Source organism: Massilia cellulosiltytica, assembly GCF_047325105.1.
Taxonomy (GTDB): domain Bacteria; phylum Pseudomonadota; class Gammaproteobacteria; order Burkholderiales; family Burkholderiaceae_D; genus Telluria; species Telluria orientalis.
The window spans coordinates 2,620,462-3,543,207 of the sequence record NZ_CP168562.1 but is presented as its reverse complement, the minus strand read 5'-3'; the positions used below and the strand labels follow the sequence as shown (position 1 = coordinate 3,543,207).

Annotated in this window: 779 protein-coding genes, 3 tRNA genes and 6 pseudogenes (2 of these 788 cut by a window edge); 355 read left to right on the top strand and 433 right to left on the bottom strand. The window is 67.6% G+C overall.

The features are described from left to right. Together ACEN9H_RS15495 and ACEN9H_RS15490 are read right to left on the bottom strand one after the other, a co-directional pair. Positions 1-2,497: the 5' portion of a PAS domain-containing protein gene (locus ACEN9H_RS15495; RefSeq protein WP_413675470.1), read on the bottom strand. The gene continues 215 nt to the left of window position 1, outside the view; only the first 2,497 of its 2,712 coding nucleotides appear in the window; it begins with the start codon at positions 2,495-2,497; its stop codon lies beyond the left edge, outside the window. A 76-nt stretch (positions 2,498-2,573) separates the two neighbouring features. Continuing rightward, a complete protein-coding gene (locus ACEN9H_RS15490) occupies positions 2,574-3,458 on the bottom strand; it encodes a LysR family transcriptional regulator (RefSeq protein ID WP_056132061.1) in 885 nt (294 codons plus the stop codon). Positions 3,459-3,617: 159 nt separating this feature from the next. Here ACEN9H_RS15490 and sdhC point away from each other — a divergent pair, with 159 nt between their 5' ends. From sdhC to ACEN9H_RS15470, 4 genes are read left to right on the top strand one after another with little or no spacing between them, the layout of a single operon-like run. Then, on the top strand, positions 3,618-4,040 hold the full coding sequence (gene sdhC, locus ACEN9H_RS15485; protein WP_413675469.1) for a succinate dehydrogenase, cytochrome b556 subunit: 423 nt from the start codon (positions 3,618-3,620) through the stop codon (positions 4,038-4,040). Positions 4,041-4,042: 2 nt separating this feature from the next. After that, the gene (gene sdhD, locus ACEN9H_RS15480; RefSeq protein ID WP_056132064.1) at positions 4,043-4,411 is read left to right on the top strand and encodes a succinate dehydrogenase, hydrophobic membrane anchor protein; all 369 of its coding nucleotides are present in this window, start codon (positions 4,043-4,045) and stop codon (positions 4,409-4,411) included. A gap of 2 nt (positions 4,412-4,413) precedes the next feature. Further along, complete coding sequence (gene sdhA / locus ACEN9H_RS15475) at positions 4,414-6,192, top strand: succinate dehydrogenase flavoprotein subunit (RefSeq protein ID WP_413674133.1); 1,779 nt, start codon at positions 4,414-4,416, stop codon at positions 6,190-6,192. A 13-nt stretch (positions 6,193-6,205) separates the two neighbouring features. After that, positions 6,206-6,916, top strand: coding sequence for a succinate dehydrogenase iron-sulfur subunit (locus ACEN9H_RS15470; RefSeq protein ID WP_413342144.1), 711 nt, complete (start codon positions 6,206-6,208; stop codon positions 6,914-6,916). Positions 6,917-7,316: 400 nt separating this feature from the next. On the opposite strand, the gene cphA is transcribed toward ACEN9H_RS15470, so the two are convergent. The 5 genes from cphA to ctaD (ACEN9H_RS15445) all read right to left on the bottom strand — a co-directional run bounded on the left by cphA (position 7,317) and on the right by ctaD (ACEN9H_RS15445) (position 14,031). Beyond that, a complete protein-coding gene (gene cphA, locus ACEN9H_RS15465; RefSeq protein ID WP_413675468.1) occupies positions 7,317-9,908 on the bottom strand; it encodes a cyanophycin synthetase in 2,592 nt (863 codons plus the stop codon). Continuing rightward, positions 9,905-10,822: a cyanophycinase gene (locus tag ACEN9H_RS15460; RefSeq protein WP_413675467.1), complete on the bottom strand. Its 918-nt coding sequence runs from the start codon at positions 10,820-10,822 to the stop codon at positions 9,905-9,907. Before ACEN9H_RS15460 ends, cphA begins: the two co-directional genes overlap by 4 nt. Continuing rightward, entirely contained in the window at positions 10,819-11,733 is a 915-nt protein-coding gene (locus tag ACEN9H_RS15455; RefSeq protein WP_413675466.1) for an isoaspartyl peptidase/L-asparaginase, read from the bottom strand. The genes ACEN9H_RS15460 and ACEN9H_RS15455 overlap by 4 nt, the downstream gene beginning before the upstream one ends. Before the next feature lie 230 nt (positions 11,734-11,963). Next, entirely contained in the window at positions 11,964-12,416 is a 453-nt protein-coding gene (locus ACEN9H_RS15450) for a DUF2244 domain-containing protein (protein WP_413675465.1), read from the bottom strand. A 16-nt stretch (positions 12,417-12,432) separates the two neighbouring features. Then, a complete protein-coding gene (ctaD, locus tag ACEN9H_RS15445; protein WP_413675464.1) occupies positions 12,433-14,031 on the bottom strand; it encodes a cytochrome c oxidase subunit I in 1,599 nt (532 codons plus the stop codon). Between the two features lie 100 nt (positions 14,032-14,131). On the opposite strand from ctaD (ACEN9H_RS15445), the gene ACEN9H_RS15440 reads away from it, so the two are divergent. From ACEN9H_RS15440 to ACEN9H_RS15425, 4 genes are all read left to right on the top strand, one after another. Further along, positions 14,132-15,382, top strand: coding sequence for an Hsp70 family protein (locus ACEN9H_RS15440; RefSeq protein ID WP_413675463.1), 1,251 nt, complete (start codon positions 14,132-14,134; stop codon positions 15,380-15,382). 28 nt (positions 15,383-15,410) lie between these two features. Next, positions 15,411-16,046, top strand: coding sequence for a PolC-type DNA polymerase III (locus tag ACEN9H_RS15435; RefSeq protein WP_413675462.1), 636 nt, complete (start codon positions 15,411-15,413; stop codon positions 16,044-16,046). 195 nt (positions 16,047-16,241) lie between these two features. After that, a complete protein-coding gene (locus tag ACEN9H_RS15430) occupies positions 16,242-17,657 on the top strand; it encodes a tetratricopeptide repeat protein (protein WP_413675461.1) in 1,416 nt (471 codons plus the stop codon). Positions 17,658-17,999: 342 nt separating this feature from the next. Beyond that, complete coding sequence (locus ACEN9H_RS15425) at positions 18,000-18,143, top strand: hypothetical protein (protein WP_156403778.1); 144 nt, start codon at positions 18,000-18,002, stop codon at positions 18,141-18,143. 70 nt (positions 18,144-18,213) lie between these two features. On the opposite strand, the gene ACEN9H_RS15420 is transcribed toward ACEN9H_RS15425, so the two are convergent. Next, positions 18,214-18,783, bottom strand: a complete 570-nt coding sequence (locus tag ACEN9H_RS15420; protein WP_056129496.1) for a helix-turn-helix domain-containing protein — start codon at positions 18,781-18,783, stop codon at positions 18,214-18,216. A 134-nt stretch (positions 18,784-18,917) separates the two neighbouring features. On the opposite strand from ACEN9H_RS15420, the gene kbl reads away from it, so the two are divergent. The 6 genes from kbl to moaD all read left to right on the top strand — a co-directional run bounded on the left by kbl (position 18,918) and on the right by moaD (position 25,722). After that, a complete protein-coding gene (kbl, locus tag ACEN9H_RS15415) occupies positions 18,918-20,123 on the top strand; it encodes a glycine C-acetyltransferase (protein ID WP_413675460.1) in 1,206 nt (401 codons plus the stop codon). Positions 20,124-20,222: 99 nt separating this feature from the next. Beyond that, on the top strand, positions 20,223-21,185 hold the full coding sequence (locus tag ACEN9H_RS15410; RefSeq protein WP_413675459.1) for an NAD-dependent epimerase/dehydratase family protein: 963 nt from the start codon (positions 20,223-20,225) through the stop codon (positions 21,183-21,185). Between the two features lie 34 nt (positions 21,186-21,219). Further along, positions 21,220-22,596: an L-serine ammonia-lyase gene (locus ACEN9H_RS15405; RefSeq protein ID WP_413675458.1), complete on the top strand. Its 1,377-nt coding sequence runs from the start codon at positions 21,220-21,222 to the stop codon at positions 22,594-22,596. Positions 22,597-22,742: 146 nt separating this feature from the next. Beyond that, positions 22,743-24,224: a threonine synthase gene (gene thrC, locus ACEN9H_RS15400; protein WP_413675457.1), complete on the top strand. Its 1,482-nt coding sequence runs from the start codon at positions 22,743-22,745 to the stop codon at positions 24,222-24,224. Positions 24,225-24,247: 23 nt separating this feature from the next. Next, on the top strand, positions 24,248-25,456 hold the full coding sequence (gene glp, locus ACEN9H_RS15395) for a gephyrin-like molybdotransferase Glp (RefSeq protein WP_413675586.1): 1,209 nt from the start codon (positions 24,248-24,250) through the stop codon (positions 25,454-25,456). 8 nt (positions 25,457-25,464) lie between these two features. Beyond that, positions 25,465-25,722 carry a molybdopterin converting factor subunit 1 gene (moaD, locus tag ACEN9H_RS15390; protein WP_056129482.1) on the top strand — a complete coding sequence of 86 codons (258 nt, stop codon included), beginning with the start codon at positions 25,465-25,467 and terminating at the stop codon, positions 25,720-25,722. 153 nt (positions 25,723-25,875) lie between these two features. On the opposite strand, the gene dctP is transcribed toward moaD, so the two are convergent. From dctP to ACEN9H_RS15360, 6 genes are all read right to left on the bottom strand, one after another. Beyond that, positions 25,876-26,895, bottom strand: a complete 1,020-nt coding sequence (dctP, locus tag ACEN9H_RS15385; protein ID WP_056129480.1) for a TRAP transporter substrate-binding protein DctP — start codon at positions 26,893-26,895, stop codon at positions 25,876-25,878. Positions 26,896-27,257: 362 nt separating this feature from the next. After that, positions 27,258-28,622, bottom strand: a complete 1,365-nt coding sequence (locus ACEN9H_RS15380; RefSeq protein WP_413675456.1) for a M28 family peptidase — start codon at positions 28,620-28,622, stop codon at positions 27,258-27,260. Between the two features lie 111 nt (positions 28,623-28,733). Further along, positions 28,734-29,201, bottom strand: a complete 468-nt coding sequence (locus ACEN9H_RS15375; RefSeq protein WP_056129476.1) for an MgtC/SapB family protein — start codon at positions 29,199-29,201, stop codon at positions 28,734-28,736. Between the two features lie 77 nt (positions 29,202-29,278). Continuing rightward, positions 29,279-30,229 (bottom strand): alpha/beta fold hydrolase, encoded by a 951-nt coding sequence (locus ACEN9H_RS15370; RefSeq protein WP_413675455.1) that lies wholly within the window; start codon positions 30,227-30,229, stop codon positions 29,279-29,281. Beyond that, positions 30,226-30,429, bottom strand: coding sequence for a helix-turn-helix transcriptional regulator (locus ACEN9H_RS15365; RefSeq protein ID WP_413675454.1), 204 nt, complete (start codon positions 30,427-30,429; stop codon positions 30,226-30,228). Before ACEN9H_RS15365 ends, ACEN9H_RS15370 begins: the two co-directional genes overlap by 4 nt. Then, a complete protein-coding gene (locus tag ACEN9H_RS15360; RefSeq protein WP_413675453.1) occupies positions 30,426-30,827 on the bottom strand; it encodes a hypothetical protein in 402 nt (133 codons plus the stop codon). Before ACEN9H_RS15360 ends, ACEN9H_RS15365 begins: the two co-directional genes overlap by 4 nt. 141 nt (positions 30,828-30,968) lie before the next feature. Between ACEN9H_RS15360 and ACEN9H_RS15355 the strand changes: the two genes are divergently transcribed. Then, on the top strand, positions 30,969-32,219 hold the full coding sequence (locus ACEN9H_RS15355) for a TIGR03862 family flavoprotein (RefSeq protein ID WP_413675452.1): 1,251 nt from the start codon (positions 30,969-30,971) through the stop codon (positions 32,217-32,219). On the opposite strand, the gene ACEN9H_RS15350 is transcribed toward ACEN9H_RS15355, so the two are convergent. From ACEN9H_RS15350 to hpnC, 6 genes are all read right to left on the bottom strand, one after another. Further along, complete coding sequence (locus ACEN9H_RS15350) at positions 32,194-33,012, bottom strand: head GIN domain-containing protein (protein WP_413675451.1); 819 nt, start codon at positions 33,010-33,012, stop codon at positions 32,194-32,196. The two genes, ACEN9H_RS15355 and ACEN9H_RS15350, sit on opposite strands and share 26 nt — an antisense overlap. A gap of 6 nt (positions 33,013-33,018) precedes the next feature. Beyond that, positions 33,019-33,846, bottom strand: coding sequence for a DUF1700 domain-containing protein (locus ACEN9H_RS15345; protein ID WP_413675450.1), 828 nt, complete (start codon positions 33,844-33,846; stop codon positions 33,019-33,021). A gap of 22 nt (positions 33,847-33,868) precedes the next feature. Beyond that, complete coding sequence (locus ACEN9H_RS15340; RefSeq protein ID WP_413675449.1) at positions 33,869-34,000, bottom strand: hypothetical protein; 132 nt, start codon at positions 33,998-34,000, stop codon at positions 33,869-33,871. Between the two features lie 258 nt (positions 34,001-34,258). Continuing rightward, positions 34,259-35,596, bottom strand: coding sequence for a hydroxysqualene dehydroxylase HpnE (hpnE, locus tag ACEN9H_RS15335; RefSeq protein WP_413675448.1), 1,338 nt, complete (start codon positions 35,594-35,596; stop codon positions 34,259-34,261). Further along, positions 35,583-36,416: a presqualene diphosphate synthase HpnD gene (gene hpnD, locus ACEN9H_RS15330; protein WP_413675447.1), complete on the bottom strand. Its 834-nt coding sequence runs from the start codon at positions 36,414-36,416 to the stop codon at positions 35,583-35,585. Before hpnD (ACEN9H_RS15330) ends, hpnE begins: the two co-directional genes overlap by 14 nt. Before the next feature lie 51 nt (positions 36,417-36,467). Then, positions 36,468-37,277, bottom strand: a complete 810-nt coding sequence (hpnC, locus tag ACEN9H_RS15325; protein ID WP_413675446.1) for a squalene synthase HpnC — start codon at positions 37,275-37,277, stop codon at positions 36,468-36,470. Between the two features lie 120 nt (positions 37,278-37,397). Here hpnC and ACEN9H_RS15320 point away from each other — a divergent pair, with 120 nt between their 5' ends. The 12 genes from ACEN9H_RS15320 (at position 37,398) to ACEN9H_RS15265 (ending at position 51,393) form a co-directional block, all read left to right on the top strand. Beyond that, the gene (locus tag ACEN9H_RS15320; protein WP_413675445.1) at positions 37,398-38,564 is read left to right on the top strand and encodes an efflux RND transporter periplasmic adaptor subunit; all 1,167 of its coding nucleotides are present in this window, start codon (positions 37,398-37,400) and stop codon (positions 38,562-38,564) included. Further along, positions 38,561-41,665, top strand: coding sequence for an efflux RND transporter permease subunit (locus ACEN9H_RS15315; RefSeq protein ID WP_413675444.1), 3,105 nt, complete (start codon positions 38,561-38,563; stop codon positions 41,663-41,665). The genes ACEN9H_RS15320 and ACEN9H_RS15315 overlap by 4 nt, the downstream gene beginning before the upstream one ends. Before the next feature lie 158 nt (positions 41,666-41,823). After that, positions 41,824-41,910 (top strand) — tRNA-Leu (locus ACEN9H_RS15310). Between the two features lie 31 nt (positions 41,911-41,941). Then, entirely contained in the window at positions 41,942-43,282 is a 1,341-nt protein-coding gene (tig, locus tag ACEN9H_RS15305; protein ID WP_056129435.1) for a trigger factor, read from the top strand. An 83-nt stretch (positions 43,283-43,365) separates the two neighbouring features. Continuing rightward, positions 43,366-43,983 (top strand): ATP-dependent Clp endopeptidase proteolytic subunit ClpP, encoded by a 618-nt coding sequence (clpP, locus tag ACEN9H_RS15300; RefSeq protein WP_166861694.1) that lies wholly within the window; start codon positions 43,366-43,368, stop codon positions 43,981-43,983. Between the two features lie 179 nt (positions 43,984-44,162). Further along, the gene (gene clpX / locus ACEN9H_RS15295; protein WP_056129433.1) at positions 44,163-45,431 is read left to right on the top strand and encodes an ATP-dependent Clp protease ATP-binding subunit ClpX; all 1,269 of its coding nucleotides are present in this window, start codon (positions 44,163-44,165) and stop codon (positions 45,429-45,431) included. A 278-nt stretch (positions 45,432-45,709) separates the two neighbouring features. Next, positions 45,710-48,127, top strand: coding sequence for an endopeptidase La (lon, locus tag ACEN9H_RS15290; RefSeq protein WP_413675443.1), 2,418 nt, complete (start codon positions 45,710-45,712; stop codon positions 48,125-48,127). Positions 48,128-48,258: 131 nt separating this feature from the next. Then, the gene (locus ACEN9H_RS15285) at positions 48,259-48,582 is read left to right on the top strand and encodes an HU family DNA-binding protein (protein ID WP_160410885.1); all 324 of its coding nucleotides are present in this window, start codon (positions 48,259-48,261) and stop codon (positions 48,580-48,582) included. A 72-nt stretch (positions 48,583-48,654) separates the two neighbouring features. After that, a tRNA-Asp gene (locus ACEN9H_RS15280) sits at positions 48,655-48,731 on the top strand. Positions 48,732-48,785: 54 nt separating this feature from the next. Further along, positions 48,786-48,862, top strand: a tRNA-Asp gene (locus ACEN9H_RS15275). An 83-nt stretch (positions 48,863-48,945) separates the two neighbouring features. Continuing rightward, positions 48,946-50,859, top strand: a complete 1,914-nt coding sequence (locus tag ACEN9H_RS15270; protein WP_413675442.1) for a SurA N-terminal domain-containing protein — start codon at positions 48,946-48,948, stop codon at positions 50,857-50,859. Positions 50,860-50,961: 102 nt separating this feature from the next. Continuing rightward, positions 50,962-51,393 (top strand): GNAT family N-acetyltransferase, encoded by a 432-nt coding sequence (locus tag ACEN9H_RS15265; protein ID WP_413675441.1) that lies wholly within the window; start codon positions 50,962-50,964, stop codon positions 51,391-51,393. A 1-nt stretch (position 51,394) separates the two neighbouring features. On the opposite strand, the gene cynS is transcribed toward ACEN9H_RS15265, so the two are convergent. The 3 genes from cynS to ACEN9H_RS15250 are packed head-to-tail and all read right to left on the bottom strand — an operon-like array spanning position 51,395 to position 53,529. Then, the gene (gene cynS, locus ACEN9H_RS15260) at positions 51,395-51,838 is read right to left on the bottom strand and encodes a cyanase (protein ID WP_413675440.1); all 444 of its coding nucleotides are present in this window, start codon (positions 51,836-51,838) and stop codon (positions 51,395-51,397) included. 57 nt (positions 51,839-51,895) lie between these two features. Continuing rightward, positions 51,896-52,948 (bottom strand): tRNA 2-selenouridine(34) synthase MnmH, encoded by a 1,053-nt coding sequence (mnmH, locus tag ACEN9H_RS15255; protein ID WP_413675439.1) that lies wholly within the window; start codon positions 52,946-52,948, stop codon positions 51,896-51,898. After that, positions 52,948-53,529: an arylesterase gene (locus ACEN9H_RS15250; protein WP_413675438.1), complete on the bottom strand. Its 582-nt coding sequence runs from the start codon at positions 53,527-53,529 to the stop codon at positions 52,948-52,950. The genes mnmH and ACEN9H_RS15250 overlap by 1 nt, the downstream gene beginning before the upstream one ends. Positions 53,530-53,578: 49 nt before the next feature. On the opposite strand from ACEN9H_RS15250, the gene ACEN9H_RS15245 reads away from it, so the two are divergent. Next, a complete protein-coding gene (locus tag ACEN9H_RS15245; protein ID WP_413343676.1) occupies positions 53,579-54,298 on the top strand; it encodes an ABC transporter ATP-binding protein in 720 nt (239 codons plus the stop codon). A 6-nt stretch (positions 54,299-54,304) separates the two neighbouring features. Here ACEN9H_RS15245 and ACEN9H_RS15240 read toward each other — a convergent pair whose 3' ends face one another. Then, positions 54,305-55,801, bottom strand: coding sequence for an NAD(P)H-hydrate dehydratase (locus ACEN9H_RS15240; RefSeq protein WP_413675437.1), 1,497 nt, complete (start codon positions 55,799-55,801; stop codon positions 54,305-54,307). Positions 55,802-55,902: 101 nt separating this feature from the next. On the opposite strand from ACEN9H_RS15240, the gene ACEN9H_RS15235 reads away from it, so the two are divergent. Continuing rightward, positions 55,903-59,532 (top strand): hydantoinase B/oxoprolinase family protein, encoded by a 3,630-nt coding sequence (locus ACEN9H_RS15235; protein WP_413675436.1) that lies wholly within the window; start codon positions 55,903-55,905, stop codon positions 59,530-59,532. A gap of 44 nt (positions 59,533-59,576) precedes the next feature. Then, positions 59,577-61,694 (top strand): hypothetical protein, encoded by a 2,118-nt coding sequence (locus ACEN9H_RS15230; RefSeq protein ID WP_413675435.1) that lies wholly within the window; start codon positions 59,577-59,579, stop codon positions 61,692-61,694. A 7-nt stretch (positions 61,695-61,701) separates the two neighbouring features. Here ACEN9H_RS15230 and ACEN9H_RS15225 read toward each other — a convergent pair whose 3' ends face one another. Then, positions 61,702-63,393, bottom strand: coding sequence for a response regulator (locus ACEN9H_RS15225; RefSeq protein ID WP_413675434.1), 1,692 nt, complete (start codon positions 63,391-63,393; stop codon positions 61,702-61,704). Between the two features lie 171 nt (positions 63,394-63,564). Between ACEN9H_RS15225 and purL the strand changes: the two genes are divergently transcribed. Beyond that, a complete protein-coding gene (gene purL, locus ACEN9H_RS15220) occupies positions 63,565-67,617 on the top strand; it encodes a phosphoribosylformylglycinamidine synthase (RefSeq protein ID WP_413675433.1) in 4,053 nt (1,350 codons plus the stop codon). A 45-nt stretch (positions 67,618-67,662) separates the two neighbouring features. On the opposite strand, the gene ACEN9H_RS15215 is transcribed toward purL, so the two are convergent. The 10 genes from ACEN9H_RS15215 to ACEN9H_RS15170 form a co-directional block, all read right to left on the bottom strand. Further along, positions 67,663-68,109, bottom strand: coding sequence for a GNAT family N-acetyltransferase (locus ACEN9H_RS15215; protein ID WP_413675432.1), 447 nt, complete (start codon positions 68,107-68,109; stop codon positions 67,663-67,665). Between the two features lie 16 nt (positions 68,110-68,125). Continuing rightward, positions 68,126-68,485: a DUF1304 domain-containing protein gene (locus ACEN9H_RS15210; protein WP_413675431.1), complete on the bottom strand. Its 360-nt coding sequence runs from the start codon at positions 68,483-68,485 to the stop codon at positions 68,126-68,128. 73 nt (positions 68,486-68,558) lie between these two features. Next, a complete protein-coding gene (locus tag ACEN9H_RS15205; RefSeq protein WP_413675430.1) occupies positions 68,559-69,470 on the bottom strand; it encodes a nucleoside hydrolase in 912 nt (303 codons plus the stop codon). Between the two features lie 134 nt (positions 69,471-69,604). Beyond that, entirely contained in the window at positions 69,605-70,897 is a 1,293-nt protein-coding gene (locus ACEN9H_RS15200; RefSeq protein ID WP_413675429.1) for a putative glycoside hydrolase, read from the bottom strand. An 85-nt stretch (positions 70,898-70,982) separates the two neighbouring features. Beyond that, the gene (locus tag ACEN9H_RS15195) at positions 70,983-71,762 is read right to left on the bottom strand and encodes a peptidylprolyl isomerase (RefSeq protein ID WP_056129624.1); all 780 of its coding nucleotides are present in this window, start codon (positions 71,760-71,762) and stop codon (positions 70,983-70,985) included. A 102-nt stretch (positions 71,763-71,864) separates the two neighbouring features. Next, positions 71,865-72,656, bottom strand: coding sequence for a peptidyl-prolyl cis-trans isomerase (locus ACEN9H_RS15190; RefSeq protein WP_056129627.1), 792 nt, complete (start codon positions 72,654-72,656; stop codon positions 71,865-71,867). A 113-nt stretch (positions 72,657-72,769) separates the two neighbouring features. Beyond that, positions 72,770-73,045, bottom strand: coding sequence for a BolA family protein (locus ACEN9H_RS15185; RefSeq protein ID WP_036229424.1), 276 nt, complete (start codon positions 73,043-73,045; stop codon positions 72,770-72,772). Further along, complete coding sequence (locus ACEN9H_RS15180; RefSeq protein WP_056129630.1) at positions 73,042-73,695, bottom strand: septation protein A; 654 nt, start codon at positions 73,693-73,695, stop codon at positions 73,042-73,044. The genes ACEN9H_RS15185 and ACEN9H_RS15180 overlap by 4 nt, the downstream gene beginning before the upstream one ends. Positions 73,696-73,713: 18 nt before the next feature. Further along, positions 73,714-74,109 (bottom strand): peptide-methionine (R)-S-oxide reductase MsrB, encoded by a 396-nt coding sequence (gene msrB / locus ACEN9H_RS15175; protein WP_371771736.1) that lies wholly within the window; start codon positions 74,107-74,109, stop codon positions 73,714-73,716. A 21-nt stretch (positions 74,110-74,130) separates the two neighbouring features. Further along, positions 74,131-75,525, bottom strand: coding sequence for a protein adenylyltransferase SelO (locus ACEN9H_RS15170; protein ID WP_413675428.1), 1,395 nt, complete (start codon positions 75,523-75,525; stop codon positions 74,131-74,133). Between the two features lie 286 nt (positions 75,526-75,811). Here ACEN9H_RS15170 and ACEN9H_RS15165 point away from each other — a divergent pair, with 286 nt between their 5' ends. Both ACEN9H_RS15165 and ACEN9H_RS15160 read left to right on the top strand, forming a co-directional pair. Next, the gene (locus tag ACEN9H_RS15165; protein WP_413675427.1) at positions 75,812-77,464 is read left to right on the top strand and encodes a 3-(methylthio)propionyl-CoA ligase; all 1,653 of its coding nucleotides are present in this window, start codon (positions 75,812-75,814) and stop codon (positions 77,462-77,464) included. 63 nt (positions 77,465-77,527) lie between these two features. Beyond that, positions 77,528-79,615: a 3-hydroxyacyl-CoA dehydrogenase NAD-binding domain-containing protein gene (locus ACEN9H_RS15160; protein ID WP_413675426.1), complete on the top strand. Its 2,088-nt coding sequence runs from the start codon at positions 77,528-77,530 to the stop codon at positions 79,613-79,615. Here ACEN9H_RS15160 and ACEN9H_RS15155 read toward each other — a convergent pair. Next, positions 79,605-80,273, bottom strand: a complete 669-nt coding sequence (locus ACEN9H_RS15155) for a hypothetical protein (protein ID WP_413675425.1) — start codon at positions 80,271-80,273, stop codon at positions 79,605-79,607. The genes ACEN9H_RS15160 and ACEN9H_RS15155 overlap by 11 nt on opposite strands. Before the next feature lie 139 nt (positions 80,274-80,412). Here ACEN9H_RS15155 and ACEN9H_RS15150 point away from each other — a divergent pair, with 139 nt between their 5' ends. The 3 genes from ACEN9H_RS15150 to ACEN9H_RS15140 are packed head-to-tail and all read left to right on the top strand — an operon-like array spanning position 80,413 to position 82,810. Continuing rightward, complete coding sequence (locus ACEN9H_RS15150; RefSeq protein WP_413675424.1) at positions 80,413-80,943, top strand: TetR/AcrR family transcriptional regulator; 531 nt, start codon at positions 80,413-80,415, stop codon at positions 80,941-80,943. 36 nt (positions 80,944-80,979) lie between these two features. Beyond that, a complete protein-coding gene (locus ACEN9H_RS15145; RefSeq protein ID WP_056129647.1) occupies positions 80,980-82,191 on the top strand; it encodes an MFS transporter in 1,212 nt (403 codons plus the stop codon). Positions 82,192-82,213: 22 nt separating this feature from the next. Continuing rightward, positions 82,214-82,810: an XAC2610-related protein gene (locus ACEN9H_RS15140; protein ID WP_413675423.1), complete on the top strand. Its 597-nt coding sequence runs from the start codon at positions 82,214-82,216 to the stop codon at positions 82,808-82,810. A gap of 18 nt (positions 82,811-82,828) precedes the next feature. Here the strand turns inward: ACEN9H_RS15140 and ACEN9H_RS15135 are convergent, their stop codons facing one another. The 3 genes from ACEN9H_RS15135 to ACEN9H_RS15125 all read right to left on the bottom strand — a co-directional run bounded on the left by ACEN9H_RS15135 (position 82,829) and on the right by ACEN9H_RS15125 (position 87,122). Beyond that, positions 82,829-83,878: a glycoside hydrolase family 5 protein gene (locus ACEN9H_RS15135; protein WP_413675422.1), complete on the bottom strand. Its 1,050-nt coding sequence runs from the start codon at positions 83,876-83,878 to the stop codon at positions 82,829-82,831. A gap of 379 nt (positions 83,879-84,257) precedes the next feature. Beyond that, on the bottom strand, positions 84,258-85,958 hold the full coding sequence (locus tag ACEN9H_RS15130) for an MFS transporter (RefSeq protein ID WP_413675421.1): 1,701 nt from the start codon (positions 85,956-85,958) through the stop codon (positions 84,258-84,260). 96 nt (positions 85,959-86,054) lie between these two features. Next, on the bottom strand, positions 86,055-87,122 hold the full coding sequence (locus ACEN9H_RS15125) for a tyrosine-type recombinase/integrase (RefSeq protein WP_413675420.1): 1,068 nt from the start codon (positions 87,120-87,122) through the stop codon (positions 86,055-86,057). A 124-nt stretch (positions 87,123-87,246) separates the two neighbouring features. Between ACEN9H_RS15125 and ACEN9H_RS15120 the strand changes: the two genes are divergently transcribed. From ACEN9H_RS15120 to ACEN9H_RS15110, 3 genes are all read left to right on the top strand, one after another. Continuing rightward, positions 87,247-87,447 (top strand): DUF1737 domain-containing protein, encoded by a 201-nt coding sequence (locus ACEN9H_RS15120; RefSeq protein ID WP_413675419.1) that lies wholly within the window; start codon positions 87,247-87,249, stop codon positions 87,445-87,447. A 208-nt stretch (positions 87,448-87,655) separates the two neighbouring features. Next, entirely contained in the window at positions 87,656-87,958 is a 303-nt protein-coding gene (locus ACEN9H_RS15115; protein ID WP_413675418.1) for a Dabb family protein, read from the top strand. A 31-nt stretch (positions 87,959-87,989) separates the two neighbouring features. Continuing rightward, complete coding sequence (locus ACEN9H_RS15110) at positions 87,990-88,910, top strand: SDR family oxidoreductase (protein ID WP_413675417.1); 921 nt, start codon at positions 87,990-87,992, stop codon at positions 88,908-88,910. On the opposite strand, the gene ACEN9H_RS15105 is transcribed toward ACEN9H_RS15110, so the two are convergent. From ACEN9H_RS15105 to ACEN9H_RS15085, 5 genes are all read right to left on the bottom strand, one after another. Continuing rightward, positions 88,889-89,857 carry an amidohydrolase family protein gene (locus ACEN9H_RS15105; RefSeq protein ID WP_413675416.1) on the bottom strand — a complete coding sequence of 323 codons (969 nt, stop codon included), beginning with the start codon at positions 89,855-89,857 and terminating at the stop codon, positions 88,889-88,891. The two genes, ACEN9H_RS15110 and ACEN9H_RS15105, sit on opposite strands and share 22 nt — an antisense overlap. Before the next feature lie 12 nt (positions 89,858-89,869). Then, a complete protein-coding gene (locus ACEN9H_RS15100) occupies positions 89,870-91,708 on the bottom strand; it encodes a cellulose binding domain-containing protein (RefSeq protein ID WP_413675415.1) in 1,839 nt (612 codons plus the stop codon). An 83-nt stretch (positions 91,709-91,791) separates the two neighbouring features. Next, positions 91,792-92,550 (bottom strand): NRDE family protein, encoded by a 759-nt coding sequence (locus ACEN9H_RS15095; RefSeq protein ID WP_413675414.1) that lies wholly within the window; start codon positions 92,548-92,550, stop codon positions 91,792-91,794. Beyond that, complete coding sequence (locus ACEN9H_RS15090; protein WP_413675413.1) at positions 92,541-92,819, bottom strand: DUF4936 family protein; 279 nt, start codon at positions 92,817-92,819, stop codon at positions 92,541-92,543. Before ACEN9H_RS15090 ends, ACEN9H_RS15095 begins: the two co-directional genes overlap by 10 nt. A gap of 5 nt (positions 92,820-92,824) precedes the next feature. Further along, positions 92,825-93,883 carry a YgfZ/GcvT domain-containing protein gene (locus ACEN9H_RS15085; protein WP_413675412.1) on the bottom strand — a complete coding sequence of 353 codons (1,059 nt, stop codon included), beginning with the start codon at positions 93,881-93,883 and terminating at the stop codon, positions 92,825-92,827. Between the two features lie 104 nt (positions 93,884-93,987). Here ACEN9H_RS15085 and mltG point away from each other — a divergent pair, with 104 nt between their 5' ends. The 7 genes from mltG (at position 93,988) to ACEN9H_RS15050 (ending at position 99,138) form a co-directional block, all read left to right on the top strand. Then, entirely contained in the window at positions 93,988-94,989 is a 1,002-nt protein-coding gene (mltG, locus tag ACEN9H_RS15080; RefSeq protein WP_413675411.1) for an endolytic transglycosylase MltG, read from the top strand. 15 nt (positions 94,990-95,004) lie between these two features. Further along, positions 95,005-95,631: a dTMP kinase gene (tmk, locus tag ACEN9H_RS15075; protein ID WP_056129675.1), complete on the top strand. Its 627-nt coding sequence runs from the start codon at positions 95,005-95,007 to the stop codon at positions 95,629-95,631. A gap of 2 nt (positions 95,632-95,633) precedes the next feature. Then, complete coding sequence (locus tag ACEN9H_RS15070) at positions 95,634-96,656, top strand: DNA polymerase III subunit delta' (RefSeq protein WP_413675410.1); 1,023 nt, start codon at positions 95,634-95,636, stop codon at positions 96,654-96,656. Positions 96,657-96,669: 13 nt separating this feature from the next. Then, the gene (locus ACEN9H_RS15065; protein ID WP_056129679.1) at positions 96,670-97,071 is read left to right on the top strand and encodes a PilZ domain-containing protein; all 402 of its coding nucleotides are present in this window, start codon (positions 96,670-96,672) and stop codon (positions 97,069-97,071) included. A gap of 14 nt (positions 97,072-97,085) precedes the next feature. After that, a complete protein-coding gene (locus ACEN9H_RS15060; RefSeq protein ID WP_371766981.1) occupies positions 97,086-97,604 on the top strand; it encodes a GNAT family N-acetyltransferase in 519 nt (172 codons plus the stop codon). A 98-nt stretch (positions 97,605-97,702) separates the two neighbouring features. Then, a complete protein-coding gene (locus ACEN9H_RS15055; protein ID WP_056129685.1) occupies positions 97,703-98,485 on the top strand; it encodes a TatD family hydrolase in 783 nt (260 codons plus the stop codon). A 2-nt stretch (positions 98,486-98,487) separates the two neighbouring features. Continuing rightward, entirely contained in the window at positions 98,488-99,138 is a 651-nt protein-coding gene (locus ACEN9H_RS15050) for an ankyrin repeat domain-containing protein (protein ID WP_413675409.1), read from the top strand. A 1-nt stretch (position 99,139) separates the two neighbouring features. Here ACEN9H_RS15050 and ACEN9H_RS15045 read toward each other — a convergent pair whose 3' ends face one another. Beyond that, on the bottom strand, positions 99,140-100,453 hold the full coding sequence (locus tag ACEN9H_RS15045) for a diguanylate cyclase domain-containing protein (protein ID WP_413675408.1): 1,314 nt from the start codon (positions 100,451-100,453) through the stop codon (positions 99,140-99,142). Positions 100,454-100,606: 153 nt separating this feature from the next. Between ACEN9H_RS15045 and ACEN9H_RS15040 the strand changes: the two genes are divergently transcribed. The 4 genes from ACEN9H_RS15040 to lpxO all read left to right on the top strand — a co-directional run bounded on the left by ACEN9H_RS15040 (position 100,607) and on the right by lpxO (position 103,293). Next, the gene (locus ACEN9H_RS15040) at positions 100,607-101,569 is read left to right on the top strand and encodes a methyltransferase domain-containing protein (RefSeq protein ID WP_413675407.1); all 963 of its coding nucleotides are present in this window, start codon (positions 100,607-100,609) and stop codon (positions 101,567-101,569) included. Between the two features lie 161 nt (positions 101,570-101,730). After that, entirely contained in the window at positions 101,731-101,931 is a 201-nt protein-coding gene (locus ACEN9H_RS15035) for a hypothetical protein (protein WP_056129694.1), read from the top strand. Between the two features lie 111 nt (positions 101,932-102,042). Next, on the top strand, positions 102,043-102,273 hold the full coding sequence (locus tag ACEN9H_RS15030; protein ID WP_056129697.1) for a DUF6139 family protein: 231 nt from the start codon (positions 102,043-102,045) through the stop codon (positions 102,271-102,273). 120 nt (positions 102,274-102,393) lie between these two features. Beyond that, entirely contained in the window at positions 102,394-103,293 is a 900-nt protein-coding gene (gene lpxO / locus ACEN9H_RS15025; RefSeq protein WP_056129698.1) for a lipid A hydroxylase LpxO, read from the top strand. 342 nt (positions 103,294-103,635) lie between these two features. Here the strand turns inward: lpxO and ACEN9H_RS15020 are convergent, their stop codons facing one another. The 16 genes from ACEN9H_RS15020 to ACEN9H_RS14945 all read right to left on the bottom strand — a co-directional run bounded on the left by ACEN9H_RS15020 (position 103,636) and on the right by ACEN9H_RS14945 (position 122,521). Then, positions 103,636-105,027, bottom strand: coding sequence for an acetate kinase (locus ACEN9H_RS15020; RefSeq protein ID WP_413675406.1), 1,392 nt, complete (start codon positions 105,025-105,027; stop codon positions 103,636-103,638). A 23-nt stretch (positions 105,028-105,050) separates the two neighbouring features. Further along, positions 105,051-105,554 (bottom strand): hypothetical protein, encoded by a 504-nt coding sequence (locus ACEN9H_RS15015; protein WP_413675405.1) that lies wholly within the window; start codon positions 105,552-105,554, stop codon positions 105,051-105,053. A gap of 11 nt (positions 105,555-105,565) precedes the next feature. Next, the gene (locus ACEN9H_RS15010) at positions 105,566-106,246 is read right to left on the bottom strand and encodes a C39 family peptidase (RefSeq protein ID WP_056132597.1); all 681 of its coding nucleotides are present in this window, start codon (positions 106,244-106,246) and stop codon (positions 105,566-105,568) included. After that, positions 106,243-106,683: a hypothetical protein gene (locus ACEN9H_RS15005; protein WP_413675404.1), complete on the bottom strand. Its 441-nt coding sequence runs from the start codon at positions 106,681-106,683 to the stop codon at positions 106,243-106,245. The genes ACEN9H_RS15010 and ACEN9H_RS15005 overlap by 4 nt, the downstream gene beginning before the upstream one ends. Before the next feature lie 59 nt (positions 106,684-106,742). After that, the gene (locus tag ACEN9H_RS15000; RefSeq protein ID WP_413675403.1) at positions 106,743-109,127 is read right to left on the bottom strand and encodes a hypothetical protein; all 2,385 of its coding nucleotides are present in this window, start codon (positions 109,125-109,127) and stop codon (positions 106,743-106,745) included. Positions 109,128-109,410: 283 nt separating this feature from the next. Next, positions 109,411-110,745 (bottom strand): sigma-54 dependent transcriptional regulator, encoded by a 1,335-nt coding sequence (locus tag ACEN9H_RS14995; RefSeq protein ID WP_056132605.1) that lies wholly within the window; start codon positions 110,743-110,745, stop codon positions 109,411-109,413. A gap of 336 nt (positions 110,746-111,081) precedes the next feature. Beyond that, entirely contained in the window at positions 111,082-112,251 is a 1,170-nt protein-coding gene (locus tag ACEN9H_RS14990; RefSeq protein ID WP_413675585.1) for a PspA/IM30 family protein, read from the bottom strand. A gap of 73 nt (positions 112,252-112,324) precedes the next feature. Then, the gene (locus tag ACEN9H_RS14985; protein ID WP_413675402.1) at positions 112,325-112,747 is read right to left on the bottom strand and encodes a hypothetical protein; all 423 of its coding nucleotides are present in this window, start codon (positions 112,745-112,747) and stop codon (positions 112,325-112,327) included. A 10-nt stretch (positions 112,748-112,757) separates the two neighbouring features. Beyond that, positions 112,758-113,420, bottom strand: a complete 663-nt coding sequence (locus ACEN9H_RS14980; RefSeq protein WP_413675401.1) for a C39 family peptidase — start codon at positions 113,418-113,420, stop codon at positions 112,758-112,760. Next, positions 113,417-113,788, bottom strand: coding sequence for a hypothetical protein (locus ACEN9H_RS14975; RefSeq protein ID WP_413675400.1), 372 nt, complete (start codon positions 113,786-113,788; stop codon positions 113,417-113,419). The genes ACEN9H_RS14980 and ACEN9H_RS14975 overlap by 4 nt, the downstream gene beginning before the upstream one ends. Before the next feature lie 68 nt (positions 113,789-113,856). Further along, the gene (locus ACEN9H_RS14970) at positions 113,857-115,173 is read right to left on the bottom strand and encodes a hypothetical protein (protein WP_413675399.1); all 1,317 of its coding nucleotides are present in this window, start codon (positions 115,171-115,173) and stop codon (positions 113,857-113,859) included. A 280-nt stretch (positions 115,174-115,453) separates the two neighbouring features. Further along, positions 115,454-116,767 carry a sigma 54-interacting transcriptional regulator gene (locus ACEN9H_RS14965; protein ID WP_413675398.1) on the bottom strand — a complete coding sequence of 438 codons (1,314 nt, stop codon included), beginning with the start codon at positions 116,765-116,767 and terminating at the stop codon, positions 115,454-115,456. Between the two features lie 237 nt (positions 116,768-117,004). Continuing rightward, entirely contained in the window at positions 117,005-117,433 is a 429-nt protein-coding gene (locus ACEN9H_RS14960) for a hypothetical protein (RefSeq protein WP_413675397.1), read from the bottom strand. A gap of 8 nt (positions 117,434-117,441) precedes the next feature. Beyond that, complete coding sequence (locus ACEN9H_RS14955) at positions 117,442-119,412, bottom strand: peptidase U32 family protein (RefSeq protein ID WP_413675396.1); 1,971 nt, start codon at positions 119,410-119,412, stop codon at positions 117,442-117,444. Positions 119,413-119,467: 55 nt separating this feature from the next. Beyond that, on the bottom strand, positions 119,468-120,094 hold the full coding sequence (locus ACEN9H_RS14950) for a response regulator (protein ID WP_413343478.1): 627 nt from the start codon (positions 120,092-120,094) through the stop codon (positions 119,468-119,470). Positions 120,095-120,205: 111 nt separating this feature from the next. After that, entirely contained in the window at positions 120,206-122,521 is a 2,316-nt protein-coding gene (locus ACEN9H_RS14945; RefSeq protein ID WP_413675395.1) for an FdhF/YdeP family oxidoreductase, read from the bottom strand. A 175-nt stretch (positions 122,522-122,696) separates the two neighbouring features. Between ACEN9H_RS14945 and ACEN9H_RS14940 the strand changes: the two genes are divergently transcribed. After that, complete coding sequence (locus ACEN9H_RS14940) at positions 122,697-123,800, top strand: catalase family protein (RefSeq protein WP_413675394.1); 1,104 nt, start codon at positions 122,697-122,699, stop codon at positions 123,798-123,800. 17 nt (positions 123,801-123,817) lie between these two features. Beyond that, entirely contained in the window at positions 123,818-124,657 is an 840-nt protein-coding gene (fdhD, locus tag ACEN9H_RS14935) for a formate dehydrogenase accessory sulfurtransferase FdhD (RefSeq protein WP_413675393.1), read from the top strand. 3 nt (positions 124,658-124,660) lie between these two features. Here fdhD and ACEN9H_RS14930 read toward each other — a convergent pair whose 3' ends face one another. Beyond that, the gene (locus ACEN9H_RS14930; protein WP_413675392.1) at positions 124,661-125,011 is read right to left on the bottom strand and encodes a hypothetical protein; all 351 of its coding nucleotides are present in this window, start codon (positions 125,009-125,011) and stop codon (positions 124,661-124,663) included. A 129-nt stretch (positions 125,012-125,140) separates the two neighbouring features. On the opposite strand from ACEN9H_RS14930, the gene ACEN9H_RS14925 reads away from it, so the two are divergent. The 3 genes from ACEN9H_RS14925 to ACEN9H_RS14915 all read left to right on the top strand — a co-directional run bounded on the left by ACEN9H_RS14925 (position 125,141) and on the right by ACEN9H_RS14915 (position 131,298). Next, positions 125,141-127,021 (top strand): hypothetical protein, encoded by a 1,881-nt coding sequence (locus ACEN9H_RS14925; RefSeq protein WP_413675391.1) that lies wholly within the window; start codon positions 125,141-125,143, stop codon positions 127,019-127,021. A gap of 81 nt (positions 127,022-127,102) precedes the next feature. Next, positions 127,103-128,899, top strand: a complete 1,797-nt coding sequence (locus ACEN9H_RS14920; RefSeq protein ID WP_413675390.1) for a hypothetical protein — start codon at positions 127,103-127,105, stop codon at positions 128,897-128,899. Positions 128,900-128,976: 77 nt separating this feature from the next. Then, positions 128,977-131,298 carry an outer membrane beta-barrel protein gene (locus tag ACEN9H_RS14915; protein ID WP_413675389.1) on the top strand — a complete coding sequence of 774 codons (2,322 nt, stop codon included), beginning with the start codon at positions 128,977-128,979 and terminating at the stop codon, positions 131,296-131,298. A gap of 10 nt (positions 131,299-131,308) precedes the next feature. Here ACEN9H_RS14915 and ACEN9H_RS14910 read toward each other — a convergent pair whose 3' ends face one another. From ACEN9H_RS14910 to ACEN9H_RS14900, 3 genes are all read right to left on the bottom strand, one after another. Continuing rightward, positions 131,309-132,145, bottom strand: coding sequence for a hypothetical protein (locus tag ACEN9H_RS14910; RefSeq protein ID WP_413675388.1), 837 nt, complete (start codon positions 132,143-132,145; stop codon positions 131,309-131,311). Between the two features lie 121 nt (positions 132,146-132,266). Beyond that, entirely contained in the window at positions 132,267-135,416 is a 3,150-nt protein-coding gene (locus ACEN9H_RS14905; RefSeq protein WP_413675387.1) for a di-heme oxidoredictase family protein, read from the bottom strand. A 202-nt stretch (positions 135,417-135,618) separates the two neighbouring features. Next, on the bottom strand, positions 135,619-136,014 hold the full coding sequence (locus tag ACEN9H_RS14900) for a RidA family protein (protein ID WP_413675386.1): 396 nt from the start codon (positions 136,012-136,014) through the stop codon (positions 135,619-135,621). Between the two features lie 116 nt (positions 136,015-136,130). Between ACEN9H_RS14900 and ACEN9H_RS14895 the strand changes: the two genes are divergently transcribed. Both ACEN9H_RS14895 and ACEN9H_RS14890 read left to right on the top strand, forming a co-directional pair. Next, positions 136,131-137,033, top strand: a complete 903-nt coding sequence (locus ACEN9H_RS14895) for a LysR family transcriptional regulator (protein WP_413675385.1) — start codon at positions 136,131-136,133, stop codon at positions 137,031-137,033. Next, positions 137,030-137,467 carry a VOC family protein gene (locus ACEN9H_RS14890; RefSeq protein WP_413675384.1) on the top strand — a complete coding sequence of 146 codons (438 nt, stop codon included), beginning with the start codon at positions 137,030-137,032 and terminating at the stop codon, positions 137,465-137,467. Before ACEN9H_RS14895 ends, ACEN9H_RS14890 begins: the two co-directional genes overlap by 4 nt. Before the next feature lie 628 nt (positions 137,468-138,095). On the opposite strand, the gene ACEN9H_RS14885 is transcribed toward ACEN9H_RS14890, so the two are convergent. Next, entirely contained in the window at positions 138,096-138,263 is a 168-nt protein-coding gene (locus ACEN9H_RS14885; protein ID WP_413675383.1) for an NIF family HAD-type phosphatase, read from the bottom strand. Positions 138,264-138,759: 496 nt separating this feature from the next. Continuing rightward, positions 138,760-139,161 (bottom strand): hypothetical protein, encoded by a 402-nt coding sequence (locus ACEN9H_RS14880; protein ID WP_413675382.1) that lies wholly within the window; start codon positions 139,159-139,161, stop codon positions 138,760-138,762. Between the two features lie 703 nt (positions 139,162-139,864). Between ACEN9H_RS14880 and ACEN9H_RS14875 the strand changes: the two genes are divergently transcribed. Beyond that, complete coding sequence (locus ACEN9H_RS14875) at positions 139,865-140,875, top strand: PA14 domain-containing protein (RefSeq protein WP_413675381.1); 1,011 nt, start codon at positions 139,865-139,867, stop codon at positions 140,873-140,875. Between the two features lie 107 nt (positions 140,876-140,982). After that, a complete protein-coding gene (locus ACEN9H_RS14870; protein WP_413675380.1) occupies positions 140,983-141,246 on the top strand; it encodes a hypothetical protein in 264 nt (87 codons plus the stop codon). A 202-nt stretch (positions 141,247-141,448) separates the two neighbouring features. Here ACEN9H_RS14870 and ACEN9H_RS14865 read toward each other — a convergent pair whose 3' ends face one another. The 4 genes and pseudogenes from ACEN9H_RS14865 to ACEN9H_RS14850 all read right to left on the bottom strand — a co-directional run. Next, positions 141,449-143,941 (bottom strand): TIM-barrel domain-containing protein, encoded by a 2,493-nt coding sequence (locus ACEN9H_RS14865; protein WP_413675379.1) that lies wholly within the window; start codon positions 143,939-143,941, stop codon positions 141,449-141,451. A gap of 11 nt (positions 143,942-143,952) precedes the next feature. Beyond that, positions 143,953-144,153 (bottom strand): hypothetical protein, encoded by a 201-nt coding sequence (locus tag ACEN9H_RS14860; protein ID WP_413675378.1) that lies wholly within the window; start codon positions 144,151-144,153, stop codon positions 143,953-143,955. 170 nt (positions 144,154-144,323) lie between these two features. After that, positions 144,324-146,315, bottom strand: coding sequence for a beta-L-arabinofuranosidase domain-containing protein (locus tag ACEN9H_RS14855; RefSeq protein WP_413675377.1), 1,992 nt, complete (start codon positions 146,313-146,315; stop codon positions 144,324-144,326). 259 nt (positions 146,316-146,574) lie between these two features. Then, positions 146,575-146,722, bottom strand: a pseudogene (locus ACEN9H_RS14850) (helix-turn-helix domain-containing protein); the annotation flags it as partial. Positions 146,723-147,055: 333 nt separating this feature from the next. Here ACEN9H_RS14850 and ACEN9H_RS14845 point away from each other — a divergent pair. After that, positions 147,056-148,555, top strand: a complete 1,500-nt coding sequence (locus ACEN9H_RS14845) for a hypothetical protein (protein ID WP_413675376.1) — start codon at positions 147,056-147,058, stop codon at positions 148,553-148,555. Here the strand turns inward: ACEN9H_RS14845 and ACEN9H_RS14840 are convergent, their stop codons facing one another. The 3 genes from ACEN9H_RS14840 to ACEN9H_RS14830 all read right to left on the bottom strand — a co-directional run bounded on the left by ACEN9H_RS14840 (position 148,556) and on the right by ACEN9H_RS14830 (position 150,710). After that, entirely contained in the window at positions 148,556-148,873 is a 318-nt protein-coding gene (locus ACEN9H_RS14840) for a carboxypeptidase-like regulatory domain-containing protein (protein ID WP_413675375.1), read from the bottom strand. It lies immediately after the preceding gene. Between the two features lie 39 nt (positions 148,874-148,912). Further along, positions 148,913-150,076 (bottom strand): tyrosine-type recombinase/integrase, encoded by a 1,164-nt coding sequence (locus tag ACEN9H_RS14835; protein ID WP_413675374.1) that lies wholly within the window; start codon positions 150,074-150,076, stop codon positions 148,913-148,915. Positions 150,077-150,149: 73 nt separating this feature from the next. Next, positions 150,150-150,710 carry a TetR/AcrR family transcriptional regulator gene (locus tag ACEN9H_RS14830; RefSeq protein WP_413675373.1) on the bottom strand — a complete coding sequence of 187 codons (561 nt, stop codon included), beginning with the start codon at positions 150,708-150,710 and terminating at the stop codon, positions 150,150-150,152. Positions 150,711-150,829: 119 nt separating this feature from the next. Between ACEN9H_RS14830 and ACEN9H_RS14825 the strand changes: the two genes are divergently transcribed. The 3 genes from ACEN9H_RS14825 (at position 150,830) to ACEN9H_RS14815 (ending at position 152,412) form a co-directional block, all read left to right on the top strand. Next, complete coding sequence (locus ACEN9H_RS14825; protein ID WP_413675372.1) at positions 150,830-151,630, top strand: SDR family NAD(P)-dependent oxidoreductase; 801 nt, start codon at positions 150,830-150,832, stop codon at positions 151,628-151,630. Positions 151,631-151,700: 70 nt separating this feature from the next. Continuing rightward, entirely contained in the window at positions 151,701-151,979 is a 279-nt protein-coding gene (locus ACEN9H_RS14820; RefSeq protein WP_413675371.1) for a hypothetical protein, read from the top strand. Positions 151,980-152,064: 85 nt separating this feature from the next. After that, positions 152,065-152,412, top strand: coding sequence for a hypothetical protein (locus ACEN9H_RS14815; RefSeq protein WP_413675370.1), 348 nt, complete (start codon positions 152,065-152,067; stop codon positions 152,410-152,412). A 4-nt stretch (positions 152,413-152,416) separates the two neighbouring features. Here ACEN9H_RS14815 and ACEN9H_RS14810 read toward each other — a convergent pair whose 3' ends face one another. The 4 genes from ACEN9H_RS14810 to ACEN9H_RS14795 form a co-directional block, all read right to left on the bottom strand. After that, positions 152,417-152,749 carry a four-helix bundle copper-binding protein gene (locus tag ACEN9H_RS14810; RefSeq protein ID WP_413675369.1) on the bottom strand — a complete coding sequence of 111 codons (333 nt, stop codon included), beginning with the start codon at positions 152,747-152,749 and terminating at the stop codon, positions 152,417-152,419. Positions 152,750-152,781: 32 nt separating this feature from the next. After that, a complete protein-coding gene (locus ACEN9H_RS14805) occupies positions 152,782-154,071 on the bottom strand; it encodes an amidohydrolase family protein (protein ID WP_413675368.1) in 1,290 nt (429 codons plus the stop codon). Then, positions 154,068-154,652 carry a nicotinamide riboside transporter PnuC gene (gene pnuC, locus ACEN9H_RS14800; RefSeq protein ID WP_413675584.1) on the bottom strand — a complete coding sequence of 195 codons (585 nt, stop codon included), beginning with the start codon at positions 154,650-154,652 and terminating at the stop codon, positions 154,068-154,070. The genes ACEN9H_RS14805 and pnuC overlap by 4 nt, the downstream gene beginning before the upstream one ends. Before the next feature lie 93 nt (positions 154,653-154,745). Then, positions 154,746-155,243 carry a pyridoxamine 5'-phosphate oxidase family protein gene (locus ACEN9H_RS14795; protein WP_413675367.1) on the bottom strand — a complete coding sequence of 166 codons (498 nt, stop codon included), beginning with the start codon at positions 155,241-155,243 and terminating at the stop codon, positions 154,746-154,748. A gap of 161 nt (positions 155,244-155,404) precedes the next feature. Between ACEN9H_RS14795 and ACEN9H_RS14790 the strand changes: the two genes are divergently transcribed. From ACEN9H_RS14790 to ACEN9H_RS14770, 5 genes are all read left to right on the top strand, one after another. Further along, a complete protein-coding gene (locus tag ACEN9H_RS14790) occupies positions 155,405-156,592 on the top strand; it encodes a glycosyltransferase (RefSeq protein ID WP_413675366.1) in 1,188 nt (395 codons plus the stop codon). 30 nt (positions 156,593-156,622) lie between these two features. Further along, positions 156,623-158,296 carry an L-aspartate oxidase gene (gene nadB / locus ACEN9H_RS14785; protein WP_267873873.1) on the top strand — a complete coding sequence of 558 codons (1,674 nt, stop codon included), beginning with the start codon at positions 156,623-156,625 and terminating at the stop codon, positions 158,294-158,296. Between the two features lie 9 nt (positions 158,297-158,305). Then, complete coding sequence (locus tag ACEN9H_RS14780) at positions 158,306-159,214, top strand: DMT family transporter (RefSeq protein WP_413675365.1); 909 nt, start codon at positions 158,306-158,308, stop codon at positions 159,212-159,214. A gap of 68 nt (positions 159,215-159,282) precedes the next feature. Then, entirely contained in the window at positions 159,283-160,185 is a 903-nt protein-coding gene (locus ACEN9H_RS14775; protein WP_413675364.1) for an NAD-dependent protein deacetylase, read from the top strand. After that, complete coding sequence (locus ACEN9H_RS14770) at positions 160,182-161,213, top strand: alpha/beta fold hydrolase (protein ID WP_413675363.1); 1,032 nt, start codon at positions 160,182-160,184, stop codon at positions 161,211-161,213. The genes ACEN9H_RS14775 and ACEN9H_RS14770 overlap by 4 nt, the downstream gene beginning before the upstream one ends. Positions 161,214-161,930: 717 nt before the next feature. Here ACEN9H_RS14770 and nadC read toward each other — a convergent pair. The 8 genes from nadC to queE all read right to left on the bottom strand — a co-directional run bounded on the left by nadC (position 161,931) and on the right by queE (position 169,110). Beyond that, the gene (gene nadC / locus ACEN9H_RS14765) at positions 161,931-162,806 is read right to left on the bottom strand and encodes a carboxylating nicotinate-nucleotide diphosphorylase (protein WP_413675362.1); all 876 of its coding nucleotides are present in this window, start codon (positions 162,804-162,806) and stop codon (positions 161,931-161,933) included. Continuing rightward, positions 162,803-163,945 (bottom strand): quinolinate synthase NadA, encoded by a 1,143-nt coding sequence (nadA, locus tag ACEN9H_RS14760; RefSeq protein ID WP_413675361.1) that lies wholly within the window; start codon positions 163,943-163,945, stop codon positions 162,803-162,805. Before nadA ends, nadC begins: the two co-directional genes overlap by 4 nt. A gap of 14 nt (positions 163,946-163,959) precedes the next feature. Beyond that, positions 163,960-165,561: an ABC-F family ATPase gene (locus ACEN9H_RS14755; RefSeq protein ID WP_082577083.1), complete on the bottom strand. Its 1,602-nt coding sequence runs from the start codon at positions 165,559-165,561 to the stop codon at positions 163,960-163,962. A 64-nt stretch (positions 165,562-165,625) separates the two neighbouring features. Further along, on the bottom strand, positions 165,626-166,543 hold the full coding sequence (ldcA, locus tag ACEN9H_RS14750; RefSeq protein ID WP_413675360.1) for a muramoyltetrapeptide carboxypeptidase: 918 nt from the start codon (positions 166,541-166,543) through the stop codon (positions 165,626-165,628). Then, complete coding sequence (locus tag ACEN9H_RS14745) at positions 166,540-167,466, bottom strand: alpha/beta fold hydrolase (protein ID WP_413675359.1); 927 nt, start codon at positions 167,464-167,466, stop codon at positions 166,540-166,542. Before ACEN9H_RS14745 ends, ldcA begins: the two co-directional genes overlap by 4 nt. A gap of 86 nt (positions 167,467-167,552) precedes the next feature. After that, entirely contained in the window at positions 167,553-168,029 is a 477-nt protein-coding gene (gene tadA, locus ACEN9H_RS14740) for a tRNA adenosine(34) deaminase TadA (protein WP_160410371.1), read from the bottom strand. Continuing rightward, positions 168,022-168,468, bottom strand: a complete 447-nt coding sequence (gene queD / locus ACEN9H_RS14735; RefSeq protein ID WP_056132724.1) for a 6-carboxytetrahydropterin synthase QueD — start codon at positions 168,466-168,468, stop codon at positions 168,022-168,024. Before queD ends, tadA begins: the two co-directional genes overlap by 8 nt. Positions 168,469-168,474: 6 nt before the next feature. Beyond that, positions 168,475-169,110, bottom strand: a complete 636-nt coding sequence (gene queE, locus ACEN9H_RS14730; protein WP_371765671.1) for a 7-carboxy-7-deazaguanine synthase — start codon at positions 169,108-169,110, stop codon at positions 168,475-168,477. A 201-nt stretch (positions 169,111-169,311) separates the two neighbouring features. Between queE and ACEN9H_RS14725 the strand changes: the two genes are divergently transcribed. Together ACEN9H_RS14725 and ACEN9H_RS14720 are read left to right on the top strand one after the other, a co-directional pair. Then, the gene (locus ACEN9H_RS14725) at positions 169,312-169,794 is read left to right on the top strand and encodes a hypothetical protein (protein ID WP_056132730.1); all 483 of its coding nucleotides are present in this window, start codon (positions 169,312-169,314) and stop codon (positions 169,792-169,794) included. Between the two features lie 134 nt (positions 169,795-169,928). After that, on the top strand, positions 169,929-170,882 hold the full coding sequence (locus ACEN9H_RS14720) for a diguanylate cyclase (protein WP_413675358.1): 954 nt from the start codon (positions 169,929-169,931) through the stop codon (positions 170,880-170,882). Between the two features lie 84 nt (positions 170,883-170,966). Here ACEN9H_RS14720 and ACEN9H_RS14715 read toward each other — a convergent pair whose 3' ends face one another. Then, the gene (locus ACEN9H_RS14715) at positions 170,967-173,177 is read right to left on the bottom strand and encodes a hypothetical protein (protein WP_413675357.1); all 2,211 of its coding nucleotides are present in this window, start codon (positions 173,175-173,177) and stop codon (positions 170,967-170,969) included. Here ACEN9H_RS14715 and ACEN9H_RS14710 point away from each other — a divergent pair. Continuing rightward, on the top strand, positions 173,176-173,367 hold the full coding sequence (locus ACEN9H_RS14710) for a hypothetical protein (RefSeq protein ID WP_413675356.1): 192 nt from the start codon (positions 173,176-173,178) through the stop codon (positions 173,365-173,367). The genes ACEN9H_RS14715 and ACEN9H_RS14710 overlap by 2 nt on opposite strands. A gap of 88 nt (positions 173,368-173,455) precedes the next feature. Here the strand turns inward: ACEN9H_RS14710 and ACEN9H_RS14705 are convergent, their stop codons facing one another. Further along, positions 173,456-173,704, bottom strand: a complete 249-nt coding sequence (locus tag ACEN9H_RS14705; protein WP_056132739.1) for a hypothetical protein — start codon at positions 173,702-173,704, stop codon at positions 173,456-173,458. Positions 173,705-173,718: 14 nt separating this feature from the next. Continuing rightward, the gene (locus tag ACEN9H_RS14700; protein ID WP_413675355.1) at positions 173,719-174,558 is read right to left on the bottom strand and encodes a DNA/RNA non-specific endonuclease; all 840 of its coding nucleotides are present in this window, start codon (positions 174,556-174,558) and stop codon (positions 173,719-173,721) included. Between the two features lie 173 nt (positions 174,559-174,731). Here ACEN9H_RS14700 and ACEN9H_RS14695 point away from each other — a divergent pair, with 173 nt between their 5' ends. The 4 genes from ACEN9H_RS14695 to ACEN9H_RS14680 all read left to right on the top strand — a co-directional run bounded on the left by ACEN9H_RS14695 (position 174,732) and on the right by ACEN9H_RS14680 (position 175,919). Continuing rightward, the gene (locus ACEN9H_RS14695; RefSeq protein WP_371765676.1) at positions 174,732-175,118 is read left to right on the top strand and encodes a hypothetical protein; all 387 of its coding nucleotides are present in this window, start codon (positions 174,732-174,734) and stop codon (positions 175,116-175,118) included. Next, on the top strand, positions 175,115-175,375 hold the full coding sequence (locus ACEN9H_RS14690; protein ID WP_229502146.1) for a DUF5985 family protein: 261 nt from the start codon (positions 175,115-175,117) through the stop codon (positions 175,373-175,375). Before ACEN9H_RS14695 ends, ACEN9H_RS14690 begins: the two co-directional genes overlap by 4 nt. 1 nt (position 175,376) lies before the next feature. Continuing rightward, positions 175,377-175,649, top strand: a complete 273-nt coding sequence (locus ACEN9H_RS14685) for a DUF5985 family protein (RefSeq protein ID WP_056132749.1) — start codon at positions 175,377-175,379, stop codon at positions 175,647-175,649. Positions 175,650-175,712: 63 nt separating this feature from the next. Then, on the top strand, positions 175,713-175,919 hold the full coding sequence (locus tag ACEN9H_RS14680; RefSeq protein ID WP_052170256.1) for a hypothetical protein: 207 nt from the start codon (positions 175,713-175,715) through the stop codon (positions 175,917-175,919). On the opposite strand, the gene ACEN9H_RS14675 is transcribed toward ACEN9H_RS14680, so the two are convergent. Beyond that, positions 175,909-176,742, bottom strand: a complete 834-nt coding sequence (locus ACEN9H_RS14675; RefSeq protein WP_413675354.1) for a phytanoyl-CoA dioxygenase family protein — start codon at positions 176,740-176,742, stop codon at positions 175,909-175,911. The genes ACEN9H_RS14680 and ACEN9H_RS14675 overlap by 11 nt on opposite strands. Positions 176,743-176,876: 134 nt before the next feature. On the opposite strand from ACEN9H_RS14675, the gene ACEN9H_RS14670 reads away from it, so the two are divergent. Beyond that, complete coding sequence (locus tag ACEN9H_RS14670; RefSeq protein WP_413675353.1) at positions 176,877-179,279, top strand: ATP-binding protein; 2,403 nt, start codon at positions 176,877-176,879, stop codon at positions 179,277-179,279. Here the strand turns inward: ACEN9H_RS14670 and ACEN9H_RS14665 are convergent. From ACEN9H_RS14665 to ACEN9H_RS14655, 3 genes are all read right to left on the bottom strand, one after another. Continuing rightward, positions 179,262-179,687, bottom strand: a complete 426-nt coding sequence (locus ACEN9H_RS14665; RefSeq protein WP_413675352.1) for an NUDIX hydrolase — start codon at positions 179,685-179,687, stop codon at positions 179,262-179,264. The genes ACEN9H_RS14670 and ACEN9H_RS14665 overlap by 18 nt on opposite strands. Then, a complete protein-coding gene (locus ACEN9H_RS14660) occupies positions 179,684-180,046 on the bottom strand; it encodes a response regulator (RefSeq protein ID WP_413675351.1) in 363 nt (120 codons plus the stop codon). Before ACEN9H_RS14660 ends, ACEN9H_RS14665 begins: the two co-directional genes overlap by 4 nt. A 63-nt stretch (positions 180,047-180,109) precedes the next feature. Next, complete coding sequence (locus ACEN9H_RS14655; RefSeq protein WP_413675350.1) at positions 180,110-183,367, bottom strand: PAS domain-containing protein; 3,258 nt, start codon at positions 183,365-183,367, stop codon at positions 180,110-180,112. Positions 183,368-183,497: 130 nt separating this feature from the next. Between ACEN9H_RS14655 and ACEN9H_RS14650 the strand changes: the two genes are divergently transcribed. The 3 genes from ACEN9H_RS14650 to glf all read left to right on the top strand — a co-directional run bounded on the left by ACEN9H_RS14650 (position 183,498) and on the right by glf (position 186,506). Beyond that, entirely contained in the window at positions 183,498-184,619 is a 1,122-nt protein-coding gene (locus ACEN9H_RS14650; protein ID WP_413675349.1) for a mechanosensitive ion channel family protein, read from the top strand. A 172-nt stretch (positions 184,620-184,791) separates the two neighbouring features. Then, on the top strand, positions 184,792-185,115 hold the full coding sequence (locus ACEN9H_RS14645; RefSeq protein WP_413675348.1) for a KGG domain-containing protein: 324 nt from the start codon (positions 184,792-184,794) through the stop codon (positions 185,113-185,115). Positions 185,116-185,351: 236 nt separating this feature from the next. Continuing rightward, positions 185,352-186,506: a UDP-galactopyranose mutase gene (glf, locus tag ACEN9H_RS14640; RefSeq protein ID WP_413675347.1), complete on the top strand. Its 1,155-nt coding sequence runs from the start codon at positions 185,352-185,354 to the stop codon at positions 186,504-186,506. On the opposite strand, the gene ACEN9H_RS14635 is transcribed toward glf, so the two are convergent. From ACEN9H_RS14635 to uxaC, 13 genes are all read right to left on the bottom strand, one after another. Further along, positions 186,507-188,426, bottom strand: a complete 1,920-nt coding sequence (locus ACEN9H_RS14635) for a glycoside hydrolase family 97 protein (RefSeq protein ID WP_413675346.1) — start codon at positions 188,424-188,426, stop codon at positions 186,507-186,509. It abuts the gene before it with no gap. Position 188,427: 1 nt separating this feature from the next. Next, positions 188,428-189,948 (bottom strand): alpha-L-fucosidase, encoded by a 1,521-nt coding sequence (locus ACEN9H_RS14630; protein ID WP_413675345.1) that lies wholly within the window; start codon positions 189,946-189,948, stop codon positions 188,428-188,430. Between the two features lie 74 nt (positions 189,949-190,022). Further along, the gene (locus tag ACEN9H_RS14625; RefSeq protein ID WP_413675344.1) at positions 190,023-192,134 is read right to left on the bottom strand and encodes an MGH1-like glycoside hydrolase domain-containing protein; all 2,112 of its coding nucleotides are present in this window, start codon (positions 192,132-192,134) and stop codon (positions 190,023-190,025) included. An 83-nt stretch (positions 192,135-192,217) separates the two neighbouring features. Further along, positions 192,218-193,456 carry a glycosyltransferase gene (locus tag ACEN9H_RS14620; protein WP_371770351.1) on the bottom strand — a complete coding sequence of 413 codons (1,239 nt, stop codon included), beginning with the start codon at positions 193,454-193,456 and terminating at the stop codon, positions 192,218-192,220. 323 nt (positions 193,457-193,779) lie between these two features. Then, entirely contained in the window at positions 193,780-194,520 is a 741-nt protein-coding gene (locus ACEN9H_RS14615; RefSeq protein ID WP_413675343.1) for a LytR/AlgR family response regulator transcription factor, read from the bottom strand. 1 nt (position 194,521) lies between these two features. Continuing rightward, positions 194,522-195,811 (bottom strand): sensor histidine kinase, encoded by a 1,290-nt coding sequence (locus ACEN9H_RS14610; protein ID WP_413675342.1) that lies wholly within the window; start codon positions 195,809-195,811, stop codon positions 194,522-194,524. Between the two features lie 132 nt (positions 195,812-195,943). After that, positions 195,944-197,206, bottom strand: coding sequence for a hypothetical protein (locus ACEN9H_RS14605; RefSeq protein WP_413675341.1), 1,263 nt, complete (start codon positions 197,204-197,206; stop codon positions 195,944-195,946). Between the two features lie 66 nt (positions 197,207-197,272). Next, positions 197,273-197,998, bottom strand: a complete 726-nt coding sequence (locus ACEN9H_RS14600) for a GntR family transcriptional regulator (protein WP_229411963.1) — start codon at positions 197,996-197,998, stop codon at positions 197,273-197,275. Beyond that, positions 197,995-198,942 (bottom strand): sugar kinase, encoded by a 948-nt coding sequence (locus ACEN9H_RS14595; protein ID WP_413675340.1) that lies wholly within the window; start codon positions 198,940-198,942, stop codon positions 197,995-197,997. The genes ACEN9H_RS14600 and ACEN9H_RS14595 overlap by 4 nt, the downstream gene beginning before the upstream one ends. Before the next feature lie 32 nt (positions 198,943-198,974). Then, positions 198,975-200,270 carry an MFS transporter gene (locus tag ACEN9H_RS14590; protein ID WP_413675339.1) on the bottom strand — a complete coding sequence of 432 codons (1,296 nt, stop codon included), beginning with the start codon at positions 200,268-200,270 and terminating at the stop codon, positions 198,975-198,977. 96 nt (positions 200,271-200,366) lie between these two features. After that, entirely contained in the window at positions 200,367-201,794 is a 1,428-nt protein-coding gene (locus ACEN9H_RS14585; protein WP_413675338.1) for a tagaturonate reductase, read from the bottom strand. A 10-nt stretch (positions 201,795-201,804) separates the two neighbouring features. Beyond that, positions 201,805-203,403: a UxaA family hydrolase gene (locus tag ACEN9H_RS14580; protein WP_413675337.1), complete on the bottom strand. Its 1,599-nt coding sequence runs from the start codon at positions 203,401-203,403 to the stop codon at positions 201,805-201,807. A 10-nt stretch (positions 203,404-203,413) separates the two neighbouring features. Beyond that, on the bottom strand, positions 203,414-204,808 hold the full coding sequence (gene uxaC / locus ACEN9H_RS14575) for a glucuronate isomerase (RefSeq protein WP_056132801.1): 1,395 nt from the start codon (positions 204,806-204,808) through the stop codon (positions 203,414-203,416). Between the two features lie 175 nt (positions 204,809-204,983). On the opposite strand from uxaC, the gene ACEN9H_RS14570 reads away from it, so the two are divergent. Continuing rightward, the gene (locus ACEN9H_RS14570; RefSeq protein ID WP_200948765.1) at positions 204,984-206,276 is read left to right on the top strand and encodes an NCS2 family permease; all 1,293 of its coding nucleotides are present in this window, start codon (positions 204,984-204,986) and stop codon (positions 206,274-206,276) included. Here ACEN9H_RS14570 and ACEN9H_RS14565 read toward each other — a convergent pair whose 3' ends face one another. Together ACEN9H_RS14565 and ACEN9H_RS14560 are read right to left on the bottom strand one after the other, a co-directional pair. After that, a complete protein-coding gene (locus ACEN9H_RS14565; RefSeq protein ID WP_413675336.1) occupies positions 206,277-208,925 on the bottom strand; it encodes an EAL domain-containing protein in 2,649 nt (882 codons plus the stop codon). Between the two features lie 310 nt (positions 208,926-209,235). Further along, complete coding sequence (locus ACEN9H_RS14560) at positions 209,236-209,883, bottom strand: response regulator transcription factor (RefSeq protein WP_160410385.1); 648 nt, start codon at positions 209,881-209,883, stop codon at positions 209,236-209,238. A gap of 277 nt (positions 209,884-210,160) precedes the next feature. On the opposite strand from ACEN9H_RS14560, the gene ACEN9H_RS14555 reads away from it, so the two are divergent. Then, complete coding sequence (locus ACEN9H_RS14555) at positions 210,161-210,952, top strand: YdiY family protein (protein ID WP_229411961.1); 792 nt, start codon at positions 210,161-210,163, stop codon at positions 210,950-210,952. A gap of 52 nt (positions 210,953-211,004) precedes the next feature. Here the strand turns inward: ACEN9H_RS14555 and ACEN9H_RS14550 are convergent, their stop codons facing one another. The 4 genes from ACEN9H_RS14550 to ACEN9H_RS14535 form a co-directional block, all read right to left on the bottom strand. Next, on the bottom strand, positions 211,005-211,499 hold the full coding sequence (locus tag ACEN9H_RS14550; protein WP_413675335.1) for a hypothetical protein: 495 nt from the start codon (positions 211,497-211,499) through the stop codon (positions 211,005-211,007). Positions 211,500-211,618: 119 nt separating this feature from the next. Further along, positions 211,619-212,029: a GFA family protein gene (locus tag ACEN9H_RS14545; protein ID WP_413675334.1), complete on the bottom strand. Its 411-nt coding sequence runs from the start codon at positions 212,027-212,029 to the stop codon at positions 211,619-211,621. Between the two features lie 20 nt (positions 212,030-212,049). After that, complete coding sequence (locus tag ACEN9H_RS14540; protein WP_413675333.1) at positions 212,050-213,348, bottom strand: MFS transporter; 1,299 nt, start codon at positions 213,346-213,348, stop codon at positions 212,050-212,052. Next, complete coding sequence (locus tag ACEN9H_RS14535) at positions 213,345-213,668, bottom strand: thioredoxin family protein (RefSeq protein ID WP_413675332.1); 324 nt, start codon at positions 213,666-213,668, stop codon at positions 213,345-213,347. Before ACEN9H_RS14535 ends, ACEN9H_RS14540 begins: the two co-directional genes overlap by 4 nt. 155 nt (positions 213,669-213,823) lie before the next feature. Here ACEN9H_RS14535 and ACEN9H_RS14530 point away from each other — a divergent pair, with 155 nt between their 5' ends. The 3 genes from ACEN9H_RS14530 to ACEN9H_RS14520 all read left to right on the top strand — a co-directional run bounded on the left by ACEN9H_RS14530 (position 213,824) and on the right by ACEN9H_RS14520 (position 216,160). Next, the gene (locus tag ACEN9H_RS14530; RefSeq protein WP_056132828.1) at positions 213,824-214,012 is read left to right on the top strand and encodes a DUF3606 domain-containing protein; all 189 of its coding nucleotides are present in this window, start codon (positions 213,824-213,826) and stop codon (positions 214,010-214,012) included. A gap of 99 nt (positions 214,013-214,111) precedes the next feature. Continuing rightward, complete coding sequence (locus tag ACEN9H_RS14525) at positions 214,112-215,239, top strand: mechanosensitive ion channel family protein (protein ID WP_413675331.1); 1,128 nt, start codon at positions 214,112-214,114, stop codon at positions 215,237-215,239. 75 nt (positions 215,240-215,314) lie between these two features. Continuing rightward, positions 215,315-216,160, top strand: coding sequence for an SDR family oxidoreductase (locus tag ACEN9H_RS14520; RefSeq protein WP_413675330.1), 846 nt, complete (start codon positions 215,315-215,317; stop codon positions 216,158-216,160). Here ACEN9H_RS14520 and ACEN9H_RS14515 read toward each other — a convergent pair whose 3' ends face one another. From ACEN9H_RS14515 to ACEN9H_RS14505, 3 genes are all read right to left on the bottom strand, one after another. Continuing rightward, positions 216,161-218,566 (bottom strand): penicillin-binding protein 1A, encoded by a 2,406-nt coding sequence (locus tag ACEN9H_RS14515; protein WP_413675329.1) that lies wholly within the window; start codon positions 218,564-218,566, stop codon positions 216,161-216,163. A 70-nt stretch (positions 218,567-218,636) separates the two neighbouring features. Beyond that, positions 218,637-221,471 carry an EAL domain-containing protein gene (locus ACEN9H_RS14510; protein WP_413675328.1) on the bottom strand — a complete coding sequence of 945 codons (2,835 nt, stop codon included), beginning with the start codon at positions 221,469-221,471 and terminating at the stop codon, positions 218,637-218,639. Between the two features lie 52 nt (positions 221,472-221,523). After that, on the bottom strand, positions 221,524-222,861 hold the full coding sequence (locus tag ACEN9H_RS14505; RefSeq protein ID WP_413675327.1) for a chloride channel protein: 1,338 nt from the start codon (positions 222,859-222,861) through the stop codon (positions 221,524-221,526). Between the two features lie 77 nt (positions 222,862-222,938). Here ACEN9H_RS14505 and ACEN9H_RS14500 point away from each other — a divergent pair, with 77 nt between their 5' ends. Continuing rightward, positions 222,939-223,439: a MarR family winged helix-turn-helix transcriptional regulator gene (locus ACEN9H_RS14500; RefSeq protein ID WP_413675326.1), complete on the top strand. Its 501-nt coding sequence runs from the start codon at positions 222,939-222,941 to the stop codon at positions 223,437-223,439. A gap of 145 nt (positions 223,440-223,584) precedes the next feature. Here ACEN9H_RS14500 and ACEN9H_RS14495 read toward each other — a convergent pair whose 3' ends face one another. Beyond that, the gene (locus tag ACEN9H_RS14495; RefSeq protein ID WP_413675325.1) at positions 223,585-224,976 is read right to left on the bottom strand and encodes a metallophosphoesterase family protein; all 1,392 of its coding nucleotides are present in this window, start codon (positions 224,974-224,976) and stop codon (positions 223,585-223,587) included. A gap of 115 nt (positions 224,977-225,091) precedes the next feature. Between ACEN9H_RS14495 and ACEN9H_RS14490 the strand changes: the two genes are divergently transcribed. Continuing rightward, positions 225,092-225,856, top strand: coding sequence for a ZIP family metal transporter (locus tag ACEN9H_RS14490; RefSeq protein WP_413675324.1), 765 nt, complete (start codon positions 225,092-225,094; stop codon positions 225,854-225,856). Between the two features lie 34 nt (positions 225,857-225,890). Here ACEN9H_RS14490 and ACEN9H_RS14485 read toward each other — a convergent pair whose 3' ends face one another. Together ACEN9H_RS14485 and ACEN9H_RS14480 are read right to left on the bottom strand one after the other, a co-directional pair. Next, positions 225,891-226,637 (bottom strand): class I SAM-dependent methyltransferase, encoded by a 747-nt coding sequence (locus ACEN9H_RS14485; RefSeq protein WP_413675323.1) that lies wholly within the window; start codon positions 226,635-226,637, stop codon positions 225,891-225,893. Next, positions 226,621-227,118, bottom strand: coding sequence for a MarR family winged helix-turn-helix transcriptional regulator (locus ACEN9H_RS14480; protein ID WP_413675322.1), 498 nt, complete (start codon positions 227,116-227,118; stop codon positions 226,621-226,623). The genes ACEN9H_RS14485 and ACEN9H_RS14480 overlap by 17 nt, the downstream gene beginning before the upstream one ends. A 111-nt stretch (positions 227,119-227,229) precedes the next feature. On the opposite strand from ACEN9H_RS14480, the gene ACEN9H_RS14475 reads away from it, so the two are divergent. Beyond that, positions 227,230-228,870, top strand: coding sequence for an alpha-L-fucosidase (locus ACEN9H_RS14475; protein ID WP_413675321.1), 1,641 nt, complete (start codon positions 227,230-227,232; stop codon positions 228,868-228,870). Here the strand turns inward: ACEN9H_RS14475 and ACEN9H_RS14470 are convergent. The 7 genes from ACEN9H_RS14470 to cyoA are packed head-to-tail and all read right to left on the bottom strand — an operon-like array spanning position 228,863 to position 235,600. After that, the gene (locus ACEN9H_RS14470; protein ID WP_056132867.1) at positions 228,863-229,417 is read right to left on the bottom strand and encodes a response regulator transcription factor; all 555 of its coding nucleotides are present in this window, start codon (positions 229,415-229,417) and stop codon (positions 228,863-228,865) included. The two genes, ACEN9H_RS14475 and ACEN9H_RS14470, sit on opposite strands and share 8 nt — an antisense overlap. Then, positions 229,407-230,720, bottom strand: a complete 1,314-nt coding sequence (locus tag ACEN9H_RS14465) for an ATP-binding protein (protein WP_413675583.1) — start codon at positions 230,718-230,720, stop codon at positions 229,407-229,409. The genes ACEN9H_RS14470 and ACEN9H_RS14465 overlap by 11 nt, the downstream gene beginning before the upstream one ends. A gap of 13 nt (positions 230,721-230,733) precedes the next feature. Continuing rightward, a complete protein-coding gene (locus ACEN9H_RS14460) occupies positions 230,734-231,537 on the bottom strand; it encodes an SURF1 family protein (RefSeq protein WP_413675320.1) in 804 nt (267 codons plus the stop codon). Then, complete coding sequence (gene cyoD / locus ACEN9H_RS14455) at positions 231,537-231,947, bottom strand: cytochrome o ubiquinol oxidase subunit IV (protein ID WP_056132873.1); 411 nt, start codon at positions 231,945-231,947, stop codon at positions 231,537-231,539. The genes ACEN9H_RS14460 and cyoD overlap by 1 nt, the downstream gene beginning before the upstream one ends. Next, positions 231,944-232,579: a cytochrome o ubiquinol oxidase subunit III gene (gene cyoC / locus ACEN9H_RS14450; RefSeq protein WP_056132877.1), complete on the bottom strand. Its 636-nt coding sequence runs from the start codon at positions 232,577-232,579 to the stop codon at positions 231,944-231,946. Before cyoC ends, cyoD begins: the two co-directional genes overlap by 4 nt. Further along, positions 232,572-234,575: a cytochrome o ubiquinol oxidase subunit I gene (gene cyoB / locus ACEN9H_RS14445; protein WP_413675319.1), complete on the bottom strand. Its 2,004-nt coding sequence runs from the start codon at positions 234,573-234,575 to the stop codon at positions 232,572-232,574. Before cyoB ends, cyoC begins: the two co-directional genes overlap by 8 nt. A gap of 2 nt (positions 234,576-234,577) precedes the next feature. Further along, a complete protein-coding gene (gene cyoA, locus ACEN9H_RS14440; RefSeq protein WP_413675318.1) occupies positions 234,578-235,600 on the bottom strand; it encodes a ubiquinol oxidase subunit II in 1,023 nt (340 codons plus the stop codon). Between the two features lie 149 nt (positions 235,601-235,749). On the opposite strand from cyoA, the gene ACEN9H_RS14435 reads away from it, so the two are divergent. Continuing rightward, complete coding sequence (locus ACEN9H_RS14435) at positions 235,750-237,096, top strand: MFS transporter (RefSeq protein ID WP_371765722.1); 1,347 nt, start codon at positions 235,750-235,752, stop codon at positions 237,094-237,096. Positions 237,097-237,458: 362 nt separating this feature from the next. Here ACEN9H_RS14435 and ACEN9H_RS14430 read toward each other — a convergent pair whose 3' ends face one another. The 3 genes from ACEN9H_RS14430 to ACEN9H_RS14420 all read right to left on the bottom strand — a co-directional run bounded on the left by ACEN9H_RS14430 (position 237,459) and on the right by ACEN9H_RS14420 (position 240,972). Further along, positions 237,459-238,826 (bottom strand): family 43 glycosylhydrolase, encoded by a 1,368-nt coding sequence (locus ACEN9H_RS14430; protein WP_413675317.1) that lies wholly within the window; start codon positions 238,824-238,826, stop codon positions 237,459-237,461. Between the two features lie 109 nt (positions 238,827-238,935). Continuing rightward, positions 238,936-239,850 (bottom strand): ZIP family metal transporter, encoded by a 915-nt coding sequence (locus ACEN9H_RS14425; protein WP_413675316.1) that lies wholly within the window; start codon positions 239,848-239,850, stop codon positions 238,936-238,938. Between the two features lie 180 nt (positions 239,851-240,030). Continuing rightward, entirely contained in the window at positions 240,031-240,972 is a 942-nt protein-coding gene (locus ACEN9H_RS14420) for a manganese catalase family protein (protein WP_413675315.1), read from the bottom strand. Positions 240,973-241,313: 341 nt separating this feature from the next. Between ACEN9H_RS14420 and ACEN9H_RS14415 the strand changes: the two genes are divergently transcribed. After that, positions 241,314-241,898 (top strand): hemerythrin domain-containing protein, encoded by a 585-nt coding sequence (locus ACEN9H_RS14415; protein WP_056132898.1) that lies wholly within the window; start codon positions 241,314-241,316, stop codon positions 241,896-241,898. Between the two features lie 102 nt (positions 241,899-242,000). On the opposite strand, the gene ACEN9H_RS14410 is transcribed toward ACEN9H_RS14415, so the two are convergent. From ACEN9H_RS14410 to ACEN9H_RS14380, 7 genes are all read right to left on the bottom strand, one after another. Beyond that, complete coding sequence (locus ACEN9H_RS14410) at positions 242,001-242,741, bottom strand: LrgB family protein (RefSeq protein WP_413675314.1); 741 nt, start codon at positions 242,739-242,741, stop codon at positions 242,001-242,003. Beyond that, positions 242,734-243,096 (bottom strand): CidA/LrgA family protein, encoded by a 363-nt coding sequence (locus ACEN9H_RS14405; RefSeq protein WP_413675313.1) that lies wholly within the window; start codon positions 243,094-243,096, stop codon positions 242,734-242,736. The genes ACEN9H_RS14410 and ACEN9H_RS14405 overlap by 8 nt, the downstream gene beginning before the upstream one ends. 43 nt (positions 243,097-243,139) lie before the next feature. Continuing rightward, positions 243,140-244,558: an SH3 domain-containing protein gene (locus ACEN9H_RS14400; RefSeq protein ID WP_413675312.1), complete on the bottom strand. Its 1,419-nt coding sequence runs from the start codon at positions 244,556-244,558 to the stop codon at positions 243,140-243,142. A gap of 48 nt (positions 244,559-244,606) precedes the next feature. Further along, positions 244,607-246,613, bottom strand: coding sequence for a methyl-accepting chemotaxis protein (locus ACEN9H_RS14395; RefSeq protein ID WP_413675311.1), 2,007 nt, complete (start codon positions 246,611-246,613; stop codon positions 244,607-244,609). Between the two features lie 15 nt (positions 246,614-246,628). Further along, positions 246,629-247,456 (bottom strand): TorF family putative porin, encoded by an 828-nt coding sequence (locus ACEN9H_RS14390; protein ID WP_413675310.1) that lies wholly within the window; start codon positions 247,454-247,456, stop codon positions 246,629-246,631. A 277-nt stretch (positions 247,457-247,733) separates the two neighbouring features. Further along, positions 247,734-248,813, bottom strand: coding sequence for a 4-hydroxyphenylpyruvate dioxygenase (gene hppD / locus ACEN9H_RS14385; RefSeq protein ID WP_413675309.1), 1,080 nt, complete (start codon positions 248,811-248,813; stop codon positions 247,734-247,736). A 58-nt stretch (positions 248,814-248,871) separates the two neighbouring features. Continuing rightward, the gene (locus ACEN9H_RS14380) at positions 248,872-249,777 is read right to left on the bottom strand and encodes a LysR family transcriptional regulator (protein WP_413675308.1); all 906 of its coding nucleotides are present in this window, start codon (positions 249,775-249,777) and stop codon (positions 248,872-248,874) included. A gap of 135 nt (positions 249,778-249,912) precedes the next feature. Here ACEN9H_RS14380 and hmgA point away from each other — a divergent pair, with 135 nt between their 5' ends. The 7 genes from hmgA to ACEN9H_RS14345 all read left to right on the top strand — a co-directional run bounded on the left by hmgA (position 249,913) and on the right by ACEN9H_RS14345 (position 255,508). After that, positions 249,913-251,193, top strand: coding sequence for a homogentisate 1,2-dioxygenase (gene hmgA / locus ACEN9H_RS14375; RefSeq protein WP_413675582.1), 1,281 nt, complete (start codon positions 249,913-249,915; stop codon positions 251,191-251,193). Positions 251,194-251,383: 190 nt separating this feature from the next. Beyond that, positions 251,384-252,700: a hemolysin family protein gene (locus ACEN9H_RS14370; RefSeq protein ID WP_413675307.1), complete on the top strand. Its 1,317-nt coding sequence runs from the start codon at positions 251,384-251,386 to the stop codon at positions 252,698-252,700. Positions 252,701-252,752: 52 nt separating this feature from the next. Beyond that, a complete protein-coding gene (locus tag ACEN9H_RS14365; protein WP_413675306.1) occupies positions 252,753-253,517 on the top strand; it encodes an OBAP family protein in 765 nt (254 codons plus the stop codon). Positions 253,518-253,556: 39 nt separating this feature from the next. Continuing rightward, positions 253,557-253,877: an ArsR/SmtB family transcription factor gene (locus ACEN9H_RS14360; RefSeq protein WP_056132926.1), complete on the top strand. Its 321-nt coding sequence runs from the start codon at positions 253,557-253,559 to the stop codon at positions 253,875-253,877. 2 nt (positions 253,878-253,879) lie between these two features. Beyond that, on the top strand, positions 253,880-254,314 hold the full coding sequence (locus ACEN9H_RS14355) for a YeeE/YedE family protein (protein ID WP_413675305.1): 435 nt from the start codon (positions 253,880-253,882) through the stop codon (positions 254,312-254,314). Positions 254,315-254,335: 21 nt separating this feature from the next. Continuing rightward, positions 254,336-254,806 carry a DUF6691 family protein gene (locus tag ACEN9H_RS14350; protein ID WP_371770321.1) on the top strand — a complete coding sequence of 157 codons (471 nt, stop codon included), beginning with the start codon at positions 254,336-254,338 and terminating at the stop codon, positions 254,804-254,806. Beyond that, a complete protein-coding gene (locus ACEN9H_RS14345) occupies positions 254,807-255,508 on the top strand; it encodes an MBL fold metallo-hydrolase (protein WP_413675304.1) in 702 nt (233 codons plus the stop codon). Between the two features lie 221 nt (positions 255,509-255,729). On the opposite strand, the gene ACEN9H_RS14340 is transcribed toward ACEN9H_RS14345, so the two are convergent. Then, complete coding sequence (locus ACEN9H_RS14340) at positions 255,730-258,330, bottom strand: EAL domain-containing protein (protein ID WP_413675303.1); 2,601 nt, start codon at positions 258,328-258,330, stop codon at positions 255,730-255,732. Positions 258,331-258,543: 213 nt separating this feature from the next. Here ACEN9H_RS14340 and ACEN9H_RS14335 point away from each other — a divergent pair, with 213 nt between their 5' ends. Together ACEN9H_RS14335 and ACEN9H_RS14330 are read left to right on the top strand one after the other, a co-directional pair. Then, positions 258,544-259,914 carry an amino acid permease gene (locus ACEN9H_RS14335; RefSeq protein ID WP_413675302.1) on the top strand — a complete coding sequence of 457 codons (1,371 nt, stop codon included), beginning with the start codon at positions 258,544-258,546 and terminating at the stop codon, positions 259,912-259,914. A 104-nt stretch (positions 259,915-260,018) separates the two neighbouring features. Then, positions 260,019-260,285, top strand: coding sequence for a cupin domain-containing protein (locus ACEN9H_RS14330; protein WP_413675301.1), 267 nt, complete (start codon positions 260,019-260,021; stop codon positions 260,283-260,285). Here the strand turns inward: ACEN9H_RS14330 and ACEN9H_RS14325 are convergent. Then, the gene (locus ACEN9H_RS14325) at positions 260,264-260,803 is read right to left on the bottom strand and encodes a hypothetical protein (protein WP_413675300.1); all 540 of its coding nucleotides are present in this window, start codon (positions 260,801-260,803) and stop codon (positions 260,264-260,266) included. The two genes, ACEN9H_RS14330 and ACEN9H_RS14325, sit on opposite strands and share 22 nt — an antisense overlap. Positions 260,804-260,826: 23 nt before the next feature. Beyond that, entirely contained in the window at positions 260,827-261,744 is a 918-nt protein-coding gene (locus tag ACEN9H_RS14320) for a PLP-dependent cysteine synthase family protein (protein WP_413675299.1), read from the bottom strand. A gap of 245 nt (positions 261,745-261,989) precedes the next feature. On the opposite strand from ACEN9H_RS14320, the gene ACEN9H_RS14315 reads away from it, so the two are divergent. Together ACEN9H_RS14315 and ACEN9H_RS14310 are read left to right on the top strand one after the other, a co-directional pair. Then, positions 261,990-264,824 carry a M16 family metallopeptidase gene (locus ACEN9H_RS14315; RefSeq protein WP_413675298.1) on the top strand — a complete coding sequence of 945 codons (2,835 nt, stop codon included), beginning with the start codon at positions 261,990-261,992 and terminating at the stop codon, positions 264,822-264,824. Positions 264,825-264,915: 91 nt separating this feature from the next. Further along, positions 264,916-265,290 (top strand): group III truncated hemoglobin, encoded by a 375-nt coding sequence (locus ACEN9H_RS14310; RefSeq protein ID WP_413675297.1) that lies wholly within the window; start codon positions 264,916-264,918, stop codon positions 265,288-265,290. Between the two features lie 9 nt (positions 265,291-265,299). Here ACEN9H_RS14310 and ACEN9H_RS14305 read toward each other — a convergent pair whose 3' ends face one another. Continuing rightward, positions 265,300-267,651 carry a PAS domain S-box protein gene (locus ACEN9H_RS14305; protein WP_413675296.1) on the bottom strand — a complete coding sequence of 784 codons (2,352 nt, stop codon included), beginning with the start codon at positions 267,649-267,651 and terminating at the stop codon, positions 265,300-265,302. A 147-nt stretch (positions 267,652-267,798) separates the two neighbouring features. Between ACEN9H_RS14305 and ACEN9H_RS14300 the strand changes: the two genes are divergently transcribed. Further along, positions 267,799-268,185 carry a cupin domain-containing protein gene (locus ACEN9H_RS14300; protein ID WP_413675295.1) on the top strand — a complete coding sequence of 129 codons (387 nt, stop codon included), beginning with the start codon at positions 267,799-267,801 and terminating at the stop codon, positions 268,183-268,185. A 12-nt stretch (positions 268,186-268,197) separates the two neighbouring features. Here the strand turns inward: ACEN9H_RS14300 and ACEN9H_RS14295 are convergent, their stop codons facing one another. Both ACEN9H_RS14295 and ACEN9H_RS14290 read right to left on the bottom strand, forming a co-directional pair. Then, positions 268,198-269,415: a hypothetical protein gene (locus ACEN9H_RS14295; protein WP_413675294.1), complete on the bottom strand. Its 1,218-nt coding sequence runs from the start codon at positions 269,413-269,415 to the stop codon at positions 268,198-268,200. Between the two features lie 73 nt (positions 269,416-269,488). Further along, positions 269,489-271,888, bottom strand: a complete 2,400-nt coding sequence (locus tag ACEN9H_RS14290) for a TIM-barrel domain-containing protein (RefSeq protein ID WP_413675293.1) — start codon at positions 271,886-271,888, stop codon at positions 269,489-269,491. 188 nt (positions 271,889-272,076) lie between these two features. On the opposite strand from ACEN9H_RS14290, the gene xth reads away from it, so the two are divergent. Further along, positions 272,077-272,862, top strand: a complete 786-nt coding sequence (xth, locus tag ACEN9H_RS14285) for an exodeoxyribonuclease III (RefSeq protein ID WP_413675581.1) — start codon at positions 272,077-272,079, stop codon at positions 272,860-272,862. Positions 272,863-272,997: 135 nt separating this feature from the next. Here the strand turns inward: xth and ACEN9H_RS14280 are convergent, their stop codons facing one another. Then, positions 272,998-273,636 (bottom strand): TetR/AcrR family transcriptional regulator, encoded by a 639-nt coding sequence (locus tag ACEN9H_RS14280; RefSeq protein WP_413675292.1) that lies wholly within the window; start codon positions 273,634-273,636, stop codon positions 272,998-273,000. An 84-nt stretch (positions 273,637-273,720) separates the two neighbouring features. Between ACEN9H_RS14280 and ACEN9H_RS14275 the strand changes: the two genes are divergently transcribed. Then, entirely contained in the window at positions 273,721-275,193 is a 1,473-nt protein-coding gene (locus ACEN9H_RS14275) for a flavin-containing monooxygenase (protein WP_413675291.1), read from the top strand. A gap of 70 nt (positions 275,194-275,263) precedes the next feature. After that, positions 275,264-276,253: an alpha/beta fold hydrolase gene (locus tag ACEN9H_RS14270; RefSeq protein ID WP_413675290.1), complete on the top strand. Its 990-nt coding sequence runs from the start codon at positions 275,264-275,266 to the stop codon at positions 276,251-276,253. Here the strand turns inward: ACEN9H_RS14270 and ACEN9H_RS14265 are convergent. Next, positions 276,205-279,420, bottom strand: coding sequence for a PAS domain S-box protein (locus tag ACEN9H_RS14265; RefSeq protein ID WP_413675289.1), 3,216 nt, complete (start codon positions 279,418-279,420; stop codon positions 276,205-276,207). The two genes, ACEN9H_RS14270 and ACEN9H_RS14265, sit on opposite strands and share 49 nt — an antisense overlap. Positions 279,421-279,696: 276 nt before the next feature. Here ACEN9H_RS14265 and ACEN9H_RS14260 point away from each other — a divergent pair, with 276 nt between their 5' ends. Genes ACEN9H_RS14260 through lpdA form a run of 4 tightly spaced genes read left to right on the top strand, consistent with a single transcriptional unit; the run spans position 279,697 to position 284,689 of the window. Beyond that, positions 279,697-280,929: a 3-methyl-2-oxobutanoate dehydrogenase (2-methylpropanoyl-transferring) subunit alpha gene (locus ACEN9H_RS14260; RefSeq protein WP_413675288.1), complete on the top strand. Its 1,233-nt coding sequence runs from the start codon at positions 279,697-279,699 to the stop codon at positions 280,927-280,929. Position 280,930: 1 nt separating this feature from the next. Next, complete coding sequence (locus tag ACEN9H_RS14255) at positions 280,931-281,974, top strand: alpha-ketoacid dehydrogenase subunit beta (protein WP_413675287.1); 1,044 nt, start codon at positions 280,931-280,933, stop codon at positions 281,972-281,974. After that, positions 281,974-283,281, top strand: a complete 1,308-nt coding sequence (locus ACEN9H_RS14250; RefSeq protein ID WP_413675286.1) for a dihydrolipoamide acetyltransferase family protein — start codon at positions 281,974-281,976, stop codon at positions 283,279-283,281. Before ACEN9H_RS14255 ends, ACEN9H_RS14250 begins: the two co-directional genes overlap by 1 nt. Before the next feature lie 4 nt (positions 283,282-283,285). After that, complete coding sequence (lpdA, locus tag ACEN9H_RS14245; protein ID WP_413675285.1) at positions 283,286-284,689, top strand: dihydrolipoyl dehydrogenase; 1,404 nt, start codon at positions 283,286-283,288, stop codon at positions 284,687-284,689. 96 nt (positions 284,690-284,785) lie between these two features. Here the strand turns inward: lpdA and ACEN9H_RS14240 are convergent, their stop codons facing one another. After that, on the bottom strand, positions 284,786-285,091 hold the full coding sequence (locus tag ACEN9H_RS14240; RefSeq protein WP_160410411.1) for a hypothetical protein: 306 nt from the start codon (positions 285,089-285,091) through the stop codon (positions 284,786-284,788). A gap of 157 nt (positions 285,092-285,248) precedes the next feature. Between ACEN9H_RS14240 and ACEN9H_RS14235 the strand changes: the two genes are divergently transcribed. Together ACEN9H_RS14235 and kefC are read left to right on the top strand one after the other, a co-directional pair. Beyond that, entirely contained in the window at positions 285,249-285,845 is a 597-nt protein-coding gene (locus ACEN9H_RS14235; RefSeq protein ID WP_413340419.1) for an NAD(P)H-dependent oxidoreductase, read from the top strand. Next, positions 285,835-287,643 carry a glutathione-regulated potassium-efflux system protein KefC gene (kefC, locus tag ACEN9H_RS14230; RefSeq protein ID WP_413340420.1) on the top strand — a complete coding sequence of 603 codons (1,809 nt, stop codon included), beginning with the start codon at positions 285,835-285,837 and terminating at the stop codon, positions 287,641-287,643. The genes ACEN9H_RS14235 and kefC overlap by 11 nt, the downstream gene beginning before the upstream one ends. Here the strand turns inward: kefC and ACEN9H_RS14225 are convergent. From ACEN9H_RS14225 to ACEN9H_RS14215, 3 genes are all read right to left on the bottom strand, one after another. Beyond that, positions 287,640-288,620: a glycoside hydrolase family 43 protein gene (locus ACEN9H_RS14225; protein WP_413340422.1), complete on the bottom strand. Its 981-nt coding sequence runs from the start codon at positions 288,618-288,620 to the stop codon at positions 287,640-287,642. The genes kefC and ACEN9H_RS14225 overlap by 4 nt on opposite strands. Positions 288,621-288,628: 8 nt before the next feature. After that, positions 288,629-291,370 (bottom strand): TonB-dependent receptor, encoded by a 2,742-nt coding sequence (locus ACEN9H_RS14220; RefSeq protein ID WP_413675284.1) that lies wholly within the window; start codon positions 291,368-291,370, stop codon positions 288,629-288,631. Between the two features lie 94 nt (positions 291,371-291,464). Continuing rightward, positions 291,465-292,469: a LacI family DNA-binding transcriptional regulator gene (locus ACEN9H_RS14215; RefSeq protein WP_413675283.1), complete on the bottom strand. Its 1,005-nt coding sequence runs from the start codon at positions 292,467-292,469 to the stop codon at positions 291,465-291,467. A 356-nt stretch (positions 292,470-292,825) separates the two neighbouring features. On the opposite strand from ACEN9H_RS14215, the gene ACEN9H_RS14210 reads away from it, so the two are divergent. Continuing rightward, positions 292,826-294,793 (top strand): BCCT family transporter, encoded by a 1,968-nt coding sequence (locus tag ACEN9H_RS14210; RefSeq protein ID WP_413675282.1) that lies wholly within the window; start codon positions 292,826-292,828, stop codon positions 294,791-294,793. On the opposite strand, the gene soxR is transcribed toward ACEN9H_RS14210, so the two are convergent. Further along, positions 294,738-295,241: a redox-sensitive transcriptional activator SoxR gene (gene soxR, locus ACEN9H_RS14205; protein ID WP_413675281.1), complete on the bottom strand. Its 504-nt coding sequence runs from the start codon at positions 295,239-295,241 to the stop codon at positions 294,738-294,740. The two genes, ACEN9H_RS14210 and soxR, sit on opposite strands and share 56 nt — an antisense overlap. Positions 295,242-295,317: 76 nt before the next feature. Between soxR and ACEN9H_RS14200 the strand changes: the two genes are divergently transcribed. Then, positions 295,318-295,770: an ester cyclase gene (locus ACEN9H_RS14200; protein ID WP_371770295.1), complete on the top strand. Its 453-nt coding sequence runs from the start codon at positions 295,318-295,320 to the stop codon at positions 295,768-295,770. Between the two features lie 129 nt (positions 295,771-295,899). Here the strand turns inward: ACEN9H_RS14200 and ACEN9H_RS14195 are convergent, their stop codons facing one another. The 6 genes from ACEN9H_RS14195 to ACEN9H_RS14170 form a co-directional block, all read right to left on the bottom strand. Then, on the bottom strand, positions 295,900-297,015 hold the full coding sequence (locus ACEN9H_RS14195) for an ABC transporter ATP-binding protein (protein ID WP_413675280.1): 1,116 nt from the start codon (positions 297,013-297,015) through the stop codon (positions 295,900-295,902). Positions 297,016-297,020: 5 nt separating this feature from the next. Beyond that, positions 297,021-297,845, bottom strand: coding sequence for a carbohydrate ABC transporter permease (locus tag ACEN9H_RS14190; protein ID WP_371766387.1), 825 nt, complete (start codon positions 297,843-297,845; stop codon positions 297,021-297,023). Continuing rightward, positions 297,842-298,729 carry a carbohydrate ABC transporter permease gene (locus ACEN9H_RS14185; RefSeq protein WP_413675279.1) on the bottom strand — a complete coding sequence of 296 codons (888 nt, stop codon included), beginning with the start codon at positions 298,727-298,729 and terminating at the stop codon, positions 297,842-297,844. The genes ACEN9H_RS14190 and ACEN9H_RS14185 overlap by 4 nt, the downstream gene beginning before the upstream one ends. 9 nt (positions 298,730-298,738) lie before the next feature. Next, complete coding sequence (locus ACEN9H_RS14180) at positions 298,739-300,046, bottom strand: extracellular solute-binding protein (RefSeq protein ID WP_413675278.1); 1,308 nt, start codon at positions 300,044-300,046, stop codon at positions 298,739-298,741. 59 nt (positions 300,047-300,105) lie between these two features. Continuing rightward, positions 300,106-302,115 carry a glycoside hydrolase family 2 protein gene (locus ACEN9H_RS14175; RefSeq protein ID WP_413675277.1) on the bottom strand — a complete coding sequence of 670 codons (2,010 nt, stop codon included), beginning with the start codon at positions 302,113-302,115 and terminating at the stop codon, positions 300,106-300,108. Positions 302,116-302,218: 103 nt separating this feature from the next. Beyond that, positions 302,219-304,015 (bottom strand): family 43 glycosylhydrolase, encoded by a 1,797-nt coding sequence (locus ACEN9H_RS14170; protein WP_413675276.1) that lies wholly within the window; start codon positions 304,013-304,015, stop codon positions 302,219-302,221. A 226-nt stretch (positions 304,016-304,241) separates the two neighbouring features. Here ACEN9H_RS14170 and ACEN9H_RS14165 point away from each other — a divergent pair, with 226 nt between their 5' ends. From ACEN9H_RS14165 to merP, 4 genes are read left to right on the top strand one after another with little or no spacing between them, the layout of a single operon-like run. After that, positions 304,242-304,763 carry a TlpA family protein disulfide reductase gene (locus ACEN9H_RS14165; RefSeq protein ID WP_413675275.1) on the top strand — a complete coding sequence of 174 codons (522 nt, stop codon included), beginning with the start codon at positions 304,242-304,244 and terminating at the stop codon, positions 304,761-304,763. 9 nt (positions 304,764-304,772) lie between these two features. Then, positions 304,773-305,891 (top strand): transglutaminase-like domain-containing protein, encoded by a 1,119-nt coding sequence (locus ACEN9H_RS14160; protein WP_371770288.1) that lies wholly within the window; start codon positions 304,773-304,775, stop codon positions 305,889-305,891. 5 nt (positions 305,892-305,896) lie between these two features. Further along, the gene (locus tag ACEN9H_RS14155; protein WP_413675274.1) at positions 305,897-306,271 is read left to right on the top strand and encodes a mercuric transporter MerT family protein; all 375 of its coding nucleotides are present in this window, start codon (positions 305,897-305,899) and stop codon (positions 306,269-306,271) included. Between the two features lie 10 nt (positions 306,272-306,281). Continuing rightward, complete coding sequence (merP, locus tag ACEN9H_RS14150; protein WP_413675273.1) at positions 306,282-306,566, top strand: mercury resistance system periplasmic binding protein MerP; 285 nt, start codon at positions 306,282-306,284, stop codon at positions 306,564-306,566. On the opposite strand, the gene ACEN9H_RS14145 is transcribed toward merP, so the two are convergent. From ACEN9H_RS14145 to ACEN9H_RS14130, 4 genes are all read right to left on the bottom strand, one after another. Beyond that, a complete protein-coding gene (locus ACEN9H_RS14145; RefSeq protein WP_413675272.1) occupies positions 306,550-307,800 on the bottom strand; it encodes an MFS transporter in 1,251 nt (416 codons plus the stop codon). The genes merP and ACEN9H_RS14145 overlap by 17 nt on opposite strands. A 57-nt stretch (positions 307,801-307,857) precedes the next feature. Beyond that, on the bottom strand, positions 307,858-308,319 hold the full coding sequence (locus tag ACEN9H_RS14140) for a hypothetical protein (protein WP_413675271.1): 462 nt from the start codon (positions 308,317-308,319) through the stop codon (positions 307,858-307,860). Next, positions 308,297-309,442 (bottom strand): serine hydrolase domain-containing protein, encoded by a 1,146-nt coding sequence (locus ACEN9H_RS14135; protein WP_413675270.1) that lies wholly within the window; start codon positions 309,440-309,442, stop codon positions 308,297-308,299. Before ACEN9H_RS14135 ends, ACEN9H_RS14140 begins: the two co-directional genes overlap by 23 nt. Before the next feature lie 91 nt (positions 309,443-309,533). Continuing rightward, entirely contained in the window at positions 309,534-310,337 is an 804-nt protein-coding gene (locus tag ACEN9H_RS14130) for a family 16 glycosylhydrolase (RefSeq protein WP_413675269.1), read from the bottom strand. Positions 310,338-310,595: 258 nt separating this feature from the next. Between ACEN9H_RS14130 and ACEN9H_RS14125 the strand changes: the two genes are divergently transcribed. The 6 genes from ACEN9H_RS14125 to ACEN9H_RS14100 all read left to right on the top strand — a co-directional run bounded on the left by ACEN9H_RS14125 (position 310,596) and on the right by ACEN9H_RS14100 (position 319,702). Beyond that, entirely contained in the window at positions 310,596-313,538 is a 2,943-nt protein-coding gene (locus ACEN9H_RS14125; RefSeq protein WP_413675268.1) for a TonB-dependent receptor, read from the top strand. 159 nt (positions 313,539-313,697) lie between these two features. Beyond that, positions 313,698-315,230, top strand: a complete 1,533-nt coding sequence (locus ACEN9H_RS14120; protein WP_413675267.1) for a tryptophan halogenase family protein — start codon at positions 313,698-313,700, stop codon at positions 315,228-315,230. Between the two features lie 44 nt (positions 315,231-315,274). Continuing rightward, positions 315,275-315,988 carry a SapC family protein gene (locus tag ACEN9H_RS14115; protein WP_413675266.1) on the top strand — a complete coding sequence of 238 codons (714 nt, stop codon included), beginning with the start codon at positions 315,275-315,277 and terminating at the stop codon, positions 315,986-315,988. After that, a complete protein-coding gene (locus ACEN9H_RS14110) occupies positions 315,972-316,982 on the top strand; it encodes a cupin-like domain-containing protein (RefSeq protein WP_413675265.1) in 1,011 nt (336 codons plus the stop codon). Before ACEN9H_RS14115 ends, ACEN9H_RS14110 begins: the two co-directional genes overlap by 17 nt. Before the next feature lie 57 nt (positions 316,983-317,039). Continuing rightward, complete coding sequence (locus ACEN9H_RS14105; protein ID WP_413675264.1) at positions 317,040-318,551, top strand: tryptophan halogenase family protein; 1,512 nt, start codon at positions 317,040-317,042, stop codon at positions 318,549-318,551. Next, positions 318,548-319,702, top strand: a complete 1,155-nt coding sequence (locus ACEN9H_RS14100) for an acyltransferase family protein (protein ID WP_413675263.1) — start codon at positions 318,548-318,550, stop codon at positions 319,700-319,702. Before ACEN9H_RS14105 ends, ACEN9H_RS14100 begins: the two co-directional genes overlap by 4 nt. On the opposite strand, the gene mntP is transcribed toward ACEN9H_RS14100, so the two are convergent. The 10 genes from mntP to ACEN9H_RS14050 form a co-directional block, all read right to left on the bottom strand. Then, positions 319,703-320,272 carry a manganese efflux pump MntP gene (gene mntP / locus ACEN9H_RS14095; RefSeq protein WP_160410427.1) on the bottom strand — a complete coding sequence of 190 codons (570 nt, stop codon included), beginning with the start codon at positions 320,270-320,272 and terminating at the stop codon, positions 319,703-319,705. 212 nt (positions 320,273-320,484) lie between these two features. Next, positions 320,485-321,744, bottom strand: a complete 1,260-nt coding sequence (locus ACEN9H_RS14090; RefSeq protein ID WP_413675262.1) for a sugar MFS transporter — start codon at positions 321,742-321,744, stop codon at positions 320,485-320,487. A gap of 151 nt (positions 321,745-321,895) precedes the next feature. Further along, positions 321,896-324,406 carry a glycoside hydrolase family 3 N-terminal domain-containing protein gene (locus tag ACEN9H_RS14085; RefSeq protein WP_413675261.1) on the bottom strand — a complete coding sequence of 837 codons (2,511 nt, stop codon included), beginning with the start codon at positions 324,404-324,406 and terminating at the stop codon, positions 321,896-321,898. Positions 324,407-324,517: 111 nt separating this feature from the next. Then, positions 324,518-325,897, bottom strand: a complete 1,380-nt coding sequence (locus ACEN9H_RS14080) for a GH1 family beta-glucosidase (protein WP_413675260.1) — start codon at positions 325,895-325,897, stop codon at positions 324,518-324,520. 90 nt (positions 325,898-325,987) lie between these two features. Continuing rightward, positions 325,988-327,016 (bottom strand): LacI family DNA-binding transcriptional regulator, encoded by a 1,029-nt coding sequence (locus ACEN9H_RS14075; protein ID WP_371766362.1) that lies wholly within the window; start codon positions 327,014-327,016, stop codon positions 325,988-325,990. Positions 327,017-327,098: 82 nt separating this feature from the next. Continuing rightward, the gene (locus ACEN9H_RS14070; protein ID WP_413675259.1) at positions 327,099-328,151 is read right to left on the bottom strand and encodes an ABC transporter ATP-binding protein; all 1,053 of its coding nucleotides are present in this window, start codon (positions 328,149-328,151) and stop codon (positions 327,099-327,101) included. A gap of 3 nt (positions 328,152-328,154) precedes the next feature. Next, positions 328,155-329,081, bottom strand: a complete 927-nt coding sequence (locus ACEN9H_RS14065; protein ID WP_413675580.1) for a carbohydrate ABC transporter permease — start codon at positions 329,079-329,081, stop codon at positions 328,155-328,157. Between the two features lie 2 nt (positions 329,082-329,083). Continuing rightward, the gene (locus tag ACEN9H_RS14060; RefSeq protein WP_413675258.1) at positions 329,084-329,971 is read right to left on the bottom strand and encodes a carbohydrate ABC transporter permease; all 888 of its coding nucleotides are present in this window, start codon (positions 329,969-329,971) and stop codon (positions 329,084-329,086) included. A gap of 1 nt (position 329,972) precedes the next feature. Further along, positions 329,973-331,214: an ABC transporter substrate-binding protein gene (locus ACEN9H_RS14055; RefSeq protein ID WP_413675257.1), complete on the bottom strand. Its 1,242-nt coding sequence runs from the start codon at positions 331,212-331,214 to the stop codon at positions 329,973-329,975. A 132-nt stretch (positions 331,215-331,346) separates the two neighbouring features. After that, positions 331,347-332,264: a LysR family transcriptional regulator gene (locus ACEN9H_RS14050; protein WP_413675256.1), complete on the bottom strand. Its 918-nt coding sequence runs from the start codon at positions 332,262-332,264 to the stop codon at positions 331,347-331,349. An 81-nt stretch (positions 332,265-332,345) separates the two neighbouring features. Between ACEN9H_RS14050 and ACEN9H_RS14045 the strand changes: the two genes are divergently transcribed. Then, positions 332,346-333,212 (top strand): DMT family transporter, encoded by an 867-nt coding sequence (locus tag ACEN9H_RS14045; RefSeq protein WP_413675255.1) that lies wholly within the window; start codon positions 332,346-332,348, stop codon positions 333,210-333,212. Here ACEN9H_RS14045 and ACEN9H_RS14040 read toward each other — a convergent pair. Continuing rightward, positions 333,206-334,108, bottom strand: a complete 903-nt coding sequence (locus tag ACEN9H_RS14040; protein WP_413675254.1) for a LysR substrate-binding domain-containing protein — start codon at positions 334,106-334,108, stop codon at positions 333,206-333,208. The genes ACEN9H_RS14045 and ACEN9H_RS14040 overlap by 7 nt on opposite strands. 107 nt (positions 334,109-334,215) lie before the next feature. Here ACEN9H_RS14040 and ACEN9H_RS14035 point away from each other — a divergent pair, with 107 nt between their 5' ends. From ACEN9H_RS14035 to ACEN9H_RS14025, 3 genes are read left to right on the top strand one after another with little or no spacing between them, the layout of a single operon-like run. After that, positions 334,216-335,265: a porin gene (locus ACEN9H_RS14035; RefSeq protein WP_413675253.1), complete on the top strand. Its 1,050-nt coding sequence runs from the start codon at positions 334,216-334,218 to the stop codon at positions 335,263-335,265. Between the two features lie 13 nt (positions 335,266-335,278). Then, entirely contained in the window at positions 335,279-336,049 is a 771-nt protein-coding gene (locus ACEN9H_RS14030) for a substrate-binding domain-containing protein (RefSeq protein WP_413675252.1), read from the top strand. A gap of 20 nt (positions 336,050-336,069) precedes the next feature. After that, positions 336,070-337,392, top strand: a complete 1,323-nt coding sequence (locus tag ACEN9H_RS14025) for an MFS transporter (protein WP_413675251.1) — start codon at positions 336,070-336,072, stop codon at positions 337,390-337,392. Here ACEN9H_RS14025 and ACEN9H_RS14020 read toward each other — a convergent pair. Beyond that, positions 337,385-337,792 carry a DoxX family protein gene (locus tag ACEN9H_RS14020; protein WP_413675250.1) on the bottom strand — a complete coding sequence of 136 codons (408 nt, stop codon included), beginning with the start codon at positions 337,790-337,792 and terminating at the stop codon, positions 337,385-337,387. The genes ACEN9H_RS14025 and ACEN9H_RS14020 overlap by 8 nt on opposite strands. 121 nt (positions 337,793-337,913) lie before the next feature. Here ACEN9H_RS14020 and ACEN9H_RS14015 point away from each other — a divergent pair, with 121 nt between their 5' ends. Further along, complete coding sequence (locus ACEN9H_RS14015) at positions 337,914-338,690, top strand: cupin-like domain-containing protein (protein WP_413675579.1); 777 nt, start codon at positions 337,914-337,916, stop codon at positions 338,688-338,690. A 7-nt stretch (positions 338,691-338,697) separates the two neighbouring features. Here the strand turns inward: ACEN9H_RS14015 and ACEN9H_RS14010 are convergent, their stop codons facing one another. The 4 genes from ACEN9H_RS14010 to wrbA all read right to left on the bottom strand — a co-directional run bounded on the left by ACEN9H_RS14010 (position 338,698) and on the right by wrbA (position 342,832). Continuing rightward, entirely contained in the window at positions 338,698-339,384 is a 687-nt protein-coding gene (locus ACEN9H_RS14010) for a choice-of-anchor E domain-containing protein (protein WP_413675249.1), read from the bottom strand. A gap of 114 nt (positions 339,385-339,498) precedes the next feature. Beyond that, on the bottom strand, positions 339,499-340,197 hold the full coding sequence (kdpE, locus tag ACEN9H_RS14005) for a two-component system response regulator KdpE (protein ID WP_413675248.1): 699 nt from the start codon (positions 340,195-340,197) through the stop codon (positions 339,499-339,501). Next, positions 340,187-342,160, bottom strand: coding sequence for an ATP-binding protein (locus ACEN9H_RS14000; protein ID WP_413675247.1), 1,974 nt, complete (start codon positions 342,158-342,160; stop codon positions 340,187-340,189). Before ACEN9H_RS14000 ends, kdpE begins: the two co-directional genes overlap by 11 nt. Before the next feature lie 72 nt (positions 342,161-342,232). Beyond that, positions 342,233-342,832, bottom strand: coding sequence for an NAD(P)H:quinone oxidoreductase (gene wrbA / locus ACEN9H_RS13995; RefSeq protein WP_056133123.1), 600 nt, complete (start codon positions 342,830-342,832; stop codon positions 342,233-342,235). A gap of 135 nt (positions 342,833-342,967) precedes the next feature. On the opposite strand from wrbA, the gene ACEN9H_RS13990 reads away from it, so the two are divergent. Continuing rightward, positions 342,968-344,806, top strand: a complete 1,839-nt coding sequence (locus tag ACEN9H_RS13990; protein WP_413675246.1) for an ATP-binding protein — start codon at positions 342,968-342,970, stop codon at positions 344,804-344,806. Positions 344,807-344,813: 7 nt separating this feature from the next. Here the strand turns inward: ACEN9H_RS13990 and ACEN9H_RS13985 are convergent, their stop codons facing one another. After that, entirely contained in the window at positions 344,814-346,916 is a 2,103-nt protein-coding gene (locus ACEN9H_RS13985) for a putative bifunctional diguanylate cyclase/phosphodiesterase (RefSeq protein WP_413675245.1), read from the bottom strand. Between the two features lie 162 nt (positions 346,917-347,078). Between ACEN9H_RS13985 and ACEN9H_RS13980 the strand changes: the two genes are divergently transcribed. The 3 genes from ACEN9H_RS13980 to ACEN9H_RS13970 all read left to right on the top strand — a co-directional run bounded on the left by ACEN9H_RS13980 (position 347,079) and on the right by ACEN9H_RS13970 (position 351,935). Beyond that, entirely contained in the window at positions 347,079-348,062 is a 984-nt protein-coding gene (locus ACEN9H_RS13980) for a Gfo/Idh/MocA family protein (RefSeq protein ID WP_371766345.1), read from the top strand. Positions 348,063-348,163: 101 nt separating this feature from the next. Next, positions 348,164-349,552: an MFS transporter gene (locus ACEN9H_RS13975; RefSeq protein WP_413675244.1), complete on the top strand. Its 1,389-nt coding sequence runs from the start codon at positions 348,164-348,166 to the stop codon at positions 349,550-349,552. Between the two features lie 31 nt (positions 349,553-349,583). After that, the gene (locus ACEN9H_RS13970; protein ID WP_413675243.1) at positions 349,584-351,935 is read left to right on the top strand and encodes a GH36-type glycosyl hydrolase domain-containing protein; all 2,352 of its coding nucleotides are present in this window, start codon (positions 349,584-349,586) and stop codon (positions 351,933-351,935) included. Positions 351,936-352,535: 600 nt separating this feature from the next. On the opposite strand, the gene ACEN9H_RS13965 is transcribed toward ACEN9H_RS13970, so the two are convergent. The 3 genes from ACEN9H_RS13965 to ACEN9H_RS13955 form a co-directional block, all read right to left on the bottom strand. Next, the gene (locus tag ACEN9H_RS13965) at positions 352,536-352,922 is read right to left on the bottom strand and encodes a hypothetical protein (protein WP_413675242.1); all 387 of its coding nucleotides are present in this window, start codon (positions 352,920-352,922) and stop codon (positions 352,536-352,538) included. A 789-nt stretch (positions 352,923-353,711) separates the two neighbouring features. Then, positions 353,712-354,167 carry a hypothetical protein gene (locus tag ACEN9H_RS13960; RefSeq protein ID WP_413675241.1) on the bottom strand — a complete coding sequence of 152 codons (456 nt, stop codon included), beginning with the start codon at positions 354,165-354,167 and terminating at the stop codon, positions 353,712-353,714. A gap of 793 nt (positions 354,168-354,960) precedes the next feature. Then, the gene (locus tag ACEN9H_RS13955; protein ID WP_056133144.1) at positions 354,961-355,989 is read right to left on the bottom strand and encodes a LacI family DNA-binding transcriptional regulator; all 1,029 of its coding nucleotides are present in this window, start codon (positions 355,987-355,989) and stop codon (positions 354,961-354,963) included. 227 nt (positions 355,990-356,216) lie between these two features. On the opposite strand from ACEN9H_RS13955, the gene ACEN9H_RS13950 reads away from it, so the two are divergent. Continuing rightward, complete coding sequence (locus ACEN9H_RS13950; RefSeq protein WP_413675240.1) at positions 356,217-356,534, top strand: hypothetical protein; 318 nt, start codon at positions 356,217-356,219, stop codon at positions 356,532-356,534. Between the two features lie 162 nt (positions 356,535-356,696). Next, entirely contained in the window at positions 356,697-359,453 is a 2,757-nt protein-coding gene (locus ACEN9H_RS13945) for an EAL domain-containing protein (protein ID WP_413675239.1), read from the top strand. On the opposite strand, the gene ACEN9H_RS13940 is transcribed toward ACEN9H_RS13945, so the two are convergent. Beyond that, positions 359,450-360,448 carry a diacylglycerol/lipid kinase family protein gene (locus ACEN9H_RS13940; protein WP_413675238.1) on the bottom strand — a complete coding sequence of 333 codons (999 nt, stop codon included), beginning with the start codon at positions 360,446-360,448 and terminating at the stop codon, positions 359,450-359,452. The genes ACEN9H_RS13945 and ACEN9H_RS13940 overlap by 4 nt on opposite strands. Before the next feature lie 275 nt (positions 360,449-360,723). Between ACEN9H_RS13940 and ACEN9H_RS13935 the strand changes: the two genes are divergently transcribed. Continuing rightward, positions 360,724-361,332 carry a TetR/AcrR family transcriptional regulator gene (locus ACEN9H_RS13935; RefSeq protein ID WP_056133157.1) on the top strand — a complete coding sequence of 203 codons (609 nt, stop codon included), beginning with the start codon at positions 360,724-360,726 and terminating at the stop codon, positions 361,330-361,332. Here the strand turns inward: ACEN9H_RS13935 and ACEN9H_RS13930 are convergent. Then, complete coding sequence (locus ACEN9H_RS13930; protein WP_056133160.1) at positions 361,322-362,449, bottom strand: branched-chain amino acid ABC transporter substrate-binding protein; 1,128 nt, start codon at positions 362,447-362,449, stop codon at positions 361,322-361,324. The genes ACEN9H_RS13935 and ACEN9H_RS13930 overlap by 11 nt on opposite strands. A 131-nt stretch (positions 362,450-362,580) precedes the next feature. On the opposite strand from ACEN9H_RS13930, the gene ACEN9H_RS13925 reads away from it, so the two are divergent. From ACEN9H_RS13925 to ACEN9H_RS13915, 3 genes are all read left to right on the top strand, one after another. Further along, a complete protein-coding gene (locus ACEN9H_RS13925; protein ID WP_056133163.1) occupies positions 362,581-363,411 on the top strand; it encodes a MaoC family dehydratase in 831 nt (276 codons plus the stop codon). A 72-nt stretch (positions 363,412-363,483) separates the two neighbouring features. Beyond that, on the top strand, positions 363,484-363,942 hold the full coding sequence (locus ACEN9H_RS13920) for a universal stress protein (protein WP_056133167.1): 459 nt from the start codon (positions 363,484-363,486) through the stop codon (positions 363,940-363,942). 2 nt (positions 363,943-363,944) lie between these two features. Then, positions 363,945-364,379, top strand: coding sequence for a universal stress protein (locus tag ACEN9H_RS13915; protein ID WP_413675237.1), 435 nt, complete (start codon positions 363,945-363,947; stop codon positions 364,377-364,379). On the opposite strand, the gene ACEN9H_RS13910 is transcribed toward ACEN9H_RS13915, so the two are convergent. From ACEN9H_RS13910 to ACEN9H_RS13895, 4 genes are all read right to left on the bottom strand, one after another. Next, the gene (locus ACEN9H_RS13910) at positions 364,376-365,314 is read right to left on the bottom strand and encodes a hypothetical protein (protein ID WP_413675236.1); all 939 of its coding nucleotides are present in this window, start codon (positions 365,312-365,314) and stop codon (positions 364,376-364,378) included. The genes ACEN9H_RS13915 and ACEN9H_RS13910 overlap by 4 nt on opposite strands. Then, complete coding sequence (locus ACEN9H_RS13905) at positions 365,311-367,686, bottom strand: LTA synthase family protein (RefSeq protein ID WP_413675235.1); 2,376 nt, start codon at positions 367,684-367,686, stop codon at positions 365,311-365,313. The genes ACEN9H_RS13910 and ACEN9H_RS13905 overlap by 4 nt, the downstream gene beginning before the upstream one ends. After that, positions 367,680-368,945 (bottom strand): YaiO family outer membrane beta-barrel protein, encoded by a 1,266-nt coding sequence (locus ACEN9H_RS13900; protein ID WP_413675234.1) that lies wholly within the window; start codon positions 368,943-368,945, stop codon positions 367,680-367,682. Before ACEN9H_RS13900 ends, ACEN9H_RS13905 begins: the two co-directional genes overlap by 7 nt. Positions 368,946-369,071: 126 nt before the next feature. Then, complete coding sequence (locus ACEN9H_RS13895; RefSeq protein WP_056133591.1) at positions 369,072-369,656, bottom strand: NAD(P)H-dependent oxidoreductase; 585 nt, start codon at positions 369,654-369,656, stop codon at positions 369,072-369,074. Between the two features lie 173 nt (positions 369,657-369,829). Between ACEN9H_RS13895 and ACEN9H_RS13890 the strand changes: the two genes are divergently transcribed. Further along, a complete protein-coding gene (locus ACEN9H_RS13890) occupies positions 369,830-370,285 on the top strand; it encodes a hypothetical protein (protein WP_413675233.1) in 456 nt (151 codons plus the stop codon). On the opposite strand, the gene ACEN9H_RS13885 is transcribed toward ACEN9H_RS13890, so the two are convergent. Together ACEN9H_RS13885 and bla are read right to left on the bottom strand one after the other, a co-directional pair. Then, entirely contained in the window at positions 370,277-370,759 is a 483-nt protein-coding gene (locus ACEN9H_RS13885; RefSeq protein ID WP_413675232.1) for a GNAT family N-acetyltransferase, read from the bottom strand. The genes ACEN9H_RS13890 and ACEN9H_RS13885 overlap by 9 nt on opposite strands. Continuing rightward, positions 370,759-371,625, bottom strand: a complete 867-nt coding sequence (bla, locus tag ACEN9H_RS13880; protein ID WP_413675231.1) for a class A beta-lactamase — start codon at positions 371,623-371,625, stop codon at positions 370,759-370,761. Before bla ends, ACEN9H_RS13885 begins: the two co-directional genes overlap by 1 nt. 110 nt (positions 371,626-371,735) lie before the next feature. On the opposite strand from bla, the gene ACEN9H_RS13875 reads away from it, so the two are divergent. Further along, the gene (locus ACEN9H_RS13875) at positions 371,736-374,048 is read left to right on the top strand and encodes a GH92 family glycosyl hydrolase (protein WP_413675230.1); all 2,313 of its coding nucleotides are present in this window, start codon (positions 371,736-371,738) and stop codon (positions 374,046-374,048) included. Here ACEN9H_RS13875 and ACEN9H_RS13870 read toward each other — a convergent pair. After that, on the bottom strand, positions 374,045-374,911 hold the full coding sequence (locus tag ACEN9H_RS13870; RefSeq protein ID WP_371766321.1) for a DMT family transporter: 867 nt from the start codon (positions 374,909-374,911) through the stop codon (positions 374,045-374,047). The genes ACEN9H_RS13875 and ACEN9H_RS13870 overlap by 4 nt on opposite strands. A 284-nt stretch (positions 374,912-375,195) precedes the next feature. Here ACEN9H_RS13870 and ACEN9H_RS13865 point away from each other — a divergent pair, with 284 nt between their 5' ends. Continuing rightward, the gene (locus ACEN9H_RS13865) at positions 375,196-375,663 is read left to right on the top strand and encodes an Lrp/AsnC family transcriptional regulator (protein WP_056133195.1); all 468 of its coding nucleotides are present in this window, start codon (positions 375,196-375,198) and stop codon (positions 375,661-375,663) included. A gap of 9 nt (positions 375,664-375,672) precedes the next feature. Here the strand turns inward: ACEN9H_RS13865 and ACEN9H_RS13860 are convergent, their stop codons facing one another. The 5 genes from ACEN9H_RS13860 to ACEN9H_RS13840 all read right to left on the bottom strand — a co-directional run bounded on the left by ACEN9H_RS13860 (position 375,673) and on the right by ACEN9H_RS13840 (position 381,643). Next, positions 375,673-376,401, bottom strand: a complete 729-nt coding sequence (locus ACEN9H_RS13860; protein ID WP_413675229.1) for a DNA-binding protein — start codon at positions 376,399-376,401, stop codon at positions 375,673-375,675. A gap of 136 nt (positions 376,402-376,537) precedes the next feature. Continuing rightward, positions 376,538-377,833: a diguanylate cyclase gene (locus tag ACEN9H_RS13855; RefSeq protein ID WP_413675228.1), complete on the bottom strand. Its 1,296-nt coding sequence runs from the start codon at positions 377,831-377,833 to the stop codon at positions 376,538-376,540. A 198-nt stretch (positions 377,834-378,031) separates the two neighbouring features. Further along, on the bottom strand, positions 378,032-378,922 hold the full coding sequence (gene sigJ, locus ACEN9H_RS13850) for an RNA polymerase sigma factor SigJ (protein ID WP_413675227.1): 891 nt from the start codon (positions 378,920-378,922) through the stop codon (positions 378,032-378,034). An 81-nt stretch (positions 378,923-379,003) separates the two neighbouring features. Beyond that, on the bottom strand, positions 379,004-379,393 hold the full coding sequence (locus tag ACEN9H_RS13845) for a hypothetical protein (RefSeq protein ID WP_371770241.1): 390 nt from the start codon (positions 379,391-379,393) through the stop codon (positions 379,004-379,006). An 81-nt stretch (positions 379,394-379,474) separates the two neighbouring features. Continuing rightward, positions 379,475-381,643 carry a TonB-dependent receptor plug domain-containing protein gene (locus ACEN9H_RS13840; protein ID WP_413675226.1) on the bottom strand — a complete coding sequence of 723 codons (2,169 nt, stop codon included), beginning with the start codon at positions 381,641-381,643 and terminating at the stop codon, positions 379,475-379,477. 249 nt (positions 381,644-381,892) lie between these two features. Here ACEN9H_RS13840 and ACEN9H_RS13835 point away from each other — a divergent pair, with 249 nt between their 5' ends. Genes ACEN9H_RS13835 through ACEN9H_RS13810 form a run of 6 tightly spaced genes read left to right on the top strand, consistent with a single transcriptional unit; the run spans position 381,893 to position 387,963 of the window. Further along, positions 381,893-384,844 (top strand): DUF6701 domain-containing protein, encoded by a 2,952-nt coding sequence (locus ACEN9H_RS13835; RefSeq protein WP_413675225.1) that lies wholly within the window; start codon positions 381,893-381,895, stop codon positions 384,842-384,844. Further along, positions 384,841-385,329, top strand: coding sequence for a prepilin-type N-terminal cleavage/methylation domain-containing protein (locus tag ACEN9H_RS13830; protein WP_413675224.1), 489 nt, complete (start codon positions 384,841-384,843; stop codon positions 385,327-385,329). Before ACEN9H_RS13835 ends, ACEN9H_RS13830 begins: the two co-directional genes overlap by 4 nt. After that, on the top strand, positions 385,319-385,780 hold the full coding sequence (locus tag ACEN9H_RS13825; protein ID WP_413675223.1) for a type IV pilus modification PilV family protein: 462 nt from the start codon (positions 385,319-385,321) through the stop codon (positions 385,778-385,780). The genes ACEN9H_RS13830 and ACEN9H_RS13825 overlap by 11 nt, the downstream gene beginning before the upstream one ends. After that, a complete protein-coding gene (locus ACEN9H_RS13820) occupies positions 385,777-386,631 on the top strand; it encodes a prepilin-type N-terminal cleavage/methylation domain-containing protein (protein ID WP_413675222.1) in 855 nt (284 codons plus the stop codon). The genes ACEN9H_RS13825 and ACEN9H_RS13820 overlap by 4 nt, the downstream gene beginning before the upstream one ends. Then, complete coding sequence (locus tag ACEN9H_RS13815) at positions 386,628-387,095, top strand: hypothetical protein (protein ID WP_413675221.1); 468 nt, start codon at positions 386,628-386,630, stop codon at positions 387,093-387,095. The genes ACEN9H_RS13820 and ACEN9H_RS13815 overlap by 4 nt, the downstream gene beginning before the upstream one ends. Before the next feature lie 4 nt (positions 387,096-387,099). Continuing rightward, a complete protein-coding gene (locus tag ACEN9H_RS13810; protein WP_413675220.1) occupies positions 387,100-387,963 on the top strand; it encodes a DUF817 domain-containing protein in 864 nt (287 codons plus the stop codon). On the opposite strand, the gene ACEN9H_RS13805 is transcribed toward ACEN9H_RS13810, so the two are convergent. The 3 genes from ACEN9H_RS13805 to ACEN9H_RS13795 form a co-directional block, all read right to left on the bottom strand. Beyond that, complete coding sequence (locus tag ACEN9H_RS13805) at positions 387,932-388,093, bottom strand: hypothetical protein (protein WP_156403668.1); 162 nt, start codon at positions 388,091-388,093, stop codon at positions 387,932-387,934. The two genes, ACEN9H_RS13810 and ACEN9H_RS13805, sit on opposite strands and share 32 nt — an antisense overlap. A gap of 231 nt (positions 388,094-388,324) precedes the next feature. Continuing rightward, the gene (locus ACEN9H_RS13800) at positions 388,325-388,720 is read right to left on the bottom strand and encodes a nuclear transport factor 2 family protein (RefSeq protein ID WP_056133226.1); all 396 of its coding nucleotides are present in this window, start codon (positions 388,718-388,720) and stop codon (positions 388,325-388,327) included. Positions 388,721-388,739: 19 nt separating this feature from the next. Further along, positions 388,740-389,603 carry a hypothetical protein gene (locus ACEN9H_RS13795; RefSeq protein ID WP_413675219.1) on the bottom strand — a complete coding sequence of 288 codons (864 nt, stop codon included), beginning with the start codon at positions 389,601-389,603 and terminating at the stop codon, positions 388,740-388,742. Between the two features lie 141 nt (positions 389,604-389,744). Between ACEN9H_RS13795 and ACEN9H_RS13790 the strand changes: the two genes are divergently transcribed. Continuing rightward, positions 389,745-390,080 (top strand): DUF805 domain-containing protein, encoded by a 336-nt coding sequence (locus tag ACEN9H_RS13790; RefSeq protein WP_371766308.1) that lies wholly within the window; start codon positions 389,745-389,747, stop codon positions 390,078-390,080. Positions 390,081-390,087: 7 nt separating this feature from the next. On the opposite strand, the gene ACEN9H_RS13785 is transcribed toward ACEN9H_RS13790, so the two are convergent. Beyond that, on the bottom strand, positions 390,088-391,026 hold the full coding sequence (locus ACEN9H_RS13785; RefSeq protein ID WP_371766307.1) for a LysR family transcriptional regulator: 939 nt from the start codon (positions 391,024-391,026) through the stop codon (positions 390,088-390,090). A 96-nt stretch (positions 391,027-391,122) separates the two neighbouring features. Between ACEN9H_RS13785 and metE the strand changes: the two genes are divergently transcribed. Continuing rightward, positions 391,123-393,453, top strand: a complete 2,331-nt coding sequence (metE, locus tag ACEN9H_RS13780; protein ID WP_413675218.1) for a 5-methyltetrahydropteroyltriglutamate--homocysteine S-methyltransferase — start codon at positions 391,123-391,125, stop codon at positions 393,451-393,453. 41 nt (positions 393,454-393,494) lie between these two features. Here metE and ACEN9H_RS13775 read toward each other — a convergent pair whose 3' ends face one another. Continuing rightward, positions 393,495-395,018: an FAD-dependent monooxygenase gene (locus tag ACEN9H_RS13775; RefSeq protein ID WP_413675217.1), complete on the bottom strand. Its 1,524-nt coding sequence runs from the start codon at positions 395,016-395,018 to the stop codon at positions 393,495-393,497. Positions 395,019-395,143: 125 nt separating this feature from the next. Here ACEN9H_RS13775 and ACEN9H_RS13770 point away from each other — a divergent pair, with 125 nt between their 5' ends. Next, a complete protein-coding gene (locus ACEN9H_RS13770) occupies positions 395,144-395,716 on the top strand; it encodes a hypothetical protein (RefSeq protein WP_413675216.1) in 573 nt (190 codons plus the stop codon). 91 nt (positions 395,717-395,807) lie between these two features. Here the strand turns inward: ACEN9H_RS13770 and prsT are convergent, their stop codons facing one another. Further along, complete coding sequence (prsT, locus tag ACEN9H_RS13765) at positions 395,808-398,597, bottom strand: XrtA/PEP-CTERM system TPR-repeat protein PrsT (RefSeq protein ID WP_413675215.1); 2,790 nt, start codon at positions 398,595-398,597, stop codon at positions 395,808-395,810. 219 nt (positions 398,598-398,816) lie between these two features. Between prsT and ACEN9H_RS13760 the strand changes: the two genes are divergently transcribed. Then, positions 398,817-399,650, top strand: coding sequence for a PEP-CTERM sorting domain-containing protein (locus ACEN9H_RS13760; RefSeq protein ID WP_413675214.1), 834 nt, complete (start codon positions 398,817-398,819; stop codon positions 399,648-399,650). A 6-nt stretch (positions 399,651-399,656) separates the two neighbouring features. On the opposite strand, the gene ACEN9H_RS13755 is transcribed toward ACEN9H_RS13760, so the two are convergent. Further along, entirely contained in the window at positions 399,657-400,598 is a 942-nt protein-coding gene (locus ACEN9H_RS13755) for a sensor domain-containing diguanylate cyclase (protein ID WP_056133256.1), read from the bottom strand. A 119-nt stretch (positions 400,599-400,717) separates the two neighbouring features. On the opposite strand from ACEN9H_RS13755, the gene ACEN9H_RS13750 reads away from it, so the two are divergent. From ACEN9H_RS13750 to ACEN9H_RS13735, 4 genes are all read left to right on the top strand, one after another. Next, the gene (locus ACEN9H_RS13750; protein WP_056133262.1) at positions 400,718-401,266 is read left to right on the top strand and encodes a Dps family protein; all 549 of its coding nucleotides are present in this window, start codon (positions 400,718-400,720) and stop codon (positions 401,264-401,266) included. 128 nt (positions 401,267-401,394) lie between these two features. After that, positions 401,395-402,177: a sensor histidine kinase gene (locus tag ACEN9H_RS13745; RefSeq protein WP_413675213.1), complete on the top strand. Its 783-nt coding sequence runs from the start codon at positions 401,395-401,397 to the stop codon at positions 402,175-402,177. Continuing rightward, positions 402,170-402,802: a response regulator gene (locus tag ACEN9H_RS13740; protein WP_056133267.1), complete on the top strand. Its 633-nt coding sequence runs from the start codon at positions 402,170-402,172 to the stop codon at positions 402,800-402,802. The genes ACEN9H_RS13745 and ACEN9H_RS13740 overlap by 8 nt, the downstream gene beginning before the upstream one ends. 9 nt (positions 402,803-402,811) lie before the next feature. Further along, on the top strand, positions 402,812-403,765 hold the full coding sequence (locus ACEN9H_RS13735; protein ID WP_413675212.1) for an MBL fold metallo-hydrolase: 954 nt from the start codon (positions 402,812-402,814) through the stop codon (positions 403,763-403,765). 3 nt (positions 403,766-403,768) lie between these two features. Here the strand turns inward: ACEN9H_RS13735 and ACEN9H_RS13730 are convergent, their stop codons facing one another. After that, complete coding sequence (locus ACEN9H_RS13730) at positions 403,769-404,065, bottom strand: hypothetical protein (RefSeq protein ID WP_413675211.1); 297 nt, start codon at positions 404,063-404,065, stop codon at positions 403,769-403,771. 202 nt (positions 404,066-404,267) lie between these two features. On the opposite strand from ACEN9H_RS13730, the gene ACEN9H_RS13725 reads away from it, so the two are divergent. Both ACEN9H_RS13725 and ACEN9H_RS13720 read left to right on the top strand, forming a co-directional pair. Then, the gene (locus ACEN9H_RS13725; RefSeq protein ID WP_056133278.1) at positions 404,268-404,903 is read left to right on the top strand and encodes a response regulator transcription factor; all 636 of its coding nucleotides are present in this window, start codon (positions 404,268-404,270) and stop codon (positions 404,901-404,903) included. An 11-nt stretch (positions 404,904-404,914) separates the two neighbouring features. After that, entirely contained in the window at positions 404,915-407,899 is a 2,985-nt protein-coding gene (locus tag ACEN9H_RS13720; RefSeq protein ID WP_413675210.1) for a triple tyrosine motif-containing protein, read from the top strand. Here ACEN9H_RS13720 and ACEN9H_RS13715 read toward each other — a convergent pair. Beyond that, positions 407,869-408,783 carry a LysR family transcriptional regulator gene (locus ACEN9H_RS13715; protein ID WP_413675209.1) on the bottom strand — a complete coding sequence of 305 codons (915 nt, stop codon included), beginning with the start codon at positions 408,781-408,783 and terminating at the stop codon, positions 407,869-407,871. The genes ACEN9H_RS13720 and ACEN9H_RS13715 overlap by 31 nt on opposite strands. Before the next feature lie 101 nt (positions 408,784-408,884). On the opposite strand from ACEN9H_RS13715, the gene ACEN9H_RS13710 reads away from it, so the two are divergent. Continuing rightward, positions 408,885-409,940, top strand: a complete 1,056-nt coding sequence (locus ACEN9H_RS13710; RefSeq protein ID WP_413675208.1) for an NAD-dependent epimerase/dehydratase family protein — start codon at positions 408,885-408,887, stop codon at positions 409,938-409,940. Here the strand turns inward: ACEN9H_RS13710 and ACEN9H_RS13705 are convergent. Next, positions 409,849-410,766, bottom strand: a complete 918-nt coding sequence (locus tag ACEN9H_RS13705; protein ID WP_413675207.1) for a LysR family transcriptional regulator — start codon at positions 410,764-410,766, stop codon at positions 409,849-409,851. The two genes, ACEN9H_RS13710 and ACEN9H_RS13705, sit on opposite strands and share 92 nt — an antisense overlap. A 126-nt stretch (positions 410,767-410,892) precedes the next feature. On the opposite strand from ACEN9H_RS13705, the gene mdcA reads away from it, so the two are divergent. From mdcA to mdcH, 9 genes are all read left to right on the top strand, one after another. Next, entirely contained in the window at positions 410,893-412,548 is a 1,656-nt protein-coding gene (gene mdcA, locus ACEN9H_RS13700; protein ID WP_413675206.1) for a malonate decarboxylase subunit alpha, read from the top strand. Continuing rightward, positions 412,548-413,414 carry a triphosphoribosyl-dephospho-CoA synthase gene (locus ACEN9H_RS13695; protein ID WP_371765982.1) on the top strand — a complete coding sequence of 289 codons (867 nt, stop codon included), beginning with the start codon at positions 412,548-412,550 and terminating at the stop codon, positions 413,412-413,414. Before mdcA ends, ACEN9H_RS13695 begins: the two co-directional genes overlap by 1 nt. Before the next feature lie 4 nt (positions 413,415-413,418). Next, positions 413,419-413,730 (top strand): malonate decarboxylase subunit delta, encoded by a 312-nt coding sequence (locus tag ACEN9H_RS13690; RefSeq protein ID WP_413675205.1) that lies wholly within the window; start codon positions 413,419-413,421, stop codon positions 413,728-413,730. Beyond that, positions 413,727-414,575, top strand: coding sequence for a biotin-independent malonate decarboxylase subunit beta (locus ACEN9H_RS13685; RefSeq protein WP_413675204.1), 849 nt, complete (start codon positions 413,727-413,729; stop codon positions 414,573-414,575). The genes ACEN9H_RS13690 and ACEN9H_RS13685 overlap by 4 nt, the downstream gene beginning before the upstream one ends. Continuing rightward, entirely contained in the window at positions 414,572-415,393 is an 822-nt protein-coding gene (mdcE, locus tag ACEN9H_RS13680) for a biotin-independent malonate decarboxylase subunit gamma (RefSeq protein WP_413675203.1), read from the top strand. The genes ACEN9H_RS13685 and mdcE overlap by 4 nt, the downstream gene beginning before the upstream one ends. A gap of 75 nt (positions 415,394-415,468) precedes the next feature. Further along, entirely contained in the window at positions 415,469-415,870 is a 402-nt protein-coding gene (gene madL, locus ACEN9H_RS13675) for a malonate transporter subunit MadL (protein WP_413675202.1), read from the top strand. A gap of 11 nt (positions 415,871-415,881) precedes the next feature. After that, on the top strand, positions 415,882-416,646 hold the full coding sequence (gene madM, locus ACEN9H_RS13670) for a malonate transporter subunit MadM (protein ID WP_056133307.1): 765 nt from the start codon (positions 415,882-415,884) through the stop codon (positions 416,644-416,646). A gap of 1 nt (position 416,647) precedes the next feature. Beyond that, on the top strand, positions 416,648-417,241 hold the full coding sequence (locus tag ACEN9H_RS13665; RefSeq protein ID WP_413675201.1) for a malonate decarboxylase holo-ACP synthase: 594 nt from the start codon (positions 416,648-416,650) through the stop codon (positions 417,239-417,241). Then, entirely contained in the window at positions 417,238-418,155 is a 918-nt protein-coding gene (gene mdcH, locus ACEN9H_RS13660; protein WP_413675200.1) for a malonate decarboxylase subunit epsilon, read from the top strand. Before ACEN9H_RS13665 ends, mdcH begins: the two co-directional genes overlap by 4 nt. Here mdcH and ACEN9H_RS13655 read toward each other — a convergent pair. Further along, complete coding sequence (locus ACEN9H_RS13655) at positions 418,149-419,147, bottom strand: alpha/beta fold hydrolase (protein ID WP_413675199.1); 999 nt, start codon at positions 419,145-419,147, stop codon at positions 418,149-418,151. The genes mdcH and ACEN9H_RS13655 overlap by 7 nt on opposite strands. Positions 419,148-419,290: 143 nt before the next feature. Here ACEN9H_RS13655 and ACEN9H_RS13650 point away from each other — a divergent pair, with 143 nt between their 5' ends. Then, complete coding sequence (locus ACEN9H_RS13650) at positions 419,291-421,009, top strand: MFS transporter (RefSeq protein WP_413675198.1); 1,719 nt, start codon at positions 419,291-419,293, stop codon at positions 421,007-421,009. A gap of 80 nt (positions 421,010-421,089) precedes the next feature. Here ACEN9H_RS13650 and ACEN9H_RS13645 read toward each other — a convergent pair whose 3' ends face one another. Genes ACEN9H_RS13645 through paoA form a run of 4 tightly spaced genes read right to left on the bottom strand, consistent with a single transcriptional unit; the run spans position 421,090 to position 427,731 of the window. Beyond that, positions 421,090-423,873 carry a PAS domain-containing protein gene (locus tag ACEN9H_RS13645; protein WP_413675197.1) on the bottom strand — a complete coding sequence of 928 codons (2,784 nt, stop codon included), beginning with the start codon at positions 423,871-423,873 and terminating at the stop codon, positions 421,090-421,092. A 33-nt stretch (positions 423,874-423,906) separates the two neighbouring features. Continuing rightward, on the bottom strand, positions 423,907-426,111 hold the full coding sequence (paoC, locus tag ACEN9H_RS13640) for an aldehyde oxidoreductase molybdenum-binding subunit PaoC (protein WP_413675196.1): 2,205 nt from the start codon (positions 426,109-426,111) through the stop codon (positions 423,907-423,909). A 10-nt stretch (positions 426,112-426,121) separates the two neighbouring features. Next, on the bottom strand, positions 426,122-427,075 hold the full coding sequence (locus tag ACEN9H_RS13635) for an FAD binding domain-containing protein (RefSeq protein ID WP_413675195.1): 954 nt from the start codon (positions 427,073-427,075) through the stop codon (positions 426,122-426,124). After that, positions 427,072-427,731: an aldehyde dehydrogenase iron-sulfur subunit PaoA gene (gene paoA / locus ACEN9H_RS13630; protein ID WP_413675194.1), complete on the bottom strand. Its 660-nt coding sequence runs from the start codon at positions 427,729-427,731 to the stop codon at positions 427,072-427,074. Before paoA ends, ACEN9H_RS13635 begins: the two co-directional genes overlap by 4 nt. Before the next feature lie 241 nt (positions 427,732-427,972). Here paoA and ACEN9H_RS13625 point away from each other — a divergent pair, with 241 nt between their 5' ends. From ACEN9H_RS13625 to ACEN9H_RS13580, 10 genes are all read left to right on the top strand, one after another. Continuing rightward, complete coding sequence (locus ACEN9H_RS13625) at positions 427,973-428,368, top strand: hypothetical protein (protein WP_413675193.1); 396 nt, start codon at positions 427,973-427,975, stop codon at positions 428,366-428,368. Continuing rightward, positions 428,352-429,149 (top strand): DUF2145 domain-containing protein, encoded by a 798-nt coding sequence (locus ACEN9H_RS13620; protein WP_413675192.1) that lies wholly within the window; start codon positions 428,352-428,354, stop codon positions 429,147-429,149. Before ACEN9H_RS13625 ends, ACEN9H_RS13620 begins: the two co-directional genes overlap by 17 nt. A gap of 99 nt (positions 429,150-429,248) precedes the next feature. Next, positions 429,249-429,503 carry a hypothetical protein gene (locus tag ACEN9H_RS13615; RefSeq protein ID WP_413675191.1) on the top strand — a complete coding sequence of 85 codons (255 nt, stop codon included), beginning with the start codon at positions 429,249-429,251 and terminating at the stop codon, positions 429,501-429,503. After that, positions 429,500-430,537 (top strand): HupE/UreJ family protein, encoded by a 1,038-nt coding sequence (locus ACEN9H_RS13610; protein ID WP_413675190.1) that lies wholly within the window; start codon positions 429,500-429,502, stop codon positions 430,535-430,537. The genes ACEN9H_RS13615 and ACEN9H_RS13610 overlap by 4 nt, the downstream gene beginning before the upstream one ends. A gap of 76 nt (positions 430,538-430,613) precedes the next feature. After that, positions 430,614-431,024, top strand: a complete 411-nt coding sequence (locus tag ACEN9H_RS13605; protein WP_413675189.1) for a GntR family transcriptional regulator — start codon at positions 430,614-430,616, stop codon at positions 431,022-431,024. Next, entirely contained in the window at positions 431,021-431,941 is a 921-nt protein-coding gene (locus ACEN9H_RS13600; RefSeq protein WP_413675188.1) for an ABC transporter ATP-binding protein, read from the top strand. Before ACEN9H_RS13605 ends, ACEN9H_RS13600 begins: the two co-directional genes overlap by 4 nt. 9 nt (positions 431,942-431,950) lie before the next feature. Then, positions 431,951-433,807 carry a hypothetical protein gene (locus ACEN9H_RS13595; protein ID WP_413675187.1) on the top strand — a complete coding sequence of 619 codons (1,857 nt, stop codon included), beginning with the start codon at positions 431,951-431,953 and terminating at the stop codon, positions 433,805-433,807. Then, on the top strand, positions 433,804-435,768 hold the full coding sequence (locus tag ACEN9H_RS13590; protein ID WP_413675186.1) for a CocE/NonD family hydrolase: 1,965 nt from the start codon (positions 433,804-433,806) through the stop codon (positions 435,766-435,768). Before ACEN9H_RS13595 ends, ACEN9H_RS13590 begins: the two co-directional genes overlap by 4 nt. A gap of 146 nt (positions 435,769-435,914) precedes the next feature. Next, on the top strand, positions 435,915-437,624 hold the full coding sequence (locus ACEN9H_RS13585) for a diguanylate cyclase (RefSeq protein ID WP_413675185.1): 1,710 nt from the start codon (positions 435,915-435,917) through the stop codon (positions 437,622-437,624). Between the two features lie 34 nt (positions 437,625-437,658). After that, on the top strand, positions 437,659-438,966 hold the full coding sequence (locus ACEN9H_RS13580) for an amidohydrolase (RefSeq protein ID WP_413675578.1): 1,308 nt from the start codon (positions 437,659-437,661) through the stop codon (positions 438,964-438,966). Here ACEN9H_RS13580 and ACEN9H_RS13575 read toward each other — a convergent pair. Continuing rightward, positions 438,963-439,265, bottom strand: a complete 303-nt coding sequence (locus ACEN9H_RS13575; protein WP_413675184.1) for a DUF5710 domain-containing protein — start codon at positions 439,263-439,265, stop codon at positions 438,963-438,965. The genes ACEN9H_RS13580 and ACEN9H_RS13575 overlap by 4 nt on opposite strands. 96 nt (positions 439,266-439,361) lie before the next feature. Between ACEN9H_RS13575 and ACEN9H_RS13570 the strand changes: the two genes are divergently transcribed. Continuing rightward, the gene (locus ACEN9H_RS13570; protein WP_160410468.1) at positions 439,362-439,859 is read left to right on the top strand and encodes a GNAT family N-acetyltransferase; all 498 of its coding nucleotides are present in this window, start codon (positions 439,362-439,364) and stop codon (positions 439,857-439,859) included. Positions 439,860-439,862: 3 nt separating this feature from the next. On the opposite strand, the gene ACEN9H_RS13565 is transcribed toward ACEN9H_RS13570, so the two are convergent. From ACEN9H_RS13565 to ACEN9H_RS13530, 8 genes are all read right to left on the bottom strand, one after another. Continuing rightward, positions 439,863-440,219, bottom strand: a complete 357-nt coding sequence (locus tag ACEN9H_RS13565; protein WP_056133366.1) for a DUF1622 domain-containing protein — start codon at positions 440,217-440,219, stop codon at positions 439,863-439,865. Positions 440,220-440,226: 7 nt separating this feature from the next. Beyond that, on the bottom strand, positions 440,227-440,592 hold the full coding sequence (locus tag ACEN9H_RS13560) for a c-type cytochrome (protein ID WP_413675183.1): 366 nt from the start codon (positions 440,590-440,592) through the stop codon (positions 440,227-440,229). Then, a complete protein-coding gene (locus ACEN9H_RS13555) occupies positions 440,589-441,491 on the bottom strand; it encodes a cytochrome c oxidase assembly protein (protein WP_413675182.1) in 903 nt (300 codons plus the stop codon). Before ACEN9H_RS13555 ends, ACEN9H_RS13560 begins: the two co-directional genes overlap by 4 nt. Continuing rightward, positions 441,479-441,814 (bottom strand): hypothetical protein, encoded by a 336-nt coding sequence (locus ACEN9H_RS13550; RefSeq protein WP_413675181.1) that lies wholly within the window; start codon positions 441,812-441,814, stop codon positions 441,479-441,481. The genes ACEN9H_RS13555 and ACEN9H_RS13550 overlap by 13 nt, the downstream gene beginning before the upstream one ends. 9 nt (positions 441,815-441,823) lie before the next feature. Continuing rightward, the gene (locus ACEN9H_RS13545; protein WP_413675180.1) at positions 441,824-442,465 is read right to left on the bottom strand and encodes a cytochrome c oxidase subunit 3; all 642 of its coding nucleotides are present in this window, start codon (positions 442,463-442,465) and stop codon (positions 441,824-441,826) included. Beyond that, positions 442,462-444,384 (bottom strand): cytochrome c oxidase subunit I, encoded by a 1,923-nt coding sequence (gene ctaD / locus ACEN9H_RS13540; RefSeq protein ID WP_413675179.1) that lies wholly within the window; start codon positions 444,382-444,384, stop codon positions 442,462-442,464. Before ctaD (ACEN9H_RS13540) ends, ACEN9H_RS13545 begins: the two co-directional genes overlap by 4 nt. Continuing rightward, the gene (locus ACEN9H_RS13535) at positions 444,381-445,370 is read right to left on the bottom strand and encodes a c-type cytochrome (protein WP_413675178.1); all 990 of its coding nucleotides are present in this window, start codon (positions 445,368-445,370) and stop codon (positions 444,381-444,383) included. The genes ctaD (ACEN9H_RS13540) and ACEN9H_RS13535 overlap by 4 nt, the downstream gene beginning before the upstream one ends. Before the next feature lie 117 nt (positions 445,371-445,487). Further along, complete coding sequence (locus tag ACEN9H_RS13530; protein WP_413675177.1) at positions 445,488-446,405, bottom strand: polysaccharide deacetylase family protein; 918 nt, start codon at positions 446,403-446,405, stop codon at positions 445,488-445,490. Positions 446,406-446,525: 120 nt separating this feature from the next. On the opposite strand from ACEN9H_RS13530, the gene ACEN9H_RS13525 reads away from it, so the two are divergent. The 3 genes from ACEN9H_RS13525 (at position 446,526) to ACEN9H_RS13515 (ending at position 450,444) form a co-directional block, all read left to right on the top strand. Next, positions 446,526-447,425: an alpha/beta hydrolase family protein gene (locus ACEN9H_RS13525; RefSeq protein WP_413675176.1), complete on the top strand. Its 900-nt coding sequence runs from the start codon at positions 446,526-446,528 to the stop codon at positions 447,423-447,425. 108 nt (positions 447,426-447,533) lie between these two features. Next, on the top strand, positions 447,534-449,261 hold the full coding sequence (locus ACEN9H_RS13520) for a glycoside hydrolase family 9 protein (protein ID WP_413675175.1): 1,728 nt from the start codon (positions 447,534-447,536) through the stop codon (positions 449,259-449,261). 7 nt (positions 449,262-449,268) lie between these two features. Then, the gene (locus tag ACEN9H_RS13515; RefSeq protein WP_413675174.1) at positions 449,269-450,444 is read left to right on the top strand and encodes a hypothetical protein; all 1,176 of its coding nucleotides are present in this window, start codon (positions 449,269-449,271) and stop codon (positions 450,442-450,444) included. Between the two features lie 250 nt (positions 450,445-450,694). Here the strand turns inward: ACEN9H_RS13515 and ACEN9H_RS13510 are convergent, their stop codons facing one another. The 8 genes from ACEN9H_RS13510 to ACEN9H_RS13475 all read right to left on the bottom strand — a co-directional run bounded on the left by ACEN9H_RS13510 (position 450,695) and on the right by ACEN9H_RS13475 (position 467,174). Next, positions 450,695-451,774, bottom strand: a complete 1,080-nt coding sequence (locus ACEN9H_RS13510; protein WP_413675173.1) for an SGNH/GDSL hydrolase family protein — start codon at positions 451,772-451,774, stop codon at positions 450,695-450,697. Next, on the bottom strand, positions 451,771-452,859 hold the full coding sequence (locus ACEN9H_RS13505) for a glycosyl hydrolase (protein ID WP_413675172.1): 1,089 nt from the start codon (positions 452,857-452,859) through the stop codon (positions 451,771-451,773). Before ACEN9H_RS13505 ends, ACEN9H_RS13510 begins: the two co-directional genes overlap by 4 nt. A 23-nt stretch (positions 452,860-452,882) precedes the next feature. After that, positions 452,883-455,759 (bottom strand): TIM-barrel domain-containing protein, encoded by a 2,877-nt coding sequence (locus ACEN9H_RS13500; RefSeq protein ID WP_413675171.1) that lies wholly within the window; start codon positions 455,757-455,759, stop codon positions 452,883-452,885. A gap of 149 nt (positions 455,760-455,908) precedes the next feature. After that, a complete protein-coding gene (locus tag ACEN9H_RS13495) occupies positions 455,909-457,570 on the bottom strand; it encodes a DUF5597 domain-containing protein (RefSeq protein WP_413675170.1) in 1,662 nt (553 codons plus the stop codon). Between the two features lie 73 nt (positions 457,571-457,643). Continuing rightward, positions 457,644-460,649 (bottom strand): TonB-dependent receptor, encoded by a 3,006-nt coding sequence (locus ACEN9H_RS13490; protein WP_413675169.1) that lies wholly within the window; start codon positions 460,647-460,649, stop codon positions 457,644-457,646. Between the two features lie 92 nt (positions 460,650-460,741). After that, positions 460,742-463,018, bottom strand: a complete 2,277-nt coding sequence (locus ACEN9H_RS13485; RefSeq protein ID WP_413675168.1) for a glycosyl hydrolase family 95 catalytic domain-containing protein — start codon at positions 463,016-463,018, stop codon at positions 460,742-460,744. A 55-nt stretch (positions 463,019-463,073) separates the two neighbouring features. Further along, a complete protein-coding gene (locus ACEN9H_RS13480) occupies positions 463,074-465,224 on the bottom strand; it encodes a WD40/YVTN/BNR-like repeat-containing protein (RefSeq protein WP_413675167.1) in 2,151 nt (716 codons plus the stop codon). 33 nt (positions 465,225-465,257) lie between these two features. Further along, positions 465,258-467,174, bottom strand: coding sequence for a hypothetical protein (locus ACEN9H_RS13475; RefSeq protein ID WP_413675166.1), 1,917 nt, complete (start codon positions 467,172-467,174; stop codon positions 465,258-465,260). Positions 467,175-467,755: 581 nt separating this feature from the next. Between ACEN9H_RS13475 and ACEN9H_RS13470 the strand changes: the two genes are divergently transcribed. After that, complete coding sequence (locus tag ACEN9H_RS13470) at positions 467,756-470,809, top strand: TonB-dependent receptor (RefSeq protein ID WP_413675165.1); 3,054 nt, start codon at positions 467,756-467,758, stop codon at positions 470,807-470,809. Between the two features lie 108 nt (positions 470,810-470,917). After that, on the top strand, positions 470,918-472,489 hold the full coding sequence (locus tag ACEN9H_RS13465; RefSeq protein WP_413675164.1) for an aldehyde dehydrogenase (NADP(+)): 1,572 nt from the start codon (positions 470,918-470,920) through the stop codon (positions 472,487-472,489). Here the strand turns inward: ACEN9H_RS13465 and ACEN9H_RS13460 are convergent, their stop codons facing one another. The 7 genes from ACEN9H_RS13460 to ACEN9H_RS13430 all read right to left on the bottom strand — a co-directional run bounded on the left by ACEN9H_RS13460 (position 472,490) and on the right by ACEN9H_RS13430 (position 483,009). After that, positions 472,490-474,481 (bottom strand): glycoside hydrolase family 2 TIM barrel-domain containing protein, encoded by a 1,992-nt coding sequence (locus ACEN9H_RS13460; RefSeq protein WP_413675163.1) that lies wholly within the window; start codon positions 474,479-474,481, stop codon positions 472,490-472,492. It lies immediately after the preceding gene. Between the two features lie 58 nt (positions 474,482-474,539). Next, positions 474,540-476,324 (bottom strand): IlvD/Edd family dehydratase, encoded by a 1,785-nt coding sequence (locus ACEN9H_RS13455; protein ID WP_056133424.1) that lies wholly within the window; start codon positions 476,322-476,324, stop codon positions 474,540-474,542. Between the two features lie 6 nt (positions 476,325-476,330). After that, positions 476,331-477,212: an SMP-30/gluconolactonase/LRE family protein gene (locus ACEN9H_RS13450; protein ID WP_413675162.1), complete on the bottom strand. Its 882-nt coding sequence runs from the start codon at positions 477,210-477,212 to the stop codon at positions 476,331-476,333. Beyond that, positions 477,209-477,997, bottom strand: a complete 789-nt coding sequence (locus ACEN9H_RS13445) for an SDR family NAD(P)-dependent oxidoreductase (RefSeq protein WP_056133428.1) — start codon at positions 477,995-477,997, stop codon at positions 477,209-477,211. The genes ACEN9H_RS13450 and ACEN9H_RS13445 overlap by 4 nt, the downstream gene beginning before the upstream one ends. Positions 477,998-478,007: 10 nt before the next feature. After that, entirely contained in the window at positions 478,008-479,186 is a 1,179-nt protein-coding gene (locus ACEN9H_RS13440) for a fumarylacetoacetate hydrolase family protein (RefSeq protein WP_056133433.1), read from the bottom strand. A gap of 16 nt (positions 479,187-479,202) precedes the next feature. Next, entirely contained in the window at positions 479,203-481,593 is a 2,391-nt protein-coding gene (locus ACEN9H_RS13435) for a glycoside hydrolase family 3 N-terminal domain-containing protein (RefSeq protein ID WP_413675161.1), read from the bottom strand. Positions 481,594-481,896: 303 nt separating this feature from the next. Beyond that, a complete protein-coding gene (locus ACEN9H_RS13430) occupies positions 481,897-483,009 on the bottom strand; it encodes a LacI family DNA-binding transcriptional regulator (RefSeq protein ID WP_413675160.1) in 1,113 nt (370 codons plus the stop codon). A 219-nt stretch (positions 483,010-483,228) separates the two neighbouring features. On the opposite strand from ACEN9H_RS13430, the gene ACEN9H_RS13425 reads away from it, so the two are divergent. The 4 genes from ACEN9H_RS13425 to ACEN9H_RS13410 all read left to right on the top strand — a co-directional run bounded on the left by ACEN9H_RS13425 (position 483,229) and on the right by ACEN9H_RS13410 (position 489,338). Continuing rightward, entirely contained in the window at positions 483,229-485,406 is a 2,178-nt protein-coding gene (locus tag ACEN9H_RS13425) for an alpha-glucuronidase family glycosyl hydrolase (protein ID WP_413675159.1), read from the top strand. Between the two features lie 43 nt (positions 485,407-485,449). Continuing rightward, positions 485,450-486,583 carry an endo-1,4-beta-xylanase gene (locus ACEN9H_RS13420; RefSeq protein ID WP_413675158.1) on the top strand — a complete coding sequence of 378 codons (1,134 nt, stop codon included), beginning with the start codon at positions 485,450-485,452 and terminating at the stop codon, positions 486,581-486,583. 105 nt (positions 486,584-486,688) lie between these two features. Beyond that, positions 486,689-488,056: a glycoside hydrolase family 27 protein gene (locus ACEN9H_RS13415; protein ID WP_413675157.1), complete on the top strand. Its 1,368-nt coding sequence runs from the start codon at positions 486,689-486,691 to the stop codon at positions 488,054-488,056. Positions 488,057-488,150: 94 nt separating this feature from the next. Continuing rightward, positions 488,151-489,338 (top strand): diguanylate cyclase, encoded by a 1,188-nt coding sequence (locus ACEN9H_RS13410; protein ID WP_413675156.1) that lies wholly within the window; start codon positions 488,151-488,153, stop codon positions 489,336-489,338. Here ACEN9H_RS13410 and arfB read toward each other — a convergent pair. Both arfB and ACEN9H_RS13400 read right to left on the bottom strand, forming a co-directional pair. Then, positions 489,335-489,739: an alternative ribosome rescue aminoacyl-tRNA hydrolase ArfB gene (gene arfB, locus ACEN9H_RS13405; protein ID WP_413675155.1), complete on the bottom strand. Its 405-nt coding sequence runs from the start codon at positions 489,737-489,739 to the stop codon at positions 489,335-489,337. The two genes, ACEN9H_RS13410 and arfB, sit on opposite strands and share 4 nt — an antisense overlap. Before the next feature lie 5 nt (positions 489,740-489,744). After that, positions 489,745-491,022: a cyanophycinase gene (locus tag ACEN9H_RS13400; protein ID WP_413675154.1), complete on the bottom strand. Its 1,278-nt coding sequence runs from the start codon at positions 491,020-491,022 to the stop codon at positions 489,745-489,747. Between the two features lie 180 nt (positions 491,023-491,202). Between ACEN9H_RS13400 and ACEN9H_RS13395 the strand changes: the two genes are divergently transcribed. Next, the gene (locus ACEN9H_RS13395) at positions 491,203-491,604 is read left to right on the top strand and encodes a hypothetical protein (RefSeq protein ID WP_413675153.1); all 402 of its coding nucleotides are present in this window, start codon (positions 491,203-491,205) and stop codon (positions 491,602-491,604) included. A 216-nt stretch (positions 491,605-491,820) separates the two neighbouring features. On the opposite strand, the gene ACEN9H_RS13390 is transcribed toward ACEN9H_RS13395, so the two are convergent. Together ACEN9H_RS13390 and ACEN9H_RS13385 are read right to left on the bottom strand one after the other, a co-directional pair. Next, positions 491,821-494,691, bottom strand: coding sequence for a glycosyl hydrolase 115 family protein (locus tag ACEN9H_RS13390; RefSeq protein ID WP_413675152.1), 2,871 nt, complete (start codon positions 494,689-494,691; stop codon positions 491,821-491,823). 28 nt (positions 494,692-494,719) lie between these two features. After that, entirely contained in the window at positions 494,720-495,976 is a 1,257-nt protein-coding gene (locus ACEN9H_RS13385; protein WP_413675151.1) for an SGNH/GDSL hydrolase family protein, read from the bottom strand. Positions 495,977-496,090: 114 nt separating this feature from the next. Between ACEN9H_RS13385 and ACEN9H_RS13380 the strand changes: the two genes are divergently transcribed. Next, positions 496,091-497,458 carry an enolase C-terminal domain-like protein gene (locus tag ACEN9H_RS13380; protein WP_413675150.1) on the top strand — a complete coding sequence of 456 codons (1,368 nt, stop codon included), beginning with the start codon at positions 496,091-496,093 and terminating at the stop codon, positions 497,456-497,458. A gap of 204 nt (positions 497,459-497,662) precedes the next feature. On the opposite strand, the gene ACEN9H_RS13375 is transcribed toward ACEN9H_RS13380, so the two are convergent. The 3 genes from ACEN9H_RS13375 to ACEN9H_RS13365 form a co-directional block, all read right to left on the bottom strand. Further along, positions 497,663-500,047, bottom strand: a complete 2,385-nt coding sequence (locus tag ACEN9H_RS13375; RefSeq protein ID WP_413675149.1) for a putative bifunctional diguanylate cyclase/phosphodiesterase — start codon at positions 500,045-500,047, stop codon at positions 497,663-497,665. 168 nt (positions 500,048-500,215) lie between these two features. Continuing rightward, positions 500,216-501,175 (bottom strand): chemotaxis protein, encoded by a 960-nt coding sequence (locus ACEN9H_RS13370; RefSeq protein WP_056133461.1) that lies wholly within the window; start codon positions 501,173-501,175, stop codon positions 500,216-500,218. A gap of 143 nt (positions 501,176-501,318) precedes the next feature. Then, the gene (locus ACEN9H_RS13365) at positions 501,319-502,278 is read right to left on the bottom strand and encodes an MYG1 family protein (protein ID WP_413675148.1); all 960 of its coding nucleotides are present in this window, start codon (positions 502,276-502,278) and stop codon (positions 501,319-501,321) included. 102 nt (positions 502,279-502,380) lie between these two features. On the opposite strand from ACEN9H_RS13365, the gene ACEN9H_RS13360 reads away from it, so the two are divergent. Further along, positions 502,381-503,613, top strand: a complete 1,233-nt coding sequence (locus ACEN9H_RS13360) for a cyanophycinase (protein WP_413675147.1) — start codon at positions 502,381-502,383, stop codon at positions 503,611-503,613. A gap of 165 nt (positions 503,614-503,778) precedes the next feature. Further along, positions 503,779-504,099, top strand: a complete 321-nt coding sequence (locus ACEN9H_RS13355; protein WP_413675146.1) for a hypothetical protein — start codon at positions 503,779-503,781, stop codon at positions 504,097-504,099. On the opposite strand, the gene ACEN9H_RS13350 is transcribed toward ACEN9H_RS13355, so the two are convergent. Continuing rightward, entirely contained in the window at positions 504,096-504,581 is a 486-nt protein-coding gene (locus ACEN9H_RS13350) for a winged helix-turn-helix transcriptional regulator (RefSeq protein ID WP_160410490.1), read from the bottom strand. The genes ACEN9H_RS13355 and ACEN9H_RS13350 overlap by 4 nt on opposite strands. Positions 504,582-504,687: 106 nt before the next feature. Here ACEN9H_RS13350 and ACEN9H_RS13345 point away from each other — a divergent pair, with 106 nt between their 5' ends. Together ACEN9H_RS13345 and alr are read left to right on the top strand one after the other, a co-directional pair. After that, positions 504,688-505,992 carry a D-amino acid dehydrogenase gene (locus ACEN9H_RS13345; RefSeq protein WP_413675145.1) on the top strand — a complete coding sequence of 435 codons (1,305 nt, stop codon included), beginning with the start codon at positions 504,688-504,690 and terminating at the stop codon, positions 505,990-505,992. Beyond that, complete coding sequence (alr, locus tag ACEN9H_RS13340; RefSeq protein WP_413675144.1) at positions 505,989-507,128, top strand: alanine racemase; 1,140 nt, start codon at positions 505,989-505,991, stop codon at positions 507,126-507,128. Before ACEN9H_RS13345 ends, alr begins: the two co-directional genes overlap by 4 nt. Before the next feature lie 13 nt (positions 507,129-507,141). Here alr and ACEN9H_RS13335 read toward each other — a convergent pair whose 3' ends face one another. Then, positions 507,142-508,185: a non-reducing end alpha-L-arabinofuranosidase family hydrolase gene (locus ACEN9H_RS13335; protein WP_413675143.1), complete on the bottom strand. Its 1,044-nt coding sequence runs from the start codon at positions 508,183-508,185 to the stop codon at positions 507,142-507,144. Positions 508,186-508,323: 138 nt separating this feature from the next. Here ACEN9H_RS13335 and ACEN9H_RS13330 point away from each other — a divergent pair, with 138 nt between their 5' ends. Then, positions 508,324-508,554, top strand: coding sequence for a DUF5808 domain-containing protein (locus ACEN9H_RS13330; protein ID WP_371771411.1), 231 nt, complete (start codon positions 508,324-508,326; stop codon positions 508,552-508,554). Here ACEN9H_RS13330 and ACEN9H_RS13325 read toward each other — a convergent pair. Next, complete coding sequence (locus ACEN9H_RS13325; protein WP_413675142.1) at positions 508,525-509,124, bottom strand: 2-hydroxychromene-2-carboxylate isomerase; 600 nt, start codon at positions 509,122-509,124, stop codon at positions 508,525-508,527. The genes ACEN9H_RS13330 and ACEN9H_RS13325 overlap by 30 nt on opposite strands. A 12-nt stretch (positions 509,125-509,136) precedes the next feature. Further along, positions 509,137-509,958 carry a CmcJ/NvfI family oxidoreductase gene (locus ACEN9H_RS13320; protein ID WP_413675141.1) on the bottom strand — a complete coding sequence of 274 codons (822 nt, stop codon included), beginning with the start codon at positions 509,956-509,958 and terminating at the stop codon, positions 509,137-509,139. A gap of 115 nt (positions 509,959-510,073) precedes the next feature. Here ACEN9H_RS13320 and ACEN9H_RS13315 point away from each other — a divergent pair, with 115 nt between their 5' ends. Then, positions 510,074-510,985, top strand: a complete 912-nt coding sequence (locus ACEN9H_RS13315) for a LysR substrate-binding domain-containing protein (protein WP_413675140.1) — start codon at positions 510,074-510,076, stop codon at positions 510,983-510,985. A 66-nt stretch (positions 510,986-511,051) separates the two neighbouring features. Further along, on the top strand, positions 511,052-511,282 hold the full coding sequence (locus ACEN9H_RS13310) for a hypothetical protein (protein WP_371771407.1): 231 nt from the start codon (positions 511,052-511,054) through the stop codon (positions 511,280-511,282). Here ACEN9H_RS13310 and nhaR read toward each other — a convergent pair. Beyond that, positions 511,272-512,174: a transcriptional activator NhaR gene (gene nhaR / locus ACEN9H_RS13305; protein WP_413675139.1), complete on the bottom strand. Its 903-nt coding sequence runs from the start codon at positions 512,172-512,174 to the stop codon at positions 511,272-511,274. The genes ACEN9H_RS13310 and nhaR overlap by 11 nt on opposite strands. 118 nt (positions 512,175-512,292) lie before the next feature. Between nhaR and ACEN9H_RS13300 the strand changes: the two genes are divergently transcribed. The 4 genes from ACEN9H_RS13300 (at position 512,293) to ACEN9H_RS13285 (ending at position 514,892) form a co-directional block, all read left to right on the top strand. Further along, complete coding sequence (locus ACEN9H_RS13300) at positions 512,293-513,258, top strand: TerC family protein (protein WP_413675577.1); 966 nt, start codon at positions 512,293-512,295, stop codon at positions 513,256-513,258. Positions 513,259-513,281: 23 nt separating this feature from the next. Further along, the gene (locus ACEN9H_RS13295; protein WP_413675138.1) at positions 513,282-513,680 is read left to right on the top strand and encodes a TerB family tellurite resistance protein; all 399 of its coding nucleotides are present in this window, start codon (positions 513,282-513,284) and stop codon (positions 513,678-513,680) included. Positions 513,681-513,757: 77 nt separating this feature from the next. Then, the gene (locus ACEN9H_RS13290) at positions 513,758-514,339 is read left to right on the top strand and encodes a DUF6058 family natural product biosynthesis protein (RefSeq protein ID WP_413675137.1); all 582 of its coding nucleotides are present in this window, start codon (positions 513,758-513,760) and stop codon (positions 514,337-514,339) included. Between the two features lie 88 nt (positions 514,340-514,427). Further along, complete coding sequence (locus ACEN9H_RS13285; RefSeq protein WP_413675136.1) at positions 514,428-514,892, top strand: carboxymuconolactone decarboxylase family protein; 465 nt, start codon at positions 514,428-514,430, stop codon at positions 514,890-514,892. Here ACEN9H_RS13285 and ACEN9H_RS13280 read toward each other — a convergent pair whose 3' ends face one another. Then, positions 514,893-515,258 carry a VOC family protein gene (locus ACEN9H_RS13280; protein ID WP_413675135.1) on the bottom strand — a complete coding sequence of 122 codons (366 nt, stop codon included), beginning with the start codon at positions 515,256-515,258 and terminating at the stop codon, positions 514,893-514,895. Positions 515,259-515,329: 71 nt separating this feature from the next. Further along, a complete protein-coding gene (locus ACEN9H_RS13275; RefSeq protein ID WP_413675134.1) occupies positions 515,330-516,187 on the bottom strand; it encodes a hypothetical protein in 858 nt (285 codons plus the stop codon). A gap of 99 nt (positions 516,188-516,286) precedes the next feature. Here ACEN9H_RS13275 and ACEN9H_RS13270 point away from each other — a divergent pair, with 99 nt between their 5' ends. The 3 genes from ACEN9H_RS13270 (at position 516,287) to ACEN9H_RS13260 (ending at position 517,506) form a co-directional block, all read left to right on the top strand. After that, positions 516,287-516,613 (top strand): hypothetical protein, encoded by a 327-nt coding sequence (locus tag ACEN9H_RS13270; protein WP_413675133.1) that lies wholly within the window; start codon positions 516,287-516,289, stop codon positions 516,611-516,613. Between the two features lie 82 nt (positions 516,614-516,695). Further along, positions 516,696-517,163 (top strand): SRPBCC family protein, encoded by a 468-nt coding sequence (locus tag ACEN9H_RS13265; RefSeq protein ID WP_413675132.1) that lies wholly within the window; start codon positions 516,696-516,698, stop codon positions 517,161-517,163. Beyond that, positions 517,150-517,506, top strand: coding sequence for an ArsR/SmtB family transcription factor (locus ACEN9H_RS13260; RefSeq protein WP_413675131.1), 357 nt, complete (start codon positions 517,150-517,152; stop codon positions 517,504-517,506). Before ACEN9H_RS13265 ends, ACEN9H_RS13260 begins: the two co-directional genes overlap by 14 nt. Positions 517,507-517,517: 11 nt before the next feature. Here the strand turns inward: ACEN9H_RS13260 and ACEN9H_RS13255 are convergent. The 8 genes and pseudogenes from ACEN9H_RS13255 to ACEN9H_RS13220 form a co-directional block, all read right to left on the bottom strand. Beyond that, positions 517,518-517,634: pseudogene (locus ACEN9H_RS13255) on the bottom strand (4-oxalocrotonate tautomerase); the annotation flags it as partial. A gap of 7 nt (positions 517,635-517,641) precedes the next feature. Beyond that, a pseudogene (locus tag ACEN9H_RS13250) lies at positions 517,642-517,848 on the bottom strand (transposase); the annotation flags it as partial. 1,697 nt (positions 517,849-519,545) lie between these two features. Then, the gene (locus tag ACEN9H_RS13245) at positions 519,546-520,004 is read right to left on the bottom strand and encodes a hypothetical protein (protein ID WP_413675130.1); all 459 of its coding nucleotides are present in this window, start codon (positions 520,002-520,004) and stop codon (positions 519,546-519,548) included. 791 nt (positions 520,005-520,795) lie between these two features. Beyond that, a complete protein-coding gene (locus ACEN9H_RS13240; RefSeq protein WP_413675129.1) occupies positions 520,796-521,215 on the bottom strand; it encodes a hypothetical protein in 420 nt (139 codons plus the stop codon). Between the two features lie 817 nt (positions 521,216-522,032). Further along, positions 522,033-522,935 (bottom strand): hypothetical protein, encoded by a 903-nt coding sequence (locus ACEN9H_RS13235; protein ID WP_413675128.1) that lies wholly within the window; start codon positions 522,933-522,935, stop codon positions 522,033-522,035. Between the two features lie 322 nt (positions 522,936-523,257). Further along, positions 523,258-524,151, bottom strand: coding sequence for an arginase family protein (locus tag ACEN9H_RS13230; RefSeq protein ID WP_413675127.1), 894 nt, complete (start codon positions 524,149-524,151; stop codon positions 523,258-523,260). Beyond that, positions 524,148-524,909, bottom strand: coding sequence for a DUF6597 domain-containing transcriptional factor (locus tag ACEN9H_RS13225; RefSeq protein WP_413675126.1), 762 nt, complete (start codon positions 524,907-524,909; stop codon positions 524,148-524,150). The genes ACEN9H_RS13230 and ACEN9H_RS13225 overlap by 4 nt, the downstream gene beginning before the upstream one ends. 7 nt (positions 524,910-524,916) lie before the next feature. Continuing rightward, on the bottom strand, positions 524,917-525,354 hold the full coding sequence (locus tag ACEN9H_RS13220; RefSeq protein ID WP_413675125.1) for a hypothetical protein: 438 nt from the start codon (positions 525,352-525,354) through the stop codon (positions 524,917-524,919). Between the two features lie 170 nt (positions 525,355-525,524). Here ACEN9H_RS13220 and ACEN9H_RS13215 point away from each other — a divergent pair, with 170 nt between their 5' ends. Beyond that, a complete protein-coding gene (locus ACEN9H_RS13215; protein WP_413675124.1) occupies positions 525,525-526,112 on the top strand; it encodes a hypothetical protein in 588 nt (195 codons plus the stop codon). 1 nt (position 526,113) lies between these two features. Here ACEN9H_RS13215 and ACEN9H_RS13210 read toward each other — a convergent pair whose 3' ends face one another. After that, a complete protein-coding gene (locus ACEN9H_RS13210) occupies positions 526,114-526,704 on the bottom strand; it encodes a protein-S-isoprenylcysteine O-methyltransferase (RefSeq protein WP_413675123.1) in 591 nt (196 codons plus the stop codon). A 118-nt stretch (positions 526,705-526,822) separates the two neighbouring features. On the opposite strand from ACEN9H_RS13210, the gene ACEN9H_RS13205 reads away from it, so the two are divergent. Next, positions 526,823-527,176, top strand: a complete 354-nt coding sequence (locus tag ACEN9H_RS13205) for a translation initiation factor Sui1 (protein WP_413675122.1) — start codon at positions 526,823-526,825, stop codon at positions 527,174-527,176. On the opposite strand, the gene ACEN9H_RS13200 is transcribed toward ACEN9H_RS13205, so the two are convergent. The 3 genes from ACEN9H_RS13200 to ACEN9H_RS13190 form a co-directional block, all read right to left on the bottom strand. Beyond that, positions 527,177-529,561, bottom strand: coding sequence for a DNA polymerase II (locus ACEN9H_RS13200; RefSeq protein WP_413675121.1), 2,385 nt, complete (start codon positions 529,559-529,561; stop codon positions 527,177-527,179). Next, positions 529,554-530,351, bottom strand: a complete 798-nt coding sequence (locus ACEN9H_RS13195; protein WP_413675120.1) for a ferritin-like domain-containing protein — start codon at positions 530,349-530,351, stop codon at positions 529,554-529,556. The genes ACEN9H_RS13200 and ACEN9H_RS13195 overlap by 8 nt, the downstream gene beginning before the upstream one ends. Before the next feature lie 63 nt (positions 530,352-530,414). After that, positions 530,415-530,969: a hypothetical protein gene (locus ACEN9H_RS13190; RefSeq protein WP_413675119.1), complete on the bottom strand. Its 555-nt coding sequence runs from the start codon at positions 530,967-530,969 to the stop codon at positions 530,415-530,417. A 274-nt stretch (positions 530,970-531,243) separates the two neighbouring features. Between ACEN9H_RS13190 and ACEN9H_RS13185 the strand changes: the two genes are divergently transcribed. The 5 genes from ACEN9H_RS13185 (at position 531,244) to ACEN9H_RS13165 (ending at position 539,996) form a co-directional block, all read left to right on the top strand. Continuing rightward, positions 531,244-532,248, top strand: a complete 1,005-nt coding sequence (locus ACEN9H_RS13185) for an arabinogalactan endo-beta-1,4-galactanase (RefSeq protein WP_413675118.1) — start codon at positions 531,244-531,246, stop codon at positions 532,246-532,248. A gap of 29 nt (positions 532,249-532,277) precedes the next feature. Beyond that, positions 532,278-533,945, top strand: coding sequence for a sodium:solute symporter family transporter (locus tag ACEN9H_RS13180; RefSeq protein WP_413675117.1), 1,668 nt, complete (start codon positions 532,278-532,280; stop codon positions 533,943-533,945). Positions 533,946-534,186: 241 nt separating this feature from the next. Continuing rightward, entirely contained in the window at positions 534,187-536,805 is a 2,619-nt protein-coding gene (locus tag ACEN9H_RS13175) for a TonB-dependent receptor (protein ID WP_413675116.1), read from the top strand. Next, on the top strand, positions 536,805-539,249 hold the full coding sequence (locus tag ACEN9H_RS13170) for a beta-galactosidase (protein ID WP_413675115.1): 2,445 nt from the start codon (positions 536,805-536,807) through the stop codon (positions 539,247-539,249). The genes ACEN9H_RS13175 and ACEN9H_RS13170 overlap by 1 nt, the downstream gene beginning before the upstream one ends. Positions 539,250-539,519: 270 nt before the next feature. Beyond that, positions 539,520-539,996: a hypothetical protein gene (locus ACEN9H_RS13165; protein ID WP_371769179.1), complete on the top strand. Its 477-nt coding sequence runs from the start codon at positions 539,520-539,522 to the stop codon at positions 539,994-539,996. Here ACEN9H_RS13165 and ACEN9H_RS13160 read toward each other — a convergent pair. After that, a complete protein-coding gene (locus ACEN9H_RS13160) occupies positions 539,965-541,557 on the bottom strand; it encodes a glycoside hydrolase family 28 protein (RefSeq protein ID WP_413675114.1) in 1,593 nt (530 codons plus the stop codon). The genes ACEN9H_RS13165 and ACEN9H_RS13160 overlap by 32 nt on opposite strands. Before the next feature lie 134 nt (positions 541,558-541,691). Here ACEN9H_RS13160 and ACEN9H_RS13155 point away from each other — a divergent pair, with 134 nt between their 5' ends. After that, positions 541,692-542,279, top strand: a complete 588-nt coding sequence (locus ACEN9H_RS13155; protein ID WP_413675113.1) for a LysE family translocator — start codon at positions 541,692-541,694, stop codon at positions 542,277-542,279. Between the two features lie 3 nt (positions 542,280-542,282). Here the strand turns inward: ACEN9H_RS13155 and ACEN9H_RS13150 are convergent, their stop codons facing one another. After that, the gene (locus tag ACEN9H_RS13150; protein ID WP_413675112.1) at positions 542,283-543,107 is read right to left on the bottom strand and encodes an AraC family transcriptional regulator; all 825 of its coding nucleotides are present in this window, start codon (positions 543,105-543,107) and stop codon (positions 542,283-542,285) included. Positions 543,108-543,236: 129 nt separating this feature from the next. Between ACEN9H_RS13150 and ACEN9H_RS13145 the strand changes: the two genes are divergently transcribed. From ACEN9H_RS13145 to ACEN9H_RS13135, 3 genes are all read left to right on the top strand, one after another. Continuing rightward, complete coding sequence (locus ACEN9H_RS13145) at positions 543,237-543,422, top strand: hypothetical protein (RefSeq protein ID WP_413675111.1); 186 nt, start codon at positions 543,237-543,239, stop codon at positions 543,420-543,422. A gap of 750 nt (positions 543,423-544,172) precedes the next feature. Then, entirely contained in the window at positions 544,173-545,507 is a 1,335-nt protein-coding gene (locus ACEN9H_RS13140; RefSeq protein ID WP_413672294.1) for an IS1182 family transposase, read from the top strand. A 231-nt stretch (positions 545,508-545,738) separates the two neighbouring features. Further along, positions 545,739-546,239 carry a hypothetical protein gene (locus ACEN9H_RS13135; protein WP_413675110.1) on the top strand — a complete coding sequence of 167 codons (501 nt, stop codon included), beginning with the start codon at positions 545,739-545,741 and terminating at the stop codon, positions 546,237-546,239. A 47-nt stretch (positions 546,240-546,286) separates the two neighbouring features. Here the strand turns inward: ACEN9H_RS13135 and ACEN9H_RS13130 are convergent, their stop codons facing one another. From ACEN9H_RS13130 to ACEN9H_RS13105, 6 genes are all read right to left on the bottom strand, one after another. Beyond that, the gene (locus tag ACEN9H_RS13130) at positions 546,287-546,889 is read right to left on the bottom strand and encodes a 2-dehydro-3-deoxy-6-phosphogalactonate aldolase (protein ID WP_413675109.1); all 603 of its coding nucleotides are present in this window, start codon (positions 546,887-546,889) and stop codon (positions 546,287-546,289) included. Then, positions 546,886-547,794 carry a 2-dehydro-3-deoxygalactonokinase gene (locus ACEN9H_RS13125; protein ID WP_413675108.1) on the bottom strand — a complete coding sequence of 303 codons (909 nt, stop codon included), beginning with the start codon at positions 547,792-547,794 and terminating at the stop codon, positions 546,886-546,888. Before ACEN9H_RS13125 ends, ACEN9H_RS13130 begins: the two co-directional genes overlap by 4 nt. 9 nt (positions 547,795-547,803) lie before the next feature. Then, positions 547,804-548,778: a LysR substrate-binding domain-containing protein gene (locus ACEN9H_RS13120; protein ID WP_056129803.1), complete on the bottom strand. Its 975-nt coding sequence runs from the start codon at positions 548,776-548,778 to the stop codon at positions 547,804-547,806. Positions 548,779-548,898: 120 nt separating this feature from the next. After that, a complete protein-coding gene (locus tag ACEN9H_RS13115) occupies positions 548,899-549,495 on the bottom strand; it encodes an NADPH-dependent F420 reductase (protein WP_413675107.1) in 597 nt (198 codons plus the stop codon). Between the two features lie 27 nt (positions 549,496-549,522). Continuing rightward, a complete protein-coding gene (locus ACEN9H_RS13110) occupies positions 549,523-550,290 on the bottom strand; it encodes an SDR family NAD(P)-dependent oxidoreductase (protein ID WP_413675106.1) in 768 nt (255 codons plus the stop codon). A 13-nt stretch (positions 550,291-550,303) separates the two neighbouring features. Beyond that, positions 550,304-551,038 carry an SDR family NAD(P)-dependent oxidoreductase gene (locus ACEN9H_RS13105; protein WP_413675105.1) on the bottom strand — a complete coding sequence of 245 codons (735 nt, stop codon included), beginning with the start codon at positions 551,036-551,038 and terminating at the stop codon, positions 550,304-550,306. Between the two features lie 124 nt (positions 551,039-551,162). Between ACEN9H_RS13105 and ACEN9H_RS13100 the strand changes: the two genes are divergently transcribed. Next, positions 551,163-551,708, top strand: a complete 546-nt coding sequence (locus tag ACEN9H_RS13100) for a TetR/AcrR family transcriptional regulator (protein WP_056129793.1) — start codon at positions 551,163-551,165, stop codon at positions 551,706-551,708. Between the two features lie 68 nt (positions 551,709-551,776). Here ACEN9H_RS13100 and ACEN9H_RS13095 read toward each other — a convergent pair whose 3' ends face one another. Next, a complete protein-coding gene (locus ACEN9H_RS13095) occupies positions 551,777-552,658 on the bottom strand; it encodes a LysR family transcriptional regulator (RefSeq protein ID WP_413675104.1) in 882 nt (293 codons plus the stop codon). A gap of 98 nt (positions 552,659-552,756) precedes the next feature. Between ACEN9H_RS13095 and ACEN9H_RS13090 the strand changes: the two genes are divergently transcribed. The 4 genes from ACEN9H_RS13090 to ACEN9H_RS13075 all read left to right on the top strand — a co-directional run bounded on the left by ACEN9H_RS13090 (position 552,757) and on the right by ACEN9H_RS13075 (position 555,566). After that, a complete protein-coding gene (locus ACEN9H_RS13090; protein ID WP_413675103.1) occupies positions 552,757-553,356 on the top strand; it encodes an NADPH-dependent F420 reductase in 600 nt (199 codons plus the stop codon). A 53-nt stretch (positions 553,357-553,409) separates the two neighbouring features. After that, on the top strand, positions 553,410-553,913 hold the full coding sequence (locus tag ACEN9H_RS13085; RefSeq protein ID WP_413675102.1) for an SRPBCC domain-containing protein: 504 nt from the start codon (positions 553,410-553,412) through the stop codon (positions 553,911-553,913). A 1-nt stretch (position 553,914) separates the two neighbouring features. Further along, a complete protein-coding gene (locus ACEN9H_RS13080; RefSeq protein WP_413675101.1) occupies positions 553,915-554,709 on the top strand; it encodes an SDR family NAD(P)-dependent oxidoreductase in 795 nt (264 codons plus the stop codon). Positions 554,710-554,789: 80 nt separating this feature from the next. Next, complete coding sequence (locus ACEN9H_RS13075) at positions 554,790-555,566, top strand: hypothetical protein (RefSeq protein WP_413675100.1); 777 nt, start codon at positions 554,790-554,792, stop codon at positions 555,564-555,566. Positions 555,567-555,890: 324 nt separating this feature from the next. Here the strand turns inward: ACEN9H_RS13075 and ACEN9H_RS13070 are convergent, their stop codons facing one another. Beyond that, positions 555,891-556,793 carry a LysR family transcriptional regulator gene (locus ACEN9H_RS13070; RefSeq protein WP_413675099.1) on the bottom strand — a complete coding sequence of 301 codons (903 nt, stop codon included), beginning with the start codon at positions 556,791-556,793 and terminating at the stop codon, positions 555,891-555,893. Between the two features lie 149 nt (positions 556,794-556,942). Here ACEN9H_RS13070 and ACEN9H_RS13065 point away from each other — a divergent pair, with 149 nt between their 5' ends. The 5 genes from ACEN9H_RS13065 (at position 556,943) to ACEN9H_RS13045 (ending at position 560,404) form a co-directional block, all read left to right on the top strand. Further along, positions 556,943-558,334 carry an amidohydrolase family protein gene (locus ACEN9H_RS13065; RefSeq protein WP_413675098.1) on the top strand — a complete coding sequence of 464 codons (1,392 nt, stop codon included), beginning with the start codon at positions 556,943-556,945 and terminating at the stop codon, positions 558,332-558,334. A gap of 10 nt (positions 558,335-558,344) precedes the next feature. Next, positions 558,345-558,818 (top strand): DMT family transporter, encoded by a 474-nt coding sequence (locus ACEN9H_RS13060; protein WP_413675097.1) that lies wholly within the window; start codon positions 558,345-558,347, stop codon positions 558,816-558,818. Continuing rightward, positions 558,815-559,075 carry a hypothetical protein gene (locus ACEN9H_RS13055; RefSeq protein ID WP_413675096.1) on the top strand — a complete coding sequence of 87 codons (261 nt, stop codon included), beginning with the start codon at positions 558,815-558,817 and terminating at the stop codon, positions 559,073-559,075. The genes ACEN9H_RS13060 and ACEN9H_RS13055 overlap by 4 nt, the downstream gene beginning before the upstream one ends. Beyond that, a complete protein-coding gene (locus tag ACEN9H_RS13050; RefSeq protein WP_413675095.1) occupies positions 559,050-559,292 on the top strand; it encodes a TolC family protein in 243 nt (80 codons plus the stop codon). Before ACEN9H_RS13055 ends, ACEN9H_RS13050 begins: the two co-directional genes overlap by 26 nt. 284 nt (positions 559,293-559,576) lie before the next feature. Continuing rightward, positions 559,577-560,404: an alpha/beta hydrolase gene (locus ACEN9H_RS13045; protein ID WP_413675094.1), complete on the top strand. Its 828-nt coding sequence runs from the start codon at positions 559,577-559,579 to the stop codon at positions 560,402-560,404. A gap of 91 nt (positions 560,405-560,495) precedes the next feature. Here the strand turns inward: ACEN9H_RS13045 and ACEN9H_RS13040 are convergent, their stop codons facing one another. The 3 genes from ACEN9H_RS13040 to ACEN9H_RS13030 form a co-directional block, all read right to left on the bottom strand. After that, positions 560,496-561,269 carry an SDR family oxidoreductase gene (locus ACEN9H_RS13040; protein ID WP_413675093.1) on the bottom strand — a complete coding sequence of 258 codons (774 nt, stop codon included), beginning with the start codon at positions 561,267-561,269 and terminating at the stop codon, positions 560,496-560,498. A 70-nt stretch (positions 561,270-561,339) separates the two neighbouring features. Next, positions 561,340-562,488: a galactonate dehydratase gene (gene dgoD, locus ACEN9H_RS13035; RefSeq protein ID WP_413675092.1), complete on the bottom strand. Its 1,149-nt coding sequence runs from the start codon at positions 562,486-562,488 to the stop codon at positions 561,340-561,342. A gap of 81 nt (positions 562,489-562,569) precedes the next feature. Next, positions 562,570-563,283 carry a substrate-binding periplasmic protein gene (locus ACEN9H_RS13030; protein WP_413675091.1) on the bottom strand — a complete coding sequence of 238 codons (714 nt, stop codon included), beginning with the start codon at positions 563,281-563,283 and terminating at the stop codon, positions 562,570-562,572. A gap of 94 nt (positions 563,284-563,377) precedes the next feature. On the opposite strand from ACEN9H_RS13030, the gene ACEN9H_RS13025 reads away from it, so the two are divergent. Next, positions 563,378-563,590, top strand: coding sequence for a hypothetical protein (locus ACEN9H_RS13025; RefSeq protein ID WP_413675090.1), 213 nt, complete (start codon positions 563,378-563,380; stop codon positions 563,588-563,590). Positions 563,591-563,674: 84 nt separating this feature from the next. After that, positions 563,675-564,856, top strand: a complete 1,182-nt coding sequence (locus tag ACEN9H_RS13020; protein WP_413675089.1) for a sterol desaturase family protein — start codon at positions 563,675-563,677, stop codon at positions 564,854-564,856. Positions 564,857-564,860: 4 nt separating this feature from the next. Here the strand turns inward: ACEN9H_RS13020 and ACEN9H_RS13015 are convergent, their stop codons facing one another. Further along, a complete protein-coding gene (locus ACEN9H_RS13015) occupies positions 564,861-565,982 on the bottom strand; it encodes a PepSY-associated TM helix domain-containing protein (protein ID WP_413675088.1) in 1,122 nt (373 codons plus the stop codon). A gap of 94 nt (positions 565,983-566,076) precedes the next feature. Here ACEN9H_RS13015 and ACEN9H_RS13010 point away from each other — a divergent pair, with 94 nt between their 5' ends. From ACEN9H_RS13010 to ACEN9H_RS12995, 4 genes are all read left to right on the top strand, one after another. After that, positions 566,077-568,095, top strand: coding sequence for a TonB-dependent receptor (locus ACEN9H_RS13010; RefSeq protein WP_413675087.1), 2,019 nt, complete (start codon positions 566,077-566,079; stop codon positions 568,093-568,095). A 121-nt stretch (positions 568,096-568,216) separates the two neighbouring features. Beyond that, positions 568,217-569,428, top strand: coding sequence for a hypothetical protein (locus tag ACEN9H_RS13005; protein ID WP_413675086.1), 1,212 nt, complete (start codon positions 568,217-568,219; stop codon positions 569,426-569,428). 24 nt (positions 569,429-569,452) lie between these two features. Beyond that, positions 569,453-570,547, top strand: a complete 1,095-nt coding sequence (locus ACEN9H_RS13000; protein ID WP_413675085.1) for an acyltransferase family protein — start codon at positions 569,453-569,455, stop codon at positions 570,545-570,547. 110 nt (positions 570,548-570,657) lie between these two features. Next, positions 570,658-571,875: a hypothetical protein gene (locus ACEN9H_RS12995; RefSeq protein WP_413675084.1), complete on the top strand. Its 1,218-nt coding sequence runs from the start codon at positions 570,658-570,660 to the stop codon at positions 571,873-571,875. Positions 571,876-571,879: 4 nt separating this feature from the next. Here the strand turns inward: ACEN9H_RS12995 and ACEN9H_RS12990 are convergent, their stop codons facing one another. Beyond that, positions 571,880-572,278 (bottom strand): VOC family protein, encoded by a 399-nt coding sequence (locus ACEN9H_RS12990; RefSeq protein WP_413675083.1) that lies wholly within the window; start codon positions 572,276-572,278, stop codon positions 571,880-571,882. A gap of 83 nt (positions 572,279-572,361) precedes the next feature. Between ACEN9H_RS12990 and ACEN9H_RS12985 the strand changes: the two genes are divergently transcribed. After that, entirely contained in the window at positions 572,362-573,315 is a 954-nt protein-coding gene (locus tag ACEN9H_RS12985; RefSeq protein ID WP_413675082.1) for an NAD-dependent epimerase/dehydratase family protein, read from the top strand. Here ACEN9H_RS12985 and ACEN9H_RS12980 read toward each other — a convergent pair. Then, positions 573,305-573,598: an H-NS family nucleoid-associated regulatory protein gene (locus tag ACEN9H_RS12980; protein ID WP_056125586.1), complete on the bottom strand. Its 294-nt coding sequence runs from the start codon at positions 573,596-573,598 to the stop codon at positions 573,305-573,307. The genes ACEN9H_RS12985 and ACEN9H_RS12980 overlap by 11 nt on opposite strands. A 225-nt stretch (positions 573,599-573,823) precedes the next feature. On the opposite strand from ACEN9H_RS12980, the gene ACEN9H_RS12975 reads away from it, so the two are divergent. Continuing rightward, positions 573,824-576,496: a PAS domain S-box protein gene (locus ACEN9H_RS12975; protein ID WP_413675081.1), complete on the top strand. Its 2,673-nt coding sequence runs from the start codon at positions 573,824-573,826 to the stop codon at positions 576,494-576,496. A gap of 10 nt (positions 576,497-576,506) precedes the next feature. Here the strand turns inward: ACEN9H_RS12975 and ACEN9H_RS12970 are convergent, their stop codons facing one another. The 5 genes from ACEN9H_RS12970 to ACEN9H_RS12950 form a co-directional block, all read right to left on the bottom strand. Further along, a complete protein-coding gene (locus tag ACEN9H_RS12970; RefSeq protein ID WP_413675080.1) occupies positions 576,507-576,794 on the bottom strand; it encodes a hypothetical protein in 288 nt (95 codons plus the stop codon). Between the two features lie 19 nt (positions 576,795-576,813). Then, positions 576,814-579,204: an EAL domain-containing protein gene (locus tag ACEN9H_RS12965; protein WP_413675079.1), complete on the bottom strand. Its 2,391-nt coding sequence runs from the start codon at positions 579,202-579,204 to the stop codon at positions 576,814-576,816. Between the two features lie 212 nt (positions 579,205-579,416). Beyond that, positions 579,417-581,015, bottom strand: coding sequence for an SDR family oxidoreductase (locus ACEN9H_RS12960; RefSeq protein ID WP_413675078.1), 1,599 nt, complete (start codon positions 581,013-581,015; stop codon positions 579,417-579,419). Between the two features lie 15 nt (positions 581,016-581,030). Continuing rightward, positions 581,031-582,038, bottom strand: a complete 1,008-nt coding sequence (locus tag ACEN9H_RS12955) for a DUF2156 domain-containing protein (protein ID WP_413675077.1) — start codon at positions 582,036-582,038, stop codon at positions 581,031-581,033. Positions 582,039-582,155: 117 nt separating this feature from the next. Beyond that, positions 582,156-582,806 carry a class I SAM-dependent methyltransferase gene (locus ACEN9H_RS12950; RefSeq protein ID WP_056125579.1) on the bottom strand — a complete coding sequence of 217 codons (651 nt, stop codon included), beginning with the start codon at positions 582,804-582,806 and terminating at the stop codon, positions 582,156-582,158. A 285-nt stretch (positions 582,807-583,091) separates the two neighbouring features. On the opposite strand from ACEN9H_RS12950, the gene ACEN9H_RS12945 reads away from it, so the two are divergent. The 7 genes from ACEN9H_RS12945 to ACEN9H_RS12915 all read left to right on the top strand — a co-directional run bounded on the left by ACEN9H_RS12945 (position 583,092) and on the right by ACEN9H_RS12915 (position 592,279). Continuing rightward, positions 583,092-584,306, top strand: coding sequence for a DUF4861 family protein (locus ACEN9H_RS12945; protein ID WP_413675076.1), 1,215 nt, complete (start codon positions 583,092-583,094; stop codon positions 584,304-584,306). Further along, entirely contained in the window at positions 584,306-586,993 is a 2,688-nt protein-coding gene (locus ACEN9H_RS12940) for a Tat pathway signal sequence domain protein (protein WP_413675075.1), read from the top strand. Before ACEN9H_RS12945 ends, ACEN9H_RS12940 begins: the two co-directional genes overlap by 1 nt. Position 586,994: 1 nt before the next feature. After that, positions 586,995-588,290 carry a right-handed parallel beta-helix repeat-containing protein gene (locus tag ACEN9H_RS12935; protein WP_413675074.1) on the top strand — a complete coding sequence of 432 codons (1,296 nt, stop codon included), beginning with the start codon at positions 586,995-586,997 and terminating at the stop codon, positions 588,288-588,290. Positions 588,291-588,309: 19 nt separating this feature from the next. Further along, positions 588,310-589,575: a rhamnogalacturonan acetylesterase gene (locus ACEN9H_RS12930; protein ID WP_413675073.1), complete on the top strand. Its 1,266-nt coding sequence runs from the start codon at positions 588,310-588,312 to the stop codon at positions 589,573-589,575. Then, a complete protein-coding gene (locus ACEN9H_RS12925; RefSeq protein WP_413675072.1) occupies positions 589,572-590,546 on the top strand; it encodes a family 43 glycosylhydrolase in 975 nt (324 codons plus the stop codon). The genes ACEN9H_RS12930 and ACEN9H_RS12925 overlap by 4 nt, the downstream gene beginning before the upstream one ends. 114 nt (positions 590,547-590,660) lie before the next feature. Beyond that, entirely contained in the window at positions 590,661-591,092 is a 432-nt protein-coding gene (locus ACEN9H_RS12920) for a YsnF/AvaK domain-containing protein (RefSeq protein WP_413675071.1), read from the top strand. 20 nt (positions 591,093-591,112) lie between these two features. Beyond that, positions 591,113-592,279: a DUF2382 domain-containing protein gene (locus ACEN9H_RS12915; protein WP_413675070.1), complete on the top strand. Its 1,167-nt coding sequence runs from the start codon at positions 591,113-591,115 to the stop codon at positions 592,277-592,279. Positions 592,280-592,310: 31 nt separating this feature from the next. Here ACEN9H_RS12915 and ACEN9H_RS12910 read toward each other — a convergent pair whose 3' ends face one another. Continuing rightward, positions 592,311-593,231, bottom strand: coding sequence for an NAD(P)/FAD-dependent oxidoreductase (locus ACEN9H_RS12910; protein ID WP_413675069.1), 921 nt, complete (start codon positions 593,229-593,231; stop codon positions 592,311-592,313). Next, positions 593,212-593,667: an Rrf2 family transcriptional regulator gene (locus ACEN9H_RS12905; protein ID WP_371769220.1), complete on the bottom strand. Its 456-nt coding sequence runs from the start codon at positions 593,665-593,667 to the stop codon at positions 593,212-593,214. Before ACEN9H_RS12905 ends, ACEN9H_RS12910 begins: the two co-directional genes overlap by 20 nt. Positions 593,668-593,716: 49 nt before the next feature. Here ACEN9H_RS12905 and ACEN9H_RS12900 point away from each other — a divergent pair, with 49 nt between their 5' ends. Next, positions 593,717-595,036 (top strand): GMC family oxidoreductase N-terminal domain-containing protein, encoded by a 1,320-nt coding sequence (locus tag ACEN9H_RS12900; RefSeq protein WP_413675068.1) that lies wholly within the window; start codon positions 593,717-593,719, stop codon positions 595,034-595,036. On the opposite strand, the gene ACEN9H_RS12895 is transcribed toward ACEN9H_RS12900, so the two are convergent. Then, positions 595,002-597,176, bottom strand: coding sequence for a glycoside hydrolase family 3 C-terminal domain-containing protein (locus ACEN9H_RS12895; protein WP_413675067.1), 2,175 nt, complete (start codon positions 597,174-597,176; stop codon positions 595,002-595,004). The genes ACEN9H_RS12900 and ACEN9H_RS12895 overlap by 35 nt on opposite strands. A 168-nt stretch (positions 597,177-597,344) precedes the next feature. Here ACEN9H_RS12895 and ACEN9H_RS12890 point away from each other — a divergent pair, with 168 nt between their 5' ends. Further along, entirely contained in the window at positions 597,345-598,820 is a 1,476-nt protein-coding gene (locus ACEN9H_RS12890; RefSeq protein ID WP_413675066.1) for a tryptophan halogenase family protein, read from the top strand. Between the two features lie 103 nt (positions 598,821-598,923). Here ACEN9H_RS12890 and ACEN9H_RS12885 read toward each other — a convergent pair whose 3' ends face one another. Continuing rightward, complete coding sequence (locus ACEN9H_RS12885; RefSeq protein ID WP_413675065.1) at positions 598,924-599,478, bottom strand: TetR family transcriptional regulator; 555 nt, start codon at positions 599,476-599,478, stop codon at positions 598,924-598,926. Positions 599,479-599,638: 160 nt separating this feature from the next. On the opposite strand from ACEN9H_RS12885, the gene ACEN9H_RS12880 reads away from it, so the two are divergent. The 4 genes from ACEN9H_RS12880 to ACEN9H_RS12865 all read left to right on the top strand — a co-directional run bounded on the left by ACEN9H_RS12880 (position 599,639) and on the right by ACEN9H_RS12865 (position 603,323). Continuing rightward, positions 599,639-600,301: an O-methyltransferase gene (locus ACEN9H_RS12880; RefSeq protein ID WP_413675064.1), complete on the top strand. Its 663-nt coding sequence runs from the start codon at positions 599,639-599,641 to the stop codon at positions 600,299-600,301. A gap of 168 nt (positions 600,302-600,469) precedes the next feature. Continuing rightward, complete coding sequence (locus tag ACEN9H_RS12875) at positions 600,470-601,858, top strand: NCS2 family permease (RefSeq protein WP_413675063.1); 1,389 nt, start codon at positions 600,470-600,472, stop codon at positions 601,856-601,858. A gap of 193 nt (positions 601,859-602,051) precedes the next feature. Beyond that, positions 602,052-602,459, top strand: coding sequence for a hypothetical protein (locus tag ACEN9H_RS12870; protein ID WP_371769226.1), 408 nt, complete (start codon positions 602,052-602,054; stop codon positions 602,457-602,459). A gap of 45 nt (positions 602,460-602,504) precedes the next feature. Then, the gene (locus tag ACEN9H_RS12865) at positions 602,505-603,323 is read left to right on the top strand and encodes a metallophosphoesterase (protein ID WP_413675062.1); all 819 of its coding nucleotides are present in this window, start codon (positions 602,505-602,507) and stop codon (positions 603,321-603,323) included. On the opposite strand, the gene ACEN9H_RS12860 is transcribed toward ACEN9H_RS12865, so the two are convergent. From ACEN9H_RS12860 to ACEN9H_RS12850, 3 genes are read right to left on the bottom strand one after another with little or no spacing between them, the layout of a single operon-like run. Further along, the gene (locus tag ACEN9H_RS12860; RefSeq protein WP_413675061.1) at positions 603,324-604,730 is read right to left on the bottom strand and encodes a glycoside hydrolase family 88/105 protein; all 1,407 of its coding nucleotides are present in this window, start codon (positions 604,728-604,730) and stop codon (positions 603,324-603,326) included. It abuts the gene before it with no gap. A gap of 12 nt (positions 604,731-604,742) precedes the next feature. Continuing rightward, the gene (locus ACEN9H_RS12855) at positions 604,743-605,426 is read right to left on the bottom strand and encodes a DUF6250 domain-containing protein (protein ID WP_413675060.1); all 684 of its coding nucleotides are present in this window, start codon (positions 605,424-605,426) and stop codon (positions 604,743-604,745) included. After that, positions 605,423-607,111, bottom strand: a complete 1,689-nt coding sequence (locus ACEN9H_RS12850) for a rhamnogalacturonan acetylesterase (RefSeq protein WP_413675059.1) — start codon at positions 607,109-607,111, stop codon at positions 605,423-605,425. Before ACEN9H_RS12850 ends, ACEN9H_RS12855 begins: the two co-directional genes overlap by 4 nt. Positions 607,112-607,270: 159 nt before the next feature. Here ACEN9H_RS12850 and ACEN9H_RS12845 point away from each other — a divergent pair, with 159 nt between their 5' ends. Then, on the top strand, positions 607,271-608,599 hold the full coding sequence (locus ACEN9H_RS12845) for a hypothetical protein (protein WP_413675058.1): 1,329 nt from the start codon (positions 607,271-607,273) through the stop codon (positions 608,597-608,599). Positions 608,600-608,604: 5 nt separating this feature from the next. Here ACEN9H_RS12845 and ACEN9H_RS12840 read toward each other — a convergent pair whose 3' ends face one another. Continuing rightward, entirely contained in the window at positions 608,605-609,237 is a 633-nt protein-coding gene (locus ACEN9H_RS12840; RefSeq protein WP_413675057.1) for a DUF1080 domain-containing protein, read from the bottom strand. 46 nt (positions 609,238-609,283) lie between these two features. On the opposite strand from ACEN9H_RS12840, the gene ACEN9H_RS12835 reads away from it, so the two are divergent. Next, entirely contained in the window at positions 609,284-610,204 is a 921-nt protein-coding gene (locus ACEN9H_RS12835) for an alpha/beta hydrolase (RefSeq protein ID WP_413675056.1), read from the top strand. A 366-nt stretch (positions 610,205-610,570) separates the two neighbouring features. On the opposite strand, the gene ACEN9H_RS12830 is transcribed toward ACEN9H_RS12835, so the two are convergent. The 5 genes from ACEN9H_RS12830 to ACEN9H_RS12810 all read right to left on the bottom strand — a co-directional run bounded on the left by ACEN9H_RS12830 (position 610,571) and on the right by ACEN9H_RS12810 (position 618,366). Continuing rightward, a complete protein-coding gene (locus tag ACEN9H_RS12830) occupies positions 610,571-610,888 on the bottom strand; it encodes an L-rhamnose mutarotase (RefSeq protein WP_413675055.1) in 318 nt (105 codons plus the stop codon). Further along, positions 610,885-612,087, bottom strand: coding sequence for a glycoside hydrolase family 88/105 protein (locus tag ACEN9H_RS12825; RefSeq protein WP_413675054.1), 1,203 nt, complete (start codon positions 612,085-612,087; stop codon positions 610,885-610,887). Before ACEN9H_RS12825 ends, ACEN9H_RS12830 begins: the two co-directional genes overlap by 4 nt. A 14-nt stretch (positions 612,088-612,101) precedes the next feature. After that, positions 612,102-614,783: a glycosyl hydrolase gene (locus tag ACEN9H_RS12820; protein ID WP_413675053.1), complete on the bottom strand. Its 2,682-nt coding sequence runs from the start codon at positions 614,781-614,783 to the stop codon at positions 612,102-612,104. A gap of 119 nt (positions 614,784-614,902) precedes the next feature. Then, a complete protein-coding gene (rhaI, locus tag ACEN9H_RS12815) occupies positions 614,903-616,198 on the bottom strand; it encodes an L-rhamnose catabolism isomerase (RefSeq protein ID WP_413675052.1) in 1,296 nt (431 codons plus the stop codon). 59 nt (positions 616,199-616,257) lie between these two features. Further along, positions 616,258-618,366, bottom strand: coding sequence for a bifunctional rhamnulose-1-phosphate aldolase/short-chain dehydrogenase (locus ACEN9H_RS12810; protein ID WP_413675051.1), 2,109 nt, complete (start codon positions 618,364-618,366; stop codon positions 616,258-616,260). Positions 618,367-618,686: 320 nt separating this feature from the next. Here ACEN9H_RS12810 and ACEN9H_RS12805 point away from each other — a divergent pair, with 320 nt between their 5' ends. The 6 genes from ACEN9H_RS12805 to ACEN9H_RS12780 all read left to right on the top strand — a co-directional run bounded on the left by ACEN9H_RS12805 (position 618,687) and on the right by ACEN9H_RS12780 (position 625,565). Next, positions 618,687-619,589, top strand: a complete 903-nt coding sequence (locus ACEN9H_RS12805; protein WP_056329878.1) for a DeoR/GlpR family DNA-binding transcription regulator — start codon at positions 618,687-618,689, stop codon at positions 619,587-619,589. Continuing rightward, positions 619,586-620,593, top strand: coding sequence for a rhamnose ABC transporter substrate-binding protein (rhaS, locus tag ACEN9H_RS12800; protein WP_056125520.1), 1,008 nt, complete (start codon positions 619,586-619,588; stop codon positions 620,591-620,593). Before ACEN9H_RS12805 ends, rhaS begins: the two co-directional genes overlap by 4 nt. Before the next feature lie 112 nt (positions 620,594-620,705). Further along, positions 620,706-622,217 (top strand): sugar ABC transporter ATP-binding protein, encoded by a 1,512-nt coding sequence (locus ACEN9H_RS12795; RefSeq protein ID WP_413675050.1) that lies wholly within the window; start codon positions 620,706-620,708, stop codon positions 622,215-622,217. Then, positions 622,214-623,212: an ABC transporter permease gene (locus ACEN9H_RS12790; RefSeq protein ID WP_413675049.1), complete on the top strand. Its 999-nt coding sequence runs from the start codon at positions 622,214-622,216 to the stop codon at positions 623,210-623,212. Before ACEN9H_RS12795 ends, ACEN9H_RS12790 begins: the two co-directional genes overlap by 4 nt. Then, positions 623,209-624,228: an ABC transporter permease gene (locus tag ACEN9H_RS12785; RefSeq protein WP_413675048.1), complete on the top strand. Its 1,020-nt coding sequence runs from the start codon at positions 623,209-623,211 to the stop codon at positions 624,226-624,228. The genes ACEN9H_RS12790 and ACEN9H_RS12785 overlap by 4 nt, the downstream gene beginning before the upstream one ends. After that, a complete protein-coding gene (locus ACEN9H_RS12780; protein WP_413675047.1) occupies positions 624,225-625,565 on the top strand; it encodes an FGGY-family carbohydrate kinase in 1,341 nt (446 codons plus the stop codon). The genes ACEN9H_RS12785 and ACEN9H_RS12780 overlap by 4 nt, the downstream gene beginning before the upstream one ends. A gap of 30 nt (positions 625,566-625,595) precedes the next feature. On the opposite strand, the gene ACEN9H_RS12775 is transcribed toward ACEN9H_RS12780, so the two are convergent. From ACEN9H_RS12775 to ACEN9H_RS12765, 3 genes are all read right to left on the bottom strand, one after another. After that, positions 625,596-627,881, bottom strand: a complete 2,286-nt coding sequence (locus ACEN9H_RS12775; RefSeq protein WP_413675046.1) for a putative bifunctional diguanylate cyclase/phosphodiesterase — start codon at positions 627,879-627,881, stop codon at positions 625,596-625,598. Between the two features lie 139 nt (positions 627,882-628,020). Continuing rightward, complete coding sequence (locus tag ACEN9H_RS12770; RefSeq protein WP_413675045.1) at positions 628,021-631,806, bottom strand: beta-galactosidase; 3,786 nt, start codon at positions 631,804-631,806, stop codon at positions 628,021-628,023. Continuing rightward, a complete protein-coding gene (locus ACEN9H_RS12765; protein ID WP_413675044.1) occupies positions 631,803-633,227 on the bottom strand; it encodes a glycoside hydrolase family 28 protein in 1,425 nt (474 codons plus the stop codon). Before ACEN9H_RS12765 ends, ACEN9H_RS12770 begins: the two co-directional genes overlap by 4 nt. Positions 633,228-633,516: 289 nt before the next feature. Here ACEN9H_RS12765 and ACEN9H_RS12760 point away from each other — a divergent pair, with 289 nt between their 5' ends. The 3 genes from ACEN9H_RS12760 (at position 633,517) to ACEN9H_RS12750 (ending at position 637,157) form a co-directional block, all read left to right on the top strand. Further along, positions 633,517-636,459 carry a TonB-dependent receptor gene (locus tag ACEN9H_RS12760; protein WP_413675043.1) on the top strand — a complete coding sequence of 981 codons (2,943 nt, stop codon included), beginning with the start codon at positions 633,517-633,519 and terminating at the stop codon, positions 636,457-636,459. An 80-nt stretch (positions 636,460-636,539) separates the two neighbouring features. After that, positions 636,540-636,752 (top strand): hypothetical protein, encoded by a 213-nt coding sequence (locus ACEN9H_RS12755; RefSeq protein ID WP_413675042.1) that lies wholly within the window; start codon positions 636,540-636,542, stop codon positions 636,750-636,752. A gap of 18 nt (positions 636,753-636,770) precedes the next feature. Then, positions 636,771-637,157 (top strand): glyoxalase superfamily protein, encoded by a 387-nt coding sequence (locus tag ACEN9H_RS12750; RefSeq protein WP_056125505.1) that lies wholly within the window; start codon positions 636,771-636,773, stop codon positions 637,155-637,157. A 65-nt stretch (positions 637,158-637,222) separates the two neighbouring features. Here ACEN9H_RS12750 and ACEN9H_RS12745 read toward each other — a convergent pair whose 3' ends face one another. From ACEN9H_RS12745 to ACEN9H_RS12720, 6 genes are all read right to left on the bottom strand, one after another. After that, positions 637,223-637,810 carry a LuxR C-terminal-related transcriptional regulator gene (locus tag ACEN9H_RS12745; RefSeq protein WP_413675041.1) on the bottom strand — a complete coding sequence of 196 codons (588 nt, stop codon included), beginning with the start codon at positions 637,808-637,810 and terminating at the stop codon, positions 637,223-637,225. A 5-nt stretch (positions 637,811-637,815) separates the two neighbouring features. After that, positions 637,816-638,535 (bottom strand): hypothetical protein, encoded by a 720-nt coding sequence (locus ACEN9H_RS12740; protein ID WP_413675040.1) that lies wholly within the window; start codon positions 638,533-638,535, stop codon positions 637,816-637,818. Between the two features lie 23 nt (positions 638,536-638,558). After that, positions 638,559-639,083, bottom strand: a complete 525-nt coding sequence (locus tag ACEN9H_RS12735) for a hypothetical protein (protein ID WP_413675039.1) — start codon at positions 639,081-639,083, stop codon at positions 638,559-638,561. Further along, the gene (locus ACEN9H_RS12730) at positions 639,076-639,531 is read right to left on the bottom strand and encodes a (2Fe-2S)-binding protein (protein ID WP_413675038.1); all 456 of its coding nucleotides are present in this window, start codon (positions 639,529-639,531) and stop codon (positions 639,076-639,078) included. The genes ACEN9H_RS12735 and ACEN9H_RS12730 overlap by 8 nt, the downstream gene beginning before the upstream one ends. A 13-nt stretch (positions 639,532-639,544) precedes the next feature. After that, positions 639,545-641,698: a molybdopterin cofactor-binding domain-containing protein gene (locus ACEN9H_RS12725; RefSeq protein WP_413675037.1), complete on the bottom strand. Its 2,154-nt coding sequence runs from the start codon at positions 641,696-641,698 to the stop codon at positions 639,545-639,547. Between the two features lie 108 nt (positions 641,699-641,806). Further along, positions 641,807-642,745, bottom strand: a complete 939-nt coding sequence (locus tag ACEN9H_RS12720; RefSeq protein ID WP_413675036.1) for a GlxA family transcriptional regulator — start codon at positions 642,743-642,745, stop codon at positions 641,807-641,809. Between the two features lie 253 nt (positions 642,746-642,998). Between ACEN9H_RS12720 and ACEN9H_RS12715 the strand changes: the two genes are divergently transcribed. The 3 genes from ACEN9H_RS12715 to ACEN9H_RS12705 all read left to right on the top strand — a co-directional run bounded on the left by ACEN9H_RS12715 (position 642,999) and on the right by ACEN9H_RS12705 (position 644,969). Next, a complete protein-coding gene (locus ACEN9H_RS12715) occupies positions 642,999-643,877 on the top strand; it encodes a PhzF family phenazine biosynthesis protein (RefSeq protein WP_413675035.1) in 879 nt (292 codons plus the stop codon). A gap of 64 nt (positions 643,878-643,941) precedes the next feature. After that, positions 643,942-644,292 (top strand): TfoX/Sxy family protein, encoded by a 351-nt coding sequence (locus ACEN9H_RS12710; protein WP_413675034.1) that lies wholly within the window; start codon positions 643,942-643,944, stop codon positions 644,290-644,292. 116 nt (positions 644,293-644,408) lie between these two features. Beyond that, complete coding sequence (locus tag ACEN9H_RS12705) at positions 644,409-644,969, top strand: hypothetical protein (RefSeq protein WP_413675033.1); 561 nt, start codon at positions 644,409-644,411, stop codon at positions 644,967-644,969. On the opposite strand, the gene ACEN9H_RS12700 is transcribed toward ACEN9H_RS12705, so the two are convergent. Then, positions 644,966-645,250 carry a hypothetical protein gene (locus ACEN9H_RS12700; RefSeq protein ID WP_413675032.1) on the bottom strand — a complete coding sequence of 95 codons (285 nt, stop codon included), beginning with the start codon at positions 645,248-645,250 and terminating at the stop codon, positions 644,966-644,968. The two genes, ACEN9H_RS12705 and ACEN9H_RS12700, sit on opposite strands and share 4 nt — an antisense overlap. Before the next feature lie 102 nt (positions 645,251-645,352). Continuing rightward, the gene (locus ACEN9H_RS12695; RefSeq protein WP_082577503.1) at positions 645,353-645,547 is read right to left on the bottom strand and encodes a DUF3079 domain-containing protein; all 195 of its coding nucleotides are present in this window, start codon (positions 645,545-645,547) and stop codon (positions 645,353-645,355) included. Positions 645,548-645,714: 167 nt separating this feature from the next. On the opposite strand from ACEN9H_RS12695, the gene ACEN9H_RS12690 reads away from it, so the two are divergent. After that, positions 645,715-646,089 carry a hypothetical protein gene (locus ACEN9H_RS12690; RefSeq protein WP_413675031.1) on the top strand — a complete coding sequence of 125 codons (375 nt, stop codon included), beginning with the start codon at positions 645,715-645,717 and terminating at the stop codon, positions 646,087-646,089. Positions 646,090-646,167: 78 nt separating this feature from the next. Then, positions 646,168-646,890, top strand: coding sequence for a hypothetical protein (locus ACEN9H_RS12685; RefSeq protein WP_413675030.1), 723 nt, complete (start codon positions 646,168-646,170; stop codon positions 646,888-646,890). Positions 646,891-646,912: 22 nt separating this feature from the next. On the opposite strand, the gene ACEN9H_RS12680 is transcribed toward ACEN9H_RS12685, so the two are convergent. Then, entirely contained in the window at positions 646,913-648,523 is a 1,611-nt protein-coding gene (locus tag ACEN9H_RS12680; RefSeq protein ID WP_413675029.1) for a hypothetical protein, read from the bottom strand. 109 nt (positions 648,524-648,632) lie between these two features. Here ACEN9H_RS12680 and ACEN9H_RS12675 point away from each other — a divergent pair, with 109 nt between their 5' ends. The 3 genes from ACEN9H_RS12675 to ACEN9H_RS12665 all read left to right on the top strand — a co-directional run bounded on the left by ACEN9H_RS12675 (position 648,633) and on the right by ACEN9H_RS12665 (position 651,462). Then, the gene (locus ACEN9H_RS12675) at positions 648,633-649,640 is read left to right on the top strand and encodes a S41 family peptidase (RefSeq protein ID WP_413675028.1); all 1,008 of its coding nucleotides are present in this window, start codon (positions 648,633-648,635) and stop codon (positions 649,638-649,640) included. A gap of 294 nt (positions 649,641-649,934) precedes the next feature. Continuing rightward, on the top strand, positions 649,935-650,420 hold the full coding sequence (gene lspA / locus ACEN9H_RS12670; protein ID WP_413675027.1) for a signal peptidase II: 486 nt from the start codon (positions 649,935-649,937) through the stop codon (positions 650,418-650,420). 70 nt (positions 650,421-650,490) lie between these two features. Further along, the gene (locus ACEN9H_RS12665) at positions 650,491-651,462 is read left to right on the top strand and encodes a family 43 glycosylhydrolase (RefSeq protein WP_413675026.1); all 972 of its coding nucleotides are present in this window, start codon (positions 650,491-650,493) and stop codon (positions 651,460-651,462) included. Positions 651,463-651,477: 15 nt separating this feature from the next. Here ACEN9H_RS12665 and ACEN9H_RS12660 read toward each other — a convergent pair whose 3' ends face one another. Genes ACEN9H_RS12660 through ACEN9H_RS12650 form a run of 3 tightly spaced genes read right to left on the bottom strand, consistent with a single transcriptional unit; the run spans position 651,478 to position 653,849 of the window. Continuing rightward, positions 651,478-652,242: a hypothetical protein gene (locus ACEN9H_RS12660; protein ID WP_371764607.1), complete on the bottom strand. Its 765-nt coding sequence runs from the start codon at positions 652,240-652,242 to the stop codon at positions 651,478-651,480. 39 nt (positions 652,243-652,281) lie between these two features. Continuing rightward, positions 652,282-653,082, bottom strand: a complete 801-nt coding sequence (locus ACEN9H_RS12655; RefSeq protein ID WP_413675025.1) for a DUF2491 family protein — start codon at positions 653,080-653,082, stop codon at positions 652,282-652,284. Between the two features lie 5 nt (positions 653,083-653,087). Then, positions 653,088-653,849, bottom strand: a complete 762-nt coding sequence (locus ACEN9H_RS12650) for a hypothetical protein (RefSeq protein ID WP_413675024.1) — start codon at positions 653,847-653,849, stop codon at positions 653,088-653,090. Positions 653,850-653,925: 76 nt separating this feature from the next. Here ACEN9H_RS12650 and ACEN9H_RS12645 point away from each other — a divergent pair, with 76 nt between their 5' ends. Beyond that, the gene (locus tag ACEN9H_RS12645) at positions 653,926-654,417 is read left to right on the top strand and encodes a phage regulatory CII family protein (protein ID WP_056125469.1); all 492 of its coding nucleotides are present in this window, start codon (positions 653,926-653,928) and stop codon (positions 654,415-654,417) included. Here the strand turns inward: ACEN9H_RS12645 and ACEN9H_RS12640 are convergent, their stop codons facing one another. The 4 genes from ACEN9H_RS12640 to ACEN9H_RS12625 form a co-directional block, all read right to left on the bottom strand. Next, positions 654,418-654,852, bottom strand: a complete 435-nt coding sequence (locus ACEN9H_RS12640; protein ID WP_371764603.1) for a hypothetical protein — start codon at positions 654,850-654,852, stop codon at positions 654,418-654,420. Between the two features lie 96 nt (positions 654,853-654,948). Then, positions 654,949-655,971 (bottom strand): family 43 glycosylhydrolase, encoded by a 1,023-nt coding sequence (locus ACEN9H_RS12635; RefSeq protein ID WP_413675023.1) that lies wholly within the window; start codon positions 655,969-655,971, stop codon positions 654,949-654,951. A gap of 98 nt (positions 655,972-656,069) precedes the next feature. Beyond that, positions 656,070-659,351 carry a discoidin domain-containing protein gene (locus tag ACEN9H_RS12630; protein WP_413675022.1) on the bottom strand — a complete coding sequence of 1,094 codons (3,282 nt, stop codon included), beginning with the start codon at positions 659,349-659,351 and terminating at the stop codon, positions 656,070-656,072. Positions 659,352-659,354: 3 nt separating this feature from the next. After that, complete coding sequence (locus ACEN9H_RS12625; RefSeq protein ID WP_413675021.1) at positions 659,355-663,068, bottom strand: TonB-dependent receptor; 3,714 nt, start codon at positions 663,066-663,068, stop codon at positions 659,355-659,357. Positions 663,069-663,385: 317 nt separating this feature from the next. On the opposite strand from ACEN9H_RS12625, the gene ACEN9H_RS12620 reads away from it, so the two are divergent. Continuing rightward, positions 663,386-664,657: a tetratricopeptide repeat protein gene (locus ACEN9H_RS12620; protein WP_413675020.1), complete on the top strand. Its 1,272-nt coding sequence runs from the start codon at positions 663,386-663,388 to the stop codon at positions 664,655-664,657. On the opposite strand, the gene ACEN9H_RS12615 is transcribed toward ACEN9H_RS12620, so the two are convergent. Continuing rightward, a complete protein-coding gene (locus tag ACEN9H_RS12615; RefSeq protein ID WP_056125456.1) occupies positions 664,642-665,352 on the bottom strand; it encodes a GntR family transcriptional regulator in 711 nt (236 codons plus the stop codon). The two genes, ACEN9H_RS12620 and ACEN9H_RS12615, sit on opposite strands and share 16 nt — an antisense overlap. A gap of 3 nt (positions 665,353-665,355) precedes the next feature. After that, on the bottom strand, positions 665,356-668,280 hold the full coding sequence (locus tag ACEN9H_RS12610; protein WP_413675019.1) for a glycoside hydrolase family 2 protein: 2,925 nt from the start codon (positions 668,278-668,280) through the stop codon (positions 665,356-665,358). 190 nt (positions 668,281-668,470) lie between these two features. Between ACEN9H_RS12610 and ACEN9H_RS12605 the strand changes: the two genes are divergently transcribed. Both ACEN9H_RS12605 and ACEN9H_RS12600 read left to right on the top strand, forming a co-directional pair. Continuing rightward, on the top strand, positions 668,471-669,280 hold the full coding sequence (locus tag ACEN9H_RS12605; protein ID WP_371769273.1) for an NAD-dependent epimerase/dehydratase family protein: 810 nt from the start codon (positions 668,471-668,473) through the stop codon (positions 669,278-669,280). A 217-nt stretch (positions 669,281-669,497) separates the two neighbouring features. Beyond that, the gene (locus ACEN9H_RS12600; RefSeq protein WP_056125448.1) at positions 669,498-670,247 is read left to right on the top strand and encodes a FadR/GntR family transcriptional regulator; all 750 of its coding nucleotides are present in this window, start codon (positions 669,498-669,500) and stop codon (positions 670,245-670,247) included. On the opposite strand, the gene ACEN9H_RS12595 is transcribed toward ACEN9H_RS12600, so the two are convergent. Further along, positions 670,248-671,993, bottom strand: a complete 1,746-nt coding sequence (locus ACEN9H_RS12595; protein ID WP_413675018.1) for a methyl-accepting chemotaxis protein — start codon at positions 671,991-671,993, stop codon at positions 670,248-670,250. 203 nt (positions 671,994-672,196) lie between these two features. Then, positions 672,197-675,139, bottom strand: a complete 2,943-nt coding sequence (locus ACEN9H_RS12590) for a TonB-dependent receptor plug domain-containing protein (RefSeq protein ID WP_413675017.1) — start codon at positions 675,137-675,139, stop codon at positions 672,197-672,199. A 326-nt stretch (positions 675,140-675,465) separates the two neighbouring features. Here ACEN9H_RS12590 and kdgD point away from each other — a divergent pair, with 326 nt between their 5' ends. The 8 genes from kdgD (at position 675,466) to ACEN9H_RS12550 (ending at position 685,414) form a co-directional block, all read left to right on the top strand. Further along, positions 675,466-676,377: a 5-dehydro-4-deoxyglucarate dehydratase gene (kdgD, locus tag ACEN9H_RS12585; RefSeq protein WP_413343899.1), complete on the top strand. Its 912-nt coding sequence runs from the start codon at positions 675,466-675,468 to the stop codon at positions 676,375-676,377. 33 nt (positions 676,378-676,410) lie between these two features. Further along, positions 676,411-677,991: an aldehyde dehydrogenase (NADP(+)) gene (locus tag ACEN9H_RS12580; RefSeq protein ID WP_413675016.1), complete on the top strand. Its 1,581-nt coding sequence runs from the start codon at positions 676,411-676,413 to the stop codon at positions 677,989-677,991. A gap of 117 nt (positions 677,992-678,108) precedes the next feature. Continuing rightward, the gene (locus ACEN9H_RS12575; RefSeq protein ID WP_056125440.1) at positions 678,109-679,518 is read left to right on the top strand and encodes an MFS transporter; all 1,410 of its coding nucleotides are present in this window, start codon (positions 678,109-678,111) and stop codon (positions 679,516-679,518) included. Beyond that, a complete protein-coding gene (locus ACEN9H_RS12570; protein WP_413675015.1) occupies positions 679,511-680,395 on the top strand; it encodes an SMP-30/gluconolactonase/LRE family protein in 885 nt (294 codons plus the stop codon). Before ACEN9H_RS12575 ends, ACEN9H_RS12570 begins: the two co-directional genes overlap by 8 nt. Before the next feature lie 124 nt (positions 680,396-680,519). Continuing rightward, positions 680,520-681,137, top strand: coding sequence for a flavin reductase family protein (locus tag ACEN9H_RS12565; protein ID WP_413675014.1), 618 nt, complete (start codon positions 680,520-680,522; stop codon positions 681,135-681,137). 272 nt (positions 681,138-681,409) lie between these two features. After that, on the top strand, positions 681,410-683,608 hold the full coding sequence (locus ACEN9H_RS12560; protein WP_413675013.1) for an NADP-dependent malic enzyme: 2,199 nt from the start codon (positions 681,410-681,412) through the stop codon (positions 683,606-683,608). A 4-nt stretch (positions 683,609-683,612) separates the two neighbouring features. Then, complete coding sequence (locus tag ACEN9H_RS12555) at positions 683,613-684,320, top strand: ABC transporter substrate-binding protein (protein ID WP_413675012.1); 708 nt, start codon at positions 683,613-683,615, stop codon at positions 684,318-684,320. A 53-nt stretch (positions 684,321-684,373) separates the two neighbouring features. Next, complete coding sequence (locus tag ACEN9H_RS12550; protein WP_413675011.1) at positions 684,374-685,414, top strand: DUF4380 domain-containing protein; 1,041 nt, start codon at positions 684,374-684,376, stop codon at positions 685,412-685,414. Between the two features lie 117 nt (positions 685,415-685,531). Here ACEN9H_RS12550 and ACEN9H_RS12545 read toward each other — a convergent pair whose 3' ends face one another. Continuing rightward, entirely contained in the window at positions 685,532-688,492 is a 2,961-nt protein-coding gene (locus ACEN9H_RS12545) for a TonB-dependent receptor (protein WP_413675010.1), read from the bottom strand. A 945-nt stretch (positions 688,493-689,437) separates the two neighbouring features. Here ACEN9H_RS12545 and ACEN9H_RS12540 point away from each other — a divergent pair. The 4 genes from ACEN9H_RS12540 (at position 689,438) to ACEN9H_RS12525 (ending at position 693,980) form a co-directional block, all read left to right on the top strand. Then, a complete protein-coding gene (locus ACEN9H_RS12540) occupies positions 689,438-690,481 on the top strand; it encodes a LacI family DNA-binding transcriptional regulator (RefSeq protein ID WP_056125430.1) in 1,044 nt (347 codons plus the stop codon). Positions 690,482-690,905: 424 nt separating this feature from the next. Further along, positions 690,906-691,160, top strand: coding sequence for a hypothetical protein (locus ACEN9H_RS12535; RefSeq protein WP_413675009.1), 255 nt, complete (start codon positions 690,906-690,908; stop codon positions 691,158-691,160). 50 nt (positions 691,161-691,210) lie between these two features. Next, a complete protein-coding gene (gene zwf, locus ACEN9H_RS12530; protein WP_413675008.1) occupies positions 691,211-692,680 on the top strand; it encodes a glucose-6-phosphate dehydrogenase in 1,470 nt (489 codons plus the stop codon). 190 nt (positions 692,681-692,870) lie between these two features. Continuing rightward, positions 692,871-693,980: an alpha/beta fold hydrolase gene (locus ACEN9H_RS12525; protein WP_413675007.1), complete on the top strand. Its 1,110-nt coding sequence runs from the start codon at positions 692,871-692,873 to the stop codon at positions 693,978-693,980. Positions 693,981-694,035: 55 nt separating this feature from the next. Here the strand turns inward: ACEN9H_RS12525 and ACEN9H_RS12520 are convergent, their stop codons facing one another. The 8 genes from ACEN9H_RS12520 to ACEN9H_RS12485 all read right to left on the bottom strand — a co-directional run bounded on the left by ACEN9H_RS12520 (position 694,036) and on the right by ACEN9H_RS12485 (position 706,058). Continuing rightward, positions 694,036-696,717: a TonB-dependent receptor plug domain-containing protein gene (locus ACEN9H_RS12520; RefSeq protein ID WP_413675006.1), complete on the bottom strand. Its 2,682-nt coding sequence runs from the start codon at positions 696,715-696,717 to the stop codon at positions 694,036-694,038. 183 nt (positions 696,718-696,900) lie between these two features. Then, complete coding sequence (locus ACEN9H_RS12515; protein WP_413675005.1) at positions 696,901-698,280, bottom strand: hypothetical protein; 1,380 nt, start codon at positions 698,278-698,280, stop codon at positions 696,901-696,903. Further along, positions 698,277-699,524, bottom strand: coding sequence for an MFS transporter (locus ACEN9H_RS12510; RefSeq protein WP_056125421.1), 1,248 nt, complete (start codon positions 699,522-699,524; stop codon positions 698,277-698,279). Before ACEN9H_RS12510 ends, ACEN9H_RS12515 begins: the two co-directional genes overlap by 4 nt. A 25-nt stretch (positions 699,525-699,549) precedes the next feature. Continuing rightward, positions 699,550-700,800 carry a CaiB/BaiF CoA transferase family protein gene (locus tag ACEN9H_RS12505; protein WP_413675004.1) on the bottom strand — a complete coding sequence of 417 codons (1,251 nt, stop codon included), beginning with the start codon at positions 700,798-700,800 and terminating at the stop codon, positions 699,550-699,552. Then, on the bottom strand, positions 700,797-702,107 hold the full coding sequence (locus ACEN9H_RS12500) for a 2-hydroxyacyl-CoA dehydratase (protein WP_413675003.1): 1,311 nt from the start codon (positions 702,105-702,107) through the stop codon (positions 700,797-700,799). Before ACEN9H_RS12500 ends, ACEN9H_RS12505 begins: the two co-directional genes overlap by 4 nt. Further along, on the bottom strand, positions 702,104-703,195 hold the full coding sequence (locus ACEN9H_RS12495) for a 2-hydroxyacyl-CoA dehydratase (RefSeq protein WP_413675002.1): 1,092 nt from the start codon (positions 703,193-703,195) through the stop codon (positions 702,104-702,106). The genes ACEN9H_RS12500 and ACEN9H_RS12495 overlap by 4 nt, the downstream gene beginning before the upstream one ends. Then, positions 703,192-704,346, bottom strand: coding sequence for a CapA family protein (locus ACEN9H_RS12490; protein ID WP_413675001.1), 1,155 nt, complete (start codon positions 704,344-704,346; stop codon positions 703,192-703,194). Before ACEN9H_RS12490 ends, ACEN9H_RS12495 begins: the two co-directional genes overlap by 4 nt. Further along, the gene (locus ACEN9H_RS12485) at positions 704,343-706,058 is read right to left on the bottom strand and encodes a CocE/NonD family hydrolase (RefSeq protein WP_413675000.1); all 1,716 of its coding nucleotides are present in this window, start codon (positions 706,056-706,058) and stop codon (positions 704,343-704,345) included. Before ACEN9H_RS12485 ends, ACEN9H_RS12490 begins: the two co-directional genes overlap by 4 nt. 143 nt (positions 706,059-706,201) lie before the next feature. Here ACEN9H_RS12485 and ACEN9H_RS12480 point away from each other — a divergent pair, with 143 nt between their 5' ends. After that, on the top strand, positions 706,202-707,164 hold the full coding sequence (locus ACEN9H_RS12480; protein ID WP_413674999.1) for a LysR family transcriptional regulator: 963 nt from the start codon (positions 706,202-706,204) through the stop codon (positions 707,162-707,164). Here the strand turns inward: ACEN9H_RS12480 and ACEN9H_RS12475 are convergent. The 4 genes from ACEN9H_RS12475 to ACEN9H_RS12460 are packed head-to-tail and all read right to left on the bottom strand — an operon-like array spanning position 707,112 to position 711,801. Further along, the gene (locus ACEN9H_RS12475; protein ID WP_413674998.1) at positions 707,112-707,876 is read right to left on the bottom strand and encodes an SDR family NAD(P)-dependent oxidoreductase; all 765 of its coding nucleotides are present in this window, start codon (positions 707,874-707,876) and stop codon (positions 707,112-707,114) included. The two genes, ACEN9H_RS12480 and ACEN9H_RS12475, sit on opposite strands and share 53 nt — an antisense overlap. Positions 707,877-707,886: 10 nt before the next feature. Continuing rightward, positions 707,887-709,131, bottom strand: a complete 1,245-nt coding sequence (locus ACEN9H_RS12470) for a thiolase family protein (RefSeq protein WP_413674997.1) — start codon at positions 709,129-709,131, stop codon at positions 707,887-707,889. After that, a complete protein-coding gene (locus tag ACEN9H_RS12465) occupies positions 709,128-710,984 on the bottom strand; it encodes a feruloyl-CoA synthase (RefSeq protein WP_413674996.1) in 1,857 nt (618 codons plus the stop codon). The genes ACEN9H_RS12470 and ACEN9H_RS12465 overlap by 4 nt, the downstream gene beginning before the upstream one ends. A 28-nt stretch (positions 710,985-711,012) precedes the next feature. Then, positions 711,013-711,801 (bottom strand): crotonase/enoyl-CoA hydratase family protein, encoded by a 789-nt coding sequence (locus ACEN9H_RS12460; protein WP_056125397.1) that lies wholly within the window; start codon positions 711,799-711,801, stop codon positions 711,013-711,015. 127 nt (positions 711,802-711,928) lie between these two features. Between ACEN9H_RS12460 and ACEN9H_RS12455 the strand changes: the two genes are divergently transcribed. Next, positions 711,929-713,488, top strand: a complete 1,560-nt coding sequence (locus tag ACEN9H_RS12455; RefSeq protein WP_413674995.1) for an acyl CoA:acetate/3-ketoacid CoA transferase — start codon at positions 711,929-711,931, stop codon at positions 713,486-713,488. 21 nt (positions 713,489-713,509) lie between these two features. Here the strand turns inward: ACEN9H_RS12455 and ACEN9H_RS12450 are convergent, their stop codons facing one another. The 3 genes from ACEN9H_RS12450 to ACEN9H_RS12440 form a co-directional block, all read right to left on the bottom strand. Continuing rightward, positions 713,510-714,013 carry a MarR family winged helix-turn-helix transcriptional regulator gene (locus tag ACEN9H_RS12450; protein ID WP_056125393.1) on the bottom strand — a complete coding sequence of 168 codons (504 nt, stop codon included), beginning with the start codon at positions 714,011-714,013 and terminating at the stop codon, positions 713,510-713,512. A gap of 74 nt (positions 714,014-714,087) precedes the next feature. After that, the gene (locus tag ACEN9H_RS12445; protein WP_413674994.1) at positions 714,088-715,035 is read right to left on the bottom strand and encodes a PDR/VanB family oxidoreductase; all 948 of its coding nucleotides are present in this window, start codon (positions 715,033-715,035) and stop codon (positions 714,088-714,090) included. Continuing rightward, positions 715,032-716,075 (bottom strand): Rieske 2Fe-2S domain-containing protein, encoded by a 1,044-nt coding sequence (locus ACEN9H_RS12440; protein ID WP_413674993.1) that lies wholly within the window; start codon positions 716,073-716,075, stop codon positions 715,032-715,034. The genes ACEN9H_RS12445 and ACEN9H_RS12440 overlap by 4 nt, the downstream gene beginning before the upstream one ends. Positions 716,076-716,213: 138 nt before the next feature. Here ACEN9H_RS12440 and ACEN9H_RS12435 point away from each other — a divergent pair, with 138 nt between their 5' ends. The 3 genes from ACEN9H_RS12435 to ACEN9H_RS12425 all read left to right on the top strand — a co-directional run bounded on the left by ACEN9H_RS12435 (position 716,214) and on the right by ACEN9H_RS12425 (position 720,703). Next, complete coding sequence (locus ACEN9H_RS12435; RefSeq protein ID WP_413674992.1) at positions 716,214-716,717, top strand: MarR family winged helix-turn-helix transcriptional regulator; 504 nt, start codon at positions 716,214-716,216, stop codon at positions 716,715-716,717. A 132-nt stretch (positions 716,718-716,849) separates the two neighbouring features. Continuing rightward, entirely contained in the window at positions 716,850-719,558 is a 2,709-nt protein-coding gene (locus ACEN9H_RS12430; RefSeq protein WP_413674991.1) for a TonB-dependent receptor plug domain-containing protein, read from the top strand. A gap of 17 nt (positions 719,559-719,575) precedes the next feature. Next, a complete protein-coding gene (locus ACEN9H_RS12425) occupies positions 719,576-720,703 on the top strand; it encodes an alpha/beta hydrolase (RefSeq protein ID WP_413674990.1) in 1,128 nt (375 codons plus the stop codon). A gap of 2 nt (positions 720,704-720,705) precedes the next feature. On the opposite strand, the gene pcaF is transcribed toward ACEN9H_RS12425, so the two are convergent. The 3 genes from pcaF to ACEN9H_RS12410 are packed head-to-tail and all read right to left on the bottom strand — an operon-like array spanning position 720,706 to position 723,231. After that, complete coding sequence (pcaF, locus tag ACEN9H_RS12420) at positions 720,706-721,908, bottom strand: 3-oxoadipyl-CoA thiolase (protein ID WP_413674989.1); 1,203 nt, start codon at positions 721,906-721,908, stop codon at positions 720,706-720,708. A 13-nt stretch (positions 721,909-721,921) separates the two neighbouring features. Beyond that, a complete protein-coding gene (locus ACEN9H_RS12415) occupies positions 721,922-722,569 on the bottom strand; it encodes a CoA transferase subunit B (RefSeq protein ID WP_413674988.1) in 648 nt (215 codons plus the stop codon). After that, a complete protein-coding gene (locus ACEN9H_RS12410) occupies positions 722,566-723,231 on the bottom strand; it encodes a 3-oxoacid CoA-transferase subunit A (protein WP_056329828.1) in 666 nt (221 codons plus the stop codon). Before ACEN9H_RS12410 ends, ACEN9H_RS12415 begins: the two co-directional genes overlap by 4 nt. 131 nt (positions 723,232-723,362) lie before the next feature. On the opposite strand from ACEN9H_RS12410, the gene ACEN9H_RS12405 reads away from it, so the two are divergent. Further along, complete coding sequence (locus tag ACEN9H_RS12405) at positions 723,363-724,178, top strand: IclR family transcriptional regulator C-terminal domain-containing protein (protein ID WP_413674987.1); 816 nt, start codon at positions 723,363-723,365, stop codon at positions 724,176-724,178. A gap of 6 nt (positions 724,179-724,184) precedes the next feature. Here ACEN9H_RS12405 and ACEN9H_RS12400 read toward each other — a convergent pair whose 3' ends face one another. The 11 genes from ACEN9H_RS12400 to ACEN9H_RS12350 all read right to left on the bottom strand — a co-directional run bounded on the left by ACEN9H_RS12400 (position 724,185) and on the right by ACEN9H_RS12350 (position 735,077). Then, on the bottom strand, positions 724,185-724,484 hold the full coding sequence (locus ACEN9H_RS12400; RefSeq protein ID WP_056125375.1) for an antibiotic biosynthesis monooxygenase family protein: 300 nt from the start codon (positions 724,482-724,484) through the stop codon (positions 724,185-724,187). A gap of 33 nt (positions 724,485-724,517) precedes the next feature. Next, positions 724,518-725,492, bottom strand: a complete 975-nt coding sequence (locus tag ACEN9H_RS12395; RefSeq protein WP_413674986.1) for a LysR family transcriptional regulator — start codon at positions 725,490-725,492, stop codon at positions 724,518-724,520. Between the two features lie 51 nt (positions 725,493-725,543). Then, positions 725,544-726,449, bottom strand: a complete 906-nt coding sequence (locus tag ACEN9H_RS12390) for an alpha/beta hydrolase (RefSeq protein ID WP_413674985.1) — start codon at positions 726,447-726,449, stop codon at positions 725,544-725,546. A gap of 9 nt (positions 726,450-726,458) precedes the next feature. Then, positions 726,459-727,700 (bottom strand): amidohydrolase family protein, encoded by a 1,242-nt coding sequence (locus tag ACEN9H_RS12385; RefSeq protein ID WP_413674984.1) that lies wholly within the window; start codon positions 727,698-727,700, stop codon positions 726,459-726,461. 94 nt (positions 727,701-727,794) lie between these two features. Beyond that, the gene (locus ACEN9H_RS12380; protein WP_413674983.1) at positions 727,795-729,132 is read right to left on the bottom strand and encodes a glycoside hydrolase family 1 protein; all 1,338 of its coding nucleotides are present in this window, start codon (positions 729,130-729,132) and stop codon (positions 727,795-727,797) included. Between the two features lie 20 nt (positions 729,133-729,152). Then, entirely contained in the window at positions 729,153-730,703 is a 1,551-nt protein-coding gene (locus ACEN9H_RS12375) for a bifunctional 3-(3-hydroxy-phenyl)propionate/3-hydroxycinnamic acid hydroxylase (protein WP_413674982.1), read from the bottom strand. Further along, on the bottom strand, positions 730,700-731,563 hold the full coding sequence (locus ACEN9H_RS12370) for a fumarylacetoacetate hydrolase family protein (protein WP_413674981.1): 864 nt from the start codon (positions 731,561-731,563) through the stop codon (positions 730,700-730,702). The genes ACEN9H_RS12375 and ACEN9H_RS12370 overlap by 4 nt, the downstream gene beginning before the upstream one ends. Before the next feature lie 9 nt (positions 731,564-731,572). Then, positions 731,573-732,466 (bottom strand): VOC family protein, encoded by an 894-nt coding sequence (locus tag ACEN9H_RS12365; protein WP_413674980.1) that lies wholly within the window; start codon positions 732,464-732,466, stop codon positions 731,573-731,575. A 9-nt stretch (positions 732,467-732,475) separates the two neighbouring features. Continuing rightward, positions 732,476-733,504 carry an amidohydrolase family protein gene (locus ACEN9H_RS12360; protein WP_413674979.1) on the bottom strand — a complete coding sequence of 343 codons (1,029 nt, stop codon included), beginning with the start codon at positions 733,502-733,504 and terminating at the stop codon, positions 732,476-732,478. Then, positions 733,501-733,935 carry a GlcG/HbpS family heme-binding protein gene (locus ACEN9H_RS12355; protein ID WP_413674978.1) on the bottom strand — a complete coding sequence of 145 codons (435 nt, stop codon included), beginning with the start codon at positions 733,933-733,935 and terminating at the stop codon, positions 733,501-733,503. Before ACEN9H_RS12355 ends, ACEN9H_RS12360 begins: the two co-directional genes overlap by 4 nt. Then, complete coding sequence (locus tag ACEN9H_RS12350) at positions 733,932-735,077, bottom strand: MFS transporter (RefSeq protein ID WP_413674977.1); 1,146 nt, start codon at positions 735,075-735,077, stop codon at positions 733,932-733,934. Before ACEN9H_RS12350 ends, ACEN9H_RS12355 begins: the two co-directional genes overlap by 4 nt. 238 nt (positions 735,078-735,315) lie before the next feature. Here ACEN9H_RS12350 and ACEN9H_RS12345 point away from each other — a divergent pair, with 238 nt between their 5' ends. From ACEN9H_RS12345 to ACEN9H_RS12325, 5 genes are all read left to right on the top strand, one after another. Beyond that, the gene (locus tag ACEN9H_RS12345; RefSeq protein ID WP_413674976.1) at positions 735,316-737,625 is read left to right on the top strand and encodes a TonB-dependent receptor; all 2,310 of its coding nucleotides are present in this window, start codon (positions 735,316-735,318) and stop codon (positions 737,623-737,625) included. 80 nt (positions 737,626-737,705) lie between these two features. Next, positions 737,706-741,053 (top strand): glycosyl hydrolase, encoded by a 3,348-nt coding sequence (locus tag ACEN9H_RS12340; RefSeq protein ID WP_413674975.1) that lies wholly within the window; start codon positions 737,706-737,708, stop codon positions 741,051-741,053. Then, the gene (locus ACEN9H_RS12335; RefSeq protein ID WP_413674974.1) at positions 741,050-741,931 is read left to right on the top strand and encodes a nucleoside hydrolase; all 882 of its coding nucleotides are present in this window, start codon (positions 741,050-741,052) and stop codon (positions 741,929-741,931) included. Before ACEN9H_RS12340 ends, ACEN9H_RS12335 begins: the two co-directional genes overlap by 4 nt. 21 nt (positions 741,932-741,952) lie before the next feature. Further along, complete coding sequence (locus tag ACEN9H_RS12330; protein ID WP_413674973.1) at positions 741,953-742,909, top strand: alpha/beta hydrolase; 957 nt, start codon at positions 741,953-741,955, stop codon at positions 742,907-742,909. Next, positions 742,906-745,638 (top strand): glycoside hydrolase family 2 TIM barrel-domain containing protein, encoded by a 2,733-nt coding sequence (locus ACEN9H_RS12325; RefSeq protein ID WP_413674972.1) that lies wholly within the window; start codon positions 742,906-742,908, stop codon positions 745,636-745,638. Before ACEN9H_RS12330 ends, ACEN9H_RS12325 begins: the two co-directional genes overlap by 4 nt. Before the next feature lie 13 nt (positions 745,639-745,651). On the opposite strand, the gene ACEN9H_RS12320 is transcribed toward ACEN9H_RS12325, so the two are convergent. After that, positions 745,652-746,818 carry a 4-hydroxybenzoate 3-monooxygenase gene (locus ACEN9H_RS12320; protein ID WP_413674971.1) on the bottom strand — a complete coding sequence of 389 codons (1,167 nt, stop codon included), beginning with the start codon at positions 746,816-746,818 and terminating at the stop codon, positions 745,652-745,654. 99 nt (positions 746,819-746,917) lie between these two features. Between ACEN9H_RS12320 and ACEN9H_RS12315 the strand changes: the two genes are divergently transcribed. Next, positions 746,918-747,778: a helix-turn-helix domain-containing protein gene (locus tag ACEN9H_RS12315; protein ID WP_413674970.1), complete on the top strand. Its 861-nt coding sequence runs from the start codon at positions 746,918-746,920 to the stop codon at positions 747,776-747,778. On the opposite strand, the gene ACEN9H_RS12310 is transcribed toward ACEN9H_RS12315, so the two are convergent. Beyond that, positions 747,775-748,539, bottom strand: coding sequence for an IclR family transcriptional regulator C-terminal domain-containing protein (locus ACEN9H_RS12310; RefSeq protein WP_413674969.1), 765 nt, complete (start codon positions 748,537-748,539; stop codon positions 747,775-747,777). The genes ACEN9H_RS12315 and ACEN9H_RS12310 overlap by 4 nt on opposite strands. Positions 748,540-748,681: 142 nt before the next feature. On the opposite strand from ACEN9H_RS12310, the gene pcaH reads away from it, so the two are divergent. The 6 genes from pcaH to ACEN9H_RS12280 all read left to right on the top strand — a co-directional run bounded on the left by pcaH (position 748,682) and on the right by ACEN9H_RS12280 (position 757,489). After that, positions 748,682-749,374, top strand: coding sequence for a protocatechuate 3,4-dioxygenase subunit beta (gene pcaH / locus ACEN9H_RS12305; RefSeq protein ID WP_056125351.1), 693 nt, complete (start codon positions 748,682-748,684; stop codon positions 749,372-749,374). An 11-nt stretch (positions 749,375-749,385) separates the two neighbouring features. Further along, complete coding sequence (locus tag ACEN9H_RS12300) at positions 749,386-749,904, top strand: protocatechuate 3,4-dioxygenase (protein ID WP_413674968.1); 519 nt, start codon at positions 749,386-749,388, stop codon at positions 749,902-749,904. Positions 749,905-750,227: 323 nt separating this feature from the next. Next, positions 750,228-751,589 carry a 3-carboxy-cis,cis-muconate cycloisomerase gene (pcaB, locus tag ACEN9H_RS12295; RefSeq protein ID WP_413674967.1) on the top strand — a complete coding sequence of 454 codons (1,362 nt, stop codon included), beginning with the start codon at positions 750,228-750,230 and terminating at the stop codon, positions 751,587-751,589. Further along, complete coding sequence (pcaD, locus tag ACEN9H_RS12290; protein WP_413674966.1) at positions 751,586-752,848, top strand: 3-oxoadipate enol-lactonase; 1,263 nt, start codon at positions 751,586-751,588, stop codon at positions 752,846-752,848. The genes pcaB and pcaD overlap by 4 nt, the downstream gene beginning before the upstream one ends. Positions 752,849-752,927: 79 nt before the next feature. Continuing rightward, the gene (locus ACEN9H_RS12285; protein WP_413674965.1) at positions 752,928-755,216 is read left to right on the top strand and encodes an ATP-binding protein; all 2,289 of its coding nucleotides are present in this window, start codon (positions 752,928-752,930) and stop codon (positions 755,214-755,216) included. Beyond that, positions 755,213-757,489 carry an ATP-binding protein gene (locus ACEN9H_RS12280; RefSeq protein ID WP_413674964.1) on the top strand — a complete coding sequence of 759 codons (2,277 nt, stop codon included), beginning with the start codon at positions 755,213-755,215 and terminating at the stop codon, positions 757,487-757,489. Before ACEN9H_RS12285 ends, ACEN9H_RS12280 begins: the two co-directional genes overlap by 4 nt. Before the next feature lie 19 nt (positions 757,490-757,508). Here ACEN9H_RS12280 and ACEN9H_RS12275 read toward each other — a convergent pair whose 3' ends face one another. The 24 genes from ACEN9H_RS12275 to ACEN9H_RS12160 all read right to left on the bottom strand — a co-directional run bounded on the left by ACEN9H_RS12275 (position 757,509) and on the right by ACEN9H_RS12160 (position 784,018). Then, positions 757,509-758,486, bottom strand: a complete 978-nt coding sequence (locus ACEN9H_RS12275) for a fumarylacetoacetate hydrolase family protein (RefSeq protein WP_413674963.1) — start codon at positions 758,484-758,486, stop codon at positions 757,509-757,511. Positions 758,487-758,496: 10 nt separating this feature from the next. After that, positions 758,497-759,309: a cyclase family protein gene (locus ACEN9H_RS12270; RefSeq protein WP_413674962.1), complete on the bottom strand. Its 813-nt coding sequence runs from the start codon at positions 759,307-759,309 to the stop codon at positions 758,497-758,499. A gap of 9 nt (positions 759,310-759,318) precedes the next feature. Further along, the gene (locus ACEN9H_RS12265; protein ID WP_413674961.1) at positions 759,319-760,449 is read right to left on the bottom strand and encodes an FAD-dependent oxidoreductase; all 1,131 of its coding nucleotides are present in this window, start codon (positions 760,447-760,449) and stop codon (positions 759,319-759,321) included. 1 nt (position 760,450) lies between these two features. Further along, positions 760,451-760,801, bottom strand: a complete 351-nt coding sequence (locus tag ACEN9H_RS12260) for a Rieske (2Fe-2S) protein (protein ID WP_413674960.1) — start codon at positions 760,799-760,801, stop codon at positions 760,451-760,453. Next, on the bottom strand, positions 760,782-761,726 hold the full coding sequence (locus ACEN9H_RS12255; protein ID WP_413674959.1) for a VOC family protein: 945 nt from the start codon (positions 761,724-761,726) through the stop codon (positions 760,782-760,784). The genes ACEN9H_RS12260 and ACEN9H_RS12255 overlap by 20 nt, the downstream gene beginning before the upstream one ends. A 25-nt stretch (positions 761,727-761,751) precedes the next feature. After that, the gene (locus tag ACEN9H_RS12250) at positions 761,752-762,912 is read right to left on the bottom strand and encodes an alpha/beta hydrolase family protein (protein ID WP_413674958.1); all 1,161 of its coding nucleotides are present in this window, start codon (positions 762,910-762,912) and stop codon (positions 761,752-761,754) included. A gap of 17 nt (positions 762,913-762,929) precedes the next feature. Then, entirely contained in the window at positions 762,930-765,164 is a 2,235-nt protein-coding gene (locus ACEN9H_RS12245; protein WP_413674957.1) for a TonB-dependent receptor, read from the bottom strand. Between the two features lie 240 nt (positions 765,165-765,404). Next, positions 765,405-766,541: a Gfo/Idh/MocA family protein gene (locus ACEN9H_RS12240; RefSeq protein WP_413674956.1), complete on the bottom strand. Its 1,137-nt coding sequence runs from the start codon at positions 766,539-766,541 to the stop codon at positions 765,405-765,407. Further along, entirely contained in the window at positions 766,538-767,608 is a 1,071-nt protein-coding gene (locus tag ACEN9H_RS12235) for a sugar phosphate isomerase/epimerase family protein (RefSeq protein WP_413674955.1), read from the bottom strand. Before ACEN9H_RS12235 ends, ACEN9H_RS12240 begins: the two co-directional genes overlap by 4 nt. Positions 767,609-767,617: 9 nt before the next feature. Then, positions 767,618-767,992, bottom strand: coding sequence for a DUF6379 domain-containing protein (locus tag ACEN9H_RS12230; protein ID WP_413674954.1), 375 nt, complete (start codon positions 767,990-767,992; stop codon positions 767,618-767,620). Between the two features lie 10 nt (positions 767,993-768,002). Beyond that, the gene (locus ACEN9H_RS12225; protein WP_413674953.1) at positions 768,003-768,992 is read right to left on the bottom strand and encodes a sugar phosphate isomerase/epimerase family protein; all 990 of its coding nucleotides are present in this window, start codon (positions 768,990-768,992) and stop codon (positions 768,003-768,005) included. A 37-nt stretch (positions 768,993-769,029) separates the two neighbouring features. Further along, positions 769,030-770,238 (bottom strand): MFS transporter, encoded by a 1,209-nt coding sequence (locus ACEN9H_RS12220; protein ID WP_413674952.1) that lies wholly within the window; start codon positions 770,236-770,238, stop codon positions 769,030-769,032. Between the two features lie 169 nt (positions 770,239-770,407). Next, positions 770,408-771,853, bottom strand: a complete 1,446-nt coding sequence (locus ACEN9H_RS12215; RefSeq protein ID WP_413674951.1) for an MFS transporter — start codon at positions 771,851-771,853, stop codon at positions 770,408-770,410. A gap of 19 nt (positions 771,854-771,872) precedes the next feature. Continuing rightward, positions 771,873-772,784, bottom strand: coding sequence for a LysR family transcriptional regulator (locus tag ACEN9H_RS12210; RefSeq protein WP_413674950.1), 912 nt, complete (start codon positions 772,782-772,784; stop codon positions 771,873-771,875). 19 nt (positions 772,785-772,803) lie between these two features. Further along, on the bottom strand, positions 772,804-773,574 hold the full coding sequence (locus tag ACEN9H_RS12205; RefSeq protein WP_413674949.1) for a TIM barrel protein: 771 nt from the start codon (positions 773,572-773,574) through the stop codon (positions 772,804-772,806). A gap of 17 nt (positions 773,575-773,591) precedes the next feature. Continuing rightward, positions 773,592-774,812, bottom strand: a complete 1,221-nt coding sequence (locus tag ACEN9H_RS12200) for an MFS transporter (protein WP_413674948.1) — start codon at positions 774,810-774,812, stop codon at positions 773,592-773,594. A 21-nt stretch (positions 774,813-774,833) separates the two neighbouring features. After that, on the bottom strand, positions 774,834-775,802 hold the full coding sequence (locus ACEN9H_RS12195) for a sugar phosphate isomerase/epimerase family protein (RefSeq protein ID WP_413674947.1): 969 nt from the start codon (positions 775,800-775,802) through the stop codon (positions 774,834-774,836). Positions 775,803-775,815: 13 nt separating this feature from the next. Continuing rightward, a complete protein-coding gene (locus ACEN9H_RS12190; protein ID WP_413674946.1) occupies positions 775,816-776,760 on the bottom strand; it encodes a sugar phosphate isomerase/epimerase family protein in 945 nt (314 codons plus the stop codon). A gap of 64 nt (positions 776,761-776,824) precedes the next feature. Continuing rightward, positions 776,825-777,472, bottom strand: coding sequence for a TetR/AcrR family transcriptional regulator (locus ACEN9H_RS12185; protein WP_056125304.1), 648 nt, complete (start codon positions 777,470-777,472; stop codon positions 776,825-776,827). Between the two features lie 49 nt (positions 777,473-777,521). Next, positions 777,522-779,216, bottom strand: coding sequence for a GMC oxidoreductase (locus tag ACEN9H_RS12180; RefSeq protein ID WP_413674945.1), 1,695 nt, complete (start codon positions 779,214-779,216; stop codon positions 777,522-777,524). Positions 779,217-779,235: 19 nt separating this feature from the next. After that, a complete protein-coding gene (locus ACEN9H_RS12175) occupies positions 779,236-779,862 on the bottom strand; it encodes a gluconate 2-dehydrogenase subunit 3 family protein (protein WP_413674944.1) in 627 nt (208 codons plus the stop codon). 46 nt (positions 779,863-779,908) lie between these two features. After that, complete coding sequence (locus ACEN9H_RS12170; protein WP_413674943.1) at positions 779,909-780,529, bottom strand: NADPH-dependent FMN reductase; 621 nt, start codon at positions 780,527-780,529, stop codon at positions 779,909-779,911. A 13-nt stretch (positions 780,530-780,542) separates the two neighbouring features. Next, on the bottom strand, positions 780,543-782,927 hold the full coding sequence (locus ACEN9H_RS12165) for a glycoside hydrolase family 3 protein (protein ID WP_413674942.1): 2,385 nt from the start codon (positions 782,925-782,927) through the stop codon (positions 780,543-780,545). Next, positions 782,924-784,018, bottom strand: a complete 1,095-nt coding sequence (locus tag ACEN9H_RS12160) for an LLM class flavin-dependent oxidoreductase (protein WP_371764533.1) — start codon at positions 784,016-784,018, stop codon at positions 782,924-782,926. Before ACEN9H_RS12160 ends, ACEN9H_RS12165 begins: the two co-directional genes overlap by 4 nt. Positions 784,019-784,260: 242 nt before the next feature. On the opposite strand from ACEN9H_RS12160, the gene ACEN9H_RS12155 reads away from it, so the two are divergent. The 3 genes from ACEN9H_RS12155 to ACEN9H_RS12145 all read left to right on the top strand — a co-directional run bounded on the left by ACEN9H_RS12155 (position 784,261) and on the right by ACEN9H_RS12145 (position 789,585). Continuing rightward, positions 784,261-785,688 carry an arylsulfotransferase family protein gene (locus ACEN9H_RS12155; RefSeq protein ID WP_413674941.1) on the top strand — a complete coding sequence of 476 codons (1,428 nt, stop codon included), beginning with the start codon at positions 784,261-784,263 and terminating at the stop codon, positions 785,686-785,688. A 92-nt stretch (positions 785,689-785,780) separates the two neighbouring features. After that, the gene (locus ACEN9H_RS12150) at positions 785,781-788,162 is read left to right on the top strand and encodes a TonB-dependent receptor (RefSeq protein ID WP_413674940.1); all 2,382 of its coding nucleotides are present in this window, start codon (positions 785,781-785,783) and stop codon (positions 788,160-788,162) included. Positions 788,163-788,175: 13 nt separating this feature from the next. After that, positions 788,176-789,585 (top strand): sulfatase, encoded by a 1,410-nt coding sequence (locus ACEN9H_RS12145; protein WP_413674939.1) that lies wholly within the window; start codon positions 788,176-788,178, stop codon positions 789,583-789,585. Positions 789,586-789,589: 4 nt separating this feature from the next. On the opposite strand, the gene ACEN9H_RS12140 is transcribed toward ACEN9H_RS12145, so the two are convergent. The 5 genes from ACEN9H_RS12140 to ACEN9H_RS12120 all read right to left on the bottom strand — a co-directional run bounded on the left by ACEN9H_RS12140 (position 789,590) and on the right by ACEN9H_RS12120 (position 795,362). Beyond that, positions 789,590-789,769 (bottom strand): hypothetical protein, encoded by a 180-nt coding sequence (locus tag ACEN9H_RS12140; protein ID WP_413674938.1) that lies wholly within the window; start codon positions 789,767-789,769, stop codon positions 789,590-789,592. Between the two features lie 87 nt (positions 789,770-789,856). Continuing rightward, positions 789,857-790,597, bottom strand: coding sequence for a sulfite exporter TauE/SafE family protein (locus ACEN9H_RS12135; protein WP_413675576.1), 741 nt, complete (start codon positions 790,595-790,597; stop codon positions 789,857-789,859). Positions 790,598-790,704: 107 nt separating this feature from the next. Next, positions 790,705-793,062, bottom strand: coding sequence for a DUF6600 domain-containing protein (locus ACEN9H_RS12130; RefSeq protein ID WP_413674937.1), 2,358 nt, complete (start codon positions 793,060-793,062; stop codon positions 790,705-790,707). A 98-nt stretch (positions 793,063-793,160) separates the two neighbouring features. Beyond that, positions 793,161-794,042, bottom strand: coding sequence for a CPBP family intramembrane glutamic endopeptidase (locus ACEN9H_RS12125; protein WP_413674936.1), 882 nt, complete (start codon positions 794,040-794,042; stop codon positions 793,161-793,163). Between the two features lie 3 nt (positions 794,043-794,045). Beyond that, positions 794,046-795,362: a DUF3422 family protein gene (locus ACEN9H_RS12120; protein WP_413674935.1), complete on the bottom strand. Its 1,317-nt coding sequence runs from the start codon at positions 795,360-795,362 to the stop codon at positions 794,046-794,048. A gap of 231 nt (positions 795,363-795,593) precedes the next feature. Here ACEN9H_RS12120 and ACEN9H_RS12115 point away from each other — a divergent pair, with 231 nt between their 5' ends. Then, positions 795,594-796,283 carry a FadR/GntR family transcriptional regulator gene (locus ACEN9H_RS12115; protein ID WP_229412217.1) on the top strand — a complete coding sequence of 230 codons (690 nt, stop codon included), beginning with the start codon at positions 795,594-795,596 and terminating at the stop codon, positions 796,281-796,283. 2 nt (positions 796,284-796,285) lie between these two features. Continuing rightward, complete coding sequence (locus tag ACEN9H_RS12110) at positions 796,286-796,741, top strand: YaiI/YqxD family protein (RefSeq protein ID WP_056125283.1); 456 nt, start codon at positions 796,286-796,288, stop codon at positions 796,739-796,741. 105 nt (positions 796,742-796,846) lie between these two features. On the opposite strand, the gene ACEN9H_RS12105 is transcribed toward ACEN9H_RS12110, so the two are convergent. Together ACEN9H_RS12105 and ACEN9H_RS12100 are read right to left on the bottom strand one after the other, a co-directional pair. After that, a complete protein-coding gene (locus tag ACEN9H_RS12105) occupies positions 796,847-797,578 on the bottom strand; it encodes a suppressor of fused domain protein (protein WP_413674934.1) in 732 nt (243 codons plus the stop codon). Positions 797,579-797,648: 70 nt separating this feature from the next. Further along, positions 797,649-798,998: a methyl-accepting chemotaxis protein gene (locus ACEN9H_RS12100; protein WP_413674933.1), complete on the bottom strand. Its 1,350-nt coding sequence runs from the start codon at positions 798,996-798,998 to the stop codon at positions 797,649-797,651. Positions 798,999-799,206: 208 nt separating this feature from the next. On the opposite strand from ACEN9H_RS12100, the gene ACEN9H_RS12095 reads away from it, so the two are divergent. After that, the gene (locus tag ACEN9H_RS12095; protein WP_413674932.1) at positions 799,207-800,139 is read left to right on the top strand and encodes a 4-hydroxyproline epimerase; all 933 of its coding nucleotides are present in this window, start codon (positions 799,207-799,209) and stop codon (positions 800,137-800,139) included. Here the strand turns inward: ACEN9H_RS12095 and ACEN9H_RS12090 are convergent. Next, positions 800,136-800,879 (bottom strand): AraC family transcriptional regulator, encoded by a 744-nt coding sequence (locus tag ACEN9H_RS12090; RefSeq protein ID WP_056125619.1) that lies wholly within the window; start codon positions 800,877-800,879, stop codon positions 800,136-800,138. The two genes, ACEN9H_RS12095 and ACEN9H_RS12090, sit on opposite strands and share 4 nt — an antisense overlap. A 158-nt stretch (positions 800,880-801,037) precedes the next feature. Between ACEN9H_RS12090 and ACEN9H_RS12085 the strand changes: the two genes are divergently transcribed. From ACEN9H_RS12085 to ACEN9H_RS12065, 5 genes are read left to right on the top strand one after another with little or no spacing between them, the layout of a single operon-like run. Next, positions 801,038-801,934: a dihydrodipicolinate synthase family protein gene (locus ACEN9H_RS12085; protein ID WP_413674931.1), complete on the top strand. Its 897-nt coding sequence runs from the start codon at positions 801,038-801,040 to the stop codon at positions 801,932-801,934. Continuing rightward, positions 801,931-803,061: an NAD(P)/FAD-dependent oxidoreductase gene (locus ACEN9H_RS12080; RefSeq protein WP_413674930.1), complete on the top strand. Its 1,131-nt coding sequence runs from the start codon at positions 801,931-801,933 to the stop codon at positions 803,059-803,061. Before ACEN9H_RS12085 ends, ACEN9H_RS12080 begins: the two co-directional genes overlap by 4 nt. Next, positions 803,048-803,311, top strand: coding sequence for a 2Fe-2S iron-sulfur cluster-binding protein (locus tag ACEN9H_RS12075; protein WP_413674929.1), 264 nt, complete (start codon positions 803,048-803,050; stop codon positions 803,309-803,311). Before ACEN9H_RS12080 ends, ACEN9H_RS12075 begins: the two co-directional genes overlap by 14 nt. Then, entirely contained in the window at positions 803,308-804,555 is a 1,248-nt protein-coding gene (locus tag ACEN9H_RS12070) for an FAD-dependent oxidoreductase (RefSeq protein ID WP_413674928.1), read from the top strand. The genes ACEN9H_RS12075 and ACEN9H_RS12070 overlap by 4 nt, the downstream gene beginning before the upstream one ends. A gap of 13 nt (positions 804,556-804,568) precedes the next feature. After that, positions 804,569-805,777, top strand: coding sequence for a M24 family metallopeptidase (locus ACEN9H_RS12065; RefSeq protein WP_413674927.1), 1,209 nt, complete (start codon positions 804,569-804,571; stop codon positions 805,775-805,777). Here ACEN9H_RS12065 and ACEN9H_RS12060 read toward each other — a convergent pair. Then, a complete protein-coding gene (locus ACEN9H_RS12060) occupies positions 805,731-806,714 on the bottom strand; it encodes an alpha/beta hydrolase fold domain-containing protein (RefSeq protein ID WP_413674926.1) in 984 nt (327 codons plus the stop codon). The two genes, ACEN9H_RS12065 and ACEN9H_RS12060, sit on opposite strands and share 47 nt — an antisense overlap. A gap of 177 nt (positions 806,715-806,891) precedes the next feature. Between ACEN9H_RS12060 and ACEN9H_RS12055 the strand changes: the two genes are divergently transcribed. From ACEN9H_RS12055 to ACEN9H_RS12010, 10 genes are all read left to right on the top strand, one after another. Next, entirely contained in the window at positions 806,892-808,295 is a 1,404-nt protein-coding gene (locus ACEN9H_RS12055; RefSeq protein WP_371769375.1) for a glycoside hydrolase family 105 protein, read from the top strand. 25 nt (positions 808,296-808,320) lie between these two features. Continuing rightward, entirely contained in the window at positions 808,321-809,538 is a 1,218-nt protein-coding gene (locus ACEN9H_RS12050; RefSeq protein ID WP_413674925.1) for a DUF4861 family protein, read from the top strand. Positions 809,539-809,757: 219 nt separating this feature from the next. After that, positions 809,758-812,472, top strand: a complete 2,715-nt coding sequence (locus ACEN9H_RS12045) for a TonB-dependent receptor plug domain-containing protein (protein ID WP_413674924.1) — start codon at positions 809,758-809,760, stop codon at positions 812,470-812,472. 5 nt (positions 812,473-812,477) lie between these two features. After that, positions 812,478-813,263: a rhamnogalacturonan acetylesterase gene (locus ACEN9H_RS12040; RefSeq protein WP_413342842.1), complete on the top strand. Its 786-nt coding sequence runs from the start codon at positions 812,478-812,480 to the stop codon at positions 813,261-813,263. Then, positions 813,260-815,866 carry a pectinesterase family protein gene (locus tag ACEN9H_RS12035; protein WP_413674923.1) on the top strand — a complete coding sequence of 869 codons (2,607 nt, stop codon included), beginning with the start codon at positions 813,260-813,262 and terminating at the stop codon, positions 815,864-815,866. The genes ACEN9H_RS12040 and ACEN9H_RS12035 overlap by 4 nt, the downstream gene beginning before the upstream one ends. 14 nt (positions 815,867-815,880) lie before the next feature. Continuing rightward, positions 815,881-817,731 carry a glycoside hydrolase family 28 protein gene (locus ACEN9H_RS12030; protein ID WP_413343652.1) on the top strand — a complete coding sequence of 617 codons (1,851 nt, stop codon included), beginning with the start codon at positions 815,881-815,883 and terminating at the stop codon, positions 817,729-817,731. 184 nt (positions 817,732-817,915) lie between these two features. Next, positions 817,916-818,926: a transporter gene (locus ACEN9H_RS12025; protein ID WP_413675575.1), complete on the top strand. Its 1,011-nt coding sequence runs from the start codon at positions 817,916-817,918 to the stop codon at positions 818,924-818,926. Positions 818,927-819,164: 238 nt separating this feature from the next. After that, complete coding sequence (locus ACEN9H_RS12020; RefSeq protein WP_413674922.1) at positions 819,165-820,223, top strand: UDP-glucose--hexose-1-phosphate uridylyltransferase; 1,059 nt, start codon at positions 819,165-819,167, stop codon at positions 820,221-820,223. A 1-nt stretch (position 820,224) separates the two neighbouring features. Next, entirely contained in the window at positions 820,225-821,388 is a 1,164-nt protein-coding gene (gene galK, locus ACEN9H_RS12015) for a galactokinase (protein WP_413674921.1), read from the top strand. Continuing rightward, positions 821,385-822,383, top strand: coding sequence for an aldo/keto reductase (locus ACEN9H_RS12010; RefSeq protein ID WP_056125260.1), 999 nt, complete (start codon positions 821,385-821,387; stop codon positions 822,381-822,383). The genes galK and ACEN9H_RS12010 overlap by 4 nt, the downstream gene beginning before the upstream one ends. 95 nt (positions 822,384-822,478) lie before the next feature. Here ACEN9H_RS12010 and ACEN9H_RS12005 read toward each other — a convergent pair whose 3' ends face one another. From ACEN9H_RS12005 to ACEN9H_RS11995, 3 genes are all read right to left on the bottom strand, one after another. Next, positions 822,479-823,261 (bottom strand): SDR family NAD(P)-dependent oxidoreductase, encoded by a 783-nt coding sequence (locus ACEN9H_RS12005; RefSeq protein WP_371769383.1) that lies wholly within the window; start codon positions 823,259-823,261, stop codon positions 822,479-822,481. 193 nt (positions 823,262-823,454) lie between these two features. Then, positions 823,455-824,702, bottom strand: a complete 1,248-nt coding sequence (locus ACEN9H_RS12000; protein WP_413674920.1) for a b-glycosidase — start codon at positions 824,700-824,702, stop codon at positions 823,455-823,457. A 78-nt stretch (positions 824,703-824,780) separates the two neighbouring features. Next, the gene (locus tag ACEN9H_RS11995; RefSeq protein WP_413674919.1) at positions 824,781-825,710 is read right to left on the bottom strand and encodes a bile acid:sodium symporter family protein; all 930 of its coding nucleotides are present in this window, start codon (positions 825,708-825,710) and stop codon (positions 824,781-824,783) included. Positions 825,711-825,810: 100 nt separating this feature from the next. Here ACEN9H_RS11995 and ACEN9H_RS11990 point away from each other — a divergent pair, with 100 nt between their 5' ends. Next, the gene (locus ACEN9H_RS11990; protein WP_413674918.1) at positions 825,811-826,428 is read left to right on the top strand and encodes a M17 family peptidase N-terminal domain-containing protein; all 618 of its coding nucleotides are present in this window, start codon (positions 825,811-825,813) and stop codon (positions 826,426-826,428) included. On the opposite strand, the gene ACEN9H_RS11985 is transcribed toward ACEN9H_RS11990, so the two are convergent. From ACEN9H_RS11985 to uraH, 11 genes are all read right to left on the bottom strand, one after another. Further along, positions 826,425-828,158 carry a protein kinase domain-containing protein gene (locus tag ACEN9H_RS11985; protein WP_413674917.1) on the bottom strand — a complete coding sequence of 578 codons (1,734 nt, stop codon included), beginning with the start codon at positions 828,156-828,158 and terminating at the stop codon, positions 826,425-826,427. The genes ACEN9H_RS11990 and ACEN9H_RS11985 overlap by 4 nt on opposite strands. Positions 828,159-828,192: 34 nt before the next feature. Continuing rightward, complete coding sequence (locus ACEN9H_RS11980) at positions 828,193-829,011, bottom strand: formate/nitrite transporter family protein (protein ID WP_056125252.1); 819 nt, start codon at positions 829,009-829,011, stop codon at positions 828,193-828,195. Positions 829,012-829,217: 206 nt separating this feature from the next. Next, positions 829,218-830,663: an FAD-dependent oxidoreductase gene (locus ACEN9H_RS11975; RefSeq protein ID WP_413674916.1), complete on the bottom strand. Its 1,446-nt coding sequence runs from the start codon at positions 830,661-830,663 to the stop codon at positions 829,218-829,220. 1,387 nt (positions 830,664-832,050) lie between these two features. Beyond that, the gene (locus ACEN9H_RS11970; protein WP_413674915.1) at positions 832,051-832,455 is read right to left on the bottom strand and encodes a hypothetical protein; all 405 of its coding nucleotides are present in this window, start codon (positions 832,453-832,455) and stop codon (positions 832,051-832,053) included. Between the two features lie 370 nt (positions 832,456-832,825). Beyond that, the gene (locus ACEN9H_RS11965; protein ID WP_413674914.1) at positions 832,826-833,245 is read right to left on the bottom strand and encodes a VOC family protein; all 420 of its coding nucleotides are present in this window, start codon (positions 833,243-833,245) and stop codon (positions 832,826-832,828) included. A gap of 73 nt (positions 833,246-833,318) precedes the next feature. Beyond that, the gene (locus ACEN9H_RS11960) at positions 833,319-834,158 is read right to left on the bottom strand and encodes an alpha/beta hydrolase (protein WP_413674913.1); all 840 of its coding nucleotides are present in this window, start codon (positions 834,156-834,158) and stop codon (positions 833,319-833,321) included. A gap of 327 nt (positions 834,159-834,485) precedes the next feature. Beyond that, positions 834,486-835,118 (bottom strand): hypothetical protein, encoded by a 633-nt coding sequence (locus ACEN9H_RS11955; protein WP_413674912.1) that lies wholly within the window; start codon positions 835,116-835,118, stop codon positions 834,486-834,488. Between the two features lie 427 nt (positions 835,119-835,545). Beyond that, positions 835,546-836,388 (bottom strand): hypothetical protein, encoded by an 843-nt coding sequence (locus tag ACEN9H_RS11950; protein ID WP_056125225.1) that lies wholly within the window; start codon positions 836,386-836,388, stop codon positions 835,546-835,548. Further along, a complete protein-coding gene (locus tag ACEN9H_RS11945) occupies positions 836,385-837,914 on the bottom strand; it encodes a nucleobase:cation symporter-2 family protein (protein WP_413674911.1) in 1,530 nt (509 codons plus the stop codon). Before ACEN9H_RS11945 ends, ACEN9H_RS11950 begins: the two co-directional genes overlap by 4 nt. Before the next feature lie 288 nt (positions 837,915-838,202). Next, positions 838,203-839,447, bottom strand: coding sequence for a urate hydroxylase PuuD (locus ACEN9H_RS11940; protein WP_413674910.1), 1,245 nt, complete (start codon positions 839,445-839,447; stop codon positions 838,203-838,205). Positions 839,448-839,651: 204 nt separating this feature from the next. After that, positions 839,652-840,011, bottom strand: coding sequence for a hydroxyisourate hydrolase (uraH, locus tag ACEN9H_RS11935; protein WP_160407986.1), 360 nt, complete (start codon positions 840,009-840,011; stop codon positions 839,652-839,654). A 116-nt stretch (positions 840,012-840,127) separates the two neighbouring features. On the opposite strand from uraH, the gene ACEN9H_RS11930 reads away from it, so the two are divergent. Genes ACEN9H_RS11930 through ACEN9H_RS11915 form a run of 4 tightly spaced genes read left to right on the top strand, consistent with a single transcriptional unit; the run spans position 840,128 to position 844,849 of the window. After that, positions 840,128-840,859 (top strand): GntR family transcriptional regulator, encoded by a 732-nt coding sequence (locus ACEN9H_RS11930; RefSeq protein ID WP_082577480.1) that lies wholly within the window; start codon positions 840,128-840,130, stop codon positions 840,857-840,859. Between the two features lie 15 nt (positions 840,860-840,874). Then, complete coding sequence (gene puuE / locus ACEN9H_RS11925) at positions 840,875-841,819, top strand: allantoinase PuuE (RefSeq protein WP_413674909.1); 945 nt, start codon at positions 840,875-840,877, stop codon at positions 841,817-841,819. Between the two features lie 5 nt (positions 841,820-841,824). Continuing rightward, positions 841,825-843,597 (top strand): 2-oxo-4-hydroxy-4-carboxy-5-ureidoimidazoline decarboxylase, encoded by a 1,773-nt coding sequence (uraD, locus tag ACEN9H_RS11920; RefSeq protein WP_413674908.1) that lies wholly within the window; start codon positions 841,825-841,827, stop codon positions 843,595-843,597. Between the two features lies 1 nt (position 843,598). Continuing rightward, positions 843,599-844,849 (top strand): M20 family metallopeptidase, encoded by a 1,251-nt coding sequence (locus ACEN9H_RS11915; RefSeq protein ID WP_056125211.1) that lies wholly within the window; start codon positions 843,599-843,601, stop codon positions 844,847-844,849. A 45-nt stretch (positions 844,850-844,894) separates the two neighbouring features. On the opposite strand, the gene ACEN9H_RS11910 is transcribed toward ACEN9H_RS11915, so the two are convergent. Together ACEN9H_RS11910 and ACEN9H_RS11905 are read right to left on the bottom strand one after the other, a co-directional pair. Further along, the gene (locus ACEN9H_RS11910) at positions 844,895-845,185 is read right to left on the bottom strand and encodes a hypothetical protein (protein ID WP_413674907.1); all 291 of its coding nucleotides are present in this window, start codon (positions 845,183-845,185) and stop codon (positions 844,895-844,897) included. A gap of 172 nt (positions 845,186-845,357) precedes the next feature. Next, a complete protein-coding gene (locus tag ACEN9H_RS11905; protein WP_413674906.1) occupies positions 845,358-846,773 on the bottom strand; it encodes a cytochrome P450 in 1,416 nt (471 codons plus the stop codon). 99 nt (positions 846,774-846,872) lie between these two features. On the opposite strand from ACEN9H_RS11905, the gene ACEN9H_RS11900 reads away from it, so the two are divergent. Together ACEN9H_RS11900 and ACEN9H_RS11895 are read left to right on the top strand one after the other, a co-directional pair. Beyond that, a complete protein-coding gene (locus ACEN9H_RS11900) occupies positions 846,873-849,821 on the top strand; it encodes a triple tyrosine motif-containing protein (RefSeq protein WP_413674905.1) in 2,949 nt (982 codons plus the stop codon). Between the two features lie 24 nt (positions 849,822-849,845). After that, a complete protein-coding gene (locus ACEN9H_RS11895) occupies positions 849,846-850,433 on the top strand; it encodes a DUF1349 domain-containing protein (protein ID WP_413674904.1) in 588 nt (195 codons plus the stop codon). Here ACEN9H_RS11895 and ACEN9H_RS11890 read toward each other — a convergent pair whose 3' ends face one another. Continuing rightward, positions 850,434-851,021, bottom strand: a complete 588-nt coding sequence (locus tag ACEN9H_RS11890) for a TetR/AcrR family transcriptional regulator (RefSeq protein WP_413674903.1) — start codon at positions 851,019-851,021, stop codon at positions 850,434-850,436. 79 nt (positions 851,022-851,100) lie between these two features. Here ACEN9H_RS11890 and ACEN9H_RS11885 point away from each other — a divergent pair, with 79 nt between their 5' ends. Beyond that, entirely contained in the window at positions 851,101-852,375 is a 1,275-nt protein-coding gene (locus tag ACEN9H_RS11885) for a YbfB/YjiJ family MFS transporter (RefSeq protein ID WP_413674902.1), read from the top strand. On the opposite strand, the gene ACEN9H_RS11880 is transcribed toward ACEN9H_RS11885, so the two are convergent. Together ACEN9H_RS11880 and ACEN9H_RS11875 are read right to left on the bottom strand one after the other, a co-directional pair. Next, positions 852,300-853,052, bottom strand: coding sequence for an EAL domain-containing protein (locus ACEN9H_RS11880; protein ID WP_413674901.1), 753 nt, complete (start codon positions 853,050-853,052; stop codon positions 852,300-852,302). The genes ACEN9H_RS11885 and ACEN9H_RS11880 overlap by 76 nt on opposite strands. Then, entirely contained in the window at positions 853,049-854,326 is a 1,278-nt protein-coding gene (locus tag ACEN9H_RS11875) for a diguanylate cyclase domain-containing protein (RefSeq protein WP_413674900.1), read from the bottom strand. Before ACEN9H_RS11875 ends, ACEN9H_RS11880 begins: the two co-directional genes overlap by 4 nt. Before the next feature lie 160 nt (positions 854,327-854,486). Here ACEN9H_RS11875 and ACEN9H_RS11870 point away from each other — a divergent pair, with 160 nt between their 5' ends. Further along, a complete protein-coding gene (locus tag ACEN9H_RS11870) occupies positions 854,487-855,959 on the top strand; it encodes a PLP-dependent aminotransferase family protein (RefSeq protein ID WP_413674899.1) in 1,473 nt (490 codons plus the stop codon). Then, positions 855,956-856,867 carry an AraC family transcriptional regulator gene (locus ACEN9H_RS11865; RefSeq protein ID WP_413674898.1) on the top strand — a complete coding sequence of 304 codons (912 nt, stop codon included), beginning with the start codon at positions 855,956-855,958 and terminating at the stop codon, positions 856,865-856,867. Before ACEN9H_RS11870 ends, ACEN9H_RS11865 begins: the two co-directional genes overlap by 4 nt. A 16-nt stretch (positions 856,868-856,883) precedes the next feature. Here ACEN9H_RS11865 and ACEN9H_RS11860 read toward each other — a convergent pair whose 3' ends face one another. Next, complete coding sequence (locus ACEN9H_RS11860; protein WP_413674897.1) at positions 856,884-859,097, bottom strand: TonB-dependent receptor; 2,214 nt, start codon at positions 859,095-859,097, stop codon at positions 856,884-856,886. A gap of 126 nt (positions 859,098-859,223) precedes the next feature. Between ACEN9H_RS11860 and ACEN9H_RS11855 the strand changes: the two genes are divergently transcribed. Both ACEN9H_RS11855 and ACEN9H_RS11850 read left to right on the top strand, forming a co-directional pair. Beyond that, positions 859,224-860,513: a sensor histidine kinase gene (locus tag ACEN9H_RS11855; RefSeq protein WP_413674896.1), complete on the top strand. Its 1,290-nt coding sequence runs from the start codon at positions 859,224-859,226 to the stop codon at positions 860,511-860,513. Beyond that, entirely contained in the window at positions 860,510-861,139 is a 630-nt protein-coding gene (locus ACEN9H_RS11850; protein ID WP_413674895.1) for a response regulator transcription factor, read from the top strand. The genes ACEN9H_RS11855 and ACEN9H_RS11850 overlap by 4 nt, the downstream gene beginning before the upstream one ends. A 138-nt stretch (positions 861,140-861,277) precedes the next feature. Here ACEN9H_RS11850 and ACEN9H_RS11845 read toward each other — a convergent pair whose 3' ends face one another. The 6 genes from ACEN9H_RS11845 to gcl form a co-directional block, all read right to left on the bottom strand. Beyond that, positions 861,278-862,102 (bottom strand): isocitrate lyase/PEP mutase family protein, encoded by an 825-nt coding sequence (locus tag ACEN9H_RS11845; protein WP_413674894.1) that lies wholly within the window; start codon positions 862,100-862,102, stop codon positions 861,278-861,280. A gap of 67 nt (positions 862,103-862,169) precedes the next feature. After that, the gene (gene pyk / locus ACEN9H_RS11840; RefSeq protein ID WP_413674893.1) at positions 862,170-863,600 is read right to left on the bottom strand and encodes a pyruvate kinase; all 1,431 of its coding nucleotides are present in this window, start codon (positions 863,598-863,600) and stop codon (positions 862,170-862,172) included. Positions 863,601-863,670: 70 nt separating this feature from the next. Further along, positions 863,671-864,936, bottom strand: a complete 1,266-nt coding sequence (locus tag ACEN9H_RS11835) for a glycerate kinase (protein WP_413674892.1) — start codon at positions 864,934-864,936, stop codon at positions 863,671-863,673. Positions 864,937-864,962: 26 nt separating this feature from the next. Beyond that, on the bottom strand, positions 864,963-865,856 hold the full coding sequence (locus tag ACEN9H_RS11830) for a 2-hydroxy-3-oxopropionate reductase (RefSeq protein ID WP_056124841.1): 894 nt from the start codon (positions 865,854-865,856) through the stop codon (positions 864,963-864,965). A 22-nt stretch (positions 865,857-865,878) separates the two neighbouring features. Next, positions 865,879-866,658 carry a hydroxypyruvate isomerase gene (hyi, locus tag ACEN9H_RS11825; protein WP_413674891.1) on the bottom strand — a complete coding sequence of 260 codons (780 nt, stop codon included), beginning with the start codon at positions 866,656-866,658 and terminating at the stop codon, positions 865,879-865,881. A 25-nt stretch (positions 866,659-866,683) separates the two neighbouring features. Continuing rightward, positions 866,684-868,453 (bottom strand): glyoxylate carboligase, encoded by a 1,770-nt coding sequence (gene gcl / locus ACEN9H_RS11820; RefSeq protein WP_413674890.1) that lies wholly within the window; start codon positions 868,451-868,453, stop codon positions 866,684-866,686. 124 nt (positions 868,454-868,577) lie between these two features. Between gcl and ACEN9H_RS11815 the strand changes: the two genes are divergently transcribed. Further along, complete coding sequence (locus ACEN9H_RS11815; RefSeq protein ID WP_413674889.1) at positions 868,578-869,483, top strand: LysR family transcriptional regulator; 906 nt, start codon at positions 868,578-868,580, stop codon at positions 869,481-869,483. 9 nt (positions 869,484-869,492) lie between these two features. On the opposite strand, the gene ACEN9H_RS11810 is transcribed toward ACEN9H_RS11815, so the two are convergent. The 3 genes from ACEN9H_RS11810 to ACEN9H_RS11800 all read right to left on the bottom strand — a co-directional run bounded on the left by ACEN9H_RS11810 (position 869,493) and on the right by ACEN9H_RS11800 (position 872,605). Beyond that, entirely contained in the window at positions 869,493-871,538 is a 2,046-nt protein-coding gene (locus ACEN9H_RS11810) for a diguanylate cyclase (RefSeq protein ID WP_413674888.1), read from the bottom strand. A 93-nt stretch (positions 871,539-871,631) separates the two neighbouring features. Continuing rightward, a complete protein-coding gene (gene map, locus ACEN9H_RS11805; protein ID WP_056124854.1) occupies positions 871,632-872,399 on the bottom strand; it encodes a type I methionyl aminopeptidase in 768 nt (255 codons plus the stop codon). After that, entirely contained in the window at positions 872,396-872,605 is a 210-nt protein-coding gene (locus tag ACEN9H_RS11800; protein WP_056124858.1) for a ParD-like family protein, read from the bottom strand. Before ACEN9H_RS11800 ends, map begins: the two co-directional genes overlap by 4 nt. 178 nt (positions 872,606-872,783) lie before the next feature. Here ACEN9H_RS11800 and ACEN9H_RS11795 point away from each other — a divergent pair, with 178 nt between their 5' ends. Then, positions 872,784-873,341 carry a PEP-CTERM sorting domain-containing protein gene (locus ACEN9H_RS11795; RefSeq protein WP_413674887.1) on the top strand — a complete coding sequence of 186 codons (558 nt, stop codon included), beginning with the start codon at positions 872,784-872,786 and terminating at the stop codon, positions 873,339-873,341. 31 nt (positions 873,342-873,372) lie between these two features. On the opposite strand, the gene ACEN9H_RS11790 is transcribed toward ACEN9H_RS11795, so the two are convergent. Next, on the bottom strand, positions 873,373-874,305 hold the full coding sequence (locus ACEN9H_RS11790; protein WP_056124866.1) for a LysR family transcriptional regulator: 933 nt from the start codon (positions 874,303-874,305) through the stop codon (positions 873,373-873,375). A 106-nt stretch (positions 874,306-874,411) separates the two neighbouring features. On the opposite strand from ACEN9H_RS11790, the gene ACEN9H_RS11785 reads away from it, so the two are divergent. After that, the gene (locus tag ACEN9H_RS11785; protein ID WP_371766766.1) at positions 874,412-874,813 is read left to right on the top strand and encodes a hypothetical protein; all 402 of its coding nucleotides are present in this window, start codon (positions 874,412-874,414) and stop codon (positions 874,811-874,813) included. A 109-nt stretch (positions 874,814-874,922) separates the two neighbouring features. Next, positions 874,923-876,221 carry an NAD(P)/FAD-dependent oxidoreductase gene (locus ACEN9H_RS11780; RefSeq protein WP_413674886.1) on the top strand — a complete coding sequence of 433 codons (1,299 nt, stop codon included), beginning with the start codon at positions 874,923-874,925 and terminating at the stop codon, positions 876,219-876,221. Positions 876,222-876,235: 14 nt separating this feature from the next. Here ACEN9H_RS11780 and ACEN9H_RS11775 read toward each other — a convergent pair whose 3' ends face one another. Next, positions 876,236-876,976 (bottom strand): SDR family NAD(P)-dependent oxidoreductase, encoded by a 741-nt coding sequence (locus tag ACEN9H_RS11775; protein WP_413674885.1) that lies wholly within the window; start codon positions 876,974-876,976, stop codon positions 876,236-876,238. A gap of 110 nt (positions 876,977-877,086) precedes the next feature. Here ACEN9H_RS11775 and ACEN9H_RS11770 point away from each other — a divergent pair, with 110 nt between their 5' ends. Continuing rightward, positions 877,087-877,971, top strand: a complete 885-nt coding sequence (locus tag ACEN9H_RS11770; RefSeq protein WP_413674884.1) for a LysR family transcriptional regulator — start codon at positions 877,087-877,089, stop codon at positions 877,969-877,971. Positions 877,972-878,070: 99 nt separating this feature from the next. After that, entirely contained in the window at positions 878,071-879,411 is a 1,341-nt protein-coding gene (gene gudD / locus ACEN9H_RS11765; RefSeq protein ID WP_413674883.1) for a glucarate dehydratase, read from the top strand. 19 nt (positions 879,412-879,430) lie between these two features. Here the strand turns inward: gudD and ACEN9H_RS11760 are convergent, their stop codons facing one another. Together ACEN9H_RS11760 and ACEN9H_RS11755 are read right to left on the bottom strand one after the other, a co-directional pair. Further along, positions 879,431-880,714, bottom strand: coding sequence for a glycoside hydrolase family 28 protein (locus ACEN9H_RS11760; protein ID WP_413674882.1), 1,284 nt, complete (start codon positions 880,712-880,714; stop codon positions 879,431-879,433). An 89-nt stretch (positions 880,715-880,803) separates the two neighbouring features. Further along, the gene (locus ACEN9H_RS11755) at positions 880,804-881,025 is read right to left on the bottom strand and encodes a hypothetical protein (RefSeq protein ID WP_413674881.1); all 222 of its coding nucleotides are present in this window, start codon (positions 881,023-881,025) and stop codon (positions 880,804-880,806) included. Between the two features lie 369 nt (positions 881,026-881,394). On the opposite strand from ACEN9H_RS11755, the gene ACEN9H_RS11750 reads away from it, so the two are divergent. Next, complete coding sequence (locus ACEN9H_RS11750; RefSeq protein WP_413674880.1) at positions 881,395-881,820, top strand: hypothetical protein; 426 nt, start codon at positions 881,395-881,397, stop codon at positions 881,818-881,820. A gap of 211 nt (positions 881,821-882,031) precedes the next feature. Next, on the top strand, positions 882,032-883,204 hold the full coding sequence (locus ACEN9H_RS11745; RefSeq protein ID WP_413674879.1) for a PEP-CTERM sorting domain-containing protein: 1,173 nt from the start codon (positions 882,032-882,034) through the stop codon (positions 883,202-883,204). A gap of 240 nt (positions 883,205-883,444) precedes the next feature. On the opposite strand, the pseudogene ACEN9H_RS11740 reads toward ACEN9H_RS11745, so the two are convergent. From ACEN9H_RS11740 to ACEN9H_RS11695, 10 genes and pseudogenes are all read right to left on the bottom strand, one after another. Then, positions 883,445-884,818 (bottom strand): annotated as a pseudogene (locus ACEN9H_RS11740) (methyl-accepting chemotaxis protein); the annotation flags it as partial. A 146-nt stretch (positions 884,819-884,964) separates the two neighbouring features. After that, positions 884,965-886,236, bottom strand: a complete 1,272-nt coding sequence (locus ACEN9H_RS11735; RefSeq protein WP_082577344.1) for a YncE family protein — start codon at positions 886,234-886,236, stop codon at positions 884,965-884,967. A gap of 9 nt (positions 886,237-886,245) precedes the next feature. Then, complete coding sequence (locus ACEN9H_RS11730) at positions 886,246-887,097, bottom strand: creatininase family protein (protein WP_413674878.1); 852 nt, start codon at positions 887,095-887,097, stop codon at positions 886,246-886,248. Positions 887,098-887,199: 102 nt separating this feature from the next. Next, the gene (locus ACEN9H_RS11725) at positions 887,200-887,421 is read right to left on the bottom strand and encodes a hypothetical protein (RefSeq protein WP_413674877.1); all 222 of its coding nucleotides are present in this window, start codon (positions 887,419-887,421) and stop codon (positions 887,200-887,202) included. A 95-nt stretch (positions 887,422-887,516) separates the two neighbouring features. Further along, positions 887,517-888,584: an AAA family ATPase gene (locus ACEN9H_RS11720; RefSeq protein WP_413674876.1), complete on the bottom strand. Its 1,068-nt coding sequence runs from the start codon at positions 888,582-888,584 to the stop codon at positions 887,517-887,519. After that, positions 888,577-889,893 (bottom strand): capsule biosynthesis protein CapK, encoded by a 1,317-nt coding sequence (locus tag ACEN9H_RS11715; protein ID WP_413674875.1) that lies wholly within the window; start codon positions 889,891-889,893, stop codon positions 888,577-888,579. Before ACEN9H_RS11715 ends, ACEN9H_RS11720 begins: the two co-directional genes overlap by 8 nt. After that, positions 889,890-890,471, bottom strand: coding sequence for a hypothetical protein (locus ACEN9H_RS11710; RefSeq protein WP_413674874.1), 582 nt, complete (start codon positions 890,469-890,471; stop codon positions 889,890-889,892). The genes ACEN9H_RS11715 and ACEN9H_RS11710 overlap by 4 nt, the downstream gene beginning before the upstream one ends. Next, positions 890,468-892,225 (bottom strand): VWA domain-containing protein, encoded by a 1,758-nt coding sequence (locus ACEN9H_RS11705; RefSeq protein ID WP_413674873.1) that lies wholly within the window; start codon positions 892,223-892,225, stop codon positions 890,468-890,470. The genes ACEN9H_RS11710 and ACEN9H_RS11705 overlap by 4 nt, the downstream gene beginning before the upstream one ends. 11 nt (positions 892,226-892,236) lie before the next feature. Beyond that, positions 892,237-893,214 carry a hypothetical protein gene (locus ACEN9H_RS11700; protein WP_413674872.1) on the bottom strand — a complete coding sequence of 326 codons (978 nt, stop codon included), beginning with the start codon at positions 893,212-893,214 and terminating at the stop codon, positions 892,237-892,239. Then, complete coding sequence (locus ACEN9H_RS11695) at positions 893,193-894,782, bottom strand: AAA family ATPase (protein WP_413674871.1); 1,590 nt, start codon at positions 894,780-894,782, stop codon at positions 893,193-893,195. Before ACEN9H_RS11695 ends, ACEN9H_RS11700 begins: the two co-directional genes overlap by 22 nt. Positions 894,783-894,948: 166 nt before the next feature. Here ACEN9H_RS11695 and ACEN9H_RS11690 point away from each other — a divergent pair, with 166 nt between their 5' ends. From ACEN9H_RS11690 to ACEN9H_RS11670, 5 genes are all read left to right on the top strand, one after another. After that, complete coding sequence (locus ACEN9H_RS11690) at positions 894,949-896,157, top strand: cation:proton antiporter (protein ID WP_413674870.1); 1,209 nt, start codon at positions 894,949-894,951, stop codon at positions 896,155-896,157. 26 nt (positions 896,158-896,183) lie between these two features. Beyond that, positions 896,184-896,729, top strand: a complete 546-nt coding sequence (locus tag ACEN9H_RS11685) for a DNA-binding protein (protein WP_413674869.1) — start codon at positions 896,184-896,186, stop codon at positions 896,727-896,729. 70 nt (positions 896,730-896,799) lie between these two features. Further along, positions 896,800-897,060: a hypothetical protein gene (locus tag ACEN9H_RS11680; protein ID WP_371757529.1), complete on the top strand. Its 261-nt coding sequence runs from the start codon at positions 896,800-896,802 to the stop codon at positions 897,058-897,060. Continuing rightward, the gene (locus tag ACEN9H_RS11675) at positions 897,048-897,668 is read left to right on the top strand and encodes an ATP-binding cassette domain-containing protein (protein WP_413674868.1); all 621 of its coding nucleotides are present in this window, start codon (positions 897,048-897,050) and stop codon (positions 897,666-897,668) included. Before ACEN9H_RS11680 ends, ACEN9H_RS11675 begins: the two co-directional genes overlap by 13 nt. Then, the gene (locus tag ACEN9H_RS11670; protein WP_413674867.1) at positions 897,665-898,459 is read left to right on the top strand and encodes an ABC transporter permease; all 795 of its coding nucleotides are present in this window, start codon (positions 897,665-897,667) and stop codon (positions 898,457-898,459) included. Before ACEN9H_RS11675 ends, ACEN9H_RS11670 begins: the two co-directional genes overlap by 4 nt. Here ACEN9H_RS11670 and ACEN9H_RS11665 read toward each other — a convergent pair. Continuing rightward, positions 898,456-899,217 (bottom strand): class I SAM-dependent methyltransferase, encoded by a 762-nt coding sequence (locus tag ACEN9H_RS11665; protein WP_413674866.1) that lies wholly within the window; start codon positions 899,215-899,217, stop codon positions 898,456-898,458. The two genes, ACEN9H_RS11670 and ACEN9H_RS11665, sit on opposite strands and share 4 nt — an antisense overlap. Positions 899,218-899,305: 88 nt before the next feature. On the opposite strand from ACEN9H_RS11665, the gene ACEN9H_RS11660 reads away from it, so the two are divergent. Then, the gene (locus ACEN9H_RS11660) at positions 899,306-900,088 is read left to right on the top strand and encodes a helix-turn-helix transcriptional regulator (protein WP_413674865.1); all 783 of its coding nucleotides are present in this window, start codon (positions 899,306-899,308) and stop codon (positions 900,086-900,088) included. Between the two features lie 42 nt (positions 900,089-900,130). Next, a complete protein-coding gene (locus tag ACEN9H_RS11655; RefSeq protein WP_413674864.1) occupies positions 900,131-901,126 on the top strand; it encodes a ferritin-like domain-containing protein in 996 nt (331 codons plus the stop codon). A 134-nt stretch (positions 901,127-901,260) separates the two neighbouring features. Here the strand turns inward: ACEN9H_RS11655 and hpnA are convergent, their stop codons facing one another. After that, positions 901,261-902,280 carry a hopanoid-associated sugar epimerase gene (gene hpnA, locus ACEN9H_RS11650; RefSeq protein WP_413674863.1) on the bottom strand — a complete coding sequence of 340 codons (1,020 nt, stop codon included), beginning with the start codon at positions 902,278-902,280 and terminating at the stop codon, positions 901,261-901,263. A gap of 143 nt (positions 902,281-902,423) precedes the next feature. On the opposite strand from hpnA, the gene ispH reads away from it, so the two are divergent. The 6 genes and pseudogenes from ispH to ACEN9H_RS11620 all read left to right on the top strand — a co-directional run bounded on the left by ispH (position 902,424) and on the right by ACEN9H_RS11620 (position 909,269). Next, positions 902,424-903,368, top strand: coding sequence for a 4-hydroxy-3-methylbut-2-enyl diphosphate reductase (ispH, locus tag ACEN9H_RS11645; protein WP_413674862.1), 945 nt, complete (start codon positions 902,424-902,426; stop codon positions 903,366-903,368). 16 nt (positions 903,369-903,384) lie between these two features. Beyond that, positions 903,385-904,527, top strand: coding sequence for an adenosyl-hopene transferase HpnH (hpnH, locus tag ACEN9H_RS11640; protein WP_413674861.1), 1,143 nt, complete (start codon positions 903,385-903,387; stop codon positions 904,525-904,527). Next, a complete protein-coding gene (hpnI, locus tag ACEN9H_RS11635; protein WP_413675574.1) occupies positions 904,527-905,699 on the top strand; it encodes a bacteriohopanetetrol glucosamine biosynthesis glycosyltransferase HpnI in 1,173 nt (390 codons plus the stop codon). Before hpnH ends, hpnI begins: the two co-directional genes overlap by 1 nt. A gap of 32 nt (positions 905,700-905,731) precedes the next feature. Then, positions 905,732-907,165 carry a hopanoid biosynthesis associated radical SAM protein HpnJ gene (hpnJ, locus tag ACEN9H_RS11630; protein ID WP_413675573.1) on the top strand — a complete coding sequence of 478 codons (1,434 nt, stop codon included), beginning with the start codon at positions 905,732-905,734 and terminating at the stop codon, positions 907,163-907,165. After that, positions 907,162-908,010: pseudogene (gene hpnK, locus ACEN9H_RS11625) on the top strand (hopanoid biosynthesis-associated protein HpnK); the annotation flags it as partial. The gene hpnJ and the pseudogene hpnK, both read left to right, overlap by 4 nt. Positions 908,011-908,243: 233 nt before the next feature. Continuing rightward, complete coding sequence (locus tag ACEN9H_RS11620; protein WP_413674860.1) at positions 908,244-909,269, top strand: lysylphosphatidylglycerol synthase domain-containing protein; 1,026 nt, start codon at positions 908,244-908,246, stop codon at positions 909,267-909,269. Here ACEN9H_RS11620 and ACEN9H_RS11615 read toward each other — a convergent pair. Further along, positions 909,251-909,865 (bottom strand): phospholipid-binding protein MlaC, encoded by a 615-nt coding sequence (locus ACEN9H_RS11615; protein ID WP_413674859.1) that lies wholly within the window; start codon positions 909,863-909,865, stop codon positions 909,251-909,253. The genes ACEN9H_RS11620 and ACEN9H_RS11615 overlap by 19 nt on opposite strands. A 113-nt stretch (positions 909,866-909,978) precedes the next feature. Between ACEN9H_RS11615 and ACEN9H_RS11610 the strand changes: the two genes are divergently transcribed. Together ACEN9H_RS11610 and ACEN9H_RS11605 are read left to right on the top strand one after the other, a co-directional pair. After that, positions 909,979-912,594 (top strand): MMPL family transporter, encoded by a 2,616-nt coding sequence (locus tag ACEN9H_RS11610; protein WP_413674858.1) that lies wholly within the window; start codon positions 909,979-909,981, stop codon positions 912,592-912,594. After that, the gene (locus ACEN9H_RS11605; RefSeq protein ID WP_413674857.1) at positions 912,591-913,325 is read left to right on the top strand and encodes a VacJ family lipoprotein; all 735 of its coding nucleotides are present in this window, start codon (positions 912,591-912,593) and stop codon (positions 913,323-913,325) included. Before ACEN9H_RS11610 ends, ACEN9H_RS11605 begins: the two co-directional genes overlap by 4 nt. Here ACEN9H_RS11605 and ACEN9H_RS11600 read toward each other — a convergent pair. The 8 genes and pseudogenes from ACEN9H_RS11600 to ACEN9H_RS11565 form a co-directional block, all read right to left on the bottom strand. Next, on the bottom strand, positions 913,295-913,984 hold the full coding sequence (locus ACEN9H_RS11600) for a squalene--hopene cyclase (protein WP_413674856.1): 690 nt from the start codon (positions 913,982-913,984) through the stop codon (positions 913,295-913,297). The genes ACEN9H_RS11605 and ACEN9H_RS11600 overlap by 31 nt on opposite strands. Before the next feature lie 3 nt (positions 913,985-913,987). Then, positions 913,988-916,000: pseudogene (gene shc / locus ACEN9H_RS11595) on the bottom strand (squalene--hopene cyclase). A gap of 14 nt (positions 916,001-916,014) precedes the next feature. Then, entirely contained in the window at positions 916,015-916,863 is an 849-nt protein-coding gene (hpnD, locus tag ACEN9H_RS11590; RefSeq protein WP_413674855.1) for a presqualene diphosphate synthase HpnD, read from the bottom strand. A gap of 13 nt (positions 916,864-916,876) precedes the next feature. Beyond that, positions 916,877-918,655 carry a 1-deoxy-D-xylulose-5-phosphate synthase gene (gene dxs, locus ACEN9H_RS11585; RefSeq protein WP_413674854.1) on the bottom strand — a complete coding sequence of 593 codons (1,779 nt, stop codon included), beginning with the start codon at positions 918,653-918,655 and terminating at the stop codon, positions 916,877-916,879. A 137-nt stretch (positions 918,656-918,792) separates the two neighbouring features. After that, positions 918,793-919,683 (bottom strand): LysR family transcriptional regulator, encoded by an 891-nt coding sequence (locus tag ACEN9H_RS11580; protein WP_413674853.1) that lies wholly within the window; start codon positions 919,681-919,683, stop codon positions 918,793-918,795. 15 nt (positions 919,684-919,698) lie between these two features. After that, entirely contained in the window at positions 919,699-920,889 is a 1,191-nt protein-coding gene (locus ACEN9H_RS11575) for an MFS transporter (RefSeq protein WP_413674852.1), read from the bottom strand. After that, entirely contained in the window at positions 920,889-921,938 is a 1,050-nt protein-coding gene (locus ACEN9H_RS11570) for an NAD(P)-dependent alcohol dehydrogenase (protein ID WP_413674851.1), read from the bottom strand. Before ACEN9H_RS11570 ends, ACEN9H_RS11575 begins: the two co-directional genes overlap by 1 nt. A gap of 141 nt (positions 921,939-922,079) precedes the next feature. Beyond that, complete coding sequence (locus ACEN9H_RS11565; protein ID WP_413674850.1) at positions 922,080-922,685, bottom strand: hypothetical protein; 606 nt, start codon at positions 922,683-922,685, stop codon at positions 922,080-922,082. A gap of 51 nt (positions 922,686-922,736) precedes the next feature. Between ACEN9H_RS11565 and ACEN9H_RS11560 the strand changes: the two genes are divergently transcribed. Next, a protein-coding gene (locus ACEN9H_RS11560) for a winged helix-turn-helix domain-containing protein (RefSeq protein WP_413674849.1) crosses the window boundary here: on the top strand, positions 922,737-922,746 show its beginning. The gene runs 350 nt beyond the window's last position; the window shows 10 of its 360 coding nt (coding positions 1-10); its start codon is at positions 922,737-922,739; its stop codon lies beyond the right edge, outside the window.

Sequence of the window (922,746 nt, the reverse complement as noted above, 5' to 3'; positions counted from 1 at the left end):
GCAGGCCGATGTCGAGGATCAGGGCATCCGGATGCGTCGTCCGGGCCGCGTCGAGCGCGCCGTGCGCGTCGTGCCGGATCGTGACCGTGTGGCCTTCCGTTTGCAGGAGCGCCGCCAGCGACGTCGCCGCGTCCGCGTTGTCGTCGGCGATCAGGATATGCAGAGGATGGGATTCCGGCGCGATCGCGAGGGAGCCGTCGCGCGCGGCGTGCCTGCGGTCGAGCAGCGGAAGCGACAGGGTGAATGTGCTGCCCTTGCCGGGGCCGTCGCTGCGGGCCGTCACGTTCCCGCCATGCTGGGTGGCGATGCTGCGGACCAGCGCCAGGCCGAGCCCGAGGCCGCCCTTGGACCGGTCCGGCGTCTGCTCGGCCTGCGAGAACAGGTCGAATACATGGGGCAGGAAGTGCGCGTCCATGCCGACGCCGTCGTCGGTCACGTGAATATGGACGCTGGATGTCACGACTTCGAGTTCGAGCCCGATACGCCCGCCCAGCGGCGTGTATTTCGCCGCATTGTTCAACAGGTTCGCGAGCACCTGCACGAGGCGCGTGCGGTCGCCGAGGACGAGCACGTGCTCCGGCACGAGGCGCACCGACAGCCGGTGGCGCCGGGCATCGATCAGGGGCCGGGATTGTTCGATCGCGGCGTCGATGGCGTCGCGGATATCGAGTTCCGCCCGGTCGATCGACACCAGGCCGCGCGTCACGCGGGACACGTCGAGCAGGTCGTCGACGAGCTCCGTCATGTGCCTGACCTGGCGCGTGATGATCCCGCTGTATTTCCTGACGGTGTCCGCGTCGGTCCCTGCCTTGCCGAGCAGCTGCGCGGCGGTGCCGATCGGCGCCAGCGGGTTGCGCAGTTCGTGCGCGACCAGCGCGAGGAATTCGTCCTTGCGCCGGTTGGCCTGTTCCAGCGCGATTTCGGCCTCGCGCTGCAGCGTGATGTCGGTATTCGTGCCGAACCAGCGCACGATCCTGCCGTTCCGGTCGCGGATCGGCACCGCCCGCGACAGGAACCAGCGATATTCGCCGTCCGCGCCGCGCAGCGGGAACAGGTCCTCCCACGCGACCTGCTGCCGGACGATCCGCTCGTAGTACTTCGCCTTGACCGCGTCCGCGAAGTCGGGGTGGTGGACTTTTTCCCATCCCCACCCCTGCATGTCGGCGAGCGTCGTGCCGGTGTACTCGAACCAGCGGTTGTTGAACCAGAAGATCGCGCCGTCGCTGTGCGCCATCCACGCCAGTTGCGGGATGTTTTCCGCCAGCGTGCGGAACTGGTTTTCGCTTTCCCTGAGTGCCGACTGGGCCTTTTTCGCCTCGCTGATGTCGAGCACGACCCCCAGCATCCGGGCCGGCTTGCCGTCGCGGTCGACTTCGATCCTGCCGCGCGCCTGCAGATGGCGGATGCCGCCGTCCGGGTAGCGCAGGCGGTACTGGTACTCGAAAGGCTTGCCGGTGGCGAGCGATTCGGCGGTGCAGGCGTCGACGGCCGGGCGGTCATCCGGATGGATCATGGCGAGATACACGGCTGACGGCCCGCCGTCGGCGTCCGCCTCGGAGACCTGGAACATGCGCGCGAAGTTGCGGTCCGCATGCACCCGGTCGGCCTGGATGTCCCAGGTCCACGTGCCGACTTCCGCCGCGGCGAGCGTGCCTTCCAGGCGCGCCTGGGCGTCCTGCAGCGCCGCCTGCAGGGCCTTCTGGTCGTCGATGTCGGTGCAGGTGCCCATCCACCGTTCGATGTCGCCGGCCTCGTTCCGGATCGGCAGCGCGCGCGCCAGCATCCAGTGGTAGTCGCCCGTGCAGTGGCGCAGCCGGTATTCGATTTCGTAGGGCGCGCCCGTGCGCAGGCTGTGTTTCCAGGCCCGCTCCGTGCGCGGCAGGTCGTCCGGATGGAGGATGACCCCCCAGTTGTCGCCGATGGTGGCGCTCGCCGGCACGCCGGCGAAGTCGTAATGGCGTCGGTTGTAGTAATCGTGATAGCCGTTCGGCAGCGCCGACCACACCATCTGCGGGATGGCATCGGCAATCTGGCGGAACCTGGCTTCGCCTGCCTCCGCCGCCTGCTGTTTCAAGACCTGTTCCGTGACGTCTTCCACGCAGTGGATGATGTAGACGACCTCGCCCGCGGCATCCAGTACCGGGGCGTTGACGGGCTTCCAGTAGCGCACCTCGAATCCGTTCGCGGCCGGTCCGCGCTTCGGGATATCGTATTTCTGGATCGGCATGGCGTCGGTTTCCCGGGTCCGCAGCACGCGGTCGAGCGAGGCGTGCAGGTTCGCGGCGCCGGTCGCGGTGGCATCCTCCGGGTTGTCCGGAAAAACGTCGAACACGTTGCGTCCCAGGATCTGCTCGCGCGTGGTCATCGTCGCAGAGAGGCGCGCCTCGTTGGCGGCGATCATGGTGAAATCGGGCGTCAGAACGAGCAACGGAATGGGTGTCGCGTCGAACAACAGCCGGAAATCGGGTGCAAGACCAGCGGGCAGCGGTGTAGCCATGTCGCAACTCCTTCGGGTACGGCCATACTAAGCCGAAGTCCGGAATGGTGTCGCGCTGAAAGACATGCGTGTCACATTAATGCGCCTGCCGTGCGATCTCGAGGAAATTGCCCACTTTGGTCGACGAATTCCCTTCGAGCGACGCCAGCGCCAGCTTCGAGCGGACTTTCGCATCCGCGATATCCACGTACGTCACCCCTTCGGCGTGGAACTGGCTGACGGACGCGGGCACGATCGACACGCCGAATTCCGCGGCGACGAGGCTGACGACGGTCGACAGCTGCGGCGCCTGCTGGCCCGGCATCGGTTCGAACCCCGCGTGGCGGCACGCCGAGACGATCTCGTCGTGGAGCATCGGGCTGGCCGCGCGGGGAATCAGCACGAACGGTTCCTGCGCCAGCGCGGACAGGGGGATCCGGGTGCGCCGCGCGAGCGGGTGCGTGACCGGCAGCACGGCCTTCATCGACTCGCTCGCGATGTCCTGCAGGACGACGCCGGCGAACGAGTGCACGCCCGGGCGCAGGAAGGCCAGGTCGATCCGGCCTTCCTCGAGTTGCGCCAGCAGGTGCGCCGTCGTGCCTTCGGTGAGCGTCAGGCCGACGCCGGGATAGGCATTGCGGAATTCGCGCACCAGCGCGCGCACGATCGGGTGGAACGCGGCGGACGCCGTGAAGCCGAGGTGCAAATGGCCCGTCTCGCCGCGTCCGGCCCGCTGCGCGTTCAGGGTGGCGTGCTCCACGTCGCCCAGCAGGCGCTTGGCGTCGACGAGCAGCGCCTTGCCGGCGTCGGTCGGCACCACGCCGTGGCCGGTGCGGTGGAACAGCTTCACGTCGAGCTCCCGTTCCAGCGCGTGGATCTGCTGGCTCAGCGGCGGCTGGCCGATGCCGAGCCGTTCCGCCGCGCGGGTGATATTGCCCTCCTCGGCGACGGCGACAAAGTAGCGTAAATGTCTGAGTTCCATGCGGTATCTGTGAAAAGTATGGATCCTAGATTATCCATATATTGGACAGTATAGTGAGATTTCGCGATAATACAGGTATCCCACGGACAAGTTTTTTGCGGCGAGAGCCGCATGGACGCGTTCCGGCGGGCCCATAAATCAACTTGGAAGAGTGCTGGAATGTCAGAAGCGATAAAAAAAGTGCAGGAGCGAAGGCAGCCGATCCGTAACGTGAACATTACGGACATCACGATGAACTACAAGCAGCCGCCGTCGGCCATCGTGTCGATCCTGCACCGTATCAGCGGCTTCGTGCTGTTCCTCTTCCTGCCGTTCCTGCTCTACCTGTTCGAGCAGAGCATCCGTTCCGAGATCTCGTTCGCGCACTTCGCCGGGATCGTCAGCCATCCGTTCACCAAGATCGTCATCCTGGGCCTGTCCTGGGGCTACCTGCACCACTTCTGCGCCGGTATCCGCCACCTGTTCATGGACAACCACATGGCCCTGGACAAGGACGCGGCGCAGCGCACTGCGCGCTACGTGCTGGTCGTCAGCCTGGTCCTGACCCTGCTGGTCGCCCTCAAACTGTTCGGAGTGATTTAATCATGGCTACCCCCAAGAATATCGGACAGCGCCGCCTCGTCGTCGGCGCGCACTACGGCATGCGCGACTGGCTCGCCCAGCGCGTCACCGCCATCGTGATGGTCGTCTTCACCGTCATCCTGCTGGTCTCGTTCCTGACCGGGCAAAACTTCACCTACGAAGGCTGGGCCGGCCTGTTCGCCCGCCAGTGGTTCAAGCTCTTCACGATGGTCACGTTCTTCGGCCTGTTCTACCACGTGTGGGTGGGCATCCGTGACATCTGGATGGACTACGTCAAACCGGTCGGCATCCGCCTGACCTTGCAGATCGCCACGGTGCTCTGGCTGCTCGCCTGCGCCGCCTGGACTGTGCAAATTCTCTGGAGCGTGTAATCGTGGCAGCAATCAACACCAACATCCCCGTCCGCCATTTCGACGTCGTCATCGTCGGCGCCGGCGGTTCCGGCCTGCGCGCGGCGCTGCAACTGTCCGAAGCGGGCCTGAACGTGGCCGTGCTGTCGAAAGTGTTCCCGACCCGTTCGCACACGGTCGCGGCCCAGGGCGGCATCGGCGCATCCCTCGGCAACATGAGCGAGGACGACTGGTACTGGCACATGTTCGACACCGTCAAGGGTTCGGACTACCTGGGCGACCAGGACGCCATCGAATTCATGTGCCGCGAAGCCCCGAAGGTCGTGTACGAGCTCGAACACTTCGGCATGCCGTTCGACCGCAACCCGGACGGCACGATCTATCAACGTCCGTTCGGCGGCCACACCGCGAACTTCGGCGAGAAGCCGGTGCAGCGCGCCTGCGCCGCCGCCGACCGTACCGGCCACGCGCTGCTGCACACGCTGTATCAACGTAACGTCCGCTCGCGCACGCACTTCTTCGTCGAATGGCAGGCGCTGGACCTGGTCCGTAACGCCGACGGCGACGTCCTCGGCGTCGTCGCGCTGGAAATGGAAACGGGCGACGTCATGATGCTGCAGGCGAAAACGACCGTGTTCGCCACGGGCGGCGCGGGCCGTATCTTCGCCGCGTCGACCAACGCCTTCATCAACACCGGCGACGGCCTGGGCATGGCGGCACGTGCCGGCATCCCGCTGCAGGACATGGAGTTCTGGCAGTTCCACCCGACCGGCGTGGCCGGCGCGGGCGTGCTGATCACGGAAGGCGTGCGCGGCGAGGGCGGTATCCTCATCAACAGCAACGGCGAACGCTTCATGGAGCGCTACGCGCCGACGCTGAAAGACCTGGCGCCGCGCGACTTCGTCTCGCGTTCGATGGACCAGGAGATCAAGGAAGGCCGCGGCGTGGGCCCGAACAAGGACCACGTGCTGCTGGACCTGCGCCACATCGGCGCCGACACGATCCGCAAGCGCCTGCCGTCGATTCTCGAAATCGGCCACAAGTTCGCCAACGTCGACGCGACGAAGGAACCGATCCCCGTCGTCCCGACCATCCACTACCAGATGGGCGGCATCCCGACCAACATCCACGGCCAGGTCGTCACGCCCGACGGCACCGGTGCGCAGAAGGTCGTCAATGGCCTGTACGCGATCGGCGAATGCTCGTGCGTGTCGGTGCACGGCGCGAACCGCCTGGGCACGAACTCGCTGCTGGACCTGGTGGTGTTCGGCCGCGCGGCCGGCAACCACATCGTCGCGCAGAACCTGAAGGAGCAGCGCAATCGCGCGCTGCCGAAGGATTTCGCCGACTACGCGCTGGGCCGTTTGAACCGCCTGGAAAACTCCACCGGCGGCGAGAAGGTGCAGGACGTGGCCAATGCGATCCGCGCGACGATGCAGAAGCACTGCGGCGTGTTCCGCACGCAGGCGCTGATGGACGAAGGCGTCAAGGAAATCATGGCCCTGGACGAGCGCCGCAAGCACGTCTCGTTCAAGGACAAGTCGAAGGTGTTCAACACGGCGCGCATCGAAGCGATCGAGCTGGACAACCTGATCGAAGTGGCCAAGGCGACCGTCGTGTCGGCCGCGGCGCGCAAGGAATCGCGCGGCGCCCACGCCCACAGCGACTACGAGCAGCGCGACGACGTGAACTGGATGAAGCACACCCTGTTCTACTCGGAAGGCAACCGCCTCGACTACAAACCGGTCGTGACCAAGCCGCTCACCGTCGACACGTTCAAACCGAAGCCCCGCACGTTCTAATTAGGTACCGATAATGGCACGCACAGTCCACCTGAAGATTTACCGCTACGATCCGGACAAGGATTCTAAGCCCTATATGCAAGACGTCACCGTCGAGCTGAAAGACACCGACAAGATGCTGCTGGATGCGCTGCAGCGCATCAAGGCCGACGTCGACGACTCGCTCGCCCTGCGCCGCTCGTGCCGCGAAGGCGTGTGCGGTTCGGACGCGATGAACATCAACGGCAAGAACGGCCTGGCCTGCACGACGAACCTGAACGAGTTGACGCAGCCGATCGTGCTGCGTCCGCTGCCGGGCCTGCCGGTCATCCGCGACCTGATCGTGGACATGACCAACTTCTTCAAGCAGTACCACTCGATCAAGCCGTACCTGATCAACGACTCGATCCCGCCGGAGAAAGAGCGTCTGCAGTCGCCGGAAGAGCGCGAAGAACTCGACGGCGTGTACGAGTGCATCCTGTGCGCGTGCTGCTCGACGTCGTGCCCGTCGTTCTGGTGGAATCCCGACAAGTTCGTCGGTCCGGCCGGTCTGCTGCAGGCGTACCGCTTCATCGCCGACTCGCGCGACGAAGCGACCAACGAGCGCCTGGACAACCTGGAAGACCCGTACCGCCTGTTCCGCTGCCACTCGATCATGAATTGCACGGACGTGTGCCCGAAGGGTTTGAACCCGAACAAGGCCATCGGCAAGATCAAGGAATTGCTGGTACGCCGCGCGATCTAAACCGTCGTCCCCGCAAAGGCGGGGATCCATACTGAGCCAATCTGAGTCGATCAGGACACTCGGTATGGGTTCCCGCCTGCGCGGGAACGACGGCTCCTATACCGCCTCTGCTTCGATCCTGCTCGCCGTCGCGGGCGATGTCGGCCGCACCGCGCGATCCAATCCGTCGTCCCCGCACAAGCGGGGATCCATACTGAACCAATTGGGACACTCGGTATGGGTTCCCGCCTGCGCGGGAACGACGGTTCCTGTACTGCCTCTGCTTCGATCCTGCTCGCTGTTGCGGGCGACGTCGGCCGCGCCGCGCGATCCAATCCGTCGTCCCCGCACCAGCGGGGATCCATACTGAGCCAATTGGGACACGCCGTTTGGGTTCCCGCCTGCGCGGGAGCGGCGGCACCTATACTGCCTCTGCCTCGATCCTGCTCGCCGTCGCGGGCGATGTCGGCCGGATCGCTTCCGTCAGCTCGGTGAGCGCCGAGCCGCAACCGAACACCAGTACGTCGCCCGGCTCGCAGCGCGCGAGGCCGGCGCGGATCGCCTCGTGCACGTTCAATTCCACCTGCAGGTGATCCGTCTCGTACTTGCCGAGGCGCGCGCCCTGCACGAGCAGCGCGGCCACCTCGCCGGCCGCGCGGCCGCGGTTCTCCGTCTCGTACACGACCAGCTCGTCGAAGCCGGCCGCGCATGTCTCGCCGATGGCGACGAGGTCTTCGTCGCGGCGGTCGCCCGGCGCCGCGACGACGCCGACGAGGCGGCCCGGCGTCAGCGCGCGTGCCGTCTCCGCGAGCGCGGCATAGGCGGCCGTATTGTGGGCGTAGTCGAAGATGACGGTCACGCCATCGACGTCGAACACGTTCGAGCGCAGCGGGTTATGCTTCCAGTCGGAGACGAACGTGCGCAGGCCGGCCGCGATCTCGATATTGCCGAAGCCCGTCGCGCTGAGCGCGGCGGCGGCGGCCAGCGCGTTGGCGATGTTGTAGCGCGCCGCGCCTTTCATGGTGCAGGGCATCGTGCGCACGTCCAGCAGCGCCTCGTGGCGCGTGCCGTTCGCCAGCACGATCGTGTTGTCTTCCAGGTAGACGCCGCGGCCGCCGTTCTCCAGGTGGCGCAGCAGGACAGGGTTGTCCGCGTCGAGCGAGAAGTACAGGATTTCCACGCCATGCGCCAGCTCGGACGACATCGCGACGCAATGGTCGTCTTCCGCGTTCAGCACGACGGCGCGGCGCGCCCGCTCGGCGATCACGAACTTCACGCGCGCGAGTTCCTCGACCGTATCGATGCCGTCCAGGCCCAGGTGGTCGGCCGATACGTTCAGCACGACGGCGACGTCGCAGCGGTCGAACGCGAGGCCGCGTTTCAGGATGCCGCCGCGCGCCGTCTCCAGCACGGCGAAGTCGACATCGGGCGACGCGAGGACGGTGCGCGCCGAGCGGTACCCGGTGCAATCGCCTTTCACGATCCGTTCGCCGTCGATGTACACGCCTTCCGTCGTCGTCACGCCCGTGCGCAGGCCCGCGAGGCGCGTCACGTGCGCGGTCAGGAGGCTGGTCGTCGTCTTGCCGTTCGTGCCCGTCACGGCGACGACGGGAATGCGGCCGTCGTCCTCGCCGAACAGCGCGTCGACGATGGCGGCGCCAGCGTCGCGCGGCGTGCCGCGGCTCGGGTACTGGTGCATGCGGATGCCCGGCGCCGCGTTGACTTCGATGATGCCGCCGTTCTGTTCGCGCAGCGGGCGCGCGATGTCCTGGCAGACGATGTCGATGCCTGCGACGTCCAGCCCGATCGTGCGCGCGGCGCGGATGCAGATGTCGCGGGTTTCTTCCGGCAGCAGGTCCGTCACGTCCTCCGCGGTGCCGCCGGTGGACAGGTTGGCGTTGCCGCGCAGGTCGACCACGCTGCCTTCCGCGGGGACCGAGTCCAGGTCATGGCCCTGGTTCGCCAGCACCTGCAGCGCGAGGTCGTCCAGCGGGATCTTGGTGAGGATGTTCGCATGGCCGTCACCGCGCGCGGGGTTGCGGTTTTCGTTCTCGACCAGTTCGCGCACCGTCGACACGCCGTCCCCGGTCACGTGCGGCGGCCGGCGCCACGACGCGGCGGCCACCTTGCGGCCCGTGACGAGCACGCGATAGTCGCGGCCCTGCAGGAATTCCTCGACGATGACGTGGCGCCCGTATTTGCAGGCGAATTCGAACGCGCGCGCGATCTCGTCCTGGGTCGCGCAGTTGACCGTCACGCCCTTGCCCTGGTTCGCGTCCAGCGGCTTCACCGTCACCGGTCCCTTGATGCGGCGCGCTTCGCGCAGCGCCTGTTCGAGCGTGGTGACCGTGGAACCCGCCGGCACGGGGACGCCGGCCTGGTCGAGCAGCGTCTTGGTCAGCTGCTTGTCGCTGGCGATGCCGACGGCGACGTGGTTGGTCGCGCCCGTGATCGTCGCCTGCAGGCGCTTCTGGCGGCTGCCCCAGCCCAGCTGGAACAGGTTCGCTTCCTCGATCAGGCGCAGGCTCGGGATGCCGCGCCGGTGCGCGGCCGCCAGCACGGCCGCGGTGCTCGTGCCGATGGCGTGGCGGTGCGCGGTGTCGCGCAGGTCGTCCAGCGCGGCGTCCAGGTCGAACGGCACATGGCCTGCGCATGCATCGATCAGCGCGGCCGCCGTGCGCAGCGCCTGGCCCGCGACCTGTTCCACCGTGTAGCCGCAGACGACGCGGGCCTGTGCCGGCCTGGCGGGATCGGTCTTCGTCATGCCGAAGGTGCCAGGCGCGCCGGCGAGGCGCTGCAATTCCATCACCACGGGTTCGAGCGCTTCGTGCGCGGCCTGGCAGTCCGACAGGCGCGCCGCCGCTTCGGCCGGCACCGCCGGCAGGAGGGCCAACAGGCGCGCGCCGAGGCCGGCCGCGTTCTGCTGGCCGGCGAGGTCGATCACGGCCAGCAGGCAGGGCGTCGCGGCATACAGGCTCGGGCCGCGCAGGAAGCGTTGTTCTACGATGTTCATGAGATCGGATTCCGTTTCGTGATGTTTTCCAAGAACCCGAGCAGGGGCTGCGGGATGCGTCTTGCGTCGTCGCCGTCATTGCCGGGTAGTGCGTATTTGCTGCCGGCTGGCAGCAGGTGGAGGCGGACGTCGATCAGTTCCGGCGTCTCGTGATTGGCGATCTCCGCCACGTTCGTCGACATCGTCCGGCCGTCGACGATGGTGACGGCGCCTTGGCCCACCACTTCGATGCCGACGCCGCGCTCGACGACGAGGGCCGTGTCCTCGTCGATCCCGATCCCCTGCAAATACGGGTTCTGGGCGACGACGGACAACAGCCGCGACAGCCGCTGGCGTTCGGAGAAATGCTGGTCGATGACGACCTTGTGCAGGAAACCGAGGCCCGCACCGAGGCTCACGGAGCCCTTTTCGGGATGCAGTTCCGCGCGGCCCTGCGCGAGCATGTGGCCGGACATGGCGGAGGCGCCGGCGCTCGTGCCGCCGATGCAGGCGCCGCGCAGCTTGAGTGCGGCGTGCATCGCGGTGTCCAGCGCCGTGCCGCCGATGACCGCGAGCAGGCGTTTCTGGTCGCCGCCCGTCATGAAGATGCCGTCGGCGTCGGCGACGTCGCGGATATGCCTGTCGTCGTTCGCGTCATGGCGGCTCTGCAGGTGCAGGTGCGAGTGGCGGGTGACGCCCAGGTCCGCGAACGCGCGCTCATACGTGTCCCACATGTTCACCGCGACGCTGCTCGCCGCCGTGATGACGACGATCTTCGCGCCCGGCCCGCCGGACAGCTCGACGAAGCGTTTCAGGATCGCCATGTCGTTCTGCTTGTCTTCGCCCCCGCCGATGATGACGAGGTGGCCATGGCTCTTGGCGACCTGTTCCGCCTGTTCCGCCTGGGCGATGGCGTTCTTGTCCTGTGCGGTCATGGTTGGACGATCCTTGCGTGGGGCATGTCCTGGTTGCTGTGCGCAGCGGCTTCGGTGCGCGTCACGGCAATCAGGCCGACGGGCACCTTCGGATCGAACAGGTCGACGCCGCGCTGGAGGGCTAGTTCGAGCGGCATGCCGTCCTCGATCCAGCCGTACACCGTGCGCGCCAGCAGGTGGCGCACGATCTGTTCGCCGATGCCCGTGGCCGCGACGGCGCCCTGGGGGCCGGCGTAGAAGCCGCTGCCGATGATCGGCGTGTCGCCCACGCGGCCCAGCAGCGACGGCGCCGAGCCGCCCGTGGACAGCGCGACGGCGAAGTGGCCGTCCGGTCCGCGCACGACGGCGCCGACGGTGTCGCATGCGGCGTGCGCGGGCAGGTCGAGCGGCGTCTGGTAATTCCAGAAGCGCAGGAAGGCTTTCGCTTCTTCCGAGATCCCGGGCATCGCGGGCACGCTGCCCGCCAGTTCGCGCACGACTTTCTCGTGCGCTTGGCGCTGGTGGTCGGAGATGGTGATGTGGGTCGGGTGGCCGATGGCGGCGGCGAAGCGGGCGGCGCCGTCGCCGGCCAGCAGCCAGTGCGGTGTATCGGCGACGGCCCGCGCCAGCAGCACGGGGTTCCTGACCCCCTGCACGCAGGCGACGGCGCCGAGGCGGCCGCGCGTGTCCATGATGGAGGCGTCCATCTCGACGGTCGCGCCGTCCAGGCACAGGACCGATCCGCTGCCGGCATTGAAGCGGCCGTCGTCTTCCATCGATACGACCGCCGCGATGGCGGCCTCGAGCGCGTCGGCGCTGATGGCCAGCTCCTCGACGGCCTGCTGCGCCGCGCGCTCGCAGCCGTCGTCGTACGCGCGCGGGCTGCCGGCGCCGCCGTGCACGACGATTGCATATCCTTGCGTAACGCTCATGTTGTTCTTCTCTCCTGGGAAACTTGCGCAATGGGCGCACCAACGCGGTGCGGCAAAGCAGATACCGCATTATGCAAAACATAAAAAAATAGAAACATCGGTCGCGTTGCCGTGTGGTTGTCGGACGCGGCTTACACGGATCAGCTCGACGAGAAAGCCGTCCGTAGGAGTGGGAATGCGGATATCCCAGCTCGCTTCGTTTCAGCCAGGAACGTATTGACAACGTTGCGCTAGCGCATCGCGGACACGCTGCGCAGCGCCTGGCGCAGTTCGCGCGCCACCTGGCGGCGCCGGGAATCGTTTACGAAGCGTCCAATCTCCACCTTGACCCCGCGCGATTCCAGCTGGATCAGCGTGCGGCGGCGTTCGTCCGGCACGACGACGCGGGTCCACAGGGGATCGAGCCGCACGAGTTCCCGGTGGTCGGCCTGGACGCAGGTGACGAGCAGGCCGGACTCGGACAGGGCGATGCGCTCGTGGTCCGTCGCGTGGCGCGCGTAGACGAGGAGGGCGAGCCCCACGAGTGCCAGCTCGATCAGGGAAAACGCGAGGACGAACCAGATGCCGTGGAGGAGAAAGCCGAGCGCGACGGCGAGCGAGCCGAGACACAGGACGGCATACGCGCGTGCGACCTGGCGCGGGGACAGGGAGCAATTGCGCCGCAATGTCCATTCGCGCGTCATGGAGGCACTCGCGGGTTCACTTGACGAGCGGCGGCGTCTCGAACGTGTGGAAGGGCGCCGGGCTGGGGACGGTCCATTCGAGGCCTTCCGCGCCTTCCCACGGCTTCGGCGGTGCAGGCGCGCCGCCGCGGATGTTCGGAATCACGATCCGGAACAGCCAGTACACCTGCGACAGGCTGAACAGCAGGGCGCCGACGGACGTGATGGCGTGGAAGTCCGTGAACTGGACGGGATAGTCGGCGTAGCGGCGCGGCATGCCCGCCAGCCCGAGGAAGTGCATCGGGAAAAAGGTCACGTTGACCCAGACGAGCGAATTCCAGAAGTGAAAACGCCCTCGTCGTTCGTCGATCATGTGTCCGGTCCATTTCGGCGCCCAGTAGTAATAGCCGGCGAACAGGGCGAACAGCGACCCGGCCACCAGCACGTAATGGAAGTGCGCGACCACGTAGTAAGTATCCTGCACCTGGACGTCGATCGGCGCCACGGAGAGGATGAGGCCCGTGAAGCCGCCGATCGTGAACACCCAGATGAAGCCGACGGCGAACAGCATCGGACTTTCGAAACTGAGCGACCCCTTCCACATCGTGGCGACCCAGTTGAACACCTTCACGCCCGTGGGGACGGCGACCAGCATCGTCGCATACATGAAGAACAGCTGGCCCGTGACGGGCATGCCGGTCGTGAACATGTGGTGCGCCCACACGATGAACGAGATGATGGCGATGGCGGCCGTCGCATAGACCATCGACGCGTAGCCGAACAGGGGCTTGCGCGAAAACGCCGGAATGACCTGCGAGATGATGCCGAAGCCGGGCAGGATCATGATGTAGACCTCGGGGTGGCCGAAGAACCAGAAGATGTGCTGGTACATGACGGGATCGCCGGCGCCGGCCGCGTTGAAGAACGTCGTGCCGAAATGGCGGTCGGTGAGGATCATCGTGACGGCCGTCGCCAGCACCGGCATCACGGCGATCAGCAGGTAGGCGGTGATCAGCCACGTCCAGCAGAACATCGGCATCTTCATCAGCGACATGCCGGGCGCGCGCAGGTTCAGGATCGTCGTGATGATGTTGATGGCGCCCATGATGGACGACACGCCCATCATGTGCACGGCGAAGATCGTCATGTCCATCCCCGGGCCCATCTGGACCGACAGGGGCGGGTACATGGTCCACCCGGCCGCGTTGGCGCCGCCGGCGACGAAGAACGAGCCCACGAGCAGGATCGCGGCGGGCGGCAGCAGCCAGAACGAGAAATTGTTCATGCGGGCGAACGCCATGTCGGCCGCGCCTACCTGCAGCGGCACCATCCAGTTCGCGAAGCCGACGAAGGCGGGCATGATGGCGCCGAAGATCATCACGAGGCCGTGCATCGTAACGAACTGGTTGTACAGCTCCGGCTGGAAGAATTGCAGGCCGGGCTGGAACAGTTCCAGCCGGATCAGCAGGGCCAGCACGCCGCCGACCATGAACATGGTGACGGAGAACCACAGGTACAGCGTGCCGATGTCCTTGTGGTTCGTCGCGAACAGCCAGCGCCGCCACCCGTGCGGGTGCGCGTGCGCGCCGGAATGGCCGCCGGGGGCGTAATCGGAACTGCCTGCCGTCGTCGTCATGTCTGCTCCGTTGGCGTCGTGTGCATGAGACAAGCCGGGCCGGCGTTGGTTCCGCGGCCGGAATCTGGTAACATCTCGCCCCTTTCATCGAGAGACTTCCATGGCCAACGCTTGCGGCGTCGATTTCGGCACGTCCAATTCCACCGTCGGCTGGGTGCGGCCCGGCCAACCCACGCTGCTGCCCCTCGAGGACGGCAAGGCGACCCTGCCGTCCGTCGTGTTCTTCAACGCGGACGACGAGCAGGTGCGCTATGGCCGCGCCGCCCTGGCCGACTACCTGGAGGGCTATGACGGGCGCCTGATGCGGTCGCTGAAGAGCCTGCTGGGCACCAGCCTGATGGATGGCCAGACGGAAGTCGCGGGGCGCGCGTTGCCGTTCCGTCAACTGCTCGGCCATTTCATCGGCGAGGTCAAGCGCCGCGCCGAGCGCGAGGCGGGCCGCGGCTTCGACCGCGCCGTGTTCGGCCGCCCCGTGTACTTCGTCGACGACGATCCGGAGGCGGACCGCCTCGCCGAGGACACGCTCGCCGACATCGCCCGTTCCGTCGGCTTTGCGGAGATCGGCTTCCAGTACGAACCCATCGCGGCCGCGTTCGACTACGAATCCCGCATCGAACGCGAGGAGCTGGTGCTGATCGCCGACATCGGCGGGGGCACGTCCGACTTCTCGCTCGTGCGCCTGGGGCCGGCGCGCGCGGACCGCCTGGACCGCCGCGACGACATCCTCGCCACCGGCGGCGTGCACATCGGCGGCACGGACTTCGACAAATACCTGAGCCTCGCGTCCGTCATGCCGCTGCTGGGTCATGGCAGCACGCTGCTGTCGGGAGCCTCGGTGCCGTCGAGCTATTATTTCAACCTGGCGACGTGGCACACGATCAACCAGGCCTATACGCGCAAGAGCGTCGCGCAGCTCGCGGACCTCGTGCGCGACGCGGCCGAGCCGGACAAGCTCAAGCGCCTGCAGCGCCTCATCGACGACCGCGCCGGCCACTGGCTCGCGATGCGCGTGGAAGAAGCGAAGATCGGCCTGTCGGACACGCCGGAAGTGGCGCTCGACCTCGACCGCCTCGAACCGCCCGAACTGCTGCGCATCCACCGCGACCTGTTCACGGGCGCGATCGCCGGCATGATCGACAGCGTCGGCGCGACCGTGCAGCGCCTGCTGGACGAAGCGGGCATCGGGCCCGAGCGCGTCGATACCGTGTTCTTCACGGGCGGCTCCAGCGGCGTGGCGAGCCTGCGCGAGCGGATCGCCGCCATCGTCCCGGACGCGCGCCGGGTCGAGGGCGACCTGTTCGGCAGCATCGGCGCCGGACTGGCGATCGACGCCGCCCGCAAGTTTGGTTAACGCGATCTGGTTGAAGAAAGGAAGTACCGTGTTCGAACGTCCCATCGTCATGCTCGACTTCGAGACCACCGGCCTGTCGCCCGGCGCCGGCGACCGCATCACCGAGGTCGCGGCCCTGCGCATCGCGGACGGCCGGATCGTCGAGCGCTACGTCTCGCTGGTGAACTGCGGCGTGCGCGTGCCGTCGTTCATCACCCAGCTGACGGGCATCACGCAGGCGATGGTCGATGGCGCGCCGCCGGCCACCGAGGTCGTGCCCGCGCTCATCGAGTTCATCGGCGACGACGTGCTGGCCGCGCACAATGCCAGCTTCGATGAGAAATTCCTCAAGGCCGAGGGCGCGCTGCTCGGACACGGTTGCCGGCATGCCGGGCTCGTGTGCTCGCTGAAGCTGTCGCGCCGCGTGTTCCCCGGCATGGCGAGCTACAAGCTGGGCCAGTTGTCGCGTGCGCTCGGCATCGTCTTCAAGGGCAACGCCCACCGGGCCGAGGCCGACGCCGAAGTGGCCGCCCAGCTGCTGCTGCATATCGGCCGCCACCTCGGCGACGCCTACGGGCTGGCGGGCGTCGATCCGGACCTGCTCGTCGCGCTGAACCGCGTGGCGGCGGCGAAGGTCGACGCGTTCATGGGCGTGTACGCGTCCGGGCGGCGCGCAACGGCCTGATCCGGCCTCTTATTTCCTGCACGCAGTAGGGCTTCGTCGCGTGGCACTGTCCTCGCCGGCCGAGCCGTCGCGCCGACGTCGTTTTTGCCGTCGTCCATCCCCTCCACGTTGGCGCACGTCAAATCCGTAATGCATCTCGTCATTACACTTTTGGCAATTCTTTGGCCTCAACGCGAGTCCGTCAGGAGCTACCGCATGCACAGTCACGAGTCCCTCCCGCGCGCCGGCCCGCTCGCCTGGTTCGCCCGCGCCGCCGCGTGTGGCGATGCCTTTGCGCAGTTCAACCTGGGCATGATGTACAAGGAAGGCGACGGTGCCCCGCAGGACGACGTCGCCGCCTGCCGGTGGCTGGAGCGGGCCGCGCGCCAGCGCCTCGCGTTCGCCCAGAACCACCTGGGCAGCATGTATTTCCTTGGGCGGGGCGTGGCGCAGTCCGACGACGAGGCGGCGTACTGGTTCGGCCGCGCCGCCGCCCAGGGCGACGCGTCGGCGCAGCAGAACCTGGGCGACCTGTACCGGGCCGGGCGGGGCGTCGTGCGCGATGCCGCCGAGGCGGTCGCCTGGTACTACAAGGCCGCCGAGCAGGACCTGCCCAGCGCCCAGCGGCTGCTCGGCACGTGCTACCGGGACGGCGAGGGCGTCGCGCGCAGCCTGCCGCTCGCGATGGCGTGGTTCCGCAAGGCCGCGCTGCTGGACGATGCCGAGGCCGCCGTCTGCCTCGGCCTGATGTACCGCGGCGGCGAGGGCGTGGCGCGCAGCGAGGCCGAGGCGCTGTACTGGTTCCGGCGTGCGGCCGCGCGCGGCCATGCGCCGGCGCAGCGCCTGCTGGGGCTCGCGTACCTGGTGGGGCATGGGTTGCCGTCCGACGCGCAGGGCGCGCGCGCCTGGCTCGAATGCGCCGCCGAGCAGGGCGACGCGGAAGCGCAGTTCAGCCTCGCGCAACTGCTGGGCGCGGCCGACGCGGAGGCGCTCGCGGGCGCGGGCGATGGGGCGCGCTGGAGCGGCTCCGCGCTGGCGTGGACGCTGGCCGCGGCCGAGCAGGGCCACGTGCTGGCCCAGGTGAACCTGGGCAACCGCTACGCGTTCGGACGCGGCGTCGCGCGCGATCCGGAGCAGGCGTTGTACTGGTACCGGCGCGCGGCCGAGCAGGGCGCCGCGAAGGCCCAGTTCACGCTCGGCGTGATGTACGCGAACGGCCAGGGCGTGCGCCGCGACGAGGCGCTGGCGGCGGCGTGGTACCGGCGCGCCGCCGAGCAGGGCGACGCGAGCGCCCAGAACAATCTCGGCGTCATGTATGCGAACGGCCAGGGCGTGGCGCAGGACGACGCGCAGGCCGTGCACTGGTACCGGCTGGCCGCCGAACAGGGCCACGCACTGGCCCAGTACAACCTGGGCGGCATGTACAACAGCGGCCGCGGCGTCGCGCGCGATACCGTGCGCTCGTACATGTGGATGCTGCTGGCGGCCGACGCCGGCGACCCGGCCGCCGGCGCGAACAAGGCGATCGTCGCGCGCCGCCTGTCGGAGGAACAGATCGCGAGCGCGGACGACATGCGGCGCCAGTGGCAGAGTGCCCGGTCGTACGTGGGACCGGAGCCGCGTGCCGCGTGAACCCGGCGGTGTTGTCGTCCTGACAGCTGAGTCGGGTTCTCGTGCTTAGCGGCATCCGCCGACAACCCATCGTCGCGCGGGCAAGCCGACGAGCAAGCAGATCGAAGAAGTGGCCGACCGTTGGGGCTTCCTGACGAAGGCGCTCGACGTGGAGGTGTCGCCCACCGCCGCGGGCGGCGCGGAGATATAAGCTTGCGTGATCCCCGCTGTCATCGCACGCAATATGGCAGCGGGGAGACATCACAAAAACATATCGCGGTGATCGGAAAAGGAAATTGGATTGATATCTGCCGGCGGCGTACACTGGATTCATCACTGAACGAAATGATGAATGGAGTTGCCATGAACGCCACGACCACGATCCCGACCTCGACCCGCCTGACCGCTGAGAGCAAGCTCGGCCGTCTGTTCCGCGCATTCTGCCAGGAAGCCCGCCGCGCCATCGAAACCGTCGGCGCGTCGTATCGCCATACGCCGCCGCTGTAAGCGCGAGCCGCAGGTATTACGGGCGCCCAGGCGCCAGGAATGAACCCCGCCGTGTGCGGGGTTTTTTCATTTACCGGTGCACAACCACCAGCAAGGCCTTCGCCTCCGTCTTGCCGGCATTCCGGATGGCATGATTCTGGTCGGCCGGATAACGCGCCGTCGCACCGTGCTTGATTTTCCGCTTCTCGGCCCCGACCTCCAATTCCACCGTCCCTGTTACCACGGTCAAATGCTCATTGGTACCAGGATCATGGGCCTGCGACGCCAGTTCGCCGCCCGGCTGCAATGTCAGTTCATACCATTCATACTTGCCGGCAAGGTCCATCGGTCCCAGGATGCGCAGCGAGTAGCCCGCGTGGCTGCCGGGCAAGGTGGGGATTTCATGGGCGTCGACGACACGGATCAGGTCGACGGCGCGCACTTCGGACGATAGTAATTCGCCGATCTGCACGCCGAGCGCATTGGCCAGGCGCCACGTGATGGCGATGGTGGGGTTGGCTTTTTCGCGTTCGATCTGCGACAGCATCGATTTGGAGACGCCGGCGATGCGCGACAGGTCTTCCAGGGTCAGGCCGCGCGCGAGTCGCAGCCGTTGCAGGGTGGCGCCGACTTCCGGCGGAGCGCTGGTATTGTTGTTCATGGAGCTTGCTTGCCAAGTTCAATGGCTGGGAGTAATATTCAATATATTGAATTTCTGTTCGAAATATAGAACAAGTTCCATACATCGAACGAATCCACACTATACCATTCGCCAACCGACAAGGACGAGGAAACATGAGCGATCAAGCATTCTATAGCGGCCTCCAGCAGAAACTCGACACGCTCAAGACCGAAGGCCTGTTCAAGCCCGAACGCGTGCTCGCCTCGCGCCAGGGCGCCGAAGTGGTCGCCGACGATGGCCGCACGCTGATCAATATGTGCGCCAACAACTACCTCGGCCTGTCGGGCGACCCGGAGACGCAGAAGGCGGCCGAAGCGGCGCTGCAGCGATACGGCTACGGGCTGTCGTCCGTGCGTTTCATCTGCGGCACGCAGACGGTGCACAAGGAGCTCGAGAAGAAGCTGTCGGACTTCCTCGGCACTGAAGACACGATCCTGTACGCGGCCGCCTTCGACGCCAACGGCGGCGTGTTCGAGCCGCTGTTCGACGAGAACGACGCGATCATCTCGGATGCGCTGAACCACGCGTCGATCATCGACGGCGTCCGGCTGTGCAAGGCCGCGCGCTACCGCTATGCCAACAATGACATGGCCGACCTGGAACAGCAGTTGCAGGCCGCGACGGACGCGGGCAAGCGCCACAAGATCATCGTCACGGACGGCGTGTTCTCGATGGACGGCACGATTGCGCAACTCGACAGGATCGTGGCGCTGGCCGAACGATATGGCGCGCTGACGATGATCGACGAGTCGCACGCGTCCGGCTTCATGGGCAAGACGGGGCGCGGCACGCACGAGCACTGCGGCGTGATCGGCAAGATCGACATCATCACGGGCACCCTGGGCAAGGCGCTGGGCGGCGCGATGGGCGGTTTTACCTCGGGCCGCAAGGAAGTCATCGAGACCTTGCGCCAGAAATCGCGTCCGTACCTGTTCTCGAACACGCTGGCGCCGATGATTGCCGGCGCGTCGCTCGCGGTGCTGGACCGCATCGGCAAGTCGACCGAGCTGCGCGACCGCCTGCACGAGAACACCGCCTATTTCCGCCGCGAGATCGAGCGCATCGGCTTCACCATCAAGCCGGGCACGCACCCGGTGGTGCCGGTGATGCTGTTCGACGCACCCGTCGCGCAGAAATTCGCGGCCCGCATGTTCGAACTGGGCGTGCTGCTGTCGGGCTTCTTCTACCCGGTGGTGCCGATGGGGCAGGCGCGCGTGCGCGTGCAACTGTCGGCCGCGCATACCCGCGAACAGCTGGACAAGGTGCTGGGCGCCTTCGAGCAGGCCGGCCGCGAACTGGGCATCATCAAGGCCGCCTGACCGCGCCGCCAGGACCATCGATCGACCGGATGCGCCGCCCACGAAGCGAAGCGCCGGGAACCGGCTCACGAAGCCGCACAAAGAGCAAGGAAAACAAGCATGGAACGCATCCTCATCATCGGCGCCAACGGCCAGATCGGCAGTGAACTGGTCACCGCCCTCGCGCAGCAGCACGGCGCGGCCAACGTGATCGCGGCGGACATCGGCACGGACAATATCTACGGCGCCGCGCGCTACGTCCGTGTCGACGTGCTCGACAAGGACGCGGTGGCCCGCCTGATCGTCGACGACGACATCACCCAGGTGTACCAGCTGGCGGCGCTGCTGTCGGCCACGGGCGAGAAGGCGCCGTTGAAGGCGTGGACGCTGAACATGGACGGCCTGCTGAACATCCTCGAGATCGCGCGCGAACGGGGCGAAGCCGGCAGGCCGCTGAAGGTCTTCTGGCCGTCGTCGATCGCCGCGTTCGGCCCGAACACGCCGAGCGAATCCACGCCGCAGTACACGATCATGGACCCGACGTCGATCTACGGCATCAGCAAGCTGGCCGGCGAGCGCCTGTGCGAGTACTACCATGCGAAGTATGGCGTAGACGTGCGCAGCATCCGCTACCCCGGCATCATCAGCTACAAGTCGCCCCCGGGCGGCGGCACGACGGACTACGCGATCGCGATCTTCCATGCGGCGCTGCGCGGCGAGACGTATGAATGCTTCCTCGGCCCGGAAACGACGCTGCCGATGATCTACATGCCGGACGCGATCCGCGCCACCATCGAGCTGATGGACGCGCCGGCGGAGCAGGTCGTCATCCGTTCCTCGTACAACGTGGCCGGCGTGTCGTTCAACCCGCGCGAACTGGCCGCCGCGATCCAGAAAAAACTGCCGGCGTTCCGTATCGCGTACCAGCCGGACAGCCGCCAGCAGATCGCCGATTCCTGGCCGAAGAACCTCGACGACAGCCGCGCGACGGCGGACTGGGGCTGGAAGGCGCGCGTCAAGGTCGACGAGATGGTCGACGACATGCTGGCCAATGTCGACGTGAACATGAGCAAAGCGGCCTGACCGCGCCACGACAAGAACAACAAGGAGACTGCTCATGGACATGAGTGTATTTGATCTATTCAAGATCGGCATCGGCCCATCCAGCTCGCACACCGTCGGCCCGATGGTGGCCGCGCGCCGCTTCCTCGTCGAATGCGGCCCGCTGGACGAGGCGGTCGGCATCGAAGCGCATCTGTATGGCTCACTGGCGCTGACGGGCGTCGGCCACGCCACCGACAAGGCCGTGATCCTCGGCCTGATGGGCGAGACGCCGCAGGACGTGGACCCGGACGCGGTCGAGGACAAGCTCGCGGAAGCGGAACTGGACGGCGTGCTGAACCTGCTCGGCACGCAGCCGGTGCCGTTCACCCGCGCCACAGGCCTCGTGTGGCACAAGCAGTCCACGCTGCCGGACCACCCGAACGGCATGCGCTTCGTCCTGAAGCTGGCGGACGGCAGCGTCATCGAACGCATCTATTATTCGGTCGGCGGCGGCTTCATCACGGCGCCGGGCGAAACGCAGACTGCGCGCGAGACGGTCGCGGTGCCGTTCCCGTTCTCGACGATGCGCGAGCTGCTGGAGCAGGGTAGCCGCGACGGCCTGACGATCCCCGCCATGCTGCGCGCGAACGAGTGCGCGCGCATGGCGAACGACGCGCTGGATGCGGGCCTGGACCGCATCTGGGCCGTGATGCGCGGCTGCATCGAACGCGGCCTCGTCATGGAAGGCGAGTTGCCGGGTGGCCTGAACGTCAAGCGCCGCGCGGCGAAGCTGTGGCGCCAGGAGCGGGCGGCGCGCAACGCGACGAACCACCTGCCGCACGACGCCGTCAACCAGGTCAGCCTGTACGCGATGGCCGTCAACGAAGAGAACGCGGCCGGCGGCCGGGTCGTGACGGCGCCGACGAACGGCGCGGCCGGCATCATCCCGGCCGTGCTGCGCTATTACGCCGAGGATTGTCGTCCGAGCGATGCGCGCCGCGGCATCCACGACTTCCTGCTGACGGCGGCCGCGATCGGCATGCTGTGCAAGAAGAACGCGTCCATCTCCGGCGCGGAGATCGGTTGCCAGGGCGAGGTGGGCGTCGCGTGCGCGATGGCGGCGGCGGGGCTCGTCGCGGCGCTGGGCGGCACCAACGGCCAGATCGAAAACGCGGCCGAGATCGGCATCGAACACCATCTGGGCATGACCTGCGACCCGATCGGCGGCCTCGTGCAGATCCCGTGCATCGAGCGCAACGGCATGGGCGCGATCAAGGCCATCACGGCGGCGTCGCTGGCGATGAAAGGCGACGGGACGCACTTCGTCAGCCTGGACGACGTCATCGAGACGATGCGCCAGACGGGATTCGACATGCAGGCCAAGTACAAGGAGACGTCGCTGGGCGGCCTGGCGATCCACGTGGTGACGGTGAATCACGCCGCGTGCTGATGCAAACGGTGGGCTTTCACGCCCGCCGCATTGCAGTGCATCATTTTCCAACGAAATAACAAAACAATATTCGGTAAAAAGACAATATTGCTCGTCCGGACTATAATAAATATCCAACGCCAGCCAACCCCGATCTTTTCTATCGTATGCAATATGTGTCCACCCGCGCAACGAGCGCGTCCGCAGCACGTAATCCCCAACAATTTTCCGACATCCTGCTGGGCGGCCTGGCGCCGGACGGCGGGCTGTATCTGCCCGAACAGTACCCTCAGGTCACCGGCGCCGAACTCGACGCCTGGCGCAAGCTGTCCTACGCGGAACTTGCGTACGAGATCCTGCGCAAGTTCGCGACCGACATTCCGGATGCGGACCTGAAAGCCCTCACGGCGAAGACGTACACTCCGGAGGTCTACAAGAACGCCCGCGCCGACGAGTCCGCCAGCCAGATCACGCCGCTGCGCGTGCTGGAACAGTCGCCGGAACGCACGCTGATCCTGCAAGGCCTGTCGAACGGCCCGACCCTGGCCTTCAAGGACATGGCGATGCAGCTGCTGGGCAATCTGTTCGAATATGCGCTGGCGAAGAACGGCGACGAGCTGAACATCTTCGGCGCCACGTCCGGCGACACGGGCAGCGCGGCCGAATACGCGATGCGCGGCAAGCGCGGCATCCGCGTGTTCATGCTGTCGCCGCACAAGAAGATGAGCGCGTTCCAGACCGCGCAGATGTTCAGCCTGCAGGACCCGAACATCCACAACATCGCCGTCGAAGGCGTGTTCGACGATTGCCAGGACATGGTCAAGGCCGTGTCGAACGACCTCGAATTCAAGGTCCGCCAGAAGATCGGCACCGTGAACTCGATCAACTGGGCGCGCGTCGTGGCGCAGGTCGTGTACTACTTCCGCGGCTACCTGAGCGCGACGACGTCGAACGACCAGAAAGTGTCGTTCACCGTCCCGTCGGGTAATTTCGGCAATATCTGCGCCGGCCACATCGCGCGCATGATGGGCCTGCCGATCGCGAAGCTGGTCGTCGCGACGAACGAGAACAACGTGCTGGACGAATTCTTCCGCACGGGCGTGTACCGCGTGCGTAAATCGTCCGAGACGTACCACACGTCGAGCCCGTCGATGGACATTTCGAAGGCATCGAACTTCGAGCGCTTCGTGTACGACCTCGTCGGCCGCGACGCGGACCGCACGCACGCGCTGTTCCGCAAGGTCGACACGCACGGCGGCTTCGACCTGTCCGGCGCGCCGGGCAGCGACGGCGACGAGTTCAAGCTGGTCGCGAACTATGGCTTCCAGTCGGGCTGCTCGACGCACGACGACCGCCTCGCGACGATCCGCGATGTGTTCGACGACTACGGCATCACCATCGATACGCACACGGCCGACGGCATCAAGGTCGCCCGCGAACACGTGGAACCGGGCGTGCCGATGATCGTGCTGGAGACGGCGCTCGCCGCCAAGTTCAACGAGACGATCCTGGAAGCGCTGGGCACCGATGCCGCCCGTCCGGCCGGCTTCGAGGACATCGAAACGCTGCCGCAGCGCTTCGTCGTCATGCAGCCGAACGTCGCCGAGATGAAGCAGTTCATCGCGGCGCATACGGGGCTCGATCAGTGAACCAGCCTGCGCGCAAGCCCCTGATGCCGGTGCGCGAGGCGCTGGACTTCCTGCTGGCGGCGGCGCGTGCCGTCGACGGCGTCGAGGACGTCGACACGCTTGCCGCCAACGGCCGCGTGCTCGCCTGCGACCAGGTGTCGGGCTTGAACGTGCCGTCCGCGGACAACACGCAGATGGATGGCTATGCCGTGCGCGCGGCCGATTGCGCAAGCGGATCGGCCACGTTGCGCATCGCCCAGCGCATGCCGGCCGGCACCGTCGGCCAGCCGCTGGAACCGGGTACCGCCGCGCGCATCTTCACGGGCGCGCTGATTCCGGAAGGCGCGGATGCCGTCGTGATGCAGGAACAGTGCGAGGCGAACGGCGACCAGGTGACGATCAAGCATGCGCCGCAGTCGGGCGAGTGGATCCGCCGCGCCGGCGAGGACATCGTCGCCGGGTCCGTGATCCTGCCGGCCGGTACGCGGCTGCGCAGCCAGGAGCTGGGACTGGCTGCGTCCGTCGGTCTCGCGCGCCTGCCCGTGCGCCGGCGCGTGCGCGTGGCCGTGTTCTTCACGGGCGACGAGCTGGCGATGCCGGGCGAGCCGCTGGCGCCGGGCGCCATCTACAACTCGAACCGTTTTACCTTGCGCGGCCTCCTCGAAAACCTCGGTTGCGAGATCAGCGACTACGGCATCGTGCCCGATTCGCTGCAGGCCACGCGCGACACCTTGCGTGCCGCGGCCGCGCAGCACGACCTGATCATCACGTCGGGCGGCGTCTCCGTCGGCGAGGAAGATCACATCAAGCCGGCCGTGGAAGCGGAAGGGCGCCTGGACATGTGGCAGATCGCCGTCAAGCCGGGCAAGCCGCTGGCGTTCGGCGAAGTGCATCGTGAAGGGTCGGGCTCCGCGTTCTTCCTGGGCCTCCCGGGCAATCCGGTGTCGAGCTTCATCACGTTCCTGCTGTTCGTGCGGCCGTTCCTGCTGCGCCTGCAGGGCGTCACGGGCGCCATGGCACCGAAGGCGATCCCGCTGCGCGCGGATTTCGACTGGACGAAGCCGGACCGCCGCAACGAATTCCTGCGTGCCCGCGTCAACGACGCCGGCGGGCTGGATCTGTTCCCGAACCAGGGCTCCGGCGTGCTGACGTCGACGGTATGGGCCGACGGCCTGATCGACAATCCGCCGGGCCAGGCGATCGCGAAGGGCGACATCGTGCGCTTCATTCCGTTCGCGTCGCTGCAGTACTGAGAGATGTCATGAAGATCAATCTGCGATTCTTTGCCAGCGTGCGTGAAGCGCTGGGCACGTCGGGCGAGTCGGTGGACCTGCCTGCGGACGTGGCGACCGTGGGCGCCGTGCGTGATTTCCTGATTGCGCGCGGCGGTGCGTGGGCCGACGCCCTCGCGCACGAGCGCGCGCTGCGCATGGCGTTCAACCATGTGATGTGCGAAGCGGGGACGCCGGTGCAGGAGGGCGGGGAAGTTGCGTTCTTCCCGCCAGTTACGGGCGGCTAAACGGCGCGGGTATGCGTCACCCCGCTGCCAATCAGCGTCACCCCCGCGCAGGCGGGGGCCCAATTTAGCTTGCAGTACTGCACGCTTGACGGTTACGCGACGAAATTGGGTTCCCGCCTTCGCGGGAACGACGGAGTCAGGTTGTGCGGCCGCTCAAACGATCGTCTTCTCCGCCAGCGCCAGCAGCTTCGCGCAATTCGCATTGCGCTCCCCATAGTCGCGCCACGCCGTCGCGCGTGCGAGCTCCTGCCATTTGCGCAGCGAGTCCTGGTTCAGGTCGACCGTGCGGCCGCCGGCACCCTGGAACAGCGCGGCCACGGCCGCATCGTCCTGCTGGGCCGATTTGCGCGCGAACGCTTCCAGGTCGGCACCCACCGCCAGCAGCACGGCCTGCTGGTCCTTCGGCAGGCGCTCGAAGGCGGCGCGCGACATCAGCAGCGGTTCCAGCATGAACCAGTAAGTGCCGCCGCGCGCGGTCGTCACGGATTTGCTCACTTCGTCGAGGCGGAACGAGATCAGCGACGACGACGACGTCATGGCCGCGTCGAGCTGACCCTTCTCCATCGCGCCCTTGATGTCGTTCGACGGCAGCGTGACGACCGTGGCGCCGGCTTCCTTTAGGATCATGTCCATTTCCGGCGAGCCGCCGCGCACCTTCAGGCCGGCCGCGTCTTCCGGGTCGACGATCGGCTTGCCGCGCGACGCCATGCCGCCGGCCTGCCAGATCCAGCTCAGCATGATCAGGCCCTTGTCGGCCAGCACGCGATTGAATTCCTTGCCGATCTCTTCGTTCTTCCACGCATAGCCCTGTTCGTACGAGGTGACGAGACCCGGCATCAGGCCGATGTTCACTTCGGGCAGGTCGGCGCCGGCGTACGACAGCGGCACCAGCGAGATGTCCAGCGCGCCCTTGGCGAGGGCGGGGATCTGCGCATCGCTCTTCATCAGGGTGGAGCGGGGGTAGATCGAGAATTTGACTTTGCCTTTGGTCCGGCGCTCCGTCTCGGCCGCGAACATGCGGCACAGGCGGTCGCGGAAATCACCTTCGGCGACACTGCCGCCGGGGAATTGATGGGAAATCTTGAGGTTCGTGGGCTGGGCCCATGCAGCGTGCAACAAGAGCGGACTGGCCGCAATTCCAACCAGCATTGTCCTACGGGTGATAACCGACATACACATCCTCCAAGATGATATTACGGACTACCTTACGAATCGTGGACGCCTCTTGACGACCGCCATGGGCGTACATCGTTCGAGCTTTTTACATTTTTTGTAGCCTATAAGAATAGGCTCAGCAGTGGCCTTGTCAAGAAAATATTGCGGCCAAAAAACCATGCGGCGCAGCATAAACACCGGCTGCATAAGGGCGCCGTCAAGGGCGCAGTATCGCGCCGCAGAGTCGAGGAGGTTTGCGCTGGATCTGAAGTGCGGCGTGCTGCGGCGCCGCGAATGTGACATCCGCCGCCAGGCGGTCGGCGGCGTTTTTTGACAGATCATGCAGGGTGGGACATGCGCCCTGCATGACCGGGGGAGGATCAGCGTGCGGGGAACGGATACGTCGCCGGGCTCACGTTGCCGTCCTTGTCGACGGCCTGCACGCCGAACAGCAGGTTGTCCTTGGACAGGTCGACGCGGTACGTCGTCACGTTGCCGACGAATTTCGATCCCTGCCACTGCGCTGCGGTCGTGTCGCGCCACACGATGCGGTAGCCGGCCAGGTCGGGCTCGGCGTTCGCCTTCCACACGAGGTCCGTGCCGTTGTCGAGGTTCGCCGTTTTCACCTTGACGTCCTGCGGCGCGGCCGGCGCCAGCGCCAGCGACGCGAGCGACGCCGCGTTGACGCGCGCGACCTGGGCCACGTACTCCGGATCGACGTATTCGACGAGGTCGCCGATCTTCCTGCCGTTCTCCGTGCGCAGGTCCTGGTGCTGGTGGTTGAAGTCCTCGTGCGGTTCCGTGAAGCGCACGGCCGCGTAGCCGGCGTCGAGGAACGGGCTGTGGTCGCCGCCGCGCAGGTAGCGGTCGCGCCGGTAGATGATGTTCACCTTGAAGTTCGGGACGTAGCGCTCGCCCGTTTCCTTCACGTGGCGCGCGAGCTGGCGCGTGATCGAGTCGTTCTCGCCGCCCGTCTGGAGCAGAGTGCGCAGCGCCGGCGTCGTCTCCTTCACGGGCGGGACGCCTTCCGCGAACAGGCGGACTTCCGCGTTATCCAGCTTGCCGCTCTCGTCGTGCGAGCTGCCGATGATGTCGTTGTTCAGCATGCCCGCGATGTTCATGCCGGCCGCTTTCGCCTTCGCCGCGTAGTCCCCGGAGCCGTACAGGCCTTGCTCTTCCGCCGCGACGGTCATGAACACGAGCGACGCGTCGAACTTGTGGCGCGACATTACGCACGCCATCTCGATGACGGCCGCGGTGCCCGAGGCGTCGTCGTTGGCGCCCGGCGCGTCGGCCGTGGCATTCATCACGTCCGTCACGCGCGAATCGTAATGGCCGCTGACGACGTAGTAGCGGTCCTTCGACGCCGGCTGCGTGCCGGGCAGCGTGGCGACCACGTTGACGATCTCGGTCGGGCGCGTGATGCGGTTGGCGACGGGATGGACGTGGCTCTGGAACTGTACCTCCAGCTTGCCGGCGCCGCAGCGTTCCAGCTCGGCCTTGATCCAGCGCCGGGCGGCGCCGATGCCGCGCGTGTCGGACGCCGTGTCGGACATCGTGTGGCGCGTGCCGAAGCTTACGAGTTTTTCGACGTAGGCGTGGATGCGCTGCGGCGAAATCTCGCGCACGATCGCGTCGACGTCGGCCTGGCGCGCGGGCAGCGTGGCGTCCGTGAGCGGCGCGGCGTGGGCGCCGGCGCCGAGCAGCAGCAGGATGGGGAGGGCGGTCTTGTGAACGGGATGCATGGGACTCCTTGGGCCGGTTGGGCTTTTTATGTGATGGACGACGTGCGGATGCGCGGGCGTCGCCGCCATGCACTGTACCCGACGGCGGCCAACCGGGAAATCTTTACACCGTCAGGTCTTGGACCAGCGCCGCAGGATGGCGAGAATGACGAGGGCGAACAAGGTCGACAGCAGCGCCGTCGCTTCGCGGCCCATGCCCGCCGCGACGCCGAGGGCGGCCGTCAGCCAGATGCTGGCCGCCGTCGTGAGGCCGCGTACGTCGTTGCGGTCGCGCTGCTTGAGGATCGCGCCGGCGCCGAGGAAGCCGATGCCGGCCGTGACGCCCTGCAGCACGCGCGACAGGTCTTCCATCTTCATGCCCGCCTGCAGCGGGATCAGGACGAACAGCGCGGAGCCCAGCGACACGAGCATGTGCGTGCGCAGGCCCGCGGGCGCGCCGACGGATTCGCGCTCCCAGCCCAGCACCCCGCCGAGGACCACCGCCACCAGCAGGCGCACGACGATGCGCACGATGCTCGCGCCGTCGCCGATGTCGGTGAATTCCTCGCGTACCGTGCCCCACACGTCGTCCCAGCTCATGTCATCTCCTTCCTGCCGTCTCCTCGATGGCGATGATGGTCATGATGCCAGCCCGGGCCGCCCGGCGGCGCACGCGCTTACAGCGTATCGAGGAAGGTGCGGATCGCGGCGGTGACGGCCTGCGGCTGGTCGAACATCGCGAAGTGGCGCGACGGCGCGATGGTCGCCACCTGCAGTTTCGGCGTGCCTTCCATCAGCGCGCGGTAGTAGTCGGCCTTGGCCGCGGGCGTGAGACCCTGCTGGCTGCTGTCCAGGTCCAGGTAGGGCACGATCGCCAGCACCGGCGCCTGGATCGCCTTGAGGCCGGGGCGCAGGTCCACGGTCACGACGTCGGCGGCCCACGTGCCGACGGACGCCGGATCGCTGCGCGCCGTCAGCTGGGCCAGTGCATCGGCCCTGGCCATGTCCATCACGCCGATCGTGCGCATATAACCCTGCTGCTGCTGCGCGAACCGCTCCGGCGGCTGGTTGCCCACCTGGGCGCGCATGCGCTCGGCGAATTGGGCGCGCTGCGGCGGCGTCATGTCTTCCGCGCCGGGCATCACGGGCAGGCCGTCGATGCTGACGATGCCGCCGACCAGCGCCGGCTTGTCCTCGCCGACCGCGAGCGCGAGGATGCCGCCCAGGCTGTGGCCCACGATGACGGGCTTGTCGAGCCGGCGGCTCGCGATCAGCTCCTCGACGGCGGCGCGCGCGGCCGCGAACGGCGCGGGGCCGGCCGGCGGGCGGCCGTCGAAGCCGGGCAGGGTCAGGACGTAGACGGCGTGGTCGGGCGCGAAGGCGCGGATCGTGTCCTGCCACACCCAGCTGCCGCTCGCCAGACCCGGGATCAGGATCAGCGGGCGTCCCTTGCCACCGTGTCGCTCGACCAATACGCCACCCACTTCGAAGCGTTCGGCCGGCGCGATGGTGGCGGCGTAGCGGTTGGTCGCCGGCGCGGCGTCGGCGGCGCGGCTGTGATGGGCGGTGCTCATGCACAGCGTGACGACGATGGCGGCGAACAGTGTTTTGTTGCGTAAGAGGTTCATGCGGTCTCCTGGTCGGGGAAGAAGATGGTTTCGATCGGTTGTCCGAACAGCCTGGCCAGCGCGAAGGCCAGCGGCAGGCTCGGGTCGTAGCGGCCCGTCTCGATGGCGATGACGGTCTGGCGCGAGACGTCCAGCAGCTCGGCCAGGTGCGCCTGGCTCCAGCCGTGCGCCGCGCGCAGGTCGCGGATGGCGTTCTTCATGATTCGACGGCCCGGCGGGCGCGCAGCGACAGGATGGTGCTCGCGACACCCCAGCTGACGCCCATCACCATCCACACGCTGAACATCGACAGCTTAGGGAAGCCCGCCGTCTCGAGGAAGCCGTAGCTGAACGTGACCGCGCCGGTGATCCCGAACGCGAGCGTCAGGCTTTCCAGGAGACGCATGCGCTGGTATTCGTCGATGCGGGCCACGTGGCGGGCGATGGCGCGGATCATCAGGCAGAAACCGATCATCGGCGACAGCAGGACGACAGTGCGCAGGACCCCGCCGTCCAGCGGGCGGCCGTACCGGATCGACGCGAGCAGCAGTACGACATACACGACGATGGCCGTCAACAATTCGCTGCGGTAGGCCCGGCCGACACGCTTCTCATGCATCGCACACCTCCTCATGTAAAGTATGCTTTACATCGTAGGTCGCGTGCAAGGCGATGTCAAGCTTCCTTTACATCCTTTTTTGGCGCCCGTTCGACTACAATGCTCGCCTCCGCGTTTTCTCGTTTCCCTCCCGCGATCGCCATGTCCCAGCCAATCGAAACCCATTCCCATCGCGCCATCGTCATCGGCGGCGGCCCCGCCGGCCTGATGGCGGCCGAGGTGCTGTCCGCGGGCGGCATCAGCGTCGACGTGTACGATGCGATGCCGTCCGTCGGCCGCAAGTTCCTCCTGGCCGGCAAGGGCGGCATGAACATCACGCATGCGGAACCCCATGACGCGTTCGTCGGCCGCTACGGCGCCCGCGCCGATGCGGTGAAGCCCTGGGTCGAAGCGTTCCCCCCGGCGCAGCTGCGCGAATGGATCCACGGCCTGGGCGTCGATACGTTCGTGGGGACGTCGGGCCGCGTATTCCCGACCGACATGAAGGCCGCGCCGCTGCTGCGCGCGTGGCTGCACCGGCTGCGCGAGGCGGGCGTCGTGTTCCACATGCGCCACCGCTGGACCGGCTGGCGCGACGGCGCCCTCGTATTCGATACGCCCGACGGAGAAGCGACCGTGGAGACGGCGGGCGCCGCGACCGTGCTGGCCCTTGGCGGCGCGAGCTGGGCGCGGCTTGGGTCCGACGGCGCGTGGGTGCCGTTGCTGGCCGCGTGCGGCGTGGACGTGGCGCCCCTCGTGCCGGCCAATTGCGGCTTCGACGCCGACTGGTCGGATCACTTCGCGGCGCGTCACGCCGGCGCGCCGCTGACGACGGTCGCGCTGGCGCTGGCCGGCGGCCCGTTCCGCAAGGGCCAGTTCGTCGTCACCGCGACCGGCATCGAGGGCAGCCTCGTGTACGCGCTGTCGGCGGGCATCCGCGACCGCATCGCACAGGACGGCCAGGCGACCGTGCTGCTGGACCTGTTGCCCGACCACGACCCGCAGCGCGTGCTGGACGAAGTGATGCGCCCGCGCGGCACGCGCTCGATGTCCAGCCATCTGCAGAGCCGCCTGGGCATCAAGGGCGTGAAATCGGGGCTGCTGCACGAGTGCCTGGGCAAGGCCGACTACGCGGACCCCGTGAAGCTGGCGCGGGCGCTGAAGGCGTTGCCGCTCGTGCTGAAACGTCCGCGCCCGATCGTCGAAGCGATCAGCAGCGCGGGCGGCGTGCGCTTCGAGGCGCTCGACGGCGCCATGCTGCGCGGCCTGCCGGGCGTGTTCGTGGCGGGCGAGATGGTCGACTGGGAAGCGCCGACGGGCGGCTACCTGTTGACGGCCTGCTTCGGCAGCGGCCGCGCGGCGGGACGCGCGGCGCTGGACTGGCTGCTCAATCGCGCTTGTCGTCGAAGCTGACCGTCGCGCTGCCTTTGCGGCTGACGGAGCGCTCGTCCGGATTGCCGAAGACGCGCGCCTCGCCGCTGCCGGTCAGGTCCGCATGCAGGCGCTTGCGGGCATACACCGCGCTGTCGCCCGAACCCTCCTGCGCCAGGTCGACCTCGTCGGCGCGCAAGTGGCGCGCATCCAGGTCGCCGGACCCGCGCAACTCCGCATGCAGCGCGCGCGTCGAGCCGACGAGCGTGAGGCGGCCGCTGCCGATGACGGCGGCATCCACCGTGTCGCTCGTGCCGCCCGTCAGCTCCATGTCGCCGCTGCCGTGGATCGCGGCCATGATCTCGCGGTAGCGGCCGTTGAAGCGCATGCTGCCGGAACCATCGAGCGCGACGTCGAGGTGGTCGCCGGCGAAGCCGCTGACGGTGTGCTCGCCGCTGCCGTTGATGCTGAGGGATTCCAGCGACGGCAACGTGACCGTCACTTCGATCGGCGTCCGGTGGCGCAGCAGGATACCGCGCGGGCCGATGTGCAGCATGTCGCCGTCGACGGTCGTGTCGATGTTGGCCAGCAGGCGCTGCTCGCCCCGGACTTCCAGCGCCGGCGTCGGGCCCTGGCGCAGGGTGAGATTGACGGGGCCGGACAGGTCGACCTTGGCAACCGGCTGGGCGAGCGTGCGGTGTTCGGTGGTGAGCAGGCGGCCGCCCGGGTTCGACGGGCCGTTCGTGCCGTGGGCGCGCAGCATGCTGTACGAGACGCCGATCAGCAGGAAGGCGATGAGGAGCAGGGTGAAGCCGACTTTGAGTAGCGCGCGCATGGTGGCTCAGCTCCCCTTGAGCAGGGAACGGTTCATCTGGAGGTAGCGTTTCAGGCCGACGAAGGTATAGCGCGTGATCACGAGGGACAGCAGGAACAGTGCGATCCCGCCCAGCACGAGGCCGAAGCCGAACAGGGTCTGCGTCGTGCGCGATTCCGCGTCCATCTCCGTGCTGATGCGCACCGTGCTGTCCGCGAGCGCCTCGGCGCCGCGCATGGCGCGCGAGCGCTCCAGGCGGCTGCTCCGGTCGGCCCCGGCGTCCGGATCGGCGGGCGGCAGCGGGTCCGCGATCTGCGGCCGCTCCTGGGTGACGTTGATGCCGTGGCTGCCGATCTCGATGCGCATCTGGCGCCCGCGCCCGTCGTCGTCGATGGTGACGAAGCGGCTCGGCCAGTCCAGTACGAGTTCGTTGGCGCCGGCCAGGCCGCTCGCCGTCGTCGCGATGCCGGCCAGGTAGAACGTCAGCGCGCACACGTACAGGGCGAACAGCAGCGCCGAGTAGACCATCGCCGGCACGATCATGAACAGGTTGAAGATGGCCAGGCCGACGGCGGATACGGCGACGCGCAGCACGTTGGCCGGGTTGCGCTTTTCGGCGAACTCGTTCGCCGGGTTCTTCTTCTCGGTGAACGCGTCCAGGTGGGCGCTTGCGCGCAGGGTCATGGCGATCCTGGTCGGATCGTCGAGCTCGCGCGCCACGTCCGGCTCGCCCCGTCCGGCAGCGACGCCGTCGACGAAGCGCTGCTCGTAATAGGCCAGTGTCTTGGCCTGTACGTCGGGTGGCAGGCCGAGCATGGCCCGCTTGAGCGCCTCGAGGTATTCCAGTTTGCCCATCGTTACTCCCGGCAGGGCGGTATTAATTTCGGCCCAGCAATAGCATGGCGTTCAGGGCCGGATCGGGCGCCCCGCCCGCGTGCACAAGGATGAGCGTCGCGGCCGCCACGACGGCCAGCAGGGCAAGGGTACGTACGCCGAGATGGATGTTCATTTGCATTTCCGCCAACACTCGTTTCGATGTTGACACTGTACGGATCCGGGGCGGCGAGTGCTACCGGTGTGCGACAGGCTGCGGATTTGACGGGGCAGGGCGCGCCAGGGCGGGATGACCGGCTGCCCCAGCCCGCTGTTCGCGCGGAGACAGGAATCCAATTTCTTCGGCTCCGGACGCAGAACTTGGAGGGCTGGTGCATCGCGCCTGCCCGCCTGCGCGGGGGCGACGGTTTTGCGGCTGCGGGCGACTGGCGGTTCATCGTCCGACGCCTGTAATGACACCCGCCGCGGCGACCCCGCTGCGCACCGCCGCCTCCAGCGTGGCGGGATAGTCGCACGCGGTGTAGTCGCCCGCCAGCGCGAGGCCCGGCAGGTCGGTGGCGTTGGCCGGCCGGTCGAGGGCGGGCGAACACGCGAACGTGGCGCGCTTTTCCGTGATCACGCGGCTCCACTCGGGAGACGCGAGGCCCGGCTGTCCGAATGCAGTGGCCAACTGGGCGGCGACGCTGGCCGCCAGCGTCTCCGGGCCGATGTCGCCGGCCGGATCCGCGCCGCTGATCACGACGGCCAATAACCCGTCCTGGCCCGGATCGAGCTGGCCGCGGTCGAACACGAACTGGCCCCAGCGGTTGTCGTGCGGGGCATCGGTCAACGCGCAGAACGGCAGCGGCAGGCGGACCCCGGCCGCGTATTGCAGGTACACGGTGGCGATCGGTTCATAGGCCAGCGCATCGAGCCGGGAGACGATGCCGGCGGTGCCGTCGAGAGGCCGCAGCAGCGCCGCCGCCTGCCATGGCGGGGCCGCCAGCACGACGGCGTCGAACGTCTGCACGTCGGCGCCCGCGCGCACGCGCCACGTGCCGCCGTCGGGGCCCAGCGCATCGATGCGGCGGCCCGGGTGCACGGCGGCGCCGCGGCTTTCCAGGTAGCGGCGGGCCGCTTGCGGGAACAGGGCGTCCAGCAGCACGCGCGGAATCAGCATGTCGGACGCGGCCCGTTTTGCGCCCAGGCTGTCGCGCAGCACGGCCAGGAAGACCTGCGCGGACGCGCGTTCCGGCGGCGTGTTCAGCGCGGCGAGGCACAGCGGGCGCCACATCAGGCGATTCAGGCGTTCGGTCTGGTCGTAGCGGACAAGCAGTTCCGCCACGCTGCAATCGTTGTGCAGCTGCCAGCCCATCCAGCGCGCGGTCGTCGTGAAGCGGGCGAGGGCCAGTTTGTCGGCGCGGTCCAGGCCACGGGCGCGCAGCAGGGCGACGAGCATGTGCAGCGGCGCGGGCAGGCGCGGGGCGACGAAGTCCATGCCGTCGGCGCCCGCCGGGTAGCGCATCTGCAGCGGCAGCCGCAACAGCGCCTGTTTCGGGTCGACCCCGACGCGGCGCATCAGGCGCAACGTATCCGCATAGGCGCCCAGCATGATGTGCTGGCCGTTGTCGAGCAGGCGCCCGTTCGTCTCGATCGCGCGGGCGCGGCCGCCCAGGGTGCGCGCCGCTTCGAACAGGGTGACGCCGCAGCCCGCGTCCAGCAGCGCGACGGCCGCCGCGCAGCCGGCCCAGCCGCCGCCGACGATGGCAACCCGCTTGTTATCCGCGGACATACGTCTTCCACGCGAGCCATAGCTTGCGCAGCGGCGTCAGGGAGATCTTCTGGGTGAGGACGTGGAAGCCGTCGCGCTCGATCTCGTCGAGCAAGGTGCGGTAGATGGCGGCCATCATGAGGCCGGGGCGCTGGGCGCGCCGGTCTTCCTTCGGCAGCAGCGCGAACGCGTCGTCGTACAGCTGTTGCGCGCGGGCGGCCTGGAATTTCATCAGCGCTTCGAACTTCTCGCTGTGGCGCGCGTTCAGGAGGTCGGCCGCGGTCACGTTGAACTGCTGGAGTTCGTCGATCGGCAGGTAGATGCGGCCCTTGCGCGCATCCTCGCCCACGTCGCGGATGATGTTCGTGAGCTGGAACGCGAGGCCCAGCGTTTCCGCGTATTTCAGGGTCTGCGGATTGGTCACGCCGAAGATGCTGGCCGACAGGATCCCGACGACGCCGGCCACGTGCCAGCAGTATTTCTTCAGGTTCGGGTAATCGAGGTAGCGCGACTGGTCGAGGTCCATCTCCATGCCGTCGATGATGGCCTGCAGGTGTTCCTGTTTCAGGTCGTACGGCTGGATGTGCGGCTTCAGCGCCAGCATCACCGGATGCGTGGGCGTGCCCGAGTACATCTGCGTGACCTCGTTGCGCCACCATGCGAGCTTGATGCGCGCGACCGACTGGTCGGTGGCGTCGTCGACCGTGTCGTCGACTTCCCGGCAGAACGCGTACAGCGCCGTGATCGCCCGGCGGCGCTCGGGCGGCAGGAACAGGAAGCTGTAGTAGAAGCTGGAGCCGCTTTGCGCGGTCTTTTGTTGGCAGTATTCGTCGGGGGACATAATTAGGTTGTTATTGCGCGGAGCAAGTCCGCTATCTTAGCCGATGAGGCGTCACATACGTAGTGCGCGCCAGCCTACCGTGAGCCAGTCGAGGCGTTTCAGGCGCGGACGGCGCCGGAACACGTCATAATCCACGCGTTCGATCGCTTCCAGGATGCGCAGGCCGCCCTGGACGACCATGCGCAACTCCCAGCCGATGCGGCCCGGCAGGCGCGTGGCCAGCGGCGCGCCTTCCAGCATCAGTGCGCGCGCCCGGTCCACCTCGAAGCGCATCAGTGCGCGCCAGGCGGGGCCCATGCGGCTCTCCTCGATGACGTCCTGGGTCACGCCGAAGCGAACCAGATCGTCCAGGGGCAGATAAATGCGCCCCTTGGCGATGTCGATCGCGACGTCCTGCCAGAAGTTGATCAACTGGAGCGACGTGCAGATGGCGTCGGACTGGCGCAGGCTCGTCGCATCGTCGACGCCGTACAGGCCCAGCATCAGGCGCCCGACCGGATCGGCGGAGCGTCGGCAGTAATCCAGCAGCTGCGGGAAATCCGGGTAGCGCGTCGTGACGACGTCCTGCTTGAAGGCCGAAAGCAGGTCGCGCAGCGGCTGCACGGGCAGCCTGTATTCCGCCAGCACGGCGGCGAGGCGCTGGAACATGGGCTCGGCCGGGGGCGTACCGGCCGCGATGCCGTCCAGCGCCGCCTCGTATGCCTGCAGGGCGGCCAGGCGTTCGGCCGGGCTGGCATCGCCCTCGTCGGCGAGGTCGTCGGCGCTGCGGGCGAACGCATAGATCGCCTCCACCGCAGGCACGAGGCGGCGGGGGAGGAGGATCGACGCGACAGGGAAGTTTTCGTAATGGTCGACGGCCATGCGGCTCTGTAGATTGCTGACTCTAAAGTCATTTACTGGCGATAATTGCATGATTATAATTGCTTGGTTAAATCCACGACAGTGCCTCGCCGTCCCGGCCGGGCCACCATGAGGAAACCAATGCGTGCCATTTCGTTCGCCCTTCCTTTGATCCTGGTCCTGGCCAGCGGCGCATTGACGCTCACCTTGACAGGCTGCTCCCGCAACGATACCCCCGCCGAAGACGTGCGCCCCGTGCGTGCCCTGACGCTCGCGACGGGCACGGTCGGCTCGTCGGCGGCGTTTTCCGGCGACGTCCGCCCCCGTTACGAATCCCGCCTCGGTTTCCGCGTCGGCGGCAAGATCAGCGCCCGCAAGGTGGACGTGGGCACGGTCGTCAAGCGCGGCCAGGTGCTGATGCAGCTCGATCCGCAAGACCTGCGCCTCGGCCAGGCCCAGGCCCAGGCGAACCTGCGCGCGGCGCAAACGACGTACGAGCTGGCGCGCGCCGACCTGAAGCGCTACCAGGACCTGCGCAGCCAGAACTTCGTCAGCCAGGCCGTGCTCGACCAGAAAGTGGCGGCCGCGCGCTCGGCGCAGGCGAACGTGGAGGCGGCCCGCGCCGCGTCGAGCGAGCAGGCCAACCAGACCGGTTACGCGAACCTCGTATCCGACACGGACGGCGTCGTGACGGGCATCGATGCGGAAGTGGGCCAGGTCGTGCAGGCCGGCACCCCCGTCGTGCGCGTGGCGCGGACGGACGAGAAGGAAGTGGTGATCGGCGTGCCGGAAGACCAGGTCGACGAATTGCGCAAGGTGAACGACGTGAAAGTCCGGCTGTGGGCGGATCCGGACCGCAGCATCCCGGGCAAGATCCGCGAAGTGGCGCCGGTGGCCGATCCCGCCACGCGCACGTACACCGTGAAAGTGGCGATCCCGGCGCAGGACGACATCCGCCTCGGCATGACGGCGGTCGTGCAGCTGGCGCACGCGGACACGGGCGCCGCGATCAAGGTGCCGCTGTCCGCGCTGTACCAGAACAAGGGTGCGACGTCGGTGTGGGTGATCGAGAACGGCGCCGTGCACCTCGTGCCCGTGCAGGTGGGCGGCGTGTCCGGCAACGAGGTGGTGCTGGCGGGCGGCGTGAAGGCGGGCCAGACGGTCGTCACGGCGGGCGTGCACCTGCTCAAGCCGGGCCAGAAAGTGAAAGTGCTGACGGCGGACGTCGCGCGCCGCGGCGATGCCGAGGCCGAAGCGGCCGGTGCCCGGGGGGCACCGGTCGGGGGCCCTCAAGAGGTTTCGAAATGAGAGGCTTCAACCTGTCGCGCTGGGCGCTGGAGCACATCCCGCTGACCCGCTACCTGATCGCCGCGCTGCTCATCGGCGGCATCATCAGCTACGGCAAACTGGGCCAGGACGAGGACCCGCCGTTCACCTTCCGCGTGATGGTCATGACCGCGTACTGGCCGGGCGCCACGTCGGTGCAGATGGCCCAGCAGGTGGCCGACAAGCTCGAACAGAAGCTGCAGGAGACGCCGCACATCGACAAGCTGCGCAGCTTTTCCAAGCCGGGCGAGACGACGCTCATCATCGAGTTGAAGGAATCCACGCCGCCGGCGGAGGTGCAGGGCGTCTGGTACCAGGTACGCAAGAAGGTCGGCGACATCGCGGGGACCCTGCCGCCCGGCGTGATCGGACCGTTCTTCAACGACGAATTCGGCGACACGTACGGCTCCATCTTCGCGCTGTCCGGCGACGGTTTTACCTATGCCGGGATGCGCGACTACGCCGACTTCGTGCGCCAGCAGCTGCTCGCCGTGCCGCTCGTGTCGAAGGTCGAGCAGTTCGGCGTGCAGCAGGAAAAGGTCAACATCCTGTTCTCGCAGCAGAAGTTCGCGCAGCTGGGCATACCGTTCGAGCAGATCGTGAACCAGATCGCCACGCAGAACGGCATCGAATCGGCCGGCGTGCTCGTGACGCCGCTGGAAAACCTGCAGGTGCGCGTGACCGGCGGCCTGAAGACCGCCAAGCAGCTCGAAGACCTGAGCCTGCGCGCCGGGAACACGACCTTCCGCCTCGGCGATTTCGCCAGGGTCGAGCGCGCGTACGAGGATCCGCCGCACGACAAGATGCGCTTCAACGGCAAGGACGTGATCGGCCTGGGCGTGTCGATGGAGAAGGGCGGCAATATCATCGAGTTGGGCAAGGGCCTGGAGCAGACGGTCGAGCGCATCCGCCGTCAACTCCCCGTCGGCATCGAACTGGAGCGCGTGTCGAACCAGCCTGCGGCCGTCACGGCGTCCGTCAGCGAATTCATGCACAGTCTCATCGAGGCCGTCGTCGTCGTGCTGGTCGTGTCGTTCGTCGCGCTGGGTTTGCATACCAGGCCGAAGCTGCGCCTGGACGTACGCCCCGGCCTCGTCGTCGCGCTGACGATTCCGCTGGTGCTGGCGATCACGTTCCTGTTCATGCGCGTGTTCGACATCTCGCTGCACAAGATCTCGCTGGGCGCGCTGATCATCGCCCTGGGCCTGCTCGTGGACGACGCGATCATCGCCGTGGAGATGATGGTGCGCAAGATGGAGGAGGGCATGTCGCGCTTCGACGCGGCCACGTTCGCGTACACGTCGACCGCGTTCCCCATGTTGACCGGCACGCTGATCACGGCGGCCGGCTTTCTGCCGATCGGCCTCGCCAAATCGGCGGCCGGCGAGTACACGTTCTCGATGTTTTCCGTGAACGCGATCGCGCTGCTCGTGTCGTGGGTCGTCGCCGTCACGTTCACGCCCTACATCGGTTTCATCCTCCTGCGGGTGAAGCCCCATGGCGACGGGCACCATGACGTGTTCGACACGCCGATGTACCAGCGCTTCCGCCGTCTCGTCGACCGCTGCGTGGAATGGCGCAAGACGACGATCGTGCTGTCGCTGGCCGTGTTCTTCCTCGGCGTGTTCGGCTTCAAGTTCATCGAGAAGCAGTTCTTCCCGGATTCCAGCCGTCCGGAACTGATGGTCGAGATGTGGGCGCCGGAAGGGACCAGCTTCGCCGTCAACGAGGCGCTGGCCAAGAAGTTCGAAGCCTTCGCCCGCGCGCAGCCGGAAACGGACAGCGTGACGTCGTACATCGGCACGGGCAGCCCGCGCTTCTACTTGCCGCTGGACCAGATCTTCCCGGCGTCGAACGTGTCGCAATTCGTCGTGCTGCCGAAGAACGTGCACCAGCGCGATGCCCTCAAGCGCAAGATCGAAGACAAGTTCAAGTCGGATTTCCCCGAAGTGCGGGGCCGCGTAAAACTGCTGCCGAACGGGCCGCCCGTGCCTTACCCCGTGCAGTTCCAGGTGATGGGGCCGGACATCGGCGTCGTGCGCAAGGTCGCCGACCAGGTCAAGGAGATCATGATCGCCAACCCGAACACGGTGGGCGTGAACGATAACTGGAACGAGTCCGTCAAGGTGCTGCGGCTGGAGCTGGACCAGGACAAGATGCGCGCGTTGGGCGTCACGTCGCAGACCGTGCGCCGCACGATCGCCACCCTCCTTTCCGGGACGACGGTGGGCCAGTTCCGCGAGAGCAACCGCCTGATCGACATCGTGGTGCGCCAGCCGCTGGACGAGCGCTCGAACATGTCCGTGCTCGCCAACACGAACGTGCCGACGCCCTCGGGCAGGGCCGTGCCGCTGTCGCAGCTGGCGCGCATCGAATTCGTGTGGGAGCCGGGTGTCGTGCAGCGCTACGGGCGCGAATGGGCGATCATGGTCCAGTCGGACGTCGTCGAAGGCGTGCAGGGGCCGACCGTGTCCGACCAGGTCAATGCGAAACTGGACGTCCTGCGGGCGAAGCTGCCGGCCGGCTACCGCATCAAGCTGGAAGGCGCGGCCGCGAACAGTTCGACCGCGGAGGAGTCCATCTCGGCGAACGTGCCGCTGGTGCTGTTCATCGTGTTCACGTTGCTGATGCTGCAGTTGCACAGCTTCTCGCGCGCCGTGATGGTGTTCCTGACCGGGCCGCTGGGCATCGCCGGTGCCGCGATGGGGCTGCTGGTGTTCAACGCGCCGTTCGGCTTCGTCGCGAACCTCGGCGTGATCGCGCTGTTCGGCATGGTGGTGCGCAATTCCGTCATCCTCGTCGACCAGATCGAAAAAGACATCGCGGCCGGGCATCCTGCCTGGGAAGCCATTGTGGAAAGCGCCGTGCGGCGGTGCCGACCGATCCTGCTGACGGCGGCCGCGGCGGCGCTGGCGATGATCCCGCTGTCCCGTTCCGTGTTCTGGGGCCCGATGGCGATCGCGATCATGGGCGGATTATTGGTCGCCACGGCGCTCACGCTGTTGTTCCTGCCGGCGCTGTATGCGGCATGGTTCCGGGTAAAGCGGCCCGTGCGCGCGCGGGAGGCGGCTCTAAATCCTTGAAATATCGGGCGATTTAATACGATTTAAAATCTGCCCAATGGTGTCAGAAAATCCAGTAAAATATCGGGTTGAAGTTGTAGCCCCTAGACATTGGATTCAGGGCGGCCGGTTTCATTGTCGGGCGCCCTTTGTTTTTGTGGCAAGATCAGCAATCCTGCGCGAGGATGGCGAAATTGGTAGACGCACCAGGTTTAGGTCCTGACGCCAGCAATGGTGTAGGGGTTCGAGTCCCCTTCCTCGCACCACGAACAATTATTTTTTTGGACGATTTTTACAATGGCAACTGCAGTCGAAAACCTGGGTAAACTCGAGCGTCGCTTGACTCTCTCTTTTCCGCTGAGCGACGTACGTACGGAAGTTGAAAAGCGCCTCAAGAAGCAGGCCAAGACCGCGCGTGCTCCGGGCTTCCGTCCGGGCAAGGTGCCGCTGAAGATGGTGGCGGCCCAGTACGGCTACCAGATCGAATCCGACGTGCTGAACGACAAAGTTGGCCAGGCATTCAACGACGCCGCCAACGAAGCCCAGCTGCGCGTTGCCGGCATGCCGAAAATCGAGCCGAAGCAGGACGCACCGGAAGGCATGCTGGCCTTCGACGCGACCTTCGAAATCTATCCGGAAGTGTCGCTGCCGGGCCTGGAGGGGATCGAGATCGAGACCGTCAAGACCGACGTGACCGACGCCGAGATCGACAAGACCATCGACATCCTGCGCAAGCAGCGCGTGCACTACCACACCAAGGGCGAAGCCGGTGAGCACGGTGACGGCGGCGAGCCGGTCGCAGCGAACGGCGACCGCGTGACCGTCGACTTCGTCGGCGTGATCGACGGCGTCGAATTCCCGGGCGGCAAAGCCGAAGACTATGCATTCGTGCTGGGCGAAGGCCGCATGCTGCCGGAATTCGAAGCCGCGACCGTCGGCCTGAAAGTGGGCGAGTCGAAGACCTTCCCGCTGGCATTCCCGGAAGACTACCATGGCAAGGACGTGGCCGGTAAAACCGCCGAGTTCACCATCACGCTGAAGAAGCTGGAATGGGCGCACCTGCCGGAAGTCGACGCCGAGTTCGCCAAGACGCTGGGCATCGAAGACGGCAGCATCGAGAAGATGCGCGAAGACATCAAGGTCAACCTGGAGCGTGAAGTCAACGCCCGCATCAAGGCCCGCAACAAGGAAGCCGTGATGGACGCCCTGGTCAAGCACACCGAAATGGACGTGCCGAAGGTCATGATCGAGCAGGATTCGCAGCGCCTGGCCGAGCAGACCCGCCAGGACATGGCCCAGCGCGGCATGGACGTGCAGAGCCTGCCGTTCCCGGCCGACCTGTTCGCCACCAAGGCCGAGCGCCGCGTGCGCCTGGGCCTGATCCTGTCGCAGCTGGTCTCGGAAAACAACCTGCAAGCGACGCAAGAGCAGGTGAAGGCCCAGATCGAAGACTTCTCGCAGAGCTACGAAGATCCGAAGGAAGTCCTGAAGTACTACTACAGCGACCGTCGCCGCCTGGGCGAAGTGGAAGCTCTTGTATTGGAAGAAAACGTCGTTAACTATGTGCTCGGCAAGGCAAAGGTGACGACCAAGGACATCGCCTTTGACGAACTGATGGGAAGCGCTGCTCAGGCTTAACTTCCTTGATGAAGCCGTACGACATTCTCCTGAGAAATCTGAGATAGTGCGGCTTCGTAACTTTTACAAAGGAATTGACAGGTATGAATCGTAATCCGGCATTGGATACCCAAGCCCTCGGCCTCGTGCCGATGGTGATCGAGCAGAGCGGCCGCGGCGAGCGTGCCTACGACATCTACTCGCGCCTGCTGAAGGAGCGCGTGATTTTCCTGGTCGGTCCTGTCAACGACCAGATGGCCAACCTCATCGTGGCCCAGCTGCTGTTCCTGGAAAGCGAGAATCCGGACAAGGACATCTCGCTGTACATCAACTCGCCGGGTGGTTCCGTGTCGGCCGGCCTCGCCATCTTCGACACGATGAACTTCATCAAACCCGACGTGTCGACCTTGTGCACCGGCCTGGCCGCCTCGATGGGCGCGTTCCTGCTGGCCGCCGGCGCCAAGGGCAAGCGCTTCTCGCTGCCGAACTCGCGTGTCATGATCCACCAGCCGTCCGGTGGCTCGCAAGGCATGGCGTCGGACATCGAGATCCAGGCCAAGGAAATCCTGTACCTGCGCGAACGCCTGGCCCGCATCATGGCGGACAACACCGGCCAGACGATCGAACAGATCCACAAGGATACCGATCGCGACCGTTTCATGTCGAGCGAAGAGGCCGTGGAATATGGCCTCATCGACAAGGTTCTGACGAACCGCGGCTGAGGTTAAACCGCGCGGTTTTCGAGATCGCGTGGTGCTCTCGACAACTGTTGCTCAAATACGCCCGGACGCGACAGCGCTTCGGGCGTTTTGTTTTCAAATCGGGTAGCATGGTGTCGTGCGCACTTGTTGCGCCCTCGTATTAGCGTTATATTCATAGCAATTCAACTGAAACCTGCCCCATGTCAGACAAAAAATCCTCTAGCGGCGAAAAACTCCTGTACTGCTCGTTCTGCGGCAAGAGCCAGCACGAGGTCAAGAAGCTCATCGCAGGACCTTCGGTCTTCATCTGCGACGAGTGCATCGACCTGTGCAATGACATCATCCGCGACGAGACCTCGAACGTCGAATCGGTGGCGGGCGCCAAGTCCGACCTGCCGACTCCGCACGAGATCGCCGAACTGCTCGATCAATATGTCATCGGCCAGCAGACGGCGAAGCGCATCCTGTCGGTGGCGGTCTACAACCATTACAAGCGCCTGAAGCACCTGGGCAAGAAGGACGACGTCGAGCTGGCCAAGAGCAATATCCTGCTGGTCGGCCCCACCGGTTCTGGCAAGACCCTGCTGGCCCAGACCCTGGCGCGCATGCTGAATGTCCCGTTCGTGATCGCCGACGCGACCACGCTGACGGAAGCCGGCTATGTCGGCGAGGACGTCGAGAACATCATCCAGAAGCTGCTGCAGAGCTGCAACTACGAAGTCGAGAAAGCCCAGCGCGGCATCGTCTACATCGACGAGATCGACAAGATTTCGCGCAAGTCCGACAACCCGTCCATCACCCGCGACGTGTCGGGCGAGGGCGTGCAGCAGGCGCTGCTGAAGCTGATCGAAGGCACGATGGCGTCGGTGCCCCCGCAGGGCGGCCGCAAGCATCCGAACCAGGATTTCGTGCAGATCGACACGACGAACATCATGTTCATCTGCGGCGGCGCATTCGACGGCCTGGACAAGATCATCCAGAACCGTTCGGAAAAGAGCGGCATCGGCTTCGCGGCCAGTGTCAAGAGCCAGACGCAGCGTTCCGTCAGCGACATCCTGCTGGAAGCGGAGCCGGAAGACCTGATCAAGTTTGGCCTGATTCCGGAACTTGTTGGCCGTCTGCCTGTCGTAGCTACCCTGAGCGAGCTCACGGAAGAGGCTTTGATCCAGATCCTGGTCGAGCCGAAAAACGCCCTCATCAAGCAGTATTCGAAACTGCTGGATATGGAAGGCGCCGAACTGGAAATCCGCCCGGCGGCCCTGCACGCGATTGCCAAGAAGGCATTGGCGCGCAAGACCGGCGCACGTGGCCTCCGTTCGATCCTGGAGCACGCTCTGCTCGACGTAATGTATGAATTGCCGAGCCAGCAAAATGTCGTGAAAGTCGTTATCGATGAAAATACGATCACGAATGGCGCGAAACCTTTGCTGATTTACAGCGAATCGCCGAAGGCTGCAGGCGAGAACTGAAAATTTGCTGAAAATTTCCGGGCGCAAACACAACAAAGGTATTGAATCGCTGAGTTGAGACGGTACAATCAATCTCAACAAAAGACGGCTTCAATCGAAAAGCCACTCGCGGCCGATGCTGTGAAGTGGCTTTTTTATTTGAATTCAGGACTTTTGTAGAAACGGCTAGTATTCGTATCAAGTTAAAGTTTTTTTACTTGTAGAAAATATTTCCGGGCCGGTATTGTGTTTCGACAGTGTGCTCCCACATCGTCTACACGCTTTCTATAAGGTATGCCATGACAACTTCCAAATTGACCGAGCAAATGACGCTGCCGCTGCTGCCCCTGCGCGACGTGGTGGTGTTCCCGCATATGGTGATACCGCTGTTCGTCGGCCGCCCGAAATCCATCAAGGCGCTCGAGGCCGCCATGGAACAGGGTAAGAGCATCATGCTCGCAGCCCAAAAGGCCGCTGCCAAGGACGAGCCTTCCGCCGCAGACATCTACGAGATCGGCTGCGTGGCCAATATTCTGCAAATGCTGAAGCTGCCGGACGGCACCGTGAAGGTGCTGGTAGAAGGCGCGCAGCGTGCCCGTATCAATCACATCAACGACGGTCCCAGCCATTTCATCGCTGACTTGACCCCGATCAATTCGGAAATCGGCGACGATTCCGAAGTCGAGGCGATGCGCCGTGCGATCGTCCAGCAGTTCGACCAGTACGTCAAACTGAACAAGAAAATCCCGCCCGAGATCCTGGCTTCGCTGGCCGGTATCGACGACGCCGGCCGCCTGGCTGATACCGTCGCCGCCCACCTGCCGCTGAAACTCGAGCAGAAACAGGTCATCCTGGAAATCTTCAACGTCGCGAAGCGCCTGGAGCATCTGCTCGGCCAACTGGAAGGCGAGCTCGACATCCTGCAGGTCGAAAAGCGCATCCGCGGCCGCGTCAAGCGCCAGATGGAGAAATCGCAGCGCGAGTACTACCTGAACGAACAGGTCAAGGCCATCCAGAAGGAACTGGGCGAGGGCGAAGAGGGCGCCGACATCGAGGAACTCGAGAAGAAAGTCATCGCCGCCAAGATGCCGAAGGAAGCCCTGGACAAGGCCCAGGCCGAGATCAAGAAGCTCAAGCTGATGTCGCCGATGTCGGCCGAAGCCACCGTCGTGCGCAACTATATCGACACGCTGGTGTCGCTGCCGTGGAAAAAGAAATCCAAGGTCACCATCGACCTGGAAAAGGCCCAGGAAGTCCTGGAAGCCGACCACTACGGCCTCGACAAGATCAAGGAACGCATCCTCGAATATCTCGCGGTGCAGCAGCGCGTCGACAAGCTGAAGGCCCCGATCCTGTGCTTCGTCGGTCCTCCGGGCGTCGGCAAGACGTCGCTGGGCGAATCGATCGCCCGCGCGACCAACCGCAAGTACGTCCGCATGGCGCTGGGCGGCGTGCGCGACGAAGCCGAGATCCGCGGCCACCGCCGTACCTATATCGGCTCGATGCCGGGCAAGGTGCTGCAGTCGCTGGCGAAGGTCGGCGTGCGCAACCCGCTGTTCCTGCTCGACGAGATCGACAAGATGGGCGCGGACTTCCGCGGCGACCCGTCGTCGGCCCTGCTCGAAGTGCTGGATCCGGCGCAGAACCACACGTTCTCTGACCATTACGTCGAGGTGGACTTCGACCTGTCGGACGTGATGTTCGTGGCGACGTCGAACTCGTTCAACATCCCGCCGGCCCTGCTGGACCGGATGGAAGTGATCCGCCTGTCGGGTTACACCGAGGACGAGAAGACGAGCATCGCGCAGCGCTACCTGCTGCCGAAGCAGATCAAGGCGAACGGCCTGAAGGATGAAGAGATCAAGGTCGACGAAGCCGCGATCCGCGACATCATCCGCTACTACACCCGCGAAGCCGGTGTGCGTTCGGTCGAGCGCGAAATCTCGAAGATCTGCCGCAAGGTCGTCAAGATGCTGCTGCTCAAGAAGGACAACAAGCGCGTGATCGTGTCGTCGAAGAACCTGGATAAATTCCTGGGTGTTCGCCGCTACGACTTCGGCGTGGCCGAGAAGGAAAACCAGATCGGCCAGGTGTCGGGCCTCGCCTGGACGGAAGTCGGCGGCGACCTGCTGACGATCGAAGCCGTGCAGGTGCCGGGTAAAGGTGCCGTCATCCGTACCGGTACGCTGGGCGACGTGATGAAGGAATCGATCGAAGCGGCCCGCACCGTGGTCCGCAGCCGTGCGGCGCGCCTGGGCATCAAGAACGAGGTGTTCGAGAAGACCGACATCCACGTTCACTTGCCGGAAGGCGCGACGCCGAAGGACGGTCCGTCCGCCGGCATCGGCCTGACGACGGCGCTGGTGTCGGTGTTCACCGGTATCCCGGTCCGTGCCGACGTGGCGATGACGGGCGAGATCACGTTGCGCGGCGAAGTCCTGCCGATCGGCGGCCTGAAGGAAAAGCTGCTGGCGGCCCAGCGCGGCGGCATCAAGACCGTCTTGATCCCCGAGCAGAACGTGAAGGATCTCGCGGACATTCCTGACAACGTCAAGAACAAGCTCGAGATCGTCCCGGTGCGCTGGATCGAGAAAGTGCTGGAAGTGGCACTGGAACGCCAGCCGGAACCGATCGTCGACGTGCCGGCGGTAGCGGCATCCTCGTCGTCGGTGACGACCGCCGCGAGCGACGGCCAGGGCGGCGTCGTCAAGCACTGAGCCTGCTGGGCAGCGTGAAATACGGCACCTTCGGGTGCCGTTTTTTTATGTCGTGCTGTTGCTCGTGCGTTACTTGACACAACGCATTGTCGGCTTGTTTAATACGCCCTTGCGGTTTTTGCCGACCGTCAATCCGACCCGGTCGCGCATGCCGTGTCCAGAACGCACAACGAGGGAAGAAAGTGAACAAAACTGAACTGATCGAAGAAATCGCGAAGTCCGCGGACCTGACCAAAGCTTCTGCGGCGCGCGCCCTCGATGCCATGATCGACGCTGTGACCAACACGCTGAAGAACAACGACAGCGTCACGCTGGTCGGTTTCGGCACGTTCACCGTCGGCGAGCGCGCCGCACGCACGGGCCGCGATCCGCGCACGAAGGAAGCCATCAAGATCAAGGCGGCCAAGGTCCCGAAATTTAAGGCTGGTAAAGCACTGAAAGATGCAGTAAACTAATGCCTCCGCTGCGCTGACACGCAGCAGGACGCTGCTGGATTCCAGTCAGTCGAGTAGCACCCAGTATTTCGTGGAGCGGTAGTTCAGTTGGTTAGAATACCGGCCTGTCACGCCGGGGGTCGCGGGTTCGAGCCCCGTCCGCTCCGCCACGAATCGTAAGCCTTGTCGGGCTTCGATTTTGCGGTTGCGAAATACAAGAATTCGGAGCGGTAGTTCAGTTGGTTAGAATACCGGCCTGTCACGCCGGGGGTCGCGGGTTCGAGCCCCGTCCGCTCCGCCAAGATACTGAAAAAGAGGCGAACCTAGGTTCGCCTTTTTTTTTAAGTTTTTCGATAACGCATTTTCAACCTTGATTGGCTGACCATGTTTGAATTTATCCGTACTCACCAGCGCCTGATGCAGTTCTTCCTGCTGCTGCTGATCGTTCCGTCGTTCGTTTTGGTGGGCGTCAGCAGCTACAACGAACGCGGCAGCAACGATGGTGTGGCGACCGTGGACGGGAAGAAGATCACCCAGCAGGAGTGGGAAGCCGCCCAGCGCCGCCAGCTGGACCAGGCCCGCCAGATGATGGGCGAGCAGTTCGACCAGAAACTGTTCGAGACGCCGGAAGCGAAGCAGGCCGTGCTCGACCAGCTCGTGGCCGAGCGCGCCATCAACGCCGAGATCATCCGCAACCACCTGACGGTGAGCGACGCCGCGCTGCAGAAGGCGATCCTCGGGATCCAGGCATTCCGCAAGGAAGACGGCACGTTCGACATGGACCGCTACAAGGCCGCACTGGCCGCGCAGGGCATGACGCCGGACATGTTCGACCAGCGCATGCGCCACGACCTGGCCGTGCAGCAGCTCGTCGGTTCCGTCCAGCAGACCGCGTTCGCGCCGCGTACCGTCGCCAACCGCCTGTCGGACATCAACGACGAAGAACGCGAAGTGCAGGAGCAGCTGTTCCCGGCCGCGAGCTACGTTGCGCAGGTCAAGGTCACGGATGATATGGTGAAGGCCTATTACGACAAGAACGCGGCGCTGTTCCAGGTGCCGGAATCCGTCAAGGCCGAGTACGTCGTGTTCGATGCGTCCGCCGTCGAGAAGCAGGTCAACGTGTCCGACGCCGACATCGCCGACGCGTACAACAAGAACAAGGCGCGCTTCACCACGCCGGAAAAGCGTACCGCCAGCCACATCCTGATCAACGTGAAGAAGGGCGCCTCGGCCGCCGAGGACGCCGCCGCGAAGGCCAAGGCGCAGGCTGTCCTGGATGAAGTCCGCAAGAACCCGAACGACTTCGCGAAGATCGCCAAGGCGCAATCGCAGGATCCGGGCTCGGCCGAGCTGGGCGGCGACCTGGGCGTCGTGCAGAAGGGCGTGTTCGTCAAGCCCGTCGAAGACGCGATCTACGGCCTGAAGGAAGGCGAAGTCAGCGGTCTCGTCCGTTCGGAATTCGGCTACCACATCATCAAGATCACGAAGATCGTGCCGGAAACCCAGAAGTCGCTGGAAGAGGCGAAGCCGGAAATTCTTGCCGAGCTGAAGAAGGCGAAGATGTCGGCGAAGTACACGGAACTGGCGGAAACTTTCCGCAACACCGTGTACGAGCAGGCGGACAGCCTGAAGCCGGTCGCCGACAAGCTGGGCCTGACGATCCAGACCGCCGAAGGCTTGACCCGTGCGCCGAACCCGGCCCTGGGCGCGTCGCCGGTCAACAATCCGAAATTCCTGGAAGCGATCTTCGGCAGCGACGCGATTAAGAACAAGCGCAACACGGACGCCGTCGAAGTGGCGCCGGGTACGCTGGTCGCAGGCCGCGTCGTGGAATTCAAGCCGGCGACCAAGCGTCCGCTGGCCGACGTCGAAGCCGCCATCCGCCAGCGCGTGACGCAGGAAGAAGCGGCCAAGCTGGCACGCCAGGCCGGCGAAGCGAAACTGGCTGCCGCCAGGGCATCGGGCGATACCGCCGGCTTCGGCGAAGCGAAGATCGTGGCGCGCACGAAGCAGCCGACGATCAACGAAACGGCCGCGGTCGCCGTGCTGAAGGCGGACGCGAGCAAGCTGCCGGCCTATGTCGGCGTCGACATCCCGGGCGTGGGCTATGGCGTGTACCGCATCAACAAGGTGAGCCAGCCGGCCCAGCCGGACGTGGCGCGCCGCAAGCAGGAAGCGGAACAGATCGGCCGCGCCGTCGGCAATGCCGAGACCTATGGCTTCGTCGAAGCGCTGAAACACAAGGCGAAGGCGAAGATCAACGTCAAGCCTGCCGATCTCGGCGCCAAGTCCGAGTAAATCCGGACGCGTCATCGACAGCCCGGCCGCGCGAGCGGACCGGGCTTTTTCTTCGCGGCACCGTTACAATCGCGGTTCGATCGCCAACGCAAGGACGACCCCATGACTGTCACCTGGACCGACACGCTCGACAACGTCGACTGGAACGAACTCTCCGAGCTGTATCGCAAGGCCCCGCTCGGCAACAAGTCGCCGGAACGCCTGAAGACGGTGTTCGGCAACAGCATGTTCCGCCGGTTCGGCTACGAGGACGGCGTGCTGGTCGCGGCCGGACGTGCGCTGGCCGACGGCCTCGACTGTTCCTACATCTGCGACGTGGCGATCCTGCCCAGCCACCAGGGACGCGGCCTGGGGGACGCGCTGATCGCATACCTCGTCGAGTGCTCGCGCGGGCACGCGAAGATCATCCTGTATTCGGTACCCGGCAAGGAGGGGTTCTATGCGCGCTACGGCTTCCGGCGCATGACGACGGCGATGGCCGTGTTCCAGGATCAGGACAAGGCCACCGCGCAGGGCTATCTCGCGCAGGACTGAGTCAATACTGCTTGTACGGCAGGAATTTGCCTGACAGGATCACGTTGACCCGGTCGCCTTTCGGATCGGGCGCGCGCACGATGTCCATGTGGAAGTCGATGGCACTCATGATGCCGTCGCCAAACTCTTCGTGGATCAGTTCCTTGACCGTCGTGCCGTAGACGTTGACGATCTCGTACCAGCGGTAGATCAGCGGATCGGTCGGGACGGCCGTCGGCAGCGAACCCTTGTACGGGACCACCTGCAGCCATTTGCACTCTTCGTCGGTCAGGCCGAAGATGTCGCCGAGGATGGTCGCCTGTTCGGCCGAGGCGGTCATCTGGCCCAGGCACAGCGCGGTCGTCCATTCCTTCGACTGGCCGACCCTGCCGGCCACGTCTTCCCACCTGATGCCTTTGGCTACCTTGGCGCTGACGATTTTCTCGGTGACTTCCATGCGGTTCATCGCGTTCCCCTCGTGTGCGGTTCAGGAGAGAGACACGCAGCAAGAGCCGTGCCAGTCCTAGCCGTGCAGATGCCGCGCGGCCGCGATGAAGTCGTCCTTCGAGATGCCCGGCAAGGTCAGCGTCTCGGCCTGCGGGTAGTGCACGAAATTCCGGTCGATCGAGCGCAGGTAGGCGGGGTCGTAGTGCTCGACGAGCAGCTGGTCCACGAGCGCCGGCATCTGCCCCGTATTGGCCATCTGCTGCCACGTTTCGATGCGCGCGCGGCCGTGCAGTTGCACCAGATGGTCCAGCTGCGCATTCAATGCGCCCGGGTCGGCGCAGAAGTGGTGGTAGTCCTCCATCAGCAGCTGCACCCGAAGGGGACGCTCCAGCTGCAGCGAAATGCAGGGCGCGGCGCGCATGCGTTCCATGACCACTTCCGGCACCCGCAGGTTGCCCACCTTCTTGCTCTCCGATTCCACGAACACGGGCCTGGAAGGATCGAAGCGGCGCAGCTTGTCCCAGATGCGCGTCTCGAACATCTTCTGGCTCGGCTGCGGCTCGCCCGGCAGGTGGCCGAGGACGGAGCCGCGGTGCGCGGCGAGGCGCTCCAGGTCGAGCACCTGCGCGCCGATGGATTCCAGCGTTTCGAGCAGGCGGCTCTTGCCGCTGCCCGTCGTGCCGCAAATGACCCGGAACTCCAGCGCCGGCGGGTTTTCCAGCGCGGCCGCGACGTAGGCGCGATACGCCTTGTAGCCGCCGTCGAGCTGCACGACGGGCCAGCCGATCTTGGCGAAGATCAGGGCCATCGAGCCACTGCGGTTGCCGCCGCGCCAGCAGTAGACGAGCGGCTTCCAGTCCTTCGGCTTGTCGGCGAACAGCGTCTCGATATAGCGCGCGATGTTCTGCGCGACGAGCGGGGCGCCGATCTTCTTCGCCTCGAAGGCGCCGACCTGCTTGTACGTGGTGCCCACGAGGACGCGCTGCGCGTCGTCCAGGGTCGGACAATTGATGGCGCCCGGGATGCGGTCGAGCGCGAACTCGGACTCGCTGCGCGCGTCGATGATGGTGTCGAACTGGTCGAGCATGGGCAGGACGTCGTCGACGCCGAGGACTGCGGGGTATTTCATTATCGTTTGACGAGAGGCGCGAATTGCGGCCAGATGTTGTTGAGGATGGTCGGATGGGCGGTCGCGAGCGGATGCATGCGGTCGGCCTGGAAGTTTGCCGCGTCCTGCGCGACGCCGTCCAGCATGAACGGCACCAGCGGCACTTTGTATGTACCGGCGAGGTCCTTGTACATGCCGGCGAAGCGTTCGGTGTAGGCGCGGCCGTAGTTGGGCGGCATGCGCATGCCGACGAGCAGGACCTTGGCCTTGTTCTGCTGCGCGAGCTGGATCATCGTGCGCAGGTTGTCCGTGGCGGCCGGCACGCTCAGGCCGCGCAGGCCGTCGTTCGCGCCCAGTTCCAGCACGACGACGTCCGGCTTGTGCTGCTGCAGCAGGACGGGCAGGCGGGTGCGGCCGCCGCTCGTCGTCTCGCCGCTGATGCTGGCGTTGACGATGTGCGCGTCGATCTTCTCGGCCTTCAGGCGCTGTTCCAGCAGGGCGACCCAGCCGGTGCCGCGCGCGAGGCCGTATTCGGCGGACAGGCTGTCGCCCACCACGAGCACGGTTTTTGGGGCAGAATAGGCGCTCCCCGCCGCGGTCATGCCAAGCACCGCGACGACAGCAATCGTCCATTTCCTGAGTAAAGCAAGCATGCGTGATATTCCCGAGGCGTCAAAAGGCAGTTCAAGTGTGAGCGGAACGGCAAGGCCGGCCATCGAGGTCCGCGGCCTGTCGAAGCGCGTAGCGGATGCCAGCGGCGAGCTCACGATCCTGCACGAGGTGGATTTTACCGTGCAACCGGCCGAGACGCTCGCCCTCGTCGGCGCTTCCGGCTCCGGCAAGTCCACCTTGCTCGGCCTGCTGGCCGGCCTCGATACGCCATCGTCGGGCCAGGTGCTGCTCGACGGTACGGATATCTTCGCCCTCGACGAGGATGGCCGCGCCGCGTTCCGCAAGGCGAAGCTGGGCTTCGTGTTCCAGTCGTTCCAACTGCTCGCGCACCTGAACGCGGTGGAAAACGTGATGCTGCCGCTGGAATTGCGGGGCGATGCGGACGCGCGCGCAAAAGCCGAGGCGATGCTGGGCCGCGTGGGCCTGTCGAGCCGCCTGCGCCACTATCCGAAGTACCTGTCGGGCGGCGAGCAGCAGCGCGTGGCGCTGGCCCGCGCGTTCGTCACCGAACCGCCGCTGCTGTTCGCGGACGAGCCCACGGGCAGCCTCGATGCCGCCACCGGGGAAGCCGTCATCCAGCTGATGTTCGAACTGAATCGCGAGCGCGGCTCGACCCTCGTCCTCGTCACCCACGATCCCGCGATGGCCGCGCGCTGCGGCCGCACCCTGACGATCGCGGCGGGCCGCCTGGCCGTGTAACGCCGTTCAGGCCAGCGCCGCGTCGGCGACGAGCGCATTCAGCTCGGCGCGGATCGCGCGCGGCAGCTCGCCCGCCGTGAGGCCGATGGGGCCGGCGCCGCCTGCCACGAGCCGGTCGGCCGCCGCGCCGTGCAGCCACGTCGCGGCCAGCGCCGCTTCCCACGCGGACCAGCCCTGGCCCAGCAAGGTGCCGACGAGACCCGCCAGCACGTCGCCCGTGCCGCCCGTGGCAAGGCCCGGATTGCCCGTCGCATTCAGCGCCACATCCCCGTCCGGCCGCGCGATGACGCTGCCCGCGCCTTTCAGCACGACGACGGCATCCAGCCGCTGCGCCAGCTCACGCGCATTCTCCAGCCGGTCGGCCTGCACGATGGCGGCCGTGACGCCGAGCAGGCGCGCGGCTTCCAGCGGGTGCGGCGTGATGACGACTTCGCCGTCGTGCGCGGCCAGGCGCGCGGCCAGGTCCGGGCTCGCCGCGCACAGGTTCAGCGCGTCCGCATCGACCACGAGCGGCCCCGTGCCGTCGATGACTTTCGACAGCAGGTGCGTCGCGCCGGCGGAATCGCCCATGCCGGGACCGGCGACGACGGTGCGGCCGTCGAACACGAAGCCGGCCGCGTCGCGGAACATGATTTCCGGCTGCAGCGGATCGAGGCCCGGCCCCGGATCGACGGCGGCCACGAACACGCGGCCCGCGCCCGCATACAGCGCCGCGCGCGCCGCGAGGATCCCGGCACCCGCCATCCCGCGCGCCCCACCCAGCACGGCGACGTCGCCATAGGTGCCCTTGTGCGAATTGTTGCGGCGTGGCGCGAGGCAGCCCGCGAACAGGGCCGGGGCGTTCAGGCGCGCGTGCGCGGCTTCCGTGTGCAGGCCATGCGTACCGAGGCGGTTGACGTGCACGCGGCCCGCGTGGTCGCAGCCGTCGCCCGTGTGCAGGCCCGGCTTGTCGCCGAGGAAGGTGATGGTATGCGTGGCGCGCACGGCGGCGCCGTCCGGGCCGACGACGCTCCCGGTGTCCGCATCGAGGCCGCTCGGCACGTCCAGCGCGAGCACCGGGCACGCCATGCCGTGCGTCCATTCGACGAACGCGCGCGCCTGCCCCGCGAGCGGGCGCGCGAGGCCGATGCCGAACAGGCCGTCGACGACGAGGCAGCAGCCGTCGCAGTCCGCGACGTCGGACACGAAGCGCGCCCGGCTGGCCTGGGCGCGCGCGAGGGCGTGCCCGGTCTCGGGCGACGGCGCCGCGCCGGCGAGGTGGACGACGTCCACGTTGGCGCCCAGATTGGCCAGGTTCGCGGCCACTTCCAGCGCATCGCCGCCGTTGTTGCCGGGGCCGGCCAGCACGAGGATGCGGCCCGTCGGCAGGCCGCCCAGCACTTCGAGCGCGTACGTGGATGCGGCCTCGCCGGCGCGCCGCATGAGCATGCCGGGCGGGAGCTGCGATTGCGCGGCCTGTTCGATGGCGCGGATCTGCGCGACGCTGTAGAGCGGATTGTCCATGGTGGTTCCAGGCTCGTGAAGATTGCGAAAACTGCATTGTCGCCAAAATCGGCGCCGCGCGCGACTACAATAGCCGCTCGATGACTTTCTGGGGACATACGATGGATTGGCAGTTCTGGATCGACCGCGGCGGTACGTTCACCGACATCGTGGCGCGCCGGCCCGACGGCAGCCTCGTCACGCACAAGCTGCTCTCGGAAAATCCTGAACAGTACCGGGACGCGGCCGTGGCGGGCATCCGCCACCTGCTCGGGCTGGCACCCGGCGCGCCCATCCCCGCCGGACAGGTCGAGGCCGTCAAGATGGGTACGACGGTCGCGACCAATGCGCTGCTGGAGCGCAAGGGCGAGCCCACCGTGCTCGCGATCACGCGGGGTTTCCGTGACGCGTTGCGCATCGCCTACCAGAACCGTCCGCGCCTGTTCGACCGGCACATCGTGCTGCCCGAGCTGCTGTACGGCCGCGTGATCGAAGTCGAGGAACGCATCGGCGCCCACGGCGACGTCGTCGTGCCGCTCGACGAGGCGGCCGCGCGGCGCGACCTGCAGGCGGCGTACGACGCCGGCATCCGCGCGCTCGCCATCGTGTTCATGCACGGCTATCGCTACCACCAGCACGAGGACGCCGTCGCGCGCATCGGCCGCGCCATCGGTTTTACGCAGGTGTCCGTGTCGCACGCGACGAGTCCATTGATGAAACTCGTGGCGCGGGGCGACACGACGGTCGTGGATGCGTATCTGTCGCCGATCCTGCGCCGCTACGTGGACCAGGTGGCGTCCGAGCTGCCGGGCGTGAACCTGCAATTCATGCAGTCCAGCGGCGGCCTGGCGGATGCGCGCGCGTTCCAGGGCAAGGACAGCATCCTGTCCGGCCCCGCCGGCGGCATCGTCGGCATGGTGCGCGCGAGCCGCCTGGCCGGCTTCGAGCGCATCATCGGCTTCGACATGGGCGGCACGTCGACCGACGTGTCGCATCATGCGGGTGAATTCGAGCGCGTGTTCGAGACCCAGGTCGCCGGCGTGCGCATGCGCGCGCCCATGATGAGCATCCACACCGTCGCCGCGGGCGGCGGCTCGATCCTGCATTTCGACGGCAGCCGCTACCGCGTGGGACCGGACAGCGCCGGCGCGAATCCCGGTCCCGCGAGCTACCGGCGCGGCGGAGCGCTGGCCGTCACGGACTGCAACGTCATGCTCGGCAAGATCCAGCCCCGGCACTTCCCGCACCTGTTCGGCCCTGGCGCCGACCAGCCGCTCGACGCCGCCGCCGTGCGTGCCGGCTTCGACGCGATGGCCGCCGACGTCGAACGCGCGACCGGGACGCGGCCGCAGCCCGAAGCCGTCGCCGAGGGCTTCATCCGCATCGCCGTGGGCAATATGGCCAACGCGATCAAGCAGATCTCCGTGCAGCGCGGGCACGACGTCACGGACTACGCGCTCACGAGTTTCGGCGGGGCTGGCGGGCAGCACGCCTGCCTCGTCGCGGACGCGCTGGGCATGAAGACGGTGTTCATCCACTCGCTGGCGGGCGTGCTCTCGGCCTACGGCATGGGCCTCGCGGACCAGGGCGCGATGCGCGAGCGGGCCGTCGAACGCCGGCTGGACGACGTCGGCCCCGATGCATTGGCGGCCGGGCTGGATGCGCTGGCCGAGGCGGCGCGCGCCGACCTCGCGGCGCAGGGCGTGGCGCCGGAGCGCATCGACGTGCTGCGGCGCGTGCACCTGCGCTACGAGGGCACGGATTCCGCCATCGTCGTGCCGGATGGCGATCGCGCCGCGTTGCAGGCGCAATTCGAGCAGGCGTACCGCCGGCGCTTTTCCTTCCTCATGCCGGGCAAGGCGCTCGTCGTGGAAGCTGTGTCGGTGGAAGCGCTGGGGCGCTCCGATGCGCCGCCCGAGCAGCCGGTGGACATCGTCGCGCGCGCCAGCGCCGCGCCGGCGTTCGAAACGGTAAGGATGTATGCGGACGGCGCGTGGCGCGACACGGGCGTGTACCGCCGCCAGGACATCGCGCCGGGCGACGTCATCGACGGCCCGGCCATCATCGCGGAAGCGAATGCGACGACGATCGTGGAGGCGGGCTGGCGCGCCGAGGTCACGGCGTACAACCACCTCGTGCTGCGCCGCGTGCACGCGCTGCCGCAGCGCCACGCGATCGGCACGTCGGTCGATCCGGTGATGCTGGAGATCTTCAACAACCTGTTCATGTCCATCGCCGAGCAGATGGGCCTGCGCCTGCAGAACACGGCGTACTCCGTCAACATCAAGGAGCGCCTGGACTTCAGCTGCGCCATCTTCGACGCGGACGGCAACCTCGTCGCGAACGCGCCGCACATGCCCGTGCACCTCGGGTCGATGGGCGAGAGCATCAAGGCCGTGATGCGCAAGAACGCAGGGACGATGAAGGCGGGTGACGTGTACGTGCTGAACGACCCGTACAACGGCGGCACGCACCTGCCCGACGTGACGGTCATTTCTCCCGTGTTCGACGCGGCGGGCAGGGACATCCTGTTCTACGTGGGCTCGCGCGGCCACCACGCGGACATCGGCGGCACGACGCCGGGCTCGATGCCGCCCGACTCCACGCACATCGAGGAGGAGGGCGTCCTGATCGACAATTTCAAGCTGGTCGACGGCGCGGACGGCGTGCTGCGCGAGGCCGAAACCCGCGCCCTGCTGGCCGGCGCGCGCTGGCCCGCGCGCAATCCGGACCAGAACCTGGCGGACTTGCGGGCCCAGGTGGCGGCGAACCAGAAGGGTGTCGACGAGCTGCGCAAGATGGTCGCCTTGTACGGCCTGGACGTCGTGCGCGCCTACATGGGGCACGTGCAGGACAATGCCGAGGAAGCCGTGCGGCGCGTGATCACGGCGCTGGCGGACGGGCACTTCGTCAACGAGCTCGATAACGGCGCGCGTATCGAAGTGACGATCCGCGTCGACCGCGCGGCGCGTAGCGCGGAGATCGATTTTACGGGCACGTCCGGCCAGCTGCCGAACAATTTCAATGCGCCGTCCGCAGTCTGCATGGCGGCGGTGCTGTACGTGTTCCGCACGCTGGTCGACGACGAGATCCCGCTGAACGCGGGCTGCCTGAAGCCGCTGAAGGTGATCATCCCGCCGGGCTCCATGCTCAATCCGCACTATCCGGCGTCGGTGGTGTCGGGCAATGTGGAGACGTCGACGTGCATCACGAACGCGCTGTACGGCGCGCTCGGCGTCATGGCGGCGGCGCAGGGCACGATGAACAACTTCACGTTCGGGAATGCGCGCTACCAGTATTACGAGACCATCTCCGGCGGCTCCGGCGCGGGGCCGGGCTTCGACGGCACGGACGTCGTGCAGACCAATATGACGAACTCCCGGCTGACGGACCCGGAGATCCTGGAATTCCGTTTTCCCGTCCGCCTGGAGAGTTATGCGATCCGCGCCGGTTCCGGCGGGGCGGGGCGCTGGCACGGCGGGAACGGCGGCGTGCGGCGCATCCGCTTCCTCGAACCGATGACGGCGGCGATCCTGTCCAACAACCGCATCCACGCGCCGTTCGGCATGGCCGGCGGCGCGCCCGGCGCGCGCGGTCGCAATCTCGTGGAGCGGGCCGACGGACGCGTCGAGGAACTGGGGCACATCGGCAAGGCGGAGATGGGGGCCGGCGACGTGTTCGTCATCGAGACGCCGGGCGGCGGCGGGTATGGCGACGCCGCAGGTATGCCATTTTCGCAAACGCCCATATGAAATCGGAATTGTTCTTTGCGTAAGCCGCGGCCCATACTTCGGCCATGACTACGCGACGAACCCTCCTGCTTTCCCTGGCGCTGACCGCGGCGCTGCCTGCCTTTGCCGGCGTCCAGACCATCACGCTCGACGGCCGCGCGCCCGGCACCCGCTTCGACGGCATCGGCGTGGTCGACGGCGGCGGGGCGACGTCGGTGCTGCTGAAGGATTATCCCGAGCCGCAGCGCAGCCAGATCCTCGACCTGATGTACAAGCCGAAGTTCGGCGCCTCGATCAGCGCGCTGATCGTCGAGATTCCGGGCGACGGCAATTCCACGCAGGGCGCCATGCCCAGCCATCGGCATACGCGCGCCGACGTCGACTACGGCCGCGGCTACACGTGGTGGGTGCTGCGCGAGGCGAAGCGGCGCAATCCCGCGCTGACCCTGGACGCTGCCGCGTGGAGCGCGCCCGGCTGGATCGGCGACGGCGGCAACCGCGACTTCTTTTCGCCCGACGGCGCCGACTACTACGTCAGCTGGCTGAAAGGCCTGCGCGACGTGTACGGGCTCGAACTCGACGCGATCGGCAGCCGCAACGAACGGGGCGTCAGCTACGATTTCGCAAAGACGCTGCGCGCGCGCCTCGATGCCGGCGGATTCCCCAACGTGAAGCTGCACAGCTTCGACAACTGGCCCGACGATAAATTCGATTTCGTGAAGGACATGCCGAAGGACCCGGGCCTGCGCGACGCGATCGACATCCTCGGTGCCCACATCAACGCGCCCGAATACATCGTGCCCACGTGGGTGCGCGAGGCGGCGGCCGGCATGGGCAAGCCGATCTGGAATACCGAGCAGCACGTCTACGTGGCCGGCTTCGACGGCGCGCTGGGAATCGTCCAGGCGTTCAACCGCAACTGGATCGACAGCGGCGTGACGAAGATCGTCAACTGGTACGGCATCGCGGGCCTGTACACGCTGGAGCCGTATTCGGGTGTGAAGGAGGCGGCGATCCGCGCGAACTGGCCGTGGAGCGGCCACTACGAGGTGAATCCGCAGCTGTGGGCCTATGCGCACTACGGCCAGTTCACGGCGGCCGGGTGGACGTATGTGCCGCTGGGCAGCGGCGCGTTGCAGGACGGCGGCAGCTACGTGACGCTGAAATCGCCGGGCGCGGACTACAGCGTGATCATCGAGACGCGCCAGGCGAAAGCGCCGCAGACGGTGCGCGTGGCGGTCGGCGCCGGCCTGTCGACGGCCGACGTGGCCGTGTGGCGCAGCGACGCGCGGGCGCAGTTCGTGCACGTGGCGGACCTGCATCCGGAGGGCGGCGCGGTGGCGCTGACGGTCGATCCGGACGCGATATATTCGCTGACGACCACGCGCGGCCAGCAAAAGGGCGGATTCGCCGGCGTGCCCGCGCAGCAGGCCTTTCCGTTCCCGTACCGTGCAAACTTCGATGACTACCGGGATGCGCGCGCATGGGGTTATCTGCCGCGCTACTTCGCCGACATCGAAGGCGCGTTCGAGCTGGCGCCGTGCCCCGGCGACCGGCGCACGTGCCTGCACCAGGGCGTGCCCGTGAGGCCGCATTCGTGGGCGCCGGACTGGAAGCCGTACACGATCCTCGGCGACGACGGTTGGACCGACTACGAGGTCAGCGCGGACGTGAGGGTGGGCCGCGGCGAATCGGCCGCCGTGATGGGCCGCATCAACGACGTGGGCAGCGGCTACGGCGCGATCCCGAAAGGCTATCTGCTGGAACTGGACGGCGCGGGCGAGGTGCGGCTCGTCGTCGTGCGCGGCAAGGTGGACAAGAAGGCGCTCGTCGGCGATGCCGAGCAGCAGGCGCTGATCAAGGCGGCGAACGATGCGGCGGAGGGCGGAGAGAAGGTGCTGGCGTCGGCGCCGCTGGCCGGTGTGGCCGCCGATCGCTGGCATACGTTGAAACTGCAGTTCAGCGGGACGCGCATCCGCGGCTACGTCGACGGCAAACCGGTGGTGGAGGCGACCGATGCCATGTACGGCAAAGGCATGGCCGGCCTGCTGGCGGGACCGGCGCAGACAGGCCTCGGCATGCCGTACTACCGCGACGTCGTGGTCAACCGCGTCGACGGCGCGCTGCCGGCGCCGACGAAGCCGTTGCCGGGACAGGCGCCGCTGTACGCCCGCAAGCGCTGATTGGCGATCAGGTCGAAATACCGTACTTCCGCTTCGCCGCCTCCATCTCCGCATCCAGCGCCGCGAGCCGCGGATGCGCGGGATCGAGCGCGCGGATATGCTCCAGCTGTTCTTCCGACAGCGCGGCCAGCGGGTGGTCCCAGCCCATCTCCATGATCTGGCGGAGGACGCCGCCGACGACGGCGATCATCACCTGCAGGTTGTTCGGCGCCATGTGCAGCGCTTCCAGCAGGGTCTGGACGGCGCCGCGCACGTCCCCCATGTTGCGCTTCTCGTCCGCGACGCCCAGCAGGATCTGGGCCTGGGCGCGCAACTGTTTGCCCATGCCGTCCGCCAGGTCGGGCCGGCCCGCGCGCACGAACACGTTCAGCGCCTGCTGCGCGGACAGCGCGTCGTCGCCGCCGTTCAGCGCGCCGAGCATCACTTCCGACGCCTCGTCGTCCATGCGGTGCGCGAGGCAGGTTTGCGCAAGGCCCACGCGCATAGTGGGCGACAGCGCGCCGCCCGCGCGCACGGCGTCCACCGCGAGCTTGAGCTCCTTGACGGCCGCCGCGCCGTTGCCGGCCAGGTCGTGCAACAGCGCCACCGAGATGGCCTTGCACGCATCGGCCGCCGGCGTGCCGCGCAGCGAGCGTTCGAGGTCGCGGATCACGGTCGACGCGCCGGCCGGGTCGCCCTTGCCGACGAGCGCCCGGACGAGGTTCACGTGGTCTTCGGGGTTGCGGAATTCGGAATAACGGGAACGCGTCACGACTTGCCGGAACGATTTCTCGGCGCCGTCCGCGTCGCCCGCTTCCAGCGCCACCTCGCCCAGCCGGCGCAGGCGCCGCACGACGTACGGCGAGATGGCGACGGCGTCTTCCAGCGTCTTCTTGGCGAGTGCCGCGTCGCCGCGCTCCTGCTGGCAGCGCGCGAGCAGGTCGTAGGCGGCCATCAGGCGCGGGTTCTCGGCCACGACGTGTTCCAGCAGCGGGATCGCTTCGTCCATGCGGCCCTGGGCGGCGATGGCGCGAGCGAGCCCTAGCCGTGCCCAGCCCACCGGCTTTTCGGCCAGCACGTCGCGGTAGACGGTTTCGGCCAGTTCGTGCTCCTTCAGCGACACGTGCAGTTCCGCGCGCAGCCGCGCGAAATCGAGGGCGTAGTGCGGGCGCGTGCGGGCCGATTCGATAGCGGCGTCGATCGCTTCGCGCGGGCGCGCCTGCGCGATCAGCTGGTACACGGGGAGCAGGGCGGCGCGGCGGGCGACGGCCTTCTGGATGCGCTGGTGCAGCGCCTGCGCCGTGAACGGCTTCAGGATGTAGTCCGTGGGCGTGAGCTCGGCCGCGCTGACCACCTTGCCGTACGCGCCTTCCGCCGTCAGCATGATGAAGATGGCCCAGGGCGCGATGAGGCGGTGGTGGCGCAGGTCTTCCAGCAGCTGCTGGCCGTCCTGGCCTTCGGCGTTCGCCGTTCCGCCGCTGAGGTCGTACTCGCACAGGACGATGTCGAAGGACTTGCGGCCGAGCGCCTTGATCGCGGTGCTCGCGTTGACGGCGGACTCGATGCGCGTCACGCCCGCCTGGTTGAGCATGTTCTGCAGGTTCGCCCGCAGGGCCGGGTTCGGGTCGACGATGAGAACGCTCAGTTGCGCATTCAACTGATTGTTGATCTGCGCGTTCTGCGTCGTGCCGGCCGGGCTGGATGAGCTGTTTTCTGGCATGCGTCTCGGAAACCGTCAGGGTTTTTTCGACACTACGATACCGCTAAGCTGCAAGGTCGGCAACTTTTTGCCTCCGGTGCGGGCCTCATGCCAGACGGGGAAGGGGGCAACGCTGTATAATACCGGGCTTCTTTCACCCGCAGCCACGCTGCATCAACCGACTTCCAAGCCATGTTGATTCTGCCGGGTTCCAACGCCCTCTCTGCCTTCCGTAGCCAACGCCTTCTCACGCAACTGCAAGCCGTCGCCCCGACGATTGCCGACGTGTCGGCGCGCTACTACCACTTCATCGACGCAAGCGCCCCCCTGTCCACGGAGGACACCGAGCGCTTGACGGCCATGCTCACCTATGGGGAGCCCGTGCCGGAAACGCAGTACGAGGGCGTCACCGAGGAATTCTTCGTGATCCCGCGCCTGGGCACCATCTCGCCGTGGGCGTCGAAAGCGACCGACATCGCCCATAACTGCGGCATGGCCCACATCCACCGCGTCGAGCGCGGCGTCGCGTTCAAGGTCGTCCTGAAGAGCGGCATCCTCGGCACGGGCTTCGGCGCGCCGAAGAAGCTGGCCGACGACGAGATCCAGGCCGTCGCCGCGCTGCTGCATGACCGCATGACCGAAACGGTGCTGCGCAGTGCCGACCAGGCGCAGGCCCTGTTCACGGAGCTGGAAAGCCGCCCGCTGGACCAGATCGACGTGCTGGGCCGCGGCCGCGACGCCCTCGTCGAAGCGAACGCCACGATGGGCCTCGCCCTGGCCGAGGACGAGATCGACTATTTGTTCGAGGCCTTCGCCCGCGTCCAGCGCAACCCGACGGACGTCGAGCTGATGATGTTCGCGCAGGCGAACTCGGAGCACTGCCGCCACAAGATCTTCAACGCCGAGTGGACCATCGACGGCGCGAAACAGGACAAATCCCTGTTCCAGATGATCAAGAATACGCACCAGCTGCAGCCGAAGGGCACGATCGTCGCGTACAGCGACAACTCGGCGATCATGGAAGGCGCGGAGGCGCTGCGCTTCTATCCGCAGGCCGGCAGCCAGGAATACGCGCCGGTCACGCAGCTGACGCACACGCTGATGAAGGTCGAGACCCACAACCACCCGACCGCGATTTCCCCGTTCCCGGGCGCCTCCACCGGCGCCGGCGGCGAGATCCGCGACGAGGGCGCGACGGGCCGCGGCGCCAAGCCGAAGGCCGGCCTGACCGGCTTCACGGTGTCGAACCTGTACCTGCCGGACGCCGTGCAGCCGTGGGAAAACGCGGCCAACGTGAACTCGGCCGACAAGACGGGCAGCGCTACGGTGTACGGCAAGCCGGAACGCATCGCGTCGCCGTTGCAGATCATGGTCGACGGCCCGCTGGGCGGCGCCGCCTTCAACAACGAATTCGGCCGGCCTAACCTCGGCGGCTATTTCCGCGTCTACGAGCAGAACGTCGGCCCGACCGCCATCAACGGCAATACCGTGTTCGGCTACCACAAGCCGATCATGATCGCGGGCGGCATCGGCAACGTCTCGGACGCACACACGCACAAGAACGACATCCCGGTCGGCAGCCTGCTGCTGCAGCTGGGCGGTCCGGGCATGCGCATCGGCATGGCCGGCGCGGCCGCGTCGTCGATGGCGACGGGCACGAACACGGCCGACCTGGACTTCGACTCGGTCCAGCGCGGCAACCCGGAGATGGAGCGCCGCGCGCAGGAAGTCATCAACAGCTGCTGGCAGCTGGGCGCCGAGAACCCGATCATCTCGATCCACGACGTGGGCGCGGGCGGCATCTCGAACGCCTTCCCGGAAATCACGAACGACGCCAGGCGCGGCGCCACGTTCGACCTGCGCAAGGTGCCGCTGGAAGAGAGCGGCATGTCGCCGAAGGAAATCTGGAGCAACGAATCGCAGGAGCGCTACGTGCTGGCCATCGCGCCGGACGACCTGCCGCGCTTCGCCGCTATCTGCGAACGCGAGCGCTGCCCGTTCGCCGCGGTCGGTGTTGCCACGGAAGAGCGCCGTTTGCGCCTGATCGACCCGATCACAGAAAAGGATGGAGGCGCCTCGCCGGTCGACATGCCGATGGACGTCCTGCTGGGCAAGCCGCCTAAGATGCACCGCAACGTCGAGCACGTGAAAGAGCAGTTCAAGCCGGTCGACGTGACGGGCCTGGACCTGGAAGAAGTGGCGCGCCGCGTGCTGCTGCTGCCGACCGTCGCCGACAAATCGTTCCTGATCACCATCGGCGACAGGACCGTCGGCGGCATGAGCGTGCGCGACCAGATGGTCGGCCCGTGGCAGGTGCCGGTGGCCGATTGCGCCGTCACCACGCTGAGCTTCGAAGGCTACAAGGGCGAAGCGATGGCGATGGGCGAACGTACGCCGGTCGCCGTCATCGACGCGGCCGCGTCGGGCCGCATGGCCGTCGGCGAGGCGATCACGAATATCGCCGCCGCGCCGATCGCCGACATCGCCGCCATCAAGCTGTCCGCGAACTGGATGGCCGCATGCGGCCAGCCGGGCCAGGACGCCGCGCTGTTCGACACCGTGAAGGCCGTCGGCATGGAGCTGTGCCCGGCGCTGGGCGTCTCGATCCCGGTCGGCAAGGACTCCCTGTCGATGCGGACGACGTGGAATGAAGACGGCGAGAACAAGGCCGTCGTCTCGCCGGTGTCGCTGATCGTGTCGAGCTTCGCGCCCGTCACCGACGTCCGCAAGACGCTGACGCCGCAACTCCGCACGGACCTCGGCGACACGTCGCTGATCCTCATCGACCTGGGCCGCGGCAAGAACCGCCTCGGCGCCTCCGCGCTGGCGCAGGTGACGCAGCAGCTGGGCAACGACACGCCGGACGTCGACAACCCGGCCGACCTGAAAGCCTTCTTCGCGGCGATCCAGCAACTGAACAACGACGGCAAGCTGCTCGCCTACCACGACCGTTCGGACGGCGGCCTGTACGCGACGCTGTGCGAGATGGCCTTCGCGGGCCGCGCCGGCGTCTCGGTGAACCTCGACATCCTGACGATGGAAGGCGAGCACGCGTCCGACCACGGCGACGCCAAGAACTGGGCGGCGCAAGTGGGCGAGCGCCGCAACGACCTCACGCTGCGCGCGCTGTTCAGCGAAGAGCTGGGTGCCGTCGTGCAGGTCAAGACCGCCGAGAAATCGGACGTCATGAATGTGCTGCGCGCGTTCGACCTGGGCGCCTGCAGCCACATCATCGGTAAAGTGAACGACCGCGGCGTCGTGGAATTCACGCGCGACACGAAGGTCATCTACAACAAGCGCCGCAGCGAACTGCACCGCCTGTGGAGCGAGACGAGCTGGCGCATCGCGCGCCTGCGCGACAACCCGGCGTGCGCGGACCAGGAATACGAGCGCCTGCTGGACGAGCAGGATCCGGGCTTCACCCCGAAGCTCGTGCATGACACGAACGTGAACATCGCCGCGCCGTTCATTGCGACCGGTGCGCGTCCGACAGTCGCGATCCTGCGCGAGCAGGGCGTCAACTCGCACATCGAGACGGCATGGGCGATGCACCAGGCGGGCTTCAAGGCCGTCGACGTGCACATGAGCGACCTGATCGCCGGCCGCGCGAAGCTGGACGATTTCAAGGGCCTGATCGCCGTCGGTGGTTTCTCGTACGGCGACGTGTTGGGCGCCGGCGAAGGCTGGGCCAAGACGATCCTGTTCAACCCGGAACTGAAGGCGGCGTTCGCGCAATTCTTCGGCCGCGGCGACACGTTCGGCCTGGGCGTCTGCAACGGCTGCCAGATGATGAGCAACCTGAAATCGATCATCCCGGGCGCCGAGGCATGGCCGAAGTTCACCCGCAACAAGTCGGAACAGTTCGAGGCGCGCTTCGGCATGGTCGAGGTGATGGACTCGCCGTCGATCTTCTTCCAGGATCTCGCGGGCACGCACGCGCCGCTGGCGATCGCGCACGGCGAAGGTTTCGCGGACTTCTCGCAGACCGGCGACATCGCGCAGGTCGTGAAGGCGCTGCGCTACATCGACAACCGCGGCGCCGCCACCGAGGCCTATCCGTTCAACCCGAACGGCTCGCCGGAAGGCCTGACCGCCGTCACGACGCCGGACGGCCGCTTCACGGTGATGATGCCGCACGCCGAGCGCGTGGCGCGTACCGTCACGATGTCGTGGCATCCGGACGGCTGGGGCGAGGACTCGCCGTGGGCGCGCATGTTCCAGAATGCGCGGAAGTGGGTGGGCTGATCGCGGTCGGTTCCATGAAAAAAGCGCTGCCTCGGCAGCGCTTTTTCATTCCGGCCGCTGTCGGTAGATCCCGGGCCGGTTGATGTGCCAGAAGAGCTTCGGATTGTCGGGCGTCGTGAACCCGAGCTTCTCGTACAGCCAGGGCGCGCTCGTCGTCGCCAGCAGCAGCCGGCGGTAGCGCGCGACGCCGGGATACGCCAGCATGCATTCGACGAGCCACCGCCCCAGTCCCTTGCCGCGATACGCGTCGATGACGAACACGTCCGCCATGTAGGCAAACGTCGCATGGTCGGTGATGAATCGGGCGTAGCCGATCTGCCGGCCGCCGTCGTACAGGCCGAAGTTGAGGCTGTGCGCGACGGCGTTGCGTACCGTCGCCTCGTCGATGCCCGCGGCCCAGGTGGTCCGGGTGAGGTTCTGGTGAATGACGTCGAGCTGCAGGAGAGCGTCGTCGGTCGAGACCAGGTAGTTGTCTTTAGTCCAGTTCAGCATCGGCGTACGCTCCGCGTCAGGCCGCCAGCCATGCGGCCAGCGCCAGCGCGGCCGGCACGGTCTGGACGAAGAGGATGCGGCGCGACACCGTCGCCGCACCCCAGACGCCCGCGACGGCCACGCACACGAGCCCGAACACGGCGAATGCGCGCCCGATCGCCGGATTCGGGTGCAGCAGTCCCACCGCCAGGCTCGCCACCAGGAAGCCGTTGTAGCAACCCTGGTTCGACATCAGCGGCGCGAGCGTGTCCACCCTGTCGTCCTTGATGCCGAACACCTTCCTGCCGCGCGTGCGGAACAGGACGGTCTCGATCAGCACGATGTAGACGTGGATGGCGATGACGATGGCGGTGAGGAGGGTGGCGATGAGCAGCATGCGTGTTCGGCAAGATGGTAATGCAATTACTCTACCGCATCCGGAAGCGCTTGGGTTTCCAAATTGCATCTGCTCACTGTACGCGCCCCACCTGCGCGAACTTCGCAACCATGTCGGCGAACGTAAGCCGGGTATCGATCGTCTGGTACACGCGCATGGGCCGGCCATTGGGATTCGCGATGTAGCGCCCGTCGTCCGCCAGGCGCGGTGTCGGGCGCACGACGTAGGCGCTCGACGCGCTGTCAGGTTCGAACGACGACTGCAACGCGGTGAGGGTCACGAGCGGGCTGTCGCCAAGGATGTAGGTTTCGCCCAGGCCGTCCTTCATGAGGGCGGTAACACGTTCCAGCTGCCGGATCAGGAACGTCCCGAGCTTGCCCGCGTCGCGCAAGCCGCCGCCGAGTTCCGCGTGACTGACGATGAGCTGGCGGTACACGTTGCGCGGCACCTGCCAGATCTCGACATCGCTATGATTGAACACCCACTGGGCGGCCACCGTATCGATGGTGAGGTTGTATTCCGCGTCGTGGCGTGGCGGAACGCCCGGTAGCAGGTCGCCGTGCTCCATCCCGCCGATCCACACGAGCTTCAGGTTGCGGCTTATCCGCGGTGCCAGCATCAACGCCGTCGCGAGGTCCGTCAGGCCGGCGCCGGCGGCATAATAGAGCGGCAACTTCGTATCCGTACGGGTCGCTTCGGCGATGATGCCGCGGGCCGCCTCGGTCATGTCCGGCAGCTCACCGTTCGACAACGCCGTGCCACGGCCCGCGATGACGGGCGGTTGTCCGGGCAGGCGCATCGTCGCATACAGCTCGCGCACCTTGCCAACGGCGTTCTCCGGTTGTCGCGTCGAGCCGTCGAGAAAGTCGCCCGTGTGGATGTGGGAACCGATCACGAAGGGAATCTCGACCGATGGCGAGGCCAGGTGGTGCGCCAGCTGGAACAGGCCGTCGGGATCGCCTGAGAAATCGTTGTCGACGATCACGCGCTGCCGCGGTACAGCGGTAAGCGCAGGGACGGATCGGGTCCCCAGGAGTGCCGCAGCGGCCACGCCCGCACGCAGGATGGCCCGGCGGCGAAGGAACGGAACGGTGGTGGTATCCACGGGGGCCCTGGTCCTCAGCGCATCAGCTTGTCCAGCTCCGGCTGCATCTCGCGCTGCCAGATCTTGTAGCCTTCGGCATTCGGATGCAGCAGGTCCGGCATGATGTCCTTCGACAGCGTGCCGTCCGGCGCCAGGAACGCCTTGTTCATGTTCAGGAAGAACACGTGCTGGTTGTCGGCCAGCTTCGGCAGCATCGCGTTGACCTTCTCGTTGTTCACCCGTTGTCCGTCGTCCGGTTTCTCGCCCCGCGGGAAGATCGCCAGGAGCAGGAGCTTCGTCTTCGGCAGGCGCTTGCGGATCTCCGCGACGTCGCGCTTGATGCCGGCGAAGATCAGTTCCGGCGCCTCGGCGCGGTGGCCCGTATTGTTGGTGCCGATCATCAGCACGGTGACCTTCGGATCGATGCCGTCGATCTCGCCATGCTGGAGGCGCCACAGGACGTTTTCCGTGCGGTCGCCGCCATAGCCCAGGTCCAGCGGATTGTACTTGCCGTAGAACGCTTTGAAGAGCTCCGGCTGCTCTTTTTCCCAGTGGTGCGTGATGGAGTCGCCAATGAAGACGAGGTCCGTGCGCTCGCCGGCGGCCTTGCGGCGCGCGATCTCGGCCAGTTTCTCTTCATGGCGCGGCATCCACCAGTCGAGCGACCACGACTCGTTCAGCGGCGCCGGCGTCACGCTGGCCGTGCGGTAGTCGGGGCACGTCTGGTTCGGCTTGCCGGCCGGGTCGATGCGGACGTTGGCGATCTCGACGTCGCCGGCGCCCGTGCCGTCCAGCGCGAACGGTTTCGTCACCGCGCTGAAGTCGTCGCCTTTGTGATGGAAGCACGACAGCGCGTAGCTCAGGTGCTGCCAGCCCTTGCCCTGGGCGGCGCGCGCGGGGATCACGTTGCCGACCTTGCGCTCGCAGTTGGTGCCGCAGTCCATACGGACGCTCAGGCCGCCCTTCGCCAGCTCGTTCACCTTCAGGTCGAACGAGACCGTGCCCTTGGCCAGGTAGGGGCGCAGGTCGAGCGGTGCGCTCTCCACGCGCACGGTCGAGAACCACGCGTCCTTCCACGTCAGGCCGAGCGCGTCGCCGGCCGCATCCTTGCTGGTGCGGCGGGCTTCGACGACGGCGTTCTTCAGCTTCGGATCGTCGTCCATGCGGCCGGCGTCGCCGTCCAGCGGCTTTTGCACGTCGAAGTCGCCGAACATGACTTTGGCGCCGGCGAGCGGCTGGCCGACGTAGAGGGGCAGGGAGGCGGCTGCCGTCGCCGCGCCGGCGGCCAGGGCGGACAGGATCAGTACGGCGGAATGAGAAAGTTTCATGGGCGTCTCTCGTTTTGTTGTTTGGTCGAACAAATTGGTCAAAAAAAAGCGCCCACGAGGAGCGCTTTGTTCAGGTGTGACCTGATTACTGGATCTTGGCCTTCTTCATCAGCTCTTCACGGAACGCGGCCAGCTTGCGCTGCTGCAGCGATTCCGCGACCTGCTGCTTGACTTCTTCCAGCGGCGGGATCTTGGCGGCGCGGACGTCTTCCAGCTTGATCACGTGGTAGCCGTATTGCGTCTTGACCGGGGTCTCCGTGATCTGGCCTTTGTTCAGCGACGTCATGGCCTTCGAGAACTCAGGCACGAACGAGGCCGGGCTTGCCCAGTCCAGGTCGCCGCCGTTCGCTGCCGAGCCCGGGTCTTTCGACTGCTTGGCCAGGTCTTCGAACTTGGCGCCGCCCTTCAGCTTGGCGATGATCTGCTTGGCTTCGTCTTCCGTGCCGACCAGGATGTGACGGGCGTGGTATTCCTTGTCGCCCATCTGCGCCTTGTACTTGTCGTACTCGGCCTTGATGTCGGCGTCCTTGACCGGGTTCTTCTTGATGTAATCGGCCAGCATCGCATTGATGATGATGCTCTGGCGGGCGTTGTCGATTGCGTTCTTGACGTCCGGACGGGTGCCGACGCCTTGCTTGTCGGCTTCCTGGATCAGGACTTCGCGGCCGATCAGGTCCTTCTTGATTGCCTCGCGCAGTTGCGGGGAATCGGTTGCCTTGCCCTGGGCGACGACCTGCTTGACCACCTGGTCAACCTTGGCCGCGGGGATGGGCTTGCCATTGACGGTCGCAACGTTCTGCGCGAACGACGGCAGGGCTACCATCGCGGTCATGGCTAACAACAGGCGGGCTGGCTTCACAATCATTTATTCGATCCTATCTAAAACCGGTGGTGGTGATCCGGTGGTCAACACGAAATGTCGCCGTGGCGACGAAAACCGGCGGGCGAAGCCGCCGGCGCTGCAATGTTACTGTACCTTTGCCTTCTTGACCATTTCCTCTTGATACGCGGCCAGCTTTTGCTGGGTCAGCGCTTCGGAGATCTGCGGCTTGACTTCGTCCAGCGTCGGCAGCTTGGCCGGACGGACGTCGTCCAGCTTGATCACGTGGTAGCCCACCTGGGTCTTGACCGGGGTGTCGGTGATCGCGCCTTTCTGCAGGTTGGTGAAGCCCGCTGCGAATTCCGGCGGGAACGACGACGGGCTGGCCCAATCCAGGTCGCCGCCGTTGTTGGCGGTGCCGGTGTCTTTCGATCCCTTGGCCAGGTCTTCGAACTTGGCGCCGCCCTTCAGCTTGGCGATGGCTGCCTTCGCTTCGTCTTCGGTCGCGAACAGGATATGACGCACGTGGTATTCCTTGTCGCCGGTCTGCTTCGCGAAGCGGTCGTACTCGGCCTTCACTTCGGCGTCGGACACCGGGTGCTTCGTGATGTAGTCGCGCGCGAGGGCGTTGATCACGATGGTCTGGCGGGCGTTCTCCAATGCCGCCTTGACTTCAGGATTCTTGTCGTAGCCTTGCTTGATCGCTTCCTGCATCATCACTTCGCGCGAGATCAGGTCCTTCTTGATCGCGTCACGCAGTTGCGGGCTGTCGGTGCCCTGGCCTTGCGCCACGACCTGCTTGACGATCGCGTCGGCGCGCGACGACGGAATGGCTTTGCCGTTCACCACGGCGAGGTTCTGTGCAAACGAAGGCGAGTACGCAAACGATGCGGCGATAGCGATCAGGGCTAACAGCAGCCGTGCTGGCTTAAAAGTCATTTTGTTTCCTGTGAGGGGGTTGCTTGGACGAAGATTTGATTAGTTTTTGTAGTGCGTAGCGGATTCTGGATCGACTTACTTACATCTCACTTAAGACTTCCGAAAAACACGCGTCACGACTGCTCCGAAGGCGCGACGGCGGTAATCGCCAGGGCATGTATGTCGGTGTGCATCATACCTTGCACGGCATCATATACCAGTCGATGTCGCATGACCAGTCTCAGTCCCTCGAAGCGTTCGGAAACGATTTTCACTCGATAATGCCCACCGCCGGAGGCCGCGCCGGGGTGCCCTGCGTGCAGGTGCGAATCGTCGCCGACCTCCAGTACGGACGGGCTCAATGCGGCATCGAGCGACTGCCGGATGCGTTCCACGCGGTCATCCATCATGCGTCTCCCTTGCCCTGCGGCTGTTCGTGTTCTTCGATGTACTTCGACAGCATCAGGGTCTGGATGACGATGAACGCGAAGAAGATGCCCGTGATGCCGAACAGCTTGAAGTTCACCCACGCGCCCGTGTTGCCCTTGAAGACGATAAAGGCCATCACCAGGTTCAACACGCCGATGGCGGCGAAGAACCCCATCCATGCATAGCCGACCTTGGCCCAGACGGCGTCCGGCAGGCGGATCTGCGCCTCCATCACCTTGCGCATCAGGTTGTTGCGGAAGCCGACCTGCGCGACGAACAGCGCCAGCGCGAAGGCCCAGTACAGGATCGTCGGCTTCCACTTGATGAAGTCCGGATCGTGGAAATAAATGGTCGCGCCGCCCGTCACGACGATGACGCCGAGCGACAACCACAGCATGCCGTCCACCTTGCGGCCGCGCGCCAGCAGGTACAGGATCTGCAGGATGGTCGCGATGATGCCGACCGCGGAGGCCAGGATGATCGGCGACTGGTCGGGCGTGACGCTGCCGCCGGAGATCAGGGCGCCCATGTACTGCTGGACGAGCGCATGCGCCGCGTCCTGGTGGCCATCCGCGACCTTATAGACGAGGAAGAAGAGGATGACCGGGAACAGGTCGAACAGGAATTTCATCGGTACGTCGCCCCTGGTTCAGATCGGCTCGAAGCGGAGCGCGGCCGAGTTGATGCAATAGCGCAGGCCGGTCGGCGGCGGGCCGTCCGGGAATACGTGGCCCAGGTGGGCATCGCAGACGGCGCAGATGATTTCCGTGCGCACCATGCCATGAGTCCTGTCGACCTTCTCGATCACGTTGTCCGGATCGAGGGCCTTGAAATAGCTGGGCCAGCCGCAGCCGGATTCGAATTTTGCGTCCGATTCGAACAGCGGCGTGTCGCAGCACACGCAGTGGTAGATGCCGTGCTCATGGTGGTCCCAGTACTTGCCCGTGAACGCGCGCTCGGTCGCCGCGTGGCGGGTGACCTGGTATTCCATCGGGTCCAGCTGGGCGCGCCATTCGGCGTCGGTTTTCGTCACTTTGTCGGTCATGATCCCTCGTTTTTCATCGTTTCAGGAAGAGCAGCTCACCTCGAGGTGAGACGCCCAGTCCGGCGGCAGTGCCGCGTAGGCGTCGTTCCCGGGCTGTTCGTCGAACGGACGCTCGAGCACACCGAGCAGCCTGCGCACTTCGTCAAAGTCACCATTCTGCGCCTTTTCGATGGCCACCTGGGCCAGGTAGTTGCGCAGTACGTATTTGGGGTTGGCGGCGTGCATCGCAAGCCGGCGCTCGGCGTCGACACTGTCCTCCTGGCGCAGCCGCGTGCGGTACCCGGCGGCCCACGCGTCGAACGCGGGGCGGTCGAGGAACAGGTCGCGCAGCGGCGCATCCGCTTCGGGTTCGTCCAGCCGCAGGTCGCCCAGGCGGCGGAAGAACAGTGTGAAGTCGACGTGGTTCGCCTGCATGAGCTTGAACATGTCGTCGGCCAGCGCGCGGTCGTTCTCTTGCGTCGACTTGAGCCCGAGCTTGGCGTGCAGCAGTTGATCGAACTTTTCGCCGTAGGCGCCGACATACACGTCCAGGGCGGCCTGCGCCGCTTCCTGGTCCTCGATCAGCGGCAGCAGGGCGTTCGCCAGCGCATAGCAGTTCCAGTGGCCGACGGGCACCTGGTTCGCGTACGAATAGCGCCCGCCCTGGTCCGTGTGGTTGCAGATGTGGTCGACGTCGAACGCTTCCATGAAGCCGAACGGGCCATAGTCCAGCGTGAGGCCCAGGATCGACATATTGTCCGTGTTCATCACGCCATGCATGAAGCCGACGGATTGCCAGTGCGCGATCATCCGCGCCGTGCGGCGCGTGACTTCCTCGAGCAGGGCGAGATAGGGATTGGGGGCGCCGGCCAGGTCTGGATAGAACGTCTTGATGACGTAGTCGGCCAGGGTGCGCAGTTCTTCCGGCTTGTCGCGGTAGCGCCAGTGCTCGAAGGAACCGAAGCGCACGAACGACGGCGCCATGCGGGTGACGACGGCGGCCGTCTCCATCGTTTCGCGGATCACGCTCTTGTTCGAACCCGTCACCATCAGCGCGCGGGTCGTCGGAATGCCGAGGGCGGCCATCGCCTCCGAGCACAGGAATTCGCGGATCGACGAGCGCAGCACGGCGCGCCCGTCGCCCATGCGCGAGTACGGCGTCATGCCCGCGCCCTTCAGCTGGAGTTCCATGCGGCCCTCGGGGCCGTCGATGTCGCCCAGCAGGATCGCGCGGCCGTCGCCCAGCTGGCCGGCCCAGTGGCCGAACTGGTGGCCGGAATAGACGGCGGCCAGCGGCTGCGAGCGGGGCGGGACGTGGTTGCCCGTGAAGACGGCGACGATATCCTCGTGCGCGAGGTCGGCGGCGTCGAGCCCGACAAGCCGCGCAGCCGGCGCGCTGGCCGCGACAAAGTAGGGCGCGGGCAGGGGCGTCGGCATCAGGCGCGTATAAAACGCGGGCGGCAGTTCGGCAAAGGCATTGTCGAATGACAGATCGTCGGCGGTGCGGGTGCTGATAACGCTTCCTCGGGTTGAATGGTTCTTCGTGCGCGGATTTTACCGCACACGCGCGGATTCTATGGGCGCAAGACGTGCGCGGCCTATCCGGGTTACATTCCGTAACCGTTTGGTAATGTCACCTGCTGCGCTGCAGCATCGAATTTCGTTGACGTTTTCCGTACGAGCGTTCGAAACTCGACTTCCCACAAGCACCCCCGAGAGACCGATGACACCTGTTCCGTTGATGGGCCGGATGATGGACCAGCCCCTGTTAATCTCCAGCATCATCCGGTTCGCCGCGCGGCATTACGGCGGCAGCGAGATCGTCTCGCGCCGGGTCGAGGGCGACATGCACCGCTACACCGTGCGCGAGTGCGAAGCGCGGGCGCGGCGCGTGGCGAACGTCCTGCGGGCGCAGGGCATCGCGCCGGGCGAGCGCGTCGGCACGCTGGCGTGGAACGGCTACCGGCACCTGGAACTGTATTACGGTGTGTCCGGCTCGGGTGCCGTGCTGCACACGATCAATCCGCGCCTGCATCCCGAGCAGATCGCGTACATCGTCAACCACGCCGACGACCAGCTGCTGTTCTTCGACCTGACGTTCCTGCCGCTGGTGGCGGCGATCGCACCGCTGTGCCCGACGGTGAAGGCGTTCGTGCTGATGAGCGACCGGGCGCACATGCCGTCCGACGGCAGCATGCCGAACCTGCTGTGCTACGAAGACCTGCTCGCCGCGGCGGCGGAAGACTATGAATGGCCCGAACTCGACGAGCGTGCGGCTGCGTCGCTGTGCTATACGTCCGGCACGACCGGCAATCCGAAGGGGGCGCTGTATTCGCACCGGTCGACCGTGCTGCATGCGTACGCGTCCGCGATGCCCAACGCCCTGAACGTGGCCGGGCGCGACGTCGTGCTGCCCGTCGTGCCGATGTTCCATGTGAACGCGTGGGGCCTGCCGTATTCCGTGCTGCTGTCCGGCGCGAAGCTGGTGCTGCCCGGCGCGGCGCTGGACGGCAAGTCGCTGTACGACCTGTTCGAGGCCGAGGGCGTCACGTTCTCGGCGGGCGTGCCGACCGTCTGGCTCGGCCTGGTCAATTACGCGCTGCAGAACAGGCTCACGTTCTCGACGTTCCGCCGCACGGTCATCGGCGGCGCCGCGTGCCCGCCCGCGCTGATGGACACCCTGATCGACCACTTCGGCATCGAGGTCATCCACGCCTGGGGCATGACGGAGATGTCGCCGCTCGGCACGACGTGCGGCCTGCTGGCGCGGCACCGCGACCTGCCCGTCGCCGGGCAGCGCGCCGTGTTGCGCAAGCAGGGCCACGCCATCTTCGGCGTCGACATGAAGATCGTCGACGACGCCGGCAACGAGCTGTCCTGGGACGGGCTTACCTTCGGTCACCTGCTGGTCAAGGGGCCGTGGATCATCTCCCGTTATTTCCGCGACGAGGGCGGCGACGCGTTGCAGGACGGCTGGTTCCCGACCGGCGACGTGGCGACCATCGACGCGGACGGCTACATGCAGATCACGGACCGCAGCAAGGACGTGATCAAGTCCGGCGGCGAGTGGATCGGATCGATCGACCTCGAGAACATCGCGATGGCGCACCCGGCCGTGCTGCAGGCCGCGTGCATCGGCGTGCGGCATCCGAAGTGGGACGAGCGGCCCGTGCTCGTCGTCGTGCGGCGGCCGGAAGCCGAGGTGACGAGCGCGGAGCTGCTGCGGTTCTTCGATGGGAAGGTCGCGAAATTCTGGATGCCGGACGACGTGCTGTTCGTGGAGTCCCTGCCGACCGGGGCGACCGGCAAGATCCAGAAGAACCGCTTGCGCGAGCAGTTCCGCGACTACCGCCTGCCCGGCGCGTGCCAAAAATAACACGACCGTTCTTTTAACGGTTATATTGTCGCCACCGACAATCACACCCATGCAAGGAGACCCATGAGCGCCGACTACCAGGTCATCGACGACGTCGCCGTCATCACGCTGAACAACCCGCCCGTCAATGGCCTCGGCCTCGCGACGCGCACCGCCGCCGTCGAAGGCCTCGATCGCGCCGCGCGGGATCCGGCCGTCAAGGCCATCGTCATCACCGGCGCCGGCAAGGCGTTTTCGGGCGGTGCCGACATCCGCGAGTTCAACTCGCCCAAGGCGCTCACGGAACCGACTCTGCACACGCTGATCCGTACGGTCGAGAATTCGGTGAAGCCCGTCGTCGCCGCGATCCACACGGTGTGCATGGGCGGCGGCCTGGAACTGGCGCTGGGCGCCAACTACCGCGTGGCGCTGCCGGGTGCGCAGATCGCGCTGCCGGAAGTGAAGCTGGGCCTGCTGCCGGGCGCCGGCGGGACGCAGCGCCTGCCGCGCGTGCTGGGCCTGGAGACGGCGCTGGACATGATCGTGACGGGCACGCCGGTGCTGTCCGACAAGCTGGCCGGCACCTTGCTGTTCGACGAATTGCTGCCGGCCGGCTCCGACCTCGTCGCGGGCGCGGTCGCGTTCGCGCGCCGCGTCGCCGACGTGCGGCCGCTGCCGAAGGTGCGCGACCGCCAGGTCGGCCATCCGGATGCGGCAGGCTTCCTGGCCGCCGCGCGGGCCCGCGTAAAAGTGGCGGCGGGGCCGTTCCCGGCGCCCGTCGAATGCGTGGAGACCGTCGCGGCGTCCGTCGAAAAGCCATTCGAAGAGGGCCTGAAATTCGAGCGCGAGCGCTTCATCCATCTCACGCAGACGACGGAATCGAAGGCGCTGCGCCATGCGTTCTTTGCGGAGCGCGCGGCGAGCAAGGTGCCGGATGTCCCGGCCGACACGCCCGTCCGCGCGATCCGCAGCGCGGCCGTCGTCGGCGCCGGCACGATGGGCGGCGGCATCGCGATGAATTTCGCGAACGCCGGCATTCCCGTGACGATCCTCGAGACGAAGCAGGAAGCGCTCGACAAGGGCCTGGCCACCATCCGCATGAATTACGAGAACACGGTCAGGAAGGGCAAGCTGGCGGCGGACAAGGCCGGGGAGCGCGTGGGTCTCATCCGTGGCACGCTGGATTTCGCCGACATCGCCCAGGCGGACATCGTCATCGAAGCCGTGTTCGAAGACATGGACGTGAAGGCGTCCGTGTTCCGCCAGCTGGATGCGGCGATGAAGCCGGGCGCCATCCTCGCGTCGAACACGTCTACCCTGGACCTGAACCGCATCGCCGCGTTCACGGCGCGCCCGCAGGACGTCATCGGCCTGCACTTCTTCAGCCCCGCCAACGTGATGAAGCTGCTGGAAATCGTGCGCGGCGCGGCGACCGGCAAGGACGTGCTGGCGACCGCGCTGGCGCTGGCGAAGAAGATCAGGAAGACGGGCGTCGTCGCCGGCGTGTGCGACGGCTTCATCGGCAACCGCATGGTCGAGCAGTACATCCGCCAGGCCGGCTTCCTGCTGGACGAAGGCGCGCTGCCGCAGCAGGTCGACGCGGCCATCGAGGCCTTCGGCTTCGCGATGGGGCCGTTCCGCATGGGCGACCTGGCCGGCAACGACGTCGGCTGGTACATCCGCAAGCGCCGCGCCGTGGAGTCGCCGGACGTGAAATATTCGAAGACGGCCGACCTGCTGTGCGAACAGGGCCGCTTCGGCCAGAAGACGGGCGCCGGCTGGTACGACTACCAGGCGGGCGACCGCACGCCGCGGCCATCGCCGTGGGTCGACGACATGATCGTGCGACACTCGCACGACCTGGGCATCGCGCGTCGCGTCATCTCCGACGAGGAGATCGTCGAGCGCCTCGTGTACGCGCTGGTCAACGAGGGCGCGCGGATCCTGGAAGAGGGCATCGCCCTCCGGGCATCCGACATCGACATGGTCTACCTGTCCGGCTACGGCTTCCCGCTGTTCCGCGGCGGTCCGATGTTTTATGCGGACACCGTCGGCCTGCCGACCGTGCTGGCGGCCGTCGAGAAGTATGCGCGCGGCTACCACGGCGAGGCGTGGACGCCGGCGCCCCTGCTCGTCCGCCTGGCGGGCGAGGGCAAGACCTTCAACGGCTGACACGCCATAACGTCAGCGCGGCGCCCGCGTACCACAGCGCCTGCACGCCAGTCAGCAGCATCAGCGAATGCGGGTGCATGTGCAGGCCGCTCGCGGCCGCGAGCGCCGTGCCCAGGCCCGCCGGCAGCGCCAGCGCGGCCAGCAGCGTGCAGTTGCCGTCTGCTGCGCGCGGGCTGGCCCACGACAGGCAGCACATGCCTGCGCCCATGCCGATCAGGCCCGCCTTGGTCAGCACCTGGATCGCGATGGCGATCAGCGCGAACACCGCGACCGTGGCGTCGTGCGGCCAGCCCTGCTCGATGGCGACCCTGGCGAGTCTCGATGTGATGAAGCCGTCGCCCAGCATCGCGCCGCCGACGGCCGCGCAGCCCAGCGCATGGCAGGCGACGCCGAACACGATGGCGGGACGGCGCGGGCCGAGCGTCTGCGCCAGCGCGATCACGCCGTACAGCAGGAAACCGCAGGCGACGAACAGGGCGCCGTGCACACGTGCGGCGCGGTCGCCCAGGCGCACGAGCGCGGCCAGCGTGTCGGCGTAGCCCGTGCCGTGCGCGACGACCGGATGGTGGAAGAGGAGGGCGACCATCGCGGCGCCCGCGAAGGCGAGGGCCCAGGCGGCGGGCGGGATGGAACGGGGCGTGCGGTCGGCTGCTATCATGGCGGTCCTTTCGGTCGAAAACCATATTGGACCAGCGGCGGGCGTCGCGTTGGCGGATGGTGTGGCCGCGCCGTCCGTTAGTGGACGAAACCGCCTGGATGTCCGGTTACGCCCGCTGATGTCCGCTCATGGAGATGCGATGGAAGAAGTCGTGCAAGACCGGCGCCGGCAGCGCACGCGCAAGGCGGCCGTGGGGGCGTTCATCGAACTGCTGATGGCCGAGGGCTATGACGCCGTCGCGATGACGGCGGTGGCCGAGCGCGCCGATCTCGGCCGCTCCACCTTGTACGAACATTTCCGTACGAAGGACGACCTGCTGGCCGCGTCGATGGACTGGCCGCTGCGCGTGCTGGCGGCCGATCCGCCCGATCCGGCGGCCCTGCTGGCGCTGATCGAACACGTGCGCGAACGGTCCGGCGCGGTGCGCGTGCTGCTGGAACAGCCGCTGCGCTCGCGCATCGCGCGCCTGCTGGCGGCGCGGATCTTGCCCGGGTTGCGTGCCCGCGGCGTGGTGGGGCCGCGCGCGGACGTGCGCGCGCTCGCGTGCGCGGAAGGCCAATTCGCGGCGCTCGCACTGTGGATGCAGGGCAGCGGCGTGCCGGCGCCAGTGCTCGCCGAGGAACTCGCGCGCTTGTCCGCCGCCGCGGCCACGCCGGGCCAATGCCCCTGATGCGCTCAGGGTGCGCGCCGTGCTAGGCTGTCCGCCATGAAGAACGCTCTCCTGATCGCGACCGCCTGCCTGCTCGGACTGTTGTCCACGACCGGCGCGTCGCTGCCTTATCCCATCCTGCCGCCGCTGTTCGTGAACGGCGCGCCGGACAGCCTGACGCACTTCCTCGGCCTGCCGCCGAAGCTGCTGTTCGCGCTGGCGCTGATGGTCAACCCGATCGGCCTGCTGCTGGGCACCGCGGTGCTCGGGTCGCTGTCCGACCGCTACGGCCGCCGGCCGCTGCTGCTCGTGACGGCCGTCGGTGCCGCCATCGGGCACGTGCTGACGGCGTGGGCGCTGGCGAGCCGCTCCTATCCGCTGTTTCTCGTCGCCCGCTTCGGCACGGGCTTGCTGGAGGGCCATAGCGCGATCGTGCGCGCGATGCTCGCGGACCGCCTGCAGGGCCCGTTGCGCAATCACGCGCTGTCGTGGCTGAACGGCGCGCTGCACCTGGGCTGGCTCGTCGGGCCGCTGCTGGCCGGGTTCACGATCGCGTGGGGCCTCACGATCCCGTTCTACATCGCCGCGGGCGCGCTGCTGCTGGGCGCGGCGCTGGTCGGCTTCGCGCTGGAACGCAAGCCGCGCGCGGCCGGGCCGTCGTGGTGGAGCGTCGCGCGCGAACGCCACGCGTTCAACCTGCTGCGCCACGACGGCCTGCGCGCGCTGTTCGGCGTGCAGCTCGCGTACACGTGCGGCGTGACGGCGTTCTACGAGTTCTATCCGCTGTGGCTCGTCGAGGTGGGTCATTACGACACGCGCGCGATCGCCCTCGTCAACGTCGGCATGTGCGGCCTGATGACGTGTTCCGCGCTGTTCGCCGGCCGCGCCAGCCGCACCGAACCGATGCGCCGCGCGGCGTGGCTGGCCGCGTGCGTGGCGCTGGCCATCGGCTCGCTCGGCGTGGGCCACCTGTGGGTGGGCCTTGTGGGCATCATGGCGTTCGGGCTCCCGCATGCGTTCTACAACGCCGTCGTGCAGGCGTGGGCCGCGGACCGCTTCGGCGGCGGCCACGGACAGGGCGCCGTCATGGGGCTGCTGTCGACGACGTTCTGCCTCGCGAACATCCTGATGGCGGCGGCGGGCGCCGTGCTGACGCTCGTCGACACGCGGCTCGTGCTGCTGACGGGCGCGATCCTGACGGCGTGGGCGGCGAACCGGATGCGGGCGTGGGGCAGCGGCGCGATGGCCGGGCTGCCGCCGGCCGCGTAAACGATTCTCGATGGAGGGCTGGTTGAAGAAAACGATCCTTCTGCTGGGGTGTCTTGTTCCCTTGGTCGCCCTGGCGGCCGGTCGAGGTTGCGGCGCGCAGGTCGCGTTCCGCTGGGTGCCGAAGGATGCGGACGCGCGGTCCGCGGGCAGCGTCCACGTCGTCGACGCGCGCTCGTCACGGACCGTGCAGGTGCTCGACGGGGTGACGAACCACTACGGCGACGACGGGCTGTTCGCGCAGGACCTGGACAACGACGGTTGTCCGGACCTCGTCGTGACGAGCGACGTCGCACCCATCGGCAATACCAGCAGCACGGTCTACCTCTACGATCGCGTGCGCGGACGCTTCGTGTTCAACGAGGCGCTGTCGGCGATCGGCAATATCAGCGTCGACGGCCGCGATCCGGGCTGCGTGACGGGCGACTGGAAAGGCGGGGCGGAAGATGTCGGCGGCGAGCGCTATTGCTGGCGCAAGGGGCGGCTCGTCAAGACGAACGGATACAGCGTGCGGCCACTGTACGACAGGGACACCGGCGCGTTCTCGTGTTACGAGCACGTCGACACGACGTACGCGGGCGGCAGGAAACGCGTGCGCAGGAATTGCACGAAGCGATTCTGATGTCGCCCGCCTGCGGGATCAGCGCGTCGCCGGCACCAGCGCCTTCAGGATCGGCTTCACGAATTCGTTCTTCTTGAAGTCGTACAGCACGAAGTCGCTGGAGAACTGCCAGTAGCCCCACGCGAAGCCATATTTCTCGGCCGTGCGCGCGACGGTCGCCGTCCACAGCACGCGGTCGTCCATCGCGGCCTTGTCGTAGGCGCCGAATTCGCCGAGGAAGACAGGGCGGCCGCTCGCATCGCTCCATGCTTTCACGGCCGCGAAATCCTTGTCGATCTGCGCGATCTCGGCCGGCTTGCCGAAGCGGATGCCCGTCGTCGAGCGGATCGGTTCATCGGCCCACGACGCGCCCTGGTGCGTGAACGGGAACGGGTCGTAGTAGTGGAACGTGGCGATGAGGTGTTTGTCGGCGGCCGGCAGCGCCAGATCCTTCAGCGTGTCGCGGCTGTTCCAGCGCACGCCGCCGATGATGACGTTGCGCGTGGGGTTCGTCTTGCGCATGATGGCCAGCACCTGCGGGAAGCTGGCGTTCCACGTGGCCGCGTCGAACTGGCCGTGCGGCTCGTTGAGCAGTTCGAAGACGACCGTGTTCGGCTCGTTGCGGTAGCGCTCCGCCAGCTGGCTCCAGACGGCCTTCAGCTTCGGCATGCAGGCGGCGACGTCCTTCGAGCAGTCGTCGAAATCGTGTTCGTCGACGATCACGTTGAGGCCGTGCTTCGTGGCCGTGGCGACGACCCAGTCGAGGCGGTTCAGCCATTTCGGATCGAGGCGGTTCTGCGCGTCGAGGGCGCGGAACGCGAACAGCACGACGCGCACGGTCGAGAACCCGGCCGCCTTGATCTTCGCGAAGTGCTCCTCCTTGTAATTGCCCCTGGCGCCGTCCTGCCAGAACGGATCGTAGCCGATGACGTTGACCCCGCGGCCCAGTTGCCGGACCTGGTCGTGCGCCGAGATCTCCTTAAACTGCGACGTGGCGGGCGGCGGGTTGGGGGCGGGATCGTCGGCAAGCGCGCCGTGCGCGACAAAGGCGAGCGTGACGGCGGCGGCGAGGCGCGGCAGCTTGAGCATGAAGAGTCTCCATCGTTATCGTTGTGTTCGACGATGGTAGCGCTATCTCAGCCACCTGCCAAGCGTGCGACAACGAGACATTCAAATTCGGGGTCAGAGCACATTTTTCGGCAAATTCGGGGTCAGAGCACTTTTCTGGGCTAGAGCACCGAAGCAAGATCGATGTCGACGTCGAGAGAGATCTCCTGGAGCTGTCGAGGAGGCTGGTCCCGCCGATTTGCGCATTGAGACATTGTTCGGAAATGTGCTCTGACCCCGAATCCTGGCGAAAATGTGCTCTGACCCCGAATTGGTTTTGCCCCCGAATTGGTTTGCGTGACGCGTGACGAATAAGCCGCCATTGCTGGCGGCTTTTTCAGGCGGTGCGATGGCAGTACGGTCAATCGGCCGCGTAGATGTTGTTGTCTTTCGTCTCGCGCACGAACAAGGTGCCGATGACGACGGTCGCGACGGCGATCACGATCGGGTACCACAGGCCGTAATAGATGTTGCCGTTCGCCGCGACGAGCGCGAAGGCGGTGGTCGGCAGCAGGCCGCCGAACCAGCCGTTGCCGATATGGTAGGGCAGCGACATCGACGTGTAGCGGATGCGCGTCGGGAACATCTCGACGAGCATCGCGGCCACGGGGCCGTACACCATCGTCACGTACAGGACCAGCACGAACAGCAGCAGCACGATCATCGGCCTGTTGATCTGCGTGGGGTCGGCCTTGGCGGGATAGCCGGCGGCCTTGATGGCGGCGCCCAGGTCCTTCTTCAGCGCGGCCTCGCGGTCCTTGCTGGCCTGGTCGAAGTTCAGGCCGTCCGCGGTCATCGTCGCGTTGAACGACGGGTAGACCTTGTCGCCGACCTTGACGCTGGCGATGGTGCCGGCCGGCGCATCCTGGCGCGTGTAGCTGACGGAAGCCGCCGTCAGCTGCGCGGTGGCGATGTCGCACGACGACGGGAATTTCTTCGTGCCCGTGGCGTTGAACTGGAAGTGGCAGGAGGCCGGATCGGCCACCACGACGACGGGCGAGTTGTTCAGCGCCGTCTCCAGCGCCGGGTTGCCGTAGTGCGTGAGGCCCTTGAAGATCGGGAAGTACGTCAGCGCGGCGATCAGGCAGCCGGCCATGATGATCGTCTTGCGGCCGATGCGGTCGGACAGCGAGCCGAAAAAGATGAAGAACGGCGTCGCCAGCGCGAGCGCGATCGCGATCAGGATGTTGGCCGTCGCGTCGTCGATCTTCAGCGTCTTGGTGAGGAAGAACAGCGCGTAGAACTGGCCCGTGTACCAGACGACGGCCTGGCCCATCACGACGCCCAGCAACGCGACCAGCGCGATCTTCCCGTTCTTCCAGGTGAGGAACGCTTCGCTCAGCGGCGCCTTCGACGTGCGGCCCTCGGCCTTCATGCGCGCGAACGCGGGCGACTCGCTCATCGACATGCGGATCCACACCGAGACGGCGAGCAGCAGCACGGAGACGAGGAACGGGATGCGCCAGCCCCACGCGTCGAAGGCGGCGGTGTCCATGCCGGCACGCACGCCGGTGATCACGAGCAGCGACAGGAACAGGCCGAGCGTGGCCGTCGTCTGGATCCACGACGTGAAGAAGCCCCGGCGTCCGTCGGGCGCGTGTTCGGCGACGTACGTGGCCGCGCCGCCGTATTCGCCGCCCAGCGCGAGGCCTTGCAGGATCCGCAGCGTGACGAGGACGACGGGCGCCACGATGCCGATCGACGCATAGCCGGGCAGCAGGCCGACGATGAACGTGGAGCCGCCCATGATCATGATCGTGACGAGGAAGGTGTACTTACGGCCGATCATGTCGCCGAGGCGCCCGAACACGAGCGCGCCGAACGGGCGCACGATGAAGCCGGCCGCGAAGGCGAGCAGCGCGAAGATGAACGAGGTGGTCGGATCGCCGATGAAGAACTGCTTGGCGATCACGGTCGCCAGCGAACCATACAGGTAAAAGTCGTACCATTCGAAGACGGTGCCGAGCGAGGAGGCGAAGATGACCTTGCGCTCTTCCTTCGTGATCCCAACGCCGGACGGCGTGGATTTGCCGCCCGCGGCCATGCCGGGGTTGATTGCCATTGTGGTCTCCAGTCGTGTTTATTGTGTGCGCCGCCCGATGGCGCGGGCAGCCTGCTGACTGTGCGCCGGGAAGCTTACGGCACGCTTGCTGGAAACTTACGCGGGGCTTACAGATGGATCGGGTGCGTCGGGATCGTCCGGCGAGGCGTCGCCCGGCGAAGCGTCGCCCGGCGAGTCGTCGCCCGGCGCCTCATGCAGCCGCGCGTACTTGTACGCTTCCGTCGACCGCTCCAGCGCCAGGCCCAGCGCCGTCGTCAGCTCGCTGCGCGACATGCCCTGTTCGAGCTGCTGGACGGCGAAGCTGTTGCGCAGGGTGCGCCCGCCTGCGCGCGACACCGCAATGCCGGCCCGTTCGAACGTCGCGCGCGTCTGCCGGTAGACGGTCGCCTTGTGCAGCGGCTCGCCTTCCAGGTTCGCGGGGAAGACCAGGTCACCCGGAATCTCGAGCTCAGCCCGTTCCTTCAGCCATGCCGTCAGCTCGGCGACCCCGGCCTGCGGCAGCGTCGTCGTGTGCTCGTAGCTCGTGCGGTGCTTCGCTTCCGGGGTGATGTCGAGCGTGATGGCGCCGTCGATGTCCGGCTGGCGGCCCACTTCGTCCAGCAGCAGGCCGATGGCTTCCGCCACGCGCAGGCCGGCGAGCGCCATCACGACCTGCATCGCGCGGTCGCGCCGGCGCTTCCAGCCGGCGTGGCCCCCCAAGTCTTCCGTGCGGCCGGCGGGGAGGGCGGCCAGGAAGCGCTGCAAGTCGTCCGCGCTCAACGCCGTCATCGGGGCGTCCTCTGCGAGGTGGGCGCGGTCCGTCGCGATGATGGCCTGGCGGGCCGGGTTCGGCGCGCGGTCCAGGTAATCGAAGCAGCGCTCCAGCAGGCGCAGGTAGCGGTAGGCGATCTTGCTGTTGAGGTCGCGCCGGCCGTCCTTCGACAGTTCGATGAAGCGGCGCAGGTCGGCCGCGTTCACGGTCGACATCCTGAGACCGCGTTCGAGCATCCACGCGGCGAACTTGCCGAACATGAATCGGTAGATCGCGGCGGATTCCTTCGACACGGGCAGCGGCACGTCGCGCTGGCGGCTGGACGTGAGGACGAACTCGGGCGTGACGACGAAGGCGGCGAAGGCCTCGACGGGACGCTTGTCCCAGTCGGCAAGGGCAGGTGGATGGCTCATGGTTCCATCATACTGCAACTAACCGACTTGTGGCGCAGGTAGAGGGCCTGCGGCCAGCAAGACTGTAGTTTCGGCAATATACTCGACGATCTTTACATCAACGCACATCGCACGGGAGCTCACCATGTCCGACCATCCGCCCGAAGGTCTTCCAGCGTACCGTATCCTCACCGGCCCGGACGACGCCACGTTTTGCCGCCGCGTGAGCGCGGCCCTCGAGCAGGGCTATGTGCTGTACGGCTCGCCCGCCGCGACCTTCAACGGCGAATCCGTCATCGTGGCACAGGCCGTCATCTGGCCCGGCACGCGGTCCTCGATCGCGTAAGCCTCGGCCGCCCGGCAGCCGCCCGGCGACCACTGGCGCCGGACTCCGTTCCGGTATTCTGCAACTAACCGACAGGCGGCTCACCAAAACCCAACCCCGCCACCAGCGGACGAGGGCAGGCGCGCCTTATCGCTCTTATAATGAGGGCGCGGCATCCTCGGAACGGGACGTCGCGACAGTCAAAAACCGTACGCTACCAAGGAAATCCATGCTCAAGCACATCGTCATGTGGAAATTGAAAGACCACGCCGAAGGCGCCGACCGCGCCACCAACGCCATCGACATGAAGCGCCGCCTGGACGAATGCGCCAGCATCGTCCCGGGCCAGATCAAGTTCGAGGTCGTCATCGCCCAGCCCGGCCTGGAAGCCACGTACGACGTCGTGCTGTATTCCGAGTTCGAGGACAAGGCCGCACTCGACGCCTACATCAAGCATCCGGTGCACCAGGCGGTGGTGCCGTTCATTGGCGCGATCCGTGAAGGGCGCCAGTGTATGGATTACGAAGTCTGACGTGTGAAGTAACGACGACGGGGAGGGCCCCATGGAGAATTTTGCGGGACGGGTGGCCGTCATCACGGGCGCCGGCAGCGGACTCGGACGCGAGTTCGCTAACGAGGTGGCCCGGCTGGGCATGAAGCTGGTCCTGGCCGACGTCGATGCGCATGCGCTCGAACAGGCGACCGACGCGCTGCAAGCCGGCGGCGCCGACGTGCTGGCGATGGTGTGCGACGTGCGCAAGGCTGCGCACGTCGAAGAGCTGGCCGATGCGGCGATGATCCGCTACGGCGGGGTGCACCTGTTGTTCAACAATGCCGGCGTCGGCACGGCGGGCCTGATCTGGGAATACACGGAAGCCGACTGGGAATGGGTGCTGGGCGTGAACCTGTGGGGTGTGATCCATGGCGTGCGCGTGTTCACGCCGCTGATGCTCGACGCCGCGCGCCGCGATCCCGGCTACGAGGGCCATATCGTGAACACGGCGTCGATGGCGGGCCTGCTCGTGCCGCCCGTGATGGGCCCGTACAATGTGTCGAAGCACGCCGTCGTCGCGCTGTCGGAGACGCTGTACCACGACCTGCGCCTTGTCGATGCGGCAATTGACGTGTCGGTCCTGTGCCCGTATTTCGTGCCGACGGCAATCGCGCACTCGGCGCGGCACCGTCCCGGCGAACTCCGTCACGACGGGCCGCCGACGTCCAGCCAGCAGGCGGGTCAGGCGCTGCTGGAACAGGCCGTCGCGTCGGGCAAGACGACTGCGGCGGACGTGGCCCGCATCACGTTCGACGGCATCCGTCGCGGCGATTTCTATATCTTCACGCATCCGCAGGCGCTGCAGGGCGTGGCCCAGCGCACGGACGCCATCATGCACGGCCAGCCGCCGGCCGATCCCTACGCGGCCACGCCGCAATTCACGCGCATGCTGAAGGCCGCCATGAAGGGTCAAGGCGGCTCGGGAAAGTAGGGCGGCACGTTCGCGGCGATGTGCGCGAATTCCGCTGGCGACAGCGGCAGTTTCCGGAACGCGGCCCACGACTCGCGCGGCCGCAGGTTGGCGCCCTGCGCCGAGTCCGTCCCGTACAGCACGCGCCCGACGCCGACCTGGCGGATCAGTTTCACCACCAGTGCCGCCGTCTCCGGCCTGATGTCGCGGTCGACGATCGAGGCGACGTCGAACCAGAGGTTGTTCGCATGCGGGTCGTGGTTCTCGACGGCGTCCGCCAGCACGGCCATCGCGGCTTGCGCGGGCGGATCGTCGTAGCCCGGACCGGATCCGGCGAAATGGGCGACCTGCACGACGACGTCCGGCGCGGCCGGCAGCACCTGGTCGAGGAAGATGCGCGCCTGCGCCGCGCCATACGGCCGCTTCTTGCCGATGTTGGCGCGCAGGTGGATGACGATGGCCATCCCGTGCGCGTTCGCGGCCGCGAACACCTGGCGCAGCCGTGCGACGTGGGCCGGATCATCGAGCTGCACGTCCGAATTCCCGATGTGAAGCTTGATGCCGTGGTCCAGGCCCGGTGTGTTCGCGCACCGCTCGAGTTCCGCCAGCGCGTACTCCTTCAAGGGATTGAAACTGCAAAACGCGATCAGACGGCCCGGATAGCGGGCCGCCTGCGCGGCCGTCCAGTCGTTCTCCATCCGCACCTTCGCCAGCTCGTCGTCGACCTTGCGGGACGGGCTGCCGGCCATGTACGCGATGGACAGCAGCACGGCCCGCCTGATGCCGGCCGCGTCGAGCAGCGGGACCAGCTGGTCCGCATCGAGCGGCACCAACCCGGCCGACGGGCCGATCATGGCGATTTCGGCCGCGCTGAACACGTGCTGGTGGTAGTCCCCGGCGGGGATGGTCTGGGCGTGCGCCGCACTTGCGAAAAACAGCGCGGCGGCGAGGGCGCGGATGGCGTTCATCCGGCCAGTGTATCAGCGACTGGCGCAGAACCCCGCATCGTCATTGGTGCCGCCGGCTGCCAGGTCCCGGTTCCAATCGGGGCCGGACAGGTGCATCGTCGTGCCGTCCATCGTGTACCTGCCGTTCCACAGCCCGGAGAGCGTGCCCTGGACGTTGGCCACGTCGACGGTCCAGCCGGCCACCTTGACGGCGCTGTTGTTCGTGACGGCGACCTTGGCGCAGTAGCCGCTCGTCCAGTCGGCGGTGATCACGAGTCGCGCGGTGAGGGCGCCGGCGGGCGGCGGCGGGGGCGGCTCGGCCGGCGTGGCCGGACGCGCCGCGCACAGGCCCACCTGCGTCGACTGGCCCGGACGCAGCTTGCGGTCGTAGGCCGGCCCCTGCAGGCCGAGGACGCCATTCTCCAGCGTGTACTGCGCGTTCCACAGCGACGTCAGCTTGTCCTTGAACGGCAGTGTCGTGCTCCAGTAGCCGGCCGTCGCGCCGACATTCGTCACCGTCAAGGTCCCGCAATAACCGGTACCCCAGTCGTTCGATGCATCCAGCCGGGTCTCGAGGTCCAGCGGCGGCGGGGGCGGCAGCGGATTCGGGTACGGGCCGGGCTCTGTCGCCGTCGGGTCGAGGAACGCCTGTTTCACGGCGGTGAGCAGCGGATTGTCGACGCCGTCCGTCGTGCCGTAGTTGACCAGCCAGATGATCGTGCCGGCCGCGCCTTCGCCGTCGCGCGTCGATTGCGCCCACGCGCCTTTCGCGGCGATGGTCGCCGGTTCCTCGTAGCTGATGTAGCCGCTCGGCCAGTCGGGACGGCCCACGGGCGTGTAGCCGCCCGGGTAGACGCGGTAGCTCGTCTGCGTCGGCGCGTCCCAAGCGTAGATGCCCTTGTCCAGGTAGCCGTACTTGTGGAGCATCGTGTAGCTCCAGCGGTAGTCGAGCACCGACCACTTGCCGAGGTCGCCGTCCGTCTCCTGGTCCGGTCCCGTGTACGGCGGCGCGTAGTTCGCGCCGTAGAAGCCGATGCCCATGCCGAGCTTCGCGCGCGGTACGCCCGCATCGACATACGCCTGGATGGTGCCGGCGATGGAGACGGGACGGCTCGGCGTGTGCCCCGTCAGCGGCGAGAACGTGTTGCTGGCCCAGCCCTGGCCGAACCAGCCGACGCCGTAGCTCATGAAGTTGTACTGGTCGACGAGGCCCGCCATGCGCACGTCGTGCGGGGTCACCTTGTCGATGTTCGTGTTGATGTTCCCGGCGGGGTAAGTGATGATCACCGGGCGGTCCTGGTAGCGCGGGCGCGCGTTCGCCTCCTTGCGCAGGTCGATCACGAGGGCTTCCAGCAGCGCCGCCTCGTCGGGGTTCTTGCTGTCCAGGCCTTCCCAGTCGACGTCGATGCCGTCGTAGTCCTTCGCGACCATGTAGTCGACGAGGTTCTTCACGAACGCCGGCCGCACGGCGGGCGCGGTCGACGCGAGGAAGCCCGCGTTGTCGCCTTCGCCGCCCAGCATGATCAGCGCCTTGATGTTGGCCTGGTGCGCGCGTTTGACGAGGAATTCCTCGACCGTCCAGTCGTACGCGGCGCCGGGGCCCACGTCGCGGTTGTCGTGCGCGTTGCCCGCGCCAGGGACCACCTCGCCCGGCTGGCCGGACTTGCCTCCACCGGGCCCGATGCGGGCGAACACGAAGTGCGTCAGCGCCGTCATGTCGACGTGCTCGGGTTTCTGATAGTCGGCGTTGTCCCAGAAATAGCCGCCGTAGTAGCCGGTGACCCACTTCGGTTGCGTACCCGGGGTCGCGGCGAACGACGGCAGGGCCGCCATCAGCGTCAGCCCTGCCAGCACCTTGATTGCCTTGCGCATGCTCCACTCCTTGTTGTTACTGTAGAGCAACAAGGTTAGCAGTGCGCTGCGGAAATTCCTGCCCCCACCAGAGGGGCAATCACTCAGGCCGCGGCCTGGTCGCAAGGTTTCAGGATGCGTTCGTGCAGCTCCGGCTCGGCATCGCCGTACAGTTTCACGACCGTCGACGTGCGGGTGCCGTAACCCGGAATCTCGATGCAGACGGCGGACAGCTGCCGTTCCAGGTCGAGCGGAACGCCCGTGTCCGGGAGGCGCATGTCCGGTGCGCGCGTCGTATCGGCCAGCATCTCGAAATACGCTTCTTCCGGCGCGCCCTGCAGCAGCAGGCTGGCGAACGTCGCCTTCGTGCGCACGACCTTGGGCCACGGCGCATCGAGCAGTCCGTTCGACACGCCGTAGATGCCGGGTTCCAGCGGCTGGCCGTTGCGCGGGTCGTCGCCGGCGTGGTTCGAGAACCAGTACATGCCGTCGCGGTCGCCCAGGATCAGGTTGAAGCCGTTGTAGGCATCGGCATCCGGCGCGATGCGCGCGAGGTAGGCCGGCGCATCGTCGTCGCCCTTGAGGAAATCGGCGACGAGGGCGCCGCGCGTGGGCGCATCCGTGCGCCAGTCGCTGGGAGAGCGGATGTTCGTGAGGGCGGCGAATTTCGGGCCGCGCGGGCCATCCTTCGTCACGCCCATCCAGCTGCCGCCGCCGCGCAGGTCGCGGCCCGCGATGATGTTGGGCGCGTCCGGCCACGGGCCGGCCGGGGTGGCGGGACGATCATAGTATTCGTCGCGGTTGGCGCAGGCGACCAGCGGCAGGCCGGGGATCACGCGCCAGGCAAAAACGATCAGGCACATGTTGGGAGATCCGTAAAAATTTCGGCGCGGCGGGGGCCCTCGATGAGGCCTGCGAATCCGGCGCTGCGGGCCGCGGCGTCGAGCCGCGCGGGAAAGGCATCGTCCACGCCGGGGTAGACTTCCATCCAGGTCTGCAGGCCGTCGCGCACGTCGGGCCGGCGTTTCAGCTGCGCCGGCACACCGAAGCCGGCCTGCAGCGCGCGCACGCGCGGCGCGAGCGCCGCGGCGTCGGCTTCGCGCACCTTGTAATAGACGTACAGGTCGATCATGTGCGTCAAACGTCGAGTGCGTCGAGCGCGTACGGCAGCGGCAGGAAATCCAGCGTCGTGCCGCCGGCGGACCCGTGCCGCACCTCGCCGTCCAGCGCCGCGAGCTTGATCTCGACGAGGACGTCGGCCCCGCCCGCGCCGTTCGGCGCCGCGTTGACGATCATGCCGGACGGCTGGTCCGGGTCGGCGACGGAGAAGACTTCGTCGCCCGGACGCGCGGCCGCATTGGCGAGCGTGGCCAGCGCCATGCGGCGTTTCAGCTTGCCGAGGTACTGGCTGCGGGCGACGATTTCCTGGCCCGGATAGCAGCCCTTCTTGAAATTGACGCCGCCGAGCAGTTCGTAATTGACCATCTGCGGCACGAACTGTTCCTGCGTGCCGGGGCCGATCTGCGGCACGCCGGCGTGGATCGCCGCCAGTTGCCAGGCCGCGTTGCCGCCCAGCGCGAGCGTGTCCTTCCACGCGGCCAGCGCCGCAATGGCGGCATCCGCCGTCGTCAGCCACAGGTAGCGCGGCTGGCCTAATGCATCGGCGAGGCGGATCACGGTGCCGGCCTCGCCGTCGACTTTCGCGTACGGTGCGTCGGGCAGGGTGCCGGCGCGGGCGCGGAGCGCGTCGGCCGCGGCTGCGCCGCCCAGGCCGAGGACGGCCGCGTTACGCGCCTCGTCGGTGGCGTCGCGCAGCTTCGCTTTCGCGCGCAGCACGAACATCGTCAGGCGCTTCTGCAGCGGCGCCTGGATGGCGCGCGGCAGCTGCAGATAAATGCTTTCTGCATCGCGCCACATCAGGAACGTCGCCTGCAGGCGGCCCTTCGGCGTGCAATAGCCGGCGAGGCGCGCTTCGGACGGGCCGAGGTGTTCGACGTCGTTGGTCAGCTGGTTGTGCAGGAAGCTCGCGGCGTCTTCGCCGGACACTCCCATGAGCCCGAGGTCGGTGACGGGGGCGGCGAAGCCCTGTTCGAGGTCGGCGGTGGCGAGTACGCGGCCGAAATCCTCGACCTGCGTCGGGCTGTCGGGTTGAAAGCGGGCGCCCAGGGTGGCGAGATGTTCGATCCAATGGTTCATGACACGAATTATTTCCGGTTTGGCTGTATCGGCTTTATGATTACGGCCTCATTATAAGTTCGCCTTCGAAAATGCGCCGACGACGGCAAAAAACCAGGTCCAGCATGCCATTCATAAAAAAACTCATCGTCACGGGCGTCATCGTGGCCGTCGGTGCCGGCGCCGGCTTCCAGTGGTGGAGCAGGCAGCCGATCACGCCGGGAAACGCGGCCGTCATCCCGTTCGCCATCGCGCAGGGCAGCCACGTGGCCGGCGCCGCGCAGCAGATGGCGACGGCCGGCGTGCCCGTCAACCCGTTCCTGTTCGGCGTGCTGGCGCGGATCACGGGCAAGGCGGGCCAGATCAAGGCCGGTAGCTACGAGCTGAAGCCGGATACGTCGCCGCGCCGTCTGCTCACCCAGCTCGTGCGCGGCGAGTTCGCGCAGGAATCGCTGACGATCATCGAAGGCTGGACGTTTCGCCAGATGCGGCAAGCCATCGACGCGGCCCCGAACCTGAAGCACGAGACGGCGAAGCTGTCCGACCAGGAATTGCTGGCGAAGATCGCCCCGGACTACAAGGCGCCGGAGGGCCTGTTCTTCCCCGATACGTACCTGTTCGCGAAGAACGCGAGCGACCTGTCGATCTACAAGCAGGCGCACGAGATGATGATGAAGCGCCTGAAGGCCGCGTGGGAAAAACGCGACCCGGGCCTGCCGTACACGGAGCCGTACCAGGCGCTGATCATGGCGTCGCTGGTGGAAAAGGAAACGGGCCAGAAGAGCGAACGCGCGATGATCGCGGGCGTCTTCGTGAACCGCCTGAAGGCGGGCATGCTGCTGCAGACCGACCCCACCGTCATCTACGGCATGGGCGAGAAATACGACGGCAAGATCCGCAAGAAGGACCTCGAGACCGACACCCCGTACAATACCTATACGCGCGCCGGCCTGCCGCCGACGCCGATCGCGCTGCCGGGCGTGCAATCGCTGGCCGCCGCGACGGCGCCGGCGAAGACGGAAGCCTTGTATTTCGTGTCGCGCGGCGATGGTACGAGCCACTTCTCGGTCAACCTGAACGAGCACAACAAGGCCGTGAACCAGTACCAGCGCAACCAGTCACAGTAATCACGAATGAATGTCATGAATCAAACCGATGCCACCCGCGGGCGTTTCATCACCTTCGAAGGCATCGACGGCGCCGGCAAGTCGACGCACATCGGCTACGTCACCTCGCTGCTGAAAGGCGCAGGCAAGCGGGTCGTCTCGACGCGCGAGCCGGGCGGCACGCCGCTCGGCGAAAAACTGCGCGACCTCGTGCTGCACGAGAAAATGCACCTCGAGACGGAAGCCCTCATCATGTTCGCCAGCCGGCGCGAGCACGTCGCGCAAGTCGTCGAACCGGCGATCGCGCGCGGCGACTGGGTGCTGTCCGACCGCTTCACGGATGCCAGCTTCGCCTACCAGGGCGGCGGGCGCGGTCTCGATCGCGCCAAGCTCGAGGCGCTGGAGCAGTGGGTGCATCCGCACTTGCAGCCTGACCTCACCCTGCTGTTCGACGTTCCGCTGGATGTCGCCAAGGCCCGCCTGTCGGCCTCGCGCACGCTCGACAAGTTCGAGATGGAGCAGGCCGATTTCTTTGCGCGGGTGCGGGGCGAATACCTGCGCCGCGCGGCGGCGTCGAATGGACGCATCGTCGTCATCGATTCGACGAAGACGATCGCTGAAGTGCGCGCCGCGCTGCAGGCCGCGCTGGAGACCTGGCTGTGAGCATGTACCCCTGGCAAGAAGACGCATGGACGCGGCTGCAGGCGATGCGCGTGCGGCTGCCGCATGCGATCCTGTTCCATGGCCCGGCCGGCATCGGCAAGTCCGATTTCATCGAGGCGTTCGCCCAGGCGCTGCTGTGCGAAAACATGAGGCCGGACGGCCACGCGTGCGGCACATGCGCGTCGTGCGGCTGGTTTGTCCAGGGCAACCATCCCGACTACCGCCGCGTGCGGCCGGAAGCGATGGAAGACGAAGCGCCGTCCGCGGAGGGCGACGAGGCGCCGGCCGAAGAGAAAAAGGCCAAGTCGAAGACGGCGTCGAAAGAGATCAAGATCGAGCAGGTGCGTGCGCTGGCCGATTTCATGAACATCTCGACGCACCGCCAGGGCCTGCGCGTTGTCGTGCTGTACCCGGCCGAGGCCCTGAACATGCCGGCGTCGAACGCCCTGCTGAAGACGCTCGAGGAACCGCCGCCGGGCACCGTGTTCCTGCTGGCATCGAACGGGCTGGACCGGCTGCTGCCGACGATCCTGTCGCGCTGCCGCAAGTTCGCCTTGCCGATGCCGGATCACGCCCAGGCACTCGCATGGCTGGAAGCGCAGGGCGTCACCGATGCGGACGGGTGGCTGCGCGAGCAGGGCGGCGCACCGCTCGCGGCGCTGGCACAGGCCGAGACGGGAAGCCGCGAAGAGCTTGACGGCCTGCTGCAAGTGCTCGCGCAACCGAGCGTCGACGCCGCGTTGCGCAGTGCCGACAAATTGAGCAAGGCGCCGCTGGCAGCCCTCGTCGCGTGGCAGCAGCGGTGGCTGTATGACGTGTTTTCGTACAAGCTGTCCGGCGTGATCCGGTATTATCCGAGATATCAGCGGGAACTGGCGGCGCTGGCCGGACGGGTGCACGTCGCCCAGTTGATGCAGGCGATCAAGTCCACGAACGAGCGCCGCGCCGTGGCCGATCACCCCTTGTCGCCGAAGCTGTTTGTCGAAGACATGTTGCTCGATTACACTGCCCGCTGCGGTGTGTGATGAAAGGAAGATGATGAGCGTATCGCCGAACGGTCCGATCAGCGGCCTGCCCGCCGATCCGAACGCGCCCCAGCCGGCGCGGCCGTCCGTACTGTCGCTCGCCATCAAGGAAAAGGCCGCCCTGTATGCGGCCTATATGCCGTTCCTGAAGAATGGCGGCATGTTCGTGCCGACCAACAAGCCGTACAAGATCGGCGACGAGATCTACCTGATCCTGTCGCTGATGGACGATCCGAACAAATACCCGATCGCCGGCAAGGTCGCGTGGATCACGCCGGCCGGCGCGAACAACAACAAGGCGCAAGGCATCGGCGTGCACTTCCCGGCCGACGAGACCGGGCAGCGCGCCCGCCTACGCATCGAAGAAATCCTCGGCGCCGCGCTGCGTTCGTCGCGCGCTACCCATACCCTGTAACTTCCTGGTTCACCATGCCGTCCTACGTACACCGCCTCGCCCGCAGGGAAGACCTGCCCGTCATCGTCGACATCTACAACTCCACCATCGCCTCGCGCGAAGTCACGGCGGACACCGAACCCGTCACCGTGCAGTCGCGCGAAGGCTGGTTCGACGACCACACGCCGGAACGCCGGCCGCTGTGGGTGATCCACGACGCGGCCGATACGTCGGACGAGCCGGCCGTGATCGGCTGGTGCTCGTACTCGAATTTCTATGGCCGACCGGCGTACTCGGGCACGGCCGAGCTGTCGATTTATATTGCCGAAGCATGGCGCGGCAAGGGTGTCGGGCGTTACTGCCTGGAACAGGCGATGGCGTTCGCGCCCAATGTGAACGTGCATACCTTGCTGGGGTTCATCTTTGGCCACAATGTGCCGAGCCTGGCCCTGTTCCGCAAGTATGGGTTCGATACGTGGGCGCATTTTCCGCGCGTGGCGAACCTGGATGGCATCGAGCGGGACCTGATCATCCTCGGCAAACGGGTGGCCTGACATCGTCATTCCCGCGCACGCGGGAATCCATACCGAGCCACAGAATTCGGTGAGCATGGGTTCCCGCCTCCGCGGGAACGACGGGTTACAATATCGGGATGTATATCGATTCCCACTGCCACATCAATTTCCCGGAACTGGCCGCCAGGATGCCGGACATCCTGGCCAAGATGGCCGAGAACAAGGTCTCGCACGCGCTGTGCGTCTCCGTCGACCTGCCGGAGTTCCCCAGCGTGCTCGCGCTGGCCGAGCAATATCCGCACATTTATGCGTCCGTCGGGGTGCACCCCGATTACGAGGACACGCCCGAGCCGACCGTCGCCCGGCTCGTCGAGCTGGCCGACCACCCGAAGGTCATCGCGATCGGCGAAACCGGTCTCGATTATTACCGGCTGGAAGGCGACCTCGAATGGCAGCGCGAGCGTTTCCGCACGCACATCCGCGCGTCGCGCGAGACGCGCAAGCCGTTGATCATCCACACGCGTTCGGCCAGCGAAGACACGATCCGTATCATGCGCGAAGAAGGTGCTGGCACGGACAAGGGCGGTGTCGCGGGCGTCATGCACTGCTTCACGGAGTCGCTCGACGTGGCGCTGGCCGCCATCGAGATGGGTTTCTATATCTCGTTCTCCGGCATCGTGACGTTCAAGAGTGCGAAGGACCTGCAGGCGGTGGCGCAGGCGCTGCCGCTGGACCGCATCCTCATCGAGACGGATTCGCCTTACCTCGCCCCCGTGCCGTTCCGCGGCAAGATGAACGAGCCGGGCTATGTGGCGCACGTGGCGGAATATCTCGCCACGTTGAAGGACGTGCCGCTGCGCGAGATCGCCGACCGTACCACCGAGAATTTCTTCAACCTGTTCAAGACCGCGAGGACCTGACCGTGACCCTTCTTCGATCGATCCTGCTCGCCGCCGCGCTGGCGGCACCCGCCCTGGCGCTGGCCGACCAGACGAGCGACTTCTTCCGTGCCGTGCAGATGGACGATGCGCGCACGGTGCGCTCGCTAATGGGCAAGGTCGATCCGAACCGGGGCAACCCCGTCGGCGGCGAACCGCCCCTCGTGCTGGCGGTGCGCGAAGGCGCGATGCAGGTGTTCGACGCGCTGCTGCGCCACCCGGGCACGAACGTCGATGCGCCTGCGCTGAACGGCAACACGGCGCTGATGATGGCCGCGTACAAGCACAACAAGCCGGCCGCCGAAGCGCTGATTGCAAAAGGCGCCGCGGTCAACCGTCCGGGCTGGACGCCGCTGCACTACGCGGCCGCGAGCGGCGATGACGACATCGCGCGCCTGCTGCTCGCGCACGGCGCCCGCATCGATGCGCAATCGCCGCCGGCCAGCGGCAAGTTCACGCCGCTGATGATGGCGGCGCGCGAGGGCCACGAGGACACGGCCGTGTTCCTGCTCGGCCAGGGTGCCGATCCGGCACTGAAGAATGGCGAAGGCCTCACGGCGGCCGAGATCGCGCGCCGGGCCGATCACGCCTCCATCGCGGCGAAGCTCGACACCCAGGTCAAGCCTGCCCGCTGAGCTAGCTTTCTCCGCACTTGTGGGCGCGCTTACGGGTGTACATGTGCGCGTCCGCATGCATGAGCAGCGTCTCGACCTGGTCCGCGTGATCGGGGAACAGGCCGATGCCGATGCTGACGCCGATGTGCAGCGGCGCGCATTGCGTCGGCACGGGCCGCACGAGCGCGGCGCGGATCTTGTCGGCGCAGTGTTCCGCGTCCTCGGGCGCCTGCAGGTCTTCCAGCAGCAGCACGAATTCGTCGCCGCCCAGGCGCGCCACCGTGTCCGATTCGCGCGCGCATTCCACCAGCCGCGCCGCGACTTCCCGTAGCAGCGCGTCGCCGGCCGCGTGGCCGTAACAGTCGTTGACCTGCTTGAAATCGTTCACGTCCACGTACAGCAGGCCGAGCCGCGAATGGCAGCGCCGCGCCCGCGCGACGGCCGTGCGGATGCGGTCGAAGAACAGCCGGCGGTTCGGCAAGCCCGTCAGCTCGTCGTGGCAGGCGGAGCGCATCAGGTCGTCGTGCAGGCGCTTGCGCTCCAGCGCCAGCCCGACCTGGGCCGCGACGAAGTGCAGCAGGCCGCGGTCGGCGGGAGAGTATCCCGTGCCGGCGTGGTCGCGCAGCAGCAGCGCGCCGATCGTGCCCGCCGGGCCGCCCAGGTCGATCATGAGCCACGTGTTCAGGCGGCCGCCGCCGACGTGGCGCACGGCGTCCGAGGCGACGCTGTCCGGCGCCGTCGCCGTCGCGCGCCAGCGCGCGAGGCAGGCCCGCGACGGCAGGCGCGTCTTCGGATCGTGGTCGCGCTGGTAGATGATCTTGAAGCCGTGCTGCGGGGTCGGGTCGCTGACGACGACCATGCCGGGCGCGCCGACCAGGCGGTCGAGGATGGCGTGGATCTCGCCGCACAGTCCGGCCAGGTCGCCCGCGTGGTAGACCGCTTCGGAAATCGCGTACGTCGCCGCCTGGCGCCGTTCGGCGCGCTTGCGGGCGCTGATGTCGCGCCCGACGCCCAGGCGCAGGCCGTGGTCCGCGATATAGCGCGCCGACCACATGACGTCGACGCGGCGGCCGTCCTTGTGGAGGTAGCGGTTCTCGAAGCCGACGCGTTCCTGGCCCGCCTGCACGCGCGCGCTTTCCATGCACGTGATGGCGCGGTCCTCGGGCACGACGAAATCGAGCATGTATTGACCGATCAGCTCGGTGGGACGATAGCCGAGCATGCGTTCGCACCCGGCGCTGACGTCCACGATGATGCCGCGCCGGTCCACCAGGAAAACGACGTCCAGCAACAGGTCGGCAATATTCGCCGACAGGGAACGGATCGATTGGACCATTGGGCCTGCTAACGGAAACAGCGGTGGGAAAATACTAGCATTCCCGCATGGAAAAAGGTCAAGCTATTTATGCATCGCCGGCCGGCTGTTCCATCGATCCGACAAACTGGCCGGCAAATCCCTGTCAGCTCGGCGCATCAGTTGCATAAAAGCATGGAGATAATGCAGGCACACTCCGACACAGAGGAACACATGCTCAACGAACGCGAAATCGAAAGCTGCTACCTGGGGCAGTTTATTCCGGTCCACTACCATCACAACATGCTGATGGACCATAACCGCATGCACAGCTTCAAGTCCGCGATCTACCACGCCGTGAAGCCGGGCATGAAGGTGCTGGAGCTGGGCGGGGGCACGGGCGTGCTGTCGTACTTCGCGGCCCAGAACGCGTCCCAGGTCTATTGCGTCGAGTTCAACCCGGACATGGTGCGCGAGGCGCGCCGCTTCCTCGCCATGAACCCGAACGGCCACAAGGTCGAGGTCATCCATGCGGATGCGTTCGAATACCTGCCGCCGGAACCCGTCGATCTCGTCATCTGCGAAATGATCCACGTCGGCATGCTGCGCGAAAAGCAGGTGGAGGTGATCGAGTCGTTCAAGCGGCGCTACCTGGCGCGCTTCGGCGGTCCGCTGCCGATCTTCATGCCGGAAGCCGTCATCATGGCCGCGCAGCCGCTGCAGCTCGAATACGATTTCGAGGGTTTCTACGCGCCGATCGTGCAATTCCAGCCGACTAACGTGATTTATCCGGGCACCATCGAGCTGGCGCAGCCGGGCGTGTATGCGATCATGGATTTCAGCCAGCCCGTCGGCGATGCGATCGCATGGGAAGGCCAGTTCCGCATGGAGCAGGGCGGCCGCCTGAACGCGCTGCGCTTCATCACCAAGAACGTGCTGTCCATCGTCGAGGAACGCGGCACGACGATCGACTGGCTGAACCACTACATGATGCTGCCGCTGGCCACGCCGCTGGACGTGCAGGCTGGCGACATCGTGCAGGTGAGCTTTGCCTACCGCGCGGGCGGGTCGATTCCGTCGCTGGAAGCGTCGATGCGCGCCGCGGTCGTCGAACGGGCGGGCGTGCCGGTGCAGGCCCGCGACACCGTCCTGGCCTGACCGTTTTCCCGCCGGGGACGGCGTCCGCTCGTCCCCGTTTTTGCCCCGTCTGTCTCCCCCCGCTGACCGTCCGTCGCAGAAATATTGCGGGTTGGCGTCCATACAACTACAGTCACATCGTCGGGCCGCGCTGGCCCTTGCCCTGAAAGATGGAGCTGACGATGCTGGGTTTCCTCGTGTGGTTGGTGTTATTGTTCCTGTGCTGGCCGATCGCGCTGCTGGCGCTCGTGATGTATCCGCTCGTCTGGCTCGTGCTGCTGCCGTTCCGGCTGCTCGGGATCGGCGTCGAGGCCGTCTTCGAGCTGCTGCGGGCGATCGTCATGCTGCCGGCGCGCGTGCTGGGTGGGGGCGTAAGACGTTGAAAGTTGACGTCCGGCCAGTGTGCGCCGATTAACAGACGGACACGAACCATTCGCCTATCGTGCCCATACTGATGGCTTTCATTCGAAAGCCATGCTTTTAAAGGAGTGACTATGCGCCTGGACATCTACCGCAGAGCCGAACACGACGGCAAGTTTTCTTACCTGGCCGTCCCCGAGACCCGCAATATCCCCGAGGAAGCCACGAATACCGACTGGGAGGTCGAAGCCCGGGCTTTCGAAGTCGACGACGATGCCGGACATCTGCCCGATTACGATATCCAGAATTTGAACGCCCAGCTGGCGGAAAAAGGCTACGCCGTCACGTCGTCGACGATGCACTGACGCTGTCTCGGTAGCACCACATTCGCGGCCGTACGCCGTCCGCCCCGACCAACCGGGGCGGCCGGCGTACGGCCGCGTATCGCATATGGTATCCTTGCGCCTCGTTCAGTCGGAGGCGTCATGAAGTGGTTCGTAGTCGGTTTTCTCGTGCTCTCGGTCCTGCACATCCATTTCCGTGGCAAGGTCCGCCTGCCGTTCGGCCGGCAGCTGTTCGACCATTCGTCGTTCATGGCGCCGATCAATATCTTCATGCACCTGTTCTCGAAGGTGCCCAGCACGCCGTACATCCCGGTCCGTGAATTCCCCGAATTGTCCGTCCTGCAGGACAACTGGCCGACGATCCGCGAGGAAGGCCTGCGCCTCATCGAGATGAAGAAGATCAAGGCGTCCGAGGAGAATAACGACGCCGGTTTCAATTCCTTCTTCAAGACGGGCTGGAAGCGTTTTTACCTGAAGTGGTACGACGCGAGCCACCCGTCGGCCGAGCGCCTGTGTCCGCAGACGTACGCGCTGCTGCAGGGCATCCCGTCGGTGAAGGCGGCGATGTTCGCCGAGCTGCCGCCGGGCGCGAAGCTGAACCCGCACCGCGACCCGTTCGCGGGCTCGATGCGCTACCACCTGGGCCTGGCCACGCCGAACGACGACCGCTGCTTCATCGAAGTCGACGGCCAGCGCTACAGCTGGCGCGACGGCCAGGGCGTCATCTTCGACGAAACGTTCATCCACTGGGCCGAGAACGCCAGCGACAGTGACCGCCTGATCCTGTTCTGCGACGTCGAGCGCCCGATGCGCTTCGGCTGGATGCAGGCCGTCAACCGCTGGCTGGGCCGCACGATGATGACGGCGGCCGCCTCGCCCAACGAGAGCGGCGACCAGACGGGCCTCGTCAGCAAGCTGTTCCGCGTTTCGTACGTGATGGGCCAGTACCGCCGCCGCTACAAGGCGTGGAACAAGACGGCCTATAAAGCGACGAAGGTCGCGCTGATCGTGGGCGTCGCGGCACTCGTCTACTACCTCTGATCCATCTCTCCGAGAAAGACACGGGCCGCAATCGCGGCCTTTTTTTGTTTCCCAGATTCGGGGTCAGACCCCATTTTCCAAAAAATTCGGGGTCAGAGCACTTTTTTGGGCAAGATCTCCGGCGAAAAAGTGGGCCGCCTGCCAGCATACGTTCGCCGTCTTGCGTTGCGCCGCGGGACGGCGGCACGGGAATGCCGCGATGCCGTCTGATGCGCGGAGCAATTGATCGAAAATGTGCTCTGACCCCGATTTTGGTCGGAAATGTGCTCTGACCCCGAATTTAAAAAGGGCCGCAAGCGCGGCCCGTTTGGTTGGGCCGCGCCTTGCGGCCAAAGGGGATACTTAGAACGTGAAGGGCATCCTGACCATGAGCGTGACGTCCGGTGTATCGCGCGTGAGGCCCGCGCCCACCGATACGCTCAGGGTACGGTTGTTTTTCAGGCGGTACGAGTAGCCGAGCAGCAGCGTACCGAGCTGCACGCGCACGGAACCCGGAATGACCAGGCCGTTCTGGTGCATCCGGCCGACCGAATTGTGGTCGTAGCCGATGCTGAACGACGCCCGCTCGTTCAGCGCGAGACCCATGCCGAAGTTGAAGCCGAACACGTCGCCCGGTTCCACCGTGCCCAGCAGTTCCTTGCTGCCGTTCAGGACGGTGCGGTAGACGTTGCCGCGCTTGAAGTTCTTCGTGTAGCTGAAGCCGCCGAAGAAGATGGCGGGATCGGACGGCAGCAGCCACGTCACGCTCGGCTGCACCGAATAGAAGCCCGAGCCGGTCGGCAGGTCGAGCGGCAGGCCCGTGCCGGTGACGTTCTGGCCCACGCAGCGCGTCTGGCAATCCGTCACGACCTCGAACGGATCGCGGCCCGTGCGCGACTTGAAGCGCAGGCCGGCGATGTAGTACGGCGTGTCGACGCCGCCGTCGTTCAGCTGGTAGCGCCAGCCCAGCTCGATGTCGCCGATGCCCTTGCCGCTCGTCTCGAACGCGCGTTCGGCCGCCGTGCCGGTGAACAGTTCGCGGCTGACGGTCGAATCGCTGCGGTAGACGTACGGGATCTTCGCTTCGAATTCCAGGCGATTGTCGAAGCCGTAGCGGAACGTGGCGGTGGCCGTCGTCGTGTTGCGCTTCACTTCGCGCACGTCCAGCAGGCCGATCAGCAAGGCCGGGATCACCGTGTAGCCGACCAGGGCGACACGGTTGCTGGACGAATAGCCGTACTGCACGGACGGCTCGAACACGACTTTACCCCGCGGCGTGAGCACGCCCGGGGTCTCGAAGATCGGCGCCACTTCCGGTGTCTTGGGCGCGGGCGGGCGGCCGACGGCATCGTTGCCCGCCTGGGCCTGGCCGCCACCGCCTGTGCCGCGCAGCGGCGCCAGGCGGCCCGGATAGACCGGATCCGCGAACGGCACGGCGAGCCTGGGCGGCGCGTCGAGCGGGCCGGCCTGCACCTGCGCGGGCGCGTCGGGCTGGGGCGCCGGCAGGTTGCCGGTGCCGCGCATCCGCTCGAGCTGCGACGGTGCCGCCGCCGTCGCGGTGTTCGCGGGCGGCGCCACGCCGCTCGCGCGCAACTGGCGTTCCAGTTCGTCGACGCGCGCACGCTGCTCTTCCAGCTGTTGTCGCATGATCTTGAGCTGCTCGAGGAGGTCAGGACCGGACTGGGCACCGGCCGGGATGGCCGCCAGGGCCACGCTGACACCAATCACGCCGTACAGCGCTGGAATTTTATGCATAGGTTTTCTCCAGGTAAAATCCGTCACCTGCCGGTGGCGGCGGTATTGAGCGCGTTCGCGAGGCTGGACTGGAAGTTCATGGACTGCAACAGTCCGCGTGCGTTCACGCTTGCATTGATGATGGTCTGGTTGTTGATCAACTGGTTGTTCAGGCTGTTCTGGATGACGGTGCCGCCCAGCGTCGTGTCGCCCATCTGGACGTTGAACGTGCCGCCGCCGTTCTGGATCAGCCGCACCTGGTTCGCCATGTCGGCGGTCACCGTACTGTGGCCGCTCGTCAGCTTGCCGAGGTCGCCGAGCTCCAGCTGGCTGCGTTCGGCCACGTTGCCGTTGATCGTGACGATGCGCTCGATGCCGAGCGACACCGCCAGGCCGTTGTCGGTGATGAAGCCGCCGCGGTAGTCGTCCAGCGAGTCGGCCGCCACGGCGTTGTCGCTGGTGAACGGATTGTCCGGGCCGCCGGCATAGCCCTGCGTCGCGATCGCGGCGCTGGCCAGCACGAGGCCGATCTGGACGGGGATGCGCATGGGGTCTCCTGTCAAAAATCGCCGGGACCGAATTTCGGCAGCGTCGTCATGTCGATCGCGGTCCGGGTCACTCCCTCGGCCAGCGGTGCGCGCGGCGCGGCGCGCCAGTCGAGGTCGGCGTTGAACGAAGGCTTGCCGGGCGCGTCGTGGATCACGAACAGCAGCCGGGTCGGCCAGATGGATTCGAAGTGCTCGCGCGTCACGGAGCGCGTGCCGCTGGACGGATCGCCCAGCAGGATGCGCCCGTCGTCCGCGCCCTTGATCACGACGAAGTGGTTGTAGCCCTTCTCGGAGATCAGCACGATGGCGGGCAGTTTGCTGTCGAACAGTTTCTGCAACGGCACCTGGAAGCCGTCCGCCTTGTAGCCGATCTTTGCGAGATAGCGCTGCATGTCCAGCAGCGAAAAGCCTTCGCGCCGGATCTTGGCCTGGTCACCGATCTCCCACATCGCCTTGAAGGCGGTCGTTTCGCTGATCGGATAGCCGTAGTGATAGGTCAGCAGCGTGGCCAGGGCGGCCGAGCCGCAGCTGAAGTCGTATTGCTGGCGGGTCGTCGAGGTGAAGCGCAGTTCGCGCATGCTCTTGACCGGTACGTCGAACCGGGCGCCGCCCGCGATCGGCAGGTCGGCCGCATCCACGCGGGCAGCGCCCGCCAGTGCGCACAGCAGCAGGGGCAGGGCGCCGTACTTCATTTGAATTGCAGGTTGACGATGGTGGCGTTCTGGATCAGGACGTTAGCGCCGCTGTTCTGGATGACCACCGGTATGCCCGACATATTGGCGAACGCGCCGGCATCGATCGTGTTCGACCCCGTGATGACGTTCACCGCGCTGTTGCCGCTCACGACCCCGCCGAGATTCGCGTTGTTGCTGGTGTTGAACGTGTCCGTCCCACCGCGCGAATGCTCCAGCTTGCCCAGGTCGGCGGCGGGGCCGAACCCGAGCGAGTCTTGCGCCTGGGCTGACTTGCCGGCACCGTTGTCGGCACCCGTGGCCGGCTGGGCGGCCGGCGCGCTGTCCCGGGCGGGAACCGCGAGTTCCGGTCCTGCCCAGGCCGCGGATGCGCAGACCGCGAGCACAGCGAAGCTGCACACGCGGTTGCTGACGCTACTCTTGAGTAATGACTGCATTCTCTACCCCCGGTTGCATCGAAAAACCGCCGTGCCCGCGGGCACGGCGGTCCTTGGCATTACTTGCCGACAGCCAGGTTGCTCTGGACGTTGACACTCTGCTGGACCAGCGAGGAGAAGCCGTTGTTCTGGCTGATCACCATCACGCCCGCAGCCGACTGGCCGACACCGCTCATGTTGTTGGACATGTCGAAGGATCCGGCATTGACCGTGTTCGAACCGCCGTTGCCGCCGGTGCCCGCACCGCCCAGGCCGCCCGTGCCCACGCCGGCCGTGATGTTGGCCAGTGCGCCGCCTGCGCCGCCGGTGGTCGAGCCGCCCGCGCCGCCTGCGCCGCCGTTGCCGGCGGTCGAATCACCCACGGTTGCCGAACCGGTCGTGGCGCTGCCGGTCGTGGCCGAACCGCCGGCGGCACCTGCACCTGCCGTGTTCGAGGCCATGCCGCTGGCGGCACCCGCACCGCCTGCTGCGCCCGCACCACCCGCGCCCGAGGTTGCCGTGCCGGCAGCACCTGCGCCGCCTGCGCCCGAGGTCGCCGAACCTGCCGCACCGGCACCGCCTGCGCCGCCAGCGCCGCCCGTGTTGCCGGCAGCGTTGCCGGCCGTCGAGGTCAGGGCTGCGCCTGCGCCGCCTGCCGCGCCGGTCGCTGCGCCGCCTGCGGCGCCGTTACCTGCCATGTTCGAGCCGGCAGCACCTGCGGCGCCCGCACCGCCTGCCGCACCTGCCGCACCCGCACCGCCGGCACCGCCGGCTGCACCCGCTGCGCCTGCACCGCCGGCGCCGCCGGTCGTGGTGCCCGCCGTCGAGGTCGATGCGCCGCTGGTGGTGGCGCCGCCGGTCGAGACTGGCGAACCCGAGGTGGCGGTGCCGCTGGCGCCGCCCGTGCCGCCGTCGGCCGACGAGGAACCGCCGGCGCCCGACGTTGCCCAGCTGCCGCCGGCGCGGGTCATGCCGCCCGTGGCTGCGTTCGATGCGGTCGAGCCGGCATTGCCTGCCGAACCTGCTGCGCCGCCGGCACCGCCGGTGCCGCCCATGGCGCCCGCCGCACCTGCGCCGCCTGCACCGCCTGCCGCACCGGCACCGCCGGCACCGCCCGTGGCCGCACCGGTCCTGCCGCCGGCGCCGCCCAGGCCGGCCGTCGTCGCACCGCTGGCGCCGCCGTTACCACCCGACAGGTCGCCGGACGCGCCGCCGTTGCCGCCCATCGCGTTGCCGGCCATGCCGCCCGCTGCACCTGCACCGCCGGTGCCCGTGGCTGCGCCGCTGGCTGCGCCTGCGCCGCCCGTGGCGGCGACCGTGCCGGTGCTGCCGCCCATGCCACCCGCTGCGCCGCGGCCGCCATTGCCGCTGGTGGCGCCCGTCGCCATGCCGCCTGCGCCGCCCGCACCCGCGGTCGCGCCGCCGATGGTGGCGCCGCCTGCGCTGGCGCCGCCGTTGGTGGCCAGGCCGCCGGCCGAACCGGCTGCGCCGTTCGCGCTGCCCGCGCTGCCGCCCGCGCCGGCGGTCGCCGAGATGCCGCCGCCGGTGCCGGCTGCGCCGTTGCCCGCCGTGCCGGCGGCGCCGTTGGCGTTACCGGAGTTGGTGGCGACGTTGCCGATGTTCGAGATGGTGTTGCCCGACACGCGGCCCGTCAGGTTGGCCGTGTTGTTGGACGACGAGGTGTTGAAGCTGTTCGAGAAGTTCGACGTCGCGGTGCCGCCGTTGTTCACGGCCACGGAGCCGGTCGCGGACGCGGTCGAGTCGCCCGAGCTGTTGTTCTTGCCCGTGCTGTTGTCGTTGTCGCGGTTGGTCGTGGTGGTCGTCGAGTTCGAGACCGTGCGGTTGGTCGAGGTGTTGTTGGTGCTGTTGTTGCTGCTGTCCGACGTGTTGTTCGAGTTGCGGGTGCTGTTGTCGCTGCTGTCCGACGTGTTGTTCGAGTTACGGGTGCTGTTGTCGCTGTTGTCCGTCGACCGGTTGGTCGTCGTGGTGGTGACGCTGCGGTTGCTGTTGTCGGTGTTCGTGCTGCGGTTGCTGTTGTCGCTGCTGTTGCTGTTGTCGGCCGTGTTGGTGCTGCGGTTGCTGTTGTCGGTCGTCGTGGTCGTCCTGCTGCGGTTGCTGTTGTCGCTACGGTCGCTGTTGTCGGCCGTGTTGGTGCTGCGGTTGCTGTTGTCCGTCGACGTGGTCGTCGTCGTCGTGTTGGTGCTCTTGTTGTTGTTCTGGTCCGAGTTCGCGGTCGCCGTGCTCGTGTTCGTGCTGTTGTTGCTGCTGTCCGAGGTGTTGGTGCTGTTGTTGCTGCTGTCCGAGGTATTGTTCGAGTTACGGGTGCTGTTGTCGCTGCTGTCCGACGTGCGGGTCGTCGTCTGCGTGACGGTGGCGCCGCCGCCGTTCGCATTGACGCCATCCTGGGCTTGTGCGGTCAGCGAGAATGCCAGCGAAATGGCAGTCACGAGCAAAGTCTTGTTCATTCGAGTTCCCCTCTGGGTTTGATGGTTGGTGATGGGTCGGCTGTAGCGCCGACCTCCATCCCTTTGCAGTTTCAGTGCCAGCCTCACTGCAGAGCTCGCTAACCCTTTGTTTTTGTTGACTTTGTACGGATCTTCCTACACGACTGTCAGAGAAAATCCGGTACGATTTACCGAAAATATCGAAAAACTGTTTCACTTCCGGCACAACTCTGTCCACATACACGCTGCAACACCCAAAAAAAAGTGGACACCTTGTCCACTTGTGCCACATGCCGCACACGCGTCACTCGCGCATGCCGTGCTTGCTCAGCAAACGGTACATCGTCGTGCGCGATACACCCAGGTCGCGCGCCGCGCGGCTCACGTTGTGGCCGCTGCGGTCCAGGCATTCGCGCAGGGCGCGCCGCTCGGAGCGCATACGGGTGTCGTCCAGCGCGGCGGGCGTCGGCGCCATGATCCCGCGCGTCAGCCCCAGGTCTTCCGGCATGATCAGGCGGCCGTCCGACATGACCAGTGCCCGCCGTACCCGGTTGATCAGTTCGCGCACATTGCCTGGCCAGTCGTGGTCGAGGATCGCCTCGATCGCCCGGTTGGAAAAGCCCTTCAGGCGCGGCGATTTTTCGCTCGCGTACATGTGGAAGAAGTACTCGGCCAGCGTGACCAGGTCGTCGCGCCGTTCGCGCAACGGCGGTACCGTCACCGGCAGCACGGCGAGGCGGTAGTACAAGTCCTCGCGGAATGCGCCGCTCGCGACGGCCTGCTGCAGCTGGACGTGCGACGCCGCGATCACCCGCACGTCCACGCGGATGTTGCGGGTACTGCCCAGGCGGCAGATCGTCTTCTCCTGCAGGAAGCGCAGCAGGTTGGCCTGCAGGTCCTTCGGCAGGTCGCCGATCTCGTCGAGGAACAGCGTGCCGCCGTCCGCCGACTCGATCAGGCCGGCCTTGCCCCGCGTCGCGCCCGTGAACGCCCCGCGCTCGTAGCCGAACAGCTCGGAGTGGATCAGGCTCGGCGCGATGGCGCCGCAGTTGATGGGGACGAACGGTCCCGCGGCCCGGTCCGACTGCGCGTGGATCGCCTGGGCCGTCAACTCCTTGCCGCTGCCGCTTTCTCCCCAGATCAGGACGGGCGCCGCGACCTTGGCGACGCGCGACACCTGCGCGCGCAGCCGTGCGATCGCGTCGCAGCCGCCGACCAGCGGCGACGCGGGATCGTCGTGCCCGTCGTTGGCGCTGGGCCGCCGGCGTAGCATCGCCCAGCCGTGCGCATGGCCCAGCGTGTGGGCCAGCCGGACCGGATCGACCGGGGCCGTGTGGTAATCGCACAGGTGCTCCACGACGAGGTCGCGGCAGGGCGCGGATTCGAGATCGCGCGGACTGAATACGCCGACCCACTGCATATGGCTGTAGCGGCGCAGGAAGGTGTCCACTTCGGCCGGCCGGTGCTGCTCGCGGTCGTGCACGAGCAGGCCGACCAGGTAACGGTCGTTACGCAGTTCGCGCCCGGCTTCGCCGAGGTTGCTGACACTGCGGATCTCCCAGTCGAGCATTGCCTCATTGAGCAGGGCGCGCGCACCCTTGTCATCCGGGGCAATGCACAGCAGGCGCTTTCGGGTCATCCATCCTCCATCGGGTAATCGGCCGGTCCTCGCAACGGCGGCAGACGAATGGGAGAGCCGGCATAATTTCTTGACAAGTGTAACTGGGTGTAACTGGGGCTGCTGTTCTGTAGCCTGTTAGCAATTTCTTATTATCAGTTGATCTTTGTTTAATATTATGCCGCTCGTGAAATATTCGTGGCGGACGATAGATATCGACCGCTGGTTACAATTAGTCACAATCGTGTAACCGATCCTCGTCATGGTCAAGGAAATAACTGCCGCCGTGTGGCTTTTTCCCGATTGCGGAAGGGGAACCCCCCATCGCTGGGGGGAGGTGGTGGTGGCAGGGACGGTTCAAAAACCGAACGGCATGCGGACCGTGAGGGTCACGTCCGGCGTGTCGCGCGTGAGACCTGCGCCCACGGACACGTTCACGGTGCGGTGCGCATCGAGGCGGTACGACGCGCCGAGCAGCAGCGTGCCCAGCTGGATGCGGACGGAACCGGGGATCACCTGGCCGTTCTGGCGCGTGCGGTCCACGGCGCTGTGGTCGTAGCCGAGGCTCAGCGACGCCTTGTCGTTCAGGGCAAGGCCCATGCCAAGATTGAATCCGAGCACATCGCCCGCTTTGATGTCGCCCAGCGGTTCGCGCTGGCCGGCGAGGACCGTGCGGTACACGTTGCGGCGCTGGAAATTGCGGGTATAGCTGATGCTGCCGAAGAACACGGCCGGATCGGACGGCAGCAGCCATGTCAGGCTCGGCTGCAGCGAGCGGAATCCTGACCCGGTGGGCAGCGTCAGCGGGAGCCCCGTGCCGGTGACGTTCCCGCCCACGCAGCGCGTTTGGCAATCCGTTACGACGGCGAACGGATCGCGGCCGGTGCGCGCTTTGTAGCGCAGGCCGCCGATGAAGTAGGCGCGGTCGGGGCCGCCCGCATTCAGCTGGACGCGCGCCGCCGCCTCGACGTCGCCGAGGGCCTTGCCGCTCGCGTCGAACGCACGTTCCGCCGCCGTGCCCGTGAAGATCTCGCGGCTGACGGTCGAGTCGGTGCGGTAGACATACGGGACCTTCGCTTCCAGTTCGACCCGGTTCCCGAGCCCGTAGCGGAGCGTGACCGCCGCCGTCGTCGTGTTGCGCTTCACCTCGCGCACGTCCAGCAGGCCGATCAGCAGCGCCGGGATCACCGTGTAGCCGACCAGCGCCACGCGGTTGCTGGACGAATAGCCGTACTGGATCGACGGCTCGACCACGACGCGCCCGCGCGGCGTCAGCACGCCCGGGCTCTCGAAGATGGGCGCGACCTCGGTCGCCCGCGCGGTTCCCTGTGGCGCGGGCCCGACCGCACCCGGCGGCGGCGCCGCATCGGCCGCGGTGCCTTTGCCGCGGACGTCGTCCAGCCGGGACGCACCGAGCTGCCGTTCGAGCGCGTCGATGCGGGCGCGCTGCTGGTCGAGCTGTTGCCGCATGGCCCGCAGCTGGTCGATGAGTTGCGCCTGCTGGGCCGCGGCCGGCGTGCAGGTCATGATGAGGCCGAGGCCGAGCGCGCCTGGCAGCGCGGGAAACGTTCGCATGGTGATGGGCTCCGCACTGGGGCCGCTACCTGCCGGCGGCGGCCGCGTTGATGGCATTCGCCAGCGTCGACTGGAAGTGCATGGTCTGCAGCAGGCCTTGCGTGGCGACGCTCGCGTGGATGATGGTGGCCGTGCCGATTGCCCGGTCGTTCAGGCTGTTCTGCACGACGGTGGCCAGACTGTCTGCGCGTGGCACCGCCTGGCCGGCAATGAGCCGGCCGAGGTCGCCGAGCCGCAGTTCGCTGCGCGCGACGACCTGGCCGTCGACGGTCACGATGCGCTCGATGCCGAGCGACACGGCGATGCCGGACGCGGTGGTGAAGCCGCCGCGGGCGCCGGCGAGCTCGGCCTGGCCGACGGCCGCGGGCGTCGAGAACGGGTTCCCGGGCGGCGCCGCGCGCGCGGACGCGACGGCGAGCAGCAACGCAAAGAGGATCGATGGGCGCATGGGGTCTCCTTCAGAAATCGCCGGGGCCGAATTTGGGCAGGTCGACGCCGCCCTGGCTCGTCCGGGCCACCGCGTCGGCCAACGGCGCACGCGGCGCCGCGCGCCAGTCGTCGGCGAGGTTGAAGCGCGGTTCGCCGGGCGCCGTGTGGATCACGAACAGCAACCGGGTCGGCCAGATGGCTTCGAAGCGGGCGCGCGGCAGCGACCGTGTCCCGCTGGATGGGTCGCCCAGCAGCACGCGGCCGGCGCCGTAGCCCTTGATCACGACGAAGTGGTTGTAGCCCTGTTCCGTGATGAGGACGATGGCCGGCAGGCCGGCCTCGACGAGCCTGTCGAGCGGCAGCCGGAAGCCGTCCGCCTCGAAGCCGTTCGCCGCGAGATAGCGCTGCATGTCGAGCAGCGAGAAGCCCTCGCGCCGGATCTTGTCCTGGTCGCCCTGGGCCCACATCGCCGCGAACACGGTGCTCTCGCTGACCGGGAAGCCGTAATGGTGGGTCAGCAGCGTGGCGAGCGCGGCCGAGCCGCAGCTGAAGTCGTACTGCTGGCGCAAGGTCGACGCGAAGCGCAGCGCCTGCATGCTGCGTACGGGCACGTGGAAAGCGCCGCCTGCGACCGGCAGCTCGGCCGCGTGGACGGCACCCGCGGCCAGCAGGGAAACGAGCAGCCGTCTCATTTGAATTGCAGGTTGATGATGGTGGCGTTCTGGATCAGCACGTTCGCACCGCTGTTCTGGATGACGACGGGGATGCCGGCCATGTTGGCGAACGACCCGGCATCGATGCTGTTGGCGCCGGAGACGACGTTGACGGCCGTGTTCGCGGCGACGGCGCCGTCGATGCGTGCGTCGTTGCGGGTGTCCGTCCCGCCGCGCTGGCGGGCCAGCAGCCCGTCCTGCCGGTTGGCGTGCGCGGCGATCGCGTTCCCGGGCCGGAACAGCGCGCGGGCCGCGGCGCGGGCGGCGGGGGCCGTGTCCGTACCGGCCCAGGCTGCCGGCGCAAGCAAGGCGATGCTGCACACGCCCACGACCAAGGTTTGAATCATTCGATGCATACTCGGCTCCGGTGATGAAAGAACTGCCGTGCCCGCGGGCACGGCAGTCGTACGGCGCGTCAGTGGCCCAGCGCCAGGTTGCTCTGGACGTTCACGCTCTGCTGGACGAGCGACGACAGGCCGGAGTTCTGGCTGATCACGAGCACGCCCGCGGCCGACTGGCCGGTGCCGGTCATCTTGTTCGACAGGTCGAACGTGCCGGCGCTCACGCTGTTCGTGCCGCCGTTGCCGCCGCTCGCGCCGCCGCCCGCGCCGCCGACGCCGTAGCCGGCCGTGATCGAGTCCAGCGCACCGCCGGCGCCGCCGGTGTTCGTGCCGCCGGCACCGCCGTGGCCGCCCGCGCCGCCGTAGGTATTGCCCACGGTGGCCGGGCCGTTCGCTGCCGCCCCGCCCGTCGCATCGCCGCCATATGCGCCGGCGCCGCCCGTGGTGGTGGCATAGCCGCTCGCGCCGCCCGTGCCGCCGGCGCCGCCATGGCCGCCGGCACCCGCCGTCGCGCTGCCGCCGCCGGCCCCGCCGCCGGCGCCGCCCGTGCCGGCAGCGCCATTGCCTGCGGTACTGGTGGTCGCGCCGCCGTCGCCGCCGCGGCCGCCCGCCGCTGCACCGCCGGCCCCGCCATAGCCGGCGCCCGTCGCCGCTGTGCCTCCGGCGGCGCCACTGCCGCCGCTGCCGAACAGGCCGCCGCCGCCGCTACCGCCGGCGCCGCCGGCTGCCGCACCGCTGGCGCCAGCGCCGCCCGTCCCGCCGAACGCGCTGCCGCTGGGGCCGCCATTCGATCCGACCGGGAGGCTCGCGCCGCCACTGCCGCCGGCGCCTGCGCCGCCCGTCCCGCCGATGCCGCCACCGGCCAGGCTGCCGCTCGCGCCGCCTGCGCCGCCGGCGGCCCCTGCGCCACCTGCACCGCTCACCGCGGCCCCGGCCGTGCCACCCGCGCCGCCGGGACCGGCGAAGGCCGTGCCGCCGGTCGCGGGACCGTTGACCGCACTGCCGTTGGTCGCCGTGCCGCCGGCCGCGCCGGCCGCGCCGCTGGCGCCCGTCGCGGTGCCGCCGAAGCCGCCCGTGGCGGTGAGCGCGCCGCCCGTGCCCGCGCCACCCGCGCCGCCGGCCGCGCCGGCACCGTTGGCGCCGCCGTTGTTCACTGCCGTGTTGCCGATGCCGCCGATCGTGTTGCCGCCCACGCTGCCGGTCAGTGTCGTGGTGGCGTTGGCCGTGGATGTGCTGGAAGTGGTCGTTGTCGCGTTATGGAGGCTGTAGTCGTTCTGCGTGACGTTTGTCGTCGCGTGGTCGTATGTCGTGCTGGTGTTCGTGGCGGTACCGGCGTGGGCGCTGATCGAATAGGCCAGCGCCAGCGCGGTGACGAGCAAGGTCTTCTTCATTCGGTTTTCCTCTCTGATGTGGGTCTGTGACGTGCCGGCGCGTTCGCACCGGCCCTCATCCATTCGCAGGATCGGTGCCACCTCGCGGATGCTCGCGCCAAGTCGTTGATTTCTGTTGACCTCGTCGGAGGCTTCCGAAGGGCTCGTCGGAATGCCGGCGAGATCCACTGGCGCCGCTTGCCGACAGGGTGTCAACGCGGCGGTACAGGTGCGTCGCGCAGCGCCAGCCAACGCACGAGCTTGTCTGGACAGTGCCCGGCAGCGCCACGGGCGCCGGGGGTCACGGCTGGATGCCGTGCTTGCTCAGGAGCCGGTACAGCGTCGTGCGCGACACGCCCAGCTCACGCGCGGCGCGGCTGATGTTGCGGCCGCTGCGCTGCAGGCATTCGCGCAGGGCGAGCCGCTCGGTGCGGGCACGGACGTCGTCCAGCGCGGCCGTCGTCACGCGCGCGGATTCCAGCCCCAGATCCTGCGGTGTGACGAGGCGGCCGTCCGCCATCACGAGGGCGCGCCGGACTCGGTTGATGAGCTCGCGGACATTGCCCGGCCACGCATGGTCCAGCAGCGCCGCGACGGCCCGGTTGGAAAAGCCCGTCAGGCGCGGCGACCGCTCGTCGGCATACAGGTGGAAAAAGTGTTCGGCCAGCGTGACGACGTCCTCGCGCCGCTCGCGCAGCGCCGGCACGGTGACGGGCAGCACCGCGAGCCGGTAGTACAAGTCCTCGCGGAAATCTCCGCCGGCGACCGCACGCTGCAGCTGCACGTGCGACGCGGCGATCACGCGCACGTCCACGCGGAGCGCGCGCGTGCTGCCCAGCCGGCAGATCGTCTTTTCCTGCAGGAAGCGCAGCAGGTTCGCCTGCAGGTCCTTCGGTAGGTCGCCGATTTCGTCGAGGAACAGGGTGCCGCCATGGGCCGATTCGATCAGCCCGGCCCTGGCGCGCGCCGCCCCGGTGAACGCCCCCCGTTCGTAGCCGAACAGTTCGGACTGGATCAGGTTCGGCGGCATGGCGCCGCAATTGACCGGCACGAATGGCCCGCAGGCACGCGCCGACTGCGCGTGGATCGCGTGCGCCGTCAGCTCCTTGCCGCTGCCGCTCTCGCCCCAGATCAGCACCGGGGCGTCGACGCGGGCCACGCGCGCCACCTGCGCGCGCAGGCGGACCATCGCATCGGCCCGGCCGACCAGCAGGCCGGCGTCGTCCTGCGGCGCGGGCGGTCGCCGCAACTGCGCCCACCCGTGGGCATGGCCGAGCGTCCAGGCCAGCCGGCGCGGGTCGACGGGTTCCGTGTGGTAGTCGGCCAGGTGGTCGACGATGAGGTCGCGGCAGGCTGCGTGGTCGACGTCGTGCGGGCGGAACACGCCGATCCACGCCGTGTCGCGGTGGCGCCGCAGGAAACCGTCGAGATCGAAGGACCGCAGCAGCGCGCGCGTGCGCAGCAGCAGGCCGACGGGATAGCCGTCCGCGCGCAGCAAGCGGTCCGCATCGGCCAGGTTGTCCACGCAGCAGGTGTCCCAGTCATGGATGGGACCGGTCATGAGCGCGGCGGTGTGCGCGTCGTCGGGAGCGATGCAGAGCAGGCGCTTGCGCATGGTCCACCTCCAGGAGCACGGCCGGTCCGCGCCATGGCCGATCACGGCGGGACGGCGGCGAGTTGCGTGCGCACGGACACCGTGCGGCCCTGCCTCCTGGTACGGCTTGTCAAGGCGCCGTTACGGCCATCTTAACGGGACAGGCGGGCACACCGCAGGCGGGCGCGGCCTGGAAGCGACAGGCTCGTGCGAAGGCACGAGCGCGTTGGACAAATGGAGAAAAAATGGAGAAAAGAGTCAGCGGACGCGCCGGACCTTGGGCGAGGCGTTGGTGCCTTCGATCTCCAGGAACAGGGTGCCGAACATATTGCGCACGATCTTGACCGGCGGATTGCTCACCGGCGCAAGGTCTGCCGAGCTGCCGTCGACCACTTTCCACACCTGGCCGTTGGCGAGGGTGAACAGCGTGGCCGGGCCCCAGCCGGCGACCGTGCCGACGATCGTGCTCTCGATCGAGCGGGCCGGTTCCTCGGGCGTCTTTTGCTCGAGGCCGAAGGTTTGCGCGGCCGCGGCCGCCGGACGCGCTACGGCGGGAATCGCGTCATAGCAGCCCAGGCGCGCGGCGCCGTCGGCCAGCTTGCGGCATGCCAGGATGGCGGCATCGTCGGCCAGGGCCACGCCCGTCGCGCCCAGCAGGGCCAGCAGTAGAGAAGTGCGCAGGATCATCAAGGGCCTCATGCGCGCGGACGCTGGCGGTGGAAGACGAGCGGGCTGTACGGAATGGCGGACGGCGGCGGCGAATTCAGGATGCCTGGTTTCATCGCGCCCATCACGTGCATCTCGCACGGCTTGCAATCGAATTTCAGCGTGTACGTTTCGTCGCCGGACACGAGCGTCATCGGCTCCGCCCGCACCTGGCCCTGCACGCCCTGCACACCCTTGGCCTGCTTGGGGCACAGGTTGAACGAGAAACGCAGGCAGTGCTTGGTGATCATCAGCGACACTTCGCCCGGCTCCTCGTGCGATTCGTACGCGGCCGCGATCAGCTGCACGCCGTGCTTGCGGTAGAACGCGCGCGCCTTCTCGTTGTAGACGTTGGCCAGGTAGCTGAGCTGGGTGTCCGGATACGCGGCCGGCGGTTCGACCGGCTGCGCGCGCTCGGGACGCTGCCACGCCGCGAGGCGCGCCGCTTCCTGTGCGGCGATGGCATCGCGGCGCAGGCCGTTGATGGCGCTCGCCGGCACGAACCACGGCTGCGACAGCGCGACCTCGATGGCGCCCGCCTCGAACATCGTGTTGCCCAGCTTGGCGACGTTCGTGCGCAGGCCGGCCAGCGCCTGGTCGGCCTGCTGGGCCGGCTGCAGCGCGAGGCTGGCCTCGGTCGTCGTCGTGATGCCGTCCTCGTCGGTGACGGTCAAGCGCAGGCCTTCGGCCGTGTCTTCCAGCCGCAGGTCCGCACGCACCTTGCGGTCGGACGATTTCTTGTTCAGGGCCGCTTCCCACTGGTGGTCGCGGTTGCGGTGGATGACGGTGCCGACCTTCAGGCCCGGCAAGGTGGCCAGGCCCTCGTTCGGGAACACGCGCCAGCGCTGGCCGTCCTCGTCCTCCGACAGCTTTTGCACGGTGTTCGCCTGGATGCCGACCGTCTCGCGCTTGTGCATGTAGTTCAGGCCGTCGCCATTGGCCATCGGCGAATTCGTGACGAGATCGAAATTGTCGCCGCCGATGCGCGCGACGGTGCCCAGTTCCACGCCCACGTACTTCGGCGAATCGAACGCGCCGATGGTCTGCTGGCGGCCCTGGGCGAAATAATCCGTGTGGCCGCGGTGGAAGTTCTTGTCGACGTCCGGCGTGAACATCACCTGCGTACGGCCGCTGGAGGCGCGCGCCAGTTCCGGACGGCGTTCCAGGATCTCGTCCAGCAGCAGGCGGTAGTGGGCGGTGATGTTCTTCACATAGCCCATGTCCTTGTAGCGGCCTTCGATCTTGAAGGAGCGGATCCCGGCGTCGACGAGCGCTTCCAGGTTGCGGCTCTGGTCATTGTCCTTCATCGACAGCAGGTGTTTTTCGTAGGCGACGACGCGGCCCTGGCCGTCCGACAGCGTGTACGGCAGGCGGCACGCCTGCGAGCAGTCGCCGCGGTTGGCGCTGCGGCCCGTGTCCGCGTGCGAGATGTAGCACTGGCCGGAGAACGCGACGCACAGCGCGCCGTGGATGAAGTACTCCAGCGGCGTGTCGACCTCGGCGCGGATGGCCTTGATCTGTTCGATGGTCAGCTCGCGCGCCAGCACCAGCTGCGAGAAGCCGACCTGCGACAGAAACTTCGCCTTTTCCACGGTGCGGATGTCGCACTGCGTGCTCGCGTGCAGCTGGATCGGCGGCAGGTCCAGTTCGAACATCGCCATGTCCTGCACGATCAGGGCGTCGACGCCGGCGTCGTACAGCTGGCGGATCTGCTGTTCGGCCGTTTCCAGTTCGGCGTCGTGCAGGATCGTGTTCATGGTGACGAAGATGCGCGCGCGGTAGCGGTGCGCGAATTCGACGAGGCCCGCGATGTCTTCCAGCGTGTTGCTGGCGTTGTGGCGCGCGCCGAATGCGGGACCGCCGATGTAGACCGCGTCGGCGCCGTGCAGGATGGCTTCGCGGCCGATCTCGGCGGTTTTGGCGGGGGACAGCAGTTCGAGCTGGTGGGCAAGCAGTGACATGGCGGGTGATCCTGGCTGACGAAGGCGGAAATTATAGCCAGATCAAGGGCTTATGTCACCGTTCGGCGTGCACCTCGACGTGCAGGACGTCTTCGATGGCCGTGCGCAGCGCCTCGGGCGCCACCGGCTTGGGCAGAACGGGGATGTCGTCCGGCAGGCCCATGGCCCGGATCGTGGCCGGATCCAGCCCGCTCGTGACGACGATGGCCATGTCGCGGTAGGCCTCGCTCGCACGCAGCGTACGGATCATGCGCAGGCCGTCCACGCCCGGCATGCTGAGGTCGCCGACGAGCAGGTGCGGCCGCGTCTCGCCGATGCGGATCAGCGCTTCGAAACCGTTACCGACCCGGACGACGTCCAGCGGCAGGTCCCAGCCGGACATCGCCCCCTCGTACCGCGCCATGGTCGAGGCGTCGTCGTCCACGAGCAGCACCTTGTAGCGCGCGGGCGCCGTACGGTCCAGCATCGCCTGGCGCCGGCGCTCGACGTGGCGTTCGATCGACGCCAGCGCGATGCGCCGGTGGCCGCCGGCCGTCTTCCACGCTTCCAGGGTGCCGCTTTCCACCCACAGCTGCACCGTGCGGTGCGACACGCCCAGCATGGCGGCCGCCTGCCGGGTATTGCAGTAGGCGGCGGCGTCGAAACCGGGTTCCGGCGAAGGTGGGCGATAGGGCGATGTCATGGCTGCCAGATCATGTTGTTTGAAAGATTCCGTCTGATGCACTTAGGAATCTATCAAATAATCACAATCTATGACAGCAATATTTACGCACCAATACCAAAATGGCAACAGTCAATGCAGCGGCCGTCCCGTCCCGCCCGTGCGTTCGACCCGGATCGCGATGGATTTCGCGGCCGGCACCTTGCTTTCCTTCGCATAGTGCCAGAGAGGAATCAGCGGATTGCACTCCGGGAAATAGCCCGCGACGCAGCCGGCCGGCACGCTGTATTCCACGACGCGCAAGCCTTCGACCTTGCGCTCGACGCCGTCGTCGACGGCCGTGCTGGCCGTGACAATGTCACCGTCGGCCAGGCCCAGGCGGGCCATGTCCGTGCCGGCCATGAACAGGACGTCGCGGTCCTGCACGCCGCGGAAACGGTCTTCCAGGCTGTAGATCGTCGTGTTGAACTGGCCGTCGCTGCGCACCGTGAACAGGCGCAGGGCGTCCTCGGGCACGGGCATGTCGGGGTCCGCGGACAAGGTGTCCGGCACGGTGAAATTCGCCTTGCCGGTCGGCGTGTTCCACTTGCGGTCCGCCGCCGCCAGCGGTTTGCGGAAGCCGCCGGGCTGCCACATGCGCTCGTTGAAATCGTGGAAGATCTTCGGGTACGTCGCGGCGATGGCGTCGCGCACCTTCGCATAGTCCGCCACCCATCCATCCCAGTCGACCTTCGGATTCGGGTCGAGCAGTGCTTTCGCGATGCCGGCCACGATGGCCGGTTCGGACAAGAGCGTGTCCGCCGCCGGTTCGGCGCGGCCGCGCGAGCCGTGCATGCAGCCCGTGGAATCTTCCATCGACACGGATTGCTCGCCGCTGGCCTGGCGGTCGATCTCGATGCGGCCCAGGCAGGGCAGCAGGTACGCCGTCTTGCCGTGCACGAGGTGGCTGCGGTTCAGCTTGGTCGAGATCTGCACCGTGAGCGGGACGGCGCGCCAGGCGGCGTCCATCTGGCCGTGGTCGGGCACGGCCCGCACGAGGTTGCCGCCGAGGCTGATCAACGCCTGCAGCTTGCCGCCCTTGATCGCCTCGCACATCTCCACCGTGTTCATGCCCTTGTCGCGCGGCGGCTCGAACCCGTACAACTCCTTCAGCTTGTCCAACGGCGCCAGCTCCGGCTTTTCCGTGATGCCGACCGTGCGCTGCCCCTGCACGTTCGAGTGGCCCCGCACCGGGCAGATGCCGGCGCCCGGCTTGCCCATATTCCCCCGCAACAGCAGGAAGTTGACGAGCATCTGCACGTTCAGCACCCCGTTGCGGTGCTGCGTGAGGCCCATGCCATAGATGCCGATCACCTGCTTCGCACGGAGGTAGGTGCCGGCCGCCTGCTCGATCTGCGCTTGCGTGAGACCCGATTCCTTCTCGATCTCGTCCCACGTGCGGGCGCGCATCGCGGCCGCGAAGTCGTCGAAGCCGTGACAATGTTCTTCGATGAAGGCGGTGTCGAGGGCGCGCGGTTCGCCGGTCGTCAGTGCGCGCTCGTCCGCCTCCAGCACGGCCTTGCACAGGCCCGTCAGCGCCGCCACGTCGCCGCCGGCCTTCACCTGGTGGTACTGGGTGCTGATCACGGTCTCGTGGCCGCTCAGCATCTCGACGGGGGATTGCGGGTTCACGAAGCTCACGAGGCCGCGCTCGCGCAGCGGATTGAACGTGACGATGGGGACGCCGCGCTTTCTCGCCTCCTGCAACTGGTGCAGCATGCGCGGGCTGTTCACGCCCACGTTCTGGCCGAAGAAGAAGATGCAGTCGGTCTGTTCGAAGTCGTCCAGCACGACGGTCCCGATCGGCACGCCGATCGTCTTCGGCAGCGCGACGGACGTGCTTTCGTGGCACATGTTGGAACTGTCCGGCAGGTTGTTGTTGCCGTACATGCGCGCCAGCAGCTGGTACATATACGACGTTTCCAGCGAGGCGCGGCCCGAGCTGTAGAACGCGACCTGTTTGGGATCCATCTTGCGCAGTTCGGCACCGATTTCGGCAAACGCGCGGTCCCAGGTGATCTCCACGTAGCGGTCCAGCGCGCCGTCGTAGCGCATGGGCACCGTCAGGCGGCCCGCTTCCTCGAGTTCGTGGTCGTTCCAGCCTTCCAGTTCGCGTAGCGTATGGCGCTTGAAGAACGCCGGGTCGAGGCGCTTGCTCGTGATTTCCCACGCCGTCGCCTTGGCGCCGCTTTCGCAGAACTCGGCCGGATGCGGATGGGCCGGCTTCGCCCATGAACAGCTCACGCACATGAAGCCGTCCGGCTTGTTCTGCTGCATCAGCAACTGCGTGCCCTCGAGCGGGACGCGTTCCTTCAGCAGGATCGTGGTCACTTCCTTCACCGAGCCCCAGCCGCCGGCCGGGATTTGCGGTTCGTTCGGTTCGTTTGGTTTGCCGCCGTGCTTGCTCATGATCAGACTCCCAGTGCGCGATACCGTGGAGCTTGATCCGATGGCGCAACCATGTCTGTTCGACAGCGCACACGCAAAATCGGCAAATCCGCGCACTGCGTACGGCGATGCACAGACCGCCGGGGCCGCGCGCGCCGATGATCTGCACATCATCATTCAAACCACTGGACCCATCATGACCGCCCCGATCCCGTTCGAACCGCGTTTCGAAAGCCTGGAAGACGACGAAGCGCAGACCAGCTTCGACCTGCAGACGACGATGCGCAGCATTTCCACGAAGACTTACGAGCATTCCGGCCGCGCGCTGCGCAGCGTGCACGCCAAGACGCACGGCCTGCTGGTGGGCGAGCTGACCGTCGAGGCGGGGCTGCCGGACGCGTACGCGCAGGGCCTGTTCGCCCAGCCGGGCACGTATCCCGTCGTGATGCGGCTGTCGACGACGCCGGGCGACGTGCTGGCGGACGACGTTTCCACGCCACGCGGCATGGGGATCAAGGTCGTCGGCGTCGAAGGCCCGCGCGTGGGCGGGAGCGAGCACGACGTCACGCAGGACTTCGTGCTCGTCAACGGTCCCGTATTCAGCGCGCCGAACGCGCAGAAATTCCTCGGCAGCGCGAAACTGCTGGCCGCGACGACGGACAAGGCGCCGAACCTCAAGCGCCTGTTTTCCGCGCTGGCGCGCGGCGCCGAACAGGCCGTGGAAGCCGTCGGCGGCGACAGCGTGACGTTGAAGGCGCTGGGCGGCCATCCGGAAACGCATCCGCTCGGCGAGACGTATTACAGCCAGGTGCCGATCCTGTACGGCCGCTACATGGCGAAGGTGCAGGTGGCGCCCGTGTCGCCCGCGTTGACGGCGCTCGCGGGCAGCCATGTCGACCTGGAGGGCCGCCCGGACGGCCTGCGCGACGCGGTCGTCGGCCATTTCGCGGCCGAAGGGGGGCAGTGGGAAGTGCGGGTGCAGCTGTGCACGGACATCGACCGCATGCCGATCGAGGACGCGTCCGTCGAATGGCCGGAAGACTTGAGCCCGTACGTGACCGTGGCGCGCCTGCGCGCGGCGCCGCAGAAAGCGTATGGCGAGGAGCTGGCGCGCCTCATCGACGACGGCATGCAGTTCAATCCGTGGCATGCGCTGGCCGCGCATCGCCCGCTCGGCTCGATCATGCGGGTGCGCAAGGCGGTGTATGCGATGTCGAAGCGCTTCCGCGCGGAGCGCAACGGCAGCGCGATCGCGGAGCCGCGCGACGTCGAGGGGGTGAAAGCCGCGGCGCGGCGCTGATGGTATCATCGGCGTCGATGAATTCTCTTCACGATCCCGAGACCGGCGCCTTGCCGCCCACGGCGCAGCCGCGGCGTGTGCTGCGTATGCGCGCGGGCGTACTCACGGAGGTGGACGACCTGGTCGTCGACGAGGTTCCCGTCGCACTGGTCTACAACGGGATCTCGCATGCCGTCATGATGGCCACGCCGGCCGACCTGGAAGACTTTGCGCTCGGCTTCACGCTGAGCGAAGAGATCATCGTGGGGCCGGGCCAGTGCTACGGGATCGACGTCGAGCCGGCCGCGGGCGGCGTCGCCGTCCAGATCGAGATCGCCGGCAGTGCGTTCATGGCGCTGAAGGAGCGCCGCCGCAGCCTGACGGGGCGCACGGGCTGCGGCCTGTGCGGCGTGGACAGCCTGGATCAGGTCTGCCGCGCGTTGCCGTCGCTGGCGCCGGCGCGCGGCTTCCACGTCGATGGCGTACGGCGCGCGCTGGGAGCGATCGGCGCGGAACAGACACTGACGAAGCTGACCGGCGCGGCCCACGCGGCCGCCTGGTGCGGCATGGACGGCACCCTGCGCATCGTGCGCGAGGACGTCGGCCGCCACAACGCGCTGGACAAGGTGATCGGCGCGATGGCGCGGGAACGCGCGGCGCCCGGCGCCGGTTTCCTGTTGATCACCAGCCGGGTCAGTTTCGAGATGGCGCAGAAGGCCGCGGTGGCAGGCGTGTCCGCACTGGTCGGCATGTCGGCGCCGACCCTGGCCGCCGTCGAACTGGCCGACAAGGCCGGCCTGACGCTGCTCGCGTTCGCGCGCGGGAACGACTTCGTCTGCTATACGCACGCCGACCGCCTCGGCCTGGCCGGCGCGTGACAATCAGCCGGAGACGAGCGCCAGCAACGCGTCCCGGTCGGCCGCGTGCTGGCGCTGGGCGGTGACGCGGTCCCACAGCAGGAACATGCCGTACGCCCATTGCGCCACCAATTCCGCTTCCCCGGCCGGCCGCGTCGCCGCGCTGCCCAGCAGGCGTTCGATCTCTGTGCGCGTCTGGGTCGTGACCTGCTCGTAATTCCACGCGCCTTTCGGCCGCATCTTCTGGCGGGCGCGGTAGCGGCGGGCCCGCTCGGCGTCGCTGAGCTTGTCCTCCTTCGGCGGACGGCCGCGCTTCTTCGCCAGCGCCGCGTCGAGCGGCAATTCGATCGTGCTCAGGTCTTCCGGTTGCTTCATGGTGCGGTCGAGAATGATTGTCGCGCCATTATTCGTGACGCATTTCAATAAAGCAATAGGGAACTGCGCGTGCGCTGGCCTGCCTAACGGTGCGGGAGGCTGATGACAACCCTTGTGCCGGGAGGTCTTATGGCAACCAAGCGCATCGCAATCGCCTGCCAGGGCGGCGGCAGCCACGCCGCGTACACGGGCGGCGTCCTTCCCATCCTGCTGGAACAGTTCGACAACCGTGCCGACGAGGACGGCGCCGGCCGGACGGCGCTCATCGCGATCAGCGGCACGTCCGGCGGCGCCATCAGCGCGCTGCTCGGCTGGTACGGCTTCATCACGGGCGGCGCGCCCGAGGCGGGGCGGCGGCTGGACGCGTTCTGGCGGGGCAATTCCGCGCTCGGCCTCGTCGAGTCGACGGTCAACCATGTGTGCCGCGGCCTCGCCGACCTGGCCGCGATGGGCGGCTGGGACATCAAATCCAGCCCGTACGTGTGGCCGCTCGCGGGCATGGAGCGATGGAACGCGACCGCGTGGCCGGCGCTGGCCCGCATGCTCGGGCCGGACAATCCCTGGATGCGCCCCGGCTTCTTTTCGCTGCCGGCGCTGCTGCGCCCGGGCGTGGACTGGCCGCTCGTCGCGCTGCTGGGCGAGTTCGCCAGTATTCCGACCGAGGTGGAGCGCTGGCTGCGCAGCGACCTGGAGGCGGCCATGTTCCCGCCGACGGCACCCTGCCAGGAACGCTACCGGGCCGACCGGGGCGCGGTCGAGGGCCGCATCGCGAACAAGCTCGGCGCCGCCGACCGCCTGCGCGCGCGCATGGCGCAGATCGGCGTTCAGCCCGGCAGCCTGCTGCACGCCGCGCTGGAGCGGTGGCGTCCGCCCGCGGTGCGCTTCGATGCCGGGGCGCTGGGGCAGCTCGCCGATGCCGTGCGCCTCACCTTGCGTCCGATCCCGCGCCTGCTGCTGGGCGCCGTGGAATTGCACGAGGGGGAATTCGTCGCGTTCAGTTCCGAGCGGGCGCCGGGCGACGGCGGGATCTCGCTCGACGCGGTGCTGGCGTCCGCCGCCGTGCCGTGGCTGTTCCGCGCGCACGAGATGGCGGGCCTCGACGAGGTCACGCTCGCCCCGCGCCCGTTGACCTTGTGGGACGGGCTGTTCTCGCAGAATCCGCCGATCCGCAACTTCCTGTCCGGCGTGCCGGACGACGAGAAAAAGCCGGACGCGATCTGGGTCGTGCAGATCAACCCCAGCCAGGCCAGGCTGGCTGGGAATGGACCGCACATCGCCTTCGACGGCGGCGAGATCTGGGACGTGCGCAATGCGCTGGGCGGCAATCTCGCCATGAACCAGGAACTGGGTTTCGTCGATGCGATCAACCGGCGCATGGAAAGCGGCCGCGGCGACGATGCGTCCCCCGCCAGCGCGGCGGCGCAGCGGCGCGACAAGCTCGTGCAGGTCGACCGCATCGTCATGGATGGCACGGCCGTCGAGGCGGCGGCCGGCATGCCGCTGGGCGCGAACTCCAAGCTGGACCGCGACCCGGTCCTGCGCGCCGCGCTGTGGGACCACGGGGCGGCGCAGGCGCGGCGCTACCTGGCCCTGCGCGAGCACGTGCCCAGGCTGTTCGCCGACCTGGACGGCACCCTGGCCGGGGCCTGTGCCTGCGCGGCGGGCCAGCGTCCGGACGGGGCCGGCGGCACGGTCCGGCCGGACGGCGCGGCGCACTTCGGCGAGCTCGTCATCGATGGCGCGACCGTCCACGGCATCGCGCCGGACGTGCCCGGGATGCCGCAGGCCGTCGTCGCCTGGCGCTCTGCGCACACGCTGATCAACGGCCGGCCCGTACGCATCGAAGGGCAGTCGGAGCTCATGGTCGCGGATGCCGGCTGGCAGCTGAAGGACGTGCGGATCACGGCCGTCGCGCCGCAGCCGCGATCCGGGCGGACGCCCGCGCCGGCACGGGCGCCGGCGGGGCGGCAAGCCGTGCCGGTACGGCCGCCGCCCGAGGCTCGGCACTGAATATATAATGTGCAATCGGCAACGATCCCGGTAGAATGACAGGGTTGTACGTTCGTAAATACTGTCAAGGAGTCCCGGATCGTGGTTTTACCATTCAAAAGGTCGGCGGCGGCAGTCGCCGTCGTCTGTGCGCTCGTGGGCGGCGCCTGTTTCGCGCAGGAGGCCGGTCCGCAAAGCATCGTCGTCACGGGCCAGCGGGGCACGTCGGCCTGGGTACGGGCCGAGAGCGCCCACGTCGTCGTGCTGTCGGACGCGCCGCGCGAGGACGTGGCCCGGCTCGTGGAACACCTGGAACGCCTCGACAGCCTGCTGCGCGTGTACACGGACGACTACCGCCCGAAGTCGGCGGGTCCGGAGACCAGGCTGAACCTCGTGTACCTGAACGATGTGCGTGACCTGGACCTCGTGGCGGCCGACCGCCCGGCCAATGGCATCGCGCTGTTCCGCGATTGCACGGACGGCACCCAGGGCTTCCTCGTGCGGACGGCGCCGCTGGCGGCCATCGACGACGACAAGCTCGTCAAGACGCCCCTCGACGAAGGACTCTCGTACGTGTCGGAAGCGTATGCACGCCACTTCCTGTACCGGCACACGGACGTGCGCGGCCCGTCCGCCTGGATCGAAGGTTTCGCGAATTATTTCGCGGGCGTGCGCTTCGGCGCGACGCAGATGGTGATCGGCCGCACGCCGCCGGGCGTGGGCCGGTATTTCTATTTCCTCGACCAGGGCCACCGCTACAACCTCGACTATGCCGACATACTGGGACCGCGTCCGTTCGCGAACCTGTCCGACACGCGGCGCCGGGCCGCGGGCGTGGAATTCGAGGCGCGTTCCTGGCTCCTCGCGCACTACATCCTCGGTGCCGGCGAACGGCGCAGGAAGCTGGGGACGTTCCTGAATGCCGTCCACCAGGGCGCCGACCCGGCCGCCGCGCTGCGCGACGCGTTCGGCCTGGACGTCGGCGCCGCGTCGACCGCGCTGTGGCGCTACCGGCTGCAGCGGGCCGAGGTCATGCGCGTGGAGCAGCCGCCCGGTCCGCGTCCGGAGATCGCCATCACGACGATGTCCGCGACCTCCGGCGGCTTCATGCTCGCCGACGCGGCCCTGAAGGCCTGTCCGGCGCCCGCGCAGGGGGAAGCGCTGCTGCGCACGCTGACGGCCGACGCCGGCGCCGTGCCGAACGTCGAGGCGGGGCAACTTGCCCTGAACCGGGCCCGCGTCGACTGGGGCGACCCGGCCGCAGCGCTGCCGTGGCTGGAGAAGACCGCGCGCCGTGCCGATGCCGGCGCCGACGTGCTGTTGCTGCTGGCGCGGGCGCACCTGAAGCTGGCCGCGCGTCTCGACGCCGGCGCCCGCGCGCCCCACCTCGACGCCGCCCGCGCCGGCATCGCGCGGGCGCGCGAGCGGGATCCGGGCGCCGGCGCCGTTGCGCTGGCGGCGCTCGACCTGTCGCTGCTGGCCGACGGCAAGCCCAGTCCCGAAGCACTGGACGGCGTATTGACGGCGTGGCGCACGGGCCGGGATTCGCGCACGCTGGCGCGTGCGGCGGTGCTCGCGTCCTGCTACCAGGTCGACGTGCCCAGGGCCGAGCACATCCTGCGCACGCTGGAGAACGACGTCCGCGACCCCGCGACGGCCGCATGGGCGGCGGCGTTCCAGCGCCGCCTGGACGGCGGCCTGAGCCTGGCCGACATCGCGGCGGAAATGCGCCTGGTGCCGGGCGCCGGCGGCTTCAGCGAATGGACGATCGACCAGGTCAGCGTGATGCGCGACGTCGAATACAATGCGGGGCTGGAGGACGCCCGGGGCTTTTTCGAGCAGCAGATGCAGAACCCGGATCCGTCCAAGGCATTGCTGAACCCGCCGACGAGCCGCTAAAAAAAGCTGGAACTTTTTTGGGTAGCCGGAGGAATACGGATTCATGCTCCGGCGTTTCCACTCACTGATCCTGTTCGATGATTCCGACCAAGCACGCGCTGAAAATCCTTCCCGCCTTACTCGTTACCTGTTTCGCCGTACCGGCGTCGTTCGCACAAACGGCGCCGCCCGCCGCCAAGACCGCACCGGACACGCAGTCCGACGGCGGGGTCGCGACCGTGGAGGTGGTCGCGACGCGCCCGACCAACAAGGTCGACCGCGATGTTTACGACCTCAAGAACGACATAAGCGTGAGCAACGCGTCCGCCGCCGACATCCTGAACAACGTGCCGTCCGTCACGGTCGACCAGGACGGCAACGTGGCCCTGCGCGGCAACCAGAACGTGCAGATCATGGTCAACGGCAAGCGCGACGCCCAGTTCCAGGGCCAGAACCGGGGCGACGCGCTGAACGCGTTCCCGGCCGAGGCCATCGAATCCATCGAGGTGATCAACGTGCCCGGCGCCGAATTCGGCAACGAGGGCGGCAGCGGGCCGATCATCAACCTCGTCCTCAAGCGCAACCGCAAGGCCGGCTCGCGCGCGAACATGAGCGTCAACAAGGGCACCGAGGGCCGCGGCAACGCCTTCCTCAACGGCGAGCATGCGGAAGGCCCGTACTCGATCTCCGGCAACATCGGTGTGAGAGAGTACGTGCGCAACAACCATAACGCGTCCCAGCGGGAGGATCTCGACCCGGCCACCGGCGCCGTCAAGGACTCGCAGGACTCGGTGGGCAACCGGCAGGGCCGGTCGAAATCGCTGAACCTCGCGTCGACGTTCACCTACAACGTCGGGGAGCGCGACCAGGCCGGCGCCACCGTCAGTTATTCGAAGATCCGCAACGAGAGCGACAGCACGACCTCGACCCAGCGCTTCGCGGCGGACGACGCGCCGCTGGCCGATTTCACGAGCCGGTCGCAGAGCCGCTCGCCGGCCGAGAACTTTGGCATCGGGGCGTCGTACGACCACAAGAGCGGCGCGCCGGGCGAAGACCTGAAGTTCGACCTGCGCTATACGGGCCAGAACAATCATTCCGATTCGGACGTCTTCTACGACTACCGCCTGCGGCCGACGCCGTTCATCGCGAACAGCCTGCGCTCGACCGACCGGCGCAACCGCATCCTCGACATCTCCGTCGACTACGAGCGCAACGTCTGGGACACGTGGCACCTGAAGGCGGGCGCGAAGGTCGCGGACAGCAAGACGAACAATCCGACGAACTACCTCGGCCAGGACCCCGTCACGGGCGAGTACGTGCCGGTGGCGAGCCGCATCAGCGATTTCGAATCGAACGACCGCAACGCGGCCATCTACGGCATCCTGTCCACGAAGCTGGGCAAGAACCTCAGCATCCAGGGCGGCCTGCGCGGCGAGTACACGGAACTCGACGTCCATCAGCCCCTGCTGGCCGAGGAAGACAAGTATTACTACATGAACTGGCTGCCGAGCTTTTACGTGACGCGCGACATCGGCACCGACGGCATGCTGCAGTTCCGCGCCTCGCGCCGCATCGCGCGGCCGAACGAGCGCGACCTGAACCCGAACCTCGTCTACCTCAGCGACTTCAGCGCGCGGCTCGGCAACCCGCACCTGCAGCCGGTGAACAACGACAACTTCGAGGTGGCGTACCGCGACCGCCTGTTCGGCGTGGACAGCAGCTTCGTCCTGTTCAAGCGGCGCGAGTCGCCCATGATCGGCAACCGCAGCTTCGCGCTCGCGCTCGATCCGAACGTGATCGTGACGTCGCCCATCAATTTCGGCGCCAACGATTCCGTCGGCCTCGACCTGAATTTCAACATGCGCCAGCTGTTCGTCCCGGGCCTGTCCGCCAACCTCGGGGCGACGCTGGCCAACGAAAAGCGCCAGCGCATCTCCAACTTCACGACCGACGCGACGGCCGTGGAGCAGACGAACCACCGGGAAAACATCAAGCTGCGGCTCGCGTACCAGGTGGGCATGGAATCACTGCAGCTGAGCGTCAACCGCAACGGCGCCACCTTGAACGGCCAGGGCATCAACAGCGCCGTCACGATGACGAACTTCACGTGGATGCACCGCATCACGCCGCGCCTGTCGCTGAACCTCAACGTGAACAACGTCTTCCACACCGGGAACATGGAGAGCGACATCGAGAACGAGGTGCTGCGCCTGCATACGCTGAACGTGAGCCAGCCCCGCATCGTGCAGATCGGCCTGCGCTACCAGTGGGGCGGCGTGACGGGCGACGAGCGCCTGCGCAACGGCAACCGCGGCATGTTCCGCGGCGGCCGGGGCGAAGGCGGCCCCGGCGGCGGCTTCGGCAATGGCGGGGGCGGGTTCGGACCCGGCGGCGGAGGCGGTGGCGGCGGGGGCTTCTGAACGCCTGCGCTTACGGAAACGGCCGCAGCGCGATCCCGTGTTCGTACAGCCTGGGGAGCCACGCCTGCTCGAAGATGCGCCGGAACCCCAGGTTCGTCGGGTGCATTTCGTTCGACCAGTAATCGCGGTACGTGTGGTCGCGCGGCAGCATGCCGCGGCTGTCGATGTGCACGACGCCCGGCGTCACGGCCGCGAGCGGCGCGAGCAGGTCGTCGTTCAGGCGGTCGATCATGAGGCGCACGATCGCGCTGCGCAGCGCCAGGTCCGGCGGGACACCGCGCCGGTCCAGCGCCGGCGCGAGCCATGGCCCGGCGTGGATCAGGCCGAACTCGAAGCCCCGGCCGTCCGGCACCGGGTAGTCGTAGCCGTGCACGAAGATGGGCGCCAGGGTGGCGCTGGCGTGCTTCGCGACGCGGATCGACGCGATCAGCCGTGTGAGGGCCTGGCGCAGCCGGAACAGCATGTCGTCCATGCCGCGGCCGTCGATCCAGCCACGTGCATCGGTGCCGGGCGGGCGATGGTCGAACAGCGCGAGGTCCACGTCGACCGCGTCGTTGCCCGCCCCGCTGATGTAGAACTCCGCAAACCCTTCCACGAAGCCGGGACGGAGGAAATGCTCGACCGTGTCGGCATACTTGCCGTCGCCGACGTAATCCTTGAGCCGCGCACCGTTGTAGCCCACGAGCTGGATGTTGCGATGGTCGTCGAACAGGGCCGGATGGTTGATCATCGTGCCCAGGATATTATTGTTGACGTACCAGAACCAGGAATCGCCGATGGCGAGCGCGGACGGATAGCCGATGTCGGCGTTGTCCCAGCGCTCTTCGGGTTTGTAGATGTGCGGCATGATGGCCTCCGTTCCACGTATTGTGCACTGACCGGGAACAAGAAGGCGCATTGACGCAAAACAAAGATACTGTGATGCGTCACAACAAATGCGGAGCAGGGTGGCCGCTCCGCATGCCATGTCAGAGCGACTTCAGGAACGCCAGCAGCGCCTCGCGGTCCGCCTTGCCGAGGTTTTCGAAGCGCACGCGTGCCTGCGTGGCCTCGCCGCCGTGCCACAGGATCGCTTCAAGCAGCGTGCGGGCGCGGCCGTCGTGCAGATAGCCCACACGCGCGGCGTTGCCCATCACCTTGTCCGTGTAGCCGATGCCCCACAACGGCGCCGTGCGCCACATCGCGCCCGTCGCCTGGCCTTCCGCGAACTTGTCCGCCAGGCCGTCGCCCATGTCGTGCAGCAGCAGGTCGGAGTACGGGTGGATGGTCTGGTTGCGCAGCTCCGCGAACAAATGGCCGCTGCCCGTCTTCATCTCCGCCGTGTGGCAGGCGGTGCAGCGCATGCCCTGGAACAGCTTCGCGCCGGCGCCGACCTGCACCGGATCGACCCGGTGCTCGTCGAGCGGTGCGACGCCTTTCGGGAACCCGCTGGACAGGCTGCGCTGCGCTGGCACGGCGACGAGCGCCAGGTAGTGGGCGATCTTCTGCAGGTCCGCTTCCGCGATGCCGGTCTGCGAGCCGCCGGCGGCGCATGCTGCCGGGCCGTTCACGCAGGCGCGGTTCGGGTAGACGGGTGACGTCACGCCCATGTCGAGAAGGAGCGCTTCGGCCGCCTGGTGGCGCAGGGTCGCTTTCGCCGCCTTCCAGCCGAAGCGGCCGAGGCGCACGGCGCCGCTCTCCGGATCGTAGGCGAAGTTGGCCACGCCGCGCACGCCGTCCACGTCGGGTGTCGTGCGCGCGCGCGCGAGGATGTCCGCTTCCGGCACGGCTTCCAGCAGGCCGGTGCCGATCATCGGCTGGGCCGCGCGCAGCGACACGCGCTCCGGCACCGGGCCCTCGAAGGCCAGCGTCGGCTTGCGCAGTTCGACGACGGTGCCGTCCGCGAGCTTGACCGTCTTCGCTTCGAAGCCGGCGACGCGCACGGCGGTGCCCCAGTCGCGGGCGCCGTTCATCTGGATCGCCGTGCCGTATTGCGGATGCGGCAGCTGGCGGCCATCCGTGCCCGTGACGGCCACGCGCACGGACATCGCGTCCAGCTTCTGGTTGATGCTCGCCGGCGCCGGGCTGCGGCCGTTGTTGACGTGGCAGCCGATGCACGCGGACTGGTTGAAGCGGGCGCCCTGCAAACCGACGGCGCCGAGGTAGCGGTCGTTGCCCGGCTCATTGTGGTCGCCCGTCGTGAAGTTCGTGTGGACGAGGCGCCGTCCCTCGACGAAGCGCTGCACGTCCTGCATGCCCGCATTGTTCTGCGGCTGCTGGAACATGAACAGGCCGTTGTCCGAGTAATTGTAGGAGACGGAACCGAGACCGCCGGACAGCGTCGCATCCGGCAGCGGCACGGAATTCAGGCGCGGCTGCACGCCGTACCACGGCCGCAGGCCCGCCCCGACCACGTACACCCATTCCGGGCCATAGTAGCGGATGCCGCCGTTGTCGCCTTTCGCGGCCATCGCGTCCGTCGTCGAGAACATCGACGGCGCGACCTCGATGACGTCGCCGACGACGAGCGGCCGGGACGGTACGTCCTTCCCGTTCGGGAAACCGTCCGCGCCGAGATCCGCGTGGCCCGGATATGCCTTCACCAGCAGGGTGCACGCGCCGTTGATGCCCGCCGTGGCGGTCAGCCTGCCCGGCGTCGGATACGGCGTCGGCTTGCAGAGCGTGACGTTGCGGTCGACGAGCTCGCCCGGATTCATCCAGCCGTAGCCGGTGACGCCGGGCCGGTCGAAGCCGCGGAAGAACGCCACCTGGCCGGGCAGGAAGTCGACCTGCGTGTACTGGTTGTAGACGAGCGTCGGCTTCGTGACGCCCGCCACGCGGCTGTTGTCGATGATCTCGATGCCCCAGGTGCGGTTCTGGAAGTATTGCGGCACGAATGTGAGGTAGTTGCCCGGTCCCTTGTCGAGCGGCAGGCCCGTCGCCGGATCGACGGTCTCGTTCGGGCCGTAGCCGATCTCGTTCCAGTCCTCGCCGCGCTCGCGTCCATGGCGGGCCATCGCGCGGGCGCCGAAGCGCGTGACGAGCGTGCCGTCGGGGAGGGTGAATTGCAGCGTTTCCAGCGGTTCGGTGGAGGCGGGCAAGGGCGTCCATCCGCTGCCCGATGCGGGATAGTTCAGGGGCGACGTCGCGTTGACGGGCAGCGTGTTGTCGCTGCCGGGCGTGCGGAACTCGACCTCGAACAGCGAGTAGCCGTATTGCGTGGCGCGCGCGACACCTTGCAGGCGCACGTAGCGCGCGCTCGTGTTCAGGTTGAGGAATTCTTCCGTGCCGCCCTTGCCCTCGGCGACGTAGCGCAGTTGCGTCCACGTCTTGCCGTCGTCGGAGACGCGCAGCGCATATTCCTTGCCATACGCGTTCTCCCAGGTCAGTTTGACTGCGCCGATCGGCGTCGGCGCGCCGAAATCGAACTGGATCCAGGCGCCGTCCTCGGCGGCGCTGGCCCAGCGCGTGTCCGGCTTGCCGTCGATCGCCATCGACGCCGCCAGCCCGCCGTTTTCCACCGCCGACGACGTCGTCGCCACCGGCTTGACGACGACTCCAGGCTTGGTGAGGTCGACCGGAATTGGCGTCGGGACGCTGCCGCCCGGCGTGGCGGGCGTGCCGGTAAACGCCTGGATCTCGAAGATCGAATAGCCGTACTGGCTCGAGCGTTTCACACCCTGCATGCGCAGGTAGCGGCCCTGGGCGGACAGGCTGCCGACGTCCTCGGTGCCGCCCGTGCTGGCGTCGACGGTCTTGATCGTGGTCCAGTGCACATTGTCGTCCGACACCTGCAGCAGGTATTGCAGCGCGTGCGCGTTTTCCCAGACGATGTTGACGCGGTTGATCGTCACGGTCTTGCCGTAGTCGAGCGTCAGCCACTGGTCGTCCGTGAACCCGCTGCTCCAGCGGGTGGCGGCGTCATGGTCGATCGTTGCGGCGGCCGACAGATCGCCCCGTTCCGACGCGCTGGCGGTCGCGGCGGCGGGCGTCAGCGCGCTTTCCGTCGCGAATTCCGCCGCCGTGCGGGTCATCGACTGGCTGCTCGGCGCGCCCGGATCGCCGGCGCCGCAGGCGGAGAGCAGGGCGCTGGTCAACAGCGCCAGGGTGGATGGTAAGCCTCGATACCGTTGTGGCATGGTTCCTCCTTGAAGGTCAGGTCGCGCGGGATGATCCCGCTGTCGATACGCTCTGGCGGCGCTTGTTATTGTTTCTGCGTCAATAAAGCTGATGACATGATAATCATCATGTATAAAATGAAAATAACGGCCGTCGCAACGGCCGTTATTGAAACGTTTCCACATGGAAACGTTGCCAAGATAGCTCGGGATCTTGAACGTGTCAAGCGTGCGGCAAACGCGCGATGACCTTGATTTCGACATCGAATCCGTACAGCCAGGTCACGCCGACGGCGGTGACGTTCGGATAGGGCGCCTGGCCCCAGTATTCCTGCGCCACGGCCCAGATACGCTCGAATGTCGACTGGGGCTCGACGATGAACACGGTCACGTCGACCACGTCTTCGAAGCGGCAGCCGGCCGCGGCGAGGACGGCGTTCAGGTTCTCGAAAGCGCGCCGGACCTGGTCCTCAAGGCCGGGTTCGGGCGAGCCGTCGTCGCGGCTGCCGACCTGGCCCGAGACGAACAGGAAGCCGTTGGCGCGCACGGCCGGCGAATAGCGGTTCTTTTCGTACAGCGCCTGGCGGCCCGGCGGGAAAACGACGTCGCGGATGGTCATGGTGGTCTCCTTTGTTGATAAAGGGTCTCACTGTAGAGCCTCGACCGATCCCGATAAATCGGCAAATAACGCCATCACTGTTTGTACAATTCAAACAATCAAACTTGGGAGGGTGCGTGGACCGATTCGATGGCATGCGGGCATTCGTGCGCGTCGTGGAAGCCGGTAGTTTCACGAAGGCGGCGCAGACACTGGACATGAGCCGGGCGACCGTCACCCAGCTCATCCAGCAACTGGAGGCGCGGCTGCGTGTAACACTGCTGCACCGGACCACGCGCAAGGTCAACGTCACGGAAGACGGTGCGGTGTACTACGAACGCGCGGTGCACATGCTGGCCGAGCTGGAAGACCTCGAGGCCGGGTTGCCGAACCAGGCGACGGCGCCGGCAGGGCGCTTGCGCGTCGATGTGCCGAGCCCGTTCGCGACGATGCTGCTCGTGCCGGCGCTGCCCGGATTCTACGCGCGCTACCCGGACATCCAGCTCGACCTGGGCGTCAGCGACCGGATGGTCGACCTGATCGGAGAGAATGTCGATTGCGTCGTGCGGGGTGGCGTCCTGACCGACCAGTCGCTCGCCGCGCGTCACGTGGCCGACCTGCAGCTGCGGGTCTATGCGGCGCCCGCGTATCTGGCACACGCGGGCGTGCCGACGCATCCGGCGCAACTGCGCGAGCCGTCGCACCGCATCGTGCAATTCCGCGGCGCGCGTTCCGGGCAGGGATTCGAGTACGCATTGCGGCGGGCCGACGAGACCGTGGTGTTGGACGCGCGCTACATGCTGGCGATCGACGACGGCAACGCGTATCTCGCGGCCGGGCTGGCCGGCCTGGGCGTGCTGTGGCTGCCGGATTACATGGCGCGGGAAGCGGTCGCGCAGGGCGAACTCGTCCGGTTGTTCGACGGCTGGGAGATCGCGCCGCTGCCGCTGTACGTCGCGTATCCTGCCAATCGCCGCGTCGGCAGGAAGCTGCGGGTGTTCATCGACTGGGTGGTTGAATTCATGGGGGAAAAACAATGACGATCAAACGCATGGATAACGTCCTCATCGTCGTGGACGATCTCGACGCCGTGCAAGCGTTTTTCATCGAACTGGGACTCACGCTGGAGGGCGAAACGACGGTCGAAGGGCTGGACGTCGGGCGCCTGATCGGCCTGGACAACGTCAGGGCGACGCTCGCGATGCTGCGTACGCCGGATGGCCAGGGCATCGAACTGGACAAGTTCCATACGCCGGACGCCGTCAGGTTCGGGCCGGTGGCGGCGCCGGTGAATGCGCTGGGCTTGCGCCGGGTGATGTTTGCCGTCGACGACATCGATGCGATGGTCGCGCGCATGCGGGAGCGTGGTCACGAGGTCATCGGCGAGATGCGTTACGGGGAATCCTACCGGTTGGCGTATATCCGTGGGCCGGAGGGGATCATTGTCGGGTTGGCGGAGTCGGTTGGAACGTGATTTTCGTGATGCGTAACGGCATGTGTGCAATTTCGCATAATCTATATTATGTCAAATCATATTTATGGCGGCGTCCGCGGGATGCCTTCCCTGGCGGGGTAAACAGTCGGCCGACAGAATATACCCTGTCATAGCGACAGAATAATGTGAACCTTGCGCCCCCGGAAATGAACGCGACTTACTAACACTAATCTGTCGTGATTTCTGCGTGGAGTCGCAAGTGCACACCTTATCCTCTGGTTGTCCAGGCCCTCGTTTTTGCGTTCAGTGCCACGATTTTGGACATGCTCACGCGATTCTGTCGCAAGCGGAAGTCTCCCAGCATCCTGTCACTGCCGGAACAGCACGGTAGCTATTGCCATGCTGTCCCAGTTCCAAGGACGAAGAAAATCCGGGTTGGTGTTGACCGGTCACAGATGCGTGGGTCGGCCACCTTTTGTGAGCCGCGGGTGCCGTAAAAGGCGATCTGTCAAAAATGACCAGAGCTCGTCAGGAATGAGCGCTTTCTCCGTAGCGCCAGTCTGGCTAAGAAGAGACTGTTTGAATTCCGGCCACGGTCGTAGCGGCATACGGGGTGAAAGCGACCGAAAGCGACCGCTAGTGGCCATCCCGGGTATAAGTCAATTGGTCAAGTTTTCGTTATTGACTTAAGTCGTTCCATTACGATGAGAAGCACTTTATCTGACGGATCTCCAGTAAAAGCCGACAGAGAGAGACGCCTTGTTGGCTGCCGTTGTAGCTTTTCAGGACTATCGTCAATCATTATGATCTCGTCCACTGCATACCCGTACTTCATCACTTTCCGTAGTTCTTACACGTACACATAGCCGTTACTTCTGGGGTCAACTTTCTGAAGGTCGCACGTAGACGAAGTACGGTCCAACCTTAAAACTGTGGGCTTGCGGTAAAGGCGCCTCGGTAGCATGAACCAAGGTTTCGTCTAGGTCGAAAAGAGCTAGTCTAGCTTTCACGCTGTTCATTTATCGTTTAAGAACGGTGCGTTTCGTTTGCATTGAGCCCTCTCGATCACCTGGCAGACTAGCCTGACTCGGGCAGTTATCGGTATGCTGGAATGGCCTTTGCGAGCCAGTGCCAAGCCGGAGCGAACTCGACATTACAGTAAATAATGTCGAGTTGGAGAAAGAAGCAAGAAAAAGCGCGACGAACCGCTATTTTTCACCATTCGCCTCTTGGAGGGTTCTCTCGGGCGACCAATGGCCTTCGGTTGTGCGTATGAGCAGAAACAAAGTCCAGTGTAACACCACGCCTGGAGGAGCCGAGATCTCTGATCCTTATGTGTCGCCGCCCTTGCTTTCCTTGCTCTGGCGCTTGCTTCTGGTTGAGGACTTTTGGCGCGTGCTGGCTTTTCTTGGCGCCCTTTCAAGTTCATCCCGCAACTGGTCGACTCTTGCACTATCGCCGGCGGCTTGCCGTACCGCGGCGTCGAGATCCGTTCGCGCGTTCCGCAGTTCTGCACTCTCTCGATTCCGTTCGTGATTCAAGGTTTCGACAGAGTTCTGTAGCGCACCGATCCGCTCTCTCAAATGCTCAATCGTTGTCTGCGCCGCATTGTATTTTGAGCGTGATCGGTCAAGGGCCGCTGTGTGCTCTGCCCGTTCCATGTCGAGTCTTTTCTGTAGCTTTGCAACTGCCGTACGTTCCCTGTCGATTTCGACGAACGCCCACTTTTCCATTTCTCGAATCGCTCCTCGGCCAGACGAGTGCGGTCAGCCAGTCTCTCCCGCTCAGTAGCGTGCTCCGTACTCAATTGATCCATGCGCGCCTGCAGGGTGTGCATCTGACGATGCCCTCCCCCAATCTCGCTTCCGGACTTTCCCTGGCGGCCGCCGCAGCCACTAGTTCCTCGCGCAGATGGGCCGCGTCTTCTTCGCTTGCACTCAGCTTCGATCGAGCATGTTCTGGAGCATGTAATGCATCCGCTTGAGCCGCCTGCGCGCGCAACATCGGCTTTTGCGCTGTCCACTGCAGCGGCCGCACATGGTACGTACGCGGAAATAATCAGAAAAGCAGGTTTTCTCGATTTTAGGAATCCAAATTTTGAATATCGCGGACCTGGACCTGAACGTCCTCGTGGTGTTCGACGCGATGCTTCAGCACGTCTTCGCGACGCTAGCCAGGAGCGCATTCGATCGAAGCGAGCTCAGATTGTCCTACGAAACAGCAGAAGTGGAAAACTACACTAATACTTTCTTATCGTTAAGAACGCCTCGACAGTGTTTCCCTCGAAGCCAAATCGATGGCCTTCGGAGCCAGGATAGCTGCCGGACGACGTTATGAAAATTACTGACTGGGCAGCAAGAATTACCAGGGTGAATTTCCGGGCCCAGGGCGGTGCTAGGATGCATACATACATTATCCTTGCCGGATGGAACAAACATGCAGACGACATCGCCGGACGTGAACTCGTCATCGCCGGAAACGCAAAACGCCTTTGCGCGTGGCCGCGGCAGCCACCGCGTCGCGTTGGCGGTCGTGCTGGCGCTCCATGCGGTGCTGGTGGCGTGCGCGTTGCTGTCGCGCTGGCAATCGCCCACGCCGCCGAAGCGCGAGCGCAGCACTGACGTGGTCGTGGACCTGCCGCCGCAGAAGAAGATCGAGCCTCCCCCGGAAGTGCCGATGCCGCCCGAGCTCCCCGCACCTGCGCTCTCGCCCCCGCCCCCGCCGACCATCACGCCGGTCGTACCGGAGCTGCCGAAGCTGGAGTTCAAGCCAGACGCCATCGTGGCCCCGCCCCCCGCACCGCCGGCGCCGGCCGAAGTGACCGCGCCTGCCGAGGGCGCAAATAACACGAAGGCCGGCCCGGTCCCGGCCCCCGTGCCGGCGGCGACGCCCGTGCCGGCGCCCGCGACCGCATCCACCAAGCTGTTCGCGGAGTGCGCCGACACGCCGGATCGGCGCATGGTGGCCGACGTGTACCAGCTGCGCCGCGACACGCAGACGGTGAAGGCGATGGACAAGCGCAAACCGATCAAGCGTGTCTGCATGGCCCAGCTGGACGTCGAGCCACGCAACTTCAACGAGGGCTTTCCCGGACTGGACATGACCGAATGGTTCGGCCTGGATATCCGCTTCACCATCACCATCGCCAAGACCGGCAACTGGGACTTCATGATCCTGTCCGACGACGGCAGCCGGGTCAGCATCGATGGCGAGGAAATCATCAACAACGATGGCATCCATGCGCCGCAAGCGGTGATGGAGACGGTGACGCTGACCCAGGGCGTGCACAATGTCCGCGTCCGCTACTACCAGGGCCCCGGCCAGGGACTCGCGCTGATGCTGGGCTGGAAGAAGGAAGGCGCGAAAGACTGGGTGCTGATCCCGCAAAACGTCATCGGACGACCGCCGGCCGAGCTGTTGCCGCCACTGCCGGCGCCGGCGAACTGACGGCGCGCGGACGGGCGGATCGTGACGATTGGCATCTCGGCGAGCGCGCCTTCGGCTGGGCCGATGACTTCGACGCTGCGGTTCGTGAAACCGTGTGCAAGGAACCGATGAACCTGGCGCGGGTAGCCGCGCATCCGGCCTTCCGCCAGTCAGTGCCCACGCCCGAGCACTTCCTGCCCTTGGCTTATTTTGCCGGCTTATGCGGTGTAGCCGGACAGCCGCCGGAGGTGCTGGTCGAGGGCGGTGCGCTGGGATCGCTGACCATGACCAGCTTCGTGCTGGGCTGCGAAAAGATGAAGCGCTTTTTGCCCGGCACGGCGGAGCAGGTTCCGTATCCGTCGGAGCTGCCGCCAGAGCAGACCAATATGTAGCATCGGCAGAAGGCGCGCCGCAGAGTGCGTCTTCGCGGCATCTATGAAAATCTTATCGGGCCTGTCGAAGGTCCGAATCCCAATATGCTTGATCTCTGATACGGGCGGTTCGCCATGTTCGAAGTTCAGAACAGGTAAGGGCTGCCTCCCGCAATCGATCGATGCGGGAGACCTGTTCATCGCCGTTGGCCGGCAATGGGCATCATTTTGCGACTGTCACGACGCTACCGTCGTAGACAACGTCGGTCGCCTTGCCGTCCTGTTCCGCGCCCCGGCCCGCTTCCGGGCCGACGACCACGACCTTGAACATACGTTTTCGCTTCATCCCGGGGAAACTCCCTTGGCGTTTTCCGATGGTCAGCTTTCTCGATGCGTCGTTCCACCGCATCTTGATGAGCGCATAGTCGCCGCGCTCGTATCCCCAGCCTTCGCCCGCATCCTCGTAGTACGTGTAGTCGCCGTCGGCGCCGGGATAGATGCGCAGCTCGATCGGTGCGTCGGGCTGTTCCGACGCGTATTGCACGACCGGTCCCATCGGGAGGATGCTGCCGGCCCGGACGTGCAGCGGGATGCGCGAGATCGGCGCATCGACGGTGACCGTCCTGCCGCCGGACAGCTTCTCGCCGGTCCAGAAATCGATCCAGGTACCTTTCGGCAGATAGACCTCGCGGTTCTTGGCGACGCCATCGATCGGCACCGACTTCGCCGCATAGTACATCGGCGCGATCACCGGGCTGACCAGGATGCCGTCGCCGAACAGCATCTGTGTGTTCAGATCATGGGTGCGCGGGTCGTCCGGGTACGCGAAAGCGACAGGACGGATGAACGATGCGCCCCGCAGGTGGACCAGGCCAGCCTGCGAATAGATGGCCGGCAGCAGGCGGTAGCGTAACTGGATGGCCTGCAGGATCGCATCGTAGAACGGTGTGCCCGGCTCGCCGAACTGCCACGGCTCGCGCGGCGTATCGGTGCCGTGGCTGCGGAACATCGGCATGAACGCGCCGAGCTGCAGCCAGCGGGTGTACAGCTCGCGGTAGCCGAAATCGGCTGTGCCGCCTTCGTATTCGCCGCTCCAGAACCATGGTTTGCCGGGTCCGGAGAAGAAGGCACCGCTGTCGAACGTGATGTAAGGCGTGCCCGATGCGCTGAAGCGCTGGACGGCCGCGACCTGCTGCGCGAGCTCGGGCCACTTGGCCGCGATGTCGCCGGTCCAGAGCACCGCGCCCACTGCCTGGCTGCCTGCATAGCCGGAGCGCGTCAGGTTGACCAGGCGCTTGTCGGCCGTTTGCTTGCGCCAGTTGCGGTAGAAATTCTGCGAATCGACGAGCCCATAGGCGTTCAGGAATTGCGGGTCGATGACGCGGGCCAGGCCGGCGATGTTGAGGTCATCGGCATTCTCCGCGCGCTTGGGATCCCAGGTCCAGTCCGCGACTTCCGGTTCCGTCGAGTCGCACCACCATGCATCGATGCCGTGCCGGCCAAGGTATGTCCACACATTGCGGAAGTAGATCTCCCCCGCCTTGGGTTGGAAGAAGTCGACGTTGGCCGAGCCTGCGCTCATGTAACCGCCATCCTTCAATTCCTTGCCGGGCGGGTCGAGCGGACTCGGATTCGGCCAGATCGAAATCATGACGTGCGCATTCTGGTCATGCACGGCCTTCGTCATCGCCGCGAGGTCGGGATAGCGCGACGCGTCGGGAACGGGGCTGCCCCAATGGCCCGGGGTCCAGTAATTCCAGTCCTGGACGATGAGATCGAGCGGGATTTTACGCTTGCGGAACTCCTTCACCGTGTCGACGACTTCATCCTGGGTCTTGTAGCGTTCCTTCGATTGCACGTAGCCGTAGGCCCATTGCGGCAACATCGTCGCGGCGCCCGTCAGCTGGCGGAATCCGCCGATCGCGCCGTCCATCGACGGGCCAAGGATGAAGTAGTACCCGAGGTCGTCCACAACGTCGCTGGTGACCGACGTTCCCGCCTCGCCATCCGCGAACGTCATCGCGCTGTATGTATCGAACAACAGACCGTACCCATGGGTCGAGACGATGAACGGAATGACCTTGCGCAGATTGTGCTGATAGAGCCGCTTGGTCTTGCCGCGCAGGTTCAGGTCGGCGGTCTCGTCGAAGCCCAGTCCGTACAGCGCTTCGTCGTCCTGGAGGCGGAAATGCGCCGTCGCCTTCCACGCATCGCGGTCCTTCTTCTGGACATAGGCGTCCGCGACCTGCCGGTCGCCGTCGACGGTCTTGATGGTCTTGACCGTCGCGGGATCCGGCATCGACTTGACCACTGAAACTTTTTCGAACGCGCGCGGCGTCGCATCGTCCTCGCGCACGACGAGACGGCCGCCCGCGTCCCGGAACGCGATCGCGCCGGTCGTCCGGTTCACTACTACCGTCACCTTCGACGAACGCAGCACGCGCGTTTGGCCCTCGTCGCGCGACGTGATCCTGCCCGGCTTGTCGGCGACCTCCTCCGCCTGCATCAGGCGCGCGGCCGTGGACCAGTTTCGGTTGCGCGTCGCCGTCACGCGCACGATGCGGTCCGTGATGAAGGTGATCTGCATGCGGGTATCGTCGAGCTTGTACTCGAGTCCGCGGTCCGTCGCGCGCACATCCTGGATCGCGGCCAACGCAACGTCCTGGTAAAAGACGAGCATCGACGCGACGAGCACGCCGAATATGGTGCTTCGCATCGTTGTTTTCCTCATTGTGTTTCGTTTGGTGGTATCCCGGGCGTCCGGTAGGTCTTGAGCGATTCCGCGTCCGCGCGGAACGGGCCGGGAACGGTGGTCATGTAGACGGGCGTATCCTCCACGGCGGCGGCGTGTGTCGGCAGATGCAATGCAAGAAGCGGGGCAAGAACCGGGGCGGCAAGCGCGAACAGTGCGACGCGGCGGGCGGGCATGGGTTGTCTCCGGGCATTAGCAGAATATGAATGCCCTCGATTGTATTTTATAATTTAAATACAATCAACCATCGGGCATGCGTCTGCCGCCGGCAACGCGGGCATGGTCCTCCGCTTCCCACCCAGATCACTAAGCTGGCAAGGCGGAAATTTCATTTCCTATGTGCCGACTATGCGCGGTCACGGAATGTGTCTTTGCGAAGATGCCAATAAACGGAATAGCGTTGATGGTGCAGGTCGAACAACGGCCGCACGACAATCCCGCTCGCCGGACCGGCGTCCTTGATCCTGAACGCGGACGGATCGCCGGGGATCGGAGCGAGCCAGTCGGCGGGATTGCCGGACGTGCTGACGATATCGGGAACCGGCACCGCCGCGGTCTTCAGGTAGGCATCCTTGTCGCCCACGTCGCGAACAGGCATATTGTCCTTGCCAAGTTCTCCAGCCAGCAATACTGGGCCATGGAAGATGGAGACCATCGAGGCGTCGTCCCTGGCTTGCTCCAGTCGCAGCCCGGCTGGCAGTGCCAGGTCGATCACGTCACCGGCTTTCCATTGCCGCCTTAACGAGAGATAGCTTGCGGGCTTGGCGTTCACACCTTGCGGCTTGTTATTGACTCTTACCGTAGCCCGTTTGGCGACCCACGCGGGGATACGCAACTTGAGCGTAACGCCGTGGGCTGCAGGTTTGACCACCGTCAGGCGCACCGGCTCACCTCGCGTGATATCCCCTTGCTGCCGCAACACCATCCCGGTTTCCCGCCAGCTGAGCTCGGATGGGATATACAGGTTCACCCAGAGCGCATCATTGCTGTGAAAATAGATGCCTTCGTTGTAGCGTGCGGTGTTTTCAAGACCGGTGCCCGAACAGCAAAAGCTGCCGTTCAGATAGGTGCGAAAGTCTCCGTGGAACGGCGTGAAGTAGGTCACGGCGCCCGTGTCGGGTGCCACCGACGCCAGCACGTGGTTGTACAACGCACGCTCGTAGTAGTCGGCAAGTTCCGCATGGCGGTTGCGCTCGAACAGCCTCGCCGTCAGCTTGAGCATATTGTGGGTGTTGCAGGTTTCGGCGGTGGTCGGGGGCAACATCTTCTGATCATGGATCGACGGGCCCGCCTCGACGCCGGGTTTGTCGAACCATTCGTTGAATGAGTTACCGCCGTTGGCGAACGAATGCCGGTGCACGACCAGTCGCCAGAAGTTCTCGGACGCGCGCAATTCCACCGGGTTGCCATCGACGTTCGCACTGTTCGCCAAGCCCACTGCTGGCGCGATGTGCGTATTGGCGTGCAAACCGCCCAGCTTGTCCTCGCCCTCGGCAAGTGGGCCGACAAACCAGGCGCGATGGAATATGCGAGCGGTGTCGAGGTGCCGGGGATTGTTATCGATCTTGTAGAGTTCCGTCAGCGCGTCACTCATCGCACCAAACTCGTTTTGGGGATTGCGGCTGCCGTCCGTGCGGAACATCTTGTCGATCTGCGCGGCATCCAGGGCCGCGAGTCGTTTCCCGAAGTAGTCGGCCATCCTCGTGACGACGTCGAGTGCCTGCTTGTTGCCGACATAGGTATAGGCGTCGATGAGGCCCGACATGATCTTCTGGATCGTGTAATAAGGCACGCCGATGCCCCCGGCATCGGCCCCGGGCTTGCCCTCGAGTTGGTCAAAGGCCGCCGTGGAAAAGGCCGCCAGGTAACCATCCAGATCCAGAGCCCTCTGGCATGTGGCGAGCTCCCCCACGAGGTAGTTCACCCGGTCGCGAAACAGCAGGCTCCCGGTCGCCGCCGCCATGCGCGACGCGGCGGACAAATAATGGCCTGTCATGTGCCCACGGATAAATTCGCTATCCCAGCCGTCGTAGCCCTTCTCGATACCGCCTTTTTGGGGAAGCTTGGCCAAAGCGCGGTAGTGGTACAGCAATTTGTCCGGATCGTAAGACGCGAGCACCCCTTTACGATGCAGCTCCTGCCGTGCGTAAAACGGACTTCCCGGCAGCAGGCGCACCTGATTTGCCAGGAAGGCCCGGGCCCCATCGACCGGCACCGTACCCGACACGGGAGGCACAAATCGGTCAAGGCCGCGGGCGCCACAGTGCGCCGGCAGCGCCACGAGCGTGGCTTTGAGCATCGAACGTCGGGTGAAGGACATCAGAATGGCTTTCGTCAAATGAGATCGTTAAAGAGATAACCACAGTTCCGCCGTGCGAAAGCGGACGCCGAATATCGGCGGACTGTCCATGGATTGTCAAGTAGAAAAATCGATGTCGAGTGCCTACACGGTGCTGAGACATCTGCCCTGGTTGGCGACGTTCGTGCGCCTGAATGACGCTTTTCACAGAATCATCCCCGATGCCGCAGATGACGCCACCCTCACCGATGCATTGCGACGCTCGGTTCCCCCGGCGATCTCGCTGGCACTCTCGGTAGATCGGCTCGGCCAACAGCGCGTTTTGCCCACCGGAGGCAAACGCGGCCAGCCACGTGTAAATCGTCCGCTCGCTCACGCCATAGGCTGTCGCCAGGCTGGCTGGCGTCGCCCCCTTCGCGGACCGCCTGGACCGCTTGCTGACGCATCGTTGAAGTTACTTTCTAAAACGTTAGTAACTAACCCGAAAATGTCGCCTTAAGGCATCAGGTCTAGCGCCGTACAAATGGCCGCAACTCGGACACCGGTAGGGCGTCGAGGACAGTCTGACGACCGAGGAATTCCTGCGCGAGTCTTCCTTTTCGAACATCAGCATTTTCCCGCCCCAGTAGGAAACTCCCTCCCCAAAGACGAGCTCTCTCGTCCTGACCCCTATCAACAACGTCCAGCCCGTTTGTCACGATAGTGGACGGCGCGGGAATGGCGCCTGCCCTCTGCCGGTTCCAACGCTGCAAGCTATTTCAATGGAAAGGAGTAATGTCGTGAAACATTCTGCTATCGAAATCGGGACTCAGCTGGAGGCCGCGGCGCCCCAACTGAGGACCGTGGAGACCATGCTGCAAGACATGGAAACCAATGTGGCGCCGAATGCGCGTGCGGTCGCGCAAGGAAAATCGAAGCCCTTCCTGCCGACGATGCCTGCGGCCGAGTACGAAGAGATCAAGTCGAAACTGCGGGCACAGGACCGGACGGCCGAGAAGCCGGTCGAGGCGGACATGGAAGTCGACGCGGAAGCCGAAGCCCTCCCCCGCGCGCCCATCGTCCTCGTCGGTCCCAATTTCGCGGGCGCGACCGACGTCGACGGCCTGATGCCGCCGGACACGCACGGCGCGGTGGGCCTCGATCATTTCGTCGAGGTGACGAACTCCCACATCGATATCTTCCTGCGGACCAATCCCAGCCAGCGCACCAGCATTTCGCTGGCGGCCTTCTTCGGCTATAGCGCCCGCGTGCTGTTCGACCCGCGCGCCGTGTACGACAGCGTGTGGAACCGCTGGGTCGTGACGGCGGACGCGTTCCAGGAGTCGAGCACGCGCCAGCTCTTCTTCGTCGCGATCTCCACGACGTCGAACCCGCTGGGCCCGTATTTCATCTATGCGCTGAACGTGACCTTCAACGCCGGCGATTTCTGGGATTATCCGCAGCTCGGCTATGACCAGGACTCGATCATCATCACGGCCAACGTGTTCACGGCTTCCGGCGGATTCCGGGGTGCCGACATGTTCGCGGTGGCGAAAGCGCGCCTGTACAACGGGCTCGGCTTCTCGGTTCCCGTCTTCACGGGCCTGCGCGCCACGCTCGCGCCGCCGATCGTGCTCGACCAGAATGCCCGCACGTACCTGATCGCCGCATCGGGCGGCAGCAGTCTGAGCCTCTACACGCTCACCAATTCGAGCCGGCCGAACGCGATCCAGCTGACGGGGCCGGTGAGCGTGGCGGTGCCCGCCTACACTGCCCCGCCCGACGCGCCGCAGCCGGGCACGACGTCCACGCTGGATACGCTCGACGGCCGCTTCGTCAACGCCAGCACGCAGACCGGCGATTTCCTGTGGCAGGTTCATACCGTCAACCTGGTGGGCTATGCGGCGCCCAAGTTCTACCAGATCAATACGGCCTCCAGTTCGCTCGTGCAGAGCGCGTTCTTCTTCGGGACGTCGACGTCGTTCGACTTCAACGCGTCGATCGCGGCCAACAGCGCGAACGACATCTACGTGACCTGGACGATGACCGACCCGCCGCGTGGTACCAATGCCCAGGTGCGGTTCTCCGGCTTCGATCACAACAACGGCACCACGTACTCGCTGAGCCCGGGCATCGCGGCCTTCACGAGTCCGACGTTCTTCACGGGCGGCCGCTGGGGCGATTATTCGGCGGTGACGGTGGATCCGCGCAACACGCGGCGCGCGTGGCTCGTCAATGAAGATGTCCTGACCAACCACGACTGGGGCAGCCGGATCGTCGGCATCGGTTTCGCGTCGTGATCAGCGGATGCCGCTGTCGTAAATGATGCGTACCGACGTGAACTGGTCCTTCTCCACCGTGACCGTTTGCGCCGGCGCCTGCGGATAGATAGCCTCGGATTCCGGCTGCAGGACGTACGTGCCGGGTTCGAGGAAGATGCGGAACCGGCCGTCGGGGTCGCTGCGGACCTCCGCCACGTGGCGCCCTGCCCCATCCGCCACGCCGATCAGCGCCTGGTACGGGCGCTGGTTGACCATGCCCGGCCATTCGACCGGACTCACCGGGCGCAGGATGACCTCGCCGTCGATACCGCTGGTAGCGTGAGCTGGAAGCACCATGCATCCAGTATAGTCACTTACACGCGCAGCGTAAGGCGCTTACAGGATGCCGCGCCCGTTCACGGAAGCGATGATTTCGTCGTAGCGTTCGTTGTCGGTCTTGTGCAGATAAGCCGCCGTCGTCGCGATGTTCGCGTGGCCCGCCGTGTCCTGCAGCGTCTTCAGCTGGACGCCGTTGTTCGCATGGTTCGTCAGCATGCTGTGGCGCAGCCAGTGCGCGGATGCCTGGCGCAGCGTGGCGGCCGTGTCGGCGTCGCCGCGCCCGTCCGCAACGCCTGCCGCGTCGGCGAAGATCGCCTTGATGGCTTCCGAGGCTGCCTCGTCCGTGATGCGCGCCGGTTCGCGGCTGCGGCTGGACAGGACGAGCGGCGTGCGGTCGGTCCGGCCCGTCTGCGGCAACAGGCCGAACGCCTGGCGGTAGGTTCGGAACGCGTCCAGCATGTCCGGCGGCACCGGCAGGCGGCGCGGCTTGTTGCCCTTGCCGAGGACGTCGATCCACCATCGGCCGTTCCCTTCCGTGTAGATAGCCCCCATCGATGCGCCCACGATCTCGTTCAGGCGCGCACCCGTATGGGCGAAAGCGACGAGCAGGAAGCGGTCGCGCGCGCGGCGCTTGAGCGCGGCCGGCGTGTCGGCAGCACGGTGTGCGACGGTCTCCAGCGCCAGCGCGATCGCGCCCTGCGTCAGGTAGCGCGTAATGCGGCTCGCGGACGGCGCCCGGACGTTGCGCACGAGCGCGCCCGGGTTGCGGCGCAAATAGCCCGTCTGCTCGGCAAAACCCAGCAGGCCCTTCACGGCGATCATTGCCTGGCGCCGGCTCGCGTCCGACAGCGGTCCCGTGAATGGCCGGTAGCGCGCATCGGTGCGCGGCCATTTCGTCGTGCAGACCCACTCGGGCGGCGGGTTCTTGAGGAATTCCTTGTACGCGTTGAGGTCGGCGACGTTCAGCTGGGCCAGCGTCTTTTTCGCTTCCTCGCGGCACCAGGTCAGGAAGCGGAACAGTTCCTTCTGGGTGTTCTGGATCGATTTCGCGCTCAGTTCGCCGTGGGCGATGAATTCGCGCGCCAGTTCGATGTCGGTGGTCGCTTCCGTGATCGCGTCCTCGGCCTGGCGGTACATCTTGACGTGCAGGCGGCCGCTCGCGCCGGTCGTGATCGCTTCCGGTATCGTCGGACCAAGGTCGATGGGCGTGAAGTTCGGCATGGCGGTGCTGGGATAACTGTGTTTTTATACAGTATAGCAGCTCGGCCGCCGTCGGCCCAGCACCGCCGTTGATTCAGTCCAGAAGTCGCTGCCGCGTCGCCGCCAGGATCTCGTCGCCCAGCGCCGGATCGTCGACCGCCCGCGCGAGCGTCACCGCGCCCACCATCGCGGCCAGCGCCAGCATGGCGGCGGCGCGCGCATCCGCCTCGGCGCGGCGCTTGCCGGGCAGCGCGCGCATCAGGCGGTCGATGACGCCCTTTACGTGGGCCGTGAATGGGCCGCGGGTGGCCGGCTCCTTCGCGCTGTCGGCCGCAAGCGCCGTCATCAGGCAGCCCGCGCCGGCGCTGTCGACGTGGCGCCGGCTCAGGTACAGGTCGAGGTAGGCCGCGATGCCCTGCTCCGCCAGGATGCGGTCGAAATCGGCCTGCGTCCGCGACGACAGGTCGGACAATGCCTCGGCCATCAGCGCTTCCTTGGAAGCGAAGTGGTTGTAGAACGGCCCATGCGTGAGCCCGGTCGCCTTCATGATCTCGCCGACGCTGACGCCCGCGAAGCCGCGCTCGCGGAACAGCCGGGCCGCTTCCTCGAGGATGCGGCGGTGCTTGGCGGCGGTTTCTTCCGGTGGATAGCGCATCTCTATCGCCTCCATATAAATTGTGGGGTTGACTTCAAACATTATATCCATCATGCTTCATCCATCCAAACATGACGACCATCATGTTTGCATTCAACCCCACCATCGAGGAGCACATCATGAGCAAAGCACAGCAAGGCACGGCCATCGTCACCGGCGCATCCGCAGGCCTGGGCAGGATTTACGCAGACCGCCTGGCGCGGCGCGGCTACGACCTCGTCCTCGTCGCCCGCCGCGGCGACAAGCTCGCCGAACTGGCCGACACGCTGGCCAGGGAGTACGGCGTGCAGGTCCGTCCCTTCGTTGCCGACCTCAGTCGCAGCGACGACGTGGAGCGCCTGGCCGACCTGATCCGTGACGATGCCGGCATCACCCTGCTCGTGAATAATGCGGGCGTGTCGGTGCCCGGTGCGACGACGACCCTGGACCCGGCCGACGTCGCCTGGCAGCAGGCGATCAACGTGGACGCGGTCAACCGACTGAGCCTTGCCGCCCTGCCGCAATTCCTGGCGCGCAACCGCGGTACGCTCGTGAACATCGCCTCGATCCTCGGCTTCGGCTTCCTGCCGAGCAGCACCTTCTACAGCGCCGGCAAGGGCCATGTCGCGAACCTGACGCGCGCCCTGCAGAACGAGGTGCAAGGCACGAACGTCCGCGTGCAACTGGTGGCGCCGTCCGTGACCGCCACCGAGATCTGGGACGAAGACCGGCTGAATGCGATGGACCCGCGCATCGTGATGACGGCCGAGGATTGCGTGGACGCGGCCCTGGCCGGCCTCGACCTGGGCGAACAGGTGACGTTCCCGTCCGTCGAGGATGCGCAACTGTGGAAGAATTTCGAGGAAGCCGCCGCCAGGCTGATGCAGGGCGCGATGAGCGGCAAGCCGGCCTCGCGCTACCTGGCGGCCGCGCACGCTTGAACCGCGTTTGCAGCCGGCGCGCGCCTACGGGACAATGACCGTGACGACCAGCACACCGAAAGGAGCATGCATGAGCATCACGGTAAAGAACACGACGCCCGACACGACGCGCGTCACCCTGTTCGGCGAATTGCGCGACGGCAGCTTCGACGCGAAGATCATGGCCGAGACCGACGTACCCTACACGCGCTGCTGGGAAGACGAAATCGAGCAGCGCATCGTCTATATCCAGCCCGACCCCGACCAGTTGAAAGCGATCCTGGCCGCGCTCAACGAGCGCCGGCTGACGGTCGAGCAATTGCAGGAGTTCGGCAGCGTGGGCGGTGGTACCTCCGAGATTCCGGTCTGATCCTACACGCGCGCGCCGTGCTTGCCGACAGACGGGCGGCGTGCGTCCAGCGACAATCGCTCATCAATTCACTCCAGGAGGCGACATGAACGCGAAATCGACAACGATCGGCGTCGGCAACCCGACCAGCGGCGAAGAAGGCAGCACCCTCACCCACGAGACGATGGCCGAGACGGGCGGCAGCGGCACCCAGCCACGTCCGGAAGAGGAAGCGCCGCTGGCGCGCGGCAGCAGCCAGTCTGGCGACGCAGGCAACCGCCAGGGGCAGCCGGACGAACCGGCCGAAGGCGAAGGCACGGCCGCGACGGCCATCAACCGCGGCTACCAGGACACGCGCAGCCGCCAGGCCAGCCCCGGTTCGACGGGCCTCGGCGCGCCGGAAACGGGCGGCAACCAGAGCGAGGACGACCTGGCACCGCCCCGCCGCGACTGACCGCTCAGGCGGCGGCCATGCGCCGGCACGCGTCGGCGCAGGCGCGGCACGCCTGCGCGCATGCCTGGCAATGGTCCATCGGATGCTTGCCGCACTCATCGCCGCAAGCCGTGCACACGTCCGCGCACAGGCGGCACAGGTCGCGCGCAACATCGCTGCCGCGCGCCATGAAGGCGGCGGCCGTGCGGCAGACCTGGGCGCAGTCCATGTCCAGTGCGATGCAGCGCGCCATCATCTTGACGTCGTCTTCCTTCAGACATGCCGTCGAACAGTTGTCGCAGGCGGCGGCACACGCATAGCAGGCTTCGATACAAGCATTAAAATTGTCGTTAGACATCACTTCTCCCGTTGGTCGTGGATAGGTGACGTCTATTTTTGCGCATCGCTCCGGATGACGGCGCCACCTTTCATGACGAAGTCCACGCGGGTCAGCGCAGCCGGATCCGCCAGCGGATCCCCACCGACCGCCACGATGTCCGCGTACTTGCCCGGGGTAATCGAGCCGACGCGGTCCTTCCAGCCCAGCAGGTCGGCGCCATTGATCGTCGCGGCCTGGAGCGCCTGCATCGGCGTCATGCCATACTTGACCATGTAGAAGAACTGACGGGCATTGTCGCCGTGCGGGTAAACGCCGGCGTCGGTACCGAACGCCATCTTGTCGCCGGCCTTGAACGCCTTGCGGAAGTTATCGCGCTGCAGTTGGCCGACCATGCGCTCCTTCTCCAGCGACTCCGGCAGCATGCCGGCCTTGGCGCCTTCCTGCAGGATGAAGTCGTCGTTATAGATGTCCATGACGAGATACGTCCCCTTTTCACGCGCGAGGCGGATGCCCTCGTCGTCGATCAGGCTCGCATGCTCGACGGAGTCGACGCCGGCCAGGATCGCGTCGCGGATGCTGCTGGCGCCATGCGCATGCGCGGCCACGCGGCGGCCCAGTTTATGGGCTTCCTCGACGATCGCCTTCATCTCTTCCAGCGTCAGCTGCTGGGCTCCGGCCTCGTCGCCCTTCGACAGCACGCCGCCGGATGCGCAGATCTTGATGGTGTCGGCGCCGAACTTCGCCATCTCGCGCACCTTGGCGCGCGCCGCCCACGGCCCGTCGGCCACGCCGTTTTCCGTGAAATGGAAATCGTGCGGCAGCAGGTTGTTGTCGCAATGGCCGCCCTGGATGCCGATGGCGTAGCCGGCCACGCGCATGCGCGGACCCGGCAGTTCGCCGTCGTTGATGGCGTCGCGCAGCGCCACGTCGCCGAAACCGCTCGCGCCCACGTTGCGCACCGTCGTGAAGCCGGCTTCCAGCGTGCGCCGCGCCGCGTACGCGCCGTACATGGCGGCGCGGATGTCGGACACGCCCAGCGACCGGTAGCCGTGCAGGTTCGGGTCGCCGGTCAGGTGCACGTGGGCGTCGATCAGGCCCGGCAGCACGGTTTCGCGCGACAGGTCGATCACCTGGGCGCCGGCCGGCACGGTCGTGCTCGCGGTGGGACCGACGGCCGTGATGCGTTCGCCGCTGACGAGGATGGTCTGGTCCTGCAATACCTTGCCGCCGACGACGTCGACCAGTTTGCCGGCGCGGATGGCGACGACCTGGTCGGCGGCCGTGGCCGACAGGGTGAAGGTGAGGATGGCCAGCGCGGCCGCGACCGGTGTCTTGTTCATGTGGTTGGGCTCTCGGATAAAAGAGGTTGCGCGGCCAGTCGATACCAGCTGCGCCAGGAAACGATGGCATTGATCCAGAAGCCGGCGTACAGCACGGCCGTCAGGACGAGGTCGCGGCTCAGGTACAACGGTGCGGCGATGGAGTTCACCAGCAGCCAGAACGCCCAGTTCTCGACGCGGCGCTGCATCATGAGCACCTGGCCGATGACGGAAAAGACGAGGACGGCAGAATCGAGGAACGGCGCGTACGCGTTGGTCGTGAAGTGCAGCAACGCCCCATAGCCGGCCGTGGCCGCGATGCCCACGGGCACGGTCCACAACAGGTTCGCGGCGCCGGCGTGCGTGATCGGCAGCGGGTCGCCGTGGTCGCCGCGCGCCCATTTCCACCAGCCGACGACGCTGGTGGCCACGAAGAACGCCTGCAGGGCGACGTCGGCGTACAGGCGGTTCCGGGCGAACAGCGCGCCGAACAGCGTACAGCCGACGATGCCCGTCCACCACGTATGGACGTTGTTGCGTCCGGCCAGCAGGATGGACACCGCGACGAATCCGTTTGCCGCCAGTTCGAGCGGCGCGATCATCGCGCCCGGCCCTGCCCGTCCCTGTCCATGCACGCTCCTCCAAAGAAGCGTGTACTGTACGCCAGCCTCTTCGACTATTGCAAGAGAGGAATGTTATAGCTTCATTGTGCGGTGTTCGGCATCCATGTCCGGTCGCATTCCCGTCACGGCGGCTTTTGCGATCGCGAACAGGCGCACCATCTTGCTGTCGTTCGAATCCCAGTACTCGGCGGAGTGCGGCTCGACGCGGATCAGCACGGCGTGCTCGTCGTCCGGGCCGGCCGGGAACCACGCCTGCACGCCCGCGTTCCACATCGCGCGGATGCGTTCGCGGTCGACAACGCGCTCGGCCAGGCCGCTGACCGACACGAACAGGCTGTCTTCCGGCTTCGCGAACGACAGGTTCACTTGCGGCCGGTGCGCGATGCAATCCCACAGCGCGGTCTGCGTGGACGTGAAGAACCAGACGCCGCCGGCGTCGTCGACCTCTTCCTGCGTCATCGGCTGGCTCAGCAGGTGGCCGTGTTCGTCCTGCCACGTGAACATGGGAAAGCGGACTTCCTTGATCCGCGCTTTCAGGTCGGCGATGTCTTTGCTGTCGTGTGTGCTCATGGTCGTTCCTCGTTCGGATGGAGCTCCATCGTAGCGCGCGCCCCCCTGTGGTTCGGTGCGGCGGCGAACCTTTGAGGCCGGTCAACAGTGCCCGCAAGCAGAAAAAATGCCACGTTGCAGCGCAATATAATCTGCTATCTCGTCTCATTTTCGGGTGATGCATGGGTTCCCTGTTCGAGCCGGACGAGCGGCCGCGTCTCGTCGTCCACGTGGTCGACGCGCTCGATGCCGCCCTCACCGAGACCAGCCTGCTCAACCTGATCCGCCACCTGCCGCCCGAGCGCTATCGCCACGCCATCGTCTGCATGCACGACCGCTTCGGCCACCAGGGCGACGTCCGCGAGCACGGCGTCGAGGTCGTCAACCTGCACAAGCGGTCGGGGTCCGATCCCCTGCACTACGTGCGCATGTTCGGCGTATTGCGCGCGCTGCGGCCCGACCTCATCCACACCCGTGACGGCGCCGGGCTGCCCGCCCAGGTGGTCGCGGCGCTGGCCGGGGTCAAGCTGCGCGTGCACGCGGAGGACGGACGTCGCGCGGCGGATGCGCGAGGAGGCGTCGGCAAGCGCCTGCTGCGCCGGCTGCTGTGCCCGCTCGTCGACCATTACATCGCGGCCAGCAGCGACCTCGAGGAATGGCTCGTCGAATCCATGGGCGCGGAACCGGCGCGCGTGTCGCAGATCGCGAGCGGCGTCGACAGCGTGCAATTCCATCCGCGGCTTGGGCCGTCCGCCGCCGTCGGTCCGCCCGGTTTCATGCACGACGCGGCGTTCGTCGTCGGGAGTGTCGGTCGCATGGATGCCGCCGGCAACCACACGACCCTCGTCGAGGCGTTCCTGCGCCTGATCGCGTCGCCGCATCCGGCGCACCAGCGGCTGCGGCTGCTGCTCGTCGGCGACGGGCCCGAGCGCGCCGAATGCCAGGCGCTGCTGCACCGGGCCGGCGCGGCGGCGCGTGCATGGCTGCCGGGCGCCCGCGCCGACGTGCCGCAGCTGCTGCGGGCGATGGACCTGTTCGTGCTGCCGGCGCGCGCGGAGGACCGGTCGGGCGCGATCCTGCAGGCGATGGCGACGGGGTTGCCCGTCGTCGCGGCCGCCGTCGGCGGCAATACGGAGCTCGTGCACCCGGGCTTTACGGGCATCCTCGTGCCACCGATGTCGACGGAATTGCTGGCGGCGGCGATCGCCGATTATTGCAGGATCCCGGATATGGCGGCCCGCCACGGCGCCCGCGCGCGCAGCCAGGTGATCGCGCGCCACAGCATGCCGGCGATGGCCCGCGATGTCCTCGCCGTCTACGATGCCCTCACGGGCGGCGAGGCGCCGGGGAGCCTCCGCGGGGGATGCTGAACAGCGCCATCTTCCACATGCCCGCGCCAAATCGTCTATAGTGATGCCTCTTTACAAAAGCAAAACCAAGAGAGTGCGATGAAATTTGACGTAGCCATCGTCGGCAGCGGCCTCGCCGGCCTGTCGGTTGCCCTTCATCTGGCGCAAACCCGCAAGGTCGCCATCATCTCCAAGCGCGAGCTCCTCGACGGTGCCAGCAACTGGGCGCAGGGCGGGATCGCCGCCGTGCTGGATTCGGGCGACAGCCACGACCAGCATATCGCCGACACCCTGGTCGCCGGAGCCGGCCTGTGCGACGAAGCGGCCACCCGCTACATCGTCGAGCACGGGCGCGAGGCGATCGAATGGCTGATCGAGCAAGGCGTGCCGTTCACCCGCGACGAGACCGCGGAACTCGGTTTCCACCTGACCCGCGAAGGCGGCCACAGCCAGCGCCGCATCATCCACGCCGCGGACGCCACGGGCCACGCCGTGCAGGTGACGCTGGAACAAAAGGTGCGCGCACACCCGAACATCACCCTGTTCGAACATCACTGCGCGATCGACGTGATCACGTCCGACAAGCTGCAGCCGGACGGCGTGCATACCGGACCGGCCCTCGTCGGCCAGCCGCGCTGCCATGGCCTGTACGTGCAGGACGAAAAAAGCGGCAGGGTGCAGACGTTCGAGGCGGAGCACACCGTGCTCGCCACCGGCGGCGCCGGCAAGGTCTATTTGTACACGACGAACCCGGATACGGCGACGGGCGACGGCATCGCGATGGCCTGGCGCGCCGGCTGCCGCGTGTCGAACATGGAGTTCATCCAGTTCCACCCGACCTGCCTGTACCACCCGTTCGCGAAATCGTTCCTGATCACTGAAGCCGTGCGCGGCGAAGGCGGTCTGCTGAAATTGCCGCCCGAGGCGGGACCCGCCGCCGGGACGCGCTTCATGCCCGCGCATGACGACCGGGGCGAGCTGGCGCCGCGCGACGTCGTCGCACGCGCCATCGACTTCGAGATGAAGAAGCGCGGCATCGACTACGTCCACCTGGACATCACGCACAAGAGCCCGGAATTCATCAAGGAACACTTCCCGACCATTTACGCGCGCTGCCTGGAGCTGGGCATCGACATCACGAAGGAACCGATTCCCGTCGTGCCGGCCGTGCACTTCACGTGCGGCGGCGTCGTCACGGACCTGGCCGGCCGCACCGATATCCCGGGCCTGTACGCCGTCGGCGAGACCGCGTACACGGGCCTGCACGGCGCCAACCGCCTGGCCAGCAATTCGCTGCTGGAATGCCTCGTCGTCGGCCGCGCATGCGCGCACCAGATCGCCGCGGCGCCGGCCGTCGACCTGCCCGCGCTGCCCGCCTGGGACGAGAGCCGTGTCACCAATGCGGACGAGGAAGTGGTCATCGCCCACAACTGGGACGAGCTGCGCCGCTTCATGTGGAACTACGTCGGCATCGTGCGCACGACCAAGCGCCTGGAACGCGCGCAGCACCGCATCAAGCTGCTGAAGGAAGAGATCGACGAGTACTACCGCAACTTCCGCGTGACCAACGACCTGCTGGAGCTGCGCAATCTGGTCGAGGTGGCGCACCTGATCGTGCGCAGCGCGCTGTCGCGTCACGAAAGCCGGGGCCTGCATTTCTCGCGCGACTACCCGGACACGCTGCCGAAGGCGTTGCCCAGCGTACTGACGCCGCGCCGCCGCTAATCCGGCTAGATGAATCAGAAGCTTACGCCATCGACCGTCCTGCTGTTGACCGTCCCGCCCCTGCTGTGGGCGGGTAACGCCATCGTGGGACGGCTCGTGCGCACGGCCGTCCCGCCGATGACGCTGAATCTGCTGCGCTGGACGATCGCGCTGGCCGTCCTGCTGCCGCTCGGGTGGGCAACGTTGCGCCAGGCCGGCGTGCTGGACGCGATTCGCACCCGTTGGCACCGCTATGCGCTGCTGGGGCTGCTGGGCATCGGCATGTACAACTCCCTTCAGTATCTCGCGCTGCAAAGCTCCACGCCCATCAACGTGACCCTCGTCGCCTCGGGCATGCCCGTGTGGATGATGCTCGTCGGGCGGCTGTTCTATGGCGTGGCCGTACGGACGCGCCAGGTGATCGGCGCGTTGCTGTCGATCGTCGGCGTGCTCGTCGTGCTGTGCCGAGGCGACGTCGACCAGCTGCTCGCGCTGCGCCTCGTCGCGGGCGACCTCTACATGATCCTCGCGACGATCGCGTGGTCGTTCTACAGCTGGATGCTGCTGCAGCCGCAGGACGAGCCCGCGTTGCGCGCCGACTGGGCCGCGTTCCTCGCTGCGCAGGTGGCGTTCGGGCTGCTGTGGTCGGCCGGTTTTGCCGGCGTCGAGTGGTCGCTCGGTGCGGCGGCCATCGCCTGGAGCTGGCCCGTCGTGGCGGCATTGCTGTTCGTCGCCGTGTGCCCGGCCGTGCTCGCGTTCGCCATGTGGGGCGCGGGCATCCGCCGCGCCGGGCCCGGCATCGGCGCCTTCTTCGTCAACCTGACGCCGCTGTTCACGGCGCTGCTGTCGTCCGCCTTCCTGGGCGAACTGCCCCATGCCTACCACGTGCTCGCGTTCCTGCTGATCGTGGGCGGGATCGTCGTGTCCGCCAAACGTTGAAGCAGCCGTAACGTGTTTCTGTGCGGGCATCGGAGATGTTACGATCCCAGCGGAAGGAGCACATCAAGATGGCTGAAGCATTCACCGTCCACGACCACGCGGCGCGGATCGCCGCATTCCTCGACCGCCACCGGCGTGCGCTCGTACTGACGGGCGCGGGGCTGTCGACGGCATCCGGCATTCCCGACTACCGCGACCGCGACGGCACCCGCCGCGGCAAACCCCCGATCCACGGGCCGGATTTTCGCAAATCCGAGGCCGTGCAGCGGCGCTATTGGGCGCGCAGCATGATCGGCTGGCCCGTGCTTGCGCAGGCGCGGCCCAATCGCGGCCATGCCGCCCTCGCCGGCCTGGAGCGGATCGGGCACATCGGGTCGGTGCTGACGCAGAACGTGGATGGCCTGCACGGCCAGGCCGGCAGCCATGGCGTGCTTGAGCTACACGGCAATATCCATACGGTCGTGTGCCTCGAATGCTCGGCGATCTTCCCGCGCGCCTTCGTGCAGGGGCAGCTGGAAGATTTCAATCCGCACATGGCGGGTGCGAATGCGACGCCGCTGCCGGACGGTGATGCCTCCGTTGAACCGACGGAACTGGCCAGCTTCCGCCTCCCGTATTGCACGTGCTGCGGCGGGACCTTGATGCCGAACGTGGTCTTCTTCGGCGATAACGTCCCGCCGGCGCGCACGGCCATCGCACTGGAACAGATGGAACGGGCGGACGCGCTGCTGGTGGTCGGATCATCGCTGATGGTCTATTCCGGCTTCCGGTTCTGCCGCATGGCGCAGGCCGCCGGCAAGCCGATCGCCGCCATCAACCTCGGCCGCACGCGCGCCGACGACCTCCTCGACATCAAGATCGAAGAATCGGCCGAGCGGGTGCTCCCGCTCGCGCTGGACATGCTCATCAAAGGTTCGGAGCAGACGGAGCGAGACACGCCATCCATACCACTCGACGGGGGAATACTGTGACGAAAACGTTAAGCAGCACTGGTGTCAAACCCTGGCAGGCCGGCGCGTTGCTGGCCGGTCTCGGCCTCGCGGCCTCCTATTTCTATGTGCGCGCCAAGACGAAGCAGGCGGAGGCGGAGAACCCGCCGAAGGGCCGCTTCGTCAAGGTCGACGGCGTGCGCCTGCATTATGTGGAACGGGGCAGCGGCCCCGTGCTGGTCCTGCTGCACGGGAACGGCGTGCTGGCCAGCGATTTCCAGACCAGCGGCCTGATGGACAAGGCGGCCGAGCACTACCGCGTGATCGCGTTCGATCGCCCCGGCTTCGGCTATAGCGAGCGGCCGCGCAGCAAGGTGTGGACGCCGCAGGCCCAGGCACGGCTGCTGCATCACGCGCTGCAGGAAATCGGCGTCGATTCGGCCATCGTGCTGGGCCACTCGTGGGGCACGCTCGTCGCGCTGTCGATGGCGCTGGAAGTGCCGGACTTCGTGCGCGGTCTCGTGCTGCTGTCGGGCTATTACTACCCGAGCCTGCGCGCCGACGTGCCGCTGCTGTCCGGTCCCGCGATTCCGGTCGTGGGCGATTTGATGCGGTACACGATCTCGCCGCTCGTCACGCGCATGCTGTGGCGTCCGCTGACGAAGCGGGTGTTCTCGCCGCAGCCGGTCGACGCCCGTTTCCGCGAACTGCCCGTGTGGATGCTGCTGCGCCCGAGCCAGCTGCGCGCCAGCGCGGCGGAGACGGCGCTGATGGTGCCGTCGGCCGTGGCGCTGGCCAAGCGTTATCCGGAGCTGAAGGTGCCCGTGGTGGTGATGGCCGGCACCAAGGACAAGATCGTCGATTTCGGCCACAACTCGGAGCGGCTGGACGAGCGCCTGCCGGACAGCGAGCTGCAGCTGCAGCCCGGCGTCGGGCACATGACGCATTATGCGCATCCGGACAAGGTGCTCGCCGCGGTCGACGAGATCGCGGGGCGCGTTGGGGAGTCGGTGTATCGGAGGAATCCGCAGGCGGAGGCGCTGGCGAGGGCCAGCGAGAGCGGGACGTAGAACGAAGAGCGGGACGTAATATACCCCGTCGCTCCCGCGCAGGCGGGAGCCCAAGTTTGCGTGGCCAGTCACAAAAATCAGGTTCCCGCCTCCGCGGGAACGACGTTTTGGGGCTCTCACCTACAGGCGAGGGCCAGCGAGTGCGGGACGTAGAACGTAGAGCGGAACGCAAAAAACACCGTCGCTCCCGCGCAGGCGGGAGCCGAAGTTCGCGTGGCCAGGCACAAAAAATCAGGTTCCCGCCTCCGCGGGAACGACGTTTTGGGGCTCTCACCTAACAGGCGAGGGCCAGCGAGTGCGGAACGTAGAAAGAAGAGCGGAACGTAAAAACACCGTCGCTCCCGCGCAGGCGGGAGCCCAAGCTTACGTGGTCAGTCACAAAAAATCAGGTTCCCGCCTCCGCGGGAACGACGTTTTGGGGCTCTCACCTAACAGGCGAGGGCCAGCGAGAGCGGGACGTAGAACGAAGAGCGGAACGTAAAAACACCGTCGCTCCCGCGCAGGCGGGAGCCCAAGCTTGCGTGATCAGGCACAAAAAATTGGGTTCCCGCCTCCGCGGGAACGACGGTCTTGAGACTCTCACCCAATAGACGAGGACCAGCGAGTGCGGAACGCGAAAAACCACTGTCGCTCCCGCGCAGGCGGGAGCCCAAGTTTGCGTGGTCAGTCACAAAAACCAGGTTCCCGCCTCCGCGGGAACGACGGGTCTCGGGACTCTCAGCCAATAATGCGCAGCGAGTAGTCCGTCGCCTTAACGTCCTTGGTCAGGCTGCCGATCGAAATCCGGTCGACGCCAGTCTCGGCGATCGCCCGAACCGTCTGCATGTTGATGCCGCCGGACGCTTCCAGCAACGCCCGCCCCTCGTTGATGCGCACGCCTTCGCGCATCATGTCCAGGTCAAAATTATCGAGCAGCACCGCCGTTGCGCCAGCCGCAAGCGCTTCTTCCAGTTCCGCGATCGACTCCACCTCGATCTGGATCGACACCCCCGCGTTCAGCGCCGTCGCCGCCTGCAGCGCCGGCGTAATGCCACCCGCGGCCGCGATGTGGTTTTCCTTGATCAGGATGCCGTCGTACAGCGCCATGCGCTGGTTCGCGCCGCCGCCGACGCGCACCGCGTATTTCTGCGCCTGGCGCAGGCCCGGCAATGTCTTGCGCGTATCGAGAATCTTGGCCTTCGTGCCGGCGATGACGTCCACGTAGGTGCGCGTGGCCGACGCAACGCCGGACAGCAGTTGCAGGAAGTTCAGTGCCGAACGCTCCGCCGTCAGCAGCGAGCGCGGCGAGCCTTCGATCGTGCAGACGACGCTGTCAGCGGCCATCACGTCGCCCTCGGCATATTTCCAGTCGATCTCGATGTCCTGGTCGACGGCAAGCATGACGCCTTCGAACCACGGCGCGCCGCACAGGACGGCCTGCTCGCGCACGATCACACGCGCCTTCGCGCGGGGCGCTTCCGGCACGAGCTTGCCGGTCAGGTCGCCACTGCCGACGTCTTCCAGCAGCGCGGCCAGCAGGTTCTGCTCGAATGCGGCCTGCAACTTGTCGTCGAACTGGCCTTCGTCAGCGTAAGGGTTGCGGAGATTGCTCATGCGGGACCGATTCCTTTGAAGAGGTTGGCTTCCTGCTCCAGCGCGCCGGTCGGCAGTGCCTTCGCCTTCTTGGCGGCGGCGAAGTCGAGCATGCGGTCGATGGCGCGCTTGGCCTGCTTGCCGATTTCCGGATCGACGAAGATCTCGTTTTTACTGTCGGAGGCTTGCAGCACGTCGGCCAGGTTCTGCAGGCCGTTCATCGCCATCCACGGACAGTGCGCGCAGCTCTTGCAGGTGGCGCTGTTGCCGGCCGTCGGGGCTTCGATCAGGGTCTTGCCCGGCGCCGCCATGCGCATCTTGTGCAGGATGCCGTTGTCGGTGGCGACGATGAAGTGCGTCGCGTCCATCGTCTGCGCCGCGTTGATCAGCTGGGTGGTCGAGCCGACGACGTCCGCCTGGGCGACGACGTTGGCCGGCGATTCCGGGTGCACGAGCACCTTCGCATGCGGATATTCCGCACGCAGCAGGTCCAGTTCGATGCCCTTGAACTCGTCGTGCACGAGGCAGGAACCCTGCCACAGCAGCATGTCGGCGCCCGTCTGCTTCTGGATGTACGAGCCGAGGTGGCGGTCCGGCGCCCACAGGATCTTCTTGCCCTGGTCGTGCAGGTACTTGACGATGTCCAGGCCGATCGACGACGTCACCATCCAGTCCGCGCGCGCCTTCACGGCGGCGGAGGTGTTCGCGTAGACGACGACCGTGCGGTCCGGATGCTGGTCGCAGAACGCGGCGAACTCGTCAGCCGGGCAGCCCAGGTCCAGCGAGCAGGTCGCATCCAGGTCCGGCATCAGGATCGTCTTTTCCGGGCTCAGGATCTTCGCCGTCTCGCCCATGAAGCGCACGCCGGCCACGACGAGCGTCTTGGCCGGATGATCGCGGCCGAAGCGCGCCATTTCCAGGGAGTCGGACACGCACCCGCCCGTTTCCTCGGCGAGGTCTTGCAGGTCTGCATCGACGTAGTAGTGCGCGACGAGGACGGCTTCGCGCTCCTTCAACAGGCGGCGGATGCGCTCCTTCAGCGCGGTCTTTTCAGCGACTTCGAGCGGCGACGGCGTGCGGGCCCAGGCCTCGGCAGTGGAACAGACGCCGCCGACTGGCCGGTCGTATTCGAATACTTTAACGGGGGCAATGGTATTCATGGGGCAAGCTCCAATCAGTCGAGACCCTGGCTCTTCAGGTAATCCTCGTAATTGCCCTGGAAGTCGATGATGCGGTCTTCCTTGATTTCCAGGATACGGGTCGCCAGCGATGACACGAACTCGCGGTCGTGCGACACGAAGATGAGGGTGCCTGCGTATTTATCCAGCGCGATGTTCAGCGACTCGATCGATTCCATGTCCATGTGGTTGGTCGGTTCGTCGAGCAGCAGGACGTTGTGGCGGCCCAGCATCAGCTTGCCGTACATCATGCGGCCCTTCTCGCCACCGGACAGCACGCGCACGGACTTCTTGACCTCGTCGCCGCCGAACAGCAGGCGGCCCAGGATCGAGCGCACGGCCTGGTCGTCGTCGCCTTCCTTCGTCCACTTGCCCATCCAGTCGGTCAGGTTCAGGTCCGTGGCGAACTCTTCGGTCGGGTCCTGCGGCATGTAGCCCGGGTTCGCGTTCTCGGCCCACTTCACGCGGCCGGTGTCGGCATCGAGGCCCGTGATCGGGCCGCTGCCGATGCAACGCAGCAAGGTCGTCTTACCGGCACCGTTGGCACCGATAATGGCGATGCGCTCGCCGGCTTCGACCATGATCGAGAAATTCTTGAACAGCTGGCGGTCGTACGATTTCGACAGGCCCTCCGTCTCGACGGCCAGGCGGTGCAGTTTCTTCTCGCCTTCGAAGCGGACGAACGGATAGGCGCGCGACGACGGCTTGAATTCCTCGATCTTGATCTTGTCGATCATCTTGGCGCGCGACGTGGCCTGGCGGGCCTTGGACTTGTTCGCGGAGAAGCGGCGCACGAAGTCCTGCAGCTCGGCGACCTTCTCTTTCGCCTTTGCGTTGTTGGCCAGCTGCTGGTTGCGGGCCTGCGTCGACGCTTCCATGTAGTCGTCGTAGTTGCCCGGGTAGACCTTCAGCGTGCCGTAGTCCATGTCGGCGACGTGCGTGCAGACCGAGTTCAGGAAGTGGCGGTCGTGCGAGATGATGATCATCGTCGAGTTCCGCTGGTTCAGCATGTCGGCCAGCCAGCTGATCGTGTGGATGTCCAGGTTGTTGGTCGGTTCGTCGAGCAGCAGGATGTCCGGATCCGAGAACAGGGCCTGCGCCAGCAGCACGCGCAGCTTCCAGCCCGGCGCGACCGAGCTCATCGGGCCCTGGTGCAGGTCGGTGGCGATGCCCAGGCCCAGCAGCAGTTCGCCGGCGCGCGCTTCGGCCGAGTAGCCGTCGTATTCCGCGACCTTGCCTTCGAGCTCGGCCGCTTTCATGTAGTCTTCGTCGGTCGCTTCTGGATTCGCGTAGATGGCGTCGCGTTCGCGGATCGCGTCCCACAATTCCGTGTGGCCCATCATGACGACGTCGAGCACGCGCACGTCTTCGTAGGCGAACTGGTCCTGGCGGAGCTTGCCGAGGCGCTCGTGCGGGTCGAGGCTGACGTTGCCGGCGGACGGCTCGAGGTCGCCGCCGAGGATCTTCATGAAGGTCGACTTGCCGCAACCGTTCGCGCCGATGAGGCCGTAACGGTTGCCGTCGCCGAACTTGACGGAAATGTTTTCGAACAGCGGCTTGGCGCCGAACTGCATCGTGATGTTGGCTGTACTGAGCACTGGGAAACCTTCGCGTGGTGATTCAATTAACCGCACATTTTACCACCGTGAGGGGACCGTTGCGTCAGGCGGTCCTGAGTGTCGGGTATCTGGACAGCGCCAGCGACCAGCGTTCGCCATCGCACTGCAAATGCCCCTGCGCCCCGAACGGGATCGTCACGTGGCGCGCGATGTGGCCGAATTCCAGCCCCGTCAGCACCGGCACGGGCAACGTGGCGCGGACATAGGCCAGCATTTCGTCGAAGTTGTAGCCGTTGTCGTTCGTGCCGAGCCGGTAGCCGGAGAAATCGCCCAGCACGACGGCGCGCTGTTTCTCCAGCACGCCCGCATGCATCAGTTGCAGCAACATGCGCTCCACCCGGAACGGATGCTCGGCAATATCCTCCAGGAACAGGATGCCGCCGTCGATGCGCGGGAAGTACGGCGTTCCCATCAGCGACATGATCATCGCCAGGTTGCCGCCCCAGACGGTGCCCGTCACGTCGAGGCGCGGGTTCGCCGCGCCGTGGCCGGAGATCGTGTGCGTGGGGCCGGCCAGGCAATGCCAGAAATCGTCCAGCGTGAATGCGTTCGGCTCGGCCGCGCCCACGTCGGCCGTGAACATGGGTCCCGCGTAGCTGATCGCGCCCGTCCTTGCGTACAACGCCATGTGGAATGCCGTGACGTCGGAATAGCCGACGAAGATCTTGCCGCTGGCGGCCATGCGCTCGAAGTCGATGTGCGGCAGCAGGCGCGTCATGCCGTAGGCGCCGCGGATGGCCATGACGACCTGTACGTCCGGGTCGGCGGCCGCCGCTTCCAGCTGGGCGAGGCGCTCCGCGTCCGTCGCCCCGAAGCGCTGGTGGCGCTCCTCGTGCTTGTAGTAATTGTGGACCAGGAAGCCCTGGGCTTCGAGGCGCGCGATGCCGCGCGGGATCGCTTCCGGCTCGGGCGCGTAGCTGCCCGGCGCGATCAGGGCAATGCCCGGTTTTTGGATGGTCACTGTTTGACGAAGAGCCTTGGTGTCGAGTCGGGCGCCATCTTACCGTGGGCATGGGCGTCGATCAAGGCGAGGAGCCGCTCCAGCAGCTGGGACGGCAGGTCGTGGCCCATGCCCTCGATGACTTCGAGGCGGGCGCCGGGAATCGCCTGCGCCGTGTCGACGCCGCAGGCGAGCGGCACGAGCGGATCGGCCGCGCCGTGGATCACGAGCGTCGGCGCGACGATCGTCTGCAACTGCGGCGTGCGGTCGCCGCAGGCCGTCACGGCCAGCATCTGGCGCACGACGCCGCCCGGGCAGCAATTGCGGCGCAGCGCGCGGGCGACGCGCCGGCGCAGGTGTTTTTCCGGCGTCGGATAGGCCGGGCTGCCGATTGCTTGCAGCAGTTGCACGTTGTAGTCGATCGCCGCGTCGATGTCGCCTGCGCCCCGCGGACGGCGCAGCAGCGCGCGGCGCGCGGCTTGCGTCGGGCCCGGCAGGCCGCGGCGGCCGCTGCTGGACATGATCGACGTGAGACTGAGCACGCGCGACGGGTACTTTGCCGCCATCAGCTGTCCGACCATGCCGCCCATCGACATGCCGACGACGTGGGCGCGGGCGACGCCCAGCGCGGACAGCACGCCGAGCGCATCGTCGGCCATGTCTTCCAGCCGGTACGGCGGCTTGAGCGGGATGCGCAGCAGCGACTTCAGCCAGGCGAGCCCGAGGCTGGGCGTGCCGGCGTGTTCGAACTTGGTGGACAGGCCGCTGTCGCGATTATCGAAACGGATCACGTAAAAGCCCAGTTCGACGAGGCCTTCGACGAATTCGTCCGGCCAGGCCGTCAATTGCAGGCCGAGGCCCGAAACCAGCAGCAGGGGTACGGATTTCGGATCGCCCGCCGTGTCGAAGGCGATGCGGATCCCGTTGGCGTTCAGGCTAGGCATTGTCGATAGCTGGGTCGTGAAATCCTCCGCTACCGAAAGCAGCGAAGGCCTGGAACCAGCATATCATTTTTGGCAAACGGGTGGCGTCAGCCTTGCGTGCGCCGGGCCGCACGGCGTTCGGCGAAGAACCCCTTGAGCATCGCGCTCGCTTCGTCGGCCAGCACGCCGCCAACGACGTCCGTGTGGTGATTCAGTTGTTCCAGCGCGAACAGGTCGAGGATCGAGCCGCACACGCCTGTCTTCGGGTCCGGCGCCGCGTACACGACCCGCGCCAGGCGCGCGTGCATCATCGCGCCCGAGCACATCGCACAAGGTTCCAGCGTCACGTACAGCTCGCAGCCCGGCAGCCGGTAGTTGCCGAGCTTGTCCGCGGCCGCGCGCAGGGCGACGATTTCCGCGTGCGCGGTCGGGTCGTGGCGGCCGATCGGCTGGTTGAAGCCGGTGGCGATGATCTCGCCGTCGCGCACGACGACGGCGCCCACGGGCACCTCGCCCGCCGCCCAGGCCTTGCGGGCCTCCTGCAGGGCCAGGCCCATGTACGTATTGTCGTCCGCTTCAGGCATCCGTGATTTCGGCCCAGCAGTTCGGCGTCTCGTGCAGCACGAGCTTCTGCAGGCGCAGGCCGGTGCCGTAGCGGTCGGTATAGGCCGCTTGCAGGATGTTCCAGGCCACCTGCGCGAGGTTCTCCACGGTCGGGATGCGATCGATCACGACGGTTTTATGGTTCGGCAGGCTGGCCAGGAAGCCGCGCACGGCCTCGTCCTTCTCGTACACGAGGAAGGCATGGTCCCAGACGTCGACGAGATGCTCTTTCGCGAGCGCCTTGATGTCCGAGAAATCCATGATCATGCCGTTGTCGGAATTGCCTTCGACGTCGATGACGGCACCCGTCAGCGTGATTTCCAGCGTGTAGCGGTGGCCGTGCAGGTTGCGGCACTGGCTTTTATGGTCGGGGATGCGGTGGCCGGCGTCGAATTCCAGCTTGCGGGTGATGGTCAGCATGTGTGCTCAGGGAATGTTCAGGAGTTTATGGGTCTGGAGGCTGAGCTTCCACTTCGGGTTGCGGCGGCATGTGTCGATGGCCAGTTGCGTGTTGAACTGGGCCAGCGGGCCGTCCATCGGCTGCACGAAGAAGTTGTCGAAATCCAGGTGTTCGTACGCGGCCAGGTCTTGGCCCGCCTGCGGGATGACGACCTTGAGTTCGTTGCCCTTTGCGACTACCAGTGTCGAACCCATCTTCGGGCTTACGCAGATCCAGTCCACGCCCGGCGGCACGGGCAAGGTGCCGTTCGTTTCGATGGCGATCGTGAAGCCGGCGGCGTGCATCGCGTCGATCAGGGCTGCGTCCAGCTGCAGCAGCGGCTCGCCGCCCGTGAAAACAACGTATTTGCTGGCCGGGTAAGTCTCCGGCCACAGGCTGTCGATTTGCGCGGCGAGGGCTGCGGCATCCTTGAATTTGCCGCCCCGTTCGCCGTCGGTGCCGACGAAATCCGTGTCGCAGAACTGGCAGACGGCCGTGGAACGGTCCGCTTCGCGGCCCGTCCACAGGTTACAGCCGGAAAAGCGGCAGAACACGGCCGGGCGGCCCGCATGGGCGCCCTCGCCCTGCAGGGTGTAGAAGATCTCTTTGATGCTGTAAGTCACAGTAGAAGTCCGGTAAGGCTCGCGTCAACCTTCCATTATACCGCGCCCGGGCCGGGTGGCAGAAGAGGCGCATTTCCCACGCCCAGTGCTGTAAAGACGGCAAAATTGATGGCGAGCAAAAACGTGCCATTCGGAAAGTCGTACCTTTGGATACGGAAAGTTCCTAATCGAGTCGTCCTAGTCCTCGCCGGAGGGATCGTGATGAAAACCCTGCTGCTCCAGTCGCTGCGTGTCACGCTCGGGGCCCTGCTGTTGCTTACCGCGTGGTTCGGAATGTCGGAACACGTCCGCATGCTCGCGGTGCCGGAGCGGCTGCAACTGGGTGTGCTGGTGCTCGTCGTGTTGTCCGTGCTGTTTGCCGTGCTGTTCCGGCGCATGCACAACGAGGACCAGATCGCGCGCCTGGAAGCCGCGCTGTGCCGGGAACAGAAGGCCCGCAGCCAGGCCGACCAGGCGCTGGCCGAGTCCGACATGCTGCTGGGACGCCTGACCGGGGGGACGGACGGCCGCCGTGGCAACCTCGACCCGCTCGCGCAACTGGTGGCCATCCAGACCGAGCTGCTGCAGGTGCGCCGCCAGTACGCGCTGGAAGATCCGCTCCTCGCATCGCGCATCGATTTATTGTGCACCCGGGTCGATCGGGTCGCCCAGGCGATCGTCGCGCACGCCGACGAGCCCGGGTAACAGCCCCGTCCACCCTTGCTAAAAATCAAGGGGACGCCATTGTCCGTGGCGCACAATCGGTTCTCGTCAGCAAGTAATTGCTAATCAGAACCGAAGGACGGTACATGACAAGCACAACAACAATACAGCGGCTCATGGATTCCTCGGGCGCGCCGGCCGATCGCGCTTTCGCCCACCAGTTGATGGAGACGCTGGCCATTCCCATTTTCGTCCTCGACACGACATCCCGCGTGATGCTGTGGAACCGCGCCTGCGAGCGCCTGACGGGCGTTCCCGCGCGCGACATCATCGGCACGCGCGACCACTGGCGCAGTTTCTTCGAGGAGCGCCGCCCCACCCTCGCCGACCTCCTGATCGAAGAACGCGGCGGCGAAGCGCACCGGCCCCGCATCGGCCTGCCCGATGATCCGCACCTGTCCGCAGAAAGCTGGTGCGACATGCCGCGCATGGGCCGCCGGCGCTACCTGGCCGCCGACGCGAGCCCGATCTACGACGAACGCGGCCGGCTGGCCGCCGTCGTGGAGACATTGCGCGACATGACGGATGAAAAACTGGCGCAGATCGCACTCGAACAACTCGCCACGCGCGACGGCCTCACGGGTCTCGCCAACCGCCGCTGCTTCGACGAGACGCTGCACGCCGAATGGGCGCGCGCGCTGCGCCAGCGCCAGCCGCTGTCGCTGCTGATGGTGGATGTGGACAATTTCAAGGCGTATAACGATGCGAACGGCCATTTGGGCGGCGACGAATGCCTGAAACGGATCGCCACGGCCGTTGCCAGCGAAATGCGCGCCAACGATCTGGTGGCGCGCTATGGCGGCGAGGAATTCGCCGTGATCCTGCCGAACCAGTCACTGAAGGGCGCGGCCAGCGTCGCCGAACGCATCCGCACCCGTGTCGAACAACTGCAAGTCCCCAACCGCCTGGCGCCGGCGCAGCGCGTGACGGTGTCGATCGGCGCGGCCACCGCGATCGCGTCGCCCGACAACAGCGCCAGCGAACTGGTCGCCATTGCCGATGCGGCGCTCTACCGGGCCAAGCATATGGGACGGAACCGGATCAGTTTGCCCCTCACCGAACCGGCATGAGCCACGTCGTTCCCGGGAAAGCGGGGATCCATGCCGAGTATCTCGTTCGACTCGGCATGGGCCCCGCCTCCGCGGGGACGACGGTCAGCCGATGGTTGCCCTATCCCACCCGTGCCGCACCGCGGCCTTCATCTTTTCCCAGGTCGACGCGCCATCCTTGCCGTAGCGCGTATCCCAGTCGGCCCGCAGGTCGTTCTCGACGTCCGACCAGTCCCGGTTGCGATAGCGGACGTCATTGCGCATCTGGGCGCCGTAACGGTAGGCCGGCGCCAGGTCGTCGTAGCTCGTGCCGCCCGGCTTGTACGTGTTCGTCCAGTGCGTGCGGTAATGGCTGTCGTCATCCGTGGACGCCGTCTCGCCCGTCATGCGTTCCCAGCCGTGGCGGACCGCCGCCTTGATGCGTTCCCACGCGGACGGTTCGTTGTCCGTGCCATACTTGCTGTGCCAGTCCTTCTTGAGGTCGTGCTCGACGTCGTCCCAGTCGCGGTCGCGATAGGTGTCGCTGCTGCGCATCTCGTTGCCGTAGCGATAGGCCGGCGCGACATCGTTGAAGTCCGTGCCGCTGGCGGCGTAGGTCGACTCGTAGTGCGTATGGTAGTAGGTCGAGTCGTCGTCCATGTCCGGGGTGATCTTGTCCCAGCCATGGCGCACGGCGTCCTTGAACTTCTCCCAAGTCGACCCGCCCGTCGTGTAGCGCGAGTCCCAGTCCGATTTCAGGTCGGATTGCACGTCGTCCCAGTGGCGGCTGCGGTATTGTTGCAGGCGGCGCGCTTCGTTGCCGTAGCGGTAGGCCGGCAGGTAGTCGTCATAGGAATCGTCCGCGTTCGAGTACCGCGCATTCCAGTGGCTGCGGTAATAGCTGTCGCTATCGATGTCCGGGGTGATCTTGTCCCAGCCGCGGCGCACGGCGGCCTTGAATTTCTCCCACGTGGACTCGCCTGGATGACGCGATTCCCAGTCGCTGCGCAGGTCCGACTCCACCTCGTCCCACGAGCGGTCGCGGTATCTGGCGCTCGAACGCATTTCCGTGCCGTAGCGGTAGGCCGGCTCGTAGTCGGCGTAGCCGCCGCCCAGGCTCGAATAGTTGTCGTGCCAGTCCGCGTGGTACCAGTCGTCCGTGTTCAGGTCCGGGGTGATCCTGTCCCAGCCATGGCGGACGGCTGCCTTGAATTTCTCCCATGTCGACTCGCCCGGATGGCGCGCTTCCCAGTCGGTGCGCAGGTCCGGTTCGACGTCGTCCCATGCGCGGTTGCGGTAAGTCGCGTCGCGGCGCATGTCGCTGCCGTAGCGGTACGCGGGTGCATAGTCGTCGTAGCTGCCGCCCAGGCTCGAGTAATTGTCGTTCCAGTGGTTACGGTAGGTATCGTCGTACGTATCGCCCGTGCCGCCGTCATGCGAGAACACGCGCACGTTCCCGCGCGCGACCGACCCGCCCGTATCGCGCTGCATGGAGCTGCCGACGCGGGCCGTGCCGCCCAGCGACGTGTCGTCCGAGCCGGGAATCGATGCGGTGCCCTGCAACGTGGAGCCGCTCTGGTTCAGCGAGCCGCCCTGCGCCGATTGCAGCGACGAGCCGGTGGCCGGGTTCTGCGCCGAGCTCTGGGTGCCGCTCAGCGTGTTGCCGCCGATGGCGCCGTCCATCGATCCGCCCGACTGCTCCGAGGCGCCCTGCGGCTCCTCGTAGGTCTGGCCTTTGGGGACCGGGTCGTTGATGTTCTGCGTGGCGAAGAAGTTGCGGTCGTCGTGGCCCGTGAATTGCAGCGAGCCCGGTTCCGTGCCCGGGGGCGTGCCCTGGTACGAACCGGACGAGCCGGAGCCCGATCCGACGTTGCCCGACTGCGCGGACAGGCTGCCCGATCGCTGCATCCCTGACGATGCGCCGCCGAGGACGCCCGCGCTGCCCGGATCGCGCGTCCACTGGTCGTGGCGCTCGTCGATGTCGACGGGGCCGAAGCGCTCGATGATGTCGGCGGCCCGTTCGACTTCCGGCTCGGAGTCGGTCGTCAGGGTCAGGACGTGATGGCCGCGCGTGACGGCGTACGAGTACTTCATCGCGTGTTCGTTCGTGTCGGATCCGAACAGGCCCGTGAAGAAATGCTTGATCGAGGCGCCGAAGCCTTCCTCGCGTTCGCCCTCCAGCAACTCGTTATCGCCGGTGACGCTGTTCGACTGGCCGGTGGGGTCGGCGCTCGAGAGGCTCGCATCGGTGCGCGAGAAGCCCGACGCCAGCAATTCGTCCAGGGCGCTTTGTGCGTCGCTTCGGTTGTCGAAGACTGCTACCAGGGTGTGTCGCATGATGTTCCTCCGCTGTGTTGGTGTAGAAAACACCGGCTTCCGCGAAGCGCGCCACGCCGACCTGCTCGCCTCCGAGCACGACGTTTTCCGCGTGGAGCTCCTCACGCCGGTTCCTTGTCGAGACTACTCCAAAGCGGCCGCGTTGCGCGCACCATTGACCGGCTACAACCCATGCGTATCGCACCCATGAAAAACGGGCCGTGTGGCCCGCGTTTCGTCCATATTATCGTTGAGTTTCGTGAGCACACGCACCGACCGGCGCGCGGCTTGTACGGCTGTCAGCCGAACGGATTGGCGACCGTTTTCACGTCGGGCGGCGGCAGCCGGTCCGGCAGGTCGCGCGCTTCCAGGCCGGCGACGATGCGGCCCACCAGGTCGTGCAGCAGGCGCGCCTTGGCCAGGCCGTCCTTGTCGGCCGTGAGGTCGACGTCGCCCGCCACCGTGACCCGGTCGAGCCGGTTCTCGAGCGTCAGGTTGCCGATCTCGACAACGTCGGCCTCGTTCTCGTAGGGTGCAAACTTGGTCATAAGATTCCTGATTCCTATTTACGGTTGCGGGACGGCTTGACGCGCACTTCCGGCAGCGCCAGCACGCGTTCCTTCTCGGCGTCGGACAGCGCGGGCAGCAGGTTGATGCCGATGATGCGTTCGAGCTCCGGGATCGGGATCACGGTCGCCTTCGCATCCGCCGCGTTTTCGACGAACCACGCGGCGCCGGCGCGCTGGCGCGGGCTGTACACGAGTTTATACAAATGGGTCGGCACGAGCACGTTGCCGATCTTCTTCAGGTCCGCGCCGAGGAAGGCCGGCCCTGTCACCACGTACAGGTCGCCCTCCTTCTTCGCCATCTTGCGCACGGCGCCTTCGATGCCGGCCCACAGGTTGCGGTTGTTCTCGCCGTCCTGCGGGACGATGTTGGCGAGGCTGAAGCTGTCGCGCTGGCTGTCGCGGTCCGGCATGTCGCCGTTCGGGGCCATGTGGCCGCGGTCGTAGCCGCTGCGCGAGTAATCCGATAACTCCGCCCGCTGGCCGGCCGGCAGGCGCGCTTCGGAATGGAACGAGTTTTCGCGCGACAATTCCTGCGCCGCCGCGATATTCTCTGCCTGCAGGTGTTCCGCCGACCACAATGGCGTGCGCGTGATCCCCGAGTGCAGCACGCTGAACACGTTGAAGCACAGCGTTTCCGTCTTGTTGCCGAGCTTGGGATTCGTGATGCGCGGCGCCTGGCCGGCCACGAAATGGTCGTCGCAGGATTGCGGTTGCGGTGCGCGCGCCTCCGTCTGGACGCGGGCCGGCGCCGGGTTCGTGGCCTCGCGCTTGCACGCGCCCAGGGATAACAGCGATGCCAGCACGAGCGCGGGCGTGACAAACTTCTTGGACATGATGAAAAGACAAATCAAAGATAGCGCCATTTTAGCCGACGCGCGCTTGCGCTTCCTCAGGGATTTCCTCTGTGCATAGCCGCGCACGCTTGAAATCGATCTGCATTTCCGAAAAGAATGCTATACAATCCCAGTTTCAAAAAGCTAAGTACATTTGTCCAAATTAAATGGCGATGGATAATTCCTCCATACCCGAGGACCTCCGGCGCTTCGTGCTGACCAGCATCCCCTCGGTCCCTTTCCTGGAAGCGCTGTTGCTGATGCGCGCCGATCCGGACCATGCCTGGCGCCGCGATACGCTGGCGCGGCGGCTGTACGTGCGCGAAAAGACGGCGGAAGACCTGCTCGCCGACCTGTGCACGGCCAGGATCGCCGTGCCGTGCGAGGAAGCCGGCGCCTACCGCTATGGCCCGGCCGATGCCGGACTGCGCGAACGGATCGACCGCCTGGCCGATGCGTATGCGACGCACCTCGTCGAAGTCACCCACCTGATCCACTCTTCACTCGACCGCAAGGCCCAGCAATTTGCGGACGCGTTCAAATGGCGTAAGGATTCATGATGGCGATTACCATCTATTCGCTGTGTACATTGACGTCGCTGGCGTGCGCCTGGCTGCTGCTGGGCAGCTATCGCCGCACCGGCCACCGGCTGCTGTTCTGGAGCGGCGCGTCGTTCGTGGCGCTGACCGTGAACAACGTGTTCCTCATGCTCGACAAGGTCGTGTTCCCGGACATCTACCTGCTCCCCGTGCGCCAGGTGTCGGCCCTCGTGGCCATGCTCCTGCTGCTGTACGGCCTCATCTACGAGAAAGAATGACATGAGCAACCTGATCTCCGGCGCCATCGTCATGGCTTCCTTCGTGATCGCGCTGTTCTTCCTGCGCTTCTGGCGCAGCTCGCGCGACCGCTTCTTCCTGTACTTCGCCCTGTCGTTCGGCATTGAGGGCGTGCACCGCATCGTGTCGGCGCTGACGTTCGACGAAGCCGAGGACACGCCCCTGCACTACCTCGTGCGCCTGCTGGCGTATGGGCTCATCCTGTGGGCGATCCTGGAAAAGAACCTGCCCGCGCGCCGGCGCGACGGCAAGTAGCGTGCGCCCGGCCCGCCCTCCCCTGCGCCATAATCGGCCCGACACCAACAGCGGGAGGACAGCATGACAGAACAGGACAAACGCAAGGACAACGCCCAGCGCGCCGATCCGGGCCAGCAGCAGCGCGCGGAAAACCGCTCGGAGTCGCTGTTGCCGGGCGACGATGCCGACGACGGCCGCTACGACGTGGCCGAGGAAGTGAACCTCGACCAGCAGTCGGACCAGCTGCGCCGCGTCGGCAAGCCGCCGAAGGACATACCTAAACCGTAAGCCCCATCTTCAGGCCCTCGATCGCGTGGGCCTGTTCGATGTTTTCCAGCGCCGGCACGATGCGGCAGCGCAGGTGGTCGCGCACCTCGGCCGGCAGCGCATCCCAGTAGGCCTGCGTCACCTGCAAGTCGTGCTTGTCGGCGTTGCGGCCGTCCGGCGCATCGACGCCCAGCACGAGCACGGGCCGCGACTGCTGGCTGCGGTTCGCCGTGCCGCGGTGGATCGTCAGGGCCGAGCGGGCCGAGATGTCCCCGACTTGCGGCAGCTTGCGCTGGGCGCGCGACTCGTAGCGCGGGTAGCGCGACTTGTCCGGGAACATGAGGTCGCCGCCGGCGAGGTCGTCCCATTGGGTACCGGGCGCGATCTCGAACGGGCCGATCTCTTCCGTCACATCGACCGTCGTGAGGTTGAAGGCGAGTGAATTCAGGCGGCGCCCGACCAGCGTTTCCGGCGGCGACGGGAAGTCGCGGTGCCACGGCTGGTGCATGGCGCCCGGGAACGGAATGTCGAAGCCGACCTCCACGATCTTGTAGTCCGGCCCCAGCACGGCCCGGCACACGGCGACGACCCACGGGTGCGTCGCCAGCTCGACGAAGCCGCGCAGCCGTTCCGGATGCACCTCGACGTAATAGCGGCACGGGCCGCGTTCGAGGGCGCCGTTCGGACGCGCGCGCGCCTCGGCGAACAGGGTTTCGATGTCTTCCTTCAGTTGCGCCACCCACCCGGCGCTGAAGGCGCCCTTGCAGGCGATGATGCCGTCGCCGTACAGGCCGCCCATGATGGCGCCCACGTCGTAGCCGGCGCTCTCGTTCGATGCTTGCATGCTGATCTCCTCGCTGAACCGCGGGCCCGGTCGTGCCGTTGTGCCCGCGCGGCCATCGTACCGGCGTTCGGCGGCGGGCGGCGCCCGGCTGTCCTGTTGACAGCGCGGCGCTCAACTCCTACAGTCGCACCACGATGACTTCCACTTCCCGTGTGGGCGGCCGGATGCAGGGACGCGTGCTGTTCCTGTGCGACCGTCCCGTTTCCGACCCGGCCATTGGTACCGTTGCCGCCGAGATGGGCTACGACCTCGTGCGTGCACGCACGCTGGACGAGGCGCTGGCCCACGCCCGCCACGGCGACGACCTGCCCGGCTTCGCACTCGTCCTGGCCGGCTATTCCGGCAACGCCGACGCCCTGTTCGACAGCGTGCGCCGCCTGCGCGCCGCGCTGCCGGAGGCGCCCGTGATCGCGCACGGCGTGCCCGGCTCCCCGCCGTTCACGCTCGAGTCGCTGTACGACGCCGGCGCGCTGGCCGTGCTGCACGACCCCGTCTCCATCCCGATCCTCAAGGCCAAGGCGCGCTTCTTCCTGGAAGCCTACGCCACGGCGGCCGAGCGGCGCCGGGCGGAAACCGCGCTGCAGGACACCCGTGCGCGTCTGGAGGCCATCATCGCGGCGGCCGAGGTGGCCGTGTGGTCGCTGGACATCGCCACGGGCCGCGTCCGGGGGGACGCGCGCATGATCGAGATGTTCGGCCTGCGTCCCGCAGACGGGCCAGGCGCCGACGTGGCCATGTATTTCGCCGCGATCCATCCGGACGACGTGCCGCCGACCCAGGTCCTGCTCGGCCGCGCCATGGAGACGGGGACGCCGTACGATGCCACGTTCCGCGTCCGTACGCCGGACGGCGCGTGGCGCTGGGTGCTGGCGCGCGGCCACCTGGACCGGCATGCCGGCACGCGCGGGATGATGCGCGGCGTCGTGATCGACGCGTCGCTGCAGAAAGAGGCGGAGGAGCGGCTGCAGGCGAGCGAGGAACGCTACCGCACGCTGTTCGAGGCGATCGACGAAGGCGTGTGCGTCATCGAGATGCTGTACGACGATGCGGGCATCCCGAGCGACTACCGGTTCATCGAGGTCAACCCGGCGTTCGTGAAGGCCACGGGGCTGGCCCATGCCGTCGGGCGCACGGTGCGCTCGCTCGTCCCGCAGCACGAGGCCCACTGGTTCGAGACCTACGGCCGCGTCGCGGCGACGGGCGAGCCGGTGCATTTCGTCGACGAGGCGGCGCACTTGGGCCGCTGGTACGACGTGTACGCGGCGCGCGTGGGTCCGGCCGGCAGCCGCAAGGTGGTCGTGCTGTCCACCGACATCACGGAACGCCGCCGCACGGAACTGGAACTGCGCCGCCTGGCCGACGACCTGGCCGAGCAGGACCGCCGCAAGACGGAATTCCTCGCCACGCTGGCGCACGAGCTGCGCAATCCGCTGGCGCCCATCCGCAGCGGCCTGCAGCTGATGCGGCGCGCCCGCGCCGACCCGGCCGCCATCGGGCGCGTGCAGGACATCATGGACCGCCAGCTCGACCACCTCGTGCACCTCGTCGACGACCTGCTCGACGTGGCCCGCATCACGCGCGGCCAGGTCGACCTGAAGCCGGCGCTGGTGCCGCTGGCGGACGTGTTGAACGCGGCCATTGAAACGAGCCTGCCGCTGATCGAGGCCGCGCGCCACCAGCTCGACGTGCGGCTGCCGGGCGAGCCGTTGATGCTGCACGCGGACGCCACCCGCATCACGCAGGTCGTCAGCAACCTCCTGAACAACGCGGCGAAATACACCCCGCGCGGCGGCCACATCGTGCTGGCGGCGGAGTGCGACGGCCAGCAGGCGCTGATCGCCGTGTCCGACAACGGCATCGGCATCCCGCCCGACGCGCTCGGCGAAGTCTTCCGCATGTTTACGCAAATCCCGAACGCGACCCGGCACATGCCGGGCGGCCTCGGGATCGGCCTGTCGCTCGTGAAAAGCCTCGTCGAACTGCACGGCGGGACGATCCAGGCGGCCAGCGCCGGCACCGGCACGGGCAGCGTCTTTACGGTGCGCCTGCCCCTGGCCGACCATGGCGCGGACCAGGCGGCGCCCGGCGCGCCGGGCCTGGACGCGGGCCGCATTCCGGCGCTGCGCCTGCTTGTCGTGGACGACAACCGCGACGCCGCCGACACGCTGGCCGCGCTGCTGTCCGTGATGGGCCACGACGTCGTGGTGGCGCACGACGGCCACCAGGCGCTGCGGATGCTAGGCGGCCTGGCGCCGCATGCGGTGTTCCTCGACATCGGCATGCCCGGCCTGTCCGGCTACGAGGTGGCGCAGTCCGTGCGGCGCGAGCCGCGCCACGACGGGGTCATGCTCGTCGCGCTGACCGGCTGGGGCGGCGCGGACGACCGCGCGCGCAGCGCGCAGGCCGGGTTCGACGCGCATCTCACTAAACCGGCGACGGTGACGGCGATCGAGTCCGTGCTGCGCGACGTGGAATCCCGGCGCGCGACTTCGCAAGAGGCGTCCCCGCAAGACGTGTCGTCACCAGCCGATCGCTAGCAGCTTCGCGGCCATGCGCGGCCAGCACAGCGCCGCGACCTCGTCGCGCGTGGCCCAGCGGAAGGCATCCATCTCCGGCGTCGGCCTGCCCGTCGCGTGATGCGGGAACATGCTGGTGCACGCCAGGTGCGCCAGGTCCGGCAGCGCCTCGCCCACGTCCACGCGGAACAGGTGCAACACCTTGTCGCGCCGGTAGTCGAAGCGGCCCAGCTCGCGGAAGGCGGCGGCCGGGAAGGCGAGGCCCGTCTCTTCGAACAGTTCGCGCATGGCCGCGTCCAGCAGCGTTTCGCCCGGATCCTGCAGGCCCTTCGGGATGTCCCAGCGCGGCGTGTGCGTGACGTGCCCCAGCAGCAGGCGGCCGCCGGCGTCGACCACGAGGGTGCCGCAGGAGACGTCGACGGCCTTCATGGCAGCGTGCGCGCGGCGGCGGCCAGCGCCTGTTCCAGCGCCTCCAGGCTCACGGGCTTCGTCAGGTGCTGGTCGAAGCCCGCCTCGTGCGACTGCTGCAGGTCGCTCTGGGCGCCCCAGCCCGTCAATGCGATGAGGACGATCTGGCGCACGCCCTGGTTGCGCCGGATCGCGCGCGCCACCTCGTAGCCGCTCATGCCGGGCAGGCCGATGTCGAGCAGGACCAGGTCCGGCAGCGTCTCGAGCGCCAGGCGGAGGCCTTCCGGGCCGTCGCGCGCGACCGATGTCGTGTGGCCGAGCGCTTCGAGCAGCGCGACGAGGCTGTCGGCCGCATCCGCGTTGTCGTCGACGACCAGCACCCGCAGCGGCGCCGGCGGCCGCGCGTGGGCGTCGTCGCCGGGCGCGCGCAGGCGCGCGTGCGGCTAGCCGGGGTGCAGCGGCAGGCGCACCGTGAACGTGCTGCCGTGGCCCCGGCCGGCGGAAAACGCGGCAACGCGCCCGCCGTGCAGCTCGACGAGACGGCGCACGAGCGACAGGCCGATCCCGAGGCCGCCCTGGGCCCGATCTAGGCTGCCGCGCACCTGCGTAAACATCTCGAACACGGAGCCGATCGCATCCGGCGGGATGCCGATGCCGCTGTCCGACACGGCGACCACGGCGTGCCCGTCCTCGCGCCACGCGGACAGCGCGACGCGCCCGCCCGCCGGGGTGTACTTGGCGGCGTTGTTCAGCAGGTTCGACAGCACCTGCACCATGCGCGTGACGTCCGCCTCGAGCGGCAGCGGTTCCTCGGGCAGGTCGACGTCCAGGCGGTGCCCGTGCGACTCGATGAGCGCGGCGCTCGTCTCCACGGCCATCTGCGCGATGACCTTCAGGTCCACGTTCTCCCGTTTCAGTTCGATCTTGCCGCGCGTGATGCGGGCGATGTCGAGCAGGTCGTCGACGAGGTGGATCAGGTGGCCCAGCTGGCGGTCCATCATCGCGTGGATGCGCGCCAGCGCGTCCTTGTCGGCCGGCGTCATGCGCAGCAGGTCGAGTCCCGTGCGGATCGGCGCCAGCGGGTTGCGCAGTTCGTGCGCGAGCGTGGCGAGGAATTCGCTCTTGCGGTGGTCCGCCTCCGACAGGTCGGCGGCCACGCGGCGCAGCTCGTCCTCGGCGCGCTTCTGCGCCGTGATGTCGCGCGTGATGGTGGCAAGGCCAATGTTGTTGCCGTCCGCGTCGCGCACCGCGAACCCCTTGAAGTACACGGGCAGCGGCGGCCGGCCATCGGGTTGCGCCAGGCGCAGTTCTCCCTCCCATTCGGCCGCGCCGACCGTCAGCGCGGCCATCACGTGGTCGCGCACGAACGGCCGGTCCTCGCGCGGGAAGAAATCGATCATGCGCCAGGCGGCGATGTTGGTGCGGTCGTCCAGGCCCGCCATGCGCCGGCCCGCCGGGTTGAGGTAGATGCCGCCGGCGTCCGGCGTGAAGATGCCGATGAAGTCGGACGACTGCTCGGCCACGGCGGCCAGGCGCCGGATGCCTTCTTCGGCGCGGCGGCGGTCGGTCTCGTCGCGGAAATACAGCGCCAGTCCGCCGGCCCCCTCCATGGGAAACGAATTGATCTCGAACCAGCGGCCCTCGGCGTCGTCGTACGCTTCGATGCGCGATCGTTCGCGTTCCAGCGCCGTGCGCCGCAGCGCGCGTTCCTGCTGGCTGCCTTGCAGGCGCGCGAACAGGTCCCAGAACTGGGCGCCCACGAGTTCCTCGCGCGGCCGTCGCGTGACGGCTTCGGCCGCGCCGTTCGCGTAGGTGATGCGCCAGGCCGGATCGAGCGCGATGAAGCCCTCGCTCATGCTTTCCAGGATCGCGCGCGAGCGGTGCTCCGCGGCCTGCCGTTCGGCCGCCTCGTGGCGTTGCCCGATCACGAGCGACGCGGTGTTCGCCAGCAGCGCGAGCGCCGCCTCTTCCTGCGGGTTCGGCAGGCGCCGTTCGCGGTAGTACAGGGTGAACGTGCCGAGCACCGCGCCGGACGGCGCCAGGATCGGCAGCGCGCGCGCCGCGCGCAGCCCGTGCGCCTGCGCGAGCAGCACGTGCTGCTGCCACAGCGGATCGGTCGCGATGTCGGCGCAGACGATCGGTGCGCCCTGCCACGCGGCGCTGCCGGCGGCACCCGCGACCGGGCCGACGGGCACCGTGTCGAGCGCGCGCTGGAATTCCACGGCGAGCGACGGCGCCGCCGCGTGCTGCAGGCGCCCGCCGCCGGCCATCAGCTGCACGGAGGCCAGCGCGGCGCCGCCGGTGTAATCCTCGGCGGTGCGGGCCAGCACATCGAGCACGTCGCCCAGCGGCGCGTCGGTCACGGCCAGTTCCAGCGCGCCGCGCTGGCCGATGGCGAGCAGGTTCGCACGCGCGCGCTCGGTGACGTCCACGCCGTGCAGCAGCACGCCCGACACGCTGCCGTCCGGTTCCCGCAGGGCCATGCACACGAAGTCGAGGAAGTGTTCTTCCAGGCCCGTGTGCGCGTCGTCGGTGCCGTCCGCGGCAGGGGCCAGCAGCAGGCGCACGTTATGGCCCTCGACCGCTTCGCCGCTCGCGAACACGCGGTCCAGCACGTCGGCAAAACCCTGCCCCGCCAGTTCCGGCAGCGCCGCGCGCACGGGGCGCCAGGCGAGCTTGCGGCCGCCGGCCAGCTCCAGGAAGCGCTGGTTGGCCATTTCGATTACGTGGTCCGGGCCGCTCATCACGCACATGATGGCGGGCGCGCGGTGGAAGATGTCGCGCATGCGCTCGCTGGCGGCCTGCAGCTCGCGCAGCAGCCGTTCGCGCTCGGCCTCGGCCTCGCGCCGGCTGTCGTCCAGTTCCTGTTCGCTCTCGGCCAGCCGTTCGGCGGCCAGCTTTTCGGCGGTGGCGTCGCGGATGATCTTCGCAAAGCCGGCGTGGACGCCCGCCTCGTCGCGCAGCGGCACCATCACGCCGTCCGCGAAGAACCGTGTGCCGTCGCGGCGCAGGTGCCAGCGCCGGTCCTCCGCGCGGCCCTGTTCGAGCGCGCGCCGGGCTTCCAGCTCGGGCAGGCCGTTCGCCAGGTCTTCCGGCGTGAACAGCAGGTCCGCGCTGCGCCCGCGCACGTCATCGGGCGACCAGCCGGTGATCACGGCGGCACCTCCTTCCCACTCCGTCAAGATGCGGTCGACGTCCGTGCCGATGAACGCATAGTCGCGGATGTTGTCGAGGATGAGCCGCAGGCGGGCATCGCGCGACCGCAGCTGGGCGCGGTGGCGTTCTTCCTCGATGCGGGCCAGTTCCGCGTTCTTGCGGTACAGGTCGATGAACACGGCGACCTTGGCCCGCAGGACGATGGGGTTGAGCGGCTTGGTGAGATAGTCGACCGCGCCCAGCGCATATGCGCGCTCGAGCGGGAATTCGTCGGCGTCGCCGGCGGTGAGGAAGATGATCGGCAGGCTGTGTGTTCGCGGGTGCTCGCGGATCAGTTCCGCCAGCTCGAACCCGTTCATCGTCGGCATGCGCACGTCCAGCAGCACGACGGCGAAATCGTGGGCCAGCACTTCGCGCAGCGCCGCCTCGCCGGACGTCACGGACACGAGCGTCTGACCCAGGTCCGCCAGGATGGCTTCCAGCACCGCCAGGTTGGCCGGCTGGTCGTCGACGAGCAGGATCTTGGTGGTCTGGTCGGAGGCCATCAGTGTCGGGCGGTGTATTGATGCAAATAAGACAATGTATGCCGCGCCCTTCCGAAAGTCAATTGTGCGCGGCCGGATGCCGCCCGCCCGCACACTGGCGGCTGGCTTTCGTTTTTAGTGAATCATGTCGATGACGTTTCCCTTCCTGTCCCGATCCGGGCATGTCTCCTTTCTCAACAATGGTGTCGAAGACTGGGCCCTGGCCCTGGGCGTGGCGCTTGGCAGTGCCGTCGCGATGGTGTTCCTGCGCGCGTTCGTGCTGCGGCGCATGGAAGCGCTGTCGCGCCGCACGGAAACCCGGCTGGACGACTTCGTCACGGCGATGCTGGCTAAGACGTATCTGCTGTTCATCCTCGTGTTCGCCGTGTATTTCGGCAGCACGTTCCTGGAGCTGACGGCCAGGCAGGACAAGTTCGTCACCCGCATCGCCATCGCATCGTTGCTGCTGCAGGCGGCGATCTGGGGCGACACGGGATTGCGCGCATGGCGCGACCGGTTCAGCATCGGCCCCGTCGACGGCGCGCGGCGCGCATCGAGCAGCGTGCTGTGCTTCATCTCGCGGCTGCTGCTGTGGGTGGTCGTCACCCTGATGATCCTCGATAACTTCGGCATCAACATCACGACCCTCGTGGCCAGCCTGGGGATCGGCGGCGTGGCCGTCGCGCTCGCCACGCAGAACATCCTGGGCGACCTGTTCGCTTCGCTGTCGATCATGCTGGACAAGCCGTTCGAGGTCGGCGATTTCATCATCGTCGGCGACGTGCTCGGGTCGGTGGAACACATCGGCCTCAAGACGACGCGCGTGCGCGGGCTGGGCGGCGAACAGGTGGTGTTTTCCAACGGCGAGCTGCTGAAAAGCCGCATCCACAATCACAAGCGCATGCAGACGCGGCGCGTGGCGTTCGTCCTGCGCGTCGCGTACGGGACGCCGGAAGACCAGCTGTGCCGCATCCCGCAGATCATCCGCGAGATCGTCTCCAGCCAGCAGAACGTCGACTTCGAGCGCGCCCACTTCTTCAGCTGGGGTCAGTGGTCGCTGGATTTCGAAGTCGTGTACCACTTCCGCAGCCCGGACTACATCCTGCACATGGATGCGCAGCAGGCGATCTTCCTCGAGATCTACCGCCGCTTCCAGAAGGAACGCATCGAGTTCGCGCACCCGCTGTCGATCGTGCGGCTGGACGACCCGAAGCTCGCGGAATCCTTCCTGCGCCGCGGCGATGCGATGCCGCCGGGGCCGTCCGTGCACTGATTGTTGCACCAAAATAGACAGACTCATCCTACAAGTCAGCCGTAGGTAGTCCTATTCACCATGCATAAGGACGGGCTTACCATGGACTCACCTCTTCCCGATCGGGCGTCACGAGACGCTGATCCGGCAGAGGAAGTGCAAATGCGCTCAACCCACTTAAAGGAGAACGATCATGGCATCGAACAACCAGCAAGGCGGTAACAAAGGCAACAACCAGAGCGGCGATACCAGCAACCGCGGTTTCGCATCGATGGACCCGCAAAAGCAGCGCGACATCGCATCGGAAGGCGGCCGCGCCGCCCACGCTTCGGGCAATGCCCACGAGTTCACGTCGGAAGAAGCACGCCGCGCCGGCTCCATGAGCCACAAGAACGACGGCAACAGCCAGAGCGGTAACCGCGGCAACTCCCAGAGCGGCAACGGCACGCGCGGCGGCACGCCGGAGCAGCACGCCCGAGCCGGCTCGCAGAGCCACAAAAACGACAACAAACGCTGATCACTCGCCGCTTGTCGTGACGAAAACCGCTGGCTTCGGCCGGCGGTTTTTGCATTTGCGTGACGCGTTCGAATAATCATCATGCATTCGTCCGCATCCAATTGTGCGGGGCCAAACGGGTGAAGGATGATATATTTTTGGCACTATATTTCACATTCCTATCGTGTCGTAACTGCAAGTCACGAGCAGCGCATGCGGGCATGGGTCACACATCACTTTTCGAACAGGATCAGCGAATGAAAAAAAATATTGCCATTGTCGGTGCTGGGTTTTCCGGAGCTGTCATCGCCCACCAGCTGGCCCATGCGGGCTACAACGTCGAGATCTTCGAGGCGCGCGACCACATCGCGGGCAATTGCCACTCGGAGCGCGACAGCGAGACCGGCGTCATGGTCCACGTGTATGGACCGCACATTTTTCACACCGATAACGAACGGGCGTGGGAATTCGTCAACCGTTTTTCCGAATTCATGCCCTACGTGAACCGCGTGAAGGCGATCACGAACAACCGCGTGTTCACGCTGCCGATCAACCTGCTGACGATCAACCAGTTCTTCGGCAAGACGTTCCGCCCGGCCGAAGCCCAGGCGTTCATCCAGTCGTTGGGCGACAAGTCGATCGAGAATCCGCAGACGTTCGAGGAACAGGCGCTGCGCTTCGTGGGGCGCGAACTGTACGAAGCCTTCTTCAAGACGTACACGATGAAGCAGTGGGGCCTGCATCCGAGCGAACTGCCGGCCAGCATCCTGAAGCGCCTGCCCGTGCGCTTCAATTACGACGACAACTACTTCAACCACAAGTACCAGGGCATGCCGAAGGACGGCTACACGGCGCTCGTGGAAAACGTCCTGAAGGTGCCGGGCATCAAGGTGCACCTCGGGACGCGCTTCGATCCGGCGTCCAGGGCGGACTACGACCACGTGTTCTACAGCGGCCCGATCGACGCCTGGTTCAAGCACGTGGAAGGCCGGCTGCCCTACCGCACGCTGGATTTCGAAGTCTTCCGCGACACCGGCGACTACCAGGGTAACGCCGTGATCAACTACTGCGACGATTCGCAGACCTACACGCGCATCACCGAGCACAAGCACTTCTCGCCTTGGGAACAGCACGAGCGCACGGTCTGCTACATGGAGTACAGCCGCCAGTGCGAGGAAAACGACACGCCGTACTACCCGATCCGCCAGGCGCGCGAAAAGGCGCAGCTGGAAAAATACGTGAACCTGGCGCGCACCGAGCCGAACGTGACTTTCGTCGGCCGGCTCGGCACCTATCGCTACCTCGACATGGACGTGACCATCCACGAGGCGCTGCTCACCGCGGACAAGTTCCTCGAGGCCGCGCGCGAAAACGTCCGGATGCCCGCTTTCGCGATCGACCCGCTGGCCTGATCAACGGGCCTCGAGGATCACCACCGCGCCGCCCGCCCCCGCCAGTTCCAGGGCCAGGGCGTCGCGCGGCGTCACGTCCGTTGCGCGCAGTTTGACGTTGTTCGGCGTGGCGCCGTCTTCCCAGATCGTGGCCTTGTAGCGCCCGGCCGGCAGGAAGTCCAGCGGCACGCGCTTCGTCGTCGCACCCTCGTCCGCGGACATCGCGCCCACATACCACGTCGTGCCCAGCCGGCGCGCCAGCACGATATCCTTGCCCGGCTCGCCGGACAGGAAGCGCGTCTCGTCCCACGCCGTCGGCACCTTGCGGATGAAATCGAAGCCTTCGGCGTCGCGGTAGGCGTCCGGATCGTCGGACACCATCTGCAGCGGGCTGTCGTACACGACGTACTTCGCCAGTTCCTGGCCGCGGGTGTTCGGCACGAACGGCAGCTCGGCGCGCACCTGGAACGCCGCGGGCGTGACGTTGCGGAAGCCACCCGGTGTGTAATCGAGAGGCCCGGCCAGCATGCGCGTGTACGGCAACATCAGGTTGTGCTCGGGCGTGACGAACGTCTTCATCTTGTCCCACTCCGCGCCCAATACCCCTTCCTGCGTGATGAAGTTCGGATACGTGCGCTGCAGGCCGGCCGGGACGTAGGCGCCATGCAGGTCCAGCAGCAGGTGGCGCTGGGCCGTGGCCCGCGCGACGCGCTCGTAGAACTCGACCACGTCCTGGTCGTCGCGGCTCATGAAGTCGATCTTGACGCCCTTGATGCCCCAGCGCGCATAGGTGTCGAGCACCTCGTCCATGCGCTCCCGCACGTGGTCCCAGTGGGCCCACAGGATCAGGCCGACGCCCTTCGAGGCCGCATAGCTGACCAGTTCCGGCATGTCGATGCCGTCGGCGGTGCGGGTGATGTCGGTGGTCGGCAGCGCGACCCAGGCGTCGGCGTTGGCGCCTTTGGACCAGCCCGCGTCGATCAGGTAGTACGGGAAGCCCGATGCGGCGGCGAAGTCGATGAAGCGGCGGTAGGCCGCCATGTCCGGCTTCATGCCCATGAGCGGACCCGACCACCAGTCCCATGCGGCCTTGCCTGGCTTGACCCAGCTGAAATCGCCCTGCGGGGCGGGATTCAGGTTGCCGACCAGGTTCGAGGCGATCAGATCGCCCGGCCGGTTGCCCAGCATGACGACGCGCCAGGCGGTCTGCAACCCGCCCTGGGATGCGTAAACGGGCGCGGCGCGTCCCGGCACCGGCGACAGCTGCACGCGCAGGCCGGCGCCGTCGCGCCACAGCGACACACCCGTGTAGCCCCCGAGGTCAGCCTGGGTGATCGCGTAGGCGGTGCGGCCGGACGGCGTCGTGCACACGACCGGCACGTCGTAGCCCTTCTTGTCGTCCAGCTGGGTGATCTTCCGGCGTGCGAACGGCACTTCGTGCGCGCCGTCGAACACGGAGATCAGGCAATCCGGGTCGCCCGCAGGCATGAAGCCCGTCTTTTCGCCGCGCAGGCGCACCGGTGCGCCGCCGTCGATGCGGTAGCGGAAGGCGACGCCGTCGTCGTAGGCGCGCACGTCCACGAGCAGGCGGCGCGTGGCGTCCGTACGGTCGCGGAACTGGAGCGTCGCGGCGCGGTAGTGGTCGCGCGCGCTCGACGCCTTGGTCGCGACGAGCGGAATGGCGCGGTCCACGCTCGTTTTGGTCACCTTCTCCAGCACCAGCGCGCCGAGGTCCGGCTGGCCGTCGAATTCGAGGCCCAGCGGCGACGCAGCGATCACCGTTTCGCCGCCGCGCGTCACGACGTAACTGCCGCCGTCCCGCGCAATCTTGATGACGGCCCGCCCGTTCGGCGACGTCACCGCGACCTGCCCCGCGGAAGCGGCGCTGGCGGCACCGCTGAAGGCGGCCAGCACCGCCAGCGTCAGCATACGAATGTTCATGTCAGAATCCGATCTTGAAGCTGGAGGCGATGGCGGTCGGCAGGCTGGCCGGCACGTCGATCACGAGGGCGTCGTCCTGCTGCTTCCAGCGCAGCGGCGCGGTGGCGCCCACGAGCGACACCGACTTGACCGGGCGTTTTTCCAGCCCGCCCTTCGTACCGAGCGAGGCGATGCGCACCTGCCCCTTCGGCTCGCCCAGCGTGATGGCGTACACGGACCCGCCCTTGGTGGTGAAGCGGATGTCGGCGGCCGTATAGTCCGCGTTTTCCTTGAACGCGCCGCCCTCCGTCTTCGTCGGGCCTTCGCCGAACGTCTTCCACGGCCGCGTGCCGTAGATGGCTTCGCCGTTGACCTGGATCCAGGCCGCCATCTCGTCGAGGAACTTGCGCGACTCGGGCGGCAGGCTGCCGTCCGGGTACTGCACGACGTTGAGGAGCAGGTTGCCGTTCTTGCTGACGATGTCCGCCAGCATGGTCACGACGTCGCGCGTGGTCTTGTACTTGTAGCCCTCGCTGTAGAACCAGTCGCCCATCGATGTGTCGGTCTGCCACGGCAGCGGCTGGATGCCGTTCATGACGCCGCGCTCGACGTCCTGCACGCCGGCCTTGCGCAGGAACTCGCCCGAGCCGATGTCCTTGTGGTTGTACACGGCTTCCAGCTTGCCGTGCGTCTTGATGTTCTCGTTGTAGAAATTGGCGACGAGGGTCCTGCCGGTGTCGCCGAACGGAATGCCGCCGTCGGTGTAGAGCAGGTCCGGCTTGTAGTGCGTCACGAGGTCGGTGATGCGGTTGAACCATTCCTGGTGATATGCCGCGTCCTTCGTGTACCACTTCTGGCCGCCGCCGAACAGCTCGTCATGCTTCGGGTGGTACAGGTCCGCGTACTGCGGATCGGCGCCGTCGTACGGCACGCCGAGCTGCGGGAACACCTCGTCGTGGCCATGGCTCGTGCCGAACCAGCCGTAGCTCGCACCCAGGTGCTCGGACACGCCGAAGCGCAGGCCCGCCTTGACGGCCGCCTTCTGCCAGGCGCCGACGATGTCGCGGTGCGGGCCCATCTTGACGGCGTTCCAGCGGTGGTACTTAGAATCCCACAGGTCGAAATTGTCGTGGTGGACGCCCATGCTGACGAAATACTTCGCGCCGGCCTTGGCGTACAGCGCCATCAGGGCGTCGGGATCGAATTTCTCGGCTTTCCACAGCGGGATGATGTCCTTGTAGCCGGACTTGCTCGGGTGGCCATAGTGCTTGAGGTGGTGTTCGTACTGCGGCGTGCCGTAGATGTACATATTGCGCGCATACCAGTCGCCGGCGCGCGGCACGGCCTGCGGGCCCCAGTGCGACCAGATGCCGAACTTCGCGTCGCGGAACCAGTCCGGCGTTTCGTATTTGTCCAGCGAGGCCGGATCGGCGGCGAACGGGCCGGCCACGTGCGTCAGCTGGACGGCCTGGTCGGCAGCGGATGCCAGCGGACTGGCGAACAGCCCGCACAGGATGAGGGTGGAAAGAAGTGAGCGGCGCAATTCGGTCTCCGTGGTTTTTAATCTATAACGTACAGGCCGGATTATAGATGCACCCAAGGAGTCCCCGCAACAGCTTATTTTGTCCGCACGACGGTGACCGTCTTCCCTCCTTCCAGCGCCAGCTCGTAGCGCCGCTCGCCGATCCTGCGGATCGTCCCGCCGTCGCTGCGGGGTGCGCTCGCACTCGTGAACCGCAGGACGCCCTGCCCTGCCACGGGCGTCACCCGGATCGTCTGCGCGTCCGCGTACACGGCGATGTCGCCGTGCGGCGTCGGCACCTTCCCGTCGATCCATGCGAGGCCGCCCAGGTCCGGCTCGACGACATAGGCCGCGTAGCCGGGCTGCGTCGGCTTCACGCCCAGGTAGTATTTGCCGAGCAGGTAGAGCGGACTCGCGCCCCAGGCGTGGCACAGGCTCATGCCGAACGGCTTGCCGTACATCGCGTAGCGCGCGGCGCCCTCCACCTTCGGGTCGTACTGCTCCCAGAAGCACGTCGCGCCTGCACGCAGCATGCCGCCCCAGTAATCCTTGATCTGGCCCGTGACGTAGCGCTGCTGCCCGCTTTCCGCCAGCGCCGCGAGTTCGTAGAAGCGCATGTACGGGGTCGTGATCTTCGGCACCGTGTCGCTCGTGAGGACGTTGCGGCGCACGGCGGCCGCCTGCGCGTCGTCCAGGTAGCCGAACATCAGCGCGAACATGTTCGGATGGCGTGTGACGAGCGGGTCGATCCTGCCGTCCTTGCGGCCGTGGATGAATACCTGCCGCCGCGGGTCCCAGAACGCGGCCATGATCTTCGCCTTCAGGTCCGCGGCGAGCTGGCGGTACGTGGCGGCCTTCGCGTCGTCGTGCGCGAGCGCGGCGCAATCGGCCATCGCTTCGAGACTCCTGGCGAACAGCAGCTGGATGACGGTCAGCTCGCCATTCTTCGGCATGTCGGCCCAGTCGACGAACACCCAGTCGCCCGGCAAGCCTTCCAGCATGCCGTTCGCGTTGCGGCGCGCGAGCACGAAGTCCATCAGGGTCGTCATGCGCGGGTAGACGCTCTTCACGAAGTCCGCGTCACCGGTGTACTGGTAGTAGTCGCGGATGCCGATGAACCAGTACAGGGAGTAATCCAGGATCGTGTTGATGTGCATGTCGACCGGATCCGCGCCGCGCAGCGCCCACGTCGTCCGCTTGACCGTATCGCTGTCGAAGAACGTGTAGTAGTTCATCAGGTAGGTCTGCACGGCGTCGCCGGACCAGACCCAGTGGTCGCGCTTGACGCCGTCGATGAAGAATTCGCGTGTGTTCAGTTCCAGCGTGCGCTGGGCGACGTCCCAGATCCGGTTCAATTCCTCGTCGGAACTCTTGAACGTGCCGCGGTGCGCGACCGGCAGGTATTCGTACAGCAGCGCCGCGTCGTCGATGTGTATGCCGCCATCGAAGCGGATGTTCACGTAGCGCATGGCGCGCGACGTGGGCGCGACGAAGTCGCCGCGGTGGTCCGCGAGGGTGAAGCGGTCGAGGGTTTCGGCGCCCTCCACGGACAACGCTTCCTCTTTCGACTCGCCGTAGTACAAGGCGATCTTGCCGCTGCCCGCGAGGTTCTTCAGCTTGACGAAGCCCGTCGTCTCCCGGCCGAAGTCGACGAGGATGGCGCCCTCCGCGCGCGTGACGGCGACGGCCGGGATCTCGCGGGTGGGCAGGCGGTAGCGGGATGGCGGCGTGTCCGGCGCGGCGAGGTTCCAGTGCGCCGCATGGGCCGTCGGCGCACCGGGACGCGGACCGACCGACCACGACGCGTCGGAGCGGATCGTCGGTCCCTGCACGAACACGGCCGGCGGCGAGGCCGCGTTATAGACCTGCAGGTTGAGCGTGTGCTTGCCGGCGGGGACGCGCACGTGGCGCTGGTCGCCTTGCACGAACCGGCCGTCGATGGCGACGTTGTGGATGCCTTCGACGGCGATGTCGATGTCTTCCGGCGCGGCCAGGTCGACCTGCCGGATGAAGTTCACCTGCGGCTGGTGGTTGTACAGGCGCCAGAACGGGGGCCAGGCGACGTCGCGCTCGACGCGCTGCGCCTGCATCCGGTTGGAGAGCCAGATCTCGAAATCGCCCGGGGACCAGATCCAGGTCGCCGTGCCCTGCGCTCCCGCGACGCCGCAGACGAGCGACAGCAGAAGACCGATGAAGAGTGAATACATGCGCATGCGCGAATTGTATTCACGTTCGCCACCGGTCTTGCGGGTTTGGGCGATTTAATCGCCCGGTTGAGCGATTCCTGCGCTCAGCCTGCTGCCTTTGCCATCCCGTCCTTCGGCGTCATGCGCGCGGCCAGTGCGGCGATCGGCAGCGGATTGACGTTCTCGGCGTTGACGACGTCGTCGAAGTCCTGCTGTTCCGCTTGGGCGAGGAAGCGCTGGGCCTTGTTGCTCGGGGCAGTCGTCTGGATCAGGTGGTGCATGCTGGCGGCCGTCTTGTCCCACGACGTGTTGGCGACGATGGCGCGCATGCGCTCCTTCAGCGCGGCCTGCTGCTCGTCGTTCATGGCCAGCATGCGCTCGCAGGCGGCGATGAATTTCTCTGGCGTGTCCGCGATCGCGACGACGTCGCCGTACGGCACCTTCACGTCCGTGATCGGGGTGCTGACGGACGGCAGTTCGGCCGCCATGTATTCCAGCACCTTGGTCGGGCTGATGAACTTGGTCGACTCGTTCAGCGCGAACGGCAGCAGGCAGACGTCCCAGCCGGCCAGGAATTGCGGCAACTGTTCGTACGTGCGCTGGCCCATGTAGTGGATGTTGTGCGCGCGCGGCAGGTTGGCCGGGTCGATCTTCACGACCGGACCCACCAGGACGATCTGCCAGTCCGGACGGGCCTGGGCCACTTGGCTTACGAGGTCGGTGTCGAAGCGCTCGTCGATGACGCCGTAGAAGCCCAGGCGCGGACGGGCGACGTGCGCCTGCTCCGGGTGGCTGTAGTCGCGGTCCAGCGCCTTCTGGAAGTGTTTCGCGTCGACGCTGCTCGAGAAGCAGTGCGCGTTGGCGTGGCGCTCGCGCTTGGACTGGTACAGGCTCGGACCGCCCGTGAAGCACAGGTCGGCGATGTTGAGCAGTGCGTTTTCGCGCTGCAGCAATTGTTTCGGGGCGTTCTTGAAGGCCGCCAGTTCGTCCATGCAGTCGTAGATGACGAGTGCCGGATCGAAGCCTTGCAGCAGCGGCAGGGCCATCGGGGTGTAGAACCAGACGACGGGACGCTCGCCTTCCGGGACGAGGTCGGCCAGCAGCGTTTGCAGCGTGGGGATCTGGTCGTCATGGAAGCCGGGTGCCTGGATGCCGGTATGCGGCTGGCACACCGTGATGTTCGGCGCAACGGCCGTCTTCTTCAGGTGCGCCTTGCCCTCGTCATACACCGGCTCCTCGACAAACAGGATTCGGTAGTGTTCCGCCAGGCGAGTCATGAGGTGCTGGGGGCGCTGGAAGACAAAGTCCCAGCGCAGATGGCAAAACACGATCAGGGTCGGCATGTTGATTTCCTTTCGCCTTGGGGCGTTCTAGTTGATCTGGATTCAAGGCCGGAACCTGATGCGTCGATGCTCTGGAAAACACCGACAGATCAGGTGCCGGACCAGTGAATCGTATCATGCAAAATTCTTAATATTTTCATTTATGCATTGCAATATTTGCATTGGGAAACCTAGTGGACACCTTGCGGTCCGGGTCTCCCTAGGAGAGCTCGGCAGAGTGCCAAAAAATGTAGGTTCCCTCCTACGCGGACAATAGAAAAAACACTACGAAGTGGCATCATCTACGCTTGCGTGACGACGTGTGCAGTGCCGCAAAAACGGGGTCACATCTGACGGAACTGGCGGCCGTACGCCTCGCTCACGGCGAGTTTTTCGGTCCTGCCCTTGAGCAGGATTTCCATCGCCGTCCCGTCCCGGACGATGTGGTCGATGGCCTGCAGGTTGACGATCGCGGCGCGGTGCACCTGCACGAACTGGCTGGGATCGAGCTGTTCGATCAAGGCCTTCAGCGGCAGCCGTATCAGCGCATCCCCGCCCGCCGTGGCGACACGCGTGTATTTGCCGTCGGATTGGAAAAACTGCACGTCGCTCACCATCACCAGGCGCACGATATTGCCCACGGAAGCCCTGAGCCATTTCAGGTAGGTGACGGGTGCCGGCGGGCTGGACAGTTGCCGCCAGAGATCGGCGGCCGGCCTGTTGCCGTCACGTCCGCGCGCTTTGAGGCGCTTGACCGTTTGCATCAGCCGTCCGGTATCGAGGGGCTTCACGAGATAGTCGGCGGCGCCCGTCTCGAACGCCCGCAGCGCGTGTTCGGCATAGGCGGTGACGAACACGACCTGGGTGGCGTCCGGGATGTGGCGCGCGACTTCCAGCCCGTCCAGGCCCGGCACCTGGATGTCGAGGAACACGACGTCCGGTCGCAGGGACTCGACGAACGCCACGGCCTCGATGCCGTTCTCGGCCTCCGCGCCGATCTCCAGTTCGGGCCACAGTGCGTGCAGCTGGTCGCGGAGTTCCGCACGCAGCAACGGTTCGTCTTCGACGATGAGGGCGATTGGCATGTCAGGCTCCGGTCGCGGCCAGCGGCAGGGTCAGGACCGCTTCCACGCCGCCTTCGGCCGCCCCGGAAACCGTCAGCGATGCGGCGCCGCCATACAGCAAGGCGAGGCGCTCGTGGAGATTGGATAGTCCGAACCCCTGCCCTGCCTGGTCGGTGAAACCGACGCCGTCGTCGTGCACCAGCAACCGCAGGGCGCCGCCTTCGGCGCGCGCGGCGATCGTGACCGTGCCGGGCCGGGTCGCGCGTTCCAGCCCATGCTTGACGGCATTCTCGACCAGGGAGATCAGCATCGCCGGGGGCATCGGCACGGAAAGCAGGTCATCGGGCGCATCGATCCGGAAGCGCAGGCGCGGCCCCATGCGCACGCTCATGAGCGACAGGTAGTTGCGTGCCAACGCCAGTTCGCGTCCAAGCGTCGACGAGACGGCGCGCATGTCGTGCAGCGCGCTCTGCAAATAGCCCACCAGGCTGTCGAGCATGCCCTGGGCGCGTTCCGGGTCGGTGCGGATCAGATATTTCAGGTTGGCCAGCGTATTGAACAGGAAATGCGGCTCCACCTGGGCCTGCAGGGCGCTCAGCCGGGCATGCAGGGCCGCCCGCTCGAGTTCTTGCGCGCGCCGGGCGGTCTCGATCGCCAGTCCACGCTGGCGCAGGCGTTCGCGGAGCAGGCCCGCCACCGTTTCCACCGCCTGCAACGCCTGGCCGGGCGCAAGGAATAACTGCAGTCCGGGGAGGTGTTCGATACGGATACGGGTCGTACCGCCGTCATCGCGGCTGATCCGGATGCGGACATGGTTGTGGAGCCGCAGCGGTCGGCGGGAGCCAAGGGCCATCGTTCCGTGGAACGGGTCGTGGTCGAATGCAGGCGGACCGGCGTAGCCCAGCGCTGTACCGGCGCCGACACTGGACAGGACTTCGGCGCACAGATCGAATGTCGTCATGGGGTCGAACGCCGAGCTTGCTTCGCGCCGGACACGCGCAGCCATCCAGTCGCTGGTCAGCGGCGTGCCGGACGCCCGCAAACCATCGAGATGCTGCCGGGCCAGGCCGAAGGCGGTCGCGCTGCATCCCAGCAACGGCAGAACCAGCGACACCAGCAGCGTGGTGGGCAGGTTCCAGACGTCGAGATGGCGCAGGCTTTCGAAGCGCCATGCAAGGATCAGCCCGAAGGCCAGGATGACCACCCACGCCAGCACGACGGTCGCACCATGCCGCAGGATCGTTTGCACGATATAGCGCCGTGCCAGCTTGTGGTCCTGCGGCACGGCCGGCAGGCGGAATGGAACAGTCATGATGGACCCCTGGTAACGTTCGACAAGGATCATTGTATCGACGCCATGACGACCCGGCGGACGCTGCGACGAAGGGGTGCGCCCGTGGCATGAATTCGTTTTTCCGGGTTTGAACGGCCGAGGCAACGGCCCTCAGGCCGAAAGATAGGGTTCCGCGTCTTCCGGTTCGCCGGCGGTATCGAAGCTGCGGGCCAGCAGCACGCCGTCGAGGCCGACCGTGCCCAGCGCATCGCACAAGTCTTCCAGCTCGGCCTCCAGGTGCGCGGCCAGGTCGAGCGGCTTGTCGACGGTGGCCAGCGGCGCGCCGCCGTCCAGCGGGTACAGGTTGATGCGCAGCACCGGTTCGCCATTGGCCTCCAGCGGCGCGACGACGGCCTTGATGCGGTCCGGCGGGCGCTGCTGCTCTTCCAGTTTCTGGTTGACCTCGGCCAGGGTGGCGAGCATCGACAGCTCGCCCACGCCCTGTTCCTTGGCGCCGTAGAACAGATCCTGGTACAGGAAATTCAGCTCGACTTCGGCCGGGTGGCGCGACAGGCAGCGCTGCAGCAGCGGCGATACGCTGCCGGCCCACATGCGGTAGCGGGCCATGCGGCCTTCGAAGTACGCATCGGACGCCGCCTCGCCGGACGGCACCTTGTAGAACGGATCGTCGACCGGTTTCAGCGCGAAGCCGAGCAGGAAGCGCAGTTCCATCGCGTCGTCCTCCGGTTCGTAGTCGCCGCCGATCCACGGCCGCATGCTGGCCTCGATGGCGGGCGTGGCGACGAGCTTGCGCGAGCGCATCGCCTGCGCGGCTTCGCGCAGCATCTCCTGCAGGTGGCTGTAGCGGATGCGGTCGACGGCGTCCAGGTCGTACAGGTGACGCACGAGCACGATGCGCGTGGCGGCGCTGGCGAGGCCGGATTGCCGGAAACTGTCCATCAGGGCGTCGAAATCGGCGTCGTCGCGGAACACGTCTTCCTGCACGAGGCCGCCCGTGCTGTGCACGAACAGCGGGATCATGAAGGCGTCGATTTCGAGTTCCATCTCGTCGTCGCCACGGACGTGGTACGTCGCGGCCTCTTCTTCCACGCGCTCGCGCAGCAGGCGGCAGCAATCGGGATCCGTGTATTTCGCCACTTCGATGGCGCCGTACAGCACGTCGTCGTGTTTGCGGCGCAGCATGCGGCGCACGAGCACGGTCAGTTCTTCCTGGCGCGCGGTGAGCGCGGCCGCGTCGGGGCCTTCGCGCTCGGTGATCTCGAGCGCCAGGTCGACGAGGTTCTGGGCGAGCTCGTCGGGATCCGCTTCCACCGGCTTGGCCGTCTTGGCCGTCTTGGCCGGCTTGGCCGGCGTCGCGGACCTTCGGTTGGGCTGGGCCGACGGGCCCTTGGCCGGGCGCTTGTTGTTGGGCATGGCTGACTTCATCAAAGTTTACGAACCACCATGGTAACAAATCGGTCGCGCGGGGCGAAGAACGCGTCAGCGTGCGGGGCGCGCGTCGAGGTGCGTCGTGAAGAATTCCGGACGCAGCTTGCGGGTGATTTCCAGCACCGGCATCACATGGTCGAGGTGTTCGCGCATGGCGGCCACCGCGCGGGCCGGGTCGCGCGCCTCGATCGCGTCGACGACGGACCGGTGCTCTTCCAGCACCCCGGCCATGCGGCCTTCCAGCGGCAGGGTGAGCTGGCGGTAGCGGTCCATCTGCGTCTTGGCCTGCTGGATGATCGGCCACACGCCCGGATAGCCGGACAGCTCGGCCAGCAGTGCGTGGAAGCGCTCGTCCGTGCGGTGGAACGTGCCGAAGTCGTTCGCGGTGATGGCAGCCTCCTGCTCGGCCAGGATCGCGCGCAGGCGTGCCACGTCGTCCGGTCCCACGCGCTCGGCCGCCTTTTCGATGATCGCCGTCTCCAGCGCGTGGCGCACGAGGTTGGCCTCGTCCAGCGCGTCGAGCGGGATGCGGGACACGAACGTGCCCGAACGCGGCACGATCTCGATCAGGCCCTCGTCCGCGAGGCGCTGCACGGCCTCGTGCACGGGCGTACGGCTCGTGCCGAACTCCTCGGCGATGTCGCGCTCGACGACGCGGGTGCCGGGCAGCATGTCCATTTCGACGATGCGCCGGCGCAGGCACAGGTAGACGCGGCGCGACGCGGACAGGCCGTTCTCCGCCTCGGTCACGGGATTGGGTGGGGCCTGGTGGTTCATGGTCGGAAGTGTAGCGAATTCGGCATCGCGTCGCGCGGGATGATCGCGCCGCGGTGGCGGATCACCGTGCCGGCCAGGCGGTGCCCGGCGCGCGCGGCGTCTTCCGGCCCCTTGCCCGACAGGCGCGCGGCCATGTAGGCGGCGCCGAACGAATCGCCGGCGGCCGTCGTGTCGATCACGTCGCTCACGGGCTCCGGCGCCACCTCGTGCACCGTGCCGTCGTGCCAGACGACCGCCGGATCGCCGCCGCACTTGACGACGATCTCGCGCACGCCCAGCGTGCGCGTGCGCTCGATCGCGCCGGACGCGTCGCCCGGACCATGCAGCGCGACCTCGTCGTCCAGCGTGAGCAGCGCGATGTCGGCATGGGCCAGCACGCGGCCGTAGACGTCGCGCGCCGTGTCCGCGCTCTCCCACAGGCGCGGCCGGTAGTTGTTGTCGAAGACGACCTTGCCGCCCGCCGCGCGGCACCGCGCCAGCGTCGCGACCAGCACGTCGCGGTCGCCCGGGGACAGGATCGCGAGGCTGATGCCGGACAGGTACACCATGCGCGCCTCGGCCAGTTGCGCGAGTACCCGGTCGGCGCCCGGCGCCGCCATCCAGTGGCGCGCGGCGGAATCCTTGCGCCAGTAGTGGAAGCGGCGCTCGCCATCCGGGTCCGTCTCGATCATGTAGATGCCGGGCAGCCGGTCGGCCAGGCGTAGCACGCTGGCGGTGGCGATGCCTTCGCGCTCCCACGCGGCCAGCATCTCGGCGGACATGCCGTCCTGGCCCAGGCCCGTCACATAGGCCACGTCGGCGACGGCCGGGTCGAGCAGGCGGGCCATGTACACGGCCGTGTTCAGCGTGTCGCCGCCGAAGCGGTAGTCGAGCGTGCCCTGTTCGCCGTGCTTCTGCAGTTCGATCATGCATTCGCCGATCGCGTAGACGGTGTGTGCTGCCATCGTGGGTCCTTGTGTTGAGTGTCGGCGAGAGTTTACCGGATGCCGGCGACGGCCGGGGCATCTGTTTTGCGGGGCGTGCGCGGACCGCCGTCACGGACCAGGGTCCAGACGACGACCGCCGCCAGCACGTCGAACACCGCCAGCACGACGAACAGCGGGCTATAGCCCACGTGCGTGACCACCACGCCGAACACCAGCGTGAACAGGGTCGCGCCCAGGTAGCCGGACATGCCGGCCAGCCCGGTGGCGGTCGCCACTTCGTTCTTGCCGAAGACGTCGGACGTGATCGCGTACAGCGCGCCGGACAGCGTCTGGTGCGCGAAGCCGCCGATACACAGCAGGAAGATCGCGGTGTACGGGCTGGCCACGAGGCCGATGCAGCCCGGGGCGATCATGCACAGCGCGCCGAACGCGACGACCCATTTGCGTGACGCGAACAGGGAGACATTGAAATGCCGGTGCACGAACGGCGACAGATAGCCGCCCAGCACGCAGCCGATGTCCGCGGCGAGGAACGGCAGCCACGCGAACACCGCGATCTCCTTCAGGTCCATGTGGCGCTCCGTCGCCATGTACAGCGGGATCCACGCGTTGAACGTCTGCCACGCCGGCTCGGACAGGAAGCGCGGGATCGCGATCGACCAGAAGTTCCGGTTCCTGACGATCTCGCGCCACGACGCCTTCGCGGCGCTGTCCTGGTGCTTTGCTTCCTGGCCCGACAGGATGTGGTCGCGCTCCGCATCGGACAGCAGTTTCTGGTCGCGCGGGTGCTTGTAGAACACGACCCACAGCAGGGTCCACGCGATGCCCAGCCCGCCCACGATGACGAACGCCGACTTCCAGCCCGCGTGCAGGATCGCCCACACGACGAGCGGCGGCGCGCACAGGGCGCCGATCGACGAGCCGATGTTGAACCAGCCGATGGCGACCGACCGTTCCTTCGCCGGGAACCACTCCGTCGTCGCCTTGACGCCGGCCGGGATGCCCGCCGCCTCCGTCAGCCCGAGCAGGCCGCGGAAGAACGCCATGCTCTGCCAGCCCGAGGCCAGCGCGGCGCAGGCGCAGGCCAGCGACCAGGCGAACGCGAACACGGCGAAGCCGATCTTGGTGCCGATCGCGTCCAGCACGAAGCCGGCCACGGGCTGCATGACGGCGTAGCAGACCTGCCACGCGACGACGATGTACGAATACTGCTTCGTGTCGATGTGCAGTTCCGCCATCATCGTCGGCGCCGCGACCGACAGCGTGTTGCGCGCCAGGTAGTTGACGATCAGGCCCAGCGTGACCAGCCCTACCATCCACCAGCGCATGCCCTTCATTTTGCTCATGTTGTCTCCTCCGGCGCCGTTTTTTGGGCGCGCAAGATCCCGGACCGCTCGGCGCGGAGGCGCCGGCGGTCTCTCTCGATCGGATGTCGTCGTGTTTTAAGCCAGCAGTGCGCGGATGCCCTGCTGTTCGATGGCGCGCAGGTTCGCGGCCAGTTGCGCGGCCAGTCCCGGCACGGCGTTCAGGTCCCTGCCCCACAGCGCGGCGTGGCCGAGCCAGCCGTGGGCCAGGTCGTCCAGCGCCCATTCACCGCTGCCGACCTTGTCCCAGCCGGCCTTGAACCATGCCAGCGTGACCGGATCGTCCGCGAGGTCGATGACGCCGCCGCGGTACAGCACCATCGTCGCGGCCATGGCGAGCACGAGGCGGCGCGGCAGGCGGCCGTCGTGCAGTTCGGCGTAGCGCAGCAGTTGCGGCAGCACGCGCGCGGCGAACTTGCTCCAGCTGTTCAGGGCGATCGCCGCCAGCCGGTGGTGGATGGCCGGATTGCGGAAGCGGCGCAGCACGTCGGCGGCGAACGCTTCCAGTTGCGCGCGGTCCATCTCCAGCGCCGGGATGATCTCGTCGTCGATGGCCGCACGCAGGAACGCGCCCACCTGGGCGTCGTCGACGGCCGGACCGACCGCTTCCAGGCCCGCCAGCAGCGCGACCGGCACGAGGGTCGTGTGGCCGCCGTTCAGGATGCCGACCTTGCGCTTCTTGTACGGCGTGATGTCGTCGACGAGTTTCACGTTGAGATCCGCGCCCGCCAGCTTCAGCTCTTCGCCGACCGACGCCGGGCCCTGGATCACGAACAGGTAGTAGTACTCGGCCGCCACGAGGAACGGGTCCGCGTAGCCCAGTTCCTGCTCGACCTGCGCGGCGTCCGCGGCCGGGTAGCCGGTGACGATGCGGTCGACGAGCGTGTTGCAGAACGTGCAGGCGTCGCCGATCCACGCGGCGAAGCCGGCCGGCAGGTCCCACAGGCGCGCGTAGTGCAGCACGGCGTTCTTCAGCGCTTCGCCGTTCTTGTCGATCAGTTCGCAGGGCAGCAGGACGAGGCCCTTGTCCTGGGCGCCGCCGAACGCCTGGTAGCGGGCAAACAGCAGTTGCGTGAGCTTGGCGGGGAACGTCACCGGCGGCGCGTCGGCCTGGCCATCGGTGTCGTTGACGACGATGCCCGCCTCCGTCGTGTTGGAGACGATGAAGCGCAGGTCGGGGTTCGACGCCTGGGCCAGGTAGTCGGCGTACATCGTGGCCGGATCGATCTCGCGCTGCACGCATTCGACCTTGCGGTACTGCTTGACCGGCAGCCCGGCCTCGTCCAGGCCGCGCACGAGCACGGTGAACAGGCCGTCCTGCACGTCCAGCAGCGGGGCCGAGCCACCGCCGCGCGGGCGCACGACGACGACGCCGGCGTCCAGGCCCGTGCGCTCGTTGAGCAGGTCGATTTGCCAGTCGAAGAAACCGCGCATGAAATTCCCCTGCCCGAACTGCAGGATCTTGACCGGCAGTGCGAACGGAGTGGTACGACGAAGTTGAGTCATGGGTCTGCCCTTACAGCGAAATATCGCGTTTCCAGAAAATGAAGTCGTATTGCTGCAGCCGGTCGGCCTTGCACTTGTATTGCCCGCCCGCCGTCGCCACGACCATGTCGAACAGGCCTTTCGCCACGTCGGGCAGCGGCTTGCCTTCGATGATCGGGCCGCAGTCGTAGTCGATCAGGTCGGACAGCTTCGCGGCCACGCGGCTGTTGCTGGAGATTTTCAGCACGGGCACGATCGGATTGCCGGTCGGGGTGCCGAGGCCCGTCGAGAACAGCACGACGTTCGCGCCGGACGCCACGATGCCGGTGACGGATTCGACGTCGCCGCCCGGGGTGCACAGCAGTGCCAGGCCTTGCTTGTCCGTCTGCTCGCCGTAGTCCAGCACGGAGACGATCGGCGACGTGCCGCCCTTCTTCGCGGCGCCGGCCGATTTCATGGCATCGGTGATCAGGCCGTCGCGGATATTGCCGGGGCTCGGGTTGTCGGCGAAGTGCGTGCCGACGGCCAGCGCGCGCTGTTCGAAGTCGCGCATCATGCCGAGGAAGCGGCGCTTGTCCTCGTCTTCCACGCAGCGTTCGATCAGCGACGACTCCACGCCGCACAGTTCGGGGAATTCCGCGAGGATCGACGAACCGCCGACGGCGACGACCATGTCCGACACATAGCCCATCGCCGGGTTGGCGGAGATGCCGGAAAAGCCGTCCGAGCCGCCGCATTTGACGCCGATCTTCAGGTGCGACAGCGGCATCGGCCGGCGCTGCACCTTGTTCGCGTCCTTCAGGTGCGTCAGGGTGTCCTGCAGCACCGCCTTCATCATCTTTTCTTCGCTGTCCCATTGCTGCTGTTCGTAGATCAGCACGGGCTTGGCGAAGTCGGGGTTCTGCTTCGCGAGGGCATCCTTGAACATGCCGATCTGCGCGTTCTGGCAGCCCAGCGAGAATACGGTGATGCCGGCCACGTTCGGGTGGTCGGCATACGCGGCGAGGATCTTGCACAGCGAACGCGCGTCCGCGCGCGTGCCGCCGCAGCCGCCGTTGTGGGTGATGATGCGCACGCCGTCCACGTTCGGGAACGGGCGCACGACGGGTTTCGGCGCTTCCATGTCCTCGCCCAGCAGCTGGAAGGTGAGCGAGGCAAGATCATTGGTCGCATAGCCCAGCGGGCCTTCCAGCGCATTGCGGAGGTGTTCCACGTTGCGGTTCTCGCAGAACACGAGCGGGAAGATCAGCCAGTAGTTGGCGGTGCCCACGCGGCCATCCGCACGCACGACGCCGTCGAACGTGGCGTCCTTCACGTCGGCGACGTCCGGAGGCGTCCACGTATACGGCTTCGATTCCCCGATCTCGACCTCGGACGCGTAATGCGCGAGGTTGTCCGTCGTGACGGCCTCCCCTTTGCGGATCGGCTGCGTCGCCTTGCCGACGACGACGCCGTACATGGTCAGCAGCTCGCCCTCGGCGAAGGCGCGGCGCGCCAGCTTGTGCTTGGTCTTGATCTTTGTTGCGACGAGGATGTTCTCCCCGCTCCACGTCACGACATCACCCGGCGCCAGGTCGGTCAGGGCGACCAGCATGCTGTCGTCCGGGTGAATGCAGATTACTTTTTGCATGGTTGCCCAATCAGAGCTTGAAGTAGTTCTTGGCGTTTTCGTAGCAGATACCGCGCACGATGGTCGCCAGCGCATCGTAGTCTTCCGGATACTCGCCGCTGGCGACCCATTCGCCGAGCTGGCGGCACACGAGGCGGCGGAAATAGTCGTGGCGCGGGTACGACGCGAAGCTGCGCGAGTCCGTCACCATGCCCACGAAGATGCCCAGCACGGAGTGGTTGCCGAACGCGAGGATCTGGTTCAGGTTGCCGAGCTTGTGGTCATTGAACCACCAGGCCGGGCCGAACTGCACCTTGCCGGCCACGCTGCCGTCCTGGAAATTGCCGATCATCGTCGAAAGCACTTCATTCATCGCCGGGTTCAGGTTGAACAGCATCGTCTTCGGCAGCTGTTTACGGGAGTCGAGCGCCGACAGCAGCGCCACGAGGCCGTTACTGGTCGTCATGTCCGAGATCGAATCGAAGCCGGTATCCGGACCCAAAGTCTCCAGCATACGCTGGTTGTTGTTGCGCATGGCACCGATGTGGAAGCACATCGTCCAGTCGTATTTCGCATAGACTCCCCCGATCGCCTCCAGCAGCCCGCGCAGGTATTGCGCCTGTTCGAGGTCGCCCAGCAGCTCGCCGCGCATGCGCTTGGCGAACAGGCCGTCCAGCTGGTCGGCCGTCGCGGCGACGGTCGGCAGCGGGATGTCGATCGCGTGGTCGGAAATACGGCCGCCGCGCGCATGGAAGTATTCCACACGGTTGGCCAGCGCGGCGATCAACGAGGTGAACGAATCGATCTTCACGCCCGCCACGTCGGAAAGGCGGGCCACGTATTGTTCGAAGCCCGGGTTGTTGATGCGCATGGCCTTGTCCGGACGGTAGGCCGGCAGCACGCGGGTCTTCAGCGCCGATTGCGCGATCTCGGCGTGCTGCAGCAGGTCGTCGGCCGGGTCGTCCGTCGTGCAGGCGATTTCCACCTTGGCCTGCTCCAGGAACGTCCACGTGTCCATGCCGGCCAGCTTCGCGTTCGCCTGCTCCCAGATCGCTTCCGCGTTCTTCTCGTTGATGACCAGGTCGATGCCGAAGATGCGGCGCAGTTCCAGGTGGCTCCAGTGATAGATCGGGTTGCCGATGGCGAGCGGCAGCACCTTGCAGAAGGCCAGGAATTTTTCCTTGTCCGAGCGGTCGCCCGTGCAGTATTCCTCCGGCACGCCGGCCGTGCGCATCAGCCGCCATTTGTAATGGTCGCCGCCCAGCCACAGCTCGGCGATGTTGCGGAAGGTCTTGCGCTCGGCGATCTCGCCCTGCTGCAGGTGCGAGTGGTAGTCGATGACCGGCAGGTCGGCGGCAACTTCATGATAAAGCTTGCGGGCGACGTCGGTGGTGAGGAGGAAATCCTGGTCCATGAAGGCGGTCATAGCGTGTAGCTCCTTGGTGGCTAAATCTGATATATCAGGATGGTAGGCCTAATATATTACCAGTGCAAGGACTTTGTGCCTTCGCGGCCGTTGGTGCGGATGTTATGCTTCGGTCATCGGCTCGTGATGCATGGATACAACGGCCACGGCCATCACTACAATCATGGATCCAAGAATGCTCGACTCATTTTTTAAATTGCGCCAGAGCGGCACCGACACGCGGACCGAAATCCTCGCCGGCGTCACCACGTTCCTGACGATGGCGTACATCATCTTCGTCAATCCCACGATCCTGGGCGACGCCGGGATGCCGAAGGACGCGGTGTTCGTCGCGACGTGCCTCGTCGCGGCACTGGGCAGTCTCGTGATGGGCCTGTACGCCAACTACCCGATCGCGATGGCGCCCGGCATGGGCCTGAACGCCTATTTCGCCTACGCCGTCGTGCTGGGCATGAAGGTACCCTGGCAGGCGGCGCTGGGCGCCGTGTTCGTGTCGGGCTGTTTGTTCATCCTCGTCTCCGTGTTCGGGCTGCGCGCGATGATCGTAAACGGCATCTCGCGTTCGCTGCGCGTGGCGATCACGGTGGGTCTCGGCATGTTCCTCGCGCTGATCGCGCTGAAGAGCGCCGGCATCGTCGTGGCCAGCCCGGCGACGCTCGTGCAGGCGGGCGACCTGCACAAGCCGGAGGCCATCATGGCCGTCGTCGGCTTCCTGCTGATCGTCACCCTCGACCGCCTGAAGGTGCGCGGCGCGATCCTGATCGGCATCGTCGTCGTGACGATCCTCTCGTTCTTCTTCGGCGGGAACACGTTCCACGGCCTTGTCTCGGCCCCGCCGTCGATCGCGCCGACCTTCGGCCAGCTGGACATCAAGGGCGCCCTCGGCGCCGGCATCCTCAACGTGGTGCTCGTGTTCTTCCTCGTCGAGCTGTTCGATGCGACCGGCACGCTGATGGGCGTCGCCAGCCGCGCGGGCCTGCTCGTGGAGGGCAAGATGGAGCGCCTGAACAAGGCCCTGCTGGCCGACAGCGCCGCGATCGTCGCCGGCTCCGTGCTGGGCACGTCGAGCACGACCGCGTATATCGAAAGCGCGTCGGGCGTGCAGGCCGGCGGCCGCACGGGTCTCACGGCGTTGACCGTGGCCGTGCTGTTCCTGGCTTGCCTGTTCATCGCCCCGCTGGCAGGCGTCGTCCCCGCGTACGCGACGGCGCCCGCGCTGCTGTTCGTCGCGTGCCTGATGCTGCGCGACCTGGGCGACATCGAGTGGAACGACACGACCGAAGCGGTTCCGGCCGCGATCACGGCGCTCGTGATCCCGTTCACCTACTCGATCGCGGAAGGCATCGCATTCGGCTTCATCACCTACGCGCTGCTCAAGCTGACAACGGGCCGCGCGCGCGAAGTCAAGCCCGTGATCTGGGTGATCGCCGCCCTCTTCGCCTTCAAGATAGTTTATATCGGCAGCTGATCACGCGGCGGCCGGCATCTGCCCGGCCGCCAGCAGCCGGGCGAATTCTTCCGCCGGCACGGCGCGGCTGAACAACCAGCCCTGCACGAGGTCGCATCCGAGGTCGGCCAGCAAAGCCAGCTGGCCGGCCGTCTCCACCCCTTCCGCCACCACCGACAGCCGCAGGCCGTGCGCCATCGCGACGACGGCGCGCGCGATCGCCAGGTCGTCGGCATCGGTCTCCAGGTCGCGCACGAACGAGCGGTCCAGCTTCAGGCGGTCGACCGGGAACCGCTTCAGGTAGTTCAGGTTCGAATAGCCGGTGCCGAAATCGTCGATGGCGAGCCGGATGCCCATTCCCTTCAGCCGCGCCAGCAGCGCGATGCTCTTGTCCGCGTCGGCCATCGACGCGCTCTCGGTCAGCTCCAGTTCGAGCAGGCCGGGTTCGAGCCCGCAGTCGTCCAGTACGCGCCGCACCGTGCCGACGATGCGCTCGTCGAACTGGTGCGCCGACAGGTTCACGGCCACCGGCACAACGGGCAGGCCCGCGCGCCGCCAGGCCTGCAACTGGCAGCAGACCTTGTGCAGCACCCATTCCCCCATCTCGACGATCAGGCCCGTTTCCTCGGCCAGCGGGATGAAGTCGTTCGGCGGCACGAGGCCGCGCTCCGGATGGCGCCAGCGCAGCAGCGCCTCCGCGCTGACGATCGATTTGCCGTCGACGGCGATCTGCGGCTGGTAATGGAGCTCCAGCTCCTCGCGTTCGAGCGCACGGCGCAGCGCGTTTTCCAGCTTGAAGCGCTCGTTCGCGTCGCGGTTCAGTTCCGGTCGGTAGAAGGCGTAACGCTGGCCGACGCCGTCGGCCGCCTGGCGCAGCGCCGTTTCGGCGCCCCGCGCCAGCGTATCGTACGCGACGCCGTCGTTCGGATAGATCGCGATGCCGACGCTCGGGTCGAGGTGGAATTCGTCGTGCTGATACCTGTACGGTTGTCCCAGCGCGGCCAGCACGCGGCGTGCGCTCGCGGCAAGTTCGTCGGCGTCGGTGCGCAGCAGGGCCAGCGCGAACGCGCCTTCCGAGAAGCTGGCAACCATGTCCTGGCTGGCCACCTCGCGCAGGCGCGCGGCCGCTTCCTGCAGCAGGGCCTGTTCCGCGCCGGGTCCGAGCGCCTCGCGGATCAGGGCCATGCGTCCGAAGCGCACGAGCATGAAGCCGAGCACGCGACGGCCGGCCTGGGCCTGCACCTGGGCCTTGAGTTGGCGCAGGCGGTCGCGCAGCAGGTCGCGGTTCGGCAGGCCCGTGACGGCGTCGTAGTTGCTGGCATAGTGCAGCCGCTGTTCGGCGCCGCGCAATGCGGTGACGTCGATGCCGGTGCCGAGGACGAATTCGACGCAGCCGTCCTCGCGCCGCAGCAGCGTGTGTGTCCAGACGATGCTGCGCGTGCCCCCGTCGGGCGTCACCCATTCACCCTGCAGCCGCTGCGGCTGCGGCTGCGCGTCCCCTGCCAGGCCCGCGAACATGTGCCGGACGACCTCCGGGTCGGCGGCGCCGCGCACCACCTCCCAGTAGTGCCGCCCCATGGCCTGCGCCGCGCGCCAGCCCAGCGATTCCTCGCAGGCCCGGTTGAACGTCACGATACGGCCTTCCGGGTCCGTCATGAGCACGAGCGTGCCGGCCGTCTCGACGATGGCGGACAGGCGGTTGCGCTCCGAGCGCAGCGCGTTCGTCCGTTCGACGACGAGCGCCTCGGCCCGCGTGTACAGGCGCGCGCGCTCGAGCGCGAGTGCGACCTGCTGCGCCACGCCGGCCAGCAGCTCGCGCTCTTCGTTACTGAAAGCGTCGTGCCGGGCGCGCACGTGCAATTCGCCGAGCCGGCGCGTCCCTGCGAGCAGCGGCAGGCAAAGCTGCGCCGGGTCGTCTCCCGCGCAGCCGTCCGCGCCCGCGCGGGCGCCCGGCACGGGCTCCTCGCCCCGTTGCGCGAGCACGCGCGCGGCGCCGTCGGGCGCGGCGGTGCAGATGGCGGCGCCCGCGAGCGCCGGGAGCCTGATCAGGTGATCCAGCGCGGCGCGCGCCACGTCGGTCTCGCCGGCCGCCTCGTTCAGGGCGCCGGCGATCCGGCTCAGCAGCGCGAGCGAATCGACCATGCGCGCGAGGTCCGTGTTCAGGCGCTGGGTGTCCTCGTGGGTGGCGACGAGCAGTTCGTAGATGCGGCGCCGCTCGTCCGCCATCACTTCCAGCGGCCGCGCCGGGTCGCCCGCGTCCCGTCCCTGCAGGATGCGGCGCACGCGGTCGCGTAGCTGGCCGGCGTCGTAGGGCTTGGGCAGGAAGCCGTCGGCGCCCGCTTCCAGGCTGCGCACGATGTCCTGCAGCGTGGTCAGGCGCGTCAGCAGCAGGACGGGCACGGCGGCCAGTGCCGCATCGTCCTTCAGGGCGCGGCACAGCGCATAGCCGTCCATGCGCGGCATGGCGATGTCGCTGACGACCAGGTCGGGCGCCATCTCACGCGCCATGCGCAGCGCGGCCTCGCCATCGGCGGCCACGCGCACGCGCGCCGGGCAGTCCGGGTCGTGCGCCAGCACCCGGGCCAGGTGTTCGGCCTGTGTCGGGCTGTCCTCCGCCACGAGGATTTCATAGGGTCCCCGGGCGTTCTCTCTCTTGTGCGTTGTTGTCATCTTGTTCGCGCCGCGTTTTTTGGGCGGTCGTGCCGTCATGTCATGCAGTCGGTGGCCGGTGCACCGCACACCCCGGCCGTCAGAACTTGCATTGATATTAGCTAAGATGGCTAAGCATTAACATTCGTAGTAGGTCTGTCCATGACGATGAACGTCATTACGAGCGAACCGGTTCGGCGCCGGTTTGGCGCCCCCTGGCAGCGTTCCGCTCCGGCGCGACACAATTCCGGGTAGGAAAACGCGAAGGAGTCTGTCGCGAATTCTATGACAATTGCTCGGACACATTGTTGCCTTACGGCAACGGTGCAGCTCAGCCGGCGAGCCCGTGCTGGAGCGCGTAGCGGATGAGGGCCGCGTTCGTCGACAGCCCCATCTTGCGGAAGATGCGGGTGCGATAGGTGTTGACCGAGCTGATGCTGATGCCCAGCTCGGCCGCGACCTGCTTGATCTGTAGCCCGGAGCCGATCAGCGCGACGATTTCCGACTCGCGCGGCGTCAGGCTGTGGTGTGGCGGACGTCCGCCGGGCCGCGCTTCGAGCGCGAGCAGCTCGCCCACCCGCGGTCCCAGCCAAGTGCCGCCCGTGGCCGCGCGGCGCACCGCTTCCACGAGCTCGGCGGATGCCATCGCCTTGGAGACATAGCCGAGCGCCCCCGCCCGCAGGGAGGCGAGCGCGAACTTTTCCTCAGCGTGCATGCTGAGGATCACGACCCGCAGGTCGGGAAAATGGCGCCGCAGTTCGGCGAGGCCGTCCAGCCCGTCGTAATCGGGCAGTGTCAGGTCCAGGATCACGACGTCGGGGTGAACCTGGGCGATGAGGGCGATCGCTTGCTTCAAGTCTGCGGCTTCGCCGACGATTTTTAGGTCGACGCAGGGCCGTACGATCTTCTTGATTCCTTCGCGGATCAGTTCGTGATCGTCGGCGATGACTAGCCTGATCAAAATGCTTCCTTCATACATGCACGCCGGTATGTCGGCAAAGAAAGCATTCTAGGCAACGTTTACGCACAATTGCAAACATAATCTTTGATCAGTTAACAATTGCATCAGATTTTGAGGCATTTCCCAAGGCAAATATGTAAATTTTCTACGCGAAAGTATTTCGTTCGGCGGTTTGGGCTACAATGGCGCCTCCGCCGGCAGGCTCGGCCTGCCGCAGATGATCCGTGAACGACAGGCTGCGCATCGCTCCCGATGGCGACGGAAGGCAGCCGACCCGATGCCTATGAAATCTCTGATGCTTTGTGTGCTGGCACTGACCGGCGCGGGGGCGGCGATGGCCGCTCCGGACGACCTCGACAGCAGCGTGCCGTCGTCCAGTTACTTCACCCAGGCGCCGACGATGGCGATACCGGAAGGCAGCAACTGGTACACGTCGGCGGAGCTGGGTGCGATCACGACCTCGGGCAATACCGAAGGCACCTCCGTGACCGGCAAGATCGATGCGCGCCACGAGATGGCCAACTGGAGCAACGAATACATCGTCAGCGGCTACTTCAAGGAAGACGTCACGCACAACGACGACGGCTCCACGACGCGCACCCGCTCGGCCGAGCGCTACCAGGTGTCGGCGAAGGCGGCGTTCAAGCTGCTGGAGGACGGCAACCGCGCCTTCCTGCTCGGCTCGCACGTGAACGACAAGTTCGGCGCCTATACCCGCTATTCGTCGGTCGGCGTCGGCTACGGCACCCAGCTCCTCAAGCGCGACAATGAAACCGTCGACGTCGAAGTGGGTCCGGGTTATTTCCACGGCGAGAACGCGGCCGGCGGCGTCGAATCCGGCATGACGGTACGGGGCGCGGCCCAGTTGCGCTGGCGCGTGAGTCCGTCCGCGGCGTTTTCGCAGAGCGTCAGCGTGGAACGGGGCACGTCGAATATGCACTCGATCGCCGAGACGGCGCTGTCCACCAAGATCAACGGCACGATGCAGATGAAGGCCGCGTTCAGCGCGCGCAGCGATACGAACGTGCCCGACAACAAGAAGAATACGGATACGCAGACGTCGCTGACGCTCGTGTATTCGTTCTGAAAACACAAACGGCCGGGATGTCCCGGCCGTTACTTTTTTCTTCCCCTGTGGCTTATTTGGCCAGGATACGTCCGGTGAGCTGGATCGTGCCCTGCCCCGTCGCCATATCTTCCCCGCCCGTGATGTCGCCGCCGCCCGTCGCCTTGGCGTAACGCCCGGTGCCGCCCGTGACCTGGAACGTCGCGTTGCTGAACACGAATTTGGTGCCCACGCCCGTCGGCACGAACTGGCCGCTGTAGTTAGCGAAGATCAGTTCGCCGGTCAGCGTGGTGATCAGGAATTTGCCTTCGCTGAAGGTGTACGACGTGCCGCTCGGCGTGATGCAGTCGGTGGCCAGGAACGTGACCTTGTTGCCGACCAGGCTGCTGGTGCCGAAACCGAGAATGGTGCCGCCGAAATTCGATGCGCAGCGGGCCGACGGGCCCGGGATTTCCTGCAGCACACCGGACACCTTGAAGTCCTTGTACGTGGCCGGAGCGGCGGAAGCGCAGAACGCGGCAGACATGAGGACGGCGCCGGTGGCGAAACGCAGGACAGACTTGAGCATGAAGTTCTCCAAATAAATTGTTGAACTCGAATTTTAACGATCTGCTATCGTTTCGTGTGGACAATCGTGTATTTTATTGTAACTACGTTGGTAAATACGACACTTTCTGTGTCAATATTTCAACACATTGACCCATCGAAACGTGTCTTGGCGTAACGTGGCAGCGCGTCTGCGAGATGCAGCCAGCGCACTTGCTGGGATGCGAAGGTATGGTCGGCCGGCGGTACCGCGTCCGGATCGTCCAGGCTGCCGGTGGTGACATCGATCTCGTCGGCGGCGCCCGCGCCGTGCCACGTCAACTGCGTGCCGCACTGGCCGCAGAACAGGCGTTCGACGCCGGGGCTCGATGCGTTGCGGGACGGGCTACCGCGGGTCCAGCGCAGCGCGTCGCGGCGCACGCTGAACCACGCGAGCGCGGGCGCACCGCTCGCGCGGCGGCAATCGACGCAGTGGCACAGTGTGGCGTTGAAAGGTTCTCCCGACGCCTCGTAACGCACCGCGCCGCACATGCACCCGCCCTGCAAGCCCATCGCCCTCTCCTGTCGTCGTGTCAGCGCGCCGTGGCCGGCGTCCCGCTGCTTGCCGGTGCCGTCAGCAGCAACGCGGCGAGGCTGATGACGGACGCCGCGCTCAAATACCAGCCTACGGTCTGCAGGCCGTAGTTGGTCGCGAGCCATGTTGCCACGTACGGCGCGAGCGAGGCGCCCAGGATGCCCGCCAGGTTGAACGTCAGCGATGCGCCGGTGTAGCGCACCTCGGGCGGGAACATTTCCGAAAGCAAGGTGCCCAGCGGGCCATAGGTCAGGCCGATCAGGCATTGGCCCAGCACGAGGAACAACGCCACGAGCGTCAGCTGGCCGGAGCCGAACAGGGGGCCGAACAACAGGCCGAACAGTGCGAGACCGACGGACACGAGGATCATCGCCGCGCGCCGGCCGTGGCGGTCGGCGAGCACCGCCGCGATGGGGATCGTGAGGCCGAAGAATACGATGGCGCCCAGCTGCAGCAGCAGGAAGGTCTGGCGCGAATACCCGAGTGCCGACGTGCCCCAGCTCAGCGCGAACACGGTCATCAGGTAGAACACGACGAACGTGGCCAGCGCGGCGAGCGTGCCCAGTACGAGGGCGCGCGTGTGGTTCGCGAACACGGCCGCGACAGGCAGCTTCACACGCTCGTTGCGGTCGAGCACGGCCTGGAAATCGGGCGTTTCCGTGATCTTCAGGCGCACGTACAGGCCGACCAGGACGAGCAGCGCGCTCGCCAGGAACGGGATCCGCCAGCCGTAACGCAGGAAATCGGCATCGGACAGGGTCTGCGACAGCAGCAGGAACACGCCGCTGGACAGGAAGAAGCCGATCGGTGCCCCGAGCTGCGGGAACATGCCGTACCACGCGCGCTTGCCCGGCGGCGCGTTTTCCGTCGCCAGCAGCACGGCCCCGCCCCACTCGCCGCCCAGGCCGAGGCCCTGGCCGAAGCGGCACAGCGCGAGCAGCAGCGGCGCCGCCGTGCCGATGGTGGCATAGGTCGGCAACAGGCCGATGAAGACGGTGGACAGGCCCATGGTCAGCAGCGCGGCCACGAGCGTGGCCTTGCGCCCGACGCGGTCGCCGAAGTGGCCGAACACGGCCGAGCCGACGGGGCGCGCGAAAAAGGCGATGGCGAACGTGGCCAGCGACTGGAGCGTGGCCGCCGCGGCATCCCCGGCCGGGAAGAACAGCTTCGGGAACACGAGCACGGCGGCCGTGGCGTAGATATAAAAGTCGAAGAACTCGATGGTGGTGCCGATGAGGCTGGCGAACAGGACGGTCGCCGGGCGGTTCCGTGGGGTGTGCGTCGCGGTACCGGTCATGCGGCACCGGCCTGCGACAACGCGTCGGCGAGCTCGTTGCTCGCGACCGGGCGCACGACGCGCGCGACTTCCTGGCCATCCTTGAGTACGACGACGGTCGGCCACAGCTTCACCTTGAACGAACGGCCCAGCTTGCGTCCGGGGCCATCCTCGACCTTGATGTGCCGGACGCCGGGGTAAGGTGCGAGCGCGTCGTCGATGTGGCTGGCCGCCGCCTGGCAATAGCCGCACCAGTTCGTGCCGAAGTCGAGGGCGACCACGCCGGGCAGCGCGTCGATGGCGCTGCGCTCGGGCTGCGCCGTGTCATAGGGTTTGCTCATGCATGTCTCCATGTTGTCGATCACGCTAGCCTACAACAAAACATGCCATTGGAGTAAGTCTGGGCCGCTTTTAAGGCGGCCACAACGTGAAACACCGAACGGAATATGGCCGGGACCGGTGGCATCCTGCACTTGTATCGACCAAGGAGGCCATCATGTCCGATAACCTGCAAAACCGCGGCCAGCAGGACCGCTCGCGCATCAACCTGCATGAAAAATGGGAAGTCCAGTACTGGACCAAGGAGCTGGGCGTCACCGAGGAAGAGCTGGCGAAGGCCGTCGAGGAAGCCGGCAGCAGCAGCGCCGAGGCGGTTCGCCAGCACCTGCGCGGCACCCGGCACTGATCCCGTAAGTACTTTGCCCGACGCCCGCCCGGCCCCGCCGGCCGGGCGCTGTTCCCTCGCGCGTGCTCCCGCGCAACCCGTCCTTTCGAAAGGAGCCCGATGACTATCCGCGGCTATTTCTCCAATCTCGACATCAGCTGGACCAATGCGGCCGTGGCACTGACCGCGGCCGTCGTCAGCTTCATTGCCATCCACGGCGCCGTGCGCCTGTTCCGCCGCCGTCTCGACCAGTTCGACGACGAGCGGGCCCATAAACCCATCGTCGACGTCCTGCGCCACACGCTCGCGCGTACCAGCAATCTCGCCATCCTCGCGACCTCGATCCTGATCGGCGTGTCGATGCTCGACCTGCCGCCGCCGTGGAACCAGCGCATCGGCCACCTGTGGTTCATCACGCTCGGCGCGCAACTTGCCCTGTACCTGCACCACGCAATCGCCGTGACGGCGCGGCGCTACTTCCGCGTGCACGGCAAGGGCCTGGAAAACGACCAGGTCACCGTCGCGCACACCTTGATGATCTGGGCGCTGCAATGGAGCGTGTGGACCGTGTTCCTGCTGGCGATGCTGTCCAATCTCGGCATCAACGTGACGACGTTCGTCGCGAGCCTGGGCATCGGCGGCGTGGCCATCGCACTGGCCGTGCAGAACGTCCTCGGCGACCTGTTCGCGTCCCTGGCGATCGCGACCGACAAGCCGTTCGAAGTGGGCGACGCGATTTCGGTGCCCGAATTCTTCGGCACCATCGAGCACGTGGGCCTCAAGACGACCCGGATCCGCGCGCTGTCGGGCGAGCAGATCGTGATCGCCAACGCGGAGCTCCTGCGCAAGACGGTCCACAACTTCAAGCGCCAGAACACGCGGCGCGTGCAGTACACCCTGCGCATCAATCCCTCCACGCCGCACGAGCTGGCGGCGCAGCTGCCGGAGCGGGTGGGCGCCATCATTTCGGCCAAGGACAAGGTGAAACTCGACCACGTCAACCTGACGACGATGGACCAGAACTACCTGGAGTACGACATCGTCTACAACCTGACGGACGCCAACTACGGCCTGTACCTGCAGACCCAGCAAGCCGTGCTGCTGGAGACGATGCAGCTGCTGCGCGACCTGGACATCTCGACGGCGCCGCGCGCGCAGGAACTGCTGGTCCAGCAACCGGCCGCCAACGACGGCGGCGCACGCCGTCCGGACGGTCGGACGACGCCGCAGGCCCGGCCCATGCATTGATCGCCGGAACCGGACGCCGCGTCCCGGCGTCCGGCCCTATCATCGCACCCTCCAACGATCGATCAGGAGGTCACGATGCAGCAACATCAACCCGCGCAACACCAGACGCCACCCGGCCACGAATCCCGACTGACGCCGCCGGCGGACCACGGCGAGACGAGCTATGTGGGCCACGGCCGGCTCAAGGACAAGGCCACCGTCATCACGGGCGGCGACAGCGGCATCGGCCGCGCCGTCGCCCTCGCCTTCGCGCGCGAAGGGGCCGACGTGCTGATTTCCTACCTCGACGAGCATGACGATGCGCGCGAAACCGAACGCCTCGTGCGCGAAGCGGGCCGCAAGGCGGTGCTGGTCCCGGGCGACATCGCCGATCCCGCCCACTGCCGCGCCATCGTCGACCGCGCGGTGCAGGCATTCGGCCGCATCGACGTGCTTGTGAATAATGCGGCGTTCCAGATGACCCGCGTGTCGCTGGAAGAGATCCCGGACGAGGAATGGGACCGCACGTTCGCGGTCAACATCTCGGCCATGTTCCACATCTGCAAGGCGGCCGTGAAGCACATGAAGCCCGGGTCGTCGATCATCAACACGACGTCGGTCAACTCGGACAATCCGAAGCCGACCCTGCTGCCGTATGCGACGACGAAGGGCGCGATCGCCAATTTCACGGCCGGCCTCGCGCAGCTGCTGGCGGAACAAGGGATACGCGTGAATTCCGTCGCGCCGGGGCCGATCTGGACGCCGCTGATCCCGTCGACGATGCCGCCGGACCAGGTGGAAAGCTTCGGCCAGCAGGTGCCGATGAAGCGGCCGGGCCAGCCGGTGGAAGTGGCACCCGTGTACGTGATGCTGGCGTCCGACGAAGCCAGCTACATTTCCGGGGCGCGCATCCCGGTCACGGGCGGCACCCCTATCCTGTGATCACGCATCGTTCGGCGGCGGCAGCGTGATGCCTTCCTGCTGCAGGTCCGGCTCCGGCCGGACGGGCTGTTCATTCTCGGGCGGCTGCGGTGTGTCGGGCGGCGGGCCGCCTTCTTGCTGCATGTCGCCGCCCTCTTCCATGTCTTCCTCGGGCGGCGGCTCTGCGTGACGCGTCACGGGTTCGGGTTTGTGCCCGCCCGGGAACAGCGCGTCGGCGCTGACCTTGCCGCTGTCGAGCGCGGACTTGAAGAAGTCGCCCACGAGCAGGATCGCGCTGTGCCCGCCCTGCCCCCAGTAATTCGACCGCATCGTGACGCGGTTGTCGTTGAATCCCACCCACGCGCCCGCGACGAGGTTCGGGTGCATCATGATGAACCAGCCATCCGCGTTGTTCTGCGTGGTGCCCGTCTTGCCGGCTACGTCGGCCGTGATGCCGAAGCGGTAGCGGATGCCCGTGCCCGTGCCGCGGTTGATCACGCCGCGCATCATGTCGATCAGGGTGATGGCCGACTCCTGCGACAGCACCCGCTGCGGCGTCTGCGACGCGAAATCGGCGATCACCTGGCCGTTGCGGTCCGTGATGCGGCGCACGAACACCGGCTTGCGGTACTCGCCCTGTGCGGCGATCGTCGAATACGCGTTGACCATCTCCAGCAGGGTGACCGGGCTGGAGCCCAGCGCGATCGACGGCACGGGCGCCAGCTTGCTCGTGCGGACGCCCAGGTCCTGCGCCAGCTTGACGACGGGCGCGACGCCGATGTCGCGCACGACCTGCGCCGTGATCGTGTTCTTCGAATAGACGAGGCCATCGCGCATGGTCAGCTGGCGGCCCGTCGTGCCGCTGTTGTCCGTCGGGCGCCACACGGTGCCGTCGTCGAAGCGGATCGTCGTGACGGCGTCCAGGTAGGCGTGCTCCGGCGCGATGCCCTTTTCCAGCGCGGCGGCGTAGACGATCGGCTTGAACGTGGAGCCGGGCTGGCGCGCGGCCTGGGCCACGTGGTCGTATTGCTCCTTCTCGAAGTCGCGGCTGCCCACCCACGCCTTGATCTCGCCCGTCGTCGGGTCCATCGCGAGAAAGCCCGCCTCCAGGCGCGATTTCGACGCCTTCAGCTGGCGCATGAAGTTGCGGTCGGCCTTCAGCTTCTTCAGGACCGCGACCGGATTTTCGCCGCCGTCGACGGCCTTGCGGTAGTCGGACGACTCGCGGATGAACGACTCCAGCAGCTCGCCGTGCGACTGCCAGTAGTATTCGAACGGGTTGACGCCGTCGCGCATGTCGACATAGGTCTGTGTGGACGTCGCGTTGATCGGCCAGGAATGGGCCCAGTCGACGTCCGCGATGGCCTGCAGCGCGCCGGCCTGGCGTTCGACGGCGCGCTGCGCGGCCTGCTGCAGGTCGTAGTCGAGCGTCGTCTGCACGACGAGCCCGTCCTGCTGCAGGTCGGCGTCGTGCTTCTCGGCCCAGTCGACGAGCCAGCGCCGCACATAGGCCGTGAAATGATCGTCCTTGCCGTTGCGCTCCGCCATGCGCGCGAAATGCAGGCGCAGCGGCCGCTTGACCAGCTGGCGGTATTTGGCCTCGTCGAACGCGCCCGCCTTCAGCATCTGTCCCAGCACGACGTTGCGGCGCGCGAGCGAACGTTCGGGGTTCGTGACGGGGTTGTAGTAGGCCGTGCCCTTCAGCATGCCGACGAGCGTGGCCGCTTCCGTCTCGTTCAGCTGGGCGGCCGTCTTGTTGAAGTACGTGTGCGCGGCCGCCTCGATGCCGTACGTGTTGTACAGGAACGGGACGGTGTTCAGGTAGGCTTCGAGGATTTCCGTCTTGCTGTATGTGTTCTCGATCTTGAAGGCGGTGATGAGTTCCTTCAGCTTGCGGTTGATGTTGCGCGCGCGGCCGATCTCGTCGCGGAACAGGTTGCGCGCAAGCTGCTGGGTGATCGTCGAGCCGCCCTGCGCATCGCCCTTCAGGTTGGCGACGAAGGCGCCGGCGATGCGGGTGAAGTCGACGCCGTGGTGGTCATAGAAGCGGTGGTCTTCCGTCGCGATGAGGGCATTGACGACGTTCGGCGACACGGCCGACAGCGGCACCTTCATCTGGATGCCCTGCTCGAAGCTGGCCAGCTGGCGGCCGTCGGCCGAGACGACGACGGTGGGCCGCGCCACGCGGGCCTGCTTGACGTCCTCGATGCCGGGCGTGAGCGGAAACAGCAGCGCGATCCAGACGGCGAACAGCGTCGCGAGCAGCAGCGCGAGCCCGGCGGCGATGTACAGCCAGCGCAGATGCGGCGGTTTGGTCATCAGGTGCCCGTGCGCCCGCGCATAGGCTTCCCTGGCGCGGGCCCCGGCGCGGTCGATCATCCTGCGTTCGCGTCCGTTCCAGCCCTTGCCGTCGTTATGGTCTTCCACTCTCGTTTCTTCCTGTCAGCTAGCTTGTCAATGGCGGCACAAGTATAGCCGACGGCCCGCCGACTTTCGGTTAGCGCACGCTCATACCGTTCGCGTCGTGCGGTATCATGTGGCGCCCCGTGCGCAGCAGCCGCTCGACCTCGGCGCCGGACGCCGCCTGTGCATACACGTGCCCCTGCACCTCGTCGCAGCCGCGCCGGCGCAGGTAGTCCAGTTGCGCTTCCGTTTCCACGCCCTCGGCGATCACGCGCATGCGCAGGCCGCGCGCGAGCTCGATGATGGCCGCGACCATCGCCGCGTCGTCCTCGCTGAACGGGATGTCGCGCACGAAGCTGCGGTCGATCTTGAGCACGTCCACGGGAAAGCGGCGCAGGTACGACAGGCTCGAATAGCCGGTGCCGAAATCGTCGATCGACAGCTGCACGCCCATCTGCTTCAGTTCGCGCATCGTGCGGATCGCACTTTCCACGTCGCCCATCACGAGGCTTTCCGTGATCTCCACTTCGAGGCAGGCGGCGGACAGCCCCGTCTCGTCCAGCACGCGGGCGATCTCGCGCACGAGATTCGGTTCGGCGAACTGGCGCGCGGACAGGTTCACCGCGATGCGCAGGTGACCCAGTCCGGCGTGCTGCCACGCCCGGCTCTGGCGGCACGCGGTGCGCAGCACCCAGGCGCCGATGGGGACGATCAGGCCCGTCTCCTCGGCCAGGTTGATGAAGCGGTCGGGCCGCACCATGCCCATGCTCGGATGGCGCCAGCGGATCAGCGCCTCCAGTCCGACGACGGCGCCGGTCTCCAGGTCGACCTGCGGCTGGTAGTACAGCTCGAATTCGTCGTGCACGAGCGCGCTGCGCAGCGCGCCTTCCAGCGCGAGGCGTTCGCGGGCGCGGGCATTCATCGTCGGCATGTAGAACTGCACCATGTTGCGGCCCAGTTCCTTGGACCGGTACATGGCCACTTCCGCGTGCTGGATCAGGGTGGCGGCGTCGGTGCCGTCGGCCGGGAACGCGGCCAGGCCGGCGCTGCCCGTGAGGACGAGGTCCTGCCCATGCAGCTCGAGCGGGTGGGCGAGCGCGTGCAGCACGGCGTTGACGGTGGCCGCCGCGTCGGACTCGTTGTCGCGGCCCGGCAGCACGAGCACGAATTCGTCGCCGCCCGTGCGGGCCACGGTGTCCGTGCGCCCGACGGCCGCGCTGATGCGCTGTGCGGCGGCCTTCAGCAATTCGTCGCCGGCGTCGTGGCCCAGCGTATCGTTGACGAACTTGAAGTGGTCGAGGTCCAGCGCCGCCACCCACACCGTCGCGCGCCCTGCCGCGAGGTTGATCGCGTTGTCGATGCGGTCGTGCAGCAGCGCGCGGTTGGCGAGGCCCGTCAGCGTGTCGAAGCGGGCGCGCGCCTCCAGCTCGGCCTCGTAGCGCTTGGCCATCGTCACGTCGTACTGCGCCATCACGAAGTGCGTCGTCACGCCGTCCTCGTTGTTGACGGGCGCGATATACACCTCGGCATACATGTCCTCGCGGCCGCGCCGCAGCAGGCGCATCGACACGTGGCCCTCGCGCCGCTCGCGGATGGCGGCGCGCAGTTCGGCCACGCCCGCCTGGTCGGGTTCGCGGTTGCCCATGTCGAGCAGGCCGCGCCCGACCACCTCGGACGCCGTCACGCCGCGCATGCGCTCGAACGCCGGGTTCACGTACTCGATGGGGTAGCCGGGCCGCGTCGCGCTCACGAGGATGATGGCGTTCGCGCTGGCGTCGATGGCGCGCCGGTACAGCCGCAAGGCGTCGAGGGCGTCGTGCAGGTCGGCCGTGCGGGTTTCGACGAGCGCCTCGATGCGGCGCGTGCGCTTGACCCGGCTTTGCACGTAAGCGGACGTGGCGATGCTCACCAGGCAGCCGAGGACGAGCGCGATGAGGGCGCCGGCGCTGCCCGCCATCTCGCTGGAGCGCCCGGTGACGCGCAGCTCCCACGGCATGCCGGCCACTTCGAACGCGTGGCGGTTCGTGAAGACGGCCTCGCCGAGCCACGCGTGCCAGGCGGGGCGGTTGGTGCGGTCGAGCGCATCATGGAGGTACGCGCGTTGCGGGCCGTCCAGGCCGGGGCCGAACAGCTCGATCTTCAACCCGTTACGCACCAGCATATTGGATTTGGCGAGCGTCGTGCCGACCAGCGTGGCGACGTCGATCACCACGGCCGTGTCGCCCAGCGCCGCAGCGCTGCGCGCGGCCGCATTCGCGAGCGACGCCCCGCGCCGGTACACGGGCATCATCAAGAGGAAGCCGAGATGGTCGCCGCGCTGCAGCAACGGCAGCATGAGGCTGGACGCCGGCTGGCCCGTGTCGATGGCGCGCATGAACGTGGACCCCTGCTGGGCGAACGAAAAGGCGTCGTAGCCGAGCGTGACCTCGTTGCCGGCCATCGGCTCGATGTAGTCGACGACGAGGTAGCGCGGGCGCGGCGCCGCGCGCACGAGCGTGACCCTGTTCCCGTTCACGCGGCGTTCGCGGATCTCGAAGCCGGGCCGGAAGCGCTGGTTCTCCGCTTCGAACGCGGCGCGCTCATGGCTCGCCACCATGCGGTGGAACACGACGGCCTGCAGGTACGGGTGGCTGGCCAGCAGCGGCCGGGTGAAGGCGCTGAACTCGTCGCGGCTGGCGACGCCGACGGAGGCAAACAGGGCGTTGGCCGCCCGCAGCACGTCGAGCGCGTCGCCGAAGCTGCGCGTCACGGTGGCGTTGCGGATCTCCGCGCGCTGCAGGAATTCGGAGCGGGCCCGTTCGCGTTCCGCGTTGACCATCCCGACGACCAGCACGGCAGTAAGACCCAGTCCCGCCAGCAGTGTCAGCACCGCGGCAGGAGTCGGGGGCCGCGCGCGGGCGTGGCCGAGGCGCACTTTCCGTGTCAGCATGCCCCATCCTAGCGCATTTGGACATGCGGGCGTGGGTTATTTCTGTGCCGCTTCAGTCTGCCTTCGGCGGCTGTGCCGGCCCCACGTTCGGGGCCGGGATGCGGCCCAGCTGGAGCCGCGCGAGCGTCGGATAAAGAGGCGGACTGATCAGGCGCGCGACGGCAAATGCGATCAGCGCGCACGCCATCAGGCTCAGTACCATGGCGTGGCCGTCCACCATCTCCATCACGATGATGAACGCCGTCAGCGGCGCCTGCGTGGCGGCCGCGAGAAAGCCGACCATGCCCAGCGCGATCAGCGCCGGCACCTGCATGCCGTACAACAGTAGCGCGACGTCGTTGCCGAACGCGGCGCCGATCGCGAGCGACGGCGCGAAGATGCCGGCCGGGGCGCCGGACCATGTCGTCAGCCACGTCGCGAGGAATTTGAAAGGCGCATAGGCGAACGGCATTGCCGCGCTGCCCTCCACCATGGTGCGCGTGGTGGCGTAGCCGGAACCGAACGCGGCGCCGCCCGTCGCGATGCCGATCAGGGCGACCCCGAGGCCGCACGCGGCCGCGAACAGCACGGGCCGGCGCGCGCGCCAGCGGCTGACGCGGTCGGGACTGGCGCCGGACAGCGACGCGATCATCAGGCGCGAGAACAGCCCGCCCGCCAGGCCCGACAGCACGGCGACGAGCAGGCCCGGCAGCAGGAGGTCCATGCCGATGGCGGGCGCGTGGATGACGCCGAAATACGCGCCGTTGCCGTGTGCCGAAACGGCGACGAGGCCCGCCAGCACGATGCCTGCGATGATCAGGCCGCTGGAGCGCTGTTCCGGCGCCCGCGCCAGTTCCTCGATGGCGAACATGACGCCGCCCAGCGGCGTGTTGAACGCAGCGGCGATGCCCGCCGCGCCGCCGGCGACGAGCAGCCCGTGGACCCCGACGGCGCTGCCGGCCGGGATCAGGCGGCGCGCCTGCAGCATGACGCCGGCCGCGATCTGCACGGACGGCCCTTCCCGTCCGAGCGACAGGCCGCCCAGCAGGCCGCCGGCTGTCAGCAGGATCTTGGCCACGGACAGCCGCAGCGAGACGAACAGGCCGCGCTCGGCCTCCCCGACCTTCGTGTCGAGCGTGGCCATCACCTGCGGGATGCCGGAGCCGCTCGCGCCGGGTGCGAAGCGGTGCGTGCACCAGACGACGGCGGCGGTGCACAGCGGGGTCCAGACGAGCGGGCTCCACCACGCGAACGCGCGCAACGCGGCGAACCCGCCATAAGCCGCCTCGGCCAGCCAGGTAAAACCGACGACCGTGAGGCCCGCCGCGGCGGACAGCAGGACGACGATGCCGCGCACGGTCCACAGGCGCCAGTCGCCCAGTTCACGGCGCAGGTCCGGTGCCGTGTTCATGGTTTGACCCGCTTTCGATATGGTTGCCTGGATATCATATTCCGGCGGCCCTTCGGGTTTTCCGCTATCATTCTTGCATGTCCTCGTCTTCCGAAACCAATGCGGCTTCCGAGCCGTCCCCGGCGCCGTCCACCCGCGTGCTGCGCCAGTTCCGCGTCGTCTTCAATTCCGTCAAAACCCATTTCCGCCAGGTCGAGCGCGAAGCGGGCGTCGGCGGCGCCCAGCTGTGGGCACTGTCCGTCATCGACCGCCGTCCCGGCATCGGCGTAACGGACCTGGCGCGCGAGCTGGACATCCACCAGTCCACCGCCAGCAACCTGATCAAGAGCCTCGTCGAGCGCCGCCTCGTGGCCACGAGCCGCGAAGGCACGGACCGTCGCAGCGTGTCGCTGCGCATCCAGCCGGCGGGCGCGGACGTCCTGCGCAGCGCGCCCCTGCCCTTCACCGGCGTGCTGCCGGACGCCCTGTCCGCGCTCGATGCCGACACGCTGGCGCGGCTGGAACACGACCTGTCCAAGCTGATTGCCCTGCTCGAGGCGGATGAAACCAGTGCGAACGTGATGTTGTCGCAAATGTAAAAAAAGAAGCCCGCGGCAAGCCACGGGCTCCAAGAGATACATTGTATCCTCATCGCTGATCGCGAAGGCTGCAACAGCAACCCCGCTCACAGGTACATTGTCACATAAAACGTGTATTGAAGGCAATCACATTTGTGGCAATACATCAGACCTGCGGTACGGCGCAGCGGGAATGCCGGCCCTCCACCGTGCAGGTATTACGTTCCTTGCCGTCGCGGTCGTGGACGATCACGCGCCACGCATCCGGCCCCGTTCTCTCCATCGTCATGAAACCGAAGCCGTCGATCCATGAACTCATCGCCTCAAGCACCGCACCCGGCGCCGGCGTCTGCCCGGCGGGCGGCGTCCTCGGCAGCGGGACGATGTCTTCCGCAGTGCCGGCGAAACCCGCGACGAACTGGGTCGGGTGATCGCTGGTAAAACTCGTCTGCTCCCACAGGTGCACGTGGCCGGACAGCAGGACGGCTATGGTCGCCGGCAGCAGGCGTGGATCGAGCGCGCCGAACACCTGCGTGAGCCCGGCGTCGCCGCCGAACAGCGTGACGGCGCCGGTGCGCGCATCGCGCGACGCGCCGTAGGCGTACAGCGGATGGTGGTCGACGGCGATGTTGTAGCGCTGGCGGCGGGCCAGCTCCGCGACCTTGCGCCACGTGTCCGTGTAGCGGGCGATGGCCGGGTCGCCCGGCTTGAATCCGCGCCAGTTCGTGTTCGCGCTGTCGAACACGATCAGTTGCGCGCCGTCGCCCAAAGGCACCGCATACGGGTCCGCATAGTCTGCCCGTTCGTCCGTCGCCGGGTCGTCGCAGTTCGCGGCCGGGTCGTAGGCGTGGGCGTCGAGGAAGCGCCACCATCCCTGCCCGCCGCGCGCGCACGACTCGTGGTTGCCGCGCGCGATCACCCACGGCGCCGCGGCCAGCAACGTGCGCGCGGGCGCGAAGAAATCCGCGTTCCAGGCGTCCCAGCCATAGCCGTACGGACTGCCCGCGCAGCCGGGACGGTCCGCCGGACATGGGTCTTCGCGATAATGAAAATCGCCCACGTGCACGACGAGGTCCGGCTTCCACGCGGCCGCACTCGCGGCCACACGCGCGAACGGGTACGCCCGTGGGTCGTTACAGTCCTGGAATTCCTTGCCCTTCAGGCGGCAGCCCGTGTCCCCGATCACGACGATGCGTGTCGGCTCCGCCGCCGGCAGCGGCAGCGGCTGGCCCGCCACGCTCACCTGTTTGACGCCGGCCGGAAGCGGGGTCTCGCACGACAGCACCGGGGTCGACACGGCATCCGGATGGAAGCTCGCGCTGAAGTGCTTGCCGCGCAGCGGGATCGGGCCATGCGGGGCGCGCACGGCCATGGTCGCCGTACGGCCGTCGATCGTGATCGCGGGACAGGTGGCAGCGGTGGTGATGGCTCGGGCGATCGGGGCGCCCTCTGCGCCCAGCACGACGAAGGCTGCATTCGGCGGCGGTTCGGACGGCAGGCTCGCGCAGCCTGCCAGGACGGCGGCGGCGGCGAGCGGCCGGAGGATCGGATGGATCATGGATGGTCCGGGCAAAGTCGGCAATCTACCACAGCTGCGCCGCGCCGGTAACGTACGCCGCCCCTGCCCTCCGTCCGGCTATGATCGTCGTATCGATGCGTGACGGAGGACGCGGATGCAGGGCATACCGATGTGGGCGCAGGCCGGGTTCTGGGGACTCGTGGCCGGCGGCGCGCTCGTGCTGGGCGCCGTGGCCGGCTACAAGTTCGACGTGCCGCGCCGGCTGATCGCCGCGATCATGGCCTTCGGCAGCGGCGTCCTGATCTCGGCCCTGTCCTTCGAGCTGATCGCGGAAGCCTACGACCGGGGCGGCTTCGACTCGATGGCGGTCGGCTTCCTCGGCGGCGCGGCCGTCTACACGGCCGCCAACTGGGTGCTGTCGCGCAAGGGCGCGCAGCATCGCAAGCGGTCCGGCGCGCAGCAGCCGTCCGAATCCGAGGACAGCGGCAGCGGCGTCGCCATCGCCGTCGGCGCCCTCCTCGACGGCATCCCCGAATCGATCGTGATCGGCCTGTCGATGCTGGGCGGCGGCGCCGTCAGCACCGTGGCGGTCGGCGCCATATTTCTCTCCAACGTGCCGGAAGGCCTGTCCAGCGCGGCCGGCATGAAGAAGGCGGGCCGCTCGGCGGCCTACGTCTTCGGCATCTGGGGCGGCATCGCCCTCGCCTCCGGCATTGCGTCGCTGGTCGGCTACACGGTGTTCCAGGATTTCTCTCCGGCCGTCATCGCGGCCACCACCGCCGTCGCGGCCGGCGCGATCCTCGCCATGCTGGTCGATACGATGATCCCGGAAGCCTTCGAGGTCGCCCATGACTTCGCGGGCCTCATCACGGTCGCCGGCTTCCTGGCGGCGTTCGCGCTCAGCAAGCTCGGCGGCTGACCCGGTGAGCCTGCACGTTTGAATGCGTGACGCGTCACACGCGTCCGATCCGCATGTTGATGGGCCAGCGCACGGGCCGTTTGCGGTCGGGATCGCCCCACGCCGCCCCGATGTCGTTGGCGAAGGCCATCAACAAGTCCTCCCGACCCGCCTCTTTCGCGCTGCGCACGGCGGACCAGGTCATCACATAGCCCAGGAATTCGAACAGATGCCACTCGACGCGGATGTCCAGCGCCGGCGGCGCGAGTTCCTCGAACGGGAACGCGAGGGTCGCGTAGCCCGAATCAACCAGCTTGCGCTCCGCCGGCCAGTACGGCCCGATCTCGTCCCGATAGAATGCCTGGAAGCGCGCGTCGAGCGCCGGTTCCAGGCTGAGCACGCCGTAGCTGATGAGTGCCACCGTCGCCCCGGGTACGGCGACCCGCCGCACCTCGCCATGGAATGCGGCCAGGTCGAACCAGTGCGCGGCCTGCGCGGCGGTGATGAGGCTCGCGCTCGCATCCGGCAACGGCAGGCGTTCCGCCGGCGCGCAGCGATAATCGATGCGCTCGTTCGGGATCGCGTTCGCGATCTGGTCCGCGCTGGGATCGATCCCGACGACCTTGTCGAAGTAAGGTGCCAGCAGCTGCGTGAGCTGGCCATTGCCGCATCCGACGTCGACGGCGAGACGGTGATCCGGCGCCGCCGCGGCCAGGAACGACGCGAGCCGCTGCGGATACTCGGGCCGGAAACGGGCGTAGGCGCGACCGTCCTGTTCGAACCAGTTACGTGTGATCGACATGCGTATTCTCCTCTTCGAGTTCGGTCCTGGCCGCCATGACGCGCGCCGAAAAGTCTTCGCGCTCGAGCGCTTCGGCCATGGCCACCAGGACTTGCCTGACCGGATAGCCGATGTCCTCTTCGAGCCGGTCGATTGCCGCGAAGGTCGCCGTCCAGTGCCGCTCGAGCCGGCCGACGAGGGCGATGCCCGCTGCCGTCAAGCGGATGCCGCTCTTGCGCCCGTCGTCGAGCGCGTGGCGGGACACGAGCCCGTCCGCTTCGAGCAGCGCCACGGTCTGGCTGATCGCGCCCTGCGTCAGGCGGGTACGCCCGGTGATGTCCGTCACCGTCTGCGCGCCGGCCCGCAGGGCCCGCAGCACGGGCGTGTACCTGGCCCGGTAATTCAAGCTAAGTGCCCGGTACTGCGCGTCCGCGCCCTGCTCGATCAGTTCGCTGACGTAGCGGAGCAGTTCGCCGAGTCCGGGATTCTGTCTGGTATCCATGGGTGGAATATACATTAGCGCTAATGGATTTGCAAATCCATTGATTGTTCAAAACCAATAACGTACACTGACCAGCGCTGTTATCGATAACGACATCATCACGGAGACATCATGAAACGACGCCAGGTCCTGGCCGGGTTGGCCGCCACCGTGCCGGGCTTTGCCGCAAGCGCCCTCCTGCCGCGGTCCGCGCTGGCGGCGAACGCCCCCGGCCCTTTCAAGCCGGACTGGGATTCGCTGGCCGCGTACCGCACGCCGGACTGGTTCCGGAATGCGAAGTTCGGCATCTGGGCCCACTGGGGTCCGCAGTGCGAGCCGGAATTCGGCGACTGGTACGCGCGCAATATGTACAAGGAAGGCAGCGGCGCGTACCGCCACCACCTGCAGGAATACGGCCACCCGTCGAAGTTCGGCTTCAAGGACGTGATCCGGCAATGGCAGGCGGCGCAATGGGACCCGGACGCCCTGCTCGCCCTCTACCGCAAGGCGGGCGCCCGCTACTTCGTCGCGCTCGCGAACCACCACGACAATTTCGACCTGTACGACAGCCGCTTCCAGCCCGACTGGAATTCGACACGCATCGGGCCGAAGAAGGACCTGATCGCCGGCTGGGCGAAGGCGGCGCGCGCGCAGGGCCTGCGCTTCGGCGTCAGCGTCCACGCGGCCCACGCGTGGACCTGGTACGAAGTGGCCCAGGGCGCGGACAAGGCGGGGCCATACGCCGGCGTCCCGTACGACGGCGTGCTCACCGCGGCCGCCGGCAAGGGCCAGTGGTGGGAAGGCCTGGATCCGCAGGCGTTGTACGCGCAGGCGCATCCGCTCAGCCGCAAGACCACGAAGCCGGCCGAATGGGGTGCGCAGTGGGACTGGGGCGGCGGGGCCACGCTGCCGTCGCGGCGCTACGTCGACAACTTCCATGACCGCACCATCGACCTGATCGACAAGTACGACCCGGACCTGGTCTACTTCGACGACACCGCCCTGCCCTTCTGGCCGTTCAGCGACGCGGGCCTGCGCATCGCCGCGCACATGTACAACCGCAGCATCGCCACGCGCGGCCGGCTGGAAGCGGTCATCAACGGCAAGATGCTCGACGAACGCCAGCGCCGTTCCCTCGTGTGGGACATCGAGCGCGGCCAGAGCAACGCGATCGAACCGCTGCCCTGGCAGACGTGCACCTGCATCGGCGGCTGGCATTATTCGCGCCCGGGCTATGAGCGCAACGAGTACAAGAGCGCGCAGACGGTCGTGCACATGCTGGTCGACATCGTCAGCAAGAACGGCAATCTCCTGCTCAGCGTGCCCGTGCGGGGCAACGGCACCATCGACGAAAAGGAACAGGCGATCGTCGAGGAGATCGGCCGCTGGATGGCCGTGCACGGCGAAGCGATTTACGACACGCGGCCATGGGCCGTGTTCGGCGAAGGTCCCGCGCAGCACCGGACGGCGCCGCTGACGGACCAGGGCATGAACGAGGGGAAGAGCGCGCCGCTCACGGCCGCCGACATCCGCTTCACGGCGAAAGGCGATGCCGTCCATGCGTTCGTGATGGGCTGGCCCGCCGGGCGCGAGCTCGGGATCGCCGCAATGGGCACGGCGGCCGGGCACCTGAAGAAGCCGGTCGCGCGGGTCGAACTCGTCGGCAGCGGCGCGCCGCTCGCGTTCCGCCAGGCGGCGGACGGGTTGAAAGTGACGCTGCCCGCCGCGGCACCCGCCCTGCCGTATGCGTTTGCCTTGAAAGTGCTTACTTGACGCGCTGCTTTTCCAGCTTGCGCGCCAATGTGCGGCGGTGCATGCCGAGCCGGCGCGCTGCTTCCGAAATATTGAAGTCCGTCTCGGCCAGCACGGCGTGGATGCGCTCCCATTCCAGCGTCTTGATCGACGTGGTGCGGTTCGTCAGTTCCAGCTCCGTGTTGCCGGCGACGTGGCCGAAGGCGGCCTCGATGTCGTCCGTGTTCGACGGCTTCGCGAGATACTGCCGCGCACCGAGCTTGATCGCCTCGACGGCCGTGCCGATGCTGGCAAAGCCCGTCAGCACGACGATCTGCATGTCCGGGTCGTGCGCATGCAGCATCTGCACGCACGCGAGGCCGGAGCTGTTGCCCTTCAGCTTGAGGTCGACGACGGCATAGTCCGGCGAATGTTCCTTCAGCAGTTCCTGCGCTTCGTCGAGGCCCGGCGCCTGCAGCACCCGGTAGCCGCGCCGTTCGAACGATCGGCCGAGGGTGCGCGCGAACGCGTCGTCGTCCTCGATGATCAAGAGCAGGCGGTCTTCTTCGTTGTCGTCTTCAATGGACATGTACGGGTTCCTTGTCGAGCGCGATCGCGGACAGCGGCAATGTCAGCGTGACGGCGGCGCCGCCTTCCGGCCGATTCACGGCCTGCACGGTGCCGCCCAGGGTGCGGGCCACGTTCACGACGAGGAACAGGCCCAGGCCGCCGCCGGGACGGCCCTTGCTGGACTGGTAAGGCTTGCCGAACTGCGCCAGCATCGCCGGCGCGAAGCCGGGGCCGCGATCGAGCACGGTCAGCACGAGCGTGCCGTCGGCGACGCCCGCCTCCACGCCGACCCAGTCGGGCGAGGCTTCGAGCGCGTTGTCCAGCACGTTGTCGATCGTTTGTTTCAGGGCGGAGTCGAAGGCGACCGGCAGGTCGTGTTCGATCCGGTTGCGGTAGTCGAAGTCGCGCACGGGGCGGCTGTGCTGCCAGTCCGCGACGAGCTTGTCGAGGAAGCCGCGGATGGTCGTGCGCGCGGCCGATTCCCCGCGCGTCTCGCCGGCCGACAGCAGGATGCCGCTGACGATGGATTTGCAGCGCTTCAGCTGCGTCTCCATCTCCGTGATCTCTTCCAGCAGGTCGGGGTTCGCCTTGAATTCGCGCATGCGCTTCCAGTCGCCCAGGATCACGGACAACGTGGCGAGCGGCGTGCCCAGTTCGTGCGCGGCGCCGGACGCGAGGAGGCCCATGCGCACGATGTGGTCTTCCTCGGCCGCGCGCTGTCTCAGGTCCGCCAGCTGGGCCGCTTTCGCTTTCAGCGTGTTCGTGATGCGCGAGATGAACACGACGAGCAGCGCTGCGTTCAGCGTGAAGCAGATCAGCATGCCCTGCACGTACAGGCTGGAGATGCCGCGCGCGTGATCGAACGGCAGCGCGAGCGGTTTCGCGAACACGGACAGGCCGGCCAGGCACGCGAGCGTGATGGCGACGATGGTCCACGTCGACCACGCTTCCAGCAGCACGGCCGACAGGATCACCTGCAGCAGGTACAGGAACGCGAACGGATTCGTCGTCCCGCCGGCCAGGTACAGCTGCATCGTGAGGCTGGCCACGTCGACGAGCAGCGCGAGGAACAGCTCGTTGTTCGTGACGGGGCGGTGTTCGTGCCAGCGCAAGTGGCTGGCGATGTTGAAGGCGATGAGGCACGCGAGCACCTCGAGCATCTGCACGAGCGGCAGGCGCACGTCGAAGACGAGGATCGCGCCGGCGATGGTCGTGATCTGGCCGATGACGGCGATCCAGCGCAGCTCGATCAGCTGCAGCATGTTCTTGTGGCCGGCGACGTATTCGACGGCGGCGGCGTTGTCCGCGCCCCGTTCGAACATGCGTTTCAGCAGGTCAGTCGTGTCGTTCATCATTCTCGCTGTCGTTGCCGCGGCGGGCGACCCACCACCAGGCGGCGGCCACCATCAAGGCGAGAGCATACCAAGTGAACGCGTACACGAGGTGACTATTCGGAAATTTGACGACGGTGAGGCCGCCGACGGGCTGGTCGGGGCTGTCCGGCGGGTTCTGCCTGGCGGCGGCGTCGACGAAGAACGGCGCGGGGTGAAATCCAGCGAGCCCGCGCGCCGCTGCGATCGCGGCCACGTCGCGGGTGTACCAGCGGTTCTGCGCCGGGTCGTTCGTGCGCGTGAACGCGCCATTCCGTTCGCTCGTCCGCAGGAGACCCGTGACGTCGGCCGCCGGCCCCGCGTTCGCGCACGGATTTCCCGTGACGCGTTGCGGCGTGTAGCGCGTGCGTGCGCCCAGTTCGGCGGGAATGAAGCCGCGGTTGACGAGGACGATGGTCCCATCCGCCGTGCACATGGGCGTGAGCAGCCAGTAGCCGCTGCCGGATTCGGTCAGCGCCTGGACGGGGGTGGTGAGATCGTAGAGATAAGTACCGTGCAGTGTCACGCGGCGGTACTCGTCGGATTCGGGGGTGATGCCGGCCCAGCGTGTGCGCGATGGCACCGGCGCCGGGGCGGCGTGCACGCGTGCTTCCACGCGTGCGATGAGGTCCAGTTTCCATTGCAGGCGATAGACCTGCCAGGTGCCCAGACCCGCGAAGAGGACGATCAGCAGCAGCGCCAACACTGCCAGCAACAGGGAGAACCCCCGGCGCCGGCCCGCCGGCGCTGCGCGATCGTCCCTCGCCATTACTGCATGTCGTGCATGCCGTGTACCGAACTGCCGTCATTGCCCATGTTGGGCATCATGTTGGCGTTCATGTGGTACATGACCCAGACAGAACCGGTCAGGACGATGAACAGCAGGATGGCCGTGAGGATCAGCGCCATCATGTTCCAGCCGCCTTCCGACTTCGAGTTCATGTGCAGGAAGTAGACCATGTGCACGACGACCTGGACCGCGGCGAAGCCGAGGATCACGAACTTCGTGGTGCCCGGTGCCAGCTGGTGGGTCATCACCAGCCAGAACGGGATCGCCGTCAGGATCACGGACAGGATGAAACCGATCGTGTAATCCTTGAAGCTGCCGTGGGCGTGCAGGTGGTCGTCGTCGTGGTGACCATGACCGTGGCCATGATCGTGATGATGCAGATCGCTCATGGCAGTACTCCCATCAGGTAAACATAGGTGAACACGCCGATCCAGATGACGTCCAGGAAGTGCCAGAACATCGACAGGCAGGCGAGGCGGCGGTAGTTGGCACCGTTGATGCCGTGCTTACCGACCTGGAACATCAGCGTGACGAGCCAGACGATACCGAAGGTCACGTGCAGGCCGTGCGTGCCGACCAGCGAGAAGAACGCGGTCAGGAAGCCCGAGCGCCACGGGCCGAAGCCTTCGTGGATCAGGTGCGCGAACTCGTCCAGTTCGAGGTACAGGAAGCAGGCGCCCAGCACGCCGGTGACGGCGAGCCAGAGGAGCGTGCCTTTGACGTTCTTCTTCTGCGCGGTCAGCATGGCGAAGCCATACGTGATCGACGAGAACAGCAGGAACGCCGTGTTCAGTGCGACGGTCGGCAGCTCGAAGATCTCGGCGCCCGACGGGCCGCCCGCGTAGTTGCGGCCCAGGACCGCATAGGTCGCGAACAGGCAGGCGAAGATGAGGCAGTCGCTCATCAGGTAGATCCAGAAGCCCAGCAGCGTGCCGTTCTCCGGATGGTGCTCGCGCACGTAATAGCGCGAGCTCGGGTCGGCGCTCGCGGCGCCGGCGTGGGTTACGTTAATCTCAGACATGGGCTTCCAGCAAACGGGTGCGTTCTTCTTCCGTACGGGTCACTTCGTCCGCCGGGATGTAGAAGTCGCGTTTGTAATCGAAGGTGTGGTAGATGGCGACGGCGAGCATGGCGAAGAACGTCACGCCGACCAGCAGCCACATGTGCCAGATGATGCCGAACGCCATCACGAACGTGATGCCCGGGATGACCGGACCGGCCCAGGTGTTCTTCGGCATGTGGATCGCCACGAAGTCCTTCAGCGGACGCAGGTAGCCGTTCTTCTTCATGTCGGCCCACGAATCGTTGTCGTGCACGACCGGGGTGAACGCGAAGTTGTAGTCCGGCGGCGGCGACGACGTCGACCATTCCAGCGTACGGCCGCCCCACGGGTCGCCCGTCACGTCGGCCAGTTCCTTGCGGTTCAGGATCGACACGACGATCTGCATCAGCAGGCAGCCGATACCGGCGGCGATCATCAGGGTGCCCAGCAGCGAGATATTGAACAGCCAGTGGATCGACGGATCGTCGAAGTGGCTCATGCGACGGGTCACGCCCATGAAGCCCAGGATGTACGGCGGGGTGAACGCGACCCAGAAGCCGATCGACCACAGCCAGAACGAGTACACGCCCCATTTACGGTCCAGCTTGAAGCCGAACATCTTCGGCCACCAGTAGTTCACGCCCGCGAACAGGCCGAACAGCACGCCGCCGATGATGACGTTGTGGAAGTGGGCGATCAGGAACAGCGAGTTGTGCAGCACGAAGTCGGCCGACGGCACCGCCAGCATCACGCCGGTCATGCCGCCGATGATGAAGGTGATCATGAACGACACGGTCCACATCATCGGCAGTTCATAGCGGATGCGGCCCTTGTACATGGTGAACAGCCAGTTGAAGATCTTCGCGCCCGTCGGGATCGAGATGATCATCGTGGTGATGCCGAAGAACGAGTTCACGCTCGCGCCCGAACCCATCGTGAAGAAGTGGTGCAGCCACACGAGGTACGAGAGGACCATGATCACGACCGTCGCGTACACCATCGAGGTGTAGCCGAACAGGCGCTTGTTGCAGAACGTCGCGACGACTTCCGAGTAGATGCCGAAGGCCGGCAGCACCAGGATGTAGACCTCGGGGTGGCCCCAGATCCAGATCAGGTTCACGTACATCATGGCGTTGCCGCCCAGTTCGTTCGTGAAGAAGTGCGTGTCGAACAGGCGGTCCAGGCCGAGCATGGCCAGGGTCGCGGTCAGGATCGGGAAGGCCATCACGATCAGGATGTTGGTGCACAGGGCGGTCCAGGTGAACACCGGCATCTTCATCAGGTCCATGCCCGGGGCGCGCATCTTGATGATGGTGACGACCAGGTTCACGCCTGACAGCAATGTGCCGACACCCGCCACCTGCAATGACCAGATGTAGTAGTCGACGCCCACGTCCGGACTCGCCAGGATGCCGGACAGCGGCGGGTACGCCAGCCAGCCGGTACGGGCGAATTCGCCGACGAACAGCGACGCCATCACGAGGATCGCGCCCGCGGTCGTCATCCAGAACGAGAAGTTGTTCAGGAACGGGAAGGCCACGTCACGGGCGCCGATCTGCAGCGGCACGACGTAGTTCATCAGGCCCGTCACGAACGGCATCGCCACGAAGAAGATCATGATCACGCCGTGGGCGGTGAAGACCTGGTCGTAGTGGTGCGGCGGCAGGAAGCCGTGCGAATCGCCGAACGAGAACGCCTGCTGGGCGCGCATCATCAGCGCGTCCGCGAAGCCGCGCAGGAACATGATCAGACCGAGGATCATGTACATGATGCCGATCTTCTTGTGGTCGATGCTGGTGAACCACTCGTTCCAGAGATAGCCCCACAGCTTGAACTTGGTGAGCGCGGCCAGGAGGACGATACCGCCCAGCGCCACCATGATAAAGGTACCGATCAGGATCGGCTCGTGGTAGGGAATCGCTTCCCAGCTGAGCCGACCGAAGATCAACTTCGCTAAGTCAAATTGCTCGTGCATGATTACTTCTTCTTCACAGGATCATTGGGCGTGGTGCAGACCTCGCCATTGGCCTGGGCCAGGCGGGTCGCTGCCGCTTGTTGGGGCGCGTGGCGCAGCATGGCCATTTCACGGGCCTTCTTCGCGTCGTCGTTCATCATCTTGTCCATGCAGACGGCGCCGTCGGCGACGCAACGGTTCAGGACTCGATAGAACAGGTCGTTGTCGACCGCCGCGTAGTGGTGCACCGGCTCCTTGATGCTCGGCTTTTCGAGCGTCAGGTACCCTGCGCGATCGAGGTTGGCGCCGGCGGACTTGACCGACTGGACCCAGCCGTCGAAGTCGCCCTGGGGCACGCCACGGTACGAGAAGCGCATGTCGGAATAGCCGGCGCCGCTGTAGTTCGACGAGAAGCCGATCGACTGGATCGGCTTGTTCTGGACCGCGTTCAGCGTCGTTTCCATGCCCGGCATCGCGTAGATCATGCCCGCCAGTTCCGGCACATAGAACGCATTCATGACGGAAGTCGCGCTGATCTTGAAGCGCACGGGCACGTCGACCGGCACGACCAGTTCATTGACCGTCGCGATGCCCTGCTCCGGATAGATGAACAGCCATTTCCAGTCCATCGCCACGGCCTGGATGACCAGCGGCTTCGCGGACGCCGGGATCGGACGCCCATCGGCGATGCGGTCCAGCGGACGATACGGATCCAGCTTGTGCGTCGAGATCCAGGTCACGAGACCCAGCACGATGATGATCAGCAGGGGCGCGCCCCAGATGACGAGTTCCAGCTTGGTCGAGTGGTCCCAGTCCGGTTCATAGGCGGCTTCCTTGTTGCTGGCGCGGTACTTGTACGCGAACCAGATGATCAGGAACATGACGGGAACGATGATCAGCAGCATCAGGATCACCGAAACGATGATCAGTTGCGCCTCTTGCTTGGCGATGTCGCCGGAAGGGTTCATCACCACCGTGTTACAGCCGGAAAGCAGCGCTAACAGGGGGGAGAGGAACATTCCGCGACGGAGGGTCTTTGGAATCATGCTTGTGTTTTACGTTACATGGGAAAAATAACATGCTAATGTAACGCCAACGGCGTGCGTTTGGCGATTGGACGTTTTGTCCTACCCTTTACCGTATTGCAGCATTTCAGAGGGTCCAGAAGCCGTCGGCTGAAAAAGGAGACGAAGACATGCAGAGCACCCCGAACACGTACGGCGGCGCAGGAGCCGCTCCCATCACAGCACCCCACTCCGGGGCCCGGAACATCAACAGCCGCGACACGAAAATCGCGCCTGGAGAGATCGCGGTCGGCGTCGTCATCGGCCGCGCTTCCGAATACTTCGACTTCTTCGTTTATGCGATCGCTTCGGTGCTCGTGTTCCCCGCCGTGTTTTTCCCGTTCGCGGACCGGCTCGAAGGTACGCTTTACTCGTTTGCCATCTTCGCGCTGGCCTATGTGGCAAGGCCGCTCGCGTCGCTGTTCTTCATGGTCATCCAGCGTCATTACAGTCGCGAGATCAAGCTGACTATCGCCCTCTTCCTGATGGGCTCAGCCACGGTCGCCATCTCGATGCTGCCCACCTATTCCCGCTGGGGCGAATGGTCCATCGTCGCCCTGGCCATCCTGCGCATCGGCCAGGGCGTTGCCCAGGGCGGGTCGTGGGACGGCTTGCCGTCGCTGCTCGCGCTCAATGCGCCGCAGAACAAGCGTGGATGGTACGCCATGTTGGGACAACTTGGCGCACCAACGGGTTTCATCATCGCGGCCGGCCTGTTCTCCTACCTGATGGCCGAGCTGTCGCAGGACGATTTCCTCGTCTGGGGCTGGCGTTATCCGTTCTACGTCGCCTTCGCGATCAACGTCGTCGCGCTGTTCGCCCGCCTGCGCCTCGTGTCGACGCCGGACTATACCCACCTGCTCGACGAGCATGAGCTGGATCCGGCCCCGGCCCGCGAAGTGATCGGCAACCAGGGCACGAACATCGTCATTGGCGCCCTCGCCGCCCTGGCCAGCTATGCGCTGTTCCACCTCGTCACCGTATTCCCGCTGTCGTGGATCCAGCTGTACGACACCCGTTCGATGGCTGAATTCCTGCAGGTCCAGATGATGGGAGCCGGTCTCGGCATCGTCGGCGTGCTGGCGTCGGGCATCATCGCCGACAAGTTCGGCCGCCGCAACACGCTCGGCACGCTGGCCGCGCTGATCGCCCTGTTCTCCGGCTTCATCCCGACCCTGATGGATGGCGGCGTGACCGGCCAGAACACGTTCATCCTGGTGGGCTTCCTGCTGCTGGGCCTGTCGTACGGCCAGGCCGCCGGCGCCGTGACGTCGAACTTCCTGCCGCAATACCGCTACACGGGCGCCGCCCTGACGTCGGATCTCGCGTGGCTCGTCGGCGCCGCGTTCGCCCCGCTCGTGGCACTGGGCCTGGCCGCCAACTTCGGCCTCGGCTACGTCAGCCTGTACCTGCTGTCCGGCGCCGTCGGCTCGCTGGCCGCGTTGAGCCTGAACCGCGCGCTCGAGATCCGCAACTGAGCGACATATATATAGAGCAGACCCGAGCCCCGGTACCCCCGGGGCTTTTTTTGTTGCCAAACTTCGGGGTCAGACCCCATTTCAAGCAAAATTCGGGGTCAGAGCACTTTTCGGAACAATGGTCCCGCGTTAGCAGTCCGCCCGATGCACGCGTCGCTCTCCTCGCAAGGAGCGGCGATACCAGGTTGGCCGCGCTGAAAATGTGCTCGCGAGATTTTGCAAAAGAATGTGCTCTGACCCCGAATTTCCGAATTTCCGAATTTCCTGGCGCAGTGCCATCAGGGTCATCAGAATGCCGTGTGGATTGGCAATAATGTATCGAAGCGAGGTGGGCGCACCTCACACGCTTGCGCCCTGCCGCCTCACTTTCGGATCAGCGACCACTGCTGGTTGGTGCCCCCATTGGACGGATACTGGATGATCTGCGCGCCGTCGGCCGTGCTCTTGTTCTGCACGTCCAGCACCATGCCGGAGAGTTGGTTCGCGACCGTGTAGTAACCCGCTGCCGGGCTGGCGAAGCGCCACTGCTGGCCCTGCCCCGCCCAGTAGCCCCACTGCGCGATGTTCGTGCCGGCGGTCGTGGAGTTGTTGTAGTCGTCCAGGCTCTTCAGGCTGTTGGCGTTGATGACACTGTAGTATCCGTCGCCATGGCCGATCACGTACCACTTCTGGTAGCGCGCGTTCGCATCGGTCGACTGCTGCACCAGTGCGCCGTCCGCGGTCGAACCGCCCGCCACGCCGAACATCTTGCCCGACAGGCGCGACTTGAACGCGTAGACGCCGTCGCTGATGCCGCCGCAGCCGGCGAAGTCCGTGAAGTTGCGGGTCAGGACAGGCCAGCCGGCGTTATACGTCATGCGCTGGATGTCCAGTTTCGCGTTGCCGTTGTCGGTCAGGTCGTAGTAATGCGTGGAGACGAAGTGGCAGCCGTCCTGGCGCAGGTCGGCGATGTGGCCGGGGCCGCGGTACTTGCCGTCGGTGACCGGCAGGATCGTGCGCGTCCCGGAATACGGGCCGCGGATGTTCGTCGCGCGCTGCACTTCGACGTAATATGTGGAGTCGACGCCCTTGCAGCAACTGCCGCGGTTCACGAACAGGTAGTAATACCCGCCGTCGCGCGTGATGTACGGCGCCTCGATGTCGCGGCCACCCCCGCCCCAGATCGTCGTCACGCTGCCGGCCAGCTTGCCCGTGGCCTGATCGATCTCGGCCAGGCCGATGCCGCCGAAGAACGAGCCGTAGCTCAGGTAGACCTTGCCGTCATGGTCACGGAACAGCGCGGGGTCGATGGCATTGACCTCGGCGCTGCCGCCGTACGACTGCACGACGATGCCGAGGTCCTGCCAGCTCGGGTTCTTCAGCGAGAAACTGCGCGCCACGCCGATCGCGGATGAGGACGTGCCGAACGACGACACCGAGTAGTACAGGTAGTAATAGCCGTTCATCTGGATCACGTCCGGCGCCCAGTACGAGCCGGAGAAATTCGGGATCTTTTGCGTGACCCAGGCGGGCGGCGTCGCGAACACGGGCGACGGCCCCGCCGCCCAGGTCTTGAGGTCCTTCGACGTGGAATACCAGATGCCGGTGCCGGTCGTGAAGTTGAAATACGTGTCGCCGTCCCTGGTGATGGTGCCCGGGTCGTGGGCATTGTTCACGCCAAGCAGGTCGACGGCCCCGGCCGACGCGCAGCCGAGCGCGAGGCAGCATGCTGCCAGCAGTTGTTTGAGCATATAGTCTCCTGTTTTATTTATACATATGGGTCGAGCCCGCCACCAGCTTAGGCAATGCGGGTCGGCGCCACCAATGAAATAAAACAGGTGGGCGATTGCGATTTCGGTATCAGCCGAGTGCCGTGTCCAGCACCGTCATGAGGATGAAGCCGAAGACGAGGGCCACGCTGGCCCAGGTGCCGTTGCCGTTCTGCTGCGCTTCCGGCACGACGTCGTTGACGATCACGAACAGCATCGCGCCCGCCGCGGCGGCCAGCGCGAACGGCAGCAGGCCGGCCGAGATGCCGATCAGGATGGCGCCGGCGACCGCGGCCACCGGCTCGATCAGGCCGGACGCGACGCCAAGCGCCGCCGACAAACCCCGTCCATAGCCGACGGTGCGCAGGGCCAGCGCGACGACGAGGCCTTCCGGCACGTCCTGGATCGAGATGCCGGTCGCCAGCGAGTTCGCCTTGTCGACGTCGACGCCCGCATACGCGACGCCGATCGCCAGGCCTTCCGGCAGGTTGTGCAGCGCGACGGCCCACACGAACATCCAGGCGCGTTTCAGGGAGTGGGCGGTGCGCGGATCGTCGTGGGCGAGGATGCCGTCGGTCGACATGCAGCGGTCGAGCACGAGCAGCAGCGCCGCCCCCGCCATGATGCCGGCGCCGACGGACAGGCTCGCGCCCCAGTTGCCGGCGCCGCCCGACCTGGCGGCGGCCAGCGCGGGGATCACGAGCGAGAATGCGGTCGCGCCGAGCATGACGCCGCCGCCGAAGCCGAGGAAGCAGTCGTAGGTGCGGTTCGAAAAATTCTGTGACAGCAGGATGGGCAAGGTGCCGAGCGCCGTCGCGGCGGCGGCCGTTGCGCCACCGACCAGCGCGCCGCGCACATGGGGCACATCCTGCAGGACGTTGGCGAGGTAACCGAAGCCCGTGAAGATCAGGACGGCGCAGCCGAGGAGGCAAACGGCGCAGCCGGCGAGGCGGCGGGGGCGCAGCATCCAGGAGAGTGAGGCGGGTTTGGTCAGGGGTGATTCCATGCGCGGGCTCGGTGTTGGAGATGGATACACCGTCGCTCCCGCGCAGGCGGGAACCCAATTTCCTCGGCTGAGCCGCGAAACTTGGGTCCCCGCCTGCGCGGGGACGACGTAGCAGATCGCGGCGACGACGTAGCAGATCGCGGGGCGACGTAGCAGATCGCGGGGCCGACGTAGCAGATGCTAGTGAAGCTTCGGCGCCCCCGGGCTCGGCTGCGCACCCGGCTGCACGGTCATGCCGTCGGCCAGGGTCTGGTTGCCCATCCCGAGTTCGGCCCCGGTGGTCGGATCGACATTCGGATCGGACATGGTGCGCTCGGCCATCTGCTTGAGCACGTCGACGTCCTTGGCCGGCAGCCGGACTTCGGCCTCGCCCGTGCCGCCGTCGACGGCCATCTGCTTCTCGCGGTCCGTGACGAAGTCCCAGTTCTCGCCCTGGTTCCAGGAGCCACGCATCTCGCCCGGCCCCTGCGACATGTTGTAGTACGTGTTGGCGAAGCGCGGGTCGCCCGGCATCTTCCCGGACGGGAAGTTCGGCTGGATCGAGTACAGCGCCTTCTCGAACGACTTCTGGTGCGCGATCTCGCGCGTCATCAGGAAACCCAGCGCTTCCTTCACGCCCGGGTCGTCCGTCAGCGCGATCAGGCGCTCGTAGACGATCTTGGCGCGCGCCTCGGCGGCGATGTTGGAGCGGAGGTCGGCGGTCGGTTCGCCGATCGTGTCGATGTACGCGGCCGTCCACGGCACGCCGGCCGAATTGACCAGCGGCGTGCCGGCGCCGTACAGCACCTGGGTCACGTGGCTGTCGTTGCCCGCACCCTGGATCTTCTTGTACAGATCCGCTTCGCTGTCGACGGCCTCGGCCAGGTCGCCCTTGGCGCCCTTGTTGAGCATGGCGACGATGTGGCCGATCACCTCGAGATGGCTCAGCTCTTCCGTCGCGATGTCGAACAGCATGTCCTTGCGGCCCGGATCGTCTTCGCTGACGGCCTGCGTGAAATAGCGCATGGCCGCGGCCAGTTCGCCCTGCGGGCCGCCGAACTGTTCGAGCATCAGGTTGGCCAGCCCCGGATTCGGTTCACTGACGCGCACGGTGTATTGCAGGCGTTTGTTATGTGCAAACATTCCGATTCCTCCGTTGTGTGATTGGATGGCCGCGCGGGACGCGTCCTGCGTCGCCGCGCGGACAAACGGAAGCGCCGAAGCGCGACCGGTCGATGCCATCTTGGCAGCGTTGCGGCGCCGAGTAATCAGAAACGAAGCCGTGTCTGTGTAGGATTGGAGGCGACATCCTGCCGAGCTCCGCGAGATTCTGAACACGTGGAAACAGTCGCGTGGTTGCCAGTCCGGGCCGGACGGCCCATGCGTCATCGGCCGACAAGACCGTGCGGCGCCCTCCTACGCGACAGCTCTAGCGTCGGCACTAACATGGATCTATCGCTACCCCACGCTAACAGGAGACGATCATGTTTTCCCTGAATAAACTGAGTCCCTCCATCACCGACATGATCCGCTTCGATCACTCGCACGTGATGGTCACGTTTCACCAGTACACTCGCGACAAGCGCCCCAGCGTCAAGAAGGCGCTGGCGGAAACGATCTGCGACGCGCTGGAAATCCACGCGACCCTGGAAGAGGAAATCTTCTATCCCGTCATGCGCCCGCGCGCCCACGACCAGAAAGTCATGGACAAGAGCGAGCCGGAACATGACGAGATGCGCGCCGTCATTGCGGAGCTGCGCCGCACGGATCCGAAGTCGCCGCGCCACGACGAACTCGTGTTCGAACTGATGCGCGACGTGCAGCACCACGTGGCCGACGAGGAAACCGTGCTGTTGCCGGAAGCCGAGCAGACGCTGAGCAAGGACCGCCTGTCCGAGCTGGGCGCGCAGATGACGAAGCGCCGCCTGGAACTGGTGACGCCGAAGGCCGGCAAGATCGCGGCCAACACGGCCGTCGGCTTCTCGGGCAGCACGGCCGCGATCGTCGTCGGCGTGGCCAGCGCCCTGTTCGCGGCCCGCGCCTTTACCCGCAAGCCGACGCACGCCTGACCTTTTCCGCAGCGGCGCAAGCCGCCTGCGCTCCCCCGGCATGGCGTCCGCGCGCCTGCCTCGCCCGCAATCGCGTCCGCGCGTGGTTGCGGGCTTCTGCGTTTACTGACCCATCCAGCGCAGCAGCAAGGGCACGAGCCAGGGCGCCAGCAACGCCGTCAGCACACCGTTGATGCCCATGCCGAGGCCCGCGTACGCGCCCATCTCCGGGCTGACCTGGAACGCGCGCGCCGTCCCGATGCCGTGCGACGCGACACCGAGCGCGAGGCCGCGCGCCGCATGCGAATCGATGCGCAGGGCGTTCATCAGGAAGCGCGCCGTCACCGCGCCGAAGATGCCAGTGCCGATCACGAGGACGGCCGTCAGTGCCGGCACGCCCCCGAGGTGCTCGGACACGGCCATCGCGATGGGCGTCGTGGCCGACTTCGGACCCAGCGAGCGCGCCAGCTCGGGCGAGGCGCCCATCAGCACGGCGATGCCGACCGCGCTGACGATGGCCGTCACGCACCCGGACACCAGCGCGCACGCGAGCGGGAACAGGCTGCGGCGCAGCCGCGGCATCTGGCGCGCGAGCGGCACGGCCAGGGCGACCGTGGCGGGGCCGAGCAGGAAGTGGACGAACTGCGCACCGGCGAAATAACGCTGGTACGACATGCCGCTGGCCGCCAGCACGAGGCTCACGAGGGCGATCGCGATGGCGACCGGGTTGGCGAGCGGCGAAAAGCCGCAGCGCGCATAGACCCATTGCGCGAACACGTAGGCGCACAGGGTGACGGTGAGGCCCAGCAGCGGCGACGCGGACAAATAGACCCAGAAGTCGGTGAATTCCTCGAAATTAAACATCGCTTCCCTTCCCGTTCTTGTGGGCGGGCGTGAGCGCGCGCAGCACGAGCGCCGTCACGGCCAGCGTCAGCAGGGTGCTGCCGACGACGGCCGCGCAGATCGCGAGCCAGTGCCCGCTGCCGCTCGCCGCGGCGACGATGATGCCCACGCCGGCCGGCACGAACAGCAGCGACAGATGGCGCAGCAGCTCGTTCGCGCCCGCCTCCACGATCTCGTGCAGGCGCGGGAACGCGACGAGCGCCACCAGCAACAGCAGCATGCCGGCCACGGGCCCCGGGACCGGGAGCCGGAGCAGGAAAACGAGCCCCTCTCCCAGGCACTGGAAAACGAGCAGTACGGCAAACGCGATCAGCAAGCGACCTCCTTCGATGTGGGTTCCCCGAAGGATAGCATCCGGCTCAGCGCCGCGTCGGCTGCACGAGGCTCGTCATCGCATCCACATACGTTTTCTCGTCGTCGGCGTACAGCGGCAGCAGCGGCGTGACCGACACCTGATTCAGCTTCGTCCTGCGCAACGCACCGGTCGCCGGATCCTTGAAGACGGCATACGGCACGTCCTGGATCACATACGGCTCGCCGTTCACGTGGCCGATGATCATCAGCACGTGGCCCGGCACGACGACGAGGTCGCCCACCTCCGCCTCCCGCACCGCTTTTACACGCGCCGCGTGGGTGTCCGCCGCCGTGAACACGCGATGCTTCAGCGCTGTCGACGTCCCTTGCAGGCCGGAGCTGTGCTGCAGCAGCAGGCCCATGCTGCGGTAGGTTTCCGCGACCAGGCCGCTGCAATCGCGCGCGTCGAACTGGTGGCCCCACCCGTAACGCTCGCCGAGCAGCTTGAACGACTGCCGGATGATGTTCGCGCGCGTGAGCGGCAGGTAGCCCGGCGCGGTGTCGGCGCTGCGGCGGATCAGCGCCGGCCGGATCGCGAGCGAACCGTCGGCCTGGCGCACGGGCAGCCGCACGGGCCACGATGCGTACGGACTGGCGCCGTTGACCGGCTCGTCGGGCGGCACGTCGGCGCGCGGCAGCGCCACGCCCATGTCGAGGTCCAGCTGCGACAAGGCAGGCAGCTCGCGCGTGTGGACCGTGACCACATGGTCGCCCGTGACCACGCGGCCAGGCGGCAGCGCCGCGTAGCCGAACACCGCGTCCGCCGTGCCGATGGCGATGTCGTCCGCGCGCACCCACGCCGGGCCCTGCGTCGTCACCGCGAGCAGCCAGCGGCCGTCCGCGCTCATGTGCGCGACGAGCACGGGCTCGCCCGGGAACAGGGTGCCGGCCGTGAGGCTTTCGAAATCGGGTTGATCGAGGCTCGCGTAGAACACGCGGTCGCTCGGGTAGGTGCGCAGCGCCGCGCGGCGCACCGCGAGGCCGTAGCGGGCCGGCGCCGTCGCCGCAACCTGGCCGGCGGCCGTGGCGTCACGGAGGACTTGCAAGGTGTCCGGTCCGACGGGATGGCCGGCGTCGTCGACCGCGAGCTTGACGGGCGTCTGCTGCTCCGCGCCGCGGATCCAGTCGAGCACCTGGTCGCGCGTGAGGGTCGCGGGCAGCTTGCGGACGTCGACGAAGCCGCCGCCGGGCGCGTACGCGGCGACTCGCTGCGCGGCGGTCGCGGGCGCGTCCAGCAACACGGCGTCGGGCGCAGGCAGCCGCCCGATCCAGTAGTCCGGGGCCAGCATCGCCTCGTCGAAGGCGGGGATACCGGCTTTCGACATGGCCGGCTGGGCCGCGGCGGCGGCGCCCGGGACGGCGAGGCCGCAGGCGATGGCGGCCAGAAGATGACGTGCGGCGTTGTGCGCTGCTTTCGTATGCATGGGTCTCCTCCGGATCGTGGATCCGGCAGTGTAGCCCAGCCCGAACGTTTACGCGGCGGCCAGCGCGTTCAGCGGGGCCCGCGTGGCGACGGCCGGACGCACCGGCGCCGGCGCCGCGCCCTCGAGCTTGAACTGGCCCACCAGCGCGACCAGCAGGTCGGCCTGCCGCTGCAGGCTGTCCGCCGCGGCGGCCGCCTCTTCGACGAGCGCGGCGTTCTGCTGCGTCGTGCCGTCCATCTGCACGATGGCCTGGTTGACCTGGCCGATGCCGGTGCTCTGCTCCGCGCTGGCGGCCGAGATCTCGGCCACGATGTCGCTCACGCGGCGCACGCTGGACACGACGTCGTCCATGGTGCGGCCCGCGTCCCGCACCAGCGCGCTGCCCGCTTCCACCTTGCCGGACGCATCGCCGATCAGGGCCTTGATCTCCTTCGCGGCGGCCGCGCTGCGCTGGGCCAGCCCCCGCACTTCCGAGGCGACGACGGCGAAGCCGCGGCCCTGCTCGCCCGCACGTGCCGCCTCGACGGCCGCATTGAGCGCGAGGATATTGGTCTGGAACGCGATGCTGTCGATCACGCCGATGATGTCGACGACCTTGCGCGACGCGGTGTCGATCGCGGCCATCGTCTCCACCACTTCCGCCACGACGGCGCCGCCGCGGCGGGCCGTCTCCGACGCGGACAACGCGAGCTGGTTGGCCTGGCGCGCATTGTCGGCGTTCTGCCTGACGGTCGACGTCAGCTGCTCCATCGACGCCGCCGTTTCTTCCAGCGCGCCGGCCTGCTGCTCGGTGCGGCCGGACAGGTCCATATTGCCCTGGCTGATCTCGACGCTCGCGGCCGCGACGCTGCCGGCGCTCGCGCGCACCTGCACCAGCACTTCCTGGATCTTGGTGACGAAGCCGTTGAAACCGGCGGCGATCCGGGCCAGCTCGTCGGTGCCCTTCGCGTCCAGGCGGGCGTTCAGGTCGGCATTGCCGCTGGCGAGGTCCGTCATGGTGGCGCCGAGGACGCGCAGCGGACGGGTCAGGCGGCGCTGCACGGTGACCATCACGATGGCCGCCACGACGGCGCAGACCAGCGACGCGAACAGCGAATAGCCCATCAGCTGGCGCGCGCTGGCCGTGGCGACGGCGTGCGGGAACGACAGCTTGACGGCCCACGGCGCGAGGTCCGGGTGGAGGCGCAGCGGCTGCAGCAGGTGCACGATGCCGGCCGTGTCGATATATTCATAGGTCTCGCCGGCGCGCACGGCCGCGAGCGCGGCGGGCGGCAGGTCGTCGGCCTTCTTGCCGTTCCTGGTCGCATCCGGATGGCTCGCATACAGGCCGCCGTTCGAGACGAGCGCCAGGCGGCCGCCGTCGATGACCTTGATCTTGCCGAGGATCTCGCCCAGGTGCGTCAGCTGGAAGTCGGCGCTGACCACGCCGCGGAATTCGCCCTTGACGAGGATAGGCGCCACCAGCGACGCCATCATGATGTCCTTGCCGTTGACGGCATACGCGTACGGCTCGGTGAAGAACACCTTGCGCGTGGCCTTGGGGATGTCGTACCAGTCGTTCGCGCCCGGGGTGGTCGGGAACACGATCGGTTCCACATGCAGCGTGCCGTCCGCGTTGCGCGTGTAGTACGGCATGTAGCGGCCGGTCGCGTCATATTCCGGCGCCTTGCCCGCGAAGTCGGCGTCCTTGCCGTCCAGCGCGTCCGGCTCGAACGTGACGGCACCGCCGATCAGGTCGCCAAAGCTGCGCAGCATGCCTTGCGTCATGGCGCCGACCTGCGGCCGCGACGGCGCGATGTCCGCTTCGCGCAGCGCGCTCATGCCAGCGGCAAGGTTGGTGACGGCGCCCAGCTTGGTACCGATCTGCGCCTGCACGGCGGCGGCGGCTTCGCGCGCGGACGTGCGGGCCTGGTGCATGCTCGCCTCCTCGGCGGTGCCGCTGCTGCGCACGGCGATGACGGCCGACGTGACCGCGAGGCTCAGCACGACGAGCGTGGTGGCCGTCGCGCAGATCTTCGCGGTCAGCGAGAGAGACGACAGGGGGTTGCGACGCATTGTTTTTCCTCGATTTCAGAATTTGCGGGTCAGCGACAGCACGACGGCGCGGCGCGCGACGTTCGCCACGGCCAGGCGGCCGTCGGGGCGCGGCACGCCCGTCGTGTAGCTGTTGTAGACGCCGGTCGCACCGATGGCGCGGGTGTAGTTCAGGGCGACGGTCCAGCCGTCTTCGAGCTTGTGCGTCAGGCCGGCCTTCAGGTCGCGCCAGTCCCAGATGCCGTTCCCGCTGCCGGCCACGCGGCCGTCGCCGGCGTGCAGGTTCAGGGTCAGCGACCGGGTCAGCGCCTGGTCGGCGCCGACGTCCAGGTAGCCGGTGCCGCGGGCATTCGCGATGCCGAAGAAGTCGCGGCTGAACGTGTAGTTGTAGCGGGCGTACAACGATTTCCAGGTTACGCCGGCCGACAGTTCGCCGTAGTCGAACGACGTGTTCGTCGCGCTGATGCGCGCGCCCGGGTATTTGTACCAGTACACCATCGCGGACCAGCCGACGGCGCCCGCGCTGCCGCTGTAGCCGCCGTACAGGTCCCATTCGACGGTGCCGCTTTCGATGAACTTGTCGCTGACGTTGATGACGGACGTGCCGGCCGACCAGCCGCTGGCATGCGCATAGTCGACGCTGGCCATCGCGGCCGGCCCGCCCCACGTCTGGCGGATGCCGCGCGAGACGTATTGCGAGCTGACGGAGACGGTGGCGCTCAGCGGGTCGTCGGCGGGCACTTCCGCCGTCAGCGGCGCGGCGGATTCGCCGGCGTGCGCGCACGACGCGGCGGCCAGCAGCAGAAAGGACAACGGGGCAAGGCGACGGGTCGGCAGCGCGGCCGGGCGGTGTCGGGTGCTCATGATCTCGGGAGTCGGTTGTGGTCGGCGGTGGTCGCCGTTGTTGAATATCGGTAGGCATTGATGCCGTACGGAAATTCTAGTGCCGACTCTGTGGCTTTTGGTTACAAATCAGCCGGAATATTTGTGGGAAACCCGAGAATGAGACATGCGCGCAACACTCCGGTATTTGTCTGGAAATGAAGCGCACAGGTGTTCGCAAAAACGCTTAACACCTTGAAAAGATGAGGAAAGTTTGCAAACAGGCAGGCGCGGGACGCCTGCCTGGCAGTGGCGGACGTTATGCCGCGGTCATCAGCGCCCCACGGCGCAGCTGGTCGCGCTCGATCGACTCGAACAACGCCTTGAAGTTACCTTCGCCGAAGCCCTCGTCGCCCTTGCGCTGGATGAATTCGAAGAACACGGGACCCAGCTGCGTCTCCGAGAAGATCTGCAGCAACAAGCGTTGCGTGCCCCCTTCGGTCGTGCCGTCGACCAGCAGGCCGCGGGCCTTCAGCGCCTCGACGTCCTGGCCGTGGCCGGGCAGGCGGGTTTCCAGCATCTCGTAATAGGTCGCCGGGGGAGCGGTCATCAGCGGCACGCCCGCGGCGCGCAGGCCATCGACGGTGGAGAAGATATCGTCCGTGAGCAGCGCGATGTGCTGGATGCCTTCGCCGTTGTACTTGAGCAGGAATTCCTCGATCTGGCCGCCGCCCGCCTTGCCTTCCTCGTTCAGCGGGATGCGGATCATGCCGTCCGGCGCCGTCATCGCCTTCGACGTCAGGCCCGTGTACTCGCCCTTGATGTCGAAGTAGCGGATTTCGCGGAAGTTGAACAGCTTCTCGTAGAAGCCGGCCCAGTACGACATGCGGCCGCGGTAGACGTTGTGCGTGAGGTGGTCGATGAGCTTGAGGCCATGGCCCGCCGGGTGGCGTTCCGTGCCCTCGATCCATTCGAAGTCGATGTCATAGATGGACTTGCCGTCTTCGAAGCGGTCGATCAGGTACAGCGGCGCGCCGCCGATGCCCTTGATGGCGGGCAGGCGCAGCTCCATGGGGCCGGTCGGGATGTCCAGCGGCTGCGCGCCCAGCTCGAGCGCGCGCGCGTAGGCTTTATGGGCGTTCCGGACGCGAAAGGCCATGCCGCAGGCCGACGGGCCGTGCTCAGCCGCGAAGTAATAGGCGGCGCTCTTCGGCTCGTTGTTGACGATGAAGTTGATGTCGCCCTGGCGGTACAGCACGACGTCCTTCGAGCGGTGCACGGCCACTTTGGTGAAACCCAGCGCTTCGAACACGGGCTCCAGCACGCCCGGGGTGGGCGACGCGAATTCCACGAACTCGAAGCCCATCAGCCCCATCGGATTGTCAAACAGGTCGGCCATTGTCTATTCCTCTATCGATTAGCATTAAAATATTCGCGCCTACCGGCGCGTTCGCCCCTCATTCCGCGAACACGTCGGCAATCAAACCCCGCAGCCACTGGATGCCGGGATCGTGGTTGAACCGCCGGTGCCAGAAGACGTTGGTCTGCAACGCCGGCAGGGCGAGCGGCGGCTCGATCCACTTCAGGCCGAACGGGCCTGCCGCGCTTTCGGCCAGCTTTTGCGGCACCGTCACCACCAGCTCGCTCGTGCTGACGATGTACGGTACCGCGGTGAAATGCGGCACCCGGAACCGGGCCCCGGCCGTCACCCCGGCCTTTTCCAGCAATCCATTGATGCGGTCGTAAGGACTCTGGGCCGCATCGACGATCAGGTGCGGCGCCGCCACGAACCGTTCCAGGTCCACCTTGCCCTTCGCCAGCGGATGGTCCTTGCGGAACATGCTCACGAACGGCTGGCGGAACAGCGCGCGGTGGTACAGCGCTTCCGACACGTCCTCGAACGCGCCGATCGCCAGGTCCACCCTGCCCGTCTCCATATCGTCCTTCAGGGTCAGCCCGTTCGCCCGCAGCGACGCGATCTCCACGTTCGGCGCGACTGTGCGGCAACGCTCGATCAGCACCGGCATGAAATACACCTCGCCCACGTCCGTCATCGCCAGCGTGAAGCGGCGGGCGCTCGTGGCCGGGTCGAAGCGGCTGCGCTGCGACAGGGCCAGTGCCACCTGGGCCATCGCGGCGCCGATCGGCTCGGCCATCTGCTGCGCGAGCGGCGTGGGCTGCATGCCGTACGCCGTGCGTACGAACAGCTCGTCGCCGAACGTGCGCCGCAGGCGGGCCAGCGCATTGCTCACGGCCGATTGCGTCAGGCCCAGACGCCTTGCGGCGGCCGAGATCTGGCGTTCGCGGTAGACCTCCTGAAATACCGATAACAGATTCAGGTCGATGCTAGAGGGTTCGATCATGCGCTCGATAGTCTTATTGATGATCTGAATAGTCTACATTTTTGTATTCATCTCGTAAAACTGGCCGCACTCCCTTACAGTGTCATAAACGCCACGCATCCGGAGACACCCTTGACTGCTTCAACCGACCGCTACATGTCCGGCTTCGCCAACGAATTCGCGACGGAGGCCCTGCCCGGCGCCCTGCCGGCGCACCGCAATTCGCCGCAGCGCGTCGCTTATGGCCTGTACGCGGAACAATTGTCTGGCACGGCTTTCACGGCGCCGCGCAGCCACAACCGCCGCTCGTGGCTGTACCGCATCCGCCCGGCCGCGATGCACGGGCCGTTCGAGGCGATGGGCAATGGCCGCATCGCCGCCGGCTTCGACGGCGTGGCGGCGTCGCCGAACCAGATGCGCTGGAGCCCGCTGCCGATGCCGGACGCGCCCACCGACTTCGTCGACGGCCTCGTGACGATGGCGGGCAACGGCGCGCCGGCCGCGATGTCCGGCTGCGCGATCCACCTGTACGCCGCGAATCGCTCGATGCGCGGGCGTTATTTCTATTCGGCCGACGGCGAGCTGCTGGTCGTGCCGCAGCAGGGGCGCCTCGCCATCGCCACGGAATTCGGCCTGGTCGAGGTCGAGCCGCAGGAAATCGCCGTCATCCCGCGCGGCGTGCGTTTTGCGATCGACCTGCCGGACGGCGAGGCACGGGGCTATGTCTGTGAAAACTTCGGCGCGCTGCTGCGCCTGCCGGACCTGGGCCCGATCGGCTCGAACGGCCTCGCCAATCCGCGCGATTTCCTGACGCCGGTCGCCCGCTACGAAGACGTCGAGGGCGATTTCGAGCTCGTGGCGAAATTCGGCGGCCACCTGTGGCGCGCCGGCATCCGCCATTCGCCGCTGGACGTCGTCGCCTGGCACGGCAATTATGCGCCGTATAAATACGACCTGCGCCACTTCAACACGATCGGCTCGATCAGCTACGACCATCCGGACCCGTCGATCTTCCTCGTGCTGCAGGCGCCCTCCGACACGCCGGGCGTCGACACGCTGGACTTCGTGATCTTTCCGCCCCGCTGGCTGGCCGGCGAGGACACATTCCGCCCGCCCTGGTTCCACCGCAATGTCGCCAGCGAGTTCATGGGCCTCGTCCACGGCGCCTACGATGCGAAGGCGGAAGGGTTCGTGCCCGGCGGCGCGAGCCTGCACAACTGCATGAGCGGGCACGGTCCGGACGTGGCCACGTTCGACAAGGCGAGCAGCGCGGACACGAGCCGGCCGCACAAGGTCACGGACACGATGGCGTTCATGTTCGAGACGCGTCATCCGCTCGTGGCGACGCCGTATGCGCTGCAGTCGCCCCAGTTGCAGGGCAATTACCAGGACTGCTGGGCGGGGATTGCGAAGCATTTCAATCCGGCAAAGCGATAACCAGTCGTTCCCGCGAAAGCGGGAATCCATGCTAGGTCGCAGAATTCTGCAGTGTGTTCACCAAGTCTGCATGTCCAACTTCGGTTGCTCAGCATGGGTTCCCGTTTCCACGGGAACGACGCTCGCTTCTGTGCGACCTTCTTCAATTCCCTCGTGCGATGATTAATCCGTCATCTCACCCGGGACCCGCATGGTCGACATCGTCATCATCCTCGCCCTCATCCTGCTCAACGGCGTGTTTTCCATGTCGGAGCTCGCCGTGGTGTCCGCCAAGCGCCTGCGCCTGGAAAAGATGGCCGACGAAGGCCGGCGCGGCGCCGGTACCGCGCTCGACCTGCATGACGATCCGAGCCGCTTCCTCTCCACCGTGCAGGTGGGCATCACCCTCATCGGCATCTTCAACGGCGCGTTCGGCGAAGCGTCGCTGACGGCGCGCCTGACGCCGGCGCTCGCCGGCATGGGCGTGCCGGACGGCCATGCGCGGCTCGTCGCGCTCGCGATCGTCGTGGCCGGCATCACGTTCTTTTCCATCGTGCTGGGCGAGCTGGTGCCTAAGCGCATCGCGATCCTGTATCCGGAAACGATGGCGGCCATGATCGCGCGTCCGCTGCAATTCATGGCCCGTCTCGCGCATCCGTTCGTGCGGCTGCTCGCGCTGACGACGGACGGGATCATGCGCCTGCTCGGCATGCACCACCACAAGGACGAGACGCCGACCGAGGAAGACGTCACGGGCATGATCAAGGAAAGCACGGACGCGGGCGTGTTCGAGAAGGCGGAGTACGACATCGCCGCGCGCGCCCTGCGGCTCGACGACTGGCACCTGCGCGCGCTGATGACGCCGCGGGTCGACCTGGAATTCCTCGACCTCGACCAGCCGCTGGACCGCAACCTCGCGCGCATCGCGGAATCGCCGTACAGCCGCTTCCCCGTGTACCGCGGCGACCGCTCCCAGGTGCTCGGCATCGTGCGTGCGCGCAACCTGTTCGGCCAGGCGATCCGCACGCAGTCGCTGGCCGGCATCGACATCGAGGCCGCCCTGGAGACGATCCTGTACCTGCCCGAATCGAGCAGCGCCATCGACCTGCTGGAGCAACTGAAGCAGCACCGCGCCGAGCTGGCGATGATCGTGGACGAATACGGCGACATCCAGGGCATGATCACGCTGACCGACGTGATGAGCGCGCTCGTGGGCGACGTCACGCCGTCGAGCGATCACGGCCAGCCGGACGCCGTCCGGCGCGACGACGGCAGCTGGTACGTCGACGGCGGCATGGTGCTCGATCGTTTCCGCTACCTCACGGGCGCCGACATCGACTTTCCCGACGAGGACAGCGGCGCCTACCACACGCTGGCCGGCTTCATGCTGTACCAGCTCGCCGTGATCCCCCGTGCGGGCGACCGGCTGGACTGGGAAGGCTGGCGGTTCGAAGTCGTCGACATGGACGGCAACCGCATCGACCGGCTGCTGGCTTTTCGGCTGCCCGGGCCGCTGGCGCGCACCTGATCCGGACGGAACCGGCGGCCTGTTTCGCGATCTATCCACCAGGGAGGTTCAAATGAAGCTGCGTACCGTGGCCGGCCTGGCCGGCTGCCTGATCTCCGCCGCTGCCGCCGGGCAGCAGCCGCAACCGGCCGGCGCTCCGAAGGCCGGCGACACGCGCGCGCTCGAAGCGGGCGCGAAACTCTTGCAGGGCAATGCGCCGCTGGCCGGGTTCGACATCTACCTGAACGGCTTTCATCCGATGAAGGACCATCCGGAGATGCAGGTCGAGGCCCACCACTTCTGCCGCCAGGTCAACGAGGACTTTGCGCAATGCGCCCTGTTCGACGGCAATACGCGGACGGCCAACCTGAACGGCATCGAATACATCATCTCGGAAAAGCTGTACGGCAGGCTGCCGCCGGACGAGCGCCAGTACTGGCATCCGCACAACGGCGAGATCCTCGGCGGCCAGCTGATCGCGCCCGGCCTGCCCGAGGCGGCCGAGCACGCGCTGATGAAGAAGAAGATGAACAGCTACGGCAAGACGTGGCATGTGTGGAACACGGGCGCCAACGGCAAGCCCGGCGACGCCCTGCCGCTGGGAGCGCCGATGCTCGCGTGGTCGTTCAACCGGGACGGCGAGCTGCTGCCCAACATGGTCGAGGAGCGCGATACCCGCATGAAGATCCACACCGGAGACCGGCGCAAGTCGCGCGCCGACCTGAAGGCCCTCGCGCATCCGCAGGGCGGCGTCGACGCGCTGAAGGGCAAGTTCCCGCGCCAGACGCAGGACATGCCGGGCGTCGTCGACAGCCAGCCTCCGCCGTCGAGCAAATAATCTATTGATTTATATATTGTAGTTTTATAGAATGACCGCATGGACACCGTCACGACTCTCCCGCCGGACGCCATGCGCGTCGCCGCGGCCCAGGCCGGCGGCCTGCTGAAAGCGCTCGCGAATCCGGACCGCCTGCTCCTGCTGTGCCAGCTCGCGCAGGGCGAGCAGCCCGTCGGCGCGCTGGAAGCGGCGCTCGACATCCGCCAGCCCACGCTGTCGCAGCAACTGGCCGTGCTGCGCCAGGAAGGCCTCGTCGCCACGCGGCGCGACGGCAAGCAGATTTTCTACAGCGTGGCGAGCCCGGAAGCGCTGGCCGTGCTGCAGTTGTTGTACCAGCTGTATTGTCCGAAGGAGGACTGATCATGCAGATCGACTGGCTCCATTTCACCCCGTGGGCATCGCTCGCGGGCGGCATTCTCATCGGCCTGGCCACGGCCCTGCTCCTGCTGGCCAATGGCCGGGTCGCCGGCATCAGCGGCATCCTCGGCGGCCTGCTGCGCCCGACCCGCGGCGATATTGCGTGGCGCGTCACGTTTATTCTCGGCCTGTTCGTCGCGCCGCTCGTCTGGCTGAGCATGCGCGCGATGCCGCCGGCGCAGATCGACCATTCCCCGGCGCTGCTCGCCGTGGGCGGCCTGCTCGTGGGGATCGGCACCCGCTTCGGCAACGGCTGCACGAGCGGCCACGGCGTGTGCGGCATCGCGCGCCTGTCGCCCCGCTCGCTGCTGGCCACGGCCTGCTTCCTTGCGGCCGGTTTCGTCACCGTCTTCATCGTGCGCCACGTGCTCGGGCGCTGAGGCATCACAAGGAACCAAGTCATGAACCTCGTTACCGCCTTCCTCGCCGGCCTGCTGTTCGGCGGGGGCCTGATCCTGTCCGGCATGAGCAATCCCGCCAAGGTGCTCGCCTTCCTCGACGTGACCGGCGCCTGGGACCCGTCGTTGCTGTTCGTGATGCTCGGGGCCATCCTCGTCGCCGCCCTCGCCTTCCGGTTCGCGCGCACGCGCGTGCGGCCGCTGTTCGGGAGCCAGATCCGCGTACCGGGCGCGGGCCGCATCGACGCGCCCCTCGTCCTGGGCAGCATCACGTTCGGCGTCGGTTGGGGCCTTGTCGGTTATTGCCCCGGTCCGGCGCTGACGGCGCTGGCCGTCGGCGGACGCTCCACCCTCCTGTTCGTTGCGGCGATGGTGGCCGGCATGGCAATATTCGAAGTGGCCGAGCGTATCCGCGCCGGCATCGAGGCCCAACGCGGCGGTACCCGCGCCGCGGCCGGCCCTTCGGGAGAATGAATGCACAACAATCCGATCCAGTTGTTCGACGCCGTGTCGTCGACCTTCACGTACATCCTCGCCGCGCCCGGCAGTGACGCCGCGGTCATCATCGACCCCGTCGACCAGCACGTCGAGCGCGACCTCGCCCACCTGACGCGCCTGGGCCTGCGCCTCGAGTACATCCTCGAGACGCACGCCCACGCCGACCATGTGACCTCCGCCGGCCGCCTGCGCCAGCTGACGGGCGCCCGCGCCGCCGTGCCGAGCGGCTGCGGCATCCCGCCCGCCGAAGTACAGCTGCAGGACGGCGACGTCGTCCGCTTCGGCGCCGCCGAGACGATCGCCGTGATCCACACGCCCGGCCACACGGCGGGAAGCATGTGCTACGTCTGGCGCGGCAACGTGTTCACGGGCGACACGCTGCTGATCGACGGCTGCGGCCGCACCGATTTCCAGGGCGGCAGCGCGGCGGCGCTGTACGACAGCATCACGCATAAGCTGTTCGCGCTGCCGGATGCGACGCGCGTGTGGCCGGGGCACGATTACAAGGGCCAGTCGGCGTCGACCATCGGCTGGGAGAAGGCGCACAACGCGCGCGTGTCGGGGCGGTCGCGCGAGGATTTCGTGACGCTGATGAACGGGTTGAACCTGCCGCAGCCGAAGCTGATCGACATCGCCGTGCCGGCGAATCGCAACCTGGGACTGCCGCACGGCGTATGACGTCGCCCCCGCGCAAAACGTCGCCTCCGCGCAATAACGTCAGCTCCGCGCAATAACGTCGCCTTCGCGAAATAACGCCGCCCTCGCGCAATAACGGCGCCCTCGCGCAATAACGTCGCGCTCGCGCAATAACGTCGCCCCCGCGCAGGCGGGGGCCCAAGTTCGCGTGCAGAAACCGATCAGCAAGCGGCGCCGCGGCGGGGTTGCGTAAAACCGGCGCCCTAGCCGTTGCGTTGCCTGTGGAGCCGGAACGCATCGCGAATATTCCTGACCAGTTCGCCATCGTCCCACGGCTTGGTCATGAACTTGAAGAGTTCCCCCTGGTTGACGCTGTCCGTGACCGCCGCGAGATCGGTAAATCCCGACAGGACGATGCGTATCGTATCCGGATAGAGCTCCCTGACGACCCGCATGAACTGGGTCCCCGACATGTTGGGCATGCGCTGGTCGGAAATGATGACCTGTACCTTGTTCAAGGCAAGCAGGTTGAGGCCCTCCTGCCCTCCGCTCGCCGTCAACACGCGGTATCCCTCGCGCCGCAGCAATCGCCTCAGCGTCGACAGGTTGTTGGGTTCGTCGTCGACGATCAGGAGGGTATCTTCATCGACCTGTGGTCCGAGCGTCAGCAGCGGTTTTTCGACGAGCATGGCTTCGAATTGCGCGGCCGGCACCGCCTCGCTGAAGTAAAACCCCTGCAGTTCGTCGCAACGGCGCCGGCGGAGGAATTGCAATTGCCCTTCCGTTTCGACCCCTTCCGCGACCACGCGCAAATGCAGGCTGTGGGCCATCGCAATGACCGCCGTCGCGATCGCCGCATTCCCGGCATTGGCATTGACGTCGCGGATGAACGCGCGATCGATCTTGACGGCGTCGAACGGGAAACGCTGCAGGTGGGCGAGCGAAGAATGCCCGGTGCCGAAATCGTCCAGGGACAACTGGATACCCAGCGCCTTCAAGGCCTGGAGATTCGCCGCGGCCAGCTCCACGTCATTCATCACCATCGATTCCGTCAGCTCGAATTCGATATGGTGGGCCGGCAGCCGGTGCCGGGACAGCGCATCCGTCACGTCCTGTACAAATTTTCCATTCCTGAGCTGCGCCGCCGACAGGTTGACCGCGACCGGCACGACGTCGATCTTCCCCTGCAGCCAGCGCGCCTGCTGGGCGCAGACGGCATCGAGAACCCAGTCGCTGATCGGCTCGATCAGTCCAACCTCTTCCGCGAGTGGAATGAAGGTGCCGGGAAACACCAGTCCGCGCTGTGGATGCCGCCAGCGAATCAGGGCTTCCGCGCTGACGACGCGTCCACTCACGAGGTCGACCCGTGGCTGGTAGTACACGACGAATTCCTGCGCATCGAGCGCGTGCAGCAGCTCCGATTCGAGTGCCAGCCTGGCGGCGTGGGAGGCGTTCATCGCCGGCGAGTAATACAGATAAGGTTCGCCCAGGCGCTTGGCACTCTGCAGCGCCGCTTCCGCATGCTTGAGCAGGGTTTCGGCATCGCTGCCATCGCGGGGAAACAGCGCCAATCCGGCCCGCGCCTGGACACGTGCTTCGTGCGGCCCCAGCCGGAAATGCTGGTTGATGGTCGCCAGGATGAACTCATCGACGATATGTTCGAGGTCCGCGTCCTGCGCCAGTTCGGCGACGGCGATCGCAAACGTGGCGCCACCGATCCGCGCCACGCTGGCCCCCCCAGGCAGCGCCTCGTCCAGCCGCTGTGCGACCTGTTTGAGCAGGGCGTCGCCCATGTGGCGGCCGAATGCATCGTTCAATTGCGTGAATCGATCGATATTCACCAGGATCGTGCCGACATCCTGCCCTGCCTGCGCCGAGTGGATGAATTGCCCAAGCCTGTCCTCGAACAGCCTGGCATTCGGCAGTCCGGTCAACACGTCGTAATACGCCAGATAACTGAGCCGCTCCTTGTTGTCGATGAACTGCAAGGCAAAGTTGATGTCGCCGACCAGGTCATCGAGGAGCTTGACTTCCTCCGCATCGAAGAATCCGGCGGTATCGGCAATGAACACCATCACGGCGTCGACGCGACCGGCCGGCGCCAGCGGCAGCGCGGCGACGGCACGCTGCCCTTCCTCGAGCATTTCCCTTGCCAGCGGCGCCAACCCGGGATCCGTCGCGACGTCATTGCAAATCACTGCCCGCCCGTCGCGCGCCGCTACGCAAGCCGGCCTTGTGCTATCGATACCGTCGGCACGCAAGGTCAAGCGCACCCGGTCGACGTACTGCCGTTCGCCGCCGCACCATGCCACGACACGCCCCTCGAGCACGTCGGGCTCGAACGCGCCGATCCATGCCGTCTTGAACGCGCCGACGTGCACCGCAATCCGGCAGACCTCGTCGAACAGCGCGTCACGCGTATGGATCCGGGCAATCGCCGCATTGACACCACTCGACACGGCGTAGATCCGGCTGAGGCGCATGATCTTGTCCTGCGCGAGCAGGCGCTCGGTGACGTCGTGGGCCAGGACGAACCTGCACGCGCGCTCTTCGAACCACAAGGGATGCGACGTGATTTCCACATGAATGACGGAGCCGTCCTTCCTGACATGCCGCCAGATCCCGGACTTCTCGATACTCGGTACCGGCGGCTGTCGCAGGTTGTCGTCCAGCCGCTCGAGATCTTCGCGCAAACGGATATCGCGGAGCGTCATGGCCAGGAATTCCGCTTCCGAATAACCGTAATGGACGATGGCCGCGGCATTGACCGCCATGAAGCGGAACGTCTCGAGGTCATACACCCACATCGGTACCGGATGCGCGTGAAACAGCGCGGAAAATCCGGCGTCTGATGGTTGAATCATGATATTCCTGGTCAGCTGCTTGCAATTACATGCGGGAAGACATCCGATGTCCCGTGACGAGTCCGGTTCAAGATTGATCGAACCGCCGTGTTTTTGCAAGTCCCTCTTTTTGCGACAAAATGCCGCCCCGATATTCGCGTACGAGTTCGCGATCGTGTGGTCACAGCCGCCACCGTTTGCTTTAAAATCCTTGTCTTTTAGCAAGCGGGCACCATGGCTTCCGACGACACGACACTCCACCGCGGCCTCAAGAGCCGGCACATCCAGTTGATGGCCCTCGGCGGCGCCATCGGCACCGGCCTGTTCCTCGGCGTCGCGGAAACCGTCAAGCTGGCCGGTCCGTCCGTCCTGCTCGGCTACGCGGTCGCGGGCCTGGTCGCCTTTTTGATCATGCGCCAGCTGTCCGAGATGATGGTCGACGAACCGGTCGCCGGCTCGTTCGGCCATTTCGCCGACAAATACTGCGGCCGCTTCGCGGGCTTCGTCTCCGGCTGGAATTACTGGGTGCTGTACGTGCTCGTCAGCATGGCCGAGCTGTCCGCCGTCGGCATCTACGTGCAGTACTGGTTTCCGAACGTGCCGGCGTGGGTGTCGGCGCTGGGCTGCTTCGTGCTCGCGAACGGTATCAGCCTCATCAACGTGCGCGCGTTCGGCGAGAGCGAGTTCTGGTTTTCCGTCATCAAGGTGGCAGCCATCATCGCGATGATCGTCTATGGCGTGTTCCTGCTCGCGAGCGGCGGCGCCGGACCGCAGGCGGGCGTCAGCAACCTGTGGACGCACGGCGGCTTCTTCGCCCACGGCATCCAGGGTCTCGTGATGTCGATGGCGATCATCATGTTCTCGTTCGGCGGCCTGGAGGTCATCGGCATCACGGCGGCCGAGGCGGCCGATCCGTCCCGCTCGATCCCGCGCGCGACGAACCAGACGCTGTGGCGCATCCTCGTGTTCTACGTCGGCGCGCTGGCCGTGTTGCTGTCGCTGTACCCGTGGGACCAGATCGTGCCGGGCGCCAGCCCGTTCGTGCTGATCTTCAAGGCGCTGGACGCCGGCGTCGTCGCGCACGTGCTGAACGTCGTCGTGCTGACGGCCGCGCTGTCCGTCTACAACAGCTGCGTGTACTCGAACAGCCGCATGCTGTACGGCCTCGCCGTGCAGGGCCACGCGCCGCGCGCGCTGCTGCGCGTGAACGAACGGGGCGTGCCACTGGCGTCGCTGGCCGTGTCGGCCGTCGCCACCGCGCTGTGCGTGGGCGTCAACTATGCCGTGCCGGGCAAGGCGCTGGGCCTCCTGATGGGTCTCGCCGTCGCCGGCATGCTGATCAACTGGGCGATGATCAGCTGGTCGCACCTGCGCTTCCGCGCCGCGAAGCAGGCCGCGGGCGAGCGCACGGCGTTCCCGAGCCCCCTCTACCCGCTCACGAACTGGGCATGCCTGCTGTATCTCGCGGGGATCGTCGCGATCATGTACGCCACGCCGGAACTGCGCGTCTCGGTGTGGATGATCCCGGCGTGGCTCGTCGTGCTGGCGATCGGGTACCGTGCGGCCGAGGGCCGGCGCGCGCGCATCGCCCGCGCGACGTCGTGATCCCGGGCGCCGGCCCGGCCTCGCAACGTCGTACAGGGATGAGTGTGGCCATGGACCAGTGATACACTCCGCCTTCACGAACTCCGAACACTTGCGAGCCCAGCATGGAACAACAGGAATTCCTCGATGCGCTGAAAGCGGAAGGTTATGCGGACCCGGTCCTCGTCGAGCGCGCGCCGAACGGCACGCTGGCCGATCACGCGCACCCGTTCGAAGCGAAGGCGCTGATCCTGAAAGGCGAGATCCGCCTGCACGCGGGCGGCGAGATCAAGATCTATCGGCCCGGCGACGTGTTCCACCTGCGCCGCGACGAGCCGCATCGCGAGAGTTACGGGCCCGACGGCGTGGCCTATCTGTCCAGCCGGCGGTAGGGCTCTTCGGACAGGACCAGCAAGGGCTGCGCGCCGGCCGCGCGGAACACGATGGCGAAGCAGTCGAACCAGTCCTGCGGGTCGGGGCAGCCGTCGGCCAGCATCGCGCGGTACGCGTCTTCCGCGCGGTAGGCATACGCGACGACGACTTCGCCGGCCGCATTGGCGAACCAGGCCTCGTCGTCCGCGCGCGGCCGCACGCCGTCGCCATGACGGCCATGCCAGCCGTGCTGCGCCGGATCGAACAACAGTACCTCGCGCCCGCACACGGGGCAGGCGGCATGCACGGGCGCGACGGGCGCCGCGACCGTCTTGCGGCCGAACAGCCCGCGCCGCTCGCGCCGCCGCGCCGTGCGCAATTTCAGTTCCCAACTGCCGCAGGGGCAGCCGAGCCGGCGCGCGAGGACGTCCGGGCCGTGCGGCACCCCGCGTACGGCGGGTGCCGCGACGCTGGCCAGCATGAACGGCGCCAGGTTGGCCGGGATGCGGGCACCGAGCAGGGCGAGGAGGTCGGACACGGTCCGGATCCGTAATCAGCTAGTCAAAAGTATTTCGAGAGATAGTACACGCCGGAGTCCGGGAACACGGTCGCCACACGCTTGCCGGCGAGGCGCGGCAGCAGCCGCGCGATGCCGGCCGTGACGCAGCCGCTGGACCCGCCCGCCAGGATGCCCTCCTCCGCCGCCAGCCGGCGGCACCAGTCGAGCGCGTCGTCATCGGCCACCTGCACGACGTCATCGACGATCGCCGGGTCGAAGCTGCTGGACGGCTGGCGTTTGCCCACGCCTTCGACGACGCTGGCGAACGCCCCGTCGGCGGGCGTGTCCGTGACGAGCTTGCGGTACGCCGAGTTGCGGGGCTCCACGCCGAGCACGACGAGGTCGCGCTTCTGTTCCTTCAGGTAGCGGCCGATGCCGGAGATGGTCCCGCCCGAGCCGATGCCGCACACGAACACGTCGATCTCGCCCGCGAGCTGGCGCCACAGTTCCGGCCCCGTGTCGCGGTAATGGGCTTCCCGGTTCAGCGCGGAGCGGTACTGGTCGAGGTGGTGGACGTTGTCGCCCTGCGCGAGGCGCTCCGCCACGGCCTGGTAGCCGGCCGCGGGGTCGACGCCGTCGTCCGGCGCGCACAGGTGCACCTCGGCCCCGTAGGCACGGATGCGCTTGATCTTTTCGATGCTCGTGGTCTGCGGCACGGTCACGTCGCATTGCAGGCCGAGCACGGCACTGGCCATCGCGAGCGCGGCGCCCGTGTTGCCGGACGAGCTCTCGACGACGCGGTCCGTGCCGGCCGGCAGGCTCTTGAGCATGTGCCGGACCATGCGGTCCTTGATGCTGCCGCCCGGATTCATGTATTCCAGCTTCGCAACCACGTCGTGGCCGGGGAACAGGCGCCCCAGCCTGACGACGGGCGTGTTGCCGATCGCGTCCATCACAGACGATTTGACTTGGGATTCCACGCCGCTCCTTTCAGTGAGATTGCCGCCGAGAAAGGCTAACACAACAATCCGGCGCGTGGCGTCGGATTGAACCGGCCCCTACCTTAACCGGGTAGGGTGCGTTCCCGCAAGACATTCGGCGTGCCGGCGTGGCCTATGGGGTTCGTCCGGGCAAATACCATGTCCAGGTGACAATCCGTGTATTTATAGAGCATGTTCCTTTGCTAAGCTCGCTGCTCTTGATAACGATCCCAAAGGATGTACGGATGCCCTTCCTGTTTCGCGCCACGGTGCTCGCCGCTGCCCTGGCCACGTTGCTGCCCGCCACAGCCGCCGTCGACCTCAATGCCCGCGTTCCCGCCGGGCCGCAGGTCAAGGTCGGCAAGCTGGCGAACGGCCTGACTTATTACATCCAGAAGAACGGCAAGCCCGAGCACCGGGTCGAGCTGCGGCTCGTGGTGAAGGCCGGCTCCGCGCTCGAGGACGATGACCAGCAGGGTCTCGCCCACATGGTCGAACACCTCGCCTTCAACGGTTCCACGCACTTCAAGAAACAGGAACTGGTCTCGTACCTGCAATCGATCGGCGTGAAGTTCGGCGCCGACCTGAACGCCTACACGGGCCTGGACGAGACGGTCTACATGCTGCCCGTGCCGACCGACCGCAAGGAGAACGTGGAGACCGCCTTCACGGTGCTGGAAGACTGGGCGCACGGTGTCACGCTGGCTGCGGACGACATCGACAAGGAGCGCGCGATCGTGCTCGAGGAAGCGCGCCTGCACAAGGGCGCGCAGGAGCGCCTGCGCAAGGCGCTCGCGCCGAAGCTGTACAACGGCTCGCGCTATGCGCTGCGCGAGCCGATCGGCAAGGAAGACGTGATCCGCACCGCGCAGCCGGAGGCGCTGCGCCGCTTCTACCGCGACTGGTACCGGCCGGACCTGATGGCCGTGATCGTCGTCGGCGACATCGAACCGGCCGAGGCCGAGCGCCTGGTCAAGGCGCACTTCGCCGGGCTGGCCAATCCGCCGCAGCCGCGCCCCCGGACGTACGCCGACATTCCCGCACGAACGCGGACGGAAGCGTTCGTGTTCGCCGACGAGGAAATGGCCCACAGTGCCGTCGAGCTGAACTACCCCGTCCGGCTCGAGCCGGACCTCGGGACATACGGGAGCTACCGCGCCAAGGTCGTGGACAATCTCGCGGCCATCCTGCTGAGCCTGCGGCTGGGCGAGCTGACGCAGCAGGCGAATCCGCCCTTCCTCGGCGCGGGCGGCCGCACCATCCCGGTGACCGCGCGCCACAAGGCGTTCTCCATCAGCGCCGCCGTGGGTGCGGGCGGCGTGGTCCCGGCCGTCGCGGCCGTCGAGCAGGAAATGCAGCGGGTCCGCCAGTTCGGATTCAGCGAAGCGGAGCTGGCGCGTGTCCGCAAAGTCGTCCTGAACGGGATGGAAAGCGCGGTCAAGCAACGGGACACGACGGATTCCGGGCAATACGTTGCCGAATACCAGCGCAATTTCCTCGCCGGCGAAAGCATCCCGGGCATCGAGGCCGAGTTCCATGTCGTGCAGGAGTTGCTGCCTGGGATCACGGTCGCCGACCTCAATGCGGCCGCGCGCAAGGCGTTCCCGGCCGATGCCGGCAAGCTCGTCGTGTTCGCCGGCAATACGAAGGCCGGCCCCGCGCCCACGACGGATCAATTGCTGGCCGCCGATGCGGCGGCCGCGCACGCCACGGTCACCGACCGCGCCGAGAAGAAGGTCGCGCAGCGCCTGATGGACCGTCCCGCCGCGCCCGGCCGCATCGTGACCGAAACGCGCGACGAGACGCTCGGCCTGACCCGGCTGACCTTGTCGAACGGCGTGCAGGTCGTCCTCAAGCCGACCGCCTTCCGCAAGGACGAGGTGCTGCTGGGCGCGGTGCGCTACGGCGGCCAGACGCTGGTCGACGAGAAGGACCTGCCGAACGCGCGCGCCGCCACGGGGCTGGCCATGTCGATGGGCATCAAGGACTTCGCCCCCACGGACCTGATGAAGATGCTCGCGGGCCGGCGCGCGGGGGTGACGCTCGGGATGTCCGACTACACGGACGAGATCGGCGGCCAGTCGGCCAGCGGTGCGGAAGACCTGGAGACGATGTTCCAGATGCTGTGGCTGCGTTTCGACGGCGTGCGGCGCGACGAATCCCTGTACAAGGCGTACATGGGCGCGCTCGGCGACATGGTGCGCAACCGCGCGGCCGCCCCCGAACAGCGCTTCGCCGAAGCGGTCGCCGACACGCTCTATGGCCGTCATCCATACGAAGGCCGCATGCCCACGCAGGAAGACCTCGCCAAGATCGACCTCGACCGCAGTCTCGCCGTGTACCGCCAGCGCTTCGCCAGCGCGAAGGGCCTGACGTTCGTCGTCGTCGGCGACTTCGATCCGGCGGCCATCAAGCCGCTCGTGACCGCCTACCTCGGCACGTTGCCGACGCCCGACCTGCCGCTCGCCTACCGCGACGTCGGCCTGCGCATCGCGCAAGGCGTCGTCAAGAAGGAAGTCCATGCGGGCACGGAGCCCAAGAGCGTCGTGTCGCTGACGTTTTCCGGTCCGGCGGCCTGGTCGCCGGCCGAGGCGCTGCGCATGAGTGCCCTCATCGAGGTGATGAATCTGCGTGTGAACGCGGTGTTGCGCGAGAAGCTCGGCCTGATCTATTCGGGCCAGATGGCCGGCGCGGTGCAGCGTATCCCGTACCAGCACTATGAAATCAGCGCGCAGCTGCCGACCGGCCCCGAAAAGGTCGACCAGCTCGTCGCCGCCCTGTTCGCGGAGATCGACAGCGTCAAGGCCAACGGCCCGACGCAGGCGGAACTCGACAAGGTCAAGGCCAACTGGCGCGTGGTCCACGAGCGTTCGCAGCACGAGAACGGGTACTGGCTGCAGAGCGTGAAAGTGTCCCTGCTCGACGGCACGCCGCTGTCGCACCTGCTGACGGTCATGGACGAGGTCGACGCACTGACGGTGGCGGACGTACGCACGGCCGCGCAGCGCTACTTCGACAAGGACAACTATGTCCAGGTCGTCCTTCTGCCCGAGGCCGACGTGAAGACCGCCAGCAAGTAAGTCCGAAGGGGGCATGGCCGGGGACGTTGAAGGTGCATATTGGATGCATATTTGCTAGAATCATCCACATCACGTCGTTCCCGAGCAAGCCATGCCCTCTCCCGCCATCACCGAATCGTCGATCATCCGCCTGGTCGACACGTTTTACGCACGCGTGCGCGACGATGCCGTGCTGTCCCCCGTGTTCGAAGCGAAACTCGCCGGACGGTGGCACGAGCACATGCCGCGCATGTACGCGTTCTGGACCAAGGTCCTGCTCGGCACCGGCGAATTCCAGGGGAATGTCTTCGGCAAGCACATGGCCCTTGCGGGCATCGAGACGGAGCACTTCGTCCGCTGGCTCACGCTGTTCCGGCTGACGGCAATCGACGTGTTCGGCATCGACGGCGCGACCGAGGCCCTGGAAGTCGCCCAGCGCATCGCATCGAGCCTGCAACTGGGCTTTTTCGGCGATATCCGCGTTTGAGGCGACCGCTCAGGCGCGGCGTGACGCGTCACGCCGCTCGGCCACCGCGGCCAGCAACGCCTGCTTCAGCTGCAGATCCGTGAACGGTTTCGTCAGCACGCGCGCTGTGACGTCCGCTGCGCCCGCGACCAGGCTCCCGTAGCCGGACGCGAACACGATCGCGACACCAGGATGGCGTTCCACGATGCGCCGGGCGAGCGTGAGGCCGTCCAGGTCGGGCAGGCTGTAGTCGACGACGGCCGCGTGATAGCGGTCGCGCGCCAGCTGCGCCAGGGCGTCCTGGGCCGTGGCCGCCTCGTCGGCCTGGAAGCCCGCCGCCAGCAGGATGTCCCGGTACAGCTCGCGGGCCTGGGCATCGTCTTCGATCAACAGCACGCGCAGCCCTGCGGACGCCACCTGGCGCGGCGCCGGCGCGACCGGTGCGGGCTCGGGCATCGTCTCCTTCGCGCCCAGCAGCTGGCGCACCTTGGACGCCAGCTTCTCGCGGCGGTAGGGCTTGGACAGCAGTTCCACGCCCGGGTCGAGGCGGCCGCCGTGGATGATCGCGTTCTGCGTGTAGCCGGACGTGTACAGGACCTTCATGTCCGGCAGCAGCGCGCGCGCCTGGCGCACCATCTCGGTACTCTTCAGCTTGCCCGGCATGACGACGTCGGTGAACAGCAGGTCGCAGCGCACGCCGGCCTTCAACACGGCCAGCGCCGACTCGGCATTGTCGGCGCGCAGCACCTGGTAGCCCAGTTCGGACAGCATGCCGACGACGGTCGCCTGGACGTTCGGATCGTCCTCGACGACGAGGATCGTCTCGGTGCCGCCGCGCACCTCGTTCGCGACCGGCTCCGGCAGCGTCTGCTCCGCCTCGAGCGCGCGCGGGAAATAGGCCTTGATCGTCGTGCCGTGGCCCACTTCGCTGTAGATGCGGAAGTGGCCGCCGCTCTGCTTGACGAAGCCGAACGCCATCGACAGGCCCAGGCCCGTCCCCTGCCCTTCGCCCTTGGTCGTGAAGAACGGCTCGATGGCGCGCTCGCGCACCTCGGGCGCCATGCCGGTGCCCGTGTCCGAGATCGCCAGCAGCACGTACTGCCCCGGCGGCACCTCGTGCGCGGCGCTGACGTAGGTGTCGTCGAGCATCGTGTTGGACAGTTCGACCGTCAGCTTGCCGCCGCCGGGCATCGCGTCGCGCGCATTGATGGCGAGGTTGAGCACGACGTTTTCCAGCTGGTGCGGGTCGAGCGTCGCGTTCCACAGCGACGCCGAGACGACGGTCTCGACTTCCACGTGCTCGCCGACGGCGCGGCGCACGAGGTCTTCCATGTTGCGCACGACGCGGCCCGGGTTCAGCACATAAGGCTGCAGCGGCTGGCGGCGCGCGAACGCGAGCAGTTGCGACGACAGCTTGGCGCCGCGGTCGACGGCGGCCAGCGCCATCTGCAGGTGCCGCTGCGCGGCCGGCAGCCCGGCCACCGTCCCGCCCAGCAGTTGCAGGCTGCCGCCGATCACCTGCAGGATGTTGTTGAAGTCGTGCGCGACGCCGCCCGTCAGCTTGCCGACCGCTTCCAGGCGCTGGGCATGCTGCAAGGCCTGGCGCGCCTCTTCCAGCTGCACGCGCTGCGTGACGTCGCGCGTGATCTTGGCGAAGCCGACGAGGCGGCCGTCCGCGTCGCGGATGGCGTCCACGACGACGTCGGCGCGGAAGCGCGAGCCATCCTTGCGCACCCCCACACCCTCGCCGTGGTAGCGGCCCTGTTCGCGCGCCGTCGCCAGCACGCGGTCCGGCAGGCCGTTGGCCCGGTCTTCGTCCGTGTAGAAGCGGCCGAAGTGCGTGCCGATGACTTCGTCCGCCGCATACCCCTTGATGTTGCGGGCGCCCGCGTTCCACGTCGTCACGAGGCCTTCCGGCGACAGCATGTAGATGGCGTAGTCGATCACGCTGTCGACGAGCAGGCGGAATTGCTCCTCGCTGCGGCGCAGCGCTTCGCGCGCCAGCTTCTTGTCGCTGATGTCGCGCGTGATCTTGGCAAAGCCGAGCAACTGGCCGTCGTCGTCGAGGATCGGGTCGATGACGACGGATGCCCAGAAATGGCTGCCGTCCTTGCGCACGCGCCAGCCCTCCGCCTCGAACCGTCCCTTGTCCAGCGCCGTGGCGAGCGCGCGTTCCGGCAGGCCGGCGGCGCGGTCCGCCGGCGTGTAGAAGCGCGAGAAATGCTGGCCCAGGATCTCCGCCTCCGTGTACCCCTTGAAGCGCCGCGCGCCGGCATTCCAGCTTGCGACCGTGCCGTCGGGATTCAGCATGTAGATCGCGTAATCGGCGACCCGTTCGATCAACAATTGCATGCGGCGCTGCGTGGTGAAGTCGGAAGTCATATCGGAAAGGTCAAACGTTCATGATCTCATTCTAACATTGTGGAAACACTCATGCACGCAATGAAACGTTTATGGCCGCGTTGGCAACATTGGGTATCGGATCACGCTATCCGCTACAATGCGGACGACAACTTCATGGAGAACGTCATGTCGGGTTACAGCATCAACATCGAAGAAAAAACGCTTGCCGGGAATAATTTCCGGGAAGTCCTCTACACGACCCAGCGCAGCCAGCTGGTCATCATGACCCTGCAGCCCGGCGAGGAAATCGGCCTCGAAAAGCACGAGGGCCACGACCAGTTCATCCGTGTCGAGGCCGGACAGGGCGTCGCGATCCTGGATGGCGAACAGCACAAGCTCGAGGACGGCGTCGCCGTCGTCATCCCGGCCGGGACCGAGCACAACGTCATCAACACGTCCAGCAGCGAGCCGATGCGCCTGTACACGCTGTACACCCCGCCCGAGCACCCGGACGGCATCGTGCACGCCACCAAGGCCGAGGCGGACGAATACGAAAAACAGCACGGCCACTGATTCCGCGCCCGTCTACCCTTTGCACGCGAGGCCGTAGCGCGTCATCGTACAGGCGCGCTCGATACACCGGCGCGCGTCATAGCCATGGGCCCGGCATTGCATCAGGGTTTCTTCGCGGCGCTGGCGCGGCGACGGGTCGGCGGCGACCGGAGGCGTCTCCTTGGCCGCCGTGCGGCGCGCCTTCGCGGCGCCCTGTTTCTTCACGGTCGTCTTTTGGCGCGCCGCGCGCCGGGGCGGCGTGACGTCGACCGGGGCCGCGGCGGGCGCCTTGTCCTCGATGACGGGGGCGACGGGCTCATCGGGCACCGGCTTTACGGGTTCCGGCGCGACGGCGGGCCGCACCGGCACCGGTACCGGTGAAGGCGCCGGCGCGCGCGCAACGAAGGCCGCCGCCGACGGCTGCCCAGCCGGTGACGTGTTCGCCACGACGACGAGCGCATCCTCGACCCGGTTTTCCTCGTACAGCCACAAGCCGCCCGCCGCCAGGCCGGCCAGCAGGCCGCCCGCGATGCTCCACGTGACGAGGCGGCGTTTCCACATGCTCGTCCAGGCCGGCGCCTCGCGCGCCGCCGCTTCCTCGCGCAGGCGCGCGGCGAGCCATTCCGCTTCGATGTCCGGCTGGACGGGGCGCGGGATCGTGCCCGTGTCGGCGCGTGGCGGAGGAATGGGATCGGCGACCGGCGGAGGAATGTGATCGGCAACCGGCGGAGGAATGTGATCGGCGACCGGCGGAGGAATGGGATCGGCGACCGGCGGAGGAATGTGATCGGCGACCGGCAGAGGAATGCGATCGGTGACCGGAGGAATGCGATCGGCGACCGGCGGAGGAATGCGATCGGCAACCGGAGGAATGCGATCGGCGGCCGGCGGCGGCGGTTCGGGCGGGCGCGGCGGCTCCGGGTGCGGGCGGGCGTCGGCGCCCGGCACGGTGGGCTCGTCGACGGGCGGCGGCGGTGCAGGCGGTGCAGGCTGCGCCGTCCGTGCTTGCGCGATGCGGTCGGCCAGGGCTTCGATCGCGACGCCCTTGCCGCGCGCCGAGACTTCCGGCGCGCGTTGCGCCGGTCCGGGGTCGGCCTTCTGGAACGCCGCGCCGGATTCGGCCCCCGGCGAACCGGGGCCGTGCCAGACGGCCGGCCGCCGGCGCGGCGCGGCCGGAGATGGCGGCGGAGATGGCGGCGTCGACGGTGCCGATCCGCTTTCCTGGAAGTCTTGCAACAATTGGGTCTTCATGGTGCGGTGCGCAATTCCGGATTCCCGGAGGAGCAGTGTACCGAATTCAACCCAGGGGCGGAGCGCGCCTGCACTACAGGGTCACGACCACCTGCAACGCGGCGGCACGCACGGCCGGCAGCCTGACGTCGAGCACGCGCCGTTTCGCGTCCCAGCGGTACGCGATCGCCTTGCCGCCGACCTGCACGGCGCGGGGCTTCGCCGCCACGTTGTGCACCTTCAGGTCGAAGGTGCGCGCGGTCGGTGTCGCGGCGGCGCCCGGTTCCGGCGCGATCGTCAGGGCCAGGCGGCCGTCGGCGAACCTGCTGGAGAACCGCACCAGCTCGTACTTGCCCGTTTCGAACGCGTGCGCGGTGTGGCCGTCGTCGTCGTACAGGTGGCCTTGCGCCTGCGTCACGCCCGCGTCGTGCCAGTAATGCAGGTCGAGCTTCGCCGTCGAGTAATCGCGCGTGCTCTGCACGGGCTGCGCGAGCGGGATGAACGCCCCGGCACGGACGTAAGTCGGGATGCGGTCCGGACGCGGCGTCACCGTCTCCAGGATGCCGCCGTGGTGCGGCTCGTCCGTGTAGAAGTCGAACCACACGCTGCCCTTGCGCGGGAAAAAGACCTCCTTGCGCGTGGCGCCAGGTTCCGTGACGGGGGCGACGAGGAAGTCCGGGCCCCACAGGTACGTGGACGAGATGCCCGTCGTCGACATGAATTCGTTGTCCGGATCCTCGAACAGCACGGGGCGCATCATCGGCATGCCGGTGCGGCTGTCGTCGAAGGCGGCCGTGTAGTTATACGGCAGCATCGCGTAACGCAGGCGGATGGCGGCGCGCGCGAGCGCCTTCACGGCCGGCGTGCGGAAAATCGCCTCGGCCGGCACTTCTTCCTGCGCATGCGGGCGGAAGATCGGCTGGAACACGCCGTACTGGAGCCAGCGCACGTACAACTCGTCGTCCAGCACGGGCCCGGCGAAGCCGCCCAGGTCGGAATGCATGTAGGCCTGGCCCTGCATGCCCATCTGCAGCGCGATCTCCATCTGCGACTGCAGGCCGCCCCAGCCCCGCTGCACGTCGCCGGACCACGGGATCATGCCGAAACGCTGCGAGCCCGAATACCCCGAGCGCATCAGGATGAACGGCCGCTCCTGCGGGAAGTCGCGCGCGTAGCCGTCGGCGATCAGCTTCGCCCATTCGTGGCCGTAGATGTTGTGGACCTGGTCCGCGGTGCCGGTGGCGTGGCGCGCGGCCGACGGATGCGTCTCCGGCTCGCCCAGATCGCCCCACCAGCCGGCGGCACCGCCCGCCTTGAGGTCTTTATAGATATTCCAGAACCAGTCGCGCGCCTGCGGCTTGAACACGTCGACGAGGCCCGTGTTCCCGAAGAAGAAATCGAAGACGAACGGCTTGCCCTGCCCATCCGTGGCGAGGACGCCCTGCTGCACCGCCTCCTGCCAGCGCTTCGACGTCGTCAGCACGAACGGCTCCGTGATGAGCACCGTCTTGACGCCTTTCCTGTCGAAGTCGGCCATCATCGCCTCTGCATGGGGGAAGCTGTCGCGGTCCCACGCGAGGTTGCCCATCGTGCCCTTGACCGTCTTGCCGAACCAGTACAGGTCGAACACGATCGCGTCCAGCGGGATGCCGTCCGCGATGAATCGATCGACGACGGCACGCGCTTCGGCCTCGTTGTGGTACCCGAAGCGGCTCGCGAAATTGCCGAACGCCCAGCGCGGCGGCAGCGGCTGACGGCCGGTCAGGCGTGTCGTCTCGTCCATCAGTTGCGCCCAGTCGTCGCCCGCGATCACCTGGTAGGTCTTGCGGCCGCCCATCACCTCGTAGCGCAGGGTGCCGTCCTTGCGGCTGTCGAAATCGAGCCACCCGGCCTGCGGATTGTCGAAGTGGATCGCGTACTTGTGCGACGACACGGCCATCGGGATGCCATAGCCCATCTGGTCGGCGCGGTTGCCGAAGCCGTACGACGCCCGGTTGTACAGCCGGAAGCGGTTGCCGCGCCGGTTCATGCCGACGGCGCGCGAGCCGGCGCCGTACAGCGCCTCGTCGCCCGCGAGCGCGAACTCGATGCTTTCCAGTTCTCCCGCGTGGCCATAGCCCTCCTTTTCGGCGACGAGCGGTTTTCCCTTGTAGGCATAGCTGATGCGCAGCGGTGATTTTTCCACCGTGACCGTGATGCCGTCCGTGACCAGCTGGATGCGCCCGTCCGCTTCCCGGATCGTCGCCTGCGCCTGGCCGGGCTTCAGCACGACGGCGTGCGACGCCGGGTCGAACGTCTCGCCGCGCGGCACGAAGCTCGTCTCGACGATGTTGGCGTCGTAGGGTCGGATCAGGTAGCGGCCGTCGCTGGTGGCGATGTTCAGCGTCCCGTTGTCGTTGCGGTAGCCGAGGTAGGTGCGGTCCGCGTTCTGCGCATGGGCCGGTAGGCCGGCGAGCAGGCACAGGGCGAGGACGGCATGGGGAATGGGTTTCATGGTCTCCGGGCGTTGTCGTTGTTGGAATACGGGAATTTTAACTCGTTCACGTAGAAATGCTACATCCTCCGGGTGATTTGGTAAAATTCGACGAAAATATTACGTAGTTTGACTACTTAGTCGCGTCGTGCGGCGGCCGCGGCGTTCTCGGGTCAGAATAGCGGCAACGACAACCCATGAGAGACCCCATGCGCATCGCCACCTTCAACGTCAACGGTATCAACAGCCGCCTTCCCGCCCTGCTCCAATGGCTCGAGGAGACGCAGCCCGACGTGGCGTGCCTGCAGGAGCTGAAGGCGCCGCAGGAAAAATTTCCCGAGATGGAGATCCGCGCGGCCGGCTATTGTCCGATCTGGCACGGCCAGAAAAGCTGGAACGGCGTCGCGATCCTCGCGCGCGGCGCCGAGCCGCAGGAACTCCAGCGCGGCCTGCCGGGCGACCCCGACGACGAGCAGAGCCGTTACATCGAGGCGGCCGTGAACGGCATCCTCGTCGCCTGCCTGTACCTGCCGAACGGGAACCCAGCGCCGGGCCCGAAGTTCGAGTACAAACTGCGCTGGTTCGAACGCCTGCGGCTGCGCGCGCAGGAACTGATCGCCACGGGTGCGCCCGTCGTCATCGCGGGCGACTATAACGTGATGCCGACGGAACTGGACGTCTACAAGCCGGAACGCTGGCTCGACGACGCGCTGTTCCGCCCGGAGACGCGCGCGGCCTACCAGCGCCTGCTCGACCAGGGCTGGACGGATGCCCTCCGGGCGACGCACCCCGGCGAAGTCATCTACACATTCTGGGATTATTTTCGTGACGCGTACGGCCGCAACGCGGGCCTGCGCATCGACCACCTGCTGCTGAGCCCGGCCCTCGCCCCGAAGCTGAAGGCGGCCGGCGTCGACCGCGACGTGCGCGGGCGCGAGAAGCCGAGCGACCATGCGCCCACTTGGGTGGAGTTGGACTGGCCGAAGTTGGCGTAAGGCCACGTCGTTCCCGCGAAGGCGGGAACCCATACTGAACTACAGAATCCCGTATATCAAAGATACCGCAGGCGCTTGACGGTACAACTTCGGCGCATCGGCATGGGTTCCCGCGTGCGCGGGAACGACGGTGTGTCAGCCGCCCGCAGTCCGCCGCAACGGCGGCCGTCCCAGCACCATGCCCAGTTGCAGCGCGCTGTCGGTAACGACCTCGATATCCGGCGTGTACCCATCCTCGATCCAGCGCAGCGCGATGTGGATCACGCCGCCGACGATGCCCGCTTCCAGCAGCGGGTCGGCCGGCACGCCGGGCGGCACGACGTAGCGCCCGACCTGTTCGCCGATGGCGCGCAGCGCGGCATCGAACGCCTTGTCGACGGCCCGGCTGACGCCGCGGATCTCGACGAGGAACACGCGCGCCGAACGGGGCTCGCGCTGCAGCGCCGCGAAATACGTGTGCAGCATCGCACGGGCCCGCGCGACCCGGCTGCGGCCGGCCTGCTGGGCCGCTTCCGTGAGCTCGCCCAGCACGCTGTACGTGACGGCGTTGAACGACGCGATCAACAACTCTTCGCTGTTCGCGAAGGATTCATAGAAATAACGTTCGGTCAGCCCGGCGGCCTCGCAGACGGCCTTGACGGTCGACTGGCGGTAGCCGCGTTCGCCATACACGGCGACGGCCGCCGCGATCAGTTGCGCGCGCCGCTGCGCACGCCGTTCGTCTTGCGGGACGCCACGATAAGGCCGGGCAGGTTGTGAAGTTTCTGGAGGCATCCTTCTATTTTCGCACAGAACGTTGCTTATCAATATGTGACAATACACGGTGTCAGTAGCATTCCAAATACAACGAGACACGCCATGACCGAAGCCGCCGCGGCGCCCTTTTTCGACGTCCTCATCGTCGGCGCCGGCCTGTCCGGCATCGGCGCCGCCTGGCACCTGCAGCGGGGCTGCACCGGCAAGACCTGGGCCATCCTGGAAGCACGCGCCGCGCTCGGCGGCACGTGGGATCTGTTCCGCTATCCCGGCGTGCGCTCGGACTCCGACATGTATACCCTCGGTTACGCGTTTCGACCCTGGACTGAAGGCAAGGCGATTGCGGACGGGCCATCCATCCGGCGCTATATCGCGCAGACGGCGCGCGACAACGGCATCGACCGCCACATCCGCTACGGCCACAAGGTCGTCGGCGCGCACTGGTCGAGCATCGACGCGTGCTGGCGGGTGGAGGCGGAGCACGACGGCCAGCGCGTGTGGCTGCGCACCCGCTTCCTGGCCATGTGCAGCGGCTACTACAGCTACGACGAGGCATACCGCCCTCGCTTCGACAGCGAGGACGCGTTCGCCGGCCGGATCGTGCAGCCGCAGTTCTGGCCCGCCGGCCTGGATTACCGGGGCCGGCGCGTGGTCGTCGTCGGCAGCGGCGCCACGGCCGTGACGCTCGTGCCCGCGCGGGCGCGGGACGCCGCCCACGTGACGATGCTGCAGCGCTCCCCGACCTACGTCGTGAGCCGCCCGTCCGAGTACGGCTTCGCGCAGCGCCTGCGCCGCTGGCTGCCGGCGCGCGCCGCGTACGCGCTGACGCGCTGGCGCGTGATCGTCGAGAGCATGCTGCTGTACCGCGTCGCGCGGTCGAAGCCGGAGCTCGCGAAACGCAGGATCGTCGAGATGGCCCGCCACCAGCTGGGCCCGGGCTACGACGTGGACACCCATTTCACGCCCGGCTACAAGCCGTGGGACCAGCGCGTGTGCGTCGTGCCGGACGGCGACCTGTTCCGCGCGATCCGCACCGGCCGTGCGAGCGTGGCGACGGACCGCATCCGGCGCTTCACGCCGGAAGGCCTGCTGCTGGAATCCGGCAAACTGCTGCCCGCTGACGTCGTCGTGCTAGCGACGGGCCTCAGGATCAAGCTGCTGGGCGGCGTCGCCATCACCGTGGACGGCAAGCCGTTCCGTCCGAACGACGCCATGTCGTACAAGGGCATGATGGTGTCCGGCCTGCCGAACTGCGTGATGACGTTCGGGTACACGAACGCGTCGTGGACGCTGAAGGCCGACCTGACGGCCGCCTGGGTCGTGCGCCTGCTGCGCCACATGGATCGCAAGGGACAGGACGTCGCCGTCGTGCACCGCGAACCGGGCGTCGAACCGGAACCGTTCCTCGGTTTCACGTCGGGCTATGTGCAGCGCGCCCGCGCCGAGCTGCCGCAGCAGGGCTCGCGCAAGCCGTGGCAGGTCTACCAGAACTATGTGCAGGACATGCTGACGATCCGCTACGGCCGCATCGCGGACGGCGTCCTGCGTTTCGGCCGCAAAGGCGCCTTGCCTTGAACCTGCGCGACCGCGCTGCCGGAACGCCTGCCCCCCTTTCCCGGAACCTACTCAAGAAAGCGATCGAACGATGACTCTCGTGCCGATACTCCTCGCCGTCCTCGCGTTGCCAGTGTTCGTGGCCTTTGTGTTCACGCTGTGGACCGCGCGCAAGGTCGAAGCCGTGCTGCCGCCGCAGGGCCGCTTCGTCGACGTGCCCGGCGCGCGCCTGCACATCCAGGAATTCGACGGCGGCGGTCCGGACCTGCCCCCGCTGCTCCTCGTGCACGGCCTCGCGGGCCAGCTCGCGCACTACACGTACGGCGTGACTGGCCGGCTGGCCGGGCGCTACCGCATGATCGCCGTCGACCGCGCCGGCTCCGGCTTTTCCACGCGCGCGCCCGGCACGCCGGCGGACCTGGACACGCAGGCCGCCATGCTCGCCGCGCTGATCGAACAATTGAAACTGGAGCGTCCGCTCGTCGTGGGCCATTCGCTGGGCGGCGCACTCGCCCTCGCGCTCGCGCTGCGGCATCCGCACCGCGTCGGCGGCCTCGCGCTGGTCGCACCGCTGACGCACATGCAGGAACACGTGCCGCCGGTGTTCGAGGGCCTGACGATCGTGTCGCCGACCTGGCGCAAGATCGCCGCATGGACCCTCGCGATTCCCGCGGCGATCCGGAACAGCCGCGTGGCCCTGGGCCAGGTGTTCGGCCCGGAAGCCGTGCCGGCGGATTTCGCGACGCACGGCGGCGGGCTGCTCGGCCTGCGCCCCAGTGCCTTCCTGGCCGCGTCCGACGACCTGCGCGCGCTCCCCGACTGCCTGCCGGCACAGGAGACGCGCTACGGCGAACTGCAGGTCCCCGTCAGCATCCTGTACGGCAAGGACGACCGCATCCTCGACTGGCGGGCGCACGGCCAGGCGCTCGCGGACAAGGTGCGTGGAGCGCGGCTGGAACTGATCGAGGGCGGCCACATGCTGCCCATCACGAATCCGGAGGCGACGGCCGCGTTCATCGACGCGGCCGCGGCTCAGGCGACGCTGTCCGCCAGCGCCGCCGTCAACGCGGCCAGGTCGTAGGGCTTGCGTAGCACGACGGCATCCGGCCAGTTGTTGACTTCCCCCTTCCCCGTTGCGAACACGATGCGGATGCCGGGCGCCAGGGTGCGGGCCTGGGCGGCCAGCAGGTCGCCGGACATGCCGGGCAACAGTACGTCCGTGATCAGCACATCCGACGCGGACGACATGAGCCCGAGCGCCTGCTCCGCATCGACGGCTTCCAGCACCTCGTGGCCCAGGTGGCGCAGCAGCGCCGCGGTCGAGTCGCGGATCTCGTCCTCGTCTTCCACCAGCACGATGCGCAGGCGGCCCGGGTCGGGCGCGCGCCCGGCCGAAGTCGCGGCGGGCGGCGCGCTGTCCACGTGGACGCGGTTGCGCTGGTTCGCGAGCACCTGGCGGATGCGGCGCGCCAGGCTTTCGCGCGTGTACGGCTTGCCCAGCAGTTCCACGCCGGGGTCGAGGCGGCCGCCGTGCACGATCGAGTTTTCCGTGTACCCGGACGTGAACAGCACGGCGAGGTTCGGCAGCCGTTCGCGCGCCATACGGGCGAGGTCCGGGCTGCGCAGGGTGCCGGGCATGACGACGTCGGTGAACAGCACGTCGATCGGCACGCCGGATTCCACCACCGCGAGCGCGCTGGCCGCGTCGGCCGCCTTCAGCACGCGGTAGCCGAGCTGGGTCAGCATCTCGACGACGGTCGTGCGCACGGCTTCGTCGTCTTCCGCGACGAGGATCGTCTCGGTGCCGCCGACGGCCGGCTGGTGCGGATCCATAGGGCCCAGGGGTTCCTCGGCCGCCGTCGTGCGCGGCAGATACAGCTTCACCGTCGTGCCCTGCCCCGGCTCGCTGTAGATCTTGACGTGGCCGCCGGACTGCTTGACGAAGCCATACACCATCGACAGGCCGAGGCCGGAACCTTTACCCTCTGCCTTCGTCGAGAAGAACGGCTCGAACGCCTGGCGCAGCACGTCCGGCGTCATGCCGCTGCCCGTGTCCGTCACGGCCAGCATCACGTACTGGCCCGGCGCCACGTCGCCGTGCGTGCGGCAGTACAAATCGTCGAGGATGGCGTTGTGCGCCTCGATGGTCAGCTTGCCCGCGCCGGACATGGCGTCGCGCGCATTGATGGCAAGGTTGAGGATCGCGTTCTCGACCTGCGCCACGTCGACCGCCGTGTTCCACAATCCACCCGAGATCGCGAGCTCCACCTCGATCTCTTCGCCGAGCGCACGGCGCAGCATGTCTTCCATGCCCGTCACCACGCGGCCGATCTTGACCACCTTCGGTTCCAGCGGCTGGCGGCGGCCGAACGCGAGCAGGTAGCTCGCCAGCTTCGCGCCCTTCCCGACCGCGGAGCGCGCATTGCCGATCCAGCGTTGGACCTCCGCGCTCCCCGTGTTCATTTCCAGCAGCTGCAGGTTGCCCGAGATGATCTGCAGGAGGTTGTTGAAATCGTGCGCCACGCCGCCCGTCAGCTTGCCGATCGTCTCCATCTTCTGCGACTGCTGCAGCGCCAGTTCCGTGCGGCGGATCTGCTCCGCCTGTTCGCGGTCGGCCGTGATGTCGCGGCCGATCGCGTGGATGAAATCGGCGTCCGGCGCCGCGGTCCACGACAGCAGGCAATAGCTGCCGTCCTTGCGCCGGTAGCGGTTCTCGAATTTATAGACGTAGTGGCCCTCGCCCAGCGACGCCATCTGGGCCATCGTCGCGGCCTGGTCGTCCGGGTGCACGAGCTGCAGGAAGTTCTTGCCGACGATGTCGTGCTCGGTCCAGCCGAGCAGCGATCCGAACGACGGACTGACGGCTTCGACGCTGCCGTCGAATGACGCGACGAGCATGACGTCGCGCGACAGGCGCCACATCCGGTCGCGCTCCGCCGTGCGCCGCGCGACCGTCGATTCCAGGTCCGTGTTCAGCGCGGCGAGGCGGTGCGCGATGACCTTCTGGTCTTCGATGTCGATGCTGGTGCCGATCCAGCGGGCCACGTTGCCGTCCCCGTCGCGCAGCGCGACGGCGCGCGACAGATGCCAGCGGTACGTGCCGTCCGCCCCACGCAGGCGGAATTCGGCGTCGTACGGCGCGCCCGACGCCACGGCGACGGCCCAGCGCTCCTGCGCGCCCGGCAGGTCGTCGGGATGGACGGTGGCCGTCCACGCGCTGCCGGCCAGGGTGTCGTGATCGCGGCCGCTGTACGCGTACACGTGCGTATTGAACCAATCGAGCTTGCCGTCCCGCGTCGCTGTCCACACCTGGTTCGGCATCGCCTCGGCGAATGTACGGAATTTTTCCTCGCTCTCGCGCAATGCCCGCTCGGCCTCGACGCGCACCGTGACGTCGCCGCCCTGCACGAAGATACCGAACACGGCGCCGTCCTCGCGCTTGACGGGCTGGTAGACGAAATCGACATAGTGCAGGCGCCGTTCGCCATCGCTGCCCGCCAGCCACAGCGGGCTCGCGGTCGCGGTGTAGGTCGTGCCGGAGAGGTAGACCTGGTCGAGGATCGCGATCACGCCCTGGGGCACCGTCTCCGGCAAAGCCTCGCGCAGCGGCTTGCCGAGCAGGTCGCGCTGGCCGGCGAGCGCGCGGTAGGCGGCGTTCGCGGACTGGATCACATGGTCGGCGCCCGCCAGCTGGGCCATGAAGCCGGGCGCCTGCTCGAACATGGTCTGCAGGCGGCCGTGTTCTCCGCTCAGCCAGCGCTCGGCGCGCACCTTGGCCGTCGTCTCGACGACGATGGCGATCACGCCGACGACGGCGCCGGCCGCGTCGACGATCGGCGAGTAGTCGAGATTCATCCACACCGGCTCGGGCTTGCCGCTGCGGTGCAGGGTCAGTTCCTGGTCGCGGTACGACAGCGTGCCGCCGGCCAGCCCGACTTTCATCACGTTGTCGTTGAAGTCGGCCACTTCGGGCCAGCCTTCGCGCACCCTGGAGCCGAGCAGGCGCGGATGGCGCCCGCCCGCGAAGCCGGAATAGGCGTCGTTGTAGATCATGACGCCGTCCTCGCCCCATAACGTGACGATCGGCACGGGCGAGCGCAGGATCAGTTCGACGGTCGTCCGTACGACGTCCGGCCAGCGGCAGATGGGGCCGAGGCTCGTGCCGCCCCAGTCGTAGTCGTCGATGATTCCGCCCAGCAGGCCGCCGCCCGCGCCGAAGGTCCTGACCGGAGCCGCCTGAGTCAACATCGTGTGGATCTGCCCGCTGGATGATTGAGAAGTCCGCGATTTTAAGCGCGTATGCAATCGTGCGGCCACACGATTGGCGACCTTGTCCGGATCGCCCCCCGTTCGCTGCACCGCATGCTAAGGTGCGGGCCAGATGCGGCGGCCGCGCGCGCGGCGATCTCGCACCGGCATGCTGCAGGGCAGCACGAAAATTCCCGGCGAAAGCACCCGTGCGCCGTCTTTCCGGAATTAATATGTTGCTGCCGCACACACACCTTACCAAGGGGGACAGCGTTTATGAGCCAGAGTACACCTCTGTCGCTGCACGTCCCGGAGCCTACCGGCCGCCCGGGTTGCAAGACCGATTTTTCTTACCTCGACATCCACCAGGCCGGCGACACGCCGCGGCCGCCCGTCGACGTCCGCTACCAGGACACGGCGGCACTCGCCGCCGGCATGATCCGCGTGCTGGACGACGACGGCAATGCCGTCGGGCCGTGGGATCCGGGCCTCGACCGCGACACCTTGCGCTTCGGCCTGAGAACGATGATGAAGACCCGTATCTTCGACGCGCGCATGGTGATCGCCCAGCGCCAGAAGAAGCTGTCGTTCTACATGACCTCGCTCGGCGAGGAAGCCATCGGCAGCGCCCATGCGCTCGCCCTGAGGGATGGCGACATGTGCTTCCCCACCTACCGCCAGCAAAGCCTGCTGATGGCGCGCGAGTATCCGCTCGTGGACATGGTGTGCCAGCTGCTGTCGAACGAAGCGGACCCGCTGAAGGGCCGCCAGCTTCCGGTGATGTATTCCGTGAAGAACAAGGGCTTCTTCACGATCTCGGGCAACCTCGCCACGCAGATCCCGCAGGCGGTCGGCTGGGCGATGGCCTCCGCGATCAAGGGCGACACGAAGATCGCGTCCGGCTGGATCGGCGACGGCGCCACGGCGGAAAGCGATTTCCACACGGGCCTCACGTTCGCGCACGTGTACCAGGCGCCCGTGATCCTGAACGTCGTCAACAACCAGTGGGCGATCTCCACGTTCCAGGCCATCGCGGGCGGCGAGAGCGTCAGCTTCGCCGCCCGGGGCGTCGGCGCAGGGATCGCGTCCCTGCGGGTGGACGGCAACGATTTCCTGGCCGTGTATGCCGCGTCGTGCTGGGCGGCGGAGCGCGCGCGCTCCAATCTGGGACCCACGCTGATCGAATGGGTGACGTACCGCGCCGGGCCGCACTCGACGTCGGACGACCCGTCGCGCTACCGGCCCGCCGACGAATGGACCTACTTCCCGCTGGGCGACCCGATCGGCCGCCTGCGCCGCCACCTGATCGGCAAAGGCTGGTGGTCGGACGCGGAACACGAGGCGCTGCAGGCCGAACTGGAAGCCGAGGTGCTGGCCGCGCAAAAGGAAGCGGAACGCCACGGCACGCTGATCGACGGCCGCGTGCCGAGCGCCGCGTCGATGTTCGAGGACGTCTACAAGGAGATGCCCGAACACCTGCGCCGTCAACGCCAGCAACTGGGGGTGTGACATGAAGCGCGACATCGACAACGACATCAAGACCACCCCGATGACGATGATCCAGGCGCTCCGTTCGGCCATGGACGTCATGCTCGGGCGCGACGACAACGTCGTCATCTACGGCCAGGACGTGGGCTATTTCGGCGGCGTGTTCCGCGTGACCGACGGCCTGCAGGCGAAATACGGCAAGCAGCGCTGCTTCGACGCGCCGATCTCGGAAGGCGGCATCGTCGGCACGGCGGTGGGCATGGCGGCGTACGGCCTGCGTCCCGTCGTCGAGATCCAGTTCGCCGACTATTTCTATCCCGCGACCGACCAGATCGTGTCGGAAGCGGCGCGCCTGCGCTACCGCTCCGCCGGCGATTTCACCGCGCCGCTGACGATCCGCATGCCCTGCGGCGGCGGCATCTACGGCGGCCAGACGCACAGCCAGAGCCCGGAAGCGTTCTTCACGCACGTGTGCGGGCTGCGCACGGTGATGCCGTCGAATCCGTACGACGCGAAAGGCCTGTTGATCGCCGCGATCGAGAACGACGACCCCGTCATCTTCCTGGAGCCGAAGCGGCTGTACAACGGCCCGTTCGACGGCCACCACGACCGCCCCGTCGTCTCCTGGGCCAAGCACCCGAAGGGCGAAGTCCCGGAAGGCTATTACACGGTCCCGCTGGACAAGGCCGCCGTGTTCCGCGAAGGGAGCGACCTTACCGTGCTCACCTACGGCACGATGGTGTGGGTGTCCGAGGCGGCCGCGAACGAGACGGGCATCGACGCCGAGATCATCGACTTGCGCACCCTGTGGCCGCTGGACCTGGAGACGGTCATCGCATCCGTCAGCAAGACGGGCCGTTGCGTCGTCGTCCACGAAGCGACCCGTACGAGTGGCTTCGGCGCGGAACTCGCGGCCATCGTGCAGGAACACTGCTTCTACCACCTGGAAGCACCCATCGAGCGCGTGACGGGCTGGGACACGCCTTACCCGCATGCGCAGGAATGGGCGTATTTCCCGGGACCGGACCGCGTGGGCGCGGCATTCAAACGAGCGATGGAGGCGTGATGGGACAGCATGTGATCAAGATGCCGGACCTGGGCGAAGGCATCGCGGAAGTGGAAGTCGTCGCCTGGCGCGTGCAGCCGGGCGACGCGATCGTCGAAGACCAGGTCCTGGCCGACGTCATGACGGACAAGGCGACGGTGGAGATTCCGTCGCCGGTGCACGGGACCGTGATTGCTCTCGGCGGCAAGGTCGGGGAATCGCTGGCGGTCGGTGCGGAGCTGATCCGGCTGGAAGTGGAAGGTGCGGGGAATGCGCAGGCGGCACCGCCGGCGGCCGACGAACCCGCGGAGGTCCCGCACGGCTTCGTGCCGGAGCCGCCGCGCGTGGCGGAGGCCGCGGCGAGCGTCGCGCAGGCGGCGCCGGCGGTCGCCCCGCCGCCGCCGCGTCCCGCACCCGCGCGTGCGCCTGCGCCTGCGCCGGCGTTACGCGCGGCGGGCGAAAAACCGCTGGCCGCGCCGGCCGTGCGCAAGCGCGCGTGGGACCTGGGCATCGAGCTGCAATACGTGGCCGGCAGCGGTCCCGCGGGCCGCATCACGCACGCGGACCTCGATGCGCATGTGGCGGGTCGCGGCCGCGCTGCGGGCGCGGACGGGCGTTATGCGCAACTGGAAGGCGAGGAAGCCGTCCCCGTGATCGGCCTGCGCCGCAAGATCGCGGAGAAGATGCAGCTGGCGAAGCGCCAGATCCCGCATTTCACGTACGTCGAGGAAGTCGACGTGACCGAACTGGAAGCGCTGCGCGGCCAGCTGAATGCGCGCTACGGCGAAGAACGGGGCAAGCTCACCCTGCTGCCGCTGCTGATGCGCGCCGTCGTCCTCGCCCTTCGCCGCTTCCCCGACGTGAACGCCCGCTACGACGACCAGGCGAACGTGGTGACGCGCTACGCGCCCGTCCACATGGGCATCGCGACGCAGACGGATGCCGGCCTGATGGTGCCCGTCGTGCGCCATGCGGAAGCGCGCGATCCGTGGTCCAGCGCGGCGGAAATCGCCCGGCTGGCGGATGCGGCGCGCCATGGCAAGGCGGCGCGCGACGAGTTGTCCGGCTCGACGATCACGCTCACGAGCCTCGGCGCGCTGGGCGGCATCGCCAGCACGCCCGTCATCAACCACCCGGAAGTCGCGATCGTGGGCGTGAACCGCATCGTCGACCGGCCCGTCATCCGCAACGGCGGCACGGTGGCGCGCAAGCTGATGAACCTGTCGTCGTCGTTCGACCACCGCGTCATCGACGGCATGGTGGCGGCGGAATTCATCCAGGCCGTGCGCTCGTATCTCGAGTCGCCGGCCACCCTGTTCGTGGAGTGAGCGCATGACGGTCAAGACAGAGAACACCACCCTCCTCGTCATCGGCGGCGGCCCGGGCGGCTACGTCGCGGCGATCCGCGCCGGCCAGCTGGGCATCCCGACCGTGCTCGTCGAAGGCGCGGACCTGGGCGGCACGTGCCTGAACATCGGCTGTATCCCGTCCAAGGCGCTGATCCACGCGGCGGACGCGTTCCACCAGGCCGCCAGCTACGCCGGCGCGTCGCCGCTCGGCATCCGCACGGGCGCGCCGACCATCGACGTCGCGCAAACGGTCGCGTGGAAGGACGGCATCGTCAAGCGCCTGACCGGCGGCGTCGGCGCGCTGCTGAAGAAGAACGGCGTGAAGGTCGTGCAAGGCTGGGCGCGCATCCTGGACGGCAAGACGGTCGAGGTGGGCGACCTGCGGATCCGCTGCGAACACCTGCTGCTCGCGACCGGCTCCGTGCCCGCCGAACTGCCGTCCATGCCGTTCGGCGGCAACGTCGTGTCGTCGACGCAAGCGCTGGCCCCCGAGACGCTGCCGGCACACCTGGTCGTCGTCGGCGCCGGTTACATCGGCCTGGAACTGGGCATCGCCTACCGCAAGCTGGGCGCGCGGGTGACGGTCGTGGAAGCGGCCGGCCGCGTGCTGCCCGCCTACGACGACGAACTCGTGGAACCCGTCGGGGCAAGCCTGAAGCGGCTGGGCATCGACCTCCACCTGGAATCGAGCGTGCTGGGCTTGGCAAAGAATGGCCTCAGCGACGGCTGCCGAGGCATCCGCATGAAGAACGGCGGCGGCGACGAGGTCGTGCTGGACGCGGACCGCGTGCTCGTCGCCGTCGGCCGCCGGCCGCGCCCGGAAGGCTACGGGCTGGAGAGCCTGCTGCTCGACATGAACGGGCGCTACGTCCGCATCGACAACCAGTGCCGCACGTCGATGCGCAACGTGTGGGCCATCGGCGACCTCACGGGCGAGCCGATGCTGGCGCACCGCGCGATGGCCCAGGGCGAGATGGTGGCCGAGATCATCGCGGGCAAGCGCCGCCATTTCACACCGAGCGCGATTCCCGCCGTCTGCTTCACGGACCCGGAAGTGGTCGTCGTGGGCATGACGCCGCAGGAAGCGGCTGCGCTGGGCCTCGATTGCATCGACGCGAGCTTCCCGTTCGCCGCCAACGGCCGGGCGATGACGTTGGAGTCCACGGACGGCTTCGTACGCGTGGTCGCCCGCAAGGACAATCACGTGATCGTCGGCTGGCAGGCCGTCGGCGGTGCGGTGTCGGAACTGTCGACGGCGTTCGTGCAATCGATCGAGATGGGCGCGCAGCTGGAGGATGTCGCGGGCGCGATCCACGCCCATCCGACGCTGGGCGAGGCCGTGCAGGAAGCGGCGCTGCGCGCGCTGGGCCACGCGCTGCATATCTAAAAAAACGCACGGGCGAAGCGGCGCCGCCCCCGACGCCCTCCGCCCGTACCGCGCACCAGACCGCTGGCACGCCCCCGATCCCGGACCCGCCGGGCCTTACTCCGGCGCCTTGTCGTCGTCCGACTGGCGGCTGCCCGCGTTGCCGGTACTCAGGCTGCCGATACCGCCGAGTCCGGTCTGCAACTCACCCGCTTCCTCGCCGACGAAGCCTTCGCTGTCGCGTTCAGCATCATTGCTCAGCAAATCGTCCGCCCTGCCTTTTTGCAGGTTGCGGCCGGTATCCGACTGGGCATTCGTGCCGGTACCGCCGACCCCAAGCGTACCTGCCGAACTCGTGCCGTCCTTCGTCACCTGATCGTAGTTGCGCCCCTTGGCGTTGTTGCCTTCGCTCTGCATGGACATGGGATTCTCCATTCGTTCGCGTTGACGATCATCTTAATCCTCCCGTAGCCGCCGCCTATAGGCACGCGCCCGGCTGGCTTGTAGGACATGTCGGGCGAGAATGACGCAAGGCATGTCTTGTATGCTATAAAACGATGTTGCAATTGATGAATGACGAATGAACGAACCGAACATCCTGGTGATCTACGCCCACCCGGCGCCGCACCGCTCGCCCGTCCACCGCCGCCTCGCCGAGACGGCACGGGCGCTGCCCGGCGTCGAGCTGTGCGACCTGTACCAACGCTATCCCGATTTCGATATCGACGGCGAGCAGGAGCGCGAGCGGCTGCGTGCCGCCCACCTGCTCGTGTTCCTGCACCCGTTCCGCTGGTATGGCATGCCGTCCATCGTCAAGGAATGGATGGACGTCGTGCTGCAGCCCGGCTGGGCCTATAACGATTACGCCCACACGGGCGAGTGCGCGCTGCGCGGGAAAAGCTTCTGGCTCGTGACGACGACGGGCAGCGGTCCGGACGCCTACCAGCCCGGCGGCCTGCACGGCCGGCCGTTCGCCGACTTCCTCGCGCCGTACGAAGCGACGGCCGCCCTGTGCGGCATGGACTGGATCGCGCCGCTCGTCATGCACGGCGCCGCACAGGCGACGCCGGAAGCGATCGACGCGTTCGCTGGCGAATTCCGCCATCGTCTCGAAGGCTATGCGGGGCTGGCGGCCACATCGGGGGAGCGCCCGCATGGAGCAAGTCATGGAAGATAAGCTGCTGCAAAACGCGGTCGTCTACCTCGGCGCCGCCGTACTGGTCGTCCCGCTCGCGAAGCGTCTCGGCATGGGCGCCGTGCTGGGCTATCTCGTCGCCGGGATCCTCATCGGCCCGTTCGGCCTGCGCTTCGTCGCCGATGGCGAGGACGCGCTGCACTTCGCCGAATTCGGCGTCGTGCTCCTGCTGTTCCTGATTGGCCTGGAGCTGGAACCAAGCCGCCTGTGGGCGCTGCGCCGGCCGATCTTCGGCTGGGGCGGCGCGCAGGTGCTCGGGGTCGCGGCCGGCCTGTTCGGCGCCGCGCTATTGGCCGGCATCGACTGGAAGATCGCGCTGATCGCGGGCCTGGGCCTGTCGCTGTCGTCGACCGCGATCGCCCTCGCCTCGCTGGAAGAACGCAACCTGATGCCGACACCGGCCGGCCAGGCCGGCTTCGCGATCCTGCTGTTCCAGGACATCGCCGCGATCCCGATGATCGCCATCGTGCCTTTACTGGGCGTGCCGGAATCCGCCGGTGGCGGCGGGAATGCGTGGATCGCGGCGCTGAAGGTCGCGGGCGTGCTCGCGGGTCTTGTCGTCGCGGGCCGTTTCCTGCTCCGGCCCGTGCTGCGCATCATCGCCAAGACGGATGCCCGCGAAATCTTCACCGCGTTCGCGCTGCTGCTCGTGATCGCGATCTCGCTGCTGATGCAGTGGGTGGGCATGTCGATGGCCCTCGGCGCCTTCATGGCCGGCGTGCTGCTGGCCGACTCGGAATATCGCCACGCGCTCGAGACCGACCTGGAACCGTTCAAGGGCCTGCTGCTCGGCCTCTTTTTCATCGCGGTCGGCATGTCCGTCGACTTCGCCGTGTTCCTCGCGCAGCCTGGCCTCGTGCTGGGCCTCGTCGCCGGCTTCCTGGTCATCAAGATCGCCGTGCTGTACGGCCTGTCGCGCGGGCTGAAGATCGCGCGCGGCCAACACCTGCAGTTTTCCCTTCTGCTCGCGCAGGGCGGCGAATTCGCGTTCGTCGTGTTCGGCGCGGCCGCGACGGCAAAGGTGTTCTCGCCGGACGTGGCGAACATCCTCGTCGTCGTCGTCGCGCTGTCGATGGTCGTGACGCCGCTCGCGCTGATGGCCTACGACCGCCTGTCGGCCGGCCGCGAGGGCCGCGGCGGCAAGCGCAAGGCCGACCGCATCGAGCCGAACGAGGACCACGTGATCGTCGCGGGCTTCGGCCGCTTCGGCCAGATCGTGGGCCGCTTCCTGCACGCGAACAACGTGCGCCTGACGGTGCTGGACCACGACCCGGACCAGATCGAGGTGCTGCGCCACTTCGGCTTCAAGGTGTTCTATGGCGACGCGACCCGGCCCGACCTGCTGCGCGCCGCGGGTGCGCCGAAGGCCAGAGCCGTCGTCGTCGCCATCGACGACATCGAGGACAGCCTGAAGCTCGTGGACGCCGTGCGGCGCGAGTATCCGGACCTGCCCGTGTTCGCGCGCGCCCGCAACGTCACGCACTACTACCAGCTGATGGACCGGGGCGTGGAACTGATCGAGCGCGAGACCTTTGAAGCGGCGCTGCGGCTGGGCCGCTCCGTGATGACGGCGGGCCTGGGCCAGAGCGCGTACGCCACGCGGCAGGCCGCGCTGAAATTCAGGCGCTACAACAAGCAGACGCTCGATGCGGTGTATCCGTATTACAAGGACCGCGAGACGTTCGTGTCGATGGCCAAGCAGGCGCGCGAGGAACTCGAGGCCATGATTTCGCGCGACCGCAAGGCGTTCGACGAGGAGACCGGCAGCGACTGGGACTAAGCGCGTGACGCGTCATCATCCTGCGGCGCCGGCTGGTCCGTCCACGTCGGCCCCGGCGTGGACGGCTTCCCGTCCACCCAGTCGATCCGGTCGATGCACATGCGCCGCGCCGTCTGCGCGAGGTCCCACGCGTGGTACACGATCCATGTGGACGTGCCGTCCGGCCCGGTGGTGAACGAATTGTGCCCCGGCCCCAGCAGGTCCCCGCCTTTCGGCGTACGCATGAGCAGCGCTTCGTGCCCGCCTTCCGGCCGCGTGTACGGCCCGAGCGGATCGTCCGCCACGACCCAGCTGACGCCATAATTGTCGCGCTCCCACGCGCCGCCGCTGTAGAAACAATAGTAGCGGCCGTCGTGCTGCAGCACGGCCGCGCCCTCCACCGTGTGCCAGTCGTACACGGCCCCGTACATCGTGCGGCCCTTGCGGAACACGTGCCAGTCCTCGTGCGGACGGACCACGACGCGCGGTTCGCCCGCCAGCGTCGTCATGTCGACGAGCCGGTCGACGACGATGCCCGTGCCGACGCGGTACCCGCCTTCCAGTTCCAGGAAATCGGCGCAGTAGAACAGATACCACTGCCCGTCCTCCGCACGGAACGGATGCGCGTCGATGGCGAACGGTCGATCGGGCACGAGCAGCTTGCCGCTGTCGACGAACGGGCCGGCCGGGTGGTCGGCGACGGCCACGCGCAGCTTCTGGTCCGTGCCTTCCGGCGCCGACCCGGCCGAGTAGTACATGTAGAAGCGGCCACCGTGGCTCGCGACTTCCGGCGCCCAGTAGTGCGCCTCGCCGATCGGCAGCAGCGCGTGGGCCAGCGGTTCCCATTCGACGAGATCCGTCGAGCGCAGCACCGGCACCTGGCGCCCGTCCGCGCCGCCCGGCGCCGTGCCGTACGCGTAATACACGCCGTCGTGGCGCAGCACGAACGGGTCCGCGAACACGTCCGGGTAGACCGGGTTGCGATACGTCTTCGCCATGGGCACGCTCACAGCGAGAAGCGCAGCCCGAGGCCGTACGTGGTCGGGTTGTAGCGGATGTCGCGCGGACGGATCTCGGAGCCGAGATAGCTTTCGTACTTCTCGTGCGTGAGGTTGATCGCGTCGAATTGCAGCGACAGGTTCTTGTTCAGCGCATACGACACGCTCAGGTCCACGTACGTGCTGGCCTTGACGATGCGGTCCTGGAAGAAGCGCGGCTCGGCGATCTGCTCGACGTAGTTGCCGCGGTGCGTCGCGGTCAGGCGTCCCGTGATGCCGTTCCCTTCATACAACAGCGCGAAGTTGTAGTTCTTCTTCGCGACATTCGTCAGCGCCGTCGTGCGGTATTCCGTGCTCGTCGGCGAGACGGGCGTCTGGTTGTCGCCGTCGATCCACGTGTAGTTGAACTGCGCGCCGAAATTGCTCCACGGGCCGGGCAGGAAGTCGAAGAACTTCTGGATGCCGAATTCCGCGCCGCGCAACGCGCCCTTGCCGGAATTTTGCGGACGCGTCACGCGATAGTTCTGGCCGTTGATGACCTCGCTCGACTCCATGTTCTGCAGGTAGCCCTCGATGTCGCGGTGGAATAGCGCGATCTGTGCGTAGCCGTTTTTCGGGAAGTAGTATTCGAGCGTGGCGTCCGTGTTCACGGAGCGCGTCGGCCGCAAATTCGGGTTGCCGGACGAGCCGGTGCCGGGCGCGTTGACGGTCGGAGGGATCAGCGACAGCGCCGGGTTCAGCGACACGAAGTCCGGCCGCGTGATCGTCTTGCCGACCGCGAGGTGGGACTGCAGGTTCTCGCGCCAGCCGACGACGGCCGCAACGCTGGGCAGGAAGTTGTTTTCCGTCGAGTTCACGGCGATCGGCGTCACCACGTCGCCGATGCGGCTGTTGCCGTTCAGGTTGCGCGCCACGTGGACGTAGCGCCCGCCCACCGTGCCGGACAGGTCGACGTCGCCCGCCTTCGTCTTCCAGCGCGCCGCGAGGTACACGGTGTTCGTGCCTTCGCGCTGCTCGAAGGTGCGGGTCGGATCGTCCGGCACGCGGCCCGGAGCAGCGCCGTAGAACGCGCGTACGGTGTCGGCCTGGTCGATCAGGAAGTCGCGCGACGGCGTCAGCCACGGCCCGCCGAGCCGGTCGAGGCCCGGCACCAGCGCTTCGAAGCCGGGACCGAACGCGTCGACGGGGTTCGCGCGCACCGCCCCCGCGATGTCGCTGTGGCCTTCCGCGCCGTGGAAGCTGGCGAGCCGGTTCGACAGGCGCAGGCCGGCGTCAATGCCCGAGAAGAAGCCGTCGCCGAGCCGGTACGACACGTCGCCGCGCCACTGCACCTGCTCGCCCTTCGAGATGCCCCAGTTCTGCACCATCCCGCGCAGCACGAAAGCGCGCGGGTCGCGCAGGGCGTTCGGGCTCGTGGGCGTGCTCACGCTGTTGTAGCCGCCGTGGCCGTCCGCGCCGTACGTGTAGACGCCGACGCTGGCGCCGGGGATCTGCTGGTCGACGATCACCGTGTCGTTCACGAACGTCGACTTGGTCCAGCCGAAGTTGGAGCTCGCCTTCCACGGTCCCTCGCGGTAGTTCAGGCCGAGGTTCAGGAAGTGCGACGTCGTGTGTTCCTTCACGCCCCACGTCGACGTGGCCGTGTACGGATCCCAGTCGTACGGCCCGCCATACTGCGCGGCCTGCGCGTACGCGGACTGGATCGGGCACACGACGCCTTCCGGCGTGTCGCAGTAGGCGCCCTGCGGCGCCAGCTGCACGTTGGTCAGGCGCGGCGTCCACGTCGTGATGGCGAGGATGTAATCCACTTCGCTGCGCGCGCGGTAGCCCGTGCCGAGGTATTGCACGTTCGCTTCCAGCGTCGGGTTGACCTTCCACTGGAGGGCGCCGTGGATGCTGCCGCGGTCGCGGTCGCCCGCGTTGTAGATGCCGCCCACATTGGGCAGCTCGCCGAGGCGCGCGCCCGGCGTCAATGGCGCGAGCGGACCGTCGCCCAGCCGCGTGCCGACGCCGTTCGCATCGATGGAGTGCACGCGGTCGGGGCGGTCCACCCACTGCACGGGATAGCCCCAGTGCTCGCGGTTGAACGCCACGTCGACCAGCGCGCCGATCTCGCCGTAGCTCGTGTTCCAGCGGTTGCTGGCCGAGAAGCCCGCGCCCGGATTGTTCTTGGTCGACGTCGCGTCGGACCCGCTCACCTTCTGGCGGCGGTCTTCCACGTAGCCCGTCACGTTCAGGCCCTTCAGGTCGAACGGCTGGCGCAGCCGGACGTCGATGCCGCCCGCGATGCCGCCTTCGAGCTGGTTCGGCGTCGCCGTCTTGTACACGTCCAGGCCGCCGATCGATTGCACGGGCAGGTCCTGGTACTGCAGCCGGCGCCCGTTCCCCGTGAAGTATTCCATGCCGTTCAGCGTCGTCACGACGTCCGGCAGGCCGCGGATGATCACCTGGCTGGTTTCTCCGCGGTCGCGGCCGACCTGCACGCCGGCGATCCGCTGCAGGGCGTCGCCGGCGGCGCGGTCGGGGAACTTGCCGATGTCTTCCGCGTTGATCGAGTCGACGACCTGCACGGCATCGCGCTTGATCGCCTCGGCGCTGCGGATGCTGCTGCGCAGGCCGGTCACCGTCACTTGCTGGATTTGCGCGCCCGGCGTAGGGGAAGGTTGCGCGTCGGTGGTTTGCGCAGCCGCGGCGTGCGCAAACAACACGAGGATGGCCGCGGACACGGGCCGGCGTTGGAACGTAGTCATGCGTATCTCCCGATTATTAGTAATAAGTTTTATCAGGAAGCTAACGCAAAAGTCGGCAAACCGACGCACGCTTGAACCCGCTTTTTGATCGGTTTTACAGCCTTGGCGGCGCCACCGAATCGCGCGCCACCAGAGGGCATTCCATCTTGATGATGGCCTTGGCGGACGGGTTCGCGCGGCATTGCGCGATGAGGGAATCGGCAGCCCAGCGGCCCATTTCGTAGTTTGGTAACAACACTGTGGTCAGCGGCGGGTGCGTGTAGCGCGCAATATCCTGGTCGTCATACCCGATCACGGACAGGTCGCGCGGCACCGACAGCTTGCGTTCGCGGGCCGCGTCCAGTGCGCCGATCGCCATCAGGTCGTTGGCGCAGAACAAGGCGGTCGGCCGCTGCGGCAGGTCCAGCAGGGACAGCGCGTGCTCGTACCCGGCCGCGACCTGCCAGTCGCCGGCGCGCACGAGGACGGGATCGAACGGGATGTCGGCCGTCGACAGCGCCTGGCGATACCCCTTCAGGCGCTCGGCCGCCGCCTCGATCCAGTGCTCGCCGTTGATGAAGCCAATGCGGCTGTGTCCGTTCTCTATCAGGTGCATGGTCGCCGTATAGCCGCCCAGCAGCTCGCTCGGCACGACGGACGCGCGGCCGCGGTCACGCGTGTGACAGTTCAGGAGCACGGTCGGCGTGGCGTCCAGCGCCGCCGGCACCGTCACGGCGCGGGTAAAAATCGTGGAATAGATGACGCCCAGCAGCGCCGGATGATCCAGCATGCGCGCGAACACGGCCGCTTCCAGCTCGGGATCCCCGCGCGTGGCGAACACGGCGACGAGGCAATCCTGCTCCCAGGCCGCCTCCTTGGCGCCGTCGATGGTCTGCATCGCGTGCGGACTCGTCGTCAGTTCGTCGGTCAGGTAGACGATCAGGTTGCGGGTCCGGGCCGCGGCCGGGTGCGCGTGGCGCTCGACGGGGTAGCCGAGCTCGCGCGCGATCCGGAGCACGGTCTCGCGCGTGACCTTCGACACCTTCGCCCCGCTCATGTGGTTGATGACCAGCGACACCGTCGACTGCGACACGCCGGCCAGCTTGGCGATGTCGGTCATCGTGGGTCGGCGGGGCCTGGTCATGTCGAGGTGTCGGCAAGGGATCATCGGTTGCACAACATTATCACTAATTATTAGTCCGTTGTAGTTGATTTAAACTTATGCACATTTGTGCAAATGCACATAATTGCTTATAATTTAGCTTGAACGCAGCCGCGCGCCGCGAGCGCTCCGCCTCGATCGGCGATATCCATTGCCGGCGCCAGCCATGACAGTCCGGGATTGCCCGGACCGCTCAGCAAGCACGATCCCTTCCTGTCGCCCGTCCCGGCAGCCTGCCGGCGACATCTGCCTGGCATGCCGGGTAGCATTACGATACCTGCGCGGCCGCACAACGCTCAAGAAAGGTGAACAATATGACAAACCCATTGCCGGGCCAACGCCGATGGATCCAGGTCAATCCGCCCGTGTTTTTCGTGTCGGCGGCGCTGGTCCTCGCCTTTTCCGCCATGTCGGCATTGTTTCCGAAACGCGTCGGGAGCCTGTTCGATACGCTCCAGGCCGGCATCGTGCGCGATTTCGGCTGGTTCTATATCCTGTCCGTCGCGTTCTTCCTGATCTTCGTGATCTTCCTGATGATGAGCCGCTATGGCGACGTCAAGCTCGGGCCGGACGACAGCGAGCCGGAATACAGTTACCTGTCCTGGCTCGCCATGCTGTTCAGCGCCGGCATGGGGATCGGCCTGTTGTTCTTCGGTGTCGCCGAGCCGATCCAGCACTATGCGCTGCCGCCGGTGGGCGCCGGCCGCACGATCGAGTCGGCGCGCCATGCGATGGTGCTGACCTTTTTCCACTGGGGCTTTCATGCCTGGGCGATCTACGTCGTGGTCGGACTGGCGCTTGCGTACTTCGCGTTCCGGCGCGGCTTGCCGCTCACGCTCAGGTCGAGCCTCTTTCCCCTGATCGGCAACCGCATCCACGGCCCCGCCGGCCATGCCATCGACATCTTCGCCGTGCTGGGCACGATGTTCGGCGTGGCGACGTCGCTGGGATTCGGCGTGCTGCAGGTGAACGCGGGGTTCGCGCACCTGTTCGGACTGCCGGTCACGCCGCAGGTGCAGATCGTGCTGATCGCGATCATCACCGGCATGGCGGCGCTGTCCGCAGGCTCGGGACTGGACAAGGGCGTGAAACGGCTGTCGGAGCTCAACGTCATCCTCGCGATCGCGCTGCTGCTGTTCGTCCTCGCCACGGGCTCGACGGTATTCCTGCTCGAGGCCTATGTCCAGAACATCGGTACCTACCTGGGCGAAGTCGTGCAGCGCACCTTCCGCATGTATGCCTACGAGCCCAATGTCTGGCTCGGCAAGTGGACGCTGTTCTACTGGGGCTGGTGGATCTCCTGGTCGCCGTTCGTCGGCATGTTCATCGCGCGGATCTCGCGCGGGCGCACGATCCGCGAGTTCGTCGGCGGAGTGCTGCTGGTGCCGGTACTCTTCACATTCCTGTGGATGACCGTCTTCGGCAATACCGCGATCCGGCTCGACCTGGGCGGCGCGGCGCCGATCGTGCAGACTGTCGCCGACAATCTTCCGGTGGCCCTGTTCGAAGTGCTGGAGCAACTGCCGCTGTCGATGATCGCGTCCGGCCTCGCCACCGTCCTCGTGATTACCTTCTTCGTGACCTCCGCCGATTCGGGCGCGCTGGTCGTCGACATGATCACCTCCGGCGGCGCGCCGAATCCCCCGGTCTGGCAACGCATTTTCTGGGCCGTGTGCGCGGGCATGATGGCTGCCGTGCTGCTGCTGGCGGGCGGCTTGCAGGCGCTCCAGACGGCTGCCCTCGCCAGTGCATTGCCGTTCGCCGTGGTGATGCTGCTCATGTGCTACGGCCTGCTGCGCGCCCTGCAGTCGGAATCGGAAGGGTCGGCGATCGACCTGTCGATTGCCGCCGAGACGCCGCCGGACGTCGGCCTCAGCTGGCAGCAGCGCTTGGCCAGCATCACCAGCTTCTACGACCTGCCCGAGATCGCGGCGTTTCTCGGCGGGCCCGGACGCGCGGCGCTCGACGCAGTGGCGGCGGAGATGCGGGACAGCGGGCTGGCGCCCGCACTGACCGAGACCGACCGCCGGATCGACCTGGACGTGCCCCACGGCGACCGCGGCACGTTCCGCTACACGATACGCGTGCGCAGCTTCCGCGCGCCGAATTTCGCGTGGGCCGAGCACGAGAGGACGAACAGCGACACGCGCCACTACCGGGCCATGGCCTACAGTTCCGAGGGCGACCAGCAGCACGACGTCACCGGCTATACGCGCGAACAGTTGATCAACGACCTCCTGAATCGCTATGCACGGTTCCGTCATGCACGGAGGATGCACTGATCAGTTGCGGGCCGCACCCCTGCTCCGACAATTCGTCCAGCGGATTGCGCAGCCGGCACGCCTCGATCGACAGACAGCCGCAGCCGATGCAGTCGTCGAGCTGGTCGCGCAGCCGGGTGAGCTGGTCGATGCGTTCATCGAGCTCGCGCCGCCACAGGCTGGACAGACGCGTCCAGTCGGCCTTGGTCGGCGTGCGCTCTTCCGGCAGCGACGCCAGCGCCGCGCTGATCGACGCGAGCGGAATGCCGATGCGCTGCGCGACCTTGATGACGGCCACGCGCCGCAGCACGTCGCGCCCGTAGCGCCGCTGGCCCCCGCTGCTGCGCACGCTGCGGATCAGCCCTTTCGATTCATAGAAATGCAGGGCCGACACGGCCACGCCCGCGCGCCGCGCGACCTCCCCCACCGTCAATGGCCGCCCGATGTCGGCCGGGTCTATCTTTGCCATCAAAATCCTCTTGACCTCAAGTTTGGTTGAGGTTTTACACTGCTTTGCATCGACACGCAACCACGAGGAGAACCGCATGAACGATCGCACGAATGCCGCCGCCATGAACAAGGCCCTGGTCCGGGCGCTGTACGAAGAGTGCATCAACGGGCGCGACCTGGACCGGCTCGAATCGCTGATCGCCCCCGATTTCGTCGGCGCGCGCGGCGAACGGGGGCCGCGCGAATTCCGCGCGACCATCGAAGCCGTGCTGACGGGCTTTCCGGGCGTGCGTTTCGAGCTGCACGACGTGTTCGGCGAGGACGACAGGGTCGCCGTGCGCTGGACGTTCCGGGGCGTGCATGGCGGGCGCTTCGTCGGCATCAAGCCGAGTCTCGCGGAGGTGACGCAGGAAGGGAATGTGATCTACCACCTCCGCGACGGGCTGATCGTGCGGGCGTGGCTGCAGGCGGACCGGCTGGGGGTGCTGCAGCAGATTGGCGTGGTGCCGAAATCGTTTGTCGAAGCAAGCGGGCAGCGGCCGATCTGACGTCGTTCCCGCGCAAGCGGGAACCCATGCTGAGCAGCAGAATCCGGTAGATTGCCGAAGTCGCACAGGTTTGCCGGAGCGGCTTCTGTGGCTCAGTATGGATCCCCGCATGCGCGGGGATGACGGTTTCTAGGTAGCCGCCACTTGTTCCCGCAACGCCGGCAATGCGCCGCCCTGCTCGTCGAACAACCACGCCCGCGCCGGATCGAACCGCAGCCGCACAGCGGTCCCCGGCGTCGGCAGCGGCACGTCCGGTGCACACTTGGCCGCCACCATGCCGTCCACGCCATCGACCTGCACGTACGCGAGCGTCACGTCACCGAGGTATTCGACGAGCGACAGCCGGCCCGGGATGCCGGCCTCGCCGCCGGTCTCCAGCCGCAGGTGCTCCGGACGTACGCCCAGGGTCAGCGTGGCGCCGCCCTGCGCCTGGCTCGCATCCGCCGCCACCTGCGCCATGCCGCCGCCCGGCACACGCACGGTCGCGAGGCCGCCCGTGTGCCCCGCCAGCGTGGCGGGAAACGCGTTCATGCGGGGCGAGCCGAGGAAGCCGGCGACGAACAGGTTCGCCGGCCGCTCGTACAGTTCCAGCGGCGTGCCCACCTGTTCGATGCGGCCGCCGTTGAACACGACGATCTTCTGGCCGAGGGTCATCGCCTCGACCTGGTCGTGCGTCACGTAGATCATCGTCGCCTTCAGGTCCTTGTGCAGGCGCGCGAGTTCCACGCGGGTCTGGGCGCGCAGCGCGGCGTCCAGGTTGGACAGCGGTTCGTCGAACAGGAAGACTTCCGGCTTGCGCACGATGGCGCGGCCGATCGCGACCCGTTGCCGCTGGCCGCCGGACAGCGCCTTCGGCTTGCGGTCCAGCAGGTGCGCGATCTGCAGGATCTCCGCCGCGTGCCGCACGCGCTGGCCGATCTCCGCCTTCGGCACCTTCGCGAGCTTCAACGCAAACCCCATGTTCTCGGCGACCGTCATGTGCGGGTACAGCGCATAGCTCTGGAACACCATCGCGATGCCGCGCCGGGCCGGTTCCACCGTGTTGCTGACGACGCCCCCGAGCTCCAGCGTGCCGTCCGTGATGTCTTCCAGACCCGCGATCATCCTCAGGAGAGTCGACTTGCCGCAGCCGGACGGCCCCACGAAGACGACGAACTGGCCGTCCTCGATGTCCAGGTCGACGCCCTTGATGACGGGATTGTCGCCATATGTCTTGCGGATGCCGCGCAGCCTTACCGATGCCATGGAATCTATCCTTTCAATCCGCTCGCTGCCAGGAAGCCCTGCGTCACGCGGCGCTGGAACAGTACGTACGCCAATGCCACCGGCAAGGCGCCGAGCAACGCGGCCGCCATCAGCTGGGCGTAGCGCACGCCGAACGCATCGTACGTCTGCGTGAGGCCCAGCGGGATCGTCATCATGTCGTTCGACGTGACGATGATGAACGGCCACAGGAAGTTGTTCCACGCCGCGATGAACGTCACGATCGCCATCGCCCACACGATATTGCCAGAGATGGGCAGGTACACGCTCCACAGTACGCGCAACGGGCCGGCGCCGTCCATCACGGCGGCTTCGCGGAAGTCGGCCGGGATCGCGTCGAAGAACTGCTTGAACACATAGATCACGACCGGCGACACGACCTGCGGCAGCACGATGCCCGCGTACGAATTGATGAGACCCAGCTGGTGCATCGTGCGGAACAGCGGCACGAGGAGGGCCTCGAACGGCAGCAGGAAGCCCAGCATGGCGATGCCGAACACGATGCCGCGGCCCCGGAAGCGCAACTGGGAAAACGCGTAGGCGGCCATCAGGCTGATGGCCATCGTCACGACCGTCACCAGCAACGCGACGAGGAAGCTGTTGAACAGCCAGCGCACGACGTTGCCGGCGCCGAGGGTCTTGCGGTAGGCCTCCAGCGTCCAGTCCTGCGGCAGCCAGTGGAAGTTCGCCGACACCGTCTCGAGCTCCGGCCGCAGCGACGTGGACAGGGCCCACAGCAGCGGGAACGCCCACAACGCGGCGAGCACGATGGCGCAGGCGGCGCCGGCGATGGTCCAGAACGACGCCTTCATGCATCCCTCCCCGCCAGGAACTTGACGAGCCACGCCTGCAGCAGCGACAGCACGATCACGATCGCCACGAACGCCATCGCGACCGCGGCCGCGTACCCGGCGTCGCTCTGCGTGAACGCTGTCTCGTACATGTAGTGCAGCGCGACGCGCGTCGTGTTGAACGGCCCGCCGCTCGTCAGGATGTACGTCTGGCCGAACACTTTCAGCGACGCGATCAGCTGCAGGATCAGCGCCGTCGTCGCGACGGGCCGCAGCGCGGGCCACGTGATCGTGCGGAACAGGGTGAAGCCGCGGGCGCCGTCCAGCGCGGCCGCTTCGTACAGTTCGGCGGGGATGTTGCGCAGGCCGGCGAGGAACAGCAGCATGTTGAAGCCGACCGTCCACCAGATCGTGCCGATGGCGACGGCGGGCAGCGCCCACGTCGGATCCGCGAGCCACGCGCGCTGGCCGCCGAGGATGTGGTTGACGACGCCGGACGACGGCTGCAGCATCCAGTCGGCGATCAGGGTCATGACGGAGATCGGCAGCACGAACGGCAGGAAGAACGTCCCCTGCAGCCAGCCCTGCACGCGCGTGAAACGGTCGACGAGCATCGCCATCAGCAGGCCGACGGCGCACAGCGGGATCACCGTCAGCAGGGAAAAGTAGAACGTGTTGCCGACCGAATCCCAGAACGACGGGTCGTTCAGCAAGGTGTGATAGTTGTCCAGGCCCACGAAGGCGCTCGTGCGCGTGAGACTGCTCTCCGTCAGGCTGAGCCAGAACGTCTGCAGCGCCGGCAGGAAGAAGAACAGGCCGAACGCCACGAGGAAAGGCGCCAGCAGCAGCCAGGCCGGGAGCGTGTCGCGGCGGGCCGTGGTCATGGTGAGGTCGTCGCGTCGCATGCGCGGTCCTCAATAACGCGGCGGACGCTTGCGCACGAGGCGCGCCGCTTCCGTCTCGAACCGGTGCACGGCCTGCTCCGGCGTCAGGTAGCCGTACAGCGCGGCCGGCAGGAATTTCGACGCGATCGCTTCCAGCGGCCCGGCCGCGCCCATGTACCAGCCGTCCGGATCGTATACGACGTCGTTCGCGACCTGCGCATACATCGCATTCGGCATCAGGCTTTTCGCTGCGGCCGATTCGGTGACGGGCTTGTACGCGGGGATGTGGCCGCCCTCCGCCCACCCCAGCGAATGCGTGCTGACATAGGCAATGAAGCGCATCACCGCCCTCACCTTTTCCGGCGACGGTTCATGGCCCGGGTTCGCGGGCAGCGCGAACGCATGCGAATCGGCCCAGGTGGAGGCGTTCGTGTACATCTTCGGCAGCGGCACGATCCCGTACTCGAAGCCGAGCGTGCCGGCCTTCGTCGCCCGCACGAGTTCCGGCACTTCCCACACGCCGTTCAGCATGAACGCGGCGCCGCCGCCCATGAACTGGCTCGTCGACGCAGGGTAGTCGAGGCCCGCCTGCGCATAGCCCTTCGTGAACCAGTCGCTGATGCGGGCCAGCGTCGCCGCGCCGGCCGGGCCGTACGTGAAGCGGCCGTTGGCGATGATCGTGACGTTCTGCTGCGCGAGCATGGCCAGCCACAGGCGCCAGATCGCGTAGGAGCTCTGGCTGCTTTCCATCGTCAGGCCGCGCTGGCCCGTGCGCTCGGTGGCGGTGCGGAAGGCGTCCGTCAGCGCGTCCACGCCGACGATCGGCTTCAGCCTGCCGTCCGCGTCGAGCAGGCCCGCCTTGCCCGCGAGCGTCTTGTTGTAGTACAGGACGAACGGGTGCACGTCGAGCGGAACCGCGTACGTGGCGCCCTGGTACTGGGCCTTGGCCCACTGGCGCGGCAGGTAGTCCTGGCCGCGCAGGCCGGCCGCCGCCAGCTCGGCGGGCGCGATCGGCCGCAGCACGCCGCCGCCGGCCAGGTTGACGATGCGCGACAGGTGGATGGTCGCGACGTCCGGCCCTGCGCCCACGACGGAGGCCGTGATCAGCTTCGTATAGAAAGGCTCACCCCATTTGAGGGTCGTGCTGACGACGCGCACGTCGCGCTGGCTGGCGTTGAAGTCGTCGACCAGCGCCCGCATGCGCGCGCCGTCGCCGCCCGAAAGCAGCGTCCACATCCTGACTTCGACCTGCGCCCGCGCGGGAGCCTCTACGCCCGCCAGCCCGAGGAACAGGGTCGCAACCAGCGCGGCGGCGCGCGGGAATCCGCGTCGCGCCACGTTGTCTCCTGATCGTGTTTGCTTCTTGTCCGTTGTGGCGCGCGGCTGTCAGGCTGTCTTTATGCGACTTTACGCCGTGCGCGCGCCCCGGGACCGCCACGTCCGCGGCGTTCGAAGCCCGGAGGACCCGCGGCCGGACCTGGCTCGGTCGGCGGGATGTCCGGCGCGTCGACCTGCGGCGACTGGCGCTCTCCCGGATAGGCTAGCACTTCTGCGGTTTCTCCGACGCGCGTCCACTCGACAGGGAAATCGGGCCCCCGCCGAGCGCGCCAGCGTTGGCTGTGGCCGAGGGGATCCAGCACCCAGTCCTGCAGGTGCGCCTGCGGTCCGCGCGTGGCCTGCGCGAGCGCCTCGATGGGCGCCTTCGGCACGCGGTCTTCCGTCAGCAGGCCGTTCTTTTCGAGGAACGTGTCCGTCAGCTGCGTGTAGCAGAAGCCGGACAGCGGCCGGCACCGGTGCACGGCCGACATCAGCTGCTGGTAACGGAGCAGCAGTTCCTTGCTGTCCTTCGCCACCGAATAGCCCCAGCCGGATTCCTCGCCGGGTTTCGACATGGCAATGCCACCGAACTCGGACAGGAACAGCGGCCGGCCCAGGCCCGTAAAACCGTCGATGACGAGGCGGCGCCGGTCCGGCTGCACGTGTTCCAGCGTGTAGGCGACGGCGTCGCGGGTGCCGTAGCGCTCCAGCAGCACCGTCGGGTCCTGCTCGTAGTCGTGCACGCACACGAGGTCGCCGCACGGCATTTCCCAGCCGTCGTTGCCGACGACGGGCCGCGTGCCGTCCAGCGCGCGCGTCATGTGGTAGAGGGCGCGCACGAAATCGACCTGGCGCCGGTCGTTCATCAGCTCCGGCACGCCCCACGATTCATTGGTCGGCACCCACGCGACGATGCACGGGTGCGAGATGTCGCGTTCGACCAGTTCCTTCCACTCCTCCATCACGCCGTGGATCGTCGCGCTGGAAAAGCCGTAGGCGGACGGCATCTCGCCCCATACGCACAGGCCCAGCACGTCGCACCAGTACAGCCAGCGCGGGTCTTCCGACTTCTGGTGCTTGCGCACGCCGTTGAAGCCGAGGCGCTTGATGAGCAGGACGTCGTGACGCAGCTGGTCGCTCGACGCGACCATCAAACTGTCCGGCCAGTAGCCCTGGTCGAGCACCATGCGCAGGAAGTACGGACGGCTGTTCAGCACGAAGCGGTCGCCTTCCACGCTCACCGTGCGCAGCGCCGTGTAGCTTTGCACACTGTCGATCAGGTTGCCCTCGGCCGAGCGGATCTCGATCTCGGCGTCGATCAGCTGCGGGCTCTCCGGGCTCCACATCCACAGGCCGCGCGCGTCGTCGATGCCGGGATCGGGCAGCTGGAAGATGCGCGACAGGCGCGGCCCGGTCAGCAGGCAGCGGTCGGCCACGAGCAGCCGGCCGGCCAGCTTCAGCGTCACGTTGGCCATGCCGCCTTCCGGCACGTGGGCGATGTCGGCGTCGAGGCGGATCTGCCATCTGGCGACGTCGGCCGTCCAGCGCAGCTGCGCGACGTGGGCGCGCGGGACCTTTTCGATCCAGACCGTGCGCCAGATGCCGCTCGTGCGCGGGTACCAGATCTTGTGCGGTTCCGGCTCCCAGTCCATCTTCCCACGCGGCTTGTGCATGTCCTGCGGGTCGTCCTCGGCCTGCACGGCGATCTCGAGGATCGAGCCATCCAGGTGGCGCGTGACGTCGAGGGAGAACGGGCTGTGGCCGCCCCGGTGCTCGACGGCGAAGCGCCCGTTGATCCAGACGCGGGCCCGGTAATTGACGGCCCCGAAGTGCAGGATCAGCCGCTCCTCCGGTCCCGGCAGCAGCGCGGGATCGAGCGAAATCTGGCGCTTGTACCACACGCGCCGGCGGTAGCCGCGGTCGTGCACGCCGCTGGCGCGCGCTTCGGGCGGATACGGGACGACGATCGTGCGGTCGAACGGCACGTCGGCCGGATCGACGTAGAGGGTCGAGTCGTCGAACATGGCCTGCCAGGGGCCGTCGAGGCTGCGCCAGGCGGCGCGCCGCAATTGTGGGCGGGGATATTCCACGTTTGCGCTCCTTGCTTCTTCTGTACGGCCTACTCTAGGAGCCGTGACTGCCGCTGGCAAGCCCTTTCACCAGCGGTTACAAAGCGATACGCACGGCGTCGCATCAACGAGACAGGCGGGACACGGCCACGCGTTCGAACACCGCGCGGTAGCCGGTGCCGCCCATCGCCACCAGGCCCAGCCGCGCCTGCGGTCCGAGGCGATGCGTCCACGTGCCGCCCCCGACCCAGGTCTTGCCGTCCCGGCTCGAATACCCCGTATAACGTTCATCCCCCCCGCCCCGGTGGACATCGAGCCGCAGCCATGTCGTCGTCCCCGGCGTGCCGGCGACCGTGTTGCCGTAGCGCGGATAAGCGGCCGGCACGGGAGACAGCTCCTTCGCGAACTCGACCTGGTGCAGGCCGCCGTGCGCCATCTCGACGAGCTTGACGTAGTTGTCGTCGTCGCGCATCACCACCAGGCCCGCCTGCACGGCCGTCTTGCAGCAGCCGTCCGGCACGTCCAGTCTGACGACCGTCTCGATGCGGTAGTCGCCGTCCGGCAGCGCCGCCTGCAGCACGCTGGCCGTGTTCGTGTCCACATGCAAGTCGGTCGCGGCCGTCGTCACCGTCAGTCCCTGGGAACCCGTCGACCAGGCGTCGCCCGCCGGCGGGCGCTGCCACGTCCACCGCTCGTCCAGCTTCGCGCCGGTGAAGGTGTCCGTCCACCCGGAACTCGCGTTCTCCGCGGGCGCCGGCGCGAGCATCAACGCGCGCGGGCGCGTACCGGCGACCGTGGCCGGCGCGGGCCGGGGTTCGTCGCTGGGCGCGCCGCGCGCGACGGGCCAGCCGTCGACCCAGTCGATACGGTCGAGCAGCGCGAGGCGCCGCGTCAGCTTGTCGCGCGCGCTGAAGAACGGCTCGTTCACGTCGATGCCGTGGTAGATCGTCCACCACTGCCCGGCCGCGTCGGGAAAGACCGTGTTGTGGCCCACGCCGACCCAGCGGTTACCGTTCTGGAACAGGACGGGCGTGCCGCCGGCGCGGGGTGCGGCCAGGTCCTGGCCCAGCCGGTCGACGAACGGCCCGGCCGGTGTGCGCGCCCGGCCCGCGTAGACGGCATAGCCGGTCAGCGGGCCGTTGCAGCAATCCGTCGTGGAGCCGAACAGATACCACCAGCCCCCGTGCCTGACCACCTCCGCGCCTTCGTAGCGCCACGCCGCGCCCACCTTGCGCGGCGTGCCCTCGGCCTGCAGGCCGTCGAATCGCAGCGGCTGCACGTACACGCCGCCGCCGTAGCTGCCGTAATAGATCCATTTGCGGTTGCCGTCCTCGACGACCTTCGGATCGAACGTCCACTGGAAGTCGCAGCCGGGGCCCGCGCGCCGCGGCGGCACCACCGGTTGCGCCGCCGGCACCCACGGACCGGCCGGGCTGTCCGCCATCGCGACGCCGATGGCGCTGTCCTTGTCGCAGCCGGCTTCCGGGCTGTGCGCGTCGGCCACGTCCGTCACGGTGAAATACAGGTAGTAGTGGCCGTTGAGGAAGGCCGGTTCCGGCGCCCACAGGCCGGACGTGGGCGCCGCCAGCCCGGCCGGGCGGTCGGCGAACGCGTCGCCCACGTAGTTCCACGTCACCAGGTCCGTCGAGCGGTAGATGGCGATCATGTGGAAGTGCCAGTCGCCCTTCTCGCCGTCCAGCGGGCGCTCGTTCTTGCTGACGGGGTCGCTCGTGCAATACAGGTACCATGTGGGCGTCTTCGCGCGCGGGTCGCGCAGCACGGCCGGGTCGGCGCAATTCTGGGCGGGTTCGCCGTTCGCCAGGTGGACGGGGAGCGGATTGCGATAGGTGGCGGCGGGCGCCGCCCATGCGGGTGCGGCGAGTACGACTGCCAGTGCGCCGAGATACGGTAGCGATCCCATCGTCCCCTCCCTGATTTTTGCCGCAGAGCTTACCCCAAGCGGCCCGGGCGGGATGCACGGTTGGCACGCCTATCGTCGTTCATATGCCCAAGCTGTTGCCGGATTATGAACAGCCCCGTCGCATCGCGCCAACTGGAACGGCCCGGGCCAGGCATTGCGCGACACGCTCTGGTATCATGACGATTGTTTCCGCTTCGAGATCCACACGTTGACGCACCACACTTGGATGTCCACCGGCCTGCTGTTTGCGGCTCTGCTGAGCGCCGGCGCGGCGGACGCGAAGGACGCGACCCTGCGCCCCTGGCCCGCGGGCCAGCCGACGCCAGCCCTGCAGTTGACGGGCCTGGACGGCCAGCCGTGGGACGTGGCGGGCCTGCGCGGCAAGGTCGTCGTGGTAAATTTCTGGGCCAGCTGGTGCGGCCCGTGCGTGGATGAGCTGCCGGTATTGAAAGGCCTGGCGGGCCGCGACGGCGTCGCGGTCGTGGGCGTGAACTACAAGGAACCGCTCGATACGATCGAACGTTTCACGCAGGACCACCCGCTCGGCTATCCCGTCCTGCGCGACCGTACGGGCGATGCCTTCAAGCGCTGGACGCCGGGCGTGATGCCGACGACGATCCTCGTGGACCGTACGGGCCGCGCGCGCTGGCGCACGGTCGGCGAGATTCCGCCGGACGACACCCAGCTGCGCGCCGCCATCGACGCGCTGCTGACGGAACCGCAACATCGAACACACAACCAAAAATAGGGAAAAGCCATGCAAGACACCAAACCGTCCACCGCCCGCCGTGCGCTGCTGAAAGCGGCCGGCGGCCTCGCGCTCGCCACTACCCTGCCCCGCGCCGTGCTGGCGGCGGACGCGCAGGAACGCCATTTCGACCCGCGTCCGGGCGACTGGAAGGGCTACGAGGTGGTGACGAAGGTGGCCCTGCAGCGCGCCGCCGGTCCGTCGACCGTGTGGATCCCGCTGCCGGCCATCGACACGGAATGGCAGCGCAGCCTGTCGAACAACTGGTCCGGCAACGCGAAGAAGACGCACGTCGAAACCGACCCGCACTACGGCGCGCGCTTCCTCGTCGCCGAATTCGATGGCAGCGCGCCGCCGATGCTGGAAGTCGTGTCGCGCATCCAGACCCGCGACCGCGCCGAGAACTGGAAGACCCGCACCCCGGGTACGGAAGCCGCCGAAGACCTGCGCGTGTGGCTGCAGCCGACCGACCTGATGCCGCTCGACGGCATCGTCAAGAAAACCTCGCTGACGATCACCAGGGGCGCGCGCACGGATGAGGAAAAGGTCCAGCGCATCTACGACTGGATCGTGCTGAACACGTTCCGCGAGCCGAAAGTGAAAGGCTGCGGCACGGGCGACATCAAGACGATGCTGGAAACGGGCAACTTCGGCGGCAAGTGCGCCGACCTGAACGGCCTGTTCGTGGGCCTGTGCCGCGCCTCGGGCGTGCCGGCGCGCGACGTGTACGGCATCCGCATCGCGCCGAGCGCCTTCGGCTACAAGGAACTGGGCGGCAAGCCCGCGTCCCTGCAAGGCGCCCAGCACTGCCGCGCCGAGGTTTACCTGAAGCAGCACGGCTGGGTCGCGATGGATCCGGCCGACGTGGCCAAGGTCATGCGCCAGGAAACCGCGGACTGGATCAAGGACCCGGACAACCCCGTCGTCGCGCCCGTCAAGCGCGCGCTGTTCGGCGGCTGGGAAGGCAACTGGATGGGCTATAACTTTGCCCACGACGTGCGCCTGCCGGGCTCCGTCGCCGGCAAGGTCGGCTTCCTGATGTACCCGCAGGCGCAGAGCGGCGGCGAAGCGTACGACTCGCTCGCGCCGGACACGTTCAAGTACACCATCACGTCGCGCGCCATCTGACCGCCATGTCCACGCTCGCCCGCCAACCCGTCGACGGTACCGAACGCAAGGCCGGCCGCCTCATCGCGCTCGGCATGCTCGCGGCGCTGCTCGCCTCCACGTGCTGTGTGCTGCCGCTCGCGCTCGTGCTGATCGGCGTGACGGGCGCGTGGATGGTCAATCTGCAGGCGCTGAAACCCGTGACGCCGTATGCCATCGCCCTTACCGTGGGTGCGCTGGCGTGGGCCGGCTGGCTCGTGTTCCGCCCGGCGCGCGTGTGCGACCTGGAGAGCGGCGACTGCGCCACCACGCGGCCGCTGATGCGCCGCGTGTTCATCGCCTGCGCGCTGTTCGTCGCGCTGTTGCTGGGCTTTCCGCTGATCGCCCCGCTGTTTTATTGAGGAGAGCACCATGAATTTCACCCGTACCCTCGCCGTCGCCGCCCTCTTCATCGCGGCGCCGGCCTTCGCCAAGCAGCAGACCGTGTCGCTGAACGTCCCGACGATGGACTGCGCCACCTGCCCCATCACCATCAAGACGGCATTGTCGAAGGTGCCGGGCGTGTCGAAGGTGAAGGTCAGCTACGAGAAGCGCGAAGCCGTCATCGTCTACGACGACGCCCAGACCACCGTCGCCGACCTGAAAAAGGCGACGGAAGACGTGGGTTATCCGGCGCTGCTCAAGACGTCGAAGTAATCCCGCGGGGATCCGTGAGGAAGACGAGGAACACGGCCCCGATCAATCCCATCCCCACGGCGCACGCGGCCTGCCAGCCGCCGTGCGCATAACTCCACGCCCCCAGCGCCGAACCGGTCGCGCCGCCCAGGAAGAACGTCGCCATGTACAGGCCGTTCACGCGCCCGCGCACTTCCGCGCCAAGCGCATAGATCGCGCGCTGGCCCAGCACGAGATTGCCCGACACGGCGAAGTCCAGCGCGATGGCGGCCGCCACGAGGATGCCGACGCCGAACCGGCCGCCGTCCGCCAGGCCGAGCGTCGGCACGAACGACAGCAGACCGAGCAGCATGCAGAACACCGTCGCGGGGCGCGTCCAGCCCCGGTCCGCCACGCGGCCCGAGAGCGGCGCCGCGATCGTGCCGGCGACGCCGGCCAGCGCGAACCACGCGATATCGCGCTGGTTCATGCCGTACGCCGGGCTCGCGAGCAGCAGCGGCGTGACCGTCCAGAACACGCTGAACGCGCCGAACATGCCGGCCTGGTAGATGGCGCGGCGGCGCAGCACGGGCAGGTCGCGCACGAGCCCCGCCATCGATGCGAGCAAGGCGCCATAGCCGAGCGTCGCATGCGGACGGCGCGCCGGCAGCAGCACGCGCAGCACGATGCCGAGCACCACCATCAGCACGGCCGACAGCACGTACACGCCCTGCCACGACCACGCGTGCGTGATGAAACTGGCGACGGGACGGGCCAGCATGATGCCGAACATCAGGCCGCTGACGATATTGCCGACGACTCTACCGCGCACGTGTTCGGCCGCCATGTGCGACGCGTACGGCACGAGCACCTGCACGGCCACGGCGCTGAAGCCGATCACCAGCGAGCACGCGAGGAACGCCGGCACCGGATGGCCGAGCGCCGGTGCGACTGGAGCGGCGACGAGCGCCACCACCAGCAGCGCCACGAGGGCCAGCACCAGTTTCCGGTTTTCCAGCAGGTCACCGAGCGGCACGACGAGCAGCAGGCCGGCGCAATAGCCGAGCTGCGTCAGCGTGACGAGCAGGCCGGCCGCGCCGGCCGGCAGGCCGATGTCCGCGCGGATCGGGCCGACGAGCGGCTGGACGTAATAGAGATTCGCCACGATCAGGCCGCAGGCGGCGGCGATCAGCAGCATCAGCCACGTGGGCATGGCCGCGGCGTCTTGCCGCGGACGTTCGAGCACCTCGGTGGACAAAGGCGATGGGGGCAACATGCGCTCCGGGTAAAGCGTCAAGTGTAACGCCTGCTGGCGATCCTTGCCGGACGCGTCTTAGATCGGCGTGCGCTCCCACAGCACGTCGAGCGGCCCGTCCACGTGGCCCACGGCGATGCGCGGATAGCGTTTCAGGCGCGCGCCCGCGAAGCCGTCGGCGAGCGCCGCGCGCACGAGGCAGCGCACGAGCAGCACGCCGTCGTCCGCATCGGCGACGTCACCCGGCAGCGCAATCCGGGCGCGCGACGGCAGCCAGACCTCGTCCAGCGCCCAGTCGGCGGCAGCCGGGTCGCAATCGGCGGCGCCGATCAATTCCACGGCGTGCTCGCCGGCAGTCGTCGGGTGCACGTTGAAGCACAGCGCGCGCACGCCGGCACGCCAGCTGCCGGCCGGCTCGCCGATCGCGCCCAGCAGCCAGCGCCGGAAGAAGTCCTCGAAGCGCGCATCCTCGCAACGGGCATCGGGCGCCTGCGGCATGCCTGCGCCGCCCGCGGCGTCAAGGTTGGTCCAGCCAGTCATATTCCCAGCTCCACGGCATGTCGTCCGGGCCGAGCGCCTGCCGGCCCAGTTCCGGGAACAGGCGCTCCGCCCGCACGTCGTTCGACAGCATCACCACGCAGCGCTGGCCCGTCTCCAGGCACAGCACGAAGTCCGCCGTCGATTCGTCGTGGCCACCGTCGAACCACGCGGGCCCCGAGCGATCCTCGAAGGTGACGACGCCCAGGCCCGCCGCCAGTTTCTGCGGCCACGCGGTCTCGGCGCCGTCGAACGCGGGGTAGCGACGGCGCGCTGCGATCGGCAGCCAGCCCGTCGAGAACGCGGCGCGCGTGTCGGGGCGCAGCCCGTCGCCGCGCATGATGCCGGCCCACAGCCTGGCCTGGTCGGCGATCGTCGTCTCCATCGAGCCGGCCGCGCGCACGCGGTAGCGGCGCTCGTGGGGCTGCAAGGCGCCGTCGAACGCATAGCCGTCCGCCGCGTTTTCCGCGTACTCCGCGCGCCAGTACATGCTCGTGCGGCGCATGCCGAAGCGGTCGAACACGCGCCGGCGCATCTCCTGCGCCACGTCCAGGCCGAGGCCCTGTTCGACGATGAGCTGCAGGATCGCATAGCCTTCGCTCGAATACGCATAGCGCTCGCCCGGATCGGTGTGGATGCGCAGCCGGCCGCCCGGCTCCATCCAGCGGTAGTCGGCGAGACCGCCGCCATGCGCGAGCAGCATGCGCGGCGTGATCGTCTGCCAGCGCGCGTCGCCGGCGAGGTCGGAAAAGTCGTAGGGACGCACGCGGTACGTGGGCAACGGATGCGGCAGCAGCTTCGTGACGGGCGCGTCGAGGTCGATCCGGCCCTCGTCGGCCAGCTGCAGCAACATGTACGCGAAGGCCGCCTTCGTGAGGGTGCCGCCCGCCATGATGGTGTCCGGCGTCAGCGGCTGGCCGAGGGACGCGTTGCGCATGCCCATCACCTTGACGTTCGCGACCTGCCCGTTCTCGATCGTCGCGAAGGCCAGGCCCTGCACCTGCTCGCGCCGCATCGCGCGCTGGATTTCCGGATCGGACAGCGATTGCATGGGGCGTAGCGGACGCGCGCAGCCCGCCGCCAACATCGCCGCCACACCCATCGTCAACCACGTCCCGAACCGCATGCGCTCTCCCCAGACCCGCCGGATGCCGCACCGCGCGGCACCCCAGCCCGACATGATGCCATGAGAGCGCTAACTCCGTCATGACGATTCGTCAAGGCGAGCGCTTGTAGACGCGCACGTAGTCGACCAGCATCTGCTGGGGGAAGGCGGTCGTCGCGTCCGGGTTGCCGGGCCAGGCGCCGCCGACGGCCAGGTTCAGGATCATGAAGAACGGGTGTTCGAACACCCAGTCGCCCGTGACGGTGTCGGGCCGCGCCGTGTGGTACAGGATGCCGTCGCGGTACCAGCGGATCTCGCGCGGTTCCCATTCGACGGCGTAGACGTGGTAGTCGTCGGCATACGTCCCCTTGTCGAGCCGCTGCGGCTTGCCGATGGCCTTGGCGCCACTGTAGCCGGGGCCGTGCAGCGTGCCGTGGACGAGGTCCGGCTCGCGGCCGATGTTTTCCATGATGTCGATCTCGCCGCAGCGGGGCCAGCCGGCCTGGCCGATGTCGGCCCCGAGCATCCAGAACGCGGGCCAGATGCCCTGCCCGCGCGGGATCTTGATGCGCGCCTCGTAGCGGCCATACGTGCGCTCGACCTTTCCCGCAGTCTTGATGCGCGCGGAGGTGTAGTGGCGTCCGCCGTGGTCTTCCTTGCGTGCTTCGATGACGAGATTGCCGCCATCGACACGCACGTTGTCGGGCCGGTCCGTATAGAACTGCAGCTCCTGGTTGCCCCAGCCGTTGCCGCCCGTCTCCGGGACCCATGTCGTGCGGTCCAGCGTGCGCCCGTCGAATTCGTCGTGCCAGTCCAGTACCCAGCCGGGCGGCTGGGTGAGCGTGGTTTGCGCTTGGGCCGCAGTCCCCGCAGAAAGGAAAACGGCAAGCACGGCGGCGATTCGTAAAGTGGACATGCGGTCTCCGCTTGGAAACGTTCCCAGACAATTTCGAATATAGCACCGCGGTTTTTTCGGTGTCAAACGTGCCCTGTTTTTCAGTGTGCCGTTTCGGCCACGCACTACTGAATATTCCGTTGACAATTGTTTTTTCTGAACATAAGATTCGACCAGCATATGGAAACGTTTCCAGAGATTGGAAACGATGTTGAAGCGGTGAAGAGAGATAAAAATAGAGGAGACCCAATGCATTACCCCAAGGCAAACCAAAAACTGATGAGCCTGGCTGTGGCGAGCGCCTGCGCCGCCCTGATCCCGGCCTACGCCCAGACGACCACGCCCGAAGACAGCCGCGGCGGCGACATCCCGACCACGTCGATCCAGCAGGTCACCGTCACGGGCCTGCGCCAGTCGCTGGCCTCGTCGCTGAACCTGAAGCGCCAGTCGGACGGTATCGTCGACGGCATCGTGGCCGAGGACATCGGCAAATTCCCCGACACGAACCTGGCCGAATCGCTGCAGCGCATCTCGGGCGTGTCGATCGACCGCGTGAACGGCGAAGGCCAGAAGATCACCGTGCGCGGCGTGGGTCCCGACTTCAACATGGTGCTGCTGAACGGCCGCCAGATGCCGACATCGAACCTCGGCGACCTGAATGGCCGCTCGTTCGACTTCTCGAACCTGGCGTCGGAAGCGATCTCGCAGCTGCAGGTCTACAAGACCAGCCGCGCCGAGACCCCGACCGGCGGCATCGGCGCCACCGTCAACGTGATCACCGCGCGTCCGCTCGACAAACTTGGCACGTATTCGAGCATCGGCATCAAAGCCGTGCACGACACGTCGAACCACAACCTGCCGGGCGACGTCAAGGCCAGCACCTCGACCACGCCGGAATTCTCGGGCATCTATTCGACGACGTCGAAAGATGGCCACTGGGGCCTGGGCCTCTCCGCCAGCTACCAGGAACGCAACCTGGGCTTCAACCAGGCGTCCGTCGGCAACGGCTGGAAGGGTCCGTTCCGTGGCGACGAGAACAACTGGGGCACGATCCCGCAGCCGGGTACCGCCGGTTCGGAAAATATCACGAACCGTCCGAAGCCCGGCGACATCTACCAGGTGCCGCAGAACCTGAACTACAGCATGACGGGCGTGAAGCGCCAGCGCACCAACGGCCAGTTGACCCTGCAGTGGCAGCCGGTCAAGGAGCTGACGACGACCCTCGACTACACGTACTCGGAAAACAAGCTGCAGACGAAGCGCAACGACGTCTCCGCCTGGTTCAACTTCGGCGCGTCGGCATCGTCGTGGACCAACGGCCCGATTGCCGCACCGCTCGTCTACACGGAATTCATCCCGGCCGGGAACAGCGACATCGCGATGGGCGGCGCCGACTTCGCCACCAAGACCCAGAACAAATCGCTCGGCTTCAACGCCCAGTGGCGTGCGACGAAAGACCTGAAGCTCGAGTTCGACGCGCACCGTTCGACCGCGGAATCGAAGGCGGACAGCCCGTTCGGCTCGAGCAATACGCTGGGCACCTCGAGCTTCTCGCGCGGCGACACGACGGCCGACTTCTCGCAGGAGTTCCCGGTCCTGTCGATCAAGGGCGCCGACTTCACGGGCGCGCCGCAGCAGGTCACCGGTTCCGTCTTCCAGAACGGCTACATGAAGGGCGAGGTCGACCAGCTCCAGTTCAAGGGCCGCCTGCGCATGCTGGAAGCGTCGAACCTGAACTTCGGCATCGGCACCGTCGAGGTCAAGAACCGCTCCGCGTTCTCCACGCAGCAGCGCGACGCCTGGACCGGCGCGACCAAGCCGTCCGACTACCCGAGCAGCCTGTGGCACGCCGACACGATCCGCCAGTACTTCGACCAGCTGGCCGGCAGCCAGAACCCGAACCTGTTCAACACCTTCTACACCTTCAACTTCGCGCAGGTGCGCGACGTGGTGTCGAAGGCGTCCGGCCTGCCCGCGCTGTACCTGCCGAAGAACACGTACGACACCGACCAGCGCACCGGCGAAAAATCGAAGAGCCTGTACCTGCAGTTCAACACGGACTGGGATACGGCGCTGCCGATGCACACCGCGATCGGCGTGCGCTACGAGAAGACGGACGTCGTCTCGACCGCGCTTGTGCCGGCGGCCACCGCCATCACGATGGTCTCCGCCAACGAATTCCCGGTCACGTTCGGCGCCCCGACGTTCACTACGCTGACCGGCAAGTACCACCACCTGCTGCCGTCGGTCGACTGGGACATGGACCTGCGCGCGGACATGAAGGTGCGCGCGAGCTATGGCGAGACCATCGGCCGTCCGCGCTACGACCAGATCGCCGGCGGCCAGATCCTGAATACGCTGGCGCGCGTCGACGGCGGCACCGGCTCGCAGGGCAACCCGGCGCTGAAGCCCGTGAAATCGAAGAACTTCGACCTGTCGTGGGAGTGGTACTACGGGAAGGACAGCTTCTTCTCCGTGAACGCGTTCTATAAAGACCTGGAGAATTACGCCGGCCAGTCGAAGATCGACGCCACGCCGTTCAACCTGCACACCCCGGTGGGCGGCGCGCTGTGGAGCGAAGCGTCGGCCGCCGGCTGCGGCACGGACCCGGCCTGCATCCGCAACTACATCTTCAGGAATCACCCGACCGCCCCGGGCGTGACGGTGACGGGCGTGGACAGCAGCGGCAACCCAACCGGCAACATCGTCGGCCAGCCGGGCGATCCGGTGGCGCACTTCCAGATCACGACGTTCTCGAACCAGAAGAAGGCAAGCCTGAACGGGCTGGAATTCAATCTCCAGCACATGTTCGGCAACACCGGCTTCGGCATCTCGGCGAACTACACGTACGTGCACTCCGGCCTGCGGTACGATAACGGCAGCGTGGGCGAACAGTTCGCACTGGTCGGGCTGTCCAACTCCGCGAACCTCGTCGGCATCTACGAGAACGACAAGTGGAACGTGCGCGCGGCCTACAACTGGCGCGGCGAATTCCTGTCGTCGACGTTCGACGGCGCGGGTCCGAACCCGAACTACGTGGAGCCGTACGGCCAGCTCGACCTGTCGGTCGGCTACAACGTCACGCCGAAACTGGTCGTGCAGTTCGAAGCCATCAACCTGACGAACGAGACGAGCCGCGTCCACGGACGGACGACGCAGCAGGCGCTGTACGTGACGCAGACCGGGCCGCGTTATATGCTGGGGGCACGCTACAAGTTCTAAGGGCCCGGGACCCTAAGACCGTCGTCCCCGCGAAGGCGGGGACGACGGGAATTTCGCGTACGATCAGTCTGCCGTAATCGGTTTCAGCGTATAAAAAGTTGTTCCAAAAGCAGCTTTTTCAGGTAGACTCATGCGGCCCACCGGAAAAAGGAAGCTGTGATGAGTAAACCCATCGAACACGTCGTGGTGGTCGGCGGCGGCTCCGCGGGCTGGCTGACGGCCGGCGTCCTCGCGGCCGAACACCCGCGCCTGACCGTCACGCTCGTCGAGTCGCCGGGCGTGCCGCCCATCGGCGTCGGCGAAGGCACGTGGCCGTCCATGCGCGAGACCCTGCAGCGCATCGGCGTCTCCGAAGCCGCGTTTTTCCGCGAATGCGATGCCGCGTTCAAGCAGGGCTCGCGCTTCGACCGCTGGGTCGACGGCAGCGACGGCGACGTCTATTTCCACCCCTTTTCCCTGCCCCAGGGCTATGGCGAGGCGAATCTCGTCGCAGCCTGGCAACGCGCGCACCGCGGCGTCCCGTTCGCGGACCTCGTCAGCTACCAGCCGCATTTATGCGTGCAGGGCCGCGCGCCGAAGCAGCCGCAGACGCCGGAATACGCCGGCGTCGCCAACTACGGTTATCACCTGGATGCCGGCAAATTCGGCGTCTTCCTGCAGAAGCACTGCGTGGACAAGCTGCGCGTGCGCCACGTGCTGGCCCACGTCGTCGACATTCTTTCGAACGACGATGGCGACATCGCCGCGCTGCGCACGCGCGAAGCGGGCCTGATCGAGGGCGATCTGTTCATCGACTGCACGGGCATGGCCGCGCTGCTGCTGGGCCGCCACTACGGCGTGCCGCTCGTGTCGCAGCGCGACGTGCTGTTCAACGACCGCGCCCTCGCCGTGCAGGTGCCCTATCCGACGGACGACACGCCCATCGCATCGCAGACGACGTCCACCGCCCAGTCGCACGGCTGGACCTGGGACATCGGCCTGCCCGCGCGGCGCGGCGTCGGCTATGTGTATTCCAGCGCCCACGTCGACGACAACGCGGCGGAGCAGACAATCCGCGCCTATCTTGCGTCCACCGGTATCACTGGCGAGATTCCCGCACCGCGCAAGATCGCGTTCGACCCGGGCTACCGCGCCCGCTTCTGGGAACGGAACGTGGTCGCGATCGGCCTGTCCGCGGGGTTCATCGAGCCGCTGGAAGCGTCCGCGCTCGCACTCGTGGAACTGTCCGCGAGCTGGCTGGCGGACGACCTGCCCGCCACGCGCGCGCAGATGGACACGATCGCCGCGCGCTTCAACGAGGCCTTCACGTACCGGTGGGAGCGCATCATCGACTTCCTGAAGCTGCATTACGTGCTGTCGAAGCGCACCGACACCGATTACTGGCTCGATCACCGCGCAGCGCGCACGCAGTCGCCGCGCCTGCGCGAGCTGCTCGCGCTGTGGCGCACGCGCGCGCCGTCGCGCCGCGACTTCCCGCGCATCGAAGAAATCTTCCCGTCCGCGAGCTGGCAGTACATCCTGTACGGGATGGGCTTCCGGCCCGAATTGACGGCGCGCGCATCGGACCTGCCCGAGCGTGCCGACCAGTATTTCCGCGAGGCCGCGCGACTCACCGCCCGCATGCTGCCGCAACTGCCCGCGAACCGCGAGATGCTCCACCACATCCGCCAGTTCGGCATGCCGCCGGGCTAGCGGAGACACCACCACAACACCAATAACGAGAGAGACTACCACCGATGGCCAACCATGCCCCCCTGAACAACGTCGACCACAAGAACCTGCGCGTGGTCACCACCCGCGGCGCGGCGTACGGCGACGCCGTGATGTCGGCGCTGACCTTCCCCGCCGAATTCCGCGACCTGCAGGCCTGCTACCCGATCGTCTTCGCGCAGGACGGCAACGGCGGCTACGACGCGCTCGCATTACTCGGCTTCGAACCGGGCGAAAACCTGTTCCTCGGCCCGAACGGCTGGGACGCGCCGACGATCCCGCTGACCATCGAACGCCAGCCGTTCATGATCGGCCGCAGCGGCGAGGAACTGTCCGTCCACATCGACCTGGACAGCCCGCGCGTGCGCGACAGCGGCATCGAGGGCGAGGCGCTGTTCCTGACCTATGGCGGCACGAGCGAATACCTGGAACGCATCAACTCCGTGCTGCGCACCATCCACGAAGGCCTCGCCGCATCGCGCGCGTTCGTCGCCGCGCTCGTCGAGCTGGAACTGATCGAATCGTTCGTGCTGGACGTGGAACTGGACGACGGCTCGCAGAACCGCCTGGCCGGCTTCTACACGATCAACGAAGACCGCCTCGCGAAGCTGACGGGCGAGCAGCTCGCGCGCCTGCACGACAACGGCTATCTGCAGGCCATCTACATGGCGGTGGCGTCGCTGGCGCAGTTCCGCGGCCTGATCCAACGGAAGAATCGCGCCAATGACGTCCTCCGTTAAACATGTCCGCGAGGTGGCGGCAGTCGACGGCAAGCTGCCGGACGAGATGCTGCGCGCGACGCGGCCCTACATCGTACGCGGCCTCGCGGCCGACTGGCCCCTCGTGCAAAGAGGACGCGCGTCGGCGGAAAGCGCCGACGCCTACCTGCGCCGGTTTTATCGCGACGCGACCGTCAACGCGATGCTCGGCCCCCCGCAGATCGGCGGCCGCTTCTTCTACAACGACACGATCACGGGCTTCAACTTCCACAACGTGCGCGGGCGGCTCGACCAGGTGCTGGACGAACTGGCCGAGCACCGCAAGCGGCCGGATCCCGGCGCGATCTACGTGGGCTCGACGTCGATCGACGGCGCCCTGCCCGGCCTGCGCGCCGACAACGACCTGGACCTGGGCGGCCGCAACCCGCTGGCCAGCATCTGGATCGGCAACCGCACCGTCGTCGCCACGCACTACGACCTGCCCGACAACATCGCCGTCGTCGCGGTCGGCGAGCGGCGGTTCACGCTGTTCCCGCCCGACCAGTTGAACAACCTGTACGTCGGCCCGCTCGATTTCAACCCGGCCGGCCAGGCGATCAGCCTCGTCGACGTGCGCAACCCGGACTTGGAGCGCTTCCCGCGCTACGCCGAGGCGCTGCAGCATGCCGAAGTGGCCGAGATGGGGCCGGGCGACGCGCTGTTCATCCCGTCGATGTGGTGGCACCACGTGGAAGCGCTGTCGGCGTTCAACGTGCTCGTGAACTACTGGTGGCGCCAGTCCCCGGACTACATGGACACGCCGACGAACGCGCTGATGCTGGCGATCCTGACGATGCGCGACCTGCCGCCCGAGCAGCGGCGCGCGTGGCAGGACATCTTCCGCCATTACATCTTCGAGCCGGACCCCGCGAACCTCGCGCACATTCCCGAGAATGCGCGTTATGCGCTGTCGCCGCTCGACGAGGACGGCGCGCGCGTCCTGCGCGGCCAGCTGCTGCGCCGGATCAACCGATAAGACTAAAGACTACGACGCGTCTAACGACGACAAAGCGTACAAGCCAGGAGTAGAGACATGGAGAACAACAACCAACAAGGGCGCGGCCGCCCGATCCGCCGCGTCGTCATCGCCGGCGGCGGCACCGCCGGCTGGATGGCCGCGGCGGCGCTGGCGCGCACCCTCGGCAAGGTCGTCGACATCAAGGTCGTCGAGTCGGACGACATCGGGGCCGTAGGCGTGGGCGAGGCGACGATCCCGAGCCTCGTGCATTTCCACCGCCTGCTCGACATCGGCGAACAGGAATTCATGGCCGCCACGCAGGCCACGTTCAAGCTGGGCATCAGTTTCGAAAGCTGGCGCGCACGCGGCGAAGACTACATCCACTCGTTCGGCATGACGGGGACGGACCACTGGACGGCCGGCTTCCAGCACTTCTGGCTGAAGGGCCGCGACCGCGGCCTCTCCAGCGACTATGGCGACTACTGCCTGGAACTGGTCGCATCGCAGGAAAAGCGCTTCGGCCACCTGCCGAACCAGGGCATCAACTACGCCTACCACCTGGACGCGACGCGCTACGCCCGCTACCTGCGCCGCTTTTCCGAACACTTCGGCGCCGAGCGCATCGAAGCGAAGATCGCGAAGGTCGACACCGATCCGGCCACGGGCCACATCACCGCGCTCGTGCTGGACTCCGGCACGCGCGTCGAGGGCGACCTGTTCATCGACTGCACGGGCTTCCGCTCGCTGCTGCTGGGCCAGACGATGGGCGTGGAGTACGAAGACTGGTCGCAATGGCTGTTCAACGACTGCGCCATCGCCGTGCAGACGGAATCCACCGGCCCGGCCGTGCCGCTGACGCGCTCGATGGCGCACGACTGGGGCTGGCAATGGCGCATCCCGCTGCAGCACCGCACGGGCAACGGCGTCGTGTTCTCCAGCCGCTACACGGACGAAGCCACGGCACGCGCCACGCTGCTCGGCAACGTCGAGGGCAAGGTCCTCACGGAGCCGCGCGTGATCCGCTTCACGCCGGGCCAGCGCAAGAAGGTCTGGGTCGGCAACTGCATCGGCCTGGGTCTCGCGAGCGGCTTCCTGGAGCCGATCGAATCGACGAGCATCCACCTGATCCAGCGCGGCATCGTGCGCCTGCTGCAGACGTTCCCGACTTACGGCATCCAGCAGGCGGACGTCGACGAATTCAACGTGCAGACCGAGGAAGACATCCGCACGATCCGCGACTTCATCATCCTGCACTACAAGGTCACGAACCGGCGCGACACGCCGTACTGGCACGACGCGGCATTGATGCCGGTGCCGGACAGCCTGCAGCACCGCATCGACCTGTTCCGCGGCGGCGCCCGCGTGTTCCGCGAAGGGAACGAACTGTTCGCGGAAAACTCGTGGGTGCAGGTGATGCTGGGCCAGGGCCTCACGCCCGAACGCTGGCATCCGAGCGCGGACCTGATGGGCGACGACGAGCTGCGCGGCTTCCTGGACGGCATCAGGAACGGCGTACGCCGCACCGTCTCGCAACTCCCGCCGCACCAGCAATACGTGGAGCGCTACTGCCCGGCGGGCAAACCGTGACGGCGGCGGCCGGCAGCTTCGCCGACACCAGGCGGCACTACCCCGTCCTCGACGGCCTGCGCGGCGTCGCGGCGCTGACGGTCGTCGCGTTCCACCTGTGCGAAGCGCATGCCGTGAACCGCTTCGCCCAGGTGATCAACCACGGCTACCTGGCCGTCGACTTCTTCTTCCTGCTGTCCGGCTTCGTGATCGGCTACGCCTACGACGACCGCTGGCGCCGCATGTCGCTGGGCGAATTCTTCCAGCGCAGGCTGATCCGCCTGCATCCGATGATCGTCGTCGCGATGGTCATCGGCGCGTTGATGTTCTACTTCCAGGCCGGGCCGCTGTTCCCGATGATCGCGGACACACCGCTGTGGCGCGTGCTGCTGATCATGGTCATCGGCATGACCCTGCTGCCGGTGCCGCCGTCCATGGACCTGCGCGGCTGGGCCGAAATGCATCCCCTGAACGGCCCGGCGTGGTCGCTGTTCTTCGAATACGTGGCGAACGTGCTGTACGCGCTGGTGCTGCGGCGGCTGCCGAACCGGATCCTCGGCGCGCTCGCGCTGCTGGCCGGCGCGGCACTCGTCCATTACCTGCTGACGGGGCCGAACGGCGACGTGATCGGCGGCTGGTCGCTGGACCCCGTCCAGTTCCAGCTCGGGTTCACCCGCCTGGCTTATCCGTTCTGCGCGGGACTGCTGCTGTCGCGCGTCGTGCGGCCCGGTCGCATCGCGCAGGCATTCCCGATCAGCGCCGTGATCCTGTTCGCTACGATGGCGTTGCCGCGCATCGGCGGTCCCGACACCCTGTGGATGAACGGCCTGTACGAAGCCGTGTGCATCGTCGCCGTGTTCCCGTTCGTCGTCTGGCTCGGCGCCAGCGCTCCGGCCAGCGCGCGCACGGCCAGCGTGTGCGCCGCGCTGGGGGGACTGTCGTATCCGCTGTACATCATCCACTACCCGTTCGTGTACACGTACACGGCCTGGACCAATGCGAATCACGTGCCGCTGCGCGACGGCCTGCCCGTCGCCGCGGCCACCTTCGCCGCCTGCGTCGCGCTGGCGTGGCTGCTGCTGAAGTATTACGACGAGCCGGTACGCGCCTGGCTCACGCGGCGCTGGATGGACCGCAAGCCGGCGGTCGCCGCGCCGGCCACGAACGGCTGATCAGCCCTGGCCGAGGTGCTCGTACAGGATCAGCGACCCGATCGCGATCAGTACGAGCCCGCCCACGACCTCGGCGCGCTTGCCCACCAGCTTGCCGAGGCCGCGTCCCACCATCACGCCGAGCGTCACCATGATGAACGTCGACAGGCCGATCGCGCCGGCCGTCGTGATGATGTTCGCGTCGATGAATGCGAGACCCACGCCGACGGCCATCGCGTCGATGCTCGTCGCGAAACCGGTCACGGCGAGCAGCCAGAAGGAGTGGCTCGTGGGTTTGTCGTCCTCGTCGTCGTCCGCGCCGCCCAAGCCTTCGCGCATCATGCGCAGGCCGAGCACGCCCAGCAAGGTGAACGCGATCCAGTGGTCCCACGCCTGCACATACGGCGCCGCCCAGTGGCCCAGCGCCCAGCCGATGACGGGTGTGAGGCCTTCGATCACGCCGAAGATGGCGCCCGTGCGCAGGGCTTCGCGGAAATGGGGACGTTGCAGCGCGGCGCCCTTGCCGACGGCGACGGCGAATGCGTCGGTGGACATGGCGAGGGCGAGTGCTGCAGTGGCGAGGAGATTCATCGTGGTTCCAGTCGGGCAAACGCGAAGGCATGCCGGCGCGGCCCGATGAACGCGCAGGCATACCAAAGGTCTTGCCAACCGAAACGGCTGCCCGTACCACGTCAGCCAGGGCTGTCGAGTATGTTGATACGGGAACTTCCGCGCGGGCGGAAGCAGGCTACTCCCCAATGGGATGCCGGCATTCTACTGCAAAGGTGCCGCCATGGCCAGTCTCAGGCGGTGGTCGCTCCCTGGCGATGCAGGTTCGCATACTTCACGCCGAAGTACAGGATGAAGCCATAGCAGGCGGCCGGCACGAAGAACGACGGCTGCACGCCGATGCGGTCGGCCAGCCAGCCTTGCAGGAATGGCACGATGGCGCCGCCCACGATCGCCATGCACAGGATGCCGGAACCCTGGCCCGTGTGGCGTCCGAGGCCGTGCAGCGCCATGCTGAAGATCGTCGGGAACATGATCGAATTGCACAAGCCGACGGCGAGGATCGCCCACATCGCGGCCTGGCCCCGGCCGAAGATCGCGGCCAGCACGAGCGCGATGGCCAGCAGCGCGTTGAACGCGAGCGCCTTGCCGGGGCTGACGACGCGCATGACGGTAAAGCCGATGAAGCGCCCGATCAGCGCCCCGCCCCAGTACACGCTGACATAGCTCGCCGCCTGCGCCGCCGGCATCCCGGCCACCTGCTTCTCGCCGAGGAAATTGACGAGGAAGCTGCCGATGCTGACTTCGCCGCCCACGTACAGGAAGATGGCGACGGCGCCCAGCACGAGATGACGATAATGCAGCGCGGAGCCGACGGCACCGGCCGCGGGAACGTCTGCCTCGGCATGGTCGATGCGCGGCAGCCGGGCCAGCGCGAACAGTGCGGCGAGGAGCGCGAGCGCCGCGGCGAGCGCGAGATACGGCCCCTGCACGGCAGCCGCCTGGTCGGCCGCGACGGTGCTCGTGCCCGCGAGGATCAGCATGCCGCCCAGCGCCGGGCCCACGGTCGTGCCCAGCGAGTTGAATGCCTGCGTGAGCGTCAGCCGGCTCGATGCCGTCGCGGCCGGGCCGAGCACCGTCACGTACGGGTTCGCGGCCACCTGCAGGATCGTGATCCCGGCAGCCAGCACGAAGAACGCGAACAGGAACAGGCCGTAGCCGCCCTGCGCGGCCGGATAGAACAGCGCGCAGCCCCCGGCCGCGATCAGGAGGCCCGTGACGGCGCCCTTCTGGTAGCCGATGCGGCGGATCAGCGCGCCGGCCGGCAGCGACACGATGAAATAGGCGCCGAAGAAGCAGAACTGCACGAGCATCGCCTGCAGGTAGTTCAGCGTGTAGATCGCCTTCAGGTGCGGGATCAGCACGTCGTTCAGCGACGTGAGCAGGCCCCACATGAAGAACAGGATCGTGACGATGACGAGCGGACCGGTGTTGGTCGCGCGCGCAGTCGATGCCGCGGTCACGGACACGGTCGGGTTGGGGGAAGCTGCCATGGATTCTCCTTTGTTATGGTTTTGGTGTTCAGTGCGGGACACGGTCCGATGACGAGCCACGCCGGCATGCGCGCCAGCCAAGCCCGCAACCGGCCCTTGCCCTCGCAGCGGGCATCGGTGCCGCCGCTGTCGGCCGGCAGGCGCAAGCCGCTTATCGCAGGTCCTCGCATCGGACGGTGGCGGCGCCCGCGGTCACGTCGACGTTGCCGAAGGCGGCCGTGAAAGCGCCGTCGCTCGTCACGCGGAACGGCGTGTCGATTCTCGCCAGGTCCACGCCGCGCGCGCGGAAGCAGGCCAGCGGGATCGCGACCTCCTGCCGACCCTTGCCGGCCAGGCCCGTGAACAGCCTGGTTGCATCCAGCGGCGTGCCGCAGGCGGTGCCGCCACAGGCCATCGCGATCGTCACCTTGCCGGCGGGCGCCTGCTGCACGATCGTGTCGAAGCGCAGCACGCCCTTGTCCGCCAGCGCGGCCGGCAGCGCGAGCGGCTTGCTGCCGTGCGCCTCGAACGCCGCCGGTGCCGTCCACGTGACGAGCTTCGCATCCTGCTGCGTCTTGATCTGGGCGATGGCCACCGCGATGCCCGGCAGGCTCGTACCCGCATTGAGGTCGGCGCCCAGCGGCTGCACGGCCGTGCCGCTGACGATCCGCAGCGGGAAGCTGGCCCGATCCGCCTGGCCGTACACCGGATACGTATCGGACGCGCTGCAGCCGCCGGGCGGATACGTCGCATCCAGCATGCCGATATGCGAACGCTGGCCGCGCTTAAGGCCGTAGCCGTACGCGAACAGCGGCGCATAGCCGGCCTCGCCCACGTTCAGCGGCGTCTGGCACACGGATTTCGGCCAGGAGAACGATAGCTTGCCCTTGAACTCATAAGGCTTCGCGCCCTTGCCGGTGACGAGCAGGTCGGACACGCCCTTGCCTTCCGTGCCCGGCAGCCAGGCGGCGACGAACGTGTCCGACAGGTTCAGCAAATCGTTCACCCACAGCGGGCGGCCGGACAGGAACACGGTCACCACGGGCTTGCCCTTGCCGTGCACTTTCTGCAGCACCGCCAGGTCTTCCGGATAGCGGCTCGAATGGCGCAACGTCCCGGACGGCACGATATCGCCGTCGCCTTCCGCATAGGGCGCCTCGCCGATCACGGCGATGACGGCGTCGAACCTGGCCGGATCCACGCCGGCGGCGTCCGCGCTGTACGTGACGTCCGCGCCGGCTGCCTTCAACCCCGCGAGGATCGTCTCGGCCTTCGGGAAGTCGGCGTTCGTGTTCGCCGTGCCCTGCCACGTCAACGCCCAGCCGCCCGTCTGGTTGGCCATGCTGTCGGCGGCCTTGCCGACGACGAGGATGCGCTGGTTCGTGGCCAGCGGCAGCGCCGGTCCTTCGTTCTTCAGCAGCACCAGCGATTCGCGCACCGCGCGGCGGCCCAGGTCCTTCGCGAGCAGCGCGTCGTCCTTGCCGGCCCATGCGGATTGCGACGGGCGCTTGTCGAACACGCCGGCGCGCAGCTTCACGCGCACGATGCGGCTGACGGCGTCGTCGATGCGCGCCATCGGAATGCGGCCCGCCTCGACGTCCCTGATCGTATTGGAAATGAAGGCCTTCCAGTCGTTCGGCACCATCACCATGTCGATGCCCGCGTTGATGGCCTGGGCGCAGCCGTCGTTGCGGCAGCCCGGCACTTCGCCGTGTCCGTTCCAGTCCGTGACGACGAACCCGTCGAAGCCCATCTTGTCCTTCAGGATATCGGTGAGCATATAGCGGCTGCCGTGCACCTTGCCGTAGTCCTTGCCGGCCGCCACGTCGTTCCATGAATTGAACGAGGCCATGACCGTCTGCGCGCCCGCCTCGATGCCGGCGTAGTATCCCTGCGCGTGGATATTCATCATGTCGCGCTCGCCGACCTTCGCGACCCCCATATTGATGCCGAACTCCGTGCCGCCGTCGGCCATGTAGTGCTTGATGCTGGCGATGACGTTCGCGTCGCCCTTCAGCGCGCCCTGCAGGCCCGTCACGTACGGACCGGACAGGCGCCGCACCAGTTGCGGGTCTTCCGAAAAGCTTTCGTAAGTGCGCCCCCAGCGGTCGTCGCGCACGACGGCGACGGTCGGGCCGAACACCCATGCGATGCCCGTCGCGCGCACGGCCTTGCCCGTCGCGGCGCCGATGGCCTGCACCAGTTCCGGGTCGCGCGCCGCGCCGAGGCCGATATTGTGGGGGAACATGGTGGCGCCGTAGACGTTGTTGTGGCCGTGGACCGCGTCCGTGCCCCAGATCATCGGGACCTTGACCGCCATGTCCGTCGCCATCGAGGCGTCGTAGAACGCGTCGGCCAGCTTCAACCAGTCGCCGGCGCTCGCGTGCTTGTCGTTGTGCGGCCAGCTGCCGCCGCCGTTCAGCACGGAGCCGAGGTAGTACGTGCGCATGTCGTCCGGCGTCACGGCCTTGAGTTCGGCCTGCGTCATCTGGCCGATCTTCTGCGCGAGCGTCATGCGGCCGACGATCTCGCGCACGCGCGCCTCGAGGGCGGCGTCGGGCGCGATCGCGCTCTTCAGGTGCGGCCAGGCCGTGATCTGCGGCGCGGCCGTCGCGCAGAACGCGGCGGCGGCCAGCGCGGACGCGACGGCGAGCCGGATGTGGCTGGGGCGATGGGTGGTCATGCGGGGTCTCCAGGGGCGGTTCGTTATCGAGAGGGGTCGATTGGAAACGATTCCAATCGACCCGGCAGATATTGACCTCAAACGCGCGCGCTGTCAATCACCCGCTCCCGTTCACAGCCCCCGCAGGAACGTGCGATACCATTTCGCGCTGTCCTTCAGCCGGCGCTCCTGCGTGGCGTAATCCACGTGCACGAGGCCGAAGCGGCGCAGATAGCCTTCCGCCCACTCGAAATTGTCCAGCAGGCTCCACGCGAAATAGCCTTTCACGGGCACGCCATCGGCCACGGCCTGGCGCAGCGCGGCCAGGTGGCGCATCAGGTAGCGTCTGCGTTCGACGTCGCGCACGGCACCGTCGCCCGTCACCACGTCGTCGTAGCACGAGCCGTTTTCGGTCACGTACAACGGGCCGGGACGGTAGTCGCGGTCGACCCGGGCCAGCAGCTCGGACAGGCCCTGCGGCGCCACGGGCCAGCCCATTGCCGTGATCTCCCCTTGCGCCGGCAGGATGCGGGCGCCGAGCGGGCCGTGGTCCGGATCATGCGCGACCGTCTCCGGGAAGTAGTAGTTCACGCCGAGGAAGTCGGTCGGCACGGCGATGTCGTCCAGGTCGCCCGGCAGCACGACGGGCGCCGCCTTGCCCACTTGCGCGAGCGTCGCTTCCGGATAGCCGCGGCCGTACAGCGGGTCGAGGAACCAGCGGTAGCGCAGGCCGTCGTGGCGATCCATCGCGGCGACGTCCTCCGGCGCGGCGCTCGCGGGCCGCAGCGGGTGCAGGCTGAGCGAGATGCCGACCTGCGCGCCGGGCACGTTCGCGCGGATCACGGGCACCGCCCTGCCGTGCGACAGCAGCACGTGGTGCGCGACCTGCAGCGCCGTGCCGAGGTCCGTCAGGCCCGGCGCATGCCAGCCCTCGTAATTGCCGATGATGGCCGTGCACCACGGCTCGTTGTGCGTGATCCAGTGGGCCACGCGGTCGCCGAGGCGGCGCGTCACCGCGTCGGCCATGTCCACGAACGCGTCGACCGTGTCGCGCGACGCCCAGCCGTCGCGGTCCTGCAGCCATTGCGGCAGGTCCCAGTGGTACAGCGTGGCCCACGGCTGCAGGCCCCGCTCCAGCATGCCGTCGACGAGGCGGTCGTAGAAATCGAGGCCTTTCGCATTCGGTGTGTCGCTCACCCCGTCGCAGATGCGCGGCCATGCGATCGAGAAGCGGTAGGCGTTCAGGCCCAGGTCGCGGCCGATGTCGAGGTCCGCCGGCCAGCGGTGGTAATGGTCGCAGGCGACCGCGCCGGAGGAACCGTCGCGGATCTTGCCGGGCGTCGCCGCGAACCGGTCCCAGATCGATTCGACCCGGCCGTCCACGGTGCCGGCGCCCTCGATCTGGTACGACGACGTGGCGCAGCCCCACAGGAAATCGGAGCCGAAGTCGGCGCGCTGCGGCGCCTGCGGTTCCGGGCCGTCGGCGCCCGGGAAGATATCGTAGGTGGTCATCGTGATGTGTGTCGTTGTGATTGGAAAGCTTTCCAGAGGCGCCGCAAAAAAAGGCGCGCATGCGGCGGCGCGCCGGATCGGGAAGTCGGGTCAGGCGGCCTTTCGCTTCGCGCTCGGGGCCTTGGCCAGCGAGGCGCGCAACGTCACGCTGACGGGGAATTCGCGCGTGACGGGACGGCGCATGTCGTAGCACAGGTTCAGCAAGGCGTTGATGCCGTTCTGCGTCATCTCGCGCCACGGCATGTGCACGGACGTGAGGCGCGGCGCGGAGAAGGCGGCGCTCGGCGTGTCGTCGTAGCCCAGCACGGACAGGTCGTGCGGCACGCGAATGCCCGCCTCCTGGAAGTACGACAGTGCGCCCACGGCCATCTCGTCGTTCGCGCAGAACAGCGCCGTGCACGGGTAGCCCGAGTCGAGCAGTTGCTTGGCCGCGGCCCAGCCGCCGGCCGGCGAAAAGTCGCTCTCCAGGCGCCAGATCTTCGCGGGGTCGATGCCGTTGTCGCGCAGCTCGCTCATGAAGCCGTCGATACGGGCGCGGTTGTCTTCCAGCTGGCGCGGGCCTTCGACGACGGCGATCTTGCGGTGCTTGTGGTCCAGCAGCGCGCGCGCCGCGAGGCGGCCGCCCAGCGTGTGGTCGACGGTGAAGCACTGGTCGGACATGGAATCGAAACTGTGGTTCAGCGCGACGAGCTGGCCGGACTTGGCGCCCAGCGCGGCCACGTCTTCTTCCAGCAGCGCGCTCGTCATCACCACGAGGCCGTCGCAGCCGCGTTCGACGAGGAATTCGACGCCCTCGATGGCCTGGCGGCGCTCGTCGCCGAGCCCTACGCCGAACGCGAGCACCATGTGCACGCCGGCCGCGCGCAGTTCCGTGTCGATGATCTGCAGGATCGGCGTGTAGAACGTCCCGCTCAGCACGGGGATGTACACGCCGACCATGCGGCTCGTGCCGGACAGCAGCGCGCGCGCCGCGTGCGACGGCCGGAAGCCCAGCTCGTCGATTGCCTTCTTCACGCGTGCCAGCGTCGCCGGCGACACGGAGCCCTTGCCGCTCACCACGCGCGACGCGGTGCCCAGTCCCACGCCGGCCAGCTTCGCTACGTCCTTGATAGTTGCCACAAACTCTTCCTCAATGCTGTCGATTCGTCCGAAGGATACTGCATTTGCCGCCTTCCAAGGCGGCTTCTCGTCGTTGCCGTGTCTAGAGGCGATTTCCGGTGACCGGGTCGAACAGCGACACCCGCGCCGTGTCGATCGAAAAGGCCACGCGCTCGCCCGGCGCGTAGCTGCGGGCATCGTGCACGAGCGACGCCAGCGTCGCCTTCCCGCGGCGCAGCCACACGACCTGGTGGTTGCCCATCGGTTCCACCAGCGTCACTTCGCCGACGAAGTCGCCGTCGGGCTGGATCGCCACGTGCTCGGGGCGGATGCCCAGCACCGCGGACCGTCCGGCGGGACGCGACGCGTCTTCCTGCAGGTAGCGCATGCCGTCCGCCTCGAAACGTCCCTGCGCGTCCAGCGTCCCTTCGACGAACGCCATCGCCGGCGCGCCGAGGAAGCCCGCGACGAAGCGGTTCGCGGGTCGCTCGTACACGTCCAGCGGCGTGCCGATCTGCTGGATTTCTCCGCCCTGCATGACGACGATGCGGGTCGCGAGCGTCATCGCTTCCACCTGGTCGTGCGTCACGTAGATCATCGTCGAGCCGAGCGTCTGGTGCAGTAACTTGAGTTCGCGGCGCAGTTCCGCGCGCAGCTTGGCGTCCAGGTTCGACAGCGGTTCGTCGAACAGGAACACCTGCGCCTCGCGCACGAGCGCGCGCCCGATCGCGACGCGCTGCCGCTGGCCGCCCGACAGCTGCGCGGGCTTGCGGCGCAGCAGCGCATCCAGCTGCAGCATGGCGGCGGCGCGGTCCACGCGGCGGCGGATCTCGGCCTTCGGCGTGCCGGCGATGCGCAGGCCGAACGACATATTGTCCTCGACCGTCATCGTCGGGTACAGCGCATACGACTGGAACACCATGCCGATCCCGCGCTCGCTGGGATCGGCGTCGGTCATGTCGCGGCCGCCGATCTCGATGGCGCCGGAATCGCTGTCGACGAGGCCCGCGATACTGTGCAACAAGGTCGACTTGCCGCAGCCGGAGGGACCGAGCAGCACGAGGAATTCGCCCGGTTCCACGCACAGGTCGAGGTCGCGGATGATGGGCTTGCCGCCCAGGACGATGTTCAGTTTGCGCAGCGAGACGTTCGCCATTCCCTATCCTTTCACGGCGCCGGCGGCGATGCCGCGCACGAACCAGCGGCCCGAGACGAAGTACAGTGCGAGCGGCACGAGCGCGGTGAGGATCGTCGCCGCCATGTTCACGTTGTACTGCCGCACCCCGGTCGTCGTGTTGATCACGTTGTTCAGCTGGACCATCATCGGCATGTTGTCGCGCCCCGCGAACACGAGGCCGAGGATGTAGTCGTTCCACACGCCCGTCACCTGCATGATCGCCGCGACGACGACGACCGGCAGCGACATCGGCAGCATCACCTGCAGGAAGATGCGCCAGAACCCTCCGCCGTCGATGCGCGCGGCCTGGAACAGCTCATGCGGCACGTTGCAGTAGTAATTCCGGAACAACAAGGTCATGACGGGCATGCCGAAGACGAGGTGCACGAGCACGATCGCGGGCAGGCTGCCGAAGATGCCGGCCAGCGCCATCACGCGCACGAGCGGGTAGATCATCACCTGCACGGGCACGAACGCGCCGGCCAGAAGGATCCCGAACAGCAGGTTCGCGCCGCGCGGCCGCCAGAACGACAGCGCGTAGCCGTTCACGGCGCCCAGCAGGATGGTCAGGATCGTCGACGGCACGGTGATGGCGACGGAATTCCAGAAGCCGGTACGCACGCCGTCGCACGCGGCGCCCGTGCACACGCCGCTCCATGCGAGGCGCCACGGCGCCAGCGTCGGCGCGTGCGGCAGCGCGAAGATGCCGCCCTGGCGGATCTCGTCCATCGACTTCAGCGACGTCACGATCATCACGTACAGCGGCAGCAGGAAGAACAGCGCGGCGCCCAGCAGGAACACGTAAAGGCCGATGCGGGCCGGCGTCCAGCGGCGGCGCGCGCGCCGGGCCGCCTTCGATGGCGCGGCGCCGGCCGGCACGGCCGGCAACGGCGGGACGATCGATTCCATTTTCATGCGGCCTCCTTGCGGCTGCGGGCATAGGCATAGGGCGCGAGCAGCGCGAGCACCGGCACGAGCAGCACGATCGCGCCGGCCGACGCCAGGCCCACGTTCGAGCGCAGGAACAGGTGGTCCATGATGAACTTGGCCGGCACCTCGCTGGCGATGCCGGGGCCGCCCTGCGTCATCGCGACGACGGCATCGTACAGCTTCGCCACCGCGGTCGCCAGCAACAGCAGGACGGTGGCGATCGTCGGCCACAGCATCGGCACGATGATCTGGGCGTACACGCGCCACGCGGGGATGCCGTCCAGGCGCGCCGCCTTCCAGATTTCCGGATCGACGCCGCGCAGGCCCGCCAGCATCAGCGCCATCACGAGTCCGGACATCTGCCACACGGTGGCGATGACGACGGTGTAGATGGCGAAGTCCTGCGACACGATCCAGTCGAAGCGGACGTCGTGGAATCCGAGCGCGCGCAGGCTGCCGTCGATGCCGTCGCCCGGCGTGAGCAGCCATTGCCACACGAGGCCTGTCGCCACGAACGACATCGCGTACGGGTACAGGAAGATCGTGCGGAACACACCCTCGCCCCTCATTTTCCACATCGCGTTCTGGTCGATGAATACCGCGAGCAGGAAACCGATCACGAGGCAGGCCAGCACGAACAGCACGCCGTACGCGGCCAGGTTGTGCAGGGAAAGCATCCAGCGCTCGTTGTCTAACAGCCGGTGGTATTGGGCGAGGCCGATGAAGTGCCCGGATGGGAACGTGCGCGAACCGGTCAGCGAAATATAAAAGGTCCACAGGCCGGCGCCGAGATAGCCGAGTGCGGCGACGAGGGCCATCGGCAGCAGCGCGGCATAAGGCGTCGCACGGGAGAGCTTCAGGGTCGCCATGTCAGTAGCGCAGCGCCGACGCGATGCTGTTTTGGGCCCGTTCGACGGGCATGCTGGTGTTCCAGTAGGCGGTCAGCACGTCCTGCAGCGCGCCGTTCTGGTCCGGCGTCAGGTACACCTCGGCGACGCCGACGGGGCGCTTCGGATCGCGCAGGATCGCCATCCCCTTGCGCGCGCACGCGTCGAACTGGCTGTCGTCCGCATCGAGCCGCACGGGCACCGAGCCTTTCAGCTTGTTGAACGCGAGTTGCACGCCCGGCTTCTCGACCACGCTCGCGAGCAGTTTCTGCGCGCGCAGCGCACCCGCATCGTCCGTCTTGGGGAACACGAACACGTCGCCCTGGATCAGGTAGGGGCTGTCCGCGCCCAGGCCCGGCAGGCAGCCGAACTGGCGGCCCGGCGCCTGGCCGGCGGCGATGAATTCTCCCTTGGCCCAGTCGCCCATGATCTGCATGCCCGCCTTGCCGCCGATGACGAGCGCCGTCGCGTCGTTCCAGTTGCGGCCCGGCGACGCCGGATCGACGTAGCCCTGCAGGCGCTTGTACGCGACGAGGACCTTGCGAAATTCGGCGGAACGGATCGCGGCCTGGTCGCGGTCCCGGATCACCTTCAAATATAGCTCGCGCCCGCCCATGTTCGACAGGACCATCGAAAACAGCAGGATGTCCTGCCACGCCTGCCCGCCGTGCGCGAGCGGGATCACGCCCGCCGCCTTCAGCCTGTCGAGGGCCGCGAACAGCTCGTCCATCGTCGCGGGCTCGCGCGTGATGCCGGCCTTCGCGAACGCAGCCTTCGAGTACCAGATCCACGTCTGCATGTGGATGTTCATCGGCACGGCATACCAGTGGCCGCGCACCTTGATCACGTCCACGATGGGCGCGGGCAGCACCTGGTCCCAGCGGTCGCGCCGGGCGAGATCGTCGACGGGATTCAGCAGGTCTTCCTCGATGATGTCGAGGAACTGCTTCGACGTGTTGAACTGCGCGGCGGTCGGCGGATTGCCGCCGATGATGCGGTTGATGGTGACGGCGCGCGACTGGTCGCCGCCCGCGATGGCGGTGTCGACCCACGTGCCGCCGGCGTCGCGGTAGGCCTGCTCGACCTGCTTCACGGCGGCCGATTCGCCGCCGGACGTCCACCAGTGGATCACCTCGGCCCGTGGACCGGCATGCGCCGCGCTTGCGGTCGCGCACAGCCAGGCGCACAGTGAGGCGCACAGCAACGCCCTGCGGGTTCCGTACATGCTGTCTCCGTTATGGCGTCCTGGCGGGGCCGGCGCCTTTTTTATACGTATTCGGCATGCCATGGAAACGTTCCCATGGGCATGGTCCGACTATAACATCCCAAAAAAATCAGTGTCAAACAAAACAACGCCCTAGCCTGCCGCCTGCGCGCACACGGCTTGGACGTGGCGCCGCAGCCACGCGTGGACGGGGTCGGCATGCTGGCGCTGGTGCCAGCACTGTTCCACGTCCACGGCCGGCAACGCGAACGGCAGCGCAAACGTCTGCAGCGGCATCGTCGCCATCGCCCACTGCACGAACGGCGCCGGCATCACGGCGACGAAGTCGGACGCCAGGGCCATCGCCAGCGCGGCCTGGAATCCCGGCGCGACGAGGGCGACGGTGCGGCGCAGGCCCCGCTCGGCCAGGGCCACGTCGACCGCCGCGCACGAGCGCCGGCCGGGCGACGTGGCGATGTGCTGCCAGGCGACGAATGCCTCCGCCGTGATTCTGGCGCGGCGGCGCCCGGCGCACAAGGGGTGGCCGCGCCGCACGACGCCCACGAACGACGCCGTGAACAGCCGCTCGGTGAGGATGCCCGGCTCCGGCCCCTTCACGACCAGGATGTCGAGGTCGACCTCGCCGCTGCGCAGCGCGTCCGGATCCCGGCTCGCGCGCGGCAGGAACTGCAGCGCGGTGCCCGGCGCCTCGGCGCGCATCGCGGCTGCCAGCCTTGCGGCCCACGCGCCGGCGAAACCGTCGTTGGCGCGGATCGTAAACGTCCGTTCCAGGGTCGCGAAATCCACGCGCGGCGGCTGCAGCACGCCGCGCACCTGGTCGATGGCGTGGGTGACCGCCTCGCGCAGCGCCAGCGCGCGCGACGTCGGCACGAGGCCGCGCCCGGCCGGCACGAACAGCGGGTCGCCGAATGCATCGCGCAGCCGCGCGAGGCGGCGGCTCATCGCCGGCGCGCTCACGTGCAGGCGTTGTGCCGCGCCCGCCACGCTGCCCGCCTGCAGCAGGGCGTCGAGGTCGACGAGAAGATTGAGGTCGAGCGTCTGGAAGGTCATCGCGAATGCTGCATACGGTGCACGGGTTGCCTGCAAGGATATCACTTTACGCACGGCCCGCGGCCGGATGATGATGGCGGCATGAATACACTCTTCCCCCTGCTGGCCGTGTGCATCTGGACCGGCAACACGCTGGTCACCAAATCCGCGGCCACCGCCATCGCCCCGGCCGCCATCGCCTTTTACCGTTGGGTGCTCGCCGGCGCGATCCTCACGCCGTTCGTCGCGCGCGCCGTGTGGCACAAGCGCGCCGTCGTGGTGCGGCACTGGCGCAAGCTCGCGCTGCTGGGCGCCCTCGGCATGGCGACCTACCAGGGACTGGCCTACGAGGCGGCGCGGACGACGACGGCGATCAACATGGGCGTGATCGTCGCCACGATGCCGCTGATGTCTGCGCTGCTGGCCGCGGCGGCCGGCGGCGAGCGTCCGACGCGGGCAACGATCGGCGGCGCCCTGCTGTCGCTGGCCGGCGTGGTCGTCCTCGCGGCGCAGGGTGCGCCGGCGCGGCTGCTCCACGGCGGACTGCATCCCGGCGATGCGTTGATGGTCGTCGCCGTCGCGTCGAACGCCGTGTATGGCGTCCTGCTCAAGCGCTGGGCGCTGCCGCTGTCGACCTGGGAACAGCTGTACGTCCAGATCGGCTTCGGCGTACTCTGCCTCGCGCCGTTCTGGTGGTGCGCGCCCGCCTCGCCGGTCACGGCCGCCAACCTGCCGCTGGTCCTGTACGCCGGCACCGCCGCGTCGATCGGGGCGCCGTTCTGCTGGATGAACGGCATCAAGCGGATCGGTCCCGCGCGCGCCGCCGTCTTCATGAATCTGCTGCCGCTGCTGGTCGCGCTGGGCGCGTGGGGATTGCTGGGCGAACGGCTGCACGGCTACCACGCGGCCGGCGGTGCGCTCGTGCTGGCCGGGCTGCTGTGGAGCCAGCGCCGCTCACGGCTTCACTGAGGTTTCACGAAGGCTTCCCGCAGCATGTCGAACAGCGTGCGCGCGGCCGGGGCCATCGTGTGGTTGCGCTTGGCGATCAGGCCCAGGGTCCGGTGGATGGCCGGGTTCACGAGCGGCACGCCGACGATCGTGTCCTGACGGCCCGGCAGCACGGACAGGCCGGGCACGGCGGCCACGCCCATCCCCGCCTCGACGAGGGCCAGCACACCGGACACGTGGTTCACCTCGCACAGGATCACCGGGTGCTTTTCGACGCCGGCCAGCGCCGCGTCGATGACGGTACGGTTGCCGCTCGACGTCGCGACCGAGATGTAGCGCTCGTTCATGGTCTCCTTCCAACTCAGCTCCTTGCGGCCCGCGAGCGGATGGCTGCTGCGCATCGCCAGCACATAGCTCTCCACGTAGATCGGCGCGAACTCGATCTCCGGGTTTTCCGCGCCGGTGAAGTTGATGCCGAAATCCGCTACGCCCGCCAGCACGAGGTTCAGCACGTCCTGCGCGCTCTCGTCGTGCACGCGCACGCGGATGCGCGGGAAGCGCTCGCTGAAGCGCGCCAGCACGTCCGGCAGGAAGTGCCACACGGCGGACGGCACGCACGCGAGCGTGACGGAGCCGGTGCGATGGGCCGCGAGGTCGGCCACGCCGAGCACCGCGTCTTCCAGGCCGTCCAGCGCCGTTCGCACGTTGACGAGGAAGGTCTGGCCGACGTTCGTCAGCTGCACGCGGCGCGTGGTCCGTTCGAACAGCTTGACGCCCAGGCTGTCCTCGAGCTTGTCGATGCGCCGGCTCAGCGCCGACTGGGACAGGAACAGGTCGGCCGCGGCCTGCCGGAAGCTGGCCCGTTGCGCCACGGCCACGAACGCCTGCAAGTCATGAAGATCGTAATTGATGCGCATGACGCAAGAATACGCTGGAAATTTGCAATTATCAAATCATTCGTTTTATCGGATGATCTAGCCACTTACCCATCAGCCTCGCCAAGAAGGCATCACAAGGAGACACCGTGCGCCAATCCTGCGCCCTCACCGTATTGCTGCTTGCCAGCGGCACCAGCCTCGCCCAGACCAGCGTCAATCTCTACGGCATCGTCGACGTCGGCCTGCGCGCCGTCGACGGCCTGGCCGGCAGCACGACATCCGTCGCGAGCGGCGTGAACCAGACCAGCCGCTGGGGCCTGCGCGGCCAGGAAGATCTCGGCAGCGGCTGGAAGGCCGTGTTCCGGCTCGAAGGCGGCATCAACGCCGACACCGGCACGCAGGCCAAGAGCGACCGCCTGTTCGACCGCCAGGCCTGGGCCGGCCTCGACTCCCCCTACGGCCAGCTCGCCCTTGGACGCCAGGCCAACCTGATCTCCGACGCGCTGGTCCCCGTCGACCCGCTCGGCAAGCGCGACGCGTCGTTCAACCCGAACATCAACGTGGCGGGCCTCTCGAACACGGCGTTCGGCACGCATGCGTTCGGGCGCCAGTATGGTCCGAGCGGCTACGCGGACAACTTCTACCGCCTGGACAACATGATCAAGTACACGGCGACCGTGGGGCCGTGGCAGGCGCGCGCCGCGTATTCGGCGGGCGAAGTGGCCGGCGATGCGGGCGCGTCGAGCAGCCATGGCGTCGCGCTCGCGTACCAGCACCCGGACTGGGTCGTCTCCGGCGCGACGATGCAGTTCCGCAGCCGCGACGGCCTGCCGCTCGATGCGTGGAGCCTCGGCGCCGCCGTCCGGCTCGGCGCCTGGCAGGTGAAGGCCAACGCGGCGCGCAACGATGCGGACACCGGACCGGCCAGGTCCGTGCATCAGCGCGTGCTGTCCGCGGGCGTGAGCCGCCCGCTGGGGCGCGACCTGCTCGTGACGACCGCCTGGTACAGCGTGCGGCGCGAGGCCACCGGCTACGTCGACGACGGCTTCGACCGCGGCTTCCTGTTCGTCGAAAAGACGCTCGCGCCGCGCACCACGGCGTATGTGGAAGCCGACTACACGGCCTGGCGCGGCGATGCCGCGTCGAAGGACCGCCACGGCACGGGCGTCACGCTCGGCCTCATGCAGAAATTCTGACAAGGAGACCCTTATGTACATCAAGACCACCCTGGCCGCCCTCGCCTTCGCCACCGCCGGCATCGCCCACGCCACCGACGTGCACGTCGTCAGCTCGGGCGGTTTCGCCCAGGCCTACAAGGACTTGTCCGGGCCGTACGAGCGCGCGAGCGGCGACAAGCTCGTGTCCGAGTGGGGCCCGTCGATGGGCGCGACGAAGCATGCGATTCCCGCGCGCCTGGCGCGCGGCGAACATATCGACGTCGTCATCATGGTCGGCGACGCACTGGACAAGCTGATGGCCGAAGGGAAGCTCGAACCGGGCAGCAAGGTCATCCTCGCCGATTCCCCGATCGCGTGCGCCGTGCGCCATGGCGTGCCGAAGCCCGACATCGGCACCGTCGATGGCCTGCGCCAGGCCTTCCTGCATGCGTCGAAGGTGGCGTACTCGGACAGCGCGAGCGGCGAATACATCAAGCGCGAGCTGCTGGACAAACTGGGCATCCAGCAGCAGATGCAGGGCAAGGCCGCGCAGATCCCGGCCACGCCGGTGGGCGAGATCATCGCGCACGGCGAAGCCGATTTCGGCTGCCAGCAAAGGAGCGAGCTGAAACCCGTGCAGGGTATCGACATCGTCGGCGTGCTGCCGGCCGAAGTCCAGTTGAAGACGCAGTTCGCCGGCGCCATCGTGCGCGGCGCTCCCCACGCGGACGCGGGCCGCGCCCTGCTCCGCTTCCTCGCGGCCCCCGCGAACGCGCCCGCCATCGAGGCCACCGGACTCGAACCCGCCGCGGCGCGGCACTGAACCCACTCCGGAGACACATCATGACCAGTCAAACCACCGTCGCGGCGCGCGCCGCGCCCGCCGCACCCGCGCGTGGGCCATCGAAGCTCGGCGCCGTCATCCGCGTCACGAGCGGGAATTTCATCGAGATGTACGATTTCTTCCTGTTCGGCTTCTACGCGAACCAGATCGCGGCCGCGTTCTTCCCGGCGACCAGCGAGTACGCCGCGCTGATGATGACGTTCGCCACGTTCGGCGCGGGCTTCTTCATGCGGCCGCTGGGCGCCATCTTCCTGGGCAGCTACGTCGACCGCATCGGCCGCCGCAAGGGTCTCGTGCTCACGCTCGGCATCATGGCATCGGGCACGGCGCTGATCGCGTTCGTGCCCGGCTACGCGACCATCGGCCTCATGGCGCCGCTGCTCGTGCTGGCCGGCCGCCTGCTGCAGGGCTTTTCGGCGGGCGTGGAACTGGGCGGCGTGTCCGTCTACCTGTCCGAGATGGCGACGCCGGGCAACAAGGGATACTACGTGAGCTGGCAGTCGGCCAGCCAGCAGGTGGCCGTCGTGTTCTCCGCGGCGCTGGGCTATGGCCTGAACCACCTGATGCCGAAGGAGGTCATCGCCGACTGGGGCTGGCGCATCCCGTTCTTCATCGGCTGCTCGATCATCCCCGTCGTCTTCTACATCCGCCGCTCGCTGCAGGAGACGCAGGCGTATCTGGCGCAGAAATCGCACCCGACCTTCCCCCAGGTGATGCGTACGCTGACCCTGAACTGGCCCATCGTGACCACCGGCGCCATGCTGGTCGTGATGACGACCGTCGCGTTCTACCTGATCACCGTGTACACGCCCACGTTCGGCAAGAGCGTGCTGAAACTCTCCACCGAGGAGAGCCTGCTCGTGACGTTGTGCGTCGGCGTGTCGAACTTCATCTGGCTGCCCGTGATGGGCGCCCTGTCGGACCGCATCGGCCGCTGGCCCGTGATGGCCGTCTGCTCGGCGCTGGCCGCCGTGACGGCGTATCCGGCCCTGTCGTGGCTGATCGCGCATCCCAGCTTCGGCAATATGGTGATGATCGAGCTGTGGCTGTCGTTCCTGTACGGCAGCTACAACGGCGCCACCATCGTCGCGCTCACGGAAATCATCCCGATGCAGGTACGCACGACCGGGTTCTCGCTCGCCTACAGCCTCGCGACCGCGCTGTTCGGCGGCATGACGCCGCTGTTCTCGACGTGGCTGATCGAAGCCACGGGCGACAAGGCCGCACCCGGCTGGTGGATGGCGGGTGCCGCCGCGATCAGCCTGTTCGCGACGTTCCTCGTCTACCGCGGCATCGTGAAGGAGCGCGTGGCCGTCAATTGAAGCGGCCGGCCGCGCCGCCGACGCTGTAGCGCCCCGCCCCGAGCAGGGCGATGGCGACGGCGGCGCCGAGATACATACCCTGCAGTTCTAGCGCCCAGCCGCCCGTGTCGCTCAGGGTGAAGAACTGGCTCGTGTGGACCAGCAGCAGTGCGACGATCATGTTCACGACCACGACGAGTGCCGCGGCGCGCGTGAACACGCCGAAGAGAATCAACAGCGGCGCGATCACCTCGCCGATGTAAACGAGGTAGGCCAGGGCGCCCGGCAGGCCCGCCTTGGCCAGCATGCCGCTGATGAAGCCGACGCCCCCGATCAGCTTCGACACGCCGTGAAACAGGATCAACACGGCCAGCACGGCGCGCAGGAGCAGCTTGCCGCCATCTTCCATCTGGTTTTGCATATCCCCTCCTGGAGTGAGCACGACTGTATACTCCCATGGTACGCCACCTGAAGAGAACCAGCCGTTGATTCCTGATCCAGACAAGAATGCCCGCGTGCGCGGCGTGACGTCGATCGCCGCCATGCGCGACGCCATCCGTGACGCATCACGCAAACTCCCGCCGCTGACCGCCGTCCCCCGTTTCCGGACGCTCGATCGCGCCGCCTTCCGCGCGCAGGCGGAACGCGGCCTGCCGTTCATGATCACGGGCCTCGTGGGCCGCTGGCCTTTGTGCGCCTTCACGCCGGCGGCATTGCGCGCAAGGTTCGGCGACGTGCCCGTGCGCGCCCGCGTGGGCGACTACATCGGCACGGCGTTCGCGCCTGACCGCGCGATGCGGGACCTGGCGATGGGCGAGTACCTGGATCTCGTCGCGGACTGGAAGGACGGCTTGCCGCCGTATGTCGGCAACTTGGAAATCAATGCATTGAATGCGATGTGCCACTGGCCCGGCTACTTCGGCAAGATGGGACCGCCCCGCTTCTGGCTCGGTCCCGCCGGCACGGTGACGCCGCTGCATTGCGACTACGACGACAATATCTTCGCGCAGATCTGGGGCACGAAAAGAATCTTCCTCGTTCCGCCCCACCACGACGAGTTCCTCTACGTGCGCGAAGCGAATCCGGTGCTGTTCGGGTCCCCGTTCGATCCGGAGCGGCCCGATTTCGATGCGTATCCGCTCGCGCGCCGGGCGGCGCCGATCGAATGCATCGTCGAGCCCGGTGACATGCTGTACGTGCCCGCCGGCTGGTATCACCAGGTGCGGGCATTGACGTTTGCCTTGTCGGTCAACCGCTGGGCCAGGGCGATGCCGCTCGCGCTGAAGGACGTCCCTTCGCTGCGGCTGGCAACGCCCTGAGCGGCAGTTACGCCTTGTGCTTGCGGCGGCGCGCGGCGCCCAGCAGGCCCAGGCCGCCGCAGATCAGCGCCAGGCTGGCCGGTTCCGGCACGTCCGTCGACGCCGCGGTGTACGTGTAGGTGACCTTCGCGACGCCCGATGCGGCCGTGCTGAATTGCGTGAGCAGGTTGCCCGAACCGTTGCCGCTCGACGCGCCGACGGCGTTCAGGCCCAGGTTGATCGTGCCGCCGCCCAGCGCCGAGAACAGGGCGAGATCGCTCGCGCTGCTGCTCACGAAGAAGTTCGCGCCCGAAGCCGATACGGAACCGGTCGAGCCGCCCGACGTGCCGTCGAAGTTGATGCTGCCGTCGAACGCGCTGAAATTGAAGGTCTGGCTGAACACCGGGTTCGTCACGACCAGCGTGCTGTTGTCCGGACGGGTCAGGCCCAGCAGCGAACCCAGCGACAGGGTCACGGTGGAGGCCGTCGCATCCAGGCTTTCGGCATTGCCGTTGCCCTGCACGACGCCGGACAGGTCGAAGCGGATCGAGGTCAGGTTACCGAGGCTGGTGTCGAATTTCGAAAACGACAAGGTATTCGACCAGTTGGTCGTGGCCAGGGCGATACTGTCGGAATAGCTGAGCGTGCTCGCTTGCGCGGATGCGAACGGGAGGAATGCGGCGGTTGCCGCCAGGGCTGCAAGTGTCTTTTTCATGTGTCCTAGTTGAATTTCAATGTTTGGTTATTAACGGGTGATGCAGATTTCCATTATAACCATAATAATGAACAAATTTCACTAGTGCATGTTTTCTTTTACACAATTTCAGTGTCAAGATTGCAATCTGTAGCCGACGGCGGTTTCGGTCAACAGGTGCCGCGGCTGTGCCGGATCGTCTTCCAGCTTCTGGCGTAGATGGCCCATATAGATGCGCACGTAATGGCCATTGTCCGCGTTCGACGGCCCCCACACCTCGCGCAGGAGTTGCGGCGCCGTGACCACGCGGCCCAGGTTCGCGATCAGCACGGACAGCAGCTTGTACTCGGTCGGCGTCAGGTGCACGGGCTGGCCGTCGCGCTGGACCGTGCGCTTGTTCAGGTCCACCTCGACCCGGCCGAACACGATGCGTGCGGACGCGTCGCCGCCCGCCTTGTGCTGGCGGCGCAGCGCGGCGCGCACGCGTGCCAGCAGTTCGCCGATGCCGAAGGGCTTCGTCAGGTAGTCGTCCGCGCCGGCATCCAGCGCCGCGATCTTGTCCGCCTCGTCGATGCGCGCGGACAGCACGATGATCGGTACGGGGCTCCAGCTGCGCACGTCGCGGATCAGTTGCATGCCGTCGCCGTCGGGCAGGCCCAGGTCGAGGATGATGAGATCGGGCGTGCGGCTGCCGGCGTCGATGCGGCCGCGCTTCAGCGTCTCGGACTGGTGCACCTGCCAGCCCTCGCCTTCGAGGGCCATGCGAACGAACCGGCGGATCTGCGGCTCGTCCTCGACGATGAGGGCGACGGGTGCGGCGGACTCAATGCTCATGCTGGTCGGTGAAATGGTGATGGTGTTCGGGGTCCGGCAGCGGAGGCGGCTCGCCCAGCGGAAGCCGTAATTCGAAGCAGGCGCCGCCGTCCGGCATGTTGAACGCGCGCATGCGGCCGCCGTGGGCCTCGACGATGGCGCGGCAGATCGCCAGGCCCAGGCCGACGCCGGAAATGGATGACTCCTGCCGGCCGCGCACGAATTTCTCGAACAGCGCGTCCGCGCGGCCCGCCGGCAGGCCCTGGCCGTTGTCGCACACGGCGACGACCAGCATGCCTTCTTCTGCGCGCGCCGCGATCGTCACGTGGGCGTCCGGCGGCGTGTACTTGCCGGCGTTTTCCAGCAGGTTGCACAGCACGCGCTCGAGCAGCGCCGCGTCGAAACGCACGAGCGGCAGGCCGCGCGGGATGTGTGTGTCGACGGATCGTCCGCCCAGCTGCCAGCGGCAGGCCCGCAGCGCGCTGCCGATCGTCTCCTCGACCAGCTGCCACTCCAGGTTGAGCTTCACGCCGCCGCTCTGGATGCGCGCCATGTCGAGCAGGTTCGCGACGAGGGTGCTCATGCGCCGGGCCTCGTCGCGCAACGCGTTCGCCAGTTCCATCTGCGCGACGGCCAGCGCCGGGCGCGACAGCGTCAGCGATTCGGACAGGCCGACGAGGCTCGTGAGCGGCGTACGCAGATCGTGCGACAGCGCGGCCAGCAGCGAGTTGCGCAGGCGCTCGCCCTCCATGCGCACGACGGCGTCCTGGGCCACGTCCACGTAGTGCACGCGCTCGAGGGCGATGGCGGCCAGCGCCGCGAAGGCGTCCAGCAGTTCGCGCCGTTCCGGCACGAGCAGCGCGGCGACGTCGGGCACGCGCACCGCGAGCACGCCGCGCGAGCGCATCGGCGCCAGCAGCGGCAGGTACAGGTAAGGATTGCTGGGCAGCGTGGGCGTCCCGGCGCCGGCCGGCGCGCCATGGTCGAACGCCCACTGCGCGGCCGCCATGTCCAGCACGCTGAGTACCGGCGCGCGTTCTTCGCTGGCCGGGTCCGCGACCGGCCAGCGCAGGCGGCCCGCATCGTCCGGCAACAGGATCGCGGCGCGGGCGTCGAAGGTGCGCGCGAGGAAGCGGCAGGTGATCTCGAACACCTGCTCCGTCTGCAGCGCGACGGACAGCGCCCGCGCGAATTCGTACAGCGCGCGGGTGCGGGCTTCGCGTCCGGTCGCGCTTTCCGCCTGCTCGCGCAGGTCGGACGTCAGGCGCGCCGTGATCCAGCCGACGGCCAGCATCACGGCCAGCGCGACGGCGTACTTGAATTCGCTGACGTCGTACTGGCGGCGCGGCGCGGCGATCACGAGCGAGCAAAAGCCGACCAGGGTCGCGAGGATCACGGGGCCGCGCCCGAGGCGGATCGCAACCAGCACCACCGTCAGCAGGAACAGCATGGCGACGTTGGCCACATCCAGCAGCGGCAGCAGCGGCAGCGCGACGCCGGCGGTGGCCAGGCTCGCGCCGGTGGCGGCCAGGTAGGGGCGCGGGGCGGGCCTGGCGCGCGCCGGCGGTCCGGCGACGCTGGGCGTCGACGGCGCGGCGACGTCGACCAGGTCCAGTTCGGGCGCGGCCTGCGCCAGGCGACGGACGAACGGCACGTGCCACCACGCCGTCCCGTGTTCGCGCGCCAGGACGGCCGTCGTGCAGCCGTGGCGGCGGGCGTAAGCCGCGCCGACGGCAGGCGCGTCGCGGCCTTCCAGCACGGCCGTGACGGCGCCCCGGGCATGGGCCTGGCGCAGCAGCTCCAGGGTGCGCAGGCGGGCCGCTTCACCGCGGCGGCGCGTGTGCGCGTTCTCGACGAGGATGGCGTGCCACGGCGCGCCGCAGAGGGCCGCGAGCCGCGCCGCCGCCGCCACCGTGGCTTCGTCGCCGGCGTCGGCGCGCAGCACGGCCAGCACCGTGCCTGTCTTCGATTCGGAACTCTGCATGCGAGGATGGTAAGCGATCGCCCGTAAACGCGGCATAAATTTTGCCGCCCGCCCCGCGCCGATAACGGTGCGTCAGCCGAACAGCTTGAGCGCCGTCTGCGCCACCAGTCCGCCCTGGTGCCGCGCGCCATCCAGCTCGTTGGCGCTCGGCTGGCGCTGCCCCTGGCCGCCTGCGATCGTGCTGGCGCCGTACGGGCTGCAGCCGGTGATCTCGTCCAGCGTCATCTGGCCCGCGAAGCTGTACGGCAGGCCGACGACCACCATCCCCAGGTGCAGCAGGTTCGTGATGATCGAGAATTGCGTCGTCTCCTGGCCGCCGTGCTGGGTCGCGGACGACGTGAACGCGGCGCCGACCTTGCCGTTCAGCGCGCCCCTGGCCCACAGGCCGCCCGTCTGGTCGAGGAACGCGGCCATCTGCGACGGCATGCGGCCGTAGCGCGTGGGCGCGCCGATCACGATGGCGTCGTAGTCGGGCAGTTCGTTCACGGTCGCGATCGGCGCCGGCTGGTCCAGCTTGAAATGGCCGTTGCGGGCGACGTCGTCCGGCACCGTCTCCGGCACGCGCTTGACGTCCACGGTCGCTCCCGCCGCGCGCGCGCCTTCCGCCAGCGCGTTCGCCATCTGTTCGATGTGTCCATACGTCGAGTAATACAGCACCAGTACCTTCGCCATAGCCGTTCCTTTCCGTCATCCCGGCGCCACCGGCGGCGCCCTGCCCTCGCTTGCCCGCTTGGCAACGATCCGCACATGCTACTCCATCGTCCACTCTTCCGGCGTCTGTCTTAATGCAAGTACAATGGCGGCCTGATGAAAGCCCGCCACTACCTGATCCTCATGGCCGTCGCCATCCTTGTGCCGGTCACCGTCATCGCCGGCGCGGGCCTGTCCATGCTCCTCGACTGGGAACGCGAGTCGCGGATCCGCAGCGTCGAGTCCAATGCGCGCGCCACCGCGCTGCTCGTCGACCGCGAGGTCGCGGCCGCCCAGGCGGCGCTGCGCGCGCTCGGCAACTCCGACGCCATGCGCCGCGGCGATTTCGCCGAAGTCCACCGCGAGGCGGCCGCGATGAACGCATCCACGCCGTGGACGTGGACCCTGTTGATCGACTACGACGGCAGCCCGCTGATGAATACCCTCGTCCCGTACGGCACCCGCCTGCCGGGCCACGCCGGCCCCTGGGTCGCGCAGGCGTGGGACAGCCAGCGGCCGCACGTGTCCGGCTACTTCGTCGGCGCCCTGTCGCGCAAGCCGACCGTCTCCGTCGACGTGCCGGTGCCGCGCACCGCCGGCGGGCGCTGGGTGCTGAGCCAGATCTTCGACGCCGGCCATTTCGCCACCGTGTTCGCGGACAAGGGCATCGGGCCGGACTGGGTCGTCGGCATCATCGACCGCGACGGCGTCTCGATCGCGCGCAACGTCAACGACACGCTCGTCGGCACCAAGGCGCGGCCCGAATTGATCGCGGCGGCCCGCGCCGCGAACAGCGGCATGGTGCGCCACCAGACGCGCGACGGGGTCGAGGTCTACGACATCTTCACGCACAGCGACGCCACCGGCTGGACCATCGCGATCGGCGTTCCCGTCGCCGAGATCGAGAAGGCGGCGCGGGCCGCCGCGCTGTACGCGGGGCTCGCGCTGCTCGCGCTGATGGGGCTCGCGTTCGGCATCGCGTCGTTCCTCGCCCAGCGCCTGAGCGTGGCGCTCGACCGCGCGCGCCGCACCGCCGAGGCCTTGCCGCTGGGCGCGCCCGCCCGGCCCGCGCCGACCCGGGTGCACGAGGTCGACGTGCTGCAGGACGCGCTGTACCACACGAGCGAAAACCTGGCTCGCGAGCGCGCCGCGCGCACGGCGCTCGAATCGGAACGCGAAGCCCTGCTCCAGGGCGAACGCGACGCGCGCCGCCTGGCCGAAGCGCAGAGCGCCGCCAAGGACAACTTCCTCGCCATGCTGGGCCACGAACTGCGCAATCCGCTCGCCGCCATCGCGGGCGCGCTGCGGGTGCTCGACATGCCGGCCGCGAACGCGCAGATGACGGCCCATGCGCGCGCGATCGGCCTGCGCCAGACGCGCCACCTGACCCGCATCGTCGACGACCTGCTCGACGTGCGCCGCATCCGGTCCGGCAAGGTGGAACTCAAGACCACCCCGCTCGACGCCGGAGCGCTGCTGCTGCACTGCTGCGCGACGCGGCAGGTCGTGGACGCGGGCATGCACGCGTGGACCGTGTCCGTGCCGGCGTTGTGGGTCGACGGCGATGCCACGCGGCTCGAACAGGTGTTCGACAACCTGCTCCACAACGCCATCAAGTACACGCCGGCCGGCGGCGCGATCGCGGTTCGCGGCCGCGCCGAAGACGGCGTCGCGGTGTTCGAGGTGAGCGACACCGGCATCGGCATCGAACCGGCCACGTTGCCCCTGATCTTCGAGGCGCTCGTGCAGGGCCCCGTCCGCATCGACCGCGCGCAGGGCGGCCTCGGTCTCGGCCTCGCCCTCGTGCGCGAACTCGCGGCGCTGCACGGCGGCAGCGTGACGGCCGCGAGCAGCGGCGACGGTCAGGGCAGCACGTTCACGCTACGCCTGCCGCTGGTTGCCGCGCCGGCGCGCGCGGCGGATCCGGAACCGGACGCCGCGGCCAGCGCCGCGTGAACGGCGCCTAAGCGCACACGGGTTCGTCCTGCAGGCGGTACGGCGACGCGCGGGCCCAGTCCAGCAGCAGCGCGGCCGGCATCGGCGCGGCGACGAAATAGCCCTGGGCCTCGTCGCAGCCGAGCGCCTGCAGCGCGTCCCAGATACGCGCATTGCTGACGCCTTCCGCGACGACGCTCATGCCGAGATCGTGCGCCAGGTGCACGGTGGATTTCACGATCGACGCGGCGCGCCGGTCCTCGATCATCTGCATCGTGAAACCATGGTCGATCTTGATGACGTCCACGGGCAGGCGGCTCAAATAACTCAGCGACGAATAGCCCGTGCCGAAATCGTCGATGTACAGCCGGAACCCCATCGCGGACAGGCGCTCCAGCTCGGCGATGCTCTCCGCCGGGTTCTGCATCAGGCTGCTCTCCGTCATCTCCAGGCCGATCAGGCCCGCGCACGAGCCATGCCGTTCCAGCAGCTCGCGCAGGTGTTCGGACAGCGACAGCGCGGCGATGTCGCGCGCCGACAGGTTCACGGCGATGGGCAGCCGGACGCCCTGCGCGCGCCAGGCCTCGCTCTGGGTGACGGCGCTGGCCAGCATGTGCTGCGTGAGCACGTGGATCAGGTCCGTGGATTCGATCAGCGGCATGAACGTCTCCGGACCGATGCAGCCCTTCTCCGGGTGGACCCAGCGCACGAGGGCTTCCGCGCCGACGATCTCGCGGCCGACCATCGTCACCTTCGGCTGGCAGAACAGCTGGATCTGGCCCGCCTCGATGGCCGCGCGGAAGTCGCCGATCAGCGACAGGCGGTCGGGCGTGTGCGGGTCGTCCTCGGCCGCGTAGACGGCGACGTTGCGCCCAAGGTGCGCGGCCTGGTACAGCGCGATGTCGGCCTTTCTCAGCAGCGTGTGGAAATCGAGGCCTTGCAGCGGCGCGAGCGCGATGCCGACGCGCGCGCCGATCTCGTACGAGATGCCGGCGACCGCGAACGGCGCCTCCAGCGCGCGGTGGATGGGCTGGGCCCAGCGCCGCGCCTCTTCCTCGTCGGCGCCGTCCAGCACGATCGGAAAGCGCGCATCGCAGCGCGCCACGACGCCGGCCTGGCCGACGACGGCCGCGAGGCGGTCGGCCACGAGCGCGAGCAGCACGTCGCCGTACAGGTGCGTGAGCGCGTAATTCACGTCGCGGAAGCGCACGAGGTCGACGATCAGGCAGGCCAGCCGCGCCGGGCCGCGTCCCCGGCCCGCGCCGCGGCGCAGCGGGATCAGCCGGTCGTCGACCTCGTTCTCGAAGCGGTTCATGTTCGGCAGGCCCGTCACCGTGTCGTAGTAAGCGAGGCGCCGCACGTTTTCCTCGGCGCGGCGGCGCTCCGTGACGTCCTGCACGAGGCCCAGCATCTTGACGACGCGGCCCGTCGCGTCGCGCCTGACCTCGGCCACGGAATGCAGCCAGCGGACCTCGCCGTCCGGCCGGACCAGGCGGAACTCGACGTCGTACTTGTAATCGGGGTCGAGCAGCGCCCGCTCGCGCGCGCGCTCCGCCATGGGCCGGTCGTCCGGGTGGATGCGGGCGTAGATCTCCGCCGTCGTGACGGGCGTCTCGTCCGCGCGGAAGCCCATGATCCGGTAACCTTCCGGCGACGACGTCACGTGCGAATCGCTGGCCGCGTCCCAGATCCAGTTGCCGATCAGGGCCAGCGCCTGCGCGCGCAGCAACTCGTTCTGCGTGTCGCGCAGCTGGACTTCGGCCTCGACGTGGCGCGTCACGTCCTGCAGGACGACGAGCACGGCGTCGCGCCCGCCGTATTCGATGGCGCAGCGCTGCAGGATGGCGTGGTGGATCTCGCCGCGCGCGCCCGCGATGTGGCGCACGTGGGAATGCAGGCGGCAGGTCTCCGGACGCAGGGCATCGTCGTCGTCCGCATCGCGCGCATACAGCTCGGGCAAATGCATGCCCAGCAACTTGTCGCGGGTAAAGCCGAGCAGGACCAGCGTCGCGTCGTTGGCATCGAGGATTTCCTGCGACACGGGGTCGCAGACCAGCATGGACAGCTGCGTCCCTTCGAGCAGGGGCCGGCACCATGCGCTCGCATCCGCGCGCGGGGACTGTGCAGCCATGGCTTTCCTTTCCAGTCGATGAGGGACCACAATGCAGTATAACGCAATCATCGATAACAAAATGTCATCAAAGACCTGTCAAGATAGACAGGTAGCCCGCTTTTCGGCCATCCTCCAGAATGGCCCGCCCCGCTTTTTCCACCCCTCTCAGATGGAGCACACATGACGAACAACGTACGCTGGGGAATCCTCGGCACCGGCCGGATCGCCCGCGATTTCGCCACGGCCCTGCGCGACACGCCGGGCGCCACGCTCGCCGCCGTCGCCTCGCGCGACCCCGCGACGGCCGCCGGATTCGCCGACGAATTCGATATTCCCCTGCGCCTGGAAGGCTACGACAGCCTCGCCGCCTGCGCCGACGTGGACCTCGTCTACATCGGCACGCCGCACGCCATGCATGCCGAGAACGCGCTGTCGATGCTCGCCGGCGGCAAAGGCGTGCTGTGCGAAAAGCCGTTCGCGCTGAACCGCGCCCAGGCCGGGCAGGTCGTTGCCCTCGCGCGCAGCCGCAAGGTATTCCTGATGGAAGCCATGTGGACGCGCTTCATGCCCGCGCTGGACGAAGTCAAACGCATCCTCGCCTCCGGCGTGCTGGGCGAGGTGTCGCAGGCCAGCGCCGATTTCGGCTTCGTCGCGTCGGGCGGTCCGGAAGCGCGCCTGTTCAACCCGGCCCTCGGCGGCGGCGCGCTGCTCGACGTCGGCATCTATCCCCTGTCGATCACGGCTTACCTGCTGGGCGCCGTGGAATCCGTGCGCGCCCAGGCGGAACTCGGGCCGACGGGCGTCGACCTGCAGACCGTGTTCACCCTGCGCCACGCGGGCGGCGCGCTGTCCACGTGCGCCTGCTCGCTGAAGGCGCGCACGCCGGGTCTCCTCACCTTGTCCGGCCGCCACGGCCAGCTGCGCCTGGACGCGCCGTTCCACCGTCCGCCCACCCTCACCCTGATGCTGGCCGACGCGCCGGCCCGCGTCATCCCGACGCCGTATCTCGGCAACGGCTACGTGCACGAGGCGATCGAGGCGCAGCGCTGCTGGAACGAAGGCCTGATCGAAAGCCCGGCCATGACGCACGAGCAGACCCTGCACCTGATGGGCGTGCTGGACGAGATCCGCGCCCAGACCGGCGTGAAGTATCCGGGCGATTGACATGACTCCCGGCGCGCGGCATACTCGCCGGTGTTAGCGCTATCAATACAACGACCGGAGACACAGATGGCCGCATTCCCTCATCCCGCCGGAGCAGTCCGATGACGGCCGCCCTGCCCCAGGCCGCCGCGGCAGTCACACCCGCGGCGGCGCCGCTGCCCTGGCGCGAAAAGCTGGCCTACGGCGTGGCCGACATGGGTTTCAATTTTTACTGGACCAACGTCGCCACGTTCCTGCTGATCTTTTATACGGACACGTTCGGAATCTCGGCCGCCGCGGCCGCGACGATGATGTCGACGATTAAGATCATCAACGCGTTCACCGACCCGATGATCGGCGCCGCCGCCGACCGCACGGACAGCCGCTTCGGCAAGTTCCGTCCGTGGCTCGTGTGGATGTGCGTCCCGCTGGCCGGCGCCGCCGTCCTCACCTACACGACGCCCGGCCTGGAAGGCGACGCGAAACTCGCCTGGGCCTATGGGACGTATCTGCTGATGATGGTGTGCTACACGTGCGTGAACATCCCGTACAACGCGCTGTCCGGCGTGATGTCGGCCGATCCGCAACAGCGCTCGACCATCAACGGCCTGCGTTTCATCTTCGCGTTCGCGGGCAGCACGCTCGTGACGGCCGCGACGCCCGACCTCGTGCGCTGGCTCGGCGCCGGTAACGACCAGCGCGGGTGGCAGCTGACGATGCTGCTGTGGGGCGTCGCCGCGTCGCTGCTGTTCGTGCTCACCTTCTTCAATACACGCGAGCGCATCGCCCCGCCGCCAGGGCAAAGGAACGCCGTGTGGCGCGACGTGCGCGACCTCGCGGGCAACCGGCCGTGGGTGGTGCTGTTCTTCCTCGCCCTGATCATCATGGTGACGATCACGCTGCGCACCGCCAGCGCCGCCTATTACTTCAAGTACGTCGTCGAGCGCCCGGAGCTGATGCGCTCGTTCGTGCCGACCTACATGGTGACGGCCGCCATCGGCGCAGCCCTCACGCCGCTGCTGACCCGGTTCATCGACAAGAAGACGCTGATGATCGTGCTGATGAGCACCACCGCCGTGCTGTCCGCCGCGTTCTACCTCGTGCCGCCGGACCAGGTGTGGCTGATGTTCGTGCTGCAGGGCGGGATGGGGCTCGTGCTGGGGCCGAAGTCGCCGCTGGCGTTCTCGATGTATGCCGACACGGCCGACTACAACGAGTGGCGCACGGGCCGGCGCGCCACCGCCATGACGTTCGCCGCCGCCACGTTCTCGCAAAAGCTGGGCACCGCGGTCGCCGTCGCCGTGATCGGGTCCGTGTTCACGGCCCTCGGCTACGTCCCCAACGCCGTGCAGGCCACCGGGTCGCGCGAAGGGATCGTGTGGCTCATGTCCTTCATCCCGGCGGCGTTCGCCGTCGCCGCCGTCGCCGTGATGTGCTTCTATAACCTGAATGCCAGTCAGCTTGCGCGCATCCAGACCGAGCTGGCCGCGCGCAAGCCTCTCATCGAATAAACAACGCGAATAACAACGACAAGGAAAGACCATGCTGCAACCGACCGAGAACGGCGCACGCTACGACCTCGCGAGCCCGACCGCCATGCCGAACGCCGGCGGCTTCCTGTGGAACCGCCGGATGATGATCCAGGTGACGTGCCGCGGCTACGCCACCGCCCAGTTCATGCAGCCGGAACCGGCCAAGTATTCGCACGCGCCGAACCTCGAGGCGAAGACCTTCATGCAGCCGGAGCAGGCCTATTACGCGCATCATCCGGGCCGCTTCTTCTACGTGAAGGACGAAGAGACGGGCGAGATCTTCTCGGCGCCGCACGAACCCGTGCGCGCGGCGCCCGACCATTTCAGCTTTTCCGTCGGCCGCGACGACCTCGCCTGGACCGTCGAAAAGCTGGGCATCCGCATCGACCTGCGCCTGGGCGTCCCGGTCGACGACGTCGCCGAGCTGTGGACCCTCACCGTGACCAACGTCAGCGGCCGGCCGCGCAAGGTCAGCGTCTATCCCTACTTCACGATCGGCTACATGTCGTGGATGAACCAGTCGGCCGAATACCGCGCGGACCTCGGCGGCATCGTCGCGTCCAGCGTGACGCCCTACCAGAAGCTGCAGGACTATTTCAAGAACAAGGATTTCAAGGACAGGACGTACTTCCTGTGCGAGACCGCGCCGGATGCGTGGGAAGCGAACCAGGGCCAGTTCGAAGGCGAAGGCGGCCTGCATGCGCCGGATGCGCTGCGCAACGAGCGCCTGGCCGGCGGCGACGCCCGCTACGAAACGCCCGCCGCGGTCGTGCAATATCGCCTCGCACTGGATGCCGAGGCCACCGTGACGCGCCGCTTCCTGTTCGGCCCCGCGCGCGACGACGCCGAGATCGCGTCCATGCAGCGGCGCTACCTCGGCGCGGAGCAGTTCGCCGCCGCGGCCCGCGACTACGCAGCGTATGCCGACCAGGGCGCCGGCTGCGTCGAGGTCGAGACGCCGGACGCGGAGTTCGACAACTTCGTCAACCACTGGCTCGCGCGCCAGGTGTTCTATCACGGCGACGTCAACCGCCTCAGCACGGACCCGCAGACCCGCAACTACCTGCAGGACAACATGGGGATGGCGTTCATCAAGCCCGCCGTCGCGCGCGCCGCATTCCTGCACGCGCTGTCGCAGCAGGGTACGAACGGGGCCATGCCGGACGGGATCCTGCTGTTCGAAGGTGCGGAGCTCAAGTACATCAACCAGGTGCCGCACACGGACCACTGCGTATGGCTGCCCGTGTGCCTGCAGGCCTATCTCGACGAGACGGGCGACTACGCGATCCTGGACGAACCGGTCACGGGCCACGACGGCATGGCGCTCACGGCGTATGAACGGATCTCGATGGCGATGGACTGGCTGCTGCACAAGCGCGACCACCGCGGCCTCTCCTACATCGAACAGGGCGACTGGTGCGACCCGATGAACATGGTCGGGTACAAGGGCCGCGGCGTGTCCGGCTGGCTGACCGTGGCGGCCGCGTACGCGCTGAACCTGTGGGCCGACGTGTGCGCGGCGCGCGGCGACGACTGGCGCACGGACCACTTCCGCGCCGGCGCGCTCGACATGAACACGGCCGCGAACCTGCACCTGTGGGACGGCGCCTGGTACGCCCGCGGCATCACGGACGACGACGTGATCTTCGGCGTGAGCGACGACAAGGAGGGCCGCATCTACCTGAACCCGCAGAGCTGGGCGTTCCTCAGCGGCGCGCCGGACGAGAAGCAGCGCGCGACGATGCTGGCGGAGATCGACGGCCAGCTCGACACCCCGTACGGCGTGCAGATGTTCGCCCCGCCCTATTCCGCGATGCGCGAGGATGTGGGCCGCGTGACGCAGAAGCACCCGGGATCGGCGGAGAACGGCGCCGTGTACAACCACGCGTCCGTGTTCTACATCTACAGCCTGTACACGATCGCGCAGCCGGACCGCGCGTGGGACGCGCTGCGCAAGATGATTCCGGGACCGGGCGAGGACGACTACCTGCGGCGCGGGCAGCTTCCCGTGTTCATTCCGAATTACTACCGCGGCGCGTGGAAGGAATACCCGCGCACGGCCGGCCGTTCGAGCCAGCTGTTCAACACGGGTACCGTGTCGTGGGTCTATCGTTCGATCGTCGAAGGCCTGTGCGGCCTGAAGGGCGATGCGGCGGGCCTCGTCGTGAACCCGCAGCTGCCGTCGCACTGGCCGTCCATGCGCGTGCGCCGCGTGTTCCGCGGGGCCACGTTCGACGTCAGCGTGACGCGCGGCGCGGTCGGGCGGACGACGGTCGTGTGCGACGGGCAGACGCTGCCGGAAGCGCGCATCGGTGGCATCGAAGCCGGGCGCACGTATCGGGTCGAGGTGACGGTGCCGTAACGCCGTCAGCTGGTACAGTAGGCCGTCATCGGAGCGTTGATACGCCGACGACGGCCCGCGCCAGAAATGCCTGGACGATGGGCGCGGTCTGTTTGCGCGCACGCTCGCCATGAGTCCTTAACGTGTACTTCTGCTCACGACCCGTGGACGGGCGTTCGAGACCGTAATTCATCGCGACAAGCGCCGCTCACCGATCCATCGTTGGGAGTGTGACAGAAGCTCGGCATCGACAGCGAATTCGCGCTTGTCTGCGCTGTGGCGAGGAGCACGTGCTGCCATGAACAATTCATTTCGAACGTCGACCAGCCTTGCTCGTGACCGCGCAAGGGCGGTCTTGAGTGTCGCGACGAATGAGCCGAGGTGGTTCATGACATTGAACGTCATCCCGAACGCGAAAACAGCTTCCGTCTCATTAACCCGAGAAACGAATTGAACGACAAAGTGTCTTCTGAACGGAATCTGTCACATTGTCCTTCGGTCTAAATGAAGCTCTGCCTGCCATTTTGTATGGTTGAGAAATGAAAAGCCGCCTTTGGCCGGGTGCGATTCTTTGGCTGAGACCGCTTTCGACCCAAAGCGGACTTCGACGCAGTACGTCGTTTATGGTCGGGTATGGGCTAGAACCTCGTATGGCATGAAGCCTTTGCTTTCCCAACGCTCAAGAAACGGCTGTGCTGCGGCGTCCTCGGCTTCGATGTGGAGATCACCTTCGTGACATAGGGTGATTTCCAATCCATCGGCCTTCACAAAAATGTCCGACTTCCCGACAGTGATCGTTCCGGCGTGCTCTGCAGCTTGCAAATAGTCAACGATGTCCGCCACGGGCAGAGGAATGTCTTGCCACATTTCTTCGATCCCCAAATTGCTATCCCAGCCAAACATGAGAATCGCGGACCCTGTACCTTTGGCTGCCGCGACTTGGCAAAAAGAAGACAGCTCTTCGAGAAGCACGGCAGGCTCGACTGGCTGAGTGCGGTATTCGACCATCGCGATTCTTTCTCCTTTCGACCGCATCTGTAAGCGTGACCGTCCGCTCCTGGCCGATCTCAGCCGTTCGGCTAAGCATAGCAATTTGCCAGGTTGGAAAATCCACAAACTGTCACGACCGGCCGCTACCGACCCATTGCGGACGTTGGACGGAAGGTGTTTGCCTACTTCAAACCGTATCCATTGAAGGATCGGTCTTACCTTGTCGTCGTTTTCGCCAGCGCCCAAACGTCACACCAGTCAATGGCGAGTGCTTAATGCCTATCCCAGATCCGCCACCACGGACGCTTGCGTGGACTTCCACCTTCTTCGGACGTGGGCACAGGTGGTGCGCCGAAAAGCAGAGTAATGTTTTCTCGGGTGGATAGCTTAGAGAGAACTTCTGGAACGGCTTGATCGAATGAATGAACAAGTGTTCCGTTAGCGAAGACTTGCAATGTGCTGCCAGCCCATCCGTAGACTGCCGTTCGTTCGGGCGTTGCATCAAGCTCGAGCTTGCCTAGGAGGGGCGAGAATGCGCGAAGTTCGACGGCCGTACCGGCCGGGAAACCTAGGCCTTCTGCCCAAGGTTCAAACCACAAATGAAGCATGTGATCGCGGGGCGCCTGTAGTCGTTCAATGTATTCGTGCATAGATGGGCAGCCGAAATCTGCGGATTTAGGTCGGGTACGTTGTATGGCCGCTTCTGGCCGATAGCGGAGGGTTGGGCGAGCTTACCATGCTGCCCATGTGAAAAGCGTCACCGACTCTCACGAACTTCCGCTTCCGACCCGAAGCAGACATTGATAGCTACTGCGGATCATCGTGCACGAGCCACGATTTCGTCTCCGGGAAATACGTAATGAAGGGTTTTTGCTCGCAGTTTTCAGGAGTGATGTCCGCAGGAAGTTCTAGCGCCTCAGCAAGGTTCTCTACGAATGTTAGGACACGCTCATGTTCCAATGACTCCGCAACCTCCTTTGGGGAGATGTCGAGTTCTAACTGCTCGGGGATGAAGAAGTGGCAATTTATAACTGGGCCATCCAGTAGGATCGACAGCAAATGACAGCCGTCGCGATTGGCCAGGGCGCTCCGCGATCCGGGAAACGGTAGTGGCAACCCGTCGAAGGTGTAGGTGCATTTATATTGGCTGAGCAGCTGGTCGAAGCGATCCCAGTGCACAGCTTTTGTATTTTGAACGTAGATGTCCCGGAGCGAACCATTGCGGTCCCATAGCCCGGCTACATCGTGGAAGTTCGGTCTCATGAAATAGATCATCGACTGGTGATTTGTACGTTCCAACTGTCCGCTTTTGGCCGATCCCGGCCGTTGGGGGCCGCACAACATCTTGCCCCGCTGAAAACTCCACGCACAGGCACGACCAGCAGCATCCGATCTGCTTGAGACCTCCCGGGGCACACTGTTACCGGACCGCCTTGCCAAACACCCGACCATGCCAGTACGTCTGCGGTACCGCGAACCAGCCTTCGTTTCTGGGCGTACGGAACTGAGCAAGTTGAGACATCGGTATTCGATAGCGACTGAACAGAGCTAACAGGTCTCTAAGGGACGCCTGCGACAGGTTCGTTTTAACCACCAATGTATCGTGTTCCCACCGAAGGACTCCGGGAATCTCCATGGCCCATTCAAACAAATGCTTCTCGTCCAGCTGAGAGCCAAACCGTACGCCCGAACAGTCGAGATAAATCATTGGTGTCCTCGTTCTTTTGAGTCCGCTTCAGGCCGATATCCGACGGTATGAATAGCGCAGTGTACGCAGCTGTTACTCTCGGAGCAACTTCAGGGTTTCATTCCGGATGATGGAAAAGACAACGTCGCGCATCAACCGCGAACACAGCCCTCAAAAAAAACAGGACCGGAAGCGCTAAGCGACCAGTCCCTAAGAGGAGATATTTGAAGAGTGCGCAGCCCCCCGCGCACCCGCACCGCCTGCCGGCGCCACCGGCTGGTAGCGCTAACAAGCAATGCTGACAGTGTAACGTTTCCACGGGAAATGTAAAGCTCAACCGGGTGATTTTTTTCGCGGCCGTTGGCCGGATCAGGTGCTTTCCCGCTCGCGCAACGTGAAGCCGAGGTCGATCCGCCGCTCGCGCGGCTCCTTCCCGCCGATCACGTCGAGCAGCAGCGAGGCTGCCTCGTACCCGATGCGGTAACGCGGCGTGTCGATGGTCGTCAAAGACGGCACCATCCACGCGGACGCCGGCAGGTCGTTGAAGCCGGCGATGGCGACGTCCTGCGGCACGCGGATGTCGTGGCGCTGGCAATAATAGATGGCGCCGTGCGCAAGGTCGTCGTTGCAGAAGAACACGGCATCGCAATCCGGGAGCGTGTCCAGTGCGTGGCGCATCAGCTCGGCGCCGAGCGCGATGGTGGACGGGTCCGGCACCATGATCTCCAGCTTCGGATCGGCCAGGCCGGCCGCCTGCATCGCCTGCCGGTAACCGTCCGCGCGGCGCAGCGTGCGCTCGTCGAGCTGCGCACCGACGAACGCGATGCGCTTGTAGCCGCGCTCGATCAGGTGGCGCGTGATGGCATTGCCGGCGTCGTGCTGCGAAAAGCCCACCGACAGGTCGCCCGGTTCGTCGGCCAGGTCCATCATCGACACGACCGGCATGCGCGACGCGGCCAGCATGCGCTCGACCTGCGGGCTGTGCGTGAGGCCGGAGAGCAGGATGCCGTCCGGATTCGACTGCAGATACGTGAGCAGCAGCTTTTCTTCCTCGGCATCCGAATAGCGCGTATTGCCGATCAGGAGCTGGTACTGCCCATGTTCGATGGCGTCATGAATACCGTCGAGCACGGCCGTGAACACGACGTTCGACAGCGACGGCACGAGCGCCACGATCACGCGCGACTGCGCCGACGCGAGGGCCCGCGCGGCGCGGTTGGGCACGTAGCCCAGTTCCACCACCGCCTGCTCCACCTTGGTTCGAGTCGCCTCGGACACCAGTTGCGGCTGGCTGAGGGCGCGCGATGCCGTCATCGTCGATACGCCCGCGTGCGCCGCCACCTCTTCCAGTGTAGTCCGCCCCGTTCCCCTTACCTTACCTGTACTGCTTCTGCTCATTGTCATTTTTTTCGTAAATGCTGACCACACTGTGGGCCGACCATGGATTGCGCCACGGATTGAATATTTTGTCAATGTTTGACATGCAATCGTTCCCAATTCGCGCCGCGTCGAATCACTGTCGAGTCCTGTCCGACTGGTCCTACAATCGCCTGACGCCTGCGCCGATTGTCGGCCCCGGCAGGCGGCCTACCATGGCATGTCACGTACCGTTCAAGGAGACGATTATGCCGAGCAAACAGGACCACAAAGGCAAGGGCAAGCAAGGCCGGAACTATGATGGGCTGAACAGTGCCGGCAACCAGCAGAATTCCGACCTGGCCAGCGGGCCGGGCGACAACGCGCAGCGCGGCGACCAGGGCAACCTCCAGAGCGGCAACCTCGACCAGGGCAACCAGTCGCAGTCCGACCTCGGCAGCGGGCCCGGCGACAATTCGCAACGGGGCAGCCGTGGCGGCGGCAACATGCAGAGCGGCGGCCAGGGGAGCCGGTCGGGCCGGAACCGGTTGACGCCGGACGATCTCGATACGGACGAGTCCCTGTAACACCACCACGGGCCCGTCCACCGGGCGGGCCTGTCCCGTTGCATGATGTTGTGTTTACGCGTCACTCGGGGAAAGAGTTGCCGCGAGGAATGATACAATCTTCCTTCCGTGCGCCCGCGCCGGCTCCTTCCGCATCATCCCCGGTCTGACTGGAAACACATCATGAACGCGCCGGCCCTGCCCGCCTCCGCCGCCGACTACATCGCGCATATCGATCTTGCCTTCGAACTGATGGTCGTGCTGGACGCGTCCGGCCGCATCGTGCGCGCCAACGCCGCGGCCGGGGACATCCTCGGCTACAGCCCGGTCGAGCTGGCGGGATGTCCCGTGCGCGAACTGCTGCATCCGGACGAGCGGGCGGCCCTGGACACGCTCACGGCCGACCTGCTGGCCGGCCGGCCGTGCCACGAGCGCGAACTGCGCTGGCGCCGCAAGGACGGCGCGACGATCTATCTGTCGCTGTCCGCGCGCTGGTCCGCGCACGCCAGGCTCGTGTACGCGAGCGCGCGCGACGTCACCGCGCACCGCGCGGCGCGCGACGAACTGAGACGCTCGCGCGAGCGCATGAACGACATGCTGGAGAGTATCGGCGACGCGTTCTTCGCCATCGACCGCGACTGGCGCATCACGTACGCCAACCGCAAGGCCGGCGCCTTCATCGGCGTGGACGTGGCGCCGAATGTCGGGCGCCACCTGCTCGAGGTCGCGCCCGCGCTCGAGGGGACGGCCATCGTCGAGCACTACCGCCGCGCGCTCGCCAGCGGCGAATCCGGCTTCTTCGAAGCGTACTGGCAGCCGTCGGCGACGTGGGTCGAGGTACGCTGCTACCCGACGCCCGACGGGCTCTCCGTCTACTTCCATGACGTCACCGCCAAGCGCGTCGCGCTGGACGCCGTCCGCAAGAGCGAGCAGCGCTTCCGCAACCTGTTCCAGGAAGCCGGCGACAGCATCGTGATCGCCGACGCCGACCTGCGCATCATCGCCGCCAACGGCCGCGCGTGCGCCCGCTTCGGCTACACGGAAGACGAATTCATCGGCCTGTCCGTGAGCGACATCGACGGCCACCACGCCTACACGTCCGGCATGCTCGACAGCCTGCGCGCCGGCCAGACGCACCTGCTGCGCATGGCCAAGCGGAGAAAGGACGGCACCAGCTTCCCGGCCGAGGTGCACATCTCGCGCTTCGAGGACGGCGGCCAGGAATACTTCCAGGCCATCATCCGCGACCTGACGGAGCGCGAGGAAGCGGAGCGCCAGCTGCGCGCCAGCGAACGGCGCTTCCGCGAAGTCATCGAGATGACGCCGGCCGGCTATGTGCTGGCCAGCGCGGACGGCCGCGTCCTCGACGTCAACCCGGCGCTGTGCGCACTCTCGGGCCACACGCGCACCGCGCTGCTCGGGCGCACGCTCGACGAGCTGTTCGTCGCCTTCCCCTGGCACGGCCTCGCGGCGCACGACGCCGACGCCCCCGTGCAGGGCGTGGAGGCGGTGCTGCGCCACGCCCAAGGCGGCGCCGTGCACGTACTGTTCAACGGGAGCGTGCGGCGCGACCCGTGCGGCAACGTGGAATCCGTGACCGGCCTGATGAGCGACATCACGGACCGCAAGCAGGCCGAACGCCGCCTGCAGCAACTGGCCACGCACGACACGTTGACGGGCCTGCCCAACCGCGCGCTGCTGCAGGAACGCGTCCAGCGCATGCTCGACGAGTGCCCGCACGGCCGCGCCGTCGCCGTCATGTTCCTCGATCTCGACCGCTTCAAGGAAGTCAACGATTCGTTCGGCCACGAGCTGGGCGACGCGCTGCTGTGCGAAGTCGCGGCGCGGCTGCGCAAGGTGATGCGGCCGGGCGACGTGATCGCCCGCCTCGGCGGCGACGAATTCGTCGTGGCGGCCGAGTGCGCGGGCGCGCAGGATGCCGAAGTGATCGCGGCCAAGCTGCTCGACGCGCTGGCGCTGCCGGTGCTCGTGGGCGGCCAGGAAGTGACGGCCGGCGGGTCGATCGGCATCAGCATGTTCCCGCACGACGCCGGCACCCGCGAGCTGCTGTTCCAGACGGCCGACACGGCGATGTACGGCGCCAAGCGGGCGGGCCGCAACCGCTACCGCTTCTTCGAGCCGGCGATGACGCTCGCGGCCCAGGCGCGCATGGCGCTCGAGATGGCGCTGCGGCCCGCCCTCGCACGCGCCGAGTTCGAGCTGCACTACCAGCCGCGCATCGACCTGCGCACGATGAACGTCGTCGGCATCGAGGCGCTGATCCGCTGGAACAGCGCGGACCTGGGACGCGTCTCGCCGGGCGAATTCATCGCCATCGCCGAGGAGACGGGCCTGATCCTGCCGATCGGCCGCTGGGTGCTGAACGAGGCGTGCCGCCAGACGCGCGGCCTGATCGACCGCCACGGTCGCACCATCCGCGTGTCCGTGAACGTGTCCGCGCGCCAGCTCGCGCAGCCGGGGTTCGTCGACGAAGTCCGCGCCGCGCTGGCGGACACCGGCCTCCCCGCCGACTGCCTCGAAGTGGAACTGACGGAAAGCGCCCTGATCGAAGACATCCCCCGCACGGCCGCCATGCTCGACGAGCTGCGCGCGCTGGGCGTCAAGCTGGCCGTCGACGACTTCGGCACCGGCTATTCCGGCCTTGCGTACCTGCGCCGCTTCCACATCGACGTGCTCAAGCTGGACCGCTCGTTCGTGCTGCAGGCCGACGGCCGCATCAGCGCCTTCGACTTCATCAAGGCGTTCGTCGACATGGCCCATGCGCTGAAATTGTCCGTCGTGGCGGAAGGCGTGGAAACGGCCGAGGTGCTGGACTTCCTGCGCGCGGCCGATTGCGACGAGGTGCAGGGTTACCTGATGGCCCGGCCGATGCCGCTGGAGGCGCTCGAGGCCTGGCTAGTCGCGGCGACCGAGGGCTAGCGCGCGGCGACGGCGGCGCCTGCCGCGGTCTCCTCCTCCGCCTCTTCTGGCGGCACGAGCAGCAGGAGCCGCCCCTCCAGCGCTTCGAAGCGCAGCGGCAACCGCATCCGGCACACTTCCCCATCCGTCGCCGTCTTGAGCTTGCGCCGCGCCGACAGCAGCGGCGCGCGCACCGTCATGCTCCGGAACGCGAACGCCTGGACATCCTCCGCCTCGCCCAGCCGCCCGAGCGCCCCGCGCACGAGCAAACCCAGCATCCGCAAGCGCCCGACGGGCCGCGGCGCGATCGCCACCAGCCGTCCTTCCTCCAGCGCATGGTCGAGCGCGTGCATGCCCACCTGTTCCATCTGCAGGCGGTTGTTGCCGACGAAGACCGTGGGCGTGCGCAGGCGGCGCGTCTGGCCGTCCAGTTCGAGCGTGATGCGCAGGCTGCGGTAGCCCCGCAGCGCCGTCTTGATGGCCGACAGCAGGGCGACGACGCGCGAACGGCCGTACTGGCGCTTGTCGTGCTCGCGCTCTTCCAGCAGGTGCGGATACATGCCGACGCTCGCGTTCACGAGGAAGATGCGCTCGTTCAGCAGGCCGATCTGCACGGGCCGCACGCGTGCTTGCAGCAGCGCGCGCACGGCCTCGGCCAGGTCTTCCGGGATGCCATGCGTGCGGCCGAAATAGTTGAAGGTTCCCTGCGGCAGCACGCCGAACACGCAGCCGTGCGCGACGGCCGCATGCGCGACCGTGTTGAGCGTGCCGTCGCCGCCCGCCGCGACGAGGATGGCGCCGTCGCGCGCCGCCCGCCCGGCCATGACGCGCGCCGCGTCCGCCAGCTTCGCCGCGTCGTGCACGACCTCCAGTTCGCACGACCGTCCCGCCGCACCCAGCACGTCGCGGATCGTCGTGCAACGCAGGTCGGTCTCGGTCCGGCCGGAGCCGGCATTCAGGACAACGTAGAACGGCGCATCGGAGCGCACAGGTTCGGGACGTGATGCGGCGAGCATCGCCGTGGATCTCCATGGTCGGTGGTTGAACGGGCAAGCGCAGGATAGCAGCATTCGTGCGACCGGCCCGCCCGGCTGAACGTGGCGAACGAAATGTAACTTCAGCCCCCGCTCACCAGGATGGTGCATTCCCCGTGGCCCGTGCCAATGTCAACAATTTCGCTACGCGCAGCGCTACCCGCGAAGCGATATACTCGCAAGCACAATCATAATTTCATCCTATCGAATCGCGCCGCCCAGCCAACGCCGCGCGCTTCCTGCACCACACGCACAGCATGAGAATCAGCAAAGAGAAGGCCGCAGACAACCGGGCCGCATTGATCCGCGCGGCGAGCAAACTGTTCCGCGAACGCGGCATCGACGGCGTCGGGGTCGCCGAGATCAGCAAGGAGGCGGGTCTCACCCACGGGGCGCTGTATGCCCATTTCCGGTCGAAGGACGAGCTGGCGCTGGAAGCCCTGTCGTATGGCCTCGATCAGGCCAATTCGCGCATGTATTCGGGCACGGTGGACGGCATGCCCGACCTCGCGCGTTTCCTCGACCGCTACCTGTCGCTGGAGTCGCGCGACGACTTCGGCAACCGCTGCGCGATGGCGGCGTCGGCCAGCGAGATCGGGCGCCAGGACAACGCGCTCAGCGCCCGCTTCGCCGAGGGCTATATGGTGATGGTGCGCGCGTTCGAGCGCCAGATCGCGCAGAACGAACCGGGCAGCGACGCCCTCGCCCGCGCGATGGTCGTCGTGTCCACGATGATCGGCAGTCTCGCGGTGGCGCGCGGCGCCGCCAAGGGCAACCCGGCCGTGTCCGAGCAGGTGCTGCAGGCCACCCGCCGGCTGGTGGACGAGTTGATGCGCGCACCCGCGCGGACTAGCGTTACTTCGTGACGCCGATCGGGGTGCGGTGGCCGCCCTTGAACGTGTACAGGGTCAGCACGCCGTCGCGGATGTCGCCGTGGGCGTCGAACGCGATGGTGCCGGTAACGCCCGGATAGCGGACCTTCGCCAGCTCCGGCAGGTATCTCGCCGGCGCACTCGATCCCGCCTTGTCCATCGCCGCTGCGATCGCCAGCACGGCGTCGTACGAATACGGCGCGATGATCTGCACGTCGATGCCGAAGCGCTTTTTATAGTCGGCGCGGAACTTGTCCATGCCGGCCTTGCCCTTCTCTTCCACGCCGCCCGCTTCCGCGCACACGACCTGGCCATCCGTCATCGTATTGCCCGACAATGGCTGCATGGCGTCCGAGCAGATGCCGTCGCCGCCCATCATCTTCGCGTTGATGCCCAGCTGTTTCATCTGGCGCAGCATCGGGCCCGCCACGGCGTTCATGCCGCCGAAGAACACGAGGTCCGGGTTGCCGGCGCGGATACGCGTCAGGATGGCGGCGAAGTCCGTCGCCTTGTCGTTCGTGAATTCACGCGCGACCGGCTTCACGCCCTGCTGGCGCAGGCTGTTCGTGAATTCCGTGACGAGGCCCTGGCCGTAGGCGGTACGGTCGTCGATGACGGCGATGCGCTTCGCGCCCATCGTCGTGACGGCGTAGCGGCCCAGCGCGCGGCCCAGCTGGATGTCGTTCGCGACGACACGGAACGCCGTGTTGTAGCCCAGCTGCGTGTACTTCGGATTCGTGGCCGACGGCGAGATCTGCGGGATGCCCGCGTCGTTGTAGATCTTCGCGGCCGGGATCGTCGTGCCGGACGTCTCGTGGCCGATCACGGCGTTCACTTTCGCATCCGCCAGCTTCTGTGCCGCGGTGGTCGCCGCCTTCGGGTCGCCCGCATCGTCCTCCGGCACGAGCACCCATTTCACCTTCTTGCCGCCGATCGTGGCGCCGCGCGCGTTCAGCGCGTCGATCGCCATGCGCACGCCGTTTTCGCTGTCCTTGCCGAAATGGGCCACCGGTCCCGTCATCGACGCCACATGGCCGATCTTCACGGTCTCCTGGGCCGTGGCGACACCCGCCGCGGACAGTGCCAACACCAACAACGCTTGCTTCTTCATTCCATCCTCATCTAAAACTGCGATTCTTTATACCAATACGCTAGGGTAGCGCGGATGAGCCGATTTCACAAGTCTTGCAAAGGAACCCAGAATTTCAGGCACAATGGGATTTTGGTTTTCCGAAGTCCACGATGACAGCCGACTCTCCGTCACCGCTTCCCTCACTGGGCGCCGCCACCCTGCTGCGCGCCCTGTTCAAACGCCCGCGCCGCCTGAACGGCGTGCGCACCCCGCGCACCGCATACGTGCTCGACAGCATCGATTCGAACCAGCTGCGGCGCTACCGCCAGGCCCTCGGCTTCCGCGACGACGGCATCCCCGTCACCTATTACTACCTGCTGGCCCAGCGCGCCCACGTGGCGACGATGCTGGACGACGCGTTCCCGTTCCGCCTGCCCGGCACCGTGCACACGGAAAACGCCCTCCGGGCGCTGTCCGAGCCACTACGCGACATGCCGCTCGTGCTGTCGACGACCGTCAACATCCGGCCGCCGGCCGAGAACGGCGCCGTGTATGCAGAGCTGGACACCGTCGCGCGCCAGCAGGGCACCGACATTTTTACGTGCCGCAGCACCTACCTCGTCGTGCGCGGCCAGGCCGGCAGGAAACGCCGCCAGGAAGCGCGCGACCTGCCCGTGCTGACGGGATGGCGCCTGCCCCGCAATACCGGCCGCGCCTACGCCCGCATCTCGGGCGACTGGAACCCGATCCACCTGTGGACGTGGAGCGCGCGCCTGATGGGCATGAAGCGCCCGATCGTCCATGGCATGCACACGCTGGCGCGCGCGTGCGCCGAGCTGGAACAGGCGTGCGGCCGGCGCATCCTCGCGCTGGAAGGCCGCTTCCGGGCGCCGGCCGCGCTCGGCAGCGAACTGGTGCTCGGCGCCGACCTCGCGGCCGGCAGCTTCGCCGTCGGGGGCGGCGGGCGCATCGTGGCGGAAGGAAGTTTCCGGACCATTTGATATAGATCAAAGAAACTGCTTGATAGATTCGCCATCCTGAGATCGTCCCCACCGGACTCTCAGGAGGCAATCATGTATGACCGTATCCTCGTCCCCACGGACGGTTCCGACGTCTCCGCCGCCGCCGAGCAGGCCGCCATCGCCTTCGCGCGCGCCCATGGCAGCGAAGTCGTCGTGCTCGCCGTCGGCCAGCCGCAACCGCCCATCGCGTCGGCGGAAGCCGCGATGGCCATCGACCCCGGCCTCGACGACGCCGTCCTGCTGGCCGCCGCCAGGGAACACGCGCGCAAGGTCGCCAATGCCGCCGAGGCGGCCGGCGTAAAATGCACCTCGCTGGCCGTGCTCGACTACTCGCCGGCCGACGCCATCCTTGCGACGGCCGACAGCCACGCCTGCGACCTGATCTTCATGGGCTCGCACGGCCGGCGCGGGCTGTCGCGGCTGCTGGCCGGCAGCGTGACGCAGAAAGTGCTGGCCGACGCCCACGTGCCCGTGATGGTCATGCGACCCCGCGCTTCCGGGAGGAAGTAACCGTGTACAAGCGCATCCTCGTCCCCGTCGACGGCACCGAACGGGGCGCCGCCGCCCTCGGGTCCGCGCTGGGACTGGCTAAACTGGGCGGCGGCACGATCGTCGGCGTGCACGTGGCGGGCGAGTCGCCGCTGCTCGCGACGGGCGACATCGGCGGCCCGTTCTACGACGCCTGGCGCGCCGAGGCCGACCGCCAGGGCCGCGACGCGCTCGACTATGTCGTGCGGCGCGCCACCGAGGCCGGCGTGCCGTGGGAGACGGTGCTGGCGCCGCCCGGCCCGCCGTGGGAAGGCATCATCGCGACGGTGCGCGCACGCGGCTGCGACGTGATCGTGATGGCCTCGCACGGCCGCCACGGCATGGCCGCGCGGCTGCTGGGCAGCGAGACGCAGCGGGTGCTGATCCACTGCGATATCCCGGTACTGGTGGTGCGCTAGTCGATCCCGAGCCAGCGCCGGTACGCGCCGTAATGGTGGATCGCGAAGCCGCCGAAGGACGGCGCGGCGCCCACGGCGCGCGCCGTTTCCGCCAATTCGCGCTCCATGTCCCCTTCCCGCAGGTGGTGGAACGACACCTTGCGGATGGCGTTCGGCATCGTCTCCACGCCGATGACGACGGGCTTGCCGGTCTTCGCGCCGTAATCGAGTTCGTCGCGCGCATGGCTGACGATGCCGTCGGCGCCCGCCGCATGGTCGCGGTAATCCATCAGCGCGACGGTGTCGTACAGGTCCTGAACGTGCTCGTTCATCGGCTTGCGCTTGCCCTTCCACTCGATCGACATGCCGTCGTACCAGAACGGGATCGCGGGGCCCATCGGCAGGTTCGGCGCCACCGCATTCTTCTGGCGCATCAGTGCGTCCGACATGTCGAGGAATTCGCCCAGCAATTCCATCTTGCGGGTGCTCCACGCATCGAGGATGTGCGGCTCGATGTCGAGGCTGATGCCGTCGAAACGCTCGTCGGGCGCGGCGGCCGCGTTGTAGTCCAGTACCCGCTGCAGCATCGCCTGCGCGGCCCGGCGGTGCCCGGGCAGCAGGTAGCGTTCCGTGTGCAGATAGCCTGACCCCAGCAGCGCCTGCACCTTCAGCCCGGCCGCGTGCATGCGCCGGATGAGCGTCCGGTAGCGCGCGGGCTGCGCGGCGATCAGGTTGCGCCCTTCGTACGCGTCGGCGTACACGTAAGCCGCGGCGATCGCCTTATCCTTCAGGAACGCGATGGCGGTGCGCGCGGCCGCGTCGTCTTCGAGCATGGCGTACGACTCGCCTTCCCAGATCCAGATCGCGCGCGGACCGGGCCCCGTATCGCCCGCCTGCGCGAGCGGCAGCGTCGATAGCGCCAGCAGCAGCGCGGCGGCCCACCGGCGCGCCGTCACAGCGGCATCTCCACGTGGTACTGCCCGATCCCGATCGAGCGCCCCGTTTCCGGGTGCGACGGGATCATCGAGACAAAATACTTGCCGTGCGGGAGACGGCCCAGCTTCGCCCTCAGCGCGACCTTCACGGACGCGCCGGGTGCCAGGGTCTGGATCTCGCCGGCCGTCTCGCCCAGTTCCAGGCCGCCCGCGTCGCTGATGACGAGCAGCGGCACGAACGCGCCCGACGTCGTCGTACCCTGGTTGACGATGGTCGCCTCGACGCTGCCGTCCGCGCCGCGGCGCAGGTCGTTCACGGCGACCTGGTCCGCTTCCGCCGCGAGGTCCACGCTGCGCAGCTTGCGACCGTCCTCGTGCCAGGGCGCCAGCGCGGCCGGCGCGGGTTCGAGCGCGGCGGCGCTGCCGGCCTGGCGGTTCGCGACGAGGAAGGCGTCGAACTGGGCCCGGGCCCGCGCCAGAGCGCCCTCGTCGGCCGCGCGGTCCAGGCGCATGCCGTCGGCGAGCGCGAACAGCCGCCCTTGCGCCAGGTACACGGCACCGGACACGAAGTCGGACAGCTCCGTCTTCGTCTGCTTCAGCGGGATCACGTGCAGGTTGCGGAACGCCGGCTCGGTATCGAGACCCGTACCCAGCCACGTCACCTGCGCCGGCGTGCGCAGGCCGTAGCCGTGGCCGAGGAAGGCGAGCAGCGACGGCGCGATGTCGAATTGCGACGACACGGCCTTGATGGCGCGCGGCGCCTTCAGCAGGGGCGAGAACACGATCAGCGGCACGTGGTAGCGCTCGATGCGCGTGTCCATCGGCAGCTCGGGCAGGCGGTGGTCGCCCGTCACGATGAAGATCGTGTTGTCGTAGCCGGGCAGCTGCGCCGCCTGCTCGAAGTACAGGCGCAGCGCGTCGTCCGCGAACAGGATGCTGGCGAAGACCTCGCGCTGGCCCGTGTACGCGGGGTTAGCCCCTTCCGCGATCCCGAGCGCGGCCAGGCGCTCGCCCACCTTCCGCAGATACTTCGGCTTGTCCGGGAACGTGAACGGATCGTGCGTGCTCGTCGTCTGGATGATGCGCACGGAAGGTTGCCGCGGGTCGTCGCGCTGGCGCGCGATGGCCGTCTCCATCAGCGCGCGGTCGTCGTAGCCCCAGTAGTTGCTGCGCTGGTAAGGCGGCTTGTAGTCGGTCTCGCTGATGAAGTCGGCGACGCCTTCGCGGCGCAGGAACAGGCCCTGGTTGTCGAACTCGAGGTTCGAGCCGCTCGCGTACTCCAGGTGGTAGCCCTGGTCTTTCAGGATCGACAGGAGCGAGGCGTGGCGCGGCATGCGCTCGCCGAGCGCCGACATGCCATTGTCGCCGAACGGCAGCGAACCGAACACGGTCGGCAGCACCCCGAACGTGCGGCCCTGGCCCGCCAGGAAGTTTTCGAAATACAGGCTGCGGCCGGCCAGCTCGTCGAGGAACGGCGTGAAGCTGCCGAAACGGGCGCCGGGTCCGGAAAAGCTGCGGCCGAGGCCTTCGACGATGATGAACACGATGTTCGGCGGCGCGCCCGGCTTCGTGTTGAACAGCGGTCCGAGCGTGTCCGGCGTGCGCTCCGCGTGGGCGAACGGATAGCGCGGATCCTTGCCGGTCCACGGCAGGCCCTTCGCCTGCGCGTGCGTGGCGGTGCCCTGCTCGCCGGCCACGTGGGCCACGCTGCGGTCGATGAAATACGCCATCTTGTTGCGCAGGTAGTCGACGCCCGCCTCCGTGTCGGCGGCGGCCGGCGCGAAGTGGTCGGGCAGCAGCTTGTACGCGCCGATGCTCAGCAGCGCCGCAACGAGCGCCGCACGCGCGCGCGCGCGCGGCCACCACGGCCGGAAGCTCGCGACGAGGATGCCGACCAATGCGGCCAGGGCGAGCACGTACGCGACCAGCAGGCCGATGCCGGGCTGCGCGCGGCCGCCGACCGTCGTCGCGATCTCCGCGCGCGAGTAGCCGAACAGGTCGGCGCCGAGCGGCACGCCGGCCGTCCAGTGGTATTGCAGCAGGCCCGCCTGCGCCGCCAGCAGCGCGCTCCACAGCACGCCGAGCGCCATGACGCGCCAGCGCCGGCGCGGCAGAAATGCCAGCGGCACGGCGCCCAGCAGGAAGACAAAAGCATAACGGGCCAGCGCCAACAGGTCGTTTGCCAGCGCGGGGCCGAACAGCACGGACACCTTGATGCCGCCGGCACCCGCGTGGATCGTCTCCGCGATCCGCAGCACGAGCCAGCCGGCCAGCAGTGCCGGCAGGGTTTCCAGCGCCGTCGCCAGCGCACCCTTCACGCGGGCGAGCAGCTTGCCGGCGAAGCGCGGCGGCGGGTCGTCGTGCCGGCGGGCGGGTGGTGTCGCGCTTACCATCGGCGGTACAGGGAGAACGTGACGCCGCGCTGGTTGTCGGCGCCGCGCGCGCGCGAGAAGGAAGCGCCCACGCGCGTGCCCCACTGCGGCGTCCAGTAGCGCACCCAGGTCGCGCTGCCGCCGCCGGAGCGGCTCTGGCCGCCCACGAGGCTCAGGGGATCGTCGCTGCGGCCGCTGTTGACGGTCGCCTCGGCATATGTATCGGCATCGCCCGCGTAATACCAGCGCGCCAGCAGGCGTTCGCCGGTCCCGTGCGAGCCCGCCGAGACGATGTTCTGGTGGCGCAGCTGGACGTACCAGTCGCCCGTGTATTTGGCGATGCTGACGCCGTAGATGTTGACGCGCGCCGCGAAACCGAGCACGTCGTCGCTGACCGATGCCTCCCAGCCGTGGCCGAGCGACTGATACAGCTCCGCGCGTCCCGAGTTCGCGGGGAACAGGCGCGCCGCGGCGCCGCGCTGGTAGCGCAGGTTGGCGTACGCGCCGGACCACAGGTTCGCGTAGCCGTCCAGCGCCCACGCGTAGTCGTGCAGGCCGAAGCGGTGCGCGCGCAGCGTCTCGACACCGAGCGAGCCGGCTTTCGTGTAATGGCGGATGCTGGCCACCTGGTCGTTCCAGCGCGGGCCCGCGCCGACGTCCGTCCAGCTCGACGACAGGCTCGCCGCCCACGTATAGCCGGCCGCGATCGTGGCGTCGGGATTGCCGGCGCGCGGCTGCAGCGCGGCCGCCAGCGCGTCGAACGCAGCGCCGCCGCCGCCCAGCGCTTTGGCCTTATCGAGGTCCATGCGGGCCTCGGTATTGCGGCCCAGCGCGCGCAGGACGCGGCCGCGCGCGACGTACGCGGCCGCATCCTGCGGCTGCAATGCGATCAGGCGGGTGTACGCATCGACCGCCTGCTCCGGCTGGTCGCTCCAGGCGTAGGTGTTGCCGAGCGCGGACCAAACGTCCGCATACGTCGGCGACGCCGTGGCGGCGGCGCGCAGGTCGCGCTCGGCCTCCTGCCACCGTCCGAGGCGGGCATACACGATGCCGCGGCCGAGCAGCACGTCGACGTTGCCCGGTGAGCGCGCGAGCAGCGCGTCGTAGGCGGCCAGCGCCAGTTCGGGCTGGCCGTCGTTGGCGAGGGCGCGCGCCCGGGCGTAGGCGTCATCGAAGGTGGGGGTCGCGGCCGGCCGGGCCGGGGCGGAAACGGATGAAGGCGATGGAGGCGATGGAGGCAGCTGGGTGGCGACGGGCATCTGGGCAAGAAAAAGTGGCAAAAGTGAGCGGCAATGTTAAATGCTGCCCTGCCACAACTTTGCCGTCTCCAGAGGGGAGCGTCAAGGAGAGCACGCCCGAGGCCTCCCGGATGTCGCACAAAACACGCAAATCGCTTGCTACCCTGATCAGGCCGCTGAGCCGCCCAGCCGGCGCAGGTGGTCGCGCCAGATGTCGATGCGCTCGGCCGACAGCGAATGGGCGCGCCCGACCAGCGTCGCGCGCACGGGCCGGATACCGGCCCGGCCGAGGATTTGCCGGCGCATCATCTTGATGCCGTAGCCGCCGTAGCCCCACCGGTAGACGGCCGCCGGCATGCCCATGCTGACGACGAGCCGCGCGCTGCGTCCGCCCAGCAGGCCGGCGCCGAACGGCCGGTGCGGGTCGTCCATGAAGACGCCGGGCCGCGTGACGTGTTCCAGGAAGCCGCGCATCAGCGCCGGCATGTCGCCCATCCACAGCGGGTACACGAACACGAGGTGGTCCGCGTGCTGGATCGCCTCCTGCACGGCCGCCAGCTGCGGCGGCGCCGAGCCGTGCCACCACTCGGACGGGCTGGTCAGCAGGGGGAAGTTCATCCGCGCCGGCTCGACGACCTCGACTTCATGCCCCGCATCGCGCGCGCCGTCCACGTACGCCTCGGCCAGCGCATGGCACAGGTGCGGGCGGTGGCAATCGGGATGGCCCTGGATCAATAGAATGCGTGCCCCCATCAGCAACCGCCATGCTCTCGTTCGACTTGTACAGCGTTCATTTTTCGCCTTCGATCTGTATTCCCTCAATCAGGCTAACCGAACACAACATTGCTACGTTGCGAGATATCAATCCACAGGGATTTTTTCGTGCTATCGGAAGTCTAAGAAAATTCTTACTCCAAGGAGAGAAGATGCCCACCTCCCGTGCTAGTCCAAGCCGTCCACGCGCCATCTGCGCCGCGCTGCGGCATGGCCGCAAGATGCTGTGCCGGCGCATCGGCGCCATCGTGTCCGGCCCCGACGACTTGGTCGCACACGGTTTCGCGACGCTCGTCGCGGCCGTCGAGGCGGCCTTCCGGCACGAAGAGCTGATCATGGAGACCCTGGGCTACACGCACCTGCACGAACACCGCGAGGAAAACGCCGTCGTGCTGTCCGCGCTGCACCACGTGCTACCGGAGGTCGAGCGGGGCGACCACATGCTGGGCCGCCAGGTGCTGTCCGCGCTGGTGGCCGTGCTGGACCTGCACCGCCTGTCCGGCGAGCTGGCGCTCACGGTGGCGGCCCGTCCGGCCGAGGTGCGGGCCCGCGGACACGCGGCGCGCGCCACGCTGCACGTGGCCGCGCGCCGCCCGTCCTCACGCTGACAGCCGCCTCGCCATATACAGCGCGCCGGCCGGATACGTGGCCAGCGCGACGCCGTCGCCGCCCGCGGCCGCATAGCCGAGGCTTTCCCAGAACCGCCGCGAGTCCTGCACGGACACGAGCGCGGAATGGCGCAGGCCGCCGGCGCGCGCGAGCAGCGTGTCCACCAATCGGCGCGCGACGCCCTGCCCGGCCGCCCGCGGCGCCACCGCGAGGTCGTGCAGGTACAGCGTATCCGGCGTGTCCGGGAGCGTGAAATGGCCGCCGAGCGGCGTCACCTTGCCGAGCCGCGACGGATACGCGAACAGGTAGGCGCAGATACCGTCGGCGTCGCGCGCGACCAGCACCGTGTCGGGGCTCGCGCACAGGCGCGCCCGCACGACGTCCGCCGCTTCCTGCATGGCCGGCGGATAGCATGCGGCCTGCACCGCCAGCACGGCGTCCAGGTCCGCCTCCGCCATCGGTGCCATGCGCATCAGGCGGCCCCCAGCGCCCGGGCGACGATCGCCGCGGCGTCGGCGACGACCTTGCTGTCGCTTTTCGAACCCGTGTAGTAGACGGCCACGATCACGGGCTGGCCCTGCGGCGGGAACACGAGGCCGACGTCATTGGTCGTGCCGTGGGCGCCCGTGCCCGTCTTGTCGGCCACGCGGCAATCGGCCGGGAAGCCGGCCTGGATGCGCTCCTTGCCCGTCGTGTTGGCGAGCATCCAGTCGAGCAGGCGGCGCCTTGCGTCCGGTGCGAGCGCTTCCTCGAGCAGCAGCGCTTCCAGGCTCCGCGCCATCGCGCGCGGCGACGTCGTGTCGCGCGGGTCGCCGGGGATCGCGGCGTTCAGTTCGGTCTCGCGGCGGTCGAGGCGGAACGCCGTGTCGCCGATGCGGCGCGCGAACGCGGTGACGGCCGCCGGGCCGCCGATCCGGTCGAGCAGCAGGTTGCATGCGCTGTTGTCGCTCACCTGCAGCGCGGCGGCGCACAGGTCCGCGATCGTCATGCCGTCGTCGACGTGTTGTTCCGTCACGGGGGACCACGACACCAGGTCCGCCTTCCTGTAGCGCACGCGCTCGTCGAGGAGCCCCGGCGTGCGCGCCGCCAGCGTCAGCACGGTCCCGACGACCATCACCTTGGCCGTGCTGCAGAACGGGAAGCGCTCATCGCCGCGCCACGCGATGACGTCGGCCCCGCCGCGGCGCCAGGCGGCGACGCCGAGGCGGCCGCCGGCGCGGCGTTCGAGGCCGGCCAGCGCCTGCGTGGCGTCGGCGGCGGCGTGGACGGCGCCGGGCAGCCCGATCGCGGGCAGGATCAGCGCGGCGCGCAGGACGGTGCGGCGTGTCGTGTCGGTCATGCGATCTCCTGATGGTGGACGGGGCGTCATTATGCCGCAAACGTTCCGGTTGCCGCTTTGGAAAGTTTCGCGATATGGTTCAGGTTTGCAGGCACACGACTGGAGACGACATGCACAAGGCCATCCTGCCCCTCGCCATCGCGACACTCTGCGCGGGTGCGCCCGCCCACGCGGCCAACCGCACGGACAACGTCGACGTCTTCATCGGCACCGGCGGCGACGGCCACACGTTCCCCGGCGCGACCCGCCCGTTCGGCATGGTGCAGCTCAGTCCCGACACGCAGGTGCGCCACTTCCGCCAGAGCTATCCGTGGGCCGCCGGCTACCGCTACGAGGACGATTCCATCCTCGGCTTCTCGCACACGCATTTTTCCGGCGCCGGCCACTCGGACCTGGGCGACGTGCTGCTGATGCCGACCGGCGGCGAGGTGAAACTGGAACCGGGCTATCCCGAGCGCCCGTTCAGCGGCTACCGCTCGCGCTTTTCGCACAAGGACGAGCGCGCGGAGCCGGGCTATTACGCGGTGAAACTGCTGGACAACGACGTCGACGTGGAGCTGACGGCGAGCGAGCGCGTGGGCCTGCACCGCTACCGTTTCAAGCCGGGCGCCCAGGCCAATGTGATCCTCGACCTGCGGTCCAGCATCTACGACTGGTCCGGCAAGAACCTCTGGTCGCGGCTGCGCCTGCGCGGCGACGACACGGTCACGGGCATGCGCGAGACGCGCGGCTGGGCGCCGGGCCGCCAGCTGTATTTCGCGATCCGCTTCTCGCGGCCGATCGTGACGCACCAGCTGATGAACCGCGAGGAAGGTGTCGACTACAAGGGCTTCGCGGCGCCCGGCAAGACGCCCGCCGACAAGACCCTCGTCGAAGGCAAGGCGCTGGAAGGCACGTTCGGCTTCGGCACGCCCGCGGACGGCACGGTGCTCGTGAAGGTCGCGGTGTCGGGCGTCAGCGAGGACGGCGCGCTCGCCAACCTCGCGGAGATGCCGGGCTGGGACTTCGATGCCGAGCGCCGGCGCGCGCACGACGCGTGGGAAGACGCCCTGGGCGCCGTCGACATCGACGCGCCGCAGCCGATGAAGCGAATGGCCTACACGAGCCTCTACCACGCGCTGCTGGCGCCGAGCCTGTTCATGGACACGGACGGCAAATACCGCGGACCGGACAACCAGGTGCATGAGGCGCAGGGCTTCCGCTTCCACTCCACGTTCTCCCTGTGGGACACGTACCGCGCCCTGCACCCGCTGCTGACGCTGATCCAGCCGGAGAAGCGCAACGTCGACTTCGTGCGTTCGCTGGTCGAATCGCAGAAAGCGAGCCCGTACGGCATCCTGCCCGTGTGGCAGTTCGCCGGCCTGGAGACCTGGTGCATGATCGGCTACCACGCGGTGCCCGTGATCGCCGACGCGTACATGAAGGGCCTGAAGGGTTTCGATGCCGACGAGGCCCTGCGCGCGATGACGGCCAGCGCGGAGTATGGCCCGTACGGCGGCCTGCAGTACTACATGAAGCTGGGCTATGTGCCGATCGACCTCGAGCCGGAAGCGGCGTCGAAGACGGTCGAATATGCGTTCGACGACTGGACCATCGCGCGCATGGCCGACAGGATGGGACGGCGCGACGTGGCCGACCGTTACTACAAGCGGGCGCAGAACTGGCGCAACGTGTTCGATCCGAAGACGGGGTTCGTGCGCGCGAAGACATCGGATGGAAAGTATCGCGAGCCGTTCGACCCGGTGCGCTCGAACTTCGGCAGCGATTACACGGAAGGCAGCGCGTGGCAATATTCCTGGTATATGCCGCACGATAACGCGGGCCTCGTGAAGCTGCTCGGCGGCGACGCCGGGCTGATCGGCAAGATCGACCAGGTGTTCGACGCGAAGATTGACCCGGCCGTGTACGCGCACATGGAAGACATCTCCGGCCTGATCGGCCACTACGCCCACGGCAACGAGCCGTCGCACCACGTGGCGTACCTGTACAACTACGCGGGCGCGCCATGGAAGACGCAGGCGCGCCTCGCGCAGATCGTGAAGAGCCAGTACAAGGACACGCCGGACGGCCTCGCGGGCAATGACGACCTGGGCCAGATGTCGGCCTGGTTCGCGTTCACGGCGCTGGGCTTCTATCCCGTCGCGCCGGGTAGCAACGAGTACGTGATCGGGCGGCCGTTCGTCGAGCGCGCGGCGCTGAACCTGCCGAACGGGAAGCGCTTCACCATCCGCACCGAGGGTTTGTCGGACGCGAACCCGTACGTGGGCAGCGTGACGTTGAACGGCAAGCCGCTCGCGCGCAGCGTGCTGCGCCACGAGGAGATCGTGGCGGGCGGGGAACTCGTGTTCCGGATGCAGGCCACGCCGAACCGGGACTGGGGCAAGGCGCCGGCCGCGCGCCCTTACACGCAGACGGCGTATTAGCGGCGGCGCATGCTGGCGACGGCCACGCCGGCCAGGATGACGGCGAAACCGGCCGCGTGGTACAGGTGCGGCGGCTCTTTCAGCAGCGGCCACGCCGCGATAGTCGCGAACAGCGGGATCAGGTACACGGTCAGGCTTGCACGGGCCGGGCCGGCCGCGGCCACGAGGCGGTCGAAGAAGAAGTATGCGCCGAGGCTCGGCACGACGGCGAGGAACGCGAGCGCCGCGTACAGGCGGCCGTCGGCGAAGTCGGCGACGGTGCCGCTGGCCGCTTCGAACGCGGCGAACGGCGCCAGCACGAGCGCGCCGCCGCCGATCAACGCGGCCAGCTTCACCGTGGACGGCAGCGGCGGCAGCGGCAGGCGCTTGTTGAAGACGGTGTAGAACGACCAGCCGCACGCGGCCAGCACGACCCACAGGTCGCCGCGGCCGAATTCCAGCTGGCCCAGCGCCGTCACGTCGCCCTTGGCCAGCACGACCAGCACGCCGAGAATCGCCAGGAACATGCCGCCGGCCTGGCGGCGCGACAGGGGCGCCTTCCACACGAGCGTTTCGATCAGGGTCACGAGCGCCGGGCAGGCGGCGAAGATGATGCCGACGTTGGCCGCGCTCGTATGGCGCGCGCCGACGTATTGCGGTGCGACGGAGAGGCCCATGCCGAGGCCGGCCAGCAGCAGGATGCGCTGCCAGTTGGCGCGCAGCAGGCCGCGCAGCGCCCACAGGCGCGGTCCGCACGACGGCAGCAGGATCAGGAACGCCAGCATCCAGCGCCCGAAGGCGAGGAAGACGGGCGGGATCCCCGCGCCCTGCGCCCAGCGGGCGACGACGAGGTTCGCTGCGAACAGCGCGGGGGTGATCAGCATGAGCGGCAGTTCGGCTGCGAAGGGATCACTCCGGTAGCCGGCGCCCGCCCGTGATACTGCATTCGACACGAGGGCTCCTGGACGAAAAGCGGCGGACGCGGACATTGCCGGGTAAGCGATGTTGCGCCGCAATAAAGGATAGCGCCATGGTAAGGGAGCACGCGCAGAATGTGCTTCTATTCAATAGCGATAACACGGCCATTTCCGCAAGGGTCTTCTGCAGAAATACGAAATAGAAGATAAAATCTTCGGCGTTATCTAGAATCTACGAAGGAAGCACTGCGATGAAAGACGGCCAGCTGGACGAGATCGACCGCCAGATCCTGCGCACGCTCAGCCGCGACGGACGCATCAGCAACCAGAAACTGGCCGAAACGGTGCACCTGTCGCCGACGCCTTGCTGGCACCGCGTCAAGGCGCTGGAAGAATCGGGTTTTATTACGGGCTACGTCGCAATGCTGGACCAGCGGGCGCTGGGCATGCCGGACACGGTGATCATCGAGGTGACGGTGGACCGCCACGACGACGAGATCTTCAAGGCGTTCCAGGACGCCCTGGCCGAGTTGCCGGAGGTGATGGAGGCGTATCTGCTGTCGGGGGAGTACGACTACCTGATCAAGGTCGCCGTGGCGGGGACGGAAGGCTACGAGAAATTCCTGCGGCAGAAGCTGTACAAGCTGCCGGGGGTGACGCGGACGCGGTCGACGTTTACCTTGCGCTGCCTGAAACGCACCCCGTCCGTGTCACCTTGAGACCAGGCGTTACTTCTTCGATTTCAACTCGGTCAGTTCGGCCCGCAGCTTGCTGCGCTCCGCGGTCGACTTGTCGAGCTTCGCACGCAGGTCGTCCAGCTCGGCCGCCAGGCTGTCGCGCGCGGTCGTCGCGCCCACGAGTTCCATCTCGGCGCGCAGGCGCGCGTCCGATTCGGCGGCCATGTCGGCTACCTTGCGCTCCAGTTCCTGGCGTAGCTGCGTCAGTTGCTGTTCCTTGCCGTCGATCGCGAGCTGGTCCTTCGCCTTGCTGACGAGGGCATCCATCGCGACCTGGCGCGCATTCTTGAGTTCCGCGTTCAGGCGTTCGATGGTTTCGTCGCGCTCGGCGATGGCTTCCTCGGACGCCGCCGTGGCGCTCGCCATTTCCTCGCGCAACGCATCGCGTTCGCTTTCCAGCGCTTCGCCGGCCGAACGCAAGGCTTCGATGTCCGCCTCGTTGCGTTCCAGCGCTTCGCGGTCGCCGGCGCCGGCCTGCTCCGCGAACTTCAGGGCCCAGTCCGCCAGACCGGCCAGCAATTCCTGCGGCAGCTCGGCCGTCGGGGGCGCCTTCGGCTTGACGTTCGCCGCACGCCATGCGGCCAGGTGCTTGAAGATGGCGTTCGGCGAACCCTCGCCGAGGAAGTCCTGCACCGCTTCGATGGTTACCGCTTCGCCATCCTCCTGCAAACTCTCGGCTGCGCGCGCAACGTCGTCGAATGTGACTTCTTGGCCTGCCATAAGGTCTTGACTCCTGCTTCGTTGAATTTCGGGAGTGCGTATGATACTTCCCGTAGAGAAATTCGGCAGCAATCAGCGCAAGAGTGTTGCGCGCCGGACGCGTTGGCCGGCAAACCATTTCACAGTTGGTAAGAAATCAGCCTGTTTGCGCGACGGGCGCGGCCATCGGGCGGATCTGGTTGCGCCCGCCCTGCTTCGCTTCGTACAGCATCGCGTCGGCGCGCAGGAACAATTCGTTCTCGCTGCGTCCGTCCGGATAGGCGGCCAGGCCGCCGCTGAACGAGAAGTGGCGCACGTCGCCCGGCTTGACCTCGAACGCGATGGCGCCGAATGCCTGGCGCAGCGCGTCGAGCCGGTGCCAGCCCTGCTCCAGCGGGCAATCCCAGAACACGACGACGAATTCCTCGCCGCCGAACCGGCTCAGCAGGTCGCCCTCTTCCATGCGCGCCGCCAGTGTCAAGGACAAACGCTTGATGACGATGTCGCCAAAATAATGGCCCCAGGTATCGTTGATGGTCTTGAACTTGTCGATGTCGATGATGCCGAAGCACAGCGGCCGGTTTTCCAGCGCGGCGCGGCAGATCAGCGCCTGCGCCTTTTGCTGCAGGCCGATCTTGTTGAGCAGGCCCGTCGCGCGGTCCTTGCCGATCAGGTCGCGGTTGATGCGGATCTTGGCGGCCCGGTTGAGCAACTGCCGCGCGAGCAGCTCGGGATCGTCCATCGCGAGCAGCGCATCGAAGCCGCTGTCCAGCGCGCGCCGCGCCAGCGCCGGGTCGGCGCGGCGTTGCAGCAAGGTGATCTCGCGCACGGGATCGGCTTCGATATTGCGCTTGAGCACGCGCACGACGGCTTCCGTCCGCTCGTATTCCGCGTCCGTGATCAGTACGATATCCGGCTGCAAGTCCTTGACACGCAGGTGCAGCGTTTGCGGATCGGTGTGGTAGACGATGTCCAGCCGCTGTGCGCGCAGCGCCGCCTCGTCCCAGCCCGGCGGTGCGCCCAGCATGGCCACGCGCACGACGTCGCCGCGTTTCTGCTGCACGAACAGGTTGAACAGCTTGTCGACGAGGACGTCGTTCGCGATCGGTTTTTCGGCGTAGGCGAGGCAGTTGCTGTCGACGAGGCGTTGCTGCAGCAGGAACCGGCTGCCCTGGCGCACGCTTTGCAGGTAGACGTAGCGGTGGTCCGCGGGCAGCCGCTGCAGCAATTCGCCCAGCAGCAGCGTCTTGCGCGCATCGCGCAGGTCGGACTGCATGTTGTGCAGCGCGTCGAGGTCGACCACGTACAGGCTGTCGGCCGCATCGCGTTCGACCGCCGTCACGAATTCGCTCAGCTCATGGAAGAAGCGGATGTCGAAGTCGTACTTATGCGCGTGCAACTGCAACTCGGCCTGGTTGTCCTTGATGAAGAAGCTGTGCGACAAGAACAACACATGATTCTTGTACAACGAAGTATGCCCTGCCATCTGGTTACGCGCCTTCGAAGAGTTGACCATGGTAGCGTTGCGCCGACCGCCAGCATACCTCCGTTTGCGCCATGCATAAGTAAGAAACCGGGTTTTTTTTGACTATCTGCGCTTCCTCTGACTGTTATCAGGAAAGTATGTTGCGCGCTGACAAAAAGATACCGATCAGGCACGCAGGCCGGCCAGTCCGCCCAGCTTGTCCGGGTTGCGTACGACATAGATGGCGGCGATACGGCCGTCCTCGATGTGGATCGAGGTGATCGCATCCGGCATGCCGTTGCGCCAGGTCAGCACGCCCGGCGCCCCGTTGACGGTGATGATGTCGTGGCGCGTGTCGGCGTTCGACCACTTGCGTTCGATGACCGCGACGAGGCGGCCCACGCGGTCGGCGCCGACCACCTGCCTGACGGTCGTCTTGACCTTGCCGCCGCCGTCGCCCGTGAACGTGGCGTCCGCTGCCAGCAGCGCCTGCACCTGGGCCGGGTCGGCCGAACGGGCCGCCTGCACGAAGCGCCCCAGCAATTCCAGGTGCAGCTCGCGGTTGACGGCGAACCGGGGCCGTTCCGCCCGCACCCGTTCGCGTGCCCGCTGCAGCACCTTGCGGCAGGCTGCTTCCGTCTTGCCGACCATCGCCGCGACCTCGGCGTAATCGAAATCGAACACCTGGTGCAGCAGGAACACGGCGCGCTCTTCCGGCGCCAGCCGTTCGAGCATCAGCAGGAAGGCCGTCGAGAGGTCGCCCGCCGCTTCCAGGGCGCTTTCCGGCGACGCCGCCGTGTCTTCCACCAGCGGTTCGGGCAGCCACGGGCCGACGTAACGTTCGCGCTCCGTCAGCGCGCCGCGCAGCCGGTCGATCGAGAGCCGGGTGACGACGGTGACGAGCCACGCTTCCGGCGTGCGCGCTTCCAGGCTGCCGCCGTTCTGCCAGCGCAGCCAGGCTTCCTGGACGATGTCCTCGGCGTCGGCGCGCACGCCCAGCATACGGTAGGCGATCCCGAACAGGCGGGGGCGGAGGCGGACGAAATCGTCCAGCGGCGTGGCGGTCTGGGTATCCATATCCATTAGACGGATGAGGCACGCGTGTTGTGACCGCCGATTGTACGCGCCGTCAGCGCTGCGGCATAACCCCCCGATCTGTCAGGGTGGCGTCCCGCACTCGGCATCCAGCCGGGTGCGGGCATGCGACTTTCCCGGCCGCACCCGCATCGGTGCGCGCGGCGCGTCCAGCCGCACCGGCGTGAGTTTGCCGGCATACGGCGGCATGTCGGGATCGATCTCGACCGTGCCGCCGTCCGGTGGCGCACCGGCAAGGAAGGCGCCGATGGCGATGCGGACGATCATCCGGTTGCCTGGCTCCGCCTTCATGCTGAGCCGCTTTTCTATCTTGTTAATGTAGAGGAACGTACACGACGCCCCGGCGGGCGTGGTGATGTCGACTTTCTTCGGCAGGGAAAACCCGTAACGGCCCGTCGCCCACAGCTTGACGACACAGGTTCCGTGCTCCAATGACGAAAAAGTAAAGTTCATGCGGCAATGCTAACCGCCGTAACTCGTCTGTACGTTTGGAATTTGTACCAAACCGTAACGGGTGGAATATTCGTTTCCTCGTCACATCTTCAGCTCGAGATTGACCCCCACGCGCGTGGCGCCCTGCTGCCAGCTGGCCTGGCGCGACAGCCCGCCCGCGTCCTCGTAGACGCTTTCCGACTCGCCGTCCATGCCCAGGATATTGTTGAGCGTGAAGCGCAGCTGCAGGTGCGGATCGAGCTTCCACGCGGCATACGCGTCGACGTCGCGCCGCGTGTGCGCGTGGCGGATCTGCGCGTCCGACACGCGCACCCAGCCGCCCTGCTGGTACGCCATGCTGGCGCCGAAGGTGAGGCGATCGCGGCGGTAGTCGAGGCCGACGTTGGCCGACATCGGCGTCTGCCCGTCGAGGCGGTTGTCGGGGCCGGGCACGGTCGATACCTCCGACCAGTTGCGCGTGACGCTCGCGCGCATGTCGAAGCCGGCCGCGGCCTGGTTCAGCACGCGCAGCGGCAACTTGACCTCGGCCTCCAGCGAATGCACGCGCGCGTCGCCGTCGTTCAGCGGGCGATAGATCCAGCGGCCGTCCGGATCGAGGTCCAGGCGCGTGCGGATATAGTCGCTGATCAGGCGCTGCGTGCCCCTCAAGGACACCATCGCTCCGTCCGTCCAGTACTGCTCGAACGCGACGTCGACGCCGTTCGCCAGCTCCGGCTTCAGGCCCGGATTGCCGCTGGAATCGGGCGCGAAGCGCGTGTTCAGCGCGGACAGGTAGCGCCGCGCCGTCAGCTGGTCGACGGTGGGCGCCTTGTACGTGCGGGTGAGCGCGAGGCGCAGCTGGCGGCCGCTCTTGTCGGGGAATTTGTACAAGGTCTGCGCGACGGGGCTCAGCACGTGGCTGCGCGACGTCGTCTCCGCCACGCCGGTCCCGGCGCTCTCCGTCTCCACGCCCTCCCAGCGGCCGCCCAGGTACATCGACCACTGCTGCGTGATGTTCCACTCGTCCTGCACATAGCCGGCCAGGCGCGTGACCTGCGGCTGGTAGGCCTCGACCACGTGCGTGGCGGGCGCGCCGTCCTGCTGGTCGATGCGGTCGCGCGAGTCCTCGTTGCGCTGGCGGCTTGCATCGATGCCCGTCACGAGCGCATGGCCGTCGAACAGCGAGCGCGCGAACTTGCCGCGGAACGACATGCGGCGCGGACGATACACGGTGTCCCAGTCGCGCAGCAGGTGGTGCGCGCGGCCCGCCGAATAATAATCGGTGTCGTTGTCGTTCTCGTCGCGGCTGCGCTCCCCCGCCAGGCTCACGTCAAGCTTGCCGCCGGCCACCTTCGCGACCCAGCCGATCTCGCCCCGCATCATCCACTGGTCGCCCGACGTGCGGCCCGGCATGTCGATCCAGTCCGGATTGCCGAACGACCCGGCAAGATTCTCGTTGTGCGAGAAGCCGGACCACGCATGGCTGCTCGCCTGCAGGCCGGCCGACACGTTCAGTTCGTTGTCCGCGTCGATCTTCCAGTTCAGGCGCGGGAACAGGACGCCGCCGCGGTAGGCGCCGCCGCCGTCGTAGCGGGTCAGGCGCGACTGCGCCAGCGTGCCGTCCGGCAGCGACAACTGGTCCGCGCCGCGCGAATGAAACTCGTTGTGGCCGCCGAACAGCGAGCCGTTGACGAAGTACGACAGGGTGCCGACCTTGTCGCCCCACGTGCCGCCCATCGTGCCGCTGCGCTGCAACGGCGAACGCGTCGCGTTCAGGCGCAGGTCGCGCTGCGGCTTGCTGACGACCTTGCGCAGCACGATGTTGATGGTGCCCGCGATAGCCTGCATCGAATACTCGGCGCTGGCGGCGCGGATCACTTCGATGCGCTCGATCTGGTCCGGCGTCAGGGCGTCCAGCGAAAAGCCGGGCGGCGGGCGGTCGCCGTTGACGAGAATCTGCGTGTAGCCGGCGCCCAGGCCCCGCATCTTGATCGATTTATCCGTCACGGTGACGCCCGGTGCGCGCTTCAACACGTCGAAGATGTTGTCGTCGCCGTATTTGCGGATCTCCTCGGCCGACAGCACGGTCTTGCTGGCCGTGTCGTCGCGGCGCGGGTCGTAGGTGCTGGCCGAGCCCTTCACTTCCACCTTTTGCACCGGCTTGTCCTGGGCCTTGCCCTTGTCGTCCGGCTGGTTGGATTGTGCGAACGCGGCGGCGGGACAGGACAGCGCGGCGGCGATGGCGAGGCAAAGAGGTGTGGGCGACATCATGAATGGGCAGAGGATTGCGTCAATACGCGCGGGCGTGGCAGCGTTCGGATCGAATAGTTCGAGAGACTAACGAATTATGCTATCCGGAATTGCGGCGTTTGTCACTTTTGCATCGCACCATCGATACTCGCGAAAATGACCCGGACGCCCTCTTCCTGAAACGCTTCGCGCGGGCCGGTGTGGCGGGCGGCCCTCACGCAGTATTGATTTGACGAAATACGTGTTCTGCCAAGATATAATCGCCGAGACATGTTCCTGCGCCGATTTTATTTGTTGCTGCTTGTCCTGATGCTGTCCGCGGCAGGCGGCCCCGCATGCGCCGGCAACCTCTACACGTTCGGCGGCGGCAGCCCCGTGAGCAACTGCACGCTGTCCGGCGCCGTCTATACCTGCCCCAGCCTGCCGCTGCCGGCCGGGGACGACAGCATGGTGATCGCCAGCGGCTATACGGTGAAGATCACGGCCGACACCACGTTCGGCTACAACCACAGCCTCACGATGAGCGGCAGCGCCGTCCTGATGAGCACGGGCGACCTGAACATCGGCGGCGTCGCCTCGAACAACCTCAAGATCACGGGCGGCACGCTGATCGCGGGCGACGTGTTCAGCGTGGGCGCACAGAACCAGACGCTGACGGCGAACGTCCAGGCCGTCACGGCCAACCTGGGCACCGGTTCTACACTCAACCTTACGGGCAGCATCACGGCCACCGGCACCGTCAACATCGCCTCGCATGCGACGATCAACGGCCCGATCAGCGGTGCAACGATTACCACGAACTCGCCCGTCACCCTGACCGGCGACATCGTCGCGACGAATTCGTTCACGCTGGCGTCCGGCAGCACGGTCAAGGGCGACGTGACGGCGCCCGTCGTCCGGCTGATGCCGTCCAACACCTCCGTCCAGGGCAACATCACGGCCAGGACGTCGCTGCAGCTGGGATCGTCCGACAGCGTCACGGGCGACGTGACCGCCGGCACGCTGACGCTCGATTCGTCCGAGGCGACCATCTACGGCAATGCGACGATCGACAGCGGCATCTTCAACTGGCACGGCCGCGTGACGAAGACGATCTACTGCTCGGGCGGCACCACCACCGGCAAGTGCGACTGCGTACAGAACGGCAGCGGCTACGACGTGAACACGTCCATGGGACCGCGCTGCCAGGGCAACGTCGTGGCGCTGGATCACTTCCTCATCAACTACAACCCGGCGGGCAGCGTGTGCGCGCCGTCGTCGGTGACGATCACCGCCTGCGCCAACCAGGCGTGCACGGCCACGTACGGCGGCGGCGCCACCGTGACGCTGGCCCCGACGGGCCAGTCCGTGGCGATCCCCACGTCCGGCAGCGTGAAGGCGGCCGTGAGCTGGACCCAGGCCGGCACGTTCACCCTGGGCGTGTCCGGCGCGACGACGGCCAACGCCACCACGTGCGTCCGCACGGACACGAGCCAGGCCGCCGACTGCAAGGTCGCCGTGGCCAGTTCCGCGTACACGATGACGATGAGCGCCGACGCCGCCTACGCGGAGGCGCCCTCGCCCCCGCAGCTCACGATGGCAGCCGTGCGCTACGACGCGAAACAGAATACGTGCGTGCCGCTGTTCAACAACGTGGATCGCAACATCAATTTCACCTGCGCCTACAGCAATCCGGCGAGCGGTACGTTGCCCGTACGCCTGAACAATATCCCCCTGAACAGCGGCCAGAACGCCGCGGCGGCTTGCGACGGCACCGGCGCGACCGTCAAGCTCACCTTCAACGAGGAAGGCAAGGCGAGCGTGCCGCTGCAATACGCGGACGCCGGTGAGGTGACCGTCAAGGCGACCGACAGCGGCGCCGGCAGTCCGCCGTCGGCGAACGTCAAGGCGACGTTCGTGCCCAAGGCGTTCACGCTCGCGCTGGCGAACGCCAATGTCCCTTACGTGGCCGGCAAGGAGTTTACGGCGACGGTGACGGCCCTGAATGCCGCGTCGACCCCGGCCGTGACCCGGAACTTCGGCCGCGAGCAGATAGCGGAAAGCGCGAAGCTCGTGCCGGTGACGTGCCAGCCCAGCAACGGCAACGGCCTGCTCGCGCAGACGCCTTCGTCCGTCCTTGCCGGCGTGCAGACGCTCAAGGCCACGTGGAGCGAAACGGGCCGCATCGACCTCGTCGCATCGCTCGCCAACGGCGCCGGCTACCTGGGAACGGGCCTGCTGCCCGCCAGCGCGGCGACCGGCAGCGCCACCACGGGATGCGCCGGCGGTGTCGGCGCGTTCAGCCCGGCCTACTTCACGTTCGACACGGATACCGACTGGAAGCGCACGTCCGGCTTCTACGGGGGCACGCTGGCGCAATACTATTCCGGCGAACCCGCGATCAAGCTGACGGTCACCGCGCGCAACCTGCAGAACGGCGTCACGCAGAACTACGACACCACGAATGCGCGCGACGTCTTGTTCACGGGCTTGAACGCCGACGGCAGCGCGCTGGCGGCCGGCGGCGCGTTCAGCCGCTCGCCCGGCTACCTGGCCACCGACCTCGTGGGCAAGGCGCAATTGCGGGCAGCGGACTTCAAGGCCGGCGTCGCCACATGGGCCGGCAGCTACACGTTCACGAAATCGCCGACGGCGCAGACCCGGCTGCGCGTGCGCGCGACCGAGGATCTGCCCGCCGAACAATACCCCGCCAGCTCGTCGGCGCTTCCCGCCACGGCCGGCGCCGAACCGACGCTACTGGTCCGCAGCGGCCGCATCCGCCTGCCCAGCCGGTTCGGCCCCGCCGGGACCCCGCTGAGCATTCCCGTGTCGATCGAGTACTACACGGGCCAGATGTGGATCGTGAACGCCGAGGACTCCACCACCGCCCTGCCGGCCGGCATCGTGTCGACGGGGACGGCCGTGCCGGGTCTCACGCTCTCGTCCACGCTGTCGCCGGCATTCACGGGCGGCAAGGCCGTCCTCACGTTGACGCCCAACGTCGCCGCCCACGTCAGCGTGCCGTTCGCGCTCAACCTGGGGACGACGGCCGCCAACACGTCCTGCTACGCCAGCCGGGGCGCGGGCATGACGACCAGCACCGGGGCCGCCCTCGCCTTCCTGCGCAGCGCCGACGCTTCCTGCGCCGCCGCCGGCAACGTCGACCCGTCCGCGCTCGCCACGTTCGGCGTCTACGCGCCGGAGACGAAGCGCATCATCCACACGCGCGAGGTGTTCCGATGACACGCCCTGCCCGTCGCGGCGGCTTCACGATCGTCGAGCTGGTCGTGGTGATGATCATCATCGCCGCGCTGGCCGCCATCGGCATCCCGCGCCTTACGGGCGACAAGTCGGCGGAAGCGGCCGTGTTCGGCGACCAGGTCGTCAGCGGCCTGCGCCGCGCGCAGAAGATCGCGATGGGACACCGGCGCGTCGTGTCCGCGAACGTCGGGCCGAAGGCCGTCGTGCTGCGCGTGAACGGCAGCAACAACGGCTGGATCGCGCTGAACGGCGTCGGCGACGACGACTATGCGACGAGCGACAGCGCGCTCACGGTCACGACCGGCAGCCTGCCGGCCACCCTGTACTTCCAGCCGGACGGCCGCATCACGACGGACATCGGCGGCGCGGCCGCCTGGGCGGGCAGCCTGTCCGTCGCGGGCGCCGTCAACGGCGGTATCACTTTCCGCACCATCACCGTACAAGGCGCGACCGGCTATGTTGAATAAAGTGAGGCGCAGCGCCGGCGTCACGCTGGTCGAACTGATCGTCGCCCTCGTCATCATGGGCGTCGCGCTCGGCGGCATGGTCGCCGTGTACACGGCCACGACGCGGTCCAGCGTGGATCCCGTCCTCGTGCAGCAGATGCAGTCGATCGCGGACAACATGATGGAAGAAATCCTGATGAAACCCTTCGCGCCGGGGCCGGGCACCGGGGCGCGCATCAACTACGACGACGTCAGGGACTACAACGGCTATGGCAAGGGCTTGACGGGCATCCGCGACGTCGAAGGCAACCTGATTCCAGGGCTGGAGCGGTACTCGGTGAGCGTCGAGGCCGTGACTGCGGCGCTGGCCGGCGTCGCGTCGACGGAGGACGCCGTGCGCGTCGTCGTCACCGTGTCCATGCCGGGGGCCGGCGCCGTCGTGCTGACCGGCTGGAGGACCAACCCATCATGACCCGCCAGCGCGGCTTCACCCTCGTCGAACTGATCGTCGTGATGGTCATCGTCGGCGTCATCGCCGGCGTGCTCGTGCTGCAGATCCGGCCCGCCATGCAATCCTATCTCTCGATCCGCCAGCGCGCGAACCTCACGAGCCAGGCCGATACCGCGCTGCGCCGCATCCTGTGGGAAGTGCGCACGGCCGTGCCGAATTCGCTGCGCTATACGTGGACGGATGGGCAGAACCAGTGCATCGAATTCGTGCCGACGAAGGACGGCGGCCGGTTCCGCACGGCGGCGGACTACGAACATGCCGTCGCCGGCAACCCGTTCACCCGCGACGTCGCCACGGATACGTTCGACACCCTGACGCGCATCGACGCCAGCTATGCAGGCGATTACCTGTTCATCGGCAACGTGAACGGGAACGACGTCTACAACCCCGCCAACAGCTGGGTCATCAAGAGCATCGCCGACGCCGCCACGACGACCCAGGGCCGGAACACGGTGACCCTCGCCGCGCCGGCGACGCTGCCGGCCGGCTACGAGGGCGGCCGTTTCGTCGTCATCCCGAAGCTCGAGCGGGCCGTGACCTACACGTGCACCCGGCAAGGCACGGACGGCGCCGGGACGGGCACGGGCGTCATCTACCGCGTCACTGGCTACACACCGGGCACGACGCCGGCGAAGACCTGTCCGGCGACCGGCGCGATCCTCGTCGCGAAGGTCAGCGACTGCAACTTCCTGTACCGCGAAAGCCAGGGCGCCACCCAGCAGAGCGGCTACCTGCAGCTGCGCCTCGGCCTGGCCGAAGGCGGCGAATCGGCCCGGCTGACGATGGGCGCCCACGTGGAGAACACGCCATGACGGCCCGGCGCGCGGGCGGGTTCGCATACATCGCGGCCATCATCTTCCTCGTCGTGCTGGCCGGCTTCGCGCTGGCCGTGCTGCGCCTGTCGGAGACGGAGCAGGCCACCGTCAACCAGTCCTTCCTCGGCACCCGCGCGAGCCTCGCCGCGCGCACGGGGCTCGAATGGGCGTTCTACAAATTGAAAGCCAAGGACGCGACGTGCGATACCGTGAAGACCGTGCCGGATTTCAGGAAGGACACCGGCTTCACGGTGAACGTGGGGTGCGCCACGCAGACGTATGACGAAGGGCTCGGGCCGGACGGCAAAACGGTGAAAAAGGTCATCTTCGAGCTGACCGCCACGGCCTGCAACGGCAGCATCTGCCCGGGTAGCGACGCCGACCTCGCGAACCCGGACTACGTCGAGCGCAAGCGCACGGCGTCGATCTGCGTCGCCTCCAACGGCACGGACTGCTACTGAGCCCATGCTCCCCCGCGCCCCGCTCTCGCTCGCCGCGCTGGACACGTTGCTGACCGACGCCCGCACCCGCCGCATCGAGGGCTGGCGCCGCGGTGCGCTCGAATTCCTGATGTTCGGGATCAAGGAAGCGCGGGCATGCCTGTTCGCAGGGCTGTTCTTCGCCTGCGTGCTGCTGGTGCCCCGCGCCGGCCTGCTCGGCGTGCCCCGCTACGACCTGCTGCTCGTGGCGGCGCTGGCGATCCAGGCGTGGATGCTGAAGAGCGGGCTGGAGACCCGCGACGAGCTGAAGGCGATCTGCCTGTTCCACGCGCTCGGCTTCGCGCTGGAGGCGTTCAAGACGTCCAGCGGCATCAAGTCGTGGAGTTATCCGGACTTCGCCTACACGAAGGTGCTGGGCGTGCCGCTGTTCTCGGGGTTCATGTACGCGGCGGTGGGCAGCTACATCATCCAGGCGTGGCGCCTGCTCGACCTGCGGGTCCGCCACCATCCGCCGTACTGGATGGCGGCGCTCGTCGCGCTGCTGATTTACCTGAACTTCTTCACGCACCACGCGCTGGGGGATGTGCGCTGGTATCTGGCGGCCGTCGCGCTCGGGCTCTACGCTCGCACGACCGTCAGCTTCCGCCCGCTGGACCGCGAGCGGCGCATGCCGCTGCTACTGGGATTCGTGCTGACCGGGTTCTTCATCTGGCTGGCGGAGAACCTCGGCACGTTCTGGGGGGTGTGGCGTTATCCGAACCAGCTGGGCGCCTGGTCGGCCGTCCACGTCAGCAAGTGGAGTTCGTGGTCGCTACTGGTCATCATGACGTTCACGATCGTCGCGAACCTCAAGCACGTCAAAGCGCGGATACATGTACCAGAGCAGTGACGCCGGTCTTGGCCAGCGCCATCGCCACGGGCAAGGCACACAGCACGATCATCACACCGATACGCACGCGGCGCGCGCGCTGTTTCTGTTCCTCGAAACGGGAAACGCGGAATCCTGCATCTTGGTTCATGGAAGTCCCTTCATGTGTTATGAATAAGCCAATCATAATATGGAGTTGGAGAAACCCGCGACACGAATGGATTTCCCGACAATCCGATGCCACCCCGATAAGTTACATTGCGCTGGGGTAAAAGATCAGATTACACCTCCTGGCTATACAAATCCATGAGACAGATCTAACCAAGGTCAAATTCCGCAAGATCGTCTGATTTTATCCACGACAGAGTGGCAACCGACCGGCTCAGCTGCGGTCGACGACGAGCGCGAGTTGTCCATCGCGCACGACGAATTCCGACTCGCCCCGCACCGCGAGCCGGGTGCCGGCCGGTGGCCCGCCGGGCACGTCGATGGCGAGCTGGCCGCGCCAGGCGATGGCTGCGACGAGGGTGTCGCCGCGCGGCGCCAGCGCCGTCACCCGCTGCTCGCGCTCGGCGAACATCGTCCGCGCCTGTTCCGCCAGGATGCGGAAGGCGTCGCGGCCGTCGCTGGCCGCCGTCAGGTGGCCGCCGGACCAGTTCTCGAAACGGACGTCGGGGCTCAGCGTATCGAGCATGCCGTCCACGTCGAAGGCGTTGTAGGCCGCCACGTAGCGCTCGATCAGGGCGAGGGCAGCCGGTGCGATGCAGGCATGGGACATCGGTCTCTCCTTTCTCGTTTCACGTAAAACGCCAGGCGATGGCGGATGCGTCGTCCGCCGTTTTCGCCGCCAGTCCGACAGCCTCCTTGCCGGCCTCGAACGCGCGCAGCTCGTCGAGCAGCGCGTCCAGCCCGCGCGCGCGGCACGCGTCCAGCAGGCTGCCGTCCGAGTGCAGGCCGTAGGTGTCGACAAGGCGGTACAAGCCGTCGCTGAGCACCAGCAGCAGCGCGCCCGGCGGTGCCGTCACCCGCGTCCTGCGCGCCGCGAACGGTCCGCGCGGCTCCAGGCACAGGACCGCGGGACTCGCCGCCGTGTTCTGTTCGTGGCGGCGTGCGCGCAGCATCGGCAGCAGCCGCGTCCAGCGCTCGCCCGGATCGAGGATGCCTTCGGCGACGAGCGCCGCGACCGCGGCCTGCGTCGCCTGTTCCTGCGGGTTCTCGAAGGGGTCGAGGTCGCGTACGGTGCCGTCGGGGAGTTGCAGCAGGATCTTGCTGTCGCCGAGGCAGTACAGGTCCAGCGTGTGGCCGGCGGCGGCGTCCGGGTCGGACACGCGCACCCACGCGAGCGTCGCGATCGGCCAGGCGTACGGCGGCACGTCGGCGTGGCCGCGGGCGGCGCGGTAGGCGGCGCGCGTGTGGTCCAGCGCTTCCAGCACGAGCGCGTCCTGGCTCCCCTCCGCGCGCAGCACGCGGCCCAGGTCCTGCGCGAAGCGGCGCACGAACCAGGCCGGATCGCTGGCGCCGGACGCCACGCAGCGCTCGGGCGTGAGCGGCGTCGCGCCGTCCATCAGCACGAGGTCCGTATGACCGTCGCGCTCATACACGACGACGACGTCTTCGTTGATCCGGCCCTTGCCGGCCGACGAAGCGAGGGTGTACCGCATGCTTGCTCCCATCCGTGTTGTCGTCGTTACTATAAGCCATCCGGATGACGTACGGATGAACCGTGCGCGGCGTGAACATTGGAGAGTTTGTCTCGTGCGTTTTCGCGTACGATGCTATCGGACTTACAACACGAGGACACCATGACGTTCATCGAATCGATCCAGACCTGCTTCCAGAAATACGCCAACTTCGAGGGCACGGCACGCCGTTCCGAATACTGGTGGTTCTTCCTGTTCCTCGTCATCGCGAGCATGATCCTCGGCCAGATCAGCACGACCCTGTCGATCGTGTTCTCGCTCGCCACGCTGCTGCCGTCGATCGCCGTCGCCACGCGCCGCCTGCACGACACGGACCGCAGCGGCTGGTGGCAGCTGATCAGCTTCGTGCCGATCGTCGGCATCATCGTCCTGATCGTGTTCCTGGCCCAGGACAGCCGCCCGAACCGCTACGGCGCCGCCCCGGCCTACGCGGTCTGAGGCCTGCTCACAGCAGCCGGATGCCCGGCAAGGTCCGCAACGACGTCTCGCGCATCACCTGCACGAAATCCTCCAGGTAGGCGTCGTCGCGGCCGCGTTCTCCCTTCGCCTGGCGCATGACCGCGTACAGGCGCCCCGTCAATCCGCCCTCCCCGATGCGCTGCTGCGCCACGTAGCCTCGCTGCAGGTACGTCTGCACGGCCCACAGCGGCAGCGCCGCGAAGCCCCGCCCGCTCGCCACCAGTTGCAGCATCGCCACCGTCAGCTCCGTCGTGCGGCGCGGCGGTTCCACGCCCGCGGGCCGCAGCACCTGGCGCACGAGATCCAGCATCTCGTCCGGCACCGGGTACGTGATCAGGGTCTGATCCGCGAAGTCGGCCGCCACGAGATGGTCGCGCGCCAGCAACGGATGGCCCAGCGGCAGGATCGCCACGATGTCGAACTCGAACAGCGGGTAGACGCCGACGTCGCGCTCGTCCGCATCGACCTCCGACACGATGGCGACGTCGGCGCGGTCCTGGTGCAGCAGCCCGACGGGGTCCGACTGGAAGCCCGACACGATGTCCTGCTCGACCTCCGGCCAGCGCAGGCGCAGCGCATCCATCGACGGCATCAACCAGTCGAAGCACGTGTGGCACTCGACGGCGATGCGCAGCTTGCCCGCGCCGTGGCCAGTCAGGCGCGCGATGTCGCGCTCGGCCCGGTCGACGGCCGGTATCACGTCCTGCGCCAGCTCCAGCAGGCGCCGGCCGGCGGGCGTGAACGCGACGGGCGCGGACTTGCGCTCGAACAGCGTCAACCCATAGAACTCTTCCAGCGCCTTCAGCTGGTGCGACAGTGCGGATTGCGTCACGTTCTGCAGCGCGGCCGCGCGCGACACGCTGCCGGATTCAAGGAGGGCCAGCAAGGTGCGCAGGTGGCGCAGGTCGAGGATCGAGGTCGGCATGAGCGGAATTCATCTGGACAGAAAAATAATTCGTTTGAATTATGCCGGTTGCTCATCGATGATGACAAGACTTATTCATCCAGATGAGGCAACAACATGATCAAAACTCATATTCTCGGTTACCCCCGCATCGGCGCCCAGCGCGAGCTGAAATTAGCGCTGGAGCGCCACTGGCGCGGCGAGATCGACGAGCCGGCGCTGGAAGCCGTCGCCGCCGAGCTGCGCGCACGCCACTGGGCCGACCAGCGCGCGGCCGGCCTGGACTTCGTCGGCGTGGGCGATTTCGCGTTCTACGACCAGGTGGCCGACCACGTGCTGCTGTTCGGCTGCGCGCCGGCGCGCTTCGGCTTCACCGGCGCCGAAACGCCGCTGCAGCAACTGTTCACCCTCGCGCGCGGCGTGGCGACGGAGGCGCACGACGATTGCGGCTGCGGGCACGCCTCCCATGGCAAGCCGGCGCTGGAGATGACCAAGTGGTTCGACACGAACTACCACTACCTGGTGCCGGAATTCGATGCGGCCACGCGCTTCGCACTGGCTCCCGACCTCCTGCTGGACCAGGTGGCGCAGGCGCGCACGCTGGGCCACGCCGTCAAGGTCACGCTGGTCGGTCCGCTGTCGTTCCTGTGGCTGGGCAAGGCCAAGGATGGCGCCGACCGCCTCGCGCTGCTGGACGCGCTGCTGCCGGTGTACTGCGACCTGCTGGCCCGCCTGAAGGCAGCCGGCGCAGAGTGGGTGCAACTGGACGAGCCGATCCTCGGCCTGGACCTGCCGGGCGACTGGTCGCTCGCGTTCGAACGGGCGTATCACCTGCTGCATGGCGCCGGCGTGCCGCTGCTGCTGGCCACGTACTTCTCGCCGCTGCAGGAAAACCTGAGCCTCGCCTGCAAGCTCCCGGTCGCCGGCCTGCACGTGGACGGCGTCCGTGCGCCGGAAGAGCTGCGCCCGGTCGCCGACTGGCTGCCGGACCACAAGGTGCTGTCGGTCGGCATCGTCGACGGCCGCAACATCTGGCGCGCCGATCTCGACGCCTGCCTCGAACGCCTGCGGCCGGTGCTTGAGCGCCGCGCCGGCGCCGTGTGGCTCGCGCCTTCCTGCTCGCTGCTGCACGTGCCGTTCACGCTCGCCCACGACGCCGCCCTCGACGCCGAACTGCGCACCTGGCTGGCCGGTGCGCGTGAAAAACTGAACGAGCTACGCATCCTGAAACAGGTATTGACCGGCGGCGAACGGGCCGTTGCGATGGATCTCGCCGCCGCCCGCGCGGCGCTGGCCGCCCGCCGCGCCAGCCCGCGCGTCGCGCGCCCCGACGTGGCCGCCGCACTGGCCGCGCTGCCGCCGGACGCCGACCGCCGCGCCGCCCCGTTCGTGCAACGCCAGGCCGTGCAGCGCGCCCGCTTCGACCTGCCCGCGTTCCCGACCACGACGATCGGCTCGTTCCCGCAAACCCCCGCCATCCGCGCCGCACGTGCGGCGTGGCGCCGCGGCGACCTGGCGGATGCCGCGTACGACACCGCGATGCGCGCCGAGATCGCCCATGCCGTCCGTGTACAGGAAGAGCTTGGGCTGGACGTGCTCGTGCACGGCGAGGCCGAGCGCAACGACATGGTCGAATACTTCGGCGAGCAATTGGACGGTTTCGCGTTCAGCGCCAACGGCTGGGTGCAGTCGTACGGCTCGCGCTGCGTGAAGCCGCCCGTGCTGTACGGCGACGTGGCCCGCCCCGCGCCGATGACGGTGGCGTGGACCGCCTACGCGCAAAGCCTCACGGCGCGGCCGATGAAGGGCATGCTGACGGGGCCCGTCACGATCCTGCAATGGTCGTTCGTGCGCAACGACCAGCCGCGCGCCCTCACCTGCGCCCAGATCGCGCTGGCGATCCGCGCCGAAGTCTGCGACCTGGAACGGGCCGGCATCGGCATCGTCCAGATCGACGAGCCGGCGCTGCGCGAAGGCCTGCCGCTGCGCCGTGCGAGCCGCGACGCCTACCTGGACTGGGCCGGACGCGCGTTCCGCATCGCCGCCAGCGGCGTCGCCGACGCGACGCAGATCCACACCCACATGTGCTACGCCGAGTTCAACGACATCCTGCCGGCCATCGCGGCGCTCGACGCCGACGTGATCACCATCGAGACGAGCCGCTCGGACATGGAACTGCTGGCCGGTTTCGGCGCGTTCGCGTACCCGAACGAGATCGGTCCGGGCGTGTACGACATCCACTCGCCGCGCGTCCCGGCGACGTCCGACATGGTGCGCCTGCTGCGCAAGGCGAGCGCCGTCGTGCCGGCGGACCGGCTGTGGGTGAACCCGGACTGCGGGCTCAAGACGCGGGCCTGGCCGGAGACGGAAGCGGCGCTGCGCAACATGGTGGCGGCGGCGCGGTTGTTGCGGGATGAAGCGGGTGGTGGGCAGGTGCAGGCGGCTTGACTCCATGTACGTCGTTCCCGCGCACGCGGGGACGACGCGATTCACGCCGGGTGAATGCCGCGTTCCGTAAAATACGCCTCCAGCGTATCCCGCTCCCCCGCCCGGTCCACCAGCGCGACATACGTATCCGGACGCACGAGATAGACCGCGTCGCGCACGAGACCGGCCGCCTGGCACGCGTCGCACCAGTCGTAGCGGTACAGTGCGATGCCGCGCCCGGCGCACCAGGCCTGCAGCGCCGGCGCCGCCTCGCCGTACACGTGCACCTGCCACGCGATCGCCGCCAGCGGCGCGTGGTTGTCCGGACCGCCGCCGTAGCCCGTCCACGGCAGCCGGTCACCGCCGCGCACGTGGCCCGCGCTGCCGGCCGACAGCGGGCTGTCGGGATAATGGATGCCCATCTGCGACAGCACGCGGAACATGAACGCCCGCACCGGTTCGATGCCGTATGCGGCCGACGCGAACAGGGGTGCGATGTGCGTGCGCACGAAGTCGGCGAACCCGCCCTCGGCGACGACGAACGAGAACGCGCGGTCCGTCGTCTCGACCAGCCGCTGGGCGAACGCCTTGCGCTCGGCCTCGTAGGTATCGATGAGCGTTTCCGGCGCCCGGCCCCGCAGCGCGTGGGCCAGCTTCCACGCGACGTTGATCGCGTCGCCGATCCCCGTGTTCATGCCCTGGCCGCCGGCCGGGCTGTGGACGTGGGCCGCGTCGCCCAGCAGCAGCGCCCGTCCGGACCGGTAATGCCCCGTCACGCGGTGGTGCACGCGGTAGGTCGAGAACCAGTTCACCTGGCGGATGGTCAAGCCCAGGCTCGCGATGGCGCGCTGGCGCACGTCGTCGAACGCCAGCGTGTGGCCCTCGCGCACCTCGGCGTCGCGTACGGCGCCGATCAGCCGGGCATTGCCCTGCTGGTCATACGAGAACAGCGCGGCGAAATCCCCCTCCTCCAGCGACAGGTGGATCTCCCCGTTCGCCGCCGGCCCGCTCACCGCCACGTCGGCGACGTAGAACGTGTGCTGGTACGTGCCGCCTTCGAAACCGGTCCCCAGTTGATGGCGCACGACGGAGTGCGCGCCATCGCACCCGGCCAGCCAGGCGGCGCGGCACACCGATTCGCCCGCCGGGCCGCGCAGCCGCGCCGTCACGCCCGCCGCATCCTGCTCGAAGCCCAGCAGTTCGGTATTGCGCTCCACCGTTACGCCCGCCTCCTCCAGGCGGCGCACGAGCACCCGTTCGTGGCGGTCCTGCGGATAGATCAGCACGAACGGATACGGGGTCAGTTCGCGGCCGGCGTCGCGGAAGGACAGGCGCGTGCGACGTTCGCCCTTCACCCACAGATTGATGGCCGGGTTGCGCAGGCCGCCCCCGACGATCTCGTCCACCAGGTCGAGCTGGCGGTACAGCTCCAGCGTGCGCGCCTGCACGGCCATCGCGCGCGAGCTCGTGCCGGGCCCCGCGCTGCGGTCCACGATCCGCACGCCGACGCCCTGGCGCACGAGCCACAGGGCCAGCACGAGGCCCGTCGGTCCGGCCCCCGCGATCAGTACTTCGGTCTCGTCCATGTCGCCTCCTCGCAGGAAAGAATGACAGGAAATCCGCCGCATACGGCGCACGATAACGATACAGTATGTTACGCGCGTCCCGCTACAATGCTCCGCTCGGGCTCGTTAGAGGAAAGGATGGCGCCGTGAACATCGTCTGCATCGCCTGGGGTTCGCTGATCTGGGAACCCGGCCCCTTGAAGCTGGCGTCGGACTGGCAGCCGGACGGTCCGGCCCTGCCGCTGGAATTCGTGCGCGACAGCGACGACAGCGCCGAACTGGCCCTCGTCCTGCACGCGCCCGCGCCGCCCATGCCCACGCGCTGGGCGCGGCTCGACGCGGCCGGCCTCGATGACGCCCGCGAGATGCTGCGCCGGCGCGAAAAGATCCGGCCCGAGTATCCGCAATGGGTCGGCAGCCTGCCCGACCCGGTACCGCCCGGCCTGCCCGCGAAGACGCCGGCGTCCATCGTGGCGTGCATCGCGGACTGGGTGGCGACCCGTGACGTCGATGCGGTCGTGTGGACGGCGCTGCCGGCCAAGTTTGCCGGCGTCAGCGAACGGGCGCCCAGCCCCCACGAGGCGGTCGCGCTGCTGGCCGGGCTGCAGGGGGACGAGCGGGCCAGGGCGGAGGAATACGTGCGCCGGATTCCGGGGGACATCCGGACGTTGTATCGCGGGGTGATCGAGGAACGGCTGGGCTGGACGCCCCACCAATAAGCCGTCATTCCCGCGCAGGCGGGAATCCATGCCGAGTGTCCCCGTTCAGATCAGTATGGGTCCCCGCTTGCGCGAGGACGACGAGGGCTGATCACCCGCCCGCCTTCAGTTTTTCCATCAGCTTGCGGGCCTCGTCCGCCTGCGCGAACCGCATGTCGCCGGCCAGCAGCCCGTCGAGTTCCTTGCGCGCCGCGGCCTTGTCGCCGCTGGCGGCCAGCGCCGCCGCCAGGTGGTAGCGGATGTCGCGCGCCTTCGGCGCCAGCGCCTGCGCCTCGCGCAGCAGGGTCACCGCGCGGGCGGCGTTCCCGTTGCCGACCAGGATCCAGGCCAGCGTGTCCATCACGTCCGCGCGCTTCGGCGCGGCGTTCAGCGCCGCCTCGGCCGTCGCCTGCGCGCGCGCGTCGCCCAGCGCCTGGTAGCACAGTGCGAGATTGTTCAGCGCGACCGGGTTGCCGGGCTGGCGCCGCAGCACGTCTTCCAGCTTGGCGGCGGCCCGCTTGAACTCGTTCGCGCCCATCCACGTCTGCGCGCGGTACGCGAGCACGCGCACGTCGTCCGGATGCGCCGCCAGCCATTTCGCCAGGCGGCCGTCGGCGTCGGCCACGCGGCCGGCCTGGCGCAGCGCGTTGTCGATCTTGATCGCGAGTTCGTTCGTCGCATGCAGCGCGGACGCGCGCTCGAACGCGGCCAGCGCGGCGGCCGGCTGGCGCTTGGCCATCAGGATGTCGCCCTGCAGCTGGTAGCCCGCAGCGCCCTGCGGATGCTGCTTCTGCATGTGTTCCGCGACCATCAGCGCCAGGTCGTGCGACCCCTTGCGCACGTACAGCGCAGCCAGTTCCAGCTGGGCCGACGGGAAATCGGGCTGGATCGCCAGCACGCTCTTGAGGTCTTCCTCGGCCTGCGTCGTGTTGTTCATCACGAGGCGCAGCGCCGCCACCTGCATCAGCGCCGGCGCGGAGCGCGGCAGCGCCTGCGCCAGCTGCTTGTACGATTCCAGCGCGGCCGGGAGGTCGCCCCGCGCCAGCTCGGCCTTGCCGCGCAAATCCAGCAGGTCCGGGTTTTCCGGATGGCTCACCTGCAGGCGGCGCGCCAGTTCCAGCGCCTTGTCCGTCTGGCCCGCGCGCAGGTAGTGCGCGCACAGGTCGACGCCGGGCCCGATCGCGTGCGGGTCGACGGCGGCGGCCTGTTCCAGCCAGCGCGTCACCTCGGCGCTGTCCTGCGTGCGCTCGGCCAGTGTCGCCAGGCCGTCCATCGCCGCCACGCTCTTCTTGTTCTTCGCCAGGAAGTCAAGGAGCACCTGCCGCGCCTGCGCCGGCTGGCTGGCGTCCAGCGCCAGCTGCGACAGGCTCGCCGCGGCCCGGTAGTACGCAGGATCGAGCTGCAGCGCGCGCGCGAAACTGGCCCGCGCCGCCTCCGCCTTGCCCTGGGCCGCCAGCACCTGGCCCTTGAGGGCGTGGACCAGCGGCCGGTCGGGCTGGACGCGCTCCAGTGCGAGCGCCGCGTCGAGGGCGGCGTCGCGCCGGCCCAGGCGCAGGTTCGCCTGCACGAGGGCCTCGACGGCCTCCGGCGAACGCTTGTCGAGGGCCGTCGCGGCCTGCAGTTCGCGCACCGCATCGTCCGTCGCGCCCGCGCCCAGCCGCGCCAGGCCGAGACCCGTGCGCAGCGTGGCCGACGCGCCGTCCAGCGTGCTGGCCCGCGCGAACAGGTCGGCGGCCTGGTCGTAGCGGCGCGCCTTCAGGTTGGCGTCGGCGGCCAGCGCCAGCACTTCGGCGTCCGCCTGGCGGGCATCGAGCACGGGCTCCAGCACCGTGCGCGCCTCGTCCCCGTGGCCGGAACCGATCAGCGCCTGCGCCAGCATCTTGCGCGCGTACACGTTGGCCGGATTGCGTTCCAGGTAGCGGCGGAAATGCTGCTCCGCCTGGTAATTCGACCCGAGCTTCAGGTCGACGGCCCCGGCCAGCAGCACGCTGGGCATGTGGTCCGGCACGGCCTTGAGCACCTTGTACAGGACGTCGCGCGCGGCGTCGGGCCTGTCCGTCGTATAGTCGAGCAGCGCCTGCGTGTAGGCAACGAGCAGGCTGCCCGGCGCGCCCTTCGCGGCCAGGTCCAGCTCCGCCTGCGCCATCTGCGGCTTGCGCAGGCCGATGGCGAGATAGGCTTTTTCCACGTGGGCCGTACGGTGTTGCGGGCTGACGGTCAGCACGCGGTCGTACAGCGCCAGCGCGTCCTCGGGACGCTCGCCCGCGCGCACGAGGTCGGCCTTGAACATCAGCGCATCGACGTTGCGCGGATCGCGGGCCAGCACGCGGTCGGCGTAGCCGTGGGCCGCGTCCGCATGTCCCTCGACGATGGCGAGCCGGCCCAGGCCGACGAGCGCCGCCGGGTCGTCCGCACGCATGGCGAGCACGTGTTCGTAGGCCGTCCGTGCCTCGTCGTTGCGGCGCAGGGCCAGGTACGCGTCGCCGCGCGCGGTGGACAGGCCGGGATCGTCGGGGCCGCCCGCCGTCTCGTCCAGCGCCTTCTGGTGCTGGCCTTCCAGCACGAGCGCCGCGGCCAGCGCCGCCAGCGCCGGTCCGCGCGCATGGCCCCGGTCCAGCGCCTGCCGGGCTTCCTTTTCCGCCGTCGTGCTGTCGCCCAGGTCGAGGTAGACCTGGGCGAGCTGGTAGCGCGTGTCCGCACTGCGCGGGTCGGCGTCCAGCGCATTCTTGAGGACGATGAGCGCACCGCGAAAATCCCCTTTCGCGCGCAATTGTGCGGCATGCGCGCGCTGCTGGTCCGCCGTTTGCTGGTTGCAGGCCGGAAGTGCGGCGGCGAGGACAACGGCCACGAGGACGGCGGCAAGGCGGCCGGCGAGCGGGGGTGTAGAGGCTAGGGAGGACATTGTTGATATTGTTATAGATCAATGACGCATTTTCGTGGGGCAAGCACGTTTATGGCAAGCAAAAACCGACGGGCATGACCGCGATACCACGGCCCGGGGTGAGGTTGTAAAAATGTCACGGCCGTTATTGATATTAAATAATTTATTTACAAGTTAAGTTTATTCGTGGCATGATGCGCCTTGACACTGGTCAACGTGTAAATATTTCTGGGAGATTCTGTGAAAAAAGCGATCAAGCTGGCCGTTTCGGCTGCATTCATCCTCGGCGCCGGCCAGGGGTGGGCCGCGACCATCACCGACTCCGGCGTCGGCAGCTATTACGGCTACGACAACCAGGGCGCCGCGGACGTCATCGGCGGCAGCACGTACGACATCTCCAAGGCGACGATCACGCGTGCCGGAAGTGTCCTGACCATCACGATCAACACGAGCTTCGCCGGCAAGGCGGGCGCCAACTCGTCCTGGGGCAAGGACCCGCTGACCGGCAAGACCGGCAAGGGCATCGGCTACGGCGACGTCTTCCTGTCCGATACGTGGAACGCCGCCGGCACCGATGCCAATCACTACACGCCCGACAACGCGACCAAGGGCACCGTCTGGGACTATGGCTTCGCGCTCGACAACCGCTGGAGCAACTCGGGCGGCAACTTCAAGCTGTATGCGCTGAACGGCGCGACCAACGCGCAGAACATCCTCAATTCGAACAGCTACATCAACTGCTCGAACTGCAACTACCGCGAGAACGAGGAAACGGCCGTGAACACCAAGTCGTCCACGGTCAAGTACACGGGCCTGTCCGGCAAATGGGCCGTCTCGACCGGCGCCCTCACGTTCACCATCAACCTCTCCGGTTCGGAACTGATGGACTACAGCTCGTTCGCGATGCACTGGGGCGAGACCTGCCAGAACGACGTCCTCGAAGGCGTGGCGATGGGCGTGCACGTCCCGCTGCCGGGCACCGCAGCCCTGCTGTTCCTCGGCCTCGGCGCCCTCGGCATGGCACGCCGCCGCCGCGCTCCGGGCGCACTGCCCCCAGGCGCAGCGGCCGTCTGATTCCTTTCAGCCGGCGCTGCCGGCGATCCTGTTGCGTCCCGCCGCCTTGGCGCGGTACAGCCGCGTGTCCGCCACCTCGACGAGTCCGGCCGGCTGGTCCTGGCTGCCCGGCACGATCGTCGCCACGCCCATGCTGCACGTGACGATGTCGGCCACGGCGGACCCCGCATGGGGCAGCGCCGCCTGCGCCAGCCGCCGCGCGCACCGCGCCGCCACCGCCAGCGCCGCCGCCTCGTCCGTCGCGGGCAGCACGAGCGCGAACTCTTCGCCGCCCAGGCGCGCGCACAGGTCGCGCGTGCGCGCCGCCGCCCGGTCCAGCACCCGCGCCACCTCCTTCAGGCAGGCGTCGCCCTGCGGATGGCCGTAGCGGTCGTTGTACTGCTTGAAATAATCGATGTCGACCATCACGAGCGACAGCGGCGCGCCCAGCGCACGGGCCTTGCCCCATTCGACGTCCAGGATCCGGTCGAACATGCGGCGGTTGGCGATGCCCGTGAGCGGGTCGCGGTACGACAGCGCCTCCAGCTCCTTCTGCAGCTGCAGGATCTTGTCCTCGGCCCGTTTGCGTTCGCTGATGTCGAACATGAAGCCCACGAGGCAGTCCACGGAACCGTCGGCACGCCGGATCACGTGCACGACGTCGCGGATCCACACGTAGTCGCCGTCGGCCGTCAGGGCGCGGTAATCGGCTTCGTGATCGGTGCCCTGCTGCGACTGGCTCACACAGAAATCGACCGTCTTCTGGCGGTCTTCCGCATGGATGCGCATGGCCCAGTCCTCGACCGTCTTCCAGCTGTCCTGGGGCCAGCCCAGCACGCGTTCGATCTGGGGACCGATGTACGTGAAGCGCGCGGACGCCCAGTCGATGCGCCACGGGATGGCCTGCGTGGATTCGAGCAGGGTGCGATAGACGCCGGCGTCGTCGCCGGTCTCGGGATGGGTGGTCATGGCGTTTCGCGGCTGAAAACCATCATACTACCGGAATGCCTGGCCTTTGGATCAGTGCCCATGCGGCGCGCGATGGATAGACTCCGCCTGTCATCCCATTTCCCACCACGAGGTCTCCCATGGACAACCAACATACCCAGGACAATGCCGGCGTCGTTCAGGAATTCGGCGCGCTGGCGCCCGTGCGCATCGGTCTCCCGGAGCAGACGCGGTCGCAGAGCGTACGCGCCCTGAACCGCCTGCTGGCGCACACGATGGCGCTGCGCGACGCCTACAAGAAAGCGCACTGGCAGACGTCCGGCGCCAACTTCTACGAACTGCACCTGCTGTTCGACAAGCACTACGAAGAACAGGTCGCGATCATGGACGCCATCGCCGAGCGCATCCAGACCCTGGGCGGCGTGACGTTCGCGCTGGCCGGCGACATCGCGGGCGAGTCGTCGATCGCACGCGCCCCGCGCGGCCGCGAATCGGCCCCCGCCCAGCTGGAACGCCTGGCTGCTGCCCACGAGACGATCCTGCTGGACGCGCGTCCGCTGGCCCGCGCGGCGTCCGATGCCGGCGACGACGGCAGCAACGACCTGATCGTCAGCCAGGTCGTGCGCGCCAACGAACTGCAGAGCTGGTTCATCGGCGAACACCTGGCGCGCCAGGCCGAAGGCGATTGAACATCATACTTTAGTGTGATGTCATATCCTTTTGTATAGCTGGACCCGGGCGGCCTTCGTCCCGACAATGACCAGGGTGGCGCGGCATTCCGTCCGCACCACCCCGATCACCGGACGAGGAGCAGCCCATGACCACCCACCCGCCACCACTGGCCGCGAGCCTTGAACCCGAACGGCAGGCGCGCCTGGCCACGATCGGCCAGCTGGCCGCGTCGATCGCCCACGAAGTCGACCAGCCTCTGGCCGCCATCGTCCTGCACGCCCACGCGGCGCTGCGCTGCATCGAACGCGCCCAGGCGCCGGCCCAGGCGCACGCCGCACTGTGCGCCGTGCTGGAAGCGTCGCAGCGCGCCAGTGCCATCGTGAAGAGCGTGCGCGCCCTCGCCGGCCAGGTCCGGCTCGAGCGCACCGCATGCCGCCTCGACGCCGCCATCGACGACGTCCTGGCCGAATACGCGGCCGACGTGCGCCGCCACGCCATCGCCTGCCGCGTGACGGTGGCGCCGGGCGCACGCACGGTGGCGGCCAGCCCCGTGCAGCTGCGCCAGCTCCTGCGCAACCTCATCGGCAACGCCGTGGACGCCTTGTCTCCCGTGCGCGGCCGCTCCCGCTCGATCGCGATCCGCGCCCGCGTCGGCGCCGGCGCCGGCGGCGAGATCGTCGTCACCGTGCGCGACAACGGCACCGGCATGGATGCGGCCACCGCCGCGGACGCTTTCGATCCATTGGCGACGACGAAGCCGCACGGCATGGGCCTGGGCCTCGCGATCTGCCGCGCCATCGTCGACGCGCATGGCGGCCGCCTCTGGCTGGACGCCAATCCGGACCATGGCGCCACGGCCGGCTTCGCGCTGCCGCGCGCCGCGCACGCGCATCCGTTCACCGCATCCGTGGAGGCCGTCCATGGATGACCCGCGCCCCATCACCGTGCTGATCGCGGACGACCACCCGCTGATCCGGGCCGGCCTCGCCGCGCTGATCGGCGCCGAGCCGGCGCTGCAACTGGTCGGCGAAGCGGGCGACGCCGTCGCCGCCGTCGAAGACTATCTGCGACTGCGCCCGGACGTCATGCTCGTCGACCTGAACATGCCCGGCGGCGGCGGCGTCGAAGCGATCCGCAAGATCCGCGCGCTCGTGCCGGACGCCCGCATGGTCATCCTGACGACCTACGACGGCGACGAGGACGTGCACCGCGGCCTACTGGCCGGCGCCAGCGCCTACCTGCTCAAGCAGTCCGGCCTCGACGAGGTGGTGCAATGCGTGCGCCAGGTGGCCGCCAACCGCCGCTACCTCGCGCCCGGCCTCGCCGAGAAGCTGGCCGGCCGCGTGGACGCCAACCGCCTGTCGCGCCGCGAGCTCGAGATCCTCGCGCACCTGTCGGCCGGCATGAGCAACAAGATGATCGCGCGCACCGAGAACATCGGCGTCGGCACGGTCAAGTACCACGTCAACAATATCCTGTCCAAGCTGAACGTCTCGTGCCGCACCGAAGCGGCCTGCGTGGCGGCGCGGCGGGGGCTGATCCACGCGTACTGAGAGCTCGCCATGTCCTGTCGCTTCATCGCCGCCGCGGCCTTCATGCTCGCCACCGCGGCGCACGCCGCCGCGCCGCAGGTGCACACCCAGGCCCCAGGCTGGTATCGGACGATGCTGGGCCGCTTCGAGATCACGGCGCTTTCCGACGGCACGCACACGTTCCCGGTCGATACCGTCATGACCGGCGTGACGCCGGCCGCCGTCGACGCGGCCCTCGCCAACAACGACCTGCACCGGCCCGTGCAGGGCTCCATCAACGCCTTCCTCGTCAACACGGGGACGCAGCTCGTGCTGATCGACACGGGCGCCGGCGCACTGTACGGCGCTTGCTGCGGCAAGCTGCTCGCGAACCTGCGCGCGGCCGGCTACAGGCCCGAGCAGGTCGACGTCGTGCTGCTGACGCACCTGCACAAGGACCACGTGGGCGGCGTGCTCGCCGACGGCAAGCCCGCATTCCCGAACGCCGTCGTGCGCGCGGCGGGCGCGGATGCCGATTACTGGCTGTCCAGGGACCAGCGCGCCGCCGCGCCGGCGTTCCTCACGAGCTTCTTCGACAGCGCGGCGGCTTCGCTCGCGCCGTACACGGCCGCCGGCCGCTTCCAGCCGTTCGCGCCCGGTGCGGCGCTCGTCCCCGGCATCCGCGCCGTCGCCGAACCGGGCCACACGCCCGGCCACAGCGGCTATCTCGTCGAGGACGGCGGCCAGGCGCTGCTCGTGTGGGGCGACGTCGTGCACGTGGCGGCCGTCCAGCTCGACCAGGTCCAGGCCACCGTCAAATACGATACCAGCGCGCCCGACGCCCGGACGACGCGCGCCGGCCTGCTGGAGCGCGCGGCGCGCGAGCACCTGCTCGTCGGCGCCGCCCATGTGGCGTTCCCCGGCCTCGGCCACGTGCGCAGGGAGGGAGCGGGCTTTGCCTGGCTGCCGCTGAACTACGAAGGCGACCCGGCCGACCCGCACTGACGCTCAACCCTCGACCAGGTAAGGCGCGGGGCCGCCGGCCATCTCCTTGAACAGCCGGCGGATCACGCGGCTGAGCGATGCGTGCGGCTTGCCGCCCTTGCGCAGCAGCGGGTAGCCGCCGGACAGGCGTAGGCCATCGAGGAACGTGACTTCGTAGTCGACACGGCTGTCGCGCCGGGCCTGCGCCGCCCACGCGGCCAGGATGCGGTTGGCCATCCGGAATTCGCTGACGACGGCCGTTGCGCCGGCGTCGGCGGACAGGCGGATGCGGATGACGTCGATGGGTTCTGGGGTATGCACGATGTTGACTCCGGCTTTTGACGCGGCTTGGGTGGCAAAATCGGGGTCAGAGCGCAAAAGAGCAAATTAGCGCTCTGACCCCGGTGCTGCGAGCGTAGCGTCTTTGCGGACACTCGGCCCCACCCATTTGGCGGGGGCGACGACTCGATAAGGGGGAATCTTGTACAATCTTGCCCTGTACCGCCCCCGAAGACTCCACCGCATGAACCCTCCCAGCGCCACGCCGATCCGCGTCCTGATCGCGGACGACCATCCGATGATGCGCGAAGGCATAGCCGCTTCGCTGACTGCGCACGGCAACATCGAGGTCGTCGCCCAGGCCTGCGACGGCGACGAAGCGATCCGTTTCTTCACCAACTGGCGCCCCGACGTGGCCCTCGTCGACCTGCAAATGCCCGGCAAGGACGGCCTGGAAGCCATCCGCGCCATCCGCAGCCTGCATCCGGACGCCCGCCTCGTCGTGCTCACGACCTACGACGGCGATGCCCGCATCGCGGCCGCGCTCAAGGCCGGCGCGTCCGCCTACCTGCTGAAGAACGTCCCGGGCCGCGAACTGGCGGCGACCGTACGCGAAGTGCACAACGGCTCGCACATCCTGCCGCAGGCGCTGCGGCGCGAGGTGGCGATCCACTACGCCGGCGACGCGCTGTCGCCGCGCGAGCTCGACGTGCTGCGCCTCGCGGCCGTCGGCCATTCGAACCGCGCCATCGGCGCACAGCTGCACATCGGCGAGACGACGGTCAAGACGCACATGAGCACGATCCTCGTGAAGCTGGGCGCGAACGACCGCGCGCACGCCGTCACGCTCGCCGTGCAGCGCGGCTTCATCGACCTCTGACCGGTACCGCGATGCGCCGCCGCCATCGTCTCGTCCGCGCGCTCGCGGCTGCCCTGCTGCTGGCCGCCGGGCCGGCCATGGCGGCGCCGGAAGGCTTCACCGACTACCACCACACGCAATGGACGGCGACCGACGGCGCGCCACCGGCCATCCATACGATGGCGCAGACCCGCGACGGCTGGCTGTGGCTCGGCACGGCGGACGGCCTGTACCGCTTCGACGGCCAGCGTTTCGAACGCTACGCGCTGCCCGCCCAGCCGGGACGCAGCCATGAACGCATCCAGGTGCTGCGGGCCGCGCCGAACGGCGACCTGCTGATCGCCTTCGCCGCCGAAGGCATCTCGGTGCTGCATCCGGACGGCCGGGTCGAGGACCTGCCGGGCCAACCTTCCCCGTACGAGAACGTCGGCGCACTGGCCGTCGACACGGACGGCAGCCTGTGGGCCGCCGGCGGGCACATCGCCCATTTCGCCGGCGGCCGCTGGCGTGCCGTGGCGGCCGGGCCGGAATGGGAAACGGCGCACCAGGAAGACCTGCTCGTCGACGGCGCCGGCAACCTGTGGGCGTTCAACGAACACGGCGCCTGGCGCCTGGACCGGGCCGCCGGCCGCTTCGCGCGGGTGACGGACCAGGGCGGGCGACCGCTGCTGGCCCCGGACGGCAGCCTGTGGTCGCGGGCGAACGGTACGCTGCACCGGCTCGCCGCCACGGGAAGCCTGCGGCCCGGCACGTACGCGCCGTCGCAATCGGGCGGGGCCGGACAGTTCGGCGCGGACGGCACCCTGTGGCTGCTGGACTGCCCGCAACCGGTGTGCCGCGTGCCGAACGCGGCACAGCGCAAGGAGGCTCGCTGGGCCATCGCCTCCGCGGCCGCGGAGCGGGTCGTGGACCCGGCGCTGCTGTCGGGGCGGGGCGCGGCGGCGATCCTGGAAGACCGCGAAGGCGACATCTGGGTGGCGACGGAGAGCGGCCTCGATCGCTTCCGGCGCAACCGGTTCCTGCGCAGCGGCCTGCCCGGCAGCGGCACCCGCTACAGCTTCGGCGTGGACGGGGCCGGCCGCGTGCTGGCCGCCGACTTCGAGACGGGCACGCTGTGGCATCTCGCGCCCGACGCCGCGCCGGCTGCCGTGCGTGGCCCGTGGGTCGGCGTGATCAACAACGGTCCCGACGGCGCACTGCTCGTCGGCGGCAAGCGCGGCATCCAGCGCGTGCGCGGCACCACCGTGGAAGACATCCCGCTCCCGCCCGGCCCGGACGGCAAGCCGCGCGACTACCGCCTCGTCGGCCTGCTGGACGACGGCAAGGTGTTGTGGACGGCCTCGCTCGAGACGGGCCTGATCGGCTGGCGCGACGGCCGCTGGCTGCCGCGTGCCGCCTTCAACCTGCCCTCCAGGATCTTCCAGTCCGCGACCGACGGCGCGGGCACCCTGTGGCTGGCGACCGGCGACGGCAAGCTGGTGCACTACCTCGACGACAAGCTGACGGACTACGATCTCGGCGCCGTGGGCCAGGCGAGTGCGCTGTTCACGGGCGAACACCTCATCGTCAGCGGTTCCGGCGGCACGGCCGTGCTGCGCGAGCGCACGCTGCGCCTGCTGCGCACCCAGGATCCGGGCGTGCTGCGCAACCTGTCCGGCATCGTCGTCACGCCGGACGGCGACCGCTGGATGAACGGCGTCGCGGGCCTCGTGCACGTGCGCGCCGCGGACTGGCGCCAGGCCATGCGCGACCCGGACCTGCCGCTGCGCCACGAATTGTTCGACGCGCTGGACGGCTATCCGGGCCGCGCCGCGATGGAAAACCGCTGGCGCGGCATCGTCAGCGCCGACGGCCGCAACCTGTGGCTGTCGGCCACCGGCGGTGTCATGCGCCTCGACCTCGCCCAGCTGCGCCGCAACCGCGTCGCGCCGCAGGCCGTGATCCTCGGCGTGACGGCGGACGGCAGCAGCTTGCCGGCGCAAGGGACGATCCGCCTCCCGGCCGGCACCGACCACTTCCGCATCCAGTACACGGCGCCGGCGCTGCGCCTGCCGGAACGGGTGCGGTTCGAGTACCGGCTCGACGGCGTCGACAAGGGGTGGCTCGATGCGGGCGTCCGCCGTGCCACGTCGTACACCAACATCGGTCCCGGCGACTACGTGTTCCACGTGCGCGCCGTGAACGAGGACGGCCTGCCGGGCGAGGCGGTCGCCACCCTGCCTCTGCACGTGGCGCCCACGCTCGTGCAGACGCTATGGTTCCGCATCGCCTGCGCCGGCGCGCTCGTGCTGCTGGGCGTGCTGCTGTACCGCTACCGCATGCGCTACGTGACGCGCCGCCTGACGGAGCGGCTGCAGGTCAGGACGGCCGAACGCGAACGCATCGCCCGCACCCTGCACGACACCTTCCTGCAGACCGTGCAGGGCCTCGTGCTGCGCGTGGACGCCGTCGCCGCGACCTTGCCGCCCGACGCCGGCGCGCGCCGCCAGCTGGAGCACGTGCTGGACGACGCGAGCCACGCCATCGGCGAAGGCCGCGACCAGCTGCAGGAACTGCGCGCGGGCGATGCGCACGTGCTGGAAGACGTGCTGGCCGACGCCATCGCCCGCCTCACGCTCACGCATGGCGCGCTGGCCGTCGACGTGCACGTGGAAGGCGAGCGCCGTCCCCTGCTCGCGCCCGTCGCCGACGAGATCGCGGAGATCGCGCGCGAGGCGCTGCGCAACGCGTTCGCCCACGCGCACGCCGCCCGCGTCCGCGTCACGCTGATCCATGCGCGCCGCGCGCTCACGCTGTGCGTGTCCGACGACGGCCGCGGCCTGCCCGAGCCCGTGCGGCACGGCGGCGCCGGGTTGGCGGGATACCGCGGGCACTGGGGCCTGATCGGCATGCGCGAACGGGCGGAACGCATCGGCGCGCGCCTGGAGATCGCCAGCGGCCCGCGCCAGGGCACGACGGTCACGTTGACCGTGCCCGGCGCGCACGCCTACGGGGCCGACCGGGCGCCGCCGATATAGTCCTCCAGCCCGGCGGCGAGCGCGTCGAACGCGATCCGGCAGCGCGGGCTCGCGCGCAGGTCTTCATGCATCGTGACCCAGGTATCGAGCCGGAACGTGAACGCATCCGGCAGCACGCGCACGAGCGCAGGCGCGCGCATGGCCAGCGGCACCTGGCACACGCCGATGCCGGCGCCGGCGCGGACCAGCGCCAGCTGGGCCACGTCGCTGTCCGTGCGCAGCGCAAAACGGTCGCGCGTAAAGCCCGGCAGCGCCTTCGCGGCCTGGCGCACGAACGGCGTCGGGCGGTCGTAGCCGATCAGCGCGTGGTTCCCGAGATCGGCGAGCGTGGCCGGCGCGGGGCGCCGGTCCAGGTACGCCGGTGCCGCGTGCAGCCCCAGTTCGATGGCGCCGATGCGGCGCGCCACCAACTGCTCCTGGCGCGGCGCCGTCATGCGCACGGCGATGTCGGCTTCGCGCTGCAGCAGGTCGTGCACCCGGTTCGACAGCACCAGCTCCACCTTCAGCGCGGGATGGCGCCGGGCCAGATCGGCGACGATGGCCGGCATCACCTCGACGCCCACGACCTCGCTGACGCTGATCCTGACCGTGCCCGCCACCGAACCGGCGCCGTCGCGCAGGCCGGACGCCGTCCGTTCCAGCGCGGCGGCCGTGCTTTCCATCGTTTCCGCGTGCGGGCGCAGCGCGAACGCCGCCTCCGTGGGCAGCAACCCCGTCTGGGAGCGCGTGAACAGCACGAGGCCCAGTGCTTTCTCGAGCGCGGCCACGTGGCGCCCGACCGTCGGCTGCGCCACGCCCAGCGCCCGGGCAGCGCCGGACAGCGAGCCTTCGCGCAGCACGCCGAGGAAGGCGCGATACAGTTCCCATTCGATGTCCGATGCCATGTGGGTATACAAAAATGTTTAGCAGGTGGTAAAACTTATGCAATTCCATTGAGCCAGAACCGGCGCTACGCTGTCAACACTTTCAACGCACGGAGGACGGCATGAACGGGAACGACACGGTACTGGTACTGGGCGCCGGCGGCGGCATCGGCGGCGAGGTGGCACGGCAGCTGGCGCGGGCCGGATGGCAGGTGCGCGGCATGAAGCGGGGATCGGCCGCCGCGGCGGCGGACGCCGACGGCATCGCATGGATAGGCGGGGACGCCATGTCGGCTGCCGACGTGGCCCGCGCCGCGCAGGGCTGCGCCGTCATCGTGCACGCCGTGAACCCGCCGGGCTACCGCGACTGGGACCGGCTGGTGCTGCCGATGCTGGACAATACGATCGCGGCGGCCGCAGCGAACGGCGCGCTCGTCGTCCTGCCGGGCACGGTGTACAACTATGGCGCGGACGCGCTCCCGGTCGTCGCCGAGGACGCACCCCAGCATCCGGCCACGCGCAAGGGTGCGCTGCGCGTGCGGATGGAGGCGGCACTGCAGGCATATGCGGACCGCGGCGGCCGCGCGCTCATCGTCCGCGCCGGCGATTTCTTCGGCCCCCGCGCCGGCAACAACTGGTTCGCGCAAGGCCTCGTCAAGCCGGGCAAGCCGGTGGGCCGTATCGCCAACCCGGCCGCCCCCGGCGTCGGCCACCAATGGGCCTACCTGCCGGACGTGGCCGCGACGATGGTCGCGCTGATCGGGCGCCGCAACGCGCTCGAGCCGTTCGCCCGCTTCCACATGAACGGCCACTGGGACCCGGACGGCACGGCGATGTGCGCCGCCATCGCCCGCATCGTCGGACGGCGCGGCGGCCGCGCGACCGTCGCTACCTTCCCATGGTGGCTCGTGCGGCTGGCCACGCCGTTCAACGAAACCCTGCGCGAACTGTGGGAGATGCGCTACCTGTGGCGCCAGCCCGTGCGCCTGGAGAATACCCGCCTCGCCGAGATGCTGGGCGCGGAGCCGCACACGCCGCTGGACGTGGCCGTCGAGCGCACGCTGGAAGGACTCGGCTGCCTGCCGCCTAACCGCCCAGCCGCTGCCCTTTCCCGTACATCCGGCACTCGGCCGCCAGCGCCAGCAGGTTCGGATCGCGCTCGCGGCTCTTCGAGATGAGCAGGCTGATGGTCTGGTGCGACGCGTACGGCGCATCGAGCGGGATCAGCTGGATGCGCGTGCTGAATTCGGCCACGCGGCCCGGCAGCAGGCTGTAGCCCATGCCGCCGCTGACGAGGTTGATCAGCGAGAAGATGTCGGACACGCGCATGATCGTCTCCGGCGTGTAGCCGGCCTGGCGGAACGCGTGGTCGAAGCTGTCCGACGTGACGAAGCCGCCGCCCAGCGTGATGAATTTTTCGCCCTCCAGGTCGCGCAAGTCGACGTGCGCGCGGCCCGCGTACGGGGAACCCAGCGGCGCGGCGAGATGCACCTCGTCCTCGAACAGCGGCACCGTCAACAGTTGCGCATCGTCGAGCGGCGCCTGCAGCCCGATCACGATCGCATCCAGCCGGCCCTCGTCGAGCCCGCGCAGCAATTCCTGGTTCGAGCCCAGCGTGAGGTCGATCTGCAGTTCGGGCCGGCGCAACTTGAGGCCCATGAGCAGTTGCGGGATGCAGCGCAGCGTCAGCGAATACAGCGACCCGATCTTCAGCCGGCCGCCCGCGAAGCCGGCCAGCTCGCGCACCTTGCGCACGCCCTCTTCCGTTTCGCTGACGGCGCGCTGCGCGTGCTTGGCGAACGCGTAGGCGGCCGGCAGCGGCGCGAGGCTCCTGCCTTCGCGCCGGAACAACGGGCAGCGCAATCCCTCTTCCAGCGAGTGCAGCGCGCGGTGGATGCTGACCGTGCTCTGGCCCAGTTCCTCCGACACGCGCGCGAGGCTGTGCAGGCGCATGAAGGCCAGGAAGACTTCCAATTTCTTTAAAGTAATCTCTTCATCGATCATCGCGCCGCTCCTCGGTAAAGCATACCCGAATCATTAACCTAAGAGTAAACATTGCGCTACCGCGTTGATTGAAGCCCGGCCGTCTCCTTTCTATGCTGGCCCTACCTTCCATACAAAGGAGACAACATGGAAAGCAACACTCCCCGCCGATGGGACACGCGGCGCCAGGAAAAGGCGCGGCGCATGGCGGCAGCGAGCCACCTGGCCGACGGCCCCGTGCTGGACAGCGCGCGCATCGTCGATGCCCTCGAACTGCTGCTGGCCGGCGGCGACCGCGTCGTCCTCGAGGGGAATAACCAGAAACAGGCGGACTTCCTCGCCCGCGCCCTCGTGCAGGTGGACCCGGACCGGATCAACAGGCTGCACATGATCATGCCCAGCGTGAGCCTGCCGGAGCACCTGGACCTGTTCGAGCGCGGCATCGCCAGCAAGCTCGATTTCGCCTACGCAGGCGCGCAAAGCCTGCGCATCTCGCAATTCCTGCAGGAGGGCACGCTCACGGTCGGCGCCCTGCACACCTACATCGAGCTGTATGCGCGCCTGTACGTGGACCTGTCGCCGAATGTCGTGATGGTCGCGGGCTATACGGCGGACCGCCATGGCAACCTGTACACGGGACCGAGCACGGAAGACACGCCGGCGCTCGTCGAGGCGGCCGCCTTCCGCGACGGCATCGTGATCGCGCAGGTGAACGAGATCGTCGACGACCCGAAGGACCTGCCCCGCGTGGACATCCCCGGCGCGTGGGTCGACTACGTCGTACGGGCCGACAAGCCGTTCTACATCGAACCGCTGTTCACGCGCGACCCGCGCCTCATCAAGCCCGTGCATATCCTGATGGGGATGATGGCGATCCGCGGCGTCTACGAGCGCCACGGCGTGCAGTCGCTGAACCACGGCATCGGCTTCAACACGGCCGCGATCGAACTGCTGCTGCCGACGTACGGCGAGCAGCTCGGCCTGAAAGGCAAGATCTGCCGCAACTGGACCTTGAACCCGCACCCCACGCTGATCCCGGCCATCGAATCGGGCTGGGTCGACAGCGTGCACTGCTTCGGCGCGGAGCTGGGCATGGAAAAGTACACGGCCGCCCGCCCCGACGTGTTCTTCATCGGCCGCGACGGTTCCATGCGCTCGAACCGCGCGTTCTGCCAGCTGGCGGGCCAGTATGCCGTCGACCTGTTCATCGGTTCGACCTTGCAAATGGACGGCCTGGGCAACTCGTCCACCGTGACGCATGGCCGCCTGACGGGCTTCGGCGGGGCACCGAACATGGGCCACGACCCGCACGGCCGCCGCCATCCGACACCAGCGTGGCTCGACCTCGTGGAAACGGATGACCCGCTGGCGCGCGGCAGGAAGCTCGTCGTGCAAATGGTCGAGACGTTCCAGGACGGCAGCCAGCCCACGATCGTGGAATCGCTGGACGCCGTCGAGGTGGGCAAGACATCCGGCATGCCGCTGGCGCCGGTCATGATCTACGGCGACGACGTCACCCACGTCCTCACCGAAGAAGGCATCGCCTACCTGTACAAGGCGCGCTCGCTCGAAGAACGCAAGGCGATGCTGGCGGCGGTGGCGGGCGTCACGCCCATCGGCCTCACGCACGATCCGAAGCAGACGGTCCGCATGCGTGCGGAAGGCCTGATCGCGCTGCCGGAAGACATGGGCGTGCGCCGCGCCGACGCGACCCGCTCGCTGCTCGCGGCGAAGAGCATCGCGGAACTGGTCGAGTGGTCGGGCGGCCTGTACGAACCGCCGGCGAAATTCAGGAGCTGGTGATGACGGCGCGCGATCCGATTCTCATCCCGGCCGACGCCGCGCCCGACCTCGCATTGGCGCTGGCCGACCACGCCGTCGCGGCGCTGGTCGACGAAGCGATGCTGACGCCGAAGCCCGGCCTCGTCGACCTGCGCGGCGCGGGCGCCCACCGCGACCTCTCGTGGCCGCTGATGTGCGCGTCCGCCTGCGCCCTTCGGCCCGCATTCGGCCAGATGGCGCTGGCGGGCCTGCTCATCGCGGACGACGACGCGCGGCTGCGCCGGCGCATCGGCGCCATCGGCCGCGACGGCGAAGCGGCGATGATGGCGGCCAGCGGCGGCGTGAACACGCACCGCGGCGCGATCTGGGCCCTGGGCCTGCTCGTCACGGCGGCCGCCGGCTCGATGGAACGCGAGGCGCGGACCATCGCGGCCCACGCCGGCAGGCTGGCGCGCATCGCCGACCCGGGCGCACCGTCGACCACGGGCCACAAGGGCGAGCGCGCCTGCATCGAGCACGGCGTGGGCGGCGCCCGCGGCCAGGCCCGCGCCGGCTTCCCGCACGTGATCGAACACGCGCTGCCGATGCTGACGCTGGCCCGCGCGCGCGGCGATGCCGAACACCACGCCCGCGTGAACGCCTTGCTGGCCGTGATGGCCACGCTGGACGACACCTGTTTGCTGGCGCGCGGCGGCCGCAAGGCGCTGGATGCGGCGCAGGACGGCGCGCGCCGCGTGCTCGCATGTGGCGGCATCGCCACGCCGAACGGGCGGCGCGCATTCGACGTGCTGGAAGCGCGCCTGCGCCGGCTGCACGTCTCGCCCGGCGGCGCCGCCGACCTGCTGGCGGCCGCGCTGCTGCTGGACCGAATCGAACGAGGAGAATAAGACAATGGAGAGACTGGAATACGAATTTGCCGCCGGCCAGAGCGCGTTAGGGCGCACCGTCAGCGGCGTCGTCAGCTCCGGCGACCTGGAGGTGCTGCTGGAGCCCGCAACCGCCGGCCGCACGAAGGTGTCCGTGCAGACGTCCGTCGACGGCTACGGCGCCACGTGGAAGGCGCTGCTCGAGCGCGTGTTCGGCGCCGGCGACCTGCCGGCCGCGCGCATCGAAATCAACGACAACGGCGCGACGCCGGGCGTCGTCCGCATGCGCATCGAGCAGGCGTACGAACAAGCGGCGAACAACGGAGGCACGCCATGAACATCGAGAACCTGTTGAAGCGCGACAGCTTCATCGAACGGGGTGCCCGCAGCCGGGCGCAGGCGCTGCTCGACCCGGGCACGTTCCGCGAGCTGGTCGGCCCGTTCGCACGCCTGCACTCGCCGTGGCTCGCCATGCAGCACCTCGTTACCCAGGCCGACGACGGCGTCGTCGTCGCCAAGGGCAAGCTCGCCGGCCTGCCCACCGTCGTGCTGGCGATCGAAGGCGCGTTCCAGGGCGGCAGCATGGGAGAAATCGGCGCCGCCAAGATCGCCGGCGCGCTGGAACTGGCGCTGCGCGACAACGAACGGGGCATCCCGACGCAGGCCGTGATCGTGTTCGAGACGGGCGGCGTGCGCCTGCAGGAAGCGAACCTGGGCCTGGCCGGCATCGCCGAGATCCAGTCCGCCATCGTCGCCCTGCGCCGCCGCCGGCCCGTCATCGGCATCAGCGCGGGCACGGTGGGCTGCTATGGCGGCATGTCGATCGCGGCCGGCCTGTGCTCGTACTTCGTGATGACGCGCGAAGCCCGGCTGGGCCTGAACGGTCCGCAGGTCATCGAGCAGGAAGCGGGCGTCGCCGAATTAGACGCCCGCCAGCGCGCGCTGATCTGGAGCCTGACCGGCGGCGAGCAGCGCGCCGCGACGCACCTGGCCGATGCCTGCGTGGACGACGACACGGCCGCCGTGCGCGCGAGCGTGATCGACTTTTTCGCCCGCGGCGTGCCGGCGGTGCACCGCAGCGACCGCGCGGCGGATTTCCTCGCCTGCCTCGAACGCGTCGATACGGACCGGCAGGCCACGGCGCAGGACGTCCGTGAACTCTATGCGAAAGGACTCGAATGATGGACACGAACCACGCCTCGCGCGGCGCCATGTGGCTGCGCCTGCTCACGGGCGGCGCCCACCCGGCCCACGACTGGACCACCGTGCACGCCTGCGACGCCATCCTGGCTGGCCGGCCCGCCCGCTACATCGCCGTCGTGCCCGACCCCGACAACGCATTTCCCCGCGCCCGCAACGGCGAAGTGGGCCTCGTCGAGGGCTGGCGTCTCGCCCAGGCCGTGCGCGACGTCATCGACCTGGACCGGGACGCGTCCGACAAGCGCGCCATCGTCGCCGTCATCGACGTCCCGAGCCAGGCCTATGGCCGGCGCGAGGAAGCATACGGCATCCACCAGGCACTGGCCGCCGCGGTGGCCGCGTATGCGGACGCACGCCAGGCCGGCCACCCCGTCATCGGGCTGATCGTGGGTCTCGCGATGTCCGGCGCGTTCCTCGCGCACGGCTACCAGGCCAACCGGCTGATCGCGCTCGACGACCCGGCCGTCGCGGTGCACGCGATGGGCAAGGCCTCGGCCGCCCGCGTGACCCTGCGCTCCGTCGAGGCACTGGAAAAGCTCGCAGCCAGCGTACCGCCGATGGCCTACGACATCCGAAGCTTCGCGTCGCTCGGCATCCTGCACGAGGTGCTGCAGCTGACGAACCTGGCGCTGCCGGACGAGCAGGACATCGCCCTCGTGCACGGCGCACTGGAAGCGGCGCTGGCGGATATCCTCGAGGATCCGCGCCGTGACCTGTCCTGCCGCCTGCGCGGCCAACACCGGGGCGCCTCGCGGTCAGTACGCGCGCTGCTCGCAGCGGAATGGGAGGGCGACGAATAATTCCCCGCAGTACCCGGCCGCCAACAACAATACCTTCGGCCGGTCCACCTTTTTCTGGACAAAGAGGAGACACACATGATTATCTACGGAACCGCATTGCTGGCCATCTGCCACCTGCTCGGCATCTTCCTGGGCGACCTGCTCGGGGCGCTGCTGGGCGCCAAGACCAACGTCGGCGGGGTGGGCATCGCCATGATCCTGCTCATCTGCGCCCGACTGTGGCTGCACAAGCGCGGCCTGATGCCGCAGCAGACCGAAATGGGCGTCGCGTTCTGGGGCGCGATGTATATCCCGGTCGTCGTCGCGATGGCCGCCCAGCAGAACGTCGTCTCGGCGCTGCGCGGCGGACCCGTCGCGCTGCTCGCCGCCCTCGCCTCGGTCCTCGTGTGCGCGGTGTGCGTGTCGCTGATCAACCGCGGCGAACGCCCGGCCCCCGAAGCGGACGCGGACGCCCGCGTCGCCACCCAACACGCCTGACGGAGGCCACCATGCTCGAACTCCTGGAAAAGACCGCCAAACACAACGGCCTCGTGCTCGCCTTCGCCCTCGTGGGCCTCGTGATGATCGTGTCGATGCAGTTGTCGCGCCGCCTCACGTTCGGCCGCGTGCACGGCTCCGCCATCGCCATCCTTATCGGCCTCGGCCTCGCCTACTGGGGCGGCATCCAGACCGGCGGCCAGAAAGGCCTCGCGGACGTCACCCTGTTCGCCGGTGTCGGCCTGATGGGCGGCGCCATGCTGCGCGACTTCGCCATCGTCGCCACCGCCTTCGAAGTGCAGGTCGTGGAAGCGAAAAAGGCCGGCCTCGTGGGCGTCGTCGCGCTGATGCTCGGCACCGTGCTGCCGTTCATCGTGGGCGCCAGCGTGGCGTGGGGCTTCGGCTACCGCGACGCCGTCAGCATCACGACCATCGGCGCCGGCGCCGTCACCTACATCGTCGGACCGGTGACGGGCGCCGCGATCGGTGCCAGCTCGGAAATCATGGCGCTGTCGATCGCGACGGGTCTCGTGAAGGCGATCATGGTCATGGTCGGCACGCCGATGGCGGCGCGCTTCCTGCGCCTGTCCACGCCGCGCTCGGCGATGGTGTTCGGCGGGCTGGCCGGCACGGTCAGCGGCGTCTCCGCGGGTCTCGCCGCCACCGACCGCAGGCTCGTGCCGTACGGCGCGCTCGTCGCGACGTTCCACACGGGCCTCGGCTGCCTCCTCGGCCCGTCGCTGCTGTTCTTCGCGACCCGCGCGCTGGTGGGCTGACATGGTCCCGCACGACCTGCTGTTCGTCCGCCGGCCCGACGCGTTCGCGTGCGACGGTGCGCGGCCGGACTGGCTGGATCCGGCCGCGCCGCTGGTCGTGCGGCGGGAGGCGACGGCGCCGGGCATCGTCCCGGTGGGCGCACGCGGCCTGGCACGCAACGAACGGTGTAAAGGCTACGTCGCCGCCAGCGATGTGGCGTCCATCGTCACCCCGCGCATGCTGGCGGCGCGGGCCCGCACGACAGACGGCGATGTTCCCTGCATCGCGGCCCTGCGCGCGCTGGCCCCGCGGCTGGATGCGCTCGACGTCGACTGGGGTCCGGCCGGCGGTGCGGGCTTCTGGCTCGCGTGCGGGCTGCCCGTGCTGCGCGCGTCGAGCGACCTCGATCTGCTCGTGCGCCTGCCGCGCCGGCCGTCCGCCGGGTTGATCGAGGCACTGTGCGCACTGTCGGACGGCCAGCCGTGCCGCCTCGACATCCAGCTCGATACGGGCGCCGGCGGCTTCGCGCTCGCGGAATATGCGCGCGGCGGGCGCGTGCTGCTCAAGACGGACGCCGGTCCCCGTCTCGTCGACGATCCCTGGGAGGCCGCATGACCGTGCTGTTCACCTTTCCCGGCCAGGGCGCGCAAAAGCCCGGCATGCTGCACGCGCTGCCTGCGCACCCCGCAACGGAACACACGCTGGCCGAGGCCACGCGAGCATTGGGCCGCGACGTCCTCGCACTGGACACTGCCGAGGCATTGCGCTCCACCGTCGCCGTCCAGTTATCGCTGCTGGTAGCCGGCGTCGCCATGGCGCGTGTGCTGGCGGCGCACGGCGCGGCGCCGCGGATGGTGGCCGGTTTGTCGATCGGCGCCTGGCCCGCGGCCGTCGTCGCCGGCGTGCTGGAGTTTACCGATGCCGTGCGCCTCGTCGAACTGCGCGCCCGGCTGATGGAGGATGCGTACCCGCACGGCTACGGCATGACCGCGATCGGCGGGCTCACGCGCCAACAGCTGGAACCGCTGCTGGCGCAGGTCCAAGGGCCGGCGTACCTGGCGAACCTGAACGCGCCGCGGCAACTCGTCGTATCGGGCAGCACGCCCGCCCTGGACGCCGTCGCCGCGCTGGCCCTGGCGCATGGCGCCACCCGCGCGGAACGGCTCGCGGTGCCGGTGCCCTCCCACTCGCCGCTGCTGGACGACCAGGCGCGCACGCTCGCCCGTGCCTGCGACCAGGTGCCGCGCAAGCGCCCGCGCATCACGTATGTCAGCAGCAGCGCGGCCCGTGCGCTGTTCGACGCCGACCGGATCATGGCGGACCTCGCCGCGAACATGGCGCGCCCCGTCCTGTGGGCGGATACCTTGCGCCACGCGTGGGAACGGGGCGCCCGCACGGCGCTGGAAATGCCCAGCGGGTCCGTGCTGACGCGGCTCGCGCTCGACGCCGACTTCGGCGCCGGCATCGCCCTGTGCGCCGACGGCAACCGGCTCGATACGCTGGTGCAGGTCGCGCGCGCGGATCAGTAGCCGGCGCGGTCCAGCGCCTCGTCGACGGCGTCGACGACGGCTTGCGGCTTGTCGGCCTGGATAATGTGCGACGCGCCCGCCACGACGTGCAGGCTGGCCCGCGTGGACAGCGCGGCGATGTCCTGCTGGATCGCGAGGTTTTCCGCCTCCGTCGCCTTGTTCAGGGCACTCTGCGGCTTGCCCGGCACCGCGTACGGACTCACGCCGCGCACGAGCACGACGAGCGGCAGGTCGCCGAAACTGCGGCGCGCGGCCCGCAACTCCGCTTCGCTCGCGTCGCCCGCCTTGTTGCCCGCGACGAGATCGTCCCAGTACGCGGGTTGGCGCACCATCGCGAGGCGCGCGGCCGCCAGTTCGCGGCCATACGCCGTGCCCGTGCCGCCCGTGCAGGCGGCGAACAAATCGCTCCCCAGTTCGAATCCTTTGCGGGCCGCCTGCGCGCACTGCTCGATGAACTGGTTCTGCGCGTCGTAGAACTGTTTCAGCTTGCCCTGCGACGCGGCGTTGATCCGCTTTTCTTCGTCCTCGTGCCCTGCCTCGACAAGCACGAGCGCCTTCACTTCCTGCGGATAGCGGTACGCATACAACTGGATGGCCGCGCCGCCGAACGAGTTCCCGACGAGGACGTAAGGCGGCGCGATGCCTGCCTTGCCGAGCAGCGCGTGCAGGTCGGACACGGCATTGCCGAACGTGGGCGGCAGCGGCGACGGGTCGCTGAAGCCGCGCGCCGCGCGGTCGTACACGCAGGCACGCGTACGCGCCGCCACCTTCGGCTGCACGGCGTGCCACGTCCAGCCGCCATCCCCCGACGGCGCGTCGAACACGACGGTCACCGGCCCGCTGCCCGCGCAGTACAGGTTCAGGCGGCGTCCGCCGATGTCGACCATCTGGTGCGGGCGCGCGAACTCGCGGTCGGCGTCGTTCATGGCGGCGCAGACCGCGCCGGTCGATACGCTGGCCAGCACGAGGGAAAGCAGGACGGGACGCGGCATGGAATCTCCGGAAAAGTGGGAAACCGCCATCCTAGCGCGCGGCGCCGGCGGGAAGACTCACCAATCTCCACACCGCAAGATTTGACACACCCGGGCGGTGCGGGGAGGTTACACTGACCCCAAAAAAACCCACTGGAGACGACATGACGGCAGCCCTCCCGAGATCCCCCGCCTGGTCCGCCCGCTACCTGCTGTTCATCGCCGGCATGGGCGGCCTGCTGTACGGCATCGATGTCGGCATCATCGCGGGCGCGCTGCCTTACCTGGAATCGACGGCCGCGCTGGCGTGGAAGCTCAATGCCCAGCAGCTCTCGTTCGTCGTGGCGGCCGTGCTGCTCGGGTCCGTGCTGTCGTCGCTGTTCGCCGGCCTGCTCGCCGACTTCATCGGGCGCCGTCCCGCGATGGTCGTTTCGGGCGCGCTGTTCGTCGCCAGCATTCCGCTGATCGCGCTCGCGGATGGCTATGTCGCGCTGCTGTGCGGACGCCTGCTGCAGGGCGTGAGCGGAGGACTCATCGGCGTGATCGTGCCGTTGTATCTCGCCGAGTGCCTGCCGGCGGACCGGCGCGGACGCGGCGCCGCGCTGTTCCAGCTGCTGCTCACGGTGGGCCTCGTGGCCGCCGCCGTGATCGGGCTCGTGCAGGCGCGCACCGTGCAGGTCGCGACGGAGGCCGCGGCGGTGCTCCCGGACGCGGCCCGCGCCGCCGCCGTGCTGGCCGCCAAGGACCACGCGTGGCGCGGCATCTTCTGGATGTGCCTCACGCCCGGTGTCGTCTTTACGCTGGGCTGCCTGCTGCTGGCCGAATCGCCGCGCTGGCTCGCGCAGCGCGGCAAGCGGAAAGCGACGCCCATGCCGGGCGCGCGCGCGACGGACCCGCTGCTGTCGCGCCGCTACGTGCTGCCGTTCCTGCTGGCCTGCCTGATCCTCGCCTGCAACCAGGCGACCGGCATCAATTCCGTGCTGGCGTACGTCGTCAACATCCTCAACCGCGCCGGCCTGTCCGGCGCCAGCGCCAACCTGGCGGACGTGCTGCTGAAAGTGCTGAACGCGCTGATGACCATCGTCGCCGTGCTGCTCGTGGACCGCAAGGGCCGCCGCTTCCTGCTGATGATGGGCACGGCCGGCATCGTCGTCGCGCTGCTGACCGTCGGCCTGCTGTTCCGCGCGAACGAGATCCGGCAGCGCGACGTGAGCGCGCAGGTGACCGCGCAAGCGCGCGACGACGGCCTGGCGCTGCGCCTCGACGCGCCGACCCTGCGCGCGCTCGGCGCCGACCCGGCCGGCCCGCCGCAGGTGCTGACGGTCGCGTATGCGTACGGCCCGTTCACGAACGTGGCCAGCATTCGCAGCGACGATCCCGCCCTGCCGCGCCTGGACGCGCGCCGCGCCGACACCGTGCAGCCCGACAGCGTGATCGGCGCCGCGTTCCGCCGCCTGCACCTGAACCCGTTCCCGGATCCGGCCGCGGCGGCCACCGCGCCGTTCGCGATCGAAGCCGCACGCCTCGGACCACTGCCGACGGCGGGCCACGGGTGGCTCGTCGCGGCGGCGATCTGCCTGTTCGTCGCGAGCTTCGCCATCGGGCCCGGCGTGTGCGTGTGGCTCGCGTTGTCCGAGCTGATGCCGACGCGGATCCGCTCGAACGGCATGAGCATCGCGCTGTTGATCAACCAGTTCGTGTCGACGTCGATCGCGGCCGTGTTCCTGCCGACCGTCGGCCGCCACGGCTATTCCACGATCTTCTTCTTCGGCGCCGCGTGCACGGTCGTGTACTTCCTTGCGTCCGCCTTCCTGCTGCCCGAGACGCGCGGCAAGACGCTGGAAGAGATCGACGCGTTTTTCGCGCGGCCGGCGGCAAAGTAGGCATATGGCACGTCATCCTCGCGCACGCGGGGATCCATGCCGAATAAAAGACTTCGCTACGTCGACAATTCCGCAGTCTCTCAACGGGTTGGCTTCGGCACTTCAGCATGGGCTCCCGCCTGCGCGGGAAGGACGTGGCGTAGCTGCTCACGCCGGGCCGCCACGCCGTCCAGCACATCGAGAATGTCCGCCGCCATCACGGGCTTGACGAAATGGCGGTCGAAGCCGGCCGCCAGCGCCCGCTCGCGGTCGCGCGCCTGGCCGTAGCCGCTGACGGCGACCAGCGGCACGTCCGCCATGCCGGGCAGCGCGCGCAGGCGGCGCGCCAGTTCGTGGCCGTCGAATTCGGGCAGGCCGATGTCGAGCACGCACACGTCCGGGTGCCGCTCGGCCGCGTACGCGAGCGCCTTGCCGGGGCTGTGCCACACGGTCGCGCGGTGGCCCACGGCCTCGATGTACATGGCGAGGATCTGCGCCGCGTCCACGTTGTCGTCCACGATCAGCACTTCCAGCGCCTCGGCCGGGGCGGCGGCGCCCGTCGCCACCGGCTCGGCGAACGCGTCGTCGGTGTCGCTGGCCAGGCGCGGCAGCACGACGGTGAAGCGGCTGCCCCGCCCCGGCCCGTCGCTGTGCGCGGCCACGGTCCCATCGTGCAACTCCACGAGGCTCTTCACGAGCGCGAGGCCGATCCCGAGGCCGCCCTGCGACCGGTCCGCGCTGCGCTCGGCCTGCGAGAACAGGTCGAACGCCCGCTTCGCCAGCTCCGGCGTCATGCCGATGCCGTTGTCGCACACGTCGACGGCGACGCTGCCGCCGTCGAGCCGCACGTGCACGTCGATGCGCCCGCCGTCCGGCGTGTACTTGGCCGCGTTGCCGAGGATGTTGGCGAAGACCTGCACGAGGCGCTTGCGGTCGCCTTCCACCTGCGCGTCGTCCGACGGCAGGTGCAATTCGAGATGGTGCGACTTCGCCCTGACCTGCGGCCGCACCTGTTCCACGGCCTCGCCGATGACACCCGCCAACGGCACCGGCGCGCGGTCCAGCGTAATCAGGCCGCGCGTGACGCGCGAGACGTCGAGCAGGTCGTCGATCAACCCTGTCATGTGGCGCGCCTGGCGGCCGATGATCGTCGTCACCTGGCGCACGCGGTCCTCGTCCAGCCGGCCGACCTTGAGGAAGTCGGCGGCCGCCGTGATCGGCGCGAGCGGATTGCGCAGCTCGTGCGCCAGCATCGCGAGGAACTCGTCCTTGCGCCGGTCGGCCTCGCGAAGGGCGCGCTGCGCGTCCTGGATCGGCGTGACGTCGACCATCACGGCCATGCCTTCCGTCGCCGGATGATCCATCGTGACGGAGCCCATCTGCACGCTCACCCGGCTGCCGTCCTTGCGCAAGTATTCCTTGACGAGGTTTTCCATGCGCCCGGTCGTGCGCAGCTCTTCCATCGCGCGCGCCGTGGCGTCGGCCCACTCCGGCGGCGTGAGCTTGCGCGACTCGAGGCCGTCGCGCTCGAACTCCTCGCGCGTATAGCCCAGCATGTCGAGGAAGGCCTGGTTGGCGTCGATCAGGGTACCGTCCATGCGGTAGCGCACGATGCCCACGACGTTCGAATCGGCCAGGCGCGCGAAGCGCATCTCGCTCGCGCGCAGCGCTTCCTCGGCGCGTTTCTGCCCGCTGATGTCGAGCACGACGCCCGGCAGCCACGCGGGCCTGCCGGCGCCATCGAGCTTGACCTTGCCGCGCGCGAGCACGTCGCGCCAGGTGCCGTCCGCACGCCGCACACGGTACGTGCATTCGAAGCCGTCGCCGGTCGCCAGCGCGTCCTCGATGCAGCGCCGCGTGTGCGCCACGTCGTCCGGGTGCACGCCCGCCAGGTAGGCGGACAGCGGACCGCCTCCCGCCGTCGCCTCGTCGACGCCGTAGATGCCGGCCAGGTTGCGGTCGGCGTACACGCGGTCGTGCGCGAGGTCGTACGTCCAGGTGCCGATGTCGGCCGCCACCAGCGCCGCCGACAGGCGCATGCGCGCATCCTGCAGGGCTTCCTCGTTGCGCTTCTGCTGGTGGATGTCGGTGCAGGTGCCCATCCAGCGCGCGATGCGTCCCTGCGCGTCGCGCACGGGCTGGGCGCGGCCCAGCACCCAGCGGTATTCGCCGCTGCGGTGCCGCAGGCGGTATTCGATCTCGTACGGCGTGCCGGTCTCCAGCGAGTGGCGCCAGGCTTCCCACGCGCGCTCCCGGTCGTCCGCGTGGAACATCGCGTTCCAGCGCTCGCCGTCCGTGTCGCCTTCGCGCATGCCGGTGAACTCGTACCAGCGCTGGTTGTAGAAGTCGTGATAGCCGTCCGCCAGCGTGGACCACACCATGTGCGGCATCGCGTCGCAGATGGCGCGGAATTCCGCGTCGACGGGCCGCAGCGCGCCGGTGCCGGACACGATGCACGTGAACCCGCGCACCGTGCCGTCCAGGTCGCGCAGCGGCGCGAACGCGAGTTCGAGCCACGCCGGCGCATCGTCGTGTTCACCGAGCGGGCACGCGGGCCGGCCGACGCGGAACGATTCGCCCGCCAGCGCGCGCGCCACGTGCGGCCGCAGTTCGCTCCAGGCCTCGGGCCAGTCGGCGAGGCTGCCGCCCAGCAGGGCGGGATGGTACGCGCCGACCAGCGGCACGGCCGCATCGTTGTAGAGCAGGCCCGGCGCGTCGCCCCAGCCGACGAACGCGGGCAGCGTGGCGTCGAGGAAGAACCGGGCCGCGTACGCGAGCGCCGGGGGCCACGTCGCCGGCGCCCCCAGGGGGGATGCCGTCCAGTCCCGCGCGCGCAGGATGCGTTCGACGCCCGGTGCGGACACCCCGCCGGCGGAATCGTTCATGATGTCGTGGCCAAAAGCGCCATTCTACCGGGGTCACGCATAGCGGGGCATCCCGGGCAGCAGCTTGTCGAGCGTGACGGGATAGTCGCGCACCCGCACGCCGGTCGCGTTGTAGATGGCGTTCGCCACGGCCGCCGCCACGCCGCAGATCCCCAGCTCGCCCACGCCCTTCGCCTTCATCGGCGACGAGACCGGATCCGTCTCGTCGAGGAAGACGACCTCCTGGTGCGGGATGTCGGCGTGCACCGGCACTTCGTAGCCGGCCAGGTCGTGGTTGACGAAGAAGCCGGCGCGCTTGTCGACGACGAGGTCTTCCATCAGCGCGGCACCCACGCCCATCGTCATCGCGCCGATCACCTGGCTGCGCGCGGATTTCGGATTCAGGATGCGCCCGGCCGCACACACGGCCAGCATGCGCCTCACGCGCACTTCCGCCGTCGCCGCGTCGACCGCGACCTCGACGAAGTGGGCGCCGAACGTCGACTGCTGGTACTTCTTGTCGAGGTCACCGTATTCCATGGTGTCCTCGCCGATCACGTCCGCCTCGCGCGATGCCTGCTCCAGCGGCAGCGCCTTGCCGCCGGCGCGCACCATGCCGCCGCTGAAATCGGCGTGCGCGGGGTCGAGGCCCAGCTTCTTCGCCACGTTCTCGCGCAGCTTGACGCAGGCGGCATACACGCCGGCCGTCGAGCTGTTGCCGCCCCACTGGCCGCCGGAGCCGGCCGACACGGGATACGCGGAATCGCCCAGGCGCACCGTCACGCGCGACAGCGGCACGCCCAGCATCTCGGCCGCCGTCTGGCCGACGATGGTATAGGTGCCGGTGCCGATGTCGGTCATGTCCGTTTCGACGGTGACGGTGCCGTCGCGCTCCAGCCGCACGCGCGCCGCCGACTTCATCACGAGGTTGTTGCGGAACGCGGCCGCCATGCCGTAGCCCACGAGCCAGCGGCCGTCGCGCACCTGGCCCGGTTTCGGATTGCGCCTGTTCCACCCGAAGCGTTCCGCGCCGAGGCGCAGCGTGTCGACGAAGCGCCGCTGCGAGAACCTGCGGCCCGGCTTTTCCGGATCGACCGTCGTGTCGTTCACGATGCGCAGCGTGACGGGGTCCATCTGCAGCTTTTCCGCCAGCTCGTCCATCGCGATTTCCAGCGCCATCATGCCCGGCGCCTCGCCCGGCGCGCGCATCGCATTGCCTTCCGCGAGGTCGAGCACGGCGAGGCGCATCTGCGTGAAGCGGTTCGGGCCGGCGTACAGCAACCGGGTCTGGTTCACCGCGGTCTCCGGCCCGCCGTCCGGCAGGTCGCCCGACCAGCTCTCGTGCGCGATCGCCGTGATGCGGCCTTCACGCGTGGCGCCGATGCGGATGTGCTGGATCGTCGCCGGCCGATGCGTCGTGTTGTTCATCATGAGGGCGCGCTGCAACGTGACCTTCACGGGCCGGCCGACGGCCTTCGCGCCCAGCGCGGCCAGCAGCGCTTCCGACCGGAGGAACAGTTTGCCGCCGAAGCCGCCGCCGATGTAGGGCGACACGAGGCGCACGTTTTCCTCGGGGATGCCGAGCGTCCGCGCCATGTCCTTCTTGCCCCAGTTGATCATCTGGTTCGCGGTGTACAGGGTCAGCGTGTCGCCCTGCCACACGGCCGTCGACGCATGCGGTTCCATCATCGCGTGCGTCTGGTCCGGCGTCTTGTACGTCGCGTCCAGTTTCACGGGCGCGGATGCGAAAGCCGCTTCGAAGTTGCCGACCTTCGTCGTCGATTTCGCCTTGTCCTTGCTGGCCGGCCCGGCGGCGTTCATCGCCGCTTCCAAGTCGTAGACGCCGTTGACCGGCGCGTATTCCACGTGCAGCAGCGCCGCGGCGGCGCGCGCCTGTTCGAACGTCTCCGCGACGATGAGCGCCACGGCCTGGTGGTAGTGCTGGATCTCCGGCCCGCCCAGCAGGTGCGCCGTGTTGTACTTGCCCTTGGCGAGCTTGCCCGCGTTCTCGTGCGTGATCACCGCGAGCACGCCGGGCGCCGCCCGCGCGGCACGCGTGTCGATGCGTCTGATGGTGCCCTTGGCGATGCCGGCGCCGACGACCCAGCCATACGCGGCGTTCGGCGCCACCTTGTGCTGTTCGTACGCGTACGGCGCCGTGCCCGTCGTCTTGAACGGACCGTCGATGCGGTCGGTCGGCTTGCCGATGACCTGCAGGCGGTCGATGGGATTCGTGGTGGCGGGTGTCGTGAATTTCATGGGTGCCTCCTCATGCCTGCCGTGCATCCGCCAGCACGGACCCCAGCGTGCGCTGGACCAGCGGGACCTTGAACGCGTTGTCGCTCGTGACGCGCACGCCGGCCAGCAGTCCGTCCGTCACGGCCTGCGCGCCGCGCGGCATGGCCGCTTCCGCCGCCGGTACGCGCCAGGGGCGGTGCGCGACGCCGCCCAGCGCCACGCGCCCGCTGCCGTCCGGCTGCACGACCGCCGCGACGGACACCAGCGCGAACGCATACGACGAGCGGTCGCGCACCTTGTGGTAGTAGTGCTTGCCGCCCAGCGGCTTCGGCAAGGTCACCGCCGTGATCAACTCGCCCGGCGCGAGGGTGTTCTCGATGTGCGGCGTGCCGCCCGGCAGGCGGTAGAAATCCGCGATGGGAATCGTGCGCGCAGAGCCGTCCGGGCGCACCGTTTCCACGCCCACGTCCAGCAGCTGCATGGCGACCGCCATGTCGCTCGGGTGCGTCGCGATGCACGCCTCGCTATGGCCGACGATCGCCAGCTGGCGCGTAAAACCGCCGATGGCCGAGCAGCCGCTGCCCGGCTTGCGCTTGTTGCAGGCCATGTTCGTGTCGTAGAAGTACGGACAGCGGGTGCGCTGCAGCAGGTTGCCCGCCGTCGTCGCCTTGTTGCGCAACTGCGCGGACGCGCCCGCGAGCAAGGCGCGCGACAGCACCGCGTAGTCGCGCCGCACGCGCGCATCGGCCGCGAGGTCCGTGTTGCGCACCAGGGCGCCCACACGCAGGCCGCCGTCCTGCGTCGGCGCTATCCTGTCGAGGCCCAGGCCGTTGACGTCGACGAGGTGCGGCGGCGTCTCGATCTCCAGTTTCATCAGGTCCAGCAGGTTGGTTCCGCCCGCGATGAAGCGCGCGCCCGGATGCTGCGCGGCGGCGGCCGCCGCTTCCGCCGGGGTGCGGGCGCGCTGGTAGGTGAACGCCTTCATGCCGGCCTCCCCGCATAGTCCGTGATCGCATCGATGATGTTCGAGTACGCGCCGCAGCGGCAGATGTTGCCGCTCATGCGTTCGCGCAGCTCGGCCGGCGACAGCAGCGGTTGCGCGTCCAGGTCGGCGCTGGCGTGGCTCGGGATGCCGCGCCGGATCTCGTCCAGCGCGGCGACGGCGGAGCAGATCTGCCCCGGCGTGCAGTAGCCGCACTGGTAGCCGTCGTGCTTCACGAACGCGGCCTGCAGCGGATGCAGCTTCCCGGGCGTGCCGAGGCCTTCGATGGTCGTGACGTCCGCGCCCTCGTGCATCACGGCGAGGCTGAGGCAGGAATTGATCCGGCGGCCGTCCACGATGACCGTGCAGGCGCCGCACTGGCCCTGGTCGCAGCCCTTCTTGGTGCCCGTCAGGCGCAGGTGCTCGCGCAGCATGTCGAGCAAGGTGGTGCGCGTGTCGAGGTCCAGCTCGTAGCGCTGGCCATTTACGCGCAGCGCCACCCTGGCCGTGACCGGCGCCGGCGTGGCGGCGGCGGGCGCCTGGCCTGTCTCCGGTCCCTGGGCGGACGCCATGGGCGGCAATGCCGCGGCCGTGGCGGACAGCGCGCCGCCGATCAGCAGGTCGCGCCGCGTCTGGTTGATGTCGCTCGAGTCCATCATGGGTACGCTCCCTCCTGTGTACGGCATCGTCGTCAGATTGCGCATATTAAATCCGATCGCCCGAGTACCCGTGCACGATACGCGCGCCCATGCGTAAATTCGGCATTTCCAACCTGTCGCCGCCGGCCGGTAGCAGGTTCCGATACCGCGGGGCGCACACCGTGCACCCGCCGCGACATGGCCTTGGCCCGGCCCGGAACGACGGGCAAGATGGCGCCACGTTCAAAAACAAGGAGGAATCATGAAGCGCCTGTTGCTTGCAACCCTGTTTGGCCTGGCCTGTGCAAGTGCCCATGCGGCCGATGCGTCGGCGCCGTCGCATGCCGCCAGCGAACTCGCGGGCAGCGTCGCACTCGGCTCGATCGCCGTCGTGGGCGTCACCGGCAGCGCCGTCGTGGCGAGCGTCGAAACCGTGGGCGACGGCATCGAGGTCGTGCTGGAGGGCGCGGGCCAGGCCAGCCGCGCCACCGTCCGGCTGTCCGGCGCGGCGGCGCGCGGCCTGTCGATCGGCGCCGGGACCGTGCTGCAGGTGGTCGCCATGGTGGCCGGCCATGCGCTGGTCCTGTCCGGCAAGGTGATCGCGTTCATCCCGAACGAAGTCGGCCAGGCGTTGCTGCACCATGCGCGCGCGTCCTGACCGCCTGGCCGGGCTGGCCTGTGCGCTGATGTTGACGACGGCGCTGCCGGCGCATGCGGGCCAGGCCTGCCGCGACGAGCCCCTGAGCGTGGACGAAGTGCGCCGGTCGCTGGAACTCGCCCAGCGCACCTTCGCCGCCCTCGACGCGAGCGGCGCCAGCGTCGCGCTCATCGCCCGCGCCGGCCAGGACCTCAGCAAGTACGGGGTGGAGTACTCGCACATGGGCATCGCCGTGCGCGACCATGCGGCGGGCCGCTGGACCGTCGTCCACGAGCTGAATGCGTGCGGGACGGCGGACTCGGACCTGTTCGTGGAAGGCGTCGGCAACTTCTTCCTGACGGACCTGTACCGCTACCGGGCCCAGGTCGTGATCCCCGGCCCGGACGCGCAGGCGCGCGTGGCGGCACTCGCCGCGGGACGCACGGCGCGGCGCCTGCACGAACCGCACTACAACATGCTGTCCTACGTGTACTCGACCCGCTACCAGAATTCGAACCAGTGGGTGCTGGAGACGCTGGCCGCCGCCAGCGCGCCGGCGGGCGCCGTCGAGACGCGCGCCGAGGCGCAAGCGTGGCTGAAGGCCCAGGGCTACCGCGTGCCGACGGTGGACATCCCGGCCGTGACGCGCCTGGGCGCCCGCATGTTGCGCGCCAACGTGGCGTTCGACGACCATCCGTTCGACCGGCGCATGGCCGGGCAGATCGACACCGTGACGACGAACGCCGTGGTGAACTTCGTGCGGGGGCGCGATCCACAGGCACGCGAGTTCGTCGTCGAGTAACTACGCGGATGTGACAATCTTTGAATTTTGCGACACATTCCGGCTGCTATCCTTGTCTCGTTCGACCCATGAGCGGGGATGGCGCGGACCGGCGCATCTTTGCAAGGATTTACACAAACCGTCAGCACCTTGACGGCCAGCGCGTCCATACTCCGGCGCAGGAAACGACACGAGACCATGCACCTGCCCGCCCTGCCCTACAAACAGCTCGCCGCCAGCCTCGCGCTAGCGGTCCCCATGCTGCTCGCCGCACGTGCCGGCGGCGACGTCGTCCCGGTGCGGGCGCCACTTGTGCGCGTCGCCACCGCGCCGGTGCTCCATCCGCCCGCGCCGAGGGCCGCGCACACGCCATGAGCCTCTTCCTGCGCCTCGTCCTCGCCTGGCTTGCGCTGGCCTGGTCCGGCAGCGCCGCGGCATCCGGCTCGGAAGTGCTGCTCGAGTTCCGCGACGACGCCGTGCTGGCCGAACTGCGCCTGCCGCTGCGCGATCTCGCGCTGGCGCTGGGGCGGCCGCTGCCGGCCTCGCCGCTGCCCGTGCGGGGCCGCCTGCATGCGGAACTCGCGCGCTACCTGGGCGCGCACATCGATCCCGTCAGCGCCGACGGCCGCCACTGGTGGGTGGAACTCGCGGACATGCGCGTCGCCGTCGATGCGAATCCGCAGGTCCTCGTCGCGCACGCGGTCCTTGTGCCGCCCGCCGGCGCCAGCCCGCGCAGCTTCGTACTCGGCTACGACGCCATCGCGCGCGAACTGCCCGGCCATCCGACCCGCCTCGCCATCCGCAGCGACTGGCACGGCGGCGTGCTGGCCAGCCACCCGGCCACGATCGCGCTGCTGGATGCGCCGCGCGGCCGCGTCGCCGTCGACCGGAGCCGCGATGGCGCCTGGCGCGGCTGGCTGGCCGCCTGCAGGCTGGGCGTGCGCCACGCGGCGGACGGCGGACGCTACCTGCTGCTCCTGCTCGTGCTGGCCGTGCCTGCGGCCATGCGCTCACCGCCCCTGCTGGCGCGCATCGGCATTGCGTTCGCACTCGGGCAGATGCTCGCCCTGCTGGCGGGCGCGCCAGGCTGGTTCCGGGTGCCCGCCGACATCCTCGACGCACTGGCCGCGGGCGCCCTCGTGCTGGCGGCCGTGCACGCCGTGCGTCCCGTGTTCGCGGGACGCGAGACGTGGTACGCCAGCGGCTGCGGCCTGCTGTACGGCCTGGCCGCCGCCGGCACCGTGGGCGCGCTGGACCTGGACGGCTGGCAGCTGGCCGCCGCCATCGTCGCGTTCGCCGCCGGGTGCGCGCTCGCCCAGGCGGCACTGCTGGCCGCCACGCTTGCCGTGGCGGTGGCCGCGGGCCTGCTGGTGCGGCGCCGCACGGCGTGGCTGCCCGCCAAGCGCTGACGCCACGTCCACGACACTTGACGACGGCGCAACACCGGTGCTACTGTACTAGCCGTACTAGTACAGTGAATTCACTATGACCCGACGTGCCCTTTTGATGCTGCATATCGTGACGGGCGATCCGCGCCCCATCACCCGCCAGATCACCGACGGTATCAAGCGCCAGATCGCAGGCGGCGACCTGATGCCGGGCGACGCGCTGCCCAGCGTGCGCGGCCTGGCGCAGCAGCTGTCGATCAATCCGAACACGGTGGCCAAGGCCTATGCCGAATTGACGGCGGAAGGCTGGCTGTTGTCCCGCACCGGACTCGGATTGTTCGTGGCCGAGCAGCGCCAGCGCCTGTCGGACGAGGAACGCGAACGCCGCCTGGCCGAGGCGGTCGACCGCTTCGTCAGCGACGTGATCGGCCTCGATTATCCGCAGCAGACCATCCTCGACCGCGTGGCGGCCGACCTTTCCAACTACGAGACGAAAAAAACCGCATGAGCGATTACGCCATCGATACCGAGGACCTGTGCCTCGTCTACAAGCGCAAGCCCGCCCTCGACCACCTGACCTTGCGCCTGCCGCGCGGCGGCATCCACGCCTTCGTGGGCGCCAACGGCGCCGGCAAATCGTCGTTGTTCCGCGTGCTGCTCGGCTTCGAGCCCGCCGCCAGCGGCAGCGCGCGCATCCTCGGCCACGACTGCCGCCGCCTGACGCCCGCGCTGCGCGAACGCATCGGCTTCGTCAACGAAGAGCACACGCTGCCGGCGTGGATGCGCGTGCGCGACCTGACGGACATGCAGCGCCGCCAGTACCCGCGCTGGAACGACGCGCGCTACGACGACGTGCTGGGCCATTTCAACGTCGAACCCGGCCAGCGCATCGGCGAGCTGTCGCGCGGCGAACGCGCGGGACTGAACCTCGCCATGGCGCTGGCGCAAGGCCCCGAGCTGCTGATCCTCGACGAGCCCACGCTGGGCCTCGACGTCGTCGCCAAGCGCGCCTTCCTCGACGCCATGCTGCAGGGCACCCTGGACGACGCCGGCGCCACCGTCGTCTATTGCTCGCACCAGATGGACGAGATCGAGCGCGTCGCCGACAACCTCGTGATCCTCGAGCGCGGGCGCATGCGCTACATGAGCGGCCCGGACGACTTCTGCGAGCGCATCCGCCTGTGGGTCGCGGCGTTTCCCGCCATGGTGCCCGAAGTCCGCCAGCTGCCCGGCGTGCTGCAGGTGCAGGTCATCGACGATCTGACCCACATCGTCGTGTTCGACCAGGACGACAGCTTCGGCGCGCGCCTCAAGCTGCTGGGCGCGCACTCGGTCCAGGCGATGCCGCTGGGCCTGGACCGCGCCGTGAACGCCTTCCTCGCCCACGGTCACGCCCGGCCCGTGGCCAACCTGCTTGCCGCGTAAGGAGATCCCATGCTCGAATTCTTCCTCGCCGAACTGCGCCGTTTCCGGAACGGCGCCGCCGCGTACGCGCTCGCGAATTTCATCGCCCTGGCCGTGCTGCAGCAGATGCTGGACGTCCCCAACGGGCCGGTCGGCCTGCACATCATCATGCTGGGCTTCTACGTGCTCTCCGGCCACGCCCTCGCGGTCTACCAGTTCGGCAGCTACCGCCAGCCGAGCCGCTGGATCTGGCTGCAGCACCGGCCCGTCCACCGCGCCCGCATCCTGGCGGCCCTCGTGCTGGCGGCGGCCGCGCTGAGCGCCGTGGCCGTCGCGCTGCCCCTGTGCGCGGCGCTGCGCATCCAGGCGCATTACACCCGCAGCGTCGTCGACGCGCGCCACTACGCGGGCGCCGCGTACCTCGCGCTGTCCGCATTGACCGGGTGGCTGGCCGGCGGCTACATCACGCTGCACCGCAGCCGCTGGGCGTTCGTGATCTTCGCGCTGCCCGTCGTGCTGACGATCCGCCTGGCCACCGCCTCGACGGTGCTGGGACTGACGGCGGCCAGCGCCGCCATCCTGCTGGGACTCCTCTACACCGTATTCCGTCCGGGCCGCAGCACGGCGGACGACACCGTCGCCACGGCCGCCTCCGCCCTGCCGTTGCAGGCGTGCCTATACGTCGCCCTGTTGTGGGCGGGCTCGATGCTGTACCAGGCTGGCCTGGTGGCCACCGGCACGCATCCGCAGGTGATGACGCCGACGCCCGCGGGCGGCCCGACGGCGGCGTACCGTTCGGACCCGGTGACACGGATGCGGGCCGCGCTGGCGGACAGCGCGGATCCCCGCGCGGCCGGGTGGCGGGCCGCGCTGGACGCGGGCACGATGGTCCGCGTCCCGAACCCCATTCACCAATACGGCGTGCGCGGCATCCTGACGTCTCAGGGCCAGGTACGGTTCGTCAAGGGCGAAACCCTGTGGACGTTCAGCCACGACCGCATGCAGTACCGCGGCATCAATCCGCGCGACCGCACGGGCCAGGGCACCTTCGGCGCGGGCGGCCCTGGCACGCCCGAACGCTTCGACACGGTGCCGGACGCCCTCGGCGACCGGCAGGGTCTCCAGTGGATGTACGACGCCCACAACCTGTACCGGGTCGAGCAACCGGGCATGCGCATGCGTCACGTCCTGCGCGTGGATGGCCAGGAGCAGGTGGGCGGCGTCGCCGTGCTCGGGCAGCGCATGCTCGTCCTCACCAACCGCCGCGTCGCGATCCTCGCCCCGGCGACCGCGGCACCCGTCTCCGCGACCGACGTGCGCCTGCCGCTCCCGTATGGCGACCTCGCGCTCGCGGAAGCCGCGCAGGTCCCCGACGGCATGCTCGTGAGCTTCGTGTACGGCCGGCGCCAGTTCGACGGTTCGACCGCGTCGGACCAGGTGACCTATCTCGTCGACAATACGGGCCGCGTGCAGGAAGTTGGTCGGCGCACGCTGGCGCACGACCTCCCGCCGCTGTTCGAGCACCGCGGTTGGTGGGTGTCGCCCGCGCTGCACGCGCTCGTGACGCTGCCCGACCTGCTGATCGACAACGGCACCGTCCCGGACTACGGCGTGGGCCGGTTCGCGCCCCTGCTGCAGCCGCGTCCGGCCATCGTGTGGGCCGCCGCGCTCGTCGCCGCGCTCCTCGCCGGCGCGGGTGCGGCGTGGTGGACCCGGCGCGCGGGCCTCGGCCGCACGGCCCGCATCGCGTGGTGCGTGGCGTGCCTGCTGCTCGGCGTACCGGCGCTGCTGTCGCTGATGATCCTGCAGCCGCGGCGGCAGGCCGTGACGGCCGGCCAGGGCGCCATCTATACTGGCGGTTTTATCGACCTGCCAAGGAAGTCATGACCCGTCGCTCCCTGCCCACACGCCTGCCCCTGCTTACCCTGCTGGCGGCCCTCGCGTGTTCCGCCCTGCCCCCGGCCGCCGCCCACGCGGCCGACGACGCGAAGCCCGCCCCGCGCGACCTGCGCGAAACGTACACCAAGTACGAATACCGCATCCCGATGCGGGACGGGACGAAGCTGTTCACCGTGGTCTACGTGCCGAAGGATGCATCGAAGACGTACCCGTTCCTCATCAACCGCACGCCGTACAGCGCGGGCGTGCGGGCCGAGGGCGAGCTGCACTACGGCGAGGACTGGTTCCCGAAGCAGATCGGACCGTCGAAGGAATTCGAGGACGCGGGCTACATCTTCGTCAAGCAGGACGTGCGGGGCCGCTACATGTCCGAGGGCAGGTGGCAGGAGATGACGCCGCACGTGAACCCGCAGCGGGCCGCCGGTGAAGGCCAGGAAAGCCAGGACATGTACGACACGATGGAATGGCTGCTGAAGCACGTCCCGAACAACAACGGCAAGGCCGGCATCTACGGCATCAGCTATCCGGGCTTCTACACGTCCGCGAGCATCATCGATTCGCACCCCGCGATCAAGGCCGCGTCCCCGCAGGCGCCCGTGACGGACCTGTACATGGGCGACGACTCCTACCACGGCGGCGCCTTCATGCTGGCCGCGAACTTCGGCTTCTACGCGTCGTTCACGGAACAGCAGAACCCGACGCCGCTGCCGAAGACGTGGGCCGACTTCGACTACGGCGCCGCCGACTCGTACGACTTCTTCCTGAAGCACCGCACCTTGACGAACATCCTCGGCACGCTGACGGTCAACCAGCGCGCATTGCTCGCGCCGACGATCGAGCACGACACGTACGACACCTTCTGGCAGACGCGCGCCATCGCCCCGCATCTCAAAAACGTGAAGGCGGCCGTGCTGACGGTGGGCGGCTGGTTCGACGCCGAGGATCCGCAAGGCCCGTTCACGACCTACCACGCCATCGGGAAAAACAACCCGGCCATCTTCAACGGCCTCGTGATGGGCCCGTGGGTGCACGGCGGGTGGGCGCGCTACGACGGCAAGCAACTGGGCCGGGTCTCGTTCGACAGCAAGACGGGCGAATACTTCCGCCAGCACATCCAGTTCCCGTTCTTCGAACAGCAGCTCAAGGGCGTCAAGCCGGCCCAGCCCATCGCGGAAGTGACGGCGTTCGAGACCGGCTCCAACGTGTGGCGCCGCTATACCGCCTGGCCGCCCGTGCAGGCGAAGGCGCGCACCCTGTACTTCGGCCCGAACGGCACGCTGGCGTGGCAGCAGCCCGCCGCGGGCGCGGGGTTCGACGAATACGTGTCCGACCCGAACAAGCCCGTGCCGTACATCGGCTACCCGGCCACGTCGGTGCCGCAGGAATACATGGTGTCGGACCAGCGCTTCGCCGCCACGCGCCCGGACGTCCTCGTGTACCAGACCGAGGTGCTCGACGAGGACGTCACGGTCGCGGGGCCCGTCACGCCGAAGCTGTTCGTGTCGACCACCGGCACGGACTCGGACTGGGTCGTGAAGCTCATCGACGTGTACCCGCCCGAGTATCCGGCTGGCGAGCAGCAGCCTCGTGGGAACGCCAACGACGTGGCCCCGCCGCACGGCACGATGGCCGGTTACCAGCAGCTCGTGCGCGCGAATCCGCTGCGCGGCAAGTTCCGCAACGGCTACGAGCATCCGGAACCGTTCGTGCCCGGCAAGGTCGAGGCGATCAGTTACCACCTGGGCGACGTCAACCACACGTTCCGCCGCGGCCACCGCATCATGGTGCAGGTGCAGAGTTCCTGGTTCCCGCTCGTCGACCTGAACCCGCAGACGTTCGTCACGATCCCGAAGGCGAAGCCGGAAGACTTCAAGGCGGCCACGCAGCGCGTCTACCACGCGGCGCAGACGCCGTCGGGCCTGCAGCTGCTCGTCCTGCCGGCACACTGAGTCCGGCACGCTCGCTTTTGTGCAACATGCCTTATCGACACCGTCATTTCCATCAGTTAAAACTTGAACAAGTTCTCGAAATTGATGCAGAATGACGGCGATGTGCGGCCTCGGCAATGCCACCGCACGCCAACCGAGGAGCGGCCGTGCTCGTTACCGACACCCTTCCATCCAGGGGCCCCGGCGCATCGTCGGGTAATGGGCTGCGCTGGCTGGCCGCCGTCATCGTCGCGATCCTCATCGGCCTCGCCACGCTGCCGTTCATTGCCAGCCGCGCGGCCGACGCCACGATGGACGCGCTGCAATCCGCCGCGGACAAGCAGCGCGTCTACGGCCGCCTGCTGGACCTGCTGACCGACGCCGAGACGGGCCAGCGCGGCTACGTCATCACCGGCGATGCCGGCTTCCTCGATCCGTACAACGCCAGCGCCGCCGCGATACCTGCCGCCGTGCGCGACCTGAAGCCGCTGGCGGCCGGCCGCGCCGAGCAGGCGACGCTGGACGAGATCGAACGGCTGGCGCAGCGCAAGCTGGACGAACTGGCCGCGACGATCCGCCTGCGCCGCGAGAGCGGGTTCACCGAGGCCGCGGCCATCGTCGGCAACCGCTCCGGCAAGGCGGACATGGACAGGCTGCGGCTGCTGATCGGCGAGCGGTCCGCCGCGCTCGAACGCGAGCGCCTGGCGCTGCGCGACCGGCTGAACACCACGCTCGACTACAACTCGGCGATCGGCATCTGCGCGGGCGTCGCCAGCATGTTCATCCTCGGCAGCGGCCTGTTCGTCGTCACGCGCAGCCTGCACGCGGGCTCCGAAGCGGCCGACCACGCGCGCCGCCTCGCCGACGCGCAGGCCGACCAGGCGCGCCAGAGCCAGGCCCGCAGCGAGCGCCTCACCGTCACCGCCCGGATGCTGCAGGCGATGGACAGCCTGACGCGTACCGACGAATTGCACACCGTGTTGCCGGCCTTCCTGCCCAAGGTGCTGCCCGGCAGCAGCGGCACCGTCTACCTGTACCGCAATTCGCGCGACTACCTGCAGCGCGCCGCGGCGTGGGGCGGCGGCCACCATGCGGAGCTCGTCAGCCCGAACCAGTGCTGGGGCCTGCGCTTCGGCCACGCCCATGCGGCCCAGACGGGCGACGACATGCACTGTCCCCATCTGGACGACGTCCCGCCCGCGCCCGACCGCACGGACCTGTGCGTGCCGATGATTTCGCAAGGGGAGGTCCTGGGCCTGCTCTCGGTGAGCGTGCCGCAGGGGCCGGACACCGCGGTGGAACTCGCGGCGGCCACGACCCTCAGCGAGCAGCTGGCGATCGGCATCAGCAACATCAACCTGCGCGAAGTCTTGCGGCGCCAGTCCACCGTGGACGAACTCACGGGCCTGTACAACCGCCGCTATTTCGACGAGACGCTGCGGCGCGAACTGTTCCGCGCCGAACGCATGCGCGCGTCGCTGGCCGTCGTGATGATCGACCTGGACCACTTCAAGCGCATGAACGACACGTACGGCCACGAAGCGGGCGACGTGGTGTTGCGCACCGTCGGGCGCTGCCTGCGCGAGGGCGTGCGCCGCAGCGACATCGCGTGCCGCTACGGCGGCGAGGAACTGGTGCTCGTGCTGCCCGAATGCGACGCGGCCGCCGCGCGCACGTGTGCCGAAACGCTGCGCAAGGCCATCTCCGCGCTCGACCTGCACCACGGCGACACCACGCTGCCGCAGGTGACCGCGTCGTTCGGCATCGCACTGTGGCCGGCGCACGGCGAGAACGCGCAAGCGCTCGTGCAATCGGCCGACCGCGCGCTGTACGCCGCCAAGCACGGCGGGCGCAACCGGGTTTGCATGGCGTCGTGAGCCCATGCTAGGCTTGCCCTTTCGTTACCGTATGATGAGGCCCGTCTTGAAACGAACCGCCGTCTCCCTTTTCCTGCTGGCGCTGGCCGGCACCGCATTCTCCGCACCGTTGAAAACCGAGGTCGCCGGCAAGGTCGACGGCATGTATCCGTGGCTGGACGGCGTCTACAAGGATTTGCATGCACACCCGGAGATCGCGTTCCAGGAAGTGCGCACGGCCGGCAGGCTGGCGGCCGAGATGCGCAAGCTGGGCTTCGAGGTGACGGAAAAGGTCGGCCGCACGGGTCTCGTCGCGATCCTGCGCAACGGCGCCGGGCCCACGGTCCTCGTGCGCACGGAGCTGGACGGCCTGCCGATGGAAGAGAAGACAGGCCTGCCCTACGCGAGCCGCGACCGCACGCAGGACGGCGCCACGTTCACGACGCACAGTTGCGGCCACGACGTCCACATGGCCGCATGGCTCGGCGCCGCGCGCACGCTCGTGGAATTGAAACGGCAGTGGAAAGGCACGCTGATGTTCATCGCCCAGCCGGCGGAGGAAACCGTGTCCGGCGCCCGCGCGATGCTGGACGACGGCCTGTTCAAGCGCTTCCCGAAACCGGATGTCGCGTTCGCCCTGCACTCCTGGCCGCTCGCGTACGGCACGGTGGGCTTCGAGGCGGGGCCGGTGTCGTCCAATTCGGACGCGCTGGAGATCGAGTTCAAGGGCCGCGGCGGCCACGGCTCGGCGCCGGACAAGGCGATCGACCCGATCGCCATCGCCGCGCGCTTCATCGTCGACGTGCAGACGGTCGTCAGCCGCGAGAAGGATCCGAAGGCATTCGGCGTCGTGACGATCGGCGCGATCCGGGGCGGCACCGTGGGGAACATCATCCCGGACACGGTGCAGGTGCGCGGCACGATCCGCTCCTACAGCCCGGACGTGCGCTCAAGACTGCTGGACGGCGTGCGCCGCGTGGCGAACGCCTCGGCCGCGATGGCCGACGCGCCGGCACCTGACGTAAAACTGATTCCGGGCGGGGCCGCCATCGTCAACGACGCGGCGCTCGTGGCCCGCACGGAAGCCATTTTCCAGGACGCGTTCGGCGCGAAGAACGCCGTACGGATGCCCGCGATGACGGCCAGCGAGGATTTTTCCGCATACGCGAACGAGGGGATCCCGTCGATGTTCTTCTTCACGGGCGTGTACGCGCCGGAGGCCGTGGCCGAGGCGCAGCGGGCGGGCGGCAAGCCGCTCGCGTTCAACCACTCGCCGTTCTACGCGCCCGTGCCGGAGCCGTCGATCAAGACGGCCGCCCAGGCCATGAGCCTGGCCGTGCTGGGCGTGCTGGCGCGGCCTTAGCGCTTGAGGAGTGCCGCGCGCGCCTGTTCCCACGGCGTGCCCGCGAGCGCTTTCGTGCACTCGGCGCACGGCGCGAACGGATTGCAGGCGTGGTCCAGTTCGATGTAGTTGGCGCCGACCATGCGCTTGGCCGCGGCCGAGTCGACACGGCCGGACGGCGCGCCCTCCTTCACCCATTTCTGGAAGGGTTCAAGAGCGACGCCCGTGGGCACGTACCAGCGCTTGCGGCCGGGATTCCAGCGGGCGCCGAGGGCGCGGGCCTCGTCTTTTTCTGCGTAGGGAACGTTCAGGAAAGTCATCCCGCGGATGCTAACCGATCCCGCGTCGCCACGCAAACATTGGCGCATGCGATTTTCGATTATGATCGTCTTCCTCGTTTCTTTTCGGACCCCGACATGCCCGCCATCCGCACCCTGCACCCCGACGACTGGCCCATCTACCGCGACCTGCGCCTGCGCGCGCTGGCCGATTCGCCCCAGGCGTTCGGCAGCACGTTTGCCGAGGAATCGCAACGCACGGACGACATCTGGGCCGCGCGCCTGGCCGCCCCCGCGCTCGGGTCGCACCTGCAGGGGTGGCCGTTCGCGGTGGAAGTGGACGGGACGCCGGCCGGCCTCGCATGGGTCAAGATGGAAGGCGCGCACGCCAGCATCTACCAGGTGTGGGTAGCGCCCGAGGCGCGCGGACGCGGCGTGGGTGCCGCGCTGCTGGACGCCGCGATCACGTGGGCCCGCGCGCGCAAGGCGGCGGAGGTCCGGCTCGACGTGACGGCGGGCGACGGCGCGGCGGCGCGGCTCTATCGCCGCATGGGATTCGTCGACGTGGGCGCACCCGTGCCGATGCCCGGCAGGACGACGTTCGAACAGGCGATGGTGCTCACGCTGGGCGCGTAAGCGTCAGGCCGGCGGCTTCTCCGCGCTGGCCGCTTCCTCCTTCATCTCGCGATTGAGGAAGTAGTTCAGCGCCGTCCGGATCACGGCGATCGCGGCGAGCTTGCCGATGCGGTCCCACGTCGGCGCGACGGACGTCGACAGGACATCGGCTGCCAGCTGCAGTTCCAATGCGAGCGTGAGGTAGCGCGCGAACGCCAGCCGGATCGGGATGAAGCTGCCGCCCCGGGCCAACGCGTAGCGCACGAGCCCCACGATGACGATCACGACACCGGCCGCGATCACGCACGCACCCAGCGCTTCCACCAGCAGGCGCAGCCACTCCACCCAGGCGCGGACCTGTTGTTCCGTTTGTTCGAACATATAACGCCTATTGGCTGTACAGATAAGCCGCCATGTCGCGCGCTTCGGCCTCGGTCACGCCCAGGTCCGGCATGGCCGTATTCGGCACGATCTCGCGCGGATGGCGGATCCACTTCATCAGGTTGTCCGCACTGTGCGGCAATACGCCCGCAATATAACCGCGCGAACGGATCTCGTCGAGGGGCGGGCCGACCTGGCTGTCCGCGTGGGCGATGCCCTTGATCTTGTGGCAGCTCGCGCAACCGTAGCGTGCCAGCAGTTCGCGGCCGTGGCGCGGATCGCCGCCCGTGATGGGCTCCGTCTTCGGCGGGGTCTTCGAACACGCGGCCAGCAAGCTTACGCACAGCAGGATGGTGAGCGGTCGCCACATCATGGTTGGACCTCCAGTGCGCGCGGCGCCGGCCCCTGGCGCAGCCAGCGGGCGCACAGCACGAGGCCCGCGATCAGGTAGGCCAGGCCGCCCGGGATCCACATGATGAGGCCACCCAGCTGCTGGTCTTCCAGCGGCGTCAGGCCGAACAGCTGCGCGCGGTTGCCGTACAGCGGATACCAGATCGTCTCCGACATGGTGAACAGGGCGCCGAGCGCACCCGTGTGCATCATCGTCGTGAACAGGTAAACGATGGCCCCGCCGCGGCCGTGATGCCCGCCCTCGCGCCCCAGCACGGCCCACCAGAACAGCAGCGCCGTGGCGAGGAAGCTCGTGTGCTGCAGCGCGTGCATGCCGTTGTCGGCCAGCGCCAGCTGGAAGCAGGCCGGCACGTGCCACATCCACAGCGCCGCGAAGTGCAGCAGCCACGCATTCACGGGCGCCGTCAGCGCGCCCCACGCGGCGCGCACGGCGGGCCCGCGCGTGGCGGCCGCGATGCGCAACCGTCCCTCGGGCCCGAACGCCCATAGCCACAGCGCGAGCGGACGGCCCAGCACGAGCAGCGGCCCCGCCACGATCATCAGGACTTCGTGCTGCACCATGTGGGCGGAAAACGCGTAGCTGCCGGCGCCGTCCAGCGGCGACGCGAGCGCCAGCACGAGCATCGTCCAGCCCGCGCCGAACCACGCGGCCTGGCGCGCCAGCCGGCGGCGTGCCCCGTGCGCGCGGGGCCATAGACGTCTCAGGCCCGCCGCGTACAGCAGCAGCGACAGCGCGAGCAAAGTCACGACCCACCATTCCGCGCCCCAGCCGAGCGCGGGGCCGGCCGCAAGTTCGGCCTGGACGTCGTGGGCGCGCGCCGCGAGCGGTGCGAACGCCGGCAAAGCGATCAGGCGGCGCATGGCGACAGCACCCATTGCGGAAACCATTGCGCCAGCACGGCGAGGCAGGACAGCGCGCCGACCAGCGCGGCCACGAACGCGATGAACGGCGCCCGGTCCGGTACGTGGTCGCGCGCGGCTTCCCGTCCCAGGCTGCGCCCTTCTCTCCAGTTGCGCCACGCGGCCCGGCTCATCCACACGCACACGGCCAGCACGATGGCCGTGACGACGTTCGGCGCCACCATCGACTGGCGCGTGCACGCGGGCGTCACGAGCGCATACGTGATGGACAGGTTCGTGAGCGCCAGCGTGGGCGCGAGCAGCAGTGCCGGCCAGTTTCCCATCGTCCCTCCTTAAAAACGTGCGCCCCAGTAGATGACCGCGTAGATCGGCAACCAGCTGAGGACGACGAAATACCAGTAGCCAGCGTTCTCGCTGACGTCCACGAAGCGCTTGCCTTCCAGCGGTCCGGTGAACATCAACACCGTCAGCACCAGCGAATCGTAGGCGTCGGTGATGAGGTGCGTCGTGTGCAGGCCGAGCAGCATCCACACGACGGAGCCGTAGGCATCGGTGTCCCAGCGCGTGTTCAGCGCGCCGAACTCGAACACACGCACGGTGAGGAAGCCGACCGACACCACCATGCACACGGTCATCCACAGCCGCACGCCCGCGAGGTCGAGGCGCTCGGCCGCCCGCTTCGCCTTCTGGTTCGGCCACAGGCTCGCCAGCATGATCGCCGTGTTGACGGTCCCCCACAGCAGGTCGGGCGGGAACCGGCTCAGCGGCCACACGGTGGCATGGCTGCGCAGGTAGAAGTAGGCCATGATCGTCAGCGCGAACACGGTGCTCTCGACGGCGACGAGGCCCATCGTGCCCCACCACATCGGGCTGCGCACGCCGAATCCGAACGTCGGCAGGTTGGACACGTCGAGCGCCGCGCCCCGCTGCACCGCTTCCTTGCCCGACTTGCGGTTCTCGACGGGCGCGCTCATGGTGCGGACTCCGAATGCACGCGCTGCTCGACGACGGCGCGCTTGGGCCAGAACCACAGCGTCGCGCCGATCGCCACCGGCGCGGCGGCCCAGACGACGGCCCACGGCGTATAGATGGAGCCGACGAACAGGATGGTCGTCGCCACCGCCGACAGGAACGGCCAGATCGACGACGACGGCATCCACAGCCGGTGGTCGGGCTCGGCGTCGGTCACCGTGGTGACGAGGACTTCGCGCCAGTCGTTCGACATGCCGGTGACGTGCGTCGGCTCGGGTTGCGGCTGCCACAAGGGATAGCGGCCGTGCACCATCGGGATGACTTCGAAATTGCCCATCGGCGGCGGCGACGCGACGCTCCATTCCAGCGTGCCCGCGCCCCACGGGTCGGGGCCCGCCATCGCGCCATGCCGCAGCGTGCGCACGACGTTCACGATGAACAGCAGCACGCTCACGCCGATCATCGCCGCACCGATGCTGGACACGAGGTTCATGTCGCCCCACCCCATCTCGGCCGGATACGTGTACACGCGGCGCGGCATGCCCCACAGGCCGAGCAGGTGCATCGGAAAGAACGCGACGTTGAAGCCGATGAAGAACAGCCAGAAGTTCCAGCGGCCGAGGCGCTCGCCCAGCAGCCGCCCCGTGAACTTGGGGAACCAGTAATAGAACGCGCCGAACAGCGGGAACACGGCGCCGCCCATCAGCACATAGTGCAGGTGCGCGACGACGAAGAAGCTGTCGTGCAGTTGCGTGTCGAGCGACACGGACGCCAGCATCAGCCCCGTCAGCCCGCCCATCACGAGGATGAAGAAGAACGCCAGCACGAACAGCAGCGGCGTCCTGAAGTTGATCCGGCCGCTGCCCAGCGTGGCGATCCAGCAGAAGATCTGCACGGCCGTGGGCACGGCGATGACGAGACTGGCCGCCGTGAAGAACGTCTTGCCCAGTTCCGGCAGGTTGGTCGCGAACATGTGGTGCACCCACAGGCCGAACGCGAGGAACGCGGTCGTCACCAGGGCCAGCACCATGGCCGGGTAGCCGACGACCGGGCGGCGCGAGAACGTCGCCACGATCGCGGAGATGAACCCCAGCGGCGGAATGAAGATCAGGTACACCTCCGGGTGGCCGAAGAACCAGAACAGGTGCTGCCACAGGAGCGCATCGCCGCCCTTTTCCGGATTGTAGAACTGGGTGTCGACGAGGCGGTCCGTGATGAGCGCGGTACTCGCCAGCATTACGGCCGGCAGCGCGAACAGCACCATGAACGAGGTCACCAGCATGGCCCACACGTACAGCGGCATGCGGTTCAGGCTCATGCCGGGTGCGCGCAGCTTGAGGATGGTCGCGATGATGACGATCGCCTCCATCAGGCCCGACAGCTCCGTGTACGTGATCATCTGGGCCCAGAAGTCCACGCCCTTGCCGGGCGAGTAGCGCAGGCTGGACAGCGGCACGTACGAGAACCAGCCGGCATCCGGCCCGGCGCCGGCGAAGAAGGCGGCGTACAGCATGATGCCGCCCATGGTGAAGATCCAGTAGGCGTAGGCGTTCAGCCGCGGGAACGCGACGCTGCGCGCGCCGATCATCAGCGGGACCAGGTAGACCGCGACGGCCTGCATCACGGGCACGGCGAACAGGAACATCATCGTCGACCCGTGCATCGTGAATATCTGGTTGTACATCTCCGGCTTCAGGAGGCCGGCGTCCGGCTGCGCCAGTTGCAGGCGGACCAGCAGCGCGAGCACGCCGCCCAGCAGGAAGAAGATCATGGTCGTGACCATGAAGCGCTTGCTGATCGTCTTGTGGTTGATGGCCGCGAACCAGCCGTAGAGCCCGGGCGGGTCGCGCCACGTGCGTTCCAGCGCCGTGGCGGCGGCCGGGTCGGCATGCGGAACGAGGCGTGGGTCGGATACGGTCATCGGAGGGTCTCCAGGTAAGCCAGCAGGGCTTGCAGGTCGTCGGGGGGCAAGGCATTGGCAGGCATGTTCACGCCCGGCTTGAGCGCCTGGGGATCGCTGATCCAGCCCGCGAGGTGGCCGCGGTTGTTGGGGAACATCCCGGCGCCGATCGTCCGGCGCGACGCGAGGTGCGTCAGGTCCGGTGCGATGCTCCCTTGCGCCGGCGTGCCCGCGATCGCGTGGCAGCGAGCACAATTCGCATTCAGGAATACGGCGCGGCCGCGGCGGGCCGCGGCGTCGCCCGGTTCGCGCGCGTTCTGGCGCTGGTTCGCGGCCCAGGCATCGTAGCTGGCGGGCGGCACCGCGTGCACGAGCAGCGCCATCAGCGCATGTTCGAGGCCGCAGAATTCGGCGCACTGCCCGCGATACGTGCCCGCGTGGTCGGCACGCAGGTGCAGGGTGGCGGTGCGGCCCGGGATCATGTCCTTCTTGCCCGCGAGGTTCGGAATCCACAGCGTATGGATCACGTCATCGGCACGCAAGGTGACGATGACGGGACGGCCCACGGGAATCGTCAGCTCGTTCGCCGTCGTGAATTCGCGGGCGCCGTCCGCGTCGCGGTAGCGCGCTTCCCACCACCACTGGTGGCCCACGAGTTCGATGTCGACGGCGTCCCGCAGCGGTAGCCGGGCCAGCGCGCGGCTCGTGAAGACGTCGCCCGCCAGCAGCACCAGCAGGCCCACGATGCACGCACCGGTCGCCCAGCCGATCCGGTGCCAGATGCGCCGCTCGGGGCCTTCCAGCGACGACGTGTCGGGCCGCGTGGCCGCGTCCGCGCGTGGCGCGCACCAGACGGCGATGATGGTCGCGACCACGATGGCCACGAACACGAACGTGCAGAGGGCCAGCGTGCCGTTCCACAGCGCGCCGATGTGGGCCGCCTGGACGCCGGCGGCACGCAGCGCATCCTGCATGCCGCTCGCTTGCGCAACCGGCTCGAATGTCATGTGCCTCCCCGAAAAAAAGGTCGAATCTGGATGCTAAAATGTCTACATTGCAGATATACCTTTTTTTCGGCCGTTCCCGCGCACGAATGGCGGCCGCGATACCGCCTTGCTACCCCTTCAGCGGCACAGCGCGTCGAGGTTGCCGACCGGCTCGACGGCCGGCAGCCCCGCCAGGTCGATACCCGCATCCTGCGCGCGCCGCTCGATCATCGCGCCGTTGCCGGCGCCCGGACTCGGGATGCGGTAAGCCGCGTCGGACTGCGCCTGGTCCAGCGTCACGTAATGCGCGCCCGCCGCGTCCAGGCGCTTCATCACTTCCGGCAGGGTGGCCGCGCTCCAGGCGCCCATGTGCGTCAGCAGCACCTGCGGAATCATGCGGCCGTACACGCGCTGCGACATGGCCTTCGTGCGCGCCAGTTGCTGGTCGATGCGGCGGTAATAGCTCGCCTTCATGCCGTCGATCGCGGCCTGGTCGCCTTTCGCCACGCAGCGCGCGTACGTCTCCGTGTACGCCCAGTCGTCGAAACCGAGGGTCACGTCCGCGACGCGGTAGCCGCCCGCCTTCAGCCACGCCAGCGCATCGTCGTGGCGCGCGCCCTTGCCGCCCGCATCGAGGAACGGGTAGCGCAGCACGTGCCAGTCCTTGCCGGCCATGTATTTTCCCAGCACGGGTTCGTTCTTGCGCACGTCGTCTTCCCAGGCGTCCAGCGAGGCCGCCTGCGACAGGCCCATGTGCGTGTAGCCGTGGTTGCCGAGCGGGTAGCCGGCCTTGCGCCACACGTCCAGCGCGGCGTCGCTGTCCGCCTCCTTGCCGAGGGCCACGGCATTGACGAAGCCCCACGCCTCGGGCACGCCGTGCGCCCTGAACGTCGCGATGTGCGAGCGCGCGATCTCGGCGCGCGTGATGTCGGCCGGCTTGGAACCGTGCGAAGGCAGGTCGTCGACCGTGATGGCGACGTCGAAGCGGCTGCCCGATTCGGCGAGCGCGCTGCCGCAGGCGAGTGCCAGTGCGCACAGGAGGATGGATTGTTTCAAGGTTGTCTCCATAATTGGTTCGATCAATGCATTATTGCCCGGATAGCCCCGGGCAGGCAACGGCATGGAGAACGCTATATGATCGCAAGGATCGACGTCCATTCAACGGAAAAAAAACGCATGCAGACACGCCTCGCCGCCGCCCTCCTCGCCGCCGTGTTGGCCGCGCCCGTCTTCGCCGCGCCGCGCGCCGTCGTCGCCGACCCGCCGCGCGACGCCGCGCATCCCGCACGCAACCGCCAGGTGCTGATCCTGTCGCACGGCGACGGCATGAACGCCCTGTTCATGCTGGCCGCGGGCGCCGGGCCGAAGCCGACGATGGTGCTGCTGCACGGCCTGCCCGGCAACGAACAGAATCTCGACCTCGCCCAGGCCGTGCGGCGCGCGGGCTGGAACGTGCTGACCCTGCACTACCGCGGCAGCTGGGGCTCGCCCGGCCGTTTTTCCCTCGCCGGCGCGGGCGAGGACGTCGAGGCCGCGATGGCGTACCTGCGCCGGCCGGACACCGTCGCGCAATACGGCGTCGACCTGCACCGTATCGTCGTCGCGGGCCACAGCATGGGCGGCTTCTTCGCCGCGCGCTACGCCGCCACGCACGACGACGTCGCCGGCGTCGTGCTGCTCGACCCCTGGAACATCGGCGCCACCGGCAAGGACGTGGCCGCGCATCCGGAAACGCGCCAGGACGCCATCGCGGACCTGGGCGACGACTTCGGCAACAGCCTCGCCGGCACGGACGCCGCCATGCTGATGGCGGAAGCGGAGCGCCATGCGCGCGACTGGGACCTGCTCGGCACGGCGCCCGCACTGGCGGGCAAACCCGTGCTGATCGTCGGCGCGGAACACGGCAACGCGGCCCAGGTGTTGCCGCTGGCGGCGGCGCTCGAGGCGCAGCGCGGCGCGCAGGTGCGGGCCGTCACGCTACCCAGCGACCATGCGTTCGCGGACCAGCGCATCGGACTCGCGGGCATCGTCGTCGACTGGCTCGCCGCGCGCCGTCCGCGCACCGCCCCGAAATGAACGGCGCCCGTATTGACGGGCGTTCCGCGCAATTGGATGATTGACTTTACTTTCGCGGCCGGGGTAGGATGAAATCGATTTCAATTTCATAAGATCCAAGGAGACTGCATGTATTCGTCGCGCCCGCGCCTTCCCACCGCCCTCGCCTGCGCCGCCCTGCTCGCAACGGGCGCCGCACACGCGGCCGCCGGTATCGAAGTGAACCAGCTCGGCTTCATGCCGGCCGCGCAAAAACTGGCCGTCGTGCCGGCCGGCGCGAACGAGCGCTTCAAGGTCGTCGATGCCGGCAGCGGCAAGACCGTGTTCGAAGGCACGCTGGGCCCGGCGGCGACGTGGGACGCATCGGGCGAGCGCGTGCGCATCGCCGATTTCTCCGGCCTGCGCACGGCCGGCAGCTACCGGGTGACGGTGGCGGGTCAGCCGGATTCGCCCGTCTTCGCGATCGGCGCCGAACCGTATCGCGCGCTGGACGCCGGCGCCATCCGCGCCTACACCCTGAACCGCGCAAGCATCGCGCTGGACGCGCGCGTCGCGGGTCCGTACGCGCGGCCGCTGGGCCATCCGGACGACAAGGTGCTCGTGCACGAATCGGCCGCCTCCGCCAGGCGGCCGGCCGGCACCGTGATCTCGAGCCCGAAAGGCTGGTACGACGCGGGCGACTACAACAAGTACATCGTCAACTCCGGCATCAGCACGTACACGCTGCTGGCCGCGTACGAACACTTCCCGGCCTGGTTCGACAAGCTCGCGGTCAACGTGCCGGAGTCCGGCAACGGCGTGCCCGATCTGCTGAACGAGGTGCAGTGGAACCTCGACTGGATGATCACCATGCAGGATCCGGACGACGGCGGCGTCTACCACAAGCTGACGAACAAGAGCTTCGACGGCATGGTGATGCCGGACCGCGCGACGGCGCCGCGCTACGTCGTGCAGAAGACCACGGCCGCGGCCCTCGACTTCGCGGCCGTGATGGCGACGGCGAGCCGCGTGCTGGCGCCGTTCGACGCCAGGGCGCCGGGCCGGTCGCAGCGTTACCTGGCCGCGGCGGAGCGCGCGTGGCGCTGGGCGGTCGACCATCCGGCCGTGCTGTACCGCCAGCCGGCCGACATCCAGACGGGCACCTACGGCGACGAAAAGGTCGACGACGAATTCTCGTGGGCCGCGGCCGAGCTGTATATCGCGACCGGCAAGGACGAGTACCGCAGCCGCGCCCTTGCCCAGGCGGCGGGCGTGCAGACGGAACCCGGCTGGTCTGACGTGCGCCCGCTCGGCTGGATCTCGCTCGCGCAGCAGGGAGCGCGCCTGAAAAACCCGGCGGACGGGGACGTCGCCCGCAAGCAGATCCTCGCGGCGGCCGACACCTTGCTGGCACGCTGGCAGGCGTCGCCCGCGCGGCTGTCGCTGGCGAAGTCCGACTTCGTCTGGGGCAGCAATGCCGTGCTGCTGAACCAGGCCATGATGCTGGTGCAGGCCTACCGCCTCACGAACAAGGCCGACTACCTGAACGCGGCGCAGTCGGCGCTCGACTACACGCTGGGCCGCAATCCGCTCGGCATCAGCTATGTGACGGGCTTCGGCACCCGTTCGACCCTGCATCCTCACCACCGCCCGTCGGAAGCGGACGGCATCGCCGCGCCGGTCCCCGGCTGGCTGGCGGGCGGTCCGAATCCGGGCCAGCAGGACGCCAAGGATTGCAAGGGCGTGTCGTACGCATCGAAGCAGCCGGCCCTGTCGTACCTGGACCATGGCTGCAGCTACGCCAGCAACGAGATCGCGATCAACTGGAACGCGCCGCTGGTGTACGTGGCCGCCGCGCTGCAAGCGCTCCAGCGCTGACGTGGGCATGCGCCTCCTTGCCGCCGCCTGCGTGGCGGCGCTGCTCGCCGGCTGCCAGCACGTCGCACCGGCATTGCCCGGCGTGGCGGACCTGAAGCCGGAACCGCTGCTGCCGGACCCGTTCAGGTTCGCGGATAGCCAACCGGTGCGCAGCCAGGCCGACTGGCAGCGGCGCCGCACCGAACTCGCGGCCCAGGTGCAACACTACGAACTGGGCACCAAGCCGGGATCCGCGCCCGTGCAGGCGCGCATGGACGGCGCGAATCTCGTCGTGACGGTGCCCCATGAAGGCCGTACGTTCACGTTCCCCGCGAAAATCCAGCTGCCGGAAGGCGGCAAGGCGCCCTACCCGGCCATCATCGGCATGGGCGCCGTTTCCCTGAACAACGACGAGCTGCGGCGCATGGGCGTCGCGCTCATCACCTTCCCGAATAACCTCGTGGCCGAACAGAAGAATGGCGGCTCGCGCGGCAAGGGCGGGTTCTACGATTTGTACGGCAGCGACCACACCGCCGGCGCGATGGCGGCGTGGTCGTGGGGAGTGAGCCGCCTGATCGACGCGCTGGCCCAAACGCCGGACGCGCGCATCGACGCGGACCGCCTCGGCATCACCGGCTGCTCGCGCAACGGCAAGGGCGCGATCGTGGCCGGTGCATTCGACGATCGCATCAAGCTGACGCTCGCCCAGGAATCCGGCAGCGGCGGCGCGGCGGGCTGGCGCATCTCCGATTCGCAGCGGGCGGCGGGCCAGAACGTCCAGACGCTGCGCCAGATCGTCACCGAAAACGTGTGGTTCACGGACAGCTTCAAGCAGTTCGGCGAGGCCGCCGCGCGCTTGCCGTTCGACCAGCACGAGGTGATGGGGCTGATCGCACCACGCGCGCTGCTCGTTGTCGAGAACACGTCGATGGAGTGGCTGGGCAACGAAAGCGCGTGGCGCACGGCGCTGGCCGCGCGCGAGATCTGGACGGCGCTGGGTCACGCAGATGCGATGGGGATCGCGCAGGTGGGTGGACATCCGCATTGCCAGCTGCCGGTGTCGCAGTATGGCGAGGTGATTGCGTATGCGCGGCGGTTCCTGCTGGGTGAACCGAACGTCGATACGCGGGTGCTGACGACGGATGGGACGTTCGAACGTGGCCTGAAGCCTTGGATCAAGTGGGACACTCCGCGGCTCCACTAACGTCGCCTCCGCGCAGGCGGGGGCCCAATTTTTCTTGTGCTGACGTGACGCAAGCAGAACTTCGGTTCCCGCCTTCGCGGGAAGTCGTTTCCGGCAATGCCGGGAACGACGGTTTAACCAGTCGCGGCTCCACTAACGTCGCCCCCGCGCAGGCGGGGGCCCAAGTTTTCTGGTGCCGACGTGACGCAAGCAGAACCTGGGTTCCCGCCTTCGCGGGAAGTCGTTTCCGGCAATGCCGGGAACGACGGTTTCACCAGTTCATCTTCTTCTTGATGAACGCCGTCAGGATCTCGGCATTGTCGCGCTGGTGCTTCAGGCGCGGATGCTGTCCGTAGCCGGTGAACGGAAAGAACACGGTATCGATGCGCTGGTCGCCGCCCTTGCGCATGTCTTCCACCGCCGAGTTGATATAGCCCGGCCACTGCGACCCCGGCTTCGTCGCATCCATGCTGCCCAGCGCGCACACGATGTAGGCCTTCGGGTACAGCTGGCGGATGCGCTTGACGAACGTTTCGTACGCGGCGATGCGGCCTGCGTCGTCCGGTTCCGGCTGCAGCTGGTGCCGGTCGCCGATCAGCCAGCGGTCGTTCTGCAGCAGGTTGACGACGACGACGTCCGGCGTCCAGCGCGCGAAATCCCAGCGCGTGTCGTTGTTGCCGACGGCGCTCAGCTGGTCGTAGAAGTCCGGCATCGTGAACGGGAACCAGCTGATCATCACGCCGATGCCGCTCTGCGACGTCTGGTGCAGTTCCGCGTTCAGTGCGCGCGCCGTGATGCCCGCGTACGACAGGTAGCTGTTCTTGTCGCGGACAACGTCGTCGCGGCCGTTCATCGGCGCTTCGTCGCCCATGCCGCTCGTGATGGAATCGCCGAAGAATTCGATGCGGCGCTTGGGGCGCGCGGGCGGCGCCAGCATCTGGCCGCCGTCCGCCAGTTCGAGGCCGCGGAACACGGTCGCGCCCTCCTCGCCTTCCGTGCGCTTGGTGATCAGGAAGCTGTGCTTGCCCGGAGGGAGACCCGCGATCACGTCGTACTTCTTCGAACCCTGGGCCGCTTCGATGATCAGCGGGCTCGCCGTGTCGCCGTCGATGAAGACGTTGAAGTAGTTCTTGCCCTTCTCGTCGTCCAGCGTGACGGACAGCGAGGTGCCCGTGAAGTTGCCGGCGATGGCCGTATTCGGCCACGTGACGACGGGAGCGTCCGGCTGGGCGAAGTCGATGCGGCCCGTGTACAGGAGGTGCTTGTCGCTGGGCGCCACGGCCACGGCCGCGCAGGCGAGGCCGGCATGCAGCAGCGCGGCCAGCACGAAAGTCTTGGTCAGTCGTTTCATTGGGGAGCTTTCAGGAATGCGGGCAGCTCGTCGAGGGTGATCACGTCGGGGTGGTGATACACCGTCGTCTTGTGCGCCGCGTTGTTGTAATAATCGCCGGTCCAGAAATTGTCCTTGTCGGACGTGCCGGCGGGCGCGCGGCCGTCGTTCCACGTCAGGAACCACAGCCAGCGCGCGCCGTCGCGCCGCATGTTGTCGGGATCGGGAATGTAGCTGTTCTCGGTCATGGCCACGGGTTTCGTCACGGAGCCGATGGCGGCCATGCGGCGGTAGGTGTCGATCTGCGAACCGTACGTCTTGCGGTCGCGCTCATCGTACACGTCGTAACCGGCGATGTCGACGACGTCGTCGCCCGGATACCAGCCCGCGTCCTGGCCATTCCATACCCAGATCAGGTTGTGCAGGCCATGTTCGCGCACGAGCCGGTCGAATATGTGGCGGTACAGCAGTTTGTAGGCCTCGGCGTTCGACACGCCGTCCGCTCGCTTGCGCCCCCACCAGAACCAGCCGTCGCCGTTGCTGCCCGACGCTTCGTGCAACGGCCGCCACAGCACCGTCACGCCGGCCGCCTGCAGCCTGCCGAGTTCCACGGCCACGCGGTCGATGTCGGCATCGATCTGCCGGCCGGCCTGGCTGGACACGTCCAGGCGGCCGTCACGCACGGGGATCGTGAACGCCGTGTTCTTGCGCGCATCCGGCTCGCGCGCATAGAAGTTGCCCTGCGTGCCTGCCGGCGCGGACGGATCGCGCCAGTGCCAGCAGAACGTCACGAGGCCGCCGCGCCGCGCCCAGGCGATCGCTTCATCGACCTGGTGCGACCCATCGCCCTTCTGCCACGTGTTCATGAAGTCGAAGCCCATCAGCGCGGGATACTTGCCGGTATCGGCGAATACCCGCCGGGCCATGTCGACGCTGTCGTTCCACGTCAGGTCCTGCTGGCCGGCGATGGTCTGCCGGCCCCAGGTCTGCACGAGCCACGTGTATTCCGCACGCGTGCGCGCATCCGCCTGCGCATCGACCGGCGTCGCGCGCGGGGATGCCGGGCGCGGCACCGCCGCGCCGCTCGGACCGGCCAGCGCGAGCATCAGCGCAAACGGAACTCCCCGCTTCACAGCTTCACGGTGACCGGCTTGCCGTCATACGTCACGGTCTTGTCGGCCGCGTCCATGTCCGCGCTCGTCGCGACGCCGGCACGCAGCACGCGCACCTTGATCTGGCGCGTCTGCGGCATGCCCTTGTACTGGCCGCTGCGGGCGCCGATCGTGACCGTCCCGGTCTTGTCGTCGTAGCTGAACGGGATGCGGCTGAACTCACCGCGCTCGTACGCATTGGTGACGCCGTCGTCCTCGTACAGGCTCGCCTGGCCGTTGGCGCCGGCATACACCTGCAGCACGATCGGCGCGTCCGGCTTCTCGTCGACATACTGCGTGACCGGACCGGTCGGGATCACGGCGCCCGTGCGCACGAACACGGGGATTCGGTTCAGCGGTGCATCCACCTTCGCGCTGGTGCCGCCCGCGTAGCGCTTGCCGGTGTCGAAGTCGTACCAGTCAGCGCCCGCCGGGAAGTAGACGGTGCGCTCGCGCGCGCCGTACGACGTCACCGGCGCCACCATCAGCGCGTGGCCGAACAGGTACTGGTCCTTGATGTCCTTGACCTTGTCGTCCTGCGGGAAGTCCATCACGAGGCCGCGCATCATCGTGCCGTTGGCGTAGTGCGTGTCGGCCGCCAGCGAGTAAATGTACGGCATCAGGCGGTAGCGCAGCTTCAGGTAGCCCACCATCGAATCGCGCATCGCGTCGTCGCCGGCCGCGATGTTGTAGATCTCGCGCTTCACGACTTCGCCGTGCGAGCGGAACAGCGGCGAGAACGCGCCGAACTGGAACCAGCGCAGGTTCAGCTCGCGCCATTCCTTCATGTCTTCCGGCTTGGCCTGGCCGCCCGTGGTGGTGCGGTTTTCCTGCGCGGAGCCCACGTCGCCGTACTGGAATCTGTTTTCCTGCGCATAGCCGCCGATGTCGTGTGTCCAGTTCGGGATGCCGGACATCGAGAAGTTCACGCCCGATGCGATCTGGTCGTACAGGTTGTTCCAGCGGCCCGCCGTGTCGCCGCTCCACACGGCGACCGAGTTGCGCTGGATGCCGGCGAAGCCCGAACGCGACAAGATGAACTGGCGCTTGTCCGGCTGGTCGCGGCGCAGGCCTTCGATCATGCCGCCCGAGTGCACGAGGCTGTACGGGTTGAACGTGATCTCGCCCGGACCGTAGACGGTCGGCCCGATCAGCTTCTTGAAGTCTTCCAGGCGCGAATTCGACAGCACGTCAGGTTCGGTGTTGTCCATCCACCAGGCGTCGAAGCCCTTGGCCACCAGTTTGTCCTGCATCTGGCGATAGTAGATGTCGCGCGCTTCCTGCGTGTACGGGTCGTAGTGGCTGTTCTTGTAGCCCTTGCCGACCCAGTCCAGCGCGCCGTCCTCGACGTTCTTCGTCCACATGTGGCCCTTCGCCGCCAGTTCCTTGTAGTTGTCGGTATTGGCGTAGAACTTGCCCCAGATGGAGATCATGATGTGCGCGTGCTGCTTGTGCACTGCGTCGACCATCCCCTTCGGATCCGGGAAGCGGACCTTGTCGAAGTCGTGCGAACCCCAGCCGTCTTCCGGCCAGTAGAACCAGTCCTGCACGATGTTATCCAGCGGCCAGCCGCGCTTGCGGTATTCGGACACCGTGTCCAGCAACTGCTGCTGCGTCTCGTAGCGCTGGCGCGACTGCCAGAAGCCGTACGCCCATTTCGGCATCATCGGCTGCTGGCCCGTCAGCGTGCGGTAGCCGCCGATGACGTTGTCCATGCTGTCGCCGCTGATCACATAGAAGTTCACGGCCTCGGCGATCTCCGACGACATCGTCAGCGAATGGCGCTCCTGCTTGGGGAGCGGATCGTTGTGCGTCATCGCGATCATGCCGCCCGACGGCTTCCATTCCAGGTGCAGCTTGACGGGTTTGTTCGCCGCGAACTTCACCTCGAAGTTGTGGTACCACGGATTCCAGCCCTGGCGCCACACGTCCATGACCTGCTTGCCGTCGACGGTGAGCGTCGCGTAATCCGACGCGTACAGCTGCATCTTGTGCACGCCCGCTTTCGGGCTGGCCATCGCGCCGTCCCACACGACTTTCACGTCCTTGCCGCCCAGCGCCTTCATCGACGGGAGTTCCTTCGGCCAGAACTCCTCGACATCCTTCAGGAACTGGTAGGCGATGTCCTTCTCTTGCCGGGTCAGCGCAAGCTTGCCGTCGATGTAGTAGCGCGCCGTCAGGCCGCCCGGCTTGCCCTGCTCGTCCGTCAGCTTCAGGTCGCGCGACAGCCAGGCATACGGCTTCGAATCGCCGAAGCGCGTGATCGAGTTCTGGTCCCACAGCAGGCCGTAGTTCTTGTCCGAGACGACGAACGGCACCGACGCGATCATGTTGTGCTGCTGCAGCAGGACGTCCTCGCCGTTGTAGTTCATCTGCGCATTCTGGTGCTGGCCCAGGCCGTAGAACGCATCCTTCGTGCCGTAGTTGAAGCCTTCCTTGATCGCGAGGTAGGGCTTGCCGCCGACCTGGATCGGCGTGATGGTTTCCGCCGCCTGCGTCAGGAACGCCTTGCCGGCCGCGTCGAAGAAACGCACCTGGCCATCCTTCAGCGACACCTGCGCCGAGATCTTCTGTGCCTTCAGCGTCACGGCATCCTTGCCGTCGGCGACGGTGAACGCGCAGCTGTCGCACGGTTTGGCGACCGTCATCAGCGACGGCGTGAGCTGCTTGCCTTCCTGGTCCAGCTTGACGACGTGGACGATGTTATCGGCCATCAGCTCGAGGCGCACGAGCTTCGCCGGACCGGTGTCCGGGCGCACGTCGATGCCGGTGGCGGTTTTCTGGACGGTGCCCGCGAGGGCGTGGCCGCCTGCGGCCAGCAGCAGCGCGGCGGCTGCGATTCGCGTTAATTGCATGATTGTCTCCTAGAGTAAAGCGACGCCGCTAACTCCGTCATTCCCGCGCACGCGGGAATCCATACTGAATCGGCTGAAGACGCGCAGCATGGGTTCCCGCTTTCGCGGGAACGACGATGATTTTGCACCGCCGCGAGGGTTTGTTTGTTTTAGTACGACCCCATCTTCACCTTCAACACCGTCGGCACCGCCGGCAGGTTCAGGCCATAGTCCGTCTGGTCCCCATTCCAGTTCCGTTCCATGACCCATTTGCCGTCGGCGTCGAACCGGCCCTCTTCCACCCGCGCATAACCCGTGGGCTTGCCGGCATTCGGACCGGTGCCGGACAACTTCACGCGGATCTGCTGGCCCACGATCACGAATTCGTCCGGGCCGATCTGCGCGATCGCGGCGCCGCCGGACGGCTGGTCCGTGCCTTCGGCGTATTCGTTCTTGTCCTTCAAATATTCGCGCTCGCCGAACTGGAATTCGCGGAACGACAGGTGCGCGTTCCAGCCGTTCATGGCCACGGTCTGCGGCTTGCGGTCGTCGCCTTCCGCGACGCCGTACGTGCGGCCTTCGTACGCCCACTTGGCCCACACGCGCTGCATAGTCGCGAATACGTCGTAGACTTTCGCGAACGGCTCGATCATGCGCTTGTCCGTGTACTTCGAGCCGAGCGGGTAGTTGCTGTACATGGCGTAGTCGAAGCCGAACGGCGCGACGCCCAATGCGCCCTTGCCGATGATCTGGTAGACGTAGCGCGCATAGCCCGCCGCGTTGCCCATCTCCGGCACCATCAGCGGATTGTCCGGGCGCTGGAACAGCTGGAGCGTGGCGCTCACGTTGCTGGACTCCGGCATGTAGATGTCCGGGCCGGCGAAATCGATGTGCGGCGCGGCCGCTTTATAGATGCCGAGGACGTCGTACGTCGGGCCGCCAGAGGCGAAGTCCGCCTTCCACGGCGGCGCGGGCTTGTCCAGCACCGGCGCGCGCAGCGCGTTGTTCACGTACATCGGCAGGTCGTACACGGCGCGGCCGGCCTTGGCGATGTCTTCGATGTAGCTGGCGATGGCCCAGGTATGGAAATACTGGTCGGCGTAGTCGCCGTACACGTCGCTCCACGTGCCCTGCTGCGCACGGCCCGCCGGCGGCGGCTGGTGCGCGAGGACCGCGGCCGGCACCGGCTGCTGGAACGCGGCCTGGGCGCGCGCCGCGTAATCGCGCGCGACGCCGTAGGTGCCCACTTCGTTCTCGACCTGCACCATGATCACGGTGCGCTTGTCCGAGTCGATCTTCTTGATGTGCTCCATCAGCGCGACGAAGGCTTTCTTGTCGGCGGCCAGCGTGGCTTCGCCGAACGGCGACAGGCAGTAGCTCGTCTTGCCGTCCTTGTCGATCATGCGCGGGAAGCGCTTGTTGTCGAACTTGACCCATTCCGGCGCATAGGCCGGGCCGGTATTCTTCCAGGTGCCGAACCACAGCAGCACGAGGCGCGTCTTGTGCTCGCGTGCCTGTTGCACGAGCTTGTCGACGTAGCTGAAGTCGAACGTCCCTTCCTTCGGCTCGATCTGTTCCCACGCGACGGGAATCTCCAGCGTGTTCGCATGCACGTCCTTCATGGCGGCCCAGACCTTCGGCAGCGCGGCCGGATAGTTGCTGGAATTGTGGGCCTGGCCACCGAGGATCAGGAACGGGGCGCCATCGACCATCAGGGCGTAACGGCCGTCCTTGCCCACGATGCGGGGCAGTTCGGACGCGGCGTACGCGGCGTGGCAGGTGGCGGCGGCGAGCAGGCCGGCGGCCAGCAGGCGGAAGGACTTGGTTTTCATATGCGAACGGGTCTCCTTCGGTCGCAGGGTTGTAAAAACGGGCAGCCTGTCAGGCCACCCGTCCATGATGCGCTTAGAACGAATAGCGCAGCGAAGCCGTGTAGCGGCGGCCGGACACGAAGACCGCGCGGGTCATCATGCCGATCGACTGCTGCATCAGCTGTCGGTACTTCGAGTTGGTCAGGTTCTGCGCTTCCACGCCGAGCGACAGCTGCTCGTTGATATTGTAGAAGAACGAACCATCCAGTTGGCCGTAGCTGTCCGACCACGTCGGCAGCGCCCACGCGACCGTCTGCGTGGCGCCGGTGGCCGGGTCGACGCGGCGGCCGTCCGTGCCGTTGGTGCCGTTGACGTTCACGTTCTGCAGTGCCTTCGAACGCCATGCCCACGCGAGGCGCGCCGAGAACTTGCCCTTGTCGTACAACAGGGCCAGGTTGTAGGCGTTCTTCGACAGGTTCTGCAGCGGCAGGTTGCCGAAGGTCGCGCCGTTGGTGTCGCAGCCGTTCTGGTTCAGGTTCAGGTTGTCCGCGCCGTTCGAGCTGCCCGTGCAGAATGCCGAGTTGACCGGATGGTACAGGTCTTCCTTGCTGTCCACGTAGGTGTAGTTCGCCTGGACGCCGAAGCCCGACATCCAGCCCGGCAGCTTGTCGAAATACTGCTGGTACGCGATCTCCATGCCGCGCGCATGGCCGCGCGCGCCGTTGACCGGGCCCGTGACCGTGAACGTGTACGGCGTGCCCGTCACGCCCGCGACGTCATAGCCGTAGGACTGGTTGATGATGATGTCCTTCAACTGCTTGTTGAAGACGGCCATCGTCAGCGAACCAGCCGGCGCGAAATACCATTCCGCCGACAGGTCGACCTGGCGCGACTGCACCGGACGAAGCTTCGGATTGCCGGTCCCCGTGCCCGTCAGGCCGACGTTGTTCACGGTGACGACGTTGCCGGTCGTGGTCTGGTCGACGTTTTCCGACAGGGTCGTGTAGCTCTGCAGCTGCGAATAATCCGGCTTCGAGATGCCCATCGCGGCCGCGAAGCGGAACTGCAGCTTGTCGGTCGCCTTCATGCGCAGGTTCAGGCTCGGCAGCACGTTGTGGTAGTGGTTGTCGAAGTCCTGGCGCGTCGAGAACGCCGCGATGTTCGGGATTTCCGGACCGATCACCGTCGTGCCCTCGGCCGGCTGCGTGATGTTCGGATTGAACACCGTGTAGCCGTGCGCCTTCAGCAGCGTCTGCACGTAGCGCACGCCGATGTTGCCGTCGATCGGGTACTTCAGGTCGTCGAAGCCGAAGCGCAGCTGCGTGTAGAACGCGCCGGTGCGCTCGGACAGGTCGTTGGTGCCGGCCGGGTCGGTGCCGAACGTCGCGGGCGACCACGGCGTGCACGGGTTGCTCGTGCCGTTCGCCTGGTTCGCCTGCTGGCACAGGATGTCGTGGTAGCTGTGCAGCGTGGCATAGCTGCCCGGGTAGCCCGTGGCCAGCGCCACGTTCGGGAACACGAGGGACGGAACCGGGGTGTTATTGTTGAAGAAGTTCGTGAACTGGTGGACCTGCGTCTGGTTCGAAAAGCGCGGATCGCTCAGGTACGCGAGCTGGCCGCCCGTGTCCGACTGCCACGGCTGCGTGATCGCGGCCCAGTTGTAGCTCGGGTTCGAGTTCGTCGTCGTCGAATCGGCCTTCGTCAGGCGCACGCCGAAGCGCACGTCGCGCAGGACCGGATGGTCGAACGTGTACTTCGCATCGGTCTTCCACGCCCATTCGCCGGCATGGCTGTCGTCGAAGTGCTCCTGCGTGAACGCCCAGTAGTAATTGGCCGGATTGGCCAGGTAGGCGGTCTGGACGTCGTCGAACGTCAGCTTCGGCACGGAGCCGGACAGGTCCACGTTCTCGTACGGCATCTTGACGGCCGTGGCGACGGTCGAGTCGAAGCTGTTGCTCGTCGCGCGCACGCGCTGCACGTCGGTGTCGATCTGCCAGTCGCTGTTCGGACGCCACATCAGGTGCCACGAGATGTCGGTCGTCTGCGACTTGCGGTTGGCGGCGCGGGTGTCGGCGCCGAAATCGATGCCCTTGTCGGTGGCGTCGGTCAGGGTGCCGGTCAGCAGCTGGCCGTTGGCGCCGTAGGTGCCGTTCGTGACGCCGATGTTGTACGGGCTCGCGGACGAGAAAATCGCCTGCTCGTCCCACTGCATGCGGTACTTCGACTTGAAGTACGTGAGCGACGACTGCAGGTTTGCGTCGCGCTTCCATTGCAGCGCACCGTAGAGGCCCTGGCGCTTGCGGTCGAAGTTCAGCGTGCGGTATTGCGAGCCTTTCGGCACCCACACGTTCTGGCCGGCGACGACGTCGCTGCGCTGGTAATACGGCTCGACCTGGAACGCGTCGGTACGCGTCCCGCTCTCCGAATACGCGTAGTCGACCAGGGCGCCGATCTCGCCGAAGCCCGTCTTCCAGCGGTCCGAGAACATGAAGGAACCGGATGGCTGGCGCTTGCCCTTCTTCAGCTCCGAATACGTGTCCTGCAGCGACGCGGCCATCTTGCGGCCCTTGAAGTCGAACGGCATCGCCGTGCGCAGGTTCACGAGGCCGCCGATGGCGCCTTCGATCTGTTCCGCCGACGGGTTCTTGTAGATGTCGATGCCGGCCATCAGCTCGGGCGGCACGTCTTCGAAGTTGAGCGAACGGCCGCCGTTGGCCGAGAACGAATCGCGGCCGTTCAGTTCCGAACGCGTGTACGACAGGCCGCGGATCGTGACGCCCGAGCCTTCCACCGAGTAGTGTTCCGGGTCGCCCTTCGACATCGTGCGGTCGATGGTGACGCCGACCACGCGCTGCAGCACTTCCGTGATCGAACGGTCCGGCAGCTTGCCGATGTCGTCCGCGACGATCGAATCGACCATCTCGTCGGCATCGCGCTTGAGCGCCTGCGCCGAATCCAGCGCGGCGCGCTGGCCCGTCACGACGACGACATTGCTTGCCGTCGGCGCCCCGGGCCCCGTCTGCGCGGCCGCCATGCCGCTGGCCAGCAACGCGACATGCGTCACGGCCACGGCAATGGCTGTTTTCTTGAATTGATACATCTACATCTCCTTTGGCTGACAACAGGGCCCATCGAATGACGGCGCCCACTCACTGCAAAGAGACGACCTCTCAGGGTCTGCCTCTGAACTCCTCAAAACCGTGCCGCGTCCAGCCGCAGGCTTTCGCCCGGACGCAGTGTCACCGCGACGGTGCGCGCGCCATAGCGCACGGTCGCGGCACCGCTGCCTGCTACGCGGCGCACGACGGCATCGACGAGACGGCCGCGCGTCCAGCGCATGTCCACCTCGAATCCGCCGCGCGCACGCAGGCCTTTCACTTCACCCTCCGGCCACGCCGCCGGCAGCGCAGGCAGCAGCTCGATCGCGCCGGCCTGCGACTGCAGCAGCATCTCCGCGATGCCGGCCGTCGCGCCGAAGTTGCCGTCGATCTGGAACGGCGGGTGCGCATCCAGCAGGTTCGGATACGTGCCGCCGGCATTCAGTTGCTCCGAGCCGGCGCTGGCCTGCTGGGCCGCGCGCGCGCCGGGGCTGGCCAGCACACCGCGCAGCATCCTGTAGGCGTGGTCGCCGTCGTACAGGCGGGCCCAGAACGCCATCTTCCACGCCATCGACCAGCCGGTGCCCGCATCGCCGCGCGCTTCCAGCGTGCGCTTCGCGGCCGCGGCCAGCGCCGGCGTGCGCGCGGGGCTGATCTGGCGGCCCGGGAACAGCGCGAACAGATGCGACACGTGGCGGTGCGTGTCGCCCGGCGTATCCAGCACCGGGTCCTTCTTCTCGTCGAGCCACTCGAGCAGCTGGCCCCAGCTGCCGACCTTCGGCGCCGCGAGCCGGTCGCGCATGCGCGCGAGCCTGTCGCGCAGCGGCTTGTCGACGCCCAGGACGTCCGCCGCTTCCACCGTGTTGTTGAACAGGTCCCAGACGATCTCCTGGTCGTACGTGACGCCGTCCTCGATGGGGCCGTGCTCCGGCGACCAGCCCTGCGGCGCGACGAGGCGGCCGTCCGGCAGTTCCTTCAGGTAGTCCTGCCAGAACGCGCTCGCTTCCTTCATCATCGGGTACGCGACCTCGCGCAGGAACGCTTTGTCCTGCGTGAACGCGTAGTGTTCCCAGAAGTGCTGGGCATACCATGCGTTGCCCGTCTTGTTCCAGGTGTAGCTCATGCCGCCGAACGGGTTCGACTCCGTGCGCAGGGTCCAGCCGCGCACCGGCCGCATCTTCCCTTCCTTATCCGTGGTCTTGAATTCGGCCGCCGTCGCCCGGCGCCACACCGGCGCGACGCTCGTCACGAAGCCGAAGAACGGCCGCGCCATCTCGGACAGGTTCGTCACCTCGGCCGGCCAGTAATTCATCTGGACGTTGATGTTCGTGTGGTAGTCCGAGCGCCACGGCGGCGTGAGGCTGTTGTTCCACAAGCCCTGCAGGTTCGCGGGAAGCGAACCGCGCGAGCTGGACGCCAGCAGATAGCGGCCGTACTGGAAGTACTGCGCTTCCAGTTCCGGGTCGTTGCCGTCCTTCGTGTAGGCCAGCACGCGCGCGTCCGTCGGCAGCGCCTTGCGGTCCGCCGCGGTCGCGCCCAGGTCCAGCTGCACACGGCCCAGCAGGCTCGCGACGTCGCGCTCATGCTCCGCGCGCAGCTGGTCGACTGGACGCGTGGCCGCCTGCGCGACCTGCGCCGTCACGCGCGCCAGCGGATGTTCGCCGCGGAAGCCCTTCGCCGCGTCGGCGACATAGCTCGTGCCCGCGCCGACGATCACGGTCAACGCATCGCAACCGGTGAACACGATGCGGCCGTTCTCGACGGCCGCCTTGCCGCCCTCGTTCACCACCCGCACCTGGCTCGCGTAGTCCAGCGTGTTCGTCGTCGGCGCCTCGTTCGGCAGCGTCCAGCCGGCCAGCGTGCCCGTCACGTACAGGGTGTCCTTGCTGGAAGCGAGATGCGCGCCATGGCGGTCCGACAGCGCGATCGATCCCGAGTACTGGCCCGGCTTGTCGGCCGTCAGGCGCAGGATCATCACCTGCGCCGGATGGCTGGCCCATGCCTCGCGCCGGAAGTGCACGCCGCCGTGCGTGTACGTGACGACGTGGACGGCGCGCGCGATGTCGAGCGTGCGCCGATAGTCTTGCGCATCCCTGTCGTGCCCGGGGAGGTCGACGACGACGTCGCCGAACGGCTGATACGTCCCCGTCTCCTTCGCGTCGCCCGACCACAAGGTGATGTCGTTGAACTGCAGGTGTTCGCGCGCGAGCCCGCCGAACACCATCGCGCCGATGCGGCCGTTGCCGATCGGGAGCGCTTCCTTCTCCCAGCCCTGGTCGTTGTCCTGGGCCGGGCGGTCGTAGCGCAGCACCAGGTCGGGTGCGGCCAGCGCGGTGGACACGGCGCCGGCCAGCGCCAGTGCGATCGTCATCTGATGAAATCGATTACAAATCAAGGCCATAAAAATCGCTGTCGAAAAGCGTTGTTCAGTTGGCGGCGGGTTTGCCGTAGACGATGCCGCGGCCGGCAGTGCTCATGTAGACGACGCCGTAGCGGTTCATGTCGCCCACGATGAACTGGCCATCGCCCGGTCCGCCGTACTGGTGGGCGTCGTCGTTGATGCGGGTCCACGTGGCGCCGCCGTCGATGGAACGGTGGATGCCGCGCACGCCCTTCACGTCGCCCCAGATGTAGACCGCGGGGTAGTCGTGGCCCGGCGCCGCCTTGCCGAAGCCGACCGCGCCACAATAGCGCACCGCATCCAGCGCGGCGAAGTGGGCGCCGCCGTCGACGGAACGTACGAGACCGCCGTTCTTCAGCGCGACCCACACGTCGCCGCCCCTTCCCGGCGCCGTGCGCACGAGACGCGACCCGCCCGCGGGCAGGCGCGCGCGGGGCGCGAACGAGGCGCCGCCGTCGGTGCTGGCGAGGAGCGCCGTGTCGTCGTACGCGTAGAACACCTTCGCGTCGAGCGGATCACCCACCGGCCGCAGATTGGCCTTCGCGAGGCCCGCGACGGCAGTCCACGTGGCGCCGCCATCGGCCGAGCGCCAGACCTCTTTCGCCTTTTCGGGGGCGTGCAGGATCACCGCGCCGTCGGCCGACACGGCGACCTGTCCGCGCCTGCCCTTGATGGCCGCGGTCTTCGTCCACGTGGCGCCGCCGTCGTGCGTGACGAGCATGCTGTCGCCCACGCGCACCATCGTGCGCGGCGCCTTCGCCGCGACGGCAAGGCCCGTCGTCGTGCCGATCTGGGGATCGTGGATGCGGCCGTGGCGCGACGGATCGTCGTGCAGGTAGCCGTCGATGTCGCCGATGGCGGACACCAGCGGGCCGCCGGGAATGCTGGCGAAGCCCAGCGGGACCGTCTCTTCCAGGCCGTCGACCGTGAACGTCCACGTCGTGGGCGACGCATCGATGTTCGCGGTGCGGAACACGCCGTTGCCGGACGTGACCCAGACGGCGTGCGTGTCGGCCGGGTCGAATTCGACGGAGCCGGCCCAGTGGATCGAGTGGCCTTTCAGCCAGGGCACGCCGGCCGCGTCGCGCACGAAACCGCGGCCGATCACGTCGGTCCACGAGGCGCCGCCGTCGTTCGACAGGAAGATGCGGTCGCCCTTCGCGTCGCCCTGCGGCAGGAACGTGTTGATGGTCGACGCGACGAGGCGCTGCGGATTCTTCGGATCGACGCTGATGCCTGCGAACGGCCGTGTCCAGCCGGCGGGCGTGATGTTCGTCCAGGCGCCGCTCGCGATCGCGTACTTCCACACCTGCCCGCGGTCCATCGGCTCGCGCCCGCTGCGGTCCGGGTGCGGGCCGGCGCCGTTCGCGAACGTGACGAGGAGGTTCCCTGCCCCGTCGAGGATCGCGCGCTGGGGCATCAGGTCGACGGGCGCGCCGGCCACGGGTTCGAACGTCGCGCCGGCGTCGTCGCTGCGGTACAGGTTCGGGCCGACGGCGCCGAAGCGCGACACGCCGACGAACACGCGGCGCGCCTGGCCGTCCTTCACGCTGGCGGGATCCGGCACGACGACGGTCAGGCCCACGTCGTTCGGCGTGGACGTCACCGGCAGCGCCGTCACGCGCGCCCACGTGCGGCCCGCGTCGACACTCTTGAACAGGCCGTCGCGGCGCGTGCCGACGTAGAGCGACTTGCTGTTGCCCGGATCGACGGCGAGGCGCTCGCCATCCTGGCGGCCCATGCCGTTCCCGTGCGTCTTGAACTGGCTGGAGACGTCGACGATGGAGAAGGTCTTGCCCGCATCCGTCGAATGCAGGATCGCGGTGCGGCCGCCATTCAGGTAGGCGATGCCGGCGAGGAGCCAGATGTTGTCGGCGTCGCGCGGATCGACCGCAAGCGCATCGATGCCGAGGTACCCGGTCTGGTCTTCCGCCACCCAGTCGAGCAGCGGCGTCCAGCGGCGTGCGCGCGGATCCCAGCGGTAGGCGCCGCCGACGTCGGTACGCGCGTATGCAACACCCGGCGCGGCGCGGCTGGGCACGACGGCCGTGACGAAGCCGCCGCCGCCGATCGCCACGCTGTCCCACACGTACGGCTCCTGCTGCTGTGCCGCCACGGGCCCGGCCAGCAGGCTCAGCGCTAACGTTACCATAGCGGCCAGCTTCATCGACTTCATCACAGCGTCTCCATCATGCGTACATACACCTGTTTAGCCCTTGTAGACACGGAAGCTGTGCGGCGGAATCACCACCTCGCTCACCGTGTCGCGGCTTGTGCCCGGCACCGTCTCGGCCGCCGGATGCGCCTTGCCGTCGACCGCGTGCTTCACGACCTTCACCGTCGTCGGCGTATCGCGGAACGACTGGATGACGTAGGCACCGTTATCGTAAGTGAACAGGCTCACGCCGGCCGGCGCCTCGATGCGGACGGGCGTGTCGGCCATCAGGTAGGTCTTCACGCTGTTCATCACGCCTGGCGGCATACTATACAGGTCGCCGATATTGCTGGGAATGGACAGGATGTAGAGAACGCCCTTCGAATACCGGTTCATCAGCAGCACCGGGAAACCGCGCGCGCCGGCGACGCCGCGGATGATGGGCCACGCATCGTTCGTGAAATAGTGCAGCTCGGGGAACAGCACGTCGCGCGGCGCCACCTTCGGATCGTCGCGCAGCGATGCGCCGTTGCCGGCGCCATAGCCGTTGTAGTAGTCGTTCAGCAGCACCTGGTTCCCCGTCGCGTAGACTTCGACGAGGTCCTGGAAGCCGCGGTCCTTGCGCTTCGGATCCTGCGTCGCCTTCACGAAGCCGGACGTGACGAACACCGCCTTCCCCGCTTCCAGCTGGCGTTTCACCTTGTCGAGGATGTCCGGATCGGCCGCCGATGCCTGCGTGAGCAGGATCGTCTGCGCATCCTGCGGGAAGCGCGCGGTCAGCGCGATCGGGATGCCGACATTGCCGAGGTAGTTGGGCAGGAAGTCTTCCGCCGACGACGAGTTGGCCGGGCGATAGGTCGGGATGCCGGTGGGGTTGCCCAGCTGGTCCAGCACCGCGTCGATCTGTTTCAGCGCGGCGCCGGCGGCGAGGCCCCAGCCCGGCGGCGCCGTCGCGTCCGGGTTCGCGGCCTTCCAGTCGGCCACGATGCGGTCCCAGTTGAACGAGGTGTCTTGCCCGGCCCACGGACGCGCGCCCGCTTCGGCCGGCGTGTCCTGCGCGGCCGGGTGCCAGTTGAACAGCGTGATCTCGGGGGCCTTCGCGAGCATCGTGTCCCACAGCTGTTCCGCATAGCGGTCGACGTAGCGGATCGAATACGTGTCGACCCAGCCGCCGCCATTCTTCCCGTCCTTGCGGAGGGTCTCGTAGTAGCGGATGATGTTGTACGACTCGTATTGCTGCAGCAGCTGGTCGGTGATGACCGGGTCGCGTGTCTCGGTGCCGGCGTAGATCCCGTCGAACATCTCGGGCTGCTGCGCGAGGTCGAAGCCCAGGCCCTCGAAATGCTCGTACCAGTTCGGGTACTTGATGACGATCTTGACGTTCTTGTTGACGGCGCGCGCCGGATCGATGATCAGGTCCTTCGATACCTTGCGCATGGTGGCGAGTCGGTAGTCCGTCCACGTGCGCTTGCCCTTCGCTTTGATATCGGCGTCCGACTTCGACGTGTAGAACGTGAAGTCGTCGAGGATCACGTGGTCGAAATGGCGCGCCATCAGTGCCATCGCGCGCTTGCACGTGTCGCGGTCCCTGGACGACTCGTAATCGAAGGTCATGAACTGGCCGTTGAATCCGCCCGCGGCCAGCGTGACGCCGCCCGCCACCTCGATGCCCTTGGCCTGGAACTGGCGCTTCACGGCCTCGATCTCGGCGTCGCTGGCGAAATGGTTGTCGCGGTAGCCCTCGATGTAGACCTTGTCGAATGGGACCTGGCTCATGGCACGCGCGAACTGGTGCTCGAAGACCTGCGGGTCGACGAGGCTTTGGGTGACGTTCACCGGGATGTAGATCGCCGTCTTGAAATGCTTGTAGTGCCCGGCGGCCTGCGCGGGGATGGGCGCCAGCATGGCATTGCCGGCGACAGCAAGGAAGGCCAGCGCGGCGGCGGTCTGGCGGGCGAGCGATTTACGCATGTGTCTCCGGAATTATTTTTATAGCGCTAATGACCGGTATCGTAAGCCAAGGAATGTTGGATGCGCAAGCCAAATGTTCGCGCTAACACGTCAATATACTGTTAGCCGCCTTGTTTAGCATGTTTAGTTGCTAACCCCTGCAACACCACGAGACGGTGTCAAAAGGTAGCGCTCCCAAGACACACATGTTGTATTTCTCACACGCACAACAAGATTTTTTTGGCAGTTATGAAATCGATTGCGTATAACATCGATTTGGTGAACTTACTGCCGAGGTCAATTGCGTCACGCCAACACGTGCGTTCTCTGAACAAGGCAGTTTTCACTCGGAACACAGGGCCGTGCCCGCTTCCGGCCCAGCGCTCTCCCGGCTGGCCGGTACACGGCGGCGCGGTCCTGGCAACGGTTCGTTTGCTGACCATGTCGACAAAAAGACACGTTGCGTTGTCACAAAACTGACAACTGAGTAGCAAATAATAAAAATTGTATGGTAGCGTATAACAGTCAGTGTTAGGTCTCACATTCACACTGTCTTTGTTAGAGCTTGTTATAACAACACTACCTGATCATCGGGGGAGATAATGAGGAATTTCCAGAAGACCGCGATTGCGGCAGCGGTTGCGCACGTAGCCGTTCTTTCCAGCGCCGCAGCATGGGCACAGACCAGCGCCGACACCACGGCCAACCCAGCCCCTACCGTCGTCCACATCAGCGGCCAGCGCGCGGCACTGCAGTCGGCGCAACAACTCAAGAAGAACGCCGACGAAGTCGTCGATTCGATCGTCGCCGAAGACATCGGCAAGCTGCCGGACCGTTCGGTCACCGAGGTGCTGCAGCGTATCGCCGGCGTCACCATCGACCGCAACATGGCCGGCGACCCGAACCGCCAGTCCGTCGAAGGCTCGGGCGTCTCCGTCCGCGGCCTGACGTATGTGCGTTCGGAAGTCAACGGCCGCGACGCGTTCTCGGCCGGCGGCGGCCGCTCGCTCGGCTTCGCCGACGTGGCACCGGAGCTGATGGCCGGCGTCGACGTCTACAAGAACCCGTCCGCGGAACAGGTCGAAGGCGCCGTCGCGGGCCTCGTGAACCTGCGTACGGCCATGCCGTTCGACTACAAGGGCTTCAAGGGCACCGTGGGCGTGTCGGAATCGTATTCCACGCTGCGCAAGGGCGCACCGTCCCCGACCGGCACCATCCTGCTGTCGAACCGCTGGAAGTCGGACACGTTCGGCGAATTCGGCGCCCTGGTCGACTTCGCCCATGCGAAGAGCCCGACCCGTTCCGACGGCGTCGGCGTCGACCCCTACTTCCCGCACGTGAACTCCACGGACCCGGCCAAGTACGACCGCTCCAAGACCCAGTGGATCCCGCTGGGCGTCGGCTACCGTTCGCAGGACTTCGAGCGTACCCGCCGCGGCGACTACGCCGCCTTCCAGTGGCGCCCGAACCGCGACTTCACGGCCGCCCTCACCTACTTCAAGACGAAGTACAAGGAAGACCTGGACGAGCACGTCGTCACGTCGTCCGAGGACAAGTGGTACCAGCAGGTCGCGAGTAAGGATTCGGTCTTCGACAGCAACGGCGTGTTCCAGAGCGGTACGATCTCGAACCCGACCTACGGCGGCTCGCCGTTCAACAGCTCGCAACGCATCAACACGCGTGAGTCGAGCACCCGCGACACGTCGCTGAACCTGCAATGGCGCGTGACGCCGGACCTGACCTGGACCAACGACTTCCAGCACGTCCATTCGACGACCGAAGGCTTCGACGCCGACGTGTCGACCGGCTTCATCATGCCGAACCAGCAGATGGACATGCGCGGCAACGTCCCGCAGATCACGCTGGGTTCGCCGGCCTACATGGCCGATCCGAACAACTACTACTGGGCCTACACCCAGGAAGCGCTGGACCACGCCACGGCCACCCAGAAGGCATGGAAGACCGACTTCAAGTACGCGTTCGACCACCCGGTGCTGCGCGACGTCCGCTTCGGCTTCCGTATGGCCAACCGCGACGGCGAGAACCACAAGGCCCAGAAGTTCTACAACTGGCAGGCCATCACGTTCCCGTGGATGGAAGGCTGGCAGATCCCGCACGTCGCCCGCCTGGGTGACCCGCGCTTCGCCGGCGGCGCCTCGCTGCAGAAGATCGACAACTTCTTCGACGGCAAGTACAACATTCCGCCGATGCTGTTCGCCAACGAGTCGGTGGTGCGCGGCTTCCCGGACGAATGGTCCAAGATCCACGCCTACCACGACGTGCTGTGCAAGGAACAGGGTTCGACCTGCGACCCGTGGAAGGCTGCGACCTTCAACGACCCGGCCGCGACCAACACGCAGAGCGAGAAGACCCGCGCCGCCTACACGCAGCTGCGCTTCGGCTTCGACGACCTGAAGTATCCGATCGACGGCAACATCGGCATCCGCTACGTGAAGACGACCGGCGCCGGCAGCGGCTACGTCGCCTACAGCCCGGCCGGCGTCACCATCCCGACCGACGCTCCCGTCACCGGCGTGGACACGCTCATCTACATCAAGCCGTTCGCGGAAGCCCAGTCGTACAACAACTCGTACCACAACTGGCTGCCGAGCCTGAACCTGCGCCTGAAGTACAGCGACGAGCTGCAGTTCCGCTTCGCCGTCGCCAAGGCGATGGCGCGTCCGGACTTCAACCAGTTGCAGGTGCAGACTACGCTGAACTCGGCGCCGAACCAGACGACGATCCGCGATTCGTCGGGCAATACGACCAATGTCATCTTCAACGGCACCACGCTGACCGGTACCAGCGACGGCAACGCGATGCTGAAGCCGACCACGTCGACCAACGTCGACCTGACCGCGGAATGGTATTTCGCGAAAGCCGGCTCGCTGACCTTCTCGGCCTTCAACAAGGACCTGAAGGACATCATCATCACCCAGGACTACTCGTACAAGGCGACCGACGTCAACGGCAAGCCGCAGACGTTCGTGGTCACGGGTCCGGTCAACGGCGCCAAGGGCTACGCCCGCGGCTTCGAGATCGCGCACCAGCAGTACTACGACTTCGTGCCCGACTGGCTGAAGGGCATCGGTACGCAGGCCAGCTGGACGTACGTCTCGAGCGAGCGCACGCTGAACAAGCCTGTGTTCAACGCCTGGTGCTCGGGTAACGACGCGTCGTCGAATTACAACCTGTCGATCAACGGTTGCGATACCGACGGTCGTGCATTCGGCAAGACCCCGCTGCAGGGCCTGTCGCGTCACACGATCAACTTCGCGGTCATGTACGAGCAGCACGGCCTGTCGATGCGCCTCGCCTACAACTGGCGTTCGCGTTACCTGCTGGGCGTGAACCAGTGGGGCAGCCGCGGCAACAACGGCCTGAACACGAACCCGGCCGCCGATCCGGCGAAGTACCTGATCCCGACGACGAACAACGACCAGGCGTTCGGCCTGCCGCTGTACCAGGCACCGTACGGCCAGCTGGACGGCTCGATCTTCTACGACTTCACGGACAAGTTCCGCGTCGGCCTGGAAGCCACGAACCTGACCAACTCGTACACGCGCCAGATCATGGAACAGCACGCCGGCAGCTTCACCCGCCAGGTCTTCATGAGCGGTCCGCGCTACACGCTGCTGGCACAGTATTCGTTCTGATCCAACGGGAATCCGCATGATTCGATACAATCGCTGATCGATTCCTGCACACCGCCGCCGCGGCCTTCACGGGTCGCGGCGGCGCTTTTTTTTTAACAAGGAGCCCTCATGAACATCCAAGGCGAAATGATCATCGGCCGCCAGGCCGTGCGCGGCAGCGCCGGCACGCTGCGCGCCTACAACCCGACCACGCGCGCCGAGATGGAACCGGAATTCGGCGCCGCCGGCATGGACGACCTGGCGGCCGCCTGCCTGCTCGCGGAACAGGCGTTCGACGCCTACCGCGGCCAGCCGCTCGAGCAGCGCGCCCGCTTCCTGGAAACCATCGCCGACCGCATCATGGACCTCGGCCCGGCCCTGATCGAGCGCGCCTCCGCCGAATCCGGCCTGCCGACGGCGCGCCTGGAAGGCGAGCGTGCGCGCACCTGCAACCAGCTGCGCCTGTTCGCCAAGGTCGTCCGCGACGGCCACTTCCTCGAAGCGACGCTGGACTCCGCCCTGCCCCAGCGCACGCCGCCGCGTCCCGACCTGCGCATGCGCAAGATCGGCCTCGGCCCCGTCGCCGTGTTCGGCGCGTCGAACTTCCCGCTCGCGTTCTCCGTCGCCGGCGGCGACACCGCATCGGCGCTGGCGGCCGGCTGCCCCGTCGTCGTGAAGGCGCATAACGCGCACCTGGGCACGTCGGAACTGGTCGGCAAGGCGATCCGCCAGGCCGTCGAGGACTGCGGCATGCCGGAAGGGACGTTCTCCATGCTGATCGGCACCGGCTTCGAGATCGGCCTCGCGCTGGTCCAGCACCCCGTCATCAAGGCCGTCGGCTTCACCGGCTCGCGCAATGGCGGCCTCGCGCTCGTCAACGCGGCGCAGGCCCGCAAGGAACCGATCCCGGTCTACGCCGAGATGAGCAGCATCAATCCGTTCTACCTGCTGCCGGGCGCCCTGGCCGCGGGCGGCGCGAAGCTCGCGCAAGGCTTCGTCGATTCGCTCACGATGGGCACCGGCCAGTTCTGCACGAACCCGGGTCTCGTGATCGCCCTCGCCGGCCCCGACCTGGACGTGTTCCGCACCGCCGTCACGGAGGCGCTGGCGGCCAAGGGCGCCGGCACGATGCTCACCGCGGGCATCCACCAGGCGTACGTCGACGCGATCGCGCGCCGCTCCGGTCTCGAAGGCGTGGAACTCATCGCCCAGGGCAGCACGGACGGCTGCGGCTGCGCCGCGCAGGCCGCGCTGTACCAGGCGGATGCCGCCACGTTCCTGTCGAACAGCGCGCTGGAAGAAGAGATCTTCGGACCGAGCTCGCTGATCGTCGTGTGCAAGGACGACGCCGAACTGCTGGAAGTGACGCGCCACGTGGAAGGCCAGCTGACGGCCACGATCCACGCCACGGCTGCGGACCGCGACCTGGCCGCGAAGCTGATGCCGACGCTCGAACGCAAGGCCGGCCGCATCCTGTTCAACGGCTTCCCGACCGGCGTCGAAGTGAGCCACTCGATGGTGCACGGCGGCCCGTTCCCGGCCACGTCGGACAGCCGCACCACGTCGGTGGGCGCGACGGCCATCGAGCGTTTCCTGCGTCCGGTGTGCTACCAGGACGTGCCGGCGGAACTGCTGCCGGAAGCGCTGCGCGATGAGAACCCACTGGGCCTCACGCGCATGGTGGATGGCAAGCTGCAGTAATTACGGCGCCAGCGTCCATTCGACGTTGTCGGCCTGCCCGCCCGCCTGGACCTCGATCCGGTTCGGGCCGGGCTGCAGGCGCACCGGCCAGCGGGCGATGCGGCCCTCCACGGCCCGCTCGCCCAGGTCGACGCCGTTCACCATCAGCCGCGCCGCCGGCTGGTTGCTGTACACCTTGACCTCCACGTCCGCCGCGGTCCGCTTCACGGCGCGGCGCGACGTGATGTACACCATCGGCTTCTTCGACCAGTTGGCCTGGTACCAGTAATACGCATCCTTGCGCACCTTGCGGTCCATGCTGACGAGGCCCTTGTCGTTGACGCCCCGCGCTTCGCCCTCGTTGCGCCCGGCCGACGCGAAGTCGAACCCCGTCCACACATAGCTCGCCCATAGCCACGGCGCCGCCTCGATCTGGCGCCAGGCCGCCTCGTGGTACAGCGCCTGGTACTGCTCCGGGTGCCAGCGGCTGGCCGCCACGGGGCGGCGCACCGGGTCTTCCTGGTGCAGCGCGCTGCCGCCGGCGCCGTACTCGCTCAGCGACTGCGGCGTGCGTGGCCGCTTCGCATGGTTGGCCGCCAGGAACGGCGCCAGATCGGAGAATTCCTTGTCGTACCAGCCGAAGTAGACGTTGGACCCGACCGCATCCGTGTGCAGCGCCTGCGGCCCATCGATGGGCGCGCAGCAGTTCGCGTACGCGGTCGGCCGGCTCGCGTCTTCCGCATGCACGAGCTTCTGCATCGCGTCGAGCACGCGGCCGCTGACCTCGTCGACCTTGTAGATCTCGTTCCCGAGTCCCCACACGAACACGGACGGGTGATTGAAATTCTGGCGCACGAGCTCGCGCGCCTGCTGCGCCGCATTGGCCGCGAACGCATCGCTCGCGCCCACTTCCGACGTCAGCGGCAGCTCGGTCCAGACGAGGAAACCCTTGCGGTCCGAGAGCGCGTAACTGTGTTCGTTGTGCTGGTAGTGGGCAAAGCGCAGGCCCGTGACGCCCAGCTCTTCCAGGATGCGGTAGTCGGCGTCAATGTCCGCATCGTCGGCCGCCGTTCCCTTGCCCGGCACGTAAGTCAGGTGCACGTTCACGCCGTGCACGCGGTACGGCTTCCCGTTCAGCAGCAGGCCGCGGTCCGGATCGAGCTGCACGGTCCGGATGCCGACGTCGTTGTCCACGCGGTCGAGTACCGCGTCCGCACGGGCCACCGTCACTTCGCTCGTGTACAGGTAAGGATCCTCGACGCCCTGCCACAGGTGCGGGTTCGCCAGCGCCGCCTCCAGCTCGACCGGCACGACGGCGCGCGCGGGCAGCGCGGCGGACCGCTGCGCCGTCGCCACGACCTTGCCGGCCGCATCGCGCAGCCGGGCCGTGACGACGACGGTTTCCGCGCGCGCGCGGTCGTTCGCGACGCGCACGCGCCAGTGCGGGCGTTCCGCCCGTGGGGTACTGAAGTACACGCCCGGCCCGCCCGCATCCAGCATGTCGACGTGCACGTCGGCCGCCGTCACGAGCCGCACGCGCCGATACAGGCCGCCGTACAGCGTGTAGTCGCCGCCGAGCGGCGCCACGTCCGGCTGGCGCGTATTGTCGACGCGGACCAGCAGCGTGTTGGCGCCCGCCCGCAGTTGATCCGTGACGTCGAAGCGGAAGCGCGCGAAGCCGCCTTCGTGGCGGCCGATGCGCGTGCCGTTCAGCCAGACGTCCGTCGACAGCGCGGCGCCGTCGAATTCGAGATACGTGCGCCCCCCTGTTGCAGCCGGTGCGGTGAGCGTGCGCCGGTACCAGCCGGCGCCGCGGTAAGGATTGGGCGACGTGCCGTCGTCCGCGTTGAACGTGTGGGGCAGCGCGACGGCCGTCCAGCCGCCGGGCGCGCCTTTGGCGAATTCCCAGCCGTCGTCCAGCGCGGTAACGGTGCGGGGTGCCGCCTGGACGGAGGCGGCACAGGAAAGGGCCAGGACGAGTACCCGGCAAACATGAGTCATGGTAGCGTGCATCTAGGGCTCCAGAATGAAAAAAGGGCCCGCGAACGGGCCCTTGCAGGGATGGTGACGATCAGTGGTTATGGCGCGGCATGTCGTGGCCAACGTCGCGGTACTGCAGGGCCATCTCCATCACGGCGCCGGTATGCAGCTGGCCGACGGTCGCGCGGTAGATCTGCTGCCACGGCGTCTGGTTGCCCGGGATCGGCGGCGGCGCATCCTTGCGGCGCGCTTCCAGTTCCTCGTCCGTGATCAGCACGTTGCAGCTGCCCGTGTTCAGGTCTACGCGCACGCGGTCGCCCGTGCGCAGCAGCGCCAGGTTGCCGCCCGCCGCGCTTTCCGGCGACGCGTTCAGGATCGACGGGCTGTCCGACGTGCCGGACTGGCGGCCGTCGCCCAGCGTCGGCAGCGCGTTGATGCCCTTCTTGATCAGCGCATCGGGCGGTTGCATGTTCACGACTTCCGCCGAACCGGGCCAGCCCACCGGACCCGAACCGCGGATCACGAGCATCGTGTTCTCGTCGATGCCCAGCGCCGGATCGTTGATGCGGTGGTGGTAATCGTCCGAACCGTCGAACACGACGACCTTGCACTCGAACGCATTTTCCGAGCCCGGCGTGGACAGGTAGCGCTGGCGGAAGGCGTCCGAGATCACGCTCGTCTTCATGATCGCGAAGTCGAACAGGTTGCCCTTCAGGACCATGAAGCCGGCCTTCTGCTTGAGCGGCTGGTCGAACGGGGTGATCATCTCGCGGTCGATGCTCTCGCGGCCGACGAGGTTCTCGGCCATCGTCTTGCCGGTGACGGTGAGGCGCTTCGAGCGGAGCAGGCCTTTCTGCTCCAGCTCCCACATGATGGCGGGCGTGCCGCCGGCGCGGTGGTAACGCTCGCCGAGGTATTTGCCGGCCGGCTGCATGTTCAGCAGCAGCGGCACGTCGTAGCCGTATTCCATCCAGTCTTCCGGCTTGATCTCGACGCCGGCGTGACGGGCCATCGCGACGATGTGCGGCTGGGCGTTGCTCGAACCGCCGATCGCGGCGTTGACGACGATCGCGTCGATGAACGCGTCGCGCGACAGGATCTGCGACGGACGCAGGTCTTCGAACGCCATGCCGACAATGCGCTTGCCGGTCTCGTACGCCATCTGGCCGCGCTCGCGGTACGGCGCAGGAATGGCCGAGCAGCCCGTCAGCGACATGCCCAGCGCTTCGGCGATGGCATTCATCGTCGAGGCGGTGCCCATCGTGTTGCAGTGGCCGGCCGACGGCGCGGATGCGGTGGCGATGTCGATGAATTTCTTCTCGTCGATCTCGCCCGCGGCCAGGCGGCGGCGGCCCTTCCAGATCGCGGCGCCGGAGCCGACCAGTTCACCTTCGAACCAGCCGTCCAGCATCGGACCGCCGGACAGCACGATCGCGGGGATGTCGACGGTGGCGGCGGCCATCAGCTGCGCTGGCGTCGTCTTGTCGCAGCCGGTCGTCAGCACGACGGCGTCGATCGGGTAGCCGTGCAGGATCTCGACGAGGCCCAGGTAGGCCAGGTTGCGGTCCAGCGCCGCGGTCGGGCGGCGGCAGTTCTCGAAGATCGGGTGCAGCGGGAATTCCATCGGGATGCCGCCGGCATCGCGGATGCCGTCGCGCACGCGCTTGGCCAGGTCCAGGTGGATGCGGTTGCACGGCGAGATGTCGCTGCCGCTCTGGGCAATGCCGATGATCGGCTTGCCCGAACGGAGTTCCTCGGGGGTGATGCCATAGTTCATGAAGCGCTCGAGGTAGAGCGCGGTCATGTCGATGCGCTCTTCGTTGTCGAACCAGTCCTGCGACCGGAAACGCTTCGGTTTGCTGTTCTGTTGTGTCATTCCGTATTACTCCTGCAGCCGCAGCACGTGGTGCGGCAATCCGGCCGTTTCGGCGCGGAAGGTGAACAGCGCGCCCGCGAGCGGCTGCTGGGCCAGTTCCTCGGCCGTCAGGCCCTTGCGCGCCGACGTCGCGTACACGGTGCGCAGGTCGTCGCCGGCAAAGGCCAGTTTCGTGATGTTCGAGCAGGGGAAGCGCACTTCGCCCACCTTGTCGCCTTGCGGATTGCGGCGTTCGATGCGCCAGCCGCGGAACACCGCGATCCACACGTGACCCTCGGCGTCGACCGCCATCCCGTCCGGCCAGCCGCCGTCCGTGATCTCTGCGAACAGGCGCTTGCCCGACAGGCTGCCGTCTTCCGCCAGGTCGAAAGCATACACCCGTTTATCGAGCGTGTCGGTGTGATACAGCGTGCGTCCGTCCGGGCTCACGGCCGGGCCGTTCGTGATGATGTAGCCGTCGTCCATGCGCACGACGTGAGTGCCGTCGAAACGGTACAGGACACCCGACGGCGCTTCTTCCGCATCGTCCATCGAACCGAACCACAGGCGGCCCTGCGCGTCGACGTGGCCGTCGTTGAAGCGGTTGCCCGTCACGTCCGCCTCGACCTTCGCGAACGGGACGAACTCGCCGGTCGCTTCCACGAAGCGGTACAGGCCATCTTCCAGCGACACGACGAGACCGCCGTCCGACGCCCGCACGACGAAGCTTACCTGGCCCGGTGCGTCCCAGCTGCGCTGGTCGGAACCGTCCGCCGCGCAGCGGTGTAGGCGCCTGCCCTTGATGTCGACGAACCAGACCTGCTGGTTCGGGGCATCCCACAGGACGCCCTCGCCCAGGGTCGCGCCGACTTCCCACAGTGGCGTGGGCTGCGTGGCGACGATGCTCATGCGCCGTACCAGCCCGCGTCGACGAAGTACTCGCGGCCGGAGATGTGGCGCGCGTTGTTCGACGCCAGGAACAGCGCAAGCGCGGCCACGTCTTCCATCTCCACGCGCTCGGGAATGCACTGGCCGGCCAGGATGCGCGCTTCTTCGTCCGGGTTGTGCCACAGCGCCTTCTGGCGCGGCGTGACGACGGCGCCCGGGACGACGGTGACGGCGCGGATGCCGTGCGGGCCGAATTCGCGCGCCATGTTGCGGGTCATGCCCTCGATGGCGGCCTTCGCCATCATGTACAGGCCCAGTTGGGTGTGCGGCAGGTGCCACGAGATCGAACCGAAGTTCAGCAGCACGCCGTACTTGCGCGCCTTCATGCCAGGGATGACGGCCTGCGCGCAGAAGTACTGGTGGCGCAGGTTCACGTTCATGCGGCTTTCCCAGTACGCCGGCGTCACGTTCTCGATGTCGTGGCGGTCGTCGTTGGCCGCGTTGTTCAGCAGGATGTCAACGCCGCCCGCTTCCTCTTCGATGCGGGCGAAGGTCGCCTTCAGCTCGTCGAGGTTGGTCAGGTCGCACTTGATGAACTTCGGCGCGATGCGCGAGTTCGCCAGCGACGCCTCCAGGGAACGCGACGCTTCCTCGGCGATGTCGAGGAAGTAGACGCGGGCGCCCTGGCCGGCGAACGCCGTGGTCAGCTCGGCGCCGATGCCGCTGCCGCCGCCGGTGATGACGACGCGCTTGCCGGCCAGGTCGGGAAAGGTCGCGTAGACGAATGCTTGGTTTTGTTCAGACATGTAATTCTCGTTATTTGGAAAGCAGGCCGCGTTCGGCCAGGTTGGCGTACAGCGCGCGCACGCCGAAGGTCCACGGTGCGATCTGGTCGCTGCGCTGGACGGTGTTGACCAGCGTGCCCAGCGACGGCGTGGAGATGCTCACGCGGTCGCCTGCGTGGTGGGTAAAGCCGCCGCCTTGCGCATCGCGGTCCTTGATCGGCGAGAACATCGTACCGAGGAACAGCATGAAGCCGTCCGGGTATTGGTGGTGCTTGCCGCAGGTCTGGCGCACGAGGTCCAGCGGATCGCGGCTGATTTCGCGCATGAAGCTGGCGCCGGCCAGTTCGAAGTTGTCGTCGACGCCTTCGATCAGCATGCGGACTTCCGCGTTGCGCAGCGTGTCGATATCGAAATCGCCGTCGAACAGGCGGATGAACGGGCCGATGGCGCACGAGCCGTTGTTGTCCTTCGCCTTACCGAGCAGCAGCGCGCTGCGGCCTTCGATGTCGCGCAGGTTGACGTCGTTGCCCAGCGTGGCGCCGACCACTTGCGCGCGGCTGTTCACAGCCAGGACGATTTCCGGTTCCGGGTTGTTCCAGTGCGACGACGGGTGCAGGCCGACGGCGGCGCCGTGGCCGACCGCCGACATCGGCTGCGACTTCGTGAACACTTCCGCGTCCGGGCCAATGCCCACTTCCATGTATTGCGACCACAAGCCGCGTGCCGACAGGTCGGCCTTCAGGCGCATGGCAGCTTCGCCGCCCGGCTCCAGTTCCGACAGGTTGGTGCCGATGGTTTCCTGCAGCTGCTGGCGCAGCGCCGTTGCGCGGGCCGGGTCGCCCTTGGCCTGTTCCTCGATCACGCGTTCCAGCAGGCTGACGGCGAACGTGACGCCGCACGCCTTGATCGCCTGCAGGTCGCACGGGGCCAGCAGGCGCACCGCGTTGCCTTCATCACCGGCCAGCGCGGCCGCGACCAGCGCGTTGACGTCGCCCAGGTCCTCGCCTTCCGCGCCGCGCACGATGGCGACCAGGTCGTCGCGCTCGAGCAGTTCCGACACGGTCGGGGCGTGGCGGGTGATATCGATTACACGACCGTTACGAACGGCGACCACGGCCGGGCCGTTGGTCGGGGAAGAACGCCACACGCGGCCGACCATCAAGGCCTGGTCGAGGTCCTGGGGCAGCGGGTTGGCTTGGATAGCTGTCATGTCTTGTCTCTCTTGGTTATGCCACCGTCAGGGTCGCCTTCTTCAGGTCGACGCTGTTCGGTCCTGCGAAAATGGTGAACGTCCCCGGTTCCACGACGCGTTTCATGTCGCCGTTGTAGAACCACAGGTCGGTCGGTTTGATGTCGAAGGTGACCGTGCGTTTTTCGCCCGGTTCCAGCGTCACGCGCTGGAAGCCCTTCAGTTCGAGCAGCGGACGGGTGACGGAGCTGACGTCGTCGCGGATGTACATCTGCACGACTTCGTCGCCGCGCACGGCGCCCGTGTTCTGCACGTCCACTTGTACCTGGGTCGTGCCGGAGACTCCCATCCGGTCCTTCGTGAGGCGCGGTGCGGAGATGTCGAAGCGGGTGTACGACAGGCCGTAGCCGAACGGGTACAGCGGCGTGGTCACGTCGTCGATGTAGCCGCGGCGGCTGCTCGGCTTGCGGTTGTAGAACATCGGCAGCTGGCCGACGTTGCGCGCGATGGTGACGGGCAGCTTGCCGCCCGGGTTCGCGCGGCCGAAGATCAGGTCGGCGACGGCATGGCCCGTCTCCTGCCCCATATACCAGCATTCCATCAGCGCGTCGGCGCGTTCGGCCAGGTAGTTCACGGACAGCGGACGGCCGTTCAGCAGCAGCACGACGGTCGGCTTGTTCAGCGCGAAGATGGCGCGGGCCAGGTCGTTCTGCTGGGAGACGAGGTCCAGCGACGTGCGGTCGCCCAGGTGGTTGTCGGCCCAGGCCTCACGCGCGGTCTGCTCGTTGTCGCCCAGGACCATCACGATGGTGTCGGCCTTCTTCGCCGCTTCCACCGCCTCGGCGATCAGGCGCGCATTGACTTCCGGCTTGGTCCAGACGATTTCGTCCTGGCCCCACACGTGGCCTTCGGTCAGGCGCACGCCTTCCGAATAATCCAGCGTGAAGCCGCCCGCCTGCGCTTCCTTCTGCAGTGCCTCGTACACGGAGACGACGTGGCGCGGCTTGTCCGAATAGCCGCCGATCGGCGTGTCCTTCGCGTGGGTGCCGACCAGCAGCAGCTTGCCGACCTTCTGCGGCGCCAGCGGCAGCAGGCCCTTATCATTCTTGAGCAGGACGGCGGTGCGCTGGGCGGCCTTGCGCGCGAGGGCGATGGCTTCCGGCGTCGCGGTGCGGGCGGCGGCCTGGTCGGCGTCCGCGTACGGGTTCTCGAACAGGCCCGCGTCGAATTTCCAGCGCAGGATGCGGCGCACGACGGCGTCGAGTTCCTTCGTCGTGATCTTGCCTTCCTTGACCAGTTCATCCAGCGCGGCGAAGCCGGCGGGGTCCGGCGTCTCGATGTCGACGCCGGCCTTGAATGCGCGCAGGCCGCCTTCCTTCACCGAGCCGACGAGGTGGTGGCGGCTGCCCAGTTCCGCGACCGCCATGTAGTCGGACACGGTCAGGCCCTGGAAGCCCCACTCCTTGCGCAGCACGTCCGTCAGCAGCCAGCGGTTGGCGTGCGACGGGACGCCGTCGATCTCGTTATACGACGGCATCACGGCCGCGATCTTGGTTTCCTTGATGATCTTCTCGAACGGCGGGAAGAACTCTTCGCGCAGCGCGCGTTCGCCCACGTTCGCCGGACCGATGTTGGTGCCGGACTCCGGCTGGCCGTGGCCCGTCATGTGCTTCAGCGTGGCGAAGACCTTGTCCTGCGCCAGCGGCAGCGTGTTGCCGGAGAAGCCCAGCACGGCGGCCTTGCCCATCACGCCGCACACGTGCGGGTCTTCGCCATAGGTCTCTTCGATCCGGCCCCAGCGCGGCTCGCGCGCCACGTCGACGACCGGCGCCAGCGCCAGGTTGGCGCCGCGTGCGCGCATTTCCTTCGCGGCGAGCGAGAAGATCTGCTCGACCAGTTGCGGGTCGAACGTGGAGGCCAGGCCGATCGCCTGCGGGAAGCTGGTCGCTTCCGGCGCCACGTAGCCGTGCAGCGATTCCTCGTGCATGAAGACCGGGATGCCCAGGCGCGTGTGCTCCAGCGCCCACTTCTGCACGGCGTTCACGTAGTCCGCCGTTTCCCTCGGTCCGCGGTTGCCGACGGCACCGGAGTTGCCGGCGTTGTTGTCGGCGCCGATCTGGCGGTCGGACGGGCGCGCAAACATGCCCATGCCGTGCGGGTGGACTTTTGCCGCCTTCTCGGCGTTGAAGCTCGTGTCGTCGTTCTGGAGGTCCTTCTTCGTCAGCCAGACGCATTGCAGCTGCGCGATCTTTTCGTCGACCGTCATGCGGCCCAGCAGGTCTTCCACGCGCGCCGCGACGGGCGCGCTCGCCTGCTTGTAGACTGGTGCGCCCCCTTTGGCGGCTTTCGTCGCCAGCGCGCCCGGCACGACTGCCATGCCGGCCGCGCCCCCAACGGTGGCCAGAAACTCTCTGCGTTTGATACCCATCGACTTATGTCTCCTGCTTGTTTTTGTAGGTGCCGCCGTGTGGCCGGCGGAGTGTGGTCTGCCTGGCATGCGGTGGATCGAGGTCCAACATTCTAATAACAGAAATGTTACCGCAACCATTCCAGTCTAAACGTCTAATTTGGCGCTTGTCAATGAATTATTGGGAAGATGTCCGGCAGAGGCGACGCAACGGCCTTGGGCCGTGGCGGAATTGGCGGGAAAAGCGGGAAAACTCGATGTTTGCGCGAACAGTTTATGCGCCGCGCGTAGGTCGGCCGCGGCTGGGCGCCGCGGCCGGGAGGATCAGCCGGCGCGCTTGGCGGCGCCGAGCGGCAGCAGTGCCGAGGGACGGGTGCGCGGCGCGGCGTCGGACTGGCGGCGTACCAGTTCGAAGTCCATGCGCACCTGTTCCGGCTCGGCCTCCTCTCCTTCGCGCAGCGCACGCACGCGGCGCACCAGCGACTGCACGGCTTCGCGCGCCATGCCGGCGATCGGCTGGCGCACGGTGGTCAGTTCCGGCCAGATCGTCGTGGCGAGCGCCGTGTCGTCGAAGCCGGTGACCGTCAGGTCGCCCGGCACGTCGAGTCCGAGGCGGTGTGCGACGGCGACGCAGGCGGCCGCCATGTCGTCGTTGCTGGCGAAGATGGCCGTCGGGCGTTCTTCCAGCGCCAGCAGGTGCTCGGCCGCGTCCAGGCCGGAGCGGTACGTGAACATGCCCTGGACGACGAGTTCCTCGGACGCGTCCGCGCCCTGCTCCGCGATCGCCGCGCGATAGCCTTCGAGGCGGCGCGCGCTCGCGGTCTGGTTCGGATGGCCGACGACGAAGCCGATGCGGTGGTGCCCCAGGTTGACCAGGTGGCGCGTCATCGCATGCGCCGCTTCGTAGTCGTCGATGCTGACGGCGCCCACGCGGCTGTCCGGCAGGCCGCACGCGACGACGACGGCCGGGATGTTCGCGTCCGCGATGGCGGCGAGCACCTCCTCGCTGTCGCACAGCGGCGGCGGCAGGATGATGCCGTCCAGGCCGTTCTCGACGAGGCGGCGTGTCTGCTCCGCTTCGTGCTCGCCGGCCTCGCATTTTTCCACGAACAGCTGGACGTTGTTCAGGCCCGACTGGCTCAGGAGGCCGACGAGGAACTCGCTCAGGTACGCCGCGCTCGGGTTACTGTACAAGAAGCCGACGCGGATCGGCTTGGAGCCCGCGAGGTTGCGCGCCTCCTGGTTCGGCGTGTAGTTCAGCGCCGCCACGGCTTCCGCGACCTTGCGCCGCGTGCTTTCGCGCACGAGTCCCTTGCCGTTCATGACGCGCGAGACCGTCATGGCGGACACGCCCGCGAGCTTGGCGACGTCGGCCATGGTCGGCTGCCCCCGTCGTTCCAGCTCTTCCTGGACGGACTCTGGTTTGGTCTTGGTCATTCTCCCTATTCCCCATCATTTTTTGTTTGCGCTATCTTAGCACTTTCGCCCCGTGCAATGATAGCCATAAACATGACCGTAAACACTCATAAATCGATTTCCCATTTCCAGAGTTTGCGCTAACATTCCTGCGCCGGACGGGCCGCCGCACCCGGTACTCATATAAATACAACGGAGACTACGATGCGATATTTGCCGCGGCTTGTCCGCGCACGGATCATGACGGCGTTCGTCCTGAATCTCGTGCTTGCCCTGGTCGGCACCCACCTCGCCCACGCCGCCGATGAAGACGGCTACGACCTGTGGCTGCGCTACCGCCCCCTCCCCGCAGCCCAGAGGACCGCACTGGCGGCCGCCGCCACCGGCATCACGGCACCCGACGACACCCCGACCGTGCGCGCCGCCGGCGCGGAACTGAAACGCGGCCTCGCCGGCATGCTGGGCCGCACGCCGGATGCCATCCCCCTGAACGCGAAGGCACGCGCCGGCACCATCGTCCTCGCCCGCGCCACGCTCCCGGCGGGCCTGGCCGACGCGGATGCCGTGCGCCGCGACCTCGCCACCGTCGGTCCTGAAGGCTATGTCGTGCGTCGCACGCGCCAGGGTGGCGTCCCCATCACGCTGATCGCGGCGAACTCCGACGTCGGCCTCCTGTACGGCAGCTTCGCGTGGCTGCGCCAGCTGCAACTGGGCACCGCGCCCGACAGCATCGCGCTCGCCGACAAGCCGGCGCTGCCCCTCCGGGTGCTGAACCACTGGGACAACCTGGACCGCACCGTCGAACGCGGCTACGCGGGCGAATCGATCTGGAACTGGTGGGAGCTCCCCAACATCGTCGACCCGCGCTACACGGACTACGCGCGCGCCAACGCGTCGCTCGGCATCAACGGCTCGGTCCTCAACAACGTCAACGCGAAGGCCGAGGTGCTGAGCCCCGCGTTCATCGCCAAGGCGGCCGCCATCGCGAACGTGCTGCGCCCGTACGGCATCCGCGTCTATCTCTCCGTGCGCTGGTCGACGCCGCTGGAACTGAAGGAGACGAAGACGGCCGATCCGCTCGACCCCGCCGTCGCGGCGTGGTGGGCGCGCAAGGCGGACGAGATCTACCGCACCATTCCCGATTTCGGCGGCTTCCTCGTCAAGGCCAATTCGGAAGGCCAGCCCGGCCCGCAGGACTATGGCCGCAACCACGCGGACGGCGCCAACATGCTGGCGCGTGCGCTCGCGCCGCACAAGGGCATCGTGATGTGGCGCGCCTTCGTCTACAACCCGCCCGCGCACCCGAACCAGGTCAGCGACCGCGCGGCGCAAGCGTACGACCAGTTCAAGCCGCTGGACGGCAAGTTCGACAAGAACGTACTCGTGCAGGTGAAGAACGGCGCCATCGACTTCCAGCCGCGCGAACCGGCGCACCCGCTGTTCGGCGCGATGCCGGACACGCCGCTCGTGATGGAATTCCAGGTGACGAAGGAATACCTCGGCTTCGCCACGCACCTCGTCTACCTCGGCCCCCTGTTCCAGGAAACGCTGCGCTTCGATACCCGCGCCGGGGGGACGCCCATGACCGTGGCGCGCGTACTGGAAGGCGCGCAGGACGGGCATGTCGGCGGCATCGCCGGCGTCGCGAACATCGGATCGAGCCGCAACTGGACGGGCTCCACGTTCGACCAGGCCAACTGGTACGCCTACGGCCGCCTCGCCTGGAACCCGGACCTGGACAGCCGCGCCATCGCACGCGAATGGGCGGGCCAGACGTTCGCGCCGGACGCGCGCGTCGTCGATCCGGTCGTCGCCATGATGATGCGCTCGCGCGAAGCCGTCGTCGACTACATGACGCCCCTCGGCCTGCACCACATCATGGGCACCGGCCACCATTATGGTCCCGCGCCGTGGGTCGACGACCTGGGCCGCGCCGACTGGAACCCCGTCTACTACCACCGCGCCGACAGGAACGGCATCGGCTTCGACCGCACTGCGAAAGGCAGCAATGCCGTGGCCCAGTACGCGCCCGAGGTCGCGCGCCGCTTCGCCGACCCGGCCACGACGCCGCAGGAGTTCCTGCTGTGGTTCCACCACCTGCCGTGGGACTACCGCATGCCGGACGGCCGCACGCTGTGGACCGACCTGATTGCGCACTACGACCACGGCGTGGCCGAAGTGACGGCGATGCAAGCCGAATGGCAGCGCCTGCGCCCGTTCGTGGATGCGCAGCGCTTCAACGACGTCGCCCAGCGCCTGGCCCAGCAACAGCGCGAGGCCGTATGGTGGCGCGACGCGTGCATCGCGTACTTCCAGCACCAGTCCGGCCTGCCGCTGCCGGCCGGCGTGCGCGCGCCCGCGCAACCCCTCGAGTACTACCGGAAGCAAGTGTTCCCGTTCGCGCCCGGCCACGGCTGAACCGTTTTCTCCCCACCACGCAAAACAGAAGGATTCATACAGAATGACTACGAGACGAGAGATCATCCAGGCGCTCGCCGGCGCCGCCCTGCTGCCGGCCGCCCTCCCGTTCGCGCGCGCCCAAGGCCCCGCCGGCGAAACGCTGAAGGACGTCGCCGCCCGCAAGGGCATGCGCTTCGGCACCGCCATCAGCGCCGGCCGCAACCAGTTCGGCGACGCCGCCTACCGCGCGCTCGTCGAGCGCGAATGCAACCTGATCGTGCTCGAGAACGAGATGAAATGGCAGGCGCTCGAACCGGCGCCGGGCAAGCCGAACTTCGGCCCGGCCGACGACGTGATCGCCTGGGCGAAGGACAAGGGCATCGCCGTGCGCGGCCACAACCTGTTCTGGCAGGCCGAGAAATGGGTGCCGGCGTGGGTCGTGAAACAGAACTTCGGCCCGCAGCCCGCGAAGGCCGTCGAACAGCTGATGCGCACGCACGTGAGCACCGTGTGCGGCCACTTCGGCAAGAGCATCAAGAGCTGGGACGTCGTCAACGAAGCCGTCGACCCGGCCGACGGCAAGCTGCGCCAGAACGCCCTCACGAAGCCGCTTGGCGCCGTCGAGCAGATCGACCTCGCGTTCCGCCTCGCGAAAGAATATGCCCCGCAGGCACAGCTGGTCTATAACGACTACATGCGCGGCGACGCCGGCAGCGCCAAGCATCGTGCGGGCGTGCTGGCCCTGCTCGCGGACCTCAAGAAGCGCGGCACGCCGATCAACGCGCTCGGCCTGCAGAGCCATATCGGTTCGTGGGACGAAACGGATAAAGGCCGTTCCGACCTGGTCGAATGGCGCAAGTTCCTCGACGAAGTGTCGGGCATGGGCTACGACCTCCTGATCACCGAACTGGACGTGAACGACCGCCGCCTGCCGGCCGACATCGCCAAACGCGACGCCGGCGTCGCCGCCGCCACGCGCGACTACCTGGACGTGACGCTGGCCTACCCGCGCCTGCGCGACATCCTCGTGTGGGGCCTGGCTGACAACATCAGCTGGCTGCAGACGTGGGACGAGGCGCCGCGCAGGGACAAGCTGCCGATGCGCCCGACGCCGTTCGACGCACAGTTGAAAGCAAAGCCGATGAAACAGGCGATCATCGACGCGATCAAGGCGGCGCCGGCACGCCAGGGCTGACGGCTGCGATATCGATTCGGGTATCGGTCGGCGCGCACAAGTGATTAGTGCGCCGGCCGATCGGTATTTATACTCGCGCGACGCTCATCAACTCTTAGCCCGCACATGGACTCGAATCGCCGCCGCATCCTCACCGCTTCCCTCGCCGCCGCCGCTGCCGCCGCCAGCGCCCCCTCGCTCGCTTTCGCGGCAAAATCGAAATCCACTTCATCGGCCGCGGGCCTCGCGCCGACGCCGCCGATGGGCTGGAACAGCTGGAACTCGTTCGGCCCCACCATCACGGAAGCGCAGGCGCTGGAAAACGCCGACATCATGGTCGCGAAGCTGCTGCCGTTCGGGTACAACGTGTTCACCGTCGACATCCAGTGGTACGAGCCGAACGCGAACAGCTACGAATACCGCAAGGACGCCGAACTGACGCTGGACCAGTACGGCCGCCTGCAGCCGGCGCCGAACCGCTTCCCGTCCGCTGCGAACGGCGCGGGCTTCAGGAAGCTCGCCGACCAGATCCACGCGCGCGGCATGAAGTTCGGCATCCACCTCATGCGCGGCATCCCGCGCCAGGCCGTGCGCCTGAACACGCCGATCCTCGGCACGAAACTGCGCGCGCAGGACATCGCCGACACGAAGGCGATCTGCGAATGGAACGGCGACATGTACGGCGTCGACATGACGAAGCCGGGCGCGCAGGAATACTACAACTCCGTGTTCAAGCAGTACGCCGAGTGGGGCGTCGACTTCGTCAAGATGGACGACATGTCGCGCCCGTACGAGCGCAACTGGCCCGAGGTCGAAGCGGCGCACAAGGCCATCGCGGCCAGCGGCCGCCCCATCGTCCTGAGCCTGTCGCCGGGCGAGATGGACCTGCGCTGGGCCAACCACGTGCCGCACTATGCGCAGATGTGGCGCATCTCGGACGATTTCTGGGACGAATGGCGCCTCCTCAACGACCAGTTCCAGCGCCTGGAAAACTGGAATCCCGTGATGGGCGCGAACTCGTGGCCCGACGCCGACATGCTGCCGCTGGGCCGTCTCGCCCTCGGCGCGCGCGACACCAAGTTCACGCCGGACGAGCAGCAGACGCTGATGTCGCTGTGGAGCATCGCCCGTTCGCCGCTGATCATGGGCGGCGACCTGCGCCACCTGGATGCGAAGACGCTCGCATTGCTGACGAACCCCGAGGTGCTGGCCGTAAACCAGCGCAGCCGCGACAACCATCCGCACCGCGCGGATGCCGGCACGCGCATCTGGAGCGCGCGTTCGGCCGACAAGGGCAACCTGCAGTACCTGGCGCTGTTCAACACGTCCGATGCGCCGACCGAGATCGTGTTCGACCTGTCGCGCCTGGACCTGGGCAACCGCAGCGTCGCCGTGCGCGACCTGTGGGCGCGGCGCGACCAGCCGGCCGTGCGCGGCGCGCTGCGCATCACGCTGGCGCCGCATGCGTCGACCTTGCTGGGTCTCTCGGCCTGAGGTGACAAAGGGTGACCATTCGAACGGAATGAACTGTCAGAATAGCGTCGATACAAAATTTGGAACATAATGGTCCGGTTCGCGCCGGCCCATCATGTTCCCATCCATCGACCGCATGAGAATACACCCGCTCACCGGGGAGTTTGCGCAGCGCGCAGACGAAACCGCGTTCCTCGTCCACCAACTGCCGCAGACACGGGCCCTGCTCGGCTACACACTCGTGTTCTGCACCCTGTTCTACCTGGCGTTCTCGCTGTCGGACCTGGCCGCGCTGGGCTATGGTCCGACCTACCTGAAGCTGTGCGCCGCGCGCGCGGCCGTCGCCGCGACGGCCGGCACGTGCGCCTGGCTCGCGTACCACAGGCCGCTGACCCTGCACGCGACGCGCATCGCCGCCAGCGGCGCGGAAACCGTGGCGCTCGCGTGCTTCATGTGCATCGCGGTACAGCGTCCGGACGAGTTCCACTGGCACGCGATGTCGCTCGCGATCATGCTCATCGTGATCTACCTGTACATCCCGAACAGCTTCGCCAACGCACTCGTGCTGGCATCCGCCGCCACCGCCGTCTTTCTCGTGCTGACGTTGAAGTACGGCCGGCTGACGGCGGCCGACGGCGTCACGATGGTCATGCTGCTCGTGCTGGCGAACGCGTTCGGGGCGCTCGCGGCGCGGCGCTTCAACCAGGTATCGCGCGAGGAATACCAGGCGCGCGTGGCGCTGCAGCATACCGCCGCGCGCGACCACCTCACCGGCTGCTACAACCGGCGCTACCTGCACGAGACCCTGATGCGCCCCGGCCACGTGCGCTCGCCCGACCGCGGCGGACTGCTGACGGTGGTCCTGTGCGACATCGATCACTTCAAGCGCATCAACGACACCTACGGCCACGCCAGCGGCGACGCCGTGCTGCGCAGCTTTGCGGAGCTGCTGCGGCACATGACGCGCGACGGCGTCGACAGCGTCGTGCGCTACGGGGGCGAGGAATTCCTGGCGATCCTGCCGGGCACGGACCTCGACGGCGGCATCCACCTGGCCGAACGGCTGCGCACACGCTTCGCCGACATGAGCGTCATGACCGACGACGGCAAGGAGCGCATGCGCACGACCGCGAGTTTCGGCGTCGCCTGCGCCGACCCGGCGGCCGGTGGCGGGCACCACGTGCTGCGCGACCTCATCGCCGTGGCGGACAAGCTGATGTACGACGCCAAGCGCGGCGGCCGCGACCGCGTCCACGCATGCTGCGCGTGCAGCAATCCCCCTGCAGGGCTCCGCCGCGCCTAGTCGCGCACCTTGCCCCGCAACGCCTTCACCTGGCTGCGGCCCGCCTTGGATTCGAGCCGGCGCCGTTGCGACCCCAGTGTGGGCCGCGTCGGCCGGCGCACGAGCGGCACCGTGGCCGCCGCGTCGACGAGCGCCTGCAGGCGCGCCAGCGCGTCCGCGCGGTTGCGCTCCAGGCTGCGCGCGGACTGCGCCTTGATGACGACGACGCCGTCGCGCGTGATGCGCGCGTCCGGCAGCGCGCGCAGGCGCGCCTTCACGTCCGAAGGCAGCGAGGACGCGCCGATGTCGAAGCGCGCCTGCACGGCATTCGACACCTTGTTGACGTTCTGCCCGCCCGGCCCCTGCGCGCGGATCGCGCTGAACTCGACCTCGTCCGGATCGATGGCGATGGGCGGGCGCACGGGCGTCAGCGGACCTGGGCGCCCAGGATCGCGCCGCCCGCCGTGCCGTACACGAACGGCCCGTTCAGCGACGAGCCGTCGGCATACGTCGTCGGCGTCTGCTGCGTCCAGCTGGACAGGTTGAACGTCGCATTCGTCTTGAAGCTGTACTGTGGCGCCGACGGATACGGCGACGGCTGCGCCACTTGCGCGCTCAGGCGGTAGACCTGCACGCCGCTGTTGATGTCCAGCGTCTTCTTCGCGGCACACTGCGCCGGTGTGCGCGCGAGCTTCGTGAAGTAGGCGGAGTTCTGCGGCGCGTACGGCGCCGTCGTGTTCTCGGGATTGTATGGATTGGCGACCAGTTGCGCCTTGACGCCGCCGCGCGGCCCGGACACCAGCACGGCCGTCTCCTCGTCGACGCCGATGCCCAGCACCTGGTCGAACCGTTCCACGCCGCCGGGGCAGCCGTCGCCGATGCGGGAGACGAAACCGACCAGGCGGCCCAGGCGGTCGCGCGTATTGAAATGGTCGTCGGTGATCGTCTTTTCCAGGCCGGGGATGCCGATGAAGCTCCCCGTCTGGATGAATTTGCCGGACGAGGTGTTGAGCGGGTCGATCGTCATGTAGCGGTTGAACGGATTCGCGAGCGCCTCGTCCGACGTCACGGTATCGTTCAACGCGACGAACGCATACTGGCCCAGCATCGCATTGCCGGCGCTCGTGCCGCCGATCGGGATGCCCGCATCGACGGCGCGCTGCAGCGCGGCCGCCAGCGGCGTGCTTTGCCAGTACTGGTAGTAATCTGCCTGGTCGCCCCCGGCGATGAAGATGGCGCTCGCCTTCGAGATCACGTCCAGCACGAACGGATCGGCGGCCGCGGTGCGGCTCGGGATCACGAGCGTCTCCACGGAGGTCACGCCCAGATCGAGGCCGCCGACCATCTCGTAATTGCGGCTCGTCGTCGTATCCACCGTGCCGAGGCGGCTGTAGACATACGGGTTGTACGCATCGCTGCCGGTCGCACGGAGGATGACGAAGCGGCCGCCGGTGGCCTTCGTGATGCCGGCCTGCGCGATCATCCAGCGGAACGCCTCGGCCACGTCGTAGCCGCCACCCATCAGCACGACGGACGGCGTACAGGCCGTCTGCCAGCACGACACCGGTTTTGCACGCACGGGCGTGGCCGGGTTGCCCACGTAGCTGTACGAGTATTTGGGACCGGCGTGCGCCGCCTCGGCGGCGAGCAGCGGCGCGATGGCGAGCAAGGCGCGCGCGGCCTTGGATTTCAGCGTGGTAGTCATGTAGGCTCCAATGGGCGGTGGGTTCGGGACGGCTGGCGTTGGCAGGCTCAGCATATTATCTTTTTTGCACCGTCGGAACCAGCTTCGCAAAGGAATTGCCGGATTTTCAGCATTTGCACCACACGCGGGCGGCGTGTATCGTCATGCCTGACCAATGAACCGCCCCGAAAGAACCACACGATGAGCTTCGACCTGATGGTGTTCGCCCCCGACGCCGCTCCGGCCAAACGGCCCGCCTTCCTCGACTGGTACGAGCAACAGACAGAATGGGCGGAGGACCACGGCTACGACGACCCGCGCGTGGCCACGCCCGCCCTGCAAGCCTTTTACGCGGCGCTCGCGGCCGAGTTCCCGCCCGCGCCGGCCGGCGTCGAGGAACCCGAAACCGGCACCGACTACACCATCGGCCGCACACTCCTCTACATGTCGTTCCTCGACTGGGACCGCATCGACGCGGCCTGGGAAGCCGTGCACCGCCTGGCGGCCAGGCACGAACTGGGCTTCTTCGACGTCAGTTCCGACCTCGCCGAAGTCTGGCTGCCCGACCGCAAGGGCGGGCTGCGCGTCGCCCACTCCGATTGATGAAGCGGTGAGAGCCCCCGTCATGCCCACGCACGCGAACCGGTGTCGGGAATATTGTTTTCACGAGCCGTCAGAAAGACCATCGTCATTCCCGCGCGCGCGGGAATCCATGCCGAGTATGCTGGCCACGTTCTTCATTTCCACCTCGTTGGGTACAAGGCGTCGACTTCGAGCAGTCAGCATGGGTTCCCGCTTTCGCGGGAACGACGGTCCGAGCTAGTTCGTCGACTCGGGCCCGACACGCGGGCTTTCCTGCGGGCCGAGATAGCTCGGCTTCAGGCCGCCCGCGTCGATCACGACGCGCTGCAGCACGAGTCCGGGATCGAGCGCCCAGAACTTCAGCGTATGGCGTCCCGCCGCCTTCACGTCGTGCGCTGTCGTGAACTGCGCGACACCGTCCGTGACGATCTTCTCCCAATGCTGCAGCGATGCGTCCGCATGCACGTCGACGATGCGCGGCGCTTCATCGTCGATGGAGACGGCATAGCGGAAGCCCGGTCCCGGCCGGAATTTCAACGTAGGGGCCAGCGTCGCCTGCACGTTCACCTTGCCCGGCTCGAACAGGTAGACGTCGTACTCCAGCCGCATGCCGTCCGCCGGCGCCAGCGCGGGCGCGTCCACCGGCAGGGTCGTCATGCCGGACAGCGTGCGGCCCAGGCCCGGCACGCGCAGCCATTCGCGGCCTGCCGGCGCCAGCGCGCGACTGTAGTGTTCCGCCTCGATGGCGACCGTGCCGCCCGTCTCCACGAAACCGGCGACCTGCGTGCCGCGCTGGTCCGCGTGGCGCAGCGGGACTTCCACGGCGGCCTGCCGGCCATCCGGACCGCTCACCAGCACGCGGCCGGACGTGGCGCCGGCCGGCACCTGGTCCCAGCGCACGTCGACGGCGATCCGCTTCGACTTGTCCGTCGCGCCGGACGATTCACCCAATGCGATCCACGGCTGCTCGGCACGCGCGGTCCAGGCCACCGGCGCGGCGCCGCGGTCGAACACCTCGATGTAGCGGTTCGATTTGTCGAACGGGTCGAACGCGGGCAGGCGCAGTTCCTTCGCCGCCGGCCAGGCGGCCTCGCTGCCCTCGACCGCCACGCCCAGCGCCGGCGCGGCCGGCAGCGCGATCTCGCGCACCTCGGGCATGATGTTGGTCGCGGGATCGCGCCAGCTCGTGTAGCCGATGTGCGTCTGCGCCATCATGTGGTTCCATTTGCCGCCATTGATCGTGTGGTACTCGCGCGAGATCGCGGCGTCCTGCGCGAACAGGTCGCGCGCCCGCGCGGCAAGGTCGTTCGTGTCGGCGCGGCCCTGCTGCGCGTGGAGGCGGTTCGCCTGCACCGTCGCATACAGTTCGCCCAGCGTGCCCGATGCGCGCACGGGATGCTCGACGAGCTGGAAGAACGCGTCCTTCTGCGCCGGCGCCAGCTTCGCCTTCACCCGCTCGACACGCGCGGCGAGGTCGCGCCAGTCGGCGACGATGCGCTCGGACTCGCGGTAGTTGGTCGCGCTGTACGTGCCCGGCTCCAGCTGCTCCGGCCGGCGACGGCCGTTGTAGCGGGCGTACGTCGCGACGATGTCGGCGATTTCCGCCGCGTTCTCGGAGCCGAACTCGCGCGTCGCCCACAGCTTCAGGTACTCGGGCAGGCGCGACGCGGGCCACGCCGCAGGGTTCCACGCATAGGTGAGGAAGAATTCCGTCGGCACTTCCATCGGCTTGAGGTCGCCCACGTTCACGACCCACAGCCGGTCCGCGCCGAGGCGCCAGGCGAGGTGCATCTGTTCCCACACCTTCGGCAGCGGCGTCACGTTGATCCACTTGTACGAGCGCGGGCCGCCCACGTAATCGAAGTGGTAGTAGATGCCGGCGCCGCCGCTGCGCTTGCGTTCCTCGGCGGTCGGCAGGCGGCGGATATTGCCCCAGTTGTCGTCGCACCACAGCAGCGTGACGTCGTCGGGCACGCGCATGCCCTTCTCGTAATACTCCTGCACTTCCTTGTACAGGGCCCAGACCTGCGGCACCTGCGGCAGCGGTTTGCCGATCGTCTGCGCGATCATCGCGCGCTGGTCGGCCACGATCCGCTGCAGCAGCGCGACGTTCGATTCCTCCGACATCGGCTCGTCGCCGTCGCCGCGCATGCCGAGGGTGATGACCTTGTCGTAGTCCTTCGCGCGGTCCAGCCCCTGCTGCCAGAACTCGCGCAGCACCTGTTCGTTGCGGCTGTAGTCCCACGGACCCTTGCCGTACTTTTTCCACTCCGCGTGGGCGCGCATCAGCGGTTCGTGGTGCGACGTGCCCATCACGATGCCCATCTCGTCGGCCAGCGGGCCGTTCTCCGGATCGTCGTCGTAGAACGCATTGCCCCACATGGCGGGCCACAGGTAGTTGCCGCGCATGCGCAGGATCAGCTCGAACAATCTGCCATAGAACTTGTGGTTGAAGCCGCCGAATTTTTCCTTGGCCCAGCCGGACAAGGCGGGCGCCTCGTCGTTCAGGAAGATGCCGCGGTAGCGCACGACGGGCGCGTCGGCCACGCGCGTGCCGGCCGCCACGGCGAGCACGTCGTGCTTCGCGGGCGCCACGTCGGCCCACCAGTTCCATGGCGAGACGCCGATCTGCTCGGACACCGTGTACAGCCCGAAGATCGTGCCGCGCCGGTCGCTGCCCGCGACGACGAGCGCGCGCGCCACGCCCGGCAGCGGATTGCGCACCGTCTGCACGAGATAGCCTTCCCATTTCCCGCGCACGGCCTTCGCATCGATCTTGTTCTCGCGCGCGAGGCGGTCGATCAGCGCGCTTTGGCCGAGCGTGCCGACGATGACGACGTCCGACCCCTTCGCCACGGCACCGGCGGACGCCAGCAGCGCGGGCCGGATGCCGGACACGCGTTCGATGTCCGCCTGCAGGTCGGCTGCCGCCCGGCGCACGCCCTTGAATTCGTTCGGGTCCACGAGGATGCGCGCGGCCTGGCCGGATCGCGCGAGTACGACGGCATCCTTGCCGGCTTCGAACGTGACGAAGGGGCGCTCTCCCAGCGCCCATGCCGGCTGTGCGGCCGCGAGCGCCAGCATGGCGGCTGCGACGAGTGATCTCATAAGTCTCCTGATGTTTTTATAGGTGGTTTCAGCGCGCGATGCGGCACGTCTTGAGCTGTTCCAGCGGCACCGCGTCCGCCATCGCCTTGTAGCCGGCGGTCGACGGATGCAGGCCGTCGTTGTCCAGGGTCTTCAACAGGTGGTCCGGCTTGGCCGGATCGCGCAGCGCCGCATCGAAGTCGACGACGCCGTCGACGACGCCCGCGGTACGGATCCACTGGTTGTAGGCGAGGCGGTCGGCCTCGTTGTCCCGACCCGGCGCGTAGTAGCCGCTGCCGCCGTACGGGGTGATCGTGGCGCCCAGCACGCACACGCCCTGGACGTGGGCGCGCGCGACGATCTGGCGGTAGGCCTGTTTCAGGTCGTCCAGCAGGGCCGCACGCGCCGCCGGCGTGTCTTCCTTGTTCCGGTGCTGCACGCCGAAGTCGTTCACGCCGATCATGACGATGGCGTGCGTGACGCCGGGCCGTGCCAGCACGTCGCGATCGAAGCGGGACACGAGGTTCGGGCCCAGGCCGTCGCGCAGCATGCGGCCGCCGCCGATGCCGGCGTTGACGACGCCGACGTTCGTCATTCCCGCGGCGCGCAGGCGGGTCGCGAGGCCGTCCGTCCAGCGCGCATACGTATCCGGATTCACGCCGTAGCCGTCCGTGATCGAGTCGCCGATCGCGACGACCGTGTGCGCCCCGGCGCGGGCCGGCACTTCGACGCCCGTGATCTGGTACCAGCGCGTGAAGGTGTCGGCCTGCGGCCAGCTCGCGGCCTGGACCTGGTTGCCGGGCACGCGGAAGCTCGTCGCCCGCGCGCCCGGGTGGCCCGTCTGGCGCGCGGGCGCCTGGGCGAAATGCAGCGAGATGGCGAGGTCGGCGCCCGCCGCATGCGGCAGGTCGATCGGGTCGCTCACGTATTCCGCGCCGGCGGGAATCGTGACGGACGCGGCGCCGCCGAAACGCAGCGGGCGCAGGCGGGCGCCGTCGACGTCGGGCTTGCCGGGTGCGCGCGCCAGCGCGACGCTGCCGGCGTCGATCACGAGTGGCGCCGTGCCGAACGCATTGGTGAGCTTCACGCGCAGCTGGTCGCCGCTCAGCGACACCCGCACGATCTGGCGCAGGCTGGCGTCCTGCCACTGCGCGGCGGGCAGTTCGTTCTGGCCTTCCGGCACGAGTTGGGCACTCCCCCACGAGGCGACCCAGTGTTCGCCGGCGGGGGTTTGGACGGCGATGGCGGCACAGCCGCCGAGGGAGAGACACAGGAGGCTGGCTGCCAGAATCGATTGACGGGACATCGTTATTCCTTCACACTGGGCAAATGGTTGCGCTACCATTCTAGTTTAGATCAATGTTACGGGCAACGAGATATATTTTTTTCGTATGCCCGACATCACCAGGAGACCCATACAATGCCCCTCATCCAGCGCGCCGCCAGCCCGATCATCACCGAAATGCAGGTGATCCCCGTGGCCGGCCGCGACAGCATGTTGCTGAACCTGTGCGGCGCCCACGCGCCCTACTTCACCCGTATCCTCGTCCTGCTGAAGGACAGCGCCGGCAACACCGGCATGGGCGAGGTCCCCGGCTCGAATGGCATCCTGCGCGCGCTGGAGCGGCTCGTGCCGCTCGTGACGGGCACCGAAGTGGCGCGCTACAACCGCACCCTGAACGTGCTGCGCGCGGCGATTTCCGGCGTGAGCCACCAGGTGACGTCGAGCGCCGAGGAAGCCGTCATGAAGCAGCCGCACGAGATCAACCTGCGCCTGGAGAACGTGGTGACGGCCGTGGAGGCGGCGTTGCTGGACCTGCTGGGCCAGCACCTCGCGGTGCCGCTGTGCGAACTGCTCGGCGACGGCCAGCAGCGCACGCACGTGACGATGCTCGCGTACCTGTTCTACATCGGCGACCGCACGCAGACGGATCTGCCGTACGACGGCGACGCCGCCAAGGACGGCTGGTACAAGGTGCGCGACGAAGAAGCATTGAGCCCCGAGCAGATCGCCGACCTGGCGTCCGCCGCCGTCGACAAGTACGGCTTCCGCGACTTCAAGCTGAAAGGCGGCGTGATGCGGCCGGAAGACGAGATCGCGGCGGTGGCCGCCATCAAGCGGCGCTTCCCGGATGCGCGCGCGACGCTGGACCCGAACGGCGCCTGGTCGCTGGCGCAAGCGATCGCCGCCTGCAAGGGCCAGGGCCACGTGCTGTCGTATGCGGAAGACCCGTGCGGTCCGGAGGGCGGTTATTCCGGGCGCGAGATCATGGCCGAATTCAAGCGCGCCACGGGCATCCGCACGGCGACGAACATGGTCGCGACGGACTGGCGCCAGATGGCGCACTCGCACCTGCTGGGCGCCGTCGACATCCCGCTGGCCGACCCGCACTTCTGGACCATGCAGGGTTCCGTGCGCCTCGCGCAGCTGTGCCACGACTGGGGACTGACGTGGGGCTCGCACTCGAACAACCACTTCGACGTGTCGCTCGCGATGTTCACGCACTGCGCCGCCGCGGCGCCGGGCGACATCACGGCCATCGACACGCACTGGATCTGGCAGGAAGGCCGCGAGCGCCTGACGACGGAACCGCTGCAGATCGTGGGCGGCCAGGTCGCGGTGCCGGATGCGCCGGGCCTGGGCATCCAACCCGACATGGAACGCATCCTCGCAGCGCACGAGCTGTACAAGAAGGTCGCGGGCGGCGCGCGCGACGACGCGATGGCCATGCGCTACCTCGTGCCCGGCTGGCAGTACGACCCGAAGAAGCCGAGCTACGCGCGCTGACGTCGTCGTTCCCGCGAAAGCGGGAACCCATGCTGACTGCCCGAAGTCGATTCTTTGTAGCCAACGAGGTGGAAATGAAGACCGTAGTTGGCATACTCGGCATGGATTCCCGCCTGCGCGGGAATGACGACGTTATGTCTGACGGTTTTTGAAAACAATATTCCGGACACGAGCGCACGAAAGCGGGAAAGACGTTGCGCGCTGTCACGCGGCCTGCGCTCCCGGCACCTCGCACTGCAGGAACTTGTCGAACTCCGCCAGCGCCATCGGCCGCGCGAACAGATAGCCCTGCGCTTCGTCGCAGCGGCAGCCGCGCAGCGTCTCCATCATCTCTTCCGTCTCGATGCCTTCCGCGACCACGGTCAGGCCGAGCGCGTGCGCCATGTGGACCAGCGCCGCGACGAATTCGTCGCCGTTGGGGCACTCGTCGAGGAAGAACGAGCGGTCCAGTTTCAGCACGTCGACGGGGAAGCGCTTCAGGTATGACAGGCTCGAATAGCCGGTACCGAAATCGTCCAGCGCCAGCTTCACGCCCAGGCGCTTGAGGCGGTGGAGCACGTCGACGGACTGGTCGATGTCGTCGATCAGCGCGCTCTCCGTCAGCTCCAGTTCCAGCGCGGACGGCGCGAAGCCGGATTCGCGCAATGCCTGTTCGACGTCGGCCACGAGCTCCGCCGACCGCAGCTGGCGCGCCGACACGTTCACCGACACGCGCAACTGCGTGCCGTATTGGTCGGACAGGCGCTTGCCGACACGGCAGGCCTCGCGTAGCGCCCAGCGGCCGATCGCCTCGATGTGGCCGCGCTCTTCCGCGATCGGGATGAATTCGAGCGGTGACACCTGCCCCAGTTCGGGATGTTTCCAGCGCAGCAGGACTTCAACGCCGCGCAGGCGCCACGTGCGCACGTCGATGCGCGGCTGGTAATACAGTTCGAACTGGCCCAGCTCCAGCGCGCGCCGCAGCGCCGCCTCCACCTGCAGGCGTCGGCGCGCTTCCACGCTCATCTCCGGCTCGAAGAACTGGTACGAGCTCGCGCCCAGCGCCTTCGCCTTGTACATCGCCGTGTCCGCGTTCTGGAACAGCAGCTCCGGCGTGGCGCCGTCCTGGCCCGACAGGCTGATGCCGATGGCCGCGCCCACGCACATCTCCAGCCCGTCGATGTGGAAGGGATTGGTGAGGGTCTCCAGCAGCCGCTGCGCGATGCCGGCGGCGGCGCCACGGCCCGCGCAATGGGCCGCCACGACGAATTCGTCGCCGCCCAGGCGCGCCACGACGTCGCCCGGACGCAGGCACGATTGCAGGCGCAGGCCCACCTGGCGCAGCAGATGGTCGCCGGCCGCGTGGCCCAATGAATCGTTGACTTCCTTGAAGCGGTTCAGGTCGATGAACAGGACGGTGGTTTCCGCCTGGCCGCGCGCCTGGCCCAGCATCGACTGCAGATGGCCGTTCAGCCACGCGCGGTTGGGCAGGCCCGTGAGGTCGTCGCGCGTGGCCAGCTGCTCCAGCCGCTCCTCGGCGCGCTTGCGGTCGGTGATGTCGTGGAAGAAAACCGACAGTCCCTCCTCGTGCGCATACACGCGCACGCTGAGCCACACGCCTTCCGGTTCGTAGAATGTCTCGAACGCCGCGTTCGAGCGCGTCGCCATCGCCCGCCGGTAGATGACGCCGGTCTCGGTGCCGTCCAGGTCGTTCGCGAGGTCCCACAACACCCTGCCGCCCGAGGTGCCGGGCTCGACCCCGGCGAACACCTCGGCCAGCGTGTTGGCGTACGTGATCTCCCAGTTGCGGTTCACCGAGAAGAAGCCGTCCTCGATGCTTTCCAGGATGGTGCGCACGCGCGCATGCGCGTCCTCGACGCGGTGCAACATCTCCCTTTCGCGCGTGATGTCGCGCGACACGAGGACGGCGCCGAACACGGTGCCCGTGACCGGATCCGTCACTTTGCGCACCTTGGAGCCAAGCTCGACGTAATGACCGTCGCGGTGCCGCTTGCGCACCGCGACCACGTCGGCGATGTCTTCACCGGCGAGGATGCGCGCGAGCGCGGCGCCGGCCGCCGCCTGGTCGTCCGGATGGAGGAACTCGAGCACGCTGCGCCCCACCATCTGCGCCGCGTCCCAGCCCACGACGGTCGTGTACGACGGCGACACGTGGATGTAGCGCCCATCGACGCCGCAGTGCGCGATCAGGTCCATGCTGTGATCGACGATGAGGCGGTGCTCCGCCTCGCTGCGCAAGGCGCGGTCGAGCGTGGCCCTGTACGCGGTGACGTCGGCGAAGGTGCCGGACCATCCCGCGCAGCGGCCGTCGGCGTCCACATTCGGCAGGCCCGACACGATGACCCGGCGCAGGCATCCATCCATGCCGCGGAGCTCGACTTCATGGCCGAACGCCACATGCCGGGCCAGCGCCTGCGCGACATCGTCCGCCGCCTGGGGGTCCACGACGTACGAACGTACCCAGTCCTGCAGGCGCGTCGCGACGGCGAACGGCGGCAGCGCGCCGGGGCCGTGGTCGACGACCGACGTGCAGACACCGTCCGTATCCGTGGTCCAGATGCTCGCGATAAACGTTGTGGGGTGTGGCATGGGGATTCTGAAAAGGTGGGAAACAGCATCCTGAGCAGTCATTATGCGGCATGACTATTGGCGTAGGACAAGACCTACGCAAAAACAACTCTGGATGTTGCCCCACAACAACTCAGAAGGGCGATGCAGTACGGTGCCGGCGGCGATGCCGGCACCGCGTGAGGAGAACTACTGGCGCAGCAGCGTACGCAGGGTGCGCGACAGGTCCTCGGCCGAGAACTTGGCGACGTAGGCGTCGGCGCGGACATTCTTGACGTGTTCCTCGTTCGTCGTGCCGGACAGCGACGAGTGGATCACGACCGGCATGTTGCCGAAGCGCGCGTTCGATTTGATGTTGCGGGTCAGGGTGAAGCCATCCATTTCCGGCATCTCGAGGTCGGTCAGCACGAGGGCGACCTTGTCGTGCACGGTCTTGCCTTCGGCTTCCGCCGCGGCCGCGATGTGGTTCAGCTGTTCCCAGCATTCCTTGCCGCTCTTCGTCATCACGAACGGCAGGCCCATCGCGTCCAGGCCCTGCTCGATCAGCGCGCGCGCGACGACGGAATCGTCCGCGGCCAGGATCACGGCGCCCGGCTTCAGCTTCATCTTGGCGCCGACGGCCTGTTCGATGTTCTCGGTCTGCGCTTCCGGATTCAGGTTGCGCAGGATCGTCTCGACGTCGAGCACCTGGGCCAGGCGGGCCGGCTGGCCGTCCACCGGTTCCAGGCGCGCGATGCTCGTGACCATGCCGCTGCCGGCGCTCTTTTCGGCCGACATCACCTGCGTCCAGTCGAGGCGCACGATTTCTTCCACGCTCTCGACGGCGAACGCCTGCGTGGTGCGCGCGAATTCCGTCACCAGCATGATGTTCAGGCCGGTCTTGGGCGTGACGCCGGCAATGCCCGGCAGGTCGAGGACCTGGATGATCTGGCCCCTCAGGTTGACTACGCCCAGCACGTGATCGGGCGCGCCAGCCACCTTGGTGATCGTCGGCATGGCGACGATCTCGCGAATCTTGAAGACGTTAATGCCGAACAGCTCGCTATGCTCCCCGCTGGCGTCGCCGCCGAGACGGAAAAGCAAAAGCTCGAATTTGTTCGTGCCCGTAAGGTTGCTGCGCTCGTCGACTTCCTGCTGAACCGATTTCATGTCCCATCCCGAAAAAGTTGATTCTTTTGGGAAATTCTAGACGCGAACTGCGTGTCGGTGTAAAGACCAGCAAGAATCTCTGTCACTTTTTAGTGAATTCGCACCAAAAAACCACACACATTTGGTGAAATCGTAACGGCTGATCACGCTGTCGAGGCCTGCGCATTCACCTCGCGCAGCGCCTGCCGCGCCATCTCGAGAATGCCTTCGAACGACTTGGCGGCGGCGATGAAGCGGCCGTTGTGGCAGAAACCGGCATCCGCCACACCGGTGACGGCGGCCAGGTCGGCATCGCGCAGGCCCGCCCAGGCGGCCGGGAGGTCGGCGCGCGCGTCGAAGCTCTCGGCGCTGACGGGCACCGTGTGGATCATGTGGCGCTGCTCGGCCAGGCTGTAGCTGACGACGAACAGCACCTTCGGCATCTCCTTGCGCACGATGGCCGTCCACGGCAGCGCGGCATTTTTCAGATACAGCACGCGGCCGCCTTCGAGCACCTCGGCATGCCGCACCTGCTCCACGGCGAGCTGCGCACCGACGCGGTACTTGACCGCATTGATCATCAGGTCCGTGAGCAGGCCCAGCACGCGCCGGAACTGCTCGTCGCGGTAGGCCTCGGCCGCCGGGCCATAGCCGAGCCGTTGCTCGTCGAGCCAGTTCGGGTTGAAGCCGGAGACGATCGCGGACAGGCCATAGCTGCCCGGCGCGTTGCGGGCCGCGCCCACGTCGGACAGGTCGAGGTATTGCACGACGTCCGCATCGATCGCGTACGCCATCTGCTGGGCGCCCTCCTCCGACAACCGGTAGCCCGCGTGCCGTTCGGCCAGCAGCGCCACGCAGCGCGCGCCGTATTCGCGCCACACGAGGCCAGCGCTGGCATAGGGTACGCCGCTCATGCGGGCGCCGTCGAAGCCCTTCTGGTGGTGGTCGAAGCGGCCCGCGGCCGGGTTCCACTCGCCGCCCACGTCGATGGCGACGTCGGCCCGCGCGATGATCGCGGGGTCGCGCGTGCGCACGAGCTCCGCATCGGGATACAACAACAGCAGCACGGCCACCGCCCACGCATCGTCCGCGTGGAATTTACCGCTGTGGGTCACGATCAACATACTGGCTCCAGTCTGAATGCATACCCCGATGATACCGGCTTTGGCCGCAAGGCCGGGCACGGGTATCATGCTTTGTATTCCCATCCGCATCGAGACGACCCAATGGCGATCCGCTTTCCGACCCTGCCCCTCGCTTTCGTACTGAGCCTCGGCCTGGCGCCGGCCGCCGCGCGCGCGGACGCGCAGGCACCCGCGGGCAGCGCGAAGGGGTCGCTCGTCATCGCGGGCGGCGCGCTGCGGGCCGACAACGCCCCCGTGTGGAAGAAGATCGTCGAGCTCGCCGGCGGACGCGGCGCGCGCATCGCCGTGTTCCCGACGGCGGCAGGCAATCCGGAGCGCTCAGGCCGCCTGACGGCCGAGATCCTGGCCAGCTACGGCGCCCGCCCGTTCGTCGTGCCGCTGGCCGCCAGGCTGGCCGCCACCGACGTGCGCCGGGCCGCCGACGACCCGCAGCTGGCGGCCAGCGTGCGCTCGGCCGGCGGCGCGTTCTTCACGGGCGGCGACCAGGGCCGCATCACGGCCGCGCTGCGCCACGCCGACGGCGGCGACAGCGCCGTGCTGGACGCGCTGTGGGACCTGTACCGGCGCGGCGGCGTCATCGCGGGCACGAGCGCCGGCGCCGCCATCATGAGCAAGACGATGTTCTACGAAGGCCGCGCCCCGTTGCCCACGCTGCGCGACGGCATCACGGACGGCCGCGACATCGCGCCGGGCCTCGGCTTCATCGGCGACGAGGTGTTCGTCGACCAGCATTTGCTGATCCGCGGCCGCTTCGCCCGCATGTTGCCCGCGATGCTGGCCAAGCACTACAAACTCGGCCTCGGCATCGACGAGAACACGGCGGCCGTGGTCGCGCCGGACCGGTCGATCGCCGTCATCGGCTACAAGGGCGCGCTGCTGCTCGACCTCGGCCAGGCCAGCGTGGACGCCGCGCGCACCGGCTTCAACGTGACGGGCGCCCGCATCAGCTACCTCGACAGCGGCGACCGCTACGACCCGGCCAGCGGCCGCTTCACGCCCGGCCCGGACAAGGAAAAAGTCGACCCGGCCGACCCGTCGTACCGCGGCCCGCTGTTCGCCGCCGACATCCTCGGCAACACGGCCGTCGTCGACCTGCTGATGAAGCTGTGCGACAGCGACCAGGCGCGCGCCACGGGCATCGCGTTCGGCGACCCGGCCGGCGCCGCCGCCGAACGCGGCTTCGAATTCACTTTTACGCGCACGCCGGAGAGCGAGGGCTGGACGTCGAACCGGGCCGATACGTATTCCGTGTACCGGGTGCGGATGGACGTGCGGCCGGTGAAGCTGGCGTTGCCGCTGTATCGGGCGGAATGACACGCCGCGCTTGTCGCCGACCCGGGTTCGACTACCCGATTCAGCGTCCGGCACTTTGCGCCGTGTCGAGTACTGATATTTCCATGTGGAAATGTTAGAATGCCGGGGTTCGATTGATTGCGGCGCGCCAGCATCGCGTCACCGCAAGTTTCCCCGGAAGTTCGTATGTCGGTAAAAATTAACGATTCTGATAGCCCCGCCCGCTTCAACTATCTGGTCTGTCTCGACCTCGTCGTCGTGGCCTGCATCCTGGTCGTGGCCGGCCGGCCGGACGGCCTGGCGATCACGGTCAGTGCAATCATCATCGCCGGGGCCGCGGTCATCTATCGCTGCGCGGTCGGGGTGAAGTCCCATATGTCGGCCAGGCCCGCGCAGCCGCATGCGGCTCCAGGCCAGGTGGAGCGCGAGTTCGTCGCCCCCACGCCGGTGGACAGCCCCATCGTGGCCCGCTCCCGGTCGAAGTCGTGGCTGCGCGACGGCGACTAGCGCGCGATCGACACGGCCAGTGTCTCCTTGACCTCTTCCATCACGACGTAACTCTTCGACTGGCCGCCGTCCGCCACGTGCAGGATCTCGCCCAGTAATCTCCGGTATTCCGTCATCTCCGGAATGCGCGCCTTGATCAGGTAGTCGAAATCGCCGGACACGAGGTGGCACTCCATCACCTCGGGAATCGCCAGCATCGCCCGGCGGAAACGCTCGAACGCCTGCTCCGACTTCTGGCGCAGCGTGATTTCCACGAACACGAGGACTTGCAGCCCCAGCGCCCGCGGCGCCACGCGCGCGTGGTAGCCCGCGATGACGCCGTCGCGCTCCATGCGCTTGACCCGCTCGATGCACGGCGTCAGCGACAGGCCGACGCGCTCGGCCAGGTCCTTCATCACGATGCGGCCGTCGTCCTGCAGGATGGAGAGGATGTGCAGGTCGATGCGGTCAAGCACACGATTCGAGTCTTTTTGCACGCGCATGATTTTTCACTGAAAAGTTGATTTCAAACCGAAACAATTATCGCATTCCTACCACTACAATAAAAACATCTTCTAATTCTAGAATAACAGAGACACAAGGAAAACTATGCGCGTCATCGTACTCGGCAGCGGCGTGGTCGGTGTGACCACCGCTTATTACCTGGCGAAGGCCGGCCACGACGTCACCGTGATCGACCGTCAACCGGGTCCGGCCCTCGAAACCAGCTTCGCCAACGCCGGCCAGATCTCGCCGGGCTATGCGTCGCCGTGGGCGGCGCCGGGCATTCCGCTGAAGGCGTTCAAATGGCTGTTCCAGCGCCACGCGCCGCTGGCGATCCAGCCGGACGGCTCCCTCTTCCAGCTCCAGTGGATGTGGGAAATGTATAAAAACTGCGACGCCGGCCGCTACGCCGTCAACAAGGAACGCATGGTACGCCTGGCCGAATATAGCCGCGATTGCATCCGTGCGCTCCGAGCCGAGACCGGCATTGCCTACGAAGGCCGCCAGCAAGGCACCTTGCAGCTGTTCCGCACCCAGGCCCAGTTCGACGGCGCCGCGAAGGACATCGAGGTGCTCAAGGAAGCCGGCGTGGCGTTCGACGTCCTCGGCCGCGAGCAGCTCGCGCAGGCCGAGCCGGCACTGGGCCACGTGCGCAACAAGCTGGTCGGCGGCCTGCGCCTGCCGAACGACGAGACGGGCGACTGCCAGCTGTTCACGGCGCGCCTCGCGCAAATGGCACGCGACCTCGGTGTGCGCTTCCAGTTCGACACCGCGATCGAGCGCCTCGACATCGCCAATGGCCAGGTCGTCGGCGTGCAGACCAGGAAAGGACAGGAGCGGGGCCGGGTGACGGCGGACCGCTACGTGCTGGCGCTGGGCAGCTATTCGCGCCTGCTGCTGAAGAATCAGTTCCGCGTCCCGGTCTACCCGCTCAAGGGCTATTCGATCACGGTGCCGATCGTCGATGCCGCCAGGGCACCGGTCTCCACGATCCTCGACGAAACCTACAAGATTGCCGTGACCCGCTTCGACGACCGCATCCGGGTCGGCGGCATGGCGGAGATCGCGGGCTACAGCAAGGTGCTGAATCCGCGCCGGCGCGAGACGCTGGAACTCGTCGTGAACGACCTGTTCCCGGGTGGCGGCGACGTGGCGCGCGCCACGTTCTGGACGGGGCTGCGTCCGATGACGCCGGACAGCACCCCGATCGTGGGCGCCACGCCGCTGAAGAACCTGTTCCTCAACACGGGCCACGGCACCCTGGGCTGGACGATGGCGTGCGGCTCGGCCAGCGTCATCGCCGACCTGGTGAGCGGGAAGGTCCCGGCCATCCACGCCGACGACCTCGCCGTGTTCCGCTATGCCGGCACCCGCACCGCGAACGTGCGCGCGGAGCTGGCCAAGGCATGAACGCGGTCGCCCATCCCTCGCACATCGTCGATCCTGGCCACGCGTCCCGTGCCGGCGCCGTCCTGACGATCGACCTGGACGCCATCGCGGCGAATTACCGCCTGCTGGCGGAACGCGCGGCCGGCGCCGTCGTCGCCGGCGTGATGAAGGCCGATGCCTACGGTCTCGGCGTGGCGCGCGTGGCACCCGCGCTCGTGCGCGCGGGCTGCCGCGTGTTCTTCACGGCCCACGTCGACGAAGGCATCCGCCTGCGCGGCATCGTCCCGGCCGACAGCACCATCTACGTCCTGCATGGCCCGCCGCCCGGCACCGCCGCCGACTTCCTCGAACACGGCTTGACGCCGGTGCTGAACGACCCTGGCCAGGTGCGCGAATGGAGCGCCCTGTGCGCACGCATTGGCCGCCGTCTCGCGGCCGCGGTGCAGGCCGACAGCGGCATGTCGCGCATGGGCCTCGCGCCCGCCGATCTCGCCGCGCTGGGCGACCCGCGCGACTGGCTGGCCGCGTTCGACCCGGTCCTGCTGATGAGCCACCTGGCCTGCGCGGACGTGCCGGACCACCCGATGAACGCACGCCAGCGCCTGCGCTTCGACGCCATCCGCGCGCAGTTCCCCGCCATGCCGGCGAGCCTGGCGAATTCGTCGGCCGTCTTCCTCGGTCCCGATTTCCATTACGACCTCGCGCGCCCCGGCGCCGCGCTGTACGGCATCAACCCGCAGCCGGGCCATGCGAACCCGCTGCGCCAGGCCGTCTCGCTGGATGCGCGCATCGTGCAGGTACGGACGATCGAAGCGGGCGCCGCCGTCGGCTACGGCGCGCGCTACGTGGCGGAGGGTACGCGCCGCATCGCCACCATCGCCATCGGCTACGCGGACGGCTGGCTGCGCGCCCTGTCCGGCCGCGGCAGCGCGTACATCGACGGCGTGCGCGTGCCGGTCGCGGGCACCGTGTCGATGGACAGCATCACGCTGGACGTCACCGGCATTCCGGACGCGCGCCTGCAGCCGGGCATGAGCGTCGAGCTGCTCGGGCCGCACCAGCATGTCGACGACGTCGCGGCGGAGGCCGGGACGATCGGCTACGAAGTGCTGACGCGGCTGGGTGCGCGGTTCGAGCGGCGTTACGTGGGCGGGTAGCCTTTTCTCCTGCCTACCGGCGGCAGAGTGCGCTCACCGGATTGTCGCCTTTCGCGGTGATGACACCGAGGCGATACGGCAGCTTGATGTAATCGTCCACGCGCACTGCCGGGTCGTTCCCCTGGAACAGATATTCGAGAGGGCGGCAAGGATCGATCGTCATCGTCTGATCCGCATTTGTCCGTATCATTTCACCGTGCGAGATGCCTTCGGACCACAGCCGTTCGACGTTATCGTGGCCGGCGAACGTATTCATCGGCGCGGACGAAAACGGTACCCATTTTCCGTCCAGGCGATCGCTCTTCCAGATGCGGAAGTAGCGCCCTTTCGGCGAGATTGCCTCCACCAGCGTGATGTACGTATCCGAATTCGCGATCCGGTAGGTGTTGCTGGCCTCGAATACATCTTCGGTCTTTTCGCTGATCACCGCGACGGTATTGCGGAAGCCGTTCGGGAACTCGCTCAACCCCGTTTCCGAGCGCAGCAGGCGCCCATGGTCATCGGTATTGAACAGATAGCATTTCTTGTCGTCGCAGATCACCCAGAAGTCCAGCCAGCCCTGCCCTTGCGGTGGCTTGATGATGTCCGGAGCAACGGAAAAGAACGGTTTCGGAGCGCTCCACGACATCGGATCGCCGATATCGTCCGACGTCGAATACAGCGGATCGCCGCCCTGGTAGACCAGATACCATTTTTTCTGCGGCGCGAAATAAAAAACCTGCGGCGCGGCGCGATAGCCCGGACCCATCGGCGATTTGTCGAGCGGGACGATCTGCGCCGATGCGGCGTCCGTCCATTTGCCGAAGCTCGTGTAAGCGAGCCCCCAGCCCTTGGAGCCGGCGGTCGTCATGAACACATGATATTTGCCGTCCACGTACACGATCGACGGGTCTTTGACACCATAAATCGTCTGGCCTGAAGCCGGTTGAGGCGATATCAGCGGTGCGCTCGACGTCCAGTTGAACGTCGACTTTGCAGGCGCCTGTACGGGCTCGGCGGCGCTGGTCGCCAGCACGGCGGCGAGTGTCGCCCCGAGAATGCACTTCCCAAATTTCATGGTGTTCCTATTGTTGGCACGTTGAATGATGCAGGCAGTCGCGGGAGATTGTATGCTATGGACCGAATGCGAAAAATCGCGGAGATGTATGTTTTCCGCCAATCGTGCCAATGAAATTGTCCGACCGGGGCGGCAGAAATGAAGCAGGACGACATCAATGAGATCGAGTGGCGTAATCCGGCCAACTGGACCTGGCGCGGACCGCTCGGCCTGTATGCCAGCAAGCGCGACACGCGCCTGCTGGTTCCCAAGGCCATGCCGATGATGGGTTGGACGCTCAACTTCGGGCACCCCGGCTGGACCGGCGTCCTGGTTGCCCTCGCGGCCCTGGCGCTCGTGCTAGCGGTGGCGCAGCGCTTGTTCACGTAGCGCGTCCTCGAGCCGGTCGTTCCCCCAGAACATCTCGTCGCCCGCGAAGAACGTGGGCGCACCGAAGATGCCGCGGGCCTGGGCGGCAGCCGAGCGCGCACGGAGTGCGGACTTGCACGCCTCCGACCGCGCCGCCTCGATGACCGCCCCGCCGTCCACGCCAAGTCCGGCCAGGATGGCACCGATGACCGCCTCGTCGCCGATGTCCCGGTCATCCGCGAAATTGGCCAGCATGACCTGCTGGCAGAACGCGAATTCCCACGCCGTCCCCTCCCCCTGCAACGCGACCCGCGCAGCCAGCAGCCCGTTGCGCGGAAAGACGGAAGGCCGCCGCCAGCGCAAGCCGTATTTTGCGCACTGCCGCTCCATGTCGCGCCACACATAGCGCCCCTTGGCCTCCTGCAGCACGAACGGCGACGTCTCCCACCCCTGCGCCTTGAAGATCGGCCCGAGCAGGAATGGCCTGGGCACCACACGCACACCCGCGGCGGCCGCGAGACCACGAATCCGCATCATGCTCAGGTAGCTGTAATTGCTGCCGAAGTCGAACCAGAATTCGATCGTATCCATGTACGGCTCCTGTCAGTCGAAGATAAGAAGGCAGCGGATCTCGATGCTCTCGCGCGGCGGCGTGCCGGGCGGCGTGTCCGGATGGGCGAACGCGGCGTGCGGTGTGAAGCATGGCATGCCGTCCAGGGAATCGTACTGCTTGAACACCAGCACCTCGTCGAACTGCATCGCAGGAAAATACGTCCACGCGTGGGCCGGGTTGTGCAGCACTTCGAAGATCTCGCCGGTGCGGGTCGGGTAGACGATGTCCGCGGCCACGAGATCCGATCGCGCCACGGTGCGCGCATCGCAGACCGCCAGCGGCGCGTCCAGCACCGGCAGCCTGGTCGTGCGCCACAGGTTGAGGATCGCATGGCGCGCGGCCGACCGGAAGCCGTGCGCTTCCATCTCGAGCGCCAGCCTGCGCTGCGCCGACGCCGGCGTGAAGTCGCAGTGGACGCGCGTGGCGGTGCTGGGACGCTGGCCGTCGCGCGCGCCGAACGGCGTCAGGGTGCCGGGATCGCGCCGGCGTACGAGATGATCGAACACGATGGCGCGGCGCGCGCCGGTGACGGCCCGCGCCAGCGCCTCCATCTCGCGGTAGTACACGCGCTCGATGGCGTCGCGGCTGGCGAACGACGGCATCGCGCTCGGAGCGCTGCACAGCTGGAAGCCCTCGCGGTCGAGCGCGGGCGGCTCGGCGGCGGCGCGGCCGTCGCGGATCGTCACGGGCATGGCTGCGTAATCGCCGGTGTCCCATGCATGCCCGCCGGGCGGCGCGAGCATCCAGGTGACGGGTTTGCGGTCTGCGCTTTGCAGGTACTCGAGTGTCGCGTCGACGGTGGCGGGATGCATGCTGGGTCCTTGGATGAAGTGGCGAAGAGTCTTCATTACATGCTGTCGCGGCCTGCCCTTCAAACGTTTAAAATGACCGTGCCGCATGCCGAACCGGCATGTCAGGAACCTGCCGATGCCGAGCCGACTGATCGACCTGCCGCCGCTGGACCTGCTGCGCACCTTCGTCGCGGTGGGCCGCCGCATGAGCATCACGCTGGCCGCGCAGGACTTGTGCATCGTGCAGTCCGCCGTCAGCCGCCAGATCCAGGCGCTGGAAGCGACACTCGGCTGCCGCCTGTTCGTGCGCGGGTATCGCAGCATCGAGTTTACGCCCGAGGGCCGGCACCTGTTCCGGAATGCCGATCCGATGCTGGAGCAACTGGGGTCCGTGATCGCTATGCTGCGTCCTGCCGCCGAGCGGCCGTGCATCACCATCACGGCCACCATCGGCGTCACCGCGCTCTGGCTGCTGCCCCGGCTGGGCGCCTTCCAGCGCGCCTCGCCCGACATCGACGTGCGCGTCGCCGCCACCAATCGCGTGATGGACCTGGACCGCGACGGCATGGACCTCGCCCTCCGCTACTGCCCCGACGCGGCGGCGCCGGGCGGCGCGGTCCGCCTGTTCAGCGAGATCCTTATCCCGGTCGCGCATCCGTCGCTGGGCGTGTCGGCCATCGAGGAGCCGGCCCAGTTGCGCGGGCATGTGCTGATCGATTACGACGACAGTTCGCGGCCCTGGCTCCAGTGGAAGCACTGGCTGCGCGGCGCCGGCCACAAGACGGGGACGTCGGGCAACGGCCGTCTGCTCTTCAACCAGTACGACCAGGCGGTGCAGGCGGCGCTGGCCGGACAGGGCGTCGCACTCGGCCGCCTGGCGCTGGTCGGCAACCTGCTCGCCGAGGGCAAGCTCGCGGTGGCGACGGCGCGGCCGCCCGTGACGACCGATCACGGCTACTGGCTGCTGGCGCGGCCCGGTGCGGACAGCCGCGCACTGGCGGCAGTGCGGGACTGGATTCTTGCGGAGGCCGCGGCGACAAATCGATGACAGATTTCATCCGGTATCGCGACTATATTGGCGAGACCCAACCCAATCAACAAAGGACTACCAGGCATGCTGAAACATCTCCTGAGCGCCGCGGCAGCGGCATGCGTCCTGGCCGGCTGCGCCGAAGCGCCGACCAGCGACGGCCCCCAACTCTCGCGCGAGGACCGCGAGCCCCCCACCGGCAGCATGCTGCCGCGCCGGCACCAGACCGGTAACCCCCAGGTGATCAACAAGGACCAGATCGACACCAACCAGATCCTGAACCCGGGCGCCACCCAGCCGCACATCAAGCCCTGAACAGCATGTCCCGCGCGAGCGCGCCGATCGCGACCGTGGCCGGATGGCTCATGCGCCGTTCGGTCGTGATCGCGTAGACCTGCTCGACCACCGCATCGACCGTGCCGAGCGCCACGACCTGGTACTGGTCGCACACCTGCGCCGCGATCACGGTCGGCGCGAAGAACACCCCCGCGCCCGATTGGCCGAATGCCTGCATCATCGCGCTGTCGTCGAACTCGCCGATGACCCGGACGTGGATGTCGCCGCTTTCCAGCCAGTTCAGCAAACGGCCCCGGATCGCGACATCCTCGCCGGGGAACAGCACCGGGGCATTGTCGAGACACGCCGGAAAATCCGGTCCCAGCCGGGCCGCCAGGTCCGCGGTGGCGAACGCGGTCATCGAACTTTCCCCGAGCAAGTGGTTGTAGGCACGCACGCTGAAGTGCGCGGGGATCGTCCGGTCCGCGATGACGAGGTCGAGACGGTGGACGGCCAGGTCGGCCAGGAGGTTGTCGAGGCGGCCTTCGCGGCACACGAGCCTGACCGGTTCGTCCAGCTTCAGGCCCGGCTCCACGAGCCTGCACGCGATGAGTTTCGAGACCGAATCGGCACACCCCACGCGAAACGGTTGCGGCGACGCGAGCTGGCTGTTCCGCACGAGTTCCAGCAATTCATCTCCGGCCGTGAAAATCTGTTCGGCCGAGCGGGCAATGCGCCGGCCGGCCTCGGTCAACTCGAGGTTGCGCCCGGCGCGCCGGAACAGCTGCACCCCCAGCGTGGCCGCGAACTCGGACAGCTGCCCCGAGATCGCGTGCGGCGTCAGGTGGAGCTGCGCGGCGGCCGTGGCGATGCTGCCGGTCTTTGCCACCATCCAGAAGTAGCGCAAATGCTTGTAGTTGAGTGAGCTCATGGCGTTCGAACACATCGAAAAAATCGATGAATGATGAAAGATAACACGATTAGTCCGATCCTTACCTGCCATCTATAGTGAACGTTCAATCAACCGCAAGAATGACCGGAGGGCGATGATGAACGGAATCGAGACTATTGCGAGCGGCCCGATGTGGGCCGGTTTCGTCGGGTTCGTGCTGGTGATGCTCGCGCTCGACTTGTTCGTGTTCGGCGGCAACAAAGCACACAAGGTGGGCGTGAAGGAAGCAGGCCTGTGGTCGATCGCGTGGGTCAGCATGGCGCTGCTGTTCAACGGCGGCCTGTGGTGGTACCTGAAGACGACGGTCGGCGCCGACGTGGCCGACCAGAAGGCGCTCGAATTCCTGTCCGGCTACCTCATCGAAAAGGCGCTCTCGGTCGACAACATCTTCGTGTTCCTGATGATCTTCACCGCCTTCCAGGTACCCCAGCAATACCAGCGCCGGGTGCTCGTCTACGGCGTCCTCGGCGCCATCGTCATGCGCGCCGTCATGATCGGCGCCGGCGCGTGGGTCGTGAGCGAATTCAGCTGGGTGCTGTACGGCTTCGGCGCCTTCCTGCTGCTCACGGGCATGCGCATGCTGGTGGCGGCCGACAAGGAACCGGACGTCAAGCAGAGTCCCGTGATGCGCTTCGCCCGCAAGCACCTGCGCGTGGCGGAAGGCGACCATGGCGAGAGATTCTTCGTGGCCGCAAACGGGATCCGCTATGTGACGCCGCTGTTCCTCGTACTGCTGCTGATCGAAGCGACGGACCTGATCTTCGCGGTGGACTCGATCCCGGCGATCTTCGCCATCACGACGGACCCGTTCATCGTCTTCACGTCGAACCTGTTCGCGATCCTGGGCTTGCGTGCCCTGTACTTCCTGCTGGTCGACATGGCCGACCGTTTCCACCTGCTGAAGTACGGCCTGGCGATGGTCCTGACCTTCATCGGCACGAAGATGCTGATCATGCCCTGGTATCACATGCCGGTGCAGGCGTCGCTGACCGTCGTCGCCGTGCTCATTGCCGGCAGCTGTATCGCCAGCCTGTATGTCGCGCGCAAGCACGACGCCAACTAACGTCTTTTACTGGAGAACCTGACATGCGCTCATACCCCAAGAACAGTCCCCGCGCCGCCGGCCGCCTGCTGGCCCTGACGATGATCGTCGACGGCAACGTCGCCCTCAGCGAACTGAAGGCGGTCTACCGTTCGCGGATCCTGGAGCACATCGCGCTGGACGACGACGAGTTCGACGCCGTCCTGCACGAGTTGTGCAACGACCTGCTCGCGACGGCGCACCACGGCAGCGTGCCCGTCGACACGGCGACGATCGACGCCTTCCTCGACGACGTCGACGCGCCCGAACTGCGCCGCAACCTGCTGGGCGCCATGTGGCGCCTCGCCGATGCCGACGGCTGGCTGGCGGACGCGGAAGCCATCGTGCTGAACCGGGCCGCGATCCGCTGGGGCGCCGAATCGGGCTTCGTCACGGCGCACTGACCCGAGGCTTGCCCATGCCGGCGGATGCTTCGGCCGCGGCCGAATCGTCGCGGACCGGCTCCCGCTAGCATGGGTGCATGGAACTCATCGACTACCTGCACACCCATTTCCTCACCCGCGCGCAGTTGCTCGCGGCCTGCGCCACGGACGGTGCGCATCTCGACGCCGTCACGGCCGCCGGCGCGATGCCGGCACCGTCGTACCGGCTGCACGTCCGGATCGATTGCGCGTCGTACTTCGGCGACCACACGGAAACGCACGCGCAAGACTGGTTCGCGAAAGGCTATGTCGAGTGGCTGCGCATGCTGCTGGATGGATCCCAGGATCCGTACACGCTGTTCGCGGCGCGCTACCGGGCGGCGCTGGCCGCCCTGCCCCTGTTCGGCATGGAAGCGACGGACGCGCACCTGCGCAGCGAATGGCAGCACTTCATCGCCGGCACCTACGGCTTGTGCACGCGCTCCGGCCTGCCCGAGGACATCGCGGCGAAGGAGCTCGCGATCCACGTCATCCGCACGCTGACCGATGACGGCCGTGTGCTCGACGCGGATGAGCGGGAACGGCTGGCCAGGGCGCGCGAGCTGCTGGACCGCGCGAGCAGCCCGTTCGCCCCGCACGAACGGGCACGCAGCTCGCGCGCGCGATACGGTTTGAAATAATTCGCGGGACCTGTCACAAAGCCGGGAGCCGTTCCGTCTAATGGTTAGAAGGCTGCATTCCGCAGCCCCGCCAACGAAAGGAACCATCATGTCGCACGCCGCCCGCATCAACCTGTTCACCCTGGCCCCGTCCGCGCTGAAGGCCATGGTCAACCTGTCCCAGACCGTCAAGCAGGGCGCGCTGGGCCCGCGCCTCGTGGAACTCGTCAACCTGCGCGTCTCGCAACAGAACGGCTGCGGCGTGTGCGTCGACATGCACTGGCGCGACCTGATCAAGCAGGGCGCCGACCCGCGCCACCTGAACAGCGTGGCCGCCTGGCGCGAAGCGCCGTTCTTCAGCGAGCGCGAACGGGCCGCGCTGGCCTGGGCCGACGCCGTCAACGCCCTGCCCCACCGCGACGACACGGACGCCGCCTGGCCCGCATTGCGCGAGCATTTCAGCGAGGGCGAGATCGCGGAACTGGGCTATACGATCGCCGTCATCCGGGGCTGGAACGCGATCAACCTGTCGCTGCGCAACCCGATCCCGGTCGAGCCGCCGGCCGGCATGTAATCAGCGCACGGCGGCGGGGTCGAACAGCGGGTTCTCGATGAGCCCGATTACGTTGCCGAACGGGTCCTGCAATTCCGCCACCTTGATGCCCTCGCCCACGTCCTGGATGGCCGCGTGGACGGTGGCGCCGAGGCCGACGATGCGCTCGACCTCGGCCGCGATGTCGTCCACGCCCCAGAACGTCGTCGACCCCGTCGTGCCCGGCGTGCCATCCGGAACGAGTCCCAACTCGAACCCGCCGACGGCAAAACCGACATAGAACGGCTGGTCGAAATAGGGCTGGACGCCGAACACGTCGGCGAACCAGGCTTTGGCGCGGCCGAGGTCGGCCACGGGATAAGTCACGGTGCGCAATCCTTTGATCATGGTGTCTCCTGTCGTAAAGGCGCCATGATGCCCGATTCGCGCGGCCGTGGATTGGAAAAATGGAAAGCGGATCAGAGCAAGGCGTCGATCTGCGGCGTGATCTGCGCCTGCAGGCCGACGAGATCGACCGTCGTGCCCTGCCCGTGCGCGACGGCCGTGTAGACGCCGTCGCCATTCCCGTCGTGGAAGACCTCGTAGTAGGCGTGATTGCCGCGGGTGATCGTCTCCACGACATAGCCCGCGGCCGCCTGCGCGTACGTGACGGTCGAGCCCAGGTGGACGTCGACCGCCGTGCCGTCCGGCTTGACTGCCTGGGCCGCCGTCACCGTGGCGCCGTCGAACGTGAAGCGCATGCGCTCGTACGGCTCGACGTCCAGCGCCGTCGCCGCCGTCCCTACCGGCACCACGGTCAGCGTTTCCGCCGCGAGCTTGTACGTCGTGCCGTCCGTCGTCGTGTACGTCAACGTCTCCAGCGTGTTGCCCCGGATCGCCGTTTCCGTGACGGCACTGCCGTCGACCGTGAACACGCTCGCCGCCAGATCGCCGACGGCCACGTCGTGGGTCCATCCCGACGTGCCGAAGGTCTGGGTCATGCCCGTCACGGCCCCATCGGCCACCGTGAAACCGTAGGTCGGCGTGTTGGCGGCGGTCGTGTCGAAGCTGCGCACTTCCTGCGTCAGGTGATACAGGCCGGTGTCGCTCGCATCCACGGTCCAGGTCAGCGTCGCCGTGGCCGTGCCGCGGGTCAGCGTCTCCGTGACCGTGCCCGTGCCGACGGCGAACGTCGCGTCGGCGGGCAGGCTGGCCGCGATGGTCCGGCTGCCGATCACGTGTTCGAGGCCGGTGACCTGGCCGTCGGTGATCGTGAACCTGACGTCGGCGGTTGCCAGTTCGTCGGCCAGGCGGCCGACCGGGAGATGGTCGCGCATAAGGGTGTCCTTTCATGTCCGGATGGTGCGAAAAGGATAAGGCGCTCGTCTGTAAAATGGCGTTAAGACCGCTCCTCACAAGTGTTACGAGATATTGCGATGCCCACCCAACACCCCGTCACGCCCGACGGCCGCTATTTCGTCGTCGCGGGCCGCCTCTGGCGCATGAGCAATCCGGACCTCGATCCGGCCAAGCGGCAGGCGCACGTCGACCGCCTGATGCGCGCGCGGCGCGCCGTCGGCGCCGCGAAGAAGGCGGGAGACGCGCAGGCGGAGCGGCGGGCGCGCGATGACGTCGACGCGGCGAAGCACGCCCTCGGCGAGCGCGGCCCCGCGTGGTGGACGGACGGCACGCCCGACTACAACCGGCGGCTCGTCGGGAACACGCCGTACGCGGACTGGTACGCCGCGCTTCATCTTCCGTGAGTTGCGTATTCGCGTTTGCTGTCCTACACTGCTTAATACGCAACCATTTGGTTGCATCTTAAACGCGACAAGGAGAGCCATCATGGAGCACGCATCGGATACCGACCGGATCGAACGCAGCATCGTCATCGACGCGCCGCGCGCGACAGTGTGGAACGCGCTGGCCGACGCCGAAGCCTTCGGCCGGTGGTTCGGCGCCGACCTGAAGGGCCAGACGTTCGCACCGGGCCAGCGTGCACGCGGGAACATCACCTACCCGGGCTACGAACATCTCCATTTCGACGTGGTCATCGACCGCATGCAGCCGCTCGAACTGCTGTCCTTCCGCTGGCATCCCTACGCCATCGATCCCGCCGTCGACTACAGCGAAGAACAGCCGACACTCGTGACGTTCACGCTCGCCAACGCCGGAAACAACCGTACTTTGCTGACGATCGTGGAATCGGGATTCGACAACATCCCGCCGCACCGGCGGCTGGAGGCATTCCGCATGAACGGTGCCGGCTGGGATGCGCAGCTGACGAACATCGTCCGCCATGTCGCGGCCTGACGCCGCACTCCGCGAGCTGGTCGATGCCGGTCCGGCGCTGGCGAACGTGTTCGCGGCGCTGGGAGACGCCACTCGCCTGACGCTGGTTGCGGCGCTCTGCACTGGCGGGGTCCTCTCGATCGCGCAGCTGACCGCCAACACGCACATCAGCCGGCAGGGTGTGACCAAGCATTTGCAGGTCCTCGCCCAGGCCGGCATCGTCCACGACGTCAGGGTCGGACGCGAGCGCAGGTGGACGCTGGACACCGCGCAGCTGGACGCTGCCCGGCGCACGCTGGAAGTCATCGGGCGTGAGTGGGACGTCGCCCTGGCGCGGCTCAAGGCGTTCGTCGAATCGGGGTGACCTGGCAGGCGTTATCTTCGGTGATACCGGTATTCCTGGGTGCGGCCGCCGTCGCCGTGGGAAGCAGCGCGGACGTCCTGCACGTGGGTGTAGCTTTCCTCGTGGAGCTTCCCCAGGATGCCGACGAAGCCGTCGGAGGACTGCCTCGACACGCTGCCTAACGCCAGCTTTCATCCATTCGTGGAGCCTGCACCGACAAGTCATGCCATTGCCGCGGCCGGGTTCGCGTAGCAACCATTCCCACGGTATCCCGGTCTTGAGCACAAACAGGATCCCGGCTAGGGTCGCACGATCGTTGATACGTGGCCGTCCGCTCTTCGGAAATCTGCTGGGTGCGACCAAAGGTCTTCGGGGAGAGGTGCTTGGACCATGGCATCGGTCCGTCTGGAAACACGGCCGCGATCATAGCTGCCGAACTACGGCCGTGTAAGTCCGCTATCGGCCAAGCGGACGTTTACGCAGGTCGATCGGACTCCGCGACTGCATCGTCACGGCTACTACGAATACCGACTTTCTGACATATGCACCAGAAAGCAAGTCCACCAGCAAGTCCAGACCCAAGATAATTCAATGAATCATAAAGACCGGATTGCGCCCAACGGACGGATGTGAATGGCTCGGCAAGCTCAGTCCAGGCAGGTATGGCACAAATAAAGCCCGTTATTCCAAACTGCCACCAACGCGTTAGCCGCAACTTCCAGAACAAGAAAGCAAGTGGCAAACCGAAGATGAGCGCAGCGAATATCGCGAGTGGGAAGCCGACGGACCAGGCCAACGGTAACGCGCACCAGGTTCCCGTTCCATGGACAAGCCCAACGCCACAGGTGGTAGAGGTTGCTATAACCACACCAATAACAGCGGAGAACCCAAGCATCGACACTGTACGCGACACTGACTTAATGGTTAACTTCACTGTATCTCCATCACGGTAACGCTTCCCGGAAAAGACAATCTACGAACGTCCGCTCTTGGCCGAACCCGGCCGTTCAGCCTAACATAGCAGGGTGCTGAACCTAAAGATTCACGAACTGTCACGACTGGCAGCATCCGTCCCGAAGCAGACAGTTCACTATCCATTGTTCAGCTCACGCTTTCCGGCAATGGTGTTCCGTCTTCGAATGACCCAAGCTCTTTCCATGCCATCGACCCCAGCTTCTCGATTTCTGTGAACGGCAGTCCTTCAGAATACATGAGATAGGCAGGGACTTATTGGCATCGCATCTGAACACCTCGGCGAGAACGTTCCAACGCTCGTCCATAAGTTCCAATCCCATACCGTCGCGAACAACATCGGATGCGAACTGATAGCGATACTGCATCATGTTCTCCACTAATCAACGACCGCTCCTGGCCACTTGCGGAACTACAGCTGCGGCAGCAACCCACCCACTGCGGACGTTGGCAGCTGAACGGCTCATTTCCGTTGTTTAAGAATTCGATAACAGTAAAGTGGCATTGTTACACTTAACTGTCCCTTAGATAGTGGCCGAATCGTCACGCGATTTGAGTCCCACCGCATCCATGTGGGCGTGTTTTGGGTACAGAACAGAGTTTCGTTTCGTTCGGAATAACGAACGAACTTGCTCGACCGCAGGAAAGATTCAAGCGCATCGCGTGACAGTTCGTCGACGGTTCCGTACACCGGTAAGCACATCAAAACCGAAGGCAGCATTCCTAAGAATGTGCCGATTAATATGATTTGCAGATCGTCCTTGTCCAAGTATGACCATGCCAAGGCGGCTTCTGCTAAACCTAGAAAGCCGAGCACAACGCCTAAGAAAATTGCCCAGTCACGCGTTGAGGCGAGCGCAGCGAGTCCAATAGATTGCTTTTGAAAAAAACTCTTCGTTGTCATACTTCGAAAAACATCCAGATTCGTTATGTACAGAGTACGACCGTTCGATAATGCACATAAAGTTCCAGTGGCCGCTTTTGGCCGATCTCGGCCTTTCGGCCCAGCTTAACAGGTTGCCGAAGCGAAAACGTCACCAACGGTCACGACAGGCAGGAATCTACCCGAAGCGGACTGTCCTCAAGACTCAGCGAGCATAATTTTCGCAAACGCCGTCATCGAGACTGTAGCTCAAGGCAACTGCGTAACCTTCTGCAGAGTATCGAGTGATCAGCAGCCCCTGTGACGTGTCGTAGGTTCCGCCGTTCAAAGCACGATCGATAAAGCAGACCTCCAAGTCTTCGATCCCATCACCATTAACATCTCTACGTCCAACGATCGTTAATTCGTATAGCCAGTCACCGGGACTTTCAAACACGAGAGCGTTGTCGGTGGTTTTGCTTGGCTTCATGCCGAAGTCTGAGAGCGTACGTAGCGTAGGCGACCGTCGTGGCCCGAATGAGCTGCGAATGCTCGCCAGATCGAACTTGTCAGCTAATAGTTTCCCTATATTTTTGTTGGGGAAGTAGCTCACTACGGGAGCCGCATGTACCGCATTGATTATCATCAGCAAGGCCAAGATGCCTGAGGTGAAGTGGAATTTCATGTGGACTCTGATCAAAAATGAAGGTCCGCTATTGGCCGCTTGCGGACCTGTAGTAGCCCCGCCATCGGTCTATGCAGCCGAGTTGCTGTGTCAGCACTGCCAGAGCATTTTGGCCTGCCGTCTATCGCAGCGGCACCGGTATATGTACGCACATCCACCTCCAAAGTTCATCGCTGTTTTGTAGTCTGGGCCTTCCTCTAACTGAGCGACAAACGACATTGGTTCACCGCACCGATCGCATGAAGGGACTTCCTCGCCTTGCAGCCAGTCCGGTTGCCCGTCGATGTGCCCGAGAATCTGACGCGCACTCTCGCCTGTTGAACCGACCCAAACCTGCTGGGCATCGTAATAGTTTTCGCTTTCAACATTCACGATTGAGGCACCGTAGCAAACCGGGCGAAGTGTCTCCCCGTCATTCGGAGGGAAGCAATGGCTCTGAACTATCTTGTGCACCCGCAGGAAGCTGCCCAAGAAATTGCATATTTCCCTGACACGAGGCGCATGTAGGCCATTCAAGAATGCCGCTAGGCGCAGCCGGTCTTCCGCCAAACCGGATGAGCTTGTCGACATGGTCCTCGTAAGCGGAGTCGTTGATGAGAAGCGAAATAACCGTCATTTCATGAAGTCCTGATCAGAGTGTTACTGAGCGTCTGCTCCTGGCCGATCTCGGCCGTTCGAGTCAGCATAGCAGGTTGTCGAGCTGGAAAACTCGCGGACTGTCACTACAGGCTGCTGTCGACCCATTGCGGACGTTCTGGCGGACGATAGCCGTGTCCGTCAGTCCATGTTCTCTAGCGAATTTCAAGCGGACCTCCGACCGCTTGTAGCTGCCTAATGGCCTCGCGGCATGGCGTTGCGCCTTGCCTGCGGATATCAGCTGTAAAGCTTGAGAGAATCTCTGCTTTTTTATCCGTGATTAGCCTGCGGAAGGCGTTGCGATCACTCGTCGATGCGTTCTCCGAGTCCCCCATATTGGCGCATGCTTCTTTGGCCGCGCTCGCTTTGGCTGCGTTGCGCTTGCGCCATGCTGCAAGAGCCTCATTGGCTTGCTTCGATAGGCCAGGAAATTGACCTGAGCATGCCTCGACCATGACTCTATTTATGTCGTCCGCTTCACATTCATAAACGGCAACAAAAACCATCCCTTCTGAAGCGATGCTGATAACTGGAACGAGGAGAAAGAGTGCAAGTGGAATCGAGCGAATATGCATGGCGGTTAGTTAGCTATAACTCGCTTCGACAAAACGTAAATCAGGGCAACGTACGTCTGCTCTTGGCCGGTCTCGGCCGTTCAGATCAGCATAACAGGCTGCCGTTGAGGAAACCTCTCCAACTGTCACGACAGGCAAATCCCGACCAAAAGCGGCCTCTGACCGAATGATCAAACAGGCTACAGAAGGTGCGAATAGCTGTGCCATGCGCTACCCAAAGGGGGCAATTGCTCCCTTACAGCGAGCAGCTTGCACACAAGCTTCAATCGCTGCTTTGGCGCCTTCAACCTCGCAGGAAGGCGGCTCAGCCAGTGGGTATTCGGGCCGACTGGTAATTCACGCTTCCTGGAGAGCTGTCGACTGGTTGGAAGCGGTTTGGCCGTCATTACTTCAATGAAGTGGTCCAACTGTGCCAACGAGCTGAATTGAAGATCTACATCGGCAGCGTCAACATGCAAAATCATGAACCCTTTATGCAATACCTCTACCGGAGCAAGTGGTACGTACTCGGTATCCGATCCACCTACTGGCACGTGGACCCAGAATGCTAACGGCGCCGTTCGCCAGTCAGGCTCAAGCGTAAAGTGGAAATGTGAAGTCATAGCACCGGATCCGTCGGTCGCAAATAAAACGCTTGAGGTAACATACATCGCTGCGTCTGCTTCTGGCCGAACCCGGCCGTTCGGCTCAGCATAGCAAGTTGCCGAGCTGGAGGACTCGCGGATAGTCACGACCGGCAGCAACCGACCCGTTGCAGATGTTCCCCGCTTGCATCATTTGGCTCCGTATAGATGTTGCTGAAGCTCGATGACGAAATTCAACCAGTAGCCAGTTTCCTTTCTAAATCTTCCAAAAACGCGCGCACTTTGGTATCGTCTATTTCGTTATATAACCGTTCGCACTCCTGCTCCTTGAAGGTGCCTCCGTATGCGTGTAAAGTGGATATAACGTCGAGCGGTTCTCGAGCCGCTTGGGCTTTCTGCGCTATACCATTTTGAAAAGACTCCAGCGCCGTCCGGCCGATAGCATTATTCGACGTCGATAAGGCTTCGAACAGAGATGAAGTATACGCCACGTACTTATGATAGTTCTTGTTCGGTTCGGCTCCGCCGAAAATTTCGTCGGGATCATTAAAGAATTCGAAACCGTGCCCCACTAGACTTCCGAATGCTTCAGGCTTTTCCAAGTCGCCATGCACATGAGCAAAACTATCACCGAGTGCGTGTATCAAAAATCCGGTCTCCCAATCGCGCGTTCGACTAGCAGAGGATACCTTGACAAGTTGATGAAGAATTGAGCGACGACGCGCCACTGCGGCGTAATCTCCTCCATGCAACGAGTGCAGAGTGTCCATAATTCGTCTACGATAGTCCCACGATATTACCCCCCACACCGCTACGGGAACCGCATTATAACGCTTGATCTCGTCCGGAGCCTGTGAATAGCAAGCAAGCTCAATGGCCCTATTCTCCAAGCCCGCTATTGCGGCAATATAAGCAACGGTGTGGAAATGTCCATCCTTTTTAAATGCATCAATATCGCCACTAAGGCTCGGTTCATTTTTCTCGGCTAATTTCGTATAGAGGCCGATTGTCGTGGATGAAACTGGAGACGCAAAAGGTGTGCCAGAATACATAGCACATCCGGTCAGGCCAATGCTCACAGAAGAGAAAACAAAATATCCTAAAAACCGTTTGAGGATTGCGATTGTCTTGGTCATATATGGCTCGCTTAATTAGTCAATTCTGCATCACCATGCCTCTGCGTCGCGCACGATCGAGATAAATCTACGGTTCGGAATTCTTACCTTAACTGAATGCGCTCTCGACAGCTTTTCATCAACCAGTGCACGCGTCGCGGTTCAGTTATGCGTGCCTTGTCCGGTAAAGCCGACGCAAATTGCGCGTTGGCTCCACGCTTTGCCCCATCCCTTTGGGTCCGCTCCTGGCCGATAGCGGATGGTCGGCACGGCCCAGTGTATCCGGCTGTTGCCTGTAGAACAACTAAGCGATTCTGCTAGGTGCTCCAACGCCGGCATCTGGTCAGCGCCCGAATGGCAGCCCGCCCAGCAGGCCAACGAGCGTGCGGGCATGGCGCCCGTCCGGATCGAGGTCGGGATCGAACACGGTGACGGTCATGCCGATGCAGCGTGGGTCGGACACGAGGCCGGACAGGATCGCCACGAGATCGTCCGGCGCGATGCCCGGCGCGCCCGGGCTGTCGACCGCGGGCATTACGGCTTCGTCGAGGACGTCGACGTCCAGGTGGATCCAGAAGCGCTTGTCCAGCCGTTGCCGCGTGCGTTCCAGCACCGCCCGCGGCCCGATCTCGTTCGCCGTAAACACGTCGATGCGTTCGAAGTCGGTGTCGTTCACGTCCGCCCAGGCAAAGTCGGGACGCCGCCCATCCCGCTCGCCGATCTGGACGACGTCGCGATCCCGCACCAGGGGCGTCTCCACGCCGGGCCAGTCGGTCATCAGCGCCTCGCCGCGGCCCGTGGCCAGCGCGAGGTCCATGCCCGCGACGGCACCCGGCATGCTGTCCGGGTCGTAGTTGCCCGGGTGGCGGAAATCGCTGTGGCCATCCACGTGGACGAGCGCCAGCGGCCCGCGGCGCCGCGCGCCCGCCAGCGCCCCCAGCAGGATCGAGCAGTCGCCGCCGACGACGAACGCGAATTCGCCACGCGCACCGGCCGCCGCCACGTGGTCGGCCAGCGCCAGGTTGAAGTCGCGCATCGCGAGGCCGTTGCGCAGCCGCGTGCCGGGATCGGGCCCGGGCTTCCAGGACGGCCGCGGCATGACGACGGGAACGCCGGCACCCACGGCGTCCAGCAGGCCGGCCTCGAACAACGCGGCGGGTGCGCGCCATGTGCCGGGTTCGTGGCCGGGGCGCAGGGGGCGGAGTCCGAGATTCGATGGGGCGGCGATGACGATCATGGCGCGGTATGCAGGAAGGATTCCGGGGTGGCGTCCGCGAACTGGCGGAATGCGTGGATGAGATGCGACTGGTCGTAGTAGCCGCAATCGCCCGCGAGGCGTGCCCAGTCGACGCCGGCGTTCCGGCCGCGCAGCGCCGCGTGCGCGCGGCGGAAGCGGCACACCATGGCGAAAGTCTTCGCATTCAGGCCCACGCGTTCGCGGAACAGCGTCGCGAGGTGCTGGCGCGTGACGCCCAGGCCATCCGCCAGCGTGTCGATACGCACGGCTCCGCTGCTCGCCTCGAGCCGCAGGACGGCAGCCCGCGCGAGTGCGTCCGCCCGTGCCGGCCCGCGCGTGCGCAGGCGCGCGAGCAAGGCCTGTTCGATGACGACAAGGCGCTGTGCCGTCGTGCGCTCGCGCTCCCACAATCCGGCCGCCAGCGCTTCCGCCTCTGCGCGCGACCACAGGTCGGCCAGGGCCGGATGCCCATCCTGCAATTCGGACAGCGGGACGTCGACGAAGGCACGCGCGGCGCCGGGCAGGAAGCGCACTGCCACCGTCAGCACCGGAGCGCGCATCTCGACATGGTGCGGACGCGACATCATGCCCGCCACCTTGCCCAGCGGCGAGGCATCTTGCCACAGGATGTCGATGCAGTTATCGGGCAGCACGCGCGTGCGGACGGGCGCACCGTCCGGGACGGCGTGGCTCGTCCACAGGCAGGCCACGTGGTCTGCGAGCGCGGGATGCGGCGGAAATTCGCGGTACAGGTGCATGGTGGCGTCAGTATAGCCCGCGCCCTGCCGTGGCTTTCACGCTGAGCGCGAAACCGATGCCCGCCAGGCCCCACAGGAGAGCGGCGACGATCTCGAACGTGTTGCGCAGTTCCGGATGCGTCATGGCCAGCAGCGGCAGGAGCAGCGCGCGCACGAGGCAGATCGCGGCCATCACGGCCAGGCCCGTACGCAGCAGCGGCGGGCGGCGCACCGCGCCCAGCGCCGCGCAGGCATACCAGGCGCACGTCGCCATCAGCAGCGCGATGACGAACGCCCCCGCGGGCGCAGGCCACGTGCCGGCGCGCGCGGAGTCGACCACGCCGGGCGGCGCGCCGAAGTATGCGTACCAGGCCGGTCCGGCCGGAATGGCCGCCAGGTGGATGAGGGCCCCGACGGCCGCGATGGCGGCGGCAAGCTGGATCCATGGCCTGGATGATGTCGTCATGCACGTCTCCCGATGTCGAGCCGTGATGGTGCCATGGCCGCCAGCGCCAAAGTGCGCGCATTCTCACCCGGACCCTATCAGAATGGACAGGAGGGCCGCGCTGGCGGGTTCCGTATTGACGCCTATACTGAGTTGATTCGTCTTCAGCCACCGACCTTGGGAGACACAGCATGAACGCAGCCCGCCGCACCTGCCTTGCATTCGCCCTCGCCGCCGCCAGCGCGGCACCGTACGCCGCCGGCCCCGGCCCCGGCCCGGACAACGACATGGACGCCGCCACCGCACTGAGCGACACCAACAGCCGCGCCATGCGCGGCCGCGAAATCGTTCCGCCCGGCGTCATCCTGAACCTGAAGGGCAAGCAGAGGAACCTCGTGTGGCAGGGCAGTTACATCGTCAACACGTCGGGCTGCATCGACTGCCACACGCATCCGACGTATTCGCCCGGCGGCGATCCGTTCCAGGGCCAGCCCGAGCGCGTGAATGCCGAGCAATACATGTCCGGCGGGCGCCAGTTCGGCCCCTTCACGGCGCCGAACCTCACGCCGGACAACGCGGGCCGCCCGGCCGGCCTCACGCGCGAGGAATTCGTGCGGACGCTGCGCACGGGCCACAATCCGCACGACCCCGCCGGCGAGATCCTGCAGGTGATGCCGTGGCCGGCCGTCGGCAAGATGACGACGCGGGACCTGTACGCGATCTACGAATACCTGCGCGCGATCCCGTCGTTGCCGGACAACCCGAATCCGGGGCCCTGACTTATTGCCTGATGGACGGCAGCAGGCGCTTGGTACGCGCCTTGTAGTCGGCATAGGCTTGTCCGAAATGCTCGAGCATCATGTCTTCCTCGTGCTCGATGCGCGCGGCATACAGGATGCTGAATGCCAGCAGGAACGCCGGTCCCACGACGGCGTTCCCGATCAACAGCAGCTGCGCGGTGGCGATGAGGAACACGGCCGTGTACATCGGATGCCGTATGCGGCTGTAGATGCCTTCGGAGACCAGGTGGTGCGCCTCCTTGACCTCGAGCGTCGGCGAGAACTGCCGGCCCAGGTCGCGGTGCGATTTCCAGAACAGGAACACGCCCAGCACCCCAAGCGCGGCGCCGGGCCCGCCGACGGCAGGCCGTACCGCGTAGTCGGCGAAATCGAACCACGGCGTGAACAGGTACAGGAACGGCAGCGTCGTCGACCCCGTGAACACCAGCATGAGGCAGAACTTCTCGAACATCCCTTCGCGCGATTCGACGGCCTTGGCCTTCCGGTTCCTGATGTCGAGCGGCGCGCGGATGGCGAAACAGACACAGAACATCGCGAGAAAGACAGCATCGAACGTGCCGGCATGATGCATGACCACCCCCTGTTGTTTTCATTGAACCCCGGGCCGGATAGTAACATCGTATTTACATTAGTGCACGACCGGGATGGGCTGGTAAACTCACGGGAATAGCCATCACTCACGACACACCATGAAGCATTCGAACGGAGGCCTCGTCTATTCCACCGAGAGCGGCCGCATGTGCCCCGCCTGCCGGCAACCGGTGACCGCGTGCGCCTGCAAGACCGGCACGGCACCGGTCGGCGACGGCAACGTGCGCGTCGCGCGCCAAACGAAGGGCCGGGGCGGCAAGGCCGTCACGCTCGTCAAGGGCCTGGCGCTCGATGCCGCCGCCCTCGCCGCGCTGGGAAAGGCGTTGCGCACCGCGTGCGGTTCCGGCGGGACCGTGAAGGATGGCGTGATCGAGGTCCAGGGCGACCACTGCGACCGCCTCATGGAAGAACTCACGAAGCTCGGCCACCGGCCGAAGCGCGCCGGCGGTTGATCAGAACAGCGCGCCCTGCGGACTGGTGAGCCTCGTGAAACTGTCGTTCATAAACGGCAGGATGCCGTCCGCGACGGGCTCCAGCTGCTTCGTCAGGTAGTGTTCGTAGTCGATGGGCGTGCGGCTCGTGTCCAGCGTCTCCAGCGGTTCCGGTCCCGCCGTCGTCATCACGTAGCGGATCCAGCCGCCGTTGCGGTATTGCGCGGGCCGGCCCTGGCGCACGTGGAACTCGTCGGCCGCGCGCGCCGCGCGCACGTGCGGCGGCACGTTGCGTTCGTACTCCACCAGCGGGCGGCGCAGCCGCTTGCGGTACACGAGCTGCTCGTCCATGTCGCCCCGGAGGGTGCGCGCCACGTAGTCACGCACATAGTCCTCGTACGGCTCGCCGCGAAACACGCGCCCGTACAGCTCCTGCTGGAAGGCCTGCGCGAGCGGCGTCCAGTCCGTGCGCACCGTCTCCAGGCCCTTGAACACGAGGTCGTCGTTGCCGTCCTTGCGGCGCACGAGGCCCGCGTAGCGCTTCTTGCTGCCCTCTTCCGAGCCGCGCACGGTGGGCATCAGGAACCGGCGGAAATGGGTTTCGTATTCGAGTTCGAGCGCGCTGTCCAGGCGCAGTTCGTTGCGCAGATGGTCGCGCCACCATGCGTTCACATGGTCGACGAGCGCGCGGCCGATGCGTGCCGCGGCGTCGTCCGCATGCGCGCGCCCGAGCCACACGAACGTGGAATCCGTGTCGCCGTAGATCACCTGGTAGCCCTGCGCCTCGATCAGTTCGCGCGTGCGGTGCATGATCTCGTGGCCGCGCATCGTGATCGACGACGCCAGGCGCGAGTCGAAGAACCGGCACGCCGTCGTGCCGAGCACCCCGTACATCGAGTTCATGATGATTTTTAAAGCCTGCGACAGCGGCGCGTTGCGTTCGCGCTTGGCGGCGTCGCGGCCCTGCCACACACGCGTGACGATGCCGGGCAGGCAGTGCTGCGTGCGCGAGAAGCGCGCGCCGCGGAAGCCCGGCACCGTGTCCGCTTCCGGCTCCTCGAGGCCCGCGACGAGCCCCACCGGATCGATCAGGAACGTGCGGATGATCGACGGGTACAGGCTTTTATAGTCCAGCACGAGCACCGAGTCGTACAGCCCGGAGCGCGAATCCATCACGAACCCGCCGGGACTGTCCGCACCCGGCACGTCGCCGATGTTCGGCGCCACGCGGCCCAGCCGGTGCATCAGCGGGATGTACGCATGCTCGAACGCGGCGACGGAACCGCCGCTGCGGTCGGCCGAAAGACCCGTCACGCTGGCGCGCTCCAGCAGGAAGGTCATCAGCTCCGATTTCGCGAAGATGCGCGTGACGAGCACGCAGTCCTGCAGGTTGTACGTCGCGAGCGCCGGCTTGTCCTCGGCGAACATGCGGTCGATCTCCGCCATGCGGTCGTACGGATTGTCGATCGCCTTGCCCTCGCCCAGCAGGCTTTGCGCCACGTGCTCCAGCGAGAACGACGGGAAGCTCCACGTGGCCCCGCGCAGCGCCTCGATGCCGTCGATGACGAGGCGCCCGGCGACGCCGGCGAAGTAATGCTCCTGCCGGCCGCCGTGTTCGCGCCATTCGATCGCGCCGCCGTCGCGGCCGAGGCGCAGCGGGCGTTGCATCTGCTGCGCATGCTGCTGCAGCACGCGCAGGTCGAACTGGACGAGGTTCCAGCCGATGATCGCGTCCGGGTCGAAGCGTTGGATCCAGTCTTCCAGCCGGTCGAGCAGGTCGCGCCGCGTGGCGACGACCTCGTAGTCGAAATCGAGTCCCGACGCATCGCCGTTGGCCGGGCCAAGCATCCAGACCTGGCGCTGGCCGCAGCCCTCCAGCGCGATCGAACGCAGCTCACCCTGCATCGTCGTCTCGATGTCGAGCGAGACGGTCGACAGCGCCGGGCGATAGTCCTGCGCCGGCGTCAGGCGCGCATCCACGACGAGCCGCGCATCGTGCGGATCGGGCGTGCCCGTGAACGTGACGGGCGCCATGATGAAGCGCTCCATCAGGTAGCGTTCGGGCGGGCGAATGTCCGCTTCGTAGACGTCGATACCGTGCTCGCGCAGGCGCTTTTCCAGGCGCAGCAGGTGGCGGTACTGCGTGCAGTACAGGCCCAGCACGGGACGGTGGCGGAAGTCGCACAGCGACAGCTCGCGCAGTTCCGCGCCCCGTTCGCGTGCGAGCAGCAGCCGCGCGGTGTCGCCCTGCTCCGCGGGGATGAACGCAACGGCTGGCTGCGGCGCGAGACGCACGCGCCGTGGCCCATCCGGCGTCGCGAGCCAGAATTCGACCTCGACCCCGGCGTCCGTATCGCGCCAGTGGCGCGTCAGCAGGAAACCCTGCGTGTCCATGGCATCAGGCATGCGCGAGTCGGGCCAGCTCCGCCTCGGTGAAACCGGCCTGGCGGCGCGCTTCCACGTTGAAGGGGCCCTTCAGAACGGGCGCCTTGTACTGCACCGTCAGCGCATCGTAGGTGGCGACCGGTTCCAGGCCGCGCTGGGCGCAGAGATAAAAATACCAGCGGTTGCCGATTTCCACGTGGCCCACCTCGTCCCGCAGCAGCACGTCGAGGATGCGCGCGGCCGCGTCGTCGCCGGCCTGCGCCAGCTTCGCGCGCAGCGGCGGGATGGCATCCAGGCCGCGCGCTTCCATCGTGCGCGGCACGAGGGCCATGCGCGCGAGGACGTCGCCGCTCGTCTTGGCGACCATCTCCCACAGGCTGTCGTGGCCGGGAAAATCGCCATAGGCCCAGCCGAGCGTGCGCAGATGCGCCGCCAGCAGCGTGAAATGATGGGCTTCCTCGGCCGCGACGCGCAGCCAGTCCGTGTAGTAGGCGTCCGGCATGCCCGGGAAGCGCCAGATCGCGTCCAGCGCGAGGTTGACGGCATTGAACTCGATGTGGGCCAGCGCGTGGACGAGCATTGCGCGGCCTTCATCCGTCGCCATCGAGCGGCGGCCGACGAGGCGCGGCGGCACGAGTTCCGGCCGCGCGGGACGGCCGGGAATGACCGCGTCGCCCGCCTTCAGCATGGCGGCGCTGTCGAGCGGCACCGCCCCGGCGCGGCAAGCGTCGGCCAGCGCGGCCACGCCCGCCGTCTTGGCAGCGGCATCCGTCTCGATCAGTAATTCCAGCGCGCGGTCGCGAAGCGCCATCGTGGTCCTCTGCGGCAAAAGGCGGCAGTTTACCATTCGGCGCCCCAGGGCGCGAGACCGCCCTTACTGTTGCTGCTGCTGGACCGGCACCGTGCTGCCTTGCGGCGGCTGGTCGGGCGCGCGGTTGTCCGACGGGTCCACGCGCGGCGGCGGCAGCCCGCCCGTCTGGCCCGCGCTCGGCGGCATCGCGTCGTCCTTGCCGTCGACGGTGCCCGCGCCCGAACCGGTCGCGCCCATGCTGGAGCTGCCGTAAGCAGTGCTGCCGGACGACTGCTCAGGCGTCGCCGGGGCCGTCGTCGTGGAGACGACGCGCTCCGTCACCTCGCCGCGCGGGGCCTGGGCCAGCAGCCGCGGCGCGTTCGTCATGTCGCGTTGATAGATCTGGCGCGCTTCCTTCAGGCAGGACGTACGGTGGGCGGACGATTTCTTCCTGCACGCCGTCTGCTGCTCGGCGTACGCCGCGTTGATTTCCTTCTTCAGCGTGGCCATGCGCTGGGCTTTGGTCTTGTCGCCCTGCGTCCACCGCGCCGGATCTTTTGCCGCCATCGCGGGCGAACCGGCCGCGCACAGCGCGCACGCCAGCGCGACGCCGCGCAGGATACATGTTGCTTTGCTCATCTCGACCTCCTGATTCCAATAAGGCGACGCCGACCGGCGTCAGCCGGAACCCCGCCCGGATCGACGGGTACGGGACCAGTATAGTGCGAGTGTCTGGATGACCTGCGTTCCTTTCCCCTTGTCAAATGAATACCGGATGTTTCAACGGAAACATTGCCGCCATACGAATATTTCATAGGTGACGCGAAAAATGGATAGGGTGCGCATGGCTTTTCCTGCCTAGAATCCCGGTTTGCTGCCAGCATGACAATAACGATAACGACTACGGAGACCGATGAAGCACGCCTTTTCCGCCCTCGCGGCCTGTCTTGTGCTCGGCGCTCCCTGCGCGCGCGCGGCCGACACGCACTTCGCCAAGGGGGCCGACGTCGGCTGGGTCAGCGAAATGGAAGCGGCCGGCCGGGTGTTCCGCAACCGCGACGGCAAGACCGGCGACCTGTATGCCATCCTGAAGGAACAGGGCATGGACGCCATCCGCCTGCGCGCGTGGGTGAACCCGCAGGACGGCTGGAACGGCACGGCGGACGTCGTCGCGAAAGCGAAGCGCGCCACAGCCGCCGGCATGCGCGTCATGATCGATTTCCATTACAGCGATTCCTGGGCCGACCCGCAGCAGCAGACGAAACCGAAGGCCTGGGCCGGCTACACCGTGCCGCAACTGGCCGACGCCGTCGCGGCGCACACGCGCTCCGTGCTGATCGCCCTGCGCGATGCGGGCGTCACGCCCACCTGGGTCCAGGTCGGCAACGAGACCCGGACCGGCCTGCTGTGGCCCGAAGGCGACGCAACGAAGCACATGGACAACTACGCGCGCTTCGTCGACAGCGGCTACGGCGCCGTCAAGCAGGTGTTCCCGGACGCGATCGTGATCGTCCATGTCGACAACTGCCACGACAACGCCACGTTCCGCTGGAACTTCGACGGCCTGAAGGCGCACGGCGCGCGCTTCGACATGATCGGCGTGTCGTCGTACCCGACGACCGCAAAGAACCACACGTGGCAAAGCGCCACGGCCGCCTGCCTCGCCAACCTCAACGACATGGTGCACCGCTATGGCAAGCCGGTGATCCTGTCGGAGGTCGGCGTGCCCTGGGACCACCCGGACGGCAAGGCGGTCATCGCCGACCTGATCGCCAAGGCGCGCGCCGTCGATGGCGGCATGGGACGCGGCGTGTTTTATTGGGAGCCCGAGGCTTACGACTGGAAGGGCTATCCGATGGGCGCCTTTGACCGCGGCGGCAAGCCGACCGCGATCATGGACGCCTTCCTGGAGCGCTGAAACGCGCGAATCACAACCGAGACAAACCTATGAATCTGATTTCCCGCCTCGACACCATTGTCTTCCTGTTCTACTTCGTCGTCGTCGCCGGCTACGGCCTGTGGGTCTACCGCCGCAAGAAGAGCGCCAACACCTCCGCCTCGCACGACTACTTCCTGGCCGAAGGCTCGCTCACCTGGTGGGCCATCGGCGCCTCGCTGATCGCGTCCAACATCTCCGCCGAGCAGTTCATCGGCATGAGCGGTTCGGGCTTCCGCATCGGCATGGCCATCGCCGTGTACGAACTGATGGCCGCCGCCACGCTCGTCATCGTCGCCGTGTTCTTCATGCCGGTCTACCTGAAGAACCACATCTACACGATGCCCCAGTTCCTCGAACAGCGCTACGGCAAGGCCGTCGCCACGACGATGGCGCTGTTCTGGCTCGGCCTGTACGTCGTCGTCAACCTGACCTCGATCCTGTACCTGGGCGCGCTGGCCATCGGCAGCGTCACCGGCATCGGCGTGCTGCCCTGCATGCTGTTCCTCGCCGTCTTCGCCGCCATCATCACCCTGGGCGGCATGAAGGTCATCGGCTACACGGACGTCATCCAGGTGACCTGCCTCGTGATCGGCGGCCTCGTGACCACGTGGCTGGCGCTGGACCTCGTCGCCAAACTCGGCAACGGCCACGGCGCGCTGCAAGGCTTCTCGACCCTGTACAACTCGACCCGCGACCACTTCGAGATGGTGCTGGGCCGCGACAACCCGAACTACATGGACCTGCCGGGCCTGTCCACGCTGATCGGCGGCATGTGGATCGTGAACCTGAACTACTGGGGCTGCAACCAGTACATCACGCAGCGCGCGCTGGGCGCCGACCTGCCGACCGCCCGCAAAGGCCTGCTGTTCGCCGCGTTTCTGAAACTGCTGATGCCGGTCATCGTCGTCATGCCGGGTATCGCCGCGTTCGCGCTGGACCGCTCCGGCGCGCTGGGCGATGCGATGCGCGTCGGCGGCGAACTGAATCCGGACCGCGCCTACCCCACCCTGCTGGCACTGCTGCCGTCGGGCCTGAAAGGCATCGCGTTCGCGGCGCTGACCGCGGCCGTCGTCGCGTCGCTGGCCGGCAAGGCCAACTCGATCGCCACGATCTTCACGCTGGACATCTATCAGAAGCGCCTCCACCCGAACGTCACCGAGCAGAAGATGGTGTGGATCGGCCGCATGACCGTCGTCGTGTCGATGCTGCTGGCCGTCGTGATCGCCCCGCTGATGGGCATCGACAAGAAAGGCGGCTTCCAGTACATCCAGGAATACACGGGCTTCGTCTCGCCGGGCATCCTGGCCATGTTCCTGCTGGGCTTCTTCTGGAAAAAGACCACGTCCAGCGCCGCGATGTTCGCGACCGTGGGCGGTCTCGTGTTCTCGATCATCCTGAAGTTCCTGCCGGGGATGATGGACCTGTCCTTCCTCGCCCCGATCGGCTTCGCCCACGACAACGGCAGCGGTGTCTACGAGATCCCGTTCCTGGACCGCATGTTCATCGTGTTCTGGCTGGTCGTCGCCGGCATGGTCCTGCTCAGCACCGTGTTCGCCCGCGGCAAGGTGAAGGGACTGATCGTCGACACCAAGCTGTTCAAGGTCGATGGCGCGTTTGCCCTGGGCTCGGCCGTCATCTGCGTGGTGCTGGCCACCATCTACGGCATGTGGTGGTAATCACGTCCACATGATGACGAGGCAGCCTACGGGCTAGCAAAGGACAGCCCCCCAGGCTGTCCTTTTTTTTTATGTTTTTCACCAGGGTATATCAACTTCGTATATACGCTGGTGAAAAACACAATGGTTGTGCTCCTTGCAACGCGACAGAATGCCGGTCAGTCGCTTGATTGGTTCGCTCGACGCACCAACAAAGTCGACAACAACACATAAGTCTAAACGACAAAAGCAAGGAGATTACATGCAGCAGAAAACCCTGAGCGTACTCGTACGCTCGCTCTTCCCATTGTTGGCCCTCCCCGCAATCCCCGCCCTCGCCCAGCAAGCCGCACCGGCCGAACCGCCCGCCGGCGGCGACACCGCCGTGCAGCAGGTCGTCGTGTCCGGCATCCGCGCGTCCGTGCGCAGCGCCCTCTCCGTCAAGGAGAACTCCAACAGCATGGTCGAAGTCGTCGCCTCCGAAGACATCGGCAAACTGCCCGACACCACCATCGCCGAATCGCTGGCGCGCCTGCCGGGCCTCGCCGCCGGTCTCGATCGCGGCAACGCGAGCCAGATCGTCGCGCGCGGCATGGGCGAACGCTTCATCGGCGCCACGCTGAACGGCCGCGAACTCGCTTCGTCCGAGCCGAACCGCGCCGTGCGCTTCGAGCAGTTCCCGTCCGAGTCGCTCTCGGGCGCCATCGTCTACAAGACGCAGAACGCCGACCTGGTCGAAGGCGGCGTCGCGACGACCATCGACCTGCAGACCGTGCAGCCGCTGAAGTACAACGGCCGCCAGGCGTCGCTGAAGGCCGACGCGCTGTACTACCCGCTGGCGAAGGACGTCGACGCGCAGACCGTGCGCCCGCGCCTGGGCGGCATCTGGATCGACCAGTTCGCGAACCGGAGCGTAGGCGCGGCCGTCGCGTTCAGCTACCAGAAGCAGCCATCGATCGAGGAACGCAAGAACCACTGGGGCTTCAACGAAGACCATTCGGCCGACCTGAATGGCGACGGCAAGGTCGACAAGACGCCGTGGGGCTTCGAGGATGAACTGAAGAGCGGCACCAATGAACGCAGCAGCGTGCTGGGCAAGCTGGAATGGAAGGCGAGCCCGGATGCCCTGATCACGGCCGACCTGTACTTCGCCCGCAACAAGATCCGCGAACCGAGCGTGCAGCACTGGACCGGCGACGTCGGCAACTGGGACGGCTGGCAGACCGGGAATTACTCGAACGTCGACATCCGCAACGGCTACGTCACCGGCGCGACCGTCAAGGACGTCAGCCTGACCACGCACAGCACGCGCTGGATCCAGAACATGGACAACTTCGCCGGTGGCCTGAACGGCAAGTTCAACGTGGGCGACTGGAAGGTCGAAGCGGACGTCGCGACGTCGCGCGCCAGCCGCGCCAGCCAGTGGGCCGACGTGCGCAATACCACCGCGAACAACGGCACCCTGTCGTGGGCCTTCACCGGCAACGAGCAGCAATCGTATTCGTACAGCCAGGACACGGGCAACCTCGCGACGTTCGGCGCGCCATCGCTATACATCGACAACGACGGCCACGTGCACGACCGCCTCGATTCCGCGCAGCTGAGCGGCGCGCTGCCGCTCGACCTGGGCCCCGTCAGCCGCCTCAAGATCGGCGCGCGCTTCGCCGACCGCGAGAAGTCCTACCGCCAGACCACGTGGAACATCTCGCCGAACAATGCGGCGATCCCGGCCTCGGCGTACACGACCATCAACGTGCCGGGCTACTTCCCCGCGCTGATGCTGAACGATTTCGAAGGCACCGTGTCCTCCACGTTCGGTCCGGGCGCCCTCGATGCGGGCGGCCGCACGCCGACCGCGAACGACCTGCTGGCCGGCTGGCGCGTCAAGGAGCGCACGAGCGCCCTGTACGCGCAGGCGGACCTGGACGGCGAGATGTTCGGCCTGAAGTACCGCGGCAATGCGGGCGTACGCGTGCTGCACACCAGCCAGACGGGCGAAGGCATGGAGTCCGTCAACGGCGCCGCGCCGACGGCGGTGTCGGGCGGCGCGTCGTACACGAAGGCCCTGCCGAGCATGAACCTGATCTTCGGCCTCGACGAAGAACAGAAGCACCAGGTGCGCTTCTCGCTGGCCCGCGCCATGTCGCGCGCGCCGATGGACGAGATGCGCGCGTCGCGCCAGATCTCGATGGACACGACGCCGGGCTCGCAGCAGCCGCTGACGGGCAGCGCCGGCAATCCGGGCCTGCTGCCGATGATGGCCAACCAGGCCGACCTCGCGTACCAGTGGTACTTCGACAAGGGCTCGCTGTTCTCGGCCGCGCTGTTCTACAAGCAGATCGGCAGCTACATCGGCATCACGACCGACACGACGACCATCGGCAACCGCCAGGCGGTCATCACCCGCTCCATCAACGGCGAAGGCGGCTACGTACGCGGCCTCGAACTGGTGTACCAGCACGCGTTCACACGCCTGCCGGCACCGTTCGACGGCCTGGGCGTCGCCGCGAACTGGTCGTACAACGAGAGCGACATCCACGAGTACACGAATGACTACCCGATGGAAGGCCTGATGCGCAACAACGGCGGCGTCACGCTCTGGTACGAAAAGAACGGCTTCGAGGCCCGCCTGTCCGCCAACTACCACAGCCCGTTCGTGCGCATGCCCCGCTGGACGGCCGGCTACATGGCGGAAAACGGCGAGGAGACCTACGTCACCGCGAACTTCTCGTACTACCTGACGCCGCAGTTGCAACTGCGCGTGGGCCTGGACAACATCACGAACCAGAAAGTGGTCTACACGCAGAACGCGAACGCGTACATGCAGAACGTGATGGAATACGGCCGCCGCTACAACGTGGGCCTCTCGTACAAGTTCTGATGATGACGATCACCCGACCCACGCTGCTCCGCGCCGCCCTGCTGCTGGCCTTCGCCGGCCCCGCCATGGCGGGCGCGGAACAACTCCTCACCGTCGACGCGACCGCGCCGGCACCCGATCCGCGCACCGGCTACGTCAAACTGGGCACGGCGACGGCGCCGGGCGGCCACACGCTCGGCATCAACAACCAGTACCTCACGCGCGACGGCAAACCCTGGCTGCCGGTGATGGGCGAGTTCCACTACACGCGCAGCCCGGCCGCCGGCTGGGATGCGGAACTCGCCAAGATGAAATCGGCCGGCATCGACATCGTCGCCACCTACATCATCTGGAACCACCATGAAGCGGCCGAAGGAAAATTCGACTGGTCCGGCAACCGCGACCTGCGCCGCTTCGTGCAGCTCGCGCACAAGCACGGCCTGGACGTCGTCGTGCGCGTCGGCCCGTGGTCGCACGCCGAGGTGCGCTACGGCGGCTTCCCGGACTGGGTGGTCGACGCGATGCCCACGCGCGGGAACGATCCGACCTACCTGCGCTTCGTCGAGCGTTACTATCGCGAGATCGGGCGCCAGCTGGACGGACTGCTGTACAAGCAGGGCGGCCCAGTCATCGGCGCCCAGATCGAGAACGAGTACAACCTGGCCGGCCCGGGCCGCGGCGCGGAGCACATCCGCACGCTGAAGGATCTTGCCGTGAAGGCGGGCATCGACGTGCCCTACTACACCGTCACAGGTTGGGACCAGACCTTGTACCCGTCGGGCGAAGTGACGCCGGTGTTCGGCGGCTATCCGGACGAACCGTGGGCGACGAGCACGAAGGAACTGCCGCCCAAGGAAACGTACGCGTTCCGGTTCGACACGCGCGTCAGCGGCGACCTCGGTGCGCAGACCCGCGCGAGCCAGCAGGGCACGGCGGAAACGGACATGGACAAGACCCCGTTCCTCGGCGCGGAATACGGCGCGGGCCTGCCCGCGATGTACCGCCGCCGCACGCTCGTATCAAGCGACGACATCGCCTCGATGCTCCCTGTGCAGTTGGGCTCCGGCGTCAACCTGATGGGGTACTACATGTTCCACGGCGGGCGCAATCCCGTCGGCGGCACGACCCTGGAAGAGAGTACGAAGAGCGGTGGCTACAACGACGTCCCCGCGATCAACTACGACTTCAACGCCCCGCTGGGCCCGGACGGCCAGCAGCGCGACGTGCTGGCCAGCCTGCGTCCGTTCCACTGGTTCCTGCACGACTTCGGCGCGCGCCTGGCGCCGATGACCGTGCGCAAACCGGACGTGGTGCCGAAGGATCCCGCCGACCTGGGCCCTCCCCGCTGGTCCGTGCGCAGCCGCGGCGATGCCGCGTTCCTGTTCTACGATGGGCACATCCGCCAGTATCCGACGCCGGCGCGCGAGCAGGTCCGCTTCGCGGTCAAGCTGCCCGGCGGCACGGTGACGCTGCCCCGCCGACCCGTCGACCTGCCGGCCGGCGCGTACTTCGCCTGGCCCGTCAATTTCGACTTGGGTGACGAGCGCGGCCAGCGCCTGACGTATGCGACCGCGCAGCCGCTCGCGCAGCTCGATGACGGCACGTGGGTGTTCGCGGCGCAGGACGGCGTCCCCGTCGAATTCGCGTTCGGCGAAAAAGCCCGCGGTTGCGTGCAGGCCCCGCATGCGCACGTCGACGAGGGTGCGAACCAGGTCGTCGTGGACGGCATCCGGCCCGGCCTCGATGCGGCGTTCACGCTGCGCTGCCCGGGCGCGACGCCGCTGACGGTGCTCGTGCTGTCGCAGGCGCAGGCGCGCCAGGCGGCGATCGGCACGTTCCAGGGCCGGCGCCGGCTCGTGCTCAGCGAGGCGCAGGCGTACTTCGACGGCGGGCGGCTCGTACTGCGCAGCGCGGGCCAGCCGCACGTGCGCGCGGCCGTCTATCCATCGACGACGCTGAAGAGCGCAGGTCGCGACGGCCTGTTCCAGGTGTTCGACACGACGCTGCCGACGCGCGCCGTGGCGGTGGCCGTCAAACCGCTGCGCGACGCCCAGCCGGCACGCCAGGTCCGCATCGGCGGCAACGCCAACGCGGCGGTGCAGCCGGATCCGGAAGCATTCGGCGCGTCGGCCGCGTGGCTGCTCGACGTCGGGGCGGCGAACCGGTCGAAGGACGTGGACAGCCTGCTGCTCGACATCGACTTCACGGGCGACGTGGCCCGCCTGTTCGACGGCACGCGCATGGTCGACGACTGGTATTACAACGGCCAGCGCTGGCAATTCGACCTGGGTAACCTGCCGCAGAAACGCCAGGGTCCGCTGACCTTGACCGTGCTGCCGCTGCGCGCGGATGCGCCGATCTACCTGCCGCGCGAGCATCGTCCGGACTTCGGCGGCAAGCCGCAGCTGGCCGAGCTGAAGGGCGTGAAGGTGGTGCCGGTCTACCGCGTGTTGATCGGCAAGTAGTCGATACCCCCACCGGTGGGGCGTGACCGTCCATGGCGCGAATGTCAAGATGCGCGCCATGGACACGTCAACCACAGGAACCATCCCGCTCCCGCGGCGCGGCGCAACGCTCGATACGGTCGAGCGTTGCGTCGTCAGCGCCGCACGGTGCCTGCTCGAACAGCAGCTGGGCTTCGTCCCGGCGTGGGCGGTACTCGGGGATTACCTCGGCAGCGTTGGCGTGCGTGTCATCGCAACTTTGGCCCGTGCCGTCACTTCCCGAGGAGAACCATGATCTTTCACGCTTCCATCCCCGCGCGCGATCCGGAGCGCGTCGCCGCCGTCATTGCCGAAATCTGGGGCGGCCAGTCGTTCCGCTTCCCGCCCTGGCCCGGCGCGTGGGTCGCGATGGCCGGCGACGTGCGCGGGTCGATGGTCGAGGTCTATCCGCACACGCTGCCGATGGCGCCGGGGAACGGCGCCGGGATGGCCCGGCCGCATCCGGACGCCGCCCCGCGCCCATACGCCTGCTTCCACCTGGCCATCGCGACCGAACGCTCCGTCGAGGAGATCGTCGCGATCGGCCGGCGCGAAGGCTGGCGCGCCGTGCCCTGCTCGCGCGGCGGCGTGTTCGACGTCGTCGAGCTGTGGCTCGAGAATGGCCTGATGTTCGAGGTGCTGACGCCCGAGATGCAGCACGATTACCGCAAGGGCGTGAACCTGGACATGTGGCGCATCACCCGCGCGGAGGAACCGATGCCGGCCTGACCCGCCGTATGGCCGGCACGCCGGCGGCGCGTCCGAGCCGCACGTGGTCGAAGCGCTCGTCTTTCACGTCGTCCAGCACGATGGGCGGCCGCGCATCCGGCGCCGCCGTGCGCAGGTCGGCGTGATGCACCTCCACGTTGCGTGCATGGCGCACGTACAGGCCGTAGGCCGGCGTCACGCCGAACATGCTCGGTTCCGGATAATGGTCCGGTACCTCGGGCGGCACACGGCGCGCATCCGCCGCCGTGCCCCCGCCGCCGTACACGATCGTGATGTTCGACAGCCGCACGTCCTCGACGGGCGCTTCCGGCAGGCCGGCCACGATAGCCGCGTACGGCGCATTCGCCTGCGACGCGACCACGTTGCTGATGTTAACCCGCCGGATCGCCCCGACGCGTGTGCCCGCGGGCGCGCGCATGCGCCGGCCCAGGCGGATGAACAGCGGCGCCGTCGTCAGGTCGCGCATGGCGAGATTGTCGACCGTGACGTCCTCGATGACGGCGCCGTCGACGCTTTCGATCGCCAGGCCGCGGCAATGCTCGAACACGCAATTCGCGATGACGATGTTGCGGAAGCCGCCGTTCGATTCCGTCCCCAGCTTGATGCGGCCGCACACGCCCTCCTCGTCCGGGGCTTTCAGCTGCGTCTTCTGGTAGGTGCCGTCCAGCAGCGTGCCGAGGTCGAAGCCCGAGACCTGGCAGCCCGTGATCGTCACGTGCTCCGTGTAGCGCGCGCGGCCCAACGCATAAGAACTCTTCAGGCAGATCGCGTCGTCGTTCGGCGTATTGACCGCGCAGTCGCTGATGCGGACATTCCGGCAGCAGTCGATATCGAAGCCGTCGCGCTCCGTGTCGACGGTGAGGTTCGCGATCGTCAGGTTGTCCACGCCCGTCGCCAGGACGGCAAAGTGGCCGCACTTGAGCATCGAGAAATCGCGCAGGAGCACGTTGCGGCAGTTCTTCAGCGCGATCGCCTTGTTGCCCTTGCCGTCCATCTCCGCGCCGAACACGGCGCCGGACTTCCTGCGCTCGCCCATCGGGTCCTTGCCGCCGAGCGAGGACGGCATGTCGCCGGCGTTGAGCGGCCGGTTCGCGCCCGGCCCCGAGCGCGTCAGGCCGCGGCCCCAGATGCGGCCCGGGCCCAGGATCGCCACGTCTTCGAGATCCTCGCCCCAGATCAGCGAGTTGTGCCAGTGGCTGTGGCCGAAGTCCTGGTAGGCATCGTGCGGGTTCGGTTCGGCCGGGTCGTAGCGGCCGTGGCCATCGGCCGGATCGGCCGCCAAGATCACGCTGCCGGCGTCGAGATGCAGCGCTACGCGGCTTTGCAGGCGGATCGAAAAGCTCAGGTAGCGGCCGGCCGGGAAACGCACCGTGCCGCCGCCGGCGGCGCTCGCCGCGGCGATGGCGGCATGGATTGCGTCCGTGTCGAGCGTGGTGCCGTCGCCGCGGGCGCCGAACGTACGCACGTCGAAGTCCGCGGCCAGCGCCGGTGCGCACACGGCTGCGCAAGCGGCGCCGAGGCCCTTCAGGAGGCGGCGCCGGGTCGTGTCGAAGGAAGTCATCGCATCACCATACCATCGCCACGGCGCGCCGAATGCGCAAGTTGCTGAGCAATTGGTTGGGTCATTTTTTTCAATACCGGCCCGCGTGCCGCCGCTATCGTCTGCCGCATCCCTCGACATGAAAGGAAACGCAGATGAGCATGTTCGCTTCGATGGCCGCTTTCGCCCTCGCCACCTCGATCTCTCCGGGCCCCGTCAACGTCGTCGCCCTCGGCAGCGGCGCCCGCCACGGCTTCACGGCCACTCTCGCCCACGTCACCGGCGCCACCGCCGGCTTCTGCCTGCTGCTCGTGCTGGCCGGGCTCGGGCTGCACGAAGTGGTCGCCGCCTGGCCGCAGGTGACGGACGTCGTGCGCTGGGCCGGCGTGGTCTTCCTGCTCTACATGGCGTGGAAACTGGCGGCCGACGCGGGCGAGCTGGATGCGGGCGAAACCGCGGCGCGGCCGACGATGCTGCAGGGCGCCGCCCTCCAATGGCTGAGTCCCAAGGCGTGGCTGGCCGCGCTGGCGGGCATGGGCACGTATGCGTCCGACGGCGCGGCGTCCTCCGTCTGGCTGTTCGCCGCGATCTACTTCGTCGTGTGCTGGCTGTCGGTCGCCGCGTGGGCCTGGGCCGGCAGCCGTTTGCAGGGCTACCTGCGCACGCCGCATCGGGTGCGCGTCTTCAACCGGACGATGGCCGGCATGCTCGTGGCGAGCGTCGTCTGGCTGGCTGCAGCCTGATGGTCAGTCGCGGTACTGGCCCGGCGTGGCGGCGGTCATCCGCTTGAACACGCGCTGGAAGTGGGCCTGGTCGGCAAAGCCCGTGTCGAGCGCGACCTCGGCGATGGGCGCGCCGGCCCGCAGCCGCGCCTTCGCGTACTGGATACGGCGGTTGGTCTGATATTCGTGCGGCGCGACGCCGTAGCGCTTCTTGAATGCGCGGATCAGGTAGGAGCCGGACAGGTTCGCCGCCTCGCACAAGTCCTGCAGCGGCAGGGCGTCCGCGAAATGCGCGTCGATGTGGCGCGCGACGCGTGCCACCTTCGGCGCGACGGCCTCCGGCATCGATCCGGGCGCGAGCTCGCCATCCAGTTGCGCGACGAAATCCACGACCGCGGCCTCGCGTTCGGCGGTGCCGCGGCGCGCATCCGCCAACACGGCGAACAGCCGCACGCCCGCCGCCACCAGGTGCGGCGCGCGCAACGCCGCCTGCGCGTACGGGCGGAACGCGGGATCCGCCAGGCCGCGTACGCGCGCCTGGACGCGGCCCAGCCACACGGGATCGAAGTAGAACATCACATAGGACCACGGTGCAGCGTCGACCGGATTGCAGCCGTGGACGTCGCCCGGATTGACGACGACGACGGCGCCCTGCTCCACCACCTCCGCATGCGCGCCGTTGACGTAGGTGCTGCGGCCGCCCGTGATGACGCCGACCGAATGCGTCTCGTGCCAGTGGCGCCCGTAGTGCAGGCCGCGACCGTCCGCGACGTGGCGCGCTTCGATGAACGGCAAGGCGGGGTCGCGCCAGAAGACCTGGGCGGCGGGATGGCGGTCGGGTCGGGGCATGATCGTGCGCATTGAAGATCGACCATCCATTCTAGCAGCCGTGACAAAGCGTGCATCTTTTCGTGACGCGATCCGGTAAGCTGCCGGCCGTCGACACTTCGGGAGCATCGCCGTGACAAGGATTCGAGCATGGCCACCCTTGCACCTGCCCTCGTCGGCCGCAGCGCGGAAGCGGACACGCAGATCCGTGAACTCGGGATCCTGTTCGATCCGGATGGGCGGGTGCGCAAATTCAGGTTGCAGGATATTCGTGTCCAACAGAATGCCTGGACATACAAGAACCGAACTGTTTTCAAGGTGAATCGATGGCGCTGATTAAACACGCGGGCGTGAATTGCACCGACGCCTACAACAGCATTTTTTCTGACGCTCACGTTCGTTGCGCGGGCGGGAGCAGCGTGCGGGACGAGCCGCATTTCGTACGGGACCTGATCTCGGAGCAGACCGTACGACGATTGAATGCCGAGTCGCCCAATCTGTACGACCAGAACGTCAACGCCGTGAATTTCCGGGCGACTTTCTTGCACGGTTCTCCGTATGCGAAGTTCACGGCTGGCCAAGAAAACCCGAGGTGCGAGCTCGCGGATGGGATGTTCGTCGTTTACGTCACCGAACCGGCGGGCAATGGAATACACAGGGTCACCCGCAGGGCCGCCTGCTTGCTGATGGTGAAGCGCTCCGGCGACCAGCTGCCCCTCACGTTCCCGTACGATCCCGTCAACGGTCCGGACCCGGTCGGCACCGATCATTCGCAGTTCTACCTGTTCCATCGATGGCCGCGATTCGAACTCCAGACAGGGTACGCCTCACGGCCGAAAGGCCACGGCTTCTACCAGATTGCCGTGCCTCCCAATGGCGCCGGTGCCGCAGCCCACGATATCGGAAAATTTGGTGTCCTGTGGGACCACGGCTCCGGAAAGACGACGTGGAAGACCAATCAGAACTCGGTTCACTGGCTTGCGGGCGAGCCGATACCCGGCACTCCGGTGGACCCGGCCCATGAATCGCTAGGAGTCTGCGCGGCAGAAGATGGAACTGACGGGCTGCTACGGATAGAATCTGGGGATGACGACCAGTTATCTTCCATACGATCCGCAGCAGCAGTTTTTGCTGCCGCCCGCATTGCAGGAGTGGCTGCCCGAAGGGCATCTCGCGTATTTCATCAACGACACGGTCGATCTGCTCGACCTGAGTGCGTTTCATGCGCGCTACGCGGGCGGTGGCCCGCGCAATCAGCCGTTTCATCCGTCGATGATGGTGAAGGTGCTGTTGTACGCCTACGCGAGCGGTGTGTTCTCGTCCCGGAAGATCGCGCGCAAACTGCACGAGGACGTCGCGTTCCGGGTTCTCGGCGCCGGCAACTTCCCCAGGCACAGGACGATTTGCGATTTCCGCGCCTTGCATCTGGATGAGCTGTCGGCCCTGTTCGTCCAGGTCGTGAGACTGGCGCGCGAATGCGGCCTGGTCAAGCTTGGGACGGTGGCGATCGACGGCACCAAGGTCAAAGCCTCGGCGTCGCGGCACAAGGCGATGAGTTATCGGCGGATGGTCGATGCCCAAGCCGAGTTGAAGGAGCAGATCGCGCAGTTGATGGAGCGCGCCCGGCAGACCGACGTGGCTGAGCGGGACGAACCGGAACTGGACCTGCCGGCCGAGATTGAACGGCGCGAAGACCGGCTCAAAGTGATCCAGGCGGCGCGGGAACGTCTCGAAGCGCGCCAGCGCGAGGCCGACCGCGCCAAGGGGCGTAGCGAGGATGACGACCGCATTCCGCGCGACAAGGATGGCAAGCCAAAAAACAAGAACGGAAACCGCTACAAGCGCGACTTCGGCGTGCCGGAGGACTCGGCGCAGGAGAACTTCACCGACCCGGACAGCCGCATCATGAAGCGCGCCGGCGGTGGCTTCGACCAGTGCTACAACGGCCAGACGGCTGTCGATGCGCACGCCCAGATCATCGTCGCGGCTGAACTGACCAATTGCGGATCGGATGCCGGCAACCTGGGGCCGATGCTGACCGCCGTCGAAGCCATGACCGGTCAGGTGCCGAACGTTGCCCTGGCCGACGCGGGATATCGGGCCGAGTCGACATTTGCCCAGTTGGCAGCCCATCCGACCGACCTGTACGTGGCGCTTGGACGCGAGGGTAAAGACTGCGCTCAACTGGACACCCGGACCAATCCCTACACGACAGCCATGCGTGCCAAGATGCGCACGCCACAGGCCAGGGACGCTTATCGGCGGCGTAAAGCCATCGTCGAAGCGCCCAATGCCTGGATCAAGCACGTGATGGGCTTTCGCAATTTCAGCATGCGTGGGTTGCGCAAGGCCGCAGCCGAGTGGAAGCTCGTCTGCGCCGCCTTGAATTTACGCCGTATGGGAAACCTGCTAGCCACCTGAGCCAGGAAACACCCTCGAAACCGCCTGGTCGCCGCCGTTATCGTACCGATCAGGCACCGCCGATTGCGCGTCAGTCGCCGACATCAACAAGCGCGCCCATGAAACGACGTCTTTTAGCTTCTGCCGCGCGGACTCCTAGGCAAGTTACTGGAAGATCTTGTCGATGGCGCAAAGGGCGCAGGGCGCGAATTCAAGCCGGCGCCGTCCAATCCTGGCGGCTGGGATGGGCTGATGGGCACGTTGCTGGGCTACCCCATCGCAGGGCCGACCGCGCCCGGGGCAGCGCCGCTGACCGTGGACAGCATCATGGCGAAGTGGACATGGGGCGGCAAGCAGAAGCGCGACGTCAATCCGCTTGGGCTGGGTTTCCTCGCCCAACATCGAAGCCCGATCGGATTGGACGTATTCGAGGCGCTCGATACGGTCCGGGGAACGATTGCCCAGCACGCGCGTCAACTGGCCCTCGGAGATTTCGACCATTTACCGTTCCATGCGCGCCATTCACTTCCGCTTCACTATCTCAACGATGCGATGAAGCCAGCGCCGCCACACTTTTACGACCTTGCGGGTGAAGCGCCGCCGCCCCGGTTTCCCGTGCTGATCGCTACGGTGACCCGGTTCAGATCCGACGAGCTCCCTTTGGAGAGCCGCGCTCTCACCCTGGAACAAAGGGCAACCGCGACCGACCGTGCGATCGAGCAAGCATACGACTTACTCCGGTACCTGAGATGAACTTGCGCCCACGGGCCGTTGGCGGCGGCTAGGTTCCGCCCAGGTGCTCACCCGCGCCAGGCCCCGACGAACGCCCGCGCACGCGCGGCCAAGTCGTCCGGCGTCACGCCGGGCGTGAACAACTGGCTGCCGATGCCCGCGCCCGTCGCGCCGGCCGCCTTCCACGCCGGGATCTGTTCGGGCGTGACGCCGCCCACGGGCCACAACGGCGTATCGGCCGGCAGGACCGATTTCATCGCCTTCAGCCCGGCCGGGCCGATCGATTCGGCCGGGAACAGCTTCAACGCATGGGCGCCCGCATCCAGCGCGGCGAAAGCTTCCGTCGGCGTCGCGATGCCGGGCGCGCACAGCATGCCGGCCGCGCGCGCGTGCGCGATGACGGCGGGATTGCAGTTCGGGGACACGAACAGGCGGCCGCCCGCCTGCGCGACGGCGTCGACGTCCGCCACGCTCAGCATCGTCCCGCCGCCCACGATGGCGTCCGGCGGGGCCATCTCGACGAGGATGCGGATGGCGTCGAGCGCGCCCGGCCGGTTCAGCGGCACTTCGAGCAGGCGCCAGCCGGCGTCGAACAGGACGCGGCCGACGGCGCCAGCGTCGGCCGGATCGACGCCGCGGAGGATTGCAACGAGGGGCAAGGCAAAATTCATGAGGGAATCCGGTCGAGGAAGCGCGCCAGTGCGGCGCAATACACGCGGTCCGGATCGAGGCCGGCCAGCGTGGTGCCGAAATGGACGGCCGCGCGCGCGTAGCGGGCCCGCAGCACGGACGATCCGATGCAGGTCGGCGGCACGCCCCCACCCGTCAGCCCGACCGCGGCGACGAATTCCGTCCCGACGAGCAGGCCGCTGACGAACGAGCGCGCCTGCGCGGCCGGCATGGCGCCGGAGACGACGCGTGCACGCACGCCGAACAGCGCGTTCGACAGCGGCGCGCCGCGGCGGGCCGCATCCAGGCCGGCGACGAATGCGCTGTCGTCGTCATGCGCGCCCGCCATCAGCGGCGCCAGCGTGCCGTGCGCGGACACCATCGCGAACAGTTCGCCCGTCATGAACGTGGCGATGCGCCGGATGACGCCGTCCGCCAGCTGCACCCACTTGCTGTGCGTGCCGGGCAGGACGAACCAGCCGTCGCGCCGGCCCAGCGCCACGGCGCCCAGCAACTGTGTCTCTTCGCCGCGCATGACGTCGACGTGCTCGCCGCGCTGCACGTAGCCGGGCACGATGAAGCACGGACGGCCGGCGCGCGGGTCGTCGACGCGGACCACGTGGTCGGGCAGCGCGTCCAGCGGCACGCCGATGTCGAGATAAGGCACTTCGCGCCAGCCCTGGGCGCTGCCGACCATGCCGGAGGCGACGGCGGGAATAGCCGGATCGACGCCCATCTCGGCCACGAGGGCCGCGAAGGAGCCGGCGAAATCGGGGCGCACGGCGAGCATGCCCTGGTCGTCGGCGCGCGTGGCGAGACAGGTGCCGGCGGCGTCGACGAGATAGGCGCGGCGGTTGCTCGAGCCCCAGTCGATGCCGAGCAGGCGCTGTGATGCGGAGGAAGCCATCGCGCCAGCTTACACCGATTTGATGTACGTGACGCGCGCCGTCGGCTTCGGCCGCGTGGCCGTCTCGCGCAGCGCGCCGAGCATGGCTTCCGCCGCCGGCGACAACTGGTGATGGCGGCGCGTGATGATGCCGTAGACGTCCATCCGCAGATTCAGTTCGTACGGCAGCACGGCCAGCAGGCCGCTGTCCAGGTAGGGCTTGACGAGTTCGACCGACATGGGCGCGACCATGTCGCTGCCCAGCAGCAGCGTCGTCACGACGGGCAGTTCGGCCGTCGACACGGTCTCCGCGGGCTGCTCCAGGCCTTGCGTGAGGAACAGGGACGCCATCCGGTCGCGCACCATGCTGCCGGCCGGCGGCACGATCCACGCCTGCTGCGCGAGTTCGGCCAGGTCCAGCCCACGCGCGCCCAGCAGCGGGTGCCCGGCGCGCACGATCAGGCTGTGCGGCTCGTCGGTGATCGGCTCGAAGTGGAATTCGTCGGCGATGGAACCGTCCACGACGCGGCCGATGACGATGTCGAGGTCACCCGCGCGCAGGCGCTCGACGAGCTGTTTGCTGCTGCCGACCTCGATCGACACGTTCAGGCGCGCATGCCGCGTCTTGAGCAGGGTGACGGCGGCCGGCACGAGGGTCGTCGACGGCGTCAGGATCGCCCCGACCGCGACGCGCCCGCGCAGGCCGGACATCAGTTCCATCACTTCCTGGTACGCGGCATCCATCTCGGCCAGCGAGGCGCCGGCGCGGCGGATGAGCACCTTGCCGTACCACGTGGGCTCGACGCCGCGCGGCAGGCGCTCGAACAAGGTGACGCCCAGCGCGTGTTCCAGCTCGCCGAGCAGTTTCGAGGCCGCCGGCTGCGTGAGGTTCGCGGCCTGCGCGGCCTGCATGATCGACCCGTGCCGGCCCAATTCGACGAGCAGGACGAGGTGGCGCGTCTTCAGGTAGGCGCGGACGAAGCGGTCGGAGCGGGGATCGGACATGGCAGTGCGGCGTAAGCCTCGAAAGTTTCCACAATGATAGTTGCCCATCCGCTCAGGGTCAAACTCGGGAATAATACTTAGTGCGGCTTACCTGCCAGCGCCGCCCGCGCGTCGATCGGATCAGTCGAACTTGACGAGGTCCTTGAAGATCAACTGCCCCCAACTTGTCCCGCGCGCATGCACGAGCAGTCCGCCTTCTGAAAGTCCACCGAGCTTGATCGGCGAGAAACCGAGATTTTCCGCAAGCGCGGCGACCTCCGATGCGGCGTCGCTATCGTCACTGGCCAGGAAGACGACCCTCCTGCCACCGTGTACGGACGGGTCCTGGCCGAGCACTGCAGCGACCAGGTGGTTGAAGCCTTTCACCAGTCTGGCCCCGGCAAACCCCTTCGCGACAAAAGCGGAGGACGGGAGACCGTCCAACTCTTCAAGCGGGGCCTGCGTGTTCATCACGTCGATGATGGTCTTCCCGTTCCAGTCGGCCAGGGCTTGTGCGACCTCCGGGTGCGACTCGAACCGGACAGCCAGGAAGATGATATCCGCCTTGACGGCTTCCGCCAGGGTTTTGGGAATGATCGTAGGCCCGATGGCGGCCGCCTCGGCGGCAAAGCTGCGCGGGTCGCGGGTGCTTGCTACAGCCACTTCGATGCCTTTGCGGGCGAACGCCTTGGCCAGTGCGTGGCCTATCTTGCCGAAGCCAATAATTGCGTAACTCATATGTTTCTCCTTCGTTCCTGGGTGCGGTCAGAGCTTGTAACCACCACTCGCTTCAATCGTTTGGCCCGTCACCCAATGGCCTTCATCGGAGGCCAGGAAAGCCACGACGGCGGCGATTTCCGAAGGCTCGCCAAAGCGGCCCAGGGCGATTTGGGCCTCGACCGCCTTGACGAGTTCGGGATTCTCGCGGAAATCGGCGTTCGCGCCGGTTCGCGTGAAGCCCGGTGCGACGGCGTTCGCCGTGATGCGGCGCGGCCCCAACTCGATTGCGAGCGTGTGGGTCAGGGTGTTGATGGCCGCTTTCGCCATCGAGTAAACGGGCGCAGCCGTTACCGGCTTCGTGGCTGCGGCGGAAGAAATGTTGATGATGCGTCCGCCATCGGCAAGCCGATCGAGCGCGGCCTGAACGATGAAGAACGGCGCGCGGGCGTAGACGGCCATCAGCGTGTCCCAACTTTCCGGCGTGGCGTCCTTGAAGCCAAGCCAACCGGAATTGCCGGCGTTGTTGACCAGAATGTCGAGCGCTTTGCTACCGTTCCGTTGCGTGAACTCGTCGTCGAGTCTCGCGAACAAGGCCGGGACGGTGTCCGGATCGACGAGATCCGCATGGATCGCGAACGCGGCGCCTCCCGCTTGCTCGATCGCCGCGACGACCTCGTCGGCACTGGATTTGCCGGCGTTATAGGTCAGTGCCACAGTCGCACCGTCCTTTGCGAGACGTTCGGCGATTGCGCGGCCGATGCCCCGCGATGCCCCGGTGACGAGAGCCGTCTTTCCCTTCAGTGATCGTGTCATTCGAATTCTCCCCTCAGAGCTGTGCCAGGCCACCGTCGACGGCGACCTCGCTGGCGGTCATGAAGCTGCTGTCCGACGAGGCAAGAAAGGCGGCCGCCGCCCCGATCTCTGCCGGATCGGCCATGCGCTGGAGCGGTGTCATCGCGCCGTACGCCTTCTGGCCCTCTTCTCCTAGCGCCTGCTTGGCGAGTTCGGTCGCCGTCGCCCCCGGCGACAACACGTTGACCCGGATGCCGGTGCCTTTCAAATCCTCCGCCCAGGTCCGGGCAAGATTGCGCACCGCCGCCTTGCTCGCGCTGTAGGCGGTGAATCCCGGGGCTCCCGTGGTGCCGGCGCTCGATCCGGTCAGGATGATCGACCCGCCCGGGCCCATCAGCGGCAGCGCCTTCTGGACCGTAAAGATCGTCCCCTTCACATTCGTGTCGAAGGTGTCGTCGATGTGTTCGGCGGTGATCTGGCCGAGAGGAAGTGGACTTCCCGCCCCAGCGTTGGCCAGGACGATGTCGAGGGTGCCGTGCTCGGCCTTCACCGCCGCGTAGAGTCGATCAAGGTCAGCCAGCTCGGAGACTGAGCCGGACACGGCGCGGGCATTGGGCCCGAGGGCGGTGACAGCGGCATCGAGCGCCTCCTGGCGGCGCCCGAAGATGAAGACGAAGGCGCCTTCCTCGATGAAGCGCTTGGCCGCGGCGAGGCCGATGCCGGTTGCACCCCCGGTAATGACGGCGGTCTTTCCATGTAGTCTGTTCATGTCGTGTGCTCTTTCATAGGCGTTGCGCGGGCGCTGGAAAAATTCCAGCTGGCGCTGTATTATGTGGATCACCGATCCACATAATCCACTATATGGATCACTGATCCACTTGTCAAGGGAACTTATGCGAGCCGACGCCCAAAAAAATCGCAATCAAATCCTCACGGTCGCGCGTGACGTGGTCGCCGAGCATGGCGCCGAGGCCTCGATGCGCGATATCGCCCGCCGCGCCGGCGTAGGCCTGGCGACATTGCTTCGTCATTTTTCGACACGGGAAGCCTTGTTCGAGGCGTTGCTGTGCACCCATCTGGACACACTGACTCGGAAGGCGGACGAACTCGAAAGCTCGGCTTCGGCTGACGAGGCACTTCTCACCTGGTTTCGGGAACTGGTGGCATTCACGCGGAGCTACAGAGGCGTTGTCGCCATGATGGCGGCCGCCCACGCCAATCCGGACTCCGCGCTTTATGCGTCATGCGCGGCAGTGCACTCGGCAGGCGCGCGGCTGCTGCAGCGTGCCCAGGACGAAGGAACGGCACGCGCGGACATGACCGGGGACGACCTGTTCGCGCTGATAACGGCGCTCGGCTGGACGGTCGATCAACCGTCGTTTGCGCCGCGGGCGGATCATCTCGTCAAGCTGATGACGAGCGCCATCCTGAAAAGCTGACCTGGCGCTGATGCAAAGTCCGCAGGGGATTGCGGCCGTCGGCCGGCCCCGTGAAAATCGGACCTGCCCTAGATGCGGAGCGCGAGTGCCGTCGCAAAGAAATCGGTTACTGCGCGCACGCGGGTGGGTACGAAGCGGCGCTTGGGCCAGACGAGGCTGATGTCGCGCGGCTCGTGGATGAAATTGTCAAGTACCGTCACCACGTCCGCGTCACGGAATTCCTCGACAAGAGATGCCCGATGGAACATGCCTATGCCCACGCCGGCTTTCACGCCGGCCAGAATGGCTTCAGCGCTGTTGGATGACAGGTTGCCGCGCACGGGCACACTGAAGCGGCCTTGGGGCCCGTAGAAATTCCACTCGGTCATTTCGCCGTAAATCAGGCAGTTGTGGTCGGCCAGATCGGCGGGCGTCCTCGGTTGTCCGCGCTGTTCGAAATAGCGGCGCGCGCCGGCGCAGATCAGGGACGTGCCCGCCACACGGCGAACGACGGAATCCGGATCATTGACCATCGTCAGCCGGATCGCCAGATCGATGCGGTCTTCGACCATGTCGCGCAGCGCGTCGGACAGTACAAGATCCACGCGCAAGTCTGGATGGCGCACCAGCAATTCTGGAATCAGTGGCAGTACGTGCAGGCGTGCGAACGTTGAAGGCGCCGCGATGCGCACCAGGCCCGACACGGCCAGTGTGCTGCTGGCCAGTTCGCTGTCTGCAAACTGAATCTCCTCGAGCAGCGGCTTGGTACGCTCGTAATACCGTTCCCCTTGCTCGGTGAGCGTCACCTTTCGTGTGCTGCGATGAAGCAGTGCTACTCCGAGTCGCTTTTCCAGGGCGTTCACCGCCTTGCTGACGGCAGACTGCGACTCACCTCGCTTGCGTGCCGCTGAGGAAAAGCCGCCGGTCTCCACCACGGCGATGAAAGCATGCAATTCCTGGAACTGATCCATTCTATTTTGGAATAAGTCTTATGAATATTTTGCCGATTATCACTTAGCGGACACTAAATTACCATCCTCTCGTCAACTTTTTGTATGGGAGAGACTCTGTGACTTACGCAATCATCGGCTTTGGAGAAGTAGGACAGGCACTCGCCAGTGCCTTCGCCCGCATGGACATGGACGTAGCCGTCGCTACGCGGCGAACACCTGACGCGTTGGCGTCGCAAGCGTCGGCGATTGGCGGATCAGTTCGACCGAAGACCTTGGAAGAGGCCCTGCAAGCCGACGTCATCTTCCTCGCTGTGCCGTTTCTGGAACATGCAACCGTTGCCAAGGCGCTGCCGAACTGGCAAGGCAAGACGATCATCGATGCGACCAATGCCTATGGCGTGCCGGTCGACGCACTGGACGGCCAGCCCTCTACCGCCGCCATCGCCAGGGCATTCGTCGGCGCTTCGGTCGTGAAAGGCTTTAACCATCTTCCTGCCGGTGTGCTGGCCGCCGATCCACGCGTCAAGGGCGGCAGACGCGTGGTCTTCCTGTCCAGCGACCACGACGAGGCAGTGCCGCAGGTCGCGGCGTTGGCCGAACGCCTCGGCTATGCGCCGGTATGGCTGGGCAAACTCGGCGAAGGCGGCGCCCTGGTTCAGGCGCGCGGACGCAGTTGGGCACCGCTGATCTTCCAGGACCTCGTCAAAGCAGACTGACGCGGCGAGCGCATCGATTCAAATCGCGCAATGAACTCATCAGGTTGCATAACATGATCGACAAAGTCATCTGGCCCGAACGCTACCATCCGGGCATCTCGTCCATCTACGCCCTCAACGACATCGACGTGAATGCCGCGCCGGAAGTGGTGTGGAAACTGCTGGTGGACGCGGCGCATTGGTCGAATTATTTTCCTCCTGAAGACCAGGTCAACATCCTCTCCGGCGAATCCGAGTTGCGACTGGGTACGCGCTTTCACCGCGTCACGGTTGGCTATCCGATGAGCTTGACCGTAACCGAGTGCATTCCGAATCGTCGACTGGCGTGGGCGACTACCGTCGATGCGGACGACACCGGTTCCAGCGCGTACCACGGCTGGGTCATCACGCCAACGGAAAAAGGTTGCCACGTGCTGACCGAGGAAACCCAGCAAGGCGAATTCTTCCTCGATGTGATCGGCCACAAATATCCCGGTGCGCTTTATCGCTACCACCAGGACTGGATTGAACGCCTCGCTCGCGCGGCGGAAACGGCATTAACAGAATCGGAGAAATAACATGAAAATCGAACTTGAAAACCGCACAGCCGTCGTGACCGGCTCTACCGCCGGCATCGGCCGCGCGATCGCAGAAGGACTTGCACGCGCGGGCGCGTCAGTCGTGATCAATGGGCGCACGCAGGAACGCGTGGACGCGGCGCTCCACGACATGCGCGTGCTGCTACCAAACGCCAAATTAAGCGGCGTCGCCGCCGACATCGCCACCCCGGAAGGCTGCGCAGCGTTGATCGCACGGGTGCCTGACGCCGACATTCTGGTCAACAACGCGGGCACCGCCCGTCCGAAAAACTTCTTTGACCAGACTGACGAAGAGTGGCTCGACCTGTTCCAGCTGAATGTGTTGAGCAGTGTACGGTTGTCGCGGCATTACATTCCGAAGATGACAGCGCGCGGCTGGGGCCGCGTGGTTTTCATCAGCAGCGAATCGGCATTGAACATTCCGAAGGAAATGATCGACTACGGCATGACCAAGACTGCGATGCTGGCGGTGTCGCGCGGCTTGGCCGAACTCGTCGCCGGCAGCGGCGTGACCGTCAACGCCGTGCTGCCCGGTCCGACGGATTCGGAGATTCTGTCGAACTGGATGAAATCCACAGCTCAGGAGCAAGGCATCACGCCCGCCCAGGCCGAGCAGGATTTCCTGAAAACGATGCGTCCGACCACGCTGATCCAACGCTTCGCCACCACCGAGGAAGTGGCTAACATGGTAGTTTATGTCGCCTCGGAACAGGCATCGGCGACGACAGGTTCGGCTTTACGCGTCGACGGTGGTGTCGTTCGCACAATTACCTGATTCGCTAGGCAACAGCGGTGGAAAAGCGCGCATCTTTATGGGCTCGCAACTGCTAAGCTGCGAGGATGAATGCAAAAGCAATGAACCGACGTATCGGTTGGGCGATTGCGGCCATCGCGGTCGCGCTACCCAACGTCGTCCCCCACGCCAGACCCGCCGCCCCGGGTGACGTGTCCTGCGGGCTCGGCCTGCCGCCCGGCGCTCCCGGCTTCGCGGAAGCCCGGGCGCAGCAAGCTCTCGAAGCCAAAACTAACGGCTATCTGAAGGTTTGCGAGGCAAACCTGGAGCGCTACCGCATTGCATTCCGACCGTCCGCGCCGATCATGGCCGATTTGTCGTTCCAGCCGGTTAACCTCTCTGGCACGCGGTTCGCCGATTTCAAGAGCTTGGGTGCGATGATCGAACCCGACAATACTCCGCATACGCGCTTGTACCGCGGCTTTCTCATGCCCGACGGTCATAATGTGACGCTGTTCGAGCAAGACATGTCCGTTGATGGCACCCGTAGTTGGCGTGCCCCGGAAGATGAGCCCGAACGCATCAACGGCATGCCGGCACGGCTCAGCGTGTTTCAGGCACCTTCCGGCAACGCGATCTCGCACCTGTCCTGGGTCGAGCGGCGACGTGCTTACGAACTCTGGATCGATGCCAACGTTGTAGCTACAGCGCTGCGCCAGCAATTATTTGCGCTGGCGGCATCGCTTCCGCCTTCGGTCCCGGCTTGCCCGAACGAAGTGCCGCCCAAGCCGGCGCGAATAGGTGCCGATGGTTTCCCGGCAGATGAACCGATGCTGATAACGCTGACCCAGGCGGAAATCGATGGCATGTCCGACAGGAGCAAAAAGCCGTGTAAATAACGACCAACGCCTGCAGGCGAATCCCTGGATTTTAAACGTCCGCAAGGGGTCGGCTGAGGAGTTTCAGCAATGGCTGCGGCCGGCCAGAGGCGGCCTTTCAACTACGAAATAAAGGATTCTATGAGCGATTCATCCGATAAAAAAGTTAGCAAATTCATGGGTGTCGGGATTTGTTTTGGAGTGGCGATTGGATGCGCAATTGGCGTTGCGATCGGCAACCTTGCTCTTGGCATTGGTCCAGGGGTCGCAATTGGAGTTGTTATTGGCGCCTTGATTTCGAAGTCCCGGCGCTAGATTTTGCATTCGCCCGTCAAAACAGCCCTGTTATTTCGCATCCAAGTTAGTGAAGAGTGCCGTTGTCCAGTTAATGAACGCGCGCATCGCTGGAGAGACAAAGCGGTGATGAGGGTAAAGTAGCGAGACCGGCACAGGCGCCGGCCGTTTGTCGGGCAGCACCTCGACCAATTCCCCAGCTCGCAAGTGGTCCGCCACCAGGACCTCGGCCAACTGGATCAGCCCAAGGCCGTCTAGGCACAGCTTGGTGTATAGCTCAGTTTCATTGACCGCGATTGCGCCGGGAACCGGGACAGCGATACCGACTCCGTCCACGACGAAATGCAGCTCATTCCCGCGCCGCATCGTGTTGGAGAAGTAGTGAACCGCACGGTGTTTTTGCAAATCCTCCAGATCCACGGGCACGCCCTTTTCTTCCAGGTAGGAGGGCGCCGCGCAAGTAAGCCAGCGCAGCGCCCCCAGGCGATGCGCAACCAGCGCCGAGTCATCGAGACTGCCGGTCCGGATGACGCAATCGACGCCTTCCTGAATTAGATCCACCTGGCGATCATTGACGCCAACCATTAGATAGATATCCGGATAGCGCTGCTGGAACTGCCCGATCTGCGGCAGGATCACGGCACGTGCGATACCGCCTGGCATATCCACGCGCAGGCGCCCGTGCGGACGTTCGGCAGGACCGTACAGACTGGATTCGGCGGCGTCGATCAGGTCGAGTATCTCGCGGCAACGGTGGAAATAGCGCTCGCCTTCAGGCGTCATACTTAGGTTTCTAGTGGAACGGTTCAGCAGGCGTGTCTGCAGGTGTTTTTCCAGCCCCTTAATGATGCTGGTGACCGATGATGCGGGCAGCCCAAGGGTTTCTGCGGCGCGCACGAAACTCCTGCTTTCGACCACACGGAGGTATACCTGCATTGCTTTGACGCGATCCATATGCTTTTCGTAATGGCAGCCGTGAAAAGCGCACTATAACTCAGAATTATTCGGATTTTTTGCACAATGAAAGCGACGGGAACTACTATTTCCGCCTCGGTTCTCCCTCTACACTCAGAGATTGATCAATCCGAGAAAGAACAAGCACCGTGTCCGAACAACATCGTCAAACCTTGCTTCCCCTGCCCGCGATCTCCCCCCGTATTCTGATCCGGGGCGCCACCGTCATCAGCATGGATGACAAGGTCGGTAACCTGCCCAAGGGAGACATCCTGATCGACAATGGCACGATTACGGCGGTAGGCCTCAACCTCGAAGCCGAAGGTGCGGAGGTCATCGATGCAGCGAACATGATTGCGATCCCCGGCATGGTCGATACCCATCGCCACTCTTGGGAAGGGCAACTGCGTCGGATTAACTCGAATGCAGGATCGATGGAAGACTACTGTAATGCCACGCATTTCTCGTTCGCCAAGTATTACCGACCGCGCGACATTTATGTCGGCAACATGATCACTGCACTGAGCTGTATCGATGCAGGCATCACGACAGTCATCGACAACTCACATAACAGCCGCTCTGCAGCGCATTCCGATGCGGCGGTCGAGGCGCTGCTCGATGCCGGTATCCGCGCAGTCCACGCGGCCGGCGCGCCGGTGTCGGGAAATTGGGACACAGCGCATTGGGAAGGTAACCTCGCCCGCCTGCAGGAGAAATATTTCAAAGGAAATCCCGAAGGACTGGTGACGCTGGCGATGATGGCGCAGCTCGAACCGGACCAGTGGGCCAGCGCGCGTGAACTTGGCATTCCCATTGTCACCGAATTTTTCGGCGGCGCCATGGCTGCCGAGCTCGAGGATTTGCATCGCAGGAAGCTGCTAGGTCCGGATAATATCTTCAACCACTGCACTTGCCTGCCCGACAAGGGGTGGGAAATTCTTCGGGACGCCGGCGTCAGGGTGAATGTGTGCCCGCGTTCGGACGCACACTACGGCATCGAGGACGGCATGTATCCATGGCAGGCCGCCCTGCACCACGGCATTCGTCCAGGACTAAGCGTCGATAACGAAACTTCCTACAGCGGCGACATGTTCATGGAAATGCGTGTTGCCTTCTACCTGCAACGCGTGGTCGGTGCAAGCCGCCGGCTCAGCGGCCATCATCACGCAGATGCGCCAACCAATGCGTTCCGGCTGCTGGAAGCCGCCACCATCGATGGTGCGGCGTGCGCCCGTCTGGAGCAGCGCATCGGTAGTCTGACCGTTGGCAAGCAGGCGGACATCGTGCTGATCAGGACGAACGAGCTCAATCTGTATCCGGTCCATAACGCCATCGGTACCGTTGTGCATGCCGCTGAACGCAGCAATATCGATACAGTCATTATCGGCGGCCGCATTCGCAAACGCGATGGCGTGGTGCTGGGCCTCGATCAGGCGAAATTGCGCGCGCTGATCGACGAATCGTGCACGCATTTGTTCAATGCGGCAGGCTACGCGCCAGACCTGTTTGCCGAGACGTTCGCACCGATCCACTTTGCCTGAGCGATGCCTGATGAATGCGATTCTGTTACCTATCGCTTTCGGTGCCGGGATCGCCGTCGCGTTGCAGGCTGCTCTGAATAGTCAGCTTGCACGCGGCATTGGTGGCGACTCGCTGATGGCATCGCTCGTGTCCTTTACCATCGGGGCCGTTTGCTTATTGATCGTTACGATATTTCGCGGCGGTATCGCGGCACCGCTCATGCAAGTTCCTGCTCAACCGCTTTGGACGCTGTTGGGCGGCGCGCTGGGCGCAGGCGCGGTAGTGTGCTACGTCCTGCTGGCGCCAGGTATCGGCCTGACAATGCTGCTGGGACTGGCCGTCGCTGGCCAGCTGACCGCATCGATGATCATCGATCACTATGCCTTGCTGGGGGCGATGGCACGGCCGGTCTCGCCTACCAAACTGCTGGGCTATCTGATGATGATCGCCGGTCTGGCAGTATTTGTCATGGGAGACCGGATACCAAAAGCATCATTCACATGAAAAATACATATCCCAAGGAGCAGCGGTATCCAGAAATAATCGGCACCGTGCTGGCTGCTGCCGCCCGCATGGTGGCCGAAAGCAAATGCAAGCTCACGTTAGCGGCAGTCGCGAAAGTGACGAACACGCCTACGGAAACCATGCGCGCGATTTTTCCGAAGGTCGACATGCTGTTGGACGCGTTGTATCTCGAAGCAAGTTGCGCTCGACGTATGGAAGAGCTACCAGCAATTGGAAACGGAAACTGCGGACGTTAAGGCATCCAATGAGTTCTTCGAGACCGCGACACAATCGTACAAGGTGGCGCAAGGGCGCTACAAAGCAGGGATCGGGACGATCCTTGAACTGATCAGCGCACAGAGCGCCGTGGCGAATGCCCCGCAACAGCGCGTGCAAGCGTTCTCCAACTGGCGGTTTGCACGGCTCAAGCTTGCGCTTAGTCTTGGCAAGCTTGGCTTCTGGACAATTCAATAATCTATATCCTGTAAGCAGCTGCACGAGCTCGCCTTGGTCAGACCAAGAGCGGATCGATTGCAAAGCCGCTACCGGTAACTCATCACGCAGTCCGCTTGGTTCGTCACACGCCTGCCCATTGGGCCCCAATCTGATAGACACTTCCCGCGCAGCCCGGGACGGGGCATAAATGTAAATCACTCAGGGGGAAGGCCGTGCGTACATGTTTCTTGATAAGTCTAGCTGTTTTTTTGATAAGCTTCGCGCCCGCCCGAGCTGCGACCTGGCAGCCATCGCCGGGACATGTGCAGATTGATATCTGGCCCGGTGCGGTTCCCGACGCGGCGCCCACCCGGCAGCCAGAATCGGTCGTCGCTGCGGCAGGACACGGTGGATGGGCACAGGTCAATGACGTGAGCAATCCAACGATGACCGTGTACTCGCCGAAGGGCCTGAACACCGGAGCCGCTGTCATCGTATTTCCCGGTGGAGGATTCCGAGTCCTGGCCATTGACCTGGAAGGAACGGAAATCTGCGACTGGCTGACATCACGTGGGATTACCTGCGTATTGCTCAAATACCGCGTCCCCGGTGGGAACGACTACTGGGATGAAAAATGCAGATGCAGGATCTTTCCAAAGATACCGCTTGCACTGCAGGATGCGCAGCGGACCATTAAGCTGGTGCGGTCGAAGGTAACGGAACTGAACCTGAACCCGCGAAAGATCGGTGTAATCGGCTTCTCGGCCGGAGGCTATCTGGTCGCCCAGACCAGCAACATCGTTGCGTCTGCCTACGCGCCGGTCGACGCCGTGGACAAGTTAAGTAGCCGCCCTGACTTTGCGATTGCGCTTTATCCGGGTCACTTGTGTCGCGCCGGAGCACTCGAACCAAGCATTCGCGTGACGAAGGACACACCGCCCACATTTCTATTGCAAGCTTGGGACGATCCGGTCGACCCTATCTGCAATAGCACACTGTATGCCCGGGCGCTCAACCAGGCAGGTGTGCCGGCAGAGGTTCATCTTTTTGCAAAAGGAGGGCACGCCTTCGGTCTTCGGGAGAAAGAGCACCCTTTAGCAGCCTGGCCTTCGTTGGTGGAAAACTGGCTCAAGGAAACCGGCGTCCTATAAGCGTAGCAAGATCAATGTCGGCTTCGATCGATAGCGGACGTACACGGTCCCCGTCCGAGCACCAGGAAATCGGCCGGGCTTCCAGTCGCTTTCAGTCGTGATACACCTGGCTCCTGCCCCCGTCCACGAGCAGATCCGCCGCATTCACGAACCGCGCCTCGTCGCTGGCCAGGAACAGCGCCGCGTTCGCGACGTCCTTCGGTTCCCCGATCCACCCGCACGGCAGCAGCGCGGCCTGGCGCCGGCGTTCCGCCTCGGGATCGGGGCAGCCGGCGAGCCACGCCTCGATCCGCTCCGTCATGATCAGGCCGGGCGAGATCGAATTCACGCGGATGCCGCGCGCCGCGTACTCGACGCCGAGCGACCGCGTGAGGCCGATCAACCCGTGCTTCGCGACGGGATACGGGAAACAGCCTTTGATGACCTTGTGGCCGTGGACGGACGCGATGTTGACGATGCTGCCGCTGCCTGCCGCCAGCATGGACGGGAGCACGGCGCGGCACGCGTTCCACGCGCCTTCCAGGTCGAGCGTGAGGCAGCGCCGCCAGCCTTCCGCATCCAGTTCCAGCGGATCGGAAAACACGTTCACGCCCGCGTTGTTGACGAGGATGTCGACCTGCCCGAAGCGTTCCAGCGTGCGCGCCGCCAGCCGCTCCATCGCGGTCGGATCCGTGATGTCGGCCTGGACGAACAGGCTGCGTGTCCCGCCCAGTTCCTCGCGCAGCGCCCGTGCGGCCGCGTCGTCTACGTGGCTGTTGATCACGACGCGCGCACCTTCCTCCATGAAGCGCCGCGCGACGGCCGCGCCGATGCCCATGGTGGAGCCGGTGACGATCGCCACCTTCCCTTCGAGTCTTCCGTTCATCTCTTCCTGCCGCTTCCCTGGCCCTGCATGTTTTTGTATGACACGCATCGTACACCAGCGGCAGGCCGGCCTACCACTCCGCGACGCTGCCGTCGGCGTGGCGCCAGACCGGGTTGCGCCAGTCGGTTGCCGCGCGGCTGGCCTCGATCACGCGTTCCTCGTCGATCTCGACGCCGAGCCCAGGCTTCGGCAGCGGCCGGATCCAGCCGGACGACAGGAGGAAGTCTTCCTTGTTCTTCACGTAGTCCAGCAGCTCGGCGCCCTGGTTGTAGTGGATGCCCATGCTCTGCTCCTGCAGCACGGCGTTGTGCGCGACGAAGTCCACCTGCAGGCAGGATGCCAGCGCCACCGGCCCAAGCGGGCAATGCGGCGCGAACGCGATGTCGTGCGCTTCCGCCATCGCCGCGATCTTGACGCATTCCGTGATGCCGCCCGCGTGCGACAGGTCCGGCTGGACGATGGCGAGACCGCCCCGCTCGAACACGCGCTTGAAGTCGAAGCGCGAGTACATCCGCTCGCCGGCCGCCAGCGGGATCGACGTCGCGTCGGCCAATGCGCGGTAGTACTCGTCCTGCTCGGCCAGCACCGGTTCCTCGACGAACAGCGGCCGGTACGGCTCCAGTTCGCGCAGCAGCACCTTCGCCATCGGCGCGGACACGCGGCCATGGAAGTCGACGCCGAATTCGATCTCGGAGCCGAACTTCGCGCGCACCTCGGCCACGCGCGCGACGGCCTGGTCGATCTTGCGCGCGTTGTCGATGATGCCCAATTCTTCGGTGCCGTTCATCTTGAAGGTGTCGAAACCGGCTTCCCGAAGGGCGGCGATCCCTGCGATCAGTTCGGCCGGACGGTCGCCGCCCACCCAGCTGTACGTCTTCATGCGGTCACGCACGAGGCCGCCCAGCAGTTCGTAAACAGGCTGCCCCAGCACCTTGCCCTTGATGTCCCACAGCGCCTGGTCGACGCCGGCGATGGCGCTCATCAGGATCGGGCCGCCGCGATAGAAGCCCGCGCGGTACATCGTCTGCCACAGGTCGTTGATGCGGCCCGGATCCTTGCCGACGAGGTAGTCGGACAGTTCGTGCACGGCCGCCTCGACGGTGCGCGCGCGTCCCTCGATGACAGGTTCGCCCCAGCCGGTGACGCCTTCATCAGTCTCGATCTTCAGCAGCATCCAGCGCGGCGGGACGCGGTAAGTGGTGAGTCGGGTGATTTTCATGGCGGCCAGTGTAGCCGCGCCCGGGCCGCCGCATGCATGCGCAATCGCGGGGGATCTATACAGTTCCGATATAGACGGCGGTCAGGCCAGTCCGTACTGCCGGAAAATGCGCTTGTGGGTACCGTCGGCGACCAGTTCCGCCATCGCCGCGCGCCAGCGGGCCGCTTCCTGCTCGCCGATATCGCGCGAGCCCGCCAGCCAGGCGGTGGTCGTCCGCACGGGCTCACCGAGATGGAAGTCCTTCTCGACGCCGCGCATCTCGAGCGACCGATGGATGATCGCGCGCTCGCCGAACACGGCATCCGCCATACCCGCGAGCAGGAAGCGGTGCACTTCATCGATGGACGATGCCTCCACCAGTCGCTGGAACCCCAGCACGCGCAGAATGGCCGATTGGGCCGCGCCGCGCAGCAGGGCAATGCGCTTGTCCGTCATGTCCTGCGGACGGTGGACGTCGAAGTCGCTCCCCTTGTGCGCCATGAAGATATAGTTTTCCTCGTACAGCGGCGCGAGCCAGTGGTATCGGCGCTCACGCTCGGGCAGCCGGGTCACGGGAAAAATCGCAGTATTCGGCGTCGTGGCAGCGACATACAATGCGCGCCGCCAGGGCATGAACTCGATGTCCGGCACCACGTCGAGGCGCTTGCAGAGCGCGTCCACGAGTTCGCGCAACGCGCCAGGCTGTTTGTCGCCCGGCGCCATCACCAGCGGCGGCAGGTGCGCCGTCACGATATGCAGCGGCGCCTGCCCGGCGTGGGCGCCGGCACCGCTCGCGGCGCCTAGCGCCAGCAGCAACACATCCCGTCTCGTAATCAATACCGTCCCCGTCTTGTCAGCAGGTGCCATCGTAACGCAGGTTACACTGGAGCGAACAGCAAAAGGAGGATCGATGCGTTTCAATATCTACGGCCGCTTCCAGGTCGACGTCCGGCGCGAGAACGACGCTTGGGCCGTGTATCGCGCGGTTCCCGGCAAGCGGGTCCCGTTCGAGGAAGTCGTCATTCCAGCGGACGTGCCGGCGGACGAGCTGGCGACGTGGCTCGACGATATCTTTCACGAATATGCGGGGCACGGGGACATGGTCGAACCGATCCCCGATTGAAGGCCAGGTGACAATCCGCGCCTTTTCGCGCGCCGCAAAATGCTATGCTCCGCCGGCCCTGATCGCCGAGAACGGATCGCATTCATGAAAATCTTGACCAAGCCCGCGCGCGCCGCGCTCGACGACGTCACGGACGCCGTCTCCGCTACCGCCGACATCCTGCAACAAAGCGGCCGCCTGGAACCCGGCTACGGGCTGGCCAGTGGTGCGCTCGCGTTTTTCCTGGCCGTGCTGTGTTTCCTCGGCGTGCTGGCCTTTCATTTTCCGCAGTATCTGACGACCCCGGAGCTGCGCCAGAAATACGATCCCGACATCATCCGCTCGATCATGTTCGCGGCCATGGTGCTGTCCGGGTCGATCAGCCTGCTCAACGTGATCTTCAAGCGGCGCCGCAGCATCAACGGCATGGCGGCCGCACTCATTCTCCTGACGCTGGCGCTGGGCGGATCGCACGTCCCGGTCGCCGATTTTCCCGACCACACCCCGTACATCGGCCTGGACTGGTTCATCCTCGATCTCCTCGGCTCGACCCTGATTTTCGCGGTGATCGAGAAGGTTTTCCCGCTCTATAAGGACCAGCTGCTGTTCCGCCGCGAATGGCAGACCGATCTCGTGCACTTTGCCGTCAACCATTTCATCGTCGGCCTGGCGCTGCTGACCGTGAACTTTGCCATTCACCGCCTGTTCGGCTGGATGGCGAGCGACACGATACAGAATACGGTGCAATCGATCCCGTTCCTGCCCCAACTGCTGCTGTGCATCCTGTGCGCGGACCTGGTGCAATACTGTACCCACCGTGCCTACCACGAGATTCCCTTCCTGTGGCGTTTCCACGCCGTGCATCATTCGGCGAAAACGATGGATTGGCTGGCCGGCTCGCGCCAGCACATGGTGGAACTGATCATCACCCGGGTTGGCGTGCTGGGCGCCCTGTACGTGCTCGGCTTCGAAAAGAGCGTCATGGACGTGTACATCGTCGTGGTCGGATTCCAGGCCGTCTTCAACCACGCGAACGTGCATTTGCCGTGGGGTCCGCTGAAATACGTGATCGTCACGCCGGATTTCCACCACTGGCACCATTCGTCGGACGACGTGGCCATCGACAAGAATTACGCCGCGCATTTCGCTTTCATCGACCACATCCTGGGTACGGCCGTCAAAGGCCAGACGGGCTTTCCCGAGAAATACGGCGTGGTCGGCGATTATGTACCGGACGGTTTCACCAGGCAGCTGATGTTTCCGTTCCGGTCCCGCAAGGACGACTGAACCGTCAATTTACTGCGGTCGTCACCGGCGCACGCCCGCGTTTGCGCGCTTCCGCCCGTTTGCTCGCGAGCCTGTTCCTGATCCACATCCAGCCGCCGGACAGCGACATCAGCGCGAGCGACAGGCCGAACAGGACGTTCAGCACGCGGGTCGCCGTCCCGCCGTACGCGCCGGTATGCAGCGGATAGAACCACGCATTGATGCGCGTGGCCAGGTTCGATTCGAGGACGTTGTCCGTCCGCAGCAGCCTGCCGTCGTACCGGTCGAAGTGGACGAACGTGCGGCCGATCTGGTGGATTTCTCCGGGCAGCCGCATGCGTACCGTCACCGCGCCGTTCGGCGTGGCGGGCATCATCAGGCGCGTGATCCGTCCCCCCGGGAACGCCGCTTCGGCGCGCCGGACCATCGCGTCGAGCGACGCGGGCGGTCCTGCGCGGGATGACGAGGCCGGCGCGGCCTGTTTCGCCCCCGCGCCGGTGAGGGCGACCAGCAACGGCTCCGTCAACACGCCGGGCAGCGCCAGCGCGGCGCCGCTACCGGCGATCACGACGAGGAACACGCCCGTCACGATGCCCGCCACTTTATGGACGTCCAGCCAGACACGCGCGGCACCCGCATCCCATTTGACGGTCAATGCCTGGCGCCAGCGGCCGCGCCGGGGCCACCACAACCATACGCCCAGGACGATGAGCAGCACGGCGGCCAGGCCGAACCAGCCGATGACCGCCCTGCCCGTCTCGCCCGACAGCAGGTTCGTGTGCAGGTCGACGAGGATGCCCATCAGCGAATCGTGCGTGTCGCGCAGGCCGAGCACGTGGCCGTCGTGCGGATCGAGGTACGCCCGCATGCTGCTGCCCCGGTACCAGACCTCCACGGCATCCCCTGGCGACTCCGGCAGGACGAGCATGCGCACCGGGTCGCGCGGCCAGGCGTCACGGGCGCCGGCCGCCAGGGTGTCGACGCCGGCACCGCCCGGCCGCGGCTCGACACGGCGCAACTCGGGATGCGCCGCCCGGTCGAGCTCGCCATCGAAGGTAATCACGGCGCCCGTGATGCCGCTCATGACGAGCACGACGACCGCCGCCAGCCCGACATACCGGTGCAACCATGAGATGAATCTGCGCATACCGCCTCGTTGTTTCAATGCGAATCATTCTCATTATAATTTACAGTTGAATTTATGTGGGGTAAGATCCGACTTTTCTTTCTATCAACACTTGATGATGTTTTATCGTAAGAAGACGGTCGTTCTCGCCATCGGACTGTGTTTCGCGCTGTCGGCACGCGCGCAGGACACGGCAGACATCACCGCAGCGCCGGCGATGACGGTGGGTGTGGTCACGGTGGTCGGCAAGGCAACGGGGCCGCTGGCCACGCGCAATGTCCTGACGTCGGTCGACGTCCTGGACGAGAGCAAGATCGCGACGCAGGCGGTCAGCCACAACTGGCAATTGTTCGGCCAGCTCCCCGGCGTGATGCTGACGCAATACGGCCAGGGCACCACGTCCGGCAAGATTTCGATCCGCGGCTTCACGGGCGAAGGCGAGATCAACGCCGTCAAGCTGCTGATCGACGGGATACCCAGCAACAGCAACGATGGGATGATGCCCTACCTCGACCTGGCGCCGCTGCTGGACATCCGCGCCGTCGAGCTCGTGCGCGGCACGAACGATCCCCGCTACGGCCTCCACAACATCGCCGGCAACGCGAACGTCGTGACAAAGATCGGCGGCAACTACGGCGCGGCGCGCCTCGGCTACGGCAGCTTCGACACGCGCGATGCGCAGGCAGCACTGGGCGTCGACCGCAACGGCTTTTCCCAGAACTACGCCGCGAGCTGGCAAAAGACGGACGGCTACCGCGCCCACTCGGATGCGGACAAGTCCACCTTCTCGGGTAAATGGTTTTATTCGCCCGACAACGGCACGAGCCGGTACGGCCTGATCGTGCGCCACCATGAAGTGCGCGCCGACGAACCGGGGTTCCTGACGGCTGCGCAAGCCCGCGCGGACTGGGTACAGTCGCTGCCGCACAACGCCACCGACCGCGGCACGCGCCGGATGGACCAGGTGGCCCTGCAGGCCGAGACGGCGCTCGGCCGCCAGCTGTTCTGGACGGCGCAGGTCTATCACAATGCCTTGAACGACCACCGCTACGTGACCTTCTCCGCCGGGGTGCGCCAGCAGGAACGCACGATCGAGGAAAACCACACCGGCGCCTCGACGACGTTCACGTGGCGCCCGACCGGCCGGCTGCGTGTCGTCGGCGGGCTGGACACGGAGCGCCAGGACAACGCCAGCCAGCGCTGGTTCACGGCGAGCGAGGTGCGGCAATCCCAGACCCGCGACCAGCAGTTCGACCTGAACACGGCAGGCGGCTTCATCCAGGCCATCTACAAGCCGGTCGCCGACCTGACCATCACCCCGGCGCTGCGCGTAGACAAGCTCACCGGCAGCTACACGAACCTGCTGGACGGCCGCGTCTACGGCATCAACGACTATGGACTGATCCGGCAACCGAAGCTGTCCGCCGTGTACCAGGTCAACGACGCCTGGTCCGCGTACGGGAACGTCGGCCGCACGTTCCAGATCGGCATCGGCACCGCCACCTACAAGGTCAACCAGACCAGCGACCTGTCGCCGTCGATCAACGATGGCTGGGAGACCGGCGTCAAGTTCCGGCCCCTGCAAGGCGTGGAAGGCCGCCTCGCCGTGTGGGAGCAGTATGCGTCGAACGAAGCGCGGCGCAAGATGAACGACCCGGCCAACGATGCCGAGAACATCGGCGAGACGCGGCGCCGGGGCGTGGACCTGCAGCTGAACGTGCAGCCGACGTCACGCCTGGGCGTGTGGGTGGGCGCCGCCGTGCAACGCGCGCGCATCGTCAGGGCGGACGCCGCGTCGATCGCCACGCAGGGCAACGAGATCGATCACACGCCGCACCTGCTGTACAACGCGGGGGCGGACTACAACGTCAGCGACGTGCTGCGCCTGTCCGGTTCGATCAATGGCCAGAGCGATTACTTCCTCGACCGGACCAACACCACCGGCAAGTTCGGCGCGTATGCCATCGTCAACCTGTCGGCCGCCTACCGCCTCGGGAACAACCTGGACGTGGAGCTCCAGGTCCGCAACGTGGCGGACCGCTACTACGACTACGTGTGGCACGACGGCACGCAGTCGCTGCACGCGCCGGGCAGTCCGCGCAGCGTCAACCTGATGCTGACCAGCCGCTTCTAGTTGAGTCACATCAAACGAGCTTCAGCATCGTAGCGCATGCTTGACGGGTGCGCGCCAGCCACCCCGTCCCCGGACGGGGGACTTCGGCGACCTTATTCATCCCGGAAATCTTGGTCCAGCCATGAAGAACAAGCGCTCTCCGTCGGGTTTCTCGATCTTGTTCTTCCTGGCGTTTCTCGTCGCGCTGTTCCTGTTATTCACGCCTTTCGAAGAATCCGGCACCCGCGCCACGATGCTGCCGAAGTATCTCGCGGCGGGCGTGGCCATGGTGGCCATGTCGCCCCTGGTGTTCCTCGGGAAGATCCGGATGAAACTGCCATCCCTGCTCGTGGCGACGCTGCTGTTCACACTGGTTTTTCACGTGGTCGTCGTCAAACCGGTGCCGCCGCAATTCGTCCTGCTGATCGCCGCCAACCTGGCGTTGGCCATCGCGATCTTCGAAGCGCGATTTTCGTACAGGAGGGAATTCGAGGCGGCGCTGGCATGCCTGATCGGGATAAACGTAACGACGCTGACCATCCAGGTGATCCTCTACTATTTCGTCACACATTCGATCTACGACGTTCATCAACTCGTGTTCGGAACGGAAAGCCGCGTCACCGAGGAATACTTCAACATCGCCCGCTTTGCGGGCCTGCATGTGGAGCCCGGCACTTATACCAACTACGTATCGTGCATGCTGGCCATTTACGCGTTTTCGGCCGAGTTCAGCAAAAAGCGCATCGTCCTGGCGGTCGGGACCATCATTTCCGTGTTGATGACGCATGCCGCATCCTCGATCTTCTTCGTTTCCGTGCTGTTGCTGCTGCTCGGCTGGCTGTGGCGCAAGCGCATCGGCTTAATCGAGATCGTCATCGCACTTTCCGTCGTCGTTTTCTACATTTACGCCTCCAATTTCATCGACCACCTGATGACCCGCTTCGGCGGCCACGATCCCAGCCTGTCGTTCAAGATGCAGGGCATAAACACCTACCTGAATGCCGGCGTGGAAGAGAAGTTCACGGGGTTCGGCTATGGCGCCGATCCGTGCATCGGATGCCATTACCAGGACATCGGCGTCATCCTGAACCTGGTCAGCCGCGGCGGCATCATCGTGACGTTGCCGTTGGCGTTGATCCTGCTGCGCATATTCGCCCTGCACGGCGTCATCCTGGCGACGTTCATCGTCCTGATCCCCGCGTATTGCATCATGTATTTCTACGAGGCCCCGATCTGGATATTCCTCCTGTTTGCGATCTCGAGCAGACAGATGCTGGACAAGCGCGTCCAGCCCAGCGCGCGAAGTACCGTAGCGGGGGCCATCGCGCCCGCAGGCATGGTCGCGCACCACTGAATCCGCTGCTTCGAGCTTCACGCCATGACACGCGCCAGAGTCAACGAGATCGATCTTTTGCGATTCCTGGCGGCGCTCGCCGTCGTCTTCTTTCACTACGCCTACCGCGGGCCGGCCGGCGGGTTCTCGGCGATGCCGTACCCGCTGCTGGCGCCCGTCGCCGAATACGGCTTCCTCGGGGTCGAACTGTTTTTCATGATCAGCGGGTTCGTCGTCCTGATGACCGCGACCGCCAGCGCGCGCCTGCGCGACTTTTGCATCTCCCGCATCGCACGGCTTTACCCCGCGTTCTGGACGTGCTGCACGATCACGTTTCTCGCCAGCATCGCACTGGCCGCGCGGCCCGGCGTCACGTTCGTCCAGTACGCCGTCAACATGACGATGGTCGCCGACCTGTTCAGGATCCCGCTGCTGGAAGGGGCCTACTGGTCGTTGCTGGTCGAGATCCGGTTCTATGCGCTGGTCGCTGCGCTCCTGGTCATCGGGCAAATTCACCGGGCGCAGCGCTACCTCGTCATGTGGCTGCTCGCATGTATCGCGCTCGCACTCCTCGCGCGGTTCCCGGACGCGTCGGCGCCGGCAGGCGCGCTGCATATCGCCCGTAGCCTGCTGATCTACGATTACGCGGCGTATTTCGTCGCCGGCGCCACCTGCTTCCTGATCTGGAAAAAAGGTGCGGCCATGAGCAGGTTGACGGTGCTCGCAGGCGCCTGGGGCCTCGCCCTCTTACAGTCCGGGGTTATCGTGCGCAAGGTGCGCGCCGAGAACGCGATGTCGACCCTGAACGGCGGTATCGTCATCGGCATCCTGACCGTGTTCTTCGTGGTGATGCTGCTGATTGCATTGGGGCGGACAGGCGCGATCGCCCGCCATCGCTGGCCGTTGGCCGGGGCGCTCAGCTATCCGCTGTATCTGCTGCACCAGAACATCGGCTATCTCGTGTTCAACCGCTTTTATCCAACTGTAAACGCCCATCTGCTGTTCTGGGGCATGATCGCCGCCGTGCTCGGCGCCGCGTACGGCGTGCACGTCCTGGTCGAGCGGCGGTTCGCCGCGCGCATGAAGACTTACCTGACAGGGGCCCTGATGAGCTTCCCGACTCCTGCAGCCAAGAAATAAAACCACGGCATTCTCGTCGTGACCATTCGTGAGAATTTTTATATCGTTCTCTTGCTATCCTGCATGCCGTGGCCACTCCGGCCAGGCTTACGATAGAAAGAAATCGATCTGTGTTCAACATACCTGCCACCGTATCCGCACGCCGTGCCATCCTCGTCGCGGCAACCGCCACATTGCTGACGTCGTGCGGCGGTGGAGGCGGCTCACCGGATACGACGGGGTCGGGCACGCCGCCGGTGAATAACCAGGCCATCGTCCTGTTGGCCAACAACCCGACCGGCAATTACCTCAGGGGCGCCATCGCGGTCGGCCCTGACGACACATTGTTCGTGGCGAACGACGCCAACGCCACGATTTTCAAATTGACGCAGGACGGCGTCGTGTCCGGCTTTGTCGGCAAGGATGGCGTGCCCCCGGGGACGGATGGCACCGGCAGTGCGGCCGGCTTTACGAAGCAGATCTCGAAGCTTCTTTTCGATAAGAACAGCCAGGTGCTCTACGCCCTGGACGGCTGGGGCTTACAAACTTACGACGGGTCGCCTGCCATCGCCCTGCGCCGCATCACGCTGGACGGAGTCACCAGCACGATGTCGCTGTCGAGCTTCCCGACGCATGCGCCGGCCAACCGTCTCCTGCCGCAGAGCCTGGGGGACAATCCGACCACGCTGGCGCTTGGCCCCGACGGCACGTTGTACGCGACGACCGCGATCATGGCTGGAGGAGGCTCCAGCACTCCCGCCAGCGGGAGCCACGAAGCGCAACATCGCGGCTGGCGGACCGCGGACAGCAACGGCGGCGGCCGCCTCCTGTTCGTCCAGGAATCCGGCTCGGTCGTGCCAGGGTATTCCGACCCAAGCCCTCCTGTGAGCTATCAGTATCCGGCCGATTTGAGCGCCACCGCCGGGATGCTGGGCGAGAACTTGACGGGCCTTGCAGTGGACCGCGCCGGCAACGGCTATATCTCGGATTCGAAACGCCACATCATCGTCAAGGTCACCCCTGGCGGCTCGGCCAGCATCTTCGCGGGCACCGCCGACAAACCCGGCGCGGCCGACGGTACGGGCACGGCGGCGCAATTCAACGGGCCAGGGGATATGGTGATCGACAAAGCGGACAACCTGTACGTGGTCGACGGCGGCAACCAGACGATCCGCAAGATCACGCCGGGCGGCGTGGTCACGACCGTGGCCGGCCAGGTCGGCCTGTGGCAGACGCGACCCGGCCCCCTCCCCGGCGGCCTCAACAATCCAGGAGGCCTGGCGATCGACGACAAGGGTCGTCTCTACGTGACCGTCAGCGAGGGCGTGGTCCGGGTGCAGCTGCCGTGACGGCTCATTCCTGCGGCGCAGTCCAGACCAGGTTCCACAGATGGCCGTCGAGGTCCTCGAAGCCCTGGTCGTACATGAAGCCATGATCCTCGGGCGGGTGCGGAATCCGCGCACCCGCCGCCTGCGCCCGGGCGATCAGGCTGTCGACCTCGTCGCGGCTTTCGCAGCTCAGGCAGATGATCACCTCGTTGGCGTCGCGCGCCCGCACGGCCGGCTTGTTGATGAGGGATTCGAAGAACGCTTCCGTCATCAGCATGACGTGCAGGGTGTCGTCGACGACGTTCATGAACAGCGCGTTCTCGTTGCTGTAGCGCGGATTGATGGTGAAGCCGAGCGCCGCAAAGAAGGCCTTCGAACGGTCCAGGTCCTGCACCGGCAGGTTGAAGATGATTTGCTTGTTCATGATGTCCTCTTGTCATAATGTTGGTTGGAAAAAGGGTCCCGCACCCTGACGACGAACGGCGCCCCACGACTTCGACATCGAACATGCAAATTCTCCTGACCGGCTCCTCCGGCTGGCTTGGCCGCTTCCTGTCCCCCTTGCTGCGGCAGGCGGGCCACGTCCCGCTCGGCCTCGACGTGGCGCCCGGCCCGCACACCGACGTGGTCGGCAGCGTCGCCGACGCGCCGCTGGTCCGGCGCCTGTTCGCCGATCACCGGTTCGACGGCGTGATCCACGCGGCCGCGCTCCACAAACCCGACATCGCGCGCTATCCGCGCCAGGCGTTCGTCGACGTGAACGTCACCGGGACGCTCAACCTGCTGGAAGCGGCCGTGGCCCACGGCGCGAGCCGGTTCGTGTTCACGTCGACCACCTCGCTGATGATCACGCAGGCCATCCGCGCCGAGACCGCGCCCGCCGCCGTCTGGCTGGACGAGACGAGCGGACCGCTGCAGCCCCGGAACATCTATGGCGTGACCAAGCGCACGGCCGAGGAGCTGGCGCGGCTGTTCCATGCGGACCACGGCCTGCCCGTGATCGTGCTGAGGACGGCACGATTCTTCCCGGAAGAGGATGACACGCACGACCATCTTGCCGGCGAAAACATGAAGGCGAACGAATTCCTGCACCGCCGCCTGACCGTCGAAGACTGCGCGCGCGCGCACCTCGCCGCGCTGGAGAAGGCGCCGGCCATCGGCTTCGGCCTGTACGTCGTGTCGGCGCCGACGCCTTTCGACCGCGCGGAGGCGGCCCGGCTGAAGACGGACGCGCCGGCGGTGATCGCCCGGCACTTCCCGGACGCGGCCAGGCTCTACGCGGCCCGGGGCTGGTCGCTGCCGGCCAGCATCGGCCGTGTGTACGACGCGTCCGCGATCGAACGCGACCTGGGATTCCGCTGCCGGACCGACTTCGCAGCGGTCCTCGCCACCCTGCGCGCAAACCGGCCGCTTCCCTTTGCCCACGATCCGGCTTACACGTCGCCGATGCTCAGATCTTGAAATCGTCCAGCGACCGTCCGCTGGCCAGCGCCTCGGCGATCCAGCGCGGCTGGCGCCCGCGGCCCGTCCAGGTCTGGCCGCTGTCGGCCGGATTGCGGTAGCGCGGCGCCGCGGTCTCGACGAGCGCGTCGAGCGGGATGCCCGCGCCGGCCGCGAGCGCGTGGATGCGGTCGCGCGCCCGATCGCGCTCGTCGCGCGCGCGGCGCTTGATTTCCTGCTCGATATCGAAAAGCAAACCTTTCAGTTCGGCGAGGTCATAGCCGTTGAGATCGATCGGCGCCATGGGGAAACATCCTTTGCCAGGAGGGGAACGCGGGCCTCCATTTTACTATGGCGGCGCCCGAGCAATATGTGAACTGCAACGTAGTCGTCGCGCCACATTCCACAAAAATGAAACTTTCCGTGAGGAATTTAGTGTTACCATTCCCCCGGACACTCGCCCCAACTCCCGGCGAGCGCCTTCCTTGCGGCCCCTGCCCCGCCGCCGTTCACACCACCTGGAACGGCCATGCTGATGACCAAGACGATCTCGGAAACTTCTCGCCTCGCGGCACTGACCGCGCTCGACTTGCTGGATACCCGGCCGGAGCCGCGCTTCGACCGCTACACGCGCCTGGCCGCGATGACCTTCGGCGTGCCCATCGCACTCATCACGCTGGTCGACGACAAGCGCCAGTGGTTCAAGTCGCGCTGCGGCCTCGACGTGGAACAGACGGCCCGCGAGGATGCCTTCTGCGCCCACACGGTCGCGCAATGCGAGACGTTCGTCGTCGAGGATGCGGCCGCCGATCCGCGCTTCGCCGGCAATCCACTCGTCAAGGGCGAGCCGCACGTCCGTTTCTATGCCGGGCAGCCCCTCTTTTGCGACGGCCACGCGGTGGGCACGCTGTGCATCGTCGACCGCAACCCGCGCCGCTTCGACGACGCGCAGCGCCAGTGCCTGCGCGACCTGGCCGACCTGGTCCAAGTGGAACTGAACCAGGCCCGCGTCACGACGGCGCGCGTGATGGCTGAACAGGCCCTCAAGTCGCTCAACGCGGAACTGGAGCAGCGCGTGACCCAACGCACGGCGGAACTGGAAGCCCGCCTGGCGGACCTCACCACGGAAATCGCCCAGCGGAAGGCGGCCGAGACGCTGCTCCGCGATGCCGAAAGCTGGAACCGGACGATCGTCGCGACGTCGTACAGCGCGTTCGTCGGCGCCGATCCCGAGGGCCGCATCACCGAATGGAACCCGGCAGCCGAACGGATCTTCGGCTGGAGCCGGCGCGAGGCCGTGGGCCGTTCGCTGGCGGACCTGATCGTGCCGGAAGAACTGCGCGCGGCACACGTCGAGGGCATGCGCCGCTTCACGCAGACGGGCTTCAGCACCGTCGTCGACCGGCAGGTCGAACTGCCGGCGCTGACGGCGAGCGGCCGCCGCATCACCGTCGAGATGAAAGTCGGCGCCTACGAATGGCAGGGCCGGCGCTGCATCGGCGCGTTCATCGACGACGTCTCCGAGCGCAACCGCACGCGCCAGCAACTCGACGAAAAGCAGGAATTGCTGGACGCCGTGCTGGAATCGATCGACGTCGCCGTCGTCGCCTGCGACGCCGAGGGCAGCCTCACGTTGTTCAACAAGAAGGCCCGCATGCTGCACGGCCTGGACCGCGCCTGCGTCAAGACGGCCGACTGGCCGACGCATTACGCCCTGTACGAAGCGGACGGCCACACGCCGCTCGCGCCGGACGAAGTGCCGCTCGCCCGCGTCCTGCGTGGCGAGGTCGTGCGCGAACAGGCGATGGCCATCGCGCCGCCGCGCCGCCCTGCCGCCACCCTGCTGGCCAGCGGCCGTCCGCTGAAAAGCGCCAACGGGCGGATGCTGGGCGCCGTCGTGGCGATGACCGACATCACCGAACGCAACACGGCGCGCGAACAGCTGGAAGCCAGCGAACGCCGGCTGCGCGCCATCACGGAAAACCTGCCGGCGCTGATCGGCAAGGTGAACGCAGCGGGCAAGTTCGTGTTCCTGAACGGCCGCGCCATCCAGTTCTATGGCAAGGCGGCCGAAGCGCTGATCGGCCACGACGTGCGCGACGCCTATTCGGCACATGAATACGCCAAGCTCGAACCACACCTGCGCCGCGTCCACGCGGGCGAATGCAGCACGTTCGAGGACGTCATCGAGGTGAACGGCCGCCAGCTGCATTACCAGTGCATGTTCGTGCCGCAGCGCGCACTGGACGGTACGCCGGACGGCTATTACGCGATGGCGTTCGACATGACCGCCCGCAAGCTCTCCGAGCTGCGCCAGGCCGAGAGCGAGGAGCGCCTGCGCACGATCACCGACAACGTGCCGGTGCTGATCGCCCACCTGGACGCCGACCGCCGCTATGCGTTCGCCAACGCCGTGCACGCATCGTGGCTGGGCGTGCCGCCGGAGCGGATCCTCGGCCTCACCGTCGAGGAAGCGTTCGGCCCCGGCTTCTACGCGCCGCAGGCCAGGGCGCTGGAGCAGGCCTGGCTCGGCAACGCGTCGCAGTGCGAACACGAGATCGTGCGCAAGAACCACACGCGCATCGCCCACTCGACGTTCCTCCCGCAGATGCGCGACGGCCGCGTGCTCGGCGTGTACATCCTGACGACGGACGCCACCGCCTCGCGCATGCACGAGCGCAGCCTGCACGCCCTGGCGCACACGGACCCGCTCACGCAGCTTCCGAACCGGCGCCGCTTCGAGCAGGCGCTGGAAGGCGCCGCCAACCGCTCGCGGCAGGGCGACCGCGACTGCGCGCTGCTGTACCTGGACGTGGACTTCTTCAAGCAGATCAACGACCGCTACGGCCACGCGACCGGCGACGACGTGCTCGTGGAATTCGCGCGCCGGCTGCGCACCAGCGTGCGCTCGACCGACCTGGTCGCGCGCCTGGCCGGCGACGAATTCACGGTGCTGCTGCACGACGTGCGCAGCGACGCCGACGTCGAACGCGTCGCCCGCAAGATCCTGGACGCGATCGCGCAGCCGTTCGCGGTGGCCGGCCGCACCTTGAAAGTCGGGACGACGATCGGCATCGGCCTCGCGTCCGGCGGCAGCGTCGACCCGCGGGCGCTGATGGAAACGGCCGATCGCGCACTGTACGCCGCCAAGGAAGCCGGCCGCCACACCTACGCGGTCCTGCACACGGGGGAGTACGCCTGACAGGCCGGCGTCAGTGGAACACGCCGACGGCGAGTTCTGCCCACGCGAGGAGCAGCCCGACCGCAAGCAGGCCGCCGACCAGCACGCGGCCAGTCGGGCCCGCAATGCACCGCTTCGCCAGTACGTAAGCCAGGCCGGTTCCGGCCAGCAGCGCTCCGCCGACGAGAAAATCGCCGGCGCCCCAGTCGACCTCGTGCGTGAAGCGCATCGCCACGGCCGGCACGAGCAGGATGGCCAGCGTGGCCAGCAGCACCCGGCGCACCTCGCTGCGCACGGCGTCGACATTCGTCGTCATCATCGTCCACCTCCTCCGGTATCTACATCGGCAGGCGCGCGTCGCGCCGCAACATCTCCTGCAGCCCGTCCTGGGCGAGGGCCGGACTGAAATAATAGCCCTGCATCTGGTCGCAGTCGTGATCGCGCAGGAACGTCAGCTGCTCGATCGTCTCGACGCCTTCCGCGATCACCTGCAACTTGAGATTGTGGCCGAGCGCGATGATGGCGCGCGTGATGACTTCATGGCCGTCGTCCGGATCCGTGCCCCCGCCGAGGAACGACCGGTCGATCTTGATGCAGTCGACGGGGAATTTCTGCAGGTGGCTGAGGCTCGAGTAACCGGTCCCGAAATCGTCGATCGACAGGCGTACGCCCAGCAGCTTCAACTGGGCCAGCGCGTCGCGCGCTTCTTCGGGGTGGTCCATCAGCTGGCTCTCCGTCACTTCCAGCTCCAGGCGGTGCGCGGGGACGCCGTGCCGCGCCAGCGTGTCCGCCAGCCGGTTCACGAAGCGGCGCTGGCGCAGCTGGCGGGCGGACAGGTTCACCGCGATGACGAAGTCCTCGATGCCCACGGCGGCGAGCGCGTGCAGCGTGGCGCATGCCTCGTCCAGCACCCAGTCGCCCAGCGGGATGATCAGGCCCGTCTGCTCGGCGACGGGAATGAAGATGTCCGGCGCGATGATGCCGTCGACCGGATGCTGCCAGCGCACGAGCGCCTCGGCGCCCACCACCTTGCCCGTGCGCAGATCGACCTTCGGCTGGTAGCCGAGCACCAGTTCGCCGTTGCGGATCGCACGGCTCAGGCTCGCTTCCAGCAACAGGTGCTGGTGCACGACCTGGTTCAGTTCCTCCGAATAGAACTGCACGTTGTTGCGGCCGAGGGTCTTGGCGTGGTACATGGCGGCGTCGGCCGCGCGCATGACGGCGTCGACCGTGCGCCCGTCCTGCGGGAACAGGCTGACGCCGATGCTCGTGCCGGGCAGGATCTCCTTGCCCTCCACGACGACGGGCGCCGACACGCTCTGGCGCACCCGCTCGACGAGACAGGCCAACTGGGTGACGTCGGTCTGCTCGGCGATCACGAGGACGAATTCGTCGCCGCCCAGGCGCGCCACGGTGTCTTCCTCGCGCATGCTGTCGCGCAGGCGGGCCGCGACCTCGCGCAGGACGGCGTCGCCGGCTTCGTGGCCGAAGGTGTCGTTGATGTGCTTGAAGTTGTCGAGGTCGAGGAACGCGAGCGCTCCCTGGCGGCGATGGGACGACGCCGCATCGATCGCCGCCTTCAGTCGTTCCAGCAGCAGCGTGCGGTTGGCGAGACCGGTCAGCGCGTCATGGTGCGCGAGGTGCTGCAGCCGGCGCTCGTAATGGCGGGCTTCGGTGATATCGTTGATCACGCCGACGAAGTGCGACACCTCGCCCTCCATGCTGCCGACGGGATCGATACGCAAGTCGTTCCAGAAGATCTCGCCGTTCTTGCGCCGGTTGCGCAGGACGGCGCGCACGCTCTGCCGGCGCGCGACGGCGTCGTGGATGCGGTGCTGCTCGCCCACGTCGCAATCCTCGACGCGCATGAAGCGCGGATTGCGGCCCTTCACCTCGGCCAGCGTGTAGCCGGTGATCTGCTCGAACGCGGGATTCACGTACTCGATCACGTTGTCGGCGCCGTCCGCGCAGCACGTGATCACGATCGCATTCACGCTCGCGTACATGGCGCGCTCGCGCACGCGCAGGCCGCGCTCGGCTTCCTTGCGCGACGTGATGTCGAGGCCCGTGCCGAACACGACCGGCAGGTTGCCCAGGCTCGCACGCGAACAATGGAACAGGAAGGTCGTGCGCTTGCCGTGCTTGCCGACGAGGTCGGCCTCGTGGTACGACCTGCCGCGCTCGAAGGCGTCCAGGATCTTTTCCACGATCATCGCCTGGTCGCGCTCGTCGAAGAAATTCTTGACGTTAAACGTCGGCAACTCCTCGCTCGCCATCTCGAGCGCGTCTTCCAGCTGGTGGTTCCACAACAGCAGATGCCCGCTCTGGTCGATGACGTAGAACACGCACGGCAATTCCTCGATGATGTCGGCGATGGGCAGGTCCTGGATCAATGCGTAACGGGTCGGCGCCAGGCCGGCACGCGGCACGACGATGACGCTGTAGCCGCCGGGCTGGTCGGGATCGAGCGATTGCGGCGCCACCGTCACCCGCACCGGCACCCGGTGCCCGTCCGCGCAAATCAGTTCTCCCGTCGAATCCTGGTTGACGCGCTCGCCGATCCAGGTCACGGCCGCCGGGTCGTCGAAGGCGATGATCTGGTCGAGGCTGCAGTGACGGATGGCCGCCGCGCCATAGCCCGCCAGCTTTTCGCAGGCGCGGTTCCAGCTCGTGATCTTCCCTGCCGCGTCGACGACGAATACCGCGAGGGGTAAAGGCGAAAGGTTCACGAGCTCCTCCAGGGAACCGGCCGGGCGCGCATGCACGTTGCGTCCATTGGGAAAACATCATAGCGCAGTCACGTCCGAAGGGGCGCATATTTACATCGCATGCCGCCCGCGCCTCCCGGCGTGCTGGTGGCGAGGTTCTGGTGTGGGCGGCCGTACTGGTCGGTTAGTTGCATAATGGTTGGACAAGCCGGTCCGGCTTGCCGCACCGCCCGTCAGCGCGAGGCCGGCGCCGCCAAAGGGTCGACGCCCGCAGTTGGCGCAGCGGTGGCTGGCGCAGCTGCGGCTGCCGGTTCTTCCGGCACCGCGTCCCGCCGCCGCAGCGCATATCGGTTCAGCCCCGCCATGTGGATGCGGCACAGGTAGTCTTCCCAGTCGACGAGGCGCGCATCCACCGGATACAGCCGCCGCGCGTCCTCCCCGAAGCGCGCAGCCAGGGCCAGCAGGCCGGCGTTGTGGAACCGGTAGCGCGGATGCGCGTAGAAGGCGAACGTCAGCGCCAGCAGGCGCGTCGTGCGCAGCTTGTCCAGCGCGTGCGGGGCACCCGGCGCGCCCGCGAGGCGGCGCAGGCCATTCCACGCCGTCGCGCCGATGCCGAACGCGCCCATGAAAAACCGGAACGTGCCCTCCCCGACCGTGCGGAAATCGTGCTTCGGCTCGGCGTGGAACAGGCGGTCGTACTTGCGCCAGTTGCGTTTGGATTCCGCCTGCAGCAGCCGGATCAGTTCACCCAGCGCGAGCGGATTCGTCGAACCGCTGCAGCATTGGTAGATGCGCCGGCCGGGCCCGGCGGACAGCGCCTCCGCACCCGCCAGCACGATGGCGTTCGCCACGAGGTCGACGGGGATGACGTCGATGATGCCTTCGCGCCGCGCGGGGAAGAAGCTCGTCTTGCCGCGCGCATAGGCGAGGATGACGGCGTCCGCCACCTTCACGCCTTCGATCCAGCCGGGCGCCGGCTCGCGCAGCGTGCTTTCGATGATGGACGGCCGCACGATCGTCAACGCATGCCCGTGCATGGCCCGGAGGGCGACCTGCTCGCCGAGCCACTTGGTGAACGTGTAGGTGTCGTTCCAGCCGTGGCGCTGGGCGTGGGCGATGCCGAGGTCCGTCAGGCGCCGGCGCAGCCGTTCCGGATCCGCGCCGCCAGCCTTCGCCCGCAGCCGCTCGATCTTGCGCTGCAGGGAAGCGATCAGCGCGTCGACGTCGTACCAGCCGTCGCGATGGCGCGGCATGACGTCGCTTGCGCTACCTGCCGGCGCGACGACGGCCTCGCGCATCTCGCCGCGGTGGTAGCCGTTCACATAGCAGGTCGACACGTGCACGAGCGGCGCGCCCGCCACCCGCGCGAACGCCGTCACGTGGCGCAGGCTCAGCGTATTGATGGCGAGCGCTTCGTCGAGCGGCTCGCGGAAGTCGACGCTGGCGGCCGCGTTCACGACCACGTCCACGCCGCGCGCCAGCTCGGCGAAGCGCGCGGGCGCGAGGCCGAAGCCGGGCGCCGTGATCTCGCCCGTCACGCAGTCCACCCGCTCGGCGATAAAGCGTTCCAGCCAGGCGGGACGCACGGCGCGCAGGTGGTCGAACACGGACGAAGCCGCGACCTCGCGCTCGAAGCGCGCGCGGGCATCGCCGTGGCTGCCTGCGCGGATCAGCAGCACGATGCGCCCGACGTCGGGCACGGTGCGGATCAGCTTTTCCAGCAGGACCTTCGCGACGAAACCCGTCGCGCCCGTAAGCAGGATGCGCTTGCCGGCAAAGGCGTCGCGCACGTCCGGCAGCCCGTCGACTGCCTCGTTGATGGTGGTCGTCATGGGTGTCTCCATGGCCTAGATGATCCGCGTCAGGCGGAACATGGCCGTCATGGCGAGGGCGGGCAGCGCGTTCCGGTGGCAGCAATACGTCTTGTCGACCTGCCCCTGGAAGCGCGACTTAGCGAATTCCAGCCCCTTGAAGTTGTAGAGGAAGTCCATCCGCTCGCGGATCACGGACAACGTGGCGCGCAGCACGCGCGATTCCTGCGGCTCGACCTCGTCGGCCAGCATCAGCGGCGTCAGGCCCAGGTCCACGCACGGCACGCCTTCTTCCTGGAAGCGCGCGATCGCGTACGCCATCAGCGCATACCACAGGCCTTGCCGGAAGTTGGCGGACGAGCGCGAGATGTTCGGCACGTAGCCGGCCAGGCGGCCGTCGCGGTACAGCGGATCGAAGAACACGAAGCCGACGGCGTCGATGCCGCGGTAGGCGTAGAAGTAACGCGTGCCTTCGCGGTAGTCGACGATCATCGGCCGGATCAGGAAGCGGATCTCGTTGTTCTTGCAGCGGCGCGTGCGGAGCCACGCGTCGGAGATGCGGCGCACGTCGTGGTCGAAGCCGCCCTCGCGAATCTCGATGCCATCCGCGCGGGCGGCATTGATCGCCGTGCGGATGACCTGCTTGCGCGCGCCGCGAAGTGAAAATGTGGCGAGGTCCAGGCGCGACTCGCTGCCGAACTGCGTGCCGTAATAGCCGTGGCGGGCATGCAGGTGGTCGACGACGCCCTTGCCCACCTGGACGAAGACGGCGTCGGGATAGCGGTCGACGAAGGCGGTGAGCATCGCGTCGCGCAGGTGCGGCGGGCACACGGGCTCGCCCAGCGCGAAGCGCATGCCCCAGTACTTCGCGAAGGCGATGTAGCCGACGCCGGGCACTTCGAAATACGACATGCCCGGCTGCATGGTGCAGAACGACAGCGCGTGGCCGCCGTATTGGCGCAGTACGGCGGCACGCCTGGCCGTATCGTGATGGGACAGGTCGGCGGCGATGCGCCGCTCCAGCGCGACAGCGTGTTGGCTCATGTGGGCTCCGGTTGGATTGCAGGCACCCGTCGTTCCCGCGCACGCGGGAACCCATACTGAGCGTCCTGTTCAGCTCAGCATGGATCCCCGCTTTCGCGGGGACGACGGTGTTGGGTCTCAGGCCGGTTTCTGCCCGATGACCGACCAATAGCAATCGAGCAGCAGCAGCTTGTAGTGCTTCTGTTCGCCGACCTGCAGGCCGAACTTCTTCATCCACTCCGGATAGTTGTAGATGTTATGGAAGGCGTTTCCGGCGAATAGCCAGAAGAAGCCGACGGCCCCGTACCAGTACAGGGTCTTGACGACACGGCTGAACACGTTCCCGGTCGGGAACGAGAAATCGCCGACGACAATGTGGGCGCCCGGGCGGCCCAGGCGGATCAGGTGCGCGAGCACGCGCAGCATCATGTCCTGCTCGAACACGTTCAGGAAGAAGTTCGCGACGACCATGTCGTACTGCTCGAATTCTTCGACCAGCATGATGTCGCTGTGCACCTGGCGGATGCGCACGTCGACGATGCCTTCGCGTTCGAGATTGGCCTGGAATTTCTTCAGCATGGTGGCCGACAGATCGACCACGGTGACGTCGGCGCCGAGCCGCGCGGCGTGGACCGCGTCGCGGCCGTGGCCGACGCCGGCGAACAGCACCCTGTCGCCCGGACGCAGTTTGTCGAGCATGGCGACCTTGCAGCGGTGGATCGATTTGCCGCTGTAGAACGCGCTGAGCCAGTCGTAGATCGGCCCTACGAGCTTGTACTTGTCTCTCATGTTTGCCCTTCCGGTCTTTCCGACCGATATAAGTGTCTCCCCTGCCCCGTTCACGTTGCATGAACGTCAAGCCCCATTAGAGTAATGGAAAGCCCGCGCATTCCACGGCCCGGCGCCTTGTCCTTGCGAGCCAAAACACTGGCTTTGCGGGTCATGCGCGTAAAGACCATCGCTCAACGCGCTGATTGAATGGCGCCCGTCACCGCCCGTAAGTTGACACCCGGGAGCCGCCGAATCGATACTCGACGGGCATATTCCCACTGGACCCTTACGCCGCCACGAACGATGAAACTCTCCCTGCCGCTGTTCGCCCTCGCCGCCCTCGCCACCACTGCCCACGCAGCGGAGCGCCTGACCGTCACCGTCACCCACGATCTGGCCATCGCCCGGCCGGCGGAAACCATCGCCATCCCGTGGAAGAGCGTCAACGACGCGCTGCCGCATGCCGGCATCCAGCACATCGTCGTGAAGGACGGGGCCGGCCGCATACTGCCGCACCAGGTGACGAACGTGGCGCCGGAAGCGAAGGATCCGCAGAAGAACGGCGTCGCGTACGGCGAACTGCTGTTCCAGCACGACTTCGCGCCGGGCGAGAAGCGCGCCACGTTCACGGTCGAAAAGACGGACGCCGTCGTGCCCCCGTTCCCCACCAAGGTCTGGGCCCGCATCGTGCCGGAACGCCTCGACGACTTCGCGTGGGAGAACGACAAGGTGGCGCACCGCACCTACGGCCCCGCCCTCGCCGCCCCGGCGCCCGCCGGCTCCGACAAGGAAGTCCTGAAGACGAGCGGCCTCGATATCTGGTTCAAGCGGGTCCCGTACCCGATCGTCGACCGCTGGTACAACATCGGCCACGACCACTACCACCACGACGAGGGCGAAGGCATCGACATGTACAACGTCGGCACGACGCTGGGCGCCGGCGGCACGGGCATCTGGGCCGGCGGCAAGCTGGTCTCGGGCATCAACTTCACGCACTGGAAAGTGCTGGCCAACGGCCCCGTGCGCGCGATCTTCGAACTGACCTACGACGGCTGGGACGCCGCCGGCACCAGGGTGGCCGAGGTCAAGCGCTTCACCGTGGACGCGGGCCATTACTTCGACCGCATCGACAGCACCTTCACGTTCGCGGGCACCGGTCCGCTGCAGGCGGCCGTGGGCCTGAACAAGGAACCGGCCGACAAGGGCGAGGACGCCAAGTCCACGTTCACGGAAGACGCAAAATCGAAAGCCCTCGTCCAGTGGGTCGCGCAGAAGAAGAGCGGCGATTTCGGCGTGGCCGTGATCCTGCCGTCCGCCGGCAACCCGGCTTTCGGCACCGATGCGCGCAACGCGTTCATGCTGGCGCCAGTGACGTCCGGCCAGCCGCTGCGCTATTACGTGGGCGCCGCGTGGACGCGCGCCGGCGAAATCACCTCGCGCGAGCAGTGGCAGCGCACCGTGACGGATGAAGCGGCGCGCGTGGCCGCGCCCGTGCGCGTGAGCCTGTCGGCGCGCTGATGGACCGCCGCGACTTCTTCCGCGCCACCGCACGTGTCACCTCGGTGGCCGCGGCACTGCCGCTGGGCGGGACGGCGCGGGCGGCGGCCACGCCGGCGCAGCCACCCGACGGGGCGGCGCTGGGCTGGCTGGAAGGCGCACCCGCGTTCAGCGCCGGCACGACATTCGGCGTGCCGTGGCCGCGCGGCGCCGTCGGCAAGGACCAGCCATTCGTGGTCGACGGCGCCTCCGGCGACGTGCCCGCGCAAAGCTGGCCGCTGGCGGTCTGGCCTGACGGCTCGCTGAAATGGACGGCCCACGCGCTCGGCGCAAGCGTCCGCCCCGACGCCGCCCTGCGCGTGCGTCCGGGCGCGCCGCGCGCCCGCGCGCAACAGGCCGTCACCGTGCGCCGCGCGGCCGGGGGCTTCGTCGCAGGCACGGGCGTCGTCGAATGCGCCGTGCCGTCACGCGGCCCCGTGCTCGTGACGGCCATCCGCCGCGCCGGCCGCGACATCGCGCGCGACGTCCGCCTCGTCGCGCTGCGCGACGACCAGCCGGAAGGCAGCACGCGCCGCAGCGAATTCGTGAGCGAAGTCGAGCAAGTGACGCTCGAGCAGGAAGGCCCGGTGCGCAGCGTGATCAGGCTGGAAGGCCGGCACCGCGACAAGACCCGCGCCTGGCTCCCGTTCACCGTCCGGCTCTACCTGTACGCGGGCGCCGAGTCGATCCGCATCATGCACACGTTCGTGTTCGACGGCGACGAGCGGCAAGACTTCATCCGCGGCATCGGCCTCACGTTCGACGTGCCGTTGCGCGACGCGCTGCACGACCGCCACGTGCGCTTCGCCGGCGAGGACGGCGGCCTGTGGGCCGAGGGCGTGCGCAACCTGACCGGCCTGCGGCGCGACCCGGGCGCCGACGTGCGCCGCGCCCAGCTCGCGGGCGAACGCTGCCCGCCCGTGGCCGACAAGGTCGCGCCGTTGCTGCACCTCGTGCCGGCGTGGGGCGACGTGTCGCTGGCGCAGCTGTCGGCCGACAGCTTCCGCATCCGCAAGCGCACGAAGGCCGGATGCGGCTGGGTCGATTCGGCCTGGGGCCGGCGCGCGCCCGGTACCGGCTATGTGGGCGGCGTGTCCGGCGGCGTCGCGTTCGGCCTGCGCGACTTCTGGCAGCGCCACCCGACGCAGCTGGACATCCGCGACGCCCACACGGACACGGCGCGCGCCACCGTCTGGATGTGGTCCCCGGAAGCGCCCGCGATGGACCTGCGTTTCTACCACGACGGCATGGGCATGGACACGCATGCCGAGGAGCTGCAGGGCCTGGAGATCACGTACGAGGATTACGAGAAAGGCTTCGGCACGCCGGTCGGCGTCGCGCGCAGCAGCGAGATCACGCTGTGGGCGTTCGAGGCGACGCCGCCGCGCGCCCGCCTGGTGGAGATCGCGCAGGCGGTGCAGACGCCGCCGCAGCTCGTGCCCGCACCCGCGCACATCCTCGCGACGCAGGTGTTCGGCACCCTGTGGTCGCTGCCGGACCGCAGCACGCCGGCGCGCGCTGCGATCGAAGACCAGCTGGACGCGCGCTTCGATTTCTACCGCAAGGAAGTCGAGCAGCGCCGCTGGTACGGCTTCTGGGACTACGGCGACATCCGCCACACCTACGACGCCGACCGCCACGACTGGCGCTACGACGTGGGCGGCTTCGCGTGGGACAATTCGGAACTGTCGCCCGACCTGTGGCTGTGGTACTCGTTCCTGCGCACGGGCCGCGCCGACATCTTCCGCATGGGCGAGGCGATGGTGCGGCACACGAGCGAAGTCGATACTTACCACCTGGGCCGTTTCGCGGGGCTCGGCTCGCGCCACAACGTGCAGCACTGGGGCTGCAGCGCCAAGCAGGTGCGCATCAGCACGGCCGTCTACCGGCGCTTTTATTACTACCTGACGGGGGACGAGCGCACCGGCGACATCATGCGCGAGGTGCTCGATGCGGACCGCAGGCTGGACGACGTCGATCCGGTCCGCAAGCTCGCGAACCAGCCGCCCAAGGGGCCTTACCCGGCGCGGATCAGCTTCGGCACGGACTGGGCATCGCTCGTGGCGAACTGGCTGACCGAGTGGGAGCGCACCGGCAGCGCGCGCTACCGCGACAAGATCGTCACCGGCATGCGCGACATCGCCGCCATGCCGCACGGCTTCTTCAACGGCGACCGCATGGGCTACGAGCCGGACACGGGCCGGCTGCACAACATGATCGGCACCGACGTGAAGGCCCTGCACCTGAACGCCGTGTTCGGCGCCGTCGAGATCTTCGACGAGCTGATACGCCTGACGGGCGACACGGCCTTCGAGCGGGCGTGGCTCGACTACTGCGAACTGTTCAACGCGCCGGTCGACGAGCAGCGCCGCCGCCTCGGCGCGCCGCACGGGGCCACGCATGCGCTGTACGTCGGCCACTCGCGCCTGACCGCGTACGCGGCCTGGAAGCGCAAGGACCCCAGGCTGGCGCAGCGCGCGTGGCGGGAGTTCGCGGGCGAAGTCAGGCAGCGTCCGTTCCGTACCGTACGCGTGGCCGGGCCGGACGTGTTGCATCCCGTCGACGAAGTGCCGTGGGTGAGCACGAACGAGACGGCGCAATGGGGCCTCGCCGCCATCCAGAACCTGGCGCTGATCGGCGACGCGCTGCCCCGTAACCAGGAGACCTGACATGCATCGTTTCCTCGTCATTGCCGCGGCGCTCGTCGCCGGGCACGCATCCGCCGCGACCTGGTACGTGGCACCGACCGGCAGCGACACCGCGGCCGGCACCCTGGCCGCCCCATGGCAATCGTTCGCGCACGCGCAGGCCGTGGCGCAGCCGGGCGACACCGTATATTTCCGCGGCGGCCGCTACGCCTACACGAAGGCCACCGCGGCGTGCGCGTCGCGCCGCGCGACCGTGTCCGCCATCGTCCTCGACAAGAGCGGCACGGAACAGCAGCCGATCCGCTACTGGGCGTATCCGGGCGAGACGCCGGTGTTCGATTTCTCGGGCATGAAGGACGATTGCCGCGTCAAGGGCATCGAAGTCGTCGCCGACTGGATCCAGCTGAAAGGCCTGGAGATCACGGGCGCGCCGCAGCAGCCGGACAACCGGCTGAACCACGAATCGTGGGGCGTGTGGGTCGATGCGAACCACGACGTGTTCGAGCAGCTGAACCTGCACCACAACATGGGCCCGGGCCTGTTCATCAAGGACGGCGGCTGGAACCTCGTACTGAACAGCGATTCGCACCACAACTACGATCCGTACACATCGAACGGCGCGGGCCAGAGCGCGGACGGCTTCGGCGCCCACGTGAGCGCGGGCCATCCGGGCAATGTGTTCCGCGGCTGCCGCGCGTGGGCGAACACGGACGACGGCTTCGACCTGATCAACGCGTACTCGCCGGTGACCATCGAATACTCGTGGGCGTGGCAGCACGGCTACCTGCCGGGCACGCACACGCCGCTCGCGGCGGGGAACGGCAACGGCATCAAGGCGGGCGGCTATGGCGGCAAATATGTGCCGAACGGCGTGAAGCACGTCGTGCGGTTTTCCGTCGCCTTCGACAACAAGGTGTCGGGTTTTTATGCCAACCATCATCCCATCGCGCTGGACTTCTTCGGCAATACGGCTTTTGGAAATGTTATCGATTACAATATGCTCGGCGTGGCCCCTGACGGCGGTCCCGTCTACCTGGGCACCCTGCGCAACAACCTCGCCTACCCGGCGGGTGCGGCGCTGAAGGTGGAAGGCGCGGACAGCGCGGCCAACTCCTGGGATCTGCACCTTGCGTTGAAGCCGTCCGACTTCGACAGCGTGGCGCCCACCGGCTGGGACGCGCCGCGCAAGCCGGACGGCAGCCTGCCGGACCTGCCCATGTTCCACCCGTCTGCCGCCAGCGCCGTCATCGACCGCGGCGTCGACGTGGGCCTGCCCTTCCGCGGCAAGGCACCGGACCTGGGCGCGTTCGAGCGCTGAATAGAACCACAGGAAGACCATGAACCCATCGATCCGCGGGGCGATCAGCGCCCTGCTTCTCGCCGCCTGCGCGGCCAACGGCCATGCCGCAGAGTGGAAATTCGCCTTCGGCCCCGGCAAGGCGCCGGCCGGCTACACGCCCGTCGACGCGGTCTACAGCACCGCGCGCGGCTACGGCCTCGAGCCGGGCGGCCGGCCCGACGGCGTCCATCCCTATTATTTTTCCGTCGACCTCCCGGAAGGGAATTACACGGTCACCGTCACGCTGGGCGACGACAAGGCCGCGACCACGACGACGGTGAAATCCGAACTGCGCCGCCTGATGCTGGAAAACGTGGCGACCCGGCCGGGCGAAACCGTCACGAAGACGTTCACCGTCAACGTGCGCACGCCCAGGATCCCGAGCGGCGGCGAGGTGAAACTGAAAGCGCCACGCGAAACCGTCGAGGAAGCGTGGAACTGGGACCCGCGCCTTACGCTGGAAATCAACGGCGCGCATCCGGCCGTCCGCACGATCGCCATCGCGCCGGCGCACGTGCCGACCCTGTACCTGCTGGGCGATTCGACCGTCTGCGACCAGCCGGCGGAACCGTACAACAGCTGGGGCCAGATGCTGCCGCGCTTCTTCAAGCCCGGCATCGCCGTCGCCAACCACGGCGAATCGGGCGAGACCTACCGCGACTCGCTCGCGCGCCGCCGGCTGGACAAGATCGTGAGCAGCATGCAGCCGGGCGACACGCTCCTCATGCAGTTCGGCCACAACGACCAGAAGCAGATCAAGGATGGCAAGGGCGGCCCGTTCACGACGTACAAGGCCGAGATCAAGGCCCACGTGGACGCCGTCCGCGCGCACGGCGGCCTGCCCGTGATCGTGTCGTCGATGGAGCGGCGCGGCTTCGACGCCGACGGCCATGTGATCCCGTCGCTGAAGGACTACGCCGAGGCCGCTCGCCAGTCGGCGCAGGAATTGAACGTGCCGTTCATCGACCTGAACGCGATGAGCAAAGTCTTTTACGAGGCGCTGGGTCCGGAAGGCTCGAAGGCCGCATTCGCGGCGCTCGCGCCGGGCCGCCTGGACAACACGCACCACGACAGCTACGGCAGCTACGAGCTGGCGAAGGCCGTCGTGCTGGGCCTGCGCCAGGCGCGCGTACCGGCGGCCGGTTTCATCGTCGACGATTTCGCGTTCGATCCCGCCCATCCCGATCCGGTCGCGGCGTTTGCCGTACCGCCGAGTCCCCATCACACCGTAGAGCGCCCGCTGGGCGACGAGGAGCATAAATGAAACGCCGCACCGTACTGACGGCCCTCGGCGTGGCTGCACTGAGCGGCTGCGCGGGCATCAAACCGGCAACGCAACAGGACGCCTACGTATTCGCCTACTTCATCGACAACGGCCAGGACGGCCTGCACCTGGCCGGGAGCGTCGACGGCTACCGCTGGGAAGCGCTGAACGGCGGCCGCAGCTACGTGGCGCCCACGGTCGGGAAGGCGAAGCTGATGCGCGACCCGTGCATCGTGCGCGGTCCGGACGGGATCTACCACATGGTGTGGACGAGCGGCTGGAACGAGACGGGCATCGGCTACGCGTCGTCGCCGGACCTCGTCCACTGGTCGCCGCAACGCGAGCTGCCCGTGATGGCGCACGAGCCGACGACCCTGAACGCGTGGGCGCCGGAGATCGCGTGGGACGAGAAGCGCGGCGAATACCTGATCTTCTGGTCGTCGACGATCCCGGGCCGGTTCGCGGCATCCGAAGCGGCCGGCGACGACGCCGGCGCCAACAAATACAACCACCGCATCTACGCGACGACGACGCGCGACTTCGCCACGTTCACGCCCACCCGCCTGTTCTACGATCCGGGCTTTTCCGTCATCGACGCGACGTTCCTGCGCACGCACCGCGGCGACTGGCTGCTCGTGAAGGACGAGACCCGCCACCCGCCCCGCAAATACCTGCAGCTGGCGCGCGCCGCCGGCCTGCAGGGGCCGTTCGAACCGCTGGGCGCGCCGATCTCGCCCGCCGGCCTGTGGACCGAGGGCCCGACGGCGCTGCAGGTGGGCGACGACGTCATCGTGTACTACGACGCCTACACGACGAAGCACTACGGCGCGCTGCGCTCGCGCGACCTCGTGCACTGGGAAGACGTGACCGCGCAGATGCACTTCCCCGACGAAGGCACGGCGCGGCGCATGCGCCACGGGACGGCGCTGCAGGTACCGGCGGATGTGCTTGCGGCGCTGCGCCGGCCATGACGCCGCCCGGCGTCCCGTCCTACAGTCTCGATTGAGGGGAGGCAACGGTGCGCGGGAACCGTAGACAATAGAGTAATCTCGGTCGCTCCAGTGTCGTGATCCCGGAGGCGGACCGTGTCCCTTGACTCAGCAAAACCCGATCAGGAAAAACAGGAGCTCGTGCGGGTTCCCGTGGTCCATGAGGAGGCGTGGGTCGAGAAACGGATCGTCGACACGGGTCGCGGCGTACGCATCCACAAGACTGTCGCCGAAACCCCTTGCCGGATCGACGAACGCCTGCTGCGCGACGACGTCGAGGTCCACCATGTGCCGGTGGACCGCATCGTCCCGCTCGACCAGGCGCCCGCGACCCGCTACGAAGGGGATACGCTCGTGGTACCGATTCTCGAGGAAGTGCTGGTCGTCGAACGGCGGCTGCGCATCAAGGAAGAGCTCCACATCACGCGCACCCGCCGCGAAGAACACCACGTCGACACGGTCATGCTCAAGTCCGAGCAGGTCAGCGTCGAGCGCTTCGACGAGCACGGCGACACCTCACCCACGTGACATTCACCGGAGGACGCATCATGCAACATACTCTCGTAGCGGTGTTCGACAACCGCAGCGATGCCCAGAACGCGATGGACGAACTGCTGGCATCGGGCTTCACCCGCGACAACGTCTATGTCTCCAGCGCCGACCTGTCCGGCACCACGACGACGGCCGGCGCGACGCTCGGCGCGACCCACGAGGAAGGCGTGGGCGCCTCGATCAAGCACTTCTTCGAAAACCTGTTCGGCTCGGACCACGACGAACATGCGACCCGCTATTCCACCGCAGTCGCGGGCGGCCAGCACGTGCTGACCCTGACCACGTCGTCGGAACCGGAGGTGGAACGCGCCGCCGACGTGATCGAACGCTTCGGCCCGATCGACATCGACGAGCGCCACGACCTGGCGGGCAACGCCGCATCGCTGGGCACGAGCGCCTACCAGCCGCAGACGTCGCCGTCGCTGGCCGCCGGCTCGATGCAGTCGGGCACACAGGGCGGCAACCTGTCCGGCAGCCTGTCCGACTCGACCTCGCGTTCCGACTCGCTGCAGCGCGAGACGGCCGTCGACCGGACCACCGGCAAGGCCGCGATCCCGGTCGTGCAGGAAGAAGTCCGGGTCGGCAAGCGCCAGGTCGAACGGGGCGGCGTGCGCGTGTTCTCGCGCCTGGTCGAGACGCCCGTGAACGAGACGGTGTCGCTGCGCGAGGAGCACGTCAGCGTGGAACGCCGTCCGGTCGACCAGCCGCTCGACCCGGCCGACGTCGCCGCGCTCAAGGACCAGACGATCGAACTGCGCGAAACGGCAGAGGAAGCCATCGTGCAGAAATCCGCGCGCGTGGTCGAGGAAGTCGTCGTCGGCAAGGAAGTCAGCCAGCGCCAGCAGAACATCAAGGACACCGTGCGCCACACGGAAGTCGAGGTGCAGCCGCTGCAGGGCAGCGCGTCCGACGACGACACTTACTACCGCAACGACTGGCAGACGAATTACGCCAGCCTGGGCGGCACCTACGACGACTATGCGCCGGCCTACCGCTACGGCAACGAGATGCGGCGCGACGCCCGCTACCAGGGCCGCAACTGGGACGACGTGGAATCCGACCTGCGCAGCGACTGGGATACCCGCTACGGCGGCAGCGGCTCGTCCACGTGGGAACGCATGAAGGCGGCCGTGCGCTCGGGCTGGAACCGCATGACGTCGTAAGCGTCAAGGGCGCGGCGCGGCATGCCGCGCGTCACGCCAGGACGGCCCGCGCCGGAAACAGGGAACCGTGCGCGGCGATGCCCGCCAGCGCGCCGTCCGCCACCGCGAGCGCCACGTTGCCGGCGGGCCGGGCCAGGTCGCCGCAGCAGAACACGCCCGGCACGCTGCTCGCTTTCTGCGCATCGGTCGCGACGTAAGGCCCCATCGGGCCGGCTACCAGCGCGCAGCCCAGCTGCCCGGCCAGCGGGCTCGCGATGTGCGTGCGGGTCGCGACGAACAGTCCCGCCAGCGGCAACCGGCGCCCGTCCTGCAGCACCACGTCGGCCCGGCCCTCGATGCGTGCGACCGGCGTGCGCTCGACGGTCACGCCGCGCCGGGCCAATGCCGCCAGATGATCCGGCCGCGGTTCGAACGCGCCGTTCAGCAGCAGGGTGACCTGGCCCCAGTCGGGCAGCATCAGCGCCTGGTGCAGCGACGTCTCGCCCGCCGCGAGCACGCCAATGGCGCCTTCATCCAGTTCGTAGCCATGGCAGTACGGGCAGTGGAACACGCTCGTGCCCCAGCGTTCCTCCAGGCCGTCCACGGCCGGCAGCGTGTCGGCGACGCCGGTGGCGAGGATCAGCCGGCGGCCCCGCACGGTGCCCCCATCCGGCAGCGCGACGTCGAAACCGTCGCCGTCGATGCGCGCCGCCACCGCCGTCTCGTTCGCCCACGCGACGTTCGGGTAGGCGCGCAACTGGGCGCGGCCCTGCGCGGCGATGGCCGCCCCTTCCGCGCCATCCTGCGTGAGGAAGCCGTGCGAGCGGTCCGCGTGGCGGTTGCGGCGCCGGCCGGCGTCGATGACGAGCACGCGCCGACGCGCCCGCGCAAGCTGCATGGCCGCCGACAGGCCGGCGTAACTGCCGCCCACGACGATCACGTCGAATGCGGACTCATTCTGATGGGTGTGCATGATGGACTCCTCCTTCGGGATACTGCGCGTTGAAGCGCTCGGACAGTTCCGCCAGCGTGACCTGCGCGAAGCGCGCGAGCAGCAGCGCCTCGGCTTCGGCGAGCGCGTCGCCGAGCGACTGGTTGACGACCTTTTCCACGAGACAGCCGGGCTGCTCGACACGGTTGCCGATCGCGAAGACGGTCGGCGACCCCACCGCTTCGTACACGTCGCGCAAGGTCACGCGCCGCAGGTCGGCGGTGACGGCCCAGCCGCCGCCATGTCCCTTCTCCGACGCGACGTAGCCGCGTTCGCGCAGCCCCGCCAGCGTGCGGCGCACGAGCACGGGATTCGTGTGCAGGAAGCCCGCCAGCTCTTCCGACGTCAGCGGACGGTCGCTGTGGGCCATGTGCAGCAGCAGGTGCAGGATCGAGGAAAGTTTGCTGTCGGTTCTCATGTAACTTATGATAGTACAAAACGGGTCGGCGTGCACGCTACAATGCCGCATGTCTTCGAACTCCCCTTCTTTCGACGCCATCGTGGCCGGGACCGGCCCCGGCGGCGCCTGCGTCGCGCGCGAGCTCGCGCGGGCCGGCGCACGCGTGCTGATGGTGGAAACCGGCGGCGCCGCACCGCTCGCGGGCACGCTGGCGCAGATGGCCGGCATGGCCGCCGTGCCCGGCAAGGGCGCGTTCCTGCACCGCGACCTGTCGCTGCTCGTGCGTGCGCTGACGACCGGCGGCACGTCGACCATCAATTTCGCCACCGCCGCGCCGCCGCCCGCCGCCATGTTCGCCAGGCACGGCATCGACCTGGCCCCGGCGCTGGCCGCCTGGCGCGCGGAACTGCCGATGGCGCCGCTGCCGGACGATCTCGTGGGGCCGATGGCCGCGCGCATCGCCGCGGGCGCCCGCGCGCAAGGGCTCGCGTGGCGCAAGCTGGACAAGATGATCCGCCCGGCCGCGTGCCGCACCGGATGCTGGCGCTGCGTCTACGGGTGCCCGTTCGGGGCGAAGTGGTCGGCCCGCGAACTGGTCGACGACGCCTGCAGGCACGCCGCGCGACTGGTCACCGATGCGCACGTCACGCGCGTGCTGGTGGAAGATGGCCGCGCCGTGGGCGTCGAAGCGAAAGTCGGCGGGCGGATGGAGACGTTCCGCGGCGGCCTCGTCGTGCTCGCTGCGGGCGGCATCGGCAGCCCGCGCATCCTGCGTACCTCGGGCCTGCTGGCCGGGCCCGTGCCGTTCTTCAGCGACCCCGTCGTGGCCGTGATGGGCACGGTGGACGGCATCGAAGGCGGCGGCGCCGAGGTGCCGATGGCGGCCGGGCATTACGCGCCGGAGGCCGGCATCAGCCTGGCCGACCTCACGCTGCCCCGCCCCATGTACCAGGCATTCGCGGCGCAGGCGGGCCGGGTCGACCGGTTGTTGGCACACGCCCGCACGCTGACGGTCATGGTCAAGATCCGCGACGAGATCAAGGGCAACGTCGGCCCGCGCTGGGTCGACAAGACGCTGGCGCCGGACGACCGGCGCCGCTTCGATGCCGGGATCGCGCAGGCGCGCGGCATCCTGGAAGCCGCCGGCGCGCGGCACATCTTCGCCAGCCACCACTTCGCGGCGCATCCGGGCGGCACGGTGCGCATCGGACACGCGCTGGACGCGGACCTCGCGACGGCGACGCCCGGCCTGTACGTGTGCGATGCGTCCGCCATCCCCGAACCGTGGGGCCTGCCGCCCACCCTCACCCTGCTGTGCCTGGGCTGGCGGCTGGGCCGTCACCTGGCGCGGGTCAGCGCTTCACGGGCAGCGTCGCCGTCAGCTTGATGTCGGCCGACGACTCGCCCACCATCAGCTTCACGGGCACCGGCTCGACCTCGAACCGGCCCGCCTGCGTGTTCCAGTACGCGAGGCGCTGCGCCGCGAGCGGGATGCGCACCGTGCGCGTCTCGCCCGGCTTCACGTTCACGCGCCGGAAGCCGACCAGCGCCTGACGCGGCCGCTCGACCTGAGACTTCGGCCACGCGGCGTACAGCTCGACGACGCTGTCGCCCGCCACCTTGCCCGTGTTGGTCACGTCCACGTCGACGTCGACCGTGCCGTCGGCCGCCAGCGCGGGCGCGCTCGTGCGCAGCTTCCCATACTTGAAGGTCGTATAGGACAGCCCGTGCCCGAACGGGAACAGCGGCTGGCCCTTGAAGTACATATAGGTGCGGCCGTGGCGGATGTCGTAGTCCATCATCGGCGGCAGCTGCGATTCCGCCGCCGGCCACGTCGCCACGAGCTTGCCGCCGGGGTTGTAGTCGCCGAACAGCACCTGCGCCAGCGCCGAGCCCTGGTCCTGCGAAGCATGCGCCATCTGCACGATCGCGGGCACGTGCTCCTTTGCCCAGCCGATCGTGTACGGGAAGCTCGACACGAGCACCATCACCGTGCGCGGATTCGCCGCCACCACCTGTTTTACCAGGCCTTCCTGCGCGAGCGCCAGGGTCTCGCGGTCGCGCCCCTCGCGGCCGTCGCCCGGGTCGGCGCAGGGCTTGGTGCCGGCGTCGGTCCACTCGTGCGCCATGTTCGGGCCGCAGGTCGGGTCGTTGCCGACGACGACGATGGCCACGTCCGCGTCGCGCGCCGCCTTCACGGCTGCGTCGTTCGCATTGTCCGGCGCGTAGTCGACCTTCACGCCCGGCCCGACGGCCGCCTTGATGCCGGCCAGCGCCGTCACCGTGTACGGCGCGGTACCGCCATACCAGTCCCAGTGCACGCTGTCCGCATGCGGCCCGATCACGGCGATGCGCTTGACGCGCGACTTCGCGAGCGGCAGCGCGCGGCCGTCGTTCTTCATCAGGACGATGGATTCCAGCGCCATCTTCAACGACACCGCCTTGTGCGCCGCGCTGTCCCACGGCGCCGGCCCGTCCTTGATCGCGGCATACGGATTGCCGGCCGGCGGGTCGATCAGGCCCAGTTTGATCGTGGTGCGGAACTTGCGCGCGAGCGCCTCGTCGAGATCGGCCACCGTGATGGTGCCCTCCTTCAGCGCGGCGCGCAGCTCGTCCTGGTATTTGTCGAGGTACTGGTTGATGCCGGCCTTCAGGGCCGCGACGGCCGCCGCCTTCTGGTCCGGATACCGTTTATACAGTTTCACCAGGTTGCCGATGGCGCCGCCGTCGCTCGAGATCACGTCCGCGTTCCACTTCCCGATCACGAGGCTGCGCAGAACCGGGTGCACGCCCATCGGCGTCCCGTTCCACGCGTTGTACGACGCCATCAGGGCGCGCGCCCCGCCGTCCTCGAACGCCATGCGGAACGACGCCGCATAGTATTCGTGGAACTGGCGGTCGTCGAAATCGGACGTCGAGTTGCCGCGGCCGTTCTCGTTGCTGTTGGCGAGGAAGTGCTTGAGGAGCGCCGCGCCGCGCCAGTATGTCGGGTCGTCCCCCTGGATGCCGCGCGTGAACGCCGTCGCCATCGTCCCGACGAGGAATGCGTCCTCGCCATAGACTTCCTCGCTGCGGCCCCAGCGCGGATCGCGCGCGAGATCGGCCTGCGGGCCCCATTGCATCAGCATCGGGTGCCTGTACTTGCTGCTTTGCGTGATGTAGCGGGCTTCCGTCGACTGCACGGCGCCGGCCTGGCGCACGAGCTCCGGGTCCCAGCTCGCGCCCATGCCGGGCGGCTGCGGGAATTGCGTCGTCGGAATGGGCTCGCGCTGGCGCTTCGATTCGCCCCGCTGCACGAGGCCGTGGATGCCTTCCGTGCTGCCGAAGCTGGGGATGCCGAGGCGCGCGACGCCGGAATCGGTCGACAGTGCGGCGATCTTTTCGTCGGGCGTCATCAGCGCCAGGATGTTGGCGATGCGTTGTTGCGGGGCCAGGTTCGGGTCCTGGAACGGGTAGGTCGCCGCGTGGGCGGTCCCGGCGCACAGTGCGGCGGCGAGGGCCACGGCGCGGAGGATGTTCGTCTGCATGCTGTCTCCTTGTGTAAACGTTTTTTGTTAGCGCGAACATCCAAATCATACCGCGGATTGAAACCGTTTTCACAACACTGGGCGGCAAGTTCGTGTCCGGCGTTAAAAGTTTCTTGCGCGCCGTAAAGACATCAGTACAATCGATGTGCATACAAACATGGAGACAGCATGACTTATGAACGCATCGTGGTCCTCGGCGGCGGCACGGCCGGCTGGATGGCCGCGACGGCCCTCGCGACGGGCCTGAAGGGCACGACGGTGGAACTGGTGGAATCGGAGGACATCGGCACGGTCGGCGTCGGCGAAGCGACGTTCCCTTCGATCCGCAACTACCACCAGATCCTCGGCATCCCCGAAGCGGACTTCCTGCGCGCGACGAACGGCACGTACAAGCTGGGCATCCGGTTCCGCGACTGGCGCGTGAAGGGCGAGGACTATTACCACACGTTCGGCGATTTCGGCATGCTGAACGGGCCCGAGTCGCTGTGGGGCCAGTACCGCCGGCATCCGCGCGCCAACCTGCCCACGTTCGGCGAGCAATGCCTGCCGACCGTGATGGCGATGAACGACCGCTTCTGCGCGCCCGGCAAGGACGCCGCGAATTTCAACTACGCCTACCACTTCGACGCGAACCTGTACGCCCGCTTCCTGCGCGACATCGCGCTGAAGCGCGGCGTGCGCCGCACCGAGGGCAAGGTCGTCGACGTGGCGCGCCGGCCGGACGGCGGCATCGCGTCGCTGAAGCTGGACGACGACCGCGTCGTCAAGGGCGACCTGTTCATCGACTGTTCCGGGTTCGCGTCGCTGCTGCTGGGCCGCACACTGGGCGAACCGTTCGTCGACTTTTCGCACTGGCTACCCGTGGACCGGGCATGGGCCGTGCCGTCCGCCCCCGTGGGCGACAACCTGACGCCGTACACGCGCGCGACGGCGCTGGACGCCGGCTGGGCATGGCGCATTCCCCTGCAGGACCGCACGGGCAACGGCCACGTGTTTTCGACCCGCTTCATCGACGAAGAAAAGGCCCGCGACCAGTTGCTGCAGCAGCTCGACGGCGAAGCGCTGGCGGAGCCGCGCCTGCTGCGCTTCACGACGGGGCACCGCGCGAAATTCTGGTCGCACAACGTCGTCGGCATCGGCCTCGCGACGGGCTTCCTTGAACCGCTCGAATCGACCAGCATCTACCTGGTGCAAGTGGGCGTCGGCCGTTTGATGACCCTCCTGCAGCGGGGCGGCCCCGTCGCGCCCGAGCTCGTCGACGCGTACAACACGGGCCTCACGCGCCAGTTCGAACGCATCCGCGACTTCATCCTGATGCACTACTGCCTGACCGCGCGCCGCGACACCCCGTTCTGGCAAGCCATGGCGGCCGCGGAGCTGCCCGAGACGCTGGCCTACAAGCTGCACGCATGGCGCGAAACGGGCGTGCTGCACCAGTACGACGAGGAAGGCTTCGACGGCCACAGCTGGCTCGCGATCCACGCGGGCATGCAGAACTGGCCGGCGCGCAGCGATCCGACCCTCAAGCTGATTCCCGAGGAACAGTCGCTCGACTGGGTGCGCGAGCGCGCGACCCAGCTTGCGACGGCTGTCGCGACGGTGCCGACGCATCGGGAGTATCTGGCAAAAATCCTGGGTCGCTAACGTGTAAATGTCGTTCCCGCCATGCTGGACCACGGAATCCGGTACATTCGACGGACCGGCTTCGCGAACCCGGTATGGGTTCCCGCGTTCGCGGGAACGACGGTCAGGCCGCGGCCAGCTTCTCCATCCACGCACACAACATATCCGCCAGCCCATCCGCGTACGCCACGATCTCCCCCTCCGTCCGCGGCCGCTCCGAAAACTGCTTGCCGACCGCCGACAGCGTATCGGTGAGCAGATCCGCCGCCAGCGCCCGCGTGGCGTCCGGCGCCCCCGGCAGCGCCTCCGCCAGGTACGTCCGCACGGCCTCTTCCCCCGACTGCCGCACCGCGCGCGCCTCGGGCGCATCGCGGTACAGCGGCGCCGCGTCGTTCAGCGCCACGCGCATCGCCGCCTCCTCGCATTCCGACCGCACGAATGCGTGCACCAGTGACCGCAACCGGTCCAGCGGCGGCCGCGCCGTGTCCGCGAGGATGGCGGACAGCATGGCCGTCGTGCGGCGCCATTCGTCGCTCTGCAGGCGGAACAGGATCGCGGCCTTGTTCGGGAAGTACTGGTACAGCGACCCGACGCTGACGCCCGCCTTTTCCGCCACGCGCGACGTCGTGAAGCGCTGCGCCCCCTCCGCCGCCAGAACCTGAACAGCCGCCTCCAGCACGGCCGCCACGAGCTCATTGGAGCGGGCCTGTTTCGGCGCCTTGCGAGAGGCGATCTGGGGGCGGCGGCGTTCGGTCATCGGGGGCGTTGGGAATGCGAATAGAAAACCTGAAGGATTCTTCGCATAATAACCGGACCCATTCACCACCACAAGGACCACGATGACCACCCTCGCCACCGATCCCGTCGCCCCGCTGCTCGCGCGCCTGTTTGCCGAGGCCGATGCCGAATCGCCGCTGGCCGCCTGCCGCGACCTGCCGGAAGCGGAACTGCAGCGCCTCATGCGCAGCAAGACGGATTACCGCGACCTGTACGGCCGCCTGAAGGACCTCGCCCTGCCCGTCTCGCGCGGCACCGGCGTCCTGCTCTACATGCTGGCCCGCTCGAGCCGGGCCCGGACGATCGTCGAATTCGGCACGTCGTTCGGCATCTCGACCATCCACCTGGCCGCCGCGCTGCGCGACAATGGCGGCGGGCGGCTGGTCACGAGCGAATTCGAGCCGGCGAAAGTCGCGCGGGCGCGCGCCAACCTGGCTGCCGCGGGCCTGCTCGATCTCGTCGAGATCCGCACGGGCGATGCCCTGCACACGCTCGCCGGCGACCTGCCGGACGCGATCGACCTCGTGCTGCTGGACGGCGCCAAGGCCTTGTATCCCGACGTCCTCGCGCTGCTGGAACCGCGTCTGCGCGCGGGCGCTGCCATCGTCGCGGACAATGCCGACCACAGCCCGGACTACCTCGCCCGCGTGCGCGCGCCGGCGTCCGGTTACCTGTCGATGCCGTTCGCCGACGACGTCGAACTGTCCGTATGGACCGCGCGCTGACGCGGTCGCCTCGAATACAATACGCCGAGGCGTATAGTGCCTATGCACAGGATGCATGGTTCGCCGCGCGCCTTCGGCTCTAAGCTTCTCTACTCATAACGATGAGACAACCCGGTGCCGCGTCCAAGCAATGCGCGCCGGGGCCGATAACATAGAGGAGCAGCAGCCATGTCACAGCCTCAACTCCAGCGCGTCGAGCGCGCGGAGACTTTCACGTCCCCACCTGCCGCCAGCGGCAAAATCGACCAGTACTTCCAGATCTCGGCGCGCGGCAGCACGCAGCGGACGGAGGTGGTGGCCGGCGTCACCACCTTCCTCGCGATGGTGTATTCCGTGTTCGTCGTGCCGGGCATGCTGGGCCAGGCCGGCTTCGACGTCAGCGCGGTGTACGTGGCCGTGTGCCTGACCGCGGCCTTCGGTTCGTTGTTGATGGGATTCTGGGCACGGTTGCCGATCGCCGTCGGCTGCGCGATCTCGCTGACCGCCTTTACCGCGTTCGGCCTCGTGCTGGGCAAGGGCCTGACGCCGGCGATCGCGCTGGGCGCGGTGTTCCTGATGGGCGTGATCTTCACGGCGATCTCCATCACCGGCGTACGCTCGTGGATCCTGCAGAACCTGCCGTCCGGCGTCGCGCACGGCACGGGCGTCGGCATCGGCCTGTTCCTGCTGATGATCGCGTCCAGCGAAGTCGGACTCGTCGTCAAGAACGCGGGCGCCGGTCTGCCCGTCGCGCTGGGCCAGATCACGTCGTTCCCGGTCCTGATGAGCATCCTGGGCCTGGCCGCGATCTTCGGCCTGGAACAGCGCAAGGTCCCGGGCGGGATCCTGCTCGTCGTGATCGCGATTTCCGCCCTCGGCCTGGCCTTCGATCCGAAAGTGCACTTCACCGGCATCTTCTCGTGGCCGCAACTGAGCAGCCCGGGCCACGCTTCGCTGATCGGCGCGATGGACGTCAAGGGCGCGCTCAGCATGGCCGTGCTGCCCAGCGTGCTGGCCCTCGTGATGACCGCCGTGTTCGACGCCACCGGCACCATCCGCGCCGTCGCCGGCCAGGCCGGCCAGGTCGATGCGCGCGGCTACATCCACAACGGCGGCAAGGCCCTGACGGCCGATTCGGTCAGCTCCCTGTTCTCGAGCCTCGTGGGCGGCGCACCCGCGGCGGCCTACATCGAATCGGGCGTCGGCACCGCGGCCGGCGCGCGCACCGGCCTCACCGCCGTCGTCGTCGGCCTGCTGTTCCTCGGCCTGATCTTCTTCTCGCCGCTGGCCGGCCTGGTGCCGTCGTATGCCACCGCACCGGCGCTGATGTACGTCGGCCTGCTGATGCTGAGCAGCGTGGCGCACATGAACATGGACGACAAGCTCGATGCGCTGGCCGGCCTCGTATGCGCCGTGTTCATCCTCCTCTCCTGCAACATCGTCACCGGCATCATGCTGGGCTTCTGCACCCTCGTGATCGGCCGCGTGCTGGCCGGCGAATGGCGCAAGCTGAACTTCGGCACCGTCAGTATCGCCCTCGCGCTGGCCGTGTTCTACGCGGGCGGCTGGGCCATCTGAATCGTCCTCTCCCGGCGGCCGTTCGTCCCCATCCGCGGGATCCGGACGGTCGCCGCGCGGTCAACCGCGGCAGGCCTTCCACCGTTCTCTCCCTGTGATCCCCAAGGCGCCCGAATCCGGCCCAGCCGTATCGTACGCCGCAACTTTACGAGATTGTGTAACCTAAGTGACAACTTCTTACTAGGAGAACATCATGAAAGCCACCACCATTTCGAGCATCATGCTTGCTGTCGCCGTGCTGGTCACGGGTTGCCACAAGGCCGAGGACAAGAACGGCATGGGTCCGGCCCAGGAAGCCGGCAAGGCCATCGACGACGCGGGCGCCAAGGCCGCTGCCGAGTCGAAGGAAGCCGCCGCCAACGCCAACGCCGCCGCCCAACAGGCCGGCGAGAATGCGAAGGAAGCCGCCCACGAGGCCAATCAGAACGTGAAGGAAGCGGCCGACCGCGCCGGCGACAAGATGCAGCAGGCCGGCGCCGAAGTGCGCCAGGAATCGCACGAAGCCGCGCAGAACGTGAAGGAAGGCGCGAAGGACGCGACCGCCGCCACGGGCCGCGGCCTGGAACGCGCCGGCGAGAAGCTGCAGCAGGCCGGCAAGTAACGCATTGAACCGGGGTCCGCTCGCGAAGACAGGTATACTTGCTGGATGCGTATCCAGCTCTTCTCCGACCTTCACCTAGAACGCGACCCCGGGTTCCAGCCGACCATCTTCGCCGACACGGACGTCGTCGTCCTCGCCGGCGACATCGGCTCGTACCAGGCCCGCTCGCGCCTGGACACCGACGACTTCGGCCTCGGCCGTTTCGCCCCGGCCACGACGGGCGCCGCGGCGCGCGTCCTGTACGTCCCCGGCAACCACGAATTCGACGGCCTCGATTTCGCCGCCACGCAGGCGCGCCTGCGCGCGACCTGCGCCGCGCTGGACATCACGTGGCTCGACCGCGAGATCGTCACCCTCGGCGACGTCCGCTTCATCGGCACGACCCTGTGGGCCGACTTCGACGCCCTGGCAGGCTCCGAAACCGACATCGGGCGCCAGCTCAAGCAGCGCGACAAAGCGTTCCGTGCCGCGAACTACTACCTGTCCGGGAACACGACGCTCGTGGATGGCGTGCCGCTGCTGGCGGAAGGCCAGCGGGAACTGTCATTCGCCTGCCAGGCCTGGCTGCGCGACGCCCTGGCGACGCCGTTCGACGGCACCACGATCGCGGTCACCCATTACGCCCCGACCCTGCGCAGCGCCGACCCGCGCTACGGCATCACGCCCGGCACGGCGGGGTTCTGCAATGCGCTGGACGACCTGCTGCCGTTCGCGGACGTGTGGATGCACGGCCACCTGCATTGCGCGAACGACTATGTGGTCGAAGGCACGGGCTGGCGCTGCCGCGTGGTCGCGAATCCGCTCGGGTATGCGAACAAGGGCGAGCAGGCGGCGTTCCGGGAAGATCTCGTGATCGAGGTCTGATCAGCGCACACCCTGGTACATCAACCCACTGTCGTTCAACCCGAACCTGAACTTGCGGTTCATGGCGATGATCTCGGCGCCCGCCAGCAACGTGGGCCCGTACCCGTGCGCCGCCTTCACGCTCGTCGGCCGGTACGCATAGAACGCGGGATCGAACGCCATGCCCGTGCCCACGCAGATGCCTTCGATCTGCCCGTTCGGCTGCACCTTGCTGGCGACCGCGTCCCACGCGAGGTTCGCCATCGGCCCATAGGCCTGCGCGTCGACATAGCCCCGGTTCACGGCGCGCGCGATGGCGTACGCGTAGATCGCGGTGGCGGATGTTTCCTGGTACGTGTCGTTGCGGTCGATGAGCTGGTGCCAGAAGCCGTCCTTCGTCTGGTAGCTGGCGAGTCCCTTGACGTGCGCGCGTAGCTGGTCCAATACGGCCTTGTAATCCTTGTGCGTCTTCGGCAGCACTTCCAGCACCTCGACCATCGCCATCACGGCCCAGCCATTCGCGCGCGCCCAGTGCAGCTCCGGGTGGTCGCGCAAGCCTTCGACATAGCCGTGCATGTAGATGCCGAGGTTCTTGTTGAACATGCGCTTCGAGAACTGCAGCACCTGGCGCGCCGCGTCGTCGTAGTAACGCGCATCGCCCGTCGCCTTGCCGAGGTACGCGATGGTGGGCACGCCCATGAACATGTCGTCCAGCCACAGCGTATCGGGCAGCGGGCGCATTTTCACGCCGCCGCGGCCGTCCGGACCGCCGCGCGCCAGGGTGCCGTCCTTCAGCCGGTATTCCTTCTTCGTGACGAAGTCGCCGCAGATCGGGATCATCTGCGAATAGTCCACCGGCGACCCCTCGAGCTTCGCCTTCAGGAAGCTCTGGCACAACGCGCCGGCGTCGTCCAGCGCGTGCGGATTCAGGAAGCTCTTGATGGGCGCGGCGGCATGCTCGCGGTCGGCCAGCACGAGCGGCAGATACGTCTTCGTCAGCCGGGACAGCAGTTCGTGGCGCTTGAGCGCATAGTCCGTGTAGCGGCGGTCGCCCGTCGCGGCACCGGCGGCCAGCATGCCCGTGTAGGTGACGCCCCACTCATAGCTCGTCAGGCGGAAGTCGCCCGGCTTCAGCACGGCGTTCGCGTTCGGCGTGGACAGGTCCGTGATGGGCGCGCCGGTGCGCTGGTCGATCACCTCGGCCGGCGTGACCTTGTCCAGGTAGTCGAACACGCGGTCCAGCACGGCCTTGACCTCGGCCGCATCCATCGCGCGGTAAGGCGTCGGGTAATGCACGTCCAGCGCGTGCAGCATGGCGTCCGCCGCGGCCGGCCCCTTTTCCTGCGGGGCCGGCGCCTGTTGGGCCGACGCGTGCAGCGCGCAGGCGGCCAGCACCCCTGCCACGCAGGGCTTCAAACGGTTCTTCAAGCATGTCTCCTGTCAGTCGAGTCGTTGTATTTTCAGGTCGTCCACCGCCTGGCGCGACCACGTCGTGCGCAGCCCGAACCAGCCGGACGTCAATGGATGCGGGTCGCGATACGTGAACCACGTATTGCCGTCCACGCGCACGCGCGTGCAGCCCTCGTACACCGCGATCTCGATGCGGTAGTCGTGGTCCGGTTCCAGCAGATGCGCGCCGTTGGTGTACTCGGCGACCAGTTCGCGGCGGCCCGCGCCATAGCGGCGCATGCGCGTCGTCGTGTTGCGGTTGCCGCCGATGCCCACGTAGTACAGCGACAGGTCGTCGTAGTCCGCGAACTTGCCGCTGCGCGTAAAGAGCTCGGCGCGCCGCGGATCGCGCGCCATCCAGAACACGTTCAGGTCGGACAGGCGGTCGTTCTTCCCGCCGTCGACGAGTACGCGGCGCGTAAAACTGATCAGGACATTGCCGTACAGCGGACGGTCCAGCCACACGGTGGCGCCGCCGTCGACGTCCATCACGAGGCGCCCGTCCCGGTTCTCGACGACGTTGCCCGGCGTGCGCGCATACTCGGCCACCCAGCCCGCCAACGGCCTGCTGAAATCGTCCTGGAACAGCACCGCGCCGGGCCGGCCCCATGCGGTGCAGTCGGCGGCATGCGCGGCGCCGCACAGCGCCATCCACAAGATCAGTGCGGACCTCATTGCGCGGCCAGCGCGCGGTCGGCGAAATATGCGCTCAGCGGATTGCCCGGCAGCGCCTTCAGGCCGGCCACGACGCGCTCCGCGTTGAACTCGGCGCCCGCCGCATTCGTGTGCGTGCGCGCGTCGGCGAACAGCGTGTCCACCCTGGCCGCGCCGATCCGCCTGTAGCCGTCGGCCACGAGCAGCGTGAGGTCCATGAACAGCGCGCCGTTGGCCTCGGCGACCTGGCGGTCCCAGTCGGCAAACGACGCGAAGTCGCGGCCTTCCTGCCACCGGTCGCGGTGGGGCACGGGCGCCACGAGGACCACGGTGGCGCCCTTCGCCTTCGCATCCGCCACGTAGCGCGCCATGTACCAGCCGAAGCTGTGCACCTGTTCCTTCGTGCCGTCCGGACGCGTGTCCTCGACGGTCTCAGGACCGGTGCCCGGCGCCGACGCGCGGTTCTTCATCGCCGGGTCGCCGATGCGGCCGCCGTCGTTGTGGCCGAACTGGATCAGCACGACGTCGCCGCGCTTCAACTGGTCGCGCACCTTGTCCCAGCGTCCTTCCGTGAAGTAGGTGCGGCTGCTGCGGCCGCCGATCGCCGCGTTCACCACGTTGATTTTGCGGGCATCGAAGTACGCGGCGATGCGCTCGCCCCAGCCGATGGCGCCGTTCACGCCGCCGCTCTTCACCGTCGAATCGCCGACGAGGTACAAGGTAGGCAGGCTGGCGTCGCGCGGTGCCTCGGCGCGCACCGAGCGCGCGTCGACGACGGGACGGTCGTCCTCGCGCACGGGCGGCTGCGGATTCACGGGCGCCTGGGGCTTCAGCCACGCGGCGATGCGCGGATCGCCCAGCGCCTTCATGCCTTCCACCACGACTTGCGCATTCAGGACGGCGCCGGCCCAGTTGGTGTGCGTGTGCTCGTCCGGCGTCGTCTGCGGGAACAGCTGGACGACGGCGTCATGGCCCAGCGCGTCGTAGCGGCGCGCGATGCCCTCGTTCAGGTCGATGAAGCCGACATGCTCCGCCTGCGCCACCGCCGCGGCCCAGCCGCCGTACGTGTCGCGGTCGCGCTTCGCGTGGCCGGCCGCATCCCACTGCTTGTGCGGGATCGGCGAGCAGATGACGGGCGTGGCGCCCTTCGCGCGGATGTCGGCCACAAATTTGCGCAGGTACCAGCCGTAGGTGTGCACGGTCTCGTGCCTGTGCGTGAGGAGGTTGTCGATCTCCTCCGTCTCGTCGCCGATGCCGCGGATCGTGCCGCGTGCACGGCTCGTGTCGTTGACGGCGCCGGCGTCGTTGTGACCGAACTGCATCACGACGATGTCGCCCCGCCTGACGAAGGCCAGCGTGCGCTCCCAGTGGCCACTCGTGACGTAGGTGCGGCTCGAGAGTCCGCCGACGGCGCGGTTGACGACGTTCACCTTGGCCGGATCGAACCAGGCGGCGACCGGATTGCCCCATCCCCACTGGCCCGCCGCGCCCTTGCCCTGGCCGTCGTCGCGGCCGTTGCGGACCGTCGAATCGCCGATCAGGATCAGCGACGGCAGCGCTGGATTCGCGGGCTCCGGCAGCGTGACCTGGGCGCGGGCCGGGTCGGTATTGACGGCGGCGGGCAGCGGCTGGGCGTGGACGCTCGCGATGGCGAGGAGGATGAGCACGGCGTGGAGCAGTCGGCGCAGGGCGGGATGCAGCGGCATGGCGGGATTCCGTTGGTTGTTCTGTTCTGTTCTGCGTTGCATTCTATGCTCGCGCCGTCCGCCGTCAAAACGGGGGCGACTAAAGAATCAGGAAAATGATCGGTTGTGCGCAGCCGCCGCTGCAACAATGATCCGATTCCAACAACAAGGAGACCGCCCATGCGCCCATGCGCCGTATTCACATTGTGCTGCGCCCTGCTCGCATCCGTCGATGCTTGCGCCGCCATCGGCCAGCGCTTCCCGTCCGAACGGAAGGAAGTCGTCGATCCCGTCACCGGCACCCGCCTGACCTTTCTCACGAGCCGCCCGCATGGCGATTCGAAGATCTACCAGACGCACCCGCAGTGGACGGCGGACGGCCAGTGGCTGATCTTCCGTTCTCACCTGGCCGGCAACGAGGCGATGGCGGTCAATGAAAAGACCGGCGACATCGTGCAGGTCACGGAAGGCGGCTACGAGGGCATGCTGAACGCGGCCCGCAAATCGATGAAGCTGTATTTCCTGCGCCGCGCGGGCGACGACCGGCAAGTCGTCGAGGTCGACCTCGCGCGCGTGCTCGCGGACAGCGCGGCCGGCCGCATGGGCGACGCGGCCAGCTACCAGCGCGTGGCCGCGACCCTGCCTGCCTCGATGGAAGCCTATGGCGACACGGCGCTGGACGCCGACGAGGAATGGCTGTACGTCCGCGTCGGCCCGCACGAGGCGGCCCGTCACCTGGCGCCGGGCACGAAGCTGGAGCCCGCGTTCGGCCCGCGCAAGATGGGCGCCGGTCCCGCCGGCATCGCGCGCGTGAACGTGCGTACGGGCGAGGTGCGCCACGTCGTGTCGGTGCCGTTCCAGGTGGGCCACATCCAGGCGAATCTGTGGAATGCCGGCGAGATCGTGTTCTGCTGGGAGACGGGCGGCAAGTCGCCGCAGCGCACGTGGACCGTGAAGGCGGATGGCAGCGGCCTGCGCCCGCTGTACCCGGAAGCGTCGTACGAATGGGTGACGCACGAAGCGGTGATCGGCAAGGACGAAGTAGCCCTCGCCATCATGGGCCACCGCGCGATCCCCGGCGCGGCGGCCGCGGTGGACGCGCCGGGCACCGACGTCGGCGGCGCGAATCCCGGCCAGGACGACGGCTGGGGCCGGACCGGCACGCGTGAAAAGCCGAGCGGCCTCGCGATCGTCAACCTGCGCACGCGCCAGATGCAGATCGTCGGCCAGACGCCGTCCGGCAGCGGCTTCTGGCACGTGCACGGGTCCAGCGACGGCCGCTTCGCCGTCGGCGACGATTTCAGCCGCAGCCTGTACCTGATCGACCGCGCCTCGCACGAGATGATATTGCTGACGACGGGCCACAAGACGACGGCCGCCGACCACCCTCACCCGACGTTCAGCCCGGACGGCACGCGCATCGAGATCCAGTCCGCGATGCTGTCGGCGGATGGCCGCACGCTGAACATCTGCATCGTGCCGGTGCCGGAAGCATGGCTGAAACGCTGACCGTCCTACAGCCGTTCGACGCGCAGGTTACGCAGCTCGTACGGCGTGCCTTCGAGCTGGAAGCCGATGCGCCCGGTCGCCGGCTGCGCGATCGTGACGGCGTTCTGCGCGACGCCGTTGATCGTCACGTCGATGCAGCCGCCGCGCACCAGCACGTCCATGTTGTTCCACTCGCCAGGCGCACGCTCGCTGTCCGCGGCGACGTGCGCCTTGATCGGCGGGTAGGCGCCCGGCACCGTCGTCAGCGGTTCGTTGAACGTCGCACCCGCCATTGGCAGCAGGTCGCCGACCGCACCGTGCTTGGTCTGCACCTGGATGCTGTACGGCCACACGCCGTCCTTCGGCCCGGACGCCACGTGCAGCAGCACGCCGCCGTTGCCCGGCTTGCCGGTCCAGCGCCATTCCACGTGCAGGCGATAATCCGTGTACGTGTCGCGCGTGGCGATGAAGCCGGACGGCTTGCCCGCCACTGCGATGACACCGTCGGCGCGCGGCTGCCAGACGGTGTCCAGCGCGGCGACCGGCGTCGTCACGATATCCAATGCGCCGAGCGGACCATCGACGCGCGCCGGCGTCGACGCACACCCCAGCAAACCCGCGCACAACAGTGCGCTGCCCAACCATCCAAGCTTTACCATGTCAGGACCTCAAATGAATCGTTCGAATGAAACCAGGAGACGCACCATGAAACTCGTCGCCGGCACCCTGCTCGCCGGAGCCGTCGACGCCGCCTTCGCCACGCCGCAAATTCCCGCCACGGCCACGATCCCGCTGTGGCCCGAGGGCGTGCCGGATGCGAAGCCCGGCCTCGGTCCGGAACACGTCGACGACGGCCGCGTGTCCAACGTGAGCGAGCCGACGTTGACCGTGTACGGCCCCGCCGTCGACCGCCCGAACGGCACCGCCGTCATCATCTGCCCCGGCGGCGGCTACGTGCGGCTGTCCACGGCGCGCGAAGGCGAGCAATATGCGGCATGGCTCGGCACCCTCGGCATCACGAGCTTCGTGCTCAAGTATCGCATGCAGGAGTTCGGCCACCCGGCGCCGCTGCGCGACGTGCTGCGCGCCGTCCGCCTCGTGCGGTCCCAGGCGGCACGGTACCACATCCGCCCGGACCGCATCGGCGTGATGGGCAGCTCCGCGGGGGGCCACCTCGCGGCCAGCGCGGGCACGCTGTACGACCACCCGCTGGGCCGCACGGGCGCGGACCTCGACAGGATCAGCGCCCGGCCCGACTTCCTCGTGCTGATGTACCCGGTGATCACGATGGACGGCCCGGCGGTGCACGCCGGTTCGCGCAAGGCCCTGCTGGGTGCCAACCCGTCCGCGGCCGATGTGCGGCTGATGTCGGTCGAGCAGCAAGTCACGGCCGCCACGCCGCCGACACTCCTGATCCACACGCAGGAAGACCAGACGGTGCCGGTCGAGAACAGCATCCTGTTCTACCAGGCGCTGACGCGGGCGAAGGTACCGGCAGAGATGTATCTGTTCGAGCATGGGTCGCATGGGATGGGAATGCGGGCGGGGCTCGGGACGGCGTCGGCGTGGCCGAAACGGGCGGAGGAATGGCTCAAGGCGCGGGGGTTGCTCGACCCGGCCCGATAACGAATGGTCCGTAAAACGTCATTCCCGGACTGGCCGTCCGCCTTGGCGGGAATCCAGTTTCGCGCTGACGCAACGCGCGAAAAATTGGGGCCCCGCCTTCGCGCACTAGTGTCCGGAATATTGTTTTCAAAAACCGTCAAAAATAGCATCGTCCTTCCCGCGCAAGCGGGAATCCATACTGAGTATGCTAACTACGTTCCTCATTTCCACCTCGTTGGCTACAAAGAGTCGACTTCGAGCAGTCAGCATGGGTTCCCGCTTTCGCGGGAACGACGGTTTTCCCCTATGGCGGTCCTATTTTCGACGGTAAAAATTATTCCGGACAGCAGTGCGCCTTCGCGGGGGCGACGTTGGTGGCGCCGACGGTCACTCCAGATGAAACACCTGCCTCAAAGTCCACTCCTTCGGCCGGTTCCCCGGCTCCACCTCCATCAGCGGCGCCATGGCATCCCACCAGCGCCGCATGACGGGATGCTCGGGCAGCGCGGCGGCCGTATGGCCGTCACGCAGCTTCAGCACCGCGAACAGCTGCAACGCCGCCTCGTCGAGGAAGATCGAATAATCGTAGATGCCGGACGCGCGCAGCAGGTCCGCCAGTTCCGGCCAGATGTCGTCGTGGCGGCGCTTGTACTCGTCCACGTTCCCCGGCTTGAGGCGCATGATGAAGGCCCTGGTCTCGGTCATCGCGCGCCTCCCTGCGCCATGCGCTTCAGTTCCGCCGCCGCCAGCATGAAGCCGCCGACGCCGTAGTCGTAGCTGGACGAAGGACGGTAGAACGCCGGTTCGGCGCCCGTCTGCTGGATATTGCCGACGCGGCCGTCCGCGTACACGTTCTTCAGGATCCCGGCCCAGGCCTTCGCGATCACGGGCCGGTACTTCGCGCCGTCGAGCAGGCCGTGGTTCACGCCATACGCCATGCCGTACACGAACAGGGCGGAGCCCGAGATTTCCGGCAGCGGATACGTCTTCGGATCGAGCAGGCCCGCATGCCACAGGCCATCCGCGCCCTGCAGCGACGCGAGCTTTTCCGACATCTCGCGCAGCTGCTGCACATAGAAGCCGCGCTGCGGATCGTCCGCCGGCACGTAGTCCAGCACGCGCGCCAGGCCGCCCATCACCCAGCCTTCGCCGCGCGACCAGAAGATCTTCCTGCCGTTCGCCTCGCGCTTGTCCTTGTAGCTGGCGTCGCGCGCGTACAAATGCTCGTCCTTGTCGTACAGGAGATCGTACGTGCGCTTCCAGTTCAGGTGCATGTAGTCGAGATATCTACGCTCGCCCGTCGCCTTGAACATCTTGGCCCACACGGGCGGCGCCATGAACAGCGCGTCGCACCACCACCACGGGATGCGCGGATCGTTGGGCTTGAGCGTCGCCAGCGGCAGCAGGTCGTCCATCTCGGCCTTCGTCAGGCGCAGCATGCCCGGGTTCTTCTCCTGGAAGTACAGGTCGAGATAGGTCTGCGCGATCGACAGGTCGTCCGCGTTCGGCAGGCGGTCGCGCTCCTGGAAGTCGAAATGGCGCGCCATCGCGAGCATCGCGTCGCGGTATTTCGGGTCGCCGGTCGCTTCCGAGGCGGCCATGAAGCCCGTGTACATCACGCTCTCCGTCCAGATGCGCGAGAAGTAAGGCTGCGAGCGCGCGAGCTGCCAGTCGGCCACCTTGCGCAATGCCTTGTCGATCGCGGCGGGCGTCAGCTCGGGCGACAGGTCCGTCGCCAGCGGACCCGCGTCGGCCGGCGCGTCGCCGAAGTGGCGGCTGATGTCCTTGTCGATGATGGCCTGCATGGCGGGCGTCGGTTGCGGGTAGCCGGTCGTCTGCGCGAGCGCCGGCAGCGCCAGCGCGAGGCTTGCGGCCAGCAGGGTGAGTCGTCGGGTCTTGATCATGTCGTTCTCCATTTTTATTGGCCCGCACCCAGCAGCTTGACGGGGCCCAGCAGGCCGGCCGGCTGCGGTGCGATCAACGCCGTGTCCTGCGGGACGAAGCGCTGGCCATAGCGGGCCGACAGCAGCCGGTAATCCGGTAGCGCGTGGCCCGCCAGCGCATTCAGCGCAAGATTGGCGACGCGCACCTCGATGCGGTTACGGCCAGGCTGCAGGAAGCCCGTGACGTCGACGGCATACGGCGGATGCCACACGGCGCCCGCAAGGCGGCCATTGACGACCACCTGCGCCGCTTCGCGCACGGGACTGTCGAACATCGCGCGCATGCCGGCCGGGACTTTCGGCGCCGATTCCAGCGGCGTGCCGGGACCGAAATCCAGCACGAGCCGTGACGAGCGCAGTTGCGCAGCCGTGAGCTCGACGTCTTTTTCATAGGTGGCGACGCCCGAGAAATAGCGCGTCGCCTCGTCATCCGTCCACGAGCGCAGCGCGGCGAGACGTTGCGATTGCGCCCCGCCGGGGAAGCGCAGGCTCCAGTCGCGGCCCAGGTCGGCGATCTCCGTCGAGGCGGCCACCGGCGCCGGGGCCGGCGGCAGCGCGTCCGCCAGCACGAGCACGCGCGATTCGTACGGGGCCAGGTCGAGCGAGGCCGGCAAGGCGGCCGCCGTCATGCGGCCGCTGTCCGGATCGATCCACACGGCCGCCTTGCGCGCCGCCGCGAACGAGGCCTGCGCATGCACGGGCCGGTTGCTCGTATTCGCGATGAAATAGATGTCCGCGTCGCGCAGCTTGCGGCGCACGAAACCGACGTCGGAGGCCTGCGCCGACAGCTTCATGTCCGGCGCCAGCACGGCCTGCAGCGCGGCGCCGACGGCATCGTCGTGCGCGACGATGCGCACGTTCGGGCTCGCGAACAGCGCCCTGGCTTTCGCCGCCACGGCCGCGGACACGCGCGCCGCATCGCGATAGCCGGGCGCCAGCGACGGCGTGCCGCCCACCGCGATGATGTGCCCACCGCCGCGCACGTACACCGCCAGCTTGTCGATCACCTCGGGCGCGAGCCGCGTCACGTGTGGCAGTACGAGCACCGGGTGGCGCACGCCCAGCGCCAGGATCGCCTCGGCATCGGTGTAGTCGAGGTTCTGGCCCGCGTCGAGGATCTGCGCCGTCAGCGCCGGCGTCACGTGCGTGTGCATCTCGGCCGACAGCGACACCTTGCCCGGCACGAGGGCCGCATACACGTCGTCGTTCGGCAGCAGCACGGCAACCTGGTTCGCGGGCTCGCCCTGGCGCATCAGCCAGCTCATGCGGGTCAGATAGCCTGTCACCTGCGGCATCACGTTCCACCACGGGTTGTGGTCGTTGAACACGGCGGCCGCGTAGAACGCATACCCGGGTTCGATCGTGCCGGGCGGCGTGTAGGGCCAGCCGTGGCCGATGAACTGGTTCACGCCTTGCAGCAGCATGCGGTCCGCCTCCACTTTCATGTCCAGCGGCGTCGCGGCGAACGCGGGCGAATGGAGCCACGTCCACGTCTCCGCCGAGATCACGGGCCGGCCGTACAGGTGACCCGCCGACGTGGCGAGGCGCGTGAACGAGAATTCGCGGAACTGCGGCCCTTCGCCTTCGGGCAGCGCGACGAGGCGGTTGCTGGACAGCGACACGGCCGGCTCGCCATACGTCTGCGAACGGAATTGCGTGCCGTGTTTCTTCGCCCAGTCGTCGATGGGCGTCAGGTAGCGCTCATTGACGAGTTCCGTCTGCGTCAGCGCCCAGTCACGGCGCAGCGCGGGCGCGTCCGGCCCCTGCCCCGTGAACACGGCCGGCAGGTGCGGCACGATGTCGTAGCCCCGACGGCGCTTGAACTCCGCCGCGAAATCGTCGGTCCAGTCGGTGTTGTAGACCTCCAGGCTGTCCGAGAACACGGCATACGGCGGCGCATCGCCGAACGCTTTCATCAGGGGCTCGGCGACCGCGGCAAGGTGATGGTCGACAGCCTTGCGGCTCAGGTGGTCCAGCACGAAGCCTTCCGCGCCCAGCGCCGCGCGCTTGACCTGTTGGCCGGTGCGGCTGGCGATGTACACGACGACCTTGCGGGGCGCGTCGGCCGGCGCGATCGCCGCGCGGCCGTCGGCACCCGCCTGTACCTGCAGCGGTTTCAGCGACGCGGGATCGACGCCCGGGCCCACGAAGGCCGCGATCGGCTGTTCGCCGCTCATGACGGCCGGCAGTGCAAAGCTCGCCGCGCCGACCGGCACGTCGACGACGGCCTGGCGCAGCCGCGCCGCGGCCTCGCCGACCGTGACGTGCGGCCCGCCGTACGGCCAGCCGCTGGCCAGGGTCATGTCGACGCGCATGCCGTTGGCGCGGCCCGTGCGGTTGGCGAAACTCACCGCATCGAGGAATTCGGGAGACAGGTACGGGACGTTGCGGATGCCGCGCGCGGCATCGTCGAGCTCCATCGGGTACACGGGCTGGATCTCGAAACCGCCGATGCCGCCGGCCTTCATCGCGAGGATCTCGCGTTCCAGCTCGGACTTGACGACGGCGGGGCCGAACCACCACCAGCGCATCATGGGGCGCGCGTCGGGCGGCGGCGCCTGCAGGTGTCGGGCGACGTCGGCGAACGTCGTGGACGGGCCGGCCGCGTGCGCGGAGAAGGCGCACGACAGGGCGAGCGCCAGCAAGGGCTTGCTCATGGGGGGAACTCCTGGAGCGACTGATCAATAACCAACGTCGTTCCCGCGCAGGCGGGAACCCAAGTGTCGCGTGAACACGCGCAAAATTGGGCCCCCGCCTTCGCGGGGGCGACGGTCATTCACACGATCCCGCTGCTGCTCGCCCCCGCCTTCGCCGGCCGCGCGCTCGCGACCTTGTCCCGATACCCGCTGGCCCGGTAGCACGCCACCGGATCGGCCGCGCCGCCCGAGCGCACGCGCGCCATCGCCAGGATGGGCGACACGTCCGTGCGGAACGCCTGCTTCAGCGCCTGCGCCGACAGCAGCACGTCGTTCGATTCCTGCAGCTCCGCCAGTTGCGCACGGTCGACCAGCGCGGCCTGAACGTACGCGCGCTGAACTTCCACCGCGCTGTTCATCAGGCTCTCCACCGGGTCGGTCACGTTGTGCGACTGGTCCAGCATGTAGGCCGGCTTGAACGCAGGGCCTTCGCGCAGCGCCGCGTCGGCCAGCTCGTTGAAGACCAGGAACAGCTGGAACGGGTTGATCGAGCCGGAGTCCAGGTCGTCGTCGCCGTATTTACTGTCGTTGAAGTGGAAGCCGCCCAGCTTGCCAAACTGCGCCAGGCGCGCGACGATCATTTCGATGTTCGTGTTCGGCGCATGGTGGCCCAGGTCGACGAGGCATTTCGCCTTCGGACCCAGCGCCGTCGCGCACGCGAAGCTCGTGCCCCAGTCGGCGATGGTCGTCGCGTAGAACGCCGGCTCGAACAGTTTATGTTCGATGAAGACGTTCCAGTCGTCCGGCAGCGCCGCGTAGATCTCGCGCATGCTGTCCAGGTAGCGCTCCAGCGCGCCGCGCAGGTTGTGCTGGCCGGGGAAGTTGGCGCCGTCGCCGACCCATACCGTCAGCGCCTTCGACCCGAGTTCGCGTCCGAGTTCGATGCATTCGATGTTGTGCTTCACGGCCTGCGCGCGCGTGGCGCTGCTGTTCGCCGTCAGGCTGCCGTATTTATACGTGTGTTCCTGGTTCTGCTGGTCCTGGAAGGTATTCGAGTTGACGGCGTCGAAGGCGAGGCCCAGGTCGTCGGCCTTCTGGCGCAGCTCCTTCGCATCCGTCGGGCGGTCCCACGGGAAGTGCGGAGAGACCGCAGGCGTGGCGCGGGTCAGCTCGTTGATGACGGCGCAGTCGTCCAGTTTTTCGAACACGTTGCGCGGTTCGCCGCGGCCCGCGAAGCGCGCGAAGCGGGTGCCGCCCGTGCCCACGCCCCAGCTGGGGACCGCGACCGCGAAGCGCTGCGCGAGGGCCGTCAATGCCTCGATATCCTGGCCGCGGCGGGCCAGCATGCCGCCGAGCGCGTCGTAGTCGGCTTCCAGCCGGGTCGCCAGCTGCGCGTTATGGTCGGCCACCAGACCGGCATCGATGAGGGTCGTCATGTTGTCTCCTGTCGTCGCGGCACCGCGCCCGGCGGTGCCGCTGTTCTTCTGAATTGATATTATCGCGTGAATGCCGCGGCGTTGCCGGCATCCACGTTCAGCACGTTGCCGGTGCTCTTGCCCGACTTCTCGCTGATGAAGAAGTACACGGCTTCCGCGATATCTTCCGGGAACACGCTCTTCTTGAGCATGCTGCGCTTGCGGTAGAACTCTTCCACGTCGTCCGTGTCGATCTTGTTCGACGCGGCGCGCTCTTCCTTCCACTTGCCGTCCCAGATGCGCGAGCCGCGGATGACGGCGTCCGGATTGACGACGTTGACGCGGATGCCGTGTTCCGCGCCTTCCAGCGCGATGCAGCGGGCCAGGTGGATCTCGGCCGCCTTCGCCGTGCAGTACGCCGACGCGCCGGCCGACGCGACGAGGCCGTTCTTGCTGCCCACGAAGACGATACTGCCGCCCAGCTTCTGCTGCTTCATGATCTGGAATGCGTTGCGCGACACGAGGAAGTAGCCCGTGACGAGGATGTCCTGGTTGCGCTTCCAGACCTCCAGCGACGTCTCGTCCAGCGGCGCCGCGGAGGCGATGCCCGCGTTCGACACGAGCAGGTCGACGCCGCCGAAGCGCAGCGCGGCGGCGGACAGGATGCCGCCCACCTCCTCCTCGCTCGTGATGTTGGCCTGCACGGTCGCGACGTTGTCCTTGCCGGCGACCTTGACGAGGTTGTCCCGGGCGCCTGCCAGCGCATCGGCATCGATATCCGTCAGCATGACGCATGCGCCTTCCTGCAGCAGCTGGCGCGCCACGGCCTGGCCGATGCCGCCCGCGCCGCCGGTCACCAGGGCGATGCGGCCCGCGAGGCTCTTCGGCTTCGGCATGCGCTGCAGCTTCGCTTCTTCCAGCAGCCAGTATTCGATGTCGAACGCTTCCTGTTCCGGCAGGCCGACGTACTCGTCGACACCGTTCGCGCCGCGCATCACGTTGATCGCATTGACGTAGAATTCGCCGGCGATGCGCGCCGTCGCCTTGTCCTTCGCGAACGACAGCATGCCCACGCCCGGGATCAGGTAGATGATCGGATTGGCGTCGCGGATCTTTGGCGACGTGTCGCGCTTGCAGCGCTCGTAGTACGCGGTGTAGTCCGCGCGGTAATCGCTCAACGCCTGATCGAGACCGGACACCAGACGATCAAAATCGGGGGCGGCCGGATCGAAGTCCAGCACCAGCGGGCGGATCTTCGTGCGCAGGAAGTGGTCCGGGCAGGACGTGCCCAGCGCGGCCAGCGGCGCGAGGTCGGCGCTGCAGACGAATTCCAGCACGGCGTCTGAATCGTCGAAGTGGCCCAGCTTGAATTCCTGCTGGCTGATCTTCCCGCGCAGCAGCGGCATCAGGCGGGCGACGAGCGCCGCACGCTGATCGGCCGGCAGCGCTTGAGCGACCGGGCCGCCGAACACGGGTTGCCTGACGTTCGCGGCCAGCCACTCCTCGGCGCGCTTGATCATCGCGAGCGTCGTCTCGTAGCACGACTTGGCGGTATCGCCCCACGTGAACAGGCCGTGGCCTTCGAGGATGATGCCCTTCAGCTGCGGCTGCTCCTGCGACAGTTTCTCGAGCTTGAGTCCGAGATCGTAGCCGGGACGCTGCCACGGCAGCCATCCCAGTTCGCCTTCGAAGATCTTCTCGGTCAGCGCGCGGCTGTTCCTGCACGCGGCGATCGCGATCACCGCGTCCGGGTGCATGTGGTCGACGTGGCGGCGGTCGATGTAGGCATGCAGCGGCGTGTCGATCGACGCGGCGCGCGGGTTGAGGTCGAACGTGCAGTGCGGCAGGTAGCCGACCATCTCGTCCTCGTGTTCCAGGCCGCGGTAGCGCTGTTTCAGGGCCTGCAGCTTGTCCATGTACAGGGTCGAGAAGCCGTCCAGCTTGATCGAACCCAGGTCGCCGCCGGAGCCCTTTACCCACAGCACGTCGACCTGCCCGCCCGTGAGCGGATCCGTCATGACGATCTTGGCCGACGTATTGCCGCCGCCGAAGTTCGTGATGCGCAGGTCGGAACCGAGCAGATTGGAACGGTACAGCAGCAGCTCGGGCTCGCTCAGCGTGGCGGCGTGCTGGTCGTCCCAGCGCGACGTGATCGGTTCCTTGTGGGAGGTAGCGCTCATTGCACCCATAAATACGTCTCCATGTGTTTGCGTTGTGTGTCGTCTGGCCCGCGCCGTGAACCACGGTCGCGGCATCCGGCACAGTAGAATTCAGCGGCCCAATCAGTGTCAACGCGGAATCGATCAACATCGTGACCAAGAGCGATTTAATCATTTAGTTGATCGAAACGCGCATTTGAGCGCGCTGCGGCGGCCAAATAATCAACCGTTTGATCATTTAACGATTGACGGCCTTTCAACTCCTCATTACTCTTTTTCCCAGACGGCGCGACCCACGGTACGACGCTGTTCCCGCCGCACAACTACATAAACGGCATAGGAGGAGACACATGGTGAATCACAAACGCCGCAAGCGTTTGCTGAAACTGCTCGCCGAGCACCAGACGGCGACGGTCCAGCAGCTCGTCGAATGGCTCAACGCGTCACCGGCGACGGTCCGGCGCGACATCAGCTGGCTCGCAGCCCGCAACCTGCTCACCCGCACCCGCGGCGGCGCCGAGAACCTGCTTCCCAAGAAGCGCCAGTTCCCGCTGTCGAGCGAAACGTTCCAGAACAACATCCAGTGCTACGCCGCCCGCAAACGGGCCATCGCCCGCCACGCGGCCGGCATGTGCACCGACGGCGAAACGATCATCATCAACGGCGGCACGACGACGTTCATGATGGCCGAGTTCCTGGCCGACAAACACCTCAAGATCCTGACCAATTCGTTCCTGATGGCCGAGCGCCTGCTCGTCTCGAGCGAGAACGAGATCATCGTCCCCGGCGGGAAGGTCTACCGCGAGCAGAACGTGATCCTCTCGCCGTTCGACAACGACATCACCCAGCACCACTACGCCGGCAAGATGTTCATGAGCGTCTACGGCCTGTCGCTGCTCGGCCTGATGGAAGCGGACCCGCTGCTGATCCAGGCGGAGAAGCGTTTGATCAGCCAGGCGGAGGAACTGATCGTGCTGGCCGACAGCTCCAAGTTCGCGCGCAAGGCGGGCCTGATCCTGTGCGGCCTCGATCGCGTATCGACCGTCATCACGGACACCGGCGCCTCCGACAAGGCCGTACAGACGCTCGAGCAGTACGGCGTCAAGGTCGTCACCGTCGAACCGGACGAAGTGGCGCCGAACGTCGGGGCGCCTTTTTTTAATCCGCAGTTCGACCTGCAATCCGCCGCGCTGTTCCACCTGGACGCGCAGCTCGACCCGCGGCTGGACGCGCAACTGGAGGCCGCACATTGAAGCTTAAAACCACCCTGCTCGCGCTGGCGGCCGTCGGCGTCCTGGCCGGTGTCGCCGGCTGCGCCGAGAAGAAGCCGGAGAAGACGCGCATCGCGATGGTCGTGAAAAACCTCGGCAACGGCTTCTTCGACGCGGCCCACACGGGCGCCGACGAAGCGGCGAAACAGCTCGGCGACGTCGAAGTGATCTATACAGGTCCGACGACGCCCAGCGCCGAAGGCCAGATCGAGATCATCAACTCGCTGATCAGCCAGAAGGTCGACGCGATCGTGATCTCGGCGAACGACCCGAACGCGCTGGTGCCAATCGCGAAGAAGGCGATGCAACGCGGGATCAAGGTCGTCTCGTTCGACAGCGGCCTCGCGCCCGAAGGCCGGCAGATGCAACTGAATCCGTCGAACGCGCAACTGATCGGCGAGAAGCAGATCCAGATGGCGGCCGACGAGATCGGGGGCGCGGGCGAGATCGCGATCCTCTCGGCTTCCGCGCAGGCGACGAACCAGAACATCTGGATCGGCGTGATGAAGAAGGTGCTGGAAAAACCCGAGTATTCGAAGATCAAGCTGGTGGCCACCGTGTACGGCGACGACCAGTCGGACAAGAGCTACCGCGAGGCGATCGGCCTGCTGCGCAGCCATCCCGACCTGAAGGCGATCATCGCGCCGACCACCGTCGGCATCGTCGCGGCCAGCAAGGCCGTGGCGGACGAACACCTCGTCGGCAAGGTCTACGTGACGGGCCTCGGCCTGCCGTCCGAAATGGCGGGCCACGTGAAGAGCGGCGCCGTGAAGGAATTCGCGATCTGGAATCCGATCGACCTGGGCTACGCCGCCACCTACGCGGCCGACCAGTTCGTGAAGGGCAAGGTCGAGGCGAAGCCGGGTGCCAGCGTGTCCGTCGGACGGCTGGGCAGCGTCACGCTGGATGCCAATCGCGAGGCCGCGCTGGGGCCGCCGTTCACGTACAACGCGGACAACGTCGACAAGTTCGCGAAACTGTTCTGACCACCAGCCCGTCGTTCCCGCGCAGGCGGGAACCCATACTGAGCGACCGAATTCGGCTCAGCATGGATTCCCGCGTCCGCGGGAATGACGGCACACATGCCGACTATTACTCATGCCAGCCACCCAAACACCCCCGGTCCTCCAACTGACCGGCATCAGCAAGCGCTTCAACGGCATCCATGCCCTGAACGGCGTGAACATCACGATCCGCGCCGGCGAATGCATGGCCCTGATCGGCGAGAACGGCGCCGGCAAGTCCACGCTCGTGAAGACGCTCACGGGCATCTACCGCCCGGACGCCGGCACCCTGTCGCTCGACGGCAAGCCCGTTTGCTTCGCGAGCCCGCAGGAAGCGATGGCCGCCGGGATCACCGCCGTGCACCAGGAGACCGTCATGTTCGACGAACTCTCCGTCGCCGAGAACATCTACGTCGGCCGCCAGCCCGTACGGGCGGGGCGTATCGACTGGGCGCAGATCGAGCGCGAGGCGGAAGCCCTGTTCGCCCGCCTGGAAGTCGCTCTGCCCGTGAGGGCGCGCGTAAAAGACCTGTCGGTCGCGCAGCGCCACTTCGTCGAGATCGCGCGCGCCCTCGCCCAGGATGCCCGCGTCGTCATCATGGACGAACCGACGGCCGCGCTGTCGCAGCGCGAGATCCGGGAGCTGTACCGCATCATCGACCAACTGAAAGCGGCCGGCACCGCCGTCATCTTCATCTCGCACAAGTTCGACGAGATCTTCGAGGTGGCCGACTGCTACACCGTGCTGCGCGACGGCCAGTTCGTCGCCGAGGGGCGCCTGGCCGACATCACTGAACAGGAACTCGTCGCGCTGATGGTCGGCCGCGCCGTGCACCAGGCGTATCCGAAGGCGGAGGCCGAGATCGGCGAGCCGCTGCTCGTCGTGCAGAACCTGACCCATCCCACCGAATTCGACGACGTCAGTTTTACCTTGCGCCGCGGCGAGATCCTCGGCTTCTACGGCCTCGTGGGCGCCGGCCGATCCGAGGTGATGCAGGCGCTGTTCGGCCTGACGCCAGGCGTCTCCGGGTGCGTCACGCTGGACGGCCGGCCCGTGATGGCGCGCTCGCCCAGCGAAGCGATCGCGCTGGGCATCGCCTACGTGCCGGAAGACCGCCAGCACCACGGCGCGCACCTGACGATGCCGATCCAGCACAACATCACGCTGCCGATCCTGTCGCGCATCGGCTTCTTCCTGCGCGGCCGCGGCAAGCAGGAAGCGACCATCGCGCGCCACTTTGCGGAACAGCTGGAACTCAAGGCGAGCCACCTGACGCAGCACGTGGCCGAGCTCTCGGGCGGCAACCAGCAAAAGGTCGTCCTCGGCAAATGGCTCGCGACGGATCCGAAAGTGATCATCCTCGACGAGCCGACCAAGGGCATCGACATCGGCTCGAAAGCGGCCGTGCACCGCTTCATCAGCCAGCTCGTGGCGCGCGGGCTGTCCGTGATTCTCGTGTCGTCCGAACTGCCGGAAGTGCTGGGCATGGCGGACCGCATCGTCGTCATGCACCACGGCCGCGTGCAGCGCGAATTCCTGCGCCTTGATGCGACGCCGGAAGCGGTCGTCGCGGCCGCATCCGGCCTGACCATGGAGGCCGCATGAACATCCTGAAACAACGCGAACCGCTGCTGGCGGCGATGGTCGTGCTGCTCGTCGTGGCCGTCGGCCTGCGCGCACCGGTCTTCCTGTCGGCCGGCTCGCTCGCCAACCTCGTCACGGACAGCACGCTGCTCGTGATGCTGGCGCTCACGCAGATGCTCGTCATCGTCACGCGCGGCGTCGACCTGTCCGTCGCCTCGAACCTGGCGCTGTCCGGCATGGTCGCCGCGATGCTGGGTGCCCATTATCCCGGCTTGCCGCTGGCGCTGATCATGCTGGCGGCCGTCGCCGTGGGCCTCGGGCTCGGTCTCGTCAACGGCTGGCTGATCGGCTTCCTGGAACTGCCGCCCATCGTCGTCACGCTGGGCACGATGAGCGTCTACCGCGGCGCCGTGTTCGTGCTGTCCGGCGGCGCGTGGGTGTCGGCGCATCAGATGCCGCCTCACTTCATCGCGTTCCCGCTCGACCGCCTGCTGGGCCTCCCGCACCTCGTGTGGATCGCGGCCGCCACGCTCGCGCTCATGGCCTGGATCGCACGCAGCACCCGCTTTGGCCGCGACCTGTACGCCATCGGCAACGCGCCGCAATGCGCGGGCTACATCGGCATCCCGAGCCACCGGCGCCTGCTCGGAACGTATGCGCTGTCCGGTGCCGTCGCCGGCCTGTGCGGCTACCTGTGGGTGGCGCGCTATGCCGTCGCCTACACGGAAATCGCCTACGGCTTCGAATTCACCGTGATCGCCGCGTGCGTGATCGGTGGCGTCTCCATCGGCGGCGGCGTCGGCACGGTGCTCGGCGCGACGCTCGGCGCCTTGTTCCTCACCGTGATCAGCAACGCGCTGCCCGTGCTGCAGGTGTCGCCGTTCTGGCAAAGCGCCCTCACCGGCCTCGTGATCCTCGTCGCCGTCCTGATCAACGCCCGCGGCGCCGGCCGCCGCAGCCGCCAGATCCTGCCGCTGCACGGCACGGACGCCCAACCCAAACGGAGTGCCGCGTGAACCCGACCACCACGATGCAAACTGAAAAAACGTCGCGCTACACGATCCTCGACCGCGAAACGCCGCGCCTGAAAACGATCCTCGGGCGCTGGGAAAGCCTGCTGGCCATGCTGTTCGTCGTGGTCTTCGTCGCGAACAGCATCGCGCTGCCGCACTTCCTGGACCTGTACAACCTGCTGGACGGCACGCAGAATTTCAGCGAGAAGGCCTTGATCGCACTGCCGATGGCCTTGTTGATCATCTGCCGCGAGATCGACATCTCCGTCGCCGGCACCCTCGCGCTGTCGTCCGTCGCGATGGGCCTGGCGAAAGGCGCCGGCTTCCCGGCCGAAAGCCTGCCGCTCGTCGCGCTGGCCACGGGCACCGCGTGCGGCTTCCTGAACGGCGTGCTCGTGACGCGCTTCGCACTGCCGTCGATCGTCGTCACGATCGGCACCGTGTCGCTGTACCGCGGCCTGGCCAGCGTCGTCCTCGGCGACAAGGCGTTCACCGGCTATCCGCAGCTGATGGCCGACTGGGGCCAGGGCTACTTCTTCGGCATCGTCCCGCGCGAATTCGTCGTCCTGCTCGTGTGCGCCGCGCTGTTCGCCGTGCTGTTGCACACGACGAGCTGGGGCCGCCGCATCTACGCCATCGGCAACAACCCGGAGGCGGCGCGCTTTTCCGGCATCGCGGTGGACCGCTACCGCCTCGCGCTGTTCATGCTGACGGGGGCAATGGCCGGCCTGGCCGCCTTCCTGCTCACGGGCCGCATCGGCAGCACGCGCCCGAACATCGCCACCGGCTGGGAGCTGGAAGTGATCACGATGGTGATCCTGGGCGGCGTCAGCATCGCGGGCGGCGCCGGCACCATCGCCGGCGTGATGCTGGCCGTGCTCACGATGGGCACCGTCACGTACGGGCTGTCGCTCGCCAACATCCCCGGCATCTACATGACGATCGTCGTGGGCGTGCTGCTGCTCGTGACCATCGCGCTGCCGAAGCTCCTGCGCATGCGGCGCGCGCGGGGCGCATGATGCCGGACGCCCTGATCGTCCTCGACATCGGCAAGACGAACGCCAAGCTGGCGCTGATCGATGCCGGCGGCAAGGTCATCTCGGAGCAGCGCCGCCCGAACACGGTGCTAGCAGATGGACCCTATGCCCACCTCGACACGGACGGCCTGTGGGATTGGCTGCTCGCCACGTGCCGCGGGTTTGCCGCGCGGGCGCACGTGTCGGCCATCGTGCCCGTCACGCACGGCGCGACCGCCGCGCTGGTCGACGACGCGGGGCTCGTGCTGCCCGTGCTCGACTACGAGGCGGAGCTGCCGGGCGTCGAGTACGACGGTCCGTCCTACGACGAGACGCTGTCCCCGCGCCTGCCGGCGGGCCTGAACCTGGGCCGCCAGCTCGCGTGGCTGCAGGCGCGCTTCCCGCGCGAGTTCGGGCGCACCAAGCACATCCTCATGTATCCGCAGTACTGGGCCTGGCGCCTGTGCGGCGTGGCGGCGTCGGAAGCGACGTCGCTGGGCTGTCACACGGACCTGTGGAACCCGCGCACGCAGGCGTATTCGAGCCTCGTCGGCCGCATGGGCTGGACGGACCTGATGCCGCCCCTCGCGCCTGCGCACGCGGCGCTGGGCACGCTGCGGCCCGGGATCGCGGCCGCCACGTGGCTGCCCGCGGACTGCCAGGTCCTGTGCGGCATCCACGACAGCAACGCGTCGCTGCTGCGCTACCTCGGCCGCAGCGAAGGCACGGTGCTGTCGACGGGCACGTGGATGATCGCCGCGGCCTTCGGCAGCGCGCTGGACGGGTTGCGCGAACGGGCCGACATGCTCGCGAACACGAATGCGCTGGGCCAGCCCGTCGCGTGCATGCGCTTCATGGGTGGGCGCGAATTCGGCGAGCTGGCGGGCGCCACGCCGACGCCCTGCGGCGTCGATACGATCGAACGCCTCGTCGCGCAAGGCACGCTGGCGCTGCCCTGCTTCGCCGCGACGGGCGGGCCGTTCGCGGGCCGCAGCGGCCGCATCGAGGGCCCGCCGCCCGCGGACGCGCAGGAACGCTATGCGCTCGCGACGCTGTACTGCGTGCTCATGACGGATTACTGCCTCGACGCGCTGGGCGCCGCGGGCCCGCTCGCCGTCGAAGGCAGTTTTACGTCGAACCCGTGGTTCGGCCCCCTGCTCGGGGCGCTGCGCCCGCAGCAGCCGGTGTCGTATTCGGACGATGCGAGCGGCACCACCTGCGGCGGGTGGATGCTGCGTTATCGCGATGCGGCGCCACCGGGCACCAGCACCGCGATCGCGCCCTGCGCGCCCGCCGGACTGGCGGCCTACCGGGCCCGCTGGCGTGCTGCGCTCGGGTGACGGCCGGCACGGGCGCCGGGTGGGCCGGCGTCACGCGAAGCCGCACTCCAGGCGCGCGACCAGGTCGGGCAGCGGCAACGGCCGGCAATACAAGTAGCCCTGCATGCACGGGCGCCCGTTCTCGCCGAGGAAGCGCGCCTGCGCCTCCGTCTCGATGCCTTCCGCGACGACGCGCAGGCCCAGGTGGTCGGCCATCGCGAGGATGGTCTGCACGATCGCCGTGCCGTTGGCGTCGTGCGGCGTGTCGCGCATGAAGCTCTTGTCGATCTTCAGTTCGTACAGCGGCATCTTCTTCAGGTAGCCAAGGCTCGAATAGCCGGTGCCGAAATCGTCGATCGAGAAGCGGATGCCCAGCGCGGCCAGTTCGCGCATCTTGGCCGTGATGACGTCGAAGTCTTCGACGAGCAGCCCTTCCGTCACCTCGAACACGAACGCGTGCGGCGTCACGCCCGAGTCCTCGAACGCGGCGCGCACCTGGGCGACGAATTCGGGCTGGCGGAACTGGCGCGGGCTGACGTTGATCGACAACTGCAGCGGATGCCCGGCCGCCTCCAGCGCCAGGCGCGCCTCGCAGGCCTGGCGCAGCACCCACAGGCCGAGGGGGACGATCATTCCGGTCGTTTCCGCCACGGGGATGAACACGTCGGGCGGGACGAACTTGCCGTCGGCGCGGCGCCAGCGCATCAGCATCTCGGCGCCCACCGGCTGGCCCGCATGGTCGACCTGCAGCTGCAGGTGCATGGACAGTTCGCCGTTGTCGAGCGCCGCGGAGAGGTCGCGGCCCAGCGTCAGCTGGCGTTCGGCCGCGGCCAGCATCGGCGTCTCGAACACGGCCACGCCGTTGCGGCCGGCCGCCTTGGCGTGGTACATGGCGAGGTCCGCATCGCGCAGCAGGTCGGCGACGGACTGGCCGGGACGCGTGGGCAGCGCGACGCCGATGCTGGCCGTCGAATGGTAATTCTGGTCGTCGATGACGACGTCGTCGGCCAGCGCGACGCGGATCTTGTCCGACACCGACAGCGCCGCGGCCGTGGCGGCGGCGGGATCGGTGCCGAGGCCGTCGAGCAGCACGACGAATTCGTCGCCACCCAGGCGCGCCACCGTGTCGCCCTTGCGCACGACCTGGCCCAGGCTCTTCGCCGTGTGCTTGAGCAGCGCGTCGCCCGTCGCATGGCCGCGCGCGTCGTTCACGTGCTTGAAGTTGTCCAGGTCGATGTACAGCACGGCGCCGAGCCCGCGGCCCGCGTTGGCCGATGCCACCATGGCGTCCAGCCGCTCCGTCATCAGGCGCCGGTTGGGCAGGCCCGTGAGGACGTCGTAGTACGCGAGGCGATGGATCGCGTCGGCCGAATGGCGACGCTCCGTGATGTCGCGGCCGACAACGACCCAGTGGCTGATCCGGCCCGCGTCGTCCGTGAACGGCATGAGTTCCATCTCGACCCAATAGGGGTCGCCGGACTTGGTGTAGTTGACCAGTTCCGCCGTCGCGGGCTGGCCGGTGCGCATGGACTCCACGATGCGTTCGACGACGGCCGGATCCGTGCCCGGCCCATGCAGCACGCGCATGCTGCGGCCGACGATGTCGGCGTCGCTGTAGCCGGTGCGGCGCTGGAACGCTTCGTTGCTGAAGATGATGGGCTGGTCGCGGTCCGGCGTGTCGACGGCGCGCGCGATCAGCACCATGTCGTTCAGGCGCGCCAGCGCGGCCGACGTCAGGCGCAGTTCGGCGTTCACCGCCTGCAGCGCATCCTTCCCGCTCTCCAGCGATTTGGCGAAGCCGCGCACCTCGTCCAGCGAACGCGATAACCCCTTGAGCAAGGTGCTGCACGTGAGCGTCAGCAGCGCGCCCACGCACGTGAAGTTCAGCGCAACGAGGAGCGACACGACCAATGGGTCATGCCCCATGTCGACGACCGAGGCCTGGAAATGCCCGATACCGATGACGAGGATGACGGCGCTGGCCGCGAGTGCCGCCAGCGCGGGTGCGGTACCGAGCAGGATCGCCGCCATCACGGGCGGCGCCATCAGGTAGTTCTGGCTGACCGGTCCCACCTTCAGCATCAGGCAGATGGCCACCATGTAGATGATGGCGAGGAAGTTCAGCACGCGGAAGGTGTACGGCAGGCGCTTCAGGCGCCACAGGACGAACAGCCAGCCCAGCGCGGCGCCGTCCATCGCGGCCACGGTCCATACGCCCTGGCGCAGCACGACGAACGCGCTGGGGATGGCCGCGATGGTGCCCAGGACGAGCACTATCGACAACAGGCGCGAGAAGATCCGCGCGCGCCATTGTGCGATATCGTCAAACCCTAGCATCAAATGGTATCCTCGCGGCGCAGCCGGAAAGGTCCGGCCTGGTCAATGTTCTTGTAAGGCAACATTGTAAGGCCCGGACCGCTAACTGTCACGCGGGAGACTATCAGGTGTTGCTGACTTGTGACTGACAGTTCAGCAACTACGGCCCGGCCTGACCCTTTACCGCGTCGCCGGACACCCCGCCGTGGACGGCACGCAACACCTCGAGCCGCACCGGTTCCAGCGCATTGGCGGGATCGCCGTCCGTCGTGACGGCGAGCGCGATCGTATTGTCGCCCTGCGGGTCGAGGATACCCGGCGGGATCACGAACACCCGTTGCGGCCCGACGTGCGCGATGAATTGCCCGACATTCCAGCCGTTGACGAAGACGAGCGCGCGGTTCTCGCGTCCGGAGCGCGGGCGCGTGGTGTCGCCGAACGCGAGGCCCAGCTGGACGTCGTGCCCGCGCGGCAGGTCCAGCTTCACCTGCGTGCGCAGCCAGTACGTGCCCGGGGCCGGCGGCGCGTCGCCCGGCCGCGCGGGCGTCCATCCCTGCCCCGGCACGCCCGGCAGGTGCCAGCCGGCCCGTTCGCCGTACAGGCCACCGTCGTTGTAAGGACCGCGCACGCGGTCGGCGATGTCCTCGCCGCCCTGGTTGCCCTGGATGCGCCAGCGGATCGGCACGGCGAACCGGCGACCGCCCCTGGACGTCAGCGACGCCGCGATCAGGCCGCGCGCCTCGCGGTGGGCATCGTCCGCCATCAGGTCCCAGTTGTGCGAATCGTTGCGGACCATGACCGCGACGACGTGCGGCCCCGGCGCGAGCTTGCCGAGGTCGAAGCGCACGGTGTCGGTCGTCTCCGGGAACGAGCGGCCCGTGTCCAGCTCGTGCTGGCCCAGGAAGCGGCCGTCGACCCACGCCTGCAGCATGCCCGCGCCACCGCCGCCATAGAAGAGTTCCAGCCGGTTCGCGGCGCTGTCGCTCGTGTCGAAGCGGCCGCGGTACCACACGTCGCCATGATGGAAACCGTAGTCGCTCATCGCGAGCGTGGGCTGGCCGCGCTCCGGCAACGTCCACGTCTGCGCGGCCGACGGCCGGTGGTCGGCCTGCACCCAGGCGCCATCGTCGAAGCCGGGCTGCGCCTCCGGACTGTCCATGCGCCGGGTCCAGGCCGCGGTGCGGAGGTCCGGGACGGAAACGGGCGCCGGGCCGGCGAGCGGCTCCATGCTGCGCAGGCTGCCGTCCGGCTGGCGTGCCGTCGCGAGGGCGGCGCCGTTGAACGAGACGTGGGCGATGTCCGCCCCCCAGATCTCGAGCGGACTGGCGGCCGCCGTATCGCCCGTCAGGTGCAGCCGGCCGCCCTCGATGCGCGCGGTGCGCACGAGCGCAGGCGTCAGTTCGAGGACGCTGCCGGCCGGCGTCTCCTGCATCCAGAAACGCTGCGACGTGCCCTCGTCCGCGATCAGCAGCAACAGCGGCGCGCGTCCGCCGCCCGTGATGCGTACCCGCGCCAGGCCGGTGTGCGCATACGCGAGCTTCAGGTCGCCGCGCGCGGCGTCGAACGCCGTGCGCACGTCGCCCGCCAATACTTCGACCTTCGGTGCGGATGCATAACGGAGCACGGTCTCGCCATTCTCGCCATCGCGGCCGTGCAGCAGCACGACGTCGCGCGCCCCGTCGCGCAACTGCGCCTGCAGTTCGGACGTGGCATACACGAGGTGCTGGCGCTCCAGCGCGTAATCGGCCAGCAGCATCTTCGCGTCCTGGCCGTTCAGGCGCGCGGCGATCGTGTACGTGCCGTCGCGCGTGGCGACGTCGAACGAGAACGCATCGTCCGTCAGCAGGTCGGACGGACCGTGCACGGCAAACAGCACGTGCGTGCCGAGTTCCGTGTTGACGTTGTGGTAGAGCCGCACGCGCGGATTCGTCGTGCGGATCTCCGGTCCCTTGTCCATGTGCGCGAGCACCGGCGCGGCCGCCTGCACGAACATGCCCTGCTGCTTCAGCGCCAGCGCCTTCGGCCGCAGGCCGCGGTCTTCCGCGATCGGGGCGCCGTAATCGTACGACGTGTACACGATGGGCCCCGGCAGCCAGCCCCACGACGTGCCGCCGAACGCCATGTAGATGTTGTGGAGCGTGATGCGGTTCATCAGGTTCGTCCCGTAGAACACGCGCTGGTAGCCCTTGCCCTGGCGTTCGGCCGTGCACGCGTACGTGCCGTTGGAACCCCAGTAGTCGAACCAGCCCGCCCCGATCTCCGCCACGAAGCCGGGCGTGCCGGGGGAGCTGAGCGCGCCCGCCTTCGGTCCCGGCGTCGCGTAGATGCCCCAGTCCGGCGCCCTGTTCGGGCCGGCCGGATTCGCGTGGACATCGCAGGCGCCGCCCGGATAGCCGTCGAACGCGTACAGGTCCACCGGTCCCGGATTCGCCCACGGCGCGGACGATGCCGCCGGCGTCCAGTCCGGGAGCCGGCCCGCCGCGTTGTGGAACAACGGCACCGTGATGCCGTCCGCGCGCGCCTTCGCGGCGAGGTGCGCCATCTGGCGTACGTGCTTCGGCTCCACCTTGCCCAGTTCATTCTCGAGCTGGTAGGCGATCACCGTGCCGCCGCCCGTCGTCGCCTGGTGGCGCGCGATGATGGCGTCGATCTGCGTCATCCATTCGTCGACGGCCGCCAGGTAGGCCGGATCGTCCGTACGCGCCTCCGCCCGGTTGCGGAACATCCAGCCGGGGAAACCGCCGCCGGACAACTCCGCATTGACGTACGGCCCCATGCGCGCGATCACGTACATGCCCTCTTCTTCCGCGATCTCGAGCGCCCGCTCGACGTTGCGCACGCCGGAAAAATCGTAGACGCCCGGCGCCGGCGAGTGATAGCCCCAGTCGAAGTAGAACGACACGCCGTTGAATCCCACCGCCTTCATCTTCTGGATCACGTCGCGCCACTGCGCGGGATCCGGCAGCCGGAACGGGTGGATCTCGCCGGACCACACGACGATCCGCTTGCCGCCGACCGTCAGCGAGTACGGGTCCCAGCCGACCTGCCGCGGCTTGCCGCGCGGACGGACGGCGGCGGCGACATCCTGCGCCCGGTCGGCCAGCACGTCCGGCGCGGCCATGCCGGCCGCCACGCCCGCCAGCGGACGTTTCGCCGACCACGTCTTCATCCCATCGGCGCTGTCGGCCTGCCACGCATGGCCCGCCGCGTCGGCGAACACCGCGCGCCAGCTGCCGTCCTGCCGGCGCGCGAGACCGACGCCGGGTGCCGCCCGGCCAAGCGCATCGAGCGTCCGTTCGACGGTCCACGGTCCCGCCAGGTCGCGGGCCCGCGCCAGTTCCAGGGCCCCGTCCGCGCGCCGGCGCGCCCGCGCCCCGGAACCGTCGCCAGCCGCGCCGACGGCCGCCTGCTCGGTCTTGTCCTGCAGGCCCGTCAACGCAAGCGGCGCCGGCGCGGCCTCCGGCGCCAGCAGCGCGGGCCCGCGCGGCAGCGCGACGACGAGTTTCAAGCTGCCGTCGCGCGCGCGCACCCAGCGCGGCGCGCGCGCGGGGCCGGGCATCGGCATGGTGCGTTCGAACGTCCAGTGTTTCAGGTCGCGCGAGCGCGCGAGGCCGATCTCGTTGCCGGCCCCCGCCACGTACGCCACCCGGTACTGGCCGTCGTGACGCACGAGCGCCGGCTCGCGCAACATGCCGCGCGGCGGCGCATACGCTTCCGACGCCTGCGTGACGAAGGTCGTGCCGTCGTCCGAACGAAAGATGCTCAGGCGGTCCGGCAGGCCAGGCGCCACGGCGGCCATGAGCCATGTCGTGTCGGCCCGGTTTGCCCGGTCCCCGGTGCGGGCCGCCGTATCCGACGCCTGCGGAATGCCCAGCTCCTGCGCGACCGCGGGCGCGCAGGCGAGGACGGCGGCGGCGAGCACCGCGTACAGACGGCGGCCGCTCATGCCCGCACGTCCGCGCGGTTGTCGAAGCCTTGCACGTGCTCGGTCACGACCGGCGTCCCGCGCACCGTGCGCACGGCCACGTCGCGCAGGCGCACGTCGCGCACCGGCAGTTCCGCCTCGCCCTTCACGAGGCAGACGAAGCCCGCATCCTCGACGCGGATGCCGGCCACGAACAGGCCTTCGATCGGCGTGAGGCGGCGCTCGAGCGTGGGCACCAGCGTCTTCCACTGGTACAGCACGTCCGTCTCGACCGCGAGCACGCCGCCCTTGATGCGGGTGGCGCTCACGTTCGTCATGTGGATGTTGCGGACAAAGCCGCCGCGCCGTTCGTTCGTCTTCACGTACAGCAGGTTGTTGATGGTGCTGGGCGCAGAGGAATCCGCGTGGTCGACATGGCAGTCGTCGACGAACACGTTCTCCACCCCGCCCGACAGCTCGCTGCCGATCGCCATCAGCTGGTGACCGTTCTTGATGCGGCAGCGGCGCATGACGATGTTGCGCGACGGGGCGTTGAGGCGCCACGCGTCGCGGTCGCGCCCCGACTTCACGGACACGGCATCGTCGCCCTGGTCGAACGTGCAACGGTCGATCAGCACGTTCCGGCTCATCTCCGGATCGACGCCGTCGTTGTTGTGGCCGTGCGCGGCGATGTCGACCCGGCGGATCACGACGTCGCGGCACAGGTAGGGATGCAGCACCCAGAACGGGCTGTCGACGATGTGGATGTCTTCCACGAGCACGTGGCGGCAGCGGTTGAACTGGATGAAGTGCGGACGCAGGTTGGCCTGGCCCGCCGTCATGTCGCGCCGCTCCACCGGCACGCCGTCGCGGCAGGCCATGTTGTACAACGCGACCAGCGCATCCATGTGCGCCTGCGGCCGCGCATACCATTGCTTCCACACGTCCAGCCGCGCGCGCAAGGTGCCGCGGCCCGTGATGGCCACGTTCTCGCAATCGTAGGCATACACGAGCGGCGAATAGTTCATGCATTCGAGCCCCTCCCAGCTCGTGGACACGGCCGGCAGGTAGTCGCGCGGGTCGGGCGAGAAGAGGAGTGTCGCGCCGTCTTCCACGTGCAGCGCGACGTGGCTCTTCAGGTGGATGGGGCCCGTCGGCCACGTCCCCGCCGGCACCACGACGACACCGCCGCCGGCCGCATGCGCCGCCGCGATGGCGCGCGCGAGCGCGGTGCCGGTCGCTGCCTGGTCGTCGTGCGCGGCGCCGTACGTCACGATGTCGAAGCGGGGCGCGCCCGAGAAATCGGGCACGGCGATGGCGGGCATCGCGAACGGCGCGTCCACCCGGACGTCGGACCGCGGCAGCGTGCCAGCGGATCTCGGCAGGAAGGCCTGGCAGCCGGCCAGCACGGGCATGGCAACGCCGGCGCGCAGCAGCGCGCGCCGTGAGAGGGAACTGGGCACTGAACGTCTCCTTTGATTGTGCACCGCGCACGCGGTGAGCGCATATTGTGCCGCCTGCGCGGGCACCGTTGTCGATTCGCCATGCAAGCGCTCAACAACGTGATTATTACCGCGATCGGACCGGAGTGACGGTTCGTTCGCGCATGCTTGGCGCTACCATGCCCCCGTCAATATGACCGCATGAGTCATCGATAACGACATGGAGACTACAACGATGCGTTTCACCGCAACCCCTCGGAACATTCATCCTCTTTCACCCCGCAGCCGCATCAGTATCGGCGTCCTGGCGATGCTCGCTTCGCTGCATGCACAAGGCCAGGAGACGGCCGCCGCGGCCGATGCGGCGCCTGTCGCCACGACCGCCGCCGACGGCAAATCTCCCGACAGCGTCGTGGTCGTGACGGGCTTTCGCGCGAGCCTGAACAGCGCGCTGAACACGAAGAAGAACAGCGACGGCATCGTCGACGTGATCAAGGCCGAGGACATCGCCAAGTTCCCCGACGCGAACCTCGCGGAATCGCTGCAGCGCGTGCCCGGCGTGGCACTGGCGCGCGGCGACGGCGGCGAAGGCAAGCAGATCACCGTGCGCGGCCTGAACGCGGGCTTTACGCGCGTGCGCATCAACGGCATCGAGGGCGTGGCGGCGACGGGCGCCTCGGACATCAACGGCAGCACGAACCGCGGCCGCGGCTTCGACTTCTCCGTGTTCGCCTCGGAGCTGTTCAACAGCCTGGAAGTGCGCAAGACGTCGGAAGCGGACATCGAGGAAGGGTCGCTGGGCGCCACCGTCGACCTGCGCACGGCGCGGCCGTTCGATTTCAAGGGCCGCACATTCAGCATCGGCGGCCAGGAAAGCCACAACTCCCTGAGCGGGAAGACGCAGCCGCGCGTGACGGCGCTGCTGTCGGACCGCTGGGACACGGGCTACGGCAAGGTCGGCGCCCTGCTCTCGGCCGCGTACTCGAAACGGCGCGCGACGGAAGAAGGCTACGAGGCGGTGGAACTGCTCAGCGCCAGCAACGACGGCGGCTTCTGCTCGCCCGTCGGCGTCTCGCCGCAGGTCCCGGGCAACGATGCGGTCAAGGGGATCACGGCCACCACCTGCGGCACCGGCATGCCGCGCACGACCGATCCGGCCGCGTACAACAGCGTCATGGGCCGCAAGGACAATTACGGCGGCACGGTCGCGAATCCGGCCGCCGGCTCGGGCGCGTTCGCGCCGCGCATCCCGCGCTACCGCCGCTCGCAGACCGACTACGAGCGCACCGGCATCACCAACTCCTACCAGTGGCGCAATGCGGACAGCGAACTGAATCTGGACCTCATGTACGGCAAGTTCGCCAATAAACGCTACGACAACTACATCGAGGCGATCTCGTTCGGCCGCAATCTGGGTTCGAACGGCAAGCCGCAGACGTCGATCCTGGACACGCACTTCGACCAGAGCGGCAGCTGGGACTACGGCAAGTTCAACGGCGTGGACGTGCGCACCGAAGGCCTGCTGGACGTGTACACGACCAAGTTCCGCCAGCACGTGCTGTCCGGCAGCCACAGGTTCAGCGACACGGTGAAGGCCGACTTCATGGCCGGTAACTCGAACTCGAACCTGAACGAGCCGATGCGCGCCACCGTGCAGTTCGACGCGCCGAACGTGAACGGCTTCTCGTGGGACTTCCGCGACAACCGCAACGTCCCGACGCTCAACTTCGGCATCGACGTGAGCAATCCGGCCAACTTCCAGTTCGCCCCGCAGGATGCCGCCGGCAACGTGCGCGGCATGTTCGTCGGCCGCTACCTGGACACGACGAACAAGCTGCAGACCCAGGCCGCCAACGTGCACTGGGAGATCAACGACCACCTGACGAGCCACTTCGGCATCTCGGCCCGCAAGAACATCTGGACCAACTACGAGGTCGGCAACAGCGCGAATGCGGTCGCGCTGCCGGCCGGCGTGTCGATGGCCGACATCTCGCGCCAGATCAGCGGCTTCGGTTCCGGCCTGGGCGGCACCGGCGTGCCGGGGTCGTGGGCGGCCGTCGACCTGCAGAAGTTCCTCGGCGTCGTCAACACGGAATGCCACTGCGACGCCGTGCCGGGATCGCAATACAACTACCTCGCGCAGACCAACCGCCGCGTGGAAGAGAAGATCAATGCGCTGTACGGCATGGTCGACTTCAATTACGACCTGTTCGGCGTGACGTGGCGCGGCAACGCGGGCGTGCGCGGCGCCGAGACGACGGCCACCTCGATGGCGATGATCAACGTGCAGGGCCAGCTGCAGCCGAATACGGGCACGAAGAAATACCGCGACTGGCTGCCCGCCTTCAACCTGACGGCGCAGCTGCCGAAGGACGTGTTCCTGCGCTTCTCGGCCGGCAAGACGCTGTCGCGGCCCGAGTACACGGACCTCGCGCCGAATGCGACCGTGTCGCCGATCTCGCAGTCGGTCTCGATCGGCAACCCGAACCTGGACCCGATCCGCGCCAACACCTACGACCTGCAGGCCGAGTGGTATTACGCGAAGAACGCGATGGTCTCGCTCGGGCACTTCCGCAAGGACATCAAGAGCTTCATCCAGAGCGTCAACGAGCGCGTGCCGTACAACACGCTCGGGCTGCCGAACGAACTCCTGATCCTGAACGGCTGCTCGCTGACGGGCGCCCCGATCTGCCAGACCTTGCCCACGACGGAAGTCAACGTGAGCCGCAAGGTCAACACGGCCGGTGGCCCGCTGAAAGGCTGGGAATTCAACCTGCAGGCGCCGTTCAGCTTCCTGCCCGGCTTCTGGAGCAATTTCGGCCTGCTCGCCAACGCGACGCGCGTGAAGTCGCGCATCACGTACATCACCCGCGTCGACAACCCGGCCACGCCGGCGAACGAGCAGCTGACGCAGGTCGCGGACTTCACGGGCCTGTCGCCGCGCACCCACAACCTCACCCTGTACTACGAGGATGCGAAGTTCAGCGCGCGCGTGTCGGCCGCGCACCGCTCCAGCTATATCTATGCCGTGCTGGGCGACGTGGCGGGCCACGACTACACGATGGTCGACGGCTCCACCAACATCGACATGAGCCTCTCGTACAACATCACGCCGCAACTGCGCGTGTCGCTGGAAGGCCAGAACCTGAACGACACGCCGCTGCGCTACGGCCGCGACACGCAGCGCAACGACACGCTGCTGTACGTGCACTCGGGCCGTTCGTTCGTGCTGGGACTGAACTACAAGTACTGACGATGCGCGTGTGAGAAAGTGCGATCCTCGGGGCGCGGCGATCTGGTATGCTTTCCGTTTCACTGCCAGTCCGCCGCGCCATGTCCTTTTTCGCACGTTACGCACGCTTCCTGTCACCGGCCTGCATGCTCTTCCTCGCCGCCGCGCGCATCGTGGACGCGGTGCGCTCGGGCGCGACCGCCGACTGGCTCGCGGGCGTCGGCTTCGCCGGCGTGGCCGTCATGCTCCACCTGACCCTCGGCGCGGCGCACCGCAAGCGTCTCGCGGATGCCCGCCAGGACGGCAGCGCCTGAATCGTGCAAGGAGGCCCCATGTACACCCTGTCCCGCGTCACCCCCATCCTGCGCATCTTCGACGAAGCGAAGGCGCGCGAATTCTATATCGACTTCCTCGGCTTCAAACTCGACTGGGAACACCGCTTCGAAGGCGGCGACTTCCCCGTCTACATGCAGGTGTCGCTGGGCGACTGCGTGCTGCACCTGTCCGAGCACTACGGCGACGGCAGCCCCGGCGCGTCGATCCGCATCGCCGTGCGCGACCTCGACGGCTACCAGGCCACGCTGCTCGCGAAATCGTTCAAGTATTCGCGCCCGCACATCCAGACGATGCCGTGGGGGACCCGCGAGATGACGATCCGCGATCCGTCGCACAACCGGCTGTCGTTCGAGGAGCCGGTTGCGGAAGCCGACGCGTCGTAACGCTGCGCGTCACGCCTGGCCGTCGACGGCAGCCGGCACCTCGCCTTCCTGACGTCCCTTTACAGTCACCCCGGCACCACCCCGTCGATGCCGACGATGCCCCGCTGCGCGGCGACGACGACGGCCTGCAGCCGCGCCGACACGCCCAGCTTGCCCATCAGGTTGCGCAAATGCCAACGCACGGTGCCGACGCCGATGCCCAGGTCGCGCGCGATCTGCTTGTCGCAGCGGCCGCCGGCCAACAGGCGCAACACGTCGGTCTCGCGGTTCGTCAGGTGCTCGCGGCACCCGCCGGTCTCCAGGTGCTTGGTCACGCCCGGGCTGTAATGCCGGTCGCCGGTCAGGATGCGCCGCACGGCGTACCGCAGGTCCGCCGGATCGGCGTCTTCGAGCAGGTAGCCCGCCACGGCGGCCGCGCAGGCGCGCAGCACGTCCGCCTCCTTGTCGCGGTGCGTGACGATGAGGACCTGGCGGCCGCGCGCGAGGGCGAGGCCTGTGTCGTAGTCGGCGATGACGAGGTCCGCGCCGGCCGCCGCGCCGGGTTCGGCGTCATGCGTCGTCACCCGCCAGTCGGGGTCGTGCAGCGACGCCGCGAGGCCGGCCGTCATCAGCGGCCGCGCGTGCATCACGTGGATCTTGCTGCCATTCTGCATGCGCGTCAGCCGAAACGCACGTCGCTGACGGCGATGGACACGACCAGCGGATCCGTCGCATGGCCGCCGTCCGGGTTGCGCACGTGGATCAGGTGCCGGGTCGGCAGCGCAATGCCGTCGACCGTCGTGTAGTCCGAAAAATAGTGCACGGCCGGGGTGCCGCCGTTGATGTCGACGTCGTAGTCGTGGCGGCGCAGCCTGTAGTCGGCGCCGACGTAGAACGTCTGCACGCGGCTGTGCGTGGCGATCGTGTCCGGGTAGGTGACGCGCAGGCGGTGCCAGCGCTCGCCGTTTTCTTCCCACGCCGGCAGTTCTTCGAAGCCGAAGCCGGGTTCCGCGAACGCGAACGGCAAGGTGAGGTAGTTCCACATCGCATAGCCGACGAAATAGGCCAGTTGCAGGTCCGACCGTGGCGTCTCGAGGCCGAAGCCGGCGAACGAGGCGCGCGGATCGTCGAGCAGCTCGACGACCTGGCCGTCCACCGTCTCGATGACGGCCCGCCGCGGCGTCACGGCCGTGCGGCGGTCCGCGGCGCCGAACGGCGCATGCGATGTCCGCTGTTGCTTGAGGTCGATCTGGACGTCGACTTCGTCCAGCTTGCCGCCATGTCCTTTCAGCGGCCACAGGATGCCTCCCTGGCTCAGGTGGGCCGACAGGCGGCCGTGAGATTGCCAGCGGGCCAGGCCGCCGTGGGCTTCGAGAATCTGTTCGATCAGCGTGTTCATTGTTGTTTCCTTGTTGGGTTGGTTCAGGGCGCGTCCGGACACGGCAGCCCCGCGTCCGCCCAGGCGACGAGGGCTTTCACGAAATCGTCGTGCGACAGCGCGGGCGTGGTGCGGCCGCCGCCGGGCTGCCACGCCCACAGCACGAGCGGGTCGGACCGCATGTGTTCCACCACCTCGCGCGGCGTCTTGCGGTTGCCGTTGCGGGCCGGATCGCGCATCTGCAGGCAGACCGCCTTCTTGTCCAGTCCCTGCCACGTCATGCTGCGCGGCGCCAGGTGCCAGTCCTTCACGCCGGGCACGCGCCCGTCCGCGGAATTCGCCGCCTGGTGGCAGGCCTGGCAGCGCAGCGCGGCCGAGCCGTGGCCATCCGCCCCGCGTACCACCTGCTGCGCGTGGATGACGCCCCGGTCTTTCTGGCGGGGCGCATCGGCCAGGTGGCAGTTGATGCAACGGGGGCCCATCACGACGCTCGCCACGGGGTCGAACAGGGCGGCGTCGCCAGCCTGCGCGAACAGGGGCACGAGCAACAGCGCCAACAGCTTACGCATCGCCTGCCGCCTGGTGGATCGCGAGCCGGATGCGCTGGTACGTGCCGCAGCGGCAGATATTGCCCGACATGGCCTGGTCGATGTCCGTGTCGGTCGGCTTCGGGATCGCTTTCAGCAGCGCGGCGGCGGCCATGATCTGGCCGGACTGGCAGTAACCGCACTGCGGCACGTCCAGCGCGGCCCAGGCCTTCTGCACGCGCTGGCCGACTGGTGTGGCGCCGATCGCTTCGATGGTCGTGATCCTGTGCCCGGCCGCAGCCGAGATCGGGGTCACGCAGGCGCGCACGGGCTGGCCGTCCAGGTGCACGGTGCAGGCGCCGCACAGCGCCATGCCGCAGCCGAACTTGGTGCCGTTCAGGTGCAGTTCGTCGCGCAGCACCCACAGCAGGGGCGTATCCGGTTCGGCCGTGACGGCCTGCCGTTTGCCGTTGATGGTCAATGTGGTCATGTTCTTCCTCTCTTCAGGCGGTGGGCAGGGTTGCGCCGATCGGCAGCTTGCGGATGCGGCGGCCGGACAGTGCGTACACGGCGTTGGCCAGCGCCGGCATCAGCGCGGCCGTTCCCGGCTCGCCCATGCCGCCGGGCGCGTAGGTGCTGGCGACGATGTGCGTCTCGACCTTCGGCGCCTCGTGCATCCTCAGGACGCGGTAATCGTGAAAATTGCTCTGTTCGACGCGGCCGTCGCGGAAGGTGATGTCGCCGTACAGCGCGCCGCTGATGCCGAACACGATGGCGCTTTCGACCTGCGCGCGCACGGTGTCGGGATTCACCACGGCGCCGCAATCGACGGCGCAGACGACGCGCGGCACGCGGATCTCGTTCTCCGGGCCGGCCACCGCGTCCACGACGAGCGCCATGTAGGTGCCGAACGCGAACTGCACGGACAGCCCGCGCCCGGCGTCGCCCGCGCGCGGCCCTTGCCAGCCGGCCTTTTGCGCCACCAGTTCCAGCACGCGGCGGGCGCGCGGGTCGTTGCCGAGCAGGTCGAGGCGGTAGCGCAGCGGGTCGGCGCCGGCGGCGGCCGCCAGTTCGTCGATGAAGCTCTCCACCACGAACACGTTGTGCGTGGGGCCGACGCCGCGCCAGAACGCGGTCGGGATGTTCCGCGGTTCGTGGCGCACGTACGAGACGCCGATCGCGGGGAAGGCATACGGCGGCGCCTCGGCCCCGTCCATCGTCTCGTGGTCGAAACCGTTCTGGAACGCGGGCGGCATGAAGCGGCCCAGCACGGACGATCCCGTGACGTGGTGCGTCCACGCGACGACCTTGCCCTGCGCATCCAGGCCCGCGCGCACGCGGTCGTAGAAATACGGGCGGTACATGTCGTGCTGGATGTCCTGTTCGCGGCTCCACACGACCTTGACCGGGTGCGGCACCTCGCGCGCGATCCGCACCGCGCGCTCGACGCCGTCGATCTCCAGCCGCCGCCCGAAGCCGCCGCCCAGCAGGTGGTTATGCACCGTCACGCGCTCCTCGGGCAGGCCGGTGACCCTGGCCGCGACGGCGCGCGCACGGGTGATGACCTGCGTGCCGGTCCAGATCTCGCAGCTGTCCGGCTTCACGTGCACGGTGCAGTTCATCGGCTCCATCGCGGCGTGCGCGAGGAACGGCAGTTCATAGGTCGCCTCGATCACGCGGGCGGCCTTGCCCAGCGCGGCCTCCGGGTCGCCTTCCGAGCGCACCTTCGCGCCGGCACCCCGGGCCGCCCTGGCCATGTCGGCCACGATGTCCTGCGTCGCCAGGCCGGCGTTCGGGCCGTCGTCCCAGCGCGGCGCCAGCGCGGCGATGCCCTTGTTGGCGGCCCCCATGTTCTCGGCGACGACGGCCACGCAATCGTCCAGCTTCACGACCTGGCGCACGCCGCGGATGCGCAGCGCGGCTGCGTCGTCCGCGCCGGCCAGGCGGCCGCCGAACACGGGCGAGATGGCCAGCGCCGCCACCTTCATGCCGGGGACGACGGCGTCGATGCCGTAGCGCGCCGACCCATCCAGCTTGCCGGCCGTGTCGAGGCGTTTCGCCGGCGTGCCGATCAGGCGGAACGCGTCCGCCGTTTTCAGGACGACGTCCGCATCCGTCGGCAGCGGCAGCTTCGCGGCGGCGTCGACCAGCTGGCCGTAGCGCAGCCTGCGCCCGCTGGGCACGTGCAGCACGGTGCCCCGCTCGGCGCGGCACGACGCCGGATCGACGTCCCAGCGGCCGGCCGCCGCGCGCACCAGCAGCACGCGGGCCGTGGCGCCGGCGCGGCGCATGGGTTCCCACGCGGCGCGGATCGTCGTGGAGCCGCCCGTCACCTGGAAGCCGAGGGCCGGGTTCGCGAATTTGGCGTCGTCCGGCGGCGCGTGTTCGAGCACGACGTCCTTCAGGTCGATCTCGAGTTCTTCCGCGATCAGCATCGGAATCGACGTGTACGTGCCCTGGCCCATCTCCACGTAGGGCATGGTCAGGATCACCTTGCCGTCGGGGCGGATACGCACGATGGCGTTGGGGGCCAGGCCGGCGCCGGACGCCAGCGCGGCCGCGCCCGCGAGGGGCAGCGCGAACTGGAGCAGCAGGCCGCCGCCGGCGGCGGCACCGGCTGCGAGGAAGCGGCGCCGGGATAGGGTGGGATGGGACAAGGTCTTCTCCTGTGTACGAGTTACCAATCATTGTAGAAAGGCAAGGACCCTGTCGTGGGCCATCATCGGGGCGATCCGGGCCATCGCCCCCCTGTCTTTGGATAGGGGTCAGTCCGCGCGCCGGCGCAGGTCCTGCGGGGTCCGCCGGTACACGCGCGCGAGCGCCGTCCGCATCCGGTCCGCGCTCGTGAACCCGGCTTCGCGGGCGACCGTGTCCAGCGGCAGCGCGGAGCTCTCCAGCAACATGCGCGCGACTTCGGCGCGCATCGTCTCGATGGCGCGCGCCGGCGACTGTCCCGTCTCCGCGCGGAATATACGGGTGAAGTGGCGCCGGCTCATGTGGACCTGCTCGGCCAGTTCGTCGATCGACAGCGGCAGCCGCAGATTGCGGCGCGCGTAGCCGAGCGCCGTGCGGATGCGGTCCGACTTCGGCCGCATGTCCAGCAGGTTGGACGACTGCGTGTCCGCGCCGCTGCGCCAGTGGTACAGCACGAGCCTGCGCGCCACGGCGAGCGCGACGTCCGCGCCGAGATCGTCCTCCACGAGCGCGAGCGCGAGGTCGATCGACGCCGTCATCCCGGCCGAACTCCAGATCTTGCCGTCGCGGATCCACACGCGGTCCGGGTCCACGCGGATGGCCGGATGGCGTGCCTGCAGGCCCGCCGCGTGCATGGCGCGCACGGCGACAAGGCGCCCGTCCAGCAGCCCGGTCGGCGCCAGCAGCGCCGTGCCGTTGCAGACGGTGCCGACGCGGCGCGCGCCGGTGGCGGCCCGGCGCAGCAGCGCGACCGTGTCGGCGTCCGGGACGATCGGGTCCGCCGCGCCGAACACGAGGACGGTGTCGAACGCGCCGTCGGCGTCGCGCCACGCCTGCGTCTGGAGTGTCGCGCCGGCCGCGCTGCGGACAGGCATGCCGTGCGCGGACACGATGCGCAGGTCGTAGGGCGTGCCGCCATACTCGTCGTTGGCCAGGTCGAATACCGTCATGGCGCCGAGGTCGACGAGCTGGAAGCCGGGGAACAGGAAAAATGCGATCGGTCGGTTCATGGTTCAGGCAGATGATCGCGCACCCGGCGGCGGGCGTTCGGACGAATTTCCCTCGTTGCCGGACATGCGCGCAGCCCGACGGGCAAAGCATTGCCGACCCAATTGCAGGACTCGTTGTCTCCACGCCCGGCGGCACCTGGACACCGTGCAGGCCCGGGCACCGGTACAGTGCCGGCCGCAATCGTCCGACTGTGCCTGTCGACGCCGCCGCGGCTTGCGTAGACTGGGCTCATCCCAACAACGCGAGACCCGCATGGCACGCCACCCGTTCAAGACCGTCGACGTCTTCACCGCCACCCCGTTCCTGGGCAATCCGCTCGCCGTCGTGTTCGACGCCGACGACCTGTCGGACGCGCAGATGCAACGCATCGCCAACTGGACCAACCTGTCCGAAACGACGTTCGTGCTGCGCCCGACGCAGAGCCGCGCCGACTACCGCGTGCGCATCTTCACGCCCGGCGCCGAACTGCCGTTCGCCGGCCACCCGACGATCGGGACCGCGCACGCGCTGCTGGAAGCCGGCCAGGTCGCGCCGCGCGACGGCGTCCTGGTGCAGGAATGCGCGCGGGGGCTGGTCCGGCTGGACGTGACGCACGCAGGCGACGGCGCGCGCTGGATCGCGTTCGAACTGCCGGCGACGGCGATCACGCCGCTGGATGCGGCGCAGGCGGACGAGGTGGCGCGCATCCTCGGCACGCCGCTGGCCGGCAGCGCCCCGCCCTGCCTCGTGGATGCCGGGACGCGGTGGATCGTCGCGCAGCTGCCGGACGCCCGCGCCGTGCTGGCCGCGACGCCCGACCTGGCCCGCATGAAGGCGCACGATGCCGCAACCGGCAACACGGGCGTGATTGTCTTCGGCCCGCATCCCGACGGCGCCGCCGCGCGCATCGAGGTCCGCGCCTTCGCTCCCGCGCACGGCGTGGACGAAGACCCGGTCTGCGGCAGCGGCAACGGGTCCATCGCCGCGTATTTGCGGCACACGGGCCAGGCCGACGCGTTCGGCCGGGACTTCCTGTCCAGCCAGGGTGCGGCCGTGGGCCGGGCCGGGATCCTGCGCCTGGAAATCGCCGACGATGCGATCCGGGTGGGCGGCAACGCCGTCACCTGCGTCGACGGCCACCTGGCGTCCTGAGGCCTTGATCGAACCGCCGCGTCGGGCTACGCTGGCGGTTTCGAACACGGCACGGAGGACGCGCATGGCAACGGACAGGAGCTTCATCGACTACGTCGCGGAAGTGGTGGGCTTGGGGGCGCGGCTGACGCACCGGAAGATGTTCGGCGAATACGCCCTGTACGTCGACGACAAGGTGGTCGCCTTCGCCTGCGACGGCAGCCTGTTCGTCAAGCCGTCCGACGCCGCCGCACGGCTCGCGCCCGACCTGCCGCAAGGGCCGCCCTACCCGGGCGCCAAGGACTATCCCATCGCGGACGAATTGCTGGACGACCCGGAGGCGCTGCGCCGCCTGCTGCTCGAGACGGCGGCGATCATGCCGCCGCCGAAGCCGAAGAAGCCGGCCGCACCGCGGGCAAAACGGGGAGCGGGCTGATCGCGCGATAGCACCGTCTGGCGCCCGGATACCGCCGTTCGTCGCAAACGGCGGGCCGGCCTCGTGCCGCTTGCGCTATCGTCCTCCGCACTCCTCAACCGGCTTTCGGAACAACCATGAACACGATCCGCGTCATCCTGTGCGCCACGGCCGTCCTTGCGGCGACCACCCTTGCCCATGCCGGCCCCGCCGGCGAAACCCGTCGGAGCTCGACCATCTCGATCGACGCCCATGAAGGCGATGGCCCCGAACGTTTCGGTCCGCGCCAGCAGCCCGCGTCGGGGAATCCTTATGTCCAGTCGACGAGCCGGTGGACCGAATTGATGTTGAAGGACGATACGGTGGTCATGCAGCTCACCGATTACGGCATGAAGCAGATTGGGGAGCCGCAGGACGATCACGACAAGGACGAAGGCTTCCTGGGCAAGATGCTGAAGACGATGGCGCTCAGCGGCGTCAGGCAGTTTCTCGACCACAGCCTGGCGCTGGCGCTGGCCGACATGCGCTCCGCACTGGTTCGGCGCGGCGAAGTCGTTCTCGTCACGTGCCAGGGCAAGGAAGTGTTCAACAAGGTCAAGATCAACGACCAGGTACAAACCTATCCGCAGGATAAAGCGGAAGAGTTCGTCAAGGACATCAACCGGCAGCGGGAAAAGTTTCCCGCATGCGGTTCCTAGGCCCGGCGCCGCGAGCGTGTAGCGTACACGCGCGCATAACCGTCGACGACGTGCGCCGGCAGCATGGTCGCGATGCCGTGCAGGATGAGCGGCAGCAGCACGAACTCGTCGATCGTGCCGAGCACGGGCACCGCGACATTCAACGGCTCCGCCGCGAACAAGGCCAGGCCGGCCAGTGCCGGCACCAGCCACCCGGGGCGATGTTCGTGCCGGACGGCGTACCACAGCAGGCGCAGGTCCTGGCCGGCGACGGTGCGCCACAGTGCGATGATGCGTTTCAAGGCGGCCTCCATGGCTACGCACGTTACGGTAATCCGTACATGGGTCGTGCTGGGCCCGAACGCAATAGGCCACCGAAAAAATCGCTGCGAACCGCCCGCTCCTCAGCTCGCTGAAGTGTCGGCGTCCTTGTTCGAGTCGAGTCCCCAGTCCTGCCAGTCGTCGCCGAATAATTCGACCGGGTGCTGCGTGCGCACCGAACCGTTTCCGCATGCGAGTGAATCTGCAGGGCAATATTTGTCGCATCCCCAGCAAACGCGTTCCGGGTGTATCGGATAGATGGGAAATTTTTTTGCCATGCATCGAGTATGGTGATTTGGATCGTGATTTTCCTTAATCTAGGTCAACTCGTTCCGAAACCAAACAGGGTCGCTCGATCGATGCCGGTCGTGACCATTCGTGACTTTTTCGTTTCAGGAAGCTGCTATGCTCGGCTGGCCATGATCTTTACAACCCTGGAGCCAAATTGCGAAACGTCATCCGTGCCATCTTCCTCGCCCTACTTGTATCCGGCCCGAGCGCATTCGCCGCCGATTCAACGAAAGAACTGGACTGGTCCTCGGTTAACCTGGAAGGCGCCCGCCTGCAATTAGTCAGTCCGAAGGACAAGGACCGCTCTCTGGAACTGTATTTTGGAAAAAACGGCAACCTGGTGACGACCAGCTGCATCAAGGACACCTGTACTGGCCCGTTGCTGGTCTGGAAAATCGAAAATAACCGCCTCAAGACGGGCTTTGCACCGACGGAAGGCGACGCGCTGATCAAGGTCACCGGCAACCGGCTCACTCTGCGGGAGGCGTCCGGAAAGATCGTCGTGTATGACATCAAGGGCAGGCATTGATCCTGCGCTCCGGCAGACGCCAGGGTCGACATGCGAATCTTCTCTACCCCGCTTTCCCGTGGAATGGTACTGCTCCTGATGTTGAATGCCATTCCCACCTACGAAACGATGTTCGACAGCTACCGCCCTTCCTGGACTGCCCTCGGCAGGGACGATCTGGAAGACAGGACCGGCACCTTCGTGCGGCTGAAAGAGGACGTCGTGTTCGCCATCAACCTCGACAGCTTTGACGTCCACTTCAAGGAGCGTTGGCACCGCCTGCGGATCGGCTACCCGTTCAGTCCCATCACAATCGACTTCGAGCAAAGAAAGAAGCAGGTCCAGGGACGTATCGAGACGAACTGGCTGTTCATGCGGCTTGGGATCACCGGCATCCTGTGGGCCTTGTTGGAGTCGTGTCTATCGCTCATGAAACGTGAGCGCCGTGTCATCCGCGACGATGCCGCCACGCGTGGCCTGAACAACGCCTTCATGCACGGCGTCGCGGCATATTCCGCGTTCGCGTCGGCGCCGCTCTTCCATGGCAGCCTGACCTGGCTGGTGGCCGCGATGGTCTGCGTGTACGCGGGCTGGCACCAGCGGGCGTACCTGGCCGCGTTCCTCGGTGGGATTGTCGTGGCCGTCGTCGGCTGGACCACCATCGGCGTCTTGCGTTCGCCCGACGTCGGCGCACATACCTTCCTGGTAGTCCCGCTCGGGTTGCTGGTCTTCCTGCCGCCGGCACTTGCGGCTTATGTCGTTGGCCGGGTCGCCTTCATGATCGTGCGTCGACACAGCGGCCGCATGCGACGTGACGCTTGACCCATGCACCGATCCGGCGCCGTCACCGTCCCGCCCGATAGCTGCAGGTCTTCAAGGAACCGTGCGCAGGATCCCCGAACGTGGCGTTCGAGCACGTCACCGGACCGGTCAACACCTTGGTCACGTTTTTGGTTTCGGTACCGTAACGCACCCGATTGGTACCGCTGAGCAGGCAGATGGCGCCCTCGCCCGCACACGGCGTCCAGGCGCTCGCCGCGGCGGTTTTCGCCAACGCGGCCGGCGCCGCCGTGGTGACGTCGGCATAGCTGCAGCTCTTGGCCAGGCCGCGCGCCGGGTCGCCGAACACGGCCGTCGTGCAGGGTGTCGATGCGGTCACGATCTTCGACGTGTACACGCCCCCACTGCCGAAACGCACTTCACGCGTGCCGCTGAAGCGGCAGACCTTGCTCTCCGCAGCGCATTCCGTCCAGGCGACCGCTGTCGCACGCGCCGAAGCGCCCGCTACCTCGTAGGCGCCGAGGTCCAGCGCGCCGGACGCGGGGCGCCCTTCGCCCGATGCGACGTCCTTGTACTGCCCCGTCGGCGCCAACGCCACGCCGGCGGCCGACTTGCCCGGGTCGGTGCCCGCGCCGATCACGAGCGCGCTGGCAAAGCGCCGCAAGCTGCCGGTCGAACGATCGGCGAAGTCTGCCGCGAAAGCGCGGTAATTGTTCTTCAGTACTGCGCTGGACTGCGTACTGAGTGTGCCGTTGCCGACGAAGATGTTGTTCTGGATGAGCGCGGGCGTCGATACCTTGCCGCTGACGAACAGGAACGTCCCGCCGGCGAAGTCGTTCACCACGGTGTTATTGACGAAGTACAGGTCCTGGCCCGGATTGGTCGCGCCTTCCTCCCCGTACGCCACGATGGCCGGATTCTGGTTGGCCGCCGGTTGCTGGATGACGTTGCCGATGACGTAGGATGTGCCCGCGTTCGGGAGGTCGATCTCGTAGCTCGGCTGGCCCGAGGCCGTGCTGCCCTTGTCGCCCGGATTCGTGCTCGAGAAGCGGTTGTAGACGATCGTGTTCGTCATCGCGCGCGACTTCAGGTTGTGGCCGACGTTCGCATCGTGCGAATAGTTGTAGCGGAAGGTCAGGCTCCTGGCCTTGCCGATGTACAGGTTGTGGGTCTGGCCATCGCCGAAGCCGTTGTGACCGAACTCGGTGTATTCGATGAGGATGTCGCTGTTCTCGTTGTGGCCGCTGAGAATGCCGTTCTCGTTATCGTGCAGGAAGCTGTGACGCAATGTGAAATTGGTGCCCTCCAGGCGCAGCGCCGCACCGTTCTGGTCGGCGACCTTCGCGCCCGTCATCTCGACGTTGTCGACGACGATGTCGTTGCCGGTCACGACCCACGTACCCTTGCCGCCGTTTTCCTTGCCGGCAGCATCGATCCGGGGACGGCCGTTCACGCCGCGGATGGTCAGGCCGTTGCGGGCGATCTTGCAGGCGTCGCCCTTGTACGTGGTGCCGCCTTCGATCTCGATGGTGTCGCCGTCCCGGGCGGCGGCGACGGCGGCACACGGTGCGGAAAACGCCTTGCCCGGTCCGACGGACAAGGTGGCGGCGGAAGCGCTGGCGCTGACGGCCGCAGCCAGCAACATGGCGAAGATCGAGTTGGGAACGATATGCATGAGGCGAGCTTAACACGGCATGGTGTCGAATATGATTACCGAACCCTGTGACAATCCACGCATTTCGCGGCCAGGCTTTCCGATAATCTGCTCAGCCAGGAGGAAAGAATTGAAAAGAAACCTGTTCATCCTGTCGATCTTGCTGTCGCTGGGGCTGGCCGGCACCGTCGTTGCCCTGCCGGACCTCTTCCGGGCCGACCTGTCCGTCGACGGCACGACGCGCGCACAAACGATCGATACGCTGGTCGCCCGGCTCGACCAGCACTACGTGTTCCACGATAAGGCAAAGCAGATCGAAATGTTGCTGCGACAGCGCCAAGATGACGGCGCGTACGGCGCCATCACAAGCGGCGAGCAGTTTGCCGCGCAGCTCACGGCCGATATGGCGTCCGTAGCCCACGACCTGCACATGAAGGTGAAGTTCAGCCCGAAGCGGTTGCGTCCCGGCGTCGAGCCGGATGTCATGCCAAGGGCGGCGTCCGGCGCCGCCCGGGGCCAGCATGACGGTGTCGAGAACGTCGACCACCTGAGTCCCGCCATCGGCTATCTGCGGATATCGTCATTCCCATCCCGTGCCGCGGTGGCTGGAGCGTACGCGTCCGCGCTGGACAAGCTGTCCGATACCGATGCGCTCATCGTCGACGTGCGCGACAACAGCGGCGGCGACCCGGCATCGGTGGCGCTGCTGATCAGCTATTTCGTCGACCGCCCCACGCGCCTGAACGACGTCTGGTCGCGCGATTCCGGGCGGACGACGCAGACCTGGACCGAAGGCGCACTCGACGGCAGACGCTATGGCGGCACGAAGCCTGTCGCGATCCTGGCCGGCCCGGGGACGGCGTCCGCCGGCGAAGATTTCACCTATACGATGCAGGCGCTGAAACGCGCCACCGTGATCGGGGCACGGACGTGGGGCGGTGCCCATCCGATAGCGTTGTATCGCCTCGGCGACCATTTTTTTGCCGCCATCCCGCATAGCCGCACCATCAGCCCGATTACCCGCACGAACTGGGAAGGCTCGGGGGTCATGCCGGATGTCGGCGCGCCGCCCGCCGCTGCGCTCGCGGTAGCGCAAGACATGCTGCGGAGGCAGCTGGACGCGGTCCCGTCTCCATGAAAAAACGCATCGGTCCCGGGCTGTACGCGTCGGCGCTGGCCATTCCCGTCCGCGGATGACGTACGCCGGCAAATGCCTGCCCCTTGTCGCCAGGACAACATTGACCGTACACTGCAGGATGACATCGACTGCCGTCGGTATCGTCATCGAACCGCTCCGGCCCGAAACTGGGATTCACGATCGGCGAGCCCTGTACGATCGAGCGCGTCAAGGTGTTGCTGCGCAATGAAGCCGAGGGCTACGTGCACGAAGAAACGGTCGATGTCGACCCCACCATTCAAGACCAGCTGACGAATGACATCCTTTAGCCCTCTGCTGCGCACCGCTGTCGCAGCGCTCGTGTTCTTCGGCCTCGACCGCCTCTCCAAGATCGTCATCGTCGAGCGGCTCGACCTCGCATCCCTCCACAAGATCCCCGCCTGGCCCCCATACCTCAATTTCGTGATGGCCTGGAACAAGGGCGTGAACTTCGGCTTGCTGAACGGGTTCGACGCGCGCTGGCTGCTGGTAGCGATCAGTATCGTCGCGTCCATCGCGCTGGCATTCTGGGTACGCAACAAGTCGGGCTGGCCGTTGCTGTTGGCGTCCGGCGCCATCATCGGCGGTGCGCTCGGCAATGCCTACGACCGGATCGTGTACGGCGCGGTGGCCGACTACATCAACGTGAGCTGCTGCGCGATCGACAACCCGTATTCCTTCAACGTCGCCGACGTGTGGATTTTCGGCGGCGCGATGTTCCTCGTCCTGGCGAGCGGCTCCACCAGGCACGGGAAAGTTTAGTTATCGATATCATCTGCCGCGCAAGCTGTGCTAGGATGCGTGCTCGTTCATTATCCGACCACGAGCCGCCATGCACCTGACACGCCGTTTCTTCGCCGTTCTCGTACCTACTCTATCGCTCGCGCTGGCCGCCCAGGCGGCCGCGCCGGAGACGGGCCGGCCCATCGCTTCCCGCTTCAATGCGGACCCGTCGCCGCACGTCTTCCCCGCCGCGAAGGGCGACAAGTTCTACCTGTACGCGACCGACGACGCGTCGAACACCGGCAAGTACTGGGATTCCGTCACGTGGCGCCTGTACACGTCGCCCGACATGAAGACGTGGCGCGACGCCGGCGTGCCGCTGGCCGTCACGGTGTTCAAATGGGCGCGGCCGGATGCGAAGGCATGGGCGCCGGAAGCGGCCTACCGCAACGGCAAGTACTATTTCTATGCGCCCGTCGGCGGCGACAAGATCGGCGTGGCCGTCTCGGACCGCCCGGACGGCGGCTTCGTCGATGCACGCAAGGATCCGCTCGTCGACCGGGAGCGCGACGTGAACGCGGGCGACGAGCCGATCGATCCGGCCGTCTTCATCGACAAGGACGGCCAGGCATACATGTACTTCGGCACGCGCGTGCCGAAGGTCGTCAAGCTGAAGCCGGACATGATCTCGCTGGACGGCCCGATCCGCATCGTGAAGATCGACGGCCTGTCTGCCTCCGACACAAAGAAGAAATATGGCGAGGCACCGTTCATGCACGAGCATAACGGCGTGTACTATTTCACGTTCTCGTCCGGCTGGCCCGGCCAGATCCTGTACGCGACCGCGAGCTCGCCGATGGGTCCCTTCACGTACCGCGGTGTCGTGATCGACTACCTGAAGATCTCGACGAACCACCAGGCCATCCTCGAACACGACGGCAAGAGCTGGGTGTTCTACCACGACGCCCTGCTGCCGGGCGGCGGCGGCTACCGCCGTTCGATCGCCATCGCGCCGCTCGAATACGGCGCGGATGGCTCGATCAGGCAGGTCGCCGTGAAGCCGGGCCAGCCGAACGACTGACCCGGGATCTCGTCCTCAAGCCGCCGTCTTGCCCGACAGGCGCTTGAGGCGTTCCAGCGCGCTCTCGCCGGCCGTTTCCGGCTGGCTGACGGACTTGCGGATCGCATCCAGTTCCGCCTGCTGGTCCAGCGGCTTCTGGCCGATGTCGGCGACGATGCGCAGGCCCGACGCTTCGTTCGTCACGGCCTGGGCGCGGCGGGTCAGCGCCGACAGCGCCGTCGAGTTGCCGCGCATGCTCGTGAGACCATTCAGCTGCTCCTGGCGCTCGATGCGCAGCTGCTGCAACTCTTTCTGCGCATTGGCGGCCGCCAGCGCCTGCATCGCCTTCTTGGCCTGGGCGTCGAATTCGGCCAGCTGCTTCGACAGCGCATCGACGATCTTCTGCAGCTCGTCCATGTAGGCCTTCGCATCCGCCTCTTCCTGGATTTCCTGCGGCAGGCGGGCCTTGTTCGCTTCCAGCTCGTCGCAGAACATGGTCACGGTCGCTTCCGAGATCGTGCCGGCAGCCAGGCGTTCGGCCAGCTTCTCGGCGGCGCGTTCGTCGTTGGCGATCAGGTTCTGCAGGTTCACCACGTCGCCACGCTCCTTGTCGAACGACGCGCGCGACGTCGCCAGCAGTTGCGCCGTCTCGCGCAGCGTGGCGACCAGGCGGTCGCGGTCGGCCTCGGTCGCGGTTTCGGGGTCGAAGTTGGCGATGGCCTCGGCGATGCGGTTGCCCAGTGCGCCGAAATGCTTCGTGACCAGGCGTGCGGTCAGGCCCCATCCACTAGCGTTGCTCATTGTTGTTCCTTTCTGCGGTGAAGAAAACGGTTACTACAGTTATTGGATGACGATGCGTTCCTGCTCGACGGGGATGCCGATCACGAAATCGACGTGGATTCCCCGCTTGCCCGCATCGCCATCGACGCTTTCCACGATCTCCGTCGTGATCAATAAATATTCGCGGCCGCCGTCCGCCAGCTGGCGCACGTACGGCATGAAATACATCTCCTGGCGCAGGCCGTGCTGCCCTTGTGCATCGTCGATGCGCGTTTCGCGGCCCTTGAACGGCGCAACGAACTGCGCATCCGGCGCGCCGGCATCGCGGGTGTAGTCGAGGCGGTCGGACTCCCCGAACACGGTCGACAATTCCGCCGCCCCCAGCATGTCGGCCAGCTGCTCGCGCCACAGCGTGTAGCCCGCGTCGCCCAGGCCGTAGCCGGCCACGCCCGTGTACGCATCCTGGTCGTCGGCCGTCTCCGGGATCACGCGCGCCAGCTGGGTGCAGTACAGCACTTCGGCCACCTTGCCGTCGTCGCCGCAGAACACCTGCAGGAATTTCTCGTCCGCCGCGTCGTCGCCCTTGTCGAGGTACAGGCGGTACAACTCCACCGGGTTCAGCTCCATACCCGGCTGCAGCCGGATCTGCGACACGGCGAGAATGCGCGTGTCCGCGGCGGCCGGCATCGCGATCAGCGAGCCGTTCGTCTGCGCCCGGATGATCGGCGACATCTGGATCTGCACGACGCTGCCGATGCGCGCGCCCAGCGGCACGTCGTCGTCGGCGCGCGTCGCGCCCTGCGTCACACCCTTGTTGGCGGCCACCGCGCGCACATAGCTGAAGACATCCTTCCAGGCCATTCTCGTCAATTCCTTTCGAACGAATAATTCGGTTTCTTGGCTTCGCGGCCGCGGCGCAGGCGGCGCCACGCGAAGTACACCCCCCAGCCGATCAGCGCCAGCACGCACAAGGTCAGGAACACGCCGAGGAACGACGTGCCGCCGCCGGACGCGGACGACGCCCCGTCCGCGCTTGCGCCCCCATATCCGCCCGGATAGCCGTTGTTGTTCGCATGCGCGCCGCGCGCCGCGTTCGCGATCACGGCACCCGCGATCACGTGACCGAGGCCGCTGTCCTGGCGCACGATCACCGGCGGCTGCTGTTGCTGCACGGGCGGCGGTGCATACGTCGGCGCGCTCCGTCCCTGCTCGTATCCCGGCACCGGCCGGGTGTCCCGCGCCGAATCGGCCTGCGCCTGCCGGCGCGCGTCCAGCGTGCGCAGCGCGTTCGCTTCCGACGTGTTCCTGTCCAGCTTCCGCGACAGCGCCGAATCCGATTTCTGCGGCGTGGCCGCCCCGCCCCCGAACGAGCCGAAACCGCCCGACGATCTGCCCGGTTGCGGCGCGGCGTCGGGCGGCGCCGAACGCCGGCTGAACGAGCCGAAGCTGGTGCCGCTCGACTTCGCCGACGAATACGACGGCCTCGATGGCGGCGACGAGCGCTGCGACGAAAAGCCGCTCTTGAAGGAGCTCGACGAGGACGGCTTCGCGTCGACGGCGCCGACATGCGCCAGCGGGAGCAGCAGGGCCAGCACGAGCGCGACGTTATAAGACTTCAACATGGTCATGGAAGCGATCGAAAGTTAGAATCAGCATAACGACCGCGATGGTCGCACGCACCGGTAAAATTAGCAAAGGAATACCATGACCCGCCGTTACCTCGACATGAACCAGCACGATGCCCTGTACACGGTGGCGCGCAAATACCCCGGCGGCATCGATGCGCTGGCGCGCGAGCTGGACATGTCCGCCAATGTCTTGCGCAACAAGCTGTCGCCCACGATCGCATCGCACTATCCGTCGTTCGAGGAGGTGTCGCAGATCGTCGAGTGCTGCCACAAGGCCGGCGTGCAGGAAGCGCACCTGCCGCTGCACGCGCTGCTGGTGCGCCACGGGATGGCGGCGTTCGTCGTGCCGCAACCGGAGCAGGCGCGCCAGGACGACTTGTCGCAAACGGTCTGCCGCGTGATGAGCGACGTGGGCGCCGTGGCCGAGGCCGTGTCGACCGCCCTGCTCGACGGCACCGTCACCCCGGTCGAGGCCGACCTGATCGAACGTAAATTCCATGCCGCGCTGTCCGCCCTGGGCGCCTGGCGCGCACGCCTGCGCCAGGAGACCGAGGCGGGCATCCGCTGATCAGGAACGCAGGCGGCGTTCGGGCGCCGCCGCCGCTTCTTCGCGCGCTGCGCCGCGCAGCGAGCGCAGGAACAGCCCCAGGCCGCCGAACGCCAGCGCGAGGATGCAGATGAGTTCAAACGCCGACATCGTGCGCAGCGACATGTTCACGGACGCGATCACGCCGAACACGAGCGCGGCGAACGCGCAGATCGCCAGCAGCCAGCCCAGCACGTTGCGGGCGTTGTAGAAGATCATGGCGATGCCGATCACGAGGGGAATGAGGACGATCCCGCCCGTGATGCCGTAGCCGCCCACGCCGAACAGGCGCGTGCCGAGGCCGAAGCTGGAACTCACCACCACGCTGTTGAGGAGCAGGTAGAAGCCCCCGCACATCAGCACCAGCCCCAGGAAGAACTGGCCCGTTCCTCCGCCCGTACCGCCCGCACCGTTCATTGTGTCCTCCGTCTTGTTTTTTGTTGCGACGGCGACAACAATACCAGACTTTCCGGTCACATTGCCAGTGTGCCGGACGGTAAAGCAACGGTTAAATTACCGGGGAGCGTCGGCGACCGGTTCGCCGAAATCCGGCATCCCGTCCGCGCGCCAGCGGATGGCCTGCGCGCGCGTGTGGCGGTTCGGGTCGTGCAGCGAATCGCCCTGGATCTCGCGGTAGTTGCGCGCGTGGTAGACCAGCACGTCAGTCTTGCCGTCCGGCGTCGTCGTGAACGCGTTGTGGCCGGGGCCCCACTGGCCGTTCTTCTCGCTGCTCCTGAAGACGGGCTCCGGCAGCTTGGTCCACGACTTCGCATCGAGCAGGTCGGCGTCCGCCGGCGCGCTGACCATGCCGAGGCAGTAGTTCGCATCCGTGGCGCTGGCCGAGAACGTGACGAACACGCGGCCGTGGCTCACCAGCACGGCCGGGCCCTCGTCGACGGCGAACTTGACCTTCTCCCACGCGTACTCCGGCTTCGTCAGCAGCACGGCCGGGCCCTTGATCGACAGCGGCGTGTCCATCTTCGCCAGGTAGATGTTGGTGCCCTTGCTGCCGTCCGGCGCGGTCTGGGTCCACACGAGGTAGCGCTGGCCGCGGTGTTCGAACGTGGTGGCGTCCAGCGAGAACGATTCCCAGCCGGTCTTGACCTGGCCGCGCTCGACCCACTCGCCCGCGAACGGATCGGCGGACGCGCTTTCCAGCGCGTACAGGCGGATTTCCCACGGATGCTCGGCGCTGCCGGCCGTGAAATAGATATACCACTTGCCGTCGATGCGGTGCATTTCCGGCGCCCAGATGTGCGCGCCCATCGCGCCGGTGGCGTGCTTGCGCCACACGGTCTTCGCCGGCGCGGCGCCCAGGTCGTCGAGGGAACGGGCGCGGCGGATCTCGATGCGGTCGTATTCCGGCACGGTCGCCGTGTAGTAGTACCAGCCGTCCGGCTGCAGGCTCACCTGCGGGTCGGCGCGCTGCTGCACGAGCGGATTGTGGAATACGGGTTCGGCGGCGCGGGCCGGCGCGAACGCGGTGGCGAGGCACAGGGCCAGCGCCGGCAAGGCGCGTACGGTCAAGCGATACATCGGAGCTCCAAAAAGAACGCAGGCTGGCGGCGATGATCGGATGATAGTCGGGCAGCGTCCACCCGACCAATGAATTTTTTCGCGTCACCGATACGAATTCACCGGGTCCGGCGGCGCGGCCTGTCGTCCATCCCCGCCTCGTCGACGTCGGCCGACGTCGACCGCGAGCGCCTGTATTCCAGTTCGCCCGCTTCGTCCGGCAGCGCCGGGCCGGCGTACAGCACCGCGACGTCGGCCAGCGCATTGGCCCAGTCCGCACCGAACCCGGACAGGGGCGTCAGCCGCAGCCAGCGCGCCGTGACGGTGTGCCCGAAACGCACGGTCTGCGGATCGAACGTCGACGCGAGCGTCGGACGGGCCACGTCGCGCCACGTCGTGCCGTCGTCGCTGGCCTGGATGGACCACTCGCGCACGTCGCCCTCGTGGTCGCGGTGATTCTGGCGCGGCATCAGCACCAGCCCGTCGAACGGCACGGCCTGCGCGAACCCGATCGTCAACACCGGCTGCGGCCGCGGCGCATCGCCCTTCACCGCGACGAGACTGACCGTATTGGGGTCGCCGTCCACGACGTTCGCCGCATCAGGCCATCCGCTTGCTGTCGCGCCGAGTCTTTTCATCACGCGCGTGTCGAACAGGCTGGCGCGCAGCGCGGCGGGATCGACGGCCGTCGCGGGCGCGAAGCGTGGGCCGGCCATGTAGTCCAGCAGCGAGCGGCGCAACTGGCGCGCGGCCGGACGCTCGTCCAGGCGGGTCTCGAGGTCGAAGGTCGCCACCATCAAGCGGCCGCCGCCCACCTTCGCCTCGAACACGGCGCCGAGACGGTAGTTGCGGTTCCAGTCGTCGATGGGCTGGACGATGGGCCGCAATCCGGCCGGCAGGCGTTCGAGATTGAACGCGCGGGCGCCGGCCACCAGGCCGCTCCACTGCCAGTCCATGTGGTCGGCCGACGGGAAGCCGGCGAGCGCGGGATGCGCGCGATCGATCCACAGGCCCAGCATGCGCGACCATGCGGGATTCATCAACCGGTTCCAGAACACGGGGACGTCCGCGAGCGGCGGCGAGGTCCAGTCCAGGTCCGCCTTGCGCGGCAGGTACAGCACCTTGCCGCCCTGCGCCAGCCGCGCCTCGGCTTCCGGCCACGCATGCGTCACGAGCACGCCAGCCGGGATGGCCGCATCGACCTGGTCCGGATACAGCCAGAAGTTCCAGTCGTTGGCGATGCTCGTCCCGTCCAGGCCCGCGACGAGCCGGTAGTGCGCGGGCGCAGGCAGATGCGCGAGGTCCGCGCTGACGCGGCCCAGCGGGATGTTCTTCCCGATCGGGATATCGAGGTCGGCGAAGCGCCCTTGCAGCACCGCACGCCCGGCATCGTCCTCGATGCGCCACCACGGCCGCGCACCGGCCAGCGGCTGCGCGCCGTAGTGCGCGATCTCCACCGGCACGTCGAACGCGTCGCGCGTCGTGAACACGGAGTGCGTCAGGCGGGCCAGCGGCACCGTCGCGCCGTTGAAGCGGCGGAACGCGTCAGGCGCCGCATAGCCTTTCGACGCCCAGAACGTATCGAGGATGCCGACGAGCGCCGTGCCCTGGCCCAGATAGTCGTGCAGGTCCAGCAACTGGTAGCCACTGAGGCCGCGCGTGCGCAGCGCCGCCTCGATCTCTTCCTTGTAGCACGCCAGCTGCCAGCGGCCGGATGCCAGCGCGAACTCGCGGTTGCGGTCCAATACGCCGTGACTGCGGGCGGATTCGCGGAAGATCTCGTAGTTCCCCGGCTGCAGATAGCCCGTGAACTTGTCGATGATGGAGAAATCCGGATACGCGACCCATTGGCCCACCTCGTGCGACACGACGGGCACGCGGATGCCGTCCAGCGACGCCGCGTAGTCGCGCCCGAACCACCCGGTCTTGTTGCGCAGCGGTTTCGGGCCGATGCGCTGCACGGCCAGGTAGTCGACGTCCTTGTCGAGATCCGGTACGACCGGCTCCGTGTGGCCCGTGCCGTTCGTGTACAGGCGGCGCGGGTCTTCGGCGCGGAAGCGCGCGGTCCACTTCGCGAACACGTCCTTCCAGTGCCCCGACGGTTCGTTGCTGGGACTGAGGAGCAGGAACGACGGATGGTTCCCGTACGCGCGGATCAGGCGCTCGGTCTCGTCGTACAGCGCCTGTTCGATGGGCGTGCCGGGCTCGAACCGGTTCCACATGCCCGGCTCCGGCTGCAGGTAGATACCCACTTCGTCCGCCGCCTGGAAGGCCGCTTCCGGCGGCGTGAACGAGTGGAAGCGCACGTGGTTGATGCCCCACGCCTTGTTGATGGCGAAGATCTTCTTCCAGTACGCGACGTCCGTGGGCGGATAGCCGGTGAGCGGAAAGTCGCCGCCGTGGTGCGTGCCGCGCAGGAACACGGGGCGGCCGTTGACGAGGATGTCCGTGCCGCGCGCCGCCACCTGCACGAAGCCGAACGACACGTCGCGCGCGTCGTCGGCGCCCGGTCCCGCGAGACGCAGCTGCAGCGCCTGCAGCACCGGATGGAACTCGTCCCATGTCGGCGCTTCCTTCGGATACTGCACGCGAAATTCCGCATGGCCGCCGTCCGCCGTCCAGCGCACGGGAATGCGCCGGCCATTGGCCGTGACCGTCCCCGCCCCGGCCTTGCCGCCGCCATTGCCGACGTCGAGCTTCACGAGCACGCTGCGGCTGGCCACGTCCGGGAACACCTGCGCATCCGCGATGTAGACGGGCGACGTCGCGCGCAACTCGGCCTTGCCGACGATGCCGTTCCAGCTCATGCCCAGCGAATCGGAGATGCTGTGCGAGTCCGGCCGGTACGCCATCAGCACGCGCGAATCCACGCGCACCGTGATGCGGTGCCGGCCGGGCGCGAGGGGGCCGATGGCGTAGTCGTGCGGCGCCACGAGGGAAAGGTTGGTACCCAGCGCACGGTCGTCGATCCACGCGCCGGAACCCCAGCGGGGCCGCTCCAGGTGCAGCACGACGCGCTTGCCGCGCCAGGCGGCCGGCACCTCGACGTCGCGCTGGTACCATGCCGCGCCGAGGTAGTGACGCGGCGGCTGGCTCAGGAACGGCACCTTCACCTGGCCCGGCTTCGTGAATGCCGCGTAGTCCGCGCGCAGGTTCCAGTTCTTGTCGTACAGGGACAGCACCCACGGCGTCTGCACCGTGATGGCGTCGCCGTAGCCCTGTGCGTTCAGGATGCCGGGGACGCGGATGCGGTCCGCCAGCGTGCGGCTTTCCCAGTGGCCCGCCACGCCGGCGTCGTCGCGGTCGAGCGCGAAACGCCAGTCGCCGGCCAGGTCGATGGTGTCCGCCGCGCCGGCCGAAGCGGCCCAGGCCAGCGCGGCGATACCCAGCAGGTTCCTCATGCGTCAGCCGCCGAAGCGGTAGTTCGCGCCCACCATGATGCGGCGGCCGGCGTAGCTGTAGTCCAGGATGCTCGGGGTGCCGTTCTCGAACGGTACGTACGAACCCTGGCTGTTGCTGGTTGCCGCGTTGTTCAGGTTGCGTCCTTCGATGAACACGTCGAGTTCCGGCGTGATGCGGTACTGGATCTTCGCATCGACGTAGCGCGTCGCGTCCTTGAAGTTCGGCGAACCCGGGTTGTAGGCCGGCGGACGGGCGTTGCCGCTCGCGTTCGGGTAGTTGTTCAGGTAGTTGGAGGACGAACCCGCGATATTGTTGAAGTAGCTGCCCACGCCCTGCACCGCGACGCGCGCCGACAGGCGGCCGTCGTCATACCAGATCGCCCAGTTGTACTGGAACTTCGATTCGCGCAGCGGCGGCAGCGGCGTGCCGGTCAGCAGGTCGACGATGTTCTGGGTCGACGTGACCGAAGCCAGCTTCGTGTAGTTCCCGTCGAAGCCGAGGTAGCGCAGGCGCCACGGCAGGAACGTGAAGGCGGTCTTGGTATTGAATTCCCAGCCCTTGCGGGTGGTCGGGACGCCGTTCTCGTAGGTCGGGAACGAGAACGGCAGTTCCGCCAGCGATCTGCCCGTCGTCGGGTCGACCAGGGCCAGGCCCAGCGTGCCGTTCTCGGTCTGCACGATCGACGGGCCCACGATGCCGCGCTGGTTGAAGTAGGACAGCGAGAACATCGTGTCCTTGCTCGGGTAGTATTCCGCACTCCAGTTCTGGTTCAGGTTCTTCTGCGCCTGCAGGGCCGGGTTGCCGACGGTCTTGGTGCAGGTCTGGGTGCCCTGCGCGTCGACGCGCTCGTCGTAGCGGCACAGGCCCGACGGCAGGAGATTCGTCACCGGCGGACGGGCGACGGTCCGGGCGCGGTTGTAGCGCACGACGAACGTGTCCGGCACGAGCCACATCGCGAGGTTATAGATCGGCAGGAAGTCGTGCGTGGTGGCGTCCACCGCCGTGTTGGTCGACACCGTGACGTCGTTGATCCCGCCGGCCGCGTTCGGGCTGGCCGGATCGAAGGCTGCCGTGCGCGTGATCGACTGGAACTGCATGTTGCCGATGCCGTGGATCTTGGTGCGGATGTAGCGGTAGCCCAGGTTGCCTTCGACCTGCCAGTCGAACGGCAGCGCGCGGCTGGTGAACGGGATGCGGTCGATGTTGAAATCGCCCATCACGTACAGGGCCTCGGAACGCTCGCTCATCCTCGTCACGGGTGCTTCGTACGTCTTGCCGTCCGTGCCCGTGCAGCTGGTGACGCAGTCCAGGTTCGCGTTCGTGATGCCGGCCAGCTGGAACACCTTCTGCACGTCGATGTTCGGCCAGTTGGTGACGGCGCCGCCGAACTGGCCGTTGGCGCCGTTGAACAGCTGGGTATTGGTGATGTTCCCGTTGAGCGACTTGGCGATGATGTCCTGGAACTGCTGCGGCGTCACGGTCACGATGCCCGAGCTCTGGCTGTCCCAGCGATTGCTCTTCACATAGCCGTACTGGCACTTGTTCCCGCCCGCGCCCAGCGAACCGGCGGTGTCCTGGCAGCCCACGAGGGTGCTGCGGACGAGGCCCGGGATCGCATAGACGATCGGGTCAGTGCTTACCTGGTAGCCGTTGCCGCCGCGGGTGTCGTAGCGCGTGTCGCGGAAGTTGAAGCCGGTCTTGAAGCGGGTGAAGAACGGAATGGATTCCGGGACCTGGAACGTGAAGTCGGCCTTCGCCGTGCGTTCCTCCGTCGCCGTGATCCCCGGCGTGTAGGTCAGCTGCGGCTGCGAATACGTGAGCAGCGGCTGCTGGTTCGCCGTGTAGGCCGGCACGCTGTTGATGTAGGTGTTCCCGCTGGTGACGGCCGCTGCGGCGGCCGGCTGCACGAGGCGCGCATAGTTCGCGGGGTTGTACAGGTCGAAGGTCGACCCCTGCGGGAAGTTGTACGTCCACAGGCCGTTCGGGGTCACCGACATCTGTGCCGCCCCATAGTAGGAACTGAACGTCGTGCGGAAGGTCTCCGTCGTGTAGTTGGACTTGGCGTCGCCGACCAGCCACTCCGCCTTCATGCCGCCGTGGTTCCATTCGCCGCCGGTCTGGAAATACTTGGTGATTGTATCGGACTTCTGGAAGATCTGGTCGACACCGGCCGCGCCGTCGCTGATGCCGAAGCTGGTCACGTGGTGGCTCGCGTCCACCGTGACGGTCGACGGGTCGACGTTCGTCACAGCGCCCTGCACGGCCGGTCCGCCGCTCAGGTAGCTCACATTACCCGGGTACAGGTAGTAGCCGGCGCCGCTCGCACCCGGCGCGACCGAACGCACGCCGCTCGCGTCCACGAACGTCTTCGCCGTATTCACGTTCATGCCGCCCAGGTTGAGGAACGACGTCTTGTTGTCGGTATGGCGCTTGGAATAGCTGCCCTTGGCGTACACCACCAGGTCCCGGTTGACCTTGAAGTCGGCGCGCAGGTCGAGGTCCTGGCGGCGGTCGATCTCGGTCTGGATCTTGTTGCGGACCAGCGAAGGCGTATAGTCGTTCCACTGGTTCAGGCAACTGATCAATTCGTTCTGGCGTTCGTTCACCGCATTCGTCCGGTTCGACGCGCTCAGGTTCTTCAGCGTCCCGTCCGTGGTGGCCAGTTGCGGGAACGCGCTGTAGCAGTCCGCCTTGGTCTGCGCCGCGGCCGACCTGGTCAGGATCTCGTACGGCGAATACGTGTTGTAATTGCCGGTGCCGTTCGTGTACGGATAGATGCCCGTGGAGCCGGCCGCGGGACCTGCAGGCGTCGTCGACGCCGGATCCGCCATGTTCAGCGTGGACGGGTTGTACGTGAAGGTCTTCTGCGGCGAGTTGTCGAAGTCGATCAGGCGCGCGTAGCCTGCGGCCGCGCTGGTCGCGACCTGCATCTGGTGCTGCTCGTTGGCCGTCGTCGACTTCGACGCATTCAGGATCACGCCGAGGCGGTCGTCCATGAATTTGCGCGACAGGATGACGTTGGTGTCCGGCTCCCACTTCTTGTTCAGGTTATTGGTGGTGCCCGCCACGCGTACCGACGCGAACGGCTCCTTGAAATCGAGGCCCGTGCGCGTCTTGATGATGATGCCGCCGCCGAGCGAACCCTCGACCATGTCGGCCGTCGAGCCCTTGACCACGTCCACGCTCTTGATCAGGTCAGCCGAAAGCTGGCGGAACTCGCTGCCGCGACCGCTGGCCGCGTTGTTGGCCGACTGCACCGCCATGCCGTCGATCTCGACACGCGTCAGGTCCGGTCCGTTGCCGCGCACGGCCACGGTGACGCCCTCGCCGAAATCGCCGCGGTCGAGCGCGATACCGGCCATGCGCGAGATCGCCTCGCCGATGTTCCGGTCCGGCAGCGAGCCCACGTCTTCCGCGACGATGGAATCGAGCGCGGTGGCCGCGTTCTTCTTGCGGGCGATCGACGATTGCTGCGATTTGCGGGTCGAGACGACGACGGTGGCGATGCCGCTCGCGATCTCCTGGTTGCCCTGCGGCGCGGCCGTTGCGGCGCTGCCCTCGCCCGCGCCGCCGGCCGGCGCCTGCGCGTTGGTGGCGCCCTGCGGCGGCGTGGCGTCCTGCGCGAACGCGGCCTGGCTCGCCATCAGGGAGGCGACCGCCAGCGAGACGGCGTAGGCGAGGCGGGTGGGGCGAATGACCTGTCGGATGTCGTGCATTTTTCTGTCTCCTTGTTAGACCACTGCGCGGTCTGTTTTTGTCTGGGTCGGCTTGAAAACAGTGTAGGGTCGTGTGCAGCCGCCGTGATATATCAGCAGGAAATACTCATCCGCGTGAGCGAAGTGCGTGCGCAAACACCACACGAACCGATCAACGCCGCGATTGCGATTCCTTTTTGGCGTCGATTCGCGCTTTTGCCGCATCGATGGTTATCGCAACGCGCCGCCCGCGTGCCGCCCCGGCCGAATCGCTCAATTCCGTGAGCGATCCGGCCACACGCACTGCGCTATCCTTGACGAAACAACAAGGAGACACGATGAAGCCAACCATCATCCCCGCCCTGCTCTCGGTCGTACTGGCGTCGTCCGTCCAGGCGCAGACGGACACCGTGACCGTGAACGGTGCCCGCGCGCGGGCCGGCGATCCCCATGCGATCAACGCGGCGAAGGACCGCATCCTGAACGGCCGGTCCGCGTCGTCGTGCGCGTTCATGGACCCGTACAATCCCGCCTACGATCCGGTGACGACCGCGTACATGCGCGACTTCGGCCTGGACGACAGCCTGTCGAACGACGTCCCGCGCGCCTCGGACCTGGCGCCGGACGGCGACGTGTCGAGGATGCCATCCGCCATCGCCCGGAGCACCGGCTGCCGCGGCGCAGACTGGCACTTCGCGGCGGGCCGCAACCGCATCGTCCGCAACGACAGGACGCTCGCGCTGGGCTACGAAGCCTTCGACAACAAGGACTACGCGCGCGCACTGGACATGTTCGGCACCGCATGGACGAAGATCGGCTACGACGACGCGGCGCTGATGCTGGCGCGGATGCACCTGTACGGACTCGGGACGGCGAAGAATGGCGCGCAGGCTGTCGCGTGGCTGGAAAAGGTGGACCACAAGCCGTACGACCCCGCCCGCTCCGACCTGCTGGCGCCCCGCATCGACGCCGCCTTCATGCTGGCACGCATGTACGACCGCGGCATCGGCGTCGCACGCGATCCGGACAAGGCCCGCGCGTGGTACGAAAAGGCGGCCGGCTATGGCTACGCCCCGGCGCAATACCTGCTGGGACTCGCTTACTACACGGCCGACGGCGTCCCGCGCGACCTGAAACTGGCGGGCGCGTATTTCGAAGCCGCCGCGCGCGCCGGCATTCCCGCCGCCCTGTTCGCGGCCGGACGGATGCACGACCTGGGCGAAGGCGTGCCGGCCGATCCCGCGAAAGCCATCGTGTACTACAAGGAGGCGGCCCTGAAGGGCGACCCCGATGCCCGGTTCGCGCTCGGCACCTATTTCTACAGCGGCGAGGTCGTCGGCAAGGACCTCGCCACCGCGCGCCGCTGGTTCGCGGCGGCGGCGCGCCAGGGCCAGCCCGACGCCATGTTCAACCTGGGCGCGATGGCCGCGCACGGCGAAGGCGGCGCCAGGGATCCGGCCACCGCCTACGTGATGTTCGACCTGGCCCGCCAGGCCGGCCACGATCGCGCGGCGGCCGCGCTGCAGGCACTGGCGCCCACGCTGACGGCCGACGAACGCAAGCGCGCCGACACCGTGCTGCACCCGCCGCACGGTCAGGCCGGCTCGTAGTCCGCCGGCAGCATCATGCCGGGAAAGCGGGCGCGCAGCACGTCCAGCGCCTGCAGGGTGCCCGCCAGGTGCTGGCGCACGGCCCGCTGGGCGCCAGCCGCGTCGCCCTGCCCGATGCAGCGCGCGATCTGGCCGTGCTGCTGCAGGATCGACCGTGCCTTGCCGTTCAACGGCAGGTGCAGGCGCCGCAGCCGGTCCAGGTTGCCGCTGCAGCGGCGCATCATGGACCACAGGTCCGGCAGCTCGGACGCTTCGTACATGCGCAGGTGGAAATCCATGTCGATGCGTGTGAAGCTCTCCAGGTCGCCCGCTTCGAGGCAGCCGCGCTGGCGCGCGACGAGGTCCTGCAGCGCCTTGCCCAGGTCCGGGCGGGGCTGGCGCGCTAGCACCCACGCGATTTCCAGTTCCACCGACAGGCGGAAGAAATGCGCCTGGCGCGCGGCCGCGAGGTCGATGGGCCGCACGCGCGTCTGGTGCTGCGGGTAGATGTCGACGAGGCGCTCTTCTTCCAGCCGCAGCAGCGCTTCGCGGATGGGGCTTTGCGACAGCTGGAAGTACTCGCACAATGCCGGCCGCGCCAGCACGGCGCCGGGTTGCAGGGCAAGGCTCACGATCTGCGCGCGCAGGTGCTCGAACACCTGCACGGTCGCGTTGCGCGAGCGGTCCAGGCGAAACGGGATGTCGAGGGCGCTCATCGCTCAGGGCCTTTCGTAGAATTCCGCCTCGACGATGGACAGCACGGCCGTCGACACGTCTTTCGTTCCCGTCGCCGTATTCGCCTGGTGGGCGACCTCCGTCAGCTTGATGCCGCCGCCCTCTTCCGCCCGACCGGCCAGCTCGATGCGCACGGTGCGGCCCTGCACGGGTTGCAACGGCAGCGTGACGTAGCCGAGGCTCTTCGGCGTCAGGCCGCTCCATGCTTCCCGGCCATCGACATAGACCTTGAGCGGATAGCTGCGCTCGCGCCAGCCCGTCAGTTTCAGCACGACTTGCGCCAGCCGCGCTGGCCGCGCGAGCGTGTACGTGATCGCGGGCGTGGCGCCGGCCTGGCTCGTCCACGCGGTGGTCTCGTCGTCATCGTAGGACTTGATCCCGTCCGGCGCATCGCTGGCGGTCACCGGCACGGCCACGCGCGACACCGTGAACGAGGGCGTGGCGGGCGTCGGTCCGCGGTCCAGGTGAACGGGCGGCATGGGCGGCAAGGCCGCGAGGCCATCCTTCGAAGGCACCGGCTTCGACTCCAGCGCCACCTCGGCCGGCGCCAGGCCTTGCGCGCGGGCCCGGATGACGATGCGCCCCGCCCGCGGTGTCGTGCGCAGCAACACCCGATTGACGCCGCCCTCCACCGGCAGCGCGCGAGAGAGGATGTAATTGTCCGGCCCCTGGGCGATGCCGCCGCGCCATTCGGCCGGGCCCTGCACGTCGAAGTCGACCATGTCCAGCGCGAGCGGATGGCGGCGCCCGGCGGCGTCGACGACTTCCACCTGCACGAGGGCCATGTCGGCGCCATCGGCACGCAGCCCCTGCGGCGACACGATGGGCGTCAGTTTCAACGCGACGGGCGCGCCGGCGGTGGCCAGCGTCGTCTCGCACACGGGTTTGCCCTGCGCGTCGTAGCCGACCGCCTTCAGTTCGCCCGCCGCCCACGCCACCCTGTCGAACGTGAACAGGAAGCGCGCGCTCTGTACGGCCGGCCCGACCTCCTTCCCGTTCAGGAACAGTTTTACGTGGTCCGCACTGGAGACGACCGTCACCGGCTTGACGGTGCCCGCCGGGTAGTTCCAGTGCCCGGCGATGTGGGCGCGCGGATGCTCCACGTCGACCCAGCCGTCCCACATGACCTGGTGCGCGTAGAACGCATCCTTCGCGATGCGCATGGCGTCGACTTCGCCGCTGCGGCGGTAGTTCTCGGCGCCGCGGTGGTGCGTGTTCGAATCGGAGAACACGATGTTCACGCCGCCGCTCGACACGCGGGTGCCGGTGCCGGGACGCTCGCGCCAGTAGTCGTACCAGCGCTGGACGTCCTCGATGGCGAAGCTGTCCTGGTTGCGGTTGTAGACGCTCGCGTCCTGGCCCTTGTGCGGCGGCCCGTCGCCGTCCCTGTGGTACGGCGGAGAGAGCTCATCCCAGTACTTGCGCAGCGCCTCGTCGCGCGCATACTCCATCGCCCACATCGGCATGCCCGCGCTCTTGTTTATGTACAGCATCTCGCCACCGTATTCCGCGACGTGCTGCAACGCCTGGCTCAGCATCTCGCGGCTGCCGGCCGCGCGGCCGCCATCCGGGTCGAATTCGTCGCGCAGCGCCTTCATCGCGCGCATGTGGTCCGCACTGACGCCCTTGTTGCCGCTTTCGTAGAACACGATGCTCGGGTTGTTGCGGTTGTAGACGATGGCATCGCGCATGACGTCGAGGCGCTGCTCCCAGCGGCGGTCCTTCACGTCCCCTTCCGAGTCGCCGGCCGGCATCGCCTCCATCATTCCGAGGCGGTCGAGCGATTCCACGTCCTGCTTCCACGGCGTCACGTGCATCCAGCGGATCAGGTTCGCATTGCTGGCCAGCGCCAGGCCATTGCTGTAATCGGACAGCCACGCCGGCACGGCGCTGCCCACCGCCGGCCATTCGTTCGTCGTGCGCTGCGCATAACCGTGGACCTGGATCACGCGGTCGTTCAATTCGATCATCCCGTTGCGGAACGCCGTCTTGCGAAAGCCCGTGCGGGTCGTGACCGCATCGAGCGGCTTGCCGTCGACCTTCAGGGTCGTCACGACGTCGTACAGGTAGCCGTAGCCCCAGCTCCAGAAATTCAGGCCCGCGACGGGCGCTCCGGCTTTCAACGTGACGGTGGCGCCGGGCGCGATCGCCTGCGCGGGCGCGCCGAAGTGCGCGACGCGCCTGCCGTCCTTGTCGCGCAGCTCGACCTCGTACGCGACCCGGTGCGCCTTCGGGGAATCGTTGCGCACCTGCGACTCTGCCGCGATGGTGGCCTTGCGGTGCGGGATGTCGAAGTCGCGCGCATATACGTACACGCCGGTCGTGCCGAGGCTCCCGTACAGGGGCAAGGTCTGGTACACGGGTTCCGTGACGTGCAGCCGCACGTTCTTCGGCAGGCCGCCGTAGTTCGCGAAGAAGTTCTTGTCGTTCCACTGGTAACGCTGGCCCGTCGCCTGCTCGCGGTAGTCCCAGCTGTTGTCCGTGCGGACGGCCACGACGTTGTCGCCGTCGACGAGCGCCGCCGCGATCTCGACGCCGAACGCATTGATGCCGTTCTCGTGCAGCGCCACGCGCCTGCCGTTGACGAAGATTTCGGCGGCCTGCCGCGCGCCTTCGAATTCGAGGAACACCTTCTGGCCGGGCTTCAGGCCGGGCACCCTGAAATGCTTGCGATACCAGGCGATGCCCGTCGACAAGTCGGCGATGTCCTTGCGGAAGGCATCGTCCTCGTTCCAGGCGTGCGGGAGGCTGACGGCCTTCCAGCCGCTGTCGTCGAAGGCGGGACGCGCGGCGTCTGCCGGGTCCCCGACCGTCAGCTTCCAGCCGGGATTGAAATCGTACAGGGCGCGCGCGGCATGCGCGGGGACGGCGGCGGCGAGCGCCAGCAGCAAGGCAAGACGTGGGTTCATTAAGGTCGGTATCGGGGTGGATGTCGCTAAAATACTAGCAGTCCAGTATTCGACTTTTTCGTGCCCTGGCCAATTACTCAACACGATGAGCGTTGGTCCGGACTGGCCAACGGGCCGGGAACGCTGTTAGCATTGCGGCAGGCGGGCTTGTTCCCGTGCCGCTTTTCCCTTCCCGTATCAACGACTACAAATGACGAAACCATTCAAACGCATCCTGTTCACCGGCGCCGCCGGTAACCTGGGCCGCCGCCTGCGCGAGCGCCTGCACGAATTCGCCGACATCGTGCGCCTTTCCGACGTGGCCGACTTCGGCCCGGCCGCGCCGCACGAGGAAATCGTCCTGTGCGACCTGGGCGACCGCGACGCCGTCATGCGCATGTGCGAAGGCGTCGACGCCATCCTGCACTTCGGCGGCATCTCCACCGAAGAGGAATGGGCGCCGATCATGCAGGCCAACATCCTCGGCATGGTCAACCTGTACGAAGCCGTGCACAAGCTGGGCATCCGCCGCGTCGTCTTCGCCAGCACGAACCACACGATGGGTATGTACAAGACGACGGACCTCGTCGACGCCACGATGCCCCCGCGCGCGGACGGCTATTACGGCGTATCGAAAGTGTTCGGCGAGACGCTGTCGCGCTATTACTGGGACCGTTTCGGCGTGGAGACCGTCTGCATCCGCATCGGCTACTGCTGGCCGGAGGCGACGAACTACCGCCAGCTGGTCACCTGGCTGTCGCTCGACGACCTGGTGCAGCTGCTGCACCGCTCGCTGACGACGCCGCGCGTGGGCCACACGATCACGTTCGGCATCTCGGACAACGAGGGCCGCTGGTGGGACGACCGCCACGCCGCCTTCCTGCGCTACAAGCCGAAGGACAGCTCGCAGCAGTTCGCGGACAAGCTGCCGGCGGAAGTCCAGTATCCGCCTGCGGACGACATCGCGACCTTCTACCAGGGCGGCGTGTTCCTGCACAACGGGCCGAAATACCGCCCGTAACAGGCCCGCCGGCGCGCGTCGGCACGCCGGATGTCGTCTGACGTCCGACCACACCGTCTCCCCTGCGCCAGGCAGGGGCCCAGGTTCCGGCTGCGCAGAAAACTTGGGTCCCCGCCTGCGCGGGGACGACGGTTGTTTATTTTTTCGCAGACTTGTCAGACAAGTGAGTCCGCACAGCTATAATCTGTAGCCTGGACCCACTGTACACAACGCCCGCATGAACTCGCCGACCGCCCTGCTGCCCGCCCGCAAAAAATACCGCAACCTCGCCCAGGGCGTCGTGGAAGAATTGAGCGCGCGCATCCGCCGCTCCGAGTTCAATCCGGGCGACAAGCTGCCGCCGGAAGCCGCGATCATGGAAGAGTACGGCGTGAGCCGCACGGTGGTGCGCGAGGCGATCTCGCAGCTGCAGGCGGGGGGCCTCGTGCAGACGCGCCACGGCATCGGCACCTTCGTGCTGGAACCGCCCGCGACCACGCTCGGCATCGGCACGGATAGCGTGGTGACGGTGCGCGACGTGCTCGCGATCCTGGAACTGCGCATCAGCATGGAGACCGAGGCCGCGTGGCTGGCCGCGTCGCGCCGCACCGAGGAACAGGTGGCGCAGATGGGCCAGGCGCTGGGCGAAATGCAGCGCGCGCTCGAGAATGGCCGCACCTCGGTCGAGGCCGACGTGCGCTTCCACCAGCTCATCGCGGAGGCGACGGACAACCGCTATTTCGTCGAGCTGCTGGGCCAGCTGGGCAGCGCGATCATTCCGCGCGCCCGCCTCAACACCCCGGGTCTCGGCGAAGACAAGCCGGCCGACTACCTCGAACGCGTGAACCGCGAGCACGAGGACATCTATAAAGCGATCCTGCGGCGCGACCCGGAAGCGGCCCGCGCCGCGATGCGCACCCACCTCTCGAACAGCCGCGAACGGCTGCGGGAAGCGCAGCAGCGGCTGCAGGACCAGCCGCGTACCTGATCAGCGGTACTGCAGCGCCACCACCTGCGCGCTGCGGCGCGGCGCGCCGGCCAGCGCCGGATGGACGGACGCGGCCGCCGGCACCCGTTCCAGCGTGAAGATGCTCACGGCCTCCAGCAGTGCCTGCGCCTGCTCCTTCAGGCTGTGCGCCGCCGCCGCGGCCTCTTCGACGAGCGCCGCATTCTGCTGCGTGATGCCGTCCATCTGGTGCACGGCGCTGCTCACTTCCGCGATGCCGTGACCCTGCTCCGCGCTGGCGCGGGCGATGTCGCCGAGGATGCCGGACACCTGGCGGATGGCATCCATGATCTCGTCCATCGTGCTGCCCGCTTCGTCGACGAGGCGGCTGCCCGTGTCCACGCTGTGCACGGACGCGTTGATCAGGTCCTTGATCTCCTTGGCCGCGCCCGCGCTGCGCTGCGCCAGCGCGCGCACCTCCGCGGCCACCACCGCGAAACCGCGCCCCTGCTCCCCGGCCCGCGCCGCTTCCACGGCCGCGTTCAGCGCGAGGATGTTGGTCTGGAACGCGATGCTGTCGATGACGCCGATGATGTCGGCGATGCGTGCCGAGCCATCCTTGATATGACCCATCGTCGACACCACCTGCGTCATCACGTCGCCGCCCTTGACGGCGACCGTGGACGCGCGCGCCGCCAGGTCGTTGGCGTTCTGCGCATTGGCCGCGTTGCGCTGGACGGTCCCGGTCAGCGTCTCCATCGCGCTGGCGCTCTCCTCCAGCGATCCGGCCTGCGCTTCCGTGCGCGCCGACAGGTCGGCATTGCCGGTCGCGATTTCATCCGTCGCCGTCGCCATGTTTTCCGTGCTCGTGCGGATCCTGGCCAGCATGTCGTGCAGGTTGCCGTTGATGGTGGCGATGGCCCCCAGCAGCCGGCCCACCTCGTCGTCGAACTCCACGACGACCTCGCCCGACAGGTCGCCGGCGGCGATGCGGTCGGCCGCGGCGACGGCCTTGTTCAGGTTGCGCATGATGTAGCGGTAGACCATGTACAGGGCGGCGGTCGTCGACACGAGCGACAGCACCATCAGCGCGATGGCGGCCGTCATCGCGCTGCCGGTGGCCTGGTGCGCGTCGGCGACGGCGGCGCCGGTGCGCTCGTCCAGCAGGCGCAGGAAGTCGTTCAGCGGCACCATGATGCGCGCCTTGTTGCGGTGGTAAGCGGCGTCGTGCATGATCGTCCGTGCGAACTCCGCGTTCGGTTCGTCCTTGCGGGTAAAACCGCCGCGGCCGTCGTCGAACAGGCCTTTCACGGCGTTCATCGCGGCGACTTCGGTCTTGACGAGCGCGTCGGACACGTCCTGCGCCTCCTGCAGCTTGGCGAATTCCTGTTCGCTGAAGCCGGCCTTGCGCATCAGTTCCTGCAGCGGGACCGCCTGGCCGCTCGCGGGCGGCACCGCGACGCCGCCCGCGACGAGATCCCAGTAGATGCGCTCGTAATGCGCGGGCCGCGGCCTGGTGCCGTTGCGGATGGCGAGGATGTCCTGGTATTGCTGTTCGTAGCGGCTGTCGCCCGTGACCACGTAGGTGCGGGCGAGGCGCGTGAGGTCGTCGGAGCTCTGGCGCAATTCGTCCGCCAGCAGATAGGACCGGTAGCGCGACTCGCTCGCCTCCGTCGCGCGGCTTTGCGCGACGGACACGCGCTGCAGCGCGGCCAGCATGAGGCCGGCCATGAGCAGGGTCAGGGCCAGCAGGGTGATGAATGTTTGTTTGATCGTAAGATGCCGCATGGTTGTCTCCTCCTCGACATTTACAATCTATCCAAAACTCACCTTACAAAATAGTGGGAAAGCATAAAATTCGGAAATATGTTCTTTATGCGCAACATTAATTCCAAATAAGCAATCGCGTCGTTCCCGCGCAGGCGGGAACCCATACCGAGCATCCTGATCACTTCAGCATGGATTCCCGCTTTCGCGGGAACGACGTGCCGTCAGAAGGCCATCCGCACGCCCGCGCGATAGGTGCGGCCGATCACGTCATACAGCGCCGGATTGATACCGATACTGAGGTTCGTCTGCGGCACGAGCACCGGACCGCGGTCGGCCAGGTTGTCGATCTTGAAGTACAACATCGAGTCCTTCGCGAACGTGTACGTCGCACCGAAGTCGACGTACGTGGCGCCCGGGAGGTGGTTGTCGTAGATCGTCGGATGCGCCGCGGTCGGCAGCGGGCAGTTGGTCTGGCACTCGATGAACTCATTGCTGAACACACCGGCGCTGACCCAGCGCTCCGTCAGGCTGAGACCCAGCTTGCCGTTGTCCCACGACTGGGTCAAGAGCGCCTTCCATTTCGGCGTGCTGCCCGCCATGTTGCCCGCGCCCTCGCTCGGCGTCGTGCCCGGCACGCCCGGGTCGGACAGCGAGTGGATCGTGCGCGTCGCCATGCCGCGCAAGGTGAACATGCCCGGCAGGCCGTAATCACGCAGGTTCGTGCGGTACGCCGTCTCGATGTCGACGCCGCGCGTGTGCAGCGACGCGAAGTTGAAGCTCTGCGCCAGCACGTAGTTGGTGCCGGCCGCACCGTTGATCGACACGGCGCTGCACACGTTCTGGTAGCCCGCGTAGCACAGGTCGACCTCCTGCTGGGGGCCCAGCGAGTTGATCACGTTCTTGACCTTGATGTCGTAGTAGTCGACCGACAGGTTGAAGCCGCGCGCCCAGCTGGGTTGCGAGAGCACGATGCCGAACGAGTTGTTCCGGGCCACTTCCGGCTTCAGGTCCGGGTTGCCCACGTTGCGCTGCTGGATCTGGATGGACGAACCCTGGTTGTTGTTGACGGCCTGGTTCGTCACCGTCATCGCGGCATACAGCTCGGACAGGTTCGGCGCGCGCACGTCCTTCGAACTCACGGCGCGCAGGCGCAGGCCGTCGACGGGCGTCTTCCACGTCGCGCCGATCTTCCACGCGCTCGCATGGCCGGCGGTGCTGTATTTCTCTTCGCGGTCGGCGAGGTTCAGGTTCGCCTCGCCCCACGTGGCCGACTTCAGGAACGGGATGTTGAGCTCGAGGTAGGCTTCCTTCACGTTGAACGCCCCGCGGCCATTGTGGTAGTTCCCCGCGAACCAGTTGTCGCCGCCGGTCGACAGCGTGGTGTCGAGCGGATAGCTCGGGCCATAGCGCGACTGCAGGTCCACGCCGGCGCCGTACGGGTCGCCGACCACCGAATAGTCCTCGCGGCGCCATTCGAAACCGGTGGCCATCGAGATCGGCCCGGCCCAGCCCTCGGCCACGTCGCCGTGCACGTTGGCGCTGACGACGTTCTGGCTCGAATCCGTATGCTGCATCGGCCCGTTCAGCGGCGCGATGTACGACCAGCCGGCCATGTTGATCGGCACGTCGCCGAAGATGTTGATCGGCTGGCAGCCGTTGGCGCGCGCGTTGGCGTCGCGGCAGACGATGTTGCCGCTGGCGTCGCGCACGGCATCGATCGCGTAGTTGTAGCGGCGGTTCAGGGTGATGTCCTGCACGTGGATCACGGTCGTGTTCTCGCCATGTTCCGCGTACGCGTCGTACGACCAGTCCTTGCCGAACAGCGTGAAGCGGCCGTCCGCGCCGACCACGAAGCGGCGCTGCGTGCGCGTCGGGAGCACGGAGATATTGGCGGGGAATTCCGCGTTCGCCGTACCGACCTGCATCACGCCGTTCGCATAGCCGGATGCGCAGCCTGCCGCGATCGACGCCGGCAGGTACGCGTTGTCGCACTTGATGCCGAGGTTGGCCTGCTTGGCCGCGCCCGGGTTCGGCGAGAACACGGATTTCACCTGCGCCCAGTTGCCCGTCACGTAGATCTCGTTATCGGCGTCGAGGTCCCAGGAGACGCGCGTGTACGCGACCTGGCGCTTGAAATTCATCGCCAGGTTCGTGCCCGCGCCCACGCTGCCCGCCAGGTCGCCGCCCACGCAGAAGTTGCCGACGCAGTTCGACCCGTACTGGAACGGGTAAGGCGTGCCGCCCGGACCGAATGCCGTGCCTTTCAGCGGGCCGTCCGTGATCAGGCCGTACTTCGCATACTGGATGTGCTGCGCGTGCTGGATGCTTTTGTAGCGCGGCGCGCCGGCGGCCTGCATCGCCTTCGTCGATTCCTGGAGCGCCGGGTTCTTGTACCAGCTGCGGCCGTTCGCGCCGACTTCGCCGAAGCCCGGCGAATCGATGCCGTTCTCCTTCGTGAACTCGCCGCTCGCCGTCACGTGCAGGCGGTCGTTCATGAAGCCCTTGCCCCACGCGGCCTGCAGGGTGCCATTCTTGTCGTCGTGGTACTTCGTCATGCCGCCTTCGGCATTGAACTTGAAGCCGCTGAATTTTTTGTCGGTGATGAAGTTCACCACGCCGCCCACGGCATCGGAACCGTACGACGCCGACGCGCCGCCGGTCACGACGTCCACGCGTTTTACCAGCAGTTGCGGGAACTGGCTGACGTCCGTGACGCCGGTGACGTTCGCGCCGACGACGCGCTGGCCATCCAGCAGGGTCAGGGTGCGGATCGTGCCGAGGCCGCGCAGCGACAGCGACGACAGGCCCTGCACGCCGCTCGACGTGCTGTACGTGAACGTGGTGCGGCCCGTGCTGCCCTGCAGCGCGGGCAGTTCGGCCAGCGTGTTGAACAGGTTCGGCTTGGCGGATTTCGCCAGGTCGTCGGCCGTCAGCGTCGTCGTCGGCGTCGGCTGGCTGAAGCCGCGCGCGGCGATGCGCGAGCCGGAGACGACGACGGTGTTGACGCCCTCCTGGGGGGCGGCCGCCGCCGGCGCGGGTGCGGGTGCCGATGCGGGATCGGCGGGAGCGGCGGCGCTCTCCTGGGCATGGCCCGGGAGCGCGAGTACGCCGCAGGCACTGGCGACGGCGAGGTGGATCAGGGTCTTGCGGAACTGCTTTGGCATGGTGTCTCCGTTTTTGTTTTATCGGTGTGGTCCGGTTGCGAACCGCGATGCCCGGCAGGGTGCTCTCTTCACCTCATCCCGGTCCGCTGCCTCTGCTTTACACGGTGATAACGCTATCTGTTACCGCTATCATTGCGTAAAATGCATTTTGGACCGCATCGTAAATATGCGTCCAATAACTTTTTTTAATCGCTCGATGCCAAAATCGATATCACTCTATATGCAGCCCCGACAATTTTGTGCTTGCCCTTTTGCCGGCCCACTTGTACGATGACTGACAATTGTTGACACATCATCGCGCCCGCGCGTACTTCCCTGGAGACCCAATGAATCCGCAAGAACTCAAGCAAGTCATGTCGTCCGGCCTGCTGTCCTTCCCCATCACCGACTTCGATGCAGAAGGCAACTTCCGCCCCAGCACCTACATCGAACGCCTGGAATGGCTCGCCCCGTACGGCGCCACCGCGTTGTTCGCGGCCGGCGGCACCGGCGAATTCTTTTCGCTGACGCATGACGAGTACTCGCAGGTGATCAAGACCGCGGTCGACACGTGCGCCGGCAAGGTGCCCATCCTTGCCGGCGCCGGCGGCCCGACCCGCGCCGCGATCGCGTTCGCGCAGGAAGCCGAGCGCCTGGGCGCGAAAGGCGTGCTGCTGCTGCCGCACTACCTGACCGAAGCGAGCCAGGATGGCCTCGTCGCGCACGTGGAAGCCGTCTGCAAATCGGTCAAGATCGGCGTCGTCGTGTACAACCGCGCGCAATGCCGCCTCACGCCGGACTCGCTGGAAAAGCTGGCCGACCGCTGCCCCAACCTGATCGGCTTCAAGGACGGCATCGGCGACATCGAACTGATGGTCTCGATCTGGCGCCGCATGGGCGACCGCTTCAGCTACCTGGGCGGCCTGCCGACTGCGGAAGTCTACGCCGCGGCGTATAAAGCGCTGGGCGTGCCGGTGTACTCGTCGGCCGTCTTCAACTTCATGCCGAAGCTCGCGATGGATTTCTACCACGCGATCGCCAAGGACGACCACGCCACGACGAACCGCCTGCTGGACGAATTCTTCCTGCCGTACCTGGCGATCCGCAACCGCAAGGCCGGCTACGCCGTGTCGATCGTGAAAGCCGGTGCCCGCCTCGTCGGCCACGACGGCGGCCCGGTACGCGCACCGCTGACCGACTTGACGGCGGAAGAATCCGACATGCTGCACAAGCTGATCGTCGCCCAGGGCGGCCAATAAAATAACAAGAACGACCACAAGCAAGGAGAAAACATGACGATTCAAGGTGAAATGATCATCGGCCGCCGCGTCGTGCGCGGCAGCGCCGGCACCACGCGCGCCTTCAACCCGGCCACGCGCGCCCAGATGGAACCGGAATTCGGCCTCGCGACGGAAGACGACGTCGCCGCCGCCTGCAATCTCGCGGAACAGGCCTTCGACACCTACCGCAACCTTCCGCTGGAACTGCGCGCGCGCTTCCTGGAAACCATCGCCGACCGCATCATGGACATCGGCCCCGCGCTGATCGAACGCGCCTCCGCCGAATCGGGCCTGCCGACGGCGCGCCTGGAAGGCGAGCGCGGACGCACGTGCAACCAGCTGCGCCTGTTCGCCAAGGTCGTGCGCGACGGGAACTTCCTCGACGCGACGCTCGATTCCGCCCTGCCCCAGCGCACGCCGCCCCGTTCGGACCTGCGCATGCGCAAGATCCCGCTGGGCCCCGTCGCCGTGTTCGGCGCCTCCAACTTCCCGCTCGCGTTCTCCGTCGCCGGCGGCGACACCGCATCCGCGCTGGCGGCGGGTTGCCCCGTCGTCGTGAAGGCGCACAGCGCCCACCTCGGCACGTCGGAACTGGTCGGTAAGGCGGTGCGCCAGGCGGCCGAAGACTGCGGCATGCCGGACGGCGTGTTCTCGATGCTGATCGGCGAAGGCCGCGTGGCCGGCCAGGCGCTGGCGGCGCATCCGGCCATCAAGGCCGTCGGCTTCACCGGTTCGCGCCAGGGCGGCCTCGCCCTCGTGCGCACGGCGAACGCCCGCAAGGAACCGATCCCCGTCTACGCCGAAATGAGCAGCATCAATCCGGTCTTCATGCTGCCGGGCGCCCTCGCCGCGGGCGGCGCGAAACTGGCCGGCGCCTTCGTCGACTCGCTCACCATGGGCGTGGGCCAGTTCTGCACGAACCCGGGCCTCGTCATCGCCCTCGCCGGCGCGGACCTCGACGCCTTCCGCGCGTCGGCCGCCGCAGCGCTGGCGGCCAAGGGCGCCGGCACGATGCTGACGGCCGGCATCCACCAGGCCTATGTCGACGCCGTCGGCCGCCGCTCCGGCATCGAGGGCGTGCAGCTGGTCGGCCAGGGCAGCGCTGAAGGCACCGGCTGCGCCGCGCAGGCCGCGCTGTACGCCTGCGACGCCGCCACGTACATCGCCAGCCCGGCGCTGGACGAAGAAATCTTCGGCCCGGCATCGCTGGTCATCGCCTGCCGCGACGAAGCGGAGATGCTGGCCGTGGCGCGCCACCTGGAAGGCCAGCTGACGGCCACCGTCCATGCGACGGCCGCCGACCGCGAACTCGCTGGCAACCTGCTGCCGACGCTGGAGCGCAAGGCCGGCCGCGTGCTGTTCAACGGCTTCCCGACCGGCGTCGAAGTGTCGCACGCGATGGTGCACGGCGGCCCGTTCCCGGCCACGTCGGACAGCCGCTCGACGTCCGTCGGCGCCACCGCCATCGAGCGCTTCCTGCGCCCGGTGTGCTACCAGGACGTGCCGCCGGAACTGCTGCCGGAATCCCTGCGCGACGACAATCCCCTGGGTCTCGCGCGCATGGTCGACGGCACGTTGCAGCTCGCGAAATGATCATGAAGTAGACCGCAGTGCCCCATGGGCGGCTGGTACGATGTGCCGGCCGCCCGCAATGGCCGGAGGAGACGCCGGCCAGCGATCGTCAGCAAAAACCATAGACAAGGCCTGACCATGACCCGCAACCGCACCGGCGACGCCGCAGTCGCCAGCCCCGCCGCCCGGCCCGCCGGCGGCAACTACCGGTGGACCATCTGCGCGCTGCTGTTCTTCGCCACCACCGTCAACTACCTCGACCGCCAGGTGCTGAGCCTTCTCGCGCCGTCGCTGTCGAAGGAATTCGGCTGGTCCAACACGGACTACGCCAACATCGCCGCCGCCTTCCAGTTCATCTACGCGATCGCCCTGCTGTTCGCGGGCCGCGTCGTGGACCGCCTCGGCACCAAGACCGCGTACGTCCTCGCTATCGTCATCTGGTCGGCCGGCGCCATCGCCCATGCGTATTCGATCGAGCTGGGCAACGGCCTGAAATCGCTGCTCGGGCTTGCCGTGCCGGCCTCCGTCCTCGGCTTCATCATCGCCCGCACGATCCTCGCGATCGGCGAAGCGGGCAACTTCCCGGCCGCGATCCGCGCCACGGCGGAATACTTTCCCAAGTCCGAGCGTTCGTTCGCGACCGGCATCTTCAACTCCGGCGCCAACATCGGCGCGATCCTGGCGCCGCTGACGGTGCCGGTAATCGCGGCCATCTGGGGCTGGCAGGCCGCATTCGTCTGGATCGGCGCCGTCGGCTTCCTGTGGGTCGTGTTCTGGGCGGTCCTGTTCGACGAACCCGCACGCCAGCGCCGCCTGTCGCGCGCGGAACTCGAGTACATCCGCAGCGATGACGCGGGTTCGGCGCCGGTGGCGGCGACCGGCCCCGCCCCCAGCTGGCGCACCCTGCTCGGCCTGCGCCAGACGTGGGCCTTCATCGTCGGCAAATTCATGACGGACGGCGTCTGGTGGTTCTTCCTGTTCTGGCTCCCGAAATACCTGACCGACAAATACGGCATGGCCACGTCGGACCTCGTGCTGCCGCTGGCCGTCCTGTACAGCATGACGATGGTGGGCAGCATCGGCGGCGGCGCGCTGCCGTCGCGCTTCATGCGCCAGGGCAGCGCGCCGTACGACAGCCGCATGAAGGCCATGCTCCTGATCGCGTTCTTCCCGCTCGTCGTGCTGCTGGCGCAGCCGCTGGGCCACCTGGGCTACTGGGTGCCCGTGATCCTGATCGGCGTCGGCGCATCCGCCCACCAGGCGTGGTCCGCCAACGTGCTGACGATCACGTCGGACCTGTTCCCGCGCCATTGCGTCGCCTCCGTGGTCGGTATCGGCGGCCTGGCGGGCGGCATCGGCGGCGTGCTCGTGACGAAGATCGGCGGCATGCTGTTCGACTACTACGGCGCGCAAGGCCAGATCCAGACGGGCTACATGATCATGTTCACGTTCTGCGCGCTGGCCTACCTGGCCGCGTGGGGCATCATGAAGGTGCTCGTACCGACCCAGGACATGGTCCGCCTGCCCGAGGAGCTGGCGCATGCCTGACGCGATCGTGGAAAGCGTGCGCGGCGTCAGCTGCGCCGTGGGCGAAAGCCCCGTCTGGCACGCCGGCGAGCAGGCGTGGTACTGGGTCGACATCCCCGCCCGCCGCATCTGGCGCCTGGACCATGCATCCGGCGCGACGCGCCACTGGACCGCGGCCGAGATGGTCGCCTGCATCGCGCCGCGCGCCGCGGGCGGCCTGATCGCCGGCATGGAGACGGGCATCTTCGCCGTCGACCTGCAGGACGACGGCACGGTACGGGCGGAGCGCCTGGCCGCGCCGCCCGAACTGGCGCCCGGCATGCGCTTCAACGACGGCCGCACGGACCGCCAGGGCCGCTTCTGGAGCGGCACGATGTGGATGGACATGGCGGCCGCGCTGCCGCTCGGGCGTCTGTACCGCTACGACGGCGCGGGCCTGTCGGCGCCGCTCGTCTCCGGCCTCGTCACCCAGAACGGCCTCGCGTGGTCGCCGGACGGGCGCACGATGTACCTGTCCGATTCGCACCCGACGCGCCGGCGCGTGTGGACGTTCGACTACGACGTCGACGCGGGCGTGCCGCACAACCGCCGGCTGCTCGTGGACATGGCCGCGTACGCAGGCCGGCCGGATGGGGCGGCGATGGACAGCGACGGCTGTTACTGGGTCGCGGGCAATGATGGGGCGAGCCTGCTGCGATTCACGCCGGTCGGGAAGCTGGATCGGGAACTGAAGCTGCCGGTCGCGAAGCCGTCGATGCCCTGCTTTGGCGGGCCGGACCTGGATACCCTGCTGATCACGTCGATCGTGCAGCCGGGGCATGAAGACGACGCATTGGCGGGTGCAGTGCTGCTCGTGCGGCCGGGCGTTTCCGGCGTACCGGAGGTGCCATTCGTGTAGGTTGGGGTGATTGATGCCGGGGCATCAATCACTGCCCACTCGATGGTAAGTCGAACGCCGCAGGTCGGTTAGTTGCAGATGACCGACGTCTGCACGGATGACGCCGATGCGGTATCGTGCTTGTATGAACGACATCCATTTCTACGAACCACGCACCGGCCACGGCCTGCCGCACGATCCTTTCAATGCCATCGTCGGCCCCCGCCCCATCGGCTGGATCTCCACGAAAAGCCGCGCCGGCGTCCCGAACCTCGCCCCGTACAGCTTCTTCAACGCATTCAACTACACGCCGCCGATCGTGGGCTTCGCCAGCATCGGCTACAAGGACACCGTCCGCAATGTCGAGGAAACGGGCCAGTTCTGCTGGAACCTGGCCACGCGCGCCCTCGCCGACCGCATGAATGCCAGTTGCGCGATGGTGCCGCCCGATGTCGACGAATTCGCGCTGGCCGGCCTCACGCCCGTCCCGTCGCGCCTCGTGGACGTGCCGCGCGTGGCGGAAACCCCGGTCTCGTTCGAATGCAAGCTCACCCAGGTCGTCCGGCTGCAGGACGCCGGCGGGCAGCCGGCGCCGAGCTGGCTCGTGCTGGGCGAAGTCGTCGGCGTGCACATAGCCCGCGCGCTGCTGAAGGATGGTGTGTACGACACCGCGCACGCCGGCCACATCCTGCGCGCCGGCGGGCCAGCCGACTATTTCGAGGTCGGTCCCGAGCAACTGTTCCGGATGTTCAGGCCACAGTGATATACGGAATATCTGGCGAAGTAGGCAACATCGCCCGCGATCACGTATGATCGCGTATCGCCGTGGACACGGCGCCCCGTCCGCGCCCGCGCCAGGAGCGCGCGCACTGCCCCGGCCACCACGCCGTGCGGGCAACGGCGGCGCACCACCACCCGCCGCCGGATCGGGCGCGGCGGATGTCCCGGCCTGCCTCCCCGCACGGTCCCTGCCGTGCGCCGGATGGCCGCAACGCATCCATAACATCGTCCGCGCAAAGCGGCATAGGAGAAATCATGAGTACCGAAAGCAGCCTGAACGAGGCTAAAGACACCCAGTTGCGCGCCGACGCGCTTGAGTACCACCGCAGTCCGGTACGCGGGAAGATCGAGGTCGTCGCCACGAAACCCCTGTCGAACCAGCGCGACCTGTCGCTCGCCTATTCGCCCGGCGTCGCCTACGCCTGCGAGGAAATCGCCGCGGACCCCGCCACCGCCGCCGATTACACCTCGCGCGGCAACCTCGTCGCCGTGATCTCGAACGGCACCGCGGTCCTCGGCCTCGGCAACATCGGCCCGCTGGCCTCGAAGCCCGTCATGGAAGGCAAAGGCTGTCTGTTCAAGAAATTCGCCGGCGTCGACGTGTTCGACCTGGAACTGGCCGAGAACGATCCCGATAAACTGGTCGATGCGATCGCGATGCTGGAGCCGACCGTCGGCGGCATCAACCTGGAAGACATCAAGGCGCCCGAGTGCTTCTACATCGAGAAGAAGCTGCGCGAGCGGATGAACATCCCCGTCTTCCACGACGACCAGCACGGCACCGCCATTATCTCCAGCGCCGCGCTCCTCAACGCGCTGAAGGTCGTCGGCAAGGACATCGGATCGGTGAAACTCGTGGCGTCCGGCGCCGGCGCGGCGGCCATCGCCTGCCTCGACATGATGGTGAGCCTGGGCGTGAAGCAGCAGAACGTCTACGTCGCCGACTCGAAAGGCGTGATCTGGCAGGGCCGCGAAGCGAACATGGAGGCGAACAAGGCCAGGTACGCGCAGGCGACCGACGCGCGCACGCTGGCGGACATCGTCGACGGCGCCGACGTGTTCCTCGGCTGTTCCACGGCCGGCGTGCTGACCGCCGACATGGTCAAGACGATGGCCGCCAGCCCGATCATCCTGGCCCTCGCGAATCCGGAACCGGAGATCCGTCCTGAAGTGGCGAAGGCCGCCCGTCCGGACTGCATCATCGCGACCGGCCGTTCGGACTACCCGAACCAGGTCAACAACGTGCTGTGCTTCCCGTACATCTTCCGCGGCGCGCTCGATTGCGGCGCCACCCGCATCACGGACGAGATGAAGCTCGCCTGCGTGAGCGCGATCGCCGACCTGGCCGAGGCGGAAGCCAATGACGCCGTCGCCGCCGCCTACGCCGGCCAGGACCTGAACTTCGGTCCCGACTACATCATCCCGAAACCATTCGACCCGCGCCTGATCGCCGCCATCGCGCCGGCCGTCGCCAAGGCCGCGGAGGCATCGGGCGTCGCCACCCGTCCGATCGCCGACATGGACGCCTACCGCGACAAGCTGGGCGAAATGATCTACCACACCGGCTTCTTCATGAAGCCCGTGTTCGCGAAGGCCAAGGCCGCGCCGAAGCGCGTCGCGTTCGCGGACGGCAGCGAGCCGCGCGTGCTGCGCGCCGTGCAGACCGTCGTCGACGAAGGCATCGCCAAGCCGGTGCTGATCGGCCGCGCGGGCGACGTCGAGAATGCGATCAAGCAGTCCGGCCTGCGCCTGAAGGCGGGCGTCGACTACACGCTGGTCGAGGCGGAAGGCGACACGACGCTGCAAGGCGCGCGCCTGCTGAACGCCGGCCAGGTCGACTCGCTCATCTGCGGCATGACGGGCAGCTACGACACCCACCTCGCGCACGTGAAGAACGAGATCGGCCTCGCGCCGGGCGCCGACGTGCTGGCCGCGATGAACGCGCTCGTGCTCGACAAGATGACCCTGTTCATCACCGACACGTACGTCAACGACAACCCGTCGGCGCAGGAACTCGCCGCGATCACGAAGCTGGCCGCGCAGGAGATGCGCCATTTCGGCCTGGAGCCGAAGGCGGCGCTCGTGTCGCATTCGATCTTCGGCTCGTCGCAGCGCCCGTCCGCGCAGCGCATGCGCGACGCGCGCGCCCTGCTCGCGCAATCGGCGCCGGAACTGCCTGTGCTGGGCGAAGTCCATGGCGACGCCGCGCTGTCGGAAGACATCCGCCGCATCTATCAGTCGAAGGACGATTTCGGCGGCAGCGCGAACCTGCTCGTGATGCCGTCGCTGGATGCCGCCAACATCCTGTTCAACGTGCTGAAGGTCACGTCGGGCAAGGGCGTGACCGTCGGTCCGATCCTGCTCGGCGCGGCGAAGTCCGTGCACATCCTGAGCCCCAGCGCGACCGTGCGCCGCATCGTCAACATGACGGCGCTGGCCGTGGCCGAGGCCTGACAGGATGAACTTCGCGCCGGGCGGCAAGCTGCGTGCCGCGATCAATCTGGGCAACCCGATCCTCGCGCATGCGGCCGGTGACGGCGGCGCGGGCGGCGTCTCCGTCGACCTCGCGCGCGAGTTCGCGCGGCGGCTCGGCGTGGACCTCGAGCTCGTGGTCGTCGACACGGCCGGCAAGTCGGTCGACGCCGTCGCAACCGAGCGCGCGGACATCGGCTTCTTCGCCATCGATCCCGCGCGCGGCGCCGATATCGCGTTCACGGCGCCGTACGTGCTGATCGAGGGCAGCTACCTCGTGAAGGACGATTCACCGATCCGCGCCAACGAGAACGTCGACCGGGCGGCGCACCGCGTCGTCGTCGGCAAAGGAAGTGCGTACGACCTGTTCCTGACCCGGGAGCTCCGGCAGGCGCAGATCGTGCGCGCGCCCTCCTCGCCCGCCGTGGTGCCCACGTTCCTCGAACAGGGCGCGGACGTCGCGGCGGGCGTGCGCCAGCAGCTGGAAGCGGACGCGCGGGCCCGGCCCGGCCTGCGCCTGCTGGACGGCCGCTTCATGGTCATCCGCCAGGCGATGGGCGTGCCGAAATCGCGCGGCGAGCACGCGGCTGCCTCGCTCGCCGCGTTCGTCGAAGAGATGAAGGCGGGCGGCTTCGTGGCGGAGGCGATGACACGCCACGGCATCGAAGGCGCATCGGTCGCCCCGCCTGGGTGATTCTTTGCTAAGCTGTCGAGCTGAAAACGATTTCACACCCAGCCCGACAGCTTATGCCCACACCATCGAAAACCGCAACAGCGCTGGCCCTGACCTGCGCCCTCACGGCCGCAGCACAAGCGGCCGATATTCCCGTCCATACCCTCGACAACGGCAGCGTACGCGCGACCGTCACCGACGCCATCGGCGGCCGGCTGCTGTCGTTCGGGCTGGCGGGCCAACCCAGCTTCATCAAGAGCGACCTCGCGGCCGGCGATCCGCACGTCGCCATCGGCGGAACGACGGACAACGTCGGCTGGCTCGGCCACGAGATCTGGGTCGGTCCGCAAAAGGAATGGTGGTCGCACCAGGACGTGAACCCGGCGCGCGCCGGCGCGCCGTGGCCGCCCGATCCGTGGCTGAGCCTCGCCCGCTACAAGATCGAGGAAAAGCGGCCCGACGCCATCACGCTCGCGAGCCCCGCCAGTCCCGTGAACGGCCTGCAGCTGGTAAAACGCTACGGCCTCGTACCGGGCAAGCCGCACAGCCTGCGCCTGGACGTCGACGCGGCCAACGCGCGCAAGACGCAGGTGGCGTGGGACATCTGGTTCAACACGCGCGCCCACGGGGACACGCGCGTGTACGTGCCCGTCGCGCGCCGCGAAGACGTGCGCCAGCAGGCCATCGAGCCGAAGCCGGACATGGTGCCGCTGACGTGGACGCTGGCGGATGGGCTGTTCTCGCTGGACGCCTACCCCGCCGGCAAGGGCCAGCCGCATCGCAACGGCAAGATGCTGCTGCAGCCGTCGGCCGGCTGGATGGCGGGTTTTCATCGAGGCCAGGTACTGGTGATCCAGTTCGCGCACCAGCCGCGCGCGGCCATCCATCCGGACCAGGGCCAGATCGAGTTGTACAACGACTGGCAGCCGGAAGCGCCCGAGAAGGGATTGATGGAGATGGAGGTGCACGCGCCGTACGTGACGCTGGCACCGGGCCGGCACATGCAGGCGTCCGAGCAGTGGACCCTGCTGCCCTACGGCGGGCCGGATACGCGTGCGGCGCAGGTGGCGTTCCTGCGGGCGCATGCGAAGGAACTGGGCCTCGACGGACTCTGAAAAACGTCGCCCCCGCGGAGGCGGGGGCCCGATTTTGCATGCGCTGACGAGACGCCTGCAGAACTGGGCCCCGGCCTTCGCAGGGGCGGCGGATCTTGCGTTAACTACGCTGCGCGGTTAGAAGCTGTAACGCATCTTGGCCGTATAACGTGGACCCGACACGAACCATGCACGTCCCATGAAGCCGGTGCTCTGCTGCATGAGCTGGCGTGCCTTGGAGTCGGTCAGGTTCTGCGCTTCCACGCCGACCGACAGCCTGTCCGACACGTTGTAGAAGATCGAACCGTCCAGCTGGCCATAGCCGTCCGCCCATGTCGGCAGCGCCCAGGCCACGTTGTGCTGGCCGAAGGTCGGGCTGGCCGGGTTGCTGTCGGTGCCGTCGCCGCCGCTGGTGCCGTTGACGTTCACGTTCTGCAGGTTCTTCGAACGCCAGTTCCAGGCCAGGCGCGCCGAGATCTTGCCCTGGTCATACATCAGCGCCAGGTTGTACGACTGGCGCGACAGGCCGATCAGCGGCAGGTCGCCGAACGTGGCGCCGTTCGTATCGCAGCCGTTCAGGTTCAGGTTGAAGTTCGTCGCCAGGTTGCCGCCCGTGCAGTACACGGAGTGGACCGGCTGGTGCAGCGACGTCTTGCTGTCCACGTACGTGTAGTTCGCCTGGACGCCGAAGCCCGACAGCCAGCCCGGCAGGAAGTCGAAGTACTGCTGGAACGCGATCTCCGCGCCGCGCGCATGGCCGTCCGCGCCGTTCACCGGACCCGTGGTCGTGAAGGTGTACGACTTGCCGGTGTTGTCCGCCAGGTCGTAGCCGTACGACTGCTTGATGATGACGTCCTTCAGCTGCTTGTTGAACAGGCCGACGGTCAGCGAGCCGGTCTTCGCGAAATACCATTCGGCCGTCAGGTCCACCTGGTGCGAACGGACCGGACGCAGGTTCGGGTTACCGGTGCCGTTACCTGTGTAAGTGATCAGGCCGCTCGAGTTGTCCACGTTCTGCGACAGCGTCGTGTAGCCCTGCAGGTCGCTGAAGTCCGGGCGCGAGATGCCGGTCGACAGGCCGAAGCGGAACTGCAGCGCGTCGCTCGCCTTCATGCGCAGGTTCAGGCTGGGCAGCACGTTGTTGTAACTGTTGCTGAAGTCCTGCTTCTGGGAGAACGCCGTGAACTGCGGGATGCCGGCACCCGTCGAATTGCTCGGCGTGAACACGGTGTAGCCGTGCGCCGTCATGTCGGTCTTCACGTAGCGCAGGCCGATGTTGCCGTCGACCGGGTACTTCAGGTCGTCGAAGCCGAAGCGCAGTTGCGAGTACAGCGCGCCGGTCTTCTCCTTCTGGTCGTTGACGCCGGCCGGATCGGTGCCGAACGTGGCGGGGTTCCACGACGTGCACTTGCCGCTGCCGTCGTTGCACAACATGTTCGGATACGTGTGCAGCTGCGCGTACGACGCCGGATAGCCGGTGGTCAGCGCGACGGCCGGGAACACCAGTGCCGGCACCGACGTGTTGTTGTTGAAGAAGTTGTTGAACGAGTGGACCTGCACCTGGTTATTGAAGCGCGGATCGCCCAGGTACGCGAGGCTCGACAGCGTGTTGGTCGGACCGACCTGCCACGTCTGGGTGATGGCCGCCCAGTTGTAGCTCGGGTTGGAGTTCTCGTTGCGCGAGTCGCGGTCCGTCAGGCGCACGCCGAAACGGATGTCGCGCAGCACCGGGTGGTCGAAGTCGTACTTCGCGTCGGTGCGCCACGCCCATTCGCCGGCCTTGCTGCGGTCCTGGTGTTCCATCGTGAACGCCCAGTAATAATTGTTGGGGTTCGCGAGGTAGGCGCGGTCGGCGTCCGTGAACGACAGGGACGGCACGTCGCCGCGCAGGTCGATCGTCTCGCTCGGCATCTGCACGCCGGTGGCAACGGTCGAGTCGAAGCTGCTGGTCGTGGCGCGGATGCGCTGCAGGTCCGTGCTGATGGTCCAGCGGTCGTTCGGACGCCAGCGCAGGTTCCACGACACGTCCGTCGTTTCCGACGTGCGGTCGGCCGAACGCGTGTCGCCGCCGAAGTTGATGCCGCCGTCGGCCGGATCGGTCAGCGTGCCGGTCAGCAGCGCGCCCTTCGAATTGAACGTCGCATCCTTGCTGACCTGGATATTGTAGGGGCTCGACTGGGCGAAGATCGCCTGCTCGTCCCAGTGCATCTTGTAGCGCGACTTGAAGAACGTCAGCGAGGAACTCAGCGAGCTGTCCTTCTTCCACTGCAGCGCGCCGTAGGTACCCCTGCGCTTGCGGTCGAATTCCAGCGTGCGCCATTGCGAGCCCTTCGGGATCCACACGGTCTTGCCGGCCACGACGTCGTCGCGCGGATAGTACGGCTCGACCTGGAACGCGTCGGTACGGGTGCCGCTTTCGGAATAGGCGAAGTCGACCAGGGCGCCGATTTCGCCGAAGCCCGTCTTCCAGCGGTCCGAGAACATGAACGAGGCGGACGGCTGGCGCTTGCCGCGCTTCAGTTCGGAATACGTGTCTTCCAGCGACACGGCCAGCTTGCGGCCCTTGAAGTCGAACGGCATCGCCGTGCGCAGGTTGACGAGACCGCCGACCGCGCCTTCGATCTGTTCGGCCGACGGGTTCTTGTAGACGTCGACGCCGGCCATCAGCTCGGGCGGCACGTCTTCGAAGTTGAGCGAGCGGCCGCCGTTCGCGGAGAACGAGTCGCGGCCGTTCAATTCCGAGCGCACGTACGACAGGCCGCGCACGTTCACACCGGAACCTTCGACCGAGTAGTGTTCCGGGTCGCCCTTCGACATCGTGCGGTCGATCGTCACGCCGACCACGCGCTGCAGCACCTCGGTGACCGAACGGTCCGGCAGCTTGCCGATGTCATCGGCGACGATCGAATCGACGATCTCGTCCGAATTCTGTTTGATTTTTTGTGCGGACTGCAGCGCGGCGCGCTGGCCCGTCACGACGACGACGTTCGAACCGGATGCGTTCTGTGTCGCTTCGGTCTGCGCCAGCGCGGCACCGCTGGCGAGCAGTGCGATCTGGCCGGCTGCCACGGCGATCGCGGTTCTCTTGAATCGAATCATGGTGTCTCCTGTGCTCTCTGTTTGATGCTCCGCTTCACGGCGGAGCTGGTTACGACGGCGGACGAAGCGGTCGCCCTGCGGCGGCCGCGAAAACGGTCTGAGAATTACGCTGCGCGGTAGCGCGGCGCTGCCGGAACGACGGCCGGAACGGATCGGGAATGGCGCCCGGATCGGAATGAATGAGGACGGCTGGATGAGGTCGGCATTCTTGTCTCCACGCTTTATTGATTGCGTTGGCGATGTAGTCGTTATGGTCTTGTAATCGTTTTCATGAGTGTAGATATTTACTGTGATTTTTGTCAAACACCATAACATCACTGTTGCACGCTAACATCGCAGGTATTCTTTATTTACGAAAAAGTATGCTGAAAGTTTATAGCTCAGCAATTCGTACTGAATTCGCAACAGCCATGCAGGCCGCACACGATTAAATCGCATTCCATCAAGGGCGCAATCGAGGGGCGCACCAGACAAAAGCCGGCGCGGCCCCGTGATGCCGCCACCAGGCCGCACCCGCCCCCGGCCAACGCGATGCTGATGCACGCAGATGAGAACAAGATTCAGGAGGTTCAGCACATGAACTCGGCCGTATGATTCGAGGGTAACGACGGTAGCGCTATCATGGAAGTCAAACTTGCGCACGAAATGCCCTGTTTGTCCTATATATCGCTTTATTGCAACAGACCCAATCAGCGATACAATCTGGTAGCGCAATCAATTAAATTTTTGAATCGTTGATGAAAACATTTATCCCTCCCCATTTCGCATCGGTAACGGAATGCAGTGGTATCTTGTCGCCATCCGGCCGAGCATTTAGAGTCGCTGCTATTTATTTCGATACGCGATCCAATTCAACGAGAAGATCGCAATTAAAGACATGATCGATTTTCAGAAGTTCCAGAATCGCATTCGCGGCGGCGCCCTGTCGGGCTGCCCGGAGGCCGCATGAACGCGCCGGTCGAACCGCCCAAGCGGACCCGGCGCACGAAAGGCGGCCTCACGCTCGTCGACGTGGCGCGCGTGGCCGGCGTGGCGCCGATCACGGTGTCGCGCGTGCTGAACTCGCCGGAGAAGGTGTCGCCCGACCTCGTGCAGAAAGTGCGCGCCGCGATCGAGCGGACGGGCTATGTGCCGAACCTGCTGGCGGGCAGCCTGGCGTCGACGAAGAGCCGGATGGTCGCCGCGATCCTGCCGACCATCGCGGGCTCCGTGTTCATCGACACGGTCCAGGCGCTGACGGAGAACCTCGCCGCGGCCGGCTACCAGCTGATCCTGGGCCAGTCGGGCTACGAGAATTCGCGCGAGGACGAGCTGCTGGAAGCGATCATCGGGCGCCGCCCGGACGGCATCGTCCTGGCCGGCATCATGCGCTCGGCGCAGGGCCGGCGCCGGCTGCAGGCGAGCGCCATTCCGCTCGTCGAGACATGGGACCTGACGCCCACGCCGGCCGACATGCTGGTCGGTTTTTCGCACGAGGACATCGGCCAGGCAGTGGCCGAATTCCTGTACCAGCGCGGACGGCGCCGCGTCGCCGTGATCAGTGCGTCGGACGAACGCGCGCAGCGCCGCAACCGCGCGTACGTGCAGGCGGCCGTGCGGCTCGACATGCAGGGGCCGGACGGCTCGGTCCCCTTCCACACGATCTCCGCGCCGGGCACGGCGGCAGGGGGCCGTGCGGGCCTGCGCGCGCTGCTGGCGGACCATCCCGACATCGACGCCGTGTTCTGCAGCTCGGACATGGTCGCGCTGGGCGTGCTCACGGAAGCGCACAAGCTCGGCATCGACATCCCCGGCAAGCTGGCCGTCGTCGGCCTCGGCGACCAACCGTTCGCGGCCGAGACGTATCCTGCCCTCACGACGGTCCACCTGGACGGCCGCAAGATGGGCCAGATCGCAGCGCAATTCATCATCGACCGCATCGCAGGCACGCCCATTCCCGAGGTCGTGCGCGACATCGGCTTCACCATCGTCGAGCGCGAGAGCGCCTGAGGCAGACACCGGGGTCAGAGCCCGTTTTTTGGCAATGTCCCGGCAGCATTTCTGCAAATGCGCATCGCGGTAGGCGCTTCCCGTGAGACCTTTCCCGAAACCGGGCTCTGACCCCGGTTTTGGGACATTGACTAAAAAAAAGGGCGCCACGCGGGCGCCCTGAAGTGATATCGAGAGTAAGTAAGTCGAGGCCGTGCTGATGGCCACCACGCCACCGCACGAGCCGTCATCGTAACGCGCCGCAGCATGCTCCGCCCATCATTTATTCGCCATTTGCTATCGGTTTTTGATATAGGCGATGAGCCCCCGGCCGGCCCTCCGGGACCCATTCCCGGCACGGGCGCCGGCCCGGTGTACAATCCTCTGTTCCAGGAACACCTGCATGGCCGCAATCCGCGCGGCTGCCGGGTTCCGAATACCGATCGTGCATCGACTACGAGCTGACATGGCCACCACCGGGACACCACAACGCCGCCACGCGCACCGCGACCGCAGCGCCAGACGCGCGCGGACGGCCTTTGGCGCGCCCTCGTCGACGCCATCCCCGACGGCGCCGCCGCCCGGCCACAAGCCGGCGCGCCCGGCGCCCACCCGCCGCACGCAGGCCGCCCCGACCGCGGGAGCTGCGCTGCGCAACCGTACCGCCCTGCCCGGCCCGGCCACGTCCCCACCGGGATGACGCCGCACGCGCTGCCGGCAACCACCTCAACTTCCAAGATCCAGAACAACATGCAGACCCACTCGACAGAAGCAGACAACGGCCTCCCCCTCGACATGATCATCTTCGGCGGCATGGGCGACCTTGCCATGCGCAAGCTGCTGCCGGCCCTGTACATGGCCTTCCTGCACGGCAATCTGCCGCCGACGACGCGCATCCTGTCCACCGGCCGCCAGGACTTCAACCGCGAAGCCTACCTCGCCCACATCGAGGCGAACTCGCGCTCGTTCATCGCGGCCAGCAACTTCAACGAAAAGACGTGGGACGACTTCCTCAAACTGCTCGAGTACGTCCGCCTGGACGTGCAGGCCGCAGCGGACTTCTCGGCCCTCGCGCAAGCCTCGCGCGCCGCTGCCCAGCGCGTGTTCTACCTGTCGACGGCGCCGTCGCTGTTCACGACCATCTGCGACAAGCTCGCCGCGAGCAACCTCGTCGACGCCAATGCCCGTGTCGTGCTGGAAAAGCCGCTGGGCACGGACCTCGCGTCCGCGATCGCGATCAACGAAGACGTCGGCCGCCATTTCGCCGAGTCGCAGATCTACCGCATCGACCACTACCTGGGCAAGGAAACCGTGCAGAACCTGATGGTCCTGCGCTTCGGTAACTCGATCCTGGAACCGCTGTGGCGTGCGCCGAATATTTCCAGCGTGCAGATCACCGTGGCCGAGGAAGTGGGCGTCGGCAGCCGCGCCGGCTTCTACGACGGCGCCGGCGCGATGCGCGACATGGTGCAGAACCACCTGCTGCAACTGCTGTGCATCGTCGCGATGGAACCGCCGACCTCGCTGTCGCCGGATGCCGTGCGCGACGAAAAACTGAAGGTGCTGCGCTCGCTGCGCCGCCTGTCGCTGGCCGACATCGCGCGCGACACCATCCGCGGCCAGTACATCCGCGGCGTATCCGGCAACCAGGAAGTGCCCGGCTACCACGAAGAAAAGAACGTCCCGCAGGACAGCAAGACGGAGACTTTCGTCGCCCTGCGCGCCTTCATCGACACGTGGCGCTGGTCCAAGGTGCCGTTCTACCTGCGCACCGGCAAGCGCATGGCGCGCCGCTCGTCGAAGATCGTCGTCGAGTTCGCCAACCCGCCGTTTCCCCTGTTCCCGCAGACTGCCGGCGCCGTCGCCAACCGCCTCGTCATCGAACTGCAGCCGGAAGAAGCGATCAAGCTGCAACTCATGGCCAAGCAGCCCGGCAGCGGCATGGAGATGCAGCAGGTCGCGCTGAACCTCGACCTGCAATCGGCATTCCAGCAGCGCCGCGCCGAAGCGTACGAGCGCCTGCTGATCGACGTCGTGCGCGGCCGCCTCACCCACTTCATGCGCCGCGACGAACTGGAAGCGGCGTGGCAATGGGCCGACCCGATCATCGAAGGCTGGCAGACGCTGGACGAGAAGCCGCATCCGTACGCGGCCGGCTCGTGGGGTCCGGCGGAGTCGTTCGCGCTGCTCGCGCGCGACGGCCACAGCTGGGTCGAGTAAGCCGTACCCGGGCGGCGGCGTCCGTGCGCCGCCCCCTGTTTTAATCGTGCACAATAGCCCGCTGGCATCGTGCACGTTTCCAGTTTAACGCTCCGCAAACGCGTGTGACTTTCCCGTCGTGCGCGATTGGAGCCTGCGGATTGGAGGCGTAGAGTGCGGTGTCTTCCACTCTGACCTCGGACGAATCGCCATGCAGGCAAGCAACTGGAACACCGCGATGGGCGCGCTCGGTGCGCATGCCCTCAAGAACATGGACCGCAGCCGCAAGGCGCGCGGCGAGATGCTGGAACGGGTGGGCTACGGCCCGCAGCAGACGCCGTCGACGGTCCTGCACACGGAACCCGGCCTGAACGTGCGCCGCTACGGCGCCCCGGCCGACATCACCCCGAACGGCGGCCCGGCCGTGCTGATCGTGCCGGCCCCCATCAAGCGCCCCTACATCTGGGACCTGGCGCCCGACATCAGCGTCGTGCGGCGCTTCCTGGAGCGCGGCTACCGCGTCTACCTGGCCGAATGGGTCGCGCTGCCCGACACGCACGACCACTTCGGCCTCGACGACTACGGCGACCACCTGCTGGAAGCCTGCCGTGGCGCCATCGCGGCCGACGGCGGACCGGAACAGGTCGTCGTCGCGGGCCACTCGCTGGGCGGCATCCTGGCCGCCATCCACAGCGGCCTGCACCCGGACGCCGTGCGCGCGACGATCCTGCTGGAATCGCCGCTGCACTTCACGCCGGCCTCGAGCTGCTTCGCGCGCCTGATCGACGCCACGCCGCACGCCCGCCCCATCGCGGACACGTTCCGCCAGGTACCCGGCGTCTTCCTCAACATGATGAGCGCGATGGCCGAGCCGCAAGCCTTCCAGTGGGAGCGCTGGACGGACCGCATGCTGTCGATGACGGACCCGCAGGCGCTCGTCACGCACATGCGCGTGGAACGCTGGACGCACGACGAATTCCCGCTGCCGGGCCGGTTGTTTACGGAGATCGTCGAGTCGCTGTACCGGCACGACGCCTTCATGCAGGGCAAGCTCGCGCTCGGCAACCGCACGATCGGCCCGCACGACCTCACGGCGCCGCTGCTGTCCGTCGTCGACCCGCGCAGCAAGCTGATCCCGCCGGAGGCGCTGGTGCCGTTCCACGAAGCGACGGCGAGCCCGCGCAAGCAACTGCTGCACTACGAGGGCGACGTGGGCGTCAATTTGCAGCACGTGGGCGTGCTGGTGGGGCGCAGCGCGCATGCGCGCCTCTGGCCCCAAATCTTCGACTGGCTGGACGGGAAGGACGCCGCGAAGGCCTGACGACACGCAGGATGGGCTCCCCGAGCCCATCGGACCGGACGGACAGTCGGGCCAATCACCAGCTCTTGGTCAGCGAGATCGACACGAACCGCCCGATCGCCGACGCGTTCTGCGAGTCCCAGGAGCTGGTGCCGTTCAGCACCACCGGCGGCGCGCGGTCGAACAGGTTCTGTGCGCTCAACGCCAGCACGGTGCCGCCGAAGCCGTAGCCCACGCCCTTGTCGACGGCATAGGTCAAGGTGGCGTCGAACGTGGTCATGCTCGGCACCTCGGTGTTCGGCACGAGCGCCATGTTGGTGTAGCTGCCGATGTAGTTGGCGAACACGTTCGCCGACATGGCCCCGAGCTTCCAGCCCGCCGACGCCCGCATGCGCAGGCTGACCGGATTGCCGAACGTGTCGAGCACGTCCGTGTACGGCAGGCCCGGCGCGCTGGAGCGCTCCAGCTTCAGGATCTTGGCGACGTTCAGGCCGACCATCCAGTCGCCCGATCCCGTCTTCATGACGTAGCGGCTGTCGAGGTCGATGCCCTGTTGCCTGAGCGAGCCGAGATTGCTGCGCCGGCCGTCGATGATGACGCCGATATTGGCCGGATTCTCCGGCGGGCTTTGCAGGTTCGGGCTGCCGAAATAGGAATTGACGAGGGTCGCGGACGGATTGCGGATGATGTAGTTCGCGTACAGCGCTTCGTTCGCCAGGGCGCTGTTGGCCTGGATCGTGTCGATGCGGTCCGTGTAGTCGATCTTGTAGTAGCTGGCCGAGATGGTCATGCCGCGCACCGGCTTGATGTCGGCGCCGAACGACCAGGTACGCGCCTTCTCGGGCTTCAGCGCCGGATTGCCGCCGTTGACGTAGATACCGTGGCGCACGCCGCCCGGCGCGGTCGGATCGCTGATGTCCTGGACGAAGATGTTGGTGAGCGACAGGTTCGTATAGGAGCCGAGGTTGTCGACCAGCGACGGCGCGCGGAACGACGTGCCGTAGGTGGTGTTGAAGCTGACCTTGTCGTTCACCGCCCAGGTCAGGCCGACCTTCGGATTCGTGGTGCTGCCGAAATCGGAATAGCGCTCGTAGCGACCGGCCACCGACAGTTCGAGCCGCTTCACCCACGGCATGGCGGCAGGACCGCCGACCAGCGGCACGTACAGCTCGGAATACAGCGACTTCACGCTGCGGCTGTTCCGGAGTTCCGAATGGCGCGCCGCGGTCGTCGGCGTCGTCACGTTCTGCCACAGGCCCTGGTCGAAGCTGACGTGGCGCAGTTCGCTGCCCACCGCGATACGGGCGTTGCCGGCATTCAGGCGGGCGATCGGGCCGTCGACCTTGAACATCAGCGTGCTGTCCTTGTTGGTCGCGGTCTGGTCGCGGTACGCGGCGAAATCGGCGAAGCCAGGGTTGGCGCCAGCCAGGGCGCTGAACGGATTGATGGTGCCGGCGGCGATCGCTCGGCCGACGTTGCCCGTGTTGATCAGGCCATTGCGGTGGACCCAGGCGTCGTTCTTCCCGTAGGAGTAGGCACTGTTGATCTCCCAGCCGTTGTCGAAGTCGTAGGTCAGGCCGATCGCGTTCTGGCTGTTGTTCTCGCGCCCGCCGATGTTCAGGTCCTGGTCGTCGAACAGGAAGCGGTAGGCCACCGTTTCGCCCGTGCCGGCCGGCGCGCCGGCCGGGCGCACGTAGTACGGGCTGGTGGCCGGCACGTTCAGGTTGGCGCCCAGCGGCGCGGTGCGCTGGCGGTAGTCGCGCTGCGAGTACAGGCCCTCGTAGAACACTTCCAGCCGGTCGTTGACCTTGTGGTAGGCGTTGGCATACAGCGTGTCGCGCCTCTGGTTCGGCAGGAAATCGCCCACCGTGCCCGCATCGTAGCGGTTGCCGCTGCCCTGGACCAGCTGCGCCGGCGTCAGGCCGATGCCGTTCTGGCCGGCAGGGATCGCATAGATGTTCCGCCCGATCAGCACGTTGCCCGGCACGGCCTGGGTGGAGCGCTGGTCGGTGCCGCCGTAGGGACGCAGGTCGTTCGAGAAGAACGGCCGCGCGTTCGCGGCCAGGCTGCCGCGGTCGTTGTGCTCGTAGGCGACGAACACGCTGCCCGCGTCCCACGTCTTGCCCAGCGTCTGGCTGAAGATCTTCTGGTTCATGCCGTCCGCCCTGCCGTAGCGCAGCATGGTCTCGATCGCGTCCACGTTGCTGCGCGTGATGATGTTCACCACGCCAGCCACGGCGTCCGAGCCGTAGATCGCCGACGCGCCGTCCAGCACCACTTCCATGCGCTGGATCGCGGCCGCCGGGATCTGGTTCGGATCCGCCAGCGACTTGATCACGCCGCTCGACGCAACGCGGCGCCCGTTCACAAGCAGCAGCGTGGCCTCGTTGCCGATGCCGCGCAGGTTGATGCCGGACGTGCGCGTCGTGTTGGCCGCCGCGTCCTGCGCGCCGCCCAGGCGGCTCTCGTCCGCGCCCAGGTTGATCACCTGGGGCAGCAGGCGGGCGATCTCGCTGCTGTCCTTGGCGCCGCTGGCAGAGATGGCTTCGCGGTTCATCGACAACGAAGGCGAACCGACGGCGCCGACGCCGCGGATGCTGGTGCCGGTGACGACGATCTGCTGCACTTTTTCCGGCGCAGCGGCGGCCGGCGTCTCCTGCGCGAGCGCGGCCTCCGGGATGCCTGCGGCCAGGCAGAAGGTCGCGAACGCGACGGCGGTCATGCGGAACTGACGGGTCTTGCGGTACGAGCGGGTCATGATGTCTCCGTTTAGTTATGTTCTATATTCGTTATACTATAAAACCATTTTGTCGTGAAAGTAAACACCGGGGCGCAAAATTTCTGCGTCGCGCGGATACGTGTGCCGGACGTCGCGCGGGATCGGGAATGGAATGACGGCGCCGTCAGCGCGAAGCCGACGGCGCCGTCGAGAAGGCGGCGCTCAGGGCGCCGGGCAACGCGGCAGGGTCTGGCCCGGCAGCGCGAACGGCTGCAGGCCTGCGGACTTCAGGGTGGCCTGCAGCGTGCAGGCCGTGTAGGGGCGCAGGAAAGTCGGCGGCGCGTACGGGATGAAGCGCGCCTCGCCGAGACCGGTCGCGCGCGCCAGCGCCGTCATGCCCGGCGCCGACGTATCCGGCCAGCGCCCGCTCTTGATGCGCGCGACCAGCGCATGCACGCCCGCCACTGTCTCCGCCGGCGTGAAACCGCAATGGCCGGCGCTGTGCGTGTACGTCTGCCGGAGAAGTTCGCCCTTCCCCGCCCGGTCGACCGCGTCCTGGTAGGCCTGCTGCGCCGCCGTCGGGGAAATGGCGTCGCCGATCCCGGTCATGGTCAGCACCGGCATGGCGATGTCGCCGTCGAACGTCCCCGTCGCGAAATACGCGAGCGCCTTCGGATCGGCCGTCAGCCGCGGCGTCTGCGCGAGCGTGGCCAGGTCGGCGTCCAGGGACAGGCCGGCGTCGCGGTACAGCCCGCGCACGAGGCCATCCGCGTCGGCCGCCGCCAGCAGCGCGCCGTAGTCGACGCCCGCGTTGGCGCTGATGTTCCCCCCTGAAAGCTTCTCGATCTGGTTGCGGCTGCCGAGCGCCTGGCGCACCAGGCCACGCACGAGGCTGTCCGCGAGGCCGCGCGCACGTGCCTGCGGATCGTCCGGCGCGGGTTCCGCGTTGGCGGGAATCGACCACGCCGGCAGTTGCGCCACGCGCGCCGCCAGCGCGATGCGCGCGCGCCCGGCGGGCGTCTTCTCGGCTTGCGCGAGCATCGCCGTCCATGCCGGCAGCGCGGTCGTCTGCCAGTCGTCGGGAATGCCGGTCACCGGCAGGCTGGAATTGGGCGCCAGCAGCGCCTTGGCGACGAACAGCCCATCCAGCTTGCCCTGCCACTGGCCGATCGCCCCCGACAGGCCGCCGCACTGCACGAGCGCGCCGCGCCAGCGCTGCGGATAGGCCTGCACCGAGACGGCCGCCGTGTGGCCGCCCTGCGACTGGCCGAACTCGATCGGCAGCGCGGCCCGGCCATACCTGGCCTCGACCAGGTCGAGCGTCTCGACCGCGTTGGCGGCGGCGCGGTGGATGGCCCAGCCGCTGATCTGGCGCGTGGTGCCGGCCAGCGCATAGCCCTCCGCCAGCAGCGCGTCGGCGTCCGGTCCGGGCGGGCGGCTCGCGTAATCGAGCCCGATCAGCACTGCGCCGTTCCAGTGTTGCGGCATGTCGATGCGGTACGGGGTGCCGTCCTTCAGCTTGCCCTCGGTGCTCGTGTGCGGCGTGGCGGCATGGGCGGCGCAGGCCAGCGCCACGCAGGTTGCCAGGAGAATGCGCTTCATACGGTCACCTCCCGTGCCGCGTGCGCCGCGAGGCGGGCATTGTTGCGGTCCGCGTAGTTTTTCAGGAACAGCATCAGGCAGGTGGAGAAGGCGGCCACGCCGGCCAGCGTCCACCAGCCGGCCGTGAAACCGCCCGACCAGTCGCGCAGCCAGCCCAGCGCCTGCGGGCCCAGGTAGCCGAAGATGCCGCCGCCGAGCGCCGTGATGCCCATCAGCGGGCCGACGTCGCGGCCCCGCATCAGCTCCGCCACCGTCGGGTACAGCTGGTTGGTCGTGGCGAGGCCGCAGGCGATCAGCGTGGCCGCCGCGACCTCGAACACCAGCACGTCATCCGACATCATCGCGAGCGACGCCGGGATGCTCAACGCCATCATGCCGGCCAGGACGAGCCAGCGGTTCAGACGGTCGGACAGCCAGCCGCACAGCGGGTTCACGACGATCGCGCAGATGTAGGCGATGCTGATCACCTGGGCCGATCCGGCCGCATCCATGCCGAATTGCGCCTTCAGCGCGGCCGGCAGGAAGAACGTGGCGGCGAACCCGCCCATGTTCGACAGCCCGAGCAGCGGAATGGTCCAGACGATGGGGATGCGGAAGGCCGAGAACGCGCCCTGGCGGTCACCCTGGGCGGCGCGCCCCGCCTGCACCACCTCCGGACGCTGGCGGTAGAAGCCCGCGAACACCAGGAGGCCGAGCAGCGCCATGCCGCCGAAGGCCATGATCGCGTGGCGCCAGCCGAGGCTCACGGCGATCTCCGCGCAGAACGGCGCGCCGAGCACCGTCGCGAGCGAGGACATGGCGCCCAGCACGCCCATCGCCCTGCCCTTCAGGTGCGCCGGCGCGGTCAGCGCGATCGCCGTCATCACGCAGACGAACGCGAGACGGTAGCCGAAGATCCACACGGCGCGCGCCGTGATCGCCTCGCCGAAGTTCTCGGCCAGCGACAGGCCGAGCAGACCCAGGGCGAGGATGGCGAGACCGGCGCACATCACGCGTTTTTCGCCGTAGTGCTTGGCCAGCATGCCGGCCGGGATGCTGACGACCAGCGCCACCAGGCCGTACACGCCGGTAAACGTGCCGACCTGGCTGAAACTCATCGCGAAGTCCTTCTGGATCGCGGGCAGCAGGGGCGCGAAGCCCAGGCTGGACATCTGCATCGTCATCATCGCGAAGACGACGGCAAGGTAGAACACGACCCAGCGCGCCTGCGGGGCGAGCCTGGGTACGGTATCGTCGGCCATCATGGTGTGTCTCCTCCGTTTTTATTCATCAGATCACGCCGTCGCGCGCCAGGGCGGCGATGCGTTCGGCGTCCAGGCCCAGCATCTGCCCGTACACGTCGTCGTTGCTGGCGCCGAGCGTCACGGCCGGCTTGTCGAACCCGGTGAACGCGCCCGACATGCGGATCGGCAGGCCGCCGACGACGATGTCCTCGACGGCGCCGTACACCGGATGCTGCAGCTTCGCCGTTTCGCCGCGCGCCAGCAGCGTGGGATCGCGCAGGGCCTCGGCCGGTTCGCGCACGGGGCCGTTCGGCACGTCGAAATCGGTCAGGCGTTCGGCCGCCGTGTCGGTCGTCATGGTGCGGGTGAAGGCGCTCACCATGTCGTGCAGCTCGACGTGGTTGCGCACGCGCGCATCGCGGGTGGCGAAGCGCGCATCCTGCATCAGGTCGGGCCGGTCCATCGCGCGGAAAAGTCCGGACACGAAGTCGTCCTTCGGCGCGCAGATCGCGATATAGCCATCGGACGTGGGGAACACGCCGAACGGGGCGAGGCGCGCCATGAAATTGCCGGCGCGGGTCGGGTGCCCGAGTTTCGCCATGATCTCGAACGGCTCGGCGGCCACCAGTGACGACAGGGCGCCCAGCAGCGACACGTCGACGTGCTGGCCCCGGCCCGTGGCGCGCGCCTGCATCAGCGCGGCCAGGGTGCCGATCGCGGCGAACAGCGGTGCGGACAGGTCGCCGAACGGGATGCCCGTGCGGACCGGCGGATCGCCCGGATTCCCCGACGCCAGCATCATGCCGCTCATCGCCTGCACGATGTTGTCCATGGCCTTGTTCTGGCGCGGCTGCACGTTCGCGCCGAACCCGCTGATCGACGTGAACACGATGCGCGGATTGACTTCCGCGCACGCCCGGTAGCCGATGCCGAGGCGGTCGGCCACGCCGGCGCTGTAGTTCTCGACCACCGCGTCGGCATGTTTCACCAGGTCGAGGAACAGCGCGCGGCCCTCGGGGTGCTTCATGTTCAGGGTCACCGCTTCCTTGTTGCGGCCGCGCTCGAGCATCGCCAGCGACAGGTCGTCGTCGTGCTCGCGCGTGACTTTCAGGCCTTCGCGTCCGAGATAGGGCGAATTGGTGCGCGCCGAATCCGGGTTGCGCGGGTTCTCCACCTTGATCACGCGGGCGCCGAGGCCGGCCAGGATCAGGGTCGCGTACGGCCCCGCCAGCGCGGTCGTCAGGTCCAGGACCGTGATGCCCTCGAGCGGGCGGGGGAGCGTCGTGTCTTCGCTCATGCTGTCTCCGTTGTTGTTGAACCGCGCAACAGGCGCTGTTCGATGAATTCTTCAACCTTTTTTCGCATGGCCGCGTCGTCCCACATGCGGGCGTCGACCATGTTCGCGTGCAGCTCCACCACCGGGATGCCGGCCCGTTCGAGCGCGACCTTCGTCATTCGCGAGCCGAGGGACCCCATGCGGTCGTGCTTCGGCACCAGCATCACGGCGCCGTCGGCCCCGTAGGCACGGGCCTGTTCGACGATCCAGTCGCCCATCCAGGGCGGCACGTGCAGCTGCTCGTTCATGCTGATGTGGCGCGAGGCCAGCGCGCGCAGCGCGTGTGCGGGGTCGTCGCGGAAGTAGCGGCGGTAGCCGTCCGACAGGAAGTTCGAATACATGGTCCACACGAACACGGCGCCGTACTTTTCTTCGAAGGCGCGGTAGAAACCGGTGTTGAACCACAGACCGTTGCCGACCCAGAGCAGGCGCAGTCGCTCGTTCGGGCACGCGGCGGCGCCCTGCCCGATCAGTGTGCGCAACTCCGCGCGGAACGCCTTCAGGTGGGCGACCGACCATGCGCTGCCGCGGTCCCACGTCGGCGCCATCACGTTGGCCAGCTGTTCGGTCAGCGGCACCGGCAACGGACGCGCGCGGGCCAGCATGTCGCGGATGTCGGCCACGATCTCGCCGGCCTCGTTAATGCGGTGCATCTGACGCATGAACTCGAGCGGTTCGAAGCTGCGGCCGGACAGCGTCTCGGCAGTCCGGATCAGCCCTTCCAGCTGCTCGACCTGGAAATCCAGGCGGTGCGGCTCGTACAGGGTTTCCCAGTCGCGCAGGCCGCGCTCCCACCAGCGCGGGCCCAGCGCTGTGCTGGAGCTGGCGTCCAGGCCGAACACCGGCACGCCCCCGTACGCGCGCGACCACAGTTCGCTGATGCGCTGGCCGTAGTCGTCGCGAAAGCGCGAGAGGATCATCATCGGCTTCGGCAGGCCGCCGTACGGCGCCCGCTGCGGATTGCCGTCCAGGGTGCTCATCAGCGGCAGGCTCGTATAGCGCGGCAGGCGGTCGTGGAAGCCGCGGACATCCATCTGCTCGAAGTAATACGGCGACAGCTGCTTGGCCGCGATGATGGCCGAGTACCAGACGACCGGTGTCACGTGGATGTCCATCGCGTGCAGGATCTCGGCCGGCGCCACCGCGTCCGAGATGACGTACGGTTCGCCGTCTTCGAGCACGCGGCGGCGGAACGCCTGGAATTCTTCCTTCTGGTGGGCGTTGGCCGCCAGCGTCGACGCGAGGCGGGTGGGGACGGGACGGCTCATGTGGGCAGGCTTTCGATCAGGCCGGCCAGGACGGCGCGCTGCGCGTCCCGGTCCGGCGCGTGGTAGGACTGGCGCGCCAGCAGTGCGTGCGGCAGGTCGGGCGCGGCGAGGCGATCGACCTGGCCGGGCACGTCCCAGCCGAAGGTGTCGTCGAATTCCTCGTGGTAGAACAGCACGCCCTGCGCCCTGCTCTCCCCCAGCAACGCCACCCACGCGGCGTCCTCCGCCCCCTGCGGATACGAACGGATGGTGGGCACGCGCGACTGGTAGTGCCCGGCCAGCGCGGCCAGCGGTTCCGCCGTCTCGTCGACGAGCCATTGCACGGTGCGCTCGCCGCCGAGGTGGTCGTCGGCCACGATGTTCGCCCCGAGCGATTCCGCCAGCGCGTACAGGGCCGGCGTATCCTGGCCATAGCCCTTCAGCAGCAGGCGCCGCGCCGGCGCCGCCTCGTCCACCAGCGCGCGCACCGCGTCGAGCCAGGCCTGCGGTTCCATCACGCGCGACGCGCGCAACGCGGTCCACCACGTGCTGCCGCGCAGCCGACCGGCGCGCCGGCGGGCATTCAACGCGTGCAGCGCGCGCCGCTGTTCGTTGACCAGGGCGATCGCCGCGCGCACGTCGTCGGCCGAACCACCCAGCCGCGCATGCAGCGCGCGGGTGCGGTCCAGCACATAACGCGCCGTCGCCCAGTTCGGCGTGTTCAGCACGTCATACAGCAGCAGCTCGGGAAATCGGCGCTGCGGCTCCAGCCGGCGCAGTTCGAGCAGGCTGTAATACAGGTACAGCAGGCCGTTCGACGCGCGCGGGATCACGATCAGGTCGGCGACGTCGCACCCGCCGCCGCCGATCCGGTCGAACAGCGAGCGAATCTCGCCGTCGTATTCGTCGTCCAGGTACAGGTCGGCCAACGGCGCCGGCAGCGACGGATCACCGGCCAGCTGGAACGCGAACGCGCCGCCGGCGCGGATCAGTTCCACCGGGACCGAGGTGCCGAGGTAGGCGACGACGCGCCGGCCCGCTTCCTTCGCCGCATGCGCCGCGGCGAACGGCTGCGCGCACGCCTTCTGCAAAATCTCGAGCGCGCTCATGCCATCGCTCCCATCGGATCCTTGCCGCCCGGCGCGACGACGACGCGTTCTCCTTCCCAGCGGAACACCGTGTCCATGCCGGCCGCGCGGCCGATATCGGCCAGGTAGCCGGCCACTGCCCGCCCTTGCGCGTCGTTGCCGAGCACACGGGGCGCGCCGTCGTCGCCGATCCAGCACGGCCGGAAGCCCGCGCTGACCCGGCCGTCCGGCGCGATGCGGCAATCCGCGATCATGGTGTTGCGCGACTCCGGATGGAACGGATAGCACGGCATGCCCGGATCGGGCACGAAGCCGAACAGCTTGCGCCGCCGCTCGGCCCACGCGAGGCGCGCCGGGTGGTCGTTGCCTTCCACGTTCAGCGCGCGCGTCACGGTGACGAAGTTGCCCAGACCGTGGAAGATCGGCCGCCCTTTGTAGAATTCGATGCCGCGCGCGATGTGCGGATGGTGGCCGACCACGATGTCGGCGCCCGCCTCGATCGCGGCGCGTGCCACCGGGCGTTCGTACATCGCCAGCTGCGCGGGCGTGTGCACGAGCCCCTTGTGCAGCGAGACCACCACGATGTCGACCTGCCGGCGCAGCGCCACGATGTCGGCCTGCATGGCATCCAGCGTCGCGGGGACCGGGAACGTGAATGCCTGCGGCGGACCGCCCGGATTGGCGCCTTCCGGTTCGTAGTGCGAGATCACCTGGACGTAGGCGCAGCCGCCCTTGCCTGGGCCGGCCCACGACAGGCGCGGTCCGACGCAGTTATAGCCCAGGAAGCCGACACGCAGGCCGCCCCGTTCGAGGATGGCCGGGAGGCGCGCGCCCGCGAGATCCACGCCGGCGCCGAACGGCGCGATGCCGTGCGCGTACAGGCCGGCGATGGTGTCCGCCACGCCCTCCTCGCCCTGGTCGTAGACGTGGTTGCCGGCCAGGCTGGCGGCGTGAAAGCCCGCCCGTGCGAGGCTCGCGAGCTTCGCCGGGTCGGCCGCTTCCGCCGGCACGTCGCCGGATTGTTCTTTGCCGCGCAGCGTGTACGGCGTCTCCACGTGCCCGACCACGAGGTCCGCGCCGCGCAGCACGGCGCGGGCGTTGTCGAAAAAGCGGTCTGGATCGGGTTCGTCCAGCACCAGGTCGCCGACCATCAGCAAGGAAATGCCGCTCATATCGACGCCCCCACCAGCGGCAGCACCAGCTGCGACGGATGCGCGCGGTCGAACCACACGGTCCACGTCGGGGCCGGCGCGTACGTCTTGCGCAGTTTTTCGCGCGGGTCGGCGCCGGTAATGGTCAGGCGGTAGCGGTGCCCGGCCTTGAATACCCACGACACTGGCAGCAGGTCGAACACGAAGCGCGCGGCCTGTCCCGGCACGAGGTTTTCCACGTCGGCCTTGTCGAAGCTGTGCCAGGGAATGCCCGGCAGCGCGAACGGCGCCGGCGCCAGCCTGCGGTGACGCGCCTGCAGCCGGCCTTCGCTGACCATGGCGATGGCGCCGCCGGGCGCGATGTCCTCGAGGTAGGCGAACACGGGACCGTCCTCCACGCTGGACGACAGCCACAGGTCGGCGACCGGGTGGCCCGTCAGTTCCATGTCGGCGGCCAGCGGCGCACTCGTGAACGTCAGGCCCTTGTCGTCCTGCGGGCAGGTCGGACCGAGGCCCGTGCCGCGCGCGCAGACGGGCTGGTAGTCGACCTTGAACGACAGCTTGCCGGGTTCGGGCTCGCGCATGTCCAGGCTGCCCGCGCCGAGGAAAGCCTTGACGGGATGGCTGGCCGGAACCGGCCATGCGTCGGCCGTGCGCCACCCCGCGTTCACCGTCTCGTAATGGATGCGCGGCTCCTGCATGATGCCGTTGTCGGCGCCCTTGAGCCAGTGGTCGAACCAGCGCAGCGCCTCGGCCGCCATCGAGAAATCCTTGCTGTAGCAATGGCCCCAGTCGCCGACGATCAGTTTCGTCGGCTGCGTCAGGTTGGCCAGCGAGACGAACGCCTGGGCCCGGAAGTCGTCCTGCCAGCCGGCCTGGATGTAGACCGGCACGCCGGATTTGCGCACCGTGTCGCCATACGTGGCGATGCTGCCCTCCTCCCAGAACGGCGTGCCGGTCAGCGGCGAAACGTCGCCGCGGTTCGGCATGCCCGACCACAGGTCCAGCAGCGGCGTGTTGCGCGCATGGTCCTGGACCGCCTGGCGCAGCAGGGTGCGCGCGTCGTCACCGTCGACCGGGATCGCGGTGCGCAGGTCCTGCTCGACGCTGGACTGCGGCCCGGTGCCCCAGTTGGCCAGCACGCCGCCGCGCCGCCCGCCGCTGTATTTATCCCAGTTGAAGCAGCCCGCGAACACGGCCTTCAGGGCCGGGTGGGTCTTCGTGGTCAGGAAGTGCATCGCGGCGTCGCCCGTATTCGAGCAGCCGAACACACCGACCGCGCCCTGCGACCACGGTTGGGTGGCGGCCCAGGCGGTCAGGTCGTAGGCGTCGCGCGCCTCGGTGCGGTCGTGGTAGCCGCGCCGCGTGCCGAACGAGGCGCCGAGGCCGCGCCGCTCGACCACCACGAACACGTAGCCGTAGCGGGCCAGGTTGATCATCTGCGTGGAGAACCCGCCGGCGCCCGACCGGTCGTCCGTGTCGGACGGGCGGCTGCGCGCCGCGCTGGCGTGCAGGATGACCGGGTAGCGCCCCGGCGCCTTCGGCCGGTAGACGTCGGCGGCCAGCCGGGTGCCGTCCGACATCGGGATGTAGAACGAGCTGCGCTCGATCTCATGGACGGCGGCCGGCAGCGGCGCGCCAAACCCGGTGGGCCCGGTGGCGTTGGCCGTCCCGGCCGTCAGTACCAGCGCGCAGAACATCCCCTGCAGTGCGCGGCGCATCGTCGATGCCATTGTAGTCTCCTACTGCTTTTGAGTTTTAATGTTTATACTTTATAAGTAATATGCCGGAAAGGCAAGCATGTTTTTCCAGGTTACTCCGACGCCGCTTAAGGTGTACTCTATGTCTTGTTTATCCATCCAATTTATTCATAAATATGATCGATAGTAAAGCGGAAACCGGCTGCAGCACGAACCTGACGATCCGCCAGCTGGAGGTATTCGCGATGGCAAGCCGTTGCGCGAGCTTTTCCGCGGCCGCGAGGCGGCTCGGGATCTCGCAGCCGTCGCTGTCGGCGACCGTGGCCAAGATCGAACAGCAACTGGGCCTGTCCCTGTTCGACCGCAGCAGCCGCTCGCTGCGCCTGACCGTCCAGGGCGAGCGCCTCGCCGTGGTGGCGGAAGACCTGGTGCGCAATTTCGAGCATGCGATGCGCGGCATCGGGGACGCCGCCGATACGCACCGCGGCAGCACGTCGCTGGCCGTCGTGCCATCGGTGGCGGCCGGTCTCGCGGCCCAGGCGCTCACGCTGTTCTACCGCGACTATCCGAACTTCCAGGTGAGCCTGCACGACATCCCCAGCGCGAAGGCGGCGGCCTGGGTGCAGGACCGGGTGGTCGATTTCGGCGTGGCCGCGCGGCCCACCGAGCCAGGGGACCTGGTGACGGAATCGCTGCTGCGCGATCCGTTCGTGGTGGTGTGCCGGCCCGACAGCGCGCTGGCGGCGCGCAAATCGGCCGGCTGGGGCGACCTGGCGGACATGCCGCTGATCCTGGGCGGCACCGGCCGGCTGCAGCGGGACGTGGAACACGCGGCCCTGCAGGCCGGCGTGACCTTGCGCCCGCGTTTCGTCGTCGAGCAGATCCGCACCGCGCTGGCCCTCGTGGGCGCGGGCCTCGGCGTGACGCTGGTACCGCGGCTGCACCGGGAGGAAGCGCTCCAGGCCGGCCTGGCGGCGCTGCCGGCCCGCATGCCGCTGGCGCGCGAGCTGGTGATCGTGCGGCGCGCCGACCGGGTGCTGTCCGCCCCGGTCGAGCACCTGATCGAATGTTTTCGCCGCGCGGCACTCAGCGTGGCGGCAGACGCAGCGCCCCGTCGAGGCGGATCACCTCGCCGTTGAGCGACAGGTTCGTGACGACGTGGACGGCGAGGCGCGCATATTCGTCCGCCTTGCCCAGCCGCTTCGGGAAGGGAATGGATGCGGCCAGCGACTGCTGCACCTCTTCCGGCAGCTTGTACAGCAAGGGCGTCATGAACAGGCCCGGGGCGATGGTCACCACGCGTACCCCGAACTGCGCGAGGTCGCGCGCCAGTGGCAGGGTCAGCGACGTCAGGCCGCCCTTCGATGCCGCATAGGCTTCCTGGCCGACCTGGCCGTCGTACGCGGCCACCGACGAGGTCAGGATGATGACCCCGCGCTCGCCGTCTTCCAGCGGTTCCCCCGCGACCATCGCCGCCGCGGCCAGGCGCACCACGTTGAAGGTGCCGATCAGGTTGACCTGGACGATGCGGCTGAAGTCCTCCAGCGGCATCGGGGTGCCGTCGCGCCCGACGAGGCGGCGCGCGCCGCCGATGCCCGCGCAGTTGACCAGGATGCGCGCGCCGCCATGCGCGTCGCCCGCCGCCCGCAAGGCCGCTTCCACGCTGGCGCTGTCGCAGATGTCGCAGTGCAGCGCGAGTCCGCCGACCTCCTGCGCCAGCGCCTGCGCGGCCTCCAGGTTGACGTCGAGGATCGCCACCCGCGCGCCCTGCGCCGCCAGTTCGCGCACGGTCTGGGCGCCGAGGCCCGATGCGCCGCCCGTCACCAGGGCGGCCTGTCCTGCCAGTTGCATAGTCTCTCCTTCAGTTGTCCGAATCCGGGTTCTCGAGCAGCAGCGCGATGCCCTGGCCGCCGCCGATGCAGGCCGACGCCACGCCGTAGCGGCGGCCGGTCTCGCGCAGTGCGCGCGCGAGCGTGATGGTCAGGCGCATGCCGGTGGCGGCGAGCGGGTGGCCGAGCGCGATCGCGCCGCCGTTCACGTTCAGGCGCTCCTCGTCGAGCCCGAGCTCGCGCGCGACCGCGAGCACCTGCGCGCCCTGCGCCTCGTTGATCTCGAACACCCCGACCTGGTCCAGGCGCAGGCCGCTCCGTTCCAGCAGCAGGCGGATCGCCGGCGCGGGGCCGATGCCCATGATCTCAGGCGGCACGCCGGCGACGCCGCAGGCCAGCAGGCGCGCCAGCGGCGGGCGGCTGCGGCCGCGCATGACCTCCCCGCCGGCGACGATGGCGGCACCGGCGCCGTCGACCAGCGCCGCGCTGTTGCCCGCGGTCTGCACGCCGCCCGGGTAGAGCGCGCGCAGGCCCGCCAGCACCTCGACCGGCGATGGCCGGACGTGCGTGTCGACGGTCAGTTCCTTCTGCTTGCCGGTCAGGCGGAGGGTGCGCCGCGCATAACCTTCCAGCTCGAAGGTCTCGTTGGCGACCGGGACGATCTCGCCGGCGTGAAAGCCGCGCGCCTGGGCGGCGACCGCACGCGCGAAGCTGCGCGAGGCGTAGGCGTCCACTTCCTCGCGCTTGACGCCGTAGCGCGCCGCGAGGTTTTCCGCCGTCTGCGGCATCGTGATGCCGGGCGCCGGATCGATCAGCGCCTCCCACATATAATCCTGGAACTCGACGGGCGCGCCCAGCTTGAAGCCGGTGCGGTGGCCGAAGGCGGCGATCGGGTTGCGCGTCATGTTTTCGGTGCCGACCACCAGCGCGGTGTCGGCGTAGCCCAGCTTGATCTGGTCCGCGGCCTGGCGGAACAGCTCGAAGCCGGTGCCGCAGATGCGCTGCACGTTCAGCGCCGTGACCTGTTGCGGCACGCCGGCGTACAGGCCGATGTGGCGCGCGATCATGTATTGGAAGCAGTCGCCGGGCGCCATGTTCCCGGACAGGACGGAGCCGACCTGCGCCGGGTCCACGCCGGCGCGTTCCAGCACGGCGCGCGCGACCTTGATGCCGAGATCGGTCGGCGAAACGGCAGAAAAGCCGGTGCAATAGTCCACTAAGGGCGTGCGCACGCCGTCGAGGATCCAGATGTCGTCGTAGGCGGAGTAAAGGCTCATGTCAAGTTCCCGCTGGCGTTGGGTTGGATGAAGGACGGCGCGGTGCCGGCGTACAGGGCTTCCACCAGCGCGGCGCGGTGGGTCAGCATCGCGCGCTGGTTGATCGATCCCTTGTCCGTGATTTCGCCGCGGTCGATGTCCGGCACGTCGTGCAGCAGGCAGGCGCGCCGCACGCGCGTGGCGCTGCCGCTGCCCCCGTCGTGCAGCGTCTGCACCACGTCGCGGAAGAAGGCCAGCACGGGCGGCGCGGCCAGCACGTCGGCCACCGGCGCCGATGCCGGCAAGCCGGCGAGTTCGCGGCTGAGCGGCAGGCGCGGGATGATCATCAGGCCAAGCTCGTTGCGGTCGTGGCCAGTGACGACGGCGTCCTGCAGGTACGGCGCGCCCGCGCGGATGGCGCGCTCCCGGAGCGGACCCACGCTCACCCAGGTGCCCGTGGCCAGCTTGAAGTCCTCCGCCACGCGGCCGTCGAACAGCAGGCCCAGGTCCGGCCGCGCCGGGTCGCGCCACTTGACCGCGTCGCCCGAGCGCAGGAAACCTTCCTCGTCGAACGCGGCGGCGCTCTCCTCCGGCGCGCGCCAGTAGCCGGGCGTGACGTTCGGGCCGCGGTAGCGCACTTCCAGCTTGTCCCCTTCCCGCACCAGCTTGACCTCCATGCCGGGACAGGGCGTACCCAGCTCGCCCGCATGCGCCTCGTTGTCGAGCACGAACATCGCGCACGGCGCCGTCTCGGTCATGCCGAGGCCTGTCGTCATGACGATCCGCTCGCCGCATTCCTGTTCGGCGCTCGCGTGCAGCTGGTCCCACACTGGCTGCGACAACGCGGCGCCGGCATAGAACTGCAGCTTGAGGCGGCTATAGAAGCGCTGGCGCAGGTCCGCATCGCGCGCCAGCGCGTGCGCAACCTCTTCCCAGCCCTTGGGCACGTTGAAGTACATGGTCGGCGCCACGTCGCGCAGGTTCTCGAGCGTGATGCCGATGTGCTGCGGCGTCGGCTTGCCGTCGTCGATGTACAGCGTGCCGCCATTGAACAGGACCAGGTTGACGTCCTTGCTGCCGCCGAACGTGTGGTTCCAGGGCAGCCAGTCGAGCAGTACGGGCGGCTCCTCGGCCAGGAACGGCCAGCACTGCAGCAGCATCTGCTGGTTGGCGCACAACATGCGCTGGGTGGTGATGACCGCCTTCGGCATCCGCGTGGAGCCGGACGTGAACAGGAATTTCACGATGGTGTCGGGCCCGGTCGCTTCGCGGGCCGCGTCCACCGCGGCGGTGGGCGGCGTCGCGAGCATGTCGGCGAAGGGCGTCGCGGCGCGGCCGGGGACGGCGCCGTGCACGAGCACCAGCTCGGTCTCCGCCGGCACCGCGGCCAGGATCGCCGCCGCGTACGCGCCGCCGTCGCAGGCGAAAACGAGCCCGGGGCGCAGCAGCTCGACCACGTGGCGCAGCTTGCCGAAGTCCTGCGACTGCAGCGAGTAGGCCGGCGACACGGGCGCATAGGGCACGCCGGCGTACTGGCACGCGAGCGCCAGCTGCGCGTGTTCCAGGTCGTTCCCGGACAGGATCAGCACCGGGCGCTCGGCCGAGAGCCCCCGCTGCAGCAGGGCCGCGCCGAGCGCGCGGGCGGCATCGCACGCGGCGCGGTAGCTCAGGTGGCGCCACGCGCCGGTCTCCTTGCGCGCCATGTAGCTGCGGTCTGGCGCCGTTTCCGCCCAGTGCAGCAGACGGTCGGTGGTGCGTGCCGCGTACGGCAGCAGCGGCGCGCGCGCACGGACATGGACCGCGTCCGGCGTTTCCCGCACTTCCACCGCGGCCCGGGCGAAATGCACCGGGCGGTAGCGAGCCTGGTTCGCCATGATGTCTCCTTGTGGATGTGTTGTCGGATCAGCCGGTCTGGCGGACCTTGTTGGTCTTGGCATCGAGGAAGGCGGCCAGGCGCTGGCGCGTTTCCGGGTCGCTGGCCGCGACCGACGCCATCAGCGCTTCCGTCATCAGGCCGTCCTGGATCGACTGGTCGGCAATGCGCGGCAGCACGTGCATCACGCCATAATTGGTCATCGGCGAATTGCCGGCGATCTTTTCGGCCAGCGCCATCGCCTTGGCCAGGCCTTCGCCAGGCGCCACGAGGTAATGGCTGATGCCGGCGGCGTGGCCCTCGGCGGCGTCCAGCACGCGTCCCGTCAGCATCAGGTCGGTCATGCGCGCGACGCCGATCAGGCGCGCGATGCGCACCGAGCCGCCGCCACCGACGAACAGCCCGCGCGACCCTTCCGGCAGCGCATAGAACGCCGAGGATTCCGCGACCCGCACGTGGCAGGCGCTGGCCAGTTCCAGGCCGCCGCCCACGACGGCGCCGTGCAGCAGCGCGACCACGGGCACGCGGCCAAAGCCGATGGCCTCGAACGCCGCGTGCCACATGCGGGAGTGGAACACGGCCTGCGTCGTGTTGTTTTCGCGGACCTCGGACAGGTCCAGCCCGGCGCAGAATGCCGGGCCGTCGCCCAGCAGCACGGCGGCGCGGACGGTGTCCGGGAGGGATTCGAAGCACAGCCGCAGCTCGCGCACCAGGTCGTCGCTGAGTGCGTTGCGCTTGGCCGAGCGGCACAGCGTGATTTTTGCCACGGCGCCGACCGTTTCGATGCTTAGCAATGGGGTATCCGGTTTCTGGCTCATTGTCCTGGCTTTCCAAATGAATCTGTTGAGTCGTAATGGTTATATCCTATAACGAATTTATTGCGGGCCGCAAGCAAATTGTTTATGATCGATAACCATTACACCGAAACTCTATCTGGAGATAACCATGCAAGTCATCAGTGCCGACGGCGCCGCCGCCCTGGTTCGCGACGAATCCACCATCTTCCTGGGCGGCCTGGCCATGATGGGACTGGCCGAAGAAGTCCTGATCGCGCTCGAACGGCGCTTCCTGGCCGAGGGCCATCCGCGCCATCTCACCACCTGGGCCTGCGGCGCGATCGGCAATGGCGGCACCGGCGGCATGGTGCATTTCGCCCACAAGGGCATGATCCGGCGCACGGTGGCGGGCCACTTCGGCCAGACCGGCAAGGCGTTGATGGGGATGATCTTCGCGAACGAAGTGGAGGCCTATAACTTCCCGCAGGGGTCGCTGTCGCACCTGACGCGGCATATGGCGGCGCGCACGCCCGGCCTGCTGACCAAGGTCGGACTCGGCACCTTCGTCGATCCGCGCCAGCAGGGCGGCAAGCTCAATCCCAGCGCGGCCGAGGACCTGGTGCACCTGACCGAATTCGCCGGCGAGGAATGGCTGCACTACCCCTGCCCGCAGATCGACGTGGCGATCATCCGCGGCACCGTCGCCGACGAAAAGGGCAACCTCACGCTGGACAAGGAAGGCGTGCACCTGGAGCAGCTGCAGATCGCCCAGGCGGCGCGCGCCTGCGGCGGCATCGTGATCGCGCAGGTGGAACGGGTGGTGCAGGAAGGCAGCCTGCATCCGAAGCGGGTGAAAGTGCCGGGCTACCTGATCGATTATGTGGTGACGGCCAAGCCGGAATCACACATGCAGTCGATCAGCACCGGGTTCAATCCGGCGTTGTGCGGCGACGTGCGCGTGCCGGTGCGCTCGCTCGCGCCGATGCCGCTCGACGAGCGCAAGGTGATCGCGCGCCGCGCCGCGCTGGAACTCGTGCCCGGCGCGATCACCAATCTCGGCATCGGCATCCCGGCCGGCATCCCGTCGATCGCGGCGGAGGAAGGCGTGTCGGACCTGCTCACCCTCAGCATCGAGAGCGGCGTCAACGGCGGGATTCCCGCCCAGGGCGGCGATTTCGCCCTCGCCTACAATGCCGAATCCATCATCGACCAATCGGCGCAGTTCGACTTCTACGACGGCGGCGGACTCGATGCCAGCTTCCTCGGCCTCGCCCAGACCGACGTGCACGGCAACGTCAACGTCAGCATGTTCAACGGCCGGCCGGTGGGTTGCGGGGGCTTCATCAACATCACGCGCTCGACGCGCAAGCTGGTCTTCTGCGGAACCTTCACGGCCGGCGGGCTGGACGTGGCGGTGGAAGACGGGCGCCTGCGCATCGCGCAGGAAGGCCGCTCGCGCAAGTTCATCGAACGGGTCGAGCAGGTCACCTTCAATGGCCATGATGCCGCGCAGCGCGGCCAGGACGTGCTGTTCGTGACGGAACGCGCCGTGTTCCGCTTGACGGCGGACGGACTGGAACTGACGGAGATCGCGCCCGGCGTCGATCTCGAGCGCGACGTGCTGGCGCACATGGGCTTCGCGCCGATCGTGCGCGACGTGCGCACGATGGACGCGCGCCTGTTCATGCCGGTGTGGGGTGGCCTGGCGCAGGCGCTCGCGGCGCGCTGACGGCGCAAACGACGCGCGGGCTCAGGCCTGCGCGTCGTCCTCGTCGTGCAGGAAGATCTTTTGCAGCAGCTTGACCAGTTCGGCGCGCTCGGCGTCGGTCAGCATGGCCGTCGCCTCCAGCTCCAGTTCCGACACGGTCTTCTCCGCCTTGGCGCACAGCCGCGTGCCTTCGGGCGTCAGCACCAGCGTCTGCGAGCGCTTGTCCAGCGGATTGCGCTGGCGGACCAGCAGGCCGCGCTCTTCCAGCTTGTCCAGCAGGATCGCCAGGTTCGGCGGCGACACGTTCACGGCCTTCGACAGGCGCTTCTGGGTGATGTTCGGATTCGCGTTGAGCAGGCTCAGGACGGAAAAATCGACCGCGCGCAGGTTGAACTTCTTCATCCGTTCCTCGAAATGCGGAACGATGGTCAGATAGGCGCGGCGGCAGTTATAGCCGACCAGGCTCAGAAGGAGGCTCTGGTCGAGCGGCTGCCCAGCGGCTTCCTGGACGGCGGTGACGAGTTTGGCGTTTTGGCGAGTGGCCATCGGCATGAACGTTGCAAAAGAAAATCATTATAAAGTAAAAATGCATCGCACGAAGCGTCATAGCCAGGTCGCCGCTAGAGGTCCAGCACGAGCAGCGGGGTCCGCGCACGCGAACAGCAAGGCGTGAACTGGTCGTTGGCCGCGCGCTCCTCGTCGGTCAGGTACAGGTCGCGGTGGTCCGGCACGCCGTCCAGCACCCGCGTCAGGCAGGTGCCGCAGACACCCTCCTCGCATGAATACGGGATGTCCACGCCCTGCTCGGCCAGCACCTTGAGCACCGTCCGGCCCGCGGGGATCGTCACGACCCGGCCGCTCGCTGCGAGCCGCACGTCGAAAGGCCGGTCGCCGTCCGTGTCGACGGCGGCCGCGCCGAAGTACTCGACGTGCAGCTGCCCCGCGGACCAGCCGCGTGCCTTCGCGTTGTCCAGCACGTGGTCGATGAAGCCCTGCGGGCCGCACACGTAGAGATGCGTGCCGGGTTGCGGCGCCGCCAGCAGGCTGGCCAGGTCGAGCGTCCGGTCGGCGTCGTAGTGGACCTGGACCTGCCCGGCGTATCCGGCGCTGCGCATGCGCTCCAGGAAGGCGGCGCGCCCGGGCGAGCGCACGCAATAGTGGAATTCGAACTTCGCCCCGTCTGCCGCCAGCGTCTCGGCCATCGCCAGGATCGGCGTGATGCCGATGCCGCCTGCCAGCAGCAGCGTGCGCTCCGCGTCGACGAGCGGAAAATGGTTCTTCGGCGCGCTGATCGTCAATAGCGTGCCGACGTCGACGTCGTCGTGCATGGCCTGCGAGCCGCCGCGCGAGTCCGCAGCGCGCAGGACGGCAATCAGATAGCGGTGCGTCTCGCCGGGCGCGTTGCACAGCGAGTACTGGCGCACCAGGCCGTTCGGCAGGTGCACGTCGACGTGCGCACCGGCCGTGAACGGCGGGAGCGCGGCGCCGTCGACCGGCACCAGTTCGTAGCTGCAGATAGCCTCCGCTTCCCGGGTCTTGCGCGCGACGCGCACGTTGAAGGGACTCATGCCGCGGCCTCCCCGGCCCGCTCGCGTGCCAGCCAGGCGTCGATGACGCGGCGCGACTGCACGCCGCCCGCGTCGATGTTGAGCATGAGGAGCTTGCGCTCCGGATGGCGCAGGAGGTTCTGCTGCTGCAGCTCGAGCATGGCGCGGTCTTCGCTGAAGATCTTGCCCTGGCCTGCGCGGATGGTCTCCGTCAGCGCCGCGTCCCGCGGCTTGAAATTGCGCGCCATGCCCCAGAAATACCAGTGCGACGTCGCCGTTTCCGGTGTGATGAAGTCGACCACGATGGACGACGCCTTGTGCGCCGGGTCGGCGTGATAGCCGCCCTTGCCGGCATGGGCGACGCCCACCTCGATCATCACGTGGCTCGGCGCATCGAAGCGGCAGATCTGCCAGCGGTCGACCGGGACGTCGTCGGCGAGACCGTTGCCGCGCAACGCGGCCTGCCAGAACGGCGGCGGCATGATGTTCTCCATGAAGCGGCTCGTCACCACCTGCTCGCCTTCGACCTTCGTCGTGACGGACGCCTCGTCGATTTCCTTCTGGCCGATGCTGGACGCGTGCACATACGTCTCGTGCGTGAGGTCCATCAGGTTGTCGATCATGAGGCGGTAATCGCAGCCGATGTGATACAGCCCGCCGCCATAGGCCCATTCCGGATTGTCCGCCCACTCGAGATGGTGGATCGTGGCCGGATCGGCCAGTGCCCTGTCGCCCGGCCAGACCCAGATGAAGCCATAGCGCTCCTCGACCGCATAGCTGCGGATGCAGGGAAATCCGCGCACGCGCTGGCCGGGCATGGCCACGGCCTTGCCGTCGCAGCCCATCTGCAAGCCGTGGTAGCCGCATATGAGGTGGCCATCGCGCAGGAAGCCCAGCGACAGGGGCGCGCCCCGGTGCGGACAGAAATCCTCGACGGCGGCGACCTTGCCGCCCTCGCCCCGGTAGAACACCATCTTTTCGCCGCAGATCTGGCGACCGAGAGGCTTGCCGTCGATCTCGTCGGGCGTGCAGGCCACGTACCACGCATTCTTGGGGAACATCTTGTCTCCTTGTCGTCGGATATTCAACTCACATTCAGTGCGCTGAATGTTTTAAAAAGTATCGCTCGCATCGATGCCGAAGTAAACTGGTGATCCGGATTATTTCGATGGTGCGCCGCACCAGAAGCAGCCCTCAACATGCCAAGCAAACGCCTGCCCGACGATCAGGGATCGTCGCTCGACCTGTACCAGCACCCCGGCCATTTGCTGCGCCGCGCCCAGCAGATTTCGGTGTCCCTCTTCCATGACGAAATGAGCGGCGAACTGACGCCGGTCCAGTATGCGATCCTGAGCCGCCTGGCCGATCATCCCGGCATCGACCAGGTCTCGCTGGCGGGCCTCGCCGCCATCGACACCTCCACCGGCGCCACCGTCTGCGCCCGGCTCGAAGAAAAGGGCCTTCTGCTGCGCGAGGTGATTCCGCATAACCGGCGCCAGCGCGCCCTGACCATCACGCCCGCCGGCGCGGGCCTGCTGGCGGCACTGGAACCGGGCGCCCAGCGCCTGCGCGACCGGATACTGGCGCCCCTGAGCGCGCGCGAGCAGGACGTGTTCATGCACCTGCTGGCCAAACTCGTCAACGGCAACAACGAACAAAGCCGCGCGCCGCTGGCACTTCCCGCGGCCTCCGACGACGTGTAAGGACCCGCGCTTCCGTATCGTCGAACATCGGCGCTTCCGTCCGCGGACCGCGCCGTAACCAACTTTACAACCTCCGATTTTTAGTTATAGAATGAAATGAGTATATTTCATAACTTTAATTGGAGGCACAGGATGGCCAACGCGGCACGCACGATCAAGTCCACGCACACCCTTCCCCGCCGGTCCGGCGTCGCGTTCGCCGTCTTCTGTGCCTGCGCCGCCATGGCCGCGGGCGCGCAGGCACAGACGGCGCCGGCGGCGCCGGACAACGGCGAGCAGCCGGAGCAGGTCGTCGTCACCGGCAGCCGTATTCGCGGCGTGGCGCCGGTCGGCTCGACGGTGGTGTCACTCACGCGCGGCGACATCGAGGCATCGGGCGCCGTCAGCACCGCCAATCTGCTGCAGGAAGTGCCGCAGATGTTCAACCTCGGTGTGTCCGAATCGTCGCGCGGCCAGGCGGGCGGCGCCGGCAACATCACCTATGGGTCGTCGGTCAACCTGCGCGGCATCGGTCCCTATGCCACGCTGTCGCTCGTCAACGGCCACCGCGTCGTGCCCCAGGGGACCACCGGTTCCGGCATCGATCCGTCGATCATTCCGATGCTGGCCCTGCAGCGTGTCGAGATCGTCGCCGACGGCGCCTCCGCCATCTACGGCTCGGACGCGGTGGCCGGCGTCGTGAACCTGATCCTGCGCCGCGACGTCGAAGGCGCGGAAGGCTTCGTACGCTACGGCACGGCGGACGGCTACCACGAGCACCAGGTCGGCGCGCTGCTCGGACACCGGTGGCGCGGCGGCCAGGTCGTCGCCACCGTGCAGAACGATGTCCATACGGCGCTGAACGGGCGCGATCGCGATTTCTTCCGCGGCGACCTGCGCGCCCGCGGCGGCGGCGACTTCCGTTCCACGCAATGCGCGCCCGGGAATATCCTCATCGGCGGTACGTCGTACGCGATTCCGTCCGGCGGCGTCACGCCCGCGAACGCCGGCAGCCTGGCCGCCGGCACCGTCAACAAGTGCGACAACCTGCAGTACGCCGACATCCTGCCGCGCCAGGAGCGCAACAGCGCCACGTTCACGTTCAACCAGGACCTCGGCAACGGCTACGCGCTGTACGCGGACGGCTTCGCCACGCGCCGCACATACCGCATGCAGCCTGGCTCGCCGTCGTCGACCGTCACCGTCCCGAACAGCAACCCGTTCTACGTGCGGCCCGCGGGCGCGCCGGCCGGCTTGTCGGAAGACGTGGCGCTGTCGTTCGCCGGCCAGCTGGCGCCGGACACCGCGACCGGCTATTCGCGCTCGTTCGAAGCCACCGTCGGCATCGACAAGACGCTGGCCGCCGGCTGGAAGGCGGGCGCCCTCTACACGTGGGGCAAGAACAACGACCAGTCCGCGACCGTGCATGGCCTGAACAGCGGCGCCGTCGCGGCCGCGCTGGCGGACACGAACCCGGCGACGGCGCTGAACGTGTTCGGGGGCCCGAACAACCCTGCCACGCTCGCGAAGATCGCGAACGGCCTGTTCATCGCGCCCGGCCAGACGATCTTCCAGAATGCGCAGATCAAGGCCGACGGTCCCCTGTTCGCCATTCCCGGCGGCGACGTGCGCGCCGCGGCGGGCTTCGAATACCAGCGCCTGCGCACCGACGTCGGCTCGACGTTCGGCACGACCGACGCGCCCATCGCCAGCAGCATGGGACTGGGACGCAACATCAAATCCTTGTACGCGGAGCTGGCGGTACCGCTGGTCGGCGCCGCCAACGCGATGCCCGGCATCTACCGGCTCGACCTGGACATCGCCGCCCGCACCGACCGCTACAGCGACGTCGGCAGCACGAACAATCCGAAGGTCGGCTTCAACTGGGCGCCGGTGCAAGGCGTCGTCGTGCACGGCAGCTATGGCACGTCGTTCCGCGCGCCGCTGCTGGCCGAGGTGAACACGCCCGTCAACAACGGCCGCGGCGCGCTGTTCGTGCAAAACTATTCCGACCCGGCCAACGGCGGCGCATTGCGCGTGGGCGTCGCGCGGTCGGCGTCGAACCCGAACCTGCAGCCGGAAACGGCGACCACGAAGTCGCTCGGCATCGACTGGGAACCGGCGTTCGGCCACCATACGAAGCTCGGGCTGACGTACTTCGCCATCAAGTACGAGAACCAGGTGACGAGCTATTTGTCCGACCTGACCTTGCTGAACCGAGAGGCACAGTTCGCCGGCACCGGCATCATCGTGCGCAACCCGTCCGCCGCCATGGTGGCCCAGATGAAGGCGCAATACCCGGCCTTCGGCGTGTTGCCCGAGAACTGGACGCTGTACGTCGACGGCAGCGCCAACAACCTGGGCAAGTCGCTCGCGCGCGGCGTCGACTTCACGGCCAGCACGCGCGTGCCCGCCGGCGACCTGGGCGATTTCGGCTTCGGCGCGAGCGGCACGTATTTCACGAAGTACCAGGTGGCGGTGACGTCCGGGGCCCCGCTCGTCGACCAGCTGAACCGGATCTATAATCCGCTGCGCTTCAAGACCCGTTTGTCGTCGACGTGGAACCTGGATGCATGGAACGCCAACGTCTACGTGAACTACCAGAACGCCTACGACAACAACCTGGCGGCGCCGCTGCAGGAGGTGGCCAGCAATACCACCGTCGACGCGCAGGTCGCGTACCGGTTCGATGCCGGCTTCCTGAAGGACACGACGCTGGCGCTGAACGTGAACAACCTGTTCGACCGCCGGCCGCCGTTCGTGAACATCGCGCAGAGCAGCAACGGCGGCGGCGGTTTCGACCCGACCTTGACCAACCCGGTGGGACGCATCGTGTCGCTCTCGCTCAACAAGCACTTCTGAAACCCATGGAGACCCTCATGCTTCGACAACCCTTACGCACCCTCCTCGCCGCGGCGCTGCTGCCGGCCTCCTTGGCGCACGCGGCCTCGCCCAACGACACGCTCGTCTCGCCGCGGGTAGCGGACGGCCGGGCCGTGTTCAGCGTCCATGCGCCCGACGCGGACGCCGTGCAGCTGACCGGCGAAATGCTCGAATACGGAAAAGCGATGCCGCTGGCGAAGGGCGCGGACGGCGTCTGGTCGGTGGACGTGCCGGGCATCGCGCCGGGCACGTACCGCTACACGTTCCGCGTGGGCGGCGTCGACGTCGTCGACCCGCGCAACACGGAAGCGACGCGCAGCCAGACGCGCGTGCAAAGCCTGCTGCACGTGCCGGGCATCGCCGTCGAGGACGCGCAGCCGGTGCCGCACGGCGCCGTCGCCGTCGTCAACTACCGCAGCCCGGCGTTCACGGCGCCGCGCCGGATGCACGTGTACACGCCGCCCGGATACGCGCCGGCCAAGGGACCGTATCCGGTGCTGTACCTGCTGCACGGCGGTGGCGACTCGGACGAGAACTGGAGCACGGTCGGGCGCGCCGGCTTCATCCTGGACAACCTGATCGCGGCCGGCAAGGCAAAGCCGATGATCGTCGTGATGCCGGCCGGGCACGTGCCGTCGGCCGACGGCAGCATCGCCGGCGCGATGACCGCGATGAGCGCGGACGCGCGCAACGACCCGTTCACGCGCGACCTGATGGAGACCATCATCCCGTACGTGGAATCGCATTACGCCGCCTCGCCGCGCGCCCGCGACCGCGCCATCGCGGGTCTGTCGATGGGCGGGGTCCAGACCGGCAACATCGCGCTGGCCTACGTCGATAAATTCCCGTGGGTGGGCATCTTCAGCTCCGGGTGGTTCCCCGAAATGCGGCCGGACGTCGAACGCCTGCACGGCAAGGACATGGACAAGGCCGCGAAGACGGAGCGCCTGCTGTGGGTCGGCTACGGCAAGACCGACATCGCCCGCGACAATTCGAAGGCGATGCTCAAGATGTTCGCCGCGCACGGCATGCGCTACCAGGAACTGGAGACGGAAGGCGGGCACACGTATGCCAACTGGCGCTTGTACCTGGCCCGCTTCGCGCCGCTGCTGTTCCGCGATTGATGTTAAACGCGCTCGATCGCGAGCGCGATCCCCTGCCCCACGCCGATGCACATCGTGCACAGGCCAAAGCGGCCGCCGGTCCGCTCCAGCTGGTAAGTGGCGGCGGTGACGAGCCGCGCACCGCTCATCCCGAGCGGATGGCCGAGCGCGATCGCGCCGCCGTTCGGATTCACGCGAGGGTCGTCGTCGCGCAGGCCGAGCAGGCGCAGCACGGCAAGGCCCTGCGACGCGAACGCTTCGTTCAATTCGATCACGTCGAACTGGTCCAGCGTCATGCCGGTCTGCGCCAGCAGCTTCTGCACGGCGGGCGCCGGGCCGATGCCCATCACGCGCGGCGCCACGCCGGCCGTCGCCATGCCGACGATGCGGGCGCGCGGTCTCAGGCCGTACTGCGCCGCCGCCTCGGCATTCGCCAGCAGCAGCGCGCAGGCGCCGTCGTTCACGCCCGAGGCATTGCCGGCCGTGACCGTGCCGTCCGGCCGCACGACCGGTTTCAGCTTCGCCAGCGTTTCCAGGCTCGTCTCGCGCGGGTGCTCGTCCTTGGCGAAGCGGATGGGATCCCCTTTCTTCTGCGGGATCAGCACGGGCACGATCTCCTGCTCGAACGTGCCGTCCTGCTGCGCACGCGCGGCCTTGGCCTGGCTCGCGAGCGCGAACGCATCCTGGTCCGCGCGCGAGATCTTGTAATCGTCCGCCACGTTCTCCGCCGTCTCCGGCATCGCATCCGTGCCGTACAGCTTGTGCATCAGCGGGTTCGGGAAGCGCCAGCCGATCGTCGTGTCGTAGATGTTCGCGCTGCGGGAGAACGCGGATTCCGCCTTGGCCATCACGAACGGCGCGCGCGTCATCGATTCCACGCCGCCTGCGATCATCAAACGGGCCTCGCCGCTCTTGATGGCGCGCGCGGCGCTGCCGACGGCGTCCAGGCCCGAGCCGCACAGGCGGTTCACGGTGGAACCGGGAACCTCTTGCGGCAGGCCGGCCAGCAGCGCTGCCATGCGCGCGACGTTGCGGTTGTCCTCGCCGGCCTGGTTGGCGCAGCCGTAGATCACGTCGTCGATGGCGGACCAGTCGACGTCCGGATTGCGGCGCATCAGTTCGCGGATGGGGATGGCGCCCAGGTCGTCCGCGCGCACGTCCTTCAACGCGCCGCCGTAGCGGCCGACGGGGGTGCGGATGGCGTCGACGATGAATGCGTCGGTCATGTTCATTCTCCTGTTATTCAAGGGGCGCCAGCAGCGGCGCGGCGGTCACGGCCTGCAGGTCGGCCAGCGTGAGGCCGGGCGCCATCTCGCGCACGCGCAGGCCCTCGGGCGTCACGTCCAGCACGGCCAGGTCGGTGTAGATGCGGCTGACGCACCCGATGCCCGTCAGCGGATACGTGCAGCGCTCGACGATCTTGCTTTCTCCCGTCTTCGTCTGGTGTTCCATCATGACGAACACCTGCTTCGCGCCGATCGCGAGATCCATGGCGCCGCCGACGGCGGGAATCGCGTCCGGCGCGCCCGTGTGCCAGTTGGCCAGGTCGCCCGTGTGCGACACCTGGAAGGCGCCCAGCACGCAGATGTCCAGGTGGCCGCCGCGCATCATCGCGAACGAGTCCGCGTGGTGGAAATAGGCGCCGCCCGTCAGCAGCGTCACCGGCTGCTTGCCGGCGTTGATCAGGTCTTCGTCTTCCTCGCCGGGAGCGGGCGCCGGGCCCATGCCGAGCAGGCCGTTCTCGCTGTGCAGGAAGATTTCCTTCTCCTGCGGCAGGTAGTTGGCGACCTTCGTGGGCAGGCCGATGCCCAGGTTGACGTAGGCGCCTTCCGGGATGTCCTGCGCCACGCGCGCGGCCATCTGGTCGCGGTTGTATCGGGTGTTCATGCTGCCTCCTTGACGACGCGCTGGACGAAAATGCCGGGGGTGACGATCGCTTCCGGATCGAGTTCACCAAGCGGCACGATCTCGGCGACCTGCGCGATGGTGGTCTTCGCGGCCATGGCCATGATCGGGCCGAAGTTGCGGGCCGTCTTGCGGTACACGAGATTGCCCCAGCGGTCGCCGCGCAGCGCCTTGATCAGCGCGAAATCGGCGTGGATGGGCGTCTCGAACACGTAGTTGCGGCCATCGATGACGCGGGTCTCCTTGCCCTCGGCCAGCAGGGTGCCGTAGCCGGTGGGCGTGAAGAAGCCGCCGATGCCGGCGCCGGCGGCGCGGATGCGCTCCGCCAGGTTGCCCTGCGGCGTCAGTTCCAGCTCGATCCCGCCGGCGCGGTACAGCGCGTCGAAATGCCAGGAATCGGACTGGCGCGGGAACGAGCACACGATCTTCTTCACGCGCTTTTCCTTGATGAGGGCGGCCAGGCCCGTGTCGCCGTTGCCGGCGTTGTTGTTCACGATGGTCAGCTCGCGGGCGCCGTGGGCGATCAGCGCGTCGATGAGCGCGGATGGCATGCCGGCGTTGCCGAAGCCGCCGATCATGACGGTGGCGCCGTCGTGGATGTCGGCCACGGCCCGCTCCAGCGAGTCACAGGTTTTGTCGATCATGGGTTGTCACCTTGTCTCTAATGTGCGATTATCGAACACATGCTCGTCTACCGCACAAAAAGTGTACGCCCGGGCCACGCCGGCCGTCAAGCGCTTCCTGACAACCCGTCCCCATCGATTAGAATTCCGCCATGTCATCCACACCCTCGACCCCAGCCGCCCCGCTCACCATCGCGGAAGAAATCGACGCCCTCGCCGATCCCGACTTCATGACGTCGCTCGCGCGCGGCCTCGCCGTGCTGCGCGCATTCGCCGACTCGCGCAAACCGCAGACCATCGCCCAGATCAGCCAGCAGACCGGCATCCCGCGCGCGGCCGTGCGCCGCTGCCTGCACACGCTGCGGCAGCTCGGCTACGTGGACGCGGAACTGAACAATTTCAGCCTGCGGCCGAAGGTGTTGACCTTGGGGTATTCGTATTTATCGTCGACGCCGCTGACGGCCGCCGCGCAGCCATGCCTGAACGGCGTCAGCAAGGCGCTGGGCGAATCGAGCTCGCTCGCCGTGCTGGAAGAAGACCAGGTGCTGTACGTGGCGCGCGCGGCGACGTCGCGCGTGATGTCGGTGTCGCTGTCCGCCGGCAGCCGCCTGCCGGCGTATTGCAGCTCGCTGGGCCGCGTGCTGCTCGCGCACCTGCCGCCGGACGAGCTGGATGCCTACCTGGCGCACACCACGCTGACGCCCAAGACCGAGCGCACCGTGACGGATCCGGCCACGCTACGCGAAATCCTCGCGCAGGTGCGGCGCGACGGTTATGCCGTCAACAACGAGGAACTGGAACTGGGATTGCGCTCGATCGCCGTGCCGGTGCGCGGCGCGTCGGGCAAGGTGCTGGCGGCGCTGAACGTGGGTGCGCACGCGGCGCGCGTGACGCCGGAACGCATGGTGGAAGAGTTCCTGCCCGTGCTGCGCCAGGGCGCGCAGGAACTCACGATGCTGCTGCCCTGACGGCTGTCAGAAACCGTCGACGGCCGCCGCGTAGTGCGTGACGACGGGCGCGCCGTCGAAGCAGTGGCCCACGAGGCGGCGCCATTCCTGGAAATCGTCGCTCTCGCGGAAGTGGACCATGTGGTCCTCGACCGTGTTCCAGTCCACGAGCAGGCGGTAGGCGCGCGGGTTCTCCACGCCCCGCTGCAGGCGCATGCCGGTACACCCGCGCGCCCGCTGGAACAGCGGCGCTGCGGCGCGCACGCCCGCTTCGAATTGTTCTTCCATGCCGGCCTTGACGAGGATTTCCGCGCTTTCGACGACCATATGCTTCCTTTCGATGGTTGAGGGATGCACCGATTATGCCACCGCGCGCGCCGTCTCGATGGCGTTGAAGCTGAACGGCGCCATCGGCAGCTCGGCATTGGTCGTCAGGCCGCGCGCGACTTCCAGCATGACGCCGCGCAGCCAGATGTGGCACGGGTCGTTTTCCTGGAAGCGGTGCCATTGCAGGCATTCCGCCAGCGGAGGCAGGTCGTACGGCAGCGGCAGCACGCGGATCGGCAGCCGCCGCGCGCACGCGAGCGCAAGGCGCGTGTGCATCGTCGCGACGAGATCCGTGCCGACGAGCGCCGTCGCCATGCTGTAGAAATCGCTGGTGATCACGCGGATGCGGCGCTTGACGCCCAGCGCCTGGAGCAGAAGCTCTTCCATCGTCGGCGAGCGCGGACGGCCCAGCATCGGCGCGATGTGGGACAGACGCTCGTACGTGCCGGCGTCGAGGACGTCGCCCACCTGCGTATTGCCCTCCCAGATCACGGCGCAGTAATGGTCTTCGAACAGCGTGCGCTGCGGATGCTCGGGGTCGAGGAAGTTGCGCGGGATGATGAGGAAGTCGTTCTCGCCGCGGCGCAGCTTTTCCGCCGCGTCGTCCGCGAGGGGCACCAGTTCCAGCGTCATGTTGGGCGCGTCGCGCAGCACGCGCGCCACCACCTGGTTCAGGAAGACCTCGGTCGCATAATCCGACACCATGATCTTCATGCAGCGCGTCTCGCGCGCCGGATCGAACGACACGCGGATGCCGACCGTCGCGTGCACGTGCAGGATCAGGTCGCGCACCGGCCCGACGAGCTGGCGCCCCAGCACCGTCAGTTCCATGTTGCGGCCGACGGCGGCCAATAAATCGTCTTCGAAGAATTCGCGCAGGCGCGCCAGCATGCCGCTCATCGCGGATTGGCTGACGTTCACGCGCGCCGCCGCGCGGGTGATGTTCTGTTCCTCCAGCAGCGCGTCGAGCGCCAGCAGCAGGTTCAGGTCCAGGCGGTTGAAACGCATCGGTTGTCTCCTTGTTATCGTATGGCTCGTGCGGCCGTTTGATCCTTCACTTTATGGACTTTTCATGCGGCTGTCACGCACAAAGGCCAGCAAGGGCGCGGCCAGCGCGTCGTCGCCGCTGTTGATCGCGTAGACCTGGCTGAGGTGATTGTGGTTCGCGACGACCCCGATGCGCGGCTGGAAACCGTGGCGCGTGACGAGCCGCGCGAACAACTCGCCCGCCTGCGCCTGCATCTGGATCGGGTCCAGTTCCGCATACGTGATCGCGAGCGGGAACGGTGCCGCATCGACCAGCTCCACGGTCGACATCGCTCGGTACGCCGCGAAGTCCGTCCCGAAGTAGGCTTCGTTACGCGGGTCCGGCGTCGCGATGCCCAGCTGCGCGCGTGCCAGGTATTCCAGTTCCGCGTTGTACACGCCGGACGCGAGAAAGGCGCCCGCGATCTTCAAACCCTCGGGCGGATGGAAACGGGAGATGAGCGTCGCGGCCGCCACGTGCGCCGCCCCGGCCGATTCTCCCGCGAGCACGATGTGATCGGGATCGCCGCCGTACTGCGCGATGTTGGCCCGCGCCCACGCGAGTGCGGATGCCACGTCCTCGGCCCCGGCCGGCCAGCGGTGGCGCGGCCCGAGACGGTAATTCGGCAGTACCGCCACCACGCCATGCCGTGAAAAATAATGGCCGACGGCTTCCCGGTCGGCCTTGTCGCCGCGGATGAAGCCCCCGCCGTGCAGGAACACGACGACGGGCACCGGCCCGACCGCGCCGACGGCCGGGTATACGTCCAGCCGATGGCGCTCGTCCACGCCGTAGACAACGTCGCGCACGGGTTCCGCGCCGGGCGGCATGCCTTCCAGCAGCGGCGCATACAGCGCCTTCGCGGCCGGCGGATCGATCACGGGGCCGGCCGCGCGGACCGCGCGCAGGATCTCCAGATGCTTGTCGCTCAACGTCATTCGACCTCCTTACAGCGCGGCCAGCGCCGGATCCTTGTGGAAGCGCCCATCCTTCATGATGGCGCGCAGGCGCTTACGATCCTGCAGGATCGTCACGTCCTGCGTCGGATCGCCGTCGACGAGCAGCAGGTCGGCAAGGAAGCCGGGTTTCACCTGTCCCAGCTCGTCGCCCATGCCCATCAACTCGCCGCCCAGCAGGGTCGCGGCGGACAGCGCCTCTTCCGGCGTGTACCCCAGCAGGTTCACGAACAGCTCCAGGTCGCGCGCGTTGCGGCCGTTCGGGTTGAACGGGAAGCCGTAGTCGCCGCCCGGCAGCACGCGCAGGCCGCGCCGGCGCAGTTCCGGCACGAGCTTTCTCTGCAGCTCCAGCACCTCGGCCGCGCTTTTCTTCATGTGGCTCATGTCGAAGTGCGGCGGCGGCGCGGCGTCCAGGGTCGCCTGGATGATGCCGATGGCCGGCGCGATGAAGACGTCGTCGCGGCGCGCTTCCAGCATGTCCAGCGCTTCCTCGTCCGCGTACGTGCAGTGGTACAGCACGCGAAAGCCCGCGCGCAGCCCCATCTTGACGGCGTCGGACGCCTGCGCATGGCACGCGAGCCACACGCCCGATTCGCGCGCCTGCTCGCCGGCCGCATCGGCTTCTTCCTGCGTGTACATCAGCTGCTGCGATGCGCCCGGTTTCAGCGCATCCTCGCCGGACAGCAGGAACTTGACGGACTTGGCGCCGATGGAGGCGCAGTCCTTCACGAAGGCGCGCACGGCGTCGGGCCCGCGGCCGTGCTCCGCGACCTTGCCCGGATCGAGTTCCTCGATGGTCGGGGGTTCGCGCTCAATCGACGACGCGACGAGGCGCGGCCCCGGCATGCCGCCGCTCGTGATGAAGGTGTTCAGCACCGTCTCGACCGTCTTGCTCAGCGCACCCGCCGAATAGGCGCTCGTGAAGCCATGGTCGAGCAGGATGCGCGCGTTGCGGGCCGTCGTCAGCACGAGGTCTTCCGGCGGCAGCGCCATGCCGGGCACGAAGCGCTCGACGGAGCTGGGCCACGACAGATGCGCATGCGCTTCGACGAGGCCCGGCATCAAGGTGCCTTGCTTGCCGTCGATGACGCGGTCGCCGGCCAGCGCCGTGATGCCGCGCGTGCCGTCCGCCACCTCGGCGATGCGATTGCCTTCCACGCGCACCGCGCCGGTCCCCGGGCGCATCTGGCTGCCGTCGAAGATCCTTACGTTTTCAAAAATGATACCGCCCACGTTGTGTCTCCCTGTAGTTCATTCGATAGGCCTAGCGTAGCGGCCGGACCCCATCCGGCCAAAGCCCATTTTGGCGATACCTGCTATCGCCCTTTCACGCCGCGATGCCGTTCGCCCGCGCGATCTGCCCGAGCACGCGGGCGCTCGGTTTCACCGTGCGCTTCATCGTCGCGCGGTCGACGGCAATGAGGCCGTAATGCGGGCCATAGCCGAAGATCCACTCAAAGTTGTCCAGCAGCGACCAGTGGATGTAGCTTTTCACGGGAATGCCGTCCTTCAGGCAATTCGCGACGCCTTCGAGCGCCGTATGGATGTAGGCGATGCGCTGCTTGTCGTCGTCCGTCGACATGCCATTTTCCGTCACGTAGATCGGCACCTTCACGTGCTGCGCCGTGTAGCGGATCGTGGCCTCCAGCGCCTGCGGGTAGTACTCCATGTGCGCCGACGTGAACGTCGCATCCTTGGGCGGCGGCCGCACGCCGTCGGGCCCGATCAATTCACGGGTATAGGTCTGCACGCCGATGAAGTCGCCGTGTTCCGCGATCGCACGGAACCACGGCTCGTACGCGATGGCCCGCTTGCGGTCACGCATCGCCTCGCCGCCGTCGACGGCCTGGTCGTCCGCGATGGCGATCGAGAAGCCGACGGGCAGTTGCGGGCGCACGGCCTTGATGGCCTGGTACGCCGCCGCATGGCCCTTCAGCAGGCCGGCCTCGATCTTTGCGAAATCGCCGAAGATCCACGACGACCATTTACCCGTGCCCGCCAGCTGGCCTGCCTTCGCCAGCATTTCCTTCATGCGCGGATTGTCGGCCATGCCGGACAGCGGACCCGGAATGCCGAACAACAGGCGCGGCAGGTTCGGTTCGTTGAACGTCGTCGCATAGTCGATCAGGTCGCCCAGGTGGCGCGCGGCCTTGTCGCAATAGCGTGCATACAGCTGCGCGGAATCGTCCGCTTCCCAGCCGCCGCGAGCCGCGAACCACGCGGGCGTGACGAAGTGATTGAAGCTCACCATCGCCTTCACCTTGTGCTTGCGGCAGGACAGCAGCACGTCGCGGTAATGCTCCAGCGCCGCCACCGAGAACATGCCCTCCACCGGTTCCACGCGCGCCCACTCGACCGAGAAGCGGAACGTGTTCAGGCCGAGGCTCGCCAGGGTCGCGATGTCCTGGTCGTACAGGCGGTAGTGGTCCACAGCGGCGCCCGACGGCTCCTTGAACTCCGTCGGCTGGATGTTTTCCAGCAGCCAGGCGTCGCTCGCGACGTTATCGCCCTCCGCCTGGTGGCCTGCAATCGCGGCGCCCCACAGGAAGCCGTTGGGGAACGTTCCCCGCGAGGCAGCGGCGTGCGCGGCGGCCGGCAGCAGCGCGGCGCCGGCGAGTGCCGTGCCCAGTCCCAGGATGGTGCGGCGGCGTGCATCGTGATTCATGTTGTCTCCTTTGTTATGTGTTATTGCAACGTGTCGGTCAGCCCGGCCACGAGGTCGTACAGTCCCTGACCGTCGTCGGCCACGCCATAGACGTAGTGATCGGGCCGGACCACGGCCGCATGGCAGCCGTGGCGCGCGAACCAGCGCGCGAGCACGCCATCCAGTTCATCGGCCTGCATGCGGTGCGGTCCGCTCGAGAAGCCGGCGGCATCGGATGGAATGCTGATCAACATGCCGATCCGCTCCGCAAGCGCCAGCAGGCCGGGCGGCAGCTGCGCCGTGCGCAGGTCCGTCACGATGCGCCAGCCCGTGCCCGCCAGTTCGTCCAGCAGCGCCGGGCCGGCGGGTCCGTACACGCGCGGCTGGGGGAACAGCGTGCCGGTGCCCGCGCGGCCGCCGGACGCCAGCAGTCCTTCCATCAGCGGCGGGATGATGTCTTGCCGCGGCACGGTGCGGATGGTGCCGCCGGCCGCGTCGATCAGGGCCATGTCGCGCGCCTGGGCGCGCGCGGGATCGCGTTCGCAGATGACGGCGCCGATCTCCTTGATGCGCGTGGTAAGCCGGCGCACGTGTTCGCGCCGCTCCACCGCGTAGGTGTCGAGCAGCCTGTCCGGCGCTTCACCGCCCAGCACCGCGCGCAGCTTCCACGTGAGGTTGACGACGTCGCGCACGCCCTGACACATGCCCTGCCCCAGGAACGGCGGCTGCTGGTGTGCCGCGTCGCCCGCGATGAACACGCGGCCCGCGCGCCATTCGCGCGCCACCAGTGCATGGAAGCGGTAGCTGGCCTGGCGCCACAGGGCCGCGTCGTCCGGGCCGATCCACCGCCGCAGCACGCTCCACGCACCCTCCTCGGTCGCCATGTACGCGGGATCCTCGCCCGGTAGCAGCGAGATTTCCCAGCGCCGGTGGTTGCCCGGCCCGATCACGTACGTGCACGGACGCGCCGGTTCGCAGTACTGCACGCTGGTCGCCGGCAGCCTGGCCAGCCCCTTCTCGTTGACCTGCACGTCGACGACGAGCCACGGTTCGTCGAACTCCAGGTCTTCCAGCGTGATGCCGACGACGTCGCGCACGGCGCTCGACGCGCCGTCGCAGCCGATCACGTAGCGGGCGCGCACCGCACCCGCGTCGAAGTGGACGGTGGCGCCCTCCGCATCCTGCTCGACGCCGGTGAAACGCCGGCCCAGTACGACGTCGACGGCGGGCAGCGCCTGCACGTGGCGGCGCAGCGCCGCCTCCACGGGCGGCTGGGTGAACACCATCGATGGCATGTGGCCCAGCGGGTATGGCGGTTCGACGGTGGCGAGCCGCTTGATCAGGCGCCCGTCGGCGCCATAGTACTCGGACGGCGTGAACGGCTCGCAGTGCGGCGACACGGCATCCGCCAGGCCCAGGTTCTGGAACACGCGCATGATCTCGTGGTCGAGGGCGATGGCGCGCGGTTTCGGGTAGACCTCGTCGGTGCGGTCGACGACGAGCGTCCGCACGCCGGCCTGGCCCAGCAGCGCCGCGGCGACGGCGCCGGATGGGCCGAAACCGACCACGACGACGTCATAGTCGCCGTTCATGGCTGCTCGTCCTCGATCGTGTTGCGAAGCAGGCCCACGCCTTCGATCTCGACCTCGATCGTGTCGCCGGCTTTCATCCACACGGGCGGCGTGCGCGACTGGCCGACGCCGGCCGGCGTGCCCATCGCGATCACGTCGCCCGGCTCCAGGGTCAGGCACTCGGTCAGCAGCGCGATGGTCTCGGCCACGTCCCAGATCATGTCCTTCGTGTTCGCGTCCTGCATGACCTGGCCGTTCAGGCGCGACTGGATCGACAGGCCCACGCCGCCGGCCGGCAGTTCGTCGGCGGAGACGAGCACGGGGCCCAGCGCGCCCGTGCGGTCGAAGTTCTTCCCGATGGTCCACTGGGGCGTGCGTTTCTGGTAATCGCGCACGGAGATGTCGTTGAAGCACGCGTAGCCGAACACGTAGTCCAGCGCATCCTCGCGCCTGACGTGGCGCGCGCGCCTGCCGATCACGACGGCCAGCTCGGCCTCGTAGTCGAACTTCTCCGACACGCGCGGGCGCGGCGACGCTTCGCCGTGCGCCAGCAGCGACGTCGTCCCGCGCAGGAAGAACCACGGATACACGGGCTTCTCGCGGCCGCTCTCGGCGGCGTGGTCGTAGTAGTTCAGGCCCAGGCAGACGGTCTTGCCGGGTTCCGGCACGACGGGCGCCAGCGCGGCGCCTGCCAGCGGCCGGCGCCCGGCGGTCGAATCGAGCGCGCGGCGGCCGGCGGCGACGAGGTCCACGCCGTCCGCGAGCGCGGCGCGTACGTCGGCGGGAACCTCCGGCACGGCGCGGTTGATATCGACGATCTGGTCGCCGTCGACGACGGCCAGGCGGTTTTCTTTACCGTTGCGGTAGGTGACGAATTTCACTGCTGCTCCTTACTGTTCGATGAAACGGATGGTTTTCTGCGCCTGCTTGATGCGCTCCGACGGCGGCTGCGACACGCCCCACTGGTCGAAGCGGCCCGGCGGCCACTGCCAGTCGGACGGCCCGCCAACTTTGTACGCGTCGTCGACTTGCAGCACGTCGGCCGTGTACTCGATGACGAAATCGTCCGGACCGACGAAGTAGGCAAAGACGTTGTTGCCCGGGCCGTGGCGGCCGACGCCCCATTCGATGGGCCAGCCGGCGTCGCGCATGCGGCCGGCGCCGCGCATCACGGCGTCCAGGTCCGCCATGACGAAGGCGATGTGGTTCAGCGTGTCCGCGTTGCTGTCCGCGAGCGCGATGCTGTGGTGGTCGCTGTTGCAGCGCATGAAGGCCATGATCTTCGTGCGGTCGGACAGGCGGAACCCGAGCGCCTCCTCGAAGAAGCGCTGTGCGACCGCCACGTCAGCGCTATTGAACACGACGTGCGTGATGCGGCTCGGCGCATCGGCGCGCGCGCTTTCCGCATGGCGCTCGTCGCCGTGCACGAAACGCAGGACACGTCCTTGCGGGTCGGCGATCGTGACGGCCGTGCCGCCGCCCGGCTCGTCGACGTCGGCAGGCCCGGCCAGCACGCGGCCGCCGGCATCCGGCGTGCGGGCCGCGATCGCATCGAGATCGGCACGCGCCGCCACGGTGAACGTCACGTTGCGGACATCGGGCGTGGCACTGCGGTGCAGCGCGAGAATATGGTGGAACCGGCCGGCGCCGCGCAGGTAGACGGCGTCCGCCGTCTTCGCGACGGTCTGCAAATGCCAGGTATCGTTATAAAAGCGCTCGGCGGCATCGAGGTCGGTGACCCCGATGGCGATGCTGCGCAGCTGGCCGGCGGGGGATGCGGGCATGTTGACTCCTTATTCGAGCCCGAGGAACCGGGCGGCGTTACGGGTGGCGAGTTGGGCGCGCACGTCCGCGTCGCCGACGGCCGCGGCGATGCTGTCGACGGGACGCGCGTCGTGGAAGGCGAACGGGTAATCGGTGCCTATCATCAGCTGCGACGCGCCGAAACGGTCGACCAGATAACGCAAGGCAGGCGCGTCGAACACGAGCGTGTCGTAGAACAGCCTGCGCGCCTGCGTCGACGGACTCTCCGGCATCGCATCGGCCAGCGCCGGAAACACCTGGCGTGCCTGTTCGAGGCGCGGCAGCAGCGACGCGAGCGTGCCGCCGCCGTGGCTGAACGCCATTTTCAAATCCGGAATGCGGCCGATCAGGTTCGAGGTCAGCACGGAGGCGGCGGCCAGGCCCACGTCGGTCGGATACGCCAGCGCGGGCAGCAGCTTGTCCGGGCCGACGAGGCGGTCGGCGCCGGCCGGCTTCAACGCATGCACGAACACGGCCACGCCCTTGTCCGCGCAGGCCGCGAAGAACGGTGCAAATTCCGGGCTGCCGATCGCCTTGCCGTTGACATTGCTGCCCACTTCGATGGCCTTGAACCCGAGCCGATCGGCGACGTGGTCCAGCTCCGCCAGCGCGAGGTCGAGGTCCTGCAGCGGCACGGCGCCCATGCCGACGAGGCGCCCTCCCGACAGCGCGGCCATGCTCGCGATCTGTTCGTTCATGTAGCGCAGCAGCTGGGCCGCGGCGTTGGGTTCCATCCAGTACGACAGCAGTTCCGGCATCGGCGAGATGGCCTGCACGGCGAGCCCCATCGGGTCCATGTCCTCGATGCGGCGGCTGGCACTCCACGCGCGCTCGGACACGGTCCGGTACACGCTGCCCTGGATGATCACGTGGCGGTGGCACGCATGCGCCGGCGCCATAGCCGGCCAGTCGGGCGGCAAGCGGTTGCCCACGTAGCGCGGCAGGTCGCGCGGAATCACGTGGGCATGCACGTCGATCCCGCACGCGCAGCCGGCCGTATGGTCGTGCGCCACGCTCATGCGGCCACCAGGCCCGCCGCGTTCACGCCCACCGCGCAGATGGCCTCGTCCTGGGCGCCCGTGCCGCCGCTGGCGCCGACGGCGCCCAGCAGGGTGCCGTCCGCCGCCCGGATCGCGACGGCACCGGCCTGCGGGATGAATTTCCCCTGGCTGGACGAGGCCAGCGCGTTGAAGAACACGGGATTGTCCTGCGCGCGCTGGTGCAGCACGCGGCTGGCGACGCCCATGCCGGCGGCCGCGTAGGCCTTGCCGATGGCGATGTCGACGCGCAGCGGCGTGGCGCCGTCCTCGCGCTGCAGGGCGACGGTGTGGCCGGACGCGTCCAGCACCGCGACCGCCACCGGCGGCAAGCCGTCGGCGCGCGCGGCCGCGACCGCGGCGGCGAGGATCGCGCTCGCCTGCGCCAGGGTGAGTGGATTGGATGGGTTCATATTGCCTCCTTCAGTGATGGGTGGGCGCGGCTCGCCACCAGGGCGAAGCAGAGCGTGGCGGCGGCGCTGACCAGGACGGCCAGCAGCGCCTGGCCGCCGAAGCCGGCGCGCATCGCGACCGAGCCGGCCAGCGCGGGACCGATCGCGGAACCGGTCATCATCATCGCGGGCGTCGAGGCCAGCGCGCGGCCGCTCGGGTCCAGCCGGGCGATCAGCCCGAACAGAAAGGTGTGGGTGAAGATCAGCACGGCCGGGTAGATGGCGCCGGCCAGCGCATACGGCAGGAAGTCGGCGGACAGCGTGACGACGAGCGCCAGCGCGGCCTGCAGCGGCGCGGCGACGATGGCCACCCGCACGGGATTGAGGCGCTTCTGCAGCATGCCGGCGACGGCGGCCGGCAGCAGGTTAACGAGGCCGCACACGACGAGCACGCCGTTCACCTTGTCCTGCCCGAAGCCGCGCAGCACGCCGATGCGGTCCAGCATGCTGAACGTGAGCGCCTGGTTCAGCGCCAGGCAGCCCACGCCGAGGATCGCGCACCAGGCCGCGCGGGGCAGCGGCGCCGCCGACGGCGCACGAGCGCCGGTCGCAACATTCGGAAAACCGAAAGCACACGCCAGCGCCGCCGCGCCCATCAGGCCGGCGAACACGAGGAACAGTGCCGGCCCGCCATGCGCGGCGACGGCGGGTGGCACGGCGGCATAGAAGATCACCGCACCGATGCCCAGCGCCGTCCCGGCCATGGCGAACAGCCGGTGCGGATTGGCGCTGCGCCCGATGGTGCCGTGCGTGACCGACAAAGCGGTGCCCGTCGCGATGCCGGCGACGAGGTGCAGCGCGGCGAGCGCGCCGAAACCGGCCACCCGCGACGCGGCGAGAAATGCCAGCGCCGCGACGGCGTAGCCGCCGAATGCGCAGGCGGCGCGCGGCAACCTTGTATAGAGCGGCGCCGCCACGAGGCTCGCGCCGACCGCGCCCAGCAGGAACGCCGTGACGATCATGCCCGCGTGTTCAAGATCGAAACCGTGATGCTGGGCGAGCGTGCCGACCCACACGGGCAGCGCGACCAGGTCGACCATGCCGGCGAAATGGCACAGCATGAGCGCGGCGCGGCCGCGGCCCGCCTCGGGGGAAGTGTGCATGGGATGTCTCCTCGCTTTTTTTGTATGAAAACGATAGCAGCGCGCGCAGGCATCCCGAAGACCAGAGTTTCGATAGGACGTATCAGCGAATCCGATCGATCAGCCATTTGATCATCACCCGCCAACGTCGATAGCAGGTATCACGGAATACGGCTTTGGAATGGCCGAGGACCGTACCTATACTCGATTCGCCTGAATACAACATGGCCGGCATCGACTGGCCACACTAGGAGACAACATGCACGCATCCCGCACCACCTCGGCGATCGGTTCGCTGACCATCCTGTCCATGAGCCTGGCCGCGATCTGGAACCCGGCCCACGCCCAGACCGGCGACAGCGGCGCCAGCCCGGACGCCGCGGCGAAGATCGAGAAAGGCATCGAGACCGTCGTCGTCACCGCGCAAAAGCGCAGCCAGAGCATCAAGGAAGTCCCCGTGGCCATCACGGTCGTCAACGCCGCGCAGCTGGAGCGTGCCGGCGTCAAGGACATCGGCGACCTCGCCAAGACGGCGGCATCGCTGGAGTTCGGCGACCAGCAGACCGGCGGCGCCGGCGGCAGCGCGTCGATCCGCGGCATCGGCACCGCCGTGTTCACCCTGTCGGCCGAAAGCTCGGTCGGCGTCGTCGTCGACGGCGTGCCGCTGGGCGCCACCGCCAGCGGCCTGATGCTGGACATGGCCCGCGTCGAAGTGCTGCGCGGCCCGCAGGGCACGCTGTTCGGCAAGAATGCGTCCGCCGGGGTACTGAACATGGCGACGCAGGCGCCGATCATCGGCGACAGCGGCGGCAACGTGCAGCTGGAATTCAAGGGCGACCACGGTGCGGCCGTGCGCGCCACGGGCAACGTCCCGCTGAACGACATCTCCGCGCTGCGCATCTCCGGCATCGCCGAGCGCAACAAGGGCGTCTACCACAACGTGCTGACCGGCGAGGACAGCGTCACGGACAACGGCGGCGCGCGCATCCGCTACCTGCTCAAGCCGAACCGCGACGTGGCCGTCAACCTGATCGCGGACGCGTCGAACACGCGCAGCGAGAACGCCGTGTTCTTCGCCCCGTCCGTCGCCTATGCCACTAACACGGCGGGCAACCACCAGCCGGCCGCCGAATTCGCTGCCTGCGGCGTGACCGTCTCGAAGACGAACAACCAGGTCTGTTCGGACGGCGAGGAACTGACGCGCGCCCAGGTGCGCGGCTTCTCGGGTCAGGTCGACTGGACACTGGCCAGCGGCGACACGCTGACGTCGATCACGGCCTACCGCACGCGCAAGCAGGGCCCGGAAAGCGTCAATATCGGCATGTCGACGTCGTACGACAAGGTGTCCAACCACGATCCGTACAAGAATGCGCGCCAGGTCTCGCAGGAGCTGCGCATCGCATCGCCCGGCAAGCAGACGCTCGACTACGTGGCGGGCCTGTTCTATGCCGACTCCACCAACGACAAGAACGCCAACGTGCTGATCGAACCGAATCCCGCGCTGCCGTCGCCGCCGGTACCCCGCTCGATCGCCACCAACAACCTGCAGTATGCGAACCTGACGACGAAGGCGGTGTTCGGCCAGGCCACGTACCGCCTGACCGATTCGACGAACGTCATCGCCGGCCTGCGCTATACCCGCGACAGCGTGTCGTCGCGATTCACGCAGAGCAGCGTCGTGAGCTTCCAGGGCTTCGCGCTGCCGGCAACCGTCAAGTCGGCCAGCGGCAGCGCGAGCGAGTCGAATGTGTCGGGCAAGCTGGGGCTGCAGCACACGCTCACGAAGGACGCGAATCTCTACGCCACCGTCAGCCGCGGCTACAAGGGTCCGCAGATCGACAACGACACGCCCGTCAACCAGGCCAGCGCCTCGGGCACGTTCGCCGGTTACATCGTCAAGCCCGAACTGCCGACGAGTGTCGAGATCGGCTCCAAGATGTCGTTCCTGAACCGCCGCCTGGACGTGGACGTCGCCGCGTTCCACACGAAGATCAAGGATTTCCAGGAGCAGAACTGCACCCTGACGGCCGTCGGCGCCCTCTCCTGCATCCCGCTGAACGTGCCGAGCGTGACGAGCAAGGGTGTCGAGGCCGACATCCGCGCGCGCCCGCTGCCGGAACTGCAGCTGGGCCTCTCGGTCGCGATGATCCTCGACACCGCGTACCCGGCCGGTTTCAGCTTCGACAATCAGAACGTCGGCGGCCAGCGTCTCCTGTACTCGCCGCGCAACAAGGTGACGCTGAACGGCGATTACAGCTGGACGCTGCCGGGCGACTATGAACTCAAGCTGGGCGGCGACATCGTCTACAAGAGCCGCGTGCGGCTCTGCAATTCTCTCGACGCCGAATGCGCTTACGGCGGCCATTCCACCGCGTCGCTGCGCGTCGCGCTGCGTTCCCCTGACGACAAATGGGGCATCGAGGTGTACGACCGCAACCTAGGCGACAAGCGCGTTCCGAACGCCATCATCTACCCGCTGCCCGGCAAGGGCGCCGGCTCCGGCTTCGCCTACAGCCTCGGCGAGAACTCGTTCCGCCGTATCGGCGTGACGCTCGACTACCGTTTCTGACCGCATGATGTCCCGCGCGGCCGCGACGCCTGGCGTCCGGCCGCGTTCCCATTGATGGAAGACCCACGACGAACCACGCCATGTCCGCACACATTCAACCCCTGCGCCTGATCGCCGCCGCCGCCGCCCTCGCCTGCCTGTCCGCACCCGCATGGGCGGCCGCCGACCCGGTCGCATCCGGCTTCGACTATCCCCCGCAAAGCGCCCGCCCCCGCGTGTGGTGGCACTGGCTGAACGGGAACATCACCAAGGACGGCATCGCCAAGGACATCGACTGGATGGCGAAGTCGGGCCTCGGCGGCCTGCAGAATTTCGACGCCGAGATGATGACGCCCCAACTGGTGCCGAAGCGCCTGCCGTACATGAGTCCCGAATGGGCGGACGCGTTCCGCTTCGCCGCGCAGGAGGCGGAACGCCACGGCCTGGAATTCGGCATCGCCGCGTCGCCCGGCTGGAGCGAGACGGGCGGCCCGTGGGTACGGCCCGAGGACGGCATGAAGAAGCTGGTGTGGAGCGAAACCACGGTCGACGGCGGCAAGCCGCTGGCGGCGCCCCTGCCCGCCGCGCCGCGCACGACGGGACCGTTCCAGGATCTGTTCGTCCAGCCGGACATCATGGGCCAGCGGCCGAGCCCCGAGGCGCTCGCGCGCACGGGCGGCGACATCGCGGTCTACGCGTATCCGGTCGACGCAGCCGAACTCCCGTCACCCGCCATCCGCGCCGGCGACCTGGCCCTCGACGCGCGCAAGCTGGCGGCGGCGACCGAAGAGCCGGCGGCCGAACTCGCGGCGCCCACGGCCGACCGCCCGGTCGTCGTCACGCTGGACTATCCGGCACCGCAGACCATCCGCTCGGCCACGATCTTCGCGCCGGGCGCGGGGTCGATGTTCGAGGGCTCGGCGTACCAGGCCGTGCTGGAAGCGAGCGCGGACGGGACGCGCTGGCGCAAGGTCGCGGACCTGGCGCTGGCCGGCGTCCCCGCCAGCGCGGGCTTCGCGCCGGTCACGGCGGCCCGTTTCCGCGTCGTGGCCAGCGCGAAGCCGCCCGTGCCGAACCCCCAGTTCATGCCCGTGGCGGGCGCCGACACGGGGCCGTTCGGTGCGATCGGCCAGGCCAAGGGACTGCGCCTCGCGCAACTGGTCCTGTCGGGCGAGCCGAAGGTCAACCAGTTCGAGGCCAAGGCCGGCTTCGCGACCGTCGACGACTATTTCGCACTGGATGCGGGTCTCGACCCGCGCGAGGCCGGCGTCGATCCGGCCGCCATCGTCGACCTCACGGGCAAGGTGCGCGCCGACGGCACGCTGGACTGGACGCCGCCGCCCGGCACCTGGAAGATCGTGCGCCTCGCGTGGTCGCTCACGGGGACGGAAAACCACGCGGCCACGAAGGAAGCGACGGGCCTCGAGGTCGACAAGTACGACGGCGGCGCGGTGCGACGCTACCTGGACACCTATCTGGCAAAGTACGAGCAGGCGGCCGGCAAGGACCTCGTCGGCGCGCATGGCGTGCGCGCCATCGTGACGGACTCGATCGAAGTCGGGTCGTCGAACTGGACGCCGCGCCTGCTGGAACAGTTCCAGCGCCTGCGCGGCTACGACGCGCGCCCGTGGCTGCCGGCGCTGACGGGCGTCGTCATCGGCACCCGCGCCCGCACCGACGCCTTCCTGTACGACTGGCGCCGCACCCTCGCCGACCTGATGGCCGGCGAACACTATGGCACGGTGGCCGCCGTCGCGCGCGAACGCGGCCTGAAGGTGTACGGCGAAGCGCTGGAAAGCGCGCGCGTCACGCTGGGCGACGACATGGCGATGCGCAGCCATGCGAACGTCCCGATGGCCGCGATGTGGACGTATCGACCGGAGTTCGGCCCGAACCCGACCGCGATCGCCGACATGCGCGGCGCCGCCTCGGTGTCGCACATCTATGGCCAGAACCTCGTCGCCGCGGAATCCATGACGAGCGCGATGGCGCCGTGGGCGTTCGCGCCGAGCGACCTGCGCCCGATGATCGACATGGAATTCGCCAGCGGCGTGAACCTCCCGGTCATCCACACGTCGGTGCACCAGCCGCTGGAGGACGACCGGAAGCCCGGCCTGTCGCTGGCCATCTTCGGCCAGTATTTCAACCGCAACGAGACCTGGGCCGGCATGGCGCGGCCATGGGTCGACTACATGGCGCGCAGCAGCTGGATGCTGCAGCAGGGCCGTTTCTACGCGGACGTCGCCTATTTCTACGGCGAGGAAGCGCCGCTCGTCGCACTGTACAGGCACGGCCAGCCGGCGGACGCACCGCGCCGCTACGCCTACGACTTCGTCAACGCGGACGCCCTGGTGCAGCGGCTGTCGGTGAAGGACGGCGACCTCGTGTCGGCCAGCGGCGCGCGCTACCGCGTGCTGTACCTGGGCGGGTCGAGCGCGCGCATGACCGTCGCCACCTTGCGCCGGCTGCACGCACTGGCGGCGCAGGGCGCGACGATCGTCGGTACCGCGCCCGTCGCCACGCCCGGCCTGGCCGACGATCCGGCCGCGTTCGCGTCGCTCGTCAGGCAGATGTGGAGCGGCGCGCCCGTCACCCGCGTCGGCAAGGGCCGCGTCGTTGCCGGCCGCGACGTGGAAGCCGCGCTGGCGCAGGCCGGCCGGAAGCCGGACTTCAGCGTCCAGGGTACCGATACGCCGCTGCTGTTCGTCCACCGCAAGCTGGCCGACGGCGACGTGTACTTCGTCACCAACCGTTCCGGCAAGGCCGTGAACACGGAAGCCCGCTTCAACGTGCGCGGCAAGGCGGCCGAATTCTGGCATGCGGACACGGGCCGTACGGAACCCGCGAGCTATCGTACGGACCAGGACGCGACCGTCGTGCCGCTGGCGCTGGGCGCGAACGATGCCGTGTTCGTCGTGTTCCGCCGGCCGGCCGCCGCGCCGGCCGTCACCGTCCAGACGCCGTCGTGGTCCGAGGCCGCCACGCTGGCCGGGGACTGGGCGATCCGCTTCGACGGCCTCGCGGCGCCGGCGGCGGTCGCGCACGGCACGACCGGGTCGCTCGCCGCCAGCGCCGATCCGCAAGTCAGGTACTTCTCGGGGACGTCGGTCTATACGCGCACCTTCACGCTGCCGCCAGGCGTGACGCCGGGCACGCCGACGAAGCTCGACCTGGGCCGGGTCGGCGACGTGGCCGAAGTCCTCGTCAACGGCAAGCCCGCGGGCATCGCGTGGAAGCCGCCGTACGAGGTCGACGTGGGTTCGCTCGTCGTCGCCGGCGCCAACACGGTGGAGGTGCGGGTCGCCAACCTGTGGGTGAACCGCCTGATCGGCGACGCCCAGCCGGGCGCCACGAAGGTCACGTTCACGGCCGCGCCCACGTACAAGGCGGATGCGCCGCTGCGGCCGTCCGGCCTGATCGGTCGCGTCACGCTGAAGGTGCGCCAATGAAGCGGCGCCACCTGCTGGGCTGCCTCGCGGCCCTCCCGCTCGCGCAGGCCCTAGGCCGGCCGGGCATCGTCCAGCGTCCTCTGGCCCGCGTCATCGTCGACAACGACTTCGCCGGCGATCCGGACGGCCTCGTCGCCCTGGCGCACCAGTTGCTGGCACCGGCGACGCGCACCGTGCTCGTGACGGCGTCCGCGCTGGACCCCAGGCTGGCGCGCATGGCCGGTCTCGATCCGGAACGCACGGCGCAGGACGGGGCGCGGCGCGCACGCGCGCTGCTGCGGCTGGCCGGGCTCGGCCTGCGTCCGCCGGTCGTGGCGGACGGCGCCGCGCAGGCGATCGTCGACGCAGCCCTGCGCGACGATCCGCTGCCGCTCGTCCTCGCGTGCGGCGGACCGCTGACGAACGTGGCGGCCGCGCTGCGCCTGCAGCCGGCGATCGCGGAACGCATGCGCCTCGTGTGGATCGGCGGGACGGCTGCCGGGGACGACGGCGCCGAGTACAACCTGGCGACCGACGTCGCCGCGGCCCGCTTCGTGCTCGAGGAAACACGGATTCCGGTCCTGCAGATCCCCGCCGAGGAATACCGGCGCTTCCAGGTATCGGTCGCGACCCTGAATGCCGAGGTCGCACCGGTCTCGCCGCTCGCGCGCTGGCTCGTCGACCAGTACCGCCACCTGCCGCCGTTCGTGCGCCTCGGCGGCACGCTGACGTTCGGCGACAGTCCCCTCGTTACCGCGACGGCGTTCGATCCCGCCGCCACGCCCTTCACCACACGCACGACCGGGGGCCGCGAGATCCGCATGGCACATTCGCTCGACCCGCAACTCAACTTCGCCGATTTCACCGCCCTGCTGCGCGCGCACGCCAGACGCGCCTGACGACAACGACAAGGAGACGACATGCACCGTTCCATCCCCATCCGCCAGGTCTGCGCGGCCGCCCTCATGCTGCTCGCGGCCGGCGCGCACGCGCAGAACACGCCCCGCAAGTCCGGCCTCGACGACTTCGTGCGCATGGCGCAAGCCAATCCGCCACGTCCGGCCCCCGCCCCATCCATCCCGCCGATTCCCCTGTCCGCCGCCGGCTCGCGTGCGACCGACATGTGGGAGACCATGTTCGGCCAGACGACCCTGCGCAACGTGACGCAGCCGGCACTGTATCCGGTGCTGCCGCCGCCCGGCCAGGCCAACGGTACGGCGCTGGTGATCGCGCCCGGCGGGGCCTTCCTCAGCCTGTCGTTCGACAACGAAGGCCTGCTCGTGGCGCGCCGGCTGGCGGAACGCGGCGTCACCTGCTTCGTGCTGGCATACCGGCTCGACCCGACGCCGCAGGATCCAGCCGCTTTCATGCAGGTCGTCGCGAAACGCTTCGGCGGCATCGCGCAACATGGCAAGGACAGCGCCATCGATACGCCGGCCGTGGCGCAGGCGCAGGACGACGGGCTCGCGGCGCTGCGCTGGGTGCGCGCGCATGCGGCCGACTACGGGATCGATACGAAGCGTATCGGCATGGTCGGCTTTTCGGCCGGCGGCCGCGTGACAATGGACGTCGCCACCGCCTACGATGCGGCCAGCCGCCCCGATTTCATCGGCGTGATCTATGGCAGTGCACCGAAGCGCCCGGTACCCGGCGACGCACCGCCCATTTTTCTCGCGGTCGCGGCAGACGACGGCCTGCGCGGCCAGGCCAGCATCCCGATCTTCGAGGACTGGCGCGCGGCCGGCAAATCCGCCGAGCTGCACGTGTACGCGGCCGGCGACCATGGCTTCGGCATGCGCCGCATGGGCACGACGTCGGACCACTGGATCGAGCATTTCGTGCAGTGGATGCAGGCGTCGAAGCTGGTGCCGCAATGAAGACCGCGACGCTTCGCCTTCCTGTTGCGGTCCGCGCTATCGCGCTGGCCGCCCTGCTGGCCTGCCAGGGCGGAGCGAGCGGCGCGGCCGCCGGCGACGCCGCCCGCCGCACGACGCCGTTGACCGAGCGCTGGAAATTCGTGCAGGACGATGCGCTGACCGACGCGGCCGCCGCCGCCGCGGACGGCACCGGCTGGACATCCGTCGTCCTGCCGCACACGTGGAATCGGTCCGACGCCGCGAGTACGGCGCAGACCGGCCCGGACAGCAAGCCCTACAAGCGCGGGCGCGGCTGGTATCGCCTCGAATTCGAACGGAACACCGCACCCGCGAACGCCTGGCTGCAATTCGACGGCGCGAGCATCGTTGCCGACGTGTGGCTGAACGGCAGCTACCTCGGCCGCCACCGCGGCGCGTTCACGGCGTTCCGCTTCGACGTCACCGGCAAGCTCGCCGCCGGACGCAACGTCCTGCTGGTCAAGGTCGACAACAGCACGCCGCTGCACGGCGACGACCCGACTGCCGTCGCGCCGCTGGGCGGCGACTTCAACATGGCGGGGGGCCTGTACCGCGGCGTGTCCCTGATCGAAACGCCTGCGCGCGCGCACCTCGCGCTGGGCGACCACGGCGCCGGCGGCGTGTATGCGGACACGATCACGCTTTCGCCCGCCCGCGCACGGCTGCGCGTGCGCGCCGACGTCGAGGACGACCGCACGCAGCGCACCGGGCTGACATTGCGCGCTGCCTTGTTCGACACGGCCGGCCGGACCGTGGCGGCGGCACGCCGGACGGTGCCCGCAGCTGCGCACGCCCGCGCCGAGCTGGCCCTGGACGTCGCTCGTCCCCATGTATGGCAAGGCGTGGACGATCCCTATCTGTACCGCCTGCGCGTGGACCTGGTCGATCGCGGCGGCCGCCTGCTCGACCGGGTCGAACAGCCGTTCGGCATCCGCCAATACCGCTTCGACGCGCAGGCCGGCCTGTTCCTGAACGGCCGCCCGCTGCGCCTGCACGGCGTGAACCTGCACCAGGACTGGCAGGACAAGGCCTGGGCCATCGGACCGCGCGAGATCGACGCCTCCCTGGCCCTCGTGCGCGAGATGGGCGCGAATGCCGTCCGCCTGGCCCACTACCCGCACGCCGCCCACGCCTACGACGAGGCCGACCGGCTCGGCCTCGTCGTCTGGTCGGAACTGCCTTTCGTCGAGCGCAGCCTGACGCCGGCGGACTGCGGGGCCGGCGCGCCGATCCCGCCGGCCTTCCTCGACAACCTCGACGAGCAACTGCGCGAAATGGTGCGCCAGCAGTACAACCACCCCGGCATCGCCATGTGGTCGATCGCCAACGAAGTCGCGATGGGCGGCACGTGCGCCGGCGCCGACACGGTCACGCCGGTCCTGCGCCGCCTGCACGCGCTGGCGAAGCAGGAGGATCCGGGCCGTCCGACGACGCTCGCCGACTTCAACGAGGACTATCCGATCGTCGGCCCGATGTTCCCGGTGCTGGCGACCGGCGGCATCACCGACATCTGGGCCGTGAATCGCTACCACCTGTGGTACTACCCCGGCGGCGGCGATGCGTTCGGCGCGGCGCTCGACCGTTTCCACGCGAAGTATCCGGCGCAGCCCCTCGGCGTGTCCGAATACGGCGCCGGCGCGGCGCTGTCGCACCAGACCGACAACCCGCTCGGCGGCCTGGTGGGCAGCATGGACATGCACGGCCGCACCCGCGTCGTCTGGCAGCCGGAAGGCTACGCGAGCCATGTGCACGAGCAGATCTACGCGGCGCTGGCCAGGCGCGACTACCTGTGGGGCACGTTCGTCTGGTCGATGTTCGATTTCGGCTCCGGCACCCGCCACGAGGGCGACATCGGCGGCACCAACACGAAAGGCCTCGTCACCTTCGACCGCGCGACGCGCAAGGATCCGTTCTGGTTCTACAAGGCGAACTGGAGCGCCGCCCCCGTCACGTACATCACGGGGCGCCGCTATACGGAGCGCGCGTACCGCACGACCGACGTGCGCGTCTATTCGAATGCCGCTACCGTCCATCTGCTGCTGAACGGCCGCGCGATCGGTACGCGCGCCGCGGCCGACTGCCCGCAGCGCACCTGCGTGTTCGCGCACGTCACGCTGGACGAAGGCGCCAACCGGTTGGAAGCCCGCGGCATGCACGGCGGCGCCACCGTCGTCGACACGGTGCAGTGGACGCTGGCGCCGGACAATGCGCGCAACGTCTACCTGGCGGCGGGCCAGATCGCCACCGGGCTCGTGTCGGCGGCCGGCCACCGTTACGGATCGGACAACTTTTTCACAGGCGGCCAGGGGACGCCGCTGGAACTCGATTCGCCCTACGGCCCCCGCTTCGGCGTACGGGTCGCGAACGTCGCGGACGCGCATGTCGCCGATGCGCGCGATGCCGCGCTGTGGGCGGCGGTACGGCATGGCACGTTCGGCTACCGCATTCCGCTGCCGGACGGCCGCTACCGCGTCCGGCTGGGTTTCCTCGAGCCGGACCGCACCGCGCAGCCGGGCGCGCGACGATTCCGCGTGGACGCCGACGGCACGACGCGGATCGCCGACCTGGACATCGTGGCGGTGGCGGGCGCCCCCGCGACGGCGATCGTGCGCGCGTTCGAAGTCGAGGTGACGGACGGCAGCCTGCGACTCGACTTCGTGCCGGCGGCCGGCGAGGCCGTGCTGTCGAACCTCGCGATCGAGCGCCTGTGAACGTACGCGGCCGTCAGAACGCCCCGACGTAGTTCTCCGCCAGCGCCGTCGACAGCGCGCGCGAGCTCACGACGTTCTCGAGCTCCGCGCGCTGCACCTCGCGCTGGAACGGCGACGCATCCGCGAACGTGTGCAGCATGCTCGTCATCCACCACGAGAAGTACTCGGCGCGCCAGATGCGTTTCAGCGCGTCGTCCGTGTAGCGGTCCAGCAGTTCGGCGCTGCCCCGGCGGTAGAACGCGTCCAGGCCCGCCGCCAGCAGGCGCACATCGGACACCGCGAGGTTCATGCCCTTGGCGCCCGTCGGCGGCACGATGTGGGCGGCGTCGCCGGCCAGGAACAACCGGCCCGACTGCATCGGCGTCGAGACGAAGCTGCGCATCGCGACGATATTCTTCTGGAAGATCTTCCCTTCCGTGACCTGCCAGCCGTCGCGGTTTTCCAGGCGCGCATGCAGCTCGGCCCAGATGCGGTCGTCCGACCAGTTGTCGACGTTGTCCTTCGGGTCGCACTGGAAGTACATGCGCTGGACCGTCGGCGAGCGCGTGCTGACGAGGGCGAAGCCCCGTTCGTGGCGCGCATAGATCAGCTCCGGGGCCGACGGCGGCGCCTCGACGAGGATGCCGAACCAGCCGAACGGGTACACGCGCTGGTAATCGTTGCGGCCCTCTTGCGGCAGCGCGGGACGCGTCACGCCGTGGAAGCCGTCGCAGCCGGCGATGAAGTCGGCGTCGATGCGCTCTTCCCCGCCGTCGCGCGTGAACGTGACGTGCGGGCGGTCCGTGTCGACGCCGTGCAGCGCCACGTCGCGCACGCCGAACAGCATCCGCGCGCCGGCCTCGAGGCGGGCGGCGACGAGGTCCTTGATCACTTCGTGCTGGGCGTAGACGGTGATCGCCTTGCCCGTCAGTTCCGTCAGGTCGATACGGTGGCGGCGGCCGTCGAACGCGAGTTCGAAGCCGTGGTGCAGCGCGCCCTCCGCGCGCATGCGGGCGCCGACGCCCGTCTCGTTGAGGATGTCCATCGTGCCCTGCTCCAGCACGCCGGCACGGATCGTCGACTCGATCTCGTCGCGGGTACGGGTTTCGAGCACGACCGATTCGATGCCCTGCAGGTGCAGCAGATGGGACAGCAACAGTCCGGCCGGGCCGGCGCCGATGATGGCGACCTGGGTACGCATATTCGTCTCCTTGTTAAAAATTCTTGTCGACGTCCATGCTAGTGGCGCGCGGCCGCGTTTAGAATGGATGAAGTTAGCGAATCCTTGTACTTTTTTGACATGGCCACATTTCCCCGCTTCGCCTTGTACGGCGAGCAGACGCCGGCGGAAGCCGTACACGTCGAACTGATCGAGACGCGCAGCCGCCTGCACGACTGGCACATCGCGCGCCATACGCACCCTGGCCTGTTCCAGGTACTTTTTCTACTGAAGGGGAGCGTGCGCGCCGCGATCGACGAAGCCGTGTGGGAACGCAAAGGACCGGTTGCGATCACCGTGCACCCATCCGTCGTGCACGGTTTCGACTTCGCGGAAGGGGCGCAGGGCTATGTGCTGACGGTGGACCAGAACGTGCTGTTCGCCACGCCCGACCACCACGGCGAGTTGTTCGCGCCGCTGTTCGTCGAGCCGCTGTCGCTCGCGCTGGCGCGCCAGCCGCGCGCGCGCATCGAGGCGCTGCTGCGCAACATGGTCGAGGAAGCGGCGTGGCCGCAGCAGGGCAATGCGCTGATGCTGGAATGGCTGGCGCGCAGCGTGCTGTTGCTGCTGGCGCGCACGCATGCGGAACAAAGCGCCGCGAGCATGTCCGGCCACGGCGAGTTCCGCCTGTTCGCCGCATTCCGCGCGGCCGTCGAGCAGCACTACAAGGACGGCGCGCCCGTCGCGCACTACGCCGACCTGCTGCGCGTGACGCCCGTCCGCCTGAACCGCCTGTGCCTGAAGCTGGCGGGGAAATCGGCGTTCGACATCGTGCAGGACCGGCTGATGCTGGAAGCCTGTCGCAAGCTGACCTACGCGCCGTCGAGCGTGGCCAGCATCGCCTATGAACTGGGCTTCCAGGACCCCGCGTACTTCAGCCGCGCCTTCAAGCGCCACGCGGGGATGACGCCCAAGGCATACCGCGCACGGCGCGCCGGCTAGAGCAAGGCGTTGAGCTCGACCTGGTATTGGATGAGGGCCGGCAGGCAGCGCTCGACCATCTGCTCCACGCTCATGCGGGCCGCGTGCACGCTGATGTTCATCGCGGCCACCACGTCGCCGCGGAAGTTCCGGACGGGCACCGCGATCGTGCGTAGGCCCAGTTCCAGTTCCTGGTCGACGACGGCATAGCCCCGCTCGCGGGCCCGCGCGATCTCCTCGCCCAGCCGCGCGCGGTCGACGATCGTATGCGACGTGATGGGCTCCGGCGTCGCGCGCGCGAGGAAACGGTCGGACGCCTCCGGCGGCAGGCTCGCGAGCAGCATGCGCCCGTTCGCCGTGCAGTACGCCGGCACGCGCGTGCCCGGCTGCAAGGTCGCGGAAATCAGCTGGCCCGCGCTGACGGCGGCCACGCACACGAGGTCGTCGTGGTCCAGGACGCCGACGGACGCCGCCTCGCCCAGCGCGTACGCGAGCCGGTACAGCAGCGGTTGCGCGATGCGCGGCAGCCGCGCCGAATGCAGGTACGACTGGCCGAGGCGCAGGATCTTGGGCGTCAGCGTGAACTGCTTGTTCTCGTGCCGCATATAGCCCAGCGCGGTCAGCGTGAGCAGATAGCGCCGCGCGGCCGCGCGCGTGAGGCCCGTGCGTTCGGCCACCTCGGCGATCGTCAGGCGCGAGCGCTCCTGGTCGAACGCCTCGATCACTTGCAGCCCCTTGTCGAGGCCCGCGACCATGTCGCGTTTGGCGGGTTGCTGGTCCATCGTATAGAAATTCAAGGATTTGTGCGAGTATCGCACAAAGCGTGCGAATAGCGGAAGTCGGGCGACATGACCGTCTTGTCGGGAGGCGGCCGATTTTCTACGATGGATCGGCTCGCACAACCTTCCGACATCAGGAGACACCGTGAAATTCGACGACGTGCAACCCGGCGTGTGGCCGGAGCTCATCCATCCCGCCTATAAATCGACCGTCAAGCGCGGCCCGCTGCAGCCGGCGCTGCGCATCGATGCGCCGGTCGCCACCAGCCGCAACATCGACCCTGCCCCGCGCATCCTGCTTCCGCACGACACCGACCTGACGCGCCGCGGCCAAGGCGCCCCGCTGGGCGAAAAGATCGTCGTGACGGGCCGCGTCGTCGACGAGGACGGCAAGCCGGTGCGCAATTCGCTGATCGAAGTGTGGCAGGCCAATTCGGCCGGCCGCTACTGGCACCAGCGCGACAACCACGACGCGCCGCTCGACCCGAACTTCTTCGGCTTCGGCAAGATGATGACGGACGACGACGGCCGCTACCGGTTCGTCTCGATCAAACCCGGTCCGTACCCATGGAAGAACCACGACAAGGCATGGCGCCCTGCGCACATCCACTTCTCGCTGTTCGGGAACGTGTACGCCCAGCGCCTCGTCACGCAGATGTACTTTCCGAACGACCCGCTGTTCCCGTACGACCCGATCTTCAACAGCATCCCCGACGAAGCGGCGCGCCAGCGCCTGGTCTCGCGCTTCTCGCTCGACCACACGGTGGGCGACGAGATGCTGGGCTACGAATTCGACATCGTCCTGCGCGGCCGCGGCGCCACGCCGTTCGGACTCTGAAAGGAACCATAATGAGCAAGATCACGACCTCGCAGACCATCGGCCCGTTCTCGCACGAAGGCTGGCAATGGGCGGTGGACTTCTGCGCCGCCGGGCGCCTGGAGACGAGCGCGCCGACCATCGTGCTGCACGGCGTCCTGTACGACGGCGACGGCAATCCGATCGACGACGCCCAGATCGAAGCGTGGCTGCCGGCTGCGGCGGCCGCGGAAAGCGCCCAGGAAATCCCAGGCTTCCGTCGCACGCCGACGGGCAAGGCGGGCGAATTCAGCCTGCGCCTGTCGGTGCCGGAACGCCCGGCCGGCGAGCCGGTCGCGTACGTGACCGTGTTCGCGCGCGGACTCACGAAGCACCAGTTCACGGCCGTGTTCCTCGAGGACGATGCGACGCTGGCGGCATCGGCTATCCTGGCGCAGGTGCCGGCCGAGCGGCGCGACACGCTCATCGCGCGCAAGGACGCCGACGGCACGTACCGGTGGGATATCTGGATGCAGACCGACAAAGAGACGGTGTTCTTCGACTACGCTTGACGAATCCGCTGCCCCATAACCGTCGTTCCCGCGAAAGCGGGAACCCATGCTGACTGCGCGAAGTCGACTCTTTGTAACCAACGAGGTGGAAATAAAGAACGTAGTTAGCATACCCAGTATGGATTCCCGCTTGCGCGGGAATGACGATGCTATTTCTGACGGTTTTTGAAAACAATATTCCGGACACTAGTGGGCACTGCCGGGAACGACTCCCGGCGGAGGCTGGGACCCAAGTTTGCATACGTTGTCGTGAAGCCTGCAAACTGGATCCCCGCCTTCGCGGGGACGACGTGCTGTCTTATCTGGCCAAAACGAGGAGAACGATGGCCTTATCACTTTTTGACACCCTGCTGAGCACCCCTGACATGATCGCCGCGTTCGACGACGCGGCCCTCATCCAGGCCATGCTCGACTTCGAAGCGGCGCTGGCCGGCGCGCAAGCCGACGAAGGCCTGCTGCCCCGCCACGCCGCGCCAGCCATCGCGGCTGCGTGCCGCGCGGACCGCTTCGACATCCCTGCCCTCGTCACGGCCGGCCGCCGCTCCGGCACGCTGGCCGTGCCGCTCGTGAAGGAACTCACGCGCCTGGTGGCCGAGACGGACCGGGAGGCGGCAAGCCTTGTCCACTGGGGCAGCACGAGCCAGGACGTGCAGGACAGCGCGATGGTGCTCGTCACGCGCACCGCGCTGCGCCTGCTCGACGCCGATCTCGCCGCGCTGTGCCGCCGCCTGCTGGCGCTGGGCGAATCGCACCTGGCCACGCCCGTGCTGGCGCGCACGCTGCTGCAGCCCGCGCAGGTGACGGGCTTCGGCTTCAAGGTCGCGGGCTGGCTCGCGCCGCTCGTGCGCGCCCGCGCACGCCTGCGCGCGGCGGCAGGCGACGCCCTGCAGCTGCAGCTGGGCGGCGCCGTCGGCACGCTGGCCGTGATGGGAGAACGCGGCCCCGCCGTCGCGCACCGCATGGCGCAGGCGCTGGACCTGAAGACGCCGGCGGCGACGTGGCACACGCAGCGCGACGAATGGGTGCGGCTCGGCCTGGAGGTCGCGCTGCTGACGGGCAGCCTCGGCAAGATCGCGGCCGACCTTGCGCTGATGGCGCAGGGGGAAGTGGGCGAACTCGCGGAACCCTCGGGCGGCGGACGCGGCGGCTCGTCGGCGATGCCGCACAAGCGCAACCCCGTGTCGTCGATGATCGCGCTGGCCGCCGCCACGCGCACGCCGCAGCATGCCGCGACGCTGCTTGCCGCCATGGGCCAGCAGCACGAGCGCGGCCTCGGCAACTGGCAGGCGGAACTGGCCGAGTGGCCCACGCTGTTCCTGTCCGCCCACGGCGCGCTGCGCGCATTGAACGATGCCTTTGCGGGCCTCACGGTCGACACGGCCCGCATGCGCGCCAATATCGACGCATTGCACGGCCTCGTCGCGGCGGAAGCGCTGTCGATCTGGGTCGCGGGCGCCATTGGCCGTCCCGCCGCGCACGCAGCCGTCGAGAAGATGACGCAGACGGCCGTCGCGGATGGACGTCACCTGCGCGACGTGGCACGCGACGCCATCGCCGCCGATCCGGCGCTCGGCGCACTCGATATGAACCGGCTCGACGCCCTGTTCGACCCCGTCGCCGCCACCGAACCTGCCCAACGCCTCGCGCGCGAACGCCTGGCCGCACTCAAGAAAGACATCGCATGAGCTTCGCCCCCCTCAACCACGACCTGCTGCGCGGCCTGGACCAGCGCCGCGCCGTCCTCGGCGACGCCTGGGTCGAGCGTTCGCTCGCGAACGCCAACACCTTCACCGCCGACTTCCAGAATTTCATCACCCGCTATGCGTGGCACGACATCTGGGACCGTCCCGGCCTGCCGCGCAAGACGCGCCGCACGATCGTCCTCGCCATCACCATCGCGCTCGGCCGCTGGGAAGAATACGAACTGCACGTGCGCGCGGCGCTGCTGGGCGATGCCGACAGCCGGTTGACGCCCGACGAGTTGAAGGAAGTGCTGATGCAGTCGGCGATCTATGCCGGCGTGCCCGCCGCGAACACGGCGTTCGCCCATGCGGCGGCGATCCTGCGCGACGTCGGTCCGCAGATCGGCTATACGCTGGAGCCCGCGTCGCCGCTCGCCAGCACGCATCCCGGCGTGGGCCGCGAAGGCCGCACGGCGAGTCTCCCCGCCCTGCACTACAGTGTGCGCGCACCGCGCAACGGCAAGCGCCCCCGCCACACGGTCGTGCTGAGCCACGCGCTCGGTTGCGACCTGACGATGTGGGATGCGCTGGCCAACCAGCTCGCCGCCGACTGCCGCGTGATCGCCTACGACCACCGCGGCCACGGCAGTTCCGATGCGCCGGCCGGTCCGTACGCGATGGCCGACCTGGCGGACGATGCGGCGCGCCTGCTGCGCGAACTTGATACGGGTCCGGTCGTGTGGATCGGCCTGTCGATGGGCGGCATGGTGGGCCAGGAGCTGGCGCTGCGCCACCCGGCGCTCGTCGGCGCGCTCGTGCTGGCGCATACGACGTCGGGCTATCCGGACGCGGCGCGCGACGTCTGGCGCCAGCGCATCGCGACCGTGCAGGAACGCGGCATCGAGGTCATCGCGGACGCCGTGATGGGCCGGTATTTCCATGAAGGCTACCGCGCGGCCCATCCCGCAACGGTTGCAAGATTCCGCGAGCGGCTCGTCACGACGGATGCCCAGGGCTATGCCGGCTGCTGCGCGGCCGTGGGCGGCGTCGACACGACGGCGCGCCTCGGACAGATCGCCGTGCCGACGCTCGTGCTGGCCGGTGAACTGGACCAGGGCACGCCCGTCGACATGGCGCGCACGCTCGCGGACGGCATCCCCGATGCGCGCCTGCAGGTCCTGGCCGAGGCATCGCACCTGGGTGCCATCGAACAGCCAGGCACGTTCGTCGCTGCCGTCACGGCGTTCGTCGACAGTTTGTAATCGCGCAACGAACATGTTGCAAAGATATAACGCCGCACTATACTGAGTCATTCCCGTCCGATTCCCAATCGGTACGCACATGACGCGATGGCTCTCCCGTTCGACCAGGATCGGTTACGTCCTGGTCATTCTCCTGGTGGTGGCAACAGCCATCCTGCTGGTCTGGCAGCATTTCGGGATGACGCGCACCCTCGAGATCTCCCCGCAGCATCCGCATGGCGCCAGGGTGACCGACGATCGCGACAACACGCGCGGCAACAGCGCGAACGGCAATTCGGTCGCGTCGCTGACCGTCACGAAGGATGCGTTCATCATGCGCTGCTACCTGGGCGCCGCCGCGACCTACCCGTTCTGCAAGCTGCAATTCCAGATGGGCGACCCGGTCAAGGGCATCGACATGTCCGGCTACGACACGATCGCGTTCGACCTGCGCTATACGGGCCGGGGCTGGCATGTCCTCAAGCTCCACCTGATGAATTTCGAACCGGAATTTTCCACGCTGGAAGACTGGAATTCGCAGCGGTTCAACGAGTTGCTGATCAACGTACCCGCCAAGCCCGAATTCACCGCGCCGATGCATGCCGTGCGCACCGCCGACTGGTGGCATTTCTCGCGCCAGATCCCGCTGTCGAAAAGCTATGTCCGCCTCGACCATGTCACGACCGTGGAATTGGCGACCGACAATTATAACGACACGGGACAAGTCGTCACGGTCGAGCTGCGGAAGATCGAGTTCCGCGGCAAATGGATCTCGCGGGCCACGCTGATGAGTTGGCTGGTGTTCGTGTGGATCGTGTGCGGCGTCATCGGCCTGTCGCTGGGTCTGCTGCACTACCGGTCCGGCCTGCGGGCCAACAAGACACGCGTGGAGCAACTGGCCGCCATCGACCGCGAGCGCAAGGAAGCCGAAGCGGCCCGCGAGACGGCGCTGGCGGAGGCGGTCGCACTGGCGCGCCAGCGCAGCCAGTTCCTCGCGCAGATGAGCCACGAATTGCGTACGCCGCTCAATGCCATCATCGGCTATGCCGACCTGCTGGGACGCGACCGCGAGCACCTGTCCGAACGGCTGGCCTCGGGCCTGGCCACGATCCACGAGAGCGGCCAGCATCTGCTCACGCTGATCAACGACATCCTCGACCTCGCGCGGGTCGAAGCCGGCAAGATGGTCCTGCACCCGGCCGCCGTCCATCTCGAGACGTTCCTGCAAGTGCTGGCGAACATCATGCGGGTCAAGGCGGAGGAGAAAGGCCTGGGATTCAGCTACGAGCTCGCCCCCGGCCTGCCGGCCGCGGTGACGATCGACGAGACGCGGTTGCGCCAGGTGCTGCTCAACCTGCTGGGCAATGCGGTCAAGTTCACCGACACGGGCAAGGTCTCGCTGCGGGTGCTGCCGGCCGCATCGGCCGGCGCGCCGGACAGCGCGCGGCTGCGCTTCGAAGTGGCCGACAGCGGCATCGGCATGGACACGCAACAGCTCGGACGCATCTTCCAGCCGTTCGAACAGGTGGCGGCCGCGCAGCGGCGCGAAGGCGGCACGGGCCTGGGCCTGGCCATCAGCCAGCAACTGGTGCAGCTCATGGGCGGCCATATCGACGTGGTCAGCGCGCCCGGCAAGGGCAGCACGTTCTCGTTCGAGATCGACGTGCCGGTGGCCGCCGCCGCGCCGGCGGTCGTGGCGCCGCACGACACCGTGGTCGGCTACGAGGGCGAGCGCAAGCGGGTGCTCGTCGTGGACGACGTGCCGCAGAACCGCGCGATGCTGCAGGACCTGCTGCAGGAGACCGGGTTCAACGTCGCTGCGGCGACGAACGGGCTCGAATGCCTGGTCCTGCTCGACAGCTTCAGGCCCGACCTGATCCTGATGGACGTCATGATGCCGGTGATGGACGGGAACGAGACGACGCGGCAGATCCGTCACATGCCGGGCTGGGGCAACGTCCCGATCATCGCGGTGACGGCCAGCGCCAGTCCGGACGACGAACGCAAGAGCCGCGAGGCCGGCGCCGACGCCTTGATCGCCAAGCCGGTCGACCACGACCTCCTGCTGCGCACCATCGGCAGGCTGCTGGAGCTGCAGTGGATCACCGGACAGGCGACGCCCGAGGGCGACGACGCCGCCGCGCTGGCCGTCCCGCCGGCCGACGAGATCGAGGCGCTGTGGCAGCTGGCGCAGATCGGCAGCATGCGCGAGATCCGCGCGCGGGCCGCCTACCTGCGCGGGCTCGATCCGGCCTACGCGCCGTTCGCGAGCCGCCTGGACACGCTGGCGCAGGGCTACCATTCGAAGCAGCTGGCGGCGTTCGTGGCGCGCTTCCGGACCGGGGACGCGGCCCGCCGGCAGGACGATTTCCAATCGATGCGAACATGATCCAGTGGCTCTCCCGTGCGACCAGGATCGGTTACGCCCTGGTCATCCTCCTGGTGCTGGCGACCCCGGTCCTGCTGGCCTGGCAGCACTATGGCATGACGCGCACCCTCGAGATCTCCCCGCAGCATCCGTATTCCGCCGCGGTGACCGACGACCGCGTCCTGCCGCGCGGGAACCCCGCGCCGGGCAATTCGGTCGCGTCGCTGGCCGTCACGAAGGATGCCTACATCCTGCGTTGCCAGATGGGGAAGGCGGCCAGGTATCCGAATTGCGCCATCCGCTTCCGGCTGGGCGACCCCGCCCAGGGCATCGACATGTCCGGGTACGACACGGTCACGCTCGACGTGCGCTACATGGGCCAAGGCCGGCATGTCGTCAAGCTCCACCTGCTGAATTTCGAACCGGAGTTCTACGTGCCGGGCCAGTGGGATGCGCAGCGCTTCAATGAAGTGCTGATCGATATTCCGGCCCGGTCCGAAGTCACGATCCCGCTGCATGCCTTGCGCACCGCCGACTGGTGGCACTTCGCGCGCCGGATCCCGCTATCGAAGAGCTATGTCCGCCTCGACCACGTGACGACCGTGGAACTGCAGGCGGACGACGCCAGCGCCGCCGGCCACGCCATCACGGTCGAAGTCCGCAGGATCGAATTTCGCGGAAAATGGATCGCCAGGACGACGCTGCTCGGCTGGCTGATGGCCGCATGGACAGGCTGCGGCATGCTCGGGCTGTCGCTCGGCCTGCTGCACTTCCGGTCCGGCATGCAGGCCAGCAGGACGCGCCTCGAACAGCTGGCTGCCATCGACCGGAAACGCAAGGAAGCCGCGGCCGCGCGCGAGACGGCGCTGGCGGAGGCCGTCGCGCTGGCACGCCAGCGCAGCCAGTTCCTCGCGCAGATGAGCCACGAATTGCGCACCCCGCTCAACGCCATCATCGGCTACGCCCAGCTGCTGGGACGCGATTGCCACGACCTCACCGAACGCCAGTCGGCCGGCCTGGCGACCATCCGCGAGAGCGGCCAGCATCTGCTCACGCTGATCAACGACATCCTCGACCTCGCGCGGGTCGAAGCCGGCAAGATGGTGCTGCACCCGGGCCCCGTCCATCTCGACACGTTTGTCCAGGTGCTGGCCAACATCATGCGCGTCAAGGCCGAGGAGAAGGGCCTGGCGTTCGGCTGCGAGCTCGCCCCTGGCCTGCCGGCCGCGGTGACGGTCGACGAGACGCGTCTGCGCCAGGTGCTGCTCAACCTGCTGGGCAATGCGGTCAAATTCACCGACAGCGGCAAGGTCTCGCTGCGCGTGCTGCCGGCCGCGCCGCCCAGTGCGCCGGACGTGGCGCGGCTGCGCTTCGAAGCGGCCGACAGCGGCATCGGCATGAACGCCCAACAGCTGGCGCGCATCTTCCAGCCGTTCGAACAGGTGGCGACGGCGCAGCGGCGCGAAGGCGGCACGGGCCTGGGCCTGGCCATCAGCCAGCAACTGGTGCAGCTCATGGGCGGCAGGATAGCCGTCGCCAGCGCCCCCGGCAAAGGCAGCACCTTCTCGTTCGAGATCGACGTACCGGTGGCCGCCGCCGCGCCGGCCGCCGCGGCACCGCACGACACCCTGGTGGGCTACGAGGGCGAGCGCAAGCGGCTGCTGGTCGTGGACGACGTGCCGCAGAACCGCGCCATGCTGCAGGACCTGCTGCAGGCCACCGGCTTCGTCGTCGCCGCGGCATCGACCGGACTCGAATGCCTGGTCCTGCTCGACAGCTTCAAGCCGGACCTGATCCTGATGGACGTCATGATGCCGGTGATGGACGGGAACGAGACGACGCGCCAGATCCGTCACATGCCGGGCTGGGGCGACGTCCCGATCATCGCCGTGACGGCCAGCGCCAGTCCGGACGACGAACGCAAGAGCCGCGATGCCGGTGCCAGCGCCTTCCTCGCCAAGCCGGTCGACCACGACCTCCTGCTGCGCACCATCGGCAGGCTGCTGGCGCTGCAGTGGATCACGGGACAACCGGCGCCGGAGGGCGGCGACGGCGCCGCGCTGGCCGTCCCGCCGGCCGACGAGATCGAGGCGCTGTGGCAGCTGGCGCAGATCGGCAACATGCGCGAGATCCGCGAGCGGGCCGCCTACCTGCGCGGGCTCGATCCGGCCTATGCGCCGTTCGCGAACCGCCTGGACACGCTGGCGCAGGGCTACCATTCGAAGCAACTGGTCGCCTTCGTGGCGCGCTTCCGGAACAATTCCGAAAAGGTATTGGACGACCGGTCAGTGTAGGCGGCGTCGGCCTTGACGCTCAGGCGCGCACGACGCGCTGGTCGATGACGCCGAACGGCGCGTCGCCGTCCGCGCCGCGCGCGCACAAGCGCACCCGGTCGCCGAAGCGCATGAACTGCGTGCGCGGGTCGCCGTGATCGATGATCTCGATGACGCGGCGCTCCGCGATGCAGGCCGAGCCCACGGCGCGGTCCGCGTTCGACACGGTGCCCGAGCCGACGATCGTCCCGGCGCCCAGCCTGCGCGTGCGCGCCGCGTGCGCGACCAGGTCGCCGAAGCCGAAATTCATCTCGCGGCCGTTGGGATGACCGAAACGCTCGCCGTTCCATTCGACGTCGAGGTCCAGGTGCACGCGGCCGTCGCGCCACGCATCACCCAGCTCGTCCGGCGTGACGGCCACGGGCGCGAAGCTCGTCGACGGCTTCGCCTGCAGGAAGCCGAAGCCGCTCTTCATCTCGCGCGGGCCCAGCGCGCGCAGGCTCCAGTCGTTCAGCTGCACGACCAGGCGTATCGCGTCCAGCGCCTGCGCGGGCGTAGCGCCCATCGGCGCCTTGCCGACGACGACGCCGAATTCGCCTTCGAAATCGATGCCCAGCGCCTCGTCCGGCAGCGGCACGTCGTCGTGCGGGCCGAGGAAATCGTCGGACGCGCCCTGGTACATCACGGGCACCGTGTCGAAATCAGGGATGGGCGGCGTGTTGAATGCGCGCTCCATCAACCGGCCGTGGTTCAGGAACGCGGACGCGTCGCACCACTGGAAGGTGCGCGGCAGCGGGGCCATGCAGCGCTGCGGTTCGAAGTCGACGCTGCCGGCGGCCGTGTCCGCGTTCAGCATGTCGGACAGGCGTTGCAGTGCCTGCGCGGCGCTGTCCCAGCGTTCCAGCGCGATGAGGAGATTCGGCGCGATCGTGCCCGCGTCGACGGCCCGGCGCAGGTCGCGCGATACGACCATCAGGCGCCCGTCCGGCGAGCCGTCGCGGTAGGTGGCGAGTTTCATTCCATCCCCCTCAACCGCGCGGCAACGCGAGCAGCGCGTCGTCGACGATCGCCACGGCGCGCGTCCAACCGGCCGAACCAGCACGGACCTTGTGCGGGAAACAGGACACATAGAAACCGTGACCCGGCAGGGCCTCCAGATTGTGCAGCTTCTCCAGGTGGCAGTAGCCGATGTCGCGGCCGGCCTTGTGGCCTTCCCAGATCAGCGACACGTCGCCCGTCTCGGCGATCTTCTGCGCCGTGTACGAGAACGGCGCGTCCCAGCTCCACGCATCCGTACCGGTGAGTCGCACGCCCCGCTCCAGCAGGTACATCGTCGCTTCGTAGCCCATGCCGCAGCCCGCCGACACATAGTCGTTATGGCCGTAGCGGCTGCCCGCGCGCGTGTTGACCATGACGATGTCCAGCGGCTGCAGGTCGTGGCCGATGCGCTTCAGTTCCGCTTCCACATCCGCGGCCGTGGCCACGTACCCGTCCGGGAAATGGCGGAAATCCAGCTTCACGCCGGGCTGGAAGCACCATGCCAGCGGCACCTCGTCGATGGTGATCGACTTCTTCTTTTCCCCTGTCTTCGCATCCATCGTGGAATGAAAATGGTAAGGGGCGTCCAGGTGCGTGCCGCTGTGCGTCGTCATCGTGACCCACTCCGCGGCGGCCGCCTCGCCATCCGGGTAGTCCGCCGGCGTCGTGCCGGGGATCATGGCCATGAATTCGTGCAGCGTGTCCTGGTGCTTCTGGTAGGTGATCTTCGGCGCCAGCGGCGGCGGGTCGGACAGGACTTCGTTTTCCAGGTAGATCGACAGGTCGATGAATTGGCGGGTCATGGTGTCTCCTCAGATGGGTGCCGCGAGCGCGCCCAGCGTGGCGCGCATGATGCGGGCATGTTCTTCCTTGTCGCCGCCGGCGATCTCGATCTCGCCCAGGCGGCCCGAGTTCTGCACGACCATGCGGCAGCGCTCCCAGCGCCTTGCCAGATAGCGGTCCAGCGCCTGGTCGATGCTGCCGGCTTTCGACAGCTCGTCGGCCAGCACGAGCGCGTCCTCGATGCCGATGCAGGCGCCGGATGCCATGTGCGGCGTCGTCGCGTGCACCGTGTCGCCGATCAGGACGACGCGGCCCTTGTACCAGGGGCTCGGCATCAGCAGGCTTTCCAGCGGGCGGTAGATGATCTGCGAGTCTTCGTCCAGCTGCTCGCGCACGCGCTGCAGGCGCGGGTCGGGAAACGGCGCCAGCAGCGCTTTTACGCGCGCCAGGAATTCGGACGGGTCGATGTAGTCGTTCGTCTCGCGGTCTTCCGTCACGAACACATACATCTCGTCTTTGGACACCGGGTTCAGGCCCGGCTTGATCTTCGGCCCGAGCCACATCATCGTGCCGTTGATGTCGGCGGGACGCGGCAGCACGGCGCGCCAGACGCCCTGCCCGCTGTAGCGCGGCTTCGGCGCATCCGGGAACACGGTCTCGCGCACTTTCGAATACAGGCCGTCGGCGCCGATCACGAGGTCGTAGCGTGACGTACTGCCGTCCGTGAACGTCACGTCCACGCCGCTGGCGTCCTGTTCGATGCGCGTGAACGTCGTTCCGAGGCGCACGTTCGTGCCGGACTGGCGCGTGGCATCGGCCAGGATGCGCGCCAGCGCGGGCCGCATGATCGCGCCGTTGCCCGGCACGTCGGGGCCGGCGAGACGCGGCGTCGGCAGTTCGGCAACCTTCTGGCCGGTCGGGATGTGGATCTCGACGCCATCGGACGCCGCGCCTTCGGCGAGGAATTCGTCGATGACGCCCAGTTGCACGAGCGCGCGCATCGTCGCGCCGCCCAGGCTGATGCCGGCGCCGTACGAACGCCAGCCCGGGTCGATCTCGACCAGGTCGACGGCGATGTTCCGCCTGCGCAATTCGATGGCGGCGGCCATGCCAGAAAAGCCGCCGCCGATGATCAGAACCTTGTTGACTGGCGCTGCCATGTCATGTCTCCTTCAGGTATATCTCGTTATCGCGGACATCCAGCGCCACCTTCTGCAACCGCTGGCCCAGGCACGGCCCGAGCGTGCAGATGCCCGTCGCGATGTCGAACTGGGCGCCGTGGGCCGCGCACACGATGCGGTCGCGCGCGGCGTTCAGGTATTCGTCCTTGCGCCAGGCCATCGGCGTACCGCCGTGGTGCGGGCAGGCGTCTCGCCAGGCGTACAAACGCTCGCCTCGGCGCACCACGACCACCGTGTCCTGGCCGGTGCGCGCCGGATCGAAGCCGCGCGAACCGCCGTCCGGCACGTCGTCGAGCCGGCACAGGAACACGTCAGTGCCGCTCGCCGACACCGGCCGCTCCGGGCGGCGGCCCGCCCGGAGCCCATTTATCCCGCTGCTGGAACAGGAACAGCTGCGACGCATCGGCACTCATCGGGATTGCACGCGCGGTCCACTGGTCGTCGTGCAGGTCCATGTCGGCGTCGTACTCGACGTGGCAGCCGAGCGGGCTGTTGAAGTACCAGAACCAGTTCGAGCCCATCTTGTGGCGGCCCGGGCCCCAGAACGACTGGTAGCCCTTGTTCACGAAGCGCGTGCCGGCCTGCAGGACTTCCGTCGGGCCGCCCATGTGGAACGTGAAGTGTTCGCAGCCCTTCATGAACGGCGGCGTCTGGATCAGGAACAGCGTGTGATGATCAATCGTGCCGGCGGGCTTCAGGAACGGTCCCGCGCCCAGCAGGCGGTCGGTGCAGGCAAAGCCCAGGCGCTCGACGTAGAACGCCTCCGCCTTCGCCGCATCCGGCACGAAGTAGACGACGTGCGACAGGGTGCGCGGCCGCGCCGGCGCGTTCTCGTCGACGGCCGTGTGGTTGACGGGCCGGTTCGGCGCGCCGGGCGCGTTCACGGCTTCGGCGGGCAGACCCAGCGGACGGCGCACCGTCACCTGGAAGCCGAGCACGAAGCCCATGTCGTCCACGGTCTCCAGGCTGCCGTCGGCCAGCGTGCGCACGTCGCGGTCTTGCCGCAGTTCCGCGGCGATGGCGGCCAGCGCCTGCGCATCCGCCACGCCGTAGACCGTCTTGCGCAGCATGCTGGCGGTGCCGAGGCCTGCGGGCAGCGTGGCATCGTCCTTGTGCCTGAGGACGATCGCGGTGCCGTCCAGCGCTTCAAAACGCCCGTCGCCGACAGGTTCCAGGCCGTAATCGGTCAGGTATTGCGCGCACGCAGCGACGTCGTCCACGCCGAAGACCAGCGCGTCGGGTCCGATGATGTTCATGTGATTCTCTCTGTCTTGTCGTGGTTCAGAGGGCGGTGCGACCGCCCAGGGCTTCGGCCACCCAGTCGGCGATGTAGGCGCCGGCGTTGGCCGAGTTGTCGAAGCTGGAGTGCTGCACGCCGCCTTCGCGTTCGGTGAACACCTTCAGTTCGCGTTTCGGGCTGTTGACGAGCTGCTCGTACGTGCGCTCGGCCCAGTGCAGCGGAATCTGCGAGTCCTTCTGGCCGTGCGTGACGAGGAACGGCACCTTGATGCGGTCCAGGATGCCGTCCAGGTGGACGTGCTCCGCGATCTGCATGAACTCGTCCATGTCCTTGGCGCCCCACACCCAGCGCACGTGCTCCCAGTAATGCGGCACGGGGAAGCTGCCTTCTTTCGCCAGGCGCTTCTTTTGCACGTCGCGCCAGTCGTGGTTCGCGCCCCAGACAACACCCATGACGAAGCGCGGTTCGAAGGCCACGGCGCGCGGACAGTAGTAGCCACCCAGCGACACGCCTTCCAGGCCGATGCGCTTCGGATCGACGTCCACGCGCGTCTCGAGCCAGTCGACGAGCTTGCTCGCCCAGCGCTCACTGTCATACACCGCATGCATGCCGTGCAGGCGCAGCGCCTCGCCGGTGCCCGGCTGGTCGATGACGAGCGACGACACGCCGCGCTTCGCCAGCCACGCCGGCAGGCCGACCCGGTACTTCATCTCCTTGGTCGAATCGAGGCCGTTGACCTGGACGAGGATCGGTGCCGGCCCCTCCACGCCCTCGGCCCGCACGTACAGGCCGGCGATGTGCGCGTCGCCGTACGGGATCTCGACGCGCTCGCAGTTTTCGCCGGACAGCTTCACGCCCCGGGCGAAGACGTCGCGGAACCGGCGATACAGTTCGATCCGGCCCGGCGCGCCGTGCGCCTGCAGGCGTTCCGCCGTGAGCAGGTAGATCGCGGCGCGGTTGTACTTGTCGCCGGCGGAGATCAGGCGGCCGCGCGCCTCGTCCTCTTCGGCCAGGCCGCACAGCTTGTCGGCCATCTGCGACCAGGTCTCGCGGAAGGCCTTCGTGCCGGCGGCGTCGGGCTGCTTCGCCGCCTCCTGCAGCGGCGCGCACATCGCTTCGATCTCGCCGATCCGGGCACCCATCTCGATCGCGAGATCGACCGAGAGGTTCCAGACGTAGTTGGTGGGGAAATACTTGAACATGCTCGGTACCCGTGAAATCAGAAGTTGTAGCCGACACGCACGCCGTAGGTACGCGGATCGCTGATGAAGAAGCCGCCTGGCACCCGGCTCTCGATCTTGATCGTGTCCTCGATGTTGCGGACATAGCCCTGCACCGTCCAGTGGCCGCCGCCGTCCGTCCAGGTGACCGACGCGTCCGACTTATGCGTGGCCGGCTGGCGGTAGCGCACGTTCGCGTGCAGGTCGCTGATCAGGTAGGCGCCCATGAAGTGCGTCCCGACGGTGGCCGCCACCTCGCCGCCGTTCGCGACCGCGAAGTGGTGCGTGTACGCGAGGTTCGCGGTAGAGATCGGCGCACGGTCAAGATGCTGGCCCGAGTAGTCGACCGTGGCGGACGGCTTGTAGTTCTTGAACTGCGCATCCGTGAGCGACAACGAGCCGCGCAGTTCGCCGTCGTCGCCGACGCGGACCTTGCCTTCCAGTTCGACACCGTCGACCTTCGAGTTCGCCGCGTTCACCGTGTACGAATCGCAGGTGCTCGGGTCGTTGGTGCGGCACGACGTCGTCGTCAGCTGCTGGTCCTTGTAGTCGTAGTGGAAGACGTTGGCCGCCACCTGCAGCGTGTTGTCGAAGAACCGGCCCTTCACGCCCGCCTCGTAGGCGCGCAGCGTCTCCGGCTTGTACGTACCGGCAGCCTTGGCGCTGTTGAAGCCGCCGGCCTTGTAGCCCGTCGACACGTTCGCGTACACCATCACGTTACGCATGAGGTCATGATCGAGGCCGATCTTCCAGCTCGTATTCCGGAAGCTCACGTCGGCAGTATAGGCTTGGTCGCTGAACGTGGAGCCCGGATTCGCCGCGGCGCCGCCCAGCGGGTCGTCGCCCGTCTTGCGGTCGCGGGTGCCGCGCAGGCCCAGGGTCAGACGGGTGTCCGGACGCAGGTCGTAAGTCAGCTGACCGAATGCCGCTTTCGAGTTGTTCGTGATGACCGAATCGAACGGCTGCGTGACCGTGAAGCTGCCGAACGGCGCCGTAATGAACGTGTTGAAGCTCGCGTTGCGCTTGATCGTCTCGTCGAAGTAGTACAGCCCGGCGACCCAGCGCAGCGGACCGGTGCCCGTCGAGTTGAAGCGCAGTTCGTGCGAGATTGCATGGCTGTTGCCCGCCAACGGGTTGGTGAACGGGAAACCGAAGTAGATGCCGTTGTTGACCTGGTCGAGGTACAGGTTCATGCTGGCCACCTGGTACGTCGCGTCGACCGTGCCGACGCGCGTCTTGAATTCGCCGCGGAACGAATCGGCACGGTTGTCGCGGTGCGCGTTCGCATCCTGCTTGAACAGCGCGGAGGCCGTGCGCTGCGTGTCGGAGCCGCGATCGACGTACACCGGGTGCTCGATGTTGTTGCCGGTGCCCGGGGGCGAGAACGGGAGATTCTCGACCATCGTGCCGGTGAAGAAGTTCGTGTTCGGTACCGGCGCCGGCGGGGCGCCCTGGATCTTGCTCGACTCCGCCGTCAGCAGCAGGCTCGTATCGGCGCTGAATTTGCCGAGCAGGTGGATGCGGGCCGATTTGTCGTCCTGGCTCTCCAGCGGCACCCTGTTCGGGCCCGGGTTCAGGAAGGTGTCGTGCTTCTGCACGTCCACGGCGGCGCGCAGCGCCCACATGCCGTTGATCGGCACGTTGATCATGCCGTCGAGGCGGCGCGTGTTGTAGTTGCCGATGTCGACGCTCACGCTGCCTTCCAGCTTGTTGGTCGGCTTGTTCGTGATCAGGTTGATGGCGCCGGCCGTCGCGTTGCGGCCGTACAGGGTGCCTTGCGGACCGCGCAGCACTTCGATGCGGTCCAGGTCGAAGAACGCGGCCGTCTGCGCTTCGTAGCGCGGCACGTAGGCGCCGTCGATGTGGAAGGCGGCGGACGGGTCGCCCTTCTCCGTCATGTCCAGGCTCGTGACGCCGCGGATCGCCACCTGCAGCATGCCGCTCTCCTTCGAGATCTCGACGTTCGGCAGCATCTCGGCCATCGAACGGGCATCGGTGACGCCGGCGTCCTTCAGGTCTTCGCCGGACATCACGGACAGCGCGATCGGCGTCTTGCTGGCCGGCTGCGCGACCTTTTGCGCCGTGATGATCACTTCGGTGATCCCTTTCGACTTCACCGCGGGTGCGGCGTCGGTGTTCGGTGCATCCGTCTGCGCCAGGGCGGCGCTTGCGGCGGACAGGTAACCTGCCGCGAACAGGGATTGCGCGAGGACGGACAGCGTGGGGCTTTTCATTATGTGTCTCCAATTAATCCGGCAGTTCTGTGGGCTGCCGTGGGCTGATGTCATGCGAAAAATGGTATGTGTTTCCGGCCGTTTTCCCAATCCGATAATTTGGATTCGAGCTATCGATGGCATGGATATCGGATCCTTGCTGCATCGACGCCGCGACGGTGCGGGACGAACCGTCGGGACGAGCGCACCCGCCGGGCGCATCGAGCATGCCCGGTCGGATTCGCTTCACAAGCTGGGAGATCAGTGCGCCGGCAGCGGCACCCAGGCCCCGCCTTCGCACGACGACGCCTGCACCGTTTCGATGAACAGGACGCCGCGCAGGCCGTCGGCGATGGTCGGGAACCAGGCTTCGCCCGGATCGCTTCCATCACGACGGGCCAGCAGGTGCCGCGCCACTTCCGTGTACAGCGCCGCGAACGCGTCGATATAGCCTTCCGTGTGCCCGGCGGGTACGCGGCTCAGGCGGCGCGCGGCGGGATGGGTGCCGGGGCCGTTCCGTTCGAGGATGCGGGTCGGCTCGCCCAGCGGCGTGTACAGGAGTTCATTGGGCTGCTGCTGGCGCCATTCGATGCCGCCGCGGCTGCCGAACACGCGGATCCGCAGATCATTGGCGTGGCCCGGCGCCACCTGGCTGGCCCACAGCATGCCGCGCGCGCCGCCGGCGTAGCGCAGCATCACCTGCACGTCGTCGTCGATGGCGCGGCCAGGGACGAAGGTGTTCAGTTGCGCACACAGGGATTCCAGCGGCTGGCCGACGATCGTATCGGCCAGGTGCCACGCGTGCGAACCGATGTCGCCGATCGCGCCGCCGCCCGCGCGCGCCGGGTCGGTGCGCCACGCGGCCTGCTTCTGGCCCGTCTGTTCCAGCGGTTCCGCCAGCCAGTCCTGGGCGTACTCCACCTGCACGACGCGGATGTCGCCCAGCTGGCCCGCCTGCACCATCGCGCGGGCCTGGCGCACCATCGGGTACGCCGAATAGTTGTGCGTGACGGCGAAGATCAGGCCCTTTTCCGCCGCCAGCGCCTGCAATGCACGCGCATCGTCGCTGTTGGTCGTCACCGGCTTGTCGCAGATGACATGGATGCCCGCTTCCAGGAACGCCCGCGCGACCGGCGCATGCATGTGGTTCGGCGTGACGATGCTGACGACCTCGATGCCGTCGTCGCGCGCCGCTTCCGCCCGCGCCATGTCCGCATAGTCGGCATGGACGCGGTCCGGATCGAGTCCGAGCGCGGCGCCCGAACGGCGCGACGTGTCCGCATTCGACGAGAATGCGCCGGCCACGAGCCGGTACCGATGGTCGAGCGCTGCGGCGTGGCGGTGCACGGCGCCGATGAACGCGCCCTCGCCGCCGCCGACCATGCCCAGGCGGATCATCGCGCACCTCCCGCGATGCCCAGCAGCCGCGCATTGCGCTCGGCGTCGCCGTCACTGCCCGCGAAATCGTCGAACGCCTTGTCCGTCACCCGGATGATGTGGTCGCGGATGAAGCGCGCCCCCTCTTCCGCGCCCTGCTCCGGATGCTTCAGGCAGCATTCCCATTCCAGCACGGCCCAGCCGGGAAAATCGTACTGCGCCAGCTTGCTGAAGATGGCCTTGAAATCGACCTGGCCGTCGCCCAGCGAGCGGAAACGGCCCGCGCGGTCCGCCCACGGCTGGTAGCCGGAGTAGACGCCCTGGCGCGCATCGGGACGGAACTCGGCATCCTTCACGTGCACGACCTTGATGCGGTCGCGGTAGCGGTCGATGAAGCCCAGGTAGTCCAGCTGTTGCAGCAGGAAATGCGACGGATCGTAGGCAATGTTCAGCCGCGGGTGGTGGTCGACGCGTTCGAGCAGCATCTCGAACGTGGCGCCATCGAACAGGTCCTCGCCGGGATGCAGCTCGAACGCGAGGTCGACGCCCGCGTCGTCGTAGGCGTCGAGGATCGGGCGCCAGCGGCGCGCCAGTTCGTCGAACGCCGTCTCGATCAGGCCCGCGGGACGCTGCGGCCACGGGTACACGAACGGCCACGCGAGCGATCCGGAAAAGCTGATCGACGCCGTCAGGCCCAGGTTCGCGGACGCCTTCGCCGCCAGCAGCATCTGGTCGACGGCCCAGCGCTGGCGCGCCGCCGGGTTGCCGCGCAGCTCGGGCGGCGCGAAGCCGTCGAACGCTTCGTCGTACGCAGGGTGCACGGCGACCAGCTGGCCCTGCAGATGCGTGCTCAGTTCCGTGATCGCGACGCCGCTTTCCGCCGCGATGCCGGCGATCTCGTCGCAATACGTTTTACTTTCCGCCGCGCGGGCCAGGTCGAACAGGCGGCGGTCGTTCGACGGCACCTGCACGCCCTGGTAATCGAGGCTGCCGGCCCAGCGCGTGATCGCCTTCCAGTCGTTGAACGGCGCGGTGTCGCCCGCGAATTGGGCGAGGAAAATCGCCGGTCCCTTGATCGTCGTGGCCATGACGCCTCCTTAATCGACTTCGAGTTCGGTCGTGCAGGATGTCACGGGGCTCCAGGGCAGGTACGAGATGCGCAGCTGCACGGCGGCCGTGACGGTGTGCTTGCCGGGCGCGAGGCTGCGCCCGGGCACGGAGACGTCGGCCACTTCGCCGAATTCCCAGCGCTCGTCGTAGGTCGTCTCCAGTTCGTCGAGGGTCCACGTCCTGCCGCGCACCGTGAAGCGCACGTCGTCGCGCGGCACCTTCTCGCCGTCCACGGTCAGCGCGATATCTTCCACGGCCGACAGCACCTGGCCGCGGTAGTAAGGCAGGCGCACGCCCACGTGCCAGCCGGCGTCCCCGTCGTTGCGCAGCGAATCCGGATAGATGATGTGTTTGTCGTACATGCCATACTCCTTATTGTTCGCCCAACAGGCGCTTGAACATCTCTTGCTGGCGCCGCACCTGCTCACGCCCGTCCACCTCGAATGCGTCCTCGATGTGACGCTGGCCCTCGTATTCGCTGGACAGGTGGCCGTCGTAGCCGCCCTCGATCAGCACGGGAATGATTTCCTCGTATGGGATCGCAGGTTCCTTGCCCGTCTCGTCGATCTCGTAGAACTTGGCGTGGATGTGGAAGATCCATGGCATGAACTCCAGCATGCGGCGCGGGTTGCTCCAGATGTTGTGGCGCAGCGTCTCGGCCATCTGCAGGTCGACGGGATTACCGCCCAGTTTGCGCACGTCCATGATCACGTAGTCCGGCAGCACGCGCGCTTCGTGCGCCTGCAGGATGAACTCGACGATCTTCGGCGTGGCGCCCATGCGCAGGAAGCGGTCGCGGAAGACGGGCGGGTAGTGTTTGATGTACATGCCCATGTCCGGCACATAGCCCACGTGGTTCGACCCGGTGGCGCGCGTGATCTCGGTGTAGCGCAGGATCCACGGGTGGTCGAAGTGGAACGGCGAGTGGACTTCGATGCCGATGCGGATGTCGAGCTTTTCCGCCAGCGGCACGCACGCGACGACGACTTCCGGCGGCGTGTTCACGATGATGCGCACGGTCGGGCAGCCGATGCGCTTGGCGAAATACAGGTCGCGCTCGAGCGACGCGACCATCTCGTCGAAGTTCAGGCGGCGGTCCTTGTACAGCTTGATGTCCATGAACATGTCGTGGCACTGGGCGTACGCGTTGTGGCGGTCGAGCGAGGCGAACCAGGCGGCGACCTGCTCGTCCGGGACGTTCGGGAAACCGGTGAAGGATTGTTCGCTGACGACTTCGATGCCGCGCGCGCCGAGGCCGGCGGCGTGGGCGATGCAGTCGTCGAGGGTCATCGTGCGCAGGAAGGTCTCGTACTGGTAGCTGTACAGCGAGACGCCTCGCTTGATGCGATGCTGTGTGGTCATGGGGGTCCTCGGTTGCTGGCGTAAAAATCGGTGGGTCTTACATGCCCGGTTGCGGGCGGGCGGCGCGGGCCGCACGGTAATGGAGCAGGCAGGCGCCGGCGGCGCACGCCGCCGCGATCAGGCCGAACGCCAGGAAGGCGACCTGCAGGCTGCCGACGGCGGCGCGCATCACGTTGACGACGGCCGGCGACAGGAATTGCGCGACGAAGAACGAGCTCGCCCACCAGCCCATGCCGCGGCCGCGGTGCTCGAACGAGAATTTGCTCTGGGCCCAGGCGATCAGCGCCGGCACGATCAGGCCATTGGCCAGTTGCTGGACGAACGCGAAGGCCAGCGCCACCTTGTAGTCCGGCGCGAGGCCGATGCCCGACAGTCCGATCGCATAGCCGAGGAATACGAGGAAAATCTGCGTGCCGGCGCCGTAGCGCGTCGTCATCTTGAACAGGATCGCGCCCAGCGGCACGCCGATGCTCGGCAGCGCCATCGACAGGCCGATCGATTTCGGATCGCTGACGCCCAGGTCCTTCAGCAGCACGGAGAAGTTGATGACCTGGACATAGTAGATCGTCGACAGCAGGACGGTGACGCCGCAGACCGTCAGCGCGACGGCGTACGGGAAGCGCGTCGTCGCGGCCTGCCCGGTGTGCGCCTGCTTGCGGCGCGGTTCCGGCTCGAACAGGAACGCGAGGCTGGCGAGCAGGATCGGGATCGCGACGCCGTACACGAGGAACGGGTATTGCCAGCCCTGCGCGGCGAGGAAGCCCGAGCTCGCGATGGTGACGGTGCCGAGCACCGAGCCGACGACGCCCTGGATCATCAGCCAGCGGTGGCGCGCCTTCTCCTCGAAATAGTCGGCCAGCAGCGTGTTCACGACCGTCAGTACGCCCGCTTCGCCGAAGCCGATCACGAAGCGGCCTGCGACGACGGCCCAGAAGTTATCGATGAAGAACGGCACCAGCCCGCCGGCGCCGTAGAACGCCATGGACCACAGCAGCAGCGGGCGGCGGCCGAAGCGGTCCGCGATGACGCCGGCGCCGGGCGCGAACAGGGCGATGCAGGCGCTGGGGGCGGTGATCAGCAGCGGGACCATCAACGCGGCGTTCGGGACGTCCCGGAAGTGGCCCAGCAGCGTGGGAAGCGTGGGTGCGAGGGCGATGATCGCCATCACGGGCAGGAAGCCGGAGATCACGAGGATCCAGCCCTGGCGCCAGTCGGCCTGGCGTGGTTGGGAAAGGGTGTTGCGCATCGCGTGTCTCCTTGTCATTGGCTGCGGCTTTGCCGCCGCATCCTGTCTTGTGCAGGAAATAGAACCAGAATTATGATATCGACTTCTTTTCGTTTCCCCAAGCGAAAAATTGCGGCTGTTGGGCGATTGTTTCGATAGCAGCTATCCATGCCGTGGATAGGCGCCGAACCTACGCCCGCATCGCCTTCGCGAGCCGGCCGGCGCCCAGCGCGCCCACGGCCAGAAGACCGAGCAGCAGCGGCAATACGTGCAAATAAGCGCGCTGGTAGCCGCCGGCGGCCGTGGCATCCAGGCCGTGAAAAAACACGAGTCCGGCCAGCGCCACACCGAATGCGGCCGCCACCTGCTGCACGGTCGTCAGCAGTCCCGCCGCGACGCCGGCCGACGCGACGGGTACGTCGCGCAAGGTGGCAAACGACAGCTGCGGCCCGCACAGTCCGAGGCCGATACCCATGCCGTATTGCGCCGCCAGCAGCAGCGGCCAGGAGAGAGCGCCGTCCAGCGCGAACGCGCACAGCACGAGGCTCAGGGCGGAGACGCCGATCCCCGCCAGCAGCGTGCGTACGCCGATGCGCCGGTTCAGCCGGGGCCCCAGCAGGGTGATGCCGGTCATCGCGCCGAACGCGATCGGGGCGCAGGCGTACGCCATCTGCGCGGCCGTCAGCCCCCTGCCCGTCTGCAGCGCGAACGTCATCACGAGCAGGTAGCCCGGCATGATCGGGTTCACGCACAGGGTGCACAGCAGCCCGAGGCTCACCTTGCGGAGCCGGAACAGCGCGGGGTCGACGAGCGCGTCGCCGTGGCACGCCTGGCGCTTCAGCAGGTGACGCCACGTGATCCAGCCCAGCGGCACGGCAGCCAGCAGCATCAGCACCAGCGCCGCCGGCCAGTCGCGGGATGGCCCCTCGATCAGGGGCGTCAGCAACGCGAACAGCACGACGACGGAGAGAGCGGCGCCGCGCAGGTCGACCGCGACCGGGTGCACGCCGCGGCCCGGCGGCAGCAACAGCGCGCCGGCGACGAGGCTGACGAGGCCCAGCGGCAGGTTGATGAGGAACGTGAGGCGCCAGCCGAGGCCGAGCCAGTCGGCGTCGATCAGCAGGCCGCCGACGATGGGACCCAGCGCGGCCGAGAAGCCGCCCAGGAAGCCGAACACGGTGTAGACCTTGTAGCGCTCCTCGGGCGGATACATCACTTGCACGAGCGCCATCACCTGCGGGACCATCAGCGCGGCGCTGGCGCCCTGCAGCAGGCGCGCGACCTGCAGGCTCAGGGTATCCGGCGCGAGGCCGCACGCGACGGACGTCGCCGTGAACGCGGCGATCCCGGCCAGGAACATGCGGCGGTAGCCGTGGCTGTCGCCGAGCCGGCCGCCGACGATCAGCAGCACGGCGAACGCCGTCGCATACCCGGCGACGATCCATTCCAGCGCCGCCTTGGGCGCATGCAGGGTGGCGCCGATGGACGGGACGGCGACGTTGACGATGGTCGTGTCGAGCAGGTCGATCACGAACGCGAGGGCGACGGCGATCAGCGCCAGCGTGCGGCGGCGGTGGCTGTACGACGCGGCGGCATGGTGCGCGCTGCCCTCCGCACTGGAAACGGCTTCATTCATTTTTCGATAGTCGGTGAGGTCAAACGCCGCGGGCGACGTCGACGAACAGGTCGCGCAGCCAGCGGATGGCCGGGTCGTTGTTGCGGTGGCGGTGCCATTGCAGCGATTGCACGAGGCGGGGGATGCGCGGCGGCGGTTCCCACACCCGGATCGGCAGGGCCTCCTGCGCGCGCAGGGCGATACGGCGGTGCACGGTGGCGATGCGGTCGGTGCCCACGACGAGCGACGGCAGCCCCGTCATCGTCGGCGCCGTCACTTCCACGCGGCGCTTGACGTCGTAGCTCTCGATGAACCAGCCGTCCAGGGTCGGCAACGGATTGGCGCTCGCGAACGTGGGAATCACGTGGCCGCACGACAGGTAATCGTCGAACGTGAGCTTGTCCTGGATGCGGCTGTGGCCCTCCCACGTCACGCACAGGTAGTCTTCCTCGAACAGCACGGCGGACGGGTGCTCCTTCGCGAGGTATTGCGACGGGATGACAAGGAAGTCGGCGTCGCCCTGCTCCAGCACGTCGGCCGGCTGGCGGTCGTACTGGTGGCGCAGGCTCACGCGCACGCCCGGCGCCTGGCGGTACAACGCCTCCAGCAACGGCGGGACCAGCACGGCCATCGTGTAGTCGGACACGAGGATCGTGAACGTGCGCGTTTCCGTGGCCGGATCGAACTGCGGCTGCGTGGCGATGGTGCTGTCGATGCGCATGAGGACTTCGCGTACCGGCTCGACCAGCTCCTTCGCGCGCGGCGTCAGCACGAGCTGGCGCCCGGCACTGACGAGCAGCTCGTCGTTGAAGTAGTCGCGCAGGCGCGCGAGCGCACTGCTCGTCGCCGACTGGCTCAGGTAGATCTTTTCCGCCGCGCGGCTGATGTTGCACTCGGTGAGGAGCGCGTTCAGCACGACCAGCAGGTTCAGGTCCAGTTTATTGAATCGCATCGCGCACCATCCGCCGTCGTTACGCCAGGCCCAGCGCGCGCCGGGTCAGCGCCAGCGATCCGGCATCGTCCACGCTCGGGAAGTATTCCAGGCCGACCAGGCCGTCGTAGCCTTTCGCGCGCAGCACGTCCATCACTGCCGGCCAGGCGATCGTGCCGGTGCCCGGCTCGTGGCGGCCCGGCGTATCGGCCACCTGCACGTGCGCGACGTAGCGCATGCGGTCCCCGATCGCTTCCGCCAGGTCCTCGTTCGTCTGCGCCGCGTGATAGACGTCGGCCAGCAGGCGCAGGCCCGGGCTGTCGACGGCCGCGACGATGTCCAGGCCGCGGCCGATGGTGTCCACGAACATGCGCTGGCCGTGCAGCAGCATGTACACGGGTTCCAGCCACACCACGGTACCCGCTGCGTGGGCCATCTCCGCCGCGCGGCGCAAGACGCTCACGGCGGCGTCGAATTGCGCCTGCTCCGGCACATCCGGCCGCGTGAAGCCCGACGCCACGACCATACCGGCGCCGGAGAAGCGCTGCGCGACGGGGATCGCGTCGGCGATGGCGGCCAGCACCTTGTCGTGGTCGGCCGGATCGACGAGGCTGCAGCGGGGCTCCACGCAAAAGCTCACGAGGCGCACGCCGGTGTCATCGAGGGCGCGTTCGATCGCGTCCAGGTCCTTCTCGCGCCACAGGTGGAATTCCACGCCCGGCACGCCGGCCGCGTGCGCGGCGCGGATGCGCGACGCGAGATCGTCGTTCCCCTTCGTGAACATCCATTCGATACAGGCTGCAAATGTCATATCAATCTTTCGTGAAATCAGGAAGCGGCGCGTCGCGCCGCAAGTCCGGTGACTGCCAGGGCGACGGACGCGCACAGGCAGACGACGCCGATGGCGGCGACGCTGGCCAGGAAGGTGCCGGCCGCGCCCTGGATCAGCGTGAGCAGCGGCGCGCTGAGGAATTGCCCCAGGAAGAACGAGCCGCCCCACAGGCCCATGCCGCGGCCGCGGTGTTCGTAGCGGTAGTGGGTGAGCGCCCACGCGATCAGCGCCGGCAGCAGCAGGCCGCCGCCCACCTGGCCCAGCGCGTCGAGCGGCAGGCCGACCGTCGCATTCGGAGCCCACGCCACACCGACGTAGCACGCGCCGTACAGCGCCATGCTGGCCGCGAGGCGCAAGGTGACGGACACGCCGCCGAGGCGCTTGAACAGATAGCCGCCCAGGATCGTGCCGAGGCTCGCGATGGTCACGAGCACGCTGATGCGTTCCGGCGACGCGACGCCCATGTCGCCGAAGATGCGCCCGTGCTGCACGGCCTGCACGAAGAACACCATCGAGAACAGCACCGTGACGCCGCACACGAGCAGGGTCGAACGCCACGGGAAGGCCGCCACGGCCTGGGCGCCGTTGGCCGTGCGGTCGCGCTCGGGCTCCCAGCACACGAACCACGCCAGCGCGAACACGGCGAAGCCGATCAGGTACAGCAGGAACGGATAGCGCCAGTGCACGCCCGCCAGCATGCCGCCCGCCAGGATGATCGATGAGCCGATCAGCGGCGACAGCATGTTCTGGTAGCCGAGCCACTTCTCGCGCTGCGCGCCCTCGAAGTAGTCGCCCATCAGCGCATTGCCGACCGTGAGGATCGCGGCTTCCGCCACGCCGACGATCACCCTGCTCGCGACGATCAGCAGCAGGCTGTCGAACAGCAGCGGCGCGAGGCCCAGCAGCGCGAACGCGAACAACGCCGCGAGCAGCAGGTTGCGGCGCCCGTAGCGGTCCGCCAGCATGCCGGTGAAGCCCGAGGTCAGCGCCACGCACAGCGACGGCACCGTGATGATCATCGGGACGAGCAGCTGGAAGTGAGGCACGTTCGAAAACTGCTGGAACAACTGCGGCAGGCCAGGCACCAGCGCGGACAGGGCCAGCGACGGCATGTTCACGATGGCCATCAGCGCAATGCCCTGCGCAAGGCCGCCGTGGCGGCGCGGCGCCGCTGCGAACGGTGTCACGGCCGGTGTCGACATGGAAGTGGGATGCATGGCGATCTATCCTGAAAAAGGTCAGTCGGCGCGGCGGTCCAGTACGTGCTGCCGGTACCAGCTGTTGAGCATCATCCCCGTCGCGATCGGCGCGGGCCCTTTGTCGCTTTCGACGATGATCCAGCCGGCGTAGCCCAGCTCGCGCATGGCGGCAAGCAGCATCGGGAAGTCGACGAGACCCGTCCCCATTTCGCCGAACCAGCGCTGGATGCCGCGCTCGCCGCCGGCCGCGACCAGCGCGCGCTCCGCGTTCTGCAGCTTGTACTCGTCGAGCGTGTCGACGGCCAGCGCATCCTTGAACTGGAAGTGCCACACGCGCTCATGGAAGCGGCGGTACAGCGCGACGACGTCGTGGCCCGCGATCGTCAGCTCGGCCGTGTCGAAGCACAGCCCCACGTTGTCCGCGTCGCACAGGGACATCAACCGCTCCAGTTCCTCGGCCGTGCGCAGCGCGGACAGCGCGTCCACGTGCAGCACCGTTTTCAGGCCCAGCGCCGCCGTCATCGCACCGACCGCGTTCCAGCAATCGGCCGCCGCCGCGATGCGCTCGGGCGTGAGGCCGCCCTCCTTCCACCAGGACGGAAACGGGCGCACGACCAGATATTCGCCTTTCAGCTCGGCCAGGAATTCCGCGTGGATGCGGGCCTGCGCGAGGATGCGCGGGTGGTCGGCCGGCTGGGTGCTCATCAGGCCGAAATGCAGCTCCTCGAAGCTCATCACGGTCGGATCGAAGAACGTACTGGCCACGCGCTGGATGCCCCAGTCCTTCAGCTTCAGGCGGAAGTGGTCGGCCGAGCCGAAGTTGATCGCGATGTTTTCCGGGCGCCCGATCGGGTCCCAGCGGCCGCTGCCCGCGTTCAATTCCACGGCATCGAAACCGCAGGCGGCCGTCACCTTGAAGGCGCGTTCGATTTCTTCCAGGCGCGCGAAGCTCGTGAAGCCGGCCTTCCACTGGTTCAGGGCATAGCCCCATTTGATCTGTTTGTGCATGCTGGTCTTCCGGTCAGGCGTAGATTTTTTTCAGGACGTGCTGGATGTACCAGGCGGACAACGCGGTGCTTTCCGGGTAGTTGCCGCCGCCGACGTCGGCCTTGTCGTGCTCCACGCCGACCCAGCCTTCGTAGCAGCGGTCCTTCATCGCGGCCATCAGCGCGGGGAAGTCGACGAGGCCGCCCGGCACGCCCATCTCGTGGAACCAGCGCGGCGTCGTCGGCGCCATCACCTCGGCGTCGGGCTTGCGGCGGTAGTCGCCCGTCAGGTCGACGTGCAAGGTGTCCTTCATGTGGAAGCCGCCGCAGCGGTCCGCCAGTTTCAGATACAGGTCGACGGGGTCGACGCCGGCGATCACATGTTGCGCCGTGTCGCAGTAGAAGAACACGTAGCGCGGGTCGGTCCATTCGTAGAATTTGCGCAGCTGTTCGGCCGTGCGGATCCCGCAGAAGAACTCGTGGTGGCAGCACGTCTTGACGCCGTATTTCTGCGTCATTTCGCCGACGCGGTTCCACAGTTCGGCGCAGGCGCGGATCTTGTCGTCCGTGACCGGTTCCACGTCGTAGTACAGCCCTGCCGGCATTACGATGAAGTTTTCCACGCCCAGGCCCTGGCTGGAACGCATGATGTATTCGGCGTAGTTGACGATATGGTCGTGCGTGGAGCGCACGTGCGGCGCGCTCTGGCGCTCGTCGTACATCACGGCGTGGAACAGGCTCAGGACCCTGTCGATGCCGCGCGACTGCATGAAGGCGCGCGCGTTTTCCAGGCTGCCGAACAGTTCGCGCAGCGGGCCGAGGTGAAAGTCGAAGGTCTCGATCGCCTCGAAGCCGAGCGCGGCGATCTGCTTCAGGAAATCGTCGAAACGCTGCACGGACGTGTATTGCGACAGCTGGCCCTGCGGCGTATCGATGCGCCAGTGGTCCATGTAGGCCCAGCGGAGTTTATTGGTCGTCATATTTATAATCGTAATTCTGGTTATGTTCGAGTTCAAAAAATCGGCGGCAACAAGCCGCCTATGTTCAGCGCCCAGGCACGAACAGCAGGTACGCCAGCATCATGTCGCTCAGGTCTTCCAGCAGTTCTTCCCAGCCGCGCGCCTCCCCCTTGCCCCCGAAGCTGTCCAGGCCGAGGAACCGGGCCTGGGTCGCATAGATCAGCAACATGCTCGCCTCGATCGCGCGCGCCGGGTTCGGATGGCGGATCTCGGCCTTGCACGCTTCCACGAGGCGGCTGAACTTGGCGTGGTTCTCGTACGCGGACTTCTTGCCGGCCGCGCCGATGACTTCATCCGCCGCGCCGCGCAGCATGAACGAGCGCAGCACGCTGGCGTTTTCCTTCAGCAGGTTGCCGAGGCCCGCCACGACGGCCGGCACGACCTGCGCGAGGCCGTGCGCCTGCGCCGCGATCCGCTGCGCCTCCTCCGTGAACGCCTGGTCCAGGCGTTCGAAGAAGCGCACCTGCACGGCGCGCAGCAGCTCGTCCTTGCCGGTCACGCGGCCGTACAGCGCGCCGGTGGACACGCCGGCCAGCTGGCAGATCTCGGCGAGCGTGATCTGGTCGTAGGACCGTTCGCGCAGCAGGTCGATGGTCGCCTCGATGATGCGGTCGAACGATTGCCGGCTGCGGCCCTGCTTGGGCGCCCGGGCGTGGGCGGTTGCGCTCTCCATGGATGTCGTCGTCGTGGTCAGTGATGGTAAAGGCGGATTCTAGCCGAAATCACAGCGCGCCCGCCTTCAGTTGGGCGACGGCGTAATCCGCCGCGCGCGCCGTCAGCGCCATGTACGTCAGCGACGGGTTCACCGTGCCGGACGATGCCATCGCGGCACCATCGGTGACGAACAGGTTCGGTACGCCGTGCACCTGGTTGTGCGCGTTCAGTACGGATTCCGCCGGGTCGCGGCCCATGCGCGCGCCGCCCATCTCGTGGATGGAGACGCCTGGAATCGCACGCACGGGAATCGTCACGACGTGCTTCGCGCCCGCGGCGACGAGCATCTGCTCCGCCTGTTTGGCCGCGTCCAGCTTCATGCGGCGTTCGTTCTCGCCGTACGCCACGTCGAAGCTCAGTTGCGGCAGGCCGAAACCGCCCCGCTTGTTCTCGTTCAGCACGACGCGGTTGTCCTTCTGCGGCAGCTGTTCGCAGAACGCGCCGAGGAACGCGATCCACTTGCCTGGCCGCGCGATCTGGTGCTTCATCTCCGCGCCGAAGCCGTCCGTCTGCGCCGCCGTATTCGTCCAGTCGTCGCGCATGGCGCCGCCCTGGTAGCCGTAGCCGCGCGTGAAATCGGCGTCCGCGTCCTGGCGGCCGACGTTACGGAAACGCGGCACGAGGATGCCCGTCGGACGGCGGCCGCTGTAGTTGCGGTCGTCGAAGCCGGGGATCTCGGCGAACGCGCCCACGCCCGCATGGTCGACGAGGTAGCGCCCCAGCACGTCGCTGTGGTTGCCGATGCCGTTCGGGTGCAGCGCGCTCTTCGATTGCAGCAGGATCTGCAGCGTGCCGTACGTCGACGCATTCAGGAAGATCACCTTCGCGCCAAAGCGCAGGCGCTCGCCCGACTTCGCGTCGATCACGCGCACGCCCGTCGCCTTCTTCGTCTGCGGATCGACGTCGATCGCTTCCACGACGCTGTCCGTGCGGATCGTGAGGAGGCCCGTCTTCTGCGCGGCGGGCAGCGTGGAACTGAGCGAACTGAAATACGCGCCGAACGAGCAGCCGCGGTTGCAGATGGCGCGGCGCTGGCACGGGCCGCGGCCATCCAGCGCTTCCGTCAGGTTGGCCACGCGGCCGATCGTCACGCGCCGGTCCGCCCACTTCGATTCCACGGTGCGCTTGAGGTGTTTTTCCAGCGCCGTCATCTCGAACGGCGGCAGGTAGTGCCCGTCCGGGAAGTTTTCCAGCCCTTCCGGCGCGCCGCTCACGCCGATGAATTTTTCCACGTGCGTGTACCACGGCTCCAGGTCGGCGTAGCGGATCGGCCAGTCGTTGCCGTGGCCGTCGCGCTTATTCTGCAGGAAGTCGTCCGGGCCCCAGCGATAGGACTGGCGACCCCACGTCAGCGAGCGGCCGCCCAGCACGTCGGTGCGGTGCCAGCGGAACGGTTTCACCTGTTCGTACGGGTTCTGGCGGTCGTTGATCCAGTACTGGCGGTTGGCCCAGCTGAACGCGCCGCGCTCGATCTTGCTCTGGATTTCGTATTCGCGTGCGTCCAGTTCGCGGTCCGGCAAGCCCTGTTCGGGTGCCTGCCACGGCGGCGTGAATTCGTGCACGTAGCCCTTCTGGTGTTCGAGCGGCTTGCCGCGTTCCAGAATGAGTACCTTCAAACCCTTCTCGGTGAGTTCCTTCGCCGCCCAGCCGCCGGTAATGCCGGAGCCGATCACGATCGCGTCGAATTCGGTCGTTTGATTCATGGTTGTCCTTTCGCGCGATTCAGATGACGTTCTGGTACGGCCAGGTCTTGACGTCGACGTCGCCGTCGAAGCGGCCCGGCACCGCGACGTAGCGCAGTTCTTTCGTGCTGCCGATCTCGGACGTGAAGTAGCCGTAGACGACCAGGTCGCGCAGGCGCAGGTAGAACGGCGCCTTCGGGTCTTCGATGCGGGCCGCCAGTTCGAACGTGCGGCCTTCGTACGGGCTCGATGTGCGCAGGTCTTGCAGGATCGCCGCGGCCTGCGCGGGCGTGCAGGCCGCGAAGCCGCGCTGGTAGCGCTGGTGCGCGCGCTTGTCGAGGTCCGCGAGACCGGCGCGGAATTGCGCCAGCTCGTCCGCATTCATCCAGTGCTTCGCCAGCGCGTCGATGAAGTGCGGCACGCCGGCCGCGACGGCGCCCGGGGTGTCGGTCACGGGCACGATGACGTCTGCCGCCACCGTCAGGATCTTCAGTTCGGACCTGGTGAGGCCGGCCGTGCGCGCCGCGCTCGCGCCGGCGCCTTGCAGCGCGGCCGCGGCCGAGACGCTGGTCCAGGCGCCCGCCGTGGCGACGCCGGCCAGCAGCGCGCCCAGCGCGGCCCGGCGGGACGGGCTCGCCGGCCCGGTCACTATCATGTGAATCTTCATGCTTGTCTCCGCGTGTATCGTTTTTTTAGCCAGCATAGCACAGGTTTTATAACAATAATTCTGATTTTTTATTACCTCGGGCAAACACACCAGCCGGGTTGACGACCTGCTCCGCGAGCACCTTCAGGCTGGCCGCCACCTGGGCATCCAGGCACTGCCCCTGCGCGTCGAACAGCTTGACGCCGGCCGTGTTCAGGGTCACACCGAGCGGCGTCGGCCAGCCGCGCAGCGCGTGCACGATCGAGCGCATCGCACCGAGCGTCGTGTTGCAACCCTGCCAGCCGGCCGCCGTGACGATGCAGCCGACCGGCATGCCGTCCAGGTACACGCGCTCGTCGGCGCGCAGGTCTTCCAGCAGGTCGATGGCGTTCTTGACGAGGCCAGAGACGCCGCCGTGGTAGCCCGGCGAGGCGAAGATGACGGCGTCCGCGCGCCGCACGGCGTCGACGATGGCGCGCTGCGCCGGGCTGCGCTCGCGTACTTCGGGCGAGAACACGTCGAGCGTGCTGAGGGCCTCGCCGCCGAACAGCTGCGTGTCCGCGCCCAGGTCTTCGGCGTACTGCAGCGCCGTGCGCAGCGCGCTCTCGGTGCTGGAGCCCGGGCGGGTCGTGCCGCCGATGCCGACGATGAACGGACGGTCGGCGAAATGGGTATCGATGGCATTCATGGTGATCTCCTGGTTAATTCGTGTTGACTTGTACGGCAAGGGACAGGTCGGCGCTGGACCGGCCCACGAAGAGTTCGACGGAACCCGGCAGGTCCGTCCAGCCGTCCTGCCACGTTTGCAGCCGGCGGCGGTCGAGGGCGATGCGTACCATGCGCCTCTCGCCGGCCGCCAGCTGGACTTTCTCGAAACCGACGAGCGTCAGCTCGGGCGCCGCGCGGTACACCTGCACGACTTCCGCGCCGGCGCGGGTGCCGGTATTGCGGACGTCAACGCTCACGGTCCAGCCATCCGGGCCGTCTGCGTCGACCACGGCGCCGTCCAATGCGAACGTCGTGTAGCCGAAGCCGGCGCCGAATGCCTGGCGCGGGGCGATGCCGCGCGCGGCCAGGCCGCGGTAGCCGACCCGCGTGCCTTCGCTGTACGGCAGGTCGCCGTTCGCATCCGGCTGCAGCGACAGCGCCGGGTAATCGGCATCGTCGCAGGCGATGGTGACGGGCATGCGGCCGCCCGGCTCGCGGTCGCCCGCCAGCACCTGCGCCAGCGCGCGGCCGAATTCCTCGCCCGGGTACCAGCAATGCAGAACGCTCTTCGCCCGCGACTCCCAGCGCGTATCGAACGCGTGGCCCACGTTGGTGACGACGATCGTGTCCGGGTTCGCGGCGCATACCCGTTCGATCAGTTCGACCTGTTCGGCCGGCAGGCGCGTGTCGACGCGATCCTTGCTTTCGACGCTGGCATCCGACGTCTCGCCGACGACCAGCACGACGGCATCCGCCGCACGGGCCGCCGCGACGGCGCGGGCCATCATCGCCTCGTTGCTGTCCGGGCCGCGCACGCCATACCACAGACCCTGGCAACGCGCTGGCGAGTAGCGCAGCTCGGCGACGACGCTCACTTCCTCGCCGGCGCGCAGGTCGACCGTGACGCAATCCGCGTCGCCGCTCTTCAGCCGGCCCATCACGTCGCCGGGCGCCAGCTGTTCGTCGCGCCGGAACACTTCGACGCCGTCGACGACGAGGCGCAGCGCGCCCGTGCCGCCGATGTAAAACCGGTGCGGGCCGTCGGCGGTCGCCGTGACGACGCCGCTCGCCCGCGTGGCCGCAGCGTGCTGCAGCGCGCCGGCCGCATGCACGCCGTGGAACCACGTCAGCGAGTTCGTGTCGCGCGTTTCGGAGAGGAGCGGGCTGCCTGCGCAGTCGGGATTGTCGAAGTAGTCGAGCGTCATGCCACGCGTGCAGCCGTCGACGTCGCGTGCGGGCCGGGCAGGCATGCGCGGCAGCTTCGGCTGCGGATCGACGCCCGGCTCGTACACGGCGATCGCATCGCCGAAGCGGGCACGCAGCGCGTCCAGCGGCAGCAGCGCATCCGGCCGCACGGCGATCTTGGCGAACGTGCCACCCTGGAAGCAAGGCGCGCTCGCGTTCGGGCCGAGCACCGCGATGCGCGGGTAGCGCGCGGGGTCCAGCGGCAGGATGGCGTCGTCGTTGCGCACGAGCGTGAAGCCGGCGGCGGCCGCTTCCACGAGGAGCCCGCTGGCTTCCGCGGCGGGCAGCGGCGCGCCCTTGTCCTGCCCGAATCGGCGCGCCGTCCGCGCCACGCGTTCGGCCGCGTCGCGCACACGTTCCAGGTCGACCTGCCCTTCCGCCACCGCGCCCGCGCTCTTCGCACCGAGGAAGCGTGCGGGCCCGGGCATCTCGAGGTCCAGGCCGCCGTTCAGCGATGGCGCCGTCGAATGCGTGCCGAACCAATCGCTCATGAACACGCCGTCGAATGTCCACTCGCCTTTCGCGACGTCGCGCACGATTTTCCCGGCTTCCGCGCACCAGGCGCCGTTCACCTTGTTGTACGCGGTGAGCATCCCGGCGCAGCCGGCCTGCGCGGCCATCTCGAACGGCGCCAGGTACACTTCGCGCAGGGTGCGCTCGTCGACGACGGCGTTCATGGAATCGCGCGCCGTCTCGCTGTCATTGCACACGAGGTGTTTTGCGACCGCGCCCGTGCCGACGGACTGGCAGCCCTGGATCCACGCCGCGCCGAGCCGTCCGCACAGCAGCGGATCTTCGGAAAAATACTCGAACGCGCGGCCGGCCAGCGGGCTGCGCGCGAGGTTCAGGTTCGGCGCGAGCATCAGGTCCACCTTGCGGCGGATCGCCTCGCCGCCGACGAGGCGCCCGACCCGCTGCACGAGTTCCCTGTCCCAGCTGGCGCCGAGTGCGACGGGCGCGGGCGTCAGCAGCGACACATCGCGCTCGTCCACACGCGGGCCGGCCACGCCCATCGGGCCGTCCGCCATCGCGAGCGACGGGACGCCCGCGCGCGGGATGGCGGCCGTGGACCACATGGAGGCGCCGGCCGTGAGGCTCGCCATCTCGTCCAGGGTCAAGGTCGATTCGCTCATTGGAATGCCGGGATCACGTGTTGGGCCAACAGGCGCAGGGTCTGATCCGCGTACGCGAGGCGCTGCTCCGTGAGCGGGCCGGTGACGGTGCCGCACAGGATGTTGCCGATACCGACCTGCTGGTACGCGCGCAGCTTGTCGATGACGGTGGCCGGGCTGCCGTACAGGCACCACGTGGCCATCCATTCTTCCGTCAGCGCGCTGCCGGTGCGGTCGGTCTTCCTGTTCGCGTCGTCGCTTTCCGCCTTGGCATTGAACGCGGCTTCGCGGTCGACCGCTTCCTGGTACGACGTCAGGATTTCCAGCACTTCCTTGCGCGCCTGTTCGTCGGTCTCGGCCAGGTGGACGCACTGGTAGCTGTGCGTCGTCCACGACAGCGCGTCCTTGACGGTCTCACTGGAGTGTCCGGCGGCCAGCAACTGCTCGTGGTATTTGCCGAAGTATTTCTTCACGTGCGTCAGGGGTTCCAGGCCGCCGATCTGCGGCGGCGTGAACGCGGGGATGAACGCGGGCCAGCCGTTGACGGCGGCGCGCGTGATGCTCGCGTCCTTCATCGCCACCGGCATCAGGCGCGCATGTTTTTCACCGTACGGGCTCGGGGCGATACGCTGCAGCACGCGGCCCTTGTGGAAGCCGTCCAGCTCGATCGCGTCGTCTTCCATGCGCTTGTTCCACAGCGCTTCCGCGGCGGCCAGGTTTTCCTCGGCGATGCGGCCGGCGTCCTTGTAGTTCACGCCGAAGCCGATCATCTCTTCCGGCGTCGTACCGGAACCCACGCCCACCAGCAGCTTGCCCTTCGTGAGGTGGTCGAGGATGTTGATGCGCTCGACGAAACGGACCGGGTGATGCAGCGGCACCGTCGTGACGGAGAAGCCGAAGTGCATGGCGGGCAGCTTCGCGGCCAGGTACGAGGCGAACATGTAGCTGTCGCTGGCGATCGCCATGTAGCCGTTGAAGTGGTGGTCCGGCAGGAAGATCGCATCGAAACCGAGCTCGCCCGCCAGCAGGGCGTGCCGCTCCAGGTCGACGATCAGTTGGCGGTCGGCGTCCGGCGTCATGGTGCGGGCGTTGAGGAAGACGGAAAAACGCATACAAGTCCCTTCTGGGTGGTGTTGGATGAAATCATAACCGTAATTATGATTATGGTAGTTGCAGATATTCGGGTCGTCAATCTCTTTTATTCATCAAGTTGTTGGCTCCGCGGCAGCAAGGTGTTGCAAAAACCGCATATCGTTATAAGTGTCGCCGGGATATGGATATGTCAACATATTCGTTCTGCATCGGCCCTTCCCTTCGTAAGATGTTTCGACTCATCCATAACGAAAGGGACGTCATGACCGCCAACCCCAAGCGCCGCCTGGCCCGCCTCCGACAACGACAGCAACAGGCACGCCGCCTGCAAACGTGCGCCCTGCTGGCCCTGTGCATGCTGCCGGTGGCGGCCGTCTTGGCCGCGCCCAGCGTGTTCCCGACGGGCGTCACCCGCTACGAACCGCAGAAGGCGTGGAACGGCTACGTGCTGTTTTCGGGCCAGGACAAGAAGACGCACCTGATCGACATGAACGGCAACGAGGTGCACCAGTGGGCGCAGGAAGGCTTCCCGCCCGTGCTGGTGGAACCGGCCAAAGCCGGCGGCGCACGCGGCCGCGTGCTGCTGCAGCTGGCGCAGCTGCCGGGCGTACAGACCGCGGGCAATGGACTCGGCAATACCGCGATCGGCGAACTGGATTGGGACGGCAAGGTCGTGTGGCGCTGGGGTGCGGCCGCGCAAACCGCGTACGGCGGCGCCGACACGACGACAAACGCTGCGCCCGGCGGCGCGGCGAAGCAGCACCACGACTGGGAGCGTCTCGCGAACGGCAACACGCTCGTGCTGGCGAACCTCGTGCATGACGTGAAGGGTTTCAAGGCGCCGCGGGTGCTGGACGACGTGCTGTACGAAGTCGACCCGCAAGGGAAGATCGTGTGGCGCTGGACGGCGTCCGACCACCTCGACGAATTCGGCTTTTCAAAAGCCGCGCTGGACCAGCTGCGCAACGCCGCGCCGCGCGACGGCGCCAAAGCGGTCGACTACCTGCACACGAACAGCGCCCGTGTCCTCGGCCCGAACAAATGGTTCGACGGCGGCGACGCGCGCTTCGCGCCGGACAACGTGATCATCAGTTCGCGCCAGGCGAACATCGTCGCCATCATCGACAAGAAGACGGGCAAGGTCGTATGGCGCCTCGGCCCCGATTTCGCGCCGGCGGGCGGCAAGCTGCCGCGTCCCGTCGACCAGCTGATCGGCCAGCACGACCCGCACCTGATCGCGCCCGGCCTGCCCGGCGCCGGCAACCTGATCGTGTTCGACAACCAGGGCGAGGCCGGCTACCCGATCGTCAGCCCCGGCATCTTCCCGCACTCGCGCGTGCTGGAAATCGACCCGGTCAAGAAAGAGATCGTGTGGGAGTACACCGCGGTGGATTCGAAGCAGACGCAGTGGAGCTTCTACAGCGCCTTCATCAGCAGCGCGCGCCGCCTGCCGAACGGGAACACCCTCATCGACGAAGGCATGAACGGCCGGGTATTCCAGGTCACGCCGCAGGGCGAGATCGTGTGGGAATACGTCAGCCCGTTCTACGGCGATTCCGCCGTCGGCGGCAGCGGACGCACGGTGCGCACGAACTGGGTCTATCGCGCCCAGCCCGTGCCGTACGACTGGGTGCCGGCCGGTACGCCGCGCAGCGAGCGTCCGCTCGACACCGTCGCCAGCACGCGCTGACCCTTTCATTTTTTTGTAACGCCTGCGGCGCGCCCCCCCGCGCCGCAGCGGCTTCGCTCATCCCGATTTTCATGACGTTCAAGGAGAACCACGTGTTTTACGCATCCGCAGCTCAGCACAAGACCAGGCGCCACGGCGCGCCGGCCGTTTCACGCACCATCATCGCGGCGGCGGCCATGATGATGTGCGCCGGCTGCGTGTGGGCGCAGGAATCGGGACCAAACGCGGGGCCGGATGCCGCCGTCGCGCCGGTGCTCGTCGCCGCCGCCGATGCGGGCCCCGATCCCGCCGCCACGCAACCGCTGTCCGACACGATCCAGACGGTGCTCGTCTCCACCCGCCGCCGCGTCGAAAGCGCGCAGAGCGTGCCGACGCCGATGACGGTGCTGAACGGCGACGAGCTGGAGGCGAACCGCGTCTACCGCGCCCAGGACCTGCAGCAACTGCTGCCCAGCACGACGATCAACTACGTCCACGCCCGCCAGATGAGCTTTGCGGTGCGTGGTCTCGGCAACAACCCCGCCAGCGACGGCCTGGAAGGCAGCGTGGGCCTGTACCTCGACAACGTCTACCTCGCCCGCCCCGGCATGGCGGCGTTCGACGCGCTCGACATCGAACAGCTGGAACTGCTGCGCGGCCCGCAGGGCACGCTGTTCGGCAAGAACACGACGGCGGGCGTCGTGAACATCTCGTCGCGCAAGCCGGCGCACGACGTGGAGTCGCAGGCGGAAATCTCGGCCGGCAGCTACGGCTACGTGCAGGGCAAGCTCGTATTGAACCGTCCCGTGACGGACGACCTGGCGGCGCGCCTGTCCGTGTACCGCACTCAGGACGACGGCTATATCCGCAACCGCTACAACGGCACCCGCGTGCAGGGCGGCCTGCGCCAGGGCCTGCGCGCCCAGGCCCTGTATGAGCCAGGCAAGGACTTCAGCCTGCGCGTCATCGCCGACTACAACGAGGAAGACTCGAACAACGGCACGCTGATTTTCTATAACGCCGGCGCGACCGGCAAGTATCTCGCGCAGGCGGTCCTCGTCGGCGGGCATCCTGTCACGGATCCGGAAGACCGCGCCGTCGCCCTCGACAACGGCTCGCACGTGAACGTGCACCAGGGCGGCGTATCGGCGGAAGCCAACTGGAACCTCGCCAACGCCAGCCGCATCACCTCGATCAGCGCGTGGCGCACCTGGAACTTCGTGCCGCACAACGACGACGGTCTCGACGTGCCGGTGACCCTGAACGTGGGCCAGTCCGCGAAACACCGCCAGTTCACGCAAGAGCTGCGCTGGGGAAGCAGCCCGGGCGCGGTCGACACCGTCGCCGGCGCCTACTATTACTACCAGGAGCTGGAGAACAACGCGTTCACCGTCAACGGTCCCCTCGCCGACCGCTTCAACGGCAATCCGGTCGGCGCGTGGAACGACGTCACCAGCAACTCGCCGGGCACGCTGCGCGTCAACAGCTACGCGCTGTTCGGCCAGGCCACGTGGCATGCCACCGACCGCTGGGACCTGACGGCCGGCCTGCGCGGCACGTACGAGGACAAGCGCGTGCGCGTGGTCCGTTACGCACCCGTCGGCCCGACGGTCAGCGGCCCCGCCCTCACCGTGCGCAACGCGCGCTACGGCGCCTACGATTCCGGTCCGCTGGCGCTGCACCAGTCCAGTCCCAGCGCGCTGCTCTCGGCCGGCTACAAAGCGTGGGACGACGTCCTGTTGTACGCCAGCCTGTCGCACGGCGAGAAGTCCGGCGGCATCAACCTGCAGGTGCCCGGCGCGGCCGGCGCGGCGTCGCTGCTGGTGGGCGCCGAACGCGCGAACGCGGCCGAACTGGGCGTGAAAAGCACGCTGCTGAACCGTCGCCTGCAGTTGAACGCGAACCTGTTCGCGACCGTCGTCCACGGCTACCAGAGCAATGCCTACGACCCGACGACGCGGACGTCGTACCTGACGAACGCCGGCGACGTGCGCACCCGCGGCATCGAGCTCGAGGCCCTCGCGATCCCCGTGCGCACCCTGCACATCCAGGCGAACGTGTCGTTCAACGACCCGCGCTACCTGACGTACAAGAACGCGCCGTGCGCACCGGAAGTGAATGCCGTGTCGTGCGATTTGTCCGGCCGCGACGCCCTCGTCAACGCGCCGCGCCGCACCGCGAACGTGGGCGCGCGCTGGGAACTTCCGCTGGATGACACGTGGCGCGCCTATGTGAACGGCAACGTGTCGTACCGCTCGTCGACCTACGGCACGCTGGACGCGTCGAAGTATTCGCGCATTCCGGCGTACGGCCTCGCCAACCTGTCCGCCGGCGTGCGCTCGAACGGCGAGCACGCGTGGGACGTGCAGCTGTGGGCCCGCAACCTGTTCGACCGCCAGTACTACACGAGCATGTGGAACGGCACGTTCGGCTCGTACAACGCCGTCATCGGCACGCCGCGCACGATCGGCGCGACCGCCCGTCTCGATTTCTAAGCAAGGAACCATCATGAGCAAAACCGACCAGAAACGCCGCGCCGTCATCAAGGGTCTCCCCGCCCTCGCCCTCGCCCCGCAGGCGCTGTTCGCGGCCGACCGCAAGGACCGGCAGCCGAACATCGTCTTCATCCTCGCGGACGACCTGGGTTACGCCGACCTGGGCGTCTACGGCAACACGGATTTCACCACGCCGAACCTCGACCGCCTGGCCGCGCAGGGTGTGCGCTTCACGCAGGCCTACGCCAATTCCGCCGTGTGCTCCGCCACGCGTTTCGGCCTGATCACGGGCCGCTACCAGTACCGCCTGCGCGGCGGGCTGGAAGAGCCGATCGCCGGGGCGTCGAAGACCATCGGCCTGCCGCCGCAGCACCCGACCCTGCCGTCGCTGCTGAAGAAGGCGGGCTACCGCACCGCGCTGTTCGGCAAGTGGCACCTGGGCTACCTGCCCGTGTTCGGTCCCCTCAAGAGCGGCTACGACGTCTTCTTCGGCAACTACGGCGGCGCCATCGACTACTTCACGCACAAGCCGGGCGTCGGCCCCGAGGTCCCGGAAGACCTGTACGAAGGCGAAGTCCCCGTGCACAAGGCCGGCTATTACACCGACCTGCTCGCGGAGCGCGCCACGGAATACATCGCCCAACAGGATGGGAAGCAGCCGTTCTTCCTGTCGCTGCACTTCACGGCGCCGCACTGGCCATGGGAAGGTCCGGGCGACGAAGCCGTGTCGCGCGATATCGGCAACATCTTCCACTACGACGGCGGCGACCTGGTCACGTACGGCAAGATGGTGACGGGGCTCGACACTGCGATCGGCCGCGTACTCGACGCACTGCGGCACAAGGGCCTCGCCGACGACACGATTGTCATCTTCACGAGCGACAACGGCGGCGAGCGCTTCTCGAAGACGTGGCCGTTCAGCGGCCAGAAGACGGAACTGCTGGAAGGCGGCATCCGCGTGCCCGCGATCGTGCGCTGGCCGCGCCGCCTTGGTGCCGGGACGACGACGGACCAGGTCGCGATCAGCATGGACTGGCTGCCGACCCTGCTCGCCGCGGCCGGCGGCGCGCCCGATCCGGCCTACCCGCCCGACGGCCAGGACCTGCTGCCCGTGCTGACGGGCCAGCGCGCGCCGGTCGAGCGGACGCTGTTCTGGCGCTACAAGGCGAACGCCCAGCGCGCCGTCCGCTCGGGCAACTGGAAATACCTGCGCCTCAACGGCAACGACTTCCTGTTCGACGTGAGCGTGGACCAGCGCGAACGCGCCAACCTGGCGCAGCGTCATCCGGACGTATTCGACAAGCTGAAAGGGGAATGGGAAAGCTGGAACGCGAGCATGCTGCCGATCACGCCCGACGTGCGCACGCACGGCGTGAACGGGAAGGTGCAGGCCGACCACTACCACGCGGAGGGCACCGACTGACCGGCTAGTCCTGGGCTGCGTCGTCCTTCTCGTCGCGGCCCAGCAACTCGCTGGACCACTCCTGCCAGGTACAGTTGGGGCAACGCCGCCACAACAGGATCAGGAGAAACGTCGCGCAACCGAATGCCAGCACGATCGCGTGCAACGCAAGATCCGGTTCGAGCCCATAAAGTAAATCCAGCATGGCGCACCTACCTTCCTGGCGGAATCATTCATGGCGATACCGCATGATTCCACTGTAGACCAAGCCGGTGGCCGTGTCCAGCGCGCTTCAAATGGGTTTCAGGAACAACCCGACCGTGAGCGCGATGCCGATGCAGACGATGGCGACGCGCAGCGCCTTCTCGTTCACGCGGTGCAGCGCCCATGCGCCCAGCAAGCCGCCGATGACGGCGCCCGCCGCCAGCACGCCGCACTGCAGCCAGTGCAGGTCGGGCGACGTCAGGAACAGGACGACGGCCGACGCATTCATCACGCCGGCCAGCACGTTTTTCGTGGCGCCCGCATTGCGCGCGGCGAGCCCCGCCATCGTCAGCGCGGCCAGCATCAGGATGCCGATGCCGCCGCCGAAATAGCCGCCGTAGACGGCGATCAGGAATTGCGCGACCGCCGTCGCCACGGGTCCGAGGTGCATGGCGCCCGCGGCGCCGGGCTTGCGGAAGAAGCTCCCCCACGTGAACAGGGCCGTCGCGAACAGCACGAGCCACGGCACGAGCCGCGCGAACACCGCAGGCGACGTGTGCAGCAACAGCAGTCCACCCGCCGCGCCGCCGGCGATGCTCAGCACGAACAACGCCCAGAATGGCAGGCCGCCCGCGCCGCTGACCAGCTTGCGGCCGGCGTACCCGGACGTGATCTGCGCGGGGAACAGCGCGACGGTCGACGTGATGTTCGCGGCGAGCGGCGACATGCCGGACACGATCAGCGCGGGCAAGGTGACGAACGAGCCGCCGCCCGCCAGCGCGTTCTGCACGCCGGCCCATAGCCCGGCCAGGAAGACGAGCAGCAGCATCATGGTGCCGCTCCGGTTTGACGGTCGTTGGCTGGGCGGTGTGGTGTCGGCATGGCGCGGCGGTGAGTTGGACGGAAGCCCATCTTACACCGCGCCCCGTGCCGTCGTCAGTGACCGCCCTTCTCGCCGTTCTTGTGACCGTGGTCGCCGCCCTTGTCCGGGCCGTGGGCGGGGGCCGCATGCGGCTGCGGCGCCGGTTGCGGATGCGGCGCGGGCTTCGGTGCGGCCGGTGCCGGCGGCTGCGGTCGCGGTGCCGGCTGCGGATGCGGTGCAGCCTGCGGATGCTGCGCCGGCAGCTGCGGGCGCGGTGCCGGCTGCGGATGGGATGCAGGCTGCGGACGCGGTGCCGGCTGCACATGCGGTGCAGCCGGCGGATGCTGCGCCGGCGGCTGCGGTCGCGGTCCCGGCTGCGGATGGGATGCAGGCTGCGGACGCGGTGCCGGCTGCGGATGCGGTGCATCCTGCGAATGCTGCGCCGGCGGCTGCGGCTGCGGGTGCGCGGCTGGCTGGGGATGCGGCGCCTGCAGCGCCACCCGCTGCGGCGCGGGCGCGCGCGGCGCTTCGTGCGCCACCGGTTGCGGTGCCGGACCGTGCGCCGGCGGAGCATGCCGGACTGCCTGCTGCGGTTCGCCGCCATGCATCGGGCGCGGCGCCTGCGGTTGCGCCATCACGCCATGTGCGGCGCCGCGCGGCTCGTCCGCGGGCCCGCCCCGGCCCGCGTGTGGCGGCTGCGGACGGCCCGCTTCCGCGGCCGTCGCGCCTGCGCCGGAGCCGCCACGCGCGGCCAGTTGCGCGGTGTTCCGCGGGCCGTGCACATCCGGCAGCGCGACTGGCGGGCGTCCGGCGGGCGGTGGCGCTTCGTGGACGGGTCGGCCGGCCGGCCCAGGCAGCGGGACGGCGGCCGTCTGCGGCCCATGGCCAGCCGGCCGTCCACTCTGCGCCATCAGGTGCCCGGCCGGCGCGGCGCCAGGCACGGTACCACGCGCCGGCTGCGGTGTCACCGGCTTGCCGAGCGCAGGGCGCAGCACGCGCAGCGGCACCGGCCCGTGCACGGCCACGCGCGCATCCGGACGCGCCGCGGCGGGACCAGGCCCGTGCCCGAAGGCGTGCGCCGGCAACGCCCGCGTCACCGCGACGCGCTGCAGCACGGGTCCCGGCGGCAGGCGGCCGGGGACCGTGCCGATCCGGCTTTGCGGCAACGGCCGCGCTTGCGGCGCCGCCAGCACCGGCGCGGCGCGCGCCACGCCGGGCGGCAGCAGCAGGCCTGCGCGCGCGGTCGGCGCGGCCCGCGCGAACTGCTGCGCGGGCATCGCCACGATCGCGCCGGGCACGTCGCGGTTGCGGTAGGTGATGTTGTTGACGATGGTCGTCTGCCAGATCACGGTATTGGTCACGTTGACGTTCGTGATGTACGTCGGGCTCGCGTGGTACGGCGGCCGGTATGGCTCGTGCGGCGCGAGCGGGAACCAGCCGACGCCCGGATCGGAGCGGCCGCCGAACGCCAGCACGGTCCCGACGAACGCCACCAGCGCAGGCGCGTACACGGGCTGCGCGCGCGCCGGTGCCGGCACCCAGGCCCAGGTATCCGGCGTGCGGATCCAGCGGCCGTAGTGCGACACGGCGTAACCGTAAGGCTGGTCGTCGATCCACGTCCAGCCCCACGGATCGATCCACGCCCAGTGTCCCGCGTGATACGGCGCCCAGTTGCGCGGCGCGCGGTCCGGCACCCACACGGTGCCGTAGTCGGGCACGGTGCGCCAGCTGCCGTAGTCATCGAGGTCTTCGAAGCCAACGACGCCTTGCGGCACATAGCGGCGCGCGATGGCGCGCTCGTAGCGCTGGTCGCGCGCCAGCGCCCAGCGGTCGAATTCATCCGGCGGGGCGGGCGGGAGCAGCCCGTAGTTGTCCAGGTCCTGGCCACCGAAACGATAGCCCTGCCCCGGCGCGAGCGACAGCGACGTGCCGTCGCCGTACACGTCGGCGGCGCCGTTCAGCACCGTGACATCCGTCGTGCTGCCGTCCGGCGCGACGGCGAGCCGGTAGTCGCCGGGCCCGCGCGCGACGAAGGCGAGGTTCGGCGTATCCACCTCGACGGTCTCGCCCGGCGCCAGGCGGCGCACGTGCAGGTCGACGCGGCCTTGCGACACCTGCAGTTGCGTCATGCGTTCATCGGCCGCGAGTACGGTCAGCAGGGTGCCCGCATCCATGCGCGCGACGGCGGCGCCGAACTGGGCCTCGTCGCGCCCGCCGGCGTCCGTCCACAGGCGGTCGCCCGCGACGAGGGGCCGGTTGAGCGGCGCCTGCGCCCAGTCGCTGGCGCCGGCAGGAGAAAAGCTGACGGGGCCGGCCAGATAGGCGATGCGGCCCACGCGCGCGGGCGGGTCCTGCATCTGCGCGGCGGCGATCGTCACGGTGAATAGCAGGCCGAGGGCGACGGCCGGCCGGAGGAAGTTCGAAGCGCTCATGATCGTCGGTACAACGTGGGAATGATGCCCGATCATAGTCCCGGCGCCCCGCGCGCACGGTACGCTGTCACACCGTGTTACAGAAGTTGCAATGCTGTTCAGCGCATGAGTGCTGGATACGTGAACGCGATGAAGTGGACGGCGTTGAGCGCGAAGTGCGTGAGGATCGCGCCCTCGATGCGTCCGGAACGCAGGTACGCGGCGGCATAGCCGAAGCCCGCCAGCGTCGCGAACAGCAAGAGCAGCGGGCCGCCGGCGGCATGCGCGAGCCCGAACAGCAAAGTCGATACGGCCACCGCGACGGCCACGCCGTAGCGTCGTCCCGCCATGCCGCGCGCCAGGCCGCCGAGCAGGTAGCCGCGGAAGAAGGCCTCCTCCGTCACGCAGGTGATCAAGAGATTATTGACGAGGAACCAGGATGTCCACGGAAGCCATTTGACGTCCGGCCGCACCACGCCGAGCAGCAGGCCCGCACCGAGGACGGCGACGAGCGTCGCCGCCAGCACGGGCAGCGTACGGCGCAGCATCGGCAACCAGTCGGCGCGCGCGCGGATCGGCGTGCAGAACACGCCCATCAGCACGATGCCGGCGATGGCCTTGTCGAAATTCGCGTACAGCGTGAACGGCGGCGCACCCGCCGACAGGTGCGCATGGTCGACCAGCAGCGGATTGTGAAAGCCCGGCAGCCGGTGCAGCGCCAGCAGCAGCGCACACACGCCCGTCAGCACGAGCAGCGGGATGCGGATCCAGGCCCGTCCGGCCGCGCGCGCGCCGAACGCCAGCGCGAGGTAGAAGAAGGTGACGGCCAGGCCGATCCCGTCGAGCACCCCGACGGCCCGCGCGACCGCGCAGGCCAGCAGCACGCCCGCGCACCACGCCCAGTCGCGATTCCCGCGCACGGCGGGCGCCGGCACCCACAACGCCAGTACGGCCAGCGCCAGCGCGGCGCACGCCGCCATGAGACCGGGAGCGCTCAGCATGGATCAGCCGTGCGAACGCTTGTGCATCTGCTTGTGCATGCGGCGCAGGCTGAGCCACACGAGCCCCGCCACGACGGGCACCAGCGCGCCCGTGAGCAAGTCCGGATTGACCGGCATGCCGAGACTCTTGAGGCCCTTGCCCGCATAGCCGAGCAGGCCCACGACGTAGTACGAGATCGCCGCCACCGACAAGCCCTCGACGGCCTGCTGCAGGCGCAGTTGCTGGGCGGCGCGGCGGTCCATCGATTGCAGGATTTGCCGGTTCTGGTTTTCCTGGACGATGGAGACGCGCGTGCGCAGCAGGTCGTTGACGTTGGCGATGCGGCGCGCCAGCGCTTCCTGGCGCGCCGCCGTCGATTCGCACGTGTTCATCGCCGGCGTCAGGCGGCGGTCCATGAATTCCTCCACGGTCGGCACGCCTTCGATGCGGGCCTCGCGCAACTCCTCGATGCGCGCCTTGACGAGGCGGTAATACGCTTTCGATGCCGAGAAGCGGTAGCCGTTGTCGAGCGAGAGCTTTTCCAGGCGCGCCGCCAGCTTCGTGATCTGCGCCAGCAGGTCCTGGTCGCCGGCGACCGCCTCGCCCGCGACCATGCGCTCGGCCAGCGTGGCCAGTTCGGCCTCGATGTCGTCCAGCGCGTTGGACACGGTGCGCGCGGCCGGCAGGCCGAGGAGCGCCATCATGCGGTAGGTGTCGATTTCCAGCACGCGCTGCGCGAGGCGGCCGGCCTGCTGCGCGCGCATCTCGACGTCGCGCAGCACGAAGCGCGAAAAACCGTCGGACTGGATCGCGAAATCCGTCCACACTTCCCCGCCCTGCATGACGCGCGAGCCGACCAGGTTATTGCTGGCGAAGCCGTCCTGCAGCGTGCCGGGATCGGCGGCGCCGCGCTCCAGCAGCACGTGCGCGGCGGACATCAGGCGGCCGTGCAGGCCGAGGATCCACGACTGCGGCAGGTGCGCGAGCGGCATGCGTGCGAACGCCTCCGCAATCGGCAGCCCGGGCGCGATCTTTTCCGTAAACGTGTAGGTCGCGAACTCCGTGTGCCGTTCCCACTTGAGGCGGAAGCGGCCGAAGTCATGATAGAAGTGATTGGCCGTCACGTTCGGCGCGGCGACGCCGAAATGCCCGCACAGCGCGGCGAGCAGCGCGTGCTGGTTCGGACCGTGCTCGCTGCGCGATCCGGCCTCGTTGGCGCGGTACACGGCAAGATGGGTGATGGCTTCGGGCGCTTCCAGCCGGAGGAAGGGACGCGAATGGATTTCGGCGGCCAGCGGAATGCGCTGGGCGTGGCTCAGGCTTGGATAAGCGGTCGTCATGGTTCGATTCGTCGGCTCGGCAATATTTCCTATTGTACATGCGTATGCACAGCGCCGGAACGGCGTCGATCCCACCATCGGCCGAATAAAGTTCAGGACACGACAAAATCGTCAACGCAGTCAGCCCAAATGACCGTTTTGGTCCGACCACTTGCAACATTATCCCGACCAAACTAAGATGCGATCTTGGCAATCGCCTCCACTTTTTCCTGGACTGACACAATGAGAAAAATGCCCGCGCCACCCGATGCGATTGCGACCGAGCCGCGACTGTATCGCGTGGTGTCGAGCCGGATCGAAGCGCTGATCCGGGAAGAGAACATCAAGCCGGGCGAGCGCCTGCCCGCCGAGCGCGACCTGGCCACGAAGCTGGGCGTCTCGCGCACCTCGCTGCGCGAAGCGCTGATCGCGCTGGAACTGGGGGGCGTCGTCGAAGTGCGCGGTGGGTCCGGCGTGTACGTCAGCGAACAGGCGGCGTTGACGACCGCGCGCCCGGCGGCCGGTCCCGGTCCGTTCGAGGTCCTCGCCGCGCGCCGCATGATCGAGGTCGAGGTCGCGGCGCTGGCCGCGAAGAATGCGACGCCGGCGGCCGTCGATGCGATCCTCGTCGCCGTCGAAGAGATGGAGCAGAACCAGGACAACCTGGGCGAGAACGAATCGGCCGACCGCAACTTCCACCTCGCGATCGCGCGCGCGGCCGGCAACAGCGCCCTCGTCGGCGTGATCGAATACCTGTGGGCCCAGCGCGGCAGCCTGTGGCACAAGCTGACGGAGCATTTCCAGACCGAGGAACTGCGCCAGCTGACGCTCCTCGACCACCGCGCGATCCTGGCCGCCATCGCCTCGCACGACGTGGCCGGCGCCCGGTCGGCCATGCGCGCGCACCTCGACCGCGTGACGCGCACGTTCTCGCGCGGCTGACCATGGAGATCTGGGTCGACGCCGATGCCTGCCCGGCCGTCATCAAGGACATCCTGTTCCGCGTGGCCGACCGCGTGCAGCTGAACGTCACGCTGGTGGCCAACCAGTTGATCCGCGTACCCGGCTCGCGCTTCATCCGCGCGCTGCAGGTGCCTTCGGGCGCCGATGCGGCCGATGCGGAAATCGTGGCGCGCGTACAACCCGGCGACATCGTCGTGACCGGCGACATTCCCCTTGCCGCCCTCGTGCTGGACAAGGGCGGCATGCCGTTGAATCCGCGCGGCGAGTGGTACACGAAAGACACCATCGCGCAGCAGCTCACGATGCGCGCGTTCATGGACGAATTGCGTTCCAGCGGCGTCGATACGGGCGGACCAGGCGCGTTCAGCCAGGCGGACCGGCAGCGGTTCGCGAATGCGCTGGACCGCGAACTGGCGAAGCGCGCGCCTAAACCGTGAGCGGCGCCGTGCGCGCCGCCGCGCAGTGCGTTCCGTGACGAACAGGGCCTGCCGGATGCATGGCAGGTAAGGTATGGGCGGTCTTCAGTCCAGCGCCGCGCCCGGTCACAAAAAGCCGAACAGCCTCTTGCCCGCGTTCGGCCGGCGCGCATCGATCATGTCGTCGATGTGCTTCTTGTCGAAGCGCTCCAGCAGTTTCTCGGCGCCGGCCCGCAGCTTCAGCGCCAGTTCCTCCTTGTACAGCGGGACGATTGCGAAGAACGCGATCTCCTTGTCGGCGTCGATGCGCAGCCGGTGGAATTCGTCCGGCACACTGATGGACGGCAGCAGGATGCAGCCGTCGAACCGCACGTCCGCCGCATACGGCTCCGCCGGATCGCCGTTCGGCACCGTGTGGCCCCAGCCCAGCCACGTCCCGTACTTGTGCGGCAGCCGCGCCATCGTCTTGATCAGGCGGACGGGCCAGTACCAGCGCTCGTCCTCGAACGATTCCTTGTCCAGCTTCCAGTCCGGCGGGAGCGTGATCATCAGCTCGGCGTGGCGCGGGACGTCGGCGTCCGGCGGCGTCGACATCGGCAGGTCGCTCATGCCGGACGTGACCAGCCGGATGAACGGGTACGCCTCCGTCGGCTTCACGATATGGACGTCGATGTGCACCGTGTCCGACACCAGTTCGTGGAACACGCAGTCGACGGGCCCGAGGTGCCGGTCGATGTGGTCCGAAATCTGCTGCAGGCAGATCTCGCCCTGCGGCGGCGTCCACGGCGTGCTTTCCGTGTGGTGGTAGATCGGATCGCCGTGCAAGGACACGACGTTGCTGGCTCGGTATGCGCTCATCGCGGCCCTCTCGAATGCTGACCCGACGAGTCTAGCAGCGCGGGGGCCGCGAAAATGCGCGCATTTCCACTTACGCGGCCGCTTCCGATCGGCGCAGCGTGCCCACCGCCCGCGCCACCGACGACGCGTGCGCGCACATCGTCTCGGCCGCATCCGCGCTCTGCCCGACCAGCTCGGCCGTCTGCCGCGTCGTCACCTCGATCTCGCGGATCGAATCGCGCACCTGCTCGATGCCGTCGCGCTGTTCCTGGCTCGCGCCCGAGATCGCGGTCATGATGCCGGCCACGCGCTGGACCGAGCCGACGATCTGGTGCATCGCCTGCCCCGCTTCGTCCACGAGCCGGCCGCCCGCGTCCACGCGCACGACGGAGTCGCCGATCAGTTGGCGGACTTCCTTGGCCGCCTGCGCGCTGCGCTGGGCGAGGCTGCGCACTTCGCCCGCCACGACGGCGAAACCGCGCCCCTGCTCGCCCGCGCGCGCCGCCTCGACGGCCGCGTTCAGCGCGAGGATGTTGGTCTGGAAGGCGATGCCGTCGATGACGTTGACGATGTCCTGCACTTCGCGCGAGCTGGAACGGATAGCCTCCATCGTCTGCACGACGTCGGCGACGACGTCGCCGCCCTTCACGGCCAGCGCAGAGGCCGACGCCACCAACTCGTCGGCCAGCGCCGCGTGGTCGACGTTGCGTTTGACGGTGGCGGTCAGGTGGTCGACCGCGGCCGCGGCCTGCTCCAGCCGCGCGGCCTGCGCCGCGGCGCGCGCGGACAGGTCGGCGCTGCCCGCCGCCACGGCGCTGGACGTCTGCGTGATCAGGTCCATGTCGCGCGCCACCTGGTCCGCGCTGCTGCGCATCGCCCGCAAGGTGTCGTGCAGGGTGCCGGCGCTCGCCGCGACGGCCGTCGTCTCGCGCTGCAGGCGGACGGCCAGGTAGGACAGCACGGCCGCCTCGACCACGACGTACACCGCGTGCAGCAGCACGATGCCGATGCCCGGATGCGTGAAGCACAGCGTCGGATAGCCCCATTCCTGCAGATAGTTGAACGTGAGGTGGTGGACGGCGGCCGTGCCCGCGGCGGCGACGATGACGCGCCAGTCCTGGTAGCAGACCAGGAAGGCGAGCAGGACGAAGATCCCGAAATGCAGCTCCGTCATGCCGTGCGCCTGGTGGATGTTCAGCGCGCAGAACAGCATCAGCGCGACGGCGACGGACAGCCGCGCGGCGAGGCTGCCCGGCGCGGCCGCGATCAGCGCGCTCGGCACGAGGGCGAGCGGCAGCCCGACGGCGACCGCCAGCATCAGCGAGTCGTACACGAGGGCCAGCGCCAGCGATGTGGCGAATAGCGCCCACAGGACGGGGAGGAACAGTTTGTCGGCGTTGTTGGCATGGTCGGCCCTGGAGCCGGATGAGATCGGATGCATTTTTGTGACTTCCCTTTTATTTATCCGTAACACATTGATTTTGCTGGTCTATTGGCGCAGCAACGTTCAATAATATTGGGAAATTTTTATTGGATTCTTGCAGATTGTCACAACCGCATGAATGTCTCGCGACGGTGTGCCGCTTTCGCTCATCAAGACGCAGAAAAACAACAAGACCCGCCGCCGGCCCCGGTTTAGCCTTCCAGGCATGAAAAAAATCTCGATCATCGACTCGCACACCGGTGGCGAACCCACCCGGCTCATCGTCGACGGCGGTCCGGACCTGGGCAACGGCCCGCTGTCCGGGCGGCTCGCGCGCCTGCGCGCCGAACACGACCACATCCGCACGGGCACCGTGTGCGAACCGCGCGGTTCGGACGTCCTCGTGGGCGCCCTGCTGTGCGAACCGCATGCCCCGGACTGCGCGGCGGGCGTCATCTTTTTCAATAACGTCGGCTACCTGGGCATGTGCGGGCACGGCACGATCGGCCTCGTCGTGTCGCTGGCCCACCTCGGCCGCATCACGGCCGGACGCCACCGCATCGACACGCCCGTCGGCGTCGTGACGGCCGAGCTGCACGCGGACGGTTCCGTGAGCATCGAGAACGTCCCGTCGTACCGGACGCGCAAGGACGTCCACGTCGACGTCGCGGGCCATGGCGCCGTGCGCGGCGACGTGGCGTGGGGCGGCAACTGGTTCTTCCTCATCAAGCACCATGCGTTCGACATCGTGCCGGCCAACGTCCCGGCGTTGACGGCGTTCGCGCAAGCCGTCATGGCGGCGCTGGCCGCGCAAGGCATCACCGGGGACGGCGGCGCGCCCATCGACCACGTGGAACTGTTCGCCCCGTCACGCATCGCGGACAGCCGCAACTTCGTGCTGTGCCCCGGCAAGGCGTACGACCGCTCGCCCTGCGGCACGGGCACCAGCGCCAAACTGGCTTGCCTGGCGGCGGATGGCGACCTGGAACAGGGCGCCGTGTGGCGCCAGGAGAGCATCATCGGCAGCGTGTTCGAAGGCAGCTACCGCCGCGCGGGCGATACCGTCGCGCCGACGATCCGGGGCACGGCCTGGGTCAGCGCCGAGTCGACGCTGCTGTTCGACGACACCGATCCGTTCGCGTGGGGCCTCCCCGCCTAGTCCTGTTTCATCTGCCGCCCGTACTCGGTCGGGCTCATGCCCACGTACGACTTGAACTGGCGGCTGAACGCGCTGTGGTCCGTATAGCCGCATTCGTACGCGATGGCCGCGATCTTCGCGCCCGGATCCTGTTCGATCAGGGTGCGCGCGGCCGCCAGCCGGCATTGCACGAGCAGCTGCCGCGGCGAGTGCTGGAACACTTTCTGGAACAGCCGTTCCACGCGCGACAGCGACAGTCCCGCTTCCTCCGCCAGCGCCTTCAGCGAGATATTCTCCCGATAGTGGTCGCTGATGTGCTGCGCGATCCGCGCGATCTGCCGGTACGCCGGGTGCAGGTCGTCCAGCAGGCCGAGATCCTGCGACGTGCCGATCAGGCCGACGACGTCGCCATCCTTGCCGAACAGCGGAATCTTCTTCGTGATGCACCAACCGCGGCCGCGGCCGGGGTAGATGTGCAGTTCGAGCTGCTTGTCGATCGCCGTGCCGCTGGCGATGACCTGCCGGTCCTGCGCGAGATACGTCTCGGCCAAGGCGCGCGGGAACAGTTCCAGCGCCGTCTTGCCGAGCACATCCTTCTTGTGCCGAACTCCGCAGCGCCGCACCATCGTGCGGTTGATGCTCAGGTAACGGCCGTCCCGGTCCTTGACGAAGAATGCGACGTCGCCGAGGGCGTCGAAGATCGCTTCGACGGCCTGCATGCCGATGGTGTCGATGGCCCGGATGGTGGTGTCGTCGATCATGTTGTCCTCCCGGACGCCAATATAGGCGGGTTACGCCGGCATGGCAAACGGCGGCCGGGCGCTGTGCCGATTTCGGCCTCCCCGGCGAACGCTTCACGCAAGACCCCGGCGCCAAACAGGCCTAGCATGTGACCTTTCAAGCAAAGGAGACAGACCCCATGTGGAAAGGTGTTCTTCCCGCCGTCACCACCAAGTTCGCCGAGGACGGCTCGCTCGACCATGACGAAATGCTGCGCTGCTTCCGCATCCAGATGGACGCCGGCGTGGATGGCCTCATCGCCTGCGGTTCGCTGGGCGAGGGCCCGATGCTGTCGCACGAGGAGCGCATCGACGTCCTGAAACTCTGCAAGGAAGCGGCCGGCGCGAAGCCCGCGCTGCTGACGGTCGCGGAAGCGTCCACTCGCGATGCGTGCGCGCTGGCGCAGAAGGCGGCCAGGGCGGGCGCGGACGGCCTGATGGTCGTCCCCAGCACGATCTACCACACGGACCCGCGCGAGACGGTGGCGACCTTGCGCGCCATCGCGCAGGCGGGCGACCTGCCGGTCATGATCTATTCGAACCGCCTCGCCTACCGCGTCGACGTGACGATCGAGATCATGGAAGAACTGGCGGACGATCCCCGCTTCGTCGCCGTCAAGGAATCGTCGGACGACATCCGCCGCAGCACCGACATCATCAACCGCTTCGGCGACCGCTTCGACCTGCTGACCGGCGTCGACAACCTCGCGTTCGAAGCGCTCATGGTCGGCGCGCAGGGCTGGGTCGCCGGCGTGGGCCTCGCGTTCCCCGAGGAGACCGTGGCGATCTGGCGGCTGGTCCAGGCCAGGCGCTACGACGAGGCGCTGCGCATCTACCGCTGGTTCCGTCCCCTGCTGGACCTGGACGTGTCGACTTACCTCGTCCAGAACATCAAGCTCGCGGAAGCGATCGCGATCGGTTCGAACGAGCGCGTGCGCGCGCCGCGCCTGCCGCTCGCCGGCGCGCGCCGCGACGCGGTGGAGCGGACGATCCGCGCCGCCATCGCCAACCGCCCCACCCTGCCCGTGCTGGCGTGAAGCATCCGGACGTGATCGTCGTCGGCGCCGGCATCGTCGGCGCGGCCTGCGCGGCGGAGCTGCAGGCGCTCGGGCGCGACGTGCTGCTCGTCGACGCGAACCACCCCGGTGGCGGGGTGACCGCGGCCGGCATGGGCCACCTCGTCGCCCTCGACGAGACGGACGATGAACTCGACCTGTGCCTGCTGTCGCTGGCGCGCTGGGACGAGTACCTGTCCACCCGCGCCGGCCTCGCGGAACACGTCCGCTGCGGCACCTTGTGGGTCGCCGAGGACGATGCGCAGATGGCCCAGGCGCGCGTCCGCGCCGGGCGCCTGGCGCGGCGCGGCTGGGATGCGGCCGAACTCTCCGGCGCCCAGCTCGCGCGTGTGGAACCCGCACTGCGCGCAGGGCTTGCGGGCGGCGTGCGCGTCGCGCGCGACGGCGTCGTGTACCCGCCCGCCGTCGCGCGCAGCCTGGCCGAAACGCTCGTCGCGCTGGGGGGAAGGACACGCTTCGGCGCGGCCGTCGCCCGCGTCGACGACGTCGGCGTCACGCTGGCCGACGGCGAACGCATCGATGCGGGCGACGTCGTCGTCGCGACGGGGGCCGCCGTGACGCGCCTGCTGCCGGACATGCCGATCTTCCCGCGCAAGGGCCATCTCGCCATCACGGCGCGCTACCCGCGGCGGCTGTCGCACCAGGTCGTGAGCATGGATTATGGGCAAACCGAGGGCCAGACGGAAGCCGGCAGCGACGCCGTCGCCGTCGCGGCGAATGTCCAGCCCCGCATCACGGGCCAATGGCTGATCGGGTCGTGCCGCCAGGACGGCATCCGGCATGCCGACGTCGATCCGCGCGTGCTGGCGCGCGTGCTGCGCTCGGCCATCGCGCTGCTGCCCTGTCTGGCCGACATGAAAATCATCCGCAGCTGGACCGGCATGCGCCCCGCGACTTACGACGGGCGGCCCGTCATCGGACGCCATCCGACGCTCGAACGCGTGTGGGTCGCCGCGGGCCACGAGGGCCTCGGCGTGACGACCGCGTTCGGCACCGCGCAACTGCTGGCCGACCTGATGCTGGACCGTCCCGCTTCCATCGCGGCCGCCCCCTATTCACCGTCGAGGTTCGTCCATGTCCCCGCCTGATTCCCTGAGCCGCGTGCTGGTCGACGGTGTCGCGGTCGACGTACCGCGCGGCGTCACCGTCGTCGCGGCGCTCGTCGGCGCCCGGTCGCCGTGCACGCGGCGTTCGGTCACGGGCCAGCCCCGGTTCGCGTTCTGCGGCATCGGCCAGTGCCAGGAATGCCGCGTGACCGTCGACGGCCGCACCAACCAGCTGGCGTGCAGGACGATCTGCGCGGACGGCATGACCATCACCACGGGAGGCGACTGGTGAAGAACATAGTGCACATCGTCGGCAGCGGCCCGGCGGGACTGTCCGCGGCGCGGACCGCCCTCGACGCCGGCGCAAGGATCTGCCTGATCGACGATAATCACGCGCCGGGCGGCCAGATCTGGCGCGGCGGCCCCGCGCGCTGGACCGACGCACGCGCACGCAGCGCGTGGAACACCCTGCGCGGCCATCCCGGCTGCACCGTGATGCAGGATGCCCAGGTCATCGGCTGCATGGACTCCCGCACGCTGCTCGTGGAAACGGGCGGACGCGGCGCCGCCGTCCCGTTCGAGCGCCTCGTGCTCTGCTCGGGCAGCCGCGAACTGTCGCTGCCGTTCCCCGGCTGGACGCTGCCCGGCGTCACCGGCGCGGGCGGGCTGCAGGCGCTGATCAAGGGCGGCATGCCGGTGTCCGGACGCCGCGTCGTGGTCGCCGGTACGGGCCCGCTGCTGCTGGCGGCGGCGTCGACGGCGCTGCGCGCGGGCGCGCACGTGGCCGCGATTGTCGAACACCAGCCGTGGTCGCGCCTGTCGGCTTTCGGTCTCGGGCTGCTGTCGCGGCACGGGAAGAAATTCCTGCAGGCGGCGTCGCTGTTCGCCGAGCTGCGCGGGATCCCGTACGTGACGGGCGCCACGCTCGTCGCAGCGACGGGAGAGGATACGGTGCGCGGCGTCGTCGTGCGGACCGGCGGCAAGGACGTCGAGTATGCCTGCGACTTCCTCGCGGCGGGCTTCGGCCTCGTCCCGAACACGGACCTCGCGCGCGCACTGCGATGCGACGTCGTCGACGGCGCGATCCAGGTCGACGATGCGCAGCGGACGAGCCGCCCGGATGTCTGGGCCGCGGGCGAATGCACGGGCATCGGCGGCGTCGACAAGGCCGTCGCCGAGGGACGCATCGCGGCGCTGGCCGCGCTGGGCCGGCCCCCGTCCGGGCGCGACCTGCCGCTGCGGCGCGCCTCGCACGCGTTCGCGGCGCTGCTGGCGCGCACGTTCGCGCCGGACGCGTCGCTGCGGACGATGTGCGGCCCGGAGACGATCGTGTGCCGCTGCGAGGACGTGACCCGGGCCCGCCTGCTGCCGCACCGCGACTGGCGCGAAGCGAAACTGGCGACGCGCGTCGGCATGGGGCCCTGCCAGGGCAAGACCTGCGGCGCGGCATGCGCCTTCCTGTTCGGGTGGTCCCACGAGGATGCCCGGACACCCATCATGCCCGCGACCGCGCGGGCGCTGTCGGACTTTGAATGAGGTAATGAGAAACATGAACATTGGTGGCACCGACAAACAGGCGGCGCTCGACGCCTTGCGCGACATGACCGCGGGCGCCGTGCCCATCGCGCTGGCCGAGCACCGGTCGCGCATCGAACGTGCGCAGGCCTTCATGGCGGCGCAAGGCATCGACGCCGTCTATCTCAACGCCGGCAGCAACCTGACTTATTTCACGGGCACGAAGTGGAGTCCCAGCGAACGCATGGTGGGCGCCATCCTGCCGGCGCAGGGTGACCTCGTCTACATCGCCCCCGCGTTCGAGGAAAGCACGATCCGCGGTTTCATGGTCGTCGAAGGCGACATCGCCGTCTGGGACGAGCACGAGCGCCCCGCCGCGCGCCTGCGCGCCGCGCTGGAGCAGCGCGGCATCGGGGCCGGCAGCGTGCTCGCCATCGACGACAGCACGCCGCTGTTCCTGTTCGACGCGATGCGCGCCGCGACCGATGGCTACACCTTGCGGAATGCGCACCCGGTCACGTCGCACTGCCGCAGCCGCAAGTCGGACGCGGAAATCGCGCTGATCCAGCGCGCGATGGACATGACGATGGCCGTGCACGTGGCGGCGGCGTCGATCCTGCACGAAGGGATCACGACGAAGGAAGTGGAAGAATTCATCCACCTCGCGCACCGCAAGGTCGGCGCGAGCGGCTCCTATTTCTGCATCGTGCTGTTCGGCGAGGCGACCGCGTACCCGCACGGCGTGAGCTATGTGCAGACCCTGCGACGGGGCGACACGGTGCTGATCGACACGGGCTGCAAGGTCCACAACTACATCTCCGACATCACGCGCACGTACGTGTTCGGCGAGCCGACCGAGCGCCAGCGCTTCGTGTGGAATGCGGAACAGGCGGCGCAGCGGGCGGCGTTCGACGCGGCCCAACCGGGCGTGCCGTGCGAAGAGGTCGACAAGGCCGCGCGCCGCTCGCTCGAGGCGAACGGCTTCGGTCCCGGCTACAAGCTGCCCGGCCTGCCGCACCGCACGGGCCACGGCATCGGCCTCGACATCCACGAAGGCCCCTACCTCGTCGGCGGCGAAACCCGCGCGCTGGAGCCGGGGATGTGCTTCTCGAACGAGCCGATGATCTGCGTGCCGGGCGAATTCGGCGTGCGCCTGGAAGATCACTTCTACATGACGGCGAGCGGACCGAAGTGGTTCACGCAGCCGGCGGCGAGCCTGGAGTATCCGTTCGGGGCGGGATGACCTCCTTCAGGAACGCATCCGCCGCCTCCACCGTCGGCGCCAGCCACGGATCGAACAGCCAAAAGCTGTGGGGCGTGTCGGGCACGGGCACGACCCGGTTCGGCACGCCCATTGCCCGCAGTCGTTCGGTCATCTCGTCCCGCCCCAGGCTGAAACGCCGCTGCGCGCTGACGATGAACAGCACGGGTGGCGTGCCCGCCTTGACGTGATACAGCGGCGACGCATCGCGCCACAGCGCCGCCTTCTCCGCATAGCGGCCGCCGAACCACGCGCCGGCGGATGACGGCTGCTTCGCCGGGTCGTCTTCGTATTTGCGGGCTTCTTCCGACGTGAAATCCGACAGGCCGTCGATGTTCACGATCGCCTGCACGTCGCTCGCCCCGTTGCCTCCGTCCGGATCGAAGCGCGATTCTCCGTTCGTCACGCCCGTCAGCGCCGCGATCTGGCCGCCGGCCGAGCCGCCCGCGATGGCGATCCGGCCCGGATCGATGCCGTAGTCCGACGCGTGCGCGCGCACCCAGCGCACGGCTGCCTTCGCGTCGTGGATCGCGGCCGGGTAAGGCGCTTCCGGCGACAGGCGATAGCTGATGGTGGCCGCCACATAGCCCCGCTCCGCCATGCGGATCGCCATCGGCGCGAAGTTCGCGCGCACGCCCGCGCGCCAGCCGCCGCCGTGCACGAAGACGATGGCCGGGCGCGGCGCCCTGCCCGCCGCCGCGGGCAGGTACAGGTCCAGTTTCAGGTCGTGTGCACCACGGCGTACATAGGTGACGTCGGTGACGGCCCGCACGGCCGGCGGCACGGCGCGGCTCGCGATGCGGATGAACGGATAGCGAGCCGCCAGCTTCGCGTACGTCGTCTCGGCCGTGTAGCTCTCCGGTGCGGGCGGCTTCACGGGCTGCGCCGCGCATGCGGCCAGCAGCAACGCCGTACCCATCCAACATATCGTCCTGCGCATCCTGGCCTCCGCCTCGTCGTGGGACGGCCAGTATGCCACCCAACAACACACCCCGGCTAGTCCACCTTGCAAAAGTGGCCAGACCAACCTAGAATGGTCTGGCCAAATAAAGGACGGAAAACGTCCACCATATAAAAAACGACCGGAGACTACACGGTGCCGCCAATCAGATTGCTCGCCTTCCTGGCCGCTTTCGCGTGCCTTGCCGCCCCTGCGCATGCCGAGGGGCCTTATCGCAACCCAGACAACAAGAACCCGAACGACACGGCCGAAGGCACGTATCCGGTGCCGTATAAGAAGCCGGTCGTCGCCGAGATCGCGGCGTCGCTGCAGCGCATCCGCGGCTATGTCGACAGCCAGACGCCGACACGTATCGTGCACAAGGGCAGCGGTGCGCCCGTCACGGATTTCCGCACGCCTGTCGCCGACGCCGTCGTCGACAAGGGTGACGCCGATTTCGGCCTGCAGGCCTACGAGATGGGCGTCGTGCATGCCGGCCTGCTGAAGGCCACGGCCGCCACGGGCGACAAGCGCTATGCCGCCCTCACGCAGCGCCACCTGCAATTCTTCGCCGACCGCCTCCCCTACTTCCGTGCGCAGGAGCAGCGCTTCCACCTCGAGCGCGCCAACAGCTTCGCGCACTTCCTCGATCCGCGCGCGCTCGACGACGCCGGCTCCATGTGCGCCGCGATGATGCGTGCGCGCCAGGCCGGCATCGGCCCCGATCTCGCCGCGCAGATCAAGGTGTGCGGCGACTGGGTGGCGAAGCGCCAGTTCCGCCTGCCGGACGGCACCCTCGCGCGCCAGCGCCCGCAGGCCGTGTCGCTGTGGGCCGACGACATGTACATGGGGATCCCCGCGCTGGCGGAACTGGGCCGCATGACGGGCGACCGCGCGTACTTCGACGACGCCGTGAAGAACGTCCTGCAGATGACGGACTACCTGTTCGATCCGCAGCGCAACCTGTACACGCACGGCTGGAACGCCAACAATCCCGACGCCCCGCGCTTCTACTGGGCGCGCGCGAACGGCTGGGCCGTGCTGGCGATGTCGGACGTCCTCGACGTGCTGCCGAAGGACCACCCGGGCTATCCGAAGGTGATGGCGCAGCTGAAGAAGACGCTGCGCGGCGTCGCCGAGCGCCAGTCCGGCGCGGGCCTGTGGCACCAGATGGTCGACCGCGACGATTCGTACCTGGAGACGTCGGCCAGCGCCATGTTCGTGTACGTGCTCGCGCACGCCGTCAACGAAGGCTGGATCAGCCCGACGACGTACGGCTCGATCGCGCAGGCCGGCTGGAACGCGCTGTCCGCGCGCATCGACGCCCAGGGCCGCGTGGAAGGCACATGCGTGGGCACGACGTTCGCGAGCGACCAGGTCTATTACTACAACCGCCCCACCAGCACGACGGCGATGCACGGCTACGGTCCGATGCTGCTGGCCGGCGCGGAGATGATCCGGCTGCTGAACAACCCGGCGATCGACATCCAGTTCCGCGTCCGCACGTATCACTATGTGCCGAAGGACGGCGGGCAGACCAGCTACCGCGAACATCCCTGACACCCCTGCGATGAAAGCCCCGACCATGCAAGCGAAAACGATGTTTTGCGCCGCAGGCCTCGTGCTGTCCGCGAGCGCCGGCGCTGCCGACCGCCTCACCGTCACCGTGACCCACGACCTCGACGCCGCGCGTCCTTCCGAAACGATCGTCGTCCCGTGGCAGGACGTGAACGCGGCGCTGCCCGGCGCGCTGATCCAGCGCCTCGTCGTGAAGGATGCGGCCGGCCACGTGTTGCCCTACCAGGTGACGAACGTGGCGCCGCTGGCCAAGGACCCGCACGGTGTCGGCGCGGCGTACGGCGAACTGCTGTTCCAGCACGACTTCAAGCCCGGCGAAAAGACGGCGACGTTCGTCGTCGAAAAGAGCGACACGCTCACGCCGCCGTTCGCACCGAAGGCGTTCGCGCGCTACGTGCCCGAACGGCTCGATGATTTCGCGTGGGAAAACGACGTCATCGGCCACCGCACCTACGGCCCCGCCCTCGCCGCACCGGCCGCGCCGGGCAGCGGCAAGGAAGTGCTGGAGACGAGCGGCCTCGATATCTGGTTCAAGCGCGTCGACTACCCCATCGTGGACCGCTGGTACAACAAGGGTCACGACCATTACCACAAGGACGAAGGCGAAGGCATGGACATGTACAACGTCGGCCGCTCGCGCGGGGCCGGCGGTACGGGCGTGTGGGACGGCAAACAGCTTTACACGAGCAGCAACTGGGCCGGCTGGAAGGTCCTGGCCAATGGCCCGATCCGCGCCGTGTTCGAGTTGTCGTACGCCGCGTGGAATGCCGCCGGTACCCAGGTGACGGAAACCAAGCGCTTCACCGTCGATGCCGGCCGCCAGCTCGACCAGATCGACAGCACGTTCACGTTCGGCGGACCGTCCGCGCTGACGGTGGCCGTCGGCCTGAACAGGACGCCTTCGGACAAGAAGCAGGAAGCGCGCATCGCGCTCGTGAAAGACGATGCGAACCACGCGCTGCTGCAATGGGTCGAGCAGGCGTCGAACGGCGCGTTCGGCACGGCCGTCGTGCTGCCCACGGCGACCGGCTTCGCGCAGGACGCCCTGAACGACCTCGTGCTGGCCCGCGTGGAATCGGGCAAGCCGCTGCGCTACTGGGTCGGCGCCGCGTGGGACCGCGCCGGCCGCATCACGTCCAGGGCGGCGTGGCAGGCCTACGTGGCGGCCGAGGCCAAGCGTGCGGCGCACCCCGTCCGCATCGCGCTGAAAGCCGCCGCAAACTGAGATCAGTCATCGTATGTGTTGCTTTTCCAGCACACACTCGCCATAATCTGGTCTGGCCACATTGATCTTGTGGTCAGACCAATCTAGAATGAATTCAAACACAGAGCCGCATGCATGCGGTTCGACCTCGCCAGGCTGGTTTTGTAAGAAGCAACCATCGACGCCGCTCCCCCCTGCGGACGCCGACACGTCATCGACATAAAAACAGGAGACAGCTTCATGAAATACCCCCGCAGCACCCCGCCCCGCCATTTCGTCATGTCCTCGATCGCGCTCGCGGTCCTCTCGCTCGCCCAGCAGGCGCAGGCACAGCAAAGCGACGCGCCGATCCAGCGCGTCGAGGTCACCGGTTCCAGCATCAAGCGCATCGCCACCGAGGAAGCCCTGCCCGTCACGACGATCAAGGCCGAGGAACTGGTCAAGCAGGGCATGACCACGCTGGCCGACGTGATGATGGCGCTGCCGCAGTCGGCGTCGCTGCAGCCGTCCAACGCCGGCTCGGGCACCAACATCAACCTGCGCGGCCTGGGCGTGAACCGCACCCTCGTGCTGCTGAACGGCCGCCGCCTCGCCAACGAGGCCATCGCCGACGGCTACGCGAACCTCGACGTCATCCCGATCAGCGCGCTGCAACGCGTGGAAATCCTGCGCGACGGCGCGTCGTCGATCTACGGTTCGGACGCGATCGGCGGCGTCGTCAACTTCATCACCAAGCGCGAAGTCGAGGGCGGCAACGTCACCGTGCAGCTCGTGCAGCCGCAGCGCCGCGGCGGCGGCGACGAGCAGCGCATCCAGGCCACGTTCGGCAAGGGCAACCTCGCGCGCGACGGCTGGAACATCTACGGCACCGTCGACTTCCACCAGCGCAGCCGCCTGAAGCTGTCGGACCGCACCGGCTTCATTCCGGACGACGCGGCGATGGCGGCGATCGGCCTGCCGCGCAGCGCCGCCTCCGGCGGGTACGCGACACCCGCCAACTTCACGAGTTCGGCCAACAAGAACGCCGCCAACCCGTATTACGCGAGCGGCTGCCTGAGTCCCTACTCGGTCCAGGGCGCGAAGAACACGTGCGTACTGGACGACGACACCTATGGCTCGGCCCTGCATCCGAACAAACAGCTGACGATGTACGCGCGAGCGACCAAGCGCATCGACGCCGACAACACCGTTACCGTCGAATACACCCGCGGCGACGAATCGATCTTCGGCTACAAGAACCCGACGCAGGCGGTCGCCGTCGGGAGCGCGAAGGCGATCCTGCCATCGACCAGCAAATGGTATCCGGGCGGCAGCGGCGGGGTGCCGGCCGTCGCCGGCATCACCAACCAGCCGCTGACCGTGTCCTGGGCGGTGGCCGACGGCGGACCGGCCGTGACCCGCGACAACCAGATCAACCAGCGGCTGCTGGTGTCCGCCGACGGCCACGTCGGCACCTGGGACTACCGGGCCGGCATGAGCTACGGGCTGTCCCAGCGCAAGGGCTATTTCCAGTCGGGCTACTACTCGGGCATCGGCCTGATCAACGGCCTGGCGAACGGCACGCTGAACCCGTTCGGCCTGCAGGACCAGGCGGGCCGCGACTATCTCGACTCGATCGCCGCGGACGGCATGCAGAACCGCAGCTCGAAGAGCTCTTACTATGGCATCGACGGCAACATCAGCAAATCGCTGATGGCCCTCGCCGGCGGCGACCTCGCGATCGCGATCGGCACCGACATCCACCGCGATACCAACGAAGACACCAAGCTGGGGCCGGCCGCCGACATCACCTATGCCAAGGTCGTCCCGGCGCACGGGGAAAGCGCACGCAACATCATCGGCGTGTACAGCGAGGTGGACGCCCCGGTCACCAAGACCCTGACGCTGAACGGCGCCGTGCGGGTCGACAAATACAGCGACGTCGGCTCGACCGTCACGCCGAAGATCAGCTTCCGCTGGCAGCCGACCAGGACGCTCATGTTCCGGGGCTCGGCCAACACGGGCTTCCGCGCGCCGACACTGTTCGACCGCTACGGCTACCGCACCACCGTCGCCAACACGACGACGGCGGGACGCTGGGACGATCCGGTCCTGTGCCCGGGCCCGTCCATCACCATGCCGGGTACCGGCACGGCGGTGCCCGGCGTGGATGCCGCCGATGTCTGCAACGCCAAGTTGAACAAGCTGACCGGTTCGAACTCGCAGCTGAAGCCGGAACGCTCCAAGGGAGGCACGCTGGGCGTCGTGTTCGAACCGTCCCGCTCGTTCACCGCGTCGCTCGACTACTGGCAGGTCAACATGAAGGACATGCTGGCCAACCTGCCGGAGACCGTCTACTTCACGAACTACGCCGACTACAAGAACCTGTTCGTGCGTAATGCGGACGGCTCGCTCGCCTACATCAACAACACGACGATGAACCTGGGTGGCCAGATCGCGGGCGGCGTCGACGTGTCGGCCCACTGGGAGATCGCGCGCAACCGCTTCGGAACGTTCGGCGCCGCCATCGACGGCACCTACCTGACCCGCTTCGACAACCAGCTCGTGCCGAACGGCCCGTGGATGTCCAACGTCGGCCAGTTCGGCTGGGCCAGCAACGGCACCACGTCGAGCTACCCGATCATCACGTTCCGCTGGAAGCACAACCTGCGCCTGTCGTGGCAGAGCGGCGATTACTCGGCGCAGCTGACGAACAACTTCAACAGCCATTACCGCGACGCCAACACCGCCGTCACGTCGGCGTACTACCGCGACATCCCGTCGTTCTCGACGTGGAACCTGACCGGCTCGATCCGCGTGCAGAAGCAGGTGCGCATCACGGCCGGCGTCACGAACCTGTTCGACAAGGCCCCGCCCATCACCAACAACACGATCTACAGCAGCGGTTACCTGAGCAGCGTCGCGAATCCGATCGGTCGCTCGTGGAACCTGCGCGTCAGCTACGATTTCGAGTAATCGCAATGCAAGCGACACGACTGAAACGTATCGTCCTGGCCAGCCTCATCCTGGCCGGCCAGGCCAGCGCCGCCGACGCGACTATCCGCGTGATCCTCGTCGGCGACTCCACGATGGCCACGAAGAGCGGCTACGGCGACGCATTCTGCGCGCGCTTCACGCCGGACGTCACTTGCGTGAACCTCGCACGGGGCGGCCGCAGTACCAGCAGCTTCCGCGCCGAGGGCCGCTGGGACGAAGTCCAGCGCATGCTGAAGGACGGCGCGTCGTTCAAGGCCACCTACGTGCTCGTGCAGTTCGGCCACAACGACCAGCCGGGCAAGCCGGGGCGCTCGACCGACCTCGTCACCCAGTTCCCCGTCAACATGGCGCGCTATGCGCGGGAGACGCGCGACCTGGGCGGCGTGCCGGTGCTCGTCACGCCGCTGACCCGGCGCACGTTCAAGGGCGCGTATCTCGGCAATGACCTGGCGCCGTGGGCCGAGGCGACTCGGCGCGCGGCCGCCCAGGAACACGCCGTGCTGCTGGACCTGAACCGGGACAGCGTGGCCGCCGTCCAGGCCATGGGCCAGGATGAAGCGGATACGCTGGCGGTCGTTCCGCGTCCGCCGGGCTACGGGATGCCTGTGGATCCGAACAAGGTCGAACCGGCCGGCGCCGCGAAGACGGCGTTCGACCGCACGCACCTCGGCACCAGGGGCGCCGATTTCTTTGCGCGGATGGTCGAGCGCGAGCTGGTGACGGCGCGGCCGGAGACGGCTGCCTACTTCAGGGACGGGGGCAAGCGTTGAGGCGCTTCGCCCTGCTCGCCTGCGCGCTCGCCGGCGCGCAGGCGCACGCACAGGACACGCGCGCCGTGCGCGAGCCGGTCGTCCCGCCGGCCTGCGCGGTCCTGATCGGCGCGACCACGAACACGGGCCGCGACGATGCCGCGCGCATCCAGGCGGCCATCGACAAGTGCGCGCCCGGCCACGCCGTGGTGCTCGCGGCCAGTAACGACAAGCGCAGCTTCGTGGCCGGGCCACTGCAACTGCGCGACGGCGTCACACTGCTCGTCGACAAAGGCGCCACCCTGTACGCCAGCACGGACCCGCGCCTGTTCGACCGTGGCGCCGGCACGTGCGGCACGAACGATGCATCGGGCCGCGGCTGCCGGCCTTTCATCCTGCTCGACGGCGTGCGCGGCGCCGGCATCATGGGCACCGGCACCATCGACGGCCAGGGCGGACAGCGCATCGCCGGCAAGGACGAGACCTGGTGGCAGATCGCCCGCCGCGCGCAAAAGGAGAAGACCCGCCAGAACGTGCCGCGCCTGATCCAGGCCGACAAGGCGCGCGACGTCACCCTGTACCGCATCACGCTGAAAAATTCCCCGAACTTCCACGTCACGCTGAACAACGTGGACGGCTTCACCGCGTGGGGCGTCGTCATCGACACGCCCCACGACGCGCGCAACACGGACGGCATCGACCCGATCTCGTCGCGCAACGTGACCATCGCGCACAGCATCATCCGCACCGGCGACGACAACGTGGCGATCAAGGCCGGCGGCAACGGGCCGACCGAGAACGTCTCGATCCTGCACAACCGCTTCTACAGCGGCCACGGCATGTCCATCGGCAGCGAGACGAACGGCGGCGTGCGCCGCGTCCTCGTCGACGACCTGGCGATGGACGGGACCACGTCCGGCCTGCGTATCAAGAGCAACGACATGCGCGGCGGGCGGGTGGATGGCATCGTCTACCGCGACGTGTGCCTGCGCGGCATCCGGTCTCCCATCGAGATCACGACGCATTACGAACAGCCGGCGCAACCGGGTGCGCTCATCCCCGACTACGCCGCCATCCGCATGGAGCGGGTGCGCAGCACGACCCCGGGGCGCATCCTGCTGCAGGGATATGACGAGGCGCATCCGCTCGTGCTGGACTTGAAGGACGTGGCGACCGCCGCCGGGTCGGACATCAAACAGGAACATGCGCGCGTGCAGGGCGCGTTCGGCGCCGAGGCCGATTGCGCCGGGCGGTTCCTGCCGTTTCCCGAGCCGGCGGTCCGTTCCATGCGCCCGCAGCTGACGGCCGGGCAGGCGCGCGCCTACGACTACCGCGAGGTGCTGAAGTACGTGGGCCCCGTCGGCAACGAACGCATCGAGCCGTGGGATCCGCTGGCCGATCCGCTCGCGACCGGCGCGCCACTGCATGCCGACTACTCGGTCGATGCGCGCGCACCGGCGGACGGAACAACCCGTTTCGCCACCGTGCAGGCGGCCGTCGACCGCGCCGTGGCGGCGGGCGGTACGCGCCGCGTCGTCATCCGCATCGCCCCCGGCACGTACCAGGAACTCGTCTATGTGCCGCCGGGCGCCCCGCCGATCACCCTGGATGGCGCCGGCGCCGACCCGCAGGCCGTGCGCATCAGCGCCGCGCTGGACGCCTCGACGACGGGCGCCGCCTACCGCAGCCGCTACGCCGCCGAATTCGAGCACGCGGCGCCAGGTGTGCGGGCGATGGTCGACGCGCTGAAGGATTTGCCCGCCCTGCAGACGACGGGCTCCGCGACCGTGTGGGTGCGCGCGGACGGCTTCCAGGCCCGCAACCTGACGATCGAGAACGCGTACAACCGCGACGGTGCCGTCGCGCATGCGGAGTGCAAAGGCGACAACTGCCCCGACACGACGGGCGGCAGCCGCGTGCACCACCAGGCCGTCGCGCTGCGCGTCGACGGCGCCGACAAGGCGCAGTTCGAGCGCGTGCGCCTGCTCGGCCTGCAGGACACGCTGTTCCTCAGCTCGCAGGACGGCACGGCAACGGTGCGCAGCTTTTTCCACGACACGCACATCGAAGGCGACGTCGACTTCATCTTCGGCGACACCATCGCGGTCTTCAAGGACTGCGCCATCCACGCCATCGGCGGCCGCGCCGCGTCGTACGTGGCCGCGCCGGACACGAACCGCCGCGCGAAGTACGGTTTCGTGTTCGACGGCTGCCGCTTCACGAGCGATGCGCCGGGCGCGGCGAACACGCAGTTCTACTTTGCCCGCCAATGGTTCCATAACGAGCGCTGCACGCCGTACGGCTTCATCCCCGTCGAGGGCTATACGTGCCGGCTGGGCGACGTGGACGTGTACAAGGCGCCGAACGGCACGATCCGCCGGCGCACGCTGGGGACGGTCGGCAAGGCCGTGATCCTGCGCTCGCGCATCGGCCCGCATTTCGAGAAGACGACGCCGTGGTCGGAATGGAACCGCAACGGCACGCTGGCGCACCGCCCCGCGCAATTCAGCTCGGACGATTACTGGGACAACCTGGCCGGCACGCCGTTCGCACCGCCAGGCCAACGGCCCGTCCCCGCCGACGTCTACCTCGGCGAATACGATAACGCAAATGAGTACCCTTGAATGACGGAGACACCATGAAGCAATCATTCGACGCCCGCCGCGGCTTTTTGAAAACCGCGACCGTCGCCGGTCTCGCGCTGTCGGGGCCCGGACGGGCGCTGGCGGCGGCCGTTCCCGATCCGTGGAAGGCAGCGGCCGGCATCGCGCAGCGCCTCGCCAACCCCGTCAAGTTCCGCAAGGCGGAGTATCTCGTCACCGATTTCGGCGCCGCGCCATGCAAGCTCGTGCCCGTGAAGGCGTGGGTGTCGTTCGAGGACCAGGCCGACCTGCCGACGCCCGCGCCGGGCGCGCACGACTGCTACGCCGCGTTCCGGGCGGCCATCGAGAAATGCCACGCCGGGGGCGGCGGCCGCGTCGTGATCCCGAAGGGCGACTGGTTCTGCGCGGGCCCGATCGTGCTGCTGTCGAACGTGAACGTGCACCTCGCGAGCGGCGCGCACGTCTATTTCAGCAACGATCCGGCCGACTACGCGAAATACGGCGACGTCGACTGCGGCCCGAACGGCAAGCTGGTCGTCTCGCGCTGGCAGAGCAACGACTGCCTGAACTATTCGCCCATGATCTATGCGCGCAACCAGGACAACATCGCCCTCACCGGCGACGACTGGACGGCCATCCTCGACGGCCAGGGCGGCGTGCCGTTCCCCGGCCGCGCCGACTGCTGGTGGACGTGGAAGGGCAAGAACGCGACGATCAACTCGGTCGCCCAGGACAAGTCGCCGAACTACGTGCCCGGCAAGCTGGCGCAGAACCAGGTCAATGAACTGAATCCGAAGTCGCTGGCCGACGTGGCGCCGAATCTGCCGGAGGAAAAACGCCGGCTGATCCAGGGCGAAGGCGACAAGTGGCGCGCGGACGACGCGTACCTGCCCGCGCTGTCGGAAGCGGGCGTGCCCTTGGCGAAGCGCGTGTTCGGCGTGGGCCACTACCTGCGTCCGCCGATGATCCAGCTGATCGGGTGCACGAACGTGCTGCTGGAAGGCTACCAGGTCATCCAAACGCCGTTCTGGCAGCACCATCCGGTCGCGTGCCGCAATCTCACGATCCGCAAGGTCCACGCGAACAGCCTGGGGCCGAACAGCGACGGTTTCGATCCGGAAGCGTGCGACACGGTGCTCGTGGAAGGCTGCCAGTTCAACACGGGCGATGACTGCATCGCCATCAAGGCGGGCAAGAACCTCGACACGCAGTACGGCCCGTCGCAGAACATCGTCATCCAGAAATGCACGATGCAGAGCGGCCACGGCGCCGTCACGCTGGGCAGCGAGATGGCGGGCGGCATCCAGAACGTGTACGCGCAGGACCTCGTGTTCGAGAACATGAACTGGGCGACGAACCCGCTGAACACGGCGATCCGCCTGAAGACCAACATGAACCGCGGCGGCTTCCTGCGCAATTTTTATGTCCGCAACGTGAGCATCCCGAACGGCGTGCAGACGTCGCCGTCGTTCTATGCGTCACTGCCGGGTTCTCCGATCGCATCGAGGACGGTCGCCACGGCCGCCGGCGCCGTCGTCACGTTCGATTGCGACTACACGCCGCGCGCCGACAACGTGCGCGTGCGCCCGCCCGAGGTGCGCAACGTGCACATCTCGAAGGTCAGGGTGGGCAACGTGAAGACGAAGGACGGGTCGCTCGCGTCGTGCTTCCAGGCGTTCGTCATCCTCGGTCCGGTGGCGTCCGACTACAACGGGCCGGCGCCGGCGCCGGCCGTGCTGCCGGTGCGCGACGTGACGATCACGGACTGCGACTTCGGCACGCCCGTCAACGCGGCGCATCCGTGGTACACATATAACGTGCGGGGGCTGAAGCTGGCGAACGTCATGATCGGCGGGAAGCGGTACGACACGACCTTGTCCGCTTGACCGTCGCAGATGAACCGTCATTCCCGCGCACGCGGGAATCCATACTGACCATCAGATTTCCATAACAATGCTTCTGGCGCACAGCATCCGAATTCGATGAATCAGCATGGGTTCCCGCCTTCGCGGGAACGACGGTGCGGGATGCTCTACAATGCCGTCACCTCTGGCTTGCATGGGATGGATGATGGCGACACCGGCGTTCAACTACGGCTCCGACGTGACGGGGCTGGTCTGGGGCTTCCTGTTGCAGGACGCCGCGCAAGCGGTGTCCGTCGACGCGAAGGACGCCGAGACCTGGTTGCACGCCCCCGTCCCCGGGCAGTTCGTCTGGCTGCACTTCAACCTGTCGAATGCGGCCAGCGAGCGCTGGCTGCGCGCCCACGCCGGCCTGCCCGAGGAATTCTACGAGACGCTGCACCAGGGCTCGCGCTCCACCCGCATCGAAATGGCGGACGGCGCCCTGATCGCCGTCGTCAACGACGTCCTGCATAATTTTTCGGTCGATACGGCCGAGATCTCCACGCTGTGGGTCCACGTGACGCCGCACGGCGTGATCACGGCCCGGCGCAAGCCGCTGGAATCCATCGAGCGCCTGCGCCAGGATGTGCTGAACGGGGCGCCGCTGCGGTCGAGCGTCGAGCTGCTGGTGCATTTGCTGCGCGACCAGGCCGACGTCCTCGTCAACATCGTGCGCGATGCCGTGGCGCGGGTCGACACCGCCGAGGACCAGCTGCTGGCCGGCCGCCTCACGCGCCGGCGCGAAGACCTGGGCGCGCTGCGGCGGGTGCTCGTCCGGCTGCAGCGGCTGCTGGCGCCGGAACCGGCCGCCCTCTTCCGCCTGCTGCAGCGTCCTCCGTCCTGGGTGGCGCCGGAAGACCGCCAGGAACTGCGCCAGTCGACCGAGGAATTCACGGTCGTGCTGTCCGACCTGGCCGCGCTGCATGAACGGATCAAACTGCTGCAGGAAGAGATCGCGGCCCGGGTCAACGAGGACAATAACCGCAGCCTGTTCCTGCTGACCATCGTGACGGTGATGGCCCTCCCGATCAACCTGATCGCAGGCCTGCTGGGCATGAACGTGGGCGGCGTGCCGCTGTCCCAGCATCCGCACGGTTTCTGGCTCGTGCTGGGATTCACCGCCCTCGTGACGGGCGCCATCGCCTGGCTGTTGCTTCGATTGCAACGACCGCATTGAGCCTTTGCCATATAAAAACAGGATATTTGCCCTTGCATTGGGTATAACTCCTTTCCCGGCATCACGTTAAGCTTCTTGCCTCAGGAAAAGCCCGCACGCCTGTGCAGACGTGCGCGGCGCGACCGACGGTAGAATGGCCCCAGACACCGGCGCCAGCCTCTGCTTCCACCGGTATGCGCGCCGCGCCGCCCGGCCGCGGCTTTTCGAGCATCCTATTTCCGAATCGCAGAAGAAGACCATGTTCAATCCATCCGACCATCCGCACCGCCGTTACAACCCGCTGCAAGGCGACTGGGTCCTCGTGTCGCCGCACCGCGCCAAGCGTCCGTGGCAGGGGCAGCAGGAAGCCGTCGACCGCTCCGCCAGGCCGTCGCACGACCCGACCTGCTACCTGTGCCCGGGCAATACCCGCGTCAACGGCGAAAAGAACCCCGACTACACGGGCACCTATGTGTTCGAGAACGACTTCGCCGCGCTGATGCCGGACACCCCGGAAGCCGCCGAGGGCGCCGACCCGCTGTTCCAGACGATGAGCGCGCGCGGCACGAGCCGCGTGATCTGCTTCTCGCCGGACCATGCGAAATCGCTGCCGCAACTGTCGCTGCCCGCGCTGGAAGGCGTCGTCGACACGTGGTGCGCGCAGGCCGCCGAGCTGGGCGCCAAGTACCGCTGGGTCCAGGTGTTCGAGAACAAGGGCGCCGTGATGGGCTGCTCGAACCCGCACCCGCACGGCCAGATCTGGGCGACGAGCTATGTCCCGAACCTGCCGGCCGCCGAAGACCGCCAGCAGAAGGCCTACCACGCCGAACAGGGCCGCCGCCTGCTGCTGGACGTGGCCGAGCGCGAGATCGCCGCGCAGGAACGCGTGGTCGTCCAGACCGAACACTGGGTCGCCATCGTCCCGTACTGGGCCGCGTGGCCGTTCGAGACGCTGGTCCTGCCCCGCTTCGCCGTGCGCCGCCTGGAAGAGCTGCAGCCGGCCCAGCGCGCCGACCTGGCCGTGCTGCTGAAGCGCCTGACCACCCGCTACGACAACCTGTTCCAGACCTCGTTCCCGTATTCGATGGGCTGGCACGGCGCACCGTACGGTATTCCGGACGAAGACGCGGAAGGCTGGCAGCTGCACGCCCACTTCTACCCACCGCTGCTCCGCTCCGCGTCGGTGCGCAAGTTCATGGTCGGCTTCGAGATGCTGGCCGAAGCCCAGCGCGACCTGACCCCGGAACAGGCGGCCGAACGCCTGCGCGCGCAATCCGAAGTGCACTACCTCGACACCGAATCCAACCAAACGACCTGACATGCAAGATACCCGTCTCTCCCGCACCGCCGCCGCCTTCGAAACCGCATTCGGCGCCGCCCCCACGCTGTTCGTCCAGGCCCCGGGCCGCGTCAACCTGATCGGCGAGCACACCGATTACAACGACGGCCTCGTGCTCCCCTGCGCCATCGACTACCGCACCGCCATCGCCGCCAAGCCGCGCAGCGACCGCAAGGTGCGCGTCGTGGCGGCCGACTACGGCGACGCGCTCGACGAATACGATCTCGACGCCCCCATCGGCCGCGTGGACCAGCCGATGTGGGCCAACTACGTGCGCGGCGTCGTGGAGCAGTTCGTCAAGCGCGGCCTGCCCATGCAGGGCATGGACATGGCCATCGCGGGCGACGTGCCGCAGGGAGCGGGCCTGTCGTCGTCGGCCTCGCTGTCGGTCGCCGTGGGCCGCCTGTTCGCGACCCTGCCCGGCTTCGAGGCGCTGTCGCCGATCGACATCGCGCTGATCGCGCAGGCGTCGGAAAACGACTTCGTCGGCACCAAGTGCGGCAACATGGACCAGATCAGTTCCGCCTGCGGCGTCGAAGGCCACGCGCTGATGATCGACTGCCGCTCGCTGGAGGTGAAGCCGGTGCCGGTGCCGGACAACGCCGCCATCATGATCTTCAATTCGAACGTGACGCGCGGCCTCGTGGACAGCGCCTACAACGTGCGCCGCGAGCAGTGCGAAGCGGCCGCCCGCCACTTCGGCATCCCGGCCCTGCGCGACCTCGACCTGGCCACGCTGGAAGCCCGCGCGGGCGAACTGGACCCCGTCGTGCTGCGCCGTGCGCGCCACGTGGTGACGGAAGACGACCGCGTGCTGGCCGCCGCCGACGCACTGCAGGCCGGCGACCTGGAACGCCTGGGCGAGCTGATGGCCGCATCGCACGCGTCGATGCGCGACGATTTCGAGATCACCGTGCCCGCCATCGACAACCTCGTCGAGATCGTCAAGAACGTGATCGGCACCCAGGGCGGCGTGCGCATGACGGGCGGCGGTTTCGGCGGCTGCGTGGTGGCGGTCGTGCCGCACGCGCTGGTCGACGCGTCCCGTGCCGCCGTCGAGCGCGAATACCGCTCGCCGGACGGCAAGCCGGCCACGATCTACGTCTGCAAGCCGGCCGCCGGCGCGGGCAAAGTCAATCCATGATGTACGAGGCGGCGGCCGGACGCTATGGTTCGATGCCCTACCCGCATTGCGGCCGCAGCGGCCTGCGGCTGTCCGCCGTGTCGCTGGGGTTGTGGCACAACTTCGGCGGCAATGACGATTTCGATCGCCAGCGCTGGATCGTGCGCGCGGCGTTCGACAACGGCGTCACGTGCTTCGACCTCGCCAACAACTATGGCCCGCCGCCCGGGTCGGCCGAGGAAAACTTCGGCCGCCTGCTCGCGCGGGACCTGAAGCCGTACCGCGACGAAATGGTCGTGTGCACGAAGGCCGGCTACACGATGTGGCCCGGACCGTACGGCGACTGGGGCAGCCGCAAATACCTCGTCGCGAGCCTGGACCAGAGCCTCAGGCGCATGGGCCTGGACTACGTCGACATCTTCTATCACCACCGCCCCGATCCCGCCACGCCGCTCGAAGAGACGATGGCGGCACTGGATTACATCGTGCGCAGCGGCCGCGCGCTGTACGCCGGCATCTCGAACTACAACGGCGAACGCACGGCGGCCGCCGCGGCGGAACTGCGCCGCCTGGGCACGCCGTTCGTGATCCACCAGATGCGCTACAACATGCTGGTGCGCCAGCCGGAGGCGGACCTGCTCCCTGTGCTGGAGCGCGAAGGCATCGGCGGCATCGCCTTTTCCCCGCTGGCGCAAGGCCTTCTCACCGACCGCTATCTCGGCGGCGCGCTGCCGGCCGACTCGCGCGCGGCGGGCAAGGTCGGCTTCCTCAAGCCGGAGCACATCACGCCGGAGCGCCTGCGCATGATCGAGGCGCTGAACCAGGTCGCGCAGGCGGGCGGGCGCACGCTCGCGCAGCTCGCGCTGGGTTGGGTAAGGCGCCAGCCTTCGATTGCCTCCGTGCTGATCGGCGCGAGCAGGCCGCAGCAGGTGCTGGATGCCGTGCGCGCGGTGGAGATGGCGCCGCTCGCGGGCGACGAGATCGCGGCGGTCGAAGCGATCCTGGCATCGCAATAAAAAAAACGGCGCGCCGCCGCAGGACGGCGCGCCGGGGGTAACGACAGGACGGCACCGCCGTACCGTCCCGGCTTCCTGAAAGCGGTGCGCGGCGGCTAGTGGAAGGTGAAGCCGCCATCCACGTTGACCGACTGGCCGGTCACGTTGTCCATCGTGGCGAGAAAGAGTGCCATGCGGCCCATGTCCTCGGGTGTCTGGGCGCGGCCCTGCGGGATGAGCGTGAGCTGGTGGCGCGCCCAGGAATCCTCGACCGACTCTCCCTCCTGCTTCCATTCGTCGGCGAGACGATCCCACATATAGGTGCGTACGACGCCCGGACAGATGGCGTTCACCGTGATACCCTCCTGCGCCACTTCCTTGGCCAGCGCGTTCGTGAACCCCACCACCGCGAACTTCGACGCGCTGTAGTGCGCGAGATTGGGAAAGCCTTCCTTGCCCGCGATCGAGGCGACGTTGATGATGCGGCCCCACCCCTGCCCCCGCATCGGCGCCAGCGCGGCCCGGCATCCCAGGAACGTACCCTTGGCGTTGACGTCCATGACGACGTCCCAGTCCTTCTCCGCCAGGTCCGCCACCGGGCGGATGCTGATGACCCCTGCGCAGTTGACGAGGATGCCCAGCGCGCCGAACGCCGCGACGGCCTCGTCGACCATGGCCTGCACCTGTGTGGCGTCGGTGACGTCCACGCGCCGGGTGAGCGCGCGCCGGCCCAGCGCCCTGACTTCGTCGGCCGTCGCCTGCATGGCATCCTCCAGCAGGTCGGCAATCAGCACGTCGGCCCCGGCGCGCGCAAGTTCCAGCACGATCCCCTTGCCGATCCCGCGCGCGCCGCCCGTCACGATGGCCGAGCGGCCGGCCAGCGGCAGTAAATTCGACATATCCGTCTCCTCATTGTTGGTTGGTCCCGAACGATGTTGCCGCCGGGCTGAACGCAACTAGCGTGCCAGTGCCGGCACGGACGGGCTATCAGGGGGGAAACGGAGAAAGGCGGACCGCGCGTGCGACAGGTGTCGCAGCACCATCCGTATCGCGGCCGACAGGTGTCTCGGCCGACGCATCAGCACCGGTTCCTCAGCACCAGTTCTTATCCGGCTTCATGTCGAGGCGCTGCGCCGCGTCGACCACGTCCTGCAGTTCCACCGGGTCGCTGAACGGGTCTTCGTCCAGCGCGGTGACGCGGTTCAGCTCCTTCTGCCAGCGCCGCAACTCGTCGACATACGCCTGGTCGGGCACCCGTTCCAGGTCGCCGTCTTGCGGGACGAGGTCGTGGATCCCGTTGTGCACCCACTCGCCGGTATGCCAGTCCGGCATGTCGATGCCGGGGAACAGGCAGATCCCCTGCAGGTCGATCCCGCGGCGCACCGCGGCCAGCGATTCGCACATCACGTCGTGCAGCCAGCTCGCGCGCCCGCGACCGAGGCCGCTCGTCTCGCCGATGATCATCGGCCGGCGATAGCGCTGCCAGACCGTCTCCAGCATGTCGCACAGCGGCGCGATGCGGTCGTCGTCCGGCGCCAGCGGCGCGTGCGGGCCGTGCTCGCGGTATTCCATCTGCCCGAACGAATACGAGTTCGCGCCGACGATGTCCAGCACCTCGGGCGCACCGCCGAATTCGGGATGCTCGCGGCCGTACAGGATGTCCCACGCGAGGAAGGTATCGACTTCCGTTTCGCGGCGTGCGGCCTCGGCCTGGTCGGGACGGTCGCGCGGCGCCACGACGCGCACCAGCGGATCCACATGCACCATGCGCGCGTCCGGATCGACTTCGCGGATCGCCTTCACGCCCGCGATCGCGGCGCGGCACAGCGCCAGCCGCAGCCGCATCCGGTCATCGCGCGTGCAGCGGTACGGCGCCGCCCAGCCCCATTCGCCGGCGCAGAACGAGAAAAACGTGATCTCGTTGATGGGCGTGAAAAAGTGCGGGCCGCGCACCTTCGGCACCACATACTCGGCCGCGGCGCGGCAGTACGCGGCGAAGCGGTCGACGAACGCATCGACGTACGGATCGAGATCGTCCGGGTAGCCGTAGTGGCACAGGTCCCAGACCGGAATGACCTTGGCCGCGTTCAGCGCGGCGATGTACGGATCGAGGCCGGAAAAATCGTAGCGGCCGCCCTTGTCCACCATCGGCCACGGGATGCCCTCGCGGGCGACGGCGATGCCGAGGCCGGCCAGCCGCGCGTAGTCGTCGCCGGCATGGCGGTCATGCCCCGTTTCCGCCACCAGGTTGCGGCGCACGCGCTCCTTCCCCCACAGGAAGGTGGAGCATTCGAAACCGGACAGGAAAAAAGTGGGAAAGATTCCAGGGCGCTGTGCCACGCGGCTCTCCTTTCGATGCTCGGGCGGAGCCGAGTATAGCCTGGACTCGAAAACCGGCCGTGCACGCTTGCCGCAGGACTACTTGTCGTCCTTGCGGGCAAACCACGTCGCCAGCGCGGACCCCGACAGGTTGTGCCACACGCTGAACAACGCGCTCGGCACGGCCGCCAGCGGGCTGAAATGGGCCGCAGCCAGCGCGGCGCCGAGGCCGGAATTCTGCATGCCCGTCTCGAACATCACGGCCTTGCGCTTGGCGAGGTCCATGCCGAACAGCCGCGCGAACAGATAGCCGAGCGCGAAGCCCAGCAGGTTGTGCAGGATGACGGCGGCGAACATCAGCAGGCCGTTCGTCAGCAGCTTGCTCTGGTTCAGCGCGACGATGATGGCGATGATCAGCACGATCGCCACCGTGGACACGAGCGGCAGCGCCTTCACGCTGGCCGCCGCCTGGCGGCGGAACAGCGTCTTCGCCACGATGCCCAGCGCGATCGGCACGATCACCACCTGCACGATGTCCATGAACAGCGACGTCGTATTAATCTGCATCCAAGCGCCCGCCAGCAGCGACACGAGCGCCGGCGTGGCGAATGGCGCGATCAGCGTGGACACCGCGCCGATCGACACGCCGAGCGCCACGTCGCCGCGCGCCAGGAACGTCATCACGTTGGACGCGGTGCCGCTCGGGCAGCAGCCGACGAGGATCACGCCGACCGCGATCTCCGGCGGCAGGCGCAGCGCGACGGCGAGCACGTACGCGATGCCGGGCATGATGAGGTAATGCCCGACGACGCCGATGGCCACGTCCTTCGGCCGGCGGAACACGTCGCGGAAGTCTTCCGTGGACAACGTGAGCCCCATGCCGAACATGACGATGCCCAGCAGCGGCGCGATCCCGGCTTTATAGCCGACGAACAGGTGCGGCGCGAAGAAGCCGAGGGCCGCGAACAGGAGCACCCACAACGAGAAGGTCTTGCCGACGAAGGCGCTGGCTTTTTCAATGGCGTTCACGCGGATGGGCTCCTGGTCTGATGAGACCGACATTATATGTCCGCACCCCTGACCTTCGGCCGGTGCATGCCGGCGCGATCGGCGGTACGATGCTCCCATCATGACCGCTACCACTCCCATCCGCCTGCCCATCGGCACCGCCGACGGCGTCGTGTTCGACGTCGTCGCGTGGGGCCCGTCCCACGCCGACGTCGATTTCAGCGTGGCCTGCATGTTCGAGCACGAAATGAACGGCGGCATGGCCGGCGGGCTGCTGGCGCTGGACCAGGCGCTCGGCGGCCAGCTGGCGCGCCTGCGGTCCGCTGGCGCATTCCGCGCGCAGCCGCTGGAGACCCTGCTCATCACGTCGCCTCCGCCCGCCGTGGTGCCGCGTGCCGTGCTCGTGATCGGCATGGGCGATCCGGCGCTGCTGGACGGCGAGATGCTGCGCCGCGCCTGCCGCGTCGCGCTGCGCGAGGCGGTCCGCCACGGCGCCGTGTCGATGGCGTTCGCGCCCAGCGTGCTCGATGCGGGCCACACGGACAATGCGCCGCTCGACATGCAGAACGTGATGCTGGACGGGATGCTGGGCGCGCTGCGCGCGGAGCACATGCTGGCGGACGCCGGCCTCGCGGCGGCGCCGTCGCTGCGTCATTGCACGTTCGACGTGGGTGCGCCGCGGGCGCAGGCCGCGGGACGCGCGTTCGCCGAGGCGTTCGCGCGGCTGGCCCGCACCTAGCGCCGCAACGCCAGGTCCGCCACCAGCGCCACCCCCAGCCCGAACGACACCGCCTTCCAGAACAGCAGCGGACTCCGCTCGATCAGCGGCGTCCGCGTGCGCTGCGCAAGCGCGCTGTTCGGATGGTGCAGGTCGTACACGAATTCGGCGACGTCTTCGTAGCGCCGGCGCGGATCGATCTGCAGCGCCTTGTGCAGCGCCGCGTCCACCCAGGCGGGGATCGACGGATCGTGTTCGCGCGCGGGCGTGTACGCGAGCCGGCGCTGCGCCGCGCGCCCGGCCGCGCGCGGGATCCCGACGCCGTACGGCAGTTCCCCCGTCAGCATGAAGTATGTGAGGACGCCCAGCGCGAACACGTCCGACCGCACGGTGCCGCGTTCGCCGAGGAAGTACTCCGGTGCGGCGTACAGCACGGCGCCCTGCAGCGTCCAGTCCTCGTCATGGGAGGCCATCTCGACGACGCCGGCCACGCTCACCGAGCCGAAATCGATGATGCGCGCGTTGCCGGCCGCATCGATCATGACGTTCTCCGGGCGGACGTCCTGGTGCAGCATCTCGAGCCGGTGGAACGCGCGCAGCCCTTTCGCCACCTGGTCGACGATGCGGCGCACGGCGTCCAGCCCGGGACGCGGCTGGCTGCGCAACCACTGCGCCAGCGTGACGCCCTCGATGTATTCGGCCGCCACATAGACATGGTTGCGGCGCCGCGCCGGCGCCGGCTTGACGACGTGCGGACTGCGCACGCGCCCCATGATCCATTCCTCCATCACGAACCGCTCCATGTAGGCGCGGTCGCCGGCCAGGTCGATGGAAGGCATTTTCAGGATGACTTGAGCGCCGCTGTCCGGATCCTCGGCCAGGTAGACGTGGCTGCGGCTGCTGCCGTGCACCTCGCGCACGATGCGGTAGCCGTCGAGCTCCGCGCGCGGGGCCAGCAGCGGCGGCAGCGGCAGGCCCGCCATCTGGCGCAGCAGTTCGGACGCCTCGCGCGCCTGCAGCGATTCGATGCGGACCAGCTGCACGGTCAGGTTGTCCGCGCTGCCGTTGGCGAGCGCGCGCTGCACGAGGCGGCACGCGGCCGCGTCCAGGTCCGGCGCGTCCTTCAGCGCGGCGTGCACATCGGCGCCCGACACGTGCTCGTACACGCCATCCGTCGCCAGCATGAACAGGTCGCCGGCTTCCAGCGCCACGGCGCGGTAGTCGATCTCGATACGGTCCTGCACGCCCAGCGCGCGGCTCAGGTAGCTGCGCTCGGGCGATACCCACACGCGGTGGTCGGTCGTGAGCTGTTCCAGGCTGGCGCCCCCTGCGCCCGCGTGGACCCGGTAGATGCGCGCGTCGCCCACGTGGAACAGGTGGGCCGTGTTCGACTTGATGACCAGCGCCGAGAACGTGCAGACGTGGCCGCAGTCCTGGTCGGCGCGGTCCTGGCCCTGCCGCGTCTGGGCATACAGCCACGCATTGACGGCGGCGAGCACCTTCTCGGCCGACGTCCGGACCGACCAGGCGTCCGCCGTCGCGTAGTAATCGTCGAGGAAGGCCGCGACGGCAGTGGCGCTGGCGACGTGGCTCACGGCGCTGCTGCTGATGCCGTCCGCCAGCGCGAGCGCGGCGCCCTTCGTCGCTGCGAGCGGCGCGCGCGGGATCACCGCGCCGTGGCAATCCTGGTTGACGGCCTTGCGGCCGCGGTCCGTGTGCTGGCCGACGGAGAGCGTCAACGGCTGCGACATGAGCTGTAAAGCGGCGACGCCGGCGCGCGCGTCGTCAGACTTTGGTGAACGAGCGCTTCGGCGCCGTCTTCACGTGCGTCGAGTACAGCGTCAGCCCGGTGAACGCGAGGCCGCCGACGAGGTTGCCAAGCACGGTCGGGATCTCGTTCCAGACCAGGTAGTCGAGGAAGGTGAAGTGCGCACCGGTCAGAATCCCGAACGGGAACAGGAACATGTTCACGACCGAGTGTTCGAACGCCATCGCGAAGAACAGCATCACGGGCATCCACATGGCGATGACCTTGCCGCCGACGGTCGTCGAGATCATGGCGCCGACGACGCCCGTCGACACCATCCAGTTGCACAGCATGCCGCGGATGAACAGGGTGACCATGCCGGCGAAGCCGTATTCCGCATAGCCCAGCGTGCGTTTTTCGCCGATCGTGCCGATCGTCTTGGCCAGCACGCCGCCGTCCGTGTGGAAGCCGAACGTGAAGATGTACGCCATCAGGAAGGCCACGGTGAACGCGCCGAGGAAGTTACCGGCGAAGACGATGCCCCAGTGCTTGATCACGCGCGGCAGCGTGACGCCGGGCCGCCGGTCGATCAGCGCCAGCGGCGTCAGCACGAACACGCCGGTCAGCAGGTCGAAACCGAGCAGGTACAGCATGCAGAAGCCCACGGGGAACAGCAGCGCGCCGATCAGCGGCACGCCGGTCGCCACCGAGCAGCTGACGGCGAACACCGCCGACAAGGCGAGGATGGCGCCGGCCATGTAGGCGCGGATCAGCGCATCGCGCGTGGACATATAGATCTTGGATTCGCCCGCGTCGACCATCTTGGTCACGAATTCTGAAGGCACCAGGTACGCCATGAAATACTCCCTAGGAACCGCGATGAGGCGGCAATGTTGATCGGTGATCCGGCGTCGATTGCGCCGTCATGGGGAGTTATGCAAGAAGCGGGCCCGCATCAGGCCGGGGCGATTCTCACGGACCTGCGCACCGCGAACGTGCCCGCGCCGCCTGCTGGTGCAGTGGCGCACCATTGTTGGAGAGCACGCACAAGGGCGTGCACCGGTCAGGCGCCGAACCAGGCCGCGCACGCAGCGCGCAGGCCGTCCGCGCCACCATCGCCGGCCCACGCCACGTGGCCATCGGGCCGGATCAGCACCGCGGCGGGCAGCGTCACCGCGCCGACGACAGGCAGGTCGCACACGCCATCGAACGTCGCCTCGACCCGTTTCACGCGGCCGCCGTCGACCGTGGCGCCCAGCCCGAGATCGAGCAGCACAGGCCGCGCGTCATGCAGCAGCGCGTGGACGCGGGTCGGCCCCGCCGCCGTGACGATGTCCAGGTCGGGCATGCGCCGCCCGAGCAGCGGGTGGCCTTCGCCGAGGTCGTAGCGGATGTCCAGGCCGGCGATCATCGCGCCGAAACGCTTGCGGGGTTCGTCCATCGCGAGCATCTCCGCGACGAATTCGCCCAGTACGGGCGTGCGGTCGTCCGGGCGCCGCAGCACGCCCTGCGCGATCGTGTTGCGCAGCACGCGCGCGGCGGCGGGATGGCGCTCGGCCTGGTAGGTATCGAGCAGCGCCGCCGGCGAAATACCTTGCACGACCTGCGCCAGCTTCCACCCGAGGTTGACGGCATCCTGCACGCCGAGATTGAGGCCCTGCCCGCCCAGCGGCGGATGGATGTGCGCGGCGTCGCCGGCGAGCAGGATGCGATCCCTGCGATAGGTGTCCGCCTGGCGCACGGCGTCGTTGAAGCGGGACAGCCACGTGGGGGAATGGACGCCGAAATCGGTCCCGTAGATGGCGTTCAGGCCCGCGGCGAGTTCGTCGAGCGTGGGCTCGCCGGCCGCCCGCGGATCGCGACCCGCCAGCACGACGCCGACCGTCTCGCCATCCTCCAGCATGGACATCGCGTGGCGGCCGCTCGCGTCCTCGTGGAAGCCGAGCACCGGCTTTTCGCGCATTTTCACTTCGGCGATGATCCAGCTCGTCGACGCGTCCCAGCCGGGGAAGCCGATGCCGGCCAGCGTGCGGATGCGGCTGCGGCCGCCGTCGCAGCCGACCAGCCAGCGCGCGCGCATGCGCGTGCCCTGCGCCGTCGTGACGTCGACGCCGTCGTCGTCGCATGCGATACCGTCCACGTCCCGGTCGCGGTAGATCCGCACGTTCAATTCGTCGGCCCACGCCGCGAGCAGCCGTTCGGTCTGTTCCTGCGCCAGCGCGAGCAGGTAGTTGTGGCGCGTCGGGAAATCGCTGATGTCGAGGGCCGCGTGGAAACTGACGCGCGGGTGCGTCTTGCCCGCGGCGAGGAAGCGGTCGACGATGCCGCGCTGGTCGAGGAGTTCGAGCGTGCGCGCGTGCAGCCCGCCGGCGCGGCCGCCCACGCGGGCCTGCGCCGGCTTGCGTTCGACGATGGCGGCGTCCACGCCGGCCAATGCCAGTTCGGCGGCCAGCATCAGGCCCGTGGGGCCGGCGCCGACGATGATGATGTCGTGGTCGCTTGCTTGCATTGGTTCACCTGTATTGCGACGGAGACCGTTAATGTGCTCTTTTCCTCTTCAACGTGCTGCCTGCTTTGCTTTCTGGTCCACACCTTTTCCATTGTTTTCCTAGCGTTTTCCTTTACTTGCCAAGCACGATCATGGCGTGTCGCCGACGTCCTTCCAGACCCGATGCCACCACGTGATCACTTCGGCCGCTGCTGCTGTCGTCGGCGCCGTATTTTTCGCTACTCGAGAATAGCCCCGGTAATCCCCCCAATTTTAGAGCGAGCTAAAAATAGAGGCTATGCGGCAAGAACATGTTGACGACGGCTCAAGAACTAGTGCCCCCCGCTTGCCATCTTGACGGTATCGAACAGGTCCATACTGTTTCCGATACCGTTGTTTTTGAAATTTGATGGTCCGCTCTTAGCCGACCTCGGCCGTTCAGCCCAACATAGCAGGGTGCTGAACCTAAAGATTCACGAACTGTCACGACTGGCAGCATCCGTCCCGACGCAGACAGTTCACTATCCATTGTTCAGCTCACGCTGTTCCGACAATGGTGTTCCGTCTTCGAAAGACCCAAGCTCTTTCCATGCCATCGACACTAGCTTCTCAATTTCTGTGCATGGCAGTCCTTCAGAAAACAACGAGATGGTCAGCGACTTATGCGAACAATATCGGATGCGAACTGATAGCGATACTGCATCATGTTCTCCAGCAATCAACGGCCGCTCCTGGCCACTTGCGGACTACAGCTGCGGCCGCAACCGACCCACTGCGGACGTTGGCAGCCGAACGGCTCATTTCCGTTGCTTAAGAATCCGATAACAGTAAAGTGGCATTGTTACACTTAACTGTCCGTTAGATAGTGGCCGAATCGTCACGCGATTTGAGTCCCACCGCATCCATGTGGGCGTGTTTTGGGTACAGAACAGAGTTTCGTTTCGTTCGGAATAACGAACGAACTTGCTCGACCGCAGGAAAGATTCAAGCGCATCGCGTGACAGTCCGTCGACGGTCCCGTACACCGGTAAGCACATCAAGACCGAAGGCAGCATTCCTAAAAATGTGCCGATTAATATGATTTGCAGATCGTCCTTGTCCAAGTATGACCATGCCAAGGCGGCTTCTGCTAAACCTAGAAAGCCGAGCACAACGCCTAAGAAAATTGCCCAGTCACGCGTTGAGGCGAGCGCAGCGAGTCCAATAGATTGCTTCTGAAAAAAACTCTTCGTTGACATACTTCGAAAACATCCAGATTCGTTACGTACAGACGACGACAGCTCGATAATGCACATAAAGTTCCAGTGAGCGCTTTTGGCCGAACTCGGCCGTTCGGCTCAGCATAGCACGTTGCCAAGCTGGAAAAGTCGCGGACTGTCACGGCAGGCCGCTCCCGACCCGAAGCGGACTAAGCGATCGTGAAAACTTCCGCTGAACTCTCGGGCCAGATAACGGTGTACTTATCGGATTGTAGGTCTCGATAAGCACTACCAACCTTATCCAGTAGGGATGCATCGGAGAGAAGCATCTTAGCTCGTTCAAACGTTGCAACCGGATCAGCGGTAAAAACGAATATGTTTATCTCTCCACTGCCAATGTCGTGCCCGTCTACCTCGGCTATCGGCTCTACAACCCGCTGCAAATTTTGTTCGAGCGTGACCAGTGCGTCGAAGTCCAGAATCGTTTTCCCTTTGAACTGGAGAACCAATTGGTAGTCCATGACTTCCTTTCCAATGAGTTGGGCTTCCGTCAGGTTCTGACCGATCTCGGCAGTTCGGCTCAGAATAGCATTCTGCCGGATCTGAAAAGTCACGGATGATCACGACCGTCCGGAACCGACCCATACCGGACGGTCACGGCATTCGGAGCGGATCAGCGACTCCTACTGACGGCCATTACGTAATCTGTGAAGTTCGACCGGGAGCGCGACGAGAAGTCCGGCTGCGATTGAAGAAAGCAGAACGAGGAAAAGCATTAACGGAGAAACCGAGTGCTCACGCCAATACTGGAAAACCGCACTTACTGTGAGAATACACACCACGATCAACCAGTTCTTCTTCAAAACGTTAATAACTGCAACCTTCAGCATCTTTCCTCCTTAAATAACGAGCTAACGACAGCTTCTGGCCGGTTGCGTCCGATCGCGACAAGCAGTACCCGATCCATTGCGGTCACTCGCGGTACTATACAGACACGTTGATGACCGCCTCAATCCGGTACCCCTCAGGATCGAAAACGAAGGCTGCATAGTAGCTATCGCCATATTCCGGTCGAGGTCCTGGGGCGCCGTTGCATCGCCCACCGTGGCGCAGTGCAGCAGTATGAAATTCGTGTACTTGATCCGGCTCCGTGGCAGCAAAGGCCAAATGAAAGCCTTCTCCGGGAACCATGACTTTCGTCACTCGTTTCAAGCACAGCTTATCGTCACCACCTTCATACCCGTATCCCACGGCTTCATCGTCAGCAAAGACTTGGGTGTATCCCAAGGGTTTTAAAACCGCGTCATAGAAGGCAGAGGCGCGGTCGAGGTCAGAAACAGCAATAGACAAGTGATGCAGCATATTTTCTTTATTTGATAGGTCCGCTGTTGGCCGAGTCAGCATAGCATGTTGCCGAGCCGACAAAATATCGGACTGTCACGACAGGCAACTGCCGACCCTAAGCGGACCGCGGCGTTTACTGGCGTCCCTGCCACACCCATTTCAGGCCGCGCAGATAACTCTCGGGCTTGACGGTGCCGTGGTTCGTTCCCTCCACCGTATAGCTCTGCAATTCCAGCCCCTTGTAGCCGCGCGCTGCTATCTGCTTTTCGAACTGTTCGATCGGGCCCCGGAACTGGACCGGTTCGAGTGAGCCGGCGGAAATGAACATGCGCGCCTTCAGCGGCCGGTTCTGTTTGGCGAATGCTTCCTCCAGCTTGAACACCGCACCGTTATCCCAGACGACGGCCGGGCTCACGGCGACATACCCGTTGAAGAAATCCGGATCCTTCAACGCGGCACCGAGCGCGAACAGGCCGCCCAGCGAAGCCCCGACGAGGACGCGGTTCACCTGGTCGGCGCGGTAGGTGGCTTCGATCAGCGGCGCAGCTTCCTTGCGGATAAAGTCGAGGAACTGGTCGCCCTTGCCTGAACCGGGCGCCCCCGACATCGCCGTGTACGTGTAGTCGTGCATGCGTTCGACGTTGTTGTCGGTGCCGTCGGGATAGGACAGGCCGACCATAATGCACTCGGGCATCATTTTGTCGTACGCGAGGCTGCCATGCAGCGCGGACATCAGCGGGGTATCCCAGTAGGCATCGAGGAAGTACAGCACCGGGTACTTCCTGCCCGGACTCCATGCGTAACTGTCCGGCAGTACCACGATCAGCTCATGCGCCTTGCCGGTGATCTTCGATTGCACGGTCACGATCTGGGTGTTCTTGAGCACGACGTGACGCGGCTCAGGGTCGGCCGCGAAGGCCGGCGTGGCGACCGAAAACGCCAAGGCGAGGGGGAGGAGCCAGCTTCTTATCATCGAGATCTCCTTCATTTGCACACCTTGACGGCGCACCAACCGAAGTCCTCAGGAAGAGGTGCCTCGGCTTTGATGCCTTGAGCTTCATGTCGAGAATGAAGCCAATAGGCGGCATCAGCACCGAGCGGCTGCTGCGTCCCGGAGTCAGATAACCTGAATAGTTTGGAATCGAAGTTTGTTACGGTTCGCATTGATGACCTTAAACGATTAGACGTAAGTTCTCGGCTCGTGGTACTCGCACTTAGGACCACTCCGCCACCGTCCGCTCCTGGCCGCTTGCGGACCTGTAGTAGCCCCGCCATCGGCCTATGCAGCCGAGTTGCTGTGTCAACACTGCCAGAGCATTTTGGCCTGCCGTCTATCGTAGCGGCACCGGTATACGTACGCACATCCACCTCCAAAGTTCATCGCTGTTTTGCAGTCTGGGCCTTCCTCTAACTGAGCGACAAACGACATTGGTTCACCGCACTGATCGCATGAAGGGACTTCCTCGCCTTGCAGCCAGTCCGGTTGCCCGTCGATGTGCCCGAGAATCTGACGCGCACTCTCGCCTGTTGAACCGACCCAAACCTGCTGGGCATCGTAATAGTTTTCGCTTTCAACATTCACGATTGAGGCACCGTAGCAAACCGGGCGAAGTGTCTCCCCGTCATTCGGAGGATCGATCAATCCTAAGGATTCCCGGTCGACCGCGATTACTACGTTGCCACCACCGTCAGCGTCCCACTCGTTGCACGAGCCGGGATCGTTTTGGCACATGAACAAAAGAAGCAATGGCTCTGCACCATCTTGTGCACCCGCAGGAAGCTGCCCAAGAAATTGCATATTTCCCTGACACGAGGCGCATGTAGGCCATTCAAGAATGCCGCTAGGCGCAGCCGGTCTTCCGCCAAACCGGATGAGCTTGTCGACATGGTCCTCGTAAGCGGAGTCGTTGATGAGAAGCGAAATAACCGTCATTTCATGAAGTCCTGATCAGAGTGTTACTGAGCGTCTGCTCCTGGCCGAAAGCGGCCGTTCGCCCAGCATATCAGCTTGCTGAATAGAAAAAGTCACGGACTATCACAAGATGCTCGACTCAGGGCGGATCCCGACCTTTCGCTTGCCATAACGTTGTCGTCGAGGCAGACGCCAAGGTGCCTGTCAGCGAGCGGTCACCGCTTGAATATTGTTTGCTGCGTGCCCACCCGACAAATCGGGCGATTCCGGTTGTTAGTTGTTAACAACGCTCCAAAAAAAGGTGACGGATTGGCCCTGGCTGGAGCTTGGTGGGCTTGGGTCATGTGAACCTCTGATTTGCAATAAAAAACGGCGCGCCGCCCGAAGGCAAGCGCGCCGGTGGCAACGACGGGCCGGCACCGCCGTGCCGTCCCGTCCTACTCGGAAATCAGAAGTGGTACTCCGCCTTGACCATCGGCGTGCTCGCCGAGGCGCCCGGCACGCGCTTGCTGTCGTTGCCGAACTTGTTGTGCCAGTATTGATAGGCGAAGCCGGCGCGGAAGGTCTTCGGCTTGGCGCCCAGCAGCGGGCCCAGGTCGTACAGCAGCTGCATGTCGATGTTCGTTTCCGGCGCCGTCTGGTTGCCGAATTCGTCCTTGCCCTTAGCCGCGATCCAGTTCGCGAAGCCTTCCCACGACCAGCCCGACGCCCCGATCGGGAACGCCCACACGGCGCCCAGCATCGGGTGCGTGTCGTAGCGGTAGCGCGAGACGCTGGTCTGCGTGAATTCATTGTTCGGCGCGTTGCTCTCCCACAGGCCGTAGATACCCACGTTCAGCAGGCCCGGCACCTTGAAGGCCAGCGTCGGGCCGACGACCAGCATGCGCTTCTTCGAGTTGTAGCCGGCATCGTCCTTCGTGTTGGCGTCGAAGCCCAGCGTCAGGCCCACGTCGCTCACGGGGCCGTAGGCGAATTCCTTGCCGCTCACCTTGCCCAGCGAGATCGTGTTGCGGTACACGAGGTAGAACTCCTGGGCGCCCGACTTCGCGCCCGGCGCCGACGGATCGGTCTTGTTCGACAACAGGACATCCAGGTTGAAGAAGTTCGTGCCGTAGGCATAACCGCTCACGTGGTTGATGTCGATGATGTCCTTGTGGATCTCACTGGCGTTGAACGGCTCGCGGAAACGGCCGCCGGTGCGGTAGCCGATCGACGTGTCGCTCCATTCCGCGGCCTGGACGGACGTTGCCGCGCATGCGCACAGCGCCATGGTCAGGACGGTTTTTTTCATGCTTTGCTCCCTTGGGCGATAGATGGGTGGTTGTTGGTGGCGCCCGCGTCTCCGTGGTTCTCGGCCGGGATGTCGCGGGTACCGTTGAAGAAGAGGTTCAGCGCGACCGCGGCGACGGCGGTCAGCAGGATGCCCGACTCCAGCAACGGATGCAGGCTGTGGGCCATCTGTTGGGCCCAGCGCGGTGCCACCAATGGGATCAGGCCGAAGCCGATCGACAGGGCGACAATATACAGGTTGTAGCGGTTGCTCCGGAAGTCCACGCGCGTCAGGATGCGGATGCCCGCCGCGGCCACCATGCCGAACATGACGAGACCCGCGCCGCCCAGCACGAACTGGGGAATCGCTTCGACCAGCGCCGCCATCTTCGGCAACATGCCCAGCACGATCATGATGATGCCGCCCGCCACGCACACCCAGCGGCTCTTGACGCCCGTGACGGCGACGAGGCCCACGTTCTGCGAAAAACTCGTGTGCGGGAAGGTGTTCAGCAGGCCGCCGATCAGCGTGCCCAGGCCGTCCGTGCGCAGGCCGGCGGCGAGCTGTTTCCGGTCGAGATCCTTGCCCGTCAGTTCGGACAGCGCGAGGAACATGCCGGCCGACTCGATCATCACGACGATCATGACGACGGCGAACGTGACGATCATGACCAGGTCGAACGTGGGCGTCCCGAACGCCAGCGGCGTCACGAGCTGGAACCAGGCGGCCTTGCCCACCTTGTCGAAGTTCATCTCGCCCAGCGCGAACGTGACGACGCAGCCGGCCACGATGCCCAGCAGGACGGAGATATTGGCCAGGAAGCCGCGGCAGAACCGGACGAGGCACAGCACGACGGCCAGCACGAAGGCCGCGATGCCCAGGTGGTCCAGCGCGCCGTAGTTCGGGTTCGGCGTCATCGGCACGGGGCCGGCGAGCTTCAGCGCCGGCGCTTCCGCACCCGGAGGCAGCGCTGCCGCGGCCTGCGCGGCATTGGCGCGCGCCGCATCGACCATCGCCGCCAGTTTCACGGTATCGACGCTCTGCGCCGTGCTTTCCGGACCGCCCATCGCCCAGCCCACGCCGACGCGCATCAGGGTCACGCCGATGATCAAGATGATGGTGCCCGTGACGACCGGCGGGAAGAACCGCAGCAGGCGGCTCATCAGGGGCGCGAGCAGGAGCGCCACGGCGCCGGCGCCGATGCCGGCACCGAAGATCGCACGCGCCCCGTCGACGCCGGGGACCGCATTCGCGATGGCGACCATCGGACCGACGGCCGCGAAGGTCACGCCCATCATCACGGGCAGGCGGATGCCGAACCACGATGTCAGGCCAAGGGATTGAATGAGTGTCACGATCCCGCAGCAGAACAGGTCGGCCGAGATCAGCATGCTGACCTGTTCGGGGGGGAGTTTGAGTGCGCGTCCCACGATGAGGGGGACGGCGATGGCGCCGGCGTACATGACGAGGACGTGCTGCAACCCGAGCGCACCGAGGCGCGCGAGCGGCAGCCGTTCGTCCACCGGGTGGCGGGACGGCTGGGTCATGCTTTGTCTCCTGTAGTGGGACCTCGGATAACCTGCTGCGCGTTGCCCTGCCGTCCTGCGATGCTCCGCTACGGCGGACCGGCTGTACTACTCGTACAGCTGCGCTTCTCGGACGGCATGGCTGCCGCTCGCGACGGTTCTCCGAGGCCCTTTAGTTTTTTATGAACTGCTGGACTGCGTTCGAAACCAAAAGAAGCATGCCGCCCGCCACGCGCCGGCCATCTGGGCCGGGCGCGCGAGCGTGTCCGCCGGCCCGCTGTGGAGGGCCGCCGGACAGGGTACAACGGGTTAGTTGGTCGGGGCGCCCTCTTCGTACCAGCGCTTGATGAGATTGCGCTCATCCGGCGTGATCTGGGTGGCGTTATTCAGCGGCATCTGCTTGGTCACGACGGCCTGCTGGTACATCTGCTGGGCGTGGCGCTTGATCGACTCGGGCGAATCGAACGAGATACCCTTGCTGGCCATGGCGGCCGAGTGGCACATCGCGCAGCGCTGGGCGACGACGCCTTTCACCTGGTCGAAGCTGACGTTCTGCGCGGTGGCGCCGGCGGCTGCGGCACTGTTCACGGGCGCGGCTGACGCGATCACCGGCAGGTCCGCCTCGGGCTTCGGGGTCAGGAAGACGACGAGACCCAGCATGGCGGCCACGCCGAAGCCGGCGAATTCCCACGGCACGCGCTTGCCGTGTACCAGCGCCTTGTGGCGGGCGACGAAGCTCTGGCGGATCAGGGCGCCGGTCAGCATCATGAGGACCAGCACGACCCAGTTGTGCTCACCCGAGTACAGCCAGCCGTAGTGGTTGGACAGCATCGCGAACAGCACCGGCAGCGTGAAATACGTGTTGTGGACGCTGCGCTGCTTGGCGCGCCAGCCGTAGATCGGGTCGACCGGCTGGCCGGCCTTCAGCTGCGCGACGACCTTGCGCTGGCCGGGGATGATCCAGAAGAACACGTTGGCGCTCATCGACGTGGCCAGCATGGCGCCGACCAGCAGGAAGGCGGCACGGCCGGCGTACAGCTGGCACGCGAGCCAGGCGGCGAACACGACGAACGCGAAGATGATCGCGCCGACGATGGCGTCGCCGTTCTTCCTGCGGCCGAACGTGCGGCAGATCGTGTCGTACACGAGCCAGAACGCGACGAGGAAGCCCAGCGCGGTGCCGACGGCGGCGCCGGCCGTCCAGTCGTGCACCTGCTTGTCGACCATGAAGGTGCCGGCGTTGAACAGGTACAGCACGGTGAACAGGCCGAAACCGGACAACCACGTGGCGTAGCTCTCCCAGTAGAACCAGTGCAGGCCCTCGGGCATGGATTTGGGGGCGACGAGGTATTTCTGCGGATGGTAGAAACCGCCGCCGTGCACGGCCCACAGTTCGCCGTCGACGCCTTTTTGGACGAGGTCGGGCGACGTCGGCTTGGTCAGGGAGTTATCGAGAAAGACGAAGTAGAACGATGCGCCGATCCAGGCGATCGCGGTAATGACGTGGGTCCAGCGCAACAGCAGATTCACCCAGTCGAGCAAATAGGTTTCCATGAGAGCCTCTAATACAAAGGAAGCGTGGCGCAAGCAACACACCAGGCTGTCCCATCACCACAGCGGGCTCTGTGAGGGGCAAATCATCGCAACCACCGGCGAGGGGCTGGGCCCTGCTGCCGATGCGCTCCGCGGCGACACAACAACTGTATACGATCTTTTTGAAAAAGGGTATGACTTTATGAGAAAAACAACGCGCCGTGCTTACGAGCCACGATACGTGGAATACGACCACGGGCTGACCAGCAGCGGCACGTGGTAGTGGCCGGCCGCGTCGGCGATGCCGAATTCGAGCGGCACCACGTCGAGGAAAGCCGGCTCGGGCAGGTTCACGCCCTTCTCACGGAAGTACGCCGCCACACTGAACGTGAGGCGGTAACGGCCGACCGCCATCGTCTCCGCATTCAGCAGCGGACCGCCGTCGTTGCGGCCGTCGTTATTGAGGGTGAGCGTCTTGATCGTGCGCGCGCTGCCGTCATGGTCGAGCGCCTCGAGGGTGACGCGCATGCCGGCGGCCGGGCAGCCGTTCATCGTATCGAGCACGTGGGTGCTGAGGTGTCCCATCTGATTTCCTTTCCTGTTGATTGACGTAAAAAATTGCATACACTTTCTGTTTTCTTTTTTTTGAAAAGTGTATACACTTCAAACACGATGTCAATCACTTATTGTTCCGAGCGACCATGAACCGAGCCCGCCAACCCCTGAAGATCGTCCCCTTGACTGCGGACCATGATACGCCCGCGAGCGCGCCGTCCGGCAGCGCCACCCAGCGCATCGTGGATTCCATCACCACCGCGATCGCCGAACGCCGCCTGATGCCGGGCACCAAGCTGTCCGAACAGAAGATCGGCGACATCTTCAAGGTGTCGCGCACCGTCGTGCGCCAGGCGTTCAACCAGTTGTCGCGCGACCGCCTCGTCGTGCTGGAGCCGGCCCGCGGCGCGTTCGTCGCCACCCCGACGGCCGAGGAAGCGAACGACGTGTTCGAAGTGCGCGCGATCCTGGAGACGGCCGTCACGAAGCAGCTGTGCGCGACGATCACCGACGCGCAGGTCAAGCAGCTGCGCGAACACCTGGAACTGGAACGCGCCGCCGTCAACAATGCGGAAGTCCCGGGCCGCACGCGCCTGCTGGGCGATTTCCACCTCGTGCTGGCGCAGATGCTCGGCAACCAGGTGCTCGTGCAGATGCTCTCGGAACTCCTGACGCGCTCCTCGCTGATCGCGCTGATGCGCCAGTCGTCGCAGTCGGCGGAAGAATCCCTCGACGAGCACGTGGCCATCGTCGACGCCTTCGAAAAGCGCGACGTCAAGGCGGCCGTGCGCCTCGTCTCCAAGCACCTGGCCAACGTCCAGCACAACCTGCACCTCGATCCGCAGCGCGTGGACCTGGCCGACATCCTCCACCATTGAATCAGAGACATCATCATGACCCAGCACTATCCACGTGACCTCGCCGGCTACGGCCGCGAGCAACCGTACGCCGACTGGCCGGGCCGCGCCCGTGTCGCCGTGCAGTTCGTCCTGAACTATGAGGAAGGCGGCGAGAACAGTGTGCTGCACGGCGACGCCGGCAGCGAGCAATTCCTGTCCGAGATGTTCAACCCGGCCTCGTTCCCGGCCCGCCACCTGTCGATGGAAAGCATCTACGAATACGGCTCGCGGGTGGGCGTCTGGCGCATCCTGCGCGAATTCGAGAAGCGCGGGCTGCCGCTGACGGTCTTCGGCGTCGGCATGGCGCTGGAACGCTCGCCGGACGTGACGGCCGCGTTCAAGGAACTGGGCCACGAGATCGCGTGCCACGGCCACCGCTGGATCAGCTACCAGAACGTCGACGAAGCGACGGAACGCGCGGACATGGCGCGTGGAATGGAAGCCATCGAACGCCTGACGGGCGAACGGGCGCTCGGCTGGTACACGGGCCGCGACAGCCCCAACACGCGCCGCCTCGTCGCCGACTACGGCGGCTTCGAATACGACAGCGACTACTACGGCGACGACCTGCCGTTCTGGCTGAAGGTCCGCAAGACCGACGGCACGCAGGCCCCGCAACTGGTCGTGCCGTACACGCTGGACACGAACGACATGCGCTTCGCCCTGCCGCAAGGCTTTTCGCACGGCGACCCGTTCCTCGCCTACCTGCGCGACGCGTTCGACGTGCACTACCAGGAAGGCGGCGAACGCCCCTCGATTCTCAGCATCGGCATGCACTGCCGCCTGCTGGGCCGTCCGGGACGCTTCCGCGCGCTGCAGCGCTTCCTCGACTATATCGAACAGCACGACCGCGTGTGGGTCACGCGCCGCATCGACATCGCGCGCCACTGGAAGAGCGTGCATCCCTACAACCCCGACACCGCATTCGCGTGGGAGTAAGAACAATGTTAACCCTGGAGACACTCAACGCCGCCGACGAAGCGGGCTTCACCGCCCTGCTGGACGGCGTCTACGAACACTCGCCCTGGATCGCCGCGCGCGCCTGGGCCAAGCGCCCGTTCGCCACGCTGGCGCAACTGAAGCGCGGCCTCGTCGAAGCCGTGCGAGAAGCGTCGCGTGAAGAACAACTGGGCCTGATCCGCGCCCACCCGGAGCTCGCCGGCAAGGCCATGGTCAGCAAGACGCTGACGGCCGAATCGACGAATGAACAGAACAAGGCCGGCTTGACGAATTGCACGCCGGAGGAATTCACGAACATCCAGCAACTGAACGCCGACTACAACGCCAGGTTCGGCTTCCCGTTCATCCTCGCCGTGCGCGGTCCGCGCGGCCTGGGCCTGCAAAAGGCGGAGATCATCGCCACGTTCGCGCGCCGCCTGGCCAATGGCCCGGACTTCGAATTCGCGGAAGCGCTGCGCAACATCCACCGCATCGCCGAGATCCGCCTGGACGACAAGTTCGACCAGCATCCGACGCTGGGCAACCTCGTGTGGGACTGGCATGAACAGCTGGCCGCCCACAGCGAACCCGGTTACGCCGAGCGCGGAGAACTGTGCGTGACCTACCTGACGGACGCGCACCGCGCGGCCGCCGCGCAGCTGGCTGCATGGATGCGCGAAGACTGCGGCTTCGACGACGTCACGATCGACGCCGTCGGCAACGTGGTCGGCATCTATCATGGCGCCGATCCGGCCGCGCAACGCCTGCTGACCGGCTCGCACTACGACACCGTGCGCAACGGCGGCAAGTACGACGGCCGCCTGGGCATTCTCGTGCCGATGGCCTGCGTGCGCGAACTGCACCGCCAGGGCAAGCGACTGTCGTACGGCATTGAAGTCGTCGGCTTCGCGGAAGAGGAAGGCCAGCGTTACAAGGCCGTGTTCCTCGGGTCGGGTGCGCTGTGCGGCGGTTTCGACACCAACTGGCTCGACCAGAAGGATGCGGACGGCGTCACGATGCGCGACGCGATTGCGCACGCGGGCCTCAACGTCGACGACATCGCGGCGTTGAAACGCGATCCGTCCAGGTATCTCGGCTTCGTCGAGACGCACATCGAGCAGGGCCCGGTGCTGAATGACCTCGACCTGCCGCTGGGCGTCGTCACCTCGATCAACGGCAGCGTGCGATTCGTCGGCGAGATCGTCGGCGTTGCCAGCCACGCGGGCACCACGCCGATGACGATGCGCCGCGACGCGGCAGCCGCCGCGGCCGAGCTGGTGCTGTTCGCCGAGAAGCGCGGCGGCGCCGTGCCGGATCTCGTCGCCACCGTCGGCATGCTGGAGGTGCCGAACGGCTCGATCAACGTCGTGCCGGGACGCTGCCGCTTCTCGCTGGACGTGCGCGCCACGACGAACGAGGTGCGCGATGCCGCCGCCGCCGACATCCAGGCCGAACTGGCCGCGATCTGCGCCCGCCGCGGCCTGCAGTTCTCGCTCGAAGAGACGATGCGCGCCGCCGCCGCGCCCTGCGCGACCGAATGGCGCCAGCGCTGGGAACGCGCCGTCGGGACGCTCGGCCTGCCGGTGTTCCGCATGCCCAGCGGCGCCGGCCACGACGCGATGAAGATCCACGACATCCTGCCGCAGGCCATGCTGTTCCTGCGCGGGCTGAATGCCGGCATCAGCCACAACCCGCTCGAATCCATCACCAACGACGACACCGAACTGTGCGTCCGGGCTTTCCAAACCCTTCTCGACCAACTCGCCACGGAATTCTGACATGACCACGACCGCCAACAACAACACCGCCGCGCCCTACGAAGCGCTGGATGCCTGGATCGACGCCCACTTCGACGAGGAGGTGCGCTTCCTGCAGGAGCTCGTGCGCGTGCCGACCGACACCCCGCCGGGCAACAATGCGCCGCACGCCGAGCGCGCCGCCGACCTCCTGAAGGCATTCGGCTTCGAGGCCGAGAAGCATTCGGTCCCGGCGCCGACCGTCAAGGCGGCCGGCCTGGAGACGATCACGAACCTGATCGTGCGCCGCAAGTACGGCGCCGGCCGCACCGTCGCGATGAACGCCCACGGCGACGTGGTGCCGCCGGGCGAAGGCTGGACGCATGATCCGTACGGCGGCGAAGTCGTCGACGGCCAGCTGTTCGGCCGCGCGTCCGCCGTCAGCAAATGCGATTTCGCCACCTTCACGTTCGCGACCCGCGCCCTGGAAGCACTGGGCGCCCCGCTGAAGGGCGGTGTCGAACTGTACTTCACCTACGACGAGGAATTCGGCGGCGAACTGGGCCCGGGCTGGCTGTTGCAGCAAGGCCTCGTCAAGCCCGACCTCCTGATCGCCGCGGGCTTCAGCTACCAGGTCGTCACCGCGCACAACGGCTGCCTGCAGATGGAAGTGACGGTCAACGGCAAGATGGGCCACGCGGCCGTGCCGGAAACGGGCGTCGACGCGCTGCAGGCCGCGACCCGCATCCTCGTCGCGCTGTACGACCAGAACACGCAATATAAAAAGGTGAAGAGCCAGGTCAAGGGCATCAACCACCCGTACCTGAACGTGGGCCTGATCGAAGGCGGCACCAACACGAACGTCGTGCCGGGCAAGGTCGTGCTGAAGCTCGACCGCCGCATGATCCCGGAAGAGAACCCGCTTGACGTCGAAGCGACGATCCGCAAGGTGATCCAGGACGCCGTCGCCGACTGCCAGGGCATCACCGTCGAGATCAAGCGCATGCTGCTGGCGAACGCGCTGCAGCCGCTGGAAGGCAACCGGCCGCTGGTCGACGCGCTGTCGCGCCATGCCACCAGCGTGTTCGGCGAAGAGATCGGCGCGGCCGGCACGCCGCTGTACACGGACGCGCGCCTGTTCGGCGAAGCGGGCGTCCCGGCCGTGCTGTACGGCTGCGGTCCGCGCACGGTCGGCGAGAGCAACGCCAAGCGCGCCGACGAACACATCGACCTGGAAGACCTGCGCCGCGCGACCAAGGTCGTCGCGCGTACGCTGTTCGACCTGCTCGACTGAGTCTTCCTCCGCCCTCGCGGCAACGGGCGCTTCGGCGCCCGTTCTTCATTGTCCCGCGAACGTCGCCAGGTAGCGCGCCGGTATCTCGACGGGTACGATCTGGCCCATCGACGTGGCCACGAGCAGCCCCGCGACGGTGAGCCCGGCGCACGTGAAGCCTGCGGCGACCGCCCTGCCCCGCCGCAGCGCACACCCGACGTGGACGAACAGCGCGGCCACCGCCAGGAAATAGTAGGGCACGAAGAACAGCACGAACGGCCACACGTGCAGGCCGGCCGCCGCTGCCGCCCCGTCCACAGCATGCGCAGCCCGCTCGCCGCCTGCAGCACCACGCATGCAAGCAGTACGGCTTCCACGACCGGCTGCCGGTACACGCGGCGCGCGGCGTCCATGAAGCGGACATGGGCATCGACGCCGGCCAGCGCCGCCAGGTGATTCGCCACGTGCACCACCAAAAACACCGCGAGCACGGCGCCCGCGGCCCGGTGCAGGCGGCGCGGCGCGATCATCAGTTGCGCGCCGTGAGGCGCAGCGTGAGCGGCGTTTCCGGCCTCAGCGTGATGTTGAAGACGGGCTTCGGCGGCGCCATCCCGGCCGGCGCCACGACCATGTACCGCTGCAGGAACATCGCGGCGAGCAGCGTCATCTCCGCCAGCGCAAGATGCTGGCCCAGGCACACGCGCGGGCCGGTCCCGAACGGCATGAAGGCGCCGCGCGGGATCGTCGGCGCGCCGGGCGCGAAGCGCTCGGGGCGGAACGCGTCCGGTTGCGGGAACCAGCGGGCGTCGTGATGCATCAGGTGCAGCGGTATGCCGAACATCGTCCGGGCCGGCAGCTGCCAGCCGCCCAGCGTGATCGGCCGCACCGACCGGCGCGTGATGAGTATGGGCGCGGCGGGATAGAGGCGCAGGGTCTCCTGCAAGGTGCGCCCCAGGTAGTCCAGCGCGGGGAGGTCGGCGGCCGTGGGCAGCCTGCCCTCCAGGACCGCGTCGACTTCCGCGCGCGCGGCCGCCTGCGCGGACGGATTCGCGGCCATGCACCATGACCACCACGTCAGGGCCGCGGCCGTCGTCTCATGGCCCGCCAGGAACGTCGACATGCACTCGTCGCGCACCGCCTTCAGGGGCCACGTGACCGGGTCGCCGACGTGCAGCGCCAGCAGGCGGGTAAGCAGGTCCTGCGGCCACTCGGCCTGCGGCAGCGCCATGCGCGCCTGCACGTGGCCGTCGATCAGCCGGTCGAGCGTGGCGAGCGCGCGGCGCTTCCTTGCCTTCCAGGGCATCCAGTCGGGCCAGCTCCTTGGCCAATACATCTCGGCATTACCGGCGACGGCCACGTCATGCACGGCCCGTTCGGCGTCGCGGGCGTCCGCATCGATCCCGCTCGAGAACATCATCCGCACGATCACGTCCATGCCCAGCGACGTGAAGGCGCTCTCGATCGCCCAGGCGGCGTCGGACCGCGGCCACTGCGCGAACGCGGCGTCGGCGGCATGCGCCATCGCGGGCAGGAAGGCCTGCACGGCCCTGGGCGTGAAGGCGGGCTGCAACGCGTGCCGCTTCGTGCGCCATGCGGCGCCTTCGGACGTGAGCGTACTGTGGCCATGCACTTGCGCGAACACCTCGATGGCGCGCTCCCAGCGCACCAGCGCGTCGTGATGGTCGACGAGCAGTTCGCGCACCCGTTCGGGGTCGGTGACGACGATCTGGTGCTCGGGCCAGATCCGCAGGTGCACCATGCCGCCGTACTCGTCGCGCCAGGCGGACAATGCGCCGAGCAGGTCGCGCGACATCGCGCGCAGGAAGCGCCAGCCCGTCAGGCCGGACGGCGGTCCGGGGGGCCAGGTGCCGGGTGGATGGGATGCCGGCGCGCTGCTCGCGGCGCCGGCGTGGAAGGGGCAGGAGGGGGGCGTGGTCGTTTTCATGCCTGGCATTCTCGGCCCGGCGCGCGGGCCCGGTATTGAACGAAAACGACATGGACGACCAGTTGTCACGCCGAACCGGCAGCTTCTATACTGTCGGGAATGACGTCAATCTTCCGACCCGTCGCGGCGCTGGTGGCAGCCGTCGCCTGCATCCACCCCGCCCACGCGGCGCCCGTGGACAAGGCACCCGTGCTCGACCTGCCGCACGCCAGCTGGACGGCCCGCGAGGGCGCGCCCTCCAACATCACCGGCATCGCGCAGACCCCGGACGGCTGGATCTGGATCGGCAGCACGTCCGGCCTGTATAAATTCGATGGCGTGCGCTTCCTGCGCGCGGCAGGCAGCGAGGCGCCGCTGTCGTCGAACGTGGCCGGCATCGGCGTCCTGCCCGATAGCCGGATGTGGGTCGGCTACAAGTACGGCGGCGTGAGCCTGATGGCGGACGGCCGCATGCGCCACTACCCCGGCGGCAAGGCGGGCGGACCGGCCGGCTCGGTCTTTGCCGCCGCGCGCGACGCTGGCGGCCGCCTGTGGCTCGCCACCGGCCGCGGCCTGCTCGTCCTGGGCGCCGATGGCCGCTGGCAGCCATGCGATCCCGCGCTCGGGGTGCCCGACAGCGGGTTCGCGTCCCTGCTGGCGGACCGCGACGGCACGCTGTGGGCCGGCGGCACCGCCGGCGTGTTCGTGCTGCCGAAGGGAGGCGCCCGCTTCGAATTGCTCACACCCCTGTCGACGTTGTTGCCGCTGGTCGCCCACCCGGACGGCAGCATCTGGGCGACGGACGAGGCGCGCTCCACCCTGCGCATGCTGGCCGGCCCGGCGCGCGGAACGCCGTCCGCGTGGGATGTGCCGAAAGGCGCGACCCTATTCGCCTTCGACCGCGACGGCCATGCCTGGATGGCCGACGGCGCGGGCATCGTGCGCGGCGCAGCGGACGGCCGGCTCGGGCGCATGTGGGCCGAGCACGGGCTCTCCGGACGCAAGGTGCAGGCCGTGTTCGAGGACCGCGAGCGCAACGTCTGGGTCGGGACCGAGAGTGGCCTCGACCGCTTCCGCGCGCCGCGCGTGCGGGCCGAGGCCCTGTCCGGGGATGCCGCGTCGGATGCGCTGCCGCTCGCGGGCGGCGCGGGCGCCGGCGTGTGGGCCGGCCATGCGTGGCTCGCCGCCCCCGGCGCGCCCGCACGCGACTACGGCCACGCGCCGCCCGGCGTGAACGACACGATCACCGCGTTGTACCGGGGCCCGGCGGGCGACGTCTGGGCCGCCGGCTTCGGCGGACTGTGGACCGTGCGGCCGGACGGCTCGGGATGGCGCCGCCTGCATCCCGGCGTCGAAGGCCCGGCGACCACCTACGCGATGGCGCAGGACAGTGCCGGCACATTGTGGATGGCGCTTGGCAGGCGCGGCGTCGCGGCCTGGCGCGATGGACGGTGGATCGCCGGGGGCGGCGTCGCGGCGCTCGAGACGTACGCGGCGGCGACCGTCGCGGCGGACCGGCGCGGGCGCGTGTGGTTCGGCTCCGTCGGCGACGACCTCGTCCTCCTCGACGGCGGCAGGATCCGGCATTACGGCCGCGCGGACGGCCTCACGGTCGGCACCGTCGTCCAGATCCTGCCGACCGGCGACGGCGCCTGGGTCGGCGGCGAGAATGGACTCATGCATTTCGACGGCACCCGCTTCACGCCCGTCGCGGGCCGCAACGGCGAGCCGTTCGCCGGCATCACGGGGATGGTGTTCGCGCGCGACGGCACCCTGTGGCTCAACGGCGCCGGCGGCATTTCCAGCATCGCGCCGGCCGAACAGCGGCAGGTGTTGCGCGACCCCGGGTACGCCGTCGCCTACGGCCGGCTCGATTACCGCGACGGCCTGCGCGGCACGGCCGGGGCGATCATCCCGGTGCCGTCCGCGACCCGCAGCGACGACGGCACGCTGTGGTTCACCACGATCGGCGGCGTCTACGGCTTCGACCCGGCCGCGCTGCCGCGCAATACCCTGGTGCCGCCCGTCGTCATCACGGGACTGAAATCCGGCGGGGCCGCGTTCGCGGCACGCGCCGGCATGCGCCTGCCGGCGGGGACGGACACGCTCGACGTGGACTTCACCGCGCTCTCCTACCGCGAACCCGGACGCGTGGCCTTCCGCTACCGGCTCGACGGCGTCGACCGCGACTGGCGCGACGGCGGCGACCGGTCCGCCCACTACACCAATCTCGGGCCGGGCCACTACCGGTTCCGCGTGCTCGCGTCGAACGACGACGGCGTGTGGAACACCGAGGGCGCGTCGCTCGCGTTCGACATCGCCCCGCACCTGGCGCAGACGGCCTGGTTCCGCGTCCTGTGCGTCGTGGCGGCGGTGGTCGTCGCATGGCGCCTGCAGTTGTTCTGGATGCGCCGGACCGCGCGCCGGCTCGCCGTCCGCATGGGCGAACGGACCGCCGAACGCGAACGCATCGCGCGCGAACTGCACGACACGCTGCTGCAATCGATCCAGGGCCTGATGCTGCTGTTCTGGAGCACGGCCAGCCGGCTGACGGCGGACGCGCGCGCGCCGCTCGAAGCCGCCCTGGCGCGCGCCAACGGCGTCGTGGCCGAGGGCCGCGACCGCGTGGCCGGCCTGCGCACGTCCGCCGTGCCCGATGCCGACCTGGCGGGCGCGCTGCGCCGCTTCGCCGAACCGCTGGCCCGCGACGCCGGTATCGCCTTCCACCTGTATGCGGACGGCCGCGCGCGCAGGCTGCGCGAACCCGCCGCGGACGAAGCTTTCGCCATCGCCCGCGAGGCGCTGTGGAATGCGTTCACGCACGCGCGCGCACGTGCGGTCGACGTCACGCTGCAGTACGCGCCGTCGGCGCTGGTCGTCACGATCGCCGACAACGGTGTCGGCCTGCCGGACGATATCGACCTCGAACGCGGGCGCGACGGCCACTGGGGCATCCCCGGCCTGCGCGAGCGCGCCCGCACGCTGGGCGCGGCGCTGACGGTCCAGACGGCGCCCGGCGACGGCACCGCGTGGACGCTGCGCGTGCCGGCGCCGATCGCCTATGCCTGAACACCCGATCAAAGGAGAACTCACATGGATACCGCACCATTCGCCCACTGCGCCTGGCACAACGAACCGCCGCTGCACCGGATCGAGGACGGCACGCTGCATGTCGTCACCGGCGACCGCACGGATTTCTGGCGCATCACGAGCTATGGCTTCATCCGCGACAACGGCCACTTCTTCGGCGCGCCCGCCGCCGACGGATTCACGGCGCAGGTGCACGTCCGCGCGGCGTTCGCCGAACTGTACGACCAGGCCGGCCTCATGGTCCGCATCGACGAGCAGCGCTGGATCAAGGTGGGTGTCGAGTTCTCGGACGGCCAGCCGCTGCTCAGCACCGTGCTGACGAACGGGACGTCCGACTGGGCCGTCGCGCCGGCGCCGGCGCTGCCCGACGGCTTCTGGCTGCGCGTGACCGTCGGCGCCGGCGTCATCCGCGTGCAGTACTCGGCGGACGGCACGACGTGGCCGATGCTACGCCTCGCGCCCTTCCCGGCCGCGCCGCGCTATGTGGTGGGACCGATGTGCTGCACGCCGCAGCGCGCGGGGCTCGCCGTCGCGTTCAGCGACTTCACGCTGGGTCCCGCACTCGGCAAGGACCTGCACGACCTGAGCTGACTAACCAGGAAACATCAGGCGCAGCAGATCGTCCGCCACAGCCTCGAGCTGGGCGACGTCGCGGTACACGCGCTCCAGCACCACCATGCCCCGCGTCGTCGTCGTGACGAGGCGCGCGGCCGCGGCGGGCGGCAACGCGAGCCGGCCGGCGGCATCGGGCTGCCCCAGGCGCTCCGTCAATGCCTGCTGCACATCGTCCAGCAGGCCGCGCAGCGCGGCCCGGATCGCATCGTCCATCGCCGTCTCGTCCGTCGCGGTCTTGGTCGTCAGGCAGCCGCGCGTCACCTCGTCGTCGTCGACGGCCGTCACCATATCGATCGCCAGGCGCAGGTAGCGCCGCAGCGCTTCCTCGGCCGTGGGCGCCGCCAGCGCCTCGCGCAGGCTGTCCAGGTAGCGCGTGCGGTAACGCCCGAACACGCGCAGGAACAGCGCCTGCTTGTCGCCGTACGCATGGTACAGCGAACCGCGCAGGACACCGGTCGCCTGGGCGACGTCCTGCATGGACGTGGCGCCGAACCCGCGCCGCCAGAACAGCAGCAGCGCGCGGTCGAGCACCTCGTCTTCATCAAATTGTTTTGTGCCTGCCATGCCTCGATTATCGACATCCTTGACAGCCCTGTCAAGTTTGACTAACCTGTCAAACATGAACCCCCAACAAGGATCTTGCATGGACACCACCCTCGACCGCGCCGCCGCCACGCGCGCCATTCTCGCCGGCCTGTGCGCCAGCCTGGTCGGCATCGGCCTCGCGCGCTTCGCCTATACGCCTTTGATTCCGCCGCTGATCGAGGCGCACTGGTTCGCCGCGCAGGACGTCGTGTTCCTCGGCGCGGCCAACCTCGTCGGCTACCTGGCGGGCGCGCTCGCGGGGCGGCCGCTCGCCGCGCGCCTGGGCAGCCGGCGCACCCTGCAACTGATGATGGCCCTCGCCTCGCTCGCGTTCTTCGCCTGCGCCCTGCCCCTGTCCGTCGCCTGGTTCTTCGGCTGGCGCTTCCTGTCGGGCCTGTCCGGCGGCATCATCATGGTATTGGCCGCGCTGAGCATCCTGCCGCAGGTGCCGCCGGAGCGGCGCGGCGTCGCCAGCGGCGCGATCTTCCTGGGGCTCGGGCTCGGCATCGCGGCCTCGGGCACCGTCGTGCCGCTGCTGCTGAACGAAGGCCTCGCCGCCACCTGGGCCGGGCTGGGCGCGCTGTCGCTGCTGCTCACCCTCATCAGCTGGCGCTGGTGGCCGCAAGCGGCGGCCGCCGCACCCGCGGCCAGCGCCGGCCGCGCGCCCGCGCACGCCGGCTTCGCGCTGAAACTGATCTATGCGCAGTACGCGCTGAAGGCCGTCGGCCTCGTGCCCATGATGGTGTTCCTCGTCGATTACATCGCCCGCGGCCTGCACCTGGGCAGCCATACGGCGGCGCTGTTCTGGGTCGTCTACGGCCTCGGCGCGACGGCCGGGCCGATGCTGTACGGCGTGCTGGGCGACCGCTTCGGCATCGGCACCGCGACGCGCATCGCGCTGGTCCTGCAGATCCTCGCCGCGGGCGTGCTGGTCCTCGCGCACGGCCTCGCCGGCCTGCTGGCGGCCACGTTCGTCATCGGCACCTACCCGCCCGGCATCGTCCCGCTGACCCTCGGCCGCATCCGCCATACCTTGCCGCAGGACGTGCCCGCGCAGGGTGCCGCCTGGAGCCGCGCGACGACGATCTTCGCCCTGTTCCAGGCGCTCGCGGGCTACGCGTATTCCTGGATCTTCGCGGCGACCGGGGGCGACCACCGGGTGCTGATGGAGATCGGCGCCGCGGCCCTCGCCGTCGCGCTGGTGTCGGACCTGCTGCTGGCGCGCGCGGGGTGGGCGCCGCTCGCCGGCGCGACGGATCAGGCCGCGCGCCTGTCCACATCCGCGCCGGCCCGCAACGACCGCGGCGGCACGCACGCCGGCCGCGCCAGGTAATAGCCCTGCACGTGGTCGATGCCGAGCTCGCGCACCTTCGCGAGTTCGGCTGCCGTCTCGACGCCCTCCGCGATCACCTGCGTGCCGCAGGCCCGTGCGATGTCCCGGATCGCGGCCAGGAACGCCTGCCGCACGGGGTCGCGGTCGATGCCGCGCACGAACACCATGTCGATCTTGACCCAGGCCGGCCGCAATTCGAGCCACAGGCGCAGCGACGCGAAGCCGGCGCCCAGGTCGTCGATGGCGAGCGTGAAGCCGTGCCGGCCGAGCCGGCGCGCGACCCGGCGCAGGCGCGCAAAGTCGCCCACGGCCTGTTCCTCGGTGAGCTCGATGGCGACCCGGCTGCCGTCGATGCCGAGGCCGGCCAGCTCGCCGATGAGCGCGCGCGGCGCCAGCAGCGTCGCCGCGCTGGTGTTCGCGAACAGCCGTCCCGGCAGCCCCAGCGCGGCGAAGCGCGACCAGACCGTGCGCAAACAGGCCCGTTCCAGCTCCGCCTGGCGGCCGGCGGCGCGCGCCGCGGCGAACAGCGCCGCCGGCATTTCCAGCGGCGATCCGGCCGGGCCGCGGATCAGGCCTTCGTACCCGACGATGTCGAGATCGCGGCTGGCGGCGATCGGCTGGAACACGGCCGCAAGCCGTCCTCCGCGCAGGATGTCGTCAAGGGAGTCGTTGCTCATGATGTGCCCGTGGAGTGAAAGAATGCGTAGCCGGCCCCGCCGGCCTGCTTGGCGCGGTACATCGCGGTGTCGGCGTGGCGGAGCAGCGTGCGCGCATCGTCGCCGTCGTCGGGGAAGACGCTGACGCCGATGCTGCACGCGGCGGCGGCGGGCGCGCGCACGACGCGGTCGAGGATCGCGGCGATGTCGGCGTGCGTGGCGACGTCGGACAGCACGATGACGAATTCGTCGCCGCCGATGCGTGCGACCATGTCCTCGCCCCGCACCTGGCCCCTGAGCTGGCGCGCCAGGTCGACGAGGGCCAGGTCGCCCGCCTCGTGGCCCTGCGCGTCGTTGATCTGTTTGAGCTTGTCCATGTCGACGAACGCGACGCCCACGCGCAGGCCGGCGGCGCGCGCGGCGCGCAGGGCGCCGTCCAGGTGTTGCTGCAGGCCCGCGCGGTTGGGCAGGCCCGTCATGGCGTCGTGCGTGGCCAGGTGGCGGATGCGGCGCTCCGACCGCTTGCGCTCCGTGATGTCTTCCACCATCGCGATGAAGTACTGGGGCGTGCCGTCGGCAGCGCGCGCAAGCGAGCTGTTGACGCTCACCCAGACCGGCGTCCCGTCCTTCCTGACGTAGCGCTTTTCGCGCGTCGTGTACGGGATGTCGCCATCGAGCAGGCGCCGGTACGCGAGCGCGTCGTTGTCGGTGTCGTCGGGGTGGGTGGTCTGCCGCACCGTCAGCGCGAGGAGTTCGGCTTCCGGATAACCGACGATGGCGGCGAGCCGCGCGTTCACGCGGCTCCAGCGGCCGTCCAGCGTGACGTGGGCGAGGCCGATCGCGGCCTGGCTGAACGTGATGCCGCAGCGGGTGCTCGCGGCCCCCAGTTCGCTGGCCGTGCGCGCCCGCGCGCTCGCGTCGCGCAGCGCCACGACGAGCAGGTCGCGTCCGGCCACGCGCGCGCGGGTGGCGCGCAGCGCGACCGGCACCGCGCCGCCATCGGCCCGTATGAAGCGATACGCGCCGTCCTCCGGCGGCGCCAGCAGCAGCGCGGCGGGTGTCGGCGTGCTGCCGTCCTCGGTGCGCAGGCGCCGGCAGATGGCGTCGAAGCCGATGCCGGGCAGCGCGGCGCCGTCGAGCTCCAGCAGCACGAGCGCGGGCGCGTTGATCTGGCGGACCCGCCACGTCCGGGTGTCGACCACCACCACGCCCTCGGCGCTGCCGTCCAGGGCGGCGCGGGCGAGCGCGAGCTCGTCTTCCAGTCGGGCAAGGCGCTCCGCCCCATCGGGTGCCATGGCTGTGCTTGAAAAAATTGCTACGGATGATGTCGACATGGTATGTTCATTGAGCTGAATCAAAAAAGGCCATGGTGACGATTATTGGGCACTTTGCCGACATAAAACAGATTCAGTTGCAGCGCGTTTTTCCATATCAGATGCAGACCGAAGGGATCCAATGAAGCGTTACGAGCTCCTGGCGGAAGAAATCGCCACGTCGATCAGGAGCGGCATGCTGGACGTCGGCGACCGCCTGCCGTCGGTGCGCCAGATCAGTACGAGCCGGGGCGTGTCGGTGTCGACCGTGTTCGAAGCCTATTATTTGCTGGAGGCGCGGGGCCTGATCCGGGCGCGCGAGCGGTCGGGCTATTACGTCACCGCGGGTAACACGAGGCTGCCGCCCGAGCCGGTCATCCACAGCGATTGCAGCACCGGCGCCCACCCGGTGCGCGTCAATGACCTCGTGTTTTCGATCCTGGAATCGGCCAGGTCGCGCGACGTCGTGCCGCTGGCCTCGGCCTTTCCCAGCCCGCTGCTGTTTCCGCTGCCGCGCCTGGCCCGCTCGCTGGCGCGGGGCGCGGAAACGATGGACCCGTGGTCCACGGTGGACGCCATCACGCCCGGCAGCGCCACGCTGCGCCGCCAGATCGCGACGCGCTACCTGGCCGACGGCGCGCTCGTCCAGCCGGACGACGTCGTCATCACGAACGGCGCGCTGGAAGCGCTCAACCTGTGCCTGCAGGCGGTGACGCAGCCGGGCGATGCCGTGATCGTCGAATCGCCGACGTTCTACGGCGCGCTGCAGGCGCTGGAAAACCTGGGATTGCGGGCGATCGAGGTGCCTTCCTGCCCGCGCGACGGCATCTGCCTGGACCGTCTCGCCCAGGCCCTCGCCGCCGACAAGCCGGCCGCCTGCTGGCTCATGACGAACTTCCAGAATCCGCTCGGCAGCCTGATGCCCGACGCGAACAAGCGCGCCCTCGTCGACCTGCTGGCCGCGCACGGCGTGCCGCTGATCGAGGACGACGTGTACGGCGAGCTGTATTACGGACCGCGCCGCCCGCTCCCCGCCAAGGCGTTCGACCAGGAAGGGCTCGTGCTGCACTGCTCGTCGTTCTCGAAATGCCTCGCGCCCGGCTACCGCCTGGGCTGGGCGCTGCCGGGCCGGTTCCGCGAACAGGTGGCGCGCCTGAAGCTCACGCGCACGCTGGCCGTCGCGGCGCCCGTGCAGGAAGGCCTGTCCGACTACCTGGCGCGCGGCGGCTACGACCGCCACCTGCGCCAGCTGCGCCACACGCTGGCGCTGCAGCAGACGGCGATGTCCGCCGCCGTGCTGCGCCATTTCCCGGCCGGGACCCGGGCCAGCCGGCCGGAAGGCGGCTACTTCCTGTGGGTGGAATTCCCGGCCGGCGTCGACGCGCTGGCGCTGCAGCGCGAAGCCTGCCTGCGCAACATCGGCGTGGCGCCCGGTCCGATGTTTTCCGCGCGGGGCGAGTTCCGCAACTGCATCCGCCTGAACTTCGGCCACCACTGGGATGCAAAGATCGAAGGGGCGATCGCCACGCTCGGCGCGCTCGCCGCGGCGCAACTGGATGGTCCGCGGCCGGCGCCCGCGATCGAGGAGCCGGGCCTGTCGGCGCTGGGCGCATGACGGCGGCCTGCCCCGATCCGCTGACGCGCGCCCCGCGGGCCGCGCCCGATGGCCCGCCGACCGACTGGCTCCGTCTGCCGCCGGCGTCGCTGCAGGGCGCGCTCGTCGCCGTCGTCGGGCGCGACGTCCGCCACGTGACCCTGGACGATGCCCAGCGCCTGTCGCACTTCCCGTCGTCGCAGCTCGTGTCGCTGTCGTGGTACCGCGACATCGACGCGGGTCAGGTCTGCATGGAGGGTGGCGTGCCGGTGTGGCGGCCGTTCGGCACGGCGTGCGTGGTCGCCGGCACCCAGGCGCATCCCACCACCTCGTGGGCGCCGACGTCGGGCCGCGGCTGCATGGCCCTGTTCCAGGCGGATGCCGCGCAGGCGCTGTTCGGCCTGGACCTCGCGCGCGTGCAGGACCGCTTCGTGCCCGCCGCCGACGTCATGGGCCGCGAGTGGACGCCGCTGTGGGACGCGTTGCTGGCGAGCCGCGACGAAGACATGGTCGGCGTGTTCGAACACCATCTCGCGCGGCGCTGGCAGGCGCTGTCCGGCCGCGCCACGGACCAGCCGTCGCTGCGCCAGCTCGGTCGCAACTGGGTCGAGCGCCTCGCGTGGCAGGCGCACGAATGGCGGCGCGAGCACAGTCCGCGCCACGTGGAGCGCCGCATCAAGTCGTTCAGCGGCCGCTCGCTGCGCGAATGGCAGTCCATCGTGCGCACGGAAGGCCTGTTCTTCGCGGCGCGCGACCGCCACGACGCCGGCCAGCCGTTCGACTGGGCCACCATGGCGCTGGACGAAGGCTTTGCCGACCAGGCCCACATGACGCGCGCCGTGCGCCGCATCACCGGCTTCACCCCGACGGAGTTCGCGCGCCGCTTCGCCGAGGACGAATCGTTCTGGATGTACCGGCTGTGGGTGTGACCCCGTCGGCCGACGCTCAGTTGAAGGTGTAGCGTACGCCGACGCGTACCGTGCGCGGCGCGCCGGGCGCGTAGAACGTCGAGTGTACGCGGTCCTCCTTGACGAAGCCGCCGTCCGCATCGAACCCGGTCGTCCCGAGCTGCGCCGCCGTCGCATAGCGCCGGTCGAACAGATTGTCCACCTGGGCGAACACGCGCAGCCGGGGCGTCGCCTGGAACGCCGTGCCGAAGTCGAACACGGCATGGCCAGTCGTGGCGCCGCGGCCCAGCCAGTCCGTACCGTCCGGGCGGTGCAAGCCGTTCTCGTTGCCGCGCGCCGTCGAGCCGGAGACCGCCAGCACGCCCAGTTCCGCCGACCACGCAGGCGTGACCTGCCATTCCGCGCGCGCCTTGAACACGTGGCGCGGCATCAGGGGGATGCGGTCGCCGGGACGGATCGCGATATTGCCGTCGGCATCCGCGCTGCTGTTGCCCGCGCCGCCCACGGTCTCGCCGCTTGCGAACGTCGCGTGCAGGTACGTGTAATACGCGGAGACGGTCACCGGCCCGGCGCGGCCGTCGACGCCCAGCTCGACGCCCTGGCGCCGCGTGCGGCCGAAATTGCGGAAGTAGCCGAAGCCCGCCGCATCGTCCGCGACGAACAGGATGTCGTCGTCGTTCGTCGCGCGGAACACGCTGGCGTTCCAGTGCATCCGGCCGACGGCGCCGCGCACGCCCGCTTCCCACGTGCGCGTGACGACCTGCTTCAGCGGCGGATCGCCCGCCATCGCGTTCGGCAGCTTGCAGGGATTCGCCGGATCGGCGCAGCCCAGTTCCACCGCCGTCGGCGTGCGGCTGCCTTCGTCGTAGCCGGCATAGATATTGAATGTGCGCGACGGCGCCCAGGTGATGCCGAGCGCCGGATTGAAGCGGCCGAAATGGTGGTCGCCGTCGAGCGAGCCGCTGCCGCCGCCCGGATGGATCCGGTCGCGGTTATGCACCGCCGTCCGGTTGTAGCGCCCGGACAGCGTCACGTGCAGGTCGTCGCGCAGGTCGATGGTATCCGTCGCGAAGACGCTCCACGTGCGCGTGCGGCCGACGAGATCGATGGCCATGTCGTCGTCGAACGTATTCACCGGGGTGACGCTGCGGTCCGCATGCAAGTCGCCATATTGCGCATCCTGGCGGAAGTCCGCGCGGCTCGCGTCGTACGCCGCGCCGACCGTCAGCCGGCCGGAGAGCTCGGCCTGCCCGCTCAGCCCATGGTTCGTCTGCGTGCTCGCGGTGCGGTTGACGATGGCGTCGAACAGCCCGTCGTCGTCGTCGTTCAAGTCGCCATTGAACGTGGTCGTGCGGATGTGGCGGTAATACGCGTTCCCGGACAACAGCACGTCGTCCGCCACCTTGCGGCTCCCGGTCAGGTTGACCAGCACGGCGCGGTTGCGCGTCACGTCCGGCTTCGTGTAGACGCTCGTGTAGTCCCGGTCGAGCAGCCGCTGCTCCTGCAGCCCGTTGCCGGCCAGGCGGCTGCCGGACAGCGCGATGCTCGCCGCCACGTCCGTAACGCCGTCGTGCCAGCCCGCCTTGCCGAACATCTGGCCGAGGCGCGTGGGCGAGTCGTCGCGCCAGCCGCCGTCGCGGAACGCCGTGCCGGTGACGTACCAGTGCAGGCCGCGGTCGTCGTGGCCGCCGTGCTCGAACACGATCTCGCCGCGGCCGTAGCTGCCGGCCTGCGCCTGCACGGCGCTGCCCGCATCGTGCAGGCCATCCTTCGTGCGGACGGCCAGCGCGCCGCCCAGCGTATTCAGGCCGAACAGCGGATTCGAGCCCGGCATGAGGCTCAGCGTGGAGATGGCCGCGCGCGGAATCAGGTCCCAGCTGACGACGTCGCCGAACGGCTGGTTCATGCGCACGCCGTCCACGTAGACGGACAATCCCTGCGGCGTGCCGAGCAACGGCGACGCCGTGAAGCCGCGGTAGCTGACGTCCGGCTGGAATGGATTGCCCTGGATCTCGTTGACGAACACGCTGCCCACGCGGCGGTTCAGCGCGGCCGGCAAGGTCGCTGCGGACGGGTCGTTCATGTCGTCGCCGTCCAGCGCCTGGACGTTCGCGGGGATCCGCTCGCGCGCGACGCCCAGGCCCTGCAGCGGCGTCGTGCCGACGATTTCCACGATGGCGGGCGCCGGCTCGGCCGCGGCGATGCCGTGACAGAGTGCCGCGACGGCGGCGGCGAGTGCGGTGCGGGTCATATCGATGTCTCCTTGTGCTTTCTTTTGCACGAACTATTCCAGCGCCGCCGCGGCGGCGACAGGGAAAAATTCCCGACTGGTATGGAAGTTGCGTACACGAGGGCAAACAACACACACGAGGGGAACATGGACCTGCGCCGCCGCCTTCTCGGCTCGCTCTGCCTGCTGCTGGGCAGCCTGCTGGCCATGACCACGCTGATACAACTGTATTCGCTCCGGAGCGACATCCGTGCCGAGGTGGACGCGTCCACGCGCCTCGTGAACGTGCTCGCGGCGGCCGGCAGCGCCCCCGCCGGCGACGCGGGCGCCGTACGCGCGCTGCTCGCCGGCGCCGGCCTGCGCCACCTGAGCATCCGCACGGCGGACGAACCGCCGCCGCACCGCGCCGCGCACCCGCTGCCGGCCTGGCTGGGGTTCGCCCCGCCGGACCGCAGCGAGCGGGCGATCCGCATCGGCGGGCAACTGCTGTACATCGCGCCGAATCCCGAGTCGGAAATCGGCGAGCGCCTGCACGACACTGTGCAAATCTGGATCACCCTGTTGTTCTTTTCCGGTACAACCCTGGCCGTCACGTGGTGGTGCGCCGACCGCGCGCTGTCGCCCGTGCGCGCGCTGGAGGCGGGCCTGCACCGTCTGGCGCGCGGCGAACCCGATCCCGCCCTGCCCGCGTTCGCGCTGCGCGAATTCCGCCGCGTGGCCGACGCCATCACCCACCTCGCGCGCACGCTGGCCGACGCGCGCGGCGCGCAGCACGCGCTGGCGCGCCAGTTGATCACGGTGCAGGAAGACGAACGGCGCGTGCTGGCGCGCGAGCTGCACGACGAGATGGGCCAGACGCTGACGGCGCTGAACGTCACCGCGACCCATCTCGCGCGCCACGCGAACATGCTGACGCGCGACGCGGTGGCCGAATGCGCGACGGACCTGCGGCGCGAGATCCGCACGTGCGGCGAGCAGTTGCGCGCGATGCTCAAGACCTTGCGCCCGCACGGCCTGCACGCGGCCGGCCTGGCGCAGACCCTGCGCGTACTGGTCCTGGGCTGGCGCGCGCGCCACACGGACATCGATTTCGAGCTCGACCTGCCCACCCACCTGCCGGACGTGGGCGAGCTGTTGTCGCTGACGGTCTACCGCGTCGTGCAGGAAGCCGTGACGAACGTGGTCCGCCACAGCGGCGCGTCGCTGTGCGTCGTGCGGCTCGCGGTGCGCACCGGCGGCCTCGTGCTGGAAGTGCGCGACGACGGCCGCGGCCTCCCCGCGGAGGGCGCGACGTGGCACGGCGGCCTGCTCGGCATCACGGAACGTATCGCCATGGCGGGCGGCCAGCTGCGCCTCGTGGCCGGCGCGGCGGGCGGCCTGCGCCTGCTGGCGACGCTGCCGCTGCCGGTGCCGGAGGCCACGGAGGTGCCGGCATGATCCGCATCGTCCTCGTCGACGACCACGCCGTCGTCCGCAGCGGCTACCGCCGCCTCCTGTGCGCCGAACCCGATTTCGACGTGGTCGGCGAGGCAGCGAGCGCGCCGGAAGCGAACGCGCTCGTCCAGCAGGTCCGGCCGGACGTCGCCATCGTCGACCTGAGCCTGAAAGGCAGCAGCGGCCTGGAAGCCATCGCCGGCATGCGCGCCCGGCAGCCCGGCCTGCGGGTGCTGGTGCTGTCGATGCACGACAGCGCCGGCCACGTCGCCCAGGCGCTGAAGGCGGGCGCGCACGGCTACCTCACCAAGCGCAGCGAGCCGGAAGAACTCATCACGGGCATCCGCGCCGTGATGAACGGGACGCGCGTGCTGTCGTCCGACGTGGCGGCCGCTGTGGCGCCGGCGCCCCTGGACGGCCTGACGCCGCGCGAATTCGACATGCTGCGCCTGCTCGTGCACGGCGAATCCGTGCAGGCCATCGCGGCCCAGCTCACGATCAGCCCGAAGACGGTGTTGAACACCCTCACGTCGGTGCGCCAGAAGCTGGGAGCGGACAACGATTTCCGGTTGATGCACCTGGCGGCGCGGCTGGGGATCGTGGAGTTCGGGGGTGCGGTGCCGGCGTGATGGTTCCAACGTCCTTCCCGCGCAGGCGGGAATCCATGCTGAGCCGCCGGTGTCGCCCTGGCGAAATGCACCGCGATGGTTCCGGCGTACCGAATCCTGTATTTCAGCATGGGTTCCCGCTTCCGCGGGAACGACGGATCACGGCGCTGTAAACACGCGGTTCAGCTCAGCCGCCGGCAGCGCATCGTCCGCATACCCGAAGGTGCCCTGCTCCAGCACTTCTTTCGCGTCGCGCACGAGCGCGCCGTACGCGGCGCGCGCAAGCGACGCGCCCAGGCTCACGCGCGTGACGCCCAGCGCCGCCAGTTCCGCCACGGTCAGGCCCAGGCCCGGCGCGCCGGCCATGAAGTTCACCGGCCGGTCGACCGCGCGCACGACGGCCGCGATGTCTTCCCGTTTCGCGATACCCGGCGCGAACAGCACGTCGGCACCCGCTTCCTGGTAAGCCTGCAGGCGGCGGATGGTGTCGGCCAGGTCCGGCCGGCCCACGCGGAAGTTTTCCGCGCGCGCCGTCAGCATGAATTTGAAGGGGAGCCCACGCGCCGCCTCCACGGCCGCGCGGATGCGGTCGGTGGCGAGGCCGATGTCGAACAACGGCGCGTCCCGGTCGTCGGTCGCGTCCTCGATGGAACCGCCGACGATGCCCGTCGCCGCCGCCTCGGCGATCGTGCGGGCCGCGTCTTCCGGCGCGGCGCCGAAGCCGGATTGCAGGTCGGCGGACAGCGGCAGGTCGGTCGCCGCGGCCAGTTCGGCCAGGTGCGGCAGCATCTCCGCGATGGTGATCGTCGGATCCGTCTTCGCCTTCGAGAACGCGAAGCCGGCGCTGGTGCCCGCCAGCGCCTGGTAGCCCAGGTGCTGCAGCAGCTTCGCCGATCCCGCATCCCACGGGTTCGGGATGACGAAGCAGTTGCCGCGGCGGTGCAGGTCGACGAATGCCTGCGCTTTTTCCAGCTGGGTCTTCATGCGCTTCTCCTGTCGGTGGTGGAAACCCTACGTTACCAGAGCCGCGCGGCAGAAGATGCGCACATAGTCACACGCCCGGTTCCTCGCCCACGCGCACGACGTGCAGCAGGTTCGTGCGGCCCGGACGCCCGGACGGGAAGCCCGCCACCACGACGACGTCGTCGCCCGCATCGGCCAGGCCATGGAAACGCGCGGCCGCGACGCCGTCCGCCACCATGCGGTCGAAGCCTTCCGCTTCCTCGAACGGCACCGGATGCACGCCCCACACGAGCGCGAGCCGGCGCGCGATGGCCATCTTCGGCGTCAAGGCGAGGATAGTCGCGGTGGGACGCTCCCGGCTCGCGCGCAGGCACGTCGCGCCGCTCGCGGTGTACGTGACGGTGGCGGCGGGCGCCAGCAAATTCGTCACGCGGCGCAGCGCGCAGCAGATGGCGTCCGCGGTCGTCTTGTCGGCCGGCTTGTGGCTCGCATCCAGGCCTTCGCGCCAGCGCGGGTCCTGCTCCACTTCGCGGATCACATTGTCCATCACCGCCACCGATTGCACCGGGTACTGGCCGGACGCCGACTCGGCCGACAGCATCACGGCGTCCGCGCCTTCGTAGATGGCGGTGGCGACGTCCGACACTTCGGCGCGCGTGGGCACCGGCGCCGTCGTCATCGATTCCAGCATCTGCGTGGCGACGACGACGGGGCGGCCGGCCGCGCGCGCCGCGTGCACGATCCGGCGCTGCAGCACGGGGACCTGTTGCGGCGGGAGTTCCACGCCCAGGTCGCCACGCGCCACCATGATGCCGTCGGCCAGCGCCACGATGCCGTCCAGCGCATCGATCGCGGCCGGCTTTTCCAGCTTGGCCATGATCCACGCCCGGTCGCCGATCAGGCTCCTCGCCTCGACGATGTCCTCGGGGCGCTGCACGAACGACAGCGCGACCCAGTCCACGCCCAGCTCCAGGCCGAACGCCAGGTCGGCGCGGTCCTTGGGAGTCAGCGGGGAAATCGGCAGCACGACGCCGGGCACGTTGACGCCCTTGCGGTCGGACAGCGCGCCGCCCACCATCACGGTCGTCTCGGCGAAGTCGACGCCGCAGGCGTCCACGCGCAGGCGCAGCTTGCCGTCGTCCAGCAGCAGGTCGGTGCCGGGGCGCAGCGCGGCGAAGATCTCCGGATGCGGCATGCCGGCGCGGGTCGCGTCGCCCTCAGTAGTGTCGAGGTCGAGGCGGAAGCGGCTGCCGGCTTCGAGGACGGCTTTGCCGCCCGCCATGCGGCCCACGCGCAGCTTCGGTCCCTGCAAGTCCATCAGCACGCCGATGGGCCGGCCGATGTCGCGCTCGACGCTGCGGATGGTGTTGTAGCGCGCGGCATGGTCGTCGTGGCTGCCGTGGCTGAAGTTCAAACGGAAGACGTCGGCGCCGGCGAGTGCGAGCGCGTAGATCTGGTCGGGGGTGGAACTGGAGGGGCCGAGAGTGGCGAGGATGCGGGCGCGGCGTTGGCGTAGCATGGGTTAATCCTTAAAAAAAACGGGTACGCCGCCGCCGCGGCGCACCCGTTAAAGGGAAGACGTTTCTTTTTCAGGCGACGTAGATTGCGCGGAAATCGTTCACGTTGGTCAAGGTGGGTCCCGTGATGAGGGAATCGCCCAGCGCACGGAAGAACGTGTGCGCATCGTTGTTCTCGAGGCTCGCGCGCGGCGGCAGGCCGTGTTCCCAGCCGCGCGCCAGGGTGTCCGGCGTGACGAACGCGCCGGCGATTTCCTCGGCGCCGTCGACGCCGTCGGTGTCCCCGGCCAGCGCGTGGATATCCGGCGCACCGTCCAGCGCGACGGCGAGCGCCAGCAGGAATTCGACGTTGCGGCCGCCGCGGCCGTTGCCGCGGATGGTGACGGTCGTCTCGCCGCCGGACAGCAGCACGCACGGTCCCGCGGCCGGCTGGCCGTGGCGGCGCGCCTGCAGGGCGATGCCGGCCATGACCTTGGCCACGTCGCGCGCCTCGCCCTCGATGCTGTCGCCGAGGATCAGCGGCGTCACGCCGGCCTTGCGGGCGACGTCGGCCGCGGCCTCCAGCGCCATCTGCGGCGACGCGACGATGTGCGTGTCGACGTGGTCCAGGCGGCGGTTGCCCGGCTTGACGGTTTCACCCATGCCGGATTCCAGCAGGCGGCGCGCGCCCGCCGGCAGGTCGATGCCGTAGCGGCGCACGACTTCCAGCGCATCTGCGCAGGTCGTCGGGTCGGCCACGGTGGGACCGGAGGCGATGTCCATCGGGTTGTCGCCCGGGACGTCGGAAATCAGGAGGTTGACGACGCGCGCCGGGTGGCAGGCCGCGGCCAGCCGGCCGCCCTTGATGGCGGACAGGTGGCGGCGCACGCAGTTCATTTCGGTGATGCTGGCGCCGGAAGCGAGCAGCGCGCGGTTGATCGCCTGCTTGTCTTCCAGCGTGACGCCCTCGCCCGGCAACGGCAGCAGCGCGGAACCGCCGCCGGAGATCAGGCAGATCACGAGGTCGTCCGCCGACAGGCCGCGCACCGTGCGCAGCATGCGCTGGGCGGCTTCGCGGCCGGCGGCGTCGGGGACCGGATGGGCGGCTTCGACGATCTCGATGCGTTCGCACGGCACGGCATAGCCGTAGCGCGTAACGACGAGGCCCGACAGCGGACCGGGCCAGCTGCGCTCCAGCGCCTGCGCCATCGCGGCGGACGCCTTGCCGGCGCCGATCACCACCGTGCGGCCCTTCGGCGGCGCCGGCAGGTTGCGCGGGATGCACAGCGCAGGCTGGGCCGCGTCGACGGCGGCGGTGAACATGCTGGCGAGCAGTTCGCGTGGGGTCATCGTAGTCATCGTAGTCTCCTGTCCGGTCGCCGTCATTACTGCTGCTTCTGGCCGATCTCGAAGTTCGACATGATCTCCAGAGCGCGCACCATCGCGGAGTGGTCCCAGCTGCCGCCTTCGTGCGCCGCGCAGGTGTTGAACAGTTCCTGCGCGGTGGCGGTGTTCGGCAGCGCCACGCCCAGCTGGCGGCCGGTGGTCAGGGCCAGGTTCAGGTCCTTGCGGTGCAGGTCGATACGGAAGCCCGGCGCGAACGTGCGCTTGACCATCCGTTCCCCATGCACTTCGAGGATGCGCGAGTTCGCGAAACCGCCCATCAGCGCCTCGCGGACGCGGGCCGGATCGGCGCCGGCCTTGGCGGCCAGCAGCAGCGCCTCGCCGACCGCTTCGATCGTCAGCGCCACGATGATCTGGTTCGCGACCTTGGTGATCTGGCCGTCGCCGTTGCCGCCGACGAGCGTGATGTTCTTGCCCATCTTGTCGAACAGCGGCTTCACTTTCGCGAACGCCGCCTCGCTGCCGCCGACCATGATGGTCAGGCTCGCGGCCTTGGCGCCCACTTCGCCGCCGGATACCGGCGCATCCAGGTATTCGCAGCCCAGCGCGTTGATGCGCTTGGCGAAATCCTTCGTGGCGACCGGGGAGATCGAGCTCATGTCGACGACGATCTTGCCGGCCGACAGGGCCGAGGCCACGCCGTCCTTGCCGAACAGGACCTCGTCCACCTGCGGGGTGTCCGGGACCATGATGAAGATGATGTCCGCCTGCGCGGCCACTTCGGCGCCGTTCAGGCACACGCGGGCACCCGCTTCGACGAGGGCCGACGGGGTCGGGCCGACGGTGTTGGTGAACAGCGTGTGGCCGTCGTTGATGAGGTGTCCCGCCATCGGGGCACCCATGATGCCCAGGCCGATGAATCCGATGTTTGCCATGATGTGTCTCCTTGTAGTTTGATTAAGCGTTCAGCCGGGCGATCCAGTCCAGGCCCGCGCGGGTGTCGGCGGCCGGCTTGTACTCGCAGCCGATCCAGCCGTCGTAGCCGATGCGGTCGAGGTGCTTGAACAGGAACGGGTAATTGATCTCGCCCGTGCCCGGCTCGTTGCGGCCCGGGTTGTCCGCGACCTGGATGTGCGCGATGCTGCCCAGGTGCTTCTCGACCGTCTTCGCCAGCTCGCCTTCCGTGCGCTGGGCGTGGTAGACGTCGTACTGGACGAACAGGTTGTCCGCGCCCACCGAGTCGATCAGGTCGAGCGCCTGCCGCGTCGTGTTCAGGTAGAAGCCCGGAATGTCGTACGTGTTGATCGGTTCGATCAGCAGCTTGACGCCGGCCTGCTTCAGCTGCGTCGCGGCGTAGCGCAGGTTGTCGACGACGGTCCGGCGCAGCGTGCCTTCGTCGACGCCGGCCGGCGCGATGCCCACCAGGCAGTTCACCTGACGGCAGTTCAGCGCTTTCGCGTAGTCGATGGCGCGGGCGACGCCTTCGCGGAACTCGGCCTCGCGGCCCGGCAGCACGGCGATGCCGCGTTCACCTTTTTCCCAGTCGCCGGCCGGCAGGTTGTGCAGGACCTGCGTCAGGCCGAATTCCTGCAGGCGTTCCGCCAGCGCTTCCTTTTCGAACCCGTACGGGAACAGGTATTCGACGCCCTTGAACCCCGCGTCGCGCGCCGCTTCGAAGCGGTCGAGGAACGGCAGTTCGTTGAACAGCATCGTCAGGTTGGCAGCAAATCTTGGCATGTCGTTCTCCTGAGTCTTCTTACTTTTAAACGCGAATCGCGGTCGGGGCATCGCCCGGATGGTCGGCCAGCGGTTCGAATTCGTTGATGGCGTCGATCTCCAGGCCCATCGCGATGTTGGTCACGCGCTCCAGGATGATCTCGACGATCACCGGTACGCGGTGCTCGGACATCAGCTTGCGGGCTTCGGCGAACGCCGGCTGGATGTCGTCGACCTGGCGCACGCGGATCGCCTTGCAGCCCAGGCCTTCGGCCACGGCCACGTGGTCGACACCGTAGGAGCCGAGCTCCGGCGCGTTGATGTTCTCGAACGCCAGCTGGACGCAGTAATCCATGTCGAAGCCGCGCTGCGCCTGGCGGATCAGGCCCAGGTAGGCGTTGTTGACGACGACGTGCAGGTACGGCAGCTTGAACTGCGCGCCGACGGCCAGTTCCTCGATCATGAACTGGAAGTCGTAGTCGCCGGAGATCGCGACAACGTCCGTCTTGGCGCCGGAAGCGACGACACCCAGTGCCGCCGGCACGGTCCAGCCCAGCGGGCCCGCCTGGCCGCAGTTGATCCAGTTGCGCTCCTTGTACACGTGCAGGAACTGCGCGGCGGCGATCTGCGACAGGCCGATGGTGCTGACGTAGGTCGTGTCCTTGCCGAAGGCGCGGTTCATCTCTTCGTACACGCGCTGCGGCTTGATCGGGTTGTTCTCGAAGTGCGTCTTGCGCAGCATCGTGCGCTTGCGTTCCTGGCACTGCGCCGCCCAGGCGCTGCGGTCCGGCAGGCCGCCGATGGACGCCATGCCGCGGGCCACGTCGATCAGCAGGTCCAGCGCGGCGCCCGCGTCGGAGACGATGCCCAGGTCCGGCCCGAACACGCGGCCGATCTGGGTCGGTTCGATGTCGATGTGGACGAACTTGCGGCCCTTCTTGTAGACGTCGACGGAACCCGTGTGGCGGTTCGCCCAGCGGTTGCCGATGCCGATCACGAAGTCGGATTCCAGCATCGTCGCGTTGCCGTAGCGGTGCGACGTCTGCAGGCCGACCATGCCCGCCATCAGCGGGTGGTCGTCGGGGATCGCGCCCCAGCCCATCAAGGTCGGGATCACGGGCACGCCGACGATCTCGGCGAATTCCTGCAGGCGCGCGGCGGCATCGGCATTGATCACGCCGCCGCCGCAAACGATCAGCGGACGCTCGGCCGCGTTCAGCATCGCCAGCGCCTTCTCGGCCTGGGCGCGGGTCGCGGCGGGTTTATAGACCGGCAGCGGCTCGTAGGTGTCGATGTCGAATTCGATCTCGGCCACCTGCACGTCGAACGGCAGGTCGATCAGCACGGGGCCCGGGCGGCCCGAGCGCATCAGGTGGAAGGCCTGCTGGACGACGCGCGGCAGCAGGTCCGGCTCGCGCACGGTGACGGCCCACTTGGTGACCGGCTTGGCGATCGACTCGATGTCGACGGCCTGGAAGTCTTCCTTGTACAGGCGGGCACGCGGGGCCTGGCCGGTAATGCATAGGATAGGTATCGAATCGGCCCAGGCGGAATACAGGCCCGTGATCATGTCGGTGCCGGCCGGACCCGACGTGCCGATGCAGACGCCGATGTTGCCGGCCTTGGCGCGGGTATAACCCTCGGCCATGTGCGAGGCGCCTTCCACGTGACGGGCGAGCACGTGCTCGAAGCCGCCGTTCTTCTTCATCGCCGAGTAAAACGGGTTGATCGCGGCGCCGGGCACGCCGAACACCGTACTCACACCTTCCTTGCGCAGCACTTCCGCCGCTGCGTCGATTGCTCTCATTCGGGCCATATTCTCCTCCGTTGCTATGGTTAGTCTTGGACTGATGACCCAGCATAGCCATAAGCCACGGTAAGTTGAATTGCTGCTATTATCGGCTCTGTCGATACTTTAAGTATTGAATGGGAAAAAAGGCATGGACCGCTACACGGAAATACGCAGCTTCGTACTCATCACCGAAAAGGGCAGTTTCGCGGGCGCCGCGCTGGCGGAAGGCGTGACGCCCGTCGTCATGGGCCGCCGCCTGGACGGCCTGGAACAACGCCTCGGCGTGCGCCTGATGCACCGCTCGACGCGTGGCCTCACGTTGACGGCGCTGGGCGAACAGTTCATCGAACCGTGCCGCCAGTTGCTGCGCGATTTCGACATCACGGAAAACAGCATCAGCGCGGGCCGCAGCACGGTGCGCGGCCACCTGGTCGTGTCGGCGCCGGCGGCGTTCGGGCGCAAGCACGTGGCGCCGCAGGCGCCGGCATTCCGGGCCATCCACACGGAACTCAAGATGTCGTTCAACTTCACCGACAGCGTCGTCGACCTCGTGCGCGAAGGCTACGACATGTCGATCCGCATCGGCGAAGTGACGGATCCGAACTACGTGGCGATTCCGCTCTTCCCCAACCGGCGCGTCGTGTGCGGCACGCCCGACTACTTCGAGCGCAACGGCGTGCCGCGCGCGCCGGAAGATCTCGCGCGCCACAACTGCCTCGCTTTCAACCTGCAGGGCGGCCAGCAGCGCGGCTGGACGTTCCAGCGCGACGGCAAGCTGTTCGCCGTGCGCGTGGACGGCGACCTCGCGTGCAACGACGGCGAGCTGCTGTTCGCCTGGGTGAAACAGGGACTGGGCATCGGCTGGCGCTCCACGTGGGAGATCCAGGCCGAGCTGAAACGGGGAGAGCTCGTGACGGTGCTGGACGACTACGCGGTCGGGAATTACCCGATCCAGGCCGTGTTCCCGCAGCAGCGCTACCTGCCGGCGAAGATCCGCCACTTCATCGATCACCTGAAGGCGGTGTACAACACGCCGGGGTATTGGGAGTCCTGACGCCGGCCGTCAGGCTGCCGCCCGGACCGGCGGCGCGGCCGGCCCGATGACGGTCGCCAGCGCGAGCACGCCGTCGGCGGCCGCCCGCTTCAGGTCCGCATCCGCCGCGGCGATCACGTGCGGCGCCAGCACGGCGGCGTCCAGGATCCCCACCGCCCGGTTACGCCCGCCCTGCTTGGCCGCGTACAGGCACAGGTCGGCGAGATGGACCAGTTGCTCCCAGTCCGGATCGACGTCGCCCGGGCTCAGGGACTTGGGGCAGAAGCCGATGGAAATCATCACGTCCAGCGCGCGGTCGTCCAGCGCGATCGGCGTGCCGCCCACGGCCGCCAGCACGCGCGCGCACACCTGGCGCGCTTCGTCCGTGCCGATGCCCGGCAGGTAGGCGAGGAATTCCTCGCCGCCCCAGCGCACCAGCACATCCTGTTCGCGCAGCGTGGCAGCCAGGCGCGCGGCCACGTTCTTCAGCACGACGTCGCCCGCGCCATGGCCCAGCGTGTCGTTGATCGACTTGAAGCGGTCGATGTCCATCAGCAGGAACACGCCGCCCGTGCGCCCTTCCGCGCCGGCGCGCCGTTCGGACGCGGCGCCCGCCTTGCGGTGGTGATGGGGCACGACGTGTTCGTAGAAGTAGTGCCGGTTGAAGAGCCCCGTCAGCGAATCGCGCGTGCTTTGCAGGAACAGCTGGTCGTTCTTCTGTTGCAGCGACTTGTTCGCCTTCGCCACGCGCCGGTACAGGAAGCCGATCAGGACGACGGCGATGCAGGTCGTCGCGCACAGCGCCACCCACAGGCTCCGCTGGCGCCTGGCGTTCCGCAGGTCCGCGGCCTTCAACACGCTCTCGTGGTGGAGCGCGGCGAGTTCGCTCTGCTTCTTCTGGTTGTCCCAGGCCCGCTGCAACGCTTCATAGGACGATTGCTTTTCCTTGCGCCACGCGGCCAGCGATACGGAACCGGCTTTTTCGTAGATCGTCAACGCCGCCTCGCCAAAACCGACCTGGCCCAGCGCATGGCCGTAGTTGAGCAGCATGCGGACGTACTGGTCGTCGTTCTTCAGCGCCTCGAGCGCCTGGTCCGCCATGGCCCTTCCTTCGGCGATGTTGCGGAAGTAGATTTGGGAGAGTCCGAGTTCGAACGAGGCGAGCTGGATGCCGTAGTCGTCGCCGACGGCGCGCGAGATGCGCAGCGCCGCCACGGCCGCACGTTCTGCCTCGCCGTAGCGCCGGCTCTGCATGTAGAGCTCCGCCAGATTCGCCAGCGGCACCGCCAGTCTCTCCCGCGCATGGAGTTTTTCCAGGATGTCGACCGCGGCTTTCAGCGCGGCTTCGGCACGCTTCAGGTTGCCGGCGCGCGCGGCCGTCCCGTATTCGGACAGGCGCGCATGCGCGAGTTGGCCGGCGATGCCGCGCGCCCGCGCGGCGGCGATCATCTCGTCGGTGCGGGCAAGCGCCTCCGTGGTCTTCCCTACAATGGCCAGCAGGCGCGCCTGTTCACGCAACGCCATTTGCAGGGCGTCCGGATCGGCCCCGGCCCGCGCGACGTCCACCGCACGGGTGACGAATTCGATGCCGCCCGCCGTGTCCCCGTCCTCTTCCGCCAGCAATCCCTGCGTGACGAGTGCCTGGGTTTTCAAATAGGGGTCGGCGGAGTCGGCCGCGAGCCGGGCTGCGCCCTGGATCAGCCGGCGCGCGGCTTCCTGGTCGTGCACGAACATCGACAAGGCATACGCGTGGCTCAGCATCGCCCTCGCCAGCAAATCGTCGTCGTGAAGCTCGCGGCCGAGCCGTTCGGCCCCAAGGGCCGCATCGACGGCCCGGTTCTTGTCCTTCATCCACCAGTAAGCGCGGCTGGTCACGACGAGAACCTGGCCCAGTTCGCGGCCGGTGTGCACCTGCCGCAGCGCATCCAGCCGCTGCAATGCCGCGCGCGGCATGACGTACGCTTCTTCCCGGATAACGGTCAAGTCGCGGGTAAAGTCTTCATGCACGTCGCCGGACCGGGCCACGGCCGCCTGGCAGACGAGCAGCAGGCCCAATAATATCCGGCGCACAACCATGCTTCCTCCAAACGTAGTCCCGGATAGTAACATCAGGAAACGTCAGATTCCACAAATCAAGTTGTAACGTATCTATTGACCCACGGAAACGTATTAGCCGGGCATCTTTTCGCCGGCCCGCAAGGTCAACACGCGAACGCCGCTGCGGGTCACGGCCACGGTATGCTCGAACTGCGCGGACAGCGCGCCGTCGCACGTACGCACCGTCCAACCGTCGTCCTCGGTGTGCACGGCAGAGCGGCCCGCGTTGAGCATCGGCTCGATCGTGAACACCATGCCTTCGCGCAGCACGAGGCCCGTCTGCGGGCGGCCCCAGTGCAGCACCTGCGGCGGCTCGTGCATCTCGCGCCCGATGCCGTGGCCGCAGTACTCGCGCACGACCGCATAGCCGTGGCGGCGCGCATGCCGTTCGATGGCATGGCCCACGTCGCCCAGCCGCGCGCCGGGACGCACGGCGCGGATGCCCTTCCACATCGCTTCGTACGTCACCTGCACGAGCTTTTGCGCCGGCGCCGCCACGGCGCCGACCAGGTAGGTCTTGCTGGAGTCGGCGATGTAGCCGTTCTTTTCCAGCGTGATGTCGAAGTTCACGATGTCGCCGCTCTGCAGGACGTCCGCCGGCGACGGCACGCCGTGGCACACGACGTCGTTGCGTGACGCGTTCAGCGCGAACGCATAGCCGTACTGGCCCTTGCTGGCGGGGCGCGCGCCCAGCGTGTTCACGATGAAGTCGTCGACCAGGTCGTTCACCTGCATGGTCGACATGCCAACCAGATCGAGCCGGTCGAGCTGCGCGAAGACGTCCGCCAGCAGCTTGCCGGCCGCCGCCATCAGTGCGACTTCCTCCGGCCGCTTCGTCATGACGCCACCTTGAGCGCCTGCGGCACGACGCCCGCCGCCCTCAACTCGCGCGCCATGATCTCGTTGAAGCTCTGCGTCGGATTCAGCTCGCACAGCATGCCGATGCGGACCCAGAAGGCGGCCTGCGCGTTGATCGAGCGGCACGACACCGTGCTCGCCTTGCGGATCTGGTCGTGCAGTTCGTCTTCAATGTTTACGATGCCCATATGCCTACCTTTCATATACGTTCCATATACGAAGTATATATTCTGACCATGCAACGCCGCAAGCACTGTCGGAAAAACTTACACACAACAACATTGATTGCCATAAGTCATTGATTATTATCAAGTGGCATCAATATTGCTTTATGTCCGTCAATATCTATAAACCTCAAGGACCGACATGAAAACCACATCTCTGAAACTCATCGGTGCAATGCTGTTCGTGGCGTTCGGCGCAAGCCAGGCGCAGGCAAGCGTCATCACCTTCGACGACCAGGCGGGTACGCCGACACTGCCGGTGTCCACCGGCGGGCTGACGTTCACCTCCTCGGCCGGCTCTGCATACGTCTGGACGCCCGGCGGCGGCAAGGCCGACAACGGCACCAACAACCTGATCTACGGCCTCGGCGCCACGGTGACCATCACCAGGACCGGCGGCGGCACCTTCACCCTCAACGGATTCGACGCGGGGCTGAGCTGGTACACGTCGGTGAACGCGCTCGACCTGACCCTCAACGGCACGGACACGATCTCGCTCGGCAATGCTTACCAGGGCTACCAGTTTGCGAATCTGAAGAACGTCACGTCCGTCACCTTCTCCGGCGCGCCTGCGAATGGCTATATCGCCATCGACAACGTCGACTTCGACGTCGCCCAGGTGCCCGAGCCGGCCAGCCTGACGCTGCTCGGACTGGGCCTCGCCGGCCTGGCCGCGGCTCGCCGCAAATCGGCGCGCTGATTGCCTGCGCCGCGCGTGGCGGCAACAGGATTCAGGTTCGCCACGCGATGTTTTCCAGCTCGTCCGAAATGACCTGCTGCCCGTGCTCCACCATGAATTCGTGGAACGACGCGGCCACTGTCGGAATCGCGCGCGCCGCCTTGTGCATCACGTGCCATTCGCCCTGCACGACGACGCCGGGCACCGGCAGCACGGCCAGCAGCCGGTTGCGCACTTCCAGCGTGCACGCGTGGACGGACAGGAAGGCAACGCCGAGGCCCGCGGCCGTCATCTGCTTGATCGCCTCGTTGCTCGACAACTCCGACCCGATCGCGAGCGCCACGCCCTCTTCCTCGTAGCGCCGCTCGATCGCCGCGCGCGTGCCGGAGCCGCGTTCGCGCACGAGCAGGTTGTGGGCCGCGATGTCGGCCAGCGTCACGTTCTCCTTCTCCAGCAGCGGATGGCCGGGCGCGACGAAGAACGCCATCGGGTGGCGCGCGAAACGGCTCGCGCTGGTCGGGAATTCGCGCGGCGGCGTGCCCATGATGGCGAGGTCGATCTCGTCGCGCGACAGCATGCCGATCACCTCCGGGCGCGAGCCCACCTGCAGCTTGATGCGTACGTGCGGGCGGCCCGTCGTGAAGCGCACCAGCATCGGCGGCAGCAGGTGCTCCGCCGTCATCACCGCGCCGATGCGCAGCGTACCGGACGTGACGCCCTTCAGCGCCGCGATCTCGTCGCCCGCCTCCTCCCACAGGCCCAGGATGCGCTCCGCGTACCCCACCAGCAGCTCGCCCGCGGCCGTCATCTGGATGTTGCGGCCCTGGCGGCGCGTGAGCGGCACGCCGGCGGCTTCCTCCAACAGTTTCAGGTGCAACGACACGGCCGGCTGCGTCACGTGCATCGCCTCGGCCGCGCGCGACACGCTCTGGTGACGCGCCACGAGCATCAGCGCCTGCAGTTGTTTGAAGCTGGCTGGATACATAAGCTATACCTTATCGAATTCTAAAAAAGATTTATTTTTATTTTATCCCGCCCAGCCGTATAGTAAAAACAATTCAAGCGACAACGACCTGCAAAAGGAGATCATCATGACGGCACAAGCGTTCATCTTCGACTTATCCGCATTCCGTTCGACGGACATCCCCGCCGACGCCGAGCGCCTGCTCGACCAGGCGATCGAAGACGGCCTGCCGTGCGCCCTGATCTCCGAACTGCCGCACCAGGAGGCGGGAGAACAGCTGCGCCGCCGCTTCGGCGACACCGCGCACCACATCTTTTCCGTCGTGCTGACGGGCGCCGATTTCGACACGCGCGGCCACAAGGCCCCGTATTCCGTCGTCCTGGACCAGCTGGGCGTACAGCCCGACGCAGCGCTGGCCGTGACGACGTCGCCGCGCGCCATCGCCGCCGCCCGCACCGCGCGCATCGGCGTACGCACGCCCAAGGCGATCGTCATGCGCAAGGTAGCGATGCAGGCCACGACCCACTGAAGCAGTCTTCCCGGCATCCGCGGGCGCTGCTCCCGCCGGATGCGCGAACGCAGCGCGGCGCGGGGAGTCCCCGGTGCCGCATCGATTCGAAAAAAGAAGGGAGCACACCATGCAGTCCATCGTCATCGTCGGAGGCGGCGTCGCCGGCCTCGAACTCGCCACCCGCCTGGGACGCCGCCTCGGCGCCCGCCACCGGGAACGCGTGATCCTCATCGACAGCGCCCCCACCCACTTCTGGAAACCCCTGCTGCACGCGGTCGCCGCCGGCACCATCGACCCGGCCGACCACATGATCGACCATGCGCGCCAGGCCATCGACAACCACTTCACGTTCGTCTGCGGCGAAGTCGTCCACGTCGACCGCGCCCGCCGCACCCTGACCGTCCGCAGCCGTTTCGATGATGCGCCGGATGCGCATACCGTCATCGATTACGAACGCCTCGTGCTGGCCTACGGCTCCGTCACGAACTTCTTCGGCATCCCCGGCGCGCAGGAACACTGCCTGGCGCTCGACAGCGTGAAAGGCGCGGAAGCGTTCCGCCAGCGCTTCCTCGGGCTGTGCGCCCAGGCGGGACGGCGCCGCAACGCCCGCACGGATGCCGGCGCGCCGCTGCTGGACATCGTCATCGTCGGCGCCGGCCCGACCGGCATCGAACTCGCGGCGGACCTGCGCCACACGGTCGACACGCTGGCCCACTACGGCCTCGCGGGTCTCGAGTCGCCGCACCAGGTGCACATCCGCATCGTCGAGCGCGGGCCGCAGGTGCTGCCGTCGCTGGACGCCGAGGCATCGAACCTGGCCGTGCGCAAGCTGCGCGCGATGGGCATCGAGATCTGCACCGACACCGCGATCGCCGAAGTGCGCGAGGACGAAGTGACGACGACCGACGGCCGCGTGTTCCCCGCCGCGATCACGGTGTGGGCGGCCGGCGTGAAGGGTCCGCGCTTCAGCGCGGGCCTGAACGTGGCGCTGAACCGCAACGACCAGGTGGTCGTGGACAGCCGGCTGCGCAGCGTGACCGATCCCGAGATCCACGCGATGGGCGATTGCTGCACCCTGCTCAATCCGGACAAGACGGCGATGGCCCCGCCCAGCGCCCAGGCCGCGCGCCAGCAGGCGATCTACCTGGCGACGCTGCTGGCGCACAAGGCGCCGGACGTCCTGCCGGGCTTCCAGTACCGCGACTACGGCACGCTCGTGTCGCTGGGCCAGGCGGGCGCGGTCGGCATCCTGCGCCGCGCGATCGGCAACCGTCACCTGCATGTGAAAGGGCCGTTCGCGCTGGCGATGTACGGTCTCACGTACCAGCGCCACGTGATGGGCCATCTGGGCCTCGTGCGGATGTGCGGCAACCTGCTGGCGCGCTGGTTCCGGTCGAAGATGTTGATGCCGGTGCGCTGGCACTGACACCCGCGGCGCGGCTACAGGCGTGCCAGCCGCGCGCCATCGACCCGCAGCGACGCGCCGTCGACGAAGCGGGCCTCGTCCGTGAGCAGGAACGCGATGGCGGCGGCAAGGTCCTCGGGCGCCCCGACGTCCGCCTTGTCGATGACTTCGACGCCGGCCTTCACGTTCGGGTTATCCCACAACATGGGCGTGTCGACGGCCCCCGGCAGCACGGCATTCACGCGGATGCCCTTGGCCTTGCCTTCCAGCGCGGCCGAACGCGTGAGCGACAGCAGCGCCGCCTTCGCCGCCGCATACGGCGCGACAAGGGGTTCCGTCTCGACGGCGTGGACGCTGGAGACGTTGACGATGGCGCCGCCCCGGCGCATGCGCAGGAAAGCCTGCTTGGTGAAGAAGAAGGCGCCCAGCAGGTCGACGTCGAGGATGCCGCGCCAGTCCTGCTCCGTCTGTTCCTCGATCGGTTTGAACAGCATCGTGCCCGCGTTGTTGACGACGTAGTCCCAGCCGCCGAACTGCCCGATCGTCGCGTCGACGGCGGCGATGACCTGGTCTTCGCGCGCCACGTCGCAGGCGATGGTGGCCATGCGCGCGGGGTCGAATTCCTTGCCGAGGTCGGCGCGCGTGGCGTCGAGGCGGTCCAGGTGCAGGCCGGCGAGCATCACGGCGGCCCCGTCCTGCAGCAGGCGCCGCACGGTGGCCCGGCCGATGCCGCCGGATGCGCCGGTGACGATGGCGGTGCGCTGGTCGAAACCCATGACGTTCCCTCCTGTGCATGTCCTTGACACTGCCCGACGATACCACGGGCGGCCGGTTGGGCGGCGCATCGGTCATAATTGCGGTCGCCCAACCATCGCCCAGGACATCCATGTTCGAGATCAGCCAGCTCCGCTGCTTCGTCGCCGTCGCCGAGGAATTGCATTTCAGCCGCGCCGCGGAGCGCCTGAACATGACGCAGCCCCCGCTGAGCCGCCAGATCCGCCTGCTGGAACACCACGTCGGCGCCCAGCTCCTGGAGCGCAACAGCCGCACGGTCCGGCTGACGGCCGCCGGCAAGGCGTTTTTCCCCGAAGCGGCACGCATCCTCCGGATCGCCGAGGAAGCGATGTTTGCCGCCCGCCGCGCCGCGAAGGGCGAACAGGGCAGCATCGCCATCGGCTTCACGTCGGCGTCCGGCTACAGCCTGCTGCCGGAAGTCGTGCGCCGCCTGCGCGAGCGCTCGCCGGGCGTGACGCTGACGTTGAAGGAACTCGTCAGCACGGCCCAAGTCGAAGCGCTGAACGCGGGCGAACTGGACCTGGGCCTGATGCGCCCGCACCCCGTCAGTGCGGACCTGGACAGCCAGCTGATCGCCACGGAAGCCCTGATGCTGGCCATCCACGAGCGCGACGCCGACCAGTGGCCCCAGGAACCCACGCTGGCCGACCTGCACGGCCGGCCGTTCGTCATGTATTCGCCGTACGAGGCGCGGCCCTTCTACCAGATGCTGAGCGAGCGCTTCGCCCGTGCCGGCGTCGTGCCGGACGTCGTCGAGCACATCGGCCAGGTGCACACGATGCTGGCGCTGGTCCGCGCGGGGATCGGCGCCGCCCTCATCGCGGAAGGGGCCGCCCGCCTGAAATTCGACGGCATCGTGATGCGCAGGATGGTGACCGAGCCCGTCGAGACGGTATGCACCTATCGACGCAATCACGACAACCCGGTGCTGCAACTCTTCCTGGAGCAGGTTCTGCCGACGTTTCGGACGCCATAGATTCAATTTCTGAATACTTGCCTTCCTAATTTAGTTTGCTGCTGAATCGATCGAAAGATATCATGGGGCACGATTTGTCCCCCAACCGATACAGCCAACATGACCACCATCGTTACCAGCGCCCCTGTCGTCACCGAACTGCGCGTCGTCCCCGTCGCCGGCCAGGACAGCATGCTGCTGAACCTCTCCGGCGCCCACGGCCCCTGGTTCACCCGCAACATCGTCATCCTCAAGGACAGTGCGGGCAACACGGGCCTCGGCGAGGTGCCGGGCGGCGAAAAGATCCGCCAGACCATCGAAGACGCGCGCCCCCTCGTCGTCGGCAAGACGCTGGGGGAGTACAACAACGTCCTGAACGCGATGCGCACCGCGTTCGCCGACCGCGACGCGGGCGGCCGCGGCCAGCAGACGTTCGACCTGCGCACGACGATCCACGCCGTCACGGCGGTGGAATCCGCGCTGCTCGACCTGCTGGGCCAGTTCATGGGTGTGCCGGTCGCGGCACTGCTGGGCGAAGGCATGCAGCGCAATGCCGTCGAGATGCTGGGCTACCTGTTCTACGTGGGCGACCGCGGGAAGACGGACCTCGCCTACCGCGCCGAGCCGGACGCCGGCAACGACTGGTTCCGCCTGCGCAACGAAGAAGCGCTGACGCCGGACGCCGTCGTGCGCCTGTGCGAGGCCGCGCGCGAGCGCTACGGCTTCAACGATTTCAAGCTGAAGGGCGGCGTACTGCCGGCCGACGACGAGATGGATGCCGTCATCGCGATGCACGAGCGCTTCCCGGACGCGCGCATCACGCTCGATCCGAACGGCGCCTGGTCGCTGGCCGAGGCGATCCGCGTGTGCCACGACAAGCACGGCATCCTCGCGTATGCGGAAGACCCGTGCGGCGCCGAGAACGGCTTCTCGGGCCGCGAAGTGATGGCCGAATTCCGCCGCGCCACCGGCCTGCCGACCGCGACCAACATGATCGCGACGGACTGGCGCCAGATGGCCCACTCGATCCAGCTGCAATCCGTCGACATCCCGCTCGCCGACCCGCACTTCTGGACGATGCAGGGCGCCGTGCGCGTGGCGCAGCTGTGCCAGATGTTCGGCCTGACGTGGGGTTCGCACTCGAACAACCACTTCGACATCTCGCTCGCCATGTTCACGCACGTGGGCGCGGCGGCGCCGGGCAAGGTCACGGCGATCGACACGCACTGGATCTGGCAGGACGGCCAGCGCCTGACGAAGGAACCGCTGAAGATCGAGGGCGGCCTCGTGCACGTCCCGGCGAAACCGGGCCTGGGCATCGAACTGGACGAAACGGAACTGGAAAAAGCGCACCAGGCGTATAAAAACATGGGCCTGGGTGCGCGCGACGACGCCGTTGCGATGCAGTTCCTGATCCCGGGCTGGAAGTTCGACAACAAGCGCCCCTGCCTGGTACGTTGACACCGGACGCCGGCAGGCCCTACACGACCCAGGGCTTGCCGTTGACCACGACGTTCTCCACCACCGGCTTGCCTGCGTCTTTTACCTGCAGCCGCTCGTCGGTTAGTTGCACATCGATATTGCGCAGCACGATCCCGTCGATGTCGGTCTGGCCCGGGTTCGGTGCGACGATGCCGAAGGCGCCGAACCGGCCGCGCAGGCCGTCCAGCACGAGGCCGCGCACGTACGAATGCGGCGGCGCCTCGCCCTGCAGGTCGAAGTACTGGCTCCACGGGCGGATCGCCACGATCTCGCCCTTGCCGGAGTCCAGCACGAGGTCGCTGAACGTGATGTCTTCGTAGCGCTGCGGCGTGTCCGGCCGCAGTTTCAGGTGCGCGATGGCGCCCACGTCCTGCACGCGGCAACGTTCGACGACGACGTCGCGCACGACGGTCGCCTCGCTCCCGCACGTGAACAGCGCGTGGCCGCGGCGGAACGTGCAGTTGCGCACGCGGATGCGTTCCGTCGGCGGGCTGTCCTTGTCCGCGAGCGCATGCGGTCCCTTCGTGCCCTTCGCGGCGATGCAGTCGTCCGTCACGGAAAAGCGGCAGCCGTCGACGAGCACGTCCTGGCAGCTGTCGATGTCGATGCCATCCGTGCTGGGCGCCTGCTTGTAATCGTCCGGCACCTCGAAGCTGGCATGCTTCACGACCACGTCGCGGCAGCGGTACAGGTGCAGGTTCCAGAACTGCGAATCCTTGAACGTGATGCCGGCGATCGTCACGCCGCGCGAGCCTTCGATGACGGCCAGCCGGGCGCGCGGCACGTCCAGGTTGCGGAAGTTGCCCTTCTCCTTAGACGCATTGCGCAGTTTCCAGAACTGGTCCCAGATCGGGCGGCCGGCGCCGTCGAGCGTGCCCTCACCCGTGATCGTCAGGCCGTCGCAGCCGGACGCGTTGACCAGGCCCGGATTGAAGCGTTCCTCGAAGTGACCCTCGATGCGCGTGCGCTGGACCGGGAAATGCCGCATGTCCGTCGAGCAGCGCAGCACGGCGCCCTTGTCGAGGTGCAGGTGGACGCGCGGCTTGAGAAACAGCGCGCCGCTGACGAATACGCCCACGGGCACGACGACCGTGCCGCCACCCTGCCCGGCCAGGCGATCGATGGCGGACTGGATGGCGCGCGTATTGAGCGTGGCGCCGTCGGCGACGGCACCGGTGTCGAGAATGGACAGATGACGGCCGTCCGGCGCGGCATGGCACCAGAACGGCACGGACAACAACGAGAGGGTCAAACGGCGACGGGCGGAAGAAGGCAATGGCATGGTGGTCCGGATCGTGGTCAGATCCGGTTCATGCTAAAGCAGCCGCGCCGTTTGCGCGGCTCAATTCGCTGATCGATTCGCTGATCGATTCACCCGAACAGCGACCTGAACGCCCACACGATCGTTTTCGCGACGAATTGCGCGAACGGCAGGGCCAGCATGACCAGCAGGATGATCTGCGCGACGCGCAGCACAGGCTCGAACGCGTGCCAGTCGCGGTGCATCATGTGCGGCATATGGAAATGCGGGCGGTGGATGTGCGACAGGTGCAGGTGAGCTTTTACGCGGCCGGGTTGCATTCCGAATTTCATCGTTGTCTCCGCTATATGTATATGCAACTTAAGCATATGCTTGTGCGGCGCGCTCTGCCGATGATTTTTTCGATCGCGCGGCGGTACGACATTGACAGAATCAATTTGCCGTTCCGCCGGTCTGGACTATGTTTAAAGGCTGTGCCTAGTATCGAGCGCATGTCGCCACAGCCGCGACCAGGGATGGACGATCGGCGACGTCACCCGCGAGCTGCCGGAAAGGTCCAGTGCGCCGCTCCTCCTCGCGCACTGAGACGGTGCGGCACCGATTTACCGGAGAGGGAATCCCTAGCTTTTGAGGCAGATCAAACAAAAAACCCCGCGTCGCCCGGACACTGCTCGTCATCATCGACGAGAGTGAGGTAGATCATGCATTTCCATCATCCCGACGCCGATCCGCTCGCGGCTTGCGCGGCCCTGCGCACGAGCCGGGCGCGGCTGTGCGCGCGTGTCGCCGCCCTGCAGGCGCAGCCGGACGACGCCTTCGTCCAGGATTTCCCCGCCGTCGTGGCAGCTGTCGAAGCCGATTTCCGCCGCGAGGAAGCGCTGCTGGAACGGCTCGGCGACGCCGCGCTGCACCCGCGCCGGGCCGACTACGCCGTCGTGCTGTGCGCCCTGCACCGCACACTGCCCCAGATCGAGGGCGGCGATGTCGGCTTGGGCCGCCAGGTCGCCGATGCGCTGGAGGCCGTGCTGTCGCTACCGTGGGATGCCGGCACGGAGGTGGCCGCCGCCACGCGCCAGGCACCGCCGCCGGGTACGCGGCCGCAACGCGTGCCGGCCCATCTGCATTAGACAACAATCAATGTCACGATGTTTCCACAGGAAATTTTTATTTCTGTCGAGAATCTTTACATAGCACCTAGACATTGATTTTTGTTCAAAATCCATTTCCTTGCAGAACAGATAGTTATAGTTTTTGGCACGTTCCTTGCGTTATGTCGATGAGCAAAACAAAAAATGTCACAAGACAACCTCATCGTTTGATCAACCCAAAGGAAACAACATGCTGAAGACTACCCTGAATGCTGCCGTGCTCGCCGCCATGAGCGCCCTGGTCCCGACTCTCGCCCACGCGACGCTTCTGGACCCGACCACGACGACCAAGTTCAACGTGAGCAATACTGTGACGGACACGCTCGGCGGCGGAAAGACAAGTTCCGACGGCGCAAGCAGCGGCAAGGCGAATACGAACATGGATACCCTCAAGACCGCCGCAGTCGCGCAGTTCGACAAGAGCAAGGGCGTGCTGACGGGCGCCACCGTCAACCTGGTGTCGAAGTACAAGCAGACGACGACCGTCACCGTCGGCACCGGCGGCACCGGCGGGAACAACGACGGCACGTTCACGGCCAAGGGCACGGCCAGCAGCTCGATCAGCCTCGGCATTCCGACCGGCGTCACGGGCGCGAGCGCATCGCAAAGCGACATCAAGGACACCTGCACCTTCACCGGCAAGATCAAGACGGGCTGCAGCGATGGCGTCAGCGAAAAGCAGGTCGACAACAACACGACGGTGAACAGCACGGCGCTGAACGCCTACGTCGGCAGCGGCAGCTTCCTCGCCGACCTGCTGGCGGTCTCGAACACGGCGGAAACGACGTCGAACCAGTTCCTCACCGACGCCACCACGACGTCGACGATCAACTGGACAGGCGAGCTGAGCGCAACCTACAGCTACCTGCTGCACGCGGCACAGTCGTTCGACGGCAAGTCGGCGGTCACCGAGCTGACGCTCGATTTCGGCAACGTCTACCTGAACGACACGGTGAAGGCCAAGGACTTTTCGATCGCCAACCTGGCCGACAACGACCGCGTGGGCCTGAAGCTGACCAACGTCGCGGAGACCGACGCGAACAACGTGTTCGGCACGAGCCTGGCGCTGTTCGACAACCTGGTGCAGGGCGGCTCCAACGGCTATACGGCATCGTTCCTCGCGACCGTCCTGGGCAAGAACACGGCAACCTACCAGCTGACCCTGGCCGACGCGACGCCGGACGGCACCTATGCGTCCGACACCCTGGGCAAGGGCTATAACCTGACGCTGAACCTCATGGCGAACGTGGTCGAGCGCAAGGCCGACGCCGCCGGCGGCAACGTGCCGGAACCGGCGTCGCTGATGCTGCTGGGCCTGGGCGCTGCCGGCCTCGCGGCGGCACGCAAGCGCCGCCAGTCCTGATCCGCGGCAGCGCCCGGGCGGGGAGCGCCCCGCGAGCTGCGCCGCCGCCGGGCGCGCGGCGGCGCCGGCCTGGACGTTCAGGCGGAACGCGCCGACCGCCAGCGCCAGGCTGTCGGCTTCCTCGCGCAACTGCTGCGCGGCCGCCGACGCCTGCTCCACGAGGGCCGCGTTCTGCTGCGTGGCCTGGTCCATCTGGACGATGGCGCGATTCACCTCCTCGATGCCGGACGACTGCTCTTCGCTGGCCGCCATGATCTCCGACATGATGTCCGTCACGCGGTTGATGCTGCCGACGATCTCGCCCATGGTGGCGCCGGCCTGATCGACCAGTGCCGAGCCATGGTGCACCTTCTGCACCGAGTCGTCGATGAGCGACTTGATTTCCTTCGCGGCGGCGGCGCTGCGCTGCGCCAGATTCCTCACTTCCGATGCCACGACGGCAAAGCCGCGGCCCTGCTCGCCCGCCCTGGCCGCCTCGACGGCCGCGTTGAGCGCGAGGATATTCGTCTGGAACGCGATACCGTCGATGACGCCGATGATGTCCGCGATGCGGGTCGCCGACGTGTTGATCGCGCCCATCGTCGCCACGACCTGCGTCACCACCGTGCCGCCCTTGGCCGCCACTTCCGACGCCGACTGCGCCAGCGTGTTCGCCTGGCGCGCGTTGTCCGCGTTCTGGCGCACGGTGGAGGTCAGCTGTTCCATCGACGTGGCCGTGCGTTCCAGCGACGCGGCCTGTTGCTCCGTGCGCTCCGACAGGTCCAGGTTGCCGCTCGCGATCTGGCCCGAGGCCGAGGCGATCGTATCGGTCGACGTGCGCACGCGGCCCACGATGCGCGCGAGGCCCGTGTTCATTTCGCTCAGCGCGCGCATCAGTTGACCCGTCTCGTCGCGCCCGCGGACAGGGATATCCTGCGTCAGGTCGCCGTCCGCGACGGCGCCGGCGATGCGCACGGCCTTGTCCAGCGGCCGCACGATGCTCTTGATCAGCATGGCGCCCACGAAGCCGGCCAGGATCAGGCCCAGCACCATGCCGGACAGGCAGACGAAGCGCACGATCTCGTACATCGTTCGGGAGCGCTGGTTGGCAGCGGCCGCCTCGTCCAGCTGGATCTGGATCAGCGCGTCGATCGACGCCTTCACGGGGCGGAACAGCTCGACCATCGGACCGTGCACGAGCGCCGTGCCGCGCGCCGTGTCGCCGGCGCGCACGGCGGCGACGATCGGTTGCTGCGCCTCGTCGACGAACTTCGTCTTGAGCTGCATGAAGCGCTGGGCTTCCTGCTGTTCATGGCCGGTCATCGCCGTGGCCATGTACGCCTTCCACTGCGTGTCGATGACTGCATTATTGCGCGCGATGTCGTCGACGAGGCCGGCGACCTTGCCCGGCTCGGCCGTCAGCGCGCGTGACAGGTTGACCTGGTTCTCGTCCATGGCGCGGACGATCTTGTCGAGCTCGCCCACACAGACGAGCCCGTCCGAATACATGGATTGCATCTGGCCGTTGGCGTGGCCGAGGCTGACCAGGCCGACCGTGGCACCCACGATCAATTCCAGGCCGAGGAGCGCGATCACGAAGATCAGGCGCGTTTTAATAGTGATATTTTTTAGCATGATGGGCAGGACGTTGGTTGATCCGATTAATTATAGAAACCATTAGTGCCTAGTGGAAATGAACTAGGCACCAATTAATCAGATTTCGTCCCGCCGTCGCCAATCTGCAACGTAGCGTTGCCAGACTGGTGCGGCCTGCGCGCGGATCAGCGCAGGTTGCCCGTGTGGCCCAGCGAGTAGCGGCCAGGTTGCGGCCAGACCGTCAGGCCATGCGGTTCGCCGCCGACCTTCACCTTCTGCATGGCGCCCGTCTTCGTGTCGATGCGGTAGACGACGTCGTCGAAGCGGCCGGACAGCCACAGCCACTTGCCGTCCGCGCTGACGTTGCCCATGTCCGGGCTGCCGCCGCCCGGCACCGGCCAGTTGGCGACGATCTTGCCGGTGGCGAAGTCCAGCACGGCCACGCTGCCCTTGCCCTTCGGCTTGCCGTGGATGCGGTGCGTGCCGCGGCTCGCGATGTACAGGAACTTGCCGTCGCGGCTCGGGTACAGGCCGTGCGTGCCGATGCCGACCGGGATGAAGCCGATCTGCGTCAGGTTGTCGCCGTCGACGACGTGCACGCCGTCCGCGTCCATGTCGGCGATGTAGAAGCGCTTGCCGTCCGGCGACATGCGCACGTCCTGCGGCATGCCCTTCTTCGACGTGCAGATCTCGCTGGCGCCCGGCGCCGTCGGGTCGACGCCTTCGCGGAAGCGCGTGGACGGCATCGTCAGTTTCAGGTAGCCGAGCACCTTGCGCTCCACGAGGTCGATCTTCGCGAGGCTGCCGTCGAATTCGCACGTGAACAGCGCATAGCGGCCGTCGATCGAGAACTCGGCATGGTTGATGCCGCCGCATTTGGGCACCTCGATCGCGTACTGCATCGCCATCGTGTGCGGATCGCGGAAGTCGAGGCGGTGGCGCGCTTCCGCCACGACGATCGCCGACTTGCCGTCCGGCGTGAAATACATATTGTACGGATCGTCGACCGGGACGTTCGCGCCGGGCTTGCCGGTGCGCGGATCGATGGGCGTCAGGCTGCCGTCGCCCGTGCGCTCGGCATTGTTCGCGACCCACAGGGTGCGCAGGTCCCAGGACGGGATCACGTGCTGCGGGCTGCGGCCCACCTTGAAGCGGTCGACGACCTTCAGCGTCGCCGGATCGATGACGGACACGTCGTTCGAGCGCAGGTTCGGCACGTACACGCGTTCCAGGTCGCCCTTGACGACGGGACTCAGCTGCGTGATCTCGCTGTAGACGTTGTGCGGATCGACGACGCGCGGCATGCCGGGCACGGAGACCACGGCTGGGGATTTGGTGACGGGCGCAGGCGCGGTCGCGGACGCGGTCGCGGTCGCATCGACGAAGCGCGACGCGACGACGCCGCCGGCCACGACGGCCAGGGCCAGGACGGCACCGATGGTGGTTTTGGAGGACACGATGACTCTTTACTTTCGATGGGAGGAATTCGGAGACGGTGCGCGGGCGGCACGGATCGCGGCCACGGACGCATCGACGATGCGCTCGACGCCGACGCGGCCCAGGTCCGCGGTGGCACGGGTCGGATCGCCATGCACGCCCGCGCGCACGCCGCCGCGCGCGCCGGCCGCGAGCTGTGCCGGACGCACGAGCGCCGGGTCGACGGCCAGCGACAGCGCCGTGTCGGCGAGGCCCGCGTGCGTGCCGATCTCGGCGTCCGTGAAGCCGCGCTGTTTCAGGTCGGCGTTGAACGTGGTCGTGGCGGCATCGTAATAGGCGCCCAGCGCATGAGCGCGGCAGCCGCCGGCACCGCCGTTGCTTCGATTTACCCGCGCGGCGGCCCTGGCTTCATTCGTTTGGTAGCCGCCGTGGTCGCCCAAAAAGAACACGTCGCGGATGCCGTGCTGGCACAGGCTTTTCGCGGTGGACTCCAGCAGCGCCTCGAACGCGGCGTCCGGGATCGAGATCGTGCCGGCGAAGCGCATGTGCGCGGCCGGCGGCGCGATCGCCCCTTCCGGCACGTAGGCGACGACGGGCGCGACGACGGCATCGCCGAGTTTGGCGGCGATGCGTCCCGCCAGCAAGCGGGCGCGGACGTTGTGCTTGCCGAGGACGATGTGCGGGCCGCTCTGCTCGGTGCCGCCGATGGGCACGAGGGCCGTCGTGGCGCCGGCCGCGATGCGGTCGCGCAATTCCGGCGACGTCATCTCTTCGAAGTAGACGCCGGGGGTGACAGACGAGGCGGCGGACCCTGCGAGAGGCAGGGCCAGGCCGGCGATCGCCAGCGCGCGGCGGACGACCGAAATGTGCAGGTGAAACATGTGATCCGTGTTCCTGATGCTTTACAACTATTGTAGAGCATCCTCACGCACGGGACGGAACGCGGACCCCGTATTTTTTATTACCGGAGCATTACCGTTGGTTTATCCGTCACGGCGGCTCGTGCCGCGGTCGGCCGTTGCGGCCGCATCGTCCGGCGTCTGCGCCTCGCCGCTCTGGCGGTTGCCCCGGTCGACGCCGGGAATCGGTTCCGTCGCGCTGCCGCGGCTGCTCTGCGGCGCGCCCGGCGGGTTCACGTTGCTTTCTGGCGACGCGGCCGGGAAGTTCGTATGGCGGCTGGGATCGCCGCGTTTCTGATCCGTCATGATGTGCTCCTTGGCGTAACGACAATACACGCCATATGGGACCGCACTGCATCTTGCCCAATCGGACGACACGCTGCTGCCATGTAGGCGCGGGCTCACGACGCCGCGAGCGTGGCCCGCACCGTTGCGACCCGCCGCGCGACGGGCCCGTCGAGCAGCACGTACGGAATCCCCCGCGCCTCCAGCACCCGCGCATACCAGCGGAACTGGCGCGCGCGGAACGCCGCGTCGCGTCGCGTGCCGTCCTGCACGAACGGAACATCCGGCGCGCACAGGAACGTGTGCGCATACGGCAGTTCCGCCAGGCGCCGCACGGCCGGGTCGACCCTGCCGTAACCATCGAGGCTGTAGAACACGGTCGTCAGCGCGCTGCCGTCGCAGATCAGCCAGCGCGTGGCGTCGCGCAGCAGCGCTTCCTCGCGCGCCACCTGGCGCTCGGCGATGCGCCGCATGTCGGGGTAATCCAGCCGGCCGTCCCGCTCTTCCCACAGTTCGCGCCCGACCTCGGGCACCCACACGGTGCCGAGCTCCCGCGCCAGCGCCCGGGCCAGCGTCGTCTTGCCGCTCGATTCGCCGCCCAGCAGGCACACGCGGCGCACGAACGTCGCATACACCTCCGGATGCAGGAAGGCGCGGTGCCGGTGCAGGTCCGCCCGGATGCGCGTGCCGGACACGGGGACCGTCACGCGCTCGCGGTCGACGCACACGTGGCGCACCTCGTGCGGCCGGCGCGACCGGGCGCCGAAATGCGCGGACAGCGCCGCGGCAAAGCCGTCGCCGTAATCCTCGCTCGTGAACACGGCATCCACGGTCGTCCCGCAGACTGCCGTGCACAGCCAGGCCGTGAAAGCGCGGTGCACGTCCGCATGGTCGTCGTTGTGCGGGAGGCGCCGGCGTTCGCGCCGGCCGTGGCGCCGCGACCACTCGGCCAGCCACGCGTCGTCCACGACGAGGCTTCGCACTTGCGGAAACACGGCCGCGAGCCACGCCGCGCGCGCCGCGGGACCGTGGCCCGCGAACTCGGGCTTCGTATAGCTGATGACGAGGACCTCGGCGCAGGCATCGATGGCGCTCTGGATCAGGTGCATGTGGCCCCGGTGCAGCGGGGCGAACTTGCCGACGACGAGGCCGCGTGCAAAACGCTTGTTGATCGGCTTATCCATCGTGCGCCCCCGCCAGGTCGGACGTGTACTGCAGCGTCTTGCCGTCCGCATCCAGCAGCTCGACGTCGACAGATGCGCCGAACAGCCGCGCCAGCGCGGCGCGCGCGGCATCGGCCCACGGCATCCCGCCGGGCGCCAGCCGCAGCACGATGGCGGCGTCGCTCCGCTGGTGCACGTTGAAGTGCGGGAGCGGAAGCGGCAGCAGCGCGTGCGTGACGTCGATGTTGTTGATCCACGCGCCGCGCGCGCGATAGCGGACCGGTCGCCGGCCGGATAGTCCGGTGAGCACGGGGCCGGCGGGACCGTGGGCGAGCGCGCCGAAGTCGCCGGTCCGGTAACGCAGCAGGGGCAGGCAGAAATTGAAGCCGCCCGTGACCGCGATCTCGCCCGTGTCGAGGATCTCGACGTAGAGCCGCGGCTGCAGCAGCACGTGGCCGCCGGCGGCCGGATCGAACACGCCGACCGGCCCCACTTCGTTCAGCGAATAGATGTCCAGCACCGGACAGCCGAAGCGTTCCTCGAGCCGCGCGCGCAGGCCGGGCAGCAGCAGCATCGACACCGAGATCAGCGCGCGCGGCCGTGTCTTCAGCGGCAAGGTGAGGTATTCGGCGAACGAGATCGGGTCGCCGGCGACGATTTCCGGCGCCAGCACATCGAGGTAGCGGGCGCGGTCGTCCGGATCGCGCCAGTCGTCGGGATGCAGGTTGATCTTGGCGAGGCCGGATTCGTCCATCGCGGGCGACACCGACACGTAGGTGAAGCACTGGCGCTGGCAGCCCAGCAGGACGACGCCCACCTGGCCCCGGCCGTACGCCGGCACGATGCCGACGCGGCGCAGCGCGCGTTTGTGGAAGGCGGCGTAGCGCGCGGCCACGACGGGGTGCGACGGGATCAGGAGCGGATGGCCCGTCGTGCCCGTCGTCCGGAAGTGCATCATGCGGTCGAGGGACACGTGGTCGGGCACGAATTGCGCCACGTCGGCGGCAAAATCGGCGCGCGACACGGGCGCGATATCGCCGAAGCGGCGCGGTGCCGAGCCGAGCGCGCGGTAATGCGGCACGGTGGCGAACGTCTCGGCCACGAACGGCATCACCCAGTCCGGCAACGTGCCGGGCTCCCAGCCGACGGTCGCCGCCGCCACCTCGGTCTCGTACGCGCGCTGCGCCGCCACCTCGTGCGCGAGCAGGCGGTTGCCGCTGCGGTTGCGGTACACGGGCGCGTGCGGGTGGTCGCGCATGAAGTCGAGCATGCGCCGGCCGTGCGCCGTCAGCGTCGGGAAGCGTTCCGCGTCGAGACCGTCGTCGCTCATTCCCGTGTCCATTTGTCGGCCGATTCCTCGGCGGCCTTGCGCACCAGCGCTTCGCGGATCTCGCGCGCGCGCCGCTCGGCGGCCCGGCTCGCGTCGAGCAGGCGGCGGCGCTCCGCGGCGCTGACGGCGGCGAGGCGGTCGGCCGCCTGTTCCGGCGTTTCGCCGTACGGGTGGCCGCCGAGCCGCGCGAGCACCGTGCGCGCCAGTTCCTCGCGCCGCTCGGCATCGTCCACGTAGCGGTGCGCCGGCACGGCCGCCAGTTCCTGCGCCACGCCGGCCAGCGCGGCCAGCAGCGCGGGCTGCCCCGGATCGAGCGCGCGCAGGCCGTCGTCGGCCAGCAGCCAGGCGATGACCAGCACGAGCGCGAGGCGGTTGCGGTCGGCGCGCACGCTGCCGCCTTCGAACGGCGCCAGCGCGGCGTGCGGCGCCCGGGCGCCGTGCAGGTGCAGCAGGTCGTTCACGACGGCGGCCACCGCGACGCGGCCGCTGCCGGCGATCCTCGGCTCGTCGGTGAACTCGGGCGGCGTCTCTGCAAGACGGCGCACGAGGCTCTCCAGGTCCGGACCTTCCACGCTCACCGCGATCCTCCCCGGCCCGCCGCGTCGGCCCAGCGGCGCCGGCTGAACGCGCCCGCGAATGCGACGAGCTGCGCCATGTCGGCGACGGCCTGCACGTCCCAGCGCTGTTCGTCGCGGGCGCGCACGAGCGTCTTCCACGGGTTCGCATACCTCGACTGCACCAGCGCCAGCGTCGGCCAATCTTCGGGAATGTTCAGGGCCATCGTGCCACCGGCGCGCGCGTGGCGCAGCGCCGTCGCCGCGACGTCCCAGCCGCTGTTGCCCCGCTCGTCGTCCGCGAACATCGTGTCGATCCCCGCGTCGGAAATCATCAGGATGTGGGTGGGCCGGCGGCGCGGGCCGGCCGCATACGTGTCGCGCAGGCGGTGGATCGGGAACGCGGTGGCGCCGCCGAAGCAGCCCGTGATCACGCGCAGCACGGCGTCCGCGTCGCGCACGAAGCCGTCCGTGACCGTCACCTGGCCCGTGCCGCTCCACAGCGTGGCCTGCACGGAGGCGCCCGCGCGCAGCGCCGACAGCGCGACGATGGCGCCGGCCAGCGCGAGGTACGACGTCGCGACCTGCGGATCTGGCATCGAGCCGGAGCTGTCGACGTACAGGTCCAGGTCGACGGGCATGGGCGTTTCCTCGGTGCCGGCGTCGGTCTCGATGCCGCGCTGCACCGTCGTCACGCCGGGGATCGGCCGTGGGCTCAGCATCAGGCTGTGCAGCCAGTCGATGCGGTCGAGCGGCTCGCCGATGTCCCACGGTTCGACGGCCGCGATGCGCGGTTCGCCCGCTGTCGGCGCGCGCCGGCGCGGGAACGGGATCAAGTAAGGCTGCGCGCGTTCGCGGTAATAGCGCATCGCGATCTCGTGGTCGGTGAGCGCGATGCCGGCGCCCTTCAGGATCGCACCGTATTCGAACGGCTCGCGGGCCTGGCCGGGCCCGTGTGCGGGCGGCGCGTCGGCCGGTTCGCCGTCCTCGCCGGTGACGCGCGGGTCGTGCGCCGGGTGCAGCGCCGCATCCGCTTCGCCGTCCTCGACCTCGTGCACGGCGCCGGGCGCGCAGCCGGCGGCCGCGGTCTCCGTGTCGTGCAGCGCGTGCAGCGCGGCCAGGCGGCCGGCGTCGTCCGCGATGTACGGCAGCACGAGCGCGGCGAAGCGGCCGGCGCCCGTCATCCGGTCCTCCGCGTAGGCGCGCACGAGGCGCGCGCCGAGCCACGCGTCCGCGTCGATCGCTTCCGTCACGCTTTCTCCCGCCAGCGTGCCGCGTCCGAGCTGCCACAGGTGTTCGTACAGGCGCATGTAGAACGTCCACATCGGGTTGCGCGGCGTGCTGGCACGGGCCAGCGCGCGATAGATGTCGGCCATGCGCAGGCCGCCCTGGCGCTGCAGCCTGTCGTTGATGCACAGGTCCGTGTACAGGTTCGCAACGAGCGGCGCCTGCTCTTCCAGGCTGGGCAGCCCATGCCGGATGCGCGCCAGCATGCGCAGGTGGTCCGTCGCATTGCCGGGTGCGAGCACGTGGTGGCCGATCTCGTGGGCGAGGATCTCGACGGCGTAATCGTCGAGCCCATAGTTGCGCACGGCTTCGAGGTCGATCACGACGCTCTGGTCGGCGAGGCGGATCATCGCGAAGCTGCCGTGCAGGCCCGCCTTCGCCGCCGCCAGCGTGCTGGCGCACAGCCGTGGGTCGTGCAGGTGCGTATAGCGGCTCCACACGGCCAGCGCCTGCGGCCACGCGGCGCGCCAGCGTGCCGTCGACTGCTGCATGTCGTTCGCCATCAGCGCGGCCCCCGCGGCAGCACGCGGATCGCATGCGTGTACGGCGACGTCAGCGCCAGCGTGGGACCGCTCGCGCACACGGCCAGGCCGTCCGCCGGCAGGTCGGGCGCGATGCGGCGCGCATCGACCTGCACCGCGCCGCCGGGCGCCGCCCGGTCGAACTCGTCGGGCGTGGCGGCCAGCAGCACGGCGCCGTACGCGTCGGCCAGCAGCAGGTGACAGCGTTCCCCGGCGCGCACGACGAAGCCGTCCGCGCCCGCGCGCACCTCGGGCGGTTCGGCGAACGCGCCGCCGAAGCCCGTGAATCCGCCCACCTCGCGCCCCGCCGTGACGTCGGCGCCATCGGCCGTCCACCACGGATCGGCGGCGATGCGCGCGCGCAGCTCCGGCCACGCATCGTCAGCGCGCGCGCCGAACGCCGCCAGCGCCAGCGCGGCCGGCAGCGCGTCCGCGGCGGCGATGGCGCCAGTCCGGAAATGCGCCGCGCCCGCGCGCCAGGCCGCCACCTGGCCAACGACGCGCAATTCGTCCACGGTGGCGACGCGCGGCGCGAGCGCGGCCAGCTGCGCGATCCAGTCCGCGCCGCGCACGCCCGCCAACGTATCCAGGTGAATGGCGGCGTTCGTGAGCATGGCCGGCACCGTGTCCGGATGCGCCGCGACGAGACCCGCGTACCGCGGCAGCAGCGTGCGCCACACGGCGGCCGGCGTGCCCGCGCGCGCGCCCGGGCCGACGAGGGCGCGGCCGACGAGTTCCAGCGCGACGTCGACTGCGGCATGCGCAACGGCGCCGGCACGGGCGGGATCGACGGCGCCGACGACGCCGTCGACCTCATCGGACAGGAAGCGCTGCAGGACGTCCGTGCGGAACGCCGGATAATGCCGCCGCGCGTCGCGCACGCGCTGGTTGAAGGCGCTGCGGCCGGCGGCCAGCGCGGCGGCGAAGGCGGACGAGATCATGCCTGCGCGCGCAGCCACGCCAGGTAGTTCGTGTAGCGCTGGTGCAGGTATTTCAGTTTCAGCAGGTCGTCGTACAGGTGGCCGTACAGCTTGCGGCCCTTGACCCGCTCGCCGATCAGCTTTTCGATGCGCACGAGGCGCGCGCGCGTCTCGCGCTCCGACACGCCGTCCAGTCCCTGCGCGAATTCGTTTGCCATCTCCCCGACGGCATCGTTGCGGTCGAGATCGAGGCGCGCGTATTCCGCGCTCGCGAGGTCGAACAGGCGGCGCAGCCAGCTCACGCGGTCGGACCGGTACGGGCCATTTTCGGGCAGCGCGAAGAACGGCGCGTCCGGGTCGGGCCGCAGCTTGTCGTGCAGGACAAACGGCAGGATCTGGCGCACGTCGTCCAGCTCCACCTGTGGATTGCCGCGGAACCAGGCGAGCGCCTTGGCGAACAGCAGCAAGGTCATGAGATTGCGCACCGAGAGGCCGTTCAGGGTCTGGCAGCCCAGGTCCTTCATGCGATCGCGCCCGTTGTCGAGCGCAGCCAGCTCGTGCCAGGCGATGCCGGACAGGCGCGCCGTGTCCTTCGTCATGTACTCGAACTGGCCGCCCGCCATCTCGGCCAGCTCGAACTGGCTGGCGAAGAACTCCACCCGGCGGCGCACGTCGTCCGGCACCTCGACGGCGCGGATCGCGCGGCCCATGCGGTCGACCTCCTCGTCCGTGAACACCAGTTCGCGCGGCATGAGCTCTTCCGGCCGCACGTCTTCCTCGATCCGCACGAGCAGTTCGTCGAGGAAGCGCGGGTTGAACGCGAGCGCCTGCACGACGACGTCGATGCGGTCGCGCAGCGCTTCGATCACTTCGTACGTGCCGCCGCCCTGCTCGTCGTTGGCCGTCAGGTACCACGCCGACTCCGGGCATTCGTACACCTGGTTCAGCACTTCCGCGTAGTTGTCGCCCATGACGGTGAGCAGTGCGCTCTGCGTGCGCGTGGGGATCCGGTTGTACTCGTCGACGATCTTGACGCGCATGCCCAGCCACGCGCGCCACGCGATGCGGATCTGCGCCATGTCCTGCGCGTTGACGAGGTCCGCCGGCAGCGGATTGCCGAGCAGGTCGGCGATCGTCATCTGCGGATGGCCGTGCTGCATGGCGCGCCGCACGTCGCGCACGCTGCTGCCGGCGAGGACGCCCATCAGCACCGCACTGGCCGTCTTGCCGCGCCCCGGGCCGCCGATGAACAGGCATTTGCGGCGCGTGGCGAAGGTCAGCAGCGGCAGCAGCACGAAGCTGGAATAGCTCTGGCCCGACGGCAGCGTCAGGGTGCGGCGGCTGTCGCCCACCGTGAACGTCTGCGGCGGGCCCTCGTTGAATTCGATGTCGTAGTGCGGGCTGATGATCGCCTTGTTGACGATCCAGAAGTAGGCCTGGCGCAGCTTCTCGTCCAGCTGTCCCGCGATGTCGTCCGCGCCGTCGGTGCCGCCGTCCGCGGCGACCGGCCCCCGGTACAGGTCGGCGACGTCGAATTCGCGCGGCCGGGACACCGTGCGGGGATGCGTCGGTGCGCGGGAAATCTTGCGGAAAAAGTCGAATGCCACGGGGTCCTCGTCGTTGGCGCGGCTGGGCGCGTCGCAGAATCGTAACGATTTTCTTATGTCATGACAACAAATTGTCTGTTCTGCAATGCCTCATGAAATCCTTTTCATCTGTTCAATTTCTCGCTAGGATGACGTTACATAATTACGTAATACAACAAGGAGACCCATGAGCACCACCGAAATCTTTCTGCTCGCGATGCTGATCATCTTCGTCGTCCCGTACGCCATCTGGCGCCTGGGCCGCACGGATTACGTCGCGCCCCTGGTCATCGTCCAGATCATCATGGGCGTGGTGCTGGGCCCCGGCGTGCTGGGCGCGGCCTTCCCGGACTATCACAAGTTCGTGTTCAACCCGGACGTCGTGAAGACGCTGAACGGTATCGCGCAATGGGGCGTGATGCTGTTCGTGATGCTTGCCGGCGTGGAGCTCGACCTCAAGAAGGTGTGGACCTACCGCCGCGAGAGCGCGACGACGGCCGGCCTCGCGCTGGGCACGCCGCTGCTGTTCGGCTGCGCGGCCGCCGTGCTGCTGATGGCCTATCCGGGCTGGATGGGCGCGAAGGCGGCGCCGTGGCAGTTCACGCTGGGCACCGGGATGGCCTGCGCCGTGACCGCGCTGCCGATCCTCGTGCTGCTGATGCAAAAGCTCGACATCCTGCGCCTGCCGATGGGCCAGCGCATCCTCCGCTACGGCAGCCTGGACGACGTCGCGATCTGGGGGGTTCTTGCCCTCATCCTGCTGGACTGGGAGCGCATCGGGCGCCAGCTCGGCTTCCTCGTCGCGTTTGCCGTGCTGACGTTCGTGTTCCGCCGCCTGATGGCGCGCCTCGGCCAGAACGACCGCTGGTACGTGGCGATGATCTGGCTGATCGCCTGCGCGTTCGGCGCCGACTGGGCCGGCCTGCACTTCATGGTGGGCGCGTTCCTGGCGGGCGTCGTGATGGACGCCGACTGGTTCAGGCAGGAACACCTGGACACGCTCTTCGAGAACGTGCTGCTCGTCCTGATGCCCGTGTTCTTCCTCAGCACCGGCCTGCGCACCAAGTGGGACCTGGGCGGCTATGCCGTGTTCTTCGCGGGCGGCCTGCTGCTGTTCGCGTCCGTCGGCGGCAAGCTGGCCGGCGCCCACATCGCCGGCAAGGTCCTGAAATGGAAGGACGGCGAGGCCTCCATCATCGGCTGGCTGCTGCAAACGAAGGGTCTCATCGAGATCATCTTCGCCAACATCCTGCTCGACAAGCAGATCATCACGAGCGAAACGTTCACGGCGCTGCTTTTGATGGCCGTCGGCAGTACAATGCTGACTGTCCCGGTCGTGCATCCGAAACTGAATCGCGTGCAGCACCGCGGACTGGTGAATCAGGCCAGTTCCTGATCGGATTCGACGAAGGTGGATGACACATGGCGCGCAGCGGACTCACGAAATCACAGGTCAGGGAAGCCCGCGACCGGCTGCTGGCGGAGGGCCGTCACCCCTCCGTCGACGCGGTGCGCCATGCACTCGGCGACAGTGGGTCCAAGTCGACCATCCACAAATACCTGAAGGAGCTGCGCGCCGAAGACGGCGGCGCGGACGCCGTGCCGGGCATGCGCCGCGAGGACACGGGCCGCGCCCTGCACGCCCTCGTCGACGAAGTGGCCGACCGCCTGCACGCCGACTTCGACGAGCGCATGCGCCTGCTGCGCGCCGCCCACGAGCAGGCCTTGCTCGAGCGCGACCGCGAACTGGCCGAATTGCGCAGCACCGTCGCCACCCTGACCGTGCGCGTCAAACAGCTGGAGCTGGAAGCGCAGTCCGGCGCCGACGAGACGCCCCTGCGCCACTGGCAGGACCGCGCCGGCGTGCCGGGCGGCTTCGGCCACTTCGACAACAGCCTGCTGAACTCGCGCTCGGCCGTGCGCGACATGTCTCCCTTCGACCTGATCCGCGCCGCCGCCCGTTCGTGATCGCCACCGCACGGACGCGCCGCCGCGTGCGTGCTACAACGTGGCCAACGATAGCCAGGGAGAACGAACGATGCTAAAACTGGACAATATGGACCGTGCACGGGTCGACCGGCTCGGCGCATTGACGGCGCACGTCGTCGAACACGCGCTGGCCTCGGGCCTCGCCTGGGACGAAGCGATCCTCGCCTTCGGCATCGCCGCCAGGGCGATGGCGATGAAGGCGTCCGACCAGGGCGCCGGCACGCCCGAACAATGCGCCGCGCAGGCCGAACGCCGCCTGAAATCCGGCATGACGCAAAGCGCGGACGTGTTACGCGCGTGGCTGGGTTGAGCGCGACGGTCCTGTTGTCGGCACGCGATCTGCGTTCGCCGTTCGGCGGACCGTTCACCTTCGACGTGCACGCGGGCGAATGCGTCGCGATCCAGGGACCGTCCGGCGCCGGAAAAAGCGTCCTGCTGCGCATGCTGGCCGACCTCGATCCGCACGACGGCGACGCCCTGCTGGACGGGCGGCCCGCGTCGTCGATGTCCGCGCCCGCCTGGCGCGCCGCCGTCGTCTACCAGGCGGCCGAACCCGCATGGTGGGAAGCGACAGCCGGCGCGCACTTCGCAAACGCCGGCCGTGAGTTCATGGACGCCACGCTGGCCGCGCTGGGCCTGGCCCCGGCCCTGCTGGACACGGAGATCGAACGCCTGTCGACGGGCGAACGCCAGCGCCTCGCCCTGGTCCGATCGCTGGCCCGGCGTCCGCGCGTGCTGTTGCTCGACGAACCGACGGGCGCCCTCGATCCCGACGGCGTCGCGCGCGTGGAGGCGCTGCTGCGCGAACAGCTGGCGGCCGGCATGGCGATACTGGTCGTCACGCACGCGGGCGAACAGGCGCACCGCCTCGCGCAGCGCATCTTCCGGCTCGAACAGGGAAAGCTGACGACGACATGAATGCGATCCACCTGGGCACGTGGGACCTGCTCGCGGCCGCGCTACTGATCGTACTGGACGCCGCGCTGTCGCTCGCGCTGGGCCTCGGACTGCATCGCCAGATCCTCGTCGCGGCCGTGCGCATGGTGGCGCAGCTGGCCATCGTCGGCCTCGTGCTGCGCCACGTGTTCGCCACGAGCTCCGCGGCGGCCACGCTGGCCGTCGTCGTGTTCATGATCGCCGCCGCCGCGCGCGAGGTCGCGACCCGGCCGAAACAGCGCCTGAAACGCCACGTGAACTACCGGATCAGCGCCGCCGTCGTGTCCTGCACCGGTGTCGCGACCGTGCTGCTGGCGCTGACGACGGCCGTGCGCCCGACGCCGTGGTACGAACCGCGCTACGCGATTCCGCTGATGGGCATCGTCCTCGGCAGCGTGCTGAACGCCGCCAGCCTCGCGCTGGACGGCATCCTCGACGGCGGCGTGCGCGAGCGCGCCCGCATCGAGGCGCGGCTCGCGCTCGGCACGCCGCTGCGCGAAGCCATCGGCCCGCTCGTGCGCAGCGCGACGCGGCGCGGCATGATCCCCGTGGCGAACCAGATGTCGGCCGCCGGCATCATCACCCTGCCCGGCATCATGACGGGCCAGCTGCTCGCGGGCATGGACCCGATCGAGGCCGTCAAATACCAGATCCTGCTGATGTTCCTGCTGGCCGGCGCGAGCGGCATGGCGTCCGTCGGCGCCGCCCTGCTGGCCGTGCGGGCCCTCGGCGACGACCGCCAGCGGCTGCGCGTCGACCGTTTGCGCGCTTAAACCGGACGGGCCACGATCAGGGCCGTGTCGACCGTGAAGCTGCCGTCCTCCCCGATCTGGAAATAGTCTTTCACTTCGCTCGCTGCGCGCGCATGCAGCGAACGGATCGCGGCCACGTGGACGTCGGGCGTGCGCATACGCGCGATCCACGACGCGAATTCCAGGCGCAGCCTGTACGTGACCACATCGTCGACCGCGAAGCCGACGGCCGCCAGCGCCGTCTGCCACTCCGCCACCGACGCGTTGCGCACATGGGACGGATCGCGCAGCAGCTCGAGCGTCTGCAGCCATGTGTCCAGCAATGGCACGCCGGGCGAGACGACGTCCATGAACAGGCCGAGACCATCCGGCTTCACGACGCGGCGCATCTGCGCGAGTCCGTCGCGGAACGCGCCCCAATGGTGCGCGCTGTAGCGGGTGGCGACGACGTCGAACGACGCATCGGGACAGGGCAGCGCTTCGGCCGCGCCCTGTTTCGTGACGAGATTGTCCAGCCCACGCCGACGCGCTTCCGCGCCGACCGTGTCCAGCATCGCGGCGGACAGGTCGTACGCGACGACCTTGCCGACCTGGCCCGCCATGCGGAACGCCACATGGCCGCCGCCGCAACCCATGTCCAGCGCGACGGCATCCGGACGGTGGCCGATCAGGTCCGCCATCCGCTCCAGGTCCGCGCCGGCCGCGTGCACGGCACTGGTGAGATAGGCCTCGGCGCGGGAATCGTATTGTTCGAGGACGGTGGCATCGTGGTTGTGCATATTGGCTCCTGGGTTTGATCGTTTGGTCATTGTCTGCGAGGCGTTTTCCTGTTACAAGGAGCCTGTTTATCCTGGTATAAGGAGCACCATGACCGACGCACACCAGCGCCAGATGCTCGGCGCCTTCATCCGCGCCCACCGCGCGCGCCTGACGCCCGCCCGGCCCGGCACGCGCCGGCGCACGCCCGGCCTGCGGCGCGAGGAACTCGCGGACGCGGCCGGCCTCGGCGTCACATGGATCACGTGGCTGGAACAGGGCCGCGACGTGCAGCCGTCCGTGGCCGCGCTGTCGCGCCTGGCCGACGCGCTGCAGCTGTCCGCGGCCGAGCGGGCGTCGCTGTTCGACCTCGCCGGCAAGAAGGATCCGCGCGCCCTGCCCGACCACGTCGACGACCTGTCCCCGGCGCTGCTGGCGCTGCCGGCGCTGATGGCCGCGCCGGCCTACCTGCTTGACCACACGTGGACGGCACGCGCCTGGAACGACGCCGCCGCCGCACTGTTCGTCGGCTGGCTGGACGCGGACGCGCCCGACCGCAACCTGCTCCGCTACGTCTTCCTGCATCCGGCCGCGCGCGAGCTCATCGTGGACTGGGACACGCGGGCCCGGCGGCTGGCGGCGGAATTCCGGGCCGATTTCCACCGGCGGCCCGCGGATGGGGACATGCAGGCGCTGGTCGAACAATTGTGCCGCGATAGCACGTTGTTCGCACAATGCTGGGACAAGCAGGACGTGCTGCACCGGGAAGGCGGGGAGCGGCGGTTCCGGCATCCCGTCAGGGGGGAGCTGGGGTTCGTCCAGACCACGTTGCTGGTGGCGTTGCAGATGGAGATCAAGCTGGTGTGCCTGGCGGCGGGAACCTCTGCCGCCTGACCCGGTCGATACCCTGGTGTGATCGACGCCTGGAGAACGCGCATGGACGGCCACGCCACGGATACCTTCGACGTTGCCGAGCTGGTGCCGGGCTTCCGGCCGCCGCCGCAGCCCGCACCGGCCCAGGACGATGCGCAACTGGCCGCGGCCGACGCGCGCATGCGGCACTGGCGCGAGCCGGCCGACGGCCCCCTGGTCCCCGGCTCGGACCGCCACGGCGACGCCACGTGCCGCATGTTCCGCGACACCTTCAATCCCTACCGCCCCGCCGTGCTGGACTGGCCCGTGCTGGAACCGGCGGTGCGCGACCGCATCGTCGCGCTGCCGATCTGGGACATCGCGGTCCAGACCGAAGGCAAGGCGCGCCTGCGCATGGCGGGCTATGCCGGCACCCTGCGCGATCCCGCCATGCGCGATGCGCTCGCGCTGAACGCGTGGGAAGAGCAGCGTCACAAGGACGTGCTCGCGCGCATGGTCGCGGCGTACGGCATCGAGCTCGCGCCCGAACCCGTCCAGCCCCCGCCCCGGGATCCGGAGTGGGGGTACCTCGTCACCGGCTACAGCGAATGCATCGACAGCTTTTTCGCCTTCGGCCTGTTCGAGCTGGCGCGGCGTTCCGGCCTGTTTCCGCCGGCGCTCGTCGACACGTTCGAGCCCGTGATGCAGGAAGAGTGCCGGCACATCCTGCTGTTCGCCAACTGGGCCGGCTGGCACCGCGCCCGTCTGTCGTTCCTGCGCCGCGTGCGCTTCGAGGCGAAGGTCGCCGCCGTGTGGGCGTTCCTCGCGTGGGAGCGGATCGGCCTGGCACGCGCCATGGACGCGGACGGTGCGCGCGCGCAGGACAATAATTTCACGCTGCACGGGGCGCAATCGGTCGCGGACGATGGCGCCGGTGTCCACGACCTGCTCGCGCTCTGCCTTGCGGAAAACGACCGGCGCTTTGCGGGTTATGACGAACGGCTGCTGCGTCCCCGCACGGTGCCGCGCCTGGCCCGGCTCGCGCTGCGGCTGGCCAGGCTGTTCGGGCGCGGGCGCTGAATCTGCGCCGTCCGCGTCGTCAGCATGGTCAGCGTCGTCCCTGGCGGCATGGAGCCGGGGTATCGCAAGGGCCTAAACCACACCCCGCGCCCGCGCCGGGACCAGTGCCGCGTGTCACGGCACGCCTACCGCAACTACGCCAGATAGCCTTCCCCGAGATACCCTTCCCGCCCGAACCACGCGACCGCCGCCCGCACGCCGGCAACGTACGGTCCCGGCCGGTAGCCGAGCTCCCGCTCCGCCTTGTCCGACGAAAAAAACATCCGGTTGCGCGACATCTTCAAACCATCCACCGTCAAGAACGGCTCGCGCCCGCGCAGGCGTGCGAGCGCCTCGGCCGCGTGCGCCAGCGGCACCAGCGGCGCGGCCGGCAATCTGACGCGCGGCGGCCTGCGCCCGACGAGTTGCGCGATCTCGCCCAACAGCTCGCGCAGCATCACGTTCTGCCCGCCGAGGATGTAGCGCTCGCCCACGCGCCCACGCGTGAGGGCGAGCAGATGTCCGCGCGCCACGTCCTCGACGTCGACGACGTTCAGCCCCGTCTCGACGAACGCCGGCATCCGGCCACGGGCCGCCTCGACGATGATGCGTCCCGTCGGCGTCGGACGCACGTCGCGCGCGCCGACCGGTGTCGACGGATTGACGATCACGGCCGGCAAGCCCTCCTGCGCGACCATGCGCTCGACGAGACGCTCGGCCGCCACCTTGCTGCGCTTGTACACACCGATGGCCTCGCGCTCCGCCAGCGGTTCGTCTTCCATGGCCGCTGCCGTCGACGGACTCACCCGCAACGTGGCCACGCTGCTGGTGACGACAGCGCGCTCGACCCCGGCTGCCAGGGCCGCCCGCATTACGGTCGCCGTGCCCTCCAGGTTGTTGCGCATGACCTCGCCGGGGTCGGGTGCCCACAACCGGTAATCCGCTGCGACATGCAGCAGGAAGCGCACGCCGGCCAGCGCGCGCCCGACCGCCGCCGCGTCGCGCATATCGCCTGCGACGACCTCGGCGGACAACCCCGCCAGATTGCGGCGCGGGCTGCTCGCGCGCACCAGGGCACGGACGGCATACCCCTGTTCCAGCGCCGCGCGCGCCACGGCGGCGCCGACGAACCCGGCCGCGCCCGTGACCAGCACGAGGTCGCCTCCCGCCACCATGGCCTCCTTCCGGCATCCATCTGCAGCGCATTCTAATCAGACATGCGAGGCGCATACGCATCTGGATCAAACGCCGCGTGCGAACTTGCGCGCCGGCGGAGACTCCAATCTGCACCGACCGGAAAGCACCGCAGAGAACCGTCATGCACGTGATCCTAGCCCAGCCGCGCGGGTTTTGCGCGGGCGTCGTCCGAGCCATCGAGATCGTCGAGCGCGCGCTCGAACGGCATGGTGCGCCCGTGTACGTGCGCCACGAAATCGTCCACAACAAGGCCGTGGTCGACGGCCTGCGCGCCAAGGGCGCCGTGTTTGTCGAAGACCTGGACGAAGTGCCGCCGCAGGCGGTGACGGTCTTCAGTGCGCACGGCGTGGCGCGCACGGTCGAGACCGATGCCGGCGCGCGCGCCCTGCGGGTGCTGGACGCGACCTGCCCGCTCGTCGCCAAGGTCCACATCCAGGGGCGCCAGTATGCGGCCGGCGGCCGCACGGTGATCCTGATCGGCCATCCCGGCCACCCGGAGGTCGAGGGGACGATGGGGCAGATCGACGGCCGCGTGCTGCTCGTGCGCGACGCGCGCGAGGCCGAGGACCTCGACCTGCCGCCCGACACGCCGGTCGCCTACGTGACGCAGACGACGCTCAGCGTGGACGACACGCGCGGCGTCATCGCGGCCCTGCGGCGGCGCTTCACGGACATCGTCGGACCCGACGTGCGCGACATCTGTTACGCCACGCAGAACCGCCAGCGCGCCGTGCGCGACCTGTGCCGACGGGTCGACGTGCTGCTCGTCGTCGGGGCGCCCAACAGTTCGAACTCGAACCGGCTGCGCGAAATCGGCGCGGAGACCGGCACCCCGACCTGGCTGCTCGCCGACGGCAGCGAGCTCGACCCCGCCTGGGTCGCGGGCGCGGCGGTGGTCGGGATCACGGCCGGCGCGTCCGCGCCCGAGGCCATGGTCGAGCACGTCATCGGTGCCCTGCGCGCACTCGCGCCCGTCGAGGTGTCGACGATGGACGGGATCGAGGAACACATCGAATTCCGGCTGCCGCGCGCGCTCGCTGCCGGGCCGGAAGCTGGCACACATTGACGACAGGGACACGAGCATGGCCATCCCGCTCCTGCAGAAAGCTCTCGTCGGCGCCTACGTGCTGCGCAAGCACCTGGCCGGCGAACGACGCTACCCGCTCGCGCTGATGCTCGAGCCGCTGTTCCGCTGCAACCTGGCGTGCGCGGGCTGCGGCAAGATCGATTATCCGGCCGAGATCCTCGACCAGCGCCTGTCGGTGGAAGAGTGCCTCGGCGCCGTCGACGAATGCGGCGCGCCCGTCGTCTCGATCGCGGGCGGCGAACCGCTGCTGCACAAGGACATGCCCGCGATCGTCGCCGGCATCGTCGCACGCCGCAAGTTCGTCTACCTGTGCACGAATGCGCTGCCGCTGGAACGGCAGCTGGACCGGTACCGCCCGAGCCCGTTCTTTACATGGTCGGTTCACCTCGACGGCGACGAGGGCATGCACGACCGTTCGGTCTGCCGCGCGGGCGTGTACCGGCGTGCCGTGGCCGCAATCCAGCGTGCCAAGGCGGCGGGCTTCCACGTCAACGTCAACTGCACGCTGTTCGACGATGCCCGCCCGGAGCGGGTGGCAAGCTTCTTCGATACATTGAAGACGATGGAGGTCGACGGCATCACCGTGTCGCCGGGCTATGCCTACGAACGCGCGCCGGAACAGCAGCATTTCCTCACGCGCAACCGGACGAGACAATTGTTCCGTGACATACTCGCGCGCGGCGAAGGGGGGCGGCGCTGGGCGTTCAGCCAGTCCAGCCTGTTCCTCGACTTCCTCGCGGGGAACCAGACCTATCATTGCACCCCCTGGGGCAATCCAACGCGGACCGTGTTCGGCTGGCAGCGTCCATGCTACCTGCTCGGCGAAGGCTACGCCGCATCGTTCCGGGAACTGATGGACGACACCGACTGGGAGGCCTACGGCACGGGCCGCTACGAGAAATGCGCGGATTGCATGGTGCACAGCGGCTACGAGGCAAGCGCCGTGCGAGACACGCTCGCCCGCCCCCTGGCGGCGGCCCGCGTCGCGCTGCGGGGCGTCGCCACCGACGGGCCGATGGCACCGGATATTCCGCTGGGCGGACAGCGGCCCGCGCAACACGTGCATGCACAGCAGGTCGCCATCCGTCTCGACGAGATCCGGGGCCGCAAGGCCGGGCTGAATGGAGGAACCCGATGATGCCGTCCTTCGTCACGCTGGCCGGCTCGACGCTGACGGTGCTGGCCACGCTTTACGCGCTGGCGGCGCTGCTCTGCCGCGGTCGCATCCGCGGCGCGCGCGCGGACCGGCCACCGCTGTGGACGCCTGTCACCGTACTCAAGCCCCTGTGCGGTGCCGAGCCCCGGCTGGAAGAGAATCTCGCCGGCCTGTGCAGCCAGACGCACCCGCATGTCCAGCTCGTATTCGGGGTCCGCGATCCGGCCGACCCGGCCGTCGCCGTCGTCGGACGCCTGGCCCGGCGCTTCCCCGCCGTCGACATGCGGCTCGTCGTCGATCCGCGCATCCACGGCAGCAACCTCAAGGTGAGCAACCTCATCAACATGATGCGGGCCGCGCGCCATCCCTGGCTCGTGCTGGCCGACAGCGACATCGCCGTCGGGCCCGAGTACGTCGCCCGCGTGACGGCGCCGCTGGCCGAGCCGCGGGTCGGCATCGTCACCTGCCTGTACCACGGCCGGCCGCTGGACGGTGTCTGGCCGCGGACCGGCGCATTCTTCATCGACACGTGGTTCGCCCCCTCCGTGCGGGTCGCGAGCAGCGGCGGCAGCAGTGCCTTCGCGTTCGGGGCGACGATCGCGGTGCGCGCGGCGACGCTCGAGGCCATCGGCGGCGTCGAGGTGCTGGAGAACCGGCTGGCCGACGACTACCGGCTCGGCGAACTCGTGCGCGGTCTGGGCCTGGCGACAGTGTTGTCCGACGTGAACGTGGGGACCGACGTGACGGAAACGGGCCTGTGTGCGTTGTGGTCGAGGGAGCGGCGCTGGATGCAGACGATCCGCTCGCTCAATCCGCTCGGCTACGCCCTGTCGTTCATCACCTTCACCCTGCCGATGCTGGCGCTCGGCCTGTGCCTCGCGCCGACGGCGTGGAACGTGGCACTGGCATTGTGCGGCGGGGCGGCGCGGCTCGGCCTGCACTGGCGCAGGCCGGCGCCGGACATCCCCGCACCCGGTCACGCCTGGCTCGCGCCGCTGCGCGACTGCCTGCTCGTACTGGAGTGGGCGAGCGCGTTTGCCGGTACGACGACGCACTGGCGGGAGCACTGCCTGCCCATCGACACGGGCCGGGCGGCCGCCCCCAACCGGCCCTGCGGTGTGCCGGCCGCGCATGACCGGCCATCCTGGCGATAACGATCATGGACACCACCGCGATGCATACCGCAATGCTGAAGACCCTGTTCCTGCAGGCGCCGTCGTTCGAGGGCTTCGACGGCGGCGCCGGCTCGCGCTACCAGGCGAAGCGCGAAATCCGCTCGTTCTGGTATCCGACCTGGCTGGCCCAGCCCGCCGCCCTCGTGCCCGGCAGCCGGCTGCTCGACGCGCCCGCGGACGGGCTTACCGTGGCGCGGACGCTGGACATCGCCCGCGACTACGACCTCGTGATCATCCACACGAGCACCCCCTCGTTCCCGGGCGACGTACGGTTCGCCGGGATGCTCAGGGAAACGCATTCCGCGCTACGCATCGGCATGGTGGGCGCCAGGGTCGCCGTCGATCCCGGCGGAGCGCTCCGGGCGGGCACTGCCGTCGACTTCGTCGCGCGCGAGGAATTCGACTACACCTGCCGCGACGTCGCCGCCGGCCGGCCGCTGGCGGACATCGACGGCATCAGCTGGCGCGATGCCGGGGGCGCGATCCGGCACAACCCGCCGCGCGCGATCATCGAAGACATGGACGCGCTGCCGTTCGTCGCGCCCGTCTACCGGCGCGACCTGAACATCCGCAATTACTTCATCGGCTACCTGAACTATCCGTACGTGTCACTGTACACGGGACGCGGATGCCGCTCGCGCTGCACGTTCTGCCTGTGGCCGCAGACCGTCGGCGGCCACCGCTACCGCACCCGGTCCGCGGAAAACGTGCTCGCCGAGGTCCGCTGGATCCGCGCGAACATGCCGGAAGTAAAAGAAATCATGTTCGACGACGACACGTTCACCGACTCTCGCCCCCGCGCCGAGGAGATCGCGCGGGGTCTCGGCAAGCTGGGCGTAACATGGTCGTGCAATGCGAAGGCGAACGTGCCCTATTCGACGCTCAAGATCATGAAGGAAAACGGCTTGCGGCTACTGCTCGTGGGCTACGAATCCGGCGACGACCAGATCCTCCTGAACATCAAAAAGGGCTTGCGGACCGACATCGCGCGGCGCTTCGCCGCCGACTGCCGCGCGCTCGGCATCACCGTCCACGGCACGTTCATCCTCGGGCTGCCGGGCGAGACACGGGAGACGATTGCGAAATCGATCGCATTCGCCAAGGAAATCAACCCGCACACGATCCAGGTCTCGCTGGCCGCGCCGTACCCGGGCACCCGGCTGTACGAACAGGCGCTGGAAAACGACTGGATACCGGCTCACAAGACCATTCCGCTCGTCGACGGCAGCGGGGTGCAAATGGCCGCGCTCAGCTATCCGCACCTGTCGAGCGACGAGATCTATCACGGGGTGGAACAGTTTTACCGCAGTTTCTACTTCCGCCCCTCGAAGATCTGGGAAATCGTCAGCGAGATGCTGCAGAGCTGGGACATGACCCGGCGCCGCCTGCGCGAAGGCGTCGAATTCTTCCACTTCCTGCGCGCCCACGGCGCGTCCCATTCATGAGCGCGCCGCGTGGACGGGGCCTCATCGTCACGGCCGACGACTTCGGCGCGCACCCGAGCGTGAACGCGGCCGTGGAGCGCGCGCATCGGGACGGCATCCTGACCGCGGCCAGCCTGATGGTGGGCGCACCGGCCGCCGAGGATGCGATCGCCCGCGCACGCGCCTTGCCGGGCCTGCGGGTGGGCCTGCACCTCGTCCTGACCGACGGTGCGTCCGTGCTGCCGCCGCGGGCCATCCCCGACCTCGTCGACGCGCAGGGCCGCTTCGGGAGGCGCATGGCACGCGACGGCGCGCGCTACTTCTGCCTGCCGCGGGTACGCCGCCAGCTGGCGCTGGAGATCCGCGCCCAGTTCGACGCGTTCGCCGCCAGCGGCCTGCCGCTGGACCATGTCAACGCGCACAAGCATTTTCATTTGCACCCGACGATCCTGACGCTTCTCCTCGATATCGGCCGCGCGTTCGGACTGCAAGCCGTCAGGTTGCCGCGCGAGACGGGGCCACCGGGGAAAGCGTCCCCTGGTTGGCTGCGGCCCTGGTTGGCGCTGCTCGAAGCCAGGCTGGACGCCGCCCGCATCGGCCACAACGACTACGTGGCCGGGATCCGCCAGTCCGGGCGCTTCGACGAGGCGGCCCTGCTGGATGCACTGTGCAACCTGCCGACGTCCGGCATCGGCGAGCTGTACCTGCATCCGGCACTCGCGTCGGGCACGGAGATCGCGCCATCGATGCGCGGCTACCGCCACGCCGACGAGTTCGCGGCACTCGTCTCGCCGCATGTGCGTGCAGTGTGCGGCGCCCTGCGCGCGCAGGGCTGGCGCTTCGGTGGATTTGCCGACCTTGTCGCCGCAACAGGCGACGGGGCGGACATCCGCGCCGTCGGGGCGGGCAACCGCGACGTCCGGGCGGGCAGCCGTGCCGTCGGGGCTGGCAGCCGCGCCGACGATGTGGGCACGGGCGGCACCGGAGGGCATTTGGCAGGCCACGCGGAGGCGCCGCCGGGCACACCCGCAGCCGGCGTACCGCCATGCCTTCGCGGGAACGCGGCCGCCGGGCGCACCACGGATCACCGCGACGGCCCATGAGCCATGCCCGCACGATGGGCCGGCTGGCCTGGACGGGATCGATCGCCGGGCTCGCGCTGGTGGTGGCGCTCGTCGCCGCCGAAGGCTGGACCGGCATCGTGGCCGCATTCGAGCGGGCCGGCTGGGCGCTGCTGCTCGTCGTGCCGGCAAGAGTCGTCACGCAGGTGTTCGACGTCCGCGCATGGCGCGTGCTGCTCGCGCCGTTCGACCCCGGGCGCGCGGCCGGGCCGCTGTTCCTGTTGTGGGTGGCGCTCGTGCGCGAGGCCGTCAACCGGCTGCTGCCGGTGGCGAACATCGGCGGCGAAGTCGCCGGCGTGCGGCTCGCGGGCCTGCGGGTACCCGACACGGCCGGCGTCGCGGCAAGTGTCGTCGTGGAAGTGTTGCTGACAATCGTCGTGCTCTACCTGTTCTGCGGCGCCGGCGCGCTGCTGATGTTGACGCTGACGGGCGGGCCCGGCCTCGTCGGGATCATCGTGGGGGCGCTGCTGCTCTCGCTACCGCTGCCCATGCTCGCCTGGTGGCTGCTCCGCCACGGCGCGCCGTTCGCGCGGCTGGAGCGCCGGGTACTGCGCCTGCTCGGGCCGCAGAACGTCATCGCACTGCACCTGGACGGGGGGGGCATCGCCGCGGCCGGCGCGCGCCTGTTCCGGCAACGCGGCCGTCTCGCCCGCGCCGGGGCGTGGTCGCTGCTGGCCAACGTGCTGGGCACGTTCGAAACGTGGTATGCGCTGGCTCTGCTCGGCCACCCCGTCGGCTTGCAGGCCGCGCTCGCCATCGAGGCGCTGACGCAAGCCGTACGCCACGCCGGCTTCATGGTGCCCGCCGGCCTGGGCGTGCAGGAAGCGGCCGTGCTGCTGTTCGCCCAGCTGACCGGCGTGGGCGGGGACGTGGCGCTGTCGCTGGCGCTCGTCAAGCGGATGCGCGAGATCGCGACCGGCGTGCCGGCCCTCATCTCGTGGCACTGGTTCGAAATGCGCCGCTTGCCTCCGCTCAGGGACCGCGCTCAGGGACCACGATTATGAGCCGCCAGGTATCGGATGAGGCCGTCGATGCCCTCCGCCGCCAGGCGGGCGGCGAACTGCTGCCGATACACCTGGATCATCCACGCACCCATCATGTCGATGTCGTAGATCTTCCAGCCGGCGGGCGTCTTGTGCATCCGGTAGTCGATCGGCATCGTGTCGCCGCCCGTGACCACGGTCGTCCTGACGACGGCATCGGTGGCGTTCGCGGCGGAGCGGGCCGCGGGCCCGTAGCGGAACTGCGTGTTCTCCTGCTGGATCTGCGTCAGCTGGATCGCGTAGGTCCGCGCCAGCAAGGTCTGGAACTCGCGGAACAGCGCCTCACGCTGGGCCGGTGTTGCCTGTGCCCACGCGCTGCCCACTGCGTACTGCGTGGTCAGCATGAAGTCCGTGGATGGCAGGAAGTCGCGGCGGACGATCTCGAGGGTCCGTTCGGGGTCGCCGGCGCGCGCGCCAGGGTCGCTGCGGATGGCGCTCATGACCTGGTCGATCGTGCTCTTCAACGTTTGCTCCGGCGTACGCTCGGCCACCTGCCGGGCACAGGCCGGTGGCGGCATGGAACAGGCCAGGGCAAGCAGAAATAAAGACGGTTTCATGGGATCCTCGATCGGCACATCCATATGACCGTCGTCCGGCCGTCAGCGTTCCCGCGCACGGCTGCGCCAGATCATACGGTCACCCACACCGCATCCGTTCTAATGAACACACCATGCTGACCCACCAGATTGCGAGGCTCGTTCACCTGTCGTGCCGCCACCCATGGGCGGTGCTGGGGGCGTTTGCGCTGCTGGTACTTGCATCGGGGCTTTATGTCGCGCGCCATTTCGCGATCAATACGGACGTCGGCCAGTTGATCGACGCGAATGCGCCATGGGCCAGGCGCGACGCCGCCATCGCCGCCGCGTTCCCGAACCGGGGCGACACGACGCTGGCCGTCATCCGCGCCCCCGCGCCCGAGTTCGCGGCGCAGGCGGCCCGCGAACTGGCCGACCGCCTGCGCCGGCAGCCCGCCCTGTTCCGCGCGGTGGACCTCGGCGCGGGTGCCGATTTCTTCCGCCGCAACGGCCTGCTGTACCTCGACGCGCACGAGGTCCGCGCGCTGGCGGCGCGCCTCGTCGATGCAAGGCCCCTGCTCGATGCGCTCGCGCGCGACCCGTCGCTGCGGGGCGTCGCGAACCTGCTGGCGGTCACGCTGGGCACGCCCCTGCTGACGGGCCAGGTCACGCTCGCGCAGATGGCGCCGCTGCTGGCGCGCGGCGCCGCCGCGGTCGAGGGTGTCCTCGCCGGAAGCAACACCGCGCTGTCCTGGCAGGATCTCGCCATCCACGGTGCGGCGGCCGAACCCGGCCTCGTGGAAGTCCGTCCCGTCCTGGACTATGCCGCCCTGCTGCCCGGCGCCGCGTCCAGCGACGCGATCCGCGCGGCCGCCGCCGACCTGCGCCTGGCCGGGCGCTACGGCGCGCACGTCACGCTGACGGGGCCGGTGCCCTTGTCGGACGACGAGTTCGCCTCGCTGCAGGAAGGGTCGCCGCTCGTCGGCAGCATCCCCGTCGCGATCGTGCTCGTGCTGTTGTGGCGCGCGGTGCGTTCGACCCCGCTCGTGCTGGCACTGTGCATCACCATGCTGGGCGGCCTCGCGCTCACGGCCGCGCTCGGGCTCATGATGGTGGGTGCGCTGAACCTGATATCCATCGCGTTCGCGATCCTGTTCGTCGGGCTCGGCATCGATTTCGGCATCCAGTTCGGCATGCGCTTCCGCGAACTGCGGCGCGTCCGGCCCGGCACCGGCACGGCCCTGCTGGCGACGGCGCGCGCGCTCGCGCTGCCGCTCACCCTCGCGGCGACGGCCACCGCGTTCGGCTTCCTCGCCTTCCTCCCCACTGCGTACCGCGGCGTGGCCGAACTGGGGCAGATCGCGGGCGTCGGCATCCTGTGCGTCGCCCTGCCCGCCTGCCTGACAGTGTTGCCCGCGCTGATACGCATCACCGATCCGCCGGCGGGCGCGCGCGCTCCCGGCTACCCGTGGCTGGCCGGCATCGACCATGCGCTGCAGACCCACCGCAAGACCGTGCTCGCGGTCACGCTGGCGCTCGTCGCGGCCGGCATTCCGCTGCTGTGGCGCCTCGAATTCGACTTCGATCCGCTGCACCTCAAGAATCCCGGCAGCGAATCGATGGCCACGCTGACGTCGCTCGCGCGCGGCACCGACATCGGACTCGACAACGTGCAGGTACTCGCCCCGTCGCTGGCACAGGCCGCGGCCCTGGCGGCACGCCTGGAACGCCTGCCCGACGTGGCCCATGCGCTGACGGCCGCCAGCCTCGTGCCCGACCGGCAACCGGAAAAACTGGCTGCCATCGCCGCGGCCGCCGCGCGCCTGCTGCCCGTAGTGGAGCGACCGCCGATTGCACCGGCGTCGGACGCGCAGCGCACGGCCGCGCTGCGCACGGCCGCGCAAGCGCTGCACAATGCGGCGCTCGATCATCCGGGTCCCGGTGCGGCCGAGGCATCGCGGCTCGCGCGGGCGCTCGCCGCGCTGGCGCGCGCGGGGCCGGACGCCCGCGACCGCGCCGACCAGGCGCTGGCTGGCACGCTGCGGCTCGCGCTGGACGCCCTGCGGCTGGCCCTGCGGCCGGAATCCGTCACACTGGCGAGCCTGCCCGCCGCAATGCGCCGCAACTGGATCGCGCCCGACGGCCGCGCGCTGGTCGACGTCAGCCCGACGCGGCCCACGGGGACGAGCCTCGGCGACGACAGCCGGCTGGGCCGCTTTGCCGATGCCGTCCTGCGCATCGCACCGGATGCGGCCGGCGGCCCGATCTCCGTGCGCCACGCCGCCGACCTCATCATCGCCGCGTTCGTGCAGGCGGCGCTGCTGGCCGTCGCCACCATCGCGCTGCTGTTATGGATCGCGTTCCGGCGCGTGGGCGACGTGCTGCTGACGATGGTGCCGCTGCTCGTGTCGAGCCTGGTCACGCTGGAGGCCTGCGTGCTGCTGCGCATCCACCTGAATTTCGCGAACATCATCGCGCTGCCGCTGCTGCTGGGCGTCGGCGTCGCCTTCAAAATCTATTACATCATGGCCTGGCGCGCCGGGCAGCCGGCGCGGCTGGAGCATCCGCTCACGCAAGCCATCGTCCTCAGCGCGGCGACCACCGGCACCGCGTTCGGCAGCCTGTGGCTGTCGCACCACCCCGGCACCGCGAGCATGGGCAAGCTGCTGGTGCTGGCGCTGGTCTGCACGTTGATCGGCGCCGTGTTCTTCCAGCCCGTCCTGCTGGGACAGCCCCGTGCCCCGGCACCTGCCGAACGAGGTCCGCCATGACCCACCCGCCGCCGCGGATCGTTGCCGCCCTGCTGCTCACGCCCGCCGTGCTCCTGTCCGGCTGCGCCACGGGCACGCAACGCGATCCGGTCGATCCGCTGGAACCGCTCAACCGCGCCACGTTCCGCTTCAACGACACGCTCGACCGCCACATCGCGCAACCGGTCGCGCGCACGTACAACCGCACCGTGCCGCGCTTCGTCCGCACCGGTGTGGACAATTTTTTTTCCAACCTGGGCGATGTCCCCGTGATGCTCAACGATTTCGCCCAGCTGCGCCTGATGGACGGGATGAACGACCTGATGCGCGTGGCCGTGAATTCCACGTTCGGCCTGCTGGGCGTGCTCGACATCGCCACACCGGCCGGCATCGCCAAGCACAACCAGGACTTCGGCCTCACGCTGGGCCATTATGGGGTGCCGGCCGGTCCCTATCTCGTGCTGCCCCTTTTCGGCCCGAGCACGTTCCGCGACGCGGCGGGCTTCGGCGTCGACCAGTACGCCTCGCCCATCACGTACGCGAAGCCGGCCTCGCGCAATACGCTGTGGGGCGTCGACTTCGTCAGCACGCGGGCCCGTTACCTGAACGCGACCAATCTGCTGGAACAGGCCGCGCTCGACCGCTATCTGTTCGTGCGCGACGCCTACCTGGGCCGCCGCCATACGCAGCTCGACGAGGGCAAGGAAACGCCGTTGCCGGATTACGACAAGGAAGATAGCGGCAAGCAATAACACCCCAGCCCCGCCCCCAGTCGCGCACGTGCCCGCAGCAGCGAACGCCGCGCCACCAACGCCTCGCCCGCCAGCACGCACACGGAGGCGATCTGCCCCGGCGCACGGACCAGGGCGCGCAGCACGGGCCAGGCGACGCCCGTATCCAGTCCGGCCAGCGCGGCCGCGGGCACGGTGCGCCAGGCCGGATCGAGCACGACGCGGCAGGCCGCGAACGGCAAGCCGTGGCGCCGTGCGGCCAGCGCGGCCGCATGCGTTTCCATGTCGACGGCGGCGGCGCCCGCGTCACGCCACAGCGCGGCCTTGGCGGCGGGCGTGGCGAGGGGCGCGTCCGCCCCCGCGAGCAGCCCGGGACGGGCGCCGGGCAGCCGGTCCAGCAATGCGCGTGACCAGTCCGGGTCCGTCGCGACGAGGCCGTCCGGCGTCAGCACGGCCGTGGCCACCACGCAGTCGCCGCACGCGAGGGCCGGATCCAGGCCGCCCGCACAGCCGAAGCTGATGATGCCGGCCCAGTCGCCGTGGCCGTCCAGCATCCCGTGCAGCCGTTGCGCCACGCGCCACGGCCCGGGCCCGCACACGCTGGTGACGCCGGGCCCGTCCGCGATCGCCGCCTCGAACGGCATGCCGCAGACGACGAGCACGCCCGGCGCCGACGGCACGGCCTACATCCCGAACGCGACCCGGCCGCTGCCGCCGGCCCGCAGGTTGCGGTAGCGGGCCAGCGCCCACAACGGAAAATACCTGGCGTAGCCGTGGTAGCGCAGGTAGAACACGCGTGGGAAGCCCGTGGCCGTGTGCTGCGGTTCGTCCCACAGGCCGTCCGCGCGCTGGTGGTCCACGAGCCAGGCGATGCCGCGCGTGACGGCCCGCGTCTCGACGGCGCCCGCCGCCATCAGGCCCAGCAGCGCCCACGCCGTCTGCGATGCCGTCGACGGCGCCCACGCGTGGCCGGCGTGGTCGAGCCGGTAGCTGTCGCCGCCTTCGCCCCAGCCGCCGTCCGGATTCTGCACGTATGCGAGCCAGCGGGCGGCGCGCGCGACAGGGGGCGCCTCCGGCGGCAGGCCGGCCGCCGCGAGGGCGCACAGTGCGCACCACGTGCCGTAGACATAGTTCACGCCCCAGCGTCCGTACCAGCTGCCATTCGCTTCCTGGCGGCGCAGCAGCCAGCCGAACGCCCGCGCGGCCGGCGAGCGGCGCTGCGCGCAGGCGCCGGGCTCCAGCTGGGCCAGCATCGACAGGCAGCGCGCGGACACGTCGGCGGTCGGCGGATCCAGCAGCGCGCCGTGGTCGGCGAACGGGATGTGGTTCAGGTAGTCGTGGGTGTTGTCGGCTTCGAACGCGCCCCAGCCGCCGCCCCTGCCCTGCATGCCGACGATCCACTCGCGGGCGCGGGCGACGGCGTCCGCGTACCGGTCCGGCAGCGGCCACGGTTAGAGGTGCGCGGCCCGGTGCATGGCCATTGCGACGACCGCCGTGTCGTCGACGTCGGGATAGCAGGCGTTTTCGTACTGGAACGCCCAGCCGCCGGGGCGCACGTCCGGCCGGCGTGCCGCCCAGTCGCCCGACTGGTCGAGGATCTGCAGCGGCAGCAGCCAGTCCAGGCCCCGGCGCGCCGCGTCCAGCGCGCGCGGCGTGCCCGTCTCCAGCAGCGCGTGGCACATCAGCGCCGTGTCCCACACGGGCGACAGGCAGGGCTGGCAATAGGCCTCGGCGCCGTGGTCGACGAGCAGCCGGTCGATGGCACGGCGCGCGGCGGACGGCTCGGGTGCATCCGGCGGCAAGCCCAGCACGTCGAGCATCTGCACGGCGTTGACCATCGCGGGGAAAATGGCGCCGAGCCCGTGCTCGCCGTTCAGGCGCGCGCGCACGAACGCGGCCGCCTGTTCCACCGCCCGCCGGCGCAGGCGCGCGGGCAGGCGCGGCGCCAGCAGCCGCATCTGCGACTCCAGCGTGCGGAACAGCGCGAACCACATGCGGTCCTGGTGCGGCGCGCGCGGCGCCAGCCCGAGGCCGTCCGGCGGCGCGAGGAACAGTTCAGGGACGCCCACGGCGCGCGGATTGCGCGCGCGCGGCCGCAGCGCGCCCAGCACGAGCAGCGGCGTCAGCACGGTGCGGGTCCAGTACGAGACTTTCGACAGGTGAAACGGCGCCCAGCGCGGCAGCAGCGCGATCTCCACCGGCATCACCGGTACGGCCGACCACGGCATCTCGCCGAACAGCGCCAGCAGCATGCGCGTAAACACATTGCTGCGCTCGGCGCCGCCGTGCTCCCGGATCGCCGCACGCGCCCGCGCCATGTGCGGCGCGTCGGGCAGATCGCCGATCATCTTCAGCGCGAAATACGCCTTGACGCTGGCGCTCGGGTCGAAGGCGCCGCCGTGGAACAGCGGCCAGCCGCCGTGGTCGCCCTGGCGCCGGCGCAGATACGTTCCGATCTTGCGCTCCAGGGCCGTGTCCGGCGTCTCGCCCAGGTAGTGCACCATCAGCACGTACTCGGCCGGGATCGTGACATCCGCTTCGAGTTCGTAGACCCAGTGCCCGTCGTCGCGCTGGTCGGCGAGCACGGCCGCGAGCGCCGCATCGATGGCAGGCTCCAGGCGTGCGTGCCGGGCGAGTGTGCGTTCCGCCTCGACGGCGCCGGCCTGCGCCATGGACCGGAAGGACGAGTAGCGCATGAGATCCCCCGTGGCTACCGGAGCGCGTGCCGCACCAGGATGCCGACCTTGGCCAGGCGGCCCAGCCGGACGGGCGCGCGCGGACTGCCCCAGCCGCGCGCCGCGAGCCGCGCCAGCAGTACGGCATACACGGCCCCCATCAGGCGCGGCGCCCGGGCCGCACTGCCCCGGTGGCGGCGCAGCACGAAGTCGGACGCGGCGTAGTGCCGGCGTGCCTGCGCGGCGAGGTCGGCGCATGCCCGCGGCAGCGCCGGATGCGCGGCGATGTCGTCCGCGCCGGCCGCGCACACGCGGGCTTCGACGCCGGCAGCGAGCAGCAGTTCGCGCGGCACGTAGGCACGGCCGATGGCGGCGTCCTCGTCGATGTCGCGCAGGATGTTCGTCAGCTGCAGCGCGCGGCCCAGGTGGTGGGCAAGCAGGATGCCATCGTCCGCCGGCAGGCCGAACACGCGCACGGACAGGCGCCCCACCGCGGCGGCGACCCGGTCACAGTACAGGTCGAGCGTGTCGGCGGGCGGCGCGCAGATGGGGCGGTCCTGCGCATCCATCAGCATGCCGTCGATCACCGCATGGAAATCGGCGCGCGCGAGGCCGTACGCGGCGATGTGCGGCGCCAGCGCGCGCAGGCGCGGGGCCCAGGTGCCGGCGTACGCGGCATCGACGTCGGCCCGCCACCGTTCCAGCGCGGCGCGGCGTTCACGGGGCGGTGCCGCGCCGTCGGCGATGTCGTCGACGGCGCGGCAGAACGCGTAGATGCCGAACATCGCGGCACGCCGCGGCGCCGGTAGCAGGCGCATGGCCAGGCCGAACGAACTGGCCGGCGTGTGGTCCGGCACGGTGAGCGCATCCGTTTCGGAAAGCATGGGGCACCTCTCGCTAACTACTGTTCGCTACGAGCAAAGTAGCGTCGGCACGATAACGCTGACGGATGGCAGCGGCGATGCCGGCCGCGTCGAGCCCGGCGGCGCCCAGCAGCGCGGCGGGGTCGCCGTGCTCGATGAACAGGTCCGGCAGGCCGAGCATCAACAGCGGCCGCTGGATGCCGGCCGCGGCCAGCGCCTCCGCGACGGCCGCGCCCGCGCCGCCCATGACGGCACCCTCTTCCACCGTCACGAGTTGCGCATGGTCGCGCGCCAGCGCCGCCACGAGGTCCGCGTCGAGCGGCTTCACGAACCGCATGTTGACCACCGTCGCGCCCAGTTCCGCCCCCGCGTCAAGGCTAGGCGCCAGCATCGGGCCGAACGCGAGGATCGCGATACCGGACCCGCGCCGGCGCACCTCGCCGCGGCCGAACGGGATGGTGTCCAGCTCGGCCGCCGGCACCATTCCGGGGCCCGGTCCGCGCGGATACCGCACGGCCGCCGGCCCCGGATGGCGGTAGGCGGTCGTCAGCATGCGCCGGCACTCGGCCTCGTCGGACGCCGCCATCAAGACCATGTTCGGCACGCAGCGCAGGTAGGCGATATCGTAGTTGCCCGCATGCGTGGCGCCGTCCGCGCCGACGAGGCCGGCGCGGTCGAGCGCGAACGTCACGTCCAGGTTTTGTCGCGCGACGTCGTGGATCAACTGGTCGTAGGCACGTTGCAGGAACGTGGAATAGATCGCGACGACGGGCTTCATGCCTTCGACGGCGAGGCCGCCCGCGAACGTCAGCGCGTGCTGCTCCCCGATGCCGACGTCCACGTAGCGGTCGGGGAAGCGCCGGGCGAAGCGCACGAGGCCGGACCCTTCGCGCATGGCGGGCGTGATGCCGACGAGGCGCGGGTCGTGCGCGGCCATGTCGCACAGCCAGTCGCCGAACACGTCCGTGTACGCGGGCCGGCCGCGGGCGCCGTCCGGCACGCCCTGCGCGGGGTCGAAGCGCCCTGTGCCGTGGTACAGCGTGGGTGCGGTCTCCGCGCGCGCATAGCCCTTGCCCTTGCGCGTGACGACGTGCAGCACCTGCGGACCGGCACGGCCCCGCGCGGCCTCCAGCGCGGGGATCAGCGCGTCGAGGTCGTGGCCAGCCACCGGACCGGCGTACGCGAATCCGAGCGCCTCGAACAGCGATGCGCCGGGGCGCACGCGGCCGGCGGCGAGATCCGACAGATGCCGGTCCAGCGCGCCCACGGCGGGCGAAATGGACATGCCGTTGTGGTTGACGACGACGAGCAGGCGCAGCGACGGATCGACGCCGGCGTTGTTCAACGCCTCGAACGCCATCCCGGCGGACAGCGCGCCGTCGCCGCAGACGGCCACGGCATGGCGGTCGTCGCCCTGCAGCTTCGCGGCCAGCGCCATGCCGAGCGCGGCGGACAATGCGGTCGACGAATGCGCCGTGCCGAAGCAGTCGTGCACGCTCTCGCAGCGGCGCGGGAAGCCCGAGAGGCCGCCCGCCTGGCGCAGGGTGTGCATCTGCGCGCGCCGGCCCGTCAACACCTTGTGGCCATAGCTCTGGTGGCCGACGTCCCACACGATGCGGTCGCGCGGCGTGGCGAACACATAGTGCAGCGCGATCGTCAGTTCCACCGTCCCCAGGTTCGACGCGAGATGGCCGCCGGTACGCGCCACCGTGTCGAGCAGGAAGCGGCGCAACTGGCGCGCCAGCATCTCCAGGCGTGCGCGGGGCAGCGCGCGCAAGTCGGCGGGATCGTTGATTGCCTCGAGCAGGTCCATGCGGTCCTCCATGCGGCGTGGGACAGGCACCGCAGGCGACCCATTCTAGAACATCCCGGCCATCCGTTCAGGTATTCGCTTCAACCGTGCGCCGGCCTCTTCGGAGATATGGTACGCACGAAAAATCCCCGAAGAAATCAGCCTTGATGGCGGATCGCATCGAGCACGACGGCCAGTGCGCGCGACGCATGGCGCCGGCTCGGATAATAGGCGTGCAGGCCGGGGAATTTGGGGCAGAAGTCCGCCATCACGCTGACGAGGCGGCCGGCCTGCAGGTGCGGTACCGCCATGTCCTCGGTCATGTAGGCGAGGCCGTTGCCGGACAGCGCCGCGTTCAGCATCTGGTAGACGCCGTTGAACGTGTAGCGGCCGCGCACGCGCACGTCGATGGCTGCGCCGCCCTCGACCATCTCCCACGCGTAGACGCCGCCGCCGGCGAGACGCAGGCGGATGCATTCGTGCTTCATGAGATCGTCGATGGATGCGGGCACGGGACGGTGCGCGAAGTAGTCGGGTGCGCCGACGATCATCGTCTGCGTGTCCGGCGTGAGGCGCACGGCGATCATGTCCTTCTCGACCTGGTCGCCCCAGCGCACGCCGATGTCGTAGCGTTCGGCCGCCACGTCCACCATGCGGTATTCGGAACTGATCTCCAGGTGGATGTCCGGGTACTGCGGCAGCACGGCGGCCAGGCGCGGCCACAGCACGTTGTCGATGACGTGGTCCGTGGCCGTGATGCGGACGGTGCCGGCGGGCCGGTCACCGAGCTCGCTGACGGCGGCGATCTCCGCGTCGATCTCTTCCAGCCGCGGCGCCACGTTCTGCAGCAGCCGCTCTCCGGCCTCGGTGGGCGACACGCTGCGCGTCGTGCGCGTCAGCAGCCGCACGCCCATTCTCGCTTCCAGCGCGCGGATCGTGTGGCTGAGGGCGGACTGCGTCATGCCCAGTTTTACGGCCGCGCGCGTAAAACTGCGTTCGCGCGCGACCGCGAGGAAGACGAGGATGTCGCTGAGGTTATCGCGTGCCATGCCGCGATTCTAAACTTAAACCTGTGCGCGCGCGGCCTTGCGGGCCAGCGCCGCGGCGATGACGAGCAGCAGCGCGGCCAACCCGAACGTCGCGCGGAAGCCCCAGGCGTCGAACAGCACGCCGCCCAACGTGGCACCGAGGCCGATCGCCAGCTGGACGACGGCCACGATCAGGCCCCCGCCCGCCTCCGCATCGTCCGGCAAGGTGCGCGCGAGCCACGTCCACCAGCCGACCGGCGCCGCCGTCGCGACGAAGCCCCACACGGCGAGCAGCACGGCGACGATGGCCGTCGACCCGCCGAACGCCACCAGCGCGCCGGCCAGCACGGCCATCACGAGCGGGATGACGGTCAGCGTGCGGTACAGGTGGTGGTCGAGGACCGCGCCGATGCACGTCGTGCCGAGGAAGCCCGCGATCCCGATCGCCAGCAACATGCCGGTCAGCGTCGTCACGCTCGCGTGCGTGACCGTTTCGAGGAACGGCCGCAGATACGTGAACAGCGCGAACTGCCCCATGAAGAACAGGCTGACGCCCGCCATGCCGTACGCGACGGCCGGGCGTTTCAGCAGCGCGAACACGCTGCCGGATGTGGTGTCGGATGCCGGGGGCAAAGCGGGCAGGCTCACGAACTTCCACGCGAACGCCAGCGCCGCAACAGGCACGATCGCGAAGAACGCGCCGCGCCAGCCGACCAGCGCGCCGAGGAAGCTGCCGGCCGGCGCCGCGACGACGGTCGCCAGCGCGTTACCGCCGTTGACGATGGCCAGCGCGCGCGGCACGAGGCGGTCGGGCACGAGCCGCATCGCGGTCGCCGCCGACATCGACCAGAACCCGCCGATCGCCACGCCGGTGCACGCCCGCCCCGCCATGAACACGGCGTAGTTCGGCGCGAATGCGGCGATGGTGCCGGACACGATCATCATCAACGTGAGGCCGAGCAGCAGCACCTTGCGGTCGAGGCGTCCGGCCAGGCGCGCGACGCACAGGCTCGTGACGAGGGCGAACGCACCGGAGACGGCGATCGCCTGCCCGGCCTGGCCTTCGCTGATGCGCAGGTCGGAAGCGATGGGGCTCAGCAGGCTGACGGGCATGAACTCGGACGCGACGAGCGCGAACGCGGCCAGGGCGAGTGCGAACACGGGGCCCCATGCGGCGGACGCGTCCTGCGTCGCGCCGTTCGGGAGCGGCGAGACCTGAGGCTGCATCAGGCCGCCAAAGTCGCGTTGTCGATCACGAAGCGGTACTTCACGTCGCCCTTGAGCATGCGTTCGTACGCGGCGTTGATCTCGTCGGCCCGGATCATCTCGATGTCCGCGACGATGCCGTGCTGCGCGCAGAAGTCCAGCATCTCCTGCGTTTCCGGGATCCCGCCGATCATCGAGCCGGCCAGCGCGCGGCGCTTCGTGATCAGGTTGAACACCTGCGGCGACGGATGCGGCGTCGCGGGCGCGCCGACCAGCACCATCGTGCCGTCGCGTTTCAGCAGGTTCAGGTAGGCGTCCAGGTCGTGCGGCGCGGCGACCGTATTGACGATCAGGTCCAGGCTTTTCGCCCGCGCGGCCATCGCATCGGCGTCGCGCGACACGACCACCTCGTGCGCGCCCAGCGCCTCGGCGTCGGCGCGCTTCGACTCGGACGTCGTAAAGGCGACGACGCGCGCGCCCATCGCGCGGGCCAGCTTGATGCCCATGTGGCCAAGGCCGCCGATGCCGACGACGCCCACCGTCTTGCCCGGGCCCGCGTTCCAGTGGCGCAGCGGCGAGTACGTCGTGATGCCGGCGCACAGCAGCGGCGCCACGGCCGCGAGCTGCGCTTCCGGATGGCGCACGCGCAACACGTAGCGCTCGTGCACGACGATGCGCTCGGCGTAGCCGCCCAGCGTGTGGCCGGGGGCGTCCGCGGTCGGGCCGTTGTAGGTGCCGACCATGCTGTCGCAGTAGTTTTCGAGGCCGTCCTCGCAGTCCGCGCAGTGCCGGCAGCTGTCGACCATGCAGCCGACGCCGACCAGGTCACCTTCCTTGTAACCCTTCACGTGGGCGCCGACGGCGGAGACCCGGCCGACGATCTCGTGGCCCGGCACGCACGGGTACAGGGTGCCGGCCCACTCGGCCTTCACCGTGTGCAGGTCGGAGTGGCACACGCCGCAATAGGCGATCTCGATCTGCACGTCGTGCGGACCCGGCGCGCGGCGGGTGATGTCCAGGGATTCGAGCGGTTTGTCGGCGGCATGGGCGCCATAGGCCTTGACGGTCATGGATGATCCTTTCGTAAGGTTGTCGTTTGCATCGCAGGCCGACGATGGTAACGGCAAACCTGCCGTGTGGGACCGGCCGGGATTGCTTGACCTTATGAATGGGATTCATGAATCTGCGGCGTAATCATGTCCGCAGCGTCATTAAAGATCCTTGCGGCGGGGCGCCGGCGCCGGCAGCAGCCCCAGCATGCCCTTCAGCGCGTACAGGACCACGAGCGCGCCCAGCATGTCGCCGGCCGCCATGACGGCAAAGCCCTGCGCCAGGTCGACGTGGTCGCCATGCATCCAGAACCACAGATGGTGCATCAGCGGGCTGGCCACGCCGAACAGCGGTACGAGCAGCAGCAGGCGGCGCGACGTCAGGTTGGCCAGCGATGCCTGCATGCCCAGCACCCGCAGCGCGAACAAATACACCAGGTAGGGCGCGAGCGCCGAGCTGATGCCGCCGGCAAAGGAGCGCATGGGATCGTCCGGATACAGGTGGAAGAAGCATTCGCACCACGACCCCACGAGGACGCCGACGGCGCCGGGCAAGCCCAGCAGCAACGGGCACAGCAGCCGTGCGCCCGCCGGCAGGTAGATCCAGCCGACCCCGCGCATGAACTCGACGTTGGGGAACACCCAATCCTGCAACCGCGCCAGCAGCAGGTAGAACACCACCGAGCCGACGACGCTCGCGCAGGCGACGCCGGCGCGGTCGGATACGCCCGGTCCAGCATGGTTACCAGGAGTTAAACGGAATGACATGAAGGTTTGTAGGTGATGGAGTTCGCGTGGCTATCGCATTATAATCTGCGCATGAGCAAAT

Coding starts and splice junctions, on each gene's coding strand:
- ACEN9H_RS15120 (WP_413675419.1), top strand. CDS start 87,247: ATGTCCGACCATCCGCCCGAAGGTCTTCCAGCGTACCGTATCCTCACC.
- ACEN9H_RS12705 (WP_413675033.1), top strand. CDS start 644,409: ATGAACACGATCCGCGTCATCCTGTGCGCCACGGCCGTCCTTGCGGCG.
- ACEN9H_RS11990 (WP_413674918.1), top strand. CDS start 825,811: ATGACCGCTACCACTCCCATCCGCCTGCCCATCGGCACCGCCGACGGC.
- ACEN9H_RS15380 (WP_413675456.1), bottom strand. CDS start 28,622: ATGCATCCCGTTCACAAGACCGCCCTCCCCATCCTGCTGCTGCTCGGC.
- ACEN9H_RS11940 (WP_413674910.1), bottom strand. CDS start 839,447: ATGGAAACCTATTTGCTCGACTGGGTGAATCTGCTGTTGCGCTGGACC.
- madM (WP_056133307.1), top strand. CDS start 415,882: ATGCTCGAACTCCTGGAAAAGACCGCCAAACACAACGGCCTCGTGCTC.
- ACEN9H_RS12395 (WP_413674986.1), bottom strand. CDS start 725,492: ATGCGTTTCAACCGCCTGGACCTGAACCTGCTGCTGGCGCTCGACGCG.
- ACEN9H_RS14130 (WP_413675269.1), bottom strand. CDS start 310,337: ATGTCCACTTTACGAATCGCCGCCGTGCTTGCCGTTTTCCTTTCTGCG.
- ACEN9H_RS12570 (WP_413675015.1), top strand. CDS start 679,511: ATGCCTGACGCGATCGTGGAAAGCGTGCGCGGCGTCAGCTGCGCCGTG.
- ACEN9H_RS14225 (WP_413340422.1), bottom strand. CDS start 288,620: ATGGCGAAGACGTATCGCAACCCGGTCTACCCGGACGTGTTCGCGGAC.
- ACEN9H_RS14275 (WP_413675291.1), top strand. CDS start 273,721: ATGACCGAAGCCGCCGCGGCGCCCTTTTTCGACGTCCTCATCGTCGGC.
- kefC (WP_413340420.1), top strand. CDS start 285,835: ATGGAAGATAAGCTGCTGCAAAACGCGGTCGTCTACCTCGGCGCCGCC.
- ACEN9H_RS11865 (WP_413674898.1), top strand. CDS start 855,956: ATGACGGCGGCCTGCCCCGATCCGCTGACGCGCGCCCCGCGGGCCGCG.
- ACEN9H_RS12925 (WP_413675072.1), top strand. CDS start 589,572: ATGAAACGCCGCACCGTACTGACGGCCCTCGGCGTGGCTGCACTGAGC.
- ACEN9H_RS14350 (WP_371770321.1), top strand. CDS start 254,336: ATGAACCTCGTTACCGCCTTCCTCGCCGGCCTGCTGTTCGGCGGGGGC.
- hmgA (WP_413675582.1), top strand. CDS start 249,913: ATGTCCGGCTTCGCCAACGAATTCGCGACGGAGGCCCTGCCCGGCGCC.
- ACEN9H_RS13375 (WP_413675149.1), bottom strand. CDS start 500,047: ATGCCACACCCCACAACGTTTATCGCGAGCATCTGGACCACGGATACG.
- ACEN9H_RS14080 (WP_413675260.1), bottom strand. CDS start 325,897: ATGACCACCTACGATATCTTCCCGGGCGCCGACGGCCCGGAACCGCAG.
- gcl (WP_413674890.1), bottom strand. CDS start 868,453: ATGGCCCGAATGAGAGCAATCGACGCAGCGGCGGAAGTGCTGCGCAAG.
- hpnC (WP_413675446.1), bottom strand. CDS start 37,277: ATGGCCGTCGACCATTACGAAAACTTCCCTGTCGCGTCGATCCTCCTC.
- ACEN9H_RS13635 (WP_413675195.1), bottom strand. CDS start 427,075: ATGAAGGCGTTCACCTACCAGCGCGCCCGCACCCCGGCGGAAGCGGCG.
- ACEN9H_RS11655 (WP_413674864.1), top strand. CDS start 900,131: ATGGACGGCCACGCCACGGATACCTTCGACGTTGCCGAGCTGGTGCCG.
- ACEN9H_RS11770 (WP_413674884.1), top strand. CDS start 877,087: ATGTTCGAGATCAGCCAGCTCCGCTGCTTCGTCGCCGTCGCCGAGGAA.
- ACEN9H_RS11750 (WP_413674880.1), top strand. CDS start 881,395: ATGCATTTCCATCATCCCGACGCCGATCCGCTCGCGGCTTGCGCGGCC.
- ACEN9H_RS13260 (WP_413675131.1), top strand. CDS start 517,150: ATGTCGCGGCCTGACGCCGCACTCCGCGAGCTGGTCGATGCCGGTCCG.
- ACEN9H_RS14690 (WP_229502146.1), top strand. CDS start 175,115: ATGATGGCGATTACCATCTATTCGCTGTGTACATTGACGTCGCTGGCG.
- ACEN9H_RS13555 (WP_413675182.1), bottom strand. CDS start 441,491: ATGCGCCGCCTGATCGCTTTGCCGGCGTTCGCACCGCTCGCGGCGCGC.
- ACEN9H_RS12270 (WP_413674962.1), bottom strand. CDS start 759,309: ATGACCCGCCAATTCATCGACCTGTCGATCTACCTGGAAAACGAAGTC.
- ACEN9H_RS14490 (WP_413675324.1), top strand. CDS start 225,092: ATGCAGGGCATACCGATGTGGGCGCAGGCCGGGTTCTGGGGACTCGTG.
- ACEN9H_RS12795 (WP_413675050.1), top strand. CDS start 620,706: ATGCCAGCCACCCAAACACCCCCGGTCCTCCAACTGACCGGCATCAGC.
- ACEN9H_RS15040 (WP_413675407.1), top strand. CDS start 100,607: ATGGAGATAATGCAGGCACACTCCGACACAGAGGAACACATGCTCAAC.
- prsT (WP_413675215.1), bottom strand. CDS start 398,597: ATGTCCTCCCTAGCCTCTACACCCCCGCTCGCCGGCCGCCTTGCCGCC.
- ACEN9H_RS14010 (WP_413675249.1), bottom strand. CDS start 339,384: ATGAAAAAGACACTTGCAGCCCTGGCGGCAACCGCCGCATTCCTCCCG.
- ACEN9H_RS14055 (WP_413675257.1), bottom strand. CDS start 331,214: ATGTACGGAACCCGCAGGGCGTTGCTGTGCGCCTCACTGTGCGCCTGG.
- ACEN9H_RS13390 (WP_413675152.1), bottom strand. CDS start 494,691: ATGAGATCACTCGTCGCAGCCGCCATGCTGGCGCTCGCGGCCGCACAG.
- ACEN9H_RS11670 (WP_413674867.1), top strand. CDS start 897,665: ATGAATGCGATCCACCTGGGCACGTGGGACCTGCTCGCGGCCGCGCTA.
- sdhD (WP_056132064.1), top strand. CDS start 4,043: ATGGCTACCCCCAAGAATATCGGACAGCGCCGCCTCGTCGTCGGCGCG.
- ACEN9H_RS12685 (WP_413675030.1), top strand. CDS start 646,168: ATGTTGAATGCCATTCCCACCTACGAAACGATGTTCGACAGCTACCGC.
- ACEN9H_RS14625 (WP_413675344.1), bottom strand. CDS start 192,134: ATGTATTCACTCTTCATCGGTCTTCTGCTGTCGCTCGTCTGCGGCGTC.
- ACEN9H_RS14145 (WP_413675272.1), bottom strand. CDS start 307,800: ATGTTGCCCCCATCGCCTTTGTCCACCGAGGTGCTCGAACGTCCGCGG.
- ACEN9H_RS13085 (WP_413675102.1), top strand. CDS start 553,410: ATGATCGACAAAGTCATCTGGCCCGAACGCTACCATCCGGGCATCTCG.
- mntP (WP_160410427.1), bottom strand. CDS start 320,272: ATGAATCTCCTCGCCACTGCAGCACTCGCCCTCGCCATGTCCACCGAC.
- ACEN9H_RS12655 (WP_413675025.1), bottom strand. CDS start 653,082: ATGGCCTGGAAGGATGTCTTCAGCTATGTGCGCGCGGTGGCCGCCAAC.
- ACEN9H_RS13185 (WP_413675118.1), top strand. CDS start 531,244: ATGAAGCACGCCTTTTCCGCCCTCGCGGCCTGTCTTGTGCTCGGCGCT.
- ACEN9H_RS11985 (WP_413674917.1), bottom strand. CDS start 828,158: ATGTCGCAGCCGTTGACGCTCTCCGTCGGCCAGCACACGGACCGCGGC.
- ACEN9H_RS11960 (WP_413674913.1), bottom strand. CDS start 834,158: ATGATAAGAAGCTGGCTCCTCCCCCTCGCCTTGGCGTTTTCGGTCGCC.
- ctaD (WP_413675179.1), bottom strand. CDS start 444,384: ATGACCGTATCCGACCCACGCCTCGTTCCGCATGCCGACCCGGCCGCC.
- ACEN9H_RS13795 (WP_413675219.1), bottom strand. CDS start 389,603: ATGCGGTACACCCTCGCTTCGTCGGCCGGCAAGGGCCGGATCAACGAA.
- ACEN9H_RS11930 (WP_082577480.1), top strand. CDS start 840,128: ATGAACCGAGCCCGCCAACCCCTGAAGATCGTCCCCTTGACTGCGGAC.
- ACEN9H_RS13130 (WP_413675109.1), bottom strand. CDS start 546,889: ATGAATTTTGCCTTGCCCCTCGTTGCAATCCTCCGCGGCGTCGATCCG.
- ACEN9H_RS13470 (WP_413675165.1), top strand. CDS start 467,756: ATGAGGAATTTCCAGAAGACCGCGATTGCGGCAGCGGTTGCGCACGTA.
- ACEN9H_RS13800 (WP_056133226.1), bottom strand. CDS start 388,720: ATGTCCCATGCCTGCATCGCACCGGCTGCCCTCGCCCTGATCGAGCGC.
- ACEN9H_RS13125 (WP_413675108.1), bottom strand. CDS start 547,794: ATGGCTTCCTCCGCATCACAGCGCCTGCTCGGCATCGACTGGGGCTCG.
- lpxO (WP_056129698.1), top strand. CDS start 102,394: ATGAAGTGGTTCGTAGTCGGTTTTCTCGTGCTCTCGGTCCTGCACATC.
- ACEN9H_RS14840 (WP_413675375.1), bottom strand. CDS start 148,873: ATGGTGCTTCCAGCTCACGCTACCAGCGGTATCGACGGCGAGGTCATC.
- ACEN9H_RS12255 (WP_413674959.1), bottom strand. CDS start 761,726: ATGAACATCATCGGACCCGACGCGCTGGTCTTCGGCGTGGACGACGTC.
- ACEN9H_RS13310 (WP_371771407.1), top strand. CDS start 511,052: ATGCTGAAACATCTCCTGAGCGCCGCGGCAGCGGCATGCGTCCTGGCC.
- ACEN9H_RS14985 (WP_413675402.1), bottom strand. CDS start 112,747: ATGCGCCCATCGATCCTCTTTGCGTTGCTGCTCGCCGTCGCGTCCGCG.
- ACEN9H_RS13875 (WP_413675230.1), top strand. CDS start 371,736: ATGCACAAGGCCATCCTGCCCCTCGCCATCGCGACACTCTGCGCGGGT.
- ACEN9H_RS13460 (WP_413675163.1), bottom strand. CDS start 474,481: ATGCACGCTACCATGACTCATGTTTGCCGGGTACTCGTCCTGGCCCTT.
- ACEN9H_RS14300 (WP_413675295.1), top strand. CDS start 267,799: ATGTCGGGTTACAGCATCAACATCGAAGAAAAAACGCTTGCCGGGAAT.
- uraD (WP_413674908.1), top strand. CDS start 841,825: ATGTTAACCCTGGAGACACTCAACGCCGCCGACGAAGCGGGCTTCACC.
- ACEN9H_RS13940 (WP_413675238.1), bottom strand. CDS start 360,448: ATGCTCGCCGCATCACGTCCCGAACCTGTGCGCTCCGATGCGCCGTTC.
- hyi (WP_413674891.1), bottom strand. CDS start 866,658: ATGCCAAGATTTGCTGCCAACCTGACGATGCTGTTCAACGAACTGCCG.
- ACEN9H_RS14680 (WP_052170256.1), top strand. CDS start 175,713: ATGACAGAACAGGACAAACGCAAGGACAACGCCCAGCGCGCCGATCCG.
- nadA (WP_413675361.1), bottom strand. CDS start 163,945: ATGAATACCATTGCCCCCGTTAAAGTATTCGAATACGACCGGCCAGTC.
- ACEN9H_RS14505 (WP_413675327.1), bottom strand. CDS start 222,861: ATGAACACGGCACCGGACCTGCGCCGTGAACTGGGCGACTGGCGCCTG.
- ACEN9H_RS13590 (WP_413675186.1), top strand. CDS start 433,804: ATGACCCGTCGCTCCCTGCCCACACGCCTGCCCCTGCTTACCCTGCTG.
- kdpE (WP_413675248.1), bottom strand. CDS start 340,197: ATGAGCATTGAGTCCGCCGCACCCGTCGCCCTCATCGTCGAGGACGAG.
- ACEN9H_RS15215 (WP_413675432.1), bottom strand. CDS start 68,109: ATGCTGAACTGGACTAAAGACAACTACCTGGTCTCGACCGACGACGCT.
- ACEN9H_RS13965 (WP_413675242.1), bottom strand. CDS start 352,922: ATGGTCGAATACCGCACTCAGCCAGTCGAGCCTGCCGTGCTTCTCGAA.
- ACEN9H_RS13925 (WP_056133163.1), top strand. CDS start 362,581: ATGACAGCCGACTCTCCGTCACCGCTTCCCTCACTGGGCGCCGCCACC.
- ACEN9H_RS15265 (WP_413675441.1), top strand. CDS start 50,962: ATGACTGTCACCTGGACCGACACGCTCGACAACGTCGACTGGAACGAA.
- ACEN9H_RS14590 (WP_413675339.1), bottom strand. CDS start 200,270: ATGAGCAAAATGAAGGGCATGCGCTGGTGGATGGTAGGGCTGGTCACG.
- ACEN9H_RS11660 (WP_413674865.1), top strand. CDS start 899,306: ATGACCGACGCACACCAGCGCCAGATGCTCGGCGCCTTCATCCGCGCC.
- ACEN9H_RS14570 (WP_200948765.1), top strand. CDS start 204,984: ATGCTCGACTCATTTTTTAAATTGCGCCAGAGCGGCACCGACACGCGG.
- pyk (WP_413674893.1), bottom strand. CDS start 863,600: ATGCTACGCCAACGCCGCGCCCGCATCCTCGCCACTCTCGGCCCCTCC.
- sdhC (WP_413675469.1), top strand. CDS start 3,618: ATGTCAGAAGCGATAAAAAAAGTGCAGGAGCGAAGGCAGCCGATCCGT.
- ACEN9H_RS15355 (WP_413675452.1), top strand. CDS start 30,969: ATGTCCCAGCCAATCGAAACCCATTCCCATCGCGCCATCGTCATCGGC.
- ACEN9H_RS12200 (WP_413674948.1), bottom strand. CDS start 774,812: ATGCATCCCACTTCCATGTCGACACCGGCCGTGACACCGTTCGCAGCG.
- ACEN9H_RS12875 (WP_413675063.1), top strand. CDS start 600,470: ATGTCACAGCCTCAACTCCAGCGCGTCGAGCGCGCGGAGACTTTCACG.
- metE (WP_413675218.1), top strand. CDS start 391,123: ATGATCAAAACTCATATTCTCGGTTACCCCCGCATCGGCGCCCAGCGC.
- ACEN9H_RS12400 (WP_056125375.1), bottom strand. CDS start 724,484: ATGGTCGTCGAAAGCGCGGAAATCCTCGTCAAGGCCGGCATGGAAGAA.
- ACEN9H_RS12480 (WP_413674999.1), top strand. CDS start 706,202: ATGATCGATAGTAAAGCGGAAACCGGCTGCAGCACGAACCTGACGATC.
- ACEN9H_RS13320 (WP_413675141.1), bottom strand. CDS start 509,958: ATGCATCCCGCCACCGTCGACGCGACACTCGAGTACCTGCAAAGCGCA.
- nhaR (WP_413675139.1), bottom strand. CDS start 512,174: ATGAGCTCACTCAACTACAAGCATTTGCGCTACTTCTGGATGGTGGCA.
- ACEN9H_RS11565 (WP_413674850.1), bottom strand. CDS start 922,685: ATGTCATTCCGTTTAACTCCTGGTAACCATGCTGGACCGGGCGTATCC.
- ACEN9H_RS14020 (WP_413675250.1), bottom strand. CDS start 337,792: ATGCAAAACCAGATGGAAGATGGCGGCAAGCTGCTCCTGCGCGCCGTG.
- ACEN9H_RS14945 (WP_413675395.1), bottom strand. CDS start 122,521: ATGAGCAAGCACGGCGGCAAACCAAACGAACCGAACGAACCGCAAATC.
- ACEN9H_RS12770 (WP_413675045.1), bottom strand. CDS start 631,806: ATGAGCGGCCGCCGTCTGTACGCGGTGCTCGCCGCCGCCGTCCTCGCC.
- ACEN9H_RS15130 (WP_413675421.1), bottom strand. CDS start 85,958: ATGGCAATCAACCCCGGCATGGCCGCGGGCGGCAAATCCACGCCGTCC.
- ACEN9H_RS11755 (WP_413674881.1), bottom strand. CDS start 881,025: ATGAAATTCGGAATGCAACCCGGCCGCGTAAAAGCTCACCTGCACCTG.
- ACEN9H_RS14960 (WP_413675397.1), bottom strand. CDS start 117,433: ATGATCCTGCGCACTTCTCTACTGCTGGCCCTGCTGGGCGCGACGGGC.
- ACEN9H_RS13285 (WP_413675136.1), top strand. CDS start 514,428: ATGTCGCACGCCGCCCGCATCAACCTGTTCACCCTGGCCCCGTCCGCG.
- ACEN9H_RS13355 (WP_413675146.1), top strand. CDS start 503,779: ATGTCGGTAAAAATTAACGATTCTGATAGCCCCGCCCGCTTCAACTAT.
- ACEN9H_RS13225 (WP_413675126.1), bottom strand. CDS start 524,909: ATGCACCTGTACCGCGAATTTCCGCCGCATCCCGCGCTCGCAGACCAC.
- ACEN9H_RS13990 (WP_413675246.1), top strand. CDS start 342,968: ATGAAAGCCCGCCACTACCTGATCCTCATGGCCGTCGCCATCCTTGTG.
- ACEN9H_RS12090 (WP_056125619.1), bottom strand. CDS start 800,879: ATGATCGACGACACCACCATCCGGGCCATCGACACCATCGGCATGCAG.
- ACEN9H_RS14885 (WP_413675383.1), bottom strand. CDS start 138,263: ATGAAGTACGGGTATGCAGTGGACGAGATCATAATGATTGACGATAGT.
- ACEN9H_RS12025 (WP_413675575.1), top strand. CDS start 817,916: ATGGCGACACCGGCGTTCAACTACGGCTCCGACGTGACGGGGCTGGTC.
- ACEN9H_RS11915 (WP_056125211.1), top strand. CDS start 843,599: ATGACCACGACCGCCAACAACAACACCGCCGCGCCCTACGAAGCGCTG.
- ACEN9H_RS12360 (WP_413674979.1), bottom strand. CDS start 733,504: ATGAGCGTGGCGCACGACCATACGGCCGGCTGCGCGTGCGGGATCGAC.
- ACEN9H_RS13610 (WP_413675190.1), top strand. CDS start 429,500: ATGAGCCTCTTCCTGCGCCTCGTCCTCGCCTGGCTTGCGCTGGCCTGG.
- gudD (WP_413674883.1), top strand. CDS start 878,071: ATGACCACCATCGTTACCAGCGCCCCTGTCGTCACCGAACTGCGCGTC.
- lspA (WP_413675027.1), top strand. CDS start 649,935: ATGACATCCTTTAGCCCTCTGCTGCGCACCGCTGTCGCAGCGCTCGTG.
- ACEN9H_RS14475 (WP_413675321.1), top strand. CDS start 227,230: ATGAAACGACGCCAGGTCCTGGCCGGGTTGGCCGCCACCGTGCCGGGC.
- ACEN9H_RS13420 (WP_413675158.1), top strand. CDS start 485,450: ATGACTACGAGACGAGAGATCATCCAGGCGCTCGCCGGCGCCGCCCTG.
- lon (WP_413675443.1), top strand. CDS start 45,710: ATGACAACTTCCAAATTGACCGAGCAAATGACGCTGCCGCTGCTGCCC.
- ACEN9H_RS14865 (WP_413675379.1), bottom strand. CDS start 143,941: ATGCGAAGCACCATATTCGGCGTGCTCGTCGCGTCGATGCTCGTCTTT.
- ACEN9H_RS12470 (WP_413674997.1), bottom strand. CDS start 709,131: ATGAGCCTTTACTCCGCCTACGACGACATCTGGATCCTCGACGGCGTG.
- ACEN9H_RS12155 (WP_413674941.1), top strand. CDS start 784,261: ATGACCGCCAACCCCAAGCGCCGCCTGGCCCGCCTCCGACAACGACAG.
- hpnE (WP_413675448.1), bottom strand. CDS start 35,596: ATGTCCGCGGATAACAAGCGGGTTGCCATCGTCGGCGGCGGCTGGGCC.
- ACEN9H_RS12520 (WP_413675006.1), bottom strand. CDS start 696,717: ATGACCCGCTCGTACCGCAAGACCCGTCAGTTCCGCATGACCGCCGTC.
- ACEN9H_RS12850 (WP_413675059.1), bottom strand. CDS start 607,111: ATGCCGCTGCATCCCGCCCTGCGCCGACTGCTCCACGCCGTGCTCATC.
- ACEN9H_RS14940 (WP_413675394.1), top strand. CDS start 122,697: ATGACCGCCCCGATCCCGTTCGAACCGCGTTTCGAAAGCCTGGAAGAC.
- ACEN9H_RS13330 (WP_371771411.1), top strand. CDS start 508,324: ATGAAGCAGGACGACATCAATGAGATCGAGTGGCGTAATCCGGCCAAC.
- ACEN9H_RS14875 (WP_413675381.1), top strand. CDS start 139,865: ATGCAGACGACATCGCCGGACGTGAACTCGTCATCGCCGGAAACGCAA.
- ACEN9H_RS13455 (WP_056133424.1), bottom strand. CDS start 476,324: ATGACACAACAGAACAGCAAACCGAAGCGTTTCCGGTCGCAGGACTGG.
- ACEN9H_RS13740 (WP_056133267.1), top strand. CDS start 402,170: ATGGATGACCCGCGCCCCATCACCGTGCTGATCGCGGACGACCACCCG.
- ACEN9H_RS13300 (WP_413675577.1), top strand. CDS start 512,293: ATGAACGGAATCGAGACTATTGCGAGCGGCCCGATGTGGGCCGGTTTC.
- ACEN9H_RS13400 (WP_413675154.1), bottom strand. CDS start 491,022: ATGACTACCACGCTGAAATCCAAGGCCGCGCGCGCCTTGCTCGCCATC.
- ACEN9H_RS14495 (WP_413675325.1), bottom strand. CDS start 224,976: ATGATCCATCCGATCCTCCGGCCGCTCGCCGCCGCCGCCGTCCTGGCA.
- ACEN9H_RS13145 (WP_413675111.1), top strand. CDS start 543,237: ATGGCCACCCTTGCACCTGCCCTCGTCGGCCGCAGCGCGGAAGCGGAC.
- ACEN9H_RS13020 (WP_413675089.1), top strand. CDS start 563,675: ATGAAAATCTTGACCAAGCCCGCGCGCGCCGCGCTCGACGACGTCACG.
- clpP (WP_166861694.1), top strand. CDS start 43,366: ATGAATCGTAATCCGGCATTGGATACCCAAGCCCTCGGCCTCGTGCCG.
- ACEN9H_RS13190 (WP_413675119.1), bottom strand. CDS start 530,969: ATGAGCAAAGCAACATGTATCCTGCGCGGCGTCGCGCTGGCGTGCGCG.
- ACEN9H_RS11800 (WP_056124858.1), bottom strand. CDS start 872,605: ATGGGCATCGTAAACATTGAAGACGAACTGCACGACCAGATCCGCAAG.
- ACEN9H_RS12900 (WP_413675068.1), top strand. CDS start 593,717: ATGTCTTCGAACTCCCCTTCTTTCGACGCCATCGTGGCCGGGACCGGC.
- ACEN9H_RS12280 (WP_413674964.1), top strand. CDS start 755,213: ATGATCCAGTGGCTCTCCCGTGCGACCAGGATCGGTTACGCCCTGGTC.
- ACEN9H_RS13960 (WP_413675241.1), bottom strand. CDS start 354,167: ATGAGACCGAACTTCCACGATGTAGCCGGGCTATGGGACCGCAATGGT.
- ACEN9H_RS14820 (WP_413675371.1), top strand. CDS start 151,701: ATGAGCATCACGGTAAAGAACACGACGCCCGACACGACGCGCGTCACC.
- ACEN9H_RS12195 (WP_413674947.1), bottom strand. CDS start 775,802: ATGCACAAACAGATCAAATGGGGCTATGCCCTGAACCAGTGGAAGGCC.
- ACEN9H_RS12665 (WP_413675026.1), top strand. CDS start 650,491: ATGCACCTGACACGCCGTTTCTTCGCCGTTCTCGTACCTACTCTATCG.
- ACEN9H_RS12045 (WP_413674924.1), top strand. CDS start 809,758: ATGAAATACCCCCGCAGCACCCCGCCCCGCCATTTCGTCATGTCCTCG.
- ACEN9H_RS14715 (WP_413675357.1), bottom strand. CDS start 173,177: ATGCGACACACCCTGGTAGCAGTCTTCGACAACCGAAGCGACGCACAA.
- ACEN9H_RS15250 (WP_413675438.1), bottom strand. CDS start 53,529: ATGACCGCGGCGGGGAGCGCCTATTCTGCCCCAAAAACCGTGCTCGTG.
- ACEN9H_RS11880 (WP_413674901.1), bottom strand. CDS start 853,052: ATGAGCAACGACTCCCTTGACGACATCCTGCGCGGAGGACGGCTTGCG.
- ACEN9H_RS13890 (WP_413675233.1), top strand. CDS start 369,830: ATGCCCACCTCCCGTGCTAGTCCAAGCCGTCCACGCGCCATCTGCGCC.
- ACEN9H_RS14650 (WP_413675349.1), top strand. CDS start 183,498: ATGACGTTTCCCTTCCTGTCCCGATCCGGGCATGTCTCCTTTCTCAAC.
- ACEN9H_RS14480 (WP_413675322.1), bottom strand. CDS start 227,118: ATGGATACCAGACAGAATCCCGGACTCGGCGAACTGCTCCGCTACGTC.
- ACEN9H_RS15455 (WP_413675466.1), bottom strand. CDS start 11,733: ATGAGCGTTACGCAAGGATATGCAATCGTCGTGCACGGCGGCGCCGGC.
- ACEN9H_RS14045 (WP_413675255.1), top strand. CDS start 332,346: ATGAATACACTCTTCCCCCTGCTGGCCGTGTGCATCTGGACCGGCAAC.
- ACEN9H_RS12615 (WP_056125456.1), bottom strand. CDS start 665,352: ATGAGCGCCCTCGACATCCCGTTTCGCCTGGACCGCTCGCGCAACGCG.
- ACEN9H_RS13845 (WP_371770241.1), bottom strand. CDS start 379,393: ATGAACTTTACTTTTTCGTCATTGGAGCACGGAACCTGTGTCGTCAAG.
- ACEN9H_RS15430 (WP_413675461.1), top strand. CDS start 16,242: ATGCACAGTCACGAGTCCCTCCCGCGCGCCGGCCCGCTCGCCTGGTTC.
- ctaD (WP_413675464.1), bottom strand. CDS start 14,031: ATGACGACGACGGCAGGCAGTTCCGATTACGCCCCCGGCGGCCATTCC.
- ACEN9H_RS15000 (WP_413675403.1), bottom strand. CDS start 109,127: ATGAACAAGACTTTGCTCGTGACTGCCATTTCGCTGGCATTCTCGCTG.
- ACEN9H_RS13280 (WP_413675135.1), bottom strand. CDS start 515,258: ATGATCAAAGGATTGCGCACCGTGACTTATCCCGTGGCCGACCTCGGC.
- ACEN9H_RS12660 (WP_371764607.1), bottom strand. CDS start 652,242: ATGAGCAACGCTAGTGGATGGGGCCTGACCGCACGCCTGGTCACGAAG.
- ACEN9H_RS13290 (WP_413675137.1), top strand. CDS start 513,758: ATGGAACTCATCGACTACCTGCACACCCATTTCCTCACCCGCGCGCAG.
- ACEN9H_RS12780 (WP_413675047.1), top strand. CDS start 624,225: ATGATGCCGGACGCCCTGATCGTCCTCGACATCGGCAAGACGAACGCC.
- ACEN9H_RS15085 (WP_413675412.1), bottom strand. CDS start 93,883: ATGAACCATTGGATCGAACATCTCGCCACCCTGGGCGCCCGCTTTCAA.
- ACEN9H_RS13950 (WP_413675240.1), top strand. CDS start 356,217: ATGCCGAGCAAACAGGACCACAAAGGCAAGGGCAAGCAAGGCCGGAAC.
- ACEN9H_RS13625 (WP_413675193.1), top strand. CDS start 427,973: ATGAAGCGCCTGTTGCTTGCAACCCTGTTTGGCCTGGCCTGTGCAAGT.
- tmk (WP_056129675.1), top strand. CDS start 95,005: ATGAATCAAACCGATGCCACCCGCGGGCGTTTCATCACCTTCGAAGGC.
- ACEN9H_RS11900 (WP_413674905.1), top strand. CDS start 846,873: ATGACGTCAATCTTCCGACCCGTCGCGGCGCTGGTGGCAGCCGTCGCC.
- ACEN9H_RS13230 (WP_413675127.1), bottom strand. CDS start 524,151: ATGATCGTCATCGCCGCCCCATCGAATCTCGGACTCCGCCCCCTGCGC.
- ACEN9H_RS12650 (WP_413675024.1), bottom strand. CDS start 653,849: ATGACCATGTTGAAGTCTTATAACGTCGCGCTCGTGCTGGCCCTGCTG.
- hppD (WP_413675309.1), bottom strand. CDS start 248,813: ATGGCCGACCTGTTTGACAATCCGATGGGGCTGATGGGCTTCGAGTTC.
- ACEN9H_RS12525 (WP_413675007.1), top strand. CDS start 692,871: ATGCAGGCAAGCAACTGGAACACCGCGATGGGCGCGCTCGGTGCGCAT.
- ACEN9H_RS15005 (WP_413675404.1), bottom strand. CDS start 106,683: ATGCAGTCATTACTCAAGAGTAGCGTCAGCAACCGCGTGTGCAGCTTC.
- ACEN9H_RS15420 (WP_056129496.1), bottom strand. CDS start 18,783: ATGAACAACAATACCAGCGCTCCGCCGGAAGTCGGCGCCACCCTGCAA.
- ACEN9H_RS12065 (WP_413674927.1), top strand. CDS start 804,569: ATGAACATTGGTGGCACCGACAAACAGGCGGCGCTCGACGCCTTGCGC.
- ACEN9H_RS15115 (WP_413675418.1), top strand. CDS start 87,656: ATGCTCAAGCACATCGTCATGTGGAAATTGAAAGACCACGCCGAAGGC.
- fdhD (WP_413675393.1), top strand. CDS start 123,818: ATGAATTCTCTTCACGATCCCGAGACCGGCGCCTTGCCGCCCACGGCG.
- ACEN9H_RS12715 (WP_413675035.1), top strand. CDS start 642,999: ATGGCACGCCACCCGTTCAAGACCGTCGACGTCTTCACCGCCACCCCG.
- ACEN9H_RS11890 (WP_413674903.1), bottom strand. CDS start 851,021: ATGGCAGGCACAAAACAATTTGATGAAGACGAGGTGCTCGACCGCGCG.
- ACEN9H_RS14565 (WP_413675336.1), bottom strand. CDS start 208,925: ATGACAACAACGCACAAGAGAGAGAACGCCCGGGGACCCTATGAAATC.
- ACEN9H_RS12130 (WP_413674937.1), bottom strand. CDS start 793,062: ATGAGCGCTTCGAACTTCCTCCGGCCGGCCGTCGCCCTCGGCCTGCTA.
- ACEN9H_RS15315 (WP_413675444.1), top strand. CDS start 38,561: ATGAGAGGCTTCAACCTGTCGCGCTGGGCGCTGGAGCACATCCCGCTG.
- ACEN9H_RS12030 (WP_413343652.1), top strand. CDS start 815,881: ATGAAGCAATCATTCGACGCCCGCCGCGGCTTTTTGAAAACCGCGACC.
- ACEN9H_RS13695 (WP_371765982.1), top strand. CDS start 412,548: ATGACGGCGCGCGATCCGATTCTCATCCCGGCCGACGCCGCGCCCGAC.
- ACEN9H_RS14780 (WP_413675365.1), top strand. CDS start 158,306: ATGAATCAGAAGCTTACGCCATCGACCGTCCTGCTGTTGACCGTCCCG.
- ACEN9H_RS12775 (WP_413675046.1), bottom strand. CDS start 627,881: ATGCTAGGGTTTGACGATATCGCACAATGGCGCGCGCGGATCTTCTCG.
- ACEN9H_RS14835 (WP_413675374.1), bottom strand. CDS start 150,076: ATGCCGAACTTCACGCCCATCGACCTTGGTCCGACGATACCGGAAGCG.
- ACEN9H_RS14270 (WP_413675290.1), top strand. CDS start 275,264: ATGACTCTCGTGCCGATACTCCTCGCCGTCCTCGCGTTGCCAGTGTTC.
- ACEN9H_RS14510 (WP_413675328.1), bottom strand. CDS start 221,471: ATGCTGACACGGAAAGTGCGCCTCGGCCACGCCCGCGCGCGGCCCCCG.
- ACEN9H_RS12855 (WP_413675060.1), bottom strand. CDS start 605,426: ATGAGGTCCGCACTGATCTTGTGGATGGCGCTGTGCGGCGCCGCGCAT.
- ACEN9H_RS11870 (WP_413674899.1), top strand. CDS start 854,487: ATGAAGCGTTACGAGCTCCTGGCGGAAGAAATCGCCACGTCGATCAGG.
- ACEN9H_RS13445 (WP_056133428.1), bottom strand. CDS start 477,997: ATGTCTGAACAAAACCAAGCATTCGTCTACGCGACCTTTCCCGACCTG.
- ACEN9H_RS12100 (WP_413674933.1), bottom strand. CDS start 798,998: ATGCATCCGATCTCATCCGGCTCCAGGGCCGACCATGCCAACAACGCC.
- ACEN9H_RS14665 (WP_413675352.1), bottom strand. CDS start 179,687: ATGAAGGCCGTCGACGTCTCCTGCGGCACCCTCGTGGTCGACGCCGGC.
- ACEN9H_RS13380 (WP_413675150.1), top strand. CDS start 496,091: ATGCCCCTCATCCAGCGCGCCGCCAGCCCGATCATCACCGAAATGCAG.
- ACEN9H_RS12830 (WP_413675055.1), bottom strand. CDS start 610,888: ATGACCGAGACCAGGGCCTTCATCATGCGCCTCAAGCCGGGGAACGTG.
- ACEN9H_RS11685 (WP_413674869.1), top strand. CDS start 896,184: ATGGCGCGCAGCGGACTCACGAAATCACAGGTCAGGGAAGCCCGCGAC.
- ACEN9H_RS15240 (WP_413675437.1), bottom strand. CDS start 55,801: ATGGACAATCCGCTCTACAGCGTCGCGCAGATCCGCGCCATCGAACAG.
- ACEN9H_RS12455 (WP_413674995.1), top strand. CDS start 711,929: ATGCAAGTCATCAGTGCCGACGGCGCCGCCGCCCTGGTTCGCGACGAA.
- ACEN9H_RS11980 (WP_056125252.1), bottom strand. CDS start 829,011: ATGGCGTACCTGGTGCCTTCAGAATTCGTGACCAAGATGGTCGACGCG.
- ACEN9H_RS12955 (WP_413675077.1), bottom strand. CDS start 582,038: ATGAGCCAACACGCTGTCGCGCTGGAGCGGCGCATCGCCGCCGACCTG.
- ACEN9H_RS11620 (WP_413674860.1), top strand. CDS start 908,244: ATGAGCCATGCCCGCACGATGGGCCGGCTGGCCTGGACGGGATCGATC.
- ACEN9H_RS12565 (WP_413675014.1), top strand. CDS start 680,520: ATGAACGACATCCATTTCTACGAACCACGCACCGGCCACGGCCTGCCG.
- ACEN9H_RS13560 (WP_413675183.1), bottom strand. CDS start 440,592: ATGATGTGGCGACCGCTCACCATCCTGCTGTGCGTAAGCTTGCTGGCC.
- ACEN9H_RS14295 (WP_413675294.1), bottom strand. CDS start 269,415: ATGAAGACCCAATTGTTGCAAGACTTCCAGGAAAGCGGATCGGCACCG.
- ACEN9H_RS12175 (WP_413674944.1), bottom strand. CDS start 779,862: ATGAAGATTCACATGATAGTGACCGGGCCGGCGAGCCCGTCCCGCCGG.
- ACEN9H_RS14210 (WP_413675282.1), top strand. CDS start 292,826: ATGACAAACCCATTGCCGGGCCAACGCCGATGGATCCAGGTCAATCCG.
- ACEN9H_RS14435 (WP_371765722.1), top strand. CDS start 235,750: ATGCAGAGCACCCCGAACACGTACGGCGGCGCAGGAGCCGCTCCCATC.
- ACEN9H_RS12315 (WP_413674970.1), top strand. CDS start 746,918: ATGGCCACATTTCCCCGCTTCGCCTTGTACGGCGAGCAGACGCCGGCG.
- ACEN9H_RS13520 (WP_413675175.1), top strand. CDS start 447,534: ATGTATTCGTCGCGCCCGCGCCTTCCCACCGCCCTCGCCTGCGCCGCC.
- ACEN9H_RS13140 (WP_413672294.1), top strand. CDS start 544,173: ATGACGACCAGTTATCTTCCATACGATCCGCAGCAGCAGTTTTTGCTG.
- ACEN9H_RS11975 (WP_413674916.1), bottom strand. CDS start 830,663: ATGCAAGCAAGCGACCACGACATCATCATCGTCGGCGCCGGCCCCACG.
- ACEN9H_RS14500 (WP_413675326.1), top strand. CDS start 222,939: ATGTCCTCGTCTTCCGAAACCAATGCGGCTTCCGAGCCGTCCCCGGCG.
- ACEN9H_RS15160 (WP_413675426.1), top strand. CDS start 77,528: ATGAGCGCCGACTACCAGGTCATCGACGACGTCGCCGTCATCACGCTG.
- ACEN9H_RS13785 (WP_371766307.1), bottom strand. CDS start 391,026: ATGCCGACCTCGATCCTCGACCTGCGCCACCTGCGCACCTTGCTGGCC.
- glf (WP_413675347.1), top strand. CDS start 185,352: ATGAAAAAAAATATTGCCATTGTCGGTGCTGGGTTTTCCGGAGCTGTC.
- ACEN9H_RS14465 (WP_413675583.1), bottom strand. CDS start 230,720: ATGTTCGAACGGGGCGCGGACAACGCCGCCGCCGTCGAATACGTCGCC.
- ACEN9H_RS14065 (WP_413675580.1), bottom strand. CDS start 329,081: ATGGAATCGATCGTCCCGCCGTTGCCGGCCGTGCCGGCCGGCGCCGCG.
- hpnI (WP_413675574.1), top strand. CDS start 904,527: ATGCCGTCCTTCGTCACGCTGGCCGGCTCGACGCTGACGGTGCTGGCC.
- ACEN9H_RS13755 (WP_056133256.1), bottom strand. CDS start 400,598: ATGACCACCCATCCCGAGACCGGCGACGACGCCGGCGTCTATCGCACC.
- ACEN9H_RS15350 (WP_413675451.1), bottom strand. CDS start 33,012: ATGCGCGCGCTACTCAAAGTCGGCTTCACCCTGCTCCTCATCGCCTTC.
- ACEN9H_RS13545 (WP_413675180.1), bottom strand. CDS start 442,465: ATGAGCGCGCCCGTCGAGAACCGCAAGTCGGGCAAGGAAGCGGTGCAG.
- ACEN9H_RS15490 (WP_056132061.1), bottom strand. CDS start 3,458: ATGGAACTCAGACATTTACGCTACTTTGTCGCCGTCGCCGAGGAGGGC.
- ACEN9H_RS14980 (WP_413675401.1), bottom strand. CDS start 113,420: ATGAGACGGCTGCTCGTTTCCCTGCTGGCCGCGGGTGCCGTCCACGCG.
- ACEN9H_RS13580 (WP_413675578.1), top strand. CDS start 437,659: ATGAGGCCCGTCTTGAAACGAACCGCCGTCTCCCTTTTCCTGCTGGCG.
- ACEN9H_RS11575 (WP_413674852.1), bottom strand. CDS start 920,889: ATGCAGCCTCAGGTCTCGCCGCTCCCGAACGGCGCGACGCAGGACGCG.
- ACEN9H_RS14235 (WP_413340419.1), top strand. CDS start 285,249: ATGAACGAACCGAACATCCTGGTGATCTACGCCCACCCGGCGCCGCAC.
- ACEN9H_RS15460 (WP_413675467.1), bottom strand. CDS start 10,822: ATGACCGCACAGGACAAGAACGCCATCGCCCAGGCGGAACAGGCGGAA.
- ACEN9H_RS13715 (WP_413675209.1), bottom strand. CDS start 408,783: ATGGCATCGGACATCGAATGGGAACTGTATCGCGCCTTCCTCGGCGTG.
- ACEN9H_RS12020 (WP_413674922.1), top strand. CDS start 819,165: ATGTTCAATCCATCCGACCATCCGCACCGCCGTTACAACCCGCTGCAA.
- ACEN9H_RS14415 (WP_056132898.1), top strand. CDS start 241,314: ATGTTTTCCCTGAATAAACTGAGTCCCTCCATCACCGACATGATCCGC.
- ACEN9H_RS13935 (WP_056133157.1), top strand. CDS start 360,724: ATGAGAATCAGCAAAGAGAAGGCCGCAGACAACCGGGCCGCATTGATC.
- soxR (WP_413675281.1), bottom strand. CDS start 295,241: ATGGCAAAGATAGACCCGGCCGACATCGGGCGGCCATTGACGGTGGGG.
- kdgD (WP_413343899.1), top strand. CDS start 675,466: ATGAATCCGCAAGAACTCAAGCAAGTCATGTCGTCCGGCCTGCTGTCC.
- ACEN9H_RS14105 (WP_413675264.1), top strand. CDS start 317,040: ATGGAGAACAACAACCAACAAGGGCGCGGCCGCCCGATCCGCCGCGTC.
- ACEN9H_RS13970 (WP_413675243.1), top strand. CDS start 349,584: ATGCTGCAACCGACCGAGAACGGCGCACGCTACGACCTCGCGAGCCCG.
- ACEN9H_RS14685 (WP_056132749.1), top strand. CDS start 175,377: ATGAGCAACCTGATCTCCGGCGCCATCGTCATGGCTTCCTTCGTGATC.
- ACEN9H_RS11955 (WP_413674912.1), bottom strand. CDS start 835,118: ATGACGGTTATTTCGCTTCTCATCAACGACTCCGCTTACGAGGACCAT.
- ACEN9H_RS14340 (WP_413675303.1), bottom strand. CDS start 258,330: ATGATTCAACCATCAGACGCCGGATTTTCCGCGCTGTTTCACGCGCAT.
- ACEN9H_RS13885 (WP_413675232.1), bottom strand. CDS start 370,759: ATGCGCATGGCACCGATGGCGGAGGCGGACCTGGACGCCGTGCTGGCG.
- bla (WP_413675231.1), bottom strand. CDS start 371,625: ATGACCGACACGACACGCCGCACCGTCCTGCGCGCCGCGCTGATCCTG.
- ACEN9H_RS15470 (WP_413342144.1), top strand. CDS start 6,206: ATGGCACGCACAGTCCACCTGAAGATTTACCGCTACGATCCGGACAAG.
- ACEN9H_RS14825 (WP_413675372.1), top strand. CDS start 150,830: ATGAGCAAAGCACAGCAAGGCACGGCCATCGTCACCGGCGCATCCGCA.
- nadC (WP_413675362.1), bottom strand. CDS start 162,806: ATGAGCAATCTCCGCAACCCTTACGCTGACGAAGGCCAGTTCGACGAC.
- ACEN9H_RS12550 (WP_413675011.1), top strand. CDS start 684,374: ATGCCCACACCATCGAAAACCGCAACAGCGCTGGCCCTGACCTGCGCC.
- ACEN9H_RS12620 (WP_413675020.1), top strand. CDS start 663,386: ATGAAGCCAACCATCATCCCCGCCCTGCTCTCGGTCGTACTGGCGTCG.
- ACEN9H_RS13975 (WP_413675244.1), top strand. CDS start 348,164: ATGACGGCCGCCCTGCCCCAGGCCGCCGCGGCAGTCACACCCGCGGCG.
- ACEN9H_RS15270 (WP_413675442.1), top strand. CDS start 48,946: ATGTTTGAATTTATCCGTACTCACCAGCGCCTGATGCAGTTCTTCCTG.
- ACEN9H_RS12220 (WP_413674952.1), bottom strand. CDS start 770,238: ATGCGCAACACCCTTTCCCAACCACGCCAGGCCGACTGGCGCCAGGGC.
- ACEN9H_RS12375 (WP_413674982.1), bottom strand. CDS start 730,703: ATGAACGGCGACTATGACGTCGTCGTGGTCGGTTTCGGCCCATCCGGC.
- ACEN9H_RS14580 (WP_413675337.1), bottom strand. CDS start 203,403: ATGCAAAAAGTAATCTGCATTCACCCGGACGACAGCATGCTGGTCGCC.
- ACEN9H_RS12465 (WP_413674996.1), bottom strand. CDS start 710,984: ATGGCGAACCAGGCTCGCTACCGCCCGGTGCATTTCGCCCGGGCCGCG.
- ACEN9H_RS15375 (WP_056129476.1), bottom strand. CDS start 29,201: ATGAGCTGGGACGACGTGTGGGGCACGGTACGCGAGGAATTCACCGAC.
- ACEN9H_RS13150 (WP_413675112.1), bottom strand. CDS start 543,107: ATGCCCCGACCCGACCGCCATCCCGCCGCCCAGGTCTTCTGGCGCGAC.
- ACEN9H_RS14530 (WP_056132828.1), top strand. CDS start 213,824: ATGTCCGATAACCTGCAAAACCGCGGCCAGCAGGACCGCTCGCGCATC.
- ACEN9H_RS12730 (WP_413675038.1), bottom strand. CDS start 639,531: ATGACCACATTGACCATCAACGGCAAACGGCAGGCCGTCACGGCCGAA.
- ACEN9H_RS13500 (WP_413675171.1), bottom strand. CDS start 455,759: ATGCAATTAACGCGAATCGCAGCCGCCGCGCTGCTGCTGGCCGCAGGC.
- ACEN9H_RS12910 (WP_413675069.1), bottom strand. CDS start 593,231: ATGCACACCCATCAGAATGAGTCCGCATTCGACGTGATCGTCGTGGGC.
- ACEN9H_RS14330 (WP_413675301.1), top strand. CDS start 260,019: ATGGAACAACAGGAATTCCTCGATGCGCTGAAAGCGGAAGGTTATGCG.
- ACEN9H_RS14070 (WP_413675259.1), bottom strand. CDS start 328,151: ATGGCGAACGTCTCGCTGCGCAAACTGAACATCGTCCTGGGCGGCAAG.
- ACEN9H_RS11945 (WP_413674911.1), bottom strand. CDS start 837,914: ATGACCCAGCCGTCCCGCCACCCGGTGGACGAACGGCTGCCGCTCGCG.
- ACEN9H_RS12485 (WP_413675000.1), bottom strand. CDS start 706,058: ATGGCATCGACGATGCGCCGCGCACTGCAGGGGATGTTCTGCGCGCTG.
- ACEN9H_RS14930 (WP_413675392.1), bottom strand. CDS start 125,011: ATGAAGCAACCGGAAGACCTGAGCACGATCGAATTGCCGCTCGACGCG.
- ACEN9H_RS14470 (WP_056132867.1), bottom strand. CDS start 229,417: ATGTCCATTGAAGACGACAACGAAGAAGACCGCCTGCTCTTGATCATC.
- ACEN9H_RS14090 (WP_413675262.1), bottom strand. CDS start 321,744: ATGGCAGCTTCCCCCAACCCGACCGTGTCCGTGACCGCGGCATCGACT.
- ACEN9H_RS11910 (WP_413674907.1), bottom strand. CDS start 845,185: ATGCGTGGTGCTGCAGGCGGCGAGCGGGCTGCGCATGCTGTGGACGGG.
- msrB (WP_371771736.1), bottom strand. CDS start 74,109: ATGACCGACAAAGTGACGAAAACCGACGCCGAATGGCGCGCCCAGCTG.
- ACEN9H_RS14155 (WP_413675274.1), top strand. CDS start 305,897: ATGTCCACGCTCGCCCGCCAACCCGTCGACGGTACCGAACGCAAGGCC.
- ACEN9H_RS11665 (WP_413674866.1), bottom strand. CDS start 899,217: ATGCACAACCACGATGCCACCGTCCTCGAACAATACGATTCCCGCGCC.
- ACEN9H_RS12390 (WP_413674985.1), bottom strand. CDS start 726,449: ATGACGTTGAGCGACAAGCATCTGGAGATCCTGCGCGCGGTCCGCGCG.
- ACEN9H_RS12630 (WP_413675022.1), bottom strand. CDS start 659,351: ATGAGGAACCTGCTGGGTATCGCCGCGCTGGCCTGGGCCGCTTCGGCC.
- ACEN9H_RS12935 (WP_413675074.1), top strand. CDS start 586,995: ATGCATCGTTTCCTCGTCATTGCCGCGGCGCTCGTCGCCGGGCACGCA.
- ACEN9H_RS13490 (WP_413675169.1), bottom strand. CDS start 460,649: ATGTATCAATTCAAGAAAACAGCCATTGCCGTGGCCGTGACGCATGTC.
- ACEN9H_RS13465 (WP_413675164.1), top strand. CDS start 470,918: ATGAACATCCAAGGCGAAATGATCATCGGCCGCCAGGCCGTGCGCGGC.
- ACEN9H_RS15165 (WP_413675427.1), top strand. CDS start 75,812: ATGACACCTGTTCCGTTGATGGGCCGGATGATGGACCAGCCCCTGTTA.
- ACEN9H_RS13115 (WP_413675107.1), bottom strand. CDS start 549,495: ATGAGTTACGCAATTATTGGCTTCGGCAAGATAGGCCACGCACTGGCC.
- ACEN9H_RS13180 (WP_413675117.1), top strand. CDS start 532,278: ATGAATCTGATTTCCCGCCTCGACACCATTGTCTTCCTGTTCTACTTC.
- ACEN9H_RS12930 (WP_413675073.1), top strand. CDS start 588,310: ATGAACCCATCGATCCGCGGGGCGATCAGCGCCCTGCTTCTCGCCGCC.
- ACEN9H_RS12605 (WP_371769273.1), top strand. CDS start 668,471: ATGACGAAACCATTCAAACGCATCCTGTTCACCGGCGCCGCCGGTAAC.
- ACEN9H_RS15185 (WP_036229424.1), bottom strand. CDS start 73,045: ATGATGGATGACCGCGTGGAACGCATCCGGCAGTCGCTCGATGCCGCA.
- ACEN9H_RS13920 (WP_056133167.1), top strand. CDS start 363,484: ATGTATGACCGTATCCTCGTCCCCACGGACGGTTCCGACGTCTCCGCC.
- ACEN9H_RS14220 (WP_413675284.1), bottom strand. CDS start 291,370: ATGACTACGTTCCAACGCCGGCCCGTGTCCGCGGCCATCCTCGTGTTG.
- ACEN9H_RS12005 (WP_371769383.1), bottom strand. CDS start 823,261: ATGTCGAATTTACTGCCGCTGGCCGGCCGCTCGGCCATCGTGACGGGC.
- ACEN9H_RS12265 (WP_413674961.1), bottom strand. CDS start 760,449: ATGGCAGCGCCAGTCAACAAGGTTCTGATCATCGGCGGCGGCTTTTCT.
- ACEN9H_RS12735 (WP_413675039.1), bottom strand. CDS start 639,083: ATGCGTAAGCTGTTGGCGCTGTTGCTCGTGCCCCTGTTCGCGCAGGCT.
- ACEN9H_RS14170 (WP_413675276.1), bottom strand. CDS start 304,015: ATGGGATCGCTACCGTATCTCGGCGCACTGGCAGTCGTACTCGCCGCA.
- ACEN9H_RS13345 (WP_413675145.1), top strand. CDS start 504,688: ATGCGCGTCATCGTACTCGGCAGCGGCGTGGTCGGTGTGACCACCGCT.
- ACEN9H_RS13325 (WP_413675142.1), bottom strand. CDS start 509,124: ATGGATACGATCGAATTCTGGTTCGACTTCGGCAGCAATTACAGCTAC.
- uxaC (WP_056132801.1), bottom strand. CDS start 204,808: ATGACCGCCTTCATGGACCAGGATTTCCTCCTCACCACCGACGTCGCC.
- ACEN9H_RS15340 (WP_413675449.1), bottom strand. CDS start 34,000: ATGAACATCCATCTCGGCGTACGTACCCTTGCCCTGCTGGCCGTCGTG.
- purL (WP_413675433.1), top strand. CDS start 63,565: ATGTTGATTCTGCCGGGTTCCAACGCCCTCTCTGCCTTCCGTAGCCAA.
- ACEN9H_RS14335 (WP_413675302.1), top strand. CDS start 258,544: ATGGCTTCCGACGACACGACACTCCACCGCGGCCTCAAGAGCCGGCAC.
- ACEN9H_RS12590 (WP_413675017.1), bottom strand. CDS start 675,139: ATGCCAAAGCAGTTCCGCAAGACCCTGATCCACCTCGCCGTCGCCAGT.
- ACEN9H_RS13710 (WP_413675208.1), top strand. CDS start 408,885: ATGAACGGGAACGACACGGTACTGGTACTGGGCGCCGGCGGCGGCATC.
- ACEN9H_RS13365 (WP_413675148.1), bottom strand. CDS start 502,278: ATGTTGATCGTGACCCACAGCGGTAAATTCCACGCGGACGATGCGTGG.
- hpnJ (WP_413675573.1), top strand. CDS start 905,732: ATGCTGAAGACCCTGTTCCTGCAGGCGCCGTCGTTCGAGGGCTTCGAC.
- ACEN9H_RS14775 (WP_413675364.1), top strand. CDS start 159,283: ATGGCTGAAGCATTCACCGTCCACGACCACGCGGCGCGGATCGCCGCA.
- ACEN9H_RS12115 (WP_229412217.1), top strand. CDS start 795,594: ATGCCCGCGCCACCCGATGCGATTGCGACCGAGCCGCGACTGTATCGC.
- ACEN9H_RS14365 (WP_413675306.1), top strand. CDS start 252,753: ATGAAGCTGCGTACCGTGGCCGGCCTGGCCGGCTGCCTGATCTCCGCC.
- ACEN9H_RS14015 (WP_413675579.1), top strand. CDS start 337,914: ATGCGCGACGCCATCCGTGACGCATCACGCAAACTCCCGCCGCTGACC.
- madL (WP_413675202.1), top strand. CDS start 415,469: ATGATTATCTACGGAACCGCATTGCTGGCCATCTGCCACCTGCTCGGC.
- ACEN9H_RS12365 (WP_413674980.1), bottom strand. CDS start 732,466: ATGCCCGCATCCCCCGCCGGCCAGCTGCGCAGCATCGCCATCGGGGTC.
- ACEN9H_RS15190 (WP_056129627.1), bottom strand. CDS start 72,656: ATGACTTTTAAGCCAGCACGGCTGCTGTTAGCCCTGATCGCTATCGCC.
- ACEN9H_RS12425 (WP_413674990.1), top strand. CDS start 719,576: ATGCTTCGACAACCCTTACGCACCCTCCTCGCCGCGGCGCTGCTGCCG.
- ACEN9H_RS12185 (WP_056125304.1), bottom strand. CDS start 777,472: ATGGAGAGCGCAACCGCCCACGCCCGGGCGCCCAAGCAGGGCCGCAGC.
- ACEN9H_RS13235 (WP_413675128.1), bottom strand. CDS start 522,935: ATGACCAAGACAATCGCAATCCTCAAACGGTTTTTAGGATATTTTGTT.
- ACEN9H_RS13860 (WP_413675229.1), bottom strand. CDS start 376,401: ATGGCAGGCCAAGAAGTCACATTCGACGACGTTGCGCGCGCAGCCGAG.
- ACEN9H_RS11790 (WP_056124866.1), bottom strand. CDS start 874,305: ATGTATCCAGCCAGCTTCAAACAACTGCAGGCGCTGATGCTCGTGGCG.
- ACEN9H_RS15410 (WP_413675459.1), top strand. CDS start 20,223: ATGGAACGCATCCTCATCATCGGCGCCAACGGCCAGATCGGCAGTGAA.
- ACEN9H_RS15235 (WP_413675436.1), top strand. CDS start 55,903: ATGGATTGGCAGTTCTGGATCGACCGCGGCGGTACGTTCACCGACATC.
- ACEN9H_RS14890 (WP_413675384.1), top strand. CDS start 137,030: ATGACGATCAAACGCATGGATAACGTCCTCATCGTCGTGGACGATCTC.
- ACEN9H_RS12865 (WP_413675062.1), top strand. CDS start 602,505: ATGCGTATCCAGCTCTTCTCCGACCTTCACCTAGAACGCGACCCCGGG.
- tadA (WP_160410371.1), bottom strand. CDS start 168,029: ATGCCTGAAGCGGACGACAATACGTACATGGGCCTGGCCCTGCAGGAG.
- ACEN9H_RS11705 (WP_413674873.1), bottom strand. CDS start 892,225: ATGCAGCAGTCGACGGCACGCTGGCGCGCCGCGTGGCCGCAGGCGCTG.
- ACEN9H_RS12825 (WP_413675054.1), bottom strand. CDS start 612,087: ATGATCAAGACCCGACGACTCACCCTGCTGGCCGCAAGCCTCGCGCTG.
- ACEN9H_RS13515 (WP_413675174.1), top strand. CDS start 449,269: ATGCGCCTCCTTGCCGCCGCCTGCGTGGCGGCGCTGCTCGCCGGCTGC.
- ACEN9H_RS14810 (WP_413675369.1), bottom strand. CDS start 152,749: ATGTCTAACGACAATTTTAATGCTTGTATCGAAGCCTGCTATGCGTGT.
- ACEN9H_RS14540 (WP_413675333.1), bottom strand. CDS start 213,348: ATGACCGGTACCGCGACGCACACCCCACGGAACCGCCCGGCGACCGTC.
- map (WP_056124854.1), bottom strand. CDS start 872,399: ATGACGAAGCGGCCGGAGGAAGTCGCACTGATGGCGGCGGCCGGCAAG.
- ACEN9H_RS13335 (WP_413675143.1), bottom strand. CDS start 508,185: ATGAAATTTGGGAAGTGCATTCTCGGGGCGACACTCGCCGCCGTGCTG.
- ACEN9H_RS13595 (WP_413675187.1), top strand. CDS start 431,951: ATGCTCGAATTCTTCCTCGCCGAACTGCGCCGTTTCCGGAACGGCGCC.
- ACEN9H_RS13135 (WP_413675110.1), top strand. CDS start 545,739: ATGGGCACGTTGCTGGGCTACCCCATCGCAGGGCCGACCGCGCCCGGG.
- ACEN9H_RS15210 (WP_413675431.1), bottom strand. CDS start 68,485: ATGCTGCTCATCGCCACCCTCCTCACCGCCATCGTCATCGCCATCCAC.
- ACEN9H_RS15055 (WP_056129685.1), top strand. CDS start 97,703: ATGTATATCGATTCCCACTGCCACATCAATTTCCCGGAACTGGCCGCC.
- ACEN9H_RS13830 (WP_413675224.1), top strand. CDS start 384,841: ATGACACGCCCTGCCCGTCGCGGCGGCTTCACGATCGTCGAGCTGGTC.
- ACEN9H_RS15035 (WP_056129694.1), top strand. CDS start 101,731: ATGCTGGGTTTCCTCGTGTGGTTGGTGTTATTGTTCCTGTGCTGGCCG.
- ACEN9H_RS11860 (WP_413674897.1), bottom strand. CDS start 859,097: ATGACCCGCACCGCACTCGCCGCCGCCGTCGCGGCACTCTGTCACGGC.
- glp (WP_413675586.1), top strand. CDS start 24,248: ATGCCGGTGCGCGAGGCGCTGGACTTCCTGCTGGCGGCGGCGCGTGCC.
- ACEN9H_RS13070 (WP_413675099.1), bottom strand. CDS start 556,793: ATGGATCGCGTCAAAGCAATGCAGGTATACCTCCGTGTGGTCGAAAGC.
- ACEN9H_RS14355 (WP_413675305.1), top strand. CDS start 253,880: ATGCAGATCGACTGGCTCCATTTCACCCCGTGGGCATCGCTCGCGGGC.
- ACEN9H_RS12350 (WP_413674977.1), bottom strand. CDS start 735,077: ATGCACACTTCCCCCGAGGCGGGCCGCGGCCGCGCCGCGCTCATGCTG.
- ACEN9H_RS13170 (WP_413675115.1), top strand. CDS start 536,805: ATGATGACGATCACCCGACCCACGCTGCTCCGCGCCGCCCTGCTGCTG.
- hpnD (WP_413674855.1), bottom strand. CDS start 916,863: ATGCTTTCCGAAACGGATGCGCTCACCGTGCCGGACCACACGCCGGCC.
- ACEN9H_RS11845 (WP_413674894.1), bottom strand. CDS start 862,102: ATGAAGACCCAGCTGGAAAAAGCGCAGGCATTCGTCGACCTGCACCGC.
- ACEN9H_RS12225 (WP_413674953.1), bottom strand. CDS start 768,992: ATGACCACACAGCATCGCATCAAGCGAGGCGTCTCGCTGTACAGCTAC.
- ACEN9H_RS15145 (WP_056129647.1), top strand. CDS start 80,980: ATGAAGAACGCTCTCCTGATCGCGACCGCCTGCCTGCTCGGACTGTTG.
- ACEN9H_RS12960 (WP_413675078.1), bottom strand. CDS start 581,015: ATGACGACCACCATCAACGAGGCAGTCGACGGGCTGCCGGACGTGCGC.
- ACEN9H_RS12760 (WP_413675043.1), top strand. CDS start 633,517: ATGCTCGCTTCGCTGCATGCACAAGGCCAGGAGACGGCCGCCGCGGCC.
- ACEN9H_RS11950 (WP_056125225.1), bottom strand. CDS start 836,388: ATGAAAAAAACCGTCCTGACCATGGCGCTGTGCGCATGCGCGGCAACG.
- dgoD (WP_413675092.1), bottom strand. CDS start 562,488: ATGAAAATCACCCGACTCACCACTTACCGCGTCCCGCCGCGCTGGATG.
- cynS (WP_413675440.1), bottom strand. CDS start 51,838: ATGAACCGCATGGAAGTCACCGAGAAAATCGTCAGCGCCAAGGTAGCC.
- ACEN9H_RS13820 (WP_413675222.1), top strand. CDS start 385,777: ATGACCCGCCAGCGCGGCTTCACCCTCGTCGAACTGATCGTCGTGATG.
- ACEN9H_RS14520 (WP_413675330.1), top strand. CDS start 215,315: ATGCAGCAACATCAACCCGCGCAACACCAGACGCCACCCGGCCACGAA.
- ACEN9H_RS13895 (WP_056133591.1), bottom strand. CDS start 369,656: ATGGGGGCACGCATTCTATTGATCCAGGGCCATCCCGATTGCCACCGC.
- alr (WP_413675144.1), top strand. CDS start 505,989: ATGAACGCGGTCGCCCATCCCTCGCACATCGTCGATCCTGGCCACGCG.
- ACEN9H_RS12740 (WP_413675040.1), bottom strand. CDS start 638,535: ATGAACACGCTGATCGAACAGATTCTCGAAGCCCACGGCGGCCTGGCC.
- mnmH (WP_413675439.1), bottom strand. CDS start 52,948: ATGAAATACCCCGCAGTCCTCGGCGTCGACGACGTCCTGCCCATGCTC.
- ACEN9H_RS15020 (WP_413675406.1), bottom strand. CDS start 105,027: ATGCATAAAATTCCAGCGCTGTACGGCGTGATTGGTGTCAGCGTGGCC.
- ACEN9H_RS14595 (WP_413675340.1), bottom strand. CDS start 198,942: ATGGCAGCACACACCGTCTACGCGATCGGCGAATGCATGATCGAACTG.
- ACEN9H_RS15125 (WP_413675420.1), bottom strand. CDS start 87,122: ATGAGCCATCCACCTGCCCTTGCCGACTGGGACAAGCGTCCCGTCGAG.
- ACEN9H_RS14955 (WP_413675396.1), bottom strand. CDS start 119,412: ATGTCACTGCTTGCCCACCAGCTCGAACTGCTGTCCCCCGCCAAAACC.
- ACEN9H_RS13510 (WP_413675173.1), bottom strand. CDS start 451,774: ATGAAACGACTGACCAAGACTTTCGTGCTGGCCGCGCTGCTGCATGCC.
- ACEN9H_RS13450 (WP_413675162.1), bottom strand. CDS start 477,212: ATGAGCATCGTCGCCACGCAGCCCACGCCACTGTGGGAAGTCGGCGCG.
- ACEN9H_RS14370 (WP_413675307.1), top strand. CDS start 251,384: ATGGTCGACATCGTCATCATCCTCGCCCTCATCCTGCTCAACGGCGTG.
- cyoC (WP_056132877.1), bottom strand. CDS start 232,579: ATGTCTGAGATTAACGTAACCCACGCCGGCGCCGCGAGCGCCGACCCG.
- ACEN9H_RS15245 (WP_413343676.1), top strand. CDS start 53,579: ATGCGTGATATTCCCGAGGCGTCAAAAGGCAGTTCAAGTGTGAGCGGA.
- ACEN9H_RS15370 (WP_413675455.1), bottom strand. CDS start 30,229: ATGAACCTCTTACGCAACAAAACACTGTTCGCCGCCATCGTCGTCACG.
- ACEN9H_RS12820 (WP_413675053.1), bottom strand. CDS start 614,783: ATGAGCAAGCCCTTGCTGGCGCTCGCCCTGTCGTGCGCCTTCTCCGCG.
- galK (WP_413674921.1), top strand. CDS start 820,225: ATGCAAGATACCCGTCTCTCCCGCACCGCCGCCGCCTTCGAAACCGCA.
- ACEN9H_RS11615 (WP_413674859.1), bottom strand. CDS start 909,865: ATGAAACCGTCTTTATTTCTGCTTGCCCTGGCCTGTTCCATGCCGCCA.
- ACEN9H_RS14050 (WP_413675256.1), bottom strand. CDS start 332,264: ATGACCTTCCAGACGCTCGACCTCAATCTTCTCGTCGACCTCGACGCC.
- ACEN9H_RS13370 (WP_056133461.1), bottom strand. CDS start 501,175: ATGAAATCGGTTCAGCAGGAAGTCGACGAGCGCAGCAACCTTACGGGC.
- ACEN9H_RS13110 (WP_413675106.1), bottom strand. CDS start 550,290: ATGACACGATCACTGAAGGGAAAGACGGCTCTCGTCACCGGGGCATCG.
- ACEN9H_RS14085 (WP_413675261.1), bottom strand. CDS start 324,406: ATGACCACCCATCGCCCCAGCCACATCCGGCTCGCCGTCGCGTCCGCG.
- ACEN9H_RS13240 (WP_413675129.1), bottom strand. CDS start 521,215: ATGCATATTCGCTCGATTCCACTTGCACTCTTTCTCCTCGTTCCAGTT.
- ACEN9H_RS13570 (WP_160410468.1), top strand. CDS start 439,362: ATGCCCGCCATCCGCACCCTGCACCCCGACGACTGGCCCATCTACCGC.
- ACEN9H_RS12805 (WP_056329878.1), top strand. CDS start 618,687: ATGGTGAATCACAAACGCCGCAAGCGTTTGCTGAAACTGCTCGCCGAG.
- ACEN9H_RS15360 (WP_413675453.1), bottom strand. CDS start 30,827: ATGCATGAGAAGCGTGTCGGCCGGGCCTACCGCAGCGAATTGTTGACG.
- ACEN9H_RS12610 (WP_413675019.1), bottom strand. CDS start 668,280: ATGAACCCACGTCTTGCCTTGCTGCTGGCGCTCGCCGCCGCCGTCCCC.
- ACEN9H_RS14600 (WP_229411963.1), bottom strand. CDS start 197,998: ATGAACCACCAGGCCCCACCCAATCCCGTGACCGAGGCGGAGAACGGC.
- ACEN9H_RS13415 (WP_413675157.1), top strand. CDS start 486,689: ATGGACTCGAATCGCCGCCGCATCCTCACCGCTTCCCTCGCCGCCGCC.
- paoA (WP_413675194.1), bottom strand. CDS start 427,731: ATGATGGACTCGAGCGACATCAACCAGACGCGGCGCGACCTGCTGATC.
- ACEN9H_RS12680 (WP_413675029.1), bottom strand. CDS start 648,523: ATGCATATCGTTCCCAACTCGATCTTCGCCATGTTGCTGGCTGCGGCC.
- ACEN9H_RS15230 (WP_413675435.1), top strand. CDS start 59,577: ATGACTACGCGACGAACCCTCCTGCTTTCCCTGGCGCTGACCGCGGCG.
- ACEN9H_RS12275 (WP_413674963.1), bottom strand. CDS start 758,486: ATGAAACTCGCCACCTACCGCGACGGCTCGCCGGACGGGCGCCTGATG.
- ACEN9H_RS13435 (WP_413675161.1), bottom strand. CDS start 481,593: ATGGGTATCAAACGCAGAGAGTTTCTGGCCACCGTTGGGGGCGCGGCC.
- ACEN9H_RS13385 (WP_413675151.1), bottom strand. CDS start 495,976: ATGTCCCGTCAATCGATTCTGGCAGCCAGCCTCCTGTGTCTCTCCCTC.
- ACEN9H_RS14870 (WP_413675380.1), top strand. CDS start 140,983: ATGAACCTGGCGCGGGTAGCCGCGCATCCGGCCTTCCGCCAGTCAGTG.
- ACEN9H_RS13315 (WP_413675140.1), top strand. CDS start 510,074: ATGCCGAGCCGACTGATCGACCTGCCGCCGCTGGACCTGCTGCGCACC.
- ACEN9H_RS14115 (WP_413675266.1), top strand. CDS start 315,275: ATGGCCAACCATGCCCCCCTGAACAACGTCGACCACAAGAACCTGCGC.
- ACEN9H_RS15365 (WP_413675454.1), bottom strand. CDS start 30,429: ATGAAGAACGCCATCCGCGACCTGCGCGCGGCGCACGGCTGGAGCCAG.
- ACEN9H_RS15320 (WP_413675445.1), top strand. CDS start 37,398: ATGCGTGCCATTTCGTTCGCCCTTCCTTTGATCCTGGTCCTGGCCAGC.
- ACEN9H_RS14200 (WP_371770295.1), top strand. CDS start 295,318: ATGAACGATCGCACGAATGCCGCCGCCATGAACAAGGCCCTGGTCCGG.
- ACEN9H_RS14990 (WP_413675585.1), bottom strand. CDS start 112,251: ATGACCTGCACGCCGGCCGCGGCCCAGCAGGCGCAACTCATCGACCAG.
- ACEN9H_RS12245 (WP_413674957.1), bottom strand. CDS start 765,164: ATGAAAAGCCCCACGCTGTCCGTCCTCGCGCAATCCCTGTTCGCGGCA.
- ACEN9H_RS14950 (WP_413343478.1), bottom strand. CDS start 120,094: ATGACATCGCCCTATCGCCCACCTTCGCCGGAACCCGGTTTCGACGCC.
- moaD (WP_056129482.1), top strand. CDS start 25,465: ATGAAGATCAATCTGCGATTCTTTGCCAGCGTGCGTGAAGCGCTGGGC.
- ACEN9H_RS12560 (WP_413675013.1), top strand. CDS start 681,410: ATGAGTACCGAAAGCAGCCTGAACGAGGCTAAAGACACCCAGTTGCGC.
- ACEN9H_RS14420 (WP_413675315.1), bottom strand. CDS start 240,972: ATGTTTGCACATAACAAACGCCTGCAATACACCGTGCGCGTCAGTGAA.
- ACEN9H_RS14705 (WP_056132739.1), bottom strand. CDS start 173,704: ATGACCAAGTTTGCACCCTACGAGAACGAGGCCGACGTTGTCGAGATC.
- ACEN9H_RS11610 (WP_413674858.1), top strand. CDS start 909,979: ATGCTGACCCACCAGATTGCGAGGCTCGTTCACCTGTCGTGCCGCCAC.
- ACEN9H_RS13870 (WP_371766321.1), bottom strand. CDS start 374,911: ATGCTGATCACCCCCGCGCTGTTCGCAGCGAACCTCGTCGTCGCCCGC.
- ACEN9H_RS13575 (WP_413675184.1), bottom strand. CDS start 439,265: ATGACTTTCCTGAACGTTCCCTACGCAGAAAAAGACGAGGCCCGCGCC.
- ACEN9H_RS12215 (WP_413674951.1), bottom strand. CDS start 771,853: ATGAATGAAGCCGTTTCCAGTGCGGAGGGCAGCGCGCACCATGCCGCC.
- ACEN9H_RS13705 (WP_413675207.1), bottom strand. CDS start 410,766: ATGATCGATGAAGAGATTACTTTAAAGAAATTGGAAGTCTTCCTGGCC.
- ACEN9H_RS13790 (WP_371766308.1), top strand. CDS start 389,745: ATGACGTTCATCGAATCGATCCAGACCTGCTTCCAGAAATACGCCAAC.
- ACEN9H_RS14560 (WP_160410385.1), bottom strand. CDS start 209,883: ATGTATGAAGGAAGCATTTTGATCAGGCTAGTCATCGCCGACGATCAC.
- thrC (WP_413675457.1), top strand. CDS start 22,743: ATGCAATATGTGTCCACCCGCGCAACGAGCGCGTCCGCAGCACGTAAT.
- ACEN9H_RS15155 (WP_413675425.1), bottom strand. CDS start 80,273: ATGATAGCAGCCGACCGCACGCCCCGTTCCATCCCGCCCGCCGCCTGG.
- ACEN9H_RS12575 (WP_056125440.1), top strand. CDS start 678,109: ATGACCCGCAACCGCACCGGCGACGCCGCAGTCGCCAGCCCCGCCGCC.
- ACEN9H_RS15030 (WP_056129697.1), top strand. CDS start 102,043: ATGCGCCTGGACATCTACCGCAGAGCCGAACACGACGGCAAGTTTTCT.
- ACEN9H_RS12145 (WP_413674939.1), top strand. CDS start 788,176: ATGAGCAAAACCGACCAGAAACGCCGCGCCGTCATCAAGGGTCTCCCC.
- ACEN9H_RS11855 (WP_413674896.1), top strand. CDS start 859,224: ATGGACCTGCGCCGCCGCCTTCTCGGCTCGCTCTGCCTGCTGCTGGGC.
- ACEN9H_RS12415 (WP_413674988.1), bottom strand. CDS start 722,569: ATGAACACCCGATACAACCGCGACCAGATGGCCGCGCGCGTGGCGCAG.
- ACEN9H_RS14310 (WP_413675297.1), top strand. CDS start 264,916: ATGCCCTCTCCCGCCATCACCGAATCGTCGATCATCCGCCTGGTCGAC.
- ACEN9H_RS13075 (WP_413675100.1), top strand. CDS start 554,790: ATGAACCGACGTATCGGTTGGGCGATTGCGGCCATCGCGGTCGCGCTA.
- ACEN9H_RS12495 (WP_413675002.1), bottom strand. CDS start 703,195: ATGAGCGCGCTCGAGATTTTGCAGAAGGCGTGCGCGCAGCCGTTCGCC.
- ACEN9H_RS13040 (WP_413675093.1), bottom strand. CDS start 561,269: ATGAACGGAAGACTCGAAGGGAAGGTGGCGATCGTCACCGGCTCCACC.
- ACEN9H_RS13395 (WP_413675153.1), top strand. CDS start 491,203: ATGAGCTTCGACCTGATGGTGTTCGCCCCCGACGCCGCTCCGGCCAAA.
- ACEN9H_RS13945 (WP_413675239.1), top strand. CDS start 356,697: ATGAACGCGCCGGCCCTGCCCGCCTCCGCCGCCGACTACATCGCGCAT.
- hpnH (WP_413674861.1), top strand. CDS start 903,385: ATGGCCATCCCGCTCCTGCAGAAAGCTCTCGTCGGCGCCTACGTGCTG.
- ACEN9H_RS12230 (WP_413674954.1), bottom strand. CDS start 767,992: ATGTACGACAAACACATCATCTATCCGGATTCGCTGCGCAACGACGGG.
- cphA (WP_413675468.1), bottom strand. CDS start 9,908: ATGAACATCGTAGAACAACGCTTCCTGCGCGGCCCGAGCCTGTATGCC.
- ACEN9H_RS13205 (WP_413675122.1), top strand. CDS start 526,823: ATGAAGCATTCGAACGGAGGCCTCGTCTATTCCACCGAGAGCGGCCGC.
- ACEN9H_RS12430 (WP_413674991.1), top strand. CDS start 716,850: ATGGCCAACGCGGCACGCACGATCAAGTCCACGCACACCCTTCCCCGC.
- ACEN9H_RS15345 (WP_413675450.1), bottom strand. CDS start 33,846: ATGGGCAAACTGGAATACCTCGAGGCGCTCAAGCGGGCCATGCTCGGC.
- ACEN9H_RS12810 (WP_413675051.1), bottom strand. CDS start 618,366: ATGGGTGCAATGAGCGCTACCTCCCACAAGGAACCGATCACGTCGCGC.
- ACEN9H_RS14000 (WP_413675247.1), bottom strand. CDS start 342,160: ATGCAGAGTTCCGAATCGAAGACAGGCACGGTGCTGGCCGTGCTGCGC.
- ACEN9H_RS14460 (WP_413675320.1), bottom strand. CDS start 231,537: ATGGCGAGGGACGATCGCGCAGCGCCGGCGGGCCGGCGCCGGGGGTTC.
- ACEN9H_RS13275 (WP_413675134.1), bottom strand. CDS start 516,187: ATGCGCGACCATCTCCCGGTCGGCCGCCTGGCCGACGAACTGGCAACC.
- ACEN9H_RS12330 (WP_413674973.1), top strand. CDS start 741,953: ATGCACCGTTCCATCCCCATCCGCCAGGTCTGCGCGGCCGCCCTCATG.
- ACEN9H_RS12190 (WP_413674946.1), bottom strand. CDS start 776,760: ATGACGACCAATAAACTCCGCTGGGCCTACATGGACCACTGGCGCATC.
- ACEN9H_RS14125 (WP_413675268.1), top strand. CDS start 310,596: ATGAGCCTGGCTGTGGCGAGCGCCTGCGCCGCCCTGATCCCGGCCTAC.
- ACEN9H_RS13120 (WP_056129803.1), bottom strand. CDS start 548,778: ATGTCCGATCCCCGCTCCGACCGCTTCGTCCGCGCCTACCTGAAGACG.
- ACEN9H_RS12915 (WP_413675070.1), top strand. CDS start 591,113: ATGCAACATACTCTCGTAGCGGTGTTCGACAACCGCAGCGATGCCCAG.
- ACEN9H_RS14725 (WP_056132730.1), top strand. CDS start 169,312: ATGAAAACCCTGCTGCTCCAGTCGCTGCGTGTCACGCTCGGGGCCCTG.
- ACEN9H_RS14195 (WP_413675280.1), bottom strand. CDS start 297,015: ATGGCATCGGTAAGGCTGCGCGGCATCCGCAAGACATATGGCGACAAT.
- ACEN9H_RS12140 (WP_413674938.1), bottom strand. CDS start 789,769: ATGCTGGATTTACTTTATGGGCTCGAACCGGATCTTGCGTTGCACGCG.
- ACEN9H_RS14585 (WP_413675338.1), bottom strand. CDS start 201,794: ATGACTCAACTTCGTCGTACCACTCCGTTCGCACTGCCGGTCAAGATC.
- wrbA (WP_056133123.1), bottom strand. CDS start 342,832: ATGGCGAAGGTACTGGTGCTGTATTACTCGACGTATGGACACATCGAA.
- rhaI (WP_413675052.1), bottom strand. CDS start 616,198: ATGACGACCCTCATCGATGCCGGTCTGGTGGCCGACCATAACGCGCAG.
- ACEN9H_RS14260 (WP_413675288.1), top strand. CDS start 279,697: ATGAGCCAGAGTACACCTCTGTCGCTGCACGTCCCGGAGCCTACCGGC.
- ACEN9H_RS11775 (WP_413674885.1), bottom strand. CDS start 876,976: ATGGGTTTCGACCAGCGCACCGCCATCGTCACCGGCGCATCCGGCGGC.
- ACEN9H_RS12845 (WP_413675058.1), top strand. CDS start 607,271: ATGCGCCCATGCGCCGTATTCACATTGTGCTGCGCCCTGCTCGCATCC.
- ACEN9H_RS14380 (WP_413675308.1), bottom strand. CDS start 249,777: ATGATCGAACCCTCTAGCATCGACCTGAATCTGTTATCGGTATTTCAG.
- ACEN9H_RS14120 (WP_413675267.1), top strand. CDS start 313,698: ATGAGTAAACCCATCGAACACGTCGTGGTGGTCGGCGGCGGCTCCGCG.
- ACEN9H_RS11835 (WP_413674892.1), bottom strand. CDS start 864,936: ATGACTACGATGACCCCACGCGAACTGCTCGCCAGCATGTTCACCGCC.
- ACEN9H_RS12285 (WP_413674965.1), top strand. CDS start 752,928: ATGACGCGATGGCTCTCCCGTTCGACCAGGATCGGTTACGTCCTGGTC.
- ACEN9H_RS12320 (WP_413674971.1), bottom strand. CDS start 746,818: ATGCGTACCCAGGTCGCCATCATCGGCGCCGGCCCGGCCGGACTGTTG.
- ACEN9H_RS12355 (WP_413674978.1), bottom strand. CDS start 733,935: ATGAACCCATCCAATCCACTCACCCTGGCGCAGGCGAGCGCGATCCTC.
- ACEN9H_RS12335 (WP_413674974.1), top strand. CDS start 741,050: ATGAAGCGGCGCCACCTGCTGGGCTGCCTCGCGGCCCTCCCGCTCGCG.
- ACEN9H_RS13060 (WP_413675097.1), top strand. CDS start 558,345: ATGAATGCGATTCTGTTACCTATCGCTTTCGGTGCCGGGATCGCCGTC.
- ACEN9H_RS12165 (WP_413674942.1), bottom strand. CDS start 782,927: ATGAGCGAATCGACCTTGACCCTGGACGAGATGGCGAGCCTCACGGCC.
- ACEN9H_RS13565 (WP_056133366.1), bottom strand. CDS start 440,219: ATGTTCGAACAAACGGAACAACAGGTCCGCGCCTGGGTGGAGTGGCTG.
- ACEN9H_RS12905 (WP_371769220.1), bottom strand. CDS start 593,667: ATGAGAACCGACAGCAAACTTTCCTCGATCCTGCACCTGCTGCTGCAC.
- ACEN9H_RS15450 (WP_413675465.1), bottom strand. CDS start 12,416: ATGACGCGCGAATGGACATTGCGGCGCAATTGCTCCCTGTCCCCGCGC.
- ACEN9H_RS13080 (WP_413675101.1), top strand. CDS start 553,915: ATGAAAATCGAACTTGAAAACCGCACAGCCGTCGTGACCGGCTCTACC.
- ACEN9H_RS12450 (WP_056125393.1), bottom strand. CDS start 714,013: ATGGCCACTCGCCAAAACGCCAAACTCGTCACCGCCGTCCAGGAAGCC.
- ACEN9H_RS13690 (WP_413675205.1), top strand. CDS start 413,419: ATGGAGAGACTGGAATACGAATTTGCCGCCGGCCAGAGCGCGTTAGGG.
- ACEN9H_RS14620 (WP_371770351.1), bottom strand. CDS start 193,456: ATGCCGACCCTGATCGTGTTTTGCCATCTGCGCTGGGACTTTGTCTTC.
- ACEN9H_RS14675 (WP_413675354.1), bottom strand. CDS start 176,742: ATGCAAGCATCGAACGAGAGCGCCGGCTACGACGTGGGCGCCATCATG.
- ACEN9H_RS11850 (WP_413674895.1), top strand. CDS start 860,510: ATGATCCGCATCGTCCTCGTCGACGACCACGCCGTCGTCCGCAGCGGC.
- ACEN9H_RS11810 (WP_413674888.1), bottom strand. CDS start 871,538: ATGGTTGTGCGCCGGATATTATTGGGCCTGCTGCTCGTCTGCCAGGCG.
- ACEN9H_RS13480 (WP_413675167.1), bottom strand. CDS start 465,224: ATGAAGTCGATGAAGCTGGCCGCTATGGTAACGTTAGCGCTGAGCCTG.
- ACEN9H_RS13195 (WP_413675120.1), bottom strand. CDS start 530,351: ATGGCGCTTCGCGACCGCGCGCTGGAATTACTGATCGAGACGGATGCC.
- ACEN9H_RS14425 (WP_413675316.1), bottom strand. CDS start 239,850: ATGGAATCACCCCTGACCAAACCCGCCTCACTCTCCTGGATGCTGCGC.
- ACEN9H_RS15090 (WP_413675413.1), bottom strand. CDS start 92,819: ATGATCGACCTGTACGTCTATTACAAGGTGCGCGAAGCCGACGCCGCG.
- ACEN9H_RS13535 (WP_413675178.1), bottom strand. CDS start 445,370: ATGACATTCGAGCCGGTTGCGCAAGCGAGCGGCATGCAGGATGCGCTG.
- ACEN9H_RS14905 (WP_413675387.1), bottom strand. CDS start 135,416: ATGCCACAACGGTATCGAGGCTTACCATCCACCCTGGCGCTGTTGACC.
- ACEN9H_RS14605 (WP_413675341.1), bottom strand. CDS start 197,206: ATGCCCAACAACAAGCGCCCGGCCAAGGGCCCGTCGGCCCAGCCCAAC.
- ACEN9H_RS13735 (WP_413675212.1), top strand. CDS start 402,812: ATGTCCTGTCGCTTCATCGCCGCCGCGGCCTTCATGCTCGCCACCGCG.
- uraH (WP_160407986.1), bottom strand. CDS start 840,011: ATGGGACACCTCAGCACCCACGTGCTCGATACGATGAACGGCTGCCCG.
- ACEN9H_RS14025 (WP_413675251.1), top strand. CDS start 336,070: ATGACCAGTCAAACCACCGTCGCGGCGCGCGCCGCGCCCGCCGCACCC.
- ACEN9H_RS14525 (WP_413675331.1), top strand. CDS start 214,112: ATGACTATCCGCGGCTATTTCTCCAATCTCGACATCAGCTGGACCAAT.
- ACEN9H_RS12745 (WP_413675041.1), bottom strand. CDS start 637,810: ATGCAGAATGGCAGCAAGATCCACGTGATGCACGCGCGGCCGCTGATG.
- ACEN9H_RS11795 (WP_413674887.1), top strand. CDS start 872,784: ATGAAAACCACATCTCTGAAACTCATCGGTGCAATGCTGTTCGTGGCG.
- mltG (WP_413675411.1), top strand. CDS start 93,988: ATGCCATTCATAAAAAAACTCATCGTCACGGGCGTCATCGTGGCCGTC.
- ACEN9H_RS13425 (WP_413675159.1), top strand. CDS start 483,229: ATGACGGCGTTCGTCCTGAATCTCGTGCTTGCCCTGGTCGGCACCCAC.
- ACEN9H_RS15105 (WP_413675416.1), bottom strand. CDS start 89,857: ATGAACGCCATCCGCGCCCTCGCCGCCGCGCTGTTTTTCGCAAGTGCG.
- ACEN9H_RS12890 (WP_413675066.1), top strand. CDS start 597,345: ATGACTTATGAACGCATCGTGGTCCTCGGCGGCGGCACGGCCGGCTGG.
- puuE (WP_413674909.1), top strand. CDS start 840,875: ATGACCCAGCACTATCCACGTGACCTCGCCGGCTACGGCCGCGAGCAA.
- ACEN9H_RS14240 (WP_160410411.1), bottom strand. CDS start 285,091: ATGTCCATGCAGAGCGAAGGCAACAACGCCAAGGGGCGCAACTACGAT.
- ACEN9H_RS13905 (WP_413675235.1), bottom strand. CDS start 367,686: ATGGTAAGCGCGACACCACCCGCCCGCCGGCACGACGACCCGCCGCCG.
- ACEN9H_RS13485 (WP_413675168.1), bottom strand. CDS start 463,018: ATGACGATCGCACTGGCGCTGGCCGGCGCCGTGTCCACCGCGCTGGCC.
- ACEN9H_RS14360 (WP_056132926.1), top strand. CDS start 253,557: ATGGACACCGTCACGACTCTCCCGCCGGACGCCATGCGCGTCGCCGCG.
- ACEN9H_RS12625 (WP_413675021.1), bottom strand. CDS start 663,068: ATGCACGACATCCGACAGGTCATTCGCCCCACCCGCCTCGCCTACGCC.
- cyoB (WP_413675319.1), bottom strand. CDS start 234,575: ATGCACGAGCAATTTGACTTAGCGAAGTTGATCTTCGGTCGGCTCAGC.
- ACEN9H_RS14400 (WP_413675312.1), bottom strand. CDS start 244,558: ATGCATACGAAAGCAGCGCACAACGCCGCACGTCATCTTCTGGCCGCC.
- ACEN9H_RS13265 (WP_413675132.1), top strand. CDS start 516,696: ATGGAGCACGCATCGGATACCGACCGGATCGAACGCAGCATCGTCATC.
- dctP (WP_056129480.1), bottom strand. CDS start 26,895: ATGTCGGTTATCACCCGTAGGACAATGCTGGTTGGAATTGCGGCCAGT.
- ACEN9H_RS12095 (WP_413674932.1), top strand. CDS start 799,207: ATGAAAAAAATCTCGATCATCGACTCGCACACCGGTGGCGAACCCACC.
- ACEN9H_RS13495 (WP_413675170.1), bottom strand. CDS start 457,570: ATGAAAACCAAGTCCTTCCGCCTGCTGGCCGCCGGCCTGCTCGCCGCC.
- ACEN9H_RS12870 (WP_371769226.1), top strand. CDS start 602,052: ATGAAAGCCACCACCATTTCGAGCATCATGCTTGCTGTCGCCGTGCTG.
- ACEN9H_RS13600 (WP_413675188.1), top strand. CDS start 431,021: ATGAGCGATTACGCCATCGATACCGAGGACCTGTGCCTCGTCTACAAG.
- ACEN9H_RS14140 (WP_413675271.1), bottom strand. CDS start 308,319: ATGACTGGCTGGACCAACCTTGACGCCGCGGGCGGCGCAGGCATGCCG.
- ACEN9H_RS15405 (WP_413675458.1), top strand. CDS start 21,220: ATGGACATGAGTGTATTTGATCTATTCAAGATCGGCATCGGCCCATCC.
- ACEN9H_RS14395 (WP_413675311.1), bottom strand. CDS start 246,613: ATGCGTCGCAACCCCCTGTCGTCTCTCTCGCTGACCGCGAAGATCTGC.
- ACEN9H_RS13525 (WP_413675176.1), top strand. CDS start 446,526: ATGCAGACACGCCTCGCCGCCGCCCTCCTCGCCGCCGTGTTGGCCGCG.
- ACEN9H_RS14615 (WP_413675343.1), bottom strand. CDS start 194,520: ATGCCAATCGCCCTCATCGTCGAAGACGAACCGTTGCTGCGTGCGGAA.
- ACEN9H_RS15225 (WP_413675434.1), bottom strand. CDS start 63,393: ATGCCAGAAAACAGCTCATCCAGCCCGGCCGGCACGACGCAGAACGCG.
- ACEN9H_RS15045 (WP_413675408.1), bottom strand. CDS start 100,453: ATGGTCCAATCGATCCGTTCCCTGTCGGCGAATATTGCCGACCTGTTG.
- ACEN9H_RS12060 (WP_413674926.1), bottom strand. CDS start 806,714: ATGGGTACGGCGTTGCTGCTGGCCGCATGCGCGGCGCAGCCCGTGAAG.
- hpnA (WP_413674863.1), bottom strand. CDS start 902,280: ATGGTGGCGGGAGGCGACCTCGTGCTGGTCACGGGCGCGGCCGGGTTC.
- ACEN9H_RS12515 (WP_413675005.1), bottom strand. CDS start 698,280: ATGAAGCGCATTCTCCTGGCAACCTGCGTGGCGCTGGCCTGCGCCGCC.
- ACEN9H_RS12980 (WP_056125586.1), bottom strand. CDS start 573,598: ATGGCGCCGATCGATCTCAACGGCTATGACCTCGCCGAACTGAAAGGT.
- ACEN9H_RS11570 (WP_413674851.1), bottom strand. CDS start 921,938: ATGACCGTCAAGGCCTATGGCGCCCATGCCGCCGACAAACCGCTCGAA.
- zwf (WP_413675008.1), top strand. CDS start 691,211: ATGCAGACCCACTCGACAGAAGCAGACAACGGCCTCCCCCTCGACATG.
- ACEN9H_RS13750 (WP_056133262.1), top strand. CDS start 400,718: ATGGACAACCAACATACCCAGGACAATGCCGGCGTCGTTCAGGAATTC.
- cyoA (WP_413675318.1), bottom strand. CDS start 235,600: ATGATTCCAAAGACCCTCCGTCGCGGAATGTTCCTCTCCCCCCTGTTA.
- ACEN9H_RS15180 (WP_056129630.1), bottom strand. CDS start 73,695: ATGAAATTCCTGTTCGACCTGTTCCCGGTCATCCTCTTCTTCCTCGTC.
- ACEN9H_RS14880 (WP_413675382.1), bottom strand. CDS start 139,161: ATGGAAAAGTGGGCGTTCGTCGAAATCGACAGGGAACGTACGGCAGTT.
- ACEN9H_RS15015 (WP_413675405.1), bottom strand. CDS start 105,554: ATGCGCATCCCCGTCCAGATCGGCCTCGTGCTGGCCAGCGCCGCGATC.
- ACEN9H_RS11605 (WP_413674857.1), top strand. CDS start 912,591: ATGACCCACCCGCCGCCGCGGATCGTTGCCGCCCTGCTGCTCACGCCC.
- ACEN9H_RS13505 (WP_413675172.1), bottom strand. CDS start 452,859: ATGCTCGCGCTGGCCGGTCCGAGCGGCGCGGCGGTGCCGCGCCCGGCA.
- ACEN9H_RS14975 (WP_413675400.1), bottom strand. CDS start 113,788: ATGATTCAAACCTTGGTCGTGGGCGTGTGCAGCATCGCCTTGCTTGCG.
- ACEN9H_RS13865 (WP_056133195.1), top strand. CDS start 375,196: ATGAAAGACGGCCAGCTGGACGAGATCGACCGCCAGATCCTGCGCACG.
- ACEN9H_RS12380 (WP_413674983.1), bottom strand. CDS start 729,132: ATGAATCACGATGCACGCCGCCGCACCATCCTGGGACTGGGCACGGCA.
- pnuC (WP_413675584.1), bottom strand. CDS start 154,652: ATGATCGCGCCGCTCGAACTGGCGGCAAACGGATTCGTCGCGGTGTCC.
- ACEN9H_RS13655 (WP_413675199.1), bottom strand. CDS start 419,147: ATGCCGCGTCCCGTCCTGCTTTCCCTCGTGCTGGCCAGCGTATCGACC.
- ACEN9H_RS12475 (WP_413674998.1), bottom strand. CDS start 707,876: ATGCAACTGGCAGGACAGGCCGCCCTGGTGACGGGCGGCGCATCGGGC.
- ACEN9H_RS13775 (WP_413675217.1), bottom strand. CDS start 395,018: ATGGACGAGACCGAAGTACTGATCGCGGGGGCCGGACCGACGGGCCTC.
- ACEN9H_RS13200 (WP_413675121.1), bottom strand. CDS start 529,561: ATGCCTGATGCCATGGACACGCAGGGTTTCCTGCTGACGCGCCACTGG.
- ACEN9H_RS13295 (WP_413675138.1), top strand. CDS start 513,282: ATGCGCTCATACCCCAAGAACAGTCCCCGCGCCGCCGGCCGCCTGCTG.
- ACEN9H_RS12635 (WP_413675023.1), bottom strand. CDS start 655,971: ATGTATCGCTTGACCGTACGCGCCTTGCCGGCGCTGGCCCTGTGCCTC.
- ACEN9H_RS15425 (WP_156403778.1), top strand. CDS start 18,000: ATGAACGCCACGACCACGATCCCGACCTCGACCCGCCTGACCGCTGAG.
- ACEN9H_RS11745 (WP_413674879.1), top strand. CDS start 882,032: ATGCTGAAGACTACCCTGAATGCTGCCGTGCTCGCCGCCATGAGCGCC.
- ACEN9H_RS15010 (WP_056132597.1), bottom strand. CDS start 106,246: ATGAAGTACGGCGCCCTGCCCCTGCTGCTGTGCGCACTGGCGGGCGCT.
- ACEN9H_RS11725 (WP_413674877.1), bottom strand. CDS start 887,421: ATGACGGATCAGAAACGCGGCGATCCCAGCCGCCATACGAACTTCCCG.
- ACEN9H_RS12500 (WP_413675003.1), bottom strand. CDS start 702,107: ATGAGCCGTCCCGTCCCCACCCGCCTCGCGTCGACGCTGGCGGCCAAC.
- ACEN9H_RS12975 (WP_413675081.1), top strand. CDS start 573,824: ATGCTGATGACCAAGACGATCTCGGAAACTTCTCGCCTCGCGGCACTG.
- ACEN9H_RS12540 (WP_056125430.1), top strand. CDS start 689,438: ATGAACGCGCCGGTCGAACCGCCCAAGCGGACCCGGCGCACGAAAGGC.
- hpnD (WP_413675447.1), bottom strand. CDS start 36,416: ATGTCCCCCGACGAATACTGCCAACAAAAGACCGCGCAAAGCGGCTCC.
- ACEN9H_RS11875 (WP_413674900.1), bottom strand. CDS start 854,326: ATGGCACCCGATGGGGCGGAGCGCCTTGCCCGACTGGAAGACGAGCTC.
- ACEN9H_RS14790 (WP_413675366.1), top strand. CDS start 155,405: ATGGGTTCCCTGTTCGAGCCGGACGAGCGGCCGCGTCTCGTCGTCCAC.
- cyoD (WP_056132873.1), bottom strand. CDS start 231,947: ATGAGCGATCTGCATCATCACGATCATGGCCACGGTCATGGTCACCAC.
- ACEN9H_RS13410 (WP_413675156.1), top strand. CDS start 488,151: ATGTTCCCATCCATCGACCGCATGAGAATACACCCGCTCACCGGGGAG.
- ACEN9H_RS12160 (WP_371764533.1), bottom strand. CDS start 784,018: ATGCGTTTTTCCGTCTTCCTCAACGCCCGCACCATGACGCCGGACGCC.
- ACEN9H_RS15150 (WP_413675424.1), top strand. CDS start 80,413: ATGGAAGAAGTCGTGCAAGACCGGCGCCGGCAGCGCACGCGCAAGGCG.
- ACEN9H_RS11580 (WP_413674853.1), bottom strand. CDS start 919,683: ATGGCACGCGATAACCTCAGCGACATCCTCGTCTTCCTCGCGGTCGCG.
- ACEN9H_RS15170 (WP_413675428.1), bottom strand. CDS start 75,525: ATGCCGACGCCCCTGCCCGCGCCCTACTTTGTCGCGGCCAGCGCGCCG.
- ACEN9H_RS11730 (WP_413674878.1), bottom strand. CDS start 887,097: ATGTTTCACCTGCACATTTCGGTCGTCCGCCGCGCGCTGGCGATCGCC.
- ACEN9H_RS14910 (WP_413675388.1), bottom strand. CDS start 132,145: ATGCCGCACATCTACAAACCCGAAGAGCGCTGGGACAACGCCGACATC.
- ACEN9H_RS13430 (WP_413675160.1), bottom strand. CDS start 483,009: ATGACCAAGACCAAACCAGAGTCCGTCCAGGAAGAGCTGGAACGACGG.
- ACEN9H_RS12075 (WP_413674929.1), top strand. CDS start 803,048: ATGTCCCCGCCTGATTCCCTGAGCCGCGTGCTGGTCGACGGTGTCGCG.
- ACEN9H_RS14700 (WP_413675355.1), bottom strand. CDS start 174,558: ATGTCCAAGAAGTTTGTCACGCCCGCGCTCGTGCTGGCATCGCTGTTA.
- ACEN9H_RS14290 (WP_413675293.1), bottom strand. CDS start 271,888: ATGAAACCCATTCCCCATGCCGTCCTCGCCCTGTGCCTGCTCGCCGGC.
- ACEN9H_RS13210 (WP_413675123.1), bottom strand. CDS start 526,704: ATGCATCATGCCGGCACGTTCGATGCTGTCTTTCTCGCGATGTTCTGT.
- ACEN9H_RS15100 (WP_413675415.1), bottom strand. CDS start 91,708: ATGCGCAAGGCAATCAAGGTGCTGGCAGGGCTGACGCTGATGGCGGCC.
- ACEN9H_RS12410 (WP_056329828.1), bottom strand. CDS start 723,231: ATGATCGACAAAACCTGTGACTCGCTGGAGCGGGCCGTGGCCGACATC.
- ACEN9H_RS13360 (WP_413675147.1), top strand. CDS start 502,381: ATGGCGATCCGCTTTCCGACCCTGCCCCTCGCTTTCGTACTGAGCCTC.
- ACEN9H_RS13010 (WP_413675087.1), top strand. CDS start 566,077: ATGATGTTTTATCGTAAGAAGACGGTCGTTCTCGCCATCGGACTGTGT.
- ACEN9H_RS11885 (WP_413674902.1), top strand. CDS start 851,101: ATGGACACCACCCTCGACCGCGCCGCCGCCACGCGCGCCATTCTCGCC.
- ACEN9H_RS15060 (WP_371766981.1), top strand. CDS start 97,086: ATGCCGTCCTACGTACACCGCCTCGCCCGCAGGGAAGACCTGCCCGTC.
- ACEN9H_RS14135 (WP_413675270.1), bottom strand. CDS start 309,442: ATGCGGTTCGGGACGTGGTTGACGATGGGTGTGGCGGCGATGTTGGCG.
- ACEN9H_RS12110 (WP_056125283.1), top strand. CDS start 796,286: ATGGAGATCTGGGTCGACGCCGATGCCTGCCCGGCCGTCATCAAGGAC.
- ACEN9H_RS14745 (WP_413675359.1), bottom strand. CDS start 167,466: ATGCCTAGCCTGAACGCCAACGGGATCCGCATCGCCTTCGACACGGCG.
- ACEN9H_RS12445 (WP_413674994.1), bottom strand. CDS start 715,035: ATGAGTCCCTTCAACGTGCGCGTCGCGCGCAAGACCCGGGAAGCGGAG.
- ACEN9H_RS11830 (WP_056124841.1), bottom strand. CDS start 865,856: ATGGCAAACATCGGATTCATCGGCCTGGGCATCATGGGTGCCCCGATG.
- ACEN9H_RS12505 (WP_413675004.1), bottom strand. CDS start 700,800: ATGAGCGAAGACACGACGCTCCCCCGCCCGCTCGAGGGCATCACGGTC.
- ACEN9H_RS14815 (WP_413675370.1), top strand. CDS start 152,065: ATGAACGCGAAATCGACAACGATCGGCGTCGGCAACCCGACCAGCGGC.
- ACEN9H_RS15110 (WP_413675417.1), top strand. CDS start 87,990: ATGGAGAATTTTGCGGGACGGGTGGCCGTCATCACGGGCGCCGGCAGC.
- ACEN9H_RS12720 (WP_413675036.1), bottom strand. CDS start 642,745: ATGAACCGACCGATCGCATTTTTCCTGTTCCCCGGCTTCCAGCTCGTC.
- ACEN9H_RS12180 (WP_413674945.1), bottom strand. CDS start 779,216: ATGAATCAAACGACCGAATTCGACGCGATCGTGATCGGCTCCGGCATT.
- ACEN9H_RS14250 (WP_413675286.1), top strand. CDS start 281,974: ATGGGACAGCATGTGATCAAGATGCCGGACCTGGGCGAAGGCATCGCG.
- ACEN9H_RS13815 (WP_413675221.1), top strand. CDS start 386,628: ATGACGGCCCGGCGCGCGGGCGGGTTCGCATACATCGCGGCCATCATC.
- ACEN9H_RS13745 (WP_413675213.1), top strand. CDS start 401,395: ATGACCACCCACCCGCCACCACTGGCCGCGAGCCTTGAACCCGAACGG.
- ACEN9H_RS14805 (WP_413675368.1), bottom strand. CDS start 154,071: ATGAACAAGACACCGGTCGCGGCCGCGCTGGCCATCCTCACCTTCACC.
- ACEN9H_RS13095 (WP_413675104.1), bottom strand. CDS start 552,658: ATGGATCAGTTCCAGGAATTGCATGCTTTCATCGCCGTGGTGGAGACC.
- ACEN9H_RS14535 (WP_413675332.1), bottom strand. CDS start 213,668: ATGAGCAAACCCTATGACACGGCGCAGCCCGAGCGCAGCGCCATCGAC.
- ACEN9H_RS14165 (WP_413675275.1), top strand. CDS start 304,242: ATGTCCACCGGCCTGCTGTTTGCGGCTCTGCTGAGCGCCGGCGCGGCG.
- ACEN9H_RS13725 (WP_056133278.1), top strand. CDS start 404,268: ATGAACCCTCCCAGCGCCACGCCGATCCGCGTCCTGATCGCGGACGAC.
- sigJ (WP_413675227.1), bottom strand. CDS start 378,922: ATGGATACCCAGACCGCCACGCCGCTGGACGATTTCGTCCGCCTCCGC.
- ACEN9H_RS12555 (WP_413675012.1), top strand. CDS start 683,613: ATGAACTTCGCGCCGGGCGGCAAGCTGCGTGCCGCGATCAATCTGGGC.
- ACEN9H_RS12325 (WP_413674972.1), top strand. CDS start 742,906: ATGAAGACCGCGACGCTTCGCCTTCCTGTTGCGGTCCGCGCTATCGCG.
- ACEN9H_RS12895 (WP_413675067.1), bottom strand. CDS start 597,176: ATGCAGACGAACATCCTCCGCGCCGTGGCCCTCGCCGCCGCACTGTGC.
- ACEN9H_RS13805 (WP_156403668.1), bottom strand. CDS start 388,093: ATGAACCAAGATGCAGGATTCCGCGTTTCCCGTTTCGAGGAACAGAAA.
- ACEN9H_RS11905 (WP_413674906.1), bottom strand. CDS start 846,773: ATGAAAACGACCACGCCCCCCTCCTGCCCCTTCCACGCCGGCGCCGCG.
- ACEN9H_RS14915 (WP_413675389.1), top strand. CDS start 128,977: ATGATTCCGACCAAGCACGCGCTGAAAATCCTTCCCGCCTTACTCGTT.
- ACEN9H_RS12940 (WP_413675075.1), top strand. CDS start 584,306: ATGGACCGCCGCGACTTCTTCCGCGCCACCGCACGTGTCACCTCGGTG.
- ACEN9H_RS12510 (WP_056125421.1), bottom strand. CDS start 699,524: ATGATGGCCGACGATACCGTACCCAGGCTCGCCCCGCAGGCGCGCTGG.
- ACEN9H_RS12950 (WP_056125579.1), bottom strand. CDS start 582,806: ATGAGAGACAAGTACAAGCTCGTAGGGCCGATCTACGACTGGCTCAGC.
- ACEN9H_RS12170 (WP_413674943.1), bottom strand. CDS start 780,529: ATGAATGCCATCGATACCCATTTCGCCGACCGTCCGTTCATCGTCGGC.
- ACEN9H_RS13055 (WP_413675096.1), top strand. CDS start 558,815: ATGAAAAATACATATCCCAAGGAGCAGCGGTATCCAGAAATAATCGGC.
- ACEN9H_RS15135 (WP_413675422.1), bottom strand. CDS start 83,878: ATGCTCAAGCTGCCGCGCCTCGCCGCCGCCGTCACGCTCGCCTTTGTC.
- ACEN9H_RS14860 (WP_413675378.1), bottom strand. CDS start 144,153: ATGCCCGCCCGCCGCGTCGCACTGTTCGCGCTTGCCGCCCCGGTTCTT.
- ACEN9H_RS13025 (WP_413675090.1), top strand. CDS start 563,378: ATGCGTTTCAATATCTACGGCCGCTTCCAGGTCGACGTCCGGCGCGAG.
- ACEN9H_RS14390 (WP_413675310.1), bottom strand. CDS start 247,456: ATGAGCACCCGACACCGCCCGGCCGCGCTGCCGACCCGTCGCCTTGCC.
- ACEN9H_RS12985 (WP_413675082.1), top strand. CDS start 572,362: ATGCAAATTCTCCTGACCGGCTCCTCCGGCTGGCTTGGCCGCTTCCTG.
- dxs (WP_413674854.1), bottom strand. CDS start 918,655: ATGGACCTGCTCGAGGCAATCAACGATCCCGCCGACTTGCGCGCGCTG.
- ACEN9H_RS12345 (WP_413674976.1), top strand. CDS start 735,316: ATGCACGCATCCCGCACCACCTCGGCGATCGGTTCGCTGACCATCCTG.
- ACEN9H_RS12310 (WP_413674969.1), bottom strand. CDS start 748,539: ATGGACCAGCAACCCGCCAAACGCGACATGGTCGCGGGCCTCGACAAG.
- ACEN9H_RS12990 (WP_413675083.1), bottom strand. CDS start 572,278: ATGAACAAGCAAATCATCTTCAACCTGCCGGTGCAGGACCTGGACCGT.
- ACEN9H_RS14670 (WP_413675353.1), top strand. CDS start 176,877: ATGACTTCCACTTCCCGTGTGGGCGGCCGGATGCAGGGACGCGTGCTG.
- ACEN9H_RS11680 (WP_371757529.1), top strand. CDS start 896,800: ATGCTAAAACTGGACAATATGGACCGTGCACGGGTCGACCGGCTCGGC.
- ACEN9H_RS14110 (WP_413675265.1), top strand. CDS start 315,972: ATGACGTCCTCCGTTAAACATGTCCGCGAGGTGGCGGCAGTCGACGGC.
- ACEN9H_RS13005 (WP_413675086.1), top strand. CDS start 568,217: ATGAAGAACAAGCGCTCTCCGTCGGGTTTCTCGATCTTGTTCTTCCTG.
- ACEN9H_RS12750 (WP_056125505.1), top strand. CDS start 636,771: ATGTACACCCTGTCCCGCGTCACCCCCATCCTGCGCATCTTCGACGAA.
- ACEN9H_RS11815 (WP_413674889.1), top strand. CDS start 868,578: ATGGACCGCTACACGGAAATACGCAGCTTCGTACTCATCACCGAAAAG.
- ACEN9H_RS14430 (WP_413675317.1), bottom strand. CDS start 238,826: ATGCTCAAACAACTGCTGGCAGCATGCTGCCTCGCGCTCGGCTGCGCG.
- ACEN9H_RS13550 (WP_413675181.1), bottom strand. CDS start 441,814: ATGGGAAACTGGCCGGCACTGCTGCTCGCGCCCACGCTGGCGCTCACG.
- ACEN9H_RS12710 (WP_413675034.1), top strand. CDS start 643,942: ATGGCAACGGACAGGAGCTTCATCGACTACGTCGCGGAAGTGGTGGGC.
- ACEN9H_RS12595 (WP_413675018.1), bottom strand. CDS start 671,993: ATGCGGCATCTTACGATCAAACAAACATTCATCACCCTGCTGGCCCTG.
- ACEN9H_RS13720 (WP_413675210.1), top strand. CDS start 404,915: ATGCGCCGCCGCCATCGTCTCGTCCGCGCGCTCGCGGCTGCCCTGCTG.
- ACEN9H_RS13665 (WP_413675201.1), top strand. CDS start 416,648: ATGGTCCCGCACGACCTGCTGTTCGTCCGCCGGCCCGACGCGTTCGCG.
- ACEN9H_RS12945 (WP_413675076.1), top strand. CDS start 583,092: ATGAAACTCTCCCTGCCGCTGTTCGCCCTCGCCGCCCTCGCCACCACT.
- ACEN9H_RS13650 (WP_413675198.1), top strand. CDS start 419,291: ATGACGGCAGCCCTCCCGAGATCCCCCGCCTGGTCCGCCCGCTACCTG.
- ACEN9H_RS14645 (WP_413675348.1), top strand. CDS start 184,792: ATGGCATCGAACAACCAGCAAGGCGGTAACAAAGGCAACAACCAGAGC.
- paoC (WP_413675196.1), bottom strand. CDS start 426,111: ATGAAATTCACGACACCCGCCACCACGAATCCCATCGACCGCCTGCAG.
- ACEN9H_RS14215 (WP_413675283.1), bottom strand. CDS start 292,469: ATGACCGACATCGCCAAGCTGGCCGGCGTGTCGCAGTCGACGGTGTCG.
- ACEN9H_RS14280 (WP_413675292.1), bottom strand. CDS start 273,636: ATGCCTCCAGAAACTTCACAACCTGCCCGGCCTTATCGTGGCGTCCCG.
- ACEN9H_RS12250 (WP_413674958.1), bottom strand. CDS start 762,912: ATGTTCAAGTATTTCCCCACCAACTACGTCTGGAACCTCTCGGTCGAT.
- ACEN9H_RS11965 (WP_413674914.1), bottom strand. CDS start 833,245: ATGCTGACTCGGCCAACAGCGGACCTATCAAATAAAGAAAATATGCTG.
- ACEN9H_RS12405 (WP_413674987.1), top strand. CDS start 723,363: ATGTCATCCACACCCTCGACCCCAGCCGCCCCGCTCACCATCGCGGAA.
- kbl (WP_413675460.1), top strand. CDS start 18,918: ATGAGCGATCAAGCATTCTATAGCGGCCTCCAGCAGAAACTCGACACG.
- pcaD (WP_413674966.1), top strand. CDS start 751,586: ATGAGCTTCGCCCCCCTCAACCACGACCTGCTGCGCGGCCTGGACCAG.
- ACEN9H_RS13840 (WP_413675226.1), bottom strand. CDS start 381,643: ATGATGTCGCCCACACCTCTTTGCCTCGCCATCGCCGCCGCGCTGTCC.
- ACEN9H_RS14900 (WP_413675386.1), bottom strand. CDS start 136,014: ATGACCATCCGCGACGTCGTTTTCCCGCCGGGCCGCCAGGCGCTGTAC.
- ACEN9H_RS13160 (WP_413675114.1), bottom strand. CDS start 541,557: ATGACTTCCTTCGACACGACCCGGCGCCGCCTCCTGAAGGGCCTCGGC.
- ACEN9H_RS14610 (WP_413675342.1), bottom strand. CDS start 195,811: ATGACTGTTCCATTCCGCCTGCCGGCCGTGCCGCAGGACCACAAGCTG.
- ACEN9H_RS13645 (WP_413675197.1), bottom strand. CDS start 423,873: ATGAACGATTCCGCCGGCGGGGTGTCCGCACCGGGCGTCGAACGCATC.
- ACEN9H_RS14695 (WP_371765676.1), top strand. CDS start 174,732: ATGGATAATTCCTCCATACCCGAGGACCTCCGGCGCTTCGTGCTGACC.
- ACEN9H_RS14555 (WP_229411961.1), top strand. CDS start 210,161: ATGCTTTGTGTGCTGGCACTGACCGGCGCGGGGGCGGCGATGGCCGCT.
- ACEN9H_RS13220 (WP_413675125.1), bottom strand. CDS start 525,354: ATGACGACATCATCCAGGCCATGGATCCAGCTTGCCGCCGCCATCGCG.
- ACEN9H_RS15195 (WP_056129624.1), bottom strand. CDS start 71,762: ATGATTGTGAAGCCAGCCCGCCTGTTGTTAGCCATGACCGCGATGGTA.
- tig (WP_056129435.1), top strand. CDS start 41,942: ATGGCAACTGCAGTCGAAAACCTGGGTAAACTCGAGCGTCGCTTGACT.
- ACEN9H_RS13165 (WP_371769179.1), top strand. CDS start 539,520: ATGATCTTTCACGCTTCCATCCCCGCGCGCGATCCGGAGCGCGTCGCC.
- ACEN9H_RS13100 (WP_056129793.1), top strand. CDS start 551,163: ATGCGAGCCGACGCCCAAAAAAATCGCAATCAAATCCTCACGGTCGCG.
- ACEN9H_RS11780 (WP_413674886.1), top strand. CDS start 874,923: ATGCAGTCCATCGTCATCGTCGGAGGCGGCGTCGCCGGCCTCGAACTC.
- ispH (WP_413674862.1), top strand. CDS start 902,424: ATGCACGTGATCCTAGCCCAGCCGCGCGGGTTTTGCGCGGGCGTCGTC.
- ACEN9H_RS13475 (WP_413675166.1), bottom strand. CDS start 467,174: ATGCGTAAATCGCTCGCCCGCCAGACCGCCGCCGCGCTGGCCTTCCTT.
- ACEN9H_RS14040 (WP_413675254.1), bottom strand. CDS start 334,108: ATGCGCATCAATTACGATCTTCATGACTTGCAGGCGTTCGTGGCCGTG.
- ACEN9H_RS14410 (WP_413675314.1), bottom strand. CDS start 242,741: ATGTTTAATTTCGAGGAATTCACCGACTTCTGGGTCTATTTGTCCGCG.
- ACEN9H_RS15200 (WP_413675429.1), bottom strand. CDS start 70,897: ATGAAACTTTCTCATTCCGCCGTACTGATCCTGTCCGCCCTGGCCGCC.
- ACEN9H_RS12840 (WP_413675057.1), bottom strand. CDS start 609,237: ATGGTAAAGCTTGGATGGTTGGGCAGCGCACTGTTGTGCGCGGGTTTG.
- ACEN9H_RS12490 (WP_413675001.1), bottom strand. CDS start 704,346: ATGAGCGGCATTTCCTTGCTGATGGTCGGCGACCTGGTGCTGGACGAA.
- ACEN9H_RS14265 (WP_413675289.1), bottom strand. CDS start 279,420: ATGTTGACTCAGGCGGCTCCGGTCAGGACCTTCGGCGCGGGCGGCGGC.
- ACEN9H_RS13685 (WP_413675204.1), top strand. CDS start 413,727: ATGAACATCGAGAACCTGTTGAAGCGCGACAGCTTCATCGAACGGGGT.
- ACEN9H_RS12580 (WP_413675016.1), top strand. CDS start 676,411: ATGACGATTCAAGGTGAAATGATCATCGGCCGCCGCGTCGTGCGCGGC.
- ACEN9H_RS12300 (WP_413674968.1), top strand. CDS start 749,386: ATGAGCAAGATCACGACCTCGCAGACCATCGGCCCGTTCTCGCACGAA.
- ACEN9H_RS14315 (WP_413675298.1), top strand. CDS start 261,990: ATGCCCTTCCTGTTTCGCGCCACGGTGCTCGCCGCTGCCCTGGCCACG.
- ACEN9H_RS12645 (WP_056125469.1), top strand. CDS start 653,926: ATGACCCGCCGTTACCTCGACATGAACCAGCACGATGCCCTGTACACG.
- ACEN9H_RS15440 (WP_413675463.1), top strand. CDS start 14,132: ATGGCCAACGCTTGCGGCGTCGATTTCGGCACGTCCAATTCCACCGTC.
- ACEN9H_RS13440 (WP_056133433.1), bottom strand. CDS start 479,186: ATGACAGCTATCCAAGCCAACCCGCTGCCCCAGGACCTCGACCAGGCC.
- ACEN9H_RS13155 (WP_413675113.1), top strand. CDS start 541,692: ATGAGCATGTTCGCTTCGATGGCCGCTTTCGCCCTCGCCACCTCGATC.
- ACEN9H_RS13825 (WP_413675223.1), top strand. CDS start 385,319: ATGTTGAATAAAGTGAGGCGCAGCGCCGGCGTCACGCTGGTCGAACTG.
- ACEN9H_RS14060 (WP_413675258.1), bottom strand. CDS start 329,971: ATGGCGACCCTGAAGCTCTCCCGTGCGACGCCTTATGCCGCGCTGCTG.
- ACEN9H_RS12120 (WP_413674935.1), bottom strand. CDS start 795,362: ATGACGACCGCTTATCCAAGCCTGAGCCACGCCCAGCGCATTCCGCTG.
- ACEN9H_RS12880 (WP_413675064.1), top strand. CDS start 599,639: ATGACCACCCTCGCCACCGATCCCGTCGCCCCGCTGCTCGCGCGCCTG.
- ACEN9H_RS12435 (WP_413674992.1), top strand. CDS start 716,214: ATGCCAAGCAAACGCCTGCCCGACGATCAGGGATCGTCGCTCGACCTG.
- xth (WP_413675581.1), top strand. CDS start 272,077: ATGCGCATCGCCACCTTCAACGTCAACGGTATCAACAGCCGCCTTCCC.
- pcaF (WP_413674989.1), bottom strand. CDS start 721,908: ATGACCGACGCATTCATCGTCGACGCCATCCGCACCCCCGTCGGCCGC.
- ACEN9H_RS12240 (WP_413674956.1), bottom strand. CDS start 766,541: ATGATCCGCCTGGGCATGGTCGGCGGCGGCGAGGGCGCGTTCATCGGC.
- ACEN9H_RS11720 (WP_413674876.1), bottom strand. CDS start 888,584: ATGGATAAGCCGATCAACAAGCGTTTTGCACGCGGCCTCGTCGTCGGC.
- mdcE (WP_413675203.1), top strand. CDS start 414,572: ATGATGGACACGAACCACGCCTCGCGCGGCGCCATGTGGCTGCGCCTG.
- ACEN9H_RS14925 (WP_413675391.1), top strand. CDS start 125,141: ATGGCAACCAAGCGCATCGCAATCGCCTGCCAGGGCGGCGGCAGCCAC.
- ACEN9H_RS11715 (WP_413674875.1), bottom strand. CDS start 889,893: ATGAGCGACGACGGTCTCGACGCGGAACGCTTCCCGACGCTGACGGCG.
- ACEN9H_RS14995 (WP_056132605.1), bottom strand. CDS start 110,745: ATGACCCGAAAGCGCCTGCTGTGCATTGCCCCGGATGACAAGGGTGCG.
- ACEN9H_RS15070 (WP_413675410.1), top strand. CDS start 95,634: ATGTACCCCTGGCAAGAAGACGCATGGACGCGGCTGCAGGCGATGCGC.
- ACEN9H_RS13000 (WP_413675085.1), top strand. CDS start 569,453: ATGACACGCGCCAGAGTCAACGAGATCGATCTTTTGCGATTCCTGGCG.
- ACEN9H_RS14160 (WP_371770288.1), top strand. CDS start 304,773: ATGCAAGACACCAAACCGTCCACCGCCCGCCGTGCGCTGCTGAAAGCG.
- ACEN9H_RS15095 (WP_413675414.1), bottom strand. CDS start 92,550: ATGTGCCTGATCGTTTTTGCCTGGCGCGTGATCCCCGGCCTGCCGCTG.
- ACEN9H_RS12205 (WP_413674949.1), bottom strand. CDS start 773,574: ATGACATTTGCAGCCTGTATCGAATGGATGTTCACGAAGGGGAACGAC.
- ACEN9H_RS13980 (WP_371766345.1), top strand. CDS start 347,079: ATGACGAACAACGTACGCTGGGGAATCCTCGGCACCGGCCGGATCGCC.
- ACEN9H_RS12600 (WP_056125448.1), top strand. CDS start 669,498: ATGAACTCGCCGACCGCCCTGCTGCCCGCCCGCAAAAAATACCGCAAC.
- mdcH (WP_413675200.1), top strand. CDS start 417,238: ATGACCGTGCTGTTCACCTTTCCCGGCCAGGGCGCGCAAAAGCCCGGC.
- ACEN9H_RS12640 (WP_371764603.1), bottom strand. CDS start 654,852: ATGAACGGTGCGGGCGGTACGGGCGGAGGAACGGGCCAGTTCTTCCTG.
- ACEN9H_RS14655 (WP_413675350.1), bottom strand. CDS start 183,367: ATGGCCTCCGACCAGACCACCAAGATCCTGCTCGTCGACGACCAGCCG.
- ACEN9H_RS13175 (WP_413675116.1), top strand. CDS start 534,187: ATGCAGCAGAAAACCCTGAGCGTACTCGTACGCTCGCTCTTCCCATTG.
- ACEN9H_RS12460 (WP_056125397.1), bottom strand. CDS start 711,801: ATGAGCCAGAAACCGGATACCCCATTGCTAAGCATCGAAACGGTCGGC.
- ACEN9H_RS14720 (WP_413675358.1), top strand. CDS start 169,929: ATGGATTCCTCGGGCGCGCCGGCCGATCGCGCTTTCGCCCACCAGTTG.
- ACEN9H_RS12125 (WP_413674936.1), bottom strand. CDS start 794,042: ATGCTGAGCGCTCCCGGTCTCATGGCGGCGTGCGCCGCGCTGGCGCTG.
- ACEN9H_RS13930 (WP_056133160.1), bottom strand. CDS start 362,449: ATGAAGAAGCAAGCGTTGTTGGTGTTGGCACTGTCCGCGGCGGGTGTC.
- ACEN9H_RS14030 (WP_413675252.1), top strand. CDS start 335,279: ATGTACATCAAGACCACCCTGGCCGCCCTCGCCTTCGCCACCGCCGGC.
- ACEN9H_RS12790 (WP_413675049.1), top strand. CDS start 622,214: ATGAACATCCTGAAACAACGCGAACCGCTGCTGGCGGCGATGGTCGTG.
- ACEN9H_RS11895 (WP_413674904.1), top strand. CDS start 849,846: ATGGATACCGCACCATTCGCCCACTGCGCCTGGCACAACGAACCGCCG.
- ACEN9H_RS14255 (WP_413675287.1), top strand. CDS start 280,931: ATGAAGCGCGACATCGACAACGACATCAAGACCACCCCGATGACGATG.
- ACEN9H_RS12695 (WP_082577503.1), bottom strand. CDS start 645,547: ATGGCAAAAAAATTTCCCATCTATCCGATACACCCGGAACGCGTTTGC.
- ACEN9H_RS12210 (WP_413674950.1), bottom strand. CDS start 772,784: ATGCGATTCAATAAACTGGACCTGAACCTGCTGGTCGTGCTGAACGCG.
- ACEN9H_RS12755 (WP_413675042.1), top strand. CDS start 636,540: ATGTCCTTTTTCGCACGTTACGCACGCTTCCTGTCACCGGCCTGCATG.
- ACEN9H_RS13015 (WP_413675088.1), bottom strand. CDS start 565,982: ATGCGCAGATTCATCTCATGGTTGCACCGGTATGTCGGGCTGGCGGCG.
- ACEN9H_RS12010 (WP_056125260.1), top strand. CDS start 821,385: ATGATGTACGAGGCGGCGGCCGGACGCTATGGTTCGATGCCCTACCCG.
- ACEN9H_RS13105 (WP_413675105.1), bottom strand. CDS start 551,038: ATGAACAGACTACATGGAAAGACCGCCGTCATTACCGGGGGTGCAACC.
- ACEN9H_RS14830 (WP_413675373.1), bottom strand. CDS start 150,710: ATGCGCTATCCACCGGAAGAAACCGCCGCCAAGCACCGCCGCATCCTC.
- queD (WP_056132724.1), bottom strand. CDS start 168,468: ATGCTGACCATCACCCGCAAGCTGGAATTCGACGCCGGCCACCGCATC.
- ACEN9H_RS12135 (WP_413675576.1), bottom strand. CDS start 790,597: ATGCTGCTGCTCGTCTTCCTGGCCGGGCTATGGGCCGGCGTGCAGAAC.
- ACEN9H_RS14710 (WP_413675356.1), top strand. CDS start 173,176: ATGATGTTCCTCCGCTGTGTTGGTGTAGAAAACACCGGCTTCCGCGAA.
- ACEN9H_RS14345 (WP_413675304.1), top strand. CDS start 254,807: ATGCACAACAATCCGATCCAGTTGTTCGACGCCGTGTCGTCGACCTTC.
- ACEN9H_RS12835 (WP_413675056.1), top strand. CDS start 609,284: ATGAAACTCGTCGCCGGCACCCTGCTCGCCGGAGCCGTCGACGCCGCC.
- ACEN9H_RS13245 (WP_413675130.1), bottom strand. CDS start 520,004: ATGAAATTCCACTTCACCTCAGGCATCTTGGCCTTGCTGATGATAATC.
- ACEN9H_RS11690 (WP_413674870.1), top strand. CDS start 894,949: ATGAGCACCACCGAAATCTTTCTGCTCGCGATGCTGATCATCTTCGTC.
- ACEN9H_RS15065 (WP_056129679.1), top strand. CDS start 96,670: ATGAGCGTATCGCCGAACGGTCCGATCAGCGGCCTGCCCGCCGATCCG.
- ACEN9H_RS12340 (WP_413674975.1), top strand. CDS start 737,706: ATGTCCGCACACATTCAACCCCTGCGCCTGATCGCCGCCGCCGCCGCC.
- ACEN9H_RS13810 (WP_413675220.1), top strand. CDS start 387,100: ATGCTCCCCCGCGCCCCGCTCTCGCTCGCCGCGCTGGACACGTTGCTG.
- ACEN9H_RS13835 (WP_413675225.1), top strand. CDS start 381,893: ATGTTCCTGCGCCGATTTTATTTGTTGCTGCTTGTCCTGATGCTGTCC.
- ACEN9H_RS11785 (WP_371766766.1), top strand. CDS start 874,412: ATGACGGCACAAGCGTTCATCTTCGACTTATCCGCATTCCGTTCGACG.
- clpX (WP_056129433.1), top strand. CDS start 44,163: ATGTCAGACAAAAAATCCTCTAGCGGCGAAAAACTCCTGTACTGCTCG.
- ACEN9H_RS14965 (WP_413675398.1), bottom strand. CDS start 116,767: ATGCGCAAGCGCCTGCTCTGCATCGCTCCCGACGACGCGCACACCGCC.
- ACEN9H_RS12040 (WP_413342842.1), top strand. CDS start 812,478: ATGCAAGCGACACGACTGAAACGTATCGTCCTGGCCAGCCTCATCCTG.
- ACEN9H_RS12545 (WP_413675010.1), bottom strand. CDS start 688,492: ATGATTCGATTCAAGAGAACCGCGATCGCCGTGGCAGCCGGCCAGATC.
- ACEN9H_RS11760 (WP_413674882.1), bottom strand. CDS start 880,714: ATGCCATTGCCTTCTTCCGCCCGTCGCCGTTTGACCCTCTCGTTGTTG.
- ACEN9H_RS14970 (WP_413675399.1), bottom strand. CDS start 115,173: ATGAAGAAGACCTTGCTCGTCACCGCGCTGGCGCTGGCCTATTCGATC.
- ACEN9H_RS13270 (WP_413675133.1), top strand. CDS start 516,287: ATGCCCACCCAACACCCCGTCACGCCCGACGGCCGCTATTTCGTCGTC.
- ACEN9H_RS14635 (WP_413675346.1), bottom strand. CDS start 188,426: ATGAACATTCGTATGCTGACGCTGGCGGTGCTGGCCGCCTTCAGCGGT.
- ACEN9H_RS14185 (WP_413675279.1), bottom strand. CDS start 298,729: ATGCGACGCGACGACCTCACCATGACCACGGCCCGCCGCGACACGCTC.
- pcaB (WP_413674967.1), top strand. CDS start 750,228: ATGGCCTTATCACTTTTTGACACCCTGCTGAGCACCCCTGACATGATC.
- ACEN9H_RS13605 (WP_413675189.1), top strand. CDS start 430,614: ATGACCCGACGTGCCCTTTTGATGCTGCATATCGTGACGGGCGATCCG.
- ACEN9H_RS12970 (WP_413675080.1), bottom strand. CDS start 576,794: ATGATGACGACGAATGTCGACGCCGTGCGCAGCGAGGTGCGCCGGGTG.
- ACEN9H_RS14795 (WP_413675367.1), bottom strand. CDS start 155,243: ATGAGCACACACGACAGCAAAGACATCGCCGACCTGAAAGCGCGGATC.
- ACEN9H_RS13215 (WP_413675124.1), top strand. CDS start 525,525: ATGAACGCAGCCCGCCGCACCTGCCTTGCATTCGCCCTCGCCGCCGCC.
- ACEN9H_RS14550 (WP_413675335.1), bottom strand. CDS start 211,499: ATGCTCAAGTCTGTCCTGCGTTTCGCCACCGGCGCCGTCCTCATGTCT.
- ACEN9H_RS12050 (WP_413674925.1), top strand. CDS start 808,321: ATGCAAGCGAAAACGATGTTTTGCGCCGCAGGCCTCGTGCTGTCCGCG.
- ACEN9H_RS13955 (WP_056133144.1), bottom strand. CDS start 355,989: ATGAGCAGAAGCAGTACAGGTAAGGTAAGGGGAACGGGGCGGACTACA.
- ACEN9H_RS14485 (WP_413675323.1), bottom strand. CDS start 226,637: ATGTCGATCACACGTAACTGGTTCGAACAGGACGGTCGCGCCTACGCC.
- ACEN9H_RS14190 (WP_371766387.1), bottom strand. CDS start 297,845: ATGAAGGCGTCGTTCTGGACCATCGCCGGCGCCGCCTGCGCCATCGTG.
- ACEN9H_RS12440 (WP_413674993.1), bottom strand. CDS start 716,075: ATGTTCCCCAAGAATGCGTGGTACGTGGCCTGCACGCCCGACGAGATC.
- ACEN9H_RS14305 (WP_413675296.1), bottom strand. CDS start 267,651: ATGACTTCCGACTTCACCACGCAGCGCCGCATGCAATTGTTGATCGAA.
- ACEN9H_RS13620 (WP_413675192.1), top strand. CDS start 428,352: ATGCGCGCGCGTCCTGACCGCCTGGCCGGGCTGGCCTGTGCGCTGATG.
- ACEN9H_RS12105 (WP_413674934.1), bottom strand. CDS start 797,578: ATGAGCGCATACCGAGCCAGCAACGTCGTGTCCTTGCACGGCGATCCG.
- ACEN9H_RS13985 (WP_413675245.1), bottom strand. CDS start 346,916: ATGGCTGCACAGTCCCCGCGCGCGGATGCGAGCGCATGGTGCCGGCCC.
- ACEN9H_RS13350 (WP_160410490.1), bottom strand. CDS start 504,581: ATGCGCGTGCAAAAAGACTCGAATCGTGTGCTTGACCGCATCGACCTG.
- ACEN9H_RS14545 (WP_413675334.1), bottom strand. CDS start 212,029: ATGGGCTTGCAGGGCGGGTGCATGTGCGGCGCGGTGCGTTACGAGGCG.
- mdcA (WP_413675206.1), top strand. CDS start 410,893: ATGGAAAGCAACACTCCCCGCCGATGGGACACGCGGCGCCAGGAAAAG.
- merP (WP_413675273.1), top strand. CDS start 306,282: ATGAATTTCACCCGTACCCTCGCCGTCGCCGCCCTCTTCATCGCGGCG.
- lpdA (WP_413675285.1), top strand. CDS start 283,286: ATGACGGTCAAGACAGAGAACACCACCCTCCTCGTCATCGGCGGCGGC.
- ACEN9H_RS12235 (WP_413674955.1), bottom strand. CDS start 767,608: ATGGCCACGACGATCAAGGGACCGGCGATTTTCCTCGCCCAATTCGCG.
- ACEN9H_RS12085 (WP_413674931.1), top strand. CDS start 801,038: ATGTGGAAAGGTGTTCTTCCCGCCGTCACCACCAAGTTCGCCGAGGAC.